A 919,500-nucleotide genomic window follows, 5' to 3' on the forward strand; every position below is an offset into this window, starting at 1 on the left:
ACGGCACCGACTCCCTGACTCGACGAAGACTCGTCGGTCTTGGGAAGCGGATAAGCAGTCGCGGCCACCAGCACGTCACTGACTTGGTACGTGTTGCCGTAGCCGTAGTAGCTATCGAGCGTGGAAGGCATCGACAGCAGCACGTCCCCGGGGTTGTCCGTGAGCGCTCGGACATCGAGTTCCCAGGCTTGTTGCGGAGGATCGGAGAGGTCTACGTCGACAACGCCTTGCTCGACGATCGGACCGCCTGTCTTCTGCTTCGGCCATGCCGCATCACTGGAGTCGGAGATTACCGATACGACGATGAACGCGATCGCCACGAGCAATGCCAGTCCGAGTGCGACCAGTTTCCAATGTTCCTTCAACCGAAGCTGCATCGAAAGACCGTAACCGATCGATCAAACTGATCGGTTCGTTTCGCGGACGGCCGGCACGATGTCGATCGCGAGATCGAGCCCACGTGCTCGGTGTGACGAAGTGTGGTGGCCTCGTACGCACGAGACCACCACACCGACGGCGTCAGACGTAAGGCGAGTACGCCGGAAGATCCAACTGACCGTTGCCGGACAGCCCGATCACGATCACCTCGGGTTCGGTGACGGCACGGGCGTGAGCGATAGCGCCGGCAACCGCGTGGGTTGATTCCGGAGCCGGGATGATTCCTTCGGCGCGGGCGAAAATCAGACCTGCCTGGAGTGCGTCGTCCTGATCGACGGCAATTGCATCCATGAGTCCGAGGTTGACCGCGTGCGAGACCATCGGCGACATGCCGTGGTAGCGGAGGCCACCGGCATGGATGGCCGGCGGTACGAAATCCTTACCCAGAGTGTGCATCTTGAGCAGCGGCGTCAGGCCGGCGACATCACCGAAGTCGTAGCGGTACTCGCCCTGGGTGAGGGACGGGCATGCCGACGGCTCGCAGGCGACCAGACGAGTCTTGGTGCCTTCGCGAAGGTTTCGTCCCAGGAACGGGAAGGTGAGTCCGGCGAGGTTGGAACCGCCACCGGCGCAACCGAACACGGTGTCGGGGACGGCGTCGCCGGCTTCTTCGAGCTGGACCATTGCTTCCTGACCGATCACGGTCTGGTGCAGCATGACGTGGTTCAGCACGCTACCGAGTGAGTAGTGCGTGTTCGGATCCTGCGCAGCGACCTCGACGGCCTCACTGATGGCCATACCGAGCGAGCCGGTGGTGTCGGGATGCGACTTCAACAGTGCGCGTCCGGCTTCCGTCAGGTCCGAAGGCGACGGGTGACAGATTCCGCCGTACGCCTCCATCTGGATGCGTCGGTACGGCTTCGAATCGAAGGACGAGCGAACCTGCCATACCTCGACGTCGAGTCCGAGCAGCGCGCCCGCGAACGACAGCGACGCACCCCACTGTCCCGCACCGGTTTCGGTGGTGAGCTTGGTGGTTCCCTCGATTGCGTTGTAGTAAGCCTGCGCGACAGCAGTATTCGGCTTGTGTGAACCGACCGGGCTCACGCCTTCGTACTTGTAGTAGATGCGGGCAGGTGTGCCGAGAGCGCGCTCGAGTCGATGCGCGCGGAACAGGGGAGAGGGCCTCCACATGCCGTAGATCTCGCGAACCGTCTCCGGGATCTCGATGTAGCGCTCGGTTGCGACTTCCTGCGCGATGAGGTTCATCGGGAACAGCGGCGCCAAGTCCTCGGGGCCGAGCGGCTCACGAGTGCCCGGATGCAGGTGCGGGGGAACAGGCTCGGGGAGGTCAGCCGCCAGGTTGTACCAGTGCGTCGGCACTTTCGACGGGATGGAGACGCCCAAAGGCTCGAGCGAACGGTTGAGTGGGGTGGTGGTCAACTAACTCTCCTTCGTGGATTCGGTACCTGATCTTGGCGGTCGTAGCGACGACGCGTACGGCATTTGCCGGATCGGGGATCCTGAGAGGAGCCTGCTGGACCACCCGATATCGGTCCGGGCAGCACGCAGTTGCGGCTGACCGTCAGCGGTCGGGCCACCAGAGGTGCGCAGTGAGCAGGGTCACGAGCCGATCGTACATCGGCACTCGCACCCTGCTCACGTCGGGCGCAGCTACATTCTCGCCATCCTTCGTCGGCTCAGCGGAAAATCATGCACGTCGTAGTTCCGTGCGCCACCAACTTGCCGTTCTTGTCCAAGACCTTGCCCTCTGCCGTCGCGGTACGCCCGCCCACGTGAATGACGCTGCCGTGGGCTGTCAGTTCGTCACCGTCGAGAGGCACCGTGCGGATGTAGTTGAGCTTGAGTTCGAGGGTCGTGTAGCCGACGCCGGCCGGAAGCATCGTGTGTACCGCGCAGCCCATGACCGAGTCGAGCAGCGTTGCGCAGATGCCGCCGTGCACAGTGCCGAGCGGGTTGCTGAAATCGGCGCGCGGGGTCAGGGCGAAGCTCACGGATCCTTCGTTGACCTCGCGCATCTCCATGCCGAGGAGGCGTCCGATGCTGGGTCGGTCGTTGACCTGCGTTCCCATCCAGCGGAGAAGTTCGAGGCCTGTCATCTGCGCCGGATCGACGGTCGCGGTTGTCTCGTCACTCATTGTTTCATCCCATCACTATGTAGGTCGTCATACATAACGTAGCGTATGAGTCGACAGGTGTACCGACGGCCGAAGGATCTGTGACATGGCAGAGCTGAGCTCACGTGATCGCATGATTCGCAGTGCGGTTGAACTGATCAGCCGCAACGGTGTCGACGCGACGTCCTTCAGCGACGTCATCAAGCACAGCGGCGCACCCCGTGGGTCGATCTACCACCACTTTCCTGGCGGTAAGACCGAGTTGATGGTCGAAGCCGTGCGCGCGGCCGGTGCGATCATCACCAGACGGATCAGCTCGGCTGCGGCTACCGGTTCCACGGCCGACGTGATCGAAGCGGTCGGAGACATCTGGCGACTCAATCTCACACGCTCGGACTTCGCGATCGGCTGCCCGGTGATTGCCGGCGGGTTGGCGCGTGCCAGTGAGCCAGAAGTCGCGGAAGTGTCGGCTGAGGTCATGCTGGGATGGCAGAAGTTGATCGAATCGCAACTCGAAACTGCGGGTTATCCTGCAGTGCAGGCAAAATCGATGGCAAACCTGACGATCACGTCGGTCGAAGGTGCAGTGGCGGTGTGCCAGACGACTCGAAGTATCGAGCCGCTCGAACAGGTCATCGCTTCACTGCAGGGGCTCTCTCGTTCTGAGGCTTGGTCCCGCTGAGCCTTCGGGGGTTGACTTCGGTCGTCAAGTATCCGTAACTTCATGTAACGGCTAATTGGGCAGGAGTAGGCGATGACACATTGGTTCGACCTCGAACCGGTCGGTGTCGATTTCTTCGACACGGCACCGCATATCTTCACGTACTCGATCGATCTCGCCGCCGAACCTGACGCCGTCTGGGCCGGTCTGACCGCCGACGAGCCTTTGTCGTGGTGCCGACTGCTCACAAAAGTGCACTACACCTCGCCGCGCCCCTACGGCGTCGGCACGCGCCGAATCGCGGAGGTGGGCGGCGGTGCGATGCAGATGCGCGAAAAGTTCATCACCTGGGACGACGAAACGCGTCGGCACTCGTTTTACGTCGAACAGTCCAATGTTCCGCTGTTCCAATCCTTCGCGGAGGACTACCGCGTCGACGAGCTCGCAGTGGGTTCGAGACTGCAGTGGAATTTTGCATTCTCGCCGCGTCCGAAGCTGTCGCTCGCGGTGCGCGGCGGGCTACCGGTCAACTCGCTGATCTTCTCGAGCTTCGTGCGCGATACCAAGCGGCACTTCGGTTCTGCGCCACGCCATTGACTTTCTTCCCTTCATACGAGAGGCATCCATGACCACACTCGGAGAATCGTTGACTTTGCCCTGCGGGCAGATCCTGCGGAATCGGACCATGAAAGCTGCGCTCAGCGAGGCTCTGGGTGACCGCACTCATGGACCGTCCACTCGCTTGGAAACGCTGTACGGTCGTTGGGGCAGTGGCGGGTTCGGTTTGCTGATCACCGGCAATGTCATGGTCGATCGATCGCAGATCGCCGAACCGGGCAATGTCGTCGTCGACGACGATCGTGATGCCGAAGCACTGACTGCCTGGGCCAAGACCGCCAAGAACGGCGGCGCCGAGATCTGGATGCAGCTGAACCACCCAGGGCGGCAATCCAACCCGATTGCCAGCAGAGGTAGACCGGTCGCCCCGAGCGCGATCGCGCTGAAGATTCCGGGAATGGCGACGCCGCGAGAACTCTCGACCGCTGAGATCGACGAGATCATCGACAAGTTCGCGGAAACCGCTCGCGTCGCCGAGTCCTCCGGCTTCGGCGGCGTGCAGATACACGCAGCGCACGGTTATCTTGTTGCGCAGTTCCTTTCGCCCTTGTCCAATCAGCGGACGGACGAGTGGGGTGGAGATCCCGAGCGTCGACGACGCTTTCTGATCGAGATCGTTCGGCGCATACGCTCTGCCGTTGCTCCGGGATTCGCGGTCTCGGTCAAGCTCAACTCGGCTGATTTCCAACGAGGTGGATTCTCGGAAGACGAGTCGCGAGAAGTAGTGCGCGCGTTGACCGAAGAGTCGGTGGATCTCATCGAGATCAGCGGTGGCAGTTATGAATCGCCGGCCATGATGGGTAAAGCGCAGAAGCAGAGCACTCGGGATCGAGAGGCATATTTCCTCGAGTACGCCGAGACAGTCCGAGCGATTGCCGGCGACATTCCCTTGGCGGTCACCGGCGGCTTCCGCTCGCGATCGGCGATGGTCGAGGCACTGGCTTCCGGCGCGTGCGACGTGATCGGCCTCGGCCGGCCGACGATCACGATCCCCGACGCGGCAACCGTTCTCCTGGAATCGGATCGGGAACGATTGACCGTGCCGACTGTTGAGTTCGGAGCGCGGAAGTTGTTGGGGAAGGTTGCCGACATCTCGATGCTCGACGGTGCACTCGACCTGCAGTGGCATACCGATCAGCTGCACCGGATGGGCGACGGAAGCGAGCCGGATCCGGCTCGGCCGTGGTGGAAGACCCTCGGAACGATGGTGAGGCGAAACGGATTCGATGCGCTTCGCCCCACCAAACGAGCGGCTTGATCAGTTCGGTGCACCGATGTTGAGTTCATCGGGATGCGCGCCGACGCGGGTGCCGTCGTCGAGAGTGTCGATTTCGCTCAGGTCGAGATCGGTGAGTTCGAAGTCGAATACGTCGATGTTCTGAGCGATTCGAGCATCGTGTACGGATTTCGGGATGACGATCAGGCCGTTCTGAAGGTGCCAACGGATCAGGACCTGCGCGGCAGTCTTGCTGTGGCGGTCACCGATTCGTGTGATGATCGGGTCGGTGAGCAGGGTGTTGGGCTTGGACGCCTTACCCCAACCTGCGTTACTGGTACCGCCGAGTGGGCTCCACGATTCGACCTTGATCCCGTGCTCGGCGGCCTTGTCGCGAATGGCGTGCTGCGTGAGGTGCGGGTGCAGTTCCACCTGATCGACTGCGGGCAACAATCCACCGCGTTCGACGAGAAGCTGCAGATGATGCGGCTCGAAGTTGCACACCCCGATTGCCTTGGCGCGGCCCGATTCCGCGATCTTTTCTAGTGCGTCCCACGTGCGGAGGAGTCGGTCGTTGTCCTGCAGAGGCCAGTGGATGAGGTAGAGATCGACGTAGTCGACGCCGAGCTTGTCGATGCTGGTGTCGAAAGCCTTCAACGCCGGCTCGTAGCCCTGATCTGCATTCCAGAGCTTCGTGGTGAGGAAGATGTCCTCTCGCGCGACGGACGAGTTGGCGATACCTCGTCCGACGCCCTCTTCGTTTCCGTAGGCGGCAGCGGTGTCGATGTGCCGGTAGCCAGCCTCGTCGAGTGCGAACCGTACTGCATGCTCGGTTTCGTCGTTGGTGGCCTGCCAGACTCCGAGGCCGAGTTGCGGGATCGCGGTTCCGGAATTCAGCGTGATGTCAGGAATGCTCATGGATCAAGGCTAGCGATCTCGAGCTGTCCTTGCCTGGGTCAGAGCTGCCTGGGTCAGAGAGTGGTAGCCGAGTACCCATGCGCCGCTGCAACACTGTCGGACAGGAGCAGGCCGTCGTGTGTGCTCAGACCTGACCCCAGGCCGGGAACTGTCGCGACCGCGTCCTTCCACCCCTTGTCTGCCAAGGCGACGACGTACGGAAGCGTCGCGTTGGTGAGTGCGTAGGTGGACGTACGGGGGACGGCTCCGGGCATGTTCGCAACGCAGTAGAAGACCGAACCGTGTACCTGGTACGTCGGATCGGCGTGCGTGGTCGCGTGTGAATCCTCGAAGCAGCCTCCCTGGTCGATGGCGATGTCGACCAGGACAGAACCCGGCTTCATACGCGCCACCAGGCTGTTGGAGACGAGAGTCGGCGCCTTCGCCCCGGGGACCAGCACTGCGCCGATGACCAGGTCGGCGTCGAGGACTGCCTGTTCGAGTTCGAGGCTGTTGGACGTGATGGTCTTGACCTGGCCGTGGTACAGCTCGTCGATTTCCCGCAGGCGCGCGATCGACAGGTCGAGAACGGTGACGTCGGCCTGCATGCCGTAGGCCACGGCGATGGCGTTCTTGCCGGAGACTCCCGCACCGATCACCACGACCTTGGCGGGGCGCACTCCGGGTACGCCGCCCATCAGCACTCCGCGTCCGCCGCCGTGACGCATCAAGTGATAGGCGCCCGCCTGCGGTGCCAGGCGTCCGGCTACTTCACTCATCGGGGCGAGGAGGGGCAGTGAACCGTCGGAACCGACAACTGTTTCGTAGGCGATGGAGGTGGTCTTCGACGTCAGGAGCGCGTCGGTGCATTCCTTCGACGCCGCCAGGTGCAGGTAGGTGAAGAGAACCTGATCCTTACGGAGTCGCGAATACTCTTCTGCAATAGGTTCTTTGACCTTCAGGAGTAGATCTGCGTCCGTCCAGACCTGATCGGCAGATCCGAGGATCTGCGCGCCCGCGGCCTTGAAATCCTCGTCACTGAACGAGGAGCCGACGCCTGCACCCGTTTCGATGACGACTTCGTGTCCTCGGCCGACCAGTTCGTGGACGCCTGCTGGGCTGATGGCCACGCGGTACTCGTGGTTTTTGATCTCGCGGGGGATTCCGACCTTCATGACACGGCTCCGAACTGAGTCTGTTGTTTCTTCGAATGGCAGGTGCCAAGCATGAAGTTTCGTCGCCAGATAGTGAAGAGAAGTGAAGATAATTCTCTAGGCTGTATTCATGGTGCGCGAAAGTTCAAAAATCGGTATTCAGACGGCCGCCTCGCCGAAGCATGTTCGGGCAGCAATGAAGTTGGACGAGATCGACCGGGTTCTGCTCGAAGAGCTGGCGAAAGACGCGAGGATTCCGAACAATGCGCTGGCTGCGATCGCGGGAATTGCGCCGTCGACATGCCTCGGCCGTGTGCGCGCCTTGGTGGACAACGGCGTGATCAGGGGATTTCACGCGGACATCGACCCCGCCGCTCTCGGAATGGATCTGCAGGCGATGATCGCAGTTCGACTGCAGGCCAACGCACGGTCGCACCTCAACCGGCTCGGCGACGATTTCGCCAAGCTGGACTCCGTGCTCAACGTGTACTTCGTTGCCGGTGTCGACGACTACATGCTGCACGTCGCAACGACGGATTCGGCGCAGTTGCGTGACTTCGTCGTCAACAATCTCTCGGCACATCCAGCGGTTGCTGCGACCGAGACGATTCTGATCTTCGAACACGTCAGGCCTCGAGGCGGTACTGCCTGATTAGTTCTCACCTGATGGCGGGTCGACGCCCGGACCAGGCGTTCTCGAGGAGTTCGCTCAGGCCCGGCGGGGTGATCTCACGCGGATTCGGATACGCGGCGGAGGTGGCGAGTTCGACTGCATTTTCGATTTGATCGTGACTCATTCCCAGTTCTCGCAGAGTGGTCGGTCCGCCGCACGCGGTGACGAGGTCGAAAACGCCGGTAGCGGCATCGGATGCGCCCAGAGCAGTCGCTATTCGCGACATCACATCCGGGACAGCAGGCGCGTTGAATGCCATCGCGTGGGGGAGGACAACGGTGTGGGTGGGAGCATGCGGCAAACCGAAGCTGCCACCGAGGGTGTGGCACAACTTGTGATGAAGCCCCATACCGACCGTGCCCAAGCAGGTTCCGGCTAACCAGGCTGCTTGCAGTAGTTCGGCCCTACCTTCCAGATTTTTCGGATCATCGACAATGCTCGGCAGCGCACGGGCGATCCCGGAGATCGCCTCGATCGCCATCAAGTCCGTGATCGGGTTGGACTCGGTGGAGTACAACGCTTCAACCGCATGCGCCATCGCGTTGACGGCACTGGTGACGGTGGTATCCAGCGGCAGATCGAGAGTGAGGTCGACGTCGTAGATGACGGTTTCCGGTCTGATGTGGGGAGAGGAGCGAGTTGTCTTGCGTCCGTTCTCTGTTTCACCCAACACCGGAGTGACTTCTGATCCCGCGTACGTTGTCGGAACGACGATCTGATCGAACCCCGCTCGTAGTGCCAATGCCTTGGACAACCCGGTTGCCGAACCGCCGCCGATCGCCACGACCGTGTCGACGTGATGGTTCTCGGCAAGTCTCAGCGCGGCTGTCGTGACTTCGATCGGAGTATGCATCACAGCGCCGTCGAAGCGGGCCACCGCCATGTCGCCGAGAGATTCGGTCACGGCGGCGGCAACCGCGTCGAGTCGACGACTTGCCAGCACCATCACTCGGCTACGGCCGAGCCGCCGCACTTCTTCGGCGATCGTATCGATCATCCCTTGGCCGAAGACAATTCGAGCCGGTGAAGCGTCGTACGAGAAGGGCTTCATGTCATCCCTGCGAAACGGTGGCGTGCATTTCCCAGACGATGACCTCTGCCCCGGTATCGGAGCTGAGCTGCTGACCTCCGCCGCCGGACACGCGTACCGCGTCACCTTGTTCGAGCACTCCGACGCCTTCCATGGCGGCCTGACCGTCGGCGACAAAAACGTGCAGGAACGGTGCGTCGGGCAGGGTCACGGGCTGTCCGGGTTGCAGACGCGCAACGTGCATCGCGGCGTACTTGTTCTTGATCCGGATTGCCGAGTGATCGGCGTACGCGTCCATGCCCGACGCGACGGGAACCAGTCCACCGGCAAGCAATTCGGCGTCGATCTCCAACTGCTCGTATCCGGGCGTGATTCCGGCCTCGTCGGGGACGACCCACATCTGGATGAAGTGAACCGGGTCGCTGTGCTTGTCGGAATGCGCACCCGCCACGTCACCGAGTCGCCACGAATCGTTCTTCTCCGAATGCAGGATTCCCGTTCCAGCGCTCATCCGCTGGGCGAGACCGGGGTAGATGACGCCCGAATGCCCCATCGAATCCTGATGTACGAGAGAACCTCTCAGTACCCAGGTGACGATCTCCATGTCCTGGTGCGGGTGGGTGTCGAATCCCATTCCGGGCGTGACGATGTCGTCGTTGTTGACCAGGAGAAGACCGTGGTGAGTGTTCTTCGGGTCGTAGTGATTGCTGAACGAGAACGAGTGCTTCGAGTCCAGCCAGCCGGCATTGGACTTGAAGCGATCCCCGGATCGACGGATATCGAGGTTCGGCTGAGACAGAGTGGAGGTCATGGTGTGCCTTCCGAATGGTATGGGGGAGAGCAAGTTTTCAGAGGACGTGATTGCCGTACATCTCACCGAGTGGGTCTGCGATCAGTTCGAGTCGAGCGCCGTCGGGATCGCGGAAGTACAGCGAAACCTCACTGTGCTCGATCAGTTCGACGCCGGCCTCGGTCAGTCTGGTACGTAGCTTCGCCCACTTGGCAGGTTCGACGCTGATCGCGATGTGGTGGAGGCCGCCGAGTACTTCTTGGTACGGGCCCACGTCGAGTCCCGGGAAATCGAAGAAGGCCAGGAGGTTCCCGTTGCCGATGTCGAAGAAGAAGTGCGAAGACCCGGGATAGTCGCGGTTCTCGATCAGCTCGGTGAGAGGGAAGCCGAGGAGATCTTGATAGAACTTCACGGTTCGTTCGACGTCGCTGCTGATCAGGGCCGTATGGTGCAGGCCGCGTGCGGTCGATGCGGGTCGTTTGTCGGCGGGGAGCAGATGTCGATCCCTGATCTCGGCCCGGCGTTCCTCGAACTGCACTGCGTTGTTGTCGCTCATAGCGCCCGCCTCTCGGTTGAACCTTCTCTTCGAACAGGTAGTTGACTGATCAACTACATTGAGAATAGATCATTTGATTTCGTTGTCAACTACTTCGGATATGCTGGTGTCATGGAATCGACGCGGTGGTTGAGCGACTCGGAGCAAACGGCCTGGCGGGCTTACCTGGACTCGACCCGACTGCTCCAGCGTGTTCTCGATCAGCAGTTGGTGCGAGACTCCGACATTTCCTTCACCGATTTCGAACTGCTGGTCGCTCTCGCCGAAGCGCCCGGCCGGCAACTGCGCATGAGTGAGCTCGCCGACGCTGTGATGGCTACCCGAAGTGGTGTGACCAGGGCCGTCAATCGGCTGGTCGGTGCCGGGTGGGTGCGCCGGGTCGAGTGTGTCGACGACAAGAGGGGCGCTAATGCGGAGCTGACCGACTCGGGTGCCGAGAAATTGGCGTCGGCAAGCCCGGCGCACGTGGCCGCTGTACGGGAGAGCATGTTCGACCTGCTGAGCCCGCGAGATGTCGAGCGGCTGGGTGTGGTCTTCGGTGAGATGCGTCGGCACCTTCTCGAGGCCCAAGCAAGTGATTGACAGAGCAACGGCCCATGTCACGTAGTTGGTGAGGGCTGCGAACGGACTGCCATCATTGTCTGGTGACCCGTATTCGTATGTTCGCAACCGACCTCGACGGCACCCTGCTGCGCTCCGACCGAACGATTTCGGCGCGCACCGCGCAGGCCATGGAGAACGCGCGGCTCGCGGGGATCGAAGTTGTGTGGGCGACGGCCCGGGCCAGGCATTCGGTACACACGTTGGCGAGCTCGTGCGGATTTCGCGGTAAAGCTGTGTGTGCCAACGGAGCTGTCATTCTCGACCTGGCGGACGGGACTCCGGAGATCGTCGACACCGTTTCGATCGAAACATCTTTGGCTGCAACAGCTATGGAGCAGGTTCGTGCTCTGATTCCTGGCGTCGTGTTCGCGAACGTCGGACCCACGCAGTTCTTTGCCGAGCCGGAGTATGCCGCTCTGTGCGAGTTCGCGGACCATCACCGGCACCTGCACGAGATGGTGCTCGCCGATACGCTGCCGCTGGACGTGGAGCCGATGGTCAAGATCGTGGCCCGGCATGCCGAGGTTCCCAGCGCCGACCTGTACCGAACTGCGGTCGCTGCGGGCATCGAGGGTGTGGAGTTGACCCACTCCGGCGCCCCGTACATGGAAATGGCTGCAGCGGGCGTCTCGAAGGCCAGCGCTCTCGCGCAGTTGTGCGCGATCGACGGCATCGACGCGTCGGAAGTTGCCGCGGCCGGTGACGCCTTCAACGACGTTGCGATGCTGACCTGGGCCGGAACGGCTCTGGCGCCCGCCAACGCCAGAGCCGAGGTCATCGAGCTCGCCGACCGAATTTTGCCCACGAACGACGAGGACGGGGTGGCGAGCTACCTCGAAGAGCTGGTTGCGGGGAGCTAGTTCAGCTGCTGACGGCCTTGGGTCCGGTGCCGATACCGACTCCGCAGTCCGTCATGAATTCGGAGAAGACACGGTCGAAGCGATCCGGATAGTCAAGGTGCGGGAAATGCCCGGCGCGCTTGAATATCTCCACCCGCCCCAGCGGTAGTTCGGCGCGAGCATTCTCGGTGTGGGCGTTGGGGATGATGGTGTCTTCCTCGCCCCACACCAGTAGTGCCTGCAGGTTCTTGAAGTTGGCGAAATGCGGAGTGGCATTGACGGTTTGGCCGTTGTAGTTGATGACCGATCGCGCGGTCGCCAGAAATGCCTGACGTGTCGACGCGTCCGATACCGAAGCAAAGCTCTTACGGGCCTCACTCGCGCTGGCACCGAGCTTGAACAGGCCGATCTTGTTGAAAAGTCCGAGCGCTTTGTCCGTCACGTCGGTCAGCGTCCTGGACGCGAGAACGGGAAGTACCAGTTCGCTGCCGGGCAGAGTCGCCGCGCGCAGGAGTGGGCTCACCTCGGGGCCGAGTCCGCCGCTGGCCACCAGGCACAGCCGCTCCACCCGGTCGGGGAACAGGTACAGCGTCTGCATCGCGATCCCACCACCGAGGGAGTGACCGACGAGGGTGGCCGACGGAATATCGAGGGCTTCGAGGAGGTCGCGAACGGTGGCGGCGTGAGCACTGAGTGAATAGTCGCCGGCAGGCTTGTCCGACGCACCATGTCCGAAGAGATCAGGGGCGATCACGCGGTAATGACGCGAGAGCGTCTCGATCTGCGGCTCCCAATTGGAGTGCGCGCCCAGTAGGCCGTGAATGAGCACCACAACGGGGCCACTGCCTTGGTCGACGTACTTGAGCTGGTCGCCGTGCAATACAACCGTCTGTAGTTGGTCGGTTGCCATGATTGAACCTTTCGGAGCCGCCAGTGTCTGTGGCTGCTCGCGTGTTGTCGGACCGCACCCGCCCCGACGCGGATCCACGGGTATTTGTGACCGGGAGTAACCCCAGTTCCCTCAGTATGCCCACCGAGGGGCCCGATGTCGTCGCCATCGGGCGTGTTGTGACGAACCGTGAGCCGTCGGCTGAGGGGAGACGTACAACTCACCGCCGCGTGTCGGCGCCGCTGATCAGGCGAAATCGACCAGTTTGCCGAAAGTGAGGTTGATGTCCCACGGTGTGACGCCCCACGTCTCGATCGCTGATACCGCGAAGATTCCGGCAGCCTCGATGGTGTCCTGTGAGGCTGGTGCCGAAACGGAAACGCCGGTTTGTCCGCTCGGAACCTCCGGCCAGACGCCGGTTCCGGCGGGCGCGGGGGTGGCCTCCATGACCGCGTTGGCCAGTCCCGATTCGTCGACGGTCGTGAAGAGGCAGTTCGGCTCGTGCGGAGCATCCCACCCGCCGAGTTCCGCGAGCCAGAATTCGCCACGTCCAGCAGCGGAGATCGCGACCGACGCGAGTACCGATTCGAGATCTTCCCAAGCGTCGGACGTCGGGGCCGACGCCTCGGTGAGCTTGAACGGTGCGGCAAGTGCAGTGCTGTCAGGGGAAGCGAAGCGCGGCTGCACAGTGAGGGCCTGGGTCTGGGTATCCAGAAACGCAACCTCTCGGAACTTGTTGTCCGGCAGGGTCGTACGGGCTACGAGACCGCGTCCCAACTGTGCGCCGAGCGCCGCGGGATCGTCGACGCTCCACAAGCGGGTCTCGTCCTCGGACCACGTGCGAATCATTCCGCCGACGACGGGACTGATCAGCACGGGCTCGAGGTTCGTAGTGCCTGTTGACTCGCTCACCGCTGGCTCCCCACCGCACGTCGTACCGCCGGACCGGTTCCGGGCGACGAGATAAGTATGCCGCCTCGCTGCTGTGCGCCTTTATTAACCGCCGGCGGTTAATAAAGGCGCACAGCAAGTGGTCACATATGCGTGCCGCCGTCGATGCGGATTTCCGTTCCGGTGACAAACGAGCCGTCCTCGGAAGCGAGCATCGCGATCACGCCGGCGACCGCGGACGGGGGAGCGAAACCCTCACCGATTGCCGGGGCCAGCTTGCCGAGCAGCGTGAAGTCGATGTCGGCCGGGAAGCCGGGATCGGACGTCATGCCCGAAGCGATGCTGCCGGGTGCGACGGCCACGGCGCGAAGACCCTGCTTGCTGTACTCGAGAGCAAGTGCGTGCGTGAAGGATTGGATTCCACCCTTCGACGCCGCATATGCCGTCATGTACGGGTGGGCGAAGGTCGCCGAAGTGGAACTGAAGTTGACCACGACGCCTGCTCCGCTTTCGAGCAGTGCCGGCAGGGACTCCCTCGTCATGAGGAAAGTTCCGGTGAGGTTGACCCCGATGACGGTGTTCCAGAAATCGAGTGTCATCTCGTGGGTGTGCGCGGAGCGCAGAATGCCCGCCGCATTGACCAGCACGTCGAGCCCGCCCAGAGCCTTGATCGCAGCGCCGACCTGTTCGCGAACAGACTCTTCGCTGGAGATGTCGACCTTCACCGTGGTCAGGCGATCGGAGTGTCCTGCGTCCTTCGCGGTGTTCAGCGTCTGTTCGAGGCCGGTCTCGGAAATGTCGGCGGCGACGACGGTGCCACCTTCTGCCAGGATGCGGGCAACGGTGGCCTGGCCGATTCCGGATCCTGCGCCGCTGATGAGGACGCGCTTGTCGTCGAATCGATTCACGAGAAAACTCCGGTCTGTGGGATGGACAGCTGTCTGGTGACCGATTCTGCGCGATCCAGAGCTATTAATCTGCTGGGCATTCCACTGACTGGGCACCAGTGGTGCTTGTTCGCTCGCAATCCCGAGCGAACAAGCACCGACGTCTCCTAGAGGCCCGCTGCCTGCGCGAGGCTCGGCAGGTAGGTGCTCGGCTGACCGAAGAGCTGAGCGCTGCCGTGTGCACGCTTGAAGTACAGCTGAGCGTCGTGCTCCCAGGTGATCGCGATTCCGCCGTGCAACTGAACCGCTTCGGAGGTGATCTGCTGCAAGGCTTCCGAGCAGTAGACCTTCGCCACTGCCGCGTCGTCCGCCGACTGCGTCGCCACGGCGGCGTACGTCATCGACCGCGCCGTCTCGACCAACGTGTACATGTCGGCCATCCGATGCTTGAGGGCCTGGAAAGAACCGATCGCGCGACCGAACTGCTTGCGCGACTTGGTGTATTCCACGGTCTGTTCGACGATCGCTGTGGCCGCTCCCACCTGTTCAGCAGACAACGCGATCAGAACGACGGTTCGGATCCGATCGACCAGATCTTCGGACCACTCCAGTGGCCGACCACGAACACCGGAGAACGTGACCTCCGCCAGCGTTCGCGTCGGATCCATGGTGGGGACGCGTCGGCGGGAGACGCCTTCGGCCGCTGGATCCACTTCGTAGAACCCGTCGGCCGTGAGAACGAGCAGGGTGTCTGCGACGTGTCCGTCGAGGACGTACGACGCCGTGCCGGTCAACGCGTCTTCGGTTGCCTCGACGCCGAAGGTGCTCCAACCCGCGGCACCTGCCCAGCACAGAGCGAGCGTGCTCTCGCCGGACGCGACACCGGGCAGCAGTCGCGAGCATGCGTCGTTGTCACCGGAAAGCAGCAGTGCCTGTGCGGCAAGAATCGCCGAACCCAGCATCGGTGACGGGGTCAGCGTGCGGCCCAATTCCTCCTGGACCACGTGTACTTCGCCCAAACCTGCTCCGACGCCGTCGAACTCCTCCGGAATCGCCAACGCGGCGATGCCGATCTGCTCGCACAGCTTGCTCCACAAAGCGGCGTCGTAGCCGATCTCTGTGGTGATGGCGGCGCGGACGGCAGCGGAGTCGGAATGCTTGCTCAGGAGATCGCGTACCGATGCGCGCAGTGCTGCCTGGTCTTCGGTGTCGATGCTCATGATGCAACCAGCGCTTCGACGACGCGTGCGCGATGCTCGGACGGTGTGCCCCACGCGGTGAGCAGCGCCCGTACCTTGGTGAGCCACAAGGAGAGATCGTGTTCCATCGTGTAGCCGATGGCGCCGTGAACCTGGAGTCCGACGCGAGCGGCCTTGTACGCAGCATCCCCGCACGCGACCTTGGCCGCAGAGATGTCACGTGAGGCGTCGGCCGACTGATCGCGAACCGACAGGGCGGCGCCGTGCAGCAGCGGGCGAGCCATCTCGAGGGAGACGGCAACCTCGGCCAGGTGGTGCTTCATGGCCTGGAACTGTCCGATGACCTTGCCGAACTGCTTGCGCTGCTTTGCGTATTCGGTGGTGACCTCGAGCAGTGTCTGGCCCAGGCCCTGCAACTGCGCGGCAGTGGCAAGAGCGCCCATGTCGAAGGCGGCCGAGAAGTCGGCGGAGCCCAGCGATTCGCCGGCGGAAACCTCGTAGAGCTTGCGGGAGAGATCCACCGATGCCTTGGCTTCGCCAGGGACACCGAGTGATACGGCACCGTCCTGCGCGAGCAGAACCAGATCCACCGCATCGGCGTCGAGCGCGAACGGTGTGCGCGGGGGAGCTGCGACAGTTGCCAGCGAACCCTCGGCGAGAGCAGAGAGACGTTCCGGTGCAACGGAGGCCAGGAGCGTCGGCGCCACGGCGATGGTCTCGACGACCGGTCCGGGTACTGCGTGCCGACCGAGCTGTTCGAGCGCAACGACCAGGTCGACGGCGTCGGCGCCGAGTCCGTCGTGCTCTTCGGAGATGACGAGACCGTTGACGCCGGTCTCGGCGAGGCGCTGCCAGAGCTTCTTGCCCGGCTCGGTGTCACCGTCGTTCCACGAACGGATGACGGCGGGCATGTCGGACTTGGTCAGCAGTGCATCGATGCTTGCAGCGAAGTCCTGGTGGGAGGAGTCGAGCGCGAATCTCATCGGTCCGCCTTCGGTAGGCCGAGCAGACGCTCAGCGATGACGTTTTTCTGAATCTCGTTGGTGCCTGCGTAGATCGGGCCGGACAGGGAGAACAGGTATCCGTCCATCCAGTTGTCGGCCAACTCGGCTTCAGGGCCCTGAAGTTCGAGAGCAGTCTCGTGGGTGGCGATATCCCACTCGGACCAGAAGACCTTGTTGATCGAGGACTCGGCGCCGAGCTGTCCACCGTCGGCCAGACGGGTGACGGTGCCGAATGTGTTGAGTTGGTAAGCGCGAGCGCCGATCCAGGCGTCGGCGACCTGGTTGCGCAGAGCGCTGTCGTCGGTGCGTCCGCTGGACTTGTACAGCTCGAGCAGGCGGTCGACGGTGGCGAGAAAGCGGCCGGGGCTGCGCAGCGAGAGACCACGCTCGTTGCTCGCGGTGCTCATCGCGACCCGCCAACCTTCGTTGACGTTTCCGATCACACCCGACTCACCTGGGTTGGCCGGGTCGTCCGGAACGAAGACGTCTTCGAGGAAGATCTCGGCGAAGCCGGGCTCACCGTCGAGCTGATCGATCGGGCGAACGGTGACACCCTTCGACCGGAGGTCGAACATGAAATACGTGATGCCCTTGTGGCGCTGCGCATCCGGATCGGAGCGGAACAAGCCGAAGCCCCAGTCGGCGTAACTCGCGCGTGAGCTCCACGTCTTCTGACCGTTGAGCAGCCAGCCGCCGTCGACCTTCTTCGCACTCGAACGCAGGCTTGCGAGGTCGGAACCGGACTCGGGCTCGGACCAGGCCTGGGCCCAGATGTCGTCGGCACGAGCCATGCGCGGCATGATGCGAGCCAACTGCTCGGCATTTGCATGCTCGAACAGTGTGGGAGCCAACAAGAAGATGCCGTTCTGGCTTACGCGGCCGGGCGCGCCCGAGCGGTAGTACTCCTCCTCGAAGATGACCCATTCGAGCAGGGACGCATCGCGTCCGCCGAGTTCCTTGGGCCAGGAGACGACGGCGTAGCCGGCATCGGCGAGCGTGTGCTCCCACTGACGGTGCTCTTCGAAGCCTTCGGCGGTATCCATCGACTTCAGGGGAGTCGCGGGCACATTCGCTTCCAGGAACGAGCGAACCTCGTCACGGAATGCGGTTGTGGCGTCGTCGAATACGAGATCCACTAGTTTGTTCCTTCCTGCGGTGCGCGAGCACTGGCAGCCATAGCTTTGGCGTCGAGACCACCAAGCGAGTCTTTGCCGACTTCGGCGTTGTGAGCGTGAGCGAAGTGATGCAGACCGAAGACGGAGTCGATGCCGTTGCGCATCCCCATCTGATCCTCGCACTGATTGACGGCCTTCTTGGTCAAAGCCAGTCCGAAGCGCGGCATCTCGGCGATACGTCCGGCGAGCTCGAACGTCTCCTTCTCGAGATGCTTGCGGGCGACGACGCGGTTCACCATGCCGATTTCGTATGCACGTTGCGCGGTGAACCGATCGCCGGTGAAGAGCATTTCCTTGGCGAATCGTGAACCGACCATCCACGGGTGCGCGAAGTATTCGACGCCGGGGATGCCCATGCGGACAACGGGATCGGAGAAGAAGGCGTCGTCGGCCGCGACGATCATGTCGCAGACCCAGGCGAGCATGAGCCCGCCGGCAATGCAGGCGCCTTGCACCATCGCGATGGTGGGCTTGGGGATCTCCCGCCAACGGCGGCACATGCCCAGGTAGACCTCCATCTCGCGGGCGAAACGCTGGTCACCGCCTGGCTTGTCGACGTGATCCCACCACATGGTGGCCTTGTTCTCGTACTCGACGTGATGGTCGCGTCCCGGAGTTCCCAGGTCGTGACCGGCACTGAAGTGAGGTCCGTTGCCTGCCAGGACGATCACCTTCACGTCGTCGTCTTCGACGGCGCGCTGGAATGCCGCGTCGAGGGCGTACGTGACCACCGAGTTCTGGGCGTTGCGGTAGTCGGGTCGATTCAAGGTCACGACGGCGACCGAGTCACGAACCTCGTAGGTCACGACGTCGGCTTCGAAGGGAACGGTCATGATTGTTCCTCGCGCAGAACCGTTTTGAGGACCTTGCCCGAAGGGTTACGGGGCAGATGATCTACGAAGCGCACCTCGCGGGGCACCTTGAAGCCTGCGATCTTCTCCTTGAGGAAGGCGATCACCGACTCTTCGGTGAGGCCGGCACCGTCGAGTTGGGCGATGTAGACGCGGCCCACCTCTCCCATCCGGTGATCGGGGATGCCGATGGCAGCAGACTCGTGGACGCCGGGCAGGCGAGCCAACATGCCCTCGATCTCGGCGGGGTAGACGTTGAATCCGCCGCTGACGTACATGTCTTTCAGACGGTCGGTGATGTCGAGATAGCCACGCTCGTCGAGGGTTCCGACGTCTCCGGTGTGCAGCCAGCCGTCGGCGTCGATTGCCTTGGCGGTGGATTCGGGGTCGTCGAGGTATCCGAGCATGACGTTCGGTCCACGAAGCAGGATCTCACCCTGGTCGCCGATCTTGACCTCGAAATCGGCTGTCGCGCGGCCGGAACTGGTGGAGACGGTGACCGGGTCGTCGTCGGTGCGGCACATGGTCGCGACCACTGCCTCGGTCAAACCGTATGCCGTGAGGACGGCGTCGAAAAGCTCTGCTTGCATGCGCTCGACGAGAGCAACCGGCACGGGTGCTGCGCCCGTGATCGCGATGCGGAGCGAGGACAGGTCGTATTCGCTGCGGCGGGGATGATCGAGGATGGTCTGGTAGATCGTCGGGGCGCCAGGCAGGATGCTGATCTTCTCGCTGCTGACCAATGCGAGGGTGTCGTCGATGTTGAAGACGGACACCGGCACGATCGTCGCACCGTTCAACAGGCAGACCAGGATTCCGGCCTTGTACCCGAAGGTGTGGAAGAACGGGCTGATGATGAGGAAGTTGTCGTCGGCGGTGACCTCGGCGCATTCACCCCACGACTTGGCGACGGCGATGGACTGACGATGCGCGGTGATCGCACCCTTGCTGCGCCCCGTGGTGCCGGAGGTGAAGAGGATGTCGCTGACGTCGTCTGGCTGCACCTTCGCAGCACGCGCGTCGGCTTCGGTGCGGGCGGCGTCGGTGGCGAGCGCGAGGAAGTCCTCGAACTCGATGACGCCGTCACGGTCGTCGTCCCCGTCGATCGGTACCTGGATGACGGTGGGGATCCTCAGGTCCGGATTGGCGTCGAGCAACTGCTGGTACCGGTCGGCCTTGAGGAACGTGCCGACGACCACCAGGGCAGCTGCGTCGACGCGCTCGATGATGTCGAGTGCTTCGGTGCCGGTGTAGCGCGTGTTGATCGGGATGATGGCTGCGCCGGCGTACTGAGCGCCGAGCAGGGCGATCACCCAGTGGTACGTGTTGGGCGCCCAGATGACGACGCGGTCGCCTGCCTTCACCCCACGGTTGATCAGTGCGCCGGCGAAATCGCGGACGCGCTGATGTAGCTGTGCGAAGGTCAGTCGGGTGTCGCCATCGGCGATAGCCGCGCGCTCACCGAACTCCTCGGCGGCCCGGATGAGGGCTGATGGGATGGTTCTCGGTTGTTCGGTCACTGGACTCCTACCTGACACGCTACCTAGCAAGTGCTTGGTAGGTTATCTTACATATGTGGACCAGAGCGAGAGCCCGGACGGGCAGATGACGGACGACGAGTTTGCGGCCACGGTCGCGCAGTGGTTGGCCGAGAACTTGACGGGCAAATTCGCCCAGCTCAAGGGTAAGGGCGGCCCCGGCAGTGAGCACGAGTTCTTCGAGCAACGACTCGAGTGGGACAAGCACCTCGCAGCGTCGGGGTGGACGTGCCTCGGGTGGCCGAAGGAGTTCGGCGGGCGGGGAGCAAGCATCTCCCAGCAGGTCATCTTCCATCAGGAGTACGCGAAGGCAGGTGCGCCCGCTCGCGTCAGCCACATCGGTGAAGAGCTGCTCGGCCCGACGCTGATCGCGTACGGCACCGACGAGCAGAAGCGCCGATTCCTTCCTGGCATCAACACGGTCAGTGAACTGTGGTCGCAGGGCTACTCCGAGCCCGGCGCCGGTTCCGACCTCGCGAACGTCTCCACGACCGCACGCCTCGAAGACGGCAAGTGGATCATCAACGGCCAGAAGGTGTGGACCTCACTGGCTCACGTCGCGCAGTGGTGCTTCGTGGTCTGCCGCACCGAGGTGGGCTCCAAGCGTCACCAGGGGTTGAGCTTCCTGCTTGTCCCGTTGGATCAGCCCGGTGTGACAGTTCGGCCCATTCAGCAGCTCACCGGCACATCGGAGTTCAACGAGGTCTTCTTCGACGACGCCGTCACCGATGCCGATCTGGTGGTCGGGGAACCCGGCGAGGGCTGGAAGATCGCGATGGGGCTGCTCACCTTCGAGCGCGGTGTATCGACGCTCGGACAGCAGATCGGATTTGCTCGCGAGCTCCAGGGCGTCGTCGACCTGGCGAAAGCCAATGGCAGTGACCAGGATCCGCACATTCGCGAAAAGATCGCCCGCGCGTGGGTCGGACTGCGCGTGATGCGCGCCCACGCGATGCGCACTCTCGACGCGGTCGACGCCGGAACCGGTGGCGGAGAAGCGTCCGTCGCAAAACTGTTGTGGGCCAACTGGCATCGTGATCTGGGACAGCTGGCGATGGACGTGCAGGGTGCGTCGTCGTTGGTTGCACCGTGGGCGGATTCCGAAGGCAATACCTCGGACATCACCGATCCCGAGCACCTCGAGCTCGACGAATGGCAACGCCTCTTCCTCTTCACCCGCGCCGACACGATTTACGGCGGCTCCAACGAAATTCAGCGCAACATCATTTCCGAGCGCGTGCTCGGTCTTCCCCGAGAGGCCCGTTAATGTCTGACACCAAAGCCGCGTCCCCGCTTTCCGTTGCGCCGGAGGAAACCCCGGGCCACGGACTGCTCGCGGGCAAGAAGGCGATCATCACCGCCGCAGCCGGAACCGGCATCGGTTTCTCCACTGCGCGCAGGGTGCTTCTCGAGGGCGGCGACGTTCTCGTCTCCGACTTCCACGAGCGTCGACTCGGCGAGACGGTGGAGAAGCTGAAGGCCGAGTTTCCCGGCCAGCAGGTCGAGTCCATCATCTGTGACGTCTCCAGCACCGAGCAGGTCGACGCGTTGTTCGTCGGCGCCGCCGAGAAGTTGGGACGTATCGACATCGTCGTCAACAACGCGGGCCTTGGCGGTGAAACTCCCGTCGTCGACATGACGGACGATCAGTGGGATCGCGTTCTCGACATCACACTCAACAGCACCTTCCGTTCGACGCGCGCCGCCCTGCGGTACTTCAAGAGCGTTCCCCACGGCGGTGTTCTGGTGAACAACGCGTCCGTTCTCGGTTGGCGCGCGCAGCATTCCCAGGCGCACTACGCCGCAGCCAAGGCCGGCGTCATGGCGCTGACTCGGTGCAGCGCCATCGAAGCAGCGGAGTACGGAGTCCGTATCAACGCGGTCTCGCCTTCCATTGCGCGTCACGCGTTCCTGGCGAAGGTCACCAGTGAGGAACTGCTCGACCAGTTGGCTTCCGGTGAGGCCTACGGCCGCGCCGCGGAGGTCTGGGAGATCGCAACGGTCATCGCGATGCTCGCCAGCGATTACTCCACTTACATGACCGGCGAGATCGTCTCCGTTTCTTCGCAGAGGGCCTAGCGTCCCCGTGCGCGGTTAAGGAGTCCCTGGACTCGCTGACCGCGCACAGGGGAAGGCCCTGGATAGGATTGAATACATGACGCCACCTCGAAATTCCGACGAATCAAACGGCAAGTCCGGGCGCCGCGACGAGCTGCTCGAGATCGCGGCGGGGCTCTTCGCCGATCGCGGAGTGCGCGCGACGACCGTCCGCGACATCGCCGACGCCGCCGGGATCCTGTCCGGCAGCCTGTATCACCATTTCGATTCCAAGGAGTCGATGGTCGACGAGATCCTGCACCAGTTCCTCGACGAACTCTTCGGAAAATACCGCGAGATCGTCGCGGCGGGGTTGGACAGTCGCGCGACGCTCGAAGCACTGGTCGTGACGTCGTACGAGGCCATCGACGCCTCACATTCGGCTGTGGCGATCTACCAGGACGAGGTCAAGCACCTCGTCGGGAACGAGCGCTTCGCTTACCTGGCCGAGCGCAACACCGAATTCCGGGACCTGTGGGTCGGCGTCCTCGAAGCCGGCGTCGCGGACGGGACCTTCCGCTCCGACATCGACGTCGAATTGGTCTTCCGCTTCATGCGCGACACCGTGTGGGTCGCGGTTCGCTGGTACCGCCCGGGTGGATCCCTCTCGGCGCACGCCGTCGCGGCTCAATATCTCGCGATCGTGCTCGACGGGCTCTCCGATCCGGCCACAACTTCAGACGCTATTGCTGAATCAACTTCAAGAACTATTGCTGCACAACGAAACTAGGAGCTAACGCTATGTCCGAGGTTTACATCGTCGACGCCATTCGCACACCGATCGGCAAGAGGGGCGGCGCGCTGTCCGGCGTGCACCCCATCGATCTCGGTGCGCACGTCGTCAAGGCACTGGTCGAGCGCACCGGTATCGACCCCAGTGACGTCGACGACGTGATCTTCGGTTGCGTCGACGCCATCGGCGGCCAGGCCGGCAACATCGCCCGTATGTCCTGGCTCGCAGCGGGATTCCCGGAGCACGTTCCCGGGGTGACCGTTGACCGTCAGTGCGGTTCGAGCCAGCAGGCAGTGCACTTCGGCGCTCAGGCCATCCTGTCGGGCACTGCGGATCTGATCGTTGCCGGCGGCGTTCAGAACATGAGCCAGATTCCGATCTCGGCAGCGATGATCGTCGGTCAGCAGTACGGATTCGACACGCCGACTTCGGGTTCGGTCGGTTGGACCGAGCGCTACGGTGACCAGGAAGTCTCGCAGTTCAAGGGCGCCGAAATGATCGCCGAGAAGTGGGACATCAGCCGCGAAGAGCTCGAGAAGTGGGCCCTGCAGAGCCATGAGCGCGCCAAGGCTGCAATCGCCGCGGGTCGCTTCGACAACGAGATCGTTGCCATGGGCGACGCGACCGTCGACGAAGGACCCCGCGAGACCAGCCTCGAGAAGATGGCGACGCTCAAGGTTCTCGTCGAAGACGGACGCATGACCGCGGCAGTGGCCAGCCAGATCTCCGACGGTGCGAGTGCGCTGCTGCTGGCGTCGGCGGAAGCGGTGGAGAAGTACAACCTCAAGCCCCGCGCCCGGATTCATCACCTCAGCGCACGCGGCGACGACCCGATCTTCATGCTCAGTGCGCCGATCCCGGCCACGAAGCATGCTCTCGCGAAGGCCGGCCTGAGCATCGACGACATCGACATCGTCGAGATCAACGAAGCTTTCGCCCCGGTCGTCCTGGCCTGGATCAAGGAAATCGGCGCAGATCCGGCCAAGGTCAACGTCAACGGCGGCGCGATCGCACTCGGTCACCCGCTCGGCGCGACCGGCACCAAGCTGATGGCAACCCTGCTCAACGAACTCGAGCGCACCGGCGGCCGTTATGGCCTGCTGACCATCTGTGAAGGTGGCGGCACCGCGAACGCGACGATTATCGAGCGTCTCTGACGCCTTGCTGTGCGCCTTTATTAACCGCCGGCGGTTAATAAAGGCGCACAGCAGTTAGTTGTTCGGCGCATCCGCGACCTTGATGTCGAAGTTCGCACTTTCACCGTCAACGCTGGTCACGGTCGCTGTGACGTCGTATTCGGTGCCCTGCTCGGTCAGGATTCACGTGATCGATGCGCCGACTTCGGCGTCGAGGTTCTCCGGACACGTCACGTCGTCGGGTGGCTCGCCGATCTTCTCGGCTAGTTGAGTGGAGATCTGACTTGCGACTTCGGACTTGTCCACTTGCGGCGTCCCGACGCTTGCCGAGCAAGCTCCCGTGGCCAATGCCGCCGAGAGTAAGACGATTCCCACTGCAGGCCTCTTTGTCATGTGAACTCCCAGGGTGCGCCGGTGCTCGCTGCTGCCACCTCAGGGATTACCGCATTCGGGACTGTTTCAACCGAGTTGCGCGACGCAGTTTTGCGAGGTCAGCGTCGGCGGACCGTCAAGTTGAAGCCTTCGGGCATCAGGGTGAGCCGTTCGGCTACCTTCAACTCGTAGTCCGGATCGGCCTCGATCGTGTATTTCTGCAAGATGGTGCCCAACACGAGGACCGCTTCGTGAATAGCGAATTGTCTTCCGATGCAGGCGCGTTCACCTGTTCCGAACGGCTTGTACACGTGCGCCGGCCTGGCTTTGATGTTGGCGGGCAGGAAGCGATCCGGATCGAACGCCTCGGGATCGTTGCCCCACACCGGATCACGATGAAGTGAGGGGATGAGCACGAGCATCCAATCGCCCTTCTTCATCGGATACTTGCCGACGAGCGTCGTGTCTTCGAGCGCCGCGCGCCCGTAGGCGGGAGCGGTCGGCCACAGACGCAATGATTCGTCGAGGACGCGTCGTACGTATCGAAGTTTCGCGATCTTCTCGAAGGCGGGCTCCTCGCCCTCCCATACCTTGTCGACCTCGGCTTGCGCCTTGGCCAGCACGTCAGGGTTTCGTGACAGGTAGTACAGCGCGAACGACAATGCGCCGGAGGTCGTTTCGTGTCCGGCGACGAGGAAGGTCACGACCTGATGACGGATGTTCAGTTCGTCGATACGGTTGGGATCGTTTTCGCGTGCCGCCCGCAGCATCAGTTCGAGAAGATCTTCGGGCCCCGGTTCGGTACTTGTCCGCCGGGCACGGATCACTTCGTCCACAACCTCGGCCATGTACGCCTTGCGGACCTCGTCACGTTGATCGGCGCGACGTGCGAGCACTCGCCCGAGGGCGGTCGACTTCAGGAACGTCGTGCGCTGCGAATGGGAGAGTGCGCCGACCATTGCCTTGACGAACGGATGCTGTTCTTCACGTTCGAAGGAGTCGAACGAGTAGCTGAATCCAGTGCGTCCGATGGTCTCCAGCGTCAGCTTGGTCATGTCTGCGGAGACGTCGATGGGGGAGTCACTTTCACGACTGTCCCAATGGTCGACCAACTCGCCGGCCACGTCGAGCATGGTGCGGTGGTACGAGCGCATCGCAGTCTGGCTGAACGCCGGGGCCAGGAGATTGTGCGCCTTGCCCCAGTTGGGTTCGTGGTTGTACGCCGTGAACAGGCCGTCGCCGCCGATTCCGCGGAGTGCTTTGACTCCAGGTGCAAGGTGCTTCGCGAACCGGGACTCGTCGGACAGTTCTGCCACCATGTCCGCGCCCGAGGCGAAGACGAAGCGATTTCCCAGGACATTTCTCTCGAAGATCGGGCCGAGTTCGCGGCCGATGCTCACGGAGTTCTGCAGCGGTGTCCGGATATTGATCCCGAGAACGTCCCCGAGGACCGGCAGGCGCCACGCCGGATGCGGGATCCGAGCATCGGTCGTCGCCTCTGGAGTGGTGTCGACGCTCATTGTGTGTCCCCGGGGTGAGATCGCTTACTGAATTGATGTCTAGTACGCAAAGTACGCCTTACTGAATCGGTGTCAAGTAGTAATCTGACTTGCCTATGGTCGCACCACGAAAACGCCTGGACCGAGAGCAGCGGCGCACGCAGTTGCTCGACATCGGCGCGCAACTTTTTGCCGATCGCTCGTACGAGGATGTGTGGATCGAAGAGGTCGCCGAGATTGCGGGCGTCTCGCGCGGGTTGATGTACCACTATTTTCCGACCAAGCGAGACTTCTTCGCCGCAATCGTCGAGCGCGAATCGCAGCACCTGCTCGAGGTGACCGCACCCGATGCGACGCTACCGGTGCGTGAACAGGTGGCAGCCGGGTTGGACGCCTACTTCGCGTACGTGAAGTCGCACAGCAGGGGAGTGCGCGCCATCAACGTCGGGACGCTCTCGGCCGAGGCCGGTATCCGGGCGATTGTCGAGCGCGAACTCGAACAGCAGCAGATTCGAATCCTCGATGCACTGGGATTCGAGGGCGAAAGAAGACAGCTCGCTGCCGTTGCAGTTCGGGGATGGATCGCGTTCGTCCGAGCTGTCTGCCTCGACTGGCTCGATCAACCTTCCATACCGCAGGAAGAGTTGAGAGTGATCTGTCTGCGGACCCTCTCCGGAGCGTTGGGCATCGACCTCGAAACGTGAAAAGCCGACCGCGCGGGAGCGGCCGGCATTTCCACGGACAAGGCTGATCAGTCGAGCGTCGAATAGAGATCGTCCCAGCCCTTGGCCACGTACATGTTGGTGTAGATGGACCCGTAGTACGTACTTCCTTGCAGAACGGCGACGTTCCCGGCCTGCACAGCCGGAAGTCGTTGCCACAACTTGTTGTCCGAGAGTTGATCGAAGGTGGTGTCACTGCTGTCGGTGACAGAAACCATGAACGCGTCGCAGTCTTGCAGACGATCCATCTCTTCGATGCTCAGTCGTCCCTGATTGTCGAAACCGGTTGTGTTCAATGTTCTTCCGCCGATATCGGCGAGCGTCATGTCGGTGGGTTGACGATTCTTCTTTCCCGTTTCCTCCGACACGGGCAGGCTGTCGATGTAGATCGTGGCCTTGTCCGGACTGTAGGACAAGCTTGCGACGGTTTTGCCCGCGATCGCCGAAGCGTGTCGAGTGCGAATGTCGGTGATCAGAGCGTCGTAATCGGTGATCAGGCGATCCATGGTGGGTGTTCGGCCCAGCCAATCGGAGAGCCGGGTCAGGTTCTCCCGCCACGTCTGCTTCGATTCGGTCGTCAGGACAGGAGCGATGGCTTGGAGCTTTGCAGCGGGCCAGTACTCGTTGTCGGCGTTGACGCAGATGATGAGATCGGGTGCGAGTCCGAGGATCTGCTCCAGATTGGGCTTGTCGCTGAGGTATTCGGCCGAGCCGTCGGCGGGAACCCACTTGGTGACGGGCGAGATGTTGTATCCGAACACCGGTAGTTCCAGGGCAATGGCGAGCTCGAGGTCGGTTCGGGCGTCGACGGCCAAGACCCGCTTCGGGTTGGTAGGTATGTCGTAGGTCCCCAACGGCGTGGTGACGGTGCGCATTTGAGCGTCATCATCGGTACCTGAACCGTCGCTGGAACTGCAGGACGACAGAATAGTTGCGACTGCTGCCATCCCGGCTCCGATGCCGAATTGGCGACGGGTAAGTGCGTCGACTAGCTCTTGCCAGACGCGTTCGTCCGGCACGGTAGGTGTGTTGGTCAGCATTTTTTCGATACCCTTCGGTCTGAGTCCGTATCGATCGTAGGGTTGGCGATACCAGATCACCTATATCGAAAACCGCCTGATATTAGTCGATTTCGGCCATGGTCCGTGACTTGCGGGTGATGGCGGCGCCGAAGGCTGCAGCGAGCGGGAACATCAGAACGCCGTACACCGCGGCCGGCACTGCCAATTGCACGTTGTCGAGGAGACTGACGGCGATGGTGATCGCCAACGTGCTGTTGTGGATGCCGATTTCCATGGAACTGGCGATGGCCTGACGATCCTCGATGCCGAATATCCGGGGAACGACGTAACCGATCGAGAGGCTCAGTAGGCAGAACAAGGCAGCGACGACGCCGATGTCGACGAGATAGTCCGCGATGTTCTCGCGCTCGGAAACAACCGTTCCGACGATCACCAGTGCCAGAACCACCGCGGATCCGATGCGGACGGGCTTGTCCATGCGCTCGGCAAAGGCGCTCGAGCGCAATCGAACCCACATTCCGAGGGCGACAGGAATCAGTACGACGGCAAAGACCTGAAGTACCTTCGTGAACTGCAGTCCGAGGGTGCCGTCCGCGTCCTCGGGTTCGAAGTACCCCAACGCGAAGTTGGTGATGAGCGGAAGGGTGACCACCGCTATCACCGAATTGACCGCAGTGAGTGTCACATTGAGAGCGACATCGCCGCGGAACAGATGACTGAACAGATTTGCCGTGGTGCCGCCCGGTGATGCGGCGAGGAGCATCATGCCGACGGCGAGCAGCGGGTCGAGGTCGAACAACGTGACCAGACCGAAGGCCGCGGCCGGGAGCAACAACAACTGACAGATCAGGGCAATCGAGACGGCTTTCGGCGCTTTTGCCACGCGGGCAAAATCTCCGACCGTCAAGGAAAGCCCGAGGCCGAACATGATGATGGCGAGTGCGGCGGGTAGGCCGACGGAGGTGAGTGCAGAGTCCATGAGTTAGTGGCTACTTCCAGTCACTGGGGGAATTTCACTGAAACTACCGTGATGCCCGGATCTGCGTGGTAGTTTGGATACATTGATGTATCGAACCGTGACGGCGTCGGTGAGCAGGGTTATCGTCGAATTATGTGCCGAAACATCACTGAACTTCGTGGACTCGAGCCCGCTGCTACGCCGGAGGAGATCGAGGCGGCCTCTCGCCAATACGTACGTAAGGTGAGCGGAATAGCCAAGGTGTCCGACGCGAACCGAGACGCCTTCGAACAGGCGGTGCGTGAGGTGACCGAAACGACGACGCGCCTGCTCAGTGCGTTGCCGCCTCGCAGACAGCCACCTCAGACCGTCCCTCCGTTGCGTCGCCCGGAAGTACAGGCCCGGATCGCTGCTCGTTCGTCCTGACCCGAGTGGATCTCACAGATATCGACGTATGGGACGTCGAAGCCTTGGATCAACTGTCTGCTGGGTTGGAAGGCGTTCTGGTCGCTCACCGCGTTCGCGACATCCGTCGACGGCTGGATACGCTGCGCAAAGAGGCCGTCGCCGACGACTTGCATATTCGTCAGGATGGGACCGTCTCTGCTGTTGCGCCCATCGCCGACGGTCACCCGCTCCACGTGCACGCCCAGTTGCTCGAGGTCGCAGTTCGAGAACTGATCGGTGAGGCACTGCTGGTCAGCGCGGATCTTCATCATGCGTTGTCTCTGCGGTCTCAGGTCGGCACCGACCTCCGTGACAAAGCTGTGCGTGTGGGGGAGGAGTGGCGAGCGTTCAGCCCTGATCGGCAGCGTCAGATGTTGCGTCATGCACCAGGCCTGATCGCCAACCTCGACGGCATTCCTGCTGCGATTCGCAGCCCGGCCAACCTCGATCGAATTCAATCGGAACGAGCACGGCTGCAAGATGATTCAGTCCGAATCTCGCAAGAACTTCACCGCGAGTTCTTCGGCGGCAGACTGAGTAACACCGGGGCGGGCCAGTGGTACGCCGAACGCAAACTCGAGGATCTGGACGCGCTCGACGAGTTGTTTCGCGCCGAACCTGATCGACGGTTACTGCTCATGGACATGCGCTCGGGCGAACGCGGCTTCGCTGCAATTGCGATCGGTGATCCGGACACAGCGGATCACATCTCCGTGACGATTCCCGGACTGAACACCAACGTCAAGGACTCGATGCGCGGAATGGTCGGCGAGGCAACGCGATTACGAGCCGAGGCGATGCGGCAACTCGAACTGGCCGGCCGAAAGGAAAGCGTGGCCACCATCGCCTGGATCGGATACGACGCGCCACAGGTGATCGGGCCGGGAAAGTTCGACATCGGTCGGGCCAGCTTCGACGTCAGTCGATCGTCCAAGGCCGGCATAGCCGCCGACGCATTGGGTAGCTTCTTTCACGGTCTTCGTGCCGCGTCGGTCAACGACGGAGTCCATATCACCGCGTTGGGCCACTCCTACGGATCCCTCGCGACTTCTCTTGCGCTGCAACGCGGGGCAAGCGCAGCGGTCGACGACGTGGTGTTCTACGGTTCACCCGGGGTGCGAGCCAAGGTGGAGTCGGACCTCGGTATCGCCGACCGCCACGTCTACGTCATGAAAGCGGAAGGCGACAGTATCGCGGGGTTCGGCCGTTTCGGTGGCGATCCGACGCGCACCGAGTTCCATCGGTTGTCCACGGCCGAGGGGATCACCCCGGATGGAGTGAAACACGAGCGGGCGTTCGGGCATGCGGAGTACGCGAGGACAGGGGACAACGGAGAACTGCGGATGTCGGGATACAACCTCGCGGTTGTGGTTGCCGGACTGCCGGAGTTGGCCGTTATGGCCTGACCTGCTGGCTTACAGTGGCACTCATGCGTCTGAGGCATTCGGCCAGGGGGTTGGTCGTTGACGACCAGTCCCGTCTTCTGCTTTACCGATTCATCGCGCCCGGGGGCGGGCTGACGGTCTGGTGTCCTCCGGGCGGAGGCTTGGAAGGAGACGAAACCCCGTCCGAGGCGCTCGCGCGCGAATTGGACGAGGAGATCGGCTTGCGCGACTACGGCGCAGCCACCCATGTGTGGCATGAGGAGATCCGTGACCCGGCGATATTGCCGGGTTGGGGTGGTGCGATCAACGACTACTTCCTCGTGCCGGTGGCGACCGCATTCGAGCCCTGTGGGTCGTTGGGGCGCGAAGCGCTGGCCGCCGAGCTGGTCGAGCACTTCGAGTGGTGGAGTGTTGACCGCCTCTTGTCACACAGTGGTCGAGAAGTGTTCGGGCCACGCGATTTACCCGACCGGTTTGCACGCCTGGTCAAGGATGGGCCATCGAGTGCGCCGGATCGATTTGTTCGGTCGCAGTGAGGGATGCGAGGTAGCGATTGAAAACGAACATTTCGGCATCGAAACACGGCTACGCTGGGGTTATGGAGCACTACGTGCGTAAGGACCCCATCCCGTACGCTTCTACGGCTGCGCCGGTCAGTTCTCACAACCGGTTGGCGAGGACGGCCCAAAAATTGTGGATGGCTCTCCGAGGGATGATGGGGGATCGGAAGGCGAGTCGATATACCTCGCTCGCTCCGCGGCATCCCGACGGATCACGCACCGCTGTAACATCTTTCAACAGTAGTGGTGGTGGGAAATAGGTATCGGTATACAACACTGCCCGGTGTTCGTCGAATTCTCGACGAACACCGGGCAGTGACGCACTACTCGAACTGGGGTCAGCGGAGGTACTGTCCGCACACCGGCCACGCGCCGGCGCCCTGACCAGCAAGGACGTTTTCAGCAACGCGGACCTGTTCTGCCTGGCTGGCGTTGGCGGCGCTGCCCGCTCCGCCGTAGGCCTCCCACGTGCTCTGGCTGAACTGGAGTCCGCCGTAGTAGCCGTTTCCGGTGTTCGCGGCCCAGTTGCCCGAAGATTCGCATTCTGCGACACCCGACCAGTCGTGGGTGGCTGCGGATGCGGTGCCTGCGCTCAATCCGAGGGCTCCGGCTGCGAGGGCTCCGGCTGCAGCGACAGAGGCAAGTGCACGGGTAACGGTGGTCTTGGTCATTTTTGGTAAATCCTCTCGAGTCCCGCCGACGGAGGACGGTGACCGTCTCAGCTCCGCTCCCACCACTAGGAATGTTGTCGAGTCCGAACCGCGGGGTGGGACGGGCGGTGGCGATTCGGTAATGCCCGGTTGATCGGGCTGTCACCAACCATAAGAGATGATTACGGATTGGTCACGGGTCGGCGTGTCGACACATGTTTGTGCAACAGAAATGCATCAAAGAGTGTTTTCCCAGGTCGCATGGCGATATGCCACCTCTCCCGGCGTTACATAAACGAGATGAAATGTGATGCAAGTCACCTGAAACGTGCCTCGGCGGCGTCGATATGCGGCGAATGTGACACTCGATCAGCCCGGTTTGTCGGCTTTTCGACCCGGTTTTCAGTCGTGCTGGAACCCATGTCCAGCCGTGATCTGTTGTCGACCGACCGGCCCGATTTACCTGTAGGGCAGCAGAATTGACAACGAATAACGCGCCGCTGGCTCAGACGAGATTCTTGCTCGCCTTGATCCGGCGGCGAATGTCGCGCGTCTGAATGGTGTTGCCGGCCTGACGAACGGAGCGTGGGATGAACCTGTTGACGAACGACACGAAAATGAAGAGGTGTTCGAACCGGCGGCGGTCGTCTTCGGTCCACTCGAGATCGAGTTGGTCGCGGTAGATCGGTGGAAGGAATCCGACCGTCAGGAACCGCAACAAGTTTCGGAACACCAGGCGTATCGGCCACGCGATCATCTGTAGGTTGACCAAGTCGATCAGGTACTGCTTGGTGCGTTCGTCGATGACGACGCGTTCGCAACCGAGGTTCCAGTAGCGCTCGAAGTCGGCACGTGTGGCCGGCCACATCTCTTCGGTGACCTGCAGCGTCGTTCCCAAAGTTGACGCGGACTTGTAGAACGACTCCGCCTGTTCTTCGGACATCTTGCCGTGCAGCAACTGATGACTGTCTTCGAAACCGATGAACAGGCATGCAGCAACCCATAATTGGAGTTCGCGATTGAAGGCGTTGTACTTGACCGGGCTGTTTGAATCCGACTTCACATGTCGGTGCACCGAGTTCACGGCCTCGCGGTAAGCCTTTCGCTCTTCCTCGTCACCCAGGATCGCGACCGTCAGGTACTGCGTCGTGGTTCGTGCACGCTTCCACGGATGCGCTGTCAGAGCACCCGATTCGACCTTGCTCTCCATGACGCCGTACGCCACCTCGGGCCAACCGAGTTGCAGGATGACGTTGGCAGCGGCTCCGGCGAACGACCAGAAATCGAGTGCGTCGGTGATGTGTGCGGGCTTACGTGCCCACCGTCTACGCTCGGCCGTGATGGTGATGCGTGTCTGATCGGTGCGAAGCGACGACTCGGACTTTTCCGAATCCAGGTAGTGAGTGGGCATGGATCTTCCTCCGCGTGTGGTGAGTTACTTGGTCTCGACGTTGCTCACGAGCCACCGGTCGCCCGAGCGGACCAGGGACACGACCATGCGGTACTTCTGTGTGTTTCCCTCTGGCGCTGCGACATTCTTGGCTTGTTGGTCGACGAACACGAGCACCTTGGCCGACGAATCGTCCAGTGATCCGATGCCGACGTCTGTCGCCGTCGCGCTCGCCTGGCCTTGGCCCCCGGCAACGACTTCCCTCAGGGAATCCACCATCGTTCGGTAGGTGCCGGCAAACTCGTCGGTCGACATCGAGGCGATGGTGTCCTTGTTGACATCGAGGTTCTGATAATCGAAGGAGGACATGATGGTTGAGTAATCCCGTGCGGTGTCCAAAGCCTCCTGCCGCAGCGTGTCTTCCTGATTCGCCGAGTACATCTGGAATCCGAGCACCGCCAATGCTGCGACCAGCGCTACCGCCATTAGTGAGATCAGTGCGTTGCGTGGCTCCTTCAGGCGGTGAAGTAGCGACGGAGAAGTCGGATGTTCGGCCACCTCGGCTTCTGTCTCGTCGAGTAGTGCGTTGTCACCGTGTGCCATTTCCCAGTCCTTCCAACATCAATCTCCAGTAGTTCAGGGCGTCGACTCCGGTCGGGACGAGAATCGGATCTGCGACGACGGGCGGTCCGATCGGAGTGCCCGGGACGGTCGAGTTCTGCAAACCGAGGTCGTTCGGACGCGGAGCATTCTGTGCTCCGCGTTGGACGAGGTCGTCGGCGGGGGGACAGTACATCGCCAGACTCGGACTGGTGGGAGACAGATCGCCGACCTCACGCCGAGGGGTGTCGTAGTTGCAGACCGGCCCCTGGGTCGCAACCAAGGCAAAGTCGGCGCGATCGCCTTTGACGATGGATGCCAGTTTGGCGAGACCTTCAGGAATCGTGACAAGTCCGGTTTCCAGGGCCTCTGTGCGGTCGGAGATGATCGGTGCGACAGTGACGAGATTGGCCAGGACCGCTCCGAAAGTGTTGTGGTACTTGTCGAACAACTGTTGAGCGCTGTTCAGGGCGGCGGGCGAATGATCGGTGAGGTAGATCAGCACCGGCGCATTGGATTCGAGTTGTTCGGTGAAGTTCTTGGCAGCTGCCATTCCCCGGACGAACGAATCCGATTGTGTCGCCATGGAGTCCACCAACGTGGAGGTTCGCGACAGCAGCGCAGCGAGTTCGGCCGACTGGTCGTTCAACTGCGCCGACATGGTCCCACCGTTGTCGATCATCGTCGCCAAGCTCGGGCCGAGCCCGTTGAACGAATTCCCCAGCTCGGTCCCGATGTCGCTGATCGCTTGTGGATCAATCCCTTCCAAGACACCGGACGCCTGAAGCATCAACTGGCTCATCTGGACCGGTTGCTGATCCGCGGGCATGGCGATCTCGTCGCCGTCCCTAAGATACGGGCCGTGGTCTGTGTTGGGGTAGATGTCGACATTCTGAATTCCGGCTGCGGTCCCCATCGTCACCTTGGCGACGCTGTCGGTAGGTATCTCGGTGTTGTCGTTGAGTGAGAGTTCCACCCGAGCCGTGCGGGTGCCTGCGTCGAGCTCGACTTCACTCACTTTCCCCACCTGTACGCCGCGATACGTGACGACCGTGCCCTTGGTCAGTCCGAAGGCGTCGGACATGTTGGCGTGCAGCAGGATTTGACCCCCGAAACCCTGAGGGCCGACCACGTAGACGATCCCGAAAGGGATGACCACAGCAGCGATCAGAGCGAACAGGACAAGTTGAACAAGCGCAAGGCGACTCAACGCAGACCTCCCTGAAGTAGATCGGTGAGAGTTCCCGCTGGTGCGATCGATTGACCGGCCATACCGCCGCTCCAGAGCTTGTCGATCGTTCCCGGAATATCCAGGGCGCCGTCGAAAACGAGGTAGTCGCCCTGCACTGCACCGGTGAAGTTTTCGAGCAACCCGTTCATGTTCGTCAGCGTCTGGCCGATCTCCGAGTTGAACGAATCCAGAGTCCCGACAACGGTCGACGCATCGTGCAGCATCGCGTCGAGGCCGTTGGGAGACGAGTCGAGAATGGTGTTTGCGTTGGTGGCGAGCTGAACGGTCGAGTTCAACAGGCTCGCAATCTGATCCTTCTGTCCCACGAGAATCGACACCACCTGTGGAACGGAATCGAGGTAGTTGTCGACAACTACGCGTTGGCCGGCCAGTTGGGAGGAGACCCGGGCAGCGAGGTCGACGGCCTCGTCGAACTCGCTGCGGTGACTGCTTGCCTCTGCCATGAGCGAGGTGAGGGTCTCGGTCAGAGAACGAACTTCACCGGAGCGCCCGGAAAACGCGGTGTTCAGCTCGCGCACCACGGTATCGAGTTGGTCGATGCCGCTTCCGGTCAGAACCGTGCCGAGGGTGGCAAGCGCACTTTCGACCTGCGGACCGATCTCGGTGCGAGACTCCGGAATTGTGTCTCCGTCGCTGAGCGTGGAGCCGGACGGAACTTCCGGCACCAAGAGTCTGATGAACGGATTGCCAAGTGCGGACGGGAGTTCGACGGAAGCTTCGACGTTGTCGGGCAATGGCGTCGCGGCGTCCAGACTCAGAGTCACATCGGCTCCGACGACATCGGCTGACAGCGCGGATACTCGACCGATGACTTTCTGGCCGCTGCGGACGTCTGCTCCCAACACCAGGCCGTCGGCGCCGGCCAGCTGCAGCGCCACGTTGTACGCGTCACCGTCGGCCGAACGACCCAGGGGTAGGTCTTGAATGCCTGCGCTACAGCCGCCGAAGGCGAGCACGGCCGCAGAACCCACACCGATGATCACGATACCGGCGATTATTCGAACCGATTGCCGCGTCAATTGCCACCTCCGGGGACGGCTCCGCCGGAAATCGCGGAGGCGATGCCGAGCGGATCAGAAGTGCTGAGGGGGAAGGAAATCGGATTCGTGAACCCGGCTCCGGTGCAGATCGGCAACTTGTAGGTGTCGCACAGCGGTTTCGCCACCGCGAACTGAGTCAATGCAGTCGAGACGTTGAGCCGAATGCGCCCGCGCTGATCAGGACCGATTGTCTGGGAGAGGTTCTGCATCATCAACGGCACCAGGTCCATGAACTCGGCGAGGCCGGGTTCTTTGGCAGCCAGAGTGTCACCGAGAACTCGCACGTTGTCGGCTATGGCACCGACATCATCGCCGTGAGTTGTCATGAAACTGTTCAACTGGTCGAAGACCACCTGCAGATCCTGCAGAGGCTGTGAGATGTCCATGTTCTGGCTCGCCCATTGATCACCCAGGACGCCGAGGTCGCCGACAAGTTCGTCGAGGCTGACCTGCCGTGCGTCCAGAGCATTCATCAAAGTGTTGAGATTGTCGACAAGGGCACCGATGTCTTCCGACCGAGCGCCGACAACTCCGGTTGCTGTGCTGAGGTTGCGAATTGCGGTGTTGAATTGATCGCCCTGGCCCTGCCACCCGGCGGCGCCGCGGCTCACGAGATCGCCGAGATTGCCCCCATCCCCGGCAAATGCGTCGGCCAAAGTGCTGACGCTTCCCATCAAGCCGTCGAAATCTATGGGGGAGTGGGCACGTTCGATCGGAATCTGGTCGCCGTCTTTCAGTGTCTCTCCGCCGGTGTACGCCGGGCCGAGTTCGATGTGTCGATCGCTGATCACCGATGGATTGAGGACATAGGCCGAGGCGTCGGCGGGCAGGTCCACGGAGTCGGGCATCGACATCGCTACTCGAACAGAAGTTCCGCGAGGTTCCACCGACGTGACCGTCCCGACGCCGACTCCGAGGACGGTGACCTTGCTTCCCTCGTAGATTCCGCCGACGTAGCTGAAATCGGCGTAGACGGTCTTGGACTGATCTGTTCGTCCGAATATGTACCAACCGGGCAGGGCGATCGCCAAGGTCACTACCAGCATGGCCGTGACGGCTTTTCGTGTATTCACTTGCAGCCCTCCATGATGCCGAGCGCGCAGAGCAGATTGTCCGGGATCACGGCCGCCGGCGCGTTGACGTCGGTCCAATTGCCGGTGCCGGTTGAATCGGTGACCGAACGCAGCGCGGAAGGAAGACGAGTCAACAGCAGGTCGATCTGATCTGCGTTGTTCTTCAGCGTGGTGGTGACCGCGACGAGGTTGTCGGTCATGGCTCCGAACTCGTCCTGACGATCGACGAAAGTGGTGGAGAGCTTCGAGATGATGATTGTCAGGTTGTCGACCAGCTGAGTCAGTGCGTCCTTGCGCATCGCAAGAGTTCGAACGATCGTCTGAGCATTGGCCGCAGTACCGACGATCGAATCGGTTTGTGCCGCAGCCATGTCCGACAGCTCACGAGACATGATGAGAATCTGGTCGATCTGTTCACTGTTCTGCGCGAAAGCCGCCGAGGCGCCGCTGATTCCGGCCAGAGCCCGGCCCACCTGATCGGAATCAGTGGGAATCACCTGCGAAAGGGTGTTCATCATGGACTCCATCGCCTGTAGGTCGACGCCTGTTGCCGCAGTGGTGGCATCACTGCTGACGTCGTCGAGGCTGTACGGCACGGTTGTGCGGGAGAGCGGGATGACCCGCGCCTCGGAGTCGTCGACCACTCCGGCCGGCACGATCTCCAGGTAGCGCTTGCCGAGGACCGTCTTGAGCCTGACCGTCGCCGTGCTCTGGTTTCCCAAAGGCTGGTCCTTGTCCAAGCGGAAGTTGACGACGACGTGGTCGCCGGCAAGGTCGATCGAATCCACTCGGCCCGCGGGAACCCCGGCCACGTAAACCGGATCGGTGTCGGAAAGCCCGCTGGCATTGGCTAACTCCGCTGTGTATGCCGACGTGCGTACGTTGTACCAGAGCTTCGGAATGCCCAAGGCGGCGCCGAGTCCCACCACCAGAACGAAGATTCCGAGACTGCCCAGGGCGAGAGCGGTGCCGCTACCGCTGCGACGGCGATCCCCTTTGAACAGGAAGAGCATGATGCCGACGAACACGTCGATCAGCTTGACCAGGAACATCATGAGCACACCGGCGAGTGTGTCGGACCGAAGATGTTGGCTTCCATGTCGCCTGCCTTCAGAGTGAAATTGCACAGATACAGGCTGATGAAACTTCCGTAACTTCCGATCCGGTTGGCGGCGTCGGCGAACTGGGGAAGGTTGACGAGAAGTCTGTTGAACTCGTCGGTGCTCGCAATCCAACTCCCGGTGACACTTTCGAGTTGTTGCACGGTCTGACCGAATGCGCCGTTCGACCCGGCCATGATCTGAGCCAACGACGAGACAGTGCGGTTTCCCTGATCCAAGAGCGAGACCAGTTGATCGTTCTGCCCGACGACGGAAGTACTCAGATCGTTCAAACCGTCCAACAGACCGACCAATTCGGGTTGACGCTCGTCGACGGAGGTGAGAAGAGTGTTCATGTTCGTGAGTAGTTGCGCGAAGACGTCCTGACGGTCGACCAGGCCGGAACTCATGGTCGCGATCTGGTCGAGCAGGGTGGTCATTGCCTGGCCCTGGCCGTTGAAGGTTTCGACAAAACTTCGCGTGAGCGTGTTGACCTGCTCGGGCTGCAGCGCGGCGAACAACGGTTTGAACCCGTTCATCAGGGCCGTCAAGTTGATCGGCGGTGTTGTCTGCGCCAGCGGTATCGTGTCACCTGGTTCGAGCTGTCGTGCGGATACCGTTGTTGCGCTGTCGTCCTGCGTCAGTGCCAGATATCGAGCACCGAGCATGTCGCCGTAGCGCACGGCGGCACGGACATCCGACTCGAGGGAATATTTCGACTCGATTTCGACGTCGACGATCGCCTTGCTCGTCCCGCCTCCGTTGTCGGCGAACGCAACCGAGTCCACGCGGCCGATACGCACACCCGACATGGTGACCGGGTTGCCCGGGTTGAGTCCTTCGACGTCGGTGAACTCGAACGAGTACGAATCAGTGCTTCCGCGAACCGGGACCGACAACGTGTTCGCCACGAACGACGCGCAGGCGACGCCGGTGAGACAGAAGAGTGACAACCGAATTACCTGGCCAGGACGGACCTTCACGGGACGGTCACCTCGTTACCTCTGACCATCGGCCCCAACATCAGTGTTGTTGCCGGGTTGGGGGTATCCGAGGGTTCCGGCGATCCGCCCAGTAGTTGATCTTCGAGGTACCGCAGGGTGGCCGCTTCGGCTACGCCGCCCACGACCGGGGCACTGACGGGTTGTTCAGGCGTCAGGTTGGAGCCCGAACACTGTGCTCCGCGCGAGTCACCGTACTGCGGGCAATCATCACCCGTGTATGGGAGCGGTTCGGCGAACGTGGCAACTGCTGTGATGTCGAACTTTCCGGTGGCGAAGACCCGAGCGCCCGCGGCGCCGAACGTACTGGCATTCGCGAGGGTGGAACGCAGTCCTCCGGGATTGGCCGCGGTGGTTGCGAGTATCTTTCCGGCGGAATCGATCACAGTGATGATGTTTCGGTTGTTCGCCCCGACAAAATCGTCGACGGTAGCGGCGAAGACTGCGGCCGCGCCGATCGAGGACTCGAGATTCGCTCTGTTGGCGACCATGTCGTTCGAGACGGTTGTGGCGGCTGCCAAGGTATCGAGAATGTCGGGGGTCGCATGGTCCAACGCGTCGACGACAGATCGAAATTCCGGAGTGGATTCCAGGAATTGGTGGGCGGCAGGAGCCAGTGCGCCGGAAGCCGCGCTGAGATTGTCTATCGTGGCTCCGATCTCGGCTCCGTTTCCGTCCAGGGCTTGACCGAGTGCGGTCAGAGCCGTTTGAAGTTTCTCGGGTTGCATCGCGGTGAGGACTCCGACCAATTTGGTGTACACGTCGTAGAGGGCGACGGCCTCGGGTCCGTCGTCCATGTGGATCTCGTCTCCGTCCGACAGAGTCGTCTGGTCCTGCTCATTCGGACTGTCCACGAGCTGCATGTAGATGTCGCCGAAGAACGTGCGCGGAACGACGCGGGCCACCACGTCGGCGGGAATCTTCGACGCGTCATCGGTCTGAATCTGCAACTGCACAACGGATTCGGCGGTTCCTGATTCGATTTCGCCGATTCGGCCGACGTTGACGCCGTGGTACCGAACCGGAGCTTCACCGCTGATGAGACCGGCTGTGGCTGGAACAGCGACGAAGATGTCGGTGCTCTGCTCGAGATTTCCCGAACCGCGTAGAACCATTGTCACGGCGGCGGCGACGGCTACGACTATGGCGATCGCGCCGCGAAGGGCGTACACGATCTTCGTGCGTGTAGTGAGTCTGTCCACGGCTCAGACCCCCATTCCCGGGATCTGGGGCACGAGGCCCCAGAGCGCGAAAGTCATCAGTACGTCGAGGATTCCGATCGCGAGGATCGCAGTCCGGAGCGCGCGCCCGGCCGCTTGCCCGACGCCGGCCGGACCACCGGAGGCATAGTAGCCGTACGCGCAGTGAACCAGCGCGACAACAGCGGCGAACACCACGGCCTTGAGACCCGAGTACAGGAGATCCTGCGGAGAGATCGCCAGATGGAAGAAGTAGTCGTAAGTACCTGCCGATGCGCCGTTGAAGAACACGACGACCAGTCGGGTCGAGAGGTAACTGGCCAGGAGTCCGATCATGTAGATCGGGATGACACAGATCATGGCAGCGATCACCCGGGTACCCGCGAGGAAGGGGATCGATCGGATCGCCATCGAGTCCAGCGCGTCGATTTCGTCGGAGATACGCATGGCCCCGATCTGGGCGGTGAAACCCGTTCCGACCTTGGCGGCCAACGCGATCGCGACGACAACAGGGGCCAGTTCACGGGTGTTGGCAACCGCGGACAGCATGCCGGAGAGCGAGGTCATCCCGACAAGCTCGAGGCCCCGGTGGGTCTCGACGCCCAACATCATCGCCGCGGCCAGCGACATCGCGAAGACGATCCCGATGGTGCCGCCGCCGGACAACAAGGAGTTCGTGCCGAAGCTGACCTCGCTGATCTGACCGAGTACATGCTTGCGGTACTTGGTGAGCGCAAAGGGGATCGATGCGATAGTGCGGACGTAAAAAGTGACGTGTTGACCGAGGGAGACGAGGCCGTCGCCCGCGGTTCGCAGGGGTCTGCTCGCTTGACGTGCTCGAACACGGAGATCGACGAGCGACATCAGAATTCACCGACTGCCGGGACGATTACGGTGTAGAGCGCGGACAACACTGTGTTCACGATGAAGACGAGCGCGAACGCGATGACGACGGCTTCGTTGACTGCGTCGGCAACGCCGCGTGGGCCACCTTTTGCATGTAGACCTTTGAAGGTGGCGACCAAAGTCGAAGCGATGCCGAAGACCGCAGCCTTCACCAAAGCCATGACGAAGTCGGAGGATCGCCCGTACTGACTGAACGTTGCCATGAACGTTCCGGCCGGAAGATGCTGGACGTAGATGTGGTACAGGTAGCACGCGATCACACCGCCGAAGGTGACCATCGAACACAGTGCAAGGGAGACGATCACTGCCGCAACCAATCTCGGTGCGACGAGGCGCTCGATCACGTCGATGCCCATCACTTCCATCGCGTCGATCTCTTCCCGGATCTTTCGTGAACCCAAATCCGTGCAGATCGCCGATCCTGCGACACCGGCCATCATCAACGCGCACACCAGCGCCGCGGCCTGACCGACGATGATGAAAGCTACGACAGCTCCGGAATATCCACCGGCTCCGATCCGGCCGGCCAGTTCACCGACCGAGACGGCGATGAATACACCGATCGGAATCATGAGAAGCAGCGACGGGCCGGTGCTGACGCGACCGATGAACAGGGTCTGAGTAACCGTCTCGTGCAATGAGAGTCGTCTGCGCAGGATTGCCGTGAACAGGCCGAAGAGTGCCTGAACCGAGAATCCGATCAGATAGCCCCCTGTAACGCTACGTCTCGCACCGGGCCCTTCGCGGCTGGCAGATCGTACGTCATCTAATTGAATTCCTTTGCAGATCAACAGTGTTCGGCACGGAGTTCGAACTGTTCGAGCGCTGGCGGTCGAGCGAACTGCCTGTGAAGCATCTCACACATATATGTGTCCAAGCAAGCATTATGTGAACCGAAATTCTCGTCGAACTGTCAGCCCTGTTGACCGAGTTTCCTTCATTGACGTGGAGATATCGGAACTGTTCATATCGACATCCTGTTTATGTTTACGAATATTCCGAATCTGTCAGTCGGATTGCTTCGTGGATGCGGGCTGGATGCTTCGAGCGGTGACCCTACCCACTGCTAGTGGCCACAGGCAACGTTTTGTTAACGAAGATTCTCGGTGGAAGCAACGGGGGAGGTGGCGAATGGCGAGTGGTGTGTTCTGATCAAAGGCCGTGTTACCTGCATGTATGAAACTCTAGACGCGCGATGTGCTGAAATCGGTGTACGAGTTTTCAGAATCATGCTTATGCTGATTCTCGTCTGATGAGCAGGCGGATCGAAGTGCTTTGTGCGTGAGGGCTGGAGAGTGGGGTACACGGTGAGCCTGAACGATCAGTTCGTCGACGCGCAGACGTCGAATGGGATTGTTCGGCAGCCGAGGTCCGACTCCGTCAAGAGGCGACCGAAGGACCGCAAGGCGCAGATCGCGGCTGCAGCGGCAATCGCGTTCAGTGAGCGCGGATATCCTGCTGTCAGTGTCGACGACATCGCGTCGGCGGTCGGTATTTCGGGTTCGGCGCTCTATCGGCACTTTCCGAACAAGTACGCGATGTTCCGCCACGCGGCACTGGAGTTGACCGGAGCGCTCGCCAGTGCCCTCGATGCCGTTTCGGTTGCGCCTGCGGCAACCGATGCGCAGCGGTTGCGCGAAGATCTGATTGCAGTGATACGAACGACGATCCGCAATCGGCGCACGGCCGGAATCTATCGTTGGGAGAGCCGGTTTCTCGACACCGATGATCGGAAATCCGTTCGAGCGCAAGCCAGTACGGTCAATCGCCGAGTAGCCCGGTATCTTTCGCGCTCCGAACCCGCGATGACGGCGAGGGACGAGACCCTTGTCGTGGCAGCGATGTTCAGCGTCATCGGCAGTATCACCGTCCATAACCTGTTGCTGCCCCAGCGAGCGATGGAGAAGGTTCTGCTCGACGCGTGTCTGGCGATAGATCAAGGTGAGGGTGCAATCACCGCTAGCCGCTTGGAGCAGTCCTCGTTACCTCGAACCGTGACCACGAACAAACGTGAACGTCTCTTGCAGGAAGCCGTGCGCCTCTTCGACTCTCGCGGGTATCACGACGTCAGCATCGAAGAGATCGCCGCGGCCGCCGGCTTGAACGCGTCCGGTATGTACCGCTACTTTCCCAGCAAGGCAGAGCTTCTCGGCGCCGTGTTCTATCGAGCTGCAGATCGCTTGGACTTGGCGACGGCAGCGGTCTTCGACTCCGCGACTTCGCACGAACAAGTGCTCCGGTCACTGTCGGCGATGTACGTGGAGTTGTCGTTTGCACAGCACGAATTGATGTCGGTCTACTTCTCCGAGATGAACAACCTTCTGCCGAGTCATCGAAGCGATCTGAAGAATCGCCAGAAGCTTTACGTGGTCGAATGGGCGCGAGTGCTCGGAGAGATTCGTCCTGAGCTGTCGGCAGTAGAGGCGAAGTTCGTAGTTCACGCTGCGCTCAACCTGGTCCCGGATGTCGGCCGCATGATGAAGTTCGACGCTGCCGCAGAGAACGCGGCCATGTTGCAGGTGTTCATGTCGGCAGTACTGTTCGGCCGTCGGGCTTCGGCCGCCTGAAGCGTGTCGGTGAGTGTGCGTAGTCTGGCCCACTATGAGCGAAGTCGTGTCACTGGCAGCTGCCCGTCGCATAGCGCTTGCCGCTCAGGGATTCGGCAAATCGCATCCCACGACGGTGACGCGTCGCAATCTGGTCGGCGTGATGGACCGGCTGCAGGTGCTGCAGATCGACTCGGTCAATGTCTTCGAACGCAGTCACTACCTACCCGTTTATGCGCGATTGGGCGCATACGACAAATCCAGACTCGATCAGCTTGCCTTCACCCCCGGTTCGGGATACCTCGAATACTGGGGTCACGAAGCAACGTTCTTGCCGGTGGACATGTGGCCGTTGTTCCGCTGGCGGATGGACCAGTTTCGCGCCAAAGCGTTGAGTGACAAGGACGGGTGGGCTTCCGATCGGCGCGTCTTCCTCGATTGGTTGCGGCAGGAGTTGCGCGACAACGGTCCGATGGCGGCGAGCGAGATCGAACACGAGGCGAACACGCGGCGCGGTCCGTGGTGGGGGTGGTCCGACGTGAAGGTCGGGCTCGAGACGCTGTTCCGTTGGGGCGAGGTGGTCTCGGCGGGGCGCGCCGGTTTCGAGCGTCGTTACGGCCTGGCCGAGCAGATGCTTGCACCCGAGATACTCGACGCACACGTCGAGCGGTCGGAGGCGATACGCGAACTGGTGCTGCGGGGTGTGAAGGCACACGGTCTCGGCACCCTCGACGACATCGCCGACTACTTTCGTCTGCCCAGCGCAGAAGCACGAACGGCCTTGCAGGAACTCGAAGACGCCGGCAGCGTGCGCCGGGTGTCCGTCGACGGCTGGGAGCGTCGAGGCAAGGCAAGGGAGGTGTGGATCGATCCGCGAGCGAAGCGTCCCAGGTCCATCCGTGCGGATGCGCTGTTGTCACCCTTCGACCCGGTAGTGTGGGCACGCGATCGAGCGTTGCGGCTCTTCGACTTTCACTACCGGATCGAGATCTACACTCCGGCGCACAAGCGAGTTCACGGATACTACGTGCTCCCGGTGTTGATCGACGACAAGATCTGCGCCCGAGTTGATCTGAAGAACGACCGTCAGAACCGTCGACTGCTTGTCCGCGCGGCGTGGGCCGAACCCACCGCGGACGCCGACACTGCGCCGCGGTTGGCGGAACTCCTTCGGAGAACTGCGCGTTGGCAGGGCTGCGACACCATCGAGGTGGAGAACAAAGGCACGTTGTCTCAGCAGTTGGCCGCCGCCATGAGGTGAGCCTTCAAGGCCGCGAGGGAGATTGTCATTCGGGAACGGTTATCCGCCCGTCGATTGCGGCCCTGCTGATGGAATTTCTCAATGCGGAACAACTTCCGGATCGAATTCTCGGCGGTTCAGCATCGTCGCGGTACTCCAAACATGCCGTGCGCGAATCTGATCGCCACTGGGTCGACGTGTGATGCCAGCTGTTCTTCTCCACGAGGACGTATGTTCCGCACCGCTCGCAGTCCAGCGGTTCCATGGTCATTGCCCTACTCCTGCGGCGGCCCTGCGTGCGATGTTGTCAGCGACTTCCTGCTTCCACACTTCGATGGGTTTGCTTGTGTCCATCTCGAATTCGAAACGGTCGACCATCTCGGGCGTGACGTCGGCGACGTCCACGTAGAACTGTTCATACCACCGCCTCAGTTGGTATACCGGACCGTCCTCGGTGCAGAGCAGCGGATTGTCGATGCGGGTCTTGTTCTTCCAGATCTCGATGTCCTGCTCGAACCCGACACCGATGTATCCGATCATCGCGTCGACAAGTTGATCGGCGAACTCGGCGGGCATCTCTGCGGACTTCTGGACGGTAATGCCGTACATGAGTACGAATTTGTTCGGGCTCACCGGGTAGTGGCAGTTGATCAGCACCGAATCGGTCGTGAAGTTCTCGTAGACGTAGCGCAAGTCGTCGATCATGAACGACGGTCCGTGGTAGGCCGCTGTCGAAAGATTCGACACCAACTTCGGTACGTCGGGGTCGGTCCAGGTCACGATGTCGTCGCGGTTGATGCCGCTCTGCTCCTGGATGGCGACGTGTCCTTCGAAGACATTCTTGAAATAGGTGGGGAACGAGAAGTGCACGTAGAAGAAGTGCGCCATGTCAACGACGTTGTCGACGATTTCTCGGCAGTTCGTATCGATGACTATCGACTTCCAGACCCAATCGGTCCACTCGTGCTCCGCAGACTTGATGATCGGTATGGCGACTTCGGCAGGAGGCGGATTGCCTTCGGGGTCGTGCCAGACGAAGAGCAGCCCGTCTTGTTCGAGCGCAGTCCAAGCGCGGGTCTTGGCAAGCGGGGGGACACGTCGAGCATAGGGAATCGCGGTGCACTTACCGTTGCCTCCCCACCTCCAGTCGTGGAAGGGGCACGCGATCGAATCGCCCTTGACCGTGCCCTGACTCAGGTCGCCGCCCATGTGACGGCAGTACGCGTCGAGGATCTTCAGTTCGCCATGCGAGTCGGAGAAGACGACCAGTTTGGTACCGAAAGCTTCGACGGAATGCGGGTTCCCGTCGCTGTAGTCCTTGGCGAGGCCGAGGCAGTGCCATCCGCGGGCAAATCGAGTGGGAGGTTCTCCCTGGTCGATGATGCGAACCTCTTCCGATTCATTGACATCCGCAATTGTCATGTTCTTCCTTTCGTGAGTGCACCCGGTGGGCTGGACCGAGCGACGTTGTACGACAGTCGAAGGGGGGTAAATCTCTGGGCAAGTCACATACGCTGCGACGAGATGTTGCCGCCGTCGACAACCAATTCCGTTGCGGTGATGTAACTTGCTTCGTCGGACAGCAGGAAGCGGACAGCGTGTGCGATTTCCTCCGGGCGACCGAGCCTGCCGAGGAGGATGCGTCGTTCGAATGCCCCGTCACCCAATGCGTCTACGGTCGGCTGAAGCAGAGGGGTCAGAATCTGTCCGGGAGAGACGCAGTTGATCCGAATGCCGTCCGGGCCCAGTCGGTCCGCCAGCGATCGGACCATCGACAACATCCCACCCTTTGCAGCGGAGTAGACAGGGTTGATTGCATTGCCCAAAGTTGCGTTGATCGAAGCGATTCCGACTATTGCCGAACCGGGATTGGCCGTGAAATCAGGCATCAACTGTTGAACCAACAGGATGAGCGGACGTAGATGGGTGTTGATACCCGTCTCCCACACGTCGAGCGTCACTCCTTCGAGGGATCCGATATCGACGACCCCGGCGGAGTGAACAAGTCCGCCGATGGAGGGAAGTGAGGAACGGGTTGTGGCCAATGCGGCCGCGTAGTCGTCCGCTCTCGTGAGATCGATTCCCACTCCGATGGCGTCGATGCCGAATTCGGAGGAGATCACTGCTGCCTGATCGACCGCTTTTGCCTCGTCGATATCCCAGAGAGCGACTGGTCGTCGGATCGCCGCGAGCGCGCGGGCGGAGGCCAATCCGATTCCGGATGCGCCGCCGGTGATGATCACGCCTGTCGACGGGGATGAAGCATTCATGTGTCCTCCTGATTTTGAAGCGTTCTGCTCGGCGCCGCATGATCTGATGGGCTCCGGTCATCACTGTGACGAGGGATGGATTCGGGCTCAACGAACATGACCGATCATCGGTATAGGTGCTGGTGAGAGCCCATGCAGATGCATCTCCCGCTGCGTGGGAAACGTACTGGCGTCGTGTGTCCACGGAAGCTCAGATGGGCGGAACGAATGTTGGCTGCCGAAGCGGCGGGCCACCGGAACGGAGACATCGATGTTGGTCGGACCGATCACCGAAGAGTCCATCCCCATGTCAACTCTCGACAGACTGTCGGTGGTGGTGGACTGCTTTCGTGACGCGCCTCGGCTGACATTGGGGGAGGTCGCGCGCCGAACCGGGATTCCGCGATCGTCCGTGCACCGGATGCTACTGAAACTCGTGAGGATGAACTGGCTACGCCGCGAAGGACTCGAGTACGAGATAGGCGACAAGCTAGGAGATCTGGGCGCGCTCTCGCTGTATCGAAACAAAGTGGATCGAGTGGTTACGCCCCTACTTCAGCAATTGCATTTCGTGACTGGACACGCCGTGCACCTCGGGGTGTTGGAAGGAAACCATGTGCGCTACATCCAGAAGATCGGGAGCCTGATGGTCCCCGACCTTCAGACTCGCGTCGGCTCACGTATCCCAGCGCAAGCGTCGACCATCGGGAAGTCACTGTTGAGCGCCGGCAACAGATCGGTGGCATCGTCGCACAACGCCAATGACGTTCGCCAACACGCAGTTGCGTTCGGAATCTGCAATTCCGGGATGGGCTGTATCGGCGCGCGAATCGGGGTGCTCGACCACATGCCAGTAGGTCTCTCGATTTGTGGGCCCTTGATTCGCGGCACGATAGACAAGAGGAACGCCGCTCCCGTACAGATGGCGGCAGCAGCGATCTCGCAGTATTTCGGAATGATCGACGGGTTCGAGCAGGAGAAGACGGGATAGTCCGACAAACGCAAAGAGTGCGCCTCCCCCCACTACGCGTAAAGCGCAGTGGGGGAGACGCACTCGGATAGAGCTGTGTCAGCGAAGAGCCGCAAGCGCGTCGATACGCCCCGCGGCACCTTCCATGATGCTTTCGATCAGTTCCTTGCAGCTGGGCAGATCGTTGATCATGCCGACAACCTGACCCGAAGCAAGAACACCGGCTTCCGTGTTGCCCTCGACCAGTCCGGCCTTGAGCAACATCGGTGTGTTGGCTGCCATGATGATCTGCATCAGCGTGCGGTCACCCGACCGCTTCATCGCGAGACCGTCCTTGGCGAGGGTCGACCACTTCATGCCCGTCATGGCCTTGAACTTCGTGGCATTCTTGGCCGCGGCGATCAAACCGGTTGCATAGCTGGAACCTTCGAGGCTGTTGACCAGGTCGGTGTTGAGCACACGATGAGGCATGCCGTCGACCTTGCGGGAGACAGTCGTATCCGTCAGTCCGCGCTTGAGATACTCCTGTTTGACGGAATCGGGCACCGAAGAGTCGCTGGTGAGAAGGAATCGCGTTCCCATCGCGACACCGGCAGCGCCGTACGCCAGTGCGGCAGCCAGCCCGCGGCCGTCGAAGAATCCGCCACCGGCGATGACCGGAATATCGACCGCGTCGAGAACCGAGGGGAGAAGCAATGTCGTGGCCACACCGCCGGTATGGCCACCACCTTCGCCGCCCTGGACGATGACGGCGTCCGCGCCCCAGGATGCAACCTTGACCGCGTGCTTCGCGGCACCGATCGAGGGCACGACGACGATGCCGTGGTCCTTGAGCTTGGCGATCAGTTCCTTCTTGGGAGCCAACGCAAACGACGCGACCTTGACGCCTTCACGGATCAGCAGATCCGCGCGTTGCGGGGCGTCAGTGGCGTCGGCACGCATGTTGACGCCGAACGGCTTGTCCGTGAGCTGCTTCGTCTTCTTGATCGCGTGCTCGAGCTCGTCGTACGTCATCGTGGCCGAAGCCAGGATGCCGAGACCACCGGCGTTAGCCGTTGCCGACGTGAGGGCGGGACCGGAAACCCAGCCCATACCCGTCTGCACGATCGGGTACTCGACACCGACCAGTTCGGTCAGCGCGGTCTTCAGGGTGGGGGTCATGCCGAGACCTCACGGTCCCGGAGGTTGCGCGGATCGAGGGTTTCGCGGATGAGGTGAAGTTCTTCGGCGGTGGGGTCACGGGTGATACCGGCCTCGGCGAGTCCGGCAACCTCGAACGAGGTGTTCTCGGCTACCTCTTCGGCGGTGACGCCGGGGTGAAGGCTCAACGCGCGGAAGGTGTTTCCTGGTCCGCCGAAGTCGAAGACACCGAGGTTGGTGACGACGCGGGGGATGTTCAGGTACTTGTAAGCCGGGTTCTCGGGATCGATCTGGTCGTAGCCGACACCGCACACCACGTCGACCTTGTCGACGAACACTCGCTTGGAGTGCTTGGGGACGAAGTAGCTCGTCGCGTGGTTGATGGTGTTACCCGGGGCGCCGCGCACACCGAACATCTGACGCGTCGGCTGCTGAAGCGGGCCGAAGGCGGAGAGGTTCTGGTTGCCGTGGCGATCGAGCTGATTGGCGCCCATGACAACGTGGCGACGGCCGGAAGCGACGACGTCGAACACCTTGCGGAACGGCATCCATCCTTCGACGGGGCCCTTCGTTCCGACGGCCGGAGTGTCCTCGAGAATGAGGGCTTCACCATCGGTGATCAGCAGGTCGGGTTCGGTGGTGAGTCGAGCCAGGCGAGCGCCGATGGTGGACGACGTCGACATCGGGCTGGCCATGATTTCGCCTGCACCGGAGAAGATTTCAGCGCAAGCGAGAACAACGTACTCTGCGCGGGTGACGGTGGATTCGCTCATTTTGCCTGCTCCCCTGCCTTTGATGAATCGGCAAACTTCTTTACTGCGGCTTGGTAGTCCTCTTCGCTGCCGGAGAGGAAGGTGTCGACGAACGCCTGCCACGACTCGGGGGTCTTGGCGGACTCGGCGTAGTGACGCTGGAACTTCTCGTCGCGGCCGTAGCTTTCGCCGGCCAACGTGAAGTGCGCACCATTGGGTGCCTCGACGACGGCGTCAACCATCATGCGGTTGAGCAGAAGGTTCTGCAGTGGAACGGATTTGACCAGTTCCTCGGTCTCGACAATGCGTTCGACGGAGACGTAACGCTTTTCGGCGGCCATGCAGTACAGGTCGTCGAAGTACGGGTCGACACCGTTGTACGCGGCATTGCCGTGCTTGTCACCGAGATTGAGGTGAACGAAGGACGCATCGAGGTTGAGTGCAAGCATCGCGATCAAGGTCTCGGAGCGGCCGTCGGCCTCGGGGTACGGGGAGGTGACGGTCTTGAGTTCGTCGCCCCAGAAGTTGCGGACGTCCGAACCCAGGCCGGCGCGGATCGGGAGGAAGGGAAGGCGAGCGGCAGCTGCTTCGAGGCCGCACTTGACCATGCCCTCGTCCATCTCGCGGACTTCGATCTCACCGGCGGTGCGTGCCTTGGCAAACCACGGGTCGTAGAACGGCGCGGAGTCGAGGGACACGAAACCGTAGTACGCCTTCTTGACCTTGCCGGCCGAGCACAGCAGTCCGAGATCCGGTCCGCCGTAAGTGACCACGGTCAGGTCCTTGATGTCCGAACGCAGAATCGCACGAACGAAGGCCATCGGCTTGCGGCGAGATCCCCAGCCGCCCAAGCCGATAGTCATTCCGCTGCGGAGTTCGCCGACTACCTCGTCGAGCGACTTCGTCTTGTCACGCTTGCTAGCCATGTTTGTCTCAGCCTTCCTTCTGGGTTGCGTTCTCGCGCGGCTTGCCGGTGGCGACGAACTCGTCGCGGTGTTCGTCGGACACGCCGAGGAGGTTGAGTTCGAAGGTGTAGCCCTGCTCGAGGCGGTAGCTGCCCTTGACGTCCACCGGGTCGATGCCGTTGATGGCTTCCTTGGCGCACCGGATGATGCGGGTGTCCTTGGCGGCGATCTTCGCGGCGATCTCGCGAGCGCACTCGTCGAGCTTCTCGCGTGGGACCACGTCGTAGACGCTGCCGAACTGCTTGAGTGTGTGCGCGTCGACGCTCTGTGCGGTGTAGTAGAGCGTGCGCATCATGTGCTGTGGCACCAGCCTCGACAGGTGTGTGGCAGCGCCGAGTGCGCCGCGGTCGACCTCGGGGAGGGAGAAGATCGCGTCGTCGGAAGCGACGATCACGTCCGCGTTGCCGACGAGTCCGATGCCGCCGCCGACACAGAATCCGTTGACGGCCACGACGACGGGTACAGCACAGTCGTAGACGGCCGCGAAGGCCGCGGCGCAACCGCGGTTGGCGGCGACCAGCGCGTCGAATCCCTCGGTGGCCTGCATCTCCTTGATGTCGACGCCGGCGTTGAATCCGCGTCCCTCGGCTCGCAGGATCACTACGTGAGTGTTGAGATCCTTGCCCGCGTCGAGGATGGCGTCGGCAAGCTCGAACCATCCCTTGGACGGGATTGCATTGACCGGCGCGTAGTCGATGGTGACCGTGGTGATGCCGGTTCCGTCGGAGGAGGTGCTGATGCCCATATCGGGATTCCTTACGTCTGTGTACCAAACCAAGCGATTGCTTGGTAAGTTAGCACACAAGCGGAGCCGACAAGCCCGAGCAGAGTGCATTAGGAGACAAATATGAGTGGATTGGTCGACGGACGCGTAGTCATCATCACCGGGGCTGGCCGCGGTATCGGACGTGCGCATGCATTGGCATTTGCTGCCGAGGGCGCCAAGGTCGTCGTCAACGACATCGGTGCGGGTGCCGACGGTTCCGCGACCGGTGAGAGTCCGGCCGAGCAGGTTGTCGCGGAGATCATCGCCGCCGGTGGCCAAGCAGTGGTCAACGGAGACGACGTCGCCGACTGGGCGGGCGCCGAGAATCTGATCAAGACCGCGATCGACACCTTCGGTGGCCTGGACGTACTCGTGAACAACGCAGGCTTCCTGCGGGACCGCATGCTGGTCGGCATGAGCGAAGGCGAGTGGGACGCGGTGATTCGCGTGCACCTCAAGGGACACTTCGCGCCGCTCCGTCACGCTGCTGCCTACTGGCGCGCCGAGGCCAAGGCAGGCAAGACCGTCGACGCACGCATCATCAACACCAGTTCGGGTGCAGGACTGCAGGGTTCGATCGGCCAGGGCAACTACGCCGCGGCCAAGGCCGGCATCGCCGAGATGACCATCCAGGCCGCCGCCGAGCTCAAGAATTACGGAGTCAGTGTCAACGCGATCGCGCCTGCTGCGCGCACACGCATGACTGTCGGCGCGGGCGGGGCGATGGCAGAAGCGATGGCAGCTCCGGAAGAGGGCTTCGACGCCATGGCTCCCGAGAACATCTCGCCGCTGGTCGTCTGGCTCGGTAGCGCCGAGTCCAAGGACGTCACGGGCCGGGTGTTCGAGGTAGAGGGCGGAAAGATCACCGTCGCGGAGGGCTGGCGTCACGGCCCGAGCGAGGACAAGGGAGATCGCTGGGACCCGAAGGAGATCGGGCCCGTCGTGGCAACGCTGTTGGAGAAGGCGGAGATTCCGACGCCGGTGTACGGGGCGTAGGGCCTCCGGCCCCGTGAGTGGTTAAGGAGTGCAGGAACTCCTCAACCACTCACAGGCGGCGTGCCGCCTACGCGGGCGCCCGAACCACCAACACGGTGCCGGGGAACTCAGCTGCGAGTTCGCGCCGCGAATGCTTCACGCAGGCTGTGCCGTAGCCCTTCTTGCGAGATTCCGGCGCGATCCAGATCGCCACGTTCACCTCTTGGCCGTCGAGTTCGCCGAATACCAGGCCGACGCTCTTCGGGCCGTCACCGGAGACGTCCTCGGCGACGAACCAGGCAGCGCTCTCGTCGTCGATCCGACCGAGACCGCCGACGCGCTCGGCTTCGATCCGATCCTCGCTCCACGGCTTGCCGTCTTCGCCGAGCTGCTCGGCCGAGCGAATCGTGAACAGTGCCTTGTCTTCTGCGCTGTCGCTGAACGGACGCAGGGTGAAGTTCTGCCCGCTGCTCGCGGGACGATCGAGCGTCGTCCATTCGAGAGTGGCGTCGAGATTCTCCAGCTCGCCCTGGATGCGATCGCGCGCTGCCTTGGTCAGTGCGCTGAACTTGAGGCTCAGAACTGCTTCGGCATTTGCTTCCGACGTGCCGAGGAGTTCCGCGACGGTGGTCAGTGCCTCCTGGTGGTCCTTGCTGTCGACCACTGCGTCCAGCACCTCGTGGCGACGCTCCAGCGCACGCACGAGGGCTGAGGTGATCTCGCGTCGGTCCAGGATTTGATCTTGAATATGCGTCGTCATATATGCGACTCCTTGCTGTGTTCGAGGCTCTGTCGAAACGCCGTGCGGACCGTACGAGTCAATAGTGCTCCAACTCGCCGGTTATGGCACGCGTTCAGCCTCCGGTGCGGCGAACGAGCCGTTCGTAGCGCTGGCGGGCGGCTTGAGTGCTTCCGAGTCCCAGCCCGAAAGCGATGTCCTGCCAGGTCATGCCCCGTTCGCGGGCAATCCCGAGGAACAGTGCTTCCAGCTGTTCCATTTCGGCTCGGGCCTTGGGGATCAGAGTCAACGCGGCCATGACGTCGGCATCGTCGACCTCGGGTTCGTTCGGCTGCGGTGTGTCGGTGCCACCCGCAAGACGAGCCACGACGCGCACCGCGCCGTAGGGCTCGAGCATCTCCGGATGAGATTGCCGCGCGCGCTGGCTTGGGGTCGCGCCGTGGCGCTCGCTGATTCGAAAGAGTCCGGCGTACTCGCGATGTGCGCGTTCGCGGCCGGAATCGATCGGTCTGAACTGGTCATCGGTCATGAACCCAGGGTGGCACGAACCCGGGTTAATGTAAACGTTTTGTTGTAAACAGTTCGTTTAACTCTCCAGTGGCTCGCACACGATGACGGGAATGACCCGGTCGGTCCAGGCCTGATAGTTGTCGAAATCCGGATACATCGCCCTCAACATCGGCCACAGCCGAGCGCGCTCGTCCTCGGCCGCGACGCGGGCTTTCATCGAGCGGATCCGAGACTTGATCTGCACCGTCACCACCGGGTCTGCCTTGATGTTGAGGTACCACATCGGGTTCTTCGGAAGACCGCCTTGCGACGCCACCAGAATCACGTTCTCGCCGTCCTCGAGGAACAGCAGCGGGCTGATCCGCTCCTCGCCGGATTTGCGACCGGTGGTGGTCAGCAGGCAGATCGGCAGCCCGCGAGGGAACGCGCTGCCGACCCGCCACTTGCTACCCAGCCGCCCGTCGGTGGCGCGATACATCGCGACGTTCGCCTTCGACATCCACTTGATGATCTTGACCGTCGCCGGAGCGTCGAGTCCCTTGGGTTTGGCTGGGGGAGTAGTCATCTCAGATACGCTCGATGATGGTTCCGGTGGCCAGTGCGCCGCCGGCGCACATCGTGATCAGAGCCGTCGAGCCGTTGCGACGCTCGAGTTCGTGCAGTGCGGTGGTGATCAGGCGAGATCCCGTGCTGCCGACCGGATGGCCGAGAGCGAGCGCGCCGCCGTTGACATTGACGTTGTCGAAGTCAGGTTCGTGAACCTGAGCCCAGGACAGTGCGACGGATGCGAATGCTTCGTTGATCTCGAACAGATCGAGATCGCCGATCTTCATTCCGCTCTTCTCCAGGACACGGCTGGTTGCCTGCACCGGTCCGTCGAGGTGGAATTCCGGTTCCGAGCCGACCAGCGCCTGGGCGATGATGCGGGCTCGCGGCTTCAATCCGAGCGCGCGAGCCTTGTCCTCGTCCATGAGCAGGACTGCGGCCGCTCCGTCGGAGATCTGGGAAGACGTTCCGGCCGTGTGAATCCCGCCTTCGAGGACGGGCTTCAGTCGGGCAAGGGACTCCGCCGTCGTATCGCGCAGGCCCTGATCGCGATTGACGACCTTGGTCTCGCCCGTGAGGTTTCCTTCCTTGTCGACCTGGGGTGCCGAGAGTTCGAGAACCTCGCGGTCGAAACGTCCTTCCTCCCAAGCCTGCTTGGCCAGCGCCTGCGAGCGGACGCCGAGGGCTTCGACGTCGTCGCGGGTCAGTCCGCGTCGACGCGCGATGCGTTCTGCAGCTTCGAACTGGTTGGGCATGTCGATGTCCCACGTCGCGGGTCGGCGCGGTCCGGCCTGATCGCCGACGTTGGCGCCGAGGGGAACCTGGCTCATGGCTTCGATGCCGCAGGCGATACCGGCGTCGATGGCGCCGGTGGCGATCAGACCGGCGATCAGATGGTTCGCCTGCTGGGCCGAACCGCACTGGCAGTCCACGGTGGTTGCGCCGGTCTGCCACGGAAGTCCGGCGTGCAGCCAGGCCGTGCGCGTGATGTTGTTGGACTGAGCGCCGGCCTGGGTGACGCAGCCGCCGATCACCTGCTCGATCAGCAACGGGTCGATTCCCGACCGGTCGAGAACTCCCTTTTGTGCAGCTCCGAGGATCTCGGCGGCGTGCAGACCGGCGAGCCAACCTCCGCGCTTGCCGATCGGTGTACGGACAGCCTCGACGATTACTGGTGTGCCCACAGCGGGCTCCTTTCCTTGTAATAAAAAAGTAGAACAGGTTCTCTGCGGGAAGCAAGACCTGCCGACGTTTCCTTTCCTAGTAAGCAGGCTTGTGTTTCAATGAGAGTAGAACGTGTTACACATCACGGATCCCCATCACCCCTGTGATGAAAAGGCTTAGGGCAGGAGACATCAGTGGCACAGCCCGCATTCCCCGAGGGAATCGACTTCACGGACCCCGACATCTACGCGGAACGCATGCCGTTCGAGGAGTTCGCCGAACTCCGGAAGACGGCCCCCGTGTGGTGGAATCCGCAGCCCCCGGAAATCGGTGGATTCCAGGACGAGGGCTTCTGGGTGGTCACCCGTCATGAAGAGGTCAAGGAAGTTTCGCAGCGAAGCGACATCTTCTCGACCCACGAGAACACTGCGATTCCTCGCTTCGCCGACGACATCCCGCGTGAGAACGTCGAGATGCAGCGATTCATTCTCATCAACAAGGACGCTCCGGAGCACACCAAGCTGCGCAAGCTGGTATCTCGTGGATTCACCCCGCGCGCCATCAACAGCCTGCGCGAGGAACTGACCGAGCGTGCCGAAAAGATCGTCACGACCGCGGCTGCCGGCGGTGCCGGTGACTTCGTGGTTCAGGTCGCGTCCGAACTTCCGCTGCAGGCAATCGCCGAGCTTCTCGGTGTGCCGCAGGAAGATCGAATGAAGCTCTTCGACTGGTCCAACCAGATGACGTCGTACGACGATCCCGAGTTCGACATCGACCCGCAGGCAGCGTCGATGGAGATTCTGGGATACGCGTACCAGATGGCGGATCAGCGCAAGAAGTGTCCCGCCGATGACATCGTCACCAAGCTCATCGAAGCTGACATCGACGGAAATGAGCTCTCCCCAGAGGAATTCGGCTTCTTCGTGATCCTGCTTGCGGTCGCGGGTAACGAGACCACTCGCAATGCCATCACACACGGCATGGTTGCCTTCCTCGACAATCCCGACCAGTGGGAGCTGTACAAGAAGGAACGCCCCAAGACGGCGGCCGACGAGATCGTTCGTTGGGCGACCCCGGTGACTTCCTTCCAGCGCACCGCGCTCGAAGACACCGAACTCGGCGGACAGAAGATCAAGAAGGGCGATCGCGTCGTGATGATGTACGCGTCGGCCAACTTCGACGAGGACGTCTTCGAGAACCCGACGAAGTTCGACATCATGCGTGACCCCAATCCGCACCTCGGATTCGGCGGCACCGGTGCGCACTACTGCATCGGCGCCAACTTGGCCCGTCTGGAAATCGATCTGATCTTCAATGCGATCGCCGATCACCTACCCGACATCACCAGGCTCGGGGATCCCCGACGCCTTCGCTCGGGCTGGCTCAACGGCATCAAAGAGTTTCAGGTTGATTACAAGACATCGGGCTGCCCGGTCAAACACTGATCCGGACATATACTGACCTGGTAACCGGCGAGTAGGTTCTGCGTAGGTTTTCGGGAGTTGCCTCTGCACTCTCGAACACGCAGAACTACAGTAGACGTTCCGGGGAGCCACTTGTTGGCAACCTGGAACTGCGGCGGCGTCTGCGGGATCCCTCATCTCCCGTAGGCGCCGCCGTTTGTAGTTCAATCTCCAATTCAGCCGCCGTACGGTTTGGTGATGGCTTCCAGGAAATGTCCCGACGGGTCGAGGAAGTAGACCCCACGCCCACCGTCGTTGGTGTTGAAGCCGGTACTCGACTGGCGCGGATCGGCCCAGTGATCCAGTTTCAGCGCCTGTATCCGCTGGTAGATGCCGTCGAAGTCATCCTCGGAGACGAGGAAGGCATAGTGCTGAGACGCAACCTCGGCGCCTTCTTCCACCTGTGCGAAGTCCAACGTCACGCCGTGCTCGAGTTCAACGCCGAGAAAGTAGCCGGCTTCGACCGGGCCTGGAAGGCCGAACATGTGAGTGAAGAACCACGCAGACTCTTGTCGGTCTTTTGCGGCGATGATGGTGTGATTGAACGAAATGGTCATGAGTGACCCCTTGCGGTACGACGCCTCCATGCCTGACGCAGTCCGTCATCGACACGCGACGTTGGGAACCAGGAAACCATTTCGAGCTTCTCGGTGCAAGTACGACAGGCTGATTCGAATACGACGAGCGCGGCCCCGGTCGATGACCGGGGCCGCGCTCGTACTGTGGGTTCTCAGGCTTTGCGTGCCGTCTTCATCGCACGGTCCACTTCCCAGAATGCTCGAAGCGACGCGATCTTGCCGTCGTCGTTCACCCGGTAGACGAACACGCCCTCGGCGTCGATGATCGAGCCGCCGATGGTGGTTCGGATCTTGCCGATGTTGACGTTCTCGTTGCCGCACACCAGGGAATCGTCGATCAGAAATTCGAGCTTGTCCGCGTTCGCGATCGTCATGTCGTAGAACTTGGAGATCGCTTCGCGCCCGTGATGGCCTTTGCCTTCGGGATCGAAGCCCGAAGGCCCGACCGGATCTTCCACCCAACCGTCCTCGGCGAAGAGGTCCAGCCAGGCTTCCTTGTTCTTGCCACTCGCTGCGGCGCGCGAAGCGTTACCCGCGACGCGGGCGGGGTGTTCGTCGGTCATCGCGGCTCCTCAGTTGATGTACTGCTCGGCGAATTTGCGCATCGAATCCTGCTTTGCCTCCAGTGGGGCATCGAATCCGATTCCGTCGAAAACCCAAGGCACGGTGATGATGTCCGTGACGCCGGCATCTTCGAGCTCTGCGTAACCGTCCTTGCCGAAACGGTCGATGCACACCGTCTGGATTTCGAATGGCTCGTTCTCGCGGCCGTACTCGGCGCGCAGTTCGCGTAGTCGTGCGATCACACCCACCAGGTCGTCGAACTTGATCATCGCCGAGGTCCAACCGTCGCCGACTCGCGCAGCACGCTTGAGTGCGACCTCGGTGTGGCCGCCGACGTAGAACGGAACCGGCTTGGTGGGGGCCGGGCTCATCTGCAGGCGATCGAAATCGAAGAACTCACCGTGATACTCGACCATGCCGCCGCCGAGGATCAGTTTGAGGACGTCGATCATCTCGTCCACACGTGCGCCCCGACGCTTGTACGGAGCGCCGCACCACTCGAACTCTTCCGGAGCCCAGCCGATTCCGACGCCGAAGCCGAAACGGTTGTTCGTCAATGCCGCCACGGAACCGACCTGCCGCGCGAGCAGGACGGGATTGCGGCTACCCAGCTTGAGCACCTGGGTGTAGAACTCGATCTTCTCGGTCACCGCGCCCATTGCAGCCGCGGCGATGAGCGGATCGACCCAGGGGGTCTCGGCATTCCACATCCGAGACCCGTCCGGGGTGTACGGGTAATCCGCCGCCTGCGTTTCCATGAAGAACAGTGAATCGGGGAGAGCGATCGACGAAAAGCCGCATTCCTCGGCAGTTTTGGCGATACCGGCTAACTGGTCCAAGGGGTTCATGGCAACCCCGACGGTGTACTTCATCTTCGGCCTCTTCCTGATCGGCGTGTGTGCTGCTGCTTACGTGGTGGGACGTTCGGAGCCGACGACCCACATCGAGAAGTACTGCGAGCCACCGCCGTAGGCATGGCCGAGCGCCTTGCGAGCATCGGCCACCTGGTGATCGCCGGCGCGGTGCATGACCTGCATCGCCGACTCGGCAAAACGGATCATGCCCGAGGCGCCGATCGGGTTGGAGGAGAGAACACCGCCCGAGGCATTGACCGGGAGCTTGCCGCCGATCGCGGTTTCACCCGCCTCGGTGAGCTTCCAGCCCTGGCCTTCCTCCGCGAAGCCGAGGTTCTCGAGCCACATCGGCTCGAACCACGAGAACGGGACATAGATTTCGGCGCAGTCGATCTCGTTGAGCGGATCGGTGATTCCCGCTGACTTCCACAGTGCTGCTGCAGCGTCGCGGCCGGCCTGCGGATTGACCTGATCGCGTCCGGCATAGAAGGTCGGCTCGGTGCGCATCGCCGTCGCGTGGATCCACGCGACCGAACGACCCTCGGCCTCGACCTGTGCGGCCGCTTCCTCGTTGCCGATCACCAGAGCGCACGCGCCGTCCGAGGACGGGCAGGTCTCGTCGTAGCGGATCGGATCCCAGAGCATCTGAGATGCCTGTACCGATTCGAGAGTGATATCCGGCTGACGCAAGTGCGCATACGGATTGAGGCTGCCGTTGAGCCGATCCTTCACCGCGACGAGGTAGCCGATGTGCTCCGGTGCGCCCGATCGACGAATGTACGAACGGACGTGCGGGGCGAAGTATCCACCGGCACCGGCGCCGACGGGCATGTTGAACGGAACCGGTACGGACAGCGCCCACATGGCGTTCGACTCGGACTGCTTCTCCCAGGAAACCGTCAGAACCCGCTTGTGGACACCGGATTTGACCAGGCTGGAGGCGACGATAGCTGTCGAACCGCCCACCGATCCGGCAGTGTGAACACGCAGCAACGGCTTTCCGTTTGCGCCCAGAGCATCCGACATGGCGAGTTCGGGCATCATCGAACCCTCGAACAGGTCGGGGGCCTTTCCGATGACGACGGCGTCGATGTCGTCCCAGCCGACGTTGGCGTCGAGCATCGCGGCGTCGATGGCTTCACGAACCAAGCCCGCCATCGAGACATCGTGACGCTTTGCGACGTAGTGAGTTTGGCCGGTGCCGAGCACGGCCGCGAGTTGAGGCGTTCCGGCCATCAGTTCCGTCCCTCCAAGACTGCTACCAGGTTCTGCTGCAGCACAGGGCCGCTTGTTGCATGGGCCAGAGCGCGATTCGCCTGGCCGTCGAAGATTGCCTTGGCGGCGTGGCCGATTCGTTCCAGACCACCGGCGAACAGTGGGTTGCCGCTGAGCGGACCGCCGGACGGATTGATCGTGGCGGCGTCGGTCAGGCCGATCGCTTCCTTCAAGATCAATTCCTGGTGAGTGAACGGTGCGTGCAGTTCGGCGACGTCGATGTTGCCGACCTCGCCGCCCGTTGCCGCCTTGGCTGCCGACGTAGTGGACGGTGAGGTGGTCAGGTCACGTGCACCCAGGTTGGGGGAGTCGATGCGATGCTCGAGTCCGGTGATCCACGCCGGCCGCTCGCAGAGATCGCGGGCGCGGTTACCCGAGGCCAGGACGATTGCTGCCGCGCCGTCGGTGATGGGCGCACAATCGTGTGCGCGCAACGGATCTGCGAGGAAGGGGCTGGCGAGAAGGGCCTCGATGTCGACCTCGCCTGCGAGCTGAGCCTTCGGATTGCTCAGCGCGTGACGACGGCTACGAGCGGCAACCTCCGCCATGTCCTCGTGCGTCCACTTACCCGCGTCGAGTCCGAGTCGGGCTTGAAGTCCGGCGATCGAGACGGAGTCCGGCCACAGCGGAGTGACGAGGTACGGATCGAGCTGCATGGACAGGATCTTGCGCAGGTGCCCGGCGGAGGACTTGCCGAATCCGTACACCAGCGCGGTCTCGACCTCACCGGTCAAGATCTTGATCCACGCTTCGTAGAAGGCCCACGCAGCGTCCATCTCGACGTGAGATTCGTTGATCGGCGGGACCGCTCCGATGGAGTCGATGGCCGAGATGAAGGAGAACGCTCGTCCGGCCAGGTAGTCGGAAGATCCGGAGCACCAGAAGCCGATGTCTGACTTGGTGATTCCCAGATCGCTGTAGAGCTGCTGGAAGCACGGGACGAGCATCTCGACGCCGTTGGTGGTGCCGTTGGTTTCGCGGACGTGGGGTGCCTGAGCAAAGCCCACGACTGCGATGTCTGCAGAAGTCATTTCAGGAGCCTCACAGGTGGTGTTGGAAGGTGGAGTACTCGGCGTCGGGTTCACCTGTCGGCCGGAAGTATTCGATGTTCTCGAGGGTGTAACCCCACTCTTCGCGAGGCTTCCACTTGGCTTCGACGCGCATGCCCATGCGTACGTCCGCGGCATCACATTCGAGAATCAAGTGCAGGAACGGAATGTCGGCCCCGTCGAGAAGCACGTAGGCGGCCACGTAGGGCGGTTTGATTCGCTGCCCGAGGAACGGGACGTTGACGATGCAGAAGGTGGTGACAATTCCCTTGTCCGGCAGTTCGATCTGCTCGCTCGTCGGCTTCCCGTTGGTGGGATTCGCGCCGCGCGGTGGGATGTAGATCTTGTCTTCGGGTCCGCTGCGACCACCGATGAGCTTGCCTTCTGCGAGACCGCGGAGGTAGAAACTCTCCTCGGCCGAAGCGGAATGCATGAAGTGCAGATCGACAGGCGTCGTGATCATGGTGACAGGATCGGCGCTGGAATCGACTGTCGCGATTCCATTTTCGCTCTCACCTGGTTCGAAGCACTCGATGTCCTTGATCTGCCCGATCCGCTCCGACGCCCAGCGAGCACGGACCCGCAGGCCGGTGCTGATGTCGTCGGGGGAGTCGACGTCGACTGCGTGGAGCATGGACGTGTCCGCGCCGTCGAGCTTGATCAGGGCCCACGCGAAAGGCTTCGTCAGTGGTTGACCCTCGATGGGTTCGGGCATCCACGTCCAACTCACGACCGTTCCGCCGTCGGAGACTCCGACGAAGTCGGTCAGTGGCTCGGCCGTGTCCGGATCGAATTCCGGTGGCGGCACGAAGACACGACCGTTCGACCCGCGTGCGCCGATCACCTTGCGATCACGCAGGGCAGTCACGAACGCGCCGATGGTCGGTCCCGTCGATCTGGTGTAGTCGAAATGGAGATTCAATGGTGCGCTCAGGGGCTTGTCGGCCACCCCGCTCTTTCCGATGGTCACAAGATCGAGTAGAACAGGTTCTAGAGATTGTGGCAAGAGTCACTTCTGATCACCGGCAATGTGGAGGCCTGCGATGAAGCTTGGGTTGCAACTCGGATACTGGGGCGCACAGCCGCCGGCAAACGCCCCGGAACTTATCGAGGCCGCGGAAGGCGCGGGATTCGACGCGGTCTTCGCAGCGGAGTCGTGGGGCTCGGACGCTTTCACCCCGCTCGCCTGGTGGGGATCGCGCACCGAGAACGTCCGTCTCGGCACCTCCGTCGTACAGATTTCGGCGCGAACACCGACCAGCTGTGCCATGCACGCGCTCACTCTCGATCACCTCAACGGTGGGCGAACGATCCTCGGGCTCGGCGTATCCGGACCGCAGGTCGTCGAAGGTTGGTACGGCCAGCCGTTCGAGAAGCCGCTCGCGCGCACCCGCGAATACGTCTCGATCGTGCGCCAGGTCCTCGCCCGTGAAGCGCCCGTCACCAGTCCCGGTCCCCACTACCCTCTGCCGTATGCGGGACCGGGTAGTTCGGGACTTGGCAAGCCGCTCAAGCCCATTACGCACCCGCTGCGTGCGGACATCCCGATCTGGCTCGGCGCCGAAGGGCCGAAGAACGTCGCGCTCGCCGGTGAAATCGCCGACGGCTGGCTGGCGATCTACTACACCCCGCGCCTGGCCCCGATGTACAACAAGTGGCTCGACGAAGGGTTCGCGCGCGCCGGGGCCCGTCGAAGTCGCGAAGACTTCGAGGTGGCCGCCACGTGCCAGGTCATCGTGACTGACGATCGCGCCGCTGCCATCGCCGCTCTCAAGCCGATGACCGCCCTCTACGTCGGCGGAATGGGCGCCCCGGAGTTGAACTTTCACGCGCAGGTCTACAAGCGGATGGGCTACGAGAAGGAGGTCGACGAGATCGGTCGCCTCTTCATGTCGGGCCGCAAGGACGAAGCTGCTGCCGTCGTCCCCGACGAGATGGTCACCGAGACCATGATCATCGGCAACGTCGACGAGGTGCGCGCAGACGTGAAGCGTTGGGAGGAAGCCGGAGTCACGATGCTGCTGGTGACCTGCCGCGACGCCGACCATGTGCGAGAGCTCGCGGCCGCGGTGAGTGGTTGAGCGAGGCATCCCCCCATTTTCGAGCGGTACCCCCCTTTTTCTTCGAGCGAACGGCACGTTCAGCGCATCTGAGGCGCTGAACGTACCTTTCGCTCGCCCAAAGTTATCCACAGGCGCACCGAAACCCCAGTTCGCCGCCGGGGCCCGCGCTGATGCTCGAGTCATGCTGCAACCATGCGGCGAGGAACGTGGGGCGATGATCTGGACGCGATTTACCGCGTCAGTCGAAGCGGAGTGATCCGAACGGCGGAGTTGGCGCGATTGGGCGTGTCCAACTCCGCAGTGCACACCCGGTGTCGGGTAGGTGGACCGTGGCAGCGCATATTGCCGGGGGTCATTCTGCTCAGAAACGGTCAACCGACGCCACGTCAACGCTCGATCGCTGCGCTCATGTTGAGCGGTGACGATTCCCTGCTGACCGGGCGATCAGCTATGTCGGAGTACGGATATCGAACGCACTCGGGGGATGTGCAGGTGCTCATCCCCATCGACCGTCGAGTTCAATCGGTTGGGTTCGTCACGGTGGAGCGCACTGTTCGACTGCCCGAGCCGGAGATTCGGAACGGTCTGCGCTGTGCTCCGCTGCCGCGAGCGTTACTCGACGCTGCGAGGCGGTACAAGGCGCTCGATCCCACACGGGCACTCATCGCTGAGGCTGTTCAGCGCGGCGATGTCTCGGTGCGCGAACTTGCGAAGGAACTCGAAGCGGGTAGCAGTCGGGGTTCCGCGCTACCTCGGGTCGTGTTGCGCGAAGTGAACGCGAACGTCCACTCGGTTCCGGAGGTTCACGCGCGAAAATTGTGGCAGCGGAGCGGGCTGCCGGAAATGTTGTTCAACCATGAGATCCGGGATGCCAACGGGGACTTCATCGCAGTTCCGGACGGATGGATCGATTCGGTTGCCTTCGCGTGGGACATCGACTCCTTGGAATGGCATGCCGCGCCGACGGACTACAAGCGCACGGTGGAGCGTCGGACGCGTATGCAGAATGCGGGAATCATCGTGTTGCCGACGGTGCCCAGTGCACTGCGAACGGACCCTGATCGCGTGATCGAGGACCTGCGTGCGCACTACAGATTGGCGCAGTCACGTCCCCGGCCGCAGGTGTTCGCGAGGTCGAGATGGGTGAAATTGGACGAAACCGGCTGAGCGAAAGTGCCTTTCGGCGCACTGAAGGCGCCGAAAGGTACGTTCGCTCGAAAAGGGGGTGGGTGGGACCGAGAGCGGACGGGAAAGGGGGCTCAGGCGGGGGTCGGTCAGACGGGGGTGGCTCAGACAGGGGTGGGTCAGACACCCTTGAACTGGGGCGCCCGCTTCTCACCGAAAGCCCGCGGGCCCTCCTTGGCGTCGGCGCTCATGAACACCTTCATACCCAGCTGTGCGTCGATCTGGAAGGCCTCTTCCTCGTGCATGCCCTCGGTGTCGCGGATGGTCTTGAGAATCGCCTGCACGGCGAGGGGGCCGTTGGCACTGATCAGGTCCGCGAGCTCCAGCGCCTTGTCGAGGGCCTGGCCGTCCGGGACCACGTGGCCGATGAGCCCGATCTCCTTGGCCTCCGGAGCTTTGATGTGACGACCTGTGAGCAGGATGTCCGCCGCGATCGTGTACGGAATCTGTCGCACCAGACGCACTGCGGAACCGCCGAGCGGGAAGAGCCCCCACTTGGCTTCGGAGACGCCGAACTTGGCGCTCTCACCCGCGACGCGGATGTCGGTGCCCTGCAGGATTTCGGTTCCGCCGGCGATGGCTGCACCCTCGACCGCAGCGATCAGCGGCTTGGTCAACCGACGGCCCTTGAGGAGGCCTTCGATCTTGGACATGTCGACGCCACCGCCCGCGAAGGAATCTCCCGGCGGCTTGGCGGACATGTTCTTGAGGTCGGCGCCGGCGCAGAAGTCGCCGCCCGCACCGGTGAGGATGGCGACACGGATTTCGGGGTCGTTGTCGACCTGATCCCAGGCGTCGACCATGATCGCCATCATCTCGCCGGTGATGGCGTTCTTACGCTCGGGGCGATTCATGGTCACGATGAGAACGTGGCCACGCTTCTCCACGAGGCAATGCGGCGCGGTTTCCGAAATGTCTGATTTTTCGGTCGTCGAAGTGGACACTGATGGCTCCTGGCGGGTCTGTGAGCTGGCTCTCAAATTGGGTCTTGCCAGAAACGGTAACACGTTCTACTTTGAACTCGTGGCCCTTAACATCGCAGACTTCGTAGAGCACGCAATCGACCTCGTTCCGGACCGCGTTGCGCTGGTCTCGGACAACCGCGAGATGACTTATGCACAGTTGGAGGACCGAGCAAACCGCCTCGGTCACTACCTGCGTGAACATGGCGTTCAGCCGGGTGACAAGGTCGGCATCTACTGCCGGAACGTCATCGAGGCGATCGAGGCCATGGTCGCGGTCTTCAAGATCCGGGCCGTGATGGTGAACATCAACTACCGGTACGTCGAGAACGAGTTGCAGTACATCTTCGACAACTCCGACATGGTTGCGCTCATTCACGAGCGCCGCTACTCGGACAAGGTCGCGAACGTCCTGCCGAACACTCCCAAGGTCAAGTCCGTCATCGTGGTCGAGGACGGCACCGATCTGGACTTCAGTGCTTTCGGCATCGGCTACGAGGACGCACTCGCGCAGAGTTCGGGTGAGCGTGATTTCGAAGAGCGCAGCAACGACGACATCTTCATGCTCTACACCGGCGGCACCACCGGAAGTCCCAAGGGCGTCATGTGGCGTCACGAGGACTGGTGGCGTGTTCTCGGCGGAGGCATCAACTTCGTCACCGGAGTTCCGGTCGAGGACGAGTACGAGATGGCGAAGGTCGGCGCCGCCAACCCGAGCATGATCCGCTACCCGATCCCCCCGATGATTCACGGCGGTTCGCAGTCGGCGGTATTCCACAGCCTCTTCGGCGGCGGAACCTGTTTGATGCACCCGGAATTCGACGCCCACGAGGTGTGGCAGAACATCGACAAGCACAAGGTCAACCTGATCTTCATCACGGGTGACGCGATGGGCCGTCCGATGCTCGACGCACTCATCGCCGGAAACCCGGAGACCGGTGAGCCGTACGATCTTTCGACGCTCTACGTGATGGCCAGCAGTGCTGCACTCTTCTCGCCGAGTATCCAGGAGCAGTTCCTCGAACTGTTGCCCAACCGCCTGCTGACCGACTCCATCGGAGCATCCGAGACCGGCTTCGGCGGACTGGCCGTGCTGAGCAAGGGTCAGAAGCACACTGGCGGTCCGACGGTCAAGATCGACGCCTCCACAACGGTTCTCGACGACGACGGCAACGAGGTCGAACCCGGATCGGGCAAGCGCGGCATGCTCGCTCGCAAGGGCAACATCCCGCTCGGCTACTACAAGGACGAGGTCAAGACCGCCGAAACCTTCCGCACCATCAACGGCGTTCGCTACTCGATCCCCGGCGACTATGCGCAGGTCGAAGCCGACGGCACGGTCACGATGCTCGGCCGCGGTTCGGTGTCGATCAACAGCGGCGGCGAGAAGGTGTACCCGGAAGAGGTCGAAGGCGCTTTGAAGGCGCACCCGGACATCTTCGACGTCCTGGTGGTCGGTATCCCCGACGAGCGCTTCGGTCAGCGCGTTGCCGCAGTGGTCCAGGTACGCGAAGGCACGTCGCCGACGCTGCACGACATCGCCACCGCAGCACGCAAAGAGATTGCCGGATACAAGGTTCCGCGCAGCGTGTGGTTCGTGGACCAGATCAAGCGCAACCCGGCAGGCAAGCCCGACTACCGCTGGGCGAAGGCCGAAACGGAATCGCGCGAGGCCGATGATCACAACGGAAACGGCGCTCCTGTGGCGTCCGCAAACGAAAGCGTGGAAGCCTGATGCGTTCGGATCTCGCCGACAAGTTCGGCATCGAATACCCGATTTTCGGATTCACTCCTTCCGAGCACGTCGCGGCCGCGATCAGCCGCGCGGGAGGTCTGGGCGTGCTCGGTTGCGTCCGGTTCAACGACCCGGAAGAGCTCGAAGCCGCACTGACGTGGATGGACGAGAACACCGACGGTAAGCCGTACGGCGTCGACATCGTCATGCCGGCCAAGGTGCCGACCGAGGGCGGCGCCGTCGATCTCGACAAGCTGATTCCGGAGGAGCACCGCGCCTTCGTCAACCGCACGCTCGACGAGCTCGGTGTGCCGCCGCTTTCCGACGACGTCGAGCATGCGACCGGCGTACTGGGATGGCTTCACTCGGTGGCGCGGTCACACGTCGATGTTGCTCTGGGACACCGGATCGCGTTGATTGCGAATGCACTGGGATCACCGCCGAAGGACGTCATCGATCAGGCACACGAGAAGGGCGTACCGGTAGCAGCGCTGGCCGGCGCCGTCGAGCATGCACGTCGTCACGTCGAGAACGGTGTCGACATCGTGATCGCGCAGGGCTACGAGGCCGGCGGTCACACCGGCGAAATCGCATCGATGGTTCTCGTTCCGGAAATCGTTGATGCACTGGGTGATTCAGCTGCTGTGCTGGCTGCCGGGGGTATCGGCAGCGGCCGTCAGGTGGCTGCCGCACTTGCACTCGGTGCGTCCGGAGTGTGGATGGGCTCGTACTGGCTCACCACGTCCGAATACAAACTCGGCAGTGCATCGGGCGATGGCCCGTCCGCTATTCAGCGTGCACTGTTGGGCGCGACGTCGGCCGACACCGTTCGTTCGCGCATCTACTCGGGTAAGCCCGCTCGGTTGCTCAAGACCAAGTGGACGGAAGCCTGGTCGAACCCGGGAGCACCGGCGCCCTTGCCGATGCCGCTGCAGAACCTTCTGGTCAGCGACGCTCATCAGAGAATCGCTGCATCGGAGAACCCGGAAGTTGTGGCAATGCCCGTCGGTCAGATCGTGGGACGGATGAACGAGATCCGCCCGGTCGCCGAGGTCATGGCAGAGCTGGTGTCCGGGTTCGAGGACGCGCGAACCCGGCTGGATTCGATGAAGTAGTAGATGACACGTGCGTGTGCCCTCGGCCGAGTTTCGGCCGAGGGCACACGTCGTTTCAGCCGGCGAGGTCGTCCGGTCCGACGGTGTCCGACAACCATTCTCCGCGGCTGAGGGCGCCGTCGTCGCGGCGGCGTGCGATCACGAAAATGACCAGGGCGGCAGCGAGGACAACTGCGAGAACGCGCGAAGGCGTCAGGTTCGGGTTCTTCATACCCGTAATTTTGCCGGAAGAACGGGCGCGATGGTGAGACAGCGGAGCAAAATCACGTGTTTCGAAATTACTGCGCTTCCGACGCATGGAGACTGGCGATCCGCTCGCGCAGGCCACCGAAGTGCACATCGAGAGTGTGCGCCGCCTCGACTGCATCACCCGTACGGATCGCGTCGAGAATCGCACGGTGCTTCGACGCGATGTCGATCAGCGGCGTATCCGAATGCCCGATGGCCTGCTGGATCTCGCTGTACACCTGCCAGAAGACGTCCATCAACTGAGCGAGGACCTGGTTGTCCAGCGGGGAGTACAGGCGGGAGTGGAAGGTCGCGTCGATGTCGGAGAAGTTCTTCCCGGCAGCGGCACGGACCTCCATGCCGGTGACGAGTTCGTCGAGGTCGGCGTGGTCGGCCGACGTCATCTCGGCCATCGCCGCACCGATCAGTCCGGTCTCGAGTGCCTGACGAATGTCGACCAGTTCCATCGCCTCGTGCCCGGTGCCCTGCAAGGACAACCGGCCACGGAAGGTCAGGCCGTCGGCGAGAGCGTCGAAGTTGCTAGGGGCGACGAACATTCCGAAGCCGTGACGGATCTCGACGACGCCCAAGGCCTGCAGAACCTTGAGCGCCTCCCGGAGCGTGTTTCGGCCGATACCCAATTCCTCGGACAGTTCGGCCTCGGTGGGCATCGGGTCGCCGGGGGAGAGCCTGCGTTCGAGGATCAAGTTCATGATGTCCGTCTGAAGTGCGCGCATGCGGTTTTGCGCGCTGAAACGAGCGCCCTGTGTGCCACTCCGGACAGACATCGATTCCCCTTTTCTGATACGAACGTCCTTCATCCTATGTCCGGTCATCCGCTCCATTGGTCAACCCACGTCAACGGTGCGTTGCAGGAGGCTGGGCGCCGCACCCAGCAGTTTGGCCGTGTACGCATCCGACGGGTTGTCGAATACTTCCTGGGCCGTTCCCTGCTCGACGATCCGCCCGGCGTTCATGACGACGATGGTGTCGGAGACGTACCGCACCGTCTGTATGTCGTGCGAGATGAACACCATGCCGAGCCCCAACCGAGCCTTGATGTCGCTGAGCAGATTCAGGATCTGCGCTCGCACCGAGACGTCGAGCGCCGACGTCGGCTCGTCGGCCACGATGACGTCAGGTTCGAGCGCGAGTGCACGCGCGATCGCGACACGTTGCCGCTGACCGCCGGAGATCTGGCTCGGGATGACTTCGAGCGCAGATTGGGGGAGTCCGACCAAACCGACCAGCTCGCAAACTCGGGCGGTCCGGCTCGCGCGGTTGCCGATGCCGTGGACGTCGAGTGGATCGGTGAGGATGTCGGCCACCGTCATTCGGGGATTGAGCGCGGTAGCCGGATCCTGGAAGACGATCGAAATCGCCCGGCCGAACTCCTTGCGCACGCCGGCCGACCGGGTCAGAGCGCTTCGGCCGCGAAAGACCACGTCGCCCGACGTCGGTTTCTGCAGTCCGACCATGACTTTGGCCAGAGTGGACTTGCCACAACCCGACTCGCCCACGATGCCGATCGTCGTCCCTCGTCGTACGTCGATACTGACATCGTTGACCGCGTGAACTGTGCCCGGTTTGAACAGTGATCCCGAACGGGTCTTGTGGACGACGTGAATGTTCTTCAGTTCCAGGATGGGTGCTTCAGCTGTAGTCATCGCACGCTCTCCAATTCCGATTCTGTACGTACGGGAGTCGCGGACTGGTCGGCGAACCAATGCTCGGTCCCGTCGACCCGGACCATCTCCGGCTTTCGGAGGGGGTCGGAGTCCGGGCGAGTGGAACGCTCGGCGAAACGGTCACCCGGCGCGAAGTTTCCGGGCGAGGGAACAGTTCCCTGAATCTGATGCAGTCGCGGCGCTTCGTCCTCGATCGAGAGAACGGCACCGAGAAGGCCCTGGGTGTATTCGTGGCGGGGATCGACGAGCAGATCACTCGTGGGCGCCGACTCGACGACCTGACCGGCGTACATCACCGTGATCTTGTGAGCGAGTGAAGCAACGAGTGCAAGATCGTGGCTCACGAAAACCATGGCAAACCCCAGCTTTTCCCGAAGATCGTTGAGCAAGTCCACGACCTGGGCCTGGACGGTGACGTCGAGAGCGGTGGTGGGCTCGTCCGCGACGATCAACCGCGGACTGCGGGTGAGCGACATGGCGATCAGAACGCGCTGACGCTGACCACCGGAAAGCTCGTGTGGGTAGCTGGAGAGAGTGCGCACCGGATCGAGTCCGACGAGTTCGAGCAGTTCCTCGGCTGTGCGGGTACCGCCGCGCTTGGTGAGCTGCTTGAACTGCGCGCGGATCAGCATCGCCGGATTCAGTGAACTCAGCGCGTCCTGGTAGATCATGGCCATGTCGTGCCCGCGCAGCTTGTTTCGCTCTCGGTTGTTCAGCTCGAGGACGTTGACTCCGTCGAACAGGATCTCGCCGGTCACCACTGCCGTCTTGGGTAGCAGACCCATGATCGCCAGCGACGTGAGCGATTTTCCGCAACCGGACTCGCCGACGAGTGCCATCGTCTCGTTCGGGCGGACGGTGAAGCTCACGTTGTCGACGATCGCGGTGTCTCCGTAGCGTTCCGGGAACCGGATCGTGAGATTGCGGACCTCGAGGAGTGGCGCGGCATCGCCCTCGTACACAAGACGATCGGAGCGGGACCGCTCGGTTTCCGCCAGGATCTTCAGGTGCGTTTCGAGAGGAGTCGGCTCGGCGGCCGGCTCGAGAACATCTTTCACGACGCTCGGATCGGCGAAGTCGTCTATCAACCCCGGAGTGTCGGTGACCGATGCGGCTTCGTCCTCCAGAATGAGCTCGTTGGAGGTCTCCTCCGCTGCAGCGGTCTGCGCTGCTTGGAGCGCGGAGGGCGTCTTCTTGGTCTTCTTCAGACTCGGATCGGCCATCGCGTCCGTCAGGCCCTCGGCGAGCACGTTGAGGGAGAGCACCGTCAGCAGAATGAGCAGGCCGGGGAACACCGTTGCCCACCAACCACCGAGGAGGACCATGTTCTTGCCGTCGGCGATCACCGATCCCCACGACGGGTCCGGGGGACGCACACCGGCGCCGATGAACGACAGGCTGGCTTCCAGCACGATGGCGTCGGCGACCATGACAGTGCAGAAGACGAGAACGGGCGCAGCACAGTTGGCTACGACGTGCTTGACGACGATGTGTGAAGTTCTTGCGCCGATGACCTTTTCGGCCGCGACGTAGTCCTCGCCGTACTGAGCGAGAACGTTTGCGCGAACGACGCGAGCCACCATCGGTGTGTAGAGGAACGCGATAGTGACGATCAGAACCGGGATCGAACCACCGAAGGCCGCGACGAGTACGGCAGCGAGCGCAATGCCCGGGAACGCCATGACCACGTCGAGCACACGCATGATGGTCTCGTCGACGCCTTTTCGGCTCGTTGCGGCCACCGATCCGATGAGAGCGCCGGCGCACAGTGCGAGGAAGGTGGAACCGAGACCGATGGTCAGCGACCAGCGTCCGCCGTAGAGCAAGCGGCTGAACAGATCTCGACCGAGACTGTCCTGACCGAACCAGTGCTCGGCGCTGGGGCCCGCGGTACCCACCGCCTGTTCGAGCGGGGTGTACTGCGTGATCAGCGGCGCGAAGAGGCAGGCGAGCACGATGATCGCGAGAACCGCCATCGACAGCCAGGCCGAGAGGGGGAAGCGAGAAAAGGTGATGCCGGGTCGCGAAAGCTTCTCGGTGAGTTTTCTTCTCATCATGCTGCGCTCCGAAGTCGTGGATTGACAAGCAGGTAGAGGATGTCGACGGCGAGGTTGACGACGACGAAGCCGACCGCGATGACGATGACAACACCCTGAACGACTGCGGGGTCACCGTTGGTGACGCCGTTGATCATGAGCTGACCCATGCCGGGCAGGCCGAAGATCTGCTCGATGACCACAGCGCCACCGAGGAGGTAACCGACACGGAGGCCCAGGACGGTGAGCGGGTTGATCAGCGCGTTACGCAACACATTCCGTCCGATCACCACGTGATAGGGCAGGCCGCTGCCGATCGCGGTCCGGACGTAGTCCTTGTCCAACTCCTCGACCATCGACGTGCGGATGATGCGCGTGAGTTGTGCTGCGACGGGCAGTGACAGGGACAGCGCCGGGAGCGCCATGTACCAGAGCCAGTCGCTGACGGAGTCGCTCGGATTGACGTAGCCACCGGTAGGGAACCATCCGAGTTGGACAGCAAGGTACTGAATCATCAGCAGTGCCAACCAGAATGACGGTGCCGCCACACCGCCGAGGGAGATCACTCGGATGACCTGATCCGGCCAACGATCGCGGAACAGTGCGCTGGTGACGCCGAAGATCAGCGAGAGCACGATGGCGATCACCAGTCCGAGAACCGTGAGCTGAATGGTCAGTGGCAGAGCGGTGGAGATCGAATCCAACACCGGGGTACCGGAAATCAGACTGTCACCCATGTTGCCGCTGACCAGATCGGTCACGAAGTGAACGTATTGCAGCGGAAGCGGATCGAGCAGTCCGTTCTCTTCCTTGAACTGCTGCAACTGTTCCGCAGTCGGGTTGCCACCGTTGAACGCCGCGGTTGCGGGATCGGTGGGCGCGAACTGCATCACGATGAAGACGAACGCGATGATGCCGAGGATCAGGGGGATCAGTATCAGTAATCGCCTGATCAGCATGGGGAGGACTCTTGCCATCGGGGGATCTCTCAGTTGTGGGAAACGGCCGAGCGGGCGGGTATCAGGCCGGCTTCGCCTGAAGCAGGTTGACGCCGGGGTACGGCAGCGGAGTGACGTCGGCGATCTTCTTCGGATCCCACGCAGTCAGGAGCTCCTGATGGAGAACCGGGTAGTAGACAGCATTTTCGGCGATCTGGTTCAGGTACGACTGCACGAGGGTGCTGCGCTTTGCCGGGTCGGTCTCGCGGGTGGCTTCGTCCATGGTGGCGTAGATCTTCTGCGCTTCGGGGGTGTCGTCCCACTTGGCGTAGGTCTTCGTCCACAAGCCGCCCTTGCTGTACGTGTAGCGGACGAGAAGGTCGACGTCGCTGCCGAATGCCTGCGGGTTGGACGTACCGGCGGCGATCTGGAACTTCTGGCCGCTGTTGAGCTTGCTCACCATGGCGCTGGTGTCCTGCGGTTCGAGTGTCGTGTTGAATCCGACTGCGTCCCAAGACTCTTTGATGGTCGGCAAGCAGTCGGCCAACCAGCTGACGTTGGTGGAGAGCAGCGTCAGGTCGAGGCCACTGACACCGGCGGCAGCGAGGAGCGAGCGGGCCTTGTCCGGATCGTACGAGTAGACGGTGGACGCTCGCGCGTAGTCGGGGTTGCGCTCGTACAGGTAGCTCGTGGCCGGTGCTGCCTTGCCGCCGAGGGCGATTTCGATCATCTTCGGGGTGTTGATCGCATAGAACATCGCCTGGCGAACACGAACGTCGTCGAACGGTGCCTGAGTCGTGTCGAAGAGCAGGTACATGAGGTTCATGCCCGGGTTGCCCTCGACGGTGCGCCCACCGGAGGTCAGAGTGGGGACGTTGGCGACGGGGATGTTGTCGGCGAGTTGTGCACCGGCATTGTTGCCCGAGACGCGCGCGATGCGTGAGGAGGTGTCGACGATGGAGAGCCAGTTCATGGTCGCGAAGTTGGCCGGACGCGGCCCGTTGTACGCCTCGAAGGCCTCGAAAGCTGTGTTGCTCTTGGGGGTGTGGCTCTTGAGCTTGTACGGACCGGAACCGACGACCAGCGTTCCGGACTTGGCCTCGTCCCAGTGGCCGTCGAAGACGTGCTTGGGCATGATCTTGGCGATCGAGAGACGCTGTGCGGCAGCGCTGAACGGGTAGTTGAAGTTCAGGGTCACCGTTTGGTCGTCGACCTTGGTGACGGACTGCAGCCAGGAGGAGAAGAAGGAGCGGATCAGTACGTTCTGCTGTGGATCGAGGATGCGATCGAAGGTGAAGACGACGTCGTCCGAGGTGACCGGAGTGCCGTCGTGCCAGGTTGCTCCCTCGCGGATTTTCATGGTCCAGCTCGAGGCAGTGGCGTCGGTCGGGACGGCCTGTGCGAGCGCCGCATACGTCTCACCGGTGCCTGGATCGTTTTCGAGCAGTCCCTCGTAGACGTGGTTGACCGCTGCCATGAGGAAACCGGATGCAGTCTGCATCGGGTCGAAGCTCTGGTCGTTGCCGTATCCGATGGCGGTGGTCAGATCGCCGGTGCTCGCGGAACCGCCGACAACCGAGGTCGATGACGGCCCGCCGCCACACGCCGCGAGAGTCGCGGTGATACCCGCTGCAGCTCCCAGTAGCCCGGTGTACCGGAACAGGTCTCGGCGGGTGAACGCGGAGCTCAGCGGTCGTTCGTTCTTCAAGGCGGCCTCCAAGGCGGGGAGCGGGACATCAAGGGAGTGGATAGGGGATGTCCTATGTTCGACGTCCGATGTTGCGTAACTTACATTGTGGATCAGAAAGCGTCTAGAGAATCTTCGGAACTGGCGGCGCCGAACTTCGACGTTTTGCCGGTTTCGAGCCAAAAATAGTGCGCTCACCTGCATAGATGAAGACTGTGTTACCGACGTCGAATTGACGACCGATGACGCTGTCCGTATAACATAGGACATCCCTCATCCAATCTTTGGAGACTTCATGACCCGATACAAAGTCGGTGTGGTCGGTTGCGGATTCTTCGGTAGTTCCCTCGCTCGCGAGCTGGCTGCCCATCCACGTTTCGAACTGACGATGCTGTGCGACCGTGACTTCGAGCGGGCCAAGGACGTCGCCGCAGAGTTCTCGGCAACCCCGACAGACGATCACGACGCGGTGGCCGCTCACCCGGAGTTGGCCCTCGTTGTCGTCGCGACGCCCAATCACGCGCACGCCGAACCTGCCATCGCGGCGCTCGAACACGGCAAGGCAGTTTTTGTCGAGAAGCCACTCGCCGTCGAACTGGTCGATGCGCAGAACATGATCGCGAGCGCTGACGCGAGCGGTTCGCCGTTGATGGTCGGGCACATCATGCGGATGATGCCGGGTGTACGACGGCTGGCGGACCTGCTGACGTCGGGGGAGCTCGGCGAGGTCGCTGCGATCGAAACGTCTCGCTCACGATGGATCGACACCGACGGCGCAGATCCACAGTGGTGGAAGCTCGACAAGAGCCGAACGGGTGGAGAACTGACTCACGAGATTCACGAACTGGACCTGATGTGCTGGCTCGGCGGCGAGGTGACTGCCGTGTCGAGCATCGCCACCGCGGACGACGGCTTCCGCAACACAGTGGTGTCGTTCGCCGGCGGCGCGATCGGCAGACACACCATCTCGACGCGTTCACACACTTCGTCCTGGCAGCTGACGGTCGATGCCACCGAAGGTTCGGTCCACGCGGACTTCCACACCGGCCGGGTCAGCCGACTGCGCGGGGGACAGGTCGAAGAGTCGTGGCCGATCTTCGACGTCGACGCCGAGAACCAATCGTTGATCGACGCTGCGAGCAGGACGCAGAAGTACAACTCGGGTAACGGAGGATCCTCGCTGTGGATGCAGGCTGCGATTCGTCACGAAATCGACGAGATGGCAGCAGTTCTCGACGGCAAGGCTGATCCCGACTCGCCGTTGACGTACGCACGTGAACGCGCACTCGTCGTCGCCGAACAGGTGCGACTCGGTGGCGGCGAACCGGCAGCGCTCTCGGGAAGTGCCAAGTGACGGTGCGTGTAGCCGTCATAGGTAGCGGCGGAATCGCGCGGGACCACGTCAGCGCCTTGGCGTGCATCCCGTCGGTCGAAGTCGCCTACGTATTCGGCAGTGACTTGGACCGGGCCGCATCGGTTGCGGCGTTGGCGCCGGGCGCGAAGGCCAGTACCGATCTGGCGAAGATTCTCGCCGACCCGAGCGTGCAGGCGGTCAACGTCGTCGGGGCCACTCCCGACCACGCACCCGTGACGATAGCCGCGGGCCGCGCGGGAAAGCATGTGCACGTGGAGAAGCCGGCCGCGCTGACAGTCGCGGACTTCGACGCCATGGTCGAGGCCACCGAAGGTGTCGGCACCTCACTGATGGTCGGACAGACCGTACGATTCCAGCCGTCGATCACCTCGATCGGAAACTCGGTTGCACAAGGTGCCATCGGCGACCCCCGGTTGATCCACCTCAGTTGGTACACCGGCCATGTCTGGCCAGGGGGCTGGCGAGGCTGGCAACACGACAAGGAACGTTCGGGTGGTCACCCCGTTCACAACGGAACCCACGCACTCGATCTGGTGACGTGGCTGATCGGTCGTCGTCCGATCCGTGTGTTCGCTCGTAGTTTCCCCACCTTCGCGGCGGGGATGCCCGTGCACGACAGCTTCCATCTGACCGTTCGCTTCGAGGACGGATCGCTGGCACTCATCGAATTGGCTTACGCGCTACCACAATCGGGAAAGATGGTGCGTCGGATCGTGGTGTCGGGGACTTCCGGCACGCTCGCGCACGACACCGGCGACGACCCGGGACTGATGACGGACACGACCAACGCGCCGCCGTCGTCGATCGAGGACGCGATGTCGCATCAGATGCGTCACTGGATCGCCACTCTCGACGGTTCCGCGAGCCCGATAGTCGAGAACTGGCAGGTGCGTGCAGCTCTCGCGACTGCCATCGCTGCCCAGCAATCGCTCGACACCGGCTGTGCTGTCTCGATCGGAGAAAACCAATGACCGGCACCGGTTCGATCCGCGTCGGATTTGTCAGCGGCGTCAGGCATGCCGGATCCTATGCGGACCTGTTGCGTTCCGATCCTCGAGTGAGCCTGGTCGGGGCCTCCGACGAATCCTCGGTCCCCGATTGGATTCGTGAGGACGGGATCGCGATGGCAAAGGCCGCAGACATCGAGTGGATCGACGAACTCGGCGAGTTGCTCGACCCCGAACGGATAGACCTGGCGATCATCTGCAGTGAGCCGACCAGGCATGCACGGCTTGCGATTGCCGCATTGAACGCGGGACTCGACGTCCTGGTGGACAAGCCGGTGGGCGTCGACGAGGCGGAGGCCGCGGCGGTTCAGCAAGCCGCGCGGTCGAACGGGCGAATCTGCACGGTGGTGAACCGCACTCATTCACCTGCGCTCCGGCGACTGCGCCGATGGATCGACGCCGGAAATCTCGGACTGCCGCGCCACGTGGACATCGAGTTCCTCGCAAGCGGAACACATTTCGCGACGTCCGTCGAGCGTCCCGAACTGGTGGTGGATCCCACGCTTTCCGGCGGGGGAGAAGTAGTGAACTTCGCCGGTTACGCCGCCGACTACCTCCGATACCTCACCGGCCTGGACGTCACCGAGGTGTACGCCGAGACGAGCACACTCTACGGCGGGGCCCACCAGCAGTTCGGAGTCGAAGACACGGCGTTGATCTCGCTCGCCCTGGAAAACGGCGTCACCGCGACGGTGACCGTCGGAAGAATCCCCGCAGCACCGGGTTTCGGCGCGAATACCGCGACGGTTCGCGTCCTCGGATCCCACGGATACGCGAGTTCCGACGACGACAAACCCGCGGTGACCCACTTCGCCGCCTCGGGAGCCGTGACCGCACTACCCATCGGCGGCTTCGGTTCCGACAACGCGGTGTCGAGCTTTCTCTCTCACGTGCTCGATCGACTTCCCACACGGACCGAACCCGACTACACCGTGGCAGACGCCCGAGCGTCGATGCGCGTGATCGACGCTGCCTATCTGTCCGCCTCGAGCGGTCAGCCGGTCTCCGTTTCTCCCTGACAGCCGCACCCACAACTCAATCCGACAACCAACATATGGAGACCCCATGAGCACGGAAACCACCACCTTCAGCGGAATCGTCCCGCCGATCGTCACACCACTGACGCTCGAGCGCGAAATCGACACCAAATCGCTCGAACGCCTACTCTCACTGCAGATCGAAGCCGGAGTCGACGGCCTGTTCGTCCTCGGATCCTCGGGCGAGGTCGGTTACCTCACCGACGCCCAGCGCGCCCAGGTGGTGCAAACGGCGATCGGTCACGTCGGTGGCCAGGTGCCGGTCCTCGTCGGAGTGAACGACATGACCACCAACCGGGTCATTGCCGTTGCCGAGCAGGCGCGTGAAGCGGGCGCGGATGCCATCGTCGCGACGGCGCCGTTCTACGCGATCACCGATGCAGCCGAGACGGCAACGCATTTCCGCTCCATCCACGCCGCAGTGGATCTTCCGTTGTTCGCCTACGACGTTCCGGTTCGTGTCCACAGCAAGCTCAACCCGGCAATGCTGGTCGAGCTCGGCCGCGAGGGAGTCCTCGCCGGCGTGAAGGATTCGAGCGGCGACGACGTCAGTTTCCGTATGTTGCTTCGTCAGTCGGCCGGGCTCGAAAACTTCGCCGTCTTCACCGGGCACGAGGTAGTCGTCGACGGATGCCTGCTGATGGGTGCTTCGGGCGCAGTGCCCGGCCTGGCCAACGTGGACCCGCACGGCTACGTGCGACTGTGGCGCGCTGCGCAGGCAGGAGACTGGGCGGCGGCGAAGGCCGAGCAGGATCGACTCACCGATCTGTTCTCGATCGTCGAGGCGCCGACACCGGGTCGCGTCAGTGCCGGTGCCGCGGGTCTGGGCGCGTTCAAGACGGCTCTGGCCCTGCGCGGCGTCATCACCGGCAACACGATGTGCGCGCCGATGCTCTCGCTCGACGAGTCCGAGACCGCAACGATCAAGGTCGTTCTGGAACAGGCCGGGCTCCTCTGACATGACATCTGGGCAGAAGCGATGGATCGGTATCGACATCGGCGGCACCAAAGTGGCTGCTGCGGTGGTGACGTCCGACGGAGACGTGATCGACACGGTTCGTGCGGCAACACCGACGGCTGGTAGGGAGGCTGTTCTCGAGACCGCCACCGCGTTGGTCGACCGTCTGAGGACGAATCACCCCGTAGCCGGAATCGGAGTCGGTGCACCGGGAATCATCGATCGGGTGCGTGGCCGCGTCGTCTTCGCCTCCGACATTCTGTCCGGATGGAGTGGCGCCGAGGTTCGCGGAGAACTCGAGGCGCACTCGGGTCTACCGGTGACGGTGGACAACGACGTGCGCGCGATGGCCCACGGCGAGAACATGATCGGCGCCGGCCGCGGTCGAAGCTCTGCACTGTTCGTCTCGATCGGTACTGGAATCGGTGGCGCGTTGACCGTGGGCGGACAGCTGTATCACGGCGCCCACGGAACAGCCGGCGAACTCGCGCATCTGCTGGTTCCGGTCTCCGGGGCGATAGGTTGCGGTTGCGGTAGAACCGATCACCTCGAGGCAGTCGCCTCTGGCCCGGCGATGGAGGCCGAGTACGCAGCGCGGGCGGGTGTGCCCACTCAACCGTTGCAGAAGGTGGTGGCACTCATGCGCTCCGGCGACCCGATCGCCCGTGCCGTGGTCACCGACGCCGGTACTCTGCTCGGCCGAGTCCTGGCCGGCGTCGCCACCGCATTCGATCCCGAGGTGATCGTCATCGGCGGCGGCGCAGCCCAGATCGGAGCCGACCTCTTGTCGCCGCTGACGTCCGCTTTCCGGGTGGAAGCGATGGGTCCCATTGCCGAAACCGCCATTCTTCCTGCCCGTTTGGGCACCGATGCACCGCTCGTCGGAGCTGCGCTCCTGGCCGCCGCAACACGAATCGAGGTAACACCGTGACTGTCGAAGAATTGCTCACGATCATCAGCGGGAAGCTGATCGTGTCCTGTCAGGCCGGGCATGGCCATGCCCTGCGCGACACCGGGACCATCGAGAGGATGGCCCGCGCTGCGGTCGACGGCGGTGCAGTGGCGATCCGCTGCGGCGGTGTGGGCGGAACCCCGGATGTCGCCGCAGTCGTGTCGGCAGTGAAGGTACCGGTGATCGGTTTGACGAAGATCGGCTCGGAGGGCGTGTTCATCACGCCGACAAGGGAATCAGCCCTCGAAGTCGTGGATTCGGGTGCGCAGATCGTGGCTGCCGACGCCACGCTGCGACCTCGTCCGGATGGGCTGACCTTTGCCGACACCGTCGACGCGGTCCATGATCGCGGCGGCCTCGTCATGGCCGACTGTGGAACACTCGAGGACGGCGTCGCTGCCGCCGCGGCGGGCGCCGACATCATCTCCAGCACACTGGCGGGATACACCGAGAACAGCCGACGGCTGGCCGGCCCGGACCTGGAGCTGATCTCGGAACTGCGGCAGGCACTTCCAGATGCAGTCCTCATTGCCGAGGGGCGATACCACAGCCCGGAGGATGCGGCACGTGCCATCGCCCTGGGTGCAGACTCGGTGGTTGTCGGAACCGCAATCACGGATCCGGCGTTCATCACGTCGAAATTTGCAGCCGCAGTATCGGGCGCCGAAAGGTCGAGGGTGTGACCCCGACGTCGAAGGCTCTGAAATCCAGGACCGCTGAACGGATTCGGCTGGAGACTTTGCTCGGCGACTCCTCGACGCCGATACGGTGGGTCTTCACCGGCGACAGCATCACTCAAGGATTGACGCACACCGACGGTCATCGAAGTTACGTCGAACACTGCGCCGAGCGCGTCCGTGGTGAACTTTCCTTGTTCAACCACGTCCTTGTCAATACCGGGGTGAGCGGCAATCGATCCTCCGATGTGCGTGCGGGTTTCGCACACCGCATCGAAGTGTTCGAACCCTCGGTGGTGTTGATCATGCTCGGTACGAATGACGCATTGGATGGCGAAGAAGGACTGGAGCGGTTTCGAGACGACCTCTCGGACACGATCTTCCGGACGCGAGCGATCGGTGCAGTGCCGATCCTGCAGACGCCGCCACCGATCGACGTCGAGAATGCGCCCACCAGAGCGGGATTGGTTCAGTACGTCGAGGTCGTGCGGCAGGTTGCCGCCTCGACGCGCGTGGTGTTCGTCGACCACTACGCGCAGTGGACGGCCCATTCTCCCGATGGTCCACCGCCGGCTCTCCTGGCTGACGCATTCCATCCGAACGAACAAGGGCACTACGTGCTCGCGGACGCCGTGCTCCGCGAGTTGTCGATCGCAGATCCCGAAGTTCCCGTTGTACCGCAGGTGATGTCGTGATACTTCGTGGACAAATTCTGCGTGGACAACTGGTGACCGGTGGGCAACTGCTTCCGGACGGGGTCGTCGAGATTTCCGGTGATCGTGTGGTGTGGGCAGGGCCCGCGTCGCAGCGAACCGACCCGTTACCCGAACGGGCAGCTGCGGGGACAACGATCATCCCGGGGTTGGTGGACGTTCACTGCCACGGCGCCGGCGGATTCGGTTTCCCCGAGGCAGACGAGTTCGGATCCACCGTGGCTGCCGATCACCACCGGACGAACGGCACGACCTCGGTGATCGGCTCGCTCGTCTCCGCGCCGCCGCAGATCCTGCGCGGTCGCATCGAGCTCCTGGCAGGACTGGTGGACGAGGGTACGCTGGCCGGAATTCACCTGGAAGGTCCATTCCTGTCGGTACTCCGTTGTGGCGCCCAGGATCTCGACAGCATTCTCGACGGCGACCCGGCTCTGCTCGAGTCGCTGCTCGAAGCCGGCCGCGGGCACATCCGCTCGATGACGATCGCTCCGGAGACAGCACACTTCGGCGAACTTGCCTCATTGCTGGAGCGTCACGGTGCCGTCGTGAGTATCGGACACACCGATGCGTCCAACCCGATTGCGACACGTTCGATCGCACACTCGGCGCATGCACCGCTCAGTGCCACTCACCTGTTCAACGGTATGGCTCCGATGCATCACCGTGCTCCCGGCGCAGTGGCGGCATGTCTTGCCGCGGCTGCGAAAGGACAGATGGTGGTCGAGTTGGTCGGGGACGGAGTACATCTGGCCGACGAGACGGTGGCGACGGTGTTCGATCTTGTCGGTCCGCATCAGATCGCGTTGGTCTCCGACGCGATGGCTGCCGCCGGAATGCCCGACGGCCGTTACCCACTCGGGCCTCTCGACGTCGACGTGATCGATGGCGTGGCGCGATTGGCCGGCCAGGGGGAAACGGCCATTGCCGGCGGGACGAGTCGGTTGATGGACATAGTCCGCCGGGCTGTCAATCACGCCGGCGTCGATCTGCTTTCGGCTGTCATCGCAGCGACGGCAACGCCTGCTTCGCTGATGGGGCTGGCCGGAATGGTCGGCGATCTCGTGCCGGGTTGCCGCGCCGATCTGATCGTCACCGGTCCAGAACTCGAAACCCGCGCCGTCATGGCCGCTGGGAACTGGCTCATGAACTACACCGAAAGCTGAGGAATCAACCGATGGAAATTGTCATTGTCGACAGTGCGGAGGCGGCCGGCACCGTTGTTGCCGACATCTTCGAACACGCGGTGCATTCAGGTGCACGGACTTTGGGCCTGGCGACAGGATCTTCACCGCTCTCGGTGTACCGCGAACTCGCGCGCCGTCACCGCGAGGAAGGGTTGAGTTTTGCCGGCGTGCAGGCGTTCCTGTTGGACGAATACGTCGGCCTGCCGGAAGGCCACCCTGAGTCGTATGCCCAGGTCATCCGAACGGAGCTGGTGAATCACCTGGACCTGGACGCGGCAAGGGTATTCAGCCCCGACGGAACCGCGTCGGATCCATTTGCCGCCGCGGCAGCCTACGACCGGGCGATTGCGTCGAATGGTCCGGTGGACGTACAACTTCTGGGCATCGGCGGCAACTGTCACATCGGTTTCAACGAACCGACGTCCTCGCTGAATTCGAGGACCCGGGTCAAGACGCTGACGGAACAGACTCGAACCGACAACGCCCGATTCTTCGAGAGTCCGGACGACGTACCACGGCACGTGATCACCCAGGGCCTCGGAACTATCTGCGAAGCAAAGCATCTGGTGATGATCGCGACCGGCGAGCACAAGGCCGCTGCGATTGCCGCTGCCGTCGAGGGGCCGCTGGCCGCGGTGTGCCCGGCATCGGTCCTCCAACTGCATCCACACGCGACGGTGGTGATCGACGATGCAGCGGCATCACAGCTCCGGCTCACCGAGTTCTACAAAACGGTGTCGGCGCACAAACCGCTTGCTCAGCACTACTGAGATATCGGGCTAGACGGGCTCTCGCGTCTTCTCGAGGCCGAGTGCCATTTCGGGAGTGAGTAATTGGAAGTCGGATTCTCCACGCCGTCGGATCCACACCGGATCGGAGGTGTTCCAGCGTTCGGCGCTCTGCGTTCGAGTGACCACCTTGAACGTCGCCGTTCTCGGGAACTCACTGCACACTCGGATCAAGGTCGGCTTCTGCTTCGGCCCGAGTTCCGGCCGGGAATCGATGAATTCGGCTACGGCTGCCGGGTCGAAGTTGTCGACATCGCCGACCGGAATCACCGACGCCATGACGCGGTCGCCGACGTCGCTGTCGGGGACTGCGTACACGGACACCTGCGCGAAGCCCGGGTAACCGACCAGGGAGCGTTCGATGGGTGCGGCACCGATGTTCTCGCCGTCCACTCGCAGCCAACCGGAACTGCGTCCCGCGAAGTAGACGTAACCGTCGACGTCGGTGTACGCCAGATCGCCACTCCAGTACTGGCCGTTGCGCATTCGCTCGGCGTCGGCTTCCGGGTTCTTGTAGTACCCGGCGAACGTGCCTGGGCCGGTGACATTGACCAGTTCACCAGTTGCCTCGTCGGCGTTGGTGATCCGGCCGTCGGCATCGAAGACTGCAGGCGGGCATGGCGCTCCGGTCTCGGGATCGAGGATCTTGACGCCGTCCGGGAGCAGTCCGAGGGCGCCGGGCCGGGGAACCGGTGCCGCGGAGATCGAAATGCCGCCCTCGGTGGAACCGAACCCGTCGATGACGCGAGCGTCGAAGCGCCGGACGAAGGTGGCGACGGCGGGCGCCGAACCCTCGTTGCCGTACATGATCTTCAAGGTGTTGTCCCGCTCGTTCGGCACCTCGGGGGTGGAAGCGATGAAGGACAACGGCTTTCCGACGTAGTTGGAGTACGTGATTCCGTACTTGTGAACGTCGGGTAGAAAACCCGAAGCGGAGAACTTGCGTCGCATGGCAATTCCCGCACGAGCGTGCAGCGCGACCGTCCACGCCGCCATCATCGCGTTGGAATGGAACATGGGCATCGCCATGTAGACGACGTCGTCGGCGCCGAGCCCGAAACGATCGGCAAGCATGACGCCGGGAGAGGCCAACTTGTGGTGCGTGCACCGAACCGCTTTGGGATCACCGCTGGTTCCGGAAGTGAAGATGAGCATCAACAGATCGTCGGGCTGCGCCGTCGACGCGTAGGCCGGCGTATCGGCGAAGGGCGCCAACAATTCCGCCCAGGCCGGAGAATCCACGTTGATCACCCGGACGTCGCCGAGATCGACGTCGTCGAGTAGATGTGCCTGGTTGTTCTCGGTGAAGATGACTTGGCAGTCGGAGAGCGCAATGTCTCGCGCCAATGCCGGGCCGCGCCTGGTCGTGTTCAGCCCGGCGGCGACCGAACCCGAGAACGATGCCGCTCCGAGCAGCAGCGAGAACTCGGGGACGTTCTCCATCAGAAGTCCGAAATGCCTGGGGCGCGTTCGATCGAGCAGCGTGTCCAGCAGCGCTGCTCGATCGAACGAGCCTTGAACGTGCTCGCGCCAGGTGATGACCTGGTCCTCGAAACGGATACCGCGGTCGTCGATCTCGCTGACTCCGAGGAGTAGATCGGAAACAGTGGGGCTCTGACTCATAGCTGCATCATCATCGATTCGTCTCGGACCAGGTCATGGATTTCCACTCGGTGGGACGCACTCAGGCAGGGACTGCGGCAAGTACCTTGCCGAGCGCGCGAAGCTGATCCGTTGCGTTGCCGAGCAGGAACTCGTGATGCTTGGCCGCGAGGAAGTAGCGGTGAACCGGATGGTCCTCGTCCAGACCGACACCGCCGTGAACGTGAACCGCAGTGTGCCCGACACGGTGTCCCGCATCTGCAGCCCAGAACTTGGCCGTCTGTACAGCGCCGTCGGAAGGAAGTCCTTCGCTCAGACGCCACGCGGCAGCCCACAGAGTCAGACGAACACCCTTGACGTCGATGTATCCGTCTGCGAGGCGCTGGGCCACGGCCTGGAAACTACCGATCGGTCGACCGAACTGCACACGCTCGGTGGCATATTCGGCGGTCAGCTTCAACGCTTGATCGAGCACTCCGTACTGGTAGGCGGTCGAACCGAGCTGAATTCGCTCGACGATCCACGCCGCGATGTCCGATCCCTGGGCAACCGAGCCGAGAACACGATCGGCCGAGATCTGCACCGAATCGAATTCGACGAGACCCGCGCTCGAGAAATCTGTGGTCGATTGCCTGGTAATGCTCACGCCCGCGTCCGACGGTTCGACGAGGAAGACCGCGACGCCGTCCTCGGTGATGGCGGGGACGAGGAACAGATCTGCGAGCGGTGCACTGTCGACGGTGATCTTGGCTCCGTCGATGCGCCAACCTTCGGCGGTCTTCTCGGCACGCGTGACGGGGTGGGCCGGGTCGTCGTTGTATTCCTCGGCGAGGGCCGCGGTGAGTACCTTCTCGCCGGCGGCGGCAGCGCTCGCCCAGTCGTCGCGCTGCTTGTCCGAGCCGAATTCGGCTATCGCTGCGGCGGACCCGACGATGGACGTCAGGAACGGAACAGCTGCGACGCCGCGGCCAAGTTCGGCCAGGATGCTGCACTGCTCGAGGACACCGAATCCGTCGCCGCCCACCGATTCCGGAAGGGCCGCACCGAGGACGCCGGCCGAAGCCAGCGCATTCCACAAGATGGCGTCGAAGCGGTCTTCCGCGGCGTCGAGTTCACGAAGGCGATCGTTGGTGACCAGTTCGGTGACTACGGATCGTGTCAGGCCGGACAGGTCCTGCTGGGCCTCGGTAAGGGTGAATTCCATGATCGTGGGTCCTTATCGCTTCGATGCGGGAAGCCGCAGAGCTGTCATTCCGATGATGTCGCGTTGCACTTCGTTGGTACCGCCGCCGAACGTCAGGATCAGCGAAGAACGATGCATACGTTCGATGCGGCCGCGCAGAAGAGCGCCGGGGGAGTTCTGCCTGATCGTGGCGGAGGATCCGAGGATTTCCATCAGCAAGCGGTAAGCCTCGGTGGCGAATTCGGTACCGAACACCTTGTTGGCGGACGCAGCTTCGGGGCCGGGAGCGTGATCGGTTGCGGAGGCGATTTCCCAGTTCATCAACTTCAGGTACTCGGCTTTGGCATGCACGCGAGCCAGATTGATCTGCACCCATTCCTGGTCGATCATGCGTCGGCCGTCGGGCAGCTTGGTGTTCTGTGCCCACTCGCGGACCTCACGCTGCGCGGTCAGAATCGGTCCGGCCGAGGTGAGGGCAACGCGCTCGTGGTTGAGCTGATTGGTGATCAGTGCCCAGCCGCCGTGTTCCTGACCCACGATCGACGACGCCGGGACCCGCACGTCCTGGTAGTAGGTGGCGCTGGTGTCGGGGCCGGCCATGGTGTGAACCGGTGTGTAGGAGAAGCCTTCTGCCGTGGTGGGGACGATCAGCATGCTGATTCCCTTGTGCTTCTTGGCTTCCGGATCGGTGCGGCACGCCAACCACACGTAATCGGCGTACTGGATCAGGCTGGTCCACATCTTCTGCCCGTTGATGACGTAATCGTCACCGTCACGGACCGCCGACGTGCGCAGAGAGGCCAGGTCGGTGCCGGCCTCGGGCTCGGAGTAGCCGATCGCGAAGTGGAGCTCACCGCGAGAGATCTTGGGCAGGAAGAAGGCCTTCTGCTCGTCCGTACCGAAATGCATGATTGTCGGCGCTACCGAATTGATCGTCAGGAACGGCACCGGTGCACCGGCGATGGCGGCTTCGTCGGTGAAGATCAGCTGGTCCATCGCGGAGCGTTCCTGTCCGCCGTACTCTTTCGGCCAACCCAGGGTGAGCCAGCCGTCCTGGCCCATCTGCGCGACGACTTCGCGGTACACATTGCCTTCGCCGTACTCACCCGTCGTGGCGGCGAGCGCTTCACGCCGCTCGGGAGTCATCAGTTGTGCGAAGTAGGCACGCAACTCCTCCTGGAGCTGTTGCTGCTCAGGGGTGTAGGTGATGTGCATGGTTACCTCTCCATAGAGATACGAATCAAAGCGTCAACCATTCGATTGACACAGGTTCTATCGATGCGTACATCGGCGACAAGGGGCGCCCTCGCCGTCGCCGGCGGATCGTTCGACGTCCGTTCTCGGTACTTTTTCGAATCATTGCACACGACTGAAACAGGTTCTAGTGTTATCGCCAGGAACGGTGTGCGGCACAGCCCTGCGGCACTCGTTTCGTATCCGTGTTCGTGTGAGCAGTTGTGAGTAGAGAAGAGGAATCGCCATGGAGGTCAGGGTTGATCTGGACCGTTGCGAGGCAAACGGTGTGTGCGTCGGGATCGCGCCCGATATTTTCGACCTCGACGACAACGAGGAGCTCGTGATCAGTTCTGTGCGCCCACCGGAGGATCGCTGGGAGGATGTCCGTTCCGCGATCGCTCAGTGCCCGCGCGCGGCACTGACCGAACATCCATGACGATGGTTGCCCAAAACAAGAACACGTTCTAAAGTTGCGAACTCGTGGGTCACGGCAATCGAGCCGGGTAACTCGACACACGACCGCAGAGAACCGGGAGAGCGCTTCGATGAATGCTGTGAACAGCCCAGAAACCAGTCTCGAAGGCAAGGTCGCCATCGTGACCGGTGCCGGATCGGGGCTCGGAAAGTTCGAGGCCATCGGTCTGGCGAAGGCCGGTGCTTCGTTGGTCGTCAACGATCTGGCCCCGAACGAGGCCGTCGAAGCGACGCTCGAGGAAATCCGTGGTCTCGGCGCCAAGGTCGAATTCGTGGCAGGCAACGTCGGTGAGCGTTCTACCGCCGACGCTCTGATGGAAGCAGCGCAGGGGCAGTTCGGCAGTGTCGACATCGTCGTCAACAATGCAGGGGTCGTACGCGACCGGATGCTGTTCAACATGTCCGACGAAGACTGGGATCTCGTACTCGAAGTGCACCTTCGCGGCCATTTCCTCTTGTGCCGCAACGCCGCTGCCTACTGGCGGGCGAAATCCAAGGAAGCCGGGGCGCCGGTGTACGGGCGCATCGTCAACACTTCTTCGGAGGCGGGTCTCCTCGGACCGGAAGGGCAGCCCAACTACGGCGCTGCAAAAGCCGGAATCACGGCGCTGACGTTGTCGGCCGCACGTGGGCTCTCGCGCTACGGCGTACGGGCCAACGCGATCTGCCCGCGGGCACGGACGTCGATGACCGAAGGTGTGTTCGGTGACGCGCCGGCCGACGGCATCGATCCACTCTCGCCCGAGCACGTGGCTTCGCTCGTCTCGTACCTGGCATCACCAGCGGCCGACGCCGTCAACGGTCAGGTATTCGTGGTGTACGGACCGATGGTTGCGCTGATGGCGGCGCCCGTCGTCGAGCAGAGGTTCGACGCAGAGGGAGATTCCTGGTCGCCGGAAACGCTGTCCGCGGTGATGGGTGACTACTTCGCTGACCGTGACCCGGCAAAGATGTTCTCGGCATCGGCGGCCCTGCGCGCGTTGGGCTGATCGACGGGTCTGATTCTCAGGTGCGCGACACGTAGAACCGTTGTTCACACTTAGACGGTCTACGTGTCCACTTCCTGGTAGAAATAGCGTGTTCACGAGTCGGTGGGCGCGGCACTCTGCCTGCGTTCTACAACGAGACCAACGGTCTCGAAAAAACTAGACTGTGTTCCAATTTTGCATTCCTGTGAACGATGCGGTATTCGATCGACGTGCCCGGTCAAGGCTGGCGCGGTAGCAGGGTCTCGATCCGGCGCCGATAAGCGCTGATCATTCAAAAGTATTAATTTCCAGGATATTTCGGCGAAATTCGCACCGAAAAGGGATGCTTCCCATGGCCCGAACCTTCGGGTTTCGGATCGTCGCCGTGAGGCTACTTCTTAGAGTTGGACACTTGTTTTTGACAGGTGAACACGTTCTAGTTAATATGACCTGAGTCACAAGCTGTCGGGGGCTGGACTATGAGAACAGACAGTACTGCGGCAACCAAGGACGAGGAGGGCGAATGGTAGACCTCGTCGAGGTGCCATTACGAGCGGTCGGTGGCTTCTTTCAGATGTCCGCCCAAACCTTGAGGGCAGTCTTCTCCCGCCCCTTCCAGCGTCAAGAGTTCATCGATCAGGCCTGGTTCGTGGCGCGAGTCTCGATGGTGCCGACGGTGCTGGTCGCAATCCCGTTCACGGTGCTGGTCAGCTTCACCATCAACATTCTCTTGCGCGAGATCGGTGCAGCCGACCTCAGCGGTGCCGGAGCTGCCCTCGGCACCGTCACGCAGGTCGGCCCCATCGTCACCGTGCTGATCGTCGCCGGCGCCGGCGCAACCGCCATCTGCGCGGATCTTTCGGCCCGAACCATCCGCGAAGAGATCGACGCCATGAAGGTGCTCGGGATCAATCCCATCCACCGGTTGGTCGTTCCCCGAGTGCTCGCGTCGACAGGTGTGGCGCTGCTCCTCAACGGACTGGTCTGCACCATCGGCATCCTCGGCGGTTTCGTCTTCTCCGTGTTCATCCAGGACGTGAACCCCGGCGCGTTCGTCAACGGCATCACACTGCTCACCGGATTCGGTGAGCTCATGCTCTCCATGGTCAAAGCAGGGCTGTTCGGCATGATCGCCGGCCTGGTTGCGGCCTACCTCGGACTCAACGTCAAAGGCGGCGCCAAGAGCGTCGGTGACGCGGTCAACCAGACCGTCGTGTTCGCGTTCATGGCGCTCTTCGTCGTCAACGTGCTCATCACGACCATCGGTATCAAGTTGACGGCCGGATGAGGCCCACGGCAGTCGGAGAGATCGAAGTGGACAGAACGACAAACGACAGACGGGAGGAGATCTGATGGCGTTGGCCGCAGCGGGACGCTTCCCGCGCACACGTCGACAGATCGGTTCGATCTCTCGCAGTATCGACAGCATCGGTGATCAAGCGCTGTTCTTCGCGAAGGCTCTCGGTCACGCTCCCAAGGCGCTGATGCGCTATCCACGTGAAACTCTGCGACTGATCGCCGAGATCAGCATGGGCACCGGTGCGCTCGCCGTCATCGGTGGCACCGTCGTGATCGTCGGATTCCTGACACTGTTCACCGGTGGCACCATCGCCGTTCAGGGCTACAGCTCGCTGGGCAACATCGGCGTCGAAGCACTGACGGGCTTCTTCGCCGCCTTCATCAACGTTCGCATCGCAGCGCCGGTCATCGCCGGAATCGGCCTCGCCGCGACCATCGGCGCCGGCTCCACCGCGCAGCTCGGTGCGATGCGCGTCTCCGAAGAGATCGACGCGCTGGAGACGATGGCGATCCCGTCGATTCCGTATCTGGTCAGCACCCGCGTCATGGCCGGCATGATCGCGATCATCCCGCTGTACTCACTGGCGGTGATCGCGTCGTTCGTCGCCAGCCGCTTTGCGACGGTGTTCCTCTACAACCAGTCCGGCGGCGTGTACGACCACTACTTCACGACCTTCCTGATACCCACGGACATACTGTGGTCGTTCGCCCAGGCGATAGTCATGGCGCTGGCCGTCATGCTCATCCACACCTACTACGGCTTCAACGCAACCGGTGGCCCGGTCGGCGTCGGTGTCGCGGTGGGTAACGCAGTGCGCGCCTCGTTGATCGCGGTCGTCACGGTCACCCTGCTCATCTCACTCGCCATCTACGGCGGGTCCGGCAACTTCAACCTGTCGGGATAGGCGGGCAAGCGATGACCGTACCCAGATGGCACAAGAAGTTGGCCGCAGCCGGCCTGGTCCTCGGACTCGTGGCGATCGTCGCCGTTGCTCTCACCATGTTCTCGGGTGGGTTCACCAAGAGCACGCCCATCACCGTGACGTCCACGCGTGCCGGCCTCGTCATGGAACCCAATGCCAAGGTGAAGTTGCGCGGAGTGCAGGTCGGCCGCGTCGAGTCGATCTCACTCGTCGGGGACCAGGCAAACCTGAAGTTGGCGATGGATCCGGGCCAGATGTCGAAGATTCCGTCGAACGCCCGGGTGGAGATCAAGACCACCACGGTGTTCGGTGCGAAGTACGTCAACATCGTGATTCCCGACGATCCGTCGACCCAACCGATCCAGGAGGGTGCTGTCATCGCTTCGGACAGCGTCACCGTCGAGTTCAACAGTGTCTTCGAACATCTTTCGGACGTGCTCGCGAAGATCGAACCGGAAAAGCTCAACGCCACACTCGGCGCGATCTCCACCGCACTCAACGGGCGCGGCGAGTCGCTGGGTGAGGTTCTCGAGCTCGGTGACACCTATCTGAAGAAGATGAATCCGGTTCTACCGCAGCTCCAGGAAGACTTGGTCGGCGCCGCCGATGTCACCAATCTGTACGCCGACGTGGCACCGGATCTGATGCGCATCCTCGACAATGCCACCGCGACAAGCGGATCGATCGTGGCCGAGCAGGCAAACCTCGACTTGCTGTTGCTCAACGTCACCGGCCTCGCGGACACCGGCAACGCGTTGTTGACCGACAACGAGCAGAACCTGACCACCGCCCTCGACACTCTGACCGCGACGACGACCCTGCTCGACAAGTACTCGTCGGGTCTGACGTGCTTCATCGTCGGATTGAACGACGGTCGGATCAAGTTCGAGCCACTGGCAGGCACCGGGGACAAAGCGGCGCTGATGCTGAGTGCGAGCTTCATGTACGGCGCCGAGGCGTACCAGAATCCGCAATCTCTCCCCAAGGTCGCGGCCTCCGGCGGACCCAATTGTTATGGTCTGCCCGAATTCGATCCGAAGGTCGACGGGCATGCACCGTTCGCAGTCACCAACACCGGCAACGTGCCCTTCGTTCCCAACACCGAACTGCGCGTTACCGTGCCGACCATTTTCCAGTATCTCTTCGGTGACTCCTACGAGCAGGAAGACGGGAAGTGATGAGACCGACCACGGTCAAGCTGCTGATTTTCACCGTCGTCATGGCGGTCATCTTCGCCGGACTGGCGATCGTCTTCAGTCAGGTGCGCTTCAGCAGCAGCAACGGATTTCACGCCACCTTCTCGGACGTCTCGGGACTCAAGTCCGGCGACAAGGTCCGCATCGCCGGTGTTCCTGTCGGGTCGGTCACCGGAGTGTCCATCGGTGACTCCAACCAGGCCGAGGTCGAGTTCGACGTCGACACCAAGTACTCGCTGATGAAGAGCACCAAAGCGACTGTGCGCTACGAGAACCTGGTGGGCGATCGCTACATGGAACTGCTCGAGGGCGCCGGTTCCACCGAGACGCTTCCGTCGGGAGGATCCATTCCGGTCGATCAGACGTCGCCCGCTCTCGATCTGGATCTGCTGCTCGGCGGATTCAAGCCGCTGCTTCGTTCGCTCGACCCGCAGCAGGTCAACGACCTCTCCGGGGCCCTGCTGCAGGTACTCCAGGGCCAGGGCGGAACGCTGGTTTCGTTGCTGGGAAACACCAGTTCGTTCACCAGCACGTTGGCGGACCGAGACCAGCTGATCGGGGACGTCATCACCAATCTCAACGACGTACTCGGCACCATCAACGACAAGGGCGATCAGTTCTCCACCACGATCGATCAGCTCCAGCAGTTGGTCAGTGGATTGGCGAAGGACAGTGGCCCGATCGGTAATTCGATCACCGAGATCGCCGGTGCCACGGGAGATCTCGCGTCGTTGCTGCAGGCGACACGTCCGGACATTCAGACGCTGATCGGGGAGACCAACCGAACGATGACGCAGCTGGACCTGGGCAAGGACGACATCAACACCGCTCTCGATCGTCTGCCGTCCGACTACCGGAAGCTGATCCGAGTGGGCACGTACGGAGCGTTCTTCCAGTTCTATCTGTGCGCCAACACTTTCAAGTTCTCCGGACCCGACGGGACGACGATCATCTTGCCCACGGCAGTTCAGGACACGGGAAGGTGCGCAAAAGTCTCATGACCCCAACCCGTGAACGTAATCCGGTACAGATCGGTGTCATCGGTCTCGCCCTGGCGGTGGCAACCGTCGGTGCCGCGCTTCAATACGATCAACTCCAGTTCATCAACGGTGGCATTCGCTACTCGGCGTACTTCCAAGATGCCGGCGGCCTGGTCACCGGCGACGACGTGACCATGGCCGGCGTGAAGGTCGGCAAGGTCAGCGACGTCGAACTCGACGACCAGAAGGTGTTGGTCACCTTCACCGTTCAGGACGGTGTTGCCCTGGGCGAGCAGACAGCGGCTGATATCAAGACCAACACGGTTCTCGGGCGAAAGTCGTTGGCGGTACGGCCGGAAGGATCCGGACTGTTGCGGACGGACACGCCGATTCCGGTCGAACGCACCAACTCCCCGTACTCGCTCAACGACGCTCTGGGTGACCTCGGGACAACGGTGTCCGAACTCGACACGGAACAGATCAACGATTCGCTCAACGCGATCTCGGACACGCTGGCCGATACTCCGCCCGAACTGCGCACCGCGTTGGACGGAATGACGCGGCTTTCGCAGAGCATCAACTCACGCGACGAGAGCCTGCTCCAATTGCTCTCGCGGGCCGAAGATGTCACCAAGATCCTCTCCGACAGAAGCGGTCAGATCGATTCGTTGCTGGTCGACGGCAACAAGCTGTTTGCCGAACTGAGCTTGCGGCGTGACGCGATCAGCGAACTGATCGTCAACACCGGCGCAGTCTCACGTCAACTGTCAGCGCTGGTGCAGGAGAACGAGGCTCAGATGGGGCCGACCCTCGAGAAGCTGAATTCGGTCGCCGAGGTTCTCCAGCAGAACAAGGACAACATCGCGGGAGCGCTCGACGGACTCGGACCGTACATCACCGCGCTCGGTGAGACCGTGGCCAGCGGCCCGTTCTTCGACGCCTTCATCATCAACATTCTGCCGAGCAACTGGTGGAAGACCCTGGTGGACACCAGCGTCGCGCCCGAGCAGGTTCCGGGCGACCTGGAAGACTTCTTCCCCGGTATTCCACCGACGATCAGGGGGCCGGGAGAATGACCGAGACCATGACTTCACAGGATCCACAGGGCTCCACCAACCCACGCAAGAAGTGGGTGCTGATCGGAGCGGGTGTGCTGGTCGCGCTGCTCGTCGCCGGTGCGGCCTACCTCTTCATCCCAGGCCTGGGCAAGACCAAGATCTCCGCGCACTTCGTCTCGACCACCGGTCTCTACGAGGGCGATGTCGTGCGAGTGCTCGGTGTCAACGTCGGCAAGGTGACCAAGATCGAACCGCGTGATCGGGACACCTACGTCGAGATGAAGATCGATTCGAGCGTCGACGTTCCGGCAGATGCCAAGGCGCTCATCGTTGCTCAAAGCCTCGTGTCCGCACGCTTCGTGCAATTGACCCCCGTGTACTCCGGCGGGGAACAGATGCCCAACGGCGGCGAGATCCCGATCGAGCGCACCGCCGTTCCGGTGGAGTGGGACGAGATCAAGACCGAACTGACCAAACTGTCGGACGCACTCGGACCGGAGGGTCTGGACGATCAGGGTTCCCTCGGTCGATTCATCGACACCGTGGGAACGAACCTCGACGGTAACGGTGAGTCGATTCGGTCGACGCTGCGCGAACTCTCGGCCACGATGCACACGCTGTCCGAAGGCCGGACCGATTTGTTCTCCACCATTCGGAACCTGCAGGCATTTGTCACTGCGTTGTCCTCGAGTAACGAGCAGATCGTGCAGTTCAGCGGTCACCTCGCTTCGGTGACAAGCGTTCTCGCAAGCAGCTCCGACGAGTTGGGTACCGCCCTCAGTGATCTCGACCTGGCCGTCGGCGACGTCCAGCGGTTCGTCAAGGACAACAGCGAGGGACTGAGCGAATCGGTTGCGCGTCTCGCCGATGCCACTCAGGTACTGACTGACAAGCGCCCGGAGATCGAGCAGGTTCTGCACTCCGGACCGACGTCGCTTGCCAACTTCTATCAGATCTACAAGCCGGCTCAGGGCAGTATGACCGGCGCAATTGCACTGAGTAACTTCAAGAATCCGATCCAGTGGATCTGTGGTTCCATCGAAGGTATCGAGAGTGGTAACTCCCAGAACAGTGCCGACCTGTGTAAGCAGTACCTCGGGCCGGTGCTCAGCACGATGATCGGCAACTACCCCGGATTCCTGTTCAACCCGGTCGCGGGCGTGCAGGCTTTCCCGGATCAGATCGTCTACACCGAACCGGGATTGGAAGCGGCAAGTCAGAATCAGCCGGAAACCGTCGCAGGACCGATGTCGGGTGCTCCCATGACGAGTGTTCCCAAGGATCTCGCCGAACTCTTCAACATGGGCGGAGGGAACTGATGCGGGTAGCTCGCAAGACCACGGTTGCCGTGTTGGCCACGGCAGTGGCTCTCGGCGCCAGCGGTTGTGAATGGAACGGTCTCAACTCGGTGCCGATGCCAGGCACTCAAGGCCGGGGCGAAGGCGCATACGAGGTTCAGATCGAGATGCCGAACGTGACTACGCTGTCGCAGAATTCGCCCGTCCGGGTGGATGACGTGGCAGTGGGAAGCGTTTCGAACATCGAGGTTCAAGGCTGGCACGCTCTGGTGACGGTGTCGCTGAATCCCGAGGTTCAGTTGCCGGCCAACGCGACGGCAAAAATCGGTCAGACCAGCTTGCTCGGCTCTCAGCACATCGAGTTGGCGCCGCCGGTAGGGGAGGAGCCCGAGGGCCGACTCGAAGCCGGTGACCTGATTCCGATCGAGCGAGCGGGCGCTTACCCGACGACGGAACAGACGCTGTCGTCGCTGTCGGTTGTTCTCAACGGCGGCGGTCTCGCTCAGGTTCAGGACATCACGAAGGAACTCAACGCCGCTCTCGGTGGGCGTGAAGATTCCGTTCGAGACCTCCTGCCTCAGCTCGATCAGCTGGTCGGAAGTCTGGACAAGCAACGAGGCGACATCGTTTCGGCGATGGAAGGACTCGATCGACTGTCCTCGACCGTCCAGGCACAGCACGACACCTTGAACAAAGCGCTCGAAGGTATTCCGCCGGCACTCGAGATTCTTGTCGCTCAGCGTCAGGACATCACCAACGCGTTGACCTCCCTCGGTGGTCTCAGCGAGGTGGCCAGTCGCGTCATCCAGGAGAGCGGCGACGATTTCGCGACCAACGTTCGGGCTCTTTCGCCGACTCTGAAGGCCTTGGCGGATTCGGGTAACGCTCTCACTCAGGTTCTCGGAGTCCTCTTGACGTTCCCGTTCCCACAGAACGGAATCGACAACGTCATCCGCGGTGACTATGCCAACCTGGCGATGACCATCGACATCTCGCTGCCCCGACTCGACGCGAACTTCCTCACCGGAACTCCGTTGGCCGGAACACTCTCCGGACCAGAAGGCGTGTTGGGTAAGCAGGCGGGGCTCGCCGGACAGACAGGCAACCCGTTGAGCGATCCGCTCAAGCCTGCCGCACCGCCGGCACAAGCTCCCGCCGGACAGGCTCCCGCTGCGCAGGCCCCGGCAGCGGATCCGAATACCATTCAGATTCCGGGACTTCCGCCGATCAACATTCCAGGACTTCCTCAGGGGGCACCGGCACCATGATGCTCACAAAGTTCGTCCGTATCCAGCTCACCATCTTCGCCGTCTTGACGGTTGTCGGTTTGATCGTGATGGCCACTCAGTACGTGCGTGTTCCGGCGATGGTCGGTATCGGCCGTTACGACGTCACTGTCGAATTGCCCGCCACCGGTGGGCTGTACAAGAACTCGAACGTCACCTACCGCGGTCAGACCATCGGTGTCGTGAACGCGGTGGAGTTGTCGGAAACGGGCGTGAATGCGCGACTGTCTCTCGAGAGCGGCGTCAAGGTGCCCTCGGACGTCGACGCTGCGGTCAAGAGTGTGTCGGCGATCGGCGAGCAGTTCGTCGATCTGATTCCGCACACCGACAGCTCCGGAGCGATCGTGGTCGACGGGCATCTGGAAAACGGATCGGTGATTCCCGAAGACCGAACCAGCATTCCCCAGGATGTCGGCGCGATGCTCGATCAGGCAGATCTGTTGCTGCAGAGCATTTCCGACACCAAGCTCAAGACCGTCATCGACGAATCCTTCAAGGCGTTCAACGGTGCCGGCCCGGATCTGCAGAAGCTGATCGACTCGGCTCGGCTGTTCGTCGAAGAGGCGAACAACAACTCCGACGCGACCAAGACCCTGATCGAGCAGGCCGGTCCACTCCTGGACACCCAGGTGGTCAGCAGCGATGCCATCCGTTCCTGGACAGGCAATCTGGTGACGTTCACCGATCAGCTCCGAGCCAGCGACCCTGATCTGCGTGCCGTCATCCAGAAGGGGCCGGCGGCAGCGGCGGAGGCGAATGCTCTTCTGCAAGACATGCAGCCGACATTGCCGATTCTTCTGGCGAACCTCGTGTCCGTCGGACAGGTCGGCGTGATCTACAACAACGCGATCGAGCAGATTCTGGTCATCTACCCGCCGCTGGCCGCAGCGCTGGTCACGGTGGCAGGCTCCGGCCCGGCTGCGGATGGTGCACTGGTGGACTTCCACATGGAGGTCAACGACCCGCCGCCGTGCACTACAGGATTCCTGCCCGCAGAGCAGTGGCGCAGTCCGAAGGACGAATCACCGATCGAGACGCCGTCGGATCTCTTCTGTCAGGTTGCCCAGGATTCGCCGATCGCCGTGCGCGGCGCGAGAAACCTTCCCTGCGAGGAGTATCCGGGACGTCGTGCGCCGACGGTCGAACAGTGCCGTTCCGGCTACGTACCGATGGGCACGAACCCGCAATCCGGGCCTCCGGAACCGATTACCGCGACCCCGAGCTCGTACACGTCGACGCCTTCGGTCTCGGCTCGTCGGTACGATCCGATTACAGGCACGTACATCGGGCCGGACGGAAGGACGTACTCGCAACCGAACCTCGGTGGCGGCGACGTCAGTCTCGAACAGTTCATGAAGGGTCAGCAGGGTTGATGACAGACGAAGATCCACAGGCCGGGCAGCGGGTGCGCCGTCGCGCGTCCCGCAGCGCCGGACCCACGGGTGCGGATGCAGACGCTGCCGCGGTAGTAGTGCCCACCGAAAAGAAGTCGGCCGAACAGAAGCCAGCCGAGCAGAAGGCGGCCGAGCAGAAGGTGGCTGAGCAGAAGGCGGCGGCGCCAGTTGCTTTGGGCAAGCCCGATACTCCACCTGAGAAGGTCGTCAGCGGTGATCAGGTCACGACCGAGGCTGAGCCGACCGGTACCGCCGAAACCCCCGCAGAAACTGCTGTGGACACCCCTGTTCGTTCGAAGCCCAAGGCCGGGTTGGTAGTCGGGATCGCCATTGCTTCGGTGATCGCCATCGCTCTCGCAGCCCTGACGGTCATTCTCCTCGTCGACCGGAACAAGGCGTCCAATGCCGACGAGGACCGAGCCCGCTACGTGGCCGGTGCCCGGACCACCGCACTGAATCTGACGACACTGCACGCGGATACAGCGGCTGCCGACCTCGACAAGTTTCTCGCCGGCACCACCGACGAGTTCAAGTCGCAGTTCGACGGACGCAAGGATTCGTTCGTCAACGTCCTCGGGCAGGCCGGAGTTCAGACCGACGGCGAGGTGCTCGAAGCCGGGTTCGAGAAATCCGACGGCGATTGCGGGACTTCATTGGTCGCGGTGCGTGCGATGCAGAAGAACGGCGACGAAGCGCCCGCTGAACGCAACTACCGACTCCGAATCACCATGTGCGACGTCGACGGGCAGTTGCTTGCCTCGAATGTGGAGTTTGTGCCATGACCCCAGAAGTGAACCCCGAGACGTCCAAGCAAGTTTCGCCGAAGCCGAAGCGCGCCTCACCGCTCGCCATCATCCTGTGCGTCATCAGTGCAGTGGCCATCGCGTTGGCGGCAGTGTCGGCGTATCTCTACTTCGGTCCGGACGGAACGCGTGACACCGCAGCGATCGATCAGACCAGAGACGAAGTGGCACAGGCCTCTTCCGATCAGGCGGTAGCGATGTTCCAGTACGACTACAACAACGTCGACCAGCAGTTGCATGCAGCCACAGACGGTTTGACGGGCGATTTTCAAGGCACGTTCACCAATCTGATCGAATCGGTGATCATTCCGGGAGCCAAGGAAAAGTCGCTGACCGTTCAGGTCGTCGTCCAGGGCGCCGCGGTTCTCGACGCGGAGGCGGACAGCGCGACGACGATGCTGTTCCTCAATCAGATCACCACGTCTTCGGAATCGCCCGAAGCCGTTGCCAGTGGCAGTCGCGTGAAGATGAGTCTGGAGAAGCAGGACGGACGTTGGCTCGTGAACAACGTCCAACCCTTCTGATCAAACACACGAAGGCTGGAGCCGGGTACGAAAGAGGCTGGGGCCGCGGAGATTCACTCTCCGCGGCCCCAGCCTTTGTGCACTGTCCTCAGTGGTCTTGTGCTTCGGCCGGGGCGATCAGCGCCGGGCCTGCGGCACCGCCGTGTGCGAGCGCGTCGAGGAACGAGCGCGCCCAGCGGTCGACGTCGTGCGTCAGGACCTGACGACGTAGCGCACGCATGTGGCGCCGGCCGTCCTCGCGCGGTTGATTGAGGGCCTTCTCCATCGAATCCTTGACGTCGTCGAGGTCGTGAGGATTGCATAGGAATGCCTGGCGGAGTTCTGCTGCGGCACCGGTGAATTCGCTGAGCAGCAATGCACCACCCAGATCACTGCGGCAGGCGACGTATTCCTTCGCGACGAGGTTCATGCCGTCACGCAGCGGCGTGACGAGCATGAGATCGGCGGCGACGAAGAACGCGACCAGTTCGTCGCGTGGGATCGGCCGATGGATGTAATGGACGACGGGGCGGCCGACTTCGCTGAACTCGCCGTTGATCCGGGAGACCTTCTGCTCGATGTCTCCGCGCATCTGTACGTAGCTTTCGACGCGTTCGCGGCTCGGGGTCGCCAGCTGCACCATGACGGTGTCGGCGGGATCGATGCGCTTCTCCATGAGAAGTTCGTGGAGCGCAGCGAGCCTGACGTCGATGCCTTTGGTGTAGTCGAGGCGGTCGACGCCCAGCATGATGTGCTTGGGGTTTCCGAGTTCTTTGCGAATCTGCTTGGCGCGGTCTCGAATTGCCTTGGTGCGCGAGAGCTCGTCGAGCTTGCCGGAGTCGATGGAGATAGGGAAGGCGCCGACGCGGACGCTACGGAAACCTACTTGCACCACACCGAGTTTGGAGCGGACGCCGACGGTTCCACGTGAAGTCTGTTGCCCGGCAAGGCGTCTGGCCAGGTACAGGAAGTTCTGTGCGCCACCCGGAAGGTGGAAGCCGATGAGGTCGGCGCCGAGGAGGCCTTCGACGATCTCGGTGCGCCACGGCATCTGCATGAACAGCTCGACCGGGGGAAACGGAATGTGCAGGAAGAAGCCGATGGTCAGGTCGGGGCGCAGCATCCGCAGCATCTTCGGTACCAACTGCAGCTGGTAGTCCTGGATCCAGACTGTCGCGCCCTGTGCCGCTGCCTTGGAGGTGGCTTCGGCGAATCGCCGGTTCACCTCGACGTAGGCGTTCCACCATTCGCGGTGGTACTCGGGTTTGACGATGACGTCGTGATAGAGCGGCCAGAGGGTGGCGTTGGAGAATCCCTCGTAGTACTCGTTGATCTCCTCGGCGCTCAGCGGCACGGGGTAGAGCTCGAGTCCGTCTTCGACGATGGGGTCGAGCTCGGCGTCCGCCACCCCCGCCCAGCCCACCCACGCGCCCTGATTGCTGCGCAGGATCGGCTCGAGAGCGGTGACCAGTCCGCCGGGGCTTCGCTTCCAGCGGGTGGTGCCGTCGGGAAGCCGTTCCAAGTCGACGGGCAGGCGGTTCGCTACGACAACGAACTCAGCCTGCCCGGACACGGCTTCACCGGTCGAAGAAGCAGGTGCGCTGTCAGAAAGGGTTGAACTGGTCGAATCCGGACTGACAGGCACGTGGTTCCTTCTCGGTCGGTGAGGGAAAGATTCAGTCGAGCTTGGCGGCGGGGGAGATACCGAGCATCGAGAGCAGCATCCTGCACTCGTCGGCATCTTCCGCGTAGGCAGCGACGACGCGCTGTGCCTGACGAGCAGTTTCGTCCGCTACGGGCTCGAGGTCCTCGTCCGCGATCTCGGTTTCGACGGTCGTGTTCTCAGCCATCATGTTCCTCTCGTGCTTGCCTGCACGGCGCAAGCAATGGTTCTTACTCGCGACTCTATGAGAACTGGGCGTGTCGACGCTAGTTGCTCATGTATTAGGGTCGACTTACTTATCTCTGTACTCAACTTTATCGCTTCCATCGATGCTTGGAGTTCCATGAGTTCGACCCCCTCGAGTGTGACCGTCGACTCGGACGAGCCGGATAGTGGCAATCACAGCGGTGCTGCGATTCTGCGACGTGTCCTCGTCCGTAACCGTGGCCCGCTCGCCATCGGCACGGTTCTGGTCTGTCTGCACCAACTGACCGAGACGGCGGTGCCGATCTCCATCGGTGTGATCATCGACCGTGCGGTGGAGACTTCGGACACCACGGCCCTGATCGTCTCCATCGTCGGTCTCGCGGCTCTCTTTCTCGTTCTGACGGCCGCCTGGCGCTTCGGCGCACGCTTCATCGTCACCGCGATGCAGCAGGAGGCTCATCGCCTCCGGCTCGAGGTGGCGCACCGCGTCCTCGATCCGCGTGGGGTGCGCACCGATCTGCGTTCGGGTGAATTGCTGACAGTCTCGACATCCGATGCCGAGCAGACTTCGTGGATCGCGGACATCGTCCCGCGCGCCGCTGCGGCCCTGACAGCTGCGGTGGCGTCGGCGGTGGCGTTGGTGTGGATCGACCTCTGGCTGGGGCTGGCCGTTCTGATCGGAACGCCGGTCATTCTCGGTCTGCTGCAATTGGCGGCGCCTCTCATCACGTCGAGGGCCACCGGCCAGCAGGCGTCGATCGCTCGGGCGTCGGCGATGGCTACGGATCTGGTCAGCGGATTGCGTCCGCTGCGCGGTATCGGCGGCGAGAAGACCGCGTCGGCGCGCTACCGCACGGTCAGCCGTCAAGCGCTCGCATCGACGATCGGCACGGCCAAGGCGACCGGTATCTACACCGGCGTTGCCGCGACCGTCAGTGCGTTGCTCGCGGTCGGTGTTGCGGGCTTCGCGGGATACTTCGCGTTGCAGGGCCGGATCACGGTCGGTGAACTGATCACCGTGATGGGGCTTGCGCAGTTCATCATCGAACCGCTCGGCTTGCTTGCGTCCATTCCCGGATACTTCGCGGTGGCGCGAGCGTCGTCGGATCGACTGGCACTGGTCTTGGACGCGGAGCCACTGCGTGGCGCGGGTTCGCAGACCGAACTCGAAGGCACCGACCTGACTCTCGACGGAGTCGAGTACAAATCGCTCAAGGGCATCGATCTGCATCTGCCTGCCGGAGAACTGCTGGGCGTCGTGGCTTACCAACCGCAGGACGCCGACGCCCTTGTCGCGGTCCTGTCCGGTCAGCTGGCGCAGGACGCGTATCGCGGAGTGGTGAGGGTTGGCGGAATCAGCCTGTCCGACATGGACTTGCGATTGGCACGTCGGACGGTGTTGGTGGAGCCGCACATCACCGATCTGTTCTCCGGGTCGCTTGCGTCGAACGTCACCGCGGGCGCCGGTGATGGCGCTGCTCTCGACATCCAGAGCGCTCTGGTGGCGTCGGCAGCGGCGGATGTCGTCGATGCACATCCGGACGGTCTCGACCTCGAAGTGACCGATCGGGGCGCCAGTTTGTCGGGAGGCCAGCGGCAACGCGTCGCCCTCGCGCGCGCCTTGGTGGCACAGGCACCCGTGATGGTCCTGCACGATCCGACGACGGCGGTGGACGCGGTGACCGAGGCGTCGATCGCCGAAGGAATCGCAGAACTGCGGCACGAGGGTGCCAGTGGCATCCACACGACGGTATTGATCACCAGCAGCCCCGCCTTGCTGGCCGTGACGGATCGGGTGATCGTGTTGAACGACGGAGTGATCGCCTCGATCGGCACACATTCCGAACTCTCTCGCGGCGACGCGAACTACCGAGGAGCGGTGCTGCGGTGACGGCCACGGACATGACAACCGAAATGCCGGCCGGGGAGAACGCCGAGAAGGTGACAGAGCGCGAGTTGTTGCCGATCGCGAGTGGTCGCCAGACCTGGAGGTGGTTGCGGGCGGCGTTGGCCGAACACCGGATGCAGAGCCTGCTGGTCCTGATCGTCGCGGCTTCGGCGTCGGCGATGGCCCTGGTGCCGATTTACGTCTTCGGTGTCCTGGTCGACCGGGTCCGGGAGAACGCGCCCACGTCGACGATCGTCGGGGTGGTCGTGATCATCGCCGCTGCCGCAATCGTGGGCGGTGTGTTCACCGGTGTGGCTGCCTATCTGATCAAGCGGCTCGGTGAGACGATCCTGGCGGATCTGCGAGAGCGGACCGTGGACCGGGCACTGCGACTGCCGATCCAGACCGTCGAGAAGGTCGGTAAGGGCGATCTGCTCTCGCGCGTCGGCGACGACGTGTCGGTGATCGCCAAGGCCGTGTCCGACGTGGTTCCCGGCATGATCGCGGCGGTTCTGCTCGTGGCTCTGAGCATGGTGACCATGCTCGGACTCGACTGGCGACTCGGTCTGGCCGGAATGGTCGCGCTGCCGATGTACGCGCTGGCGCTCAAGTGGTACCTGCCACGCTCGGCTCCCGTTTACGCAGCCGAGCGGGTAGCGATGGGCGCTCGTTCACAAGCGCTGATCAGCAGTCTCCAGGGTGCGAAGACGGTCCGTGCGTACAGCCTCGAGAAGGAACACCTCGGGCAGATCGATGCGGCGTCGGCAAAAGCGCGCGATCTGGCAGTCGGAGTGTTCGGCCTGTTCACGAGGTTCGCCGGTCGAGGTAACCGCGCCGAATTCGTGGGCCTGTCCATGATTCTCGTCGTCGGATTCCTGCTGGTCCGTGAGGACGTCGTGACAGTCGGCCAGACGACGACTGCTGCCCTGCTGTTCCACCGCCTGTTCAACCCGATCGGCTCACTGCTCTACACCTTCGACGAAGTGCAGTCGGCCGGCGCCAGCCTCGCGCGACTGGTCGGCGTCGTCGAGATCGAGGAAACGGAGCCTTCGACGGATGCAGGTTCCGTTCCGGCCGACGGTTCGCTGCGTCTGGATGACATTCGGCACAGCTACGACGGTGGTCATGAGGTTCTCCACGGAGTGAGCCTCACACTGCGAGCGGGGGAGCGCGTGGCGCTCGTCGGTTCGACCGGAGCCGGAAAGACGACGCTCGCGGCGATCGCTGCCGGTTCGATCACTCCGACGTCGGGCCGGGTGTCGATCGGCGGTGTCCCGCTTGCCGACCTCGACGACCTACGACGCCACATCGCGATCGTGAGTCAGGAGGTCCATGTCTTTGCCGGACCCCTGATCGAGGATCTGAGATTGGCGGCTCCCGAATCCTCGGACGAGGACGTTGCCGCGGCACTGCGGACGGTCGGCGCGTACGAGTGGGTGGAGGCTCTCGACGAGGGAATGCTGACCGTAGTCGGCGAAGGCGGGCACGAGATGACGGCGGCGCAGGCGCAGCAGTTGGCTTTGGCGAGACTGGTGTTGGCCGATCCCGCCGTCGCCGTACTGGACGAGGCAACAGCGGAGGCGGGCAGCGCCGGAGCGCGGGAACTGGAAGCGACTGCCGACGCCGCTACGGAGGGCCGCACCACTCTGGTTGTCGCACACCGGCTTACCCAGGCCGCGGGCGCCGACCGAGTGATCGTGCTCGAACACGGACAGATCGTAGAAGAAGGCCCGCACCGCGAACTGGTGTCCGCGGGCGGGCGTTACGCACAACTGTGGGCGGCCTGGGAAGGTCGCGACTGAGGGGTTTGTACTGGGTTTTGTACTGAGGGGGTCTGATCCGGCGATCAGGTGAGGTACCCGCCGCCGTGGGGGAAGAACTCGGCGGCGGTGTACTCGCTGCCGTCGTCGAGTCGGACGCGCTCGATCCGCAGTCCCTTGTTCTTGCCCGACCACGCGTCGGGGCCCGCGACGATCACCATGCCGTCGTCTTCCTGGATGAACACTCGGCCGGGGGTTCCGCCGTAGTGCCCGCGTGAGACGGACGCCTTCAGGATGCGGATGCGCTGGCCCTTGAACTCGGCGAAAGCGTTGGGGTACGGATCGGACTGTGCCCGGACGAAACGCTCGATGACCTCGGCGGGCCAGGACCAGTCGACGTGGCTGTCCTGCGGTGCGCGCTTGTGGAAGAACGTGGCCTGCGATCGGTCCTGCGGCGTCCAGTCGGTACGGCCGGACGCGATCAGATCCAGGGCGTCGAGTGTGATGGGGCCGATCATGTCGATCGTGCGGTGGAACAGATCGGTGACGGTGTCGGTCGGGCCGACCGTCGTCGAACGCTGCAGCACGATGTCGCCCGCATCGAGTTCCTCGTCCATCAGGTGCGCCGTGAGCCCGACTTCTTCTTCGCCGTTGATCAGAGCCCAGATGAGCGGGGAGAATCCCGTGTACTTGGGCAGCAGCGAATCGTGGATGTTGAGGGTGCCGTACTTGGGTGCGTCGAAGACCTCCGCAGGCAACCAGGTACGCCAGTTGTTGGCGACGATGATGTCGGGAGCTGCTTCGGCCAGCGCGGCTTTGAAGGCGTCGTCAGGCTTGTTCGCCACGTGAACGGGTACACCGTTCTCGGCCGCCAGATCTGCAACCGAGTCCGCCCACATCTGTTCGTAGACGTGTTCGCTCTTCGGGTGTGTGATTGCCAGCACGACCTCGTGATCGGAGTCGATCAAGGCCTGCAGGGTACGGTGGCCCCAGGTTTGGTATCCGAGCGTAGCGACTCTCAACGGGGGTCCTCCTGGACGAGCATGGGCTGGGGTTGCGGTCACACGACCGCCCATCAGCTTAGGCTATCCAACCAAAATTGTTGATCACACGTACGAGGAGGAAGGCTGACATGACGGTCGCCACAATCAACGGAATCCCCATCAATTACCAGGTCAAGGGTGATGGAGATCTGGTGGTGCTCATCATGGGGACCGGCAGCCCCGGCCGCGTCTGGGATCTGCACCAGACCCCGGCGCTGGTGGCCGCCGGCTACCGAGTCTGCACCTTCGACAACCGCGGAATCGCACCGTCCGGCGAGAGCCTCGGCGGCATCACGATGCCCGACATGGTCGCAGACACCGCCGGACTGATCGAGCACCTCGGTGGCGGTCCGGCCCATGTCATCGGCACCTCGATGGGCGCCCGGGTGGCGCAGGAACTGACGCTCGCCAGGCCCGATCTGGTTCGCAAAGCAGTGTTCCTCGCCGGCCACGCCCGGATGGATCATTTCCAGCAGGTCCTGACCGAGGGCGAGCGCCAGTTGTTCGACAGTGGCGTCGCTCTGCCGGCCAAGTACCGTGCCGCAGTGACCGCGGTGATGAACCTTTCGCCGGCCACGCTGGCAGACGATCACTCGGCGCGCGACTGGATGGATATCTTCGAGTTCACCGGCGGCGCAACGTCACCGGGTGTTCGCGCACAGCTCGGTATGGACCGCGCCTTCGATCGACGGGGTGCGTACAAGTCGATCATGCGCCCGTGCCTGTCCGTCGCTTTCGCCGACGACCGCATGATCCCGCCCTACCTCTCCCGCGAGGTGGCGGACTGCATCGCTACGGCGTCGTACGAAGAGATTCCCGACGCCGGGCACTACGGCTACCTCGAGCGTCCGGAGGCCGTGAACAAGGTGCTGATCGACTTCCTGGCGAAGTAGTTCTTTCGCACGCGAGAAAGGGCCTGACCTGCTAACTGCAGGTCAGGCCCTTCTCATGTTTCAGGCCAGTGCCAGGAACAGCTTCTCGAGTTCGGCCTCGGTCATCGGTTCCTGACCTTCCGCGCTGTCACCGCTCAGGCATTCACGCAGCCCGGAAGCGACGATCTTGAACCCTGCTCGGTCCAGCGCCTTGGACACGGCGGCGAGTTGCGTGACGACGTCCTTGCAGTCGCGGCCGTTCTCGATCATCGAGATGACCCCGGCAAGTTGGCCGTGGGCACGACGCAGTCTGTTCAATACGAGCGCAATGCTCTCTTCGTCGCCGGTCATGGTGGCCCCTTCTCGAGTGTTCGTGCTGCGGTCAAGGGTACCCCTGGGGGCATGTCACTGCTTGATTCAGTGTTTGATCCGACTGCGGTGTCAGATCAGCGAGTCGACGGCCGCGCGCAACTTGACGGCTGCGTCGGCTGCCACGGACTCGAGGCCGGGTTCGCCGGAAAGATGAACCATGAGAGCAGGGTTCATCGCTTCGACGAAGAACGAATTCTCGGTAGTCGTATCTTCGCGGACGACGACGTTGCACGGCAGCAGGAGGCCGATCTGACGATCCACCGAAACTGCCCGATGGGCCAACGGCGGGTTACAGGCACCCAGGATCAGGTACTTTTCCATGTCCTCGTCCAGCTTCGCCTTGAGTGTTGCCTGCATGTCGATCTCGGTCAGGATGCCGAAGCCCTGCTCGGCGAGAGCGCCACGCGTGCGGGTGACGACGTCGTCGAAGGTTCCGGTGACCTTGGTTGCGATCGCTATCGGTTCTGTGGGTGTTGTCATTGCGCACTCCTCGTCGTGGGCTGTCACTGTCGCCGGCTTTGATTTCTCTTGTCCCCATTATACCCCTGGGGGTATCAGTAGGACAGTGATGTCGGGTACACGATCAGCCATGCGAGAAGCTGATGTTCGGCAGGACGCGACGCAGCCATGCCGGCGCCCACCAGGCTGCCCGGCCGGTGAGGCGTAGGAGAACGGGCAGCAGTACCAAGCGGACGAGCACTGCGTCCAGGAGGACAGCTACGCCGAGAATGATGCCCATTTCCTTGGGTGGCAAGGGATCTGCGAGCGCAAAAGTGAAGAAGACCGCAACCATCACCGCTGCTGCCGCCGCAATGACCCGACCTGAATGCGCGAGGCCGTCGATGTGTGCGATCGCGGGGTCGCCTGTGCGTTCGTAGTGCTCCTTGGCACTCGAAAGCAGGAACACGGTGTAGTCCATCGCGATCGCAAAGATCATGGCGAAGAAGAAGACCGGACCCCACCCGTTGAGGAAACCCTGGGGGTGAAGCCGAGTAGGCCTGCTCCGTGACCGTCCTGGAAGATCAGCTTCGCGATTCCGAATGCGGCCCCAGTGGACAGCAGGCTGACCAGCGTGCCGATCAAGGCGATCAAAGGCGCCTGGAGGGCGATCAGCAGCAACAGGAATCCGAGCGTCAGAATCACGACCACGACGATGGGAAGGTAGTCGTCGAGTGCCTGCTGAAGGTCGAGATTTTCGGCCGGAGCGCCGCCGACGAGCGCCGATTCCGGCAGTTGCGACCGAAGGTCGGCAAGGATGGTTTCCATCGCAGGATCTGACGGGTCGACGGTGGGAACTGCTTGCAGCATAACAAGATCGGACCCGTCGGCAGCTTGTTGCGCTGGGGTGACCATGGCCACGCCGTCAACGCTCATGGTAAGACGTGAGGTGTCGGCTGCATCGTCGGCGGACGTGACGATCTGCAACATCCCCGGGGCGCCGTCCCCGAATTGCTGCTGCACCAGTTCATAGCCCTGGCGAACCGGGGCGTCCTCGGGAACCACGGCGATGGAGGGCATTGCCACCTTCAGTCCGAAGACCGGAACAACGAGTGCGATCAGGATGAGTAAGGCGCCGAAGCCGAATGGCCACGGGTGCTTGTGCAGCAATGATGCCCAACCTGCGAACATCGGGGAGCGGTGCTGCTGGCGCTTTGCATACGGTAGAGAACCGCCGTTGACCTTCGCGCCGATCCTGCCGAGCACGGCAGGCAACAGGGTGAGTGTTGCGGCGAGAACGAAGATCACAGCGAGCATGATTCCGACAGCCATCGTGCGTACGGCCGGGGCTGGAACGATGAGAACCGCAGACAAACTGACCAGAACTGTGAGGCCGGAAAGGACCACAGCCTTGCCGGCGGTGTCCATGGTTTGAGCCACGGCGGCCCTTGGATCCGGATCGGCTCGCAATGCATCCCGGAACCTGGCGACGAGGAAGAGTGCGTAGTCGACGCCCAGCGCGAGAGCGAACATCATCGCGAAGTTCATGGCCCACACGGAAATCGGCGTGATCTCGTTGAGGATTACAAGCCCACCCGCCGAAGCGGCCAGGCCCGCAAGCGTCAGCAGTAGTGGTAGACCCGCGGCAACCAGGGAGCCGAAGGCCAACACCATGATCGCGAGAGTGACGGGCCACGACATCATTTCGGCTTTGATCATGGCTTCGTGATTGGCCTTGTTGAAATCGCTCCACAACGCCGACGCACCCGTCGGGTACACCTCGATCGTGTCGGTGGACAAGCCCGTGAGCTTCTTGCCGAGTTCGTCTACCGCGCTGACCATCTCGTCGGTACTCGCGTTGGCGCCCGCGACCATGATGCCGGTATGTCCGTCCGGGCTGATGGTCATACCGGGCTGCGGGGCGATCACTTCGCCGAAGCGAGGGTCCGCGGAAAAGATTTCCGTTGCCGCGGCCAGGGTTTGCTGCATCGACGGATCCGTGATGGGTAGAGAATCCGAGTGAACGACCACCTGTACTGCGGCGGAGGAATTTCCACCGAAATGCTGCTCGGCCAACTCGCGAACTTGCACGGATTCGGATCCGTTTGCCTGCCAACCCGCGCCGGCCAGAGAGGTGAACACGCTGGGTGCTGCGGCGCCGAGTGCGATCAACGCGATCAACCAGACGCCGACGACGAGGCGGGTGTGAGTCGCCATCGATCGACCGAGACGCGCAAGTATGCCGTCGGCTCGGGTGGGTGGGTCCGCGGTGACTGTTCTGGTCGCTGACATCTTCACTCCTGATACGGGTGGGGGTATTCCTGTCCGTCACCTGTATACCCCCAGGGGTATCGATCTGTCACATTCGAGGGTTCTCTATGCTGCTGGGGGCACCGTCCGATCTGAAACGGTGAAACGGATATGGGAGAGCAATCATGGACGCACGCGACTGGGACGAGCGATACCGAGCGGTGACGGAGCCATGGGGAGTCGACCCGGCGGGAACCGTCGCAACAAGAATTTCCGATCTGAGACCGGGCACCGCGATCGATCTGGCCTGCGGCGACGGCCGTCACGCGCGGTGGATGGCTGGGCAAGGTTGGTCGGTGACTGCGGTCGACTACTCGTCGGTGGCGATCGATCTGGCACGGGCGAGTGACGGGGACAAGGCTGTCGACTGGCAGGTCGGCGACGCGACCGAGTGGCAGCCGGAAGGGCTGGTCGACCTGGTGTTGGTCAGCTTTCTTCACCTCGAGGTCGACCATCTGGCCGCAACCTTGAAGCGCGTCGGGGAGTGGCTGACGCCCGGCGGACGGGTCCTCTATTTGGGGCATTCCATCGAGAACTTCCATCGTGGTGTGGGCGGTCCACCCGAACCGACCATTCTGCCCGGTATTTCCGATCTCGCTCGCGCTGCGGAGGGATCGAGGGTCTATGCCCTCGAACATGTCGTTCGGCCGCAAGACGGTAAGACAGCAATTGACGTTTTGCTCGAATTCGGTCCGTGGGAACAGGTCTGACCAGGGCGGGAGCGCACCTTCACGTTCCTGGGTAGCCTACCCTAAACTTGCGAGGGTGTTCGTCGTTCGATGAGCATGAACGACGATGATCGGATTCTTGATGTCTGACCACTCTCAGGTAGCTCACCCGGCGGTATCGGGCGGTGCCGATCTGGACGCAGCGCTCCCGGCGACGGCCGCTCAGCGTGAGGTGTGGGTTGCTCAGAACGTCGATCCGAGCAGTCCGGTCTACAACATCGGACTTGTCGTCGAGGTCGACGGCACGATCGACGTCGAGCGCGCGGCAGCGGCGATCGAGGCCAGCGTCGGACGCGTCGAAGCGCTGTTCGTGCACTTCGAGGTCGATGCCGACAACCAGCTGATCCAGGTGCCGATTCCGGATGCGCGCTGGGACGTGGAAATTCTCGACCTTCGGGCCGAGGCGGATCCCGATTCGACTGCGCAGTCGTGGATGGACACCGACATGGCTCGGGTCTTCGGTCCGGACGATCTGCTGTTCCGCCAGGTGCTTCTGCTGACCGCTGACGACCGAGTCATCTGGTATCAGCGCTATCACCACAGCGTGATCGACGGGTACGGCATCTCGCTCATCGTCGCCGACGTCGCCGAGCGATACGACGATCCGAATCTCGGGACTGCCGCGCCGCAGTGGTCACTCGACGCCGTGGTTGCAGCCGATCTGGATTACCGGAACTCTCCGCGATTCCAGACCGACCGTCAGTACTGGGTCGAACGCGTTGAATCGGGACCGGAAGCGACGCGTATTCTGCATGGGCAGGTGGATGATTCGCTGCCGCCGATCTCGGCGATACTCACGCTCGACGCTGATCGCGCGGCACAGCTCTACCGCTATGCGGCCGACGCCGGGATTCGACGAACTCGCCTGCCCATGGCCGCGCTGATCGCGTACATCGCACGAACCACGGGACAGCACGACGTTGTCGTCTCGGTACCGATGGCCGCTCGGGTGGGGCGCGACATGCGTCGCACTCCTTCGATGGCGTCGACGATTTTGCCGCTGAGTATTCGGGTAGAACGCTCGGAAAGCATCGGCCAGTTGGCAACTCGTCTCGACACCGCCCTGGTCTCGATTCTCAAGCACGGGCGGTACCGAGGTGAGGATCTTGCTCGCGACATTCGGGCGATCGATCCCGACCGTCAGGTCTTCGGCCCCGGCATCAACTCGATGATGTTCGAACACACACTCACCTTCGGCGGATGCCCGGTGCGCGTGCGTAATTCGGTAACCGGTCGAGTCAGTGACCTGGATCTGAGTGTGCGCGGTGGTCAGGACGGGGAACCGATCGAGATCGACGTCCGCGCCCCGGCCGGATTCGACAGGGAGTTGGCCGATCACACCGCCAGAATCGAACAGTTCCTCGATCGATTCGTAGCCGAGCCGCAGCTTCCGATCTCGGCACTCGACCCCATGTCGCTCGCGGAGAGAGAACTCGTGCTCCACGGGTGGAACGACACCGCAGAGCCGCAGCCAATCACGACGGTGCCGGATTTGTTGCGCAGCAGCTTCTCTGCCGATCGGGGCGCTGTCGCCGTGGTCGACGGGGACGTCCGGCTGACCTACGGCGAACTCGAAAGTCGGGTATCACAGCTCGCTGCGCACTTGATCTCTCGCGGTGTCGCGACCGAAACCGTTGTGGCGATCGGGCTTCCGAGATCCGCCGAGATGGTGGTGGGGTTGTTGGCCGTCATGTGTGCCGGCGGCGCCTTCGTGCCACTGGATCCGTCCTGGCCCGCAGAGCGCCGCGAATCGGTACTCACCGATGCCGGTGCCACATTGGTGCTCACCTCGGACGGTGTAGACGACTCCGTTCCGGTCGATCTCTCCGCGTGGGCGTACGAGGACGGGCCCTCGGACCTGTCCGAGACAATGACCTCCGACATTCGTATTCACGGTGCCCAACTCGCATACGTCATCTTCACGTCCGGTTCGACCGGACGTCCGAAGGGCGCCATGATCCGCCACGAGGCAATCTGCGCAAGGTTGCTGTGGCAACGGGAGCGGATTCTCGGGTTCGGGTCCGGCGATGCCTCCTTGTTCAAAGCCCCACTCTCGTTCGACATCTCGATCAACGAGATCCTGCTCCCGCTCGTCTCCGGCGGTCGATTGGTGATCGCGAAGCCCGAGGGGGAACGCGACCCGCAATACCTGCTCGACCTGATCGCCGGAGAATCGGTCACTTTCGTCTACCTGGTCTCGTCCATGCTCGACATACTGCTGGACCTGGCGAACGAGACCGATCAGCTCGATTCGTTGAAGCACGTGTGGTGCGGCGGTGAGGTTCTCACGCCTGAACTCTTCGACCGGTTCCGTGCCCAACTGTCCACGACGCTGTATCACGGCTACGGGCCGGCAGAAGCGACCATCGGTGTCTCCCATGTGATCTACCGAGAGGACGCGGAACGAATCGCGACCTCCATCGGGCGGCCGAACCCCAACACTCGCCTGTACGTGTTGGACGGCGACCTGCAGCCGGTTCCGATCGGCACCGGCGGCGAACTCTACGCCGCGGGCTTCCTGCTGGGACGCGGATACGTCGGCGCGTCGGCGCTGACCGCATCTCGCTTTGTCGCGGATCCCTTCGTCTCAGGTGATCTGGCCGGATCCCGGATGTACCGCACCGGTGACTTGGCCCGATGGACCGACGACGGCACCCTCGACTTCCTCGGACGCACGGACAATCAGGTGAAGATCCGTGGCATGCGCCTGGAACTCGAGGATGTCGAAGCCGCCGTGATTTCGCACCCCGCAGTGCGTCACGTGGCAGTTCTGGTGCGCCAAGCACCAACCGGTGCAAAGTATCTCGCCGCCTACGTGAGCGCAGCGTCGGGGACGAACCTCGCGATCGACTCACGTGAGCTTCGCGAGTGGGCTGCGAGCAAGCTGCCCGACTACATGGTCCCGACCACCGTCACCGTCCTCGACAAGTTTCCGCTCACGGCAAACGGCAAACTCGACCGTCGCGCGCTACCCGAGCCCGATCTCGCCGAACTGAGTGCACATGTCGCTGCGAGAAACGAAGTCGAACAACAGTTCTGCACGTTGATCGCGTCGGCAGTCGGCCTCGATTCGGTCGGCGTTACCGACGACTTCTTTGCACTGGGCGGCGACAGCATCGTCGCGATCTCACTCGTGACCGCGGCTCGTGCTGCCGGTTTGTCGATCAGTCCTCGCGAGGTGTTCCAACTGCGCACCGCCGAGGCTATGGCGCGTGCCCAGTCCTCCCGAGTGGCTGAGATCGTCGACCACGCGGACCAACCGATCGGCCACGTAGCCACGACGCCGATTGCCGCCAGGGTTCTCGGAGTGTCGGACGCAGTACGAACCTTCCACCAGCGAGCGCTGATTCAGACCCCGTCAGCTTTGACCTCCGAGCACGCCGAGTCGGCGCTCGACGCCCTGGTGGCGCGCCACGATGCACTTCGTGGGACGTTGACTTCCGAAGGAACGCTGCTTGTTCCGGAGACAAACGAAGCGGCTGTGGTCTTCGAGACCCGTGCACTACCGGCACCGCTCGAAGAATGCGGACCGTTGATCGTCGCCGAGACCGAGCGAGCTGTCGGCCGTCTGAATCCAGCCGACGGCACGATGGTCAGCGCTGTTCTGTTCCGCCCTGTGACCGGTCCCGGACGGCTGTTGCTGGTCATCCACCACGCGGTGGTCGACGGCGTCTCGTGGCGCATCATCCTCGAGGACCTCGCGCGCGCCGGCATCGCAGCGATGAATGGCGACGAACCCGCACTCGCTCCGGTCGGCACGTCGGTGCGAAGGTACGCCGAACTCGTCTCGGAGGCGGTCGGAGCCGGGCGACTGGACTCGGAAATCGAGTTCTGGGACTCGGTGACGTCCGCACAACGGGCATCTCTCGGCCGTCGGCCACTCGACCCGGCAGTTGACCTCGCGCGCACCGCTGCGGCGCGGTCGATCACCCTACCTCCAGAACTTGCAGATCAGCTGTTGGGCAGTGTCCCACGGGCGTTCGGAGCCGATGTGAGCGAAGTGCTGGTCACCGCACTTGCCGTGGCGCTGACCCGTTGGAGCGGTGCCGGATCGGTGACGATCGACCTGGAGGGGCACGGACGCGACGAGGACATGGTTCGCGGTGACGGCGCTGCGCACGTCGACCTGACTCGTACCGTCGGATGGTTCACCACAGTGTTCCCGGTGGCGCTCGAGATCGGTACAGCCGCTCCGGATCTCGACGCGAGCGGCGAGTTGGCGGGGGTTCTCAAGAGCGTCAAGGAGCAACTTCGACGGGTCCCGAACGCCGGCTTCGGGTACGGAGCATTGCGATACCTCGGCGGCTCGGATCAGTTGCGTAGTTTCGCAGCGCCGGAGGTGGTGCTCAACTATCTGGGACGCACTGCCGCAGCGGAGGGGGACTGGTTCCCGGTGTCGATGGACGGTGCTGCCGATCCGTCCATGCCGATGGGTCACGCGTTGTCTGTCGACGTCGTAGCCGAGGACGCCGCCGGTGGACCACGCCTGCGAGCCACCCTGACCTGGGCGTCGAACATCTTCCTGCGTAGCGATATCGACAAGTTTGCGCGGTTGTGGCTGGACTCGCTCGAGGCCGTGTCCGGGCTCGCAGCCTTCGGCGGAGCCACACCCTCGGACTACCCTCTGGTGGCGCTCGCTCAGGCAGACGTGGACGGGTTACCGAAGGCTGAAGAGATTCTCCCACTCACTCCGCTGCAGGAAGGGATCTACTTCCATTCGGCGTTTGCCGATCCGGGGGCCGATCAGTATGTCGTGCAACAGGTTGTGGAACTGACCGGAGCCGTGGACAGTGCGGCGTTGCGCCGCGCGCTGCAATCCGTCGTCGATCGGCATGAGGCGCTGCGCACCGCATTCTCGGTCCTGGGTGACGGCCGGGTCGTGCAGGTGGTGCACCCGAGCGCTGTCGTGGAGATGGCGGTAGTCGAGGTGGCCGGCGCCGATGTCGATGAACTGCTTTCCGCCGACCGCGCGCGCGGGTTCGACCTGGCGCAACCGCCGCTCGTCCGTTACACGCTTGTCCGTGCCTCTTCTGAGAAGTACCTTCTGCTGCAGTCGATTCACCATGCGGTCGCAGACGGATGGTCGGTTCCGGTGATGCTGCGAGAGCTGATGGCGTCGTACAGCGTTGGCGACTCCGGCGTGGTGCTCCCGACTCCGGCGCCGTACCGCAGCTATCTCGAATGGTTGGCCCGCCACGATCACGAGGCCTCGGCAGCGGTGTGGAGGGAAGCGCTGAACTCTCCCGGGCCCGCGGTCGAACTTCCCGCGCCGAGCGCGGGCAGCAGCGGAGTCTGTGCCACCCGAGTCGAGCTGTCCGACAGTGATACTCGCGCACTGGCGATCAACGGACGCTCCCATGGCCTGACGCTGAGCACGCTCGTGCACGGCGCCTGGGGGCTGGTGCTCGGCCGAATGACCGGCCGAACAGACGTGCTGTTCGGATCGGCCGTATCGGGACGTGGTGGAGACCTGCCCGGCATCGAGTCCATGGTGGGCTTGTTCATCAACACCGTGCCGGCTCGGTTGCGGTTCGATCCGGCAGAGACAGCCGCGCAAGCACTTTCTCGTTGGCAGAGGGAACAATCGGAACTACTCGACCATCAGTACCTGGGGCTACCGGAACTGCGGCGGACCGGCGGACTGGAGCAGAACTTCGAATCACTGGTCGTGTTCGAGAACTATCCACTCGGTGACACGGCAATCGCTGATCCGACGAACTCGGTGCGACTGACGGGAATTCGATTCGACGAGCGACCGGCCTACCCGTTGACCCTGATCGTCGTCCCCGGCGATCGATTGGCGTTGGAGCTCAAGTACGACGCTGCTCAGGTGGACGGCGACGCCGCTGCGTCGCTGGCCGAAACTCTCGCAGTCGTACTCACCGAGCTCTCGCGCGATCTCGATCAGGTCATCGGCCGGATCGCGCTGGCACCCGCACAGCCGGGGAGCGTCGGCACGGCCTTGGATCGGCCGCGCGCAACGCTGACCGAGCTGCTGAAGGATCAAGCCGGGCGTACGCCCGAAGCCACCGCAGTGATCTTCCGTGAAGAGTCGTTGACCTACGCCGAACTTCACTCTCGCGCTGATCGTTTTGCGCATCTGCTGCGCGAACGTGGCGTCGGACGCGAATCGTTGGTAGCGGTTGCCTTGCCTCGCTCTCTTGATCTGATGGTCGCGATACTCGGCATCGGAAAGGCCGGGGGAGCATACGTTCCCCTCGACACCGGCTACCCGGCGGAGCGGCTGACGTACATGCTGGGTGACGCCGATCCTGTGTGCGTCGTGGTGTCGGAAGACTCTTCACTCGATTCGGGTTCGGTTCCGCGGGTTACGGTATCGGAGTCGGCGCAGTTCCCCGCCGATCCGCTGAGTGTCCCAGGATCGCCCGCGGATGCCGCGTACATGATCTACACTTCGGGTTCGACCGGTCGCCCCAAAGGCGTTGTGGTCAACCACGAGGGTGTGGTCAACCGATTGCTCTGGGCACAGCAGATACGTCCGATGGACGTCTCCGACCGGATGCTGCAGAAGACCCCGTCGAGCTTCGACGTCTCCGTTCCCGAATTCTTCTGGCCGTTCCTGGTGGGGGCAACTCTCGTGATGGCCGAGCCGGACGGGCACAAGGACCCTGGCTATCTGGCCGACGTCATCGTCGAACATTCCGTGACCCGAGTGCATTTTGTTCCGTCGATGCTCGACGTGTTTCTCGCGGAGCCGAAAGCAGCACTGTGCTCCTCGCTCGAGATCGTCAACTGCAGCGGTGAGGCACTGCCCGTTCACGTTGCACGCAAGGTCGCCGAGATCCTGCCGAATACTCTGGTGGACAACCTCTACGGCCCCACCGAGGCCGCCGTCGACGTCAGTTGGCAACCGTCGGTGCAGGAAACTCCGGCAGACGCCGTCAGCGTCCCGATCGGCGCACCTGCCGCCAACACCGGCCTGTTGGTTCTCGATCCCTACCTGCAGAACGTCCCGGCCGGTGCCACCGGTGAGCTCTATCTGGCAGGGCCACAACTGGCGCGTGGTTACCACGGACGTGGGGGATTGACCTCCGAACGATTCGTGGCGAATCCGTACAGCGACGGCGGCTCGCGGATGTACCGGACCGGTGACATCGTGCGGTGGAATGCCGACGGCGTTCTCGAGTACCTCGGCCGTGCCGACGAGCAGGTGAAGGTTCGTGGATTCCGAATCGAACTCGGCGAAATCGAAGCGCAATTGGCGCTGTGCCCCGGAGTCACGGCAAGTGCCGTGATCGTCCGAACCGACGGTCCGAGCAACCGCGCACAGGTGGTCGCCTACCTGGTCGGAGATGCTGATGATGTTGCGGTTCGAGCTCAGTTGTTGTCAGTGCTACCGGAGTTCATGGTGCCAAGTGCCTTCGTGCGGCTCGAGTCGCTGCCGCTGAGCCCGAGTGGCAAGCTCGACCGAAAAGCACTACCTGCACCGGATTTTGCGGCACAGGTGGGCGACTTGACGGGAGTGGTTTCCTCGGGCGTTGCAGACCTCCTCGCCGGGCATTTCGCGACGGTTCTCGGACTGCCCCGTGTCGGGGTGCGCGACGATTTCTTCACTCTCGGCGGCGACAGTATCCTGGCGATCCGACTGGTCAACCTGGCTCGTCGTGATTCGGTAGTGCTGACCCCGCGTCAGATCTTCGAATTGCGCACTCCCGCTGCGATCGCTGCAGCGGTGGGTGATGTCGCCACCTCGGATGCCACCGTCACGGCCGACATCGGCGTGGGTGAGCTGGTTCCGCTGCCGGTGGTTCACCGCTTGTCCGAATGGACGGGTGGTACCGACCGCTTCAACCAGGCAGTTCTGATCCACTCTCCGGCAACATCTCTCGGTTCGATCACCGGCGCATTGCAGGCCGTGCTCGATCACCACGACGGACTTCGCCAAACCTTGATCCGACATGACCGCGGGATGTGGTCGGCGCGGATCGAGGAACCCGGTAGTGTCCGGGCAGCGAACCTGGTCGAACGCGTTGATGCTCGGGGACTGGATGACTCCGAGTTGCGAAGACTCGTCACTGAGCACTCTGAAACTGCGACCAGTCGATTGGATCCGTCTGCAGGGCGGATGGTCTCGGTGGTCTGGTTCGATTGCGGCGCTGAGAGTCTGGGCCGACTCGCGATAGTCGCGCACCACCTGGTCGTGGACGGGGTTTCCTGGGGAACCCTGCTCGAGGATCTCGCGATGGCCTGGGTGGCAGTCGAAGCCGGAGAGCCCGCCGCACTGGATGCCGTCGGAACTTCGCTGCGTACCTTCTCCCGTACGGTGGCCGAACACGCATACAGTGCTCATCGATTCGCCGAACTCGATCACTGGCTGACCGTGACCGCTCCGGGCGCGCAGTTGATCCCCGACGCCGCGGGCGATGCCGTCGTATCCGGAGGCTCGAGGCGCACGGTCACGGTGGACGGAGCAATCTCCGAGGCAGCACTTGGATCGGTTGCGGCAATGGTGGGTGCCGAGGGAACGGATGTTCTGTTGGCAGCGCTGACGATGTCCGTCGATCGCTGGCGCCGCTCCACCGGCCGCAGTGAGCACGAATTGCTGGTCGATCTGGAAAGGCACGGCCGGGAGGAGTTGGTGGCGGGCATCGATCTGTCGCGAACAGTCGGCTGGTTCACCACGATTGCCCCGATGCGACTGCACGGCGGAATCGACCCGGTGGACACGCTACGCGAGGTGAAGGAGAGCCTGCGGGCGGCTCCGGACGGCGGTATCGGCTACGGGATGCTGCGATACGTGAATGCCCGCACGGCATCGACATTGGCGGGGCGCTCCGAATCTCAGATCCTGTTCAACTATCTCGGACGAACGACGACAGCTGGATCGACAGCATGGTCCTTGGCAGCGGAATCCGAAGCCTTGTCCACCGATCCCGACGCAGACATGGGAGGCCCGTACCGACTGATCGTGAATGTCGTCAGCGTGGATTCGGGGCTCCGCGCCGAGTTTGCCTGGGCAAGTGAAGATTTGTCCGAGGAGGACGCGCAGTCACTCTCCGACGGCTGGGTTTCGGCCCTCGGCGATCTGGCGGCTGCGGCCGCGCGTCACGCCGGGCCTCCCATTCTGACCCCGTCCGATGTGACGTTGCTCGACCTGAGTCAGACCGAGATCGACGCGATAGCCGATGCGAGTCCGGCAGGTGTCAGCAGCATCCTCCCACTCTCACCGTTGCAGGAAGGCCTGTACTTCCAAGCCGGCTACGCGGGCAGCAGCGACAGCAGCAGTGGTGGGGACATCTACACGGCACAGTTCTCGATGGACTTCGGGCACACCCTCGATGTCGACAGGTTGGCTGCGGCCGCCCGGACACTTCAACGACGAAATCCCACGTTGCGAGCGGGTTTCGTGAGCGAAGGGCTGAACGAGCCGGTGCAGTTCTTCAGCGCTGGACTCGATGTTCCGGTCGTCGTCCACGATCTCCGTGAACTCGACGACTCGGTTGCTCGTGAGCGTGCCGAGGCCGTCGCCGCCCAAGACCGAGTGACGCCATTCGACCTGACCGCGCCGCCGCTGTGGCGTATGAGTGTGCTGCATCTGCCCGGCGGCCAGGATCGTCTGGTGATCAACAGGCAGTTCCTGCTGTGGGACGGCTGGTCCAACGGCCTTGTCGTCAGTCAGCTTCTGGCGCTTTACGATACCGGCGGCGACGACAGCGCATTCGGCGAACCCGAGGGGTCGTTCGAGACATACCTCGCCTGGTTGGCCGATCGCGACGGTGCAGCCGCCGACGAGGGGTGGCGCGGAGCGCTCGCAGGACTCGAGGAGCCGACGCTTGTTGCCGAGCCTGCGCCCGGCGTCGAAGTTCAGCTTCCGGATCGCCGCGATGCGGTTCTGTCGGAAACGCTTTCGCGTGCGTTGCGTGAGCGCGCTGCCGCGTCCGGCGTCACGTTCAACACGGTACTGAATGCAGCGCTGGCCCTCGTGCTGGCGTCGGCCACCGGTCGACAGGACGTCGTCTTCGGCTCCACGGTTGCCGGACGGCCGCCGGAGGTACCGGGAATCGACACCGTGGTGGGCATGTTCCTCAACACCGTTCCCGTTCGGCTGCAACTGGATCCGAACGAGAGCGTCGAGGAACTTCTTCGTCGGACACAGGCGGATCGACTTTCGCTGATGCCGTTCGACTACCTCGGTTTGGCATCGATCCAGCGTGTTTCCGAGCATCGTCAACTCTTCGACGTGCTGATGGTCCTGCAGAACTTCGTGGACGAGAAGCAAGTCCACGCGCTCAACGCCGCTCACGACGTGAGTGGAAGCGACAGTATCGATCACACGCACTATCCGCTGACCGTCGTGGTCACACCGGGTGCCACCGTCAACGTCAAGTTCGAGTTCCATCCGCGTCTGGTGACCGCGCGCCGGGCCGAGGACCTACTGGGTCACTTCGTCGACCTGCTGCAGAGTTGGTCGCAGGACATGACGGGATCGGTTGTTGCGTCTCCGGTTCCCGCAGTAGCGCAGCAGACGCAGATCCGGGAGTTGCCGGAGCGCACCATTGCCGACCTGTTCGAAGAAGTCGCGTCGGCGCAACCGAACGACACGGCACTCGTGTTCGGGAAGCGCCGGATGACCTACGCCGATCTCGACGGCGAGATCAACCGGATGGCGCGGTTGCTGATCAATTGCGGCGCCGGCCCGGAAAAGATTGTCGCTCTTGGCCTACCACGTTCGGTGGACATGGTCGTCGCGCTCTTCGCGGTATTGCGCACGGGTGCTGCCTACCTACCCCTCGAACTCGACCATCCGGCCGAACGGTTGGCCGTGATGATCGACGACGCGGATCCTGTCGTGTTGCTGACAACCGTTTCGGCCTCACCGAGGTTCGAAGGTGCCGACGTCCGCACTATCGTGATCGACGAACCCGATACAGCAGCAAGGAGACTGACGATCTCGGCGCGGGCACTCTCCGCGTCGGAACTCGGAGCATTCGCTCCGGGGGCACCGCATCGACTCGACCACCCCGCGTACGTCATCTACACCTCCGGTTCGACCGGCAAGCCCAAGGGCGTGGTCACCGGTTACCGCGGCTTGACGAACATGCAGTTCAACCACCGCGAGGCGATTTTCGAACCAGTGATCGCCGCGGCGGGCCGGCGCCTGCGGATCGCGCACACCGTGTCCTTTGCCTTCGACATGTCGTGGGAGGAACTTCTGTGGCTCGTGGAAGGCCACGAGGTGCACATTTGCGACGAGGATCTGCGTCGTGATGCCGAGGCACTCGTTGGATACTGCGACGCACTGGACATCGACGTCGTCAACGTGACACCGACCTACGCGACGCACCTGATCGACAGCGGGCTTCTCGACGACGGTGTGGGACACCACCGCCCGCCGTTGGTCCTGCTCGGCGGTGAAGCCGTTCCGGATTCGGTGTGGAACAGGCTGCGCGACACCGAGGGAACCGTGGGGTACAACCTCTACGGTCCGACGGAATACACGATCAACACGCTCGGTGGCGGAACGTTCGACAGTGACACCCCGACCGTCGGCAAACCGATCTGGAACACCGCCGCGCATATTCTCGACGGCTGGCTGCGTCCGGTCCCCGATGGAGTTGCCGGCGAACTGTACATTGCCGGAGCCGGTTTGGCTCGCGGCTACCTCGGACGCTTCGCGCTCACGTCCGAGCGCTTCGTCGCAGATCCGGCTGGGACCGGAGGACGTATGTACCGCACCGGGGATCTCGTGCGGCGACGCGGTGACGGCAACCTGGACTTCCTCGGCCGCACCGACGATCAGGTGAAGATCAGAGGTCACCGCATCGAGCCGAGCGAAATCGTCTCCGTTCTCGAATCCGACGAACATGTGCGGCAAGCGGCAGTGGTGGTCGACGTCGGGGCAGGTGGAGTCAAGAGGCTCGTCGGCTACGTGACACCCGTGCGACTCGGCGCCGGGCACGACTACCGCGCGCAGGCGCGAGTTCTCCTACCCGACTACATGGTTCCGGCCGTGGTGATCGAGGTGGAGACACTACCGATGACCGTCAACGGCAAGCTCGACGTCAAGGCACTGCCCACCGCCGATTCGGTGCTGGGGGAGCGGAGTGGGGAGTCGATCGCACCGCGTAACCACACGGAAGAGGTCCTCTGCGACCTCTTCTCCGACGTACTCGATGTGGACGATATCGGGGTCGACGACAACTTCTTCGACCTCGGTGGGCACTCGCTTCTGGCCACCAAGCTGATCAGTCGAGCTCGGATCGCCATTCCGAACAGTCTGACCATGCGTGATCTCTTCGAAGCGCCGACGGTGGCGGAACTCGCGGAACGTATTGCGGCCGAGCAGGGATCGACGCGACCGGTACTGGTAGCGAAGCCGCGGCCGGACCACCTTCCTCTTTCTGCCGCTCAACAGCGATTGTGGCTGATCGGACAGATGGAGGAGAACTCCGCGGCCTACAATTTCCCGATCGTGCTCCGTTTGGACGGCGCACTGGACGCGGACGTCTTCGCCGCGGCGCTCGGCGACGTCGTGGAACGACACGAATCCCTGCGTACGGTGTTCCGGTTGGTGGACGGATCGCCGGAGCAGATAATTCTCGAATCGGCGACGATTCCGGTCGAGACAGTTCATCGAGACGAATCCGGTGTCGCCGGTGAAATTGCCGTGGCAGTGGGTCGTCCGTTCGACCTGTCTGACGAGATTCCGATCCGCGCACGTCTGATCCGGGTGGACGGTGCCGAGGTGGACGGTGCCGTAGTGGTCGTGATCGTCCTGCATCACATCACGACGGACGAATGGTCCGATCGGCCATTCCTGCGCGATCTGATGTCTGCATACTCCTCTCGGATCCAGGGCGAAGATCCAATTTTCGAACCGCTTCCGGTTCAGTACGCGGATTACACTCTGTGGCAACGGGAATTGTTGGGCAGCCCCGACGATCCGTCGAGCATCCTGAGCACGCAGTTGGACTTCTGGGCGAAGAGTTTGGACGGAGCCCCCGAAGAACTGCTGCTTCCCGCCGACCGGAGTCGACCGGCCAGACCGAGTTTCTCCGGTGGTGCAGTGGTGACACGGTTGGGCGTGGAGACAACTGCTGCACTGCGAGATCTGGCGCGCGAGAGCCGGAGTTCGATGTTCATGGTTCTGCACGCGGCGTCGGCGGCGTTGCTGACTGCGCTCGGAGCGGGTGAGGACCTTCCCCTCGGCGCTCCCGTCGCCGGACGTAGTGAGCATGGACTCGACGAACTGGTCGGCTTCTTCGTCAATACGATTGTGCTGCGCACGGATACGTCGGGTAACCCGACGTTCCGGGAGTTGGTGGATCGCGTTCGTGAGGGAGATCTCGAGGCCTTCGCCAACGCTGACGTTCCCTTTGAAACGGTGGTGGAGCGCCTCAATCCGTCGCGTACTTTGGCACGTAATCCGCTGTTCCAGGTCATGGTCGGCTATCACAGCCGGGAGGAGATGGGAGGGGATCCGTTCGAACTCGAGGAGTACACAGCCAAGTTCGATCTGGTGTTCAACTTCACCGAGTACCTCGGCGACGAAGGCTGCATCGACGTCCGGCTCGAGTACGGCAGCGACCTCTTCGATCGCGAAACAGCACAGCGAATTTCGAACCGATTGGAATCGGTGATCGCGGCAGTCGTGGAATCGGCCGACATCGAGATCGGCGACATCGACATCTTCTTGCCAGGCGAACTCGAGCAAGTTGTCACCTCGTTCAACGACACCGCCGTCGACGTGCCGGAAGAGACGTTCTACGACGCTTTCGCGCGTGGAGTCGTTGCTACGCCCGAGGCTGTTGCGGTGCGCGACGAGGCGGGGCAGGCCACGTACCGCGAACTCTCCGAGCAGTGTGATCGGATCGCCGGCGTGCTGTATCGCCGCGGAGTGTCGGTCGAAGACGTGGTGGGGCTTGCCGTCCCGCGCTCGGTGGAAATGGTCGCGTCGGTCCTCGCCGTGCTCAAGCTGGGGGCCGCGTATCTACCCCTGGATTTGAGCCACCCGAGCGAACGCATCACGTACATGCTCACCGATTCCCGCGCCTCGGTACTTCTGTCCACTGCGGAGGAAAGCTCGCGGATCGAGGATGTGGTCGGCGTCGAGCGAATCCTCCTGGACGATCCGCTGATCCGTGCGGAACTGGACGAGGCAGTGATCGTCGAAACTCCCCGGCCACCAGTTGGCGTCAGCCACGCTGCCTATGTCATCTACACCTCGGGATCGACCGGCAAGCCGAAGGGAGCCGTCCTCTCCCACGACGGTATTCCGAGTCTTGTTGCCACAGCTGAGGTTCGGATGCGACTGGTACCGGGTTCGGTGGTGATGCAGTTCGCTTCGGTCGGCTTCGACGTCGCGGTATTCGAGCTGGCGATGGCACTGTGCACGAGCAGCACCCTGGTGATCGTGCCGCAGAATGCACGAGTTGCCGGTCCGGCGCTGACCGATTTCATGACGAGCAATCGTGTCACCCACGCGATCATCCCTCCCTCGTTGCTGGCCGCTCTGCCGGCAGGATGTGAAGTGCCGCAGGGCTGCACCGTGTTGGTCGGAACCGAGACGGTGCCACCGGAGCTGATCGGGCGATGGGCGGAGCGGCTGAATTTGCTTGCCGCGTACGGACTCACCGAAGCCACGGTGAACAACACACTGTGGCAGGCGGAACCCGGTTGGAACGGTCCCGTGCCCATCGGAATCCCTGACCCCAACGAACAGGCGTACGTGCTCGACGATCAACTCCGTCCGGTTCCGCCGGGAGTATCCGGGGAGCTGTACATCGCGGGACGCGGCCTGGCGAGAGGCTATCTGGGCCGATTCGATCTGACGGCACAGAGATTCATCGCCGATCCCTTCACCGCGGGCGATCGCATGTATCGCACCGGGGACCGCGCGCGGTGGCGCTCTGACGGGAACATCGACTTCCTCGGCCGCGTCGACGATCAGGTCAAGATCCGCGGTTTCCGAATCGAGTTGGGCGAAATCATCGGAGCTCTCAGTGCCCATCCTTCGGTGAAGCAGGCAACGGTCGTCGCGGATCGGCAGGGCGAAATCACGCGCCTGGTCGGTTACGTGTCACCGGAACCCGGTGTCGTCGTCGACACGACGGCAGTGCGGAACCTCGCGGCACTGTCGTTGCCCGACTACATGGTTCCGACCATGGTTGTCGCCCTTGACGGTCCGCTGCCGTTGACGCCCAACGGAAAGCTCGACCGCAAGTCGTTGCCCACTCCGGACTGGTCGGAGCTGGCGGGTGATGTTGCTCCTCGCACGGCAGTGGAGTCCACGGTTGCGGCTGCGTTCGCGGAAATCCTGCAACTCCCGAGTGTCGGAGTCCACGACAGTTTCTTCGAACTCGGCGGCCATTCGATGGCTTCGATGAAACTGGTCGGTCGCATTCGTGAAGCGTTCGGCGTGGACGTCAGTATTCGAGACGTATTCGACGCGCCGAGTGTTGCGGAGTTGGCGGCCGTCGTCGCGCGTTCGGAAGGTGGGCGTCCGATCCTGGCGCCGGCGGTGAAACGTCCCGAGACGATGGGTCTGTCTGCGCCGCAACGTCGTCAATGGGAGTTGTTCCGCGCGTCCGGCGCGCAACCGCAAGCAAGCCACGCTCTGGCGCTGACCCTGAAATCGAAGATCGATCCGGAGATTCTCGGGCACGCCTTGGACGATGTGACTTCGCGGCACGAACCCCTGCGGACCACCTTCGTCGAGGTCGACGGCGTCGTCGTGGCAAGAGAATCGGTGCGTCCGACTGTCGATGTGGTCGATGTCGGCGCCGGCGATGTGGGTCGAGTGGTGTTCGAACTGGCTCAACTTCCGATGGATCTGCGTGAGCAATCACCGTTGCGGGTTCATCTGGTGCTCGGTGAAGACGGCTCTAGGACACTGCTTCTCGTCATGCACTACATCGCCGTCGACGAGTGGTCCGTAGTGCCGCTGCTGGGAGATCTGGTCTCTGCTTATGCAGCCCGGTCGCAGGGAGATCAACCGGTTTGGGACGAGCTTGCATTGACGTACGCCGATTACACCGTGTGGTCGGAGGAGCTGTTGGGAGACCCCCGAGACGTCGACAGCCGTGCGTCGAAGCAACTTGCATATTGGCGGGATGCGCTCGACGGAATACCGACCAGTGTGAATCTTCCGTTGCCGGAAGGTGACTCGGAGCCTCGAGGTGACGTGATCGCCGTCGACATCGACGCGGGTCTGCACGCCGGAATCGACGCGCTGGCTGCGCGCACCGGCACGAGCATGTTCATGGTCCTGCAGGCCGCACTGGCCAGCGTTCTCACGAAGGCCGGCGCGGGTACTGATCTCCCCATCGGTTCATTGGTTGCGGGCAGGTCGGATCCCCGTCTCGAACCGATGATCGGATCGTTCTTCAATGTTGTTCTCCTGCGCACGGATACGTCCGGTAGTCCGACGTTTGCAGAATTGCTGGCTCGCATCCGGGAAAACAATCTGGAAGCGCTGAGCAATCAGGACGTCTCATATGTGTATGTCGAGCAGGCGCTGGGTAATCCGGCGTCCATGAGGCCTCAGGTGATGGTGATCCATCATCAACAGGCCGATTTGGACGGGCTCGGCGACTTCGGTTCTCTCGTACCGATTCCGGTGGGAGTGCCCGATGCGGATGTGACGTTGAGTTTTTACGAGCCGGTGGGCGATGGGCCTGTCTTTGCAACTCTCGGGTTCCGTGCCGACCGCGTCGATGCGGGTGCAGTCCGCGTATGGGCAGGTCAGTTGGTCGACGTGATCGAGGCTGCAGTTGCCGCCGAAGGGGATGACGCGAGCGAGGGGGCGAAACTATGACATACGTCGCATCGCTCCGTGGGGTCGACCGCTATACGGGGGCTCACAGTGTTGATACCCTCACCTCATTAAGGGTAGCCTTTGCTACTTACTTCGGGACATCGATTGGCGGCCGTACCAGGTCGTTCCGTCGGGGATGGACTACCTGTAATGAGTGAATCACCAAGAGACTCCAGCGCCGAACCTGCCATTGTCGACATCGTCGGCGTCGGGTTCGGTCCGGCCAACCTCGCGTTGGCCATTGCTGTCGAAGAACACAATGCAAATTGTGCGGCCGTTGATCGGGTGAACGCGCGGTTCTTCGAAAAGCAGTCTCAGTTCGCGTGGCATCCCGGGATGCTGCTCGACGGTGCCACCATGCAGATCGCGTTTCCGAAGGACCTGGTGACGTTCCGGAATCCACGGAGCGGATACAGCTTCTTCTCGTATCTGTTCGAGCAGGGTCGACTGGTCGACTTCGTCAACCACCAGACCTTCTTCCCCACGCGCCACGAATTCAACGACTACCTGTGCTGGGCAGCTCGACGAGTCGACGCGGACGTGCAGTTCGGTACAACCGTCGACGGGGTCGAGGGCATCAAGAACTCCGACGGCGTTGTCGATCGCTTTGCGGTTCGCACCGCCGACGGTGGAACGGTGATCGCGCGCAACATCGTTGTCGGAGCCGGACTGAAAGAGCGGATCCCGGAGTGGGCGACGCCTTCGTCGCGGTGCTTCCACAATCACCAGTTCCTCTTCCATCTCGAAGCAATGCCGGAGCCCGTACACAACCGGTTCGTCGTTCTCGGCGCCGGCCAGAGTGCCGCGGAGATCGTGGACTACCTGCACGCGAACTACCCGAACGCCGAAGTTCACAGTGTTTTTGCCCGCTACGGCTACAGCCCGGCAGACGACAGCCCGTACGCGAACCGCATCTTCGATCCCGAAGCCGTCGATCAGCTGCACGGTGCAGACGCCGCGGAACGACGCCGACTGCTCGATCTGCACCGCAGTACCAATTACTCGGTCGTCGACATCGAACTGATCAACAAGCTGTATGCCACCGAATATCAGGAGATGGTTCGTGGGCCGCGGCGACTGTTCATGCGTCGGGCCTCGGAGATCACGAGTGCCGTGGAGACCGAATCCGGCATCGAACTGGCTGTCCGTAGCAATCTCGACGGCTTGACCGACACGCTGGCGTGCGACGCACTCATTCTGGCCACGGGTTTCACCCCGGCACCTCTGGACGATTTGTTGGGTGAACTCGTGCCGGATTCGTCCGTTCCGCGTAACGTCAGTCGGGATTATCGACTGGCTGTAACGGAGGACGTGACAGGCGGTATCTATCTGCAGGGTGGGACAGAACAGACTCACGGATTGACGTCGTCGCTGCTGTCGAACGTGGCAGTGCGGGCGGGGGAGATTCTGGCGTCGGTGCTGAGCCACCAGAACCGAACTGGTGCGCTTGCTAGTCTGGGCGCACAAGACACGTACGTAACGAGTGAGGCGAGATGAGCACTAACCCTTTCGATGACGAAGACGGCCGCTTCTACGTGCTGGTGAACGACGAGGACCAGCACTCGCTGTGGCCCACGTTTTCCGAGGTCCCCGCCGGCTGGCGAGTGGTGTTCGGTGAAGACAGCCGCAAGGCGTGCCTCGAATACGTCGAGGCCAACTGGACCGACATGCGTCCGAAGAGCCTGCGTGAGGCCATGGAAGCCGATCAGGCTGCCGGTGGAAAGCACGCAGTCGAGAGCTGATTCTCTCACCGCTCGGAACCCCCGAGTGAACAGAAAAGAGCTGGGCACCGTCAGGTGCCCAGCTCTTTCTGCTTGAACGACGCCTACTTCTCGGTGACGGGAACTCGACGCCTGCGCTTGCGGACCATCGGGCGACGTAGCGAGTCCACGCGCATCAGAATCCGTGGACGACGCAGCGTGCGCGCTCCCCATTCGCCGAGCGTGACGCCCGCGGCCAGGGCACAGCCGATACCGAACGCCGACAGCAAGGCAGTCAACCCGATCAGTACCTGGTCGTTGAGCAGCGCGTACAGGCCTCGGTACAGCGACAGACCGGGGAGCAGCGGAGTGATGCCTGCGACCGCGACAACCAGCGGAGGCGTCAGTGCGCGGCGAGCCATCAGACCACCGGCAAGACCGACCACGGTTGCGGCGATTGCGGCGGCGATCACGGGACCGACGTCGAGTGTCTGCACGAAGATCGACACACCACTGCCTGCCGCACCGCCCAGGAACGCCGCGGTGAGTGCACGCCGCTCGGCGTAGCAGGCGAGCGCGTAGAACACCGACGCACACGCACCGGAGAGCATGAGGATCGGCAACTGCGTGATGGTGGAGACTTCCACATTGATCGGTGGAAGCGTCGAACCCAACATCCCGGTCATTCGCAACGAGATTGCGACGCCCGCGATGATGCCGCCCGTCATCATCACCACTTCGAAGAATCGCGCGACAGCTGTAATGGGTGCACCCATGATCGCGTCCTGGACCGAGCCCACCAACGACAGCCCGGACAGCAGGACGACCACTCCGGCCGCGATGACCAACGACGGCCGGATACTGATCCCCAGCTGGTCCTGAAATGTATAGAGCGTGGCGGCAGGCGCAGCGGCGATGAGACCACCGACAACCTGCTGGAAGAAGAACGGCAACCCGAACCGGTTCAGTACGCGGTTGACTCGATCGATGACCATCGTCGTCAGAAACGCGACTGTGGCAACGAGGAACCCGCCGCCGAGCAGGACGGAGACCGAAGCCGCCATCGCCGCCCAGGCCATGGTCGCGGTCCACCGGTTGTACGGGTGCGGCGCCGTCGTGATGGCTGTGAGCGCGTCATGCGCTTGGTTCGGTGTGATCGCCTCACGGCGGATACGACGTGTCAGACGATCGACAGCCGCCAGCCGCGTGAAGTCCATCGACCGGTAGTGGACGATGCGCATCGTGCTCGCCGGCGGTCGCGTCGGGCCGCGATAGGCGGAGAGCACAATCGAGTTGTAAGTGACGTCGACGTCACACTGGGCAAGGCCGTACGTGGCGGCGATGAACTGCACCTGCTCAGCGGTGTCCATGGCCGCGGTTCCGGATGCGAGGAGGACTTCGCCCACCCGAACCGCGAGGTCCAGGACCTCTGCGACGACGGCGTCGTCTGTCAGGTCGATCGGTTGAAGCGGTGCGGGAGCCGACGTGACCGTGTCGACGGTGGCTTGCCGGTTTCCCGTCAGGCGTGTGAGTACTTCGGTGAATTTCGCCATCAGGGGGCGGAGTGGGAGTTGCGCATGGGGCCCACGCTATCTAACGTGACCCGCGCGCGGCCACCGTGACGGCTTGGATATGATGGCTCCGCAAAGTCAGTCGCGGCAACGCGTCGGTCTTCGCCTCCTTAGCTCAGTGGTAGAGCACTCGCCTTGTAAGCGAAAGGTCGTCGGTTCAATCCCGACAGGAGGCTCCGAAAGAAGAGGCACTCACCAATGTGGTGGGTGCCTCTGTATTTGCTGAGGTGCCGATAGGCGCCCGGTTCAGTTGGTCTCGGGCTTGTTCGTAGCCTGGCGCGGGTCGATCGCGCCGTCGATGTACTGCTGGGCGATCACTCGCAGTTTGACGTTGCTGCGCTGCGAGTCCTGGATGAGAATGCGGAAGGCTCGGTCGGCGTCGACGTGGTGGGTGCCCATGATGATGCCCTTGGCCTGTTCGATGACGCCTCGCGATTCGAGTGCTCGCTCGAGGTCCATTGCGTGCTTTCTGGCGATGTCGAGGCGCTGCGAGCTGTGCAGCGCGTAGGCCGAGGTCACGGCGAACAGTTGGAGCAATGCCACGTCGGCGCCGGTGAAACCTCGGAGGTCGTGGCTGTAGAGATTGAGGGTTCCGAGCGGGCGTTCCCGGCCAGGCAGTGGCATGGACAAGAAGCTGACGGCGCCGACTGCCTTTGCCGCGCTTGCGAATTGAGGCCACCGGCTGTGGGCTTCGCTGGCATGTGCGCGGACAACGGTTCCCGTGCGTGACGACGTCACACTCGGTCCGTAGTCCAGTCGGAATTGGATCGAGTCGACGGTGCGAACAAGTTGGTGGGTGGCGGCGACGGTTCGGAATGTCGTGTCCGAACCGCCGATGGTAATTCCGGCCATGTCGGCGTCGGCGATGAGATCGACGGCATGCCTGCAGACTTGTTCGAGAAATTGCTCGGCCTGGGCATGTGGATCGAGGTGCGCGTACAGCGATTGCAGGGCGTCCGAGGCGGCGTCCAGGCTGTCCTGCGACGCGGAATTTCGGCCCCCGGTGGGGCCGCGGTGTCCTCTGGCGATGCGCGGCGCCGTCATTGTCTCAACCACCCTTCCCCATCACGTCGCAGGCATGTCCGATTCGTCTCATTGTTGCACCGGACTAACTGTTGTGCACTCTGTTTCGGTGGACAAGTGTCTGATGGGGCGGACGGTTATGTGAAGTGGACTGCGTATGCCCAATCGTGATGTTTGATTCGGCCGTTAGCGGGTAGTGCGCCGATCTTGGAATTATGTTGTCCTGCAACAGTTAACGTGGAAACTGCGACCGGGGTACAAGTTTTCTCCGCAATGGCGCGCAGGTCACGAACTTGGCCTATTGTCAGCGCCAGCGCACAATCTTGTACGCGTAACCCGTAGACAGTGAAGGGGATACGACGATGAACGGACTGATCGCGGCTCTGAACAGTGGAATGACCGTTGGCTTGGCCAACACGATCCTGACTTTCGGCGGAATCATCATCAACCTCAACATCGTGATCAACAACTGACCGCGTAATCGGGGAGTAACCGTTTGTTATGCCGATTCGATCGGAAGGTCAGGCCCTGGGCGGTCGCTCTTGCTCTTGAGCCACCGATTGGGAAGTTTGCCGGCAAGTTCTCCGAGTGGACCGACTGCAGCGCTGAGGATTCCGACGGTTTCCTGAAGGACCTCGATGCTCGCGCTCATCCGCTCGAGGTTGGGGGCGAGGGAAGTCAGGGTGTCGGACAGTGCAACGATCTGGTCAAGCGGGCCGCCTTCGGCGATGAGCCGTTCGAAGGCGCCGTTCTCTGCCAGGAGTGTTTCGAGGATGCCGTTCTCGGCCAGTGCGCGATCGATGACACCGTCCTTGGCAGTCAGGCGTTCGACGGCACCGTCTTGCGCTGTCAGGCGTTCCAGCGGACCGTCCTCCGCCATCATTCGGTCGAGGAGACCGTCCGGCGCGAGCAAGCGTTCCAATGCGCCGTTCTCGGCGAGCACCCTATCCAGCGGTCCGCCGGGGGCAAGAAGTCTTTCGAGTGGTCCGCCGGGAGCGAGTAGTCGTTCGAGAGTGCCGTCGGGTGCAGTCAGTTTGTCGACCGGACCGCCGGGAGAGAGAAGTCGATCGAGTGGCCCACCGGGGGCCAAGGCCTGCCCGATGGGCCGATCGTCAGCGGTGAGTGATGACAACTGCTGGATCATCTGCATGGGTCCGCGGGGCTTGCCAAGCCGGCAGCACCCGCCGTCACCGCGCCGGTATTACCGACGGCGATACGAACTGTCGTGACCGTCAGCTCGGCGATTCCCAAACTGATCTCTGCGGCTGCAATGCCCGCGCGTAGGGGAAGCGTGAGCATCTCCAGCAGTTTCATGCGTTAACTGTAACCGGTAACACACAAACACTCACCAGGATCGCCGGTCAGTGAAGGACCTTCAGACCGACGACACAGCCGACGATGCCCAGGATCAGCAGTATCTTGACGATCGACGTGGACTCCGCGCCGGTGATCATCGCATATCCCACAGTCAGGGCGGCGCCGATGCCGACCCAGATCGCGTAGGAAGTCCCGATGGGAAGGGTACGCATTGCATACGCGAGGCCGGCCATACTGACGATCAGGCCGAGGACGAAGACGATGGTAGGCGACATCTTGCTGAATCCGTCGGACTTACCGAGGGCGGTAGCCCAGACAGCTTCGAAAAGTCCGGAAATGACGAGCACGATCCATGCCATGGTGAACAACTCCCAAGGCACCGTCTTTTCGCTGGCCGGGTACGGTGCGCTCGTCCGGATGTCGTCGTTGACCACCCAACCATAGCAACAGAATTCTGCGTTCCGACCCGATCAGCTGGCGATTTAGGTCACCACCGCCGGTCGAACCCGCTTCAGATGGATGCTCGTCACGGCCACCACGATCGTCGCCGTCGCAGCGAGAACAGCCAGAGGAATCGGCGTGTTCACGGCGGCCGGTCCGTGTTCGACGAGCGGACCGGTAGACCACCCGAATTCCCGCGAGCCCGGGTCCAAGAAGGTCGGTGAAACCGAGAACAACGTGAAAGCGACGGGCAACATCGCCCCGCTCGAGACTGCTCCGACGGCAACAGGCATGCATGACGTGACGGCCAGTCCCAGCGCAAGCGGGAGGACGAGGACGTAGGCAACCGTGGTCGCGGCGGCATCCAGCAATCCCGAGAGTGCAGTCACGGCAAGGAGTCCCAGCCCGAGTTGCGGCATCGGTCTTCTCCAGCCGACGACGACGCCCAACGCCAGGGCAGCAGCTCCCGCGGGCATCGCCCAGGTCCAGTCGGATGGAAAGGAAATCGAGCTGACCGAAACCGCACTGACTGCCAGTCCGACGAGTACGAAACGACCGTCGTGTGGCGGCAACCGCCAAGCCAGTGCGACGGTAACGGCAACCGCCAATACCACCGCGATCACCCATGACCCAGGTGATGTCGTCGAGTCCAACCACACATAGAGGGCCGTGAATACCAGGGGCAGAACAACTCCCAGCTTCACCAGGCGTGCGTCGATGTCGCCCGGCTCCTGATTCGGTCGTGCGAGTGCGGCGACTCCACCCACGAGAAGAGTTGCGGCGAGCAGAATCCAGACGGGAACCGTGGACGGCACGGGGTAGGAATCGCCCGGAAGTGTGAGCGACCACCTGGGGACGCGATCGCGCCATAAGTCCGCTGCGCCGAAGTACAGGGTCGTCGTGGTTACGCCGAGTCCGAGAGCGGTTTGTGCTCCGCGGTGACCCTTCGTCGGAAATGCCGCTGCCGCGAGGAAAGCGCCTGCTCCGATTGCGTTCAGAGTCACCGAAATCTGGGCGGAGACGGGGACGAATGCAGGTAGCGCGATGGCGAGGGCGCCGACTACAGCGAAGACACTCGCGAGACCGCCACGTCCCCAGCGATGCAGTAGCGCTACGCCGACGGCCGCAACCACAGCGGCAGTTGCTCCCGCCCACTGCGGCGTGATCACCACCGAGATAACGCCGGCGTCGGAGAAGGAGAAGTCGTCAACTCGGGACTCGGCCACTGCGTACGCGGCTACCACACCGCCGACCAGCGCGGACGCCACAGGACCGTAGAGCTGAGCGATTTGAACTGGGCTACGTTGCTGCATAATTCGTCGAATTTTTGCACAACTCGCCTATACGACTTATCGTCACATCGCCGTGCGGATCAATCCACACCGGTTCCCCGTCTCGAAGTCGAGGAACCAGCAGATGGCGTCCTCGACTCGGCCACTGAACGAAGTCGTAGCCGGCCAAATTTGTCTGAACTGCGTCGGCGACCCACACCGCAGCGTCCGCGAATGCAGTCTCCATCGACAGTGCGTTGAAGTAGCTGAATCCGCTGATGTCACGTGTGCCTTGCCAGCCGATCGTGACGTTGTAGTCGCTGTTGATCGAAAATTCCCAGATCAAACGGTCGACAACAACTTCAGGTCCGAATCGCAGGCAACGCAGATCTTGGGCAACACCTGCGAGGGCCTGTGCCCAAGACTCCGGTGGCGCGAAGCCGGGATCCTCGCCGGTATCGGAGTTGTTGGTGAACAGAGGAATACGCCAGGTCAAGCACTCCATGTTCCACAGTGGGGGTAGTGACATGCCGCATCCTTCCGATTCGTGGGCCTGCACCCCAGCTTTTCAGCTGCACCCGGCTTTTCACCTGCACCCGGCTTTTCACCTGTACCTAGTCCATCACATGCACTCGGCCGTTCACAGGAAGCTCCCAGGGAACATACAGCGGGAATCCAGTGGCAGGGGAGAAGATGGTTCTCGTGACCGACAAGACCCCCGAAGCTCGCATCCTCGTTGTCGACGACGAACCCACCATCGTGGAGTTGCTCTCCGTGAGCCTCCGATTCCAGGGTTTCGAGGTGGCAACTGCTTCGAGCGGCGCCCAAGGCCTGGACGTCGCACGGACATTCCGTCCCGACGCGATCGTTCTCGACGTCATGATGCCCGGGATGGACGGCTTCGGTCTGCTTCGACGCCTGCGCGCCGACGGTGTGGACGCGCCGGTCCTGTTTCTGACGGCGAAGGATTCGCTCGACGACAAGATCAGCGGCCTGACCCTCGGCGCGGACGACTACGTGACCAAGCCGTTCAGCCTCGAAGAAGTCGTGACGCGGTTGCGGGTCATCCTGCGCCGCGCCGGTCGCGGTGTCGCGCCGGAGCAGTCGCCGCGGGTGAAGTTCGCCGACATCGAACTCGACGACGACACCCGCGAGGTCTGGAAGAAGGGCGAGTTGGTTGCACTCTCGCCCACCGAGTTCACACTGCTCCGATACTTCATGGTCAACGCCGGGACGGTTCTCAGCAAACCGCGGATTCTCGACCACGTCTGGAATTACGACTTCGGTGGGGAGGTCGGAGTTGTCGAGTCCTACGTTTCCTACCTGCGGCGCAAGGTGGACACGGGGGAGACACCGCTGATTCACACATTGCGTGGGGTCGGCTACGTGATGCGTGAACCGCGGCAATGATCGCCGCCGCGGAAAACGATCAGCTTCCGAAGCGGGGTCGTTTCCGTCTCCATTCACTGCCGCTGCGCTTCACCCTGGTTGCGGCCTTGCTGGTGTTGGCCGCGCTGGGTCTGTTGGCGTCGGGTGTAGCGGTCACTTCTGCTCTCGAGAACTCACTGACCCAGCGAACCGACAAAACGCTGTACGAAGCGGTCGACGGTTGGGCAAAGCCGCACAGCAGAGACCTGCAGCCGCCCAGTGACGTCGGCCCGGGCACCCGCCCACCCAGCCCCTTCTTCGTTCGGACCGTGACCCCGGACGGACGGGTGATCATCCTGAACGACAAGTCGACGACGACCGAACCCGACCTGTCGAAAGATTCCACCAACGGCCCGATCACCGTCGGATCGAGCGACGGTTCGGACGTGAACTGGCGGGTTCTCACGACGGTCCGCGACGGCACGACCACGACTATCGGTGTGCGACTGACGGATAACGAGCAGACCGTCGACGACTTGGTCGGCCTGCAACTCGGCATCGGCCTGGTTGTCCTGCTGATCCTCGGCGGCGCAGCGTATTTCGTGGTTCGTCGGAGCCTCCGTCCGCTTGTCGAAGTGGAGGAAACTGCCGCTGCCATTGCCGCCGGCGACCTTCATCGACGTGTTCCGGAGCGCGATGACCGCACCGAGGTCGGTCGACTGTCCGTGGCGCTCAACGGAATGCTCGCGCAGATTCAGCACGCATTTGCCGCGACCGAGGCTTCGGAGGAATCGGCCCGGCGTTCCGAGGAGAAGATGCGTAGGTTTGTCGGCGACGCGAGCCACGAGTTGCGCACACCCTTGACGACTATTCGTGGGTTCGCCGAGTTGTATCGCCAAGGCGCCATGACTGATACGGAAACGCTGATGAACCGGATCGAGGGCGAGGCGTCGAGGATGGGACTTCTGGTCGAAGATCTGCTCATGCTGGCAAGACTCGACGAACAGCGTCCACTCGAGAACAAGCCTGTGGATCTGCTTGCAGTTGCGGCGGATTCGGTACAGGCGGCGCGAGCGATCGCACCGGATCGAACTGTCGAACTTCAGATGACCGGCGGCCCAGGCCTGCCCGAAGTGCATGGTGACGAGGCCAGACTGCGTCAGGTAGTTGCCAATCTGGTGGGCAACGCGATCAAACACACGCCGCCGGATGCGCAGGTCACCGTTCGTGTCGGTACGACCGAGAACTCCGCGGTGGTCGAGGTTTCGGATACCGGTCAGGGTTTGAGTGACGAGGATGCCGCGCGGATCTTCGAGCGTTTCTACCGCGCCGACACCTCTCGCACCCGTGAGACCGGGGGCGCCGGTCTCGGCCTGTCCATCGTTTCGGCGTTGGTTGCAGCGCACGACGGAACCGTCAGCGTCGAGACCTCCCTCGGGCAGGGGACGACGTTCCGCGTCGAATTGCCGCGTGACCCGAAGGACGACTGACGCCGGATTACCGCAACCGGTCCCCTCAGAAGTAGGTGTGCACCGTACCGACGACGCGGTAATCCGAATCGACCTCGGGAATCAGTGACCACTTGTCGAATGTTGTGCAGGGATGCGAGATTCCGCAACCGAGCAGATCGCCGACCTTCACGTCGAAGTCAGCCGGAACGTCGACGTACGCGTGCTGGTCGTTGAGTGCGGTGATCGTCAGCTCTCGCGCTGATCGGTTGGATCCGTCGCGTCGGCGCCACAGGACTATGGGAAAGCCTGCGTCGGAACCGACATCGCGGCGGCCGAAGCCCAGGATCACCCGTCCGGGTTCAGGTATGGAGAGCACTACGCCCCAGACCTCTGCGGCTCCCTGCAGAGTTCGCGGACCGTCAGCCCACGGCGAAGTTTCGGCATAGAGACCGTGATCATGGGTGATATAGCAACCGCTGCGCAGCACGATGCGTACACCGTTGTCGAGTGCCCACCGTCCGGCCAGTTCGCGCACAACGAGATCGTGAAATGCGCTGCCGCCGAAAGTGACCAGTGGCCGGGGAGCCTTCGCGGAGTTGTTCTCGAAGAGGTTCTCGGCCACACAGATTTCCGTGAAAACCCGCGCGGATTTGAGATACGAATCGACGGAGATACGGCGGGCTGCTACCGAGGCTCCGGGCATCATGCCCTCGAACCCCTCGACTCCGGTGAGTATCAACGAAGGTGCCTGCGATGCTGCGCGTGCGACGTCGAGTGCTTGCTCGACAGTGCGAGCGCCCGCGCGTCCGCTGTCGTAGCCGAGTTCGACGAGAACCCGGATACGGCTGGCCGGTGAGACTTTCGCGATCAACTGTTCCATCAGGCGGACGCTCTCGACCGAGTCCACGAGGGTGGTGACGAAGAAATCGGGGTCGGTGGCCTGGGCGTCGCAGATCCACCGAATACCGGCGGGATCGAGAACCTGGCTGGCGATGATGATGGTGTCCACACCGAACTCACGCAGAATGCGTGCCTGCGCAACGGTTGCCGCCGTCATCGCCCAAGCCCCGGCGTCGAGTTGCCGTCGAACCAGTTCGGGGCTCATTGTGGTCTTCGCGTGAGGCGCCAGATCCACATCGTGGTCGGAGCAGAACTGTGCCATGAGGTCGACATTGTGCGCGATCGCTGCACGGTTGAGTGTCATCACGGGTAGCAGGAGGTTGCCGTCGAGTGCCGAGATCCCCAGCGGCTCGAGGTCGGAACCGTCGCGACCTTCGAGGTCGGTGCCGAAGGCCTTGTGCTGCCAACCGATCGGGGGGTTCGCGAAATCCGTCATGGCATCGATTGTGCCGTTGATTGCAGACGATGTGTTCATGTGTGGTGACTTTCTGTCAGAACTATGCAGGTCAGAGTGAGATCCGGCTACGAGCGGCGTACCGGGCGACCAGGCAACGCGTCCTGGACCACGACACCGTCTTCGACGACGGGTACTCCGCCGACCAGCACGCGGCTGATACCGGTGGAGGGGCGGGTGCCGTCGATGTACGTGGCGTTGTCGGTGATTCGCTCGGGGTCGAAAACGAGGATGTCCGCGTCGCTACCGGGGCTGATCCGACCTTTCGTCGCCATCGAGGGAACCGACTCCTCCAGAATCTGCGCAGGGATCAACGAGCAGCGCGCGATGATCTCCGACAGCGACAGCAGCCGACGCTCGCGGTACAGCGTACGAATCGCACGTGCATAGGTGCCGGCGCCGCGGGGGTGGCCGAGTGCCTTCTTCGGCAGTGGCCACTGCAATGCGTCGGCAGGCGAACGGCCGGGCCAGGTCAGTGGCATCGCGTCGCTCGCGATGGCGGCGCGATCGAAAGTCATCGCCCGTTCGAGGAATTCGCGCTGCACGGTGTCGTTCTCGTCGAGGAACTCCACCAGCACTAACCCACCGGGGTCGGTGGCCCGAAGATGTTCCAGCTGCTTGCGGTCCGCGATACGTTCACCGGTGGGTACGAATGTCAGCGACCGTGGTGTCAGATTCATCAGGTGCAGCTTGTCAGGATCGAGAAACGCAGCTCCGACGGCCGTCGACCCGGAACCGTACGGATACGCCTCCGTCGTGACGCGCGATCCGGCTGCCTGAACCTGTGCCACCACCGACAGCGCGTGGTCGACGTGCATTCCCGAGGTGCTGTTGACGTGGCAGTAGTGCATGTGTGCGCCGGTTTCGGCTGCTGCACGGGCGATTTCGACGGCACCATCCACCGGGCTCGACGGATCGGCCGAGATGAGAGGGCGCGCATGGGTATAGGTGGGAACACCGGCTCGGACCGCGAGATCCGCCACCTGTAGGTACTCCACCGGATCGGATTTCGGCGCGTACCCGACCACCACGCCGATGCCGAGAGCGCCTGCGGCCAGATCGTTTTCGAGGAGTTCGAGAATGTGGGCGCGCTGAGAGGCGGTGGGCTCGCCCTGCCAGCTCGGGGAACCGAGATGGTGCAGGAGCGTTCTGATGTCGCCGTCGGGATCGGCCCCTGAGAGTTCGATCATTCGGGCGTGCGCCCACGACGTCGCGTAGCCGTAGTTGATCGGGCGGCCCTCGGCGCCGGCCCGGGCATATGCCTTTGCAACAGGAATGACGCCGGCTTCCAGTTCGAGGGCCGTCGTGACTCCGTCCAATGCCTGAAGTCGCTGCTCGGCGATTTCCTGTCCGTGGCTGTGCAGGTCGATGAATCCGGGGCAGATGACCTGACCGGTCACGTCGATCGTCTGCCGGGCTTCGATCGCGTCGCGACCCCACGCCGAGACCTTGCCGTCGGTGATCGCGATGCCCCGAACCTCGTCGGTCCCCGATGCGGGATCGACGACGCGGCCGCCGGTGAACACGATGTCGTGGACCTGCATCAGCGCTGCACTCCTGTCGTTGGTCGAACCGCCTGGCCCGGCGAATGTCCCGATGGTTTCACGGCTCGGGTATCGGATTCTGGTGTGAACGTCCCAAATGGAGGCCGACTCACCGTTCGAGCGGACAAGAAACGGATGCGCTCGAGTGTGAAGGTGAAAGCGAAGTTATCAATTCAGCCGATTGAGATCGATGGAGGACAGGAATGCACGTCTATATTTCGGTGGACATGGAGGGTATCGCGGGTATCGCGACGCTCGATCAGACGATCCGCGGCGGTGGCGGCTACCACCGTGCGCAGATGCTCATGACCGCCGAGACCAATGCTGCGATCGCCGGTGCGTTCGACGCCGGTGCGACGAGCGTCCTGGTCAACGACAGCCACGGAACGATGGACAATCTGCTTCACGCCGACCTGGATCCACGGGCGCGTCTGATCTTCGGAACACCGAAGATGCAGTGCATGGCGGAGGGACTGACGTCCGATCACGACGTCGCTCTGTTTGTCGGCTATCACGCACCGGCCGGTGGGCCCGGCGTCCTGGCGCACACGTTCTCGAGCTTGTTCGCCGACGTCCGCCTCGACGGCAAGTCCGTCTCGGAGACCGACGTCAACACCCTCTACGCTGCCACCCAGGGCGTTCCCGTCGGCCTGGTGACGGGTGACGACATCATCTGCGGCTTGGTCGACGCGGCCTCGCCGACAACCGAGACCGTCGAGGTCAAGAAGGCACATGGATGGTCGGCAACCAATTCGCTGCCGCCGTCGCTGGCGTGCGAGCAGATCCGAGCAGGAGCCGAGCGCGCAGTGCGTAAGGCCGACACACTGAAGCCGGTCGAGCTGCGTGACGAATGGACCCTCGAGATCGTTCACCCCACCACCACGGGAGCTGAACTCGCCGAGGCTGTTCCCGGCTCGCGACGGATTTCGGATCGTACGATTTCGCACACACTCGGCAGCGTCGACGACATTCTCGGTCTGATCACTGTCAATGCCCGGCTTGCAGCCGCAGGCGTCTCGACGATCGTGGCAGTCGCCAATCGCACGTAGTGAAGTAGCGACTCCATCGCGAAATGCCGCCGACGCCGTGTGCGCCGGCGGCATTTGTCATCTCTTGGGGCAGAACATGTTCCGACCGACCAAACGTTGCTTCGGCTATTGGTGAAACGGACCAATGCGGTAGACGTGTTCGCTGTCACACTTCATCAGTCTTTTCAATGTTCCAGTCCATACGGCACAAGACAATTCGGGAGGCTTGATGAAGGCGGAACGCGTCACAGTGGAAGGACCGTCGCGGGCGAGCGACGGTCCGGTTCGAAATATGATGGACAACAGGTCGATTCGTCGTACGACCACCGTTACGGTGGGGCTGCTCAGTACCATCTGGTTGATCGACATGGTGGATCGCGTCATGATCGGGCTTGCGCTTCCGATGATCGGCGACGAATTCTCGCTCAGCAGTACGCAGTTGGGTGGCGTGGTCTCGGTATTCGCGATCTTCTACATGCTCGGGCAGGTCCCCGGCGGAATGTTGGCCGACCGCTTCGGACCCAGGCCCCTGTTGATCGTTGCTTTGATCCTGTGGTCGGTGTTCACAGCGTTGACAGGGTTCGCGTGGGGTCTCGTCTCGCTGATGGTCATGCGTGCGATGTTCGGCATCAGCCAGGGGCTCTTTCCAGCGGCGTCGTTCAAGGCTTTGGCTGAGCGGACGCGTCCGAAAACCAGGGCGACCGCGATGGGTTTCATGCTCGGCGCCAACAACCTCGGCCCCGGCATCGCACCGCTGATCATCGCGCCGGTCCTCATGGCCGTGGGGTGGCGTGACGCGTTCTGGCTGGTGGCGATCGTCGGCGCAGTGATCGGCACGGTGGTGTGGTTGGTGCTGCCCGCACCGCTGGACACGGAAATCTCGGAAGATCCCGAGGCAGCCTTGCAACCTCTGGCGAGCGAGCACTCTCGCGCCGCGGTGTTCAAGTCCGCGTCGGTGTGGAAGTTCGCGATTCTGTTCTGCCTGGCCAACATGTCCGCGTACGGGCTGATGACCTGGGTGCCGAGTTATCTGCTCAACGACAAGGGACTCTCGCTGATCGACACGGGAATCTTTGCCGCAATCCCCTTCATCGTCACGGCGCTGGCCACGATTGTGGGCGGGCGGTTGGTGGACAAGTACTTCCACGACCGGGCCAGGATCCTTCTGGTTCCGTGTATGGCCACGTCGGCAGTCCTTTTGTTCCTGATGACCACCGCTGACACCGTCGCGATGTTCACGTTCTACGAGACGTTGGCTCTAGGCATCAGCGGTCTGTGTTCGATGTCGATCTTCGCGATGCCGTTGCGGGCACTTCCGGCCGAATTCCTCGGTTCCGGAATGGGTTTGATCAACGGTTGTGGTCAGTTCGCCGGTTTCATCACCCCGCTCGTGATGGGATGGATGGTGGACCAGTTCTCGTACATGGCTGCATTCGGAGTCCTGGTCGGAGCGACGAGCGCTGCCGCATTGGTGGCCATGATCGTTCCGCAGACCCCGGCGAAATTCTGACAAGGAGACCGAAGATGTCGGCAACGGACGGCACACGAAAGATCGAAGACGACGTCGTCACCGATTTTTCCGGGAAGATGAGTTACGGGGCCTACCTCGGACTCGATACCCTCCTGGATTCGCAGCACCCGGTGAGCGAGCCGGAACACCACGACGAACTCTTGTTCATCATTCAGCACCAGACCAGCGAGTTGTGGCTCAAGCTGTTTCTCCATGAGATTCGGGCGGCCAGAGCAGCGATCGCTGCCGACGACATTCGGGTTGCGTTCAAGCGGATCGCACGTGTCAAACACATTCAGGCCACCTTGACCGAGCAGTGGTCGGTGTTGGCGACACTGACGCCGGCGGAGTATGCGGAGTTCAGGGGCGTTCTCGGCAACTCATCGGGGTTCCAGTCGTACCAGTACCGCGCCGTGGAATTCGTGCTCGGAAACAAGAACGCGGGCATGCTGAAGGTGTTCGAATCGGATCCGTCCGCCCATCGATTGTTGGAGACCCTGCTCGGGGAGCCGACACTGTACGACGAGTTCTGGCGGTACCTGTCCAGGCAGGGGTACGACGTTCCGGCGTCGGCTCTCGAACGAGACGTCAGCGCGCCCTACGTGCGAAACGACGAACTGATTCCGCTGGTCAAAGCAATCTACGAGAACGTCGAACAGCACTGGACGGCGTACGAGGCGTTCGAGGAGTTGGTCGACCTCGAGGAGAGCTTTCAGCTGTGGCGGTTCCGGCACCTTCGGACCGTGCTGCGGGTGATCGGCATGAAGAAGGGGACCGGCGGTTCGAGTGGTGGTGCCGGCTTCCTGCAACGTGCGCTGGAGTTGAGCTTCTTTCCCGAGCTGTTTGCCGCCCGAACAGAGATCGGTACCTGACACACCTGCTTGATGACACCCAGCTGTTCGTGACACACGACGAATCCGAGCCCGAAGGACAGGAGTCTTGGACAAGATCCGACAGGGTCGCTTCGACCAAGCTTGACTGCGAAGTTGCAAGTCGGTGACAGGAGAGCGTCGGAGTGGACAAGAAATCAATGGTGGCAGACCTGGCGGCGTTGGTAACCGCCGAGTCGCCCAGTTCCGATCTCGGCGCAGTCGATGCATGTGCGGACGTGGTGGCCGAAATCGGCGAACGCCACCTCGGAAGCACCCCCGAACGTATCCGCATCGACGGGCGCCAGCACTTGCGTTGGTCGTTCGGCGCGGAGCCGAAGGTGATGCTCCTGGGCCATTTCGACACCGTCTGGCCGCTCGGAACGCTCGCGGAGTTGCCCTGGTCTGTCACCGACAACATCGCCACCGGACCCGGAGTCTTCGACATGAAGGCCGGCATCGTCCAGCTCTTCCACGCGCTCGCATCGCTTCCGTCGCTCGACGGGGTGGTCGTGCTCCTCAATTCCGACGAGGAAATCGGCTCCCCGACCTCGCGCGCACTGATCGAGGAGCAAGCACGTCAGGTCGACGCGGTGCTGGTCCTCGAAGCCGCAGCCGACGGCGCAGTGAAGACCGCGCGCAAGGGTATGTCGCTGTACTGCGTCGACATCGAGGGACGCGCTGCACACGCCGGACTGGAACCGGAACGAGGTGTGAACGCTGTAGTGGAGCTCGCACACCAGATTCAGGCCGTGGTGGAGCTCGCGGACCCGGCGGCGGGAACGTCGGTGGTTCCGTCCGTGATCAGTGGCGGCACGACCACCAATACCGTTGCAGCGCAAGCGCAACTGTGGTGTGACGTTCGAATGTGGTCCGCGAAGGAACAGGAACGCATCGACCGTTCGATCCGTGCACTGACACCGGCGCTGGCCGAAAGCCGAATTTCGGTATCCGGAGGACCCAACCGTGGGCCACTGGAATCAGCGTCTTCGGAGAAGCTGTACTTTCTCGCTCACCAGGTCAGCAGTGAGAGCGGGTTGGGAATGCTTCGCGACTGCGCAGTCGGCGGTGCGTCGGACGGAAATTTCACCGCTGCAGTCGGAACTCCCACGTTGGACGGCCTCGGTGCCGTCGGCGGTGGTGCCCACGCAGCGACAGAACACGTAGAGATAGATCAGATGATCCCGCGCGCCACCTTGTTGGCCGGTCTGGTGACTCGAATCCTGGAGGGAGGACTGTGACGATGACGTCGCCGAACAATGTCCAACGCAAGACCGTTCAACCATTCGGAGGTGTATCGCCTTCACGGATGCGGCAGGCAATCAGCCAGGCCGAGCAGGCCGCTCTGCTTGCATGTGTGACTATCGAAACCGTCACCGGGCATGCCGAGTTGGAACAGGTATTCGGTCTGTTCGAGAAGGTATGGCAGCCGGAGAGCGGTAACCCTCCCGTCCATCGGGACATGATGAAGGCGCTCGCACACTCCGGTAACTACGTCGCCGGCGCGTTTCGTGGCGGGGATCTGATCGGCGGCTCGGTTGCATTCTTCGAGGAACCGCAACACCGTTCGTTGCATTCGCACATCACGGGGATCCTCCCGAACGTGCAGAACGGGCACATCGGCCTCGCGTTGAAACTGTTCCAGCGTGCGTGGGCACTGGAACGGGGAATTCTCCACGTGCGGTGGACTTTCGACCCGCTCGTCGCACGCAATGCCTACTTCAACGTCTCGAAACTCGGTGCGTTCCCGATCCAGTATCTGCCGCGTTTCTACGCGCCGATGAACGACAGCCTCAACGGCGGCGCAGACAGCGACCGGTTGTTGATCGACTGGGAAATCGGTAGTAGCAAGGTTGCCGACGTCGTCGCCGGTTCGGGAGAAGTCCCGACTCCCGAGTCCTTGGGGGCGAGCGAACTGCTGTCCGTCTCCGAAGCCGGCCTGCCCGTGTTGAAGTCGACCAAGAATCGATTCGTCACGGTGGCTACACCGAATGACGTGTACACACTGCGTAAGTCGGACCCGACGGCAGCGAACGACTGGCGCCTGGCAGTCCGCGAGACTCTCGGTGGTGTGCTCGCCGAGAACGGAGTGGTTCTCGCAGTTACCAGAACCGGAAAGTACGTGCTGGACCGTGCGCCGGGAACACAGGCAGGCAGGACAACAGCGGAGGTTACATCGTGAAGATCGAAGGAGTTGAATTACGCCGGGCGGCAATGCCGTTGAAAGCGCCGTTCCGTACCTCGTTCGGCACCGAGACCACCAAGGACGTGTTGTTCGTCAAGGTCGTCACCTCGGAGTCGGAGGGCTGGGGCGAGTGCGTGGCGATGTCCGAGCCTCGCTACTGCTCCGAATACACGGACGGCGCCGCCGAAGTCCTTCGTAAGTTCCTGATTCCGTCTCTGGGTGAACTCACCGATCCCGACGTGCACGCACTGAGCGCGACGATGGAACAGTTCGCCGGGCACCCCATGGCCAAAGCGGCATTGGAAACCGCATTTCTCGACGCCGAGTTACGGGCTGCCGGGACGAGCATGTCTTCGTACCTGGGTGCAGTAGTCGATCGCGTACCCGCGGGTGTCTCGGTGGGTATCAAGAATTCGATCGATGAGCTGCTAGAGGAGGTAGGCGGGTTCCTCGATGCCGGATACCTGCGCATCAAACTGAAGATCGAACCGGGCTGGGACATCGAGCCGGTTCGCGCAGTCCGCGAGAGGTTCGGCGACGACGTACTCCTCCAGGTCGACGCGAACACCGCGTACACCCTGGCTGACGCCCGCCATCTCCAGCGGCTCGACGACTTCGACCTCCTGCTGATCGAGCAGCCGCTTCCCGAAGAGGAACTGCGTGGCCACGCCAGGCTGGCCGAGATGATGCGGACGCCGGTCTGCCTCGACGAGTCGATCACCTCCGCGAAGGTCACCGCCGACGCGCTGGCAATCGGTGCGTGCAGCGTGGTGAACATCAAACCGGGACGTGTGGGCGGTTATCTGGAATCGCGTCGTATCCACGACGTCTGCAAGGCCAACGGAATTGCCGTGTGGTGCGGCGGAATGCTCGAGACCGGAATCGGCAGGGCCGCCAACGTCGCGCTTGCCGCGCTCCCCGGATTTGCCCTACCAGGCGATACATCGGCTTCCGACCGGTACTTCGCCGAAGACATCACCGAGCCGTTCGTACTCGACAACGGTTACGTGAAGGTTCCGGAAGGACCGGGTATCGGCGTCGAACCGATCCCCGACCTGCTCGAAGCAATTACCACGTCGGTCGAATGGATCGGCATGGATCGGCTTTGACGAATCACTATGACACACTTCGTTCACCGGACGAAGGAGTGATAGACGTGGGCACCGTACGACCTCGCATCAGTTTGGTGCGGCTTCTCGAAGACGTGGGAACTACGGTGCTGAATCCGGTTGTCGGCGACCCGGAGGCGGTCCAGGAGATCGCCTCGGTGGTCATTCACGACCCCGACGACGACTCACCCTCGACACCGGACTCCATGGTGCTGCTCGTCGGCGTCACCGGAGGCGAACGTATCGCGGAGTCCGTGGCCGGCCTGGCCGAGCGCGGAGTACGCGTGGTGGTCGCGCGAGTGACCGCCGAGGTCAGCGATGCGGACCGCGAATCCGTCATCGCCTCGGGCGTCGTGCTGTTGGCCTTGGCGCGAGGAGTCTCGTGGGTTCAGCTGACAAGCCTGCTTCATTCGGTGCTCTCGGCCCGAAACGAAGTCGGGCACATCCACTCACGCGGAGGCGGCCCGGCCGGCGATCTGTTCGCCTTCGCCAACGCTGTCAGCGCACTTCTCGATGCGCCGATCACGATCGAGGACCGAAGCTCACGGGTCATCGCCTTCTCCGGCCGCCAGGAAGAAGGAGACGGTCCACGTATCGCGACCGTGCTGGAGCGGCAAGTTCCTGACCAGTACATTCGAGTGCTCGAAGAGGCCGGGGTCTTCGACCGGCTCTATCGCAGCGACGATCCGGTGTGGGTCTCGGCCGAGACCCTCGGTACCAAAATGGGTCGTATCGCCGTGTCCATCAGAGCTGGCGACGAGTTCCTCGGCTCCATGTGGGTGGCAACCGGTGAGCCGATGTCCGACGACCGTATGCGTGCGTTGCGCGATTCTGCCGGGTTGATCGCGCTGCAGATGTTGCGGTTGCGCGGCGGCGCCGACGCCGAGCGCCGACTGCGTGCAGACCTGATCGCAACCCTTCTCGACGGTGGGTCAGGTGCGGTCGACGCGATGAATCGCCTCGGTCTCGGGACCGGCCCCGCACTCGTGATGGCTTTGGGTCGTAGGTCTTTCGAGGGATCGTCGAAGCCGGACGATGCCGCCCACGTGGTGCGACTGACCGACGCTCTGGCCATGCACCTCGGCGCCGTCCACTCGCAGTCGGCGGCAGCCTTGGTCAACGGAACCGGCTACGCGGTGCTGTCTGTACGAGGGCATTCCCCGGCCGAAGCCGAGTTGCAGGCATTCCGTGTGGCCTCGGACTTCCTGGACCGCACCGGAGCGTCCGGCGACACGATCATCGGGATCGGCCGGGTCGTGACCAGACCGGCGCAGCTGAGCCGATCGAAGCGCGACGCCGAACATGCCCTCGAAGTGTTGTTGGCGGGACGAGCGTCGGGCAGCGTCGCCACCTTCAGTAGCGTCCACGTCGATGCCATCCTGTTGGAGATCGCGTCGGAAGCTGCAGCCGAAGGGTTCTCGGACCTCGGACCGATCGAGGCGATCGCCAGCCACGACGCCGCTCATGCGACCTCGTTCGTGGACACTCTCGATGCGTGGCTCAACGCGTTCGGTGATGTCGGTGACGCCGCGGCGTCATTGCACGTGCACCCCAACACCTTTCGGTATCGCCTCAGCAAGTTGAAGGGTATGGCCGCGTTGGATCTCGACGACCCCAACGTCCGCTTCCGGTTGATGGTGCATCTTCGTCTGCGCGGTCCACGCTAGCTCGAAAGCCAAAAAATGCGGGTCGCACTGATTTCTCAGCGCGACCCGCATTCTTTGTCAGTGGGTTCAGATCAGCTGTTGTTGCGAAGTGCTTCGACAGCGATGCGGCCGACGGTTCCGATGGAGGCGTCGATCTTCGGGGCGCGGTGGGTGAGCTCGTGGGACTTGGTGAAGACACCGACGGCGTAACGCTTGCCGTCCGGGTACGCCACGACGCCGGCTTCGTTTCGTACCAGTCCCAGCGTTCCGGTCTTGGCGGCGACAGTGACCTCGTCGGGGAAACCGGACGAAAGGCGGTGCGGCCAGACCTGCTTGCTCATGATGGTTCGGACCTCTTCACAAGCCGATGCGGGGCCGGCTTCGTCCCTCCAGATTGCAGCCAGCAACATTGTGATCTCACGAGGAGTACTGGAATTGGAGCGGGCGGGATCCATGACGGAAATTGTCCGAAGAATTTCGATGGGGGGCATTTCCAGCAAGGTGCCCTTGTCGACGCCGAGGTCGTCGTAGACCGTCTTGAAGAGGCCTCGGCAGTCACGGACCAAGTTGGTCTTCTCCAAACCGAGCCCGCGCAGCGTTGCGACGATGTTGTCGAGTCCGAGACGTTCGTACAAGAAATCCGTGGCGGCGTTGTCGCTGAAGCTCATCATGAGCAGAGCGAGGTCTCGCCAGCTTGCAGTCACGTCGTCGGCGCAGCCGCCGATACCGATGCCGCCGGAGCGGAACTCGGAGGTCACCGTGGCGTGCTCGGTCGGATCAAGGGTGCCTGCCGCTACTTCACGGGCGTACTGAAGCACAACAGGAATCTTGAAAACGGAGGCGAGGATGACACCTTCGTCCGCGCCGTAGCCGAACTCTTCGCCGGAATCGATGTCGCGTGCGTGGACGTAGGCATCGGTCTTCGCTTCGGCGAGTACAGCAGCGATCTCCTGCTGTGCGCTCTCAACGTACGTGGCGGTTTCGGTCATTCGAGAAGCCCTTTCGTCGGTATCCATGTATCTGGGTTATTCGTGGATCTGACGATAGTGAGTCGACGACGGGGGGTCTTGTACGAATCGACGAAGGTTGGCGCACGGTTCGGTGCTGATGCGCCGAATCATCCGGGCGTCGGGGTGTTCTCCGGATCAGGACGCATAAGTTTCGAGGCGACATCCGACCAGTTCGGCGACGGCGCTGCGTCGCTTGTCGGAGACCACGCCTGCCAACAGGAGGGTGAACAATTCGTCGATACGGTCGTTCAAATCGCTTCGTCTGGTGAGAACGTTCGAAACCAGTTGAACGCCGGTGAATGCCGAGATCACCACGCGACCCACCGATTCCGGCTCCACATCGTCGCGGATGTCGCCTTCGAGCTTCGCGGCCTCGGCCAGTTTTCGAAGCTCGCGGATCCACACGACGTACGGGCCTTGCGAACCGTCGGCAGAGGCCAACTCGAGGGTAAGTCGGATTCCCGCACGAACAATAGGTTCTGCGACGAGTTGGCGGCCCATCTCGTGGCACACCATGACGAGCTGTTCCAGTGCCGGTGCGCCTGTGGCTGCAACTGCGGTGAAGGCACTGATCGAGATCTGGTGCTGTTCTTCGATCACCGCCTGAGCCAGTTCGTCTTTGGACGAGAAGTGAAAATAGACCGCGCCCTTGGTCATCTGCGCCGCGGACACGATGTCATTCATGCTCGTGCTGCCGTACCCCGTGACTTCGAACCGATCAGCAGCACCTTGAAGAATCTGTCGGCGACTGATCTTGGCACGTTCCTGCATTGCTCCCTTGTCCTCCGACTGTTAACACGTGAACCAGTTTTAGGGCCCTAGGTCCCGGACCAGCGACCCACGGTAGCAGCGAATCTCGTGCTCGCGCGACAGCGCGAAACGGACTGTTCGGTGTGCAATCGCAGGTCACGGTCGGTAGGAGCGACAAATGCGACCGCCGCAACCTCCGTTGGAGGCTGCGGCGGGGAGTCCAGTTATCGGCCAGCGAAATTCGGTCGAAGGTATGCGATCAACGAGTCGAGACAGTTGCCTCGAAGCCGAGGTCGCGTAGCGCCGACTTGAGTTTGGTCTGTGCCTCGTCGAGAGATTCGGGTGACGGCGAGGTGTCGGCGCCACTGATGTCGAAGTTCCCCATGTCGTATGCGGGGAAAACATGAACGTGAAGATGCGGAACTTCCAGACCTGCGATGAGGAGACCCGACCGAGGCGCGTCGAACGCCTTACGCACGGCTTGGCCGAGGTTGCGGGCAACAGCGGTGACCTTGGCAAAGAGTTCAGGATCCACGTCCTGCCACTGATCGACCTCGGCTCGCGGAACCACAAGCACGTGGCCCTGCGTTACCGGCGCGATGGTCAAGAACGCGACGACGTCCTCGTCCTCCCACACGAAACGTCCTGGTAGATCCCCGTTGATGATGGCACTGAAGACTGAAGGCATACCCCGAGATTAGCCCGCGTCCGGTTGCCAGGAAACTCCCAGGCTGGACGCAGGTTCGTCGGAGCCGGCCCGACAAATCTAGGACGCATGACGACAGAAGCCATGCAGACCGCGGGCAGCACGGACGCAGAGGAGGTCTCCGCGACGACTGTAGTGCTGGACGTGGTCGTCCCGGTATACAACGAAGAGGCAGGCCTCGAGACGTGCGTGCGGCGCCTGCGCCGGCATTTACGCACGCAGGTGCCATTCTCTGCACGAATTACCATCGCGGACAACGCCAGTGTCGACGGCACGTTGGCACTCGCCCGTTCCCTCGCCGAAGAATTCGACGACGTCCGGGTCGTCCACCTGGATGCGAAGGGTCGTGGTCGAGCACTGCGGCAGGTATGGAGCGAGTCCGATGCCGACGTGGTCGCGTACATGGACGTCGACCTCTCGACCGACCTCAACGCCCTGATGCCGTTGATTGCTCCGTTGCTCTCCGGACACTCGGACATCGCCATCGGTTCCCGGCTGGCACGATCGTCCCGCGTGGTGCGCGGCCCCAAGCGTGAGTTCATCTCACGTAGCTACAACCTCATCCTCCGAAGCGCACTGCATGCTCGCTTCTCCGACGCCCAGTGCGGATTCAAAGCCATGCGCGTCGATGTTGCACGCCAACTACTTCCGCTGGTGGAGGACACCGGGTGGTTCTTCGATACCGAATTGCTGGTGCTGGCCGAGCGAGCGGGCATGCGGATTCACGAGGTCCCTGTCGACTGGGTGGACGACCCGGACAGCCGGGTGGACATCATTGCCACGGCAGTTGCCGACCTCAAAGGTGTGGTCCGTGTCGGGCGAGCACTGTCTACTGGTTCCCTTCCATTGGCCGAGCTCAGGGCTAGTTTCGGACGTGAACCGTTGGTTCCCGGAGTTCCACGAGGAATGGTCGGGCAGCTCTCACGCTTTGCCGTGGTGGGAGTCATTTCGACGCTCGCGTACGCGCTGCTCTACCTCGCTCTGCACTCGATCATGGGTGCGCAGTGGGCCAACGCCGTCGCATTGCTGGTGACCGCGGTATTCAACACCGCCGCCAACCGGGCCTTCACCTTCGGGATCCGAGGGTCGGAAGGATCCGCTCGTCACCAGATGCAGGGCCTGCTCGTGTTCGGGTTCGGTCTACTGCTCACCAGCGGATCGTTGTTCGTGCTCGACGTCATGGCGCCCGATGCTTCCAAGCATGTGGAGCTTGCCGTACTCGTCATCGCCAATCTTGTTGCCACAGTCAGTCGATTCATCGCACTGCGCTGGGTGTTTCGCACCGCACAATCCGTAGGAGCCAATCGATGACCGCCACTGCAGAGGCACTCGCCGCGCCGCTGCCGGCGCCGGAACCGCAACGTCAGGTGCGCTGGGAACCGTGGGCGCTGGGAGTGTTGTTAGTGGGCACCGGAGTTGCCTACATCTGGGGCCTGGGCGCGTCCGGATGGGCCAACTCGTTCTATGCCGCTGCGGTACAGGCAGGTTCGGTGTCGTGGGAGGCTTTCTTCTTCGGCTCCTCGGACGCTGCCAACTCGATCACCGTCGACAAGCCGCCCATGTCCCTGTGGTTGATGTCGCTGTCGGTTCGCATCTTCGGACTCAATTCCTGGGCGATGTTGGTGCCGCAGGCACTCCTCGGGGTCGGATCGGTTGCACTGTTGTGGGGAACGGTTCGACGGTATTTCGGTGCGGCCGCCGGCCTCCTCGCAGGCCTGGTACTTGCGCTCACACCCGTAGCGGCGCTGATGTTCCGGTTCAACAACCCGGATGCTCTGCTGGTGCTCCTGATGATCGCAGCAGTGTGGGCGATGATGCGCGCCGTGCAGGACGGCCGCACCCGCTGGCTCGTGTTGGTCGGTATCTTCTGCGGATTCGGTTTCCTGACAAAGCAATTACAGGTCATGTTGGTGGTTCCACCGCTGGCGCTCACCTATCTGATCGCCGGACCGCCGAAACTGGGTAAGCGCGTACTCCAACTGTTCGCGGCACTGGGCGGACTGATCGTTTCCGCCGGATGGTGGTTGGCAATCGTCGAACTGTGGCCGGCCGACTCGCGTCCGTGGATCGGTGGTTCACAGAACAATTCGATTCTCGAACTGACGCTCGGCTACAACGGGCTCGGACGCTTGAGCGGCAACGAGACCGGAAGCGTCGGCGGCGGCGGAATGCGCGGTGCTGGTGATGCTGCGGCCGGCGCTGCTGCGGGCGGTTTCCCCGGCATGGGCGAGGCCGCAGGTGGTATGGCCGGGGAGGTATGGCACCAGGTGGTGGGGCCGGCGGTGGTATGTGGGGGAGTACCGGCATTACCCGACTGTTCGAATCGGCCCAGGGCGGACAGATCGCCTGGTTGATTCCTGCTGCACTGATACTTCTGGTGGCTGGAATCGTGCTGCGAGGCAGGGCACCCCGCGCTGATACACAGCGCGCGTCATTCATCGTCTGGGGACTGTGGCTGTTGGTGACCGGACTGACCTTCAGTTTCATGGCGGGAATCTTCCACGCCTACTACACCGTTGCGCTGGCGCCGGCGATCGCCGCGCTGATCGGTTCAGGATCGGTAGTGGCGTGGCGTCATCGTGACGTCCTCTGGGTTCGCATCATTCTGGCGGTGTCCTTGGCCGCAACCGTCGCGATGGCGTGGGTACTGCTCGGACGCTCGCCTTCGTTCGTACCGTGGCTTCGCTGGACCATTCTGGTGGTCGGCATCGTCAGCGCCGTGGCAGTGCTGATTCCGGCAGTGACGCGAGGTCGATTGGCTGTGGCAGTGATTCTCGCAGCGATCTTCACCGGTCTGGCAGGTCCGACTGCATACGCGATCGACACGATCAATACTCCGCATACCGGTTCCATAGTTTCGGCCGGACCGAGCGTCGAAGGTGGAATGGGCGGGCCCGGCGGTGGCCGCGGTGGATTCGGTGGATTCGGTGGCTCGGCTGATGGCGGTAACCGTCGGACTGACGGGGCTGGGACCGGAATGCCGGGCACGCCCCCTGCAGGAATGGGTCAGATGCCCGGTGGTGCAACAGTTCCGGGCGGTACCACGCCGACCGCCGACGGGACGCGAGGCGCAATGGGAGGCGGTGCCGGCGGCCTACTGCAGGGCAGCACGCCGGGAGCCGCTGTTGTGTCCACTCTCGAAGAGAACTCCGACCAGTTCACGTGGGTAGCCGCGGCAATCGGGTCCAACAGCGCCTCGGGTTATCAGCTTGCGACGCAGTCACCGGTCATGGCTATCGGAGGGTTCAACGGGAGCGATCCGTCGCCGACGCTCGCGCAGTTCCAGCAGTACGTGGCAGAGGGCAAGATTCACTTCTTCATCGCCGGCGGTGGGATGGGTGGCGGTATGAACGCCGAAGGCACCGCTACCGCTATCTCGACGTGGGTGACCGAAAACTTCACCGCCACAACGGTGGACGGAGTAACCCTCTACGACTTGACGGTTGCAGGCTGACCAACAGGAACGCACGCCAGGTCCGCATCGGAGGTGCTTCCTCCGATGCGGACCTGGCGTGAAGTTGTATGCCTGAGGTTCGTCCTCAGGTTTTGAAGGTGGTGTTCGCCGGCCTGGGTTGCTGCCCGGGGTCGATCGAGGGTGGCGGGATGAACCAGGGTTTGTTGTCGGCGCCGATGCGGATTTCCCATTTCCCGACGAACCCTGATTTCCGGTGCATCAGTCGGTGGTGTGAACGGCACAGCAGGACCAGGTTGTTCATCACCGTCGGGCCACCGTTGGCCCAGTGCCGGATATGGTGCGCATCGGTCCAGGCGGGTACGCACGTGCAGCCGGGGAAGGCGCAGCCCTTGTCTCGGGCGATCAACGCGACGCGTTGTTCGGCGTTGACCAACCTCTTTCCTGGTTTCGCATCGAGCGGTGCGCCGTGATCGTCGAGCAGAACCGTGGACAGGAAACAGTCACACCCGAGAAGCCTGGTCTGCGATACGGACAGTGGTCCGAGCCAGGGCATGTGCCCGACATCGAGATCCGATACAGCCATTCCGTCATCAGCAGTGGAGGGTGTTGCGGCGCAGTCCCGGTGCTCGGCCAGATCCCGAGCATTGATGTGCACGTTCACATGCGGACGCTGACCACCATCGGTACCGGTTTTCGCGCAGTCCAAATACCGGCGGATCAGTTCCGTGAACCCGTCCGCCGTGCGTTTCGCCGCCGACCTAGAATCCGGGGTTCCATCGGGTGCCGGGGTGGGCATCGTCAGGTTCGATAACGCGGAGAGCAGCATTTCGCCGGTGAGGGCGTCGAAATCGCCGCGCACCACCACCCGGCCATTGAGCGTCGAGGCGATCCGGAGCTCGTTCCGGTCGACGTCTTCGGCGGGCGGAATCTCATCGGACTCGAACAACCGCTCCAACGTCGCGATTACATTCCGCACCTTCGTGGTCGTGGCCTCGACACCGGATGCCGCAGCCAACAACAAATCGATGCACTTCGGTAATGCCTCCTCCGGCATCCCCTTCGGCGGCGATTCACAGAACGCAACGATCAACACGGCATGATCGAACGAGCAGTCCCCGCAATCGAACCGAGCCGCCACCGCCGGAAACGGCCGCAAAGCTGCACCCACCGCGGCGATCTTCTTCCCGTCCCGAACCTGCAGCATCGTGTTGGCCGCCAACCAGCACCCCACCCCGCGGCTGGCAATCACCTGATCATCCGGCCGCAACGACAGTTCGTCCACCACGGCCACCCGCACGGCTTCGAGACGCAGAATCTCCGCACTCGCTTCGACAGCAGCAGCACGTAACTCAGCAGCAGACAACCGCCGCAGGCGTCCGCGTAACCCCACCGCAGAACCAGACACCACATCCGACAACAAGACGCTCATTGAATCCCCCGATCCCCTGCCCAAATCATACTCGAACATACGTTCGGGTCAAGGGTCGATTTCGCAGGGGCTAAGCGCTGATACTGTCGAGGTCGTGGACCACGTCGCAGCAGGCGCCGAGTAATTCGCGATCATGGCTGATGAGTAATACACCGACGCCGGTTTCGGCGGCGCGACTCTCGATCAACCGAATGAGCGCGGCCGTCGTGGCGGCGTCGAGCATCGCCGTCGCCTCGTCACAGATGAGGTAATTCGGTTGTTGCGCCAGCGATCTCGCCAGGCAGACGCGCTGTAGTTGGCCGTCGCTCACCTGGTGTGGTCTGCGCGACAAGAGATCGGGAGTGAGGCCAACTTCTGCTGCCAGCGCGGCCACATCGATTGACCTACTGGCAATGTCACCCGGTTGGCCGATGATCGAGGCGAGCGTCTGCCGAGGGTCGGTCGATGCGCGAGGTGACTGAAACAGCATGGACACCGTCCCGCGTAGTGCCGCGGGTACCGAGAATTTGGTACCCACGACGGGTGATCCGTCGATCCGCACCTCGCCTGACCACGGTGCGTCCAACGTGGCGAGAATCCTTGCAAGTGTTGTTTTTCCGGTGCCCGAAGGCCCGGTCAGGCCGATCAGCTTTCCCGACGGAATCTCGAGCGAGACGTTCTCGAGAACTGGCCGGTTGCGACGGTAACCGCTGGTGATTCCCAGAGCTTGCAGACTCATGTCAGCCCACCTTCCGCAGCGTTCGGTACGTGCGGTCACCCAGTGTGACCAGTTCGGTCGGGCCACCGGATTGTTTCGACTCCGGGCGTCGTAGGTGATAGACGCACTCCTCGGGGAGATCGGTGAGTTGCGGTGGCGATCCCGGCATGGGAGTCAAACCTCTGGAAGGTAAGGCGCCGAGAAGGTCTCGGGTGTAATCGTGAAGCGGATCTTTGAACACCAGCGCGGCCGGACCGGTTTCCATGATGCGTGATGCGTACATGACGGCAAGTCGATCCGCGACATCGCTGCGGGTGAGTGATGCAAGGTCATGGGTGATGAGCAGGACAGCCGCCCCGGAGTCAGCGCACTCTCGAAGTAATCCCATGACGTGGTCGGTGAGTTCGCGGTCGAGGTTGGCGGTGGGTTCGTCTGCGACGATCACCGACGGATTCCCGGCCAGCGCACCGGCAATGGCCACGCGTTGCGCCATGCCTCCCGAGAGTTCGTGCGGGTAGCAGTCCAGGGCCGACGGATCGAGTCCGACGCGAAGTGCCAAGGCATCGCAAGTGTGATCGCTGCCGAGTGCGTCGATCGTCTCCTGTAGTTGCGATCGCGCAGTCCGGACGGGGGTGAGATGTGTTGCGGCGGATTGTGGAACGAGAGCCACGTGCCGCCCACGGAACGCGGTGCCGGAGAAGACGTCGATCTCGAGGTCCGGTGTTCCGACGGTGACCATTCCGGTTCGAGAAGCATTCGGCGGCAACATGTTCATGACCGAGGTGGCGATGATCGACTTGCCACACCCCGATTCCCCGACAAGTGCGGTCACCGTGCCGGCTGGAACGTCGAGGTCGATGTCGCTCGCAGCGTGAACTACCGATCCTCCGAGTAGAGGGATCCTGACGGTGAGAGATTCGATGCGCAGGCCGTGGTTCACAGTCGCAACTCCGAAGGTCGAGGGGGCGTGAGCATCGTCCGCAGGGCCGAACCGGCGACGGCAACTGCGACGGTGGCGATCACGAGAACTGCGGCGGGGAATGCCAGCGTCCACCAACCGCCGAGGAGCAGAGAACTGCGTGCCTCTTCGAGAAGCGTCCCGAGACTGGGCTTGTGCGGGGGAAGGCCGAATCCCAGGAAGGACAACGTCGATTCGTGCCAGACGGCGTGGGGCAGCAGGAGAACGACTGCGATCAAAGCCTGTGGCGCCGTCGCCGGCACGAGGTGGCGCATGATCACGTGACGTCGACTGGCTCCCGCGAGAATGGCGGCGTCGATGTAGGGACGCTCGCGCAGACTCAAGATCTCGGAGCGGATGATCCGGGCCACTTGGGTCCAGTGGGTCAGTGCGATCGAAAGCACGATGGCGGCAATGCTTCCACGGAACATCGCGACGATGACGATGCCGAGCAACAGGTGGGGGAGTGCGTTGACGGCATCGGTGCCGCGCATGACGAACCTGTCCACCCAGCCGCCGACCAGTCCGGCCGTAGTGCCGACGGCGACGCCGATCACCGTGGCGAGCAGCGCGCAGGCGAGTGCGATCAGAAGTGAGGTTCTGATGCCTGCAGCTATGCGCACGAATAGATCTCGGCCCGCCGAGTCAGTTCCGAACGGGTGATCGAACGACGGAGCCAGGCGAGCCGCCGAGAAGTCTGTGACTCGGTCGTCGACGTCGGCCAACCATGGGACCAACGCCGCGTACAGCGCCACGAGGACCAGCACGCCGACGGCGATCTTGAAGCGTCGTTCAGCCATCGGTACTCACTCTCGGGTCGAGTACTGCAACGAGGACGTCGGCAATCAGTGAGCCGAGCATGACCGTCAATGTCGTACCGACGGTGAGGAACGCGAGCAGTGCCATGTCGAGGTTACGGGCTGACGAGACGATGGCGCCGGCGATCCCTGGCCAACTGAAGACCTCTTCCACCAGCACTGCCCCGACTATCAGCTCGGGCAGTCGCACGCCGACGATGTTCACGAAAGGCGCCAGTGAGGTCGGCAGTATGTGGCGTTTCGTGATGGTCGGCGTCGGGATTCCGCGTGCTACGGCGCCCGCGACAAATCCCTCACTTTTCGAACCCACGACGGATTCTCGGACCGCGAGTAGGAGCCACGGCATCTGCGAGATGGAGAGGACCGTCACCGGTAGGACCAAGTGCCGGATCACCTGTCCCGGTGTGGGATCGGCACCCCCGTCGGTCAACCCGGCGACCGGGAGCCAGCCGAGAGTCAACGCGAAGAGCGCGATGGCACCCAGCGACAAGACAAACGGCGGAAGTCCTTGGACCACGACGCTCAGCCCGGACACGGTCTTGTCCAAGAATCCTCCACTGCGGATTCCGGCGAGAACACCGAGTGTCAGCGAGGCGAGAATCGCGATGAGGAGTGAGATACCGACCAGCAGCAGGGTCCATGGCAGACGCTCGGAGATAACTTGGGAAACAGGCTGATTGAACGATCTGGAGATCCCGAGATCACCGGTGAACACGCCCTGGAGCCAATTCCAGTACGTGCTGTACCAGGGGTTGTCGAAACCCATCTGATCGGCGATCAACGCTTTGTCCGCGTCGCTGGTCGTCATGTATCGCGTGCCCAGGTAGCCGACAAGTGGATCGAACGGTGAGATCGCGGCGGCGGCAAAGAGTCCCGCGGACACCACGGCGATCACCGGCACGATGAACAACGCCCGCCGACCGACCATCGTGAGGATGGCCTTTCGGCGGGAGTTGCCACGGTGGTCGAGCGATTGCCGCGCGTCTACCCGAACGTCGACCGCTGTCATTGCCCTCTGGCCCACGTCTGCAGTGACCACCACGGGCCCCAGGTCACACCGTGTGAGTGTGGCTCGAGTACAGGTCCGGACATCTGCCAGTCGGAATCCTTCGAAACGTACGTATGGTCGAGGAATACGAGGATGACAAATCCGGGATCCTCGACGTACGCCTGCTGCACGTCGCGATACGCGGCGTCACGCGTTGCCTGATCCAGGCTGCGGCGTCCTACTTCCAGGCCTGCGTCGACTGCTGGATTGGAGTAGTCGCTGGCGTTGTCGTAGATGCTGCCGACCCCGGGCGCTATGTACTTCGAGTTCAGCGCGTCGTACGCCTGCGTGTCTGGATCGAAAGGTTCGTCTCCACCACCGAGAAGCGTCGAATCCTGGTTGATTCGAGGGTCTATGCGGTCCCAGGAGAGCGCTTCGAGATCCACCTCGATGCCGACAGCGAGAGCATCGGAGGCAAATGCCTGAGCGAGATCACGTCGAACGGTGTCGACGGAGTTGTACATGATCGTGAACTGCGCCCGCTGACCGTCTTTCGAACGGATTCCGTCGGCACCTTCGATCCAGCCCGCTTCGGTGAGAATTCGCTCGGCCTCGGCCGGGTCGTAGGCGAAGGTTGCGTTCGGGTTGTACGAATCGCCGTAGACCTCGGGGATCGGAGTGGCGGCGACGCGGCCGTGTCCGCCCAGGACGTTGTCGATCATCGACTGGCGATCGGCGGCGAGGTTGAGCGCCATCCGTACGGCTTTGTCGCCTGCCACGGGATTGTTCGTCGGAAGTGAGAGACCGCGCCAGTCCGCTGACTGATGGGCAGTCACCGACATGTTGTCTTTGCCCGAGAACGTATTGGCAAGCAGTGGTGGGAGATTGGTTCCGTCGATCTCGCCCGACACCATACGTTGGGCGCGGGTGTTGTCGTCCGGAACGTAGAGGAGAGTGAGCTTCTTGATCTCCGGTGCACCGTCCCAGTAGTTCTCGTTCGCCTCGAAGACCGCTCGATCCGGTGAGAGTTCGACGAGTGTGTACGGACCCGTACCGACAGGCGCGGTGTTCAACGGCGATTCGGCGGCAAGCCCGGGTGTCGCGAGGGATTCCGACGGGACCATGCCGATCAGCATCTTCGTCAGCAGGGGCGCATACGAGTACGCGAGGCGGAACTCGACTGTGTTGTCGTCGACGGCCACGACATCGCTGATCATGTCGTACGACGAACGCGCTTCGGAGGCGGAAGCGGGATCGAGGATCGCCTTGTACGTGGCAACCACGTCGGCGGCGTCGAAGGTCGATCCGTCGGAGAAGGTGACCCCGTCGCGGAGTTTGACCGTCCAGACTGTCGCGTCGGCGTTGGCAGTGGGCATCTCCGCGGCCAGAGACGGCTCGAATCCCGGCATGCCGGTCCCTCCGGTGAGTCGGACGAGGCCGTCGTACATCTTGGCCTCACCGGCAGCGCCGAAGCCTGCGACCGGGTTGTAGCCGCCCAGCTCGTAGCCGTCGGCCAAGACCAGGCCGTCGTTGTTGCCCGAGGAGTCGGTGCCAGTCGGGCTACTGCACGACGTGATCAGAAGTGCGCCGATTGCGGCGGTTGCGGTGAGCGTCAGAACGCCTGGTTTGTGGAGTTTCACGGGTGTCCTTTCCTTGGTGGACAGGTGTCCGAAAACATCTGTTCACCTATTCAGGTATTCATATGATCTCATCTCGAAACGGATATTTCGCACAAAGGCCGAACGCTGGGACCTTGGCCCCGTGAGTGACACTCCGAGAGCGCTGTTATCGCAGGCCGTAGTCTGTTCCCCGTGCGCGTACTAGTAATCGGCTCGGGAGCCCGTGAACATGCCCTCCTTCTCTCTCTTGCTCGCGATCCAGGTGTCACGGCCCTGATCTGCGCGCCTGGCAATGCCGGGATCGCAAAAATCGCCGAGCAGCACCCCATCGACGTCGCTTCGGGTGACGCGGTTACCGCGCTGGCCCAGAAGGTCGAAGCCGACCTCGTCGTCATCGGACCCGAGGTTCCGCTGGTCCTCGGTGTCGCAGACGCGGTGCGCGCAGCAGGTATCGCCTGCTTCGGGCCTTCGGCCGACGCCGCCCGCATCGAGGGATCGAAGGCTTTCGCCAAGGACGTGATGGCTGTCGCCGGCGTCAAGACCGCTCACAGTGAGATCGTCGACAATCCGGCCAAGCTCGACGAAGCACTCGACCGCTTCGGTCCCAACTGGGTGGTCAAGGACGACGGATTGGCCGCGGGTAAGGGCGTAGTCGTCACGACGGATCGTCTCGCCGCGCGCGATCATGCCGCAGAACTGCTCGAGACCGGACACCCGGTTCTCCTCGAGTCCTTCCTCGACGGTCCGGAAGTTTCGCTCTTCTGCCTTGTCGACGGCGAAACTGTGATCCCGCTGCTCCCGGCTCAGGACCACAAGCGTGTCGGCGACGGAGACTCCGGACCCAACACCGGCGGTATGGGCGCGTACACCCCATTGCCGTGGCTGCCCGACGAGATGGTCACGCAGATCGTCGATGACGTCGTCAAGCCCGTCGCTGCCGAGTTGGTCGCACGCGGTAGCAGTTTCTCCGGCCTTCTCTACGCCGGTCTGGCGATCGGTGTCGACGGCCCGGCCGTCGTTGAATTCAACTGCCGGTTCGGTGACCCCGAAACTCAGGCCGTGCTTGCTCTCCTCGAAACGCCGCTGGGCGGCCTACTCAATGCGGCCTCGACCGGAACACTCGATTCGGTCGGTCCGTTGCAGTGGCGCGACGGTTCCGCTGTCACGGTCGTGATTGCCGCGGAGAACTATCCGGCAACCCCACGCACCGGCGACGTGATCACCGGAGCCGACGCCGACGGAGTCCTGCACGCCGGTACCAAGAAGCGTGAAGACGGTGCCGTCGTCTCGGCCGGCGGGCGTGTGCTGAGTGTTGTCGGAGTGGGCAAGGATCTGACCGAAGCTCGCGACGACGCCTACGCAAAGATCGCCGACGTCAAGCTTCCCGGCGGTCATTTCCGCAAGGACATCGGACTCGGCGCCGTCGAAGGTCGCATCTCAATTCCCTGACTCGTTCTTTCGGAGGGCCGGTGAACTTTCTGTTCATCGGCCCTTTTCATGGAAAATCAACGGTTCCTCGAAGTTACCCACGAGTATGGACTTCTCGTTCGGTTTCTCCCGGTATATCTCAGCGCGGGGGTCACGGAAAGAGAAGGGCACACTTGAGCATTCGCGCTGGATCCAACGAACGGCACGCACGTACCAATTCCACGCTCTCGCGTAGAAACTTCTTGGCAGCAACAGGATTAGCTGTGGGGGCCGCCGCACTCTCGTCCTCGTGGACCACGGCGGCCGCTGCGCCCAGACGAGCATTGAACGACGGAGACCGTGTCCCCGCGCTCGTGATCGGCAGTGGATACGGCGGTGCCGTTGCAGCACTTCGCCTGACGCAGGCCGGTATCGACACGCACATGGTCGAGATGGGGAAGTCGTGGACCACACCAGGGTCCGACGGCAAGATCTTCTGCCCGATGCTCTCGCCCGACGGTCGGTCCTTCTGGCTCAGAGACCGTACAGTTCAACCGGTTTCACACTTTTCCGGCGGCTCGGTGGACAAGAACATCAGCCGCTACGTCGGCGTTCTCGACGCCGAGGACTTCGGCGGGATCAAGGTCTACCAAGGCCGAGGGGTCGGCGGCGGGTCACTGGTCAACGGCGGTATGGCCGTCACACCCAAGCGCAACTACTTCGAAGAGATCCTGCCCGGGGTCGATTCCAACGAGATGTACTCGACGTACTTCCCGCGGGCCAACGCTGCGCTCGGAGTCAACAACATCGACCCGGCCTGGTTCGAATCGACCGAGTACTACAAGTTCGCGCGGACGGGGCGAAAGACCGCTGAGAGATCCGGTTACACAACAACGTTCGTTCCGAATGTCTACGACTTCAACTACATGAAGCAGGAAGCTGCCGGCCAGGTCACCAAGTCCGCTCTGGTCAGTGAGGTCATCTACGGCAACAATGCCGGAAAGAAGTCACTGGACAAAACGTACCTCGCTGCGGCATCCGCCACCGGCAAGCTCACCATTTCAGCTCTGCACGTCGTGACCTCGGTTGCCCCGGCCGCGACCGGCGGTGGCTATCAAGTGGTGATGAACCAGATCAACGAGCAGGGCAATACCGTCGGCACCAAGACAGTGACGGCGGACAAGGTCTTCTTCGCGGCCGGCAGTATCGGGACCAGCAAGCTCCTGGTCGCGATGAAAGCGCAAGGGCAGCTGGCGAATTTGCCGGGTGCAGTTGGACAGGAATGGGGTCACAACGGCAACGTGATGGTGGGCCGCGCCAATCACATGTGGGACGCCACCGGTGCGAAGCAGTCGGCGATCCCCGTGATGGGTATCGACAACTGGGCCGACACATCCGCTCCCGTCTTTGCGGAAATCGCACCCTTCCCGGCCGGTACCGAACTGTGGGTCAGCCTGTACTTGGCGATTGCCAAGAATCCGCAACGTGCTCAGTTCCAATTCAACTCGGCAACAGGCAAAGTCGGATTGAACTGGCAGCGCTCGCAGAACCAGCCGTCGATCGACATGGCGAAGAAGCTCTTCGACAAGATCAACAAGAAGGAAGGCACGATCTACCGGACCGACCTCTTCGGCCCGACGCAGACGTGGGGCGATCAGTTGACGTACCACCCCCTCGGCGGTTGTGTGCTCGGCAAGGCGACCGACGGCTACGGTCGTCTGCCGGAGTACCCGGGTCTGTACGTCATGGATGGATCCCTCGTACCGGGCAATGTGGGAGTCAATCCGTTCGTCACCATCACCGCTCTGGCCGAACGGAATATCGAGAACATCATTGCGAACGACATGAACTAGGGCGGTGACTCGTCAGCAGGTGCGGTGGATCGACTTCCTGCCGCACCTGCTCGGCGTGGGCAGCGGTTACAGTCACCTGGACAGACGACGCTCGATTCAGGGATGTAGACGTGAGGCGGACAAAATCCGAGATCGACGGCGATTGGCTCCGGTGGGGCGTGCCGTCGATCGACGAGTTGGTGGTATCCGAACACGAATTGGACGACGAACCCGAAGATTTGGTTCTGTGGGGTGGAGCGTCGAGCGCTGATCAACCGGTTACATGGGAAACCCACGCACACCGGTCGAACGAGATTCTGTTCCCTCGTTCCGGCATTGTGGTTGTGCGCTCAGGCGCCCAGATGTGGACGTTGTTGCCGGGACGAGGGCTGTGGATACCGGCACTGCATCGACACTCGGTGCGCGTTGCCGCGGGTGCGCAGTTCCTGACGGTGTATTGCGCTGTAGGGCAGGGGCCTTCGCTCGGTGATCACCCGGTTGCGGTACACGGCACGCCGCTACTCTACGAGTTGTTTCTGCATCTGAGTGCTCGCGAGATGTCGGACGACGCGAGGCGCCGCGCCGAGCGAGTGTTCTTCGACCTCGTTGTTCCCGGCGACGAGCGCGGAGCGATGAAGATCCCAGATTCGGGCCCGGTCGGCCGGATTGCACGCGACCTGTTGTCTCATCCGGAGGATCCACGCAGTTTCGGGGACTGGGCGAACGAGATCGGCGTCAGCACCAGCACTTTGGCTCGTCGATTCAAGGTTGACACCGGCGTGAGTTTCGGCCAGTGGCGAGTACTGCTTCGGATGAACGTGGCGATGTCCCTACTCGGCCAAGATGTTGCGGTCGCCGATGTGGCAGAACAGGTCGGATACTCGACGCCCAGTAGTTTTGTCGCCGCCTTCAAGCAGTCCACCGGTGTCACGCCGATGGCATTTCGAAAGACTGCGGACCGTTGATCGGATTTCGACATTCTTTGACAAAACTCCGCGATTGCGTCATCTCCTGATCCGTTCTACCGTTAGCCATGTAGGCGAGGCTTACTTTACTTTCCGGGTTCGGGGTTCTCCCGAGACCCGCTCGACAGCATGGGGCAGAAGTGATCGATTTTGTTGCGCCGCGTTCGAAACGCGGTAGCAGGGCCATCTTCATGGCTGTGGCAGTGGCACTTTCGACGGTGCTGGCAGCATGTGGCACCTCCACGACCGACACGAAGTCCGACGGTGATGCGTGGACGTATGTCGATGCGCGTGGTCAGCAGATTTCGCTCGACAAGAGCCCCGAACGCATCGTAGCGACGGCAGACACCGCGTCGGTGCTGCTCGAATACGGCGTCGTGCCGGTCGGCATCATCGGCTTTTCCAGGCTGGACGAATCAACATTGAATGCATTCGACTTCAGTGGAATTGCCCATGTCAGCGAGACCGACACGGACATCAGCGCCGAGAAACTCCTGGCTGTGGACCCGGATCTAGTCATCGACATCTGGAGTTCGTACAACGGTGGAAACTTCGGCAGCATCTGGGGCGACGATATCGCTCGCGTCGAAGGGGTCGCTCCCATTGCCGGTGTCAAGATCACCGACGGGGCGCAAGCGGCGCTGGACAGCTTCAGTTCGTTGGTCCAGGGTATCGGTGGCACCGACACCTCACCGGTCTACGCGGCGAAACGGGAAGAGTTGAGTGCACTCGGTGAGCGGGTGCGTGAATTGGCCACTTCGCGGTCGAACATCTCTGTTGCATACGTGATTCCGTTGGAGTCGAGCCTTGACTACGCGGTGCCGGGATGGACTCCGCTCGGAAGTATTCTCGAAACGATGGGCGTCGAATTCGCCAAGCTCGACAGCGAGGACGGTTTCTGGGCGTCGGCGAGTTGGGAAGAGCCGGGCGTCTTTCCGGCTGATCTCCTCCTGATTCCGCCGACTTGGTCGGATGCACCGGAGCTCAATTCGCCGACTTTCACCAGGCTTCCGGCTGTGGTTTCGGGTCAGGTTGCGTCGGTCGAACTTCGTACGGGGTACAGCCTGACGGGCATCACGGAGCAGATGAAGCGTTTTGCCGACGTCTACGAGAAGAGCGGGAAAGTCACCTGAGCAGCGTCATCGCGGCGCGTGATCTCGCAATGATCGATTGACTCGGTCGAGGATGCCGACGGCAGTGGTCAATGTGTCGAGGTCGCCCTCGTCGAGGGACGCCAATTCTTCGGCGAGAACGCCGATGCGTAGTTCGGATCGACGGTCTCGTCGCGCGCTTCGTTCGTTCTTCACGAAAAGTGTGCTCACTCGGCCGTCCGTGGGATCGGGTCGCCGTTCGATCAGGTCTTTGTCGGAGAGTGTGCGCACCAGCGTGCTGACGGTGTTCGGGCGTCTGGAGAGACGATCGGCGACCGCCCCGATGCGAGTGCCCGGATGGTGTGCGACATCGTGAAGTACTTCGGATTGTGCCTCTGGCAGAGTCGCGTCGGTACCCGACGTATCCATGTATTCCCGCAGCGCTCGACGCAATTCGAACGCCGCAGCGATGAGTGATCTCGATGCTTCTTCCGCGGTGGGCATGCGATCGGAGTAGCGATCGACCCCGTGTGATCCACGCCCTGGAACTGTATCTGACACAGATATAGTTTACAGTTCTTCAAAGGGTAGGGTCACCTAACCATGACGGAAGATGAAGCTGTCATGCTTCACGACGTACGGGACACGATCATGAATTTTCGAAAGAAGTCACGCAGTGTAATGCTGATCGGCGCACTGACATTGGTGGCAGCTCTCAGTGGCTGCTCGAGCGAGGACGCGTCGCCCACAGATGCCGAGATCAGTGCGTCGGCTCCGGCGGACTCTGCGTTTGTCGCTCCGCGAGAAGTCCCGGTTGGAATGGGGAGCGGAAAGTCGGACGGCGAGTTCCCTCGTACCGTCTCACACTTCAAAGGGGACACCACGATCGAATCGCAGCCCGAAAAGGTTGTTGTCATCTCGACCGGGCAAGCAGATGCACTCCTGTCGCTCGGTGTCGTGCCCGCAGGTTCGACGCGTGGTGACGGTGCGGACCTGGTGCCTCCGTACTTGTTGTCTGCATACCCCGAATTCCGTACTCAGCTAAGTGATGTCGTTGACGCAGGTGGACGCTTCACACCGAATTTCGAAGCGATCGTCACGCTCGATCCTGACCTGATTTTGATGAATGTTGCAGGAAAGGACGCTGATTCGCTGTACGACCAGCTTTCCGCCATCGCACCCACGGTGGCAACACAGGGAACCGGCGTCTACTGGAAGCAGGACTTCCTGCTGGTTGCCGACGGGGTAGGTAAGACGCAGCAGGCGACGGCACTGCTGGATACCTTCAATACCGATGCCGCGGCCCTCGGTGCTTCCCTCTCGTCGCCGCCGACGGTGTCGTTCACGCGCCAGAACGGAAATCGTCTGCGCATCTTCGGTATTCCTTCGTTCACCGGCAGTATCGCCGAGGATGCCGGCTTGACCCGTCCGCAGTCGCAGCAGTTCGACGACACTTCCCGAGACATCAGTGAAGAAGAGTTGAACGTGGCGGACGCCGACTGGATCTTCTACGGCGTGCAGGGCGGGGACCCGGCGACATTGACGAACGCGCCGTTGTGGGCGCAGTTACGTGGTGTGGTCGCCAACCACGCCGTCGCTGTTGACGACGACGTCTTCTACCTCAATACCGGGCCGACTGCGGCTCGTGAAGTGCTGAAGGTTCTGCAGAGCGCATTGCAGCAGTAGTCGATTCAGCTTGGTTGTGAGTGCCGACGAATCGGAAGAGGGCTCCACCCACCGTGACGGCAAGCGTCGCGAGAATGGCTCCGGCGATGACGTCGGTGAGCCAGTGCGCACCCAAGTAGAGGCGAGTCAGCGCGACGACGACGGTGACCGTCACGGCGAGGAGCATCAGAAGGCGTTTGACGGCCGCTGTTCGGTCGACGCTCACAACGAGAACGGCAATGCCGAACAGCGCTGCTGTGCCCGTCACGTGACCGGAGGGGAACGAGTGGCCGGTCTCGAGAAGAACCTGGATGTTGGTCGGCGGACGTTCGCGACCGACGAGCGCTTTGATTACCGTGCTGGCGACCGCCGCCCCGCCAACGGTTCCGATCACGATCAAGCCCGGAACGACCGAACGCGCTCGCCATGAGATGAGCACTCCGCAGGTGATCCCGAGCAGCGCGGTGGCGACAGGGCTACCGAGATCTGTGACGGCGACCGCGATCTGGTTCAGGGCGCCGCTCCGATGATCGACCATCCAGTCGGTCACCGGCCCGTCGAAGCTCGTCAACCACCCGCTTCCATACACCTGGATCGACAGCGTCACCAGTGCAAGCACGAGTCCGCACGTGCGAAGGGCTGTAGACCGAACGCTGGAAGCTCGGTAGATCGAACCGAACGCGAACAGAGCTGCGGCCACCACGATTGCGGCAACCGCGATCTCTGCGGTGGTGCTCTCGGCCAGGACTTCGGTGACCACGTTTCGCACGGTCGACACAGTTGCAGGCATGAATGCAGTGTGACGATCCGAAGCTGAAGAAACGCTGAACGGAACTCGGCCCTGGGTCTACCGTCTGCTCTACTGGGTGCATCCGAACAACTGCGTGGCGACGAAACGGGGCCGGTGGTGCGAGTACTGGTGGTCGAAGACGAAGTGCGCCTGGCCGAGACGATCCGGCGGGGATTGGTGGCCGAGGGATTCGTGACCGCCGTCGAACTCAACGGTGACGACGGATTCGCGACTGCGTGCAGTGACGAATTCGACGTGATCGTTCTCGACATCATGTTGCCGGGCAAACACGGGTACGACATCGTGCGGGATCTACGCGCCCGGGAGATCTGGACGCCGATCCTCATGCTCTCGGCAAAGGACGGCGAATACGACCTGGCTGATGCATTCGATCTCGGCGCCGACGACTACCTGGTCAAGCCATTCTCGTTTGTCGTGCTTCTCGCTCGGCTGCGCGCACTGGTGCGTCGCGGCGCTCCACAACGTCCGGCGATACTCTCCGTTGGAGACCTGTCCCTCGACCCGGCCAAACATCAGGTGAGCAGAGCGGGAATCGAATTGACCCTGACGCCACGCGAGTACAGCGTTCTCGAATTCTTGATGCGCAACAATGGTGTGGTGGTCACGAAGACCGAGATCGTTCGCTCTGTCTGGGACACCAACTACGAAGGTGACGAGAACATCGTCGAGGTGTATATCGGTTACCTTCGTAAGAAGCTCGACCTCCCGTTCGGAACTCAGAGCATCGAAACGGTCCGAGGCGTCGGGTACCGCTTTGTCGGCACTGCCTGATCTTCAGTCGTTCGGTACCGGAATCGTCACCTCGAATCGACTTCCACCGCCCACTCTCTCGTTGACGGAAATGGTTCCGTGGTGCGCCGCAACTATTTCCGACGCGATGGCGAGTCCGAGTCCGGACCCGCCTCCCTGCCTCGACCGCGGCTGGTCCAGGCGGACGAAGCGTCCGAAGATTCGTTCGCGTTCTGCTTCAGGGATTCCGGGCCCGTCGTCCTCGATCACGATGTGGGCTTCGTTTCCGGCTTCGGAGCACTCGAGATACACGAGGGTCTCCGCATGCCGCACTGCATTGTCCACGAGGTTTCGCACCATCCGCGTCAATGCTCTCGGGTCTCCGGAGACCCGAACCGGAGCCACGGCAGCGGCGACCGTAACTTCGGAGATACCGTCGATCCTTTTCTGCTCGGCGAACAAGATGTCATCGAGGTCGACGTCGACGTCGACGACGACGACGCCGAACTTTTCGAGTTCGCTTTCGTCCGAGCGTGCGAGAATCAACAGGTCTTCGATCAACTGCCGCATTCGGCGCGCCTCGGGAAGTAGTGCGTCTTCGATCAACGCGTCGTCGAGGAGATCCGGGCGTCGGTGTGCCAGTTCGAGGGCCGTCGTGATCGTGGACAGCGGACTGCGTAACTCGTGTGAGGCATCGCTGACAAATCGTTGCTGGGCCAGCGCACCTTCGTCGAGGCGCGCCAGCATGTCGTTCATTGTTGTTGCCAGTCGGGCTATCTCGTCGTTCCCTGACGGTACAGGCACTCGTTCACCTTGACGCCCACTCGAAATCGACGCTACCCGAGCGCGGATGCTTTCAACGGGAGCGAGGGCCGAACCGACGAGGCGGTAGGTGGCAAACGCAGCCAGCCCCAGGACCAGGGGTCCGACTATGGCTAGCAGAACGGCAACGGTCGTCACCACGGTTTCAACCGGTTCGCGGTCGGCGCCGACGAAGACGGTGACTGGTCCGGTCGGCGTCTGAGCGCCTCGCCCGATCAGCCAGTAGTCCTCGTCGTCGGACTTCTTGACCCTTCCGAGAGCGTCCGACTCGTCAGGGCCGAGAAAACGTTCGGACAGGAGGTCGCTGTCGGTTCCAGGTGATTGGGCGACTATTCGGTGATCGGCGTCGACGATCTGCACGATTCCGATCTGACTGTCTGTGGACAGAAGCGAAGGGTCGAGATCAGCCGGGTTTTTTCCGTTGAGCTGCTGGACCAATTGCGTGGCGCGAGCGTCGGAGCTGTTCAGCGCGGACAGATGCAGGGAGTTTGCCAGCACGAAAACCAGTGCAAGCCCGGCGATCACCAGGCAGAAGGCGATCACGAGTGTCGAAGCCACGGTCGAACGGGCACGCACGCTCCACCGGGAGGGGTGCAGAATCGACTCGCCGATGAAGTTCATGGCGTCCAGTCTGTACCTTCTCGGCTGTGCATTTACGAAGACGGGTGACGCGGTCCCGTAATCGGACCGCGTCACCCGTCTAGAGGATCAGGCCACTCGCTTGGCGGTGCGGCCGCCGAATTCGAGCATCACGGCGCGACCGGTGTCGTCGGTGACGAAGCGTCCCAACGCCCGGGTGGTGTCGGCGCGCGCAGCGAAGTCACGGTCGTTGAGGAAGGCGATCGGGATTGCCGGCGGCCAGACGATGTCCTCGTATTCACCGAGATCCTGCGCGCTGCCCATCCGGATGCCGATTCCCTCGTCACCGGGGGCGACGGTCATCGTCAGTGAGCCGGCCTGATACTTGCCCAGGACTGCGTCGACGGCAGCGGGTTCGGGCTCGACCACGTCGAGGGATGCCGGCGTGGGTAGTTCAGTGAGGTTGGCCATGCACCAGTCGACGATCTTCTTGCCGATTCCGCCGCCGAGGGCGTTGGTCAGCACGGTGACGGCGAAGTTCTTCTCGGGCACTGTCATGAACTCGGAGACCTGGAGGTTGCTCACGTTTCCGCCGTGCCGCACTACCTGTGTGGTTCCGTATCGAGTCAACAGCCATCCCAGGCCGACTTCTTCGAACATCATCGCGGCGGGACGCTGCGGCTTCTGCATCAACAACCGGGTGGACTCGTCGAGCGGCTGTCCTTCGCCGGGGTGTTCGCCAGACAGTGCGTAACGTGCCCAGACGAGTTGGTCTCGCACCGAGGACCACATTCCGCCGCAAGGGATCATGCCGCGGTCCAGCCCGGTTTCGTTGGACACGAACGGCACACCGTCGCGGATGTAGTGACCGAGTGCGAACCGGTGGGTCATCACGTCCCAGGGCAGGAAGGCCGAGTTCTTCATGTCGAGGGGGTCGAGCACGCGCTGCTTGACCTGCTCTTCGAAGGTCAATCCGCTGATCTTGGCCACGACATGTCCGGCGAGAACGAATCCGGAGTTGCTGTAGGAGAAGACTTCTCCGACGGGAAATTCTTGTCGCAGTTCGTTCAGCCGTGAAACCGAGCGTCCCAGGGCGTCTTCGCCCCAGCCTGCCGAGAGGCCCGCGTCGCCGGTGAATCCGCCGGTGTGGGTGAGGAGGTGACGCATCGTGACTGTGCGCGTGGCTGTTTCGTCGGCGAAGGTCAGTTCGGGGACGTACTCGACCAACGGGGTGTCGAGATCGAGTAGGCCGTCCTCGACGAGTGCCATCGCGGCTGTTGCGGCGAACACCTTTGTGGTGGAGCCGATCATGAACATCGTCTTGTCGGTGACCGGGAGTTGGGTTTCGACGCTCTCGATGCCACTGGTGACGACGATGTCCTTGTCGCCGTGCACGATGCCGACCGAGACGCCGGGGATGTTTGCCTCGACCCTCCACTGATCGACGAGTTCTTGAAGCTGTTCTTGCATCTTTGATTCCTCGAGTTCGCTGGCGTTCTGTGTTTCGGCGTTCTGTGTTTCCGTCATCGTATGTGTATCGGTCATCGTCACGCGTTAACCCGTGGTAGGAAGCGGAATCCGACGTACACTCCGTCTCGGTGCGGCCGTACCGTCGTCCAACCCGCGGCCCCGGGTTGACGGGTGGTCCAGGTCCCCGGGATCTGCGACGGTACGAGAGTGGCTACCGTTGCAGGCTTCTTCGGAGCTGTCTCGTCTTCCTCGGGATTCGGGATTACGTCGCCGATGACGGTGATCACGGCCTCGTCAGCGGACTCTCCACGACGGAACTCGATTGCTATTCCGCCCGAGCTGTACTTTCCCAGAACCGAATCCGGAATCGACTCCACACTCGCGGGGTTCGGGGCGAGGGCTTGCGGAGGTTCGAGTCCGACCAACGCGGCCGCGGCTTCGGTGAAGAGATCACGGTAGAGGCCGTCGGCCTTGCCGCCGCTGGTCAGCAGTGCGATCGCGACATTGTGGCGGGGGAAGATGCGCAGATACGCGTGCTGGCCGATGGTGCTGCCGTCGTGCCCGAAAATCTCTTCGCCCGACCAGGTTTCGTGGAACCAGCCCAAGCCCCTACCCGACTTGTCCGGGAACAGTTCGCTGATGTCGATTTCGGGTGTGCGCATCGCGGCGGCTGAATTTTCCGACACGATCCGTACGCCGTCGACGCTCTGTCCTTCGAGAAGACCGAGTTCCGCGAACGTGAGTAGATCTCCGATGCTGGCAGTGATGCAACCCGCGGGCCCCATCGAGCGCGTGATCGGCCAGACGGGCATCACGACGGAGTTCCCCGTATGACCCGCTGCCACAGAGTATCTCGGTGTATCTCCGGTCAACGTGAGTGTGTGCGCGAGGCCGAGCGGATCGATGATCCGCTCCTTGAGGATGTCGTCCCAGATGCCGCCGCGAAGAACCTCGACGATACGAGCTGCAAGGACGTACGCGGAGTTCGAGTACGCGAAGCCGTCCTCGAGTGGATGAACCTGACGGAAGTCACGCAGGCCCTCGACGTAGCGTTCGACGACGTCGTCGCCGCGACCCTTGTCGATGAACAGGTCACCGTCGATTCCGTTGCGATGGTTCAGAAGTGCGCGAACCGTGATGCGGGCAGCTGTTTCCTCGTCCTGCAGTGCGAAATCGGGCAGAATCGACCGGACGGTCGCGTCCAGGTCGAGCAAGCCTTCGTCGACAAGCTGCATGACCAGCATCGCGGTCCATACCTTGGTGATGGATCCGATCTGGAACAGGGAGTCGGTGGATACCTCGACCCCGGTGTCTGCATTGATCACGCCGGAAGCCACCGTCGTACGGGTGATTTCCTTGCCGTTGGAATCGAGTGTGAGAATACCGAATTGAGCACCGGTGACGCCGTAACGCTCACACAGTACGTCCAGCGAACGCTTCCACGCGTCGGCTCCGGCAGACGCGTTGGCCAGGCCGGTCTTGGGCAGCTTCGCGGAGGTGTATCGCTTGACCCATTCGATGAGTCGTGTGCTGTAGTCGATTCGGTGCGAGATCGAGCCGTTGACGAGGAACCCGTGGCTTGCACCGGGATACGCCACCAGACGGGTGGGTACGTGCTGCTGGCGCAGTGCGGCGAACCAGGCCTCGGCTTGACCCAGCGGGCACCGCTCGTCCGACTTTCCGTGCAGGATCAGCGTCGGGGTCACCACGTTCTTCACGGCGGCGAGCGGTGAGGCTGCCAGGAGCCCCGCGGAGTTCTCGGGAACAGTCGTGCCGGTGGCGAGTGACGCGAGGTGCGGACCGAAATCGCAGACTCCGGCCATGGCGTTGAAATCGCAGATCAGCCCGCCGGCAACCGCAGCGGCAAAACGATCCGTCGCGGACGTCAGGTGACACGTACTGTATCCGCCGTAGCTGTACCCGGTGATCGCCAGACGGTCCCCGTCGACAAGTCCCTCGGCGACAAGCGCGTCGATCGGCTCGAGGAAGTCGGCTTGGTCGGAGGTACCCCAGGCGCCGTTGACGGCGTACATGAAGTCTGCGCCGTACCCGTCCGACCCACGTGGATTGAGGGTCAGGATGCGCCAACCCTGGGCGGCGAGAACCTGGTGGGCGGGGTGATAGGTATCTGCAACGCCGGTCCACGCGTTGTGCGGTCCGCCGTGAATGTCGAGCAGAAGGGGTGCGGCACCACTGGTTTCGGGAGCGGACAGCAACCAACCATGCACGGTGCGGCCGTCGGAGATGGTGAACTCGCGTTCCTCGGCGGCAAACAGTGTCACCTCGGGGAGTGCTTCTGCGGTGAATTTCGTCAGCGTGGTGACCGCGCCGCTGTCGAGATCGACGAGTGCGACCTCGCCGAAGGATTGCTGCGTGGTGACGATGACGGAGGCGACGCGGGCGTCACGGGCAACGGAGAGCGCCGAGACGACCTCGTTGGGATTGGCGACGAGGGATCGAGAGGTGCCGGTTTCGATGTCGGCCGCGTACAGATGCGTCCATCCACGATCGCGTAGGCAGAACACGATTTCGTCGCGAGTATTCGACAGTGCCGGTGTGCCGCCGGGGTAACCGGGTGCACCGGGCATCACGTTGCGATCGAGATGAGCTGTGAGGGTGACGTCGACCGGTGTCTCGGTTGGGCCGGGGACGGACAGCCGGATCAGGTCTGCAGTTCCGACACGGACCTCGGGAGTGCCGATGGCGACGACCGAATCTCCCTGCGGATGCCACAGTGTGGAGCCCTGCACTCCGGTGGCATGACCGAGTCGCTGCGGGGGAACCGACAGATCGTCGACGAGGATGCGGTAAGCGCTGAACGTGAGGTTCAGATCGCTGTCCGGTTCGAGATTCGCGGTGAAGGCAAGGGCCGTGCCGTCGGGCGACCAGGACGGAACGTCGGCATTCCAATCACCGTCGGTGAGCCGTCGAACTGCCTTCGTCTCCAGATCGACGGTGTGAAGGTGGCGACGGAAGGTGCCGAGCCAACCGGCACCGTCCACCTTGTATCCGAGTCGGTCGGTGACGATGGGAGCATTCGGATCGGCGGAGTCCGAGCGTGAGACCACAGCGGCGAACGCGATGGCATTTCCGTCCGGGCTCCAGGCTGCTGCACCGGCGCCGAGGGGGAGTGATGCTGATGTGGTGAGAGTTTCGGCCTCGCCACCGGCGAGCGGGATCAGGTGCAGCTGCGCGGAGTCGCCGACCTTACGCAGGAAGGCAATCGAGGTTCCGTCCGGAGAGAACCGAGGGGCAGAATCGGCGGGCCCTGCGGTGAGGCGGTGAGCCTGGGAATCGCGGGACACCGCCCAGAGCGATGTAGTTGCCTTTCCGGCAACAATTTCCGAGCGAACGAAGACGACCACGGTGCCGTCGGGAGAGATTGAGGTCTCAGTGGGTGTGACCACACGGTGGAGGTCGTCGAGAACAAATGGACGGTCAGTCATGTAGATCCTTCGAATCGGAGAAATAGATGCAGACGTAAAGCTTTGTCTTCCGGCTTATTTCAGAACGCGAATGCCAGGGCCGGCCAGGGTGCCGCCAACTGGTGCATACAGGGCCGTTGCGCCGTTGAAGAACATGAAGTTCGGCGACGTGGACACCGGAATGACGTCGGACGAGGTGAACAGTGCTTGTTCCGCTTCCTTCCACACCGAGCAGGATTCCTGCCCGGGCAGAACCGAGGCCTTCGCCGCCAGTTCGGCGTACTTTTGATTGTCGATCGATGCGAAGTTGACACCCGACGGTGGGGTGGGGCCGGCGAAGTACGGAACGAAGATGCTGGGGGTATCGCTCTGGACGGTCAGTCCGATCGAGATCGACCATGACGTAAGGTCTTTCGCTGCGAATGTGTTGGAAATGATGAAGTTGTTGTCACCACCACGAAGCTCCACCTTCGCGCCGAGCTCCTGCCACTGCTTCATCGCGTATTCTGCTGCTGCAGAGGTGGTGTCGCGGTAGTTGGCAAAGATGACCGTCAATTGCAGCGCTTGACCGTCCTTGGTCAGGACACCGTCGGATCCGGGTTTCCAACCGGCGTCCGCAAGAGTCTTTTTCGCAGCGGCCATGTCGAACTTCGGAACTACACCGGTGACGCTGTCGAAGTCACACGCCCGCGGATCGACTACTGCCAGTGCCGTAGCTCGTGAGCCTTTGCCACCGGTGTTGATGTCCGTGTAATCGTCGAGATCGATCGCTTGCACGAGTGCGGTGCGTACGGCTTCGTCCTTGGTGGGGAGAGCCGCATTGTGGTTGAAGATGAACTGTCCGCTCAGGGTGTTGGACGTCATCGACTCGAGGCCTGAAGCTTCCACACGTTCGATATCCGCGCCGGCAACCGGGGCCGCGTTGACCGTTCCGGTGAGGACGAGATTCGCCGTCGTCGCGGCGTCGGTCACGACCTTGATCGTGACCGTCTTGGGCACTCCGAGCGTGTCCGACGTGGTTTCGCCGTTCGGCCCCCAGTTGTATCCGTCGCGGCGTTCGAGCGTGACGTGATCGTTGGCCACTACTTCGGTGATCTTGAACAGTCCGGTTCCGTTGCTGCTGCCTCGAACACTGGCAGGGTCGTCGAGGGCTGCCTGGCACGCCATCTTGAGAGCGCCGATGCGCTCGAGGAGGAAGGGCGCGGGTTCCGTTGTCTTGATCGTGAGCTCGTCACCATCAGCGGTTGCTACCGCAGTTTCGGGTACGGATGCTCCCAACCACGGCGAGCCGTTGGTCGTGTCGACGACCCAGTTGATGTTGTTTGCCGCTGTCTGGGCAGTGAAGGTCGTGCCGTCTTCACACGTGATCCCCTTTTTGAGGGTGAAGTTCAGCGAAGTTCCGTTCTCGCTCCATTTTTCGGCCAGATACGAGCCCGCTGCGCGGGTTTTGGGGTCGATGGCCAACAACGAGTCGTTCGTATAGCTGTTGATCGCCTGCGTGGCAGTCAGATTGGTGATCAGGGGATGAAGGTTGCCGGGATCGGTGTTCACGATCGTGGTGAAACTGCCGTCCTTCGCGTAGTCGCCGGAAGAATTGCCGCCAGGATCAGAGGTGCTTCCGCACGAGGCAACCGTGAGAACGCCGATCGTGACCAGAGCCGCAGTGGGCACTGAGCGAGCTTTCATCTGATGCACCTTTTGATCGAAGGAAGTCGTTGATCAATGTTGCGCGAGGGACGTGGCCCAGGTCTCGTTGAATCGACTCATGCTGAGCGCCTGAATCTGTCGGATCGTCACAATGGGTGGCCGTCGTTTCTTGCCGCACCACGGTTCGACTACCGTCGGAGTGTGCGCTCAGAATCTCGTCGATCAGATATCCAGACGTTCCATGTCATGGATGTATGGAAGGCCGCGACCGAACGTCAGCGGACACATGGTGACGTCCTGACCTTGGCGGCAGGTCAACCGTCGACGCCCGCGCCGGCACCGGTGCTACGTGCGACGCGAGAGATTCTGGGCACCGAACTACTCGGGTATACCGAGACTTTCGGGATCCTGCAGCTACGCGAGGCTATTGCGCGCTACCACAGCGAGCGATCGGGAATCGCCGTCGACGCCGAAGACGTGGTGGTGACGACCGGTTCGTCCGGGGCGTTCACCTTGCTCTTCCTGGCCGCGTTCGACGAGGGCGACACCGTGGTGGTTGCTCGACCCGGATATCCCGCGTACCGCAATACCCTTGCCGCTCTCGGCTGCAACGTCGTCGAACTCGACTGCGGGCCGGCAACTCGATACCAGCCGACAGTGGAAATGCTCGAGGCTTTGCCGTCGCCGCCTGCCGGTCTGATCGTCGCGAGCCCGGCAAATCCCACGGGCACGGTGATCTCGCCCGAGAAGCTCGCTGCATTGGCGACGTGGTGCGAGCAGCACGGAACTCTTCTGATCTCGGACGAGATCTACCACGGCATCGGATACGGCGATCAGCACACGTCGAGCGCCTGGGAGACCTCACGCGAATCCGTCGTGATCGGCTCGGTGTCCAAGTACTTCTCGATGACGGGTTGGCGACTCGGGTGGATGTTGGTGCCGACCTATCTTCGGCGCCCGCTGCAGAGACTCGCGTCGAACATGACCGTGTGTCCGCCCGCGATCTCTCAGTACGCCGCCGTCGAGGCATTCTCGGACGAGGCGAAGGTCGAGTTGGACGGGCACGTTCAGCGGTACGCCGTCAATCGTGAACTGTTGTTGACCGGGTTGCCGAAACTGGGCATCACCGAGTTGGCTCCCGCCGACGGTGCGTTCTACGTCTACGCGGACATCGGCCATCTGTGTGGCGACGAGGGCGCCACCGCGTGGTGTGCCCGGTTGCTGACAGATACCGGGGTCGCGCTGGCACCTGGAATCGATTTCGACACCGTCCACGGAAACCGGATGGTCAGACTCTCGTTCGCGGGTGCGACAGCCGACATCCAGGAGGCACTGGCCCGCCTCGAGAAGTGGCTCGGGTAACAAACAGCAGGGTCTTCGAGCTGTTTCGCCATGCGGAGGTGCCCTCTGCTGGCACGATGTCGTGGTGTCTTCTGCAGCTACGCCCAAGGGCGAACGACGTCGCCAGGCTCTGGTGGCGTCCGCTGCTGAACTTTTGCTGGAGGGCGGGTTCGACGCCGTTCGTCACCGAGCGGTGGCAACCAGAGCTGACCTTCCACTGGCTTCGACGACCTATTACTTCGACTCACTCGACGATCTGATCGCGTGTGCCGTCGAGCTCAACGGCAACGCCGACATGGAAGCGATGCGCGCCAGAGTGGCTGCGGTGACCCAACGTCGGCGGGGCGCGGAATCAACCGTCGAACTGTTGGTCGAGCTGCTGCTCGGAGACGAAGAGAAGCGGCCGGAGAGCCGCGAGCGTTTGATCTCGCGCTACGAACGATTTGTGGCATGTGCCCGTCATCCCGCACTTCGTGACGTGCAGTTGCGCCTACGAGCCCAGCTCGACGACCTGTTGACCGATGCGCTTCGACGCTCGGGCCGGTCGGCTCCCGAGGGGCAATTGCGCCGTCTCGTCGCGATGGTCGACGGTGCGATGATCACGGCTCTGGGGGAGTACGACCCGGACCCACGGGGGTTGGCCAGGGGAATGCTCTTGGAATCGATCGACGTGATGGCGCCGCCGGTCTAGCTCGGTCTCTATCGGGGGTAACGGCACTGCTTGGCCCCCGTTAGACTGAGGCCTCGTGAGCCGCATCCCGAATGTCCTTGCCAACCGATACGCCAGCCCGGAGCTTGTTGCTCTGTGGTCTCCCGAGTACAAGATCGTGCTCGAGCGTCAATTGTGGGTGGCGGTGTTGCGTGCGCAGGCAGAGCTGGGCATCGACATTCCGGCCGACGCCATCGACGACTACGAGCGTGTCATCGACAACGTCGACCTCGAGTCCATCGCGGACCGCGAGCGGGTCACCCGCCACGACGTGAAGGCACGCATCGAGGAATTCAACGCACTTGCCGGGCACGAGCAGGTCCACAAGGGCATGACCAGCCGCGACCTCACCGAGAACGTCGAGCAGCTGCAGATCGTGCGTTCTCTCGAACACGTCTACAACCACGGCATCGCCGTTGCCGCCCGCTTGGGTGAGCGCGCTGCCGAGTACTCGTCCATCGTTATGGCCGGCCGCTCGCACAACGTCGCAGCTCAGGCCACGACCTTGGGCAAGCGTTTCGCTTCGGCCGCCGACGAGCTGCTGGTTGCACTGACGCGTCTGCGCCAGCTGATCGACCGGTACCCGCTTCGTGGGATCAAGGGCCCGATGGGGACCGCTCAGGACATGCTCGACCTCCTCGACGGCGATGCGGCCAAACTCGAGCAGCTCGAAGCGAAGGTTGCGGAGCACCTCGGATTCGCTCACGTGTTGACCAGCGTCGGCCAGGTGTACCCGCGTTCCCTCGACCACGACGTCATCTCCGCGCTCGTTCAGGTCGGCGCGGGACCGTCGTCGTTTGCACACACGATCCGCCTGATGGCCGGCCACGAGTTGGTCACCGAAGGCTTCCAGCCCGGCCAGGTCGGCAGCTCGGCGATGCCGCACAAGATGAACACCCGCTCGTGCGAGCGAGTCAACGGACTTCAGGTGATCCTGCGCGGATACGGCTCCATGGCAGCCGAGCTTGCGGGTGCGCAGTGGAACGAGGGCGACGTCTTCTGCTCCGTCGTGCGCCGCGTCGCGCTTCCGGACGCGTTCTTCGCGATCGACGGCATGTTCGAGACCTTCCTGACCGTGCTGATCGAGATGGGCGCGTACCCGGCCGTCATCGAGAAGGAACTGACCAGGTATCTGCCGTTCCTCGCCACGACGCGCGTGCTCATGGCCGCCGTCCGCGCCGGCGTCGGACGCGAGACCGCACACGAGGCGATCAAGGAGAATGCCGTCGCAGTTGCGCTGGCGATGCGTGAAGAGGGCAAGGAGCCCGACCTGCTCGATCGCCTTGCCGCCGACGACCGTTTGCCGCTCGACCGCGTTGCACTCGACGAGGCCCTGGCCGACAAGGCTGCTTTTGTCGGTGCCGCTTCGGCTCAGGTCGATGCCGTTGTCGCCGAGGTGCAGAAACTTGTCGACGCCAACCCCGAAGCTGCGGCGTACGCGCCGTCGCCGATTCTGTAAGGGCTACGCCCCGTGCGCCTTTTCGGTGGTCACCACTACCGAAAAGGCGCACAGGGGCCGGAGACCATGGACTGCATCTTCTGTTCCATCATCGCCGGTGAGGCCGAGGCCAGCGTCGTCTACGACGACGCGAATGTCCTTGCCTTCATGGATATTCGGCCGTTCACATCCGGCCATCTCCTGGTCGTGCCGAAGCGCCACGCCAGTGGATTGTCCACGCTCGATCCCGACGACGGTGCCAGGATCTTCGCCGTCGCGCAGAAGATCGCCGCGGCGATGCGTACCGGATCTCTTCCCGTCGACGGAGTGAATCTGCACCTCTCCGACGGAGCTGTTGCGGGGCAGGAAGTCTTCCATGTTCATCTGCATGTCATTCCGCGAAATCGCGGCGACGGCTTCGGCCTGCGCGCCCTACCTCGCACGCCCAATCGGACAATCCTCGACAGCACGGCTGCCGTCATTCGAGGCGCACTGAACTAGAGGTTCACCCGGTGTGGGTGATTCGCGCCGAGGTTTCTCCCAGCACTATCTGGGTATGGCCGACATCGAACTGACGTATTCCTCCGGACTTGTCCCGAGGGACGGAGAGCTTCCCGCTCGCGAAACCATCGCAACGGTCTTCGACGAGCTCGACTTCCAGACAGCAGTGCAGGCGTACTTGTGGGCCATACCCATCGTGTCCTGGGCCCAGTGGATGGACGTGCATACCAACATCTTCGGAGCAACTGCCTCCGATATCGTCGTCTACCGCTCATATCGTGACCGACTAGGCCTGCTCACCGCCAACGCGACGACTCCGTACATCTTGAACTTTTTCGATCTCGGTGCAACGGGGCCGTTGGTGATCGAATTGCCGCCAGGGCCGACCGCCGGGGGCATCGCAGATTTCTGGCAACGAGAATTCGCGGTGCTCGGTGAGATGGGCCCCGATGCAGGCAAGGGTGGCAAGACCCTGGTAGTCGGCCCAGGCCAGAGTGCCGAGGACACAGGTGATTACACCGTTGTCCACTCCCCGATGATGCACATCATGTTCGGCTTCCGCACGCTCGATCCCGACCCGGCGCGCTCGGACGCGTTGGTCGACGCCGTCCGGGTGTACCCGTACTCCGATCGTGAGAATCCGACTCCGACGCGTCTGGTCTCACCGGACGGCAAGCCCTGGAGCGGAATTCAGCCGCGAGACCTTCGATACTGGGAACTCCTGCACGACATCGTGCAGGACGAACCTGTCGAAGAGCGCGACCGCTTCCCGATGGCGTGGCTTCGGCAGCTGGGGATTGAGAAGGGCAAGCCCTTCGCCCCGGATGATCGAGTGAGAAAGATCTTGCAACGGGCCGTCGAAGTGGGGGAGGTGTTCGCCCAGGCGAATGCGTTCGTCAAACGCTTCCCCGGTTCGCGCTACTGGCCGGATCGCCAGTGGGACTTGGCGATTGTCCTGGACAACTCAGCTCAGCGAGGGGACAACTACGACGAGTTCTACGAACGCGCGTCGTGGTTCTACGAGGCGGTCACCTTCTCCGAGGCGATGAAGAGTACGACGCCCGGACTCGGGCAGGCATATCTGGGTAGCTACGCCGACGCCGAGGGCCACTGGTTGGACGGAGCAAAGAGTTACACACTCCACGTACCCGCCGATGTCCCGGCAAAGTTGTTCTGGTCCGCGACGGTCTACTCGGTCGACACACGCTGCCTTATCGACAACGAGCAGGGCCGAGGCGACCGTGGCTCGCGAGATCCCGATCTTGTTGTCAACGAGGACGGTTCGGTGGATCTCTACTACGGACCTACAGCTCCGGTAGGGAAGGAACCCAATTGGGTTCAGACCATTGTGGGTCAGCACTGGTTCTCGTACTTCCGCTTCTACGGACCGCTCGAACCATATTTCGATCGGACTTGGAAGCTTGGTGACATCGAGCCGGCCTAGAGCGTGGTCTGTCTCACGGACTGCCGATCAGTTCGACAACGGAGTCCAGAAGGACACTGCGCCAGCACAACCAGTCGTGGCCGCCGTCGAAGATCCGACACGATACTTGCGCTCCTGCGGCCTTCAGTGCCTGTGCGACCGCTGCGCTGTGCCCGACCATGTCGGACTCGTGCTTACCTACTTCGAGGACAACGCGTAAACCGTCCGGCACGCCGTCGCGCTCGATGCGTGCGGCTATGTCTCCACCCGGCGGGCCGTCTTCCCCGCGCTTCAAGCCGGTTGGCCACCAGAACGAACCGGACCCGCTGGCGACCAGCGCGAAGTGTTCGGGGAATTCGAGTGCTGCGAACATCGAAGCCAGGCCGCCGAAGCTCTGCCCCGAGACCACCGTTCGCGTTCGATCAGACGAGAAAGGTGTGACGGCGCGCACCTGCGGAAGCAGTTCGTCGACGACTGCACTCCAATAGTCGCGGTTGCACGGCAATTCCTGCGAACGGCGTTGATTGTCAACGGAATCGATGGCCAGCAGAACGCAGGATTTCAGTTTGCCGGTCTGGACCGCACGATCGAAGGCGGCGCCTGCCGGCATGACCTCGGCCCAGTGACGCCCGTCGAGAAGTATCACGAGCGGCCGTTCTTCGAGCGGTGTCAATCCGTCGTCCACGGTCTCGTAGATCCACACCGGCCGCTCGACGTCCAAAGTCGAACTAGCCCAGGTGAGCTGTACCGACTTCCTGAAAACTGGAGCATCCCAACCGAACTGGACCGGCGCCAAGGGCATCTCGGCGACGGAACGTCTTGTGTCCACACCTGCGGAAAGCGGATTGAGTGGGTCGGCAATTCGGTGCTCGAGCAACCCCAACCAGCGGGTGCGGCGGGTCGAGTCTTCCTTGCCTGCTCCCGGATAGTCGAACTCGTCGACTACGGACTTCGGTACCGGGATGATGCTGTAACTGCTACGCCAGGTGTTCGAGACTTCGGCGGTGTAGAACCACACCGGACTGTCGCCGAGTCGCTGCATCACGCTGAGTTGTTCTGCGTGATGGTCGGTCAGCGAATTTGCATCCAGGTAAACGCGCTCGACCTCGGTCTCCTCGGGCTGACGCCAGAGGAACGTAACTCGAACAGTCTGTGTATCAACGCTTTCGATGATCGGCGTTCCTTGTTGCACTATCCGATTCCAGGACGTCTCGATGTCGGGCGAGGCCGCGAGGGTAGCGGACAATTCGGTCACCGCCTGAGTTAGCATGAGCACAGCCTAACCTAATTTGATGGGCTTTTGAATTCGAGGGGTGGTCCGCCAGTGGGCGTCACAATGAAAAAATCACGCACCCTGAAGGTGCTCTCCGCAGTCTTGGTAGCAGGGTTCGCCCTCGCCGGTTGTAGTTCTGCGGATGCCGATTCCGATGCTGACTCAGCTGCATCGCAGGGTAATTGGCCGCGTACCGTGGAAACGCCGAAGGGGCCGGTGGAGATCACGTCGAAGCCGGAGAGGATCGTCTCGACCAGTGTGACGCTGACGGGCACGCTGTTGTCGATCGACGCTCCGGTGGTGGCTACCGCATCGACGGGACCGAACACCGACGTCTCGGATGCGCAGGGGTTGTTCACACAGTGGGGCGACATAGCAGAAGAACGCGGACTTGCAGTGTTGCCGATGGGCGGTGCGAACGCGGAATCCGTTCTGGCGCAGAACCCGGACCTGATCGTCGTCTCGGCAACTGGAGGTGACTCCGTCGTCGATCTGTACGAACAGTTCACGGCCATCGCGCCGACAATCGTGGTGGACTACGGCGGAAGTAGTTGGCAGGAAGTCGCCGCTGTGCTGGGTAAGGCGACAGGTCTCGAAGACAACGCGGCGGCCACGGTCGCGAAGTTCGACAGCGCAGTAGAGGCCGCGAAGGCCAAGATCACACTTCCCCCGCAGCCGACCACTGCGCTGGTCTACTACGAGGACGGCAGCGGCGCCAATATCTGGACGCACGAGTCGGGGCAGGCGAAGTTGCTCACGGCGATGGGTTTCACGGTCGCCGACATTCCCGAGTCCGCGAAGAGCAGTGAATCCATGGGTAAGCGCAAGGACATCATTCAGGTCTCGGCGGAGAACCTCTACGACGGTATCGCGGGCAACACCCTGATCTTGGTCAGTGCCGACGACGGTGCGGTGAAGGCGGTCGAGGCACTTCCACTGTTGGCCCAGCATCCGGCAATTCGTGATCACCACGTCTATGCCGTGGGTCTGGACACCTTCCGTCTCGACTACTACAGCGCAACCAACATGGTGAACCGGTTGGTCGAGCAGTTCAGCTGAGCCATAAGTACTAGGCCTTTCACCTTCAACTAGTGCTTTGGTAGGAGCCGGGAATCGAACATTCCCTTCACGTTCGCCGAATGTGGGACCAAGTGGTGCGCGCATGCCACCATGAACGTCAATCATCGGATGCGGAATGGGGAGTGGATGTTCGACTCGGCTGGTCAGAATGCCCCGGGGCAAGCCCTGGCATCGCGAGGGTGGGGACGTTTCAACCTGAACAACCCGGCCACGGCGGCCGTGATCGTCGGCCTGCTGAGTGTGCCGTGGGTGTTCGGTCTCGCCAGTCTCAAGACTGAACCCGAGACGAGCAATCGAGTGCTGAGCGATCCGGGAACCGTCGTCGGCATCATGGGTTTCCTGACGGTGTTGACCGTTGTGGCGTGTGCGCGCCGGCGGTACCCGATCGCGTACTACCTCCTGACGTTGGCAGGATCCGGCGGATTGATGCTCTTCCTCGGCAGTCGATCGCTGGGGGCCACGCCGCTTTTCTGGTTCGCGATCATGGCAGTGTCCATCCGAGTGACAGGCATGCGCCTGGTCGGACTGCTGGTCCTCGGAATGGCGATGGACGTGATCTTGGCGATGTATCTCACCGAACGGGACGGGCTGACGGTCGCCGAGGTTCAGGTGGGGGAGTTGCCTCACTTGTTCCTCGAACCGGCTGCAAACACCGTCACGAGTTTCCTGGTCGTCGCAGCCATGGGAAAGATCGTCGCGCGCCTGCGAAAACAAGCAGTGGAGAACAGTCAGGCAGTAGCGGATCTGCACCGGGACCGCGAACGCAAGATCGCGAATGCCGTTGTCGCCGAACGGCAGGACATGGCACGTGAACTGCACGACGTCGCTGCCCACCACATGACCGGCATGATCATCCAGGCTCGTGCCGCCGACAAGTTCTTCTCGAGCAATCCTGAACAAGCGCAAGCCCTTCTGGGTGGCGTCATCGAGCAGGGACAGCGGGCCCTCAACAGCTTGCGGCAGATCGTGGGGATACTTCGCCTGGGTGAGGAAGACCCCGATTTCCCGACGCCCATGGTCTCCGACATCGACGAGTTGGTGGACGACTGCAAGCGCACCATCTCGTCGATCTCGTTGGAGAAGGTCGGCCGCTTCGACGACCTGGACAGCGGAGTCCAGTTGACGTGTTACCGCATCGTGCAGGAGGCGTTGTCGAACGTCCTTCGCCATGCGCCGGGTAGCGAGTCCAAGGTGTGTCTGAGTCGAGAAGCCGGTGCGGTGAGGGTACGGGTGGTCAATACTCTCGGGAATGCTCGCCCGGCCTCCGACGGGCAAAACCTCGGAATTGTGGGAATGCGCGAACGCGCGACGCTCATGGGTGGTCAACTGGACGCCGGACCGAATTCGGAAGGTGAGTGGGCTGTGCAGGCACTGGTGCCGGTGAACGGGAGGATCAACGCATGATCGATGTCCTTATTGCAGACGACCAGCAGGTGGTACGGCAGGGGTTCGAGCTGTTTCTCTCCGGTCACCCCGAGATTCGCGTCGTCGGGCATGCCAAGACGGGAGTCGAGGCGTACGAGCAGGTGCGTGCACTGCGTCCGGACGTCGTGCTGATGGATATCCGAATGCCGCACGGCGACGGGTTGACTGCGACCCGGGAGGTCCTTGCCGAGTTTCCCGGGACCCGCGTCATCGTGATCACCACGTTCGATCTCGACGAGTACGTTTTCGAGGCGCTCGACAGCGGTGCCGCAGGGTTCTTGCTCAAAGACGCCGATCCCGAAGAGCTCTCGTCGGCAGTGTTGACCGTGGCCGAAGGTGGTTCGGTGCTCTCGCCGAGATTGACGTCGAGACTGATCGTGGAGTTCGCGAGGCGTAAGCCGGCACCGATGTCCACGGCGCGCTCCGGATCGGATCACGGTCTCAGTGCGCGTGAAATGGATGTGGTGCAGTTGCTGTCACAAGGCTTGGGAAACAACGACATCGCAGATTCCCTCAGCCTCGAACAGAGCACGGTGAAGTCGCACATCAGCAACATCTGCAAGAAGCTGCAGGTGCGTACCCGTGTGCAGATCGTCATCTGGGCGTACCGAAACAACGTGATCGCCGTATCGCGCTGACGCACGGGACGCTGCGGCGCATCCGCCGCGGCACGGGCAGAGAAGTACACGTGCCCCGGGTCCGATCCCTCGTCGAACCCGGGGCATCCGTGCCACTCAGCCCAGCAGTTTGGCTTTGAGCGTCATGACAGTCGCCGGGCTCAGACCCAGGCCCTCGGTCAGGTATCGATCGACCGACCCGTAGGTCTGGTCCAACTGGGCGAGACCGGCATCGAGATAGCTTGCCTCGACACCCAACAGAGGCTCCATGTTGACGGCCATCTGTTCGCCCAGGCTCGCCGCGATGCCCGCGCGCGTGGCCTTCATGCCTTCGGCTGTGTACTCGTTGGTCAGCAAATAGTCGTTCATGATCACCGCGCGGTCGACACCGGCGATACTCAGCAGCAGAAACGACGTCCAGCCGGTGCGGTCTTTGCCTGCGGTGCAGTGGAAGACCTGTGCACCTTCGGTTTCCGCGAGACCCGTGAGCAACTGCGCGAACCCGGCTCGCTCCGTCGCTCCGGTGACGAAGGCGCGGTTCATGTCCTGCATCATCGATCGTGAGTCCTCGGGGGACTTGATCTTCGCGATCATCTCGGCGATGTTCCCGGACAGGATCGGAATGTTCTCGTACGCAACCCCGTCGGGCAAGACATCGGGCTTACTGGCGATCTCGGGTTCAGTGCGCAGATCGTAAACCTTTGTCAGTCCCAGCTTTTCGAGATTGCTCATGTCATCGCCCTTGGGCGTGATCGCGTTCGCGCGGTAGAAGACTCCCTTGTTCACGGGCAGGCCGAAAGTCCCCGAGTATCCGGCGCCGGTGCCTGCGACGTCGCGGAAATTGTCGATCCCGGTCAGCCGCGGCGCATCTGGGGTCTGCTCGGAACTGCCGAGGTTGCTGGATCCGAAATCCAGCGAGCCGAACAGCGGAGCCGAGGGGCCAGGTTCGGCCTGCGCGATCGAGGCGCCGAAACCGGTGATGAGAAAGCTACTGGTCAACGCAATGGCCGCGGCAGACCGTAGTGAGCAGGTACGGGTGGATCGGGACATGTGTGAGCCCTTCGTCGAGCGGAGAGAGTGGCGAGTCGATGAGGTATCGCGAAGGCAAGGTAGCGAGTTCGCGTGTCCGATTCGAGAGGAATCTTGCTTTGCTCCCTCTCAGTGGGAGGCGTGCTGCTGTGAGCGTGGGCGGCTCGGGAGGCGCAGTTCATTCCTCGGGAGCTGTGTTTGTGTAAAGGTCCAGTGCCCTGATATTGGTTAGCCTCACCAAATCAATTCCGGAGCAGTCCGGTGCGTTCAGATGGAGTTCAACATGCGGGTTCAAGGTCTGTCGCGGTTTCGCCGCGCAGTGGTGATCGGCGCAGCAGCTGCGCTGGCGGTCGGCGTCGCCGGCTGTAGCAACTCCGAGGAGGCGTCGTCCGAATCGTCGACGACAGCCGCGAGCTCGCAGACCCGTGTCTTCGAGGCACAGAACGGATCCATCGAGATCCCGAGCGACCCGCAACGGATCGTGGCCTGCGGATACGCAGTTCTGCCGCTGATTCAGGCGGGAGCGAACCTGGCAGCAGTATGTGAGTGGACCCGTGAACTCGGCAACATGGACGACAAGACCAAGGCCGCTTACGAAGCTCTGCCGAAGGTCGCACCCGACGGCAACGTCTCCCAGCTCAACTACGAGGGAATCGTCGCTGCCGAGCCCGATCTGATCATCATGGGCGTTCCCGCTCGAGTCGAAAGCCAGCTGGACATGGCGCAGCTCGAGGCGGCCGCTCCCGTCGTCTTCCTGGGACCGACGGTTCCTGCTGATTGGCGAGTGCTGGGCGAGCAGTTCGCCGATGCCGCGAATGTCTCCGACAACTACGGCGAGTTCAAGGACGACTACGACGCCAAAACCGCCGAACTGGCCGCGAAGTACAAGGACAAGCTCGGCTCGTTGACCTTCGGCGGCGTGTGCAACGTCTGCAAGCCGGAGGCCGGCACCTTCTCACGCGAGTACGCGTCCTCGTACACGACCAATCTCTTCGACGGACTCGGACTGCAGTTCCCCGGCACCCCCGCAGACCCCGCCGACATCCACGTCGAACAGGTATCCATCGAGAAGATCGGCGAAAATCTCGGAAATGTCGACGTGATCGTCTACGGCCTCAACGCCGACGGCTCGATGTCTCCGCAGTTGCAGGAGCTGGTCAATTCCGAGCTGTGGAAGGAATTGCCCGCAGTGAAGGCCGGCAACGTCGTCCAGGTCCAGCATTCGCTGGCCGCGACCTATCAGACGGCTCTTCTGACGCTGGATTCGATCGACGAGGGCCTGTCGAAGCTGCCCGCAAACCAGTAGTTCATCGACTGTGACGGTGGCCTCTCGCCTGCTGGCGAGGGGCCACCTGCATATCCGGATGAGCAGGGCGGACAGCTCTCCGATCGGCGAGGACGCTTACCTGTCCCGGCTACCGGGGTTCTGTACGAACTGCGAACGCCCGATAGGGTGACCGGGTGCGTCCTACACTTGATTCCTACACTCATCTGGCCGGTGGCAAGGTCCGTGACCTTTACACGATCGACGACGAGCATCTGCTGCTTGTCGCGAGTGATCGGATCTCGGCCTACGACCACGTGCTCAGCACGCCGATCCCGGACAAGGGTCGCGTGCTCACCGCGATGAGCGTGTTCTTCTTCAACGTCCTCGGTGGCACCAACCACCTGGCCGGCGAGCCCGACGACGATCGCATCCCGGAAGAGGTTCTCGGCCGCGCTCTCGTGGTGCGCTCCCTCGACATGGTTCCCGTCGAATGCGTCGTTCGTGGCTTCCTCACCGGCTCCGGCCTGGTCGACTACAACAACACCGGCGCAGTGTGCGGCGTCGCGTTGCCCGAGGGCCTCGTCGAGGCGTCGCGTCTGCCCGACCCGATCTTCACCCCCGCGTCCAAGGCGGCTCTCGGGGATCACGACGAGAACATCAGCTTCGATCAGGTAGTGGAGAAGGTCGGCCAGAAGCTGGCAGTGCAGCTTCGCGAGGACACTCTCGACGTCTATGCCCGCGCCTCCAACTTCGCAGCCGATCGCGGAATCATCCTTGCCGACACCAAGCTCGAATTCGGTCTCGACTCCGCTGGAAACCTCGTGCTCGCCGACGAGGTGCTCACCCCCGACTCGTCGCGCTACTGGCCTCTCGAAGGCTACGAAGCGGGCAAGGTGCAGCCCAGTTTCGACAAGCAGTTCGTGCGCGACTGGCTCACGAGCCCCGAATCCGGCTGGGACCGTAGCTCGGACACGACACCGCCGCCGTTGCCGCAGGAGATCGTCGACGCGACCCGTGCACGCTACATCGAGGCGTACGAGCGCATTTCCGGTCTGTCCTTCGACGATTGGGTCGGTCCCAGCGCATGAGCCTGATCCCGCCGGTCGCAAAGAAGGTCCCCGCCGAACGTACCCATCACGGACACACGTTCGTCGATGACTACGAGTGGCTGCGGGACAAGGACAACGCCGAGGTAGTCGCATACCTCGAAGCCGAAAACGCGTACACCGACGAGCAGACGGCCGCGCTCGAGCCCTTGCGCGAGAAGATCTTCCAGGAGATCAAGTCGCGGACGCAGGAAACCGACATGTCGGTGCCCACTCGCATGGGTAAGTGGTGGTACTACTCGCGCAGCGTGGAAGGCAAGTCGTACACCGTCCAGTGCCGGTGCCCCATCGCCTGTGAAGACGACTGGACTCCGCCCGACCTGACGCCCGGCGTCGAGCTGGCCGACGAGCAGATCCTCATGGACGGCAACGTCGAAGCCGAAGGGCACGAGTTCTTTTCGCTCGGCGCGTTCTCCATCAGCGAGGACGGCACGTTGCTCGCGTACTCGGTGGACATCGTCGGCGACGAGCGGTACACCTTGCGGTTCAAGAACCTCGAGACCGGTGAGATGCTCGCCGACGAGATTCCCGATACCGCGCCTGGCGCCACCTGGGCGATCGACCACAGTCACGTCTTCTACATGACGGTCGACGACTCCTGGCGTCCGGACACGGTGTGGCGTCACAAGCTGGGAACGCCGCAGAGTCAAGATGTTTCGGTGTTCCACGAGCCCGACGAACGGTACTGGGTTTCGGTGGGGTCCACCCGCAGCGAGAAGTACCTGATGATCTGGGTCGGTTCCAAGGTGACCAGCGAAGGCTGGATGCTGGAATCGGCGAACCCGGAAGGCGACTTCCGCGTCATCATCCCGCGTCGCGAGGGCGTCGAGTACGGGGCCGAGCACGCCGTGATCGGGGGAGAGGACCGCTTCCTGATCCTCCACAACGACGTCGTCGACGGCATCAAGGCAGAGAACTTCGTGTTGGTGGAAGCTCCCGTGTCGGATCCGACGAACATGACGACGCTGATCGAGCACAGCGCAGACGTTCGTCTGGAAGAAGCCGAAGCCTTTGCCGGACACCTCGTCCTGAGCTACCGCCGCGAGGCGCTCACTCGGGTTGCCGTGTGGCCGTTGACGGATGACGGCTACGGCGAACGTCACGAAATCGACTTCGACGAAGAACTCTTCAGCATCGGCATGGGGTCCAACCCGGAATGGGCGCAGCCCACCATCCGGCTCGGATTCACCTCATTCATCACTCCCGGGCAGGTGTACGACTACTACGTCGCCAGTGGTGAACTGGCACTGCGTAAGTCGCAGCCCGTTCTCGGAGACTTCGATGCGAGTAACTACGAGCAGCGTCGCGACTGGGCAGTAGCCGACGACGGAACCCGCATTCCGCTCTCGATCGTGAGGCGCGTAGGTGCGCCGGAAGGTCCCGCGCCGCTGCTGTTGTACGGCTACGGTTCCTACGAGGCGAGCATCGACCCGTCGTTCTCGGTTGCCCGCTTGTCGTTGCTCGATCGCGGTGTCGTCTTCGTCGTCGCACACGTGCGCGGCGGCGGCGAGATGGGTCGTCACTGGTACGAAAACGGCAAGACGCTCACCAAGAAGAACACCTTCACCGATTTTGTCTCTTGCGCAAAGCATTTGATCGACACCGGTGTAACGTCGGCCGACCGGATGGTTGCCGACGGCGGTAGTGCGGGTGGACTGCTGATGGGCGCTGTCGCCAACCTCGCTCCGGAACTGTTTGCCGGCATTCTCGCCAACGTTCCGTTTGTCGACCCGTTGACGTCGATTCTCGATCCGTCACTGCCGTTGACGGTAATCGAGTGGGACGAATGGGGAGATCCGCTGCACAACAAGGACGTCTACGACTACATGCGCTCGTACAGCCCGTACGAGAACGTGGAAGCCAAGGACTATCCCGCCATTCTTGCGATCACGAGCATCAACGACACCCGTGTTCTGTACGTGGAGCCGGCCAAGTGGGTCGCAAAACTGCGCGCCACCAAGGCCGGTGATGCTCCGCTACTTCTCAAGACCGAGATGAGCGCCGGACACGGCGGTGTCAGCGGTCGGTACGAGAAGTGGAAAGAGGTCGCGTTCGAGTTCGCCTGGGTTCTCGACACGGTTGGCGCAAACTAGCTTCTGTGTCAATCAGGTTCGGTGACTGTCAGGTTCTGTGTCAATCAGGTTCTGCGGTAACGAACCTGAGGGCGCCCAGCGCGCCCGTACTCGGTCTCCCGGGTGAGCATGCCGTCGTCTGCCAGCTTTTCCAGGTAGCGCCAGGCTGTCACCCGGGACACGCCGACCGATGCTGCCACCTCTGCAGCGGTCACGGGTCCCTCAGAATCCCGGACAGACGCTGCGACGAGTCCGAGTGTTTGAGACGCAAAGCCTTTCGGTGCCGCTGCTCGATCGTCGGACGTTCGTAGTGCGGACATCGCGCGGTCGATGTCGTGTTGACTGACCGCAGACTCTCCAGCGGGAAGCGCTGCACGATATTCGAGGTAGCGCTCGAGCTTGTCGCGGAATGCTGCGAAAGTGAACGGCTTGAGAAGATAGAGGACGATCCCGCGAGCCACGGCGCTTCGGACCACCTCCAGATCGCGCGCCGAGGTAACCGCGATGATGTCCGGACTGGGCCGCAAACCGCCCAGGGCGGAAGCCACGTCGAGACCGCTGGCGTCGGGCAACCCGATGTCGAGCAGGACCAGGTCGATGGGCTGGTCGGTGGCGTTGGCCGCCGTAACTGCACGCACGGCGGCGTTCCCGGAATGAACCACGCCGTGGACCACGAACTCCGGCACTCGCTCGACGTAGGAACGGTGCGCCTGCGCGATCAACGGTTCGTCGTCGACTATCAGTACACGGATCATCGCGGCGCTTCCGCCTCGCGCAGCGGGATGCGGACCACCAGCATGGAGCCCATCGCCGGTTCGCTGGTGAGCGTGCCGCCGTGCCGTTTCACCACTTGAGAGACGAGTGCGAGACCGAGTCCACGAGAGCCGGATTTTGTGGAGTAGCCACGGCCCTTGGCCTTTTCGAGTGCTTCGGGTGTCATTCCCGGGCCGCTGTCGGCGACGGCAACAACCATCATCGAATCCTCTTCCATTACCGTCACTTCCACCCACGGAGACTCGCTCGCGCGCGATGCGTCAATAGCATTGTCCACGAGATTGCCGACCAGCGTGACCAACTCGCGTGCATTGAGCGAAGGAACCGGACCGAGCGCGGTGTCTTCGGTGATGGTCAGGTCGACCCCGCGTTCGGTCGCTTCACTCATTTTCCCGAGCAGCAGTGCGGCGAGCGCCGGCTCGTGGACCGCATTCATCAGACGATCTATCAACTGTTGGGACACTCGCAATTCATTGGTGGCGAAGGCCACTGCGTCGTCGTTCCGGCCCAACTCGACCATCGTGATGATCGTGTGCAGACGATTTGCACTCTCGTGGGCTTGCGATCGAAGCGACTCGGCAAAACTGCGTACCGAATCCAATTCCCCGAGTACGTTCTGCAATTCGGTGTGATCGCGAATTGTCAGCACGGTGCCAATTCTGTTGCCCTCCCACTCAACCGGGTGTTGGTTGACCACCAGCACACGCTTGTCGGTGAGGTGCACTTGATCCTTCGCGGGAGAGGCGTCGTCGACTCGCATGGTCTCGGGGATGGACGAAAGTGGCACGGGCCCGTCCGGTAGATCGAGGAGGCGACGCGCTTCGTCGTTGACGATATCCACTCGCGCATCTCTGCTTCGGCCTCGCCCGATCACCACCAGACCCTCACCGATGCTGTGCAGGACGGCGTCGTGGTGTTCGTACATGGTGCGCAGTTCATCCGGCGCCATCCCCAAGGTCTGTCGCCTGATACGCCGACTCACCAGAAGTGAACTCAGGAGGGCGGCAAGAAGACCCCCGCCGGCAACGAACAGGATGACCGGAACACTTTGGGCGAACTGCTTGCTGATCTGCTCGCGGGTGACACCGGCAGAAACCAGACCGACCAGGGTTCCGCCGGAATCGTAGACAGGAGTGACTGCGCGGATCGACGGCCCCAGCGACCCGGCGTACGTCTCCGTGAAGGTCGCGCCGGCAAGTGCGCGGTCGATGTTCCCGGTGAAGAGTTGACCGATCAGCTCCGGGCTCGTGTGGGTGAACCGAGTGCGATCAGGCGCCATCACCACGATGAAATCGACGCCGGTGGCCTGTCGGATCTTCTCGGTCTGTGGTTGCAGAATCGCGGTCGGGTCCGGACTCGTCAGGGCTGCCGCCGTCGAATCCGACAGGGCAAGAGTCTGCGCTATCGAGCTCACCTGCCTGCGGATCGCGTCGTCGCTGTCTCGGCGTTCGTCGACAACTGCGAGCGCGGCTCCCACACCGATGACCAGCGCCAACAACGCCAATTGCAGGAGCAGGATCTGCCTGGCGACGCTCATACGTCGGCCGGTCTTTCGTTCGACCATCGAGCGCCTCCTGAACGTAATGAACACAAACTTCCGGGCCCACCTGTTTGCAACAAGAATTCTCCACGACTCGAAGTGATCCCGATCACTTCACAGATATCCGATCCAAAGGACACCCCATGAGCAGCACGGCAACAGGGACAGTAGACGGTTCCCCACAGCCCGAGGGCACCAAGGCAAAGCGCGACAAGACGCATTGGCTCTACATGAGCGTCATCGTCGCGGTCATCGGCGGCATCCTCGTCGGTTGGCTCGCACCCGAGTTCGGTAAGTCCGTCGGTGTACTCGGCACGTTGTTCGTCAGCCTGATCAAGATGATGATCAGCCCGGTCATCTTCTGCACCATCGTGCTCGGCATCGGCTCGGTTCGAGCGGCGGCCAAGGTCGGCAAGGTCGGCGGCCTCGCACTCGCCTACTTCATCGGGATGTCCACCATCGCACTCGCGATCGGCCTGGGCGTCGGCAACCTGCTCAACCCGGGCAGTGGCCTGAACATCACGCCCAATGCGGCCTCCGTGGCCAAGCTTGCAGATCAGGCCCACAGCGCGGGCGGTACCTGGGACTTCATCGCGTCCATCATTCCGACGTCGATGCTGTCCTCCCTCACAGCCGGCAGCGTGCTGCAGACTCTGTTCGTCGCCCTTCTGGTCGGCTTCGCGATCCAGTCGCTCGGCAAGTCGGGTGAACCGATCCTCAAGGCCGTCGGATACATCCAGAAGCTCGTGTTCAAGATCCTGACGATGATTCTCTGGCTCGCCCCGATCGGTGCTTTCGGCGCCATCGCCAGCGTCGTCGGCCAGACCGGTTTGAACGCCGTCGTCCAGCTCGGAACCCTGATGATCGGCTTCTACCTGACCTGCCTGATCTTCGTTTTCGGTGTTCTCGGAACGCTGCTGCGCGCGGTCACCGGATTCAACATCTTCAAGCTGGTCAAGTACTTGGCCCGTGAGTACCTGCTCATCTTCGCCACGTCGTCCTCCGAATCGGCACTGCCGCGTCTGATCGCCAAGATGGAGCACGTAGGCGTCGAGCGCACCACGGTGGGCATCGTCGTTCCCACCGGCTACTCGTTCAACCTCGACGGCACCGCGATCTACCTGACGATGGCCTCGATCTTCATCGCCGACGCCATGGGACAGCCGCTCGCCTTCGGTGAACAGCTCTCGCTGCTGGTGTTCATGATCATCGCCTCCAAGGGCGCTGCGGGAGTCAGCGGCGCCGGTCTGGCCACGCTGGCCGGCGGACTGCAGAGCCATCGCCCCGAACTTCTCGACGGCGTCGGACTCATCGTCGGAATCGACCGCTTCATGTCGGAAGCGCGAGCGATCACCAACTTCTCGGGCAATGCGGTCGCGACTCTCCTGGTCGGCGCGTGGACCAAGACGATCGACAAGGAACGCGTCATCGAGGTGCTCGACGGGAAGATTCCGTTCAACGAAGCCACGATGCTCGACGACGAGGACGAAGAAGAGCAGCACAAACTCGAAACGGCTCCGACCGGCACCAAGCAGTCATTTGTGAGCCATCACTAGATACTTCCGCGCTGCTGAACGTTTGACCGCACAGCAGGCGCGGAACCCGATCTACGATCAGTGATCCTGGTCGTAACGATGAAAGGGACCGCCGCACCAACCGTGCGACGGTCTCTTTCTGTTCGTGGGTGCTATGTGTACCAGGTGGGTTCGGGAATCTCGCCGGTCAGAAAACGACTACCGACTTCACGGCGCTTGTACGCGAGCGGATCGTGAAGGGTATGCGTCCGGATGTTGCGCCAGTAGATATCCAGGCCGACATCGTTGGACGTGGCTCTGGCACCGGTCAGTTCGAAGATCTTGTTGCTGATCTCCAAGGAGACGTCGGCGGCGCGAAGTTTTGCGGCCGCGATGCGTACGGCGAGGTCGCCGCGAGCCTGCTCGGTGAGGTTTTCGCGAGCGTCGTGGAGCACTGCGTCGGCCTCACGGCTGACCTGATCCACGAAGGCCTCCGCCGCCCACAGCTTCGATTGCAAGTCGCCGTAGCCCTCACGGAGGTACCACTCGTCGGTTGCGATTTCGCGGTTGTCACCGCCGTACGGCCATGGACGCGTACGGGTTCGGGTGTACTCGGCCGCAGTGTCCAGTGCGCCACGGGCGATCCCGAGGTAGAAGTTCGCGAACACGATCTCGATCGCGGGGAAGTTCAGGGTGTTGTAGACCAGAGGTTGGAATTCCTTGTCGACAAAGCCTGCCGCACTTGCCCAGTCGACCTCGACGTCGTTGATCTCGACACTGCCGGAATCGGTGAGGCGCTGTCCGAGATTGTCCCAATCACCGCGGAAGACTATGCCGTCCTGAGCAGTCGGCACGATTGCGAACACATGCGTCGCAGTTCCGTCGATGATTCCTTCGAGCACCGTGAGGTCGGTGACTCGGCCGCCGGTGGAAAACGACTTGACACCGTTGAACACCAGGGTGTCTCCGCGGTCCGCGACGGTGAGGTCGGTGTCTCGAGGGTTGACCGCGCCGCCGAAGAAGAATCGGTTGCTCGTGTACAGCTCCTCGACAGCGGAGATCTGCGGATCGGTTCCGACCAATCTGGCTGCCCATGCCCACAGGTAGTGGTATCCGAGCAGTTGTCCGATGGAGCCGTCGGCGCGGGCGATCTCCCGAACCACCTTGTAGGCGCTCTCCCATCGCTGCCCGCCGCCGCCGAACTCGACCGGGCCCAGGAGTGTCACAAGACCACTGTCCTTGAGTAGCTGAACTTCTCGGAACGGCGGTTCGCCGGCTCGGTCGCGGGCGAGTGCGTCGGCGGCAAGGATGTTGCTCACCTCGCGAGCCCGGTCGATCCAGCCCTCGGATGTGTCGGGAACGCCGACGAAGACTTCGGTTTCACTGGTCACGGTCATGCCTGTTCATCCTTTTCGGTCGGTGCGGTCCCGATGGCCCACACGTAAATCGGTTCGGTTCCGTTGATTTCGTAGTCGCCGACAACTTTGGATTTGAAGACGACCGGATTATGACTGGCCACGGTGCGGGCGTTGCGCCAGAACCGATCGAGATCGAGGTCGCGGCTCACTCCGGAAGCACCGAGTGCGTCGAAGATCTTGGCCGTGGCCGGAACGACGAGTCCGATCGAGGCGACCTGCCCTCGCCCCGAATCGATTTCGGCTGCGATGTTGGCGGCCTTCTCTTCCTCCGGCGAGCCGGAGAATGCAGCTTCGTATGCCCATTGGGACGACTGTGCTGCGTGCAGTGCCACGGCCTCGGCTGCAAAGGCAGCAGAGGACACCTCGCCGACAACTTGCTGGATCTGCGAATCCTGCGCGTATCTCGGAGCGTTGCCGTGACTGAAGGTTCGAGTGCGAGCGGCGACTCGACGAGAGATCTCGGTTGTCGCAGCCTTGGCGATGCCGGCGAGAGTGGCGAGATGGAACAGTTGGTAGAACGCGGTCTGGTATTTGAATCGCGTCGAGAAGTCGAAGATGTTCTCCGGCTGGACTATTGCGTTCTCGTAGACGGACGAGCCGGAGCCAGTCGTCTGCTGGCCGAACCCGTTCCAGTCGTCACTGTGTGTGACACCGGGTTGTCTCGCTTCGACTGCCGCGATCACGAATGCGCCGGTGTCGGTGCGCTGCGAGTACAGGTCGATCCAGTCGGCGAAGATGGAACCCGTGCTGTAGAACTTTGCCCCGTTCGCCAGGAAATGGTCGGCATCGGGTGCGGGCGAGACCTTGGTGTTGGCTTCGCCCAATGCAACGTCGCCGATTTCGGTCCATGCGTTGCCGACCAACTGTCCCTCCGCGAAGCGTCGGAGCCAGATGTCACGCTCCGGGCCGGGGTCGGCGACCAGTCGGTCTTCGACAAACGCGAAATGTCCGCGCAGGGCCTGGGTGATATTGGAATCGGCGCTCGACAGCTCGACTAGTAAGCGGATCAATTGCGGGATGCTCGCACCCGATCCACCGTGTGTTGTCGGCACCCGAACGGCGCCGAAGCCTGCATTCTTGAGTGCGTCGATCTGTTGGAAGGGAAGCACGTGATCGCGTTCGCGTTCGACGACGCCTTGTGCGATGTCCGCGAAGATCGGACGGAATTTCTCTGCCAGTGTTTCGTAGTCGACCTCACTTTTGATCGGATCAGCAGACCGGGGTACGGCATTCGGCGTCAGTGCGGTGGTCATGGGAAGAATGCAAGCTGTAAACACCAGGGGCGTCGATCCTTCATCGCGACCTGATTCGAAGTGTTGTCAGTCCGCGCAAATCTCGGTTCGATGGCCTGCCGGGCACTCTTGTCGAAATCGAGTGGTCAGTGGGGGTGCTCGTGAACGTGCTCGACGGTCCATCCGCTCCATTCGACGGTCCCTCCGGCACCACAATCATGTCGGAACGGCAGCCCTGGAGGACCGGAGCGAACGACGACGCGAAAGTCTCTCCCCTCCAACCGAAGATCGACAGTTGTGTGTTCTCCGTCGACACTCTCGCTGATGCTCTCGAGTGCGTCCGTGGCGACGATGTCGGTGGCGCGTCGGACAGCATGTTCGGCTGCCTGAGCGGCCTGTGACAGTGCCGCCCGGCCGCGCAGGTGCAGCAGCTCCAATTCTCCGGCTAGGTATTTCTCGGCAGCACCGATTGCGGAGTTGCCGTCCAGTCGGCTGAAATAGACTGCGGCAGGCCACGCAATCATGTTGGCCGCGAAACGATCTCCGCCGATGTGGCTGCACTCCCACACATCTGCGATCTGTGCCGCGTTCAGCGCAGACACGACCGGGCGGCCGAGTTCCGCGCAGCACGCATCTTTCTTTCCATGTGTGCAGACTGCGAAGAGCGGTTCCGTGCGGGAGCGGCCGAAGTCGGGTTCCGCTCCGGTGGACATCGATTCGAACGGCAGTACCGACAGGTCCTCGTATCGGTCGACCGCCCCTTCCCGCATCCATTGGCGTGTGCCGTCCGTCCAGGCGAGTACGCACGTCGGGGTGAGGACTCGGCGGTTGCGGGTCCGCCGGATCACCACGACACGGATACGGCCCTGCGCTGCGTAGATTTTTTCGGTGAGCGCGACGGGGAGAATGTCGTCAGGGGCGGACGCCGGCCAGGGGCCGGGGTGCTCGATCAATACCCACAGATGTGTCATTCCGGCGCGACCGACCATCGGTTCGCCGGCGGTCGACGACTGCCGTGTACAGGCGTGAGGGCGTCGACTGGTTTGCGGATTGGCGACAAATTCCGAAAGGCACTGCATAGATCCTTTCCCCAGGACACCGTCGCTGTGGCAGGGGAGGGAAGACATGATGAGGCTCCAGTCTCGTAGGTTAGGCTCACCAGACTATTGGATGGTGAATCCTTTGCTCAGCCGTGGTGAATGCGCGTGGCTGTGACGGTCGGAAGCAGTCGGTAACAGGAGTGTTGGGAATGAAACGCAGTAACTCGCGGGCGAAGTACGTGCTGGGTGGTTTCGTCCTCGCCGCCATCGTGGCAACGACAACGGCGTGTGGCAGTGACGACAAGACGGATACCGGCAGTCAGTCTGCCGACACCGTGCACGCGGTCACCCACGCCCGCGGAACCACCGACGTACCGACGGATCCACAGCGAGTTGTCGTGCTCGAGCCGGTTCAGCTCGACACGTCGGTAGCGCTGGGCGTGATTCCCGTGGGCACCGCGGTACTCAGCGAGACGACCGGCGTTCCGGCGTACCTCGGTGAGAAGGCGGCGGAGATCGAGATGGTCGGAACCGTCGCGGCACCGAACCTCGAGAAGATCGTCGCACTGAGCCCGGACCTGATCATCGGAACGGAATCGCGGCACGGTGATATGTACGAGCAGCTCGCTGCCATCGCGCCGACCGTCTACATGGCAACTCAGACCGATCCGTGGCAGGACAACGTCCAGTTCGTCGCAGAGGCGTTGAACAAGACCGATCAGGCAGGTGAACTGCTCGGTGACTACACGGCACGCTGCGAGGAAGTGGCGAGCAAGCACAGCACCGAGGGCAAGACCGCTCAGCTGATCCGCCCACGCGACGACGTTCTGACGCTGTACGGACCCACGTCGTTTGCCGGAAGCACTCTCGAATGTGCTGGACTCACGATTCCCTCACGCGACTGGGAGAACTCGATCTCCGTCGACCTCTCCCCGGAATTCGTCTCCGGAGCCAACGCCGACCTCATCCTGGTCACCTCCGCGAAACCGGCCGATGCCGGCACGATGCCGAAGGCCGTGGCAGACAACGCCGGATTCTTCCCGAACCCGCATCTGGTGGACATGTCCTACTGGATCACCGGCGTCGGACCGCTCGGCGGCCTCACCGTTCTGGACGACCTCGATCGCATTCTCGGAGCGTCGAATTAGCAGTGCGCGAAGGAGCGGTGCGGGAGAGAGTCGCTAAGTTGGAGCCTATGACAACTCCAGTACAGAACATCGCGATCAACACCCTCGGTGGCGTGCCCACCTCTTTGGGTGAATACGACGGCCGCGCCGTCCTCGTGGTCAACGTCGCGTCCAAGTGTGGACTGACCCCGCAGTACTCGGCGCTCGAGAAGCTGGCCAGCGAGTACGCCGATCGCGGTCTGACCGTGATCGGTATCCCGTGCAACCAGTTCATGGGGCAGGAACCGGGTACCGCCGAAGAGATCGAGACGTTCTGCTCCACTACCTACGGCGTCACGTTCCCGCTTCTCGAGAAGATCGAGGTGAACGGCGAAAACCAGCATCCGCTGTACGCCGAGCTCACCAAGGCGGCCGACGCCGAAGGCGCTGCGGGAGACATTCAGTGGAACTTCGAGAAGTTCCTGATCGGACCGGACGGCACCGTCGTCAACCGCTTCCGTCCGCGGACCGAGCCTGACGCACCCGAGGTTGTCGCCGCGATCGAAGCTGCGCTTCCCAAGAACTAGAGGTTTCCAAGAACCAGTAGGTGCGCTGAAAACTGCCGCCGGATGATCATCCGGCGGCAGTGTGCTGTTCACCCACAGCTGCCACTATCGGAGTATGTCCGCAGAACTGATCGTGTCGGTATCCGGAATCAGAGACGAGACATGTTATCTCGCTGCCGGATTCGCAGACGAGATGGACACTCGAGGTGTCCGCTTGTCGCTCCTGGTGGCGCCGCGACTGAAGGACAAATACCGACTGGCCGACGACGCGGTGACGACGGCTTGGCTGCGTGAGCGTCGCGAGCACGGCGATGCCATCGTTCTGCACGGCTACGACCAGGCCGCGACCAAGCGTCGCCGAGCCGAGTTCGCCACTCTGTCGAAGCACGAAGCGAAACTGCGACTACTCGCTGCGGACCGCGTTCTCGAGCATGCAGGCCTTCGGACCCGGGTGTTCGCACCGCCGCGCTGGGTGGCATCGCCCGGTGCCATGTCGGTGTTGCCGGAGACGGGCTTTCGCACGATGGCAGGCCTCGGGGCAGTACATGATCTGACCCGCGGAACCTTGCAACGGGGAAGGGTTTTCGGGATCGGCGAAGGCTTCAAGGCCGAGCCGTGGTGGTGTCGCGCATTGGTTCTCGGCGCCGGGCGTGCCGCCAAACGTGGGGGACTGGTCAGATTGTCGATCACGGCCAAGCAGTTGGGAAACGAGGGCCCACGTCAGGCCGTCCTCGACGCCGTCGACCTTGCCCTCTTCCACGAAGCCGACTCGCAGGTGTATCGGTGGAACTCCCCGTCTCAGGAGCTCGGCGCTGCCTGAATTCGGTAGTTGGCAACTATTTGATAGCTACGAGACTATGTCGTCTGTCCGGGTTGTCCGAGCGGGCAGACTCTTCGTGTTTCTCCACTTCCTTGCTGGTAGTAGGGCAGAATGGGTCAAAATCGCATAAAGCGGACGATTAATTAGAGCGCTGGGTCAGCCAACTCTCCCACTGCTAGAGTGCGTGCAGTTAATCTGCCGCTAGTAGATGGGATTGGGATCTCGCCATGCGCACGAGAGTGTTCTCCAAGTCGGCCGAGGGTCTTGTCGCCGTGGCTGTGGGCGCAGTCGTCTGTGCTGCGTTCGTTCCGGCGCTCGCGTCTGCCGCTCCGACCGGCGCGGTTCACACGCTGCCGACGGGCAGTGTCGACGGCGGGTCGAGCGGGTCGAGCGATGGCGTCCGCACCGCAACCGTCGACGATGAAGGTGAGCAACTCACACTGCGCCTTCACAAGATGAACCTGCGGGGATCCGAGTTCTCGATGGCTGTGCAAGACAGCGACGGAGCGCTGACCGACGCGGTGATCCCGGCGCCCCGTTCGTACATCGGCAGCGTGGAAGGGCGTCCGGACGCAATCGTCTCGGCCATCGTCGACTCCGCCGGAACACTGCGCGGGCAGGTGATTTTCGATCGTGGTGTTCGATAGAGTTCGTCGGATCCGAGGTGGTCGGTCGCAGCACGGCGCCGATCGACGCAAAACCCAAGTGGCCCACCGCGGCCATTGCGCCGGCCTCGGCCGCAAGGGTCGGCAAGACGGTCAAGCAGTTCGTGGTCGGACTGGACCTCAGTGGCGAGTGGTACTCCGCGCACGGCGCAGGCAGTGCCGCCGTCGCTCTGGATCGGGCCGAGGAATCAATGGCCCGCACCGCTGCCATCTGGATCAGAGACGTCGGGATTCGGCCGGTCCTCGGTCGAGTTGTCCTGCGGGCAGATTCCGCCGGCGATCCGTACTCGAGCAGTTGTGAAAATCTCGAGCAGTTGGAAGATCTGTGGTCCGATCAGGTCGGGTCGAGTGTCGATCAGGCGACCGTCGTGTGCGCATCCGGTGGCGGAAATGCCTACTACTCGAAGTTCGAACTCGACCACAGCTACGCGCATGTCGGTGCCGAGTCCGACGGCAACTTCAGCCGCGTTCTCCGCCACGAGTTGGGCCACAACTTCTATGCCGACGACTACCACGGCGGCGGCGCCGAGGGATCGACCATCATGAACGGTAACGACCTCTCACGCTTCGACGGCACCGAATTCGCTGCCATCGTCGATGCGGCGGAGGTTGCCTCGGCTCGACTCGACGACGTCGGTCGGTACACGGCAAGCCCGATCCCGCCGTACGCCGCACTCGACACCGCGCGGGTCCGCTCAGGCGGCACAGTCACCGTCGACGCCGTCGCGAATGATCATGACAGCAACGGAGATTCGATCACAGTGACCGGCGTCGGGGCGACGTCACTTCTCGGTGGCACCGTGAAGCTCGAAAACGGCGAAGTGGTGTTCGAAGCCGGAACGAAGGCAGGCACCGACAGGATTCTCTACACACTCACCGACGCAGCCGGTGGCACGAGCACCGGCTGGATCATCGTCGATGTGAGTGCGTGAGAACCGAATCAGGCGACTTCGACGCTCGACTCCTCGCCGAGAACTCGGAACTCGGTGCCGTCGGCAGCCATTTCCGAGTAGCGACCGTAGAAGATGCCTGCGGCCTCGTCGCGGATGATCGCTTGATGAATGGGAACCGCAACGCGCGGCGCCACCGCGCGGAGGTAGTCGATGGCTTCCGAGATCTTGAGCCACGGTGCGGCGGCGGGGAGGGCGAGAACGTCGATCTTTTGTTCGGGGACGTAGAGGGAATCGCCGGGATGCATGAACCGTGCCGGGTTGGTGGCGTCACCGAGGAGGAACGCGGTGTTGTCGATCATCGGTAGGTCCGGATGGATGATTGCGTGCTCTCCGCCCGTTCCGGTCACCTCGACGTCGCCGATGCTGAACCGGTCGCCCGGCCGGACGCCGGTCCAGCGCCCACCGAGCTTTTCAGCCGTCTGCGGATCGCTGTAGAGCACGGCGTCGGGATTCGCTTCGGCCAGTTCGGGCAGCCGCGCAGGGTCGGCGTGATCGGGGTGTTGATGTGTCACGAGGATGGCGTCGAGGCCGGTGATGCCTTCGAATCCGTGCGAGAAGTTGCCGGGATCGAAGAGGATCTTCGAGCCGTTCAACTCCACGAGCACACAGGAATGGCCAAAATGTGTCAGTCGCATGATTTCGAGTATGCGCCGCCCCGAAGGGACTCGCAGGCGGGTTTCACAGGTGGTCGCCGTCACGCCCCGATCACTCGATGCGAACCATCTCGGGTCCGCCCGGTAAACTGGCCATCACCCGAGCGTTTCACTCCGGGTTCGCGCACTAGTACCGAGGAGCAGCACGTGGCCCGTGTCGTCGTCGAAGTCATGCCCAAGGCCGAGATTCTCGACCCCCAGGGACAGGCAATTGTCGGGGCACTGTCTCGCCTGGGCTTTGCAGGAGTATCCGATGTCCGTCAGGGCAAGCGGTTCGAGTTGGAGATCGACGGCAGTGTCGAAGACGCCGAACTCGAGAAGATCGCCGAAGGCCTGCTGGCCAACACGGTGATCGAGGATTGGACCGTCAGGCGAGTCGAGGCATGAGCGCACGTATCGGAGTAATCACTTTCCCCGGCACGCTCGACGACATCGACGCGGCGCGGGCAGTGAACCTGGCCGGCGGTGAAGCTGTCGAACTCTGGCACGGCGATGCAGACCTCAAGGGTGTCGACGCGGTCATCGTTCCCGGCGGATTCTCGTACGGCGATTACCTTCGTTGCGGCGCGATCGCACGTTTTGCTCCCGCGATGGGCAAGGTTGTGGAAGCAGCCAAGGGCGGCATGCCGGTCCTGGGCATCTGCAACGGTTTCCAGATCCTCTGCGAAGCAGGTTTGCTCCCCGGTGCCCTGACCCGTAACCAGGGTCTGCACTTCATCTGCCGCGACGAGTGGTTGACAGTCGAAGCCAACAACACGGCGTGGTCCTCGCGATACGAGGCCGGCGCGCAGATCCTCATCCCCCTCAAGTCGGGTGAAGGTCGCTTCCAGGCGTCCGAGAAGGTTCTCGACGAACTCGAGGGCGAAGGCCGCGTCGTCTTCCGTTACTCGGAGGAGAACCCCAACGGCTCGCAGCGTCGTATCGCCGGCATCTCCTCGGCCAACGGCCGGGTCGTCGGTTTGATGCCGCACCCCGAGCACGCCACCGAGGCTCTCACCGGTCCCAGTGACGACGGATTGGGCTTGTTCTACTCGGCCCTCGACGCGATCGTCACTGCCTGATCGCCTGCTGATTTTCACCACTGAACGCCGACCGGAAATCCGGTCGGCGTTCAGTCGTATGTGGGCCCGGTACCCAGGGCTACTGGCTGTAGGAACTGAGGAAGTTGCCGAGTCGCTCGAGTGCCGTCGAGAGATCGTCGGTGTTGGGGAGAGTCACCAACCGGAAGTGATCGGGTTCGATCCAATTGAACGCGCGACCGTGGCTGACAAGAATCTTCTCCGATTCCAGTAGATCGAGAACGAACCTCTCGTCGTCGACGATGCCGAACTTGTCGACGTCGAGCTTGGGGAACAGGTACAGCGCCCCGTCGGCCTGTTGGCAACTGATCCCGTCGATGCTGTTGAGTGTGGTGTGTGCGAGATCGCGCTGGGCCGTCAGCCGACCTTGTGGAAGCAACAGGTCCTCGATGGACTGGCGTCCGCCGAGTGCAGTCTGGATAGCGTGCTGCGCCGGCACGTTGGCACACATTCGCATGTTGGCCAGCAATTTGATGCCTTCGATGAAGCTCGACGCCCGCTCGAGTGGTCCGGTGACGGCCAGCCATCCGGCTCGGAATCCGCACACGCGGTAGGCCTTGGACAGTCCCGAATACGTCAGACACAGAACGTCTCGCCCGGTCATCGTCGCAAGGTTTGTCATGGATCGGCCGTCGTAGACGATCTTTTCATAGATCTCGTCGGCGAAGAGCATCAGATCGTGTTTGCGCGCTAGATCCACGAAGCGTTGCAGCACCTCCGTCGAGTAGACGGCGCCCGTCGGATTGTTGGGATTGATGACGACAATCCCTCGGGTGCGCGGCGTGATCCGAGCTTCCAGATCGTCGAAGTCCGGTGCCCAGCCTTGGCTTTCATCGGTGAGGTAGTGGACGGGCGTGCCGCCGGCAAGTGAAACCGAAGCCGTCCACAAGGGATAGTCGGGAGCGGGAATCAGGATCTCGTCCTCTGGATTGCAGAGGGCCTGCATCGTCAGGGTGATCAGTTCGGACACACCGTTTCCGAGATAGATCTCGTCGACGGTGACGTCGGTGATACCCCGCGTCTGGTAGTACTGGACCACCGCAGTGCGCGCCGAATACAGTCCGCGAGAATCGCAATATCCTTGCGCGGTAGGGAGATTGCGGATCATGGCCATCATGATTTCGTCCGGAGCTTCGAACCCGAAGGGGGCCGGATTGCCGACGTTGAGTCGCAGGATCGTGTGTCCCTGATCCTCGAGTTCTTCGGTCTTGTCGAGAATTCGCCCTCTGATGTCGTACCTGACATTCTCGAGCTTGCGGGCCTGATCGATGGGTGTGTTCACGCGGTTACGTACCTCTCCGGTTCGGGTGGGCGAGTTGTGTTTCAGATGAGAAGGGCGCCTCAGGGTTCGGTCTGGAAACGGACATTGATTCGCGATAGCGCTAGCGGCGAAAGAGGAGTAGCGCTACTATGATTCGACATGTCCAATGATAGCAGTTCGAGGATTGTCGCAGCCTTGCGTGAGTGGATCGCGACGGCTCCTCCAGGCGCGAAGCTTCCGTCCACTCGGTCGCTCGTCAGCCTGCACGGGGCGAGTCCGGTCACCGTGCAGAAGGCGCTGCGAACACTGGTATCTCAGGGGGTTGTGGAGGCTCGTCCCGGTGTGGGGACCTTCGTGCGCGCGGCGCGCGTCGTGCGACCCAACGACTACGGGTGGCAGACAGCGGCGCTCGGATCGCCGAACTATCGTCTGCAGTTGCCCATGGCGCTGCAGTCCACCTCCAACGACGTGATCGCGCTGCATTCCGGCTATCCGGCCCGAGAGCTGTTGCCGGAAGGTCTGGTTCGTGCAGCCTTCACCAGGGCGACGCGAACCGACGCCGTGTTCAATCGGCCCCTCGCTGCCGGGCTTCCGGAACTGCAGTCCTGGTTTGCCTCCGAATTGGGTTCCGCCACTCCTGCCGGGATCACGCCGCCGGGGCCGAACGACGTGGTTGTACTTCCGGGCAGTCAAGGCGGGCTTGCGACGTCCTTTCGCGCGTTGGTGGGGGAGGGGCGTCCGTTGCTCATGGAATCGCCGACCTACTGGGGAGCGATCCTGGCCGCCGCGCAGGCAGGAGTCACGGTCATTCCGATCTCCAGCGGCGCCAACGGGCCTGATCCTGAAGAGCTTTCGCGTGCATTCGAACAGACCGGTGCCCGTGCGTTCTACGCACAACCGAGCTTCGCGAGTCCGACGGGAGCGCTGTGGTCGCCGTCGTTGGCTGACAAGGTTCTCGACACCGTCCGTCGGCACGGCGCATTCCTCATCGAGGACAGTTCGGCGCTCGACTTCGGAATCACCGCAGATCCCAGCCCCATCGCTGCACGAGACGACAGCGGTCACGTCGTCTACCTTCGTGCGCTGACCAAGAGCGTGTCCCCATCGGTGCGAGTTGCCGGATTGATCGCTCGGGGTCCGGCGTACGAGCGGATTCTGGCTGATACACAGGCAGATTCGATGTATGTCAGCGGGATGCTGCAAGCGGTAGCGCTCGACGTCGTGACCCAACCGGCCTGGCGAACGCACTTGCGTAGGCTTCGTCACCAACTCGAGGCCAGACGCGACCTCCTCGTGTCGAGTCTGCGCGAGCACGCGCCGGACGCTCACCTCGACGCCGTACCGAAAGGCGGACTCAACCTCTGGCTTCGGCTCCCGGACACCACGAACGTCGAACGCGTGGTGCAGGACTGCCGGTCGGCCGGCGTCATCGTCGGGGCCGGTGACGATTGGTTCCCGGCAGAACCGACTGGAAAGTTCTTGCGGCTCAACTACGCCGGACCGAACCCGGGTGAGTTCCCCGACGCCGCCCGCATTATCGGCCGAGCAATCACGCAACATATGTAGAACTTCACCTCGCTGGTGGTTGACCTGAACTTCCGTTGAGGTTTTATCGTCGTGTGCATGAACAAACAAGCGATGCAGCCACCGGCCAACCAGCCGATCGGATTCTGGACCGCGCGAGCCGGTGAAGCGATTCGCACGCGCACGCGCGGAGCACTCGAAGCGATCGGCGTCACCCAGCCGGGGTGGTGGGTCCTGCACCAACTTTCGCTGCACCCTGAAGGGGTGGAGCGCGCTGTCCTCTTGCGGACGATCGGTCCGAACGAATCCACCGACGTGATCGATGACGCCGTCGACTCTGCCCTCGAACTGGGGTGGGCGCGCGAAGACGGGTCTGTCCTTCGCCCGACTGATGCGGGCTCCGAGCAGTTCGATCGCGCCGCGCGGGTACAGCAGATGCTGCAGGAAGAGCGGATGCAGGGAATCACCGAAGAGGAGTTTGTCACCACCATCACTGTGCTGCAGCGAACCATCAAGAACGTGGGCGGCGACGCCTGGCACTGGTAGCAGACATTATCCGGGCCCGCTGCCGGGTAGAGCGGCTTCGATCAATTCGACGGCACGGGACACACCGCCCGCCGCTGCGAGTTCTTCTGCCAACTCCGCGCTGCGTCGGCGGAACTCGTCGGCGCTCACCAGAGTCAGCGCCTCACGAAGCTCTACTGCCGTGACGGTAGCGCTGTCGACGTGTACTGCGACACCGGCGTCGACGAGTGAGTCGGCGTTGCCGAACTGATCGACGGCTTGCGGCACTGCGATCATGGGTGTCCCGGTCACGAGTCCCTCGCTGGATCCGCCCATACCCGCGTGGGTCACGAACGCGTCGGCCTGCTGCAGAATCGCGAACTGCGGTACCCAACGGTGTATTTCGACGTTGTCGGGCAATGGTCCGAGAACTGAGATCTGCACCTGCTTTCCGATCTGGAGGACGACGTGCCAGCCGTCCATCTGGCCGAAAGCCTCGACGCAGGTGCGGTAGAAATCCGGATGATCGGTGAATGCTGAACCCAGCGAGATCAACAAGAGCTTGCGTTCGGGATCTGGGTTCACCCAAGGTTGACTGCTCGGTTCGAGTGCGGGGCCGACGAACGTGTAGACGTCGCGGTTCACGCGTTCGGCGTTGGGCTGCATCGATTCTGCGATCAGCACGATTGCACGGGGTGGGCGTCCGGTGAACTCACGCGGATCGACCTCGACGCCTTCGGCGCGGAAGAACCGGGTCTCCCGATCGAGCAGGTCGACGCCTCTCGGATCGGAACGAATTTCGTCGTACATCGGTGCGGCGTCGGCTTCGTAACCGTCCCAGGCAACGTACGTCGGCGACAACTGGATGATGGGAACGCCCCACTGCTTAGCCAGTATTCGTGCCGGAATGCCGGCGATGTCGTAGAGAAAGAGGTCAGGGCGATCGTCTTCGTAGATTCGGCGTAGCTGCGGCAGCATCGACTCGTAATCGTCCTGGAAAATCGTCAACTGATCGATCAGATCCCCGTCCCAGCTCTTCTCGGGTTCGGCGCCGTCGGGAGAAGGGACGAGGCTGGGCAGCGTGGAGACGTACGGTGCGAATTCGGCCCCGGTCGCCTCGATGATCTCACGCATCGACTCGTCGTTGGCATAGGTGACGCGGTGACCGGCGGCGACGAGACGCGCGATGATCGCCAGGCTCGGATTGACGTGGCCCGGTGCCGGAATGCTCACCATGGCGATATGTCTGCGGGTCATCGATCACTCCTGCCGTCTGACTGTTCTGGAACAACTCCGGATACCGGACCGAGACTATCCACCAGGATGGGTAACGGCATCTGATTTTTGCCGGGGAAGTACCGTGCGCACTCGAGTAGGACTACGCATCCGAGTGCCGGGATGGGCGAGCAGACTTCGAAGCATGAGCACACCGACAACACCCTCGAAGACCACTGCAGCCTTCTATCTTCAGGCCGGAATAGCCTTTGCCGTCAGTTTTGTCGGCACCCTCCTCGGAATTGCGTATCTTCCGATCGATGCGTGGCAACGCGGATTTCTCGGAATGTCCTTGCTGTTCTTGGTCACCAGTACGTTCACGTTGGCCAAGGTGATTCGTGATCAGCAGGAGGCATCCACAGTCAGGGTTCGAGTGGACGAGGCTCGACTCGAGAAGCTGATCGCCGAGCACGATCCGTTCAAAGCGGCAGCCTGAAACCTGTCGGCAAGGTGAGGATCAGCGTGCTGCCGAGAGGTTGCTCGTTTCGGAGCGCCGACAGATCGCCGCCGTGTGCGAGCGCGAGGCTGCGCGCAATCGTGAGCCCCAAACCGGAACCGTCGGATCGATCACCGCGATGGAAACGGTCGAAGACTGATTCGAGTTGGTCTGCGGGAATTCCGTCACCGGTGTCGGTGACGGACACCGAGAGGTGGTCACCTTCCCGTGCGAGTGTCACCGTCACCGAACCTCCGCTCGGCGTGTGCCGCAACGCGTTTTCGAGCAGATTGGCGAGGATCTGTTCGATTCGTTGGCGATCGACCTCGGCCGTGATCGGTTGCGGAGGTAGCGCGGTCGTCAATTCGACTCCACGATCGGCGAAACGTGGCGCCGCTGCTGCCGTTGCGCTGCAAACGATGTCGTCGATCTTCTCGTCTCGGCGATCGAGTTCGAGAGCGTGTTCGTCGGCCGCGGAGACGTCCGCCAGATCGCAAGAGAGCCGACGCAGTCTTTCGAGTTGATCGCGCATGACCGACCATGAAGAGTTGTCCGTGGGGAGGACGCCATCCTCGATGCCGTCCACGTACGCAGCCAAAGTCGATACCGGAGTGCGTAATTCGTGGGCAAGATCGGCAAGCAGGCGTTTGCGGACCCGATCCGAATGATCAAGGCGTGCCGCCATGTCGGCAAAGGCAGTTTCGAGACGCGTGAAATCGGCATCTACGTCGGACCTGCCGATAGTCACGTCGAAGTTCCCGTCTGCGACGCTTTGCGCCGCCTCCGCCAGCGTTGAGATCGGGGCCGTGATGCGTCGGACGATGTAGACCGCGGCGATGCCTGCGCCTACCAGTGCGACCGCGATCCCGCACAACAGTGCAATGGTCATGGTCTGAGCGAATGCCTCTTCGGTGTGGGTACGGACATTCGAGTCTTCGATGCCGGCCATCATGAGGTGGTTGTGAAAGAGCGGGGCAGCGACGGCAATGGCGACTGCGGCGATGGCGAGGCAGGAGACGAACAGGACGACAAGCTGCGCCAGCAGCAGTTTTCCGCGTAGCCCGAGTTTCTTCATGACGACCGCGTTCATGACGACCTCAGGGAGTATCCGACGCCCCTGACGGTTCTGATGAACCGAGGATCGGTCGCGTCGTCGCCGAGTTTGCGGCGTAATGCACGCACATGGACGTCGACGATGTGCTGGTCCCCGAACCAGGACGAGCCCCACACCGAGGTGATGATCTCGGCCCGACTCCAGGCAGCGTCGGGTCGGGATGCAAGCGCGGACAACAGGGTGAACTCGGTGGGAGTGAGATCGACCAGGGTGTCGTCGACACGGACCGTGCGGGCCAGGACGTCGATGTCGAGTCCGGGAGGCGTCGGCAGCACTTTTGGCAGCAAACTCGACGCGCGTGGCCGTCTGAGCAGTGCTTTCACTCGCGCAACCAGTTCGCGGGGGCCGAAGGGTTTGACCACGTAGTCGTCTGCGCCGGCCGCCAGACCCGTCACCTTGTCCGACTCTTCACCGCGGGCGGACAGCATCAGGATGTACGCATCGGAGAAGGTACGGATTCGTCGGCAGACTTCCATGCCGTCGAAGCCCGGGAGCATTAGATCGAGCACTATCAGCGCGGGCTCGAATTCGCGCACCGAACGTACTGCGCTCGGCCCGTCGTGGGCGAGGCGCACGGTGAATCCTTCGCGTGTCAGATAGTTGGCGACAACCTTGGCGAGGGCAGTCTCGTCGTCGACGACAAGAACGCGCCCCGGTTCCTCGCCAGGTCGTAGTTCGGCGCTCATCAGACCGAGGTTAGTCGACTGCGTGTCTGCATTGCTGGCGCGTGGTGGTTTCCACTCGACTGTGAAGATTCGATGAAGGAAGCCTGTTCGAGCCGGTTATCGGGCTTCGCGGTGGATTTTCGCCGGTAACGTGGCAACTGTGCATGCGCAGCACTCTTGTCAAATCAATTGTGGTGCAGTGCATATCGAACAGAATCAATTCTCGGGAGTGAAAACATGTCTTTGACGGTCAGGAAGAGCGCCGCGCGGTTCGTTCCGGTTGTGGCAGCGGCAGCACTGTTGATTGCCGGATGCTCGGACAACTCCGGGGAGAGCATCAACCATTCTTCCGAAACAACCAGTGTTGCAGCACAGTCGGAGATTCCTGCGGGTGTCAATGCCGCCGACATCGAGTTTCTCGAAGGGATGTACCCGCATCACGCGCAGGCATTGGACATGGCCAGGATGGTCGACGGTCGAACCGACAATGCCGAACTTCTCTCTCTTGCAGCGCAGATAGAGGCAGCGCAAGGCCCGGAGATGGCTCAGATGACCGAATTGTTGACGGAGTGGGGACGCCCCGAGCCTTCGTCGAGTTCGATGGAGGGCATGGATGAGTCGGCGCACGCGGGACACGGCGTCGGGATGGCCGAGATGCCGGGAATGATGTCGGCCGACGACATGACCGCCCTCACCGATGCCAGTGGCGCGGAGTTCGACAAGTTGTGGCTGACGATGATGATCGAGCACCACAAGGGTGCCATCACCATGTCCCAGACCGAACTCGACAACGGGCTCGACCCGTCGGCGGAGAAGATGGCAGAAGCGATCATTGCCGGTCAGCAGGCGGAAATCACTCAGATGGAAGCGATGTTGAAGGGGAGTTGAACAGGAGGCCTTGGCCGCGTGACCTTGCTCGGGTGGCTACCTGGGCATACGTTCGAGGCTGATGGCTTGACCGGTGCTGTGCTGCAATCACACGCGAGGGGATGACCGCCACATGGATCACAGTCAGATGGACCATGGCCAGATGGACCATGGGGCACACGGTGGTCACGGGGATCACGTCGCACAGTTCCGGACGTTGTTTGCAGTCATGCTGGTCATCGCGGTTCCGGTCGTTGCGGCAGACGCGATGTTCGCTGATCTGGTCGGGTACACACTGCCGGAAAACTCTCTGGTGGAATGGATCTCACCGGTACTCGGCACGGTGATGTACTTCTGGGGTGGCAAGCCGTTCCTCGCCGGCGCTGTTGCCGAAATCCGTTCTCGGCAGCCGGGAATGATGCTGTTGATCGCGCTCGCGATCACCGTGGCCTTCTTCGCGTCATGGTCTGCGAGTCTGCACTGGGTGGATCACACTCTCGATTTCTGGTGGGAGCTCGCGCTTCTGATCGTGATCATGTTGTTGGGCCACTGGATCGAGATGCGTTCGCTCAGTCAGACATCGAGCGCCTTGGATTCACTTGCCGCTTTGCTGCCCGACGAGGCAGAACGGGTGGTGGGGGAATCGGTGGAAACCGTGCCCACCGCAGCTCTGGCGACCGGCGACCTGGTGATAGTTCGTCCCGGCGCCCGTGTTCCCTCGGACGGAACGGTGGTCGAGGGAAGCGCCGACATGGACGAATCCATGATCACGGGCGAGTCGAAGACCGTCCGCCGGACTGTCGGAGATCAGGTGGTGGCCGGCACGGTAGCCACCGACTCGGCACTTCGGCTTCGAGTCACCGCCGTGGGAGAAGACACCGCGCTCGCCGGTATCCGGCGCCTGGTCGAGCAAGCCCAGAACTCGTCGAGTCGCGCGCAGGTGTTGGCGGACAAGGCCGCTGCTCTGCTGTTCTGGTACGCACTCGGCGCGGCAGTGCTGACCGCGATCGCCTGGAGTATCTGGGGCACCCCGGAGAGCGCAGTCACCCGGACGATCACCGTTCTGGTGATCGCCTGCCCGCACGCGCTCGGGTTGGCGATTCCACTGGTCGTCTCGATCGCGACGGAACGGGCGGCTCGGGCTGGGATCTTGATCACCGACCGCATGGCCCTCGAGGCGATGCGTAACGTAGACACCGTTCTCTTCGACAAGACCGGCACTCTCACCAAGGGGGAGCCCGCAGTGGTCGGTGTACGCGGTGTCGACGGGTATTCCGACGACGAAGTTCTCAGCGCAGCGGCTGCCGTCGAGTTCGACAGCGAACATCCACTCGGGCGCGCCGTCGTCGCGGCGGCGCGGGAGTTGTCGCTCGAATTCACTTCGGGTTCCGACTTTCAGACGCACAACGGGATCGGGGTTGCTGCGGACGTCGCCGGTGCACGCGTCGGTGTCGGCGGACCGGGGATGCTGCGATCGGTCGGGGCCACCGCGATCCCGGGGACCGAAGAGTGGCTCAGTGACGGGTCGACCGTCCTGCATGTAGTGCGTGACGAGAAGGTAATCGGCGCATTGGCATTGGCCGACGAGATTCGCCCGGAATCAGCATTGGCCGTCGACGCCCTCCATGCTCGCGGTGTGCGGGTGGCCATGGTCACCGGAGACGCGGAGGCCGTGGCCCATTCGGTGGCTCGCAGGCTCGGGATCGACGAAGTTTTCGCCGAAGTGCTTCCGCAGGACAAGGGAGCGCAGGTATCTCGGCTTCAGGCTGAGGGCCACCGCGTGGCGATGGTCGGTGACGGGGTCAACGATGCGCCGGCACTCGCCCAGGCGGATGTGGGCATCGCGATCGGTGCCGGAACCGACGTGGCGATCGCGTCGGCGGGAGTTGTTCTGGCCAGCGATGATCCGCGTTCGGTGAGCTCGGTCATCGAGCTCTCCCGCGCCACCTACCGGAAGATGGTTCAGAACCTTTGGTGGGCAGCGGGATACAACGCGATCTCGGTTCCCCTCGCTGCGGGAGTACTGGCGCCCGTCGGGTTCGTGCTGCCGATGGAGGTCGGAGCAATCCTGATGTCGGTATCCACTGTGGTCGTTGCCGCGAATGCCCAGTTGTTGAGGCGCTTGGACTTGCGGCAACCACCGGTGACCGCGTTGGAGTCGAGAGTGCTCACATCGCAGTAGCGAGAGGTTGAAGGCGGACTACTGTCGGCTCAGGAACGGAATGAGCGCACGCAGTACAGCATCGGAGTCTGCGACTGCGCTTGCGTGGTCAGCCCCTTCGATCACAGTCAAGGCACTGTCCGGGATCAGCGACGCGAGATGCTCGGTATCCGGCAGGCGCTCGCGATCTCTCGATCCGACGAACAACAACGCCGGTGTGGTGATCCGTTGCAGCACGGCGTCGTCGATGCCGTGCTCCTTCTCTGCGCGGCGCATGTAGGCAGCGAGCGCGAGGGCATCATTGATTCGGAAGGCAGTCGCGGTCTGAGGATCCACCGGTTTGCCGCGCCTCACGCCCCAACCGGTCAGAAATCCCTCGATACCGCCGCTTTCGAGTACGTCGATGCAGCCCGGGAAGAACAATGCGTCGAACGCGCCCGTCATCGGTCGGCTGCTACCGCCCCCGACGGTCAGCGATCGCACCCGTTCGGAGTGCTCGACTGTCAGCGACATCACCGAGCGTCCGCCGAACGAGTATCCGAGGACGTGTGCCGGTTCGAACGGAGACTCCGTGTCGAGGATCTCCAGGAGATCGCCGACCACCAGATCCATTGCATACGAATCGGAGTCGTGTGGTTTGTCACTGCGTCCGTGACCCCGCATGTCGACGAGGATCAGACGATATTGCTCCTGAAGTGCCTTGACGTACCCGAAGCCACGCCAGATGGAGCGCGACAACGCTGTGCCGTGCACCATCAACAGGGGTGGGCCATCGCCCACGATCTGATAGGTGATCCGCGCACCGTCCACCGGATTTCTCACGTCGTGCAACACCCGTCCAGTATGGGTGCCAGTTGCTACGCACGTGAACTCGAGTAGTCGTCCGGTCCCATTCGACGGATGGCGTGGACTCTCACGAACAGTCGGGCCGTCAACTCGGCCTCCCCCAGAGCTACCGGTCACTGCCCGGCGGGGCAGTACCCACTGTTCCAAGCAATGCATCGGTGGAGGGGTCTGCAGTGCTGACGCCTGCGGCTATGCCCCGAATCAGAGCCTCGAAATCAGCGGCGACGATGGTGACCTCCTCGAACTCCGGCTCTCCTCCACGGACAACCTGACCGTCGGGTGCGAGCGCCAAGTACTCGTACCCATTGCGGACCGACATCAGGACCGGGAGGTGAGTGGACCAGAAGGCGTTGATCGCCGCGCGTTCCGCCGGCCCGGAAGCGACCGCCAGGCTCTCGTGCCGGAACGCATTCCAGGGAAACGCCTCATCGCTGACGCCAACGCCACCGGCATAGTTCTCCGCCGAGAGAAACCACACCTGGTCGTCGGAACTGGCAAGTACGGAGAAGGAACTCGCCCACACTACGAGTTGGTCACAACCGCCGACCAGTGGTTGCGGAACTGGGGCAGAGGCCGATCGAGTAGGTTCTTCGCGAACCCAACCTGCGAGCGACAGCGCGGCGGTTGCGTCGAGGTGAAGGGACATCGCCCCACGGTAGGCCAGACCGTCGAGCACCGATAGCGTCAACCGTCGGCCTACTCGGGATCGATGTCTCGAATACCATTCTCGTCCATGCTGATCCACCGCGTTATACCGATGTCGCGCAGAAACGGCAGATCGTGACTCACCACCACCATGGCGCCGCGAAAATCGGAAAGTGCCTGCGTGAGGTGGGCGAGACTCGGTAGGTCCAGGTTGTTGGTCGGCTCGTCGAGAAGAAGCAGCTGGGGCGCGGGTTCGGCCAGCAGGATCGTGGCTAACGCCGCACGCAATCGTTCACCGCCGGAGAGTGCGGATGCCGATACGTCGGAATCCGTTCCCCGGAAAAGGAACCGTGCCAACTGCCCGCGAATTTCCTCGGCTGTCGCGTGTGGCGCGGCCAACGCGACGTTGTCCGCCACCGAGAGGTCCTCGTCGAACACGTCGAGACGTTGGGGGAGCGCACGAGAGGCTACGAACGGAGTCGACGCGGCGAGTGCATCGAGCAACGTCGTCTTGCCGATTCCGTTGCGTCCCACTATCGCAATCCGCTCCGGCCCGGTGATCTGGAGCGATACCACTTGGCCGCTCTGCAACGGCACCTCGTCGAGCCGCGCAACCTGCTGCCCCGGATGAACCTCTGTAGCAGGCAGATCCAGACGAATCTCGCGATCGTCTCGAAGGAGTTCCTCTGCCTCCGACAGGACAGACTTGGCCTCGTCCACCTTCCCGATATGGTTGAGGGCCAGCTTTCCCGCTGAAACTTGGGCCTGACGTTTTCGTGTCTGCGCGATGATCGGCGGCATCCGCTTGTTCTCGAACATCTTCTGCCCATAGCGCTTACGCCGGTCCAGTTTCGTTCGAGCGTCGATCAGCTCGCGGCTCTGCTTTGCCAGATCGGCCTTGGCGTCGCGAACGGTGGCGAGTGCGTTTTCCTGCTCAGCGGTCACGACCTCCTGGTAGTGCGAGTAGTTGCCGCCGAACACGCGTAGATCCCCCCGACGTAGTTCGATCGTGTACTCCGCGGTGTCGAGCAGTTCCCGGTCGTGGCTGACGATCAGCACGGTTCCCGGAAACTGTTGGACTGCAGCATGAACTCGTGATCGAGCGTCGCGATCCAGGTTGTTGGTCGGCTCGTCCAGGAGAAGTACCTGTGGATTCTTCAGCAGCGTTGCGGTCAGGCCGAGTAGGACGGTCTCTCCGCCGGAGAGGGTGCCGACAGTTCGGCTCAATGCTGCGGTATCCGGAACCACCTTCTCGAGGCCGAGTCGATGCAAGGTGGAGAGAGCGCTCTCCTCGATATCCCAGTTGTTGTCCACGAGCGCGAAGTCGGATTCGGAGCCGTCGCCGGTTTCGATGCGGTGCAAAGCGTTTCGGAGTTCGTGGATACCGAGGATGTCATCCACCCGAACGCTCGGATCGAGTGTGATGTCCTGACGGAGGTAGCCGACCTCGCCGGAAGCGGTCACGGATCCGGATTCCGGTGAGAGCTCTCCTGCGATCAATCGCAGCAGAGTCGACTTTCCCGATCCGTTGAGTCCCACGAGACCGACACGGCCACTGGGGAATACAAAATTGGTGTGGGAAAAGACTGATTCGCCGTCCGGCCAGATGAAGGTGAGATCCGAGAGCGACAGAGAAAGATGGGATTGGGTCATGAGTACTCCAGAGGGTGCTTGGACTGTGCGCCCGGCTCAGCAAGTGCTGATGGGTGCGAGTGCCTTCGCGTGATGAACCTCTAGAGGAGCAACGGCCCGTTTCCTGTTCTGTCGGGAATGATTCGTGTTCCAGGTTAGAACACTCGAACGGTCCCGTGCAATCGAATTATTCTGTGCTGTCGGTCTCGTCGGTGTTCGGTGCTCAGATTTTCGGGCCTTCAGATTTTCGGACCCTCGGATCGGAGGTCGTCGACCTTCGACATCGCTTCGCGGAGTTCGGTGAGCCATTGTTCGCTGTGCTTGCCCGCCAACCGGACTGTCCACATGAGAGCGTCCGCTCGGGAGCGAGCAACTCCCGCGTCCACCAAGGTGTCGAGAACCTTGCGTTCGGGCTGACGTAGTCGTGTCATCACCGGAACTGCGAGATGTGTGAACAGGACGGTCTTTTCGTCCAGACGTACACCCCAGGCGACCTTGCGCCCGTAGCGAGCCTCGGCCTCGTCGGCGATGCGCATCCGGTCGGCGCGCGTGGTTTCGCGAAAGCGTGAGATCCTTCCGTCCGCGGCGGCCTCGCCACCGTCGACTGCCGGGAGTTCACCGATCACGACGATTTCTTCGCGGTCGACCTGGACGTCGGCCGTTCCGGTGAACCAGTCATCTGGAAGTCGACCGGCAAACCAGTCGGACGCATCACTCGCGTCGGGAACCGACGCCTGTTGCCAACCTCCGGGACGGCCGAACCTGCGGTCGCCGGAGTTTTGTGAGTTCTTCATGGCGTTCTCCTCGGAGGGCTGGTGGAGTGTGGCGTGCGTTTATTGCACTGATTACATGATTACACCGATAGTCGAACTGGCGCCACAAATTCGGGCATGATCGGAGTCGTGCGCCTATCACACGCTCGTCAGAGCTTCCGAACTTTCCGTCGTCCCGTGGGTGCCGTGGCTCTGGGGTATTGGCCGCAGGATCGGTAGTTGCCTGCAGTTCTGGCCCTGACCAGCCGAAATCAGTGGCAGAGGAGTTCGCCTCCGCGCTCACGTCCGATGACGTGCAAGCGGCGGCAGCCCTGACCACCGATCCGGCGGCGGCGTCGACTGCGATTTCGGCTCTGATCGACGGGCTGGGCAAGGACGAGGGAACATTCACCGTCTCCGACGCCACCGAGTCCGGTGATTCTGCGGGGACGTTCACACTCGATGCGGCGTGGAAGTTCGGTGAAGGTCAGGACTGGAACTACTCGACGCAGGGAAACGCGTCGAAAAGCGGGGACAACTGGCTGATTCAGTGGGACCCGGCGCTGTTGGCTCCGGACCTGACCTCCTCGACGACCTTGCGCTACACACCCACTACCGGTGCTCCGCCGTCGGTGCTGGACGCGGCGGGCCAGCCGATCATGGAGCAGCAGGTGGTGACGCTGGTCAATCTCGATTCCGTCGCGGTGCCCCCGGTGGACACGGCAGCCGTGGCGGCTCTTCTCTCGCCCATCGCACCGACGATCACGGCGGCATCGCTGAGCGGCGATCTTGCGTCGGCAAGTGGGAAGCCGGTCACCGCAATCACTTTGCGGGCCGAGGATCTTGCACCGATCGAGGAGAGGTTGGCGGCGATTCCCGGAGTGAGCTTGGCGCCGCAGGCTCGGTTGCTCTCGGTGGACAAAACTCTGGCGTCGCCGACTTTCAGTGGGTTGTCCGATCTGTGGCAGGAGGGGCAGGACAAGTCCGCGGGCTGGGCGGTACAGCAGGTGAAGCAGAACGGAACCGTCACCACCGTCGCCGGCCAAGACGGGCCGGTTGCTCCGAACATCGCGACCACCATTGACCGACCACTGCAACTCGCGGCCGAGAATGCGCTCGCCGGGGTGACACAACAGGCGGCGATCGTTGCGCTGCAGCCGTCGACCGGAGCGGTGTTGGCGGTGGCCCAGAACGCCCCCGCCGACGCACAGGGCCCGATCGCTCTGACCGGCCTGTACCCACCGGGTTCGACGTTCAAGACCGTGACGACGTCCGCGGCCCTGCAAGCCGGTGTCGCTACACCGGACACCGTTCTGCCGTGCCCGGGTACCGAGAACATCGAGGGCCGTCAGATTCCCAACGACGACGAGTTCGACCTCGGATCGGTTCCGCTGCACACCGCGTTCGCGAAGTCGTGCAACACCACAATGGCGAGGATGGCCGTCGGTCTACCCGCCGATGCTCTGCACAAAGCGGCGCTGCAGTTCGGGCTCGGCGTCGACTACGTCACCCCCGGACTCACGACGGTGACGGGCAACGTCCCTGACGCGAACACCCCCGCCGAACGCGTCGAGTCCGCGATCGGACAGGGCACGGTGACCGCCACGCCCTTCGGGATGGCTCTCGTGGCGGCCTCGATCGCCAACGGAACGACACCCGCGCCGATGTTGGTCAAGGGACAGCCCGGCGTGGCAGATCAGACCGTTGCACCGGCTCCCGCGGAGGTGACCGAACAGTTGCGGGTGATGATGCGCGAGACCGTCACAGGCGGTACGGCGACGTCGTTGCAGGACATTCCGGGGCTTCTCGGCAAGACCGGCACGGCCGAAACCGAGGGTGGCCCGGCACATGGGTGGTTTGTCGGAATCAAGGGAGACCTCGCATTTGCGGTATTCATCGCGGGTGCGGACAGCTCGTCGCCTGCAGTGCAGGTAGCGGGCACTTTTCTGCGCTGAAACCTGTTTTCCGTTGCAGTTGGATCACACCGTCGTAGCTCAACCGTGACACGTTCGTAGGCATCCCGTGCTTGTTACTCGTGTGACAGAAGTAAAGAGTTACATGCATGGGGCCCGGAGGACAGCACAACCGTCGTGGAAAATATGTCGTTGCGTCGATAACTGCTGTCGTTCTGACAGTGGCGCTCGCGTCGTGTGTCATCGGTGGGGAGAAGAAATCCGACGCCGCGTCGGTGGTGGAGGACTTCGTCACCGCCCTCAACAACCACGACGCCGAAGCTGCTGCGGCGCTCACGTCGTACCCCAACGCGGCGCGGCCGTCGATCCAGCAGATGTTCGACGGACTGGCCGCCAAGTCCACCGATTTCGACGTCGCTCAGGTCATGGATCTGGGTAGCGACTCCGGACTCTTCACACTCGACGCGTCCTGGAACTTCGGCGAAGGCAAGGACTGGAGCTACCAGTCGCAGGGTGAGGTTCGTGATCTGTCGGTCGGCTGGCGTGTGTCCTGGGACCCGTCGGTCCTCGTCCCCGACCTCGGCAACGGTCGCACCGTTTCGTACACCCGCACGGACGCAGCGCCGCCGAAGGTAGTCGACAGCACCGGCACCCTGCTCATGAACGAGCAGACCATCAACGCGATCACTCTCGACCCGGCCACCATGCCGGACCCCGTCGACACCACTCGTCGCCTCGCCACGGTGCTCGAACCTGTCGCACCGTTGGTCACTTCGGAGTCGATGTTGGCCGACCTCGCCGCAAACCCCGGCAAGCCCGTCACCGCCGTACTGCTCCGCGATCCCGACTACGCCTACCTGGAAAGCGATTTTGCGATCCCCGGTGTCGTCGTGGTCAAGACACCCAAGCTGATCGCCTCCGACCGTCGCATCAACTCGCCGTTGCTGGACCCACTGCGGACCGTGTGGCAGGCCAATCGCGACGCCACCGCCGGCTGGGCGGTCAATCTGGTCGAGCCCAACGGATTCCCGATCAAGCAAGCCGGCTTCCAGGGACCTCCCGGTCCCGACGTCGCCGCGACCCTCGATTCGCACGCTCAACTCGCCGCGATCGAAGCTGTCGTCAGTGCAGGTACTCCTGCGGCCATCGTCGCGATCCGCCCGTCGGACGGCGCCATTCTGGCTGCCGCACAGAACAATCAGGCCATCGAACAGGGCCCGATCGCCTTCACCGGGTTGCGCCCGGCCGGCGGCGCCCTCGATCTGGTCCGTCTCGCATCGTCGATGCAGAACGGCGTCGACCCCGGCGCCGTGTCAGCCGAGCAGTTGGCCGACACCGGGCAGCAACTCGGACTCGGCAACGGCTTCCACATTCAGGGACTCGAACAGCAGACAGCAGTGCTTGCCGCGAACCGCCCCGGCGTGGACCAGGCGATGAACAACGTCATGGCCAACAAGACGTCCAACGACGCGAGCGCGCCGACGGTAACTCCGTTCGGAATGGCGATGCTAGCGGCATCGATCGCCCGCGGCAGTGCCCCGCTGCCGATGATGGTCTTCGGACAACCGGCTACCGCCGACGTCACGCCGACGGCGTTGCCCGGCGACGTCAACAATCGTCTGCGTGACGCCATGCGAGGCGCCGGCGGACTGGCTGGGTACCCGGACATGATGGCGGCCGGTGCAGCGAGCGGTGATGATCGCTGGTTCTACGGATCACGCGGAGACTTCGCGTTCGCGGTGTTCGTCGCAGACGCCGACGGCGGTGATCGAGCAATGCAGATGACGGACAAGCTCTTCCAGGAACTCGGCAAGCCTGCCGACAAGTAGTACCGGGCACCGCGAGTAGATTCCTGGTTCGTGAACCTGCTCGATTTCCTTTTCCTCGTCGTAGCGGGATTCTTCAGCGGTCTAGTCGGTTTTGTCACCGGTCTTGCATCGATCGTTTCGTATCCGGCGCTGCTGAGTGTCGGGCTCTCACCGGTCAGCGCGAACATGACCAATACCGTCGCGTTGGTGGCCGTCGGCGTCGGAGCGTTGGCGAACTCGTCCCGTGAAGTTGCCGATACCGGTCCGAAACTTGTTCGCTGGTCTCTCTATTCGGCGGCCGGTGGCATCATCGGTGCCCTCATACTGTGGCTGGCACCGGAAGGTTCGTTCGAATCCGTTGTGCCGGCGATGGTCGTGTTCGCCTCGCTCGCGCTGCTGCTGCAACCGAAGATTCGTGAGTTGTCCGGCGGCGGTGACCGCCCCGGAATCTACTCCGCAGCACTGTTCGCCGTCGCGGTATACGGCGGCTATTTCGGTGCCGGTGCCGGAGTCATCTTCCTGGCTGCGACGCTCATCCTCACTTCCGAAACGGTGTGGCGTGCAACGATCCTGAAGAGTTTCTTTCTCGGCATCGCCAATCTTGTGGCTGCACTCATCTTCGCCTTCTCCGGACAGGTGCATTGGGTGGCCGCGTTGGCGATGGCGCTCGGCGCGTTGGCCGGAGGTTGGTGTGGCCCGCCCGTCGTCAAGAAAATCCCGCCATCGGTACTGCGTGTGGCAGTAGCGATAGCGGGATTCGTGTTGGCTCTGTGGTTGTGGGTGAAGTGAGCCCGTCTACTTCACGCCCTGCATCAGCTTCTTGATCCACGGCGAGGCAAGAGCAAGAATCACTCCGATTCCGATCGACGAGAAACCGATGATCAGGAAGAACGGGCGACTGTCGTTGATGTCGAAGTAACCGGCCAAGGTTCCCGCCATCGAAGAACCCAATGCAACGGACAAGAAGAACAACGCCACCATCTGAGTGTGAAAATGCTCGGGCGCGAGTTTGGTTGCAAGGGAAAGGCCGACGGGGGACAGGAAGAGTTCCGCGAAGGTGAAGAGCAGAAGCACACCGGCAAGGCCGAGGAGCGGTGCACTGTTCGGTCCGCCCCCGGTGATCGGGATGAACGCCAGGAACGCCAGACCCATCGTGCCGGTACCGAGCGCGAACTTGATCGGCGACGACGGCTGACGGTCACCGAGTTTGGTCCACATCGCTGCGAACACACCGGCAAAGATGATGATGAACACCGGATTGATCGACTGTACCCACGTCGGCGGGAAGTCCCAACCGAAGAGATTGCGGTCCAGGAGCTTGTCTGAGATCACCGGCACGGTGGTGAACTGCTGCTGAAACAGCGACCAGAAGGCCGCGCTCGCGATGAACATCGGGATGAATGCAAAGACTCGACTGCGTTCGACCTTGGTGACCTTCTTGCTGGTGAGCATGAGGAGGAAGTAACCGACCGACGCGACGATCGTGAGTCCGACAACGACGTCGGACATGTTGTCCGCCGTGATCAAGCCGGTGACGGAGGCGACCGCGACGACGACGATCGCGGCAATGCCGATCCCGATGTAGAGTGCGCGCTTGTCCGCCGGCAACGGGTTGCCGGGTTCGGCACCGATTCCGTGAAGATGCTTGCGGCCCAGCGTGTACTGGATCAGGCCGAGTGCCATGCCGACGGCAGCGAGAGCAAAACCGGCGTGGAATCCCCAGGCGTCCTGGACAGCTCCGGTGAGCAGCGGGCCGACAAGACCGCCGATGTTGATGCCCATGTAGAAGATGGAGAATCCGGCGTCGCGGCGAACATCCTGTTCGGAATAGAGATCTCCGACCAGAGAGGTCGCATTGGCCTTCAAGCCGCCGCTGCCGAAGGCGACCATGACGAGGCCGACGCCGACACCCCACATGCCGGGAAGAACCGACAGTGCGATGTGGCCGGCCATCACCAGCGAAGCACTGTAGAAGAGCGTGCGCTCGGAGCCGAGCAGTCGGTCGGCCACCCACGCCCCGAGAATCGTCGACAGGTAGACGGTGCCGCCGTACGCGCCGACGATGCTGGTCGCTGCCGCCTGGCTGATGCCGAGGCCGCCGTCGCTGACGCTGTAGTACAGGTAATAGATGAGGATGCCTTGCATCCCGTAGAAGGAGAACCTCTCCCACATCTCGACGCCGAACAGGTTCGCCAGCGCAAAGGGTTGGCCGAAGAACCCCCGGTCTTCCTTCTCGCTACGTTCGACGGGCTCCGTAGTGTTGCTCATCCGAAAAGTGTCCTACGTGCTCGGGCATTTCGGGTGGTTCCGAGCCGTGGAGTTTGGTTACGACTTGGTGCGGATTTTCACTACCAGCGGAGCGAGTGCGCGCCAACCGAGAAGGAACGCGCCGAGGACCAGCGTCGCGACGACGATGAAGCTGAACTGGGTGCCCTGGCCACTCAACACTCGCAGGATCATCCCGAAGACGACGGCGCCGAGCCAAACGACAACGCCGGTGGGAACAAGGAGAACGGCGTTGAACTTGTCGCGGTAGAGCGCGAACGTGGCAGCCCATCCGATCACCAGGCCGGTCAGGAAGGGCCAGGATGTCTTCGCCAGACCGGCGAGCGCATTGGCTTCTTCGTGGGTACGGCGCCCTATCGCGCAGAAGATTATGACAAGAATGGCGTCGATCAGCAGGAATGGTGCGTACTTCTTCACGCTCACACCATACGACTGTGCGCCTTTATTAACCGCGGGCGGTTAATAAAGGCGCACAGTGCTGTTAGGCCTGGAGGCCGGCTTCGATCTCGAGGGTGATCGTGATCTTGTCGCCGACAACTGCTCCGCCGCCTTCGAGGGGCATCTCGATGGAGATGTCGAAGTCCTTGCGGTTGATGACGGTGGTGGCTTCGAATCCTGCGACGGGGCCCTGGCCCATGCCCGGGTTGACGCCGTTGAACTCGAGGTTCAGCTCGACCTCGCGGGTGACGCCGTGGAGCGTGAAGTCGCCGGCGAGGACGAAGTCGCTGCCCTTGGAGCGCACTGCGGTGGACTTGAAGGTGGCCTTCGGGAACTTCTCGACGTCGAAGAAGTCAGCGGACTTGATGTGGCCGTCGCGCTGCTCGTTCTTGGTGTTGATGGAGTCCACGGAGATCTCGGCCTCGACGGCGGGGGTTCCGTCTTCGGCAACGGTGATCGTTCCGGAGAACTCGTCGAACGTTCCACGAACCTTGGAAACCATGAGGTGGCGAACCGAGAATCCGACAGTGGAGTGGACGGTGTCGATGACCCAGGTTCCGGCGGTCAATGCGGGCAAGGTTGCGGTGGTCATGGAAGCTCCTGAATAAGTAGTTGAATGTTCAAGTTCTTGTAGCTTCAACTATGGACCCCAGGAAATCCTTCCGCAAGATCATGTGAGCTGCATCACAGTGTTTGTGCTTGCGGCGTAGACCGCGTGAAGCGCCGACGCTGTCACCGACTGATGCACCGCAATGCCCCAGCGCCCTTCGGCGTTCACCACGCACTCTGCAATGGTGACTGCCGAATTCGCACTCCCGGAAGAATTCGGGTTGCGGGGCAGTGAATGCTGGGTGAGCGAGACGACCTCGACGGCTGAGCCCTGTTCGGTCAGGATTTTGCTCAATGCCTCGACTGGGCCGGACGCACTGGCCGCGGCGGTGACCTCGCGCCCGTTGCGATCGATGGCAACGAACAACTGATCACCGTCGGCGGTGTGTTCCAGTGAGTACCGACGCACTCCTCCGTTGTACCCGTACTCGCGCAGCAGCAGTTTCCACAGTTGGTCGGCAGTCATTTCGGTGCCCGAGTCGTCGGTTTCGAGCTGCACTCGCGAGGCGAAGTCGATCTGCAGGCGCCGGGGGAGTTCGACCCCGTACTCGGTCTGCAGCAGATATGCGATTCCGCCCTTGCCCGACTGGCTGTTCACACGAATGACCGCCTGGTAGTCGCGGCCGACGTCGGCGGGGTCGATCGGCAGGTAGGGGACCGCCCACGGCGCCGATCCCGGATCGACGCCGGCAGCCTCCGCGCTCTCGTAGTGATGCGCGAAGCCCTTCTTGATCGCGTCCTGGTGGGTTCCGGAAAATGCCGTGTACACGAGATCGCCGCCGTACGGGTGGCGCTCGTGGACGGGAATTCGGTTGCAGTACTCCACCGTTCGACGGATCTTGTCGATGTCGGAGAAGTTGATTTCCGGATCGACGCCCTGTGCATGCAGATTCAGCCCCAGTGTGACCAGGTCGACGTTGCCCGTCCGCTCGCCGTTGCCGAACAGGCATCCCTCGACGCGCTGCGCGCCGGCCAGCACTGCCAGTTCGGCGCACGCAACGCCGGTGCCGCGGTCGTTGTGCGGGTGGACCGAGAGGATCACCGAATCGCGTCGGGCCAGATTCTGGTGCATGTATTCGATCTGATCGGCATAGATGTTGGGGGTGGCGATTTCGACTGTGGCAGGCAGGTTGTGGATGACCGGGCGATCGGGACTGGCGTCCCAGAGTTCGGTGAGACTGTTGCAGACCTGCAGGATGTAGTCGGGTTCGGTGAGGTTGAAGACCTCGGGTGAGAACTCGAATCGCCAGCCGTCGTGGCCTTCGCCGCCACGAGCAACGTCTTGCGCGGCGCGGAAAATCATGTCGTGCAGCTCTTCTCGCTCCTTGCCGAGAACGACGTTTCTCCACGTCGGCGCAGTCGCCGTGTACATGTGGACGACCGCGTCAGGCAGCCCCTCGATCGATTGATACGTCCGTTCGATCAAATCCGTACGCGCGGCAGTGAATACGACGATAGTGACGTCGTCGGGAACGAGATCGAAGCGCACCAGGTCGCGAACGAAATCGAAATCGGTCTGACTCGCGGAGGGGTAGCCGACCTCGATTTCCTTGTAGCCGATTGCCACCATCAGTTCGAACATTCGACGCTTGCGTTCGGGGTCCATCGGTTCTGCGAGGGCTTGGTTGCCGTCACGCAGATCGACGGGCACCCACAGGGGCGCCGCGGTGGTGCGATTGGACGGCCACGTCCGCTCGAAAGTCGGAATGTCGACGCGATCCCACGCGGCGCGATAGCGCTCGGACGGCATGGGTGACGGCTTCTGGTTGTTCCAGCGGTTGGCGCGGGTAGTACTCATCTTCGGTTTCTCCTGCGGTCGAGTCGAGAGACCGGCATGGCGAAACCCCGCGGAGGGGTGCCGGTCTTTCAGGCCCCGCCGCGGCAGTCGAGAAGGAGTGCTCCTGTAGCCATGCGGGCTACACTAGAACGAAATTACTTATCAGACAACCTGAGGAGTTCACGTGTCCCCGATCGTCGAGCGTCGGCTGCTCACCGACCAGGCCGCGGAGTTGCTACGCGCGCGGATCGTGAGCGGTGAATGGGAAGTCGGCGCCAAACTTCCAGGTGAAACCACTCTTGCTGCGCAGTTGGGTATCGGGCGGTCCACTATCAGGGAAGCAGTGCGGACTCTCGCGGGCCTCGGCATGCTCGAATCGCGGCAGGGCGCCGGGGTCTTCCTACGGAGTACGACGCCTCCGGATCAGTGGCCCCGAGTGCTCGAAGCCGAGGCGATCCTTCACGTCGTCGAGGTGCGCAACGCGGTCGAGATCGAAGCAGCTCGCCTCGCTGCGCAGCGGCGCGATGCCGTTGACGTCGCGGCTCTGCGGCAAGCGCTCGACGGTAGAACTGCCGCAGCGCACTCTGGCGACGCAGCGTTCGTCGACGCCGACATCGCCGTCCACCGAGCAGTGGTGGACGCGGCACACAATCCCGTGCTGTCGGAACTCTTCGAGACCTTTGTACCGCGTCTGCGGGCTGCGTTGATCGAGTTGATCGCGGTTCTGGACCTGCATCCCCACAGCCAGCCCGATGCGGACGAGCATCGAATGTTGGTGGACGCCATCGAAGCCGGCGACGCGGAGGCAGCCGTACGGATCAGCCGGGCACACCTCGACGACATGGCGGCAGCGTTGCGACGCTAGACGCCCGGCTGTTCGCGGCGTTCGAACTCGAGGTCCATCTCGAGGTCTTCGTGGTGGGTTGCACGGAAAGTGATCAAGAAGACGATCCAACCGGCGACAGCGACCCCGACGAAGCTGACCATCCGATATACAAACCATGCCGCAATTGCCTGCGCTCCACTGGCACCGGCGATCGTCAGCGCGGTGATCAGTGCGGTGTCCACGTAGCCCAGCCCGCCGGGCAGCAGCGGAATGCTGCCGACTGCTTTGGCGGCGGTAAAGGCAATCAGGAGCCCCGCGAAGGAGGGTTCCGCGCCCACCGCCCAGCATGCGAAACCCAAACAAGCGACATCGGCGACACGATGGATGGCCGACCACCCGAATGCGATGACCGAGTCGGTGCGGCTGAGCTCGACCGAATCCAGTTGCTTGAGGATTTCGGACCAACGGTGCATACCGCGCCCGGTCGGGTTCTTGCGAGAACGGTTGTACAGCGCCAGAACTCGGTGCCCGATGCGCTCGATGCTGCCGGGATTCTGGGCTATGTATCGCAACGCCAGAAACAGTGCTGCCATGCCGACGAGCGAAATCGTCAGCGTCACCGGGCTGACCTTGGTGCCGAACGCCGCCGCGCCGGTAGCGCCGAGTAGTGCCAGAGTCGCCGCGGCGATGACACCGCACATCGCCAACTGCCAGGATGCGACAACCGGTGTAGCGCCCCACTTTCGAGTCTGCTTGTACGTGAACGCAGTGGAGAAGACCTGGCCCGCAGGCAACGTCAGCGCCATTGCCGTACTGGCATAGATGACCGAGAGGTTCTTGAGGTGACCGGCAACCACACCAGCGGCATTGAGCAGACGTTGTTGAACGGACGCGTAACCGCTGAGTGAAATGAGTTGGGCCGCGACGCACGCGGCCACCCAACCCCAATGGATTTCGGTCAGGACCCGCCAGGCCTCACTTAGCCTGGGCCAGAGATATGCGCCTTCGACTATCAGGAGGGCGATGAGTGCTATCCCGAGCACCCACTTCAGCCACCAGAAGCGCCCTCTGGCCCGACTGGTCTCGGCCACGGGCGAGCGTGGTCGTCTCAGTCGCCGTGGGGTGTTTCCAGGCTGAGCCATCGACTCACCCTAACCAATTTGATCCGGATCGACCTCTGGATACTTTTCGGGCCACGCCAGATGCGTCAGTCGTCGGCGCCCACGCAGTTGGACTTGCTCGCCGAGTTCCCACTCGGCCTGTTCCTCTTCGTCGGCGAAGTACAACGCGCTCGTCGACGCCAGCACCCGGCTGGGCCGAAGTTTCGCGAGCTCGGTGAGCCGTGACGCCTCGTTGACCGGATCACCGATCACGGTGTACTCGAAACGTTCGGCAGCACCGATGTTGCCGGCGACCGCGAGCCCCGCGCTCACACCGATTCCGACGTCGAGGCCGGTGATGTCGTTGAGCTTGAACCGCAGCTCGCGAGCCGCCGCCAAGGCCGCAGTCGGAGCGTCGGGCCGATCTAGTGGTGCACCGAAGATGGCGAGTGCCGCATCACCCATGAACTTGTTGACAAAACCATGGTGACGATCGATGACGTCGACGACCACACGGAAGAACTCGTTGAGCAGTTCGACCACTTCACCCGGCGGGCGCTCGGCCGCGGCACCGGTTGATCCGACCATGTCGACGAACAGAACTGCCACGAATCGAGTTTCGCCGCCCAGCTCGGTACCGAACTTCAACGCGCGCCGGGCCACGTCCTCGCCGACGTGCTGACCGAACAGCTCACGCAGCAGACGACGCTCGTCGGACTCTTTCATCATGCGGTTGAAGCCGACCTGCAGCCGGCCGATCTCACTGCCGTCGAACACCTCGACGCGTACGTCGGTGGCGCCGCGCTGCACCCGCTCGATGGCGCGTCGCAGTTGGCGGATCGGATCGGAGATCTGGGTAGCCGTCAGCATCGACAGCGCAAAGGCCTGCACGATCGCCATGATCGAGATGAGCAGGATCGCCCACGCGAGCGAGTCGGGGGAGAACTCGAGATCGGTCGTGAGCTGCGTCGAGCACAGCAAGATGATGCCTGCGACGGGCATCAGCGTGCCGAGACCCCAGGTCATCGCCAGCCGGGTTCCGACGCCAGGCGCCATGGTCCGATCGAATTCGCCCTCGCTCAAGGCCTGGGCGGCGACCGGACGCAAAATGCGCTCACCGAGCATGTAGGTGAACCCGAAGGTCGTGGTCGCGGCCATGCAGACCGTCACGATCACGGCGATCGCGAGTCCGGGCATCTCGGTGATGGTCAGGAACACGAAGATGATGCCGCCCAGAATCCACAGCACCAGGTGGACGATGGCCTGGCGAAGCGGCGCGTGCAGTGCCGCCATCTGCTCGGACCTCGTCGGTGGACCCCCGCGCAGCCGCCAGCGAATGACCGACTTCAACATCATCGCCGCCGCCGTGAGGCTGACGGCGCCGGCGAATGCCAGGTACACGCCGAAGATCGCGAAGTTGCGGACCCGGTCGGCAACTATCGCGTCGGACTCCTGGATCGGCACGCCGTACCGGACGAAGGCAAAGACAAGTACCGCGCCGATCAGATTGGCTGCGAGCATGGAGAGCATATAGAGGGGCCACCGGCTGCGGATGGTCACCGCTATTGCTCTGTATGAGGCCCGCACAGGGTTCAATTTAGCTGGCAGAGGTCGAAGTGTTGGTACGCGCGTCCGATTATTCGTCCGCTCACCTGTGTCGGCCGGGCCGGTTAGGCTCGCGATGTGAACGCAAACAGGGGGCGTGCGGAGCGAGCATCGAGGATGAACAAACCCATCTCCGCCGACGCTCGGGCGGTGCATCCCGGCGTGCGCATCGCTGCGGAATGGTCGTGGCGCCTCATTGTGATCTTCGCCGGACTGTTGGTTCTCGGGTACGTCGTACTCCGCCTCGAAACCGTGCTCATCCCGGTGGGGCTGGCTCTGCTGGCATCAGCTCTGCTGATCCCGATTGTCGATCGGCTACAGGTGTGGGGTGTTCCCCGCTCGGCAGCCGTCATCGTCGTTCTGCTTGCCTCGATCGGACTGGTCGCGGGAATCATGACGTTTGTCGTCGAGCAGTTCATCGACGGGTTGCCCCAGCTCACCGACCAGTTCACGGCCAGCGTCACGCAAATTCAGAACTGGCTCACCAGCGGTCCGCTGCACTTCAGCGAGGATCAGATCCGCCAGGCAGGTGATTCGGTCGTCAAGTCGGTGCAATCCAATCGTGAGTCCCTGACCAGCGGCGCCTTGACCACGGCGACAGTCATCGGCGAGATCTTCACCGGGGCATTGCTGACGCTGTTCACTCTCATCTTCTTCCTCTACGGCGGCGATCAGATCTGGCAGTTCGTCACCCGGATCGTTCCCACCGACGCGCGTCGTCGCGTACGGATCGCCGGTTCTGCAGGTTTCGGGTCGCTGATCGGCTACGTGCGCGCCACGGTCGCGGTTGCCGCCGCCGACGCGATCGGTATCGGTGCCGGCCTGGCGATCCTCGGGGTGCCGCTCGCCCTGCCGCTGGCGTCGTTGGTGTTCATCGGCGCGTTCATTCCGATCGTCGGTGCATTTCTGACCGGTTTTCTCGCGGTGCTTGTCGCTCTGGTCACGAAGGGTTTCCTGACGGCGCTGATTGTCCTCGGCATCATCATCGGCGTCATGCAGCTCGAAGCGCACGTGATGCAACCGCTGTTGTTGGGTCGCGCTGTTCGCCTGCATCCGCTGGCAGTCGTTCTCGCAATTACAACGGGCATCGTTCTCGCTGGAATCGTCGGCGGGCTCTTGGCTGTCCCGATCGTCGCGGTCCTGAATACCGCTATTCGTTCCCTCCTCGCCGACGACCCGGACATCGCGTACGCCGAACTGCACGTCGAAGATCCGGAAACCCCACTGTTCCCCGCCGAACCCGACGAGCCGCGCGCCGAGCCTCGCATCGTGAACCCCACTCCTCCCGATGACTGAGCCCACCCGCCGTCGTCGGCTGCACTATCAGCCGACCGTTCGCGAGGCGTCGGGTGTCGACACCGACCCTGATGCCCCGCTGTGGCGGGCGGCGCAGGCATTTCGGCTCGTCACGCTGGTGTACGCGATCAGCTACCAGTTCGCCTCGGCCTCCGACTACACCAACTCTCGGCTCAGCTGGTTCTTCGTCGCTCTGATGGCCGTGTGGACCGGGGTGTCGGCACTGTTGCTCGGGACATCCGGTGCTTTGTTCGGGAAGAAGCTGCCGCGGTATCAGGTGGTGATCGCCGATCAGGTGGTCGTCATCTTGCTGATGGCGTCGACGAGGCTGGTCTCCGACCACGAGTGGTATCAGAATCACCAGACGCTGCCCACCACGCTGTGGGCCACCAACGCGGTCATCTCCGCGGCAATTCTCGGCGGGCCGTGGCTCGGTATGGCGTCCGGAGTTGTCATCTCGGCGGCCAGCGCGATCATCCGCGACCAGGTCAACCTGGACCTCTGGCGCGATGCGACGGCTCCCGTGCTCGTATCGGTCGGCCTGGCGTTGGGCTTGGCCACCACCACCGCTCGGCGCTCGCATCGACAACTCGAGCAAGCCGTCCGTCTGGCGGCGGCCACCGAAGAGCGCGAGCGTTTGGCACGCGAAGTACACGACGGCGTTCTGCAGGTGCTGGCGATGGTGCGCAGGCGAGGTGCGGCACTCGGCGGCGAGGCAGCTGAACTGGCTGCTCTGGCCGGTGAGCAGGAGGTCGCCTTGAGAATGCTGATCTCCGAGCAGGTTTCGGGCGCCGCGGCAGACGTCGGCGGACAGACAGTGGATCTGTGTCCGCTGCTGACCACGCAGGCAAGCACGTCGGTGTCGGTGTCGACGCCCGCGCACCCCGTCGTGATCGAGCGTGATCGAGCCATCGAACTGGCAGCCATCGTCGACAATGCTCTGTCCAATGTCGGGCTTCACGCCGGGCCCGCGGCGAAGGCATACGTATTGCTCGAAGATCTGCCGGACGAGGTGATCGTCAGCGTCCGCGACGACGGCGTCGGAATCCCCGAGGGTCGCTTGGCGCAGGCCGAAGCCGAAGGCCGCATGGGAGTATCGAAGTCCATCCTCGGTCGAGTGCAGGTGCTCGGCGGCACTGCAGTCCTGCAAACCGGGCCGGGGGAGGGCACCGAATGGGAGATCAACGTTCCGAAGGGGAAAAGTGAGCGTGGCTGACGAACATGGCGAGAATCCGGTGACGGTGATGGTCGTCGACGATCACCCGATGTGGCGCGACGGTGTCTCCCGGGACCTCGAAGCTGCCGGCTTCACCGTGAGCGCCACGGCGGAGGGTGTCGAGAGTGCGCGCCGCCGGGCCGCCGCCGTGCAACCGGCGGTGGTTCTGATGGACATGAACCTTCCGGACGGAAACGGTGCCGACGCCACCACCGCAGTTCTCGAGGTTTCGCCGAAGAGCAAGGTACTGGTGCTTTCGGCCTCTGCCGAACGTGACGACGTCCTCGACGCGGTCAAAGCCGGAGCGTCGGGTTACCTGGTCAAGAGTGCTTCGGTGGCGGAACTGCTCGAGGCCGTGCGAGCGACTTTCGACGGACAAGCCGTCTTCACCCCCGGCCTCGCCGGATTGGTGCTCGGTGAGTACCGCCGGATGTCGACGGCACCGGCCGACGATCGCGCACCCGAGCTGCCTCGGCTCACCGACCGTGAGACCGAAGTGCTCCGTCTTGTCGCCAAGGGGCTGAGCGCAAAACAGATCGCCACGAGGCTCTCGCTCAGCCACCGGACCGTCGAAAACCATGTGCAGGCAACGCTTCGGAAGCTTCAGTTGGCCAATCGCGTCGAGCTCACGCGATACGCGATAGAACAAGGTCTCGAATAACGTTTATCCTGGAAATCATGGAGGCCAGGAATCTACGCGTATCCGATGCCGAACGAGAGCATGTCGGCGAGCTGCTGCAGAAAGCTGTCGGTCAAGGGATGCTCTCGCTCGGTGAGTTCACCGAGCGCATGGACACTGCCTTGGCCGCAAAGACACGAGGTGAGCTCAACTCGGTTCTCGCCGATCTTCCGGGCATCACACTGATCTCCGACTACGACCCACCCGCGTATCCCAACGCGGGTCAGCCGATGTACCAAGGCCAGCCCTACCCGGCGCCGACGTACCAACCCCAACCGCCGCCGGTTCACCCGAGCCCGCCTTACCGCGCTCCCGTCGGGGCTCCGGTTGTAGGTACTTACGGAGCGGCAAATGCTGCCGTGATCCGTGGACGAATGGCGACGGTGACGCGGAACGGTGCCTGGATCGTTCCACCAGCTGTCGTGGTCGACACCAGAATGTCCAGTGTGACTATCGATTTCACGCGCGCGGTGATGCAGACGCAGGTCGTGAACATCTCGATCGACGACTACGCCAGCTCGATTTCACTGATCGTTCCCGAAGAGGCGACGGTGGACATGAACGGTGTCGAGGCAGTCGGCGGAAGCGCGTCGAACAAGGTTCGGTCCGGCCCACAGATGGGCCCGCTGCATCTGGTGGTGCACGGCAAGGTGCGATTCGGCAGTGTCACCGCGAAGCATCCCTTCGGTACCACGATTCGAAAGATGTTCGGCTCCTGACCTTTCAGTGATACGCGCGGGTCAACATTTCGGCGACGCACACGGGCTTGTCACCGTGTTCTCGTTCGAACGTCTGCGTCACCGTGATCTGGACACCGCCGTTGATCGGTTCGACTTTGCTCAACGTCGCGCGCATGCGGACACGAGAGCCGACCGGAAGCGGAGCAGGCAACCTGACCTTGTCGAATCCGCAGTTGAGAGCAAACGCAAAACCTTCGAGCGAGAACATTGCGTACGAGAACTTGGGGCCGAGTGAGAGCGTGTAGTTGCCGTGCGCGATGGTTCCGCCGAACGGCGACTCCTTCGCGCGATCCACATCGACGTGAATCCACTGATCGTCGCCGGTGACCCGGGCGAACTCGTCGATGGACTCCTGGGTGACATCGTGCCAGTCGCTGACGCCCAGCTCTTGGTTCAGGTTGGCGCTGAGGTCTTCTGCTCCGGTGAGTACAAGCATGAATTTTCCTTCGATCGGTAGGTGCTGACAGTCGGTCAGTGACTTTCGATGCCGAATCCCACACCGTGTGTCTGTGCGATCTCGGCGGTAGCAACGAGATCGAATTCGATCCCGAAGTCTGCTTCTACCCGCGCTGCAACCGATTCCGCGGCGGAACCTGCTTCGGCCAGTAGTTTCGGCATCAGTTCGAACAGGTCTTCCATCCCTCCGGGCGTGATGATTTCGAGAATCCGTGCTGGAGCGTCGTCGGGATTCCACACGGCGTGCCACTGGCCACGCGGTTTGAAGATCATGGCGCCGGTCTCCGCGTAGACGACCTCGTCTCCGACCATCGCTGCGACGCGGCCACTTTGAACCACCGTGTACTCGTCTTCCCGGCTGTGGCGATGGACCGGTGAGGTCATCGAATGCGGAGCGATGCGGTGTTGTACAAGAGAGAAACCTCCCTCGGTTTGTTTACTACGAACCATCATCCGGACGCCGGTGGCCGCGAGGGTCCCGGCGAGGTCTTCGTCCGGTCCGAGGACGGTCGTGGTGGTGTTGTTCGGGGAATTCGGTGACATCGATTCAGTCCTTCGTCGTCGTGAGCGTCGTTGGCCGCGCTCCGGTTTGTTGATTCCCGAATCATGTACCAATCGGTCTAGTGATGCAAGGTTTTGACAATTTATGCACTTCAAGTGTTGTCGATATGTGTACTGATCGGTATATTGAACGTATGTCTACGAGGGATTTGTTGGTCGATGCCGCTGCCGATCTGTTGCAGCGGAAGGGCTACGCCGGAACGGGGGTGTCGGAAGTTCTCTCGGCTAGTGCGACTACCAAAGGTTCCTTGTACTTTCACTTTCCCGGAGGCAAGGAAGAACTCGCAGGCGAGGCTCTGAGACGACGTGGCGAGGCAATGGCCGATTTCATCCGGCACCTGCTGGAGAGCTCACCCGATGCAGCCACCGCGATCTCGGCATTCGCCGCCGCATTGGCTGCGCGTTTGTCGGATTCGGACTACGAACGTGGATGCGCCCTGGCTACGGCAACACTGGATGCCGCAACCGAATCCGAGGTCATCCGCGGTGCTTGTGCGGACGGGTACAACTCGTGGCTCGCACTGCTGGCTCAGCGCCTCGAGGCAGACGGTTGGTCCCGCGAAGACGCCGAGTCCGAGGCAATTCTCGCTCTGTCCGCACTCGAGGGCGCGCTGGTCCTTGCTCGGGCGCGTCAGGATCCCGCTCCGCTTCACACTTCGGGTCGGCTTCTGTCCGAACGATTGCGGAACGCGGCACCTCGGCGTTAGTACCCTGACAGTCGAGGGTGCTGTCAGTCGAAGGCGTCCTCAGTTGAGTACGAGAAGTCCCCAGGCTGATCGAGTAGTACTACTCATCTGATCGGTTCGGCCACGCAGCAAGCTCGAAGCCATGACCACACCGAGCTCTTCCGCCGTCGATCCGCGACTGGTGACCGCCCTCTCGGCCGAGTGCGACAGCATCGGCCGGCAGTTGCGTCACATGGGCCAGAACCTGTCGATCCTGCAGACTCAGCTGTCCTCGGCTACTGCGACCCCGCGTATGCCGGTAGTTCCGGCACCCGCAGCTCCGGTGCCACAGGTGCCGCAGATGCCTCCAATGCGTCCTCAGCAGAGCGTTCCCGCGTGGCAGCCGCCGACGTATCCGGTTGCCGCACCTCGCCAGCCCTGGTGGCAACGCGACGGTGTCATCAGTCGACTCCTGGCCGCGGCAGGTGTTGCCGTCACACTGATCGGCGTCGTGATGCTGCTGGTACTTGCAGCGCAGGCCGGATTCTTCGGACCTCCGCTGCGGGTGCTCGGCGGTGCGCTCCTTTCCGGCGCCTTGGTGTTTGCCGGGGTGCGGGTCCACGGACGACCAGGGGGCAAAGTGGGGGCAATTGCCCTGGCTGCCACCGGTTTTGCAGGGATGTATCTCGATGTCGTCGCAGCCTCCGTTCTCTACGGTTGGGTGACGACACCGCTCGCGGTGGTGATTGCCTTCGGAATCGCCGCCGCCGGCGTTGCCCTCGCCGTGAAGTGGGATTCCGAATCGCTGGCGCTCATGATCGTTCTGGGAGCAGCGCTGCTGGCTCCCGTGTTGACGTCGGGAATATCGTTGACCCTCATCGGTTTCCTCTTCGCGATCCAGTCGGCGACATTCTCCGCCCAGCTCGGTCGTGACTGGAAGTACCTGGGCATGGCGCGCACCGTACCGGTGGTTCTCGCACTGCTCGCAGCGATAGCGTCGGAGTCCATCTTCGGCGAATCCGGTAACAGTGCAGTGCAATTAGTGATCAGTGCCGGCGTGGTTGCAATCGTGGGGGCCGGCTGCGCGATGGTTATGCAGTGGACGGGTTCGCCCTCGCGTGACGGCATTGCAGGGGCGTGGTCCACCGCTACCTTTGTCGTCTCGTGCCTTCCGCTGATGAGCGTCGGAGCCGTGCTCGGGCGCACCGAATCCGCAGTGCTGTACGGAATTGCTGCGGCACTACTTCTTTCGGCTGCAGCGGCGGCCAAGCCTTTGCCGACGCAACTGCGATTCGGACTGGGCGCAACCGGCGCCCTCACATTGTTGCTCTGCTGCTTCTCCGGGGCGACTGAATCTCTGGTCGTACCGCTGATCCTCACGGTCGGAATGATCTTCCTCGGAGTCTCGCTGTATGCGGGTTCGCGCTTCGTCTTCGCACTCGGAACCGCCTTTGCGGCAATCGGATCGATCGGATACCTCACGACGGTTCCGCCGGAAGCGTTGACGACCGCTCGCGCCGCATCCGTGCAACTCGGTGCGATCACGGCGCTCTCGAGCCTGACGGCGATAGGCGCGGTGGTGATGCTGGTCTGGGCGATTCACCGACTGAAGTTGATTGCCGATTCGAATGCAGCGGTTCTATGGGCGGGCGCAGGGTTCGGTGTCCTCTACGCGGTGACGTGCGCGCTCGTCTCATCCGGCGTCGAAATTTTCGACAGTGCAACCGGATTCGTTGCCGGGCACAGCGTTGCAACCATCGTCTGGATGCTCGCCGCCACGTCAGCGCTGGTGCTCGGATTGAACAACCGCCAGCACGCTCGCGTCTTGCTCGGAGCCGGGCTTGCTCTCACCAGTGCGGCCGTGGCAAAGCTGTTCCTCTTCGACCTGGCCACACTCAGTGGGCTGGTGCGTAGCGTTGCCTTCCTGGTGGTCGGCTTGCTGCTCCTGCTGGTCGGGACACGTTATGCACGAGCCTTCGCCAAGCAGGAGCAGGAGCAGGTCAGCTTCGCTTCTGGCGAGCGATGAGCTCGCTCACGCTGATGGCGCCTGCGTCGTCAGGCCGGTGCCTGCCGGTGGCGTTGTCGTCGCCGTCAGGGGTGGCGTCCGAGACTCGGGGCTCGTTGGTAGGCGAAGGCGAATCCGTGAAAACCCCGTTACGACGCTCCGGAGCGGTCGGTGGAGGCGGCGACTGGGGGGTCGCCTCCACCGAGGTCGGGGCTGAACCGTTTGTTGCAGAGCCGTTGGTAGCACCGTTTGCGGAGCCGTTCCGGCTCGCGCCGTTGGAGCCTGAACTGCTGCTGGCAGCACCGTTGGTCGCCGAACCGTTTGTCCGCGAAGGCGTCCGGACCACCGGCAGTGGACGTGAGGCCGGGGGAGTCTGTTCCCGGGCCCGCAGGTCCGACAACCAACTCTCGATGGGACGCTCGGCCGGCGCAGCGGGCGTGGGGTTTCTGCGCTTGTCGCTGGCATTCGGTTGCGGTCGGTACGAGGGATTGGGTACAGGTGCCTCGATCAGGTTCTGGGGGGCGCTGGCTGCACTCCCGATATCGAGACGACGTCGCGGTGCCGGCTTCTCCGCGGCGGGAGCCTCCGTGTTGGGTGCCTTGATCGCCATTTCGCTGAGCGGAATGGGCTCGGTGAGAGGATCGGGAACGCGAGGTCCGCTTTCCGGCTGTGCAGCCGGGGCAGGCGGCGGCATGACCCGCGAGGCCGCTTCGATCTTGCGCGGCTGCCCCGGTCCGGCGATCGCACCGACAGGCGCGATCTGCGGGACGTTCGCGAGTACCAGCTCGTTGTCGAGGATCGGCTCGCCCAGCCCGATCTTCTGCTGGATCCGCTTCATCCAGGCCGGAGCCCACCAGCAGTCGTCGCCGAGCAGTTTCATGGTCGCGGGGACCAGGAACATTCGGATGAGAGTCGCGTCGATGATCAGCGCGGAGATCATGCCGTAGGAGATGTATTTCATCATCACCAGATCGGACAGGCCGAATGCGCCGGTGACCACGATCAGAATCAGTGCGGCAGCGGTGATGATCCGGCCGGTATGTGCCGTGCCGATACGGATGGATTCGGTAGTACTCGCGCCCTGCGCTCGCGCTTCGACCATGCGGGAGAGCAGGAACACTTCGTAGTCGGTCGACAGGCCGTAGACGATCGCGATGATCAACACCAGGACGGGAGACATGATCGGTCCCGGCGTGAAGTTCAAGAGACCGGAACCGTGCCCGTCGATGAAGATCCAGGTCAGGATTCCGAGCGTCGAACCCAGTCCGAGCGCGCTCATCAATGCGGCCTTGATGGGCAGGACGAGCGAGCCGAACGTCAAGAACATCAGCAAGGTCGTCAGCAGGATGACGGATACGACCATCAGCGGCAGACGATCGAGCAATGCGTCGACGCTGTCCTGCTCGATGGCCGGAGTACCGCCGACCAGCACAGTTGTGCCCTCGGGCCAGTCCGCGGACCGCAGATAGTCGATGGTGGGACGTGCCTCGTTCCGCTCCGTCAGACCGGCCTTGAGGACGTTGACACCGTCCTTCGTCGCAACCTCCGGGGTGAACTTCTCGACCAGACCCGGCGCAGCATTTGCGGTCTTGGAAATCTGACCGAGGGTGGTGTTGTCGGCTCCCTCGATGACGAGTCGAACGGGCTCGGTGCGATTGCCGGGGAAGAGTTCGTCGAACTGCGCCTGCGCGACACGCGTGGGGCTGTCCGGGGGCAGGTACGTCTCGTTGATACCGCCGAACTTGATGCCCGTCAGCGGAATGATCATCAGCAGTAGAGCCGCGACGATCGGGACCGCGACCTTGAGCGGATGCTGCATGACCCAGCGGGTGAGCTTGCCCCAGAAACCGTTCTCGATTTCCTCGTTGGTCTTGGTCTGGCGCAGCTTCTTGAAGGTCAGCGCGTCGATCCGCTTGCCGAGAATGCCGAGAATCGCGGGAAGAATCGTGATGGACGAGATCGCGGCAAGCATGACGGCAGCAATGGCGCCGTAAGCCACCGATTTGAGGAAGCCCTGCGGGAACAACAGCAGACCGCCGAGGCTGACGGCAACCATGGTCGCCGAGAACATGACCGTTCTACCCGCCGTCATGACCGTTCGGCGTACAGCGGTCGGGGTGTCGTACCCCTCGGCTATCTCTTCTCGGAAACGGCTGACGATGAACAGTCCGTAGTCGATCGCGAGACCCAGGCCGACCAGAGAGACCACGGGCGCAACAAACGCGTTGACCTCGGTGAAGTTGGTGATCAGTCGAATGATGCCGTTGGCGCCGATGACGGTCAGACCGCCGACGATCAACGGGAGGGCAGCAGCGACGACGCCACCGAAGACGAAGAACAGCAGGACACCGACAGCAGGAATCGCGAGCATTTCCATGCGCTTGATGTCGTTGGCCATCGTGTCGTTGAGCGAATTCGCGACAGGTTGCAGGCCGGCGAGTTGCACGTCGACGCCGTCGATGTAGAACTGCGACTCGACGTCGCGGAAGTTGTTGGACACCGCGGTGTCGTTGTCTCCGGCGATCGCGATGCTGGTGACCGCGTGTTGCTTGGTCTTGTCCGCCAGGGCCGCCACCGAGAGACCGTTGTCGACCTTGAAGTACGAGCCGTTGATCTTCATGATCTGGTCGGGGTTGTCGGCGACGAGTCGCTGCAGATTGTCGATGACCTTCGCTTGGAACTCGGGGTCGTCGACGGTCTTGCCCTCTGGCGCCGTGTACAGCGCCAGAACGTCACCCGTCGTGCTGCGTCCGAACGTGCCGTCAGCGAGTTTGGCAGCCTCTACCGATTCCGACCCCGGATCGTCCCAGCCGCTCTGGCTGAGATGATCCTGCAGGCTCAGGCCGTACGCAGCGAGCCCGAGGAGCCCCGCCACCATGACAGCGATGACGGTGAAGCGGGCTCGATAGACGATGCTTCCCCAGCTGGCGAACACTGATCAACTCCTACTCGGCAACACTTTTTCGCCCGATGAGCAGGGCAGAAAGCGGTCGGAACGGCTGCAACCAGGCGCCCTCGTCGGGCAGGGTGTCCAGGCTTACCCGTGGCAGAGGCTCACGGAAGACACCTGGGATGTCCTCGAGATCGACGAAGTCCAAGATATCGGACGACACAGCCCAGCTGGCGTGTTCACGGAACCCGAGAACCTGGACCGGGATGCCGGTTGCTGCGATGTCCTCGAGAGGTTCGCGGAACGCTTGGCCGTCGGCGGACGCGACCATGATTCCGGCGAGGCCCTCGCCGTACCGGAGCGCGATGTGCTCGAGCATGTCCGAATCGACATCGCTGTCTTCATCGACCTTCGGCTTGGCGAACACCGCGAAACCCACGTTACGCAAGGCTTCGACCCAAGGACGAACGACGTCGGCGCTGCCGGACGCGATGTTGGTGAAGACGGTCGCTTCAGGCTCGAGCGTGCCGCTGTTCTGTGCGGACAGTTCGGCGGTGCGAGAGAGCAGCCAACGACCCAAAGCGTCGAATCGTGGCCGGTAGGCGGCGGTAGGCCGGCCACCGAGGATAGCGCCGAGGCCCATGTCAAGGTTAGGGGCGTCCCAGACCAGAAGCACCCGCTTGGGGTGGCGGGAGTCACGACCGAAGTCGAGAGGAGATTCCGACGACGTCACGTCGTCGGATAGCTGTTCGCTGACGCTCATGCTCTGATCTTCCCCCATATAAGCTCGGTGATTGCACTTCCGACCTTATGGGCTTTGTCCTCGAACTTGGTGACCGGACGTTCGTGGGTCATCGGAGACTCCCAGTCGAGTGCGGTCAGCAGCGGCTCGGTATTGCCGGCTTCTTCGATCCATTCGGCGTACTCGGCGTGATCGGTTGCCACGTGCAGCACTCCGCCAGGCTTGAGACGGTTGGCGATCAGCGCGAACGTCGGCCCCTGCAGGAGGCGACGCTTGTGATGGCGGGCCTTGGGCCACGGATCCGGGAAGAACACCCGGACGCCCGTCAGCGATTCGGGGGCGACCATGTTCTCGAGTACGTCCATCGCGTCACCGCGCAGTACGCGGACGTTGGGAATTTCTTCGCGTTCGACCTGCTGGAGAAGCTGCGCGAGCCCGGGGCGGTACACCTCGATCGCGATCAGGTTCACGTGCGGTTCCGCCTTGGCCATTGCGGCCGTCGCGGTGCCGGTACCCGAACCGATCTCGATGATCAGGGGTGCTTCGCGTCCGAACCATGCGTTCGCGTCGAGCGGTGTGTCCGAGACGTCGGCGCCGATGAGCGGCCACTGACGGTCCCAAGCCTGCTGCTGTGCGTCGGTCAGCGCACCCCGGCGAGAGCGAAAGCTGGTCACTCTCGGATGGAGACGGGACCCCTTGGTGTGGTCCGTCTGCCCCGTGTCAGGGGTCTGCGGTGCATGCTGATCGGCTTCGTTCACGAACCCATTGTCACGCATGACCCCCGTTTAGCGCAGACGGGTCTGAAGTTTGAGTTGAGACTTTCCACGGAAAGTCCTGAAACCGTCGACTTCGGACTGTCGGCGAAAGGGCGGTGTCACCTGCCGTCCTTGCCGAGAACCTGACAGAATCTCACCGACACGATGGGGACGTGGGGTGGGGATGAACACAGGATTTGCATGCAGTAATTGGTCACGAATGTTGCCCGCAGAATCGATCGACGACGCCTGCGTGGAGCCGATCGATCAGTTGCGCGCTCTGGCATATCGGCTGACATCGATCGATTCGGGAGCCGCCGAGGCGGTTCACTCGGTGCTCGGATCGCTGACAGCGCCGCTCGAATTGGTGGTCGCCGGGCGAGCCGGGGTGGGGCGGTCGTCGTTGGCGCGGATCCTGGGGCGCGACGACCGGTTCTCGCGCAGAGTTGTCGGCGCACCGGTTGTGGTGACCGAGTCGAGGGCATTCGATGTCCCTGGAACGTCGAACCCCGATCTGGGTCGTCGTTGCGTTGTCTACGTGGTGGTCGACGCGGTCCGCGACGTCGACGGCCGAGCCATTGCTCGAGTTTCCGATCGTGTGGTCGTCGCTGCGAACAAGGCTGACTTGTTCGGTCCGCGCTGGGACGAGGCGCTGGGACGGGCGGCGGAAATCTCGGAGAACGTCGGCGTGCCCACGGTTCCGGTGGAGACACTGACCGGGCGCGGCGTCGAAGAGTTGTTCGCGGCTCTCGGACCTGTTCTGGAGGCGCAGTGGTGGGGCCGGGTCGAGCAGATCGGCCCGGCGCTGAGGCGATCTGCCTCGCGCAGCGCTGCGGGCAGGGACGAGATCGAGTTGTATCTGAGTTCGGACTCCGCGGTGTTGTTCGGCGCTGCGGCGGCGATGATGAGCCCCGAAATTCGAGCCCTGCGTCAAGGCGAGCCTCCCGATCCTCGTACCGCTGACGACGCGGGCACGTGCAGCCGGTGGTGGAGCGAGCTTGTGGACGAGTCGGAACAGTTTCCGCAACAACGGGTCTCACTGATTCGACGCGGGTATGTGCGTCGGTGGGCGCAGCTCGGAGGCGATCGCTCTGCCCCGGCGGTGACCGATGAATAGCGTTTCGGTACTTCCGGATTCGGTGCTGCGCGTGGTGCAGCGATGGAATCCGGCATCCGATCCGGGTCGCCGGGTCGCCGCCGAAACATCCAGTGGCACTCGCATTTACGTTGTCGGCCCACCGAGGTGTGGACGGGAAGACGTCGCCCGGATGTTCAATGCTTCTGATGACTGTTCGACAGTGACACGCGAGGTGGACGCCGACGTCGTACTTCTGGTCGTCGACGCCGCCAGTGTGATCGGACGCGAGGATCTCCTTCTCCTCGGCGACGCTGCGGCGAGCGGAACCCCGGTGGTGGTGGCGCTGACCCGCGTCGACGTCTATCGAGACTGGCAGGCGGTGCGCCGGCGTGATGCCCAGATTCTCGCGTCGCACTGCACCGCTTTTGCTCAGGCTCCGGTGGTCCCGATTGCGCCTGGTCAGGAGCAGTCACTCGTTGCGGTCGTGAGCCGGGCGGCACGGGAGAGGGAAGCAGGTGGTTCGGATTCCGGAGTCATCGCACAGACGCGCCGGATGATCGAGATGGAGATCCGGAATCTACGTGACAGTGTTCCTGGTGCCGAATTGCGGGCCGAGCGATCGCAGCTGCTCACAGATCGTGACGGCCGACGAGGCGAACGCCTGGTGCAGGTGCGAAGCCGACTGCAACGAGCGCGCGGGGATCTGTCACAACAAATCGCCGAGGCAACCCGGGCGGCGGTCGCCGGGGCACGTGCCTGGGTCGACACGGCCTCGCGAGCCGAATTGGGCAGCGTGCCGACGCGACTGCAGCACGAGGTCGACCATCACACCCGGGTGTTCGACGCCGCGATGGCGGCAGCGGTGGAATCTGCGGGGACGAACGGATACATGCCTTCCCCGCAGATTCCGGAGGGCCTGCCGGGCCGTCAGCGCGGAAACGAGGACCGGGTGACAATTCTTGTCGGCGCGTCCGCGGGTCTCGGCCTCGGCCGTATCGCAGTGACTCCGCTGGAAATGATTCCGGCCTTGGAGTTCGCAAGTATCCCCGTGACGTTGATTCTGGGTGGCGCCGCGGCGTGGTGGTTGGCGCGAACTCGCGGGCTGACGGCCGATCGTGCCCACTCCAGGTCGTGGATCGTCGAATCGATGTCGGCGGTTCGCGCTCAGTGGGAGCAGCGAGTGCAGAGCGTGCTGCTCGAGGCCGAGGCGGATCTGGGAGCGGCGATCATGGCGGAGAGTCGCGAGCAGTTGGCGTCGGCGCAGGCTCGAATCGTGGAGATCGACGGTGAACTTCGTGAGCTCGCCGCGGCCAGATCGGGTCAGCTCGCGTCGTGCGAGCGCGACCTCGCCGTTTTGGACGCCGCCTACTGATCATTCCGCGAGTGCAGAGTTCTGCACAGTGCCGCAATTTCGGCCACGACTGATCGTCGGGGTCTGGTAATACTGAGCGGACGGTTTCGGTAGGGGTTGCCGAAGCGGTAGGTCACCATCCAGTAGGGGGAGTAATGGAAGCATTTCTGATCACGGCCGGACACATCGACGGGCACGAAGCCGAAGCGCTCGATCCTGGGCGTATCGAGCCCGAGACCTTCGGGCCCGCGTCGGGACCGGTCGATGCCGGCGATCTGAACTTCGACGCCTTCGACTTGGACGGTGACGGAACGGTCGACAGCCGTGTCGTCCACTCCGACGACGCCGTCGTGATCGTGTCCGATTTCGATCGCGACGGTAGCGCCGATCGCCTCACGATGATCGAGTCGGACGGCGACTACTCGGCCTGGGAATGCAGTCGAGACGACGAAGGCGCCCTCGTGTGGCAGAAAATCGATGCCGGAGCGCTCTGAAAAGCTTCCGTTTATGTGCTCTGAGCGCCGGGTAGGCACCTGAACACACCAACTGAATCGTTTCTGTGACATTTCTGACCGCACCCGATTACCTGCAGGTGAACAGCCAGCGTTAACCTCAATACATAGGACACCCGGCGTCCGTGAAATCCACGTGAGTGGATGACGCGGCTGGACCCCGTCGAGAGGGGGACACCGGGATCGACTGGTATCGGGGCGCTGCAGTTCGCATCCGGTGTCACGAGAACCCGGTTCCGGCTCACCCCAGGAGAGTTTGATGACCTCAGCGACCATTCCCGGTCTCAATGGAACTGACGGCACGCCCCCCACGCAGCACAAGGAACTGCTTGCGTGGGTGCAAGAGGTTGCCGAACTCACCCAGCCTGATCGCGTCGTCTTCGCAGACGGCTCGGACGAAGAATGGGACCGACTGACAACGAAGTTGGTCGAGGCAGGAACCTTCACCCGCCTCAACGACGAGAAGAAGCCGAACTCTTTCCTCGGCAACTCCGATCCGTCCGATGTCGCGCGAGTCGAATCGCGTACGTACATCTGCTCGAAGGAAGAAATCGACGCAGGTCCCACCAACAACTGGATGGACCCGGCGGAGATGCGCACCCTCATGGGTGACCTGTACCGCGGTTGCATGCGTGGACGCACCATGTACGTCGTGCCGTTCTGCATGGGCCCCCTCGACGCCGAGGACCCGAAGCTGGGCGTCGAGCTCACCGATTCCGAGTACGTCGTCGTCTCCATGCGCGTCATGACCCGCATGGGCAGCAAGGTTCTCGACAAGCTCGGCACCGACGGATTCTTCGTCAAGGCGCTGCACTCGCTGGGCGCTCCGCTGGCCGAAGGCCAGGAAGACGTCGCGTGGCCGTGCAACGACACCAAGTACATCACCCACTTCCCCGAGGATCGTGAGATCTGGAGCTTCGGTTCCGGCTACGGCGGAAACGCTCTCCTGGGCAAGAAGTGCTACTCGCTGCGTATCGCCTCGGCAATGGCGCACGACGAGGGCTGGCTGGCCGAGCACATGCTCATCCTCAAGCTCATCTCGCCCGAGGACAAGGCCTACTACATCGCGGCGGCATTCCCCTCCGCTTGTGGCAAGACCAACCTCGCGATGATCCAGCCGACCATCCCCGGGTGGCGCGCCGAGACCCTCGGTGACGACATCGCCTGGATGCGTTTCGGTGAGGACGGACAGCTGTACGCCGTCAACCCGGAATTCGGTTTCTTCGGCGTGGCTCCCGGCACCAACTGGTCCTCGAACCCCAACGCCATGCGCACCATCGACCAGGGCAACACGGTCTTCACCAACGTCGCTCTGACTGACGACGGTGACGTCTGGTGGGAGGGCCTCGAAGGCGACCCGCAGCACCTGATCGACTGGAAGGGCAACGAGTGGACGCCCGAGTCGGGCACCCATGCGGCTCATCCCAACTCGCGTTACTGCACCCCGATGTCGCAGTGCCCGATCATGGCTCCCGAGTGGGACGACCCGAAGGGCGTGCCGATCTCGGCAATCCTGTTCGGCGGACGCCGCAAGACGACGGTTCCGCTGGTCACCGAGGCTCGCGACTGGCAGCACGGCGTCTTCATGGGTGCAACGGTCGGCTCCGAGCAGACCGCAGCAGCCGAAGGCCAGGTCGGTACGGTTCGCCGCGATCCGATGGCGATGCTGCCGTTCCTCGGCTACAACGTCGGTGACTACTTCCAGCACTGGATCGACCTCGGCAAGTCCGCGGACGCGTCCAAGCTCCCCAAGGTCTTCTACGTCAACTGGTTCCGCCGCGGCGACGACGGACGCTTCCTGTGGCCAGGCTTCGGCGAGAACTCTCGCGTCCTGAAGTGGATCGTCGAGCGCATCGAGCACAAGGCTGCCGGCATCGACACCCCGATCGGCGTCGTTCCCACCGGATCGGCACTCGACATCGAAGGCCTGGACGTGTCGGACGCAGACATCACCGAGGCCCTCGCGGTCAACATCGACGAGTGGAAGGCCGAGATCCCGCTCATCGAAGAGTGGTTCGACTTCGTCGGCGAGAAGCTGCCGACCGGCATTCGTGACGAGTTCGAAGCTCTGAAGCAGCGGTTGGCCTGATAAACCGCCCCCGTATGTAGTGGCCTGATGCCGCATTGGTTCAATTTGATGAACCGATGCGGCATCGGTCGTCTGTATGCCCTTGCCTGTAGCCGTTAAGCAGTTCAGCCGTTATGCAGTTCAGCCGTAAAGCAGTGATCAGCGAGCGGGTCGACACACTCGATCCTCAGGAGGACCAGATATGAGCGGGATCTACAACAACGTGACCGAATTGGTCGGGCGCACCCCGATCGTGCGGCTCAACCGTCTGACCGAGGGCCTGGACGCACAGGTCGCCGTCAAGCTCGAGTTCTACAACCCGGCCAACAGCGTCAAGGACCGGATCGGCGTGGCGATTATCGACGCCGCCGAGAAGTCCGGAGCACTCAAGCCCGGTGGCACCATCGTCGAGGGAACCAGCGGTAACACGGGTATCGCACTCGCCATGGTCGGTGCTGCTCGCGGCTACAAGGTCATCCTGACCATGCCCGAGACCATGTCCACCGAGCGTCGCGTGATGCTGCGTGCTTACGGCGCCGAGATCGTGCTGACCCCGGGATCCGAGGGCATGGCCGGTGCGGTCGCCAAGGCCAAGGAAATCGTCGAGCAGACCGAGAACGCTGTCTCGGCCAGCCAGTTCGCGAACCCGGCCAACCCGGCCATCCACGAGGCAACGACGGGCGAAGAGGTCTGGGCCGACACCGACGGCGCCGTCGACATCTTCGTGTCCGGCATCGGCACCGGCGGCACTATCACCGGCGTCGGACGCACCCTTCGCAAGTACAAGCCCGAGGTCAAGATCGTGGGCGTCGAGCCCATCGACTCACCGATCCTCAACGGTGGCCAGCCCGGCCCCCACAAGATCCAGGGAATCGGCGCGAACTTCGTGCCCGACGTCCTCGATCGCGAGATCTACGACGAGATCATCGACGTCTCGTTCCCCGATTCCATCGAGGTCGCTCGCGCACTCGGCACCAAAGAAGGCATCCTGGGCGGCATCTCGTCCGGCGCCATCGTCTGGGCAGCACTCGAGTTGGCGAAGCGTCCGGAAAACGCCGGCAAGCTGATCGTGGCTGTCGTGTGTGACTTCGGCGAGCGTTACATCTCCACCCCGCTGTTCGAACACATCCGGGACTGAGACTTGTGAGTATCCTCGGGACAATTCGCGAGGACCTGCAGGCTGCGCGCGGTCAGGATCCTGCCGCGCGCAGCAATGTGGAGAACGCGCTCGTTTATTCAGGGCTGCATGCTATTTGGGCGCATCGGGTTGCACATCGCATGTGGGCCGTCCCTGCGCTACGCGGCCCGGCGCGAGTGCTCTCGCAGCTGACACGCTTCGTCACCGGCATCGAGATTCATCCCGGTGCCACCATCGGTCGACGGTTCTTCATCGACCACGGCATGGGCGTCGTGATCGGGGAGACGGCCGAGGTCGGTAACGACGTGATGCTCTATCACGGCGTCACTCTCGGTGGTCGCTCGCTCGAACAGGTCAAACGTCACCCGACGCTGGGTGATCGGGTAACCGTCGGCGCTGGTGCCAAGATCCTCGGACCTGTCGTCATCGGTGAAGGTAGCGCTATCGGCGCCAATGCCGTTGTCACCAGAGATGTTCCGGCCGAATCCATCGCGACGGGTATCCCGGCGGTGGCGCGGCCACGGACCACCAAGGAAAAACTGGTGGACCCGAACAGCTACATCGATCCGGCGATGTACATCTGAAGCACTCCTTCTTCGATGGCCACCCTCGTGTAGACGGCGGGTGGCCGTCGGCGTCTGTTCAGGCTCGCGTCAGGTGCCACCCGCGACGTCCCAGTACGACGGCCGTCGCAGCGCCCAATGCTGCTCCGATCAAGGGATAGCAGGCCAGGACGAGCCAGCGCGGTCCGTCTAAGGGTTCGTAGGCGGTGGCTATTGTCGACTCGTAGTCCCGAGCCATCTGCACGTCCCGGAACGGTACGTAGGAACCCTGATAGACGATGGTCTCGTCAGGGCTGGTCATCACGTCGATCAGACTGCCCACCAGGGGAATTCCCCCGACTACAAATCCCAGAACCGCCAGAATCACGATCAGTGTGCGCATCGCCCGAGCCTATCGCCCGGCCGGAAGTTCAGACTGTGATCGACGGTTCTTCGGGGGTCGAGAGGGTCAGGATCGCCCGCACGACACGTGGGCTCTGCTCGAGTGAGCGCTCGAGTTCGCGCAACGTGTGGGCCACACGGGATTCCGCGTAGTCACCGACCAGGTCGACGCTGGCCACCAGGTAGACCTGTCGCGGCCCGAGGTATTCCATACGCAGGAACGTGATTCGGTTGATCTCGGGCAGTTGGGTGAGAGCTTCGACGGCTGCTGCCCGCAGCGTCGGTGAGGCCTCTTCGCCGACCAGGAAGCGGCGGTTCCGATCTATCAGAATGATTGCGATGACCCCGAGGAGAATGCCGACGAAGATGGAGCCGAGGGCGTCGGGGATCGGCGAACCGGTGACCTGGTGCAACAGAACACCGACGAACGCGATGACCAAACCGATAAGTGCCGCAGCATCTTCGGCGAACACGGCCCGAGTCGTCGGGTCGGATGTGTTGAGTGCCTGGGTCATGACGTCGCGGTTCACGGCGGACGCTTCGTGTCGGAGTTGTTTGTACGCCTGCCGGAACGAGATGCCTTCGAGGATGAACGAGACGCCGAGGACGGCGTAGGCGACACCGAAGTCGGACGCCGGTTCGGAATGGAACAGTTCCTGGATGCCATGGGTGATCGAGACACCCGCGCCGAGTGCAAACAGTCCGAGGGCGGCGAACATCGACCAGATGTAGGCCTCCCGGCCGTAGCCGAGTGGCTGGTCTCGGTCGGGAACCCTTTTCGAGCGGCGGTTCGCGATCAGCAGCAGCACTTCGTTGCCGGTATCGGCCCAGGAGTGGGTGGCCTCTGCGACCATCGATGCAGATCCGGTGACGATGGCGGCCGCCGTCTTGGCACCGGCGATCAGCGCGTTCGCCGCAAACGCCAGTACGACTGTCGTGGTGCTCTCGTCGGCCGATGCTTCCGTTTCGGTGCTCACGATTCTCAGGCTAGGCGGGTGACGACGGTTTCGTGCGGTGACGCTCGGCGACGGAGTGCAGCAGTGTGGCGACGGCGTCGTGGAACTGCGTCAGGCCCGGCTCTTCGACGGGAAAGTGCCCGCACCCGTCCAGCATCACGAATTCGGTGGGTGCGTTGATGCGGCGGAGGAACTGCAGGCTCAGTTCGGGTGGCGTCCATCGGTCGTCGGCCGGGTGGGTGAGCAGAACGGGCGTCGTCCGAAATGCTTCGGGTGCGGTGTGCTCGAACGAGAAGTAGCTGCTGAGGAATCCGAGTGGCACCCGAACACCGCCACCGCGCGGATCGGTTGCGCACAGCGTTGCGAGCTCCCGATTGCTGCTCATGTTCGCCACGTCGGCGACCCAACGGATGGGCACGCGGATACGGCCCACCAGTCGTTCGGTGCGCCGCATCAGGGGAGCGCCGTAGACACCCATCGGGCCGAACCGCGCCGCGGCAGCTCTGGCCGATGGATCCGAGGGATCGAGCAGGCAGGTAGCGACGACGGCGTCGGCCAGACCGGTCCGCGCGGCTACCTCGTAGGCCAGCAGACCGCCGATGCTGGCTCCCAACAACACCAGCGGCCGATCGTCGGCTGCCTTCTCGGCCCGGACGAGATCGCAGAGGAGATCGACCCACTGCTCGTACCGGACGCCGGCGGGATCGGCTACGACGGTGTCGCCGTACAGCGGAAGGTCAGGGAAGAGGACTTCGGCTCCGAGTTTCACGCCGATCCCGGCGAACGGCCACAACGCGCCCGAGTAGCCGCCGGCGCCGTGGATGCCGAGAACACGAACCGGCGCGTCTGGAACCACGGCCCGTGCGACGTGGACGGTGTTGCCGTTCCACTCCCACCACGTCGGGGTCGGCGCCGGCATGTGGTCGGTGTACCGGTCGGGCATAAACTTCGAGTAATCGGCGCTGGTCACCTACACAATTCTCGGTATCGGCGTCGCGGCTGACAACTCGCATCGGAGGACCGTGTCGACTCGGCGGAAAAGGCCCTCCCAGCAGCGCTCGAGGGCTACCTACGACGCGATCCTGGAGGCAGCTACTCGCGTTTTCGCTTCGGAAGCCATGGCAGCGACCACCAACCGGATCGCTGACGAAGCAGGGGTGTCGGTGGGCTCGCTCTACCAGTATTTCGGCGACAAGTACGAGATCCTCTCGGAGTTGGCGAACCGTCACGTGAGTGCTGCGCGGGAGAGTTTTGCGCTCTGCCATGCGGACATCGTCGAGCGTGAGCTCACCCCGGACGAGGCCGTCCGGATGTTGGTGGAGTGCGCGGTCGAAGTGAACAGTAAGCCACGAGAGTTCTTTCACCTGCTCTACGATCAGGTTCCGCGTACGCGCGAGCTCATCGAGCAGGTCGAAAAAATGAATCGGCAACTGGTACTGGGTTTTTCGGAGTACTTGCAGAGCCGCGGTTTCAGTGCGGACGATGCGTTGCTGACGTCGCGGCTGACTGTGACTGCCGTGGACAGCCAGGTGCATCGGGTTGTGCTGGAATCGGATTCACCCGAAGAACTTCGAGTGCGAACGGAAGCCGTCGTACGGCACGCGAGATCGATGATCGGGTCGCAATCTTGATCCGGTGTGCGGAATGGTGACCACAGTCCGTTATGGTTCTGACGTCATCATCGAGGTAATGGGAAGTCGGTGCAATTCCGGCGCGGTCCCGCCACTGTGAGGTCGTCCCTGCGTCGACCGTAGCCAGATACCACCCTCGTTGACGTTGTGTCATGCCACGAGGATGGATCGGTCACACCATGAATGCTGTTGGCGGAGCTCTGTCTCCACCTACCCACCTGCTTTCGCCGAAGGCTGGTGCGCCGCGAGGACGGCTCAGTCCGGGTATCGTGCTGCCCGCTCTGCTGGTCGTCGCCGTGCTCTCTGCTGTGTGCGCGTTGGCATTCGGATCCGAGATGCTCCCCGTGTCCACTGTGGTGGACGTGGTGCACTCGCGCTTCGGAGGCCCACCCGTCACGCGTTCCGAACTTGCGATCGTGTGGGGGATCAGAGCACCTCGGGTACTGCTCGGTCTGGCCGTCGGCGCTGGTCTTGCCGTCGCCGGCGCGGTGGTGCAAACCCTCGTCCGTAACGCTCTTGCCGATCCCCACCTGCTGGGAGTGTCGTCCGGCGCGAGTGTCGGTGCCACCGCCGTCATCACCACCGGACTGTTCGCCGGCGCGGGAGTGTGGGCGCTCAGTTTCGGCGCGATGATCGGGGCGTTGGGAGCTGCGATTCTCGTCTTCACCATCGCGACGCTGCAAGGCGGTATCACTCCACTGCGATTGGTTCTGACCGGCACCGTTACCGCATCCGCCCTGTCGGCGATCGCGAGTTTTCTGGTGCTGCGTACCAATGATTCCCAGGCCGCGCAGTCCGTATTGTTCTGGCTCCTGGGAAGTTTGGCCGGGGCATCCTGGGACAAGTTGTGGGCGCCGGTCATCGTTGTGTTCCTGCTGACGGCAGCGGTGTTCGCCCTGCACGGTTGGCTGGATGCGCTGGCGGCCGGACCGGACGTCGCGGCTTCGCTCGGTATTCCCGTCCGAACCCTGCGAAACGTGCTGTTCGGCGTGCTGGCAGCGTTGGTCGGCACGATGGTTGCAGTGTCCGGCGCGATTGCCTTCGTAGGCTTGGTCATACCGCACGTCACACGCATGCTCGTCGGAGCCAGACATCGAGTGGTGTTACCGGCGGCAGCACTGATCGGCGCGTCCTTCCTGGTGTGGGTCGACGTCGTGGCGCGGACCTCGTTGCGGCCGACCGAGATCCCGCTGAGCGTGGTGACCGGGGTGATCGGGGCCCCGCTGTTTCTCCTGCTTCTCGGCCGTCGGCGCTACCGATTCGGTGGCAGTTCGTGAGCGCCCGAGCCCTGGCGCTGACCGCGTCCGGAGTAGTTGTCCGCATCGACCGTCGAACCATCGTCAAAGGCGTCGACATCGCGGCCGACGCCGGCGCAGTGGTCGGCGTGGTTGGTCCGAACGGCTCGGGCAAGTCGACGTTCTTGCGTGCTCTCGCCGGTCTCGGGCCGATCGCCGGCGGTGACATTCGTGTCGGCGGCGACTCCGTGCACGCGATGTCCGCGCGGTCGAGGGCCAAAGCCATTTCCTTTGTGGCGCAGGAAGAGCAGAGCCCCGCCGATTTGTTGGTTCACGAGTACGTGAGTCTGGGCCGCACACCACATGCAAAGCCCTGGAGCGTCGGTGGAAAGCACGAGAATGCCGTCGTCGATCGTGCTCTGGGCGAGGTCGGAATGATCGAGCACCGGTTCTCTTCGATGGACACGCTTTCCGGCGGTGAGCGTCGGCGGGTGTTTCTCGCCCGAGGTCTCGCGCAGGACGCCGGTGTGCTCATCCTCGACGAGCCGACCAATCATCTCGACATCCGGCATCAACTCGAACTGCTCGATCTGGTCCGGTCGTTGGACCGGACGGTGATCATGGCACTGCACGACCTCGATTTGGCTGCGGCAGTGTGCGATCGGGTGCTCGTGCTCGCGGATGGAGTGGCCAGGGCGTTCGGACATCCATCCGACGTACTCACCACCTCGGTGGTGGCAACTGTTTTCGGCGTCGAGACTTTCGAACTCGTGAACCCCGCGACAGGCCGTTCACACCTCGTATTCGAATCACGAAATTCTCAACCACAACAATCATTTTCGGAGAGTGCACTTTGATACAGGTCAAGACCCGCGCGTCGTTCGGTGCGGTTGTAGCCGCGACAGCGTTGTTGACAGTTGCCGGCTGCTCGGCAACTGCACCGGTGGACGAAGCTGCAGACAAGACTTCGGTGACATTGGAGAACTGCGGGACCGAAAGCACTTTCCAGCTTCCGATCGAGAACGTCGTTGCGACAAGCAATGCGGCCAATATCGGCACCATTCTTCGAGTCGGCGGTTTGGATCGTCTCGCGGCCGTCGTGTTGAACACGAACAACGACGCGGTCATGGAGTCGATGTTCGGCCCTGGAATTGCGGACGTCCCACACCTGGACGGAACGATCACGATGGAGACGATTCTGGGTAAGCAGGCGGACCTGGTGGTCGGCTCCTACAGTGGCTTGTTCAAGGGCGCCTCCGGTGTGACGCCGGAATCGCTGCAGAGCAACAACATCGATGCATATGTGATCTCCGATAGTTGTCGGCAGAGTGCCGCAGCGGATTCCGCGCTCGGCACGATGGGTCCGTGGGATGCCCTTCGTGCGGACGTGACCAATTACGGAAAGCTGTTCGGAACCGAGGACACCGCCGCCGAGGCATTGACCGAATTGGATTCACGTTTGGCACGTCTGGAGTCCGCGCCAGATGCCGCCGACAAGCCGAAGGTGCTGATCTACGACAGCGGTGAAGAAGATCTGTACACCAGCGGAGGCAACGGAGCCCCCAACGGAATCATCGACGTCGCCGGGGGAACCAACGTGTTCGCCGATGTCGACAACACCTGGTTCAAAGCGAGCTGGGAAACCGTGGCGAAGTCCGAACCCGACGTCATCGTGATCATGGACTACAAGAAGAGTGCTGACGAAGTACAGGGCAAGATCGACGCGATCAAGAGCCGAGAAGGCCTGCGTGACCTCGACGCAGTCAAGCAGAACCGTTTCGTCGTACTCCCGCTCGCCATGTTCACCAGTGGGTTCCCCAATATCTACGGCGCGGAACAGTTGCGCGCGAAGATCGAAGAGTTCGGACTCGCTCCGTCGAGCGGGATCGACTGGACAACCGCGCCGTCGGCATGAGCAACAACCGGTGCTCGCGTCGGGTGATTGTCGTACTGCGGCCGACCGTCAGCGGCCTCGACGAGTCGGCCGCGCGACGGATGTTCGACGCTGTTCAGGCGGGCACCGACGCCGACGTTCGCGTTGCGTACCTCGATGTCTCCTCGCCGAGCCTTCACGAGGAACTCGATCGAGCCCATGTCGATGACGTCGACAAGGTCGTGTTGATTCCAGTTGCGGTGCCGAGGGATCGGTACCTGCTCACGTGGACAAGCAAGGCGGTTGCGAACTGGCGCGAAACCCGGATCGGTGCCGAACTGGAAGTGTCGCTCCACGAATCGGAAACGCTCGAAGGTGCCGTGGCCGCGCAGGTGATCGATGAACTCGGCGCGGCCGGAAAGCCGATCACTGCCAGTCCGGCGTCGTATCGCAGTCCGGCGTGGTCCGTGATCGAGCAGCACGATAGGCATCTGTTGGTGTGCAAGGGCCCTCGCTGTATGGCGTACGGAGCAGGACCGTTGCACCGGGCGATGAGCGCGGCGGCCAAAGGCACTTCGGCAAAGGTGACCGGAACCGGTTGTCTGAGCCCGTGCAACCTGGGCCCGTTGGTGATCGCGAACCCCGGTGGCACCTGGTTCGGTCATGTGGACGCCGGTGACGCTGAAGCATTGGTCGCAGGTCAGGAGAATCAATTGGAGGATCACGTTCTGGACCGGTAGATACAGGTCGGCGAAACAGAGAACCCGCTGAGCGCGAAGTGCGCTCAGCGGGTTCTGTTGTCCTGTCTCAGGAACCGAAGGGAAGGGTTCCCGGCGGGATCTGGTATCCACTGCTGCCGACGGAGGCGCTGCCCCAGAGTGCGAGGAAAGCGTTGATGGCGTTGGTGAGCATATGAATGTCCTTTGTGAGATGACTGATTCGTTTTCGACGGTACCGGGTGGATCTGTGGATTCGCTGGGAGTTGGCACCCATTTCATGGGGCTGGCACCCGTTCCGGCAGGTCGGAACGGGTGCCAACTGTCAGCAAAGGGTGCCAACTCCCGGGTGGGTCAGCCCACGTAGCCGGGCGGCATGAGTACGGACTTGGTCTCGCAGAAGGCTTCGAGGCCCTCAGGTCCGTTCTCGCGCCCGATACCGGAGTTCTTGTAACCACCGAACGGCGATCCGGGATCGAAGGCGTACCAGTTGATCGCGTAGGTACCCGTGCGGATCTGCGCAGCAACTTCGAGTCCGTGATCGATGTCGGTGGTCCACACCGATCCGGCGAGGCCGTAATCCGAATCGTTGGCGATCTTGATGGCCTCGTCCTCGGAGTCGTACGGAATCACCGAGAGAACGGGTCCGAAGATCTCCTCGCGTGCGATGGTCATCGAGTTGTCCACGTCGGCGAAGATGGTCGGCTCGACGTACCAGCCCTTGTCCAGGCCGGCGGGGCGTCCACCACCGAGTACGACGCGCGCGCCTTCTTCCTTACCCTTGGCGATGTAACCCTCGACGCGCTCGCGCTGCTTCTCGGAGATCAGCGGGCCGAGTTGTGCTGCGGGATCGGACGGATCGCCGACGGTCATGAAGCCTGCGGCGGTCTTCATTCCCTCGATGACCTCGTCGTAACGCGAACGGGGAGCGAGGATTCGGGTCTGAGCGACACAGGCCTGACCGGTGTTCATCAGGCCGGACATGACGAGCATCGGCATTCCGGCGGCGATGTCGGCGTCCTCGAGGATGATCGCGGCGGACTTGCCACCCAGTTCGAGGGAGCAGCGCTTGAGGTTCTGTGCGGCGATGGCACCGATCTTGCGGCCGACGGCACTGGATCCGGTGAACGTGATCTTGTCGATGCCCGCATGAGAGACCAGGTATTCGCCGGTCTCGGCTCCGCCGGGGAGCACGGAGATGACGCCTTCGGGAACGCCTGCCTCGGTGAAGATCTCGGCGATCACGTGGACGGAGAGAGGGGATTCGGGTGCGGGCTTGAGCAGTACGGTGCAGCCGGCGAGCAGTGCGGGGGCCAGCTTGTTGATCGCCAGGAACAGCGGGACGTTCCAGGCCAGCACGGCGGCGACGACGCCGACGGGCTCACGGGTCACCTTGGTCTGCCCGAAAGCGCCGGTGCGCTTCTCTTCCCACGCGAACTTGTCGGCCAGCTCGGCGTAGTAGCCCAGCGTCGCCATCGACGGGGTCTGCTGCATCATGCCGACCATGGCGGGCGGCTGGCCCATCTCGTTGGAGATGAGCTGGTTGATCTCCGCGCTGCGCTCTTCGATCAGCTTGGCGGCCTTGGCGAGGATCGCGCCGCGCTCGGCGGGGGTGGTGCGTGACCACGGTCCCTCGAACGCCGCGCGGGCTGCGGACACGGCCGCGTCGATGTCTGCCGGTGCTGCGATGGGACAGCTGCCGACGCGCTCCTCCGTTGCGGGAGAGAACACTTCGAGTACCTGGTCGGTGGCCGGGGCCACCCATGCTCCACCGATGTAGAGCTTGTCGTAGTCAGTCATCAATTCATTCCTCGGTGTTGTCGGTCGCCGCGAGGGCATACGCGTCGTCTGCCTGTGCGGTGTCGGTGAAACTGGTGAATCCGTATTTCTCGTGCGGTCCGATGGCGGCTACCTCGAAAAGACCGGTGCCGGTGTTGGTGTTCGTGCCTTCGGTGAGCGTGAAGGACGCGAGGTTGTCGACGGGGGAGAACATGCGTTGGAACGGTTCGATCTCGTGGACCTTGTGGCGGAGCCCTTGTACGACGAGTTCGCCCTGCCACATTCCGTGACGCCAGTCCTGTTCGAGCCCGTAGCCGGTGCCGATTCCGATGTAGTTGGCCAGCAGCAGTTCGCAGGCGACGGTGAGGACTTCACCGCCTGGCCGGTGGAAGGTGATGGTCGCTCCGGTGACGTCGCGGGTGTCGGGGCAGAACGTCAGCTCGTGTTCGGGCCGGCCGAGCCATTCGTTGTCCCTGGCTTCGTCCGGCCACACTCGCATGGCTTCTTCGACGATGCGCCTGCCCTGCTCGTCTTCCTGCATGATCACCGAGATCGTGAACTCGTCGAACTGCATGACCGCGTAGATCCAGAAGAAGTTCTGGATTCCGTCGACGGCGCGTCTGCCTTGCGGTTCGGCTTCACCGACCGGACGCACACCCCACGAGCGGTCGCGGTTACCTCGCCACGTCTTCGGGTCGATCGCGAAGTCCTCCCCGTCGACGGTGAGCGATCCGGTCCAGGTTCCGGTCTGCAGGAAGCGTGAGGTGTCGAACGTGACTCGTTCGAGTTGACGGCGAAAGTGCTTGGGCTCGAGCGCCGCCGGGATGGTGGCGTCGAAGGTGATGTCGAAGGAGAGATCGTATTCGCTGCCTGGTTCGAGGACGACGCGGAGCTTCTGCAGTCCTTCCAGCACTTCGATGCGCAAAGGTCCGACGGTGGTGTCGGTGCGGTCGGCGCCCAGAGCCTTCGACATACGAGCAACGATGTGGTCGTCACCGCGGCGCAGTACCGCGAAGGCGTCCATGACGCCGAGGTTGGGGTACTGGCCGAGTCCGACGATGAGGAACACGTCGGGGGATTCGGTGGGGTAGCAGTTGAAGTAGTAGCGGTCGTAGAAGTTTCGATCCGAGGTGGCTACGTGACGGATCGGTTCGGCGATCTGGTGAACGGGATAGTCGTCCATCGGTGAGAGCATGTCAGGCCAACCTCTCCCAGTAGGTACCGTCGAGCATCGCGGCGAGCGAAGCGCGGTGCATGATCATGTCGTCGGGGTCTTCGGGTCGCTGTGACTGGCCGAAAGCTATGGCGCGAGCCTGGATTCGCCACATGATGACCGCCTGACGCAGTGCGGCATAGGTAACGTAGAACTCCAGATCGTGTGGGGTGTGGCCGGTGATCTCGGCGTAGGTCTGCGCGAGATCCGGCAGTCGAAGGAAGTCGGGAAGACCGGGTAGGTTCGCCAGTCCGGCGATGTCCTCGAAGAACCTGTGCAGGAATGCCATCCAGCCCAGATCCATCTCCCGCGGGCCGAGAGTTGCCATTTCCCAGTCCAGTACGGCTACCGGCGCGAAGTCCTGGTACATGACGTTGCCGATGCGCGAGTCGCCCCAACAGAGCACTGCCGGCGAATCGTCCGCGGGATTGTTCTCCTCGATCCAGTCGAGGGCACGTTCGATGAGCGGTGATCTGATCCCGTCGGAGACCACCCACTCGTAGTACGCGCGCTGCTCGGCGATGTGCGCCGTGAATGCTTCTCGTGCAGTCGTTCCCGAATTCGGGAGTCGGAGGAAGTCGAAACGCTCACCAGGTTTGTCGATGGCATGCAACTGAGCCAGGACGTCGACCGAGCTGCGCTGCAGGGTCTTTCGCTGCTCGGGAGACGCTTCGGTGACCCACGATCCGAAGTTGTACGGCATGACGTCCGGTGGCACGTCGCCGGAGATGCGTTCCATCACGAAGAACGGCGCACCCAACGCGTCCGGGTCGGATTCCGACCAGTACACCGCGGGTACGGGCACTGCCGAGTGCTCGCGCACCTGAGCCATGGTGCGGAACTGGGATTCGAGGTCGTAGGCAGGAAAGACCGGCATGGTCGATTCCGTCGGCGCCACCCGAGCGACCAAGGGATGATGTTCGCCGTCCCAGGTGGCGTCGAAGAGGATGGTTTCGCTGGACATGCCGTTGGCTGCGGGCAAGGTGACGTCGGCGACGGTCACAGTGGATCCGCTCGGCACCTTGCCGGCCATCCACCGTTCCAGGCGCTCACGGAGGTCTTCGGTGTCGCGGAGGGAATCGCTTGGTCGGGCGACCTGGGCGTGATGCTCGGTTTCATCGGTCGAAGAAGCAGTCGAGGCAACGTCAGATGAGGAAGCGTCTGGGCTCACGGTCACCTCCTTCCCGTAGGCGTCACGTGCAATGCCCGTAACGGTGTGAGTCAGAACACTAAAACACGTTACAGAAATTGGGAACAGGTGGCACCCGTTTAGTGGGACTCCCTGCGGATTTATCGGGGAAGAACGCGTGTCAGATAACGGCGGTGAGCGCGAGCAAGCCCGCACCGGTCAGAGTTCCGGCGCCACCCAGCTCGGCGGGAACGATCCGGAGCCCGGCGACGAACGACAAACGGGCATGTCGGGCAGCCGCGTCGAGCATCGGTTCCCACAGCGGTGTACCCGACTGGGCGAAACCGCCGCCGATCACCGCGAGGTCCACGTCCAGGAGGGCAGCCGCCGAGGCGATGGCACCACCGAGCGCCGTGCCTGCACGGTGAAGCGCGTCCACGGCGATCGCGTCGCCGCTGCGTGCACCCTCGGCTAGTTCACGGCCGGTGTTCCCCGACCAGCCCTGGCTACGAGCCCATCGCACCGCGGACGGTCCACTTGCCACCGTCTCGAGGCAGCCGACGCCCCCGCAGCTGCACGGTTCGGCAGATCCTGGAACGACGATGTGGCCGATGTGACCGGCGTTCCCCGTGCGACCCCGAGCAATCTCACCGCCGAGAACGATTCCGCCGCCGATTCCCGTCGAGACGACCAGGCTCAGGAGGTTCGGGGTTCCGCGTCCGGCGCCGTGGTGGAACTCCGCCAATGCCGCTGCGGCTCCGTCCATTGCGAGGGCGGTTCCGGCATCGGGAAAGACGCTGCGGACGCCCGCTACGAGCTCGAATCCCTGTGCCCACTCGGTGATGTTGATGGGAGCGACGACGCCGGCGACGGTGTCCACCGGCCCGGCGCACGCGATGCCGACACCGTCGACCTCTCGGCCGTCTGCGACTCGTTCGAGCAGCGCCGCACACGCTCTCCACGGGTCGGTCTGCGGCGTCGGCACGCTGTCGAACACGGGAACGCGGCCGTCCTCGGACACGACCCCGGCAGCCATCTTGGTACCACCGATGTCGACTGCGAGGCGCATGTCGCTATCGCTTTTCGAGAACCACGACGAGGTTGCTCACCAGGAACTCCCGCAGACCGGGGACTCGGACCATCCACCACGCCCACGACGGGTGGTAGCGCGGGATCGCGGCGAGCAACGTGCCCTGGCTGGTTCCACGGGCCCAGCGTAAGCCGTCTGTGGCGCCGACTTTGAACAACGACACCCCGAATCTGTTCTTCGGTTCGCGCCCGGTCTTGCGTAGGTACCGCTTGGCTGCGTACTCGCCGCCCAGCGCGTGCCACGGTCCGGTTTCGTGGCCGCCGAACGGACCCCACCACAGGGTGTACGAGAGAACCATCAAGCCGCCGGGCTTGGTCACGCGCAGCATTTCCTCGGCCATCAGCCAGGGCTCGCTGACGTGTTCGGCCACGTTGGAGGAGAAGCAGATGTCCACGGACGAGTCCAGGAACGGCAGTGCCAAACCGGATCCACGCACCGCGCCGCCCACGGTCAGACCCGCAGCATGCATCTCCGACGGATCGGGTTCGACGGGAATGTAGCGGGCACCTGCGGCCTGGAAGACCTCCGCGAAATAGCCCGGACCGCCGCCCACGTCGAGGACGGTGAGACCGCCCAGGGATCGTCCGGTGTGACCTTCGTGCAGGTCCGAGATCAATTCGACGGAGTCGCGCGCGAGCGCGCCGTAGAAGATGTCGGGCGCGGACTGCTCGTGGCGGAAGTCGCTGAGCAGGCCGAACGAGCGTTTCAGGGTTGCCCGTCGGCCGAAAATGCGGGTCACTGCGGGCTTGGTCACGGGTAGCAACTTTAGCCACTGGGGCACCCGGTCCACGAACACCGTCAGGAGCGCGGCAATACGGACGCTCGAACAGTTAGGGTGTTCGGCAGGGTTACCGGCCGGTCAGGCGGGGCATCCCGCAGGATCGCCCGAACCGGGGTGGCCACCGACCAACTCAGGGAGTAACGCACGTGCGCGAGGTTCTGTTGCTCTGCTGGCGCGATACCGGGCATCCCCAGGGCGGTGGAAGCGAGCGTTACCTCGAGCAGGTCGGATCCCAGTTGGCCGAGCGCGGTATCAAGGTGACGCTGCGGACGGCGTCGTATCCCGGGGCGCCCGCGTCGGAGGTTCGAGACGGCATCACCATCAGCCGGGCCGGTGGACGTTTCAGCGTGTACCCCCGCGCTCTGGCCGCCATTGCCGCCGGACGTCTGGGTTTCGGATCGCTCAAGGGCATCCGCCCCGACGCGGTGATCGACACCCAGAACGGCATCCCCTTCTTCTCGAAGACCGTGGCGGGTGCACCGGTCACGCTTCTGGTCCATCACTGCCATCGCGAACAGTGGCCGGTGGCAGGCAAGCTCGTCGGCCGGATCGGCTGGTGGGTCGAATCGCGATTGTCACCGCGCACCCATCGACGTAGTCAGTATCTGACGGTGTCGCTTCCCTCAGCGGAAGAATTGGTGGACCTCGGTGTCGAGCGCGAACGAATTGCCGTGGTGCGTAACGGTGCCGATCGGCTCCCCGTCGGCGTCGACGCGGGCGGATCGATCACCAGGGCCGAGCGTCCCACCATCTCGGTTCTCTCACGGCTGGTGCCGCACAAGCAGATCGAGGACGCACTCGAAGCGGTCGCAGCCCTGCGGCCGACGCTTCCGGACATCCATCTCGACGTCATCGGTGGTGGTTGGTGGGAGCAGAACCTGCGCGATCGCGCCGCCGAGTTGGGGATCGGTGACGCCGTCTCGTTCTACGGCCACGTCGACGAGGCTCGTAAACACGAACTGCTGGCGCAGTCGTGGATCCACCTCATGCCTTCGCGGAAGGAAGGGTGGGGCCTGGCGGTCATCGAGGCTGCGCAGCACGGTGTTCCGACGATCGGTTACCGCAGTTCGAAGGGTCTGACCGACTCGATCGTCGACGGAGTGACGGGCCTTCTGGTCGGGGGCGAGAACGCCGGCGACGGCGACATCGCCGATCTGACGCAGGCTGCCGGCACTCTGCTCCGCGACCACGAACTTCGCATGGTGCTCGGTGAGAAAGCTCGCGTGTGGTCCGGTGAGTTCTCCTGGGAGCAGACCGGCACCGGAGTGCTCGAGGTGCTGACCGCGCACAAGGACGGTCGGTGGGTCTCAGGACTGGCCGCGCCGCGCGAGTCGAATTCGGTTCTGGTTCAGTCCGACTGAGATCAGCGCGATCGCACCCATCAGTACCCACGCGAGATGCGCAACTACGACGGCAGTTCGGGCACCGGTCGACGCTTCCTGCGTGGCAATGTCTCCCGGTACTCGGAATAGCGCGAGATCGTCGTCGGCGAAGACCTGTTCCAAGCCGTCGAGCGTGGTTGCCGAGTTGCCGAGTTGACCTGGTGTCCCGCGCTCGATCAGTACCCATCCGACTCCGAGATCGGCCAACTGCGTAGGACTTCCGCCGGCCAGCAGTAGGTCCTCGACCCGAGTTGCCCGAGTTCCCTCGCCGCCGACCGCACCACCGGCAACCACCAGTTGGCCGGTCTGCAGAACGTCGAGGGGCAGGAAGCGTGGTGCAGGGTCGAGTACCGGCGCATCACCGCTGTAGGGGAACGCGCGGAACATTCCGGCGGGAAGCACTGCAACGTCACCGGTTTCGTCTCGCAGTTGCTCGGTCACCACGGTCCAGGAACCGGGGTAGTGCACGGGCTTCAACGCGCCGCCGACACCCCACACCAGATCCGGCAGTGCCACGATCGTCACCACGACGGCGGCAACCGAGAATGCCGGGCGGGGGAGGGAGAACCGATTGCCTGCCCACATCACCGCGGCGGCCGCAGCAAGTGCGTAGAACGGGACGGCCAGCGCGACCCACTTCTGCGCGTCACGCAGTAGACCGGCGCCGGTGAACACCTCGACCGACCATCGGCCGGCGTCGAGACCCCACGGGGTAGCGCCCATGGTCGGAGCCAGCACCGCGAACAGGGCGAGTAGTCCGAGTCCACTGACAACAGGATTCCGGCGTCGGCGCCACAGAGCGGGCATACCGGCGAACACGACGACGAGCAGAAGAACCGTTCCCACCAATGCGAAGAGTGTTGTGCGCGTAGACGGTACCGCTGCCGAGTTCCAGATACCGCCGAGACCGGCGAGGCTGCCCAGCGTCGCGAGTCCCGGTTCTGCTCGGGCGGCAAAGGCGGCAACTCCCGCCGGATCGGAACCGTCGCCTGCTGCTCCGGATACGAAGGTGGCGACCAACCACGGCGAGGCGGCGACGAGGAACAGCCCGATAGTGCCGCAGACACGCCGCATGGCCGAGGTTCGGCCTCCTGGGGTGGCTACCACCACCAGCGCGGCCGTCAGAGCGAGCAGAGCGCCGGTAGGTGTCAGGCCCGCGAATGCCAGTGACGCGGCCGACGCCCACCAGGACCCGGGCGTGGCTCGGCGAACTCCGATTCCGGCACACACGATCCACGGCAGTGCGGCATATCCGGTCAGCAGGCTCCAATGTCCTTGCAACAGGCGCTCGGCCACGTAGGGGTTCCAGAGCATCACTGTCGACGCGACGAGTTGTGGACCGACACCGGCCGTCGGCAGCAGGACGGCGACCATGCGTGCCGCACCCCAACCGGCGAGCCAGAGCGCCACGAGCAGGATGAACTTGACCACCAGTCCGCCGTCGATCACGGTGCTCAACGCTGCGATCAGCGCGTCCTGGGGAACGGCGCGGGCCGCGGCATCGGTGAGTCCGAGAGCGGAGTCGGTCAGGTACGAGCGCGGCGTGCTGACGGCGTCGCGCAGCAGGAGGTAGCCGGGGCCGAGCAGCGGTCCGAGGATCAACAGTGCCAGCGCCAGGCTGTACGCCGCAGGCAGGTAACGGCGGTATCCGGCTTGCACTGTCATGACGCGCACGATACGTGGTGCATCATTACTGCCATGCCTCGCCAACCACTCGATCGCGCCGCCGCGGCCGGGGTCGGCATGGTTTTGGTGGGATCGATGACGGCCAATGTCGCGTCGTACCTGTTGGCATGGTTGGCCAGCCGATGGTTGGGGCCGGTCGGCTACGGCGAGTTCGCGAGTCTGCTTGCCGCCCAGTTGGTGCTTGCGGTTCCGGCATTGGCGTTGCAGACGGTGGTCGCCCGCGAGGCAGTGCGTGGCAAGAGCACAGATGCGTTGCGGTCGTTGGGGTATCGATGCACCGCGATCGTCGCCGTCCTCGCGGTGGCGCTCACTCCGGCGATGGCGTGGCTGCTGGACACCGGAATCGTGGCGTCGTTCTCGGCATTGGTGACTGCGCCCATGTTGGTTCTGCTGGCCACGGAGCAGGGGTTGTTGCAAGGACACGGTCGATTCGGCACTCTCAGCGCCGTACTGGCAGGGGCCGGGGTGATGAAAGTCCTTCCGGCAGTGATCGTTCTGGCTTTCGGCGGCGGAGCAGGCGCGGCATTGGTCGCGGGCGCGGCCGGAACTGCGTTGCTGGTGGCGATAGTTCGAGTGGTCGACCGAACCGTCTCGGTGAGCGAGGACCGTCCGGTGCGTATCGGCGTCGTCTCCGTGCTCGCGGCGTCTCAGGTTCAGCTCGCGCTGATCGCGTTGTCTTCGCTGGACCTGCTGATCGTCCGTGTCGGCCTCAGTGAGTACGACGCCGGTGTCTACGCACTCGGCGCCGTCGCGACGAAGGTGGCGTTCTGGCTGCCACAGGCAGTGGGCGTCGTGCTGTACCCGAAGATGGCGAATCCGGCGCACTCGGCGCAAGCGGTTCGCTCGGCGTTGGCGGTGCTCGTCGGTATCGGCGCCGTGTTGGTTCTGGGGGCGGCGGTTGCCGGCCCGCTGGTGCCGATGCTCGTGGGCGACGCGTACGCCGCCGTGGCTCCGATGCTGTGGGCCTTCGCCCTGCACGGTGCAGCGCTGGCGGTACTCCAGGGTGCTTTGCTGTCCGCAATCGCGTCAGAACGCACGCGAGTGGCCCTTCTGGCGTGGGCAGGACTGGTTGTGGAGGCGACGGTGATGCTGGTGTGGGCGAAGACGCCGGGAGAGTTGATCGGCGTCGCCGTGGTGGTTGCGTCGACGACGGCCTTGGCGGTGTCCGTCGCCGCAGTGCGAAGTGCCGACCGCGCCCGGCCGGCACCTCACAGCGACGTCAGTTCTCCAGACGCGTGAACAGATCGTCGAAGTAGTCGAGCGTACGCATCGCGGTGTAGACGGATCCGTAGTTGATGTTCCCGCCCGTGTAGACGACGTTGTCGCCTTGTACTGCGCGGATACGGTTCCACATCGCGCGGTCGTCGGTGACGGGATCCACGCCGGGCGCGGTGGTGACGATCATTCCGTCGGCCGAGTCGAGGGAAGTCACCAGGTTTTCGGTAGAGATCTCCTTCTGTCCCTCGACCGGCCACTGGAGCTGGACGCCGAGGTCTTCGGCCACCTGTGTGGAGATGCCCTTGCGGTTGACGCCGTTGACCTTCTGATTCACGTAGTTCAGCAGCACGATCCGCTTGCTCGCCAAGCTCGGGGCGTGGCGTTCCTTCAATCCGGCTGCCTTGTCCTCGTACGCTCCGATGACCTGACGGACGTCGGGGTTCTCGGTGCGATTCAGCCAACTCGCCAGCTGATCGATGTTCTCGCGCCACGGACGCGTGAAGTCCATCGGAAGCACAGGCGCTGTCTGGCTCAACTGCTGTAGCGGCCACATGTCGGAGGCCTCACCGATGTCGGTGCAGATGATCAGGTCCGGTTCCAGCGCGAGAATTGCCTCGACGTTGACCGGTGCCTCGAACACCTGTGCCGTGGGATCGGCCGGAACCCACGGCTCGGCGGCGTCGAAGCTGTACGCGATGACCGGCAGGCCCATCGCAACGGCTGGTTCGAGGTCGAGTCTGGAGTCGATGGTGACGACGCGTTTCGGTGTCACCGGAATGTCGTAGGTTCCGAGCGAGGTCGTGACCGTGCGCATCCCGGCCGAATCGCCCTCGGTACCGGCGGACCTCGCGCAACCGGCGGCGAACAGCCCGGAGAATGCAGCCGTGCCGACAACAAATCTCCGTCGCGTCAGATCGCTGACACAGATGTGCGAACCCAGAACTGTTGATGCGGGCATGTGGCTCCTCGTGTTCGGGGTGGTCTGGACTTCCAGAAAACGCTAAGCCCGCAACCACGCGGAGGGAACGACCCGTTGCGCCAATCCGTACGCCGATCCGGCAACAAAGCCCCGAAAGGCAGCAGAGCGCCCCTTCCGTGTGGAAGGGGCGCTCTGCTTACTGTCTGAATCAGTCCTTGCGCAGATCCGGACGCGGAATCACCTGAGTGTCGTCCGAGGTCCAGTCGTGCTCACCCGGAGCCGGCTCGGGCGAGCCCTGGCCGCTGGGATTCTGGTTCGTTCCGCCGTGTGCAGCGCGGGCCGGAGTTCCGCTCTTGCCGCCGCGAATGCCGAGGAAGATACCGGCGATCAGCGCGATGACACCGAGGACACCTGCCACGATCGGGACTGTGCGGCCGAACAGCGAGAGCTTGTCCATGCCGTCACGTGCCTGCTGGACCTGGTACTCGATGGTTGCTTCGTCGAAGGGCAGCGTGACCTTGAGAACCTCGACGTCGACGGCATCCTTGTTGCGTCCGTAGTACTGGTGCAACTGCTCCTGGCCCTTGACGACGACACCGGTCTTGGGCTCGACCCACAGGTCACGGACGTTGGTGTACCAACGCGTCATCGTGATCGGGGTAGCGCCACCGGGAACGCCCCAGGTGTCGGCGGGCAGGCTCAGCTTGTTGGTGGGGGAGTTGACGACCTTCGACAGGTCGACGGGATCGATCGTCTGCTGGAAGTGGTACACCTTCAGACCGTTGATCTCGGTCTCTTCGACGAAGTCGATGTCCTTCGTGGCGCGAGCGTTCAGGTCGAAGTAGGGGTAGCTCTTCTGTTCCGTGTTGAACGGGAACTTGTACTGCAGACCGTCGCGGGAAACTTCTTCGGCGGGCTGGTCGCTGGACGTCTGGACGGTTCCGACCGGATCGTTGGTCGGCATCGAGCTGACGCGATCGAGCGTGACGCGGTCCAGGGTTGCGGTCAGCAGTCCGGTGTCGCCCTGCTTGTCGGTACGACGGACGGTCTGGCCGGCTTCGACGGTGATGATGTCGGCGTCGGACGGGTCCTGCGTGGTGACGTAGCGCTGAGCGACGATCGGCACGTTGTTGTCGACCTGCGCCTTACCGGCGAGGAGGGCCGCCGAGTTGAGGACGCTACCGGTGCCTGTGGCGACGGTGGTCACCTCGAGGTCGAGTGGCGTCTTCTCCAGCTTGCCTACCGTGTAGGTAGGAATGAGGATGGCGATGGCCAAAAGGAAGGCACCGAGGCCCACCAGAATGCAAGGAAGTATCCGGCTCGGCCCTGAGCGTTCCGCCATGCTGTGACTCCTAACCCGTTAAGTCTTTCGAGGTTCCCCAACCGGCACAATATGAGCTGCGCAGATCGCATGGGGCCCCCGATGGACACCATGTGTGGCAGAACACTAACAGTCCACCGGCCCGGTTTGTCGCATGAGGGCATGAATTGGCCAGGCATTTTGTTGTGAGTCCCTGGTGGTTTCCCTCAATCGGCCTGGGGTGCACACTTATCCGTGATGATCAGTTCCACGAATTCCCCTCAGACGGTCCCGCCACAGGCTCGGGGCTTCGTTCCGGCTTTGGACGGTATGCGTGGATTGGCGGCGCTCGGTGTCCTCGTCACCCATGTCGCGTTCCAAACCGGTGAAGCGCAGTCCGGCGCGATCGGGCGCGCGTTCGGTCGACTCGATCTCGCCGTAGCGGTGTTCTTTGCCTTGTCCGGATTTCTCCTGTGGCGCCCCCACGCGGCAAAGGCCCGCGGAATCGGGCAACCGCAGCCGACGGTCCGATATTGGATCTCCCGTGCAACGCGAATCCTGCCGGCGTACTGGGTGGCGGTGGTGCTGATCCTGCTGTTCCTGCCCGGAGCCGGGGGGGGCTACCAGGTATGGCTGGCGAATCTCGGGTTGGCGCAGGTGTTCGTGCCGTTGACACTCACCGAGGGCCTCACGCAGATGTGGAGCCTGTCGGTCGAGGTTGCGTTCTATGTACTACTGCCGCTGTTCGCGTATCTGATGGTGCGACTACGCGGAAACTCGGCCCGGTTCCGGCTACCGCTTCTGCTCGGGGTGTCGGTGTTGGCGCTGACGTGGGCTTTCATTCCGATCCCGACTCCGGACGCCATTCACCACGACAACTGGCTGCCGGGCTACCTGCCGTGGTTCGGCGCAGGCATGGTGCTGGCCGAGCTGGCCGTGGGCCCGTCGACGTGGGTGCATCGCCTCGCGCACCGTCGGGTACTCCTGACCCTCATTGCCCTTATCGCCTTCGTTCTCTCGTGCACTGATCTGGCCGGGCCCGAAGGTCTGGTGCGGCCGGAGCCGTGGCAGTACGCGATCAAGATTGCACTCGGTGCGATCATCAGCTTCTCGTTGATCGCACCACTGGTTCTGCGCGATCAATCGCAGCATCGATTCCTGGCGAGCCCGCTGGCGCTGGCAATCGGACGCTGGTCCTACGGCCTGTTCATCTGGCACCTGGCCGTATTGAACGCTGTGTTCCCCGTGTTCGGCATAGTTCCGTTCTCGGGCAGCTTCTTCTACGTCCTGGCCCTGACGGTCGTCCTGAGCGTCGCTGTGGCCTCGGCCAGTTACGCCTTGGTGGAGGAACCGGCGCGCGTCGCGGTGACGCGCTGGGAGAAGCGTCGCCACATCGGTGAACCGGCAAAGGGCAACGCGGCCAACCCGGTCACGACCAAGGCCACCAACATCGAGAACTGAATCGCGAACGAGTCGCCCACATAGCCGCCCGGTGCCCGCCACGGTCCGGTCGAGAGCAGCGTGATGCCGATCATCGCGGCTACGCCGGCAGTGCCGACCAGAATGCGTGCGGTCCGAGCGGGGCCGAAGATTCGCAGCGCGGCAAGTCCGAGGATCGAGCACACAACTGCGATCGCCGCTCCCACTCCGCCGCCGATGACGGTGGCCGCCGCGAGCACGCCGACCCATCCTGCCGCGACGCTGCGCCACGGACGGGGTGGTGTGAGGGACTTGGGCTCTCGGCGCGTAGGGACAAGTGCCGCGAACAGCAGCGGGATCAGCAACACGAGCCCGCCGAATATGCCGAGGCGGTACCAACGGTCGCTGGGGAAGTCGATGGTGACGGTTCCCGCGGTGCCTGCCGGCACGATCCAGCCCTGCTGCCAACCGTTCACGACCACCGGCGTCAGCTCGGAACCGTCCGGCGCCGTGGCGATCCAACCGATGCTGGTGCTCTCGGGATTGACGATCAGCTGATCGGCGGACGAGTTCGTGACGGTGAGTTCGCGGTGATTCGCCGTCCACGCGGTCGATTCGAGCGGTGTATTCCGCTGCGCGGCTGAACGACCGACCGCCGTCAGGTCGAGATTGTCGACCGAGAATGCGGGGCCTGGTTCGACGACCACTTCGGGCTGGCCCGCCGGCAACGTCGCCGACGCGTCCAGACCGCACACACGTGCCTCGACGGGTGCGCCGGTCCGGAGTTGCGTCGCCGTCGCCGTGATCGAGGTGGGGAATTGCTGTCCGGCAACCGAAATGGTCGGGCCATCGCCACAGGTGACGGTGACGGTGCGGTTGTCGAGTGCGTTCGTGTCCTGTACTCCGGAATCGGCGATCGGGGTTCCGTCGGCCCCGATGACACCGACCTCGGCGAGGCCGGTGGGCTGCGCCTGGGCGAAGCCGAGTGCCGTCTGATCGAGGACCGGTTCCCAATCGGTGATGCTCAGGACGATCTTGTCGGTGACGAAGGGGAGAGGGTAACTCGACTGGTTCGAGGCGTGTCGTTCGAGGGTTCGGGCAGCTCTCGAACCTGCGGCCCGTTGCCGAGGTTCACCGCGACACTGGTCGGCAGCGACGGCAGGGTGCCGAGTCCCCGCGTGATGTCCAGGCCGGTGACCAGGGTGGGCTCGGGAAGATTGAGAGTCAGCGTCGGTTTCGGGCCGCCCGGTTCGGTGGTGCGCTGCGGGGCCGACCACGTGGTGCGTGCGTCGCCGTCGGTGACGGCGAAGGCAGATCCGCGAGTGTCGCCGATGTCGCTCGAACCCGAAGCCGTGATTCGGCCGGGGACGGAAAGGAGGTCTTCGAGGGCGTTGCCCTGACGCGCTCGGACGGTCAGTGTCGGTGCAACGACTGTGTTTTCGGGCACCGTGAGTGTGCGCTGGAAACGGCTCGGCTCTTCGGGTATCGCCATGAATGCATTGCTGCACCGCACGCGGTCGGTCGAGTCCGCGCACGCGTTGCGACCGGGGAACTCCTGGCTCAGATTCCAGGCGTTCACGGATGCGCCCGTCGGCGTACTCGGCAGGACCGTGTCGAAACGGATCGGTACGGTCTTCGGCGCGCTGCGATCGGAGAAGTCTTCGACGGAGAGTTCGCTGATGCCGAACTGTGTTCCAGGTGAACCATTTTCGGTGTGAGTCGCCGTGATGCGTACCCACGGCGTATTGCCGCCCGGGATCGAGACGGTGATGGGCTCGCCCGGACGCTCCACCTTCACCGCCGTGCTGCCGTTCGGTGTCGAGACCTCGAGCCATTTGACGGGAGCACCGATTGCCGCGGCACTGGTTGTCAGATGAAGCAACCCACTGGAAATCGGTGTGTCGAAGTCGATCTGCAACCACTGACCCAGGGCTCGTTCGATGCCGTTGCTGAACCAGCCGGTGGCCGGATCGCCGTCGACCGTCGACGCGGGACTGCTCGACGGTGAAGTGCCGCCCAGCTGGGTGGCATCCGAGGCGGCGCTGGAAACGGTGATCGAAGCTCCGCTCCAACGGCCTTCCACGAGAGGCGTGTTCGCAACCGGGTAGTCGGGCACCAGATTGTAGGTACGACGAGCGTCGTCGGGGGTGCGCAGGGCGGAACTGTGGTTGTCGACCTGACCGAAATCGGTTTCCCGATCGCGCGGTGTGTCGGTGACGGTGACCGAATCGACGGGCAGTCCAGCAGCTTCGGCGTCGGCGGCAAGAATCATCGGCCCGGTCCCCGGAACCAGCCCGCTTTCGTGAAGTCGCACAGACGATTCCGGCCCACCTTGTACGCGCGGAACCTGGTTCAGGTCGACGGAGTACGGGCCGCTGACCGCCGTGGTGCCGTCGGTCGGGGTGACCTCGAAGATCTCGATGGCTGGGTAACCGGGCCGCAGATCGCTGTCCGCGACCAGCCCTTCGATCGGTTCGGGGCTGTCGTCTTCACCGAAGTGGGCGACTCGCTTGATCCCCGGCGAGCCTTCGACCGCCTGGTGCACGAGTATCGGCCTGGCCGAGCGCGACGTTTCGCCGTCGAGGTCGTTGCGCATCACCAGGTAGTGGATGCCCTGCCCCAGCAAGGTCTGTGCGAGGCCGTCCGACGGACGTCCGTCGGCGATGAGACGTTGCACCGAATCGAGCGCTCGGATGGCGCCGGGAGGGGTCAGCGGGACCGAGTCACGCACCGCCCACGGCGTACTCGCCAACGCCTGAAGCGGTTCGTCGCGCGTCAGACCCCAGACTTGGCTGCCGAAGGGCGCTCCCGGGACGACCAGGGCACGTTCGGCTTCCGATCCGGGGGAGGTGTTGTCCTCGAGCCACTGCGCTGCTTCGTTCCAGTACGAGGGGACGTCCGGATACGCACCGCGGGGAGCGAGCTTTCCCGTCCAGGCCAAGGCGGTCGAAAGGGTGAGGGCAACGAGGATCAGGCTGGTCAGTGCGACCATCGGTTCGCGCTCGGGATGGGCGAACGCACGCCGCCATCGGGCGAGTGGAACCGATCCCGGCAGCGGCACTTTGGCCAGCAGGTGTGCGAGTCCGAGCACCAGCGGCAGACGGACCAACGGCTCGAGCTTGTGGACGTTGCGCAGCGGCGCGCCTGCCGAGTCGAGGAACAGGCGCACCGACTCCGACACCGGCGAGCTGAGTTCACCCACGTAACCCGCGGCCAGGCCGGTGATACCGACGAACAGGATGAGCGTCAGCCGGCCGCGAGCAGGCATGGACCGCATACAGAGCCCGGCGAGGCCGGCGGCGGCAACCAGGCCGGTGGCGACGACTGCTGCGGGTTGGGTGACCAGGACGGCGCCGGCAATGCGTTCGGGAGAGACGAACGGGGTCCAACTGTCCGTGCCGCGAAGTATCTCGGCGAGCGATGCCCACTGAGTGGTGACACCGGCGGACTCGATGTAGTCGAGAAACGGTGGGCTGATCTTGCCGAGCAGCAGGAGCGGCACGATCCACCAGAGGGTGCCGAGAGCGACGAACAGGGCCCACCAGGCGGTGAACGTCAGCCATGTTCGGTTGGGTTTGTGCGAGAGCCACCAGATGATCGCGACCAGGCAGGCCGCGGCGGTGGCGACGGCGTTGATCGAACCCATGAGTGCGACGGCAAGCGCGGATTGTGCGGCCAACCGCCTCAACCCCCGTGAGCGGTTAGGGAGTCCAGGGACTCCTTTTCCACGCACAGGGCCGAAGGCCAAAACCACCGGCAACAACACCCACGGCGCCAACATCATCGGCAGGGTTTCCGAGGAAATCGAACCGAGAGTGGTCAGCACGCGGGGAGAAAGAACAAAGGCAACCGCTGCGATGACGCGCGAACTACGGCTGCCGATTCCGAGAGCCTCGGCAACGCGGATGATGCCCCAGAAACCCGCGATCACAAGCAGCGCCCACCAGATGCGCTGGGTGACCCACGGCGGAACGTTCGCCAACTCGCCGAGCGCGAAGAACGGCCCGTGCGGAAAGAAATATCCGTAGGCCTGGTTCTGAACCTGGCCGAGCGGGGCCTGACTACTCCACTGATGCGAGGCGCGTTCGAGAAAACCGAACGGATTCTGCGTCAGGTCGTACTTGGTGTCAGCGGTGATCAGACCCGGCGATTGCAGAAAAGTGAGAAGAAACGCTACGACGGAGGCGCCGAACAGCCACCGCTTCGACAGGGGCTCTGCCGACGGGGCGGTGTCTACCGAAGACACCGCTGCGTCGGCGGAAGAACGGGAACTCGCGAGGCCTGCGCTCTCAGCGGCTGCCGTACTCAACCTGGTTCAGCACGGAAGAATCTGCGTTTCCGCTGCGGTCGATCTCGGGACGAGTGTTGTCCGACGCGGCGGCCGTGACACCGAAGATGACGCCGGCACCCAGAACGGCACCGATGACAGCGCTGGCCACACCGGGGACAAGGAACTTCGTCATCGCGGATCTCCCAATTGGTCGTTAGTCGGTCGTTCGCGGTCGGACGGACTTACCGGCCCGTACGAACTGCTCGGGTCAAGGTATCACCCGCACTCGAGAATCCGGACGATTACCCTCGTGACGTGCTGGTCAGTCGAGGGTTTCGGCGCCAAGCGCGGTCAACAGAGTGCGCAGTTTCGTGGACGTCTCGTCGAGTTCGTCCTGCGGATCCGATTCGGCCACAATTCCACCACCCGCGCTGGCCCAGGCGTTGCGGCCGTCTGCACTGATCTCGGCGCAGCGGATGGCAACTACCCAATCGCCGTCACCGGCCTCGTCGCACCATCCCACGGCGCCGCCGTAGAAACGCCGAGGTTCCTCGGTCTCGCGGATGACCTTCAGTGCCGCGTCAGTGGGTGTTCCGCACAGCGCGGGCGTCGGATGCAGCGCGATGGCGAGGTCGAGCGCAGTAGTGTCGTTTCGCAGCGTGCCGCGGATCGGGCTGGCCAAGTGCCAGACCTCGTGAGTAGTGGTCAGTTCGGGAGTTGCCGGCACCGACAGATCACTGCACATCGGTTGCAGGACCTCGCGGATCCACGACGTCACGAAGGCGTGCTCGGCCAGATTCTTCGTCGAATGCAGAAGGCTTTCGCCTGCCTCGCGGTCTTGATCGGCGTCGGCGCATCGCTTGGTGGTCCCGGCCAACGGGCGACACGTCACGACGCGCCCGCGTCGACTGACCAATACTTCGGGCGTCGCGCCGACCAGGCTGTGGCCCTCGAATTCGGCTCCCGCAGCAGAGAGGTCGACGGCAAAGGTGTTGGCGACGGGATTGAGCGCCGCCATGCGTGCGGCGAGCGCGGTTGGGGAGATCGGGGTCTGCGTGCGAAGTTCCACAGTGCGAGCCGCGACAACCTTGTCGATCTCTCCACTGCGGAGGCGTCCGATCAACTTTTCCACTCGACGAAGATGCTCCGACGACGACGGGATCTCCCGGTCAACCCGGGTCGTGGGCAGGGCCTGGGGATCAACCGGTTGCCACGGCCGCGACGCGATCGTCGCCTCGGCAGGTTCGTACAACGCCGTTGCGGCAGCGGGGTCGAAGGGGAGCGCTCCGACGATCAGCTTTGTCGTACCTGCCGACAGAGCGTGGGTGGCCGCGTTGGAGCTGTCGAAGCTGCGTCGTACGCCGCGGGTGACCACGCTGTGATCGGGGCGCGAGAGAACAAAACCGTCCATGGTGGTTTCGACACTAGTCGGCCACGGATCAGGAATGCGCGAAGGTCACTTCCCCGGAGGGACGATCAACACCGGCCGATGACTGTGACGCAGAACATGATCCGCGACGCTGCTCTGCAGTAGCGACCGCAAACCCGTAGTGCCACGGGTGCCGGTCACGATGATGTCGACGTCCAATTCGTCTGCGGTTTCGCAGATTGCAGACCAGATCGCGGATCGGCACTCGGCGCTTCTGCCTTCGACCGTCAGGCCTGCGGCCTCGGCCAGTGCGACGCCCTCGGCGAGGGTGACTTTGGCGTCGGTGTACGCGATGTCCTCGACGTCGTCGTCGGGAACCCACTCCGGTTGCATCACCCCGGACAGGCCGGACATGCGAGCGGCCTGGCGAACCATGGGCTCCCAGGCAGTGACGAGAACAGCACGATTGGCGGAGAGGAAACGCCCCGCATAGTCGACTGCACGCTTGGCGTTGTCGGAACCGTCGTACGCGATGAGCATCAGACCTTGTGGCATCACGACCTCCTCGTCAGCGGGGGAATCGGTTCTCTTCCAGGCTACCGTCCCGATGTGCCCGTGAGGGAGTGTATGGGTACCGGGTCCGTTACGGTCGAGGTATGCGGATCAAGTTTCTGAAGGCTGCAACGACCATTGCATTGTGCGGAGGGTTGGTTGCGGGATGCTCGGGCGAAAACGGGACCGCCGATCCGGTTTCGAGCGCCCCGACCAGCACCACCTCCGAGATCACGTCGACGCCTGCGGCATCGAGCTCCGCACCCGTCGCCGCGTCGTGCGGTAGTGACCTTCTAGCCTCGCTGTCCTTGCGTCAGAAACTTGCCCAGCTGCTCAACGTCGGCGTTACCGGGACCGACGACGCGTTGTCGATAGTGCAGAACGAGGAGATCGGCGGCATATTCGTCGGAAGTTGGACCGATCAGTCGATGCTCACCAATCGCGAAGTGCCGCAGGTTGCTTCGGCGTCGAAGTTGCCGTTGATGGTGACGATCGACGAAGAAGGTGGACGGGTTTCGCGCGTCGCGGACATCCTCGGGCCCGATCCGTCGGCCAGGGAAACGGCGCAGACCATGACAGTGGAACAGACGTACCAGATGGCACTCGAGCGTGGACGCGGTTTGAAGGATCTCGGGATCACCGTCAACTACGCACCCGACGTCGACGTCAGCAGCCAACCCGACGACTCCGTGATCGGGGACCGCTCGTACTCCGACGACCCCCAGACCGTGGTTGCCTACGCCGGTGCGTACGCGCAGGGGATGCGCGACGCCGGAATCTTCCCGGTGATCAAGCACTTTCCGGGGCACGGCAGCGCGTCGGGTGACTCGCACCGCGGTGAGGTGACCACGCCGCCGCTACAGGATCTGATCGCGTCGGACCTGATTCCCTTCCGTGAACTGTCGGGAACCGGAGTCGGCGTCATGATGGGTCACCTCGAGGTTCCCGGTCTGACCGAGCCCGGTACCCCTGCCAGCATCAGCCCCGCCGCCGTCGCGTTGCTTCGCGACGGAGTGGGTTACGGCGCAGCGCCGTTCACTGGTCCGGTGTTCACCGACGACCTCAGCGGCATGCAGGCGATCACCGACCGATACGATATTGCCGACGCGGTTCAGGCTGCGCTGGTGGCTGGAGTCGATCAGGCATTGTGGCTGACCACCGACGACGTTCCGCGGGTTCTCGACCATCTCGAGCAGGCCGTCGCGTCGGGTGAGCTTCCGCAGACGCGGGTCGATCAGGCTGTGGTCACAGTTGCCGCTGCCAAAGGTGCCGTGACCTGCTGAGTCGAAGTCAGGATTCGACGCGCAATCTTACCGTAGAGTAAGATCGACATTTACCCTGTGGTTGGAGGAAGCATGGCCGGCGGTACCAAGCGACTGCCACGCGCAGTGCGTGAGCAGCAGATGCTCGACGCGGCTGTGGACGTGTTCTCCGACAGGGGGTTTCACGAAACTTCGATGGACACCATCGCGGCCAAGGCCGAGATCTCGAAGCCGATGCTGTACCTGTACTACGGCTCGAAGGAAGAGTTGTTCGCGGCGTGCATTCATCGTGAAGGGCTCCGCTTCCTTGAAGCGCTCGCCCCGGCGGGCGCGCCGAACCTGACTCCGCGTGAACAATTGCGCGCCGCTCTCGAGGGCTTCCTCGGGTTCGTGGGCGCAAACCGCAAGTCGTGGATGGTGCTCTACCGTCAGGCAGTCGGGCAGCAGGCTTTTGCGGGCACCGTGCAGTCCAGTCGCGATCGGTTGATCGAGTTGACCGCGCATCTGCTCGAGTCCAGCACCAAGGATCCTGATGCCGCGCACGATTACGGGATCATCGCCATCGCGCTCGTCGGCGCCGGTGAGGCGGTAGCGGACCGGGTCGCGGGTGGGGAAATCGAAGTGGATGCCGCAGCGGATCTACTCGAATCCCTCGCGTGGCGCGGTCTGTCGGGCAAGAAGAAGTCCGAATAGCCACCCAGTCGCATCGCGTGAACGTATCGCTCCCCTTGTTGAACAGGGGGAGCGATACGTTCACACTGTCGGGCGGGGTCGGAAACGCACCAGCCCAACCCAGTTCAGTCCTAGGTCAGCGCAGCGTCGCAGTGACGTGCGGGTAACCCTTCTTCGGGTGGCGCAGTGACAGATCCCAGCCGTCGTCGGTGCGATCAGCGTAGGCATTCAGCGTCGCCGGTAGCAGAATCGGCTTCCCGAAACGCACGCTGTACGTGACCTTGTCCGCGACGGACCCCTCGACGGTCCGCAGAACTGCCGCGGCACTCCACATTCCGTGAGCAATGGTCTTCGGGAAACCGAAAGCCTTCGCGCCCAGAGACGAGACGTGAATCGGATTGCGGTCGCCGGATACAGCGGCGTACTTGCTGATCGTGGTCTGGTCGACGCGGATGGTGCTCATCGGCATCGGCGGGACCTCGTCGGCCTTGGGCTCCGGACCGGGCTGGCCGGACAGGGAGGTCTTCTGCTGGTTCAGGAAGCTCGAGGTCTGTCGCCAGACCAGTTCCCGTCCCACCCGAATTTCGGTGATCACGTCGATCAGCAGGCCCTTGCGGTGCTCACGCAGGTTCTCGGCATGCACCGAGAGGTCCAGCGGTTCGCTGACGGAGATGGGCCGCAGTGACTCGATGACGTTCTCGGCGTGAACGGAGCCGACGGCGGCGAAGGGGAAGTCCTTCGACACCATCAGCTTCATCACGGTCGGGAAGGCCAAGGTGAAGGGGTACGTGATCGGCAGAGTGTCGCCGAACCGCAGTCCGGTCACGCGGCAGTACGCCGCCAGATTGTCGGTGTCGACCTTCAATCCGGTGAGGGTGAAGGTCTGCTGTGGCACCGAGCGCGAGTTGGACTTGTTCCACGGCAACAATCCCAGTACCGCGCGGGAGTAGATGTCGAGGGTCTTCGGCTGCTCGGTGAGCGCGACGGTCTTTGTTGCCATCATGCGCCCAGGAGGCTCTGGCCGCAGACGCGAACGACCTGTCCCGTAACGGCATTGGAGGCCGGGCTGGCGAAGTATGCGACGGTCTCGGCGACGTCGACGGTCTCGCCGCCCTGCAGGAGCGAGCTCATGCGGCGGCCGGCTTCGCGGGTGGCGAAGGGGATGGCTGCGGTCATGGCGGTCTCGATGAAGCCCGGTGCGACGGCGTTGATGGTGATGTTCTTCTTCGCCAGGACGGGAGCTTCGGCGTGTACGAGGCCGATGACGCCGGCCTTGGAGGTGCCGTAGTTGGTCTGCCCGCGGTTGCCCGCGATGCCGGCGATGGAGGAGACGTCGACGACGCGGCCGCCTTCCTTGAGAGCGCCCTTCTCGACGAGGTGCTCGGTGATCTTCTGCGGTGCAAGAAGATTGACGTTCATGACCATGTTCCAGCGGCCCTCGTCCATGTTGGCGAGGGTCTTGTCGCGGGTGATGCCGGCGTTGTGGACGATGATGTCCGCTCCACCGTGACGCTCGAGGAGGTGAGCTGCGAGGACCTCGGCTGCGTCGGCTGCCGTGACGTCGAGGGCGAGGGACGTGCCGCCGACCTTGTTCGCGGTCTCGGACAGCGCTTCGCCGGCGGCCGGGATGTCAGCGCAGACGACGTGCGCGCCGTCGCGGGCCAGGACCTCGGCGATGGTGGCGCCGATACCGCGGGCTGCGCCGGTGACGACGGCAACCTTGCCTTCGAGCGGCTTGTCCCAGCTTGTGGGCGCGACGGAATCTTCAGCGCCGACGACGATGACCTGGCCGTCGACGAAGGCGGACTTTGCCGAAAGGAGAAAGCGCAGAGTCGATTCCACGCCGGAGAGTCCGGTGGATGCCTTGGGGGAGACGTAGACCAGCTGAGCGGTGGAGCCGCGCTTGATCTCCTTGCCGACGCTGCGGGTGAAGCCTTCCAGAGCGCGCTGCGCGACATGCTCGTCGACGCTCGACGTTTCTTCCGGCGTCGTGCCGAGAACGACGACGCGAGCCGACGGTGCGAGGTTGCGGATCACGGGCTGGAAGAACTCGAACAGCTGCTCGAGCTCGCTGACCTGAGTGATTCCGGTGGCGTCGAACACGAGTCCACCGAAGCTGCTGTCGTGTGCCTGAGCCGCCGGGTAGTCGGAGAGCAGTACGCGAAGTGGTTCTGCGAGTCGACCCTTGCCGCCGATGAGGACAGGTCCGGCGAGTGCGGGTTCTCCTGCTTTGTATCGACGCAGGTTCTCGGGCCTGGGCAGGCCGGCCTTCGACGCGATGAATGCGCCGGGGGCGGACGAGAGGAACTGTGAATAGAGGTCGGGAGCTCCCTTGCTGGCTGCCACGGTCCTACCTTCTGTTGTGTTTCGGGTTGTCTCTCACCGGGCAATCGAAAGAATGCGGCGATAGACAAGTAACTTACTACTGAGTAAGAATAGTCTTCAACAGGTAATCGCACCATCCTTGGAGACGCAAGTGACAAGCAAAGCCCGTTCAAATGCAAAGCCCGCCGCACCGCGCACTGCACCGGCCGCAGCCGCTGCAAATTCTGCAGGTCAGCGCCGTCCGGTTGCGATCGTCGGCGGAAATCGCATTCCGTTCGCACGCTCGGACAAGGCGTACGCACAGGCGTCCAACCAGGACATGTTCACTGCGACGCTCGACGGTCTGGTGAGCCGATTCAATCTGCAGGGCGAGAAGCTCGGCATGGTCGTCGGCGGTGCGGTGCTCAAGCACAGCCGTGATTTCAATCTCATTCGCGAGTCCGTTCTCGGCAGCGCGCTGAGCCCGTACACGTCGGCGTACGACCTTCAGCAGGCGTGTGGCACGGGACTGCAGTCGATCATCGCCGTCGGCGACGCCATTTCGGCCGGCCGCATCGATTCGGGCATCGGCGGCGGCACGGACACCACGTCCGACGCCCCGATCGGCGTCAACGATCAGGCGCGCGAGCTCCTGCTCTCCCTCAATCGCGCGAAGTCCACGGGCGACCGCATCAAGCTGCTCGGCAACGTCCGTGCGGGCATGCTCGGCCTGGAAATTCCGCGCAACGGCGAGCCTCGCACCGGCAAGTCGATGGGTGACCACGCTGCGATCACCGCCAAGGAATTCGGCATCAAGCGCGAGGACCAGGACGAACTTGCCGCTGCCAGCCACAAGAACATGGCAGCTGCCTACGACCGCGGCTTCTTCGACGACCTCGTCACCCCGTTCCTCGGCCTGACCCGCGACGACAACCTCCGTCCCGGTTCGACCGTCGAGAAGCTGTCGACGCTCAAGCCCGTCTTCGGTACCAAGCTCGGCGACGCGACGATGACGGCAGGCAACTCGACGCCGCTCACCGACGGCGCTTCTGCAGTGCTCCTCTCCACCGACGAGTGGGCAGCCGAGCGCAATCTTCCGGTTCTGGCGCACCTCGTCGATTCCGAAACCGCTGCCGTCGACTACGTCCACGGCAAAGACGGGTTGCTCATGGCTCCCACGTACGCGATCCCGCGTTTGCTGGCCCGCAACGGTCTGACCTTGCAGGACTTCGATTACTACGAGATCCACGAAGCCTTCGCTTCGGTGGTTCTGGCAACCCTGCAGGCCTTCGAGTCGGACGAGTACTGCAAGGAACGCCTCGGCCTCGACGGCGCATTGGGATCGATCGACCGAAGCAAGCTCAATGTCAACGGATCGTCCTTGGCTGCAGGTCACCCGTTCGCGGCAACCGGCGGACGTATTGTGGCTTCCCTCGCAAAGATGCTCGCGGAGAAGGGTTCGGGCCGCGGCCTGATCTCGATCTGTGCGGCCGGTGGCCAGGGTGTCACGGCGATCATCGAGCGGTAACCGCTCCACAATCTCCCCATGCGACTGAAAACTGCGCTCACCTGCAGTGATCGTCGCGAGGGGATGCGTAATCGGGGATCCGGCCACGAGGGGTGGCCGGATCCCCGAACTCTTTGCAAACTTTTTCGCGCAGGCGTGTAACGCTGCAGAATAGCTACCGATATTCATGACAGCCCCGTGTTGCTGCCTGACCCCCGACCTGGCAGCAGCGCGGGGCTCTCGTATGTCCGGATATCCTGTATTGAGTTGTCGGTGAGCGCCGCAGCGACGGTTGATGCAGCGAGGAGCCAACAGGTGAGTGACGAAGAGGGTCCGTCCGTCGAGAAGACGAACAGCGAGGACTCGTCCCTCCCGGAACAGGAACTCGAGTCGGTCGAGGAACCTCAGGCGGTCGAAGAGACCGAGTCGGTCGAGGAACCCCAGCCGGTCGAGGAACCCGAGGCCCCTGAGGACACTGAGGCCGTTGTCGAGGCTGAATCAGTAGAACCTGAACCAGCCGAAGCACCAAGGCCTGTCGACGAAGAAGCAAGCGATTCCACGGAAGCGACAGTCGACGAATCGGCAAACGAGGTCACCACCGTCATCCCTGTCGTCCCCGCGGAGGACGCACCGCCGACGGAAGTAGTCAACTCGGCTCCGGCGACAGAAGCCATCGACGAGCAGACAGAGCAGTTCGAGCCCCCGGCAGTGGTGGTTCCCCCGAAGCCGCCGCGTCCCGAGTTCGTGCAGCAGTACGACACCCAGCAACTCGAACCCATCCAGCAGCAGTACGAGCCTGTTGTCCGAGAAGCAGAGGTAGTTGCACCCCCGGCGCCGCAACAACCGGTGGCGCCCGCTTCGCAGTCTTCCCGCAAGTGGGTCAAACCGGCGATAGCAGTCGGCGCCATCTTTGCCGTCGCAGCGATTGCCTACGGAGTGGACATCTTCACCTCGTCCGGGAAGACACCACGCGGCACTCAGGTCGCCGGGGTGGACATCGGTGATCTCACGCCCGCCGACGCGGAAGCCACGCTGCGCGCCCAACTCGGCCCGAGGCTCGTCGAACCGGTAGCGGTACATGCAGGCGGCGTCGACTCCGAGATCGTTCCCGCGTCTGCGGGTGTGGACGTCGACTGGTCGGCGACGCTGTCGGGCGTGAACGCTCAGCCCATCAACCCGATCACCCGCATCACGTCGTTCTTCGGCTCCCGCGAGGTGCCCGTGGTGTCGGCAATCGACCAGGGTGCGTTGGATGCGTCGATGGCGCAGCTCGCGGCGAACAGCGATCGTGCGCCCGTCGAAGGTGCAGTCGTGTTCGAGAACGGGAAGGCGACTGGTGTTTCGCCCGCTGCCGGTCAGGCGCTCGAAACGCAGCAGGCGGGTTCGACCTTCGCCGCTGAATGGTCCGATGGTGGCGTCGTCGATCTTCCGGTCGACGAGGTTCCGGTGACGGTCACTCAGGCCGGTGTCGATCGTGCGCTGCAGGAGATCGCTATTCCAGCTGTCTCGGGTGACGTCGTGGTCAACGGCCGTGACGGCAAGGTCGCGACACTCGGCGTCGATCAGATCGGCGAGGTTCTGACCTTCACACCCGACGGCTCGGGTGGGCTGACTCCGCAGTACAACACGGATGCTGCGATCAAGATTCTGACTCCGCAGTTGGCGTCGACGGAAGTACAACCCAAGGACGCGTCGTTCACCTTCGCCGGTGGCAAACCGTCGGTTGTGCCCGGTGTCGTCGGTGATCTGATCAACTGGCCAGACACGGTCAAGGAACTTCCGGTTCTGTTGGGCAGCACGGCTTCTCGGGCAACGCCCGCCGTTTACGGACCGGTCCCGCCGGCGTTGACCACCGAAGCCGCGGAGGCCCTCGGCATCAACGAGGTGATCGGCGAATTCACTACCGGTGGTTTCGAATACGCGTCTGGTGTGAACATCGGCCTGGCCGCGTCGGAGATCGACGGGGCCGTGATCAAGCCCGGTGACACGTTCTCGCTCAACGAGTACACGGGCCCGCGCGGTGCGGCGCAGGGATACATCGAGTCGGGGATCATCAACAACGGTCGCCCGGACAAGGCTGTCGGCGGCGGTATCAGCCAGCTCGCGACGACGCTCTACAACGCGACGTATTTCGCAGGTATGGACGACGTCGCGCACACCGAGCACAGTTACTACATCTCGCGGTACCCCGAGGCTCGTGAGGCGACCATCTTCGATGGTGCGATCGACCTGCAGTTCCGTAATCCGGCGAAGACCGGCGTGATGATCGAGACGATTGCGACATCGTCGAACATCACCGTTCGGATCTGGGGAACCAAAACTGTCGATGTCACGTCGACGACCGGCCCGCGGACGTCGCCGACGTCGCCGAACACCGTGACCTTGCCGGAGGGGCCTGGCTGTGTGGCTTCGAGCGGTGCGCCCGGGTTCACGGTCAGCGACACTCGCGTGATCACCGACCACGCGAGTGGCGCCGAGATTTCCTCGAACACCCGGACCGTCAAGTACGACCCGGTGCCGATCGTGAAGTGCGAGTAGGGAACTACTTGCCGACGAGTGGGCCGAGGGTGCGGCCCGCGAGGTCGACGATGCCTGGCTCTTCGCCGTTGGTGATCAGGTTGATCACGACGCCGTCGATGCCGTGGTCGAGGATGCGCGTCTGAACCTGCTCGGCGACGTCGTCCGGGCTGCCAACGAAATGGCGTTCGGTGGCCTTGGCGACCACGTCTTCCGGCGCCGTGGTGATGTCGAGGCCACGCTCCGCGAGAAACGTTCGCTGATGGGCGCGAGCCTTGTCGCCGTCCTCGTCGATCATCATGAACGTGAGGAAGCTGGTCTCGAGGGTTGCGGGATCGCGACCGGCTTCGTCGCAGCGTGCCGCAAGTGCTTCCATCTTGCGCGGCAGTTCCGACGGGTCGCAGATGATGTTGAGGTGATCCGCGAAGCGAGCGGCGAGGCCGAACGTCTTTTTCTCACCGCCACCGCCCAGCAGGATCGGCAGGTCGTCGCGGACGCGAGGCTCGTTGATGGCGTCCTTGACGTGGTACCACTTGCCGTCGAAGGTGGGGCGATCACCGCGGAGCATCGGCGCGATGATCTGCAGTGCTTCGTCGAGTTTCTGGAAGCGCTCGGTGAACGTTCCGAACTCGTATCCGAACGAATTGTGTTCGAGTTCGAACCAACCGGCGCCGATGCCCAGGATGGCCCGACCGCCGCTCACCACGTCGAGGGTGGTGACGGTCTTGGCGAGCATGGGCGGATTGCGGTAGGTGTTTCCCGTGACCAGTGCAGACAACTGGATGGTCTCGGTGGCCGTCGCCAGCGCGGAGAGCGCCGAGTAGGCCTCGAGCATCGGGGCGTCCGGCGCTCCGATTCCGGGGAGTTGGTAGAAGTGATCCATCACGAATGCAGTGTCGAAGCCTGCGGCTTCGGCTTCGCGGGCCTGCGCTATGACGGTGGGGAAGAGGTCCTTGACCGGACCGCCGTAGCTGAAGTTGGGCATCTGGTATCCGAGGCGAGTGCTCACCGTTTCGACGTTACTCGCGATCGGTTGACCTGGCACGATTTTACCAACTCTATGGATTCCGTTGTGCTGGGCAGACTTCCGGAATTCAGAGAAGTTCTTCGGCCGCTTCGCGTCGCTTGGCTCGCTGCTGGTGAAGCTTGACTGCCGCGATTGCGATGCCGCCACCGACAATTCCGCCGACGAGAGCGCCGACCCAGGTAGACGATTCTTCGTAGGAATCGAATTTGAGACGCGCCATGATGCCGACTGCGGCGACGAGGTACAGCGCGATGCCGATCACGACCCGGGGGCGGTTGTAGTTGGACAATACATAGACATCGACGTCGCACCGAAGTGCATAGATGATCGTGATCAACGAGCCGAACAACGCAACGATCAGCAGGGCGAGCGAGATCCACGCCCCTGTTCGGCCGGCGACCCAGGGCAGAATCGCCGAGCTGACGAATATTGCCCAGAAGACACTCTGGAGTCCCACCGCCGAGGCTTCGTTCCAGACGTCGCGCTGACGCTCGTCCTTGTAGAAGTCGTCGTCCAGATCTCCGACGAACCGCATTGCCTTCATCATGGTGCTCATGCCGTCTCCTCTGGAATTTCTGTGGTGAGTTCCGATTCGGGTAAGGGGAAGAGCGCTTCGACGGTGGTCCCCAGCGCCAGGGCCAGGCGAAGTGCCAGGTACACACTCGGTGCATAGTCACCGCGTTCGACGGAGACGATGCTCTGTCTGCTCACCTGACCTGCCGTGGCCAGTTGCGCCTGGGTGAGGCCGGCGAGGCGTCGGTGCTCCCGCACGTTGTTGTCGCCGGCCTTTCCAGTCATGCAAAAAGTAAAGAATACTTGTCACTAGATGTCAAGTTTGCTTGTCATATGAGAGGCTGAAGAGCATGCGTGAACGATTTCTCGAGATCGCCCTGGCCAATCCGGTGGTCGCAACGATCGTGGATCGTGCGCCGAAGCTGGGATTGCCGGAGTGGTACCTGACGGCGGGTGGGCTCTTCCAAACCGTCTGGAATCACATCGACGGCCGTGATCTCGGCGCCGGAATCAAGGACTACGACCTGTTCTACTTCGACGCCGGCGATCTGAGCTACGACGCGGAGGACCGTGTGATTCGTTCGGCGGCAGAACTGTTCGCCGATGTGGATGCCGATGTCGAAGTACGCAACGAAGCCCGCGTGCACCTGTGGTACGAGCAGCATTTCGGGATTCCCGGCGTTCCGTTCACCAGTTGCCGCGACGCTGTCGACCACTTCGCTTCCACAACTTGCTGTTTCGGGATCACCAAGGGATCGGATGGGACCTTGGACGTGTATGCCCCGCATGGATACGACGATCTTTTCGACATGATCGTCCGCCCCAACCCGGTGCTGGCGCCGAGAGAGGTTTACGAGGCCAAGGCAGCACGGTGGCGCAGGGAATGGCCTGCGCTGACCGTGGAGCCTTGGCCGGAGACCCTCGCCTAGACTTCGATCGGCGGATGCAGCCTGTCCATGGTCCATTGCCGATTTCGGCGTGCAGCAAGTGAACTGGCGCCGAGTGAGGCGACGAGAAGGCCGCCGAGGACGGCGATCGAGACCCACAGTCTCGAGTCGATACCGCCGACGGTGAGTTGTCGTAGCCCGTTCACCGCGTAGGTCATCGGGTCGAAGGGGTGGATGATCTGGAACGGTTTCGCGGTGGTTTCGACGGGATAGATGCCGCCGGCCGAAACCAGTTGCAGCATCAGGAACGCCAGGGTGATGACGCGTCCGACGGAGACTCCGAAGATGGCGTTGAATGCCTGGATCAACGCCATGTACGTGGCAGTGATGAGCATCAGGAATCCGACGGTGCCGAGGGCGTGTGTGGGGTGCAGGCCGACGGCGAAGTGCACGACCAGGTACATCACGATCACCTGGCAGATGCCGATGAGCAATGCCGGCCAGTACGAGGCGAGGACCACTCGCAGCGCGCCGAGTCCGTTTGCGATGGGCCGGTTCTGGAGCGGCTTGAGCAGCATCCAGGTGATGATGCCGCCCACGAACAGCGCGAGGGGCAGGAAGAACGGTGCAAAACCGGTACCGAACGTGCTTGCCCGGTTCTCGTACGTCTCCTGTAGTTCGACCGGGCTGGAGAGGGTTTGAGCGGTTGCGGTTCGCTGCTGATCGCTCCAACTGGGGACCTGACCGGCGCCCTCGGTGAGTTTGGTCGCGAGTTCGGCAGACCCGGCACGGAGTTGCTCGGTGCCGTCTGCGAGTTTGGCTGCACCATCGGAGAGTTGAACGCTTCCGTCGGTGAGTTGAACCAGTCCACTGCTGAGGGTTTGAGCGCCGTCGTTGACTTGTTGACCGCCGTCACGCAGCTGTACCAGGCCGTTGCGGAGTTCACCACCGCCGTTGGCCGCGGCGCTGAGCCCGGCTCGGAAGGTGCTCGACGGATCGTCGAGTTGGTAGGCGAGTTGTTGTGCACCGCTCTTGAGTTCGCCCAGTTGGCCCATGGTCGCTTCACCGAAACCCTGAGTGCGCAGCATGTCCTGGGCAGGCGCGAGGGCATTGGCGATCTGTTGGCTGACGGGATCCGGGTTCAGTCGAAGGCTGGCCACTGCCTGCCCGACCAGCTGTGCGACGTCTGCTTGTGTGTTCCCGAGGACACTCAGTTGGTCGACGACCTGGGTGACGCCACCACTGAGTTGGCTTGCGCCGTCGCCAAGTTGGACGGCTCCGAGATCGAGCTGCCCCAGACCGTCGGTCAGTGCGAGGACGCCGTCCGTGGCGGTGTTGATACCGGTCGAGAGTTGCGCTGTACCGCCGGCAAGAGTGGCTGCACCGTCACGTGCGGTAACCATGTTGTCGGCCAGAGTTTTCGAGCCCGACGCCAATTCGCCGGCTCCGGCGTTGGCAGTGTTCACTCCGGCCGAGAGCTGGAGCGCTCCGTCGGCGGCCTGCTTCAAACCAGCACCCGCATCGGTCAATCCGACCAGAACTGTTTCGACGGACTGCGCGCCGATCTTGTCGCTGACCTGACTGAGGACCTGCTGGGCGGCGTTTTGGCCGATGATGGTGCCGAGGTAGTTGTTGACGTCGTTGAAGGTGAACTGCAACTGAGCTTTGTGGGGGTCCTTGGTCGTCGGGGAGGCGACGGCCTCGCTGAAATTCTCAGGCAATGTGAGAGAGAAGTAGTACGTGCCGTCCGAGACTCCCTGAGCGGCTTCCTGCTGCGAGACCAGGTGGAGATCGAGCTCACCGGAATCGAGCAGCGCTTGGCTTACCTCGTCGCCCGCGTTGAGCTCCTGACCCTGCACCATCGCGCCGCGGTCGGTGTTGACCAGCGCGACGGGGACCTTGTTGACCTCACCGAACGGATTCCAGAACGCCCACAGGTACATCGCGCCGTACAGCAGTGGCATCAAGATGATGGTGACGAGTGCGATCCTGGGCATCGCGCCGCGGGAGAACCGCTTGAGTTCGGTTCCGAGAGACATTCCAGCGAGCATCGCGGTTACCTCGCCCCTTCTTGGTCGGGATTGGTGACTTCTTGGAGCAGGGTGACGGCATCGATGGGTGATCCGTCTGGCAGCGGGTTGACGGTCGACGCGATGATGGTCTGGTAGCTCCCCATCTCGACGAGTCGCTCGACGAGGTACGCACGTTCGGAGTCGCGCCGCACTTGTTCGAGATCGTCGACGACAAGCAGGGCCGGCTTTTTCGTGTTCGCGACGGCGATACGCAGCAGGATCGCCTCGAGTTCCCCGAGATCGCTGACGTACCGGCCGAGCGCAGGTAACGGATGATCGCCGAAGACGGGAGCGCACACCGCTTCGAGTTCGCGGTCTCCGGCGCGTCCGATGAGCTTGTACCAGGGCGCATCCCAGCGAATTTGTTCGGTGATCAGATCGCGGACGGTGACGGATTCGGCAAGCTCGTCGATGTCCTCGAACCCGGCGACCCCGGCGATCTCGAAGATCTCGCGGGGACGCGTCCGACCGAAGACGGACAGTGAGCCGGAACTGGCTTTCATTCGTCCGCTGAGTGTCAGAAGTAAGGACGTACGTCCTGAACCGGCCGAGCCTTCGAGGATCGTCACACCGCCCGCACGAATCTCGAGATTGACGGGTCCGAACACCGGCCCCCATGGGCCGTCGAGCGCCAAGTCCGTGGCGGTCAATGCCAGGTCGGGGGCGTAATCGGGTTGTGCGTGCTCTGGTGCGACCACGATGATCACCTGTCTGTTGATCTACTCGGCCTGCGAAAGAACCGAGTGCTGGTTCAGTGGACGTTCGTGCTCACCCAATCACATCGGTAGCGGGCGAGCGGTCCCAGGAATGGGATGTGTCGGACACGTTCGATAACTTGAAGACCGAACGGTATGTATTCTGTTGGAAACGGAACGGGGGAGTCGAGGTGCCGGTTCGTAGACGCGGTATGTGTGCGTTACTGGTCATGGCCACCCTGTCGGTTGTCTCCTGTGCCGGGGAGCGCGAGTCGCCCCCGTTCGTGTCGAGCGAGAGGCTTTTCGAGTTCACCGGTCGCAATGTCGGACCCGTGACCGTTCCGCCCTTGCCTTCCGATCGGCACGAGTCCGAAGCAGCGCCGTACGGAGCCATCACCCTGTCCGGTGGGTGGAGCGGCGCAGCCAATGTCTCGCTGCCCGGATCCGTCACGTGTTTCGAGCACAACTGGGCGGATTCGGTGCCCGCCGGTCACCGCCAGTGGGCCTACGAGGTGCACACCAGTTCCTTTTACGAGTACGACGGCGGCGGCGAGTATCCGGGACGTGATTTCCAGTTGCAGGTCTACGTGAACGAAAAACCGGAACCAGGTCAGCACGGGTCGGCGATCATGAAGTTCTCGGATCAGAGCGGACAGTTCGTGTCCTTCGGGGGCGGTGACGACAAGTCCATCGAAATCGTCAGTTCTCCGGACCGCAGGCGCGTGGCGCTTTCCCTGGCGGGAAGGGCGGCACGGCCCGGCGAACAACCGACGACGTCCGTACTGTCCGCACAGATCAGTTGCCCGACCGTCGAGCGCAGATGACCTCGGATTCCATGGACTGCTGAGCATGAAAATGCCGGCCCCGAAACGTTCTCGGGACCGGCACTTTTCATGAATCAGGAACGAATCAGAATGCTGCTTCGTCGATCTCCATGATGTCGTTCTCGGTGTTCGCGATGATCTCGCGTGAAGCGGTGAGCTCGGGCAGGACGTTCTTGGCGAAGAAGGAAGCGATGGCGACCTTGCCCTCGTAGAAGCCCTTGTCCTTGTCGGAAGCGCCGTTGTCGAGTGCTGCGAGAGCGATCTCGGACTGGCGGAGCAGCTGCCAGCCGATGAGCAGGTCGCCGACGGACATCAGGAAGCGGACGGAGCCGAGGCCGACCTTGTACAGCTCGGTGGGCTGCTCCTGAGCTCCCATGAGGAAGCCGGTGAGCGTGGCGGCCATGGCCTGGACGTCTTCGAGTGCGGTGGCGAGCAGTGCGCGCTCCGCCTTCAGACGACCGTTGCCGGCTTCGCTGTCGATGAAGGTCTTGATCTGTCCGGCAACGTGAGCGAGCGCGACGCCGCGGTCACGAGCGATCTTGCGGAAGAAGAAGTCCTGAGCCTGGATGGCCGTCGTGCCTTCGTACAGCGAGTCGATCTTGGAGTCGCGGATGTACTGCTCGATCGGGTAGTCCTGCAGGAAGCCGGATCCACCGAGGGTCTGCAGGCTGTCCGTCAGGTACTGGTACGCACGCTCGGAGCCGACGCCCTTGACGATCGGGAGCAGCAGGTCGTTGACGCGGAACGCGGTGTCCTTGTCTGCGCCCGAGACGAGCTGGGCGACAACCTCGTCCTGGTGAGCTGCGGTGTAGAGGTACACCGCGCGCAGGCCTTCGGCGTATGCCTTCTGCATTGCCAGGCTACGACGCACGTCGGGGTGGTGCGTGATGGTCACGCGCGGTGCTGCCTTGTTGGTCATCTGGGTCAGGTCTGCGCCCTGCACGCGCTGCTTGGCGTAATCGAGAGCGTTGAGGTAACCGGTGGAGAGGGTGGCGATTGCCTTGGTGCCGACCATCATTCGAGCGTGCTCGATGACGTCGAACATCTGGGCGATGCCGTTGTGGACCTCGCCGACCAGCCAGCCCTGTGCGGGGATGCCGTGGCCGCCGAAGGTGACCTCACACGTGGCGGAGACCTTCAGGCCCATCTTGTGCTCGACGTTGGTGACGAAGACACCGTTACGCTCGCCGAACTCTTCGGTCTCGAAGTTGAAGTGCGTCTTCGGGACGAAGAACAGGCTCAGGCCCTTGGTGCCCGGTCCGGCGCCTTCGGGGCGAGCGAGAACGAGGTGGAAGATGTTCTCGAACAGGTCGTCCGAGTCGGCCGAGGTGATGAAGCGCTTGACGCCCTCGATGTGCCAGGAGCCGTCGTCCTGCTTGATCGCCTTGGTGCGTCCGGCACCGACGTCGGAGCCGGCGTCGGGCTCGGTGAGGACCATCGTGGCGCCCCATCCGCGTTCGACGATGGTGGCTGCCCACTTCTTCTGCTCTTCGGTGCCGTTGTTGAACAGCACGTCCGCGAAAGCGGGTCCGGCCTGGTACATGTGCGCTGCAGGCTGTGCGCCCAGGATCAGCTCACCGATGGCCCACACGACGGAGCGGGGAACCGGCACGCCGCCGACCTCTTCGCTCAATCCCATGCGGTACCACTCGGCATCCCACAGAGCCTTGAACGACTTCTTGAAGGATTCCGGAAGTGCAACGGTGTGCGTCTCGGGATCGAAGACAGGGGGGTTGCGGTCCGCATCGGCGAAAGATTCGCCAAGCGGTCCCTCGGCCAGGCGTGCGACCTCTGCCAGCATGTTGCGGACAGTGTCGGCATCCAGGTCGCCCCAAGCGCCTTCGCTCAGTGGCTTCTCCAGTCCGAGAACCTCGAAGAGGTTGAACTCCAGGTCCCGAACGTTGCTCTTGTAATGGCCCATGTCTTCTGCTTCTCCCAGTGAGGTGGTGCGGTCCAGCACTCCTAGTACCGCCCGAAGTTTATTACTCGTCGGTAACTTAATACATGTTACTAGCCGTTCTTTGCATTGCCAACACCGGATTTGCGTCCGATGACAAGCGCGTCGACCGCGATTCCCGTTTCGGTGTGCCTGTGGGGATTTCCGGCGATCTCGAACTCGAGCTTTCCGCGGAACTCCTGCATCAATTCTTCTGGTGTGTAAAGGATTTCGGGATCTTGCGGCCCGCCGACGCCGTAGTCGATGTTGCTTCGGTCGTGACCCAAAATCATGAGGATTCCATCAGGTTTCAGAGAATTTATGGCACGGTTCACAACCAGGGTGCGTTGTGGTGCGGGCAGATGAAGGTAAAGAAGCAGGGCCAAGTCGTATCCCTGCCCGTTCCGGGAGGCGTACTCCGCGCCGGTGACGTCGCCGCACCGGTAGTCGAGCCGGTCGAGAACCGATCGGGGCGAGCGGGCCGCGATCGTGCGGGCTTTCTCGATCGCGACGGCCGAGTAGTCGATCCCGGTGACCTCCCAACCGCGGGTCGCGAGCCACAACGCGTTACGGCCCTCCCCGCACGCCAGGTCCAGTGCCTGGCCGTGGGGGAGGGCCGTCGCGTATTCCACCAGCAGCTCGTTGGGTGGAGCGCCCCAGACGAGCTCGGTTTCTTCGTACTTCTTGTCCCAGGCGGCCGCATCCATAGATGACGACGGTAGTGCCACTCAGTTGTTACGGACGCCGTCCATCGGGTTCTTGCGCAGGGCGGCGCGCGTCGGGATCGCGATGGAGATGAATCCCAGAACAGCGGTCACGGCGACGATGGCACCGTAGATCGCCGGTGAAATCGCCGGGATCGGCTGCCCGGACACCGCTACGGCGATACCCATCAGAGGCGGCAGGGCGATCAGTGATCCGACCACGACGGCGATTCCCACCACCATCAACGACTCGATACGCATCATCGCTCGGACCTGCCTCGTCCGCGAGCCCACCAGTTGAAGGAGCGCGAACTCGCGGGAACGCTCCGCAGTGGCGGCGACCAAGGTATTCACGACGGCGACTGCCAGATAACCGAGCAGGACCAGGACGGCGAGGATGCTGACCCACGACTGCATGCGACGCTGATCTTCGCCTGCGGCCCCGAACTGGTCCTGGTTCAGCGCGGCGATCGAGGGGAACGAGAGCAACGACTGCTGGACTTCGGCCGACCGTCCGGGTTCGGCAGCAACCAGAACGGTGTCGATCAGAGCGTCGGTGGAGTGCTGACGCAAAGTCTCGATCGGCATGGTCACGTCCCCGAATCCGAGGCCGCGACCATATTTCGCGACGACCATCGGATGTACCAGTGTTCCGTCTCCCAGATAGAGGTCGACGCGCTGGCCGACCTCGGCTCCGAGTGTGAAGGCCCCGTCTTCGCTGACGGCAACGGTATCGCCGGTCAGAGCGCTGAGGTCGCCCTCGGTCACCGCGAGATCGAGGGTTGCGTCGGCGCCGGCGGCGTCGATGCCCTGGGCCGCGATCGCGCTGTCGGCTGAGCCGCCTTTCTCGCCGCTGGGTACCGGCAGGACTTGACTGCGGACTACCGGGTTTGCCGCACTCACTCCGGGCACCGATGCGATCGAGTCGAGGAGCGAGGGAGCGATACCGGCCGGCGCGCCGACGATCAGGTCGGCGGTGACGCCCTTGATCGACTGGTTGGTCGCCTCGGCGGCGACGGTGCTCTGGCTGAAGAACTGCACCGAGCCCAGGGCGATGGCGAGAGCCAACGGAACAACCGCCGACGAGAGCCGCCTCGAATTGGATTCGGCGTTGGCGGCAGCGAGAACTTTGGACGCCGACCCACTACGGCGCAGTGGACCGCCGATCACCTTGATGATGCCGCGCACCAACAACGGGCCGAGCAGCGCGACAGAGAAGATCAACAACAGTGCGCTCGAACCGGCTCCAGCGGCTGCCACGCTGCCGGGCAGGAAAGCGGGGAGGATGCACGCGCCGAGACCGGCGGCACCGAAAATCAGCCCGGTGACGATGCGTCCGCGGCTCAGTTTCGCCGGGCCGCTTTCGGATTCGCGAAGCGCTTCGACGGGGTCGAGCTTTGCCGGTCGTCGTGCCGCGATCGCCGCTGCCGCGCGGGCAGTGAGTACGCAGATCAGGAAAGCCGCGATCGCCGGAAGCGGGCTGTACGCCAGCGCGAAATCGGTGGGCATGACCCCTGCATCGGCAAACTGTGCACCCAGGAATCGGGCGAGTAGGAATCCGGGCACCGCGCCGATCGCAGCCGCAGTCGCCGCGACGAGCAACACTTCACGCCCGATCATGACGTGGACTTGTCGCGTGGTGGCCCCGATTGCCCGCAACAGAGCGAACTCTCGGCGCCTGGCGTTGATCGAGAGCGACAGCGTGCTGGAAACGACGAACATGCTGACCATCAATGCAAGACCTGCAAACGTGGCACAGAGCACGATCAACTGAGTCCGCGCAGCTCCGGCGTCGAGGAACTCGATGCCTCCGCGTGCGGTGCCGGTCGAGACCTCCGCACCGGTTCCGGCGAGTGCGTCGTGGGCGAGAGCGGCAGCATCCACGCCTTCGGGAGCGATCAATCCGACTGCGGTGACAGAGTTCTGGTGCGGCCACAACCGTTCGGCCTCTGCGTCGTCGAGGAAGACGAGCGCCGGACGGTCGGGTGACGGCACCGAAGCCGAATCAGCTGTGCCGACGACGGTGTACTCGTCCGCTATCGCGCCGTGAGCCAGCGTGATTCGCTCGCCGAGCGCGGCGCCCGAGGTCGAGACCACCTCGTCTCGGCTCTGCGGAGCGCGACCATCGGTCAGCGAATACGGCGCCAATTGTGCTGTGTTCCAAGGATGTGCGTCGAGTACGACGCCCTCGGCGGTGCTGACGGGGACGGAGATGTCGGGAACCACCGTGACATCGAGGGCATCGAGTTTGCGGACCGTATCGCCGTCGAGGAGAACTCGCTCGGCAAAAGGCTGATCGGCGTCCTCCTTGACCTCGAGTGCCTGAGGCGCGCTGACCACGGCGTCTGCACCGGCGTAGAGATGTGGTGAGACTCCGCCTCGCACTCCTGATTCCAGCAGGACACCCAAACCGCACGTGAGGAGAGCCGCGCAGAATACGGAGACGAACACGGCGATGAATCCGGAGCGATGCGCTTTGAGATGCGCAAAAGTGTGCGCCTTCATCATCACCAGTCCCCGAGGTGTGTCATGCGCTCGGCAATCTGCTGCGGCGTCGGGCGGTCGATGTGCCCGACCAGTTTCCCGTCGGCGAGGAACAGCACACGATCGGCGTACGACGCGGCCACCGGGTCGTGCGTGACCATGACGATGGTCTGATCGAACTCGGCGGCTGTCCGGCGCAACAACTCCAGAACCTGCTTGGCGCTGCGGGAGTCGAGGGCGCCCGTCGGCTCGTCGGCAAAGAGTGCGTCGGGGTGGGTGACGAGGGCGCGCGCGATGGCGACGCGTTGCTGCTGACCACCGGACAGTTCGGAGGGTTTGCGCTTGCGGTGCGATCCGAGTCCGACGGATTCGAGGACGAAGGTCAGGTATTGCTTGTCGGCTCGTCGTCCGGCGAGCAGTAGCGGAAGGGTGACGTTCTGCTCGACGTCGAGAGCACCGAGCAGGTTGTATGCCTGGAAGACGAAACCTATGTGATCGCGACGGAAGATGCTGCGGGCCTTCGGCTTCAGCTGTGAGATCTCGGTGTCGCCCAGCCACACCGATCCGCTGCTCGGCCGGTCCAGGCCCGCCGCGCAGTGCAGGAAAGTGCTCTTACCCGATCCGGAGGGGCCCATCACGGCGGTGAAGGTGCTGCGCGGCAAGGTGAGGCTGATGTTGTCGAGGGCGGTCACGGCGCCGCGGCCGTTGCCGTAGACCTTGCTGACGCCTTCGAGTCGCACGGCGGATGTTCGGGCGGCCGGGGCACCAGGGGCCGGCGGGGCGAGGACCGAGTGTCGATTCTTCATGGGAAGAACGCTATGGAGATTCGGCATTCGTCGACATCCAGCAGGGTCCCGAATCAATGGTGTAGCCAGCTGTAGTGGATCGCGGCATCAGGTGCGGCATGCTGGGGCAGTGAAGAAGAGAACCAGGGCTGCGGTGTACGTGCTCGTCGAGGGTGCGGCAGCCGTGGTCTCCCTGTTCTTGCTGATGGTCGGTCTCATTCTGCTGTCGCTCTCGATTCTGATCGTCGGCTGGTTGCTGTTGCCGTCGTACGTGCGGGTGCTCCGGTGGTGGGCGGGTCTGGCTCGCAAGAGAACGGCTGCGTACACCGGACGCCCTGTTCTGCAGCGATACCCACCGATGCCAAGCAATCCGACATTCGGGGACTGGCGCCGATTCCTCACCGATCAGTCGACGAGGCGCGACGCGGCCTGGTTGTCGATTCACGGTCTGGGGGCTTTCGTCGCGGCGATGCTGACCATTGCTCTTCCACTCGGTGCACTCAATGCGATTGCCGTCCCGCTGTACTGGCAGCAGATGCCCGCGGGCGAACCCGTCAACAATCCGTACCCCGTGACGTCGTGGCTGGGGGCTGCCGGAATGCCGTTGATCGGCATCCTGTACTTCCTGATCGCGTGGTGGTTGATCCCCGCGATGGCGAAGTGGATCAGCTGGTCGACCACGACTTTGCTTGCACCGGACACACGTTCGGACCTCTCGAAGCGCGTCACTGCCCTGACTGCCAGCCGCGCTGCGGCCCTCGACGCGCATTCGGCCGAACTCAAGCGGATCGAGCGCGATCTGCACGACGGCGCGCAGAACCGACTGGTCGCCGTGGTGATGATGCTGGGTATGGCCGAGCGATCGTTGCAGATCAACCCGGACCAGGCTCTGCCACAACTGCATCGGGCCCAAGATGCGGCCACCGAGGCGTTGAGCGAACTCCGGACGTTGGTGCACGACATCTATCCGCCGATCCTCGACGAACTCGGCCTCGAGGGTGCGATCTCGGCGCTTGCTGGGCGCTCCACCGTGCCCTGCGTACTCGAGATCGAGGAGCTCCGCCGTGCCCCGGCCGCCGTCGAGGCTGCTGCGTACTTCGTCGTCGCCGAGGCTTTGACCAACGTCGCAAAGCACAGCGGAGCGCGCAGCGTCACCGTCACTGCAAGGACGGAGGCGTCCACCGACTCGTTGGGTGAGACGATGCTCATCGACGTGATCGACGACGGTCACGGCGGCGCGAACGAACGGCCGGGCGGCGGCGTGGCGGGTATCCGACGCCGGGTCGAGGCTTTCGAAGGAACCGCAGTATTGGAGAGCCCGGAGGGTGGACCGACAACGATGAGGGTGGAACTACCGTGCGGATTCTGATTGCCGAGGACGACGCTCTCCTGCGAGAGGGGCTGGCACTGCTGCTCCGCGGAGAGGGCTTCGAGGTGTCTGCCGTCTCCGACGCCGAACAGTTCCTCACGGTGTTCGAGGAGACCGCTCCTGACGCCGCGGTGCTCGACGTCCGGATGCCTCCTACTTTCACCAACGAGGGACTTCGAGCGGCGATCGAGGTGCGCAAGCTTCGCCCGGGCTTTCCCGTCCTGGTCCTTTCCGCGTATGTCGAGGATCGCTACGCCGGTGAATTGTTGGCAGGAGGTGCCGGCGGGGTCGGTTACCTGCTCAAGGAACGGGTCGGCAAGGTGGCCGAGTTCGTCGACGCATTGAACCGGGTCGTCGACGGCGGAACCGTGATGGATCCCGAGGTCGTATCCCAACTGATGAGCCGTCGACGTGCCGACGATCCGATCAGATCACTGACCCCACGCGAGTCCGAGGTTCTCGGTTTGATGGCGGAGGGGCTGGGAAATCAGGAAATCGCCAGGAAACTGGTCGTCAGCGACACTGCTGTGAGCAAGCACATAGGAAATATCTTCGCAAAACTCGGCCTGTCGGCTTCCGAAAGCGGGCATCGTCGTGTTTTGGCAGTTCTAGCTCATTTGCGCGCCTGATCGTGGATCTGGACTACATACCTGACCGAAGCGTAATGTGAGCCAGCCTCATGTTGTTGCCGTGATCGAACGGTGACCTGAGAGGCAGGGGCTTATGTCCTGTACGTAACGTGTGATGTCGAACGCGCGTCATCACCAGAAACCAACGAGGAGATCGATCAATGGGTAAGCCGATTGCCAGTGTGGCCGGAGGTCGGCAGTCCGTCCTTCTCGGGCTCGGCGTTCACCGCCCGGAGCGAGTCGTGACCAACGACGAGATCTGCGAGCTGATCGATTCCACCGACGAGTGGATCCAGACGCGATCGGGTATCAAGTCGCGCCGGTTCTCCGGCGAGGGTGAAGGCATTCTCGCGATGTCGATCAGCGCGGCCCGTAAAGCACTGGACGTCAGCGGCATTGCACCCGAGCAGATCGGCGCCGTGATCATCGCGACGTCGACGTGGGACCTGCAGACTCCCCAGGCCGCATCCATCGTCGCCCACGAACTCGGTATCAAGGGCCCGGCGGCGTTCGACGTCGCGGCAGGCTGCGCCGGTTTCTGTACCGCCCTTGCGGTGGCCAGCGACCTCGTTCGCGGCGGAACGGTTGATCACGTACTCGTCGTCGGCGTCGAGTTGATGAGCGAGGCCACCGAGCCCACCGATCGCAGCGTTCGCTTCATCTTCGGTGACGGCGCAGGGGCAGTTGTCGTCGGCCCGAGCGATACCGTCGGAATCGGCCCGGTCGAGTGGGGTTCGGACGGCAGCCAGTCCGACGCCATCGTTCAGGAGCCCAGCTGGCTCGACTACACCAAGAACCCGACCGGACCTCGGCCGTGGATCAAGATGGCCGGTACCGCGGTGTTCCGCTGGGCTGCCTTCGAGATGGGCAAGGTCGCCACTCGCACCCTGGAGAAGTCGGGGCTCGGTATCGAGGACATCGACGCTTTTGTGCCGCACCAGGCAAACCAGCGCATCAACGAGGTCATCGCTCGCAGCATGAAGCTGCCCGAGGGCTTCCCCGTCTCCAACGACATCGCCGAGACGGGCAACACGTCCGCGGCCTCGATCCCGCTCGCCATGGAGCAGATGCTGCGCGACGGCCAGTGCAAGCCGGGCGACAAGGCACTGCTTCTCGCCTTCGGTGCAGGTCTGTCCTTCGCCGGTCAGGTTGTCGTCATGCCGCCGTTGGCTGGAGCGGAATCAGCCTGATCGTCTCTTGCGCCGAGCGCCTCGAACCCACGGTTCGGGGCGCTCGGTCGTTTCCAGGAGGGCAGTCGTTTCCGGTCCGGCTCGTCGAACCTCTGCGATGTGGCACTCTGGCGAGATGGTCGAGAGTGTGGGGGAGTCCGAACGTACGGGTGAGACGGGCGGCAGCTTGGCGAAGATGGGCGGGCACGTGGCGCTCGCCAGCACGGTCAGCCGGATCACCGGTTTCGTCCGCACCCTTGCCCTTGCCGCAGTCCTCGGGATCGCCCTGGTCAGTGATGCGTACAACGCGGCCAACAGCTTTCCGAACATGGTCTATCAGCTTCTTCTCGGCGGGATTCTCGCCAGTGTCCTGCTTCCGTATCTGACACGGCAGCGAAGCCGTGGGCGGACGCTCGAACGAGAGCAGACGCAGCGCGTTCTCACTGTGGGAGCGCTTGCTCTTGCGCTCGTGACCGTTGTGGCGGTGCTGTGCGCGCCGCCTCTGGTCTCGGCCGTGATCGATGATCCGGCTCAACGCGAGCTCACGACGCTCTTCGCGTACTTGCTTCTGCCGGAGATCTTCTTCTACGGCGTCACGGCGATGATGACGGCTGTGCTCAGCGTTCGATCGGTGTTCGGCGCGCCGGCCTGGGCGCCGGTGATCAACAACGTCGTCCTTCTGGTGACGGTCGCGGTCTTCCTGTGCATTCCGGGGCCGGTGGCTCTGACTCCCGAGTCGATGACCACCGCGCAGGTTCTGGTGATCGGTATCGGCACTTTGCTCGGGATAGTGGCGCAAACCGCTGTCGTTGCTCGAGCGCTGCACCGCAACGGTTTTCGGTGGCGCCTTCGCGTGCGGGTCGTGCCGCACACTTGGCGCCCGGTGCGCGTCGGGGCGCCGTTGCTCGGTTGGGTACTGGTGTACGTCGTAGCCGGTCAGGTCGGTGTGTGGGTGACGATGAAGGTCACTCTCTCCCGTCACGTGTACTCGATGTACACGCATGCGGATCTGCTGTTTCAGGTGGCGTACGGCATCCTCGGAGTGTCGCTGTTGACGGTGCTGATGCCGCGAATCGCCAGGTCGGTCGCTGCGGGTGACGACGTCGGTGTCGTATCCGATCTCGGCCGGGGAGCCAGGTATTCGGTGGTGGCGTTGATTCCGGTCACCGTGGCTCTCATGGTGTTCGGCCCCTCGTTGACCACCCTGATCTTCTTCGGCCGGGTCGACGGCAGTAGCGCCCGGTTGATCGGGACGGCCGTGGCAGTCAGTGCATTCGGGTTGGTGCCCTTTGCGATGGTCATGCTTCAGCTACGAGTGTTCTACGCCGACAACAATACCCGCACTCCCGCGGTGATAGCCGTGGTGATGGTAGTTGCAAAGACGGCGCTCGTTCTTCTTGCGTCATTGTCGGCGAGTGACGAAACGCTGATCCTGGCCGTCTGTGCGGCCGGCTCGTTCTCCTACGTGTGCGGAGCGGTGCTCGGTCACGTCCTGCTTCGAAAGCGATACGGGCTGTTGGGATTCCGTCGGGTGCAGGCGACCGTCGGGAGAATTTCGACAGCGGCAGTTCTGGCAGGAGGTTGTGCGCTCGCTTTGGTGGTGGCGGTTCAGAACCGAATCCCCGAGCCCAGGCTTGCTGCTGCTATTTCATTGTCGGCGGGTGCGGCCGTAGGTGTCGTCGTCCTGTTGGGCGCATGCAAGGTCGTCGGCGTTCCCGAGATTCGCCGGGCGCGAGCCCTACTGCTGTCCTGAGGACAGGAGCGGTACCAGCAGTTCGTCCGGGGTCAGGGCGCCGTGCTGTCCACGGAGACCGGACAGTCCCGATTCGACCGATCGACGAACGACCGCCACGTCTCCGGAAGCAATGGCGATGACATCGCCGATCCGGCCGTGATACTCGGAATGTACTGCAGGCCCGAACAATCCCGCGACGATGCCCTCGGATCTGGTCCCGATCCACATGCGGTCACCCAGTTCGGCGCGCCAGCGGTCCGCAACATCTTGTGCAGCGCCTTCTCTGGTGTGGATGTGCCGGCACCGGGGCTCGCCGGCAAGGGCGAGTACGTCTTTGGACAGCATCGGGGTGTTGTCGAAGTCGATCTTGTTCTCGTCCAGCACGTCGACCATTCCGTGGTCTGCCGTCACCAGCAATCTCACGTCCGGACCGAGAGCGGCTGCGAGTTGTTCGACCAGTCGATCGACAAGCATCAGTTGGAAGATCCACGGCTCGGACTCGGGTCCGTAGACGTGGCCGAGTGCGTCGATCTCGCTGATGTAGCAGTACGTGAACGTCCGTTCGGCAGATTTCGACGCCGCCACGGTGCGAGCGAGGAGGTCACCGTATGCCTGGATTCCGGCAAACTGGGCACCGCGCATCCCCGCCCGAGTGAGGCCGCTGCCGTCGAACTTGGACGGAACGACGGTGGTGACGGTGATTCCGGCGGCCGCGGCGCGATCGAAGGTCGTGGCCTGCGGCTGCAGGGTCTCCGGAACGATGGAGTCGGTCTGAGATTCCTTCTTGCCGGCGCTGTGCCAACCCAGCCAGTTGAACACCGAATCGGCTTCTTCGACGTAGGACTGGTAGCCGGTGATTCCGTGCGCTCCCGAGGGCAGCCCGGTCCCCAGCGAGACGATGCTGGTGGCCGTCGTCGTGGGGAAACCTGCCCGTATCGGCGTTCCGGCGAGTGAGTTCAGGAATGGTGCGTGTTCGGCGTTGCGGGCGAGCAAGTTCGCGCCCATCCCGTCTACCAGCAGAATTACGGTCTTCTTGCTGGGATTCAGATCGAGACGGTTTGCTTCGCCGCTTACTCCGAGAGAAGCGAGTACCGACGGCGCAAGCGTCGACAGAGTCGGCTGGGAGTACACATCGAGGAGAGGTGCGGGGCGGGCATCCCATGAGATTAGGCGTTGGACAGAGAAAACTGCATACCTTCTGGGCGAGTGTTCAAATCTGTGCGGTCAGATCCGGACATTGCAGATGATCGGCGCGCAGAGACCGCGGACCGGGGCGGCCTCTGCGCGGAGATTCATTCCATGATCGTGGAGATCTGGAACTTGGCACCGAGTGGATCGGCAACCGACGCGAGACGGCCGAAGGGCGTGTCCTCGGGATCACGCAATACGCTGCCGCCGAATTCGACGACCTTGGCGACGGCAGCATCGGTGTCGTCCGCCCCGAAGTACACCTGCCAGAACGACGGGACCTCTGCCGGGAGGAACGAGCTGGCATCCATCAGACCGGCGACGACGGTGTCGCCCTGCTTGGCTTGTGAATACCGGAACTCGTCGCTGTCGCCGATGGACTCGTAAGTCCAGCCGAACACGTCGGTGTAGAACGGCAGGACCGCGGCATAGTTCTTGGACAAGGTCTCGTGCCAGACCGGCGCTCCGGCCTCGCCCACCAGACCGAAGCCATTGTGCTGATCTGCCTGCCAGATACCGACGACGGCACCGGCCGGATCGCCCACGATCGCCATGCTGCCCTGGGGGCCGACCTGCATCGACGGCATCATGATCATTCCGCCGGCAGCTTCGGCTTTGGACGCCGACGCCGCCGCATCAGTAGAGGAGATGTAGGTGGTCCAGACGTTGCCGTACGGGTTTCCCTCCTGCTGGGGCCCGAGCCCGGCGATGGGCTGCCCGTCTTTGCTGAAGATCGCGTAACCGCCGTACTGCGGGTCGTCGTTGGAGTCGGCCTGCCAACCGAACACGTTGGTGTAGAAGGATTTGGCAATCGCGGTGTCGGAACTGGTGAGGTCGATCCAACAGGGTGTTCCGTCGAGCGCTGTGCGTGCGGGCATCTGAAAACTCTCCTTAACCGAAACGGATACACAAGCAAGGGACGCGGAAATGCTTGGCCGAGGAAGGCACGAATCTCACGCTACGCGCGTACCCCGACACATTCCCAGGGTTCGAGAGCTTTGGGGTATGTGTCCGTTTCGCGTTCCCCGGTGGGCCGGACCTGCCAACGTAGACGACCGCCGAATCGTTCTTGATACTCCGAAGTTGATGGGGCACTTGCTCGATCGGCAAGGGCGTTCCACCGGGGAGTGTTGGTACGTGTCAGCTCCTGATCAGCCCCGTGCGATCGAGCCACGCGAGCGCATGACGGGTGAACTCGTCCGGAATCTCCAATTGTGGGGTGTGGCCGGTGTCGCCGAGAATGATGGTGGTCCAGTGTGGATGTGCAGCAGCGGCTGCCCGTGCGGCCTCGACCGGGACAAGCCGATCGCGATCGCCGTGCATCAGGAGCGTCGGAGTCGTGATCTCTCGCAATGTCTTTCGATAGGAGGCAGGACGGGCGAGGGTCATCAGCAGTGACCGTGCTGCCTGAAGGAATTCGGCATCCTGTGTAGGTTCGTTGCGGCGAATCGCCGTCAAGGCAGCGCCCGCGTCGAGGACCGCGGGGTCGGCTCGCGTCGGATCGGCAAAACACAATCTGGTCATCTGAGCGGCCAACTGCCGGTCTGACATCTTTCGGCGTCCGAAGCCGAGAACCTGCTCACCGACGTACGGCATCGAGTAGAGCGCGAATTGGGCGGCGACGGTCAGATCGGGAAGTTGGACGGGCAGGGGGAGCGCCGGATCCACCAGGACCAGCCCGGCGACTGATTCGGGACTGGCATGGGTCGACATTGCCGAGACCATTCCGCCCATGGAATTGCCGAACAGGACGGCGGGCTCACCCACCACTGTGTCGAGAAAGCGATTCAGAAGTACTGTGTTGGCATCGACGCCGGTGTGTCGCCCACGGGCAGAGGTGAGTCCGAATCCGGCGAGGTCAAGGGCGTACACGCGCGTGCGCGCCGCCAGCGCCGGTGCCACCCGCACCCAGTTCAGGTGCGAGCCGCCCAGACCGTGAACGAGCACGATGGGCGGCGCTCCGCTGGGACCGCCGAAGTCGATCCAGTGAACGTCACCGCCGAGATCGGTGATGTTGCTTGTCCCGCCCCACGGGTGTGTGAGGGTGCTTCCGTCGACGAGTTGGGCCGAAACAGCGGATTCCATACCTGCCAGGATGCACCGAGGTGTCGTCGTAGTCACGCACTCGTTCCGGTTCGGGATCCGAATATGTGTCATCGATCACGGCTTCTCAAGAAGCTCAGGAAACGGGCAAAACGGAATTTGACTGGTGTTCAGCACTTTTCGAGGCTGCCGCCGCTTTCCGACGGCCGTGGCGCGCGTCCGGCGGAGGTCGGTTCGGGCATACTGAAAACCATGTGGTGGATGGTCGGGCTCATTGTTCTGGCCGCGCTGGTTTTGGCATCCGTTCTGGTCGGTTTCGTTTTCCGCCGCCCGATCGCCGAAGCCAAGTCGGCGGTGCTTGCCTTCGACGACGCCAGCTCTCAGCCCCAGCGCGACTGACCACCGTCGAGCGGAATTGTTGCTCCAGTCAGATACGCGGCATCCGGGCCGACCAGGAAAGCCACCGCGGTGCCGATGTCCGTCTCGCAGTCTCCGATCCTGCGGAGCGGAATACCGGCAACAAAAGCGGCAGCCTCTTCCGGGCGTGCATCTGCCCAACGCTGCAGGCCCGGCGACGACGCGTGGGGAGCAACCGCGTTGACCCGGATCCCGTCGACGCCCCATTCGCATGCTGCCGCGCGACTGAGGGCTCGGACGGATTCCTTCACGGCCGCGTAGCCGCCGTAGCCGGCAGCGTCCCAGCGGACGGCCACTGAGCTGACCATGTTGATGATTGCCCCGCCGCCGCGTTCCTTCATGAACGGGTAACAGGCTTGCATGGTTCGCAGAGTCGCGACGGGGCCGGACGTCAATCCGTCGGCAAGGCGCTCCGGAGTGAGGTCGAGGACGTTGCCGAGCGGGTTGAGGCTGGCGTTGTTGATCAGAATGTCGACGCCGCCGAACAGTTCCACCGTTCGCGCCACGGCTCCGGTGATGGAATCCGCGTCGGCGATATCCATAAGCACCGGTTCGGCACGGCCTCCGCGTTCGGCGATCTCGTTACATGTGACGACGAGTTTCGACTCAGTGCGGCCCGCGACCGCGACGGAAGCGCCCTCCTTGGCGAGCGCAAACGCAACTCCCTGGCCGACGCCCTGCCCTGCGCCAGTGATCAGGGCCACTTTTCCATCCAACTTGCCCACTGCTGTTCTCCTGCTCGTCATTCAACGGTTCCCGAAGCGTTGTCCGAATCGCGCATTGTTACTCGTGGGTTCCCGCTGGATGAGATGTGAGTTACGTCCCACTTGGTGGCACCACTTTAAAACTCGGCTGTCTTACGTATATTGTGAGCGCCGTTACATACCGGGCGCGCGGACCGCGTACACATTCCATGATGAGGAGATAGACATGGGTTCCACCGAAACAGATCTCAAGGCTTGGGAAGCAATCGGCAAGGGCATCGGCGGAGTTGCCGGCCTCTTCGCTGGCGTTATCGCAATCATCTCTGCAGTCACCGCTGCACAGTCGCTTTCCTGATCCGTTCTTCGGGTAGGTAGCACTCCGGCCCGCGACCTGAAGGCATTGCCTTCGGGGCGCGGGCCGGAGGTTTATCGGTAACTGAATACCTGTGTCTTGCAGGCACATTCATCTTTGTGATACGTCGATCTTTGCCGGTACATCCACACCTTCTTCGTAGACCTGGGGTCCGAAGTTCGGCAACGGAGTGTAGTCGAGCATCGCCTCCGAACCGCGGTAGTGGCGGAAGTAGTAGAGCGATCTGTCCGGCCGTATGAGGGTGTCGGGTCCTGTTGTCTTCCAGGCCCAGTGGACGTCTGCTCGCAAAATCTCCGACAGCCTGACGATGTTCTTGCAGCCGTGGCTTTGCAGTCCAAGGCATCTCAATTCCTCGACGTCTCGCAATTGCCCGTCGCGCGTCCACCTGGATTCGTAGACCAGAGCGTCGAGAACGACGCGGTGCGAACCCGCTTGAGTAACGCCGGCAAGTAGAACCTCCCAGTCCAATCCTGGTGCGTGTTGGAGGTATTCGTCGGCGTCGATGAATGCTGCCCATGCGACGGTGTCGCGGTACCGGCTCACGTAATCGACGTACGCCTCTACCTGTCCGTGCACGATCCGACCGTCCGCGTCGCGCGGTTGCCAGTCGACGATCGTCACCGAAAGGTCTTGCAGTTCTTTGCGGAATGCGACCTGAACTTCACCGTCCGACATCGATCGGGTGAAGGCGCCGTAAGAGTTGCCTCTCTTGTCCTCGCTGCGGCCGTGCCAACGGTTGAGGCTGAATGCGCTTGTCTTGCGGGTGGACCCGACGGAACCGGTGTTGTCGTAGAGAACAACCTCCCAGCCTTGCTCGATGTGGTGCAGGCACCAGTCCCTGATGAAGGGGAGATGTTCGCGGGGGAGCAGGACCGCAACCACGGCGCGGCGCCCGGCGTCAGAGCTGTTCGGATGATTCTTCGGATCCGTGATCACCCGACACACGATAGTGCTCTGCGTGGATGCGAGTTACTCAATGCTGCTCCTAGGAACGGTTGATCGTACAACGTTGACACATTCGGCTATTTGTCTCATAGTCGAGTCATGACAACCTCTGTGTCACATTCGCCACGGTTTGTACCTTCCACCGGGGAGTCCTGGCGTTCGCCCTGGGCCATGTACGACGCATTGCGCGAGAACGACCCGGTGCACAATGTTGTGCCGGAAGCTGCGCCGCAGGACGACTACTGGGTGCTCACCCGTCACGAAGACGTCTACAACGCCGCTCGCGACTACGAGACGTATTCGTCGGCAAAGGGATTGACCACTGTCTACGGTGAACTCGAACAGATCGGGATGCAGGACAATCCGCCGTTCGTGATGCAGGATCCGCCAGTGCAGTCGGAGTTCCGGCGCATGGTGTCGAAGGGTTTCACCCCGCGTCAGGTCTCGGCGGTCGAGCCGATGGTCCGCGAATTCGTCGTCGAACGTATCGAAGCGTTGAAAGCGCGTGGCAGCGGCGACATCGTCGTCGAGCTCTTCAAGCCGTTGCCGTCGATGGTTGTCGCACACTATCTGGGTGTGCCGGAATCGGACCGTGACCAGTTCGACGGCTGGACCGAAGCCATTGTCGCTGCCAATTCGGCAGGTGGCGTGGCCGCGGCAGCGACGACGGCGCAGGCCGCCACCGGTGAGTTGATGATGTACTTCGCGTCGCTGATCGAACGCCGCAAGGTCGAACCGGGTGACGACACGATTTCGCACCTACTCGCCGCTGGACTCGGTGAAGACGGCGACATGTCCGGCCTGCTGTCGATTCTGGGCTTCGCCTTCACCATGGTGGCCGGTGGAAACGACACCACGACAGGAATGCTGGGTGGTTCGGTGGCGATGCTGACCGAACGCCTCGATCAGCGTCAGATCCTGCTGGACGATCCCGCATTGATCACCGACGCGGTCGACGAGTTGCTTCGACTCACCTCACCGGTCCAAGGACTGGCACGCACCACGACTCGGGATGTGGCCTTGGGCGGCAAAGTGATTCCGGCAGGACGTAAGGTTTTGTTGATGTACGGTGCGGCCAATCGTGATCCCGAAAAGTACGGACCCGACGCGGCGGAGTTGGACGTCTTGCGTCGACCGCAGAAGATTCTCACCTTCAGTCATGGCGCCCACCACTGTCTGGGGGCGTCGGCAGCTCGGATGCAGGCTCGAGTTGCGTTGGAAGAGTTACTCTCCCGGATTCCCGACTTCCATGTCGACATCGACGCGATGCAATACGCGCCGGGCAACTACGTGCGCCGTCCGCTCTCGGCTCCGATGTCGGTGACTCGGCCATGAGCAACGACTGGCTCGGCGAGGGGCGCGCCTTGGCGGCAGCCGAGAAGATCCTCGACAGTGCGGCGCAATTGTTCGTCGAGAAAGGCGTCAACGCGGTCGGTATGGCGGAGATAGCCTCTGCTGCAGGATGTTCCCGAGCCACCTTGTATCGGTACTTCGAGAATCGGCAGGCTCTTCACATTGCGTTCGTTCACCGCGAAGCTCGCAGGCTGGGAACTGCGATCGCGGAATCGGTAGCGACCATCGACGATCCGAGTGAGCGTCTGGAGACGGCCATACTCACCGCAGTCTCCGCGGTGCGTAGCACTCCGACGCTGGCTGCATGGTTCACCCCGGGCGATGCGAGTCTTGCCGGTGAACTTGCCAATTCATCCGACGTCATCAACGGACTGGGCGTCGCGATGCTCGGTGAAATCGGCGCAGACACAGCGTCGCGGGCACGCTGGATCGTGCGAGTGATCCTCTCGCTGCTCATGGTGCCGGGGGCGGACGAGAACGACGAGCGGACGTTGGTCCGTGAGTTCGTCGCTGCGTTGTTGATCGCTGGGCGGACCACCTGATCATCCCTTCCGGGTGATGCGCGAGGCCTGCGTGGGGATCGAGGATGAACCGGTATCCCGACACAGGTCACCGCGAGTTCCCGAGGAGCGTAAGAGAAGATGACTACACCGTCCGAACTCGACCCCAAGCCCGCAACCGAAGCGACTCGGCTGGCAAATGCCCAGGTTCTCCGTGACCTCCCTTTCGACGACACTTTCGACTTCGAGTTGATTTCACGAGGTCTGGTGGCGCCGCTCATCGACGGTGGGTTGGTCAAGGGTGACAAAGGGCAGTTCATCTTCTCGTACGACGCTTACGGATTCGCCGACGGCGACGCTCCGGACACCGTCAACCCGAGTCTGTGGCGCCAAGCCACCTTGATGGGAAAGGGCGGCGGTCTCTTCAAGCTCGCCGATCGTCTGTACCAGGTGATCGGACAGGACTTGTCGAACACCACGATCATCGAGGGTGATACCGGGTTGATCATCGGTGACACCCTGATGTCCGCGGAAACAGCCGCTCTTGCGCTGGAGTTGTACTACCAGCACCGCCCCAAGGTCCCGGTCAAGGCAATCATCTTCACGCACTCCCACGGCGATCACTTCGGCGGAGTCAAAGGATTTGTCACCGACGAAGAGATCGAGTCCGGTGCCGTAAAAGTTTATGCACCGGACAGTTTCACCGAGGAAGCGATTTCCGAGAACGTACTTGCCGGCACGGCGATGACCCGTCGCGGAATGTACATGTACGGATCGTTCCTGCGTCCGGGGCCACAAGGGCAGGTATCCGGTGGTCTCGGCCTGTCCACTTCGCACGGCACTTCGACGTTCGCCGTGCCTACCGACGTCATCACCGAACCGGTGCACGAAGAGGTCATCGACGGTGTGCGCGTGACGTTCATGCTCGCGCCGGGAACCGAAGCGCCATCCGAAATGCTCTTCTATCTACCCGATTTCAAGGCGCTCGGGTCAGCTGAGGACGTCACGCACACGATGCACAATCTATACACGTTGCGCGGCGCCAAGACTCGCGACGCCAAAGCGTGGTCGCACTACGTGCGTCTGGCAATGGAACTGTTCCCCGACGTCGAAATCATCTTTGCGCAGCATCATTGGCCCACGTGGGGCAACGACAAGATCTTGAAGCTGATGTCGGATCAGGCAGATCTGTACAAGTATCTGCACGATCAGACGTTGCGCCTTGCCAACAAGGGACTGACACCGGTAGAGATTGCCGACCAGATCGAGGTACCCGACGCCATCGGAAAGCAGTGGTACAACCGTGGGTACTACGGTTCGCTCAGTCACAACGTCAAAGCGATCTACACCTTCTATCTCGGTTGGTTCGACGGCGTTCCCGCTCATCTCAATCCCCATCCGCCGGTGGAGAACGGCAAGCGCTACGTCGAAGCCGTCGGCGGGCCGGACGCACTTCTGACCAAGGGCAAGCAGGCGTTCGACGACGGAGACTACCGCTGGGCCGCGGAGTTGGTGAACCATCTGGTGTTCGCCGATCCGAGTAATCAGAAAGCGCGAGAGTTGTTGGCGGACACGTACGAACAACTCGGCTACCAAGCCGAGAACGGTACGTGGCGCAACTTCTACCTGGTCGGAGCGATGGAATTGCGGCATCCGCTGGCGCCGATGCCGTCCAACAACCCCACTGGCCCGGCCGTGGTCGCAGTGATGCCGCTCGAACAGATGCTGGATTTCTGGGCAGTTCGCCTCGACGGCCCGAAGGCCGCCGACGTCGACCTGTCGTTGCGATTCGTGTTGTCGGACACCGCGGACAATGTCCTGGTCACAGTGCGCAACGGCGTGCTGAACTACGACATGGACAAGGCAGATGCTTCGGCCGCTCTGACTCTGACCTTGACCCGTGCCGTGTTCAACGAGGTGTATCTGGGAACGACCTCGCTCACCGAATCCATCAAGGCCGGAACGGCAAAAGCTGTGGGAGATCAGTCCGAACTGGAGACGTTCATCTCGCTGCTGGAGGACTTCGATCTGTGGTTCGATATCGTCACGCCGTGACAGTCGCACCAGTCACGCCGTGACTGGTGCGACTGATCGGTGATCAGTGTTCGTGAATGATGACTCCGCGCATGATCTTTCCCGACTTCATGTCGTCGTAGCCCTGGTTGATGTCTTCGAGGCGGTACTCGGTGGTGACCATTTCGTCGAGCTTCAGCAGTCCGACTTCGTAGAGGTTCAGTAGTCGGGGGATGTCGGCGCGAGGGTTACATTCGCCGAACAGGCTTCCGCGGAGCTGTTTTTGGAACAGGGTCATTTCGGCGAGGTGCAACTGTGTGTCGGTGGCGCCCATCGGTGAGACTGCCGTCAAAACCACGCGGCCACCCTTGCGGATCAGTCCGACCATCGGCTGGATCATGTCGCCGCTCGCTACTCCGACGGTCAGGATCGCGACGTCAGCCATGACGCCCCAGGTCAATTCGTTGACCAGCGTCATGGCTTCGTCGATCGACGAAGCAAAATGTGTTGCTCCGAGAGTCTCGGCCATGGCTTTCTTGTCCGGCGAGATGTCGACTGCCACGATGTGCCTCGCGCCTGCGATTTTCGCTCCTTGGAGGGCACTTCCACCGATCCCGCCGATTCCGACGACGACCACGGAGTCGCCTGGCGAGACCTCTCCGGTGTTGACGGCAGATCCCCAACCGGTGGTGACTCCGCAACCGACGAGGCAGGCCTTCTCGAGGGGAATCCATTTGTTGATCTTCACGACCGACGCTTCCGGTACAACCGTGTAATTGCCGAAAGTGCCTAGAAGCGAGAAGGTTCCGACGTCCTTCCCGCGTGCTGCCGCGCGGTACGTTCCGTCGACCTGCGCGCCGGCCATCAGAATGGCGCCGAGGTCGCAGAGGTTGCTCTGTCCGACTGCGCACCAGCGGCAGCGTCCACACGAGGGAATGAACGAGAGGACGACGTGATCGCCCACCTCGACGTCTCGTACGCCGGGGCCGACTTTCTCCACTATGCCCGCACCTTCGTGGCCACCGATCACGGGGAGCGGGACTGCCAGATCACCGGTCACAGCATGATCGTCGGAGTGGCACATGCCGCTGGCAACCACTTTGATCAGGACTTCACGTTCTTTCGGATCTGCGAGCTCGATCTCCTCGACACTCCACGGTGTGTTGTGATCCCACAGCACGGCTACCTTCGCCTTCATCGACATTCCCTTCGAGCGTGCTTCGCGGTGCAGTGTCTTCTCGTCTGCTCCTGGACACATGCTGTCTCCCGTCGGGGGCCTCGGTCATGTATCTGCGCGCCACGGTTTGGTGTTTTCGCGCCGTTTCGCCCATCCATGAAGTGAATTTGCGCTAACCTTAGTTATGGTCACCATCCGGTCTGGAGAGAAGACTGCCGACGGCATTCCTGTCGGTATGGGAGGCCAATGGTGGGAATCTCGTCTGAGGGAGCAGTTCATTCCACTTGATGTGCAGGTATCCCGATCGGATCTCCGCGAGGGATTCACCGCATCGGTCAAGCGACGCTCGCTGGACGACTTCGGTCTCGTCGACCTCAGCTGCGATCCGTGCACAGGAAAGCGAACCGCAACTCAGGTATCCGACGCCACAGAAGACTGGGTGGTGCTGATCGCAATCCAGTCAGGACGCGAAGCGCTGACACGAGCAGGTGAGACGACTCTCGTGGGTGCTGGTGACGTAGTTCTGTGGGATACGCGCAATCAGGCCGAGTTCGAGGTTCTGGAGTCGATTCGTTCGATCAATCTGCTGATTCCTCGCTCGGCCCTGGCGGAAGTCTCCGGTCGAGCGTGGCCGGCTTTCGGCGGCGCGCTGGAACGGGACTCACCGTCGGTACGTTTGTTGGTTTCCTATCTGTCGATGCTGGCCGATTCATTGGCCGAACTTCCTGGATCCGCGGTATCAGCGGCCAGAAATGCCACCCTCGAACTGTTCGACGGGGCAGTGAGCCAGACCATCGGAACTGAGGACGCTGTCGGTTCCGATGGTCTGCGCTTGTCGATCGATGCCTGGATCGACGGGCACCTGTGTGATCCGTCGTTGTCGTTGACCTCTGTTGCCGCCGCCCACGCGGTCTCGGCCCGGACGGTCCAGCGAGTTTTCGGCAGATCTGGTGAGACGTTCAACGGGACGGTACGGGCGCGGCGGTTGGCCAGGGCACGCGAGGAATTGCGTCGCACGAACAGTTCGATCACCTCGATCGCCACCAGATGGTGTTTCTCCGACGCAAGCCACTTCTCGCGACTTTTCAAAGAACGGTTCGGGACCTCTCCGGCGGCCTTCCGCTCTCGGAAAATGCGGAGCTGACGTCGGGGCCTACTCGAAACGAGAAGGATCTCCCGCGCCGACCCGCACGATTTCGGGAACACCGGACGAATAGTCGACGACTGTGGTGGGTTCGGTTCCGCAGTCACCCGAGTCGATGACGGCGTCGAGTTGGTGGTCGAGTTCTTCCTTGATCTGCCAGCCGTCCGTCATCGGTTCCTCGGCGCCGGGCAGGAGAAGGGTGCTGGAGAGGATGGGTTCACCCAACTCTTGCAAGAGTGCCCGCACTACCGGGTGGCTGGGGATACGCACTCCGACGGTCTTCTTCTTGGCGTGTGCCAGCCGACGCGGAACTTCCTTCGTGGCGGGAAGGATGAACGTGTACTGCCCAGGCGTAGCCGCTTTCACCGCGCGGAACGCCGAGTTGGTGACGTGGACGAAGTGCCCGAGCTGCGCGAAATCGGCACAGACCAGCGTGAAGTGATGGTCCGAACGCAGATGACGGATCTCGCGGATCCGATCGGTGCCCGAGTGATTGTCCATTCGGGCGCCCAGGGCGTAGCAGGAGTCGGTGGGGTAGGCGATGACCGCGTCGTTGCGCAGCATTTCGACGATCTGGCTGATCGCGCGCGGCTGCGGGTTTTCCGGGTGAACGTCGAAGTATCGGGCCATCAACTCAGCTTAGTTCAGCTTGCAGATCACGAATGCCGTTCACCGTTGAGACTGTGGTCGGCGAGCAAACCCGTCAGCTCTTCGGCGTAGGCGAGTTGCTTACGTAAGTGTGTGCAGCTTTCTTCCGCCCGGGTGTGGCAGTCGGTGACGAATTCGGTTGCAGCGGTGCGCGTTGGCGCGTCCGAAGCTTCGTCGCCGAGCACTGCCAGAGAATCGAGAAGTTGTTTCATTTCTTCGAGACTGAATCCGAGCGGCTTCATTCGTCGGATTACCAGTAGCCGTTGGACATCGGCCTCGGTATAGAGGCGGAATCCTCCGGCGCTCCGCTCGGACGGAGTAACCAGACCGACCTCGTCGTAATGACGAATCGTCTTGATCGACAGTTCGGTGCGTTCGGCAACCTGTCCGATCTGCATGTTCGGCCCTTGGCCCGCATGTTCCGGCTCAGACATCACTCCCACTTTCCTCGCGCTGGGCTTCCATACTCTCAGTGACCGTCACCCAGGCGACCGGACAGGCGCAGGTGGCGCTCGGCCGATGCGTCGTCGAGCCCCACGATCTCGACATTCTTGCCTCTGGCCGCGTACTTGGTGGTGATGGCGTCCAGTGTCGCGACGGTCGACGCGTCCCAGACATGAGACTCGGACAGATCGATGACAATGTTCTTCGGGTCGCCGGCGTAGTCGAATTGGTAGATCAGATCGTTGCTGGATGCGAAGAACAGTTCGCCTCGAACCGCATAGACACGGGTGTCCTCGTCCGGATGCGCGACGTCGATCACTTCGGTGAGATGCGCGACGCGGCGAGCGAAGATGACCATCGCGGTGATCACTCCGACGATCACGCCGTAGGCAAGATTGTGGGTCGCGACGGTGACTGCCACGGTGACCAACATGACCACTGTCTCGCCGATCGGCATGCGGCGCAGGGTCTTCGGATTGATGCTGTGCCAATCGAAAGTGCCGACCGAGACCATGATCATGACGGCCACCAATGCGGCCATGGGAATCAACGCCACCACATCGCCGAGGCCGACGACGAGTATCAGCAAGAACACGCCCGCCAGGAAAGTCGAGATTCGAGTGCGAGCGCCGGAGACCTTGACGTTGATCATGGTCTGGCCGATCATCGCGCACCCTCCCATGCCCCCGAAGAAGCCGGTGACGATGTTCGCGACGCCTTGGCCCCACCCTTCTCGGGTCTTGTTCGAGTGAGTATCCGTGACGTCGTCGACGAGCTTGGCCGTCATCAACGATTCGAGGAGTCCGACGAGCGCCATGGCCAATGCGTACGGCGCAATGATCGACAGTGTGTGCATGTCCAGGGGGACGTCGGGGAACAGTAGCGTCGGTAGGCTCGACGGAAGCTCGCCTTCGTCGCCGACGTTGGGGACATCGAACGCGAAAACGACTGTGGCGGTTGTCAGTAGCACGATTGCCACCAGTGGAGCCGGGACAGAGTTCGTCAGTTTCGGCAGGAATACGAGTATCAGAAGTGCGACTGCAAGGAGTGGGTAGACGAGCCACGGAACATCGATCAGGTGGGGGAGTTGGGCGATGAAGATCAAGATGGCGAGTGCGTTGACGAATCCCACCATGACGCTGCGCGGAATGAAGCGCATCAACTTTGCGACGCCCAGGAGGCTCAGCACGATCTGGAGAAGGCCGGCCAGAAGGACTGTCGCAATCAGGTAGTCGATTCCGTACTCGCGCGTCAGTGGAGCGACGACCAGTGCGACGGCGCCGGTAGCTGCGGAGATCATTGCGGGTCGTCCGCCGACGACGGCGATGGTCACTGCCATCGTGAACGACGCGAACAGTCCTACGCGCGGATCGACGCCGGCGATGATCGAGAACGAGATCGCCTCGGGAATCAGTGCCAACGCCACGACCAGTCCGGCCAAAACCTCCGTTTTGAGACGGTGAGGTGACCGGAGCGCGGCCCGAACCGAATTGTCGTTGGTGGATGAAGCGATGGTTACTGCCATGAGATTCCGTCCTGACGAGGTTCTCATACTCTACCCTCCTGTAAGGGTAGAGTATGAACGGAGTTCTCACTACGGCGCGGATTTCTGTCGAATTGCATTTCCCCGCAGTGAATCTCGAATCGCGAGATCGATCGAGAGGGGCAACGCTCGCGGTGGCGGTCAGATGTGACGACCAGTAACCCTTACCAAGTATTTACCTACTGTGTGGTTTTTGTTTATTGAAAAAGGGTCAACTCGGGCGCTGGCTCCGTTACAGTTCGGCGGCAAACGTCAATCAGGTTGTTCCGAGAGGACATCATGTCAAAACGCCTACTGAATGCTGCGCTCCTTACCGGCCTCCTTGCCGGTGGAGCCGCTGTGGCCGTGATTCCGGCGACCGCGGCGCCCGTTGCAGAAACCACGTCGACAACTTTTCAGGTCACGTGCCGCGCAGTTCCGAGTGCGTTCTCCGGTCCTTCGTCAGACGGAAAGCCTGCTACGGTGCGGGTTTCGGCTCCTGCGGTAGTCGCGCCAGGTCAGGTCTTCGACATCGACGTGGATCCGGGTAGCGTCCAGATCCCGAACGATGTGAGCGGCGCAAGCGTCAAGAAGATCTCGCGTCTGAAGATCGATCTGCCGATTCCGACCAACGCGGAGTTCGTTTCGGCGACGGTCACCGATCCGGGCAATGTTATTGCCGGGAAACCTGCTTCGGTGATTCGTGTCAACGAAGACGGTGCTCCCGCAGCGGACGGTCCGATACTCCGGTTGTCCGGCGCAAACGAAGCGATCGGCAACAGTCCGTCATCGTCGTCGGGTGCGCACGGTGGGCTTGCGATCAATGCTCAGTCCGGTGCCGAGACGAACATTGTCTTTCCGAAGATCAGAATCACCGTGAAAGCCGGGCCGTCCGGCGCAGTCGAAACCAATGTCCGGACTTCGGGTGCTGCAGGTACTTTCGGTGCGCCGGAGTCATTTTTGACCTTCCTCCCTCAGATCGGTCACTGGCTCGCGGGAACCATCTGGGCGCCCACATCCTGCTCGCCGCGCGACGGTGAGACCGGCCCCCTCAATGCCGGTGCCGGCGCCCTGGCATCCACGAAGATCGACGGGGACCTGGGGCCCGTTGATCCTGAGCCAGGCGCGGACATCGTGACTAGGCTCGAAGGACCGGCTACCGCCGCGACCGGTACCAAGGTGTCTTTTGCTTCTCACGTCGATCCGGAAAACGCAACGGGAACAGTACAGTTCATGGTCGACGGCAAACCCGTCGGTGACCCGCGGCCGGTGGTTCGTGGTATTGCGCGCCTGGATCTCACCTTCGGTAAGGCGGGTACCAAGTCCGTGACTGCAGTATTCACCGCTACCGGAGACGAGGCGAAGTACACGTCGGCGGCACACGTACTCACGGTGACCGGTGACACCACAGGTCCGGTCGATCCCGACCCGACCGATCCGGGCACTCCGGGCGGTCTCGGCAGCCTCGAGTCCGTTCTGCCGCAGCTGCCGACGGGTTCGCTCGGTGGCAAGTGATCACGGTCCTACCTCACTGAACTTTCAATGGCCGAGTTCTTCTGAAAGGCAACACATGAACCCCCGCACTCTGGCAGTTTGCGCTGTCGTACCAGCACTCGCGGCCGGACTCCTCGCTGTGTCCGCGCCGGTGGCAGCGGCTTCCGATACCGTGACGCGGACAGTTTCCTTCGAACACAAGTGCCGGGTCGACGGCGCCACCGATTGGGATTCGTCTTTCTCCGACAACATGGAGGTAACGGCGCCCACGTCCGTGCGTCCCGGCGAACAGTTCACAGTGAAATTGCATCCAGGCACCATGCGTAGTTCGGATTCGGACACCGGTCGTATCAAGTACGACATCGCACTACCGCAAGGGGCAACCCTGGTTTCGTACTCCCTCGTCGGTGATTCGTCGTCCAACTTGACCGGCGAGACTGCGGTGCTGCTCCGGGTGGGCGCAGACGGAAACGCGAACCCGTCGGGTGAGTACCTGCGAATTACCGGTACCGGCAACAAGACAGTCAACGACGGTCCGAGCGCGAACGACAACAAGCCCAAGGAAGGGCTGCAAGTCAAGGCCAACACGGACTTTCGTTTACCGGCAGTCGAATTGAAACTCGAAGCTCGGTCCGACGAGGGAAACGCGACGACGCACCTGCGCGCCGGGGCGACGAGCCCGAGCATCAAGATCAAAGACACGAGCATGAGTTTCGGTGAGTCCCGGTGGGTCAATGCCGCTGGGTATTGTGTTGCTGCGGGCGAGGGACGCAGCGCCCTCTCGACTACCGAGGTCTTCACGACCAACCAGACCGAGACGATGGTCGCTGTCGCACTGGAGGCACTGACGGGCGAAGACGTCAAGATTGCGGCGAGTATCGACCCGAACCCGGGTGAGGGAACGGTCGAGTTCTTCGACGGCGATACGAAGATCGGCAGCGCCACAGTCGATTCCAATGGCCATGCAGAACTGGTCTGGCCGTTCCGCGACCAGGGCGAGCATCGCATCACCGCAAAGTTCTTGGGTACCAAGAAGTTCAGTTCTTCGGAATCTGCGGACAAGACCGTGACCGTCACCGTGCCTGGTGTCATCGTCGTCGAGCCGGTGGATCCGACGGAACCGGAAACTCCTGGTGGAACCGGAAGCCTCGGGGACATCTTCTTGAAGCTGCCGACGGGCTCACTCGGAGGCTGAGTCACCCAAACGGCAGGGGAGCGTCGACGTTTCGGCTCGAATGCGGGTGTGTGATCGAATACTGGAATGACAGGTTCGAATCATGCCGAGAGCCGCAACGCCGGCGTTCTCTGATCTTCTCAATGGGAGTCTCCGTCACGGAAATCGGGCCAGAACCACAAAAAGGTAGCTCACCAAAACTCGTGCCCTTTTACTACCGTTAGTTGAAGAACTGCGCGAACCGCGGGTTCTTACATCAACAAGCCTTCGAACTCGCCGCTGCGGTTCAGGTATGAACAAGGTAGGGAAAATGCGCAAGGTTAGTTTGCTCGCGTCCGCTGCAGCAGTAGCTGTCGGTGTGGCAATGATCGGGACGTCTGCGGCCTCAGCAGCGCCGGGAACGATTCCCGGTCACGGGCTGTTCGACGTGCCGTGGGAGGTGTTGCCGGGAACCTACACGACGTCTGGGCCCGTATCAGCTGACATGCCGTGCATATACGGCCGAGCAAAAGTCGACGGCGATGGTGAATTGAATGTACTCGAGTTCGAAAGCACCCTCGAACCGGCGACAGTCACGATTCTCTTGACGGATTCTCGCTTCACCACCGCATATTGCTCTGATTGGAAGCGAGTGTCGTCAGTCGGATCGTTGGATCTCGGATCACTTTTCGGGTCATAGACGTCGCCGCTCTGATTCCAGATGGGCCTCTGGCCGTGGCCACGGACCTCTGCTATCTCGGCTAACGCTCGCCTCGCGGATGTGCTCGTTCGTCTCGAGTTTCCGACCACTCGTCGCATGAGTCCATGACCAGGGACTTTAGCCCTCGGTAATTACCTACCAATCGGTATATTCTGCGAAGGTACGGACTTCGTGAACCGATGTGAGTTGGCTCCGGGGGACGTGCCGGCCTCGCAGGACCGCCCGCAAAGTCAGCCCGGTGAGGCCACCGGAGTTCGCGCATTTCGACAGATTGCCGCTGGGTCCGTCCGCTACGAGGGGAGCGGACGGACCTGACAGCACGAGAGAGTGCCATGCCTGAACGTGGTCAAAGCAGAGTGGACGCGGGGATCATTGCCGTCGTCGCAGTCATCACCGGTGTGTTCGTCGCACTGACCGGTCACGGTCTGGTTGCAGCGCTCGCCACCGTAGTGGGCCTCGCGCTCGGAATGGCGATTGTGCGGTATCTGATCAAGGGCCGCTGATCACCGCAAGAGTTCAGCAGGTCGCGAGAATGTCTGCGATGGTGTCGTGTTCGGCTTGGGTGACCCACAAACCGTATGCCGCTTTGACTTCCACTTGAGCAGTCACGTACTGGCAGCGGTAGGCCTTGTTGGGTGGCAGCCAGGTCGCCGCGTCGGAATCCGACTTCTTCTGGTTCGTGGGCCCGTCGACAGCGCGCAGGTTTCGAGGGTCGTTGGCCAGATTGGTTCGCGTCTGTGTATCGAGCTGTTGTGCGCCCTTCTGCCAGGCGTCCGAGAGTGCGACTACATGTAATCCGTAGCTAGTGGGTAGTGCCGTTGATATCATCCTGGGTCTCCTTCCACGGATTCTGGATATGTGGGCGACGGTGTTATCGGCAGGCAGCGAGGTACGCCGATGACACCGCCGACACGCACCGTTCGGGTGCATCGAATCAGGCAGGGCCGGGCGTAGCTTCGAGTTCAGGCGAACGGGAGCGGGCTGATGGCTACAGCGCAACGTGTCACTCTCAGCGACGGTGCAACGACCTGGACGGTGATCGACAGATCGTTCGTTCTCGTTGAGCCGGTAGAGGCTTACCTCGAGTACGGGCGGCAAGTCGACTTCCGGCCGAACACGACCCGTGCCTACGCACAGAGCCTGGCCCAGTGGTGGTCGTTCCTGGAAGTGACCGGTACGTCGTGGGATGCGGTGAAGCTGCACGACTTCGGCGACTTCATCTCGGCTCTGCGCTACGGCGAGCTGGACTCGCCGATCCGCGAACTCCGCCCCCGACCGACGCTCAGCGACAGCACGGTGAATCTCCGCATGCGCGCGGTGATGAGTTTCTACCGCTACCAGGCCGACAGCGGAGCAGACGCTGCGCCCTTCCTGTGGAAGCAAGCCCAGGTCCGATCGGGCCGCTACCTCTCGTTCCTCGAGCACGTGGCCAGGCGAGCGCCGCAGAAGCGCGCAGCTATCCGAATCCGCTTCGCCCGCAAGGCCATCCCGGTTCTGACGCCGACCATGATCGACGCCCTCCAAGATGCCGAGGCCAGATACGACCCGGTGCTCGAGGAATGGCGAGGTGACCTGCGATATCGGTTCCTGTGGGCACTGTTGGCGGAATCGGGCATGCGGATCGGTGAAGCCCTCTCGTTGCAGCACCGCGACTGGATCACCGGGATCGGCGGCAAGAGCGCCCGGGTCGCGATCGTGAGCAGGGCGCACCCGCACGGCCTGTCCGCCAAGTCCGGGGAACGCGAGGTGCACATCGGATCTCGGCTCGACCGGTTGTACGCCGACTACGTGTGGTGGCTGTGCGACCGAGGCGCCGACGTCGCACTCGATGATTGGGACAGCAGCTACATCTTCTGCAACGTGATGCGGAACCCGCTGTTCGCGCCGCTGCGCACCGAGTCGGTCTATGCGCACCTGCGCTCGATGAAGCATCGCGACGTCGATCTCCCGAACCTGATGACACCGCACTGGTTTCGGCACACCCACGCCACCGCGCTGTTGCTGGCGGGGAGCCCCGTCCACACCGTCAGCCGCCGCCTCGGACACGCGAGCGTGCAGACCACGATGAACATCTACGGCCATGTCACCGAGGACGCCGAGCTGGCCTCGGTAGCGAACTGGCGCGAATACGTCGCCGGATGGGAGTACCCGAATGCCTAGCCCAGCAACCGATCCCGCAATCACGTCCTGGTCGCGCAGCCCCAAGAGACTGCACCAGATCGATCCGGGCTTGGCACTAGCGGACATGTTCGACCTCACCATCGCCCGCAGGCTCTGGGACTCTCTGCCCGAAGAATGCCGCAGCGATCACTTCGACAAGAAGACGATGCCGGCGCACTACCGACCGGCGATCCGCGAAGTCAACGTCGGTGGGGGCTGGACCTCCTGCTACCTGAACTTCCGCGGTCTGCCGGAGCCGATGACCTGGGAAATCGCCTGGATCATCCATCGGCGCATCGAGCTGGGTCACTTCATCCACGTCATCGAGACGAATGCCGTCTTCACCCTGCTGCGCGCCGCGATGCATCACGACGACGAGTGCCGGTCGGCGCAATCGCTGCTGCACCGTTCGCCCGACGAGTGGGTGCGATCCGCGCGGAAGGCGCAGATGCGCGGTGAGAAGATCGGCGAGTCTACATTCGCACGCGGCACCTACCGCCTCGGGCACATGGCCGCCGTGCTCGGATACGCCTATCACCGCGGCCCGTGGTGGGAGCTGGACGTCTGGAACCCCAGCCTCGACCCGAGGGTGCCCCAACGCGACCACGAACCGCAAGGTCGCACGACCATGCACTTCACCAACCTGACCAGCATCTGGTTGCGTGAGGGAGCGAAGTACTGGCTCTCGGCGGGCCTGACCACGGAAAGGTACTCGTGGAGCACGATCAGATCGCGCCTGGACGCCCTGAAATGGCTGCAGCGCTACATCGACACCACCGGCGACGAGGGCCCGTGCCTGACAACCGATCCCCACCGACTGCGGGGCTTCATCCGCGGCTTCTGCGACATGCTCCTCGCGCACCGCATCGAGTCCGGGGCGCGCGCAGGCAAGCCGCTGGCGAAGAACCCACGCCGCCAGATCATGACCGCGATCGAGCAGTTCTACCAGTTCATGTATGACCACCGAGACGAAGCCGCCACCGAACTCGGCATCAGTGCCTGGGCCACTCTGCGACCCGAGCACTGCGTGCTGTTCCGCCCCGAGGACAAGCCCCGCCTGACCAACGTCAAGGCACGCGACATGGTCCTCGAAGACGGTGTCATGCAGCAGATTGCCGAGGGCAGCGGCCTGCTCGCACAGCCCGTGAAGGAGGGCGGGCTCGGCGACCTGCAAGCCTTCCACATCATGATGCTTCTGCTGCGCACCGGACGTCGCGCCAACGAGGTGCTGATGATGGACTTCGACCCGCTCGAACCGATCCTGCGCAATCGCACAGACGGTGATCCTGACAGCGCGGGATTCGTCGCCCGGATGCGGTATCAGCAGACCAAGATCGAATCGAATGCCGCACCCACGATCCCCGTGGACGAGGAGATCGTCACGATCATCCGAGCCCAGCAAAAGCACGCCCGAGAAATGATGGCACAGTTCGGAAACCCTGACGTAACGCCGAAATACCTGTTCCTCCGCACGACCCGAAATCGGCTGGGCGACAAGCCTTACCCGATGCCGACAATGCATCTGCGGTTCAGCAGGCTCACCAGTCTGCTCAACATCAGCGACTCCGTCGGACGCCAGGTCGCGGTTTCCAAGACGCACCGCTTCCGGCACACCGCCGCGACCAACCTGATCAACGCCGGAGTGCCGCTGCACGTCGTGATGCGCTACTTCGGACACATCTCTCCGGACATGACCTTGCACTACGCCGTGACCTCTGCTCAGACGATGGAGGAGGAATTCCTCCGCTACAAGAAGGTCACCCGCGACGGCCGCACCGCCTCGATCGACAGCTCCGACCTCTACGACCTGATCCAGCTCGACAAGCGAGCTGACCGCATCCTGCCCAACGGCTGGTGCACGCTCCCCCCGAAACAGTTGTGTGATAAGGGAAACGCCTGCCTGTCCTGCTCGAAATTCGTCACCGACTCCACTCACACCCCGCAGTTGAGAACCCAGCTCACCGACACGGAAACCCTGATCGAACACCGGCAAGCAGTGTTCACCGCGAAGTACGGCGCCCCGATGGACGAGACGAACATCTGGCTGCAGGGCCGCCAGGTCGAGGTCGACTCGCTCAACCGGATCCTGCTCTCGATCAACGATGTCTCCGCCGCCGACAAGGCCGTTCGCGGCCCCGGAACCACCACCTAGAGCAAGGAGAACCATCTCGTGCCCGAACACCTCACCGCCGCAGCGCGAGCGCGCCACACCGAGACCAGAGCGCGCGCGGAAGCGGCGCTGCTGGCACTCAGCAATGCAGGCGAGCCGGTCACCTTCGCGGGCGTCGCTCGCCGCGCCAGGGTCTCCACCGACTTCCTCTACAACCAGCCCGACCTGCGCACGAAGATCAACGACCTCCGCACCAGGCGGTCGCACCGCCGAACCGCTCCGGAACAGATGACCGAACCCGGACAGCAGTCTGCTTCGTCCGCGGTCAGAGCACTGTCCTCGCAGCTCAAGGAACTCAAACGGCGGCACGCCGAAGAGGTCGGCGAGCTGCGCAAGGCGCTCGCGGTCGCCCACGGTGAGAACCTCGCGCTGCGGCGACGATTCACCGACTCCGGCTAGCGCATTGCGGGTAAGCGATTTCGCCGCTCGTTCACGAAACACGACCCGCTGCCTCGGCATTGGAGGGAAGCGGCTGTCCGGGGCACGTCGACAGAACGGCGGCGATCGCGTCCTTCTCCGCCGTGGTCACCCACAACCGATACCGAAGCTTGACCGCGACCTGACGGGCCACATAAGCACAACGGAACGCCTTGTTCGGCGGCAGCCACGATGCGGCATCCGAATCACTCTTCGCCGAGTTCGGAGCCTGCGTGGTAGCGATGAGATTGAGCGGATCATTCGCCAGATCGATCCGCTCGGCGGCCGACAACTGCTGCGCGCCCTTCTGCCACGAATCACCAAGAGCGACGACATGCTCGATCGGGACGAGCGGCGAAGTCGTCTCCCCGCGAACGAAATTCACCGTGGTCCCGGTATACGGATCGTGAAGGACTCCCGACTGCACCACGCACGGCGGCGAGGCCACACCCGAGCGGGCCTTGCACGTGACGTCCACAAGGTCACGGGACAGTATGTCCTCGCGAGTGCTCAGCGAGTTCCCGCCCCACATAACGGTGTTCGTATCAGTCCACGCGACACCGAACTCGCTGCGCGCATAACCGGTCTTCGGCGCACGCCCCTTCACTGCAAGCTGTTCCAGCGCCGACAGTGCCTCGTCGACCTGCGCACCAGGCGCCGCGGTTCCCGACACCGGAGCGGCGAATACCGACTCACCATCAGCGGGAAGGACCGAGCACCCAGACACAGCGACAACGACCGCCGCAGCCACCGCCGCGACCCCGGTCACGCGTTGGCGCATCACAAGGCCACCCCAGCAATCAGCGGCATGTCATCGACATAGTGACCAGCCGAAAGAGGAAGACCCCTTGACAAAGCTACAGATAAGACATGATCGATCTGGACTGCAGAAGACGTGTCCTGGCCGCGGGTGAACGCGATGGTCTTGTTCGTGTACGGGTCACGGAGCGTACCGGTTTGGACCGAGCAGCTTTTGGAGCCGTCCTTGAATGTCAGGTCGGTGAGGTCACGCCGCAGGATGTCGTTGCGAGTTATCTCTAGCGCCGCATCAGGATGAAGGCACGGTAGGCACGGCGTGTCGGTCGCCCTGTCCCTCATGGTTATCTAATAGCGTCTATGTCACAGGTGGGACAGCCATAGGAGTGGCGATGTCGTGTGCTGTAGAGAAGGTCATTTCACCGACGACGGGGCAGTCGGGTTGGGTGATCGTGGACGAAGAATCCATGCGCCCGGTCGCGGAGGCTTCCGAGTGGGTGCTGTTCATGCAAGGCGCCGGAAGGTCACCTCAAACAATCCGCGCATACGTTCCTCGGGTCTGTTGGTTCTTGAACTGGACTGCCGGTCGCGGACTGGATTGGCACGAGATTCGTGTAGGTGAACTCACTCGTTTCAAATTCGCCGTCGAACACACCCCAACCGTCCACTACCGGCTGCGCTCCGGCAGATCGGTCAACGCAGTGATGACCGCTGTCGTCGAATTCCTCAGGTTCTGCGGAATGCGTGGATTGGTCTCCGCAGATGTTGTTTCTGGGCTGTCCCAGCCCAAGTACCTGGCCTACGCACCCCGCGATTTCCACGAAGGTGAATCCGGTCAGCATCGGCTGATTCGTGCCAGAACCCTCAAAGCGCCGGAAGTCGTAAAGCCTCCGGAAATTATTACTGAAGAACAGTTTTCGCATGCTCTGAACTCCGCGAACACCGAACGAGACCGTTTTCTGGCGCTGTTGCTGGTTCGTTCCGGACTCCGAATCGGAGAGGCATTGGGTTCGCGCCGTAGCGACCTGCATTTCCTTCCGACCTCGGTTCATCTGGGATGCCAGGAACGTGGACCTCATGTTCATGTTGTTCGGCGTGAAGGCAATTCGAACGGTGCCCGCGCTAAAGGACAATCCCGAGTCGTACCGGTCAGCGACGAGGTGGTCACTCAGTATCGCGAGTACCTTCTCGAACGAGACAGCGTGCCCACCGCAATGACCTCGGACTTCGTGTTCGTCAACCTTCTCGGGCATCACGCCGGTTCGCCGATGTCGTATTCGAACGCAAAACAGATTGTGGAAAGGATCGGCAACCGTGCCGGTTTCCGATTGCGGCCCCATATGTTCCGGCATACGGCAGCCACAATCTGGACGCGCAACGGCACCGGTATCGACGTGGTTCAGTCGTTGCTCGGTCATGTGAGCCGAGCATCGACCGCGATCTATCAACACCCCGACGCGGAGGACCTGAGGGCGGCAGTGGAAAGAGTGGGCATATGAGCATCACCGCTCTACCCGTCGAGTCAAGTGCCCTCTCGACTGGAAACGAACAGACCTGGAAAGCGTGGTTGATCGAACGAATCGACCCGCAATGGCGAGTCGCGGAATGGGATTCACGCCGACAGGTATTCACCGGAGACGTCGACAACGAAATGACAGCGGTCTATCTGTGCCGAGTCGACCGATGCATGACGGTCGTGGAAATCTTCGACCGCCGTTGCAGGCGGTGCGAACGCCACCGCAAGCTCAACGGGACCTCACCTTCATTCTTCGACCGGACATTCGACCCCGATTCGGTTCCACGAAGAGACGAAAAAGCCTTTTCGAAAGTCGATTTCGAACTCAGTGAGGTGAACGGCACTGTTGCGGCGGAGATTATTTACGGAGTGCAGCAGCGTGACCGTGATCAGATCATCTTGGTTCCGATGCGGATCCGCAGCATAGTTTCCCACCTCCCACCGGATTGTCGCTCACTGCTCGATGTCGCCGGAAATCGCCAGTTCGAGAAGGCACTCGGAGCTGCAGCCGGTGGTGTGTTCCGGTCGTTGGTCACACATCTGCAGCGGGCGCACGTCGTGTACTCCGGTACTGATCCCACCATGGCCGACGTGTGGAAACCTGCCGTCGTGGGCCTGCAAGCTGCTCCGGACCGGCGATACAGTGCGGCCGGTGGCGTTGTGGACTTCCGAGAGATCAGACAGCGATGGCTTCGAGAGATCACCAAACAATTCGGCCGCGAGGTACGCCCACCCGTGACGACACTGCGGCACACCGTTCATGCCGCCGAAATCGCTTCACGGCAACTCTCGCTGCGCACGAACGGCGATCACCCCGAACTACTCGACCACGGTGACATGAGCGCTGTCGTCGAGGGTTTCCGCACCAGCGCCGATCGAGAGGGCAAGCCCCATTCCTTCACCCATCGACGATCATTGCTCGGGTGGTGGCGCCGACTTCTCGAGTTCTCACGCCGCACGGGCGCAATGGATGACATCCCCGGCTCCTTCGCACTCGATCTGCGTTCGCACACAATTGCCCAGGTCGAGACCAGCGAGGACGACTTCGGACGCACGATCCCCGAACATGTCATCGCACAACTCGATCAACACCTCGAGCTGCTGGGTAGGCACTCCACGTACTCCGCGCCGGGCTGGAACCCTGACGACTACGCCATGATGTATCAGACGGTCTACCAGATCATCCGGGACACCGGTCGACGCCCGAGTGAGATCGTCGGGCTCAAACGCTCATGCCTGGACTGGGTCGACGGCAAGCCCACACTCGTCTACGACAACCGTAAACGTCGCAGAATGGGGCGTAGATTGCCGATCAGCACTGCAACGGCAACCGTGATCGACCAATGGCTCGACCACCTTCAATCGCTGTCTGTTCCGGACACACTGTGCGACTGGCTCTTTCCCACGCCGGGAACCCGCAACAACATTCGCCGCGGGCACTTGAGCGGTGCGCAGTTCGGGTCCCGGGCCTTCGCCATCTGGATCGATGCAATCCCGGAACTTGTCGACGAAAGACTCGACGATGACGGAAACCCAGCTCTCTACGACAGATCAATGATCACTCCTTACGGATTGCGGCACTCCTACGCTCAGCGGCACGCTGACAACGGCACACCGGTGGACGTCCTACGCGAATTGATGGATCACCGCAGCGTCGACACGACCATGGGATATTTCTCCGTCACACTCAAACGTAAACGCCAAGCCACCGAGGAGATTTCGAAGTTCGCGATCGACAGGCACGGACGACCGGCGGGATTCACGTCGGTAACGGAGTACGAGCGACAGTCGGTGGCCGTGCCCTTCGGAAACTGCACCGAACCCTCGAACATCAAAGCCGGCGGCCAACACTGCCCGATCCGATTCCAGTGCGCAGGATGCTCCTTCTACCGACCGGACCCGTCCTACCGGCCCGCAATCGAGCAGCATCTCGCAGAGCTGCGCACAGACAAAGAAACTGCAATCGCCACCGACTCCGCGTCGTGGGTGATCACCAACTTCGACGCCCAAATTCACGCGTTCACGGACGTCATCTCGTCGATGGACGCAATGCTTGCCGACCTGCCCGCAGACCAACGCGCGGTCATCGACAACGCCTCCCGCGAACTGAGGAAAGCGAGGACCGCAGCTGCCTTCATACCGCTCGAGTCCGTAACCACCCACACGAACGAGGACGAACAACGATGACTGCCGATGACCGTGACATACGAACCCAACGGCTCATCGCCTCCCGTCGACGTGACAGCGCTGACAAACAACGCAGAACGCTGACAGTCATCGCCGACCTCTCATCCGCTGGCGAACGCATCAACATCAGCGAAATAGCGCGTCGCGCAGGCGTTTCTCCATGGTTCATCTACAACACCGCAGCAATTCGAACCGCCGTCGAACGCGCCACAGAAGAGCACTCCCACACCGCCACCAGAAGCAGCGCCGGACGCACGTCCGCTACGGCGGACAGTCTTCACGCCGAACTGTTGATGGCGCGTGAGGAAGTTCGGGCGCTACGAACGGACCGAACCAAGCTCGAGACCAAAGTGCAACTACTACTCGGCAACCAACTCGAACACCTGCCGCACGACACACTGCTCGCCCGTATCCACGAGCTCGAACAGATAGCAGCCGAGCTGCGCTCGGACCTCGACTCCGAACGCAGACGCGCCGACACCATGACAACACGAACCGAAGAACTCCAGGACGAGCTCACCGCCGCCCGCGCCTCACTCAAAAGGATGGTTCAAAGCGTTTCTCCAGCACGACGAATCGAAGCAATCGGCACATAAGAACACACCCCAGCAAGCATCGGAATCTACGCGGAACTGTGAATCAACACGCGGACAATACGGCAGACATCGCATCCTTCTCTGCTTGAGTCACCCACAGGCGGTAGACCGACTTCACCGTGATCTGCTTCGAGACGTAGGTGCATCGGTACGCCTTGTTCGGGGGAAGCCAGGATGCGGCATCGGAATCAGACTTCTTCGCGTTCGTCGGTCCATCCACCGGGATCAGATTTCGGGGATCGTTCGCCAGATTCGTGCGCTCCTGAAGACTCAATTGTTGCGCACCCTTCTGCCACGAATCGCTCAACGCGACCACATGGTCAATCTGAACTGCAGTCGAAGTATCCTGTCCCCGAACAAAATTGATCGTCTTTCCAGTGTAAGGATCAGCCAACGTGCCAGAGAGAACAACACATTGCTTCTTTCCTTCTTTGAAGACCACGTCAGTCAGCCGCGAAGCCAACAGATTATTGCGCGTATCGCACCCGTCATGCCCGAACTCCACATCGACATCATCAGACCATGCCTGACCGAACTGATCTCTGCTGTAACCAGTTTTCGGAGCACGCCCCTTCACCGGAAGCGTCTCCAACAGCGCAACGGAAGAAGCCACATCAACATCGTGCTGACCAGGGCTATCCACAGACAACGATCCTGCTGGGATCACATCCGCCAACGTCGTACTGCAACCGGAAATCGACAACCCGACCAAGGCAGTGACGGCAACCAGGAGGGAACGGGAACGCACCAAGCGACTATGCAACGTGAAACTCCTAAATCATATGCAGTGCAGAGGATCTGCACTCTTATCAACAAAACTCATGAGGATGATTGTCGGGAAATCCCGACATCAGACCAGGTGTGCTACACATCCACCGAACCCAATCAACCGGCCACGTGCGTGATTGAACATGCCATCGTCCCTATCCGTGCGGTCGAACCGGTCGACCGTCACACGAACTGACCATCGTCACTCACATAACTCACACCGTCGACATCGAACAATGGGGGCCTACCAGCAAGGTTTTGAGATATGTCAAAACTGCGTGCAGATAATTCTTGTATCGCAGCCGTTGTGGCCGAATTCGACGGTGACGTCGTCGGTCCAGGCGGTACCGAACAGCGCGCGGTCGTATCCGGTCTTGGGTGCGCGTCCCTTGACGGGGATCTGTGCCAGCAGTTCAATTGCGGCGGACGAAGGAGCCGAGGCTTCGGTCACGACCGTCGTGGTGACACCGGATCCGATTCCCGAACCGAGAGAAGATGTTTCGGGCGCGTCGGCGTTGGAATTGGCGCAACCTCCCAGCACGATCACGGCAGCAATGCCGATGGTGACGCCGGTGATGCCGCGCCTGTGATGTGCCGTGCGTGCCATGTGTGAGAGTCCATTTCTGCGAGAGATGAACTACAAGTATGTCATTCACGACAATTCGGGCCTAACCGGCACTGTCTGTCAGTCCGGTCGAAGGAACCATCGAGTCACCGGGACCGAGACGAGGACCCGCGGACCGTCACGAGTTTCGTCTGCGGCATCCCAGCCGTCGTACTTCTCGCCGAAAAGTCTCAGGAGGTCGACGAATTCGCCGACGTCGTGATGAATTGTCGCGAGGCCCTGTGCGACCCACGGGTCGCCAGCGGATCCGTCGACTGCCAACGAGACCCGAGGATCGTCCAGCAGGTTCCGAACCTTACGATTCTGCTCAGCGCTCGGTATCCAGAATGTGTTCTGATGCAGTAAGAACCAGACCGGAGTCGTGTGCGGCGAGCCGTCGCTTCGGAGGGTGGTCAACCACACGCAAGGAGCATCCGCGATAGTCACGGTCCCAGTATCGGCGCCGGCGCGAGGTTCACCAATCTAGTGTTCGGAACGAACAATGCCCGGCCCTCGCCGTTGGCGAGGACCGGGCATTGTCGGGAAGGGAGTGGAAGCGTCAGATCTCGATCTTGGGGGTTTGTTCGCCCAGCTTGTGGCGGGCCAGCGCCAGGTTCGCACGCGCACGGTCCAAAACGAGGTACACGAACAGCGTCGACAGTCCGGGCGTCTCGAGGACGCGAATGAGGTGGTACTGGTTGCTCAGGGTGATCAGGATGTCTTCCAGGGTGTCGGTAATCCCCAAGTTACTCATCGTGCGGAGCTTTGCTCGCACAACCTCGGAGTTGCCGGCGCCGGCGTACTCGAGGCTGAATGACGGGTTGCCGCTCATGCCGAGAACCATTCCGCTGTCGGCGTCGACGACGGCTGCACCGCTGGCACCGTCGATGCGCATCAATTCGCCGAGGATCTTGTCGATGTTGCTCATTGCTTCTCCTTGGTAGGGCCGAGTCGCGCGGGGCGACTCCAGGTGATGCTTCGGTGGTGAAGTCATCGGTACATTTCGAGGTGGAATCGTTGGTTGCGGCGTCGGGAGTGGGTCGGGCGGCAACTTTTCAGTTTGTGAGATTTGTGGGCTCGTTCCGTTCGGTGCAGATGGGCGGCCATTCGACGACTCGAATTCGTCGATGCGGTCTGCGGGTAGCCAGCCGTCTCCGGCGGGTGCGTTGAGTGGCCGTCTCGTATCCGTCTCGTAGTCCGGGGCCGGCGGCTGGAGTTGCGGATACACCGGTGCGGTCAGCGGTCGCTTGTACGGAATCGGCTGACCACCCGCGTCGGCGACGTTCGCGAACCAGGCGGCGTACCCGGGGTCGCTGCGATCGAGGTTTTGCCCGCGATCGTCGTCTTCCTCGCGGGAACCTCGTCGACGAAAAAGTCCCACTCGTTCCAGCCCCTTATAGACGAACTATTTCCGATCGGAGCGTTCCGGATGAACGCGGCAGACCGGACAATCCCACCCGTAGTTATTTTGCAGTTAAGTCACCGTAGCATGGGTTCGCGAACGGGGCATACAGTCCAATCCCGCAGTCGGGAGGGCGAGGCGCTCGGATTCGGCAGGATGCTCGGGCAATTGGCGCTGACGGGCGATGCCGGTCCGTTCGGACGCCAGTGGCCCTCTGGCATCCTTGAGGGATGAAGAAAACGATCACCGGGTTCATCGGTGCCTGCTCGCTGGTGGCGCTGGTTGCCTGCGGTTCTGACGGAGACAAGCCGACCGAGGTCGGAACACTCACTTCCTCTGCTTCGGCGACCACCATGGCGACGTCGACGACGTCATCCGAGGCTCCGGCGACGTCGTCGGAAATACCTACCGAGACCCCTTCGGTCGACTCGAGTGCTCCGGCTGAGGTCCCGTCCGACCCGAATGTGAGTTCGGCGCTGCCACGGACCTACGCGCAGGCGTGCTCCGACGTTCTCCGGTACCTCGACGCATACCAGCCGGCCATCGACGAGTCCGGAGAGGAAATGGGCATGACGCGTGAATCATTGGCAAACGACATGCTGACCTCCATCCAGGCTTATCCCGAATGGTCGAGCCTGTCTGCCGACGAGCAGGCCGAGGTCACTCGCGGATTCGCCGCAGCGACCGCGGGAAGTTGCTGACCTACTTTCAGAACAACGATTCCTGAATCGCCACGCCAGGGGACTCGAACTCGCCGACGGTGATGGTTCGACCGACCAGTCCGGACACATCCGCGACGAAGCGTGGCGATTCAGGATCGGGGTCGATCCGCAGCGAGGCGATCGAACCGGCAAGGCCCTCCAGATACAAGGAATGTTCCCCGGACTCGAAAGTGTGCGGATACGCGATCAACGGTGCCGCATCGAAGACCACGTCAGCGCACGCCGGCGCCGTCCATTCTTCGGGAGCCTCCAGGATCTCGATTCCGTCGATGTCCGATCCGATGTCATTCAGCTCGTCTTTGATCGACGATACGAAGTGGTGCAACGACTTTCGTAGTTTCTCTCGATCCAAGGGACCTGTCAACGCTTCGATCTTCCGAGACGTACGTATTGCCTGGCTCAAGTGGAAGTGCTCCGAAACTCGGGCTTCGAGGGCGCGAATGCTGTAACCGTCCGTCGACCGCGCTACGAACAATGCGCAGACTGCCCCTTGTTCGGCGACTCGCGGATGCTTGCGGAACTCGGACGCCGTCCCCACCTTCATCTGGCCACCGGCGAATACGTCGACGTAGAGCCATTGTGGTTGTGCGAGGTAGGTACGCACATTCGGATGAATGTGCGCGCCGCTGACGTGTGCCTGATGAACCGTGGTGAACCCCTCACGATTTCGGCATCGGTCGCATTGGCGTCCCGCGGTGACCGTCGCCCCGCGGTCGCACGGCGAGTGCCCTGGACCTTCGGCGGTGAGATCTCGCCAGCCGAGGCAGCGGCGGCCCTTCGTCTCGTCGACGGAGAATCGCAGAACCGAGTCGTGAGTGAAGAAGGTCGTAGCGGAAGTGGTGTCGTCGACGCATCGGATCCGCGGTGCTGTCGGGTTCGACCAATCGATTCCGCGAACAAACAGGGTCATGATGAAGTGTCAATTCCTTCTGTAGTTCGCAGGTCGACACCTATGGTAGTCACTGGACATGCGGGTCAGTGCAGTGGTTGTGCCCCACGTTGTTCGAGCATCAGTGTCATCAGCCCGGATTCCTGACTCTGGGTGTTGATCATGTCGCGGGCGGACTGTTTCACCGGCCCGCTCTCGAGCAGGGCATCGGCGGCCTGCGCCATAGCGATCCCGCCACGGTGGTGGCGTTCCATCAGTTGAAGGAAAAGGACCTCGGCGTCGAGCCCGCGAGCGCTGCTCAGTTTCTCGAGTTCTTCGGTCGTAGCCATACCCGGCATGGAGTCGGTCTCGGTGTCCAGCGTTGCCGGGTGATGACGAGAGTCGCCCGCGCCGCTCGGCGACGCCTCCATCCACGCCATCGGCGTTCTACTGTTCGGCGGGACACCGGCCAACCTCAGCCAACCGAGCATGACACCGATTTCCGTTCGTTGAACATCGTCGATCTGCTGGGCCAGTCTCGTCACCGCCGGGTCCACATCGGGACTCAGACGCGCGAGAATGAAGAGGGCCTGTTGATGGTGGGCCGCCATGTCGTGCACGAATCCGATTTCGGTTTCGCTCAGAACAGCTCTCTGCGTGTGGTTCTCGGGTGCGAACAGCGGACGTAGTGCTGCGCCGAGTACGAGCAGCATCAGTGCTGCAGCCACGAGTGCGACGGCTTTGACCGCTCGCGGCGCCGTCATGATCCCACGGTCGTCTTCTGGTCAGCCGGTGGTGTGTAGACACCGTTTTCGAGTTGCATGGCAACAAAGCCGTTGTCGGCGCACGTCGCCCACAACGTGGTCCCGCGCCATTCGGGCGGGGAGAAGCACCAATCGGTCGAGATGTCGCCGAGAGCGACCATGCCCGACCGCGAACTCAGTGCTTGGCCGGGGTCGAACTGGCCCTGCGCGATCGACTGCGCGATTGCCGGGGTGCTGAGAACGGGTACCCCGATGAGCGACGCGAGAGCGTGTGGCGAGTTGGCGAGTTCGAGATTGCCGCCGGTCCGAGCAGGTGGGTTGAAGTACGCAATTTCGTGGACGTCGAAGGGATCTCGAACATCGAAGACCCGAATCCCGCTCGAGATCCATCCACATGCCAGCGCCGTCGGGTCGACCGGGCGATCGGCCGAACAGTAGTGAGATTCGTACGCGAACAGCGATCCACCGGCCGCGGACGCCAGCGCAGCGTCTTGATTCTCCGGCAGATTGATTTCGAGCTTCACCGAATTGACGACCGACGGTTCGTCGTCATCGGAGACGTCGATCAATTTGACTCCGCCGGAACCACCTTCGTCGACGGTGAACAGGTACGGCGAACCGTCGTAGGTGACCGGAATGCTGTGTTGGGTGGCCCAACCGTCGGTCCACGAGAGCTGGGACAGTTGGCGCACCCGAGGATTCGGGACGCGGCGCTGAACTTCACTGATATCGAGGACATGTATTCCGCCGAGATTGTTCGACAAGTACATGCGATTTCCGTCGGGACTGATTCCGAATCCGTGCGTCGACAACCCGATGAGGTCCTGCCAGACGACGCGCGGGTTGGCGGGATCGGTGAGATCGACGGCGCTCACCACGCCGGGAGCGGTGCCGGAAGACCAGTAGGTGTTCCCGTCCGGTGAAAATCCTCCCTCGTGATTGGTGATGGGCAGCAGCATCCCCAGATCGGTTCCTGGTCCGGGGTTGAGTAGTTTCGGGTGCGCGCAATCGGAGATGTCGTAGACCGACATCAGGCCGACGCCGGTCAAGAGCGGAACGCCCGTGCCCACCAGCAGCTTTCGCGCGGTGTTGACCTTGAGGCTCTCCCACGTTCCGGCCAGCATCGCGGGTTCGGTCAGCGTGGCGGTGAGAGCAGGATTGGCAGGATCCGATACGTCGAGAACTTGGACGCCCTGGGCGGGGCCCAGGAGGTTCCCGGGGAAGAAACTGCCGACGTACGAGCAGTGTTCGAAGTTGGTGGACGTGATCCCGCCGCCGCGACCCGAGTAGCCGCCGATCTGAGACATGTTGCAGCTGTAGCCGTCTCGGCTGCGTCCGCTGTTTCGGTCCTCGGCCGGAACATCACCCTGCAACCCGGTCTCGGGCATCGATCCCGGGCCGCATTCGGCGCGGCTTGCGGCGGTGGAAGCGACACCCGGGTTCTCGTGGATCGAGCCCGGGGCAGTGGCGGGCTCAGCCGACGCGACGCACACGGGAAGGACGGTGATCAAGGCGACGAGTGCGATGGCAGATCTGGTTCTGATGGTCGTGAACGATTTCATCGAGTCCAACTCCCGGTGCGGGATTGCCTTTCGTATCTCACGGGCAGACGTATCTCACGGACAGGCAGCACGGAGGGCAGGCGCGTGTTCGAGCGCTCACGACGATCGGGTCGGGGTGTGAACCGGTGTCGGGCCGCAACCAACCGGACAATGCTGTCCGGTTGGTATCGTAGTGTGCGTGACATCGTCTGGCCGCGTCAATAGCGGATCTCTCAACAGAGGGCCGAGAGATGCGGCGCGCAATCGTGCGGCACTCGTCTCAGCAGCTCGTGAGGTGTTCGCCACTCAGGGTTTTGCTGCTCCGCTCAGCCTGATCGCCCGCACGGCCGGCGTCGGTCAGGGCAGCCTCTACCGGCACTTTCCCACTCGCGAAAGCCTCGCACTCGCGGTGTTCGACGAGAACATCGTCGAGCTGCAAGATATGGCTGCCGATCCGGATTCGACTCTCGACGATCTTTTTCGATTGTTGGTAGACCAGATCACCACCTCCATCGTGTTCGTGGAGGTCATCAAGCCCGTCTCCTTCGGCGACTCACGACTGAATTCGGCAGGCACCCGCCTGACCGATCTCCTCGAAGGACGCCTCGAGGAGGCGCGTCGAGCTGGGAAGATACGCGAGTCCGTGACCGCTGAGGACGTGATTCTGGCGATCGCGATGTTCGCCGCGATCATGGAACGGACCGCCGAGAGCTCGCGAAAAGAAGTCGCGCACTCGGCCTGGAACCTACTTGTGCAGGGACTGGCCGGGCCGGCAGCGGCGGGCTGAGTCGCGTTCGCCTCGCGTCTCGAGGTGATCGCCTAGGCTCGTGGCATGGCTATTGTCTGGACAGTTCCTCGCGCTATCGGCTCCACCTTGCTCGTTGCTCCGTTGATCAAGGAGTTCCTTGTCGAGGGTGACGGCACCCTCGATGCAAAACTGACTGCGGTCGGTACGGTCTCTGCATCTCTCGAGAAGCAAGTCGGCCGCACGTTCACCTCGATCAGCGCTGCTTCGGCGGCAATCTTTTCCGGTGCTGCCGGTTCCACCAGCGTGCCAGACGCACTGCGTCTGGCCGTGATGCGCACTCTGTCCACCGAGGTCGTCGTCAGGAAGCCGGCTCCGCAGCCGTTCTCCGAGAAGGTCGGGAAGAGGCTGGGGCAGTACGTCTTTGCTTTGCGTGACCCGCGTAACGACCAGGTGTTCCATGTCGGGCACGGCACGGGAAATCAAGTATTCGCGCCGGTATTCGAAGCGCTCGGTGAACTCGCGAACCTCGAAGGAGCGGACGCTCCGGCCGAGTCGAATGCTGCTGTGACGGCAGCCAAGATCGCTCGGATCCGCGAGATCTACGACGCAGGTTCGGCGGTGGAGCACTTCGTACTCCTCCGCTCGGTCTCTGCCGCCACGGATTCGGCCGCCACTACCGACGAGGTCGTCCGCGGCATCGTGGAAGCCTTGCGGATCACCGACGCGGGAGAGGGTCTGACCAATCTCGCAGGCGATATCTCGGACAAGGACGCCCGAGCGACCCGCGTCGAGGAACTCGCATTGCGCTACTCGGCTGATCCCGCGCCGGAACTCCCGACGCCGAGCATCGTCCTCCACGTACCGGCCTCCGCCCGTCCGGGAGCAACGCCGGAAGAGATCTACGAACTCGCGCGCGCCGAGTGGTCTGCCGGTGCGGCTGTTCGTGCCGAGATCGGAATTCCCGTTCTGGTGTTTGCCGACAGCATCATTCGTGGTGCCTTCCGTGCTCAGTCATGGGAGGTGTCCACTCGCAATGCCGACGGAAGCCAACTGTGGCGGTTCAACGGAACCGTCGACGACGAGCTTGCTGCCAAGTACGTCGGAACCGAGGTCACCCCGCACAACGTCGGCCTGAAGAAGTGGCCCGTCAGCGGTTGGGTCACGAGGTTGACTACCGCCCGTCCAGGTGCGGTCATGCCGGGACCTCGTAAGTCCAAGTAACGCAACAACTTCAGGTAGAAGGCACTGTGGGGGCGGGATCCGTTCGGATCCCGCCCCCACAATATCGTTGCCCGGGGTTGTCAGCCGAGCAATCCGCTTCCCAGATAGTCGTTCTCGGTGCATCCCGGCGGAATGAGATACACCGCAGAACCGATCGGCGTCGTCCACTCGTTGAGTGCGTCGAAGTCACTCAATCGCTGTTGGACCGGTAGATATTGCTCGGCGATGTCCCGTTGGAATGCTGCGAAGATCAATCCCGAATTCGAGGTCTGCCCGCTCTCGGGTGCGTCGTCGTAGTTGTATGCCCGACGGAAGAACTGCTCCTTCTCATGCGTCTGGTGGGCTCGCGCGATGTGTGATCCTGGCGGGATCACCGGAATGCCGAACTTGTCCGTGAGTGTGAAATCCGCTTCGTCGAATTCGTTGGTTCCGTTGAGCGGAGCGCCATTGGACAACGTGCGCCCCATCGTGAGTTCGCGCCCCGAACGGTCGAGTTCGTCCCAGGTATCCATTTCCATGCGAATGCGTCGCAGTACCAACGAGGTTCCGCCCGCCAGCCACGACTGACCCGCGCCGTCGTGCCAGATCAGTGAATCGAAATCCACTGTTCCCGGAGCAGGATTGACGGTCCCGTCCACTTGGCCCATGAGATTGCGCATCGTGGTTCCCTCAGGCGTGGTGCCGCGAGCGTTGCGGAATCCCTTTTGCGTCCACCGGATGGTCGTCAGTGATCGGACGTTCTTGGTCAGAACTCGCACAGCATGAGCAATGGTCACCGGATCGTCGCCACAAATCTGCAACAACAGGTCCGATCCGCCCCATCGATCGTCAAGTCGGTCGATCGCGTAGCTCGGCAACGGCTCGAACCAGTCCGGTTGACGTGCTTGCAATCCCAGCTTGGTGAACAGGCCAGGGCCGTAGCCGACGGTCACTGTCAAGCGTGCCGGATCCACAGCCAGTTCCCGTTCGGTGTCCGCCAACGCCGGGTTGCCCGCGGTGAGCCGTGACGCATCCTCGGACCACATCTTCATGATTCCGACGACGACTGCTCGATCGGTTCCAGGCAAGAGGTCGAACCCGATGAACGTGCCGTGCGCTTGCGGAGTGGTGTCGATGCCGGCTTGGTGGACGCCGTAGAACGGTTCCACCAGCTTGCCTGCTTGCTGCTCGTGTTCGCTGCGCTCCACCACTGTGGTTGCGCCCCAAGTTATTCCCGCGACGCCGAGCGCGGCGGCGCCTCCTCCGAGAAGGCGCCGCCGGCTGAGTGCTCGGCTGGGCGGGTTCGTGTTCTCAGCCACCGTGATTCGGGTCGTAGTTCTCCTGATTACCGGAGAAGTCGCGAATCTGGGCTGTGAACGTGGTGCTGGAACCGTCGTCGTAGATCAAGGTGAGGTCGGTTTCTGCGCCTGGGAGCAGCGGCGCGGACAGGTCCATGAACATGAGGTGGTCACCGCCCGGGGTGAGGGAGGCGGACCCGTTGGCAGGGACCAGGAAACCGCCGTCCTTGGGACGCATCGTCATCGTTCCGCCGTCGCCGGTCACGACTTCGTGCAGCTCGAGTCGAGACGACGCGGGGCTGGTGGCCGAGACCACGCGTACGTCCTTGTCACTGGAGTTGACGAGTTCGGCGAACGCCGCGCTCATTCCTTCCGGCGCGGCCTTGACCCATTGATCCTGAACTGTGATGGATTGTGCAGCTTCGGTTTCCTTGTCGGAGTTGGAAGAACAGCCGGTCAGGGCGAGAGCTGCGGACAGTGCAACAGCTGCGAATATCTTTGTGCGAACAGTCATGTGTGTCTCCGTAATTCGTGAAGTGTCAGGTGGTGGCACGGCGTTTGAACGCCGCAAGGCACAGGTCGATCAGCAGGAATGCGAGAAGGCTGATGCCGAGTAGCGGAACGAACCAGCCGACCAACGCCGTGATCGCGACGAGAGCAACGAGGCCGACCGGGGAGAGGTTGCGGATTCCGCCGCGGGCAGGAACCCGGCCGACTGCCCAGTCGGAGCCACGAGTGGGGCGTCGGCGCCACCACATGATGTAGCCCCGAATGACCACGCTGACCAGTGCGAGTGCCAGTGCGGCGAGTGCGATCTGGTTGGCAAGACCGAACAGCAGGCCCATGTGGAGTTGGATTCCCCAGGCCGAAAGTTTGGCTGCGAGTGGCCAATCCGAGAACCACAACTCGTCGGTGACCTTTTGCGTCGCTCCGTCGATTGCGATGGTGTTGTTGCTGTACACCCAGGGCTGACGTGTCTGGGCGACGGTGAACGCCGTCTCGGCGTTCGCGGGTATCGATACTTCGACAGGACCGGTGATCCCGTTGTACCTGGCGATACCGAGGACGGTGTCGACGCGTCCGACGTTGGTGTCCGTCAGCGTGCCGGTGGCGGCGGGGGCCATGTCGTGACCCTCGTGCCCGCCTGTCGCCGGAGGGGGAGCGTCGCCGAGAGTTTTCACAACTGAGGGCGTCGTCCAACTCAACGCGGTTCTCAGATTGCTGACGTTCTCTCCGGCGTAGGTCGACCACGTGAGGCCGGTCGCCGAGAGGAAGACCAATGCAACTGCTATCCAGATGCCGACGACACCGTGCCAGTTCAGGGTCCGGCTTCGTCCGGTGGATGCTCGGTCGATCGTGAGCAGTCGAGCGTTCCGGGCGGTGCGGTAACGACGGAACCAGAGGTAGACACCGCCGAGTGCGACCACCCACATCCACGACGCGGCCAATTCGCTGTAGAGGCGGCCGGGTTCGCCGAGATGAAGGTGGCGATGCAGTTGGGAGATCCAGGTTCGCAGCGGCAGCGAACCACTGCTTCCGTAGACCGCCAACTCGCCGACCGGCTGTGCGAGCACCGGATCGACGAAGACGGCGAGCCTCTCCGATTCGCCCAGTGACGGATCGGTGAACAGGACTCGGGTGGTTTCGCCGGCAGCAGGGGACGGACGTACTGCCGAGACCGTCAAGTCGGGGCGGTACTGCTGAGCGGAACGGATCTGGTCGTTCAGTGACGCGATCTGTCCGGTGGTGTCGGTCTGGAGGTAGTCGCTGTAAACGAACTTCTCGATGGTGGGTGCCATCGCGTAGAGGCCACCGCTCAAAGCGGCGATGAGGATGAACGGTCCGATCAGGACGCCGGCGTAGAAGTGCAGACGCAGGATCAGTGGTCTGGCGCCGCCAACCTGCTTCTTCGGGGGAGAACTGTCGTTGGACGCGCGCGTCTGTGCGCGCTCCAATTCGGGTGCGGACATGCGTGTACTCGATCCCGCCGTGCGCCTTTGTTAACCGCGGGCGGTTAATAAAGGCGCACAGCAAAGTGGCGCACGTAATCACGTGCGTGAAAGGAAAGGGGAGGTGAGTTACACGAATGCCGGTGGGCCGCGAGTGCCCAGGCCAGAGGTGAGAAGTTGACGTAGAACAACTTTGGCGCGGTATCGAGTACGTGCAGCGAACGGTGACGGTTCAGCTGCCCACGGGCGCAATAGAACGGCGACGATTGCCGCTACCGTCGATGCGGCCACGACGTATCCGCGTTCTGCGCCGCGGATCAGCACTGCGCACACTCCGACGGCAGCGATGTGTGCTGCGAGCATCGGAAGGGACAGGAGCAGGCCGTGTTGATGATCCGAAGCGATGGTCAACGTCGCGTGACCAATGGCCTGACCCGCAGCGAGCATGAGGGCGAGCAAGAGCGCGGGGGAGCGACGGGTGTCGATGGACGCGACCACCGCGCCGACGCTCGCGCAGGCGAGGATCAGCAACACGACAGCGCTTTCGGACGGGGCCATGCCGCCGCCACCGAGCGCGTGGGCAGCGACGGAAACCGCGCCGGAGGTGCCGCCCACGAAAGCGCCGCGCAGCTGCGCGACATCTTTCGGACCCGGCGTCATACGCGAAAGGATACAGGCGCCTACTACCGGGCTTAGTAGGTGATCGGTCGGGATCGTTTCGGTGGCCGACCGACGAACGCGTTAGGTGGGGGATTTGTCCGATTCGCCAAACTTTGCCGAGGACCGGGTGAAACAAACGTGACGGTCATTTTCCGGTGCCAGACTTGGCTCTGGTCGCCGGCAACGGGTCGACGGCAGGGCAAACACATAGGAGAGTTTCATGAGGCGTCGATTCTTTGCGATATTCGCCCTGATGGGTGCGTTCGGTCTCTTCCTGTCTTCGGTGGCCTCGGCGGACCCGGTCACACGCTCCGTGTCGGGCACCCTTGTCAACTCGTGTAGCGATACTGGCGATCCGGTCGGGATATGGATGGTCGTATGGGATGGCTCGACGCAGATATCCTCGGCCACTGTCGGGGTGGGTGGCGGATACACGATCACGAACGTTCCTCCGGGCAATTACACGGTCAGTCCATACTCGCCGGCTGGATGCGGATCCGTACCCGACAGGACGGCGGTAGATCTGACGACGTCCGACGCGACCGGGATCGACTTCGAGTTGGTGAAGGTGTTCAGCATCGTCGGAACTGTCACTGGGTGTCCGGGTGCTGACGGGGTCGGCGCGTCTGACGTGACGTTGAATCTCCTCGATGCCGGCACGCAAATCGCGACGACAACGACGGATGATTCCGGTGACTACTTCTTTCAGTACAAGCCGGCCAAGGACGGCTATTCCGTAGAAGTGGTTCCCGGCAGCGGATGCGGTGCCGATCCAGCAGTAATTCCGGTGAATCTGAGCACGAATGACGTCACCGGTGTCGACTTCGCGCTCACTGCCGACGGCTGCGATACGGGCAGTTCGTTCGGAAGTGTGGATCTGTCGACGATTTTCGGAAGTCTCGGCAGTTCGGAATTCTGCAGCAGCTGAACACTTGTCCATGAAGGGAGGGTGATCGCCGAGGCGATCGCCCTCCCTTTTCTCGTTTGTTACCAAGGGATTTGCCCTGACATTGCGGAAGGCTGTTTCTAGCGGCAGATGAAGATATCTGTGCCGCATATCGTTACGACGTTCGTATTTGCTGAGATCGGCACAAGCTTGGGGACCAAAGTCATCGAAGTGCGGGTGTAACGGTCTGTTGTGCCACGACGGTATTGAGCAGAGAACGGCAAGCCCGCCAGAGTGATAGCGTCCGAGAGGCTATGTCCGAAATGATTCCGAACTCGACCTAGGAAAACGGTGCGCAGCGATAACAACGGTTCGAATAACGGAGTCCTGGGGAACAACTCCGGAACGACTCAGGGCGACGGCCATTTCGACGCGTCCGACGACGGCTATGCAACGTCGATTCGAACCGTCACCTTCACACCACAATTCGACGAGCCTGCAGCAAAACCGTTGCCCAGTCAGCGGATGCGCCAGCAACGTCGTGAAGAGCCGACCGATTTCCGGACCTCGACGCCCAGGCCTATGACCTCCGTCGACGACCTGGACATCATCAAGCGGGCGAAGCGTCCACCCGAACGCGGTTTGGGCAGTGTGTTGTTCAAACTCACCGGGGGCCGGATCAACACCGGGCAGTCGGCTGCCGAACTCGAACACCAGGCTCTCGTGCGCCGTGCCAACCGAACGGTGCGCGGCGTGTACAAGATTGCTTTCATCTCACTCAAGGGTGGAGTGGGGAAAACCACGGCGGCCAAAACTGTCGGTTCGACGTTAGCATCGATCCGTGGGGATCGAATCGTAGCCATCGACGCCAATCCCGACCTGGGGACCCTGGCTGATCGCGAACGACGTGAACATCACCTGACCGTTCGTGATCTGTTGGCCGACGGTGACATTCGTACGTACAGCGATGTTCGCTACTACACCTCGCAAGGCGACAGCCGACTCGAAATCCTTGCGAGTGAGGCAGATCCGGAAACTTCGGAGTCGTTCAACGAGCAGGACTACCTCGATACTCTCCGAATTCTCGAGGTGCATTACAACATCGTCATCACCGACTGTGGCACCGGAATCATGCACTCGGCCATGTACGGAATTCTCGACGAAGCAGATGCTTTGGTTGTCGTCAGCCCGACGGCTCAGGATGGTGCCCGTAGTGCTGCAGCAACGCTCAGTTGGCTGACCAAGCACGGATACGCAGATCTGGTGAGCAGGTCGGTCGTGGCGATCAATTCGACGCGGCCGGGTTCGTCTTCGCTCGACCTCGATCAACTCGAGGACGTTTTCGCTCAGCGTGGAGTGCGAGCGGTCAAGACGTTGCCCTACGACGATCACCTGGGCGAAGGCGGTCCGATCGACTTGAAGTTGTTGAACAAGCGCACGGCACGGGCATATCTGGAACTCGTCGCAGCAATTGCCGATGGTTTCCCGGACTCGGTGGGCAAGCACGCTTCTCGATAGAACGTGCTCGCCACCGAATCTGATCAGCAGGCTCCGGCGTTCAAGGGTGCCGAAGTATCGCGCCGTATCCGTCGGCGAGAACGAGGCGTTCGTCGATCTGTACCAACTCGGTGCCGGTCCCGATTGCGATGTAAGGGAGTACGCGATCGGCGGGCCCGATCAGCTTTCCACTGGTGACTTCCTTGTCGTCGGGATCGGTGAGCAGCAGCGTCTCGACCTTGCCCTGTTCGAGGGCGTCGAGGACGCGTGCGGTCCCGTCGATGGAGAGGCCGGAGTCCCGGCCCTGCTCGGCGACGTAGCGTTCGGTTTCCACATCCATTCTGCGCAGTCGCTGCGTGTCGATCAGTTCGCGGATCGACTTGGACACCTCGGCGGGTGTCGAACCGACTGAACGCGAACCCTTTTCGACGTCCACCACCCGTAGCGTCGACGGCAAAAGCTGTGCAAAAGCTTTGCGGGATTGTACTTCTCCGATGACAACTACCAGCGCGACCTTGTGTTCACGGGCGAGCGCCGCCGCGCGCTCCACAGCCTGAGTCAGGTTCTTCCGGATATTCTCCTCCACGAGGCTTTGGCTGTCGGTGTATCGCTCCTGACCGCCCACGTGTGCCTTGTGGACCGGGAAGCCGTCTCCGTCTACCGTTTCGCCGTACACGTCACGCCCGCGAGCATCGCGCACGCACAGGTCCGCGCCAGTGTGGTCGACCTTGGCGATGAGGAACGGTTCGGTGTCGTATCCATGTGCGATCAGTGGAATCAGGTAGGGCAGTTCGCCCAAGGTCGCGATAATGGAGCCGGCAGGTTCGAGCAGAATATCGTCGATCAGCACTGCCTCGGAAGTGGCGACGATCGCGCGTCCGGCGCGACCTGAGATGCCGTGATGGTTGTCCTTCACCTCGTCCAGTCGTGCGATCAGCGATTCCGATGCTCCCTGTTTCGTGAGTTGATTGCGCATCGAGCGCCATTCGAGTTCGAAGCGCTCGCGCGCATCTTCCCGGTTACGGACGTCTTCGAAGTACACGGAGGCAAACGGGCCGTCACTCGAACCGACCTTCTTCAGTCGCCCAGCATGCATGTCGGCTCCCTTCTGTAGTGGTCCTATGCCGCGTACCCGACAACCGGTGATTCGACACGACCGCTTTCAGTTCGCACGTTTGTTCGACTGCTGGTACTGTCTGTGAACGTGAGGGTGGTGCAGAGGGAAGCCTGCATCACCTTCACGCCAAGAGCCCGGGACCTGTCGCCGACTGCCTTCGGCGGCAGGTCCCGATTCTGCTTACTCGGCGTCGTCAGTGCCCTTCGACCTGTCGGAACTCTTGCGCCAGTGGGTGAATCGTTCTTTGATGTCCGACGCTACATCGCCGACGCCATTCCCCACGGCGCCCACCGCACCGCCCAACCCGCTACCGATGTCGCGCACCATGCGGATCAAAGGGTCCTCCGACTCGTCGAAGTTCTGCTTGTAGGTCTTGGCTGCATTCTTGAACTCGTCGCTGATCTTCGCTCCGTCGTCATCGCCGCGACGGGGGTAGTTTCCGCGCAGAATCGCGGCGTAGTCTCCGCTGTCCACCCACTTCTTGAGCTCGGCGGCGCGAAGCACCGAGAACGGGTGAGAGAGCAGTTCGATGTTGAGGAGCTTGAGTACACCGTCGCGGAGGTCGCCGCTGGCGTCGTACTCGGCGGCCTGGGCAAGAAACGCGTCGATGTCGATTTCACTGACTCGGGATCCGCCCGCCAATTTCATCTGGACGCGAATCGCGGTGTGTACGTCCTGCCCGCACAACAGTCCGGCACGATCACCGGACAGTTCTGACTTGCGCTGCCATTCCATGAGGGCGGCGATGATCGCGCGCAATGCCCATCCGCCGACGGGCAGCCATCCGATGGTTCCGGCCAGTCGCATCAAATGCATCAGGATGGTCCGATACACAGCATGACCGGACAGCGCGTGGCCAAGTTCGTGGCCGATGATGAACCGCTGTTCCTCGTAGTTCATCACGTCCAATAGGCCGGTAGTGACCACCATGAACGGCTTGTCCATGCCGATGGTGAAGGCGTTGACCATCGGGGTCTGGAGTACGAACAGCTCGGGTGTCTCGTCGGCCTGCAAGATCTCGACGCAGTCACGGCGCAGGTCGTTCAGGTCGCTGAACTGGCGTTCGTCGACTCGCACCGACGTGGCGAGGTACATGAGGCGGTGCTGACGTTCTTGGAGCAGTCCGGACAGTGTCCGTAGGACAGTGTCGAACCCCCGAAGCGTCCGGAGCGTCACCAATGCAGCCCGATCGGCTGGGTGTTCCCACGCACGCGAGCTGATGTCCGGGAACTCGATTCGGGTGCGATCTGGTGCAGTGGTCATGGTGGCCCCTCACTTCGATGTGTGTCGACTCACCTCCAGGGTAACGACTAGTCGGTTTAGCGTGGACTTCCGGCAGCTCACTCGGTGGGCTGGGGGAGCGTGCAATCGGTGACTTTGGGGTTCACGCCGAAGTAGTTCAGCGGACCCGCGATGACCGTGAGCGCGATGGTCCCGACGCCGGCGCAGTTGGTCGGCGAACTGCTGTAGTAGCCGCGTTGGCCGGCCGCGACGGCCCCGACTATCAGCCAGATCAGAACGATCAGAGTCACAATTCTCATCATGGCGGGCTCGATTCTTCAAATATTATGGTGCCCAGCGAAATACCCGGTCAGAGTGGGTATGAAACGCTCTGCCGACGGGTATCCGCGGTGTATGCGGCTCGAGGCGGGCGTATCCGCCCGAGTGAACGCACTGAAGGAGCTTGTGATGATCATCCTCGGCGTGATCCTGCTGATAATCGGTTTCGTGGTGAACATTCCGATCCTGTGGACGATTGGTGTCGTCTTGCTGGTGATCGGAATCATCCTGTACGCGCTGGGCGCGGCCGGGCACGCCATCGGTGGTCGGCGGCATTACTACTGATCCGTTGTCGGCTCGTCGTGCGTATCCGTGCCAGTCGGCGCGGTCGGTACGGTGCGCTGAACGGCACGCGCAATCAGTTCCCGAAGGCAGACCTGGCGCAGCGTTCGCTGTTGCCAGTCGCTGCCGTTGCCTGTGACTGATTTGAGCTGCAGCGCCGACTCCACGCTCGAGTACTCGCCTCCCTCGTCGAGGGAGTCACGGACATGGATCAGGAGCCGGTGCAACAGTTCCGTGGCTGAAATTCTTTGTGAGGTAATCGGATCGATCGACGCTCCCAGGACGCCTTCCTTCGCGGACACCCAGGTTGCGCGGCGGAGGCTCTCGAGGGAAATGTTCGGAGCCTCGATGCCCCGGTCTATCGCGCGTAACGCAGTTGCCACCAGAGCCCGTCCAAGGGTTGCAAGTAGCGCTGCATCCTCTGCTGTCGGCTGAACGTCGCAGACTCGGATCTCGACGGTCGGTAGGTGGCAGGAAGGTCGGATATCCCAGTAGGCCATCCGCTTGTCGAGCATCACGCCGCAATCCACCATCTTCGCAACCGCGGTGTCGAAGTCCCCGGTGGTCTCGAAGTACGGCGGCGGCCCGGCGACTGGCCACCTGGACCATTGGATCGCCCGCCAACTCGCGAAGTCGGTGTCGACTCCTTGGTGGACACGGGAATTGGCGCTCAGTGCCAACAAGGCGGGCAACCAGATGCGCACGTGATTGCAGACCTGCACGGCCTGTACTTGATCAGCGACGCCCACATGTATGTGGCAACCGCAGATGCTTTGTTCGGCAGCGAGGGCGCCGAAGCGTTCGCCCATCCGGCGGTAGCGAGGCGAGTCGCTGATCTCGAAACGCGAAGGCCCCGAAAGCGGTGCGCCGACGGCCAACAGCCTGCAGCCGTTCAACTCGGCAGCTTTTGCCGCGAGCCGACGCATGTCGATCAAGTGGGTTCGGAGTTCGTCGATGCCATGGCACACGGGAGAGTTGGTCTCGACTTGGCAGCGGGACAACTCGAGCTGAAGATCCAACCCCAGTGTCGACGCGGTTTCCGCAACCGCAACATTGTCGGTGGACGGCAACCAGGAGGTCGGGTCGACGAGGATGAATTCTTCTTCGACGCCGACAGTCGGGGTCGTCGATTCGTGGCGGCCAGCGGTGGATTCGGTCGAGCAGGTGGCGCCCATGCTCGCGTCTACCCGGTCGGTCGAAGGCGGAAACCGACCCGAGGAAGCCCCGTTCTCGTCGGGAGAACGGGGCCTGTGGTCGGCCTTGCCAACATCTCGGAAGCGTCAACGAGTCCTTGCACACCGTATGAATCTGGGGACTGGCGTGCCTGGGAAAACGTACTGTGTCGGACTCGGTAAAACGAGACCCCAAGGCATGTCTCACCCCCTATTTCACCCTCGTGTGGACTTGTCCGCACGCCCTTCGCCGAGTCGCGGATCATGACCTGGCGGCCTGCGGTGGTGCAGTCTCGGCTTTATCCGTGGGGCCGCCGTTATCGAGCAGATTCCGAGAATGCGAACCCATCTAAACTAACGTCCAGCATTCGGATGTGGCGTTCTGGCGGAGTGTGTGGGTTCGGTGAGTCAACAGATATTTGATCAGTTAATCGCGTGCACAGCATCCGGAGAAGTTGTGGAACTTTCGAACTGGTATTGCGTTTCACCAGCGCAAATCTTCAGTGGTCATGGGTAAAAGTCAGAAGATGGGAGAAAGTGCCTGGGATTGTGTTGCTACCGGTTCGTTATCGCAGACGAGTGTCCACTATGTGCGTGGATGACGACTCTTGAAGGCGGGCAAAACTGCGTGTCAGCTGTGTCGGAGCTTCCTCTGTCTTTGTGTTCTTGGATTGAGAGTTTCACCAGGAATATCTTTCGTGATCGACGCGCCGGGAAATTTTTCTCAAGATTTACCCACTTGCGAATTGGGGAAATAAGCGGGTTGCGTAAGACCGAAATATTGCGGGTGGGAGCTGTTATTTCCGGTGATTTGCCCATATCTTGCTGAGTGACGTATTTGCAACCGAAGTGTCGCGCGGTCGAGAAATAATGCTTTTCATGCTTTACATTGGAAATTGCAAGATGCACGTTTCATCCTCAGTGTTAAACGAAAGGACGAACGCAATGGGTAGCTTGGAAGATTTCGACATCGCGGCACTTCTTCAGAAGGTCATCGCATTCTTCGACGGATTCTCGTCGGACGAGACCGAGCCCCCCACGGGCTAAGACTTAGCGAAGCCGCTGTGCATCCGGATGACACTGGATGTGCAGCGGCTTCTCTGTGTCCGGCGCCTTCATCGGCGAAGGCAATGAATCGGGGTGCATGGTTTCGGCCCGCCACTGGGCACTAACTGGTTGCATCCGTCTGGATCAAGAGCATCGCGTCGTCGACCGGATCGAAGTACAGAGCCGGGTCGGCAACCAGTGCAGCGTCGTCACCATGAGTTTGCATGGTGACAACCCAGGCACGATCGTCGTGTTCCACGTAATAGGCACCCGCGAGGACCCCGATGGAACTGCCGCCCTTGAATCCGCCGTAAGTGAACCATTTCGCGGACTCGTCACTGAGCGCCGGATCCTCGGCGAGAATGTCTCGAACCGGTGCGCCGCTCTCGGTCTTCGCCCTCACTTGCAACGTGACCAACGCGGCACGCAGGTCGGCGGGCGAGGCGAACCAATCGATGTCGAAAGGCCATGCGGGGGTGGTGAATGCAGACGCCGGGATGTCCACCAGGCCGTCAGGTAGTGCCGCGAGTATCGCTCGACGCTCGTCCGGAGTTCCGTCGCGCCAAGCGATACGTTGTGCGCCTTGGTCACCCCAGCCGAGTTGGAACAGTGCGCGGGTCGGCTTGAGCGGGATGTTGAGCGAAGGATTTGCCATGCCCATCGGGGCGAATTCGGCTTCTACCTGCTCGCGCCCGACAGCAGCGATCAGCATGTCGGTGGCGGTGTTGTCGCTGATCGAGATCATCTTGCCGGCGGTATCTCGGACCGTGACTTCAGTTCCCGATGGCAGGTCCTGCATGGTCCCGCCGGGCATCGATTTGAGGTCGTCGGTGATGGTGAGCTTCTGATCCCAGGAGAGTGTCCCGTTCTGGACGGCCGTCGCGACCGCGCCGAGAACGTACAGCATGATCGTTGACCCTGTGGGCTGTGGTGAGGTGTCGCCGACACTGAAGACTTCGGCGTTCTTTCCTTCGGTGACCTCGGTGACGGTCAGATTGGTCGGCGCGGGAAGCGCTTTGACAGCTGCCTCGAGTTCTTGCCAAGATGCGGCCGGCACATGAACGTCCTTGGTCGGTGTGATCGCCATTCCGAGGATCAGCCCGTTGCCGTCGACGTCGACGTTGACGTCGAACGCACCGCCGGTGGTGCTGGTGATGGAAACTGTGCCGTCGGAGTCGCCTCCCTTGTAATTCACTGTTGTCCAAGGCTGTCCGGCTCGGATGGAGTCGAAGTCCGGAGGTGTCAGGACTACGGGTGCAGTGGGCCCGAAGTGTTCGGCGATTTCTTCCTGGGTCAACGGCGTGTTCGTGTTGAACGCACTGAGAAGCCAGGTGATCTGCTTGCCGACGGAGCTGTCAGGGATTGTGACCGTAGCGGGTGCCGCGGTGGGGGCTTCGGCGCGCGTCCGTCTGAGGTGTAGACATACTCAGCCTGAGGTACTGAATCGCTTCATTCTGGAGTACCGTCAACCACTTGTAGTGGTGACACGCGCCTTGCCGCTGGACAAATGGGAGAAAGGCTGCACTCGAAGAACTTTCGTGATGACTGCGAGAGCTAGTTCTTGGTCGCGGCCAAAAAGGACGGTTGCGTTGACAGCGCTGCGATTTCTTCGGGGAGTTCGGGGATCCGACGATCGTACAGTTCTGCCAACTCGACCGAGCTGAAGCGTCGGACAGTCCAATTGTGTTTAGCCAACCACTGGCCCGGATCGGATCGCTTGTCGCTGTAGAACAGTTGCGAAATGTCCAGGTCTCCGAACGGGTCCTTGGCGAAGTACTTGGATCTGATGGCCGCAAGCTTGCTCGGGTCGGTTCCGGCCGGAAAGTCGTTCACCGCCAAGCGACTACCGGTGGCCGAGAGTTCGTCGATCCGCTCGAACAGGGCGTCGTGGGCCGGGCCGGGGAGATAGGCGAGCAGGCCTTCCGCCGACCAGGCTGTGGGTTCGTTCGGGTCGAAACCAGCCTCCTCGAGTGCGGCCGGCCAGTCGTTTCGCAGATCAGTAGGCACAGTGCGTCTATCGGTCTTCGGCTGGGCGTCGTGCGCAGCGAGCACTTCGGCTTTGAACTCCAGCACCTTTGGCTGATCCACTTCGAATACCGTCGATCCTGAGCTCCAATCCAGCCGGTACGCACGCGAATCCAACCCTGCTGCAACGATTACCGCCTGCCTTACTCCGGATTCGGTTGACGACGAGAAGAATTCGTCGAAGAACCTGGTTCGCAACCCCATGAAACCGCCGAAGGGGGTGTCCTCGAGGAGCGTGGGATCTTTCAGAAGAGCTGTGAAATGCGGCTCGGCTGCAGCTTCTACGAACCACGATGCGAACTTGTCTTCGATGATCGCGTCCGGACGGGTGCTCTCCAGTGCTCGGAACGTTGCCACTGCCAGCGCGGTAAGTCCGACGCTACTGACGATGTCCCACGTATCTCCATCGCTCCGCATTGTCTGGGTGTCCTTCCGCTCTTGACGACTGAGCCGAACTCTCTCGACCCTACGCCCGTGTGACCCCTCGTCGCCTGGAACGGAACGGTCGGACTTGGAGCAGCAAATACACGCTGACCGGATCGAAAAATTCTGCAGTGCAAGGCGTTCGGTTTGAATCAGCATCCTGCCAGGAATTTGCCAGGTCAGTGCCAGTGAGCGGCAAGGATGCAGGACTTCACTGGGGTGTGCCTCAGGGCTGAGAGAGAGACTCGAGAATCCTTCGGGCAGGGGATTGATCGTGGCATGACCATCCGCCGGAACCACTTCGTGGGACCGTTCGGTTCCAGTTGATCTCTCGGACCGCACAACGAATGTCCCGTCGAGAAAGAGAGATGTGAGCCCATGTTGCAGGAAGGCTCGCTGGATGTATTGGCCGCCGCGGCGCGGAGCGGTAGCCGTGAGTCCATGGCCAGTTTGTATGCGGCGTTTCGTCCGATGGTTGTGCTGCGGTGCCGCGCCGAGCTTGATCAGGCCGTTTCCGATTCCGCCGCGGATGCCGCGTGCGTCGCCGTTCTCACGGCAGTGTGCGACGGATCGGAGACGTATCAGCCTTTTCTACGCGTGCTGTACGCGAGTACAAGCATCGCGATTGCTCGGGCGGCATCCGACGGGTTCAGCGGTGGATCGCTCCCGCCTCCGACAACGCTCCCGATTGTCGAACGCGATGTCCTGGTGTTGCGGCTGATCGTCGGGCTCGATACAAAGGCGACCGCAACGTCGCTTGCCCGTACGACAGACGAGGTGTCACTCGACCTGCATCGGGCGCTGCGGCGACTGCGAAAGTTGTCTTCTCCGAATGCAATCAGGGAGAGCTTGGTATTCACCTGAGGGCGTTCGGAATGCGCAGATTCGGGCGGGAACGGATCTCTCCCTTACTGGCCGGCGATGTATTCGATCGACGGGCCGGCAGTCCAACCGCCGTCGACGGCGATCTCGGAACCCGTTGTGTACGAGGCATCGTCGGAAAGCAGGTAGGTGACCGCGCCGACCAACTCCTCCGGGCGACCGACACGGCGATACGGATTGTTGGGGAATGCGCCCTCTTCGAGGCTGATGCCCGTCGGTGCAGTCATGGGCGTCAGGACCATGCCGGGGTGAACCGAGTTGACCCGGATCTTGTCGCGGCCGAGTTCGACGGCGGCGATCTTGCTCAGCCCACGCACGCCCCACTTGGCTGCGCCGTAACCGCTGGTCAGAGCCATGCCCATCAGGCCGGCGGCCGAGGAGATGTTCACGATGGATCCGCCGCCGGCTGCCTTCATGAACGGCACCACCGTGTGGATACCGGTGTGCACGGACACCAGGTTGATCTGGATGATGCGCTGGAACGTCTCGAGTGGTTCCTCGGCGACTGTCTGGCCGGACGCCGAGATTCCGGCGTTGTTGACCAAACCGTTGATCGCGCCGAACTCGGATACCGCGTACTCGGCGGCGGACTTCCAAGACGCTGGATCGGTGACGTCGAGGTGAACGTAACGCGCTGCGTCGCCGAGAGATTCGGCCACTGCTCGACCGTCGTCGTCGAGTAGGTCGCCGATGACGACGCGGCCGTTGCCCGCGACGATGCCGCGGGCAAACGCCTCGCCCAGGCCGCGTGCGCCGCCGGTGACGAGAACGACTTTTCCGGAGAGATCCTGAGTCATGATTGTTCCTTACCTGTTGGTGTTGCGAGATATGGCTTCGAGAACGCCCCGAGCGCGCGGGTGATGGCCTCGGGTGCGGGCGTCCGGAGGTCTGCCATCTCACGCAGTGCGGCGACTACCGCAAGTGTTGCCTGGCCCGAAGCCGCTGTGGTGTCGAGCGAGATTTCCGGACGGTCGATCAGGCGTGCGACTTCTGGGCGAATCAGTTCCATCGTCTCGAAAGTTGCTGATTCCCAAACTCTCCGGAGTGCCGCATCACCGAAGATGATGGGCATCAGTGATCGGGTCATCGGCTCGAAGGACTCGCCGACCGATGCGATAAAGGCATTCTTCACAGCCGCTGCGAGCCCGAATTCGCGGGCTTGCGCGCTGAGTGCCGTGGCCAGACTGCGGTTTCCCTCGTCGAGCATCGGCCAGATGCTCTCCTCTTTGGTGGCGAAGCAACGGTAGAACGTTCGCTCGGAGATTTCTGCCCGCTCGGCGAGCTCCGCGATGGTCGTCGAAGTGTCGCCGCGTTCGACGAAAGCGGCAGCACAACTCTGCGAGACGCGGAGAAGTAGTGCAGTGCGGCGGGCTGTTGCCATATCCGCACTGTACCAAAAGTGGCAGAAACTGCCACAAATGGTGTCGGCCGGTCAGCCGACGTTACCTTCGATTCCGGAAACCTCCTGCTCAACTGCGTTCTTGAGGTTCAGGAGCGTCTTGCGGATGTTGCCGCGCTGAAAGTCGGCGAAGGTTTTTCCTCCGGTGGCAATTTTGTCGAACATGTCGGCGGCGAAGTCCGGCCAGCCGCGCCTGTCGTCGGTCCACGTTTCGGTAACTCGGGTTCCGTCGGGCACCGGCGAGAATCGGTACTGCCAGGTTGCGATAGAGGCGGGGATCCGGGGAGTACCGAGGCCGATCTTGTGAACACGGAATTCGAAGAGCTTCCCGGCCTCGGCAGCGGTGACTGTGCATCGCGTGGTCCACTGCGCGCGCCCACGCTTGTTGTGCCCGTCGAACTCCATGCCCAGGAAAGCGCTTTCGCGGTCTCCCCGCAAGGTTGCGCCTATGTTTTCGGGACTCCAGGCACCCATACGAGTGGGATCGCTGATGACCTCGTAGAGGGAAAGCGCGTCGGAGCTGACGACGATGCTGTCGGAGACGGTAAGTTCGCGAGCCATTTCGGTTTCAGGTTCTTTCTGTCGAGCGTGTGTGAGGTGTGAGTATGACGATCGGTGGTTTCGCGAACAAGATGCGGACGTGGCGGATGAACCGTCGAACTGATCGGCGTTGAACTACAGGTGCGGTTTCAGTTGGATCTTGACCGCGCCTTCCTGCTTCTTCTGGAAGATCTCGTAGGCGTGTGGCGCCTGATCGAGCGGCAGCTGATGGGTGGAAAAGGTGTCGACGCCGAGTGGGTCGTCGTCAGTGAGCAGGGGCATGATGTCCTCTACCCACTTCTTGACGTTCGCCTGGCCCATCCTGAGCTGAATCTGCTTGTCGAACATGGTCATCAGCGGCAGCGGATCAACCATTCCGCCGTAGACACCGATCAAAGAAATGGTTCCGCCGCGCCGAACGATGTCGATGGCCGAATAGACAGCGCCAAGGCGATCGATTCCTGCGTTACGCATCGCAGGCGCGGCAAGAGCATCGGGAAGGAGTCCGACGAACTGCTGCGCGAGCTTTCCGATCGGAGACCCGTGCGCTTCCATACCGACAGCGTCGATCACCGAATCGGTTCCGCGGCCGTTTGTCGCGTCTCTGATGGCATCGCCGATCTTGCTGCCGTAGTCGTCCAGGTTGAGGGTCTCGATGCCGCGTTCGGCAAGGCGCGCAAGGCGTTCGGGTACACGGTCCACACCGATTACTCGAAACCCCTTGTGGTGGGCGATACGAGCCGCCATGTCACCGATCGGTCCGAGGCCGAGGATTGTCACGGACCCACCCGGCGGAATGTCGGCGTATTCGACCGACTGCCAAGCGGTGGGGAGCACGTCGGAGAGGTAGACGAATCGCGAATCCGCGGGACCTTCGGGAACTTTGATGTGTGTGAAATGTGCTTGCGGTACTCGGAGGTACTCAGCCTGCCCGCCGGGCACCGAGCCGTAGAGCTCGGAGAAGCCGAACAATGCTGCGCCCGTTCCCTGATCGCGGACCTGCGTCGTCTCGCACTGTGTGTAGAGGCTCGAATCGCACATGAAACAGTTGCCACACGAGATCTGGAACGGAATCACGACGCGGTCACCTATCTCGAGATTCGTGACTTCCGAACCGACTTCTTCGACGATTCCCATCGGTTCATGGCCGAGAATGTCGCCGGCATTCATGAACGCACCCAGAGTCTCGTACAGGTGCAGATCGGATCCGCAGATATTCGTCGTGGTGACCTTGATGATCGCGTCGGTGGGTTCGACGATCTTCGGGTCCGGAACCGTATCGACGCTTACTTTCCGTTTGCCTTGCCAAGTCACTGCGCGCACTGGGATCGACCTCTCATCGTGGAAATGCTGTTCGCAGTCACCTGCCCGAAAGCACTGAAATGCAAACAAAATCGGTGAGGGTTGCGAGAAGTCCTGAGCGCGTTAGATTGAGATGGAGCTGGGTCCCGGTCTCTTTGCACCGGCTCCAGGACTGAGACGACGAGATGATGAGGACGATCGCATGACCGACAAAGACGACAACGACCAGTCGCCCAAGGGTGGGCACCCAGGACCCGTGGACAAGGGCGGCGACGGGGGAATGGCAACGCGAGAACAGGCGCCTGAACTGGTCGAGGAGACCTCCGGCGAGAAGTCTGACGACGAGTAGTTTCCTTTTACTCCGCGTTGGGTAACAACGGGGATAGGCCGCATCGGACCGTCCCGGAATCAATGCGGGCGAGGTTCCTCGAGGTTGAGCAGCCAGCCACGGGAACCGCCTTGAGCAGATCCCTCAACCCTGTTGTCATTCAACCCTGTAACAGCACGTGATCGAATCGGGTCCGCAGTAGTGTCGGGACCCGGAAGTCGTCAAGCGTTCGAACTATCAACTGCTCGGCAACATCCCGGAGTTTCACGTTGGTCTCTTGAGAACGCCACACGAGTATGTCGAAGGCGCGATCGGCCGAAATGCCGTAGATCACCATGAGCATGCCTTTGGCTTGCTCGATTACTCCGCGAGAAGCGGTGATTTCGTTGACCAGCACGTCGACAGACGCTTTCACCGTGCTGTCGAGGGTTTCGGTGACGTCGATGTAGAAGCCTGAGCTGCCGACCACGGCACCCGACTCGTCCACGACGCTGTCGCCGACGACGATTACCGAGTGAGTATCCCCTGCAGTGTCGATGATGCGGTGGCGGCTGCTGAACGGTCCGCCTGAAGTGCGGATGGCGTGCAGTGTTTGGGCAACGTGTCTTCGGTCGTCGGGATGCTTGTGCGAGAGCATCAATTCTGTCGTCGGAGCTACTTGGTCGGGTTCGTATCCGTGAATCCGTGCAACTTCGTCCGACCACTCCCACCGGTCGCCGTTGCGGTGATAGAGAAAGCCGCCCACCCGGTGTGGAGCCCCCGATCCTGACGTTCGCCCCAACCCGTCCTCGTTCACCACACACGCCCCCTCGTTCTCGACCTCGTCCCAACCGGCGTACTCGCCAGTTAGTTATATCGGACAAATCCGGCGGAGGTGGTGTCGGTCCCATATTTCGGAGCATCGTCTGGATCGCTACCGCATGGGTCGGGGAAACCGGCGCTCAGAGTACTTGGCGACGGTCCCACGTCACTCGCGGTTGAAACAGTGTTGCCGCTCTGTCCATTCGGTGATCGCCGCCGCGATGGCCGCAGGCTGATCCTCGGGGGCGAGATGTCCTGCGGGACCGCACTGTTCCACCTCGAGATTTGCGATATTCGATCGGCTCCACGTGACTTCGTCAGGTCCGATCATGAGAAGTTCTGCGGGGCCGCTGAAGGTGAGAAGAAGTTTGGGTACGTCGGTGCTTTCTGCGAGCCAATCGCTGTACGCCGCCACACGTGCATTCACGTCACCGGGAGTTCCTTCGATGGGGAAGGATCGTGGCCACTCGAGAAGGGGTCGGCGACTCTCTCGTGACGGATAAGGGGAGCGATAGGCCTCGGCATCGGTTTCGGTCATTTCACCGAGAACCGTTCTGTGAAGCGCTATTTCGAGAAAGAAGTTCTCGTCGAGTACCTTCGTCTCTCCTGTGTCGGAGTCCCTCAGAGCTTCCACCCGTGCCCGTGCCTCTCCCGGGAAGTGTTCGTCCCAGGTCATCGGACGAAGGATCGTTTCGAAGAAGGCCACACCTCGGACGCGATCGGGGTGGCGGGCAGCCCAGTCCAGTGCAAGTGCCCCGCCCCAGTCGTGTCCGACGAGTACGACGTCGTCGAGTTCCATCTGGTCGAACCAGGCGTCGAGGTAGCGGGCGGTGTCGAGGAAGCCGTAGTTGATTGGCGGTTTGCCTGACTGCCCCATTCCGATGAGGTCAGGGGCAAGTGCGCGGCCTAGATTTCCTATCTGCGGCAGGATGTTTCGCCACAAGTGCGAGGATGTGGGGTTTCCGTGGATGAGTACGAAGGGTGTTCCTTCACCGCGCGAGCGGTAGGCCATGGTCGAGTCGAGCACGGGAATTGTGGGCATTGCGACTCCTCAAATAGTTTCCATATACTCTAATTGAGATAGTAGCCATGTATTCTATTTGTATGCAAGATCGAGAAACATGGACGACAGGGTCGCTGGTGTGGCACCTTGGCTTGCGCTGGCGGGCGGGGGTTGACCGAGCGATCGCGCACCTGGGGTTGACTCACGCCCAGTATTCAGTGCTCGCGTCTCTGCATGGTCTGGTGAGTGCGGGGGAGAGGCCGAGTCAGCGAGAACTCTCAGCGCACACAGGATTGCAGCGAATCTACATATCCAAGCTCGTGCGAGCGTTGGAGAAGAGCGGGTTTGTTGTCAGTGAACGCGATAGACGCGATGCGCGAGCCGTTCGCCTCGATCTCAGTGACGAGGGCAAACGAGTCATAGAGCTCGCTAAAGACATTGTCCGCCAATTGGATGCAAAGAATACGGAAGTGCTGACGAAAACCGGAGGGCGGGAACTCGCCGAGCTCCACCGCGCCCTTGACGCGTTACTCGACGCCACCGAAGCAGCAGATGGATAATGCGCCGGTCCGCTTCGTGGCGAAACCGAAGGCGATCGTGTGCGGACCCGGTCCACAGGACGTTCGTTGGAGGACCGACGGAAGCGTCGATCCCCCAACGAGCCCTATTGTCTAGCTGTCGATCGTCACGGTGTCACGTTGATCGGTGTGGCCGATGCGAACTGCAGTGTGCCCGACATTGTTGCCGTGCCAGTGGCTGCGGCGGGGCAGACGGGTCCGGTGCCGGTGCGTGTGTAGTTCACGGTGCCGGTGTTGCTTGCCACGACGCGCTGGTTGGGAATATCGAATGGCAGCGGTCCGACAGTGCTGGCCCCGACGGTGACTGTGCATGTTGATCCGGGCATCGTGACGACTGCGCCTCCTGCAGGAATGACCAGGGATCCCTGAGCCGATCCGGTGTCTGCCGAGACGTTCAATAGCCAGGAGCCGGAGGTCGTGACCACAGCGGGTAGGCCGTTAGCCTTGCACCCGGTCAGGCTGGGGGTGCCGATATTGACGTTGACTCCGCCGGTGCCGGTGTTGGAATTACCCGGCGCGGATGGGATGGTCCCGGAGCCCGTCGTACTGGAGCAGGTAAGTGTGATCGTTCCTGTCTTGATACTGAGATTGCTGCTCGAAGCAGTCACGGCTTGACCCGCTGGAGTGACGACGGTCGAAGCCAGAGCGGTGCCGGCTGCGACCGCAATCGCGGCTGCGGCGGCAGCTGTGACGATGGTGGTGCGGCGAACTGCATGGGTCATCGATATCTCCTTGTTGTCGGTGATACTTCGTGAGTCGCCGGTGCTTGCTCTACTGCGTCCGCAGGCTGTCGGCGCCGATGTTGAACACATCGCTTGTGGTGGTCAACGAGTTGTGACCACTCGAAGACGGAACGTTGGCGCGAAGATTGACTGCCCAATTCAATGCGCCGAACAGTCCACATCCAGATGCGCCCGGTACCGCGAACGTCTGGTCGGCGTGCGTCACGTTTCTGACGGCGGCGGTATCCGGAAATCCTGGAACTTCCTCCAGGACACCATTTTCGGACACTCCGAGTTTGAACATGATCGGGTTGCTCGCAGAACCCAGATAGCAGTTGCCGCCCAGCAAGGGGTTGGAGATCTTCAATCTTGCCGGAAGTGTGACACCGAGTTGGAATGCGTCGACTGTTGGCAACGCGACCGGTTCGACTGTTGCCTTGATGGTGGTCAAGCCGCCGGGGAACGGTATACCGAGCCCGAAGATTCCTCCTGGTACCTCGATGGGGGTGGAATAGACGCCTTTGGTGCCGTCAGTGGGAGGAATGAAGATCTGGTCGAACCCGAATTCTGCGTCGGGGTTCTCGCGATAGGCGACACCGCCGGCGATATTCAACGAGCCGGAAGGAATCGGTACTTTGAGCCCGTTGATGTTCATTTCGCCGCCTTTGACGACGACATCGACACAGGTGCTTGTCTCCGGATTGGCTATCGGGCACTTTCCCCAGCCCCCGAACGGCGCATTGGGCAGCGGGGCCGCCGTCGCGGTTGACACCGCCCCGAGAGTGAGGACTCCCGCTGCGACGACGGCGAGCGCGGCTCTGAATCGTATTGTGCGCATGGACAAGTGAACTCCGTTTCGAGGTGGCAATCTGTCGTCGATGAAGGTTCTGTGGCAGTGGGTTGGATTGCTAGTTGGCACTACGTTCGGCAACGACGGCAGCGGGTTCGGGTGAGCCGGCCGGCTGGGGCCTGAGGCTGTCGGCACCGATGTTGTAGACGTCACTCGTCGTGGCGAGGGAGTTGGACGTGGTGGACGAGGGAAGCCCGGCGCGCCAGTTGACGATTGGATTCAGAACGCCGAACGGGCCACACCCGGAAGCTGTCGGGACCGCGAAGGGCTGTCCGGTGTGCCCGGTGTTTCGAACGACGGCAGTATCCGGGAAACCTGGAACCTCTTCGAGGACACCGTATTCGGTCACATCCAAGTTGAGTTGGACGGGGTTGTTGTCCGAGCCCAGGTAGCATTTGCCGCCGAGGAGAGGGTTCGCGATCTTCAGTTTGACGGGTAGCTTCACACCAAGCTGAAATGCGTCCACGGTGGGGAGTGCAGACGTCGACTCTACGGTGGCCGAAGCCTTGTTCAGTCCGAAGAGATTGTTGAATGGCAGGTCGATTCCGAGTGCGCCCCCGGGGATGTCGATGGGTTTGGCGTAGATCCCCGACTGTTGTCGTTGGGTGGGATGAATACTTGGTCGAATCCGAATTCAGCCTCTGGATTCTCCCTGTATGCAACTCCGCCTGCGATGCGCATCGCCCCGGCGGGAATGTTGACGGAAAGCTTGCCGATCTTCATGTTTCCGCCGGTGACCGTGACGTCCATACAGGTGCTGGTCTCGGGATTGTCGATCGGACATGAATCCCAACCGCCGAAGGGGATCTCCGCTGCCGGGGCGGCTCCTGCAATGCTTGCTGACAAGCTTCCCACCGCAGCGGCGGTGGTGAACACAGTTGCGGTGGCGAGTGCGCCGAAAAGCCCACGCGACGTCGAACGTCGGGACATGTATTTCTCCTTTGGGTACAACCGACCAGTCGGGATTGTGATGATGAGTGACGGTAGTCACGTGTGACTTGGATGTACAGACAATTTGAAACAATTCCGACAAAAGTATTACTGCGATCGCCTCCGCTACTACTTGTGGCTGTGAGGATTGAAATTTGTTGCAGTGCTCTGTGTCTCGTCATTCACCCGCGAATCGCTGTGAGGTGCTTCGACCCGAAAAGGCGTTCGTCGACGGGAATATCGGACTCCTGTCGAAATCGAGGGGGCAATGTTTTGTCGGAGTCGCCAATGAGGGAAGTCAGGGCGAGTAACTTTGTCGAACAGCGGCTGATCGGTACTCCGGGCAGCTGCCCGAGAGAACGGATCGCCATGACGCTGATGCTGCCGCTCGACTCGATGTTCCTACTGATGGAGTCACGGGAGCATCCCATGCACGTCGGTGGCCTGTCGCTTTTCGTTCCGCCGGAAGGGGACGACGGCGAATTCGCCAGGTCGCTCTACCGTTCGCTCACCGACGTCGACTCGATTCGGCCACTCTTTCGCCGCAAGCCGGTGCAGTTCTTGTCGAACTTCGCGCCGGTGCGTTGGACGGAGGACGCAGACGTCGATCTCGAGTATCACGTCCGGTTGCTCGCGCTACCCAAGCCGGGTCGAGTCCGCGAGTTGCTCGAGCTGACCTCCATGCTCCACGGCACGCTGCTCGATCGGCATCGGCCGCTGTGGGAGGCGTACGTGATCGAAGGTCTCGCCGACGGCCGAGTTGCCGTGTACATGAAGACGCACCACGCGCTCATGGATGGTGTGTCTGCTGTTCAGGCGTGGTACCGCAGCCTCTCGTCGGATCCGCACGATCGACATTCGATGCCTCCATGGGCGCAACGACCTTCTTCGGGGCGGGTTCGTGCCCGTCGCGGGCTGGACCTGCAGAGGCGGGTGGGCTCCGTGATCGAGACTGTGCAAGATGTGGTCGGGGTCGGCCCTGCGATAGTGAACGCCGCTGCCTCGGCAGTGAAGGACCACGTCGCACCGTTGCCGTTTGCTGCCCCGAAATCGATCTTCAACGTCCCGATCACCGGAGCGAGGCGTGTCGCCGCGCAGTCGTGGCCGATCGAGCGCCTGCGCAAGGTCAGCTGCGTTGCAGACGTGACGCTCAACGATGCGGTGTTGGCAATGTGCGCGGGTGCGCTACGGCGATACCTGATCGAACTGGACGAGTTGCCGGACAAACCGTTGATCGCGATGGTGCCGGTATCCCTTCGCAAAGGCGAAGAGGGTGAGGCTTCCGGCAATGCCGTGGGTGCGGTGTTGTGTGATCTGGCAACCGAATTGGCAGATCCGGCGGCCCGACTTCAGAGAGTTCACGACTCGATGAGTAGCGCCAAGTCCCTGATGTCGGGCCTGACGCCCCTGCAGATCACGGCGCTCAGTGCATTGAACGTCGCGGGTCTCGGGCTGCCGCTGATCCCTGGTTCATCCCGACTGATCACTGGGCGTCCAGTCTTCAATCTGGTGATTTCCAACGTCCCCGGCCCGACAACGACGCGCTATTGGAATGGCGCGAAGCTCGAGAGCTGTTACCCGGCATCGATTCCGTTGGACGGGCAGGCGATGAACATCACCGTCATCGGCTACGCGGACACCATGCAGTTCGGGCTCGTCGGCTGTCGCCGCAATGTTCCGCACTTGCAGCGGCTCCTCGGCCATCTCGAGGAATCCTTGAGTGAGCTCGAAGCCGCCGCAGGCTGATCAATTCGACTCGCGCCTTCCGACGTCACGTCCGTTCACGACCAACTGGTGGACGTCCAGCTCCTTGTCGTCGAGGCCGAAGCTGATGATGCGTTCGGGGTGGATACGGATGATCGGCGCGTCGAGACCATGCGCAGCAGCACCTGTAGCATCCAAAGCCTCTGCCCGTCCACGGATTTCGACGCACCTGACCCGCCATGGATCTACGGATGCGATGTCGTCCACGACGAACGCGACCCGACCGTTGTCTGCGACATTGTGAAACTTACGGCTGCCCGTCATGTTGTAACCGCTGATGTCGATCGTGGCTGTATCCGGGTTGTAGTGGAACCCGACCGGACTGACTTGCAGCGTTCCGTTCCGTTGAACCGTCGCGAGGCGACCGAGAGTCTGTGTGGCCAGGTAGTCGTTCGATTCGGGTGAATGTCATGAAATCACGCTAGAACCTGAACTGCTGTAGAGGTCAAGAACTCCGAACGTACAACTCATTCCATCTCGTCGAGGGCCTCTTCTGCTTCGTCGACCCGCCACTCGGCCTCGCGAAGTTTCTCCTCGGACTCTCGAACTGCGACGCGGGCAGCCTTCTCGGTGTTCTTGGCGAACTGTCGTTCTTGTTCTGCGTGTTCGAGATCGGCGCGGAGTTCTTCGATGCGACGGTCGAGGTCGGACAGCTTTGACCTGGCATCCTCGAACTGGGCGGTCTCGGCCTTGACCCGTCGTCGGATCTTCTCGACGCCTGCCCTGGCTTCCTTCAATTCTGCTTTCGCCTTGGCTTGTTCGGCCTTGCGATCCGGAGCAGTGGACTTGGCCGGAGCGTGTTCTTCGGTGTGGATCGCAGGGGCGTCTTGTGCAGAATCCTCCTCCACTACAGCAAGTCCCGCCGGCCCGAAACCGCTGTAACTCGCGGCGGTCACGACCCGTCCGAGTCGAACCTGCGCGGCAGTCTCCTCATCGGCCAGGGCGGCATTGAGAGTCTGCGCGACATCGCGCAACGAATCCTCGCCGACGCTCTTTCCCCGCGAAGCGGCGATCTCACCGGATTTGTGGGCGAGACTCCGCACCACCTGCTGCCTCTGTGTCGTCAGCCGTCGCAAGTCCGGGCCCGAGAGATGGCGTTGAGCGTCGCGTAGCGATTCGCCAAGCGCGAGAAGTGCATCCAGATCCTCTGGTGCATCGCGCGAGATGAGATTGACCAACCACCCCACGGTGGTCGGCTTCCGAAGTTTTCCGATCTCTGCGGCCAGTGTGCGGTCGTTGTCGTCCCGGGCAGTCTTCACATGCTTTGTACGCGCCTCTACGAACTCGCCGGGGTCGAGGCCGTAGAGTTCGTCGGCGACATCATCGAGGGTCACGTATCAATACTGTCATTCGGCGAATCGTTCGAAGACTGTCTTCCAGTCGTTCTTGATGCTCACCACCGTCCACCCGTTTGCGCGCGAGACGTCGAGTGCGTGCTCGGCCCCGTCCACGTAGTCGAACTCGCGTTCCGGATCGTCATGGAGCACCAGAAGGCGAAGTGCCGGAACGTTCGGGTGTTCGGCGAACTTCAACATAGGTAGGTCACCGTTGCTGTTTCCGGCCGCGATGACAGGTCGTCGGCCGATTCGGTTCCAGATCTGTACGGGCTTGGCCGGCCCGTCGTCGACGACATCGGTTTGGGGCTGACGGAGAATTGTGCCGCTGTGCCCGTCGTCCTTCCACGTCAAGGCCACGCCGCTGCCGATGACGCGATCTCGGGGGATGCCGTAGACCTCCTGGCTGATCGGACGCATGAAGTCACGTCCGCCGCCAGAGACTATGTAGTTCGAGAATCCCTTGGCTGCAAGGTAATCGAGCAACTCCACCATGGGTGCATAGCTGCAGTGCAGATACTCGCGACCGAGAGTGGGGTGCGAAGCAGTGCGCAGGTAGGTATCGGCGTGGGTTTCGAACTCGTCGACTGTGACTTCGGCGAATGCCGCCAGGACACCGGCCGCGAGCACCTTCAGTGCGCTGTCGTCGCCGCGATAGTGCTTCGAGATCACTTCGTTCAACCAGGCGTAGTCCTTTTCGAACGCAGCCTGCCACGGTTGACGGTTGCGAAGAGACGGATCCTGGGCGGTCATCTCGACGAGGCGGCGCAGGATGAAGTCGAGTTGGATCGGCATCGGCTTCTCACACCACAGGGTTCCGTCGTTGTCGAAGACTGCGATCCTGTCTTCCGGTGCGATTTCGTCCGGACTTCCCTCAGTCGTCGCGCGTTCGACGAATTGCCTGATGGCCTGTTTCGGCGTGCCGTCCTGCCAGCTCGGAAGCGGGTCAGGGTTATCGGAGGTGGAGGCTTCAACGAATTGACTGCTCATGTGGTCCCTGGCTTCCAGTGAGGTGATGACAGACCCGGCACTTTCATACTCGGACTTCCTGCCGAAAGTGGCATCGCCCATTTCGGGCGACAGCGCTTCGGTGAGCACAATCGGGGTATGCGATTGACCATGCGGCCGTAGAGGCTGGAAATCAGATGACCTACAAGGAGCCAGATCATGGCCAACGCATTCAAAGGCGTCGTCAACCTCGATATTCGCGATTCGATTCCCGACTGGAGCCCGTACGAGCAGCCGAAGGCCGCCGCCGGCACACCGAATATTCTTTACATCGTTCTCGACGACGTCGGATACGGCGCCTTGGGTTGTTACGGGGGACCGATCGAGACGCCGAACATCGACCGCATCGCGGGCAACGGATTGCGGTACGGGCAGTGGCACACCACAGCGCTGTGCTCCCCGACGCGATCGTGTCTGCTCACCGGGAGAAACCACACGACCAACGGCATGGCCTGCATCAGCGAGTGCGCGGTCGGTTTTCCCGGCGGAAACGGTCACATCCCTCCCGAATGTGCCACGCTCGCCGAGGTTCTGGTCGAGCAGGGATTCAGCACCGCGATGGTCGGCAAGTGGCACCTGTGCGCAGAAGACGAGATGAATCTTGCTTCCACGAAACGGAATTGGCCGGTCGGCCGCGGATTCGAGCGGTTCTACGGCTTTCTCGGCGCCGAGACCAATCAGTGGTATCCCGATCTCGTCCACGACAACCACCCCGTCGAACAGCCGTCGACGCCCGAAGAGGGGTATCACTTCAGCGTCGATATCACCGACAGAGCGCTCGAATACATCGGTGACGTGAAGTCGATAGCTCCGGACCGGCCTGTATTTCTCTACTACGCACCCGGGTGCGCACACGCTCCGCATCACGCGCCCCGCGAATGGGCCGATCGCTACGCAGGCAGGTTCGACGCAGGGTACGAAGCCATGCGGGACGAGATTCTGGCCAGACAGAAGGAAATGGGACTTGTCCCGAAAGACACGACCCTGCCCTCACTCAACCCGATAGGCACTCCTGAGACCCGCACCGGGCCCGACGGCGAACCGTTCCCGCCGCTGGATTTCACCCGCCCCTGGGACACTCTCTCCGCTGACGAGCAGCGACTGTTCTCACGGATGGCGGAGGTGTACGCGGGCTTCCTCTCGCACTGTGACGATCAGATCGGACGCCTGCTCGGATACCTCGAAGAAATCGAGCAGCTCGACAACACGATCATCGTGGTGGTCTCCGACAACGGTGCCAGCGGTGAGGGCGGACCCGACGGATCTGTCAACGAGAACAAGATTGCGAACGGCGTACCCGACGACCTAGCCGAGAACCTGGCGAAGCTGGACGAGTTGGGCAGCACCGAGACGTACAACCACTATCCCAACGGGTGGGCGATGGCGTTCAACACGCCCTTCAAGATGTGGAAGCGGTACTCGTTCAACGGTGGAACCTGCGACCCATGCATCATCTCGTGGCCGGAGGGCATCGATGCCCGTGGCGAGATTCGAGATCAGTACCATCACGCCATCGACGTCGTCCCGACTCTGCTCGACTGCGTCGGCGTCGACTTGCCTGACACGGTGAAGGGGTACACCCAGCACCCGATTCAAGGCGTGAGCATGCGGTACAGCTTCGATGCCGGCAACATCCCCACCGCCAAGCACACCCAGTTCTATTCGATGCTCGGAGGACGAGGAATTTGGCATGACGGCTGGAAGGCCGTCACCACGCACCCGACTCTGAGCGGGTGGGGCCATTTCTCGGAAGACACCTGGGAGCTCTACCACACAGAGTTGGACCGAGCCGAGCTCCGGAACCTTGCGGATGAAGAACCCGGCAGGCTGGCAGAGCTGGTGGGGTTGTGGTTCCACGAGGCCGGTGCCAATCAAGCTCTGCCACTGGACGATCGGTCCGGTGTCGAACTTCTCACCACGCCTCGCCCTCAGTTGGCCCCGCCGCGAAACCGGTATGTCTACCGCCCGGGCGGAGCCGAGGTGCCGGAGGCCGTCGCCGTCAACCTTCGTAATCGTTCATTCTCGATCGGGGCAGTTGTCGATTTGGCCGAACCCGGTGCGACCGGTGTGCTTTTCTCGCATGGTGGCAGGTTCGGTGGTCATTCGCTGTACGTCAAGGACAACCGCCTGCATTACGTGTACAACTTCCTCGGCAGTGAACAGCAGAAGATTGATGCCACCGAAGACCTTCCGATCGGCGAAAATATGATCTTGGCAGCAACTTTCGAGAAGGAAGGCGAGGATCCGCCGGGCACTGCGCACGGGGTGCTCGGCCTCTACTACGGCGATCGGAAAGTCGGTGAGGGCAGAATCCGCACTCAGCCAGGCAAGTTCAGCATCGGTGGCGGCGAAGGGCTCAATGCAGGCCGTGACAGCGGGGAGCCCGTAACCGACGACTACCCGGGTAAGTCGCCGTGGGCGTTCACGGGTGGAACGCTCAGCCGGGTGGCCATCGACGTCAGTGGTGAACCGTACGTCGACCTCGAACGCGAAGCAGTGGCGATGCTCTCGCGTGAATGACAGTTCCGAGTGCGTCTAGTTCGAGCCGGGTGGAAGGTATCGCACGGTAGGTACTCCGCCGGGACCGTCCAGGCGAACCTCGGCGTCGACCTGGTAGACCTCGGCTATCAGGTCAGCGGTGAGGACCTCGGTCGGGCTTCCGTGGGCAACGATGGATCCCCGGTTCAGCATCACTATCGAATCGCAGAACATGGCGGCCAGATTCAGATCGTGCAATGCCATGATCGTGGTGGTGGGGAGGCGTCGCACGAGCGCGAGCAATTCGAGTTGATGGTTGATGTCCAGGTGATTGGTCGGCTCGTCGAGTAGCAACTCGTGAGGTTCCTGAGCGAGGGCGCGCGCGATCTGGACGCGTTGGCGCTCCCCGCCGGACAGGGTGTGCCACGACCGGTCCAGCATGCCGGCGAGGTCGGTGTGTTCGATCGCTGCCCGAACGGCGTCGCGATCGGAATCCGACTGCCCACCCCACAGTCCGCGGTGAGGTGTGCGTCCGAGTTCGACTACCTCCGCGACCGTCAGATCGATCTCGGTGTTGCTGTGCTGATCAACGGTCGCGATCCGACGCGCGATGTCGCGGCGTTTCCAGTCGGACAACGGGGTTCGGTCCAGGGTCACGACACCGGATGTCGGACGATTGTGCCCGGCAAGCAGTTTCAGCAGCGTCGATTTCCCCGAACCGTTGGGGCCGAGAAGCCCCACCGTACTTCCGGTTGTAGGCGAGACGTCGAGGTCGTCGACTATGAGCGCCCCGCCGACCCGCCAACTGACGCCGGTAGCTTCGAGTGTCATGGCCTGGCCTTCCGTCTCCAGAGGATGACGGCAAACGCAGGCACACCGACCAGCGCGGTCACCACACCGGCCGGGAGTTCCTGCGGCGCAATGGCTGTGCGTGCCACAGCGTCGACCCAGACAAGGAAGATGGAGCCGATCAGTGCGGACGCGGGCAGGAGTCGGCGGTGGTTCGAACCGACGAGAGCCCGCGCCGCGTGCGGGAGGACCAGGCCCACGAAGCCGATGGCGCCTGCGACGCTCACGATCACCGCGGTCATCAAGGCTGTTGCCAACAACAGGGTCACACGCACCCGCCACACGTTCACCCCCAGCGACGACGCCGCGTCCTCGCCGAAGGCAAAGGCGTCGAGTGCGCGGGAGTGAGTCAGACAGACCGCGAGGCCGACTGCGACCACCGCAGCGCAGAGTGCGACGTCGAGCCAGTCGGCGCCGCCGAGTGAGCCCAGGAGCCAGAACATCACGCCGCGGGTCTGCTCGGGATCGGCCGAGGTGATGACGATGAACGAGGTGAGCGCGGAGAACAGTTGGGTCGCGGCGACACCGGCCAGGATCACCCGATCCGGCGTGCCGCCGGCCGCATGGGCGAGCAGCAACACAAGGGCGAAGGAGATCACCGCGCCGATGAAGGCGCCGCTCGACAAGCCGATCACTCCCGACCCGACTCCGAGGATCACGATCAGTACGGCACCGGTCGAGGCGCCGGACGAGATACCGAGGACAAACGGATCGGCCAGCGGATTGCGAAGCAGCGACTGCATGATCGCACCGCACAACCCGAGACCGGCACCGCAGAGCGCGGCGAGCAGGGTACGCGGCAGACGGAGGTCCCAGACGATGCCGTCACGGATAGGGGTGACGTCCGCCGCGGTACCGCCGAGATGGCCGATGACGATCGAAGCCACCTCACCGACCGACAGACCGGCCGGCCCCAACGTGATTGCCACGGCAGCCGATCCGGCCAGCGTGACAACACCGATCATCCACAGCAGGGTGACGGTCGTCGGGTTGTCACGCAGCCGAACTCTTGTCGTCATCTCACGCCGTAGACCACGCAGTCGTCGAACAGTTGCCAGACCGTCCCCGACTCCCGAAAACCTGCTTGCGCGAGCGCCGCCAACTGGAAGTCGACGGCTGTGGGCGCGGTGGCGTCACGTCCGGCGAATCTGCGCTCACGCTCGTCGGTCAGTGCCCCGATGCCGTGAGTGGCCCGCAACTCGTCCCACCAGCTCTCCCACTCGGGAGCGCCCGCAGCAAAGGCGGAGTGTTGCGTCTGCTCGTCGTGAGCCTTCGCCCATCGCCCGATGACAGGGAAGCGGCTGTCGAAACGAAAGTGATCACCATTGAGCAGGACTCCGTCCGGACTCAGCAGTTCGCGGCACTGCCGGTACACCTCGACGAGCTGCTGCGGTTGCAACCAGTGCAGCGCGGTTGTCGACACTATCGCCTGAACCGGCGCAGCCACCGAATTCGGCCAATCGGCTCCCGCCAGATCTGCGTCGATCAGCTGCAGTCGGTCACCGAAACGCGTCGACGACTGGCGGGCGAGCTCCAGCAGCATCGGGTCGTAATCGATCCCCACAACGCTCGCATGCTCGAACTTCTCGAGAATCCGGGCGCTCAGTGAACCCGGCCCGCAGGCCAGGTCGACAACCGTGAACGGGGCGTGCGCGTGCTGCAATTCGAGAACGTCGAGAATCACGTCGAAGCGCTTCTCACGGTCGGCGATGTATGCCGCCTGCTGGTCGTCCCACCGACGCACCAGTTCACTGATCTGCGCGGACATCTAGACCACACCCAACTGGCGCAGCCCGTCGGAGAGCTGTTCGATGCCACCGACATTGCGGATCGAGGGATCCATCGTCGTTCCTTCGAGGATGATGTAACGCTTGTTCTTCACTGCGGTGAGCTTGCTGGCGACCGGGTCCGATTCGAGGAACGCGATCTTGTCTGCGGCACTGTCGCCGTCTCCACCGCGGTCGAGATCTGCGAGCACCAGCACGGTCGGGTCTCGATCGAGCACACTCTCCCAACCGATTTCGGGCCAATACTGCTTGTTGTCGTCGAAGGCGTTCTTCGCACCCACCGCGTCGGTCATGATTCCCGGTGCACCGCAGCACCCGGCGAAGTACGGAGTCTTCGTGGCTGCGTACCACCACGCCAGCGTCACGTTCTCAGCTCCCAGTGCCGCCGTGGCGGTGGCCGCGCGATCCTTCAAACTCTCGGTGAGCTCGACACCTTTGTCCTTGGCATCGAACAGTGTTGCCACGTCGTCGATTTCGTCGTACAAGTCGTCGAGCGTGAGGGCCTTGCTCTGCTCGGCATCCTGACCGGTGCACTCGCTGGGTGACTGATATGTCGCGACACCGAGGTCGGTGAACTTGATCCGGTCGGCGATGCCCTCCGAGGTGAACGTGTAGTTGAACGTCGTGTAAACCATGTCCGGTTCGCGTTCGAGGACACTTTCGAATGACGGGAACTCGGTGTCGAACGCCTGGACCTGACCACGCGCCTCGCGCAGTTCGGGGAGGACATCGTCATCGCTCATGGCGTACCCGGCCATCCGGTCCTGCACTCCCAGCGCGAACAGCATCTCTGCTGCAGGTTGATTTACCGCGATTGCCCGTTCGATCGGTCGCTCCACCGTGACGTCTCGGCCACAGTTCTGGACTGTCACGCGCGATTGTTCGGAAGAGTTGGATTGTCGGGCAGCACTGTCGTCGGAGGAGCAGGCAACCAACGACGCGCACAACAGGGCAGCGACGGCGGCGGCGGGTAGGTGAAGTCTGGACAGACGCATGGAATCTCGTTCTCGCAGGGGCTCGTTCGCGGAGCCCGTTACCGTGTGAACAGGCGCCTGTTGACCCCTGCTGCCAGCCGGTATTCGGACTCGAGATCGCCCCACCCGAGCGCCTTCCCAGATTCTCATCCAGTGGCGTAAGCCCGGGCGGTCACCCTCACCGCTGCGCGTCAGTTCCGGATTCACACCGGATTCCCTGACCCCCTGTGTGGAGGTCCGCTGGCACAGAGGAACTTATCACCGCAGTGCACCGCCGGTCAGGTCGGCTGGTGTGAGGCAATCAGATCTCGATGGCCAGGTCGTCGATGTCGGTGAGGGTTCCGCCGTCGGCGAGGATGCGCTCGTAGTTCTCGCGTCGACGGAGGTCGATTTCGGTGTTGCTGACGCCCTCCTTCCAGTATCCGAATATCGCGACGTCGTTTTTGTCGAGTCCGACGGTCGATCGAAAGTGCTTCCGGATTGCGCGCATCTCGTTGCGTTCACCGGCGCCCCACACGACGTAGCTCGCGGGATTGGCAAGCTCGCGTGCTCGTACCACAAGTGGGCCGTCGGGCTCGGCCGGATCTGCGCTCACGCGGTGAAGCTCCAGGCCGGGGAGGGCGGGCAGTTCGGCGAAGGCGACCTCGTCATCTGTTGTGACCCAGCCGATTCCGACGACGTCGTTAGGTAACTGCTCGATGATCGAGTGCAATGCGGGTATTGCGGTGCCGTCCAGAAAAAGTGCGATACGTCGACCAGGAACATCAGGGATCAAGAAGTGTGGCCGCGGACCGGTGAGGCCGAAGGTGTCACCGACGGCCAACGCTGCTGCCCACCTCATCATCGGACTGGTCTGTCCGTGCAGGACCACATCGACGACGATCGATCCGCTCGCTGAATCGTAGGAACGCACCGTGTACACGCGCGAAGCGTCGTCGAGGGCCGGCCCGAGATTCATGCGTACGGTCACATTCGGGCGTGACCAGGTCGGATCGTCGGTCGACTCCGTCAAACGAGCCGTGATCCGCAGCAGGTGATCGCTCGGTCGCTCCATCGCTTCGACGATCGCGAGAACGTCGTTGAGTCCGCGATTGTGGTCAGCGGTCCGTAGGACGGTCGTCGGGGGAGTTGTTGTGCGCGAGGCGTCTGCATGTGTCATCGACTGTGCTCCTGGATCGGGTTTTCGGGATGCCGCCAGGTTAGTGCTGCCTAAGTCGAGCGAGTTGTCCAGAAGTGACATCTGATTACCTGAATGATTCGGGTCTCGAAACGACGCGGTTGAGCGAGTGGTGCCGGCGCTGCTACCGTGCCTGTGATGTCCATACGCCGCTGTTCTCTCGCTTCCGGCCGTGCACTGCGCACGGCCCGATTCGGCGTAGCGACTTTCCGACGTGGGCGTAAGGCGATCGACCGCCGCCCGTCCGGTCTTGTCTGGATCGAAAGAGCCTTGGCCGCACCGGCCGGATCCGTCTGACATTCGCCACTTCGGCGAGCATTGCCTCGCCGAGATTTCGCAGTGCCACACCTGTTGCAGTGCTGCGCATTTCCCGTACCTGAAGTTTCTCGCGGGTGAGTTGTGAGTGTCGGCGCCACCGAGCCTGGAATGCCAGCCAACTCGTTTTCGTGAAAGGTACACAGCAATGAATCGTTTCGAAGGTCGTCGTATTCTCGTCACCGGCGCAGGATCTGGAATCGGGCAGGCCACCGCGCTGCGGTTGCTCGCCGAAGGTGGCCGCGTGGTCGCTGCAGACATCTCCGAGCAGGGTTTGGCGAACACCCGGAAATCGGCAGAACATGCTTCGACGGAGGATCGCCTCGACACCGTCGTCGTCGATATCGGTGACGAGAGTTCCGTCATCAAGGTTGTGGGTCAGGCGATTTCGACTCTCGGGGGATTGGACGTACTGGTCAACGCCGCCGGGATACTGCGTGGTGGGCACACCCACGAGACCTCGCTGGACCTGTGGAATCAGGTGCTCTCCGTGAATTTGACGGGCACTTTCCTCGTCACCCGCCAGGCACTGCCGGCTCTCCTCGCCACCGCCAACGCAGTCGTGGTGAATTTCAGTTCCACCTCCGCGGCCTTCGCGCACCCGTACATGGCCGCGTATGCCGCAAGTAAGGGAGGAATCCAGTCCTTCACTCACGCACTGGCTCTCGAATACGGCAAGCAGGGTCTGCGTGCCGTCGCGGTGGCTCCAGGCAGTGTGAAGAGCGGGATCACCGACACTACGGCGTCGTACTTGCCGGAAGACACCGACTGGTCGCTCTTCGGCAAGTTGTCACCGATTCTGAGCACTGATCTGGAGTCCGGTGGTGCCCCCATGGCCGGGCCGGAAAGTGTTGCGGGAGTTATCGCGATGCTGGCATCCGACGATGGTGCCTTCATCACGGGCACGGAGATCCGGATCGACGGCGGCACGCACGCCTGATTCTGCGTCCGTCTGACGGCCCGCACAGGCAGGCCGTCAGACGCGAGCCGTCATTCTCGCGAGCGAGTGATGGCGGGGACGACGTAGGACTGATCGAGCACGGCGGGCGAAGGTTCGTACATTCTCAGTACCGGTCGGAAATCCCCGCGCGGTGCGGGCAGCCAGTTTGCCTTCGCCGTGGGATCTTTCGGCTCCTCGTCGCTGATCGTGATCGTCAACGCACCGTCGGCGTCGTGGACGATTCCTGGAGTGCGGTCGCCGATCGAGTATCGGTCAACGGGGTTCGCCACGAGGAAGAAGTCCGGCACCGAGTACATCGTCAGCGACCAGAAGGCGCTCACCGGCGGAGTGGGGTCGAGTCTGATTGTGTAGGTGTGGGTTCCATTCAACTGCTCGCTCTGATCGTCGACGTAGGTCATGATGTACGCCGCTTCGTAAGGGTGGTTGCCCCACAGCCCGCCCTTGGCAGCCGCGGCGCGTTCGACGATGCGCAACTTGGGATCGGCGATCTTGAATTGTGAATCGTCGATTGTGCCGACCTCGAAGTAGTCGAGGTTGTAGTCGAAGGCGTGGAATGTGAGCTTCCATCCGTTGACTTCGGGGCTGGAGCCTTTCGTGAGGGCCTCGAGCAGGTTCTTCTCACCGATCGTCAATCCGTCAGCCAACGCGGCTGCCTCGTCGGCAGACAGCGATACGTAGGGAGAGGCCCCATGCTCGGTGATTCCGATCGGGGAGAAGGAATCCTGGAGTTCTCGATCGCGCGGGGCCGGCGGAAACGCCTGTGACCAGATGCGGAGTTTCTCGAGGAACAGGAGGTCCTGGCTTACCCCGGGTTCGGGCACTGGGAGACCCGCCGAGTTTCCGGTGGAGTCGACGACGGTCAGCGTGGTGGCGTCCTGCAAGGCGTGCACCGCAGGGAGGTCGTCGTCGCCACCGCATGCCCACCGGCCCACGATCGACGCAATGTTCGTGGGAAATCTGATCACCGTGGTCTGGTCCGCCGGGGTTCCCGTCCAGGTGGGTGGGACGAGAAGGAAGTCTCCGCTCTTCGTGCCGGTGGCCCGATGCCCGACGTAAGCGAAATTATTTGTCCAGGCGTCCACGAACTGGAGGACGTAGTAACGGCCATCGGTATCGGGGACGTGCAGCGAAACGGGGCCGACAGAGAGATCGATCTGCGCCATGGAATACACGGTGTCGTTGTTGATCGTGACGAAAGTGTCTGCCGGCCCGGCCAGTGTGCGGGCGTGGCTGAAGGTGTTGAAAGGTGCGGCGGGGTTCGCTCCGACACCGTTGTGAACATACCGATGGACCTGGTCGAGATTGAAAACGAGGGGAAATCCGTAGATATACGCCTGAGCTGCAAGCTCGGTGCGACTGGTGTCTGTCATCTCTGCCCTCTCGTCGTGCACGTCGGTTCGAAGTCCACCCTGCGGGAACCCTGCCGTCGGGGCATCACCCGCCGAGGGTGACGACGGTAGAGGGAGAAGACATGTCGGATCAGGAGAGTGCGGCATTGGTCGCTGTCGCAGACGAGTGGAACGTCGCGATGTGCTCGAACGACGCCGAACGGATCGGCGATTTCATGGCAGACGACTGGGTGATCGTCTCGGAATCCGGAGTGTCGACCAAAGCGGAGTTCCTGGCCTCGGGCGACCTGACTCATTCGGCGATGGACCGCGTCGGGAGCGCTCGCGTGCGTTTCTTCGGTGACGTCGCACTGTTCACCACGCGGATCGTCAATACCGCGCACTACGGCGGCAGACAATACGACGCCGACGAGTGGACCACCGACGTGTTCGCGCGGCGAGACGGTCGTTGGTGCTGCGTGTTGAGCCACATCACGCCGGCGGTCGAGGCGAAGATCGAGGACGTAGAACTGTGAGGTAGAGATAAGAGAAAGGCTGATGTTTTAACGGAGGCGCTATTGGGTAGTAATACGAGTTTCGCATTTATGAATGTATTTATCGGATTTATCGATTGTGAAGTTTCTGTAGTAGCGTCAGTTGAGTAGATCATTTTGATACGCATACCGGATGAGGTTCTCACATGATTGTTCTCGGCATTATTCTGGCGTTGATCGGCTTTTTCACGGGGTTGAGCATTCTGACCACCGTCGGCATCATCTTGGTCGTCGTAGGTGCAGTTTTGTCCATCCTCGGTGCTACCGGGCGCGCAGTGGGCGGACGAAAAGTCTGGTATTGATCAATACTGCGCGAGTAGCTGAGAAGGCGGTACCCGATCTCTTCGGAGATCGGGTACCGCTTTTTGTGCTCCAACTGGTTTTCGGTCTCTCTACCCCAAATTATCGATCTGAGCGGCATCGGGTAAACATGAAGGATGCTTTCTCGAGACCATGGCGAAGAGAAATCTGCCGAGCGATTCAGATTCCCTCGCAGATGGAATCAGGTTGACGAATCGCGCCGCGGTTTGGTGTTGGCGTGGGTGGCCTTCACGTTGACGTTCGGCGGAGCACGTCTGGTGACGTGGTTGATCCAGATCGACACCAGAGACGTCGGCGACATCAGCGCCGGTGGCACTCATCTGCATCACTATTTATGGGGAATTCTGCTGTTGGCCGGGGTGGCGATCTTCGGACTCGTAGACCGAAGCCCTCGCGCAAGAACATGGATGGGCATCGCGTTGGGCATCGTACTCGGGCTCATCGTCGACGAGGCTGCGTTACTGATCACTCTCGACGACGTCTACTGGCAGAGCGACGGTTGGCCCAGCATCGCCATCGCTGTGTCGATTATCGGAGTGGTAGGAACCGGTCTCGCGCTGACCCGAAGCGGAGCGGAGAAGCCTCGAGGTTGATCCGGCCACGGCACGGGTACTCACTCCCGTGCCGGGAAGTCGCGCGGATCGTGAGGTGGCTTGAATGGATCCCAGTTCCGCGGACACCTCACCGGATTCCGACAGTGAAGTCAAAGCTGCAGATCCGATGGCGGAAGCCGAACGTGAAGCCGCAGCATTGGCGACGCCCGTCCGGCCGCTGGGCGAACCGGGGCCGAGGTTCGATCGTCGTTCACCGTTCTTCATCGGTCTGAGCGCGGCGGCCGGTGTTGCCGTGACGTACGCGGTGATCGAAGTGCTCCTGGCGGCGCGAGGCATGCTGATCCTGATCGTGGTCGCGCTGTTTCTCGCGGTGGGCATCGAACCGATGATCGTCTGGCTTGAGCGGAGACATTTCCGGCGCTGGATCGCGGTCACCGTGGTACTCCTCGGAATTGCGGTGATGCTCGCGCTGTTTCTCGTTGCTGCGATCACTCCGCTGGTCGAGCAGGGACGTCAGTTCGCATCGCACGCTCCCGAACTTCTGACACACATTCGTGACCGGTATCCGATCGTCAGCGACCTCGACGAGAAGTATCACCTCGAGGAGCACCTCACCACCCAACTGGACGGTTCGGGGTCTGCGCTCGCGACGGGTTTGCTCGGAGCGGGGCGCGCGGTGTTCAGCGCAGTCGCCGACGCTGGAATCGTTGCGGTACTGACGACGTACTTCTTGATCGACTATCCACGAATCCGCACGAATCTGTATCGGCTGGTGCCACATTCGCGGCGGCCACGAGCAATCGCCATCGGTGATCAGATACTGGCAGGTGTGGGTGGGTACGTCCTCGGCAATGTTCTGATCTCCGTGATCACCGCAGTGTGCACCTTCGCGTGGTTGTTGATCTTCGACGTGCCGTATCCGTTGATCCTGGCGCTGCTGGTCGCTCTGCTCGATCTGATCCCGATAGTCGGTTCCACGATCGCAGGGGTTGTCGTCGCCCTGGTCTCCCTGACAGTCTCTGTCCCAACGGCATTGGCGACAGTTGCGTTCTTCATTGCGTTACGTCTGCTCGAGGACTACCTGCTCGTTCCGAAGATCATCGGGAAGACGGTGGCGGTCCCGGCACTGGTGACCGTTGTCGCGGTTCTGTTGGGTGGAGCGTTGCTCGGTATTGTCGGTGCGTTGCTGGCGATTCCGGTCGCTGCGGCCTTGCTGCTGCTTGCAAGGGAGACGCTCTTTCCGCGCCTCGACGCTTCTTGACCGGCTTCTATCGGACGCTTCGCGCGCGACGCCGAGAACCAGGATTCTGCTTGGGGCACATCCGAGTCGGGATGGTTTCTCCCTCGGCGGTGATACGGAATACCGAGACTTTCTCGCTACAACCGTGATTCAGATCGACCGCGTATGCGATTGCGGCGCGATCCGAGACGAAATCTTCCATCACCGTTGTACCGTCCGGTAGTTCGATTCTGTAGTTTTCCATGACTTACACAACCTTCTTTCGCTAAGACGATCCTACCCGGCTCGAGAAGTGGCAAACCCGTGGAACACAACGTGCGACAGTCGTCTTCGTGCCTTGCCGGTGCAATGTTTCGACACCTCGCCTGCTGGGTAGTGAGAGTCGGTCAGCCGCTCAGGCGGTACGTATCGAACCACGGAGGATCCGCGCAATGAGCGCAGTATCGAAAGCGATGTACAAGCCACTCTCACTGGCGACCAGCGTCCTGGGCGGCATCGTGGCCGGCGCTGTCTTCCAACAGGTGTGGAAGCGCATCGGTGACGACAAGAATGCGCCCGAGCCCAAAGACTTGAGCAGGTCGAGCAAGGAAGTCCTGATCGCCGCAGCCCTGCAGGGAGCCATCTTCGCTGTTGTGCGAGCCGCAGTGGATCGTGCGGGGGCAAAGGGCTACCGGGCCCTTGCTCATGAAGATCCTCGGTAGGAACGCCCGGTTCGGTTCGAGTTCAGTCGACGACGGCCGCGATTGCCTCGATCTCGACCAGTTGATCGTCGTAACCGAGAACGGTCACACCCATCAGAGTGCTCGGGGCGTCGTGATCACCGAACGCGTCGCGGACTACCTCCCACGCCGCAACCAGGTCGGCTTGATTGCTCGACGCCACGAGGACGCGGGTGTTGATCACGTCGGTGATGGACGCGCCCGCGTCCGAGAGAGCTGTTCTCAGGTTGTCGACGGCCTTGGCTGCCTGTCCTGCGTAGTCACCGATGGCGGCAGTAGAGCCGTCCGCGTTCAGAGGACAGGATCCGGCCAGGAAGATCAGCCGTGCATCGGCGGGAGCCGTTGCTGCATAGGCATATTCAGCCACCGAAGAGAGTGACGTGGAACGGATCAGAGTTACCGACTTCGACATTATTTCCCCAAGGAATAGTAAAGTTTTGCAGCGAGTCTTTCACAGCACGCCAGGGGTTGCCAATTCATCGTCGGACCCATCCATTCAGTCGGCAGCTACGAATGACTGCCAATGAGCCGAGAAGAAGAGCACACAGCACCTGTCGACGAGTGGCTGACGACCAAACAGGTTGCAGCACTGTTCCACGTCGACAGGACCACGGTGTCCAGATGGGCGAGGGAGGGCAAAGTCGGCACTCTGAGAACGCTTGGCGGGCATCGGAGGTACCGGCGATCGGAGATCGAGACGTTGCTGCGTAACCGCTCGACGACGCTCGATCACCAATAACCTCCGGCACGAAACAGACAGGTCGCCGAGCATGATGAGGGCTCGGCGACCTGTCTGGTCAGCAGGAAGTAATCAGGCCTTGGGGACGCGGACGATGAGTGCGTCGCCTTGTCCGCCGCCGCCGCAGAGTGCGGCTGCGCCGATGCCGCCGCCGCGGCGTTGCAGTTCGAGGGCGAGGTGCAGGGCGATGCGGGCGCCGGACATGCCGAGGGGGTGGCCGACGGCGATGGCGCCGCCGTTGACGTTGACCTTGGCGGGGTCGAGGCCGAGTTCGCGGGTGGAGGCGATCCCGACGGCGGCGAATGCTTCGTTGATTTCGACGAGGTCGAGGTCGGTGGGGTCGATGCCTTCCTTCGCGCAGGCTTTGGCGATGGCCCGGGCGGGTTGGGACTGGAGGGTGGAGTCGGGTCCGGCGACGACGCCGTGGGCGCCGATTTCCGCGATCCAGGTCAGGCCGAGTTCTTCGGCTTTGGTTTTGCTCATCACGATCACGGCGGCGGCGCCGTCGGAGATCGGGGAGGCGGAGCCGGCGGTGATGGTGCCGTCCTTGCTGAACGCGGGACGCAGTTTGCCGAGGGATTCGGTGGTGGTGTCGGCGCGGATGCCTTCGTCCTGGGCGAAGACGATGGGCTCGCCCTTGCGTTGGGGGATGGAGACGGGGACGACTTCGTTGTCGAAGAGGCCGTCTTTCCAGGCGCGGGCCGCGTTCTGGTGTGAGGCGGCGGCGAAGGCGTCCTGCTCGGCGCGGGTGATGTGGGCGGTTTCTTGTTGGTTGACTTGTTCGGTGAGCAGGCCCATGGCCTGGTCGGTGAAGATGTCGTGGAGGCCGTCGTAGGCCATGTGGTCGCGGAGGGTGACGTCGCCGTATTTGAAGCCTTCGCGGCTTTTTTCGAGCATGTGGGGTGCGCGGGACATCGATTCCTGCCCGCCGGCGACGACGATGTCGAATTCGCCGGCGCGGATGAGTTGGTCGGCGAGGGCGATGGCGTCGATGCCGGAGAGGCACACTTTGTTGATGCTCAGGGCGGGGACATTCATGGGGATGCCGGCGGCGACGGCGGCTTGGCGGGCGGGCATCTGGCCGGCGCCGGCGGTGAGGACCTGTCCCATGATGACGTAGTCGACCTGTTCGGGTGCGACTCCGGACTTGTCGAGGGCGCCTTTGATGGCGATGCCGCCGAGGTCGGACCCGGAGAGGTCTTTCAACGATCCGAGGAGTCGACCCATCGGGGTACGAGCTCCCGCAACAATCACAGTGGTCGTGTCGGTCATGCCAGTTCAACTTTCAGTTCGGTGCCGGTTGCGGCGACTACGTCTTCGACGCTGACATCGGGGGCGAGTTCACGCAGGACGAGTGGACCTTCTTCGCTCACGTCGATGACGGCGAGGTTGGTGATGATCCGATTCACCACGCCCTGGCCGGTGAGCGGCAGGGTGCAGGCGTCAACGATCTTGGGGTTGCCGTCGCGGTCGTTGTGCTCCATGACGACGATGACGCGTCGGGCTCCGTGGACCAGGTCCATCGCGCCGCCCATGCCCTTGACCATCTTCCCGGGGACCATCCAGTTTGCGAGGTCGCCCGTCTTCGACACCTGCATACCGCCGAGGACTGCGGTGTCGATGTGGCCGCCGCGGATCATCCCGAACGAGAGGGCCGAATCAAAATATGCTGCACCGGGGTTGACGGTCACGGTCTCTTTGCCAGCGTTGATGAGGTCAGGATCGACGTTGTCCTCGGTGGGATACGGTCCGGTGCCGAGAATTCCGTTCTCCGAGTGCAGGACCACACGAACGTCCGAGCCCAGGTATCCGGGAATCAGTGTGGGAAGGCCGATTCCGAGATTGACGTACTCCCCGTCGATCATCTCTGCAGCCGCCCGCGCTGCCATCTGCTGGCGCGTCCAACCCGTCACTGTCACTGGTGCGGTCATCGTGAGGTTCCTTCCGAAGCGCTGACGGTTCGCTTTTCGATTCGCTTGTTCTGAGGGCCGGTGTGCACAATTCTCTGCACGAAGACTCCGGGCAGGTGCACCGATGCCGGATCGATTTCACCGGGTTCGACGAGGCGTTCCACCTGCGCGATGGTGATGCGGCCGGCCATGGCAGCGAGAGGGTTGAAGTTCATCGCGGTCTTGTCGAACACCAGGTTGCCGTCGGTGTCACCGAGAACGGCGTGCACGAGTGCGTAGTCGGCGTTGATCGCCTCTTCCATCACGTAACGCTTGGTTCCGAAGACGCGAGTCTCCTTCGGAGGCGATGCAATAGCGATCGAGCCGTCGGCGTCGTAACGCCACGGCATTCCGCCGTCGGAGATGGGGCTACCCACTCCGGCCGGTGTGAAGAATGCCGGGATTCCGGTTCCGCCGGCGCGCAGACGCTCAGCGAGCGTTCCCTGCGGCGTCAGTTCCACTTCGAGTTCGCCGGCCAGGTACTGCCGGGCGAACTCCTTGTTCTCGCCGACGTACGACGCGGTCACTCGTCGGATACGGCCGGCGCTCAGCAAGATTCCGAGACCGTGATCGTCGACACCGCAGTTGTTGGAGAACACCTCGAGGTCGGTTGCACTCGTAGCTGCGATCGCGTCGATCAACACGTCGGGGATGCCGCACAAGCCGAATCCGCCGACGGCCAGCGTTGCGCCGTCGACGATGTCGGCGACCGCCTCCGCTGCGGACTCGTACACCTTTGCTGTCATGTTCTCTCCCTGCCAAGCGTTCATTGAGTAGACACTCACTCACTTCGATATCCAGTGAACTATCTCCAGTTCACAGGTTCAAGGAATCTCGAACATCAACCGAGAACTGATCGACTACTGATCGTCTGAAGGAATTTCGTTCATTGAATGGACGCTAGGATGGCTGCATGCCAACTCACGGGCAATCGCCGGCCATGGTCGCGCGGGTGGCTGCACTTCTGCGAGCCCTCGGCGCGTCCGAACCAACGGGCACTTCCACCACGGAATTGGGCAAGGTCACCGGCCTCGCTCGGCCCACTGCGCACCGACTGCTCACGTCCCTGGCTGCCGAAGGACTGGTCGACCGTGACGCACGAACCGGTCGGTGGTCTCTCGGCCCGGAGTTGTACCTCCTGGGGGCGGCGGCCGGAAATCGGTACGACATCACCGACCGGGCTCGCGACGTCGTCGACGAACTTGCCCGGGTCACGGGGGAGAGCGCCTTCCTGTCGGCACGCCGAGGTGACGAGACCGTCTGCATCCTGAGTCAGGAAGGCAGTTTTCCACTGCGATCTCACGTGCTGCACGAGGGGAAGCGATTCCCGTTGGGGGTCGCGTCGGCGGGGCTTGCCATCTTGAGCCATCTACCGACGCGGGACGTCGACGACTATTTCGCCCGAGTGAATCTGGAATCGGAATGGGGTGAGATCCACAGTGAGGCATCACTCCGTGAGCGAATCGAGTCGACGCGGGTCACCGGCTACGCCGTCAATCCAGCCCTCATCGTCGAGGGAAGCTGGGGGATGGGTGCCGCGGTGTTCGACCGCAACGGTCGCCCGGCCTGGGCGTTGAGCCTGACCGGAGTGGAAACTCGCTTCCGGCCCGCGCGTCATGCCGAGTTGGGAACGCTGCTCCTCGAGCACGCTCACACACTGTCGAACCGATTGAAAACGCATGCAGTGAACTAACTTTCGGGAACCAGGTCTTGTGCAGTAGTAGTTTTTGCCTTCGTGCGCACGTGTGCCTTCTCGCCTTGCGGGCCGAACAGGTGCAAGATCTCCACCACCTGTTCATCGGCAGGCCCGAACCAATGGGGCTCGGCAGTGTCGAACTCCGCGACTTCCCCGGGGTGCAGGACAACCTCGTTCGCCCCCAGGATGAGACGCAGATCCCCGGCGAGGACGTAGAGCCATTCGTAGCCGGCGTGGGTGACGAGCTTCGGTGGACGCGGCCCGATCACCTGCTTGAAGACCTGCACTCGGCCGGGATAGCGCGTCAACGGAACGACGGCACTGCCGTTCTTGCGTCGGCTCGGGGTGAGATGGACCCGAGGATCGCCCGTAGCGGGGGCGCCGACGAGTTGGTCCAGCGCGACCCGGTGCGCTCGGGCAAGCGGCAACAGCAGATCGAGGGTGGGACGACGCTTACCCGATTCGAGGCGTGAGAGTGCGCTGACGGAGATGCCGGTGGCTTCGGACAGGCCCTCGAGGGTCAATCCGCGATCGCGTCGGAGCGTGCGCAGTCTCGGTCCGATATCGGTGATCAACTGCTCGAATTCAGCATCCATGCTGTCCATCTTTGCAGTTTCCGCAAAATTTCTACCGGCTTCGGACGCTGGAGAGCAACGATCCTTTCGACAGTCGAGTACGGCAGAGCACTTCGAGAGATGGAGTCCGACCATGAAACCTTCGAGCGGGATCGAACCGCAAGTGATCGGACTCGATGCAGGGCGGCGATGGGGCATCCTGGCGATCTGCTGCACGAGCCTGTTCGTCGTCGGGTTGGACACCACCATCGTCAACGTGGCCCTGCCGACGATCGGTGAGGGATTTCGCGTCGGAACCCGTGGTCTGGAATGGGTCGTCAACGCATACACACTCGTCCTGGCGAGCTTGCTGATCTCGTCCGGAGCAGTGGCCGATCGTTTCGGCAGGAGACGAGTCTTTCAGATCGGGCTCGTCGTCTTCGGGGTGGCGTCGATTGCCTGCGCGCTCGCTCCGTCCGTCGAGATGTTGATCGCGGCGCGGATCGTCCAAGGCGTCGGCGGGTCGATGCTCAGTCCGGTTGCCTTGGCGATCGTCGTCAACGTGATGACCGACCCGAAGGAGCGGGCCAAGGCAATCGGGGTGTGGGCCGCGGTCTTCGGCCTGAGTATGGCGGCAGGGCCGATCGTCGGCGGCGTGCTCATCGAAAGTTTCGGCTGGCGATCGGTTTTCTGGATCAACGTGCCGGTGATCTTGGCCGTGCTCGTCTTGACTGCTGTGTTTGTTCCGGAGTCCCGAGCGCAGCAGTCGCGACGACTCGATCTTCCCGGTCAGTTGCTACTGGTGATTCTTGTCGGCGGGGCGGTTGCCCTTCTGATCGAGGGTCCGCGAATCGGATGGTTCTCTGCCGCGGCGACGGCAGGGTATGTCGTTGTTGCTGCAGCGTTGGCCGCATTCATCCGCGTCGAATCACGCAAGCGCGAGCCACTGATGGATCTCGCACTCTTCCGCCGCAGACCGTTCTCGTCGGCTGTGGTCGGCGCTGTCGTGGTGTTCGTGGCGTTGAACGCGACGCTACTGCTCGGCACGTTCTACTTGCAGCACTCCCGCGGTATGAGTCCGGCCCTGGCCGGCGCGATCACCCTCCCGATGGCTGTTGCGGCAACGGTCTGCGCGCCGTTGTCCGGAATACTCGTCGGACGCTTCGGCCCGCGGCGACCGCTGCTGATCGCCGGTAGTTTCACGACGCTCGGTGGACTGTGCCTGGTCTCGCTCGACAACAACACGGCGATTCCGATGCTCTTGGCCGCTTACCTGTTCCTCGGTATCGGATTCGGGTTCTCGAATGCCCCGATCACCAACACCGCCGTCAACGGGTTGCCGAGATCGCAGGCGGGGCTTGCTGGTGGAATAACCTCCAGTGCACGCCAATTCGGTGCTGCTCTCGGTGTTGCGCTGGCCGGTGGCATCATCGGCGGCAGTGCATCGGTGGATGTCGCGCAGGCATCGAGGTCGGGATGGATCCTGGTTGCCGGATGTGGGATCGCGGTCCTGGTGATTGCACTCGCATCTCGGAATTCCGAGGAACTCCCCGGCTGATCACCTCGCGTGTTCGTGGGAGCTTCACCCTGCGCGGGTGATTCCAAGCGCGTGCCCAACCGATACAGATGATGGGGTATCAGATCGTCGTATCCGAGCGGGGAGTGCCATGTGCCAGACACCGAAGGACGCAACACCGGCCACAGTCACGGCGAATCGCGAGGCAGTCGCACGGTATGCCATGGACGACCGGCAGGATTTTGCCGACGCGGATCGAGGGTTGATCGCTCCGTTGCCGGGCAAGGTTGTCGCCGATGACGGGCATACGGTCTTCGATCCTGATGCGATGGCATACCTCGGTGACGATGTTGCCGCGCCGGAGACAGTCAATCCGAGCCTGTGGCGTCAAGGACAACTGATGCGCCGAGGTGGTCTGTATCAGGTGACGGATCGCCTTTACCAGGTACGGAACAACGACCGGGCAAATTTGACGGTTGTCGAAGGTGGCGAGGGACTGATCGTCATCGACTGTATGGCGGGGGTCGAATCGGCGCGCCAGGGTATGAAGATGATTCGTGAGCACGTCAGCGACAAGCCAGTTTCGGCGATCATCTACACGCACACCCACATCGACCACTACGGCGGAGTCAAAGGGATCGTCGATCTGGACGACGTGACGTCCGGGCGAGTTCCGATCATCGCACCGGGCACGATCGCGTCGTTCGACAAGTTCGCGATCGGGGAAAACGTCGTCGCCGGAAATGCCATGGCGAGACGGTCCTTCTACGCCTTCGGTGGATTGCTCGATCTCGATGCCAAAGGGATGGTTACCTGCGGCATCGGCACGATCAGCACGAAAGGTCCACTTGTCTCGTATATTTCCCCCACTGACAGCATCACGGAGACCGGAACGAAGCGTGAGATAGCCGGTCTGGAATTCGAGTTCCTCTACGCGCCGGATACCGAGGCCCCGGAGGAAATGCACATCTGGATCCCCGAACTCGCCGCGCTGACCTGTGCGGAGAATGCCAATCATTCGCTCCACAACATCCAGACCTTAAGAGGTGCGCGCACTCGCGACGCTCGGAACTTCGCGCGGTATCTGGACGAGACTCTCGAGCGGTGGGGAGACGACGCGGCTGTTCACTACGGACCGCACACGTGGCCGGTGTGGGGTAACGAGAACCTGGTGCCGTTCATCGAATCGCAAAGGGACACTTACAAGTACATTCACGACCAGGCACTCCGTCTCGCGAACAAGGGGTACACGCCGCTCGAAGCTGCCGAGGTGATCGAACTACCGGACGAACTCGGGCGCAAGTGGTACAACCGCGGATATCACGGCACTCTGCACCACGACGTTCGCGCCGTGTACACCAAGGAACTGGGAATGTGGGACGGCGATCCGGTGTCGCTTCATCCTCATCCGCCGGTCGAATCGGCGAAGAGGTTCGTCGATCTCCTTGGCGCGCAGAAGATCCTGGACGAGGGTAAGCGGGCATTCGACGCCGCGGACTACCGATGGGCGGCAGAGATCCTGCACAAGTTGGTGTTCGCGCAACCGGAGAACGCCGAAGCGAGGAACCTGCAAGCCGACGTCTACGAGCAGATGGGCTATCAAGCCGAAGGGCCGCAGTGGCGTGGGATCTATCTCTCGGCCGCCCTGGAGCTCCGTGAAGGCGCCCAGCCCGCCCCGTATGTCACCGCGAGCCAGGACAGTGTCCTCGCGATGCCCATCGACATCCTCTTCGACTTCGTCGCAATACATCTCATCGGCGACAAGGCCACCGACGCGGAACTGCGGATCGATTTCGTGTTCACCGATCGCGGCGACGAGGCATGGACTGCGTGGGTCAAGCGCGGCGTCCTCAACGCACGTAAGGGCGCGTCACCGAACACACAACTGACGGTCTCGGGCCCGAAAGCGGCACTCGTGGGAGCGCTTCTGCAACCGGGCGCGGCCGCCGAACTGGCCAAGGCCGGGCAGATTTCGCTCGACGGAGACGAATCAGCGCTCGAGACGCTGGGAGGGTTGCTCGATACCTTCGATCCCAGTTTCAATATCGTCACGCCGTAACGAAGGGATAGCTTTCGATGTGTACACGCTTGGTCTACTTGGGGCCCAACGACACTGTGATCACTGCTCGATCGATGGATTGGAAGGTCGACCTCGGAACAAACCTCTGGGCATTCCCGCGCGGCATGACCAGAGAGGGCTGTGCAGGTCCGAACTCGATACAGTGGACGTCGAAATACGGAAGTGTTGTCGCGACGGCCTACGACATGTGCACGACCGACGGGGTCAACGAGGCTGGGCTGTCTGCCAATCTTTTGTGGTTGGTCGAGTCCGAGTACCCGACGTATGACGGTTCGACCCCGGGATTGTCGATCGCGGCGTGGGCGCAATACGTCCTGGATCGCTTTGCGACAGTTCAGGAAGCGGTCGAAGTACTCGCGTCGGAACCGTTCACGGTAGTGACCGCTGCCGTTCCCGGCGAAGACCGCCTCGCAACGCTGCACATGTCGCTCTCGGACGCCGGGGGAGACAGCGCGATCATCGAGTACGTCGGTGGACGCCCGACGATTCATCACAGCCGTGAGTACCAGGTGATGACCAATTCGCCGATCTTCGATCAGCAACTCGCCGTCAACGAGTACTGGAAGCAGATCAACGGGACCGTCATGCTGCCCGGAACAAACCGTGCCGCTGACAGATTCGCTCGGGCGTCGTTCTATGTCGATGCGATACCGCAGACGGACGATCCGCGGGCGGCGTTGGCATCCACCTTCAGTGTTATTCGGAATGTGTCGGTGCCCCTGGGGATTTCGACTCCCGATGAGCCCAACATTTCATCGACCCGTTGGCGCACCGTCGTCGATCACAAACGCACGCTCTATTTCTTCGAGTCGGCGATGACGCCCAATATCTTCTGGGTGGACGTGGCGTCGATGGATCTCGCGGAAGGGACACCCGTCCGAAAGCTCGGACTCGGACCGAACGAGAGCACCGTCTATTCCGGTGACTCCACTGACCAGTTCGAACGGGCGGAGGCATTCACGTTCGCGGGAGCATAAGGCTTCGGGGCGTAGTAAAAATCCAATCGTGAAACTTCTTGACATTTCTACTCCGTTCAGATGAAACTTTGTTGCATATTCGGGTTTCGTCAACGGAGGACGGCATGGGCATCACAGTGCAGACACGGAACGATGGTGCGCAGCTCAAACGGCGCAGGGCGCTCGTCGCCGGCTCCGTCGGAAATTTCATCGAGTGGTACGAGTTCGGTGTGTACGGGTTCTTCGCGACGATCATCGCGTCGAACTTCTTCAGCGCCGACGGCTCCGGCGACCTCGAAAGCCTGATCAAGACCTACGCGTCGTTTGCGTTGGCGTTTTTCTTCCGCCCAGTGGGGGCCGCGCTGTTCGGTCGACTCGGTGACCGCATCGGCCGACGTCCCACCCTGGTGATCGTTCTTCTGCTGATGTCGGCTGCGACGACCCTGATCGGTGTGCTCCCCACCTACGAGAGCGTCGGAATTCTGGCACCGCTTCTCTTGACGGTCCTTCGAATTCTGCAGGGATTGTCGGCCGGTGGTGAGTTCGGCGGTGCAGTGTCGGTGATGACCGAGTTCGCTCCGCCCGGACGACGTGGGCTGTACGGCTCGTGGCAGTCGTTCACCGTCGCACTCGGACTGCTCGCCGGTGCGGGGATCGCAGCACTCCTCGCTACTGTCCTCGACTCGGGTCAGCTTAACGACTGGGGCTGGCGCATTCCGTTCCTCCTTGCACTTCCGATGGGTCTGGTTGCTCTGTGGCTCAGGCTCCGCCTCGAAGAAACGCCGTCGTTCGAGCGTGCTCGATCAGTCCAGTCCGAACCGACAGCTGATGAAGCGGCGCCTGTAGTGCAGCCGACTGTCGGAGAGACAGCCAAGGCGATTCTGCTCGGAATCGGGCGGTTGATGGGGTGGTCTGCTGCCGGTTACACGTTCCTCGTCGTGATGCCGACTTATCTTCAGAGTTCACTCAACGCGACTTTCCATCAGGCACTTGTTGCTTCCGTGCTCGCCAATGCGGGCTTCGCGGTGACCATTCCGATCGCGGGTGGACTCAGCGATCGCATCGGACGACGCGCGGTCATGCTCACCGGCACCGTGATAATTCTGGTCTTGGCTCTGCCGCTGCTCAACGTCCTGCAGAATGAGCAGACGTCTCTGACAGCCAAGGGATTTGCAGTGTTTGCCGCCGGCGCCGCAGTGGGACTTGTTGCCGGACCAGGACCCGCCATGCTCTCCGAGATGTTCCCCACCTCGGTCCGGTACACCGGATTGGGACTCGCATACTCCCTGTCCAACGCGGTCTTTTCGGGCTGCGCCGGTCTGATCATCACGTGGTTGATCAAGGAAACGTCCAATCTCGATATTCCGGCCTACTTCGTGATGGCAACGTGCGCCGTCAGCGCGATCGCCTTGAGTACCTTGCGAGGGAATGCCCACAAGCGGGCACTCGTCGACTGACCGCAGTTCTTCCGAATGCCGAAACGATGCGAGTAAGGGATATTTCATGAGAGTCATCGGTCTGATGTCCGGTACTTCGTACGACGCTATCGATGCTGCCGCAGCAGACATCCGGATCGACGGGGACACTCTTGTGCTGACCCCACTGGGGATGGTCAGCGAACCATATTCCGGTGAGTTGCGGGCAGCGGTGGCTGCTGCGGTACCGCCGGCGTCCACCACTGTCGGTCAGATCTGCCAACTCGACACCGAGATCGGACAGGCATTCGCGGCCGTGGCTGCGCGGGCGAACGCGGAACTGCGCGGTGGCAGTGCGGAATTGATCTCCTCACATGGTCAGACGATGTTCCACTGGGTCGAAGGAGCGCAAGTAAAAGGCACTCTCCAGCTCGGGCAGCCGGCCTGGATAGCCGAGAAGACCGGATGCACGGTCGTGTCGGACCTGCGCTCTCGCGACGTGGCGACGGGTGGTCAGGGCGCTCCACTTGTCAGCGCATTCGACGTATTGTGGCTCAACGGAAGAACTTCGGGTTCCGTCGCGCTCAATCTCGGTGGCATCGCGAACGTCACTGCTCCGGGTGGCGCCCCGACATCGACGGCAGAAGGTGCCGCAGTGCCGATTGCCTTCGACACCGGCCCCGCAAATGCGCTGATCGACGCTGCGGTAGGCGAATTCACTGCCGGGGAGCAGTGGTTCGATCTCGGTGGGGCTCTGGGCGCAGCGGGCACACCGAACGTCGATCTGCTGGCACAACTACTGAGCGAACCGTATTACGCGCGGCCCGCTCCCAAGAGCACGGGCAAGGAACTGTTCCATCGGGACTATCTACTCGCCGCTCTGCGTGGCTACGAGTCCTTGTCTCTGGCCGACATCGTCGCGACACTGACTGCACTGACCGCCCGGACCGTCGCCGATTCCGTCAAAGCACTCGCGGCCACCGAAGTGGTGGTGTCAGGCGGTGGCACCAAGAATCCGACGTTGATGGCGATGCTCCGTGACGAACTGGGCGACATAGCGCTTGTCTCTTCGGACGAGCTCGGCGTCACCTCCGATATCAAGGAAGCATTGGCTTTCGCGGTTCTCGGCTATCTCACCGCGCACGGATTGCCCGGCAGCATTGCTTCGTGCACCGGTGCGCGTCACGCCAGTGTGCTCGGATCTCTGACGCCAGGAAGCCGTGGGCTGCCTAGAATCACATCGGTGCCGTCAGCTCCGAGAACGATGCGAATCGAGGCGTTATGACTTTGGACCGGAGTGCTCCGGCGTCCGTCGACCTGCTTGCTCGTATTCGTGCATCACTGAGTAGCCTCTCGCCTGCCGAGCTGCGGATCGCCGAAATCATCGAAGCCGACCCCAGTCTGGCGTCCACACTGACGGTCAACGATCTTGCTGAACGAGCGTCGACAAGCACGGCGACAGTGGTCCGCACAGCCAAACGACTCGGTTTCGAGGGTTATCCACAGCTTCGTCTCGCGCTGGCGGCGATCAGCGGGTCCGGTACAGAGAACACGATCCCGCTCGGTGTGGACATCGTTGCTGCCGACTCGGCCGGTGAGGTGATGGCCAAGCTCGCCGAGTTCGAATCCGAACAACTCAAGGGCACGGCGCAATTGACAGATCCTGCTGCGCTCGAAGAAGTTGTGTCCCGGATTCGATCCGCCCGCCGCGTCGAGGTCTACGGCATCGGCGCCTCTGGCATCGTCGCGCGAGACCTCACGTTGAAGCTCTCTCGCATCGACGTCAACTGCCGGGTTCATCTCGACCGATACGCGGCCATGGTCAGCGCCAGCTTGCTCGGACCGGACGACATCGCAGTGGGGATCTCACATTCGGGTGAGACTTCGGATGTCGTGGAACCACTTGCCCTTGCCCGTCGAACCGGGGCGTCGACGGCTGCGATCACCGGAGGGGCGCGATCGACGCTCGCCGTGCAGTCACATCACGTTCTGCTCACTGCCGGTAGAGAATTCGGTTTCCGGTCGGCTGCGATGGCAAGCCGCACCGGTCAGCTGTTGGTAGTCGACACAATTTTTGCGATGGTGGCGCACTCGCTGCCCAGCGCACTCTCTGCTCTACAACGAAGCCATGATGCCATTGCTTCGAAGCGGCACTGACGAGGAGTCGTCGCTGTGAGTACTGACGAGGAGTCGTCGTAATGAATATCGATCGAGGAGGACTCGCCACAATGCAATTGGAAATGCTCTCCACCGAGAGACCCAACCCTCTGACCCACGATCTCGATGTCATGTCGGTGTCGGGTCTGCTGACGGTGATGAATCAACAGGACGCAATCGTGGCCGACGCGGTAGCAGCGGTACTACCCGCCATCGAAGCCGCAGTCGACTTGATCGTCGCGGCCCGAGCACAAGGTGGTCGACTGATCTACCTGGGAGCGGGGACAAGTGGGCGTCTGGGAGTTCTCGACGCAGTGGAATGCCCTCCGACGTTCGGGACCGATCCGGGCGAGGTGATCGGCATCATCGCCGGTGGCCCTGGAGCGTTTCTGAACGCCGTCGAGGGGGCAGAGGACGATCCGCGAGCGGCTGGGGTCGATCTCGACGCAATCTCGTTGAACGCCAACGACGTCGTGGTGGGTCTGGCTGCCAGCGGTCGTACCCCCTACGTCATCGGGGGACTCGATCACGCCCGCGAACTCGGCGCTGCAACAGTGGCAGTCTCGTGCAACCGGAACGCGGCAATGAGTTCTCACGCCGGCGTGGCCATCGAAGTGGAGACCGGCCCCGAAATCCTCACCGGATCGACGAGGCTCAAGGCCGGAACTGCGCAGAAGATGGTGTGCAACATGCTCTCCACGGCGAGTATGGTTCGCTCCGGGAAGGCATTCCACAATCTGATGGTCGATCTTCGGCCGACCAATGCCAAGCTTGTCGATCGTGCGAACCGGATCGTCGCGGCAGCCACCGGAGTCGATACCGAGATCGCTGCGGAGACCATCGACGATGCCGATGGTCATGTGAAGGCAGCGGTCGTCATGTTGTTGGCCGAATGCGACTTCGCCGAAGCAACCGAACTGTTGGACCGCGCTTCGGGTTCGGTACGTGAGGCCATCGTCGGAGCCGGCAAGAGCAGTGAGGAAGTCTGAATGGAAATCGTCATAGTTCCCAGTCCGGAGGACGGCGGGCGAATCGCTGCAGATATCGTGTGCGGCGCAATCGAAAACGGAGCGCGGACGCTCGGCCTCGCGACCGGATCGTCACCGCTGCACACGTATCGAGAGCTGATCAAGAGGCATCGAGAATCGGGAGTGTCGTTCGCGGCGATGAGCGCGTATCTTCTCGACGAGTATGTAGGTCTCACGTCCGATCAGCCGCAGTCCTACGCGCACACCATCCGCACGGAACTCGTGGATCACCTCGACATCGACAATGCGCGAGTGTTCAGCCCCGACGGCGGGGCCGCGGATCCCAGTGACGCGGCCCGGCGTTACGACGCTGCCATCGCCGAAAACGGTCCCATCGACGTGCAGATCCTCGGCATCGGCCTGAACGGACACATCGGTTTCAACGAGCCCTCCTCCTCGCTTGCATCGCGCACCCGAGTGAAGACCTTGACCGAGAGGACCCGCGCCGACAATGCACGGTTCTTCGCAGACCCAGCCGACGTACCGCATCATGTGATCACGCAAGGGCTCGGAACCATCAGTGATGCACGGCATCTCGTCCTGATCGCGGACGGCGCCCGCAAAGCGCCCGCCGTCCGGGCCGCGGTCGAAGGTCCGGTCTCGGCATTCTGCCCGGCGTCGGTGCTGCAGCTGCATCCACACGTGACCGTCATAGTCGACGAGGCAGCTGCCGGCGAACTCCAACTAGCGGACTTCTACCGCTACACAACCGAGCACAAGCCTGCGGAGCAAGGTTACTGAAAAGCGGGCTGCTGAAAGCGGACTTGATCTCCAGCGCAGTTGAGGTCCTAGCCTCGGGGGATGATCAACGCCAGAGGTCCAGCGGTATCCCCGCCTGCGGCGCCCCGATTCTTCTCACCACCGCTCAGTGTCGCGATCGTCGGAGCGGGGCCGGCGGGAATCCACGCCGCCGGCGCTCTCGCCGAACTTGCGCCCGGCACCAAGACAGACGTGTTCGAGCGTCTACCGACGCCGTACGGACTGGTGCGCTACGGTCTCGCACCAGGGCACCCCGAGTCCGAAAAGTTCGCCCATTCTCTGCACACCACGCTGGTCGCCAGTGAGTTCCGGCTGTTCTGCAACGTGGAGATCGGAAAGGACCTTTCCGTCGATGACCTACGTTCGTCCTACGATGCCGTGATCATTGCAACCGGTGCGCCGCGGGATGCACCTCTCGACATTCTCGGCGTCGAGCTTCCAGGTTCTTTCGGTGGCGCCGAGTTTGTCGGTTGGTACAACGATCACCCGGACAGCTCGCCGCAGTGGCCGCTGAACGCGGAATCGGTCGCAGTGATCGGAGGTGGCAACGTCGCACTCGACGTCACCCGTATGCTCCTCGCCGAGGCGCAATCGCTGCAGGCCACGGACGTCTCCGACCAAGTTCGGGAAGGGATCGCCGGCAGTCGAGTTCGCGAAGTACACATCTTTGTCCGGCGCGGACCAGCCGACGCTCGCTTTTCCCCGAACGAGTTGCGCGCTCTCGGTGAACTACCGGGCGTAGATGTTGTCGTCGATTCTGTCGATGTCGTACCGGACCGGCATGTCGAGCGGATGACCAAACAGTTGGTGCACACCCGACTGGCAGTCGAGACACTACGTAGTTTCGCCGACACTGCGCCTGCCGACCGAACTGCCCAGCGTCGAGTTCACCTGCACTTTTACCGACAGCCCGTGGAGATTCTCGGTAACGGGAAAGTCGAGGCACTCCGCGTCGAGTGGACTGACCCCGACGGCTACGGTCACGTCACCGCTTCGGGTGTCTGTACCGACTATCCGGTTCAAGCTGTGTACCGGGCAATCGGATTTATCGGGACGCCGCTTGCCGGGGTGCCTTTCGATCACGGACGCGGCATAGTTTCGCACCGGAGCGGCGCGGTGGTCGACGAGAGCGGTCTACCGATCGCGGGCTTGTTCGTGACGGGCTGGATGAAGCGAGGTGCCGCGGGGCTGATCGGTGCGGCGCGGCCAGACGCTCGCCAGACAGTCGAAACGATGCTGCACCAACTTGATTCGGCATACGAGCGTCGAGCCGGTCACGGCCGGATCGCGGAGGTCCTCGGGGCCGGCAGAGTGGTGCCCGTCGATTGGGACGGATGGCTTCGCATCGATGCCGCCGAACGTGCCCTCGGTGTGAAGCATGGGCGTGATCGGATCAAAATCAAAGAGCGCGACGAACTCGTTCGCATCGGCACGGAGTCGGCAGTTCACGCCGAATAGATTCGCTGGGGTCTGGAGTACCACCGGGGTTACGCTGAAGTGAGTCACTCCGATTCATTGTGATCGAGGTGCGGAACAGAAGTGTCATGAATGAACGTGGTGCGCAGGCCAGTGACGCGACAATCGCGAGCGGGCCCCTGACCGAACGGGGCACCGTCACCGAGTTGCGCCCCTCAACGCTGCCGGTGGTGCGTGACGGCCAGAACGGTGCAGACGGCCTCGGCCGCCTTGTGGCGGAGTGGGAGGAGGGGCGAACCCCGTCCGACCTGAGCGATTATCTGCCTGATCCAGCCAAGATTCGTCGGGCGGCGCTGATCGAACTGGTCGGAATCGACATGGAGTACCGCTGGCTGAAAAATGATTGCCCGAAACGGCTGACGGATTACTGTGCCGAGTATCCCGAATTACTCGAAGAACCATTACCGGCCGAGCTCCTGTACGAGGAGTTCCGGCTGCGGAAGCAGGGTGGGGAGGACGTCGCAGCAGCCGAGTACCTCAGCGAGTTTCCCTTGCAGGCAGAGAGTTTCGAGCAGATGTTCGACCGTGATTCGATGGCCGGTCGCGAAGACGTGATGATGTTGGGACTGTCGGGTTTCGACGAGTTCGAAATCGGGCAGCACCTGGACGATTTCGAGCTGGTGTTGGAACTCGGGCACGGCGCATTCGCCCGAGTGTTCCTCGCTCGGCAACTGTCGATGCAGCGGTGGGTTGCGTTGAAAATCTCGCGCAACGTCGGAGTCGAGCCGCAGACTCTCGCCCAGCTCGACCATCCCAACATCGTCCGGGTCTTCGATCAACGGTTGCTCGAGGAACGCGCACTGCGAGTCCTGTTCATGGAATACGTGCCGGGTGGGACCCTGCTCGACGTGGTCAAACTTGTCCGCGTGACACCGCAGGCGCAGCGGTCCGGACAACTACTTCTCGACGCCATCGACAAGACCCTGGCGAAGAAGGGAGAGATGAAGCCCAGCGAGACGAGCCTGAGGAGCGAGATCGCTGCGATGTCGTGGCCGGAGACCGTGGCCTGGATGGGGATGCGACTGGCCGATGCCCTCGAGTATGCGCGTGAGCACGGCGTATTACATCGGGACATCAAGCCGGCGAACGTACTGCTCAGTGTCGAAGGCATCCCCAAGCTCGCCGACTTCAACGTCAGCTCGAGCGAGGAGGTTTCGACCGAGGACGCTGCTTGTTTTGTCGGAGGCTCGCTTGCCTACATGTCTCCGGAGCAATTGGAGGCCTGTGCGGTGGGGGCGCCTGGCACACTCGACACCCGTAGCGACATTTACGCACTCGGCGTGATGTTGTGGGAACTCCTCACCGGGAGTAGGCCTTTCACGGACGACGGATCGGGGGAGAACCCACCGTCGCCCAAGAAGGCGCTCGAGGCCCGCCGGCGTGGGGTGGATCCCGCAGCCGAGGCACGGCTACCGGACGACTGTCCGCCGGCGCTGCGCCGAGTTCTGGTCAAGTCTCTCTCGCCGGAGAGAGACGGAAGGTGGTCTGGCGGCCGAAAGTTGGCTCGTCAGTTCGCACTGTGTCTGGACCGGTCTGCTCGCAATCTTGTGGACCCACCGGAAGGGAGTCCACGTTCGACGTTGTGGAAGTGGGCGCTGCCGATAGTGCTTGCCGCGATCGGAATTCCAAATCTTCTTGCGGCGGGCTACAACTACTACTACAACAAGATGCTGATCATCTCGGGTCTCTCGCCGCAGGCTCAGCAGCATCTCGAGCAGGTTCATCTGGTCATCGGAGTGGCTGCGTTCTCTCTCGGTGCCGCAGCGATCCTGTATTGGTGTCGGCTTGCACTCACCGTGCCTCACGGACTGCGCAACGGTCAGACGTACAGCGCGGAGGTCTTGAACAAAGCGCGTACCGCGACGCTGAATGTCGGACATCGCGCGGTGGTGATCGCATTCGGGCTGTGGGTTCTGGCCGGTATCGCATATCCGGTCGCATTGCAGATTGCCGCCGGCGGAATTCCGCAGCGAGCCTACGTGCACCTGATGTCGTCGCTGGCGGTGTGCGGCGCCGTCGCAGTCGCGTATCCGTTCTTCATCCTGACGTACTACTCGGTTCGATGTCTGTATCCGATCTTGTTGTCACACGGCGAGTTACGAAGCGACGACGGACGCGATATTCGCTCGTTGGGTCGGAGCAGCACGCGTTACCTCGCAGTCGCGGCGTCGGTTCCACTGGTGGGAATCGCGGGGCTCAGTTTTGTCGGTTCGGGTGCTGGTGAGGAACTCAACGCAACAGTCCGTGCGCTGTGTTTGGGCGGTATCGCCGGATTCATCGTTGTGTATCAACTGTTTCGACGGATCGAAAGTGATCTCCGAGCACTGCTGCGCGTCGTGTCTCTCGAGGTGTCGGCGTCTCCGTAAGTGCCGAACAACCGTATTCGAGTCGGCCTATGTGGAAGTGCTCTTGCGTGGTCGGCTGCGACGAACTGCTTTGGTGCGAGGCGGAGACTTCTCTTCCGATTCTTCCTGAGGGTCGTCGCGCCAGTGGATCTCGATTTCTATCTCGACTTCGTTGCCGTCGACTTCGATCTCGAGTTCCCACCGAACCTGTTCCGGAACACTGATTTCGATCGAGTCCCCACCCGACCCCAGCTCCACTTCCGATCCACTGGCGAGGGCTTGGCCGAGGGCGATGAGTCGGTCGGCGACTTCCTGCCGTGAGAGTTCTGACTTCCTCTTGATCTCCAGTTTGGGCACGATCACTCCTGACCTCGGCGGATTCTCCCTTTCACGGTAGTTGGACGAAGGGGAGATTGTCGGAGTTTGTGGAACCACACAGCAGGACGCGTCGACGCACAACAAACCTGAAGGCGGTGTGGGGACGCCAGAAAGAGCGAGGAATCCGGCTCACTTCCAGCACGGACGAATCGGTCGGGAGGGCCCTGTCAGCGATGATTTTCGCGAAAGTCTGGGTTCAGTCCAGAAGATTGCGCAATAGTGGAAAGGTGCCTTCGACGCCGGATTATGCAGCCCAACTGCGTAACGCTGAGCTTCGCGTGACTCGTCCCAGAGTCACGGTGCTCGAGGTTGTGCATGCACGCCCACACGCAGCCACCGAGACTGTCTTCGATGCTGTGCGGGCTGTTCTGCCGGGGGTGTCGCGGCAGGCGGTCTACGACGTGTTGCACGCTCTCACCGACGCCGGGCTGATCAGGCGGATCCAACCGTCCGGATCGGTGGCGCTGTACGAGTCACGCGTCGGCGACAACCATCATCACGTCGTCTGCCGGTCCTGTGGGGTCGTTGCAGATGTCGACTGCGCAGTCGGAGAGGCACCGTGTTTGACGCCGTCGGCGCACAACGGTTTCGTTCTCGACGAAGCCGAGGTCATTTACTGGGGCTTGTGTCCCGACTGCTCGACAACTCAGAGTTTGCGATCACAAACGTGATCGAAGTCCGTTCTACTCGCTCATGGAGGGATTACCGTGTCCGATAGTTGCCCGGTTGCTCACGACGGAAACACCGAGAGCACCAGCGAAAGTGAAAACCCCGCAATCCCGTCTCCGACGCCTACCGGGAATCGTCCGAGAACAAACAGCGACTGGTGGCCGAATCAGCCGGATCTCTCTGTCTTGCATTCACATTCGTCGAAGTCGAATCCGATGGGTGCCGACTTCGATTACGCCCAGGAATTCGCCAAGCTCGATGTCGAGGCGCTAAAGCGCGACGTCATCGCGTTGATGACGGCGTCGCAGGATTGGTGGCCGGCCGACTACGGGCACTACGGCGGACTCTTCGTGCGTATGAGCTGGCATGCTGCCGGCACCTATCGCATTGCAGACGGCCGCGGCGGTGGCGGCCAAGGTGCTCAGCGTTTCGCCCCGCTCAACAGTTGGCCGGACAACGCCAGCCTCGACAAGGCCCGGCGCCTGCTTTGGCCCGTGAAGCAGAAGTACGGAAAGCAGGTTTCCTGGGCCGACCTGCTGGTGTTCGCGGGCAACTGCGCCCTGGAGTCGATGGGGTTCAAGACCTTCGGCTTCGGATTCGGCCGAGAAGACATCTGGGAGCCCGAGGAGATCTACTGGGGTCCCGAGGACACCTGGCTCGGCGACGAGCGTTACAGCGGAGACCGTGAGCTGTCCGGACCGCTCGGAGCCGTGCAGATGGGCCTGATCTACGTCAATCCCGAAGGACCCAACGGGCAACCGGATCCGGTAGCGGCCGCCCGCGACATCCGAGAAACGTTCGCCCGCATGGCGATGAACGACGTGGAGACAGCTGCGCTGATCGCCGGCGGTCACACCTTCGGCAAGACGCACGGAGCCGGACCGGCCGACCTCGTCGGACCGGAACCGGAAGGTGCTCCCATCGAGCAGCAGGGACTGGGCTGGAAGAGTGCCTTCGGCACGGGTGTGGGTAAGGACGCGATCACCAGTGGTCTCGAAGTCGTGTGGACTCCCACTCCGACGAAGTGGGACAACACCTTCTTGGAGATTCTGTACGGCTACGACTGGGAGCTGACCAAGAGTCCGGCGGGTGCGTGGCAGTGGATTCCGAAGGACGGCGCGGGGGCGGGCACCATCCCGGATCCGTTCGATTCGTCGGCCGGACGCACCCCGACGATGCTGACGACCGACCTGTCCCTACGCCTGGATCCGACGTACGAGAAGATCACCCGGCGCTGGCTCGATCATCCGGAAGAATTCGCCGAAGAGTTCGCCAAGGCTTGGTACAAGCTCCTTCACCGTGACATGGGACCGGTCACGCGCTACCTGGGACCTTGGGTTCCCGAGCCGCAGCTGTGGCAGGACCCGGTTCCCTCGGCCGATGATCAACTGATCGGGGACGCAGACATCGCGATCCTCAAGAGTCGACTTCTCGACTCCGGGCTGTCCATTTCGCAGTTGGTATCGACGGCGTGGGCGTCTGCCGCGAGCTTCCGCAGCACGGACATGCGCGGCGGCGCCAACGGTGCGCGAATCCGACTGGAGCCGCAGAAGAATTGGGAAGTCAACGAGCCTGCAGCTCTCTCCGCGGTGCTTCAGACTCTCGAGCGTGTTCAGCAGGACTTCAACCAGGCTGGTGGAGCAAAGGTTTCTCTCGCCGACCTGATCGTTCTGGGTGGTACAGCGGCCGTCGAACAGGCTGCGAAGAACGCCGGACAGGACATCACGGTCTCGTTCACGCCGGGCCGAACGGATGCAACGCAGGAGCAGACAGACGTCGACTCGTTCGAGGTACTCGAACCCCGGGCCGACGGATTCCGGAACTACCTCAAGGGAGGCGAGAAGATTCCGGCAGAGATTCTGTTGGTCGACCGCGCGTACATGCTGTCGCTGACCCCGCCCGAGGTGACAGTGCTGGTCGGCGGACTTCGCGCGCTGAACGCGAACTTCGGCAATACCCGTCACGGCGTGTTCACCGATCGTCCCGAGACGTTGACCAACGATTTCTTCGTCAACCTTCTCGACATGGGTACCGAGTGGAAGCCGTCGAAGACGGACGAAAACGTCTACGACGGTGTTGATCGCGTGACGGGCGATCCGAAGTACACGGCAACTGCGGTCGATCTCGTTTTCGGATCGAATTCGCAACTGCGTGCACTCGCCGAGGTGTACGCCAGTGCAGACGCCAAGCAGAAGTTCGCCGAGGACTTCGCCGCAGCCTGGACCAAGGTGATGGACCTCGACCGGTTCGACGTGAACTGATCCAGCAGATCGTCGACGACGCCCCGCGAGCTTGTTCTCGCGGGGCGCCGTCATTTCACGCGCACGATAGCGTGGTCGTGTGGCCGATCAATTTGCGCTGGTACCAGCGGTGTACGTGATGTTCTGTCGAAGCAACCCGGTACAACGGCGCGAGGTGCTGCTGCAATTGCGCGAGGGCACGGGATTCATGGACGGATACTGGGCTCACGCTGCTGCGGGCCACGTCGAACTGGGGGAGTCGGCGATCGACGCTGCCGTTCGGGAGGCTGCGGAAGAACTTGGTGTCGAGTTGCTTTCCTCGGAACTGAAGCCGCTGACCGTGTTGCATCGCCGCCACGCGGACGGGAGCGAACCGGTGGATCATCGAGTGGACTTCTTCTACGAATGCCGCACGTGGTCCGGTGAACCACGCCGGATGGAGCCGTTGAAATCTGCAGATCTGCGGTGGTGGCCGGTTGACGAACTCCCGGAGAAGTTGGTCGACCACGAGCGTTTCGTAATCGAAGCCCATCACTCCGGTCAGCTCGCACCCATCCACAGCTACGGCTTCTGACCGGGTGAGGATCTGATTCAGGCTTCGCTGGCAACGATGACCGGGCAGTGTGCTTTTCGAATCATCGCACTGCTCGTGGTGCCGAGAGCGGTGTCGTCGAACGAACCTCGTCCGCGCCGGCCCACGACGAGAAGCCGTGCCTCGGTGGAGAGTTGTTCAAGAATGGCAACCGAGGGGCCGTCGAACTCGATCTGACGGATTGCGACGCCAGGGTAGAGCGTGGCCCAACCCGACAGTTGCCACGTCAGCGGCGTCGAGTGCTGGGGCGAGTGCCCGGATGCGACGTCTCGACGCAGTTCGGCCTCTGGCGGCGCGGCGTGAACGACGACCAGTTCGGTGTTCGCTGCCTCTGCTTCCTTGAATGCGATGGCCAGAGCGCTTTCGCTGTAGGCGCTTCCGTCCAAACCGACGACAACCGGCAAGGCTGCCGCAGCGCTGCTTTCACGCGGTGTTCCGACTCTTGCGAACGAACATGTCGGTCCAGGTGCGGCGGGATCGTCCTGTGGTGCGACGATCAAGGCGGCCTCGGACGTCAACGCGGTGAGGATTGCGGTGTTCTCCCCGGAGATCAGATCGGTCCGGATCCGAAGATCTGGCGACACCGACTCGGCGATCTGAATGGCCTCCATGAACAGGCCGGTCGGCGATGCCGAGGTGTTCAGATCGGCGCTCGGAGCTACGAAAACGATTCGCATCCAGAGACCGTGGCGATGTGCGAACTCAGCCGCCCACGTGATCACGTCGGGGCGCAGCGGGGATCCGTCGATGCACACGACCACCGCTCCGTCCGCGGACCACTCCGAGGTGATGAGGTCAGTCGATAGTTCGGGCTTCATCGTGAACTCCTCGGGCTGTGTCTGTTGAATGCGAACTAGCTTGCAGGACAGTGCCGAACAGCAATCCTGCTCCGATTATCGAGCACGCGGCAGTCGTCAGGGGCAACCACACGAGCGTCGTGACAGCGAACATGAGCACGAGCAACGGGGCGAGGAGATGGCCGGGTTTCGCTCGGCGTTCGTGTTGCTGCTTTTCTGCCCAGGCTCGGTGCTTCGTGCCGTCATTCATGTTGTTTCACCTCAGTTCTCACGTCGGAAACCGACTTGTGACCAAGCAGTCCGACATGCGCCTCGTCGCGCATTCTTTCGACCATGTGGGGGTAGTGCAGTTCGAATGCCGGCCGCTCACTGCGGATTCGGGGGAGTTCGGTGAAGTTGTGTCGCGGTGGTGGGCAGGACGTAGCCCATTCGAGCGAGTTTCCGAAGCCCCAAGGATCGTCGACGGTCACAATTCGGCCGTACCGGTAGCTCTTGAAAACGTTCCAGATGAACGGAATTGTCGAGGCTCCGAGCACAAACGCGCCGATGGTCGAGATCGTGTTGAGAAGAGTGAAATTGTCAGACGGGAGGTAGTCCGCGTACCGCCGAGGCATGCCCTGGGCGCCGAGCCAATGCTGGACGAGAAATGTTGCGTGAAAGCCGATCAGGGTCAACCAGAAGTGAATTTTGGCGAGCTTCTCGTCCAACATCCGGCCGGTCATTTTCGGGAACCAGAAGTAGATTCCGGCGTATGTCGCGAACGCGATTGTCCCGAAGAGGACGTAATGGAAATGCGCGACAACAAAGTACGAGTCGGTGACATGAAAGTCCAAGGGCGGGCTGGCAAGGATGACGCCGGAAAGTCCGCCGAACAGGAATGTGACCAGGAAGCCGACGGAGAACAGCATGGGCGATTCGAAAGTCAACTGCCCCTTCCACATGGTGCCGATCCAGTTGAAGAACTTGACTCCGGTGGGAACTGCGATCAGGAAGGTCATGAACGAGAAGTAGGGGAGAAGAACGGCGCCGGTTGCGTACATGTGGTGCGCCCACACAGCGATCGACAGTGCAGCAATTCCCAATGTTGCGTAGACCAATCCGGTGTATCCGAAGATCGGCTTGCGGCTGAAGACGGGGAAGATCTCCGAGACTATGCCGAAGAACGGCAGCGCCAGAATGTAGACCTCGGGATGGCCGAAGAACCAGAACAGATGCTGCCACAACATGACTCCACCGGTGGCGGGGTCGAACAGGTGCGCTCCCAGGTGCCGGTCCACCCACAGTCCGATCAAGGCAGCAGCGAGCAGCGGAAAAACGAGGAGGATCAGCATGCTGGCGACCAGCGCATTCCACGTGAAGATCGGCATGCGGAACATCGTCATACCCGGGGCGCGCAGGCAGACGATCGTCGAAACGATGTTGACTGCGCCGAGGATGGTGCCGACCCCGCCGAGAGCGAGACCGATGATCCACAGGTCGGCGCCCATGCCGGGGGAATGGAGTTCGCTGGTGAGCGGTACGTAGGCGGTCCAGCCGAAATCTGCCGCACCACCAGGTGTTACGAATCCGGCGGACGCGATCAGGCCGCCGAAGAGATAGAGCCAGTAGCTGAAGGCGTTGAGTCGCGGGAAACACACGTCCGGCGACCCGATCTGCAGTGGCATGAGGTAGTTGGCGAATCCGAAGAATACCGGGGTCGCGTACAGCAGGAGCATGATCGTGCCGTGCATGGTGAACAACTGGTTGTACTGCTCGTTGGACAGGAATTGCATTCCCGGAACGGTCAATTCCATGCGCATGAGTAGTGCCATCAGTCCGCCGATCAAGAAGAAGGCAAACGAAGTCACGATGTACATCAGACCGATCATCTTGTGATCGGTGGTCCTGAGGATCTCGACCAGTTTCGAACCCTTCGGAGCGGTTCGGGGAATTGCATCGGCGGGGGAATCGACCTCACCGACCGGCCGGGGCGCGAGATCAACCACGACGGCCGCCTACGCACATCGACGTGACGAAAGACCGAGAATGCCTGGGACTGTGGAACATAACGCAATGATCGTGGCGACCGGGAACTCGGACGAGGGGAAAAGGTCCCTAGGATCGGAACAGAGGCATGGCGTAGATCACGTGGTCCGGTACGGTCGAGAGAGTTGTCTTCACGAGCCGAAAGAAAGCGAGATGGTCATGGCATGTCGTATCAGTGAACTGGTGCTCGGTTGCCGGGAACCCGAGGTGCTGGGCCGGTTCTGGTGCGAGGTTCTGGACTTCGTCGTGCTCGATCGAATGGACGACGGTTCGTTGGAGATCGGCCCACGCGAAGGGTTCGGCGGTCCGCAGCCGACGATCATCCTCAGTCGCAGAGACGAACCGGAGAAGGGTAAGCCCCGCCTGCATGTCGACGTCAACGCCACCGATCGCGATCAGGAGGCCGAACTGGAACGCCTGTTGAGTCTTGGTGCGCGGCCGGCCGACATCGGCCAGACAGGGCACGAACAATGGCATGTCCTGGCCGATCCGGAAGGTAACGAGTTCTGCCTGCTCAAGGCCCAACTGGATCCGCTCTGACGCTCAACGATGCTGGATCGGCAACGGACTTCGCCTGGGGCTCAGCGGAACACGCCACACCAGTTCGGTGACACCGTTCTCGCTGGTGATGTTGCTCGAGCCTCCGCACTGACGAGCGCGGGTCGCCAGGTTGTCGAGACCGTGGATTCTGGTTGCCTGGTCGATTCCCACACCGTCGTCGACGATGCTGATGACAAGCTCCTCGGTGGCCCGGATGGTGACGTCGATGGCATCGGCATGTGCATGCCGCAGAGCGTTGCTCAAGCCCTCGCGCACAACGGCTTCGGCGTGCGGGGCAAGTCGAGACGGGACGGAACTGTCGATGGTTCCCTCGAAAGTGACGCTGGGAGTGATCGACGAGTGGCCGGACAGACCGTTGACGGCATCGAGTAGTCGCCGCCGCAGGCTTGTGGGAGTAGACATCTCGCTCGTATGGAGGTCGAAGACTGCGGTGCGGATTTCACGGACTGTTCGATCGAGTTGATCGACAGAGGTGTCCAATACGGTTCGAACGGTGTCCTCGTCGCCTGGACGTTGCAGCACCCCCTGCAAACTCAACCCGGTGGCGAACAGCTGTTGGATGACGTGGTCATGGAGATCCCGCGCGATTCGGTCGCGATCTTCGAGGACGTCGACCAGTCTTTCTTTCCGTTGCTGTTCTGCGAATTCGACAGTGACAGAAGCGATGTCTGCCATCGCCGTCAGTTGCTCGATTTCGTCCACTCCCCACGGGCGGTTGCTGCGGCGTGACGCGAAGAGAACACCGCCGCCGAACGAGGTCCCGGAGAGGGGGAGTGCGACCACTGATTCGTCGCCGGAAACATTCAGTGCCGGAACGGAACTGCCATGTGGTGCAGAGATCGGCCGCCGGCTCCGCGCAGCGTCGTCGATCACGGTCCCGGACAGATCGACGGCTGATCCGGTCGCGGGGACAGGCTGGGAATCAGCAGCATCGGCGACGTGGACTACCGGCTCTCTGCCGAGGTCGTAGCGAACGACGCACACAAGATTTCCATCCGTGAGGTGCCGCGTCGTCCGAACCAGTTCCGATAGCGTCTCGTCGCGGGATCCGCCGCTGAGCAGACGTGCATTGACGGCGGCGACGGCCTTGAGCCAGGCTTCTCGCGTCCGGGATTCCTCGAACAGACGCGCATTGTCGATGGCGATGCTCGCAGCATTTGCCAGAATCTGGAGTACAGCCTCGTCGCGGTCGTCGAATGCAGTCCGTTCCGAGCTGTCCGCGAGGTAGATGCTGCCGAACACCTCGCCCCTGACGAAGATCGGAACACCGAGAAACGTGTCCATCGGCGGATGATTGGTCGGAAACCCTGCCGAGGACGGATGCGAGGAGATTCGGTCGGTTCGAACCGGGCACGGTTCTCGAACGACCAGGCCCAGCAGGCCGTGACCTTCGGGAAGATGCCCGATCTTGGCAACCTGCCCCTGAGTCATACCGGAGTGGATGAATCGGGACAAGCGTCCGTCGGGGGATTTCACGCCGAGCGCGCCGTAGTCCGCTTCGAGGAGATGTCGCGCGACGTCGACTATCTGTTGCAGGGTTTCGTCGAGCTGGAGTGTGGACCCGACGGTCAACACGGCACTGAGCAGTTTGGGAATTGCAGTCGGGTTGAGAGCAGTCAGCTCTGCGCTTCCGGCGATGTCGCCGAAAAGGCTGAGCATGAGCGCGTCGCGGCTACCTGGCATGGTGCGTGCCCGTGGTGGCGGAGAAGGGCGAGCCGGACGGCGTCAGCAGGTGAGTGGTCGCCTGGCCCGAAGGATCCGGGTGCGAAGTGCCCGCACGAAGCTTTGTCGCCAGAACTGCGGCCTGCGTTCGACGTTCGAGACCCAGTTTCTCGAGGATGCGTGAGACGTAGTTCTTGACTGTTTTCTCCGAGAGTTCTGCGTGCGAGCTGATCTCTCGATTGCTCAGTCCCTTGCCGATCAACTCGAAGATCAAGAGCTCCTGATCGGTCAACAGGGCTGCCGCAGTACCCGACTCCTGTTCGGACCGGATGCGCCGGACCAAACCGATCACCGCCTGGGTGTTCAACAGCGACTTGCCGGTAGCAACCGTGCGGATCGCCGACACCAGGTCGTGGCCGCGGATGTTCTTGAGGACGAATCCTCGTGCGCCGGCGATCAGGGCGTCGAGCAGTGCGTCGTCGTCGGAGTACGACGTGAGCATCAAAGTGGCGGCGCTCGGGTAGGTCGACGCCAGTTCTCGGCACAGTTCCACGCCGTTACCGTCGGGAAGTCTGACGTCCATGACAACCACGTCGGGTCGGCATTCGGGTATTCCGGCCGAGGCTTCGCGAACACACGACGCCTCGCCAACAACGTTGAATCCCGGTACCTGATTCAACAGGTCTGCCAATCCACGACGGACGATCTCGTGGTCGTCGACCAGATAGATGCCGATCGTCACGGTGGTCACCTCTTCCAGCTCACGCCTGCCGTCGATGTTACCGGACGGTAATGTCCCGACAGGATCGGGTTGTCCGACCGATGGTCGACAAAAAACCCGCGTCGAAGGGTGCGAGACCGAGTCTCGATTGCACAGAGTCAAAGGTCCCGACCGTCACGAGATCTGAATCACCCAGATCTCGTGAGGCGGTGGGTGTGAGCTGAATGTGATTGCACCGGTGGCTGTTCGATCCGCTCAGTCGACGGGAGCGAGTTCGACGGAGACGTAGACACCCTTGCCTTTTCGGTGTGCGAGTGCCTCGCCGGGGCGATCGATACCGTCCAGTTGGAGAACGATCGGACCTTGTTCCGGGTAGAAATTGCGCCACCAACTCTTCTTGTCCGGCATGGCAACGCCGATCGTCACATGGTCGCCTTTTCGTTTGTAGGACACGGGCGCGCTGAAGGTGCGACCGGACTTGCGTCCGACGTAGGTGATGACGGTCATGGAACGGCCCAGTAGTTTGCCTACGATCGGAGCGCCGATCAGTGGTTGGACCACTACGTTCACGGCGGCGGATACACGTTGGAAAGTGTTCACGAGAAGCCCTTTCACGACGAATGCTGCACGAATTCGAATCCTGCACGGAAATGGTGCGTGCAGTAGTTCTATCCTGCTCGACCGGGATTGTCGCGCGGGCAGAAATTGGTACAAACCGGTGTGCCGAAGCGAGTAGCGTGGGGTACGTCGAGGGTCATTCGAATATGCGCGGTCAAGCCATGTCGTCCTCGACGCCAACCCGGTCTGTGGTCGAACGGCCGAGAACTGGAGCGCCTGTATGGCGTCGAACCCGTCCGATGTGTCGAATGCACGAGGGCAATCCGAGTCGACTGACGAGGATCAGAAAACACCGTCGATCTGCCCGGCGTGTCAGCACAGTATGAAATCCCACGATCCGCTCGGGGTTCGCTTCTGCGCAGTGACTGCCGACCGCGGTCTCGATCGAAAGTGCATCTGCGCTGCAGATCGCGAGGAGATGCAGCACTATTCGCGCTACTGAGGTGCATCCTGCATCCCAATCGGAGACGCACCGACCTGTAGTCGCCGACAGTGCTGGATGCCCCGAACCCGCCCTCGTCTATCGACGATCAGCACGTGGTGGTGATGTGTGCGTAGTGCACTTTTACCTGTACGACGTGCAGGGCTGCAATGTGTAGGTGCGCTGCCCGCCGCGCTCAGAGGTGACCGGATAGACCGCCGGTCGCGGTGTGTGCTCGCTTCGCCGAACGACTACCTGCTCCAACGCTGCCGTGCTTACTCGATCAGATCCACCTCCCAATTCGTTCGTTGAATCTGTGTATCGACCTCGCGAATCTCGCGGGCGAGGTCGTCCGCGATTGCCCGAAGTTCGGTGACGGGGACTGCCGCGACATAGACCAATTCTGATCGGAGTTGACGACCGTAACCTCGCTCTTCGCGCCCGGACGCGGCGTCCGCAGCGGCATTGACTGCAGAGTGTCTCAGACGCAGCACATCTCGATGGGCGAGTGCATCTGTGACAGTGCCGTTTCCGAGGATCGCCTGCGCATTGGTTCGATTGATCGCGCGCATCAACCGTTCGAGTTCGCTCAGAGTTGACGTCAGCTCTTCGAGAAGGACGGCGGCGTCTTCGGCGGGAACTTCTCCCTCCTGGTGGCGTGCATTGTCGACGATCCGCTCGCGCAAGTGCGCAACCTTGCGAGTGGTGTCACTGCGTAGCGCCAGTGCCTCTGCCAGTTTCATGGATGAAGCTCCTGCTCTGACCTGAATCGGGAACTCCAAGCTAGCACTCGGTTGACAACCTGGGTCGGATTCCATTGTCTTGCTCCGTTCTTCCCAGTTCAGCATTCGAATCATCTTGGAGACAGCTGGTGCTGCGTGTCCTTCGATGAAGCGATGCAGCCGGTGGAGCACGCTGCGCACGGTCTCGGGTCGACGGGGCGGGCGAGGCATACGATGGTCCGCCGTCGATCTCGCGGTTCAGACTGAAATAGTCGCCCCGCGACGAGTTAGAGTGCGCCTTTCCTATTTGTTCGTCTTCGGGAGGCCAGGGGGATTGACCAGCGACTTGTCGACTGCCTCGTTGGTGATCTTCCATCGCTCGAGAACTTGCTCGTATGTGCCGTTTTCGATGAGATGATCTATCGCCTCGCTGATCGGTTGTACCAAGCCGTTGTCTTTCTTGACCAGTACACCGATCTGGCCCAACGCGGCCTCACCGGCTCCGGAGAACTGACCGATCACTTCGTTCTCGCCAGTCTGTGCAGCGTGAAACTGCGATGACGGGTTGGGGCCGAAGTAAGCGTCGATTCGACCGGAAGACAGCGGCAGGTAGTAGTCAGTGGTCTTCTGGTACACGGTGATTTCAGCGGGAGCACGCCCAGCTGCGAGGTTGTCCTCATTCCACTTCACCAGCAACGCCTCCTGATTGGTGGCAGCGCCCACTCCGATCTTCAGTCCGGCGATGTCTTCCGGCTTCTCGAGTGAGAGATTCCTGTCCTTTCTGACCTCGAACGCGAGAGTGTCGAGGCGGTACGTCGCGAAGTCGTATTTCTCTTTGCGCTCTTCGGTGACCGTCACGTTGGAGATGAACGCATCTGCGTCTCCCGAATCGATCCGCACCGAATTCTGCGCCCAATCCGCGACCTGAAGGTCGATTTTCAGCCCGAGCACCTCTGCAATCAAATACGCGAAGTCGGTCTCGGAACCGATGACAGTCTTGTCGTCGTCGGCATAGAAGCGCAACGGTGGAGCGGTTCCAGCGTTGCCGGTGATTCGGATCGTGCCCCGGTCGCGGAACTCCTGAGGGACCTTCGCTGCGATCGAATCAACCTTGTCGGTGCTGATGCGGTTCTGCTCGGCCGACAAGTTGATACTGGATGTTGTTGCACCGGAGTGTTGCCCGGTCGATTCTTCATCTGGGCTTCCGCAAGCGGTACCCAGGAGAGTAACTGTGGCCAGGGTAGAGATCAGAAGCGTTGCGGTGCGAGGACGGGTGAACATCGGGTTCCTTCCGGGAAGAGGGTTTGTCGAAGCAGGTTGTCGAGATCACGAAGTGTGGGCTAGCTCTTCCACGCATCCACGAAGTCCACCGAGTAGAGATCGGCTTGGATGCGCAGGTCGTGAACCGCGGGAGTCGTCGCGTAGATCAGCGAAGAGGCGTGCAACGGGATCGCCAGTGCCTGATCGGCAATCAGTTCCTGAATCTCCTTCAACACCCCGTTTCTCGCATCGACGTCTACGGTCTGAGATTGTTTGACCAGCAATGCATTCAGCTCCGGAGTCGAGGCGATGCCTTTGGTCGAGCCGAGAGTGGGACTGAACACCAGCAGTACGTCACCGTCGGCGCGCAAGCTCTGGAAGTAGATCGATTCCCATGTGCCGTCGGTTCTCGCGGCGTTGTCCTCGGCAGTCGAGCGAGGTTGCAAGTTCACTGCAACTCCGATGTCGCGCAGCTGAGATTGGATCAGTTCGAACTGCGATTGGGGGAGGTGGTTGCGGTAGGCCAATTCGACGGTCAGTTTCTCACCGTCCTTGGTTCGGAATCCGTCACCGCCGACTGTCCATCCACTGGCGTCCAGCAGTGACTTCGCACCCGACGGGTCATAGGTGTACTCGGACGACAGATCGGTGTAGCCGGGCGCTTTCACCGACAAGATGCTTCGCGCCTTCTCGTCACTCGGTGTGTAGGTGGTGTCGATGATCTGCTGGGTATCGATGCCCTTCACCAAAGCACGCCGCACGTTCAGGTCCGCAAGTACCGGCGCGAACGTGGGGTTGAGCAAGAGCGAGTCGTTGATGCCGGCAGCAAGGGACGGGATGACAGTGAGTCCGGCGCCTTCTGCCCGGTCGACGTCTGTGCTCGGAATGTCGATCGCGGCGTCCAGTTGTCCTGACGTCAAACCGCCGATTCGCACCGAAGATTCGGGGACCACCAAAAAGGTGATCGAATCCAGATAGGCCTCTCCCTTGTTCTTGTTGAGTGAGGATCCCCAGTGGTACCCGTCCCGACGAGCGAGTACGACCTTCGCGTTGGTCTCCAGTTCTTTCTGTACGAACGGGCCGGAAGCGATAACGCCCTGGGCGCAGCGTTCTTCGGGCGTCTTCTTCAACGATTCCGGTGCGATGATGGCGAGCGTGTCGGAGCGGGCGGCTTGAAGGAAGCCCGCTGACGGTTCCGAGAAATTGAGTGCGACAATGGAAGCGTCGAGTACCTCCGCTCCAGTGAAGTTTGCGAGATGTGACTTCGCAGTGGTCGCGAAGCCACTGTCTCCCAGTCTCTTCTGGCTTTCGAAGTTGTCCGCGACAACCTGCGCATCCAGACGCTCGCCGTTGCTGAAGGTCACGCCGTCCCGCAGAGCGAAGACGAATCGTCGACCGTCGTTCTGGACCTCCCAGGACGTCGCCAACCAAGGCACGATCTCCCCGGTCTCGAGGTTCTGGTCGACGAGTTTGTCGTAGAGTGGATGGAATGCCGTAGCAGTTTGACCGTTCAGGGTCTTGTCGATGCACGGTGGAAACGTATTGATCGCAAAGGTCAGATCGCCCCCTGACACGGGCTCGGAGTCGGCGCTCGCAGCTGGCGTTGCAGTGCTGCAGCCGGCTGCAACTGCAAGCGTCGACGCCAGGATGGCGACTCGGATCGGTATGGATGAAAGCCGCGACGTCGTCATGGGCTGAGTTCCGTTCATCGTGGGGAAGTGCGAGTGGTGTCGAAGATGTGGGACCGCAGGGTCGTTCCGGTGTATTCGCGCCGGAACACGCCCCGATCTTGCAGAAGTGGCACGACGGAACTCGCGAAGTCGTCGAGCCCCCTGGGGAAGTGGGTAGCGGTCAGGATGAAACCGTCAGCTGCTCCCGATTCGAAGAGGTGCGTCAACTCGTCCGCCACTTCTTGCGGCGAGCCGACAATCTCGGGAGTGAGATCATTGCGCGCGAACAACTCTGCGGTTTCGGCGATGGTGAGATTTCGGGATTCGATCAGGCGTGCCAATCGACGCGAGGGGCCACTACCGCGGTTGAGAACTTCGGCGATCGGAGTGGACGGATCGAACTGCGACAAGTCTAGTCCTGCGGAGTGGGAGACCCACTCGATTGCCGCATCCGGATGGATCAAGGATCGCAGGTACTCCTGCCGTTCCTTCGCGATGCTCGTCGTCTCGCCGACTATCGGTTGCACAGCGGCGACGAGGCGCACCGAATCAGGGTCGCGTCCGGCCTCTTCCGCGTAGCCGCGAATTGCCTTGCGCTTCGCTCGAAGATCTTCCTCCAACGGGTCGATCGCAAAGACCAGATCTGCCCACCGCCCACCGAATTCGCGCCCTCTCACAGATTCACCTGCCTGGATGAAGACCGGGCGGCCCTGAGGTGATTGTGGCAGGGTGAGTGGACCCTGCACCGACAAGTATTTGCCCTTGTAGTCGGCCGCGTGAATCTTGCTTGTGTCTGCGTAGATTCCGCTGTCGCGATCGGCCGATACGGCGTCGCCGTCCCACGACGACCAGAGTGCGGTGGTTGCTTCGAGAACTTCGTCGCCGCGCTCGTACAGTTCTTCTCTCGGAAGCCGATCGACTTCGGGAAAGTTGTCGTTAGCCGGACCGGGTGCCGTCATCACGATGTTCCAGGCCGCGCGCCCACCGCTGAGTATGTCGAGGCTGCCCAGAGTTCTCGCCAGGTTGTACGGGCTGTTGAAGCTTGCCGAAAGGGTTACGCCGAGACCGATACGATTTGTTGCGCCGGCCACCACTGCAGCCAACTGCGTCGGATCATGTTGAAAGCCGGTCAGCAGACCGTATTTGGTGTGGCCGTCGACGTAGTGCACACGCTCAGGTATCAGTATCAGGTCGAATTTTGCTCGTTCCGCTGCTTGCGCGTATCGCTCGTAGAGCGCTCTGTCCTCGAAGGCATTCTCCGAGTACGAATGCCGCCACATTCCGGCACTGTGCATACTCGGAAAGACCATGTAGGCGCCGAGGATCATCTGTCGTGTCATCGCTGGTCCGGATTCCTTGGTGTGTGATGGATGTCAGTGGAGACGGGTCGTTCGGGGTCGGCGCTCCACCCCGACCACGACGCGACGTAGACCGCGGAGCTGATGCCGACCGCTGCAAGCGCCAGTGCATTGTGCGACGCGGCAACTCCGCCGCCGCAATAGGACACGACGGTGGCACCACGCTCTATTCCGAACTGGTGGAAGTATTCTCGTAACTCGCGGTCGGGAAGTAGGAATCCGTTGTCGTCGAGTAGGTCAGTTGCCGGCGCTGAGATAGATCCGGGAATGTGGCCGGCGCGGAAACTGCTCGATCCTCGGGCGTCGAGCAATCTGCCGGCCGATGCCGCGCGCAGGGCGTCTTCTGCGTCGGCGAGTGTCGTGCTAGTGGTGGAAGGTGGTACGGGAATCGAATCGTTTGTCGATATGCGTTTCCGGGCTGTAACCCATCCGGACGATCCGCCGTCCAAGTACCGCACTGAACGTCCTGCCCAGCGAAGCGTGAACCACGCGCGGGCCGCAAGCAGGGGGCTGTCCGAACTGTAGACCACGATGTGAGCATCGGCGGATACTTTCAGATCGTTCAGTGTTCTTCCGAATGCGTCGAGGTCTGGCAGCGGTCGATTCCCGTCAGTCCCGCCTCCACTGCTTTGAAAGTCGTTGATCGACAATGTGATGGACTGCGGCGCAGTAATGATTCCGGCTCCGCCCTCGCTGTTGTCTCGCACCACGTTGACGACGACGAGCGTCCGATCGGAACGAATGAGTTCGCGGAGTTCGGTTGCGGAAACAATGACTGCGCGACGCTCGATTCCCCCTGCTTCTGACATGAAAGATATTGTGTAACAATTGCTTCAGTCAAGAAAGAGATAAGATCGTGGCAATCTTTACTCATGGCGCCACGGCTGCCAGCACTTGTCCGGCATCGATGACATCTCCCACCGTTACTGTCACCGCCGAGACGATTCCGGGTGAGGAAGCACGAAGGGCAGTCTCCATCTTCATTGCTTCTACGACCGCGACGACATCACCTTCCGACACCCGCGTTCCAGTCTGCAGCACTGCCAGCACGGTTCCCGGCATCTTCGATGTGATCTCTCCGTCGCTGAGATCGGAATCCTTTGCTGTATAGACTTTCTCGTCCACCTTCACGGTCCAGCCACCAACGCACACCCATGTACCGGTGCCGACTCCGAGGCGCCCAGCGGTGGTTGTCAAACCATCGGCGACCAGACTGAGTGTCAGCTCGTCGGTTCCACTCCTGACGACCACCGAAATGTTCCGGCCGTCGGCGGCGACAATCCAGTGGTTGCTTCGTTGTGAGATGACGGTTGTCGGCACGACGCGGCCGTCGGCAATGAGTTCGCGTCCGATCGGGTCGGATCCCAACTTGCGCAATGTCTCTCGATGTAGTCCGTGGGGGCCGGTCCACGACGACCCGGTGACCGGCGATTGTTCCTCGACGGAAGTCCACACCATCGCAACAGCAGCGGCGGTGGCCTGGAGCTCTGCAGAATCCGGGATCAACCGAGTGAGGTGCTCGTCGACGAAGGAAGTGTGAATGTCATCCGCGCGCACAGCCGGTGTCGCCAAGAGAAGTCGGAGGAAACCGATATTCGAGGTTCCACCGAAGTAACTCGAGTCGGCCAAAGCTCGGTCCAATGATTCCAGTGCGGTTGACCGCGTCGGACCGCTTGCTATGACCTTTGCGATCATCGGATCGTAGAACGGCGGAATGCTGCCGGCACCCTCGAAAGCACTGTCGATGCGAACCCCCGACGGCCAGGCTATGTCCACGGAATGTGAAGGTGCGGGCCGAAACCCGTTCGACGGATCCTCGGCGTAGATTCTGGCTTGCACCGCGAAACCCCGCAGCGCGATATGGCGCTGCTGTAACGGCAAACGGGCGCCGAGGGCGATGTCGAGTTGCAGTTCGACGAGATCGACGCCGGTCACTTCCTCGGTGACCGTGTGTTCGACTTGTAGGCGCGTGTTGACTTCGAGAAAGTAGTAGCGGTTTTCGGCGTCAACCAGAAATTCGACGGTTGCCGCATTCACGTAGCCGACGCCTCCGAGTAGTCGCAGAGCGTCGTGCTGCATGGCTCCCAGGACCGATTCGGGGACAGAACTTGCCGGTGCCTGCTCGATGATCTTCTGGTTCCGACGCTGTAGGGAGCATTCACGGGTGAAGAAGTGAACTCCTGTACCGAAGGAATCGAAGAGGACCTGAACTTCGATGTGACGCGGACGCTCCACCAGCGTTTCGATCATCAGGTCGCCGCGGCCGAAGTTCCTTTCGTTCAAACCGATTGCAGAGGTGATGACCTCTCGTGCGTCATCACCCGGATGTAGTCGAACCATCCCCTTGCCGCCGCCCCCGAACACCGGTTTCAGCAGCACCGGCACGTCGAGAGATCGAACGTGACCGAGGACGGTATCGGGATCGGCGCTTGCCTCGCCCCACGCGGTGAGAGTCGGGATGCCGGCGTCAGCGGCGGCCTTCTTCGCTCTTGCCTTGTCTCCGAGTAGAGCGATGGATTCAGCGGCCGGACCGACGAATGTCAGACCTGCAGCGACGACGGCTTCAGCGAAATCGGAGTCTTCGGAGAGGAATCCGTAACCCGGGTGCACGGCATCGCAATCCGCGGCCAGCGCGGCCGCAATGATTTGATCCGAATTGGTGTAGGACTCCGAGGGGATGTCTCCGTCCAGAAGCACGGTGTGATCGGCGAGGCGATGCCACTGTGCGTGTGAATCGACGGGGGAGGAGATCGTCACTACCGACATGCCGAGACGACGGGCCGTGCGCGCGATGCGCGTGACGATTTCACCCCGATTGGCGATGAGAAGTCGAGTCATGTTCTCACATCCTGAAGACGCCGAAGCGCGTTGTTCCGTGATTGCGGGGAAGCATGGACAGCGCGAGTGAAACCCAGGATCGCGTGTCGACCGGGTCGACGATCGCGTCAACCCATAGCCTGGATGCGACGTACACCGACTCGCCCTGCCGGTCGTAACCTTCGCGTATCGGCCGTTTGATTTCCTCGATTTCCTCTTCCGTGAGCGGAGTTCCGCGTGTGCGCGCAGATTCGATCTTCATCAATGCCATCACCGACGCTGCTTGCTCGGAACCGACCACGGTGGTCTTCGCGTTCGGCCACACGGCCATGAAGTCAGGACCTATCGAGCGTCCGCACATCGCGAGATTTCCCGCCCCGTAGCTTCCGCCGATGACGATGCTGAGCTTGGGAACCCTGGCGCAGGCAACGGCATTGACCAGTTTCGCGCCGTGTTTGGCGATACCTTCCGCCTCGTACTGCTTCCCGACCATGAATCCGTTGACGTTGTGCAGGAACAACAATGGGATGTCTCGTTGTGAGCACAGTTCGACGAAGTTCGCGGCCTTGAGGGAGTCCTCCGAAAAGAGCACACCGTCGTTCATGATGACCCCGACGGTGTACCCCTCGATGTGGCCGGTCCCGCAGACGATGGTTCGGCCGTAATTCGCTCGGTACTCGACTAATTCGCTGGCATCGAGCAGGTGGGCCAGAACGTCGCGCGCGACGATCGGGGTTTTCGAGGAAGCCGGGATCACCGTGTCGAGCTGCTCGGGGGAGTGAAGAGGTGGTCGCGGAGATCGTGACGGCGCCCGTACCTCCCGTCGATCACCGCGGGCGACGATGTCGGCGATCATGCTCAGAGCCTCGATGTCGTCGTTGGCGATGTGATCGACGACGCCGCTGATCACCCCGTGCACGTCGGCGCCGCCGAGCTCTTGCGGTTCGACGTCGACACCGGTTGCAGCCTTGACCAACTGAGGGCCGCCCAGATAGACGGTGCCGGTACCGCGGACGATGACGGTCTCGTCGCACATCGCTGGGATGTATGCACCTCCAGCCGTGCAGGAACCCATGACTGCTGCGATCTGAACGATGCCGTCTGCCGACATTTCGGCGATGTTCTTGAACATCTCGCCGAAATGGTGCTCGTCGGGGAAGATCTCGTCCTGCATCGGAAGGAAAACACCTCCGGAATCGACGAGATAGACACACGGCAGCCTCAGCCGACGAGCGACGGATTGCAATCGCAGTTGCTTCTTGACGGTCAGCGGGTAGTAGGTGCCGCCCTTGACGGTGGCGTCGTTCGCGAAGATGGCGCAGAGTGAGCCGCGGATGAGCCCTACGCCCGTGACCAGACCAGCCGACGGGAGTTGCTCGTCGTACACCTCGAATCCGGCCAGTTGTCCGATCTCGAAGAACGGGGACTGCACGTCGAGAAGAGCATCGATGCGTTCGCGAGCGGGCAATTTGCCGCGAGCCCGGTGCTTGGCAACCGACCGCTCGGGTGCCCCGTGAACGGACAAGTGTTGCGCGTCCGCAACTCGCTCGCGAATTTCCTTGTATGCCAGTAAGTTTTGCTCGCGGGTACCGGGGTCGAGTTGTGCGGTGCGTTCAATGACGGGCATGGGACGTACCTACTGTCGGTTCGGAGGAAGCTGTGCGGAGGGAGAATACGAGCGCAGTCGCTGCTGCAGTGATCAGTGCGACGATTGCTGACCACACGCGTTCATCGGATGCGAGAGGTCCGACTACAGAGGCGAAGCCGGCAATTCCCTGCTGTACGAGTCCGCAGTACGCGACGGCGATGGCTCCGCCTTCAGCAAAATGCGTCACTGCTGATGCTGCCGAGTTCGGGAAGAGAAGCGATTGCCCAAATGTCAATGCGATGTATCCGAGCAGGAAGACCGCGAGCAACGGCGTGGAACCGAGTGGGGGATACCAGCAGAGCATGAGGACGAGGCCGGCAAGCAGCATGCACAGCGCACCTCGACGCATCAACTTCTCTGAACCGACGGTTGTGGCCCTTCGATTGACGTAAAGCGCGCCGCTGAAGTAGGCGGTTCCGTAGAGGATTCCGAAGGCTCCGAATGCCCACGGTTGCAAGTCGAATCGATCGCTGAACAGGAAGGGGCTCGATTGCTGCACAAGGACTATCGCGCCGAAACCCAGGCCCCCCGCAATGGCTGGTTTGTAGAACCGGGGTGTCAGGATTATGGCATTCCACCGAACAACGCGTTCGTTGTTGTCGCGGACTGTGGTGTTCTCGGTCCTCAGTGCCACCGCAGCGAGTGCTGCTCCGAGTACTCCGAGCACGCCGAAGCCGGTTCGCCACGAGGTGAACGACGCAAGAGCGCCGCCGATCAGTTGGCCACCGCCCAGTGCCACCACAAATGCCATCGACAACAGCGACAAGCGGCTAGCCAACTCCGAACCGGTGAACTTGTCCTTCACCATCATTCGCACGATGATGGCCGCACCTCCTGCTCCGATGCCTTGAACGATCCGGCCGATCAGTAGTACGGCGGCGCTCTGGACCAAAGCCAATGCAATGCAGGCGATCACGAACAATACCAAGCTGGACAACAGTGCCGTCCTGCGTCCGAGTCGATCTGCCAACCGCCCCCACACGACCACCGGAAGTGCGGCACTGATCACGAAGAGTGTCACCGACCACTTCACCACGGAATCTTCGATGCCCAGATCCGTCGCGATCTTCGGCAGTGAAGGGAGGTAGATGGTCGTGGCCATTTGTGCTGTCAACACGACGGCACAAGCCAGCGGTGTCACTGCGACAGTGCGGTCGTCGCTCATTCCGTGACACTTCGTAGGACGTCGGCGAAGCGCTCGATCGTTGCATGTGGAAGGTCCGCCCGAAGCATCAGTCTCAGCCCGGCTTTGCCCCGGCCGATGACAGGGAAGAAGACCGCCGATGTGTAGAAACCGCTAGCCAGCAGTTTCTGTGCTGCGGTGATGGTTTGTTCTTCCTCGTGGAGCGTGACGAAGCGGATCGGGAGTCCATCGCCCGATGCCGGCGTGTCGACGAGCGAATCGAACAGTTCGACAACCGTGCGGAGTTGCCGCTGCCGCTTGTCGACCTCTCCGCTGCGGTGGAGCTCCACGGACGCCGCAATAGCACCCAGCCCGGCTACGTTCACACGCTGCGACCACGTCAACGGGCCGCCGTAGCGAAGTGCGAGATCACGATTTCGACTGCCCCCGTTGCGGCCGAGTGCGATCGCACCGCCGGAAGCACCGAATCCCTTGTTCAGTGATGTCAGCAAGAATGTTCGATCATTGAGGCTGCCGATGAGATCCAGGACCGCGCCACGCCCGTTGTGTCCGATGACCGAGGTGCTGTGCGCCTCGTCGAGAACGAGAATCAGTCCGTATTTGGCCTGTAATGCAAACAGTTCGTTCAGGGGCGCCTTCCCGCCTGTGCTGTAGACGGTGTCCGCCACGTATGCCACCTGAGAATTTGTTCGGCAAAGACTTTCGAGTTCATCGACGTCGTCGTGCCGAATGGTCACGATCGTCGTTTCGTCGGCGACGCTCGCCTTCATGGCATTGAGGCAGAAGTGTGCGTTCTTGTCGAACACCATGAGGGGAGGTTCACCGCCGGTGAGCAACCCGGACGCGACGAGGGGGAGCAAGCTCCACGCAGCGTTTGCGGCGGATCCGAGGGTGAGCACATGTGCGTCAAGCAGTTCGCTCAACGCGGCCTCTGTGTCGTCGAGAAGGCTGGAGTGGACTCTCATCCGCGAGATGGAACTGTTCAACGTTCGTTCGCGCTCGAGAGCGGCGATCGCACCCGAACGAATTCGGTCGTCGGTGTCGAGCCCCAGATACGAGTACGTGGAGAAGTTCTCGAATTCGTATCCTTGGATCGTCCGGTGTTCGAAACCTGCGACGCGATCGGCGGTGATATCGGCCAGACCCTCACTGACTGCGCGATCCCAGAATGGGTTGCTCAAATCAGCAGCACGCCTGAGGTTGGAGTACAGATTCCTATCTTTCAAGCTCTCGGCAACCGTCATTTCGCGGCTGGTCCCTTCACTGGATTCGATAGCGGAATTACTGCGTTGATGCACTGAGACGCATCATCGTCAGTTGACATCGCTCATTGAGAACGAAAGACAATTCGATGTCAAGCATTACGGAATCGAGACGCCGAGAAAAAGGAAGAAACCCTATGGTTTGGAACTAGTTGAATCTGTAACTTAAGGCGTTGTTGCAGTTCAGAGACGGTGATGATTTATCACGATTTCCCGTGATAAATCTGATAATGCCGTGAGTCACAGACTTGTGTGCACTTCCGCGTGATGTTCGAAGAATATTATGATCCGCATGCGTCAAAGGGTTGGCACGGAAGCGATAAGGCTTCTGTCTCATATTTTTCGAGGATCTCGTGGAGGTTCGGCAATCAGGCGATCCTGTATCTGGAATCGATTTTCTTCTTAATGAATTTCAAAACGTTTTAGGTCCGCTTATCGAATTCTTTACTCGGAGTATGGATGATCCGGTAATGATTCATCCTCGTCGCGACCACTTGCCGCGCAGAAGCATCAGTGCGGTAAGGGTGAGGCCCCATCCGATCGTGGACAGTGCGACGCCCACGCCTGCCTGTCCGGTGACATCAGTACTGGCGTCGATGCTGAATGCGGTGGTGAATCCTGCAGCAGTGCCGGCAGCGGCCGTCATACCGCCGGCCTTCATCCATCGCGAGCAATGGGCGGAACCGAAACACGCCAGAATCACTGTCAGTCCACAGGCGACGACCTGCCAGGTGGGGAACTGTGTCGGGGCAGGCAGGCCGGGGCCGCGGAATCCGCCTTTGTAGTCGGCTGACCAGCTGAGCCAGCCCACGCAAGACAGAAAGCCCAGTGCAAAGGCCAACAGGCCGGTGCTCCACAGTCCGAGTGAGCCCGATCCCGTGTGCCCGCCGCCGAGGGCGGTCGTGGAGTGCTCCAGGCCAGTTCGTTCCGAACGCCAGATTGTCCAGATGATGCTCGCGCCGATAGTTGCGGGCACGCCGACGAAGATGAATGCAATCCAGAGAAACTGCGGCCAGGAGAACTCGAGATCGACAGTCATGGTCGGAGTATGCGCGTACTTCGAATCATGTGCGCCCATCTGTCAATCTGGCGAGTTGCGGGTCAACCTTCCTCGACCTTCTCCACATGTGTACTTGTAGGGTCCAGGTCGATATTCCGTGTGTTGATCAGTCGAAGCCTGGGAACCGGATCGCCCGTGGTGTCGTCGATCAAGATCGAGTGTGGCTCACTGTCATCGAAGGCGTGGCGCTCTCCCCACTGTCGCAGGCTAATGATCACGATGAACAGATCCATACCGCGTTCGGTCAGGATGTACTCGTTGCGGGTACCTTGCGCGTTCGGTTGGACTTCGAAGATTCCCTGCTCGACAAGGACTTTGAGCCTGTCCGTGAGAATGTTCTTTGCGATGCCCAGGTTTCGTTGAAACTGACTGAATCTCGATGACCCGTCGAAGGCGTCACGCACGATCAGCAGCGACCATCTGTCGCCGATGATGTCGGCCGCTCGGGCCGTCGGGCAGTGCGGGTCTGTCCATTGTGCGCGATCCGGCATCGAGTTCCTCATTGGTTGCGTTTTGAAACTGTATTGACGTAACCTCCAAATGGTATCAAAACGCAACCAAGTTGAGGTGGAAGTGACTGCACGTCATGCTGTCGAGAACGCGCGGGGCAAGTTGAAAATGTCTCGCGGACTTCGCCTGTTGCTCGCAGTGCTCTGCGGGGTCTCGGTAGCCAACATCTACTACGCACAGCCGCTCCTCGGGCAAATAGGCTCGGATCTTTCCATTCCTCCGGCCGGCCTCGGTTTCGTAGTCGCACTCGCCCAACTCGGTTATGTGGTGGGGTTGATCGTGTTGGTGCCATTGAGCGATCTCGTGAATCGAAAGAAATTGATCGCAATCCAGATCGTCGCTGCTGCAACGGGAACGATGCTTGTTGCTCTGGCCACCACGAATCTGCAGCTGTTGATCGGGATGGCGGTCGCAGGCACGTTCTCGGTAGTTGTTCAAGTCATAGTTGCCTATGCTGCGGCAATCAGTGACCCGGACGAGCGGGGCGCAAACATCGGTGTCATCACCAGCGGCGTTGTCGTCGGCATCATCCTCGCTCGGACTGTCGCCGGCGCAGTTGCGGATCTGGCAGGCTGGCGGGCGGTCTACGCGGGATCCACTTTCATTTCGGTACTGGTCGCGGCCGTCGCGCTGACGATGCTGCCGAAAGATCCTCGTTTGCAACACGATAGGCGTTCGTACGTGCGTGCAATGGGGTCTGTCGTGACGTTGACGCTTACGAACCGACTGTTTCGCACCCGGGCCCTGATCGCCTTGTTCCTTTTCGCGTCCTTTGGTGCTTTGTGGAGCGGAATGGCCCTGCCGTTGAGTGAGGAACCATGGCGGTTGTCGACCACACAGATCGGGCTCTTCGGAATCGCAGGATTGGTTGGAGCATTGGGCGCGGTCGGTGCCGGTCGGTGGGCCGATCAAGGCAAAGCGCAACGCGTCACCGGGGCGTCTTTGGTCGTTCTCTTGCTGTCGTGGGTATTCAACGCGCAGGCGACGCACTCGCTGGTGTTACTCGTAGTCGGTGTTGTTGCGTTGGACTTCGCCGTACAGGCTGTTCATGTCACGAGCCAGAATCTGATCGTCGCGAACACACCGGAATCGTCGGGGCAGATCATCGGTAGTTACATGGTGTTCTATTCGTTGGGCAGCGCGGCTGGGGCGGTTTCCACCACTATGGTTTTCGACGCGGCAGGGTGGGGCGCTGCAAGTATTCTCGGCGGCGCCTACGCGTTTGCAGCCTTGATCGCATGGACGATCGATCGATTGCGGACCCGCAACACTCTAGGGAGTTGGGAGCCACGTCCTGGCCGCGACGACCAAGGCGTTCACACCGATGGTCAGGGTCGGCTCGATCACGGGAGCGTAGTGCGGAGAGTGGTTCGACGGCACGGTTCGCAAAGCCGGATCAGTCATGTCACCTGTCGTGAACAGTGAAGGGTCGGTACCGCCCAACAGCCAGTACGACAGTGGCGCACCGGCACTGGTCGCGAGAATGCCGACATCTTCACTACCTGCTCCCGCACCGGGATCGAGAATCTTGTTTGTCCCCAACCATTCGGCAAACGCATCGAGTGTCTTGTCCAGCGCTGCCGGATCATTGACGACGATCGGAAAGTGCTCCGTCTCTGTGATGGTCGGTGAGGTGGGTGCACCGGCGGTGGCCGCTTCGCCCTGGACGATGCGGTCGACGCTGTCCAGGATGCGCTGACGCACACCTGCGTCGTAGCTGCGGATGTTGAGTTGCAGTTCTGCTTCGCCGGGAATGACGTTGGCGGCATCTCCAGCATGGATGGAGCCGACGGTGAGGACAGCTGTGGCAGTACTCGGGACCTCGCGTGAGATGACAGTTTGCAAACGCAACACGGTTTCGGCTGCCATGACCACGGGATCGACCGAGTTCTCCGGCATAGATCCGTGGGCGCCCTTTCCGACCAGTCTCACACGAAGTGAGTCCGATCCCGCATACGAGGGGCCGGCGTGCCCGGCGATCGTGCCTGCCGGTAGCGGCGATACATGTTGTCCAAGAACGATGTCGGGCCTCGGGAATCGCTCGAACAGTCCGTCGTCGACCATGGCTTGCGCACCCGCGCCAAGTTCCTCAGCCGGTTGGAAGACGAGGACAAGAGTGCCAGACCATGTCGTCGTATCGTGAGAGAGGATCCGGGCCGCACCGAGTAAGCAGGTCGTATGCAGGTCATGCCCGCACGCGTGGCTGACCGAGACGGTCTTTCCCTGATCGTCGGTCGTTGTCACGGTACTGGCGTAGTCCAATCCGGTTTCTTCCCGAACCGGGAGGGCGTCCATATCCGCACGCAGCAGCGCTGTGGGGCCCACTCCGTTCTTCAGGACTCCGACGACTCCGGTAGTCCCGACACCGGTGGTGGTGTCGAATCCAAGTGCTGTTAAATGTCTTTCCACCAGACTGGATGATCGTTGCTCGTGAAACCCCAGTTCCGGATGGCTGTGGAGGTCCTTGTACAGGTCGATCAAATCCAGATCCACGGCGATCGTTTCGTGCACTGACGAGGTCATGAGTGTCCTCTCGGTAGCGTCTTTTCAGGCTAACCGGGATGACGGGTCGGTAAACAGGACCTTAGGTCCCACGGTGCCGGTGATGCGGAGTCTGGTGCTACGGCACGTAGAACGATGTGACACCTGGGGTGATGATGGATCCGGCCACGGACAGCACGGCAACAGCGATTTGACCGGTCCCGGTCTGCACGATCGCCTCTGCTGGGACTCCGTTGAGACCGTCCGAGAGCCGAGCGGAGCCGGAGGCCCCGGTCGAAAGGTTCAGCCAGCGCACTTCGGACGAGAGCAGGCATCCCCACCGGCCTTCCTTGCCTCCGGTGATCGTCACCGTGCCGGGTTGTTCACCGACGACAGCTACGCAGCGGACGGCCGGCGCGTCGAAGCTGCCGTTCGGGTTGCCGTACGGCGCAGGGTTGATCTGGAATGGAATGGTCACCGCGGCGGATGCGAGCGCTACCGACGTCAGAGTAGAAGCGATCACGACGGATGTGCAGACGCTCAGTCGGCGAACGAGATTCATCACGGAGGCCTCCAGCCATGTCCAGGTGATTTGCTTGTCTTCCCCGACGTAACGTTTTGGTCGTAGCTTCCCTTCTTGCATCGCCGCATTGAAGACGACAGCCTCACCATATCCGGTTGCACAGGAGAATTCAGGTACTCGTCGCTATTCGCTACATGTGGCGGCCTCAGATGCCGTCCGTCGAACCGCCTCTGCCGTCGTCGAAGCACGTACTACGGCAACCGGTGTTCCGGCTGCGGGATCGAAACTCCAGTCCTGCCGATAGGACTGGAGTAGATCTGGATCTGTGATCATCGCACCTGGCGACAATCGCTGGGCGAGCGTGTTCAAAGCGTCGACATTGACCATGATCTGGTTTCAGCCTTCCGTTCCGAGATGTGAAACTCATTGTGTCCAAGGCATGTCCGTGGACCTGAGAGTTGAAAGTCAGTATCTCGAGTGCGGTTGAGATCCACCGAATATGGCGTACGTCATATGTTGCTGAGGTCGGTCAGTACCTGATCGAAGGCGCCGGTACGTCCAGGTGTCACTACCTTCTGAAACAGTGTCAGGACACATTCGTCAAGGGCGTCCGTTGCCGTGAGGGTTCTTCTGGCGACGGTGCTTCTAGCGGACCATCGGCCACGTTCCATGTGTGCCAATGCGATTCCGTCACGCCGGGCTGTTGCCTTTCGGCCCGATGAATGAACGAAGAGGTATGTTCTGCCCGCGATATCGACTTCGCACAGCTTGTTCTTGCGGCGCATGGCCTTGGGCTTCTGGTCGATCAGGGTCCCGATCGTTCCGTCGGACAATCGAAGTGATGCAGGTCGGCCTTTACGGAATGTGAGCCTGGATCGATCCTGCTCGGCTTTTGACGATTTCCTCTTCCACCCGCCGGCAACGCTCTCCGATCCGTCGTCGGATGCGGGAATCAGTTCGCCTTGAACGTTCCCCGACGGATCGAATATCGATACGGCCGAACCACCTTCAGCAAGGTTGACGAACCAGCCGGTCTCTGTAGGGGTGTTCCATTTCATGTAGATGATTATTCTTCATCAGTGCCGAGGAACATCAGCCGACAGCCCGAGACAAGGATCGCGGTCAGGATTCGACAGTCACCTCGATCACGCCATCGTCGCCGTTGAAACGAACCGCCGGCCAGTACCCGTCCATGAAATGCAAACCGCACGAGTCTGTCAGACCAAGGACGACGTGGTAGTCGGGAAAGACCTCGACGGACTCGAGCAGCAAATCGCGCAGTGCATCGATCACTTCGCCTCGTGACGGAGCTTCTTCGCTGGATTCGTTGACAATCGCTTCGACGGCCTGACGGTGAAGAGCCTGATGCTGCTCGAAGACGTGGCGTAGGCGGGGAAGCATGCCGCGTGCAAGGGTGCCGAGCGTTTCGTCGACGATGCCGAAGCTGGGATTTGTCCTCACGTGAGCAGCGCAGACATCGAAGAAGGCAAGCCGCGATTCTGCTGGGGCGGGCACAACGCCCGACCCGTGGCAGGAGCCGTTCTTCGCCAATCCACTCGCAATGTCCCGCTGACTGGGCATCCGGAACCTTCTGCGCCGCGACTGCCTTAGCGTTCTACGTCGATAACCACGTGAAGGGATTTGTTCAATGGCGAAGAATCAGGCACCCCCCGCGACACAAGCCAAGGACATCGTTGTCGATCTACTGGTGATCGGGTCCGGTACCGGCATGGCTGCCGCCCTCACCGCGAACGAGCTCGGCTTGTCCACGCTGATCGTGGAGAAGACGCAGTACGTTGGCGGTTCGACGGCGCGGTCCGGTGGAGCGTTCTGGATGCCTGCCAACCCGATCTTGGCGAAAGCCGGTGCGGGCGACACCGTTGAGCGCGCGAAGACATACGTGCGGTCGGTGGTCGGTGATACTGCCCCTGCCCAACGTGGGGAGGCATTCGTCGACAACGGTGCGGCCACCGTCGACATGCTTTACCGCACGACGCCCATGAAGTTCTTCTGGGCCAAGGAATACTCCGATTACCACCCCGAACTGCCGGGAGGTAGCGCCGCCGGACGTACCTGCGAGTGCCTGCCGTTCGACGCGTCGGTACTCGGCGCGGAACGCGGTCGCCTGCGGCCCGGTTTGATGGAAGCCGGACTGCCGATGCCGGTGACAGGTGCGGACTACAAGTGGATGAACCTGATGGTGAAGAAGCCGAGCAAGGCTTTCCCTCGCATCATCCGCCGCCTGGCGCAGGGCGTTTACGGCAAGTACGTACTCAAGCGTGAATACATCGCAGGCGGTCAGGCGCTCGCCGCCGGCCTGTTCGCAGGTGTGGTCCAGGCCGGTATCCCGGTGTGGACGGAAACGTCGTTGGTTCGGCTCATCACCGAAGATGGCCGCGTAACGGGTGCAGTTGTGGTGCAAGACGGACGTGAAGTGACGGTGACCGCTCGGCGTGGTGTCGTTCTGGCAGCCGGCGGGTTCGACCACAACATGGAGTGGCGCCACAAGTACCAGTCGGAGAGCCTCGGTGAGCACGAGAGCCTGGGCGCAGAGGGCAACACCGGCGAAGCGATCGAGGCAGCACAAGAGCTCGGCGCAGGTATCGGATCGATGGATCAGTCGTGGTGGTTCCCCGCGGTGGCAAGCATCAAGGGCCGCCCGCCGATGGTGATGCTCGCAGAGCGTGCGCTGCCAGGCTCGTTCATCGTCGACCAGACCGGTCGTCGATTCGTGAACGAGGCGACGGACTACATGTCGTTCGGCCAGCGCGTGCTCGAACGGGAAAAGGCCGGAGATCCGGCCGAGTCGATGTGGTTTGTTTTCGACCAGGAGTACCGCAACAGCTACGTGTTCGCAGGCGGTATCTTCCCCCGTCAGCCGCTTCCGCAGGCATTCTTCGACTCCGGCATCGCGCACAAGGCGAGCAGTCCGGTCGAGCTTGCCCGCAAGGTCGGTCTTCCCGAGGAGGCTTTTGCCGAGTCCTTCGAGAAGTTCAACGAGGCCGCTGCTGCCGGTAGCGATGCGGAATTTGGTCGCGGCGGAAGTGCATACGATCGGTACTACGGCGACCCGACAGTGTCCCCGAACCCGAACCTGAGGAAGCTCGACACGAGTGCCCTCTACGCGGTGAAGATGACGCTCAGCGACCTCGGCACCTGCGGCGGTGTGCAGGCGGACGAGCATGCACGCGTGCTTCGTGAGGACGGCAGCGTGATCGACGGCCTGTATGCGATCGGCAATACTGCGGCCAACGCATTCGGTCACACCTACCCGGGCGCCGGTGCGACGATCGGCCAGGGGCTGGTTTACGGATACATTGCCGCCCACCACGCAGCCGAGAAAGTAGCTTCGACTCAGCAGTAGATCCACTAGGCAACAGATCGCCGAACGGGAGATCAGCACGCGTTTCCGATGCCGGGAACGTGCACTGGTCTCCCGTTCGGCTTGTAGGAGCAATGCCACCTGTATGTCCCATCTCGGTAACGCTGACGCGCCAGGTGACCAAGACGCGGTATCGTCTCCAGAAGTGACATGGGGCACTGGCGATTGTGCGACCAGATGCCATCTACCGAAGGCGCGCCTGATATCGACCGGTCGGGTCGAATGCGCAAAAACAGGTATGTACCCAGGTAATTCAACCGTGGTGTGGAGCGTCGTGAAGCGACAGCGTATGAGGTGATTCCTCATCCGCAACGCAAGGATCTCCATGTTCCACCCCCTTTCCGACCATCCGGGTAGACACCCACCCTGTCGATCTTCGAATGAGAAGCCTTCGGTTTGTTCCGGCATTCGTAGTCCTCGATCAACGATCGATTCAGGCACTGCCTCGATGTAGAACCCGTATCTCCTGTGCTGTCACCAGGAGATGCAGACCTGCGGGTCTATGCGCGCGCTCGCGTTCGAGAGCGGTCACCGTACCTCTCTCCATGGCGCGATCCGAACATCTAACTCCAACGGAGTCTTGGTGCGATACACCGAGTAGCTCAGCACGTATTGAGTGCTGTCTGCGGGTAGAGCCTGCACCTGCTCCGAGCACATCAGTCAAGGAAAACATGAGTAAGCACAGAAAACACAAGCCTTCCAGCACAAAACGATTCATCGCCGTAACTGCGGGACTGGGCGCCCTTGTGGGGGCCGGAGCAGTAGCCAATGCAGGTACCGCCGGTGCGCAGGGCTGGTCGGCGAGTTGCAATTGGGAGTGGCCGGTAAGCGGATCACTTTCGCAGGGTTACCACGCGGGACATGACGGAGTCGACTTCGCTGTCAACGTCGGCACCGCGCTCCACGCGCCCACATCGGGCACGATTTCTGTTGCCGGACCCAATGATCCGGGTGGATATGGAACGTACATCCAGTTGGAAGCGGACAGTGGCGAGCAGATTCAGATGGGCCACCTCTCCGAAACATGGGTCGGTGTGGGGCAACACGTCGAGGTAGGCGACGAGATCGGGGCAACGGGTAACACCGGTAGCTCCACCGGCCCACATCTGCATCTCCGCATTCACAGTGGAGGCGCCGTCGATCCCATGTCCTTCCTGAGTTCGATCGGGGCGTGCGATACCGGGTCGAGTATTGTTCCCGCGCCCGCGCCGGCACAGGACGTAGCACCCGAATTTGCACCGGAACCGGCGCCTGCTCCCGTTGTCTACTCTGAGGCATCCGAATCTGTACCAGTAGAAAGCATTCCGGAGTCGGAGACTCCAGCGCCCGGCTCAGAGGTAGTCGTTGCAGCCGGTGATACATTGTTCGACCTCGCGACAGAACGAGGTCTCACCTGGCAGCAGGTGTGGGACATGAATCCGCAGATCGTCAATCCCGATCAGATCCTTGTGGGCGACGTGATCAACTTGTGAGAGTTGATAATTCGATACTGATCCGGGGATGAGTCAACGGCTCGTACACGACCGGTTTCAGTACCCCAGTTGACTCCGAGTTCCACTTCGTGCGCGTGAGCGCTGCAGCCGGGCCGTGCATTTCACGGTCCGGCTGTTTTGCGCGATCCGAGAAGTGATTCCTACCGAAGTACTGATGTGTGGTGGTTCGCTTCTTGGGCAGCCACGGCCAATCGCTGGGGATCTTGCCGATACTATTGAGCCCGTGAACCGGTCCGCGATCACCTCCCTACGTCGACGTTGGTCAGATGAGGGCGTCGATAATTTACGGGCGCAGCTGCTCGATCAGTCGCGGATCGTCAAGCCGCCCCACACTCTCGTCTCCCCATGGGCGGAGACCGATGACGGGCTGATCGATGTGCGTGGCCTGACAGCGGGTAGCGCTGGATTGGACATCCGGTATCTCACGTTGGAACGGATTGATCTGAGTTACGCTCGGGGTCCGATCTCCGTCTTCGAATCCGAATTATTCGACTGCCGTTTCGATTTCGTGGCACTGACCGGACAGCCCCGTTTCAATCGCCGATTCGAACGGTGCAGTTTCCGGGGTGCGACGCTCTCTCGTCTGGCGCTCGGACCGAGGGTCGTCGATTGCGATTTCACTGGAGCCAAAGCACGCGGGCTCCGCTCCGTGCCCAATACTGTGTTCGAACGATGCGCATTCGACGACACAGACCTGACTGGTGCGCAGTTCGCCGATACCTCATTCGTGGAGTGCACTTTCGGCGGCGCACGATTCTCGGCGGCCACGAGTTTTGTGCGGTGTTCCTTCACCCGGACCGCTGTCGAGTTCTCCGAGGCGCAAGTGTCGCGAACAACGTGTGACGGCACCGCGATTCCGGATCAATGGGAAGGTGAGGCCGATTCAGCAGTCGCACTGGAGCGGTATGCCGGTCGATATGCCCGAGCACTTGGCGTGAAGGACACAGAGGGTATGGCCCTCGATCCTGAAATGGATGATTCGTAAAGGGGGCAGATCGATGACTCGCGGGGTCACGTTCAGGACAGTATTCGGTGGACCGTCGGTGCCGCTTGACTTCATCGAGGAGTTGACTCGGCTCAGACACCGGCTGAGGGGCATCGCGATGCAGTACGACTTCGATCTGTTTGTTGTCGTTGGTGGCGACATCTCCGTGGTGACCGATCCGACCGGGATCCGGCTTCCGCGTGTATTTCTGGGCAGGCGTACCGCTACGGCGCAGGTACAGATGAACACTGACGACGTGATGGGGGTGCCCGACCCGCGTGCATTTCTGTACACGACGATCCATGCGGCACTGACGGAACTGATCACGCGTGTCTCAGACCGCGACAACGACTTCGATGCGGACGGGGAGCGAGCGAAGATCGAGTTCTTGATCCTCGATGACATTGGCGAGCGCGAATCAAAGCTGTGATGGCAAATGACAAATGCTGCGCTCCCGAATTCGTCAGGCTGTTGTCACTCTCTGGCATCAAACACTGCGGTGACCACTTCACAGAAAATCGCCGGGTGCCGGCAATGGACGAACCTCACTATGAGTTCTGCGGTGCGCGGTAGCGGTGACAAGTAGGTAGCGTTCAGCTGCGGCGTAGTCGGTGATCGATGTTCCGTCGGGCCCGGGGGTTTGAGTGATCAGGTCGAGGTATCGGCGGCGATAGAGGTATGCGTCGGGCTGGGTCAACAGGTACTCCGCGGCAGCGACGACGTCCAGGCTCGGTGCGGCTCGTCTGAGCCGGGTGCGCGCCGGCTGGTACGCAGCTCTGGCGTGTTTGGTCGGCCCGGTGGCCGTGTAGTGCCCGTCGCTGTGGTCGTCGTCTCGGGCATTGTCATTCATATCGTCGCCTTGGTGTGAATGAGCTCGACGTTGCCGTTGTAGTAGCCGAGGACACGGTGATCCATCATCCGCCGCCACAGTGGTGGTACGGCAGCGCAGACGATCATCACCGCGTATCCGGCAGGGAGTTGCGGAGCGGTTGGAGCGCTGCGCAGAGATTGGTAGCGCAGACGCGGATTCGCGTGATGGTCACTGTGTCGTTGTAATTGGTACAGGAACAAATTGGACAAGAGATGATCACTGTTCCAACTGTCTTCGGGCCGGGCTTTGACAAAGCTGCCGTCTTGTCTTCGCGCACGGAGCAATCCGTAGTGTTCGAGGTAGTTTGCGGCCTCGAGGAACGTGATCCCGGCCAAGGCTTGCAGGAGCAGCCAGGGCAGTATCTGCCACCCGAATAAGGTGATCAACGTCCCGAACAGTGCGGCGCTCAGCGACCATGCCTGCAAGATGTTGTTTCGAGGCGACAGTGCGGGTGAACCCTGCCGGCGCAGGCGTGCTGATTCGATCCGCCAGCCCGATTTCAGACCTCCGAATACGCTGCGGGGCAGGAATATCCAGAACGATTCCCCGAAACGAGCACTGGCGGGATCGCGCGGCGTCGCAACGTTGACGTGGTGACCGTGATTGTGCTCGATGTAGAAGTGCCCGTAGAACGATTGAGCGAGCACAATTTTCGCCAACCGCCGCTCGAGGCGGCTGCTCTTGTGGCCTAGTTCGTGTGCGGCATTGATACCGACGCCCGCAACGACGCCGACGGTCATCGCCAGTGCGATCTTCTCTCCGGTTGCCATCGGGGCGTGCGCCCAACACCATGCGGCGAAGACGAGGCCAGCGTATTGAAGTGGCACGAACAGGTAGGTACACCAGCGGTAGTAGCGGTCGTCCTGCAATGCCGCGATCACGTTGTCGGGTGGGCTGCGGCCATCTGCGCCGACTGCGACGTCGACGATCGGGATGACGAGAATCAGGATCCAGGCACCGGTCGCCCAGAACAGGCCGAGGTGCAAATATTCGACCAGCAGCCAGGACAGGAAGGGACTCAGCGGGATCAGCAATCCCAACGGCCACCAGTAACGCTTCCGATCCCGCCATGCAGGAGCGTCGACACCTGCTTCGGCGCTCGCTCGAATGTCGTCGGTGTCTGTCATCGAAACTTCTCGAGCACGGGAAAGTGGAATACGGTCATTGCTCTCCAACGGTTCGTGCGGACTTTCGAAGTGGTGTGCTGCGGCGTCTCAGGCGGTTAGGCCAGGTCGGCGAATGCGATGATGTTGTCGTTGTAACTGCGTGCGGTTTCGTCGAAGGATCCACCGCACGTGATGATCCGGAGTCCGGGGTGGTCGATGTCGCCGTATACAACGTCGGTGGGAAAGTCCTCTTTGGGGAAGTGTTCGACACTGGTAGCGGTGAACACTGCGCGACTTCCGTCTTCGCGGGTGACGATGATGTCGGCTCCTGTTTCGAGATTCCGCAGATCGAAGAAGACCCCGTCGGTGCCTTGCCAGTCGACGTGGCCGGCGATGATTGCCGGTCCGACCTCACCGGGGGCGGGAGCGCCGGTGTACCACCCTGCGTCCTTCCCATCCGGTGGGACCTCGAGTGCTCCATCGGTATCGAGTCCGAGATCGATGATGTCGGTGTCGACGCCGATGGACGGGATTTCGAGTCGCGCGGGGCGGTGGTCAGCAGTTACCGGCGCCCTTTCGGGTAGTGCAGAGTCAGTGGCGCGCGGCGCGGATGTGGTGTCTTGTCGAGGCGACGAGTGTGGTTGTGAATTTCCGCTGTCGGATTGTCCACCGGCGCATCCGACCACCGTTACGAGTACTGAAACAGTAAGGGCGAGAGCCGTGATGGCTCGGCGAGTTCGCGGAGCCATCACGGAGTTTTCGTCTTTCATCTATCGACTCGTCCGACGGATGACGAGGGCCGACATAGCCACGACGCTGAAGAAGCCGACGAGCAGGGCGATCCATCCTCCACTGGACTGTCCGCCGCGTTGGGATTGTGTGCTTCCGTCACCGGTGTCGACCGACCCTCGTGGTACCTGCTGCACCTGAGGGGCTCGAACATTCGGGGATTCCGGGCCTACCGGTTGAGTGGTCGGGGCACCCGTTCGAGAAGCTGACGTCGTCGGCACCCGGGACGGGACGGTTACCGTCCCGGGAACGGTGGGAGGTATTCCCGGCAGTGGTGGGAGACCGGGAATCTCGGGTATGGACGGAATGTTTCGGCTGGTCGTGATGATCGGCGGTACGTCCACAGTGGTTGTAGTCGTGCCGTTCGGCCCTGGTGTGGTGGTCGTCGCTTCCACCGGTGTACCAGTCGTGGTTGTAGTCACCTCCGGCGGGACGACCGTCGTGGTTGTAGTCACCTCCGGCGGGACCACAGTCGTGGTGGTAGTTGTCGCGGTGTCAGGCGGGACCGTAGTCGTCGTAGTGGTCGGAGTCGTGGTCGTGACAGGAGGCGCACAGGTCGGGATCGTAACGGTGTTCGTATCCAGAGTGACCGCGCCATTGATCGCCAACAGTCGACCCTCGACGGTTGCCTCGGTTGTGGCAGTAATGTCTGTCAGCGCCAAGAGGTTTCCTCGGAAGACGGAGTTGGTGCCGAGGGTGGCGGAACTTCCAACCTGCCAGAAAACATTGCACGCCTGCGTTCCGTTGATCAGTGCAACGGTGCTGGACGACGATGTGATCAGCGTTGATCCCGCTTGGAAGACGAAGACTGCATCGGGGTCACCTTGCGCGTCGAGGGTGACGGTTCCCGACAGTGCGATCGACGAACCGGAGTTGTAGACACCCGAAACCAGTGTCCGACCGGTCAAATCGGCTCCCGTCGGTTGTGTGGGTCCCTGACCGGCAAGAGTGTTGTAGGCAGTCAACACGTCGGGTTTCGCTCCCTGCGATACCGCGTCGCCACCATGATTGGTGCCGGTAATCGTCAGGTCCGATACACCGGTGATGGTTGGAGTCGGATACGTGCCGATATCGCCGCCGAGGGTTGTCGGTCCGGTGTTGGTGATTCCTGCTCCGGCAAGGACTGCAAAGGGCTCAGCGGTGCCGAGTCCGACAGCAGTCGCTTCCGCGCCGGCAGTGCCGGCCGGCAAGACGAGAATGCCGACGGAGAAAACGGAAATCGTTGCAATACCCGAGAATTGAAAGAACCGCGAACGTCGTGTTGCGGTGGGTGCTGTCATGTTCTGTTCATCTTCGATCCTTTGAAGAAGGGACTCATGCGACGAAAGTGAGTCCGTACGTCCGCGCCGACTCCGGCGCCGGGACGTATCGATGAGCGCCCACGTAAATCCGGACATTCCGGGTATACGATGTGTGTATACGTTGTATGCATAGGGCGTATCCGAACAGTAAACCAGCCGTACTGTTCTGTCAACGCGTAGGCATACGATGTATGTTTTGTGGATGACCGGACACTCGCCAGATCGCACTAAGGGTTTGATTCCCGCCGCGGACCGCGAGGAGCCCCTCACCAGGGCGCTCGTACTCTCGACGGCGTTGGCGATCATCGACGAGGAAGGTGCCGACGGCCTCTCCATGCGCCGACTGGGCAAAGCGCTCGACAGAAATCCGATGACTCTCTACAGGTACGCGGCCAACAAGGCGGCCCTGCTGGACGGGGTCGTCGAGACCGTGCTCGAACAACTGGTCGTCGACCCGTCCGATCGCGACTGGAGGGGGCAGCTGCACGCAGTTGCGTACGGGTATCGCCGCCTCGCGCTCGCGCACCCCAACGTGGTTCCTTTGCTGGTCACTCGGCCGCTGTCCACCCCGCTCGGATTGCGTCCTCCCGGGACGTTGCGCTACGTCGAAGCGATTCTCGAACTGCTGATACGGGCCGGTTTCACTCCTGAAGACGCATTACACATCTACCGAGCAGTGTTCGGCTTCCTCAACGGGCACATTCTCAACGAGCTTCAGGAAATAGTCGAAAATCCCGAGGAGACGGACGATCTCTTGCGACTCGGTCTGCATCGGCTTGCGCTTGCCGAGTTTCCGAGACTGCGGTCGATGGCTACGATCATGGCTCACTACGACGGGCAGGACGAACTCGAGCGCGGTCTGGCAATCCTTCTGGAGGGTCTGGCGACGGCATCTCCTCCGACGAGGGTTGAGGGCTGACCACTTTCAGTTTGGGTATCGACATGAGACGACCTCGACGGCCACACAATTCAGGGGACCGACGAGGTCGGTAAGCGTCAGCGCAGTCACTGACGTCTACATTTCAACCGTACGAGTCACGGTTGGCAGGTGGCGGCGAGCTTCGTCCTTGTTGTGTGAGTGTTTCGTCCTGCTTCGCCCATTTCGGGCGGTTCCTGACCTGCTGCAGGTGATGGCTCTTCGGTTCGGCCGGAATGCTTCATCGAGCTGAACGTGTGTAGAGCGCCTGTAAATGTCTTCCGTCCGCCTCGGTGGACGGACGGAAGGCATCAATTCATTTGTGGGTGACCGTATTCGGCGAACACGGTCTGGTTTTGTCAGGGTTGAAATTCTTCTTTGGTGGGGTTCTCGGGCGGGGTGGCCGCGAGGATGCGCTTCCACCAGCCTTGCCGCTGCGGGTCTTCGTTCCAGACGACCGGTTCAGCCAGAGCTGCGGCGGGGGCCATGATTGGCGCGGGCATAGTGGACCTCCTGGATGAAAGGCTCTCGTACAGTCGATTTCGTGCCAAGCCGTTCAGGTCAGGCTTCGATCTGTCCTTGGGTTTTCACCTCGGAGTTTGCGGTGCGGGACGGTGGCCCCGACGAGATTTCGATCCGCCGCGGTTTCGCCTTCTCTGCGATCGGCAAGGTCACGGTCAACACGCCGTTGTCGTATGAGGCGACGATCCGTTCGGAATCGATGTCCTCACTGATGGACAGCTGCCTTCTGTATGTTCCTGTGAAACGCTCACCGGCCAGCCACGTCACTCCCTCTTCGGAAATGGCGCTGCGGTGCGCGGTCAGGGTGAGGGTCGAGCCGTCTACCTGTACGTCCACTGATCCTGGGTCGACGCCGGGAAGATCGGCGTGAAGGACGTAGTGGTCATCGATCTTGTAGAGGTCCATCGGCATGAAGCGTGGACTTCGGCTGCTGCCGGTTCCGGTGGCAAGCAGGGACTTGGTGATCGCGTCGATGTCGGTGAAAGGATCGAAACGAAGCACAGCAACACACCTCCCGTATCGTCTAAGAAAGGTCACCGTCACCTCGACGGCGACCGAACTTACTGTGCGAGAACATGATAACCAGCCAAACTGGCACTCTGCAACCTCGAGTGCCAGATTTTTTCGGTGAACTTCGGTCCGATTTTCGGAAGTATCCGAAATGGCGCGATCAGTTCGCCAGGGATGTCAGAGGGTCCGGCGAAACACCTTGTCTTCGTCGACTGTGACGGCACCGGATGCGATGAGTCGTTCGAGGTGTAGCTGAGCTGTCCGTCGTTCGACGGCGTCGACGTACGGTGCCGATACGTGGGGGCGGTAGACGAGTCGATGAGCGACTATGTCTTCCAATAGTTTTGGTTCGCCGAGGAATTGGATGAGACGGTCTTCGCGGCTCAGTAATTTGTCGCGGTATGCGGACAACCGGCGACGGAACTCGTCGCTGCCCTCGACCACGCCCTTCTGATGGAATGTTCCGTACCAGCGTGCGTCGATCGTTGCGACGTGGTCGATGGAGTCGAGGAAGTCGTTGACGCTGCTACCCAGGTCGCCGTACATCGGGCCGAAGGAGGTGAGGTCGATGTCGGCGACGTAGAAGAAGCCGTCGGGTTCAACGAGGACCCCGCAGTGTCCGCGGGTGTGCCCTGGCAAATGAATGACTGTCGCAGTGCGGTCGCCGAGGTCGAAGACGTGGCCGCCCGCGATCCCCGACACGTTCTCGTGGGTCGGGGGTATGCCGTATTGCGTAGCAATCGACTGCTGGACCTCGACTCGTTCGTTCGGAGGAAGGCCGTAATTGGTGAGCATCGTGTCGAGGGATGCGACTGCGGGTGCGTCGAGATGGTGCGCATAGGCCGGGGTGTCGAAATGGCGTAGTCCGGCGATGTGGTCCTCGTGCCCGTGGCTGACGAATACGAGGTCTGCGCCGACGGGGTCGCGGTCGAGGGAGAGCGAAGGGTCGATGACGAGCGTGCTTTCAGATCCGTGCACTACCACGGTGTTCCCGTAGGGGACGGCACCACCGTTCTCAGGAACCAGTACCGAGACCTTGCCGAATTCTGCAGGTGTGAACATCTTTCGCCTTCCTCGTGACGATCGTGTCGTGACGACACCGGCTTGCAGGCTCGAATCAGTGGAGATGTTGTCGAGACGTCTCGACAGTATCCGTTGCCCAAGCGGCGAGGTGCATCGGATAGTGGCAGTAGATCCAGTCAGTGTGCAGTGCCGGCTATTTCGTCGAGAGTCCGTTCGACGGCTCGGGCGATCTTGCTTGCAGGTGGGAGATGCTCGGCATCGGCCTGGATTCCGATCCAGAATGTGTCGTTGTAGGACGCTGCGGTGAAGCCGACGCGGACATTGCCCGCCAACGGGCCCAGGGGCCAGAGTTCGACTAGCGCTGCCCCGTCGAGCGTGAGCGGGCCGCGCGGTCCATGGACGTTGGACACGACTGCACCGATCATGTGCTGCCGCTTTGCGAGCTTGTCGAAAATGCCGGCGATACGCGGTGACCGAAAGGTTGTTCCCGCAGCGCGTGCGGAAGGTTTGGCCGCAGCGGTTTGCTTCGCGACGATCGCGACTGTGCGTTGTGGGTCGGTTTCACGAAGTGGAAGGTCGATGATCATGAACCCGACGGCATTGCGTGCGCTACCGATCGCTGTGACTGCGACGGGTACCGATACCGCAATCGACTTGGGGATGGGCTCGCCGCATTCTTGGAGGATGAATCGCAGTCCGCCGCCCACCGCAACGAGATAGGCATCGTTCAAAGTGCCTCCCGCTTGCTGCGCGGCATGCTCGATCAGAGAGGTGCGGACGTTGACGGACGAGATCGATCTCGTGGGACCAATGGCGCCCAGCAACACCCGTGATCGAATTGGCCGGTGCAGGAAAGTACCGATTCGAAATCGGAGGAGGTCGAGGGAACCGGCGGCCTTCGGAGGGATGTTCGGCACGGGAGCGCCCGGGTCGGTACTTTTCGAATCAGGTGAGGCGAACAAGCGCTCGAAAAGGTCGCTGGCTCTGGCGCCGTCGAGAACCGCGTGATGCACTCGGATGACAATGCCGCACAGACCCGGTCGAGCTGCAGGAACGAAGGCGATGTGCCACAACGGTCGGGTGGTGTCGAGGGGTTGCATCACGAGTCGACCACAGACGGATTCGAAGTCGGGTTCTGTAGGCCCGCGTTCGTCAAGCGAGAGATGGAGGTCGAAGTCGATGTCGTTTTCCGTCCACCACCATGACCCGTTCCGCATGATCGGTCGCTGCCGCAGTAACGGCTCCTGCGCGATGTGAGCGGCGAGAGTGCGGTGAAGTCGCACTAGATCAGGTTGACCGTCTCGATCGACGAAGCCACCAGGAGCGAGCAGTCCGGCAATAGTGACCAGGTAGGGCTGGACGTGCACACCGAGCTGGAAGCTCGCAGCGTCGACGGGTGATATCGGCACGTCGGGTGTGGTGTCGACCATCTGCTGAGCCTAATCGAGGCGACACGGTGGACGGCGCTGGTTTCGGCTAGCGGATCACCAAGTCGTGGTCGGTGGCGCTGAGCGTGATCGCGGCAATGGGGTTTCCGCGCATCCAGTCCTGCACGAACGCGTCCAGAGCGGGGTTCGATGCCCGATCCGCGTACGCGTCCGACGGGATCTCGATTGCCCCGACGAGGTGGCGCGGATCGGCATCGAGGCCGGATGCGCGGGGAGTCATCCGTAGTCCGTCGGCGGTGTGCAGGACGACCGGAAGAACGGTGCCATCCGGTGCAGTCACGGTCGCGGTCCGTGTGGTGGCGACCGGGTCGAAATGGTCCACGCCCAGTCGGTATCCGGACGGTTGTGCGTGCTGGCCGATCGCGTCGAGCATGCGCGGATCCACCACAGAGTACGGAAACCCGATGTCGATCAGAGTCTGACCGTCGATGGCACCGTCGCGGGCGGGCAGGGTCGTGGACAAGTGCCAGGGGGCAGCGGGGGACAGGGTATCCGTCGACCGGTCTGTCGGCGCGTTTTCGATCAGTGTGCCGAGGAGGGACGCGCCGGTCGGCGTGAACTCCCAGGCATCCCCGACGAGATCCTTGTGCCAGAAGCCGGATTCGGCGCCGCGGAGACCCTCGACGCGCAACTCCCGCCGGTTCGGGCCGGGACCGAGTGAGTGCACACTGATCGCGGATGTGACTTCACCGGGAATTTTGGGCTGGTGCACCCAGTCTGGGGCCGGAAGTCGGATCGCGGCGGTGCTGCGGTCGAGTGTTTCGGCCACGAGGTTGGGTGCCGACGGCTTGTCCGACTGGTCTTCCCAGCTGTAGCGGAAGAAGATCGAGTCCGATCCCGAAGAATCGAAATCAAATGTGCGGGTGTATATGTCGCCGTACTTGTTCATCACGAAAGTGGTTGATCCGGCCGCCGACAGCGAGTCCGCCTGGAATCGCCCGCCGAGCGGGCCGCCGATCTCGTAGCTGTCGTCGTTGGGCAGCCACGGGTCCGCGTAGGTTATCCGGCTGCCGTCCCCGGTCAACGTGGGGATCATCGTCATCTTGGCGAGTCCGACGAAGTGAATCCGTCCTGCGACGTCGGTGAAAGTTTGGTTGTCCCAAGGCGACGAGACGCTCAGTGCCCACCCGTTCGGGTGGTCTCCGGGGAGTTGTCGGCCGGGACCGCTCCACAGCGGTGCGCCCCATGCCGAGGTCCAATTCCACACCAGCGGATCCTGGGATGCGTTGTCCATCGTGTAGATCCAGCCGTTGTCGTCGACCGCGACGAGTTCGTCGTCGTCCAGTGATATCCCGACCAGTCGTCCACGCAGGCACTCGGGCATCGGCACGAAACGCCACGGTTGAGCCGTTGATGCGCCTGTCTCTCGCGGCCGAGCGAGTAAGTCGTGGTCGACTAGCGCGAAGTCCCAGAAACGATTGAATTGCGTAGTTGGCGTGCGGATCTGGACCGAGCTGGGGGCGGTTGAACCGGTGAATGTCGGTAGGTTTGCCAACCCGACTCGACCTCCACCGGAGGGCGCACCTGGTGGCAGTTGGGCGGTTCCGAATGATATGCAACTGGCCGGCCCAGGTTCGGTGGGCGCGGCAGCGGCGAGGGGAGTGGACCACAGGAGGGCGGCGGAGAGTAGGACGCCGACGCTCAGCAGTCGCGGTCGGTGCGGGTGCGAAACTCCACTCGCGGTCTCGTTCACCGTCCGATTGTCGCATGATCGGCACGTTGAATCTGCGAATTGTGAGGTTTGTCCATCTGTGTCGGTTGCGGCGAGAGTGCCGATCGCTGCGTTGGTTGTTGTGAGTGGAACGAGAGTGCGTGTACTGCAAAGGTATTCGCCGTGTAGCTGAGTTTTGCCATGACCTGCAGATACGGTGGGGTGATGAGAAGGCCGAAGTCGCTGGGTGAATGGTTGGTAGCTGACCCTCCGGAGTCGTCCAAGCCACCGGGGCCGATTCTTTTGGCATTCACCGTTGTTCCGCTCATTGCGTTGGTCTGCCGGCATTACGGTTGGTGGCCTTCGCCGTTCGGGGAGTACAGATGGTTGGATCCCTTCCTCGTCAGCGCCGCGGCTCTGCTCATCTTGATCGTGGTCGGTCTGGTGTGGGCGATCCGCACCCTCTATGCCCTTGGCCAGGACCGGCGGTGGTCGTGGTGGATTCTGTCCTCCCCGATCGCCGTCATCGCTGCAGTAGCTCTGGTGTTGTTGATGCCGCCGGCAACTTTCCTCGACAAGAGCGGAGAGTTCGAGACCATCGCGATTGGTCTTTTGGAGCAGCCTGAATCGACCGTGGAAGAGCTCGAGATCGGCCAGTTCGATATCAGTAGTGCCCATGTCGTGCGGCCGGATGAGGTCTACTTCATCGACAACGACAGCATGTTCATCACCTCGAGTGGGTGGGTGTGCTCGCCCAGCGGCCCACCATCGGGGTTCGATGATTTCTCCGCAACTCACCTCGGCGGACCTTGGTACGAGTTCACGGCGGTATGGCGTGACTGATAAATCGAGTGGCCTGTAACGCAGGCCTGTAGCTACCATCGCGGTGTGGATACGTACACGGTGACGCCCCATGGGCGTGAGGGGGTTGTCGGCGTCGTCTTCGCCGGCGACAGATAGCGCATTTCGGACCCGACAGCACTTGGTGCTGATCGGGCCATGAGCTGTACCCACCTTCACCGAGCCACGATTGGTATACACCCATGATCATTTTGACCGATACATCTATTCGTTCCAGCCTCGTCAACGCGAGTCGTAAGGAGAAGTCCGATCTCACCCTGCCGGACGGCTTCGGCACCATCGACTTCGACGCTCTCGACTACCTGGGCTGGCGAGATCCGAAAATGGGCCGACGCGCCTACGCGATCGTCCCGACACTCGACGGGGAGACCATCGGAGTCTTGCTCGTTCAAGCCGAGGCCACTCCGCGATCGCGCGCCCAGTGCTCCTGGTGCCGCGACACGCGACTCCCCAACGAGGTCGTCTTCTACGGCGCCAAGTTGGCCGGGCCCGCCGGTCGACGTGGCAGCACGGTCGGAACACTGATCTGCCGAGACTTCCAGTGCTCGTCCAATGTTCGTAACGACCCCCCGCTCCCGTATGCCGGCTACGATGCCGCCGCTGCGCGCCAGAACCGGAAAGATGAACTGGTGCTGCGGGCTTCGAGTTTTGTCGAGCGGGTGGCTCGGCAGTAGAGCGGACCAAATCGGGGACGAGATAGCACCCTGTTGCGACGTTCGTCCCCCTTTCCTGACTCAGGGAGGGGGACGAGCTGTCTAGACGGGTTTGATCCGACGAGCACTTCGAGACGACGCGACATGTGGCGTCGCACATGATTGCGCGGTCACGGCGTTGCTCGACGCAACGTCGCCCAGGCTCCGGCGATGCACGCGATGGCAAGGGCCAGAGGGAGTAGTGCCATCGGTACCACTCGGGGAGTATCGACAAACCACGAACCGATCGCCGGCCACCACCCAGCCCAGGTGATCGCGATCGCTGACAAGCCGAGCAAGCCGAAAAGCCCGGTGAGGGAGGCGAGTAGACCGGTGATCCTCCACCGCTGGTAGATAGCACCTGCCAGCATTGCGATCGAACTGGTCAGCAGCAGCGTCGCGAACAGTGCGAGCAACTGTACGGCGGTGTTGTCGGTGAAATAGCGTGCGATGCCGAACATGCGCATGTGCACACCCCAGCCGTTGGTGGCGGACTCCAGCACGGACAGCAGTTGCAGCGCGATTGCGAAGACTGCGGACTGTGCCAGCGCCATAACCGTGGTGGCAGTGAAGAACTCGCGGCGAGTCACGCTCAGTCCGAGCGCGAATGGGAACGTCTGCGTCATCGACTGGAGGTAGAACGCCAGCACGAAACCGTAGACCGAGAACACACTGCCGGTGAATCCCCCACCCTCCTCGTTCCCGACGATCGCGTAGATAGTGAAGCTGATCAGGAACGAGATCAACAGGATGCCCACCGGCCAGGCGATCAGCAACGGCCACGCGACCGTGTGCAGTTGTAGGACGGCACCGATCCTGGACCGAGCGGGCGTCTTCGGGACCGTCCGTGGCTCTGTCGTTGCGACACTCATACGGTGATCTCCTTGCGCTGCGTCGAAGTCGCGATGACAAGTTCCTGCAAAGATGCCGGTTCCACTTGGACTCCAGCCTCCCGCAGTCGGTTTCGCTCGGTCTCTGTCACATCGGCCTGCAACATGATTCGGCTGTGGGCGCCCAGTGTCTCCCGGCGCAGGACCCTGCCGGACGCAGCAACGGCATCCACCGCATCAATGGGACCGGATACCACCACGGCGCGGCTACGCAGTGCATCCGCGTCTGCGTCGACGACAATCCGGCCGCCGTCGACGACAATCACGTGCTCGAGTAGATTGGCTACCTCGTCGATCAGGTGAGTCGAAAGCACCACAGTGCGAGGATGTTCGGCGTAGTCCGCAAGCAGGCGATCGTAGAACAGTTGGCGTGCAACGGCATCGAGACCGAGATACGGCTCGTCGAAAAGCGTCAGGGGCGCGCGGGAGGCGAGTCCGATGATCACCCCCAATGCCGACCGCATGCCGCGTGAAAGCTTCTTCACCTTGCGACAGAGGGGAAGTTGGAAGTCGTCGAGCAGTGTCTCGGCGAACGCGTGGTCCCAATTCGGGAGTAGATGGCCGGCGGCGACGAGTACGTGCTTGACCTTGAGGTCTTCGGGGTACGTCTGGCTTTCCTTGACGAAGCACACGTTTGCCAGGACGTCGGCATTTTCGAAAGGGGCAGCGCCGAATACCTCGACGTCGCCGCGGGTGTGCAGGTCCTGCCCGGTCAGTATCTGCATGATCGTCGTCTTGCCTGCGCCGTTACGGCCGAGCAGACCGTAGATCTTGTTGCGGCTGATCTCGAACGAGACGTCCGCGAGCGCGTCGACATCCCCGTACTTTCTGTCCACGGAGCGCATCGAGGCGACAAGTTCAGTTTCGTCGAAACGCCTGACTCGGGGCTCGGTCGTTGTCGTGCTTGCGTTCATCGGTCCGCCTTCCTGTCGTCCAGCATGGATTTGAGTTCGCCGAGGGAAATCTGGAGCCGGTCGGCCTCCGCGACCAGCGGCTCGATGTACTGGCGCGCGAACGCTTCTCGGCGTCTGAACCTGAGTGCGTCGCGGGCACCGACCGTGACGAACATTCCGATTCCCCGTTTCTTGTAGAGGATCCCCTCGCCTACGAGCTGATTGAGGCCCTTGGCTGCCGTCGCCGGATTGATTCGGTGGAACGCCGCCAGTTCGTTGGTTGAGGGCACCTGCCCGTCTTCCGGCAGGGAGCCGTCGATGATCGAGCCTTCGATCTGCTCGGCGATCTGCTGGAACAGTGGTCGTCCGTCGTCGATCACGATGATCGATGCCCGATGTTCACTGGTTCATTACTCATGTAATGAACCATAGAACGTCGTGGGGCATGTTGGCAATGAGATCGCGGAATCTGGCACCGATGACTTGGGTCTCCGAGCGCTACCCATCGGGACATTCACCGAGGCAACAGCGGTGGACAGTTCCGCCAGTGGTCGCAGGGGCGACAACCCGCGGGGCGTTGCACCACAGGCATTGAACTTCTGCGGATCAGTGGAACCGCCCGTTGTAGTTGGTCGACCACGGGGCGGGGCACCTTCGGGTGGCCGGTAGATATCGCCTCAATGAATTCGGCCACCTCGTCGAAGGCGGCAACTATGTAGCGGGGGACATTCTGCATGGACGTTGTAGATGGGAGTTCGCTATGCGTTGACGCAAACGCCAGTAAGCATCGGCAGTTCGCCACCCAACGTGAAGCCGGAGAAACCAGAAGCCTCGGCTTCCGGTCGTAACCCGCAGTCGTAGAACAGAAGCCGGACCGCACGCCGCGGTCGGGCCCCTTTTCGTCAACCCAAAGACGGAGTCGTATCCACCGCAAGTAGGGACTTAGCGCCCCGTTTTGGTGTTTCTGTACTGATTTGCAATCCCGATACGTACGCTTCCGGCCAGGGAATCGGACACTCGACCAGCAGGGGTATCTATGCCGAATGTGACAGTGAAATTCGGGGGTTCAGACCCGGAAACAGCAGACCTCGCACGCCGGGCACTGCAACCAGTACTAGACAGCATCTACCGCACGTACCGCAGGAAACCGCTCCCATTCGTCGAAGCCGCACTTAGACGCGCAGGTCGAGGAAGCTTCTCACAAGCAGGAATTGAACGATTCGCCGACTACATTTCAAGAGGAGACCGACCGATTCTCACCACATAGCGGCCGCTCGTGATCAGGCCGAAGACCGAAGCGCTTCCACCGGCTACCTGTTCGACGACCTAAATTGGTCAGTGCCAACTAGGTACAGGTCCATCGTGGTCAACATCAACATCAAGAGACAGCGCCCGCCCGCGTCCGAGATTGGTAGCTTGCCTCACCGTGGCAAGGGCACTCGAGCCAGCAGACGTATTCGATCAAACGGAGCTGAGAAGGCTGATTCAGCAGATGCACATTAATCGACCTCTGTGTGAATTCTGCTCACGGTGCACACTCGCGTGATCAAACCAGTCGGCGCTGTGACATTCGGTTGCTGATCCTATTCGGGGCGGCCTCGACCGACTATTTGAGACCTGTCAAACATAAGCTCCCTTCCTGGCCAGGTAGGGGAGCTTATGTTTGTGACCATCGCACGATCCACGCATCTTCTGATATGCAGGTTTCAGGCAGAGCTGAAAATGTCATCCACATGCGGTCGGCCGATCTTCTCTACAAGTCGGGAGCGGTTAGTGGCCCTGCGCCTTCTAATGAGAAGGGGATCGTGGAACCGTTCGCCATCGCCACGATCATGTTGACGATAGCAAAGAGGACGTTATCCATTTGAATTCACCTCCTCTCTCCGTCTGGGGCCCGGCAGTATTCGCTACTGCATACAGGGCAGATGTCCTGCTATCGAAATTGAGACCTGCAATGTAAGCGGCGAGCCTGGACCGAATGAGGTGACTGTCCTGATATATCCGAGGCCATTCGAGGAGTTGTAGTCCACCAACCAAGATCCACCAGAAGCACCTGCGCCAAAGTTGCCCGGTTTGGCAGTTGCGTGAGAAGCCGTAGTTCGAACGTCATAACCAGGGAAGACGCTGCGATGCTTGCGGGGAATGAGGTTTCGACTCTGGACACTTACGGCCTTCTATCGAATTGGGGCCAATCTGCCGGTTTCTAAAGATCGTCGGGAAGGTAGCACGACGCTAATGTGACAGTCCTCGAAACTGGGGTATTTCTTCGAGCTTTATCCGGCTCTCCGGATCCGTGCAGAGCGATGGTCGTGCATTGGGACTTACGGTTAGGGCTGTCCGATACTTAGGAAGAATACGTACTTGATGCTTTTCGAAGGTGATTTTTGACGCACTTGGGTCCTTTCACAGTTGTGATTGTGAGAAGACCTGCATTCGTGCGTGAGTTGTGGTCCTCGGCGTATGGGTGCGCTACGGCAGATCGTTTTTGCAATATTCAACTGACAAGCTGCGCGGAGTCCGAGCGGAGACAGTTTCCAAACCCATTTGTTGGTAGTCGCACTCGAATCACTGATGGAAGGCAAACGAACCGAGGTACCGGCGACCATCGGCTTCGAGGTCGACAGCACTCTCCTGACAGTGCGCGCAATGGACACCGATTCAGGCCGGGGGACGACCAGTCGGACTGCATCGATGAACTGCAGAGTTCCGAGACGCGGTCCTCTAGCACCCCCATTTTCGTTGGATTCACATTGACTGATCACTGAATGGAGGGGGTTGTGTACCTGCCGTGTACCTGTCACAGGATTGGGACCCAAACAAGCGAAGTTCGACTGCCCCAAAAGGGCTCTGAACTGCGGAGAATCTGTGGAGCCGATGACGGGAATCGAACCCGCGTATTCAGCTTGGGAAGCTGATGTTCTACCATTGAACTACATCGGCGTCGCAGCCGACCGGACGTGTTTTCACCGCCGATCAACGTGCTTTCCGAACATTATCAGACGAGCTTTCAAGCGGCGGTGTCCCCGGCCGCCATTGATCAACACAGGCGTGTCGAAGTCGGCGCCTTCGGTAAATGATTTGCCCAAAATTTGTGCGCAGGAACACCTTTCGGGATGGAGAACTTGAGATAGGTGAGGCTGGGTTCTCCCGTGGGAGTCCAGAACCCGCGCATCGTGTTCGGTAACCACAGTGTGATCGCCCCGGCGATGGGCCGGCACTGCCCGCAGAACCGGTAGCCTCTACCTGTGCTGCTCTCCGATCGTGACATCCGTGCCGAAATCTCCGTTGGACGTCTGGGTATCGACCCTTTCGACGACTCCATGGTGCAACCGTCGAGCGTCGACGTGCGCCTGGACGGTCTGTTTCGGGTTTTCAACAACACGCGGTACACGCACATCGACCCGGCACTGCGCCAGGACGAGCTGACCAGCCTGGTCGAACCGGCAGAGGGCGAGCCGTTTGTGCTTCATCCCGGCGAGTTCGTTCTCGGTTCGACTCTCGAAGTGTGCTCACTGCCGAACGACCTCGCCGGCCGCCTCGAAGGTAAGTCGAGCCTCGGGCGCCTGGGCCTTTTGACGCACTCCACCGCCGGCTTCATCGACCCGGGTTTCAGCGGCCACATCACACTGGAGCTGTCCAATGTCGCAAACCTGCCGATCACGCTCTGGCCGGGAATGAAGATCGGACAGCTCTGCCTGCTCAAGCTCTCGAGCGCTGCAGAGTTCCCCTACGGAAGCTCCGAGGCCGGATCCAAATACCAGGGCCAGCGCGGCCCGACACCGTCGAAGGCGTACCTGAACTTCAACCGCGGCTGAACGAACGAACTTCGGGGGGAGTCGCATGATCGGAATTTTCTACGGTCTGGTTTTTATGAACTTGTTGTTCGTGACCAGCACCGTGTGTTTGATGAAGCCGTCCAAAGCCAGTGTTGTTGCGACCGTCTGTGCAGGGGTGGCGTGGCTGTTCTTCAATGGACCGCTGGAAGGTCAGGTCTTGTGGTCGTTGAACAGAGAACACGGTCTGACGGTCTCGGATCTGATGTCGCTTGTTGCCTTCGGCATCGCCGCTCGTGGTTGGAATCAGGTTCGCAAAGCCCGTGAAACCGTCGACGCAGATCGTTTCTGACCTGCGCGCTCACCTGGATTGACCGCCACGATTCGGACAGATGTTTCGACCTGGAGCACAACAGTCGTCGAATCGGGCACAATTACTGGTTATGTGGTGGATTGTCGGAGGCGTACTACTCGTATGGGTCGTGTGTTCCATTCCGATTGCCATCCTGGTGGGGCGGGGTATCGCGCGTCGGGACCGCGCGGAATTCGACGGGCGAAATCAACAGTGGGCCGACGAGGTTGTCAGGTCGATCGAGAAGCAATCGGAGCAGGACAATGCCGATCGGCGTAAGCCACCACTGATAAGCTGACCAGCTGGACTTTTCCGGAGGTGAGTGGGCATGGAACTTCCATCCGATACTCCCGACGACGTCGTGGCCGCGGCCGCCGGCGGACCAAGGGTTCCGCAGTTCGATCCCACAGTGGGGATTCCGGTAGTTCCGCCAGGGGAGATGCTCCCCACCGGTTGGTGGTCATCGGCGATTCGCTGTCTCAGGGATTCCAGAGCGGGGCGATCTTCAATACCGATCTGTCGTATCCGGCGATCATTGCTTACCAGCTGGGCCGGCTCGACCAGTTCCGCTTTCCCCGTTACGGCGGCCCGGGCGGGCTTCCGCTCAACATCGAACTGTTGCTCCGCACCCTCGAGGAGCGCTTCGGCCCACGGCTCGACCTCTGGGAGGTGCCGCTCGCACTCTTTGCTGCGCGCGCGTTCATGGATCAGGTAGAGGACTATTGGGAACGCGGACCGGGCAGCGAAGCGCCGACATTCTCGACAATCAACCACAACCTCTCGGTGTACGGGTGGGATCTTCGTGACGCTCTGACCAAGACGGCGCAGGGCTGCGAGGATGCTCTTCACCAACCGCACGACGATTTGATCAGCCAGATCGTCGAGAACAACGGCGAGCGCGCCGCACTGCGAGTTCTGCCGCGAGGCTCCGACGCCGAGAAGCGTATGACCGCGTTCGACGCAGCAGCGGAGTTGGGCAAGGAAGGCATCGAAACTCTGATCGTCTTCCTCGGTGCCAACAACGCGCTCCGCACCGTCACCGAACTTCGAGTCGAGTGGAGCGGCAACAACTTCCGTGATCCGGGCGGCAAGCGCGACTACACGGTGTGGCGGCCTGAGCACTTCGCGTCGGAGTATGCCGAGGTGCTCGCCGCGATCCGCAAGATCAACGCCCAGCACGTCATCCTCTGCACCGTCCCACACGTGACCATCGCACCGATCGCCCACGGGCTCGGCGGCAAGATCGAAATCGGATCCCGCTATTTCCCGTACTACGCGCGACCGTGGGTGCGCGACACAGACTTCGACCCACAGCGCGATCAACACATCACCGGCGCGCAGGCGTGGGCCGTCGATACCGCAATCGACGTGTACAACGACGGAATCGAGCAAGCCGTCGCGAATGCCCGTCGGGTGGGGAAGGACTGGTACCTCTGCGATATTGCCGGGTTGCTCGAGCGCGTGGCCTCACGGCGCTACGTCACCGACGTCAATGCGCGGCCGTCATGGTGGACGCCGTACCCCTTCCCAAGGCGCTGACCGACTTGCAACCCGTGCCGGACTCGCTGTTCCTCTCCGCCGACGGTCGCGGCGGCCGCGCTTCGGGCGGCCTCTTCTCGCTCGACGGCGTTCATCCCACGACAGTCGCGTACGGGGTGATGGCGCAAGAACTGGCGAACATCATGGTCACGGCAGGGGTCCAGTTCGACCGCGCTCAGATCGATTTCGACCGACTCGTCCGACGCGACACCTTGGTGCGCACTCCGCCGCAGAATCTCGATTCCACGCTCGGCGTCATCGGCTGGGCCGACGAGCATCTCGACTTTGCCAAACGTGTGTTCGGCCTCTGACTTTCAGCTTGCCTTCGACATCGACGGTGCAACGATGCGTTCCGCGTACTCCCGCAGCAGTGCCACCAGGTCTGCGTCGTCGACGGAAAGTCTGCCGGTCGGACCTATCGCAGCCAAGGCGCCGACGACACACCTTTCCGCGTCGTGGATCGGGACGGCGACGGCGGAGCGTCCGACACGAATCTCGTCGACCTCACGGGCGGCCTCACCGCGCCGGATCCGCGAGAGCTCGAGTTCCAACGCGTCGCCGTCAGTGATGGTGTGTGCGGTCACCTTTCGCAGTGGGGCCTCGGCCAATTCGGGTCGGTTGGCGAGGAGCAGCTTCCCGATAGCCGACGCGTGAACGGCTGTGACCAGTGTCCGTTCACCACTGAGTTCGTGGTCGGGATCGCGATCGACGAGCCGAATTCTGTTTTCTGCAAACGACGCGAGGTAGACGCCGAACCGTAGCTGTTCGCGGAGTTCTTCGAGGAGCACCGAATTGTCGATGGGTGTGGGTTCGGCGGCAGCCCCGGCTAATTCACGGGTGCGTCGGCCTAGTGCGAAGCCGGAGAGGTCGGCGATCCGAACCAGGTAACCGTCGGCGACAAGGATGTTGAGTAACCGATACGCAGTGGCAGGTGGGATGTCGGCCAGGGCGGCAATGTCCTTGGCGGTGGCTCCCGATCCGAGCCTGGCCGCCGACTCGAGGAGGGCAAGGGCGCGCTGAACCGCTCGGGGTTCGTGCCCACCGAGGTCGCGTGGTCGGCCCACCATCAGCGGGCGCCGGCAGTCGGCTCGCCCACCAGCACGATGTTTCCGGCTGCGTCGGTGGCGAACACCCCAGCTCCTGGTAGTACGTCCTCGGTTTCGGGACTGTCGAAAGCGCCGACGTGCAGCAGACTTTTGGGGCTTCGGCGTCGCAGGTAGAACTGCCAGAGTGTGCCCGAAGTCAGGATCACGAGCACGGCGATCGGTGCAACGTACGCGTGGTCGATCGTGTTGGCATAAACCAGGTAACCGAGGACTATCGCTCCGGCACCACTGCCACACGACGCGGCCGCGAGAACGCCGGGAGTGTGCTCGCCGATCCGTGTCAGGAAGACAACGGATGCGATAGCCGTCAGTGCATAGGCCACGATGACGGCGCCGCGAACAGTCAGTCGAACGTCGTCGAAGATTTCTCCGCGCCCGAGAACGGCAAAGGTTCCGCCGCCCAGCAGGACGGTGCAGACCACGGTAGTCAATGCGAAGTAGGGCGTACGGAAGGCACTGTGAACCGAGGCGAACCGGCGGGGGAGTAGGCGCTCGACACCGAACGAATAGACCAGGCGTGACGCAGCATTGGACGACGCCATCGACGACGCCAGCCACGAGCAACCCAGACCGACGTTGAGAGCGATCACGACACCGGGGCTCACGCCCGTCGCCGTTCCGTGGAGATAGGCGTTGACGAGGGTGTCACTGCGCCCGGACCAAGCGGCCCAGCCGGCAAAGATGAAGAGCGATCCACAGATGATCGGAGTGAGAAGGACTGTGCGGGTGACGGTTACCAGCGGCCGACGAGCCTCGGGGCCGAAGAAGGCCGCGCTCTCGAATCCGGCGAGAGCAAACACGGCAGCCAGAGCGGTGAGCAGTAGTCCGTGGCCGGAGGTGGGCGGAACGATCTGCGCTTGTTGACTTCCGGAACCGCCCAGGATCATGAGCCCGACGATGAACAGAAGGGAACAGCTTTCGACGACGAGGATCGCGAGCGCGGCGAATCTGACACTTCGCACGAGGGCACCGAGAATCAGCAAGGCTATCCCCAGATAGAGCACGATGACGTGAAAAGTCTTGTCCACGTGCACACCCGCGAAGCCGAGCAACGCGATTGCCGCCTGCCCGCCGTGATAGAGCGTCATGACCGCGCTGCCGACGTATTTGACCAGCATGGCGATGCCGGTGGTCAATGCTGCCCGAGTACCGAGGCCACGAAATACGAAGCTGTGCAATCCGCCCGACGCAGCCATTCGGCGGGTGAACTGCGAAACACAGAAAGCAATGAGCGTCACCAGCACGGTGGCGGAGATGATGGTGATCATCCCGCTCAACAACCGGCCGTGCGTCAGCATGGTGACGGGCAGAACCACCATCGACACAGCGGGAGCAGTGGTCGCTACCGACTGGGCCAGCACCTCGGCACCGGAGAGTTGCCGACGGCCCAACGCGCGCAGCGGCGATCGCGCCGGGGGCTGCTTCTCGCGCGTGGTGAACGACCGCGCGATGGCTTCGGTGAGAGCGGACATGTCGCGTCACGCTAGTCCGGTTCTGTAACGCCGATATTGCGGGCATGCTTCCGCTGATCGCACTCGGGTGAGAGAGCAAGATGCGAACGCTCGCACGTTTCTCACTCGGTCCCCACCGACTGTTTCCTGCGCGTCAAGTTCCGGACCCAACGCTCCTGAAGTCTGTGTTCAACACCAACCACCCGGGTCACCGGGAGCACACTGGGGAGCTCGAATGCCATACACACGTAGATCTTTCATGCGCAGCCTGGGAATCACCGGCGGCGCGGGCCTGGCGCTCGGTGCTATGTCGTCCATCGGCCTGGCGCCGGCAGTGGCGTCGACGCCGAGGCGATTTCAGGCACCTGCTGCGGGTGACCTGATCGGAAAGGTCAAGGGAAATCACTCCGTCGTGATCCTCGGCGGCGGACCGTCCGGGCTGTGCTCTGCCTACGAACTGCAGAAGGCCGGATACAAGGTCACCGTCCTCGAAGCACGCAACCGCCCGGGTGGTCGGGTGTGGTCGATCCGCAACGGCACCGAAGAAACCGACCTGAACGGTGAGACACAGACCTGTTCGTTCTCCGAGGGGCACTTCTACAACCTCGGTGCGACGCGTATTCCGCAAAATCACAACACCATCGACTACTGCCGCGAACTGGGCGTCGAACTGCAGATGTTCGGAAACCAGAACGCGAACACCTTCGTCAACTACACCGGCAACAAGCCGCTGGCGAATCAGTCGATCACCTACCGAGCAGCCAAAGCCGACACCTACGGATACATGTCCGAGCTGCTGCAGAAGGCCACCAATCAGGGCGCTCTCGACCAGGTCTTGAGCAAGGAAGACAAAGAAGCACTCTCGTCCTTCCTCACCGACTTCGGCGATCTCTCCAGCGACGGCCGCTACGTCGGATCCTCGCGTCGAGGGCACTCCGCGGAGCCGGGCGCCGGCCTCAACTTCGGAACCGAGATCGAACCATTCGGGATGAGCGATGTCATCCAGGGCGGCATCGGGCGTGCATTCTCCTTCGAGTTCGGTTACGACCAGGCCATGACGATGATGACCCCCGTCGGTGGCATGGACCGGATCTACTACAAGTTCCAGGACGCGATCGGGATGGACAACATCGAGTTCGGCGCCGAGGTCAGCGGCATGAAGAACGTGCCGGAAGGCGTCACCGTCGACTACGTCGTCGACGGCAAATCCAAGTCGATCACCGCCGACTACGCAATCTGCACGATCCCACCGCACTTGATCAAGCGGCTGAACAACAACCTGCCCTCCGATATCCTGCTCGCGCTGGATGCCGCCAAGCCGTCGTCGTCGGGCAAGCTCGGTATCGAGTACTCGCGTCGGTGGTGGGAGACCGAGGACCGCATCTACGGTGGCGCGTCAAACACCGACCGCGACATCTCCCAGATCATGTTCCCCTACGATCACTACAACTCCGACCGCGGCGTCGTCGTCGCGTACTACAGCTCGGGTAAGCGTCAACAGGCTTTCGAATCGCTCACCCACCGTCAGCGGCTGGCAAAGGCCATCGCCGAAGGCGCAGAAATCCACGGCGACAAATACACTCGCGACATCTCGTCGTCCTTCTCCGGAAGCTGGCGTCGCACCAAGTATTCGGAATCCGCCTGGGCATCATGGGCCGGCGCGGGAGATTCCCACGGCGGCATGGCAACTCCCGAGTACACCAAGCTGCTCGAACCCGTCGACCGGATCTACTTCGCCGGCGATCACCTCTCCAACGCCATCGCCTGGCAGCACGGGGCCTTCACGTCCGCGCAGGACGTCGTGACCCACCTGCATCAGCGTGTTGCGCAAACTGCCTGACGTGCTTCGTTTCCCATCACTTTTTCTGGAGGTCTAATCATGAAATCTCGCAGCACCAAGGTCCTTGCAGCGGCATTCGCCGCCACCACGCTACTGGGCTTCGCCACTGCCTGCTCGTCTGACGAGGCGGACGCCGAGACCACATCGAGTTCGTTCGTCTCGAAATCGATTCTCGAAGCGGGGCAGGCAAACCCGATGATCGCTCAGGGCGTCGCGATCGGCGGCGACACCGCAATCTACAAGACCAGCGGCATCGGTCCGTCGGCAGGAAACAAGGCGGCGCCGGAAGGTTCGCCGGAGTCGTACATCGACGGTCAGTTCTCCGGCGGTGTTCTGCCGACCGGTGTCACCGTCACCGAGGCGCAGGGCATCAATGTACTCAAGAAGATCCGCGACAACCTCGAAGCTCAGGGATTGAGTCTCGAAGACGTCGTGACGATGCGCGTCTTCCTCGACAACGCGCCGGGATCGGACAAGGCCGACTACACAGGATGGAATCGCGCGTACCGGCAGTTCTTCGCCAACACCAATCTCGACACGGGTGACACCGAGTTGGTGCCGATGGGCACGGCCGAGCCGATCGCTCCGATCGAGCGAAACAGCGCCCGGCCCACCCGATTCGCCCTCGAGGTTGCCGGACTGCCCGTTGCCGGTTGGCTCGTCGAGGTAGAGGTCGATGCGGTGTACCCCGACGGCAAGGAACCCGCCTGATGGGCGCGCTCAGCCCGACTCACTGGGCGATCGTCGCAGTAGTGCTCGTGGTGCTGTTCGGTTCGAAGAAGCTGCCCGACGCGGCCCGGGGCCTCGGCAGGTCGATGCGGATCCTGAAGTCCGAAGTCGGTGAACTGCAGTCGGATACGGACCTCGCGTTGGAGCAGCGAGACTGACCCCCGTGCGCGGTTGAGGAGCCCCCACACTCCTCAACCGCGCACAGGTCTACTAGATCAGACCTTCGGAACGAGCTACCGACGGTGGTGACGGCGGACCCTTCACGAAGACATCGATCAGCACGTCCTCGTCCTGGTACGACGCGAACTGCGCCAACCCCGGCGTCTGGCGCACAGCCGAATGAACAGCGTCACCGTTTTGCGGATACTCCGGCACGACGTGACGCCAATGGGCGCACAGCAGCGTTCCGCCAGGCTCGAGATGCTCGACGACCTGCAGCATTGCCTCGATGAGCTTTTCGAAGGTCAGGTAGTAGCCGACTTCGCTGATGACGACGAGGTCGAAGGTTTCTTCGGACCAGTCGTCACCCAAGGCCCAGAGCCGAAATTCGGCGTCATGTCCGGTAAGCCTCGCACGAGCGCTCTCGAGTGCGGTCGGGACGATGTCGGTGGCGAGAACGCTGTCGCAGCGCTCGGACAACTTCTCGGTGAGAACCCCGATCGAGCACCCCGGTTCGAATGCGCGACGGTATCGAGGTTTCGGGAGCATAGCGACACTGAGTGCGTACTTCCGCTGCTCGTACCAGCGGGATTCGAAATCCCATGGGTCGGACTGTGCGGCATACATCTTGGCGAAGTAATCCGCGGGGAGTTCACTATCGCTCATACGAACACCGTCTCGTACGGCCTCAGTAATCGTTCCATCGCATGGCGGGGGAGGATGGGTGCATCCGCGGGATGATCGGAAAGCGGAGCGATCTGTGAAGTGAACTCATTGGTGGCAGCAGATTTCGCAGCCTGAACGTCGGAGGGCAAGGTCACCTTTCGTGCTCTTTCCCACGGGACTGCCGCATGATCCGGCGCGGCCCAATGCCACGCCCAGATGGGATACTCGATCAAGCGCGATCCAGTGTCCGCGCACGCCCTCGCCGCCGCGTCTCCGGTGGCTTCGTGGTCCGGGTGGCCGTCCCCGCGCCACGTGGAGGCGCACCAGGTATCCGCCGAGGAATCACCGAGAATCGAGCTGAGGCGGTCGGTCAACTCCTGTCGGTTCTCGCCGATCTTTCCGTCCGGGATGCTCAATCGAACCGGTGTGGGAATTCCGAGGACACGCGCTGCCCGATCCGACTCGGACCGTCGACGGCGTTCCATCTCGGGCTGAGTCACGGTCGGTGAATCGGGATGCGAAGCTCCGCCGTCGGTGACAGATACGACCTGAACACTGATGCCGGAAAGTATTGCCAGAAGAGCGGTTCCGCCCAGACCGAGTATTTCGTCGTCGGGATGGGGAGCGACGATGATCAATCGTGAGCATCCGGTGAGATCCAGTTCCGGAAAACTTCTTCCCCACTCCCGCCATGTCGATTCGGGAGTACCGCCGTCGTCGACAGGCTTCTGCGCGAACAGTTTCGAGTTCACCACGGCCGTTTCCCCTTGGCTGCAATCCGGCCCAGCTCGGCGAGATCCTTCTCGGCGTGACTCTGCCGCAAGTAGACGGTGAGATCGGCTACCCGTGCGGCGTGCGCGGCGTCCATGCAGAGCGGTGCGGCGCCGAGAGCGCGTCCCACCCGATCCAGGGTCTCGGTAGCGGCGCGCTCGACAATTGCGCGCACACGGAGTGCCCGCTGCATGGCCTCGGCATTTTCGTCGAAGGGATCCGCATCGACCTCGGCCGCCGCGACTGCGAGCGCGTTGCGCGCTGCGGCGAGCGCTGCATCGACCGCACCGAGGTGTGCGAGTACGTAGGGGTCTTCGCTGCTTGCAGCCTTGTCGTACAACGGATCAGCGACGCCGCAGGCGCCGCCGTACCAGCATGCAGCCACGCCGATCGCGCCGTGCCAGAACCCCGGGCGGCTCAGGTAGTCGCCTGCCGTCCCGACCGGTATAGCCGGAACCATGTCGAAGTCGACCGCGCTGGAGTCGCTTTCGGCCATACCGACGGCCTTCCACGAATCGGGAACGGGATGCACCCCAGGTAGTCCGAGCTCGACCGCGAAGAGGGAGGGGACACCGTCGACCAAGGCGGTGATCAGTGCATGCGTGCAGGTGTTGGCGCCGGAACACCACAACTTGCGACCGGTGAGCGTCCAGATCCCCACGTGCTCAGACGCATTCACCACAGGTTGGGGTGGCTCGGCCGCCCACACTCCCCACAGCTGCCCGGGTTCGGGATCCGGTCCGTCGAGTTCGGTGAGTATCGCGACGGCATCGGTGTGAGCCTCAGCCATCCGGCCGAGAACCACATTCTCCCGTGTGAGCTCTGCCAGGGAGGTCCACCGTGCGGCCGTCGCGCCGCCGCCGGGCAGCGGCAAGTACAGTCCACCTGCGTCCAGGAGTGTGTGTAGTCGTTTCATCGTGCCAGCTCCGCTTCTTCGTTATCGGCGGTCGTACCACCCAGGTTACGGATATGTCCGGCAAAGCCGCCCGGAGTTCGGCCGTCGAGACGCGCAGACGTGGTGACCGCAATGTCCTCTGCCCACGCGATACAGGCACCGGCCTCGCTCAACCGCCGGACGAGATCGACATCCTCGTCTTCTTCGAGATCGCAGAATCCTCCGACGTCCCAGTACATATCGGCGCGGACACCGAGGTTGGCACCGTGGACGTGACCGTGTCGACCATAGGGATGTGCGTGGTACATACGTTCGTACCGTTCGCGAACGGAGTGCGGATGGCCTTCCCAGTCCGCGATGCGAACGGTGCCCGCGACGACGTCCGCAGTACGCGCATACTCCAATTGGCGCGCAATCCAGGTGGGGCCGACCACCGAATCGGCATCGGTCGTGGCGAACCACGCTGAGGCCCCCAAATCCGAGCCGAACGCAGAGAAACCCGTCGCTCGCGAACGGCCGACGTTCTGATGCTCGACGCGGAGTACTTCCACCCCGTCGGGGATGACCCCCGCGGTTCCGTCCGAACAGTTGTCGAGGACGGCAACCACTCGGACGGGGACAACGCAAGCCGACGCCGCTGTTGCGAGTGCACGAAGGCAATTGGGGAGGTCTTCGGCTTCGTTGTGGGCGGGAACTACGACAAGAACCTGGTCGATTGGCACAGTGACGATCCTTTCCTCACCCTGGTACGGTCGGGTCTTCTTTCGTCCCGGTTCTCAACAGATAACCACATTTCGGACGAGTGCCGCCGCGCGACCGCCAGCAGCCGTGCAGGTCGAAAACTGTTTCGGTGAAACATCTCTGGATACGTTTGAGAGATGTGCCGGCGGGGTACAAGACGGGGTTTTGCGACTGTGCTTTCGGGTGCAAAACGGGGTTTTGCACCGAAGAATCTTCAGAACCGGCGGTGGCGCACCGAATCGACGAGCATCCGGGCCACCTCGTGCAGTTTCACGTTGGTGTGCTGCGATTGCTGAACGAGTCGGCTGAATGCTTCGTCGGCGTCGATGCCGTGGATGGCGATCAGCACGCCCTTGGCTTGTTCGATCTCGGCACGAGATTCCATGGCGCAGTGCAACTGTTCGATGTGCTCGTGTGCCTGACGCCAGCGTCGTGAATCTGCGATCGCCGCGCCCGCACCGGCGGTGAACAATTTCATCAACTCTTCGTCGAAGGGCTTGAACTCTGTCGAGGCGAATCCGTAGACGTTGAACGCGCCGAGAAGTTCGGTGCTTCCTTCGCCCATGGTGAGCGGCACGGACAAGTAGGACCGGACACCTTGTTTCCGGGCCTCGGCGGTGAATTCCGGCCATTTGTCGTCGTGATCACCCACCTTCGACCGAACCGACGACATGGTGCGCGCGGCGTCAACGCACGGACCACGATCGGCGGAATGCTGGGCATCGTCTATCGCGGAAAGGTAGTCCGCGGTAGATGCAGCAGTTCGTGGGCCATCGGCGGACAGCACCGTCACGCTGACAGCATCGGCATCCGGCAGCGCTTTGACCGCCGTCTCGGCCAGACGTTGGAGCATGGAGTCGAGATGCGCGTCCGTGTTCAGAGTGGACCGGAGTCCGGCAATCGCTTCGGCGAGGGTGTCGAGCGAATCTGCTGCGGAAGCAAACGCCGCGGCTCCCTGTGGGGTGTCCGCATTGCCTGTCATGATTCAGGTCTACTCCGCAAATTGCGGCGATGTAACCGTTCCAGGCGGTCTTTGCTTCGATGTTGCATGAAATCCGAGGTTCCTGGGTAGCCGCACGCAGCGATGTGCGATGTCGCCTGAAAAAGAGGAGCCGATGATGATCCTGCGTTTACCTGGTGTGTATCCACCGCAACACGACACGTCGTTACTGGCGGATGCGCTGCTGTTCGAGCGCCTCACCGCTCGCAGTCGGGTGCTGGATCTGTGCACGGGGACCGGCGCCCTCGCTGTCGCGGCATCCGCGGCAGGCGCAGGCCACGTCGTCGCGGTCGACATATCTCGCCGCGCGTGTGCCAATGCTCGTCTCAACGGGATCCTCAACGGAACCTCGATCGACTCCCGTCGTGGCGACCTCACCGAGGCGGTGCACGGCGAACTCTTCGATCTGGTGATCTCCAACCCGCCGTACGTCCCTGCTCTTGCAGATGATCTCCCTACCGCTGGAATCGAACGTGCTTGGGACGCAGGAAAGGACGGACGCGCCCTCATCGACAGGATCGCAGCCACCGTTCACGAGGTGCTCGTCCCGGGCGGCACACTGCTTCTCCTGCAATCGGTGCTGTGTGGGGTCGACAAGACCGAGGCGATACTCGAAGAACACGGTATGGCCGTAGAGATTTCAGCCCGGAAGTACGTTCCCTTCGGGCCCGTGATGCGCGAGAGGCGCACCATGCTCGAGGCACGAGGGTTGATCACCACCGGTCAGGAAATCGAACAACTCGTGATCATTCGCGCAACGAAGTCTTGCCCTTCTCCCAACTCGATGTGAGGTGATCGCCGAGAAGATCGTCGAACGCCAGGCACGCTGCGGCGCCGAACAAGATGTCATCAGTGCGGTGCGGCTGCGAAGAAGCGAGACCGCCGGCAAGATCCCGAACGGCGATCTGTTCGTGAACGGAATCCGCTTCCACGTGCTCGTCGTAGAACAGTGTCGCGCCCGAACCGAATCCGAGTCGGCGCAGTCCTGCGCTGTATCGTTTGCTCGGCAGCGCAGACGTGGTCTCGACAGCGCACAGGTGCCCGACCAGCGTTCCGAGATGGCGGCGATGAAAACCGAAGAGCGAGAGAGCATTCAACGACGCCAACATTACCGCGGGAACAGAATCGATGTAGTGGCCGTAGCGGTCCGAAAGACCTACAGCCCGCATGGTGTCGGCAAAAAGACGCGAATGCATTCGCTCTGCGCGACCGCCTCCGTACTCGTCGCTCTGCACTTCGACGAGGGCGGCCTTGACGGCACCGGAGAGACGCGAAATTCCGAGGGTGTGCACATCCGCCTCGCGGAGCTGATTGAGCGAACGGTGAATCAGCACCTCCGAGAACTGATCGATCGTTGCATCTTTCGCCATGAAGGACGCAAGACCTGGGCCTGCACTGGGGGCGGTCATCGACCAGAGGTCGGCCACGACGTCGCCAGACGACTCCACTGTCCCCACGAGTTGCGCGATGGCGGACTCGAAACGCTCTTCGAGCCGAGACCGCACCGCGAGCAGGTCCGGATTCCACTCCCATTTGTCCGAGACGTTCTCGATTCCCTGCAAATGAAGCTCGTAGAGGAGCGTCAGGGTCAGCTGAGCGTCGTCGTCACGAAGAATGTCGTAGGTGAGGTCGGTGGACTGTGCATCCTCGTACGCGTCAGCGGCAGCCGTGATCTCCCTCGGATCGGCCGAGGAGCGCAGAATGGAAACGAGAGTGGCGCTCAGTGGGCCGCGGGCCTGTGGAACAGGCATGGAAGTGGGCACACCAGTGGCCGAATCGAGAACTGAAGAGGACATATGACCGCGTTTCCCGAATCGTCATCTGCCGAAACACCGAGTGTTCCCGGTAACAACACCACCATAACCGCCTGCACGGACGGCCCGCTGCTGGTGCGTGGTGACTTCGAGTTGCTCCGTGACGACGGCACTCCGATAGAGAACAAGCGCTCTACGGTTGCATTGTGTCGATGTGGGCGGACCGGCATCGCGCCGTTCTGCGACAGCTCCCACAAGAAGAAGCGGGCGAGAGCGACGTAATCGGTGCCAATTCGGAACAAGCCCGACCCGTGAACCAAGACGATCCGGAAACCAAGAAAAGGCTGGATGCCGGCACCATGCGGTGCAGCGTCCAGCCTTTTCAGTCTGAAGTCAGACTGGGATCGAACTCAGATGGCGCGAACGTTCTGAGCCTGGGGGCCCTTCTGGCCCTGTCCGATCTCGAACTCGACCTTCTGGCCCTCGTCGAGGGACTTGTAGCCGCTGCCCTGGATCTCCGAGTAGTGAACGAACACATCCGGTCCGCCACCTTCCTGCTCGATGAATCCGAAGCCCTTTTCACCGTTGAACCACTTGACACTGCCCTGAGCCATAACCAAATTCTCCTGGATCCATCGAGCCGAGCCCTCCCATCGAGAGTCCGGTCTCACACCTGATCCTGCCATGCTCTTCTTTTTCTGTCTCCAATTACATGCATGGCGAGTTGCAGTATTTGACGGCTTTGTCCCGTTCCGGGACCACGTCGGAAGCAGGTGATTGTTCAACTATGCGCGTTCACCTGCTGTGATGTATTCGTCCCTTCGATGCAGCGTGAAATGACAACACCTGTGTTAAATCTGGATTCGCGGCGCAGAATGCCACCCCGATACCGAGGAGGGGACCAAATACCCAACTCGATCGGGGTCGAGATCAGTCCGAATCGTCGGGTTTGGTGTGCCCGTCGAACGTCACATGGATGTTCTCGTGGGGAACCGCGCGTTGTGCTTTTGCTTGATCGGCGAAGGTGCGCCGATCGCCTTCGATGAGTTCGGTGTTGTCGGTGAACGGAGCCAACAACGCCCGCGGATGGAGTTTGTCGACTCGCACGACGTTGATTTCCGCACACATGACGATCGAGGCTGCAGCGAGGAACAAGAAGGCCAACAAACCCAGAACGATGGCAAAGACGCCATTGGTGGTAGAGGCACCCCGCACCACAGAGGTCACATAGAGGGCACCGAAGGACTGAAGTGCTTGCCAGAGAACAGCAGCGGCGATCGCTCCAGGTGCCACATCGGCTACCGAGAGCGGGCGGGCGCAGGTGAGCCGGAAAGCGACGATGAAGATGCCCGCATTCAAGACGACTACCGCAAGGGTCAGCAGGAAGCTGAACGAACCGCCCAGATGAAGCGCACCGCCGATGTTGGAGACAGCGGTGGTCCCCAAGATCGCGAGACCGATCGTGCCGAGGAGTAGTAGCCCTTGGAGACGCCCGCGGATGGGATCCGGTCGCATGTTTCGGGGCACCGACCACACCGTGTTCATCGCGTTCTGGCAAGCCAGAGCGACACCGAGGCCACCGTAGAGACCACCGACGATTCCGATCACCAGACCCGTGACACCGCCGCCGATCTGTTGCGCATTGCCCAGGTCGTCACCGATCACCGGAAACTGATGCAGCGCGGAGTCCAAGATCTGTTGCTGAAGCTCAGGGTTGCCCGACAGCACGAAGCCGAGAATGGTCGAGAGCAACAGAAGAAGAGGAAAGAGCGAGACGAAGCCGTAGTAAGCGATCAGCGCGGCTAGATAAACACCTTGATCGTCGAGGAACTTGTAGAGGACCGCTATCGGGAACCCCAGGGCCGGATGCTTCTGTTGCAAGGCATCGAGGCGCTTGGCGATTGTCATTCTCGGTCTCTCTCAGCTCGTCGGACAGCCCGACGAACCTTAGTCGCTGCGAGCGCCTGGCGCTCGACGCCGGGGCAGCCGTGGCGTCAGGAGGCTTCGAGTGACTTCTCTGCTTCGTCGAGCGCGCGCATTGCTCCCTCGACAGAGTTGGTGACCGGGAATTCCTCTTCCGCCCGCGCCGCGCGAAGCAAGCGTCGAAGCGGGTGTGACCCGATCGCGGCCCACTGGAAGTCGTTGGCTCGCGAACGGGAGTTCAGCTCGGCGAACAGTTCGAGGCAGACCGCACCGACGAACAGTGAGTTGGACAAGTCCAGAATGACGCGAGGCCACTCCGCAGCGTACGAGTTGAGAAGTTCTCGTAGTTCTGGGGCGGAGAGTTTGTCGAGGTCGACGTCGACCCGGATCAGGACTGTCGAGGGCGCTATCCGCCAGGCCGCGAAACCATGCGTTTCCACGATCGGCCCCAATTGTGTTGAGGGATCGATGGAATCGATCGGTGTGTGGTCGAGTTCATTCAGATTCATGGCAGATCCGGTCTGTGTGCTTTCATCGAAAGGCTGACGACCGATCTGGCGGCGCGGAAAGTGAATGCGTCCAGGCGTGGAAAGCTTTAGAGCTCAATGGAAATGAACAGTACAGATGTGCGCAGGAAATACTCACCTGATCCAGAGCCTTGATGCGAACCGAGCGCCAGTGGCTTCAACCCCGGCTGTATTCTCAACCTCGGTACCGTTCAGTGTAGCTCGAGGGCGTGAATCGGTCCAGGTGAGAGGTCGAATATTAAGCGGTGCAATGTTTTTGGCTCGACGCTTCGGTATGGTGGAAGATCAGCGTCACCGGACGAAGGGAATCAGATGAACGACCGCGATGCACTCACGGCCATCTCGACCAAGCTCGACACACTGATCGGCGCGGAGACCAACGGTTTGCGGGACGAGGTTCCGCCCGGTTCCAGTGTGCAGCGCACCGAGCAGGACGGCGAGCACGGCCGGTGGGGGCACGATTACCGCCTCGCCAACAAGTATCTCGAGGCCCTCGACATCGGCCAGCCCGGTCTCATCGATCGAGACGAGCTGGAACGTCTTGCGCAGGAATACATCTGATCCTCGAGACGTACCTTCAGAAGATTTCACCCATCTCGGTGCGTAGCTGCTTCAGTGACTGAGTGAGGATTCTGGATACATGCATCTGAGAGATGCCGACCTTTTCGGCAATCTGGGATTGGGTGAGATGGCCGAAGAATCTGAGAACGACGATCGTGCGCTCGCGCTCCGGTAGTGCCAGGAGCGCGGGCCGCAGGGTTTCGTGATTGTCGATCCGACTGATCGCTTCGTCGTACTGTCCCAAAGTGTCTATCAGAGTCAGACCACTCCCGTCGCCGGCGGAAGCGGTGTCGAGCGGTGTGGTTCGGTACGAATTACCGGCGGTCAAACCTTGTTCGACCTCGTCCGGTTCGATGTCGAGTTCCTTGGCGAGTTCCGCGACTGTCGGTGCACGGCCGAGCGTCTGGGACAAAGTCGTGAGCGCCCGGTTGAGGGCAAGGTGCCGTTCCTGAAGGCTACGAGGCACTCGCACGGACCAGCCGTGATCGCGAAAATGCTTGCGTACCTCACCCATGACGGTCGGGACGGCGAACGACAGGAAATCCGATCCTTTGTCGACGTCGAATCGCTGCACGGCCTGTATGAGCCCGACGCGAGCAACTTGCTCCAAGTCCTCGAAAGGCTGGCCACGCCCCTGGTATCGGCGAGCGACGTGTGTGGCCAGGGGTAGGCACAGTTCGATGATCGAGGTGGTGATCTTTTCTCGGCTGGGATCATTCGGCGGAAGCGAGGCCATCGAGACGAACAGTTCGACAGCTGTTTCGTACTGGTCCTTCTTGTCCGGTGGGACAGCGGTCACGCACGCTCCTGGGGCAAGCCCTTTTCAAGCGTCATCGTCAGGGTGATGTGACCGTCCGCGTCGATTTCCGACTGTTCCAAGCGGACGGAATCGACCAGCGCTTCGAGAACGAACCATCCGAAGCTGTGCGACTTGTCGGGTATCTCGGAGTGCGCGATCACGGACACGACGGTCCGAAGTGTGCGGCCGACGGTGTCGAATCGGCAGGTCAGGTCGCTGGACGGTATCGCGTGGCCGATGAGGATGCTCGCGACTTCGTCCATCGCCAGAGCAAGATCGGCTGTTCCGTCGACATCGAGTCCGGTGTTGTTGGCAACCGTTCGGGTGATTCCGCGCAGAGTGGGAAGTTGAGAGTACGACGCGCGGACGCGGAGCGAGGCGATGGAGTCGTGAGTTAGTTCGGTTTCGGTCGGACTCGACAGAGGGATCAAGGGGCTTCCTGTAGGTAGATGTGGCGTAATTCCGGCGGACCGAGGCAAGGACCGGTACCGGCCGTGCGTGCCAGCCATCTCTACCCCGGAAGTATTCATGGCCTTGGATTACCCTTCGCCCGGCGAACTAACCCTCTTTACCCGAACTAGAGGATGAATTGTGAGACACATCACCTGTGGTGCGGACGTACCGAATCCTCATCTTTCATTTTCGCGTCGTTCGGGTACAGCCGCTTCATGGACACCCATTCGGACAGACAGATCCCCGTACACATACGACCGGAAGGTGTCACTGATGACGAGGTGAAGGCGGCAGGAGTGCTGTCGAACGCCCTTGAAACGGTGGAACGGGCACGCGGTGCTCTGTACGACTTCCATCAGCTGATAGGGCATGCCGATCTGATGCTCGACGAGGTCGTCGAGCTACTGCGATCCAGCGGCAACGACGACCTGGCCGATCAGGTCGAGGGCGAGTTGATGGGCCGGAACGTGGTCGAGGGGCGCTGGACTTTCCAGTTGGTCGAAGAGTTCGACGAGAACTACTGGTCGTTTTTTCGTGCATGCGAGAAAGTGGTGCGCGACAAGCTGGCAGGCGGAGTGCCGCACCTCTTCGAAGCCGAGATGAAGGAGCGACGCCGCACGCACGGTTTGCGGCACCACGAGGCCAGGCCCTGAGGTTCCTATCTACTCTCGTGAGCTCGTCGCGGCACTGATCAGTGGTTCAGTTCGAGCTTTGCGCAACGATTCTCGCTCGGTCGCCGTCATGCCGCCCCAGATTCCGTGGGGTTCCCCGGTCTGGATGGCGTGCACCAGGCATCTCTGCACGACAGGGCATCTGGCGCACACCAGCTTCGCCGAACTCTCGCGCTTCGCTCGCCTGGAGCCGCGCTCGTTCGTGTCGTCGTAGAACAGAGCGGGGTCGGTGTCGCGGCAGGTGCCGGACAGTTGCCAATCCCACTCGTCGGCAAGGGGCCTGGGAGATGTGTAGGAGCGCATGAACATGGACGTTCCCTTCGCTGCGTGACGAACTCGACTCGGATCGCGGATCCAGGTCGGGTGTTAAGGCAAAGCTCGGTCCCGCCGGCCTGAACCGGCGGGACCTTCGAGGCTCCTCCCTCGAGGGGGAAGATTTCGGGGGTACCTCTGGTCGGTCATTACCCAGCCGTACAACTTTTGAATCCCGGTCGTCAGGAATTCTTTTGATCCACGGCACGTCGTTCTGCTGCGGCGACAAGACCACCGGCGATGTCGCGCACCTTGACGTTCCATTCCTGCGACATCTGGACCAGAAAGTCGAAGGCTTGGTCGGCCGAGCACTCACGCTCGGCCATCAGTAATCCCTTGGCCTGCTCGATCAAGGGCCGAGAATCCAAAGCTCTTCTCAGTTCGTCATTTTCCGCGCGAAGGCGGGTGAGGACGTCTGACGCCGAACTGGACTGCTGAGCCAGCGGTCGTTGAACCTCGTATACACGATGAAGCACACCGATGACCCTGCCGTCATCATCGGTGACGGCGGAATTCACCGTATTCCAATAGCGGGTGACAAACATCCCGCTCCCGCGCTCGTCGCGCACGTCGTAACGCTGAGTCGGCAGTGCGTCCCGAGTTCGGGAGTGCATCGTGCGCTCGAATGACGTTGTCAACGAGAAGATTCCATCGGCAAACGAGTCGTCGGGATTGTCGGGGAAGGCTTCGAACACTTCCACTCCGTGCAATTGATCGAGGCTGCGACCGGATACGGCAAGGTATTCGTCGTTTGCGCCCTGGATACGAAAATCGCTGTCCACGAGCAGAAGAGAAGAACTGCTTGCCGCAAATCGATCGCTACGAACGATCGAGCGGAGAGTGCTCGAACTCATGATTGTGTCGTTTCTGTCCTGTCTTCGACGGTTGCGGCCCCTGATATTTCAGAAGTAGTTGATCGCGAGAACTCCAAGGGCGGTGCCTGCCACGATCGATCCGAACAACAAACGCTGCTGCAACACGAACATCTGATACTCGCGACGTGTTTGTGTCGACGTGCCGCGCGAGTCCGCAGACATGCTCTTGCCCTTTCCTGTTGTGGGGAGTGCGGTTTCGGCCGACCCCCGATCGGCCGAAACCGCGGACGGTGCATCAGTTCTGACGCGCCTCATTTGCGGCATCCTGCTCGGTGGACGCGCCTTCGTGTACGAGGCTGCCACCCGAGTTCTCGAGGTGAGCACGAACGAACCACTGGAACTTTTCCAACTGCGCCGTCTGGCCGATCAACATGTCCTCGGTGATCGGATCGATCTTGCCGACACTGTCGATTGCGGTGCGACTGTCGGTGATGATCCCGGTGTAGACGAGGTCGAGCGCAGCGAGGTGCGCACGAGCGTCGTCGCGGCCGACGGAGTAGTCGTCCCACGTTCGATCGCGCTCGATTGCTCCCGCGGTGCCCTTGGGTGAGTTACCCAGTGCCGCGATACGTTCGGCCACATCGTCGGCGTAGCCGCGAACCAACTCCACCTGGGGGTCGATCATCTCGTGCACGCCGATGAAGTTGGGGCCCACGACGTTCCAGTGAACGTGCTTGAGCGTGAGGTGAAGATCGTTGTAGGCGCTGAGGCGTTCCTGCAGAATATCGGCGACGGACGAACCGTCTGCGCTGCTCAGTCCCGGTACGGTGAACTCGGACATATGTTTTCCTCTCGTCTTGATGGGGATCGCCCTCCAGTGGGGCGGTCTCGCGCCATCGTCAATCGGATCGCGTGTCGGTCAGGTTCAGTGCGCGAGTGCTACTGGCTCCTCTGTCACCGGGTCGCCGTACATCATCGCGATTCGGCGCTTGACCTCTTCGGTTGTCAAAGTCGCACTTGCGACAGTGATTCCGATGCCGGTGGTGCTCTCGCCCTGTGTGGGCGGGATGTCGATCGTCGTCATCTTGCTCCCGGTGAAGAGTGTGCCGTGAGGGAGTCGGCTGAACCACCGACTCCGACGTCTGGGTGTTCTGCGCCTTCGAGCTCCAGTTATGGCGCTTTCAGGTGCTACAAAATCTATATCAGCCGATGTAGATAATTGGCAAGGCTACTTCGATACGCGGGCGAAGGAAAGCGCATTGTGCAATCTTGTCGAAATCGGCTTTGATCTGCCATTTCACGCCTTTTCTGCTCGACGATTCTTGTTGTCAGTGGTCCTGGACACGCTTGAATCTATGTCCTGGGCGTCAGATTCACTGCGTGATGGTGCTAAGGTCGGGTGACGCCGATTGAGACAGCCCACACCGAACTAGGAGGTTCCAGTGACGTCGGAATCGCAGACCCGGGCGCTGCGCGGCGTGTACGGGATCTCAGTGATGTCTGAACTGTCCGGGGTAGGACCTCAGACGCTGCGCCTTTACGAGCGAAGGGGCTTGCTCGCACCAACCCGCACCGATGGCGGTACGCGCCGGTACAGCGAGGCCGACCTTGATACGCTCGGACGAATCACCGCGCTGATCGACGACGGAGTCAATCTCGTCGGTATTCGTCTGATTCTGTCCCTCGAGGCCGAGAATGCAGTCTTAGCGGCTCGAATCAGCCAGTTGACCGCCGAGGGGGACTAGTGGTGCTGCTCGAGACGATGCCGTTCAGGATGGAGTTTCGGTGCGGGTAGGGTCGCCGAAGTCCGCGTCGGCGGAGATTTTGTTCCCTGCCGCTGCGATCTGTTCGATCGCGGCGTCCAACGCATCGACCAACCATTGATGCGACGCCTCCGCGAGGAGGCGATCCGGAGTGTCGGTGTTCTCGGATTGGAAGAACCGCACCAGCCATGATTCTCCGTTGTCGGGTCGATCGGAGAGTCCAGCCGCGGTATTGGTCGCCAGAAGGAACCGGTTGTATTCGAGGTCAACACGAATGGCGTACTCGCCGAACAGGTTCACCACGTTGGCCGGCCGATGAGTAGCGGCAGCGAGCGCAATGAGAGCGTCGTTGTAGGTTTCGGAGTACTTCATCGTGAGGGGCATGGTCGGCCTGTCTTTCTGGGCCGATGCAGCATTGCACGGCTATGTCGAGGAGATCAGTTCGCAGCCGCTGCTTGACGATGAACTGAAACCAATCCTAGCTCGAGTCTCCGAGCGCACTGACGCAAGCCCGTGAGGGTCAGTTGTTGCGCGCAAAGTTCGACTCACGCTCCGTGACGAACTGATCGTCCGGAAGCGGTCCGGGTGGGGCAAGCGCAGTCAGGAACGACTCGGCCCACTGATGCACATCGTGTGTCATGACCTGTCGATGCAGCGCAGCCATACGGCGACGGCCTTCCTTCGGATCCTGATGAACCGCGGTCAGGATCGTATTCTTCACGCCGTCCAAATCGTGCGGGTTGACCAGGTATGACTGTCGTAATTCCATTGCGGCACCGGTGAACTCGCTGAGAACGAGAGCACCTCCGAGGTCGCCACGACAGGCCACGTACTCCTTGGCCACCAGATTCATCCCGTCGCGCATCGGCGTCACGAGCATGATGTCGGCAGCGACGAACAGTGCGATCAGTTCTTCACGGTCGACCGGCTGATACAGGTAGTGTACGACGGGGCGGCCGATCTGACTGTGGTCACCGTTGATGCGGCCCACCTGCTCTTCGATGACGCTACGCAGGTCGATATAGTGCTGCACGCGTTCACGACTGGGCGTCGCGAGCTGCACCATCGTGTACTTCTCCGGATCCAGACGATCCTCGTCGAGGAGTTCCTTCAAGGCTTGAAGCCGCAGGTCGATACCCTTGGTGTAGTCCAGCCGGTCGACTCCCAGCAGGATTTTCTCGGGATTTCCCAGCTCTTCCTTCAATTCGCGCGCGCGACGCAGGACCGAATCGCTTTTCGACTGGCGCTCGAGTTCGGCAGAATCGACGGAGATGGGAAAGGCGCCCACCTTGACGACGCGAGAATCGAAATCCACATGCCCGAGCGCACTTCGAACACCGACGCCCGCGGTCGTCGTCTTGAGGCCGAGAAGTTTGCGGGCCAAGAACAGGAAATTGTTTGCGCCACCAGGTAAGTGGAAGCCGATCAGATCGGCGCCCAGCATTCCCCTGACGATCTCCTTGCGCCACGGAAGCTGCATGAAGAGCTCGACCGGAGGGAACGGGATGTGAAGAAAGAACCCGATCGTCAGATCTGGGCGCAGCTCGCGCAGCATCGCCGGCACAAGTTGCAACTGATAGTCCTGCACCCAGACAGTCGCTCCGTCCGCGGCGCAACGCGCGGTTTCCTCGGCGAACCGCTGGTTGACCGCGACGTAGGTGTGCCACCACGACCGCTCGAACGTCGGAGCCACCAGAACGTCGTGGTAGAGCGGCCACAACGTGTCGTTGGAGAACCCCTCGTAGTACTCGGCGAGGTCCTGAGAGGTCAGCTCGACGGGAAACAGACGAAGGCCGTCAACCACTATCGGATCGACCTTCTCGTCCGCGACCCCCGGCCAGCCGACCCAGGCGCCATCCCGCTGTCGGAGGATGGGTTCGAGCGCAGTGACGAGCCCACCCGGACTTCGCTTCCAGTTCTTGCTTCCGTCTTCGTCGGTTTCGAGATCGACCGGCAGTCGGTTTGCGACGACGACGAATTCGGAGAGCTTTTCGAGATCGGTACTCACGCCGACATCGGCTCCGCCAGGGTCTCGTCCAGGACGGAGGTCGAGGACAGGTACGCGACTGCATCGGCTGTCGAGTCGGTGTACACGATGTCGGTGTCCATCTTCAGAAGAGACAGCGGACGCCTGACAGGGTGCGCTGCGACGAGCGTCCACGGCACACCGAGCCTCCGTGCCTTGGCCGACAGAGTCTCGATGATGGAAAGACCTCCGACGGAGATGAACTGGACGTCCGAGCAGTCGAGTACGAACGGGTGTCGCTCACCGATCAGGTCGTCGACGCAGGCAGCGAAATCAGCTCGGGACCGGACGTCGATCTCGCCGCTGACCACGAGCGACTGAATGTTTTCGGCACAGGTCGTCGTGAAGGTGGGGGGACTGTCCGTACGCTCATCTGTAGTTCTCGAAAACTCGTTCATCGAAACTCCTGACGGATTGCTCGAAACGGTTCGTTCGAACGGTCTGGTTCGAAACGGTTTCGTTCGAAACCGGGAAACGGCACGGGAAGCAACGCACGAACCGTGCTCGTCTTCAACGGCTGGGTACTCAACCGTGCTGAGTGCCTACCTTACCGCATCGCGAAAACCCAGGTGAAAAGCGTTAGATCCGTACGGATTTCAAGGTCCCGTGAGCGTCGGCCCACGGGACCTTGGTCCCGATGGTTCAGACCTTCCGGGATCAGTCGGTGTCAGTCGCCGGGCCGGTGCTCGAGGCTCCGCCCTCGTCGGCCCACGTACGTTCGCCCGACGGATCGGTCTGAACGTCCTTGGGTGCGGTGTCGGAGCCGGTTCCCGGACCGTGGTCGGTGCCGGTGGTCTGCGGCTCGTCCGTCTGATCCGTGCGGTCGGTGGAATTCTGTTCACTCATGGTGTGCGTTTCCTTCGGGAAGTCGTTGTTCATGTACTTGTCGTTTCCTGCTCACCCGCGAGGGGTACTCAGTAGGGGGTAGTGCGTCACGTCGAGCCAGTACGTCACGTCGAGTCCATACCGGCAAAGTCAGCTGTCACCGAAGCAGGAGATTTCACGTGAACCATATGACCGTGACGACCGAACACCTGCGTGCACTGCTGGGCAGTGGCCCCCATTCGGAACTGGTAGCGGTCGGGGGCGAGATCGAGATCTACGTCCCCGATGAAGAAGGGTTCGGTCTCGAGGGTATCTCGCTTGTCACTCGCGAGCAGTTGGCCGAACGTCTACCGTCCTCACCCGACAACCCCGACGAAGGTGAACTACGTATCGCCGCAGAATCGTTGAGCGAGATGATCGCCGAACTCGGCGGTTGAACTCCGAAGTTCGGGGCAGCCGACGTCAGATCTGCGGGATCGGATCCGGAGGGTACGGGTTCGGTGGCGTCGGAGTCGGTGGCACGGGCGGCGGATTCATCGGATCGGGTGGTGTCGGCGCCGGTGGTGTCGGCGGCCCCGGGTCGGGGGCGGGGCCCGGATCCGGTGGTGGGGGAGTGGTCATGAGTGCCGGGTTCCCAAACACTTGCCGAACAAACACCTAGTGTTCGGAGTGGCTTTTGGTGTTCCCTTCGGCAGGTAGATCATCGACGATGTCGACTACGGCGACGTGGATGCTCTCTGCAGAGACCGGTGGGTCCGTGTCGCCGAGGATCAGGTGAACGACGTCCACGACGGTGAACCGAACCCGGTCCGACAGTTCGGCCAGATCCACTCCGTATGGCGCTGCCAGTTCGATACGTAGTGAACGTATTTCGTGGCCGTCGACGAAGAACTCGATGCTGCTCGGCGAGCAGTGGTGCCGAGAACGTATCTCGGCGGCCAAGTGGGTGCGGAGTACGTGATCGCTCACCGACACAGTGCCTAGACGTGGACCTTCCGACGCGTGTGCGTCGAGCGGCCAACCGGACGCCGAGGTCGACCGTAGCGCCCGGATCACCTTGTCGCTGATTCGATCCCAGCCCGGCTCGGGAGCGTTCCGCAGGACGTCGGATGCGTGCGCCATCAATGCGTCGGTTCGTGATTCAGTCATCGCCACCTCGTCATTCGTTCACTCAGGTTAGCCCGTGCACGATGGTGATGCCCGCGCACCGCATCCGGGGTGAGTCTTAGAATCTTGCCGATTTGAACGAACGTGAGCATCTCCACCTCTCGCAGCGTCCATGCCGCACGCTGGCGATAAGGCAGTTCACCCAACGCTTCTTCCAGTGCCTCGAGGAACGCGGAGTTCGAGGTCGTGTCGAACGGGCCGGCCTCGGGAGACGGCACGAGAGGATCGAGCAATCTGTCGTCGATCGGTTGAGCTCTCTTGATTCGATAGCTGTCCACGATCTTTCGGGAACAGATCGCGAAAAGCCATGTTCGCATAGACGATTCGCCACGAAACGAATCGAGTCGACGCCAGGCGGCCACGAAGGTGTCCTGGACTACCTCGAGAATGTCACCTTCGTCTGCGAGCATGCGACGCGCATAGCGGTGAAGTGCAGGTCCGTAGTAGTGCACCAGTGACTCGAATGCTTCTCGGTCGCCGAGTATCGCAGCGTTCACTGTCGCGGTGTCCAAACCGTCAGGTGCTTCGGTGAGCCCCTGTGTGTGCGGTAACGCCACAGTCGCTCCTCTCGCGGAAATGCGGAAAACTCGGCTGCGTTCGAAGATTGTTCGCCCGGCCGGGGCGTTGAATGTTACGGACAGTAACTAACAAGTGTCAGTGATGCACGTCACCTGACTGGGGCATTCGGTTTTGCCTTCGAGTGACGACTACACAGGTAGATCGATCAACAGGAGGAGATGACAATGGTCAGCACGCAGGTTGCGACAGCATCTACGAAGGATGTTGCATCATCGAACGACTCGGCTCTCGTGAGTTCGCAAGGAAAGACGTCGATCGCCGACACCGTTGTCTCGAAGATTGCCGGCATCGCTACGCGAGAGGTGAGCGGCGTGTACGACGTCGGCGGCGGAGCGTCGCGGGTTGTCGGGGCACTGCGCGAGCGGATCCCCGGCGCGAGTGTCAACCACTCCCAGGGAGTATCGGTCGAGGTCGGCGAAAAGCAGGCAGCGGTCGACATCGACATCGTGGCCGAGTACGGCGTATCGCTCGCCGATCTGGCCACCGGCATTCGCCGCAACGTCATTGCGGCGCTCGAACGGATGACGGGTCTCGAAGTGACCGAGGTGAACATCACGGTTCACGACGTTCACCTCGACGAGGGCAGTGACGACGAAACCGGCGAGCCTAAGACTGCACGGGTGCAGTGAGTTCCGAAATCGCCGACACCATCGCGGCGGCTGTGACGGGGATACCTGGGGTCGCCTCGCTTCATGCCGGAATGTTCGGCGAGGTTGGCACGTACCTCCCCGGTCGCCGCGTCGTCGGCGTGCGGGTGACGGAGTCGTCGACAGACATCCATGTGTGCATCTTCGCCGACGCCGCCGTTCGAGACACGGCTTTACGTATCCGCCAAGCGGTTTCAGGACTCGTTACAGGCCCCGTGAACGTGACAGTGGAAGACGTAGTCGGTCGTGCGCACGATGCCTGAGCACTCTCGGGGTTCAGTTCCTGATCGACGATCCGCACGCCGAGAGGCGATCAGGAACTACCACCCCGACGTGGGCGGATCTGCCGACGCGCTCAATCGAGCACTCGAACGCGTCGACCGGGACTTCGCATCCCCGATCGGTGTGGTTGTGCGCACGTCGCTGCGCGGCACGATGCGACAGATAGCCAAACCCGTTCGGGCCCAGTACACGCGGGTGCGCGCTCGGTTTCCGGGTGCAAAGACCTACACCGAGATCTGACAGGCACCATCGAACATCATCCACAACGGAGGATTCACATGACCACCTCGACTGTCGGCCTACTGGCAGGACTACTTCTCGGAGTCGCAGCTGCTGCAGGCGGTTTCACCGGATTCCTCATCGCTCTGGTTCTCGGTGTGATCGGATACCTCGTCGGTGGTCAGCGTGACGGCGAGTTCGATCTCGGTGTGATGCTGAAGGGTCGCGGACGTGGCTGAGACAGCTCGACCGGAGTCGTCTGTGCTTGGTGAGCCGGGCGATCGCGGAACGCTGACGATTCGAGACAGAGTCGCGCAGAAGTTGGTTCTCGAGGCGACGCGCGGAACCCCGGGGGTGCGCCATCACGCCGCCGGCATGGACAAACTGACCGGGCGCGAATTGCCGAGGGCGCGAGTGCTGGTATCCGGCAAGCGGGTACGGGCCAAGGTGGACATCGCGATCGAGTGGCCCGGATCCTTGTCGGTCATCGGTACCGCGGTGCGAGAGAACGTGACAACCCAGTTGCAGTCTGTATCGGGCCTGGACGTAGACGGCGTGGACGTGGCGATCGTGAGCGTTCTCCCGGCATCGACCACGCGTGACGCGGGAAGGAAAGTGCGATGACCGCCGACAAGGTCGCACCACCCACTGCCTCGAGGGCTGCTGCTCCTGTTCCCCTTGCGGCGCCCGGATCGGCCGTCACGGGATTCCTCATCGCCGCGGCGCTACTTGCGCTCGGCGTGGTCGGCGTCCGCGACGCGCTGGTGGATACCGGCGTGATCACCGGGTCGCAGTGGATACCAAGTGCTGCCGCATATGTGGACGGGCTCGCGTACCAGGGTTGGATGTTGCCGGCGGGGATCGCAGCCGTCGTTCTCGGCCTGTGGTTCGTCATCCTCGGACTCAAACCGCGACGAAAGACTGCCAATGCCTTGGTCGGAGTCTCGAATACGTGGATCGATCCCGCCGATGTAGCGGCGATAGCGTCTGTTCGCGTCGAGTCACTGGCCCAGGTTCGATCCGCTTCGTCACACGCGACCCGGCGCAAGCTGGAAGTGAAGGCCTCGGTCACGCCCGATGGAGCCGCGACAGCTGAATCGGAAATCCGTGCGGTGCTGGGGGACTTGGCCGGGTCGCTGTCACCATCGCCGCGAATCAAGGTTCGTATCCAGACGGGATCGCTGTCATGACTCGGACGGCGACGGCGATGGATCGTATGGCGACATGCGTCGTAGGGATGCTTGCGATAGCGCTGGGAGTTGCAGCGATCCTGTGGAATCGCGACGTGATCAAGGATTTCCCGGCGCGTATCGAGATCCCGTGGGCTGAAGATCTTGTCGATCACTCGTGGTGGCCATGGGCTGTCGGAGCTGGGGGAGTACTGCTAGTCCTCCTCGCGTTGCGGTGGTTGATCGCGCATGTGCCGCTGCGTCGGGTGAAGGAGATCACGGTCCCTGGGTCGAACTCGCACAATTCCATCACCGCGGATCTGGGTGCAGTGGCGGAAGGAGCGAGCGCATCACTGGAGGACTTCGACGAAGTGTCGCGTGTCCGAGGAAAAGCGTTGCTCGATCGTGGAGTTCGCACGATCGATTTGCGAGTGACATTGAGACGTAGCGTCGTATCCGGATCGGAAACGTTGTCCGAGTTGATTTCTCGCGTCACCGATACGGTGGATCAAGTCGAGTCGATGGTCGGCGATCCATCCGTCGCGACCAGAACTCACATCGCCGTGGAAAGCGCGAAACGCGATGAGCCGAGAACTCTCTGATCAATCGAGGTTTGAGCCTCCCGACGGCCGGGTATTGGTAGACCTCCCGATCGTGCACAGGGTCATGGATGTTGCTGTGGCACTGTGCGTCACGGTGCTCCTGGCGACCGTGACCTCGATGGCGATCGCGATCGTCGTGACGCTGATCATGTGTGCGTCGGTGAGTGTCGTTTCTCGTATGTGGTGAATCGCCAGTCATTTTGGTTCTGTCGTGAACACCTGATAGAAAGGTAAGCAGACAATGTGGCTGCTACTGAGTGCACGATCCCCCGCGTCGTGCGGTGGAGAGTCCGGTTGTGTGCAAACACTACCCGCGATCACGGTCTAGTTGCGCGGGCCGATCGCTCGGAACTCTCCCTTCACCGGCAGTCTCTCATTGCGCCGCCCCTCTTTACTCTAAGGAGTTCAAATGCTTCCTCTCGGTATCATCGCCTGGATCATCATCGGTGGACTGGCGGGTTGGATCGGCAGTAAGATCATGAAAACCGATGCGCAGCAGGGGATCTTCCTCAACATCGTTGTCGGTGTGATCGGCGGTCTGATCGGTGGTTTCCTGCTTCGAGTCTTCGGGGTCGATGTCGAGGGCGCGGGCTGGATCTTCAGCTTCCTCACTTGCCTCCTCGGCGCTGTCATCTTGCTGTTCCTGGTCAAGGCAGTCACCGGAAAACGTTGACACGCATTTGTCCACGCAGTTCGAGTTCGACTGAATCCACGACCGAATTCCACGGCTGAACGCACGACCGAATCCAAGAAGGAGAAATACATGTCTGACTTCATCGACAAGGCAAAGCACCGCGCTGAGGATCTCATCGGCGAGGCGAAGGAAAAGTTCGGAAACGCCACGGGCAACGATGATCTGGCTGCCGAGGGTGTTGCCGATCAGGGCGAGGCGAAGGTCAAGAAGGCCGGAGACACTGTCAGTGACAAGGTCTCGGATATCAAGGACAAGTTCACAAGCTGAGTGAGCTTCAGCGCGGTTGATCGGCACGTCCGGTCAACCGCGCTTTTGTGTGCCTCCCCGGCCGTTGCGGCTACCGCGATACGCGAACTTGCGCGTTTCTGCGAGCCACTCCGGAAGCATGCGCATGTGGGCCGGTGTGTTCAGAATCGGATCGAAGGACGGCTGGAGGCAATCCGGGTGGTCCTCGACTTCGTCGAGGCAGAGATGTCCGATCGGTATCAACTGAAGTTGAATCCTCGCGAGGTACACGGAGAAGTGCAGCGGGGAATGATCGACCGCAGCTTTCAATGCAGACAAAGAAGTGCCGGCCGGATGGACGCCGCGCGGTGTCACGATCAGCCACGCCGCGGCACCGCCCGCGCGTGAGTAAGGAACCAGTGTGCTGTATCTCGCGCCGTTCCACGAGAAAGCCGGAGCTGGAAACATTTTCGAGAAGGTAGAAAGTCCTGATGTTGCGAGAAGAATGTCCCACGGGTTTTCATCTGCGCCGACATCGTGCAACCGAAGCGCCAGGCCGAGTACGTCGGGTAGGTCTCCGGGTGTTCCGAGGGCTTTCGACATTCGAGCGGTGACGGTAATCGTCGACGACTCCGATACCGGCCACCATGGGGTGGCCGGCTTCAATGTTCCCTTCAGTTCGATCCCGTGAGGGTGAAAAACCCTGGCCATGCGCAGCGATGATGCGAAGTGGAACGGCGCACCGACCAGCTTTCCGATCGCGCTCTTGCCGGCGGGGATGATCGAATTGATCGTCACAGCTTCCTTTATCTGAGAATTCTCCGCCCGTGAAGCGCCCGGACTGGACGGACGTTCAGGCGTATTGACGGGCTTTACAGTGGCGTCTTTCGGCTTCCCAGTGGTGGTGATCGCTAATCATGTGACCTGCCGTAACAAAAGTCTCGCCCGGCGGGATAATTAGCCAAACGCATAAATTGGTCGTTATGGTTTGTTTGTCCGTAACGGTGCGATCGGACCTGCGACCGTCGCGAACTGGCGAGATTGCTACTCGTGATTTGTGTTTGGTGATTGCGCGGAAACAAGAAATGTCGAGGAGACACGCTGATGGGCCACTCTCGAACCTGGCTGACGCGCGCGCTGGCAATGCCGGTGGCTGTCGCGGTCACTTTGTTGCTTCCGCTCGGCAGCGTCGCCTCCGCCCAGGATTTCGAGGACGACGCAGATACTTCGGTGGCCGCCTCAGCCACAACTCCGATCTCCTTCACCGAACTCGGACGAGGAACAGACATCGTGTTCTCCTCCGATGACGCACCCGTCTTGGTGACCGTGCCGGTGCCGGGCGGACTCACCGCAACAGCCGTGACCGGAATCCTGACCGCCCCGACCGACTTCAGTAGGGGTTGGCTCGAGGTGACTGCCGACGGCAGATTGGTGAGCCGCGTCGACTTCGACGCCGGGCAGGCCGGAACCGGTCTACCGATTTCGGTTCCGTTGCAAGGTCTCGAAGTGGTCGACCGGAGCGTGACCGTGTCGATGATCGCTCACCTCGTTCCCGTCGACGACCGCTGCTACGACCGAACGAGATACCAGCCCCTTGCGCTCCGGGATGCCTTTGTCACCTACGACGGTGCCGAGCAGCAGCCCACGACTGTTGCAACCTTCTTTCCGCCGATTTTGAGGAAGGCAACCATCTACGTCACGGATGGTTCGTCACGGTCACAGCAGAGTGCGGCTCTGCAGCTGAGTGCAGCGATTGTCAACAAGTACGGAAGTCAGCCTGACGCCGTGGTGGTGGAGCAACTGCCGAACGGCCAGAGTCTGCCGTCCGTTGAGCCGGGACTGTTCGAGAGAGCTGTAGTGCTCGGCAACAGTGGGGACGCCGGGATCGATCTCGCGACTGCTCCGAATGGTGCACCAGTGCTGCGAATTTCAGGGGACGACAAGACCCTCGTTCCTCAGGTCAGTCTGTTGGCGGCGAACTTCGACGGCTACTGGGCGGCGAGCAGGGCGCTCGCGTCACCGGACAACACAGTTGCCCAGATTTCCCAGGACGCCATCACCGTCGGTGAGCTGAAGCTCGGAACGATGACGGCTTCCGGTCTCAATCACATCGAGGTCGACGTCCCGTTCAGCCAGTCGCAACTGGGGCGTCCGATGAAGGACGTGTCGATCCGAATGATCGGATCCTATGTACCGCTGCCGAATTCACGCAACGGAGAACTGTCGATTTCGCTGGGGGACTCACGGCTTGCTTCGCAGACGGTGAACGAGACAGGGCGCTTCGACATCGGCGTCGATGTTCCGAACGAACTCCTGCGTCGCGACCTGACCTTCGAGGTCTCGATGGATGTGACCGGCGACTTCCAATGCGGCACCAGTAGCCCGTCTTCGCTCACTGTCGATCCGGCAAGCACCATCACGTCCACTACCGGATTCCCGCCGACGCCTGGAGGCTTCCAGGCATTACCGCAGTCGATGCTGCCCACACTCGATGTCGGTTTGAGTCACGGTGATTTCGCAGATCTCGTTCGAGCGCAGCGCCTCGTTGTGGCGATGCAGCGGTTGAGCTATCTGCCGCTGCAACCGCGTGTGCTCCCGTTCGGCGACGCGGCGACCAGTTCTCTGCCGGCGTTGTTGATCGCGGCGGACGGGACGCTCCCCACTCCGGTGGCCCTACCCATGGACACAGCAGATCAAGGGCTCCTGCGCTTGCAGGGTCTGGAATTCGGTGGACAATACGGTGCCTTGCAGGTGGTTTCGGGTTCGCACAACGAAGTGGTGGCGCTGACCTCTGAGGGTGATGCGGCCGATGCCGACGGTCTGCTCAACTGGTTGGAAAGTGGGAAGGACCGGTTCGCAGAACTGACCGGCGATCTCCTGGTCGCGCCTCGGGGAGGTGAGCCCTTCGATGTCGGAGTCAACGTCGCCCCGTTGGGCACCGCGACCTCGGCCGAAGAGGAGACCGGACTGAGCGCGGTCACGATCGGCTGGATCGGATTCGGGACCGTGGTTCTGATCGCTGTTGCCGTCGGTGGTGTGCTCGTGGCTCGGCGTCGCGGACAGTGACCGTCACCGATCGCCCGGCCCTGTCCGTCGCGGTCCACGATCTACCGGGCCGCAAGCCATGGCGGATGTTCGTCGCGCTCTTCGCGGTCTACACCGCGTTGGGCGTGTGGATGAACGCGGGTATCGGGTTCATCTTCACCGATTCGCTCAGCCGCGTCGCCGCGGTGTCGGCGATGCTGCTCAGCCGTGATCCGCACTTCGCGGCGATCGGGTTCGTGTTCACCCCGTTGACGGCGGCAGTCCAGATTCCGATGGGCCTGATGGGTCATTGGTGGCCGGATCTGCTGCGGTGGAACATCACTGCGGTCGTGATGTCCGCGGCCTTCATGGCTGGTGCTGTGATTCAGGTACGTGGGATCAGCCGCGACCGTGGGTGTGCGCGATGGGTCACCGTCGTCCTGACCGTGCTGTTCGCTGTCAACCCGATGATCGTCATGTACGCGGCGAGCGGAATGAGCGAAGCTCCGTTCCTCTTCTTCGTTCTGTGGGCGACACGTCGATTGATTCGGTGGATGCGAAGCGACGACGTACACGACCTCATCGGTGCCGGCCTCGCTTTCGCTCTGGCGTACCTCACCAGATACGACGCATTGGCCCCGCTGTTCGTCGCGGTGGTGCTGGTGACCGTGGTGAGTTGGCTTCGTTTCCGCCCGACTGCGGAGGAGCGCGGCGAGGGCGCGGGGCCTGGCTTGCGGCTCTGGGCAGCAGCCCTCGACGGTGCCGTAGTGCTGATGCCGGGATTCCTTGCCTTCGCCTTGTGGTCGTTTGCCAGTTGGCTCATCACAGGTCAAGCGTTCCAACAGTTCTCGTCGGTCTACGGGAACAGTTCCATCCTGGAGCAGGCTGGTGCCGGAACCGACTCACCGATCGCCCGTCTTGCGTTCTCGATTACCGAAATGGCCGTACTCGGCCCGGCGCTCCCGGTGCTCGCGGTCCTTGCAATCATCTACGCACTTCGGCGGCGCGACACCGAAGTGGTCGTGCCTCTTGTGTTGTTCGGCGCCATCCTCGGTGCCCAAACCTTGCTCTACGTGATGGGATCGACGTTTCCCCTTCTGCGCTTCTACATTTCGATCATTCCGCTGTGTTTCGTGTTGGTCGTCCTGATCGCACCTCGAGGTGCGCCGGTCGTCACGCGTCGACCGGGGGCTGCTGCGTCACGTTCGGTATCGACGTACCCCGAGCAGTCGGGGCCCTCTCTGCCCCTTGTGATCTCTCTGTGCTTGCTGGTCGGGTCGACGCTGGTCACGTTTGTCGCGATGGGTAATGCGCGGATCGCAGTGCTCGAGCATTCCATTGCCAGTGCGATCATTCCGGGCCGGCAGAACCTGGAGGAGCAGACGAATCTGCGCACGTTTGCGGCCGAGCGTCGCATCGCCAGATACCTGGACGACTTGGCTCTGCCGGAGGGGTCAGTTCTGCTCGACACCGTGCAGAGCTATGCCGTCGTGGCGTCGTCGAACAACCCTCGGCAATTCGTCGTGCCTTCCGATGCGGACTTCGTGCGCGTACTGAACAACCCCGCCGAACATCACGTCGAATACATCCTGTCGGTGCCGAACACCGGTCGCGGTGTGTCGGACGCGGTCAATCGGCGCTATCCGACGATGTACGACACCGGGGCCGGCGGTGTGGGAGCGCTGGTACTCGAGGTTCCCAACGACGGCGGCATGGACCCTTCGGCCTGGCGTTTGTATCGCGTCACCGGTGAACGGCAAACGGGTCGATGAGGCAATTCGTGTGGGAGGATTGTCCGTATGACGTGGATGGTTGTAGATGTCTTCTGAAGAAGTGCGTCCGCGTGTGCCTGGCACAGTGCGTCGCCGTATCGCTGCCGCTGTAGTCAGCTTTGCAACCGTCGCGGTGGTGACAGGAATGTTCACGACGCCGGTGGTTGCCGATTCGCCCAAGACGGTTCGGGTGGGAGCGTCGTCGAGCGGACTGACGCTCGACGGACAGCCATGGTGGCCTACCGGACTGAATGCTTATCAACTGGCCACTGATTGGTCGGTGAACTTCGGCTGTGGCGCCATGGTCGATCTCGATGCCTACTTCGGTTCTCTGCCACCGAACTCCGTCACGCGTTTCAACGCCTTCCAGGCGCTCGCGGTGAACAAGGTGTCCGGGGAGATGGATTTCGGCCCGATGGACGCGGTGTTCGACGCTGCGGCGCGACACAATCAGTTCACGATTCCGGTGCTCTCACCCCAGGACAGCGGGTGTGATGACGGGCTGTTCAAATCCAGGGACTGGTACACCGACGAGTGGAAGGTCGCGAACCTGATCCCAGGTCGAGCCACCATGAGCTTCCAGGACTGGATGCACACCGCCGTCGACCGTTGGAAGAACGAGCCTTCCGTCGCGGCGTGGGAATTGGTGGGGGAGCCGGAACCGAGCCTGTGTACCGATGCCGCCTGCAATTGGTGGACAAGAACGTGCCCGTCTGATTCCGCGCAGGTGTTGCGGGAGTTCTTCGACACGGCAGGCGCCGAACTTCGGGCGATCGATCCGAACACCCTGATCACGGCCGGATACGTCGGGGGCGGTCAGTGCGGCACTGCGGGTGACGACTACCAGTACGTGAGCGAGTCCGACTTCGTCGACGTTCTGCAGTATCACGACTACGGAGCAGACGGGGTTCCGCTTCCGGGCGACCAGTGGAACGGACTGGCGCGTCGCATCGAACAGGCCGCGAACGTCGGGAAGCCGTTGTTGGTCGCCGAGACAGGCGAATTGGCAGGCAGTTGTGAATCACTGGCGACCAGAGCCACGAATATCGAGACGAAGCTGACGGGGCAGAAGGTGGCCGGTACGGCCGGAGCTCTCCTGTGGGCATTCGTGCCGGATCCACGGCCGAACGAATGCACAATGGATATCGGGCCTGACGATCCACTCTTCGACGTGATTGCTTCACTGGCAAGTTAGGACACTGCTAGTAGTCCACTGGGAGTTCCATCCAGTGGGAGTATGGTCACGATTTGATAACAACCTGAATCTGGTGTTGTGGCGTGATGACCGTATTTCGTTCGTATTCAATGGTATTCAGTGGCATTCACCTGTGGATAACCGAACTTGAAGACGGGTGAAGTCGCACGGGACCATCGATGCGACGCTTCCAGGACCTTCGTCCGGGTCGGCTGGGGACGGTCCGGTTGAGGTGCTGAGTTCGGAAGTTGTGTCGTACCTGTCTCTTTGACCAGTTGCTACGTCCCGCCGTGGTCAACGTCGAAATACGATCACAACCGTTCGCCGCGGTAACGGGTAGTGCGCGGAGTGCGGCGTGCCCCTCGTGGAAGTGACATCGAGGGGTGGTGTGTAGCTCTCGCGCGCAACGAATTCCGAGTTCGAGTCAACTTGCGGCGGCATCGGCCGCCCGGTAGACCTTGTGCGCAGGCTGTACATGCGATGTGAGCTTTCGGTCGTCGAAATGAGGGGACGACCGCTGCATGCGCGTAACGGTAAGTGTGTGGAGCATCGTGTGAGCGGAGAGGTGAACGATGACTGGGTGCGCTGAACGGCCTTTCAAGACTGCTGTGGTGCCGGCTGCCGGGATGGGGACTCGTTTCCTCCCGGCCACCAAGACGGTTCCGAAAGAGTTGCTCCCCGTGGTCGATACACCCGGGATCGAGCTGGTCGCAAGCGAAGCGGCGCAAGCAGGCGCGGAACGTCTGGTAATTGTCACTGCGCCGGGCAAGGCATCGGTCGTCGGGCATTTCGTCGAGGACCTGGTGCTCGAGGGCAAGCTCGCCGCCAGCGGGAAGCACCATCTACTCGAGCGTGTGCGTCGGGCCCCGGGCCTGATCTCGGTGGAGCCGGTTGTGCAAGAGTCTCCGCTGGGATTGGGACACGCTGTCGGTCTGGTCGAATCGGTGCTGGATGCGGACGAGGACTCGTTCGCGGTGCTGCTTCCCGACGATCTGGTCCACCCCTGCGGCATTCTCGACGCGATGGCGAAGGTACGTGTCGAGCGTGGTGGTTCTGTGCTGTGCGCGTTCGACGTCGCGCCCGATCGTGTTGGGGCCTACGGAGTATTCGACGTCCAAACACCTGTGGAGGGCAGCGATCCCGATGTACTTGCCGTCGTCGGCATGGTCGAGAAGCCGGCTCCTGAGGATGCTCCGTCCACTCTCGCCGCGGCCGGACGATACCTTCTCGATCGCGCCGTGTTCGACGCGCTCAGACGAATCTCACCCGGGCAGGGTGGCGAACTACAACTGACGGATGCGATAGCGCTGTTGATCGCGGAGGGGCATCCGGTTCACGTCGTCGTCCATCACGGAACCCGCCACGATCTTGGTAACCCGGGAGGCTTTCTGCGAGCATCTCTCGACCATGCGCTCAGTCGCACCGAGTACGGACCGGAGTTGCGAGTCTGGCTCAAGGAACGATTGGATCAGCCGGATCCGCAGTTGACGTACTGAATAATGCCGTCCATGACAGCTGAGGTCGAAATATGTTTTGGTGCACGAGAATCTGCACCATGTTCGGCTAGCGCGTATGTGAATGTCGGTAGCCCGGATTCATTCACTTTGTCGGTCGATACCGCGTCGGGTGAGTTCGTCCACCAGGGACTGTGTCGAAATCGTCGCGACGATCGACGGTGGAGTCATCCCCGGCTCCGCTTCCTCAGAGGTCAGATAACCGGCGGCTACGAGGACCTCCATGATCGGAGCGTCGAAGACCTGACATGCCGTCCGCATCGTGTCCTGCGTGGGAGGGCGTTTAGCCGACAGCCATCGACTCAGCTCGGAAGGTCGAATCTTCAGCGCACGCGCAGCTTCCTGGATGTCGCCGAACGAGCGAAGTTCCAGTTGATTCTCGACCCATGCGGAGAAACCACTCATAGCGGTCATATTGCCTGAGCCGAGACGTATATGCCACTTCCTTTCGGCCACGAGTCGAGGACAATTGGATATCTGCCATGTCGTGGCAAAGTTTTGCGTCGACGATTCGCTTATTTGCAGTTACGCGACGTTGCCGACAGAGGATGACTTCTGCGCTGAGCGGGGATTATTCAGCCCGGCGTCGGCGAAGGGTGAAATCGAGGGTGAAATGCAAAAAATTCGATTGTCGGAAGCAGGAACTCAATGACAACGCCGAGTCAAGTCAGACCTCAAGGTCTTCGGAATGATGCCGCTTCGACGGCAGGGCGAACAGGCAGAATTCCTTTGTCGCCGACTACCGCTGTGTGGATGGCGATCGCGATCGCAGTTCCGATATACCGCTCGTTGCCCGGCGCCGTCACGCAGTTGTGGGCGATGGCAGTGCTTGCGGTCATCGTGGCGTCAGTAGCGCTGGGACGAGTTGCTCGGCCGCAGTTTGTCGGCGTCTGGTTGACCGCCGGCTACGCCGCTCTCGTCGCAACGGTAACAGCGACGCGTGGCAATGATATCGGCGGAAATCTTTATGTTGGAATCCAACTTTTCATAGTTCTCGGGCTCGGAATATTTGTGATGGTCGCCAATGTCCGGCGTGATCCGGGTTTTGTCAGGCGTGTATGCATTGCGTTCATAGCAAGCCAATCGGTTTCTGCTCTGGCCGCCGCTATCCAATTGGCCGGTTCATCCGTCTTCGGTTTCGGTGTTGTGAACGGTCGTGCTCCAGGTCTGGCAGGTCACCCGAACGTTCTGGGCATCATGTCCTCACTTGCGCTGATTCTGTGCCTGGGGGCTGCAGTGCGAAAGGTAGGAAATCGGGTCGTTCTGGTGCTGATATCGATTGTGAACGCGGTGGGACTGCTGGCAACCGGTAGTTTGAGTTCGTTGTCGGCATGCGCGATCGGATTGATCGTCGTGGCGATTTCTTCGCGAGTGAAGATCACCACCATCGTCAAGAGTTTTGTCGGCGCCTCTGTTCTCTTCTGGGTCGCAATCACCTCCACCGAGTTCGGAAAGCACCTGGAGACGCCGGCCGATCGATACCTTCAGGTCACAGGGCAGACCAAAGCCGTCAGCACACTCGAGATCCGTAACGACACTTACGGATTCGCTTGGGATGCTATTCGCGCGCATCCGCTGTCCGGGGTGGGTCTGAACGCTGCCAATGCGGCCTCGTTCGACAACGTCACAGTCGTCCACAATGTGTTTCTACGGTCTTGGTACCAAGGCGGGGTGGTGCTTGCCCTGGCTGTGGGACTCATCATCTGCGCGACGGCATTGGTTGCGTTCAGATCGATGAAGTCCGGCAAGAACGCCGCCGCGGCCGGCGTGCTGGTCGCGATGATGACATTCGCACTGACCTCGGCATTTTTCGAGCAGGCGTACTACTGGCTACCGGTCGTACTCGCGTTTGCATGTCTTTCGGCCGGCAGTGATCGGACCGCAAGCTTCAAAGCTCACCCGCGCAACAAGAGTTGATCGGGAATTGAGCTTACGTGTTCAAGCCATGGAAGGTCTTCTCCCAGTAAGACGGGTTGCGTATCAACTGATATGTGCCTTTGATGGCTGCGATGCTCATCAAGACCCAGTAAAGCGGAGCGGTCAGGCAAGCTATCAGCAGCATAGGATTTCGCGTCTCTCGGCATGCCACCAGGTTCATGTAAAGGACTGCGGCGTTACCGAATACGAGTGACACGAGGGCGGGAAAATAGACGTAGTTGGGAAACACGTCGTGGATGACCTCGGGCTGGCCGAGAATCCAACCCAGACTGATCAGCCAGAACGCCATGTTCAGTGTCGCCACAATGGGTGTCCCCGCCATCAAGATGGTGAAGCGTAGAAATCCGACCGTGCCGAGTCCGCGCCACAGTTTCACAGGTTGACGCATGTGAACCAACCAAGTCTGCAGGTAACCCTTGTACCAGCGTGAGCGTTGTCGGATCCAGTTGATCGTGTCGCTGTTGGCCTCCTCCAGCGTCGTCGAGTTCAGAACAGCGGTCCGGTAGCCGCTCTCCGCGATGCGAACTCCGAGATCTGCGTCCTCCGTGACGTTGAAGGGGTCCCAGGCGCCGATCTCGTCGAGCACACTTCGTCGAAGGTGATTGGACGTGCCTCCCAAGGGAATCGGTGACTGACTGCGCATCAGTCCTGGGAGGATGAAATTGAACCAGAGGGCGTAGTCGGCCGTGAACCACGCGGTCAACAAATTCTGAGTCCCGTTGTGAAATGCGAGTTTCGCCTGAACGCACGCGGTATTCGATGGAAGCTTCGCGAAGGTTGCCACCACACGGCGTAACTGGAGCGGATCCGGTGAGTCCTCGGCGTCGTAGATGGTGATTATCTCGCCCGTAGAGAAGTGCAATCCGTAGTTGCAGGCTTTGGGTTTGGTGCGCGGATCTGCAGCAGGGACCTTCAAGATACTCACCACGGCATCGACTCCGGCGGCAGTCGCCGCGTCGATGGTGACGGTGTCATCCTCTTCGAGGAGCAACAGCACCTGCAATTTGTTCGAGGGGTAGTCGATCGCACGCATAGCGGAAATCAGGTCTCCGACTACTTCCGGCTCGTTGTACGCCGGCACAAGGATTGTGTAGTGCGGTAGTTCTTCATCGGAAAGCGAGCTTGCCTCCTGATCGCTGATCGTCACGATCGAGGAGGCATCCAGACCTCGTGTGAACAGCACTAGGCGATCCACCATCGCCCATACGTACCCGAGCGTGCATGCCAATGTGAGAACGATGAGCGTGGGAGTAAGGAAGAAGACCAGACACACAACGGTGATCACGAGAATCAGGAACAGGATGTTGCGCTGCCACGGATAGAACGCAACTGATGCCGACGAAATCGGTTTACGTTCACGCAGTCCGTTCACAGCATCGTGAAGTGCAACTCGTTTGAATTCTTCCGAGCTTTCGTCCTCAACCGAGAGATCGGGATCTACCACTTCTGTGCCTCCACGACAAGCCTTCCGAGGGACTGGAGCATACCTAGATGTATGAGGCACGGACGTTAGTTACGCGGTGCCGGCGGTAAGCGGCAGGCGGTCGTCCTCCGCGTGCTGAATGCGGTCGGTGATAATTATAGTGAATGTTCCACACCTCGACGGCAGTGCGCCGCTCGGCTTCGCTGATGTATTCGCGGGAGTACAGCAGTTCTTCGGCGAGGATGCGGTTGTAGCGCTCCACTTTCCCATTGTGTTTCGGCGTGTACGGCTTGATCCGGTAGTGCCGCGCTTCCCGCAGTGAAGCAGTGAAATCTGCTGCCCGATAGCATGATCCGTTGTCGGTGATCACGCGCTCGATCCGGGTGATGCCGTGCGCCGCGAAGAAGAGTCGGGCGTTGTTCATGAAATCGATGGCTGTCGCGGCAGTTTCGTTGTCTCTGGCCTCGGTGTACGCCAAACGGGTGTTGCCATCGATCGCGGAATGCAAATAGGTGTAGCCGACGCGGCCCTGCTTGTTCTTCGTTTTCCGACGTTGTGATCGTTTGGCCTGCTCGGAACCTCGCCCGTGGACGCGCCAACCTCCGCCGTCAGGGATGCGGCCGACCTTCTTCACGTCGACGTGCACCATCTGACCAGGCCGTTTCGCGGCGATGACCTGGGGTTTGCGGTTCGTTTCGCCGTTCGGGTCGATGAACCGGCGGCGATTGAGACCAAGATCCCGCAGGAGTTTCGTGACCGTCCGGCGAGCGATGACCGTTCCGTCCATTCGGAGTTCGAACGTGATGCGCGCGGCCGACCATTTCCGGGTCCGGCGCATCGCTTCGATCTCGGCCACGATCTCTGCGGCGGTGGCGGTGGGTTGATGGTTCGGTGCGCTGGATCTGTCTTGTAATCCCAGTTCACCGTATTTGCGGTACCGGTTGACCCACGTGGAGGCGCATTGTCGGGAGATGCCCATTTCGGCGGCGACGTGGGCGATCGGACGAGTGCGGCACCGCTCGATGAGTCGTCGTCTTCCCTCCACAGTCAGCGGAGCATTACGGTGTGTCACAGGGCTGGTCCCTTTGCTGTTGATGGTCTGTTTCGCAACTTCCATCCTGCCGCGAAGGGCCAGCCCGTCTACTTCAATCCAGCGTCAGCAACGTCCATACCCACAACACCTAGATCCTTGTACTGAGATTCGCTGTCGACAGTAGATATCCTGCCTCTGAGTAGAACTGCCAAGGTGTTGCTTCCATTCGAAGCCATCGATGGTTTCGGTTCGGGGAACAAGGCATTCGGTTCATGATTGTCCACTGTCAAGAGTGTGACGCGTTGTGCGGCACCGTCGCCGCGTGTCCACACGAAATTGAGGTTGCTCCAGGTGAGTAGGAGGGAGTCGTCGACAACTGTGTACATTTCCGCGACAACTCCACGAGTCAACTCAACTCGTACGGTGGGGCTGACACGTGCGTTCTGGAGATCATAGGTTGTATTGCTCGGATAGACAGACAGAGTAGACGGGCGACGCACTTGAACAACGTCCATTTGGACGGTGCGTGGTCGCATCTGGGTGTCCCAGGCAGGGTTGGGTGTGTCAGCACGAATTGTCTGGCGAGTGAGTGCCGAGGTGGAACCGAAGTATTTTCTCGGCCAATCGTATTCGTCGGTTGAGATCTCACGCCAACCGGCGGGGACGATGAGGCGTGGATCCGCAGTCGCCGGCGGACCTACTGAGACCGGAACGCTCTGAGTGGTGGGCACTGGCGTAAAAAACATCACGATTGCCGCGGCGAACACCACCAGGATCGTCCAGTTGCTGGTTGACGTCGAGGGATTCCGGAGCGGACGCTCGAACGGCTTCCATGACCTTCCACGTCGCTCGTACAGGTAGAAGAACCCGCCTACCAGTAACGCACTACCTATTGCTGGTAGCAGCTGGACGCTGAACAAGGGTGCAGTCGGGTACTGCCGCGAGAGGTAGTAGACCAAGGCAGCACCCAGGACGGACGAAGCGACGAACCCGGCGAATCCCCGTCTCCAGGTCCTACTGACGGCGATCGTCGTTGCGGCCGAGGCGACCAGCACCATGATGATGCTGTAGTCGAATCGCGTGCCGCCGAGTTCGGTCGCCAGCGTGCGGTAGATGAGCGGCGCCAGGACGATCGGAACAACCCAGATTGCCCAGTAGCGGTTCACCGGACGCAGCCCGAACATGAGAACCGCTGCGCTCCAGACAAATACCCATGCCGCGATTACATCGATATGCATCAATTCATAGTTCTCGGCAAAACGTGGCATGAGGAGTGCCTGTAAACCCAGAGAAACAAGTAAGCCGATACCACCGACAATCTTGTCCGTCTCACGGTCGTGGATCGGAAGGTCCGGGCCGCGTCGCAAATCTGTTCCGACGGCGGCTATCAGGCAGAGCAAAGGGAGGACAAAAACGTATCCGATGGCGGTACCGCTCGCGGTGCTCCTCCACAAATTGGTCCAGGTGGGCCAGAAAGCAAAGATTGTCGCGGCTGCAATCATCAGCCAACGTACTGTGAGGCGGGGGATAATTCCCGACTGCGTGCGTAGGTCGCGAATCTTCAAGATATGTAGTCCTATTCGAACTGGTCGTCCACTCCGGCTGTGTCGGCTGCAGCGAGGTTGTGTCAGCGAACCCGACTTTGGTCGACCTTACGTGATCGATCACAAGGTGCGAATCCGAGCACCGGCCGCTGCGGAACGGCCGAAGCGGGGCAGAAATCCCACATATTGAGACGAAGGAAAATTTTCTTTTCGGAGCTTGCTTGTTGCGAACTGGACGAGTGACCTGATCTTGTTTCGATGTTGAAGCCTGTATCAGCAAGGGCTGTAGGGCTATTCGCCTTCGAATTGCACATCGAATCGGCAATAGGGACCAAGATCCCTGCCGGGGACGTAGGTCCCCAACGGCGCAGGCACCTTATGTCGGCGAAAGTCATTGCGTTGGTTACCAATGGAAATGATCCTCTATTCAGGCCGTATCGGTAATGCGTTGCCCTGTGGCAACCGCCTACTGACGAGTAAGGTCCTTCGCTTTGCCGCACTTTCGTCGAAGTAACGCGATAGTTGCCTCTGAATCGATCTTTCGTTCTGTTGTTCCAGGCGCTCCGCCTCCGAACGGTGAGAGGCAAAGCGCTTGCGTTGCGGCCACATTGGAATAGGTAGGGGTGCGGGCGACTACAGGCCTGAACTGGGGCGACTTTGCGTTTGATCCTGCGCGCGGACAGTGCTGAAATGTAATCCACTCGGAGCGTGAGAGCGTTCCGATTCTCGAACAATTGCACTCTTCGGATCGAAGCGAGCAATTTGCTGTTCCAGTGGATTGCTCAAATCTGGTGAATCACGCTCAACACCTGTCAACGACACACGGATTCAACGACACACGGATTCCACGAATGAGGAAGGGACTGATCACGTGACGGCGCTCGACGTGTCCACACTGGGCAAGACCAAGCACACGCTTCCCCGCGCAGTGCCCGACCTCCGCCGCGGATCGACTTCTCGGAGGGAATGGGAAACGGCGTACCGCAGAAGGCTGTTCCTGGGCGATTCGGTGATCATCGTGGCGACGGTTTTCCTGGCTCAATGGCTGCGATTCGGTGGAGACAGCCGCGCAGTGAGCCCCGGAATCCTCGGGCAACTCAGCTACACCGGTGTGTCAATTGCATTGGCGGCGATGTGGTTATCGTCGTTGGGGATCTTTCGCACTCGCTCGATTCGTGTGATCGGCAGCGGACCCGAAGAGTACAGGCGAATCTTCGTCGCGACAGTTCGCCTCTTCGGACTCATTGCGATTGTCAGCTTGCTGTTGCAGTTGGACATCGCGCGGCTCTATCTGGCCTTCGCATTTCCTGTCGGTCTGACCGCGCTGATGGCGAGCCGCTGGATCTGGCGAAAGGTGATTGCGAGGAAGCGCTCGCGCGGCGATTTCCAGACGTCCGTCTTAGTCGTGGGAAGCCCGGTTGCAGTCAAGAAAATGGCCCAAACCTTCGAACGAGCTCCCGGTGACGGGTACCGGGTCGTGGGCGTCTGCCAACCCAGTCAACTAGGTCGTCGCGACAGAGTCATCGTGGTCGACGGCAACGAAATACCGGTCCTCGGGGACGAGCACGATGTGACCGACGCACTCGACTTGGTCGGAGCCGATGCGGTGGCGGTTACGGCGACGGAACACCTCGGCTACGACGGTATGCGGAAACTGGCCTGGGATCTGGAGTGTAAGGACGTCGATCTTGTTGTGGCACCGGGAATCCTGGATGTTTCCGGTCCGCGACTGTCGATGCGGCCGGTGGCGGGCCTTCCACTGATTCACGTCGAACGTCCGCGATACCACGGTGCTCAACGGTTCGCCAAGACAGCCTTCGACGTCGTTTTCGCATCTGTAATTCTCATTTTGATCAGTCCCGTTTTGATCGTGACGGCGTTGGCAGTCAAGTTCACCAGTCGGGGTCCTGTGCTCTATCGGTCGGAGCGAATGGGATTGGACGGGGTTCCCTTTCCGATGCTGAAGTTCCGATCGATGGTTCAGAACGCAGATACGCAGGTCGACAGCCTGCTGTCGGATAACGAGGGCGCCGGTGTCCTGTTCAAGATGCGTGACGATCCTCGGGTTACCAAGGTGGGGCGCGTCATTCGAAAGTTTTCGATTGACGAGTTGCCTCAGTTCGTCAATGTGCTCCGGCGCGAGATGAGCGTAGTTGGTCCGAGACCGCCGTTGAGGCGTGAGGTAGAGGCATACGACGGGGCCGTGAAAAGGCGACTGCTGGTCAAACCGGGTATCACCGGTTTGTGGCAGGTGAGCGGGCGCTCGGATCTTTCGTGGGAAGAAACCGTTCGGCTGGATCTGTCCTATGTCGACAACTGGTCGATGGTCGGGGACGTGATGATCGTCGTGAAGACGCTCAAAGCCGTAATGGCTAGTGACGGCGCATACTGATCCGTTCAGTCAGTCAGTCAGTCTTTCGTATTCGTATCGCGAATCCGATTCGCCATTCCCGGCGAACCCTGCCTGGGATCCGAAGTAAGGGAACTGCGCAATGCACACTGGCCAATCGGTGGTGCTCGATGAGAACTTTGGGGGAGCAGGCTCGATGTCATCAAAAAAATACTCGATGTATTTGGCGGTGATTCCAACGTATCGGAATCCGTGCATCGAGGTGTTGCGTGAGATGGAGGAAGGAAATCTCGATATTCTGGCTTCGGACTACGGGTTGGATTCCACGGTACGAACTGGCATCGACACGGATTTCTACGACCGCGTTCGACGGATCGGAATCTTCGGTGACAAGGTTCTTCTTCAGGTGGGTTCTTGGAAAAATCCGCTTTCAGCGTCCGTGACTATCCTGGATTTGAACCCCCGTAGTCTCACATCGTGGAGTATTTTGGTCCTTCGACGAATAGCGCGTCGCCGTACTCTTCTTTGGGGCCATTTGCATCCCAGGCAAGGTTCTTCGTCGAAGACGGCTTTCCTTCGTAGAACGATGCGCCGCTTGTCTCAGGGGACCATTCTTTACGGGTACGCCAGTGTGGTCCCAGCCAAGCTCGAGGTTCCAGGCCAACCAGTTTGGGTTGCACCCAATTCTTTGTACAAACGCGCTGACATCAACGCTGGTAACACCGGTGAATCGCGTAAATCAATTGTCTATGTCGGCCGATTGGTTGCCGAGAAGAACGTCGATCAATTGGTTCCGGCTTTCCACCAATCAGGCCTCGTCGACGAGGGTGCCGTGTTGGAAATCGTGGGTTTCGGCAATGCGGTGGAAACGATAGAACGGCAAATTCTCGATTTAGGTCTGGAAGAGTCCGTTGTGGTACACGGACGCATTGAAAGTCCGATCGAACTTGCTGAAATCTACGCACGCTCAATCATGTCGATCTCTCCCGGATACGTCGGGTTGAGTGTCACTCAGAGTTTGGGATTCGGAGTCCCGATGCTGTACCCCGAGGACGCCCCGCACGCCCCCGAGATCGAACTTGCTGCTGTCGGTCCTATGCAGAGTTACTCACCGACGACCGAGGAGTCGCTGGCTGCGGCGCTGCGAGACTACTTCTTGCATCTTGTCTCCAATCCCGTTCCAGCGGAGAAAGTTTCAGCGAAGGTAGGGGATCTCTATTCCGCCGAAACCATGGCATCGGGGATCTCTGCTGCGTTGCGAGGTCAGGTCGTCGAATTCGACAATGAGGGATGGCCCAAGGAGATGGTCGTACGATGAGCAACCGATCACGCCTACCGTCAGGTGTCAGGCGAGCCCTTCGCGGAATAATGAATGGACTCGCAATATCGAACGGGAATGTTTCAGTAGGGCGCGACTTCAACGCCGGCCGTGGAGCCATCATCAGTGCGCCTCACCGGCTGAATATCGGCGATAATGTCAGCGTCGGACCCCGAACCGTTATTCAGGTAGACGGCTCCATCGGATCCCACGTCATGATCGGAATGAACGTCTACATCGTGGGGCGCGAAGACCACGCGATCGACGAGGTGGGTATTCCGATGCTCGCGTCGACGTGGGTGGGGGACCGTCAGCCTGGTGCACGCGATTCTGTCGAAATTGGAACAGACGTATGGATAGGCGCCTGTTCGGTGATATTGAGCGGTGTGAAGATCGGTGACGGTGCGGTTATCGGAGCCGGTTCGGTCGTGACGAACGACGTCGAGAGTTTCTCGGTGAATGTCGGAGTTCCGGCACGGAAAGTCGCCGAACGATTCGAGAGTGACACGCAGAGAAGTGCACACCTGCAAGCTGTGCACGGACTGCCGTCCTGAGTTAGCTGAAAAGGGAAATGAGCACGATGGATAATCAGGGAAATAAAATCCTGATCGTGGGAATCAACTATTCTCCTGAGCCAACCGGTATCGCTCCGTACACGGAGGGTTTGGCAAATGCGATAGCGGATGCCGGTGCTGACGTCAGGGTAGTGACAGGGTATCCGCACTATCCATTCTGGCGAAAGATGGATGGCTTCTCAGGTCTGTCTTCCGTAGAGCAGTCAGAAAATCTGACGGTTCAAAGACTTCGTCATTACATCCCCCGGAATCCCAGCTTCCTGCGAAGAATTCTGATGGAGGCAAGTTTCGCTTTGAGGGCGACCTGGGCGACTCTTTTCCATCGAGCAGACCTCATACTGTGTTTAAGTCCTACACTTTTGTCCTCGGCGGCATTTGTCATCAGGACCAGGCTCCTTCGATCGCGCACACCCGTGGTGCTGTGGGTGCAGGACTTCTACGGACTGGGCGCGTCCGAGACCGGTCAGCTGAGCGGAGGCCTGTCGTCTCTCGTCGATCGAGCCGAATCCTGGATCTTGCGAAAGTCCGATCACGTCGTCGTGATCCACCCGCGGTTCGCGAAGCATGCGCAGGACAACCTCGGAGTCGACTCGAGCAGCGTCACAGTCATCAGGAACTGGACCCACCTGGATCTCTCCCAGTCTGCCTGCACCCGAGAAGATTCGCGAAAGCGATTGGGCTGGGGGCCGGAACAGAAGATAGTTCTGCATGCCGGCAATATGGGTGCAAAGCAAGGGCTCGAGAACGTGGTGAACGCCGCGCATTTACTTGGGCCGCGCCAGTCCGACATCAAATTCGTACTGATGGGGGATGGGAATCAGCGGGCCCATCTCGAAGAGCTGTCCGAGGGATGCACCGGGATCGAATTCATGGATCCTGTTGGCGGCGAGGACTTCACCGATGTGCTGCGAGCAGCGGACGCATTACTTCTCAACGAGTTGGCCGATCTTCGCAGTATGGCCGTTCCGAGCAAACTTACATCGTATTTCGCTTCAGGGGTACCTGTCGTCGCGGCTACATCTTCGGACAGTGCCTCCGGCGAGGAGATCGCCCTGTCCGGGGCGGGAGTACGTGTTGACGCCGGAAATCCGGAAGCATTGGTACGTGAAATAGAGATGCTGGTTTCCGACCCCGTCCGTGCCGCTCAACTCGCGCGAAACGGGGGGGAGTACGTGCACGAAACCTTGTCTCCCGGCTCTGCCACCACCGCGTTCGGTGACCTCTTCGACGGACTCATCAATCGAGACAGTTTGCCGACTCGACCGACGCAAGCCCGAGCGCGATGACACACCCGCAGCTCTCCCTCGGCGAATTCACCGGGGCAGGATACGACAAGGGACGTCCGGCATCAGTGCAGGTCGCCTGGCTCGCGGTGGCACCACTGTTCCGGGCCTGGTTCGTGCCGGCACGCATACGAGTTGCCATTCTCAGACTGTTCGGCGCTGAGATCGGTGATGGAGTCCTGATTCGGCACGGCGTGAAGATCCATTGGCCGTGGAAACTGTCGATCGGTGATAACACTTGGGTGGGTGAGGGAGCATGGATCCTCAATCTCGAACCGGTGAGTATCGGGTCGAACAGTTGTGTCTCGCAGGACGTCTTTCTGTGCGCGGGCAGTCACAGCAGACAGTCACGGACTTTCGAGTTCGACAACGGACCGATCGTCATCGGCAACGGAGTGTGGATTGCGGCCAGGTCCACAATTCTCCGCGGCACGTCGGTCGGTGACCACTCGGTTATCGGCGCAAATTGCCTTGTTACATCCGATGTTCCGGCGAGTTCGATCGTCCGCGCCCCGGTTTCGTCGATCGGACGACCATGAAGGGCGCACGACCGCGCTGCGCCGGGGTTCCGCACGCGTTCGAGTGCCCGGGTGGTGGAACATGAAGGTGATGACGAACCCCTTGGTGGTTCAGTTCACGGGAATCGCCGGCGGACGTCTTGTCGGTGCGTTGATTCAGGCACTGAGTATGGTCCTACTCGCGCGTATCTCCGGTCCGTCCGGCTTTGGAATCTTCGCTGCGGCTTATGGTGTCGGACTGGTGCTTCAGACCATTCTGAACTTCGGGTTCACCCCATTTCTGGTTCGGATCCGTGCGTTGGGTGACCAGGAACCCCTCATCGCGTCGACCTTGGAGTTCTCGCGCCGCGCCAACCTGGCCGTCGGTGCATTGCTGGCATTTACCGCGGCGGTAGCCGCGGTCTTCGAGCCGAAGCTTTGGTTCGTAGTGCCGTTGACAGCTTGGGTTGTTCTGGACAATTACGTCGAGACGCTGCTCTCGCTACCACTCGCTGACGGGAATACCTGGCAGAACGCGGTGTCGTTGCTCCTCCGGCGAGCACTTGCTCTCGTTTTTGTTGCGGCCGCTTGGCTCGCAGGAGTCGACGCAGTGTTCTGGTATTCCGTGGGCCTCGCGTTCTCTTCGATGATCGCTGTCTTCGTGGCCATTCGGCTCGGACCGGCGATCACTCGTGTCAGATCGAGACGCTCGTACAAGTCGATCATCGGCAAGTCCTCGCACTTCTGGTTGAATTCCGTTGCTACTCAGACGCGCAACTTCGACGTACTGCTGGTTGGACTTGTCACGTCACCGGCCGTCTCCGGAATCTACGGCGTGACGAGTCGTATCACCACTCCGTTGCGGCTGATTCCCACATCGTTTGCGGCAGTTCTCATGCCTGCGGCGGCGCGCTCGACGACCGGGCGAATCACCCAGGGCATTCTGCGACCCGCGATGTACGTATGCATCGCAAGCGCGGTGATCTTCGGTGTGATCGCAGCTGTCATCCCTGTACTCGTTCCACCGATTTTGGGCGATGCGTACGTAGACGCGGTACCGGTAATGCAGGTCGTCTGCTTCAGTTTGATCTTCGCAGCGATCTCGTCCCAATTGAATGCGATCCTGCAAGGTACGGGCAGAGTTGAAATCGTCTCCTACATAACGGTTGTGAGCACCTTGATCTGCCTCGTCGGAATCGTGCTGGCTGCCCCCCGTTACGGGGCGCTCGGAGCGGGGTGGTCGCTCTCGCTCAGCTATGTACTTCAAACCGCATTGCTGACCTGTGTCGTTGTCGTTGCAATGAGGAGGGATCCCCATGCGTAGGTTCTTCATGAGTATCGCAGCAGCTCAGGGCAATCTGGGTGACATCGAGATACGCCGAACAGCAGTCGACTACATGCGTGAACTGGGGTTCAGACCCGTTGTATTTTCGGGCAGTATGAGCGCGGAGTACGTCGATGCCTTCGATTGGGAACCAACCGACGAGGTGATGGATTCGGGTATCAACTTCTGGCGAGCGATTTTGTCCGATACAGTGCGCCGAAAGCGGGCAGTGATCGTGATGGCACCTGGGCCGGCGGTTCTGGGGGCATCAGCAGCAAGCGTCGTCAAGCACTCGTTGTTGGTGACAGTCTTTGCGGTGCTTCGCATGTTCGGTACACGAGTCCTCGTTTTGGGACGGTCGATCGAGGTACGAAGCCCAATGGCGGCAGTACCCGAGAAGATCCTCGTCGGCGTAGCCGACGTCTACGCGGCACGTGACAAAAGGACGTGTGAGTACCTGCGAGGTAAGAGTCGGTTCTATCCCGATCTCGCGTTCGGGGCCGGTGTATCCGACGGAGCGAAGTCTGCTGGCCGAGAATCTGCGCGCCGAGAAATAGCCTTGCTTTCACTTCGGCATGACCGACCGGTGAACTACGCGTCCCTTCGGTCGATCCAAAGTCAGTTCTCGGCAAATGGTTTGGATTTGATGGCCTGTTGCCAGGTTGTCGAGGACGACAGCCACAACCGCGAAGTTGCTGCGACGCTGGGTATTCCCTACGTGGGATGGGACGATGACACGACCCATCGGCAACAGGAGTCGGCTGTCCGCGCCCTGTACGAGCGCGCCGCCGTAACCGTCAGTGACCGCCTCCATGTTTTGATCCTGAGCGCTCGAGGCGGATCGATACCGGTGATGTCGGGTAGTAGTTCGGTACCGAAGCTGAGGGATTCGCTGGAACCGGTACTCGCACCGCAGGCCTCCTGGATGGACGATGCGACGGGTGGCAGCTTGAATCTAGGGCACGACGAATCTACCCGAATCTCTCGCGGAATGGACTCCGCTGCCGCGGAACTGGAGGATCTGAGATCGCGGATCAAGGAGGCAGTAATGCCGTGAGGGTTTCTCAGTTCTGGTTGTGGGTTCGCTGCTCCCACACAACACAATTCGGCCGATGACTACTCGCAGACAAGTATCTGCTTCGAGGACGGAGTTTCAAGTGAAACGTGCACTGATTACCGGAATTACAGGCCAAGACGGTTCATACCTGGCCGAGCTGTTGTTGAGCAAGGGATACGAGGTCCACGGACTTATTCGTAGATCGTCCACGTTCAATACGGCTCGAATCGATCACATGTATGTGGATCCCCACACGCCGGATGCAAAACTGTTCCTTCATTACGGAGATCTCAGCGACGGGGCGCGTTTGGTCACTCTTCTCGCACAGATACGCCCGGACGAGGTCTACAACCTCGCAGCGCAGTCACATGTACGGGTAAGTTTCGACGAGCCCGAACATACCGGAGACACGACGGGAATCGGGTCGATCAGGTTGCTCGAAGCAGTCCGGATGGCTGGTCTCGAATGCAGGTTCTACCAGGCGTCCAGTTCCGAGATGTTCGGTGCGACACCGCCTCCGCAGGACGAGCAGACTCCCTTCTATCCGCGATCGCCGTACGGTGCGGCGAAGGTGTACTCGTACTGGATCACCAAGAACTACCGCGAGGCGTACGGGATCTTTGCCGTGAACGGAATTCTGTTCAACCACGAATCTCCGCGGCGAGGCGAAACATTCGTAACTCGCAAGATCACGCGAGCGGTGGCGCGGATCAAGGCCGGCCTGGAAAACGATTTGTACATGGGTAATCTCGATGCAATCCGCGACTGGGGTTACGCGCCGGAGTACGTGGAGGGAATGTGGAGGATGCTTCAGGCCGACGAGCCGGACGATTACGTGCTCGCGACAGGCGGTAACTACTCGGTCAAGGATTTCCTGTCGGTGGCCTTCGAGCACGCCGGTTTGAACTGGGAAGATCATGTGCGCTTCGACGAGCGCTATCTGCGGCCGACGGAAGTAGATGCGTTGATCGGAGATGCAGGTAAGGCGGAGCAGAAGCTCGGCTGGAAGGCGACTGTACATACTCCCGAGCTGGCTCGAATCATGGTCGATGCGGACATCGAGGCTCTGAAGTGTGAGGGCAAGCCCTGGATCGACCGCCCGAACCTGGTGGATTGGGAGCACGCTCGATGACGGGGGAGTACGCGCAGAAGTCCCTCGATCGGAACGATGCGGTGTACGTCGCGGGCCATCGTGGACTCGTGGGTTCAGCGATCTGGCGTCGTTTGGAGGCCGACGGTTTCAATCGCCTTGTCGGTCGCACGTCCGCCGAACTCGATCTTCGCGACCGCGGTGCCGTGTTCGAGTTCTTCGCCGCCGAGAGGCCGAAGAACGTGGTCCTCGCGGCAGCCAAGGTGGGCGGGATACTGGCGAACAGCACACTGCCGGTGGACTTCATCTCCGACAACCTTCGCATCCAGGTGAACGTGATGGACGCGGCGGCCGAGTTCGACGTAGATCGCCTGCTGTTCCTCGGATCATCCTGCATCTACCCGAAATTCGCTCCTCAACCGATTCGCGAAGAATATTTGCTGACCGGTCATTTGGAACCGACGAACGATGCATATGCCATCGCCAAGATCGCGGGAATCCTGCAGGTACAGGCTGTTCGAAAGCAGTTCGGGCGTCCGTGGATCGCCGCGATGCCGACCAATCTCTACGGCCCGGGTGACAACTTCTCTGCCAAGGGCTCTCATGTGCTGCCAGCCCTCATCAGACGCTTCGACGACGCGCGCCGTGATGGAGCTGCTTCAGTCGTGAACTGGGGCAGCGGGACGCCGAGGCGCGAGTTTCTCCACGTCGACGACATGGCGGATGCCTGCCTTCATTTGCTCGACCACTATGACGGAGCAGAACACGTCAATGTTGGTACAGGCGAGGACCAGAGCATCGCGGAGATCTCTGCGATCGTGGCGGACGAGATCGGGTTCGACGGCGAGATCGAATGGGATCATTCGAAACCTGACGGGACGCCGCGGAAGTTGCTTGACATCGGGAAGCTTCGAGATTTGGGGTGGCAGCCCAGGATTGATCTTCGTGCGGGGATCGCATCGACCGTGGAGTGGTATCGACAGAACGTCGATTCGATCAGGACATGAAGTACTACAGCATTATTCGACGTAAACTCGACTTCGACAGGCAGACATCGTTATGACTTCTCGTATTGCGGTATTCGGCACAGGCTACCTCGGGGCGACACACGCAGCTTGCATGGCCGAGTTGGGTCACGAGGTTCTCGGGGTGGATGTTGATCCGAACAAGCTCGCTATGCTCGAAGCTGGGGAGGTTCCTTTCTACGAACCGGGACTCGAGGAAGTACTGCGCCGCAACATAGCCGCGGGACGTCTTCGATTCACGGCTTCCTACGAGGAGGCCGCAGAGTTCGCCGACATCCACTTCCTCGGCGTCGGTACGCCGCAGAAGAAGGGGGAGTTCGCGGCCGACATGCGTTTTGTCGATTCGGTGATCGAGACACTCGCACCCCTCTTGACCAGGCCGACCGTAATCTTCGGGAAATCAACTGTGCCAGTCGGTACAGCAGAGCGATTGGGTGCGCGGGCACGGGAACTGGCGCCTGCCGGACAAGACGTGGAGGTGGCGTGGAACCCGGAATTTCTCCGGGAAGGCTACGCGGTGAAAGACACGCTTCACCCGGACCGGCTTGTGCTCGGGGTCGACCGCAATCGACCCGGACGTGCGGAATCGATTGCGCGTGAAGTGTACGAGCAACTCTTGAACGAAGGTATTCCCTTTGTTGTGACCGACCTTGCGACTTCGGAGTTGGTCAAAGCATCAGCCAATGCATTTCTGGCAACGAAGATCTCGTTCATCAATGCGATCTCGGAGGTGTGCGAGGCTTCAGGTGCGGATGTGACCGTTCTTGCCGATGCCATCGGCCATGACGAGAGAATTGGTAGGCGATTCCTCAACGCCGGAATCGGTTTCGGTGGGGGCTGCTTACCGAAGGACATCCGTGCTTTCATGGCACGTGCTGGTGAGCTGGGAGCAGATCAAGCACTCACATTCCTACGCGAAGTCGACAATATCAACATGCGTCGTCGTACTCGGATGGTCGAACTGGCTCGAGAAGCGTGTGGTTCTCTACTCGGAGCCAATGTGGCGGTTCTCGGTGCAGCCTTCAAACCTGACTCCGACGACGTGCGCGACTCACCTGCGCTGAACGTTGCCGGGCAGATTCAGCTGCAAGGCGCTGCCGTCAATGTCTATGACCCGAAGGCGATGGGAAACTCGAAGGCGTTGTTCCCCACCCTCACTTACACTTCGAGCGCACTTGAAGCGTGTGCAGGCGCTGATGTCGTCTTGGTTCTGACCGAGTGGGCCGAGTTTCGAAAGTTGTTGCCGTCGGACCTCGAACCTGTCGTCCGCAAGAAGGTCATCATCGACGGACGTAACTGTCTGGAACCGACCACCTGGCGCGACGCAGGGTGGACCTACCGAGGTCTCGGAAGGCCGTAAACCGGTGAAACCTTCACGGAGGGTGGGTGTTGTAGGCATCGAGGGGAAGTGGCCGTGTGCCCGGGACCAAAGTCCGTCAGCGAGCGAGCTGTGGCCGGGGGAGATGCTGGGATAGCCGCTCGTGCATCACAGGGTGAGGGGCATGTTGCCTTGTTCGGTTGGTATGCATCAACTTCCGGCGGCAAGTTGCGTAGTTGGTCGTCGACGGACGTTGGTCCTACGGCCCGCTGTGGTATGTGACCCTTTCATGGTCGGCGCGGTCGACTGACGATGTCTAGGAAGTTTCGAGGCTCCGTTGCGGTGGTGAAAAGACCAATGACGCAGTAGAGTTCAGCCTGGCTGCACGTTGTGTCTGCTCTGCGCGATGTGTGAGTGGGCCCGATGTCAGTGTCGCGGGTTTGTCAGTGTCGCGTGTTCGCCACTTCCCGATCATGCATCGGCCAGGAAGTGAGATGTGTGAGATGCCGTGAAGGCCTCTCCCCCCTGGCTGTTTCGGCAAATACCTCGCGCTGTGACGCAGGGACACGCGATAGAAGATTGGCTGCCTCGTTCAGCCTGCATTGAGTGCAGCGGCTCGACAGCGGCTGTCGATTACTACTCGAAGACGTGATACGTGTTCGAGCCGAAGGAGATTCGACGATGGATGTACGGGACTACCTGAAGATTTTGCAGGCACGGTGGAAGATAGTCGCTGTCGTCACTGTGGTCGTGATCTTGGGCGCATTGGGCGCCTCGTTGATTGCCACGCCGATCTACCAGGCTTCCACGCGCCTGTTCGTGTCGACTTCTACCGGAACAACCGTGAACGAGGCTTACCAAGGTAACCAGCTCTCACAGCAGTTGGTCACTTCCTACGCCAAGCTCCTTACCGGCGAGACACTGGCACAGAGAACGATCGATTCAGTCGGGCCCGATCGACTCGGCGGGCTTTCCGCTGCGGAGATTTCGTCCAAGGTGACCGCCACATCGGCGCCGGATACAGTACTGCTCGATTTGAGCGTGCAAGATGCGTCGCCTGAACTGGCACGTGAAATCGCAAATGCGCTCTCGGACGAGTTTGTCGTGATGGTCAAAGATCTGGGTACGCCCGCAAATGGTGGCACAGCACCTGCGCGCGTCGTTGTCGAACAGCGAGCACAAACTCCCGCGGAACCGGTGTCGCCGAAGACTTCGCGGAACGTGGCGCTCGGTGCCGCGATCGGGCTTCTGCTGGGGATCGGGTTGGCTGTGGTGCGTGATCGCCTGGACAACACCGTCAAAGAGCGCAAGGTGGTCGAAGACATCGCCGGCGCGGCGATGGTGGGAACAATTCCGTTCGACAAGGAACGCGAAGTTCATCAAGCGATCAACTTCCACGAGGGCAACTCCGCAAGTGCCGAGGCGTACCGCGAGCTGCGAACCAATCTGCAGTTCCTGGCCGTGGATCGCCCACCGAGTGTCATCGTCGTTACGAGTTCTCTTCCCTCCGAGGGAAAGACCACGACTGCGGTGAACATCGCACTCGTGTTGGCCGAGGCAGGCAAGAAGGTGTGTCTCGTCGAAGGTGACCTCCGTAAGCCTCGCGTTTCGAAGTATCTGGGACTTATCGGAAGCGTTGGTCTGAGCTCGGTCCTGGCCGGGCAAGCAGATCTCGACGACGTACTTCAAGTCACGAGCAATGCTGACCTGACGGTTCTTGCCTCAGGTCCGATTCCCCCGAACCCGAGCGAACTTCTGGGCACTGACACTGCCCATGCGGTCTTTACCGATCTCCGCAGAAGGTTCGACTACGTCATCATCGACGCCTCGCCGTTGCTTCCGGTTACGGATGCTGCAGTTCTTTCAGCGCTGGCGGACGGTGCGCTAGTGATTGCTCGTCACGGCACGACGAAGAGGGAACAGCTGAGCAGGGCGGTCGGCAATCTCCACAGTGTGGGCGCGACGATTCTCGGTACTGTCATCACGATGACCCCGCTGAACGGTCGTGGTGTCTACGAGTACAAGTACTACTACGATTCCGATCCGGTTGTCGCTGACGTGGCCGTGGAAGGGTCCGTGGACAGCAATCCAGTCGGCGAACGAAAGGTCACGTCGACAGTCATCTGACCTGGTCGTACGGTAAATCCCGACGCCTCACAGGGCCCTCGAGCAAAGCTCGAGGGCCCTTCTCTGTGTGGTGAATCGGACGCAATTCTCTAGTCGGGTCCGCTGAGTCTGCGACGCGCAGTGCGGAATACGGGTTCATCGGCCGTCGCAGTAATTGGGTAGGCACGGGCATGCGGGATGTGACGCTGCGGTCTGAGCTGTCCCTGCTTGACCGGTGCCTCTATGACTGTCGATCTGGTTGCGCCCGACGAGGCCTTGTGGGCGTCTCGGTTGGAATCGAGTAGCGAGTGTGGCGGACCGCAGGAGGGCCAGCCCGATTCGGCCTCGAGAGTTTCGCAACGCCTAGATGTCGATCTGGCATCCCGCGATGGATTTGGACAGCGGGTGCGGGGGTTGTCGGCCAGCTGCGACACAGCATGAACGCGTTCTTGGCCGATGTCGGTGGTCATATCGGCCACGGGGTCCGTCGGTCGGAGGGCCGGAAAGGGATAGCGTCGACTGCTCTGGGTGAGGTGCTCGCGTATGTCGGCGACCCGGTGGGGCTCAGTCGCGTCCTGGTTACCTGCGACGAAAGGAACCCGGTTTCGCGTAAGACAATCGAAGTGTGCGGGGGTTCACTCGATGGCGTGCGCCCAGCTGATCAGTTGTCCCGCAACGTCGGTTGTTCGAGAGACACGCTCCGCTACTGGGTGCGAACGAGCGTGTCGAGTGTCCGTTGACCCTACACGGCCACACACGCTTGCCATGGCCATGGCCATGGCCATGGCCATAGACATAGACATCGGTAGCGGTCGCACCGCTTTGCAGCCGAGCGGCTGCGCAACTCGCATGTCCCTAATTGGGCTGTGCTGCACCTATTTCAAGACATCACAGGCGATCGCTGGCGGTCTACACTCCTCCTTTTGTATGTCTGAATTCTCGGTGTCGCCCGATCGTAGGTTCGCGCAATGCCGGCCAGGAGTAGGTAAGACGCCCAGAGGCGAAGTGTCGAACAATCGTCCAGGGCTGAGTCGACGCTGAGCGCATCAAAGTATGGATTGCAGAGTGTTTACCAACCGCGTGCTGGTTTCCGTCCAAACGCGGAGCCCAAATGGGCTAGGCGATGAAAACTATAGGTACGCAATGTTAATGGTGAGCAATGTTCACTCCTTCTTGTCGGAGGGTGAATAACTGACGTCAATGCTGGCGTCGGGAAGAACTTCGGAAAGCGCTATTGCCACGCTGTCCGGAATGTGGCAAACTCCTCACTGGTACTGACCAGCTAGCCGAAGAGTTGCCAAGATGTGAGTCCTGGCAATATCGAGGCCGGCGACGTCAGCGGGCGAGGAGAAATCGCCGATCGTCCTGTGTTTGGGTTGTTAGTGGACTCTGTTTCAATCATGGGGTGTGAGCTGCGGCAATGCCGCAATAATCGACAGTTGGGCCGAGGCCTGACAATAGTCGCCGGGTTAACTGCAAGGCGCACGTAATGCGACCATACGCACTGAACGCAGCAATGCGGAGCAGTTGCTTCGCTGTCGAAGTTTCGGGAATCGGCAAGGCGGTCCGATGGACCTCGGCCGGTGAACATCTTCAGGCCGAATTCTGTGCATGGGGAAAGGTTTCTGAACACATGACGGTTCTCGAGATGGCCGCGCCCACGAAAGAGCGGCCACAACAACACCGACGAGTAACGCCGGAGAGGGCCGGTGGAGTTTCCGCACGCAGGAAATGGCAATCTGCGTATCTTCGTCGTCTGGCGATCACCGACACGATCATCGTTGCGGCAGTTGTGTTTCTGGCTCAATGGTGGCGATTCGGTAGCGACGCGGATGTCGTCGACGGTGAAGCATTCGGCCATTTCAGCTACACCGCACTGTCTTTCGCCCTGATTATCGGCTGGTTTGCCGTACTGAGGGTATTTCGGACCAGATCTCCTCGCGTGATCGGAAGCGGCCCTGAAGAGTACCGATTGATCGCTGTCGGAACGCTCCGCCTGTTCGGACTGATTGCGATCGCCAGCCTTCTCCTTCACCTGGAGATCGCGCGCCTGTACCTTGCCGTGGCGTTTCCGATGGGATTGACCGCCTTGATCGCGAGTCGTTGGATCTGGCGACGGGTGATTGCTCGTGAGCGAGCCCGAGGTGAATTTCGAACTGCCGTACTTGTGGTCGGTGTGCGAGGGGCGGTTGTCGATCTTGCACGCAACCTCGAGCGCGACGATGCCCATGGATACCGAGTTGTCGGAGTCTGCGTACCCGGCTACGGAGGAGACGTGGGCGAAGTTGTCACAGTGAACGGTCGGGACATTCCGGTGCTCGGAGACGAGCACAGTGTCACCGACGCACTCGAACAGGTCGGTGCCGACACGGTGGCGGTGACGGCGTCGGAGCGACTCGGACCGGAAGGGCTGCGCAAGCTGGCCTGGGATCTCGAGCGCGATCATGTGGACCTTGTTGTCGCACCGGGGATTCTGGATGTGTCCGGGCCGAGGCTCTCGATGCGCCCGGTCGCTGGATTTCCGCTGATCCATGTCGAGCGTCCGCGCTATCACGGCGCGCAGAAGTTCACGAAGACGACCTTCGACATCGTCTTCTCAACCGTGGTACTCGCCGTGATCAGTCCGGTGCTACTGGCGGCTGCGATCGCCGTCAAGCTCACGAGCAAGGGGCCGGTTCTGTACAAGTCCGAGCGGATGGGGTTGGACGGTCAGCCGTTCCCCATGCTCAAGTTCCGCTCGATGGTCCAGAATGCGGATTCACAGGTCACGGCGCTGATGAAGGAGAACGAAGGCGCCGGAGTGCTTTTCAAGATGCGAGACGATCCGCGTGTGACGACGGTCGGTCGATTCATGCGCCGATACTCGATCGACGAGTTGCCCCAGTTCGTCAATGTCCTCCGGCGTGAGATGAGCGTTGTAGGCCCGCGGCCACCGCTTCGGCGCGAGGTCGAGATGTACGACGACGCGGTCAGTCGTCGGCTACTGGTCAAGCCCGGTGTCACCGGCCTGTGGCAGGTCAGCGGACGTTCTGATCTTTCGTGGGAAGACACTGTCCGCCTGGATCTTTCCTACGTCGACAACTGGTCGATGATGGGTGACGTCATGATCGTCGCGAAGACGCTCAAGGCGGTGGTGGGAAGTGATGGCGCCTACTGACAAGAAGGCGGTACCGGCGCCTTGCGAAAATGAGGCACTGAACAATCCGCCGATCTTGCGAACGGCATTGGTGATCGCGGTCATCGGCGCGAGCGGAGCCTTTCAGGCGTACACGCAGAGGACAGCGCTCGGATCGTTGCTCGTACACGGTTCGGCCGTTCTTTCGGCGACAATTGCGTTGGTCTACTTCCTCGACCGGCGATTCTCACGCAATACGACGTGGCCTGTCTTCACGCTTATGATCTCGGCCGGCGTCCCGGCAACCAGCTGGTACTGGTCGACACTGCCCCGGAACTCCGCCGTCGCCGGCATCGTCGTCGTGTGCCTGGCGATCACGGGAATCATCGTCGCCCGTGAGTTGACCTTCGCGGTGCGAGTGCGGACTGTTGCCCTCACCTTGCTGGTACTTCTCGTGCTGTCGTTGATGGTCGTGTTCCTCGATCCTTCGACTGGCATCGACGTGGACACCCGCGCCGTTGCTTATCGCGGAATCTTCACGCACAAGAACACTTTGGGACGAATGGCTGCCATCGAAGTTGTACTTGTCGGTGTCATGCTCATGCTTCCCGACGTCAAGCGTATTCCGTGGGTGGCGGCGCTGGCTGTCGCCGGCATCGTGTTGTTCGAGGCCCGGAGCCAGACCGGTCTCGTCGCTGCAGGGATTGCGCTGGCGACAATGGTTGCTCTGAGGTGCTTTCGACGGACACCGAACGCTCACCTCGCCTCGACTGTGATCATCGGCCTGTACCTCGGGGCGTCCGGCGCGATGAAGGTGCTCGGACCCGATGTCGCGGCGCTACTCTCGCGAGATGTCACGCTGACCGGCCGGTTACATCTCTGGACGGTATCCGACTACTACGCCGAACAGCGGCCTCTGCTCGGATGGGGCTTCGGCTCGGTGTGGGCGCCGGACAGTGCAGTGGGGCAGATGATTCGGTCAATGCTGTCCTTTCCGGCGACCAGCGCACACAACGGAATGCTCGACATTCGGCTGCAGATCGGTTGGATCGGATTCCTGCTGCTGTTGGCCGGCTATTACCTGCTTCTGAGCACGGCGCTCGGGCGAGCCCGCAGCAGAACGGAGTACATCGCCGTCGTCGCGATCATGGTTCTCGTCTTCTCGATGGACTTGACGGAGTCGACGCTCTTCTTCGGCGCCATGTGGCTGATCGCATGGGTCTTCCTGGCGCCGTACGGACCCTCGACCCACCGCTCTCACAGTGCGGGCAACGCCGAGTTGTCGATCCGTGGGGTTCGTGGCGACAAGAACGACGCGTACAGGTTCGCTCCGGAGCGAAGAGGAGGTCACTGAGATGTACAAGTCGTTCGATGTAGCGCGTTCGAAGCCTGAAGTGAACCCGACGTCCGCCGGTGGATTCACGCCGCCGAAAGCCTTGATGTTCCATGCGATCTATCGGAATCCGGGTGGTGAGGAGCAGAGCTTCGCCAACGAATCCAAGCTCCTGAAATCGATCGGATACGAGACGGTTCAGTGCACCACCGAGAATTCCAAGATCTCCCGGGGACCGTGGGCGGCAGTCACCGCAGTGTTCAGTCCTCGCGTACTCGTCGATGCGTTGCGCATCATCCGTTCGGAGCGCCCCGACGTCATCTACGTGAACAATCTCTGGCCGGCGTTCTCGGCTTCGTTGCTCGTGGCCTTAAGAGCCGCCGCAATTCCTACGTTGCAGGCGGTTCGGAACTATCGCCTCGCCACACCGTCAGCCAAGTTGCGCGCAGATGGCACGTGCACCGAATGCGGTTCCACCAAATACTTCACGAGTTGTGTCCGCAACGGATGCTACGGAAACAGCCGACTTCAGAGCCTTGTCTGCTACCTGAGCGCTACGGCGGTCAAGCTGAGCGTCTTTGGGTGGAAGCAGCACAGGTTCGTCGCAACGAGCGCGATGACAGCACGTCTGGTCGAAGGACGACTGATCAGTTCTGGCCGCGTCGTGGTTCGTCCGAACTTCGGATTCGAAGAAAATGAACCCGAGTTTCGGAGCACTGATTCGGTTGTGTGCGTCAGCCGACTGACACCGGAGAAGGGCGTCCTGGATTTGGTGCGCAACTGGCCGCAGGGCGCTGGAAGTCCCTCGCTCACAGTTCTCGGTGACGGACCGCAGTACGGCGAGATCTCCAGCATAAGCGCAGCTCTCGACAACGTCACGCTGGCCGGATTCACTTCGCACGAAGATGTGATCGAGATACTTCGCGACAGTGCGGCGTCCGTGGTGCCGTCTCAATGGGCAGAACCGTTCGGACGCGTTGCGATCGAATCGATGTCGGTTGGCACCCCGGTCATCTACGCAACCAACGGTGCACTCGCGGACATCGTCGGACCGGGCGGAACGCCTCTCCATACCTTGGAAGAGTCGTCGATACGCGAGGCCCTCGATCGAATCTTCGGAGCGGACGATCGATCGGCGATACGCAGATCCGCTTATCGTCACTACTCGAATCGCTTCACATCGCGCAAAGCGGCGACGTCGATGCGTGAGCTCATCGACGAGGTGAGATCGTGAAAGATCGCACTCGGCATGTGACATTCATGGCCGATCAAGGGCTTTCGAGCGTCCTCACTTTTGTCGTTCTCACCTCGGTGGCACGACTCGGTGGTCCGATCGAAGTCGGCCAGGTTGCCGTGATTCAATCGGCGGGTCTGTTGGCACTGGCACTGGGGAGAGCGATCGGCGTCGACGTCTGGCTGTCGCGAGGGGCGGGGTCCGACGAGCGTGGACCGGCGTTGGCGCCCACGATCGTGCTGGCGGCGGTATCGGTGACATCGGTGTGGGCACTGTTCGTGATCGCCGGCTCGGACTCGATGAATCTCACGGTATACGCCTTGGCTGCAGCTGGTTTCGTGGTGTTGGACGTGATACGCACGATGCTGATGCACGACGGTGCGAGTTGGATCTCTGTGTCGATACAGATCGTGACACTCTCGTTCGTCCTTATTGCAGCTTTCCTGGTCGAGAATCTGACACTTGCACTCGTGACCTATACGGTCGGTGTCTTCGTCGCGCTCGCTCTCGGTCACGCATCCATGCGTCTGGTACCGCCGGTACCGTCGATCAGGTACTCGCGCACTCACCGATATAGATCAGTGCCGTTTGCGATCGAGATATTGATGGGATCAGCTGCTCAGCAGGCGATGTTCTTGATACTCACTGTGGTGGCGTCGATCTCGATGATCGGTGAGATCAGAACTGCCCAGACACTGCTCGGTCCGCTGTCCTTGATGTTCGCGGGCATCTCGCCAATTCTGATGCGTAAGTTCGGCAGTGGTGTCGAAGCGATGAGCCCGAGCGAGTGCATGGCACTCGGCCGCCGAGTGGGCTTGCAGATCTTCTGGGTTTCGATCATCTGCGTTTCGCTGATCTGTCTCACGCTCGAGATTCGACTCTCGGGAGTGCGATTGATGGATCATCTGGTCGGGCCGCACTTTCCGAACTTGATACCGGTCATTCTGCTGTGCGGGTTGGCGGTGGCGTTCAACGGGATTCTTCTGGGCGTCGGTACCTCGATCCGCGTCGTGGACAAGACCGCAAACCTCAACACATTTCGCGCCATGCTGTTGCCTCTACAGTTTCTGATCGTTCTCGGGGCGGGACTGACCGACAGCGCCGTATACGTCGCAGGAGCATTGGCCGTGTCGGCGTGCGCCAGCGCGAGCGTCGCACTTCTGGTTTCGATGAACCGTGACGCCCGACCGAAAGTTGACCTCTCATGAAGAATCCCAACGGCGTCGTAGTGGCGATTCTGACCTTTCGTCGTGAATCGGAACTGGCTGTCTGCATCGAGAGCGTCCGGGCATCGATCCAGGCTTCCGGTGCCTCCGCCCAGGTCGTAGTAGGCGACAACGATCCGGAATCCACCACGCCGACGTATGTTGCCGACGGGATCGAACGACTGCATCTCGGATTCGGCGGGGTATCTCCGGCGCGACGTGCGCTGGTCGATCTCGCCCGTGCACGAGATCGTCGTTACATCGTCTTCGTCGACGACGACGAGTACGTCGATGTCGACTGGCTGTCGAATCTCCTCACCTGCGCCGCAGATTTCGACGCAGGTGCTGTGGCCGGTCCTGTGATTCCGGTGGGTCTGCCTGCCTCGGAACTTCCATTGCACACTCGCGTTCGCCATTCGACCGGCACCCCGGTTGCGTCTGCAGGCGCTGGAAATCTGTTGTTGGACCTGAAGGCTTTGAACGGCTTGAACTTCAGTGACGACTGGGATCTACCTGGCGGCGAGGACACCGAGTTCACGCTCAGGATGAGCGCCGGCGGTGTCCGGTTGGTGTGGTGCGACGAGGCGCTTGCGTACGAACCGGTAGACGAGGATCGGCGTCGGGATTCCTGGCTCTTCGCCCGGTATGTCAACAACGGACGAATCCTCGCGGTCTGTCAGGGACAGCTCGAGCTGCCACTGTTGGCGGCTCAGAGTGCCAAACGCGCTCTGCTCGTACTCGCGTCGGCGACGTTGATCCCCGTTGCCTTGATCAGTCCACGGATCAAGCGCGTGGTTCTCGACAACGGTGCACGCAACATCGGTTGGTTCTCAGAGCGATTCAGCCGCAGCGATTCTCGGACGCCGCGCGCACAGAGGCTGGTGGTAGCGCGATGACACGGTTGTTGATGACGGCATACGCCTGCGATCCGAATCAGGGGAGTGAATCCGGTGCGGGTTGGGCGCTTCTCTCGGCAGCTTCCGAACTGTGTGAGTCGATCACGGTGGTGACTCGCTCCGGTGAGGCTCCCGCATTGGAATCAGAGTGTGAACAGCTCGGTTGCGAGGTTCGTGTCGTGCGAATAGCGACTTTGCCCGCGGAAGAAGCCGGATCGTACGGTCGATACCTCCGATGGCTCTGGCACACTTCACTGTTCGTTCGGCGTGAAGCGGCAAACTTCGACGTCCTGCACCATGCAACTTTCGCCTCCGACTGGCTGCCCCCACCGGTGCTGTTCGGTGGAGCCGGCGGAGTACGACTGGTATGGGGGCCTGCTGGGGGCAACACCTACCCGCCGATGCGGCTCGCCAAGCGCATCGGTATGCGGTATCTGGCATCCACGGTAGTTCGAACCTGCTCGACGAAAGCCGTTCGGTCACTGACACACATCTTCATGTCCGGACGAGTTGACACTTTCATCGCGATGAACTCCGACAGCGGACGTGGCGCACCGCGGGCACGCAATGTCGTCGTCCAACCCAATTGTGTTCTGGGCTACGACGGAATCGAGAAGCAAGCGGTACCCAGACCGAAACGAAGACTCTTGTTCGTAGGAAGACTGTTGCAATACAAAGGAATCGACCTGATTCTGGATGCGCTCGAGCAGCTGGGTACCGAGTGGTCCATGACCTTTGTCGGGGAGGGACCCGCCCGCGGGCGGATCGAGAAGTCGCTTCCGTATCGGCGCGGTCAGATCACGCTTCGCGGATGGCGCGACAGATCGGAAGTGGTGGGCGAGATGGGGGCCTCCTCCGCTCTGCTCTTCCCGAGCATGCACGATTCGGGCGGCTGGGTGGCGGCCGAAGCGGCTGCGGTGGGCCTGCCGGTGGTCTGTTTGGATCTCGGCGGTGTGCCGACACTGGCAGGTAGGAACGCCGTGACGATCCCGGTTGCTCCGGCGTCGACTCTCGCCTCTCGTATCGCTCGATCGATTGTCGAGACCGAGCTTTCTCTCTTTGAACCGCAACGTGATTGGACTCGGTCCCGGTTGACATCGGTCTTGTCGCGCAGCTACGGCCAGTGCAATGAACGTCGACAAACGAACTCGGAAAAGTGGTGAGACAGATGAGCAGTCCGTTCGAGGTCATCGAGGTGGGTGGCATTCCGTTTGCCGCGACCAATCTCGAGAGAGCTACCGATTGGGTGGTCAACGACAGACGAGAGGGAGCCGGAACCGGAGTCTCCGTGAGGTTGTCGAATTCCTACTGCGTGTCGGCGGCGCACAGTGATCGCGACTACTCCGCGGTTTTGAAGGGTCCCGGTGTGAACTTCGCAGACGGAACCCCGGTCAGCTGGGTGATGCGCCTGATCGGCGGCACCGCCGATCACGTCGGTGTTCGACCAGTCCGGGGTCCGTCGTTCTTCGAGGCCACCCTGGACAAGGGACGCCGCTACAGCCTTCGTCACCATTTTGTCGGCACGACAGAAGAGACGTTGGGTCTCTTGACGGATCGAGTCGAGGAGTTATACCCGGGAATCAAGGTGGCCGGCACATATGCCCCGCCGTTTGCCGCGTTCAGCAAGGAGTTCGTCGACGACATCATCGCGAAGGTCGATCCGACGTCACCGGACATCGTGTGGGTCGGTCTGGGTGCGCCGAAGCAGGACTTTGTCACGAAGGCGATAGCGGATCGAACCGACTACGTGGCCGTCGGTGTCGGCGCGGCCTTCGACTTCTTGGCCGGAACTGTTTCGGAGGCACCATCTTTCGTCCAGAACTCGGGTTTCGAGTGGTTGTATCGACTTGTATCCGAACCCAAACGTCTGTGGCGGCGCTACCTGTTCGGTAACTCGACATTCATACGGCTGGCATCACGTGACATACGAAAAGTCTTCGGCCGTTTGGGGGGACGCGCATGAGCGAGATCAAGACTGCCGAGCGATTCGGAGGACTACGGACCACAACCGTGGTTTCGCAACTATCAGGCGGGCTGTCCCGCAACGGAAGGAACGCAGGATGAAACGCGCACTGATTACCGGAATCACGGGGCAGGACGGCTCTTACCTTGCCGAGTTGCTGCTCTCCAAAGGCTACGAGGTTCACGGACTGATCCGTCGATCCTCGACGTTCAACACTTCGAGGATCAACCACATCTACGTTGACCCGCACGATGCGGATGCTCGACTTTTTCTTCACTACGGTGACCTCAGTGACGGAGCGCGCCTGGTGACACTACTCGCGCAGATCAAGCCGGACGAGGTGTACAACCTCGCTGCGCAGTCTCACGTCAGGGTCAGCTTCGACGAACCCGAACACACCGGGAACACCACTGGCGTCGGGTCGATCCGACTACTCGAAGCGGTTCGGATGGCCGGACTCGACTGCCGGTTCTACCAGGCGTCGAGTTCCGAGATGTTCGGTGCCACACCGCCACCGCAGAACGAGGAGACACCGTTCTACCCACGTTCGCCCTACGGTGCGGCGAAGGTGTACTCGTACTGGATCACCAAGAACTATCGTGAGGCATACGGGATCTTCGCTGTGAACGGAATTCTGTTCAATCACGAATCCCCGAGGCGTGGTGAGACATTCGTGACGCGGAAGATCACGCGCGCGGTCGCACGCATCCAGGCAGGTATCGAGGATCATCTGTACATGGGCAATCTCGATGCGATTCGCGACTGGGGATATGCGCCGGAGTACGTGGAGGGAATGTGGCGCATGCTGCAGGTCGACGAGCCTGAGGATTTTGTGCTCGCCACCGGTGGCAACTACTCGGTGCGCGACTTCCTGACCGTCGCGTTCGAACATGCAGGTCTGAACTGGGAAAACCACGTTCGATTCGACGAACGGTATCTTCGGCCGACCGAGGTGGACGCACTGATCGGGGATCCGAGTCATGCCGAGCGCAAACTCGGTTGGAAGGCCGGCGTGCACACACCCGAACTGGCCCGGATCATGGTCGAGGCAGACATCGAAGCGCTCGAACACGAAGGGCGACCGTGGATCGACACTCCGGCACTTCCCGACTGGTCGGCGACGCGATGAGTGATTCATTCGCAGCGCGACCACTCGATCGAGGCGCACCGTTCTACGTGGCCGGCCACCGAGGTCTGGTCGGCTCTTCGGTGTGGCGACACCTGGAATCTGCGGGCTTCACCAGGTTGCTCGGAAAGACGTCGGCCGAACTCGATCTACGTGACCGGGAAGCTGCTTTCGATTTCTTCGCCCGCGAAAAGCCGACCAACGTGATCCTCGCAGCAGCAAAAGTTGGGGGGATTGCGGCGAACAGCACTTTCCTCGTCGACTTCCTGTCGGAGAATCTGCGCATCCAGGTGAACGTGCTCGACGCTGCCCTCGCACACGGCGTCGAGCGTCTCCTGTTCCTCGGATCATCTTGCATCTACCCGAAATTGGCACCGCAACCGATCAAGGAGGAATACCTGCTCACCGGGCATCTCGAGCCGACCAACGACGCCTATGCAATAGCAAAGATCGCGGGAATACTCCATGTTCAAGCTGCCAGGCGGCAGCATGGTCGCCCCTGGATCTCAGCTATGCCCACCAACCTGTACGGCCCGGGAGACAATTTTTCGCCGCACGGATCGCACGTACTTCCCGCCCTCGTTCGGCGTTACGACGAGGCGCAGTCGTCGGCAGTCCAGTCGGTTGTCAACTGGGGGAGTGGCAATCCGCGACGTGAATTCCTGCATGTCGACGACTTGGCGTCGGCGTGTCTGCATCTGCTCGACAACTACGACGGTGCATCGCATGTCAACGTCGGAACCGGCGAGGACCACACAATTCGTGAGATCGCTTCGATAGTCGCCACGGAGGTCGGATACACCGGAGAGACGCGGTGGGACACCTCGAAGCCGGACGGAACGATGCAGAAACTGCTGGACGTGAGCATGATTCGGAAACTCGGATGGCGGCCGACAATCGGATTGCGCGAAGGAATCGCGTCGACGATCTCGTGGTACCGCGACAACATCGGTGCCGTACGTACCTGAATCACTTTTCCCATCAACACACTTCGCACACTCTCGAGAAAGCAGATCGAGCAACATGAGCACTCGCATAGCAGTATTCGGCACGGGATACCTGGGCGCGACACACGCGGCCTGTATGGCCGAACTCGGTCACGAGGTCCTCGGAGTGGATGTCGATGCGGCAAAGCTGGAGAAACTGGCAGCAGGTGAAGTTCCGTTCTACGAGCCAGGGTTGGGCGAGGTCCTACGACGAAACATCGATCGAGGGCGACTGAAGTTCACGTCGTCGTACGAGGAAGCTGCAGAATTTGCGGACGTGTTCTTCCTCGGGGTCGGTACGCCGCAGAAGAAGGGTGAGTTCGCCGCGGACATGGTCTACGTGGATGCCGTGATCGAAACGCTGGCGCCGCTGCTCACCAAACCCGCGGTCATCTTCGGAAAGTCCACGGTACCGGTGGGCACCGCGGAACGGCTCGGTAAGCGCGCGCGGGAACTGGCACCGATCGGTGACAGCGTCGAAGTCGCGTGGAATCCCGAGTTTCTCCGTGAAGGATTTGCCGTCCAGGACACGTTGCACCCGGACCGACTTGTGCTCGGAGTCGATCGAAATGTCCGCGGTCGAGCGGAATCTGTTGCGCGCGAAGTTTATGCAGAGCTACTCGATGAGGAGATTCCGTTTCTCGTCACGGACCTTGCGACGGCGGAGTTGGTGAAAGCGTCAGCGAACGCTTTCCTGGCCACCAAGATCTCGTTCATCAACGCCATCTCCGAAGTGTGCGAGGCTGCGGGCGCCGACGTCACAGTGCTCGCCGACGCGATCGGGCACGACGTTCGGATCGGACGTCGATTCCTCAACGCGGGAATTGGTTTCGGCGGAGGGTGTTTGCCGAAGGACATCCGCGCCTTCATGGCTCGCGCCGGTGAACTCGGTGCCGACCAAGCATTGACGTTCCTGCGCGAAGTCGACAACATCAATATGCGCAGACGTACACGCATGGTCGAACTGGCGCGGGAGGCATGCGGATCGCTTCTCGGTGCGAGAGTCGCAGTTCTGGGTGCCGCGTTCAAACCGGACTCGGACGACGTTCGTGATTCGCCGGCGCTCAACGTCGCGGGTCAGATTCAGCTCCAAGGTGCTGCAGTGAACGTGTACGACCCAAAGGCCATGGACAATTCGCGCGCGCTGTTCCCGACGCTGACCTACTCGGCAAATGCATTGGAGGCCTGCGAAGGTGCCGATGTCGTCCTGGTATTGACCGAGTGGCTCGAATTCTTGAAGTTGCAGCCGTCCGATCTCGATTCGTTGGTTCGCAAGAAAGTGATCGTCGACGGGCGCAATTGCCTTTCCCCCGACGCCTGGCGAGGCGCAGGTTGGAACTACCGCGGACTGGGACGCCCGTGAGCACAGGACGTCTCGTCCGTCGCAGCTGATCTATATCGAAATTGATAAAGCCCGGTTCGCCCTCGCGGTCCGACCGGCAAAGACCGCTCAGACCCGCAGTGGACATGCGTGAGCCGAAGGAGACATCAAGATGGAAATTGTCGACTACCTGAAGATATTGCAAGCCAGATGGCGAATCGTCGCTGCTGTAACCTTGCTCGGAATCCTCGGAGCCCTTGGCGCTTCTCTTCTTTCGACGCCCGTTTACCAGGCCTCGACGAGGCTGTTCGTTTCGACGTCGGCGGGTACCTCGGTCAACGAGGCACTGCAGGGCAGTCAACTTTCACAGCAGCGAGTTCTGTCCTATACAAAACTCCTGACCGGCCGAACACTCGCACAGCGGACGATCGACGAACTGGGACCGAGGGTGGTCGGCGGGATGTCGGCTGACGAGTTGGCCTCCAAGGTCACTGCGACGTCGGCGCCCGACACTGTGTTGATCGACCTCGCAGTCAAGGACGCGTCACCGGAACTCGCACGCGAGATCGCGAACACTCTCTCATCCGAATTCGTGGCATTGGCAAAGGAACTGGAGACACCCGAGAACGGCGGAACACCGCCTGCACGTGTGGTCGTCGAACAGCAGGCTCAACAGCCGACTGTTCCGGTGTCACCCAAGACTTCGCGCAACCTCGCGCTCGGCGCGGTGGCGGGACTGGTTGTGGGGATCGCGCTTGCGTTGATTCGTGATCGACTCGACAACACGGTGAAAGATCGTCGAACTGTAGAAGAGATCGCGGGTTCGGCGATGGTGGGCACGATCCCGTTCGACAAGGACGTCGAAGTCAATCACGCGATCGCTTTCAGTGACGGAAGTTCCGTGAGTGCCGAAGCCTTCCGTGAGTTGCGCACCAACCTTCAGTTCCTCGAGGTGGACCATCCGCCGCGTGTCATCGTCGTCACGAGTTCGCTTCCCTCCGAAGGTAAGACGACCACGGCCGTGAACATCGCTCTCGTCTTGGCGGAGGCCGGCAAATCAGTGTGCCTGATGGAAGGCGACCTCCGGAAGCCGCGAGTATCGAAGTATTTGGGATTGCTCGGAAGTGTCGGCGTCAGTTCGGTGCTCTCCGGTCAAGCGACGCTGGACGATGTGCTTCAGCCGACCGAGTTCGACGGGCTGACAGTGCTCGCCTCCGGACCGATCCCGCCGAACCCGAGCGAACTACTCGGCACGGACACGGCCAAACATGTTCTCGAGGAACTGCGGGCGCGATACGACTACGTCATCATCGACGCCTCGCCGTTGCTACCCGTCACGGATGCCGCGGTCCTGGCCGCGATGTCGGACGGTGCCCTGGTGATCGCCCGACACGGCTCCACGAAACGCGATCAACTGGCGCGCGCGGTCGGAAACCTACAGAGTGTGGGTGCGCACGTCCTGGGCACTGTCATCACGATGACGCCGTCTCGCGGACGCAATGCGTACGAGTACAGCTACTACTACGAGTCGGACAAGTCGCTACCGCAGTTGACCGCGGTGCCCGCGCTCAACGCTCACCGAAGCGAAGTCGGCTGAGCAGCGGGCCGAGGAGATCGGCGATCTCGAGTCCGATCTCGTGAAACACGTTCTCTTCCTTACCCATCGGATCCATGACGTCCTCGGGTTCGGTGGCACGAAATCGGGGTCTGGCGGCGGCGAGGTCCTCGACAGTTCCTGCATCTGCGAGCGAGCCCAACCGTGCGGCTTCTCGAAGTGTGAACGTGCGCTTGAGCCGCGCCGGAGCCATCGCCAGGACTTTGTCTCGCTGACTTTCGGTCATCGTGAGAATGAGGTCGGCGTCCGAGGCCAGCGCTGCTGTCATGCGTCGGGCTTGAAACTCCGTGGGGTCGCCGCCGAGCCCCGCGAGAACCCTCGCAGCAGTTGGCTCGATCGGGTGTCCGACCATCGCCCGGGTTCCGGCACTCGAGGCGGTGAATCCGGTGACCCCGGCTTCGGCGGCATAAGCACGTGCAAGGCGTTCGCCCGTGGGTGATCGGCAGATGTTTCCCGTACAAACGAAGAGAACGTGCATGGCAGAAGCATAGGTTGCACACGCGACGCACTCGTCGTACGCCCGATGTTGGTTTCGCGCCCACCTGGCGTACGCGTTTCGGAAAGTTCGGACGCATACCAACAACACATGAAGATGACCGTGTTCGGAACGGGATACCTGGGGGCGACCCACGCAGTGTGTATGGCCGAACTTGGCCACGACGTGCTGGGAGTCGACATCGACCAGTCCAAGGTCGACAAGTTGTCTCGTGGGGAGGTCCCGTTCTTCGAGCCGGGTCTGACCGACATGCTGGAGAAGAATCTGGCGTCGGGTCGGCTGCAGTTCACGACTTCCTACTCCGATGCCGCGGATTTTGCGGACATCCATTTCGTCGGTGTGGGGACGCCTCAGAAGAAGGGGGAGTACGCCGCAGATCTGAGTCATGTTCATTCGGTGATCGACATGTTGGCGCCGTTGTTGCGAAAGCCTTCGCTGATAGTCGGGAAGTCGACGGTGCCGGTAGGCACGGCAGCGGCTCTCGGCGAGCGACTCCGAGCGAATTCGCCGGCGGGTGGCTCGGTAGAGGTGGCCTGGAATCCGGAGTTCCTGCGTGAAGGACACGCGATCGCGGATACCTTGAGCCCTGACCGGTTGGTTCTGGGGATCGATCGTGACCGGCCGGGAAACGCCGAAGGCGTTCTTCGCGAGGTGTATGCCGAGATACTGGGCGCGGGGGTGCCGTTCCTCGTGACCGATCTGGCGACGTCCGAGTTGGTCAAGGGATCTGCGAACGCGTTTCTCGCGACCAAGGTGTCCTTCATCAATGCGATTGCGGAGGTGTGCGAGGCGACCGGCGCCGACGTCACGATGTTGGCCGACGCTCTCGGGTACGACGCTCGGATCGGTAGACGGTTCCTCAATGCGGGCTTGGGGTTCGGCGGTGGGTGCCTGCCGAAGGACATTCGGGCGTTCATGGCACGCGCCGGGGAGTTGGGTGTCGACCAGGCGCTGTACTTCCTCCGCGAGGTCGACAGCATCAACATGCGACGACGGACAAAAGCTGTGGAACTGGTGACGGCAGCCTGCGATGGCAGTTTGCTGGGAGCTAACGTGTCGGTGCTGGGAGCTGCGTTCAAGCCCGAATCCGACGATGTGCGCGATTCGCCTGCGCTCAACGTTGCAGGAATGATGCAGTTGCACGGGGCGGCGGTCACCGTTTTCGATCCGAAGGCCATGGATAATTCTCGCCGACTGTTTCCCACCCTTCACTACGCAACCTCCACGTCAGAAGCTTGCAGGAATGCTGATGTGGTCTTGATCGCCACTGAATGGGACGAGTTCGCCTCACTCGTGCCCGCCAATTTGGAACCACTCGTTCGGCGGCGGGTGATCGTTGACGCCAGAAATTGCCTCGATCCGGACCTGTGGCGCGCCGCCGGTTGGAACTATCGCGGATTGGGGCGGTAGGTCGAACGTCCAGGTAGCGAAAAAATAGCTGCGAGAAGGCCTTAGGTGAGATGCGCGAACCTCGCAGACCATGCCCAGTGGGTAGACTTCCGGCCGGGAATGACGGGGTCTGGTGACGGAACCCGTCGACGGTCGACGAAGGTGGATCATGAACTTGGTTTTGGGTGTGACGGTGGGAGCCAGCGCTGTGCGTTTGGCGCGCCCGGGGACGCCCGACCACAGTGGTCCGGTGTTCCGATCCAGAGCGGTCGATCGAGGCCGCGAGATTCCGGAGGAAGTGGCAGCGGAGGCAACCGGCGTGGCCTTGACCGAGAATGCCGACCTCGGCAGCAATACGGTCGTCGCCTACCGGGATCAAGCGCAGGCCGGAGCACTCCAAACAGCGTTCGAACAGAACGGCATCGACAACTTCGAGCTGGTTCCCGAAGTAGTCGCGACGCTTCGAATGCTCGAGGAGTCCGGTGCGTTGACCGACCAGAGCACACTTGTCGTCGTCGACATCGGTAGTTCTGGATCGACGATCAGCATTGTGGACAGGCAGATGCGGTCTACCGTCGTCACCGCCCGGTCGACGCGGGTCAGTGGAGATCACTTCGACGAGCTCGTCTACTCGGATCAGACCGTGCGTCGCCGTATAGCTACGCCGGCCGACCCGGGCGGCGATGCCGAACTGCAGGCGCGATGCCGACTCGCGAAGGAACAGCTGTCCTCACGAAGTGCGGTGTGCCTGCCCGGCCCCGGCGGGCTTCTCCTGCTGTCGCGGGAAGTTTTCGATTCGTTGGTCGTCACGTCGGTGGAGGCCTTCGCACGCGAGATACGAGAGGTCATCGCAACGTCCGGCCGTAACCCCGACGCGATTCTCCTGATCGGTGGCGGTGCACGCATTCCGATCGTGCGGGCGACCCTCGCCGCGTGGCTGGAGTGCCCCCTCATCGCGCCCGAGCAGCCGGAACTCGTGACTGCGCAAGGCGCTGCGCTGATCGCGGAGTCGTCGATGACGCCATCGGCGCGCGCGGTATCTGCCCCGGTTCAGGTTCCGGCTGTAGCGCCGATCTTTGCGCCGTATCCGATCCACACCCCGGCGGAGGTACCCGTTCCGGTTCAAGCGTTCAGCCACGGAGGGGTCGCAACGCTCGCGGAATCGGAGCGGCCAAATGCCTTGTCCGAAGTCACTTCCGGCACGAAGTCCGTTCCGCAAGAACAGGTGCCGAGCCCTTACGCGGCGGAACTGCCTCAGCCGCGACCGAACCGACACGAGCAACGATTCGATCCGGCCGCAGATCTCGTGGTCGCCGACAGCGACCAGGCCACGGACGGATTCGGCACAGAACGTGACGCAGACACCGAGGCCGTGATGGTTGACGCCCAGGCGTACTCGGCGATGTACGAAGGCGAGGGACCCGGAGCAGGAACCGCACACCCGTCCTGGCTCGCCGGGACACAACCCGTTGAATCGACATCCAAAGAGCCGAGAAACCCGCTACGGTTTGCGGGCCTCGGCGCCGGTGTGATCGCGGCGATCGTGATCGTGGGGTTGGGATTGGGCTACGGAGGAAAGGTCTTCGATTCCGAGGACGCCGGACCCGTGGCAACCGAGGTGACCACGACGGCACCGACGACCACGACTACTCCGCCGCCGACGACCACAACGACCCCGCCCCCGACGACGACGGAGGAAGCCCCTCCGGTCGTCGAGGCTCCGCCAGTCGTGCAGGACACTTACGTGCCTCCCGCGCCCGCGCCCGCGCCGCCACCGCCGGCGATCTACATCCCGGGGCTTCCGCCGATTCTGTTGCCGGTTCTCCCACCGATTCCCGGACTCTGAGGCTCGTTTTCAGCGTTTGGAGTGTCGGCCACCTGACGTGGGGCCGGCCTTGACCGCACTACCGGGTGGCCGAGCCAGAATCACAGCGATAGCAGTAGTGAGCGGAACAGATAGAGCCAGAGCAATCCCGCCGACCGCGGACCGTACGATTTCGATCGCTACAGCGTCACCGACCAGGACGTCCTGAAGAGGGCGCCCGCTGACGCTGAAGAGCAGTAGCAGTGGCAGCGCCCCACCCGCGTACGCGAGAACCAAGGTGTAGACCGTGCTGGCGATGTGATCACGTCCGACCCGCATCGCACCGCCGAAGACTTTTCGACGGGACGCATGCTTGTCGAGTTCGGCCAACTCGAATGCCGAGGATGCCTGGGTGATGGTGACGTCGTTGAGAACGCCGAGCGAGCCGATGATGAAGCCCGCCAGCAGCAGGCCGGTGATGTCTATGTGCTCGATATAGGTCTGAACATTGGTGTTCTGCTCTTCAGACAAACCGGTGAGGTGTGTCAGTTCAATGCAGAGGTAGGAGAGAACCGCGGCGAGCACCATGGCGGCAAGGGTGCCGAGCAAAGCAGAACTGGTCTTGAGTGAGACCCCGTGCGCCAGATAGAGAACCGCGTACAAGATCACCGCCCCGGCGACCAGCGCAACCGGTATCGCAGGCTTGCCGTCGAGCAGAGCGGGTAGGAGAAACCCGACGACTACGCCGAAGGCGATCACCAGGCCGACGAGTGCGCGCAGCCCTCTCCACCGTGCGACTGCGATGATGACGACGGCGAACGCGATGACGATCAACGCCAGCGGGAGCCCACGCGAATAGTCTTCGAAGGAGTACTGCGTGTTTCCGTTCGGGTCGGTCTGACGCACCAGGCGAATGTGGTCACCCACGCGAAGGTCCGGCTGACCGGCGCCCGGAATGACCTCGAGCAATGTCTTCGTTCCGGCATTCGGCCCGGATTCGATATCGACGATACTTCGCTGGCACTGGTAGGCGGAGGTAGGCGGCGGTTGCGGGGCACCGACGAATACCCTTCCGGCGGAGGAACTTCCGCAGTCACCGAGATCCTGCATCGTGACGGTGCCCGCCTCGGTTTCCACCGAGCTGCCGTCGGCATTCTGGAAGGGGAGTGGGACGGGAATGGTGTTCTTGTCCGGCCACAGTGCGACAGCTGCCGCGACGACGACCATGCCGATGACGACGAGCAGCCCGATGACGACGCGTGATGCGGTGGGGCCGATCTGAATGGGGCCACCGTGGCCATGGCCGTGACTCATCGGAAACTGAGTGTCGGACTGGGGATTTGCACCGGTGCAATGTTATCGGCTCCGAAGCCAATGGTCAGCTTCTGACGGCAGTGTCGGTGAAAGGCAGTGTCGCTGCAAGGCAGAGTCGGCGAAAACCGGTGCTACCGATGAGGGGTTGTGAAACTGGGATTGGTCGAGCTGGGTGGCGGGGAACAGGGGGGTTGTCCCCGCCACCAACCTGGTATCCACAGGGGGGGGAGGGATACCAGGTGCTCGCGGCACCGAAGTGCTGCTAACTAATGTACCCAATTTCAAACCGATTTGGCGCGTTGTCCAACTACCAATTTCGCAACGAATCACGTACCGGTTGGACCGTTTTCACATCGGGGCAGGTCACTAAATAGTTAAAGAGTCAATCAAACCGCATGGTTTGCGAAAAATGTGACCAAGGTCGCACAAATGCCCCGCAGTTTTACGTTTACGGGGCATTTGTACAACGAATTGTTTACTCGATTTCAGCCGGATTCAGCGTGAGAATCTACTGTTTGTAACTGGTGAGGAAGTTGCCGAATCGCTCGATGGCCACGGCGAGATCTCGGGCCCACGGAAGGGTGACGATCCGAAGGTGATCGTGATTCGGCCAATTGAACCCGGTGCCTTGAACCATCAGGATCTTCTCCTGGAGAAGTAGGTCCTGAACCAACTTCTCGTCGTCGTGGATCTCGTAGACGTTCGGATCCAGACGAGGGAACGCGTAGAGCGCGCCGCGAGGCTTCACACACGAAACGCCCGGAATCATGTTCAATCGCTCCCAAGCGACGTCGCGCTGCTCGAGCAGGCGGCCGCCGGGCAGGATCAGGTCTTCGATGCTCTGGTGACCGCCGAGGGCGACCTGAATGGCGTGCTGTCCGGGGACGTTGGGGCACAGACGGGTCGACGCCAAGAGATCGAGTCCCTCGAGGAAGCCGGCCGCGTGATCCTTCGGGCCCGTGATCGCCACCCAGCCGGAGCGGTAGCCGGCGACGCGATAAGCCTTCGAGAGGCCGTTGAACGTCAGGCACAGCAGATCAGGGGCAAGTGTTGCCAGCGAGATGTGCTTGGCTTCGTCGTAGAGGATCTTGTCGTAGATCTCGTCGGCGAGCAGCAGAAGCTGATGCTTGCGTGCCAGATCGACCAACTGCTGCAGAACCTCCATCGAGTACACCGCACCCGTGGGGTTGTTCGGGTTGATGACGAGGAGAGCCTTGGTCTTGTCGGTGATCTTGGATTCGATATCGGCGATATCGGGATTCCAGTCGTTGGCCTCGTCGCAGAGATAGTGGACGGGCGTGCCTCCGGACAAGCTCGTCATCGCAGTCCACAGGGGATAGTCCGGTGCTGGGATCAGAACCTCGTCGCCGTTGTTGAGGAGGGCCTGCATGGTCATCGTGATCAGCTCGGAAACACCGTTGCCGAGGTAGATGTCGTCGACGTCGAGCTCGGGGAAGCCGGGAACCAGCTCGTAACGCGTCACGATTGCGCGCCGCGCCGACAGAATGCCCTTCGACTCCGAATAGCCCTGTGCATAGGGCAGGGCGGCGATCATGTCCCGCATGATCACATCGGGGGCGTCGAATCCGAACGGTGCCGGGTTGCCGATGTTGAGCTTGAGGATCCGGTGTCCTTCCGCCTCCAACCGGGCGGCATGCGCGTGCACCGGTCCACGGATTTCGTACAGGACGTTCTGGAGCTTCGACGACTGCTCCAGCTCGCGCTGCGGCTGACGGTGGCGGACGGGTTCTGGTGTGCTCACGAGTTACATGATTCCACCACTGTGCAAGTGCATTGTCGGGGACCGTGTCGCACGCCCCGTTGGCTATTGTCGAGCGATGACCCCCAGCGAGCAGATTGCAGCCCCGTACGGATCGTGGACTTCTCCGATCGGAGCAGCTGATCTGGCTGCAGGTGGGCACCCTGTCGAGGGCGGACGATACGTCGGTGACGAGATCTGGTGGGCTGAACTTCGTCCGACCGAGGGTGGTCGGACCTCGATCCGTCGATCCGGTCTCGACAACCAACCCGTCGACATCCTCCCCGCGCCGTGGAACGCGCGAACCAGGGTTCACGAGTACGGCGGTGGCGCCTGGACGGTCACCGAGTCCGGAAAACTGGTCTTCAGTGAATTCTCCGATCAACGGGTGTACATCCTCGAAGGAGTCACTCCACGGGCTCTGACGCCCGAACCGGCGTCGCCGGCCGCGTGGCGATACGCAGACCTGCAGATCGTGAACGGCGAGGTGTGGGCGGTTCGGGAAGCGCACGCGGAGGACGGGGCGATCACTCGCGATATCTGCGCGATTCCGCTGGACGGTTCCGGCAAGATTCGCTCGATCGTCGGCGGCTCGGACTTCCTCTCGTCACCGAGGCTTTCGCCGAGTGGAACCAAGATCGCCTGGATCGCATGGAACCATCCGCAAATGCCCTGGGACGGTACCGAACTGAGGGTAGCTCCACTCGTCGACGGCGTCGCTCAGGCGTATTCCGTGCTGATCGGCGGACTTGAAGAGTCCGTCCTTCAGCCGGAGTGGATCACCGACGACGAACTCTACGCAATCAGCGATCGCAGCGGCTGGTGGAACATCTATCGCGTCGGCGGCAAGATCATCCCGACCTGCCCGCTGAATGCGGATTTCGGTGGCCCACAGTGGCGCTTCGGTGCGCGCTGGTTCGTCGAACTCGACAACGGGCACCTTCTCACCGCACGCACCGTCGGAACCGACACGCTGGCGGTACTCGACCCGGCGTCGGGGGAACTGCGCGACATCGCGATCCCGGGTGTCACCAGCATCGGCCTCATGCAAGTTCGCGGCGATCGGTTACTGCTCATCTCGGGAGGCGCGAAACTGGCGGGCGCGCTACGTGAACTGGACCTCGGTACCGGTGAACTCACCGAAATCCGTTCGTCGGTCGAAGAATTGCCCGAGTCTGCCTATCTTCCGGAAGCGCGAGCCGTCGTGGCTCACGGACACGGGCGAGAAGTTCACGCCGTTGCTTATCCGCCGCGCAGCCCGCGATACAAAGGGCCCGACGATGAACTGCCGCCGTACGTCGCGTTTGTTCACGGTGGGCCGACGGCGCACGTCGCACCGGCCCTCAACCTCGTCTACGCCTTCTTCACCAGCCGCGGAATCGGTGTCGTCGATGTGAATTACGGCGGGTCGACCGGTTACGGGCGTGAGTACCGTAATCGATTGCGCGGTCAGTGGGGTGTCGTCGACGTGCAGGACGTCGTCACCGCCGTCAACGGGTTGGCCGAGCAGGGGCTCGCCGATCCGGCCCGCCTTGCCATCGAAGGCGGATCTGCCGGTGGTTGGACCGTTCTGGCCGCACTGACGACGTCCGATGTGTTCGCTTGTGGTGCCTCCTATTTCGGCGTGGCCGAACTGGACCTGTTCGTGCAGGAAACTCACGATTTCGAATCGCGTTACGTCGACGGTTTGATCGGCCCGCTGCCGGAATCTGCCGACCTGTACGCGGAACGTGCTCCACTCAACAACGTCGACGGGTTGAACTGCCCGGTGTTGCTTCTCCAGGGTCTCGACGATCCGATCGTGCCACCCTCGCAGGCGGAGCGATTCCGGGATGCTCTGGTGGCCAAGGGCATTCCGCACGCGTACCTGGCCTACGAGGGTGAATCTCACGGATTCCGCAAGCAGTCGACCATCATCAGCTCACGCAACGCCGAGCTGTCCTTCTACGGGCAGGTGCTCGGATTCACTCCACCCGGCATTCCGACGCTCGAGCTGTGGAAGCCTGCGATCAGTAGCTGACGGCCCCGCGGCTGCGCGCGAAGGCCGCCAGGATCCGACTTGCCACCAGTGACGGGGTCGACAGGTCGGCCCACGTCCACCTCGCGACCTCCCACCCTGCGTCACGGAGTCGGTCTTCGCGGAGCTTCTCGTTCCAGAGCGCGTCCTCGGGGCTGCGACCGGCTGGCACCAGTCGGCCGTACTTGATGCGGCCGTCGAACTCTCCGATGGTGCGCTGCTCACGCCACAGGAAGTCGACGCGGCCGGCGAACCCTCGAGCGTCGTGGATGTCGACCTGGGGTTCGGGGAGCGGCAGGTGTTCGTGCAGGAACAATGCGAGGCTCCGTGATTCACCGACGCTTTCGATACGGGAGTCCATCGCGGTGAGCGCGTGGAGCGCATGTCGATGGCGCGGATGGTTCGGGCTGAGTGCCAGCGAGGCTGCAACCGCGTCCTTGGTCAACCTTGAACGGTGCAACGCTGAATTGCCCACGACGAGAGCCTGTTCGAAAGTGAGTGTCCTCGCGAGATCCGCAACAGTTCGTGCCGGAGTCGTGACGCGCAGCCCATCGACTTCGGTGATCTCGTTGTCCGCCAGCCATGTCGAGTGCACATGACGTCGAGCGGACTTTCGGCCACCACCTCGCCGGTTCCGGGACAGGTGAACGACGTCGAGCGGAGTGTTCCAGAGTTCGAAACCGTGCAGAACCGCAGCCGAGACGTGGCTGACAGTGGCACCGGGTGAAGCGGCGCAGGCCACGGCCTCTGCCCGCAATCGATGTCGTCCGTATGCGTCGAGGCGGGACAGGTGGCCGCTGTCCACGTACGCACCACGATGGATTCTGGCCCAGGTTCCACTAGCGCAGGCCTGTCGGATCTCGGCATCGGTGCGACCGATCGACAGTTGGTCCGGCCTGCGGATGATATGTGTCTGTTCCCCCATGTCGATCGATCTTGCTGCGCCCGGCGATGGAAAGGAAGCCGTGACCCCGGGGGTGTGGATAGCCGTGAGTGAACACCACTTGTCCACAGTTCGAACCGGTTTCGCGTCGCTGGAGAGGGTGTTCGGTATGGGGAAACGGTGGCAGGTTCCCGGTGTCGCGCTCTAGGAAACCCTTGCGTCCGGAGCGTTCGCGTGCCAGGCTGTTCAACTATGACTACAGGAAAGGCGGACACCGCCACCGTCGCGTGAGCGCCGCACCGATTCGCTCGTCGGCATCACATCGAGCGACATTGCCCGAGAACTTCAATCTCTTCGATGAAGACAGTCTGGCCCTGGAAAAGATCCGCGACGTGTGGCTCGAACGCGGATTGTGTACTCGTCCTGCTGATAGAGACACCGCAGAAGCCTCTGTCGCGCAACTGTATCGGCGCTCCGGGCTCCCGAAACCGGAGTTCGTCTGGGTCCCGTCGCCGTCTGCTGGTTCGGACCTGATCGTCACCGAAGGACTGTCGACCAAGATGTCATTGGACGGCACCGGCCTCGACTGCGCTTCCGGGTATATCGCGAGCATGTTTGCGGCATCGCGCCGACGCATGGACGCGCGGATCGAACGTCGGAGAACTGGCTGGCAGATGGAACGCCGGCAGGGGGAGCGCCTGGTCAGGGCGTCCATTTGGGAATCGTTGCACACCACGCTGTTCGACGGCGTCGCAGCTGCGATACGAACGATGTCGACTCGGGTGGCCGGGGAAGTGACCTGGTACGGGCAGCAGGACGCACATCGAATCGCGTACTACGACACATGTCATCGATTCGGTCTTGCGACTTTCCGCTCGGAAGACCGTGAACTCCTCGACGTGCAGACCGCACTGGCCGACTCGACCGGGTGGTGGTGGGCGTTCGACGACGTGTGCATCATGGCGGAACGACCCACCGCCTTACATGCCGAACCGATTCCGGGCAGCGCGCAGGGAGCACGGCGCTTGCATCATTCTGATTCCCCCGCAATCGAATTCGTAGACGGTACAACGGCGTTCGTTCTACACGGAGCGATCGTTCCAGAGTGGGTAGTGCTCGACCCCACCGCCGAACGCATCGCGCACGAGCGCAACGTCGAGATCCGTCGATGTGCAATCGAGCGGATCGGGTGGGATTCCTACATCGAGCTGGCGGGCCTGACACTGGTCGACCAAACCGACGATCCCGGTAACGCCGGTTGCCTGCTGCAGCTCTACGCGTCGCCGGAGGGCTGGGGTCGAAGTGGACGGATTCTCCTCGCGGTCAACGGTTCTCTCGAACGCGACGGGCATCGGCGTCGATACGGCCTTCACGTACCCGGATGGTTTACCTCCGCGTTGGATGCCGCCGGATGGACTTACGGCATCACCGGTACCGACTATTCCCGTCTCGTTCGTCGAACCTGAATCTCGAACCCTCTACCCTCAATCCTCAAACCTTGGGTGATACTTATGAACTCGAACATGACCTTGTCCGCTCTCACCAGCCTCACCGGCCTCGATGTCTTCGACTACCTGGACCAGGAAGTGTCCATTCCTGTGATCGACGGACTTCAGGCGCAAGGCGATCTCATCGTGATCCCGTTTTCGCTGCTCGCAAATATCGTGGCGCCTCTGCCATGGACACGCTCTGTGAGAGTGCCGCTCTCCGGCGTGGAACTGCTGCGAAGTGCGGCGGGAGGGAACCCCCACAGTCTGGTTGCAGACGAAGGGGAGTGCACGTGGTCGACGCCGGTGAAAGATGCTCGGGGCCTTGCACTCGGCATGCTCGACACCCGAGTGACCGCGTACCTCATCCACCCGGAGCACGGCGCGACCGGCATCGCTCCGGGACGATACGTCATCGGCCGGCAGCAGGAAAGGGGCGTCGGGCGTGCGCGCGGTGCGGTGATGCTTGTCGCCGATTGACACGCCGGCCTCGAGTTGGCGGCGGAGTGAGCACCACTTGCACAGGGCGAGCACCGGTTTCCGTGTGCTGGACGGTGTGTCGGGTCGAGGGAAAGGGTGCTCGGTCGGCAAAGGCTCCCGCACAAACACGAATGCCCTCACCGTGACGGTGAGGGCATTCGCGTGTGGTGCGCTTACTTCTTGCGGCCAGGAGCCTTCGCGCCGGCCTTGAATCCGAGTCCGCCTGCCTTGGGGGCGGGCGGCGCGGCAGCAGGCGCCGGAGCGTCCGCGGGTGCGGACGCCTCAGCAGGCGCTTCAGCGGGTTCTGCCTTCACAGGTTCGGCCTCGGGAGCCGGGGCCTCTGCAGCCGGCGCCGGGGCCGCAGCGGGAGCTGCCTTCCGGGCACCGGGAGCCTTTGCGCCCGACTTGAATCCGAGTCCGCCGGCCTTGGCAGCAGGCGGAGCCTTCGGGGCTTCCGCCTCGGCGGCCGGAGCCTCTGCCGGTGCAGCCGGAGCCTCTGCCAGAGCCTCTGCCGGAGCAGCAGCAGGTGCTTCAGAAGCAGGAGCAGCCTTTGCACCAGGAGCCTTGGCCCCACCCTTCATCTGCAGTACCTTGCCGCCGGGTGCCTTGGCGCCGGACGCCAGGCCCAGACCCTTCGGCTTGGCGACGGGTGCAGCAGCTTCGGGTGCAGCAGCCTCAGCAGCCGGAGCTTCCGCTGCCGGCGCGGCAGCGGCCTTTGCTCCGGGTGCCTTGGCGGCGCCCTTCATCTGCAGTCCCTTGCCGCCGGGTGCCTTGGCCCCGCCTGCCAAGCCGAGACCCTTGGGCTTTGCGACAGGTGCTGCCGGTGCAGCAGCTTCGTCAGCGGGAGCTTCCGCGCTTGCGGCGGGAGCCGCCTTCTTGGCGCCGGGAGCCTTGGCCCCGCCGGCCATTCCGAGCCCCTTGCCGGGTGCCTTGGCGCCGGGAGCTTTTGCACCTGGTGCTTTGGCGAGGCCCTTCATGGCCAGACCCTTGCCTGCCGGTGCAGCCTTGGCTTCCGGAGTCGCGGCGGCTTCCTCGACTTCGGCGACCCGATCCTGCTCGACGGTCTCAGCCTTTGCCTCAGCAGCGACCGGTGCCTTCTCGCGCGGGATCACCTTGATGTTCTCGCCGAGCTGGGCGGGATCGAGGCGGGTGACGGAGTTCAGCATCAGCTGCGCGACGTCGACGACCTCGACGCCTTCGCCCTGGCCTTGCTCCTGGCGGGCAGTGACGCCGTCGGTGAGCATGACGCGGCAGAACGGGCAACCCGTGGCGATCTTCTTTGGGTTGGTGGAGAGCGCTTCGTCGACGCGGTCGACGTTGATGCGCTTGCCGATGTTCTCTTCCATCCACATGCGAGCACCACCGGCACCACAGCACATGGAACGTTCGCCGTGACGCGGCATTTCGACGAGCTTGGAGCCTGAGGCTTCCATGAGTTCACGGGGAGCGTCGTAAACCTTGTTGTGGCGTCCGAGGAAGCACGGGTCGTGGTAGGTGACGTCTTCGCTCACGGACGCAACCGGGATCAGCTTCTTCTGGCGCACCAGACGGTTGAGCAGCTGAGTGTGGTGCACGACCTCGTAGTCGCCGCCCACCTCCGGGTACTCGTTGCCGAGGGCGTTGAAGCAGTGCGCACAGGTGACGACGATCTTGCGCTTCTTCTGCTCGATACCGTCGAAGACCGAATTGAGCATCTCGATGTTCTGCATCGCGAGCTGCTGGAACAAGAACTCGTTGCCGGCACGACGTGCGGAGTCGCCGGTGCAGGTTTCGTCGGCGCCGAGGACCATGAACTTCACTCCCGCGGTGGCGAGGAGTTCGGCAACGGCCTTGGTGGTCTTCTTGGCACGGTCTTCGTAGGCGCCGGCGCAGCCGACCCAGAAGAGGTACTCGTAGTCCTCGAAGCTGTCGGCGTCCTTGCCGAAGACGGGGATCTCGAAGTCCATCTCGTTGATCCAGTTGAGGCGATCCTTGGAGTTCTGACCCCAGGGATTGCCCTTGTTCTCGAGGTTCTTGAACAGGCCGGCGAGCTCGGAGGGGAACTCCGATTCGATCAGGACCTGGTAGCGACGCATGTCGATGATGTGGTCGACGTGTTCGATGTCGACGGGGCACTGTTCGACGCAGGCGCCGCAGTTGGTGCAGCTCCACAAGGTTTCGGCGTCGATGACCGGGGCCATCTCGCCTTCGACGGTTTCACCGACGAGCTTGCGGTCGGCCTCGAGGCGTGCCGCCTCGGGGATGGCTGCGAGGGCGCCTTCCTTGACATTGCCTTCGCTGTCGACGAGACCGATCTCGTCGCCGCCCATGTCCTTGCGTCCACCAGCGAGCAGGTACGGGCCTTGGCGTAGCCGTGGTCACGCAGCGACATGATGAGCAGCTTGGGCGAGAGCGGCTTTCCGGTGTTCCACGCGGGGCACTGGGACTGGCAACGACCGCACTCGGTGCAGGTGGTGAAGTCGAGCCAGCCCTTCCAGGAGAAGTCTTCGATGTTTCCGGCGCCGAGAGTGTCGGTGTCGGGGTCGACGTTCTCCATCGTCAGGACTTTGCCCTTGGACATCATGGGCTTTGCCGCGCCGAGGGCGACGGTGCCGTCGTCTTCACGCTTGAAGTAGATGTTGAAGAACGCCGAGAAGCGGTGCCACGCGACGCCCCAGGTGATGTTGCGGCCCACGATCGCGAGCCAGATCATGCCGGTCATCAGCTTCACGAATGCGAACACCGAGATCATGACGGGGCTGGCGGGAAGCAGTTTCGCGACCTGCATGGTGAAGAAGTCGGTCCACGGGTTGGCGTGACCGTAGGTCGCGATCTTGCCTGCCTTGACCATGATCATGCCCAGGCCCTCGAGCAGGACGATGCCTTCGATGACGTAGGCAGCCTTGAAGTTGGAGCCGCCGAAACGGGACAGGCGCGCGGGCAGACGCGGGTGGTTGAGCTGACGGATCACGATCAGCGTGGTGATACCGATGACGGTGCCCAGGCCGAGGATCTCGTCCCACAGGTGCCACGCCCACGTGTTACCGAAGATGGGCCAGTGGAATTCGGGGTTGAACGTCTGGCCGTAGGCCTCGAACCACAGCAGGAACCCACCGAGGAAGCCGACCATGACGAGCCAGTGGGCCCAGCCGACGCTGCGGAACTTGTTCATGCGCGTGTGCGCGATGAACTCGATGATCATCTGCTTGAAGCGAGGGAAGAACGGGCGCCATCGATCGGGTGCCGACTGGCCGATGCGCACGGTGTTGAACATCCTCAGCGCGCCTGAGAGGAAGATGTACCAACACACCAAGCTCAGCAGAGCACCAATCGTGCCCAACGTAATCGTCAGGGCATTCATGTCGCGGCCTTTCGTTTCAGGGCGACGCGTCGGCCACCTCGGGACAGCCCACTGATACTAACCTGCGTTATGTTACCCGCCAGTAACTAGCATTACCAGCCTGTAGGTACCGGCTGGTAACCGCTCGTGGCCTGGAGAGATCGATCTTCTGCGTCGGACGGGCTGGGCCAGACGCAGACATGTCTGGTCGTCACGTTAGGCGGTGCCCGTCAGGTGTCCATCTGTCAGGCAGCCCTAAGTCGGGTTCCGAGCAGGTGAGAACAACCGACCGGCTGTTATCGTTACGCCCGTCACGCACAGGGGAAACGGGTGGTGTGAGTCATCGACTGACGCCCGCCCGATCCCGGGGAGGATCAAAAATGTTCATTCGAAAAGCTGCGGCCGTCGCAGCGATGACCATTGCCGCTACGGGCATCGCTGCAGGTACTTCTTACGCAGCTCCGGAGACGTCACCCGACGTTTCGTACACCGCCGAGGTCGTCGACCAGGCCGTTGTCACCACCATCGACGCCGGAGCATTCCGGGTCTCGGGCGACGGAACTCACGTCGACTTGCAGAACAGCCAGGGCGCAACTCTCGTGAGCCTTCCGCTCGCGTTCAACCTCGGCGACGTTCAGTTCCCGTTCGACGAGACCGTCAGTGAGGACGGCAAGACCCTCACCCTCAAGCCGAACCTGGACCCGGCCAGCTCCAAGCCGAAGCCGGTCGCTGCCGAGTTCACCCCGGTTGCTTCGCCTGACGAGGATCAGAAGGCAATCGAGAAGTTCCAGTCACAGCTCGGGCTTGCCACGCAGATCGGTAGCCTCACCGGCACGATCGTCGGGGCGGTCATCGGTTGCATCGTGGGTCTGGCCGGCCTGGTCGTCGGCTGCCTGCCCGGCTTTGTCACAGGGGCCGGTATCGGTGGAGTCGCCGGTACCATCCTCGCCGGCGGCGGAACCGCCGTCGTCGCGGGCTTGGACCTGATCAAGGTTCTGAACGCTCCGGCTGGAACAACTCTCTTCCAGTAGAACGTCACGAACGCCGAAACGGGCGCCACACCTTCAGAAGGTGTGGCGCCCGTTTTGCTGTCTCGAGGAATGCGTGTGATCAGTAGTCGCGAACCTTCAGGCCTGGGTTGGCGGCGAGGATGTCGTTGATCGGCGTCGCGTACTGGGTCGGGGCTTCTTGCCCGAACAGTGTCTCTGCCTGAGCGATCTCGCACAGGGGAGAGGTGGCGACGTTGGACGCACTCGTGATGCCCACTGCCAATGTTCCGGAGACGATGGGGCCACCGCTGTCACCCTGCAGGACGCAGATGTTGGTGGTGAAGCCGTTGTCGAGGGTGTGATCCAAAACCTTTGCGACGCGGTTGACGCCGGTGACGACGCCGCAGCTGAAGCCTGTGGTCGATCCTGCCTTGCAGACCGGGGCGCCCACGACAGGATCGGCGGTACCGGTGATGTTGACCGAGCGGTTGAACGGGACCCGCACGCTGTTGTTCTCGAAGCGGTACTTCGCGTTGTCGTCGATGTTGATGATCGAGTAGTCGCGCCCGTCGAAGCTGCTCTTGGCGAAGTACCCGACGCGGGGCCCGGTCTGGTTGTTCACCATCGGGAAGACCTGGCTGGAGTTCGAGGTGCCGGCAGCGGCACGGTTGGGATCGCAGTGACCGGCGCTGATGTTGACTGTGCGCCCTGAACCGTCGGTGCCGTTGAAGCCGAACGAACAACGCAGTCCAGTGTTACCGGAGGTTGCGCCGAAGGCGTCTCCGCCCAGTGCGGCGTCGCCGGTTGCGGATCCGGTTGCGGGGATGAGGTCCGCGACGATCGGGGGAACCAGTAGCGGAGCAGCGGTATGGACGACGGTCCGCTTCAGGAACTCAGGCAATTCGATGCCGGCGGCAGGATCGGCGGTGAGGGCGACTCCGTTGCCGACGACGTCGACGGCAATGCCACGCACGAGGTCTGCGACCTCGGCAGGCTGCGAATCGAGCCAGGTGTTGAGTGCCGAGAGTTGACTTTGCAGAGCCTGCTCGCTCTGCGCGACGTCCTTGACCTCGAAACCGGCCTTCTCGGCGGCCTCGCGGGCAGCATCCTTGTCTCGACCGTCAGCGAGAGCGACTACGCCCTTACCGAGGTCGTCGAGCCACACTCCGGCAAAAGAGTCGGGAAACTGGACGCGCGCGATGGCGGCGAACTCCGCGAGCTTCTGCGCGAGTTCGGAACGCGAGACGAACTGGTCGGGCGTCAGCGCCAAGTCGTGCTGTAGGGCTTCGGCGAGTTCGACGGGCAGATGGGCTGCCTGATCGGATACCCCGGATTCGTTCGGTTCTGCGTTCGCGACCGCGGTGATCGGTCCGAGGAGCAGCAGCGCGGCCGAACCGAACACTGCGGCGCGACGTGCGATGGAGCTTCGCATGTGGGCCTTTCCACTTCGTTGACCGCGTACCACCCCCCTGGGAGCACACGGATACGGCTCACGGACTTGTGGTGAGCCGATCACAGTCGACCATGACTATATGGGTTCGAACGCGCTATTCCCACCCGTTACATGAGCAGACAGCGCTGACCCCGACCGACAACAGCACTGTGCCCGCCGATCGCGAAACGGATCGGCGGGCACAGTGCGTGAATCAGTGGTTGGTCAACCTGCAGTGCGGACGCGGATTCCGGCACCGACACCGCCACCGGAAGCGCGATCTGCCGCGTCGAGGATGTCTCCGACCGGAATACCCAGATTCGAGGTTCCACCGGAGGTCGCCAGTACCAGGTTCGCTTCGTTGCAACTGGGTGCTCCGCTGCTGTTGGAGCCGCTGGTGATGCCCAGAGCCAAGGTTCCGGAGACGATGGCGCCGCCACTGTCCCCGGCGAGGGTGCACGCGGTGCCGGCGAATCCGCGAACGGTTCGTGAATCACCGTCCGCCATGACCAGTTGAGTTTCGACGCGATCGGCTGCCACGACACCACAGGTGAAGGACGACGTCTGGCCGGACTTGCAGATGGGAGCGCCGATCACGGGACGTGCCGTTCCGGTGATCGCGAGGGTGGTCCCGTTGGCACCGCGGACGGCAGCACGGTCGAGGCCCGCGTCGATGCCGGACTGGTCGAACTTGATGACCGAGTAATCGAGATCGCCGGCGTTGTTGCCGACGGAAGACTGTGAGAATGCTCCGATCAACTGACTGTCGTCGACGTTCGCGTGATTCGGCAGGTAGACGGGCGACTTCGAACCCTCGGCCGGATTGCAGTGTCCGGCACTGATATTGAGAGCATTGTTCTGATCGTCGACGGCGTTGAACCCGAACGAGCAGACCGAGATGTTCTCGGTCGGTGTCTCGCGAATGGGGCCTGTCGACGTGATGTAGGTGTCGCCGCCGAGTGCTCCGGGATCAACCGATCCGCCACCGTCCGGGCTGAGAACGATCTTGGTGTTCTCGAGCAGGGTCGGAAGATTGAGCGCCTGCCCGACGGGGCTGTTCGCGACGTCGATGACGACCTGGTTGTTCAGGACGTCGATAGTCGCCGAATTGACTGCGCGTGAGATTTCCTTGGGCAGCCCGGCAATCCATCCGTTGACGTCGGCCAGCGTCTTCTCGAGGGTGTCGGCGGAGACGGGGGCGACGTGCGTGCGGTAACCGTCGTCGGCCGCGATGCGTGCAGCTTCGGTGGTGGTGACGGCTACGACGGGTTGACCGTCGAGTCCCATCCACGAGCCGGCGTAGTCGCCAGGGCGCTCGGACTTGAATTCCTGGGCGTATGCACCGAGTTCCTGAGCTTTGGCAGCGCGGTCCAGATACTCCTGTGGGGAGATCTTCAGATCGCGTGTGATCGCCTCGATCAGCTCAGCCGGAAGCTGATCTGCCCCGAGTTGTTCGACATGCGTGTCGGAGGCGGGCTCTGCCGATGCCGTCGTGGTGAATGGAGCTGCGAGCAGTAGTGCCGAGGCGCCGACCACAGCGGTGCGGATCGCCAACGAGTTACGCATGAAATCCCTTCAAGTCCCCGGCACCGAGCCGGTAGGTACCGCACCCACCATAGGGGAAAAGTTTCGACGAGGAATATGTGCCTGTTGTCGGCAAGTCGAATTATTCTGTCTAACTTGGCATTCCGGGTCTCGGGGCCAATGGCATGACGGGCATGTCGGGATTCGGAACCACCGGATCGGTTGTGTCGGTCGGGTTGGACGGCTGCGTCGGCGTTGTCTGTGTATCAGTGGGGGCGGTCACGGCGGGAGTGTCCGGGGTATCCGGATCGACCGGATCCAGCGGTCCGACGACCGGCGGCAGGTTCTCGATCCGAAGGGGATCGATCTGGATGGTGATCGGCGATCCCTGTTGCGCGGGGACGTTCGCCGTAGTGGATTTCTCTGTACCGGTGCCCGGACTCACCGGAATGGGCTGGGATTCGGATGAGGTCGATTCCGCTTCGGATGCCCACGACTGCGCCGTCGGCTGCGCGCCGAGAGCGGGTACTTCCGGTGGGGGTGAGGTCGCTGATTGCGTGCCTGTCCCGGATGAACTCGTCGGGGTGGCAGCTGTGTCCGTCCCGGGGACAGGGAAGATTGTGCGTCGAGAATCCTGGGTGCTGAAATGGTCGGAGTGTGTCCGATGATGACCGCGGCCGCGCAACCCGACACGGTCAGAAAGACTGCGGCGGCTGCTGCGGCGATGATCGGTCGGCGCTCCGACCGCCACTGGCGATTCAGCCAACCGTCGATGCTCGGTTCTTTCGTGACCGGTGCCTCCACGCCGGATTCCGGCTCCGGTTCGATCAGAACGAACGGCGGAAACTCTTCGGGGGTGTCCTCTGGCTCGGCAAAATCGGTTGGCTGGGGTTCGGGACAGGTAGAGGTGATCGAGAAGGGTGCGGCCAACGCTGCGGCTCCGCGAGCAGCACGGTCGTCGGCGTCCGGATCCGCGAGCCAAGCCGCAGAGGCTTCATCTTCTGAAATCAGTTCGACGCCGTCGAGATTCATGCTGTCGAGTGCGCCGCGCAGTACGTCGACGGAATCGCTCGACCAACCCGCGGGGATCACCGCAGAGATGTTCAGGTTCTGATCGGTGAGTGTTCGGACTTCCTTGACCAGGCAATACATTGCTGTCGCTACCAGTTCCTCCCCTCGCGTCATGTGCTCGGAGAAGTTGTCAGTATCGTCGGTGCCGACCCTGTCGAGGAACCCGCGCAACCCGGTGGACCCCGCCGCGGTTCCGCCTAGTTGCACGGTGCCGTCGGGGGCGTGGTGCAGAACCGATTCGCGTTCGAGGGTCACCAGCTCCGAGTCAGGTCTCGCGATCGCAGCAATGCTTCGTTTGTTGCCGACGGCGAGTCCGACTCCCCACTTCATAGCGATCCCCGTTTCACAGTTACCGAACTTTGCTCGGCAGGCATGTCCTGATTCCTGTGAAAACTATCACTTAAACGGATATACGCAACCCTCTGGACAATATGCAGCTAACTACTTGTTCGACGGTGTCATGCTGCGAAGGATGGTGAGCAGTTCCGAACGAGACTGCGCCCCGACACGCCGCTTGATGCGTGCGACATGGTGCTCGACGGTTTTAGCGGAGATGTAGAGGCGTTCGCCGATTTCCCGATACGTCAGTCCGACGACGACGAGTTCGGCAACTTCTTGTTCGCGCTCGGTCAACACCGACGGTGGCGCCGCACTTGTGGTGGTATCGGTTGCATTCGTCTCGGCCGTCGACGTTGTGCGTAGCGAGCGCGCAACGTGGAGCAGTGCCGTGGCCGATTTGGTGTCCGGGGTGCGCAGCGCTGCTTCGCCGGCAAGGCGAGCGGCGTCCCACGGGAGTCCGATCCGACTGAGCGTTCGTGCGGCGGCTTCGACATCGTCTGCGTCGACGTTGCCTTGCATGAGTAGGAGCCACTGGCGTCCGGCGGTCGCCAAACCGGCTGCGTAAGTGTGAGTTTTGGCTGATTCGGCGAGTGTATGGGCGTGTGGGAGGAGATCGGCCGGCGACTGCGAGAGGATCGACGCCTGGACGCCGTACCAATGCAGCGGCGACGACCACAGCGGCGGCTCGCCGAGCGCGCGGAGGAGGGAGCGCGCGTCGTCGACGAGATGCTCGACCTGCTCGGTCTCCTCGAGCCGTACTGCCGCAAGCCACAGTTCGCCGATGGGAAGCAGATCGAACAGATCAACGCTGCAGGACGAGAGGGTGCCTGCCGCGCCCGACCAAGCTCGACGCAGCTGGGCGAGATCGCCGGAACGCCGAGCAAGACCCACGATCAGAGCATGCAGAAACAGTGCGTCACGCTCACGGAGGGGGCCGCGGACTACCTCCTGCGGTAGGTCTTCGAGAATCGCGTCCTGCCCGCGGACCATCGCGATCCAGGCGCCGAGAAGGTGAAGTCGCGCCCACGTGTGGCTGCTTGCGTCGTCGGCGGCGATCGCGGCCGTGACGACAGCGGCGGCCCGTTCATGGGCACCGTTGTGCAGGAGTGCAAGAGCTACCAGCGCCGGGGCGGAATCAGGCTGGAATTCAGATGTGTCGGCTCCGCCGGGGAGTGAGAGTGCGCGCGACATCGTGTTGAGCGCACTCGGCGCGCTCCCGGTGACCGATTGCATCAGTCCGTTGGCCAGTGTGGTAGCGCCGACCGTCGAGCTCGACGGTGATCCGGTGTGCCCGGTGAGCGCCGCGTTCGCGTCATCGACCTTGCCGATGCCGAGGAAAGTGATTGCGGCGAAGGGGGATTCGTTTCCGGTGCGCCCTGGCCCCAGCCAGGTGTAGAGATCTGCAGCGGCGCCGAGTTGGCCGCATGCTGCGGACGAAGCTGCGCGGATTCGCACCGCCGCAGCCAATCTCGCGTCGTCGAGATCGGGTGCGGCGATGACGGAATCGGCCAGACGGCAGGCAGTGTCGAGGTCACCACTGCGAGCCGAGACCTGGGCGTACAGCAGCGTGTCGGCCACGCCGAGAGGCTCGATCGAATTCACGCGGCGAAAGAGATCTGCCGCGACCGCCGGCGTGCTCGCCTCGACGGCGTCTCGTAGTACACCCGTGAGATCGCGGTGGCGGATGCCGGAGTCGAAAAGTCTTCGTGCTGTGTCGATATCGAGGGTTCTCGTGTGTGCGCGTGATTCGACGATTCTGATCAGCTCGCTGCGGATACGCCCGGTGCTAGTCGACTCGGCGAGCACGCTCGCGACGAGTGGTGATCGCGAACCGAACAGTCCGGTCGCCAGTGCCCGGTCGAATGCAGCTGTGAGGCTGAACTTCTCCTGTCCCAGATCGAGCTCGAAGGCGTCGATGTCCGGGACGGCGAGTGAAACTTCGAGGATCTCGCGCTCGATCGGATGCAGAGCGGTGACCTGGTGGAGGATGTGTGTGCGTATGGCGTTCGGCATTTCCGGGCGGCCTGCCGAGGCGGCGGCGAAGTACGCTTCGATCGCCCCGAAGGAACCACCGGACAGATCCTCGAGCGCCACCACGGCGCGGTCGTCGAGCGGGACTCTTCGCTCGGCCGCGATCTTCCGAATATCGTTTCGGTTCAACGGGTTCAGATGCAACACGGTGCCGAAACTCGAGATGTTCGAGTAGATCGGTGCGAGTGGTGGATCGATCCGATCGGAGGCTACGACAACTCCGAGGTCGTCACGTTGGACAAGCTCTTTCAGGGCACGGATTTCATCGGAGGTCAGAGCTTGCGCGTCCGCAATCACCACAATCGCGTCGGCGGGGACGTCATGCGTGACTGCGGTGACCACGGGCTTGTCACCCGATTCGATTCGCTTCCGTACAACCCTCGTCACTTGGGGCCGAGCGCTGGCATCGGTCCCGGTGACGAACAGGCGCAGTGGCGATGCAGTCAGGTCGACGTCGCGCAAAAGTCCTGCGATGAACGACGATTCGGTGCCGTTGTCACGGTTCATCGAAAGACCGCCGGTCAGCGGATCGGTGCGGTGACGCCGCCGACGACACCACCGACCACGTTTCCGACACCACCGACGACGTTACCGAGACCTCCGACCACGCCGCCGACTCCGTTGCCGACACCGTCGACCAGACCGCCGACTCCGTTTCCGATGCCGGTCGCAGCGTCACCGATACCGGTCCCGACGCCGGCTCCAGGCGCGGGTGCGGGCGCTGGTGCCGGGGCGGGAGCAGGTGCGGGCGCCGGGGCGCCGGGTGCGGCAGGTGCAGGCGCCGACGGAGCGGTCTCGCCCGGTGCGGGCGAGGATCCCGCCGGTGCGCCGGCAACCGGAACTGCCCCCGGCGCCGTCGTCGAGCCGCCTGCGGCAGCAGGAGAACCGGGCTGATTGCTTCGAGTGCCGTTGTTCGCAGTCGTGGATCCGGTGCCTGCCGCTTCCGCTGCCGTGGTGCTGCCGGGAGTAGAGCCCGCGGTGGTCGAAGCGGTCGAGGAGGTGGACTCGCTGGTGGTGTTCGCCGAACTGGACGGAACGTTGATCTTGTCCATGGCAGTTCCGATTCCGAGCCCGCCTGCGGCGAGCACGATGAATGCTCCCACCACTGCAGCAACGACGCCGACCCTCGACGAGCGTCGAGTCGCCGTGTTCTCTTCTTCGGTCGGCTCGGCAAGCAACGGAGTGGAGAAGGCGGGAACTGGTGCGGGCTTGCGAGACGGCTCGGCGGGAATCACTGCAGTGGCGGCGGCCGGTACTTGCGAGTCTCTGGCGTCGAGTGCGAGGGCCGCGGCGCCGGACGCCGCGCACGACGCTGGATCGGCGTCGGCGATCACCGGGACACGAAGCTCCGCCGACAGTAGTTCGGCGACAAGGGGAATGGACGAGCTTCCGCCGGCCAGGACAACCTGATTGACGTCACTGGACTCGACGCCGGCAGATCGCAGGCTTTCGCGAACCAATGCCACCGATTCGGTGAGGGCGGGCCGGATCAGATCTTCGAGTTCGGAACGAACGAGTCGAACGTCGCTGACGGCACCGGGAAGCGCCACGCGGGCAACGGTTTCCGTCTCGGTGGAAAGTTCCTCCTTGGCTGCGCGGGCATGCTCGCGCAGAGTTTCCAGCGCTGCAATCGTCTCGGGTGCAAAGGGATCAAGGGTTGCGAACTGGTCGGAAACCGCATCGAGCAGGTGAACGGTGACGAGGTGATCGAATTCGTCGCCGCCGATGTCCTCGCTGCGCAGCGGCTTACCGAATATCTCGCTTCGTCCGTCGGTCGTGGACATCATCGTGACGTCGAGCGAGCGAGCACCGAGGTCGTAGACGACGGTCAGACCGTCGCTGACGACAGTTCCGGAAGCGGCGAGCCACGCCATGACGGCTGCGGGTTCGGCGACGAGAGTCGCCCCGTGAACCCCGGCGTCGTCCAGAGCGGACTCCATGGTGCGTGCTGTGTGGCGGTTCCACCCCACCGGGTGAGCCAGGACGACAGTTGGCCCTTCGTTGCCGCCTGCCTGGTCTACCAGTGCGCCGACAGCCGTCGCCGCGAGAGCCTCGCCGCGGTACTCGGTACCGTCGGCGGCAAGTATCGGAATCGGGTCTCCGACGCGCTCGACAAATCCGGTGATGACGGATCCGTCGTCCAATTGCAGCGCACTGGGTAAGCGGACCTGTTGCGTTTCACCGGTCGAGCCGTCGGTGACAGCTACGAGAGTGGCCGAACCGATGCTGATGCCGAGCCCTGCCGCCATGAACGAACTCCCCTGGTCGTGGGCGACAGAAGGACTGTCGCGGTTGTCTGCGATGTCGGTTTCAGGACCTAGATCGTTACCGGATCGGAGGCGTCGCGACGAAGTAGGGGACCGATCCCCTAATCGGGGCAAATCCCCTATTCCGACCGGGCGTAGCCCAATGGGGGCTTCCCCACCTGTCCCTGGAGAAGAGGGGGGTGCTCCCCGTTGGCCCCAGTCGCAAAAGTTCTTAGCGTTGATTCCACTCGCTACCTCTGGCAGCGCACCAGTTTCCGGACCACCGGCAACTACCCACCGGCAACAACCCGGTCAACGAACTTCAGGAGAACCCGCCATGGCAACGAACGCCGTACTCGAATTCATCCTCGGGCTACTTCGTGACGACGAGGCAGCTGCCAACTACTGCGCCAACCCGACCGCGGCACTCGATGCTGCCGGTCTGTGCGACGTCAGCCCCGCCGACATCGTCGCGGTCGCTCCGCTGGTCGCCGAGTCCGGACTCTTTGCCGGTGGCGGCGCCGACCTGTCCGCGATCGTCAACGCCGGTGCGTCCGCTGCCGGTGCAATCGGCGGCGGTCTCGGACTCGGCGGTGGTCTCGGTGGTGGACTCACCGGTGGTCTCGGTGGTGGCCTCGGCGGCAGCCTGGGTCTCGGCGCCGGTGCAGGAATCGGAGTCGGAGGCGCCCTCGGCGGCCAGTTCGACCTGGTCGGCGACTTCGCAGCAGCCCTCAGCGCTGCGCTTGCCATCGGTGGCGAGATCAGTGCCGAACTCGGCGCAGCCTTCGGCGCTGTGATCGAAGCCGGTCTCGGTTTGGGCGGCGCACTCGATCTCGAAGGAGCTCTCGATCTGGGCGCACAGCTCAGCGCGGCTCTGGGCGGCGCCCTCGGTGTGACCGGCGGCCTGACTGCGGAGCTGGGAGCAGCCCTCGACGCCGCGATCGGCGCAGTCGGCGGACTCGACCTGACGGCAGGGCTCAGCGGAGCTCTCGCACCCGTCTTCGCCATCGGTGGTGACCTCGGAGCCGATCTCGGCCTGGCTCTCGGTGGACTCCTCGGCGGCGCAGCAGACCTCAGCGGTCTCCTTGACATAGGCGGCGAACTGGGCGCGAGCCTGACCGGCGCACTGGAATCCGCTCTTGCACTCGGCGGCGGCCTGGATCTTGCCGGCGCTCTGACAGGCGACCTCAGCACGGCATTGTCCGGCGCACTCTCGGGCGTCCTGGGAGCCGGCGGCACGATCGGCGCCGATCTGGGTGCATCGCTCGGTGGCGTCCTCGGCGCGATCACGGATGTCAGCGTTCTCACCGATATCGCGGGCGGCCTCGATCTCGGTGCTGCCCTGAGTGGCGCCCTCGGCGGAGCACTCGGCGTCGGCGGCGGTCTGGAAACTGCATTGGGCGGCGCACTCGACGCAGCACTGGGTCTCGGCGGCGGACTCGACCTCGACGCCGTACTCGGCGGCGGCGCAGACCTCGGCGCGCAGCTCAGCGCGGCACTCTCCGGCGCCCTCGGTGCCGGGGGAACGGTCGGAGCCGACCTGGGTGGCGCACTCGGTGGACTGCTCGGGGGAGCACTCGACCTCGAAGGTGGTCTCGGCGCAGACCTCGCGGCAGCTCTGGGCGGAGGCGCGAATCTGTCGACGGCCCTCGAGGGTGTTCTCGGTTCGGCACTCGGCGTCGATGCCGGGCTCGCGGGCGGTCTCGGCGGCGCTCTCGACGCAGCGCTGGGCGCAGGCGGACTTACCGGAATCGACCTCGGTGGTGCACTCGGTCTGGGCGGTGAAGCAGGCTTGGCAGCCGGTGTCGCTGCGGCTCTCGACACCGCTCTCGCAGGTGCAGGCGGCTTGGGTGCTGTCGGTTCCGTGGGCACGGACCTGACCGGCGCGCTGGACGGTGCGCTGGGCGCGGGCCTCGGGCTGGGGGGCTCTCTCGACAGCGTTCTCGGTGCCGAAGGTGCACTCGGTGGAGCGCTGGACACGGCACTGAACCTCGGCGGAATCGAGACCGGTTCGATCGGTGCCGACCTGCCCTCCGTCGACCTCGGCGCAGTGAACCTCGGCCCGATCTCCGCTGAACTGCCTTCCGTCGACCTCGGAAGCATCGCGGCGGACGGCCTGAACCTCGGCGCTGTGACCGGTGATCTCGGAGCAACTGTGGGCGGTGCTCTGGACGCAACAGCAGGTCTCGACGCAACAGCAGGTCTCGAAGCAGCCACGAACGCTGCGGCCGGCTTGAGCGGATCGCTCGGCGGCGCACTGAACGGCGTCACCGATCTCGGCGGATCGCTCGGCGGGGCTGTCGGAGCAGTCACCGACGTGACCGGTTCGATCGGTGCCGACGCAGCCGCAGCTGCCGGTGGCACAGTCGACGGCGGCGGTACCGTTGGCGGCGGCGGAGTCGCTGACCTGGGCGGATCCCTCGGTGGAGCAGTGAGCGGAGTGTCCGACCTGACGAGTTCGTTGACCGGTGCGCTGAACCCGTGGTCGTCGATCGATGCGACCGATGCTTTCGGTTCGGGTTCCACTTCGGGTCTGAGCGCCGATACCGAACACTCGCTCTTCGCCGAGGATTCGGTTGCAGCGCCGGTCGATCACATCGACCCGGTTGCGGTTGTCGATCACCTGCATCCCTGATCTGCTGACGTAGGAACTGAAATCGGTCAAAATGACCTGATGTAACAAATCCGGCCCTGCGTGCGCTATGCGTTCGCAGGGCCGGATATTCGAGTCGGGAAGAATTGCGGGTCAACGTAGCTCATGAGTGATTCAGCGAGTCAGGTAAGCAGCCGGAAGGCGCGCGTCGCGTCGTCGACGGCGTCGTTGCTCGAACGAACAGCCGTCGTGGCGAAGGATTTCGGGCGCACGGATCTGGTGCGCCGACTCGAGAACGCTCAGGTGAGAGTCAATGATCCGCGTATTCGCATCGTGGTGGTCGGTCCCCTCAAGCAGGGCAAGAGCCAGTTCGTCAATTCTCTGCTAGGCATCGACGTGTGCTCGGTCGGTGACGACGAGACCACGGCCGTGGCGACGGTAGTTCAGTACGCGGAGACCGCGGTCGCCGAATTGATTCTCGCCGATCCGGGTGCGGCGCCGATCCGGGTGTCCCTCCCACTCGAGGAACTGATGGGGATCACCCCGGCCACGCCTCGCGCCGAAGGGCGTGAGGTTCTGCGTGTGGAAGTGGGTGTTCCCAGTCCGCTGTTGGCCGACGGTTTGGTTCTGATCGACACCCCTGGTGTCGGCGGTCATGGAAATCCTCATGCTGCAGGAACATTGGGATTGATCACTGCGGCCGATGCAGTGTTGGTTCTGTCGGACTCCAGCCAGGAGTTCACCGAACCGGAGCTGGGATTCATCCGCCAGGTCGTCAATCTGTGTCCTGCGGTGGCCGGGCTGATCAGCAAGACCGATCTGTACCCGCACTGGCGGCAGATCCTCGACGCCGATCGCGGACATCTCCAGCGTGCCGGGTTGGATCTGCCGCTCATTCCGATCTCCTCGGTACTGCGCTCGCACGCGCTGAGGCTGGGGGACAAGGAACTCGAAGCGGAATCCGGATTTTTGGACCTCTATCAGTTCTTGCGGGACAACGTGGTTGCGCGTGCCGAATCGAATACTCGACGCGCAGTTGCGATGGATGTGCGTTCTGCGGCAGCGCATCTGACGTTGGAGATGGGCAGTGAGCTTGCGGCGCTGAAGGATCCGTCGACCGCTCAGGCAGCGGTCGCGGGACTGCAGCGTGCCCGGGCAGCGGCCGAGGAACTGCACAAGAAGACCTCACTGTGGCAGCAGAGCCTCGGTGACGGCATCGCAGACCTCGCCGCCGACATCGATCACGACCTCCGGGACCGGTTGCGCCGGGTGACCCGCCAGGCCGAGGAGACGGTCGACGAAGGCGATCCCGGTAAGGACTGGGACGTCGTGGGGGAGTGGCTCGAACAGGAGATCGCCACCGCGATCGGTGACAACTTCGTGTGGGCGCATGATCGCGCACAGTGGCTGGCAGAAGTTGTGGCGCAGCACTTTGCGGAGACCGGTGACGTCGCGCTCCCGCATCTCGACGTCGCCGACACCGACGGTTTCCTGGAACCGGTCGGTGCATTGGCGGACCTCGAATCCGGCCGAATCGGCATCACTCAGAAAGTCCTGGTCGGCATGCGCGGCTCGTACGGCGGCGTGCTCATGTTCGGCTTGATCACCACGATGATGGGCATGGCTCTGGTCAACCCGATCTCCATCGGCGCCGGGGTTCTGCTGGGCACCAAGGCTTATCGTGAAGACAAGCAGGCTCAGGTGCTCAAGCGTCGCGCTGAGGCGAAAGCGGCTATCCGACGGTTTGCCGACGACGTCAGCTTCCAGGTGGGCAAGGAGTCGAAGGACCGCCTGCGCCTGGTGCAGCGGCTGTTGCGTGATCACTTCACCGACATCGCCGAGCAGGCGTTGCGCTCGATCAACGAATCCCTCCGCGCCACTCAGGAAGCCGCGCAGTTGGAATCGAGTGAACATGCCGCTCGGATCAAGCGTCTGGAGACCGACATGCGCGTCGTCGCGGAGCTCGACGCCGTTGCCGGAACGCTGATCGGCGAAACTCCCGCTCCTGCTTCGGCGAAGGTGACCAACGCATGAATGCCACGACCACCGTGACCGCAGTGGAGTCGGCACACGCCCTGATCGACTACGCCAGACGTGCCTACGCCGATCAGCCGCAGACGCGCGCCCAGTTGGAAGAATGTGCGGCCAGGCTCGACGAGCCACTCCGGGTGGCGCTCGCCGGCTCCCTCAAAGCGGGTAAGTCGACGCTGCTCAATTCGCTTGTCGGACAGGATATAGCGCCTACCGACGCGACGGAATGCACACGCGTCGTCACCTGGTATCGGAACGGGACGACGCCGCAGGTGACCGCGACGGCCGAGAACGGTGCCAAGTTCAACGTGCCGGTGACGCGCCGCGACGGCAGGCTCACGTTCGATCTGGGCGAGTACACCGCAGACTCGGTGGACCGCATCGACGTCGACTGGCCGTCTTCGGCATTGGCTCGTACGACGATCATCGACACACCGGGCACCTCGTCGCTCTCGACCGAGGTCTCGGCCCGCACCTGGGACATGCTCGTTCCCGACGGTGAGGCACCGGGCGCGGATGCAGTGGTCTACCTCTTGCGGGCTCTCAACGCCAGTGACATGCAGTTCCTCGGGAAGATCGCGGATCACGTGGGCGGAGAATCCGGGCCACTCGGAGTGATCGGAGTGCTCTCGCGTGCCGATGAGGTCGGCGCAGGCAGGCTCGACGCGTTGTCTTCGGCGAAGGACGTCGCGGCGCGATTCGCCGAGGAGTTGGAGCGAACCGGCCTGTGCCAGTCGGTGGTTCCGGTGGCAGGTCTACTCGCGCTCGCTGCTCGGACGATGAGGCAGAGCGAGTTCGCGGCCTTCTCGGCGCTCGCGCAGGTTCCGGCCGAGGATCTGAGCCTTGCACTGCTCTCCGCGGATCGCTTTGCCAGGCAGGACAGTCCGCTGCCGGTCGATGCGGCGATGCGGGCGCAATTGGCCGATCGGTTCGGGCTCTTCGGAATTCGCCTCGCCGTGACGTCGATCAAGTTGGGGGCGACCGATTCACCGTCCCTGGCGGCCGAATTGTTGGAGCGCAGCGGCCTGGACGAACTGCGTCAGGTGATCGACGTTCAATTCGGGCAGCGGGCAGATCAGCTCAAATCGCACACGGCGCTGGTGACGCTGGGAAGAATCCTCGAAGCCGATCCGAGCGAGGAAGGCGATCAGATCGCGGCGGAGGCGCAACGGTTGCTTGCCGATGTTCACGGCTTTCACGAACTTCGCCTGCTCGGGCGTCTTCGTTCGGTACACACGGATCTGCCACCCGACGACCTGGCACAACTGCAAAGACTGATCGGCGGCTACGGAATCCGGGCAAGTGACCGGTTGGGCTGCGAACCGGAAGAATCGCCGGAGGTGCAGCGTGCGCGGGCCACGGCGGCTGTCCGCAGATGGCGCGAGTTGTCCAGACATCCGCTCTTCGACAGGTTCACCTCGCGCGCCTGCCTGGTCGCCGCCCGCAGCGCCGAGGGCGTCCTGGCTGAAATTGTGCCCGAATAGGGACCCGTTCACTATGCGAGCGCCGGACGAGGGTTCTATCTTGAGTTCGGGATGATCCGGACATAACTCCCAGGTTCGGGTCCCACCTCGATGGGAGCACGCGCATGGCGAGTGACATCAAGTCCGCTTCACCGGATCGAGCCACCCTCGTCCTGGGGACGCTCATCCTGGTCGCTGCGGTCGCGAACCTCAATCTCTCGGTCGCGAATGTCGCTTTGCCCGATATCGGGCGGGCTTTCGACGCCAGTCAGACGCAACTGAACCTGATCGCGGTCGGCTACTCGCTGGGCCTGGCCGGAACGGTGCTCTACCTGGGGGCCTTGGGAGACCGATACGGCCGCAAGATGTTGCTGGTCACCGGCATGGCGCTGTCCATTCCGGCGTCGATCGTGGCGGGATTCGCCGGGAACTTCGAAGTGCTGTTCCTCGCTCGGATAGTCGGAGGCGTCTCGGCAGGTCTGGCGTTCCCGACCACGCTGGCAATCATCACGGCGTTGTGGGCCGGACCGGCACGAACCAAGGCGATTGCCATGTGGTCGGCAATCGGTGGCGCGATTTCAGCACTCGGTCCGATCGTCTCGGGGGCGCTGCTCGAGCAGTTTCACTGGGGTTCGGTCTTCTTCGTCACCCTTCCCTTGGCCCTTGTGGCACTGATCTGTTCCCTGGTGTTGGTTCCCGCTCACGTCAACGAGACGACCGAGCGAGTCGATCACCTCGGCGGCATAGTGTCGATCGTCTTCATCGGGGCTCTGGTGTTGTCCATCAACTTTGCGCCGGTGAAGGGTTCGGGCACGTTGGCTCTGGTGCTCGGGGCGATAGCAGTTGTCGCGGGTATCGGGTTCTTCCTGCAACAGCGACGCGCGGCCAATCCGCTGTTCGATCTTCACGTAGCTGCGCGCCCGACCTTCTGGGTCGCGGCGGTGGGTGGGTTGGTCGTGTTCGGTTCGCTCATGGGCGCGATGTTCATCGGCCAGCAGTTCCTGCAGAACGTCCTCGGGTACTCGACGCTGGCAGCCGGTGCGGCGATCATTCCGGCTGCGCTGGCGATGGTGATCGTTGCGCCGCGCTCGGCGACCATGATCGAAAGGTACGGCGCCCGCGTCACGCTGCTCGCCGGCTACCTGTTCGTGGTTCTCGGGTTGTTCGTCGCGCTGTTCCTGTGGAACGAAAGCACACAGTATTGGCAGGTCGCGCTGGCCTATGCGCTTGTCGGCATCGGCGTCGGTCTGGCCGGCACACCGGCATCGCGTTCGCTGACCGGATCCGTTCCCGTGCACCGCGCTGGTATGGCGTCGGGAACCTCGGACCTGCAACGCGACCTGGGCGGCGCCATCATGCAGTCGATTCTCGGCGGAATACTCACGGCCGGGTACGCAAAATCGTTGGGAAATGCGATCTCGTCCTCGCCGAACGCATCCGAAGTGACTCCCGAAACTCAGGCCGCGCTCACCAAATCCTTCTCCAGCGCCGAAGTTCTCGCGGAACGCTACCCGCAATACGCGGACCAAATCATGACCGCCGCCAAAAACGCCTTCCTGGACGGGGATACAAACGCCTACATCGCGGCGATCATCATCGTGTGTGCCGGTGCCGCGGTGGTGACGTTCTTCTATCCGCGTCGCGAGCGCGAACGAGTCCTGCTGGCGCAGTACGCGGCGGAATCCGATCTAGCCGCGGAGAAGAGTTGAGCGCGCTCTGGTAGTGATGAGGGATGCCACAGCTACTTCACATCGATTCGTCCGCCGAACTCCACCACTCGACCTCACGTGATCTGACCGCACTGTTCGCTCAGCAGTGGTCGAAGAACAGTCCGGATCACACGACGGTGACGTTGGACCTGCACCGGGATCCCTTGCCGCACCTCGCGGACGCGGCCCTGCACTATGCACCACGCTTGCGAGTCGAGGGCGAGATTCCGGATCCCGCCGCGGAAGCACTCCAGGCTCGGGTCATCGAGCAACTTACCGCTGCAGACGTCGTCGTGATCGGTGCGCCGATGTACAACTGGTCGATCCCGTCCACGTTGAAGGCGTGGATCGACTACGTACACGTCCTGGGGACTACGGTGCCTTTCGACACGCGTACTCAGCCTCTGGCAGGTAAGCCGGTGGTGATCGTCTCCAGCCGCGGAAACACCTATGCGCCGGGCTCGGGAAACGAGGCCAACGATCACACCGTCCCGCCACTCGTTCAGGTGCTCGGGGTGTCGATGGGAATGGATGTCTCCGTCATCACCGCGGAACTGACTTTGGCGCAACGTATTCCGGCGATGGCACCTCTGATCGAGCAGGGTGACGCGAGCCTGCGTGCTGCCCGGGAGTCGTTGACCGAGCTGGCCCGTACCTTGGGGGCCTGAGTTCTCGGTCGACCGGATACTCTGTCGCGATGCCTGTAAAATTCGGATTATGGCGTGTTGACGGAACCGATGTCCTGCGCGTGCCACCCCGAGTAATCGAGTCCGAGGCTCGGCTCGAAAAGATCATCGAAAGTCGCATCGAGATACTCGGCCTCGGTGATCTGCTGGTCATCGGCCCACAAGTGATGACGGATTTTGCCAAACGGATCGATCTCCTCGCCATCGACGCGGAAGGAGACCTATACGTAATCGAACTGAAGAAGGACCGAACTCCACGCGACGTCGTCGCTCAGGCACTGGAATACGGTTTCTGGGTGCGTGACCTGTCCTTCGAAGCCGTGAGTGACTTATTTGAGAAGAATCACCCTGGTGAAGATTTTGCTTCGGCATTCATTGATCGGTTCGAATCCGAAGTGCCTGAAGTAGTGAACAACGATCATCATCTCGTGATCGTGGCTACTGGTCTTGATTCGAGTACCGAGCAGATCGTCGAGTATGTCCGGGGCTATGGCGTCCCGATCAACGTCCTGTTTTTTGAGTACTTGTTCGACGAGGATCGCGAATACCTCGCCCGGTCTTGGATGTCTGACCCGGCTCTCGATCTCCCACAGGCAGGCGCGGGAAACAAGAAGCAGCCAACGTGGAACGGTGTGGACTTCTTCGTGGCGATTGGGGAGGGTCGGCACCGCAACTGGGACGACATGCGGGAATACGGGTTTGTGTCAGCGGGTCAGGGGGACAAATATCGAAAAGCTATGTTCAAGCTTTTTGAAGGCGCGCGCGTGTGGGCAGAGATACCCTCGACGGGATACGTCGGAGTCGGTGTTGTCGAAGAACCAGCCGTCAGAGTGGCTGATTTCAATGTGGATACAGAAGGAAAGTCGATTCCTCTACTCGAGTGTCCTGTGCGCGCGAATAGCTTGGGCGAGAACGCAGAGGACGAGGAACTGAGCGAATACCTGGTTCGTGTGCGTTGGCTGGATGCTCGGCCCCGTGAGCAAGCGGTCTGGGAGAAGGGAATGTTCGCGAATCAGAACGTGGTCGCCAAACTGCGGCAACCGTTTACTCTTCAGCGGCTGTCGGAATCATTCGATTTCGAGTAATTCGCCTGTAGGCCTGCTTATCTGAGTTCGCACTTACCTCAGGTCCGAGATCATCGACGCCACGTCTGACGGTTCTACGTCGTAACCGGGGAAATAGCAGCACACTTCGTCGGCATGTTCGCCGAACCGCCGCCGAATCTCGGTGGCGCACTCTTCGGGAGTGCCGACGACGGCGAGTGTGGTCAGCATCGGATCGGTGATCAGCGACGCCATCTCGGTGTAGCCACCTCGCTTCGACAGGGCATTGAGTTCCGGTTGGACCTCGCCCCACCCTTCGACGTCGAGCACCGGACGGTATGCGGGCGTCGAACCGTAGAACGAGAGCAGGGCTCGGACGCCTCTGGCGGCCGCGGCAAGTTGATCGTCGCCGCGGCCGACGCCGACGATGACCTGCGGGATGATCGTGAATTCGTCTCGGGTGCGGCCAGATTCGCGAAGACCGGCATCGACGGCCGGAAGTGTTCGTTCGAGGAAATGACGTTGCGTGTGGAACGGCATGACCAGTAGTCCGTCGGCCACCTCGGCAGCCGTCCTGGTCATCACCGGTCCGAGCGCACCCATCAGGATGGGCGGCGGCCCATAGGGGTTGGGGCCGGGATCGAACGTCGGAGGCATCAACGTGTGGGTGAAGAACTCGCCGCGGAAGTTCAGCGTCGAGGTGTTCTCCCACGCAGTGAAGATCGCCTTGACCGCTGCGACCGTCTCCTTCATGCGGGCCGCCGGACGCGACCACGTTGCGCTGTAGCGTTTTTCGATGTGCGGTTTGATCTGCGATCCGAGACCCAGTCGAAAGTGGCCGCGACTGAGCAACTGCAGGTCGTTGGCCGAATGCGCCAGATGCATGGGACTGCGGGGGAATGCGATGGCGACGTTGGTCATCAGGTCGAGGTCGACGGCCGATGCTGCTTCGACGAGCGGGAAGAACACGTCGTGTGGTCCCTCGAACGTGAACAGGCCACCGGCGCCGGTCTCCGCGAGTTCACGGCTACGAGCAGCGCCCGCGCCCGGCGCGGAGTCCAGTTGTACGTGAACCTTCATCGGCGTCCCCGCAGCCAGGTGCTGACACCGGGAGCGAACGGAGCGATCGCCGCCACCGCGACCAGGGCGCAGTAGAGAATCGGACCCCATCTCAGAACTCCGTCGCCGATGTCTGCTGCGCCGTCGACCAGAGACATGAAGCCGAGTCCGGCCGCGATGCTCACGACTCCCACGATCGCCGTCATCACCCGCCCGGCGTTCTTGCGTGCGCGGAGGAGTTGAAGGCTCATGAGTGCGAGCAGGACCAGGACGAGAGCGCCGCCGCCGCTGCCCGCGAGTACGACGGTCACGGCATCGGAGATGTCGGTGGACGAGTATCCGGGATTGTCGCGCGCAGTCGATTCTTCGAGAGCCGACCGGACGTCGTCGAGGCTGGTGACTACCACTCCGGCGATTCCGGCCAGGACGACGAACGAGCCGATCCAGGCAGAGGTAGACAATGTCACGGCTTTGGGTGTCTCGTCGCTCGCTGCAGGTCGGAGCGGCCGAACCGAGACGTCGGGTCGCTCGGGTGCCGGGCGTGGAGGTGACGGGCGAGGAGGTCGCGCGGGAGAATTGTCGGGATCGGTCACCGGCCGATCCTAGCCATTCGGAGAGATACGGAAGTGATGTGGCGCACTTTTCCGGCTTTTCGGGGAAGGCGGGAACAAATCTACGTGGGCTGTAGTTGACCATTTCGACAAGCTTGAGCGCCCTCGGCTCAACTTCAAGTTGACTCCCGGCCACGGTCGGAGGCAAACTTGAGCGGAGGACGCTCACCAAGCGAAAAACTCGCGGTCATGTTCGAGATCAACCACTCGGGCAGAGAACCGCAGAACGAAAGGTAGGAACACTATGGCTCGTGCAGTCGGTATCGATCTCGGTACGACCAACTCGGTAGTTGCAGTGCTGGAGGGCGGCGAGCCCGTAGTGGTCGCCAACGCCGAAGGCTCACGTACCACCCCCTCGGTGGTCGCATTTGCCAAGAACGGCGAGGTTCTCGTCGGTCAGCCCGCGAAGAACCAGGCAGTCACGAACGTCGACCGCACCCTCCGCTCCGTCAAGCGCCACATCGGCACTGACTGGAACGTGGAAATCGACGGCAAGAAGTACACGCCGCAGGAAATCAGCGCCCGCACGCTCATGAAGCTCAAGCGTGACGCGGAGGCTTACCTCGGCGAAGACATCACCGACGCCGTCATCACCGTCCCCGCGTACTTCGAGGACGCACAGCGTCAGGCAACCAAGGAAGCCGGCCAGATCGCCGGCCTCAACGTCCTTCGTATCGTCAACGAGCCCACCGCGGCTGCACTGGCATACGGACTCGACAAGGGTGACACCGAGCAGACCATTCTGGTCTTCGACCTCGGTGGCGGCACCTTCGACGTCTCCCTGCTCGAAATCGGCGACGGTGTCGTCGAGGTTCGCGCAACCTCCGGTGACAACCACCTCGGTGGCGACGACTGGGACGAGCGCGTCGTCGCTTGGCTGGTCGACAAGTTCAAGGCTCAGAACGGCATCGATCTGACCAAGGACAAGATGGCCCTGCAGCGTCTGCGTGAGGCTGCGGAGAAGGCGAAGATCGAGCTCTCCAGCTCGCAGAGCACCTCCATCAACCTCCCGTACATCACGGTCGACGCGGACAAGAACCCGCTCTTCCTGGACGAGCAGCTCACCCGCAGCGAGTTCCAGAAGATCACCTCGGACCTGCTCGATCGCACTCGTGCGCCGTTCCAGGCAGTGATCAAGGACAGCGGAATCGCCGTCAAGGACATCGACCATGTCGTGCTCGTCGGTGGCTCCACCCGTATGCCGGCCGTCTCCGATCTGGTTCGTGAACTGACCGGTGGCCGTGAGCCCAACAAGGGCGTCAACCCGGACGAGGTCGTCGCCGTCGGCGCCGCACTCCAGGCCGGTGTGCTCAAGGGTGAGGTCAAGGACGTTCTGCTCCTCGACGTCACGCCGCTTTCCCTCGGCATCGAAACCAAGGGTGGCGTGATGACCAAGCTCATCGAGCGCAACACCACGATCCCCACGAAGCGTTCCGAGACCTTCACCACCGCTGACGACAACCAGCCTTCGGTGCAGATCCAGGTCTTCCAGGGTGAGCGCGAAATCGCTTCGCACAACAAGCTGCTCGGCTCCTTCGAGCTCACCGATCTGCCGCCCGCCCCGCGTGGCGTTCCGCAGATCGAGGTCACCTTCGACATCGACGCCAACGGCATCGTGCACGTGACGGCGAAGGACAAGGGCACCGGCAAGGAAAACACGATCAAGATCCAGGACGGCTCCGGTCTGTCCAAGGAAGAGATCGAGCGCATGGTCAAGGACGCCGAGGCTCACGCCGAGGAAGACAAGGCCCGTCGCGAAGAGGCAGAGGTTCGCAACCAGGCCGAGTCGCTGGTCCACCAGACGGAGAAGTTCGTCAAGGAGCAGCGTGAAGGTGAGAACGCGGGCAAGGTCTCCGAGGAGATCCTGACCAAGGTTGAGGCAGCGGTCAAGGACGTCAACGACGCCCTGGCAGGCACCGACATCGCTGCAGTGAAGACCGCAGTGGAGAAGCTGGGCACCGAGTCGCAGGCTCTGGGCCAGGCCATCTACGAGGCTTCCGCTGCAAACGAGGCCGGAAACACCGACGGCGCAGGCAATGACGACGACGTCGTCGACGCCGAGGTTGTCGACGAGCCCACCGACTCGGACAAGAAGTGACCTCGGACAACCCCGAGAACAACCCGGTCGACCCCGAGACCGGTGCACAGGGAGAGGCGGCGGGGGAATCCCTGCCGCCGCTCGACTCGGAAGACACAGGGGTAGTTCAGGAAGCAGAGTCGATCGTGGAGGAAGCATCCGCCACCGATCAGCTCGCCGAACGGACTGCGGATCTGCAGCGACTTCAGGCGGAGTTCACCAACTACCGTCGTCGCGTCGAGCGTGACAAGCAGGTCATCAAGGAAACCGCGCGGGCTTCGGTCATCACCGAGCTCATCGGAATTCTCGACGACCTGGATCGCGCTCGGGCACACGGTGACCTCGAATCGGGTCCACTGCGTGCACTCGCAGACAAACTCAACACGACCCTGACGGGTTTGGGTTTGACCGACTTCGGTAGCGAGGGTGACGATTTCGATCCCGCACTCCACGAAGCGGTGCAACATGAAGGCGAAGGCCACGACCCGGTACTCGGGACGGTCATGCGCAAGGGATACAAGCTCGGCGACCGGGTCCTTCGGACCGCAATGGTGGCCGTGACGGACCGGGTAGGCGACAAGCCTGCAGACGGTTCAGAACAAGAAGCGAAGTAAGAGTGAGAGGAGGAGACGCCCAGTGAGTCAACGGGAGTGGATCGAGAAGGACTTCTACAAGGAGCTGGGCGTCTCGTCCACCGCGACGGCCGACGAAATCAAGAAGGCGTATCGCAAGCTGGCTCGGGATCTTCATCCCGACGCCAACCCTGACGATGCGAAGGCCGAAGAGCGTTTCAAGTCCGTCAGTGAAGCTCATGCCGTTCTGTCTGATCCGGACAAGCGCAAGGAGTACGACGAGGCTCGGCGCCTCTTTGCCAGCGGCGGCTTCGGCCCCCGCGCGCAGGGCGGCGGCGGATTCAACCCCGGCGCTGGTGGTTTCGACATCAACGACCTGTTCGGCGGCGGGGCCGGTGGGCAGGACTCGGGTCTCGGAGACATCTTCGGCGGATTGTTCAACCGCGGGGGAGCGGGCCAGCGAACAGCTGCGCCCAACCGCCCGCGTCGAGGCAAGGATCTCGAGACCGAGACGACGCTCGCCTTTCGTGAAGCAGCGCTCGGTGTCACCGTCCCTCTTCGTCTGACCAGCCCTACGTCGTGCACCACGTGTCACGGCAGCGGCGCAAAGCCAGGCACCAGCCCGCGAGTGTGCCCACATTGCAACGGAACCGGCGTGGTCAGCCGGAACCAGGGCGCCTTCGGATTCAGTGAGCCGTGTGACGATTGCCGGGGAACCGGCTCGATCATCGACTCGCCGTGTGAAGACTGCCACGGTAGCGGAGTCACCAATCGCACACGGACCATCACGGTTCGCGTGCCTGCCGGTGTGAGCGACGGTCAGAAGATCAGACTCAAGGGCAAGGGCGAAGCGGGACTCCGCGGCGCTCCGGCCGGCGACCTGTTCGTCAACATCCGCGTCAAGCCGGACAGTGTCTTCGGACGCAACGGCGACGACCTGACACTGACGGTTCCGGTGAGCTACGGCGAGCTGGTGCTGGGAACGACACTGTCCGTGCCGACTTTGGAAGGCCGTGTCGGAGTGAAGGTTCCGGCTGGAACGGTGGACGGACGCATTCTGCGAGTTCGCGGACGCGGTATCCCCAAGCGGCCGGACGGTGCCGGTGACCTTCTGGTCACGGTCAAGGTATCCGTTCCGCAGAAGTTGGACGACCCGGCGATCGAAGCGCTGAAAACCTATCTCGAAGCCGAGAAGGCGAGCGGGTTCGATCCACGGGCCGGGTGGGCCGGTGCATGATGACAGAGCGACCGCAGAATCAATGGGATGCGACGGTCGATCCTGACGCTCAGATCTTCGTGATCTCGGTGGCAGCCGAGTTGGCCGGAATGCACGCGCAGACTTTGCGTAACTACGACCGACTCGGGTTGGTCACCCCGCATCGAACCACCGGTGGCGGACGACGCTACTCCCCGCGCGATGTTGCGCTTCTTCGTGAAGTACAACGGCTTTCGCAGGACGAGGGAGTCAACCTTGCCGGAATCAAACGAATCATCGAACTGACCAACCAGGTCGAGGCTCTGCAGCATCGCGTCCGCGAATTGGCCGAGGAGATCGCGAAAGTCCATGCGGGCTATCGCCGGGATCTCGTGCCGATTCCGCGCAACAACGCGTTGGTGGTCTGGAAGCCCCGCAACCAGCGATAGTCGGACCTTTACACAAACGGCTCCACGCCCTGTCGGATTCATTTCGTCGAATCCGCCAGGGCGTGGAGCCGTTTCGGCGTTTCCACCCAGCGGGAAGAGATCTGTCGACGCCGCCTCAATGTGCATAGCGTCCGCTTCCATGACTCCACTTTTCAGCGTTTGACGTTATCCAGATCACATTCTATGCTCCATCCCAAGCAACTGCTTGCTAGATCATCAAGCGGGTGCTTGGTTGGCTGGTGCTCGAAATCAGGCACGTCCACCGGCCGATCATTCTTTCGTCAGGTATTCGCCTGACGTTCGGTGCATACATGTGTTCTAGGAGTGCAGACATGAATCGTCGGCCCATTCTTGTTGCGGCAGTTGCCGTGACGGCTCTGGCTCTTGCAGGGTGCAGTGGTTCTTCGGAGTCCGACGGAGGTGCGGACTCGCCCTACCGTGTGCTGCTGACCGGCGGGATCAGTGCACAGGGAGTCCTCGCGGCTAATTCGCAGACCTCGCTGCTCGCCACCAAGGCGGGCGTTCAGGTCCAGAACGAAGCCGGGGGGATCGGTGGCCGTCAGATCGAGCTCACTACGGTGGACGACGCGGGTGACGCAACCATCGCCGTCACCAAGCTGCGCGAAGCCATCAATTCGGGGAACAAGCCTGACCTCTACCTGAACTCGGGTCCGTCGTCGATCGCGGCTGCGGTTCTGCCGATCCTCAAGCAGAACAACATTCTCTCGATGAGCATGGCTCCCTCGCCCGATTCGACGGACCCCTCGAAGTTCCCGCTCAACTTCGATCTGGCTCCGGGTGCGACCGATACCGCTCGCGGAATTTCCGAGTACGCGAAGTCCAAGGGTTACAGCAGCGTCGGAGTCTTGCACGGCAGCACCGCTTACGGTGAGCTGTTCGGCGAAGAAATGACCAGTGCTTTGCAATCCGCAGGTCTGAAGGCCGCCGGTAACGAGGAGTACGACGCCGCCGCTTTGGACATGACGGCGCAGTTGCAGTCGCTCAAGAATTCGGGTGCCGCGGCAATCGCCTTGGATGCGTACGGCGCTCCTCTCGGATACGTGTTGCAAAGCCTCGAGCGACTCGGCTGGGACGTGCCGCTGGTCGGAAACACCTCGGTGTCTGCCACCAACCTGATCGCGAATGATCCGCCGGCCGGTGTGCTCGGCACCCCGCAGGTGAAGAACCTGGTGACGCAGGTGTTCAGCAGCACGGTGTTCGATCCGAACAACGCACTCGTCAACACGATGGTGGACACGATGGCTTCGCTGGGCTCCATCCCGTCGACGCTGATCCTCGCAGACAACTACGACGCATTCCCCCTCGTCGCGGCGGCAGCGGAGAAGGTCGGCAGTTCGACCGATCCGAAGAAGCTCGCCGAAGCACTGGAAACCACTGAGGTCCAGGAGAATGCCAAGACCGCATTCCTCTCGCGCTACAACTTCAGCTCCGACAACCACGGCCCGAACCCGGACACCAGCGAGCTGAAGTTCATCAGCCCGACGAAGATCCTCAACGGTCAGTTCGGAAACCCGGCTGCGTCATGACCATTCTGTGGTCCGGATTGGCGCTCGGCGCGGTTTACGTGCTGGTTGCCATCGGGTACAACATCGTTTTCGTTTCCTCCAACACATTCAACTTCGCTCAAGCTCAGCTGATGATGGTGGGCACCTTTGTCGCCTACACGGGTCTGGTGACCCTGAAACTCCCCGTTCTCGTGGTGGCCGTCATGGCTACCGTGACCGTGATGCTCCTCGCCTCGGTCGAGGAGATCGTCGCGATCAGACCGGTGGCCGATCACCAGAACCAGTTGGTCACGACGTTGGGTGTCGCAACTCTGCTCAACGGCGCCACTCAATTGATCTGGGGTAGTGAACCTCTCACGGTTCCGTTCTTCGGATCGAACGAACCGATCACCCTGCTCGGCGGCCGTACCTACCCGGTCGAGATCGCTCTGCTGGTTGCGGCGATCGCACTGGTCGTCGGGTTGAGTTACGTCTCGAAGAAAACGATGACGGGTCTGGCTCTGATCGGCATCTCCGAGGATCGTGAAGCGGCGATGCTGCGAGGAGTCAACGTACGACGGTTGGCACTGGGAGCGTTTGCCTTCTCGGGTGCCTTGGCCGGTGTCCTCGGACTCTTCGTCGGCCCCAAGACGTTTGCAGTTGCGACGTTGGGTGCAGCGTTGGCCCTCAAGGGATTCGTGGCGTTGGCGATCGGCGGGTTCGGCTCTCTGCCTGGCGCTTTGATCGGCGGTCTGACCGTCGGCCTGGTGGAATCGTTCACCGCCCTGTGGGCGGGAAGTCAGTACAGCAATATCGCCGTCTTCACGGTGCTGATCGTCATCTTGATGGTCAAACCGGCTGGACTGTTCGGCAATGTCCGAGAACGGGTGGTGTGAGATGGTAAGTGCGTGGCGGACTTTCCGTTCCCTACCGAGCTGGATCATCCCACTCGTCCTGGCCGTGGTGATCCTGCTGCTGCCCGTGATGGGACTCGACCTGTCGACATCACGTCAGATTCAATTGGCCTGCATCCTGGCACTTGTGGTCAGTGGCCTGAACTTGAGCCTCGGCTTTGCCGGTGAACTGGCACTCGGCCAGGCAGCGATGTACGCGGCCGGTGCCTACACCGCGGGTCTGATGTCCCAGGCAGGTCACACCGACATTCTGCTTCAGCTTGCTGCCTCCGGAGCAGTGGCACTGGCGGTCGGAATCCTGACCGGTGTTCCCGGTCTGCGCCTGGGCAACTGGTCCCTGGCGATGACGTCGTTCTTCCTGGTTCTGCTGGTACCTGACGTACTGGCGATCTTCGGTGGCAAGACCGGCGGCCGAAACGGCCTCACCGGTATGGAGCCGCCGACGTTCTTCGGTTCCGAACTCGACACCCAGCAGTACTACATGGTGGTCGTCGTCGTGACCGTGCTCTGGTTCGCGGTGATGCGTAACCTGGTGGTCTCGCGGCACGGCATCGCGTTCCGCACGCTCAAGCAGTCGCCGGTTCTGGCGTCGTCGCAGGGTGTATCGGTGTTCCGGATGAAGCTGCTCGGTTATGCCATCGGTGCGTTCCCCGCCGGTCTGGCGGGTGCGCTGTTCGCCAACACCGACCTGTTCATCTCGCCGGAAGCCTTCGGGTTCACCTTTGCCACAGCAGTTCTGGCGGCGTCGATCCTCGGCGGTGCGGCAAGTGTGTACGGCGCCGTGGTCGGTGCCGCGATCATGCAGCTCGGTCCCAACCAGTCGACGGCGTTCCAGGAGTATTCGCTGATCTTCTACGGCGGCTTCCTGATCATCGGCGGTGTGCTTCTCTCCGGGGGTTTGACCAAGGTCGGGCGAGCGATCGTCTCGAAACTCGATCGCAAGGCCGGCCTGGGCGTAGTCACCGCAAAGGAAAACAGCGGTGGGACACCGGAACTGGCGCCGATCAACGGAGCACGGTTGGTGGTCGACGGAGTCTCCAAAGCGTTCGGTGGCAACCAGGCGCTCAATGCGGCAACCCTGACCGCAGAGGCCGGTAAGGTCACCGCGTTGATCGGGCCCAACGGTTCGGGTAAGACGACCATGCTCAACATGATCTGCGGCTTCTACACCGCAGATGCGGGCGTGATCACGATCGGTGACACGGTGGTCTCGCAGTCGTCGCCGCACAAGGTGGCGCGCGTGGGTGTGGCGCGCACGTTCCAAACTCCGACGATTCCGGAAAACATCACGGTTCTGGAAGCTGTTGCATCCGGACGTTATTCGGTGCACCGAGCGTCGATGGCGTCGGCTGTGCTTCGCCTGCCCAGCTTCCGCAGGATCGCGAAGGCCGACATCGTCGAGGCCGAGCGTGTCCTCGAACTCGTGGGGATGTCGCACTTGCGCAACGAGATCGCGACGTCGCTGCCCCTGGGGATGCGTCGCATGCTCGAGGTTGCTCGCGCCGTCATCGCCGAACCGAGGGTCGTCCTCTTCGACGAGGTGGCATCCGGACTCGACGAGGACGAACTCGAACGCCTGGCAGATCTGATCCGGGTACTGCGAGATGCCGGGGCGACAGTGGTGTTGGTGGAGCACAACTTCCGCCTCGTCCTCTCGCTGGCCGACGAGATAGTCGTGCTGGCGCAAGGGCAGGTGATCGCCACCGGCGATGCGGCAACCATCGAACATCACCCACGCGTGTTGAGCGAGTACCTCGGAGTCAAGTCCGGTGACGAAGAAGCACTTCTCGAAGAAATCGGCGCGGTAGACCATCAGACCAGTGAGGTGAAGTGATGGAACCGATTCTGAAGGTCCGAAACTTGCAGACCGGGTACGGCGATCTGCGCGTCGTCTGGGATGTCTCGTTCGACGTCTATCCCGGTCAGGTGACCGCCCTGCTCGGACGCAACGGCGCAGGCAAGACGAGCACGCTCCGTGCCCTGTCCGGCCTCAACAAGGTGGCCTCCGGAACCGTCGAGATGGACGGTGCCGACATCACCGGAGTCCCCGCGCACAAACGGGTACGACAGGGGATGGCGTACGTGCAGGAGGGCAAGCGGGTCTTCCACAAGCAGACCGTCGAGCAGAACCTCCTGCTGGGCGGGTACACCCGCAAGGCAAAGCGCGGCGAGCTTATGGAATCCGTCGAATCGATGTACGAGATGTTCCCGATCCTGGGGGAGAAGCGTTCGCTTCCCGCCGGTTCCATGTCGGGCGGTCAGCAGCAGATGCTCGCGATCGGCGCAGCGCTGATGGCGCAGCCTAGGTTGCTCCTTCTCGACGAACCTTCGGGCGGTCTCGCTCCCGTGATCGTCGGTGAGGTGATGGACCGCGTCCAACAACTCAAGGAAACCGGCCTGGCTGTTCTACTGGTCGAGCAGGCAGTCGAGGCCGCGATGAGCGTCGCCGATCATGTGACGGTCCTCGACATCGGCAAGGTGGTTCTCGACGCCGACGCCAAGGACATCGACGACCTGGCAGTGCTCAAGGATGCGTATTTCGGACGCGTCTGAACGGCAATGACGGCTTCAGCCCGGCCACCTCGGCCGGGCTGAAGCCGTTTCCCGCTCCGTGGCACGGGCCCTAGCCGGCTCGGGGCCATCGATCTACCGTCCTGCAAACAACTCCCGCGAGAGGCAAACTCGATGACCACTGCTCCCGACGTGCTCGCCCCGGCGAAGCTCGGCCCGGTGACCCTTCGAAATCGAATCATCAAGTCCGCGACATTCGAAGGCAAAACTCCCGACGCCCTGGTCACCGACGAGCTGATCGAGTTCCATCGTCGCCCAGCCGCCGGCGGAGTCGGGATGTCCACCGTCGCGTATTGCGCCGTCGCACCGGAAGGGCGCACCGAATACGGCCAGCTCTGGATGCGGCCCGATGCCCTCCCCGGGCTTCGGCGGCTCACCGATGCCATTCACGCCGAAGGTGCTGCTGCGTCGGCGCAGCTCGGCCATGCCGGTCCCGTGGCGAATCAGAAGTCGACCGGACTGCCCGCGCTGGCACCGTCGAGTTCGTTCAATCCGTTGAGCATGAGGATGATTCGCACTGCCACGACAGCGGACATCACCAGAATTGCGGCGGCGCACGGGAGCGCTGCGCGACTTGCCGTCGAGGCAGGATTCGACGCCGTCGAGATCCACTTCGGTCACAACTATTTCGCGAGCTCGTTCCTGAGCCCGAAACTCAACCGTCGTAAGGACTCCTACGGCGGATCGCTGGAGAACCGGGCTCGCGTCGTACTCGAAACTGCACGCAGTGTGCGCGATGCCGTCGGTGACAAGATCGCGATCTTGGCCAAGCTGAACATGGACGACGGTGTGCCAGGCGGATTCTGGGTGGACGAAGCAATCCAGGTGGCGCAGTGGCTCGAAGCATCCGGAAGCGTCGACGCGCTCGAGTTGACGATGGGCAGTTCACTGCTCAACCCGATGTACCTGTTCAAGGGCGATGCGCCGATCCGCGAGTTCGCCGCCGCGATGCCGCAACCTGTTCGACTCGGTGTGCAGTTGGTGGGGAAGAGCATGTTGCATACCTATCCGTACAAGCCGTTGTTCATGCTGGAAGAGGCTCGGCAGATTCGTGCTGCGGTGAAGTTGCCGCTCGTGCTGCTCGGGGGTGTCACGGACAAAGCGGGCATGGATACCGCAATGGCGGAAGGGTTCGAGTTCGTCGCCATGGCACGGGCGCTGCTCAGAGAACCGGATCTGATCAATCGGATCGCGGCCGAATCCGATACCCAATCACTGTGCATCCACTGCAACAAGTGCATGCCCACGATCTTCAGTGGCGCCCGCTGCGTGTTGGTCGAACGCGTCTGAGCTGGTCAGCGCACACCACGTCCCGACATCCATGCGGATACCGGGTCGTGGGCCGTAGCGGATCAAGTTCGTGGTTGCATCAACGCTTGGTTCAGTTCTGCGTGAAGACGTCGTAGGAGGCGTTCATCGTGGGGTAGCCGGTGGCCATGTAGTCGGTGAGGATGACGTGCGTCGGGTCGCCGATGATGCGAGTCCCGTCGAGGGTGGGGTTGCCGACGTAGTTGTTGGCAGCCATGACCGTCTGGACGCCGTCGGCGACGTTGTAGGTGACGTCGACACCGATACCGCGGGGATCGCTGCTGTAGGCGGTGACGATCTCGGTGGTGTGCGGGGCCAGGTAGGAGCGGGGGCCGTTGATCCACTGTCCGTAGGGGTTGGACGCGCTGTCCAGCAGCATCGGGTTGTCGGTGTTGTTGGTGATGGTCATGGCAACCGTCGGGCCGTCGGTGGGCATGGTGCCGGCGTTGGCGATCGCTGCGGTTCCCAGTGCGGTTCCGCCGACAGCGAGGGCGATTGCGGTGACTGCTACGAAGCGAGTGGTGTTGGTACGCATGATGTCTGCTCCTGGGATGGTGTGTGGTTGCCGTTCTCGGCGATGAATCAATCTTGTCGCGAATGAGTGCTGCAGTATGTCCGCCGACGGGGCCGTGGCGGGGTTGAATCTCTTGTCCCCCGATCGGGGGAGGCGTAAGTGCTCGCATTGCTGGTACGGGCGTGAGAAAGTGAGCAATGCGCGAAGGCACGAAGCCGCTGGCCGGCAAGGTTTCCGTGGTGGTCGGCGACGATCACCCACTGTTCCGTGAGGGCGTGGTTCGGGCTCTGACCGGCAGTGACGGCATCGACGTCCTGGGCGAGGCCGACGACGGCGCAGCAGCGCTCGCAATGATCCGCGAACTACGCCCGCAGGTCGCGCTGCTCGACTTCCGGATGCCGCACCTGGATGGAACTCAGGTCGCCGCCGCAGTCGTTCGAGACGAGCTTCCGACGCGTGTGCTTCTGCTCAGCGCTCACGACGAATCGTCTGTCGTGTACCAGGCCCTGCAAGCCGGTGCTGCCGGATTCCTGCCGAAGGAATCCACTCGCGCCGAGATCGTGAGTGCCGTGCTCGACTGTGCTGCGGGACGAGATGTGTTGCCGCCCAGTATCGCCGCCGGATTGGTAGGAGAGGTTCGGCGTCGTAGTGAACCGTCCGGTCCGACGCTCAGCGCGCGCGAACGTGAGGTTCTCGGATTGATCGCGCAGGGCGCCAGCATCCCGGCCATTGCCTCACAACTCTTTCTTGCGCCCTCCACCGTCAAAACCCACGTGCAGCGCCTCTACGAGAAACTCGGAGTCAACGATCGAGGCGCCGCCGTCGCCGCTGCAATGCGGCAGGGATTGTTGGAGTGAGCAAGCGTCACCGAAGCACGTACGTGACGTTCATGGCCGGGTAACCCGAGGTCATCGTCACCGTGACGTCGTGGCTGTCGGGGGCGTACGTACCGCCGGCATCCGCCCTGGTCTTCGAGTTGGTGGCACTGAAGACAAACACTCCACCGTCGTCGGAGCGGTACGTGAGCACGATGGGGAAGTCGTTCTGGTTCTTGCTCGTGGCCACAACGTTCACGTTCATGTTGGGGAGGATGTAGTCCGCCGGCGGGACGACCCAGTCGCCGTTCGGATTGGACGCGTGGACCAGATACAGGGCCCCTCGACCCGAATTGCTGATCATCGCCGTCGTGACGGATGTGTCGGTCATCGACTTCACCGTGTTCGCACCGGCGGAGCGGGCAACCAGAGCTGCCATGCTGAGGCCGGAGAAGGAAAGTGCTTCAGGTCGAATTGTGTTGGTGCTCATCATGTTCTCCTCGATTTGTCGGTCTCGGTGACCGTGTGTTTCTGTGATGAGACAACTATGGCCCCGAAATCCCTTCGGGTCTGTCCACCTACGGGTCCGAGTGCTGGACGACATCGCTGTCCCCCGATCGGTGGACACAGCGCTCTCCGCCCACCCAGTGTCATGGGGTGGAGGCTTCGCCCACCCAGCGGGAGAACCTGTTCCTCTACCATTCAACCCACTCGTAGCGTGGCCACCATGACCGATCCTGACTTCTCCACCGCACCACTCGACGTCGTAGTCATCGGCGCCGGCGTCGCCGGCATGTACGCCATGCACCGACTTCGCGAGCAGGGGCTGCGTGTCCACGGCTTCGAGGCGGGCTCCGGAGTGGGCGGCACGTGGTACTTCAACCGCTACCCGGGCGCACGCTGCGATGTCGAGAGTTTCGACTACTCCTACTCGTTCTCCGAAGAGTTGCAACAGGATTGGGACTGGAGCGAGAAGTACGCCGCGCAACCGGAGATCCTGTCCTACCTCGATCACGTCGCCGATCGCTTCGACCTACGCAGTGGGTTCACTTTCGATACCCGTGTCCTGAGCGCACAGTTCGACGAGGACTCGTCGACGTGGCGAGTGCACACCGACGGTGGTCATGACGTCACCTCGCGGTTCGTGGTGTGCGCCACGGGCAGCCTCTCGACCGCGAACGTTCCGAACATTGCAGGTCGCGAGACTTTCGGCGGTGAGGTCTTCCACACCGGCTTCTGGCCGCACGAGGGCGTCGATTTCACCGGCAAGCGAGTGGGAGTGATCGGCACCGGATCGTCGGGCATCCAGTCCGTTCCGTTGATCGCCGAGCAGGCCGATCACCTCTTCGTGTTCCAGCGGTCCGCGAATTACAGTGTGCCGGCGGGAAACACGCCTCTCGATGACAAACGACGCGCAGAGATCAAGGCCGACTACGCCGAGCGTCGAGCGCTGTCCAAGCGCAGTGGCGGTGGATCTCCGTTCGTTTCGGACCCTCGCAGTGCGCTCGAGGTATCCGAGGCCGAGAGAAACGCGGCCTACGAAGAGCGGTGGAAGCTCGGCGGTGTCCTGTTCGCCAAAACCTTCGCCGACCAGACCAGCAACATCGACGCCAACGCGACGGCGGCCGCATTTGCCGAGGCCAAGATCAGATCGGTGGTCGAAGATCAGGCCATCGCCGACCTGCTGATCCCGAACGACCACCCCATCGGGACCAAGCGGATCGTGACGGACACCGACTACTACCAGAGCTACAACCGTGACAACGTGAGCCTGGTCGATCTCAAGAGCGCACCGATCGAGGCAATCGACGAGGCCGGGATCAAGACGACCGACTCGCACTACGAACTCGACGCATTGGTGTTCGCCACCGGCTTCGATGCGATGACCGGGGCACTCGATCGCATCGAGATCCGTGGCCGCAACGGCGAGACCTTGCGAGAGAACTGGCATGCGGGTCCGAGAACCTATCTTGGTTTGGGAGTTCACGGCTTCCCGAACCTGTTCATCGTCACCGGGCCGGGCAGCCCGAGTGTGCTGTCCAACATGATTCTTGCTGCCGAACAGCACGTCGACTGGATCGCCGACGCGATCAACCACCTCGATTCGGCGGGCATCGACACCATCGAGCCGAGTGCCGAAGCCGTGGACAACTGGCTCGAGGAGTGCTCACGCCGGGCGTCGGCAACATTGTTCCCATCCGCGAACTCCTGGTACATGGGAGCCAACATCCCGGGAAAGCCGAGGATATTCATGCCCTTCATCGGAGGCTTCGGTGTCTACTCCGACATCTGTGCAGACGTGGCAGCAGCGGGATACCGAGGCTTCGAACTGAACAGCACGGTGCACGCATGAGCCGGCTGGAGGGCAAGCGGGTACTCGTGACGGGTGCTGCCGGAGGAATGGGACGCTCACACTGTGAGCGGCTCGCCGAGGAAGGCGCGTCCGTGATCGCGTTGGATGTCGAACAGGCACAATCGGGGTTGGCGGAAACCGCTCAGGCAGTGCGTGATCGAGGCGGTATCGCGGTGACCGGTGTGGCGGATATTCGGGACTTCGACGGTCTGGCCGCCGTCGTGGCCGAGTGCGTTACCGAACTCGGCGGGTTGGACGTCGTGGTCGCGAATGCAGGTGTGTACGACACGCCGGGACCGTCGTGGACCATCGATCCTGCAGTGTGGAACCGCTCGCTGGACGTCAATCTGACCGGGGCGTGGCACACCGTCAAGGCCTGCGTTCCGCACTTCGGCGACGGTGGATCCGTCGTTCTGGTCAGCTCGACAGCGGGAATCAAAGGTATTGCCGGAGCAAGTCATTACAGCGCAGCCAAGCATGCCGTGGTGGGCCTGGCCAGAACGCTGGCCAACGAGTTGGGGGCGCAGAGTATCCGCGTCAACTCCGTGCATCCGGGTTCGGTACGTACCCCGATGATCATCAACGAGCGAGTGTTCGCGAACCTGTGCCCGGACATCGAGAATCCCACCGAAGCAGACGCTGCTGCAGTGCTCAGCGCTCGCAACTTGCTGCCCGTTCCCTGGGTCGATCCGGTGGACGTCAGTAATGCGGTCCTGTTCCTCGCATCCGCGGAGTCCCGCTACATGACCGGCTGTCAGTTGGTTGTCGACGCCGGCCTGACCCAGAAAGTGTGAATTGATGACTTCTCGATTGGAAGGCAAGATCGCGCTGATCACGGGTGCGGCACGAGGAATCGGGCGGGCTCAGGCCGTGCGTTTTGCCGAAGAGGGCGCGGACATCATCGCGGTCGACGTGTGCACCTCGGTGGAAACCACAGTCACGCCGCCCGCGACGGAGGCCGATCTCGATGAGACAGTGGCGCAGATCCGGGCGCTGGGGCGAAAGGCCGAATCTGCGGTAGTGGACGTTCGGGATCTCGAGGCACTACGCAGTGCCGTGGACTCGGCCGTCGGAACGCTCGGTGGTCTCGACATCGTCTGCGCTACAGCTGGTATCACGTCCTCCGACGGGGCCCTGACCATGTCGGAAACGATGTGGCAGACCATGCTGGACGTCAATCTGACCGGCGTGTGGCACACCACGACCGTCGCGGCTCCGCACTTGATCGCGCGGGGCGGGGGATCGATGACACTCACAAGCTCCATCGCCGGACTTCGGGGGCTGGTCGGAGTCGCGCACTACACCGCAGCCAAGCATGGAGTCGTTGGTCTGATGCGTTCGCTGGCAAAGGAACTGGCTCCGCACAACGTACGCGTCAATACGGTCCATCCCACCAACGTCGACACCCTCATGATTCAGAACCCGTTGGTGCGCGGCAAGTTCCGCCCCGATCTCGAGGACCCGACGCGCGAAGAATTTGCTGCCGCAGCGATGACGATGAACATGCTCGCCATTCCGTGGATCGAACCGGTGGACGTAGCGAACGCTGCTCTGTTCCTGTCTTCCGACGAGGCTCGCTACATCACGTCGGTCGCCCTGCCGGTGGATGCAGGAAGTTCGTCCCGCTGAGGTTTCGAACAGCTGAAATCTTGAACAGCTGAGGTTTTGACACGCTGAGTTCCGCCACGGTGTGTAGCGTCGGTTTCACCTAACCGAAAGGCGTACACCGTGGCGGAACGGCGCTATCTGGAAGTCACCGTCGGGACCAACATCGTGATGGTCCTCGACCACCGCACGGTGGAGGTCTTCGACCGCACCGCCGCGAGCACGAGCGAAGTGGCTCGTTGGCATGTCGAACACATTGCGGTGAAGGCGAAACCGTCGAAGTCGGGACTGAAACTCACCATCGGGAACAGGCTCGCCGACGACTCGATCGCGGTAGCGGGTCCACGGGCATCGCTGACTGTTCCGCCGGAGAACGAGGCAGCCGTCATCGCGTTCTTCGACGAGGTCAAGGCTGCTCGGGTGTGAATCGGCAGAAGACCTTCGGCGCGGATGATTCGGATTCTCTCGGCGAGCATGTCGTACGCTGCCACGATAGCGTCCCGGTACGAATCCCGGTTTCATCCGGCGCAGAGGATTCATCTGCGTGACGATCGACCACAACTGACCAGCCACGTAATCGTGCGTGGCTAGTCAGTCGAAAGGCCGGCGATATCAAGCTTTACGCGCGGCGGCATGGGCCCCGGCGACACGGCCGAATGCGAAGGCGTCGGCAATGTGGAATCCGCCGTCCTTCGCCGCGCTGTAGGTGGAACTGACCGCGCCCGCGGCGTAGAGGCCAGGAATCGGATTGCGGGCAGTATCGAGTACGCGGGAATGACCGTCGCGGCGCGGCCCACCGCTACTCCATCCCAGCAGTGGCGACCCGGAGACGGCGTAGAACGGAGCGGTAGCCACCGGGGCCAAAGTTTCGGGATTGCGGCCGAACGAATGGTCGATGCCGTCCGCGCACGCCTCGTTGTAGCGTCGCACGCTCGTTTCCACGACTGTTGGGTCCAGTCCGAGTTTCTCGGCGAGTTCGGCGAGCGTGTCCGCCTTTAGGATCCATCCCTTGTCGATCTCGGCTTGATTGTCCGAGCTCCACTCGTACCCTTCGTCGAGAACCCTGTGGCCGACGGGCAGTGCGTCGCGGCCGGGGCTCAGCTGTCCGGCCAACCTCATCGTCTCGTCGAAGACGACGTTCATCGGTTGCACCGGAAAGTGTTGGTAAGAACCCTCTCTGAACACATGACCATGCCGCATTTCGGCTGACTCGTCGGTGAAGCGTCTACCTTCCCGGCTGAGGAACACATAGTTGTGCGCGTTCCACAGTGCGAGGAAGAATCCAGTCGGATTTTCGAGGTCGCCGGGAATTCCCGTAATGGTCATCATGTTGTTCATGTGCCACAGATCGGCGCCCACGGCCTGTGCCATGCGGTGACCGTCGCCGGTTGCCGATGGTGAGCCCCAGATCTTCGGATTCTCCAGACGCAAGTAGTCGCGCACCATCGTCGGATTTGCTTCGAATCCTCCGGTGGCAAGGATGACGCCCCGGCGTGCCTGGATCTGCGAAGTCTTTTCACCCGAACGGATCTCGACTCCGGTCACCGCTCCGGATTCATCCGTCAGCAGTCCGGTGGCTTCGGTGTCGAATAGTGTTGTGACGCCGCGTTCAGCGAGAGCGGAGACGAGGAACCGGTAGAGAAGTTCATTGCCCATCTTCCCTTCGACGGTGTCCATCCCTGCGTAACAAGAACTTCCGTCAAGTTCGGCGAACTCTGCCGCGGAATGGAAATCGCCGGTCATCGCTACAGTTGCACCCAGACTGCGGATCCAGTCGGACAGTCCGTGAGTGTTCTCGGCCCAGGCATCGATGACGTCCTCGGCAACGGGGAACTCCCCGTTCAACGAACGCAGGAAGGTTCGGGCGGCAGCGGGGTCCTGGTTGACGAACCATCCACTGCCGGACAGTCGAGTGTTGCCGCCCGCGGAATCAGGTCCGCTCTTTTCCAGAATCACGACCGATGCGCCGTTGGCGTGCGCTTGGAGCGCTGCGGCCGATCCGGCAGCGCCCGATCCGATGACGAGTACGTCGACAATGTTATCCATGTCACAGAAGGTATTGCGGAATGGTGGTGCGGCGAACCCACCTTCCCGATGAGCGAGAAAGCCAGTGGTCGACGCCGCAGAGACGTCGCCCCGCAGGCACGTCGGGGGCCAGGCGAGGTAGCGGTTCAGTGCGTCGGGGGTGGCGCCAAAAGTGCGATATCGCGCTGTGACGTTTTCGAGACCCTAGCGTTATAGATGTGGTTGTGTCGGCGAAACCTGCCGGTGGCAGAGTTCGTCTGGAACGCAGTGACCGACACGGTTGGTTATCCGACGCACAGTGATTCATCGCTGATTCGGGCGGTGGGGCACGCCGAGTCCAGACAAGAGGCTTTCATGACTACGATCAACGAACGTTCTTCAGCTGCAAATGTTCTCGATCTCTTTGACAGCGCCGGCCGAGAAGGGCATCGGTACAGTATCGACGTGGAAAGCTACACCCCTTCGTATGCGGTACTGAGACTGGCCGGAGAATTGGACATGGGTCAGCGGGTGGAATTGGTGCACGCGCTCGACCGACTTCTCCTGGTCGGAACCGATATTCACGTCGATCTCTCCGGCGTGACCTTCATGTCGTCCGGAGTGGCGAATGCCGTTGTCGATGCTGCGGGGCGTGGCAACAACCGCATTCGCTTGTTTGCCCCGACGCGAGCGGTCTCCATGATCTTTCAGGCTCTCGGCGCCTCCGAACTCATTGCGGGCGTTGCCACGTCGACCGCTGATGCTCTCGGTGCTTGAGCCGGAAACAACTCCCACGAACGATGTGAAGTGAGCAGTGCTCGATACGCGTTGACTTGGTATCTGGTCTGATCTGCGTGTCGATGTGCACTTTGCGGCGCGGGATCAGGTTGTCGTCACCGGGTTGCGCCGAGATTTGCGGTAGTCTCGTTCGGTGTCGAGCAGCCGGCGCTGCCATCGACGCGTCCGGCCGCATGAACGCTTGGTGGTCCCGACTCGTAGTGAAGAGCCACACCATGGCGTATGACACCAGCAACGGTTCGACATCGTCGAATTCTCCGATCACCCAGTTCTCCGATGTGATTGGTCTGGAAGTAAGCATGCAGTTCGCACCGATACGCCGCCTCGACGACCACGCACTTGCAGGCGCCGAGTTGCAATTGCGTGGGCCTGACAATTCCTCTCTGTGTTCGGCGCATGCCCTCCGTCGCGCCTCGCAATTGATGCAGCAACGCTCGGAATTCGACAGTCACAAACTGGCCATGTCCCGTACTGCACTCGCATGCACCGTCGCGGATCGCCTGCCGTTGCTGGTGGCAGTCGACTCGGCTTCCCGAGCAGCTCTGAACGCTCCTGGTATCGAAGGAGTGACGAGAAATCTGCAACGGATCGTCATCACGGTTGACAGCGCATCGGTGCTTACCGATCCCCACAACTCTCTGGCAGTGATCAGAGAAGCCCGCGCGGGCGGGCGTCTGATTGCACTCGACGGCGTCGGCATCGACAGGCACTCGGCGACACTTCTGTCTTTGGTCGAACCCGACATCATTATCACTTCCGCTGAATTGCTTTCCAAGGCAGCATATTTCGAAGTGGGAACGACGGTGCACGCGCTCGGCGCCTACGTCGAGCGATCGAACGCGATTATCCTTGCCGAGGGTGTCGACTCGGAATCGTCCCGTCTTGCCGCAATCACCATCGGAGCCACATACGGAACGGGTGAGTTGTATCCCGCAGTCGACGATCCGAGTTCACTGTTGTCCGAACCGGTCGTCGCGATGCCCGACAGTCCGGTGTGGAGTGATCCCATCCCCGAGGTGGGCACTCCCTACTCGATCGTGTCTGCTCACAGCCGGATCCGGCGCGGTACCAAGCGTCTGTTGATCCAACTGAGCAAGTCCCTCGAAGCGCAAGCCGCCACATCGGGTTCCTCGATGCTTGTTCTGGGCACCTTTCAACAAGCCGAGCATTTCACCGCATCCACAACAGCACGGTGGCGTCACCTCGCCGACACCGTAGGGTTTGCCGGTGTCTACGGTGTCGGACTGTCCGTGATGCTCGACGGTAAAGTTCAACACGCGCCGCTCGACCCGGGTGATGATCTCGTCAACGAGTGGACGGTCGTCACTCTGGGACCGCACCATGCGGCGATGCTGTCGGCGCGAGATCTTCATGACAACGGTCCAGATCTCGAGCGGACCTTCGACTTCGTGCAAACCTACGATCGCACCGCCGTCACCCAGGCAGCGCACTCTATTCTTCGTCGTTACCCCACGACGAATTCGTGAAACCGGTGCCGAGGTTCTCGACGTTCGCCGCGAGCGCTGCCCGACCGGCGATCGTGGCTAAGGATTGGCCGGGCGCCGCGCAGCACGTCTCTTTGCTGCAGAGTTGAGTAGATACCTTTCGGCGACCGTGTAGTCCGTGACGGTTGCGCCATCCGGTGCTGTGGTGTGGGTGAGCAGTTCGAGATAGCGGCGACGGAAGACATGGGCGTCGGATTCTGCGAGTAGGAACTCCGCCGCTGCGACGACCTCTGGTTTCGGAGCAGCGCGTGCATGCCGGTTTCGGGCAGGCCGAGTGCTCATGTTTTCCTCTGGATTTCGAAAGCGTCTGTGCCGGTAGTCATGTGCGAGTTGATCCTGACGTCGGTTCGGTCGCTACCGGTCATGAGAAGTCGTGAGTGGTTTCAGATCGATCGGCTGTCCGTCGGAGGGGAACGGCAAGGACATGTAGTTGAGAGGGGCGGTGTAGCCGGGCGCGACCTGCCAATCGAAGCGTGTGAGCAGGTGGTGCATGATCGCTTTGATTTCGACGCCGGCGAAGTGCATGCCGAGGCATTTGTGCACGCCTCCACCGAACGGTTCCCAGGCATACCGGTGCACCTTGTCTTCACGTCGGTGGTCCGCGAAACGTTCGGGATCGAAATGTTCGGGGTCGGGCCAGTACTGCGGCATGTGGTGAGTGAAATGTGGCACCACTGACACGTAGGTCCCAGCGGGTACGAAGTGGTCCTGTATCTGGGTGTCACACACCGCTCGGCGAGCCATGACCGGCACGGGAGCGACGAGTCGGAGGCATTCTTTCATCACCAGGTCCAAGCCGGCGAGTTGGTCGAGTTCGGCATAGCTCGGCGTCGACGTACTCAGTGCGAGTGATTCCGCCCGACATCTGTTCTGCCACTGCGGATTCTGGCCGAGATATTGCATCATTGTCGAGATGGTGATGGTGGAGGTGTCATGTGCGGCCATCAGCAGGAAGATCATGTGATCGATCACCTCGCCGTCGCTGAAGCGCTGTCCGGTGTCTGATTCGATGTGACAGAGAACGGAAAACAGGTCGTCGGTTTCGCGTGAACGGCGCGCAGGTAGGTAGCGGCGGAAGAAGTTTTCGAGGGTTCGGCGCCCGTCGAGGCCGCGCTTCCATCTGGTGCCGGGAACTCGATAACGGATCACCGAGGTTGCAGCTTGCACGCAATCGACGAAAGCTTTTTTCACAGAGTCGATTTCGCTTTCAGTGGTCCCTTCCGCGCCGCCCATGAAGATGTCGGTCGCCAGGTTGAGTGTGAGAGCTTTGAGGGCGGTGTAGGCGCGGAACCCATCGGACGGAGTCCAGGCGTCGAGCGCGGAGGCGATCGCGGGATTCAGCACGTCCACGGTCTTTTCGAGACGCGATCTCGTGAAGGCTTGTTGCATGATGCGTCGTTGTCGTAGGTGCTCTTCGGAGTCGAGAAGCATCAGACCCCCGTGAAAGAAGGGGCCGATGAGCACTGACCAACCGTCGCTGTTGACAAAAGCGCGGTCTTTGTTCTGGAGAACTTCTTGGCATGCGTCGGGCCCGAGGGCTGCGACCCACCGTCTACCGGCCATCGAGAACCACGAGACCTCGCCGTAACGATCCCAGCGTTTTTGCATCAGAGCGAGAGGGTCGCGGATGTATTCGAAAGTTTGCCCTATTCCGGGTAGTCCCGAATTGCCTGAGATGGGACGCAACTGCGACCGGATGGGTGGAGCGGCCAGGATTTTCGACATCACGTACCTGCCTTCCGTTTGCATCTGACAGTGGCGCCTGTCAGATGGGGGTAGTCTGCGTCACAGTCGCGTCGTCTGTCAAGATCGACTCATGGCTTCTCCCACGCCCCGTCGATATGCCGGTCTGAGTGGTGAGCAGCGGGCCGCGCTTCGGCGTGAAAGCTTGCTCGCAGCAGGACTGGACGTGTTTGCGGCCGCGGGCAGGCAGGGTGCCACCATGACCGCCATCTGTGCGCATGCCAAGCTGACAGAGCGATATTTCTACGAGAGTTTCACCAGCAGGGACGAACTCCTCCAGCAGGTTTTCGACGGAATCGTCGACGAGGTGCGCGTGGCCGGAATGGCTGCACTCCGAACGACCGAGGGGACACGGGAGGAGCGCGTGCGGAGCGCCATTGCTTCGTTCGTCAACATCCTGACGGACGATCCTCGAAAAGGGCGTGTCGCGATGGTCGAGTCGGTGGCTTACGAGCCGCTGCGCACTCACCGGCGGGGAGCGCTGCGTGGGTTCGCGCAGATGGTGGCCGACGAGGCTGCGCTCTTGTACGGCGATCGAGCTTGGCCTCCCCATCAGGGTGAGATCAACGGATTACTGTTCGTGGGCGGCCTGGCCGAATTGGTGACGGCCTGGCTCAACGGCGAAATCGACATCACGCCCGCTGAGATCGTGGATGCCGCAACCTTCCAATTCACATCCACAGCGCACCGATGAAACGCGGGGCCGGCGATGCGGACTGCCAACTCCAGTGGGCGGCATGTGTCGTGATTCGAGGCAGTTTCGGGTCTGAATTGTCGATGACACTGTCCGCGCGGGTCCAGGGCTCTGCAGCCGCGAAGTACAGACGTTGGCCGCCGACATAACGGTTCATCGACGGGTGTTCCGGATCCGCGTTCGTTCCGTCGCGAAGGTTCATTCGCTCGGCGGTGATCTCGAAGGGCACGTCGAGAAAGATCGAATAGTCCCATCGGGAAGCAAATTCGTCCCGATGCAGAAAGAGTCCCTCGACGAGGACTACGGCTCCGTCGGCTGCATGCAAGTACGCGTCGCTGTCCCGTCGTGGTCGGTACTCGCGGTTACCTCCCGGCCTCAGAGGGGCGAGAACATGACGCTCGAGGGCGTCGTAGTCGTAGCTGTCGAGCCAGAAGCCTTCCGGTGACAGCCGACCTCTGCGATGGCGAATCTCCGGCGGATTGAGGAAGTCGTCGACGTGAATCACAATGGCGGGGCGTTCATTCAGCTGTGCTGCAAGACTTTTCGTGAATGTCGTCTTGCCGCTCCCGTCGACGCCGTCGATCGCGACGACGGGAGAGCCGCGCAGCGCGTTTATTTCGGCGGCCAAGGTCTCGAAGACCGTCTTGGTGCTCATCGAGCAGTTCTTCCCGCGCTCGTAGCGACGCGAAGAGGCCCGGTGTCGTACAGGATTCGGTGGCCGTCTTCGAGGACGCGTCGAGTGCCCGCGTCGAGCGGAAGGTCGGCCCAGCTCTCGCTCGCGAAATTCAGTTCGACGAGAAGACCGGACCGTAGGCGGAAGCGTCGTTCTCGGACTGGTCCCCAGTTGGCGGCTCTGATGAATCGCGCGTCGGGGCGGAGCCGGTCGAACCAGTCTTCATTTGCGAGCGCGTTCGCGTCGTCGGCCAGGATCATCAGATCAAGATCACTCGCCATACGCTCCGCGCCGCGCGCGTAGGACCCGACCAGCGCTACAGCTTTGACGTCATCGTGCTCAGCGGCCCATCGTTCGACGTCGACGAGCAGCGCGTTCACCGCACGTCTTCGTCCCTTCAACCTTGCTGACATACCGGCATCATTCCCCATCGCCACCCTTCTCCGTAGCTTCGCCGGGGCCTCTATCCTGGAACTGTCAGTGACAAACCAGGCGGAGGGATGCGTATGTCCAAAATGAGAGAACTCAGCCGATGAAAGCAATCATCGTGTGTACCTCTGTCTCCCATGGCAATACGAAGCTGATCGCCGACGTCATCGGAGAAGTTCTCGATGCTCGCGTGGTCGAGCCCGGTGACATCGACGCCGCGCAGCTCGCCGACTACGACCTGGTGGGGTTCGGCTCCGGCATCTACCTACGCTCGTACCACGCAGATTTACGCTCGTTCGTCGAGGCACTCCCCGAAGAACGGCGATCCAAGGCTTTTGTCTTCGCCACCAGTGGTTTTCCTGACAAGGGGATTCATCGCTTCTCGCGTCCACTGGTTCAGTTGCTCGAACAGAAGGGCTTCGATGTGGTCGCAGCCTTCTCGTCCCGTGCGTGGGATACCTATCTCCCGTTCAAGCCTTTCGGCGGTATCCGGAAGGGGCGGCCGAACGCCGACGACCTGGAATCGGCGCGCATGTTCGCCGAAATGCTACGCGGAAGCGTTCAGGACAGCTTGCCCGGCACCGGGTAGCTGCGCAGGCTCATCTCCAGCTCACCGGCGTCGGCAAGGTCGTTGATCGTCTGGCGCAGAGCGCCACACGTCCGCTGAGCGTTGGCACGGCTGTTCGCGCGACCCAACTCCGGGCACACTTCCTGCGACTCTTCGAGCCATTGGACGCTGGTGTGCGCTTCGCTGTACTTCTCGACGAGGACACGGTTTCCGCAGTTGCGGCAACTGACCTGACGCATCAGCGTGCAATCAGATCGGCCGGTGACCAGAAGGCGCGCATGCTCGTGATCTTGGCGTCCTCGTCGAAAGTCATGACGTCGATCGGTTCGACCTCGTAGACCTGATCGCCCACCGGTGTGACGACGCGGAAGTGGAAGGCCGCGCTGGATCCGCTCACCCGCAAGGTAAGCAGTTCCGTCTCTTGCGAACCGCCCTCGAGAGCGCCGTAGAACTCGGTGATCGCGGCCTTGCCGACGCGGGGTTCGCTGCCGACCGGGTCTTCGAGCGTCGCGTTCTCGGCGTAGAGGGCGGCGATGTCCGCTGACGATCCGCGAGCCACGGCGTCGAGGTAGGTGGTAACCGTCGCCGTGATCGCGGCCGTGGTGTCTGGTTCGAGAGTGGTCATCGAGTTAGTCCGATCAGTCGAGAAGTTCAGGGTCTGACAACTACTTCGGACGCTATCGGTGCGGGCTCGATTCGGCGCCGGCATCTCCCACGCAGCGGGACAGCCTGAGCACTCAGGCGTCGAAGCGTCCGAACCCGCCGCGGTAGAACAGAAGCGGACCGTCGTGGCGCAGCACGTTCAGATCGGTGATGCGTGCGACGACGATGGTGTGATCACCGGCGTCGTGCTCCTGCTCGACCGTTGCTTCGATGCGGGCGAGCGCGCCGCTCAGCGCCGGAGCACCGTTGCCGGCGGCATCCCACTCGACGCCGAGGAACTTGTCCGTCCCGCCGCGAGCGAACGCCGAACACATGTCCTGCTGATCGTGGGCGAGAACATTGATGCAGAGAGTTCCCGTTTCGCGAAGCTTCGGCCAACTTGTCGACGTCTTCGCCGGGCAGAACGAGAGCAACGGGGGATCAAGCGATACCGAGACCAGGGACTGGCAGGTGAAACCGAGGGGTGAATTTCCGTCGTGAGCGGTGATGACGGTGACGCCGGTGCAGAAATTGCTCATCACGTTGCGAAGTGTGCGTCCGTCCAGAACTGGCGGCTCGGCGTTTTCCACGGTCATGTCGTCTCCTTGTTCAAATCTTTTGTTCAAAACTCTGCAAACAGCTTCAGAAGCAACGATGTGTGGCGCCGCGGCCGTAATCCAGCGGCAGTCCCACTCAATGGCAGCAATGGCTTCTCGGCACGGGTCAGGACCGACCGAGTGGCAGGTGGAGGGGTTTCGAGCAAATTTGATCCCGCTCAGCGGTCCGTTCGGATTCTACGAAACCAGCAAATGACCAGTGATTGTTAGACTTCGGGCATGTCCGAACCTGATGACGTGTCCCGAGGACTTCCCGCTACCAGCTGGGCAGTGCTCGGGATGCTGACGTTCGGGGAGGAGCTGACCGGAAACGATTTGAAGAAGTGGGCTGACTGGAGTGTCGGCTTCTTCTATTGGAGCCCGTCCATCAGCCAGGTGTACGCAGAACTGAAGAAGCTCGAAAGCATCGGGTTCGTGGAGTCCCGGGTCGTCTCCGAACCAGGGGTGCGAGGCAAGCGCCTTTACTCCATTACTCAGTCAGGAACCGACGCCGTCCGGACGTGGTCACGGGAGGCACCGGTGGAAGTTCCGGTGCTCAAGCACGGTGTGATGTTGCGTCTGTGGATGGGACACCTCAACGAGCCCGAGCGACTGAAGGCGCTGGTGGAAGCCCACATCGCCAATGTCGAAGAGCAGATTCGACGCGCGAAACTCCACGCAGATCATGCCGAGAACGAGCCGGCCTGGTCGTTCCCGGTCATGACGTTGCGATGGTCGGAACGGTACTTCCGAGCCGAGATCGAACTTGCTCGCGAACTGCTCGACGACATCGATCGTGCGACCGCCGAGTTCGCGAACGTCGCCGAGCACGACCGACTGGGATCACCGTTGCCCTCGACGCCTGGCAAATGGAAGAACGTCGAGGAGTACGTGTTGGCGCTCGAGCAAGCCGGGCTCACCGGCAACGGTTCGAGTATCTGAGTCAGGCCCCGGCTGCGGTCGGCATGTTGCGCAGCAGATGACGACGTTGCAAAGTCGGAGTGACGCTCAGCGATCCGCCGTCGATGCCTCGCCAAATTGCAGCGGCCGCCATACGGACCGGCGCTGCGCTGACGTGGTCGAGGCGGAGGGCCTTCGACGGCGCGCAGATGGATACCGCGGCGACGGCGCGGCCGATGGGGCCGATCGGTGCCGCAAGACAGCTGAATCCCGGTAGGCCGTTTCCGGATTCGAAGGCCACCCCGGACTCGCGGATTCTGGCGAGGTGGGGCAGTGCGTAGCCCGAGGACTTCGGCGAACCGAACGCGAGCAGTGCCTGACCGATCGCAGTGGTCTCGGCGCGGCGTCGACCACCGACACGCGTCGGCACTGCGGCGGCGAGGCGTCCGCCGATCTTCTCCATGTAGACCACATCGGGCCCGTCGAGGATGCCGAGGTGAACCACGAATCCGGTGACTCGGTAGAGCTCGTGGAGAAGGGGCATGGCTGCAGCGTGGAGGCGGTCCTGATGAACCGCGAGCGATCCCAGTTCGACGAGGCGCATACCGAGTTCGTAGTCACGGCCGTCGCGACGCAGCCAACGCATCGAGACGAGACGTTCGAGCATGCGGTGGGCAGACGAGCGGGGAAGGCCTGTGCTCCGAACGACTTGAGCGAGCGTCAACCTGCCGGGACCGTCGAAGGCGTCGAGAACCAGCGAGACGCGATCGAGAATTGCTGTCGGGGCCGAATCGGCGCCTAAAGCATCCACAGCCTGCAGTGTCATCGTGTACCTCACTTCTCTTAGAGCTCCACAACCAGTGAACTGGCTATTTCAATTAGAAATAGTGTCATAGAGTTACGGATTTGTGAAGTGGATCACCGGTCTGTTTTCGGGCGCGTCGCGGTGGAAACGACGAGGGGGTTTGCGCGAATGCTCGCGCAAACCCCCTCGTCGTTTAACTAACGGCAGGTATTGATCGCCACCGGCAGGTATTGATCGCCACCGGCGGGTACTACATAGCTGCCAGTGGTTCGCTTCCGGACCAGTCGTGGCCCCAGTAGCTGTCAGCGGTGATCTCCTCGGAGGAGTACGAGTCCTGATCCACCCTCGCGCCCTCGGTGCCGAACTCGATGTCCCAGCCGCCGGGTGCGCGGACGTAGAAGGAGATCATCTTGTCGTTGGTGTGACGACCCAGGGTCGACGACACGGAGAATCCGTCCTTCATCACGCGGTCGAGTGCCTGGCCGACGGCGTCGAGGGTGTCCACCTCGACCATGATGTGAATCAGGCCGGGTGCGCCGCCGTGCGGTGCCGGGCACAGGGCCAAGCTGTGGTGACGCTCGTTGACGCCCATGAAACGGATTCGCAGCGGCCCGAATTCAGGCGGGGCCGGCAGGCGGAAGGCGCCGCGCGGGTAGAAGCCGAGCACCTCGGTGTAGAAGTCGAAGCTCGCAGCACTGTCCATGACGGGGAGTACGACGTGGCCGAGACCCTGTGAGCCGGTGACGAATCGAGCGCCGAAGGGCGTCACCACGGGGCTGTGGTCGAGGATCGCTCCGTGGAAGACCTCGATGGCTGCTCCGCCGGGATCGGTGAAGGCGATGACCTCTTCGACCCGTCGAGCATCTGCTTCGGCGAGCGAAAGCTGCTCGACCTCGGTGCCGTTCTTCTCGAGTGCTTCTTGAACGCGGCGCAGTGCGGCGTGGTCGGCGACCTCCCAACCGATGTTGACGATCTCGTCGCGCTCACCCTCGACGACGACGATGCGAGCAGCACGCTCGTCGAGTCGTAGGTAGAGCGCGTTCTCGTCCGGCCCACTGCCCTTGGCGAAGCCGAGAACGTCGAAAGCGAAAGTGCGCCAACGTGCCATGTCGTTGGTCGAGATCTTGACGTAGCCAAGTCCCTTGATGTCAGTGCGTGTCATCGTGTCTTTTTCCTGTCGATTTCTTGTGTCGAAGTCTGATCAGATCATCGCCCGCAGCGGACCCTGCGGGTCTGCGCCGAGACGGCTCAGTGATGCGGCGTGGAAAACGGTGCTCGGCACGTGAATTGCGTGATGCTGTCCAGCATGAGCATCGCGCCAGAATCGCTGAAGCGGCTTGTCCATCCGCAATGCGTTGCCACCGCAGCGTGGGTAGACCTGATCGATTGCGTTGACGGCGCGCCAGGCGGCCTGTACCTGAGTCTGACGTCCCTCCGCGCGCTGCTCGAAGGTCACTTCCTTGCCAGCGTCCACTCGATCCCACATGCGGTCGACGTTGGCAAGCAGGGTGTCGCGCGCAGCCCGGATGTCGGCGGTTGCCTGACCGATGGCGAACAAGGTGTACGGGTCGTCCTTGATCGCCGTGCCCTGCGCGTTGATGCGATCGGCTTGGTACTCGTTGGCGTGGAAGAGCATTCCCTCGCAGATGCCGATCGTGGCGGCGGTGATTCCGAGGGGGAAAATGTTCGACCACGGCATGAGGTACAGCGTCTCGGTGCGCCCGTACTTGCGCACTGCCGTGCCGTCGATGACCTCGTCGCAGTCCATGACGCGGTAATCGGGGACATACGCATCCTTGACTACGAGATCCTTGGAGCCGGTGCCGCGAAGTCCCATGACATCCCACGAGTCTTCGATGATCTCGTAGTCGGTGCGCGGAATGATCACATGGAGCATGCGCGGCGGCATCTCCATGTTGCCGTCCTTGTCACACGCCATCGCGCCGAGGAATGCCCAGTCGCAATGGTCGGTACCGGAGGAGAACTGCCAGCGACCGGAGAACTTGTAGCCGCCGTCGGTGGGGATACACATTCCGCCGGGCATGTACGGCGATGCCATCCAGGTGTCGGGATCGGATCCCCAGATCTCCTGCTGCACCTTGGGATCCGCGAACGCGAGTTGCCACGGGTGAACTCCGACGATCCCGTGGACCCAGCCGGCCGACGGGTTCAGTGAAGCCATCCGCATGACGGTTTCGGCGAATTCGCGCGGATGCGCCTCCATGCCGCCATGTTCCTTGGGCTGCAGCATGCGGATGGAACCGATTGCCTTCATCTTCTTGGCGGTGTCGTCGGCCACCCGGCCGATCCGCTCGGCCTCGATGCCTTCGGCGAAGATGTCGTCGGCCATCGCGTTGATCTGTTCGAGCACTTCGTACGTCATGTTGTTCCTTGCATCCAGTCTGTTTGTCTCAGCAGTGTTTTCGACTGCGGATCAGGAGGTTGTCTCGAGTGCCTGGGCGTCGCGTGCGGCAACGTTTTCGGCGACTTCCCGCTTCCAGCTCTCCACTGCGCGGGTGGTGTCGATCTCGAATTCGAAGCGCTTCGTCATGTCTTCCGTGACATTCTCGACGTCGGTGTAGAACTGGTTGTACCAGCGACGCAACTGGTAAACCGGGCCGTCCTCCTCGGAGAGCAGGGGGTTGTCGATCGGAGCTTTGTTCTTCCAGATCTCCACGTCCTGAAGGAATCCCATCTCGACGCCCTCGGTGAACTGCGCGGCCATCGCGGCAGTGGACTCGTCGTCCATACCGGGTAGCTTCTTGACCATCGCGCCGTACTGCAGGACGAACGCATTGTTCGAGATCGGGTAGTGGCAGTTGATCAGGACGGTCTCGATGATCTGCCCGTTGGCTTCGCTCTTGATCCAGTCGATCATGTACGACGGTCCGAAATATGAAGCATCCGAACGGAGCACAGCGTTGGGATCGCCGTAGTTGGTGCCGCTGATGACGTCCTCACGTCCCACCGATTCCATGTACTGGCTCGCGACATGACCTTCGAAGATGTTCTTGAAGTACTTGGGGAACGAGTAGTGAACGTAGAAGAAGTGGGCCATGTCCACGACGTTGTCGACGATCTCGCGGCAATGAGAGCCTTCGATGGTGAGCGTGTTCCAGCTCCAGTCGCTCCACTCATCGCTTCCGAAGCCCTCGATGTCGGGGATCGTGACCTCGGCGGGCGGGGGATTTCCCTGGGGATCGTGCCAGACGAACAGCTGACCGTTCTTCTCGAGAGTGATCCATGCCCGCGTCTTGGCCAGCGGCGGAACGCGTCGTGCGTAGGGGATCGCCGTACATTTTCCGTTACCGCCCCAACGCCAGTCGTGGAACGGGCAGGCGATCGAATCGCCCTTGACGGTTCCGTGAGCAAGGTTGCCACCCATGTGGCGGCAGTATGCGTCGAGAATCTTGATGTCGCCCTTGCTGTCGGCGAAGACGACAAGGCTGGTGCCGAATGCCTCGATCTGGTGGGGCTGACCGTCGCGATAGGTATTGCTCAGTCCGAGGCAGTGCCATCCACGTGCGAACCGTGCGGGAGGCGCTGCCGCTTCGATTTCTCGAATTTCCTCGCCGGCGCCCGTCTGCGTCGGGGTGTCCGTAGTGGTGAGTGGGCCGGTTCCGAGTGCCATGTCTTCCTCCGAGCCGCGTCTTGCGACGCTCCAGTGATGTGATCCGTCTCATACAACGACGAAGCGTCCGCTGGAGATACGGCAGTTCCCGCTGGATGGAACGCTTACTCGGTGACCTGCAGAGATTCAGCTCGCGAGTGTCGCCACATCGTCGATCGCGTAAGTCGCCCAGGCCCGGGCAGTGACGACCCCAGCGGGATCGGTGGCGACCAGAGCTACGTCGGCCACGCTCTCGTGGTCCTTCTCGTACGTCGCGAGCACTGTCACGGAGCAGTGCAGATCTGTTCCCGTGGAAGTCGCGGTGCAACGTCCGCGGAAGCGTCGTAGTGACGCCGAGCCGTAACGACGAGCAGCGAAATCAGCAAGGGCGGCAACGGAATCGGTTCCGGTGCCCGCTGTCGGGGCTTCCCGGACGAAGACCTCGGCCACCAGATGCCCGGTCTGGTCGTGGTATTCGGTGATCCGCTCGAGTGTCGAACTCAGCGCCCTCACGGATCCGGTGAGCAGTGCGCCTGGATCGGGGCGTCCGAAGAACACGACGTCCTGCTCGACGACGGCCCCGTCGGGTGCCGAGCGCACGGTGCCGTACAACGAGTCGAAATCGGAGAGGAGCGTGGTGGCAGTACGCGGAGCAGTTGCCGTGAAGTGGGCGGTACCGAGGTTGGTAGTCATGACACTCTCCGTTGGACGCGACCGAGACGCTGTCGTCTCGGTGGGTACATCGACGCTAACCACCGCTCTCGCGGGTGACGACGGGCTTCCCGCTGATCGGGAGCATTCTCGGATTCGATCGAAGAGGTGGAACCTGTTCCAGTTTTGTGCAATTCTGGATATCGTATCCGTGACCGGGAGCACATCTCGATGACTGCACGCGCCGAGCAGAAGGAAGACCAGATGACAGACGAGTTCGCTGACCTGCACCGACCGGTATACGGTCCGGACCTGCTCATCACCGCTCTGGAACGCAATCACGACAAGCCCGCGCTGTACCTCGGCGACGTGATCCTCACCGGCGGTCAGATGCGCGATCAGATCAGCTGCTTCGCCCAGGCGCTCGCGTCTTTGGGAATCACTCAGGGCACCAGCACCGCGATGCTGTCGAAGAATCGCCCCGAGGTTCTGATCAGTATGGGCGCGACCATGATCACCGGCTGCCGGGCGAGCGCCTTGAACCCGATGGGATCGCTCGACGACCACAAGTACATCGTCGACGACGCCGAGATCGAGACGCTGATCTTCGATCCCAATGCCTTCGAAGAGCGTGCCGCCGAGTTGAAGGCGTCGTCACCCTCGTTGACCAACGTGCTCTCGATGGGGCCGTCCGAGGTGGGAATCGACATCCTCGCGCTGGCTGCCACGTTCGAGCCCGCGCCGCTGAAGGCAGCGCACGTCGACGCCGAAGACGCCAGCAGCATGGTTTACACCGGTGGAACGACCGGCAAGCCCAAAGGTGTTGTCGGATCCTTCCGTTCGGGTGCTGCGCTCAATCAGATCCAGATGTCGGAGTGGCAGTGGCCCGAGGACAACCGCTTCCTCATCTGCACGCCACTCTCACACGCAGGTGCAGCGTTCTTCATCCCGACCTTGCTGCGCGGCGGTGCGTTGATCGTCCTGCCTGCCTTCGAGCCAGGTGCTGTGCTCGAAGCGATCGAGAAGCACAAGATCACGGCAACCATGTTGGTGCCCACCATGATCTACATGCTCATGGACCACCCCGATCTGCCCAAGCGGGACGTCTCGAGTTTGCAGACGCTGTTTTACGGAGCGTCCGCGATGTCTCCCGCCAGACTGCAGGAGGGCATCAAGAAGTTCGGTCAGATCTTCTTCCAGTTCTACGGTCAGACCGAGTGCGGCATGACTATCTCGGTGCTGCGCAAGGAAGAACACCTCGCCGACGATCCGGCCCGCCTCGCCACGTGTGGGCGTCCGGTGCCGTGGCTCGACGTCCGGTTGCTCGACGACGACCTCAACGAGGTGCCGCAGGGAGAACTCGGTGAGATCTGCGTCCGTGGCCCGCTGATCATGAAGGGCTACTGGAAGAAGCCGGCCGAAACCGCCGAGGCGTTCCGGGGTGGTTGGCTGCACACCGGCGACATCGCGCGCAAGGACAAGGACGGGTTCATGTCCATCGTCGATCGCAAGAAGGACATGATCGTGACCGGTGGTTTCAACGTGTTCCCCCGCGAAATCGAAGACGTGATCTCGGCGCATCCGTCCGTCGCGTCGGTGGCGGTAGTCGGTGTGCCGGACGACAAGTGGGGCGAAGCCGTCAAGGCCTGTGTCGTACTTCGTGCCGGACTGACCGTCGACACCGAGGAACTGGTCGACAAGGTGAAGGCAGCCAAGGGTTCGGTTCACGCTCCCAAGAGCATCGACTTCGTGGAATCACTCCCGCTGACACCGCTGGGCAAGCTGGACAAGAAGGCGCTGCGCGCGCGGTACTGGGAGACCAGCGCCTGCGCGGTCTAGGAACCAGCGTCGTGTAGCGAAGGGTCAGCGTTTCCAGACGTAACGACGTTCCGGGCGGCCCACCACTCCGTATTTCAGCGAAGTGGTGGACCGCCCGGTTTCGTAGAGGTATTCGAGGTAGCGCCTCGCGCTCGCGCGTGAGATGCCGACCCTCTCGGAAATGTCTGTGGCCGAGGCGGGTTCGGTTTCGTCTCGTAGTGCTGCCTCGACCAGCTGAAGGGTCTCAGGACTGAGTCCTTTCGGTAGACCCTTGAGGGACGACGCCGTTGTCGCGCCACCTGGCACGCCGAAAGCCTCGTCCACCGCCTCCTGTTCTGCTTCGCCGGAGCTGTCGAGATTCGCATATGTCGATCGGTAACGCTCGAGACGCTCACGGAGAACCTCGAACGTGAAGGGCTTCATCAGGTAATGCACGACGCCGCTGCGCAGCGCTTTCTTGACCGAGCCGGCCTCGCGCTCACTAGTGATGACAAGAACATCCAGCTCCGGTGCCAGCTCGCGAAACGGGGCGATCAGATCGAGTCCGGTGGTGCCGGGCAGGTGGACGTCGAGAAGCACCAGGTCGGGTTGCAACTCACCGACTGCGGCCAGCGCGGTCTCGGCCGAATGGGCAACGCCGCACACTTCGAAACCGTCTATCCGTGAGACGAATCCGCTGTGCACCTTCGCCACCATGAAGTCGTCGTCGACCACCAGTACCCGGATCATGCGCCCTCTCCGTCGTGTAGGACCGCGCTGAAGACAGTCCACTCGATGTCCTCTGCCGAACGAGTGCTCACGGTGACGTCGCCGCCCCGCCGACGACACGTCAGGCGCACCAGCGCCAAACCGAAACCGTGTCCGTCACTCGATTGTCCCTTGGTGCTCCAACCCTGGCCGAACACCCTGTCGCGATTCTCCGGCGCGATACCGGGGCCGGCGTCCTCGACCCGCACTTCGACCGCGGTGCCACGGCCCCGAATCGACAACCGAACCTTGCGGCGCGCGGCTTCCGGCATCTCACCGACGGCGTCGACGGCATTGTCGACGAGGTTTCCGACCACTGTCACGAGATCTCGTCCGAGTCTGCGGTCCACCGGTTCCAGATGCGTGTCCGCCGCCAGTTCGACCGTGACCAACCCCTGTGCAGCAGCACCTATCTTGGCGATCACGAGTGCGGCGGTGCCGACGTCGGCGATCTTCTCGGTCACGGTCGCGCTGACCTGCGCGCGCTCCATGGTCAGACCCTCGACGTAGCCGACCACCTCGTCGTATTCGCCGAGCTGGATGAGGCCGGAGATGGTGTGCAGTTGATTGTCGAACTCGTGGATGTGGGCGCGTAGTGCGTCGGTGCTGGTTTTGGTCACGTCGAGTTCTTCTTCCACGGAGCGCAATTCGGTGCGGTCGCGGAAAGTGGTGACCGACCCGATGGTGCGGCCTTTCGATTCGATCAAGACGGTGTTGAGGACGAGCAGGCGATCGCCGACAAGAACCAACTGATCGGATTCGGTTGTGCCGGAGGTCAGTACACTCTGGAGGCGGTCGTCGAGACCGAGGTCCCGCACCGATCTACCGGCGCTGCCGCGTGGGATGTCGAGGAGTTGGTGGGCACTGTCGCTCATCAGCACCACCTTTCCCTGCGCGTCGAATGCGATGACGCCTTCCTTGAGACCGCGCAGCATTGCTTCACGTTGGCGAACCAGGTCCAGGATCTCGCCGGCTTCCATGCCGAGGGTTTGCCGTTTTACCCTGCGGGCCAACAGGATCGACCCGACGCCGCCGAGAAGGGATGCCACCGCGAGGTATACCAGGAGATTCGGTGCAGACTGCAGCAGCCGTGTCCAGATCGAGGGGTACTCGATGCCGACGATCGCGGTTCCGGTAATCGCTCCTTCGCTGCCGAGAATCGGAACGTGCGCCTCCACGGCCTTGCCGGAGGGCGTGTCGACCAAACCCGTCCACGACCGATCCTCCGTCTGACGTGCGTCGATGCCGACATCACCGGGACGCGTCGAAATGACGACACTGCCGTCGGCGTCGGCAAGCGAGACGTAGGTGACGCCCGAGATGGCGCGTACCGAGTCGACCGAACCTTGTAGTCCGGAGCGGAGACGGGTCTGCGCCTGGGGGAGTAGCTCGCGTACTGCCGGATTGGCTGCGAGCGATTCCGCTGCCGAGAGTGCGCGACGTCCCTCCTCGCGTTGGAAACTCGCGGACGACTGCGCGAGGGAGAGGGCGGTGACGCACACGAGAACTGCAACGACGATCAGAAGTTGCAGTTCGAGAAGTTGTGTCGCCAGAGTGTGCCGGCGGCGAAACAGCCGGGCAAACAGAGACGACTTGCTCTCTCGCTCCGCCTGCTCGTTTCCTGAGGACACCAGCCAGACCCTAGCCTTCAGTTCGATGCCGGGAAAGCGGCCGTTCGTGAGCACAATGAGCACAAATCAATTTGCTTTCCCAATGGTGACCCCAGTCACAAAGTGCGTCAGTATGAAACCTGTTCACACATCGGTACCGGCAGACAAGGACGAAGCCATGAGCACATCGAAGCGGCTGAGCAGGCATATCGCCCTGCTCGGTGCCTGCGCGATGACTCTCGTGCTCTCGACCGGATGCACTCCGGTCGAGTCCTTCGTCGCCGGTGGCCGAGCGGGTGAGAGTTCCGAAGAACTGCGCGTACTGGTGCCCTCGGTGGCCGGTGGTGGTTACGACCTGACCGCCCGGACCATGGTGCAAGCACTGGCCGACGAAGGGACCGTCGACGCTGACGTCGTTGTGCTGCCCGGATCGGGCGGCATCGTCGGACTCAACCGGTTGGCTCTCGAAAGCGGGAATCCCGACCTACTCATGGTCATGGGGCTCGGAGTTCTCGGTTCGCTCGAGATACTGCCGTCCGAGCACACACTTGCCGACGTGACACCGATTGCGAGACTCGTCGAAGAACCGGAAGCGCTACTGGTTCCAGCAGATTCACCGTACAAAACTCTCGCCGATCTGACGCAGGCCTGGGTGGCGGATCCGTCGTCGATCTCGATCGGCGGTGGTTCGAGTGAAGGTGGACCGGACGGGTTGTTCCGCCTTCTGTTCGCACGGGCGGTCGGCGTCGATCCGTCGCGCTCCCCGTACCGCATCTACGACGGCGGCGGCGAACTGCTTCCCGCACTGCTCACGAGGCAGGTCGACGTAGCCGCCACCGGTATCGGTGAGTACCTCGATCAGATTGCGGCAGGCACGGTTCGGGTCCTTGCGGTCAGCTCGCCGGCCCGTACCCCGGCGGTGGATGCGCCCACGATGGCGGAGTCTGGCGTCGACGTCACGTTCACCAATTGGCGCGGCCTCATGGCGCCGCCGGGCCTGACGGACGATCAGCGTCAGCACTTGCAGAATTTGGTGCGGGATCTGGCGGCAAGTCCGCGCTGGAACGAGCTGTCTCGCCGAAACGGTTGGAACAGTGCAGTTCTCACCGAACCCGAGTTCTCCGCATTCCTCACCGATCAATCCCGGTTCGTCGACGCAACACTCGATCCGCCCGGCATCAACTGAGCACTACCGAAGTTTCGTTTCACCTCCACGAAGGTCACCGGCTCGATTTGCCGTGCCGTTTTTCTCGGCAATTCAGCACTAAAGGAGTTCATCATGCTCGTCACACTCGGCTTCCTCATGGTTGCGGTGTTCATGTTCCTGATTCTCACCAAACGCGCGACCCCGGTGGTGGGACTGACTCTGGTTCCGGTGGCCTTCGGACTACTTGCCGGGGCCGGCCTCGGAATCGGCGACATGATCACCGACGGCATCAAGTCGCTCGCACCCACCGCGGCGCTGTTGTTCTTCGCGATCATCTTCTTCGGAATCATGATCGACGTCGGCCTCTTCGATCCGCTGGTCAAGCTCATCCTGCGGATGGTGCGAGACGATCCGATGAGGCTCGTGGTCGGAACCGCAGTGCTCGCGATGGTGGTCTCGCTGGACGGAGACGGTTCGACGACCTTCATCATCGTGACCTCGGCGCTGCTTCCGCTCTACCTCAAACTCGGTGTCAGTCCCGTCGTTCTGACGGTGATCGCCGGCCTGTCCAACGCGACGATGAACATCATTCCGTGGGGCGGCCCGACCGTCCGGGCCGCGAGCGCGCTGGGACTCTCGCCCTCCGACGTGTTCGTGCCGATGGTGCCGTCGTTGATCGTCGGCCTGATCATGGTGCTCGGATTCGCGATTCACCTCGGGATCATGGAGCGCCGCAGGATCGGGACTTTGGTCCTGACTTCTGAGCGCATCCTCGAAAAGGTCGGAAACGGTGGAAGTTCCAGCACCGGTAGCGCCGGCACCGGCGGCTCGAACGACTCCGAGGACGACGGCGGCGACACCGGACGATTCATCGACGGCCTCGACCCCAAGCGGGACACCTTGCGGCCGAAATTGCTCTGGTTCAACGCTGCGCTGACGACGATCCTTCTCGTCGTACTCGTGATGGACATCCTGCCCATCCCGGTGCTGTTCATGATCGCGTCGTCGATCGCCCTCGCGGTGAACTTCCCGGCGGTCAAGGATCAGGGTGAAGCAATCGCACGCCATTCGTCGAGCATCGTCTCGGTGGTCGCGATGGTGCTGGCAGCAGCGGTGCTGACCGGCGTTTTCCAGGGAACCGGCATGGTCGAGGCGATGGCAGAGTGGCTGCTTCAGGTCATCCCCGACGCGATGGGCCCGCACCTCGCCGTCATCACGGGCGTCCTGAGTATCCCGCTCACGTTCTTCATGACCAACGACGCGTTCTACTTCGGTGTGCTGCCGGTGCTGTCCGAGACTGCAGCGCAGTACGGCATCGAGCCGGTGGAGATGGCGCGCGCCTCGATCACCGGGCAGGCCGTGCACATGCAGAGCCCGCTGGTCCCGGCGATCCTGCTACTGGTCACACTCGCCGGTGTTTCTCTGGCGGATCACCACAAGAAGGTTCTGTGGCGAGCGGGCCTGATCTCGATCACGATGCTCGTGGTCGGCGTCGGATTGGGGCAGATCCCCTTCTGAGCGCGATCAGTTGTGGAAGGGGCACCGGCCTTGGTCGGTGCCCTTCTTCTTTTTTGTCACGAAATTGGGCCGGATGTCGAGATCGGGCTCGTCGTACAGGCGGTGGAACGTCGGCGTGAGCGAGCTGGACATGGGCGGGTTCACCCATGACCAGTCGGTCGGGCACTTGCGCCCGGCCTTGTCCTCACGCGCGATGTGATCGATGAATTGCTTTGCGACAGTGTGATGGTCGACCATGATGACGCCGGCCTTGCGGTAGCTGTGGATAACTGCACGGTTCAGTTCGACCAGTGCGCGGTCCTTCCAGAGCGTGCGGTCGTGGCTCATGTCGAGCTCCATCATCGCTCCGATGGTGGGCAACATGTTGTAGCGATCGGTGTCGCTGAAGTTGCGTGCGCCTACCTCGGTGCTGACGTACCAACCACTGAACGGCGTGCAGGGATAAACGATTCCGCCGATGTCGAGGTTCATGTCCGAGACCGCAGGGACGGCATGCCATTTAAGCCCCAGATCAGCGAACCAGCTGTATTCGGGATGCTCGATCTCGACCTCGAGAATCAGGTCGGTCGGGACGTCGAAGTACTGCAGGGGTTCGTCGGGAACCGAAATCAGTACGGGGAGAACGTCGAACGGCGTACCGGCGCCCTTCCACCCCATCGCGGTGACCTGAGCAGTCAGATCGACGTGCCACGGGTCGCCCAGAATGGTGCCGTCAGGCTGCCGGTAGCCGGCGTAGCGGATCAGTTGCGGGCTGAGGATTCGGTACTCCTGACCGTCCTCGCGGGGGAGTGGTCCGACCGTCACGACCGACTGCAGAGCGCCGCCGTTGGTCGACAGTCGCAGGTGCTCCCAGCATGCTTCGGCGAGAGCGGAAGCCGTGACGGCATCGCGCGCGTCGATGAGTTTGAGGGTCCGCCAATGCGCGCGACCGACGCACCTGGCGTGGTTTCGCCACGCGAGTTTGGCGCCGACGAGCAATTCCTCCGCTGTGTGCGTGTAGGTGCCGGTCCGATGGAGTTCACGCAAGGCCTCACGCCGCCGAGACGTCGGGAGGTGTCCCAGTTCCGGAGAGTCGAAAAATTCGACGCACTCGAGTTCCCGACGTTGAAGCTCGGTCAGCGTCGGGGTAGTGGAGGCGATCTGGGACGTAAGCCCGCTATCGGTGGGCAATTCGTCCTGTCGAACAAAATCCACGGCACGACTCCTGTTTGGCTGGTTGAGATTTCGCTGAACGTTAGCTCGGCGATCGAGAGTGTCGAAGCTCTTGTTTATCTTGCACGCAAGAATAAGAAAGGGACGGTCACACCGCGAAATGGGGTCGCATTGTGACACTTGTCCAGAATGATTTACGAGTCAGACATTTGTGACATAAGCTGCAGACGAAATTCCGCGGCGGGTCTTGCCGCGTCTAGTCGGGACGAGGATGAGCGTGGATTCGCAAGCAATCTCTCTGGTCCGGTCGAGCTTCAAATCCGTCGCTGCGGTAGAAGATGGTCCGGAACGGCTCGCCCGTACCTTCTATTCGATCCTGTTCGCTCGATCGCCCGAAACCCGGGAGTTCTTTCCGGCAGCGATGGATGTGCAGCGTGACCGGCTTGTCAGCGCTATCGCTCACGTCGTCGAACGCCTCGACGAGTCCGACGCGATACTCGAGTACCTCGCACAGCTCGGCCGCGATCACCGTAAGTACGGCGTCACCGACGAGCACTACACGGCAGTCGGCAATGCCCTGATCGAAGCACTCGAGACCTTCGGTGGCGCCGAAATGTGGACCGACGAGGTCGACAGCGCGTGGCGTAACGCGCTCGCGATCATCTCGGCGGCGATGATGGATGCCGCCAACGCGGAAGACGGTCCGCCCGCGTGGAGTGCCACGGTCATCGAATGCCGCCCGGTCATCAAGGGCGTCGCCGTCGTGCGGCTGCAACTCGACCAGACGATGGAGTACCGCGCCGGTCAGTACGTCAGCGTGCAGGTCGCCGCGAGGCCACGGATGTGGCGCTACCTCTCTCCGGCCACGCCGTACGACGGGACCGGAATCCTCGAGTTCCACATCCGCCAGGTCACCGGCGGGTGGGTCAGCCCGGTCATGGTGAACCAGACCGCTGTCGGTGACACCTGGGTGGTCGGTTCGCCCATCGGCGCCTTGGGGATTCCGGAGAACTCCAAGGACCTTTTGATGATCGCGTCGGGAACAGGTGTCGCGCCTCTTCGCGCTCAGATCCTCGAACTGATCCGACGCGGCAACACTCGCAAGGTCCAACTGTTCTACTCCGGACAGCATCCGTGCGATCTCTACGACCTTCCGCATCTGTGGAAGCTGGCCGAGAAGTACCCGTGGCTCACGATCATCCCGGTCTCCGAAGAAGACGAGAATCCGTGGTGGCACACCGAAGCGGAGCCACTGCCGCCGATCGGCATGAAGCGGCGCATCGTCGGCAAGGTCGGTAAGGTCGTGACCTCGTTCGGGGACTGGGCGGGCTACGACATTCAGGTCGTCGGCAGCGAATCCATGGTCAACAGCACCAAATTCAGGCTTCGCGCAGTGGGCATCGACGTCGACACCGTTCGCAACGACCCGACGTACTGACCGTCAGTACGGATCGAACTGAATGACCTCGGCCGGCGTTCCGGCCTCGATCAATCGATCACGCGTCGACCGAACCATGGCCGCCGATCCGCACACCAGGACCTGATGTTCGGTGAACGCACCGTACGACGCGACGACGTCGGCGAGCGTGCCTTCGATGAGATGATCGTCGCCGAATCCGATGTCGACGTTCAACCGGTCGAACCATCCGTCGGGCGGGCCGCCGTCGGAGAGATCTTCGACGACGGGAATGGGCTGCAACCACGGAAACTGATCGGCGAGTAGCCACAACATGTCCGCCGCATAGAGATCGCGAAGCGTTCGGCCGCCGAAGAAGAGGTACACCTGCGGCGGGTTCGGGGTCTGAGCCAGATCGAGAATAATCGACCGGAGTGGGGCCAAGCCGGTTCCGCCCGCGACCATGATGACGGTGGGGCCGTTCTCGTCGACGGACAGGTTGCCGCGCGGGTCGAGGATCTGCCAGACGTCACCAGGCTGGGTGTCCTTGACTATCGAACCGCTGACCCAACCGCCGGGAACCGTCTTGACGTGAAACTCCAACTTCCCGTCGTGTGAGGGAGGCAGTGCGGGGGAGAGTCGACGGAGCAACCGCGAATTCTGCGGGACGCTGACGTCGACGTACTGGCCGGGTCGGAACGGGACGACGTCGCCGACAAGACGAACAACCGCCAGATCCTCACGGAGACGGTGATGTTCGACGACTGTGCTCGACCAGGTTCGCTGGGCCATGAAAGTACTCCTGTAGTCAGTAGAGCGGGTCGTGCCGGATCTGGTCGAGCGGAGTTCCGCCGGCACGCAAGGCGTAGACGGTTGTCTTGATCATCGACGGTGACCCCGAGATCTGCACCTGACGGTCGGCCCACGAACCGAACTGCGCGACCACTTTTCCGATCGGTCCGATCAGCCGGCTGTGCATTCCGAACGGTGGTTCGAGCACCGGTCCGTTGTGCCACCAAGGGTTTTCGGGTTCTTCGGAAACCGGTACGACGGTCAACCACGGGTTGCTGAGCGAGATGTGCCAGAGGGTTTCGAGGTCGTACAGATCGCAGGGATAGCGGCCGCCGACGAACAGGTGCACGCGCGGGTTGTGCGCGCGTTGAGACATTTCCATCACCTGTGCCCGCAGTGGAGCGATACCGGTGCCGGACCCGATCATGAGAACGTCACGGTCGCTGGTGAAGTCGACCTCGAGGCCGCCGAGGGGAGTGGACATGACCCAGCGGTCACCGACGTTGGTTTCGCTGACGATCGCGGGGCTGACCCATCCTCCCGACACCTTGCGGATGTGGAACTCGAGCTGACCGAAAGGGTTGGTCGGAATCGCCGGTGAGTAATACCGCCACATTTTCGGGCGCTGGGGAATCTGAACACCTACGTATTGCCCCGCCCCGTACGGAATGGGTGGGTCGGCTTCGAGGCGAACAATCGCCAGATCGTCGAGGACTCGTTCGTGGCTGACCACGGTTGCGCCCCAGAGCGCCGGGGTCGTATCGGATTCGGCGCCGTCGGCCATCGTGCCGACGACGAGGTCGGTGAACTGAGACCAGGCCTCGTCCAGCTCCGGCGTCCACTTGTAGCGGCTGTGCGCGCTCGTGCCGTACATCGACCGAACCGCGCGCTTCAGAGCGACGCCGGCGGCCTCGTAGTGCTCACGCTCGACGCCGTAGCGACGGTGGTCGCGGCCGAGTTGGGTGAGGAACTTCCGGATTCGGCGATGCTGGGGCAGATTCTTCACGACGAACTCGATGGCTCTGAAGAAACGGTGGCCCTGCGATTCCATCCCGGCGGGGAACAATGAGCGGTACAGAGGATGTTCCGCAAAGAGGCCGGTGTAGAACACTGCCGAGAAGTGCGCACGGCTCTCTTCGTCGTCGGTCAGAGAATCGAGGCTGGATTGCAGACGGGCGATCACTGTCGGATCCAATCCATCCCCCTTTCGCACCAGCTGCAACTCTCGCCACAATTCTAGTACGGCTGAAAATGTGACCTACGAAACCAACTCGGCCTGGCGAAAACAAACTTGAGCGGAATAGACTCAAGTTTGTCCGCGTTGAGCATATTGACACAGTCGCAATACCAACCGGTCGCGGCTCTTCCCGTTCGACTTCGCCAGAAAGGTGACAAGTGGACTCGTTCACACCAACAACCAAGACCCAGGCTGCGATGACGGCTGCACTGCAGTCGGCGTCGTCGGCGGGTAACCCCGATATCCGGCCTGCCCATCTGCTGGTCGCATTGCTCGACCAGACCGACGGCATCGCTGCCCCACTACTCAAAGCTGTAGGCGTCGACCCCACGGTCGTACACCGTGAAGCACAGGCGATCGTCGATCGCCTGCCCAAGACAACCGGCGCAAGCTCCACCCCGCAACTCGGGCGTGAGGCACTCGCGGCACTCACTGCTGCTCAGCACCTCGCCACCGAGATGGACGACGAATACGTCTCCACCGAGCACGTCCTCTACGGACTGGCCGGCGGGGACTCCGACGTCGCACAGTTGCTCGTACGGCACGGCGCCACCCAGGACGCATTGCGTGAAGCCTTCACCACCGTCCGCGGTAGCGCTCGCGTCACCAGCCCGGAGCCCGAGGGCACCTACCAAGCGCTGGAAAAGTACTCCACCGACCTCACCGAAGCCGCACGAAGCGGCAAGCTCGACCCGGTGATCGGTCGCGACACCGAGATTCGCCGTGTCGTGCAGGTGCTCTCGCGTCGTACCAAGAACAACCCGGTACTCATCGGTGAGCCCGGCGTCGGCAAGACCGCGATCGTGGAGGGCCTTGCCCAACGCATCGTCGCGGGTGACGTCCCGGAATCGCTGCGAGGCAAGACCGTCGTGTCCCTAGATCTCGGGTCCATGGTCGCCGGTGCCAAGTTCCGCGGTGAATTCGAAGAACGCCTCAAGGCTGTCCTCGACGACATCAAGAACAGTGCCGGACAGGTCATCACCTTCATCGACGAGTTGCACACCATCGTCGGCGCCGGAGCCACCGGTGAATCCGCGATGGACGCAGGCAACATGATCAAGCCGATGCTCGCCCGTGGTGAGCTGCGGCTGGTCGGTGCGACCACACTCGAGGAGTACCGCAAGTACATCGAGAAGGACGCAGCACTCGAGCGTCGTTTCCAGCAGGTGCTCGTCGGTGAGCCCTCTGTCGAGGACACCATCGGTATCCTGCGCGGCCTCAAGGAGCGCTACGAGGTGCACCACGGCGTGCGCATCACCGACTCCGCGTTGGTGGCGGCTGCCGCGCTGTCGGACCGCTACATCACGTCGCGGTTCCTGCCGGACAAGGCCATCGACCTAGTGGACGAAGCCGCATCGCGACTTCGTATGGAGATCGACTCGCGTCCCGTCGAGATCGACGAGGTGGAACGCACGGTTCGCCGACTCGAAATCGAAGAAGTGGCACTCGAGAAGGAAACCGACGACGCGTCCAAGGCTCGGCTCGAGAAGCTGCGTCAGGAACTCGCGGACGACCGCGAAAAGCTCAATCAGCTCAGCACCCGCTGGCAGAACGAAAAGCAGGCCATCGACTCGGTGCGCGTGCTGAAGGAACAGCTCGAAACCCTGCGAGGAGAGTCCGAACGCGCTGAGCGTGACGGCGATCTGGGCAAGGCAGCCGAGTTGCGCTACGGCCGTATCCCGGCGCTCGAGAAGGAACTGGAAGAGGCAGCAGCCGCTTCCGGAGCTGCCTCCGACGGTGACGTGATGCTCAAGGAAGAGGTCGGGCCCGACGACGTCGCAGACGTGGTCGCAGCCTGGACCGGAATCCCCGCCGGCCGGATGATGGAAGGCGAAACCGAGAAGCTGCTCCGCATGGAGTCCGAACTCGGCAAGCGTGTCGTCGGCCAGACCGACGCCGTCGTCGCCGTCTCGGATGCGGTTCGCCGCGCCCGAGCAGGTGTCGCCGACCCCAATCGGCCCACCGGTTCCTTCCTGTTCCTCGGCCCGACCGGCGTCGGTAAGACGGAGCTCGCCAAAGCCTTGGCGGACTTCCTCTTCGACGACGAGCGCGCGATGATCCGCATCGACATGAGCGAATACGGTGAGAAGCACTCGGTGGCCCGACTCGTCGGTGCTCCTCCGGGATACGTCGGCTATGAAGCCGGTGGCCAGCTCACCGAAGCAGTTCGACGACGCCCGTACTCGGTGGTCCTCTTCGACGAGGTCGAGAAGGCACACCCCGACGTGTTCGACGTCTTGCTCGCAGTACTCGACGAAGGCCGACTGACCGACGGTCAAGGCCGCACGGTGGACTTCCGCAACACCATCTTGATCCTGACCTCCAACCTGGGATCCGGAGGCACGCGGGAGCAGGTCATGGATGCGGTACGCCACGCGTTCAAGCCGGAGTTCATCAACCGTCTCGACGACGTGGTCATCTTCGACTCGCTCTCCGAGGAGCAGTTGGAGCACATCGTGGACATCCAGCTCGAGCAGTTGCAGAAGCGTCTGGCTGCGCGTCGTCTCACCCTCGAGGTGAACGGTGCGGCTCGGATGTGGCTCGCAGTGCGCGGCTACGACCCGCTGTACGGCGCTCGGCCATTGCGTCGACTCGTTCAGCAGTCGATCGGCGACCAGCTCGCCAAGCTGCTCCTGGCCGGCAAGGTCCAGGACGGCGACACCGTGCACGTCGGTGTCAGCGAGGACGCGGATCAGTTGGTTCTCTCCTGATTCGGTAAGCGGAATGCCCCGTCGATCCACTTGGATCGGCGGGGCATTCGCATTTTGTTCTACCCTGGATGGCTGGATGCTCGAACCGGGGACGAGTGCACCCGCGCCTCTCCGAACGACTCCGACGCTCTTTCGTCCCAACCGAAGGTGAGCCAGGCATGACCGATCAGAACGATCCGCGTAACTCGGGTGGGCCGCGCCGTGAGGATCCCGAGGCGACCGAGGTGTGGGGGCGTACGCCCGACCAGCCGACGGAGCAGTACGGGACGGTGTCCGGCCAGAATCCGAACCAGCCGACGGAGTATTTCGGTCAGCCGCCGGGGGCACAGCAGTATCCGGGGGCACAGCAGTATCCCTACGGCGGACCGGATCAGAACACGGAGTACTTGGGGCAGCAGGGGCAGCAGCCGAATCCCACTCAGGCGTTCCCTGCCTACAACCCGCAGTTCGATCCGCAGGCGCCGCCGCCTGGTGCGACGCAGGCCTATCCGCCGTACACCGCTCAGCAGTACGGGAACCCGGATCAGTACGGGAACACGCAGCAGTACGGAAATACACAGCAGTATCCGGTTGCCGGTGGTGGCGGTGGAGTTCCGCCGGAACAGCCGTTCATCGACGATGGATCGTCGGGCGGCGGTAAGAAGCGCAAGCTCGCGACGTGGGTGGCCGCCGGTGTGGTCGGGATCCTGGTCGCCGTGATCGCGATCATCGCGTTCTCGGCGTTCGGCTCGAACGGCAAGGGCACCCAGACCGCTTTCGTTCCCCCGACCACCACGACGCAGGCGCCCACCACGACACCGCCGAAGGCCAGCACCACGGCGCCGACTCCGACGACGGATTCTCCGCTCAGCCAGCTTCCAGGCGGGCTCGGCGAAGTCATCGGTGACGCCGGGGGAGCCGTCGGCACCGTGAAGTCGAACGACGGCGGCACGTTGGTCATCGATTCGATCGGGGGTTCGCAGGTGACGATTCTGACCACCGCGGACACCACGCTCATCGCGCTCAACCGCGCCACCATCGCCGATCTGCAACCGGGAGACAACATCGTCGTCGACGGAACGCCGGTGGAGAACGGCACGATGACCGCCAACACGATTCTGAGTACGTCGCTGCCGAAGTTCGGCAACTGAGTCGTTCACGACACATCGGGCGAGTCCACCAGGGTGTCGCGGGAGGTTGAGGCCGCGAGTCGCTACCCTGGAGGGTGATGACTGGAATGTGGTTCGGACTGGCAGCAATTGCACTCGCAGGCGCGGGTGCGCTTCTGTACGTCGACAGGACGAGGCGAGATCAATCCGGGCGAGTGCGTCAGATCTGGGCCAAGGCGCAGGGTTACACGTACACGGCCACTGACGATCAGCTGGCAGGCGAATGGCACCGCGCGGTCATGGCCAAGCAGGACTACCTCACTGCTACCGACGTCGTCCGCGGCCGCCGTCGCGGAGAGCAGTTCGTGCTGTTCGACCTGGAGGAGACCGCAACCATCGTGGCTGTTCGCCGCGAGATCGGGTCGGACGTCGACATCGACCTTCGGTTGAAGTCGACGGCTCCGCCCAAGGACGGCGACCTGAACCTGTTGGGTGCGATCGGTTCACGAGTCGTCTTCGCGACCGATCTCGAGATCGCACGTCGTGTCTGTGATCAGCGCATGGTGGCGTTCACCGAATCGGTTCCGCCGTCGATCAGCATGCTGTGGAGCGAAGGGCAGTGGACGCTCGGTTCGCTTCCGGTGACCAGTAACGGCCGGGACTGGGACGCGGCAATCGAGTCGGTTGCGCGCCTGTCCGGCATTCTGCATGTCCTGCCTCCCGTCACCGATCCCAACGAACTCGAGGTCGATCACGATCCGAGCCGCCCGCGGCCGGGCGCCGAGAAGTCTCGCCCAACTCCGGATCCGGTAGAACAGCCCCGTTCGCGTCAAGAGCAGCCGCCCCGTGACGCTCCGCCGCGTGAATTTGCCCCGCGTGAGTCCGCACCGCGTGAGCCCGCACCGCGGGAATCTGCGCCACGTCCGGATCAATCGCTGCGCAAGCCCGAGGCGGCTGACAAGCCGGCTCAGCGCCCGGCGTCGCAGCGCTCGGGCACAATTCGCCCGGTCGACTGACCTTTAAGGTTCCCGTCCAGGCGCGATAACCACTAGCGTGGCCGGTATGTCGACTTCCCACTCGGATCGCCCTGTGCGTCCCGTTGCCCTGGTGACCGGACCCACCTCTGGTCTCGGCGCCGGTTTCGCCAAGAAATACGCCTCCCTCGGATACGACCTGGTTCTCGTCGCACGTGACGAGGTCAGATTGCACGACCTCGCGTCCGAGTTGAAGACGATGTTCGGCACCGAGTCGGAGATTCTGGTTGCCGATCTCGCATCGGAGGCCGGACGCGACACGGTCGCGCTTCGTTTGGAGAAGGGCGTCGAGGTGTTGGTGAACAACGCCGGATTCGGTACCTCCGGCGAGTTCTGGACCGCCGATCCGGCGCTTCTTCAGTCTCAACTCGACGTCAACGTCACCGCCGTGATGCGGCTGACCCGTGCGGCGCTGCCCAGCATGATCGCGTCGGCGCACGGAACGATTGTCAACGTGGCGAGCGTCGCGGGCCTGCTGTCCGGGCGGGGTTCGACGTATTCGGCAAGCAAGGCCTATGTCATCTCGTTCACCGAAGGGCTGTCCGGCGGGTTGGCCGGGACGGGAGTGCGCGTGCAGGCGCTGTGCCCGGGCTTCATTCGCACCGAGTTCCACGAGCGCGCGGGCATCGAGATGTCCACGATCCCCAAGCCGATGTGGCTGAGCGTCGACCAGGTGGTTGCGGCGTCGATGAAGGATCTCGGTGACGACAAGGTCATCAGTATTCCGGGATTCCAGTACAAGGTCCTCACGACGGCCGGGCGTCTCGTTCCCAAGGGGCTGGTTCGCCGGCTGACCAACATCGTCGGACGAGGCCGCGGGCGGACGTAGCCCAGAGGCGGAAGCCGGACGTAGCCCAGAGGCAGAAGCCGAACACAAGGCAGTGGTCGGTAGGCTGAGCACTCATGAGCGATCGTGAGGATTTGGCTGCGCTGGTGCGCGAATTGGCTGTTGTACACGGAAAGGTGACGTTGTCCTCGGGCAAGGAAGCCGATTACTACGTCGACCTTCGCCGCGCGACACTTCACCACAAGGCAGCGCCGCTGATCGGCTCGCTGCTGCGTGAACTGGTCGCGGACTGGGATTTCGACGCCGTCGGCGGTTTGACGATGGGCGCCGATCCGGTTGCTATGGCGGTGATGCACGCTCCCGGCCGACCGATCGATGCGTTTGTCGTCCGCAAGGCCGCGAAGGCCCACGGGATGCAGCGCCAGATCGAGGGCCCGGACATCGTGGGCAAGCGTGTCCTGGTTGTCGAGGACACGACCACGACGGGCAATTCGCCGTTGACAGCAGTGAAGGCCCTGCGCGAGGCAGGGGCCACCGTGGTCGGAGTCGCTACGGTCGTCGATCGCGCGACGGGTGCGGATGCGGTGATCGGTGCCGAGGGCGTCGAGTACCGCTCGCTGCTGGGCCTGGAAGATCTGAACCTGAGCTGACGCCCCGTGAGTGGTTAAGGAGTCCCTGCGCTCCTCAACCACTCACAGGGGTCAGTCGCCTACGGTGACGGCGAGTGCTTCGTCGACGCTGTGCGGCGCGGGATCGTGGTCGTCGACGTGAGCGAGAACCTTACGTCCGCTCGACAGGACGAATACGGCGGCGAGGGTGAGCACCGCGCCGACCCAGAACGGCATGTGGACGTTGGATTCGCCGAGCTTGCCGGCTACCCACGGAGCAGCGGCGCCGCCGACGAATCGAACGAAGCTGTAAGCAGCCGAGGCGGTCGACCGCTCCACGGGAGCTGAGATCATGACGGTTTCGGTGATGAGTGTGTTGTTCACGCCGAGGAACAAACCGGCGAGGACGACACCGACGATCAATACGATCTTGTTCTCGGTGAACAGCGCCATCATGCCCAGGTCGAGTGCGAACAGGGTCAGTGCCAGCATCATCATCGGCAGGGTGCCGAAGCGTCGTTGCAGGCGAGGGGCGAGGAAAACCGACGAGATCGCCAGCATCAGGCCCCAACCGAAGAAGATGAATCCGATCGGGTACGCCCCCATGTCGAGGGGGAACGGCGTGTACGCGAGCAGCGTGAAGAATCCGTAGTTGTAGAGCAGCGCGGTGATGGCAACGGTGAGTAGCCCGCGGTGCCGCAACGCCTGGAAGGGCGCAGCGATGGACGTGTGGTGTTCGGGCTTGGGTGCGCTCGGAAGCATCACGACGATGAGAATGAAGGCGACCGCCATCAGGGCTGCGACGCCGAAGAACGGTGCGCGCCAGCTGATGTCACCGAGAACTCCGCCGACCAGCGGTCCGACTGCGATACCGATTCCCAGTGCAGCCTCGTACAGGATGATCGCCCGTGCCACGCCGCCGCTGGCCGCGCCGACGATTGCCGCGAGCGCCGTTGCGATGAACAGTGCATTGCCGAGTCCCCAGCCCGCACGGAATCCGACGATCTGGCCGATGGTGCTGGAAGCGCCTGCCAGAGAAGCGAACACGATGATGATGGCAAGGCCTGCAAGAAGCGTTTTCTTGGCGCCGATGCGGCTGGACACCACACCGGTGATGAGCATGGCCACGCCGGTGACGAGCATGTAGCTGGTGAACAGCAGCGAAACCTGCGACGGTGTGGCGTCGAGTTGTTCGCCGATCGGTTTGAGGATCGGATCGACCAATCCGATGCCCATGAAGGCGATGACGCTGGCAAAGGCTACCGCCCACACCGCTTTCGGTTGTTTCAGGAGGCTCGGCGGAGCCTCGTTCTGGTGCGTTGATGTCGCGGTCGTGTTGCTCACGGCCACCTCCTTTTTCAGTGGTGGGTATTTCAGCTGGGATCGGAAGTCTTGATGATGGACCGCAATTCGGCCAATCCGTCGGCCAGTTTCTTGATCTGCTCGGGCCCGAGTTCGACGAAGTGGGGGACTAGAGCGTCGGCGATCTCGTTTCGACCGTCGTTCAAGATCTTTCGTCCCTTGTCCGTCATGGCCACTCGAACTGCCCGGGCGTCCTCGGGGTCGGCGCGGCGTTCGACGTAACCGTTCTCGCCGAGTTTGCGCAGTAGTGCAGTGGCAGAGGGCTGCGAGCTTCTGTCGAGTCGAGCGAAGTCGCTGATCCGCATTTCGCCGTATTCCTCGAGTAGCGAGAGTGCGCGCAGCCAGGCGCGTGGGTACTGATCGGACGCGAAGGAGCCTGCCAGCTTCGCGAAGCGGTGCGTATTGCTCACGAGGTCGACGAGTAGTTCGTGCAGTTGCTGTTCTTCGTCTGTCACGAAGAATATTATTGCATAGGTTAACTATGTAAATCAACGAGTCCGTGGAAGGTGGTCCGTCACGGCGGTGGCTACCAGCGACGGCACATCGAGGTCGGGTGCGACGAGTGTGAGGCTTCGATTTGCCGCCAGCACTGCGATGCCGTGGGTTCCGGTCCAGATGTTCAACGCAGATGTGGTGGGATCGGAGGCGTCGGCCTCTTCGGTCAGGGATTGCAGGGCGGCGAAGAGTGGGAGAGAAGACTCTCGGAGGTTGCTGCCTGCGCCCTCGAGGAGGTCGTGGCGAAACATCAACTCGAACATCGCCGGTCGCTCCTGGGCGAATGACACGTATTCGATTGCTGCCGAGATCAATCGGCTACGAGCGGGTTGTTTGCCGGCGAGGACGGGATCGAGTCTGTCGGCGAGATCGCGCAGGCCGTGTGAGGCAATTGCGGCTAGCAGGCTGTTGTGAGTCGGAAAGTATCTCCGCGGGGCGCCGTGCGACACGCCCGCCCGACGCGCTATCTCCCGTAGCGTCAGGTCTGTGGCGCCGTCGGCATCGAGAATCTCGACGCCGGTGGCGACGAGTGTTTCGCGAAGGCTGCTGACAGTCATGGAAGACAGTGTCTACTATTCTCGTCGTAGACACTGTCTACTAGACGGAAAAGGTGATGCCCTGTGCTCTATTGGCTGTTCAAATACGTCCTGATCGGCCCGGTCCTCTGGCTGTTCGGGCGGCCGACGATCGAGGGTCAGCACCACATCCCCAAGAAAGGGCCGGTGATTCTCGCCGGCAACCATCGGGCAGTCGTCGACTCGTTCTTCCTGGTTCTCATGGTGCGCCGACGCATCACCTTCGTCGCGAAGAGTGAATATTTCACCGGGACCGGTGTGAAGGGCGCGATGCAGCGCTGGTTCTTCGGTGGGGCCGGTCAGGTGCCGATCGACCGTAGCGGCGCCGACGCCTCCCGTGCGGCGTTGGACACGGCCATCGGGATTCTCGACAAGGGTGGTGTCTGGGGGATCTACCCCGAGGGAACACGATCACCCGACGGTTGCCTGTACAAGGGAAAGACCGGAGCGATTCGAGTTGCCTTGGAAACCGGGGCGCCGGTCATTCCCGTCGTCGTACACGGCGGCGACGCAGTCAACCCGCCGGGTACGCGGATGTGGCGCTTCAGCAAGGTCCGGATCACGGTAGGGGAGCCGATCGACTTCTCTCGGTACCGCGAACTTCGTGGCTACCAGGCCGTCGTGCGTGCGGCGACGGACGAATTGATGGCAGTGCTCTGTGACCAGTCGGGGCAGGAATACGTCGATGTCTACGGCGCGGACGTCAAATCCGGCGATGCCGCCTGAGTGACACAGTACGGTCGCTGTTGGACGTGTAACCAACAGGAGGATTGTGATGGCGGGCAAGTGGGGCATCGAGCACGCAGTTTTTGCGGCGGCGACGGCAGCGACAGTGGTCGGGGCAGTAGTCGGTAACGAGCGGGTTCAGCAGATCGCGAAGCCGTTGATCGCACCCGCTCTGGCCGCCCGAGTGCTGCGCAAGCGCTCGGAGACGGAAACTGCCGATACCGCACTGCTTCTGGCCGGTCTCGCCGCTGCAACTGTCGGCGACGTGTTCATGATCGACCCGGACAACGATGCTCGTCTGATCAAGGGCGCGTCCTCGTTCGCGGTGATGCAGGCCAGTTACTCGGCGCTCCTGCTGCGGCGCGGCGCTCGGCCGACCCGCGCTGCCCTGCGGCCCCGCATCAGCGGTTGGTCGACGGCGTCCGGACTGCTCCGTGCCAAGGCCCGAGCGTGTCGACGCCGCTCACCGGATACGGATTGATGTTGGGAACCACCTCGACGTTGTCGGCGGACCCCGCTCTGGCACCGCAGTCCAAGGCCGTGCTCGACGTGGTCGTCCCGAACAAGGATCGACGCTCCTGGCTCGGATTGGGCGGAGTGCTCTTCACCGCATCCGACGGATTGATCGTGGTGCGTCGTCTGTTCATCCGCGGGACCGCCGGCCGCGCTGCTGCCGAGGGTGTGATCCTGGCGTCGTACGCGGGAGCGCAGCTGATGCTGGTGGAGGGCATGTTGGCGCTGGGGCGCAAGAAGAGCGTCTAGTCTTTCACGGGCACAGCATGATTCGGTCTCGGTTCTTCGGGTCCACCATGACGGTGACCGTGGATCCGGGAGTGATCTTGTCTTTGTACTCGGGTCGGATCTCGTACTCGATCCGGCCCGAGTACGAATCGGAACCTGGAACCGTGAGGTGGAGTGCGAGCTTGGCCAATTCGCCGTCGACGGTTCGGCGCAGGGGTGTGACGGTGTCGATTCGTGCCCACCCTTCGAGGCCGTGCTTTTCGAGTTTGCGCTCGGCGCGGGTCGGGCGGTTGGCCCATGCCATTCCGAATCCGAGAACCGAGCCGAAAGCGGCGAGCAGCCCGCCGATCTGATAGGGCAGCGTGCCAGGCGGAGTGTGCTCGACCAGCCATCCGAGCCACACGGCGAGCACGATCAGATACCCCACCGCGATGAAACACACGGTGTGTACGACGCGACGGTGATTCATCAGATTTCCTCCACATCCAGGATAGCCTGACCGGATGAGCGAACCGAACGTCTTCATCACCGGTGCTGCGGCTGGAATCGGGCGGGAGACGTCGCTGTTGTTCGCGCGCAACGGATACCGCGTCGGCGCGTTCGACATCGACGACGCCGGCCTTGCCTCCTTGAAGGCCGAGATCGACGGTTTCGGTGGGAGTGTCGTGACGGGTGTCCTGGACGTCACCGATCCGGCCGGATGGGCGCAGTGTCTGGCCGATTTTGCCGGGGAGTCCGGGCGTCTGGACATCCTGATCAACAATGCGGGCGTGCTCTCGTCGGGACGGTTCGAGGATATTTCTCTTGCGGCGCATCGCCGAATGGTCGACATCAACATCACCGGCACCCTCAACGGCACGCACACGGCTTTCCCGTACCTCCGCGATACCGTCGGCGCTCAGGTGGTCAATCTGTGCTCCGCTTCGGCGATCTACGGCCAGCCCGAACTGGCGACGTACGGTGCAACCAAGTTCGCGATCCGCGGCCTGACCGAGGCGCTCGATCTGGAATGGGCACAGCACGACATCCGTGTTCTCGCGCTCTGGCCGTTGTTCGTCCAGACCGCGATGGTCACTGGAATGGACACCGGAGCCACCAGATCGTTGGGTATCAAGCTGACTGCAACCGACGTCGCGCAGGAACTGTGGGCGGCCACACGCGGCGCCGGACGGATGCACAAGGTTCACTACCCGGTCGGAACTCAGGCGAAGCTCTTCCTCAGCGCGTCGCGGTTCTCGCCCGCGTGGCTCTCACGGCTGATGAACAAGCGCGTCACCAGCACTTAGTCGACCACACGATAGAGTGCACTGTCGGCTGTTGCTGGGCCAAGATGACGTGTGTGGAGGTAGTCGGGTGGTTCGTGTTCGGGTGGGGTTCGTCTTGTTGGGCGTCGGGTCGGCGCTCGTGCTCGCAGGGTGCAGCGGGGAGGCGGATTCAGCGCCGACCGTAGCGGCGCAGCCCAGTTCGTCCACCACTACCGCAGTGCCGACGACGACCACCACCGTCGCGCCCGTCGTCCCCACGACCACCGAACCACCGACCACGACGCTGCCACCGACGACGACACTCACGGACGTGCAGTTCGAGCGCAACGAGTCGTACTACTTCACCACTCCCGACGGAAACTTCCAGTGCGGCATCATCAAGTTGCCCACCAGAATCGAAGCCGGGTGCGAGGGAACGACCACTCCCGTTCCGCCGCGGCCGGAGAGCTGCATGGTCAACTGGGGCAACGGTATTCGCGTCACCGACGAGGGTGAGGGTGCTTTCATGTGTTCGGGCGGAGAGGTGTACACCTCTGGCGGCCCCGACGCCGATCCGGTGTTGGCGGCCGGTCAACCGCTGAGCAAACTGGGTTTCACCTGTACGACCACCGCGACAGACGTCTCGTGTGTCAACGATCAGACCACGCACGGCTTCACCGTGGCTGCAGATTCCAACGAGGTGTTCTGATGTCCGAAGTCGCAGCCGACGACGTGTCCGGCGGAGCCGGTGAACCGGGACCCACCGAGTGGGGCGAGAATCCCAACGGCGTCGGACCCTGGGCCGAGGAGCACGACACGGAACCGCCGACCGACGAGCGCTACGACCCGGTACTTCTGGCCGAGGGTGATCGTCGAAACGTCTTGGACGAGTATCGGTACTGGACGCGGGAAGCGATAGTCGCGGATATCGACTCGCGCCGTCACACGATGCATGTCGCCATCGAGAACTTCGCGCACGACGCCAACATCGGCACGGTGGTCCGCACGGCCAACGCGTTTGCCGCGGCCGCGGTCCACATCGTGGGGCGTCGGCGCTGGAATCGGCGGGGTGCCATGGTGACCGATCGATACCAACACATCGTTCACCACGCCGACATCAGCGAGCTCGTCGAGTACGCCCGTGAGAATTCACTCACGATCGTGGCCGTCGACAACACCCCGGGGTCGGTGCCGCTGGAAACGGCAAGCCTGCCGCGAGAGTGCATCCTGCTGTTCGGTCAAGAAGGGCCCGGAGTGACCGATCATGCGAAAGAGGTTGCGTCCATGACGGTCTCGATCGCACAATTCGGGTCGACTCGCAGTATCAACGCCGGTGTCGCGGCCGGCATTGCGATGCACGCGTGGGTACGTGAGCATGCCGATCTCGCCGATTCCCGCTGATCTCGCTCGCGAATTCCGGCTAGCGCGTAGCGCCTCGACCAGACAGGATAGGTAGTTATGCAGGAAGTGTGGGCAGAGCGAGCCGATGCGGCTGAGGGCGCGATAGTCAGTCGTCACCTTCGGCGCCTGTGGGGAATGCCCCGGACAGCACTCGGCGTGGTTGCCTGGCCTGCTGTTCGGCGCGAGCGGATGTTCAAGCCGTGGCACTACTGGTGGCAAGCACACCTGCTCGACACTGCGATCGACGCGCTCGAACGTGACCCGACGCCCAAGCGTCGTCGCCGGGTCGCGAAGGTTGCCCGCAGTGTGCGGGTCCGCAACGTCTCGGCGTGGACCAACAACTACTACGACGACATGGCGTGGCTGGGCCTCTCGCTCGAACGTGCGCAACGCATGTTCTCGGTCGATCACCGAACCGCGGTTCAGGCGCTCGAATCGCAACTCTTCGATTCGTGGTCCCCGGCCGACGGCGGCGGTATTCCGTGGTGCAAAGGCTCCGATTTCTACAACACGCCGGCAAACGGACCCGCCGGAATCATGCTGGCGCGCACCGGAAAACTCTGGCGTGCGCAGGCAACGGCCGACTGGATCGACGAGACGCTGCGGGATCCGGACTCCGGACTGATCTTCGACGGTATCCGCCGCGACGGCACCCTCGAGCGCGCGATCTATTCGTACTGTCAGGGCGTCACGCTGGGGTTGGAAACCGAGTTGTCGACACGATTGGGCGAACCGCGTCACCGCGAGCGAGTCCACAAACTCGTCGACGCCGTGTACGACGGCATGACCGAGTACGGAGTCATCACGGGCGGTGGCGGAGGCGACGGCGGACTGTTCAACGCAATCCTGGCTCGCTACCTCGCGTTCGTGGTGGTGAACCTGTCCTGGGAGACTCACGAGGACCTGCGAGCGCGCGAACTCGCAGCGCAGATCGTTCTGTCCTCCGCGGAAGCGGCCTGGAACAACAGACTGCAGATCGAAGGTCTGCCGCTGTTCGGGCACGACTGGACCAAGGATGCTCAGTTGCCGAGTCTGTCCGGCGACATCGCCACCTTCGCCGCCGGAACCGTGCGCTCGTCGAGCGTGCCCGAGCGAGACCTCTCGGTGCAGGTAGGTGGGTGGATGCTCATGGAGGCGGCATTTGTCGTCTCGGCGGCTGGATACCCGCGTAAGCGTTAGGCTTTTTCCTCATGGAATCCCGGCACGTGGTCGACACGGACGGCGTACGTCTTCACGTCGATGTCGGTGGGGCAGGGGCGGACGTTCTGGTTCTCTCCGGCGGCCCGGGATGCGTTCACTATCTTGCTCACGACGAGCTGGTTCCGGAAGGAATGCGCGCGTGGTGCCCTGAGCCACGCGGAGTCGGCCGGTCCGGTGGCGGCGCTCATACGATGGCGCAGGCCGTTGCGGACCTCGAACTCGTCCGCCGCACGTTCGAGATCGACAGCTGGGTCGTGCTGGGGCACTCGTGGGGATCCGACTTGGCGGTGCGGTACGCACTCGACTGTCCGGAATCGGTGTCCGGCGTCGTCGGCATCGCGGGGCACGGCCTCCACAAGGACCGGACATGGTCGAAGCAGTACGAAGCGGGAATCGAGCCGGACCCGCAGATACCTTGGGAACCTGTTGTCTGGCAATCGCTTCAAGAATCGTTCATCGAATGGATCCATGAACCACAGCTGTTTCGGCGGTTGGCCGACTCACCAGTGCCCATGACATTTCTCGCGGCGGCCGACGACATTCGCCCGTCGTGGCCGTTGCAGCAACTGGCCGAGCTCGTGCCTAACGGTAGTTTCGAGGTCGTCGACGGTGTCGCGCACAACTTCTGGCAGTCTCACCCGCTCCTGTGGAGGAAGATCGTCACCGAGGCTTGTGCGGCGCACTCTCGGCTCTCCTGATTTCCACCAGGATCCGCTCCGCGACGGTCTGGTATCCCAGGCTCCGATTGACGGTCAGCATCGGGTGATTCTCCGCGTTCACCGTTGTGTAAATCTTTCGCACGGAGGGAAATTCAGCTGCCAATACAGACGCTTGTTGCTCCTTGACCCACTGAGCGAGACCGTGCCCGCGGTGCTGGGGAAGTACCACGGTGTCGTGCTGCGATGCGTGGGTGCTGTCATGTTCGTCCACCGTCACCACTGTCGCTGCGGCTACTTCGCCGACGCCGTCGTCGACCGCGCAGCACACCAGGAGGACTTGAGAGCCGTCCGTCATCTTCTGTTCCCACGATCTGACCTCGTCGGCTCCCCAATTACGTTCGGGTATCTGCAGTTCGGCGCCCGGCGCGTCGAGGAGTCGGTTCAATGCCTCCGAGAAGGAGTGGACCAGCTCGTCCGGGGTTCGGTTGCGCCAACTGACGATTCGATAGCCGGGGCGGGTGCTGTGTGCGGTGGGAGGGCTGAGGTGCTGAACCTGGTTGGCCAACCGAAGCAACACGCGGTGACCGTCGAACGATCGCAGGAAATGCTCGGCTGCGCTTCCGACGAGCGCCGTCACTCTGATTCTTCGCACGCCGAACCCGGCGATGTCGACTTCGACGAGTTCGGCAAGCGCTCGTCCTACCCCTCGTCGCTGCGCGTGGGGTGTCACGTACATCCGAAACTCTGCGAGATCGGCTTCGGCCGAGTTGCGTCGTGCCTGGGCGATGCCGAGGACCTCGTCGGTGCCGGCGTCGCGTGCAATCCAACGCCGTACATCGGCCGAATTGTCCTCGGCCTCGATCATTTCCATCAGCGCAGTCGCTGTCGGCGCAGTCCCGGACAGGTGACGCTGGCCTTCGGCGAACACCTCACACCACTGATGAAGAACAGTTGCTGTCGCTCCGGACGGTACGAACTCGGCTACAACTACGCGGCTCACCCATGTGACGATACCGACCTGCCCACCCTGAGTTGGAATCACGCGAACCCTAACCCTGTCGGACTGCGGCGGCAGTTGCCAGCATTCAAGCATGTCTGATTCTCCGCGCCAACTGAGCCTCAACGCGTTCATCCACCCCGCCGGTCATCACGAAGCGGCGTGGCGTCATCCCTGGACAACCCCGGAACGTCTGTTCGACGTCACGTATTTCCAGGAGATCGCTCGCACTGCTGAGGCGGCGAAGTTCGACGGAATCTTCTTCGCCGACGGTCCCGCGTTGCGCAGCGACGTCGAGCACGGTCCCGCAGGGACATTGGAGCCGATCACCTTGTTGACGGCCATTGCAGTGGCGACCGAGCGAATCGGATTGATCGCGACGGCGTCGACCACGTACTACGAGCCGTACAACCTGGCTCGGCTGTTCGCCTCGCTCGACCACATCTCGAACGGACGCGCGGGGTGGAACATCGTCACCACGGGTACGGATCTGGCGGCAGCCAACTTCGGGCTGGCCAAGCACCCGGATCACGGGGACCGGTATTCGCGCGCAAGGGAATTCGTCGACGCGGTGGTGCGGTTGTGGGACAGCTGGGAGGACGACGCGATCAGTCTGGACCGGGAGAACGGAATCTACGCGGACAGAAACAAGATTCACGAGATCAACTACGTCGGGCGGCATCTGCGGGTGCGGGGACCGTTCAACGCACCGCGAACTCCGCAGGGATACCCGGTGCTGGTGCAGGCCGGTGCGTCCAACGACGGTCGCGCGTTTGCCGGTCAGTATGCGGAGGCGATCTTCACAGCGCACCAGAGACTTTCCGATGCGCAGGCGTTCTACACCGACATCAAGTCGAGGGCTGCGCAGTTCGGGCGTAACCCCGACCACGTCAAGATCCTGCCCGGAATCAGCCCGTTCATCGGTGACACCGAGGAGCAGGCCAAGGCGCTCGAGCGAGAATTCAACGAGTTGACCTCGCCGGAGTACGGCCTCGCGCAACTCGGTGCACTCACCGGGGCCGATGTTCGGAATCTGGAACTGGATGCACCGGTTCCTGTCGAATTGTTCGCGGCTGCAGGGGATGTCACCGACAACAAGCAAAGCAGATTGCAGGTGATCGCCGGCATCGTCGAGCGCGAGCGTCCGACGGTTCGTGGCCTCCTTCATCGATTGGCGGGTGCGCGCGGGCACCGGGTGTTTGCCGGAACCGCCGAGCAAGTAGCCGACACGATCGAGGAGTGGTTCACCAGCGGTGCTGCTGACGGCTTCAACGTCATGCCGCCGTACTACCCGGGTGGACTCGAGATCTTCACCGAGCGTGTGGTCCCGATCCTGCAGGATCGCGGTCTGTTCCGGACCGAATACTCGGGTACGACCCTTCGTGATCATTTCGGTTTGCCGAGGCCTGAGAGCCAGTTCTCGGGTAGTGCCTCTGCAGTGCAGTAGGCCCGCCCACTGCTGTCGATAATGACAATGGTTACCATTAAGGAATGAAGCAGCTACCGGTAACCGTGCTGTCCGGATTTCTGGGCGCAGGCAAGACCACACTCCTCAACCACATTCTCGCCAATCGCGATGGCCGGAGGGTCGCCGTCATCGTCAACGACATGAGCGAGATCAACATCGACGCGGCCCTCGTCGCGGGCCAGGGTCATCTCGACCGCACGGAAGAGAAGTTGGTCGAGCTGACCAACGGATGCATCTGCTGCACGCTGCGTGAGGATCTGATCGACGCCGTCGGCGCTCTCGCGCGAGAAGGACGGTTCGATCAGTTGGTGATCGAGTCCACCGGCATCTCCGAACCGATGCCGGTGGCGGCCACCTTCGACTGGGAATTCGAGGACGGTTTCAGCCTCGGCTCGCTCGCGAAGCTCGACACCATGGTGACCGTGGTGGACGCGTCGACCTTCCTCGGCGAACTGGCAAAAGGCGAACGACTGGACGAGCGCAACCTCGAAGCCGGGGAGGGGGACGGACGCAGCATCTCCGATCTCCTGGTCGATCAGGTGGAGTTCGCCGACGTCATCTTGCTGAACAAAACCGACCTGGTGAGCCCGCGGGCGGCAGGAACCGTCGAGGCAACGCTTCGTAGGCTCAACCCCACCGCTCAACTGATTCGAACAGATCACGGCAACGTCACCCTCGACCGTGTCCTCGAAACCGGTCTCTACAACCCGGAACTTGCTGCGCAGGTACCCGGTTGGGACGAGGAACTGGCCGGTGGGCACACCCCGGAAACCGAGGAATACGGAATACGCAGCGTCACATACCGCGCCTCGCGACCCTTTCATCCGGCGCGACTCGAGGCCGCGCTCGGTCAGTTCGCCGGACTCCTGCGGAGCAAGGGATTCTGCTGGATCGCCAGTCGGCCCGAGTTCGCCGCGATCTGGTCGCAGGCAGGCCCCAACCTCGTCATCGAACCGGCTCAGCTGTGGGCGTCGGCGGCGGAGGTGCCAGGGCAGGAGATCGTGTTCATCGGAGTGAAACTGGACCCGGCGGCGCCGTCACGAATCCTCGATCCGGCTCTGCTGACCGATGACGAACTACGCGAAGGACCGCGGGCATGGACTCGCTACGAGGACCCGCTGCCGGCGTGGGACCAGGGACACCTGCACTGAGCAGTCAGCTTCTAGTCGAGGACTTCTTCGACCTCGACGTCTTCGGCCGGTCGGGCCATCTCCTTGCGGTACTGCCAGATTCCCAGCGCAGTACCGATGACCAAGCTGACCATCATCACGATCAGCACGGCGGGCAGCAACCACGGCACGCGATCGAGGAACGAGCCACCGTAGAAACCGAGCAGCAGGAGCACGGGCGCCCAGATGATCGCGCCGATGGTGCTCGCGATGGTGTAGCGCGTGTGGTTCATCTTGGCTGCGCCCGCGACCATCGGGCACAGGGTGCGCACCCACGGAACCCAGCGAGCAATCAGGACCGCCCAGAACCCGTGTTTTTCCAACAGGATGTTCACGCGGTGCAGGTTCTTCTCGGTGAAGTATTTGCCGCCCTTACGGGCTTTGATGTGATTGCCGGTCCGGTGGCCGATGACGTACCCGACCTGGTTGCCGGCAATGGCCGCGATCATCGCACCGACAGACAACGCCCACACGTGGCCCGCGCCGGATTCGTGGCCGGCAAGAACGATTCCGGCTGTGATCAGAAGCGAATCACCGGGGAGAAACAACCCGAGGATGATCGCGCACTCGATGAAGACGAACGTGACGACGATGATCCAGACCAACAGAGGCCCGGCAGTCTCGAGCGGGGAGAAACTGCCGGATGCGAGCGTCATCGTCGTCAGTTCTTCGCCTCGTTCTGCAATCAGGGGGTGGGGTCTTCGGGGACTGTCACCGTCGAATTGTCCGTAGTGGAAGTATTCGCCGTTTCACCACGTCTCGACGCCAGAATTCGCTTCCCGATTTCGAAGACGATCGGCAGAACCGACACCAGGACGATCAAGATGAAGATGTAGTCGACATTGTCGCGGATGAATTCGATCTGCCCCAGGAGGTAGCCGAGCAAAGTCACGCCGGCACCCCACAGGATGCCGCCGACGATGTTGTACGTCAGGAACAGTGAGTACTTCATCTTCGAAGCGCCGGCGACAACCGGAGCAAAAGTACGCACGATCGGCACGAACCGAGCCAGGATAATGGTGATCGGGCCGTGCTTTTCGAAGAAGGCGTGTGACTCGTCGATGTACTTCTTCTTGAAGAACCGCGCGTCGTCCGTCTTGAACAGGGCAGTTCCGCCCTTGGCGCCGATGTAGAACCCGACTTGGTCACCCAGAATCGCGGCGATCGGAATGGTCACCAGGAGCACCCACAGCGGCGCGAACGGTTCGATCTCGGTGGACTTGGACGCCGCGATCAGCCCTGCGGTGAAGAGGAGCGAATCGCCGGGCAAGAGCGGAAACAGCAGGCCTGATTCGATGAAGACCACCAGAAGCAATCCCACCAGAACCCACGTTCCGAAGGAATTCAAGAGGTTCACGGGATCGAGGAAGCCGGGCAGCAAGGCCAGGTTCGTCACGGATTCAGTTGCTGCCTGCACATTCACGGTGGCCAGAGTACCGGCCGAATCTGAGTGTTTCCCACCACCGCAGGTCATCGCGTCGGTGGCGGCGGGCCGAGACCGCAAAGAGACGTGACGAGTCGGACTTGCCATACTGCTAGGACCACACGAAGCGCTTTCACATCGCCGAGCGCTCCGAACGACACGTATATGGAGGACTCCCGCCGTGCCTATCGCAACTCCCGAGGTCTATGCCGAGATGCTTGGTCGGGCCAAGGAGCATTCCTTTGCCTTCCCCGCCATCAACTGTGTCGGCTCCGAATCCATCAACGCAGCCATCAAGGGCTTCGCGGACGCCGGCAGTGACGGCATCATCCAGTTCTCGACGGGCGGCGCCGAGTTCGGTTCCGGTTTGGGTGTCAAGGACATGGTCACCGGCGCTGTTGCGCTCGCCGAGTTCGCACACGTGATCGCGGCAAAGTACGACGTCACCATCGCGCTGCACACCGATCACTGCCCGAAGGACAAGCTGGACACCTACGTGCGTCCGCTGCTCGCGATCTCGCAGGAGCGCGTCGACGCCGGTCGTAACCCGCTGTTCCAGTCGCACATGTGGGACGGCTCGGCTATCCCGATCGACGAGAACCTGGCCATCGCCAAGGAACTGCTCGCCCTCTCGAAGGCTGCACGCATCATCCTCGAGGTCGAGATCGGTGTCGTCGGCGGTGAAGAAGACGGCGTCGAAGCCGAGATCAACGACAAGCTCTACACCTCGAGCGAAGACTTCGAGAAGACGGTCGATGCTCTGGGCATCGGCGAACAGGGCAAGTACCTCCTTGCCGCCACCTTCGGCAACGTCCACGGCGTCTACAAGCCGGGCAACGTCAAGCTCAAGCCCGAGGTTCTCGAAGAGGGCCAGAAGGTCGCCGCTGCCAAGCTCGGCCTGGCTTCCGGTTCGCAGCCCTTCGACTTCGTCTTCCACGGTGGATCGGGATCGTTGAAGTCGGAGATCGAGGACTCGCTGAACTTCGGCGTCGTCAAGATGAACGTCGACACCGACACCCAGTACGCGTTCTCCCGTCCGATCGCCGGACACTTCTTCACCAACTACGACGGCGTCCTCAAGGTCGACGGCGAGGTCGGAAACAAGAAGGCATACGACCCGCGCAGCTACCTCAAGAAGGCCGAAGCCGGCATGACGGCTCGCGTCGTCGAGGCGTGCAACGACCTGAAGTCGGCCGGACGCTCGGTGTCGGCAGGCTGATCGGTTTCACAACTGCGCTTCACAGAACAAAATGCGCGCCGGCGAAATTCTCCCCGGCGCGCATTTTCTGTTCAGGTACCTACTTGCTGGGATCGCAGACCTTCCACGTGCCGTCCTGGCGCTCGAGGTCGAACGTGCGCCACGACTGCTCGCCCGTGCTCGGCAAACTTGCCTGGACCTGAGCGATCGCGGTGTCGTCGGTGATGCGCACCGCGTCGACGGCTCCGACCTGCGGGATCGTCTTCTGCGCGACGGCATTGTCGTGGACCTGCGCGAACGCTGCGTCGGGAATGGTGCGGTAGTACTCGCCCAACGCCCCACAGGTCGACGTTCGCAGTGTTGCCAGATCGCCGGTCTGCAGAGCGTCGACGTACGTCGAGATGGCGGTCTGGACCTGAGCTTCGGGTGAGCTTTCACCGCTACCGCTGTTGGACGAGACGAATACGGCGACGCCGATCGCCGCGAGGACGGCGACGCCGGCCGCTGCTGCCGCGATGTACCAGCCCTTGCCGCTGCGCTTGGTCTTCTCCGGCGCGGCGGGCTCGATGCGAGTCGGCATCGGCTGAGCCGGCGGTGGGGTCGCTGCGACACCCACACGTTGAGGCGCGGCGCGCTGCTGCGGTTGAGGCGCAGCGCGCTGCGGTGGTGGTGGGGTCGGAGCCTGCCGGGGTGGTGGTGGTGGTGTCGGCTGCGCGGCTTTCGGAATCGCGACGGTGGCGGGCTCCGGCTTGGGCTGGGGTGTCGGTGCTGCTGTGGGTGCCTGAGTTGCCTTGGGGATCGCGACGGTTGGTGCGCTGGCAGCTTTGGCGTCGCCGTCCGCTTTCGAGGCCTTGTCTGTCTTCTGGATCGCCACAGTCGCAGGTTCGGTCGGGGCCGACTTCTCGGGCGCACCCTTCGGTGCTGCGCTCTTTTTCGAGTTGTCGTCTTTCGAGTCCGGCACGGGTAACCCTTCGGTCTTATGCAGCAATGACCATGTCAGGGTAACGACCGGTATGTAGCCTGCATAACTCCGACCGTCGGCGAGGCGGTCCTGTGGCAGAAAGGCGTAGCGGGCACAATGAGCGCATGACCCAATTCGGTGACCTGCTCGGACCCAAGCCCACTCTGCTTCCCGGCGACGACGACGCGGAATCGGCACTGCTCAACCACGCTGAACCGGCCCAGGTAGCGGCCGACCACCCCACTGCCTCCATTGCGTGGGCCTACCTGGCCGAGGCTGCCCTGGACAAGGGCGAAACCATCACGGCCTACGCCTACGCGCGTACCGGATACCACCGCGGACTGGACCAACTGCGTCGCAACGGTTGGAAGGGTTTCGGTCCCGTGCCCTACAGCCATGAACCGAACCGTGGTTTCCTGCGTTGCGTCGCAGTCCTGGCCAAGGCCGCGAAGACGATCGGCGAAGCCGACGAGTACGCGCGTTGCCTCGATCTGCTCGAAGACTGCGATCCCAACGCCGCCGAAGCGCTTGGCCTCGGTTAGCAGTTTCCGTCCGAGCCGGGCCGGCATCAAGGACCGGGCTCGCAAATCGGTGCGTCGGCTTCAGACGTCGGCGCTACCGATCATTCAATGTGCCTTGGCGGCCGGATTGGCGTGGTGGGTTGCCACCACGGTGATCGGGCACCACGCGCCGTTCTTCGCGCCGATTGCCGCTGTGGTCTCGCTCGGTCTGTCGTTGGGTGCACGACTACGACGCTCGTTCGAGTTGGTTGCGGGAGTCACGGTCGGTATCGGAATCGGTGATCTGATCATCTCCGGTATCGGGAGCGGACCGTGGCAGATCAGTTTGGTTGTCGTGCTGGCGATGTCCGTCGCGGTGCTTCTCAACAGCGGGCCGATCTTCTCCATGCAGGCGGGAAACTCGGCTGTGCTGGTGGCGACGCTGATCCCGCCGGGCGGCAGCGGCGGTCCCGATCGCATGATCGATGCCCTTGTCGGTGGTCTGGTGGGTATCGCGGTGGTCGCGATCATCCCCACCCACCCGGTACGACGCGCGCGCAAGGATGCTGCATCAATCCTCGGAACAGCTTCCGAGGTACTGCAATTGGTGGCAGACGGCCTCGTCGCGAATGACCCGGACCCGATCGTGAAGGCACTGCAGAAGGCGCGCGCAACTCAGGGTGCCATCGACGGGTTGCGCAGTAACCTTCTCGGCGGGAGGGAGATCAGCCGAATCTCCCCGCTGTACTGGAACAGTCGGCCTCGCCTCGAAAGGCTCATGGCGACAGCCGATCCCATCGACAACGCGATGCGCAACATTCGAGTGCTCGCGCGTCGTTCGTTGACGTTGGTCAGGGACGACGAGATCCTCGATCCGCGTCTGGTGGCTCAGGTCGAGCGCTTGTCGAAAGCCGTCGAAGTTCTCGAGGACATGATCCTGGCGGAGCCGGGGGAGCAGCCTGATCAGGCCGAAGCAGCGCGCGTCCTGCGCTCGGTGGCGAAGGAACTGAAACCGGCGATAGTGGAGAACGCAGGCCTGTCCTCGACGGTGGTGTTCGCCCAGATTCGATCGCTGGTCGTCGACCTGTTGCAGGTCGCGGGCATGAAGCGAATCTCGTCGATCGCCACTCTGCCGCCCACCGTGCCTCATCCCGCCTACGAGCCGGATCACTGACCTCTGCCGTTTCCCGCTCACTGAGCAACTCGTTGTATGTATGCGAATGTATGCATATGCTCTGAGAAGGACTTGGGAGGGAACAGGACAAATGGGAGCAGGGCACGGTCATTCACATGGCCACTCGGCAGCAGATTCGGTCGGCGTAGGACCGTCACCGCAACGCATCAGAAAAATGGCGATCGCGCTTGCGATCCTCGTTGCGTTCCTCGTGCTCGAGGCCACGGTCGGCATCCTGATCAACTCGTTGGCTCTGCTTGCCGACGCCGGTCACATGCTCACAGACGTGGTGGGTATGGCCATGGGACTGACGGCGCTGCTGCTCGCGAAGAGGGGCAGCACCACCGCGGCCAGGACCTTCGGTTGGCACCGCGCCGAAGTGCTGACCGCCATGGCCAATGCGGTGATGCTGCTGGCCGTCGCCGCCTGGGTCTTCTACGAGGCAATCGGCCGCATCGGTAACGAACCCGAGATCCCGGGCGGCGCCCTGATCATCACGGCGGCCGCCGGCCTGGCCGCGAACATCGTCGTGATGCTGATGCTGCGCGGCGATTCCAAGGACAGCCTGGCCGTGCGTGGCGCCTACCTCGAAGTGCTTGCCGACGCCGTCGGTAGCGTCGGCGTTCTGATCGCCGGTGGCCTTGTCCTGCTGTTCAACTGGACGTGGGCAGACGTCGTCGTCGGTGTTCTCATCTCGCTGTGGGTGGTGCCGCGTGCGATCAAACTGGCCGCAGCATCGCTGCGCATTCTGACGCAGGCGTCGCCGGCCGACGTCGACGTCGAAGCGGTCGAGGCCGACCTGGCGGCGCTGCCGAGCGTGATGGGTGTCCACGACCTACATGTCTGGACTCTCACCACCGGCATGGATGTCGCCACGGTCCACCTGACCAGTGACGCGAATTCGTCGAATGTTCTGGAATCCGCGCGCACCGTCCTCGAGAGTCACGGTCTTTCCCACGCCACCGTCCAGGTGGAATCGTGTGCCAACGGAGAGCACTGCGAGAAGAACGTCACTTGGTGAAGCGGGTGATATCCTTGCCCGGCTTCCAGAGGTCGACATACATGTGTTCGTCGTCGACAGTCGTGTGCACCACCTCGTCGATGTCGAGGACAAAGAGGTGCAGAGGCTTCGGAACCTCGTAGGTGTAGCTTGCGAGCACGGCTTCGAACTCGTCGCCGGTCACCTCGCGTGCGATTCCGGCGATCTTCGCGTCACCGCCCTCCATGGTGTGTTCGCCGGGATTGCTGTGGAGGGCGTAGCGCCCGTCACGGATGAGGTCCTTCGCCTTGAGTGCGCCGAACATCGAACCGAGCACCAGACGCCCGTCGAGGATTTCGACTTCGGTGCCGCTGACCCGTGGTGAACCGTCCTTGCGCAGCGTTGCGAGGACGTGATGCTTGTGGGCTTTGAATCGTGCTTGGACCGCGTCGGCAAGAGCGGGTACTTCTTCGGAGAACTGCTTCCAGGTGACCATGACGGTCATTGTGCACCCCTATTCCTGACAACTTCTGTCAGTGATTCTCGGTAATGTTCGGTCCATGAGATCCGCGCGGTTACTCCAACTCATGCTGCGTTTGCAGGGGAGTCGCGGCGTCGTCGCCGAGCAGTTGGCCGACGAGTTCGGTGTGTCAGTGCGGACGATCTACCGCGACGTGGCCTCGTTGTCGGCTGCCGGTGTGCCGATCTGGACCGAGAGCGGCCCCGGTGGTGGCATCCGTCTGCTCGACGGATGGCAGTCCAAGTTGTCCGGCATGACGGACGACGAGACGTCCGCACTCATGCTGTTGGGTGTGCCGTCCATCGCTGCAGATCTCGGACGATCAGACGCCGTCGGTTCGGCGGGGGCCAAACTGCTCCGCTCCCTGCCCGGTCCCCTGCGCGAGAGTGCACGACTGTGGCAGGACCGCATTCTCGTGGACGTTCCGGGTTGGTTCGGCGGCGTCGACGACATCTCTGCGCTTCCGATCGTCACATCCGCTGTGCTGGACTCGCGTCGACTGCGCTTCGCCTATCGCGATCGCGAGCGGACGGTCGATCCGCTGGGTCTGGTCATCAAAGCCGGTGTTTGGTATCTGGTGGCGGGGATGAACGGTCGAACGCTGTCGTTTCGAGTCGGGCGCATCAAAAATGCCGTGGTAGAAGATGATTCGTTCACTCGGCCGGTGGATTTCGACCTGCCGTCGTGGTGGGCGGCGTCGATGGCCGAGTTCGACCGGTCGCTGCTTCGCTTCGAGTGTCGGGTGCGGTTGTCGCCCGAGGGGAGGCGCAGGCTCCCCGATGTGGTGGGCGAGCTTGCCGCTGCAGTCGAAGTGGGGCCAGAGGACTACGACGGATGGGTCAGTGCCGAGCTGAAACTCGAGAGCGAAGCTGTCGCGCTCTCGCAGCTGATCGGGCTGGGAGCCGACGTCGAGGTGCTCGAACCCTCGTCTTTGCGTGAAGGGATACGCACCGTGGCGGAGCAGATGGTGCTCCGCCACGGGCACGACAGCTAAGCCGTCGCAGAACGCTTTGCGAGCATGCGGGTGATACCCAGTTGAGCGGCGACGATAACGGCGCCAACCACCAGGCCCAGTGCTGCCGAGGCAAGTGTGTTGACGATCCACGCCAGCACGCCACCGACTCCGGCGATGTCACTGACTGCTTCTTCGCCGTGATGAACGGCGTCGTAGAGCGGGTGGAAGCCCAGTTCGTCGATGCCGACCAACAGGATGTGGCCACCGACCCACAGCATCGCGGCGGTACCCACGACCGAGAGCACTGACATCACGTGAGGCATGCCGCGAACGAGGCCTCGGCCGACCTTGTGGGTGAAGCCAGACGACGTCTCGGCGATCTTCAATCCGATGTCGTCCATCTTCACGATCAGTCCGACGACGCCGTAGACGACCACGGTGATGACGACCGCCACGACGGCAAGGATCACCAATCGGCTCCAGAAGCCTTCGCCTGCGATGGTGTTGAGTGCGATCACCATGATCTCGGCGGACAGGATCAGGTCGGTGCGGACGGCGCCCGAAACCACTGCTTCTTCGTCGCGAGGATGCTCGTCAGCGGCCTCGTGGTGGTCACCGTGGCCGAAGATTGCACCCCAGATCTTGTGAACCGCTTCGTAGCTGAGGTAACAGCCGCCGACCATCAACAGCGGCGTCAGCAGCCAGGGGAGGAACTGACTCAGCAGCAGAGCGATCGGAAGGATGATCAGCAGCTTGTTGCGCAACGATCCGATGGCGATGCGCTTGATGATGGGCAACTCGCGTTCGGCTGCGAGCCCACGGACGTACTGCGGCGTGACGGCTGCGTCGTCGATGACCACGCCGGCCGCTTTGGCGGTCGCCTTACCGGTTGCGGCGGCAACGTCGTCGATCGAGGCGGCAGCCATGCGAGCCAGGGCTGCGACGTCGTCGAGCAGGGCGAAGAGTCCGCCGGCCATCACAGACCTCCAGTGGAATCAGTGGAAAAAGGTGGCCGGACCGAACCGGTGACGCAGTTACTTGATCGCACGAGGTCTCTATCCATGATCGTCGTAGGTGAGGTCAGGTCACCTGGAACGATACCGGGGGCATCCGTCAGGGACGACCTCGCGAGGTCGGTTGCCCTTCGTCACGAAAGGTCTTCCCGACCCGGTGCCCGCGTGTAAGACTGCACAGAAGATCGATCGAAACGGGGCACTATGCGTGAACCAGACACTGCACAGGTCGCCAAGACTTTCGACGCAATGGCGGCGCACTACGACCGACAGATCGGGCGCTTCGAACGCTTTGTGCTCGGTGACGCCCGGAAATGGGCCGTGGACCAGGCGCATGGCCGCGTGGTCGAGATCGCCGTGGGTACCGGACTGAACCTGCCTCTCTACGGAGACGACGTCGATTACGTCATCGGCGTGGACATCTCGACTGCGATGCTCGATCAGGCCAGGCTCAAGGTCTCCGAGGGAGTGAAGACCGAAGTCGACCTACGACTCGGAGACGTGCAAGCACTCGATGTTCCCGACGAGTGCGTGGACACGTTGGTCTCGACCTACGCCTTTTGCACGATCCCCGATCCGGACCGAGTTGCGAACGAAGCATTTCGAGTCCTGGTACCCGGTGGTCGATTCGTCCTCGCCGAGCACGGACCGAGCAAGAACGTTGTTGCTCGTACGTTGATGAAGGTCGTCGAACCGCTTTTTGTTCGGTTCGGTGCCGATCATCTCACCCGTGAACCGGTTGAATACCTCGAAAACGCCGGTTTCCTGATCGACGAGGTGCAGCGCAGCGGCCGGGGCGGAATCGTGTTTCGGGTCGTTGCGCGCAAGCCGGATCCCGAATGGACGGCACTCGGTCACTGATGTCGGAATGCCGTCCATCGGGGATTGCTCAGCCCAGGCGCTCCAGGATGGTCGCGTTGGCCAACCCACCTGCCTCACACATGGTCTGGAGTCCGTAGCGCGCGCCGCGCTGCTCCATCGCGTTGACCAGGGTGGTCATGATCCGCGTTCCGCTGCCGCCCAGTGGGTGGCCGAGCGCGATGGCGCCGCCGTGGACGTTGACCTTGGACAGGTCGACGCCGGTGTCCGCTGCCCACGAGAGGACCACTGGGGCAAAGGCCTCGTTGACCTCGAACAGATCTATGTCCGAGACCGTCAATCCCGCACGGGCCAGGACCTTCTGCGTAGCCGGGATGACCGCGGTGAGCATGTAGAGCGGATCGTCGCCGGCAACTGCGAAGCTGTGCAATCGTGCCTTCGGGGTGAGGCCGAGTTTCGCGGCGATCTCACTGGTCGTGATCATCACCGCCGAACTGCCGTCCGAAAGCGGGCTGCTGTTGCCCGCGGTGATGGACCAGTCGATCTGTGGGAATCGCTGTGCGTAGTAGTCGGATTCGAAGGCGGTCCGTAGGCCGGCCAGGGTCTCGACCGTGGTGCCGGGGCGGATGGCCTCGTCGACCGACAGCTGCGGGAGCGTGGCGAGTTCCTTGGTGAAGTAACCACTCTCGGTTGCCAGCGCGGCTTTCCGATGGCTCGACGCCGAGAACTCGTCGAGTTGGGTGCGGCTCAGTCCCCACTTGGCGGCGATCAATTCGGCGCTGATGCCCTGCGGTACCAGACCGTCCGGATAGCGCTCTTCGAAACCCACGCCGAGTGATTCGCGCCCGATGCTGCTCGAGCCCATAGGGACTCGGCTCATCGACTCGACTCCGGCAGCGACAACGATGTCGTACGCACCGGCAATGACGCCCTGAGCGGCAAAATGAACTGCTTGTTGGCTACTTCCACACTGTCGGTCGACGGTGGTTCCCGGTACCGACTCAGGGTAGCCTGCGGCGAGAAGGGCAGTGCGAGTGACATTCTGGCTCTGTTCACCGACTTGGCTTACCGCTCCACCGATGACGTCGTCGATCAATGCTGCATCGATTCCAGTGCGTTCGACTACCGCCTTGAGGCTGTGGGCGAGGAGGTCGACGGCGTTGATGCCGTGCAGGGCGCCGTTCGCCTTTCCCTTGCCGATCGGAGTGCGAACGGCTTCGACGATAACTGCGTCTCTCATGACAAATTCCTTTCAGGGATGGCGGATTCAGCAGGGACAACCGGGGTGGGTGTGGTCGCAGGCGTCATTCCCAGTGATGCCAGGGCAGACACAAGCGCGACGGCAAAGATCACCCACCAGGCCTGGCGGAAGGTGTCGTAGTCGACAGCAGAGCCGAGAACCGCGATCAGAACGCTCACGCCGAGAACGGTTCCGATCTGTCGGCTCATGCTGACGATTGCGCTACCGGTGGCCGATCTGGCAGGTGCCAGATCCGCCGTGGCCTGCGACAGAATGGTCGGCAGGGCAAGACCGACACCGATCCCGGCGATGATCCAGCCTGGTAGGAGTCCGGTCGCGTAGTTGGGCGTCGTATCAACCGAGACGAGAACGAGTACGGTTCCGACTGCCCACAGAAGGCTGCCGAGTGCGGCGACGCGTCCCGCCGAGTACCTGCGCGTCAGCGATCCGCCGGCGATGGCGAACAGCGGAACGAGAAGTGGACCCGGTGAGACGGCGAAACCGGTTCGCAGAGCCGAGTATCCCCAGGCTTCCTGGAGCCACAGGATGTTCGAGAGAAGACCCGCGGCGAATGCTGCGCTGAACAGGATGGCGGTGACGTTGGACCAGGCAAACGAGCGGATCTTCAGAAGATCCGGAGCAATCAACGGAGTCCGGTGACGAGAGTTGCTCCACCAGAACGAGAGTAGTGTCACGGCGGCCACGGCGAAGGCGATCAGAACGCGATTGTCGGTCCATCCCCAGTCCGGACCCTGGACGAGTGCCAGGGCGAGAGAGCCGATTCCGACGGTGAGGAGGGCAGCGCCGACGAAGTCGATACCGGCATCGGGGTCCTTGTGTGTTGTATCCGGTACGAGTCGGACTGCGAAGTAGAGCAACACGATGCCCACTGGAACATTGATCAGGAAGACCCAGCGCCACGAGGCCTCTACGAGGATGCCGCCCACGACAGGGCCGAATGCAGCTGCTGCAGCGCCGGCGGCTGCCCAGATGCGAACGCCGGATTGACGTTTCGCGGCGGGAAGCGCATTGATCAGAAGCCCGAGGCTGGCCGGGGTGAGCGCAGCGGCGCCGACTGCCTGGACGATACGGAAGGCCACCAGTGCCCACAAGGACGGGCTGAAGGCACAGGCGGCGCTGGCGAGGGTGAACAGTGCGAGGCCGGCGATGAAGGCGCGCTTGTGCCCGATCCTGTCCGCCCAGCGTCCGAGGGGTATCAACAGTGCGGCGTAGACGATCGCGTAGCTGTTGAGGATCCAACTGAACTCGCCGAGCGAGTGACCCGGGTAGCTCTTGGCGATGTCGCCGAAGGCCACGTTGACCACAAAAAGATCGAGGCTGGCGACAAACGGCGCCCCCGACAGTATCGCGAGCAGGGGTCCGGTCCGCACCGGCTGGCTATGAAGTTCCATAGTCAGCAATCTAGACTCTGGCTATGGTTATGGCAAGCCAGGGGGTATGGTGAATTGCATGGACGCTGTACGACTGACCGGAGTGCTCGAAGATCGCGACGCCTGGCGGGCCACGCACTGTTCGATCGGGCGGGCCATGGAAGTGGTCGGCACTCGATCCGCGATGCTCATTCTGCGAGAGGCCTATTACGGCACAACGCGTTTCGACGACTTCGCGTCGCGAGTCGGCATCACCGAGGCGGTTGCGTCGGCGAGGCTGAAAGAACTCACTGAGGCGGGACTGTTCGAGCGTGTGCCGTACAAGGAGCCTGGAAAGCGGACGCGGCACGAGTACGTGCTCACCGAGAAGGGCCGTGACCTGCTGCCGGCGGTTCTCGCGCTGATGCAGTGGGGCGACAAGTATCTGCACGGCGGAAAAGGTGGACCGTTGGAGGTGGCCGACGACGCTACTGGTGAGCGCGTTCGCGTCGAGGTGCGCAGTGAGTCGGGTCGTGAAGTGCCTTTGGGGGAGTTGCGAGTCTCTGTCAACGAATCGCGTCGGCGGTTGCGCGAATAGCGATGCATCTCAACAGCTCTCGAGTGTAGGTCTTCTTGAAGTTGTCCGGTTTGTCTCTGGTTATCGAAAGTATGTTCGATTAAACTTTGAGCATGGACAGTCGGGAAGCGTGGCAGCTGGATGGCGAGGACCTCAAGAGTGAGGTTCTGGGTCTGGTGCGCGCCCGACACGAGTTGCAGTCGCGGATGGTGTTGCTGATCGTGGAGATGTTTTCCCGTGAGGTTCTCGGTGGGAAGGGTTTTCGGGCGATCGCGCAGTGGTTGCATGGTTCGACGAATCTGGAGATCGGTGAGTGCAGTCTGCTGGTCGGGTTGGCGCGGTTGTTGATGCTCGAACCTGTTGTCGCGGATGCGTTTCATCGTGGTGACGTGGATGCGTTGAAGGCGCGGCAGGTGGCGTCGTTTTGTCAGCATCCGCCGAAGAACATGACCCTGGCGGATGTGGACAAGGCCCGAGGGATCTTGTTGTGGTTGGCGTCGAAGAACATTGCTGATTGTGATGCGGTGCGGGCGGCGATTCGGCGGATCGAGAAGCAGTACGGCAAGCGCGAGGACGGCGTCCCGGTCGGCGAGGATTCGGAGCGTAACGAGTTCTACGCGTCGAAAGGCCTGTACGGCAGAGTAACTGTGAAGGGTGATCTGGATGCTGTGAACGGGGCCCGGTTGATGACGTTGTTGTCGAGTCTGTCGGCGCCGACGCCGGAGAAGGACGGCGTCAAAGACACGCGTACGCCGGCATTACGGCGGGCGGACGGGTTTTGCGAATTGTTGCGGCGGTACGAGCGGGCGGGGTTGGGTCCGATCGAAGGCGGGGTGAAACCGCACATCACGGTCACCGCGTCCGCGAAAGACATGACGGATCTGCAGGCTTTGAAAGACCTCCTGCCGTCGACGGAGGAACTCGGGTTTGCGTGGACGGATTGGGTGGGCCCGATCAGCATCGACACCGCACGGATGTTGGCCTGCGACTGCACCGTGACGCGGATTTTGTTGGACGAGAACGGTGTTCCGCTCGACTGCGGCAAAGAAGCGAGAACAGCGACGGTGCCGCAGCGGCGGGCGTTGACGGTTCGCGATGGCGGGTGTGCGTTTCCGGGGTGCGGTACACCATCGGGGTGGTGCGATGCCCATCATATTGTTCACTGGAACGATGGTGGCCCAACGGATCTCGACAATCTGATCTTGTTGTGCGGTCATCATCATCGGACGCTGCACCACACCGAATGGCGGGTCGAGATCGGCCCCGACCGAAAAACAGTGTTCTATCCACCGATGTCGATCGATCCGTATCAACAGCCGATCGGCGGGAACAGCCCACCCACCGCGGCGTGAACCGCGACAACTGAAGACGTGAGCACCGGGGCACCTCTACGCCCCGGTGCTCGAGCTCGCGTTTGGGAGTCCCCGCGTTTGGGAGTTTTGTGGCAGGGCGTCAGCTCAGTGACTTCTTGAACCCGACATGGGAGGCCACAAATCCGAGTCGCTCGTAGAAGTCGTGAGCTTCCTTGCGAGTTTGATCCGAGGTGAGCTGCGCCAGGAACGCGCCGCGCCGGGCACCTTCTTCGCAGGCCCAACGGATCATCGAACTGCCGATGCCTTTACTTCGGTAGTCCTCGTGGACGCGAACTGCTTCGATCTGCAGTCGCGTGGCACCCATCCGGCTCATACCCGGAATGAAGGTCAATTGCATTGTGCCGATTACCGCGTCGCCGACCAGAACGGTGACGAGAAGTTGAGCCGGATCCTCGTCGATTCGCTTGAACGCGTCCTCGTAGATCGTTCGGGCTTCGGGGTTGGTCGTCTCCCGGGTGCTGCCGATCGGGTCGTCGGCGAGCAAGTCGATCAGTGCCTCCACGTGTCGAATCTCGGCCCGCGTGAGGGTGTACTCCACTCCGCCGGACTGAAATGACGTCGCAATCATCGATGCTCCCCTGAAGAAGAATGAATGTCTGAAATGTCAGACTCTCACGAGTCTCCTCCAGCGCACTCGATCACGTCCAAAAACGCATGAGGGCGTTACCGAGCATGGCGTAGTAGTCGGACACACCGCTCAATTCGAAGATCCAGTAGATCGCGTCGAAGAAGACGACATTGATCTGTGGGACGAACAGGAGCGCAACCAGCAGGAGCAGTCCGTACGGCTTGAACTGGTCGAGTTGGTGCCGTGTGTTGGGTGCGAGGTAGGGCTCCAGTGCGTTGTAACCGTCCAGACCGGGGACTGGTAGCAGGTTCAAAACTGTTGCCATGACCTGCAAGAAGGCCAGGAAACTGAGGCCGGCCCAGAACGTCAGATGCTCGGCCGATGAGCCGTACGTACGTATGACGACGAGGAGGATCACGGCGGCGACGGCGTTCGTGAACGGACCGGCGAGCGATATTCGGGCCTGCACCTTGGGCGGGAACATCCCGGTGCGCAGGTACACGGCGCCGCCGGGAAGCCCGATGCCGCCCAATGCGATGAACAGCACCGGCAGACCGATCGAGAGCATCGGATGGCTGTACTTGAGCGGGTTGAGCGTCAGGTAGCCACGAGCCTCGACGTCGGTGTCTCCATGACGCCACGCCAGATAGGCATGCGCGAATTCGTGCAAGCAGAGCGTGACCACCCAGCCGGCAACCACGAGGACAAAAACACCCGCGCGGCCCGCGATGGAACCCCACGTCGAGTTCCAAGCGACGATTCCGGCGATGACAGTGATCGCAACGACGCCGAGGAAGACAGGGCTCGGCCGAACCGCCGACCGTGCTGCTCCGGTTCTCACCTGACCAACAACCAAGTCTTGTCGTGCCGGTAGAAGGTCGAACGCTTCAGATCGCGTGGGTTGGCCACCCCGTCGCGAACCAGTCGCGCTGCCGGCGAGCCCAGTTGAATGGCTCGGCCTTCCAGCCAGCGTCGCCCGCTCCAGCGGCTCTTGCGGTCGACTGATGCCTTGATCCCGGGGAGCTTGGGGCTCGGCACTATCCGGATGCCGGGGACTGTGCCGGAGAACAGCTTGTTGTCGTCGACGTAGGCCTCGCCGATCAGTTCGTCTGCATCCGCCGGACCCGTGACAGTTGCTGCACCTACCAGCGCGATTCCGGCGTCGTCGCGAATGAGCGGCACGGTGTGGACTGTGCCTTTCAAGGCCGTGCGCGCAGCTCGTGCACCGGTCGCGAGTTTGTACGCGTCGGTTGCGTCGGACCTGTTCTCGGTGACGTAGGCGAGTTCGACGTTGAGTCGCTCCAATCGCATCAACCGCGTCAATGCCGCGGCAAACGCGCCGTCGTTGCCCACGACGATCAAACGCGGCTCCGTCACGACCTGCAGTTGGGACAGTGCCTCGTCGAAGTCTTGCTTCTCCGGAAGCTCGGGGACAGTGAACGACGTGAGTTCACCCAGGGGGAGTGGAACCGGCGAATCGCCACATTTGAGCACCACAGGGGTCAAAGCCACTCCTAGCTCGATCAGACTTCTTCTCGGGTAGTGGGACCTCGCCACCCTTCCCCGAAATGGCCGTCCGAATCACTGCCGACGATCTTAGTGCGAGTGTCTGTGTCGACTCGCAATCGTGATGGTCACCGGCCAAATTCTGGACCGTCAGGTCTGGTCTGATGCTCTGGGCTAGACTGCTCCTTCGGTCACTGCAACAGTTCGGCGCTGCATCATGTGCGCGGAAGCCAGGCAGTACCAATGCGGCGGGACAACTGCTGCACGTCGACCGTAGGAGACAACGTCATGCCGGCAATCGTCCTGATCGGCGCCCAGTGGGGCGACGAAGGTAAGGGCAAAGCTACAGATCTACTGGGCGAGCAGCTTCAGTGGGTCGTGCGATACCAGGGCGGTAACAACGCCGGACACACCGTGGTTCTGCCGAACGGTGACAAGTTCGCACTGCACCTCATCCCGTCCGGAATCCTCACCCCCGCCGTCAACAACGTCATCGGTAACGGTGTCGTCGTCGACCCGGGTGTGTTGTTGACCGAATTGGCAGGCCTGGAAGAGCGCGGCGTGGACACGTCCCGCCTGCTGCTTTCTGCTGATGCGCACCTGATCATGCCGTACCACGTGGCCATCGACAAGGTCACCGAACGCTTCCTGGGAGCGAAGAAGATCGGCACGACCGGCCGCGGTATCGGCCCGTGCTACCAGGACAAGATCGCCCGTGTCGGTGTCCGTGCCGCGGACGTCCTTGACGAGAAGATCCTGACCCAGAAGGTCGAAGCAGCACTCGAATTCAAGAACCAGGTGCTGGTCAAGATCTACAACCGCAAGGCACTCGACCCGCAGCAGGTCGTCGAAGAGGTACTGACGCAGGCCGAGGGTTTCAAGCACCGCATCTCGGACACGCGCCTGGAGCTCAACCTCGCCCTCGAGCGCGGCGAGACCGTTCTGCTCGAAGGTTCGCAGGGCACTCTGCTGGACGTCGACCACGGCACGTACCCGTACGTGACCTCGTCCAACCCCACTTCGGGTGGTGCGGCGGTCGGTTCGGGAATCGGTCCCACCAAGATCACCACAGTGCTCGGCATCCTGAAGGCGTACACGACGCGTGTCGGTTCCGGTCCGTTCCCGACGGAGCTGTTCGACGATCACGGCGCATACCTGGCGAAGCAGGGCGGCGAGGTCGGTGTCACCACCGGACGCGCTCGTCGTACGGGATGGTTCGACGCTGTCATCGCGCGCTACGCGACGCGCGTCAACGGCATCACCGACTACTTCCTCACCAAGCTGGACGTGCTGAGCAGCCTCGACACCGTGCCGATCTGTGTCGCGTACGAGGTGGACGGTGTCCGCCACGACGAAATGCCGATGTCACAGAGCGACATTCACCACGCCAAGCCCATCTACGAAGAGATGCCCGGCTGGTGGGAAGACATCTCGGAGGCTCGCACCTTCGAGGAACTGCCGCAGAATGCGCAGAACTACGTGCTTCGTCTCGAAGAGCTTTCGGGTGCGTTCATCTCCTGCATCGGTGTCGGCCCCGGCCGCGACGAGACGATCGTCCGGCGCGAGATCGTCCGCTAGTTCGTTCCCTCGAAATCCCCGCTCATGCAAGCATGAGCGGGGATTTCGTGTTTCAAGCCAGCTTCGACAAGTGTGCGGTGACGGTCTTCCAGTCGGGAAACTTGGTGCTGCCGAACTTGATCCACTCACCCTCGAATCGATCTGCTCCGTTTGCTCCGCGGTCGTCGACGAGGTACTCGCCTCGATTGAGGTGCTTGTGGTGCGAGAGGATCAGTCGTTTGTACGCGACGCTGCCTTCCTCCATTCCGAGGTGCTCTTGGACCCACAGAACCTTGTCGTGCCAGGCTGTGGCGTTCTTCCACGGCGCTGTCGAGAGGATGTAGGTGTCGAACTGTTGTGCCAGTTGGTGGTAGGCGTCGATAGCGCCGTCGAGAGGATCCATGCGAGAGAAGATGTGCGGCGCTTCGTCGAGGTCGTTCTTGTACTTCTCTCGGACGCTGTCGGTCAGGCGATCGATGCCCGACTGGAAGTTGACCAAGGTGTTGTCGAGATCGATATAGAGAATCTTTTTGGAAGCCGGCATGGGAACCCTCTCTGGAGACTTTCTGAGTGCGAAAAGAGTCCAGTTTTACGCAACTGGACTGAGATCAGTGAATTCTTCCCCCTGATCACAATCGCACGGGGGTCTGACAGCGTCGTTCTCGCGGTCTGAAGTCTTGTCGTGGAAGATGCCGCCGAGGGGTGCTGCCAGGCGAAACTGCTCCAACCGAATGTATGTACCTTCACCTTCGGCGGGCGCGAAGAAGTAGACGAGTGCCACGAAGAGTCCGATGCCGATCAGGGTTGCGAAGGTAGTCATGGACATATGATCAACTCGACTGGTATTGAGTTACATAGCCAAGTTGTCGATACTGGACTGCATGATGACTCGAGTTCTCGGTGCCCGTTCGCTTGCGCGCGATCTGGGATCCTGGCAGGAAGAGTCCGGACGCAGGCCCGCGTACCGTGCGCTCGCCGACGGTATCCGCCTGCTTGTGCACGACGGTCGCGTTCCGCTGGGGGTCGCACTGCCGAGTGAGCGTGAACTTGCGGCGGTACTCGAACTCAGTCGGACCACGATCACGTCGTCGTACTCGGTGCTGCGCGACGAGGGGTACCTGATCAGCAGGCAGGGTTCGCGAAGCACCGTGGCATTGCCTGCCGGCGCGCGGCCGAACGGGTTGATGTTCCGCTCCCATCAACCCGGGCCGAGTGGACCCGTCGTCGACCTCAGTTACGCGGCGATGGCAGCTCCCGCCGCTCAGGTCGAACTGGCGTATGCGTCTGCGCTGCAGGAACTTCCGAACTTCCTGCCCACGCACGGGATGGAACCGGTCGGGATCGCCGACTTGCGTGACGTGATCGCGCAGCGCTACACGGCGCGGGGTCTTCCCACCACCGCCGAACAGATCATGGTGACCTCGGGTGCGCAGCACGCGCTTCGATTGTTGCTGTCGGTGCTCACCTCACCCGGCGAGCGAGTGCTGGTCGATCATCCGACGTACCCCAATGCGCTGGAAGCGATTCGGCGAAACGGCGCTCGGCCCGTACCGGTTCCGGTCCGACCGGAGTTCGCAGCAGCCGGAGCCTGGGATCTCGACGGGATTCGAAGTGCAGCAAGGCAAACCGCTGCCAGAATGGCATACCTGATCCCCGACTTTCACAACCCGACCGGCCTCTGCATGGACTCTTCCGGCCGCGCCGAGCTTGCGAAGATTGCGCACGAAACGCGAATGACTCTGGTCGTCGACGAGACGATGGTGGATCTGTGGCTCGACGCACCACCGCCGGCGCCGGTCGCCTCACATGGGCGAGGCGCAGCGAAAACCGAAGTGGTGACGCTCGGTTCGACGGCGAAGTCGCTGTGGGGCGGGCTACGTGTCGGTTGGATTCGCGCCGATGCCGCGCTCATCACCCAGTTGGTGGGGGCGCGTGCCGCGGTCGACCTCGGTACTCCCGTCATGGATCAGTTGGCAGCCGCCTACTTGCTCGCCGACGACCGCTCGTTGCTCGAACAGCGTCGCGAAGTTCTGCGAGAACAGCGTGCGGTACTCCTCGGTGCGGTGGCCGAGCATCTGCCGGACTGGCGTCCCACCATCGGTTCCGGCGGAATGTCGGTCTGGATGCGAATGTCCGCGCCCGTCTCGACGGCGTTGGCGGCGGTGGCACCCAACTTCGGCGTACTCCTTGCCGCCGGCCCCCGTTTCGGCGTAGAAGGTGCGTTCGAACGATTCATCCGCGTGCCGTACGCACGTTCTCCCGAGGACCTCATTCGCGGCGTTGCGTCCATCGCCGCTGCGTACGACACTCTCGCGACGGATCGCGACACGGCAGACCAACGAATGGTCGTCGTCTGAGAACTGGGTACACACCCTGAAAGTGGTGTGAAACCAGGAGGTAGGGCATGACGGCGGTAGACGGTACAGGCGCAGCGGGAACCAGTGCGGCGGAAGCGCTCGCAGAACGATTGTTCGCGGCCACGCTCGGGGCATCGGAGCTGCAGGCCGTGTATCTGGGCGACCGGTTGGGCTGGTACCGCGCGCTGAGCGATCATGGCCCGCTCACGTCGACGGAGTTGGCGGACCGGACAGGGACCGTCGAAAGATATGCGCGGGAGTGGCTCGAGCAGCAGGCCGTCGCCGGTTATGTGGACGTCAATTCGGATGCCGATCGCCGGTATAGCCTGCCGCAGGCCCACGCCGATGTTCTGGTCGACGACGAGAACCTACTTTTCCTGGCGCCGCTGGCGAGGCTGTTCGTCGCGACGACGTCGTCGATGCCACGTCTACTCGACGCTTATCGTCACGGCGGGGGAGTCACGTGGGAATCGATGGGCCCCGATGCTCGCGAGGGTCAGGCGCTGCTGAACCGGCCGATGTATCTCCAGCAGCTCTGTCAGCAGTTTCTGCCGGTGGTCACCGACCTGCACGCCACACTTACGGACGGCGGGCAGGTCGCTGATCTCGGGATGGGGGAGGGCTGGTCGTCGATCGCGCTCGCCCTCGGATACCCGAAGATAGAAGTGCACGGCTTCGACGTCGACGCGGCGTCGGTGAACGCTGCCCGTCGTAACGCTCATGATCGGGGGGTGGACGACCGCGTGCATTTCTCGTTGGTCGACGTCGCCGGACAGGCTCCTGAGGCCGGGCGAGCCGATGCCGGGACCTACGACGCCGTCTTCGCTTTCGAGTGCCTTCACGACGTTCCGGATCCGGTGGGTTTTCTGTCCACGGCTCGGGCGATTGCCCAGCCGGGCGCTCCGGTGATCGTGATGGACGAACGAACGGCGGATGAGTTCGATCCCGAGGCGGGTCCGATCGAGCAATTGCTGTACGGATTTTCGCTGACCTGCTGCTTACCGGACAGTCTTTCGCATCCGGGAAGCATTGCCACCGGGACGGTGATGAGGCACTCGACACTCGAAAGCTATGCCAAGGCGGCAGGTTTCGAGCGGGTGGACGTGCTGCCGATCGAGCACGAGATGTTCAGGTTCTACAGGTTGGGCTGACGCCCCGTGCGCCTTTTTGGTTGCAGTAACTACCAAAAAGGCGCACAGGGGCCGAAGGCCCTAGGTCCAGACCGTATCGATATCCGTCGCCTCACGCGCCGGCGCAGCAGGCGTCGTGGTGGGCGTGCGCGAGAAGCGCGGTGCGGGAGCATGCTGGGTGACGCCGTCCAGTTCGATGAGCGAACCGCGAGCCGCGATGTGTTCGTTGGACGGAGCCTCGGCGAAAGTCAGGACAGGGGAGACGCAGGCGTCGGTGCCGAGGAAGATCTTGGCCCACTCGTCGCGAGTCTTGGACAGGAACTTTTCGGTGAAGAGCTTCTTCATGTCGTCCCACTTGGACGTGTCCATCTGGTGAGGGAGCGTCGCGGGATCGAGTTCGAGGCCCTCGAGCAGCAATGCGTAGAACTGGGGTTCGATGGATCCGACGGCCATGTACTTGCCGTCGGAGGTCTCGTAGGTGTCGTAGAACGGAGCGCCGGTGTCGAGGAGATTGACGCCGCGCTCGTCGGACCAGACGCCGCGACCGCGGAATGCCCACATCATGTGGGAGAGCGCGAGGGTTCCGTCGACCATTGCCGCGTCGACGACCTGGCCCTTACCGGACGTCGAGCGCTCGACGAGAGCCGACAGAATGCCGAAGATCAGGAACATGGAACCGCCGCCGAAATCGCCGACCATGTTGAGCGGCGGGACGGGACGTTCACCCTTGCGTCCGATGGCGTTGAGGACACCGGTCAGTGAGATGTAGTTGATGTCGTGACCGGCGGCGTTGGCGAGCGGTCCTTCCTGTCCCCAGCCCGTCATACGGGCGTAGACGAGGCGCGGATTGCGCTCCGAGACCACGTCGGGTCCGAGTCCCATGCGTTCCATGACGCCGGGACGGAAACCCTCGATGAGGACGTCGGCGCGGCCCAGGAGATCGAGCACTTTCGCGACGTCGGCCGGGTCCTTCAGGTTGGCCTCGACGATGCGGCGGCCGCGCTTGATCTGGTCGGTTGCGTTCGAGTCCTGCGGAATCTGCCCTGCCCGCTGCACGATGACGATGTCGGCGCCCATGTCCGCCAACAGTGTCGCGGCGTGCGGGCCCGGTCCCAATCCAGCGAATTCCACGATCCGAATGCCCGCGAGCGGGCCCTTCTTCTCCACAGCTTCTGCAGACACACGCACTCCCAATTCAGACGGTGACAACACTTCTGACCCGACGGTAACGTGTCGAATCGATCAGGTGTGCTCCGGGGCACTGTGTCCGCCGAGGGAGGCGCCGATCACTAGACGGCGGCACCCTCGAACTGAGCGTTGTAGAGACGGAAGTACGCGCCCGCCGCTGCGATGAGTTCGTCGTGTGTGCCCTGCTCGACGATCTTGCCCGCCTCCATCACGACGATCAGATCGGCGTTACGGATGGTGGAGAGCCGGTGCGCGATGATGAAGCTGGTCCGCCCGACGCGCAACGCGGACATTGCTTGCTGCACAAGCTGTTCCGTACGTGTGTCGACCGAGCTCGTCGCCTCGTCGAGAATCAGCAGCGACGGCTCCGACAGGAATGCACGAGCGATCGTGATGAGCTGCTTCTCGCCGGAGCTGATGTTCGACGCCTCCTCGTCCAGCACGGTGTCGTACCCGTCCGGGAGGGTGTGGATGAAGCGGTCGACGAAGGCAGCGCGTGCGGCTTCGTGAATCTCGTATTCGCTGGCGTCGAGTCGGCCGTATGCGATGTTGTCGCGGATCGTGCCGCCGAAGAGCCAGGTGTCCTGCAGAACCATGCCGACGTGCTTGCGCAAGTCGGAGCGGCGCATCTGCGAGATGTCGACGTCGTCGAGAGTGATTCGGCCGGAGTCGACTTCGTAGAAGCGCATGAGCAGGTTGACCAAGGTGGTCTTGCCGGCACCGGTGGGCCCGACGATGGCGACCATCTGCCCGGGCCGGGCCGTGAGGTACACGTTCTCGATCAACGGCTTGTCCGGCTCGTACCGGAACGAGACGTTCTCGAACTCGATGTGACCGACGTTGCGATGACGTCCGGCGGGCTCGGGGAGAAGCGGCACGTCGATGTCGGGCGACTGCTCGGGTTCGTCGAGAAGCTCGAAGACCCGCTCCGCCGACGCGGCTCCGGACTGCAGGCTCGTCGACATGGACGCGATCTGCGTCAGTGGCTGGCTGAACTGGCGCGAATAGACGATGAAGGCCTGAACGTCACCGAGTGACATGTTGCCGCTGGCGACCTTGAGAGCGCCGACCACAGCGAGCAGCACGTAGGTGATGTTTCCGACGAAGTTCATGACCGGCATGATCAGGCTGGAGAGGAACTGTGCGCCGAAGGACGCGTCGAGGAGCTTCTTGTTCTGCTCGGCGAATTCACGCTCGGCTTCGGCCTGATGCCCGTACACGCGTACCAGGTCGCGACCGCTGTAGTTCTCCTCGATCTGCGCGTTGATCTTGCCCGTCTCGGTCCACTGAGCCTTGTACAACACCTGTGCTCGCTTGGCGACCCTGGCAACGAGGAGCACCGATACCGGCACCGCGATCAGTGCGATCAGGGCGAGCATCGGAGAGATGACGAACATCATCGTCAGGACGCCGAGGACGGTGAGCACCGACGTCAGGAGCGAGGTCAACGTCGACGACAGCGTCGACGAGATGTTGTCGATGTCGTTGGTGACGCGGCTGAGGATCTCGCCGCGCGGTGTCTTGTCGAAATACGGAAGGGGGAGACGGTGAAGCTTCGCCTCCACCGAGGCACGCAGGTTGTAGATGGTCTTCTGGACGATGATGTTGAGGAGGAATGCTTCCAACCAGGCAAGCAGCGACGAGAGCAAGTACACGCCGATCGCGAGCATGACGACCTTGCCGATGGCGTCGAAGTTCAGACCCACACCGGGAACGACGTCGGTCGAGTTGGCGACAAGATCGGCGAACGTCGAATTCCCTGATGCCCGGATGGCGTCTGCGGCCTGCTCGCGGGTGAGTCCGGCGGGCAGGCTCTTGCCGATGAACCCGGCGAAGATGAGGTCTGTCGCGTGACCGAGGATTTTCGGCACTGCGACCGACAGCGCGATGCTGGCGATCGTCGCAACGACGACACAGAAGACCGCAAACTTGTGCGGCTGCAGAAGCGAGAGAAGCCGCTTCATCGTCGCCTTGAAGTGGCGAGGTTTGGTGTCCGTCGCGGTCAGCGCGGGCTTCGGCTCTTTGTCGGGGGTCTCGGGGTTACTCGACTTCGCATCCCCGTCCGCGGATTCAGGTTCGCTCGGGATCTTGGCGAACACCACCGTCGGGGCATCGTCGAAGTACTGGCTGTTGGGGCCGCCCCATGTCGGGTCCTGCGGGCTGGTCATGCGCTCATCTCCGCGGGAATCTGGGAAGCCACGATCTCTTGGTACGTCGGACAGTTGGCCAGAAGGAACTGATGGTCGCCGAGGCCGACCGGCGCACCGTCTTCGAGGACCATGATCTGGTCGGCATCGATGATGGATGCGACGCGCTGAGCCACGATGATGACCGTCGAATGAGTCGAAACCGTCCGGAGTTCGCGTCGGACCGCGGCGTCCGTATGCATGTCGAGAGCGGAGAACGAATCGTCGAAGACGAAGATCCGGGGTCTGCGGACCACCGCTCTGGCGATGGCGAGACGTTGTTTTTGTCCGCCCGAGAGATTGCCGCCGCCCTGGGCGATCGGTGACTCGAGACCGTCGGACAGCTCCCGGACGAAGTCGTCTGCCTGGGCGATGGTGAGGGCTGCCCAGATGTCGTCGTCGGTGGCGGTCGGGTTTCCGTAGCGGATATTGCTCGCGATCGTGCCGGCGAACAGATAGGCCTTCTGGGGCACGTATCCGAAGTTGGCGAAGAGTTCGTCCTGATCCCAGCCACGGACGTCCAAGCCGTCGACCAAGACGGCGCCGGCCGTGACGTCGAACAGTCGGGGGATGAGTGAGACGAGGGTCGATTTGCCACTACCGGTACTGCCGACGATCGCGGTGACCGTTCCTGGCATGCATCGCATCGAGACATTCGACAGGACCGGCGTTTCAGCTCCCGGATACGTGAATCCGGCTCCACCGAACTCGACAACGCCGTATGGGCTGGTCGGGCGAAGGGGCTGGGCCGGCGCGGGCACGGTCGGCTCGGTGTCGAGTACTTCGGTGATGCGGTCGGCACACACGGCCGCGCGGGGGATCACGACGGCCAACATGGTCGCCATGACCACGGACATCAGGATCTGCATGACGTAGGCGAGGAAGGCGCTGATCTGGCCGATCTGCATGTCTCCGGTATCGACCAGATGCGCGCCGAACCACAGCACCGCGACGCTCGACAGGTTGGCGATCAACATGACGGTGGGCAGCAGAACCGCCTGGTACCGGCCGATGAGGAGCGAAGTGTCGGTCAGTTCCTTGTTGGCCTTGTCGAAGCGGATCGTTTCGTCGGGTTCGCGAACGAAGGCGCGAATGACACGCATACCGGTGAGCTGTTCGCGCAGTGATCGATTGATGTTGTCGATCCGCGTCTGCATCGTCCGGAAATGCGGGATCAGCTTGGCCACCACGACCGAGACGGTGATGCCGAGCAGTGGTACCGAAATCGTCAGGAGCCAGGACATCTGCAGGTTCTCGCGCAGAGCCATGATGATGCCGCCGATGCACATAAGTGGGGCGCTGACGAGCATCGAGGACGTCAGCATGACCAGGGCCTGGATCTGCAGGACGTCGTTGGTGTTGCGTGTGATCAGCGTCGGCGCACCGAAACTGTTGAATTCGCGATCCGAGAAACTGCCGACTGCCTTGTAAAAGGCGCCTCGAACGTCGTGGCCGAAGCCCATCGACGATTTTGCAGCCAGATAGGTCGATGCGACCGACGCGATGATCGACGCAAGCGAGACCAGGAGCATGATCCCGCCGGTGGACATGATGAATCCGGTGTCGCCTCGGGCGACGCCGTCGTCGATGATCCGCGCGTTGAGTGTGGGGAGGACCAACGACGCGATGGCCCCGAAGAGTTGCAGTGCGAGGACCCCGGCAAGCAACCAGCGGTACGGCGGCAGGTACGTCTTGAGGAGTTTTGCTAGCACGACGGTTCCCGGTGAGTTGCCTCGGTTGCCGCTCGTTCGCGATTGATCACACGCACACGGTATGACAGATCGCGGTCGAGGTTGGCACCGACTCTGACGATTGCATCCTTTTGTCCTAATTGACTGTGATCTCGAACACACTCGAATTCGACATTGGATTCAGGTCACAGCACCTGAATTGCAGGTTTACATATTCATCCAATGTGTCACGTTTTCGATTGGACAGAAACAAACTGGACGTACGTATTTAGCTTGGCTACAAAGACGTGCAGCGAACAAAACGTGCGCCGCGTCATAGATATTCATGCAAGGAGTCACATATGGGATCCCTCGGAAACCTCCTCAAGGCCAACGGTATGGGCTGGGGCATTCTCCAGCTTCTGCCCCTGGTCAACATGCTCAAAACCCTTCAGGGGCTGGACACCGCGAGCTCGAACTCCTGACGTTCGACCTCGAGAAGTCTTCCGAAACAACACAGGAGTAGTCGCATGACCTCGATTCAGAATCTCGACGCCTTCCTCAAGAGCGTTCTTGCATTCGTGACCAAGTTGAACGCGGGATCGGCAGACGGCTCGGGTTCGGCCGGTTCGGCCGCCGAGTAGTTCTCGGTCCTCACTTCATCTCAACTGCATTCCGACAAAAGGAGGCCCGACATGGGTTCATTCGAAGACTTCAGCGGCGTCGTCAAGACGTTCATTCCGGTGCTCAAGGACCTGTTCACGGCACTCGGTGGTGGCTCTCTCACCCCTGGGACGGGATCGGCGGCCGATAAGTAAGTCCAGTTTGTCCGAAAGTGTGGCTCGCAGTTGTCTGTGGGTCACACTTTTCGGCTTTTCACTGTGAGCTAAATCACATTATGGGACATTCTAGAGGGTGAATTTGCGCTTTGAGCTGCAATTATCCGTAAAGGTGTGACCGAAAGTCCGCATTGATAGCTATTAGGTAGCTAGACAAGTGTGGAAAGCCGGTCTATAAATGCAGGCAGCGCCAAGTAAGTGCGCTACATCACAGCTCGGGATGTTGTTCGGGGGGCGGTTCAGCCATCCGTGCGGCAGAAGTTCCCGAACCATCTCGGCCACCGCCTGCGGCCGGAATGGCGCTGGAACATCACATCACCTCACATACAGGAGAACCTCCTATGTTCGGATCACTCAGCACCCTCGGACCCCTGCTCACCGCGCTCGGAGCTTTCCTCAAGTCCGTTCCCACCGAATCGCTGTCCGGCAAGGGCGAGGGCTCGTCCACCGGTTCACTCTCGGGTCTGTCCAGCGGATCCGCCGAGTAGTCATCCCTTCCGGCAGGTCCATTCGGCTCTGCCGATCGGATTGCATGCAGGTGCCCTCTGTCCACTGTCGTGGCCGGAGGGCACTCGCGTTTGCGGAGATGGTCGCAGCTGCCGTTTTGGCATGTGAACACAGAACTGCGAGTGGCAGCACCTGCGTACGATGGTTCGACGACATCGGCATACGGTCACCGCGACGTCCGGTGCTCCCGAATTCAGAGGTAGCCGACCGCGAGGTGACGCATGGTAGGGACGAGTCGCTTTCTGCGCCTTCTCCTAGTGCTGGCCGTCGTACTTGCGGCATCGTTGATCGGCATCCTCACGCGCCCACCAGGTTTGCTCGCGACTTTCTGGTGCGCCAACGCCATTCTGCTGGGAATGATGGTCAGATGGCCGGTCCTGATCGAATGGCGGACGTGGATCGCCGCGGCCGTCGGATACGTCTGCGCTGACCTGATTACGGGCAACTCGCTGTCGCTTGCCCTGCAGCTGAACGGGGCCAACCTCGCCGGAGTGACGCTCGGTGTTCTCGTTCTGTACTACTTGAAGCGCACACCGTTCCGATTGGTCGATTCGCAGTCGCTGGTATGGATGGTCTTCGTTTCGTTCGTCGCGGCGACTGGTACCGCGGCCACGGCCGGCGCCTTGGACCGGCTCTTACGCGGTCAGTCCTTTGCCGACACGTTTTTCCACTGGGGTGCCACCGAGGTCATGGCGTACCTGCTGGTCCTTCCTCTCATTCTCACTCTCACCATCCCGTCGAGCCTTGCCGAGTTCCGCAGGAGACTGACCGCCAGAACTGTCGCCGCTCTGAGCGTTCCGCTACTCGCCACTGCAGCCTGCGTGCCGATCGCCCTCAGTATCGAAGGGCCGATTGCGCTGGTCTTGCCGATTCCGGCTCTCCTCTGGTGTGCCACTCGCATCTCGGTTCCGAGCACTGCCTTCGTTTCAGTGGTCTGGTCGGTGTGGTCACTCATGATGGCGGGTAGCGGTCGACTCGACATCGGAGATCAAGCCGCCTCGACGTGGAACGAGGACGTCATCACATCCATAGCGGTCACCCTGATCGCGTTGGGGCCGATAGCGGTTGCCTGTGCGACCGAGGAACGCCGTGCTGCCGAGCGTGAGCTCTTCCTTGCCGTCGAATTCGACCATCTGACCGGGGTCCTCTCGCGCGGTGCGTTCCTCGGCCACGCGGAAGCGGAACTTGCCGACGCGGCTCGCACACAATCTCCGGTCGGCCTGCTGATGCTCGACCTGGACCACTTCAAGAGCATCAACGACACGCATGGACATATGACCGGTGACAGCGTTCTCGCGAACTTCGCCGAGCGGGCCGCTGACCGATTGTCGGACGGCGATCTGATCGGAAGGCTCGGCGGCGAGGAGTTCGCCGTTCTGCTTCCGGACTGCAGCTACGCGCGAGCAATCGATGTCGCCGAGACGGTCCGCGGCGCGCAAGTCGAGTACTCGGCCGAATCAGATGTGACGAGCACCGTCAGCGTCGGCGTCGCGTGGGTCGATCATGCGACGCCGGCGCTGTCGACCCTCATGAGCGTCGCAGACGAGGCTCTGTACGACGCCAAGCGTGCTGGGCGCAACCTCGTGAAAGTGCACCGCGTCGGCAACGACACCGTGCCGCAACGGAATTCCGAGCCGGACACTGCCACCCGCACCTATCGCAAACCTGCGCTACCCCGAACGATCCGGCGAGGATTTGGCCGCGAAGGTGTGGTGGACGGCCGATAACCGCGCTGACCTGCATCGGGATTGGCATATAGTCGCACCCATGCAGCTTGATTCGACGCCTTCGCCCCTGCCGACGCTTCCGCTCCGATTCGGAACCCCACTGACCGAGAACTCCATCCGCGTGATGATGTTGGGATCAGGCGAGTTGGGTAAGGAAGTTGTCATCGCGCTGCAGCGTCTGGGCGTCGAAGTGATTGCGGTGGATCGGTATCCCGATGCCCCTGGGCACCAGGTGGCTCATCGTGCTCATACCGTCGACATGACCGATCCGGAAGCACTGCTTGCCGTCATCGAGTTGGAAAAGCCTCACTTCGTGGTTCCCGAGATCGAGGCCATCGCGACGGATGCGCTTGCACTCGTCGAAGAACGCGGGGGTGCGGTGGTCATTCCGACCGCCCGAGCCACCCAGCTCACGATGAACCGTGAGGGAATCCGTCGGCTCGCGGCCGAGGAGTTGGGCCTGCCCACTTCGCCGTACGCTTTCGCGGACTCGCTTGCCGAAGTGCAGGCAGCGACAGACCGAATCGGTTTCCCGTGCGTCATCAAGCCAGTCATGTCCTCGTCGGGGAAGGGACAGTCGACGGTTCGATCCGCCGAAGATCTCGACGCCGCATGGGATTACGCGATGGCCGGAGGTCGTGTGAATCACGGCCGGGTGATCGTCGAAGGCTTTGTCGATTTCGATTACGAGATAACGCAATTGACAGTTCGAGCCGTCGGTGAGAGCGGTCAGGTCGAGACGTCGTTCTGCGAACCGATCGGGCACCTGCAGGAGGCCGGAGACTACATCGAATCGTGGCAGCCGCAGCAGATGTCCGCGGTTGCCCTCGCCTCGGCCCGAGACGTCGCCGAGAAGGTGACCACGGCTCTGGGCGGGCGAGGCATCTTCGGCGTCGAGCTATTCGTGAAGGGCGACGACGTCTTCTTCTCCGAAGTGAGCCCACGGCCGCACGACACCGGATTGGTGACTCTGCGGACGCAGCGACTTTCGGAGTTCGAACTGCATGCCCGCGCGATCCTGGGCTTGCCGGTCGACACGACGCTCACGTCTCCAGGAGCATCGGCAGTGATCTACGGCGGAGTGGAGGCAAAGGGGATCGGATTCGACGGCGTCGCCGAGGCGCTCGCGTTTCCCGAGACGGACCTGCGGCTCTTCGGCAAGCCGGAGAGCTTCACGCGTCGTCGCATGGGTGTTGCAGTGTCGACGGCCGCCGATGTGCCTACTGCACGCGACCGTGCTCGCGAGGCTGCGTCGAAGGTGCGTCCCGTCGGATGAGTCCAGCGGCCGAGGTCCTCGTCGGGCTGGTCATCCTGGTCGGTCTGATCGGTGTCGTCGTTCCGATTCTCCCGGGGACGCTTCTCGTTTTCGGTGCAATTCTGGTGTGGGCGATCATGACCGGTGGTGCCACGGCGTGGACGGTGTTCGCGCTGTCCACGCTGGCACTGGTGGTCACCGGGATCGTGAAGTACACGTGGCCGGGCAAGCGGATGAAGTCCGGGGGAGTGCCCAACCTGTCGGTGGTGGTCGGCGGCGTCGTCGGCATCATCGGGTTCTTCGTGATTCCGGTCGTGGGCTTGTTCCTGGGATTCATCGTCGGAACGTATTTCGCGGAACTAGCGCGGCTGCGCCGTTACGACATCGCTTGGTCGTCGACGCTTCACGCGGTGAAGGCAGTCGGATTGTCCATGCTGGTGGAACTGTTCGGAGCGCTGATCGCGGCGGGGCTGTGGCTGGGAGCCGTTGCGTTCACCTGAGCGCAGCGGTACCAGGAGCGGGCGTTGTCGCACATGACCGCGGGCAGGTCGTCGCCGACAGCGTCGGCGATCACGTCCAGGTCGTGGACCTCGAACGCTCGACGTGCCCGTGTACCGGGTAGATCGGTGCCGAACATCAGCGCAGCGGGATTGACCGCGTGGATCTGGCGCAGCACATCGCTGACGTCGGAGATGGTGGTGCGGCCGAACCCGGTGGCTTTGACGCGCACTCCGCGGTCGACGAGGTTGAGGAGATACGGCAGTCCGCGGGTGGACATTCCCAAATGGTCGATGCTCACCGCGGGCAATTTGGCGAAGACCGGTTCCAACGACAGCAACAGCGTGGCATCGACGTAGAACTCGGCGTGCCAGCCGACCAGATCGAATGCGCGGTTGGCAAGATCGGCAAGCAGACGCAGGTCGGTGGCGCCGCGGCGCAGGTTGAACCGGACGGCACGTACTCCCAGTGCGTCCAGAGCAACGATGTCTTCATCCGTCGCATCGAGCGGCAAAGCAGTGACGCCCACCCAGCCTTCACCGAGTTCGGACAAGGCAGCTTTCAGGTATTCCTGGTCATTGCCCTGGTACGACGCGGTCACCACCGCGCCGCCGTCAACGCTGAGGCCCTTCAGCGAGGCAATCCGGGCCCGGTAATCGGCCACGGTGAAGGGCTCAGGCAGGTACCCGTGATTCTCGACCAGCGGGAAGCGCGGGTCGATGATATGCACATGGGCGTCAAACACGGGGTCTATTTTGCCCTGTTGCCCTGGGTCCCTGCACACACCACCGGCCCGATGTGACCTGGGTCGCGTCGGGCCGGTGGAGGGCTTCTGTTCAGTTACTTCCGCGCACTCAGTTCGCGCGGTCGGGCTCGGATGCCTTCAGCATGTCGTGACGCTCGACGACCTTGATGCGCTCACGGCCCTCGGGCTCGCCCAGGCTGCGCTCGTGCGCGTCGAGGCGGTACCAGCCCTGCCAGGTCGTGTACGGAACCTGCTTGCCTTCGAGGAACTCGATGACTGCGTTCTCGTCGGGGTTCGCGGCGCCCGCGAAGTCGACGGAATCCTCGAGAAGATTCGCGACGGTTTCGTTGGCGTCACCCTTGGTGTGGCCGATGAGGCCGACGGGGCCGCGCTTGATCCAGCCGGTGACGTAGGTGGCCGGCATGAACCGGGCTGCGCCCTCGGCGTTGTCGTCGGCGACGACGCGTCCGGCGTCGTTGGGGACGGTGCCGGCCTGGTCGTCGAACGGCAACTGCGTGATGTTCTGCGAGAGGTAACCGACGGCGCGGTACACGGCCTGGACATCCCAGTCCTTGTACGTGCCGGTGCCCTTGACGTTGCCGGTGCCGTCGAGCTGAGTGCGCTCGGTGCGCAGGCCGACGACCTTGCCGTCTTCACCGAGGATCTCCGTGGGAGATTCGAAGAAGTGCAGGAACAGCTTGTGAGGACGGGCTCCGACGTCGCGAATTGCCCAGTCCTGCAGCGTATTCGCAACCATGTCGACCTGCTTGGAGTTGCGGCGAGCCTGCTCGGAACCCTCGTCGTAGTCGATGTCCTCGGGGTCGACGATGACCTCGATGGTCGGCGAGTGGTCGAGTTCGCGCAGTTCGAGAGGGGTGAACTTGGCCTGGGCCGGGCCGCGGCGTCCGAAGACGTGAACCTCGACGGCCTTGTTGTTCTTGAGGCCCTCGTAGACGTTGGCGGGGATCTCGGTCGGCAGCAGTTCGTCGCCGGTCTTGGCGAGAACGCGGGCGATGTCGAGTGCAACGTTGCCGACGCCGAGGACGGCGACCTTCTCGGCTTCGAGCGGCCACGTACGCGGTACGTCGGGGTGGCCGTCGTACCAGGAGACGAAGTCGGCCGCGCCGTAGCTGCCGTCGAGTTCGATGCCCGGGATGCCGAGCGCACGGTCGGCATTGGCGCCGGTGGAGAAGATGACCGCGTCGTAGAACGACTGCAGGTCGTCGAGGGTGATGTCGGTGCCGTAGTCGATGTTGCCGAGCAGGCGTACCTGAGGCTTGTCGAGCACCTTGTGCAGGGCGGTGATGATGCCCTTGATGCGCGGATGATCAGGCGCGACGCCGTAACGAATCAGGCCGAAGGGCGCGGGCATGCGCTCGAAGAGGTCGATGCTGACGCCGCGGCCGGAAACTGCGGTGTCGGATTTCATGAGGGCGTCGGCGGCGTAGATGCCGGCGGGGCCGGCGCCGACGATAGCGACCCGGAGTGGGCGGTTGGAGTCAGTCATCGTGAGGACAGCTACCTTCTTCGAAGTTCGGACAACATATCGACAAGTATCCAATTTAGCCGAACCTAAGCACAGTGCCTCGGTTGCGGCCGAACGGATCCACACTCTCACTCGATCGGTTGTGGGTAAACCTATTCTTTCCTCCCATTCTCCTGTTGTCTCGGGTATCCGGGGTAGGGGCCTGATCCTTGACGGGCCACAATTTCAAGTTGTGGGGGACTATTGGCGTTATGAGTGACGAGCTGCGCGAATCCGACAACATCGATGGCAAGAAGGCGTCTGCGGGGCCGTTCCTCTTGGCTGTCGCCATCGTCGCCTTGATCCTGGGTGGAATCTTCGTCGCATCGTGGATCTCGCCGGCCGAGGAGAACGTCACCGAGTCGGACCGCGTGAGCCGCTCCGTCACCGACTACGTCGATGCCGAGAATCGGAATGACGCGGAGACGGTCAAGACCCTGACCTGCGCGAGCTTCAATTCGAGCACTGGTCCGATGGCCGGCGTCGACGGAACGGTCGAACTGAAGGGTGTGGACGGGGTCGTGGTCAACGGCGATCGCGCCCGGGCCGACGTGACGATCACCGGTGGCGGAGCGGGCGAGCGAGTCTCGACCTGGGCCCTGACCCGTGACGGCAACCGTTGGGTCGTCTGCAACTGACGGCCCGCTCAGGCGCTCACGGCAGTCTTGTGAAAACATGGACTACGTGAGTTACGCAGGCGATCTGACGCCGGAGCAAGCCTGGGAGCTGCTCCGCGAAAACCCCGACGCCGTGCTGGTCGACGTGCGGACCGATGCGGAGTGGAAGTACGTCGGTGTCCCCGATGTGTCCTCCCTCGGCAAGCAGGCCGCACTGATCGAATGGGTGAGCCACCCGACCGGCGCGCGCAATGACAACTTCGTCGACCAGTTGAAGGAAGCCGGCATCACTGCTGATTCCTCCGGGTCGGAGCGTCCGGTGATTTTCCTGTGTCGATCCGGACAGCGTTCCATCGGTGCGGCGGAAGCTGCGACTGCGGCGGGCATCGGCCCGTCGTACAACGTGCTCGACGGGTTCGAAGGCGCATTGGGTGCCGACGGACATCGCGGACTTGTAGGTTGGCGGGCCATCGGCTTGCCGTGGAGGCAGCAGTGAGCGGAATTCCCCAGGGTGGCGCATTTCAACGGGCGCTGCCGGACGACGTCGGTCTCGGCACTCTCGGTGTTCGCGGCGGACTGATGCGTACCGGGTTCGAGGAGACTTCCGAAGCGCTGTTCCTCAACTCCGGATTCGTCTACGAGAGTGCAGAAGCCGCCGAACAAGCCTTCACCGGCGAGGTGGATCATTTTGTCTACTCCCGCTACGGCAACCCGACGGTCAAGATGTTCGAAGAGCGCCTGCGTCTCATCGAAGGTGCAGAAGCCTGCTTTGCGACTGCCAGCGGAATGTCGGCAGTCTTCACGGCGTTGGGCGCACTGTTGGCCAACGGCGACCGATTGGTGGCTGCGCGCAGCCTCTTCGGATCCTGCTTCGTCGTGTGCAACGAGATTCTTCCGCGCTGGGGAGTCGAGGTCGTCTTCGTCGACGGTGAAGACAACGCGCAGTGGGAAGAGGCGCTGTCCGTGCCTACCACGGCAGTGTTCTTCGAGACGCCGTCCAACCCGATGCAATCTCTCGTCGACGTTCGACGGGTGTCGGAGCTTGCTCATGCAGCCGGTGCAAAGGTAGTGCTGGACAACGTCTTCGCGACGCCGCTTCTGCAGCGCAGCCTCGATCTGGGCGCCGACGTCGTTGTGTACTCCGGCACCAAGCACATCGACGGTCAGGGGCGCGTGCTCGGTGGCGCGATTCTCGGAACCGAGGAATACATCAGTGGTCCCGTCCGAGAACTGATGCGGCACACCGGTCCTGCGCTCAGTCCATTCAATGCGTGGACTCTGCTCAAGGGCCTGGAGACGATGCAGGTCCGTATTCGGCACTCCGTGGCTTCGGCACTCGAGATCGCCGAATTCCTCGAAGGACACTCCGGCGTCAAGTGGGTCAAGTATCCGTACCTGACGTCGCATCCGCAGCACGAGCTCGCGAAGTCTCAGATGAGCGGTGGCGGAACGGTTGTCACGTTCGAGCTCGATGCGCCTGACGGAGAGGGCAAGAAGCGGGCGTTCGAGGTTCTCAACGGTCTGCGCGTCATCGACATCTCCAACAACTTGGGAGATTCCAAGTCGTTGATCACTCACCCCGCCACGACGACGCACCGGGCCATGGGTCCGGAAGGCCGTGCAGCAGTGGGTCTTACAGACGGCGTTGTCCGTCTGTCCGTCGGGCTCGAAGACACGGCTGATCTGTTGGCTGATCTGAAGCGAGCACTCGGCTGAATCGCTGGAGCGCCTTGCCTCGAACTTCCGACGGCAAGGCGTTCTACGGTGCGGGCGTGAGACCCAGTTGTTTGACGTCGATCGTCAACGCCGTCGTATTCAGTTTGAGACCTGAGCTTGTCGTGTCGGTGGGGTAGATCGTGAACAACACCTGCGCCGTCAGATTGGTGTTGTTCAGGGCCGACGTGACCGCGATGAGGTTCGGCGTCGGTGCTGTGCTGTCGTACAGCAGATTGTTGCTCTGATCCGTGACGTACGTGCGAAGGTCGATGTTGGCGGCTGCGAGCCCGCCGCTCAACTTGGTCTTGTCGACTGTCACGTTCGCTTTCAGACGTGGGCCGGTGGCCATCACCTTCGAATCGCAGAAATACGTGTAGTTGAATCCGGGCTTGAGCCGGTAGGTAGTGATGTCCGGGATATATACGAGTGGATTCGGATTGGTGGGCGCGTTGACGTAGACCTGCGAATACCAGCCCCCGCCGCTCGTGGTCACGCATGCTCCCAGATCCAGGGTCCCGGACTGGACAGCGGCGCTTGTCAGGGTCGCACTGTCGGTCCACTTCGCCAATGTGCCCGAACCGCCGAGCAATACGGCTCCGGCCGCGGCAACTGCCATGGCAGCTTTCGTTGTCTTTCTCATCACGGCACCAGCGCCTTGATCTCGTCCGGAAGTTCGCTCGGGGCAGGAGATTCGGCCCAGACTCCCGTTGACGTGTCGATGACGGTGACGCCGCCAGTGGTGATCACATACAACTGATCGGTTCCGGTGAGCCAATGCAGGACAGCGTCGCTGTCAACGGGACCTCGATATACCTCAGCGCCCGATGAATTCGACACGGACACAACCGTTCCGCTGGCAGTCGAGAGCTTCTGGGCGCTGAGACCGGTCGTGGTCGCCGGGGCGTCGACGGGAACCTCGCTCGGGGTGGTCGTAGTTGGTGGCACCGTTGTCGTTGTCGTTGTCGTTGTCGTTGTAGCGGTCGTCGTCTGGGGCGCCGTAGTTGTAGCCGGTGACGAGGTGGTTGTCGACGGTGCAGTTGTGCTGGTGGTTGTCACAGCCGGCGCCAATGTCGTGGTGGGCGTGGTGGATGAGGCGGTCGTGGAAGTGACGGCCGTAGTAGGAGTGCTCGGAGCGTCTGCCGCCAGTGCCGGCGCTGCCGATCGACTGAGAGCAGATGTCCCGCTGATCGGACCGCCACACGAGTAGAGCAGGCCGACGAGAATGCTGAATTGGTAGCCGGAGTACGACGGCGTGACCGACGTGCCGCTCAGTCCATGGATTTCGATGTTGTAGGTGCCGACGATGAGCGGGAACGCGACTGTTGTACCGCCCGAGCCGTATCTCATGGAGCCAGTGGTCGACGTTGCGATGTAGTCGTTCGACCCCAAAAGGTTTCCGCTGGCGTCGCGAGCGATGAGGCGGTATGAGCTTCCGACCGTCGCTGGCCAAGTGATCGTTACTGCGACCGGAACAACGACCGCAAAATTCACCGCGCAACTGGCTGCGCTTGGAGACGTGGGAAAGGTTGCAGCAGTGCCGAACTGAATGTTTGTTGCCGTGGCTTCGTCGGTGTACCCCGCCTTGGTGCCACCGATCTGGGACGCACCGACAACAGTGAAGCCGACCGTTGCCAATGCGACGATTGCCTTGAAGGCGTGGGAATCGCCGTGCGCGTCCTGACGATCCAGGCTGGGTTCCCCTTCATCCGGTCTTTTTCGTGGGCGAAATGCGATGTACAGCAGTCCTCCGACGGCAATCGCACCAAGCACAAGCCCACTCGGTCCGGACAGCCAGACTGCCACGTAGCCGAGGCGGTTGATGCTGAAGAAGACGCGATCGGCTTCGGTGATGACGTAGGGATCGGGATCGGCGATCGGATTTGCATCACCACGCAGTTGTGCGACGGCAAGGTTGTTGCCCTGCTGATCTATTGATTCCACACGATGGGTGATGCGCGTGCCTTGGCTGTCGGAGACGCTGACGATGTCACCGACCAGCACTTCCGAAGCAGGCACGGTGCGCGCGAATGCGAGAGCACCGGTATCGATCGTGGGTGACATCGATCCACTCCGAAAGATCAGCGGGGTGATACCGAAAGCCAGACCGGCGATGAAAATGATGATGGATACCAAGCCTGCGAGGGCTCCCAGACTGAGTAGGACTTCCCGTACCCGGTTCGGCATCGAGGCCTTTGCATGTTTTTTCGTGTGTCGGGCCATTGCCATCACACCTTTGCCGCGAAGGTCAGGACAATGTTCGACGTGCTGTTCGTCGGCGGTGTCGGTGTTGTCGGAAGCTGCACCGAGACACATAAATTCTCGGTAGCCCCGACCGCCAGTGGGCGGTCGGGGCTACCGATGGCTTGATTCGCGGTGAGTGTCAGCGCGAGCGAGGACACCACGTTGGCGCCGTCAGTGCACTTGTTGGCAACAGTTCCGTTGGAGGAAACCGTCATTCGTAGAGAGGTCGTCAACGCACCACTACTCGTAGACGTGATCGTGTACTTCAGCGGGACAGTTGTCCCTGTGCCCAGGTTGTTGACCTTGATCAGAGCGGTATTCGAATCGCCGGGAATCATTCCGGACTTGCCAAGCTCACTGAAATTCAGAGACCTGGTCAGAATGGGCTGGGCAATGCTGTTCAACTGCAGATTGATGGAACCCGTCGTGATGTTGCCCGAGGTTGCCGTGGCGGAAGACGTCCAGGCCGCGAGCGTGGTCACACCGCCGACGCCAAGCACCATCCCCAGTGCGAGCAGCGCGCGAAAACGCGTGCTGGTCAACAGGTGACGAATCCGGTGGGCCGGACGGTCAGGGCGCGAGGGCATCGTGCTGGCCTTTCTCGATCTGGGCGGAGTCTGCGGGCGCGAAAGGTGCAGGGTCAGGAGCGAATCGGGCTCGAGCTCGCTCCTTCCGGCCGTCACGGATGCCGCTGATCATCATGTACGACGCGTACAGCAGTAGAGCGGTCACTACGATCACCACGATCACGGTGCGCTGCTCTCCCGTCAGCCAGGTGTTCACGTAACCGAGATAAGGCAGGCTGTACCAGACCTTTCCCCGGATCTGCACCGGCCGTACTTCCTTCTCGTCAGGCTCACCGTTCGCATCGCCCTGGGTGATGAAAGTTCTTTCACCCTTCTGGTTTTCACTTGTGGCGATGATCCGGTGCGTGACGACGGTCGGCTGACCCGATTCCAGCTGGTGCGTAATAGGTGTACCGATCCCCAGTTCGGACGGATCGACAGGTTTGACGACTACCAGTGATCCAGGGTTGTACGTCGGGCGCATCGAACCGGTCAGAATCGTGAAGCGCTGTGCTCCGGCAAAGAAGGGAACGACAATGGTTGCGACGATGACTGCCGAAATTGCCAGCAGCAGTGTCCAACTGACGATAGAGGTGATCCACCAGAGTGGGCCGGTGCGATCGGTGCGATCGGTGCGCTTCGTGGAGTGTTTTGTCATACCGGACCTGCCTGGAAGGTCAAGGTCGTGGTGCTTGTTGCACCTGAGACCGCCCCGACGCCTACCGTGAGTCGCAAGCACAGAATGTACGTACCGCCTGAGACCAGCGGACTCGGCATGTACGCCGGTGAAACCGGGTACTGCAGCGATGCATTCATCGATCCGGACGTCAGTGGGGTCACTGCCGGAGCCGCGGTGTTGACGCCGGCAGGGCAGGCGCCTTCGTTGGCGACTCCGTACGTGGTCAACGTGAATCCCGTAAATGCGGTCGTCGACTGCATTCGCCATTGCAGAGGATCAGCCCCCGAATTCTTGACGGTGAGCGGTGCTTGCACCGTGTTTCCCGGGACAACGGGCGTCGCGGCCGTCGTCAAGTTCGCCAGGGTGTACGCCGCACTGGTTCCGGCAGATGTACCAACCGTGAGGTTGACGCTGGCGGCTGTCGCCGTACCGCCATTCGCGCTCGCCGAATCGGACCACAGCGCGAGCGACTGCTGCGACGATGCGAACACCGCTACAGCAGCCACCGCGACTGCGATCGCTCCCCAGACCTTTTTCCTCATGAAATTACGGGGCCGGTGTCAGTGCTGTCTGAGTGACGACCAACTTCATCGCCGACAAGTTCAGCGACTGGTTCTGCGCGACCTGATTGGCCACCTCGTTGAAGTTCAGCCGGACTCCGACGTGGACGATCGTTCCGTTCTGGGCTTTGGTGATCTGCGAAATCGGGTTGCCACCAGTGTCCTTGATTGTCGTCACGGGCACGACAGCAGCGGCAAGCTCGGCGCTGTTCGCACCCGGAACGATTCCGGCCGTATCAGCGGTCAGAACAGCCGCGAGACGATCGCCCACTGCGGTCACAGTGACGTCGCAGGTGTATTCGATGCTTTCGGTCGTGACGATGCGGTAGGCCGAGATGTTGGTGATCGCGGTCTTCGTCGGGTTGAGGGAGTTCCAACCCCCGCCGACCGGTGCGCAAGAGCTCAGGTCGAGGGCGCCGGACGTGACGGGCCCGCCGCCACTGACGTCGGCCGAATCGCTCCAGACTGCGAGCGAGCCGGCACCGCCGAGGAGGAGAGCACCGGCCGCCGCAGCAGCGATCGCACCCTTGGTCTGCTTCTTCATGAAAATCTCATTTCATGTCTGGGACCCGAAATGGGGCCATTCAGACATGAGTATCAGACACGGCAAACGATTCGTTACCACTTTTCGAAAAATCAATTTTACGACTGGAGTCCAACTGTCACTCGGTGTCGAAATGATCTTTGACCTGCGTCTAACTACTCGTTTGTAAGTTTGGTGCGAATAAAACCGTTGGTTTGTTCAGTTGGACAAAGCGGACGAGTCGGAACCTGGCAAATCTGCTGTTTTTTACCAGTTAATTACCGAGTTTCGGTTTTGTTTTGCAATTTGAATCAATTGTTTGTGTTGCTACGAAATGGATCGGTTGTTGTTCCCACAAGATCGGCGACCGACTCGAGGACGATGGTCGGGCGGTAGGGATAGAGCTCTACCGACGCGCGGGTCGAGATCCCGGTCATCACCAGAATCGTCTGCAGTCCGGCTTCGAGGCCACAGACGATGTCGGTGTCCATGCGGTCGCCGATCATCAACGTATTGGCGGAATGAGCGCCGATGGACCGCAGGGCTGAGCGCATCATCAAGGCGTTGGGCTTGCCGACGTAGTAGGGGTCGCGTCCGGTTGCCTTGGTGATGAGAGCGGCGACCGAGCCGGTGGCCGGCAGCGAGCCGTCACGCGACGGTCCAGTGGCGTCGGGGTTCGTGGCGATGAACCGCGATCCACGCTCGACCAGGCGAATGGCGGTGGTGATTGCCTCGAAGGAGTACGTTCGCGTCTCGCCGAGGACGACGTAGTCGGGGTCGCTGTCCGTCAGAACGTAACCGATGTCGTGCAGGGCAGTGGTCAGGCCCGATTCGCCGACCACGTAGGCGCTGCCGCCCGGCCGCTGGTTGGCCAGGAACGTCGCGGTTGCGAGCGCTGACGTCCAGATCGACTTCTCCGGGATGTCGAGTCCCGAATTGAGCAGGCGTGCTCGCAGGTCACGCGGGGTGCGGATGGAGTTGTTGGTGAGCACCATGTACGGGATGTCGTTCGACGCCAGCTCTGCCAGGAACGTGTCCGCTCCAGGTATCAAGTGCTCCTCGTGGACGAGAACCCCGTCCATGTCCATGAGGTAGGTCCAACCGGTCTGATCTTCTGTACTGGTCATTACTCCAGTATGTGCGGGTGGCGCCTGATGTGGGCGGTCAAGCGAGAAGGCGCCACAGTCCGATCAGGCCGACGACGACAATCGTGTAGCGCAATGCAGTGGGGGACAGGCGCCGTCCGTAGCGGGCACCGAGAACGCCACCACCGAGTGAGCCGACGGCGATCAAACCGGCTGCTGCCCAATTGATCTGATCGAATGCCAGAGTGATGTACATCCCTGCTGCAACGATGTTGACGAGCAGCGACAGCAGGTTCTTCGCGCCGTTCATGCGCTGGAGGGTTTCCGGGAGGATGGCACCCATCACACCGATGAGAAGGATGCCCTGCGCGGCAGTGAAGTACCCGCCGTAGATGCCGACTGCAAAAGTGCCGGCGGTCAGGAGCATCAGCCTCTTGGTGGACAGCGTCGTTTCTTCGGTGGAACGCTTCTTGGCCCACGCCTGGATGCGTGGTTGGAGGAGGACGAGCGCGAGAGCGAGGACCAGCAGCACCGGAACGATGGTCTCGAACAGTTTCTCGGGTAGGTGCATGAGCAACCACGAACCGAGTAGTGCTCCGGCGAGGGACGCCGGAATCTGCCACTTCAGTCGGTCCCACTGTCCGGACAGCTCACGTCGGTAGCCCCAGGTACCCGAAACTCCGCCGGCGACGAGCCCGACCGCGTTGGACATGGTTGCGGTCACGGGCGGCATGCCGAAGGCGACCAGGGTGGGAAACGTGATCAGCGTTCCACTGCCGACCACGGCGTTGATCGCGCCCGCGCCGATACCGGCCAACAAGATGAAGAAAGCGTCGAGTCCACTCACTCCGCAGACGGTACGGCAGAGGAAAAGTCAGTCCGGACGGCGGTCCCGGTCTTCATTCGAACGCTCCATTCAACACGCCGAACGCGGCTTCGGACACCGTTGAAATCAATGCGATTTCAACATCGTAGACACTTCATTTCCCTTGCAGTGCAGGGAAATACAACATTTGACGACTCGACATTTCGCGTCTAGTCTTTGCTCACCATCCAGAGCGACCGAGAGACCTGGCTCGTCGACGTCGCAGCAACCCCCCGAGTGATCGGGAGCGGGTGCTACCGCCAGGACCGATGGAAGGCATCACATGGGTACCACTTCGCACGCTGCGCACAAGCGACGTCACATCGATCTGTGCCGCACCGCTTCGTGTCACTGTCGCTGACCGAACTCTCGTCGTCTTCGCAACTCGAGCGCACCAACTCGAGGACACAGCTGCGTTCCCATTTCCCCGAAAGGTCTATTCGTGATGTCCACTCCGTCAGGTAGCGCGCCGTGAGCGCGCCCACCGATGTCCGCCCCGAAAAGTCGGTGTCCGAGTCGCAACTTCCCGACTCGGAGCTTGTCGTCGCTCGCACCTGGCACCCGCTGCGCTGGGTGATCAGTGCGGTCGTGCTGGTCCTGCTTGCTCAGTTCATCCACGGGCTCGTCGTCAACCCCGGCTGGGACTGGCCGACGTTCGCGCAGTACTTCACCGCGAAATCAGTGCTCGCCGCGTTGTGGATGACGATCAAACTGACCCTGTGGGGGACGATCCTCGGGTTCGGTCTCGGTGTTTTCCTGGCACTCGGTCGGTTGTCGAAGAATCCGGTCCTGCAGGTGATCGCCTGGACCTACATCTGGGCCTTCCGCTCGATTCCACTCATCGTGCAGTTGCTCTTCTGGTTCAACATCACTTACCTGTACCAGACACTTTCTCTCGGAATACCTTTCGGTCCCGAGTTCTTCACCTTCCAGGTCAGCGGTGTGATCGGCGGATTCACCGCGGCAGTCATCGGTTTGGCGCTGCACCAGGCTGCATACTCGGCCGAGATCATTCGCTCCGGAATCATCTCGGTGGATCACGGTCAGATCGAAGCTGCTCACTCGCTCGGCATTCCGCGCAGTCGCCAGTTCTTCAAGATCGTTCTCCCGCAGGCAATGCGGGCGATCCTCCCCAACGCCGCCAACGAGGTCATCGGACTCTTCAAGGGAACGTCGATCGTCTCCACCATGGCAATCGCCGAACTGTTCTACCAGGTGCAGGTCATCTTCGGACGCAACGGACGAGTCGTGCCCCTGCTGATGGTCGCCACGATCTGGTACATCATCCTCACGACGTTGCTCTCGATCGGTCAGTACTACGTGGAGCGCCACTATGCACGAGGATCCGCCCGTGCTCTTCCGTTGACTCCGGTACAGAAGGCGCGCAAGAAGTTCGAAGAGATTCGCGATGCGCGTCTCGATATTCCGAGAGGTGCGACCCGATGACCGCAGAACTGGCCGAAGAGACGGTGTATGCCGTCGAAGCGCGCGGAATTCACAAGTCCTTCGGCACGCTGGAAGTACTTGCCGGCGTTGATCTCCTGGTCCGCAAGGGCGAAGTGACCGTCATTCTCGGTCCGTCGGGTTCCGGTAAGTCCACCTTGCTGCGAACCCTCAATCACCTCGAAAAAGTCGACCGCGGAACCGTACGGATCGACGGAGAGCTGATCGGATACCGGCGCAAGGGAAATCGACTCCACGAACTGCGTGACCGCGAGATCCTGAAACAGCGTTCGCACATCGGATTCGTGTTCCAGAACTTCAACCTGTTTCCGCACCTGACCGCGTTGGAAAACGTGGTGGAAGCGCCGCTCTCGGCCCAGAAGCGTGATCGTGACGAGGTGTACCGCGAGGCCCGCGCACTGCTTGAGCGAGTGGGAGTGGGGGACAAGGCGGACGAGTATCCCCGCCAACTCTCCGGTGGCCAGCAACAGCGCGTCGCGATAGCGCGAGCGCTGGCACTGCGGCCGGCGGTCATTCTCTTCGACGAGCCGACGTCGGCGCTCGACCCGGAACTGGTGGGCGAGGTTCTCGAAGTCCTGGCTCAGCTGGCCCGTGACGGCGCCACCTTGGTGATCGTCACACACGAGGTCGGATTTGCTCGGGAAGTGGCGGACACTGCGGTCTTCATGGACGGCGGCGTCATCGTCGAACAGGGCCCGCCTTCGCAGGTGATCGACAATCCGGTCCACGAACGGACCAAAGCCTTTCTCTCCCGCGTCCTCTGACGCGACCCAGACTCATTCCCGGAAGGAAAAATTGATGTTCTCCACATCCCGTCGCGCGACTTTTCTGATCTCGGCGCTTGCCACCGTCGGATTGCTCAGCGCTGCATGCAGCAGCGCGGACGCCGAGTCCGACGGCGCCCAGGTCACCGCTGCTGCGGGTTACAACCTCACGGCCGATCAGAACCGCATCACCACCGACAAGGTGGATTCAATCGCCGCCGAGCTACCTCAGGACATCCGCGATCGTGGCACGCTGCGCGTCACCGGTAGTGCCGGTTCCGCTCCGCCGCTCCGTTTCTACGCCGACGACGACACCACCCTCATCGGTTCCGAGACCGACTTCGCCTATCTGATCGGTGACGTTCTCGGCTTGAAGGTCGACCTGCAGACAGCAGATTGGGCACAGAACTTCGTCCGGATCGACTCCGGTGAGGCCGACGCCTTCCTCTCCAATGTGACTGTCACAGAAGAGCGTAAGGAGAAGTACGACTTCGCGACCTACCGTCTCGACACCCTCGCCTTCGAAGCCAAGAAGGGTGCCGGAATCTCCATCAAGGAACCCAAGGACGTCGCGGGCAAGAAGATCGCCGTCTCCTCGGGCACCAATCAGGAAGCGCTGCTGGTCAAGTGGAGTGAGCAGAACGTCGCGGCCGGCCTGGCGCCTACCGACATCTCCTACTACCAGAACACCACCGACTACTACCTCCCGCTGCAGTCCGGCCGGATCGACGCCTACTTCGGCCCGAACCCGTCGTCGCAGTTCCACGCCAAGCAGTCGGGGGAGACCGAGGTTGTCGGTGAGTTCTCCGGGGCCGGCGACACCCTGCAGGGGCAGATCGCGGTGCTGGTGAAGAAGGACAACGGCCTGATCAAGGCGATCAACGACGCGATCAACCACACGATCGAGAACGGCACGTACCAGCAGATCCTCGAGCGCTGGAACATCACCAGCGAAGCCGTCGACACGTCCCTGATCAACCCGCCCGGCCTTCCGAAGACCAAGTGAGCTCTCGTCCATGAGTGAGATTTTCGATGTGATCGTCATCGGCGGAGGACTCGTCGGGTCCTCCGCCGCCTGGCGGCTCGCGGCACGCGGACGTAGCGTCGTTCAGCTGGAACAGTTCGGGCCGGGGCACAAGCACGGTGCGTCGCACGGTACTTCGCGTATCTATCGGCAGGCGTACGACAATCACCTGTACACAGGTTTGGCGGCCGACGCGCTGCCGCTGTGGCGGGAGTTGGAGACCACGACGGACATCGGGTTCCTGGAACTCACCGGTGCCGTTGATCACGGCCTGCCGCAGGCCGTGCAGTCCAAGGCGAAGATACTTCTCGAGGCGGGCATCAAGGGTGAGATCCTCACCCCTGCCGAGGCGTCCGCCCGTTGGCCGGGGCTGCGATTCGACACCACGGTGCTCCATCACCCCGACGCAGGCCGGTTGCACGCGGACCGCGCCGTGACCGCTCTGAAGGCAGGAGCGGTGTTTGCCGGTGCCGAGGTCCGTCACGATGTTCGGGTGTTGGCACTCGCGCGAGCGTCCTACGGCGTGGACGTGGTGACGGACAGTGGAACGCTCGCAGCTCGTCAGGTCGTGATCGCGGCCGGTGCGTGGACTGCAGATCTGATCGCAGACAGCGGTCTCGGCTCCGAGATCGTACTGCCGACGCTGCGCACGACACAGGAACAACCGGCACACTTCGCACCGCTCGATCCCGGAGTCGAGTGGCCGAGTTTCGTCCACCACACCGGCGCAGAATTGGAGACCGCGGGGATCTACGGGCTCGGTTCCGAGGACGGGATCAAGATCGGCGAACACGCGACCGGGCCGGTGGTGACTCCGCAGACCCGTGACTACACCCCTGATGTCGACGGAGAGCAGCGATTGGCCCAGTACGCCGAGTCGTGGTTGCCCGGCGTCGATTCCACCCGTGTCGAGTCGATCACGTGCCTGTACACGAGCACGCCGGACAGTAACTTCGTCATCGACCGAGTCGGCGCCGTCACGGTGGCGGCGGGATTCTCGGGGCATGGGTTCAAGTTCGGTCCGGCCTTGGGTGAACTTGTGGCGGACCTCGTCGACGGAACCACCCTCGCTCCGGAAGTTTTCAGGCTGGGGGAGCGTTGACCAGATTCATGGAGGAAAGTGTTGTGGCACTGGAGCTCGGAACTCGACAGCTCGAGGGTGTCGGAGCGGTAGAGGTCTATTCGGTATCGCAGGACGATCCCTTGGCAGCTCCACTGATCGCGGAGTTGGCACTCGAATACAGTTCGCGTTACGGCGGTACTCACGAAGCGATGCTCGCGGATCTCACGACGTATCCGGCAGAAGAATTTGCCTACCCGCAGGGTGCGCTTCTGGTGCTCACCCATGACGGTCTGCCGATCGCCGGCGGTGCGTTTCGTCAATTCGATTCCACCACTGCCGAACTGAAGAGAATCTGGACATCGGTCGACCATCGGAAGCGCGGCCTCGGCAAGGCCGTCGTTCGCGAGTTGGAACGAGAGATCGAACTTCGTGGATACAACCGGGTGTTTCTCACGACGGGCCCTCGGCAACCCGAGGCCGTCGCGCTGTATCTGTCCAGTGGATACACACCGCTTTACGACGCTTCACTCTCGCCCGAAGAGGTGGGCATCCACCCGTTCGAAAAGCAGCTTCGGGTCCTCGAAAATGTGACTCGAGCAGCAATTCCTACCGACCGGGTTGACAACACCCGGGTTTGACCTCGTACACTTGCGAACGACCATCCAGAGCGACCGAGAGACCTGGCTCATTGAAGTCGCAGCAACCCCCCGAGTGATCGGGTGCGGGTGCTACCGCCAGGACCGATGGAGGAACACGAAATGAAGGCAGTCGAAGGCGGTTTCGATACCGCCTGGTCGCGTCGTCACGTAGACCTGTGCCGCACCGCGGGATCTTTCTGTACCAACTGACCTCGGTCAGTCATTCACACTCAGGCGAGTCGTCGACAAGTCTGTTTTCTCTTCTCTCACAAGTGATTCGTGCTCGATCGCCTTTCTCGTCTCAGGCGACGGGTGCGCTCTTCGGCATGCCTCTTTAGGAGTTCTTGGTGTCTTCGCCCTCATTCGGTGCCCGCAAACGCGCGACCGTAATCGCCGGTATCGGTGCTGTCTCGGTTCTCGGCACCGTCCTCGCCGGCTGCAGCAGCGGGAGTGACAGTGCTGCCGACGCAGGCCCCGCCCAGTCCGGCGGAACCCTTCGCTACGGTCTGTCACAGGCGCCGACGTGCGCCGATCCGGCCCAGGCCGGCAGTAACCAGACCGTGTATGTCACTCGGACAGTGGTGGATTCGCTTACCGATCAAAATCCCGACACCGGAGAGATCACCCCGTGGCTCGCCAAGAGCTGGGAGATCAGCCCCGACGCCGCGAGCTTCACGTTCGTCCTTCGCGACGACGCCACCTTCAGTGACGGCACACCGGTGACGGCGGATTCGGTGAAGAAGACCTTCGACTCGGTCAAGAACCTGGGACCGAACGCGTCGTTGGCGAAGAGTTACCTGTCCTCGTACACCGGTACCGACGTCGTAGATGCTCACACGGCGAAGATCAATTTCTCCGGACCCAATGTTCAGTTCCTGCAAGCAACTTCGACGCCACAGCTCGGAATCCTCGCCGATTCCACCACCGCGCTGGCATCCGAGCAGCGCTGCCCCGGTGCAGCGGTGATCGCCTCCGGACCGTTCGTGTACACCGACTGGCAGCAGGACAAGAGCGTCAAGATCGCCAAGCGTGCGGGATACAACTGGGCCTCGGATGCGGTCGCGCATCAGGGCGAGGCGTACCTCGATGGCGTCGACTTCACGGTGGTTCCCGAATCCGGTGTGCGGGCGGGCAGCGTGGCCTCCGGCCAGCTCGATGCGGTCAGCGATGCGCTTCCGCAGGATGCGCCGCAAATCGAGGGCGCGGGTGGACGAATCCTCACAAGGCCGAACCCGGGTGTGAGCTTCTTCTTCCAGCCCAACGTCAGTCGCGGCGTTCTCGCTGATCAGGCTGTTCGTCAGGCCATCATTCCCGCGATCAACCGCCAAGAACTCGTCGACACCGTTCTGGATCCGTCGTTCTTCCCGGCCACGAGCCCGCTGGCTCACACCACTCCGCTCTACAGCGACGAATCCAGTGTCGTGACGTACGACGCCGACAAGTCGGCGAAACTCCTCGACGCGGCTGGTTGGAAGACCGGCAGCGACGGTATCCGCGAGAAGGACGGGCAGAAGCTCACTTTCAGCGTCACCTTCAGTCCGGTGTTCTCGGGTAACCAGGCCATCCTCGAGCTCGTGCAGCAGCAGCTCAAGAAGGTCGGCGTCGACCTGCAGCTCAACTTGGTCTCGAACGGTGAATGGACCGAGAAGGGAGTATCGGGTGATTACGATTCGCTGTATTACAACAGCACTCGCGCGGACGCCGACATCTTGCGGGCATCGTTCAGCACCGAAGGCCGCAACCTGAACCGTCGCGGCGCGGATCCGGAGCTCGACAAGGTACTCACAGACCAGCTTGCAGCCACGGACAACGGCCAACGCGGCGAACTGGTATCCACCGCACAGGAATTGATCCTCGACCGTGGACTCTCCATCCCCACCATCGAGCTCTCGCAGGCCATCGGCGCCGGATCGAGTGTGCAGGACCTGAACTTCGAAGCCTCCTCGCGCCTGCAGTTCTACGACGCATGGTTGTCGGGTAAGTAATCATGACTCGATACGTACTCACCCGACTGGGCCAGGCCGCAGTGGTTCTGTGGGCCGCCTTCACCATCTCGTTCGTGATTCTGTTCCTCCTGCCGAGTGATCCCGTCAGCATGGCTGCCGACTCGTCCGGTCAGGGTGTTGCAGTGGATCAGGCTGCGCTCGATCAGCTTCGGGCACGGTACGGCTTGGACCAGTCGGTGTGGGTGCAGTACTGGACATCGCTGACGAATGCTCTTCGCGGCGATTTCGGAACGTCCATCTCCACCGGTCAGTCGGTGACGGATGCCATCTTCTCGGCGCTGCCGAGCACTCTGGTCTTGGCAACCACCGCTTTGGTTCTGGCCGTGTTGTTCGGAGTGGCGATCGCGTTCTTCGCTACCTACACCCGCAAGCGGTGGCTCGCGAATCTGTTGTTCTCGCTGCCGCCGCTGGGTGTGGCAGTGCCCACTTTCTGGGTGGGCCTGATTCTTCTGCAACTCTTCTCGTTCCGTCTGCACATCTTCCCGGCATTCGGAGACAAGGGATTCGCAACGGTGATTCTTCCGGCGATCACCTTGGCGATCCCGACCGGCGCGGTGATCGCGCAGGTGCTCACGACCAGCCTGCAGTCGACGCTACGTTCGCCGCACGTGGAGACTGCGTACGCCAAGGGCGCAAGCCGTTGGCGCGTGCAGACCCGTCACGCGTTGCGACTGGCGAGCATTCCGGCATTCACCATTGCCGGTGTGCTGGTCGGCACGCTGCTGGCGGGCTCGGTGGTTGTGGAAACGGTGTTCTCCCGCGCGGGCGTCGGCCGTCTGACACAGACGTCGGTGATGGCGCAGGACATCCCGGTGGTGCAGGGAGTCGTTGTGTTCGCCTCTCTCGTGTTCGTGCTCGTCAACCTCGCGGTCGACCTCTTCTACCCCTTGATAGATCCACGGATCATCCAGACGAAGAAGAGTCACACCGAAAAGTCGAATACCGAAAGCTCGACCGATCTGGAGCCGGCTCATGTCTGACACATTGATCGAACCCCTACTCCTCGATCCGAGCGTCGAGGCGAAGGCACCTGTTGTTTCGCGCCGAAAGTCCACGGCCATCGGCTGGATCCGAAAGCCCGGCTTGGTGATTCCGGTGTTGATCGTGTTGCTTGCCATCGGCTTTGCCGTCGCACCCGGATTCTTTGCCAGCGGCGATCCGTTGTCCGGTGTCCCGGCGGACAAACTGCAGGGCCCGAGCCTGGCTCACTGGTTCGGAACCGACAATCTCGGTCGTGACCTGTACACACGGTTCGTGCACGGCGCCGCGCTGTCCCTGACCGCAACCTTGGTGGCGGTCGGAATCGCATTGGTGGCGGGATCGATAATCGGTTTGCTCGCGGGCTTTGTCGGTGGCGTCGTCGACGCCGTGCTGATGCGCATCGTCGACGTGCTGCTGTCCATTCCGGCGCTGCTGCTCTCGTTGGCACTGGTGACCGCACTCGGCTTCGGCACCATCAACGTCGCCATTGCTGTCGGCGTCAGTATGGTCGCCAATTTCGCGCGAGTGATGCGTGCCGAAGTGATGCGGGTGCGCGGAGCTCAGTACGTCGAGGCCGCGTTCAGTTCGGGTGTGCAGTGGCTCGGTGTCCTGCGTCGGCACGTGCTTCCCAACTCCTACGCGCCGGTGGTCGCGCTGTCCGCTGTCGAGTTCGGGCAGGCAGTACTGGCGGTGTCGGCTCTGAGCTTCTTGGGATTCGGCGCCGTTCCGCCTACCCCGGAATGGGGATCGCTGGTATCCGAGGGACGTAATTTCCTCGCCAATGCCTGGTGGATGACCACACTTCCCGGTCTCGCGATTGTCGCCGTGGTCATCTCGGCACACCGTATCGGCCACGAGATCGAAAGGAATAACCGGCGATGAGCACGACCGAGGAACAGTTGCTTTCCGTCACCGACTTACAGATCGCCTACGGCGCCGAGCCCGCGGTATCCGGCGTGAGCTTCACCGTCGGTCGGGGCGAAGTAGTTGCGGTGGTCGGGGAATCGGGTTCCGGTAAGTCGACCACGGCCCACGCGATATTGGGTCTGCTCGCCGGCAGTGGCCACGTCACCGGCGGGACCGTCGAGTTCGAGGGTGAACAGATCGACTCGTATTCCGACCGTGCGTGGCAGCGAATCCGCGGCGCGCGTATCGGTTTGGTGCCGCAGGATCCGACGACCTCGCTCAACCCGGTGACGAGGATCGGCGACCAGGTTGCAGAAGTCCTCCGGATCCACGGCCTCGCAGACCGTCGCAAAGCCCGGTTGGACGCCGTCGAGGTGCTCGAGCGCGCGGGTATCGACCGGCCGGAAATCCGAGCACGCCAGTACCCGCACGAGCTCTCCGGCGGTATGCGGCAACGCGTTCTGATCGGTATCGCGCTTGTCGCGAACCCGGCCCTCGTAATCGCCGACGAGCCGACCAGTGCTCTGGATGTCACGGTTCAACGGCGCATTCTCGACCATCTCGACGAGCGGATTGCCGAATCCGGTGCCGCCGTGCTCCTGATCACGCACGACCTGGGTGTGGCCGCAGACCGCGCGGACCGGATCCTGGTGATGCAGGGCGGCAGGATCGTCGAATCCGGCCGCACCGCAGATATTCTGGACAACCCGCGAGACGAGTACACGAAGAAACTTCTGAGCTCTGCGCCGAGCCTGTCCTCGGGACCAGTCGTTCGCCCGGTCCGCCAGGACACCAGCCCGCTGCTGACCCTGACGGGAATCACCAAGCACTTCAACGTCGGACGCGGGAGTTCGATCACCGCGGTGAACGAAGTGTCGCTGACTGTTCCGAGGGGTCAGACGGTGTCGCTGGTGGGGGAGTCGGGCTCCGGCAAGTCGACCACGGCGCGCATCGCCGTGCGGTTGGAGCAGGCGGATGCCGGCACCATCTCCTTCGACGGACACGACATCACGAAGGTCAAGGGCAGCGATCTGCGCGAGCTGCGCCGAAAGATCCAGCTCGTGTACCAGAACCCCTATGCATCACTAGACCCGAAATTGTCGGTCCAGGACATCGTTGCGGAGCCGCTGCGGGCCTTCAAGGTTGGTGGACGCAGCCAGCAGCAGACTCGTGCAGCAGAGTTGCTCGATCAGGTTGCACTTCCCGAGCAGTTTCTGAGCCGCAAACCGGCCGAACTCTCGGGCGGCCAGCGTCAACGGGTGGCGATCGCTCGTGCGCTCGCGTTGAAGCCGGACCTGCTCGTTCTCGACGAACCTGTGTCCGCTCTCGACGTCTCGGTGCAAGCGCAGATTCTGGCGCTACTCGACGAGTTGCAGCGCGAACTGGGCCTGACCTATCTCTTCATCTCCCACGATCTTGCGGTTGTTCGCCAGATCAGCGACGTCGTCGGCGTCATGCAGGCCGGGCGATTGCTCGAAATCGGCACTACCACCGAGATTTTCGACAATCCCCGAAACGAGTACACACGCACACTTCTCGACGCGATCCCCGGGCGGGATCATTCGACACGAAAGGCCGAACATGTCCGAGCGTAGTTCCGGAGCATTCCTGGTCGGCCTCGAATTCGAGGGAACCGGAGCTCATCCGTACTCCTGGCGACGCGAGGATTCGCGCGCCGAAGATCTGTTCACGCCCTCGTACTGGGTGGACCTGGTGACCGCCGCGGATCGGGGTGGGGTGGATCTGGCGTTCCTCCCCGACTCGTTCGGACTGCAATCCGAGGGCCAGCACGCAGTGCGGGGCAGATTGGAGGCGGTTGCAACTGCGGCGCGGCTGAGTGCTTTGACCTCGCGTATCGGCCTGATCCCCACCGCGACAGTCACGCACACCGAGCCGTTCCACATCTCCAAGGCTGTCGCGAGTATCGACTACTCCTCAGCGGGGCGGGCCGGCTGGCAGGTCGCGGTGTCCGACACCGCTGAGCAGGCGTCGTTGTTCGGCCGAAAGGCAGTGCAGGGCCCCGAGTCCGCGTGGGAGGAAGCGTCCGAGGCTGTCGAGGTGGTCAGTCGGCTGTGGGACAGCTGGGAGGACGACGCCGAGATACGGGACGCTGCGAGCGGACGATTCATCGATCGAGACAAGCTGCACTACATCGACTTCGAGGGAAAGAACTTTTCCGTCAAAGGGCCGTCCATCACGCCGCGCTCCCCGCAGGGGCAGCCGCTGATCGCCGTCGACGCGAGCAGGCCGGAGGCACGCGAGCTCGCTGTTGCGCGCGGAGATCTGATTCGGATCTCGGCAACCGACCTCGGCGTGGCCAACGCCACGGCCAAGCTGGTCCACGCGAATGCCGCTGCCCTCGGGCGCAGCGTCAGGGTTCTCCTCGACGTCGACGTGCTTCTCGGCGCTGATCGCGGAGCCGCCGACGACGCTCTGGCCGAACTCGAGGAATGGGCGGGAGCGCCGTACGCCCCGCACTCGCTGTTCTATCGCGGTGACAGTGCCGGCCTGACTGTCCTCCTTCGCGAGATCGGTGGGCTGGCCGGGGTCAACGGTGTTGTCCTGCGTCCCTTGGCTTTGGCTGCCGCAGTGGAGAAGATCGCGGCGGACGTGGTGCCGAATCTCAATCCGCGACCGACTACCGGCCCGACGCTGCGCGAGCGGTTGGGTTTCGAGTTGCCCGTCAATCAGTTCGCGTAGCGCGAGCAGAGAACAGGAACACCGATGACACAGAACAGGATTCGCAAGCAAGTTCATCTGGGCGCTCACTTCCCCGGCGTGAACAACACCACGGTGTGGACCGATCCGGCGTCCAAGAGCCAGATCGAGTTCAGCTCGTTCGAGCATCTCGCCCGCAGTGCCGAACGCGGATTGTTCGACTTCTTCTTCCTCGCAGAGGGTTTGCGCCTACGCGAACATCAGGGCAAAATTCACGACCTCGACGTAGTCGGTCGCCCGGACACCTTCAGCATTCTCAATGCGGTTGCCGGTGTGACAACGCATCTCGGCCTGGCCGGGACGATCAACACCACGTTCAACGAACCGTACGAGTTGGCCAAGCAGTTCTCGACGCTCGATCATCTCTCCGACGGCCGCGCCGCCTGGAACCTGGTCACCTCCTCGGACGCCTTCACCGGCGAGAACTTCCGCCGCGGTGGCTATCTGGAGCATTCCGAGCGGTATGCACGCGCCAACGAGTTGGTCGACGCAGTACGGACGCTGTGGGACAGCTGGAGCATCGATCGTCCGATCGTCGACCGTGAGCGCGGTGTTTTCGCCACCGACCAGCAGGTCGGCCAGTTCCAGCACTCCGGTAAGCAGTTCGACATCGCCGGACGCTTCGAAGTTCCACGGAGTCCGCAGGGGCACCCAGTTCTGTTGCAGGCCGGTGACTCCGACGAAGGACGCGAGTTCGGCGCGGCCAAGGCCGATGCCATCTTCACCGGGCACGGAACGCTCGAAGCAGGCAAGGCGTTCTACGCCGACGTGAAGGGACGCTTGGCCAAGTACGGACGCACGCACGCAGACCTCAAGATTCTCCCCGCCGCCACCTTCGTCCTCGGTGACAACGCCGCGGACGCACAGGAGAAGGCGTATCACATCCGGCGGCAGCAGGTCGGGCCCCAGACTGCCATCGCTTTTCTCGAACAGGTGTGGGGCAGAGATCTTTCCCAGTACGACGCCGACGGCCCGTTGCCGAAGGAAGATCCGTCGGACGACGTCAACATCACCCGCGGACGCGTCCGCCACGTCAAGGATCCGCGAGCGGTCGCAGATCAGTGGCGTGCCAAGGCCGAGGCCGAAAACCTCAGCATCCGTGAACTCATCATCGAAGTGACTGCCCGCCAACAGTTCGTGGGTAGTGCAGCGGAGGTGGCTGCCGAGATCGACACCTACGTCCAGGGCGACGCGAGCGACGGATTCATCCTCGTTCCCCACATCACCCCCGCGGGCCTCGACGAGTTCATCGACACCGTCGTACCGGAACTTCAGGACCGCGGCAGTTTCCGGACCGAGTACTCAGGAACCACCCTGCGCAGCCATCTCGGGCTGCGCCACCCGCACGAGCAGGCTGAAGGAGTCCGCGCATCATGACCGTTACCGACACTTCCACCAGTACCTTCACCGGCGATTGGAATGCCTGGCACGCCTCGCGCGACGCCACCTTCGGCGAACCCCTCGGCTGGCTGAGCCTGACTGCGTTGCATTGGCTGGTGGACACCGATTCCACCTTCGCGGACCTGCCCGGTGCATGGCGCGCCGACGCGAATGCCGTTGTCGTCACCGCGACGCCCGCAGACGACTTGTCGATCGACGGCGTCGCAGTGGACGGTTCGGCCACTCTGAATCCGATCGAGGGGGCGCCGGGACTGATCGTCAAGCAGGGCGCGCGGTTGGTCGAGGTCATCCGCCGCACCGGCGAGGTGGCTCTGCGGATCCACGATTCGTCGGCCCCGGCATTGGCGCAGTTCAGTGGTATCCCGACCTTCGAGCCTGACCCGCAGTGGCGCATCGAGGGTGTCTTCACAGCTTTCGAGGAGGCTCGCACGGTGACGACGGGCGCGGTCGTCGAGCGCCTCGAGCATCATCACGACGCCCGAGGAACCATCAGCTTCGAACACGACGGTGCAACGCATACGCTGATTGCGTTCGCGGGCAAGGACAACGGCTTTCACATCCTGTTCACCGACGCGACCAGTGGTGTGTCCACCTACCCGGCCGCACGCTCGCTGCACGTGAGCGCACCTGAACCCGGTGGCGCGGTAGTCCTCGATTTCAATCGGGCGTCGAACCTGCCCTGCGCGTTCACCGATTACGCGACGTGCCCGGTGGCCCCCGCCGAGAACCGCCTGGCGTTCGCGGTGGAAGCCGGCGAGAAGACACCGGACACCCGCTCCGAAAGCGGACCGAGGTGAGCGCGCCGCTGTCCGTACTCGACCTCTCGCCGATCAGTGAGGGCGGAACGGCCCGCCAGGCTTTGCGGAACTCGCTGGACCTCGCTCGTTCTGCCGAAGCGTGGGGATACAAGCGTTACTGGGTCGCCGAACACCACTTCGTCGGTGTTGCCTCTTCGTCGCCAGCAGTGCTTGTCGGGCTGATCGCGGCCGCCACCAACACCATTCGCGTCGGCTCGGCCGCCGTGCTGCTGGGCAACAACACGGCGGCTCAGGTGGTCGAGGCCTTCGGTACCGTCGAAGCGTTGTATCCGGGTCGTATCGATCTCGGCATCGGGCGCAGCGGACAGCGTCGGGTGGAGGCACTTCGCGCCGTCGCTGCCGGAACGCCTGCGCCGGCAGAATCGAAGCGAGAGAACGTCGTACGCGACGGCGTCGTGATCCCGGCACCCTTCGATCCAACCGGTCTTCTCACGTCACCGCGGTTGCAGGCGTCGTTCGAGGCATTGGCGTTTCCGGGCGCGCAGGCGCCCGATTTCGAGCAGCAGGTCGACGACATACGCTCGCTCCTGAACGGTACCTACAGAACCCGCGACGGCATCGAATTGCACGCCAGTCCCGGCGAGAATGCCGACGTCGAACTGTGGGTGTTCGGAAGCAGTGCGGGCCCCAGTGCCGAGCTCGCCGGACGACTCGGATTGCCGTTCGGTGCGAATTACCATGTGGCGCCCTCGAGTACGCTCGATGCCGTCGAGGCATACCGTGCAGCATTCCGACCGTCGGCAGTTCTGTCGGAGCCGTATGTCGTCGTCTCCGCGGATGTTGTTGCTGCGGAAGACGATGCGACGGCGAGGGAGTTGGCGTCGACCTTCGCGCACTGGACGCACAGCATTCGCAGCGGGCACGGCGCCATCCCGTACCCCGATCCCGCGACAGCGCTCCCACTTTCCGACGCCGACGAAGCAGTGGTGGAGGATCGGCTGATCACGCAGTTCGTCGGTTCACCGTCTACCGTCGCCGACAGGCTCGACAGTTTGCAGAAGCTCACCGGAGCGGACGAATTGGTGATCACCGGGGTGACCCATCGGCACGAGGATCGTCTGCGCTCGTACGAGCTGCTTGCCAAGGAATGGGGACTGCCCGCACTACTGGCAGCGTGAGTTTGCCTTGGTCCATTAGTGTCGAGTGATGTTTTCACCTCGAGATGCCCTTGCGGTTGCTCTTGACGTAGCGCGTGAGGGCATGGAGCTCGGGGAGATGCCGATCGGCGCAGTCGTGTTCGACGACGACCGTGTGCTCGGGCGGGCGTATACGCAAGAACGGGCACTCGGTCGACGGGTAGTCCATGCGGACCTTCAAGCGCTCTTGCAGGCCGACGAGGCTCTCGGATTCACTCGAGCGTCCGGTGAATTGACATTGGCGGTCAATCTCGAACCATGTCTCATGTGTATGGGTGCCGCGATCACGCTCGGTGTGACCCGGGTGTGGTTCGCTCTCGAATCCCCGAACGACGGTGCGGCGGAACTCGTGCAGCTGTGGGCGCCGCCTGTGGAACTTCCGTTTTTCCGTAAGCCGCGTGAAGTCCTCGGCGGCATCCGCCGTGACGAAGCGCGAAATCTGTTCGCTGAATACGCCACCGGCACTGGCCCCGCCGGGATGCGGGACTGGGCGCGCAGTCTCACCTGACGCCATGGCTTGTAAGGAGGGCCGTGAGGCTCACGCCCCGATAGCGCCCGCGATCATCGGCCACGACGCGCGCATGTCGGCTTCGAAGAGCCCCCAGGTGTGGGTGCCTTCGGGTCGGAAGCTGAACGTCGCGGGAATGCCGAGCTGACCGAATCGCCCCTGCAGGGCAGCGGTGCACATGTTGGTGATGCCTTCGAGGACCGCGCCGGGAACGACGCCGGCGGCCATCGCCAGCGAGTTGATTCCGTCCACCGGGCCGGGGAGGCCGTTGCCGGTCGAGATGAACAGCGCTGTGCCACGCAGTCTCTCGGCGTTGATCAACGGGTCGTGCGCCGCCCACTGCGGGCTACCCCACGGCCCCCACATGTTGGCCGCGTTGCCGCCGCCGAGTATCTCGACCATCGAGCGCACCGCTGCCTGGCCGAGCGGGTCGCCGGCGCGCGGACAGCCGCTGTACGAGCCGACTGCGCGGTAGGTGCCCGGCGACTGGATCGCGAGGTCCAGAACCGGTCCGCCTGCCATCGACACACCACCGAGTGCGTTGACACCGGTCGTGTTGTACCGAGCGTTGACCGCCGCCGGTAGTTCCTTGGTGAGATACGTCTGCCACTTGTTACGGCCCAGCACCGGATCGTCGGCGTTCCAGTCGGTGTACATGCTGAACTTGCCGCCGACCGGCATGACCACATTGACGTGTTTGTCGTCGAAGAAGTCACGAACTCCGGTGTTGTTGAACCACGAGATCCCGTCCTCGCCGCCGCCGACACCGGTCAACAGATAGAAGGTCGGGGCCGGGCCTCCTCCGGCCGGCGAAATCACGTCGTTGGCGATCCAGCGGTCCATCGAGGGGGAGTAGACGTCGATGCGACTGACCACGGAATCCGCACTCGCGGTCGGCGTGCTGAGGCCGAGAAAGCCGGCGGCCATGGCCACCGCCATCGTCAGCCGAACCGTGAAACGACGTGTCTTCATATTTCCCCCCAGGCGCAAGCCGGACAGCGTATTTGTGCCTTCCAACAGTGGCACAATGCGAAGAGGAGTGACGAATGTCCGGGTAACAGTCGTATAAGAAGATGGAGACAATTGCGTGGGATCGCAGTCGCACCACCCCGAATCCGACGTGATTCGGCTGGCCTTCGGGCTGGCCGCGATCACGGCTGGTGCGGCGCGCAGAACCGCTGGTCTCGCACTTGATTCCGTGCAGCGGATCCCTGTCGTCGGTGACGCACTCGACGGCGCGATCACCCAGGTCACCACTCGCGGCACGGAAGCGATGCACTCGACCGTGGAGTTCGCCGACTCGACCTTGCGGACGGTGATCAAAGCTGTCGTCGACGCTGCTCTGTCCGAAGTCGACATCACCAAGATCGTCGTCGACCACGTGGACATCGACAAGATCGCCGAGAACATCGACGTGGACAAGATTGCCGAACGGGTCTCGCTCGAACCGATCATCGACCGGGTCGACGTGGACGAGATCGCAAGCCGCCTCGACGTCAAAGCGGTGATCGATCGCCTCGATCTCGACGGGATAGTCGACACGGTCGACCTCGAACGCCAGGTCAACCGCATCGACCTCGTCAAGATCGCCGACCAGGTCATCGAGGGCGTCGACCTGCCCCAGATGATTCGTGAATCGACCGGTTCACTCTCCACGGAAGCCGTGCACGGAGCTCGAGTGCAGGGCATGCAGGCGGACGACGCTGTCGCCGGCTTCGTCGGGCGACTCTTCGGCCGCGACAACGCACCGTCATCAGATAAACCGTCACCAGAAAAACCGTCGACAGAGACCGATCCGAAGACGAACGCAGGCGAACGCTAGTGGCCCAGGAGAGTTCCGGCCCAGCCGGCATCGTCACCCGTGGACTCGCCGGACTGATCGACCTGGGCGTCGTCCTGCTCCTGATGGGTTCCGTGTACGTGGGCTTCGCCTTCGTCCGACTGCTCTTCTCGCCACAGAGTTTCACTTTCTCGGAACCGGGAATCTTCCTGTCCACGACGGCATTTCTCGGTGTCTCGGTGGCGTATCTGACCGCCTGCTGGGCGACCACCGGTCGGACCGTCGGGTCCCTCGTGATGGGGCTGCGGGTGATCACGTCCGGGCATCGCCTCGTGCGCTGGCCGTTGGCCTTCATCCGTGCGGTGCTCTGCGTGCTCTTCGCCTTCGGATTGCTGTGGTCGGCGGTCGATCGACGACGACGTTCGTTGCAGGACATCGTTCTGCGCACCGAGGTCGTCTACGACTGGCGTCAGGACCCGGATCTGGTGGCACCGCACGGAGGTGAGCACGCATGAGTGAACCGAACCGCCCGGACGAGCGCTTCACCCTTGCCAGCGAGCGCACCTTCCTCGCCTGGATGCGTAGCTCACTCGCCCTGCTGGCCGGAGGCATCGCCGTCGTCCAATTGGTACCGGAATGGAGTACCGGGTGGGTTCGCACGACTCTCGGTCTGACCCTGATCGCACTCGCGGCGGCAGCCGCACTGGTAGGTATGCGACGCTGGCTACAGGTGAAGAAGGCGCTCGAGGACGGAGCGGCGATGCCGGAACCGCACGCATTGTGGCTGTTTGCACTGGCACTGGCCGGGGTTGCCGTCGCAGCCGGCGTGGCAACGGTGGTCACCAGCCTCGCTCGCTGAGATACGCAGAGAAGTCCCAGCGGTGTCTGGATAGTCTGCAAAGAACGTGAAGCATGTCAGAGAAGTAAACGAAACAGACGACAAGGGAGTGCACGGTGGCGCAGGAACTCAAGCTCGGATACAAGGCATCGGCTGAGCAATTCGGCCCTCGCGAACTGGTAGAGCTGGCAGTTCTGGCAGAGCAGCACGGCATGGATTCCGTTGCGGTGAGCGATCATTTCCAGCCGTGGCGCCACAACGGTGGCCACGCACCGTTCTCGCTCGCCTGGATGACCGCCGTCGGTGAGCGCACCGAGCGCGTGCAGATCGGCACGTCCGTGATGACGCCGACGTTCCGCTACAACCCGGCAGTCATCGCTCAGGCGTTCGCGACGATGGGATGTCTCTACCCGGGACGCATCATGCTCGGCGTCGGCAGCGGTGAGGCTCTCAACGAGATCGCCACCGGCTTCCAGGGCGAGTGGCCCGAGTTCAAGGAACGCTTCGCGCGGCTGCGTGAGTCCGTGCGGTTGATGCGTGAGCTGTGGCTGGGGGATCGTGTCGACTTCGAAGGCGAGTACTTCACCACTCGTGGCGCGTCGATCTACGACGTTCCCGAGGGCGGCATTCCCGTGTACATCGCGGCCGGCGGACCCGTTGTCGCCCGATACGCGGGACGTGCCGGTGACGGCTTCATCTGCACCTCCGGAAAGGGCATGGAGCTCTACACCGAGAAGCTGCTTCCAGCCGTTGCCGAGGGCGCAGCCAAGGCCGAGCGCGACGTCGCCGACATCGACAAGATGATCGAGATCAAGATCAGCTACGACACCGATCCGGAGGCTGCACTCGAGAACACCCGCTTCTGGGCTCCGCTGTCCCTGACGCCGGAGCAGAAGCACAGCATCGAGGATCCGATCGAAATGGAAGCCGCTGCCGACGCTCTGCCCATCGAGCAGGTGGCCAAGCGTTGGATCGTCGCTTCCGATCCGGACGACGCCGTCGAGCAGGTCAAGGCCTACGTCGATGCCGGTCTCAATCACCTGGTGTTCCACGCACCGGGCCATGATCAGCGCCGGTTCCTCGAACTGTTCGAGCGTGACCTCGCGCCTCGCTTGCGTGCTCTGGGCTGATCCTCGAGATCAACTGAACGGTGTCTGCCACTCGACGTGTGGCAGGCACCGTTCGTCTTTCTCGTAGCCGCCGGTTGTCGGCACGAGCGTGAGCGTGACCACGATCAGTGGCAAGGTGGGCGGCGGCCCACACTAGGCTGTTGGGCATGCCAGAAGCGCCCGCTGCCGTGTCGAGTGTCTACGTTGCCTCTCCTGAAGGTGACACCGGAAAATCCACCATCGCGCTTGGCGTGCTGCAGATGCTGTGCGCGACCGTCGCCCGGGTCGGTGTCTTCCGCCCGATCGCCCGCTCTACCGAGGAAACCGACTACATCCTCGAACTGCTGCTCGAGCACACCACCGCCGATCTCTCCTACGCCGACGCACTCGGCGTCACCTACGAGCAGGTTCACGCCGATCCTGAAGCCGCGCTGGCCGACATCGTCGCGAAGTACCACACCGTGGCCGAGCAGTGCGACGCCGTCGTCATCATCGGAAGTGACTACACCGACGTAGCAAGCCCGAGCGAGCTGAGCTTCAACGCCCGCATCGCCGTGAACCTCGGCGCGCCGGTTCTGCTGGCGGTTCGAGGCGCTCGGCGCAGTGTCGAGGAGGTCGCCCAGCTCGCGCATCTATGCGCCGCCGAGTTGGCCGCCAACCACGCTCATCTGCTCGCGGTCGTCGCCAATCGTTGCGATCCCGACAAGCTCGACGAGGTCACCGCAGCGCTGTCCGACATCGGAGTTCCGACGTGGAGCCTGCCGGAGATTCCGTTGCTCGTCTCGCCCACGATGGCCGAGTTGATGGAGGCCACCGGCGGCGAGTTGTATTCGGGTGACCCGGAACTGCTGCACCGCGAAGCGCTCAAGGTGATGGTGGGCGGCATGACCGCGGAGCACATCCTCGAGCGTCTGGTCGAGGGCATGGTCGTCATCGCACCGGGCGATCGCTCGGACGTACTGCTCGCATTGCTCAATGCACATGAGGCGGAAGGATTTCCGTCGCTCGCGGGCATCATCATGAACGGCGGAATCACACCGCACCCAGCCATCGCAGCGTTGATGGCCGGCCTCAAACAGCGTCTTCCGATCCTGACGACAACCCTCGGTACCTTCGACACCGCAAGCGCCGCAGCCCAAACCCGCGGACGCGTGGCAGTCGGTTCGCAGCGCAAGGTCGACACCGCGTTGAGCTTGATGGAACAGCGCGTCGACGCCGACATCCTGATGGACCGACTGGCACTGCCGATCCCGTCCGTCGTGACCCCACAGATGTTCGAGTACAAGCTGATCGACCGCGCTCGACGCGATCGCAAGCACATCGTCCTGCCTGAGGGTGACGACGACCGGATCCTCCGCGCGGCCGGCCGGTTGCTGCAGCGCCAGGTTGCCGACCTGACGATCCTCGGTGACGAACCCAGTGTGCGTCGACGCGCCGCGGAACTCGGCGTCGACATCAGTGGCGCGCAGGTACTCGCACCCGCGCAGTCCGAGTACACCGAGCGCTTCGCACAGGAATACACCGCGCTGCGTGCGCACAAGGGCATGACCATCGAGCGGGCCCGCGAGGTGATCGCCGACATCTCGTACTTCGGAACGATGATGGTGCACTTGGGAATTGCCGACGGCATGGTGTCCGGCGCTGCACACACCACCGCTCACACGATTCGACCCTCGTTCGAGATCATCAAGACCGCCCCCGGTGTCTCGACGGTCTCGAGCATCTTCCTGATGTGCCTGGCCGACCGCGTTCTCTCCTACGGTGACTGCGCCGTGGTTCCGGACCCGACGTCGGAGCAGTTGGCGGACATCGCGATCTCGTCCGCACAGACGGCGTCGCAGTTCGGGATCGATCCGCGCATCGCGATGCTCTCGTACTCCACCGGGGATTCGGGCAGCGGAGCCGACGTCGACAAGGTTCGCACCGCGACCGCTTTGGTGCGCGAGCGTCGACCGGATCTGTTGGTGGAAGGGCCCATTCAGTACGACGCCGCCGTCGAGCAGAGTGTCGCCGACAAGAAGATGCCGGATTCGCTGGTGGCGGGCAAAGCAACGGTGTTCGTGTTCCCGGACCTGAACACCGGCAACAACACGTACAAGGCAGTGCAGCGTAGCGCCGGTGCTATCGCCGTCGGGCCGGTTCTGCAGGGACTGAACAAGCCGGTCAACGACCTCTCGCGTGGAGCGTTGGTCCAGGACATCGTCAACACCGTGGCTATCACGGCAATACAGGCACAGGGAGCGCAAGCGTGAGCGACGGCACCGTACTGGTCATCAATTCCGGCTCGTCATCCATCAAATTTCAACTCGTGCATCCGGATACGGCGGAATCGGTGGCACACGGTCTCATCGAGCGCATCGGTGAGCCCGACGGCCACATCGTCTACAACCACCGCACCGGAGTCGAAGACCGGAGCCTTCCGATCGCCGATCACCGCGCAGGTCTGAAGATGGTGCTCGACATCGTCGCCGAGGTCGGGCGGCCGCTGAGTGAGGCCGGAATCATCGCAGTCGGTCACCGAGTCGTGCACGGTGGTGACATCTTCTATTCGCCGACTCTCATCGACGACGGCGTCGTGAAAGCCATCGCGGATTTGTCGAACCTTGCGCCGCTGCACAATCCGGCCAACGTGATCGGTATCGAGGTGGCGCGCGAGGAACTGCCCGACGTTCCGCACGTCGCAGTGTTCGACACTGCCTTCTTTCACACACTGCCCGCGGCGGCGTCCACCTATGCGATCGATCGGGATGTGGCCAAGGCCAACCAGATTCGCCGGTACGGCTTCCACGGGACCTCACACGAATACGTGTCTGGACGGGTCGCGGAGTTCCTCGGCAAGGATCCCGCCGAGCTGAATCAGATAGTCCTGCACCTCGGAAACGGCGCTTCGGCCTCGGCAATCAAGGGCGGCAAGGCCATCGACACCACGATGGGCCTCACCCCGCTCGAGGGTCTTGTCATGGGCACCCGCAGCGGCGACATCGACCCAGGCATCATCTTGCACCTCAATCGCAACTCGGGAATGAAGGTCGACGAGATCGACGACCTCCTCAACCGGCGCTCCGGTTTGAAGGGACTGTCGGGAGTCAACGATTTCCGTGCCCTGCTCGCACTGATCGAGGGCGGCGACCAAGACGCACAACTTGCGTACGACGTTTACGTACACATGCTCCGTAAGTACATCGGCGCCTTCATCGTTCAACTCGGTGGCGTCGACGTCATCACCTTCACCGGCGGTGTTGGCGAGAACAACATCGACGTACGACGCGACAGCCTGGCCGGGCTTTCCCGTCTCGGTATCGAGGTCGATCCGGCTCTCAACGAGGCGAAGAGTCGCGACGAGCGTCGTATCTCCGCATCCTCGTCGGCCGTCGAGGTGCTGGTGGTCCCCACCAACGAGGAGTTGGCGATCGCCCGCGCGGCGAAGGCTTTGGTGGCCGCACTGTAGGTTTCTGCAGCACTGTAAACCTCGGGGCGTCCGTCAGAAATTGCTGCGCGGACGCACCGCATTCGCCCGGTCCACGAGGGCGTAGCGGTGCGTGCGGGAGGTCGTGGCGCGAGCGAGGGCGCGAAGGCAGGCTTCGGCTCCGGTGCGCAGACCTTGCTCGGTGAAGGGCAGGTCGAGGATGGGTTCGAGTTCGGTGTGCGAGCGATTGCCGTAGCGAATCCAATCGAGTGCCGTGCCCAACACCAGGGTTCGCATCTGCAGGCTTCGGCTCTCTTCAGCAGGCAGCGCCCGAACACGACGGGCGGCTTCCCGCAGAGTCGATTCGTCGAGTTCGGCGATCGGAACGCCGGACAGCATCGTCAGAGCGCTGGACATCCGTGCGACGTTGTAGTGCCGGGAAGACGTGGGTACTTCGTCGAGGGCGGCGATGGCTGCCTTCTTGTTGCCGTGATCGGCGAGTTGTCGGGCGAGCCCGAATGCTGCGCTGACGTAGTTCCGTTCGGTCCGCCAGACGGTGCGGTAGTACTTCTCGGAGAAGCGGCACCATTGGTCCGGGTCGTCGCTCTCCCAGTGCTGGAGGATCAGTTCTGCCGTCGCTGCCAACGCCAGCTTTGGTGCAGCCTCGCCGGGCAGTGCGGTGAGAACTGTCTCGAAGTGACTGAAAGCGGGCTCGAATCGGTCCAGTTGTAACGCCGCAAGTCCTCGATACCACTCGATCTTCCAGTGGTCCCCGATGTTCTGCTGGAGTTCGCCCAGAACTGTCAGTGCGGTTTCCGGATCACCGAGATCGAGATGAGCTTTGGCCTCGGCCAGTCGAACTTCGCCCGAGACGGCGGCCGCCGGTGTGCCTGACGTTCGGTCGATTCCGTTCTCGCGGGCATGCTTGAGAGCATCGAGAGTCTGAGACGGTTCGCTGTGCACCGCCGCTGCCAGCAACGGCGCGCTGGGATCGGTGGGGTCGACCAACGGAATGGGAAGTGCGTGCGCAACTTCGCGCGGATCGAGAGCGGCGTCGTGGCTGACACCGTCCACGTACACATCGGTTTGCCCGACCAATTCATCGGTGCCGAAAGACGTTCGCTGCCTGCTGAACACGAGCGAGAGTCCGGGATTCTCCTGCCCGGTCTGCTCGGCGAGGATTTCTCGCAGAACGCCGGTGAGTTGTCCCGCGATTTCCTCGGCGGACTGGAATCGCTTCTTCGGATCCGGGTCGGTGGCGCGTAACAGTAGACGGTGAAAGAACTCGTGGTCGCGCAGTAGTGGCTCGTCCTCGGGTTCGGGAAGGCCGTCGAGGTACCGTCCGTGCTTCGAGGGCATGTCGAGGGTGAGAACCGCGAGTGTTCTTCCGACGGTGAAGATGTCGGAGGCGATGGTCGGACCGGTCTCGATGATCTCGGGTGCTTGATAGCCGGCGGTACCGTACAGGTATCCGTAGTCTTCGATTCCGGACACGGCGCCGAGATCGATCAGCTTCAACTGATCCTCGGTGACCATTACGTTCTCGGGTTTGAGGTCGTTGTAGGCCAGGCCGGTGGAATGCAGATAGCTCAGCGCCGGAAGGATTTCCAGTACGTAGCCGATTGCCTGCTCGATCGGCATGTGCTTGCCGTCCGGGAATTCGGCCAGCACCTCGCGCAATGATCGCCCACCCACGTACTCCATGACGATGTACCCCATGGGTGTGCCATCCGGGCGCGGATGCTCGACGAAGTTGAAGATCTTGACGATGCTGGGGTTGGCGACCTCGGCGAGGAACTGACGCTCGGCCACCGCAACGGCTTGCGCTTCGGAATCACCGAAATGCAAGAGCCCCTTGAGAACTACCCACCTGTCGCTGACATTGCGATCGATCGCGAGGTAGATCCATCCCAGGCCGCCGTGCGCGATGGGCCCTTGAACCTCGTACTGACCGGACACCAATTCGCCCTCTTCGAGGAGTGGACGGAAGTCGAAAGTGGAACCGCACTTGGGGCAGGTGCCGTGCTGAGTTGCCTTGGTGCTTGCGCTCTTACGACCGACTGGTTCGTTGCATTTCCAACAGAACCGTTTCCGCTCGGGGACGGTCGGGTCACTCATCACCGCAGATGCGGGGTCGATCTGAGGGACGGGGGGAACCTCGACCAGGCCGCCGCCGAGGCGCAGCTTTCGTCCCGACCGGCTGCGGCGGGATCGAGTGGAGCGGCCGGTCGGGGAGGAGGATGCGGACGGCGTGGTTCCTCGTATCTGGGCCGAGGTCGGTTCGAGACGCTCGTAGGCGCCCGTGGCTTCGGGCTCGGGCCGCTCGTAGGCGCCGGTGGCTTCGGGTTCGGGACGCAGGGAAGCCTGCGTGGCGTCGGGCTCGGGGCCGGTTTCTTCGGTCATGTCAGCCTCAATCCCGGTAGACGGCCGGCGGGGGACCGGGCGAAGGACCGAGGACGCTGAGCCAGCGGTCGTAGATACGGTTCCAGGTCCCGTCGCTCCGGATCCGATCCAGTGTTCCGTTGACGAATCGGACCAAGTCGGGGTTGTCCTTGTTCACTCCGATTCCGTACGGTTCGACGCCCAGTGAGCCACCGACCATCATCAGATACGGGTCTTGCGAGGCGAGGCCCGCGAGGATCGTGTCGTCGGTGCTGATCGCGTCCACCTGCCCCTGCTGGAGGACGACGAGGCAGTCGGACCACATCGGGACGGTGACGACGGTCGCTTCGGGTTGGAGTTGCTGGATTCGAGTCGCCGAGGTCGTTCCCCGGGCAGCGCAGACCCGCTTGCCTGCGAGGTCGTCGATGCCGCGGACGGATGACCCCTGCAAGACCTGAATTCGTTGTTCAGCGGAGAAGTACTGCGTCGAGAAGTCGACCTTCTCGCGCCGCTCGCACGTGATGGTCATGGTCTTGACGACCACGTCGACCATCGATTCCTGGAGTGCGGCGATCCGATCGTCCGACGTCAGGATTCGGTACTCGATCTTCTCCGGGTCACCGAGCAGATCTCGGGCGATTTCGCGGGCGATGTCCACGTCGAAACCCTCGAGGCGCCCGGTGGCCGGATCGCGAAAGCTCATGAGGTTGGAACCGGTGTCCAGGCCCACGATCAGCCGCCCGCGGGCGCGGATGGCGTCGAGGCTCGGCGTGGGTGGCTGCGGAGATGCGTCTGCGGGGGTGGGCCGCAGGCTCGCGGTGAGGTTGGTGCACGACGCGGTAGTCGTCGGTGTCGGGCTGGGAGCGATGGTGGCCTCGGCCGGCAGCGGCGGTTCCGTGTACGACGTGGCGCCTGCGTTGTCCAAGTCTTCGGCTCGATCCGCACCGCAACCGGCGAGCACCAGCATGGCCGCTGCCAGAACCGCGACACATACGGCCGGGCTCTTCCTCCGCATCACCGGTACTCCCGTCACTGATACTCCCGCAGTCGAGGCCAGAATCCGATGAAGATTCCGGCAACTCCGAGAACTGCCAATACAGACATGCCCGGTGCAGAGGCAGCCAACACCCGGGAGGCGTACGAGACGTCGGACCGAAGATTCGTGCGCGAATCCACGATTCCCTGCCAGAGTTCGTGATCGAGCTTTCCGTACTCCGCGGCCGAATCCTGTTCTCCGGCGCCGATGGTGATGGCTGCGGCGGACGTGAAGTCGCCGTTTCCGAGACGGTCGTACATGCGCGTGTGCGCAGCCACCCACTGCTGGCGCGAGTCGAGTGCGGCGGTCAGCACTTCGCTGTTCACTCGGGCGCGTTCGTCGCTTTGCAGGCCCTCGAGGATGTCCCGCAGAGCATCGACCTTGCGGGTGAACGTCACGTTGTCCTCGGCGGTCGAATCCCGCCTCGCCAGCGTGAGGGTTTCCACGGTGCGTGCTTGCTGCGCCATGATTCGTGCCTCGGTCAGTTCGTGCAGTGGCTCGGCCCCGGCGTCGAGCGCGCGCCCGGTGGCCAGTGCGGAGACCAGTCCGACCGTGAGCAGCCACAGCAGAGCTGCAGCGACCGCGAGCGAGGCAAGGATCAACCCGAGATTGAAGCGTCGGCGACTCTTGCGGGAGAAGTACATCTGTGTCGCCACCAGCGCGCACAGCACGAAGACGAACGCCACGATCGGCCACCACGGTGGAGTCTCGAAATCGCGCTGTACTTGGGAGACCAGCGTCTCCTGCGAGGCGTGCAGTTGCTGGGCCATCGGCAGCAGCGAGGTCTGCATCAACTGCGAGGCCTCGCTCAAATATGCTGCCCCGACCGGGTTTCCGACGCGATTGTTCGCCCGTGCAGTTTCGACCAGCCCGGTGTAGACGGAGAGGTCGGTCGAGATTGTGGTCAACGCGCTGTGACCGGCAAGATCGGTCGAGTCGAGACCGGCCGACGCCTGGACGATCTCCGCAGAGGCCTCACCGATCGACTGCGTGTATCGGTCGCGGACTTCGGCGGGTTCGAGGCCGCCGGAGATGAAGGCGGTGGCCGCGGCGGCGTCTGCCAAGGACAACGCACTGTAGAGATTCTGGGCCGAGTTGGCGAGAGGCTCGGTTTCGACGAGGAGGAGGTCGAGGTTCGCCTGGCGGTTCTCGATCGCTGCGGTGGCGAGGAGTCCGGAGATCAAAGTGATCGCGATCAGGATCAGTCCGACGACGGTCAACCGGCCAGGCGTCGAGGACATGAAGGCCTGCAGTTCGCGCCGCAGAAGTGCCTGCTCGTCCTCCGCCGACACTGATGTGGCCTCGGAGTGCGGCAGCGACCGGGGTTCGATGGACGGGACGACACGGTCGACCATCGAGCACCTCACTTCGCTGTAGGCGGGCTACCGAGAAATGATGCCGCCGAGAAATGATTCAGGGCATCTTCGCGAGCATATAAGCATCACCTACACCTGGAGCAGATTGAAACGGTTAGTGTGGGACAACGGCGAGAGCGGGCGGAGCGAGGTAGTCGATGCGTGGTGACGGTGACGGTTGGTCCATCGGATCGGACGGTACTCGGCATTGGGGTAAACACGGAGCTGCAGGACTGCTTCTGCGTGCCCCCGATTCGGACGGATCACCCATGGTCTTGCTGCAGCATCGTGCGGCGTGGAGCCATCAGGGCGGAACGTGGGCACTGCCCGGCGGTGCGCGGGACTCACACGAGAGCACGACGCACGCTGCCGTCCGGGAGGCACACGAAGAAGCAGGTATCGCCGAGGACGCCGTCCGTGTCCGCGGGGAAGTAGTGACGATGCGCGCCGAGAGCGGGTGGACTTACACCACCGTCGTGGCTGACGCGGCGCATCCACTGTCGACGGTTGCCAATGGTGAGAGCACCGAGTTGCGGTGGGTACGCGAAGCCGACGTCGACTCACTGCCGCTGCATCCGGGCTTCGGTTCCTCATGGCCCGACCTCCGGACCGAGCCTGTTGTGGCCGTGGACGGCGATCCGCACACCGTCGTGCTCGAGGACGGCGGATTCGGATGGTTGTCGGGTAGTTCCCACCACGGCAGTGACCAGGCAGGCAGCGACCAGGCAGGCAGCGACCAGGCACGCGGTGACCAGGCAGGCAGCGACCAGAACCTGTCCGAGGCGAGCAGTACCCAGTCGTAGCAGTCGAGTCTTCACAGTTCATACACAGCAGAAGGGCCGGACTCCGCGGGAGTCCGGCCCTTCGGTGTTTCGGTCGTCGACCGAAACGAGGCTCAGCTGAGCGAGTTCAGCGCCGTGATGAAGCTGACCGCGGTGATACCGAGCTTGAGCAGCTCGCTGATCTTGCCGAGGTTCAGGTCTTCGAGCGATTCGGTGCTGAGCGAGCCGGTGTCGAGGGATCCCATTTAGTGCTCCTAGGTTCAGTTAGTAACTGGAGGTAAACTACAACAAACCGAATGGGATGTGACACGCAATCGAAGCAACTGTGAGCAAGATCACTTAATCCGACTTTTCGGACATCCAATCGCACCTAGGAACTGGGAGTTTGTTGTCTGATCGGACAACTTCCGTTCACAATTCGAGTCAGGCGTGCTGACCCGTAACTGTGCGGAAATCGCCCGGCAAACACTTGACGAACGCCAGTTACCGGCTTTCAGCGCCCAGCGACGGCTGCGGCGAGGCGTTGCGCGGCCGCCTGGGGATCCGATGCTTGCGTGATTGCACGCACGACGACGATGCGCGTGGCGCCGGCATCGAGCAGCTCTGGCAGACGTTCCTCGTCGATGCCGCCGATCGCAAACCAGGGCCGCGGCGGTGCGGCGTCGGCGGTCGATCGAACCAGTTCCAAACCGGACGCACTTCGATTCGGTTTGGTCGGTGTCGCCCAGACCGGCCCGGTACAGAAGTAGTCGACGCCCTCCTCGATGGCGGCCAGACTCGCCTGCGCGCGACTGCTCGTCGAACGGCCGATGACGACGTCTTCACCGACAACGGTTCGCGCGTAGGGGACGGGAATGTCGTTCTGGCCGAGGTGGAGGATGTCGGCGCCGGAAGCCATCGCGAGATCCGCGCGATCGTTGACGGCCAACAATGCGCCGTGGCGTCGCGCTGCGGCCGCGAGAATGCCCAGCGCCACCAGTTCGTCCTTGGCCTCGAGCGGGCCGAACTCGCGCTCACCGGCAGAGCCTTTGTCACGCAATTGGATGATGTCGACTCCGCCGGACAATGCTGCCTCGGCGAACTGCGCGAGGTCGCCTTTCTCGCGGCGCGCGTCGGTGCACAGGTACAGCCGTGCTGCTGCCAGGCGCTCGCGCCGGTCGATGTCGTTACTGGGATGTGTGGGGTGCACGGAGCAAACGGTAGCCTCTAGGGAGCAAGGTTCGACACGGGAGTCCTGAAACGTCGTCGTCACTTTTTGTCGTGACTGCGAGGTTCGTAGGGCTGAGAGGGGATCGCGACCAGATCCCGACCGTCAGACCTGACCCGGATCATGCCGGCGCAGGAAGTGGAGGTGGAGTTTCGTGAGTACACACGCTCGTACGGTGTCGGTTGTCGGCGGCGGTGTCATCGGTCTCGCTATCGCGTGGCGAGCAGCCCGCGACGGGTGGGCCGTTCGGTTGTACGACCCGTCCATTGGATCAGGTGCTTCGTGGGTGGCGGGCGGAATGCTTGCCCCGCTTTCCGAAGGCTGGCCGGGTGAAGAAACCGCGTTGACAATCGGTGCAGCGTCCCTGGAACGGTGGCCGACGTTCGGCGAGGAGCTCGGAAAATTCGGGCAATCGGTCTTCACCGCGGACAGCTCGCTGACGGTTGCACTCGACGCTGCCGACGCGCAGGACCTGCAGACCATCGCCGAGTGGGTGAGCTCGCAGGGGCACGAACTCGAAGTTCTCGGTCGCGCGCGCATCCGTGAACTCGAACCGATGCTGGGCCGGGGCATCCGGTCGGGGTTGATGGCTGTCGGTGAGTCCGCCGTCGACAACAGACTTCTGCTGGCGGCGTTGCAGAAGGCCTGTGCGGAATCCGGCGTCGAATTGATCGCGCGGGCCGTCGACGACCTCGCCGAACTCGATACCGATCAGATAGTGCTCACCGCCGGTATCGCGTCACCCAAGCTGTGGCCCGGGCTACCGGTACGCCCGGTCAAGGGCGAAATCCTTCGCTTGCGCAGTAGGCCTGGAGTCACCCCGGCGCCCAGCCGCACCATCCGCGGAAGCGTCCACGGGCGGCCCGCCTACCTCGTCCCGCGCGGTGACGGAATCGTCGTCGGCGCAACACAATACGAGTCTGGTGAGGACACACAGGTCACGATGGCCGGAGTACGGGACCTGATCAACGACGCCGAGGCACTGATGCCGGCGATCGGCGAATACGAACTGTACGAGTGCGCGGCAGGTCTGCGTCCCATGACGCCGGACAACCTGCCGTTGATCGGGCGCGTGTCCGATCGTGTTGTCGTCTCCACCGGGCACGGCCGCAACGGAGTCCTGCTGACGCCCGTCACCGCCGATGCGACGGTCGCGTTGCTGAACGGCACATCTTTGGTCGAGGTAAAAGGAACCGAACCCGAGCGGTTCGCAGTAGCTAAGGAAAATTCATGAGTGAGCAGGTCCCGATCGGGATCACCGTCAACGGCGAAGATCTCGAGTTCGATCGAGCAGTCACGGTGACCGAACTTCTGACGCACCTCGAGTTGCCGAGCAAAGGCATCGCCGTCGCCGTCGACGGTGCGCTCTTTCCTCGCGGGCGTTGGGACGAATCCGTCGGACGTGGTTGGGAAATCGAGATCCTCACGGCGGTGCAGGGTGGCTGAGCAGGACCTTCTCACTATCGCGGGCCGCAGTTTCGGTTCCCGGCTCATCACGGGGACAGGCGGCGCCGCCAACCTTGCGGTCCTCGAGGAAGCGCTTGTCGCCTCCGGTACCGAACTGACCACCGTCGCGATGCGGCGAGTCGACGCGGCCGGCGGCACCGGCGTTCTGGACCTGCTTCGTCGCCTCGGAATCGAACCGTTGCCGAACACCGCCGGGTGTCGGGGCGCCGCCGAAGCGGTCCTGACGGCGCAGTTGGCACGCGAAGCGCTCGAGACGAACTGGGTCAAACTCGAAGTCATCGCCGACGAGCGGACTCTGCTGCCCGACGCAATCGAACTCGTCTCCGCCGCAGAACAATTGGTGGACGACGGATTCACCGTCCTGCCGTACACGACGGACGATCCGGTGCTGGCGCTTCGCCTCGAAGAGGTCGGCTGCGCGGCAGTCATGCCGCTCGGTTCACCCATCGGGACAGGGCTGGGTATCGCGAATCCGCACAATATCGAGATGATCGTCGAGCGCGCCGGCGTGCCCGTCATCCTCGACGCCGGAATCGGAACGGCCAGCGACGCCACCCTTGCCATGGAGTTGGGCTGCGACGCCGTCCTACTTGCGACAGCGGTGACGCGGGCCAAGAATCCCGCGTTGATGGCGTCGGCGATGCGGCACGCAGTGGTAGCAGGTTTCGAAGCGCGTCACGCCGGCCGGATTCCCAAGCGGTTCTGGGCCCAAGCATCGTCCTGACGGACCATTTCCGGGTGTTTTCTCAGGGTTATGCCCGGATTGTCCGGCTTCGTGTCCTACCTGAGTACCACTCGGAACTAGACCTGTGGCCGATGTGCTGGTCATTGCCGGTAGGGCAAAGTTCTCCTCATGATTGAACTGAGGGGATTGACCAAGGTTTACGGACCGACGAAAGCGGTGGACGATTTGTCGTTCACGGTCAAGCCGGGCATCGTGACGGGCTTCCTGGGCCCGAACGGTGCCGGTAAGTCGACGACGATGCGGATGATCCTGGGTTTGGATCAGCCGACGTCGGGTGCGGCGTTGATCGAGGGCAAGCCGTACCGGGAGCTCAAGACGCCGTTGCGGACGGTGGGTGCGTTGTTGGATGCGAAGTGGGTGCACCCCAATCGCAGTGCGCGTGCGCATCTGCAGTGGATGGCTGCTTCGAACGGGATCCCGAAGTCCCGGGTCGACGAGGTGCTCGGGTTGGTCGGGTTGTCCGAGGTGGCGGGCAAGAAGGCCGGCGGGTTCTCGTTGGGAATGTCGCAGCGTCTGGGGTTGGCGGGTGCGTTGTTGGGGGATCCGAAGGTGTTGTTGTTCGACGAGCCGGTCAACGGTCTCGATCCGGAGGGCATCGTCTGGATTCGTAAGTTCATGCAGCGGTTGGCGGCCGAGGGCCGCACGGTGTTGGTGTCGAGTCACCTTCTGTCGGAGATGGCGCTCACGGCGGAGCAGTTGGTGGTGATCGGTCGGGGTCGGTTGATTTCGGATTCGACGGTTGCGGAGTTCGTGGATCGTTCGTCGGAGTCGACGGTGCGGGTGCGTAGTCCTCAGCTCGATGCGTTGCGCAGTGTGTTGCTCTCGCAGGGGTTGACGGTGCGTGAGGACGGTTCCGGTGTTGCCCCGGCTTTGGTGGTCGTGGATTCGACCACCGATGTGATCGGTGGTTTGGCTGGTTCGCAGGGGATCGTGTTGTACGAGTTGGCTTCTCAGCAGGGGTCGCTCGAGGATGCGTTCATGAAGTTGACCGGGGACGATGTCCAGTACCACGCATCCGGTATCGATCCGGGTGTCGGTGCACACCACGCAAATACACAGCAGGCAAACACGCAGCAGGCTATGGGAGGTGCACTGTAATGGCTGTTCTCAGTGCTGAACGTATCAAGATCACCACGACCAAGTCGCCGCTGTGGTGCTCGGTCATCATCGTCGTGCTCGCGCTCGGCTTCGCGGCCATCATGGGCGCGGTTGCCAAGTCGGCTCTGACGTCCTCCGACGTCCAGGGAGCACCGGACCTCGACACCGCCGTTGCCACGGCCGGCATCTCGGGTTTCGGAATCATGGTTCTCATGATCATGGCGGCCCTCGCGGTCACCAGTGAGTACCGCTTCGGGACCATCCGCACCACCTTCCAGGCCGTTCCGAACCGTGCCTCGGTTCTGATCGCCAAAGCCGGCCTCATCGGTGCTTTCGGTGCTGTACTGACATTTGTTCTCGCCTTCGGCGCGTACGCCATGGCCAAGGCCATCGCCGGTACCGAGGCGAGTGCCGGATTGACCCTGTCGAGCGGCAGTGACTGGCGCGCGATCTACGGCATCCCGATCTACGCCTTCCTGTGCGTGATTCTCGCTGTCGGCGTCGGATCGATCATTCGCCAGTCGGCCGGCGCAATTGCGTTGCTCCTGCTCTGGCCGCTGCTCATCGAGAGCCTGTTCGGACTGTTCGGCAGCTTCGGCGAGAAGATCACCCCGTTCCTGCCGTTCGCGAATGCAAACCACTTCCTCAGTGCGAGCAGCGGTGGCGTCGACTTCCACTGGGGACCCTGGGGCAGCCTGATCTACTTCGCGGCCTTCGTTCTGGTGATTTTCGGAGCAAGTATCGTCATCGTGAATCGTCGCGACGCCTGATCTTGTCGCTCCCTCGGTAGGTGTTGTCGGGAGACCTACCGAGAACCAGGAGTGACAGCAGAGTAGGGACCCAGTACGAAAAACCATTCGTACTGGGTCCCTTTCCTGTGCTTCGGCCGATATCCTCCGAAGATGAGACTCTTCGGTGTGGTTGTGGTCGCAATGGCTGGAGCACTCGTGGTGAGTGGATGCTCGTCGGGAAGTGAAGCGGCCGTCCCGACAGACCCGGTTGCATTCTCCGAGACCGTCACGGTCGACGCCGTGACCGGGCATCTGGAGCAACTCGAGAAGATCGCCGCCAACAACGAGGGCAATCGATCGGCCGGTACCCCCGGCTACGACGCCAGTGTCGACTACGTGGCAAACCTGCTCGAAGACAAGGGTTTCGAGGTCAGCACCCCGGAATTCGACTTCAGCTCCTTCGATCCCGGCACCGAATCCCTGAAAGCCGCTGACGGCTCCGATGTTCCGGTGCGGGCGCTGACATATTCCACCTCCACGGGACCGACCGGAATCACGGCGCGTCTGGTGGCGATTCCCGCCGACGAGACCCCCGGTTGCGAGGCCACCGACTACGACGGCCGCGACGTGAACGGTGCAATCGTGCTGGTCACCCGCGGAGTGTGCCCGTTCGGCGACAAGCAGAAGATCGCCGCTGATCGCGGCGCGGCGGCGTTGCTGGTTGCCAACAACGAGGACGCAATGCTGGGCGGGGCTACCTTGGGTGAACCCGAAGACGCCCGCATTCCGACCGGCGGGGTGAGTAAGGCGTCGGGCGAGGCTCTTGCCGCAGCGCCCGGAGACCTCACGCTGATTCTCGACACGTCGACGGAAACGACGAAGTCGCGCAACGTGATTGCGCAGACCAAGACCGGCGCGACCGACAACGTGGTTGTCGTGGGCGCCCACCTGGACAGTGTGCCGGAAGGTCCCGGAATCAACGACAACGGAAGCGGTACCGCAGCCGTACTGGAAACCGCGCTGCAGATGGGAAGCTCACCGAGCATCGAGAATGCCGTGCGTTTCGCTTTCTGGGGAGCGGAAGAAGTGGGATTGGTCGGCTCCACCCGCTACGTCGAGGGTCTGAGCGATCAGGAACGGGCCGACATCGCCCTGTACCTGAATTTCGACATGCTCGGTTCGCCCAACGCCGGATACCTGGCTTACGACGGCGACAACTCGGATGCCGTCGGGGAGGGGCCCGGGCCCGAGGGGTCGGCGGGCATCGAGCGCACCTTCGTCGATTTTCTCGCCGGGCGAGGGATTGCGGCGGACGGAACGGACTTCGACGGGCGCTCCGACTACGGCCCGTTCATCGAGATCGGGATCCCGGCGGGCGGAGTGTTCAGCGGCGCGGACGAGCGCAAGACGCCGGCACAGGCCGAGAAGTGGGGCGGAGAGGCGGAGGAGACTTTCGACCCGAACTACCACAGTGCCCAGGACAACCTCGCGAACATCGATCGCGAAGCGCTCGCTGCCAACGCTTCTGCAGTAGCCTTCGGAGTTGCGACGTATGCCCAGGATTTGAGCGGGCCGAACGGAGTTCCCGTCGGCGATGCCCGGACACAGGCCAGAACCGAATGATCGACTGACCGAATGATCGACTGACCGAATGATCGACTGTGCGAGCGACCAGGAGGCCACTGTGCGAGAACGGCGGCAGCACACTGTCTGTAACTCTGAGTTACGCTTGAGTTATGGCTGATCTGTCCCCGGAGAACACCGACACGGCAGGTGCTTCTTCCTCCTCGGTTCGAGGCGTCGTCGACGTCGTCTTGAACTCTGCGGCAGAACTTAACCGTCGGCAGCAGCTCATCGACGCGCTACGACGCCTCAGGCGGGCACTACCCGGTGATCCAGGGTTTGGGGATCCGCTCTCGCTCGCCGGCCCCGGCGGTGCGCGCGCCGTGGCGCGCGTCGCTGACAGATTGCTCGATCAGAAGCCGGCAGCCACTCGCGAAGTGAGCCTCGGAGCACTGCAGGTGTGGCAGGCAGCGCTGGAAAAGATGGGCCGCGGACGTGGCGATCAAGAACTGACCATCGTCTTCACCGATCTGGTGGGCTTCTCCACCTGGTCGCTCGCAGCCGGTGACGGCGCGACGCTGACCCTTCTGCGTGCGGTGGCGCAGGCCGTGGAAACTCCGATCACCGACAACGGCGGACACGTCGTCAAACGGATGGGCGACGGTCTGATGGCAGTGTTCATTCGCCCGGATGCGGCATTGAAGGCGGTGTTCACCGCGCAGGACGCGCTCGCGGAAGTCGATCTCGACGGATACACCCCGCGCATGCGCGTCGGCCTACACACGGGTACCCCGCGTCAGATCGGTGACGACTGGCTCGGCGTCGACGTGACCATCGCCGCCCGGATGATGGGCTTGGGCGGCGACGGCAACGTCATGATGTCGGCGACAACTCTCGAGGAACTCGAAGCCGGCACCCTGGAGGATCTCGATCTCACGATCCGGCCATGGCGGCGAGGGTTTTTCGCGACCACGCCCAACGGAGTTCCCGTCGACCTGGGAATCTGGCGCGTGCGCCGGAACTAGCGCACTAAACCTGGAGCCGCCAGAGCGGGGACACCGGACCATGTCCCGCGCCGAGGTCGTACGACGCCTCGAGACACTTGGTCACCCACTCTTTGCCGAACGCCACCGCGTCCGGAACGGAATGGCCGTGTGCGAGAGCGCAAGTGATCGCAGCAGCCAGCGTGTCTCCGCCGCCGTGATCGTTGCCGGTGTCGATCCGGGCACTGCTGAATTCGAGGAAACGGTCGCCGTCGAACAACAGGTCGGTGGACAACTCCGAAGTACGAAGGTGGCCACCCTTGACGATGGACCATTGAGCGCCGAGCGCATGCAGCGCTTCTGCCGCTTGGCGGGCGCTCTTGTCGTCGACGACCTCGATACCGGTGATCAACCGAACCTCGTCGAGGTTCGGAGTGACCACCGTGGCTGCCGGAATCAAGGTGTTGCGGACCGCGTCGAGAGCTTCTTCGTGCAACAGCGGATCGCCGTGCATCGACGCGCACACCGGGTCGACCACGAGCGGAATCGGACGGTCGCGGCCGATCCCAACCTCGGCGGCAACCGCGGCCACCGCTTCGATGATGGTCGTCGACGCGAGCATTCCCGTCTTCGCCGCACCGACGCCGATGTCCGAGACCACGACGCGCACCTGGTCGGCGACGATCTCCGGCGGAATCTCGTGGAATCCGCTGACTCCCACCGAATTCTGGACCGTCACTGCGGCGACGGCCACGCAGGCGTGCACTCCGCACATCGCCATCGTGCGGGAATCGGCTTGAATGCCGGCTCCGCCACCGGAGTCGGTTCCGGCGATGGTCAATGCCCGAATCGGGGTCTGTCCGGCGGGGGTCAGGGGCAGCAGCTTCACGACGACGAGCCTACCGATCGGACCTGGGGAAACGGCAGCTCGGTCCCACCTCTCGCGGGAACGACGGCGCGAACTGCGATTGCGATCCGGTCGTTCCCGGTGCAAAAATTGGTCGAACCCGGGACAGCGTCGTCGGTAGCTGATTCTATGAGTGGCATGGATCACAGTTATGGAGAGCGTGCGAACGCAGCTGTCGCCGATCGCGCAGGTGCACATCGTGCCGTGGAGGTCGCCGCAATGAACGACATCGAAAATTCGAAAACCGGAACCTCACCGGAAGTCACGCTCGTGGACAATCCGTCGCACGAACGATTCGAACTGCTCTCCGACGACGAGTTGGTCGGCATCCTCGGATACCGCGACGAAGACGAGATTTCGGGGAGCGGAGCCGAAGCGGGCGACGTGGTTGCGTACATGCATACCGTTGTCAAAGAGGAGTACGGCGGGCAGGGACTGGCAGCCGTACTCGTGCAGTTCGCAATGGACTGCGCCCGTGAACGTGAATGGTCGGTACGGCCCGTGTGTACCTATGTTCAGCGGTACCTCGGCGAGCATCCCGAGTATCTGGAACTGCTCGTCGAGGACTAGAAGCCCGAGGGTGCAAACAGACGATCAGGCTCCGAGATTCACGATCACCCGAGATTCACGATCACCGGAGCGTGATCGCTGGCGCCCTTGCCTTTTCGCTCGTTTCGATCGATCTCGGCCGCCTCGACGCGAGCTGTGAATGCCGGTGAGCCGAGGATGAAGTCGATTCGCATGCCCTGCTTCTTCGGGAAGCGAAGCTGCGTGTAATCCCAGTACGTGTACACGCCGGGACCGGGTGTGTACGGGCGAACTACGTCCGCGAACCCGGACTCGGTGAAGGCGGTGAACGCAGCTCGTTCCGGCTCCGACGTGTGGGTCTTGCCCTCGAAGAAAGCGGGATCCCACACGTCGTCGTCCGTGGGAGCGACGTTCCAGTCGCCGACCAGGGCGATCTGCGCGTCGGGATCCTGCTTGAGCCAGCCCTCCGCGTCGTCGCGCAGCTTGGCCAGCCAATCCAGCTTGTAGGCGTAATGCGGGTCTTCCAGCTCACGGCCGTTGGGGACGTACAGGCTCCACACCCGCACACCGCCGCAGGTCGCACCGATCGCACGTGCCTCGCGGACCGGGTCTGCCTCGGGATCCTTGTCGAATCCGGGCTGATCCTCGAATCCGATCTGCACGTCGTCCAAGCCGACGCGGGAAGCGATGGCGACACCGTTCCACTGGCTCAACCCGACGTGGGCGACCTCGTAGCCGATTTCCTTGAAGCGTTCGTACGGAAACTGCTCGTCCTTGCACTTGGTTTCCTGCATTGCCAGGACGTCGACGTCGGATCGACCGAGCCAGTCGATGATCCTGTCGGTACGGGCACGGACGGAGTTGACGTTCCAGGTAGCGATGCGCACGAGGGCAAGCCTAGCGTCAGCCGCCGACAGGATCGGTGGCGTATCGGTAGCGGTGGTGTTCGACGAATCCGAGCTGCTCGTAGAGCGCGATCGCCGCGAAGTTGTCCGCCGAAACCTGGAGGTACGCGTGCGTCGCACCGTTCTCACGACCCCAGGAGAGTAGATCTCCGCAGATCAGCGACCCGATTCCGTGACGACGGTGTTCAGGGGCGACGTGAATGCCGGTCAGTCCTACCCAGCGTTTGTGGTCGGGCGCCTCGGTGAGCGCAGCGCGCCCGATGGCAAGCGTCGTGTCGGTGTTTCCGATCGCGCCGAAAGTTGCAGTGCCCACGACAGCCGTGAGGACCGCCTCGACGTACGCCGGATCGCCGTGGGCGTCGTACATCGACAGCCAGTTGTGGTTGGGGTGGTCGGCGAACGAGGTGACCGGAGGACCGAGCGGCAGCGTGACATTGTCCAGATCGGCGGCCATCACGATGGTTTCCTTCTTGCTGGTCCACCCGTCCGGAGCGGTGCCGAGTCGATCGGGGAGGAGCAGCAGGGTCGGCAGGCCGCGGTCACCGAACCACTGGCGTATCCGCTCGATGGTGCTCGCGTCGAAGCCGGCAACCGCTCCCGCACCACCGAGCGGCAAAGCCGAATTGGCGCGGCCGGTGACACCGTGACCGGCGCGCAGCAACCAACCGTCGATCCACGCCTGCTCGACACCCGGCCACGCCGCCGCAGCAGCCGTTTCGAGGTTTCGAATCTCGCCGATGCGAATCGGGCGGGCCGAGAGACTCTTGAGCGCGATCACCTGATCGGCGGAGACCTGGACCAGCCGACCGTCGCCGGCGCGGACGGCGATGGGATCGGCGCCCTCGAGGATGCCGATGACGTCGGTCATGGGATGCGAATAGCCGGGTGGGAGCTTGTATCGCAAAACCACCCGGCTACCGATCGAAATGTTGCCGTTCAGAGCAGAATTCTCAGTCTTCGTAATCGTCGTCGTCGTGACCGAACGGATCGTCGACGGTCCCCGGCGTCCAGGTCAGACCGGGCTTGCCCCAACCGGAACGCTTGATGATCTTCTTGGCAGCACGCGCGTTGCGGCCGATGAGTACGTCCGTGTAGAGGAAACCGTCGAGATGCCCGGTCTCGTGCTGGAGCATCCGTGCGAAGAATCCGGTGCCCTCGACCTCGATCGGGTTGCCGTCGGCGTCGGTGCCGGTGACCTTCGCCCAATCGGCGCGACCCGTCGGGAACTGCTCGCCCGGAACGGACAGGCAACCCTCGAAGTCTTCGTCCGGGTCGGGCATCGTCTGGGGGATTTCGGACGTCTCGAGTACCGGGTTCACGACGACGCCGCGTCGACGCTCGCTGCTGCGGTCGTCGCCGGGGCAGTCGTAGACGAAGACTCGCAGTGGAACACCGACCTGATTGGCCGCCAGACCGACGCCGTTGGCAGCGTCCATCGTCTCGTACATGTCTGCGATCAGTTCGGCGATCTCGGCCGGGGACTGAGTGACCGGCTCTGTCGCCTTGTGCAGTACCGGGTCGCCGACGATTCGGATGGGGAGGATAGCCATGCGGACAAGGATAGTGCGGCGCGCCCGCGTAGTTATCACGGCCCGCACACTCGATCATGGTTCAATGGTTGCTGAAGAACAGCGATGTAATTCGTTGCTCGGTCGGAACGTGGGCCGCGGGGGAAATTGTGAGTTACCTTCGGGCCAGGGGACCGGGAAACTCACGGCCGCGAGAATATCGGTCGGAAAAGAACACCGGGCATACGAGTCTCGCTGACGCCGAGCACAGCAGTCGAGGAGTGACATGGACGGCGCAACCGCGCGTAGTCGGAACCAGTCCGAAGGCACTGGCGCCGACGATTCGGTAGTAGATACAGCAGGCATGCACGAGGTCGGCGAAGACGGCCTCACCCGCCGGGAGCACGACATCCTCTCCTTCGAGCGTCAGTGGTGGAAGTACGCCGGTGCGAAGGAAGAAGCCATCAAGGAGTTGTTCGACATGTCGGCAACCCGCTACTACCAGGTTCTCAATGCCTTGGTCGATCGCCCCGAATCCTTGGCGGCTGATCCCATGCTGGTCAAGCGCCTGCGTCGTCTGCGCGCCAGCCGTCAGAAGGCCAGGGCCGCGCGTCGCCTCGGCTTCGAGGTCACCTGAATCACGCGTACATATGATCGGGCTGTCCACGCACTGGCGATAAGGTCGACATCGTGAGTACCCCGAAAGAGCAGCCGTCCGGACCTCCGCTTCGCGCAATCGCCATGGTGTTGATCGCGTTGGCGATCGTGTTCATCGGTCTCGGAGCAGCCTCACTCGGTGGATCGAGCGACGAGAACACCGCAGCAGAGCAGACCGAATCCTCGGCGCCTGCCACGACGAGCGCCCCCGCGCCGGCACCTGCCACTTCCAAGCCGGCAGCGACGACGCAACCCGCTTCGGGCGATACCACCACTACCTCGCGTCCCTCGGGAACTGCGACGACCACGACTTCCAGCTCCGCGAGCGGCACCGACACGTCGAATGTCAGCGTTCGAGTTCTCAACAACAGCACCGTCTCGGGTCTGGCAGCAGGTACCGCCGAGGAATTGACGGCAGCAGGTTGGAACGTCGAGGAGACGGGTAACTACAGCGAGGGCACCGTCAGTACGACGACGGTGTATTACGGATCGTCCGCGGCGGAGAAGGCAGCGGCGCAGAAGATCGCGGCTGAACTCGGAGTCTCCGCAGAGCCTCGATTCGCCGGCATCGCGAACGCGTCACCTGGCGTGATCGTGATCGTGACCTCCAACTGACCGGTCGTGAAGGTGGAACTGACCCGTCGGTTCCAGCTACTACACGCGCCGTTATGATCAGAAGCACTTTCTCGCCACCTCAAAGGAGCGGTTCGATGGCCCCCAGCAGCACCCGGCGTATGTCCTGGCGCGTCGTTGCCCCTGTAGTCGCGATTGCCGCTTTCGGCTTGACCGCTTGCAGTAACAGCGAAGAGCCCAGCAGCGTCCCCGGCACGACTCCTCCGGTGTGGACCGGTGCAGCCGATCCCAGCGCGCACGAAAGCGCGGGCGGCCACGGTTCCGAGACGGCTCACGCCGGCGCTTCTGCCGAAACGGTCACCGCAACGCTGAACGGCACCGACGGCGCCAAGGTCGGAACGGTCACGTTCGCGCAGGAAGGTAGCGACGTCAAGGTCACCCTCGACGCCAAGGGCCTCACCCCCGGCTTCCACGGATTCCACGTCCACCAGGTCGCCAAGTGCGAGACCAATTCCGTTGCCCCCAGCGGCGGAGAGCCGGGTAACTTCCTCTCGGCAGGTGGACACTTCCAGGCCGAGGGTCACACGGGCCACCCGGCGAGCGGCGACCTCACTTCGGTTCAGGTCCTCGAAGACGGCACCGCCACGCTGGTCACCACCACCGATGCATTCACCGTCGACGAACTGGTCGCAAACGGTGGAACATCCGTCATGATCCACGCCGGAGCGGACAACTTCGGCAACATCCCGACGCGTTACGCGCCGGCACCGGACCAGCAGACCCTCGACACCGGTGACGCAGGCGGACGCGTTGCTTGCGGTGTCATCACCAAGAGCTGACAAACTCACCTGAGTTTTGCATCACTTCCGGCGACTACCACGCAGTAGCCAGCACGGTGTTTTTACCGACACTGTGATTGGATTCTCTGCGTGGTAGTTCCATTTCCAGGTTCGCCGCGCCCGACGCTGGGCGTGGAGTGGGAGATCGCGCTGGTCGATCGCAAGACCAGAGATCTCTCCAACACAGCAGCCGAGGTGTTTTCGGCGGTCGAAGAGCTTGCCGGCTCCGAAACCCCGCACATCACCAAGGAACTACTGCGAAATACCGTCGAACTCGTCACGGGTATTCATTCGACGGTCGGCGAGGCGATGAGTGATCTCGACAGGTCACTGGATCTGCTGCGTCGCGCTGCGAATCCGCTGGGCGTCGACCTCATCAGCGCGGGCACGCACCCGTTCGCGCAATGGTCGACTCAGTTGGTCACCCGGACGCCCGACTACGACGAGCTCATCGAACGCACGCAGTGGTGGGGTCGGCAGATGCTGATCTGGGGCGTGCACGTCCACGTGGGTGTCTCGTCCGCGGACCGCGTTTTCCCCATCATCAACGCACTGCTGCAGCGCTATCCGCATTTGCTGGCGCTGTCGGCATCCTCGCCGATGTGGGCCGGTGTCGACACCGGCTATGCGTCCAATCGAGCGTTGATGTTCCAGCAGCTCCCCACCGCAGGTCTTCCGTACCAGTTCGAGAACTGGGCCGAATACGAGTCGTTCATCGACGACCAGATGAAGACCGGTGTGATCACCAAGATCGGTGGCATGCACTGGGACATCCGTCCCGCGCCGAAGTGGGGAACCATCGAGGTCCGGGTGTTCGACGGCGTCTCGACACGCGCCGAACTGGGTGCCCTCGTTGCTCTGGTCCACTGCCTCATCGTCGATCTGGACCGCAGACTGAGCGCCGGTGAGACTCTGCCGAACATGCAGCCGTGGCACGTCAAGGAAAACAAGTGGCGCGCAGCGAGATACGGACTGGACGCCGAGATCATCCTCGACTCCGACGCAAACGAGTGCCTCGTCACTGACGATCTGGATCGCCTGCTCGACGACTTGGCGCCGATTGCGGTCTCACTCGGCTGCGCGGACGAGTTGGCGTCGGTGGCGGACATTCCCCGTCGCGGCGCGTCCTACCAGCGGCAACGTCGTGTCGCGGAAGCGACGGGCGGCGATCTGGTTGCGGTCGTCGACGCCTTGGTCGCAGAGTTGGGCACCTAGCAGGTTCACAGTGCGAATGGCTGTTTCGCGGACTGGAAATCCGGGCATACCAACCGTTTGTCCAGTGGGTGTCCATATTCAGTTCACACGCCGTTTACTATTGTCCGGTGTTGATAGACAGTTGGTCCCAACGAGGGGGCGCACCCGGACAGTCGGACCGTTCGTGGTCGAGTTCTCACCGACTCCTTCTGATCGGCACAGCAGCATTGACCGTGCTGGTCCTGGGCGTGCAGGCGTTCGCGTCGTACAAGGGCTATCTCGGTCCGGTGGAAAGCCTGTTTGGTGACTACTTCCTCGTTCCCCGCTCCGCGACCATGCCTTGGGTGGGCCTCGCTCTCGCGCTCGTCGGACTGAACAACAAAGAACGCATCTACGCGGTATCCGCGGCCGTCGTGATCGACGTGGTCGTCGGCGCGATCCGCTGGTTCTCGGGTGGACCGCTGACTATGGGCACCGGCGGCACCTGGGTGCTGACGGCCATCGCGGTGTACGCGGTGTGGAAGTTGTCCGGTGAGCGTCGACTCAGCGTTCTGCACGGCGTCGCGCTGGGCGCGTTGCTCATCATCGCGGCCAAGGTTGCCGAGACGTGGCTGGAGATCACCATTCTCGTCGGCACCGACGTGTGGGACGAGTACGTGTTCCTCGCCGACCAGGCTCTCGGGAATCCGTCGTGGGTGATGGGCCAGATCGTCGACGCCATGGGCCCCGTCGGTGCAGCAGCCCTCGACTGGATCTACGTCGAACTGCCGGTCGCGGTGATCGTGGTTGCTCTCTATCAAGTACGTAAGGGATGGCCGTCGCATCACCTGCTGCGCACGTTCCTGCTCATCGGGCTGATCGGCCCGATCTTCTACGTCCTGTTCCCGGTGGTCGGCCCGGTGTTCGCCTTCGGTCCGCGTGGGTTCGGATTCCAGATCGGTGACTACTGGCCGAACATCGTGCCCAACTTCGACTTCGCATCACCGTCGTCGCTGCCGTTCGACGACGCCGCACCGCGAAACTGCATGCCGAGCCTGCACACCGCGTGGGCGGTCGCATTGTTTATCCACTCGCGCAGCGGGCCGTGGTGGATTCGCAGCCTGGGATCGTTCTGGCTCGTTGCGACCCTGACCGCGACGCTCGGTTTCGGATTCCACTACGGCGTCGACCTCATTGCCGGTGCCGTCCTGTGCTTGACCCTCGATGCGGCGCTACGGGATCCGGAGCGAGGCTGGGGGTGGTTCCGAGTGCGTCTGTTGATCGGTGGCTCGGCACTCCTGGCGGGATTGTTGCTCTCGTACCGGTTCGCTGCGGTGCAGATGGCCGAGTACCCGGCGATCTTCGGGCCGCTGCTGATGGCTGTCCTGGTTCTCATGTCGGTGGCGTACTTCGCCACCTTCTTCGCCCGCCCCGGCACTGCTCTTGCGGTGTGGGGCGAGCGCGACGGCGAGTGGGATGCCGTTACAGGAGAGAGTCCGGGTCTTCCAGCTCGTTGATCTTCATGAGGTCGTCCTCTTCGCGCTGTTCGCGGTAGGCGACTCGGCCGACGCTGTGCGCGATCACGGGCGCCGTCAGCAGCGTGAAGATGCCCACCAGGACCAACATCCAGATGTCGACGCTCCCACGAAGCAGGAACACGGCGCCCATCAGGACCAAGATCAGTCCGACCACCTGAGGTTTCGTGGCCGCGTGCATACGACGCAGAGTGTCGGGGAAGCGAACGATTCCCACCGCGGCGGTCAGCGCGAGCAGCGCGCCGAGGAAGATGGAGATGGCCCCGATCGTGTCGAGGATGTTGCCGATCACTGGTCACTCACCCGGAAGCGCGCGACGGACACCGAACCGATGAAGCCGACCAGCGCCAGCGCGACGATCGCGGGAACGATGGTCGTGTCTTTGCTGTACGCGGCCCAGACCGCGAGTCCACACATCGAGACCGCGATGATCGTGTCCAGGGCGACGAGGCGGTCGAGTGAGCTCGGACCGTCGAGCAATCGGAACGTGGTCAGTACGGCGGCGATCAGCAGAATCACTCCGGAAATGATCAAGATCGTGGTGATGAACCCGTTCATGGTTGGTCCTCCTGCCGGGGTGCATCGAATTCGTAGTCGCGCTGGTGCCATGGGCTGGGTTGCCAGTCCGAATCACGTTCGAACGACGCGATGAACAACCGCTCGAGGTCCTCCACCGAGCGGTAGAACGCGCTGACGGCTTTCTGCGAGCCGACGTCGAGCACGTGGACGTAGACGATGCGTCGGTTCTGGTCGATCTCGAGAACCATCGTGCCGGGGATCAGGTTGAGAACGTCGATGCACAGCGTGAGAACCAGGTCGGACTTGATCCCGAGTTGGTACCGCAGAACTCCGGTGACCGGCGGCGGCGACGGACGGATCGCCAGCCACGCGACCTGGATACTCGACTGGATCGCGTAGTACACGATCATCCACAGCAGACGCAGAATCGACAGCAGATGTACCCGACCCTCGACCGGTACGCGGGGGAGGGGAAGCAGGACCATGATGATCAGGCCGACGGCGAGTCCGCCGAAGATGTTGCCGAAACTGATGTTGCCCCACAACAGGATCCATACGACCATCAGCCACAGCAGGATCCCGACGCGGAGTACCTGTTCGCGTTTCATCGCGGAGCCTCCTCGGTATTCGGGACGTCGGTGTTCGGGGCCTCGGTATTCGGGACATCGGTACTGGGAGCTACAGCAGGGTCGTCTGCAGCGACGGGAGCTTCGTCGACCGGCACGGGCCGGTGGTTGCCGAGAACCGCGTCGATGTAGATGGACCGGTCCTGCAGGTCCTTCGCCGCTCTGTCGCTGATGTCGATGATCCGGCCCGCGAACACCGTCAGTGCCAGACCGACGATGACAAGTCCGACCGTCGGAATCAGCATGAAGAGCGGAATCTTGCCGACATCCTCGCGGTCGACGAACGCGATGTCCTCTTCGGACTCGTCGATCAACGCTGACGGGCTGACGTCGGCGAGGTCACCTTCGGGCGCGTCGGCCCGGGCTCGCCAGAAAGCCTTGGTCCACACGCGGGCGACGGCGTAGAGCGTCAGCAAGCTGGTGATCGTGCCGCCGGCAACGAGGATCCAAGCCAACGCGCTGGCGTCGGCCGCACCGGCCTGAAGGAGCGCGACCTTGCCGATGAAGCCCGAGAACGGCGGGATACCACCGAGATTCAGCGCCGGGATCAGGAAGACGATCGCGAGGATCGGGCTGGCCGCCGCCAGACCGCCGAGACGGCGCAGCGACGACGACCCGGCTTGTCGTTCGATCAGACCCACGACGAGGAAGAGCGTCGTCTGCACGATGATGTGGTGGGCGACGTAGTAGATCGCGCCGGACAGCCCGGACGTCGTGGACAGTGCGATACCGAAGATCATGTAACCGATATGGCTGACCAGTGTGAACGAGAGCAGACGTTTGATGTCGCTCTGCGCGATGGCACCCATGATGCCGACCACCATCGTGAGCAGGCCGCACACCATCAGTACGTTGTCGAGTTCTCCTTGCGGGAACAGCAGTGAGTGTGCGCGGATGATCGCGTACACACCGACCTTGGTGAGCAACCCGGCGAAGACGGCGGTGATCGGTGCGGGCGCGGTCGGATACGAGTCCGGTAGCCACGCGGACAGCGGGAAAACCGCGGCCTTGATGCCGAACGCCACGAGCAGGACAGCGAAGATGGCGGTTCGTGTGCCCGGCGGAATGTTGTCGAAGCGCAGGGCCATGTCGGCCATGTTGAGGGTGCCGGTCGCCGCGTAGGCGAAGGCGATGCCCGCCAGGAAGATCAGCGAGGACACCATCGAGACCATCACGTACGAGACGCCGGCCCGGACGCGGTCGGCGCTGGCACCGAGCGTCAGGAGCACGAAACTCGCGGCGAGCAGAACCTCGAACCCGACGTAGAGGTTGAAGAGGTCACCGGCGAGGAACGCGTTGGAGATTCCGGCAGTCAATGCGAGATAGGTCGGCAGGAAGATCGAGACCGGCTGGGCCTCGCTGCCGTCGCGAATACCCTGACCGATCGCGTAGATCATGACGGCGAGCAACACCACCGACGAGACCACGAGCATCATCGCCGAGAGACGGTCGACCACGAGTGTGATGCCGATGGGGGAGTCCCAGCCGCCGACCTGAACGGCCGTCGTACCGTCGCGGTCGGCGAGGTAGAGCAGCAAGCCCGACACCGCGACGACGCCGACGAGCGCGATCAGTGTGATCACGCGCTGGAAACGAGGACGTCGGCCGACGACCAGCGTCGCAGCTGCGGCCAGCATCGGGATCAAGACGGGCAGGGGCGCAAGGGCTCCCATCAGGTTGTCCGAGATGGTCATGCGCCTCCACCTCCCTCGATCTTGGTCTGGCGAGCGTCTTTGCGCCGCTTCTCGGATTCCTTCTTACGAGCAAGGTCGGTGGCCCAGTCGGGTACCGGTTCGTCCTCGAAGTCGCCGTCGTGGAGGTCGTCGTAGCATTCGATGTCCTCGAGGTTGACCAGTTGTTCGAGGGGAATAGGGTTGCCGTCCTTGTCGAATGCGTCGCCGCCGATGCTCGGGGCACCGGTGACCGGGTCGTCGGAGCGGTCGTGGTCGGGAGCGTCGGCAGGCAGGCGACGCTTGAGAACCTTGGTGTCCTCGGGATCGTCCTCGACGGCGTCGGCGGTGTTGATCTTGTAAGACCGGTACGCCAGTGCCAGAACGAAGCCGGCGATACCCATCGTGATCACGATCGCCGTCAGGATCATGCCCTGGGCGAGCGGATCCGCTATTTCCTCGTGGACCGAATCTCGGCCGACGATGGGCGGATTCCCGTCCGATCCACCGACGGTCAGGATCAAGAGGTTGATGGCGTTGCCGAATAGAAGTAGACCGAGCAGCATCCGAGTGATGCTTCGTTCGATCAGCAGGTAGACACCGGCCGACGTGAGGACGCCGATCAGGATCAGCATTCCGATGTTTGCGCTCATGGTGCTTTCACCTCGATTTCTGCGTCGAGGCGGGCGCCGAGACTTCGGAGTACGTCCAGGACCAGGCCGACCACGATGAGGTAGACGCCCAGGTCGAAGAACAGTGCGGTGACCAGTTTGACGTGGCCGATGAGCGGGAGTGTGAACTCGAAGACGGCGGACGAGAGCGCCGGGGCGCCGAGGAACAGCGACACCAGGGCGGTGCCCGCGGCCAGCGCCAAACCGAGGCCGAGAATCTTGCCCGCGTCGATGGGTACGGCTTCACCGAGTTCGTAGCGTCCGCCGGCGAGGTACCGAAGTACCAGCGCCAGGCCCGCCGTCAGGCCTCCGGCGAAACCGCCACCGGGGGCATTGTGACCGGAGAAGAAGAAGTAGATCGACAACACCATGATGGTCGGGAAGATCAACCTCGTGGTGACCTCGAGAACCAGCGAACGGTGTCGAGGATCGATGAGGTCTCCGCCGCGCAACCACGTCGTGTCCGAGTTGGCAGCTGCCTTGTCGACGATGACGGAGGGGGCGTCCGCGACGCGCGGCGCGATACCGAACCGGCGGTTGCGGAAGACGAGGCTGGCGACGCCTGTCGCAGCTACCAGCAGCACCGAGATCTCACCGAGGGTGTCCCATGCGCGGATGTCGACGAGTAGGACGTTGACGACGTTCTTGCCGTTGCCCAGGTCGTAGGCAGCGTCGGGAAGCAGCTCGTAGATCGGACGAGTGTTTCGGGCATTGGTCGCGAAGGCCGCGATGGTGGTGACGGTGATACCGACGGCGACAGCGAGTGCGGCACGCGGCCACTTGAAGCCGATCGCCTTGCTCTCGTCGACTTCGGCGGGGAACTTCCGGAGCACGAGCACGAAGATCACCAGTGTCAGTGTCTCGACGAGGAACTGGGTCAGCGCGAGGTCGGGTGCGCCGTGCAGCGCGAACAACACGCCGCAGCCGTAGCCGGTGAGTCCGACGAGGATGACGCTGGCGAGTCGGTTGCGCATCAGCGTCGCGGCGATGGCGGCCGAGATCATCATCAGCGCGATAGTGAACTGGATGGGTGAATCCCACATCCGAAGGTCGACTCCGCCGCCATCGGTGTCGATGATCAGCAGGAACAGCGGCACAACGACCAGCGTCGCGAGAATCGTCGACTGTGTGCGGGGGAGCGAACCACGCTGAGTGGCACCGGTCAGGCGCATCGAGATGGTGTCCATGCCGCGCAGGGTCGCGTCGTAGATACGGTCGGCGTTGCCGAGCGGCGGGTGCTCGAAGTGCAGTCGGCTGATCTGACGCTGCGCGATGTAGAGCGCGATGCCGCCGGCGATGACGATGCAGGTGAGCAGCAGCGGAGTGTTGAATCCGTGCCACAGCGCGAGGTGGTAGTCGGCGTGAGGTCCGGGGGCCAGTGTGGTGGAGTACGGGGTCAGCAGCTTCTCGAGCTGGGGCGAGAGAATGCCGGCGGCCAGACCGAGAACAGCGAGCAGGCCGGGCGCGAACAGGAACAGCCAACCCGGCTTGTGCATCTTGCTCACGGCTGGGCTGGGCTTGCTCAGGGTCTTACGTCCGAAGGCGCCCCAGATGAAGCGGACGCTGTAGCCGACGGTGAGGATCGAGCCCAACACGATCACCGTGACGACGGCGATGGACGACCAGTGGCCGAGCGCGTTCGTTTCGAGCACCGATTCGAGTGCGGCTTCCTTGCCGACGAATCCGAGTAGCGGTGGCAGACCGGCCATGCTGGCGGCAGCGAGGCTCGCGATGATCGCGAGAGCGGGTGCCGCTTTACCCAGGTGAGCAAGTTTGCGCAGGTCACGGGTACCGGTCGTGTGATCGATGATGCCAACGACCATGAAGAGTGCGGCCTTGAACATCGCGTGCGCCACGACCATCGTCATGCCGGCCAGGGCGGCGTCACGCGTGCCGATGCCGACCAGGACCATCATGAAGCCGAGTTGGCTGACGGTTCCGAAGGCGAGGACGAGTTTGAGGTCGTACGCGCGCATGGCTCGCCAACCGGCGAGGATCATCGACAGCAGACCCAAACTGATGATGGTGATGCGCCACGGCGGCGAATCGGCGTACCCGGGAGCCAGGCGCGCGACGAGGTAGATACCGGCCTTGACCATTGCAGCAGCGTGAAGATAACCGCTGACAGGGGTTGGCGCGGCCATTGCACCGGGAAGCCAGAAGTGCAGGGGCACGATTGCCGATTTGGAGAGCGCACCGATCAGGATCAGGACGATCGCGACGGACGGGAGCCACCCCGTCGGCGGGTTCGCGACCAGTTCGGACAGGTTGTAGCTGCCGCCGACCTGGCCGAGGATGATCATGCCGACCAACATCGCCAGACCACCCGCGGTGGTGACCAGCAGTGCCTGGGTCGCGGCGCGGCGGCTGGTGGCGCGTTCGGCGTAGTGACCCACGAGCAGGAACGACAGGACCGTTGTCAGTTCCCAGAACACGTAGAGAAGCAGCATGTTGTCGCTGGTCACTAGCCCGAACATGGCACCCGCGAAGGCGACCATCTCGGCGGCGAAGATACCGAGTCGAGGTTCGTCGTCGGTGAAATAGCGGGCGCAGTAGACCAGGATGAGCGTGCCGACACCCAGGACGAGCACGGCCATGATGGCCGAAAGCGCGTCGAACCTGAAGTCGATGTCCATCGACAGCCCTGGAACCCAGGTGATGTGCAGCGTCTCGACGGTGCCCCATTTGTCGATGACCCAGCCGAGGCCGGCGAGGGGGACTATCGCGAGGGGGAAGAAGCCGTTTCGCCCTAACCTGCGCACCACAAGCGGAGCCAAGAGGGCGGCAACGGCATGGGCAAGCAAGATAGCGAGCAAAAGGCACTCCGTCGTGTTGTCAGCGGGCGGCGGGGTGTCCGAACAAAATCGAACCTATCGGATTAACGAGACAATTCACCTTGTCGGAGAGGTTGTCTTTGCGTACATATTACCGGGCGTGGCAGTTTCGATGTGCAGCGAGTCGATTCGGACATCATCGGCACTCGCTGATACACGTAGGTTGGACGACGTGAATTCGTCGACACCCACCACGATCATCCGTACCGCTGCCCTTGCACACATTCGTGACCGCAAGCTGATCCAGACCCGCTCCGTGGGCAAGACGGCGTTCTACATGGCCGGCGGAAAGATCGACCCGGGGGAGACGCCCGAGCAGGCACTGCACCGCGAAATTCGGGAGGAACTCGACGTCGATCTGGTCGACGGGACGGTCACGTTCCTCGACGTCTTCGAGGCTCACGCTTTCGGACATTCCGCGGACACGGGCCTGCACATGAGTTGTTATCTGGCGGAGATGGCCGGAGACCCGCACCCGACCAGCGAGATCGCCGAGTTCCGCTACTTCACGCTCGCCGAGTACGCAGCGATGGACGAGGTGGCGCCCGGATCGCTCAAAGTGTTCCATCGCCTGGCGTCGATGGATCTGATCGACTGATCGGCGGAGGAACGGATCGATTGATCCGCCCCAATCGGAGACTCACGTAGGCGCAGACGGCCACGATGATCAGCGCCACGGCGTCGAGTATCAGAATGTCGGTCGAGATTTCGAACGGGCCGACCGTCGTGATGCCGTTGAAGGGCTTGTTCTCGTCGAGCGGCGTGTACGCCGTCCATCCGTAGTCGAACTGCGGATAGACGAGCAGGGCCAGCGCCGTCGGGCCGAAGATGACACCGAGTCCGACGAGTGCTCGCGACGCTCCGGTCCGCGGTGGCTCTCGGTACATCGCGCTGGCGATCGCGTATGTGACGACCGCAGCGGTGAAGGCGACAAGAAGATCGCTGATCGTGAGAACGTCACCGATCTTCGGCGACGGCGACGTGGCGTAGCTGACGATCCCGGCGACCGTGACCGTCAGGAGCAATCCGTAGCCGACGACTCGCGAGGGAGCGATCGCGCCGATCGCTGCCGCGGCGACGATGACGAGTCCGATCACGACGGCGGTGGAGGCGGGGGTTTTCGACCATTCCATGGCTTCGGTTGCGGGACGGTTCGCCGAGACCGCCGCCAGAGTTGCGACGGCAGCGGTACACATCAGCAGGATTCGACTGCCGTCGCCCAGCACCCGCGCGCAGATCACCGTGATCACCAGCGCGACGAGTAGTAGAGGCACCGCCGCCGTGACGGTGGTGATCTCGAACCACCAATTCGCCGCGACCCCGAAGAGAGTGAGCACCGCCGCGATAGTCACCGGTCGAACGGCCATCCGTTCCTTGGGGTGGTCCTTGTCGAAGTCGTGGAACCAGAACGCGGCGACGCAGGCGGCGGCCAAAGCGAGCGCGAGCAGTGTTGCCCCCAACACTGGTGGTTGAAACTGGTTGGTGTTGTCGGCGATGTAGTCCGCGTACCGCCGAGGAATAGCGTCTTCGTCGAGGAGTGAATCCGAGACATGCACGGCAACAATCGTTCCCGCGACGGAAGCGGCTCGGACCCGGGGAGCGGCAGCAACCGTGACCGCGCCGACAGCGACTCCCGCACCCACGGGTGAGAGTGCCTCGAAGTTGTGATCGTAGAGCCCGGGCAGTTCGAGTAGGAGTCCACCGAAGACCGTCATGGCCGCGGTCCGCAAGCGGCAGCGGGCCATCATCGCGGCTGTCCCGACCGCGACGACAGCCAGAACGCCGGCGCCGATCGTCGAGATCGACCAGAACCTGTCGCCCGTCGAAATCGACGTCGACTGGCTGTTCACGAACGGTGCCAAGGCGACGACGGTGACGACGAATGCCGTCACACCACTCAGCGCGACGAGCAGCGTCCTGCGGGCGATGGGCACTGCTCCAAAATAGTCAATCCGGTACCAGTTGCACCGCAATAGCAGGTCTCAGTCCGGTGACGGTGTGTCAGTCGACTGGCTCCGGTTCGATCCGAGAATCCGTGGTGTCGACGGGCGGGTGGGATCGTCGAAGGATCGCTGCACCGCAGAAGCCGATGATCAAGGCGAAGAGGATTGCAGTGCCGACGGTCTGAGGGGTGACGTAGTCGATGGTGATTCCTATGCCGCGTCCGAATAGTCCTCCGTCGGCGCTGACGTGCGCCGGGACGGGAAGTTCCATCAATCGCTGAATGTCTGCCGCTGTCAACTCTGGCGGCGCGGTGAGCTGATCGGTGAGAATCGCGATCGACGAGAAGGTCATCGCGGCAAAGGGAATGGCGAGTCCGAGTGTGGCGTCGACCAGGCTGCCGGGAGCAAGGGCACCGAACAGCAATCCGGCGGCGAGGCCCAGTGCGGCGATCTTCAGTGCGATTGACCAGACACCGTGCGCGGAGTCGAAGGGCAGTAGTTCTGACAGCGGTACCGCAACGAGAACGGCGATGGGAACGAGGTTTGGCACCTGCTTGTGCAGTCGCAATCCGACGGCGACCGGCAGGGCTGCGAAAAGCACCAGTACCCAGGGGGACTTCAGGTCTCCCCAGTGGCCGGAACCCTTCGCGATGTCGACGAACAGCGGAGCCGACGCAGCGGCCAGCGCGGTTGCGGCCCAGAGGAACTTGCCACCAGCACCGGAGGTGTCGCCGAGACGGTAGGCGGCGATCCATGTCAACGCGAGCGCAGCGCCCGCTGCCAAGACCATGACGATCCAGGCAGTTGCCTCGGACGCGTACTGCTGGCGATCGATCACGGCGCCGAGCACTCGATGCCCGATCGCCAGCGCGGCGATCACCACGAGCGCGATGCGGATTTCGCCCGCGTCGGGCTTGCGGATCCGGAAGCCGGATTGCGCGGTCACTGCACAGGCGATTGCTGCTGCGGCCGTGGCGCCGATCAGCCACCACGACGGCTCACCTACCGAAGACGTACTCATCCGGCCCGTCCCGCCGGCGAACGTGCGAACCGCGAGGAAGGCGGCAAGCACGCCGAGGAGGGTGGCGTTCTTCGTGGCGGTGCGATCCCAACTGACGGCAACCACACAACCCAGAATCGCCCCGGCTGCAACACTTTTGACGATGATCACGGCGATCAGCAGGTCCAGTGAGGCAACCTCGGGCACGACTGCCCGAATGATCGCGATGACGGCGACCCCGACGGTGATCGCGATCCAGGCTGCCCGACGGGAGCCGCGACGCTGTGAGAGTGCGCAGGCAAGCACGGCAACCACGGCGCCGAGCCCGACAGCGGTGGGTCCACTGCTGATCCAGCGATCTACTTCCGACGGAGAGGCCACGATGGCCCAGTCACGGAGAACCGGATTGGTCAGGGCCAGCGCCGCGAGTATCCCGGACAGGAGCGCAGCGACGGTGGTGAGGATCGCTCGAAGATCGAGTGGCATCGGGCCAACCTATCGCGGCGCCGCAACATCGGTCGTGGGCGGCGTGAGTGCCGGAAACCAGATGTCGGTGAGAACGTCTGCTGCGACGTCCGCACCCGCGGTGATCGCGCCCTGTTCCGCCCAGCGAATGAAGAAGCGCTCGACCTGTGTCAGCAGGAGTTCGACCCGGAGTTTCGCCTCGTCGTGTCGATTCTGCGGCCAACGGGCGAGGTACGACGGCATCGCGTTGGGCAGTGCGGAGATGCCTTCGCGGGCCAGTGTGCGGAACTCGGGTTCGAGGACCATGGCCTCGTCCCACGCCCGCATCATGTGGTGGTGATCGCGGCACCAGTCGAGAGCGCGGTTGATCCAGCCGGCGAATTCTTCGCGCGAACCGGAATCGAGTACGTGGTCGAGATCCTGGAATATGGCGAGGGTGCTGGATACGACGGTGTTCGAGCCGAGCGCCTTGAGGATGTCGATCTTTCCGGGAAAGTGCAGGTAGAAGGTGGCTCGGCTGCAACCGACCCGGCCGGCGATGTCCTCGACGGTGACAGCCGCGTATCCGCGTTCGGTGAAGAGCGCGCCGGCGGCATCCACGAGGTCTGCGCGGGTTCGCTGCTTCTGCTTCTCTCGCAGCGTCAGTCTGCCGGAGGTATCTGTCATTACCAGGATCCTAGTGCCGCGGGGGCTCTCACGGGTCAATTGCACGAGACTCTCCGTCTTTCACTTGACAGTCCGTTAGTGAAAGCTACTCTGTGGTGTAGCGCACATTCGACCGATCAGAGGACGCCATGACCATCTCGGACACAACACGCACGCCTGACCTGCCGGCCGGATTCGACGTCACCGATCCTGCTGTCCTCGGGGAGCGGATCCCTTTCGAGGAATTCGCCGAACTGCGTCGCAACGCACCCGTGTGGTGGTGTGAGCAGCCGCCGACGGTCGGTGGATTCCAGGACGAGGGCTACTGGGTGGTCTCGCGTCACGCTGACGTCAAAGAGGTCAGCCAGCGCAGCGATGTGTTCTCGAGCTGGGAGAACACCGCGATCGCGCGTTTCGCCGACGACATGCCACGTGAGGCCGTCGAGATGCTCCGGCATCTTCTGCTCAACAAGGATGCACCGGAGCACACCAAGCTCCGCAAGCTGATTTCGAAGCTGTTCACGCCTCGCGCGATCAACGGCATGCGCGACGAATTGGATCGTCGTGCACGGAGCATCGTCGACACCGCTGTGAGCGAAGGCCCGGGCGACTTCGTGAAGCAGGTTGCCAGCGAGCTGCCGCTCCAGGCGATCGCGGATCTGATCGGTGTACCGCAGGACGATCGAGACAAGCTGTTCAAGTGGTCCAACGAGATGATGGGCTACGACGACCCGGAATACCAGGGTGATCCGGCAGTCGCGTCCACCGAGGTCCTCGGATACGCGTACCAAATGGCAGACGCACGTCGTACCTGCCCGGCAGACGACATCGTCACCACTCTGGTCCAGGCCGACATCGACGGCGACTCCTTGAGCCCGGAGGAGTTCGGGTTCTTCGTGCTCATCCTGGCGGTCGCAGGGAACGAGACCACTCGCAACGCCATCACGCACGGAATGATCGCGTTCCTGGACAACCCCGAGCAGTGGGAGCTGTACAAGAAGGAACGTCCCAAGACGACGGCCGACGAGATCGTCCGTTGGGCGACACCCGTCACCGCCTTCCAGCGCACCGCGCTCGAGGACACGGAATTGGCAGGAGTGTCGATCAAGAAGGGGCAGCGCGTGGTGATGCTGTACAGCTCCGCGAACTTCGACGAGGACGTCTTCGAGAACCCGATGACGTTCGACATCACTCGTAACCCCAATCCGCACTTGGGCTTCGGCGGAACGGGCGCGCACTTCTGCATCGGTGCCAACCTCGCTCGTATGGAGATCGACTTGATGTTCAACGCGATCGCCGACAACGTCCCGGACATCACCAAGATCGGTGATCCGCGCCGTCTGCGCTCGGGTTGGATCAACGGCATCAAGGAGTTCCAGGTCGATTACAAGAGCACAGGCTGCCCGGTCGCTCACTAGAGTCGGTAGGTGAGAGGTACACCCCACGATCTCGAGGAGCCACCGCATGACTTCGATCAACGACAAGGCAACTGCTCTATTGGCGTTGCACCAGCCAGGTAATCCGGTCATTCTCCCGACGGTATGGGACGCGTGGTCGGCGAATCTTGCGGTGGCTGCCGGTTTTGCAGCCCTGACGGTAGGCAGTCATCCGGTTTCCGATTCCATCGGCAAGCCGGACAACGAGGGCATCACCTTCGACGAACTTCTGCACCGGATCAAGCAGATCACCGGTGCGGTCGACGCCCCGATCTCGGTGGACATCGAGGGTGGTTACGGGCTCGAGCCGGCAGTTCTCATCGACGGGTTGATCGATGCCGGCGCTGTCGGACTCAACATCGAGGACACCGTTCACAGTGAAGGCGGACGCTTGCGCGAGGCGCAGGAGCACGCCGACTTCGTGGGTGGGCTTCGTCAGGCCGCCGACGCAGCCGGAGTTCACGTTGTCGTCAACGCGCGCACCGACCTGTTCGTGAAGCAGGTCGGTGACGAGGCCGATCGCGTCGATCGCGCCATCGCACGCCTCAAGCTGGCGGCCGACGCCGGCGCCGACGTTCTCTACCCCGTCGGGCGGCATGACGACGCGACCCAGCGCCGCCTGACGTCCGAACTTCCACTTCCGATCAATGCGATCGGAATCCCGGACCAGGACGATCCGGCAAGTTTCGGGCCGCTCGGAGTGGCACGTGTGAGCTTCGGTCCGTTCTTCCAGATGGCATTGGCCAACCGTGCGAACGAGATCTTGGGACGCTGGAAGTAAGAATGCAGACACTGATGTCGCCCGGCCCGCTTCTCGACGATGGCGGACATTTGGTCGAGACGGGTTGGGCCCCATCGGAGATTCGCAAGTATCGACGCTCTGCGATCACCGCTCCCAAGTTCCGGATCAAGGAGTGGGACTACTACTGCGTTCTCACTGCGGATTACGGCATCGCGCTGACCGTCGCCGACAACGGGTACATGGGCTTGCTCGGAGTCTCCTGGCTCGATTTCCGAACACCACACGAGATCACCGAAAACGTGATGCTGCCGTTCCCGATGGGAAGGCTCGGTCTGCCCGAAAGCGCGGACGACGGTGATGTGGTGGTGTCGAAAGGTAAAGCTCGCTTCGGGTTTCGCCATGTGGACGGTGGGCGCCACCTGATTGTCGACTACCCGGCTTTCGACGGTGGGCGAGGTCTTCATGCCGATTTGTTCCTGGCGAGTCCTGCCGATGACCGGATGGTGATCGCCACACCGTTTCCGAAGGCGTCCCGTTCGTTTTACTACAACCAGAAGATCAACTGCCTGCCCGCTGCCGGGACCGTGCGAATCGGGAGCGACGACTTCACATTTCGCTCGGAGGACTCGTTCGGCGTTCTCGATTGGGGCAGGGGAGTCTGGACTTACGACAACACCTGGTACTGGGGTTCTGCATCCGGACTGGTGAACGGCGAGCGGTTCGGATTCAACATCGGGTACGGCTTCGGCGATACTACGGCGGCCAGCGAGAACATCGTGTTTGTCGGAGGGCGGGCACACAAACTGGACAGGATCGACTTCGGCATCCCGCAGGGAACGTACGACGGCGCTCCGTGGAACTTCTCGAGCAACGATGGTCGCTTCGAGATGACTTTCGAGCCGATCATCGACCGTGCCGCGACTTTCGACGTCGGGGTGCTGCGTTCGATTCAGCATCAGGTGTTCGGAAAGTTCTCCGGCACAGTAATCCTCGACGACGGTACCTCCGTGGTGGTTCGAGATCTCCTCGGATTTGCCGAGGAGGTTCGGAACCGCTGGTAGGCCGTACGTCTCCGCGAAGATGGCGGAACGCAGCATGAGCACCGGGGCATGATCGTGCCCCGGTGCTCACGTCTTCAGTTGTCGCGATTCACGCCGCGGTGGGCGGACTGTTCCCGCCGATCGGCCGCTGATACGGATCGATCGACATCGGTGGATAGAACACCGTTTTCCGATCCGGGCCGATCTCCACCCGCCACTCCGTGTGATGCAGCGTCCGATGATGATGACCACACAACAAGACCAGATTATCGAGATCCGTTGGGCCACCATCGTTCCAGTGAACAATATGATGGGCATCGCACCACCCCGACGGCGTCCCGCACCCGGGAAACGCACACCCGCCATCCCGAACCGCCAACGCCCGCCGCTGGGGTACCGTCGCGGTCCTTGCTTCTTTGCCGCAGTCGAGCGGAACCCCGTTCTCATCCAACAAAATCCGCGTCACGGTGCAGTCGCAGGCCAACATCCGTGCGGTATCGATACTGATCGGACCTACCCAATCCGCCCACGCGAAACCCAGTTCCTGAGTCGACGGCAGGAGGTCTTTCAACGCTTTGAGGTCGGTCATGTCTTTCGCCGACGCTGTCACCGTGATGTGCGGTTTCACTCCGCCTTCGATCGGACCCAACCCCGCCCGCTCGTACCGCCGCAGTAGTTCGCAGAACCCGTCCGCCCGTCGTAGCGCCGGCGTGCGGGTGTCCTTGACGCCGTCCTTCTCCGGCGTCGGCGCAGACAGGCTCGACAGCAACGTGATCAGACGCGCCCCGTTCACCGCATCCAAATCACCCTTCACGGTCACCCGCCCGTACAAGCCTTTCGAGGCGTAGAACTCGTTACGCTCCGAATCCTCGCCGACCGGGACGCCGTCTTCGCGTTTGCCGTACTGCTTCTCGATCCGCCGGATCGCTGCCCGCACCGCATCACAATCCGTGATGTTCTTCGACGCCAACCCCAACAGAATCCCGCGGGCCTTGTCCACATCCGCCAGGGTCATGTTCTTCGGCGGATGCTGACAAAACGACGCCACCTGACGGGCTTTCAACGCATCCACGTCACCACGATGGAATGCATCCGCGACAACAGGTTCGAGCATCAACAACCGCGCCAACCCGACCAGCAGGCTGCACTCACCGATCTCCAGATTCGTCGAACCATGCAACCACTGCGCGATCACCCGAAAACCCTTCCCGCCAAGAACCTCACGGGAAAACATCTCCACGATCAACAACACCATCCGCGACTGCAACTCGTGCCGGACACGCACCAGATCCAGAACCTCACCCTTGAGGCCCTCACCATCCAACTGCCACGCATCCCGACTGTCCATGCTCAAAGTCTAATCGAACAAAGTTTCGAACACAAGACTTGTATCTCGAAAACTGTTCCTATGCAATAATTTTCGACAATTCCGATTTTTGGGACTTTTCGGATCTTCATTCGATTTGCGGCAGGCAATCTCGACTGCCTCATTGCATGGACTCTGCTGACGCCGAGCGCTCGGCATACATTCCGGCTTCATGTTGACGTGGACGAGGGCACTTGGACGCGTGGCCGCGCATGGGCTCTGTCGATTGCATTGGTTGCCTTGCCGTACTACCGCGACACGAACGAGCAGATCACGGCCTGGGCGAAACATGCGATCGCTCAGGTCGTTGACGACATCCGCACTGAACCCTGAGACCACCTGCGCCGTCTCCGGTTTCGCAACAATCCTTGGAACTCGAGCAGAGAAGGTTATCGGCCTTTGTCCACGGCGTTCGGCGACCGATCAGCCGATCGCGCTCAGGTCCCCGTACACCGTCCGGCCCTCCAGGACGGTGGCGAGCACCGTGATGTCGGCCAGCTCGGCCGGCTCGACGTCGAGGGGATTTGCCGACAGCACAACAAGATCCGCGTAGGCACCGGGAAAGATGGACCCGATGTGATCTTCGCTGAACAGCTGCCACGCGGCGTTGGCCGTATGGGCGCGCACGGCGGCGTCCACGGGGATCCGTTCCTGGGGTGCCACGACGCGGCCGCTGGGCGAAAGCCTGGTGACGGCGTCCTGCATGTTTCGTAGCGGATTGGCGGGGGTGACGGGTCCGTCGTTGTGGAAGGTGAACCGTTGCCCGGCTGCCAGCGCAGAACCTGCTGCGGCCCAGACGGATCCGTATTCGGGGCCGAACAGGTCATCCACCAGAACGTCACCCCAGTAGTGCAGGTGGTCGATGAAGATGCTGACCGTGACGCCCAGTTCCGCCGCGCGGACGAACTGATCCGGACGCATCGCGCCGACGTGTTCGAGACGCAACCGGTGATCGGGCCGGGGGTGCTCCTTCAGAAGTCGTTCCCACGCGTCGAGAACCATGGTGATCGCGTCGTCGCCGTGGGCGTGGCACGCCATCTGCCACCCCTTGGCGAAGTAAGCGGAACTGATGTCGTGGATCTGTTCGCCGGTGTAGTTGGCATGCCCGTGCGTGCAGGCGATCCCGAGCGCACGGGTGGCTTCGGTATCGAGATACGGGAAACTGGTGGCGATGTTGCCGACCCACGGCGAACCGTCGGACCAGACCTTGATGCCGATCTGGCGCACCAGGTCGTTTCCGTCGCCCGGTGACGCCTCGGTAGTGCGCGCGTCGTTGGACATCTCGTAGAGCCGCAGACGGGTGGTGAGCAGTCCGGCGTCAGCTATCGCGGCCAGGGCTGGCCGCATCTTGGGGTCGAACGACAATTCGGCGATGGTGGTGATTCCCGCGGCGTTCAGCCGGGCGCATTCGGCCGCCACCAGTGCGGGGAAGTCGTCACCGATGGTGACTGCGTGGCCCGCGACTGCAAACACCGCAGGCATTTCGTACGCGGCTCCGTCGAGTGCGCCCGTCGCGTCGTGGCCGTACGATCCGCCGATCGGATCGGGGGTATCGCGGGTGATGCCGGCCTGCACTGCTGCCGCCGTGTTGAAATACGCGACGTGTCCCGAGTTGTGCATGATCACGAGGGGGTACTCCGGCGCTACGGAGTCCAGCCAGTCGATGGTCGGGTCGGGTAGGCCCTTCTGCAGCAATGGGTCCCAACCGTTCAGAGAAGCGCCGGCAGCACCTCGCGAACGAACAGTGTCGACGACGGCAGCAACTACGGCGTCCGCCTCGGCGATCGTGACAGGCCGGATGTCGACGACGTCAGGCCCGAGCACGATGGCTTCTTCCAAAGGGTGACCGTGTGGCTCGATGAACCCCGGCAGAACAGTGGCACCTCCGACGTCGACGACGCGGGTATCCGGCCCCACCAGTTCCTCGACGTCCGTGCGCGCGCCGACGGCTGTGATCCGGCCGCCCGTCACGGCGAGCGCCTGGGCGCGTGGTGCTTCCTCGTGCATGGTCACGATGTCGCCGTACAGAACCAGATCAGCAGCCATGGTCAGTCCTTATCGGTTGTCCGCGTACGCCTGTAGGTGTGCCACCTGCTCGGGATCGAGTGAGGGACGTACCTTCTCACGGGCGGTTGCCACGTCCGCGGCCGTCACGTCGGCCGCGTCCATGCTCCGACGCATGGCGGCGAGTGCAGCCTCACGCAGGAGAGCCGAGCAGTCTGCTGCCGAGTATCCCTCGAGATCGACGGCCAGAATGTCCAAATCGACATCTTCGGCGAGCGGTACCGACTTGCCGGAAGCACGCAGAATCGCTTTGCGGGCCTCCGCATCCGGCGGCGGTACGAATACGAGACGTTCGAGTCTGCCGGGGCGCAGAAGAGCCGGGTCGATCAGATCCGGTCGGTTGGTGGCGCCCAACACCACGACGTCGCGTAGCGGTTCGACGCCGTCGAGTTCGGTCAGCAACGCGGCTACGACGCGATCCGACACCCCGGAGTCGGAACTTTGACCACGACGCGGGGCAAGGGCGTCGATTTCGTCGAGGAAGATCAACGAGGGCGCCGAATCGCGTGCGCGCTGGAACAACTCGCGTACGGCCTTTTCGGAGGCGCCGACCCACTTGTCCATCAGCTCCGCACCTTTGACGGCGTGGACGCTGAGGTGACCTGAGCTGGCAAGGGCACGAACGAGATACGTCTTACCGCAGCCGGGAGGGCCGTAGAGGAGCACGCCGCGGGGTGGGTCGACACCGAGGCGTGCGAAGGAGTCGGGGTGCTGTAGCGGCCACAGCACCGCTTCGGTGAGGGCCTGTTTGGTTTCGACCATGTCGCCGACGTCGTCGAGGGTGACGCTGCCGATCGACAGTTCTTCGGTACTCGAACGAGACAGTGGCCGAATCACTTCGAGGGCACCGACAAGATCTTCCTGCGTGATCTCCGGAGAATCACCGGATTTGGACGCCCGCGTCGCCGCTCGCAAGGCAGCTTCACGGCAGAGCGCCGCGAGGTCGGCGACCACGAATCCCGGTGCGCGCGAGGCGATGGCGTCGAGTTCGAGGGTTCCGGTGGGCACGCGGCGGAGCAGGAGTTCGAGCAACGCCTTGCGGGTTGCGCCGTCGGGCAGGGTAAGTGCGAGTTCTCGATCGCAGAGATCCTGTCCGCGAAGGCGCGCGTCGACGGTCTCCGGATGGGCGGAGGTCGCGACGAATGCCACGCCCGGGGTTGCGACGGCGCTGCGCAGTTGTTCGAGGATCAGTGCGGATACCGGTTCCGCGGTGGCCGGAAGCAGAGCGTCGATGTCACTGATCAGCAGTACGCCACCGCCGCGCACGGCAGCAACGGCGTCGACGATTCGCTGCAGGCGGGTATTCGCCTCGGTGGCACCGACTCCCGGGCCGTCGAGTTCGACAAGTTTGCGCGAGGACAGGACCGAGCGGGCCAACGTGGCTTTGCCCACGCCGGCGGGGCCCGTGATGAGGACGCCGAGGTGCGGGGAGGCGCCGAGCGTACGGAGCAGTTCTGGTTCGTCGAGTGCCAGGCCGAGCCACTCGGTCAGCTTGGCTGCCTGCGCTTGCGCGCCGACGAGGTGATCCAGCGGAACCGACGGTGCAGGCTCGATCGCGACGGCGGCCGGACTGGAAACAAGCGCACTCGGTGTCAGTGTGCCCGCCGAGCCGGAACCCCAGTTGACTGCCGAATTCGGCTGGACGCTGACCGGACCACCGGCAGGTTCGACGGCCGTGACGGTGAGCAGTTCGGATGTCCACGCGACGCCGAAGGTACGGGAAAGCGCTTGGGTGGCTTCGGAAGTGCTCGTACCCGGACCGAGATCGCGGGGGAGGAGCGAGACCGTGTCGCCGACGCTGACGACCTTGCCCAGAAGGGCTTGTCGCAGAACCGTCGAGCTGATCGAATTTGTCGCCATGGACGAGCCGGTGACGGAGACGGATCGCGCTCCGTACACCGTCACCGGACCGACCACGACGGATGAGTTCTCGGTCAGGCCGACGTTCGACATGGTGACGTCGTCGAGAAGGATCGTGCCTGCCGGGGTTCCGGTGGGCGCACGGCCCGCGACGGTCGCGGTGCCGCGGGCTCCCATGAGTGCGATGGCATCCCATTCGCGGATGCCCAACGCCGCCAACGCTTCGGGGTGCAAGCGCACTACCCCGCGGCGTAGGTCGGCGGCAGAGGTGTTGAGTCGAACGGTGAGGGCGAGTTCCGGCGAAGTCACCTCTCGAGAGTACGTCGTGGACTAGCGGGGTCGCCGCAATCCGAGACGAGCGGCCGAGCGGCGACCACCGACGTTGGGTTGGCGTCGGATCGCGCGGCGTTCGGAAGGCTTGATGTCCCAGGTTTCGGGACGTGCTGCCACCCACCGCTTCGAGTGCACGGCAAACGGGATGTGCACCAGGTAGATCGCGATGAGAACGATCAGCAGGATGTACGGGTAGGTGATGAGTGCGGCCGCAGCCAACGTCACCAGGACGAGCAGGCCGGCCGCCATGTGCGGCGGCACGGATACCGACTTCATCGCCAGCGTCGGGATGCGGCTGACGATCAGTGCAGCCGAGAAGAGCGTCCACACGATGACGACGAAGTGCGAAGACCACCAGCCGTCACCCCACTGAGCCGTCGCGGCCAGGGGAGTGAGGGCGATGAGTGCGCCGGCCGGAGCCGGCACGCCGACGAAGTACTCACGTGCGTACGCGGGGACGTCGTCGTCGTCGAGCAGAGTGTTGAAACGGGCGAGTCGCAACACGATGCTGACCGCGTAGATCAACGCGATGATCCAGCCGATGCTGGTGCCGTCCAGCAAGGTCACGTATAGGACCAGGGCCGGGGCGACGCCGAAGGAGATGGAGTCGGCCAGTGAGTCGAGTTCGGCGCCGATCTTGCTGGTGGCGTCGAGCAGTCGCGCGATGCGGCCGTCGAGTGAATCGAGGACGGCAGCGGCGCCGATCATCGCGAGCGAGGTACCGGGTTGTCCGTCGAGAGCGAATTTGACGGCGGACAGCCCGGCGCACAGCGCCAGGATGGTGATGACGGACGGCAGCAACCGCACCGCCTGGGTGCGTTTGGGCATCTTCGCGCCGGGTTGGGCTGCTCCCGGCTTCTTCACGGCTGACTTCATCTTCGGCGTCTTCACGGCAGTTGCGCGATAACTGTTTCAGCACCGATCGTGCGTTGTCCCGGCTCGACCAGGAGTGTGGTTCCGGCGGGGAAGTACGTGTCGACGCGTGAGCCGAAACGGATCAGTCCGTACGTGTCGCCGATCGGCAGGACGTCACCGACACCGGCGTAGCAGACGATGCGGCGCGCGAGCAGTCCCGCGATCTGGACAACCGCAACGTCGTGACCATCGGCGGTTTCGATCAGCATGCTGTTGCGCTCGTTGACCTCGCTGGCGTCGGCGAGATCTGCGGAGAGGAACTTGCCTGCCTGGTGAACGACCTCTTTGACCGTTCCACCGACAGGGCTGCGCTGGACATGCACGTCGAGAACCGACAGGAAGATGCTGACGCGCGGGCGCGGCTCGCTTCCGAGATTGAGCTCGGCGGGCGGAACGGCGTTGTCGACCAACGCCACCTCGCCGTCGGCGGGTGCGACGACGACGCCGATGCGGTTGGGCGGCACCCGGTGCGGGTGACGGAAGAACGTGGCGCATGCGGCGGCGGTGGTCAGACCGGCTCGGCGCACCCACTTACGGTTGCGGCCCAGAGCTGCAACTCCCAGCGGGGCCAGCACGAACGGCAGGCCGGCGGGATGAAGTGGCGGAATCGCATGGCGAACCAGATCGACGATATGTCCGATCCCGGTGGGTTGCGGGGTTCCGGGGGGTGTGGGTCGGCGTGCCACAGGCTCCTCTAACTACTCGGTAGGTCTTCTGCTGGTCGCACTGACAGTACGGGGTGGTAGAGCATCCATAGATTACGTGAACGCCTTCTCTCCTACAGGCTGTAGTGGCATCAAGTACGAGTAGTACCCGACACAGTCGCCGGTGCGTATCGCCAGCGGGAGCGTCGCACCGCTTACTCGGATCACCAGTTGTCGCCCCGGTTGGGCTGCGGCGGCGTCGCGCAGTCGCTGCCGGTCGACCAGTACTCGGAACTTCTCACGGGGATCCGTTCCGCCCGGATCCACCCGGGCACCACCGTCTTCGCCGACGCTGACGACGGCACTGTCCTCGGTGCCGTTGAGCAGGGCGGCAAGGTGGTCGCCGCTCAGTTCGACGGCGTTGTGGTGCTCGCGCAGGATTCGGTGATCGGGGAACTCTCCGTCCTCGATCAGGGGGCTGGACACCTCACCTCCCGGATACGACGCAGTCACCGTGCGCGCGGAGAAAGTCAGCGTCACGACGCCGGCGACGTCGCGCAACAATCGCGCGAAGGTGACGGGAACGACAGCGGACACCGTCAGAGCGGAGTGAACTGTCACCTCGGCGACCGCGAGCCGGAACTGATCAGTGGTGACAAACGCAGCGACGCCGTCGTGAATGTCGAGGTGGACGCCGCGAAGTATCGGGAACTCCGATTCCTCGTTCACGGCGAACAGCACGGCGTCGAGTGCGCGTCGTAGATCCCACGAGTCGATGTCCACGCCGCCGGAGATAGGTAGCGCGTCGATCAGGCGGTGGATTCGTCCCAGTTCGGCCCGGGCGTCGGCGAGACCGTCCTCGAGGTTGCGCAGATGGGCGTCGAGGCACGAATGGGGTTCCGGTCCGGTCAGGACGGCCATCATGTCGCGGATCGGAACACCGACGCGCCGCATACCGGCGATCACGCGTGCGTCGCGGAGTTGGTCGTCGGTGTACCAGCGGTAACCGGTGTGCGGATCGACGGAATGCGGGACGAGCACGCCTTCCTTGTCGTAGAACCGCAGCGCGCTGATCGGGAGCGCCGACGCCCTGGACATCTCGCCGATCGTCAAGAGGGCGGAACTAGTGGTCACGGATCAATTCTGCCCGCAGTCGCTCGATAGCGCCCCTGATCATCCGGCCGTAACCGTCGTCGGCGAGTGTGCCGACCGACGCCTCGGCCTTCGTCAGATGCTCGACGGCCTCGGCGTCGCGTCCGAGTTTGCGGTAGTCGGCAGCCAGGTTGAGGTGCAGCGATGGATAGAAACCGGCGACCTGCAGCGATGCGTGGTGTTCCTGGGCTCGCGCGTCGGTCAACGAATCTGCAGCGTCGAGGGCGCGCAGGTCCCAGCAGAGCTCTTGAGCCGGATCGTCTTGAACGTCGGCCATGTAGTGCGCGAGGGAGACGATGTGGAGCGCATCGGGGGCGGCGCTGATCTCTTCCCACACCTTCTCGAACGCAGAGCGAGCCCCGGCTCGATCGCCGGAGCTCGCCAATTCTTGTGCCTGCGCTATCTGTGTCATCACGGGATCCATGGAACGGATCCTGATGCCTCGACCAGGTCGAGGGTCAAGCAGAGGTGCGTGCAGCCGCCTCGGCCTCGCTCTTCACACGCTTCAAGGTGGCATTCATGCCTTCAACGAGCTCGACCTCGAAGTCGGCGTTTCCGCCCAGGACGGTCTTGACGAGGAACTGCGAGACCTTCGACGTTCCGGTGGGAGCCTCGCGACGCTCGGTCACTTTGGTGCCGGTAGCGGTCGGCTCGAGTTCGTAGGACCAGATCGTGCGGTTCTCCGCGATGCGGAACGCCACCGACTTGTTGGGCTCGAAGCGAACGACCTTCGACGACGTCGGCCAGACCAGCAGGCCCTTGCGGTTGACGTTGATCGTCTTGGCGCCCTCACGCACGGTCCCGCCGATTACCTTCATCACCTTGCACTGGGGGCTCCATTCGCCCATGCGCTGCAGGTCGGCGACGATTGCCCACACGTCCTGCGGTGATGCGTCGATGTCGATGCTTGCTTCGAGGGTGTTGGACACAGTCTCTCCAGTCGAGTTGATGCTACGTAAAGTTACAAACACTTTTGTCGATCGTAAGCGATCCGTCAATGGACCATGTGTGTCAGGTCACTGTACGGCCGTCCAACAGGGTCGTGCGGGAACACGCGCGGTGGTAGCGGACAATGGTTCGCGCACGTATGACGATCCATCCGACTGGAGTACCGAGAAGTGAACAGCGACGCCGCGACGCAGGATGGCCTCAAGCGAGGGCTGACAGCGCGCCATATCCGCTTCATCGCCCTCGGATCAGCCATCGGAACCGGACTGTTCTACGGCAGCGCCGAGGCCATCAAACGAGCCGGCCCGTCGGTGCTCCTGGCCTACCTGATCGGCGGTATCGCGGTCTACCTGGTGTTGCGAGCGCTCGGCGAGATGGCGGTCCGTAACCCGGTTTCCGGTTCGTTCAGCGAGTACGCGAACAAGCACCTCGGACCACTCGCCGGTTTCATGACCGGGTGGACGTACACGTTCGAGATGGTGATCGTGTGCCTCGCCGACGTCACCGCCTTCGGCCTGTACATGCAGTTCTGGTTCCCGGACGTACCGAGATGGATCTGGGTTCTGGCTGTCGTCTTCTTCATCGGCGCGATAAACCTGTTGAGCGTCAAGGTGTTCGGCGAACTGGAATTCTGGTTCACGCTCGTGAAGATCACCGCCATCATCGCGATGATCGCCGGCGGCATCGCGATCATCGTGTTCGGATTCGGCGTTCACGACACCGATGCCGGAATCAGCCACCTCTGGTCGGACGGCGGGTTCTTCGCGACGGGCTTCGGCGGATTCGTCGCGTGTTTCGCGATCGTCATGTTCGCGTTCGGTGGCACCGAGATCATCGGTATCACCGCGGGCGAAGCCGAGGATCCGGCGCAGACCATCAGGAAAGCCGTCAACACGGTCCCGGTGCGCATCATTCTCTTCTACATCTGCACCCTCGCCGTCATCATGGCGATCATTCCGTGGCAGACCATCAACTCCGACAACAGCCCGTTCGTCCAGATCTTCGAGAACCTCGGATTGGGAACGGCCGCATCGATCCTCAACATCGTCGTCATCACCGCAGCCCTGTCAGCCATCAACAGCGACGTTTTCGGTGCGGGTCGCATGATGTTCGGAATGTCGCATGCCGGCCAGGCCCCGCAGGTGATGAAGAGAGTCTCCGCCAACGGTGTTCCGTGGATGACCGTTGTCATCATGACCGTTGCCCTGTTGGTGGGAGTAGTGCTCAACTACCTGATCCCGGACCAGGTGTTCCTCGTCATCGCCTCGCTGGCGACCTTCGCCACCATTTTCGTCTGGATCATGATCCTGCTCTCGCAGTTCCGTTCCCGCGCTCAGATGAGTGCAGACGAAACAGCGGCACTGAAGTTTCCAGTGCCGCTGTGGCCGTACGGTCAGATCTTCGCGATCGTGTTCCTGGCTTTTGTCATCGTGTTGCTCGGCGTCATCGCCGATACCCGAGTTGCGCTGCTCGTCGGCGCCGGATGGCTGGTTCTGCTGACGGGCGCGTACTACAAGTGGGTGAAACCGGCTGTCAGCGCAGCGGATCGAAGCGGCGCATGACGGTCGGCGTCTGAGCACCGGTCATCGAGTCGGCCACCATCTTTCCCGTCAACGGACCCAGAGCGATTCCCCACATTCCGTGACCACCGGCGACGTGCACGCGCGGCGAGCGCGTGGCGCCGATCAACGGCAAACCGTCGGTAGTGCACGGCCGTGAGCCCACCCACTCCTCTTCCCGTGCAGTCCAGTCGATGCCGCTGAGCATCGGCTTGGCTGCATCGATGATCGCCTGCACCCGGCGCGGATCCAGCGGCGCGTCAGGGCTGCGGAATTCCATCATTCCGGCCACGCGGAAGCGATCGTGCAACGGCGTGCACGCAACGCGCTGGGTGGGGAAATACACAGGGTTCTTGGGGAGGTGCTCAGGCTTGACACTGAAGCTGTATCCGCGTCCGGCCTGCACCAGTTTGCGCACACCGAACGGTGCGGCGAGCTTGTTCAAGCGGGCACCACTCGAGATGACTACGGAGTCACCGTCGCGTGAATCACCCTGTGCACTGCGAACACTGACTCCGCCGACCCGATCGTCGATCTGCGTGACCTCGAAACCGCTGACGATTTCTCCACCGCGTTCACGAACCGCGTCCGCCAACGAGTTCACGAACAACGGGGGATCGATGAAACGCTGATTACGCAGACGCAAACCGGCTTTCACACCCTGGCCGAGTGAAGGCTCGAGCGAATGAATCGCGTCGTAGTCGAGGAGGTCGAAGTCGACCTCGCCGCCCGCGGCCTCGACGTGATGGAACTCGTCCACCAAAGTCTGTCGGTCCTTCTCGGATGCAAACGCGGCGAGGAAAGGATCGGCCAGGCGGGTCAGCTCTTTGACGCCACCGTCGGCGAGTTCGTCATACGCGCCCAAGGCTGTTCGGTTGACCTCGGTGTAGACCGACATCGCTTCCTGCCACTTCGACGGCGTGCAGTGGCGCGCGAACCCGACCAGGAACCGAATCAGCTTCAGATCGGTGGTCAGTGGCACGTACACCGGGGACGACGGGCTGAGCATCGCGCGCAAGCCGTATTGGAGCACTGCGGGTTCGGGCAGCGGAAGCGTCAATGCGGGGGCAAGCCAACCGGCGTTGCCCCAGCTCGCGTCGGCTGCGACCCCGTCGCGATCGACGACGGTGACCTCGACTCCACGTTCCTGCAAGAACCAGGCCGTCGACAATCCGACAACGCCCGCACCGACCACGACCACACGATCGGGGCTCTGACGAGTTCCCATGACGCACTCCTTCTACAGACTCTGCTCGAACCGAGACGCCGGTCACATCCGGCTCTTCTCTCAAGCATGAATCGCGGGGGCGGCAAAAGGACTGGCCGTTCGGCCACAGCTTCGGGGAATGCGTTGTGCGAGTGCACAGCCCTCGCTTGGGAAGCGAATCACAGTGAGTCGGTTCGTGAATGCGCTGGAACTTTTGAATTAATACTAAAGTATTAACCATCTCTCGAATGAGCTGCGTTGTTAATACTTTAGTATTAATGTTTCGCTGAATGTTAGTTCCTTGGTATTAGTCGCGTGCAAATCCTGGATGTAAGTGGGGGCGCCATTTCAAGTTGTCGAGAGATTTCTTTCAAAAACTGTTACAAGTTCTAGTAATTGAGGTATGGTGACGGTCATCACATAAGCGGCAAATCGTGAATGGCCTTCAATCGTCGATCAGCTGTTCCAACTTACCGCTCGGTGTGAGCATCCAGTGGAATGGGTGCTACCAAACCAGCTGATTGGAGGTGGTTTCTCACGGTCGGACGTCATCTTTTTCGGAATCGAGACATGATTCCCGGGTGATGTCGTATCGCTAATCTCCGTTGTCAAGATTTCGGTCGTGCATCGGTAGTGAACAAATCCTATCGTGCTGCGCACGGCCTCAAAGACTTCCCCTTCGCCGCGAAAATTCCGGTGATGCGGAGGCTGTCAATGCAGTAGTTCAACTTTACTCGAACTGCGTTTTGGCGGGAAGTGCTATCAACGCTATAAACCGATCCCGAAAGGGAATGAGGAGTAGAAGATATGCATGTTTCAACGGCAAAACGTACGGTGGCCGCTCTAGCAGTAGCAACTGCTTCGGCGGGCATGGTATTCGCAGCAGTTGCACCGGCGTCGGCAACTGCAGGTACGACGGTGACGAGCTATAACCAGGCGTGCCGCGCTGTAAGTGTTGGGCAGACCGTGGATCAGGTAGTTCCAACCTCGGTCACGGCTAACCACGTCACTGTGAATGCCACGCCCGGGGTAAATTCATACACCCTTCAGCCCGGTTCAGCGACGACGCCCAGCAGTTCTGGCGTCTCGGGTGTCACATTCCTCGGCATTGATGACGTCAGGCTTGTCTACCGCTATGACCCAGCGACGTTCGTCGCAGGATCGGCCGCACTGGTGGCCGGTTCCGGTTCGGGCTACACAGGCACGGTCACTCTCACCGATACCGGATCGCAACTGATCGTGGACGGTGCGGATGTCGGCGTAGGCGTGACATACCAGCTTCCGAAGATCAGTTTCCAAACTCGGAACAGTGCGTTGGACGTGAAGTTCGACACTCAGGGCACCGCGGCCCAGATGTATAACTTCTCGGCGAATTACTTCCGTTTCACATCGAAGGCGTCAGTGCCTATCTTCGGGACAGTCAGTGCGCCGACCTCATGCATTCCCGCCAATGCGGTGGGTGCGACCGGTAGTTACCCGGCACTGAATTCGGGTGCGGGCGTTCTGCATCCATAGTCAATCCGGACCCCGGTGATAACAGCGCTGCCTGACACCCCACTCAGGCAGCGCTGTTTTGCGTAGTCTTGTGCGTGAGTGCCAGAAGTGTGTGCCGGGAGGCGCTTCCAGACCATGTGGATGCGAGTTACGTGCAGAATTACCCGCTCGACAAGAATCCCGACCTACCGCAGTGGTAGGCCGGGCTCGTAATGTCTTGGTGAATAAGGGATCAGGATGCGATGACGGTCGAGTTGCTCTCGAGCTCACGCGTCTTTGCGGCTTCCTTCAGTTCCTCGAAACTCGCGCGAAGCAACTCCAGGTAGTGGCCTAGATCTGGCATCGTTGCGGCGTCTGCAATCACGTTGAGCGTTAGGTTGCCGCCACTCGCAGCTACCATGAAGTGCCGCAGCCCGTCACCGTCGACCGGTGCTTGATTAGCGAGTACGGCAGTGCCAGTTGCCCCGTTCAGGGTCAGTCCGTTGACCGAGAGCGGAATGTTACTCACCATCGTGTGCTGATACCGCGGCCCATCCGGCTTGTAGTCGTCATGGTGACGTGAATATGCCATCAACCGCGCTATCGGAGCGGGTAGGGTCTCCAACACTGTGCTCATCCGCCGGACCGCTGTGTGGGACGTACGGGCCTTCTCCGAGCGTGCAGACTCTGCGATGAGAGCGAGTCTCTTCAGCGGATCCGTGATCGTGGTGTGCATGTTCACGGACAGATTCACCAATTGGTTTGCGGACTCCCACTCCTCTTGCTTGCGCATGGACCGCGGAACCATCGCGAACAGAGAACCTCGAGGCGCTTCGCTCTTCTCGGTAAGGTATCGCGCCATCGCGCAACCGACCACAGCCAGAAGGACGTCGTTGACAGTCGCTCCGGGGACTGCGTTCTTCACATGCCGAACCTCGTTGCCTGCGAGGATGATCGGCTCCACCAATGCCGACCCGCTTACCTTGCAGTTGAAGCGGGTGCTAGTACTTTCGTAGATGCACTCGTCCCATTCTCCAGCACTCTTCGCCTCGACTACCGCACGGGCAGCAGCCCGATTGCCCGGAATGCTCTTGGCGAACTGGATAAGTTGGCCGGGGAAACTCAGCACTGATCGCGTGAAGAGACGTCCCCGTAGGAACCGTATTGCAGGTGCTGATTTCCTCGGCCGTTGCGCATCCGAAAATATGGCTTCACCCAGCATTCGGATCGCGATTCCGTCGGCCGCGCTGTGATGAGACTTGAGCACAACCGCCGTCAGCCTGCCGGGTAGAGCGTCAAGCCCCTCGATCCCCGTGAAAAAGTGCAGTTCCCAGGGTGGGCGGCTGAGATCCATTCTCGAGGTCAGCAGGGCGCTGAGCATTTCTTGAAATGGTGCCCAACCCGGCTCGGAAATCGCGTTGACCCGCACGTGGTCGCCCACATCCAGGTTGGGGTCTGGAACCCAGTACGGATGGCCGAGTCCCAGTGGCGTGTGCTGGATTCGGTGGGTGAACATGCGATTGTGTCCGAGCCTGGCGGTGACCCAATCGACGGCTTGCGCCTGCGTGAATTCTGCGGCTGGGTGCTGAGATGTTTCGAAGAAGTACACGCCGACCAGATGCTTCAGGTGGCCGGCGGACTCGTTGTAGACGAAGTCCGCGTCTCGCGGATTCACCTGTGTGACAGCCGCATCCAGCAGGTTGGGCAGTCTCATGTCGAACTCCTCACGTGGCGGGTGCCGGATCAAAGTGTCCGTGCCCCGGAACTCTCGTGGCCCGGAACTCTCGTGCCTGGAAAACTCTCGTGCTTGGAACGCGAAATGACCCCCGAGGCGAATTGGAGCCTCGGGGATCATCGAAGTTCAGAGTAGAGAAGTTGCACCAGAGAATTTACTTCTGCAGAATGGTACTTCCCAGGCCGGTCAACTCTATGGTCCCAGTAGCCCAGGCGATCAAACTGGTGATATATCTTTGCAGCATTGTAAATCACCTTTCCTTAGAGCGGCGTCGGCGTGTACGCGGACAGGGTGTTGAGATACTTCGCGAACGTACCTACTAGGTCGATTGAGCCAAATCCCACCAGATCCGACAGATAGCTCATTGAAAGATCGAACATTATTGTCTCCTCTCCCGACTACGGGGCAACGGTCGAGCCGAGGGCGGTCTGAATGCTTCCACCAATACCTGCAGAACCGCTAGCCATTAGGTTGATGGCTGCGGAGATAGACTTGAAGATGCCGTCGACTATTGCCTGCACATAAACGAACGGGGGAAGCAATGATTGCGAATCAATGCTCGTGACTGCGTCGATGATACTTGCTGTATCCACTATGCTAACGCTCCTTGCGGTAGATTTTTATCACGGTAGGAAATTCTGTTGAAGTCAGCCGAGTGGGGGTTGCCAGTCGAAGTCGACTGACGCCATGGAGCCTCTGTATACGAGCAATGAAATGATCTGCAAAATTATCGGTTCCTTGAGGTAAGGCACCATCGATCCTAGATCCATCGTTTACTCCTGTCGTTGGGTGATGTTCTGAAATGGATCAGGGTTGCGATGAGCCGGTCTCGATTAATCCGGCTAGCGAGCCGGTGGCGCCCTCGATGCCGGGCACTAGGGATCCGCTCCATACATTGTCCAGTAATCCGGTGAACAACGCAGCCGTTGCTTGAAGGAACATTGCGATCATATGAAGTTCCATCCTTTCGATAGATCTGGAAGACTTTTTGTACATCGGCGCATGCTTGTTGCATTCCACAAAGAGCAGGTTCGACTAGTGCACGGACCCTTGCGATCGTTCTGCTAAGAGATCCGTGTGGCGTTCGGGGTCTTATGTGGCGTGACGAGAATGAGGTTAGCTCGAGCAAGTCCACTTTGACTAGGAATTTGTAGAACCAAACTGAAACGTGTTTCATTTATGCTGGTCAGGCAACCAAAATGGCCTATTTGGGCCGTGAGAGGAAGATCTTGCGGAACGCTAACCAGATTGCAAGATTGATGATTGCCGAATTGCTGGGTTTTGGGAATCGTGGCCGGTAATTATGACTTTTGGCGGACTGGTCGTTAATACTTTTGGGTGATATTTTGTCGAATACCTCCCAAAGTGGAGCGGCACGGGAGATGCTCCGATACCTTCTTCGCCGGCTCAGGAACTTCGTAGTTTGAACTGAAGCATCAGGATCAGTCGAGTGTCCGCGTCGCTCAGGTCAACCCCGCACATCTCCTTGCAGCGGCGTAATCGATTGCGGAGAGTGTTGGGGTGAACATGCAATGCTGCGGAGGAACTCGCGACATCACCGCCCTTGTCGAGGAAGGTGTGGGCCGTTGCGACGAGTTCGCTTCCATGTCGACGGTCGTACCCTTCCAGGGCGTGCATAGGTGTGGCGGTGCTCAGTCCGTCGAATATGTCGGCAACATGTAAGGCCAGTACCGACGCCAAGGTGTCGTTCATACCCGCGACAATCCCGCCGGACCGGTTGTGTCGCAGCGCGCCCAGAACATGGTCGGCGTCGGCGCGTGACAAATGGCATTCGCTGGCTGATTTCACGGTGCGGCCCACCGCAACGGCAAGTTGTGCTCGTGTGCGGGCGCGGCTGAGGAAGTCCTCCAACAGTCGGCGGGCGTTCGCTTCGTCAGCGCCGACAACAAGGTACGTCGAGTCGATCAACTGTGCGATCACGGCGTCGACGGCCAGAGTGTCCAGGTACAAGCTCAAGGAGGCGACCAACCCCGCCGGCAGTGGTCCCGTGACGGTTCCGACCGCGACCACCGTGAGCGGACCTGCCAACCGCAAGTCGTCGGCGGCGCGGAATGCGGGTTCGCCACCGCCGATCAGTGCTTGGACGCGCTGGGATTGGCGACGACGTGTGCTGTCGACCCGGTCACGCTCCGAGGCGATTCTCTCGGCCACGACAGATACCGCGGAACGAAGTATCGATTCCTGTGTGGGCGTCGGTGTTCCGGCCAGTGCGACCCAGATCGAGCCGACGGGGTGATCGTTCTCGCGAACTGCGATAACCAGTCGCGGCGTGATCGCGGGGTCTTCGAGGTCGACGTAGATGGGGTCGCTCTCTCGGTGGAGACGATCGAATACTCCTGCATCGGAGAGTAATTGGCGGAATCGGCTGGGTACCTGCCGGCCGAGGATCGTGCCGATGCGGGCTTCGTCTACGGCCTGCTCGCCGCCGGAGTACGCGAGGACAGTCGAGTTCTCGTCCTCGATCGTGACGGGAGCGCCGAGCAATTCGGCCAGAGAACCGGCAACGGAGAATAGGTCGTCGTCGCGCAGGTCCATGGGTGGGAGCCTACTGAGCGATGGACGGATTTCGGGTTTCGACGCCTCGGCAGGACCTCGATGGCGAATATAGGCTGGTGCAATGGCCGACATCGAAGGTGTTCTGTTCGATATCGACGGAGTCCTGCTCACGTCCTGGCAGCCGATCGAGGGAGCAGGGGAAGCCGTACGCGAAGTCCGGCGGCGGGGATTGGCCTGTGGGTTTCTGACCAACACAACCTCGCGCAGTTCGTCGCTCATCGCGCAGGGGTTGTGCGACGCCGGTATCGAGGTCGAGGCGAGCCAGATAGTTACTGCCGCCAGGCTCACGGGGGAGTACGTGCGGGCGACGTATCCGGACGCGCGGGCGTGGGTCCTCAATCACGGTGACGTGTCTGCCGATCTCGAGGGAATCGAATTCGACGACGCCGATCCGGAGGTCGTGATTCTCGGCGGTGCCGGCCCGGAGTTCACTCACGAGGCGCTGAGCCGAGTGCTCGAACTTCTGCTCGCCGGTGTGCCCGTCGTCGCGATGCACCGCGGGATGATGTGGGAGACCGTAGACGGCCTTCGGATCGACACCGGAACGTACTTGCCGGGCTTCGAGGAAGTGGCAGGTGTAAATATCGCCGCAGTGGGTAAACCGTCTCTCACGGGGTTCCTGACAGCCACGGAGCTGATGCATGTCGAACCTGAGGCGACGGTGATGGTCGGCGACGATCTGATCGGGGACGTCCTCTCCTCACAACGAGTCGGCTTGACCGGAGTTCTGGTGCGCACAGGCAAGTTTCGGCAAACAGTGCTCGATCTGTCGGTTCAGAAGCCTGATCATGTCATCGATTCGGTCGCGGATCTTCCGGCCCTTCTCGGGGTCGTCCTCGAGGCTTGACCAGGCGGGGGTGACGGACTTCACTCGAGCGGGTACTCTCGCGCCCGAATCCAATGAACTTGTTCCACGAAGGAGTTTTCTATGCCCTTGATCTCGTCAGTCTGGTTCCGTCGCTCATCCTCTCGAGTCAGCGGAATTTCCAGTAGTCGGTTGGGGGGCCGCCTGGCGAGAACAGGGGCTGTGATGACTGTAGGTATGGGGCTCGCCGCCGGGCTGGCGCTGACCGGTGCGGGAGCTGCTTCGGCAGCCCCCGTCACGTGTGTCTCGCCGCCGTCGGCCAATGACATCCAGGTCTCCGAGACCGCGAGCTGCGGCGCGCAGTCCGTCGGAGCCGGCCGTTCGCAGGCCGGTGCTGCCGAGAGCGGTACCGCTGTGAGCGTCGCCGCCGACAACGGCTACTCCAATTCATATGCAAACGGCTTCGGAACCGCGCTGGGGGCTTCTCGCGGTAACGGTCAGGCGCAGGCATTTGCGCTCGGCGGCGGTATCGCGCGGGCCGGGGCGGCTGACGGAAATGTCACCTTCGCCATCGCTGGTTACGGAGCGGGCGCTACGGCCGATGCCAATGGCGTCGACTGCGTCGGAGTGCTCTCGTTTGCGGTCAATTTGAGTAACGGACAGTTCTGCATCGCGGGCTGAGGCTCAACCTTGCACTCGGCACGCTCGAGTGCTAAAAATGCAGTTGGCACTCGCGAACCGTGAGTGCCAGGTCGAGGCAGTGAGACCGGGAACCATAGACACCCCCGGTCGTCCGTCGCGGGCACTGACTAGACCACAGGCGTAGATGGGTGACCAGGCAAATCGGTCGCCCGTGTAATGAGGTGACTGGTCAAACGGTCGCCTTGTGCCGATGAGGTGACCCGACGAGCGGTCACCTTGTGTGTCACCCCCTATCCGGAGGATCACTTCGCAATGGCAAAGATCATCGCGTTCGACGAAGAGGCACGTCGTGGCCTCGAGCGAGGCCTCAACGCCCTCGCCGACGCTGTCAAGGTGACGTTGGGCCCCAAGGGTCGCAACGTCGTTCTCGAAAAGAAGTGGGGCGCCCCCACGATCACCAACGATGGTGTTTCCATCGCCAAGGAGATCGAACTCGACGACCCGTACGAGAAGATCGGCGCCGAGCTCGTCAAGGAGGTCGCCAAGAAGACTGACGACGTCGCTGGCGACGGCACCACCACCGCTACCGTTCTCGCACAGGCTCTGGTCCGTGAAGGCCTGCGCAACGTCGCAGCCGGCGCGAACCCGCTCGGCCTCAAGCGCGGCATCGAGAAGGCTGTCGAGGCTGTCACAGCTCGCCTGCTCGAGACCGCCAAGGAGATCGACACCAAGGAGCAGATCGCTGCTACCGCCGGTATTTCCGCCGGCGACCCGTCCATCGGTGAGCTCATCGCCGAGGCTATGGACAAGGTCGGCAAGGAAGGCGTCATCACGGTCGAGGAGTCCAACACCTTCGGCCTGCAGCTCGAGCTCACCGAGGGCATGCGCTTCGACAAGGGCTACATCTCGGCGTACTTCGCCACCGATGCAGAGCGTCAGGAAGCCGTCCTCGAAGACGCGTACATCCTGCTCGTCAGCTCCAAGATCTCCACGGTCAAGGACCTGCTGCCCCTGCTGGAGAAGGTCATCCAGTCCGGCAAGCCGCTCCTGATCATCGCCGAGGACGTCGAGGGCGAAGCTCTCTCCACCCTCGTGGTCAACAAGATCCGTGGCACCTTCAAGTCTGTTGCCGTCAAGGCTCCCGGCTTCGGTGACCGTCGTAAGGCTCAGCTCGCCGACATCGCCATCCTCACCGGTGGCGAGGTCATCAGCGAAGAGGTCGGACTCTCCTTGGAGACCGCAGGCCTCGAGCTCCTCGGCCAGGCACGCAAGGTCGTCATCACCAAGGACGAGACCACCATCGTCGAGGGTGCCGGCGACGCCGACGCAATCGCCGGTCGTGTCAGCCAGATCCGCGCCGAGATCGAGAACAGCGACTCGGATTACGACCGTGAGAAGCTGCAGGAACGTCTGGCCAAGCTGGCCGGCGGCGTTGCAGTCATCAAGGCCGGCGCTGCTACCGAGGTCGAGCTCAAGGAGCGCAAGCACCGCATCGAAGATGCAGTGCGTAACGCAAAGGCAGCCGTCGAAGAGGGCATCGTCGCCGGTGGTGGCGTTGCACTTCTCCAGGCAGCTCCCGCACTGGACGACCTCAAGCTCGAAGGTGACGAGGCAACCGGCGCGAACATCGTTCGCGTTGCACTGTCCGCTCCGCTCAAGCAGATCGCATTCAACGCAGGCCTCGAGCCCGGCGTTGTTGCGGACAAGGTCTCCAACCTGCCCGCAGGTCACGGCCTCAACGCTGCGACCAACGAGTACGGCGACCTGCTCGCTGCAGGCATCAACGACCCGGTCAAGGTCACCCGCTCGGCACTGCAGAACGCAGCGTCCATCGCGGCTCTGTTCCTGACGACCGAAGCCGTTGTCGCTGACAAGCCCGAGAAGGCCGGGGCGCCTGCAGGCGATCCGACCGGCGGCATGGGCGGCATGGACTTCTGAGTCCATCTCCACCTAGCTCCTGGAGCCCGGCCCACCATTCGGTGGGCCGGGCTTTTGCTCGTGCGGAGGAGGCAAGTTTCGATGACTTGGCAGCGGCAGCCGCGATGCAGACTGCGGATTCACCTAACCAAGAGGTTGCCTCCTGATCGATCGGAATCGCAGGCACCTTCTCCGATTGCTGGATTTGGTGACACCCAACGATTCCGAGCAGAACCCAGAGGATCTGCATGTCAGCTCGCTACAATTCGGACATTCGTTCAGCGTCGGAATTGAGGGGCATGCATGATCTTTCGGAACTCGTTGCCAGCCGCGGTATCTCAGATGGGACCGCGAGACGCGGAGTTCGTCTACAACGAGTCCGGCGGACATCTGAGCCACATGGTCTGCGCCTACTTCTTCGACACGACGGGCCATCCGCTCGCAGAGATGACGCACGACGACGCGGTTCGGTGGATCACCGAAAGATTCGGGTACTGGCCACTGTTCACGAGTCGGCTCCAGCGAGTTCCGCTGGATCTGGACTATCCCTATTGGGTCCCGGCCGATTTCGACGTCGATGATCACGTGCACGTCCATCGTGCCCCTGTTGCCGGGTGGGCGCCGGTTCGTGAATTGCTCGGGCGCTCGCTCGGGGAGCCGATGGACCTGTCCCGGCCGCCTTGGGAGTTGCACGTCATGACCGGCGTGCACGGGATCGACGAGCTACCGGGCAATCTGACGCTGATCATGCTCAAGACCCACCACGGGGCCGGTGACGGTCTGGCGATCCGCGATCTGACCAACCTTCTGTTCTCCGGTCCGCCGAAACCGGAGACGAAGCGTGCCGGTTCGGGGCTTTCGTCGCTGGATTTGATCGGGCGCACGGTCGTGGGTCTGCCCGGCCAGGCGATCCGTTTCGGCCGGGGTCTGTCCGTGACAAAGGTTGCGGCCGAGACGGTTCGGGAGGCGGAAGAGGCCGGAGAGCTGCCTACGTACTCGGCCGACCGCCTACCGACCCGATTCAACGGCGTGCTGGGCGGAGACATCACGATCGATTTCCTGACGCTGGACGGCCCAGACATCAAGGCGATCCGAGCGGCCGTTCCGGGCGTGACGGTCAACGACATCTTCCTGACCGTCGTCGCCGGTGCTCTCGACGCATACCTGTCGGAGAAGGGCGAGAAATCGGCCAGTGGGTTGGCGGCGATGGTTCCCCGATCGATGCGGAAGATAGCCGAATGGGAGTCGGCCAACCAACTGGCGCTGTTGACGGTCGATCTGCACACAGACGTCGAAGATCCGGTCGAGCGGCTGACACGAATCAGAGATTCGGCGCTGAGGGCCAAAGGGCGGAGTTCACACCCAGCCGTCCGTCGTTACGGCACGCGCATCGAAACTTCGCCTGCGGCTCTGCTCAGACTCACCGGTCTCTCGCGTCGGCTCAACAAGCTGGACCCTTCGCACAAGGTCATTCAGAACACGACGATCAGCAATGTCCCGGTATCAGTCGACGGCAATGTTTTCGAAGGTGCGCCGGCGGTGGCAGTTCTCGGCGGGCAGGCGCCGGTCGACGGAGACATTCTGCGCCACTTCCTCATTGCTGCGCGTGGAGGTTCTCTGACGCTCAATGTCATCGTCTCGCAAGAGACGATGCCGGATATCGAGCACTACGTCGAATTGTTGCGGGTGGGGTTCACGACGCTTTTGCAGGCAGTTTCTGACCAAAATCGTGAGGTAGTCGAACGATAAAGTGCAACTTGCGTCGGAACTTGTGGTGAATCGACGATTTGTGTTCGGGAAATTTCTGTCGAATTCATCCTAATTAAGGTAATTGTCCGTAGTGGTGTCGAGTCGTTATCTCGCGGATTAATGTGACTGTCGACACGTCGAGTGTCTACCGCCGGACTGGTTCGATAATCGTCACCGACGGTAAAAAGAATCACCTACGCGAGGAGCTGAACATGGGTTCGTTGATGGATATTCTCGGTGGTCCGAATGGGGACGGTGCACCGATGCAGGCTTTGCTGACAATGCTGCTGGGATTGGACAATGTCGGTGCAAACCTCTTCGGTTCACTGGCTGACACCGCCGGTGGAATCTTCGGATCTCTCGACACCCTCAGCTTTACGCCGCCTGTCGTTCCCTGAGTTTTCTGATCGGCGTCATTTGCTCGTCCCAAGTGAACCACTGAACATCTAAAGGAGAACGTCATGCTTGAAGGATCTGTCATGGACGCTGCCGGCTCAGTCGGTGCGATCATCGGTCAGGGGTTGGGCAGCGTCAGTGGCCTGGCCGTCAAGGGTCTCGAGGCCCTCGCTGCGCTCAGCGGTGGAGAGTTGAAGGCCGCCAAGTAGATTGTTGATTTCGGGGCCTGCTCGTGTTGGCGCGTAGGCCCCGAAATACCTTTTGTCGGCGCGTAATTCTCGCCATGTCAGGTGCCGGAATCCTCAACCTAACGGCATGAGCATCCAGGCGGCGAGATATACCAAAGCCGCGGTTCCGCCCGTGCAAATAGCGGCGATAACGGCGAGTAGACGGACAAGATTGACGTCGGCGCCGAAGTAATCTGCAATTCCGCCGCACACTCCGGCGAACATTTTCTTGTCGTTGGAACGGGTGAAGGGGCGAGGTGTGTTGCTTTCGAATGTCATGCTTCAATTCTGAAGCGAGATGGCACCGCGCACCATCGGGGACGACCCCCATCTGCACCCTGATCTTTTGAGGCCGCCGTGTCATACCCCGGTAGTTCATCCCAGCTTCACCGAACAGTTGCTGCGGGAGACTAACTTGTCGGCGGTGACCGATTTAGCAGAACGCCGACCGTTCCTCAGCGCCTTCGCGGATCTCTCGACCGCCGTCGATCTGGCCGACACCGCCGCCTTCACCGTCGACGACAATGACGACGACGATCCGGTGCTGCTGACGTCGCCGGACGGTTTCGAGGTCGACACCTGGCGGGAGGGCTACCCGTACGACGCACGGATGCCTCGGGACGAGTACGAAATGTCCAAGCGTCTGCTGCAGATCGAACTCCTCAAGCTGCAGAACTGGTCGAAGGAAACCGGCGCACGGCACGCCATCGTGTTCGAAGGACGCGACGCTGCCGGCAAGGGCGGAACGATCAAACGATTCATGGAGCACCTCAATCCTCGCGGCGCACGGGTCGTCGCATTGGAGAAGCCGTCGGCTCGCGAGTCGACGCAGTGGTACTTCCAGCGCTACGTGCAGCACCTTCCCGCCGCCGGGGAACTGGTGATGTTCGATCGATCTTGGTACAACCGGGCCGGGGTCGAGCGGGTCATGGGTTTCTGCACCGACGAGGAGCATGAGCGATTTCTGCGCCAGGTGCCGTTGTTCGAGCAGATGCTCGTCGACGACGGCATCAGCTTGATCAAGTTCTGGTTCTCGGTTTCCCCGCTGGAGCAGCGCACGCGGTTCGCGATCAGACAGGTCGATCCCGTTCGGCAGTGGAAGCTTTCGCCGATGGACATCGCTTCTCTGGACAAGTGGGATGCGTACACGGCGGCGAAGGAAGAGATGATCCGGTTCACCGATACCGACACCGCTCCGTGGACCGTCATCAAGAGCAATGACAAGAAACGCGCGCGGATAAACGCGATGCGTCACGTGCTCAGTCAGTTCGATTACGACAACAAGGATTACGAGATCGTGGGTACTCCGGATCCGCTGATCGTGGGAAGCCTCGAATAGTCGGCGCGTGGGCTCTGCCCATCCGCGGCGTGGGTGGTTAGTGTGAGTTGAATGGAGACCGTACCGATCCAACTCCCCGACGGCACCGTGACCCCGGTCCGTCTGTTTCCCGGACCGAACGACGACGCACCCGTGGTGGTGATGTTGCCCGGGCTCGGAGTTCCCGCCGGGTTCTACGATCCGGTGGCGCAGGCCCTGGTCGAAGCCGGCTTCAATGCGGCCATCGGTGAACTGCGTGGCCAAGGTGACAGCAAACCGCGCCCGAGCGCGTCGAGTGTTTTCGGATATCAGGAACTGGTCTCGATCGATTGTCCGGCGACGTTCGAGGTGGTGCGTGAGCGGTTTCCGGCCAGCACACCATTTCTGATGGGGCACAGCATGGGCGGCCAGATCGGGGTCATGTACGCGTCGAGGATTCGGGGCCGGCTCGGCGGACTGATCCTGGTTGCCTCCGGATCGCCGTATCACCGCGGATTCCCCGGAATCCGTGCGCCCGGACTCTATCTGGGTTCGTCCGCGATGTCGGTGACAGCCAACATCGCCGGCTTCTGGCCGGGAGACCGGGTCAACGTCGGCGGCTTCGGTCGACAGTCGAAAGTACTGATCACCGATTGGGCACGGTTCGCCAGGACCGGTCGCATGGAACCCGTCGGTGCGGATATCGACTACGAGGAGCGGATCGCTCGCCTGACCTTGCCGGTTCTGTCGATCACGATCGAAGGGGACGATCTCGCTCCACGCCGGTCGGCAAAGAACCTGGTGGACAAGCTCTCCGGGGCCCAAGTGACGATGAAGCACATCGACGAACCACTCGGTCACAACGGTTGGATACGCAATCCCACCGCTGTGAGCGAGCGCGTCGTCGCGTGGTTACGCGACCGCTGAAAGATCAGCCGAGTTTCTGCCAGAGGAACTCGTAGGTCAGCGCAGTCTTGAAGGCCAGCTGAGCATTGTCCGCGGCGCCGCCGTGGCCACCCTCGATGTTCTCGAAATACAGCACCGGCTTGCCGACCTCTTCCAGCCTTGCAGCCATCTTGCGGGCATGCGCGGGGTGGACGCGGTCGTCGCGGGTGGACGTCGCGATCAGGATCGGTGGGTACGACGCGGCGGCGTCGATGTTCTGATACGGCGAGTACTCCGAGATGAATGCCCACTCCTCCGGGACATCGGGGTCACCGTATTCGGCCATCCAGGACGCGCCGGCCAGCAGGAGATGGAATCGGCGCATGTCCAGCAGCGGGACCTGGCAGACGATGGCGCCGAAGAGTTCGGGGTACTTGGTCAGCATGATGCCCATCAGCAGGCCGCCGTTGCTACCGCCCTGAGCTGCCAGAAGATCCGGGGTCGTGATTCCGCGATCGACGAGGTCTCTCGCGACGGCAGCGAAGTCTTCGTGCACCTTGTGGCGCCCGGCCTTGAGAACCTGTGTGTGCCAACCGGGTCCGTACTCGCCGCCACCACGAATGTTCGCAACCACATAGGTTCCGCCCTGCGTCAGCCAGGCACGGCCCAGAGAACCGCTGTACGACGGTGTCAGCGAGATCTCGAATCCGCCGTACCCGTAGAGCAGGGTAGGGCCGGGCTCGCTACGCGGACTGCGCACCACGAAGTACGGAACTTGGGTGCCGTCGGCAGAGGTGGCGAAGAACTGCTCCGTGGTGATGCCCTCGGCGTCGAAGAACGCGGGAGCCTGCTTGAGGGCAGTGGGTTCGGTTTCGCCGATCACGCCGTGCAAAAGAGTTGCAGGGGAGGTGTATCCACTCGAATTGACGAAGTACTCGTTGCTGACATCAGGGTCGGTGTCGAGAATTTCGATACTGGTCAGTTCTGGAAGCCCTTCGAAAGGTCGATCCTCCCAGCCGTTTTCGCCCGGCGTCAGGATTCGCAGCGTCGTGCGCACGTCGGTCAGGACCACCAGAATCAGATGATCGCGTGTCCAGGTGTAGTGCTCGAGCGAGGAATGTGCGTCGGGTTCGAAGATCGATGTCAGTGCTCGTGAGCCGGCAAGGAAATCGTCGTAACGGATGGCAAGCAGTGCGCCGGTCGGATATTCGGTGTCCTCGACGGCCCACACGGACTTGGTGCGGATCAACAACCACTCGTGGTGAATCGAGATCCCGGCGTCCTCGGGGACGTCCACGAGCACCAGTTCACCGTCGGGGCGAACTTCGAAATGCTGAGAGTTGTAGAAATCGACCGAGCGAGTGACGAAGTCCCGTTCGAACCCGGGCGTCGGATCGTGCGAAGCCGAGATGGCCACGTCCGTGGCCTGGCCCTCGTAGACGGTCTCGGCGCTGGAGAGGGGAGTGCCGCGCTTCCACCGCTGGGCCAGACGGGGATATCCGGAATCGGTGAGCGACCCCGGTCCGATATCCGTTCCGACGTAGACGGTATCGATGTCGATCCAGTCGATGTCGGTCTTGGCCTCGGGAAGGTAGAAGCCGGGATTCTCGCCCTCGGGAGCGAGGAACTCGCGCTTGTCGATGTCGAACTCGCGAACGACCGCCGCGTCTGCCCCGCCGCGGGAGAGGCTGATCAATGCACGGTTGCGGTGTGGCCGTAGAAGTTGCGTGCCCTTCCAGACCCAGTTCTCGCCCTCGGCCTCGGCCAGGGCGTCGAGGTCGACCAGGACGTCCCATTCCGGGTCGTCGGTGACGTACTGATCGAACGTCGTGCGTCGCCACAATCCGCGAACGTGGGTGCTGTCGCGCCAGAAGTTGTAGAGGAACTCACCTCGACGGCGGACGTAGGGGATTCGCGCGTCGGTATCGAGGATCTCGCGCACGTCGCTCTGTAGTCGATCGAAGCGCTCGTTGTCGGTGAGCTGCTCCTCGGTCACGGCATTGTGCTGACGGACCCAATCGAGTGCAGACTCACCGGTCACGTCTTCGAGCCAGAGGTAGGGGTCGTCGCCGGTGGTGGGCTGCTGATCGGAAGTCATACGTCCATTCTTACTGCTCGCTCCCGACAGCACTCGACCCCGCTCCCGAAACACTGGAGCGGGGTCGAGTGAGAACGAATCGGGTCAGACGCCCAGGGAGTGAGCGAGCATCGGCCAGGAGTTGTGGAGATCGTCCTGCCAGTAGCCCCACGAGTGGGTGCCGGTCGGCTTGAAGTCGAAGGTGGCCGGGATCTTCAGATCGCTCAGGCGGTAGGCGAGGTTGTGGGTGCAGTAGTTGACCGCTGCCTCGATGACGCCGCCGACGATTGCCTGGTTGGCGAGCGCACCGACCTGACCGTTGATCGCGGGATTGGCGAGAGTGTCGTGTGGACCGGGGAGTCCCGAGCCGGTGGAGACGTAGAGCTCGGTGCCGCGGAGCTTCTCGGCGTTGAGGACCGGATCGTTGTCCTTCCATCCCTGACCGTCGAGCGGGCCCCACATGTTGGTGATGTCAGCTCCACCGCGGGTACCTGTGACAAGTTCGATCGCACTCTGACCGACGGGGGTGCTGGTCTCAGCGCATCCGCTGTACGCCCCGACGCCCTTGTAGAGGCCGGGAGCCGCGATGGCGAGGTTGAGGACCGAGGTCGCGGTCATGGAGATCGCGGAGATCGACTGGACCTTGTTGGTGTTGAACTCGGCGTCGATGACGGGCGGGAGTTCCTTGGTGAGGAACGTCTGCCACTTCTGGCGACCGAGAACCGGATCGTCGTTCACCCAGTCGGTGTAATAGCTGAACGCGCCTTCGAGTGGAGTGACGACGTTGACGTTCTTGTCCTGGAAGAAGTTCATGACGTCGGTCTTGCGTTGCCAGGTCGCCGAGTCTTCGCCGCCGCCTGCACCGTTGAGCAGGTAGAGCGTCGGGCGGGGTTCGCTGTTGTCTGCGGGGAGGATGACCTCGAGCGGGATGTTGCGATCCATCGCCGGGGAGAAAACCGAGATGGTGACCTTGCGGTCGCCGGTCTTGGTGTTGCTCACGACGTGCGATCCGGACGTGTCACCGCCCGCAGAAGCTGTCGCCGGACTGATCAGCATCGGCAGCACCGTGGCCACTGCGAGAGCTGCGATCACACTGCCACGCTTGAAAATTCGAGCACGCATACGTTCGGATCCTCCACCTGAATGTCTTCGGATCCGGAACGGATCGAAGTGCCTGTGAGCCCTTACTGGAACAGGTTCACTTTTTGTTATGTGTCAGTAAAGCAGAGCGGGCGCAGAAAGTGACGCGATTCGATTGCCTGACAATTGAATTGGCCCCGGAATTAACCCCCGAATTAACCCCCGAATCGGCCCAGACAAGCACTCGACCCCGCTCCCGGAAGTGCAGGGAGCGGGGTCGAGTCGGAACGATTTCGGTCAGATGCCCATCGAACGAGCGAGCATCGGCCAGGAGTTGTGGAGATCGTCTTCCCAGTAGCCCCACGAGTGGGTGCCGGTCGGCTTGAAGTCGAAGGTGGCCGGGATCTTGAGATCGTTGAGGCGGTAGGCGAGGTTGTGGGTGCAGTAGTTGACTGCTGCCTCGATGACGCCGCCGACGATCACCTGGTTGGCGAGTGTGCCGACCTGTCCGTTGATCGCCTCGTTGTTCAGGGTGTCGTGCGGGCCGGGGAGTCCGGAGCCGGTGGAGATGAAGAGCTCGGTGCCGCGGAGCTTCTCGGCGTTGACGACGGGGTCGTTGTCGATCCAGCCCTGGCCGTCGAGGGGGCCCCACATGTTGGTCACGTCAGCGTCGCCGCGCATGCCCACAACCAGTTCGATGGAGGACTGGCCGACCGGTGTGCTGGTCTCGGCGCATCCGCTGTATGCACCGACGCCCTTGTAGAGGCCCGGAGCTGCGATGGCGAGGTTGAGGACCGAGGTCGCGGTCATCGAGATCGCGGAGATCGACTGGACGCCGTTGGTGTTGAACTCGGCGTCGATGACGGGCGGGAGTTCCTGGGTCAGGAACGTCTGCCACTTCTGACGGCCGAGGGACGGGTCGTCGTTCACCCAGTCGGTGTAGTAGCTGAATGCACCTTCGAGCGGGGTGACGACGTTGACGTTCTTGTCAGCGAAGAACTCGTTGACGTCGGTCTGACGCTGCCACGTCGCCCGGTCTTCGCCGCCGCCTGCACCGTTGAGCAGGTAGAGGGTCGGGCGGGGTTCGCTGCCGTCTGCCGGGAGGATGACCTCGAGCGGAATATCGCGTTCCATGGAAGGGGAGTACACCTTGATGGTGGCGATGCGCCCGTTGTCCGTGCGGCTCGAGAGCTTGGAACCCGTTGTGTTTGCCTTGGCAACAGTTGCCGTGGTGGTCGACGGATCTCCGCCTGCGGACGACACTGCAGGGCTGATCAGCATCGGCAGCACGGATACTGCGGCTACAGCGGCGACCAGACGGCCACGCTTGAAAGTGCGAGCACGCATACGTTCAGAAACCTCCACCTAAAATTCCTTCGAATCCGCCCAGGAGTGAACGGTCCTTTGTTGCTGTTCCCGTACGGGAATTCATGCTGGGTACATGCTCTGTCGATAGGTACAGGGCGTGTGAGTCTTGTAAGTTCTACCGCATCGGTGCGTTATCCGCCAGTGAACCAGAGATTTGCTGAACGTACGACCAGTTTCAGGTGAATTTCCCTGATCATCGACGGGATTAGTGAGTGAACCGGACATATCCACTATGGGAACAACATTGTTGCCTACCTCTGCAGTCGAACGCGTCTGTCGAAGATCTTCTCCGATATCAGCGCCCAGCGGGGAGTTACGTTTCGGTGAACGTCGGTTACTCGCCGCAGACTCGCGCGGACTCGACGGCAATCGCCAAGAGTTTCGCGTGGCAGGCGCGGGTCGAGTTCCCGGAGATCACCCCTGTCTTCAGCGTCGACGGCGTCGTCGAGATTCAGGAGTCCGGCGGAATCGCCCTGGCCTTCGACCTGGAGGACTCGAATCCGCTGGAGGGAGACCTGGCCAACGTCTCGTACTTCTACGACCTCGGAGTCCGCTCGATGTTGCCGACGTATAACTACATGAACGCTGCCGGCTGCGGCTGCTTGGACCTGGCGGACACGGGGTTGAGTGGATACGGCCGTGACCTGGTTGCCGAGATGAATCGCGTCGGAATGACGGTCGACGGCTCACATTGTTCGGTACAGACGGGGTTGGACATCTCAGCTATCACCCAGCGAGCAATGATCTACAGCCACTCGAACCTCCGAAGGTTGTGGGAGCATCCGCGCAACATCACCGACGATCAGGCCAGAGCGTGTGCGGAGACCGGCGGCGTAATCGGGGTCAACGGCGTGGGCATATTCCTCGGCGTCAACGGACCGGATGACGACCAGGCTCGGCTGTCCGCGATGGCCGACCACATCGAAGAGGCTGTGGGACTCGTCGGCATCGATCATGTCGGGATCGGCTCCGACTTCTCCTTCGACGCCGACGACTTCCGCGAAGAGATCGAGCAGAACCCGTCGTCGTTCTCCGAGGCGTACACCGCGTGGGGGCCACTGCAGTGGACTCCTCCGGAGGAGGTGCTGACACTTGATCAGGTATTGCGTGAGCGGGGCTTCGACGAGCCGTCGATCGAGGCCGTGTACGGCGGAAATTTCGCCCGAGTTGCCCGAGAAGTGTGGGCTACCGACGGGTAATACGACCATCTGGGGACAGCGAAACGATGCAGGACTACCCTGGTGAATCGTGACCTCACACTATGACGTCGTTGTCCTCGGAGCCGGCCCCGGTGGGTACGTCGCTGCTATCCGCGCGGCACAACTGGGCCTGAGCACCGCCATCATCGAGCAGAAGTACTGGGGCGGTGTATGCCTGAATGTCGGCTGCATTCCGTCCAAGGCGCTTCTCCGTAACGCCGAACTCGCGCACATCTTCACGAAAGAAGCGAAGACGTTCGGCATGTCCGGAGACGTGTCCTTCGATTTCGGCTCCGCTTTCGATCGCAGCCGCAAGGTCGCGGACGGGCGAGTCAAGGGCATTCACTTCTTGATGAAGAAGAACAAGATCCCGGAGTACGACGGCAAGGGCACGTTCGTCGACGCCAACACCATCAGCGTGGAGCTGAGCAAGGGTGGCACCGAGACGATCACGTTCGACAACGCGATCATCGCGACGGGTTCGTACACCAAGCTGCTGCCCGGCACCTCGCTGAGCGAGAACGTCGTGACCTACGAAGAGCAGATCCTCACCCGTGACCTTCCGGGTTCGATCCTCATCGTCGGTGCCGGCGCGATCGGCATGGAGTTCGGTTACGTCCTCAAGAACTACGGCGTCGACGTCACGATCGTCGAGTTCCTCGATCGGGCACTGCCCAACGAGGACGCCGACGTCTCGAAGGAAATCGCCAAGCAGTACAAGAAGCTCGGCGTCACCATCAAGACCGGTGCCGCTGTGCAGTCCATCAGCGACGACGGCAGCAAGGTCACCGTCTCGATCAAGGACAACAAGTCCGGCGAGATCGAGACCGTGGTCGTCGACAAGGTTCTGCAGTCCGTCGGCTTCGCACCGCGCGTGGAGGGCTTCGGTCTCGAGAACACCGGTGTCGCGTTGACCGATCGCGGCGCCATCGCGATCGACGACTACATGCGCACCAACGTCCCGCACATCTTCGCCATCGGTGACGTCACCGCCAAACTGCAGCTCGCGCACGTCGCGGAAGCTCAGGCTGTCGTCGCTGCCGAGACCATCGGCGGCGCGGAGACGCAGACACTCGGTGACTACCGGATGATGCCGCGTGCGACGTTCTGCCAGCCGCAGGTCGCCTCGTTCGGTTTGACCGAGGAGCAGGCCAAGGCCGAGGGCTACGACGTCAAGGTCGCGAACTTCCCGTTCGCTGCCAACGGCAAGGCACACGGTCTCGGTGACCCGACCGGTTTCGTCAAGCTGATCGCCGACAAGAAGTACGGCGAACTGCTCGGCGGGCACCTCATCGGGCCGGACGTTTCGGAACTGCTGCCCGAGCTGACCTTGGCCCAGAAGTGGGACCTCACGGTCAACGAGTTGGCACGCAACGTCCACACCCACCCCACACTCAGTGAGGCACTGCAGGAAGCGATCCACGGCCTCGCAGGCCACATGATCAACTTCTGACGGCAGGGCCTTCGGCCCCGTGCGCCTTTTCGGTAGTTCGCACTACCGGAAAGGCACACGGGGTTTTTCGTCTTTTGTGTCGAGTTGTGTTGCGAAACCGCCATCTGAGGCCTTCGAGTCGGGGTGTAGGCGCGCAACGCATTAGCGTCCCGAGTCGACCATTCGGCTTTCGAAGGACCACTCATGAAAACTCGTTCCGTACTGCTCGCGGCTTGCGTCGCGCTGACGCTCTCCGCCTGTGGAACCTCAGGTCACTCCGGATCGGACACCGAAGCTTCGGGTGCCGCCGAGGCGGGGGCGTTCCCCGTGACCGTCGACCACGCCTACGGTTCGACGACGATCGACGCGGAGCCTATGCGCATCGTGACCATCGGATGGAGTGGCCAGGATGCGGTGATCGCACTGAACAAGGTTCCGGTCGCCATGGAGAGCTTCTCCGGCGACGGCATCGAGAACAACATCCTGCCCTGGGACGCTTCGCGTCTGAACGGTGCCAAGCCCGTTCTCATGACGACCAATCCCGATATCCCGTTCGAGCAGATCCTCGGGCTCGATCCCGACGTGATCCTCGCCGTCTACTCCGGCATCGACGAGGGCGAGTACAAGCGCCTCAGTGACATCGCGCCGACCGTCGCGTTCCCCGACCAGCCGTGGGATACGGCGTGGGACAAGCAGATGAGCATGATCGGTGCAGCGCTCGGACAGCCGGAGCAGGCTCAGACGCTGATCGACGAGACCGGGGCGTACTTCGAGAAGCAGGCCGCTGATCACCCACAGTTCCAGGGCAAAACCGCAACGTATGCAATGCGCACCGACGAGGGCCTGATCGTCTTCTGCGGCACCGACCCGCGGATCCGTCTTCTCGGCCAGCTCGGGGTGAAGACCTCGCCCGGTGTCGACGCAGTGTGCACTTCCGGCGACAGTTCGGTGTCCGTGGGCATGGAATCCATCGACACACTCGACGCCGACGTCTTCATTCTCGTCGACGCCGACGGCACCAACCTGGACAAGCTGATGTCCTTCGGTCCGTTCGCGAACATGACCTCGGTGTCGAACGGCCGTCTGGTTCGTCTGGTCGGAATGGACTACGCGATGGCTACGTCCGCTCCGACGGTGCTGAGCGTTCCCTACGCATTCGACGAGTTCATCGCTCAGCTTTCGGACAAGTTGAGCTGATTCCGGGCGTCGTACGACGCTTGTGACGCAACGATTTTCGGCACCTGCGATTCGAGTAGTTCGATCAGGGCCGTGATCTTTGCGGCGACGTCGGCGCCGAGTTCGGTCAGGCTGTATTCCACTTTGGGCGGGATGGTTTCGAGTACCTCACGGTGCACGAGGCCATCCCGCTCGAGTGTTTGCAGGGTCTGTGAGAGCATGCGCTCGCTGACTCCGTCGACGCGTCGGCGCAGGGCACTGAACCGGTACGGGCCCTCGTTCAATGCCGCCAGCGCGAGTGCGCCCCAGCGTCCGGTTGCATTCTGCAATGCCGCCCGAGAGTTGCATCCGCGAGCGAAGACGTCAGCCTCGAGGGTTGGGTCCACGACGTCGGCATTCGGATCAGGAGTCTGGGCAGCACGTGAAGGTGAGTCGGTGCTGGTCATGAACCCAGGCTACTACTGCACGATCCGATAGCGCTAACTCTCCGTGTTGCACTTACGAAAAATAAGTGCATGATGGTTGCAGAACGCATTTACGCTTCAACCTGGATCGGGAGTTCGTATGAGCATTGCAGTCACCGGCGCAACCGGAAACCTCGGACAACTGGTAGTCGAGTCGTTGATCGAGCGGGGAACCGCCGCGTCCGACATCGTCGCAGTGGTCCGCAATCCACAGAAGGCGGAAAGCCTCGCCGCCCGCGGAGTAGTTGTACGCCAAGCGGACTACGCCGATGCCTCGGCGTTGGAAACCGCATTGGCGGGCGTCGACAAGCTGGTGCTGATCTCGGGAAGTGAAGTGGGGTCACGGCTCGCGCAACACACCAACATCATCGACGCGGCGAAGGCTGCCGGCGTCGTATTCATCGCCTACACGAGCATCTTGAATGCTCAGGACACGCCGATGAAGCTTGCTGCCGAGCACAAGGCGACCGAGGACGTGCTCACTCGGAGCGGTATTCCGTTCGCGCTGTTGCGCAACGGTTGGTACTGGGAGAACTTCACCAACGACCTGGCCGGTGTGATCGAACGCGGCGCACTGGTCGGTGCGGGAGCGGAAGGCAAGATCGCGGCTGCGGCGCGTGCGGATTACGCCGACGCCGCAGCAGTAGTCGCGACCACCGATGGCCACGAAGGTGCAGTGTACGAGTTGGGCGGTGACGAGAGGCTCACCTACGCCGAATTGGCCGAGAAGATCAGCGAGTTTGCCGGCAAGCCTGTCGCGTACCAGTTCGTGGACGAGCAGGCATACGAAGGCATTCTCGAGAGCGTCGGACTGCCTGCACCTGTTGCGCAGATCCTCGCCGATTCCGATGCTGCAATTGCCAAGGGGGCGTTGGACACCGAGTCGGGTGACCTACAGAAGTTGATCGGCCGCAGCAGCACTCCGGTGGCTGAGGTGTTGAGGAAGGCCTGACCTGCTGTGCGCCTTTATTAACCGCGGGCGGTTAATAAAGGCGCACAGGGGGGTTACCCCATGTGGACTGCACCCTCGGCGGGCAGATCACCCTTCTTGGCGCGGACCAGCACCAGCACTACCGGTGCGATGATCGCCAACAGGATTGCCGCCCAACCGAATGCGGCCGAGTATCCGGATACCTCGGCGCCGAAGAAGTAGTCCGTCATCGAGGCGACGAAGTCCTGCACCGGCTGGGGGAGTAGCGCCAATTGGTCACCAGTCGGGATGGTCGCGTTCGACATGTCGACAGGAATGCCTTCCGGCGGGATCGGCGCCGCGTTGTCGGCGGTGAAGGCCGACTTTGCCGAAGCGTAGATCGTGGTGAACAGTGCGGTTCCGAGTGCGCCGCCGATCTGCAGGGTGGCGTTGACCAGGGCACTGGCAGCGCCGGCGTCGTGGTCGGGGACACCGATCAGTGCGAGGTTCTGCATCGGCACCATCAGCAGACCCAGTCCGAAGCCGAAGATCGCGAGGCCGGGGAACACGTGCGTCCAGTAGGAGCTGTGTACCTCGATCTGGGTCAGCATGAGCAGTCCTACTGCTGCCACCAGCGGGCCGGCGACCATGAGCGGCTTGGGGCCGATCTTGGTGGACAACTGCGCTGCGATGGTCGACGCCAAGACGATGAAGAACGCCATCGGCAGCGATCCGACGCCGGCCATGACCGGGCTGAATCCGAGCACGATCTGCAGGTAGAACGTCAGGTACAACGTGCCGCCGAGCAGGGCGGCGCCCACCAGCATGGAGCCGATCAGAGCAGCGCCGCGATCGCGATGGCACGGAACGCTCAGCGGTAGAAGCGGATTCTTGCTGCGGCTCTCGACGACCACGAAGATCGCGAGGAAGACCAGACCCAGTGCGATGAACAGCAAAGTGTCCGCCTGACCCCAGCCGTGCTCGGCGCGTGTGAATCCGTAGACCAGTGAGCCGAGCCCCAGGGCGATGAGGACAGCGCCGGGAAGGTCGTAGCTCGTGTCGCCGTGCGCTTTGGTTTCCTTGACGATCGGGACGGCCGCAGCGATGGCGATCAGCGCGATCGGGATGTTGACGAGCAGGCACCAGCGCCAGTCGACGTACTGCGTCAGCACTCCACCGAGGAGAAGGCCGATAGCAGCGCCACCGCCGGAGATCGCGCCGTAGACGGCAAAAGCCTTGGCGCGCTCCTTCTCTCCGATGAAGGTGGTGGTGAGCATCGACAGCGCGGCGGGCGCGAGCAGTGCTGCGAAGACGCCCTGGCCGGCGCGGGCGATGAACAGTTCGATACCGCTCTGCGCGATGCCGCCGATGCCGGAGGCAACCGCGAAGCCCGCCATGCCGACGATGAAGGAGCGCTTGCGGCCCCAGTAGTCGGCGATACGTCCGCCGAGGAGCAGCAGCGCACCGAACGCCAAGGCGTACGACGTGACCACCCACGCGCGGTCAAGGTCGCTGATGCCCAGTTCTTCCTGGGCTGCCGGTAGGGCGATGGAAACGATGGTGCCGTCGAGCACCACCATGAGTTGAGCGAACGCGACGATGCAGAGCACCAGCCAGCGACGTTGATGATTCGGATTCTCGGAGACAGCCGGGATCGGTGGCAGAGTGCCGCCGTCGACGTGGGACGTGGTGGTCATTGGAAAAAGGTATTCCAGCCTTCTCGGGTGAGTCAAACGAAATAGTTCGTTCGGTTACCATCATCACTATGGCTCCCACTGACGTGACCGCGACGAAACAGCGAATCCTCGACGCTGCGCAAGAAGAATTCGGCACCTACGGGCTTGCCGGTGCGCGCATCGATCGGATTGCGAAGAACGGAAACGCCAGTAAGGAGCGCCTCTACGCCTATTTCGGTGACAAGGTCGCGTTGTTCCACGCGGTGCTCGACGTCGACTTCGAGCAGGCGATGGAATCCGTCGAGTTCACCGGTGAAGACATGCCCGCGCATGCCGTCGAACTGTTCGACGCAATGCTCGGCAAACCACAGATTCAACGGATGATGATCTGGGGTCAATTGCAGGGTGAGGCACCACGGATGAAGAAGCTGGCCGAGGAACATTCCAGCTGGGTTCCGCGAATGGCCACGATTCGCAAGGCTCAAGAAGACGGCCTCATCTCGAAGCACTGGGACCCCCAGGACCTGATCACGATGCTGTTCGGCCTCGTGTTCGGCTGGGTGGTGGCCCCCGGTGTGGCCGACAACCAGAACGTCGACGCCGACGAGATCGCGCGCCGCCGTGAAGTGGTGCGCGAGGCCGTCACTCGAATCTGCAAGCCGTGACTGTCAGCGAGAGAGGTACGCGGCCCAACCGCCGTAGTCGGTGATGTCAGCTGCGCCGTTTACGGCGTCATGAGTGCAGCTGAAACCGACTGTCGTTCTGCCGTCGGATAACTCGACGCTCGTGAGCGCCATCGGTGCAGGCAAGGCGGCGAGGAATGTTCCCAGCCCGGCCGGTGAGATTCGGAAGATCTCGCCGACGACCGGTGCGCCGAGTCCAGGGCCACGGCGTACCAGGCCGGGCTTCGGTGGCGTCGTGTCGAGAGCGAAGAGCCGGTAGGCATCCGAGGTCGTGACGGTTTCGACGTACCGCGCGCCGAGGTCGACCAACTGTGTGTTGAGGGGTTGCCCGCGCAGGTGAGCGCCGAATACTGCGAGGTCGATTCCGGTATCGACGAGGGTAGGTGAAGGCACACCGCCGAGTCGCGCAGCGAGGTCGATGGCGCTCTGGTCGTCGAAAGCGGGTACGACGAACATGACGCCGAACGGGTGATCTTCGGCAGTGCGGTGTCCGGGCGCCGCGACGGCCGCCATGTCGAGCAGGTTGCAGAAGTTGGTGAAAGTTCCCATCCGGCGGTTGATTCCGAACGGATCCTCGGTCACGGCGGCAATCGTCGGGTGTTCGGTGGTGGTGGGAAGCAGTAGGGCGTCGAACCCGGCGAGGAGTTCCCGGGCGGCAGCCTTGGCGCGGGTGAGAGCATCGAGATCGTCGACTAGCTGGTATCCGGTGGGGTGCTTCGCACCGAGCACGATGTCGGACACCGCGGGATCTGCTCCGGCAGGACGAGTTTCGAGGAACTCGCCGGCAGCGGCGTACCGCTGCGCCACTACGGCGCCGTCGTAGAGCAATCGGGCCGCGTCGAGCAGCCCGGAGATGTCGACGGTCTCGGTCTCGGCGCCGCCGGCTACCAGAGCTGTCACAGTGTCCTGAAATGCTGCTGTATACGACGGGCTCAGTTGAGCGAGATCCTCGATTCGGGGGACGGCGACGCGGGGATTCGGCGCCGCCGCGAGACGAACGTCGGAAGGCCAGACGCGGCTGCGGGGATCCCGAGGTTCGTGGCCGATCATGATTGCCGCTGCCGCGGTTGCCGATTCGAGGTCGTCGGCAAATACCGTCAGAGCGTCGTAGTCCACGCAGGCGGGCACTACTCCGTGGGCTGGGATGACGCCGAGCGAGAGCTTGAGTCCGTAGATCCCGTGGAACGCTGCCGGCACCCGGCCGGAACCGGCGGTGTCGGTGCCGATTCCGATGTCTGCAATTCCCAGCGCGACAGCGACGGCGGATCCGGAGCTACTACCGCCCGAGATCAACTCTTCGTCCCAGGCGCAGCGAACGGCTCCGTACGGACTGCGCGTTCCGACCAGTCCGGTGGCGAACTGGTCCAGATTGGTCTTCCCCAGAACAACAGCCCCGTGCTCGATCAACCGCGCAACGGCACTGGCGGTTTCGTCCGGCGAATACGCGAATTCGGGGCACGCCGCTGTGGTCGGCAGACCGGCGACGTCGACGTTGTCCTTGACGGCGACCAGACGCCCAGCCAGAGGAAGATGCTCGCCCGTGGCGATTCTGGCTTCGACCGAAGCGGCATCGGCAAGCACATCTTCCTTGCGGCGCAACGTGATCCAGACTTCGGGGCGATCTACTTCCTCGATCCGCTGGAATGCCTGCTCGACCCGGGCTGTCGGGGTGAAAACTTCTGCTGCGATGGTCATGGTGTGTACTGCTCCGATCAGTCCGTGATGTTGGCGAGTGAGAGCGCGGTGATCGCGCGGGTCACCCGGTCGAGGACGACGTCGAGAGACTCGCCGATGTGCTGGTGCAAAAGCGTGCGGGCCTCGGGCAGATTGCCGGCACGTAGTTCTTCGAGGATTCGAATGTGCTCCGCGATCGAGGTGTCGATGCGGCCGTTGACCATGAAGTCGTACATCCGAACGTGCCGGATACGGGAATTCACCGACAGCAGCGACGCGACCAGTTCATTGTTTCCCGACGCCCTCAGTACGGCGACGTGGAATTCCTCGTCCAGTTCGACGAACCCCGGTTCCTGAGCGGGCGGATCGAGAGCCAGGGCACGCCACCGCACCAATTCGTCGTCGAGGATTGTTCGGTCGTGCCGGATCGTCGGATCTGCGATCGCCCGGGTAATTCCTTGTAGTTCCAGAGTGATTCGGAGTTCATACAGATCTCGGATCCGCGGGATACTCGGGCGCACGGCGGAGAACCCGTACTCTTCCCGGCGCAGGAGTCCATCGGCGCACAGCATCGTCAACGCTTCCCGTACTGGTGTGCGAGAAATGCCGAAACGCGTGGAGAGTTTCGGTTCCGTCAGGCGCTGATCGAACCCGATAGTCCCGTTGACCAGTTCGGTGCGTAGTTCCCGGTAGACCACCTCACGCAGTGGCTCCGGCGCCGTATTCATCCCTGTCGACATACCTGTATACGCTATTGATCAGGTGTTTCGTCCAGATGTCTTCGGGTTAGAGCTGAGTTACGGCCGCCGCGGAACTTCAGGAGAAGTCGCGCTGAACCCGCAAGGTTCCGATCGTGGTGGCCAGGCCGTCGTACTGAGTGACCAACAAGGTGAATTCGATCAACCGACGATCGTCGAGATGCTGCGAGAGCGTTCCCCACGTGTCGTCGGTGACGTCCTTGGTGGTGACCAACTCGTCGACCGCAGTCAAGATCGCACGGTGACGCGGACTCAACTCGGAAGCGCCAGGGCCCTCGATGATTCGGGCCAGTTCTTCTGCGTCGATTCCGGCTTTGCGGCCGAGCCTGATGTGGTGATCCATCTCGTAACCGCAGTCCCGCAGGTGCGCGACCCGCAGGATGATCAGTTCGGTGTCGTGGCGAGAGATCTTGCCGCCGGGCATGAGTGAGCCGGAGTAGTGCAGCCAACCGCGGAAGAGTCCACCCGTGCGCCCCAAGGTGCTGAACAGATGCGCATCGGGTGCTCCGGCAGCCTTCGACAGGACACGCCAGATTCCCCAGTTGATCGGACCGAGGTCCTTGAATCGGCCGGGCGGGATGCGGGGGTTCATGCGACTCCACGGATGTGAGAGGGACGGAGGTCGATAGCTCGTTGCGCGATGTGGCGAACCGCGGCGCTGCGGCGGGGCGCGTGTACGCGTGACTTCCGGCCGACGATACCGCGCTCGAACGCGTCGACGGCGTCAGCGACGGTCGTGGTGCCGGCGCTGGCGAGGGTTCCGCGAGCGCCGTCGAAAGAGAGTGCGGTGGTATCGGTGTCGATGTCGCCGATGTACGCGACGCCCACCTTGGTGCCGAGGTGTTTCATTTCCAAGCGCAACGCGTCACCCAACGCGTCGACGCCGGCGCGCGAAGCACCGAACGGTCCGCGAAACGGATGCTTGGCGGCGCCGTGGGCCGAGGCGACCACCAGGGCGTAACCGTTTTCGTGACTGATGTGCGGACCTGCTGCGCGCAGGGTGTAGTACGTGCCCATGAGGTTGACTTCGACGGCGCGGCGCATGTCCGCAGGGTCGCCGCCGAGGATCGACGAGTTCGCCTCGACCCCGGCATTGGCGACGACGACGTCGATGCCTCCCAGCTTCTCAGCGATGTAGTCGACGCCGCGAGATACCTGCTCGAGGTCGGCGACGTCGCACAACTGCCACGGCGCGCGGCCGCAGGAAGTGGCGACTTGTTCGAGAAGTTCAGGCTCGAGGCCGAGCAGTCCCACGGACGCACCACGGTCGTACAGGCGTCTGGCCAGCGAAGAACCGATATTGCGGGCAGCGCCGGTGATCAGGATGCGCCGACCCGTCAGGTCGTCCGCACTACTCTTGGCCGATTCGGCCTTGCCCGCCTCGCTCTTGCCCATTGCTGTGTCCCTACGCAGTGACCTTCTGGTCCTCCGACGCTAACACCGCCGGGTAGCTGCGACTGCAAGTACCGCCAACTCCGTCCGAACGGGTGTTCAGACCGATGCGGCTTCGAGACGCGGATGTGACGAGGAAGCCTGGGTCGACCGCAATCGACGGAATCGGACCACGGCAACGACGGCGGCAACAGCGGCGAGGATCACCAACGGCAGTGACGGACCCATCGTGGGTTCGATGACAACAAGTAGCACCGGCAGTCCGAATCCGAGATAGGTGCCGACGTAGAAGATCCCGGTCAGGGCGCCCCGCGAGGCCGGGGGAGCCAGCGACTCGAGGTCGAGCAGTCCCTCACGCAGACACAGTCCGTAGGCCGTACCGAGGACGAGCGCGCAGACGATGAACAACCCGAGCGCGGGGTGCGCGCCGCCGACTGCGACCAGGCAGTATCCGAGTGCCGCCAGTGCGGCGCCTGTCGTGCCGGCCTGAGGACCCCAATTGCGATGGCGCGCAGCGGTTTGAACCAGGATTCCAGCACCCAGAGTCAGCGCCGCCGCGAAACCCGGAAGGAGAGGACCTGAGTAGCGGTCCCCGAGCCTGGCCGTCATGGTCACGAAAGACACTGTTGCGCTGGCGAACACCCATGGAGCCAACGGAAGTGCCCAGAGCAGCGCATTTGCGACGGAGCGCTCCGCGCCGTCTGGCGCATTTGCGACGGAGCGCTCCGCGCCGTCTGGGACGGGTGTGATGGTCGCGGCTTCTACGGGAACGGGTGTACGACTCCACACAGCTGCCGCGGTAACCGAACCCACCGACAAGACGGCCGAGACGACAAAGGGCGTAGCGAGTGGGAAGGCGGCAAATTGTGCCAACAGACCCGAAAACAGTGGTCCCAGTGCAAAACCCGAGGTGAGTACTACGCCCGCCATCACGGTTCCGGACTTGCCGCGAAGGTCAGCCGCCCACGCGGTGCCGGCGCCGATTGCCAGACCGGCACCGATACCGACAACGAGGCGCCCGACCATGAGCCCGGGCGCGTCGTGCCAGAGAAGAAGAATCAAGGTTCCGAGCGAGGCTATGAGCGCTCCGGGCAGGACGACTACAGCTCGGCCGACGCGATCCGACAGTGCTCCACCGGTTAACAGGCCGGGTAGGAGTCCGAGCGCGTAGATACCGAAAACACCGTCGAGCACGGTATGCGAAAGACCCTCGTCCACCCGGAGAACCGGGATGAGCGAAGCAAAGTGGTTGGCGGCCCAACCCGTCGAAAGTAGAACTGCCAGTACCGAGATGAACCCGCGACGGGATGGATCGCCCATACCGGCAGCTTAGGCGGGTACCAGATCGCTCACGTCGGCGAGGAGTTCGAACGTGCGCAACCAAGCCTCGCGGTTGGTGCCGGTCGACACCGTGATCAGCTCGTCGGCCTGTGCATGCTCGGTGAACTCGTCGAGGTAGGCGCGGACCTCCGTGGGCGTGCCGATGGCGCTGTACTTGGTCATCTGCAGAACCTGCTGACCCGCGGGGGAGTCGAGCAGCATGTCCGCTTCGTCGTCCGTGAACTTGCGTCCGCGTCCGAGAAGAAGGCTGACGCGCGAACGCTTGGCCGCGAGGAAGTCCTGCTGAGCCTGCTCATGGGTGTCGGCGGCGATGACGTTGACGCCCGCGATGACGTACGGCTCCGCCAACTGCTCCGACGGTTTGAACTCGCGTCGATAGATCGCGACGGCGTCGCGCAGGGCGTTGGGGGCGAAGTGCGAGGCAAATGCATACGGCAGGCCGAGCATCGCGGCGAGCTTGGCTCCGAACAGTGACGATCCGAGAATGTAGAGCGGAACGTGAGTGCCCTTACCGGGAACGGCATTGATTCCGGGGACGCGCGAAGTGTCGCCGAGGTAGCCCTGAAGCTCGAGTACGTCCTGCGGGAAGCTGTCCGAAGAACTCGGGTCGCGTCGCAAAGCCTGCATGGTCTTCTGATCACTACCGGGCGCGCGACCGAGACCGAGATCGATGCGACCCGGGTGCAGAGTCTCGAGGGTGCCGAACTGCTCGGCGATCGTCAGCGGCGCGTGGTTGGGCAGCATGATTCCACCGGCGCCGAGGCGGATTTTGCTGGTGTGCGCGGCGACGTGGCTGATCAGAACGCTGGTGGCCGAAGACGCGATGGAACCCATGTTGTGGTGCTCGGCATACCAGATTCGCTTGTAACCCCACTCCTCGGCACGCTGCGCCAAGGTCACGCTGGCGTCGAAGCTGTCTTTGGCGGTTTCGTTGTCGCCGATGTGGGCGAGATCGAGGATGGAAAGTGGGACGGCCATGAATGTGGTGCCTTTCTCAGCGAATAGAACGCAAACGTCGTTGGAAGGTGCAACCATCTGGCCGGCTTTCCTATTTCCGCCTGGTCAGCGCCCACGAATGGTAGCGAGGCGGACAAGGCGTGAAGTTCTTGTCTCGATTTCGGTCATTTCGGATATTTCGGATGAAATTGGGGGCTAGATTTCCCGAATCGGAGGTTCTTTCGCATTCCAAGTGAATCGAGACCAGCATGGCCACTGATCGGAAGGCTGTAAACAAGCGCAAAGTACGTGCGTTACTTGCCGGAGGACTTGTCCTCGGTATCGGCGCCGCTGTCACCTTGGCGGCGTGGACAGACAACGTTTTCGGCGACGCGCAGTTCAAGACGGGAAGTTGGAATCTCCAGGGCAGCTTCGACGGACTGACGACCTGGGGTGAGTATCAAGTGGACGCTTCCGCCGGCCACTTCCAATTCAGCACGGGATTCGACGCACTCTCACCCGGAACGACGGTATACGCGCCGGTAGCGCTTCGGATCGGTCCCACGGCCAGCACTTCCGGCGCGACGGTACAACTACTCGGTGCAACGGGCGGTGATACCGACCTCAAACCCGCCCTGCGGTACTCGGTGTATCGAGGTGTCCCCTCCACGACCTGCACGGCAGCGGGAATTGGAGCAGGAACAGCATGGGTAGGCACGACAGCCAGTCCGGTGGCCTTGACGGCAGGTTCGGGTTCGGATGTCACCTTGCTAGGCACGGGCGTGCCGGTGGAACTGTGCTTCGCGGTCACGCTGCCTGCCGGAGTCGACCCTTCGATCGTGTCGGGCAAGAACACCGGGCGCTTGCTCTGGCAGTTCACCGGCCAGTCCACCCCCTGACGCCTGCGTGGTCACACGGCGAATGCGTCAGGTGTACGCACTGGCGGCCTCGGGACTCGTCCTGGGTATCGGTGCAACCACCGTGGCGGCCAGTTGGGTGGACAGCACGATGGGCGATGCATCGTTTCGCACCGGAACATTCGGAATCGAGTCGAACGTCGGCGGCGGATGGTCGTCGCATTCATCCAGTGCCCCTGGCGTTTTCACGTACACGCCCTCGGCGCTCCTGATTCGCCCCGGTGCGTTCTCGTACGGCCCGATATCTCTTCGAACAGTGCCGGTCTCGCCGGCAGCATCCGTCACTCTGCAGGCGGCCACGGTTGCCGGCGACTCCACTCTGGCGTCGGCGCTGCGGTATCGGGTGGTCAAGTCGACGACCTGTGATGCGTCGGCCTTCTCCGCGGGAACACCACAATTCGTGGTGGGAAGTGCGACGGTGTTTCCGTCGCTCTCAACTGGTTCCGCAGTCGGGGCCATCGCGCTACCCACCGGTGGAGCGTCCCCGGGCGCCGCGGTGGCGCTGTGCTTCGAGATTTCGCTGCCCGCAACCTCGGCTAATTGGAGCAACTCGGCGCTGACCGGTAAAACGGCAACTCCCACTTGGCAGTTCAGTGCAACACCCTGAAGGAGCTGCAATGCCAACACATGCCCGGGCAACACATGCCCGGACGAAGAAGCGTTCGGTCCCCACGATCATCGGGGACTGCATCCTTCAGGTTCTTGCAGTCGGTGGGGTCATCTGTATCGCTTTGGTGATCTGTGCCTTCGTTTTCGACATCACACTGATCATGTTCAAGACCGGATCGATGTCGCCGACCATTCCAACCGGATCTCTGGCAGTTGTGCGGGAAGTACCGGCAGATTCCGTCGAGGTGGGCGACGTCGTCACCGTCGATCGGGGAGTGTCCGAACTGCCGGTGACCCACCGGGTCGTCTCCGCTCGTACCCAGGACAACGGCATCACGATTCTCGATCTCAAGGGTGATGCCAACGCTTCGGCTGATCCCGCGGTATACGAGGTCACCACGGTCCGAAAGGTGCTCTGGCACGTTCCGGGATTGGCGCGGGTGATCGTCTACTTCTCGAATCCTCTTGTTCTGGGGGCGATCACGCTGACCATGGCCGCTTTGGTGGTCGCGGTATTCTGGCCGCGCAATACCGATGACGACGATGATGCCGACTCGGCCGACCCGAAAACCGAACCCATTCAGGTTCTTCTACCGCCAGACGGCGGTAGACAATGAAGCGTCGCCACCTGTTTTCAGTCATCATATTGGCAGTTGCGGTTGTTCTGGGCTCTGGTTTCTCGTCTCACCCACTCCTCGGAGAGACAGAAGCGGCGTGGACAGACTCCGAGTACGTTACCGGCCCGATTTCCACCGGTTCATGGACGACGAGTGGGTACGGCAGAGGCGCCGGCGGGCTCGGGTTGTCCAGTGGCGGAATCGTGATAGATCTTTTCGGCAGTTCGATGTTCGAAGGTGTCTCACAACAGAACACGATTGGAAAGGACCTGGACACAACCAATCTGGTGGTAGCAAAGCTACTGGGCGTCAACTCGTTGTCCCGGACCGGATCGATCTCGTCGTGCGCTGCCTACTCGGTCGGGCAGCCTGCGAGCGGCCGCTGCCAGTCGGCAATTGTTTCGGATACCGATGCGACGTCGACACTCACCTCGATGACCGTGACAGTGAACTTGCTGTCTCTACTGGGGGTTGATCTGGTCAGTGCGCCGATAGTCACTGTGGCATCGCCGATTACGGCAGGGGCTGCGTGCGATACCTCGAACAGGGCATCGGTATCGGCGAGTAGCCCCACGAATCAGGTGACGGTGGGATCTCGCGTCCTCACGATTCCACAGCCTGCCGAGAACGCATCGGTGACGGTAACAGGGGCGGACGCCACTGTGAACGCCGCTGGCTTGGCGACGATTCAATACACGAACATCAAGCTCGTGAGCACGCGAACGTCCACGGCAACAACGGCGCAATCGACGCTGAGCGTGAGTCTTTCGATGGCAGCTTTTGCGATTCTGGGGGCGCAGATACTGGGCACCACAAACGTGACATTCAATCTTGTAACGGCCCAATGCGGAATTGGCAGCGCGACATACCCGGTCACGCCGCTGAGCCTCCCAACCGGATTTGCTGCGCGTGCGGTCAGCCCGACGTCTACTTCGGTGAGCGAACCCCCGTCATCGACGACTTCTTCGACCACGGCAGCTGAGACCACGGCAGCTGAGAACACTGCAGGGATGACGACCACCGCGTCTGTGCCGACACCGACAGCAACCCCGACATCGACAGCAACCCCGACATCGACAGCAACCCCGACAACGACGGCTACACCAACTACGAGCACACCGGCGCCGGCGGATCCAATCGGGACAGCGATCCACGGCCCCGCCGATTCGAGCATCTCCGCCTTCACCACGGATACCGGACTCTCCTGCGACGTTGCGCCTGATGCGGACTACACGAGCGAAGTTGCAGTCGAATGCTCGGACGGCACAACGGGTACGGTCCCCGGTTCTGTACTCGGCCCGAAGCCAACCGTACCGGGGGAGTACCTCAGGATCCCCCTGACGAGAGACCACGTCACCGAAGTCTTCACCCTGAAGTCAGCGACACGACGCTGATCAGTTCCGCACAGCGTTGGCCATGGCGGCCAACGAGAGGGCCTGCCGAGCGCGGTCGAGGACAACCGCACGAGAGATGTCGATGTGCGACACCAGTGCCTCGTGTGCTTGCGGAATCTTGCCGTCCAGAACCAGCTCGACGACGGCGATATGTTCCTCCACGGTGGCCTTCATACGGTCGGGAGTCAGGTAGTCGAACATCCGCACGGGGCGCAGCTTCGAGTTGACGGCCTGCAAGGCGTCGACCAACGCATGGTTTCCGGACGAGGCGAGGAGCGCGATGTGGAACTCCTCGTCGAGCGTCACGAAGCCGGCGTCCGGTACCGGCATCTGTTTGAGAAATGCGTACCACTTGTCGAGTTCGGAACCGAGCGCGTCTCGATCATGAGCGGGGGCCTCACCGTCGAGTACCCGCCGAAGCCCGTGCACTTCGAGGAGTATGCGCAGCTCGTAGAGGCCACCCAACTCGTCGAGGTGCGGTCGGTACGGAAAGAGTCCATGTTCGTCGCGCTCGACCAGCCCGTCGGATTCCAACTTCGCGAGCGCTTCGCGCACCGGTGTTCGCGAGACACCGTAGAGATGAGCCAACCGTTCTTCGCCGAGTCGTTCGGATGGCGCGATCTGACCCGACATCAGATCGTTCCGGATCGACCGATAGACCTGCTCGCGCAGCGGCGGGCGCACACTCATGTCAGATTGCCATCGCTCGACGAACCGCCTCGGTGGACGTGGTGCCGCCCTCACCGGTCGAGGTCACGTGTCCGGCCGCGAGAATGCTGTAATGCTGAGCAGATTGGAGCGCGAAACCGATGTGCTGCTCTACGAGGAGGACACCGAGATCGCCGCGCTCGGTGAGTTCCATGACGGTTCTTTCGATTTCGGCGACCACGTTGGGTTGAATGCCCTCGGTTGGTTCGTCCAGAATGAGGATCTTGGGCTCGGTGATCAGGGCGCGAGCGATGGCAAGCTGTTGTCGCTGCCCACCGGAGAGAAGTCCCGCGCGACGGTCGAGGAGCGTGGTGAGTGCGGGAAACAGATCCAATGCCTCTGCGATGAGTGCCTTTCCGCGTTTGCGCCCGTCGGCGACCACCCGAAGATTCTCGGCAGTTGTCAGTTGTCCGAACGACTGCTGACCCTGGGGTACGTAGGCAAGTCCGCGAGCGACGCGGGCGCTCGGCCGTAGACCGGTGATGTCCTCACCGTTCAGAAGTACCTTTCCCCGTGTAGGTTTGATCAGACCGACGGCGGCGCGCAGCAAGGTGGTTTTACCCGCACCGTTGTGACCCATGACTGCCGCAACTCCGTCGCTGGGAACCAGCAGGGATACGCCGTGGATCACTTCGGTGCGTCCGTAGCCGGCGCGGATGTCGACGAGCTCGAGCATGATTCAGTCCTCCGGGGTCGGTTCGGTGTCGGCGCCGAGATCGGTTCCGGCAGCGGCTGTGCCGAGGTAGACCTCTTGCACCTTGGGGTCGGCTTGGACCTCCGCCACAGTTCCTTCGGCAAGCACTTTCCCAGCGGCGAGCACTGTGACGGACGTGGCGAAGGATCGCATGAAGTCCATGTCGTGCTCGACTACGACGACGGTTCGCGCACCGCCGATGCGCCGCAGAAGGTGCCCGGTCTCCTCGCGCTCCTCGAGGCTCATGCCTGCGACGGGCTCGTCGAGCAGGAGCACGGAACAGTTCTGTACCAACAACATTCCGATTTCGAGCCACTGCTTCTGTCCGTGCGCCAGAATGCCTGCGGCGGTGTCCCTGAGGTGCTCCAACCCGGTTGTCTCCAGCGCCTCTTCGATCTCGGGAAGCACACCTTTGCGTTTTCTGAGCAGGTTCCACGGTGATCGGCCGGCTCCGGCCGCGATGTCGAGATTCTGCAGCACCGAGAGCTCTTCGAAGACGCTTGCCGTCTGGAAGGTTCGCCCGACGCCGAGGCGGGCGATCTTGTGAACCTTCTTGCCGAGCAGTTGCTCGCCGGACTTCGTGATGGAACCCGTCGCGGGAACGAGTCCGGTGATGGCGTCGACCAACGTTGTCTTTCCAGCCCCGTTCGGGCCGATGAGAAACCTCAGGTCGCCCTGCATGAGGGTCAAGTCGACGCCGTCGACGGCCTTGAAACCGTCGAAGCTGACCGAAAGATTTCGTACTTCGAGGTACTCGGACGACATTCCGGCGTTGCCACCCAGTGCCGGTGTGGGTTCGCTGGTGGCGGTTGTGTTGGTCATGACGACACCTCCACTGGTTCGGGTTGGGAGACCTTGACCGGCGGGTCGGCCGGGGTCTCACGCTTCTTGCGGTGGCGCATCAGGGCGAACAATCCGGCCACACCTGCCGGGAAGAACCCGACCACGACGATGAACATCAACCCTTGTGCGTAGATCCATCCCGAAGGGAGTTTCTCCGAGAATGTCGACTGCGCCCACGCGACGCCGATCGCACCGAGTACCGGACCGAGAAGCGTTGCGCGGCCGCCGATCGCGACCCCGATGAGGAAAGCGATGGACGGGACGATCCCGACGTCGGCGGGGGAGATGATGCCCACGATCGGAACGAACAGCGCGCCGGCGATACCGGCGAGGAACGCCGCGGTCACGTAGGCGACCAGTTTGATGTTCGCGGGATCGTATCCGAGGAAACGTACTCGCTCCTCTTGATCACGGACGGCGACGAGGAGTTCGCCGTATCGGGAGTTCATCAGCTGGCGAATGAGAGCGACCGATGCGAGAAGAACTCCGGCAGCGATGAAGAACAACATCTGCTTGTTCGCCGGATCGTTGAGATTGAAACCGAAGAACGTACGAAAACGGTTGAGGCCGTTGCTGCCACCGATCGACTGCTGGCCGATCAAGAGGATTGCGAAAGCCGCGGCGAGTGCCTGCGAGAGGATCGCGAAGTACGCGCCCTTGACTCTCCGCTTGAACACACCGAGTCCGAGGAGAAAGGCAACAGCGGCCGGCAGGAAAAGGATGGCGAAGATCGCCACGAATGGCGAGGCGAACGGTTGCCAGTATCCCGGCAGTTCGGTCTTGCCGGCGATGGACATGAAGTCCGGGACCGCGTCACCCTTGAGTTCGGCATCGGCGATCTTGAGGTGCATCGCCATCACGTATGCGCCGATCCCGAAGAACACCCCCTGGCCGAGCGTGAGCATTCCGCCTCTGCCCCAAGCCAAACCGATACCGACAGCGACTATGGCGAAGCACAGGAATTTGGCCAACAGTGACAGCCTGAAGTCCGAGAGCACAGCCGGAGCGACGGCGAACAGCACGATGGCGGCGAGTGCAAAACCGCCCCACACCCGAATTCGGGAATTGTTCAGGATGCTCATACGAGGCTCCTCGTCTTGACTGCGAACAGGCCCTGCGGCCGAACTTGAAGGAAGACGACGATGATGACGAACACGATCACCTTCGCGATCGACGCTGTCGTCGAGTACTCGATGAACGAGTTCAAGATGCCGAGGGCGAAGGCTGCGATCACGGCTCCCTTCATCTGACCGAGACCGCCGACGACAACAACCAGGAAGGCGTCGATCAGATAGGACTGGCCGATGGTCGGGCTGGTGGAACCGATGAGCGTCAACGCGACACCCGCGACGCCGGCGAGCCCGGAACCGAGGAAGAAGGTCGTGATGTCCGTACGACGAGAGGAGATTCCGCTCGTCTCGGCCAGATCGCGATTTTGGACGACGGCCCGGATGCGTCTACCCATCGACGACTGCTTCAGTGCGACCGAAAGTGCGATCACTGCTGCGATCGCCAACACCAGAATGAAGATGCGGGTTTTCGGCACCACGGCGCCGAAAATATCGACCCCGCCCGAAAGCCAGCTCGGCGCCGAAACATTGACTGCCGGCGCGCCGAAGATGTCGCGCGCCAACTGCTGAAGGATCAATCCGACGCCGAATGTCACCAACAGGGTGTCGAGGGGTCGGTGGTACATCCGCGATACCAGGACCACTTCGAGCACAACACCCATCAGTCCGCCGACGACGAAACCGACGAGCAGAGAAATGATCAACGATCCCGTTGCATTCGAGATCACCTGCTGCACTACGTATGCGGTGTACGAGCCGGCCATGATGAACTCGCCGTGTGCCATGTTGATGACACCCATCTGCCCGAACGTGAGAGACAACCCCAACGCTGCCAACAGGAGAATCGATCCGATACTCAAACCCGTGAACAACTGCCCGATCACAACATCCATGACAGACGCTCCACCTCTCTACTCGTCGATTCCGTCAATTCCGCCTTTTGTCGATCAGCTACCGAGCCCCTCAGCCCAGGGGTAGTTCTTCAGGTACGGATCCGGCTCGATCGGCTGTCCCGAATCCCAGACCGTGTAGATCAGTCCGTCGGAACGGATTTCGCCGATCCGGGCAGTCTTGGTGATGTGGTGGTTGTCGCCGTCGATGGTGACGAGTCCTTCGGGCGCCTGGAAGGTCACACCGTCGGCGTTGTCCTGAATATCCTTGACCGCAAACGAGTTGGCCTTCTCGACGGTGTTCTTCCAGAGGTAGACGGAGGTGTATGCCGCTTCCATCGGATCGGACGTGGGCTTGTCCTGGCCGAACTTTGCCTTGTACGCCGCGACGAACTTCTTGTTCTCGGGGGAGTCGATGGTCTGGTAGTAGTTCCACGCCGTCAGCTGGCCTTCGACGTTCTGGACTCCGATACCACCGACCTCTTCCTCCGCAATGGAGACGGAGACGACGGGCATGTCGGCGGGCTTCAGGCCGACATTTGAGTATTCACGGAAGAACGCAACGTTGGAATCGCCGTTGAGTGTGTTGAACACGGCATCGGCGTCGGCTGTGCGGACCTTGTTCACGATGGTGGAGAAGTCGGTCGAACCCAGAGGCGTGTAATCCTCGCCCTTGATCTCGATGCCGTTCGCTGCCGCGTACGCCTTGATGATGCGGTTGGCGGTCTGAGGGAACACGTAGTCGCTGCCGACCAGATACAGCGACTTGACGCCCTTCTCCTTCAGGTAATCCAGAGCCGGGATGATCTGCTGGTTGGTCGTTGCGCCCGTATAGAAGATGTTCTTCGAATCTTCCAGTCCCTCGTACTGGACCGGGTAGTAGAGCAAAGAGTTGTTGTCCTCGAACACGGGCAGCATGGCCTTGCGGCTCGAGGAGGTCCAGCCACCGAAAACTGCTGCGACGCAATCGCTGCTGATCAGTTTCTCGGCCTTCTCGGCGAACACTGTCGGCTCCGACGCGCCGTCCTCTGCGACGATCTGGATCTTCTTACCCAGTACACCGCCGGAATCGTTGATCTCCTGCACCGCCAACGAGATGGAGTCGCGGACCGTCACTTCACTGATGGCCATGGTGCCCGAGAGTGAATTCAGGGAACCGACCTTGATCGTGTCCCCCGAGGTGTCGACGCACGACGTAGCCGTCGAATCTCCCGATGCGGTGTCTGTTGCCTTGCTTCCGCAGCCGGTGAGAACCAAGCCCAGCGCGGCGAGAGCGGCCGGCGCGGCAAGGGTGCGCTTCGAGAAGGTTCGCATGTACGGGCCTTTCGTGTCGATGGCTCTGGCAGACAATGGCTCTGACAGATCTGTATCCGGAGTGCGTATACAACGCTGTATTCGTCGAGTGCACAGAGTAGGTGGAAGTTGTTGCGGTGGAATGACTGTCGGTGACAAGTGTGTGTCCGGTGTTTCGATTGGGTGTCCAGGACCTCACACCGCAGGTCAGCGAGGGTGCGGTGTTAGCATCGACGAGAAATTGATCAAGCACTCGCTTGACGATCGGAACGTCGGAAGGATCTTCTCGTGCGCTCGACCCGACGGGACGAAATACTCGCTCATGCGGCCAAGCTGTTCAGTGAGCGGGGGATCGCCGCGACGACGGTGCGAGACATCGCCGACGAAGTCGGGATCCTCTCCGGCAGCCTCTATCACTACTTCGACTCCAAGGATGCGATAGCCAACGAGATCGTCGTCCGGTTCCTCGAAGATCTCAACGTCCGGTACGAGGACTCGATCGAACCGGAAGGTTCGGCTCGAAATCGCCTGGCCACGATGGTGTCGGTCTCTTTTGCCTCGGCGGTGGATCACCCGTATGCCACGGAGGTCTATCAGGGAGAAGCCATACTTTCGTCGCAACCGGCGGACGCGCCCATCACCATCCTGGTTCAGAAGGCACACAGCTACTGGCGATCGGCTATCGCTCGCGGAATTGCCGACGCGGAGTTTCGGGAAGACATCGATCCCGAACAGTTTCACCGTCTCCTGCGTGAATCCGTCTGGTCCACCGTCGCGCAGTATCGCCCGCAGCTTTCCGAATTGGCCGAAGATCTGCAGCGCAATCTGATTTCGGTTTTCCTGGACGGCTTTGCCGCACGTTCCGTCGACGGCGAGCCGGTGACACGCATTGCGCGGCGCACGGCGAAGAAGGAAGCGCAGACCGAATCTCCCGACTCGGACCTTGCCGAACTCCGCTCTGATGTCGACGAATTGAAGTCCGTCATTCGCGAACTCAGCTCGTCGATCCGGCAGCTGCAGAAGCCGTAACACCGCAGTTCCTGCGCGTGTAGTTCGGATTTTGACTATCAGTGTGACCCAGTGCATACTTCTGTCCACACTCGTAAATCAAGCGCTTGTTTGATTTACCAAGCACAGTTTGGACGGGAGTTCGATGTGAGACTCGGAAAGGCGATCGCCGTCTGCGCGGCAGTGGTCCTCGGGGCGAGCGCGTGCGCATCTGCCGGTGTCATTCCCGAAGACACCATCGTCATCGGTTTGGACGAGGACTCCACCGGGCCCGGTGCGTCGTACAGCACGATCGCCGGCAAGACGGTGCGGATGACCGTCGACCTGATCAACCAGGCGGGCGGAATCAACGGTAAGCAAGTCGAATTGGTTGTCGAGAACGACGAGAGCAGTCCCACCAAGACCCCGTCGATCATTCGGAAGTTGGTCGATCACGGGTCCAGTGCGGTCATCCTCGCCACGGGCAGCGGGTCGGTGCTGCAGGCCAAGTCGATTCTCCAGCAGTCGAAGATTCCTGCGATAGCTCCGGTCGTTCTCAGCGACGCCTTTGCCTCGGCGCCCGACAACGACTTCTCGTTCATGATTCCGAACTCGTTGAAGCAGTACGCCCAGGTGTACTGCGGGGCTTTCGAGAAGATGGGGTACAAGTCCCTGGGAATTCTCGGTGACGCGAGTGCGTCCATCGACGGAATCATCAAGACCCTGCGGCCGGCGCTCGAGAAGTGCGCGAGAGTGACGGGCGTCGAAAAGGCGCCGGTCGATGCCGCGGACATCACCGCACAGGTCTCACGTCTCGCGGAAACCGAACCGGACGCGATTCTGGTCGCCAGTATCGGCGGGCACTTCGAAATCCTCGCGCACAACACCTTGTCGAAGGTCACCCCGCAGACGCAACGCTTCTCACTCGCTTCCATCGGAAACCAGCCCGCATCTTGGGCTTTGGCGGACCCGAAGGCGTTGAGCGGCATGGTGTACATGGGCTCGCTCAGTGAGAACAACCCGAGAACCGCCGAACTGCGTCGCAAGGTGCAGGCGGTGAAGGGGCCTGATTATCAACTGACCGCCTACGACGCACAGGCGTACGACGCCGTCATGATGTTGGCCGAGGCAATCGAAATTGCCGGCGACCACCGAGATCGGACGGCCGTTCGTGATGCTCTTCAACAGGTTTCGGCACTTCCCGCCAGCTTCGGCCAGGACGGATTGACACTGTCGTTTTCTTCGCAGGATCACCTGGCTCCTGACAGCCTCTGCGGACTGGTGCTCGTCGAATTCGGTGAGGACAACAAGCCGGCCCATCCGTGGGATTCCTACCAACCCCCGTGCGGATAACCGAGGAGCCTTGACATGACAGACGCACAACTGTGGCTCGCAGCCATCGAGATCGGTGCATTCTTCTCACTGATAGCCCTCGGAATGTATCTCGTGGTGGTCGGCGCCGATTTCTTCAACTTTGCGATGGGCCCGTACGCGATGGCTGCGGCCATGGCGTCGAGTTGGGTCGCGATCAATTACGGGCTCGCTCTCTGGATTGCCATGCCGCTGGGGATCGCGGTAGCGGTGGCGCTGTCGATCCTGACGGAAAAGCTTGTGGTCAAACAGGTTCAGAAGCGTTCGGGTCGTGGGGAACTACCGGCGTTGGTGGCGGTGACCGCAGTACTGTTCGGGATCCAGCAGCTCGCCGGCACGGTCTTCGGCCGAACACCACTTCCCGGACAGAAGATCTTCGACTTCGATCCGATATCGGTGCTCGGTGCCACCGTCGACAGTTCGACCGTTGTACTCGTCGTCGGAACTGCCGTGATCTTCGTCGGTATCGGACTGTGGCTGAACCGGTCCACCTCGGGCCGTCTGCTTCGCGCCGTCGGCGACAATCCGGATGCCGCCCGCGTCCTGGGCTTGCCGGTGGATCGGGTACGCCTCATCGCGTTCACCCTCGCGGGTGTGATCGCCGCCGTCGCCGGACTTCTGTTCGCTCCCAAGGCCGGTGTTCAGTTCACGAGCGGTCTGTCCTGGACGCTGACGGCATTCATCGCACTCGTCATCGGTGGTACCGGCCGGAGTTGGGCTCCGCTGATCGGCGGAATGGTGTTGGGCGTCGTCCAGGTATTCGCCCCGTACTACTTCGGTGCGAGTGCTGCGCAAACCGCGATTCTGTTGATTGCCCTGGTGTTCTTCGCTTTCCGTCCGGAAGGCTTGCTCTCGAGGAAGGTTCGCGTCTGATGGCCTCGCTTTCTACCAGTCCGCTGACGTCAAATCCGCCCGCTACATCCGGCCGTTCCCGGACGAGGATGCTCGCCCTGTCACGAGAAGCGCTGATCACCGTGGTCGTGGTTGCTGCCGTGCTGCTGTGGATGGGGCCGAGTCTGTACCGGCAGGATCTGGTGTTCCTCGCTGCGACGTATTCGCTGATCGCACTCGGCATGTACGTGCCATTCGTGCTCGCGGGATCACTGTCGATGGCGTACAGCGCGTATGCGGCGATCGGCGCGTATGCCGTTGCGCTGATCTCGGTTCGGACCGGGTTGTCGATGTGGTGGGGATGGATTCTCGGCGCCCTCGCCGCTGCAGCGGTTGCAGTACTCCTCAGCTTGGCAACGCAGAAACTCTCCGGCTTCTACCTTGCCGCGGTGACCTTGTTGTTCGGTATCGCTTTCGAGCACTGGTTGATCGACGGGCCGAGTTTCACCGGCGGATCGGCCGGGATCTCGGGCGTCGAGACTGTGACGATGTTCGGCTGGGAGCCACCGCGCTACGCATTGGTCGTGTTCGCGATCTTGTTCGTGTGTCTGATCGCGGTCGCTGTCGATCGACTCCGGAAATCGGTGTGGGGGCTGATGTTGCAAGCTGCCCGCGACAATCGTAATGTCGCACGGTCTTCCGGCGTCAATCCTGCGCACCTGACCGTTGTGGCGCTGGCGATCGGTGCCGCGATCGCGTCGACCGGCGGATCGCTGTTCACCGTGTCGGTGCAAGCTGTCACTCCTGAAACCTTCACTCTCAGTATTGTTTTCCTTGCGATCTTCATGCCGATCATCGGCGGTCGCAGTTCGGCGTGGGGTGCTCCGCTCGGTGCATTGATCGTGGTGATCGTGACGCTGAACATGCCCGGGTACCAGGGAAGTGGCGAACTCCTGCTTGCCGGAGCCGTCCTGGTGATCCTCATCGTCGCGCCTGGTGGGGTGATCGGGTGGAGTCAGAACGTTCTGGGTCGAATGAACCGTCTGTACAAGGAGCGTGGCAATCGATGACTCGGCTACTCGAAGTGAGCGGGCTCCACAAGTCCTACGGCGGCGTCCGCGCTGTCGACGATGTCTCGTTCAGCGTCGGACCGGGAGAGGTGATCGGACTGGTCGGCCCGAACGGGGCAGGCAAGACCACACTGGTGGACTGCATCTTCGGCACTCAGCAAGCAGACTCCGGAACCGTCGCGCTCGCGGGTGCTCCCTTGACCGGGCCGTCGGAGCGCCGTGCACGGCAAGGGCTCTCGCGCACGTTTCAACATCCGCAGCTCGCGGCGGAACTCGACGCCGTCGACAACATCATCCCGGGACTGTACGGGCACAAGATCACCTCACCTCTGCACTCGCTGTGGTGGGCGATCAAAGGACCTTTCGAGAACTGGGACCGGACAGCACAGCGGGCCCGAGAGATTGCTGCGCGATACTCGGTCACCGACGTCGAGAGTGCTTGCGGGATCTCAGTTTGGGCGCGCAGCGTCTGGTCGAGGTGGCGCGGGCGATGGCGACCGAACCCGAAGTCCTCCTGTTGGACGAACCGTTTGCCGGTGCGGATCACGACGGCATCGCTGCCATCTCCGGTGCCGTGCGATCGATTGCCGCGCAGGGCAAGGGAGTAGTCCTGGTCGATCACAACGTCGATCTCATCGCGGCGCTCGCCACCAAGATCGTGCTGCTCAATTTCGGATCAGTGGCGTTCTACGGACCACCGCAGGAGTGCTTGGCCAGCGACGCGATGCGAGAAGTCTATTTCGGTTCCGAATACGAGGAAGGCGCCTGACATGCTCGAACTCGACAGAGTCACAGTTCGATACGGATCCGCTGTCGCCGTCCGGGAAGTCTCCCTTGTCGCCCCCGCCGGTGAAGTGACAGCGATCGTCGGGCCGAACGGTGCGGGCAAGACCAGCTTGGCGGGATCCATCTACGGCTCGGTTCCCGCCACCGGGACAATCAAATTCGATGGTCGAGAGATCCAGAAATTATCGGCACTGGATCGTGTCCGCAGCGGATTTGCCTACGTTCCCCAAGGCAGGCAACTGTTCATGCGAATGTCCGTTCGCGAGAACCTACGCGTCGGCGCAGACCTGCTGGGATTGAAAGCCGAAGCCGTGGAAACAGCTTTCGAGAGGTTCCCGATCCTGCGTGAACGCTCGGAGAGTTATGCCGGGGTCCTCAGCGGTGGTGAGCAGCAGATGTTGGTTCTGGGGCGGGCCCTTCTGGAAACCCCGAAGGTGTTGCTCCTCGACGAGATGATGACAGGACTGGCACCGAAAATCGTCGCGGAGCTGCGAGCATTGGTCGGGGGTCTGGCCGCCGAGGGTGTGACCGTCATCGTGACGGAACCGGCACTTACTGCACTGAAATCGGTTGTCGACCGCGGATATGTCATGCAGCGCGGCGAACTCGTCCGCGAATGCGATTCCGCAGCGACACTGGACAACGCGTACAAACAATCGATGGGCGTCCTCAGCGCCGACGGGAGATGATCGACGATCATGCTTGAAACGAAGACACTCGACTTCACCGTCGGTGAATTCGCCACGAATCCGGACCGCTTCGCCGGCGTCAGCATCAGCGAAATGGTCAGGCATTGGTCTGAGACCATCCCGGACGAAACCGCCTTTGTCACTCCGGAATCGAGGGTGTCGTGGAAGCAGTACGACGCGGCTGCCGATGCGATCGCGTCGGCGCTGGATCTAGCTGGTGAGGGATACGGACATGTAGCCGTGTTGCTCCCCGACACCGCTGTATTCCATGCGGCTCTCTGCGCAGCATTTCGTACCGGCCGCGTCGCCGTCGGAATCGGTTCGCGCTCGGGCATTCGCGAGATCTCTCATCTGATCGCCCGCTCGGAAGCCTCCGTACTCGTCACCACTCGCACGCTGCGCGGCGTCGATACCGCCGAACTCGTGGCGAGTCTGCGGGCAGAGCATCCCGGACTGGACGTCGTCTTCGCCGACGAACGCGCCGACGTGAGTTTCGAACGCGTGAGCGCAAACGGCGAACTCACCTCGTTGCCGGTCGAGCTAAAGCAGTTCCCCGCAACCAGTCCGTGTTTTGTCACGTCAGCCGTTTCGATGCTGAACTCGACCTCCGGCACAACGGGCCTACCCAAACTGGTCACACAAACCGAGGATCGTTGGGTTGGTTTCTCCGAGATTGCCGCCGAGGCGGCGGCGATCGGTTCGGATGAGGTGTTCCTCGGCGCGGTTCCAGCACCTTTCGGATTCGGCCTCTGGACTTCGCATTTCCTGCCGGCACTACTCGGTGCTCGCAATGTCGTCATGGAACGCTTCGACGTTTCGGTGATGATCGAGTTGATCGAGCGCGAACGGGTGACTGCTTTGAATTGTGTGAGTACACAATTCAAGATGCTGTTGCGTTCGGAGGCTGCGGAATCGGCCGATCTCTCGTCACTTCGTTTCATGTTCACCGGTGGTGAAGCCGTGCCCTATTCGGAGGCGCTGGCATTCGAACAACGTACCGGAGCGGCTGTCCTGCAGTTCTACGGATCGAACGAAACCGGCGCCGTCTCGGTGACGACGGTTTCGGACGATTCCGACACCCGACTGAAGACGTGCGGCCACGTCATCGATCGCATGCAAGTTCGTGTATTCGACGATGCGGCAAAGGAAATGACCGGCTCCGTCCGCCGCGGTCAGCCTGGGGTGAACGGACCGCTGATGTGTCAGGGCTATTGGGGGGACACCGATGCGAACGACGAGTTGTACACCGATGACGGTTGGATGCTTCTCGGCGACATCGTCGAGATCGACGAGACAGGACGGGTGCGTGTGGTCGGGCGCAAAGCCGACATCATCATTCGTGGCGGCAAGAACATCTCCGCGGTCGAAGTCGAGGAGTACGTGCGCGCGCACCCTTCGGTGGAGTTGGTCGCCGTGGTCGGGGTCGACGATCCGCTGTTCGGTGAGAAGGTCTGTGCGGTCGTCGTGTCCGCCGATGACGATCTGAGTTCGGAGGATCTGACCGCCTGGCTGCAGAGCCGAGGAGTGACCCGCGAGTACATACCCGAGTACGTGATGACGGTCGCCGAATTGCCGATGGCGGCAGGCGGCAAAGTAGCCAAGGGTGAAGTCAAGGCACTCGCGCAGAGGCGGATCGCTGAACTCGGCTGATCGCACTTGGCGGTACCGGCTTCGCGTTACGCTGATCTGGACATTGTGCCGAGAGTGAAGGAAACCCGATGACGAACCCTTCACCGCATCGGTGGCGCAGGCGCTTGTTGTGGGCTCTGGCAATTGTGTTCGTTCTGGTCGGAGCCGTGGTTCTGGCCTTCGTTCTGAGCCCGAGACCTGGCGCACTCACCGTGCGATGGGTCTTCGATCGTGATGCGGTGAAAGTCACCGAGGCGCTCGAGAAGCACGCGCCCGAAGGCGTCGACTCGATCAAGGACCAGCAGTACCGCGCCGATGACGACGACGCATACCTGGATGTCTACTTTCCCGCAGCGACGACGACCGCATTGCCTACGGTGATCTGGACTCATGGCGGTGCCTGGATCTCGGGAAGCAAGTCCAACTACGCGCCGTACTACGAGTTGCTGGCCTCGCGTGGCTACACAGTTGTGTCCCTGGACTACTCACTCGGACCTGAGCACCACTATCCGACGGCAGTGCGGCAGCTCAACGACGCTCACGCGTACGTCGTCGCGAATGCGGAACGGCTGCATGTTGATCCGACGACGGTCGTTCTGGCGGGTGATTCTGCGGGAGCGCAACTCTCGAGTCAGCTCGCCACTCTCATCACTGATCCCGCCTATGCGAACCGTGTGGGCGTGGTCCCGTCGCTGCGGCCGGATCAGTTACGTGGAGTAATCCTGAACTGTGGAATCTACGACGTCGGGAACATGGTCGGCGGACCCGGCATCATCGGTTGGGGAGTTGATCGGTCCCTCTGGGCGTATACCGGCGTGCGTGACTTCATGAGTACCGACGCAGCGGATCAGATGTCGACCTTGAACTACGTCACCGATCGATTTCCGCCTGCCTACATCAGCGGCGGCAACGCCGATCCGTTGACGGATTCTCAGTCGAAACCGATGGCTGACAAATTGACCGGGTTGGGAGTTGCGGTCGACACACTGTTCTATCCGGCCGATCACGTTCCGGCGCTCGGTCACGAGTATCAGTTCGATCTGGACAATGCCGACGGTCTCACTGCGCTCGATCGCACGGTTCAGTTTCTCGAGGCTCATACCGGCTAAATGTCGGATTGTGGTGAACCACTGCGAAAATGGTCATTGTGGACAAAGCTCCGCGGGTGCGTTGCCAGGGAATTCTCAACTAGTCCTTTTGGTCTAGCCTGGGTGAATCCGATCCGACCCCAGGAGTTGTTGTGCGCGCGTCTTCCCCCGACAGACGGCGAAGGCGCAATGTCGGAACCGCGGCGGTATTCGTCGTCATTCTGCTGTCCGGGGTAACCGCGGCACTCGTCAGTCCGTGGCCAGGAGTTCTCCTCGTACGGTGGATGTCGGCGGGTGGCTCCGAATCGACTCACGCACAACTCGACAGGCATGCACCGTCAGGAATCGTCTCGATTCTCGATCAGTCGTACCGCGAAGGCGACGACGATGCACAACTCGACGTGTACTACCCGTCGGAGTCCACTTCGGCGCTACCCACGGTGGTCTGGGTGCACGGCGGTGGCTGGATATCAGGATCGAGAACTGATGCCGACGGTTACTACAAACTGTTGGCAAATCAAGGCTTCACTGTGATTTCGGTGGACTACTCACTGGGACCAGATGCGTATTACCCCACCGCAGTGAATCAGCTGAACGACGCGTATCGATTTATCGTGAGCAATGCGGACAGGTTGCATGTCGATTCGACCAATCTCTTTCTTGCGGGAGATTCGGCAGGCGCGCAGTTGTCCAGTCAGTTGGCGACCGTCATGACCAGCCCTGACTACGCGTCGGAAATGGGTGTGGAGCCGGCATTACGTCCCGAGCAGACACGCGGAGTTGTCCTCGACTGTGGGGTCTTCGATCTGAAACCGCTGCTGTCACAGGGGAAGTACTTCGGTTGGGGCGTCGACAAGCAATCGCTGTGGGGGTACCTCGGAACGAGGGACTTCGACGGGTCGACTGCAGTGCGTCAGATGTCGACACTGGGTCATGTGACCTCGGACTTTCCAGCGACGTTCATCACCGGCGGAAATGTCGACCCACTGACCGCCAGCCAGTCGAAACCCATGGCAGAACGGCTCGCCGATCTGGGCGTCGAGGTCGATGCACTGTTCTACCCGGACGATCACGAGCCTGCACTCGACCACGAATATCAGTTCGACCTCGACACCGTCGACGGGGTGATCGCGTTCGATCGCACAGTCGCGTTCCTACGCGACCACGTGCGTTAGCGCGGTCAGCGAATCACGTACGGCGAAATCGAACTCCGGTGCTCGCTGATGTCGAGGTCTTTACCCAACGGAGGGAAGGCACGCTGCGGACAATTGAGGCGTTCGCAGACACGGCAGCCCGAGCCGATCGGCGTTCCCGGATTCGACTCGTCCAGATCCAGACCGTCGCTGTAGACGAGTCGGTGGGCGTGTCGAATCTCGCATCCCAATCCGATGGCGAAGATCTTTGCGGGCTGTCCGTATCGAGCCGCTCGACGTTCGACCGTGCGAGCAACCCATAGGTATCGGCGGCCGTCGGGCATCTGTGCGATCTGAGGCATGATCTTGCCCGGATACGAGAACGTCTCGTAGACGTTCCACAGCGGACACGTACCGCCGCTGGTGGAGAAGTGGAATCCGGTGGCGGACTGACGCTTCGACATGTTTCCGGCACGATCGACACGCACGAACATGAACGGAACCCCGCGAAGTTTGGGGCGCTGCAGGGTCGAGAGGCGGTGGCAGATCGTCTCGTAGCTCGCGGAATAGAAGGCGGACATACGCTCGATGTCGTACCGGAAGTCCTCGGCAACCTCGTGAAACTGGCTGTAGGGCAGCACGGTGGCCGCGGCGAAATAGTTGGCCAAACCAAGCTTCGCCAGGGAAACCGACGCTTCGCTGGTGAAGTTGCCCTCGGCCACCAACGAGTCGAGCAGGTCGCCATGCTCGAGGTATGCGAGTTCTGTCGCGAACTTGAAGACCTGTTGCCCGCCGGAGAGTCGTGCGGAAATTTCCAGGACCCTGGTGTCCGGGTCGTAGCGATGAAGTATGTTCTCGCCCAAGTCGACTCGTCGAACGATCTGCACGTCATGGACGGACTCGAGGCGTCTGGCGATCTCGCCGGCGACGTCGCCACGGTGAAAGCGCATCCGGGCAGTGAGTTCTTCGGCCGCGGTGTCGAGATCGTGGATGTAGTTCTGTCGCTGATAGAAGTAGTCGCGCACTTCCTCGTGCGGCATGGTGATCGAACCGCTGCCGCTGCCGTCCGAGAAACGGTCCTCCGTGGCTGCGGCGAGCTGCGCCGTCGTGTTCCGGAAGCGGCGATGCATGTTCACCATCGCCTTGGCCAGGCCCGGGTGGGTGGAGACCATCTCCGCGATTTCGTGGGCGTCGGCGTCGATACCCATCTCTTGATCGAGGGCAACTTCACGCATTTCCGCGATCAGGCGTGTGTCGTCCTGCGGGGAGAAGAAGGTGGTGTCGACACCGAAGACTTCACTGATTCGCAGGAGCACCGGCACGGTGAGTGGCCGGACGTCGTGCTCGATCTGATTGAGATAGCTTGCCGAGATCTCGAGCGTCTTGGCCAGCGAAGCCTGACTCAACCCGCGCTCGGTCCGCAGTTGGCGGAGCCGGACACCGACAAAGGTTTTCGACATTTTCCCAGGATACGAGTGACAGTCCGGCTTCGCAAAGGTGGGTTCGCAGTCTTCGCACAGGGGCTCCGCCCCCGTGAGTGGTTGAGGAGCCTCGGCACTCCCTAACCACTCACGGGGCCGGAGGCCTAGACCCTGTTCTCCGAACGAGGGGCGCCGATTCCGGGATCGATCTGGAACGGCCCGCTCGACGAGGGTGCAAGGGGGAAGTCGAAGATCGCAGTCGGGAGATAGACCGTCGAACACGAGTTGGGGATATCCACGACACCCGACAGGCGACCCTCGATCGGCGCCGCACCGAGTAGCAGGTACGCCTGCTCTGGCGCGTACCCGAACTTGGTCAGATACTCGATCGCATGCAGGCACGCACGCTGGTAGGACAGATGTGAATCCAGGTACTTCTGTTCGCCGTCCAACGTGACGGAAGTGCCCGAGAACGCAAGCCACTCGGAATACTGCGGATCCGTGTTGCCCGGCATGAAGATGGCGTTCTCGGAAACGCCGTAGGTATCCATTCCGCCCTTGATGATGTCCACACGAAGATCGATGAAGCCGCCCATCTCGATGGCACCGCAGAAAGTGATCTCTCCGTCGCCCTGGGAGAAGTGAAGATCGCCGACCGACAGATTCGCACCGTCCACGAATACCGGATAGAAGATTCGGCTGCCCTTGGTGAGGTTCTTGATGTCCTGGTTTCCACCGTTCTCGCGAGGGGGAGCGGTGCGCGCCGCCTCGCCGGCCACGCGTGTGTACTCGTCACCGGTCAAGGTTCCCAGCACTGCATCGCGGGGCTCGGGCGGAAGTGCAAGCGGGGGAACCCGATTGGGATCGGTGGCAATGAGGGCGCCCTCGCGGGCATTCCACTTGGCGAGCAAGGCTGCAGACGGAGCCGTGCCCATGAGTCCCGGGTGGACGATGCCCGTGAACGAGACGTGCGGAATGTGACGCGACGTCGCCGTTTGGCCGGAGAAATCCCAGACGGCCTTGTACGCGTCGGGGAACTGTTCGGTGAGGAAGCCACCGCCGTTGTTCCGAGGGAAGATGCCGGTGTACCCCCAGCCTTGTCCGGCCAACGGACCCGAATCTTCTTGGGGGATAGGCCCGATATCCAAGATGTCGACGATCAAGAGGTCGCCGGGCTTCGCGCCTTCGACGGAAAAGGGGCCGGACAGCGTGTGGACCGTGGTCAGTGGTGCATTGAGAATGTCGTCGGCCGAGTCGTCGTTGTGTATTGCGCCGTCGAACCATTCGCGGCAATGGACACGAAACGCATCACCGGGTTTCACCGTCACCGCCGCTGGGATGTCCGGGTGCCACCGATTGTGGCCGACGATTGCCTGGTCGGTGAATTTCTTGGCGGAATCGAGTGGAAACAGCAGTTCAGGCATATGCACTCCTCATTCTCGAAGAAACGGAAAACTCGTGGCGGCAGGACTTTCGTGTCGGATCGGGACTCACGGCGAGGGCGCGCGGTGAGGACGCTCAGGGGCGAGGTAGCTTGCGGTGCAACGGATTGGATGTCGTCGGCGCAGATTGCCGGCCGCGGCCGGGTAGCGACCCACTGACCACGGCAGGCTCGTGAGCCGATCGAGCAGTGCTGTCCAGTAGACCCATCGCGGCCGACGACGCGTGACTCAACCGGGGAGACGAGACCACCCGCTTGGACTCGAGACTGCACTGGGGGCAAGTAATCGACTGGGGCACTTCGGCCATCGCGAACGACCGCTCGAGCGGGCCGCAGCCGGTACAGCGAAACTCGTACAGAGGCATGCGGTCACGCTATCGGAGGATCCGTAAGTGCGACACTGGAACGACACGCACCGGGTTGCCGATGCCGCAATTGCGCCCGTCAGCGCAAGTACACAACCGCGTTGTCTCCGCCGGTACAGGTGACGATGCCGGAGGTCACCTTGCATGCCATCGTGTACTCCTTGCCGGTCACCGGACTACGTGCGGACACGGTGCTGGATGCACCGGTTGCACCGGAGTTCCCGTAGGCGATCCGAACCGCCTCGGCAAACTCACATGAAGTTTTGCCCCCACTTGTCGCGGACTCCTTGTAACTTCCGGCCGGCTGCCCGCCGGGGCAGGCGGACGCACCGGCCGGGAAGTTCGCGGCGCGTGTGGTCGTCGGGGATGTCGTGCTGGGAGCGGTTGTCGTGGTGCCGGGTGTGTTCGCGGCGCTGATGGTGGTGTGGGCGGCGCCACCGGCGGCCGAGTTGGGGACGTCCTTCGGCCAGAGGACCCAGGCAAGCCCGCCGAAGAGAGCCAACACAGTGATGACTCCGATTACGGATACCGGAATCACCCAGCCGGGCCGACGCGGCGGCGGATTTCCACGTGGCGGTGCAGGCGGGAATCCCTGGGGCGGGGGATACGACTGCGGCGCGGCTCGGTAGCCCAACTGCGGCGGCTGTGGACCGGATTGCGACCATGCCTGGTTGTTCGGTGGCCGCTGATAGTTGTCCGGCACCGCTTTATCGCCCGGTCGGGGGCGTCGAACGACAAGTCATGGTTCGACAGCATATGGCCGGCGAATGGGTTGTCTGTGGTTTTCTGACGGGTAGATCCCTGGAATCGCCCGAGCGAAGGCTGTTGCCGAGGAGTGATTGCGGTCACTCGCGGGTAGTGAAGTTGGCTCCGAAGTAGCGGACGGGCCCGTTCCGAGTGGCGTGCGAACTGCCGGAATTCGCAAGCGGCAGAGTTGAGTGCATTTCGTTCACAGCCTGCGGTTTCTTTCCTACTCGCCAGTACGGAACCTGTCCGATTGGGTAGTACCAGCCGCGTAGGAATCTTCACAGACTTAGCAAAGTGTGTTGAAAAGGTAGCGAAGATTGGCATTAGCAACAGGTAGACGGCACTTTTTCGATGTGCCATTCTCGGTAAGTACACAAGAAGGGCCTGGCAAGTATGTGAAGTAGTACGCACGTACTGCTCACAACAGGCCGGACCAGCAGATCAAAGAGATGGAGTCTTGATGTCGACCACCGGCACCCCGAAGACCGCAGCTGAGCTCCAGCAGGATTGGGACACCAACCCTCGCTGGAAGGGCGTTACTCGTAACTACACGGCCGATCAGGTCGTCAAGCTCCAGGGCACCGTCGTCGAGGAGCAGACCCTCGCTCGTCGCGGATCCGAGATCCTGTGGGATCTCGTGAACAACGAGGACTACATCAACTCCCTCGGTGCACTTACCGGCAACATGGCTGTGCAGCAGGTTCGCGCCGGCCTGAAGGCCATCTACCTCTCCGGTTGGCAGGTTGCCGGCGACGCTAACCTCTCGGGCCACACGTACCCGGACCAGAGCCTCTACCCGGCCAACTCGGTTCCGACCGTCGTTCGTCGCATCAACAACGCACTGCTGCGCGCCGACGAGATCGCCAAGACCGAGGGTGACACCTCCGTCAGCAACTGGCTCGCTCCGATCGTTGCCGACGCCGAAGCCGGCTTCGGTGGCGCTCTCAACGCTTACGAGCTGCAGAAGGCCATGATCGGCGCCGGCGCTGCCGGTGTCCACTGGGAGGATCAGCTCGCTTCGGAGAAGAAGTGCGGCCACCTCGGTGGCAAGGTGCTCATCCCCACGCAGCAGCACATCCGCACCCTGACCTCGGCTCGCCTGGCTTCCGACGTTGCGGACGTTCCGTCCGTCATCATCGCCCGCACCGACGCTGAGGCCGCAACCCTCATCACCTCCGACGTGGACGAGCGTGACCGCCCGTTCCTCGACGGAACCCGCACGGCTGAAGGCTTCTACGGCGTCAAGAACGGCATCGAGCCCTGCATCGCTCGCGCCAAGGCTTACGCACCGTACGCAGACCTCATCTGGATGGAGACCGGCGTGCCGGATCTCGAGGTTGCAAAGAAGTTCGCCGAGTCCGTTCGCAGCGAATTCCCGGACCAGCTCCTGGCCTACAACTGCTCCCCTTCCTTCAACTGGAAGGCGCACCTGGACGACGCGACCATCGCGAAGTTCCAGAAGGAGCTCGGCGCAATGGGCTTCAAGTTCCAGTTCATCACGCTGGCCGGCTTCCACTCGCTCAACTACGGCATGTTCGACCTTGCCTACGGCTACGCCCGCGAAGGCATGACGGCATTCGTCGACCTGCAGGAGCGCGAGTTCAAGGCTGCCGAAGAGCGTGGCTTCACCGCCATCAAGCACCAGCGTGAGGTTGGCGCCGGCTACTTCGACACCATCGCCACCACCGTTGACCCCAACACCTCGACGGCAGCTCTCAAGGGCTCCACCGAAGAGGGACAGTTCCACTAAGAACTGACTTCGGGTGGGGGAGAGGCTCGGCTTCGGGTCTCTCCCCTGCTTGTATCACCGCACTACTTTCTCTCGTCTTCAAGGCAGTTCCGATTGCGTCGGCCACCAGCGTCGACGCAGTTCGAAGTGCTTGTTTTGCAACACCTTCACCAGACAAACTCCACGAGACAAACAAGGAGCTGACGTGACCAGCGAAAAAATTCAGCGCGTCGGCGTTATCGGCGCCGGAATCATGGGTGCCGGAATCGCCGAGGTGTGCGCCCGCGCACATGTCGATGTTCTGGTCTTCGAGCAGACTCGCGAGCTTGCAGCGGCCGGGCGTTCACGCATCCTGCGTTCGCTCGACCGCGGCGTGAGCAGCGGAAAGATCACAGAACGTGAGCGTGAGCAGGCCGCATGGCGTCTCCGTTTCACCTCCGATCTGGGAGATTTCGCGGACCGCCAGCTCGTCGTGGAGGCCGTCGTCGAAGACGAGAAGATCAAGAGCGAAATCTTCGCCGAGCTCGACGCGGTCGTGACGGACCCGGATGCGGTTCTCGCGTCCAACACGTCGTCGATCCCGATCATGAAGCTCGGCATCTCGACCAAGCGTCCCGAGCGAGTCATCGGCATGCACTTCTTCAACCCGGTTCCGGTTCTGCCGCTCGTCGAGTTGGTGACGACGCTCAAGACCAGTGCCTCCGTCTCGCAGCGCGCCGAGGCTTTTGCCAGCGACATCCTCGGCAAGCAGGTCGTCCGCAGTGCCGACCGCTCCGGCTTCGTCGTCAACGCACTCCTGGTGCCGTACCTGCTCTCGGCGATCCGCATGGTCGAGTCGGGCTTCGCGACCAAGGAAGACATCGACAAGGCAACGGTTCTCGGCCTCGCGCACCCAATGGGTCCGCTGGCTCTGACGGACCTGGTCGGACTCGACACCGTCAAGTCCATCGCCGACTCCATGTACGAAGAGTTCAAGGAGCCGCTGTACTCCGCTCCGCCGCTGCTCCTGCGTATGGTCGAAGCCGGCTTGACCGGCAAGAAGTCCGGCGCGGGCTTCTACGAATACGCCGACAACGGTCGCTCCACCAAGCAGGCAAGCTAAGGCCCAACGCCCCTGTGCGCCTTTCTGGTAGTTCCGGCTACCACAAAGGCGCACAGGGCGCTCGCGCCCCTCGGTTAGAAAGGTCGACCGCATGTCCAGCAGCACTGCAGCATTCGGCTCCAGCGTCCTGGGGTATCCGCGCATCGGGCCGCGCCGTGAGCTCAAGCGCGCCCTCGAGTCCTACTGGCACGGCACTTCGGACAAGGACGCACTTCTCGCGGTCGCCAAGGAACTCCAGGAATCGACCTGGAGCGAATTGGCTGCGACGGGATTGAGCCAGGTTCCCGGCAACACCTTCTCCTTCTACGATCACGTGCTCGACAATGCGCTGCTCTTCGGCGCAGTGCCGGAGCGGTTCAAGCCGCTCGAGGGCGCCCTCGAGCCGCTCGATTTCTACTTCACGATGGCCCGCGGCCGCCCGGACTTCCCGCCTCTCGAGCTGGTGCGCTTCTTCGGTACGAACTACTACTACCGTCAGCCCGAGATCGACGCGAACACTGTGTTCGCGCTCAACTCGGATGCACTTCTCGACGAGTTCGAACGTGCGAAGGCGCGCGGCATCGAATTGCGCCCCGTCATCATGGGGCCCGTCTCGCTGCTTCTGCTTTCGAAGGTCGGACCTGCCACCGAGAAGTCCGATCCGAACTTCACCCCGCTCGACCTGTTGGACGCGCTCCTGCCCGAGTACGAGAAGCTCTTCGAGCAGCTCGCCAAGGCCGGTGCGACCTGTGTTCAGTTGGACGAGCCTTCGGTCACCGAGGACCGCACCCCCGAGGAGCTAGCCGCTCTGGGACGTGCGTACGAGAAGCTTTCGACGGCCCCGCTGCGCCCGCGCCTGTTGGTGACGGGTCCGTACGGCAAGTTCGGCGAAGCCCTCAACATCTTGGCGCCCACCAAGATCGAAGCCTTCGGACTGGACCTGGTGCACGGCAAGATCACGGCCGAGGAACTGGCCGCGGTGCCGAACATCAAGCGCAAGCGCATCTACGCGGGCGTCGTCGACGGTCGCAACGTCTGGCGCGTCGACCGGTTCAACACCTTGACGTACCTGAACGAACTCAAAGACGTTGTGCCTGACCTCGTCGTCTCCACGTCGTCGTCGCTGCTGCACGTGCCGTACGACGTGCTCTCCGAGTACGACATTCCGGGAGACGTCGCAGACCGTCTGGCTTTTGCGAAGCAGAAGGTCGGCGAAGTCGTCTCACTGGCGAAGGCGCTCACCGAAGGTCCTTCGGACAAGTGGCGTAAGCGTCCGACGAAGGTGCACTTCAAGCTCAAGCACGCTGTCCGTGCTCGGGTGAACGCGATCAAGCCCGAAGATCGTGTGCGTGCACCGTACGAGGAGCGTCGTAAGGCTCAGCAGGAACGGTTGAATCTGCCCTTGGTGCCGGCCCAGACACTGGGTTCGTTCCCGCAGACCGACGCGATTCGCCAGGCTCGTTACGAACTCGGCCAGGGGCGTTTGGAGTGGGACGACTACTACAAGCGCATCCAGGAAGAGATCGAGCGCACAATCCGTCTGCAAGAGGACATCGGTCTCGATGTTTTCGTGCACGGCGAGCACGAGCGCAACGACATGGTCCAGTACTTCGCCGAACTGCTCGAGGGCTATGCCTTCACGCACAACGGTTGGGTTCAGGCCTACGGATCTCGTTGCACGCGTCCGCCGATCCTCTACGGCGACATCGCACGTCCGAAGCCGATGACGGTCGAGTGGATTGCGTACGCGCAGTCGCTGACCGACAAGCCGGTCAAGGGCATGCTGACGGGTCCGGTCACCATGATCGCCCGTTCGTTCGTTCGCCAGGATCAGCCGCTCTACGAAACGGCAGAGCAACTGGCACTTGTCATTCGAGACGAAATCGCGGATCTCGAAGCTGCCGGAATCGCCATCATCCAGGTGGACGAACCGGCAATTCGTGAACTGCTGCCACTGCGTGAGGACGGCCGGGAGGCCTACCTGGAGTGGGCCGTCGACGCGTTCCGTCTGGCAACAGGTGGAGCGAAGCCGGAAACACAGATCCACACACATCTGACGTACTCCGCTCGGTCGTCGGTGGTCGACGCCATCGAACGGTTGGACGCCGATGTGACGGCTATCGTCGCGACCCGCTCCATCACGTGGGTTCTCGAAGCACTCAAGGAAGGCGCGCTCACGCACGGCGTCGGTCCCGGTGTCTACGAATCTCGCTCGGCTCGGATTCCCGACATCGACGAACTCGACGAATTGCTCACTGAGGCAAGCGAATCGATCTCTCTCGATCGCTTGTGGGCAAACCCGGACGGCGGCCTCAAGACCCGCCATCCGTGGCAACTCGAGCCTTCGCTGCGCAATATGGTTGCGGCCGCGAGGCGCCTGCGTCGTCGGGCCGAGCAAGCCGAGCGCGACGCCGGGTAAGTCACGTAAAGAACAAGTCATGGAGGGGCCTGCGAGTTGCAGGTCCCTCCATGCACGGGTAGGCATGTGTGCATGGTTACTGCTGCTGCTTATGCCGCGACGTCCGCTGACGGTCCCCTCGAGAAGACCACTGTCGAACGCCGCGAGCTCGGTCCACTGGACATTCTCATCGACATCAAATTTGCCGGCATCTGCCATTCCGACATCCACACCGCTCGCAACGAGTGGGGCGGAGCCAAGTACCCGATCGTCCCCGGACACGAAATCGCCGGCGTCGTCGCCGCCGTGGGTTCCGATGTCACCAAGCACAAGGTCGGCGACCGAGTGGGCGTCGGCTGCTTCGTCGACTCGTGCGGGGAGTGCGACGCCTGCACCGCCGGTGAAGAGCAGTACTGCCGCAAGGGTGTGACGGGTACGTACAACGCCACCGGCCGCGACGGCGAGCGCACTCAGGGTGGCTACTCGACGCACATCGTCGTCACCGAGCACTTCGTGCTCTCGATCCCGGAGGGCATCGAACTCGACGTTGCAGCGCCGCTCCTGTGCGCGGGCATCACCTTGTACTCACCGCTGCGGCACTGGAACGCCGGCCCCGGCAAGAAGGTCGCCATCATCGGTTTCGGCGGCCTCGGGCACGTCGGCGTGAAGATCGCCAAGGCGCTCGGAGCGGAAGTCACCGTCCTGAGCCAGACGCTCGGCAAGAAAGACGACGGGCTTCGCCTCGGCGCCGATCACTACTACGCGACCAACGACCGTGAGACGTTCAAGGCTCTTCGCGGCGAGTTCGACCTGATCCTCAACACGGTCTCGGTCAACCTCGACATCGACGCCTACATGTCCTTGCTTGCCATCAACGGCACTCTCGTCGAACTCGGCCTGCCCGAGAAGCCGATCGAAGTTCGAGCATTCTCGCTCGCCGCAAACCGTCGTAGCCTCGCCGGTTCCATGGTCGGAGGTATCCCGCAGACACAGGAGATGCTCGACTTCTGCGCCGAGCACGGCATCGGCGCAGAAATCGAACTGATCCCGGCGAGCGACATCAACGACGCTTACGAGCGCGTGATCAAGAGCGACGTTCGATACCGATTCGTGATCGACACCGCAACAATCTGACCCGCTCGGTCCTGCTCAGTCGAATTGTTCGCGGAGCTCAGTCGAGTTGCTCGCGAAGATTACTCAATGTCTTCGCGAGCAACCTCGACACGTGCATCTGGGACACACCGACTTTCTCGGCGATCTGTGTCTGCGTCAGATTTCCGAAGAATCTGAGCATCAACACCGTCCGCTCTCGCTCGGGCAGCTTGTCGAGAAGCGGACGCAACGCCTCGTGATTCTCGACGTTCTCGAGAGCTGCGTCGTAGTCACCGAGTGTCTCCACGAGTGGGAGATCGTCGGTGTGATTGGACGCGGCACCGTCGACCGAGACCGTCTGATACGCGTTGCCGGCGATCAAGGCCTGGGCAACTTCTTCGCGTTCGATCCCCAACGTCTCGGCCAACTCGTCGACGGTCGGCGCGTGCCCGAGCTGTTGTGACAGCTCGCTGATGGCCTGCCCGAGTTGGAAGTGCAACTCCTTCATCCGGCGGGGAACCCGCAATGCCCAACCGGTGTCGCGGAAGTGTCGTCGAACCTCGCCCATCACGGTGGGAACTGCGAACGAGACGAAATCGGATCCGCGCGTGGAATCGAAACGGTCGACGGCGTTGACCAGACCGAGACGCGCCACCTGAACCAGATCGTCGTGTGCCTCGCCACGACCGTCGAATCGTCTGGCGATGTGCTCGGCCAACGGTAGGCATCTGGTGATGAGTGCAGTGCGCACTCGTTCGTACTCCGGGCTGTGGGGCTCGAGGGTCCGCAGTTCCTCGAAAACTGGTATTACGTCCCGATATTCGTCGGTGGACCGCCGACGCGGGCGTGACGGGCCGTCTGCGGAAGCGGTCACAGGCGCCCGCTGAGGGCCTTGGTGAACTTCATGGTGGTGATGTAGCCGACGCCGCCGAGGTTCTCTTCCTGGTCGAGCGAAATCGAATCGGTGAGTTCGGTGAGGATGTGCCACCCGAACGAACGCTGACTGCTGTCCTCGTACTCCGTGGTCGTCGTGGACACGGACACGTGCAATTGCGGGGGCGTGAAGACGAACCGACACACCAGAACCGAATCAGGCGCAGCGCGAACGATCAGATGCGTACAGATTTCGTCCATGGCCAGTTTGATGTCGGCGATGGCGTCGAGGTCGAAGTTTTCCTGAATGGCAACGGTGGCGGCCAGTGCACGCAAAATCGACAGCTGATCGAGAGTCGCTTGAATCCTCAACTCCACAACTGGCTGAGTCTGATCCTGATCGGGCTCGAGTGCGCTGAGGTGTGCCATAAGTTCTCCGGATCGTCGTACCAGGGGTCGCGGTGAAGTCTGGTGCCGAGAACGATACCCATCCCGACCTTCACAGTGACCCCCGAACACGAAATTTGGTCGATGGTGGTGCCGGGGTAAACGACACGATTCTGCTCACGACCGTTGGCGATCGCAACATCGGATTACCTCGCGGAACCGCAGACCAAACCACATTTTTGTTCGGAACACCGAAACGAATGGTCGCAACGCACTTGTGACGTCCGTCATGCTGGCGTACTGTTTCAAACCGAGGTTGAGCACACAGCCGATGAGGGATTTATCCGTATTTCTGGAGACCCGTTCATCGTGCGTCTCCTTCGGAGGTCCCTTCTCTTTTGCAGAGTGTAAACCGTTGCGGGATGGGAGAACCATGACTGTTGTTCCAGGATCATCTATTTCAGGCTTTACGAACGCGGCGAAGGGATCGGTAGACTACGGACCTCCCGCGACCGGGACAGCGACCGCATCGTTTCACGCGCACCGCATCAGTGCACACACCGCTGTGATCAAAGTTCGTGGTGAGATCGATCTGATGAGCGCCAATGCTTTTCGTGACTTCTTGACGTACCACGTGGCCGCGGACCGGACGCTGGTCGTCGATCTATCCGAACTCGAATTCATGGGGACCTGCGGCTTGTCCGTACTGTCGGTCCTGTCGACGCGATCACGCGACGTGGGCGGCACACTCGCGCTCGTCTGCGCCCGCCCGGTGCAAAGGTTGCTCAAAGCAGCTGGTCAGGAGTCGATGTTTGCCTGCTACGAGTCGCTCGATCATGCAATCGGACTCGAAGAGACCCGACGTTTCCCCGCTTGATCACGCAGTTTCAGTCCAAGCTTCGTGAAATTCAGTTTCGTAGAGCCCGTCAGCGTCAGTGCACTTCACTTCGGTGAGTGCCCTTGTGTTGGCGGGCTCTCGGCGGTGCTGTGACGCAGCGGCCGTAGGTGCGGACCACTTCGGTGGCGACGTGATCCCACGAATACGATTCGCACGCTCGGGCCCGGCTCTGCCGTGCAAACGCCGCGCCTTCGTCCTCGTCGTCGAGAAGATGGCGGACTGCGCGCGCGGTTTCCACCGGGTTGTTGACCGGGACCCGACGCCCGGTGAGTCCGTCGATCACCGTATCCCGCAGTCCGCCAACAGGAGTCGCGACTACGGGAACTCCGCACGCCATTGCTTCCAGCGCCGCGATTCCGAACGGTTCGTATCGAGGGGTGCACACGAGGGCGTCGGCCGATCGCATCAGTTTCGGTAGTTGGCGGTGCGGAACCCGTCCCAACAATTGGACGCGATCTGCGACGCCGAGGCGCTCGGCGAGCTTGACCAAGCGGATCGCCACTTCGTCGGTGCTCAGTTGCGCGACGGGTGGCCCGCCGATCACCACCAACTCCGTATCCGGCAGCGAAGCCAGCGCGGCGACGGCAACATCGAAGCCCTTCTGCTCCACCAGTCTTCCGACGCAGATCAATCGATGCGGTGCGGTTTTCTTCGCGGCGGGTCCCTCCGGGGTGAATGCTTCGGTGTCCACGCCCGAGGGCACCATCGTGGTCCGTGATCGTGGTGATCCCTGCCGGACCAGATCGAAGATTTCGTCCGAACTGGTCGCGATGACATGGGTTGCGCCCCTGGCGATCAACGGTTCCAGGTGAGTCCGCTCCGAGGGGCTGTCGTCGGCTGCTCCGAGGTGGCGGTGCGCCGCAGATCCCAGGGAATGGAATGTCTGAAGTACGGGGATGCCGAGCGATCGGGTCGCGAGTTCCGTTGCCACACCGGACATCCAGAAGTGCGAATGCACCACATCGGGTCGGTCGGTACTCCACTGAGCGCGCAGAATGCTGGCAAAGGTTCCCGGGTGAGGGAGGATGTCGGCATCCGGAAGAGCCTGCGTCGGGCCGGCCTCGAGATAGTCGACGGAGTACCCGGCGCGGGCGCGAACGCGGTCCGGCCCACCGACGTGGGCACGCCTGGTGAAGACGGTGACGTCGTGTCCGGCACGAACCAAGGCGGCAGACAGTTCGTCGACGTGCAGGTTCTGTGCACCGGCTGCCGAGCAGCCCACCGGTGCGAGTGGATCGGCGTTCACCGACACCATGGAGATCTTCAGCATTCGTCCGGGAGCCATAGCGGGCGAGTACTTCATCGGGTCCCCTCTCCACTTGATCGGTTCGTCTGGGGATACCCGGAGTCCGTGATCTGAACCGGGTTTCGACGCGGTCAGCGCTGGGCACATTCCAAACACGATGGCGAGGAGTGAGGTTCGATGACAGAACAAATGCTGGTCGACGCAACCGTCGGACTCGGGTTCGAGCGGTACGTACAACGGGTGGCGGTCGGTGTGGGGGCCGGCATCGAGCAGTGGTGTTGCAGGCGCGAGCACCCTCTGGAGGCTTACATCGCATTGGACCGAACTGTGCCGCGTTTCCCCGGGCGCGAGGTGGCTTTGCTGTGGGAGGAGACGTGCGGTTGGGCCCTGGCCGTGGAGACCAGATCAGGGGAGGACCTCATCGTTCTCGGATATCTGGGCGAACACGCAGTGCCGACCCCGGACGCCGTCGCCGATTTTGCCGCGACACTGGGCACGCGCAGCCCACACTGGGTCATGAACAGACCATTGGCGGATTCGGACGAGACCGCGCGAGAACTGCGGAGCTACTCCGGAAGTGCTTACGCCTGAACAGTATCGAGGTCCGATCGGCTCAGTTGACTACATCCAGGATGGGATCGAGAACCGGAGTCGCTGCAGCCTCCACGGCCGGATCGTCCATGAGCTTGAAAACGATGTGACCACCGAGCGCGCCACCGACACCGACCGCGGTGAGCCCCAGCACCGACAGCACTCGCGCCAGCGCGAGTGAGTCCTTTCCGCGTAGCCTGTACGACGCCGCAAAAGACCAGATCCCCACTGCATTCGACGCCGCGTGCACCAGCCCCACTCGGCGTGCGACGTCGCCACGTTCGGACCAGTCCAGCCATCCCGTCAGCAAAGCCGGCGGAGTCGAAACCAATCCGAGCCCGATCAGCCGTCGTGCAGTCTGCGGATCGCCTAGAACATCGAAGACCAACGAAGCCGTCCACGCGCCCGCGGGAATGGTCACGAGGGCAGGATGGATGGGATGCCCGACGGCGGCGCCGCGCAGAAGTGCGGCGACAGTGCGCGATCGGTCGGATCGCTCCGTGATCTCGAGGATTCTGCGCCTGAGGCCAGTGGACGGACCGTCCAGTCCGCGAGCGGATTCGATTCCGCGATAAAGAGTTCCGATGTCCATGTAATTCGGCTACCCGGCGTAGACGTCGGGAAACCTCGCGACGGCGGTGTCTTGTCGACCGTCATGCTCCGGCGTACGGTCGAAACGAAAGAGATCCGACCGGAGGAGCGAACGATGAAGCTCAATCTCTTTGCAGCGTGGGCGTCGTATTTCCTGGTGCTGGCCACAGTGGTCTGCCTCGGCAGTTTTCTGGTGGCGGCAGGTTCAGGCCAGGGTGGTTGGGCATTGATCGCCGGCCTCGCCGGCGTCGCGTGCATCGGCCTCGCGGTAGCCCTGTACGCCAGTACTGTGCGTCACGACCACAAAGTGCACCGCGAATCCCCACACCTGTTCTGATCAGGCCTGCTTCTGATCAAGACTGTGCGAGTCGTGCCTTCTCCGCCTCGATGTCGAAGTCGGCAGGGGGCCAGTCGAGATCGAGCTTTTCCAAAGCGTCGATCAGTAGCTCCGTGACCGCAATGCGGCTGTACCACTTCCGATCACACGGCACGACGTACCACGGCGCGTGCTCGGTCGACGTCTTGTCGAGCATTGCCTGATACGCCTGTTGATATGCAGGCCACAAACCGCGTTCGGTCACGTCGCCGGGGTTGTACTTCCAATACTTGTCCGGGCGGTCGAGACGTTCTTCGAGTCGCTTCTTCTGCTCGTCGAGCGAGACGAACATCGCGACTTTCACGATAGTGGTTCCGGCGTCGACGAGTTCCTTTTCGAACTGGTTGATCTCGTCGTAGCGCTTGCTCCAGACATCCTCCGGGACAAGATCGTGGACGCGCACTACCAGGACGTCCTCGTAGTGGGAGCGATCGAACACACCGAGATAGCCGCCGCGGGGGAGTTCCTTCTTGATCCGCCAAAGGTAGTGATGTTGCTTTTCCTCTTCGGTCGGGACGCCGAAGGCCGCGTGCTGAACTCCCGAAGGATCCACGTGACCGATCACGTGTCGGACCATGCCGCCCTTGCCTGCGGTGTCCATTCCTTGCAGAACCAGCAGGACTGAACGACTGTCCCCTGACCGGCCGTTGGCGTACAGCAACTCCTGCAGGTCGGACAGAACCGCGCCGCGCTCCTCGAGCAGACGTTCGCCGTCAGCTTTGTTTCCGGTGAATCCCGGAGTGCTGTTGCGATCGAGTTGATCGAGTTCGAACCCGGGCTCCGCCCGCAGGGTCTTGGCGGCCGGTGTTTCCCACAGCGAGTCTTGTGCCATGCCGAAAGAGTGCCACAGGATCGCGCCCGGCGGCTCGAAAGTTCGGTCTCGGGCGAGTCAGTCCTCGGCAGGCTTGACGAGGGGATGCGGAACCGACTTGAACTTGGCCGGTGATCCGTTGACCGCCGCTATGCCGGTGATGCCGCCCCACGTCATCATCGTGAGGTAGTCGATCAGCGATTCCGCGGACATCGACTTGTTGGAGATCCACCAGTGCGTCGCGAGCTGAATTCCGCCGACGATCCCGAACGCCCACGGCAGCGAACCGCCGGAATCCATCTCCATCTCGCGAAGACGATTGCCCAACACCGTGGAGAGCAATTCGGCGATCATGCGCTCGGAATCGGCAACGACGTCGCGGTTGGCGCCGGCGCCGTTGGCCATGACGTAGAGGTAGATGTCGGGGTCGGATGCCACCGTCTCGACGTATGCGGTGATGCTCGCCTGGGTGAGTTCGAAATCGTCGAGATCGCCACTGATCGCTTCGTAGATACGCGGCGACAAGATGGTCTCGACGTACCGCATCATCGTGGCGGTCGTGAGGTCGCTCTTGTCGGCGAAGTATCGGTAGAGCACGGTCTTGGAGACACCGATCTCGGACGCGATCTCGTCCATGCCGATCTCACGGCCGCGCGCGCGGATGGCGGCGATGGTGCCGTCGACGAGTTCCTCGCGGCGAGCGATCTTGTGCTCACGCCAACGACGCTTCCGACCGTCGGATTTCTCGGGCTTCGCATCAGCAACGACTGGGCCGTCTACCTGCTCGTTGTCCTGCACGGCATTCTTGGCCACGAGTCATCTCATATCTGTGGTGCGAGCCACGTCCGATCGGTCTACTTTCCGGTCCAGCTTAATGTCCGCGCCTTTATCTCGGGCACTCACATCCGCAGTTCGGGGGATTAGGTCCTGCAGAATCGGACTTCGTGTCGCTCGCGCTACGCCGCGTCACACCTTTCGGCACAATGGCGAGGGTGCAGCAACTGAGCCTCTCCGCCTTCGACGACGCCGCCAAGCGTCGGGACCTTCGCAAGATGAAGGTCTTCGCTACTGGCCTTCTGGGCTTCGCGACGGTGGTCTACATCTTCTGCCGGTGGCAGGAATCCCGCGGCGCCGGAGAGTGGGTCGGGTACGTCCGGGCCGCGTCCGAGGCAGGCATGGTCGGCGCGCTTGCCGACTGGTTTGCCGTCACCGCGCTCTTCCGTCATCCGATGGGCCTTCCCATCCCGCACACTGCCATCATCAAGCGTAAGAAAGACCAGCTCGGAGCCAGCCTGAGCTCATTCGTCGGTCAAAACTTCCTGGCTCCCGAGGTTGTGTCGGCCAAGGTGCAGCAGGCGCAGATTCCGCTGCGGCTCGGCACGTGGATGGCCGAACCTGCCAACGCCGCTCGCGTCGCCGCCGAGACGTCGACGGTCTTGCGCGGCATGGTCGAGGTTCTTCGCGACGAGGACATCGCCCAGATCATCGACAACACGATCGTGAAGCGTCTGGCCGAGCCCATGTGGGGACCGCCGATCGGCCGAGTGCTCGGTGAACTTCTCAAGGACAACAAGCAACTGCCGATCATCGAATTGCTTGCCGAGCGGGCGCATCAGTGGGCTCTCGGCAGCCAGGAGACGATCGATCGTGTGATCGTTCGCGATTCGCCCGCGTGGTCGCCGAAGTTCGTCGACGCCATGCTGGGGGAGAAGATATACAAGGAACTCGTCGAGTTCACCTGGAAGGTCCGTTCCAACCCCGAACACGAGGTACGCCTCGCCGCCAACCGCTTCCTGATCGACTTCGCCGATGATCTGCAGAACGACCCGGAGACCATCAAGAAGGCCGAGGGGATCAAGGCCGAGATCATGGGTCGCGAGGAAGTGACGGGTCTGGCGTCGTCGACATGGCAGGTTGCCAAGCGGCTCATCATGGAGTCCGTCGACGATCCGAACAGCACCCTGCGGACCAAGGTCGCCGAGAACGTCGCCGGCTTCGGAGTCAGGCTGCGTGACGACGAGTCCATGCGTGAGAAGGTCGACGGCTGGCTGGTGCAGGGCACCAAGTACATCGCGGAGAACTACACCGACGAGATCACTGGAGTCATCAGTGACACCGTCGAGCGGTGGGACGCCGACGAAGCGAGCCAGAAGATCGAGTTGCAGGTCGGTCGAGATCTTCAGTTCATCCGTATCAACGGCACCGTTGTGGGCTCGATCGCCGGACTGCTGATCTACACGATTTCGACGCTCATCTTCGGCTGAGCTGTCCGGTATGTGACGTCCACCACGAGTGCTAGCAGTAGTGCTTGCAATAGTTAGCACCCTCTCCTATCCTGGGAAATGTCCACTGGAAAGGGAGGACGCAATGCCAGCGAAGTCGACGAACTCCGATGACGGAGATCGTGAATCATCCGGTGCCGCAGCCGGAGCAAGCGACTTGGCAGCTCGCGTCGTCAGCTCTGCGGCACACGACATCGGGGGGTTCATTCGTGCACAGCGGGAAGCCGCCCAAGTTTCGATGCGCCAACTCGCTCAACTCGCCGGCGTCAGCAATCCGTATCTGAGTCAGATCGAACGCGGATTGCGCAAACCGTCGGCGGACGTACTGGCGCAAATCGCCAAGGGCCTTCGAGTCTCATCAGAAGTGCTGTACGTCCAAGCGGGATATCTCGAGCAACGCCCGCACAGTCCCATCAGGGACGCGGTGTTGGCCGAGACGGCCATCAACGAACGGCAGAAGCAAGTACTGCTCGAAATCTACGACTCGTTCTGTCGCGAGAACGAGTCGTCAAGACCAGCCGCAGCGCCCGATTTCGCTGAATCGGCCGCAATTCCAGACACCGAGACTTCACTAGGAGAACAAGATGACTGACAAGAACGCCATCGACAGCGTCAAGACCTCGCTCTACGCCGCCGTCGGCGCAGGCGACCTGGTTGTCCAGGCCGTGGCCGATGTAGTTGCTCAGGTTCGTGAGCGCGCCGAGAACACCCAGGGCGATGTCAACGGCCGTGTCGACGGTGCTCGCGAGAAGCTCGCTTCCGTCCAGGGTGACGTTGCCGAGAGCGTCGATGCGCTGCGCGAGCGTCTCGCCGGCCTGCCGTCCGAGCTGCCCGAAGAGCTTGCCGAGCTGCGCGAGAAGTTCTCACCCGAGGAACTCCGCAAGGTCGCCGAGGCATACCTCAAGGTTGCCGGAGATCTGTACAACTCCCTCGCAGAACGTGGCGAAGACGCAGTCGAGCGCATCCGCAAGCAGCCCGCAGTCGAAGAAGGCATCGCTGCTGCAGAGTCGGCACTCGGCGACGCCGTCGAGCTGACCGAAGACGCACTCGGAACCGTTGCTCGTCAGACGCGCGCCGTAGGCGAGCAGGCTGCCAAGCTGGCCGGCCGCGCTGCCGGACGCATCTCCGACACCGCAGAAGAGGTCGGCGAGAAGATCTCTGACGCCGGTGAGAAGATCGCCGACGCAGGCGACGAGGCTGCACTGAAGGTCCTCGACCTCGGTGACCAGGCTGACGAGGCTTCCAAGGAAGCTGCCGCTCGCGTGACTGCTGCTGCTTCCGACGTCCAGGAGCGCGCGACCACCGCCGCGAAGAAGGCCGCTCCGGCCAAGGCTGCACCCGCCAAGGCTGCTCCGGCCAAGGCCACCGCACCGGCTCCGGCGAAGAAGGCTGCTCCGGCCAAGAAGGCCTGATTTGCCCAGCTCCGCCTGACGAAGGCTCCCTCACTCAGCCGGGTGTGGGAGCCTTCGTGTTCGTCGGGAACCGGATGAGAACTTAGGATGTAGTTGTGACTCAAGTCGATGGGCTAGTCGGTCTGATCTTTCTCGCACTCAAAGTGCTCGCGTTGGTGGGTGCTGTCTACGCGATCGTTCATGCCGTCAGGCAGCGTCCTGACGCTTTCACCGCGGTCAACAAATTGACCAAGCCGATCTGGCTGGGAATTCTGATCGTCGCGGCGTTGATCCTCTTGGCGACGTCCCCTGTCGGGCTCCTGGGCATCATCGCGGTCGTTGCAGTGTGCGTGTATCTCGTCGACGTTCGCCCGCGGGTGGACGACATTCAGCACGGCGGTTCTCGCTGGTAGTTTGCCGCACTCCCGCTCATTCCGAGCCGTGGTTCCCGGCTCATGGTGTGCTGCCCCACTCTTCTCTCCAACGCTGACAACGGGCGTTGTTCGAGTGATAGTGTCGGTTAACGGCAGTCACACATAGATTGCATCCGTCTGTCGTCAGCAGCAGTCAGGGGTAAATGCATGTCCAGTCGTTCGCGCACCACAGAGCTTCGAGTACTGGCAGGCGCCGTCGGAGTGGGAGCACTCGTCGCGGCCGTCGCTGGGATCCGTCATCGGCGATCCACGCGTGGGTTGACTCTTTCGAGCGACGTCGAGCCCAATGCACTCCTGAAGACTCCGACTCTCAAAGCTGACATCAGCGAACTGACCACCGACGACGGTGCGATCATCAATGTCCGGGCTTACGGTCCCGTCGACGGCGATCCGATCGTTCTCAGTCACGGCTGGACGTGCTCCACCGAATTCTGGTACCCGCAGGTCAATGCGCTTGCCGGCGAATATCGCGTCATCACCTACGATCAGCGCGGTCACGGCCGCAGCACCGTCGGCAATCTTCCGCTCGGCCCGGACGTCCTTGCCGACGATCTCTCTGCAGTGCTGGCGGCCACGGTTCGCGAGGACAAGAAGGCCGTCATCGTCGGTCACAGCATGGGCGGGATGAGCATCATCGCCTGGGCAGGTCGTCACCCCGACGAGGTCAAGAAGTACGCGTCGGCGGTCATGCTCGCGAGCACCGCGAGCGAAAGGTTGATCGCCGAGACCACGGTCATCCCACTGCCCAATCGTTTCCCTCGCGTGCCGGTCCCCGTGGGCCGCGCCATCCTCAGTTCGCCCGTTCCGTTCGTCTCCTCGGGCGCCATGACGAAGGCGATCCAGTACGTCTCGATGTCACCGAACGCGACCAAGGCCGAGATTCAGTTCTGCGAGAACATCGTTCGTGAGTGCAAGCCCCGCATCCGTGGAGGTTGGGGAGCAGCGCTGAGCACCCTCGACATTCACGAGGGACTCGACAATCTCGAAGTGCCGACCACCGTGCTCGTCGGTTCGCTCGATCGGCTCACTCCGCCGGTCCATGCGCGCAAGCTTGCGCAAGTCCTCGACGACGCCGGCAACCTCGAACGGTTGATCGTGTTGCCGGGCGTCGGTCACATGTCGTCGATCGAGAACATCGACGAGTTCGACAAGGAAATCGTGCGACTGCGCAATCTCTAGCGCAACGCAGCTCTAGCTGAAGACGACCGTCTTGCGCCCGTGGACAAGCACACGATCCTCGAGGTGCCAGCGCAGTCCGCGGGAGAGTACGAGCTTTTCGATGTCTCGACCCTGACGGACCATGTCGGCGACATCGTCGGCGTGGTCCACACGGATCACGTCCTGCTCGATGATCGGACCGGCATCGAGTTCGGCGGTCACGTAGTGGCAGGTGGCGCCGATCAACTTCACGCCGCGGGCGAACGCCTGGTGATAGGGGCGGGCACCGATGAACGACGGCAAGAAGCTGTGGTGAATGTTGATCGCGCGCCCGGCCCAGTGCTCGCACAGTGATTCGGGCAGCACCTGCATGAATCGGGCAAGCACCACGGCGTCGGGATTGTGAGCGTCGACCAGGGCGCGGACCTTCTCGAAGGACGGTCCCCGTTCTGCCGGGTCCTTGGCGAACGGAACATGGTGGAAGTCGATCCCGTGGCGCTCGGTGACACTGCGCAGATCTTCGTGGTTTCCGATGACGGCGCTGATTTCTGCGGGGAGTTCCCCGCCCGCGGCGCGGCCAAGGAGGTCATGCAAGCAGTGACCTTCCTTGCTCACGAGCAACACGATCTTCTTGGGTGCGCCGGAGTCGTGAAGAGTCCACTCGGTTTCCGGACCGATCTCGGCCGCAACAGCTTTGAACCGTTCACGAAGCTCGTCGATGCTCATGCTCACCGACGATGCACGGACCGCCTGACGCGTGAAGAACCATCCGGTGTCGGCATCGGCGTGGTATGCGGCCTCCACGATCCATCCACCGACGTCGGTGAGAAAGGTCGAGATGCGTGCGACGATGCCCGTGGTGTCGGGGCAGCCGAGGGACAGAACATAGCGACGATCATCGATCGATGGTGCAGCGGTCATGCGGCCTAGTCTCTCAGGTGCGGCTGCAGCGACGGTCGCGTGGTGGTGTGCCAAGCTTTCCAACATGTCTGAAGCTGCACTCACTCGTTCCCAGGTTGCCGCGATGGTGGACCACACTCTCCTCAAACCCGAAGCCACCGCGGCCGATGTGACCGCCCTGATCGACGAAGCACGCAGCCTCGGTGTGCTGGCTGTCTGTGTCTCGCCGTCGATGTTGCCGATTCGCGCCGAGGGACTTGTGACGGCGGCCGTCGTCGGATTCCCGTCGGGGAAACATCATTCGCTGGTCAAGGGTGCTGAAGCGCGACTGGCCGTCGATCAAGGCGCAGCCGAGATCGACATGGTCATCGACGTAGGAGCGGCGGTCGCCGGCGACTACAGTGCGGTGTTGGCCGATATCCTCACCGTCCGCGAGGCGATGGGGGAGAGTGCGATCCTCAAAGTGATCCTCGAAACCGCAGCGCTGTCCGACGAGGCCATCGTCGAATGTTGCCGCACAGCTGTGCGTGCCGGGGCGAACTTCGTCAAGACCTCCACCGGCTTCCACCCCGCGGGTGGAGCGACGGTCGAGGCCGTCGCACTGATGGCGCAGACGGTCGGCCCGGGCGTGGGAGTCAAGGCCAGTGGCGGAATACGTACGACGCAGGCAGCGCTCGACATGATCGCGGCCGGCGCCACCCGCCTCGGACTATCCGGAAGTCGAGCAGTATTGGACGGTCTGGCCGACTAGGTCAGCAGGCCGCAGCTGTCCGGAACCGCCGAGGTGTTCTGGTTGTTCGCGTCGGCGACGGGCATGGCGTAAGCGCCGCCCTCCAACGAGATCTGGATAGCGTCGTCGGTGACGGTCAGCTTCGTGGGCTTCATGTCCAGCGGGTAGGTCTGCAGGCTGTCGGTGAGTGTCTGGACGATGCCGTCGACCAGATCGGTCGGCAGACCCAATCCGAGAATCTCGGCGCCGACGGTCTGGACGTCGACCACACCGTTGGTGACGGTGGGCTTGACCGTGAGCTTCGCGAGCCCGACCGGACCGACGTCGAACGCGAGTGTTCCGGCGCTCGAGTCGGCGGTGACGCCGGAGACGAGCCCGCCGAAGGTCTGTTCCTGCAAGGTGGCGAGAATGCCTGCGGTAGACCAGGTGACGTCGGCGCTGGAGCTGCCGATGGTGCCGCTGTTGCCCGCCGAGGGCTGCAAGTTGATGTCGTTCACCTTCGCGTGAACCTGCATTCCCGTTGCGGGGCCGAACGAAGAGTCGTCACTGTCGATGCTGATGTACGGCACCTTCTTGTCGACTGCCTGCAGGAGTACGGGCTTCCAGCTCAACCCGACGTCGACCTGGGATCCCAGTTCGCTCTGGAACTGATCGGCCATGCAGGTCTTCACCTGGTTGCGTACGTACAGTTCTCCACCGACGAGCGCCGCGACGAGTACGGCGATCACCACGAGAAGGATGATGAGCACTCGGTTGCGCGGACGAGGGTTGTTCGCTGCGACAGTCATTCGCCAGATTCTTCCCGACGAGTCTGAACGAACTCTGTGAATACGCACTTCCTCATTCCTGTGATGCGCGACACACTCGCCCGTAGTCTGTTCGAAACGGCGTTTTCGACGGTCACCGGAGGTGGTCATGGCTTCGGACTACGAATCACTGGAGTTGCTGGCGCTGCGACAGTGCGGATTTGTCACGGCTCTCCAGGCATCCGAACTGGGTTTCGGTCTGGCGTTGATGGAAGAAATGACGGAATCCGGAACATGGACATGTGAGTGCCGCGGGCTTTTTCGCCTCGAACGCGTCAGACATACCGCCTTGGACGAGTTCGCGAAGTGGTGCACGTGGTTCGCCGGTAGCGCCACCGTCTCGCACTACAGTGCCGCAGATCTGCATGGCCTCGGGCACCTCCAACCTCGCTTCATTCACCTCTCCGTTGCGCACCCTCTCGCGGCGCCGACCCGCCAGGTAGCACTGCACCGACTGCCGCTCGCGGACGACGAGTGTGAACAGATCGGGCCCATCCGCATCACCACGCCTTTGCGTACCGTGCACGACCTCGCTTCCGGTGGAATTTCTCAAGTCCTGCTCAACGAAGTAGTCGCCGATGCGGTCGCGATAGGTCGACTGGACGCGCACGAGCTGTATCTCTCGTGTGAGAACGCGAGCGTCGACGTTGCTGTTCGGGTCGAGTTGGCTCTGGCCGCAAGCCTGTAGCCGAGAGAGATCTTCGAGGCTCCTGCGACCTTCTGGCATCACGCCCGAAATCGAATATGACGCCGATATCAGAGATTTGTAAATCGCTATTTTCGGGCGACTGTTTTGTCTTTAGCGCAGGTAAGAAGGCATCCAGATGTGCGGTTCGGGACGTTCAGCCCACTGTTACTGCAGTTCGGCGATGTCGCCGATGAACTAAATCTGCGAAAAGCGTAGTTACTTTACAGTCAATGGGATAACGTCACGGCATCGAAAGCAGACGGACGCTTGTCCTGGACGCCTGTCTGCCCCGTTGTCGAGAGGGATCTGGATGTCCGTGAGTGGTGTTCGTCGTGTTGTCGGTGGGTTGAGTGTTTTTGCTGTTTCTGCGGGCTTCGCGGTGGTTGCGGGCGTCGGGGTTGCTGGTGCGGCTCCGGTGACGGCGGAGTTCAATTCCGACGGGTACAAGGTGACTCGGACGATCAGTAACGGGACGCCGTCCGAGGGTGATGTGATCACGTCGAAGACGGTGTTCAAGCGAACTGCCGCGGTTCACAATCTGTATGCGGTGCGCGATTTTCATCCGGCGTGTATGACGTATGTCGATGGTTCGGCGACGGTGAACGGTAGTGCGTTCCGTGTCAACGAGGTGGCTACTGATTCTGTTCGTTTGAGTGCGGGTGCTACGGAATGGCCGATGTGGGGCGGTGACGTCAAGACGTTCGAATTCCAGTATCGCGTCGGTGCGGATTGTGCTCGTGGTACTGATTTGTCGACGACGGTGCATTTCGACGGCACGGTGTTCGTTGACGACACGACAAATGGTCGTGGTCCGTCGATCAACGTTCAGAAGAACGTCTCGACGACCGCCGTGTCACCGGTCAGTGGCGCTCAGGTGGGGCAGCCGGTGACGCTGAGCGCGACGGTGACCGGTGGTGCCGACGGTGATTCGGTGGAGTTCTTCGACGCCGGTTCCAAGATCGGTGCGGGCGCGCTCGCCAATGGTGTTGCAACACTTGCCTGGACACCGACCACCCGTGGAGACCACTCGATCACAGCGAAGTTCGCCGACACGGCGCGTGCCGTCGGTTCCGCTTCGGCAGCGCTGATCGTGAACGTTTCGCAGGCCGATGCTCAGTCCAGTACGACGCTGGCGCCGATCTCGGGCGCGCAGGTCGGCAAGTCGACCAATCTCAAAGCGACTGTGTCCGCGTCGGGCACCGGTGGAACGGTCACGTTCAAGGTCGGCGGAACGGTGCTCGCTTCGGTACCGGTGGCAGGCAACGGTGAAGCGACCTATGCCTGGGTTCCGACGGTCGCCGGTGCACAGACGGTGGAAGCCGTATTCGCCGGTCGATCCGGTGTCACCGGGTCGAGTACCACCGCGAATGTGACAGTCGCCGAACAGCCCGCCGGAACAACAAGCTCCACAACAGATCTCAGCGTAGTAGCGGGCCAGGTCGGCGTTGCCCAGACGATCTCCGCTCAAATCAGCCCCGCCAATGCGGGTGGCACAGTCACCTTCAAGGACGGCGAGACCGTCATCGGCACGGCTACGGTCGATTCATCCGGAAAGGCCAGCCTTTCGTGGAAGCCCGCAACTCAAGGGCAGCGAGTTGTCGCGGCGGAGTACTCGGGCGCCGGCACGGTGACGGCATCGTCCGATCAGGTCTCCGTCCAGATCGCCGCACCCGTCGACGGTGAAGAACCAGGCAACGGCACCGGTTCGCTCGGCAGCCTCGGCAACATCTTCGGCTCCTAGCCGCCGACACCTGGTGATGCCCCGCCCGCGTTCGGCGGTGGGGCATCACCCATTTCGCTCACTTCTCGAGAAGGAAAAGCTATGTCTGTAGGTTCTGCACGCCGTGCAGTTGCAGGTTTGAGTGTGTTTGCTGTTGCTGCGGGTTTCGCGGTGGTTGCGGGTGTCGGGGTTGCTGGTGCGGCTCCGGTGACGGCGGAGTTCAATTCCGACGGGTACAAGGTGACTCGGACGATCAGTAACGGGACGCCGTCCGAGGGTGATGTGATCACGTCGAAGACGGTGTTCAAGCGAACTGCCGCGGTTCACAATCTGTATGCGGTGCGCGATTTTCATCCGGCGTGTATGACGTATGTCGATGGTTCGGCGACGGTGAACGGTAGTGCGTTCCGTGTCAACGAGGTGGCTACTGATTCTGTTCGTTTGAGTGCGGGTGCTACGGAATGGCCGATGTGGGGTGGTGACGTCAAGACGTTCGAATTCCAGTATCGCGTCGGTGCGGATTGTGCTCGTGGTACTGATTTGTCGACGACGGTGCATTTCGACGGCACGGTGTTCGTTGACGACACGACAAATGGTCGTGGTCCGTCGATCAACGTTCAGAAGAACGTCTCGACGACGACGCTGTCACCGACCAGTGGCGTGAAGTTGGGACAACTTGTTCCGCTGAGCGCGACGGTGACCGGTGGTGCCGACGGTGATTCGGTGGAGTTCTTCGACGGTGCCACCAAGATCGGTGCGGGCGCGCTCGCCAATGGTGTTGCAACGCTTGCCTGGACACCGGCTGACGTCCGAACCCACAGCGTGACGGCCAAGTATCTCGGTAATGCAAAGGTGGCGTCTTCCACGTCGTCAGCTGTCGACGTCGTAGTGTCCGAAGCGGACAAGAGCACTGCAACCGCGATCACCGGTCCCGCAAGTGCAGTTGCAGGTGAGTCCGTGACCGTCGAGGCTACGGTGTCGCCCACTCCGGCGGGTGGCACGGTGCAGTTCAAAGACGGTGCAACCGACCTCGGCGGCGCCGTTCCCGTCGATGCCAACGGCAAGGCTTCGCTGACGAATTCCTATGTAGTCGGAGCGCATTCGATCGTGGCGGTGTACTCCGGTTCCGGTGTCTACCAGACTTCGACGTCGGCGCCACATGCGCTGACAGTCGCTCCGGTGGTGGTCGAGGAGAACACAACGACTACCCTCGTCGGCCCGTCGACAGGTTCGACAGGGGAGGCCTTGTCGTTCACTGCCTCCGTCTCGACCGGTGCTGCAGGCGGAACCGTGCAGTTCAAGGAAGGTGGCAGGGATCTGGGATCCCCGGTTCCCGTGGATGCCTCAGGTAAGGCAACAACCACGCCGACCTTCAACGTGGCGGGCGAGTACAGCATCACCGCAGTGTTCTCGGGCTCGGGCAACTACTTGGGTTCGACATCGAACGCCCAGACCGTGAACGTCAAGGCGCCGGCTCCCACCGACCAGCAGACCCAGACGGTCTTGACCGTTCCGGCGGATGCAAAAACCGGTACGGCAGTTGGTCTGTCCGTAACCGTCACGCCGACGCCGGTGGGCGGCACAGTGCAGTTCAAGGACGGCTCGGGCAATCTCGGCTCGCCGGTGCCGGTCGTCGAGGGCAAGGCGTCGATCATGCACGAGTTCGCGAGCGTCGGTACGCACGACATCACGGCCGTCTACTCGGGTGCAACAGGATTCCTCACCTCTACCTCGGCCGCTCAGTCGGTTTCGGTCACGGCTCCGGCCGCGGAGGATCAGGAAACGTCCATCACCGTGAGCGCTCCGGCGTCAGCGGTCAAGGGCGCGAAGGTTGATCTCGTTGCGGCAGTGGTACCTACGCTCAGCGCAGGAACGGTTCAGTTCATGGACGGAACCACCCCGATCGGTGGACCAGTTGCGGTGGTGAACGGTAAGGCCACGCTCTCGCACACCTTCACCGAACTCGGAGATCGCCGAATCACCGCGGTGTTCAGCGGAACTGACGGCTATCTCGGTTCCGAGACCCAGGCCGCAGTCACCGTCAAGGTAACGGCAGCGTCCGACGGCGGCGATCCCGGCAACGGCGGCAGTTCGACTGGTTCACTGGGAAGCCTGGAAAACATCTTCGGGTCCTAGCCCGACGCCTGCATACAGACGCCTCGCCGCGGAGAACACCTCCGCGGCGGGGCGTTTCCCGTCTGTGAGTTCAGGGATTCGGCGCTACGACGTGCCAGGGCACGGTCAGGATGCAGTCACGAAGACGTCGCCGCGCGGGCTGCACGGGAATTCCTTGCGCCCGAAGAATTTCCAATGCGGCGGCCCAACGATGGCGAGGTCCGAACGAGGCGTGCGGCGCGGCGGTGGCCCAGGCTCGATCGGCCGCGCTGAGCAACGCGTGGATCGGCTCACCGGGAACGTTGCGGTGGATGAGAGCCTTCGGGAGACGTTCCGCGATGTCGGAAGGGCGCTCGATGTCGAAGGGATCCCAGGCCAGTGTCAGGGTCAATGGACGATCAGCGTCGAGAAGCACCCAGGCGCAACGTCTCCCGAGCTCGTCGCAGGTTCCGTCGAGTAGCAGCCCGCCCGGTGCGAGACCGGACTGAATGTGTGACCACGCAGAGTCCACAGCCTCCTCCGGGTACTGCCGGAGCACGTTGAAGGCGCGTACGAAAACGGGTGTGAGACCGGCAAGTTCGAATCCACCACGGGCGAAGCTGACACCGTCACGACTCTCGACCACGCGGGCGGGGTCGATCTCGAGCCCGATGACGCGTCGATCCCGCCGGACAGCGGTGAGGCGGCTTGCCATCTCGAAGGTGGTGTCCGGCCTCGCCCCGTACCCGAGGTCGACGATCAACGGATCGGTCGCGTTGTTCAGGGCGTGCGCGATAGTGCGGTTGTGCACGATCCACCGGTCACTACGTCGCAGTCTGTTGATTCCCGTCGTGCCACGGGTGATGACCCCCTCGATCTTCGGGGTGGAGCTTTCTTCACGGCGGGTTCAGCGTGCGGCGAGCCAGGTCGCGGTGACCTGGGCTTCGGTGCGGAACAGATCTACGAGGTTGATGAGCATCAGTTGCTCCAACTTCGCGCCGATGAACGGTATGAAGACCTTGGCCTCGGACGTGGTTCGCAGCGTGGACCCGGTATCGGTCGCGAACAACTCCATGGTGCCGGACAAACTCCCCGGCCCGGCCGGGATGGACGCTTCGTACGTTCCGGTCACGGTGTCACCGAAGGCGCCGTACGACTCCTTACGAGTGATGACAAGATCCTTCTTCATCACTGTCTGAGCGATGTCGGGCAAATCCGTGCGCGGAAGAATGTGGTGGAGCACGAGATCGATTCCGGAATCGGTGACCTCGAAATGTTCCACATGGTTCTCGGAATGCTTGCGCATCTCCTCGACACGGGCCTCCCAGTACGAGCGGTCCGCCAGCGCCGCATAGACCTGCTCGGGGGAGTGCTGATAGCGGGCGGAGTAGTCGATGCGGCGAGCCATGATCGAAAAGAATACCGGTTACACGCTGTGACAAGCCAAATCGGCTGTATCCACAACTGCCGCCGCCCGCAGGGTTTTACTTCGCGATCCACTCCCGGGTGAAGTCCTGTTCGGCCTGGATGAGCCGGACAACCTCGTCGACAATCGCACTTTCGATCTTTCCGCCGAGGAACGGGATCTTGACCTCGACCTCACCGTCGATCTCGAGAGTGGCGGAGTTCTCGTCACCTGTCAGCACCTGCGTGCCCTCGACACGGGCGGGAACGCCGTCGACGTGGGCGGAGAAGGTGCCGGTGGCCTTGCCGTCCTTGAAAGGCGCCATCGTTTCACTGCGCTTGATGACGATGTCGCCGTTGACGACTTTCGACACCATGCTGGGGAGGTGCTCTGCGGCAATGATCTGCGACATCGTGACCGCGACGGTCTCGTCGCGAACGGTCAGCTCTTCGATCGCCGCGCCGGGACCACCGACAGCGACGATTCGGTCGCGCCAGTACTGCTCGGAGGTCACCGCCTCATGGACCTTCTCGGCGGGGACTGTGTACTTCGACGAATGCTCGATGCGACGGCTCACGATTGTGGAGGCTACCGTTTATCGATGTGTGGGACGTAACCATTGGCAGACGCGTCGTGGAATCAGGCGCTTTCGTATCCGAGAACGTTGACTTGTCGGGATTGACGACGCTCCGAATCGGGGGACCGGCGCGGCTGCTCGCCGAATGCCCGACGACGCAGTCGTTGATCGACGTCGTGACGCTGCTCGATCGCGAGCAGGTCCCGACGCTGATTCTCGCCGGCGGATCCAATCTCGTGATCTCCGACTCGGGATTCGACGGAGTTGTCGTTCGTGTGGCCAACACCACCGTGAGCCTCGACACGGACCGCGTCGTCGCCGAAGCGGGCGCGGTGTGGGACGAAGTAGTCGGCCAATCCGTCGCCGCGGAACTGGGTGGCCTCGAGTGCCTGTCCGGGATTCCGGGCTCGACCGGTGCGACGCCGGTGCAGAACGTCGGCGCGTACGGCGTCGAGGTGGGCTCGCGACTCCGGCGGGTTCAACTGCTCGACCGACGCAATGGCGAAGTGTCGTGGGTCGAACCGTCGAAACTCGAATTGGGTTACCGGTCGAGCGTCCTCAAGCATTCGGACGCAGCACTGGTTCTCGCCGTCGAATTCGATGCGTCGACCGACGGATTGAGCGCCCCGCTCGCGTACCGCGAACTGTTCACCGCACTCGGGGCCGAAGAAGGCGAGCGGTTCCCTGCGTCGCAGGTCCGCGAGGCAGTTCTGGGACTTCGGACGGGTAAGGCGATGGTGCTCGATCCGTACGACCACGACACCTGGAGCGCGGGTTCCTTCTTCACCAACCCCGTGGTGCCCGACGACAAGCTGCCTGCCGTGCTCGCAGCCATCGCCGAACAGCTCGGCGACGTCACCGTGCCGCAGTTCCCCGGCAGTGGTGGAACCAAGCTCTCGGCCGGATGGTTGATCGAACGGGCCGGATTCTCCAAGGGTTATCCCGGCGAAGATGCACCGGCCAGGCTGTCGACCAAACACACCTTGGCGTTGACCAACAGAGGGTCCGCAACGAGTGCGGATGTGGTCTCGCTCGCGCGGGCAGTGCGCGACGGAGTCGAGGCCGCGTTCGGCGTCCGCCTGGAACCGGAACCGGTAACTGTGGGCTGCACCGTCTGATTCCTGACAGAGCCCGCAGGTAGCCTGTTGAAGTGCATGAGCTGGGTGGTAGGAGAAGTCGTTCGCGTCTTGTTGCGTTGGTAGCTGTATTGCTCGCTGTGATGGTGGCCGTCGTCGGCTGCACGATCGGCGGCAAGGACGGACAGGGCGGCGCGGCGGCCGCCGAACCAGCACCGGTGGCGACCGTGGTGTCGACGCCGGCGCCCGGCACCAAAGATGTCAGCCCGGTCGCCCCCGTCTCGGTAGCCGTGACCCAGGGAACGCTGTCCGACGTCAGCCTCAGCAATGCGGCCGGTAAAGCCGTTGCAGGACAATTGTCGCCTGACAAGACATCGTTCACCGTCAGTGAGGCACTCGGCTACGGCACCACGTATTCGTGGTCGGGCTCGGCAACCGGGACCGACGGTAAATCCGTGCCAGTCCAAGGGAGCTTTACGACGGTTGCCCCGGAGTCGACCACCGGCGCCACCCTCAACATCGCCGACGGCCAAGAAGTTGGTATCGCGGCACCGATCACGTTGCAGTTCGACAACTCCGTCGTCGACAAGGCGGCCGTCGAGAAGGCTCTTGTCGTGACCACCGTGCCGCCCACCGCCGGATCGTGGGCTTGGCTGGCCGACGACAACGGCGGATCGCGGGCCCATTGGCGTCCGGCCGATTACTGGGTGCCGGGCACGACTGTCCATCTGGACGCCAAGCTCTACGGCTTGAACTACGGCGGTGGCGCCTTCGGCGACCAGGATCTCACGCTCGACTTCACGATCGGTCGCAGCCAGATCGTGAAGGCGAATGCGCCGAGCCACCGCATGCAGGTGGTGCGCGACGGTCAGACGATCATGGACATTCCCGTCAGCTACGGCGAGGGAAACGAACCTCGAAACGTCACGCGCAGCGGCATTCACATGGTGACGGAGAAGTACGAAGACTTCATGATGTCCAATCCGCCGTTCTACGAGAACGTGCGTGAGCGTTGGGCGGTGCGCATCTCCAACAACGGCGAATTCATCCACGCCAATCCTGAGACCACCGGGGTGCAGGGCTCGTCGAACGTCACGAACGGTTGCATCAACCTGTCGACATCCGACGCGCAGGAATACTTCGGAACCGCCCTCTACGGTGACCCCGTAGAGGTGACCGGCACGTCGATCGACCTGTCTCCTGCGGACGGCGACATCTACGACTGGGCAATCGATCTGCCGACCTGGAAGTCGATGTCGGCACTGCCGTAACTCTGTACTGCGGTAAATCCGTGGATGAGGGAACCGTCCGGGCTCTGCTTGCGTCTGTACAGGTAAGTGCTGTCGGCTCGGGGGAGTCCGACGGGGGTTTTCGACTTCAGGGGGACAGCGGTGGGCATTCCATTTCTGGAAGACGTGCTGGGAAGAATCTCCGATGCGACGCAGGTCGTGCCTCCCGGCGTGGCGGCATTGCCAGTTGTCGGCACTCCCATCGCGAGCGCAATCGCTACATCTGCTCTGGTGCAATCCATAACCGACGACCGCGGCGCGTTCGACGACGAGATGGCTGCTGCGACCGTCGACGCCGATGTGGAGCGCGCACGAGCCTGGGGTGAGCGCGATGCCCTCACCGCTCAGACGTCGTCGCTCGAGTACAGCGAACACGCAATCGTGGACGACGATCCGTTCGATGCGATGTCGCACTCCGAAATCTTCGACCACGTCAACGAGATGAATCCGGCAACCCTGAGTGCGATCGGTGAGGCTTGGAAGGCCATTGCAGGCCGGGTCGAAGCCGGCATCGGGAAGTTCCAGAACGACGTGAACGGTGCGATCACCGAAGGCTGGCAGGGGCGCGGCGGCTCGGCTGCGCTGGAAGCAGTGCTGGCCTACTCGGCTGATGCGGGTGAGCTGAAGGTGCGGGTCGATCTGATCTCGAACAAGATCGAGGAGGCGAAGATCGCACTCGACGAGGCAAAACGCTCGATTCCGGCACCCGACGGCGCCTCGACGGTCGAGAGGTTTCTCAGCATGGTTCCCGGGGCTACATGGAAGCAGGCCCAATACGAAGCGGAAGAAGCCGAACGTCAAGCGCGCCAGGTGATGAAGGACGTGTATCTGCCGTCCATGAAGCGTGCGGACGATCAGGTGCCGATCCTCCCGGCCGCATTCAATCCGGTCACCGGCGGTGGAGGGGCTGGAAGTGGCGGGGCTGGAAGTGGCGGTGCATTCGGTGGTGGTGGTGCCGACGGCGGGAACTTTTCGGGTCCAGGAAACGGGCTCGGCACGCCATCTACATCGGGTGGCGGAGTCGGTGGGGGAGCGGACGGTGGAAACTCCGGCGGTGCAAACCCGGCCGGAGACGGTTCCGGTCAGAATCCATCCGGCACCGATTCCGGAAATGGTGACAACCGTAGCGGCGTTGATGCCCAAGGGAATCCGAACGTCGATGCAGTTCGATCCGGAACCGATTCCGACCCGGCCGGGACCACGGCGGCACATGCCGGCCCACTGCCGGCCGGTGCAGCGCCAGGTGGCCTGGCAGGTGCAACTCCGAATGGCGCTCAGCTTGGTTCCGGAACGCCGTCAGGCCTGGTAGGTAGCGGTTCGGGTGGTGGTCCTGCTGGTGGAATCGGTACCGGAGGCTTCGGGCCAGGCGGAACCGGAGTCGGAGCCCTCGGCCCTGGCGGCACCGGTGGCCTCGCCGGTGGCGGGCGTGGGGGCGTCAACGGAACTGGCGGTACCTCGGCGACGGGCGCGCAGAGCGGTCGGGGCGCGATGGGTGGCGTCGGCGGCATGGCACCGGGACGAGGGCAAGGGCAAGACGAAGACAACGTTCACGACACCCCCGGCTACCTCGTCACCGTCGAGAACGGCAATGCCCTGGTCGGCGACCTACCGATGGTCTCCCCGGCGGTGCTGGGCGAATGACCACCATGCAGTGGCAGTTCACCGGCCTCGAATTCCAGATTCTCTGGGAAGCGGTCGGACGTGACCGACTCCCGTACCCGCTGCGGTTTCGTCCGACGGCCGAAACCATGAACGAGCTGACAGAAGAGCGACGTCGAGCGGGAGCACACCTGGCTTGGTTGCTCGACGATCGGCTGCATCACGTTCTCGGTGCTCTTGCGAATCCTGATGCTCGCGTGGAGGTTTCTGGTTTTCACGGGCAGAACATGAGTACGGTGACGCGATTGCACGGCGTTGTTGCCGGCGACCTGGGGGTGCTCCTGACTCAACTGCCCGACAGGACTGTCGACTGTGGCTCCGACGTGGTTTTCACCGTGGTACGCCCATCGGCAATTCCACGGATGCTCGTCGATCACCTGCCGACCTCCCCCGCTGGATCGGAGCGTGGTGTGAGCATCGAAAGGCCGAAAACTTCCGGTAGAGCGAGCTTTCTGAGCAGTGCTGCCGGTGCGCGCGGGAGCGAGGAAGTGAGCAGATTCTTCGGCCGAGAGCGGACCTCGATAGGTGAAGTCACCACATACCCGGGAGGAGCGGTGGACAGCAGACCGACAGACGACGGAATAACGTTCCACTGGTACGACTATGCCGGAGATGGTCGGTACATCGTCACCGCTGGTGAAACCGTAAGTGCCCGTAGCGCTTCCACGGAAATGACGGAGGCCGAGATTGCACGCAATCTCGGCCTCGTCCTGCACCGGGTGATTCGCACTGGTTAGTCAGAACGATTCGAACTAGCTGGTGGTGCGGTGGAACCGACCGGGGCTTGCCTGATCCCTCGGCTTGACGATGATCTGATCGAGGTTCACATGTGACGGCCGCGACGCGACAAAACCGATGATCTCGGCGATGTCCTGCGCCACCAACGGTGTGATTCCCTCGTACACCTTGTCGGCCTTGTCCTGATCGCCCTCGAACCGGACGAGTGAGAACTCCGTCTCGACGGCTCCCGGCGCGATTTCGGTCAGTCGAACGGGCTTGCCCAACAGTTCACCACGCAATGTCCGATGAAGGACGGCTTGAGCGTGCTTGGCGGTGGTGTAGCCCGAGCCGTTGTCGTATGCCTCCAGCGCGGCCACCGAGGTGATGGTCACGACCAGACCGTCACCCGAATCGATCAGCTTGGGCAGCAGTGCCTTCGTCACACGCAACGTGCCCAGAACATTGGTCTCCCACATCCACCGCCAGTCGTCCAGATCGGCGTCCAGGACTGTTGCCAGACCCTTTGCACCACCCGCGTTGTTGACCAACACGTCGACACGTGGGACCACGGCCGCAAACGCGTCGACGGAATCCTCGTCGGTGACGTCGAGTTCGAGAGCGGTACCACCGATTTCCTCGGCGATCTTCTCGAGACGATCGACGCGGCGAGCACCGATCACGACGTGGAATCCCTGAGCTGCCAGGGTGCGGGCGGTGGCCTCACCGATGCCGGAGCTGGCTCCGGTGACTACGGCGATGCGGGCATCGGAAGAAATGGTCATGATGCAATCGTAGGGCTAGTCGGCGGCATACTCTGCTTCCCGTTCGATGGATTCGATGTGACGACGCGGTACTTGTATCCGGCCGGGTGTGTAGGTGACGGCGCGCAGCGCGCCGCTGTACCGGAAGGGACCATGGCGTCGTCGTACCTCCCACGACACAGGTCCCCTGGCGTCGACACCGACCGAGATACCGGTCCACGGCGCCATTCCCACCAGTTGTACTTGCCCGAGCAGCCGGCCCGCGTGAATGCCGTCGACGCTGACGTGGAGATCCCAACGCAACCGCGGTACCACCGTCACCGACAGCTCGATGCGTTCGGTGCCGAGCGCCAGCGGTCCGGCGTCGACAACGGAGTAGGAACCGAACGCGTTGTACCCGAGATGCAGGTGCCCGTCCTCGACGTAGAGAAGGTACCCACCCTGCGGATCGCCATGGGCGACAAGGACACCGGCGTCACTTTCGCGGTAACCGTCGAGTTCGACCGTGATGTCGAAGTCGCGGAACCCGATCAGCTTGGATGAGCGGTAGCGCTCCAGCGGGGGCGTTCCGGCAAGTAGTCGCACCGGGCGTGAGAGTGCTCCTTCCTCCGGACGGCGAACCGCGCCGACGGTATTGCCGAGTAGAGGAAACACGGTGTTCGCCCACGCCGAGTGGTCCCAGGCCTCGGCGAGTTCGCGAACCTTGTCGGGAAACCGTGATGCCAGGTCGTCGAGCTCGGTCGGGTCGGTGCGGACGTCGAACAACTGCCAGTGCGGTTTGTCGATGTCCGCCGGGGTGAGAGCCAGCAGTTTCCAGCCGTCCTTGTAGTAGCCACGGTTGCCGGTCATCTCGGTGTACTGCTCGGTGTGAGTGCTCGGAGCGGCAGACGAACGCAGAACGGACGCGGAAGACACCCCGTCGAACTCTTTCACCGGGAGCCCGTTTCGCACACTGGGTGCGTCGATTCCGGCCAGTTCGAGCAGCGTAGGGGTCAGGTCGGTGACGTACGCGAACTGGTCGCGAATCCCGTTGTCGTCTGCTCCGGGTTTCAATCCAGCGGGCCAGGACAGGAGAAAAGGAACACGGATCCCGCCGGCAAAGGATTGCCCTTTGTAGAACCGGAACGGGGTGTTGGACGTCTGTCCCCATCCACGTGGATAGTGGACGCCCAATTCAGGTCCGCCGATGAGGGATTCGTCGTGGGGGACATCGCCCACCCAGTCCGGATCCTGAATATGCGCGAACTGTGCGAAGTAGCTTCGGGTCCCGTCCGAACCGCCCTCGGCGGTGCCGCCGTTGTCGGAGGTGAAGACGATGATCGTGTTGTCGAGCTCGCCGAGTTCGTCCAGGGTGTCGACGATGCGTCCGACGCTCTGATCGATCGAGTCGACCATCGCCGCGTACACCTCCATGTAGCGGGCGAACCTGGACTGCACTTCCGGCGTGAGTGATTCCCATTCGGGGACGTCGAAGCCGGGTTCGGAGTTTCGCGGTGCTTGTTGCGTACCTTCCGGAAAGAGGCCTTGCACGAGCTGAGAGGCGAACCGCGACTCGCGGATTCGATCCCACCCTTCGTCGTAGCGGCCGCGGTACTTTTCCTGGTCGGCAGGCTTGGCCTGCAACGGTCCGTGCATGGCGACGTGTGCGAAGTAGAGGAAGAACGGCTTGTCCTGATCGTGGGCGCGGAGGTCCTTGATGTACCCGACCGCTTTGTCGGTCAGATCGTCGGTGAGGTAGTACCCCTCGGGGTACTCGTCCACGTCGACCACAGAATTGTCGGAGATCAGTTGATTGGGATAGTAGAAGGAGTTGAGGCCTTCGAGTGAGCCGTAGTAGCGATCGAAACCGCGCTGCGTCGGCCAGGAGTCACGACTTCGTCCCGGGGCCAGGTTGGCGTCGCGTACGAGGTGCCACTTGCCGACGGCATAGGTCGCATAGCCCGCGCCGCGGAGGATTTCGGGGAGTGTCTGGACGTCGTCGGCCAATTCCAGACGCAGTCCGGGGTAGCCCGGATCGGCGTTGGCGACAAAACCGTACCCGGCGCGGTGCGGATTCAGGCCGGTGAGAAGAGCTGCGCGCGACGGCGAGCAGAGGGGCGTCGTGTGATAGTTGGTCATCCGAATGCCCTGCGCGGCAAGGCGGTCGAGGGTGGGAGTCTCGATCTCGGAGCCGAACGGCCCGATGTCGCTGTACCCCATGTCGTCGATCAGAACCACGACGATGTTGGGTGATCCGGGAATCGGGGTCGTGGAGGTGGGCCACGACGGGGTCGAATCGGCTGCGGTGCGGCCGATTCGACCCTCGAAGCCTTCGTATCCGCGGGCGTGCGGAGGAGGGGCGGAATCCGGTGAAGTCATGGGAGAGTCGAGGCGCCTTCGATGATCGAGTATTCGGAAGCGTCGCCGGCGATGCTGCGGCTTCGTTCCCCGTGGATGTTGACCGGGATGTCGCCGGCAAGGGTGATGCGTTCCAGACGCCGGTACTGATCGTCGTAGTCGGCGATCGCGTAGTGCTGGGTGGCGCGGTTGTCCCAGATCGCGACGTCACCCGCTTCCCAGTTCCACCGCGTCGTGTACTCGAGCTTGATGGCGTGATCCTGCAAGAGCTTGAATACACCGTTCGACTGTTCGGTGCTCAACCCGACGAAGTTCTTGACAAAATGTCCGAGGACGAGCGTGCGTTCTCCGGTTTCGGGGTGGACCCGCACCACCGGGTGTTCCGTCTCGAAGTACGTGGACTGGAACTCCTCGCGGTAGGCGGCCGTGCGATCTTCGGTGAGCCGCTCGGCGCTGGTTGCCGCATAGTCGTAGACGTTCGTGTGGCGAGCCCAGAGGTTCTCCGCGAGCGCCTTGAGCGGATCCGGCAGTCCGTTGTAGGCGGCTACCCCTGACGCCCACGTCGTGGAACCGCCGTATTCGGGTAGCTGCACCGCGCGCAGGATCGAAGCCTTGGGGATGCGGTCGACGAAGGTGACGTCGGTGTGCCAGCTGTTGGCCTTGCCCAGGTCCGAGTCGATGGGCAGAACTTTTGCGCCGTGCGACTTCACGGTGGGGTGGGCAGTGGTCGGGGTACCCAGCAGATGGGCGAACTCGTACTGCGAATCGTTGTCGAGGTGGTCTTGCCCGCGAAAGAAGATCACCTTGTGTTCGAGAAGTGCTTGCCGGATGAGGGAAATCGTCGCCGGGTCGAGATGCCCGCCGAGAGTGATTCCGTCGATTCGGGCGCCGATATGCGCGCCGAGGGCGGTGACAGTGCCGCGAGCGGCGTCAACGGCCGCTCCGTTCGTTGATGCCGAATTCGTGAGGGTCGGCTTGGCGAAAGCTGTAGACATGGTGCACCTTTCGTGGGGAGTGTGCCCACCCAAACACGCGAGATTTCGCCCCGACAGGGTTGCGTTCAGTGTGATCGTTACCGCACCTGATTTGTGAATCTCGGTGAAGCTGCTACTTTTGGAGCCATGTCGACCGACCAGCCTGCCGCTTTGCGGGTCACCTATGTGACCGCTGCGCTTGGTTCGCGTCTGCCTCTGGCGCGAGAGCTGTGTTGTCGCCGCCGTTCTTTCTGCAGCTAATTTCTGCGCCTTTTCTGTCTATTTCTTCGTGTGACCAGTGGAAACGCTGATTTCTCGGTCGACAGAGATATGCGCCTTCTCCTCCTTCTGCAAGGGACAGCCATGTCGACACCCACAATCTCCGCCATTCCGAACATCCGATCGCGAACCGCGCTCTCGGGAACCCGGACCCGCACCCAGATAGTTGCGCCCGAACTACGCATCGCCGACGGTCCGTCCGCGACTGTGTTGCGCATTGCTCGATCCCGTGGGCCGCTCTCACGTGACACTGCGGCAAAGGCATCAGGGCTGAGCATCGCCACCGTGAACCGGCAGGTCACGAGCCTGCTGGACCTCGGGATCCTGCGCGAACGCGCGGACCTGACGGCCTCCGGAGCAATCGGGCGTCCGCGAGTTCCGTTCGAGGTCAACCACGAGCCTTATCTGACAGTCGGCATCCACATCGGTGCCGTCGTCACCAGCATCATTGCCAGCGACATTCGAGGAAAGGTGCTCGGCGCCGTCGAGATTCCGACGCCTGCCACCAATTCTGCTGTCGCGCTTGCCACGATTGCGCGCTCGGCCAAATCCTTTGCCTCGCGGTGGCACAAGCGTCGTCCGCTCGCCGTCGGCGTGGCCATCGGCGGTCGCGTCGATTCAGCGACCGGAGTCGTCGATCACCCGCGTCTGGGATGGAAGGGCGCCAAGGTCGGGTCCATCATCGGAGCCGGCTTGGATCTCCCTGTATCGGTAGCCGCCCACGTCGAGGCGATGGCTGCGTCGGAACTTCTGCTCAGCACCGACCGTGCCGAAGCCCCGACGCCGGGCACTACCGGCCTGTACTTCTATGCTCGTGAAACTGCCGGTATCGCAATCACTTTCGAAGGGCGAGTACACACGCCGTCCAGCGGACCCGGTTCGATCGCGCACCTCCCCACCGGTTCGTCCGCACGGTGCACCTGCGGAGCCGTGGGTTGCCTTGAAGCGACGATCAGTGACCGCGCCGTAGTCGCGCAGGCTTTGTCTTCGGGCGCCGTGATCCAGGGCAGCGAGCGTGTCACGATCGCGGACGTCTACCGGGCAGCGTCGTCGGGTTCCATTCCGGCACACGAGCTTCTGGTTGATCGAGCACGCGTCCTCGGCCGGACAGTGGCGATGCTGCGTGACCTGTTCAACCCGGATCGGGTGATTCTGGGTGGTCAGGCATTCACCGACTATCCGGCCGGGGTGCCCCATGTCGCCGAGGCCTTCTCGACGGCATCCTCCTTGGAGCGTAAGGACATTCGAATTACCGGTTTCGGCAATCGGGTTCAGGAATACGCTTCCACGGTCGTGTCACTGAGCTCGCTGTTCGCCGATCCGGCGGCGGCCATGCGGCGTGCGTCGGCCGTCTGACTGCGAAGAGGGCAGTCAGAGTTCCGGTCGATCCAAGACTCGCAACCATGATCCGTCGGGCTGGCGGCGCGCGACCTGCGTGCGCCCGCCGGTTCCGTCGGAAGGTTTGGTCGAGGTCATTGCCAGGTCGCCGCTGATCACCGTCGGTAGAGATTCCTCGACGGTGAATCTCGGTGCAGCTGCCAGCATCTGAGAGATCACCTCGCGGATGGCTTGGCGGCCCACGGTGAGGGACCCGGGCGGGAAGGCCATCACCGCATCCTCCTCGTAAAGTGCGGCGACGGCGTCTGCGTCACCAGCGTTGGCAAACTGCACAAAAAGCTTCGCGATGTCTTCCGGGGTTCCGGCCTTCTGAACGTCATCTGTTGTTGTCATGCTTCCATCGTTCTACCGCACCGGCGATAAGTCCAAGATCTAGTTTGTCTCGCAGCTAGAATTAGCAGTTATGGAACTTCGGCAACTCGAGTACTTTGTCGCTGTCGTTGAGGAAGCTAATTTCACTCGCGCCGCCGAGCGGCTTCACGTAGCCCAACCGGGTGTGAGTGCGCAGGTCAAACGGCTGGAACGTGAGCTGGGGCAGGAATTGCTCGATCGTAGTGGTCGAACCGTTCGTCTGACCGACGCCGGGCGAGCTGTCCTCCCACACGCCTACGCTGCACTCGCTTCCGTTCAGAGCACCCGCGACGCTGTCGATGCCCTGAACGGACTTGTTCGCGGCTCCGTTTCGGTCGGGATGGTTACCGCCTGCGCTTCCGCCGACCTCACAGATCTGCTCAGTCGGTTGCACAACAAACACCCCGGACTGGACATCTCGCTGGCCGAGGACGATTCGCGCAGTCTGCTTGCCGGAGTGTTGGACGGAACCTTCGACATAGCCGTCATCGGGGTGGCGGGAGAGTTGCCGGAAGGGCTCGAATCGAGGGTGATCACCGACGAACGACTGGTGGCCGGAGTGGCAACGGATCATCCGCTGGCCGAGGTGTCGTCTCTACCGTTTGCCGAGCTCGCCACGCGATCGGTCATCTGTCTGCCGGAGGGAACCGGTATCAGGACGTGTCTGAACTTCGCATGCGCCGCGGCCGGCACCACGCCGACGGTTGCGCTCGAGGCAAGCAACCTCGGCATCATCGTTTCATTGGCCGCGCAGGGGCTGGGAATGGCCGTGCTTCCCGAGTCGGCAGTGGGGGAGTTGCATCGGATCGATCTCGAACCGGAGGCGCGATCTCGGCTGGAATTGGTCTGGCGTTCGTCGGGCGGCAAGAATCCTGCGGCCTCCGCTCTCATCGATCTTGCGAGAGCTGTTCCCGCCGAGTGAGTTCGGCCTGCGCCCGATCCAATCCGCCGTGCTCGAGAGCAGCCAACCTCGACCTGTCCTTCCAGACGATGGTGCCGCGCCGGCGGACGATGACCGACATCGATCCACCGAGATGCTCGAGCGCTCCTGGCACGTTTCGACGCTCGGCAGGTATCGGAACAGGAAGTATGTGTGCGTCGGCGATGGGTGCGGTCCCGTCGATGTCGACGCTCCACTTCCGGCTGTAACCCCGAAGCGTCCAGCGATCGTCGGACACCGTCGTCTCCACCTGTGACGTCAGTGGATTACCCAGCCGCAATACCGTTCCGTCCGGTAGCGCGGCAACGACGGCGGTGACTTCGGTGCGCAGAGGTCCGGCGCTGACCTGTCCGCCGGCAAACGCCACGCAGGCTCGAGGATCGGTGAACCCCTGTGCCTGTCCCCACCACCAGGATTCCGGAAATCCTCCCTTTCCCCAGTTCTTCTCGCCGTACACCTGCGCTCCGGTGAGATCCCAGCTCTGCCCGTCGATGACGGCGCTTCCCTCGACCCGGCCGCCGAGCAGCCACGGATGCCAGTACTGATTGAGTGCGGGAATTGATTGGAAGTAACTCGATCCCCCGAAGCGGCGGTGCGGCCAGAATCGCTGACTACTGATGCGCACGTCGAGATGACTGTCGCCGAAATCGACCTGGAGTCGATCGGCATTGCCGCGGAAAGCGTTGTCGGCGTAGGCCCCCAGGATACGGGGATCGGCCGATCCATTCGGATGCTCAGCAGTGCGGAGGAATCCGCCTGGGTGTGCCGCGAGACCGAGCGTCGACCAGCTGCCGCCGTCGGCCTTGTTGATTCCGGCGAGCGCGATCACCACCCGCCCGCTGTCTGGCATCGTGAATCGCCAGAAGTAACCCTCCATCGCAACGTCATGGGAGGCAAGCAGATTGCCGTACGGCAGGGTGGCACCCGAAGCGCGGTACGCGGGAAGCTTCACGGTCCCAGTACTGCCTGTGATGCGGTGACCTGAGCGACGAGGCGGCCCTCGTCGTCGCGGATCTCGGTCACCACCGCGACGGTGCTGCGCCCCGCGTGCAGTGGCCGGGCGGTGGCGGTGACCGTGCCCTTGCGCACGCCGCGAGTGAAGACGGTCGACGAACTGGTGGTGGACGTACTTGCGCCGGACGGCAGATTGAGGAATGCACAGACGGCGCCGACGCTGTCTGCCAGCGTCATCAAGGCGCCGCCGTGCATTCCGTTGCCGGCGGTGGTGCGGTGGCTGTCCCAATCCAGATGGCCGACAACCTGTTCGGGTGCCGCGCTGTCCAACTGAATTCCGGTGTGAACTGCAAAAGGCATGCTCGCGACAAGTTGTTCGAGGTCCATGCCTACCGATGTTAACGAGCCGCCGAAACCTCCGTCGGGACTTCGGTTTATCGAGGGCGGTGACTCACAGGGGCAGGGCGGTTTCCGACAGCCCTTCCGGCGCGTTGCGACGACGGAACCACTCGGTGCCGAATGCCGCGGCGAGCTGCTCCGTCGGCATTTCGAGGAACGGGCCGAAATCGCCGACCTGCGTTGCGTGCGCGTACATGGCCGCGCGCTTGGACGAGATCACCGAACTGACGTCGACCGCGGTGGTGAGTTGGTCAGCCGGAAGCCCGAACGATTCGATGTCCGGCGGCTGCGCCTCCTCGGTCCACTCGGGGTTGGCCTGCATCAGCATCTTCATGTGATCGCGGTTGGTGGACGCCTCGTAGACGAACGGCGTGCCCGCGAGTTCTGCAGCACGAACGCCGACGTGGTGGACCTGGATGTGATCCGGGTGGCCGTATCCGCCGTTGGGGTCGTAGATGGTCAGGACATCGGCGTTCTCTTCACGAAGAACCTCGGCCAGACGCTCGGCGGCCTTCTCGACGTCGACGTTGCAGAACGCTTCCGGATTCTCGTTCTCGGGCGTACCCACCATCCCCGAATCCGGGTAGTGCAGGGACACGACGCGACTGGCACCCAACGCGTCGGTGGACGCCTCGAGCTCACGGCTGCGGCGCTGAGCCAACGTCTCGTATTCGTCCAACAGTCCGTCGGGGAATTCACCGAGAGCACCGTCGGTAGCGGTGACGACTACGACGCGGTGACCTGCGTCGGCGGCCATTCTCATCACGCCGCCCGTAGTGAAAACTTCGTCATCGGGATGGGCGTGGAAACACACCAGGACACTCATTCGCGCAATCGTAAGGCAAGTTACCGACAGGTCAACCCGAGCGCACAGTGAAAACGATTTGTCGAGTCGGCCTCGGCTCTGTGAACCTTGTTCAGTGCACGAGAAGCTGACATGAGCGAATCCACCAACAAAGGCCTGCTGAGCGCCTACCGCGAGATCTTTGCCGCCCCCGGATCGGTCGCCTTCTCGGCCGCCGGATTTGTCGCAAGGCTGCCGATCGCCATGATCGGTATCGGAATCGTGACGATGATCTCGCAACTTCGTGGTGACTACGCGCTCGCCGGCGCGCTCGCCGCGGTTTTTGCGCTCTCGTCGGCGATCATCGCGCCCGCGGTCTCGCGTGCGGTCGACCGCTTCGGACAGCGAGCGGTCCTGCCGATTGCCGCAGCCGTGAGCGTCACCGCGATCGGGGCGCTCCTGCTCGCAGTCCGGATGGAAGCTCCCGACTGGCTGCTGTTCGTTCTGGTCGTCCCCGGCGGCGCCACTCCGACGATCGGCGCGATGATTCGCGCCAGGTGGGTGGCGATCTATGTCGGAAAACCTCAGCTGCGCACCGCCTTCGCCTTCGAATCGGTGGTGGACGAGCTCTGCTTCGTGGCGGGCCCGGTCATATCGGTAGGTCTGAGCATCGGGCTCTTCCCCGAGGCTGGACCACTGGCAGGGTTGATCCTGCTGGTCACCGGAACCCTGCTGCTGGTCATACAGCGCGGAACCGAACCGAAGGTGCATCCGCGTCGACCCGGCCGCGGACGATCGGTTCTCGGTAACCACGTGATGTGGATCGTCATCGTGATCATGGTGATGCTCGGAACGATCTTCGGCGTCATCGACGTCGGCGCCATCGCGTTCACCAAGGAACAGAATTCGCCGGGGTCGGCGACGCTGGTCCTCGCGCTGTTCGCCGGCGGTTCGGGAATCGCGGGACTGATCTTCGGGTCGATGCACCCGGCGCGATCGCTGCGCGGGCAGTTGATGATCGCGTCCTCGGCGGTCGCCGTTCTCAGCGTCCCGCTTCTGTTGGTCGGAAACGTGGCCGCACTTGCGGGTGCCTACGTGCTGGCGGGCGCGACCATCGCACCGACGCTCATCATCGCGACAGCCCTGGTCGAACAGATCGTCCCACCGGAAAAGCTCACCGAGGGAATGACCCTGACGGTTACCGGCCTCGGCGTCGGCGTGGCGCTCGGGTCTGCGCTGGCCGGACAGCTGATCGATCGCTACGGCGTCCCGTCGGCCTACATGCTCGCCGTCGGCGCCGCAGTCGCAGCCTCTATCGTGACGGCATGTCTATTCGTGAAGCCGTCAGCGTCGACGGCACGTCCATCGTCTATCGAGTAACCGGAAATTCGGCGGGGACCCCGCTGGTGTTGCTGCACGGCTGGGCTCAGTCCTCGCAGTGCTGGGGCGAGCAGGTCCTCGCGGACCTGGCCGCGGACTATCGGCTGATCGCCGTCGATCTGCGCGGCCACGGTTACTCAGATGCGCCCGAATCCGGATACGACGATTCCGCGAACTGGGCCGGCGACGTCGCGGCTGTTCTTGCGGCCGAAGGCGTCACCGAGAACGCGATCCTGCTCGGCTGGTCGTACGGCGGTCTGGTGATCTGCGATTACCTGGCAGCGCACGGCACCGGCGCGGTGGCGGGCGCGGTTCTGGTCGGGGCGATCACCAGCATCGGGCGCGGCGAAAAAGGTGGCAAGGTCGGCTCGGCGATGCGTAGCGCAGTTCCCGGCGCGATGTCCGAAGATCCCCGCGAGGCGATCCGTGCACTCGGCGCTTTCGGCAATGCTCTCACCGGCCCACACGAGGGCAAGGGTGCAGCGTCGCAGGCCTTGTTCGGGTACAGCCTCTCGACGCGTCCGCGGGTGCGCGCAGCACTGTTCAACCGTGCTGTCGGTCACGACGAGTTGCTTCGCAACCTGGACATCCCGGTCCTCGTTCTGCACGGAACCGACGACTCCGTCGTCGACGTGAGCGCAGGTAAGCACGCCGAGGAACTGATTCCCAAGTCCCAGGCGTCGTACTGGGAAGGCTGCAATCACGGCCCGTTCGTGGAGGATCCGACACGATTCGTGTCCGAAGTGCGAACCTTCATCTCGAGCCTCGGTTAGAGTTCGCGCCCGGTGAGGGGGCAGTATGGAGTCGTGACGCCCATGCACATTTCGCGCCCTCGCCGGGTGGCCGTTCTCTCGGTCCACACCTCGCCATTGGCGCAACCCGGCACCGGTGACGCGGGTGGGATGAACGTCTACGTTCTGCAATCCGCCATTCAGCTCGCCAAACGTGGCGTCGAGGTGGAGATATTCACCCGCGCGACGTCCTCGGCCGACGCACCCGTGGTGGACGCCGCTCCCGGAGTGCGGGTTCGGAACATTGCTGCTGGTCCCTTCGAAGGGCTGGACAAGGCGGATCTGCCGACTCAACTGTGTGCCTTCGTCGCAGGAGTTCTGCGGGAGGAAGCGCGCCACGAGCCCGGGTACTACAGCCTGATTCACTCGCACTACTGGTTGTCCGGTCAGGTCGGCTGGCTGGCCCGCGACCGCTGGGGCGTGCCCCTCGTACACACCGCCCACACCCTCGCGGCGGTGAAGAATCTTTCGCTTGCCGAGGGAGACACCCCGGAGCCGGCAGCACGTCAGATCGGCGAGCAGCAAGTAGTCGCCGAGTCCGATCGCCTGGTCGCCAACACCACCGACGAAGCCAAGGCGCTGCACGAGTTGTACGGCGCAGATCCCACGCGTATCGACGTCGTGGCTCCCGGCGCCGATCTCACCCGCTACCGACCGGGCGATCGCGATTCCGCCCGCGCGTCGTTGGGGTTGGACCCGGGCGAGGTCGTCGTGACTTTCGTCGGCCGGATCCAACCTCTGAAAGCGCCGGACGTTCTGCTGCGTGCTGCCGCCGAAGTGATCAGCCGTCGCCCCGAGTTGCCGTTGCGCATCCTCGTCGTCGGCGGGCCGTCCGGAACTGGCCTCGCGCGGCCGGACGTGCTGATCGAACTGGCACGCTCACTCGGCATCACAGCGCAGGTGACGTTCTTGCCGCCGCAGGCTCCTGAGCGTCTCGCCGATGTCTACCGTGCCTCGGATCTGGTTGCGGTGCCGAGCTATTCGGAGTCCTTCGGATTGGTCGCCATCGAAGCTCAAGCCTGCGGAACTCCCGTGATCGCCGCCGACGTCGGCGGACTGGGAGTAGCCGTACGCAACGGGGAGACAGGCCTGCTGGTTCAAGGACACCGCACCGAAGACTGGGCCGGCGCCCTCGAATCTTTGGTGACAGCACCGACGCGCTTGGCCGAACTCGCCGCGCAGGCACCGCGTCACGCCGAAAATTTCTCGTGGGAACACACCGCGGACGGTTTGCTCGAGAGCTATCGCAAAGCCGCAGTCAACTACAACAACGGAACCGGTCCCAGCGACTTCTCGCCCCGCCGTGCGCGGGGTCTGTGGCGTCTGCGCCGGACCGGGGGAGTGCGTACATGAGCAGCATTTCGGACACCATCGAGCAGGCCCTCACCGAGCGTGAACTCGACTTCACCAGAAAAGACGACGCGCATTTCATCGTCGAACTTCCCGGTGAACACAAACTCAAGACGTCGACTCTGCTCACCGTTGGCAATCACGGTGTGCGGGTCGAGGCCTTCGTGTGCCGCAAGGTGGACGAGAACTTCGAAGGCGTCTACAAGTTCCTGCTCAAGCGCAACCGCCGTCTGTACGGGGTGGCGTACACACTCGACAAGGTCGGGGACATCTACCTGGTCGGCAAGATCGCGGAGCATGCCGTGACCGGCGATGAACTCGACCGAGTGCTCGGTCAGGTTCTCGAAGCCGCCGACGGCGATTTCAACGTCATCCTCGAACTCGGCTTCTCCTCGTCCATCAAGCGTGAGTGGGCGTGGCGGGTGTCGCGAGGCGAGTCGCTGGCGAATCTCGAACCGTTCAAGCACCTCATCGAGGAGGAGCCCGCGCAGAGCTGATCGAGCGGGGTGAGACACATCGCGGATGTGTCACGTAAAGTGACCTTTACTTGTGACTGTCGTCACGGAATAATACTGTTCCCGTGAGTCACAGTAAGTTGGTCACACCACCCCGCCGCGCAACTTTTCGAGGAGCACAGTGAGCTTCAAGAGTCCGTTCCCCGACGTTGAAATCCCCAACCTCAGCGTCTACGACTTCCTGTTCGGAAACACCGACCCCGCAGACCTCGACAAGACGGCATTCGTCGAGGGCAGTTCGGGCGCAGTCACCACATACGCTTCGCTGATCGCACAGATCAACGGCGTTGCAGGCGCTCTCGCAGCGCGCGGACTCAGCGTCGGCGACGTGGTCGGGCTGCATTCGCCCAACGTCCCGGCCTTCGGTTCCGTCTTCCACGGCATCCTTCGTGCCGGTGGCGTCGCGACCACGATCAACGCGCTCTACACCGCCGAGGACATCGCCAAGCAGCTCACCGATTCCAAGGCCAAGTTCCTCTTCACCGTCTCGCCGCTCCTGCCGCAGGCAAAGGCCGCTGCTGACCTGGTCGGTATCCCGGCCGAGAACGTGTTCGTACTCGACGGGGCCGAAGGCCACCTCTCGCTGCGTGATCTGCTCGGCGAGGGTGCAGCGGCGCCCGAGGTCTCCTTCGATCCGGCCACCCAACTCGCGGTGCTGCCGTACTCCTCGGGCACCACCGGCCGACCCAAGGGGGTCATGCTCACCCATCGGAACCTCGTGGCCAACGTCTGCCAGATCATTCCGCGGATGGGCATCGAGACCGACGACAAGATTCTCGCGGTCCTGCCGTTCTTCCACATCTACGGCATGACTGTCCTGCTCAACGCTGCGCTCTATCGCCGCGCGAGCCTCATCACGATGCCGAAGTTCGATCTCGTCGAGTTCCTGCGGATCGTCGCCGAGCAGAAGTCGACGTACATCTTCGTCGCACCGCCCGTTGCCGTCGCGCTGGCCAAGCATCCGCTCGTCGATCAGTACGACCTCTCGAGCGTGCACACCATCTTCTCCGGTGCGGCCCCGCTCGACGCGGCGCTCGGCAAGGCCGTCGCCGACCGGTTGAACTGCCACGTCCGCCAGGGCTACGGCATGTCCGAGATGAGCCCGGTCTCGCACGCGATTCCGTTCGACCGCGACGACATCGCGCTCGACACCTGCGGTCCGACCATCGCCAACATGGAATGCAAGCTCGTCGACCCCGGAACGGGCGAAGAGGTCGCGTACCCGGCTCTCGGCTCGGACGGCGTCAGCGAGCCCGGCGAACTGTGGTGCAAGGGCCCGAACATCATGCTCGGCTACCTCGGCAACGACCAGGCCACCAAGGACACCCTCGACGACGACGGTTACCTGCACACCGGTGACATCGCGACCGTCGACGGCGACGGCGTCGTCAAGATCGTCGACCGCCTCAAGGAACTGATCAAGTACAAGGGCTACCAGGTTCCCCCGGCGGAACTCGAGGCCTTGCTGCTGACCCATCCGCAGATCGCCGACGCCGCAGTGATCGGTGTGCTCGACGCTGAGGGCGAAGAGGTTCCGAAGGCATTCGTCGTGCTCCAGGACGGCGCCGAGTTGACCGAAGACGACGTGATCACCTTCGTCGCCGAGCGCGTCTCGCCGCACAAGAAGGTTCGCCAGGTTTCGTTCATCAGCACCGTGCCGAAATCCGCGGCCGGAAAGATCCTCCGCAAGGATCTGCGAACTGCGGAAGTAGCCCCGAGCTGATTTCCGGACAGGGTTGATCAAGAAGGGTTCCGGTACTCGTGCCAGGATGAACGCCATGAGTATCGGAACCCTGGTCCTGCTCCGCCACGGCGAGAGCGAATGGAATGCACTCAATCTGTTCACCGGCTGGGTGGACGTACACCTGACAGACAAGGGCATGGCCGAGGGCAAGCGCGCCGGCGAACTGCTCGCCGAGCACAACCTGTTGCCCGACGTTCTCTACACGTCTCTGCTGCGCCGCGCGATCAGCACCGCCAACCTCGCGCTCGACGCCGCCGATCGCCACTGGATCCCGGTAGTGCGCGACTGGCGTCTCAACGAGCGCCACTACGGCGCTCTGCAGGGCAAGAACAAGGCGCAGACCAAGGAAGAGTACGGAAACGAGCAGTTCATGCTCTGGCGTCGTAGCTACGACACCCCGCCGCCCGCCATCGAAGCCGGCAGCGAGTACAGCCAGGACACCGATCCCCGGTACGCGAACCTCGACGAGGTTCCCTTGACCGAGTGCCTGCTCGACGTCGTCAAGCGTCTGATCCCGTACTGGGAGGACACCATCTCCCAGGAGCTGCTCGCCGGTCGGAACGTGCTGGTCACCGCGCACGGCAACTCGCTGCGTGCGTTGGTCAAGCACCTCGACGGCATCTCGGACGAGGACATCGCGGGCCTGAACATCCCGACCGGAATCCCGCTGCGTTACGACCTCGACGAGAACCTGAAGCCGCTCAATCCCGGCGGCACCTACCTGGATCCGGAGGCCGCAGCTGCCGGCGCCGCCGCGGTGGCGAATCAGGGCGGAAAGTAGCAACCCGATGATGTGCGTCGAGGCCCCCCGAACAGTGATTTCGGGGGGCCTCGGCCAACAACAGATGAACGACGAACCAACGCCGTCCACCTGGCGGATTACGCGGGTGGGAACGTCCGAACCCGCCGTAACCGACTCTTCGCGCGAACGTACGATTGCGCCGTGAGTGTCGTGATTGCAGTGCTGCTGGTCGTGGTCGCCGGCTTGGTCGGCTACCTCGTCGGCGGGGTGCTGGTACCCAGGCTGTCGTCGCGCCAGAGTCAGCGCTCGGACGAACAGACCGGGCTCACGATGTCCCAGGTTCTCGACCTCATCGTGTTGGCTTCGGAAAGCGGTATCGCCGTCGTCGACGGTTTTCACGACGTCGTGCTCTTCAATCCTCGCGCCGAGGAACTCGGTCTCGTCAAGAATCGTCTGGTCGACGAGCGAGCTTGGCGGGCTGCTCAGGAAGTTCTGCGGACGGGTCAACCTGTCGAGGTCGATCTGACGGCGCAGACCGCTCAGCGGGGCCGCGACAAGATCGCGGTACGTGGCACGGCCCGGTTGCTCAGCAAGGACGATCGCAACTTCGTGGTCCTGTTCGCCGACGACGATTCCGAGCAGGTCCGCATGGAGGCGACCCGACGCGATTTCGTCGCGAACGTCAGCCACGAACTCAAGACGCCGGTCGGTGCGATGAGTTTGCTTGCCGAGGCACTGCTCGAGTCCGCTGACGACCCGGAATCGGTACGCCACTTCGGCGAACGGGTGCTCGGTGAGTCGATTCGTCTGGGCAAGATGGTCACCGAGTTGATCGCACTCTCGCGTCTGCAAGGTGCCGAGAAGCTGCCGGATCTCGACGTGGTCGACGTCGACACCGTGGTGTCCGAAGCACTGTCGAGGTCGAATCTGTCGGCCGAGGCGGCCGGGATCACGGTCACCACCGACCATCCGAGTGGGCTGGAAGTACTCGGGGATCAGACTCTCCTCGTCACAGCATTGTCCAACCTCATCGAGAACGCTATTGCTTACTCGCCCAAGGGTTCTCCGGTGTCCGTCAGTCGTTCGGTGCGCGGCGACAATGTCGCGATCGCAGTCACCGACCGAGGAGAAGGCATCGCGAAAGCGGACCAGGAGCGAGTGTTCGAGAGATTCTTCCGCGTGGACAAGGCGCGGTCACGGCAGACCGGTGGAACCGGTCTGGGGCTGGCGATCGTCAAACACGTCGCGGCCAATCACAACGGCTCCATCGAACTGTGGAGCAAACCGGGAACAGGGTCTACCTTCACGTTGCAGATACCGGCACACGTGGAGTCGGACGACGACATCGACTCTGACGACGCGGGAACCGCCGGTTCCACGCGGATCGGCAGACGAGAACAAGGCAGTAGAGAAAACGGCATGGAGGCCAAACGATGACGAGTGTGCTGATCGTGGAGGACGAGGAGTCCTTGGCGGACCCGCTGGCGTTCCTGCTCCGCAAGGAAGGCTTCGAGACCACCATCGTCAACGACGGACCGTCGGCGTTGGCGGAATTCGATCGCTCCGGAGCGGACATCGTCCTGCTCGACCTCATGCTGCCCGGCATGAGTGGCACGGACGTCTGCAAGGCGCTGCGGTCGCGCTCCGGCGTCCCCGTCATCATGGTGACGGCGCGTGACAGTGAGATCGACAAGGTTGTCGGCCTGGAACTCGGTGCGGACGACTATGTGACCAAACCGTATTCGGCGCGCGAGCTGATCGCTCGCATCCGTGCGGTGCTGCGCCGCGGGGTGGAGAACGAGGCGGACCTCGCCTCCGACAACGGGGTGCTCGAGGCCGGACCGGTACGGATGGACGTCGAGCGCCACGTCGTGCAGGTCGCGGGTAACCCGGTGACGTTGCCGCTCAAGGAGTTCGACCTCCTCGAGTACCTGCTCCGCAACTCCGGTCGGGTGCTGACCCGCGGACAGTTGATCGACCGCGTCTGGGGCGCCGACTACGTCGGTGACACCAAAACCCTTGACGTACACGTGAAGCGGTTGCGTTCGAAGATCGAATCGGATCCGGCCAAGCCGGAACATCTGGTCACGGTCCGTGGATTGGGTTACAAGCTCGAAGCGTGATCGAACCTCGTCGAGAAGAAATGTCGAGAAGAAATGTCGAGGAGAATTCAGCCGCTCACACGATCGTGTGAGCGGCTGAATTCTTTTGTCTAGGCGGAGTCAGCCCTGAGCTTTGTTCTGAGCGATCGTGGTCGCCGGATGGACTGCGATGAGGCCGAGGCCCGCGCGACGTCTGCAGAGGCGAGCCAGCTCGTCGTACGCGCGCTTTCCGAGAAGTTCCGTCAACTCGGGCCCGTAGGACTGCCAGACCTGCCGCTCCCCGACATGAGCGTCGGGGGAGCCGGAGCAGTACCAGGCGAGGTCGTCGCCGCCCTCACCCCAGCCGCGGCGGTCGTACTCGGTGATCGTGGTCTTGAGGATCTGGACGCCGTCCGGCCGGTCGACCCAGTCCTGGGTGCGGCGGATCGGTAGCTGCCAGCACACGTCCGGTTTCACCTCGAGCGGCTCGATGCCCTTCTTGAGCGCCATGGAATGCAGAGCGCAGCCCTCGCCTCCGGCAAAACCCGGCCGGTTGAGGAAGATGCACGCTCCTTTGTAGCGGCGGGTGCGCAGCGCGGGCTCGTCCTCGAGGTCGTCTTCTTCGACGTAGCCCTTCTTGCCGAGACCCTTTTCCATGAACTGCCAGTCTTCGGCTGTGAGCATTTTCACTGACGCATCGAGCTTGTCCTGATCTTCCTGATCGGAGAGGAAAGCGCCGTGCGAGCAGCAACCGTCGTCCGGGCGGTCTCCGATGATGCCCTGACACGCCGGCGTGCCGAACACGCAGGTCCAATGCGAGAGCAACCACGTCATATCAGCGGAAATGAGGTGTTCGGAGTTATCCGGATCGACAAATTCGACCCATTCGCGCGGGAAATCGAGATCGACCTCGGGGCTCGGAGTCATCTTGTGGGACCGGTCTGGGTTACCTGCTGTCACAAGGGCCGACCGTAGACCCAGTAACGTGGCGATGTGCGACTAGGGGTACTCGACGTCGGAAGCAATACCGTCCATCTATTGGTTGTGGACGCCCATCGGGGCGGCCACCCAACACCCATGAGCTCGACCAAGTCCACGTTGAGGCTGGCAGAAAACACTGACGACCGCGGCGATATCACCACGTCAGGAGCCGATCGGTTGGTCTCGACGGTTTCCGAATTCGCCGGTATCGCCAAGACGTCCGGGTGCGAGGAAATGATGGCTTTTGCCACTTCCGCGGTCCGTGACGCCAACAATTCCGAAGCCGTACTCGCCCGCGTCCGCGCCGAGACCGGAGTCAACCTCGAGGTTCTCTCCGGGGTCGACGAAGCCCGCTTGACCTTTCTGGCCGTGCGCCGCTGGTACGGCTGGAGCGCCGGACGCATCCTGAACCTGGACATCGGCGGCGGCTCGCTCGAACTCACAGCAGGTGGTGACGAGGATCCGGACGTCGCCTTCTCACTGCAACTCGGTGCCGGACGGTTGACGCGCGACTGGCTACAGGCCGATCCGCCGGGCAAGCGCCGGGTCGCTGTATTGCGCGACTGGCTGGACGCGGAGTTGGTCGGACCAGCCAAGGAACTGCGCGCCGCCGGCGACTGGGACCGCACGGTCGGGACTTCGAAGACCTTCCGATCGTTGGCTCGGCTCACCGGCGCGGCCCCTTCTGCCGCAGGCCCCCGGGCAAAACGGACCCTGACTTCCAGCGGACTCAGGCAACTCATAGCCTTCATATCCAGGATGACGGCAGCGGACCGTGCAGAATTGGAAGGAGTGAGCTCGGATCGGTCACAGCAGATTGTGGCCGGCGCGCTCATCGCAGAGGCAACCATGCGGGCGCTCGGAGTGGACGAACTGGAAATTTGTCCCTGGGCACTGCGTGAGGGTCTGATTCTGCGAAAGCTCGACACAGAAATGGGCGGTGAATTGGTGGTGAGTGCTTGATGACCGAGGACAGTCAGCAGATTTCCGTAGCGGAACTGCTCAAGCGGAACGGTCAGAGCGTCGAATCCCGAGGTGGACGACGCCGGCGCGGCGTAGCCGGTGGCATCTCCGTCGCCGAACTGACGGGTGAGATCCCGATCGTTCGCCAGTCGGGATCGCGCGCGGCCGCCGAGCCCGAGTCCGGCGAACCAGCAGCCCAGCCTGAAGCCGCTGCGCCGGAAACCGCTGCGCCGGAGAACTCTGCACCTTCAGCGCCGGCCGAGGCTGTCGCGGAAACCGCCAAGTCAGTCGAACCGGCACCGAAGGTTCCCGCCGATCGCACCGCAGCCTTCGCCGTCTCGTTCGACGACGACGATGACGATGACGAGCCGCAGGCACCCAAGGGCGAGTCGAAGCCGGTTGCTGCGCCGCCGGTCACCACTCCGAAGCCGACTTCCACGCCTTCGCCGGGACAGACCTCGAAGTCCTCGCCCGGGCAGTGGGTGAGCCGGGCACCGCTCAACTCCTCGTCACCGACGCAGGTAACGCAGGAACCAGCCCTGCTGTCGGGTCAGACCCTGGCGGGCGACCTGATGCGTCAGGAGCGCGCCGCAACGCAGTCGCCGTCGTTGCGTCCGCCGATCCTGCCGCCGCGTGTCCCCACTCCCGTCGCCAAGGCACCTGCACAGACCGCTCCCGCTCCGGCCGCGCCGGAAGAGAGCACCGAACTGATCGACAAGATCGCAGACGCGGATGTCGGCGAGGCCGAATCCACCGCTGTTGTCGATCTGGTCAAGGCTCCGGCAGTCGATGACGGTGCAAAAAAGTCCAGTGCCGTCGCGGAGTCCGATGTCGAAGCCGAATCGGCAGCGGAAGAGACAGGCGAGCGTAACGCGATCCGTGAATGGGCAGTGCTTGCCGGTCAGGTGGTTGTTGCACTGATCGTCGGCGGCGCGATGTTCAAGGGCTTCGAGAAGCTGTGGGACATGCTGCCGTGGGTGGCGTTGGTGCTCGCGCTGATCGTGATCGTCGGCCTGGTTGCCGTCGTGCGGGTTCTGCGGAAGACGGACGACATCACGAGTTTCGTGATCGCGGTGGTCGTCGGCATGATCGTGACGCTCGGTCCACTGGCGTTCTTGTTGACCTCGGGTTGATCGGACGATGATCGGGGGATCGCAGCGCATGGTTCGTCGGCCGATAGCCGTCGGCCTGTCGACGGCTTCGGTATATCCGGAGAACACGGAAGCAGCATTTCGCTACGCCGCTGATCTCGGATACGACGGTGTCGAACTGATGGTGTGGGCCGAATCCGTGAGTCAGGACGTCGGTGCTGTTGCCGCCCTCGTTCGCAAGTACGCCATTCCGGTGCAGGCCGTGCATGCGCCGTGTCTTCTGATTTCGCAGCGCGTGTGGGGTTCCGATCCGGTCGAGAAGCTCGAGCGTTCGGTGCGCACGGCCGAAACCTTGGGAGCGACGACGGTGGTCGTCCACCCGCCGTTCCGGTGGCAGCGCAAGTACGCCGAAGGCTTCGCGGAACAGGTTGTCGATCTCGAATCGAAGAGCAGCGTCGTGGTGGCGGTGGAGAACATGTTCCCCATGCGCGCCGACAGCTTCTTCGGCGGCAAGGACAAGTCCGCGGAGCGTCTGCGTAAACGTGGCGGTCCAGGGGCAGCGTTGTCCGCGTTCAGTCCGTCGTACGACCCGACCGATTCCGATCATGCTCACTACACACTCGACCTGTCGCACACCGCGACGGCGGGCATGGATGCCCTGGAGTTGGCCTCCCGTATGGGCAAGGGGCTCGAGCACCTGCACCTGGCCGACGGTCGCGGGGCGTCGATGGACGAGCACCTGATTCCGGGGCATGGCTCACAGCCGTGCGCGGAGTTGTGTCAGCAATTGGCTGCGAGCGAATTCAGCGGCCAGGCTGTCATCGAGATCAACACGCAGAACGCGCGCACCCGGCGGGAGCGGTCGTCGATGCTGGCGCAGGCGCTCGCGTTTGCACGCGAGCACCTGGCACGCTCAGCGGTGGCCGGCAAGTAGCGCAGCTTCGAACTGCGCGCGCACCTTCTCGACGTGTGCGTCGAGGTCTTTGGTCTCCCAGCCTTCGGTCGAGATGGGATCGAGCACCGAGACATAGACCGGGCCTGGATGGGCGACAAGCGAATTGCGCCACATCCGTTCACCCGCGTTGTGAATCACCACGGGCACGATCGGCACACCGGCTTGGATCGCCAAGTGGAATCCACCCTTCTTGAAAGGGCCCAGACGTGGCGTCGGAGAACGGGTGCCCTCCGGAGCTATGACTATCGAGACACCATTCTTCAGCTTGTCGACTGCCGGTTGCAGTGCAGCCTTCGCCTTCGTGGTGTCGGTGCGGTCGATGTAGGCGACGTCGAGCAGTGCACCGACGGGCATGAACCGCGGATCGCTTGCCGCTTCTTTCTTCGCGACGCCGGTCACGTCACGCTTGATCACGGTGCCCAGGACCAACATGTCCAGGGAACTCTGATGGTTGAACATGAACACCGCCGGGCGGTGATCCCACACGTTGTGCTCGCCGTCGATCTCGACGTCGATGCCCAGCAGTGAGAGCGAGATGTCGGGGCCGTACGTGCCGACCAGGTTCGCACCCAGTTGACGGTTCCCGGTGACAATGCCTGCCGACGCACCGAGGGCGGCGGTGGCAGCAAGCGCGCCCATGGCAGTCGCCGTTCGGATCGTGGAGATCGGTGTTGCGCCTCGTTGCGGTTTACGCAGGCTGACCGAAGGCCAGTGATTGCGCAACGCGATCTTGGCCAGACCACGATCGGGATTCAACGCGACAGGTCGCCCGACGGCCTCGAGCATGAATACGTCTTCGACACCGTTGGAGTACGCAAACGCGTTCTTCAGATCGGCGCCCATCTTCTCGGCATAGCCTGCAAGGGCATTGGCCTTGGCCGGCCCCCACAGTGCGGGCGAAGACAGTTCGCCGGTGAGCATGCCGTCCACGACTTCGGGCTCGGTGCACAGCACGTCTTCGATGTCGAGATCTTCGGCGACGTACTTGGCCTGGAACGGAGTCGCCGACGTAGCCATCACGATCGTGTGGCCGGCTCGCCGGTGTGCCGCCAGTAGCCCGCGGGCTTCCGGGTAGATCATCGCGGCGATCTCCTGCTTGAACAGCCGTCGGCCCCAGTCGTTCAGTTCCTCGACGGTACGGCCGCCCAATGCTCGAACGCCGATGTCCATCAGTGCTCCGACGTCAGCGCCGCGGAATTGGGTGTCGATCGCGGCACCGGTGGTGCGCAAGAGTTCGCCGACGCTGATATCCAAGCGTCGCAGGCGGTCTCGGTACACAACGCTGGCCGAGTACCCGCTGATCAAGGTGCCGTCGAGGTCGAAGGCGGCGATCGTTCCGGGCCCGGGCGGGGCGGCTTCGATGGCGGAGTGCAGACGCTCGAGTCCGGTCACAGTCCTACTTCCTCGTTCGCGGCGGGCGCTCGGTTTGCTTCTGGAATGGTCACTACCGCGGCGGCGTCCGGTACCGGCATCGCCACCTGATCGAGTCGTGCATGCGCGAGTGCGCGAAGGTGACGCAGGCGCTCGACCTGAACCTTGATCTCGGCAGCGAATGCCAGGCGCCTGGCCCGGACTCCGTCGTCGTCGACTTCGATCAAGTTACGGTTGCGCGCCAAATTCAGTGCGGTGGCGAATAATTCGCCGGAGACGGATTCGTTGCTGGCGATCTGCTGCCGCAGTCGACGCTGATGTGCGACGTCGATGCAGTTGCTGATGAACGACTTTTCGTCGAACGATGTCGAAATCGGCGCGAGCACAAGCTGATCGGCGACAACCTGGTACGCCTCGAGGAACGGTTGGAGCACGCGGTGCGCGAGGTACGGGCGAACCGTCTCGATCATGTGCTCGGTTCGTTTGTCGTCGGCCATGACGGTTTCCCACTCGGGGTCGATCAGCGTCAGCTCGGTCCGCATCTCCTGCTCGAACGTGTCCCGGTCACTGAAGAAGAACTCGAATTTCAACAAATCTCGGATGCGCTTGGCCTCTGCCCACCCGTCCCCGATGGGGTCCTCGAACCGCTCTTCGACGGCTGCCTGAAGTACGAGTTCGGTGATGGCACGCACGACAAGAAAGTGAATCGTGTTGTTGCGGTAGAAGGCAGCGACAAGATGCTGGTCCTTGCCGAGGTAGAAGACCTGCTCGCCGCCCCGATCGAAGCGCTCGAGCACCCCGGAATCGACGTGTGTCTGCAATGCCTTCTCGATGACACGCGGATCGGACAGTTCGACGTCGCCGGCGATCGGAAGATTTCGCGCGGTGATGTAGCCGAACAGCGGCGTGAGAATCGCGGTGAGTTCACGAACTGTCAACGCCCGGTCTTCGATTCCGAGGAACGCCAACATCGCCAGTGAAGACACGGTCACCGGGGTGACCTCGTTGATGCGGTGACACACCTCGATGCCGGCCTTCTGAATGGCGAGGCGCTGATCGGTTTCCTGGCTGAGTGCGTCCGCGAGTGAGAGCGGCCGGCCGATGGTCACGTGCGCGACACCGTTGCGTTTTCCCTGGGCGCGTACGTAACCCACCATCCAGCGCAGGCCTTCCGGTGTCTTCTCGGCGCCGAGCGCCTCGGCAGCCATGGCCCCGACCTCGTAGAGTTGGTCGTAGCTCAGCGCAACCGGGACGAGGTACACGTCGGACGCTCCGCTGACCTGAAATGCCTTGGTCAGGTAGGTCAGGAGACCGAAGCGCGGCGGGCGTAGTTTCCCGGTACGTCCGCGTCCACCTTCGATGTACCACTCCAGATTGAAGCGCTTGGTCAGCAGATAGCGCATGTACTCGTGCATCGACCATTTGTAGACCTCGTCGTTGCCGATGCTTCGACGAATGAAGACGGTGCCGCTGCGCTTGAGGATCGAGCCCATGGGCCAGAAACTGATGTTGAGGCCGCCCATGACGTGATTGAGCGGCAAGCCGTTCGCGATCAACGCCGGACGCAGGACGAGGGGATCGAGGTACGAACGGTGACTGGGGAGGAAGACCAGTGAGTGTTCCTTGTTCAGCTCACGGAGTTCCTCGAAGCGGCTCGTGTCCACGTCCAGCTTGTAGGCGCGAGCGAAGTAGCGGCCCAGGCGATCCCACACCGCGATGGCTTGGCGACTCTGGGTGGCAACCATTTCTTCGAGAGCTTCACGTGCGCGGCGATCGACTTCGGCGACGGCGATGTTCAACCGGTCGGCCAAAGCCATGACCTCGGTGGCGAATCGGCGGGTGTCGGTGATCTCGTCGACGACGAACCGTGACACCTTGTACTGGCCACCCAGTAGGCCCAATTCGGCGCGTTCGAGTGCCAGAGCGGCCTGCCGTCGGATGAACTCCGGTAGCGAACCGCCACCGCTCTTTTCGAGGCGACGCTCGAGATCGCTCAGTGGTGCGGGTTCACCTTCGATGACCTGGCACCGAGAGGGGTCGGTGCGCAGGGTTCTGCGTTGTGCACCGCGTCCGGGGTGGAGAGGATCGCGTGGTGCCAGCGCATCACGTAGTCGCACCGCGACGTTGTGCTTGGTATGGGTGTCCGGAATCCACACCACGCGAAGCGGTGCGAGCATCGGGTCGTCGGTCCGTGCCGCCAGTTCTGCCAGGGTCTTGTCGGTGATGTTGACGGTGACCGGCCGAGTTTCGGATGAGCTTGCCTTGTCGGCAAGCCACTTTCGCAGCACGCCGGCTTCGGCCTCTGTCATGGTTTCGGTGAGGTACACGCGCGGGTTGGTCGTGTTCTCGCTCATGACTCACGCACCTTCCGTTGTGACTCCGAGAGCGACGATCTCGTCCAGGCTCTCCTGCAAGCACTGCATCAGCAGCGCGGGCTTCGTGATCGCGGCGGTGTCGAGATTGATTCCGATACAGCACACCCCGACGTGGGAGACCAGTGTCGCCATTGCCGCGCAACCGGGCGCCGGGCCGAACGGGAACATCCGCTCGATCTTCGCTCCGGCGAGATAGACCGGTACCGGTACGCCGGCGACGTTGCTGGCCTGCAGGTCCAGACCCGTCGACTGTGACAGATACCAGTTCGCGAGTAGATAATTCGGCAGGCGGGCGAGGATCGGGGCGGCGACGTCGAGAGCGTCCAACGCGGGCTCCTCCCGCAGACCCAGTATGATCTCTCGCACCTGCCTGATGCGTTTGGCCGGATCGGTTTCGGAGACCGGGCCGTTGAAGCGAACGGCTGCAAACCTGTTGCCGCCGTTGGCGTCTGCGCCCGTACGCATGCTGATCGGCATACCCATCGGAATGCTGTCGACGGACTGTCCGAAGGCTTCGTGGTAGCGACGGAAGCCGCCGAGCAAGGCAGCGACGTACGCGTCGTTGAGTGAGCCACCGGCAGCTTTCGCCCCGGCCTTGAGCTCGGGGACACCCACCTCGAGAGTTCCGAACCATCGTCCGAGACCACGATCGTGGAGCAGAGGGGAACCGGAACGAGCTGGGGGAGTGACGATCTTGCGGAGTGAATTGGCGTAACCGAGGACCTCGGAAGCAGTCGTGATCGGACTCGAGATCGCCGTGGTCGCAACATTGGTGGCACCACGGACCAGCTTGGCGATACGCGAGGGCGCACGCCGGATCTCGCTGACGACCTCCTCGCCGAAGGCGCCCACCGACGACAGATGCTCAGGAGCAGGCGGTGTGCGGTCGGGCTTGTTCGGAGTGGGGTCCGGGCGTCTGCTGTGCAGGAGCGTCATCATCTGGATGCCGCCCATGCCGTCGGTGATGGAGTGGTGAGTCTTGACCACGAACACGGCGCGACCGTCGTCGAGACCTTCGATGAGCAGCGCGCTCCACGGCGGTCGAGCCTTGTCGAAAGGTTCCGTCGCAAGGTGACGACACATGCGCAGTGCGTGATCGAAGTCCGCCGGTGCAGGTAAGCGGACGCGTCGTAGGTGGTAGCCGATGTCGAACTCGGGATCGACGGACCACACCGGATTGCCCAGCTGCATTGCCGGTTCCACTGCTCGCATACGAATACGCGGAACCACGTGCGATGCCCACTCGACTGCGTCGAGAAGTCGATCCCAGTCCGGGGCACGATCGAGTACCTCTACCGCAACGATCGGTGAGCGCAGTTGCGGCTGCGCCTCTTCCATCCGCCACATTCCAGTCTCGAAGTCGGACATCGTGCGGTTCGCCCCCCAGGCGACCGCGGAAAGGTCGACGTCGACCGCGCTAGGAGGAACAAATGGATTGCTGTTGGCCATACGTCAAGAACTCCCTCGGTCTGCGGATCCACCCCGCGCATCTCTGCTTCTAAGTGTGGACCCGCGACCGTGGGCGCGTCCCGGTTTCGGTGTCAGCCGACAGGTGTGACGTTCGTCAGTTAAGGGCTAATCGGACATGCCGGGAAGTTCAGTGCTCAAGAAGTGACGCCGACGGCTTTCAGGGCTATCTCGCGGTAGAGAACACTGACTTCGCGCGGAGTCTGCGGTCCGTCGAGTCGATACCAGAGGACGACGGACTGACACATTCCCAGTAGTGCACGGCCCGTTCCGGTGATGTCCGGGACCGTGAACTCACCGCTCTCGACGCCTGCCGTCAGTACGTCGACGAGTAGGTTCTCGAGCTTCTTTCGCTTGGCGGCGTAGCTCTTTCGTTCCGCGTCCTCGAGGTATCGCAGTTCGGAATCGAGGAAGGCTATGTCGGAGCGACTGGTCATGTGCAGAACACACGCCTCGACGAGATTGCCGAACTGTGCCGTCGGCGACGGTCCGGCAGCGTCGACCGCAGCGCTCGCGCGTGCGGTGACGTTCTCGATGCCCGGTTCCATCAGCGCGACGAGGATGCCCTGTTTGTTGCCGTGGTGGTAATACAGCGTCGGCACGGTGACACCGGCACGTTTTGCGATGTCACGAACCGACGCTCCGTGGTAACCGAGTTCGTGGAACACCTCGAGTGCGGCGGTGAGCAGGGGAGTCAGCGTCAGTGGTTCCACGATGCGCCACTGTTCGTCGGGCTGAGCCTCCGACTGCAAATCCGTCATTCCGCCTGTTCGCTCCGTTCGGAAATTTCTGGTGGTGTGACTAAAGAAGGTTCAACCCTAGCGCAAGGCGTGTCCTCCTTACCGATGCTCGGCCACCATTGGATAGCATCACTATCCAGTAATGGGTCGAGCGAGTTGGACGGAGGAGCGGTGAAGGTTTCCGAACTGGCCGCACAGTCCGGCGTTGCACTGGCCACTATCAAGTACTACCTCCGTGAAGGTCTGCTGATGCCTGGTGAGCCGACCAGCGCAACGGGAGCGAGGTACGGCGAACAGCACGTCCGGCGACTCGCGTTGATCAGGGCCCTGGCCGGGGCGGGACTCGCGATTCCACGGATTCGCGCGGTGCTCGAACTGGTGGACAGTGACGAGCGATCCGAATTCGAGACTTTCGGCCGCGCAATCGCGCAACTACCCCCGTACGTCGAACCTGAACCGGATCCAGAGTTCCCCAGAGCTCGCAAGGTTCTGGAGTTTCTCGGTCAGGTCTTCGAGCCGAGGTACGTGGCGGTCGCGCACCTCGAGCGGGCACTGATCGGCCTCGAGGATGCCGGACTGAGTCTCTCGGACGCGCGCCTGCGCGCCTACGGCGACCACATCCGAGGGATTGCCGAAGTGGAAATCGAGCTGATGCCTACCAGTTCGACCGAGGACGGCATTCGCTATGCGGTCCTCGGAACCGCCATGTACGAACCCGTCCTGACAGCTTTGCGACGCCTGGCGCACCAAGATTTGGCCGCACGACATTTCCCGCAACACCGAGAAAGCACCGAACAGGAAAATCGATGAGCACCAGTCCCTTTCAAGATCTCAATCGCCTCACCTCGCTCGGCGACGGGCGATACACCGCAACGATCGATTCGATCTGGACCATCGGGCCGAAAGTGCACGGCGGCTCCATGATGGCTGTGTGCGCCGCGGCCGCGCGTCAATGTCTGCGAGACGGCGCAGGTGAGAACGACTCGCTTCTGAAGATGCAGCCACTCGCAGTGAGCGCCAACTATCTGTCGGCCCCAGATCCGGGTGAAGTCGAACTGGAGGTGATCGTCCGAAAGCAGGGACGCCAGGTCGCGTTGTTAGACGTCGAGTTGAGCCAGGCGGGCCGCAGCGCTGTTCGCGCGGCGGTCACGCTCGGATTCCCCGATGACGGCGACCCCACCTTCGTCACGGCCTCGTCGATCGACGACATGTCACCGGAACCGCCGGAGAGTGCGGTGGCAGTCATCGGCGATCACCCGATGGCGCAGGTCGTGCATGTCGGTCAGGGTTGCGACATGCGAATCGACACCACCTCGGCGCACTTCCTGACTGGCAGCCAAGGCGAGGCCGAGGTCAGGATGTGGGTCCGTCCTCGACCCGAGGACGAAAACGACCTCGACACCGCTGTGCTGTTCGCGATCATGGCGGGTGACATCAGCGCGCCGGTGACGATGAACCGCGGCCTGTTCGGGTGGGCGCCGACCGTGCAGTTGACGACGTACCTGCGCCGACTGCCGACGCCGGGATGGCTTCGCGTGCGGGCGAGCTCGGATGTTCTGGGCAGCACGTGGTTCGAAGAGGATCATGCTGTTCTCGATTCGACGGGCGCAGTCGTCGTCCAGAGTCGTCAATTGGCGATGATGCCCCGCTAGGGTCGATCGCTGCGGTCGTGGCAGGCTGTTCGCCATGACAAGAATTGCGATTATCGGTGGCGGCAAGATCGGCGAGGCGCTGATCTCCGGGCTGTTGCAGGCCGGCCACGCCATCAAGGATCTGGTCGTCGCCGAGCAATATCAGCCTCGCGCAGACGAATTGATCGCCGAATACTCCATCCGCGTCAGCACGGTCGCCGATGCCGCCGAGGGTGCGGACGTCATCGTCATCGCGGTGAAGCCGAACGACGTCGAGTCAGCGCTCACGGCGTTGACGAAGGTCGATCTGGACGGCGACCTCGAACAATTGATCGTTTCCCTTGCGGCGGGAATCCCCACGGGATTCTTCGAAACGCGTCTGCCCGCAGGGTTCCCGGTCATCCGCGTCATGCCGAACACCCCCATGTTGGTCGGGGAGGGCGTGAGCGTGCTCTCGCCCGGACGGCACGTCAAGGCCGAGCATCTCGAGCTCGTACGCGGCATCCTCGGCAGCGTCGGCAAGGTGGTCACGGTTCCCGAATCGCAGATCGACGCGGTCACGGCTGTCTCCGGTTCCGGCCCGGCCTACTTCTTTCTGGTCGCCGAAGCGATGATCGACGCGGGAGTCGGTCTCGGCCTGACGCGCCCGGTCGCTACCGAATTGGTGGTGCAGACGATGGTCGGTTCCGCAGCGATGCTCGATCGCACCGGCGACAGCGCGACGGATCTTCGCGCCGCGGTGACGTCACCGGGCGGAACGACGGCTGCGGCACTGCGTCAGCTCGAAGCGGGCGGCCTGCGGACGGCGTTCTTCGATGCCTTGGATGCCGCCAAGTCGCGCTCGGCCGCGATGGGTGCAGCTGCGGATTAGTCGTCCGTTTAGCCACACCCGTCGCTTTAACCCCACCAGTACAGCTAAGCTCGACTTAGTACGTACGTGTCTGTTCCGCCGGAGGGGAAGCCGGCGGCGCGAGTCGTGCTGGAGGTATGTGGATTAATGGTGTCTGCAAACAAGCCGTCCATGGGTTCGTCCCACGACGGAAAGCCGGCAGTGGCCGGCACGCAATTCCTCACTGTTGCTGAGGTAGCAACTTTGATGAGGGTGTCGAAAATGACTGTGTACCGGTTGGTACACAGTGGCGAATTGCCTGCTGTACGAGTGGGCCGTTCGTTCCGTGTACATGCGAAGGCAGTACACGATTACCTCGAAACCTCGTACTTCGATGCCGGCTGACCAGCCGGTTCGAAGAGGATGACCTCGGCGTGAGCCGAGTCGCGGGCACAGCGGTTGCTGTGCCGGAGGCTCGGTTTATGCCGAGTGACTCCACACCGGTACGATGAGTCACTGTCGTACCAGCAAGCTGGTGTCGTAAGGCGCTGAGCTAGTTAAAACGAGGGCCAGGCGCCAATTGCTTGGCGCAGGCGTACGTGACCGGCGTGCGCAGGAACGCTAGAGAAGAACGTGAGGGACACCCGCTATGGGTTCAGTGATCAAGAAGCGTCGCAAGCGCATGTCGAAGAAGAAGCACCGCAAGCTGCTTCGTCGTACCCGAGTACAGCGCAGGAAACTCGGTAAATAAGCAGTACCTGTTGATGCCCGCCACCCCTTCCGGGGTGGCGGGCATCAGCATATTCGGGGGAAGCGATGTGTGCCACGTCTCATTGGCTGGGCGGTTTGTCTTGAATGGCCGAAATTTGGGTAGTCAGCGCGGGACCCCCTCTGCCCGTAAAGTGGGGGAAAATCGCGGGAGGGACGCTTCGGCAGAGCGCGTTTCTACTGGATATGGGGGTACTTGGTGGTTGAAGGTGACAACACTTCAGGGGGCACGACGCCTCGCGTCGTACTGGTGACCGGGGCGAGCAGATTTCTCGGCGGCTACCTGGTGACCAGGCTTGCGCAGAATCCGTCGATCGAGCGTGTCATCGCCGTCGACGCCGTCAGTCCGAGCAAGGACATGATGCGCAGAATGGGCCGCGCGGAATTCGTGCGAGCAGACATCCGCAATCCGCTGATCGGCAAAGTGATCCGAAACGCCGAGGTCGACACCGTCGTGCACGCGTCGACGCTTCAGAAAGCCCCCAAAGCCGGCAGCCGCGCCGCGATGAAGGACATGAACGTCATCGGCGCCATGCAACTGTTCGCGGTCTGTCAGAAAGCTCCGACGGTTCGCAAGGTGGTCCTGCGCTCGGCTTCGGTCGTCTACGGGTGCAGTGCCAAGGATCCCGCTCAGTTCACCGAAGAAATGAGTGCGCGCCGCCGGCCGCCGGGCGGATATGCCCGCGACAGCCTCGAGATCGAGGGATACCTCCGCGGAATGGGGCGTCGGCGCCCGGACATCTCGGTCGGGATTCTGCGGTTGGCGCCGTTGATCGGACCTCAGCTGACTGCAACCGTCGGGCACTACGTCACCGCCCCACTCGTGCCCACCATCGTCGGGCGCAACGCGCGCCTGCAATTGCTCCACGTCGAGGATGCCCTCGCGGCGCTGGAGAAGGCGACCATCGGACACGCTTCGGGTACGTACAACATCGCCGGCGACGGAGTGGTCATGATGTCGCAGGCGATCCGCCGGGCAGGCAGGGTGGAAGTTCCCATGCCGCTCGCTCTGTTCCGCAGCGTCGGGAGCGCGTTGGTGGGGTCGTCCATGAGGCTGTACACCGACGAGCAACTCGAGTACTTCCGGTTCGGCTGCGGACTCGACACCACTCGCATGCGCAGCGAGCTGGGGTTCGAGCCGCGATGGACCACCATGCAAGCACTCGACGATTTCATGCGTGCGATGCAGACGCGCCGGATCATCAAGTCCGAGTGGATCGATCGGGCGGAGAATGCGTTGACCACCATCCTCGGCGGTGACACCGCCGCGGCGGCAACAAGTGCAGATGTGATGCACATGCCGCTGTCGGGACGAAGTGCGGTGAAGGGGTGACTGACGTGGCGAAGGTAATTCCCCTGCGGCCCAGCGCAACTCACACCGGAAAGTCGGCAACTTCCCGTTCGCGTGAGTCCGTCACCGGTGCGGAGCGTGACATCCGTGAACAAAGTGAGCGCCGGCATCCGTCCGGAGTGTCCTCGGCGGCCGACCACGGCGGTGAGAGCACGTTCGTCGATTCGGCCAGGTCGGCGATCGTCGATCAGATCGCCTCGGCAGCAGAATTCTTCCGACGTCGGGTGTCCGGCGACTACGAGGTCGACGAGTTCGGATTCGACCCGCATTTCGCGGACAACGTGGTCATGCCGATGTTGCGCCCGTTGTTCGAGAAGTGGTTTCGCGTCGAGGTCAGTGGGATCGAGAACATTCCCCTCACCGGGGGAGCGCTTGTGGTCGCCAACCACGCCGGTGTGATCCCGATCGACGGACTGATGACGTCGGTTGCCGTGCACGATCACCATCCAGCGCATCGTCCACTGCGAATGTTGGCTGCGGACATGGCATTCGAGATGCCGGTGGTGGGTGGACTGGCGCGCAAAGCCGGTCATACGTTGGCCTGCAACCCCGACGCCGAGCGTCTGCTCAACGACGGTGAAGTCGCGGCCGTGTTCCCGGAAGGATTCAAGGGCATCGGGAAACCGTTCAGTGAGCGGTACAAGTTGCAGCGGTTCGGGCGCGGTGGCTTCGTGTCGGCCGCAATGCGAACCGGTGTTCCGATCATTCCGTGCTCGATCGTGGGTTCGGAGGAGATCTATCCCAAAATCGGTGATCTCACCACACTCGCACGCGTTCTCGGTCTTCCGTATTTCCCGGTGACACCGCTGTTTCCACACTTCGGGCCGCTCGGCCTGGTTCCGTTGCCGTCGAAGTGGTACATCGAGTTCGGAAAGCCCATCGTCACCGACACCTTCGAGAGCGGTGCCGCCGACGATCCGATGGTCCTGTTCGAGGTCACGGACCACGTCCGAGAAACGATTCAGCAGACGCTGTATCGACTGTTGGCCAAGCGTCGCAACGTCTTTCTCGGCTGAGCTCGGTCCGGATCGCTGCTCGATCCGGACCGAACCCGCTCAGGCGTTCTGTTCTTTGCGCCTGGCGAGAATTGCCGCGAGCGCCCCGCCGACCGCTCCGAGCACCAGCGCCGTCGGTACGCCGATCTTGGCGGCCTTTCGTCCGGTGCGGAAATCGCGAACTTCCCACCCGCGGTTCTTCGCGAGTTCACGAAGATCTGCGTCGGGATTGATCGCCACCGGTGTCCCCACCAACGAGAGCATCGGAACGTCGTTGTGGCTGTCGGAGTAGGCGGAACAGCGCTTGAGATTGAGTCCTTCACGCACCGCCAACGTCCGTACGGCGTGCGCCTTGCCCATGCCGTGCAGGATGTCGCCGACGAGTCGGCCGGTGAAGACGCCGTCCTCACTCTCGGCGACAGTGCCCAAGGCGCCGGTCAATCCCAGTTTCTCGGCGATGACCTGAGCCAGTTCGACCGGAGTTGCCGTCACCAACCACACCTGTTGTCCGGCGTCGAGGTGCATCTGGGCCAACGCCCTCGTGCCTGGCCAGATCTTGTCGGCGATGACCTCGTCGTAGATCTCCTCGCCGAGGCGGGCGAGTTCGGCGGTGGATCGACCGGCCACGAAGGACAGTGCTTTCTCGCGGCCTTCGGCGACGTCGTTGCTACTTTCCCGGCCGGTGACTCGGAACTTGATCTGCTTCCACGCGAAATCCACCAGATCCGAGGTCTTGAGATACTTTCGTGCAGCGAGACCACGGGCGAAGTGGATGATCGACGCACCCTGCACCATGGTGTTGTCGACGTCGAAGAATGCGGCGGCCGTGAGGTCGCGCGGAACGGCCGGGGGCTCTTCGCCGGTTTCCGGTTCTGTGGGGTTGGCAGCTTCGTGCAATGCCAGAGCTGCGTCAGCGCTCGCCTCGCCGGCGAGATTGGCTCGAACTTCCGACTCACTCGGGCCCAGCGGATTCTTCACATGGCGACGTCCGGGGAGAATGACCCCGGCAAGCCCTGATCCGAATCCGGAGCCGTTCGGTAGTGATCGCGCAGGCACCCGCACCTCCCGTGTTGCATTCTCGAGCAGAGAACTCTTCGAGTCAGCCTATCCTCCGCGATGAGGCCCGATGGGTTGGATGGTGACCTTCCCTGTGGTGTGTGACGTTCCTCTCCGCCGATTTGGCACCGAGTGGGGCTCCGGAGGCACACTCGACCGATCAAGTAGATGGCGTCCCCGTAGAAGAAAGGTATGCGTCGATGACTGCAGCTACGCATGAAGTGACCCTGTTGACACGCGCAGGATGCGCGTCCTGCGTCGGCGCGGCGGAGGTCCTGCGACGGGTCTGTTCCGAGTTCGAGCTGGAATTGACGTGCATCGACGTGGACGAAGCTGCCGCGACGGATCCAGAGCTGAGAGCGGAGTACGGAGACAGATTGCCCGTCATTCTTCTCGACGGACGCGAGCACGGTTACTGGGAAGTCGACGAGGAGCGCCTTCGTGACGATTTACGCAAGTAAGGCAACCCTCAAAGTTGTCCGCGGAGCCGCTTTGCAGGTGAACGGCACATCGAACCCGTCTCGAGCAACTTTGTGCATGGGTTCACAAGCGGTTACCGTGGTGTGAACATTCCCCCGGAGCATCGTGGAGGTCGACAGTCGTGTCGACCGGACGAGGAGCCAGCGACGTGACCGAACCGCACCAGACGCATGAGCCTGTGGCTCAGCGCGTCACCGGCGCTGCGGGCTCTTCCGTCACCGACGCTTCCAGCGCCTCGGTTACCGACCCGATCGCTCAGGATCGCGTCATCCCCCAGGCTACGGTGACGCGCTTGGCCGCATACCTGCGGGTCCTCGGAGTGATGTCCGACCGGGGTACCTCCATCGTCTCGAGCGAGGAACTCGCGCAGGCGTCAGGTGTCGGATCAGCGAAGTTGCGTAAGGATCTGTCGTTCCTCGGACCCAACGGTGTCCGTGGCGTCGGGTACGACGTCAACAGGCTCCGCATCCGCATCGAGCGTGCACTCGGACTCGATCGTGGGCACAAGGTCGTTCTCGTCGGAGTCGGAAACCTCGGCAAGGCGCTGGTCGGCTACGGCGGATTCAGCCGCCGCGGTTTCGAGATGGTCGGACTCTTCGACAGTGATGCAGATCGAATCGGAAGCAGAGTCGGGGATCTCGTCGTGCGCAGCACCGAGGAACTGACCGTCGCCTGCCGTGAACTGAATGCGACCATCGGCGTCATCTCCACACCGGACGAGGCAGCTCAGGGCGTGTGCGACCAGTTCGTCAGCGCCGGGCTGCGCTGCATCATGAGTTTTTCGCCGATCGCCCTCGACGTTCCCGATCACGTGGAACTGCGACGTGTAGATCTAGCCGTCGAGATGCAGGTTCTCTCCTTCAACAGTGCGCGCAATGCCGATCAGGCATCCAGCGCGCCGCGAGTACGAGTGGCTCACGCCGCATCCGCTTCGTCAGTCCCATCCACCAGTTCACCCGCTCCGGTCGGAGCAGGTTCGACAAGAAACGGATCAGTGATCGCGCCGTGAGTGTTCTGCTTGTCGGGGTCTCGCATCGAACCGCGCCCGTCCCGGTGCTCGAGCGAGTAGCTGTCACCGACACCGATCGTCCGAAGCTGATCGACAAGCTTCTGGCGTCTTCGCACATCTCCGAAGCGATGATCGTCTCCACCTGTAACCGGGTGGAGGTCTACGCGGTGGTGGACGCGTTCCACGGTGCACTCACCGAGGTCGGTGAAATCCTGGCCGACCATTCGGGTCTCGACCTGACAGCGCTGCACGCTCACGCGTACGTCCGCTACAGCGAAGCAGCCGTCGAGCACCTCTTCGCGGTGGCCAGCGGCCTCGATTCCATGGTGATCGGCGAACAGCAGATCCTCGGCCAGATCCGTTCGGCCTACGCATCTTCGGATGCGCAGCAGGCCGCCGGACGCGTCGTCCACGAACTGGCTCAGCAGGCACTGCGCGTCGGCAAGCGAGTGCATTCCGAAACCGGAATCGACTCCGCCGGAGCATCAGTCGTGTCCGTGGCTCTCGATCGTGCAGCGGGCATCATCGGTGAGGGCGGCCTGGTCGGCCGCACTGCCGTGGTTGTCGGTGCAGGCTCGATGGGCGGTCTGTCGGTTGCGCATCTCACCCGCGCCGGAATCGCACGCATCGTCGTCGTCAACCGGACACAGGAACGCGCCGAGCACCTGGCAGAGACGGCACGCTCCAACGGCGTCGACGCCGACGGTGTTGCCTTCGATCAGCTTTCGGCCGCGATGGCGCAGGCAGATGTCATGGTGACCTGTACCGGCGCGGTCGGGGCAGTGGTCACCCTGGCGGATGTGCACCGCGCACTCGCCGAGCCCGATCGCGACAACACCAAGCACCTCGTCATCTGCGACCTCGGGCTGCCGCGCGACATCGATCCCGCCGTCGCCGGCCTGCCGGGTGTGACCGTTCTCGACATGGAGACGCTGCAGCGTGATCCAGCGGCAGGCGCCGCCGCTTCCGACGCAGATGCCGCACGCACCATCGTTGCCGGTGAGCTTGCGACGTACCTCGCGGGACAGCGTCTCGCCGAGGTCACTCCGACCGTCACGGCTTTGCGTCAGCGCGCCGCCGACGTCGTCGAAGCCGAACTGATGCGGCTCGATTCGCGTCTGCCCGGCCTGGACGATCCGCAGCGCGACGAGGTTGCGCGCACCGTGCGCCGCGTCGTGGACAAGCTTCTCCACGCCCCGACCGTGCGCGTCAAGCAACTGGCGTCGGCCCCCGGCGGCGACTCCTACGCAGCAGCGCTGCGCGAACTCTTCGAACTCAGCCCCGGATCTCCCGCGGCCGTGGCCACACCCACCGATCTGGTGGACGGCGACCGCACTGGAAGGGACCTGCAGGCATGAGCGTCACCACCCCTCGATCGGGGAGCCCGCTGCGGATCGGCACTCGCGGAAGTCTTCTCGCGACCACGCAAGCCGGTACCGTGCGCGATGCCCTCGTTGCGGCCGGACATCCCGCCGAGTTGGTCATCATCAAGACCAAGGGCGACCAGTCCACCGATCCCGTCCAGAAGATCGGCGTCGGAGTGTTCACGGCAGAGCTTCGAGAAGCCTTGCTGGACAACCGCGTCGACGTTGCGGTGCATTCCTACAAGGACTTACCGACCGCGCAGGACCCGCGTTTCGTCATCGCGGCGATTCCGCCACGCGAAGATCCGCGTGACGCGCTGGTCGCCCGTGACGGTCTGGTCCTCGGGGAGCTTCCGGCCGGTTCCAAGGTGGGAACCTCGGCGCCGCGCCGTGTTTCGCAGCTGAAGGCACTCGGTCTCGGCCTCGACATCGTGCCGTTGCGGGGCAACCTGCAGCGCCGTCTCGGCAAAGTCGAATCCGGTGAACTCGACGCCGTGATCCTCGCTCGCGCCGGCCTGTCCCGTATCGGCCTGCTCGATCTCATCACCGAGAACATCGAGCCCGTGCAGATGCTCCCCGCTCCGGCGCAGGGTGCTCTGGCCGTCGAATGCCTTTCTGCCAATGCGGAATTGGCGGCGATCCTCGCCGAGCACGACGACGCGGGTACCCGGGCGGCAGTTACTGCCGAGCGCGCCCTGCTCGCCGAGTTGGAAGCCGGCTGCACCGCTCCGGTGGGAGCGATCGCGGAGATCGTCGAATCCCTCGACGACGACGGCAGAATCTTCGACGAACTGTCGGTACGCGGCTGCGCAGCCGCCATCGACGGTTCGGACGTCATCCGTACCGGCGCAGTGGGTGCGCCGGACAAGGCCGAGGAACTCGGCCGAGCGGTAGCGCGCGAGTTACTCGAACTCGGCGCCCGCGAGTTGATGAACGTGACTACAGGCGAGGCAGCCGATGTTTGACGCCCCACTTTGCACTTGCACCAAGTTCCCATTTCGATACAGCGCACTGGAGAATCACCGATGACCCGAGTCCGAAAGAACACTCCCGGACGGATCCTGTTCGTGGGATCGGGACCGGGCGACCCCGCCCTGCTCACCGTTCGCGCACGTGACGTCCTCACCGGCGCCGCAATGGCATTCACCGATCCGGATGTCGACAAGGGCGTCGTCGCACTCGTCGGGATCGACATGGGCCGCGACGAGGAGACCGGCGAGCTGATCGCGGACGTGCGTCCGGCACTCGGCGAGCCTGCCGAGGTTGCAAAGACATTGGTGCACGAGGCCAAGAACGGTCACGACGTCGTGCGTCTGGTCTCCGGCGACCCGCTGACCACGGATTCCGTGATCGCAGAGGTCACCGCAGTCGCCCGCACGCAGGTTCAGTTCGAGGTTCTCCCGGGTCTGCCTTCCGGTTCGGCTGTGCCGAGCTACGCCGGCATGGCGCTCGGCTCGGGTCACACCGAGGCCGACGTTCGCGGTGAAGTCGACTGGGCTGCTCTGGCCGCTGCACCGGGACCGCTTGTCCTGCACGCGACGTCCGGACATCTCGCCGAGACCGCCAGCGCGCTGGTCGAGAACGGCTTGGCCCCGCAGACGCCTGCTGCGATCACCGTCCGCGGTACCACTCGTCAGCAGCGAACCGTCGAGGCAACTCTCGCGACGCTCAACGAAGCCGGATCCGAACTGGTGGGCTCGCTCATCGTCACCGTCGGCAAGGTTGTCGCGCAGCGCAACAAGATGTCGTGGTGGGAATCGCGCGCTCTGTACGGCTGGACCGTCCTCGTGCCGCGCACCAAGGATCAGGCCGGCGAGATGAGCGACCGTCTGGTCACTCACGGAGCGATCCCGATCGAGGTTCCGACCATCGCCGTCGAGCCGCCTCGCAGCCCGGCTCAGATGGAGCGTTCGGTCAAGGGACTCGTCGACGGTCGCTACCAGTGGGTCGTCTTCACTTCCACCAATGCTGTTCGCGCAGTGTGGGAGAAGTTCGAAGAGTTCGGCCTCGACGCTCGCGCCTTCTCCGGTGTGAAGATCGCCTGCATCGGTGAAGCAACCGCAGCCAAGGTGCGCTCGTTCGGCATCAACCCCGAGCTGATCCCGACCGGTGAGCAGTCCAGCGAAGGCCTGTTGGCCGAATTCGCCCCGTACGACGACGTTTTCGATCCGGTCAACCGGGTTCTGTTGCCGCGGGCGGACATTGCGACCGAAACCCTCGCAGAGGGCCTGCGCGAACGCGGTTGGGAGATCGACGACGTCACCGCCTACCGCACCGTCCGGGCAGCGCCGCCGCCGGCCGAGACCCGCGAGATGATCAAGACCGGTGGATTCGACGCCGTCTGCTTCACCTCGTCCTCGACCGTGCGCAACCTCGTCGGCATCGCCGGCAAGCCGCACGCCCGCACGTTGGTCGCGTGCATCGGCCCGAAGACGGCCGAAACCGCTATCGAGTTCGGTCTGCGCGTCGACGTGCAGCCCGAGACCTCGCAGGTGGGACCGCTGGTGGAGGCTCTCGCCGAGCATGCTGCTCGTCTGCGCGCCGAAGGTGCTTTGCCGCCCCCGCGCAAGAAGTCTCGAAGGCGCTAGCGCACCCGTGAGTGGTTGAGGAGTCTGTGGACTCCTCAACCGCTCACAGGTTCCGACGAAGGAGGGCTACTTCTCGTGTTTCCCACTCATCGCCCTCGCCGGCTCCGGCGCACTCCTGCGCTCCGGCGACTCGTGGCAGAGACCTCGCTCGAACCCCGGCACCTCGTTTTGCCGATGTTCGTCGCCGACGGCATCGACGCACCGCGTGAGATCAGTTCCATGCCAGGCGTTTTCCAGCACACCCTCGATTCGCTGCGGTCCGCAGCGGTGGAAGCGGTGGAAGCCGGCGTCGGTGGCCTGATGCTGTTCGGTGTCCCGAAGGCGGAGGACAAGGATCCCCAGGGGTCCGGTGCCTCCGATCCCGACGGAATCCTCAATGTCGGATTGCGCGCTCTGGCAGACGAACTCGGCGATTCGACGGTCATCATGGCCGATACCTGCCTCGACGAGTTCACCGATCACGGCCACTGCGGCGTGTTGACTGCCGGCGGCGCTGTCGACAACGACGCGACCTTGATCCGATACGTAGAAATGGCTCTCGCGCAGGCTGAATCGGGTGCGCACCTGCTCGGTCCCAGCGGCATGATGGACGGTCAGGTGGCTGCGATCCGCGGTGCACTCGATGCTTCGGGGTATGTAGATGTCGGTCAGCTCGCCTATGCCGCGAAATATGCGTCAGCGTTCTACGGGCCGTTCCGTGAAGCCGTCGGATCCTCACTGCAAGGCGACCGTCGTACGTATCAGCAGGACGGCGCCAATCGCCGCGAGTCGATGCGCGAGGTAGACCTCGACGTCGCCGAGGGCGCCGACATGGTGATGGTCAAGCCTGCAATGTCCTACCTGGACATTCTGCGTGAGACCGCCGACCGGTCCCCGGTTCCGGTCGCTGCGTACCAGATCTCGGGGGAGTACTCGATGATCACCGCGGCCGCGCAGAACGGGTGGATCGATCGGGACGCGGCGATTCTCGAATCGCTCATCGGCATTCGCCGCGCCGGTGCCGACGTGGTCCTCACGTACTGGGCGTCGGAAGTTGCCGGATGGCTGTGACGGAGTCACGCATGGTGGCTGCGCCGGTATCGACCGATACGCTGGTGTCATGACCGAGCAGTGGCCGCCGTCGCGCCAGGAACCGCCCCGCCGGGAACCTCCCTACGAGAACCAGCCGTTCGAGAATCAGCCGTACCGCGAACTCGGACCGATGCCGACGGGTCAGATCCCGGGATACGGCCCCGGTTACAACGGATACCCGGGACCTGCGCCGAAACCCGAGCCGCCGACGGACGTCGTGACTGCGATTCAGTTGTGGTGGGCTGTGACGGCGCTCGGGTTGGTCCAGGGCGGCGCGATGATCTGGATGCTGCTCGGGCAGAAGTCGATGTTCGTCGACGAGATGCTCAGAAATCAGGCAGCTGTCGACGCCGGTCTGACGCGTTCCGACGTGGAGGGCATGTTCCCACTGGTCATCGTGTTCTCTGCGGTTTTGGTCGTGATCGTCACCGCGGTGTTCCTTCTGTTCGTGCGCGCGATGAGTCGCGGCAGGAACTGGGCTCGAATGTTGCTGACGTTCTGTGGCGTCTTCATGCTGGTCTCCGCGATCCCGGTGATCTTCGGGCTCGGCGGAGACGGCGGCGCGGCCACTCTGCTGTTCGGCGGAGCGGAAATCCTGCAGGCAGTTGCTGCTGTCGGGGCGATCGTGATGATGCACCGAAAAGAGTCCAATCCGTACTTTCTTCGTTTCCCCCCGGCGGGGAACCGGTAGGTAGCTCGGGGTACTGTGAAACGGGTCACTGAAGTAGTAGGGGAGAGGTCGGACGCGATGAGTTCTCAGGAAGCCCTGCGTACGGAAAGCACCCACGACGCGCCACTGCGCCAACGTGGTTCACGCACCGAAGTGATCTTGTTCGCGATCCTCGGAGCCTCTGTTCTGGTGACACTCCTGATGCTCATGATTCCGGGCATCGTCAGCGGATAGCGCACACTTGAACCCGTGAGTATCTCTACGAAGGTCAGGCGCCCGACGGCTGTCGAGGCAGCATTCTGGCTGTGGATCGCCAGCGCGTTCCTGCTCATACTCTTCGGCCTGATCAATGTCACCAGCGCTTCGTATTCGTTGCGTGAGCAGTTCACCGATCAAGGCGTTTCGGCCGGAAACATCGACATCTACGTCACCTTCGTGCGGGTGTCAGGGCTGGTTCTGCTGTTGACCGGCCTCGCGATCGGCGGCCTCGCCGGTCCCACTCGCGCCGGAAGGGCGTTGTGCCGACGGATCCTGGTGATCGTGTCCGGAGTGTTCGCGGTGCTGCAGATCGCGCTGGTCGTGGCCGGGATCAGTACCGTGCTCGCGCTGGTTGTTCCCGTCATGCTGATCTGTGCCTGCGTCGCGATCTACCGCGACACCACCCGAAGTTGGTTTGCCCGTGGCTGATCGCGCGCCGGAAATCGGCCCGGACGTTCTGTACTACGAACCGGGTTCTCGGTGGTGGGCCATCGCGTTCGGTCCGATCTTCTGCCTGATCGCCTTGGTCATCGAACTGTTCACCGGCCCGGTGGTGCATTGGTTCGGTCTGGCGATGTTCGCCGTGATCCTCACCGGATTGGTCTACGTGCAGGTGATCGCAGCACGGCGGCACGCGAGCGTACTTCTGACCGCGACCACGTTGCGTCAGGGAACCGAAGAGGTGCCGATCACCGAGATCGCCGAGGTGTTCCCGGAGTCCGACGACGCTGCCTACGAGGACGAAATGGAACCGTGGGAAACGGCACGCGCGCTCGGTGAGCTGTCCGGAGTGCCCAGGCGTCGGCACGGTATCGGCTTACGTTTGACCACCGGGGGATTGGTGCGGGCGTGGGCAAAGGACGATCAGGCACTGCGCGAGGCGTTGAGTCAGGTCGTTGTGGTTGGTGTCGAACCGGACGGGTCTGCCGATGACTGAGCCACAGCCATCCCCGCGTGTCGACGTGAAGACGTGGATCGGTGTACTCGGTATCGTCGCCGCAACGATTCTGGCGGTCGTGTGCTGGCGAGCGGGTACGACGACGTCCGACTTCGGACCGATACTGGAGGGCGCTCCACCGTTCGAGAGCACGCACTACGACGGTCTCTGGATCTCGGGCGCCGGGTTGTCGATTCTGATTGCGGGGCTGATGGCCATCGATGTCGTGCGCCGCGTCCGGGTGGGCTTCGTCGCATCGCAGTAGCCCTCATACGGGTAGGGGGTATAGTTGCGGTATGAGTAGTTACAGCCCCGAGCAGGACGATCTGCTCAAGCGCCTTCGTCGTATCGAAGGTCAGGTAGCCGGAATTTCACGCATGGTCGCAGACGACCGGTACTGCATCGACGTGCTCACCCAGGTATCCGCCGCGACGAGCGCGTTGCAGTCCGTGTCCCTGAAGCTTCTCGACGCCCACCTTGCGGGTTGCGTCGTCGAAGCTGCCAAGCAGGGTGGTCCGGAAGCGGACGTCAAGATCAAGGAAGCTCAGGCGGCCATCGCTCGCCTCGTTCGTTCGTAAGGTGTCGGTCCGTCACTCCGTGATGGACCGCGCGAGCGCCCGGGCGGAGAAGCTCACGAAGTACTCGGGTGTGACTTCTTTGGCGATGTTGATGACGATGGTGTCCGACAGGCCTTTGAGTCCGGAGAGCACGAGATGGATCAACGCGGGGTCGTCGATCAACCGGCTCCCTTCGGCTGCAGCAGATTCGGTGAGCGCTCGAATCAATGCCGAGTTGTAGACCGCTACGGATGCGTGAAGTTCCCGCATGCTTTCTCGGTCGGACCCGGCCATGCCTTCGATGTCGCGCCAAGTGGTGGTGAGTCGACCCGCCCGTGCCCAGTGCCGAGCAAACTCGGAAATCATGGACTCGAGTAAGGCGCTCAGTCCCTGCTCGCGGGGGAGCGAGTTCACGAAGTCCGCCATTTCCAGCTGACTTTCGCTGAGGAGGGCGGCGAAGATGTCCTGCTTGTCGACGAAGTACTGGTAGATCAGGCCAGTGCTGGTGCCGGCTCGTTTGGCGACAGCGCGGATCGTGAGCGCGGAGTAGCCTCCTTCGTCCAGAAGCGAGATCGCCGCGTCGAGAGTTCGGCGTCGACGCACTTCGGCGTCGCCGTAGATCGACTTGCTGCTGGTACTGCTCATTTGATCACCGTAGTCGCGGTGGTCGGCATCCTCAATTCACATCGAACACTGTTCGTTGTCGAACGCCGCCCAGAAACCAATGTGACTCAGATCATAGAATGAACATTGTTCGAAATAGAATGAACATCGTTCATTCTGGTGTTACGGTATGGCGCAGACCACATCGAGGCCAGTGCAAAGCGCTGGACACTCTGCGGTCTGCCTGACCTTTCTTCCCGTATCGATCGGGAGGTCTACACAGTTGTGGAGTACCTATGACACGCACTAACGATGAACGCGCGGCGATCGACATCGCCGCTGCGGCTGGAGAACTTCTGCTCGACCATCGGAAATCCCTCGGCGAAAACGACGGTGATGTCGCGACTTTCAAGAACGCGGCCGATCGGCTCAGTCATGAATTCATCGTCGCCGAACTTGCCCGACGCTTTCCTGCGGATGCAGTGCTGTCGGAGGAAGGGGCTGACGACCTCGCGAGGCTGGCTGCGGATCGGGTGTGGATCGTCGACCCTCTCGACGGCACCCGTGAGTACGGCGAGGCCGGACGATCGGACTGGGCCGTTCATGTTGCGCTGACCGAAAACGGTGTCCTCACAACCGGTGCGGTCGCAATGCCTGCCCTTGGCGTCACCTATTCGAGCAGCGATGATCGGACCGAACGGGATGCCGCGACGCCGGTTCGAGTCGTCGTATCGCGGACGCGTCGTCCGGAACCGGTCATGCGCATGGCCGACTCGATGGGCGCGGAGTTGATCGAAATGGGATCCGCCGGAGCCAAAGCAATGGCGGTCGTCTCGGGTGAGGCAGACATCTACGCACATGTGGGCGGACAGTACGAGTGGGATTCGGCGGCGCCCGTTGCTGTCGCACATGCTGCGGGACTGCATGTTTCGCGTATCGATGGCAGCGAACTGCGCTACAACCAGGAAAACCCGTGGTTGCCGGATCTGCTGATCTGCCGACCCGAACTCGCCCCGAAAGCACTGGAGGAACTGGGCCGATGACCGCGACACTGACGCACCTCGAACGACTCGAAGCCGAGAGCATTCACATCATGCGTGAAGCTGTTGCCCAGAGCGAGAACCCGGTGATGTTGTACTCGGTGGGCAAGGACTCCGCCGTGATGCTGCATCTGGCGCGCAAGGCCTTCTATCCGTCGAAGCTGCCGTTTCCGCTTCTGCACGTCGATACCACGTGGAAGTTCCGTGAAATGTACAAACTTCGTGACAGTACCGCCGCTGCAGGCGATCTCGATCTGATCGTCCACACCAACCCGGACTGCGTGAAGCAGGGGATCAACCCGTTCACTCACGGCAGCGCTGTCCATACCGACATGTGGAAGACCGAAGGCCTCAAACAAGCCCTCGATCACTACAAGTTCGACGCTGCATTCGGCGGCGCCCGCCGTGACGAAGAAAAATCCCGCGCCAAGGAACGCATCTTCTCGATCCGATCAGCTGCGCACCGTTGGGATCCCAAGCAGCAGCGACCGGAACTGTGGCGGATGTACAACGTCCGCAAAGCGCCGGGCGAGAGCCTGCGCGTCTTCCCTCTCTCGAACTGGACCGAGCTGGATGTGTGGGAATACATACGCCAGGAAGAGATTCCGATCGTTCCGCTGTATTTTGCCGACAAGCGGCCCGTCGTCGAGCGGGACGGTGCGCTGATCATGGTCGACGACGACCGGATGCCGTTGCTGCCGGGAGAGACTCCGGAACTCAAGAGCGTTCGTTTCCGCACCCTCGGCTGCTACCCGCTGACCGGAGCCGTCGAATCGACCGCCACGAGCCTGACCGAGATCATCTCGGAAATGTTGCTCACCACCACTTCCGAACGCCAGGGACGGGTCATCGACCACGACTCCAGTGCGTCGATGGAGAAGAAGAAGCAAGAGGGGTACTTCTGATGACTGTTTCCTCGGATCTGATCGCTGACGACATCGAGGCGTACCTCGAACGTCATGCGAACAAGAGCATGCTGCGATTCATCACGTGCGGCAGCGTCGACGACGGCAAGAGCACCTTGATCGGCCGTCTGCTCTACGAATCGAAACTCGTCTTCGACGACCAGTTGACGGCGCTCGAAGCCGATTCGCGCAAGAGCGGAACTCAGGGGGAGGGGCTCGATTTCGCGCTCCTGGTCGACGGTCTCGCCGCCGAACGTGAGCAGGGCATCACGATCGACGTCGCCTACCGCTACTTCACGACCGAGCGACGCAAGTTCGTCGTCGCCGATACTCCGGGGCACGAGCAGTACACCCGAAACATGGTGACGGGCGCGTCGACCGCCGATCTTGCTGTGATCCTTGTCGATTCCCGCAAGGGGATACTGACTCAGACCCGCCGGCACTCGTATCTGGTGTCGTTGCTGGGGATCAAGCACGTGGTGCTTGCCGTGAACAAACTCGACCTCGTCGACTACTCGCAAGAGGTCTTCGATGCCATTACCGCGGATTACGCAGAGTTCGCTCACGAGATCGGTCTGGACGGGTTCGTCGCCATCCCGATGTCGGCATACATGGGTGACAATCTCACCGAGCGCAGTGCGAATACCCCGTGGTACTCCGGACCAAGCCTGATCGAGCATCTCGAAAGCGTGGACATCGACGATGCTGCCGCCGCGGCTCCGTTCCGGATGCCGGTGCAGTGGGTCAACCGGCCGGACCTCGACTTCCGCGGATTCTCCGGCCAGATCGTTTCAGGCACCGTATCTCCCGGAGATCCCATCCGCGTGCTCCCCAGTGGAAAGACGTCCACAGTCGAGCGCATCGTGACCATGGGTGGCGACCTCGACGTTGCCGGTGCGGGCCGCTCGGTCACCATCACGCTCGCCGACCAGATCGACATCAGTCGCGGTGATGTGCTGTCCATCGGCGACAATCCGCCGGCCGTAGCCGATCAGTTCGAGGCCTGCATCGTCTGGATGGGTGAGGCTCCCATGCTGCCCGAACGGCCGTTCCTGTGCCAGATCGGTACCGTCACAGTCACTGCGCGCATCACCAAACCGAAACACAAGATCAACGTCAACACTCTCGAGAAGACCGCAACGACTACTCTCGCGCTCAACGAAATCGGTGTGTGCAACCTCAGTTTCGATCGACCGGTCCCGTTCGACCCGTACGTCGGCAACCGTGACACCGGTAGCTTCATCCTCATCGACCGCCTCACCAACGGCACTGTCGGTGCGGGCATGATCACGCACTCGCTGCGTCGATCGGACAACATTCACTGGCAATCCGTCGACGTCGACGAGGCCGCGCACACCAGGCTCAAGGGACACCAACCCGCAGTTCTGTGGTTCACCGGTCTCTCCGGTTCGGGAAAGTCGACCATCGCGAACGATGTCGAGCGTCAACTACACGCACTCGGCGCGCACACCTACCTCCTCGACGGAGACAACGTCCGTCACGGGCTGAATCGAGACCTCGGATTCACCGAAGCCGACCGCGTCGAGAACATCCGTCGCGTCACCGAGGTCACCCGACTGATGGCGGACGCCGGTCTGATCGTGCTCGCGTCCTTCATTTCACCGTTCGAGGCCGAGCGTCATGCCGCCCGCGAATTGATCGGCGACGAACAGTTCGTCGAAATCTTCGTCGACACCGCTCTTGCCGTCGCAGAGGAGCGAGATCCCAAGGGTCTGTACAAGAAGGCTCGACGGGGCGAGTTGGTGAACTTCACCGGAATCGATTCGCCGTACGAACCGCCGCAGAACCCTGACATTCACATCGACACCAGTGTCACGACGACCGAGGACGCTGCGATCGCGATCGTCGACCATCTCCGCGCCCGCGGAACCATTTCTTGATCCGCCTGAACACGAGGAGCATCCATGCCTGACAGGGCTGAAATAGTTTCTGCCGTAGAAGATTACGTCAAGTGTCTCGGAAGTCACGACGTCGACGGACTGGTTGCGCTGTTTGCGCCCGACGCAGTTCAACACGAACCGCTGGGGGTCCAGACCTACCGCGGCATCGACGAGATTCGCGAATTCGATACCGCGAACGCGCAGGTCGATTTCACAGTCAGCCTGCTCGGTCCGATTTCGGTGACGGGAAAGTACGCAGCGATGCAGCTTCGGGTGCAGCGCGCCGGTATCCCTGACTTCGCTGCCACCGACGTGTTCGAGTTCGACGAGAACGGCAAGATCATCTCCCTGAGTGTTGTTCTCGATCCGCAGGCGCTGTGCTGACCCATCAGGGCCTGCTGGCAGGCAAGGTTGTCGTCGTCTCGGGAGTGGGCCCGGCGCTGGGTCGTTCGATTGCGCTGCAGAGTGCGGCGGCCGGAGCGAAGGTTGTTCTGGCTGCCCGCACACCCGAGCGCTTGGAATCGGTGGCAAGGGAGATTCGAGACCGCGGCGGAATCGCGTTGGCCGTACCGACGAACCTCACCGACGTCGATTCGATCGCTTCGTTGGCGGAGACAACTGTCGCTGAGTTCGGTGCGGCGCATTGCTTGGTGAACAACGCATTTGTTCAACCCGCGCAGGTCCCGCTCCTGGACGCCGACGTGGCGTCCATCCAGTCGGGCATCGACATCAACTTGCTCGCGGCGTTGAACGTCACCAGAGAATTTGCTCCGGCATTGATCGAGTCGCACGGGTCCGTCGTGATGGTCACGTCCATGGTGTTGCGCAACCAGCTTCCCGGGTTCGGGGCCTACCGCATCATGAAATCCGGGCTCCTGGCAATGGCACGCAGTTTGTCGATCGATCTCGGTCCCAAGGGCGTTCGAGTCAATTCGGTTGCTCCCGGCTATATCTGGGCGGACTCGGTCAAGAACATGTTCGAGAAGAAGGCGGCGGAGGCAGGAGTCGACCCCAAGGTGATCTACGACGAGATCGCAGCGGGCGCCGATCTGCGCCGATTGCCGGAGCCAGATGACATCGCAAACGCTGTCGTCTTCCTCCTGTCCGATTCAGCCAGGGCCATCACAGGGCAATGTCTCGACGTCAACTGCGGTCACACGCACCACTGATCAACTCATACAAGGACTAGCCATGACACAGGATTACGACGGCATCGGTTCCATCGATCACCTGCACCAGGCTGCGTGCGAGGCGGCCGGGTACGAAAACTTCGGCAGCGAAGGCTATCTCGAAGGACTTCGAGTTCTCCTCGAGTCGTTCCAGAACGAGGCCGACCTCACTCCTCACGGCAAGGTGATCGCTCGCAAGATGATCGTCGGAGCGCTCGCGGGTCGCCTGACCAGTGAGGCCGGATTCGCGAAATATCCAGAGCACGTAGATGTTCCGATCGAACGCCCGATCTTCGTGGTCGGGTTGACCCGCACCGGCAGCACCGCGCTGCACCGCTTGCTCGGTGCCGACCCAGCGCATCAGGGCGCCGAGATGTGGCTCGCCGAGACGCCGCAGCCGCGCCCCGAGCGCGACACGTGGTCGGAGAACGAAGATTACGTTCGCTCCGACGCCTTCTACCGTGCTCGCCAGCGTAACGAGGCAGACCTGATGAAGGTTCATTTCATGGGGGCGGAGGAGGTCGAGGAATGCTGGCGGCTGCTGCAGCAGACGATGCTCTCGACCGCGTTCGAGACGGTGGCGTACGTGCCGAGTTACACCCGGTGGCTGGCGGAGCAGGACTGGACCGAAACATATGCGCGGCACAAGAAGAACCTGCAGTTGATCGGGCTGCACGACCAGGACAGACGGTGGGTGCTCAAAAGCCCGAGCCATGTCTTCGCGATCGACGAGATCATGTCGGTCTATCCGGATGCACTGTTCGTTCGGACCTTCCGAGACCCGTTGACATCGATGGCGTCCACCTTCAGCCTCGTAGAGCAGGGCGGACACGACATGTCGAAGGCATTCGACCGTCCCGCCATCGGGCGCACGCAACTGGACCTGTGGGCGCGAGGGAACGCGAACTTCAACAATGCCCGTAGCCGTTACAACCCCGATCAGTTCATCGACGTCGACTACAAGGACTTCATCGCCGATGCGGTCGGCACCGTCGAGAAGATCTATGCACAGTTCGCCCTGCCCTTCACAGACGACGCCCGCGCCGCGGTGGAGGCGTCGCATCAGGCCAGCCTTGCCGAGCACCGTCGTCCGTCGCATCGCTATTCGCTCGAGGATTTCGGCGTGAGCGCTGCCGACGTCGAAGCGAAGTTCTCCACCACACCCTGAAGGCCTCCGGCCCTGTGCGCCTTTTTGGTAGTGCCGACTACCAAAAAGGCGCACAGGGCGAAGCCCCAACCGAAACAAGGAGATTCACATGAATGCTGTTTGGGAAAAGTTCTGCGCAGATCTGCTCGAGGTCGGAAAGGTCCTGGAAGACGAGATCGTCCCTCAGGATCCGCTGACTCAAGCCGAGGGCGTCCGCTACCTGAGTCGGTTGCTTCGGTACGGCACGATCAACTGTGTCGAGTACACCGATCCACGGTGGCCGCAGTTCTCGTCGGCTCCGAACCCGAACATGATGACGAAGATCGGTGCCGACAACCCGGACAACGTCTACATGCGCGCCAACATTTCCGGTAAGTACAACTACCGGATCATCGGCACCCGAGGCACCGTCCCGCTGATCACCTTCGGCTCGCGCGTAAATCGGTACCACATCGACGGCACCATGCTGCAGACCGGCGATCTGCATATCCACGACCTCGAGGTCGACGAGAACGGCCGTTTCGAGTTCATCGCGAGCGTCGACAAGCCCGATGAGGGCGCTTGGCTGCCTTTGGCGCCCGACAGCAACCTCATCTCCGTTCGGCAAACTCACCAGGATCGACGCAACGAGATTGTCGGTGATCTGACCATCGAATGCCTGAACCCGGACGGGGAGTTCGTCCCGTTGACTCCGGAAGAGATCGGCGAGCGCCTCACCAAGTCCGTCGGGATCGTGAAGGGGATGGCGGAGACCTTCCTGGAATGGTCGCGCAAATTCCAGCCGCACACCAACGAGATCTTCGACTGGGGACAGGACTACTTCCAGGATGCCGGCGGCGATCCGACGATCTTCTACTTCCACGGTTACTGGAAGCTCGCCGAGGACGAGGCGTGGGTCATCGAGACCGAGGTTCCGAACTGCGAGTACTTCAACTTCGTGCTGCAGAACTTCTGGGTCGAGTCCCTCGACTACAACCGCACGAACATCTACATCAACAATCACACCGCGAAGCTCAACGACGACGGCACCATGACAATCGTCGTGGCGGCGAAGGATCCGGGTTATGGCAACTGGATCGACACCGATTCGCATGCCGAGGGACATGGGCGCTGCGCTGGATCAAGGCGGACTCGCACCCGATCCCGACGTCGAAGGTAGTCAAGATCTGACACGCTGACGGAGATTGGGAACGTATGTACACCAGGAAGATTAGGTTCGGCCCTCGCTTTGTCGCGCTCGGGCTTGCCGGTGCATTGATGTTGGCCGGCTGCGCGTCGAGCAGTGGGGACAACTCGGGATCGGCTTCACCGAGCAGTAGTGGCGCAGCTGGTTTTGTGGGCGCCCCAGATGTGGGGGAGCGGATCGACGGCGGTGTTCTCACCTTCGGGTCCTATTCGTTCCCTTCCTCGTTGGACCCCACGAGAACGCAAGCCGCCGGTTCGACCGGCGGAACCGAAATGGCCGCGATTTACGACACGCTGGTACGCAGCGACTCCACAAACGGGAGCTTCGTGCCACAACTCGCGAAGACACTGTCGAACAACAGCGACTTCACCTCGTACACCGTCACTTTGGCTGATGGCCTCACCTTCAGCGACGGAAGTCCGCTCGACGCGGAAGCGGTGAAGTGGAGTATCGATCGATTCGTGGCAGGCAAGGGTGATGTATCGCAGACCTGGCTCAACATCGTGGATCGGATCGAGACGCCCGACGCCACCACAGTCGAATTCGTGCTCGAGCGGCCCTGGCGTCAATTCCCGGCGCTGTTGTCGCTCGGGCCCGGAATGATCGTTGCGCGAAGTTCAGGGGGAGAGGCAGGGTCGGTTTCAGGAACCGGGGAGGGAGCGTTCACACCGATCGGGGCGGGTCCGTTCACCTTGGCCAAGTTCGCCCCGCACGAAGAACTGGTACTCGCCGCACGCACGGATTATCAGGGCGGTAAACCTCCACTGGACACAGTGCGGTTTGTTCCCACGTCGGGTGCGCAGTCTCAGTACGAATCGTTGAAGAGCGGCCAGATCGACATGACGTACATCCTCCGCGACGAGGCCGTGATCGAACAAGCTCTCGACGACGGATACTCGGGTTACCTCAGTCCGACCGGACAGAACGGGATCGGCACGATCAACAACCGTGAGGGCAAGCCCGGGGCTGATGTTCGCGTCCGTCAGGCGATCGCCTACGGGGTGGATCCGGCGGCGGTCAATACCAGGGCGAACAACGGATTGGGCACCGCCAGTTCCGAACTGGTCCCGCAGACGTCACGTTGGTACAACAACACAGCAGGCATTCCGTTCGATCAGGTGAAGGCAAAGGCGCTGCTCGATCAAGCGAAGTCCGACGGGTACGACGGGAAACTCCGCTACCTCACCACCTCGGAGCCGAGCCAACAGGCGACGGCACTGACGGTTCAGGCGTCGCTGAACGCGATCGGTTTCGACGTCACCATCGACTACGCGACCGATGTGACCGATCTGGTTCGACGGGTATACAAGGACCACGATTTCGACATGACCAGAGGTGGCGCTCCGGTCGGAGAAGAAGCGCCGTACCTCAATTTGTACAACAGTATGGCCAGTGATTCGAAGAACAACCCGTCCGGCTTCGCGGACCCGGAGATGGACGCGATGATCACAGCTGTGCAGACGGCATCGACGGACGATGCTGTCCGTGAGGCGATCAGCAAGGTGCAGGAGTACGCCAACGCGACTGTGCCTTACGTGATCTGGGGGCCGGCGTCGGTGTTGACCGCATGGGACGGCAATGTTCACGGCGTCGTACGCAACATCACCGACATCATGTTCTTGGGCGGCGCTTGGATCTCGCCCAACGGCGAAACGGTGGAACGATGAAGTGGTCCTTGGCCGGTGCGATGATCGACGCCCTGGAACTGTGCGAGTTGGCGCAGGTCGCCGAAGAGGTGGGGTTCGACGGAATCGCGATGCCGGATTCCGTGTTCTATCCGGAGCAGGTGTCGGCGCCGTACCCGTACACTGCTGACGGGAAGCGGATGTGGGCGCCCGAGACGCCGATGCCTGATCCGTTCATTGCCATGGCGGCGATGGCGGCCGTCACATCGCGAATTCAGTTCTACACCAACGTGTTCAAACTTCCACTGCGCGATCCGCTGTTGACGGCCAAGCAGGTCGCGACCATGGCCGTGATGTCGAGGAACCGCGTCGCTCTCGGCGTCGGTTTGTCCTGGATTCCCGAGGAATTCACCTTCACCGGTACCGAGATGCGCACCCGCGGTGCGCGTACCGACGAAGCCATCGAGATCATCAAGGCGGTGTGTGCGGGACGTGGGCCGGAATGGGTCGAATACCACGGCAAGCACTACGATTTCGACGCTCTGATGATCAGTCCTGCTCCGGAGATTCCGGTTCCGATCTACATCGGTGGGCACAGCGAACCGGGGTTGCGTCGTGCAGCCAGGCTGGCTGACGGTTGGATGTCGGTGAACACGACCAAAGCCGAATTAGCCTGCGCCATCGATCGTCTCACGGAATTGCGGGTCGAGTACGGTCGTGCCGATGTTCCTTTCGGCGTCAACGTCTCGCCGACGGATGTTCGTGATCTGGACGGATATCGCGAACTCGAGACTCTCGGAGTCACGGAAATCAGAGTTTTGCCCTGGTATCGCTACGGAGTTGACGCCGGTGATCGTCAGGGGCGACTCGACTCCGTTCGGCGGTTTGCCGAGGAGGTCATCGCTCAGTACTGATCGATCAGCGTCTGCATCGCCCGGCCGTAGAGTTTTGCCAACTCGTCGCGATCTGCGGACTGGGGGATACTCTCGTCGCTGAGGACGCTCAACAGCCCGGACACCTGGGCGGAGACCAGGAGTGCGCGGGTGTACGCGTCTTCGCCGTCTAGACGAGCGGCGAGATTGGTGGCGAATACTCCGGTCATGTCTCTGAGTCGCTCCCGGATGCGTGGACTGTCCGACGCTCGCATGAGCGCTGTGTACACCGACAGCATCCGGGCGTCGGCCTTGCCCAGGACGAAGGCGGCGATTCGCTCACCGAGGGTGTCGAGTGGGCCGTCGAACTGGCCTTCGAAGTAGTCCGCAACCGGCGTGGTTTCCAGGAACAGTGCTTCTTTGGACCCGAAATGCCGGATGACCAGGGCCGGATCGATTCCGGCAACTTTGGCGATGGCGCGAACTGACGTGCCGCCGAACCCGTGCTCGCCGAACAGTTGGAACGCCGCCGCGCGAATCGCCTCGGATGTCGAGGGTTGCTCCTGCTCTGGCGTGTGCCTCGTGGGTGTCACGACATCGACCTCCGTGCTCGCTCGCCGACCGCGTTGTCAACGGCGTTGACTATAACGTGTCAACGGTGTTGACTGTTGAGTCTGTCAACGGTGTTGACAGCTAGATGCGGTTAGTGAAGAGAGCGTGGAATATGACAGATACCGACGTCCGAGTACCCAGCGAAGAAGTTGTCGATCCGCCGACCAATTGGAAGATGGTGGGCAGTGGACTCGCATTTCCGTTGTTCTTCGTCATCATGTTCTGCCTGTGCTACGTCAGCGCCTTCCATGCGCCGACGCCGAATCAGGCACCGATCGTGGTGGTCGGGTCGCCGTCCGTCACGGCCCCGCTGATCGACGGAATCCAGGCTTCGTCGGGTGGCAAGTTCGACATCGTTGCCACAGCCAACGCCGCCGACGCACTCTCTCGGATCGACAACCGCGATGCGATCGGCGCCATCGAGATCGGTGACACCGTGACCGCACATATCGCCACCGGCGCGGGCGCCTCGACGGTTTCCGTGGTGAGCAGCTTGGCGCATTCGGTTGCGGAGCAGACGGGGCAGCAGGTCACGGTGATCGACTCGGCGCCTGTCACGGCGCGAGACTCCTCGACCGTCGGACTCTTCTACTTCCTGATCGTCTGCACCCTCGGTGGCTACCTGACCATCACGGTGCTCAGTCAGGTTGCGCCGAGAATGCGGTTGCGAGAGCAGTATTCGATCCTGGCCGGTGCGGCGATACTCACCCCGCTCATAGCCTTCGGCATCACCAGCATCTTCATGCACGCCTTCGGGGCGTCATTCGGCCAGATCCTGCAACTGCTGGGAATCTCGATGGTTTACACGTTCACCGTCGGTGCGGTGAGCATCCTGCTCAATCGACTGCTCGGCCAAGCCGCGATCTTCGCGGTGCTGACGGTGCTCGTTTTCATCAACTTCCCGAGTTCGGGTGGTGCCATTCCGGTGTCGTTCCTGCCGGGATTTTGGCAGCACATCCATTCGTTCTGGCTCGGATCGGCAGCCATGGAGCCCATCCGCTCCGTCATCTACTTCAGTGGCAACGGCGCCGGACCGCACCTGCTCGTTCTGGGGATCTGGCTGGTCGCGGCACTCGGCCTGACCGGACTGCTCGCCTCTCGCCAGTCGAAAAAGGCAGCAGCGCACTGAGTGTGGTGGGGCCGGCGATTGCCGACCCCACCCGAACCCTTTACTTCAGCCGTACCGCGTCGGTGCCCGGTCCGTCGAGCATCGCGGACCCCAGCAGGATGTCCGGAATGCCGAACCCGTCGATCAGTGTCTCGACGTGGGGGCGCAGGGTGCGGCAACGCTCGTTGATTCCGCGCGTCACGGCCTTCGAACGCTCCACCGACAGATGCCGGTGCTCCATGAACCAGGCCTTGTCCTCTTCGATCACGGACAGTGCGTAGAGATCGCACACCTCGCCGAAGAGTTCCTTTGCGGTCTCGTCCTCACACGAGTCGATGCCGGCGACGAATGCTTCCAGGATGACGCGCTCGATGTGCGCCTGAGCGGCTTTGAGCACGTGGTCCTGCACGAAGTTGAACGCGTCGAACGGGTTCTCCTCGCGCTTCTGCGCTGCCTGCAATCGCCTTGCCGCAGTGGCGAGTAGGTACTCTTCGCGGTCTTCGAACATCTTCATCTGGGTGCCGCGATTGAAGAGGCTGCCGTCCTCTTCGTTGTCCTGGCGAGTGTCGACGATCGTCTGCAGGATCTGCTGCGCTGCCGTGCGTTTCTTGACCACGTCGGAGACCGTCGTAGCGGCGAAGCGCATCCAGTCGACCGGGCTCATGCCGCGGACTTCGTCGGCGTAGGAGGTGAGGAGTTCTTTTGCGACCAACTGCGTCAGAACGTGGTTGTCACCCTCGAACGTGGTGAAGACGTCGGTGTCCGCCTTGAGTGCGGTGAGGCGGTTCTCGGCGAGATAGCCTGCGCCGCCGCAGGCTTCGCGTGCCTCCTGGATGGCCCGAGTGGCATGCCAGGTGTTGGCGGCCTTGAGTCCGGCGGCGCGACCTTCGAGTTCGCGCTGCTCCTGCGGATCCGGGTCGTCGCTGCTCTGGATGTCGTGCATCGCGGCGACGAGTTCGTTCTGTGCGAACTGCAGAGCGTACGAGCGGGCGATCAACGGCAGCAGACGCTTCTGGTGGACGAGGTAGTCCATGATCAGGACTTCGTCGTCACTCTTCGGAGCACTGAACTGCCTGCGCTGCAGGGCGTATCGACCGGCGATGGCCAATCCGACGCGGGCGGCCGCTGCCGCGGAACCACCGACGGTGACACGTCCACGAACCAGTGTGCCGACCATCGTGAAGAAACGACGGTTCGGGTTCTCGATCGCCGAGCTGTACGTGCCGTCCTCGGCGACGTCGGCGTAACGGTTGAGTAGATTCTCACGCGGGATGCGGACCTGGTCGAAGACGATGCGGCCGTTGTCGACTCCGGGCAGTCCACCCTTGAGCCCGCAGTCGGACGTCGTGACGCCGGGGAGGTCGTTGCCGGCGTCGTCACGAATCGGCACGACAAAGCAGTGGACGCCCTGACTTTCGCCTCCGGTGATCAGCTGTGCGAACACCGCTGCGACGGTGGCGTGCTGGGCAGCGCCGCCGATGTAGTCCTTGCGAGAGGACGGAGTGGGGGAGTTGACGACGAACTCGCCCGTCTCGACGTCGTAGGTCGCCGTGGTTTCGAGTTCCTGGACGTCGCTGCCGTGACCGGTCTCGGTCATCGCAAAGCAACCGAGCAGGTCCAGATCGATCAGCGGCTTGACGTACGCCTGGTGGTGACGCTCGGTGCCGAGGTTTTCGATGGCGCCGCCGAACAGACCCCACTGGACGCCGGCCTTGACCATCAGTGAGAGGTCGGACATCGCGAGCATCTCGATGCTGGTGACGGCGCCACCCGCGTCGCCCGTTCCGCCGTGAGAGACGGCGAAACCGTTTGCGGCGTACCCGAGATCGGCGAGGACCCGCATCTGTTCGAGAGCCTTGGAGCGCGCAATGGCGGTGTTGGGTGTGTAGTGCGGAGCAAAACGTTCGTCGTTCAATTCGCCGCGAACGCGCTCACGCACCTCCCGCCAGCGTCCGTCGAGTGTTGTCCTGAGGTGGTCCGCTGTGGTGGCCATGGAACCGACGATAGCGCGTAGCGCACCGCGGGCAACCCGGTTCGATCCCAACCTCACATTCAGCAGGAGCCCGCGGCACCCGCTTCGATTCCTTGGCGGAAGAGTTCCTTCTCGCTCTCGGACATAGCCTGGTACGAAGGGTCGTTCTCGACGATCTTCAGGAAGTCGGCGCCCGCCGTCTGGGTCGACGTGTCGCCGCTCTGAACACGCTGCTGAACGTAGACGGACACCGCCGAACACCCGCCGAGAAACGCGGGGTCGGTGCTCGTCGCCGCGGTGGTTCGAGCCGAGTCGGTGGCGCTCGGCGGCGACGAAACTGTCGCCTGGTCGTCGTTCGAAGCGTCCGAACCACACGATGTGAGAAGAATCGCAGCCGAGACCATCAGCGTCGTCAACAGTCGCTTCATGCCCGGAATCGTCTCACGCGGGGCCCGGTTCGACCGGAAAACTCGCCTCGAGCACCGAAGTCCTACACCCTGTCGTTGTCAGATTCGACAGAACTGGGACACTGGAAGCCGTGACTGTGTCTTCCGGTGATCCCGACGTGCATGCAACGAACTCCGCTCGGCTCTTCGAACGTGCCGGCAACGTGATTCCGGGTGGCGTCAACTCGCCCGTCCGCGCGTTCGGTTCGGTCGGCGGAACACCGCGATTCATTCGCGAAGCATCCGGCTACACCCTCACCGACGTCGACGGAAACAACTACGTCGACCTGGTGTCGTCCTGGGGTCCGATGATTCTCGGGCACGCTCACCCGGCAGTCGTCGAAGCCGTTCGCGAAGCAGCCCTCGGAGGTCTCTCCTTCGGTGCGCCGACCGAAGGCGAAGTCGCTCTCGCCGAGGAAATCGTCGCCCGCGTCGCGCCCGTGGAAAAGGTTCGCCTGGTCAACTCCGGAACCGAAGCCACGATGAGCGCAGTCCGCCTCGCCCGCGGATTCACCGGGCGGACCAAGATCGTCAAGTTCTCCGGTTGCTACCACGGCCACGTCGACGCCCTTCTCGCCGACGCCGGATCCGGCCTCGCGACGTTCGGGCTGCCGACCTCTCCCGGCGTGACCGGCGCTCAAGCAGAAGACACCATCGTCGTGCGCTACAACGATCTCGACGCGGTGGCCGCGGCGTTCGAGGCCAATCCCGGGGCCATCGCGTGTGTCATCACCGAAGCTGCCGCCGGAAACATGGGCGCCGTCGCACCGCTTCCCGGTTTCAACGAGGGTCTGCGTCGTCTCACCCGTGAGCACGGCGCACTCCTGATCATGGACGAGGTGATGACCGGATTCCGCGTCAGTGCCTCGGGTTGGTACGGCATCGACAACGTCGCAGGCGACCTCTACACCTTCGGCAAGGTCATGAGCGGCGGCCTGCCTGCCGCAGCATTCGGCGGCCGCGCCGACATCATGGGCCACCTCGCACCGGACGGTCCCGTCTACCAGGCAGGCACCCTCTCGGGTAACCCTGTCGCCGTCGCCGCCGGACTCGCGAGCCTTCGCGCCGCCGACGCCGAGGTGTACGCCAAGCTCGGCCGGAACGCGACCGCCCTCGGCGACCTCATGACCCAAGCACTCACCGCCGAAGGCGTCGAACACCGAGTGCAGTACGCAGGCACCTTGGTGAGCGTGTTCTTCACCGAGAACACGGTGACCAACTACGACGAAGCCAAAGCCGCGCAGACCTGGCGATTCCCCGCCTTCTTCCACGCACTGCTCTCCCGCGGCGTGTACCCGCCGCCGAGCGCGTTCGAAGCGTGGTTCGTCTCCGCAGCCCTCGACGATCGAGCCTTCTCGATCATCGCCGACGCCATGCCTCACGCAGCCAAGGCCGCGGCTGCTGCCGTCAAGCCCTGAGCAGTTCCAGTTCCAGAACACCCGCACGCTTCCGACATCCATCATCTTCAGCGAGGACCCTCGACTGTGACCGACGCCGATCACCCCGACCACACGTCCACCCGCACCATCGTCCACGTCCTGCGCCACGGCGAAGTACACAACCCGCGCGGGATCCTCTACGGACGGCTCCCGGGTTTCCGGTTGTCGGTGGCGGGCGAAGCTCAGGCTCGTGCGGTCGCGTCGGTGCTCGCCGATCACGACATCACCCACGTGGTCGCGTCGCCGCTGCAGCGGGCACAAGAGACCGCGACTCCGATCGCCGAGGCACACAAGCTCGACATCGTCACGGACGAAAACCTGATCGAGGCAGGCAACGAGTTCGAGGGTCTCAAGGTTGCCGTCGGGGACGGTGCGCTCTCGCGTCCGCGTCACTGGTGGAAACTGCGTGACCCGTTCACCCCGTCCTGGGGCGAGCCCTACCTGCAGATCGCCCATCGCATGCTCGCAGCCGTCAATGCCGCACGCGTCGCGGCAGTCGGACACGAAGCCGTCGTCGTCAGCCATCAGCTTCCGGTCTGGACTCTGCGTCGATTCCTGCAGGGTGAGCGTCTCTGGCACGACCCCCGTCACCGTCAGTGTGGACTGGCGTCGTTGACGTCACTGGTCTACGAAGGCGACACCCTGGTCGACATCGTCTACTCCGAACCTGCCGGCGCCTCCGACCCGAGAGTGACAGGAGCATGATTTCGCGCCGCATCGCCGCAGCATTCGCAGCCGCTGCGTCGGCGATGCTTATTCTCTCGTCCTGCGCGACCGGCGACGACGCCGTCGCACAGGGCGGAACTTTCGACTTCGTCTCACCGGGCGGACAAACCAAGATCTTCTACGATCCGCCGTCCGACCGAGGCACCATCGGCAAGCTCTCCGGGCCCGATCTGATGAACGAAGGTCAGAAGGTCGGTGTCGAGGACTTCGAGGGCAAGGTCGTCGTTCTCAACGTCTGGGGTCAGTGGTGCGGACCGTGCCGCGCCGAAGCCGACGACCTGGAACAGGTCTACGAGCAGACCAAGGATTCGGGCGTGCAGTTCCTCGGCATCAACGTCCGCGACGACACCAAGAACAAAGCGCAGGACTTCGTGGTCGACAACAAGGTCTCGTACCCGTCGATCTACGACCCGTCGATGCGTTCGCTGATCGCCCTCGGTGACGGCTACCCCACGTCGGTCATTCCGACGACGATCGTCCTGGACCGCCAGCATCGCGTCGCCGCGGTGTTCCTCCAAGAACTTCTCGCCGAGGATTTGCTGCCCGTCGTCCAGCGAGTAGCTCAGGAAGACGCGCAGTAAAGATGACAACCACGACCACTACGCTGCTGGCCGGCAGCGACACATTGAGTGCCGGTGTGGGCGAAGCGTTTCAGAACGCGGCGTCGTCCGGTCCGCTTCTGCTCGCCCTCGGCGCCTGTGTGCTCGCCGGTCTGGTGTCGTTCGCTTCACCGTGCGTCGTGCCGCTCGTTCCCGGCTACCTGTCCTACCTGGCCGGCGTCGTCGGTGCCGACGCTCCCGCGATCACCGCCGAAGAGGCGAAGACGCGGACGATCACCCGGAGCAGTCGACTGAGGGTGGCCGGTGCGGCCGGACTGTTCGTCGCGGGCTTCACCGTTGTGTTCGTCCTCGCGACCGCGTCGGTATTCGGCGTGATCTCCACGCTGCTCGTCAACCGCGAGGTCCTGATGCGAGTGGGCGGTGTCGTCACCATCGCAATGGGTCTCGTCTTCATCGGGCTGATTCCGGCGCTGCAGAAGGACGTTCGTTTCGAACCGCGTCGCGTGTCGTCACTGGTGGGTGCGCCGCTGCTCGGGGGAGTGTTCGCTCTGGGCTGGACGCCGTGCCTCGGTCCGACATTGGCAGGCGTGATGTCCGTAGCGGCGGGAACCGACGGGATGACCGCCGCGCGTGGTGTCACGTTGATCGTCGCGTACTGCATCGGACTCGGCCTGCCGTTCATCATCTTGGCGCTGGGATCGGCGCGCGCGCTGACCGGCGTCGGCTGGTTGCGTCGTAATGCACGCACCATTCAAATTTTCGGCGGAATCATGTTGGTGGCAGTGGGAATCGCCCTCGTCACCGGCGCGTGGGACCAGTTCGTCGGCTGGGTTCGCGACGCATTTATCTCGGAGGTGACGCTGCCGATATGACAGCTGACGACAATAACGACCACCCGAAACCCGTGCTGCCGAAGCAGTCGGTGATCGGTCGAGTCGTTGCACTCGGGCGCAACACCTGGCGCGGGCTCACCTCGATGCGGACCGCGCTGGTACTGCTGTTCCTCCTCGCGCTCGCTGCGATCCCCGGCGCCCTGCTGCCACAGCGAACCCTCAACGAGGGCAAGGTCACCGACTACATCGCCGCGCGTCCGACGCTCGGTCCGTGGATGGACCGCCTCGAATTGTTCGACGTGTTCAGCAGTTTCTGGTTCACCGCGATCTACGCATTGCTCTTCATCTCGCTGGTCGGCTGCATCCTGCCGCGTTGCGTGGAGCACGCGAAGGCGCTGCGCACCCGTCCGGTGAATGCGCCGCGCAATCTTGCTCGCCTGCCGCACCACACCACGAGCGTCGTGGACGGCGAGACTCCTGACGAACTTGCTGCCCGGGTGTCGAAAGAACTGCGCGGGTGGCGCGTCGAAACGCGTCGCGGCGATTCGAAATCACGACGCGAAGGCGAGATCACCATCTCGGCGGAGAAGGGATACCTCCGCGAGTTCGGCAACCTCGTGTTCCACCTCTCGCTGGTCGGATTGTTGATCGCGATCGCCGCGGGCAAGTTGTTCGGCTACGAGGGCAATCGCATCGTCATCGCCAACGACGGCCCCGGGTTCTGCACGACCTCGCCGGCAGTGTTCGACTCCTTCGTCGCCGGTCTGAGCCTCGACGGCACCGGCATGACCCCGCTGTGTGTACGTGTGAAGAATTTCCAGGCCGACTACCTCGAGACCGGTCAGGCCGAGATGTTCACCTCGGACATCTCGTACCAGGCAGGCGACGACCTCGAGTCCGATACCTGGCGGGACACGACCATCCAGGTGAACCACCCACTGCGGATCGCCGGCGATCGTGTGTACCTGCAGGGACACGGATACGCGCCGACATTCACCGTCACGTTCCCGAACGGTGAGACCCGCACCGAGACGCTCCAGTGGCGTCCGGACGACGCCACGACGTTCCTCAGCAGTGGCGCGATGCGCTTCGACCCGCCGGGCGGCATGTATCCCGATGCGGACGAGCGTCGGAAGAATCAGATTGCCATCGAAGGATTGTTCGCGCCCACCGCGCTGTTCCACGGCAACCTGCTGTCGTCGAGCTACCCGGCGATGAACGATCCGGCAGTCGCCATCGACATCTACAAGGGCGACACCGGACTCGATACCGGTAACCCGCAATCGCTGTTCGAACTCAACACCGAACTGATCAATCAGGGCCGACTGGTCAAGCAGGATCGAGTCAATCTGTTTCCGGGGGAGAGCGCGACGCTTGCCGACGGAACCCAGGTGCGATTCGATGGTGCCGTCGACTTCGTGAACCTGCAGGTCTCCCACGATCCCGCTCAGGTGTGGGTGTTGGTTTCGGCGTTGACCATGATGGCGGGCCTACTCGTCTCGCTCGTGATCAAGCGTCGCCGCGTCTGGGCACGTATCTATCCAGATGACGAACGACGTACTGTAGTAGAACTTGGTGGGCTTGCCCGCACCGACCACGCAGGCTGGGGCGACGAGTTCGACCGCCTCGCCGACCGCTTGCTGAAAAGCAATCCGACCACCGCGGTGAACCAACCGCACGCGCAGGAGAACGCCCGATGACAACGAACGAGACACTCGCGCAGTACAGCGACTGGGCCTTCAAGTCCGCCTTCACCGTGCTCGTGCTGGCGTTTGTGCTGCTCATCGTGCAGTACGCGTCGGCCAGAGCAAAGGCGGTTCAGGACAAGGAACTGGTCTCCGCCGGCGGTGTCGACGCATCCGTGCCTGGCAGGGTCGCGGAGACTCCGAGCAAGTCGCTCTCGGAACGATTCGGCGGAATGGGCCGAGCTGTCCTGGTCGTCGGAACGGTGCTGATCATCGCGTCGATCGTGCTCCGCGGATTTGCGACGGAACGATTCCCGCTCGGCAACATGTACGAATTCGTGGCGATGGCGTGTGCGGCGTCGTTGCTGGTCGGGCACGTCCTGTTGATCAAGCCGGCGTACCGTCCGATGTGGGTCTTCTTGCTGGTGCCGGTTCTGATCTTGATGTTCCTCGCCGGCACGGTCCTCTACGCCGACGCGGCTCCCGTGGTGCCGGCGCTACGCTCGTACTGGCTTCCGATTCACGTGACGATCGTCAGCGTCGGCTCCGGAATCTTCATGATCGGCGGTATCGCGAGCCTTCTGTTCCTGCTGCGACTGAAGTTCCCGCCCGGTGAGGAAGGCACGAGCATCGGTGGCCGGATCGCAGAGCGACTGCCGGATGCCCAGACTCTCGACCGCTTGGCGTACAAGAGCACGATCATCGCGTTTCCGCTGTTCGGCGCCGGCGTCATCCTCGGTGCCATCTGGGCGGAAGCTGCGTGGGGACGCTTCTGGGGTTGGGATCCGAAGGAGACGATGTCCTTCATCGCCTGGGTGATCTACGCGGCCTACCTGCATGCGAGGGCAACCTCCGGGTGGCGGGAGACGAAGGCCGCCTGGATCAACATCGCCGGTTTTGTTGCGATGCTGTTCAATCTCTTCATCATCAACATGGTCGTCTCCGGCTTGCACTCCTACGCGGGACTCACCTGATCCTCTCGAGGTACCGTGGGTGGCTGCCGACCGGCCTGTAGGTATTACCGGTAGGTACGTCAGGGGCGGGCAACAGTTACGATGCAGCTTGGCGAATTACTAGCTGTCTGGTAGCTGTGGGATCGACGAGGGGGAGCGGCGAGATGGCCGACAAGATTGAAGACGCCGGAGCAGGATTGTGGGAGCCGGTGCGCCCTGCCGAGCCGACGCGGCGCGAGCCGCGCGCATCCGCGCCCGAGCCGTCATCGGACTCGGTTCCCAGCGACGTTCGTAGTCTCTTCGTGGCCCCGGTCGACTCCGGGCCGCTCCAGCAAGTCGCCGGCCAGGCGCCCAGTGCACCCGCCGCTCCGCCGCCGACGACGACCCCAGCGGCTCCGGTACCAGGTCCCAAGACTCCGGTCATCCAGTATCCGGCAGCGCAGCCAGGCCCGATCAACGGCCAGTTCTCGACCTCGCCTGCGATGCCGATGCAGACCTACGAACCTACGAATCGTGGAGGGTCGCTTCCGGATTCACGAACTGGCGTTCCGCAGCCTGTTCAGAATTCGCAGCCTGTTCGGAATTCGCAGCCTTTTCAGAACCTGCATCCTGTTCAGAATTCGCAGCCCGGCCCGACGGCGCATTCATCCGCGAGACCGCTCCAGCAACCGCAGGCACCTTTTTCGCCCGGCGTCCATCCGCCCAATCCCGCGATTCGGCAGTTCGGTCATCCCGGCGCTGCGCCGGTGCAGAACGGCCACACCCTCCAGAATGGTCAGGCCGTGCCGATGGCCCCGCCGACAGTGCCACCTACTCGCGCTCCGATGCCGCAGACCGGACTGACCTCGGCTCCGGACAGTCGCTTCGAGTCCGCTCTCCCGATGACTGCGCAAGATCTCTCGGCTGCGCTCCTCGTCAAGCGGCCTGTCCGGCCTGCGCCGGTGGGCGGCTGGCGCAAGGCGCTGTACACGTTGTCCGGCCGATCGGTGAACCTCGGAAACGGTGCAAAGGAGCAGCACCTCGTCGAGTTGACGCGCCAGATCAACCAGCCGCTGCAGGGCTGCTACAAGGTTGCGGTGCTCAGTCTCAAAGGCGGCGTCGGAAAGACCACGACCACAGCGACACTGGGGTCGATGTTCGGCTCGATCCGCGGCGATCGCGTCGTCGCTGTCGATGCAAACCCCGACCGGGGAACGCTGAGCCAGAAGATCCCGCTCGAAACTCCGGCAACAGTGCGAAACCTGCTGCGCGACGAGAACAGCATCGAGAAGTACAGCGACGTCCGTGGCTACACATCGCAAAATCGACACCGGCTCGAAGTGCTTGCCTCCGACAGCGATCCAGCAGTTTCAGAGGCCTTCAGCGGTGGGGACTACACGCGCACGGTCGACATGCTCGAGAAGTTCTACAGCATAGTTCTGACCGATTGCGGCACCGGATTGATGCACTCGGCGATGCAGGCCATTCTCGAAGGTGCAGATTCGTTGATCGTCGTCAGTTCCGGTTCCGTCGACGGTGCACGTAGCGCCTCCGCAACACTTGACTGGCTCGACGCTCACGGTTACAGCAGGCTGGTCGCCACGTCCGTAGCTGTCATCAACGCGGTACGGCCTCGCTCGGGCAAGGTTGATCTGCCGCGGGTCGTCGAGCACTTCGAGCAGCGCTGTCGAGCGGTGAAACTGATTCCGTTCGATCCGCATTTGGAAGAGGGCGCCGAAATCGATCTGGACCGGCTGCGTCCAGGTACTCGGGAAGCGGTGCTGGAGTTGGCTGCGGTGGTTGCGCAGGACTTTCCGGCCTCCCCGTTCGCGTTGACGGGGCGGTAATCGGATAGCCGGGCGAGCCCGGACGCTACGTCGACGCGTCAGTCGGCGGTACGTCCGGACCTTCCGTGCGCTTGCGTCGTGTTTGCTGGTTCACATTCCACAGGAATTCGGGATCGTCATCCGGCCCGCGTACACCGCTCACCGGGGTGCGCGTCGACGGATCGGGCCCGAATGCCTTCCACATCAGAACGATCAATGTCACCAAACCCACCAACGCCAACAGATACAACACGGCGCACCTCCTCAGGGAACTGAAGTCGAGCCTACTCAGTCTCCGCCCCGCTTCACCAGAAGTGGTGCGGACAAGCGTTTCGGCTCAGTGCGCTAGTGCTGTATCTGTCGGGTACTGCAAGATCTGTCGGGTATTGCAAGATCTGTCGGGTACTGCAAAGTGCTTCGAAGTGAGCCGAGTTTGCTCAGTTGTTGTCTGCTTCGGTGGTCAGCGAGCGCAGAAGCTGCATGACCTCGGTCTCACGGAATCGACGATGTCCTCCTGGCGTGCGAAGCGAGCCCAGTCGTCCTGCGTGTGCCCAGCGGGTCACGGTCTTGGGATCGACATGAAACAATGCCGCTACCTGTCCGGGCGTCATGAGTGCGTCTGCGGCGGTATTGAAGGTTGGTGCGCTCATTGTGAGGTCCTCCATGTTGATGTCGAACGTTTGACGAACAGTGATTCCGAACCGAGCAGTGATTCCGAACTTTGGTTCCGAACCGGTGTGTCGACCAGTTGCCAAAAACCTGCGTCGAGTTTGTTTCGAAGTCCTTCGCTCACATTCGACCGTTTTCTGAGTGGTAGCGCAATGTTTGCACAGATATAGCCGGGTAGTCGATCTTTCAAGAAAAAGTAATGTTTAAGTAAAGGACAAAATGGATAAAGCGGGCTCGGTCCCACCCGTATTCGGAATGGGTAACCTGAGAGGGTGAGTCAGTTGTCTGAAAACCCCGAAAATGTTCCTTCTGAGCCGGTCAAGGCCAGTAAACCTTCCGCAAACTCTGGGCAAGCAAAGTCGGCTTCCGGGCCGGTGACCAAGGGTCAACTAGCCCGCGACGTGGTGCTGTACTCGGTCGCTCGGCTGCTGCTTGTCGTCGTGATCGGTGCCGTCATCATCGGTGGCGGAAAGCTCGCCGGCACGGACGTTCCCTTGATCGTCGCGGCGCTGTTCGCAGTTCTGATCGCGCTGCCGCTGTCGTTGCTGCTCTTCGCGAAACTGCGCAAGCGTGTCAATGCGGGCATTGCGGCGGTCGACGCCCAGCGTCGGTCCGATCGTGACGATCTTCGCTCCAAGCTGCGCGGAGACGGGCGGTGACCACGGGGTCGCTCGACGTCGACCGTCGGACCTCACGCCAGTGGGTCGACAACGCGGTGCGGTTGATCGAAGCCGACGCGCAACGCAGCGCGGACACTCACCTGCTGCGCTATCCGCTGCCGAGTAACTGGACCGTCCAGCTTTATCTGAAGGACGAGTCGACCCACATCACGGGGAGTCTCAAGCATCGACTCGCACGGTCGCTTTTCCTCTACGCGATCTGCAACGGCTGGGTTACCGAAGAGACCACTGTCATCGAAGCGTCGTCCGGATCGACGGCTGTCAGCGAGGCGTATTTCGCGAAGTTGCTGGGCCTGGATTTTGTCGCGGTGATGCCCGCGAGCACGAGTCCCGCCAAGATCGCGTTGATCGAGGCGCAGGGGGACGTTGTCATTTCGTGAGCGATCCGTCGTCGATCTACTCGGAATCGCATCGGCTCGCGAGTGAGTTGAACGGTCACTACATGGACCAGTTCACCCACGCCGAGCGCGCGACGGATTGGCGCGGAAACAACAACATCGCCGAATCGATCTTCACTCAGCTCGAACACGAGGAACATCCGATTCCCGACTGGGTGGTCGTCGGAGCCGGGACGGGCGGAACCGGTGCCACGATCGGCCGCTTTCTTCGTTACCGGAAATTCGACACGGGGCTGTGCGTGGTGGACCCGGAGCACTCCGTGTTTTTCGACGCGTGGCGAGCGAGCGATCCGTCGATCGTCGGTACTCGAGGTTCCCGGATCGAGGGCATCGGCCGTCCGCGCGTCGAACCGTCGTTTGTCGGTCAGGTGGTCGACCGAATGATCAAGGTGCCGGACGCAGGCTCGATCGCGGCCGCCCGGCACGCCAGCGCAGCCCTGGGGCGCAAAGTGGGCGGCTCGACGGGGACGAACCTGTGGGGAGCTTTTGCGTTGATTGCCGAAATGATGGCGGCCGGGCGCAGCGGCAGCGTCGTCACCCTCCTGTGCGACGGCGGAGAGCGTTACTCAGGCACGTATTACAACGACGAATGGGTGGCTTCGGAAGGGATCGACCTGCTCGGCCCGACGACAGTGCTGGACGAGTTCGTCCGTTCGGGTGCGTGGACGGCCAGTTCCTGAATCGCCGGCGCCGGACCGTGTGACGGGCGGCTCATCGTCACGCGCGGCCAGGCGTCCAGCCCGGACGACTGCTCGTCCGTTCTGATGCGTATCAGGCCGGGGGAGAGCGTGTTCTCGGCCAGACGCACGAACCCGAGTCGCTCGTAGTACGGCGCGTTCCACGGAACGTCGACGAACGTCGTCAGAGTCACGAGATCGTGGTGATGGTCCGCCGCCCATTCGGTGACGGCGTCGATCAGCTGGGCTCCGAGGCCTTTGCGGGCATGATCGGGGTGAACGGAGACCTGTTCGATATGCGCACCGCCGTCCACGATCTCGACGAGCGCGTACGCAACGGGTACGTCGTTTGCGTCGGTCTGAACCCAGATGTGCTCGGCTGCGAGAAAATCGTTCAACTCGTCGAGCGTCGGCGGTGGATCGTCTGCGATGGCGTCCATCCCGATGTCTCGGAACGGTTCGCCCGCGGCGATCTCGATCTGTTGCAGTGCGGGTAGGTCGGTGGATATGGCCGAGCGGATCACAGAAACCGTTTTACCTCGAGAGTGGAGTTTCTCCCAGCGCTACGCCTTCTGTAACGCAAACCTACGCAACCGTAGGTTGTGTATCGTTTGGTCAAGGGGCACTTCTCCAGCGAGGGCGGATCATGGGCAATCCTGAAGTTTCACTCGACAATTACGAGGCTGTGTACGAGTACTACCGCAGTCATCAGCAGAACCGATTCGTGGCGAAGCTCGCTTATGCCGCATTGGCGCTGAAGTACCGCCCGCGGGTGAGGTACGCGCCGGGTGCGGAAGCTGCGCTGAAGACTCTGCTGGAACGTAAGACGCAGTTGGTCGTGGCGGTCAATCATCTGACCGAGAGCGACCAGTTCACGCTCGCCGCGACCGCGTGGCGTACTCCGTTGCGTCGAGTGATCGGACGGACCCGGGTCCTCGCCAAAGACGAACTCTTCGTTGATCCTTCACAGCGCAAGAAGGTCGACATGATGGGCAGCATCCCGGTTTTTCGCAGCAAGAACTACGGCCTCCGTGCAGTTTCGGATGCCGGCCGAGTGATGATGGACGTCGCGGCCGAGCGTCTGGGCAACGGGGATTGTCTGGCGATTTTCCCGGAAGGGACGTGCAACACCGAAGATCCGACGCGGTTGCAGCACGTCAACAGTGGAATCGGCCACATCGTCGCGCGCGCCGAGAAGTTGGGATGCTCACCGGCCCTGGTGTCGATCGGCATCAATTACGGTCCGGTGGCCGGCGACGTCAAGGCTGCGAGTGTCTTTGTCGGAATGCCGGTGACCGAACTTCCGGACAAGCCGATGGATATCGCCCGAACTGTGCAGGCTGACTTGCAGGTGGCAGTGAACGGGGCCGTCGCCGGATACTAGGCGCGCCTGTCAATTTTGGTTGACAGATTCCGGTTGTCAACCTAAATTGACATCATGACCGAAGCAACCTCTCTCGCTGCTGCCGCCGGTAGCCCGGATCCCACCGAGGGATTGCGTGCTGTTCGAGCGCTGCGTCGTCTACTCGAAAAACTCGAGGCCATTCAGGTCGCCAATGCGCGCCGTCACGGATGGTCCTGGCAGGCGATCGCGGAAGCTCTCGAGGTCAGCCGTCAAGCCGTCCACAAGAAATACGCGTCCGCGCAGTCGGAATCGATGCTGCGTTCACTGCGCGAGAAGGGCAGGTAATTGCCATGTTCGAAAGGTTCTCCGCACAGGCTCGCGGCGTCGTTGTCGATGCTGTCGCCGGATCCGGTCCGGTCACGCCGATGGAACTTCTGACCGCGCTGCTCACCTCTGATCGGGGCATCGCCACCGAGGTGCTCACCGAGTCTGGTGTCACGCTCGACGTGATCCACCGTGCCGGCGCCGGCTCGAACGAAGGTAGCTCGAACAATCTCGACGACGACGCCGAGATACTCAAGTCGATCGGCATCGATCTCGATGCGGTTCGGGAGAGTCTCGAGCAGTCCTTCGGCGAAGGTGTGCTGGACGAGACTCCTGTGCCGGACGGCGTCGACACTTCTCGCAAGAGCCGATTCGGGTTCCCTCGTTCACGATTCGAGAAGGACTCCAAGAAGGTGTTGGAACTCTCGCTCCGTGAAGCGCTCGCGCACAAGGACAATCGCATCGGCGCCGAACACATCCTGCTCGGCATCCTGCGTGTCGCCGACGGGCCTACCCGTCAGGCCCTCGAAACGCAGGTCACGATGTCGGTGATCCGTGAGCGCTTGGAAGCGAAGATGAATCGCGCCGCCTAGATTCGGCACGGCTCCGCATGCACGGGGCGGGATGTGCCAGCATTCAGACATGACATTTCTGGCACGTCTCATCATCAACGGCATAGCCATCTGGCTGGCGTCGGCGTGGGTCACCGGCATCACGATCGCCAACCACGACAACGGCACCTGGGGCACGGTTCTCGTGATCGCGGTGATCGCTTTGATCTTCACGGTGGTCAACGCGTTCATCAAGCCGGTAGTGCAGCTTCTCTCGCTGCCGCTGCTCATCTTGACTCTCGGATTGTTCACGCTCGTGATCAACGCCCTCATGCTGATGCTGACGGCGTGGATCTCGTCCGGAACGTCCTACGGCTTGACGGTCGACGGCTTCTGGACGGCAGTCTGGGGCGCGCTGATCATCTCGATCGTGAACTTCCTGCTCAGCGCGTTCGTCCCGGACAACCGTTGAGTCCGTCGACTTTCAGGCGAGACTGAGCGCAACTGCGGTCGCGGCACCCCAGACGAGCATGGCGAGTCCGGTGTCGCGCAACGCGGGGATCAGGGCCATACCCTGCCCGCCCGAACGCAGTGGGGCGTTGGCTCGGATTGCCAGTGGCAACGCCAGCAATCCGAGCAATGCCCACGGAGTACGCAGGATCAGCAGCAGGGTCGCGACGAACGGGACGGCCAGCAGGATCACGTGCAGCGTGCGGGTCCTGGCGTCGCCGAGCCGGACTGCGAGAGTGATCTTTCCGGACTCGGTGTCGGTCGGGATGTCTCGAAGATTGTTGGCAACGAGCACCGCGCTCGAGAACGAGCCGATGGCGATCGCGCCGGCCAGCCCGGCCAGATCCACCCGCTCGGCCTGTACGAACTGAGTTCCCAGCACTGCAATCAGTCCGAAGAAGATGAACACGGCGATCTCGCCGAACCCGCTGTATCCGTAAGGCTTCTTGCCGCCGGTGTAGAACCAGGCACCGATGATGCAGAACACGCCGACCGCAACCAGCCACCAGGCTGTGGTCGCCGCCAGAACGAACCCGGCTACCGCGGCAACGGTGAAGCAGCTGATCGCCGCGGCCTTCACAGCTCCGGGACTGACCAACTTCGATCCGACCAAGCGCAGTGGCCCGACGCGGTCGTCGTCCGTTCCACGGATTCCGTCGGAGTAGTCGTTCGCGAAATTCACCCCGACGATCAAGGCCAAGGAGACGATCAGTGCCAGGAGCGCCTTCCACCACACTGCGAGGTCCAGGGACGCCGCGGCTCCGGTGCCGACCAGCACGGGCGCAATCGCGTTCGGGAGTGTGCGCGGCCTCGCGCCTTCGATCCATTGAGCAGCTGTTGCCATACAACGATCTTTGCACTGTGCAATACGATCGAACGCGGTGGATCAGCACATGACTCGAGACGTGAGTGAGCGCGCCAGGTACGCGCAGTCGGGCGAAGACCTGGCAGACATTGCCTTGCTCGGACCCGTTTCGACCAAAGTGGGCGATCGTCTGGTTCCGTTGCCGGGTCCGCGAGCTCGAACTCTGCTGGTTGCGCTGGCTCGCAATCCGGGTGAGCCACGTACCGCGCAGAGCCTGATCGACGACGTCTGGGGGCTGGAGCCGCCGCGCTCACCGATGAACGCCCTCCACACTCAGGTCTCGCGCCTGCGATCTGCACTCCCGGACGGGGCCCTCGAAGTCACGGCGGCCGGATACCGGCTCACTCTCGCTCGGGAGCGTGTCGACCTGGCCAGGGCAGCGGACGCCGCCCGTGGTCTGCGCACCGTCGGCGCCGACGCGTCCGAAGCGCTCGCCGTCACGACCGCGTCATTGCGCCTGTGGCGCGGTACCCCCGGGAGTGACGTCGTCGGCGACGTTGCAGATCGTCTGGCGCTCGACGCAGGCCGGGTGTACGACGAACTGGAGACGGCGCAGATCGACGCGTTGCTCACATTGGGGGAGTACGCGGCAGCCATTCCCCTGGTGCGCGGACGCCATCTGGCGAGCCCATTCGACGACACAGCGGCCGAGGCGTTGATGCGTGCGCTCGCCGGAGCAGGCCGAGTCAACGAGGCACTCGAAGTGTTCGCGGAGTTCCGCAACCACCTCGCCAATCGCCTGGGCGCTGATCCGTCACCCGCACTGGTGACTCTCAACGCGGAACTTCTCGGGGCACCTGCGGCTACACCGCGGGCCGCCCGTGCGATCGGTCTGCGCGCTGCCCCCAACACCTTGCTCGGTCGCGACAACGACATCGACCAGATCGAATCCTTGCTCGCCCGCTCGCGCGTCGTCACCATTCTCGGACCTGGCGGCGCCGGAAAGACCCGTCTCGCACACGAATTGGGCCTGCGCGGATCCGTGAACCAGCCGGGCGTCTCGGTGGTCCTCGTGGAGTTGGCGTCGTTGCGCAGCAGCGAAGATGTCATCGCGGCCATCGGAGGCACCCTCGGAATCAGCGAATCCGATCTGGCGCCAGGCAAATTGACCGTCGGCCGAACGCATTCGGCGAGAGAGCGACTCAAAGAGGCGCTGTCCGCCGGTCCGATGTTGCTCATCCTCGACAATTGTGAGCACGTGATCGGCGCGTGTTCGGAGATCGCGGCCGAGATGATCGCGGCCGGTCGTCAGCTGACGGTTCTGACCACCAGTCGTTCTCCGCTCATGATCAGTGCCGAGGCGGTGTACCCGTTGCCGCCGTTGGCGATCGACGACGGAACCGGCTCGGCAGTCGAACTCTTCTCGGCGAGAGCCCGTGCGGTGCGGCCGTCTGTTCATCTGGACGTCGACGCGGTCGTCAAGCTGTGTACGACGCTCGACGGACTCCCGCTGGCGATCGAGCTCGCTGCCGCGCGGGTCCGCACCATGAGCGTCGACGAAATCGGTTCGAGACTGCGAGACAGGTTCGCGTTGTTGCGCTCCGATGATCCGACGTCTCCGGATCGGCATCGCACCCTGCACGCGGTGATCGACTGGAGCTGGAATCTGTTGGGCAGCGGGGATCAGATTGCGTTGCGTCGATTGTGCCGATTCCCGGCCGGCTTCACCCTTTCTTCGGCGCAAGCCGTTGCCGGGTGGGGCGAGTTGACCGATGTGGCAAGTGCCGTCGAAGCGCTGGTGAATCAGTCACTTCTTTCCGTCAGCGACGGGCAGGGAGATCTTCGGTACTACATGCTCGAGACTGTCCGTGAATACGGCGAGGAGCAACTCGCCGCGTCCGGGGAGGGACCGGAAGTGATTCGGCGCCTCGACGACTGGGCGATTGCGATCGCCGAGGATGCCGTCGTGCGTGCACGGACGGATCAGCTCCGTCTGATTGCCGACCTCGACGCCGAGCACGACAACCTTCTGGCTGTACTTCGCTGGGCCGTGGAACGCGGCGACGCGGTGACCGTAGCCAACGTCTTCCCCGTCCTTGCGATTCTGTGGGCCGTACGAGGATCGAACTCGGAAATTTCGAACTGGGCGTCGAAGATCGTCGGGGCGACCGCGGACAACGATCTGCGCGACGTGAATGCAGAACTGGTGGGCGCTACGTTCATCCTGGTGGCGATGCATCTCTTCTTCGGAGAGGCCGATCGAAACCATGCCCGTGCGCGGATCCGACTTCGAAAGCTGTTGCGTGAGCGCGATGATCTCGGTCCGTTGTTCGCATTTCTGATCAAGCTGACCACGAGTGGGATCGCCAACCACAAACTTGCGCGGTTGGTGGCCGAAGGCGTTCGCAGTTCCGATCCCGAGACCCGAATGGCGGCGCTGTCCGCGCGTTCGAACATGCGGGAGAACATCGGAGATCTGCGCGGTGCGTTGCTGGACGGGGAGACTCTGTTCGACTACGCCACCAGCATCGGTGACGAGTGGGGTCTGGCGATGGCGGCCCAACATGTCGGGTCGGTTCACAGCCAATCCGCCCGCTATGGCGAGGCCATCGAGTTCTACGCGATCGCGGCGGCGTCGATGGAACGCCTCGGTGCGCGTGACGAGGCGATGCAGCTCATCTGCTTTCAAGCCGGAGCAATGATCGCGGCCGGTGACACCGCTGGTGGTCGGGTGCTTCTCGATCGTGCACGTCCGGCATTGGCGCATTCGGGTGGGACCGGGGCCATCGAAACCGATCAACGGCGCGCGGCGCTCATAGCGAGTATCGCCGAGGCGGATCTCGCGGACGGCCGTATCGACGAGGGCTTGGCTCGGTATCGAGAAGCGCTGGAGCTGTTGGGTTCTGCGATCGAGAACATCTTCGGTGATCCCTTCGTCGTTCTGCTCGGTGCCGCGGCTGTGTGCGCTCACGCAGTTCACGGCCGGCACGAACTGGTGGCGGGCCGCGTTCTGCAGATGAAGGAGTCGAGTGCTCTCAAGCTCGATCCCAACGGTTACGCGGACCTGCCGCTCGCGGGTTCGTTGGCGTCGGCGATCGGGTCGTTCGATCTTGTCACGGGCAACATCGAACGCGGAGTCGAACTGATGGCTTTGTCGTTGAAAATGCCGGGGAGACAAGACTTCGTCTCGCTCCATCACGCGCGCCTCTCCGACTTCGCGGTTGGTCTGGTCGGAGCCGACAGGTGGTCTGTGGAAACCGAGAAGGTATCGGGTTACTCACGCAGAGCGGTCCGCGAAGCAGTGTTGGCTGCGCTTCGCGGACCGGTGCTGGACTAGGTCTGGACGATGGTGCGGGACTTATGTCTTGCGCATGTACATCCGCACGGTCAAAGGTGCCATGACGGCAACGATCACCGCGGCGCCCACCAGCGACCATACGACGTGGATACCGAAGTGTCCGTCGTTGGCCAGCTCGCGAACCGCGGTCACCAGGTGTGAGACCGGATTGACGTTCACGAACTTCTGAAGCCAACTCGGCATGGTGGCAGGATCGACGAACGCATTCGACAGGAACGTCAGCGGGAACAGCACGAGCATCGAAACACCCTGCACCGTGGACGCTTTGTTCATCAGCACGCCCATGAGAGCGAAGATCCAGCTGATGGAGAAGGCGCACACCATGACCAGGATCGCGGCAGACAGAATGCCGACCACGCCGCCTGCGGGGCGGTAACCCATCGCGAAACCGACGATGAACGTGATGGTCGTGGCGATGCCGTAGCGCACGACGTCGGCGAGCAATGCACCGGACAGCGGGGCGATACGAGCGATGGGAAGGGACTTGAAGCGGTCGAACACGCCCTTGTCCATGTCCTCACGAAGCTGCGTGCCCGTGACGATGGAACCGGTGATGACGGTCTGGACGAGGATGCCGGGGATGATCGTCGGCAGATATGCCGTCACGTCACCGGCGATCGCGCCGCCGAAGATGTAGGTGAACATCAACGTGAAGATGATCGGCTGGATGACGACGTCGAACAGTTGCTCGGGGTTGTGCTTGATCTTGAGAATTCCGCGGTACGCCATCGTGAACGTGTTCGCGAAGCTCTGCTGCAGGCTGATGCGGCGGGGTGCGGCATCCGGCTGGGCTATCGGCGACCGGGGTTTGGTGAGGGTGGTTGTCATGCGACGCTCCGATCGGAGTCGTTGTCGGACTGGGCGTCGTTGCGTCCACCGTCTTCGGGCTGGTGCCCGGTGATGGTCAGGAACACTTCGTCCAGGCTGGGTTTCTGTACGTTGATCTCGTCGACGGCGATACCTTGCTCACGCAGACGGATCAACAGGTCCGCCGTGATCGACGGGTCGCTCAGTGGTGCGGTGATCCGCCCGACCTCGGGAGTGACACCCACCTCGACGCTCAGCGCAGCGGCGATGAGCGAGCGAGCCTCCTCGGTGCGATCACGATCGACCAGCTTGAGTTGGAGCGAGGAGATCCCGACCGAAGCCTTGAGTTCGTCGGCGGTGCCGTTGGCGATCACGCGGCCGCGGTCGATCACCGCGATGCGATCGGCCAGTTGATCGGCTTCGTCGAGGTACTGCGTGGTGAGCAACACCGTCGAACCCTCGGCGACGAGTCGCCGGATGGTCACCCACATCTGGGCGCGGGTGCGCGGATCGAGGCCGGTGGTGGGCTCATCGAGAAACAGCAGCGGCGGGCGCGCGATCAGGCTTGCCGCCAGATCCAGGCGTCGACGCATGCCGCCGGAGAAGTTCTTCAGCGGTTTGGTCGCGGCCTCGACCAGATCGAACTCCTCGAGGAGTTCCAGGGACTTGGTGCGCGCATCGCGGCGGCTCAGGCCGAGCAACCGGGAGAAGATCACGAGGTTCTCGGTCGCGGTCAGATCCTCGTCGACGGAGGCGTACTGACCGGTGACGCCGATCAGGGATCGGACCGCGGTGGGTTCACGGCTGACGTCGTGGCCGAAGATGCGCGCCTCACCGCCGTCGGGGCGAAGGAGAGTGGCGAGCATGCGGACGGTGGTGGTCTTGCCGGCGCCGTTCGGCCCGAGGACGCCGAACACCGAGCCGGTGGGGACGGTGAGGCTGACGCCGTCGACCGCGCGGTGCTCGCCGAACTTCTTGACGAGTCCGTCGGCCTCGATGGCAAGAGGCGAAGCTGTGTGGTTCATGGGATGAAGCTTGGCAGACCGATCTTGCATGGACCTTGCGTGGAACTTGCGGTTACTTGCACAGTGCGCGAGGTCGGTGCTCCACAACCGGCAAACAATCCCCAGACGGATCTTGCTTGTCGGTGTGCGGGCGCGGCGGCATCACGCTCGCTGCATGGAGATTCTTACGCGGGCACAGGCTCACCGGGACGGCACCAGCGACGCGCAGTTGCAGCGAGCGGTCAGGCGCGGCGAGCTGCACCGAATCGCAGCGGGGATCTACATGCGCGCCGATCACTTCCGCGAACTCGATGCGAGAGCACGCCACCGCTGCGCTGTCATGGTAGCCACCGAAAGCTGTGGACCAGGCGCAATCGTGAGCCACGCTTCGGCAGCGGTCATGCACGGATTGGATTGCGGCGGATTGCGATTGGACACCGTGCACATGACGCGTAACCGGTGCTCGGGTGGGCGGAAGAGTCAAACCTTGCATCTTCATCCGGCAGTGGTCCCGGCCGAGGAGGTCGTGCTGATCGACGGCGTCGCAACCACGTCGCTTGCGCGAACGTTCGTCGACCTCGCACGGACGACGCCGTTCGAGACCGCCGTGGTGATCGGTGATTGCGCCCTGCGACGTGGGATGAGGCGTGAGAACGTCGACGCTTCGCTCGATCATGCGCGCGGACGGCTGGGAATGAGTCGCGCTCGAGTGGCGGCGACGTTCATCGAACCAGGTGCCGAGAGTCCGGGGGAGTCCATCAGCCGGGTACGCATGCGCGACGACGGTTGGCCGATGCCGACCCTGCAGCACGAGATCCGTCACGGTGGCCGGTTCATCGGGAGAGTCGATTTCTTCTGGAAAGAGCACGGTGTGGTGGGCGAGTTCGACGGGATGGTCAAGTATCGCGGCGACAATCCGGGGAGGGCGGTAGAGCGCGAGAAACTGCGGGAGGACGCGATCCGGGACGCGGGGTTCGAGGTGTTCCGGTGGGTATGGGCGGATCTTCGCGACTTCGAACGTGTCCGCGAAAGGTTCGAGCGGGCTTGCCTCCGCGGAGCCGCGCGCTGATTGTGCAGCCGCGGCGCTGATCAGGCCTGCGGCTGAACAATCGGGCTGCGGCTGCTAGCTGAACCGAGCCACCAGGGCGGCGCGGTCGAGCTTGCCCGGTCCGCGCAGGGGGAGCGCGTCCAGGACGAAGAGTTCCCGCGGCGCTGCGGTGACGTCGAGTGTCCGCTGAGCATGTGCGCGTAGTTCGTCGAGCGTCGGAGCTTCGCCCTCGGGTACGACGACGGCCACCACCCGCTGCCCCAGCCGCGGGTCCTTGATGCCGATCACCGCGCACTCGCGCACGGCGGGGTGATCGGCCAGCGCGGCCTCGACCACCTGCGGTACGACGGTCAGCCCACCGGTGGAGATTGCCTCGTCCAACCGGCCGCTGATGCGCAGGACCCCGTCGACCACAGCTCCGGCGTCGTCGGTCCGGAACCACCCGGGCTCGGCGAAAGCGGGGTGGTCGGGAAGCCCGCGGTACCCGGACGCGAGCATCGGACCGCCCAGCAGTACTCGGCCGTCGTCGATACGAATCTGTGCTCCGGACAACGGGATTCCGTCGTAGACGCAACCGCCGGACGTTTCGCTCATCCCGTAGGTGCGGACGACGGTGATGCCCGCTTCGGTGGCCTGCGCGAGTACCGGTGCGGGAGTAGCAGCGCCGCCGAGCAGAACCGCGTCGAGCGAAGCCAGAGCCTCGACCGCGGAGCGATCACCGAGTGCCTTGACCAACTGAGTCGGCACCAACGAGGTGTAGCGGCGCGGTCCGCTCATCGCGGCGACAGCGCCCGGCAATGCTGCAGGGTCGAAACCCGCACTGACGTCGACGATCACCGGTTGTGTTCCGGCGAGGACACTGCGCAACAGAACTTGCATCCCGGCGATGTGGTGCGGGGGGAGAACCAGCAACCAGGATCCGGTGCCGCCGAGGCGTTCATGGGTCGCGTCGCCGCTGGCTCGCAGTGCGCTCGCGGTGAGCATCGCGCCCTTCGGGGTTCCGGTGGTCCCCGACGTGGCGACCACAAGCGAGATGCCGTCGTCGATTGGCTGATCGGGGTGCAGAGCGTCGCTCAGTCGGGCCGTCTCGCGTGCGTCGGCCGCCGGGACGGGAAGCACGGCGTCGTGCACGCCGTCCAGGATCTGCGCGATGGCAGGCAGTACCTCGAAGACCGCCTCACCCTGTGGAACGGCCAGTGTGCGAAGAACGTTCACCGGACGTCCGGTCCAGCCAGCGGCCAACCACCGGCAGCCAGATGGCTTCGTACGCGGTCGACGTCGGTTTCGAGTGGCATCTCGTTGGTGATCTTCGTGATGAGGACCTGGATGTCGGTCTTCTCGATGGGCAGATCGCCGTCCTCGATCAACGCGTCGGCGACGGCGTCGACCTCGGTTTCGGAGAGTCTGCGAGTGAGGAGCGCGAAAAGTGGGATGTAGTCCTGCTCGGGGACGCCATTGGGATAGCCGGCCCGCAACCAGCCGACTATCGACGTGAGGAAGGGCGGAAGGGCCATGACGTCAGCTCACGTCTCGAACTTCGTTGTCGGTGTCCACGTCTTCGATGACCGGCCACCCACCTGCGCGCAGCCTTTCGGTGACACGATCGACGTCGTCCTCGGACGGCTCCTCGTTGAGGATTCCCTCGATGATGGCGCGGATGGTGTCGTAGTCGACATGGCGGTCCGGAACTTCGTGTGCCGACTCGATGGACATCGAAACGACCTGCTCGATCTCCTCGTCCGTCAGACGACGACGGAGAACGGCGAGCAGCGCAAAATGATCCTTGTCCGGGATGCCCTCGGGATACCCGGCACGCAGCCAGTCGAGCACGCTGCGCAATGAATACTTGCTCAAATCCTCGGCCTCATTTTCGTTTCGGTGGTTTCAGTGGTGTGCCGCGACGACCACTCAGAAGACGTGGATTCCGAACGTGCTGGCCAAGAAGTTCTTCATCAACAACAGTATTCCGGCGAAGATCGTGACGAGCACGACCGCAAAACAGAGGTACGCACCCATTTTACCCAGGGTGGACGGTCCTTCGGTGCCGTCGGCGTTCGGCAGACTCAGCGACTTGAGGCCGAAGGCGAAGATCGCCGGCAGTCCGGCTCCGAAGAGCAGTCCGACTGCCACTACCTGCCAGAGCGAATCGAGGGTATCGGTGAGTAGATGCATTCTCTTGCGCCCCTTTCAGGAGTTGCGAGTGGGTTCGGTGGACGGAGTGGGATCAGCAGTCGGAATCTCGCGAGCCGTCGCATCCGGATTCTCGTCCCATTCGGCGGTCACGTTGGCGGCGTCTACGGGTTCCTTACGCGAACGCAGGTACATGAAGATCGCGAACGCGATGAGGGCAGCGAAGACGACGAGCACGCCGGCCAGGCCGCCGATCAGATGCGCGAGTGCCCAGCAGATGGCGCCGACCACTGCGGCCGACGGCAAGGTGATCAACCAGGCGGCGGCCATCCGGCCTGCGACGCCCCAGCGGACCTCGGCGCCCTTGCGCCCGATGCCGGTACCGAGGATCGATCCGGTGGCGACGTGGGTGGTCGAGAGGGGGAGTCCGAGGTGGCTCGACGTGAGAATGATGGCGGCGGACGACGCTTCGGCTGCCAGACCCTGCGGCGCGGCGATCTCGACAAGGCCTTTGCCCAGGGTGCGGATGATGCGCCAACCGCCCAGGTAGGTGCCGAGAGCGATCGCGACGGCACAGGTGAACTTCACCCAGAACGGCATCTCGGTCTCGGCGGTGATGGTGCCGTGAGCGACCAGGGCCAAAAAGATGACGCCCATAGTCTTCTGGGCGTCATTGGTGCCGTGCGCAAGTGAGATCAGCGAGGCGGTGCCGATCTGGCCGAAACGGAAACCGCGCTCACGCTCGTCTTCCTTGACGGATGCGGTGATTCGGTACACGAGCTTGGTACCGACGCCTGCGACCAGGGCCGCGACGACCGGCGCGAGGATCGCGGGGACGACGACCTTGGTCAGAACTCCACCCCACTCGACGCCGCCCATACCGATGGAGGCGATTGCGGCGCCGATCAATCCGCCGAACAGTGCGTGTGAGGAGCTCGACGGCAATCCGAGCAGCCAGGTCGCCAGATTCCAGATGATTCCGCCGACGAGACCGGCGAAGACGATCAGCAGCAGATCCTGCCCACTGACCGCGCCGAGGTTGACGACGCCTTTGGCCACGGTCGCAGCGACCTCGACGGACAGGAACGCACCGACCAGGTTCAGGATCGCGGAAAGTGTGACCGCAACTTTGGGCTTGAGTGCTCCGGTCGCGATGGAGGTGGCCATTGCGTTACCGGTGTCGTGAAAACCATTCGTGAAATCGAACGCGAGGGCGGTGACAACTACCACCAGGAGGATTACGAGCTCTGCGGTCACAACGTGAATTGTGCGTATCGAACGCGTAAAAGTACAGCGAACGGGATGCGAACAGGGGCTCCGCGGAGTACGTCCCCGCGCGTGGGCTGCGGCGCTGCCGTTCGCGATGTGTTCAGCGCCACGAAATCGGAACCCTGTGTGGGACCTCACTTTTTGGTCTCACTCACCGGGAAGGCACATTCGGACCGTTTTAAACGCTGATTACCTACGGGCACCGAGCGCACCGGAACAGGGGTTTCACCCCTGTTTCTCGGTGTCTGTCAGTGAGAAGGAGAGCTCCGACCGTGAAGCCCAACAAGTCCACGAAGCTGATCGTGGCACTCGCCGCGACCGCCGTTCTGGCGTCAGCCTGCGCATCGAATCGTGGTGACGATCCCTACGCCGTCGCTGTCGGCGGACCCGGCGTCAGCGCAGACCTTGCGTCGAGCACATCCGACGCGAAGTTCGGCACCCTCGATTCGCCCTGTGGTGAAGGCGACGCCACCGGCGCAACCGATCAAGGCGTCAGCGACACCGAGATCAAGATCGGGTTCGGTGACGACCGCGGTTATGTGAAGTCTCCTGGGCTGAACAAGGAAATGAGCGATGCGGTGAACGCGCTCATCTCTTGGTGCAACGATCAGGGCGGCATCAACGGCCGCAAGGTTGTCGGTACCGACTACGACGCCGCGATGACGCAGGCCAACTCGGTCATGCAGGAAGCGTGCGCGAGCCAGTTCATGATGGTCGGCAACGGCTTCGCGATGGATCAGACCGCCGAGCAGACGCGTGTCGCGTGCAACCTGGTGTCCGTGCCAGGCTTCACCGTGTCACCCGACGCAGCCAACGGACCGATGACATTCCAGGGTGTCCCGTTCCCGGTCGACTACGCGAACGGTTCGCAGTGGTTCCAGATGGCCGAGATGCACCCCGATCTGGTGAACGACTTCGACGTCGTCAACAGCACGATGCCCACGATCATCAGCTCCACCACGAAGATTCGCTCGATCGCCGAGGCTGCGGGCTTCAAGCTCAAGGATTGCGGCGTCACCCTCAACTACGAGGGGGAATCGAGCTATGTGCCGTTCGCCGAGAAGTACAAGGAGTGCGGCGCGAAGGGGATCTGGACGTCACGATCGGCAAGCCCGTCGGAGCTGAACTTCGTGAAGGCCCTCGACCAGGTCGGGATCGATCCCGTCTTCTTCGGTGAAGCCACCTGGTACGGCGCGACCGTCTCCGATTGGAACAAGGACACCGGACTGCTCGACAACCTCAACGCGGGCATGACCTTCCAGATGCTCGAGAACGCGGACAAGGTGCCCGCAGTGAAGAAGTACGTGGATCTGGTCTCCGAGCAGGGTGGCAAGACCGCGCTCCTCGGTATGCAGGCGGCGTCGTCGTTCCTACTGTGGGCGGCCGCCGCGGACGAGTGCGGTAGCGATCTGACGCGTCAGTGCATGGTGAACGAACTCTCGAACATTCACGAGTGGGACGGCGGCGGATTGCATGCCGTCACCGATCCCGGCAAGAACATGCCGGCCACCTGCGGACTCATGACCTCGCTGAAGGGCAGTACCTACTCGCAGGCGTTCCCGTCCACCGCGGGCGAATTCAAGTGTGACCCCAAGTACCTCGTCGCGACCGACAAGAGCACCTGGGGAACCGAACTCGGCGCTGACCGCGTGTCGACGAAGTACCAGAACGCCAACGTCATCAAGCCGCAGTCCTGATTCTTCCGACTCGGGCGGCGAGCGCCAACCGCCGCCCGAGTCCCTAACGAGGGTTCAGCCATGAACACTTTTGTCACTTTCACGATCCTGGGCCTGGTCCTGGGGTCCGTGTACGCGATCGCCGCCTCCGGGCTGGTACTCACGTACAACACGTCAGGCATCTTCAACTTCGCGCACGGTGCACAGGCAATGCTCGGTGCGTTCATCTACTGGCAGTTGCGCTACGGCTGGGAACTTCCCACTTTCGTCGCCTTGCTGGTTTCACTCGTCCTGGTCGGGCCACTGATGGGCCTCGGCCTCTACGTCCTGATCATGAAGGGTCTGCGCGATACCGCCGAGGTCACCAAAATCGTTGTGACGGTCTCGATCCTGCTCGGAATGCTCTCGATCTCGCACTGGTTCTGGCACCCCGAGACCGCTCGGACGATGCAGATGTTCTTCGGCGACCAGTCCAAGATCACGGTGTTCGGCGCGAGCATCCGCTACCACGAGTTGATCTGCATCCTCGTTGCGATCGCCATCGCCGTCGGCCTGCGCATCCTGTTCACGCGCACCCGCGCCGGTGTCGCGATGCGCGGCGTCGTCGACGATCCGGAACTGTTGCGCCTCAACGGCCACAATCCGGAGCGTCTTGCGGCACTGTCCTGGGCGATGGGTTCGACGCTCGCAGTCCTGGCCGGCATCCTGATCACCCCGATCAGTGGCGGCACACTCGAGGCGAACATGTTGACACTCTTGGTGATCGACGCGTTTGCCGCGGCCATGTTCGGCCGGTTGCGCAGCATCCCACGCACGTTTGTCGGCGCCGTGGTTCTCGGGCTTGCCGGTACGTACGTATTGGCGTACTTCCCGACAAGTTGGAGTTGGACGTCGAATTTCCGTGTCTCCCTACCTATGATCGCGCTGTTCGTCGTACTCATCGTCCTACCTCAGGACCGCCTGCGTGGTGCGGTCACTCGCACCCGTGAGCGGTACCACGTTCCGAGCGTGCGCAAGGCCGTCGTCTGGGGCGTGGCACTGATCGTCATCGTGTACCTGATCCGTCTGCTGATGGTGACCTCCGCCGTCACCACACTGACCATCGGAATGACGTTCGCGATCATCGCGCTCTCGCTCACACTCCTCACCGGTTACGCGGGTGAATTGAACTTGGCGCCGGTGTCTTTCGGCGCTATCGCTACCATCGTGGCCTTCCACTTCGGGATCTCCGGTTCCGGTTTGGCTGCGCACCTCAACCTGTGGGGCATCGTCGTCGGAGTCCTCGTCACCGCCGTGATCGGTGGCCTCGTCGCCCTACCGGCGCTGCGGCTGAGAGGGCTGTATCTCGCGCTGGCAACCATGGCCTTCGGAGTGTTCCTCTCCAACATGGTTCTTCGTGACACCACCGAACACGAGATGTTCGGCATGAAGTACTCGCTGTTCAAGGACGGGAACATCGCCCTCCCTCCGCTGAAGATCGGTCCGCTCGATCTGAGCAACGAGACGGTGTTCCTGATGACCGTGACCGCGCTGTTCTCGATACTCGGCGTCGGCGTCATCGCGTTGCGTAACAGCGGCTACGGGCGCCGACTCGCGGCGATGAAGGACAGCCCGGCCGGTTCGGCCATGCTCGGACAGAGCCTGGTTCGGCTCAAGCTGAGCGTCTTCATGATCTCTTCGGGGATCGCCGGTCTCGGCGGCATTCTGATGTCGAGCGCCATGGGGTCCGTCTCGGGCGAGAGCTTTGCCATCATGGTCAGCCTCTCGCTGCTCATGCTGACCGTCGTCGCGGGTATCGGATACGTCACCGGCGCCCTGTTCGGTGGACTGATGGCCGGAATCGGGTTTGCGGTCATCATGGTCTCGTTCACCAATCTGGCTTCGGCGCAACCGGAGTTGGAGGGAATGTGGCTGCTCTTCGGCAACATCGCGGCAGTCAGCCCGGCACTGATCGGCATCGGCGTCGGCGCGAACCCCAGCGGAACGGTCCACAGCGTGATCGAGGGCTACCGACGGCTCGCCGGTGCCAAGCCTGTTCTGATCGGCGGCGCCGCAGTCGTTCTGCTGACCTACGTCCTTGCTCTGACCGGTGTACTCGGCAACTGGTGGTTCGCGTCCATCACGATCGCGGTGGTGTTCATGCTGCCGGTGATCGGTGAGATGGTCATGCCCAGCGCGGTTCTCACTCCGGAGGAACTGGCCGCCAAAGCGACAGTCGTTCCCGAGGACATCGGGATCGATGTCCCTTACAGCCCCGAGATCCGTGACGAGATCGACCGCGAACTGGGGATTCCTCAGTACCAGGGTGGCTCGCCGAAGGAGTTGACCGTCCATGTCTGATACACCACTTCTCGAAACGCGCGGTGTGAGCGTTCGTTTCGGTGGACACGTCGCGGTCAAGGACGTTTCGCTCACCGTGCAACCCGGCACCGTGACAGGACTCATCGGACCGAACGGTGCCGGCAAGACGACGCTCTTCAACACCATCACCGGGCTGCAGAAACCCACCTCCGGTCAGGTGTTCCTCGGTGGCGTCGACGTGACGAAGCTGCCGCCGCACAAGCGGGCGGGTCGCGGGCTGGCACGTACCTTCCAGCGGCTCGAACTGTTCGTCTCGCTGTCGGTGCGTGACAACCTGCGCGTCGCGGGAGACATCCACAAGGCGAACGGCCGCAACAAGATCGACGTGGATGGCGAGACGGATCGTCTGCTGGAGCTGACCGGGCTGACGGATGTCGCGGACAAGGACGTCGCGGACATCCCCACCGGACGCGCCCGCGTCGTCGAAGTTGCACGGGCGCTCATGACCGATCCGCGAGTGCTTCTGCTCGACGAACCGGCCTCGGGTCAGACGGAGCAGGAAACCGAGGTCTTTGCCGAGATGCTCACCGAACTTGCTGCGGGTGGACTCGGAATCTGTCTGGTGGAGCACGACATTCCGCTGGTGATGAAAGTGTGCTCGACCATCCACGTGCTCGACTACGGCGCAGTCCTCGCCTCGGGTGATCCGGAGAAGATCCGGACGGATCCGGAAGTGATCGCGGCCTACATCGGGACCGAGGAGGAGGCGGTATGACTTCAGCGAAAATTGGCGAGGCGAAAATCGACGAGGGTATACGCAGCCCCGACCGCGCCGAACCGTTGCTCGAACTGTCCGGTGTCCGCGCCGGTTACGGATCCATCGAAGTTCTGCACGGGGTGGACCTGATTCTGGAACCGGGCGCCGTGGTGGCGCTACTCGGACCCAACGGTGGCGGCAAGACGTCGACGCTCAAGATCTGCTCGGGCGTCCTTCCGGTCACCCGCGGCGAGTTCCGGCTCGCGGGCCAGGTCGTGAACGGAGTCGAGCCTTCGGAGTTGGCTCGGCTGGGGGTCTGCTCCATCCCCGAAGGACGCGGGATCTTCGCCAACCTCACTGTGCGGGAAAACCTGTGGATCGCCACCGGAACGGGCGTCGGGCTGGCCGAACTCGAAGAGGTTGCGTACGGCAGGTTCCCGATCCTGGGGGAGCGGCGCGGACAGTTGGCCGGATCGATGTCCGGTGGTGAGCAGCAGATGCTGGCGCTGTCACGGGCACTCGGCACTCACCCGACGGTGCTCCTGCTCGACGAGCTGTCGATGGGTCTCGCACCTCGAATCGTCTCGCAGATGTACGACGTCGTCGGCTCGCTTGCAGCCGAAGGCATTTCCATTCTCGTCGCCGAGCAGTTCGCGCGAGCGGTGCTGCCCATCGCGACCTCGGCCGCACTGATGTTGCAGGGACGCGTCGTCAAGACCGGCGATCCACACGACATCGAAAACGAACTTTCTACCAGTTATCTAGGAGGATGACGATGACTACTCTCGCCGAAGATCGCCGTGAGGAATTCAAGAAGAACATCGCAGAGTTGAAGCTGGACAAGAAGCAGGCAGGCGGCGACGCGGCGACGCGCATCGCGGGCCTGGTGCTCATGGTCGTCGGTGTGGTCGGCGCCTTCGTCGTCTACATCTCTTCGCTGACGCTCTCGGACCTGCGGGATCTGGTGTCGTACCAGATCCTCACCGTGGTTTTCCTCGCCCTGACAGTGGTCGGTGCCGCTCTCTTCCTGGCCGCATCGGTGGCAAAGGTGCTGCGGCTGTGGTTGGTTCGCCAACTGCTCGAGGGTCAGGCACAGACAGATCAGATCTCGCAGGCGTTGAGCACGCGCAACTGATCTTTGTGAAGAACCGAAAGATGCCCGCCACGAAAGTCGTGGCGGGCATCTGTCATTGCTCGGCTACAGCGGTGTCTCGGCTAATGCGGTGTCTCGACTACGCGGACGGTGGCCGGGAATCGCGTCGGATGGGATGATCCTCCGGGATCTGCACCATCACGATCGGTGTCCCGTCCGGGTCGGCGATCCACATCTCGTGTAGACCCCACGGTTCCTGTCTTGCCTCGCGCGCGATCTTGACCCCGGCGAGAACCAGTTCGGTCTGAACGGCAGTGAGGTCCCGGACCTGCAGCCAGATCGCGCCGCGAAAGCCGCCCTCGCCGGTGCCGCCGTGCGCAGCGACTTCGATCAGCCCTTGGCCGGCGAAGAAGACTGTGCCGCCGGGATATTCACGAGCGATCGCCAGACCGAGGGTGTCTCGGTAGAAGCTCAGCGTTCGTTCGTACTCGCTCGGGCGCAATATCGTCCGACTGCTCAGAATCTCCACGTCCGACCTCCCTCTCGCACCTACTGTGTCAGAAATACCAGGGATATGGTGACCAGTCGGGATCACGCTTTTCGAGGAACGAGTCACGACCCTCGACGGCCTCGTCGGTCATGTACGCCAAACGTGTTGCCTCACCGGCGAACAGCTGCTGGCCGACCAACCCGTCGTCCTGCAGGTTGAACGCGTACTTGAGCATCCGCTGTGCCTGCGGCGACTTGCCGTTGATCTTGCCGGCCCAGTCGATCGCGACGTTTTCGAGTTCAGCGTGGTCGACAACCTTGTTGACCGCGCCCATCTGATGCATTTCCTCGGCGGTGTACGTCTCACCCAGGAAGAAGATCTCGCGAGCGAACTTCTGGCCCACCATCTTTGCCAGATAGGCGCTGCCGTAGCCGCCGTCGAAGCTTCCGACGTCGGCGTCGGTCTGCTTGAACCGTGCGTGCTCGCGGCTGGCGAGCGTCAGGTCGCACACCACGTGCAGGCTGTGGCCGCCGCCCGCAGCCCAGCCGTTGACCAGGCAGATCACGACCTTCGGCATGAAGCGGATCAAGCGCTGGACCTCGAGGATGTGCAGGCGCCCGGCGCGTGCTTTGTCGACGGTGTCCGCCGTTTCACCTTCGGCGTACTGGTAGCCGCTGCGACCACGGATGCGCTGGTCTCCGCCGGAGCAGAACGCCCAACCGCCGTCCTTCTCGCTCGGTCCGTTGCCGGTCAGGAGCACCGCTCCCACGTCGGAGGTCATCCGGGCGTGATCGAGCGCGCGGTACAACTCGTCGACGGTGTGCGGGCGGAACGCATTACGCACTTCCGGTCGGTCGAAGGCGACGCGAACGGTGCCTTGGCTGACATGCCGGTGGTAGGTGATGTCGGTGAGGTTCTCGAATCCGGGGACAGGGCGCCAGAGCTGCGGGTTGAAGGTCACCTGAGCCACGATAGAGGCACGGCTCGCGCGTCTAACGGATACCTGAGGTAGAACACGTTCCCGGGCGCGCTAACGTGCAGGTCATGAGCGAACAAACCGCAGACGGCACGGAGATCGTCACAGACGGTGAGAAGCGGGGCGGATTTCCACGGTTCCGGCACACTCCCGCAGGTCCGGACTTCGGCCGCTTCGTCGAAGCGATGCGCAGGTTGCAGGACCTTGCCGTCTCGACCAATGTTCCCGACGACGTACTCGCAGACATCGCTACGCAAGCCGAGGAGCTTGCCGATCGGTTGACTCCGTACGAGGTCCCGGAAGGCAAGTCGCCCGCGGGCTCGAACATCCAACTGCCCGGACGCGGCAGCCTCCTCATGCTCCCGTGGATGGTCGAGAAGTTCGACACCGAAGGAGTCCGCAGTACCGGCGTCTTCCGCCGCTACCACCTGGGCGGCAACGGCGCCGCTCACGGCGGTGTCCTGCCCTTGCTGTTCGACGACGTCTTCGGGATGACGGTCCACGCGGGTGGCCGTCCGATCTCCCGCACCGGCTACCTCCACATCAATTACCGCGCGATCACTCCGCTCAATCAACAACTGGTGATCGAGGGGCAGGTGGATCGGGTCGAGGGTCGCAAGACTTTTGTCAGCGCGCGCCTGACCGATCTCGACGGCAAGCTCCTCGCCGACGGTGAGGCGCTCATGATCGAACTGCTTCCGGGACAGCCCTGACATGTTCCCCTCGTTCGACGATCTGATCGCGGACGCCGTGGTGCTCGCACTACCGATGCGAGTTCGCTTTCGCGGCATCACGACTCGTGAGGCCCTGCTCGTTCGCGGCCCGGCCGGGTGGGGAGAATTCGCCCCCTTCGTCGAGTACGACGACGACGAGGCGTCGCAGTGGCTGCTCGCGGGTATCGAAGCGGCGTGGCTGGGTCCGCCGCCTGCGCTTCGTGACGCAGTTCCCGTCAACGCGACCGTGCCGGCGATCGACGCGTCTGCCGTTCCGGAATTGCTGGAGCGCTTCCCCGGCGCCCGGACAGCCAAGGTCAAGGTCGCCGAGAAGGGACAGTCGCTGGCGCAGGACGTCGCCCGGGTGAACGAGGTGCGTCGGCACATCCCGAACGTGCGCGTCGACGCCAACGGCGGGTGGAGCGTGGACGAGGCGATCACGGCCTTGCGAGCGATCACCGATGCCGGTGAACTCGAATACGCCGAGCAGCCGTGTGCAAGCGTCGAGGAACTGGTCAGGGTCCGCGCCGCGGGGACCGGTGTGCGGATCGCTGCCGACGAGAGCATTCGCCGTGCCGAGGACCCGCTGCGCGTCGTACGAGCCGGGGGAGCGGACGTCGCCGTCGTGAAGGTGCCCCCGCTGGGCGGAATGCGTGCTGTGGTGGCGCTGTCGGCGCAGCTGGCGGACTACGGGGTGCCGGTGGTGGTCTCGAGTGCGCTGGACACGGCTGTGGGGATGTCCGCGGGACTGGCGGCCGCGGCAGCGTTGCCTTCGCTTCCGTTTGCCTGCGGCCTCGGCACGGGCGGCCTGTTCGTCCGGGATGTCGCGGTCACCGGGGCAGCTGTCGACGGTGCTTTGTCGGTGAGTGCCGTCGAGCCTGATCCGGTTCTGCTCGAGACGCTGGCCGCGCCCGCGGACCGGCGCGACTGGTGGTTGGAGAGGGCCAGGCGCTGCCATCGGATACTCGGCAGTAGGGACCAGCCGAATTTCGTATAGTCTCGGGCGCGACCTGATGAACATCAGTGAAGAATGAAGGGATCGAAAGTGGTTGCAGCTCTGAACGAAACCCTGCTCGAGGAATCACGGGTTCCCGCGGTCGTCGCGGACGTGCAGACCTTGATCGACGCAGAGGTTTCGGATAAGTCGGGGGCCTCAGGGCTGGCTCTCAAGGGTGGCTACGGCGCGGTCAAGAAGGTGAGCCCGTCCATCGTGCCGGACGCCGTCACCGCGCTTCTGCCGGCTTTCGTGGCAAAGCTCGAGCCGTACTGGCAGGAATTCTCGGCTTCCGGCGAAGGCAGCTTCGCCGATTTCATCAGCGCCCGCGGCGACGCGGTTGCCGATTCCCTCCTCGAGGTGACGGACGAGCGTATCGAAGGTAGCGACAAGGCCGTCGTCAAGTCGATGTACTCGAAGCTGCGCGGTTCGGCGAAGAAGCATGTGACTGCAGCTCTGCCGCGTCTGGGCGATGTGATCCAGAAGCACGCTGCATAAGCGAACGTAAAACGACGAGTGGCCCGGGAGTTTCTCTCGGGCCACTCGTCGTTTTCGGTGCGTTTGTCAGTGAGCCGAATGTCCGTGGCGCCAGAAGCCGGTGAAGGTGATGTCGGTTTTGGCGAACTTCCGGTCGTTCACGAGGTGCCGACGCAGCCCGGTGGTGAGTGCCTGTTCGCCGGCGACAAAGGTGTACGACGGCCCCTCGGGCAGTTCGGCGGCGCGGACGGTCTCGAGGGTCAGAACACCCGGCGTCGCGTGTTCGTCCTCGCGAACGAGCCAATGCACGTTGACGTTCGCCAACTCCGGAATGTCTTGCTTGTCTTCGATGTTCGGAATCTCGACGAAGACCTCGGCACGCAGGTCTGCGGGCGCGGATTCCAGAATGCCGATGATCGCGGGAAGTGCACTCTCGTCGCCGACGAGCAGTTGCCACTTGGCCTCGGGTGTGGGGTTGTAGATGCAGCCTTCGTCCAAGAGGGCGACCTCGTCGCCGGCCGACGCGGTGTCCGCCCACGCGGATGCCGGGCCGATGTCGCCGTGATAAGCGAAGTCGATGTCGATCTCCGTGGTCTCGCCGAAGAGACCGGATCCGGCAGCACGGTAGGCGCGAATCGTGTAGTTGCGCACGACGGGTCGCGTGTCCTTGGACATCAACAGGTACTGCGCATACCAGAGATTGCTGGCCGCGCTCGGCAACCGGAGTTCACTCTGGCCGACCTGCGGGATGAACATGCGGAACCACTGATCGGCACCCATCGGAGCGATGGTGGACAGCTCTTCGCCGGCAATGGTCACCCGGATGAAGCTGGGGCTGATTCGTTTGTTCGCCACGACCTGCGCCGACACGATGCTGCGTGAGGCCGGTTTCACGAACTTGGCGCGCTTGGCCATGACTGGTTGCTCCCTGATTATCTGTTACTCGTACCTAATCAGGTAACCCTAACCTGATTTACGGTCGCTGTGGAGTGGTGGGTCTGTCCTTTTCGACGACTTCGGGAGGAAGACCCCACTGCGCTCGGCCAAGTCGGCTCATCGGTGCTATTGCCGCGAAGTCCGGCAGGCCGTCGTCGGCGACAGCCTCGGGACGTACTGCGACCGCCACCACATTTCCCATCACGACAAATGAATTGCCGACCTCGACGACCTGGTGGAGCGTGCATTCGATGGCGATCGGGGAGTCGGCGACCCGGACGGGGCGAACCCGCTCGCTCGGCTCGCTACGGATGTTCAACTCGAGAAACTCGTCGGCCTCGGCGTCGTAGAAGGCGGAACTCTGGTTCACCACGTCGGCAAGCCTGGCAGTCGCCAGGTTGATCACGAATTCGCCGGTCGCTTCGATGTTGCGCAGACTGTCCTTGCGTCCGACCGACGTGAACTGCACGATCGGCGGCGCCGAACTTGCCACGGTGAAAAAGCTGTACGGAGCCAGATTGCCGACGCCGTCCGCCGACAGGGTGGACACCCAGGCAATCGGCCGGGGACCACCGAAGCGGTGAGTAACTGATAGAACCGGCGGGGTTCGAGCTCGGCTGGATCGAAGAGTGTGCGCACCCACACATAATGCCGCTGTCCCCGCCCCTGGGCATGCTTGCACCCGAACATCTGACACTCTTGAAGGCGTGAATCCGTCCACTGCACAAGCCACAGCCGTCGTCGACGAACTGGTTCGTGGTGGCGTGCGTGAAGTCGTGCTGTGTCCAGGCTCTCGCAACGCGCCCCTCGCATTTGCCCTCCAGGCCGCCGATCTCGACGGCCGGTTGCGTCTGCACATGCGGATCGACGAGCGGACAGCAGGCTTTCTGGCACTCGGACTGGCAATCGCCGGGAAACGACCGGTCCCCATCGTGATGACTTCCGGGACCGCCGTCGCGAATCTCGGACCCGCTGTCCTCGAGGCCAACTACGCGCGAGTGCCGCTGGTGGTCCTGAGCGCCAACCGGCCGTACGAGATGCTCGGCACCGGCGCCAACCAGACCGTCGAGCAACTCGGGCTCTTCGGCAGTCAAGTCCGCGCAACCATCAGCCTGGGCCTGGCGGAGGACGATTCGACGCAGAACAGCCAGTGGCGCTCGGCGGTCTGCCGGGTCCTCGCCGCTGCCCGCGGAACCCGATCCGGAAACGCGGGTCCGGTGCATTTCGACATTCCACTTCGTGAGCCGCTGGTGCCGGACGTGCACGTGCAGGGACCGGTCCCGGAGGGCCGTCCCGGCGGTGCGGCCTGGACCACCACCCAGAATGCGACGCTCGACGTTCCCGTCGATCTGGATCTCACCGCAGATACGGTGGTCATTTCCGGACACGGTAGTGCGCTTCGGCCTGAGCTGGCGGGCCTGCCGACCGTGGCCGAGCCGACGGCTCCGATGCACGGGATCGCACTGCATCCACTCGCGCTCTCGCAACTCAAGCCCAAGCAGGCGATCATCACCGGCCGCCCGACGTTGCATCGTCAGGTCTCGAAGGTGCTGGCCGACCCAGGCGTCGACGTCTACGCGCTGACTACCGGGCCGCGCTGGCCGGACGTATCCGGCAACGTACTCGCCACCGGAACCAGAGCAGTGGTCACCGGGACTCCCGATCCCGCCTGGATCGCTCGATGTGCCGCGCTGACCGAACACGCCGAAACTGCCGTCCGCAAGCAACTCGACGCCCACCCCAAGGCCACCGGCCTGCACGTGGCTGCTGCTGTGATGGATGCTCTCGCGGACGGCGACCAGCTTCTGCTCGGCGCATCCAACCCTGTTCGCGACGCGGCACTCGTGAGCTATCCCAAGCCCGCCGTGCGGGTGCTGTCGAATCGTGGCGTCGCAGGTATCGACGGCACCGTCTCGGCGGCGGTCGGCGCCGCGTTGGCGTACGACGGTGGCCGGACCGTCGCTCTCATGGGCGACCTGACATTCCTGCACGACGCTTCCGGGCTGCTGATCGGGACCGGTGAGCCGAGGCCGAGCGACCTCACCATCGTCGTCGCCAACGACGACGGCGGCGGTATCTTCGAGCTCCTCGAACAAGGCGACCCGCAGTACGCCGGCGTCTTCGAGCGAGTGTTCGGAACACCACACGGCATGGACCTCGCTGCGCTGTGCGCGGCCTACCGCGTGCCGCACGCAGCGGTCACCGTCGACGCCCTGGCAACGACGCTGGCGCAACCGGCCAACGGCATTCGTGTGCTCGAGGTCGCGACGGATCGTAGTGGGCTGCGCGAACTCCACGCTTCCGTGCGGGCACAGCTGTGACGCAAACGGTTCTGCGTCGTCTCCGCATCGGCGTACTGGTGGTTGCGGTCGGCATTTCCGTGCTCGCGGTGATCCTGGTTCTCGGTGCCTGGCGCAACGATCGGACCATCGAATCGAACATGGGGACCGCAACTGCCGAGGTGCTCTCGGCAGGCTCGCTACGTTCGGCGATCAGCTTCGTGACACCGGACGGCGCCAACCACAACCCTGAACTCGGCGTGCTCTACCCCACCAATCTGACTGTGGGACAACGCATCGAGGTGGAGTACTCCAAAGCCGACCCTGATTTGGTCCGGGTAGCGGGACGCAACGCGACGGTGGCGCTGATCCCGGCAGGATCGGTGATCGTCGTGACGTGGCTCCTGGCTGGACCGTCGATCTGGTACCTGCGTAAGCGGGAAGCGCAGGCGGCAAGTTCGGCGCCGGTCGCCTCGAGTTAGTTCGCGCTTCGCCCGAACTTCACACGAACATGACGTGGACTTTTCCTGGCCCTGTCACCGTTCTCGGTGTGAGAGTAGCCATCGTTGCGGAGTCATTCCTGCCCAACATGAACGGCGTCACCAACTCGGTACTACGCGTGCTCGAACACCTCGATCGCACTGGCCACGACGCCATGGTCATTGCGCCGGACACTGTCGGATCCGACACCTCTGCCGCCACCGAACACGAAGGCGTTCAGGTGGTTCGGGTGCCAGCCGTCATGGTGCCCAAAGTCAGTTCACTTCCCGTCGGCCTGCCGCAACCACGATTGACCACGGCCGTGCGGACCTTCGCGCCCGACGTCGTCCATCTGGCGTCACCGTTCCTGCTCGGCGCCGGGGGAGTGGCCGTCGCGAAGCGGCTCGGGATCCCGACCGTCGCGGTCTACCAGACCGACGTCGCCGGATTTGCCGAAAGCTACGGGCTCGGCGTCACCAGCCGCGCCGCGTGGGCGTGGACCCGTCGAATCCACAAGAGCTGCAACAGGACCCTCGCGCCCTCCACGTCGGCAGTCGACGCCCTCGAAGAGCACGGCATTCCGCGTGTCCACCGGTGGGCCCGCGGCGTCGACGCGCAACGATTCGCGCCTTCGCGTCGTAGCTCGGTGTTGCGGCGGTCCTGGATCGGTGACAGCGACCGGTTGGTGGTCGGCTTCGTCGGTCGCCTCGCGCCCGAAAAGCACGTCGAGCGACTGGCCGTGCTGACGGCCGATCCCAGCGTGCAGATCGTGATCGTCGGAGACGGCCCGGATCGCGAGAACCTACGACGACTGATGCCGGACGCGATCTTCACCGGACAACTCGGCGGTACCGCGCTGGCCGACGCCTATGCGAGCCTGGACGTATTCGTTCACCCCGGCGAGCACGAGACCTTCTGCCAGGCGGTTCAGGAAGCCCTCGCGAGTGGTGTGCCTGTCGTCGGACCGGACGCCGGCGGACCGCGTGACCTGATCTCGCATTGCCGCAACGGCTACCTCCTGCCGACGGACCGGTTCACCGAACTCCTGCCAAGCGCCGTCGACGCACTTCGTCAGCGTGATCTGCGGGTGCAGTTCGGCTCCGCGGCGAGGCGCTCGGTGCTGCACCGGACCTGGCCGGCAATCTGCGAAGAGTTGCTCCGTCACTACGAGGACGTGCAGGGCCTCGGGCGGCGAACGGGTGCCAGAGCAGCCTGAACGCCCTCGCTGCCCGAGGGTTGGTAGCGTTTCGGGTGTGGCCACTACACACGGAACCCGAGCAACTCTCGAGAAGCAACCGCACGAAGTCGCGTCGATGTTCGACGACGTCGCGGAGCGATACGACCTCACCAACACCGTGCTGTCCTTCGGCCAGGACAAGGGTTGGCGCAAGGCCACCCGCGAAGCCCTCGACCTCAAGCCGGGCGAGAAGGTACTCGACCTCGCCGCCGGAACCGGAGTCTCGACCGTCGAACTGGGGCGCTCCGGTGCCTGGTGCGTCGCCACCGACTTCTCCAAGGGCATGCTCAAGGCCGGAATCTCGCGCAAAGTTCCGATGGTCGCCGGTGACGCGATGTACCTGCCCTATGCCGACAACGTGTTCGACGCCGCGACGATTTCCTTCGGCCTGCGCAACGTCTCCGACTTCGAAGCCGGACTGCGTGAGATCGCCCGCGTCACCAAGCCGGGCGGACGTCTCGTCGTCAGCGAGTTCTCGACGCCCGTCTTCGGGCCCTTCCGCACGGTCTACATGGAGTACCTGATGAAGGCGCTCCCGCAGGTCGCACGCACCGTCAGCAGCAACCCCGACGCCTACGTGTACCTCGCCGAATCGATCCGCGCCTGGCCGACCCAGGAAGAGTTGGCCCGCAAGATCGAGGCTGCCGGCTGGAAGAACGTCAAGTGGCGCAACCTCACCGGCGGCATCGTGGCGCTGCATTACGCCACTGCCTGAACTGCTGTGCGCCTTTATCAACCCCCGGCGGTTAATAAAGGCGCACAGCACTTGCTCAACCGAACAGCGGCCGGGAGTCGATCTTTCTCGACGCGGCCCCCGACGCCCGCCAGGCCTTCGCCGTCAGATCGACGTCGGCGTCGGTGACGAGGTTCCCCATCACCCGAACGGCGACCGTCATCAGTGCCCGTGAGCGCATCGCGATCGGACCCGACGCGGGCAGGAACTGCGGAACCGTCAGCAGGCCTGCGAGCCGGCGCGCGACCGAGAACGCCTGCCCGTAGTGCTCCCGAAGCACGGTCGGCCACAGCTCCGTCAGATCGTCGGCGCCGAGCTGTTCGACCACCAGACGTCCGCCTTCGAGGCCGTAGTCGATGCCCTCACCGTTGAGCGGGTTCACACACGCTGCGGCGTCGCCGATCACGGCCCAGTTGCGTCCGGCGATGTTGGAAACGGCTCCACCCATGGGTAGCAAAGCCGAAGCGACGGAATGTATTTCGCTGCTCCACTGCCACTCGCTTCGGCGCTGATCGGTGTAGAGGTCCAGCAAGGGTCGCAGGGCACCTGGTGCCGGGCGCCTGGACGTCGCCAGTGTCCCGACGCCGATGTTCACCTCGCCGGTACCGAGCGGGAAGATCCAGCCGTACCCCGCCTGCAACGTGCCCTCCGCGTCCCGCAGTTCCAGATGCGAGGTGATCCACGGGTCGGCGCTGCGCGGCGTCGCGACGTAAGCGCGTGCCGCGACGCCGTACGCGGTGTCCCGGTGCCACTGCCGTCCCAGCTTCTTGCCGAGCGTCGAGCGAACGCCGTCGGCGATGATCAGCGTCCGGCAACGAAGAGCGCTGCGTCCCGAGGGGCCGGCGAGTACGACGGCGGCTACTCGATCACCGTCGAGTTCGACGTCGACGGCCTTGGTGCCCTCGACCATGACCGCGCCCGATTCGACGGCGCACCGGCGAATGGCGTCGTCGAGTTCGGTGCGGGGGATGGCGCTGCCGATCGGCGGGAACGACGTCCCCGGCCACTCGAGTTCGAGTTCTTGTCCGAAGCCGGACAACCGCAGGCCCTTGTTCGTCGTATGTGACCGAACCCACTCGCCGAGGCCGAGGAGATCCAGTTCGGCCACGGCGCGCGGAGTGAGTCCATCACCACAAGTCTTGTCTCGCGGGAAGACGGCAGCGTCCACGAGGACGACGTCTCGGCCGCTGCGGGCGGCCCATGCAGCGGCCGAAGAACCCGCGGGACCTGCGCCGATGACCACAATGTCGGTTTCGTTCGGAAGCGAATCGACGACGGGGGACTGCTCTTCTACGGACACACTCACATCTTCCCAGGCTCGCGATCGCCACCGTGGCGAGGCCGTCCCGAGTGCGAACCGCTAGGTTCACTACCGTGGGAACCGAGCCGTCACTGACGACAGGAATGGGTACTGACATCGTGAGCACCGAAAAGACTGCTGCCGACGCAACCGCATCGAGCACCGTCGTTGCAGGCATCGACCTGGGCGACGAACAGCTCGCCGCAGTAGTGCGTGGTGGACTCTCCGATGTCGAGGAGTTGTTGGTCAGCGAGCTGTCCGACGGAGAAGACTTCCTCACCGAGGCCGCGCTGCATCTCGCGCGAGCTGGTGGAAAGCGCTTCCGTCCGTTGTTCACGATCCTGACCGCGCAACTCGGACCGGTGCCGAACGATCCGTCGATCATCACCGCAGCGACTGTCACCGAACTCGTTCATCTGGCGACGCTCTATCACGACGACGTCATGGACGAGGCGTCCATGCGGCGCGGAGCACCCAGCGCCAACGCCCGCTGGGGAAACAGTGTGGCGATCCTGGCCGGCGACTATCTGTTCGCGCACGCATCACGACTGGTGTCGACGCTCGGACCCGAGGCCGTTCGGATCATCGCCGAAACATTCGCCGAACTGGTCACCGGCCAGATGCGCGAGACGATCGGTGTCAAGAAGGAGCAGGATCCGGTCGAGCACTACCTCAAGGTCGTGTGGGAGAAGACCGGTTCGCTGATCGCTGCTTCGGGACGCTTCGGCGGCACCTTCTCCGGCGCCGACGCAGCTCACATCGAGCGCCTCGAGCGCCTGGGTGACGCCGTCGGCACCGCGTTCCAGATCTCCGACGACATCATCGACATCTCGTCCGTCTCGGCGCAGTCCGGCAAGACTCCGGGCACCGACCTGCGCGAGGGTGTCCACACCCTGCCCGTCCTGTACGCGTTCCGCGAAGAAGGGGCCGACGCAGATCGCCTGCGGGAGCTGCTCGCGGGCCCGGTTACCGAAGATGCCCTGGTAGAAGAAGCTCTCGAACTGCTCGAGCGTTCGCCGGGCATGGTCAAGGCGAAGGCAAAGCTGGGCGAGTATGCCGTCGCGGCGAAAGCTCAGTTGGCTGAGCTCCCGCAGGGACCGGCCAACGAAGCGCTCGTGCGTCTCGTCGATTACACGATCGAACGAGTCGGCTGACACCTCGGCGAATCGGGGCTACCGGGTGGAAACCCCGACAGTCACTGGGTGGGAACCCTGATGACCCTGTCCTTCGTTGACTGAACAGAACCGGTGCATACACCGGGGAGTTCGGGTGAGCCTTCGGCTCCAGCGAGGCAAGAGGTGAGCGGTTTGCACGGCTACGCGAACGGTGCGAAGACATTCGGCTTGTTGGTGGGGATGTCGGCGCTGATCGTCTTCATCGGCTCGCTGTTCAACAGCCCGTTCCTTCTGTGGGGATCCGTTCTGTTTGCCGTCGGCATGAATGCCTACGTGTACTTCAACAGCGACAAGCTGGCGCTTCGATCGATGCGCGCCCAGCCCATCACCGAGGTCGAGGCACCGGCGATCTACCGGATCGTGCGCGAACTCGCCACTACGGCGCACCAACCGATGCCCAGGCTGTACATCAGCCCCACGAACGCCCCGAACGCGTTTGCCACCGGTCGTAGCCCTCGGCATGCCGCGGTATGCGTGACCAGCGGCATCATGCAGATCCTGAACGAACGCGAACTGCGTGCCGTGCTCGGGCACGAACTCTCCCACGTTTACAACCGGGACATTTTGATCTCTTCCGTGGCCGGCGCGATGGCCAGCGTCATCTCTGGCCTGGCCAACTTCGCGATGTACGCGAGCATCTTCGGCGGCCGAGGGAACGGGCAGGGAAGCAATCCGATCGCGCTGCTGCTCGTCTCCCTGCTGGGACCGATCGCAGCAACCGTGGTCAAGCTGGCCGTCTCGCGCTCTCGCGAGTACCAGGCGGATCAATCGGGAGCCGAGCTCACCGGTGACCCGCTGGCGTTGGCGTCGGCGCTGCGCAAGCTCGAGTCGGGCGTGGCAGCCGCGCCGTTGCCGCCTGAGCCCAAGCTCGCGGCGCAGTCACACCTGATGATCGCCAACCCCTTCAGAGCGGGGGACAAGGTGAGCAAGCTGTTCTCGACGCATCCGCCCATGGCGGATCGTATCGAGCGTTTGGAGAAGATGGCGGGGATGTAGGGGCCTTCGGCCCCTGTGAGCCTTTCTGGTCGTCGGAACTACCAAAAAGGCGCACAGGGGCGCAGCCCCTACTACCGGTAGTTCACGAACTGCAGGGCGATCCCGAAGTCCTCACCCTTGAGCAGGGAGATGACGCCCTGGAGGTCGTCGCGCTTCTTGCTGCTCACACGAAGTTCCTCACCCTGGATCTGCGCCTTGACGCCCTTGGGGCCCTCGTCGCGAATCTTCTTGCTGATCTTCTTCGCGTTCTCGCTGCTGATGCCCTGGACCAAGGTTCCGGACAGCTTGTAGATCTTTCCGGACTGCGCCGGCTCGCCGGCATCGAATGCCTTCAGCGAGATGTCACGACGGATCAACTTCTCCTTGAACACGTCGAGGGCGGCCAGCAGTCGCTCCTCGGTGTCGGCGTTCAACGTGATCGTCTCTTCACCAGACCACTCGATCGACGCTCCCGTGTTTCGGAAGTCGAAACGCGTGGTCAACTCCTTGGCAGCCTGATGCAGGGCGTTGTCCACCTCTTGACGGTCAACCTTGCTCACCACGTCGAAGGACGAATCAGCCACTTCACACTCCCGCTTTCCGGTAGTTCACGAACATCGAGTTCCGCCCACCTTCCATACCGGTGGACACCTCGACGTTATCGGGTCGGCACCGCCCGTTACCACCCGGTTTGCAAAATGGGGGTGTGTTCGTTGTATTCTTCTCACCGCACCGAGGAAGCCGTTTTCGGCCGCCGCACGTCGCGATATACTTGCGAATGCGCCGGATCGAAGCCTGGTGCAAGCACGGCAGATTGCCCGAGCGGCCAATGGGAGCGGACTGTAAATCCGTCGGCTTATGCCTACGTAGGTTCGAATCCTACATCTGCCACACCAAGTCAGCCCCGATTCTCTTCGCGAGAGTCGGGGCTGACTTTTTTTGTGCGTGTACCGAGGTCGAGCGCGCGTTGGCGACGCAGGCGCCGGCTTCGGCTCAGGGGTGTCGGAGGCTCAGGGGCCTCGGGATGGGCCCCGGGGGATGGTTTCAGGGGGAGTGCGGGGTCAAGTTGGTTCCCGCAAAGCCCTCGCCAGCGGCCTCGATCGGTGCAACAATGGGCTCCGGCACCATTTTTGCCCCGATGACCAGCGGATTTGGTGCTGGCGCTCGTTCGTGTGTAATCTTTCGGAGGCTTCAAGAGAGCGGCAACGCGCTCCTGAGCCACGCCCCCTTAGCTCAGTCGGTAGAGCGTTTCCATGGTAAGGAAAAGGTCAACGGTTCGATTCCGTTAGGGGGCTCGCTGGATTGTGGTGCCGTGCTTTCCGCGCGACACTCGACACCGAGGCGGTGTAGCTCAGTTGGTAGAGCAAACGACTCATAATCGTTGCGTCGCCGGTTCAAGTCCGGTCACCGCTACACAATATGCATGATCCACCCTGATTGCTCGTAATCAGATACACCCGAAAGAAGGCATCCCGTGGCCTCCTCGACCGACGTTCGGCCCAAGATCACCTTGGCCTGCGAGGTATGCAAGCACCGCAACTACATCACCAAGAAGAATCGGCGCAACGACCCCGATCGCCTGGAGCTCAAGAAGTTCTGCCCCAACTGCGGAACCCACCAGTCGCATCGCGAGTCGAAGTAGTAAGTCCTTAACAGGACGACGATTTTCGCGGAAGACCCTCTCTGGGCCTGCGTCTTCGGGTCCTAGCTAGAAGAGAGTCTCACCGCGTGACAGATTTGCAAGAGAACCAGGCAGCGGCCGAGGTCCCTACGGACCCGGCCGCTCATGCCGTCCAGATGGTCGGTCACCACTATCGTGTCGAAGACTTCTACGAGGTCGGACGCGAGAAGGTGCGCGAGTTCGCTCGCGCCGTCCAGGACGCCCATCCCGCGCACTACGACGAGTCGGCAGCCAAGGGCCTCGGATACGACGGCCTGATCGCTCCCATCACGTTCGTCGCCATCGTGGGTGCCATTGCTCAGCGACGTCTGTTCGAAGAGATCGTCACAGGCTACGACTTGAGTCAGATTCTTCAGACCGATCAGCGCTTGGTGCTGCACAAGCCCATGCAGGTCGGTGACCGACTCTTCTGCGACGTCTTCCTGGATTCGTTCAGGCAGGCCGCAGGTAGCGACATCATCGTGACCAAGAACATCATCACCGATCAGCACGACGAAGCCGTCGTCACCACGTGGACGACGCTTGTTGCTCGAACGGGTGGGGAAGTGGACGAGAACATCGCCCACGCAGTCAAGGACGTGATGATGCATGTCGCTTCGTAAATTTTCCGACGTGAGTGTCGGCGAACTTCTCCCCGAGAAGTCCGTCACCCTGACGCGTGGAAACCTCGCCAACTACGCGGGTGTTTCGGGAGATCCCAATCCGATTCACTTCAGTGACGAGGTCGCACGACTTGCCGGCTTGCCGGACGTCGTCGCGCACGGCATGCTCTCCATGGGCATCGGTGCCGGCTACGTCACCGAATGGCTGGGAGATCCGGGCGCAGTGACCGAGTACAACGTACGGTTCACGAGCCCGGTGATCGTGGCAGCCGACAAGGCTGCCGAGATCGAGTTCACCGCCAAGGTGAAGTCGATCGACGAAGAAAGCAAGACCGCAGTACTGGCAATTGTGGCCAAGTCCGAAGGTAAGAAGATCTTCGGTCGTGCCACTGCCACGGTCCGTCTAGCCTGATCGCAGGGCGGATTGTGTTTGTTCCGGGGCTTTGAAGTACACTGAGATTTCTGGGATTCCTCAGCGCTGCGCGCTGCCCTGAATGTTGCAAGACATTCACCTCGGGTAGCGCGTATGTTGTGTGATCGCAGAACGGTTGATTCAGGCAGGGTCTACCTGTCGAGGTCAACCAAAGGGGCGTAGCTCAACTGGCAGAGCAGCGGTCTCCAAAACCGCAGGTTGCAGGTTCAAGTCCTGTCGCCCCTGCCCCCGGATGCCAGCGACTGAGAGGAACGACGTGAGCGAGGAGCGCGCCAAGCGCGACGCCGACACTTCGGATGCGGAGACTTCACCGTCTACCGATTCGACCGGTGTCGACGACACTGCAGCTGACGCGACTACGCGTTCCGATCTTTCGTTGGACAAGGACGGTGCCGAAAAGGCTCCCTCCGCATCCAGTGGGGTTTCCAACAAGCCGACCGGCAAGCGCGCTGCACGCGGCGCCTCGGTCAGCGCGTCCACCGTGAAGACTCCGGCCCGGACGGCATCCCGGACATCTTCGGCCAAGCCGACTGCAACGAACCCCGGCAAGAAGCCCAAGGCGAAGAAGGACAACATCTTCAAGCGCCTGCGCAAATTCTTCCGCGAAGTCATCGCAGAACTCCGTAAGGTCATCTGGCCGAACCGCAAGCAGATGATCACCTACACCAGCGTCGTGCTGACGTTCGTGGTCTTCATGGTCGCTTTCATCAGCGGCGTCGATATCGCTGTGATCAAGGGTGTCACCTGGCTGTTCGGCTGATCGCCGTAGCAGTCGGGCGTCTTTGCCTGCGAGCGCGACAAGACCCGACCCGGGTCCGAGTAACGAGAGGAAGCGAGTGCCCCAGTGAGCACCCCCGAGAACGACACGAATGAGGCTTTGGCCGAAGAGCGTGTTTCTGCCGAGGCGGCAGCCGAAGTAGACGTCGTGGTTGCCGAAGGCACCGATGCAGACGTTGCCGAAGGCACTGATGCAGACGCTGCAGCGACCGAGGACGTCATCTCCGACGATGCCGAGAACTCCGACGAGGCCGCTCCCGCC

871 protein-coding genes, 6 tRNA genes, 15 pseudogenes and 6 riboswitches (2 of these 898 running past the window's edge) are annotated in these 919,500 nt (G+C 62.4%); of the genes and pseudogenes, 472 read left to right on the forward strand and 420 right to left on the reverse strand.

Features of this window, described 5'->3' with window-relative positions; all coding sequences use genetic code 11:
* The 3 genes from EHW12_RS04075 to EHW12_RS04085 all read right to left on the reverse strand — a co-directional run.
* Positions 1-377: the 5' end (the start) of a PQQ-binding-like beta-propeller repeat protein gene (locus EHW12_RS04075; RefSeq protein WP_125050312.1), read on the reverse strand. 1,048 nt of this gene lie to the left of the window's left edge; 377 of the gene's 1,425 nt are visible here — the first part of the coding sequence; its start codon is at positions 375-377; its stop codon lies off the left edge, out of view.
* A gap of 142 nt (positions 378-519) precedes the next feature.
* Complete coding sequence (locus EHW12_RS04080; protein WP_003945451.1) at positions 520-1,821, reverse strand: TrpB-like pyridoxal phosphate-dependent enzyme; 1,302 nt, start codon at positions 1,819-1,821, stop codon at positions 520-522.
* Between the two features lie 257 nt (positions 1,822-2,078).
* Complete coding sequence (locus EHW12_RS04085; protein WP_003945940.1) at positions 2,079-2,537, reverse strand: PaaI family thioesterase; 459 nt, start codon at positions 2,535-2,537, stop codon at positions 2,079-2,081.
* An 85-nt stretch (positions 2,538-2,622) separates the two neighbouring features.
* Between EHW12_RS04085 and EHW12_RS04090 the strand changes: the two genes are divergently transcribed.
* The 3 genes from EHW12_RS04090 (at position 2,623) to EHW12_RS04100 (ending at position 5,053) form a co-directional block, all read left to right on the forward strand.
* Positions 2,623-3,198 (forward strand): TetR/AcrR family transcriptional regulator, encoded by a 576-nt coding sequence (locus EHW12_RS04090; RefSeq protein WP_007734151.1) that lies wholly within the window; start codon positions 2,623-2,625, stop codon positions 3,196-3,198.
* A gap of 72 nt (positions 3,199-3,270) precedes the next feature.
* Complete coding sequence (locus EHW12_RS04095; RefSeq protein WP_019746932.1) at positions 3,271-3,774, forward strand: SRPBCC family protein; 504 nt, start codon at positions 3,271-3,273, stop codon at positions 3,772-3,774.
* A gap of 28 nt (positions 3,775-3,802) precedes the next feature.
* Positions 3,803-5,053, forward strand: a complete 1,251-nt coding sequence (locus EHW12_RS04100; protein WP_007734160.1) for an NADH:flavin oxidoreductase/NADH oxidase family protein — start codon at positions 3,803-3,805, stop codon at positions 5,051-5,053.
* On the opposite strand, the gene EHW12_RS04105 is transcribed toward EHW12_RS04100, so the two are convergent.
* Positions 5,054-5,929 carry an aldo/keto reductase gene (locus tag EHW12_RS04105; RefSeq protein ID WP_064112448.1) on the reverse strand — a complete coding sequence of 292 codons (876 nt, stop codon included), beginning with the start codon at positions 5,927-5,929 and terminating at the stop codon, positions 5,054-5,056.
* A 53-nt stretch (positions 5,930-5,982) separates the two neighbouring features.
* Positions 5,983-7,083 carry an alanine dehydrogenase gene (ald, locus tag EHW12_RS04110; RefSeq protein ID WP_003945541.1) on the reverse strand — a complete coding sequence of 367 codons (1,101 nt, stop codon included), beginning with the start codon at positions 7,081-7,083 and terminating at the stop codon, positions 5,983-5,985.
* A gap of 109 nt (positions 7,084-7,192) precedes the next feature.
* On the opposite strand from ald, the gene EHW12_RS04115 reads away from it, so the two are divergent.
* Entirely contained in the window at positions 7,193-7,714 is a 522-nt protein-coding gene (locus EHW12_RS04115) for an Lrp/AsnC family transcriptional regulator (RefSeq protein ID WP_003945867.1), read from the forward strand.
* Positions 7,715-7,721: 7 nt separating this feature from the next.
* Here the strand turns inward: EHW12_RS04115 and EHW12_RS04120 are convergent, their stop codons facing one another.
* The 3 genes from EHW12_RS04120 to EHW12_RS04130 are packed head-to-tail and all read right to left on the reverse strand — an operon-like array spanning position 7,722 to position 10,111.
* On the reverse strand, positions 7,722-8,786 hold the full coding sequence (locus EHW12_RS04120; RefSeq protein WP_064075162.1) for a maleylacetate reductase: 1,065 nt from the start codon (positions 8,784-8,786) through the stop codon (positions 7,722-7,724).
* Position 8,787: 1 nt separating this feature from the next.
* On the reverse strand, positions 8,788-9,576 hold the full coding sequence (locus EHW12_RS04125) for a pirin-like bicupin family protein (RefSeq protein ID WP_020906267.1): 789 nt from the start codon (positions 9,574-9,576) through the stop codon (positions 8,788-8,790).
* Positions 9,577-9,613: 37 nt separating this feature from the next.
* Positions 9,614-10,111: a VOC family protein gene (locus EHW12_RS04130; RefSeq protein ID WP_007734170.1), complete on the reverse strand. Its 498-nt coding sequence runs from the start codon at positions 10,109-10,111 to the stop codon at positions 9,614-9,616.
* Between the two features lie 111 nt (positions 10,112-10,222).
* Between EHW12_RS04130 and EHW12_RS04135 the strand changes: the two genes are divergently transcribed.
* Entirely contained in the window at positions 10,223-10,693 is a 471-nt protein-coding gene (locus tag EHW12_RS04135; protein WP_125050313.1) for a MarR family transcriptional regulator, read from the forward strand.
* Positions 10,694-10,755: 62 nt separating this feature from the next.
* Positions 10,756-11,574, forward strand: coding sequence for a Cof-type HAD-IIB family hydrolase (locus EHW12_RS04140; protein WP_003945542.1), 819 nt, complete (start codon positions 10,756-10,758; stop codon positions 11,572-11,574).
* 1 nt (position 11,575) lies between these two features.
* Here the strand turns inward: EHW12_RS04140 and EHW12_RS04145 are convergent, their stop codons facing one another.
* From EHW12_RS04145 to EHW12_RS04180, 8 genes are all read right to left on the reverse strand, one after another.
* The gene (locus tag EHW12_RS04145; protein ID WP_003945464.1) at positions 11,576-12,463 is read right to left on the reverse strand and encodes an alpha/beta fold hydrolase; all 888 of its coding nucleotides are present in this window, start codon (positions 12,461-12,463) and stop codon (positions 11,576-11,578) included.
* A 225-nt stretch (positions 12,464-12,688) separates the two neighbouring features.
* A complete protein-coding gene (locus EHW12_RS04150; protein ID WP_054188066.1) occupies positions 12,689-13,354 on the reverse strand; it encodes a hypothetical protein in 666 nt (221 codons plus the stop codon).
* Positions 13,355-13,476: 122 nt separating this feature from the next.
* Positions 13,477-14,241 (reverse strand): SDR family NAD(P)-dependent oxidoreductase, encoded by a 765-nt coding sequence (locus EHW12_RS04155; protein WP_042449451.1) that lies wholly within the window; start codon positions 14,239-14,241, stop codon positions 13,477-13,479.
* A gap of 146 nt (positions 14,242-14,387) precedes the next feature.
* Positions 14,388-15,440, reverse strand: coding sequence for an acyl-CoA dehydrogenase family protein (locus tag EHW12_RS04160; protein ID WP_125050314.1), 1,053 nt, complete (start codon positions 15,438-15,440; stop codon positions 14,388-14,390).
* Positions 15,437-16,402, reverse strand: coding sequence for an acyl-CoA dehydrogenase family protein (locus tag EHW12_RS04165; protein WP_007734178.1), 966 nt, complete (start codon positions 16,400-16,402; stop codon positions 15,437-15,439). The genes EHW12_RS04160 and EHW12_RS04165 overlap by 4 nt, the downstream gene beginning before the upstream one ends.
* The gene (locus tag EHW12_RS04170) at positions 16,399-17,559 is read right to left on the reverse strand and encodes an acyl-CoA dehydrogenase family protein (protein ID WP_007734181.1); all 1,161 of its coding nucleotides are present in this window, start codon (positions 17,557-17,559) and stop codon (positions 16,399-16,401) included. The genes EHW12_RS04165 and EHW12_RS04170 overlap by 4 nt, the downstream gene beginning before the upstream one ends.
* Complete coding sequence (locus EHW12_RS04175) at positions 17,559-18,431, reverse strand: enoyl-CoA hydratase (RefSeq protein ID WP_054188068.1); 873 nt, start codon at positions 18,429-18,431, stop codon at positions 17,559-17,561. Before EHW12_RS04175 ends, EHW12_RS04170 begins: the two co-directional genes overlap by 1 nt.
* Positions 18,428-19,969: a FadD3 family acyl-CoA ligase gene (locus EHW12_RS04180; RefSeq protein ID WP_007734186.1), complete on the reverse strand. Its 1,542-nt coding sequence runs from the start codon at positions 19,967-19,969 to the stop codon at positions 18,428-18,430. Before EHW12_RS04180 ends, EHW12_RS04175 begins: the two co-directional genes overlap by 4 nt.
* A gap of 55 nt (positions 19,970-20,024) precedes the next feature.
* On the opposite strand from EHW12_RS04180, the gene EHW12_RS04185 reads away from it, so the two are divergent.
* The 4 genes from EHW12_RS04185 to EHW12_RS04200 all read left to right on the forward strand — a co-directional run bounded on the left by EHW12_RS04185 (position 20,025) and on the right by EHW12_RS04200 (position 23,974).
* The gene (locus EHW12_RS04185) at positions 20,025-21,254 is read left to right on the forward strand and encodes an acyl-CoA dehydrogenase family protein (protein ID WP_065351938.1); all 1,230 of its coding nucleotides are present in this window, start codon (positions 20,025-20,027) and stop codon (positions 21,252-21,254) included.
* Positions 21,254-22,066 (forward strand): SDR family oxidoreductase, encoded by an 813-nt coding sequence (locus EHW12_RS04190; RefSeq protein WP_003945582.1) that lies wholly within the window; start codon positions 21,254-21,256, stop codon positions 22,064-22,066. Before EHW12_RS04185 ends, EHW12_RS04190 begins: the two co-directional genes overlap by 1 nt.
* A 76-nt stretch (positions 22,067-22,142) precedes the next feature.
* Positions 22,143-22,814 carry a TetR/AcrR family transcriptional regulator gene (locus EHW12_RS04195; RefSeq protein ID WP_003945807.1) on the forward strand — a complete coding sequence of 224 codons (672 nt, stop codon included), beginning with the start codon at positions 22,143-22,145 and terminating at the stop codon, positions 22,812-22,814.
* Between the two features lie 11 nt (positions 22,815-22,825).
* Entirely contained in the window at positions 22,826-23,974 is a 1,149-nt protein-coding gene (locus tag EHW12_RS04200) for an acetyl-CoA C-acetyltransferase (protein WP_007734192.1), read from the forward strand.
* A gap of 162 nt (positions 23,975-24,136) precedes the next feature.
* Here the strand turns inward: EHW12_RS04200 and EHW12_RS35090 are convergent, their stop codons facing one another.
* Together EHW12_RS35090 and EHW12_RS04210 are read right to left on the reverse strand one after the other, a co-directional pair.
* Positions 24,137-24,346 (reverse strand): DUF4333 domain-containing protein, encoded by a 210-nt coding sequence (locus EHW12_RS35090; protein WP_241199095.1) that lies wholly within the window; start codon positions 24,344-24,346, stop codon positions 24,137-24,139.
* A gap of 98 nt (positions 24,347-24,444) precedes the next feature.
* On the reverse strand, positions 24,445-25,845 hold the full coding sequence (locus EHW12_RS04210) for a cytochrome P450 (RefSeq protein ID WP_007734205.1): 1,401 nt from the start codon (positions 25,843-25,845) through the stop codon (positions 24,445-24,447).
* Positions 25,846-25,940: 95 nt separating this feature from the next.
* On the opposite strand from EHW12_RS04210, the gene EHW12_RS04215 reads away from it, so the two are divergent.
* Complete coding sequence (locus tag EHW12_RS04215; RefSeq protein ID WP_003945528.1) at positions 25,941-26,528, forward strand: TetR/AcrR family transcriptional regulator; 588 nt, start codon at positions 25,941-25,943, stop codon at positions 26,526-26,528.
* 47 nt (positions 26,529-26,575) lie between these two features.
* Here EHW12_RS04215 and EHW12_RS04220 read toward each other — a convergent pair whose 3' ends face one another.
* Together EHW12_RS04220 and EHW12_RS04225 are read right to left on the reverse strand one after the other, a co-directional pair.
* Positions 26,576-27,586, reverse strand: a complete 1,011-nt coding sequence (locus EHW12_RS04220; protein WP_064112460.1) for an ABC transporter substrate-binding protein — start codon at positions 27,584-27,586, stop codon at positions 26,576-26,578.
* An 82-nt stretch (positions 27,587-27,668) separates the two neighbouring features.
* Entirely contained in the window at positions 27,669-28,547 is an 879-nt protein-coding gene (locus EHW12_RS04225; protein WP_003945620.1) for a bile acid:sodium symporter family protein, read from the reverse strand.
* A 132-nt stretch (positions 28,548-28,679) separates the two neighbouring features.
* Between EHW12_RS04225 and EHW12_RS04230 the strand changes: the two genes are divergently transcribed.
* From EHW12_RS04230 to EHW12_RS04240, 3 genes are read left to right on the forward strand one after another with little or no spacing between them, the layout of a single operon-like run.
* Positions 28,680-28,952 carry a DUF2277 domain-containing protein gene (locus EHW12_RS04230; protein ID WP_003945457.1) on the forward strand — a complete coding sequence of 91 codons (273 nt, stop codon included), beginning with the start codon at positions 28,680-28,682 and terminating at the stop codon, positions 28,950-28,952.
* Positions 28,953-28,957: 5 nt separating this feature from the next.
* Positions 28,958-30,379 carry an alpha/beta hydrolase gene (locus EHW12_RS04235; RefSeq protein WP_042449462.1) on the forward strand — a complete coding sequence of 474 codons (1,422 nt, stop codon included), beginning with the start codon at positions 28,958-28,960 and terminating at the stop codon, positions 30,377-30,379.
* A 23-nt stretch (positions 30,380-30,402) separates the two neighbouring features.
* Positions 30,403-30,894 (forward strand): NUDIX domain-containing protein, encoded by a 492-nt coding sequence (locus EHW12_RS04240; protein WP_073512098.1) that lies wholly within the window; start codon positions 30,403-30,405, stop codon positions 30,892-30,894.
* A 368-nt stretch (positions 30,895-31,262) separates the two neighbouring features.
* Here EHW12_RS04240 and EHW12_RS04245 read toward each other — a convergent pair.
* From EHW12_RS04245 to EHW12_RS04295, 11 genes and pseudogenes are all read right to left on the reverse strand, one after another.
* A pseudogene (locus EHW12_RS04245) lies at positions 31,263-31,589 on the reverse strand (transglycosylase family protein); the annotation flags it as partial.
* 484 nt (positions 31,590-32,073) lie between these two features.
* Positions 32,074-32,979 carry an oxygenase MpaB family protein gene (locus EHW12_RS04250; RefSeq protein ID WP_125050315.1) on the reverse strand — a complete coding sequence of 302 codons (906 nt, stop codon included), beginning with the start codon at positions 32,977-32,979 and terminating at the stop codon, positions 32,074-32,076.
* Positions 32,980-33,003: 24 nt separating this feature from the next.
* Entirely contained in the window at positions 33,004-33,561 is a 558-nt protein-coding gene (locus tag EHW12_RS04255) for a hypothetical protein (RefSeq protein WP_047269603.1), read from the reverse strand.
* Positions 33,548-34,768: an MlaD family protein gene (locus tag EHW12_RS04260; RefSeq protein ID WP_058227636.1), complete on the reverse strand. Its 1,221-nt coding sequence runs from the start codon at positions 34,766-34,768 to the stop codon at positions 33,548-33,550. Before EHW12_RS04260 ends, EHW12_RS04255 begins: the two co-directional genes overlap by 14 nt.
* Positions 34,765-35,829 (reverse strand): MCE family protein, encoded by a 1,065-nt coding sequence (locus EHW12_RS04265; RefSeq protein ID WP_054827260.1) that lies wholly within the window; start codon positions 35,827-35,829, stop codon positions 34,765-34,767. The genes EHW12_RS04260 and EHW12_RS04265 overlap by 4 nt, the downstream gene beginning before the upstream one ends.
* Positions 35,826-36,923, reverse strand: coding sequence for an MCE family protein (locus EHW12_RS04270; RefSeq protein ID WP_003945762.1), 1,098 nt, complete (start codon positions 36,921-36,923; stop codon positions 35,826-35,828). The genes EHW12_RS04265 and EHW12_RS04270 overlap by 4 nt, the downstream gene beginning before the upstream one ends.
* Positions 36,920-37,975 carry an MCE family protein gene (locus EHW12_RS04275; protein ID WP_007734231.1) on the reverse strand — a complete coding sequence of 352 codons (1,056 nt, stop codon included), beginning with the start codon at positions 37,973-37,975 and terminating at the stop codon, positions 36,920-36,922. The genes EHW12_RS04270 and EHW12_RS04275 overlap by 4 nt, the downstream gene beginning before the upstream one ends.
* Complete coding sequence (locus EHW12_RS04280; protein WP_125050316.1) at positions 37,975-39,006, reverse strand: MCE family protein; 1,032 nt, start codon at positions 39,004-39,006, stop codon at positions 37,975-37,977. Before EHW12_RS04280 ends, EHW12_RS04275 begins: the two co-directional genes overlap by 1 nt.
* Positions 39,003-40,226 (reverse strand): MCE family protein, encoded by a 1,224-nt coding sequence (locus EHW12_RS04285; RefSeq protein ID WP_116057227.1) that lies wholly within the window; start codon positions 40,224-40,226, stop codon positions 39,003-39,005. Before EHW12_RS04285 ends, EHW12_RS04280 begins: the two co-directional genes overlap by 4 nt.
* A gap of 3 nt (positions 40,227-40,229) precedes the next feature.
* Positions 40,230-41,087 carry an ABC transporter permease gene (locus EHW12_RS04290; protein WP_003945491.1) on the reverse strand — a complete coding sequence of 286 codons (858 nt, stop codon included), beginning with the start codon at positions 41,085-41,087 and terminating at the stop codon, positions 40,230-40,232.
* Positions 41,087-41,895, reverse strand: a pseudogene (locus EHW12_RS04295) (ABC transporter permease). The gene EHW12_RS04290 and the pseudogene EHW12_RS04295 overlap by 1 nt, the downstream one beginning before the upstream one ends.
* A gap of 541 nt (positions 41,896-42,436) precedes the next feature.
* On the opposite strand from EHW12_RS04295, the gene EHW12_RS04300 reads away from it, so the two are divergent.
* Entirely contained in the window at positions 42,437-43,696 is a 1,260-nt protein-coding gene (locus EHW12_RS04300) for a TetR/AcrR family transcriptional regulator (RefSeq protein WP_007734242.1), read from the forward strand.
* Positions 43,697-43,730: 34 nt separating this feature from the next.
* Complete coding sequence (locus EHW12_RS04305; protein ID WP_042449474.1) at positions 43,731-44,936, forward strand: crosslink repair DNA glycosylase YcaQ family protein; 1,206 nt, start codon at positions 43,731-43,733, stop codon at positions 44,934-44,936.
* 246 nt (positions 44,937-45,182) lie between these two features.
* On the opposite strand, the gene EHW12_RS04315 is transcribed toward EHW12_RS04305, so the two are convergent.
* Positions 45,183-46,337, reverse strand: coding sequence for a Rieske 2Fe-2S domain-containing protein (locus EHW12_RS04315; protein WP_042449476.1), 1,155 nt, complete (start codon positions 46,335-46,337; stop codon positions 45,183-45,185).
* Positions 46,338-46,420: 83 nt separating this feature from the next.
* Positions 46,421-47,185, reverse strand: a complete 765-nt coding sequence (locus EHW12_RS04320; protein WP_007734247.1) for an SDR family oxidoreductase — start codon at positions 47,183-47,185, stop codon at positions 46,421-46,423.
* Between the two features lie 250 nt (positions 47,186-47,435).
* Here EHW12_RS04320 and EHW12_RS04325 point away from each other — a divergent pair, with 250 nt between their 5' ends.
* Positions 47,436-48,155, forward strand: coding sequence for a helix-turn-helix domain-containing protein (locus EHW12_RS04325; RefSeq protein ID WP_042449480.1), 720 nt, complete (start codon positions 47,436-47,438; stop codon positions 48,153-48,155).
* A gap of 78 nt (positions 48,156-48,233) precedes the next feature.
* On the opposite strand, the gene EHW12_RS04330 is transcribed toward EHW12_RS04325, so the two are convergent.
* From EHW12_RS04330 to echA20, 4 genes are read right to left on the reverse strand one after another with little or no spacing between them, the layout of a single operon-like run.
* On the reverse strand, positions 48,234-49,295 hold the full coding sequence (locus EHW12_RS04330; RefSeq protein WP_007734249.1) for a nitronate monooxygenase: 1,062 nt from the start codon (positions 49,293-49,295) through the stop codon (positions 48,234-48,236).
* Positions 49,292-50,047, reverse strand: a complete 756-nt coding sequence (locus tag EHW12_RS04335; protein ID WP_003945796.1) for a CoA-transferase — start codon at positions 50,045-50,047, stop codon at positions 49,292-49,294. The genes EHW12_RS04330 and EHW12_RS04335 overlap by 4 nt, the downstream gene beginning before the upstream one ends.
* The gene (ipdA, locus tag EHW12_RS04340; protein ID WP_125050317.1) at positions 50,044-50,952 is read right to left on the reverse strand and encodes a cholesterol ring-cleaving hydrolase subunit IpdA; all 909 of its coding nucleotides are present in this window, start codon (positions 50,950-50,952) and stop codon (positions 50,044-50,046) included. The genes EHW12_RS04335 and ipdA overlap by 4 nt, the downstream gene beginning before the upstream one ends.
* A gap of 7 nt (positions 50,953-50,959) precedes the next feature.
* Positions 50,960-51,736, reverse strand: a complete 777-nt coding sequence (echA20, locus tag EHW12_RS04345; protein WP_003945611.1) for a (7aS)-7a-methyl-1,5-dioxo-2,3,5,6,7,7a-hexahydro-1H-indene-carboxyl-CoA hydrolase — start codon at positions 51,734-51,736, stop codon at positions 50,960-50,962.
* Between the two features lie 102 nt (positions 51,737-51,838).
* On the opposite strand from echA20, the gene EHW12_RS04350 reads away from it, so the two are divergent.
* Positions 51,839-52,753, forward strand: coding sequence for an SDR family oxidoreductase (locus tag EHW12_RS04350; protein WP_003945561.1), 915 nt, complete (start codon positions 51,839-51,841; stop codon positions 52,751-52,753).
* Between the two features lie 67 nt (positions 52,754-52,820).
* On the opposite strand, the gene EHW12_RS04355 is transcribed toward EHW12_RS04350, so the two are convergent.
* The 4 genes from EHW12_RS04355 to EHW12_RS04370 all read right to left on the reverse strand — a co-directional run bounded on the left by EHW12_RS04355 (position 52,821) and on the right by EHW12_RS04370 (position 55,711).
* Entirely contained in the window at positions 52,821-53,492 is a 672-nt protein-coding gene (locus tag EHW12_RS04355; protein ID WP_003945460.1) for a hypothetical protein, read from the reverse strand.
* A 94-nt stretch (positions 53,493-53,586) separates the two neighbouring features.
* Complete coding sequence (locus EHW12_RS04360) at positions 53,587-54,000, reverse strand: hypothetical protein (protein ID WP_007734258.1); 414 nt, start codon at positions 53,998-54,000, stop codon at positions 53,587-53,589.
* 57 nt (positions 54,001-54,057) lie between these two features.
* Positions 54,058-54,546 carry a nitroreductase family deazaflavin-dependent oxidoreductase gene (locus EHW12_RS04365; RefSeq protein WP_047269597.1) on the reverse strand — a complete coding sequence of 163 codons (489 nt, stop codon included), beginning with the start codon at positions 54,544-54,546 and terminating at the stop codon, positions 54,058-54,060.
* Between the two features lies 1 nt (position 54,547).
* Positions 54,548-55,711: a steroid 3-ketoacyl-CoA thiolase gene (locus tag EHW12_RS04370; RefSeq protein ID WP_003945509.1), complete on the reverse strand. Its 1,164-nt coding sequence runs from the start codon at positions 55,709-55,711 to the stop codon at positions 54,548-54,550.
* Positions 55,712-55,885: 174 nt separating this feature from the next.
* On the opposite strand from EHW12_RS04370, the gene EHW12_RS04375 reads away from it, so the two are divergent.
* Positions 55,886-57,136 carry a cytochrome P450 gene (locus tag EHW12_RS04375; protein ID WP_007734267.1) on the forward strand — a complete coding sequence of 417 codons (1,251 nt, stop codon included), beginning with the start codon at positions 55,886-55,888 and terminating at the stop codon, positions 57,134-57,136.
* A gap of 194 nt (positions 57,137-57,330) precedes the next feature.
* Here the strand turns inward: EHW12_RS04375 and EHW12_RS04380 are convergent, their stop codons facing one another.
* The 6 genes from EHW12_RS04380 to EHW12_RS04405 all read right to left on the reverse strand — a co-directional run bounded on the left by EHW12_RS04380 (position 57,331) and on the right by EHW12_RS04405 (position 62,444).
* The gene (locus EHW12_RS04380) at positions 57,331-57,711 is read right to left on the reverse strand and encodes a VOC family protein (protein WP_020906296.1); all 381 of its coding nucleotides are present in this window, start codon (positions 57,709-57,711) and stop codon (positions 57,331-57,333) included.
* Between the two features lie 173 nt (positions 57,712-57,884).
* Positions 57,885-58,295, reverse strand: coding sequence for a nuclear transport factor 2 family protein (locus EHW12_RS04385; RefSeq protein ID WP_007734269.1), 411 nt, complete (start codon positions 58,293-58,295; stop codon positions 57,885-57,887).
* 9 nt (positions 58,296-58,304) lie between these two features.
* Complete coding sequence (locus EHW12_RS04390; protein ID WP_019746978.1) at positions 58,305-59,168, reverse strand: TIGR03619 family F420-dependent LLM class oxidoreductase; 864 nt, start codon at positions 59,166-59,168, stop codon at positions 58,305-58,307.
* A 36-nt stretch (positions 59,169-59,204) separates the two neighbouring features.
* Complete coding sequence (locus tag EHW12_RS04395; RefSeq protein ID WP_007734272.1) at positions 59,205-60,386, reverse strand: thiolase domain-containing protein; 1,182 nt, start codon at positions 60,384-60,386, stop codon at positions 59,205-59,207.
* Positions 60,386-61,456: a thiolase domain-containing protein gene (locus EHW12_RS04400; RefSeq protein WP_125050318.1), complete on the reverse strand. Its 1,071-nt coding sequence runs from the start codon at positions 61,454-61,456 to the stop codon at positions 60,386-60,388. The genes EHW12_RS04395 and EHW12_RS04400 overlap by 1 nt, the downstream gene beginning before the upstream one ends.
* 10 nt (positions 61,457-61,466) lie before the next feature.
* Positions 61,467-62,444, reverse strand: a complete 978-nt coding sequence (locus tag EHW12_RS04405) for an OB-fold nucleic acid binding domain-containing protein (RefSeq protein ID WP_019746979.1) — start codon at positions 62,442-62,444, stop codon at positions 61,467-61,469.
* Between the two features lie 73 nt (positions 62,445-62,517).
* Here EHW12_RS04405 and EHW12_RS04410 point away from each other — a divergent pair, with 73 nt between their 5' ends.
* On the forward strand, positions 62,518-63,555 hold the full coding sequence (locus EHW12_RS04410) for an LLM class F420-dependent oxidoreductase (RefSeq protein WP_125050319.1): 1,038 nt from the start codon (positions 62,518-62,520) through the stop codon (positions 63,553-63,555).
* 174 nt (positions 63,556-63,729) lie between these two features.
* On the forward strand, positions 63,730-64,704 hold the full coding sequence (locus tag EHW12_RS04415) for a hypothetical protein (protein ID WP_042920440.1): 975 nt from the start codon (positions 63,730-63,732) through the stop codon (positions 64,702-64,704).
* Between the two features lie 137 nt (positions 64,705-64,841).
* Here the strand turns inward: EHW12_RS04415 and EHW12_RS04420 are convergent, their stop codons facing one another.
* Positions 64,842-65,666 (reverse strand): crotonase/enoyl-CoA hydratase family protein, encoded by an 825-nt coding sequence (locus tag EHW12_RS04420; protein ID WP_007734275.1) that lies wholly within the window; start codon positions 65,664-65,666, stop codon positions 64,842-64,844.
* Positions 65,667-65,745: 79 nt separating this feature from the next.
* On the opposite strand from EHW12_RS04420, the gene EHW12_RS04425 reads away from it, so the two are divergent.
* Complete coding sequence (locus tag EHW12_RS04425) at positions 65,746-67,419, forward strand: acyl-CoA synthetase (protein WP_039973409.1); 1,674 nt, start codon at positions 65,746-65,748, stop codon at positions 67,417-67,419.
* The gene (locus EHW12_RS04430) at positions 67,419-68,534 is read left to right on the forward strand and encodes a nitronate monooxygenase family protein (protein ID WP_007734277.1); all 1,116 of its coding nucleotides are present in this window, start codon (positions 67,419-67,421) and stop codon (positions 68,532-68,534) included. The genes EHW12_RS04425 and EHW12_RS04430 overlap by 1 nt, the downstream gene beginning before the upstream one ends.
* Before the next feature lie 55 nt (positions 68,535-68,589).
* Here the strand turns inward: EHW12_RS04430 and EHW12_RS34520 are convergent, their stop codons facing one another.
* The 6 genes from EHW12_RS34520 to EHW12_RS04455 all read right to left on the reverse strand — a co-directional run bounded on the left by EHW12_RS34520 (position 68,590) and on the right by EHW12_RS04455 (position 75,132).
* Positions 68,590-68,745 carry a hypothetical protein gene (locus EHW12_RS34520; protein WP_003945810.1) on the reverse strand — a complete coding sequence of 52 codons (156 nt, stop codon included), beginning with the start codon at positions 68,743-68,745 and terminating at the stop codon, positions 68,590-68,592.
* A 67-nt stretch (positions 68,746-68,812) separates the two neighbouring features.
* Positions 68,813-69,550: an FCD domain-containing protein gene (locus tag EHW12_RS04435; RefSeq protein WP_007734278.1), complete on the reverse strand. Its 738-nt coding sequence runs from the start codon at positions 69,548-69,550 to the stop codon at positions 68,813-68,815.
* A 60-nt stretch (positions 69,551-69,610) separates the two neighbouring features.
* Positions 69,611-70,429 carry an ATP-binding cassette domain-containing protein gene (locus tag EHW12_RS04440; RefSeq protein ID WP_007734279.1) on the reverse strand — a complete coding sequence of 273 codons (819 nt, stop codon included), beginning with the start codon at positions 70,427-70,429 and terminating at the stop codon, positions 69,611-69,613.
* Positions 70,426-72,504: a dipeptide/oligopeptide/nickel ABC transporter permease/ATP-binding protein gene (locus tag EHW12_RS04445; RefSeq protein ID WP_039973385.1), complete on the reverse strand. Its 2,079-nt coding sequence runs from the start codon at positions 72,502-72,504 to the stop codon at positions 70,426-70,428. Before EHW12_RS04445 ends, EHW12_RS04440 begins: the two co-directional genes overlap by 4 nt.
* Complete coding sequence (locus EHW12_RS04450; RefSeq protein WP_003945671.1) at positions 72,504-73,463, reverse strand: ABC transporter permease; 960 nt, start codon at positions 73,461-73,463, stop codon at positions 72,504-72,506. The genes EHW12_RS04445 and EHW12_RS04450 overlap by 1 nt, the downstream gene beginning before the upstream one ends.
* A 43-nt stretch (positions 73,464-73,506) precedes the next feature.
* On the reverse strand, positions 73,507-75,132 hold the full coding sequence (locus EHW12_RS04455) for an ABC transporter substrate-binding protein (protein ID WP_007734285.1): 1,626 nt from the start codon (positions 75,130-75,132) through the stop codon (positions 73,507-73,509).
* Between the two features lie 274 nt (positions 75,133-75,406).
* Between EHW12_RS04455 and EHW12_RS04460 the strand changes: the two genes are divergently transcribed.
* The 9 genes from EHW12_RS04460 to nagB (EHW12_RS04500) are packed head-to-tail and all read left to right on the forward strand — an operon-like array spanning position 75,407 to position 83,784.
* Entirely contained in the window at positions 75,407-76,465 is a 1,059-nt protein-coding gene (locus EHW12_RS04460) for a Gfo/Idh/MocA family oxidoreductase (RefSeq protein ID WP_125050320.1), read from the forward strand.
* Positions 76,462-77,457, forward strand: coding sequence for a Gfo/Idh/MocA family oxidoreductase (locus EHW12_RS04465; RefSeq protein ID WP_125050321.1), 996 nt, complete (start codon positions 76,462-76,464; stop codon positions 77,455-77,457). The genes EHW12_RS04460 and EHW12_RS04465 overlap by 4 nt, the downstream gene beginning before the upstream one ends.
* The gene (locus EHW12_RS04470) at positions 77,454-78,512 is read left to right on the forward strand and encodes a Gfo/Idh/MocA family oxidoreductase (RefSeq protein WP_125050322.1); all 1,059 of its coding nucleotides are present in this window, start codon (positions 77,454-77,456) and stop codon (positions 78,510-78,512) included. The genes EHW12_RS04465 and EHW12_RS04470 overlap by 4 nt, the downstream gene beginning before the upstream one ends.
* Positions 78,513-78,558: 46 nt before the next feature.
* Positions 78,559-79,488, forward strand: coding sequence for a dihydrodipicolinate synthase family protein (locus tag EHW12_RS04475; protein ID WP_125050323.1), 930 nt, complete (start codon positions 78,559-78,561; stop codon positions 79,486-79,488).
* Between the two features lies 1 nt (position 79,489).
* Positions 79,490-80,419, forward strand: a complete 930-nt coding sequence (locus EHW12_RS04480; protein ID WP_125050324.1) for an ROK family protein — start codon at positions 79,490-79,492, stop codon at positions 80,417-80,419.
* A complete protein-coding gene (locus tag EHW12_RS04485; RefSeq protein WP_064688572.1) occupies positions 80,416-81,123 on the forward strand; it encodes an N-acetylmannosamine-6-phosphate 2-epimerase in 708 nt (235 codons plus the stop codon). Before EHW12_RS04480 ends, EHW12_RS04485 begins: the two co-directional genes overlap by 4 nt.
* The gene (locus EHW12_RS04490; RefSeq protein WP_125050325.1) at positions 81,120-81,812 is read left to right on the forward strand and encodes an SGNH/GDSL hydrolase family protein; all 693 of its coding nucleotides are present in this window, start codon (positions 81,120-81,122) and stop codon (positions 81,810-81,812) included. The genes EHW12_RS04485 and EHW12_RS04490 overlap by 4 nt, the downstream gene beginning before the upstream one ends.
* Entirely contained in the window at positions 81,809-82,993 is a 1,185-nt protein-coding gene (locus tag EHW12_RS04495; protein WP_125050326.1) for an amidohydrolase family protein, read from the forward strand. Before EHW12_RS04490 ends, EHW12_RS04495 begins: the two co-directional genes overlap by 4 nt.
* Before the next feature lie 11 nt (positions 82,994-83,004).
* Positions 83,005-83,784, forward strand: coding sequence for a glucosamine-6-phosphate deaminase (gene nagB / locus EHW12_RS04500; protein ID WP_125050327.1), 780 nt, complete (start codon positions 83,005-83,007; stop codon positions 83,782-83,784).
* Between the two features lie 9 nt (positions 83,785-83,793).
* Here nagB (EHW12_RS04500) and EHW12_RS04505 read toward each other — a convergent pair whose 3' ends face one another.
* From EHW12_RS04505 to EHW12_RS04515, 3 genes are all read right to left on the reverse strand, one after another.
* Positions 83,794-85,425 carry a long-chain-fatty-acid--CoA ligase gene (locus tag EHW12_RS04505; protein WP_125050328.1) on the reverse strand — a complete coding sequence of 544 codons (1,632 nt, stop codon included), beginning with the start codon at positions 85,423-85,425 and terminating at the stop codon, positions 83,794-83,796.
* A gap of 61 nt (positions 85,426-85,486) precedes the next feature.
* Positions 85,487-86,608 (reverse strand): acyl-CoA dehydrogenase family protein, encoded by a 1,122-nt coding sequence (locus EHW12_RS04510; protein WP_125050329.1) that lies wholly within the window; start codon positions 86,606-86,608, stop codon positions 85,487-85,489.
* A 12-nt stretch (positions 86,609-86,620) separates the two neighbouring features.
* Complete coding sequence (locus EHW12_RS04515; protein ID WP_003945878.1) at positions 86,621-87,802, reverse strand: acyl-CoA dehydrogenase family protein; 1,182 nt, start codon at positions 87,800-87,802, stop codon at positions 86,621-86,623.
* A gap of 265 nt (positions 87,803-88,067) precedes the next feature.
* Here EHW12_RS04515 and EHW12_RS04520 point away from each other — a divergent pair, with 265 nt between their 5' ends.
* The 12 genes from EHW12_RS04520 (at position 88,068) to EHW12_RS04575 (ending at position 100,026) form a co-directional block, all read left to right on the forward strand.
* Positions 88,068-88,259: a ferredoxin gene (locus EHW12_RS04520; RefSeq protein WP_007734330.1), complete on the forward strand. Its 192-nt coding sequence runs from the start codon at positions 88,068-88,070 to the stop codon at positions 88,257-88,259.
* 109 nt (positions 88,260-88,368) lie between these two features.
* On the forward strand, positions 88,369-89,286 hold the full coding sequence (locus tag EHW12_RS04525; RefSeq protein WP_007734334.1) for a 3-oxoacyl-ACP reductase: 918 nt from the start codon (positions 88,369-88,371) through the stop codon (positions 89,284-89,286).
* Positions 89,287-89,788: 502 nt separating this feature from the next.
* Positions 89,789-90,553, forward strand: coding sequence for an ABC transporter permease (locus EHW12_RS04530; protein WP_003945687.1), 765 nt, complete (start codon positions 89,789-89,791; stop codon positions 90,551-90,553).
* Positions 90,554-90,617: 64 nt separating this feature from the next.
* On the forward strand, positions 90,618-91,469 hold the full coding sequence (locus EHW12_RS04535; protein ID WP_003945759.1) for an ABC transporter permease: 852 nt from the start codon (positions 90,618-90,620) through the stop codon (positions 91,467-91,469).
* 11 nt (positions 91,470-91,480) lie between these two features.
* Positions 91,481-92,665, forward strand: coding sequence for an MCE family protein (locus EHW12_RS04540; protein ID WP_003945815.1), 1,185 nt, complete (start codon positions 91,481-91,483; stop codon positions 92,663-92,665).
* A complete protein-coding gene (locus EHW12_RS04545) occupies positions 92,665-93,684 on the forward strand; it encodes an MCE family protein (RefSeq protein ID WP_007734337.1) in 1,020 nt (339 codons plus the stop codon). Before EHW12_RS04540 ends, EHW12_RS04545 begins: the two co-directional genes overlap by 1 nt.
* Complete coding sequence (locus EHW12_RS04550) at positions 93,681-94,739, forward strand: MCE family protein (RefSeq protein WP_007734340.1); 1,059 nt, start codon at positions 93,681-93,683, stop codon at positions 94,737-94,739. Before EHW12_RS04545 ends, EHW12_RS04550 begins: the two co-directional genes overlap by 4 nt.
* A gap of 8 nt (positions 94,740-94,747) precedes the next feature.
* On the forward strand, positions 94,748-96,040 hold the full coding sequence (locus tag EHW12_RS04555; protein ID WP_003945764.1) for an MCE family protein: 1,293 nt from the start codon (positions 94,748-94,750) through the stop codon (positions 96,038-96,040).
* Positions 96,040-97,287: an MCE family protein gene (locus EHW12_RS04560; RefSeq protein WP_007734342.1), complete on the forward strand. Its 1,248-nt coding sequence runs from the start codon at positions 96,040-96,042 to the stop codon at positions 97,285-97,287. Before EHW12_RS04555 ends, EHW12_RS04560 begins: the two co-directional genes overlap by 1 nt.
* Positions 97,284-98,678 carry an MlaD family protein gene (locus EHW12_RS04565; RefSeq protein WP_007734343.1) on the forward strand — a complete coding sequence of 465 codons (1,395 nt, stop codon included), beginning with the start codon at positions 97,284-97,286 and terminating at the stop codon, positions 98,676-98,678. Before EHW12_RS04560 ends, EHW12_RS04565 begins: the two co-directional genes overlap by 4 nt.
* On the forward strand, positions 98,678-99,481 hold the full coding sequence (locus tag EHW12_RS34955) for a hypothetical protein (protein ID WP_007734344.1): 804 nt from the start codon (positions 98,678-98,680) through the stop codon (positions 99,479-99,481). Before EHW12_RS04565 ends, EHW12_RS34955 begins: the two co-directional genes overlap by 1 nt.
* A complete protein-coding gene (locus EHW12_RS04575; protein ID WP_007734345.1) occupies positions 99,478-100,026 on the forward strand; it encodes a hypothetical protein in 549 nt (182 codons plus the stop codon). The genes EHW12_RS34955 and EHW12_RS04575 overlap by 4 nt, the downstream gene beginning before the upstream one ends.
* 88 nt (positions 100,027-100,114) lie before the next feature.
* Here the strand turns inward: EHW12_RS04575 and EHW12_RS04580 are convergent, their stop codons facing one another.
* Positions 100,115-101,578: a trehalose-6-phosphate synthase gene (locus EHW12_RS04580; protein ID WP_085989962.1), complete on the reverse strand. Its 1,464-nt coding sequence runs from the start codon at positions 101,576-101,578 to the stop codon at positions 100,115-100,117.
* A 103-nt stretch (positions 101,579-101,681) separates the two neighbouring features.
* Positions 101,682-101,855: a hypothetical protein gene (locus tag EHW12_RS34530; protein ID WP_164490548.1), complete on the reverse strand. Its 174-nt coding sequence runs from the start codon at positions 101,853-101,855 to the stop codon at positions 101,682-101,684.
* Between the two features lie 156 nt (positions 101,856-102,011).
* Here EHW12_RS34530 and EHW12_RS04585 point away from each other — a divergent pair, with 156 nt between their 5' ends.
* A complete protein-coding gene (locus EHW12_RS04585) occupies positions 102,012-103,766 on the forward strand; it encodes an ABC transporter ATP-binding protein (RefSeq protein ID WP_007734346.1) in 1,755 nt (584 codons plus the stop codon).
* Between the two features lie 23 nt (positions 103,767-103,789).
* Positions 103,790-105,565 (forward strand): ABC transporter ATP-binding protein, encoded by a 1,776-nt coding sequence (locus EHW12_RS04590; protein WP_039973412.1) that lies wholly within the window; start codon positions 103,790-103,792, stop codon positions 105,563-105,565.
* Positions 105,566-105,609: 44 nt separating this feature from the next.
* Here EHW12_RS04590 and EHW12_RS04595 read toward each other — a convergent pair whose 3' ends face one another.
* Positions 105,610-106,545 carry a methionyl-tRNA formyltransferase gene (locus EHW12_RS04595; protein ID WP_007734348.1) on the reverse strand — a complete coding sequence of 312 codons (936 nt, stop codon included), beginning with the start codon at positions 106,543-106,545 and terminating at the stop codon, positions 105,610-105,612.
* A 110-nt stretch (positions 106,546-106,655) separates the two neighbouring features.
* Here EHW12_RS04595 and EHW12_RS04600 point away from each other — a divergent pair, with 110 nt between their 5' ends.
* Entirely contained in the window at positions 106,656-107,459 is an 804-nt protein-coding gene (locus EHW12_RS04600; protein WP_003945829.1) for an alpha/beta hydrolase, read from the forward strand.
* 60 nt (positions 107,460-107,519) lie between these two features.
* Here EHW12_RS04600 and EHW12_RS04605 read toward each other — a convergent pair whose 3' ends face one another.
* From EHW12_RS04605 to EHW12_RS04615, 3 genes and pseudogenes are all read right to left on the reverse strand, one after another.
* Positions 107,520-107,789 carry a metal-sensitive transcriptional regulator gene (locus EHW12_RS04605; protein ID WP_007734349.1) on the reverse strand — a complete coding sequence of 90 codons (270 nt, stop codon included), beginning with the start codon at positions 107,787-107,789 and terminating at the stop codon, positions 107,520-107,522.
* 90 nt (positions 107,790-107,879) lie between these two features.
* On the reverse strand, positions 107,880-108,290 hold the full coding sequence (locus EHW12_RS04610) for a DUF302 domain-containing protein (protein WP_125050330.1): 411 nt from the start codon (positions 108,288-108,290) through the stop codon (positions 107,880-107,882).
* 103 nt (positions 108,291-108,393) lie between these two features.
* Positions 108,394-110,540: pseudogene (locus EHW12_RS04615) on the reverse strand (MMPL family transporter).
* 143 nt (positions 110,541-110,683) lie between these two features.
* Here EHW12_RS04615 and EHW12_RS04620 point away from each other — a divergent pair.
* The 4 genes from EHW12_RS04620 (at position 110,684) to EHW12_RS04635 (ending at position 129,805) form a co-directional block, all read left to right on the forward strand.
* Positions 110,684-111,268 carry a class I SAM-dependent methyltransferase gene (locus tag EHW12_RS04620; RefSeq protein ID WP_003945672.1) on the forward strand — a complete coding sequence of 195 codons (585 nt, stop codon included), beginning with the start codon at positions 110,684-110,686 and terminating at the stop codon, positions 111,266-111,268.
* 100 nt (positions 111,269-111,368) lie between these two features.
* Complete coding sequence (locus EHW12_RS04625; RefSeq protein WP_241199097.1) at positions 111,369-128,063, forward strand: non-ribosomal peptide synthetase; 16,695 nt, start codon at positions 111,369-111,371, stop codon at positions 128,061-128,063.
* Positions 128,064-128,213: 150 nt separating this feature from the next.
* The gene (locus tag EHW12_RS04630; RefSeq protein ID WP_125050332.1) at positions 128,214-129,560 is read left to right on the forward strand and encodes a SidA/IucD/PvdA family monooxygenase; all 1,347 of its coding nucleotides are present in this window, start codon (positions 128,214-128,216) and stop codon (positions 129,558-129,560) included.
* On the forward strand, positions 129,557-129,805 hold the full coding sequence (locus EHW12_RS04635; protein WP_003945538.1) for an MbtH family protein: 249 nt from the start codon (positions 129,557-129,559) through the stop codon (positions 129,803-129,805). The genes EHW12_RS04630 and EHW12_RS04635 overlap by 4 nt, the downstream gene beginning before the upstream one ends.
* A gap of 83 nt (positions 129,806-129,888) precedes the next feature.
* On the opposite strand, the gene EHW12_RS04640 is transcribed toward EHW12_RS04635, so the two are convergent.
* Positions 129,889-131,316, reverse strand: coding sequence for a threonine/serine exporter family protein (locus EHW12_RS04640; RefSeq protein ID WP_125050333.1), 1,428 nt, complete (start codon positions 131,314-131,316; stop codon positions 129,889-129,891).
* A gap of 122 nt (positions 131,317-131,438) precedes the next feature.
* Here EHW12_RS04640 and EHW12_RS04645 point away from each other — a divergent pair.
* Positions 131,439-131,510, forward strand: a tRNA-Thr gene (locus EHW12_RS04645).
* 70 nt (positions 131,511-131,580) lie between these two features.
* On the opposite strand, the gene EHW12_RS04650 is transcribed toward EHW12_RS04645, so the two are convergent.
* The 5 genes and pseudogenes from EHW12_RS04650 to EHW12_RS04670 form a co-directional block, all read right to left on the reverse strand.
* Positions 131,581-132,378, reverse strand: a complete 798-nt coding sequence (locus tag EHW12_RS04650) for a GAF and ANTAR domain-containing protein (RefSeq protein ID WP_003945473.1) — start codon at positions 132,376-132,378, stop codon at positions 131,581-131,583.
* Between the two features lie 478 nt (positions 132,379-132,856).
* Positions 132,857-133,671: pseudogene (locus EHW12_RS04655) on the reverse strand (ABC transporter).
* A 47-nt stretch (positions 133,672-133,718) separates the two neighbouring features.
* Entirely contained in the window at positions 133,719-134,033 is a 315-nt protein-coding gene (locus EHW12_RS04660) for a multidrug efflux SMR transporter (RefSeq protein WP_007734365.1), read from the reverse strand.
* A gap of 14 nt (positions 134,034-134,047) precedes the next feature.
* Positions 134,048-134,113: riboswitch (guanidine-III (ykkC-III) riboswitch) on the reverse strand.
* 43 nt (positions 134,114-134,156) lie between these two features.
* Positions 134,157-135,428, reverse strand: coding sequence for a hypothetical protein (locus EHW12_RS04665; RefSeq protein ID WP_125050334.1), 1,272 nt, complete (start codon positions 135,426-135,428; stop codon positions 134,157-134,159).
* Positions 135,415-135,915 carry a hypothetical protein gene (locus EHW12_RS04670; RefSeq protein WP_063314994.1) on the reverse strand — a complete coding sequence of 167 codons (501 nt, stop codon included), beginning with the start codon at positions 135,913-135,915 and terminating at the stop codon, positions 135,415-135,417. Before EHW12_RS04670 ends, EHW12_RS04665 begins: the two co-directional genes overlap by 14 nt.
* Positions 135,916-136,079: 164 nt before the next feature.
* Here EHW12_RS04670 and EHW12_RS04675 point away from each other — a divergent pair, with 164 nt between their 5' ends.
* A complete protein-coding gene (locus EHW12_RS04675; protein ID WP_007734368.1) occupies positions 136,080-136,796 on the forward strand; it encodes a response regulator transcription factor in 717 nt (238 codons plus the stop codon).
* Complete coding sequence (locus EHW12_RS04680) at positions 136,793-138,244, forward strand: HAMP domain-containing sensor histidine kinase (RefSeq protein ID WP_003945873.1); 1,452 nt, start codon at positions 136,793-136,795, stop codon at positions 138,242-138,244. Before EHW12_RS04675 ends, EHW12_RS04680 begins: the two co-directional genes overlap by 4 nt.
* Before the next feature lie 25 nt (positions 138,245-138,269).
* Here EHW12_RS04680 and EHW12_RS04685 read toward each other — a convergent pair whose 3' ends face one another.
* Positions 138,270-139,580: an alanine racemase gene (locus tag EHW12_RS04685; protein WP_042920403.1), complete on the reverse strand. Its 1,311-nt coding sequence runs from the start codon at positions 139,578-139,580 to the stop codon at positions 138,270-138,272.
* 47 nt (positions 139,581-139,627) lie between these two features.
* Complete coding sequence (locus EHW12_RS04690; RefSeq protein WP_125050335.1) at positions 139,628-141,103, reverse strand: amidohydrolase family protein; 1,476 nt, start codon at positions 141,101-141,103, stop codon at positions 139,628-139,630.
* 203 nt (positions 141,104-141,306) lie between these two features.
* Here EHW12_RS04690 and EHW12_RS04695 point away from each other — a divergent pair, with 203 nt between their 5' ends.
* The 7 genes from EHW12_RS04695 to EHW12_RS04725 all read left to right on the forward strand — a co-directional run bounded on the left by EHW12_RS04695 (position 141,307) and on the right by EHW12_RS04725 (position 149,471).
* A complete protein-coding gene (locus EHW12_RS04695; RefSeq protein ID WP_007734371.1) occupies positions 141,307-142,152 on the forward strand; it encodes a M55 family metallopeptidase in 846 nt (281 codons plus the stop codon).
* 208 nt (positions 142,153-142,360) lie between these two features.
* Positions 142,361-143,641, forward strand: a complete 1,281-nt coding sequence (locus EHW12_RS04700) for an MFS transporter (RefSeq protein ID WP_037132270.1) — start codon at positions 142,361-142,363, stop codon at positions 143,639-143,641.
* A gap of 14 nt (positions 143,642-143,655) precedes the next feature.
* The gene (locus tag EHW12_RS04705; RefSeq protein WP_003945883.1) at positions 143,656-144,513 is read left to right on the forward strand and encodes a tryptophan 2,3-dioxygenase family protein; all 858 of its coding nucleotides are present in this window, start codon (positions 143,656-143,658) and stop codon (positions 144,511-144,513) included.
* 143 nt (positions 144,514-144,656) lie between these two features.
* Positions 144,657-145,751, forward strand: a complete 1,095-nt coding sequence (locus EHW12_RS04710; RefSeq protein ID WP_007734375.1) for a M20 family metallopeptidase — start codon at positions 144,657-144,659, stop codon at positions 145,749-145,751.
* Positions 145,752-145,753: 2 nt separating this feature from the next.
* Positions 145,754-146,692, forward strand: coding sequence for a GNAT family N-acetyltransferase (locus EHW12_RS04715; RefSeq protein WP_202426978.1), 939 nt, complete (start codon positions 145,754-145,756; stop codon positions 146,690-146,692).
* Positions 146,689-147,804: an o-succinylbenzoate synthase gene (gene menC, locus EHW12_RS04720; RefSeq protein ID WP_064111855.1), complete on the forward strand. Its 1,116-nt coding sequence runs from the start codon at positions 146,689-146,691 to the stop codon at positions 147,802-147,804. The genes EHW12_RS04715 and menC overlap by 4 nt, the downstream gene beginning before the upstream one ends.
* 47 nt (positions 147,805-147,851) lie before the next feature.
* Positions 147,852-149,471 carry a helix-turn-helix domain-containing protein gene (locus EHW12_RS04725; RefSeq protein ID WP_058039306.1) on the forward strand — a complete coding sequence of 540 codons (1,620 nt, stop codon included), beginning with the start codon at positions 147,852-147,854 and terminating at the stop codon, positions 149,469-149,471.
* A 71-nt stretch (positions 149,472-149,542) separates the two neighbouring features.
* Here EHW12_RS04725 and EHW12_RS04730 read toward each other — a convergent pair whose 3' ends face one another.
* The 3 genes from EHW12_RS04730 to EHW12_RS04740 form a co-directional block, all read right to left on the reverse strand.
* Entirely contained in the window at positions 149,543-150,439 is an 897-nt protein-coding gene (locus EHW12_RS04730; RefSeq protein ID WP_054188096.1) for a serine hydrolase, read from the reverse strand.
* Positions 150,440-150,595: 156 nt separating this feature from the next.
* Positions 150,596-151,231, reverse strand: a complete 636-nt coding sequence (locus tag EHW12_RS04735) for a ScbR family autoregulator-binding transcription factor (protein WP_070161497.1) — start codon at positions 151,229-151,231, stop codon at positions 150,596-150,598.
* A 238-nt stretch (positions 151,232-151,469) separates the two neighbouring features.
* Positions 151,470-151,898, reverse strand: coding sequence for an HIT family protein (locus EHW12_RS04740; protein WP_042449536.1), 429 nt, complete (start codon positions 151,896-151,898; stop codon positions 151,470-151,472).
* Between the two features lie 102 nt (positions 151,899-152,000).
* Between EHW12_RS04740 and EHW12_RS04745 the strand changes: the two genes are divergently transcribed.
* Entirely contained in the window at positions 152,001-153,227 is a 1,227-nt protein-coding gene (locus tag EHW12_RS04745) for a glycosyltransferase (RefSeq protein WP_233405706.1), read from the forward strand.
* Positions 153,224-155,370, forward strand: a pseudogene (locus EHW12_RS04750) (glycosyltransferase family 39 protein). The gene EHW12_RS04745 and the pseudogene EHW12_RS04750 overlap by 4 nt, the downstream one beginning before the upstream one ends.
* Before the next feature lie 85 nt (positions 155,371-155,455).
* Here the strand turns inward: EHW12_RS04750 and EHW12_RS04755 are convergent.
* The 6 genes from EHW12_RS04755 to EHW12_RS04780 all read right to left on the reverse strand — a co-directional run bounded on the left by EHW12_RS04755 (position 155,456) and on the right by EHW12_RS04780 (position 161,861).
* Positions 155,456-156,760, reverse strand: coding sequence for an HNH endonuclease signature motif containing protein (locus EHW12_RS04755; RefSeq protein WP_125050336.1), 1,305 nt, complete (start codon positions 156,758-156,760; stop codon positions 155,456-155,458).
* Positions 156,761-156,830: 70 nt separating this feature from the next.
* Entirely contained in the window at positions 156,831-157,478 is a 648-nt protein-coding gene (locus tag EHW12_RS04760; RefSeq protein ID WP_125050337.1) for an ATP-binding cassette domain-containing protein, read from the reverse strand.
* 1 nt (position 157,479) lies between these two features.
* Entirely contained in the window at positions 157,480-158,397 is a 918-nt protein-coding gene (locus EHW12_RS04765; RefSeq protein ID WP_125050338.1) for an ABC transporter ATP-binding protein, read from the reverse strand.
* A complete protein-coding gene (locus EHW12_RS04770; RefSeq protein WP_125050339.1) occupies positions 158,394-159,215 on the reverse strand; it encodes an ABC transporter permease in 822 nt (273 codons plus the stop codon). The genes EHW12_RS04765 and EHW12_RS04770 overlap by 4 nt, the downstream gene beginning before the upstream one ends.
* Positions 159,208-160,242: an ABC transporter permease gene (locus EHW12_RS04775; protein ID WP_125052528.1), complete on the reverse strand. Its 1,035-nt coding sequence runs from the start codon at positions 160,240-160,242 to the stop codon at positions 159,208-159,210. The genes EHW12_RS04770 and EHW12_RS04775 overlap by 8 nt, the downstream gene beginning before the upstream one ends.
* Positions 160,239-161,861, reverse strand: a complete 1,623-nt coding sequence (locus EHW12_RS04780; protein ID WP_125050340.1) for an ABC transporter substrate-binding protein — start codon at positions 161,859-161,861, stop codon at positions 160,239-160,241. The genes EHW12_RS04775 and EHW12_RS04780 overlap by 4 nt, the downstream gene beginning before the upstream one ends.
* A 171-nt stretch (positions 161,862-162,032) precedes the next feature.
* On the opposite strand from EHW12_RS04780, the gene purD reads away from it, so the two are divergent.
* The 4 genes from purD to EHW12_RS04800 all read left to right on the forward strand — a co-directional run bounded on the left by purD (position 162,033) and on the right by EHW12_RS04800 (position 167,177).
* Positions 162,033-163,289 (forward strand): phosphoribosylamine--glycine ligase, encoded by a 1,257-nt coding sequence (gene purD, locus EHW12_RS04785; protein ID WP_042452678.1) that lies wholly within the window; start codon positions 162,033-162,035, stop codon positions 163,287-163,289.
* Between the two features lie 242 nt (positions 163,290-163,531).
* On the forward strand, positions 163,532-165,100 hold the full coding sequence (locus EHW12_RS04790) for a GMC oxidoreductase (RefSeq protein WP_007734403.1): 1,569 nt from the start codon (positions 163,532-163,534) through the stop codon (positions 165,098-165,100).
* Between the two features lie 110 nt (positions 165,101-165,210).
* Positions 165,211-166,044 carry an AraC family transcriptional regulator gene (locus EHW12_RS04795; RefSeq protein ID WP_054825451.1) on the forward strand — a complete coding sequence of 278 codons (834 nt, stop codon included), beginning with the start codon at positions 165,211-165,213 and terminating at the stop codon, positions 166,042-166,044.
* A gap of 191 nt (positions 166,045-166,235) precedes the next feature.
* Positions 166,236-167,177: an ABC transporter substrate-binding protein gene (locus EHW12_RS04800; protein ID WP_050794081.1), complete on the forward strand. Its 942-nt coding sequence runs from the start codon at positions 166,236-166,238 to the stop codon at positions 167,175-167,177.
* Positions 167,178-167,183: 6 nt separating this feature from the next.
* On the opposite strand, the gene EHW12_RS04805 is transcribed toward EHW12_RS04800, so the two are convergent.
* Positions 167,184-167,696 carry a MarR family winged helix-turn-helix transcriptional regulator gene (locus EHW12_RS04805; protein ID WP_241199098.1) on the reverse strand — a complete coding sequence of 171 codons (513 nt, stop codon included), beginning with the start codon at positions 167,694-167,696 and terminating at the stop codon, positions 167,184-167,186.
* 42 nt (positions 167,697-167,738) lie between these two features.
* Between EHW12_RS04805 and EHW12_RS04810 the strand changes: the two genes are divergently transcribed.
* Positions 167,739-168,821 carry an iron-siderophore ABC transporter substrate-binding protein gene (locus EHW12_RS04810; protein ID WP_230359514.1) on the forward strand — a complete coding sequence of 361 codons (1,083 nt, stop codon included), beginning with the start codon at positions 167,739-167,741 and terminating at the stop codon, positions 168,819-168,821.
* On the opposite strand, the gene EHW12_RS04815 is transcribed toward EHW12_RS04810, so the two are convergent.
* Positions 168,757-169,590, reverse strand: a complete 834-nt coding sequence (locus EHW12_RS04815) for a phosphatase PAP2 family protein (RefSeq protein ID WP_241199099.1) — start codon at positions 169,588-169,590, stop codon at positions 168,757-168,759. The genes EHW12_RS04810 and EHW12_RS04815 overlap by 65 nt on opposite strands.
* 117 nt (positions 169,591-169,707) lie before the next feature.
* Here EHW12_RS04815 and EHW12_RS04820 point away from each other — a divergent pair, with 117 nt between their 5' ends.
* Positions 169,708-170,382, forward strand: coding sequence for a response regulator transcription factor (locus tag EHW12_RS04820; RefSeq protein WP_037132434.1), 675 nt, complete (start codon positions 169,708-169,710; stop codon positions 170,380-170,382).
* A gap of 3 nt (positions 170,383-170,385) precedes the next feature.
* Here EHW12_RS04820 and EHW12_RS04825 read toward each other — a convergent pair whose 3' ends face one another.
* The 4 genes from EHW12_RS04825 to EHW12_RS04840 form a co-directional block, all read right to left on the reverse strand.
* Positions 170,386-171,783 (reverse strand): HAMP domain-containing sensor histidine kinase, encoded by a 1,398-nt coding sequence (locus tag EHW12_RS04825; RefSeq protein ID WP_125050341.1) that lies wholly within the window; start codon positions 171,781-171,783, stop codon positions 170,386-170,388.
* Positions 171,784-171,870: 87 nt separating this feature from the next.
* Positions 171,871-173,286, reverse strand: coding sequence for a beta-lactamase family protein (locus tag EHW12_RS04830; protein ID WP_241199100.1), 1,416 nt, complete (start codon positions 173,284-173,286; stop codon positions 171,871-171,873).
* A 2-nt stretch (positions 173,287-173,288) separates the two neighbouring features.
* Positions 173,289-176,657 carry a serine hydrolase gene (locus EHW12_RS04835; RefSeq protein ID WP_125050342.1) on the reverse strand — a complete coding sequence of 1,123 codons (3,369 nt, stop codon included), beginning with the start codon at positions 176,655-176,657 and terminating at the stop codon, positions 173,289-173,291.
* Between the two features lie 54 nt (positions 176,658-176,711).
* Positions 176,712-178,322 (reverse strand): ABC transporter substrate-binding protein, encoded by a 1,611-nt coding sequence (locus EHW12_RS04840; RefSeq protein ID WP_042452661.1) that lies wholly within the window; start codon positions 178,320-178,322, stop codon positions 176,712-176,714.
* A gap of 162 nt (positions 178,323-178,484) precedes the next feature.
* On the opposite strand from EHW12_RS04840, the gene EHW12_RS04845 reads away from it, so the two are divergent.
* The 5 genes from EHW12_RS04845 (at position 178,485) to EHW12_RS04865 (ending at position 183,716) form a co-directional block, all read left to right on the forward strand.
* Entirely contained in the window at positions 178,485-179,645 is a 1,161-nt protein-coding gene (locus EHW12_RS04845; protein ID WP_125050343.1) for a pyridoxal phosphate-dependent aminotransferase, read from the forward strand.
* A 64-nt stretch (positions 179,646-179,709) separates the two neighbouring features.
* Positions 179,710-180,315, forward strand: a complete 606-nt coding sequence (locus EHW12_RS04850) for a TetR family transcriptional regulator (RefSeq protein WP_003945736.1) — start codon at positions 179,710-179,712, stop codon at positions 180,313-180,315.
* Positions 180,316-180,370: 55 nt separating this feature from the next.
* Complete coding sequence (purB, locus tag EHW12_RS04855) at positions 180,371-181,792, forward strand: adenylosuccinate lyase (RefSeq protein ID WP_003945775.1); 1,422 nt, start codon at positions 180,371-180,373, stop codon at positions 181,790-181,792.
* Between the two features lie 66 nt (positions 181,793-181,858).
* The gene (locus EHW12_RS04860) at positions 181,859-182,272 is read left to right on the forward strand and encodes an HIT family protein (protein WP_042920316.1); all 414 of its coding nucleotides are present in this window, start codon (positions 181,859-181,861) and stop codon (positions 182,270-182,272) included.
* Between the two features lie 13 nt (positions 182,273-182,285).
* Positions 182,286-183,716, forward strand: a complete 1,431-nt coding sequence (locus EHW12_RS04865; RefSeq protein WP_241199101.1) for a DUF1254 domain-containing protein — start codon at positions 182,286-182,288, stop codon at positions 183,714-183,716.
* A gap of 13 nt (positions 183,717-183,729) precedes the next feature.
* Here EHW12_RS04865 and fes read toward each other — a convergent pair whose 3' ends face one another.
* Positions 183,730-184,965 (reverse strand): enterochelin esterase, encoded by a 1,236-nt coding sequence (gene fes / locus EHW12_RS04870; RefSeq protein WP_125050344.1) that lies wholly within the window; start codon positions 184,963-184,965, stop codon positions 183,730-183,732.
* Between the two features lie 66 nt (positions 184,966-185,031).
* Here fes and fepB point away from each other — a divergent pair, with 66 nt between their 5' ends.
* The 3 genes from fepB (at position 185,032) to EHW12_RS04885 (ending at position 188,111) form a co-directional block, all read left to right on the forward strand.
* Entirely contained in the window at positions 185,032-186,027 is a 996-nt protein-coding gene (gene fepB, locus EHW12_RS04875; protein WP_039973419.1) for a Fe2+-enterobactin ABC transporter substrate-binding protein, read from the forward strand.
* Positions 186,028-186,138: 111 nt separating this feature from the next.
* Positions 186,139-187,452, forward strand: a complete 1,314-nt coding sequence (locus EHW12_RS04880) for a histidine kinase (RefSeq protein WP_003945842.1) — start codon at positions 186,139-186,141, stop codon at positions 187,450-187,452.
* A complete protein-coding gene (locus EHW12_RS04885; RefSeq protein ID WP_003945911.1) occupies positions 187,449-188,111 on the forward strand; it encodes a response regulator transcription factor in 663 nt (220 codons plus the stop codon). Before EHW12_RS04880 ends, EHW12_RS04885 begins: the two co-directional genes overlap by 4 nt.
* Before the next feature lie 96 nt (positions 188,112-188,207).
* On the opposite strand, the gene EHW12_RS04890 is transcribed toward EHW12_RS04885, so the two are convergent.
* The gene (locus tag EHW12_RS04890; protein WP_070162114.1) at positions 188,208-189,140 is read right to left on the reverse strand and encodes a tyrosine-protein phosphatase; all 933 of its coding nucleotides are present in this window, start codon (positions 189,138-189,140) and stop codon (positions 188,208-188,210) included.
* A 250-nt stretch (positions 189,141-189,390) separates the two neighbouring features.
* On the opposite strand from EHW12_RS04890, the gene EHW12_RS04895 reads away from it, so the two are divergent.
* The 3 genes from EHW12_RS04895 (at position 189,391) to EHW12_RS04905 (ending at position 193,585) form a co-directional block, all read left to right on the forward strand.
* The gene (locus EHW12_RS04895; protein WP_082845674.1) at positions 189,391-190,425 is read left to right on the forward strand and encodes an ABC transporter substrate-binding protein; all 1,035 of its coding nucleotides are present in this window, start codon (positions 189,391-189,393) and stop codon (positions 190,423-190,425) included.
* Between the two features lie 155 nt (positions 190,426-190,580).
* A complete protein-coding gene (locus EHW12_RS04900) occupies positions 190,581-191,474 on the forward strand; it encodes a phosphoribosylaminoimidazolesuccinocarboxamide synthase (protein WP_003945463.1) in 894 nt (297 codons plus the stop codon).
* Positions 191,471-193,585: a S9 family peptidase gene (locus tag EHW12_RS04905; RefSeq protein ID WP_125050345.1), complete on the forward strand. Its 2,115-nt coding sequence runs from the start codon at positions 191,471-191,473 to the stop codon at positions 193,583-193,585. The genes EHW12_RS04900 and EHW12_RS04905 overlap by 4 nt, the downstream gene beginning before the upstream one ends.
* Positions 193,586-193,629: 44 nt before the next feature.
* Here EHW12_RS04905 and EHW12_RS04910 read toward each other — a convergent pair whose 3' ends face one another.
* Both EHW12_RS04910 and EHW12_RS04915 read right to left on the reverse strand, forming a co-directional pair.
* Complete coding sequence (locus EHW12_RS04910; RefSeq protein ID WP_003945570.1) at positions 193,630-194,319, reverse strand: response regulator; 690 nt, start codon at positions 194,317-194,319, stop codon at positions 193,630-193,632.
* On the reverse strand, positions 194,316-195,902 hold the full coding sequence (locus tag EHW12_RS04915) for a sensor histidine kinase (protein ID WP_003945507.1): 1,587 nt from the start codon (positions 195,900-195,902) through the stop codon (positions 194,316-194,318). Before EHW12_RS04915 ends, EHW12_RS04910 begins: the two co-directional genes overlap by 4 nt.
* 119 nt (positions 195,903-196,021) lie before the next feature.
* Here EHW12_RS04915 and EHW12_RS04920 point away from each other — a divergent pair, with 119 nt between their 5' ends.
* Complete coding sequence (locus EHW12_RS04920) at positions 196,022-197,434, forward strand: C4-dicarboxylate transporter DctA (protein ID WP_003945501.1); 1,413 nt, start codon at positions 196,022-196,024, stop codon at positions 197,432-197,434.
* 131 nt (positions 197,435-197,565) lie between these two features.
* Here the strand turns inward: EHW12_RS04920 and EHW12_RS04925 are convergent, their stop codons facing one another.
* The 3 genes from EHW12_RS04925 to EHW12_RS04935 form a co-directional block, all read right to left on the reverse strand.
* Positions 197,566-198,789 (reverse strand): acyl-CoA dehydrogenase family protein, encoded by a 1,224-nt coding sequence (locus EHW12_RS04925; protein ID WP_003945555.1) that lies wholly within the window; start codon positions 198,787-198,789, stop codon positions 197,566-197,568.
* Entirely contained in the window at positions 198,786-200,063 is a 1,278-nt protein-coding gene (locus EHW12_RS04930) for an acyl-CoA dehydrogenase family protein (protein WP_003945638.1), read from the reverse strand. Before EHW12_RS04930 ends, EHW12_RS04925 begins: the two co-directional genes overlap by 4 nt.
* A gap of 125 nt (positions 200,064-200,188) precedes the next feature.
* Entirely contained in the window at positions 200,189-201,169 is a 981-nt protein-coding gene (locus EHW12_RS04935) for a sucrase ferredoxin (protein ID WP_241199102.1), read from the reverse strand.
* A 122-nt stretch (positions 201,170-201,291) separates the two neighbouring features.
* Here EHW12_RS04935 and EHW12_RS04940 point away from each other — a divergent pair, with 122 nt between their 5' ends.
* From EHW12_RS04940 to EHW12_RS04955, 5 genes are all read left to right on the forward strand, one after another.
* Entirely contained in the window at positions 201,292-202,230 is a 939-nt protein-coding gene (locus EHW12_RS04940; RefSeq protein ID WP_125050346.1) for an iron-siderophore ABC transporter substrate-binding protein, read from the forward strand.
* Positions 202,231-202,277: 47 nt separating this feature from the next.
* The gene (locus tag EHW12_RS04945; RefSeq protein ID WP_003945816.1) at positions 202,278-202,775 is read left to right on the forward strand and encodes a glutathione peroxidase; all 498 of its coding nucleotides are present in this window, start codon (positions 202,278-202,280) and stop codon (positions 202,773-202,775) included.
* A gap of 94 nt (positions 202,776-202,869) precedes the next feature.
* The gene (locus EHW12_RS04950; protein ID WP_007734443.1) at positions 202,870-203,574 is read left to right on the forward strand and encodes a DUF2334 domain-containing protein; all 705 of its coding nucleotides are present in this window, start codon (positions 202,870-202,872) and stop codon (positions 203,572-203,574) included.
* A gap of 227 nt (positions 203,575-203,801) precedes the next feature.
* Positions 203,802-204,221, forward strand: coding sequence for a hypothetical protein (locus EHW12_RS35095; RefSeq protein WP_241199103.1), 420 nt, complete (start codon positions 203,802-203,804; stop codon positions 204,219-204,221).
* Between the two features lie 17 nt (positions 204,222-204,238).
* Positions 204,239-205,171, forward strand: a complete 933-nt coding sequence (locus EHW12_RS04955; protein ID WP_241199104.1) for an Ig-like domain-containing protein — start codon at positions 204,239-204,241, stop codon at positions 205,169-205,171.
* A gap of 8 nt (positions 205,172-205,179) precedes the next feature.
* On the opposite strand, the gene EHW12_RS04960 is transcribed toward EHW12_RS04955, so the two are convergent.
* Positions 205,180-205,827 carry an MBL fold metallo-hydrolase gene (locus EHW12_RS04960; RefSeq protein WP_054825454.1) on the reverse strand — a complete coding sequence of 216 codons (648 nt, stop codon included), beginning with the start codon at positions 205,825-205,827 and terminating at the stop codon, positions 205,180-205,182.
* 165 nt (positions 205,828-205,992) lie between these two features.
* On the opposite strand from EHW12_RS04960, the gene purS reads away from it, so the two are divergent.
* Positions 205,993-206,232: a phosphoribosylformylglycinamidine synthase subunit PurS gene (gene purS / locus EHW12_RS04965; RefSeq protein ID WP_003945817.1), complete on the forward strand. Its 240-nt coding sequence runs from the start codon at positions 205,993-205,995 to the stop codon at positions 206,230-206,232.
* Complete coding sequence (purQ, locus tag EHW12_RS04970) at positions 206,229-206,906, forward strand: phosphoribosylformylglycinamidine synthase subunit PurQ (RefSeq protein ID WP_003945887.1); 678 nt, start codon at positions 206,229-206,231, stop codon at positions 206,904-206,906. The genes purS and purQ overlap by 4 nt, the downstream gene beginning before the upstream one ends.
* Before the next feature lie 79 nt (positions 206,907-206,985).
* Here the strand turns inward: purQ and EHW12_RS04975 are convergent, their stop codons facing one another.
* Entirely contained in the window at positions 206,986-208,206 is a 1,221-nt protein-coding gene (locus tag EHW12_RS04975; protein WP_058227295.1) for a pyridoxal phosphate-dependent aminotransferase, read from the reverse strand.
* Between the two features lie 138 nt (positions 208,207-208,344).
* On the opposite strand from EHW12_RS04975, the gene EHW12_RS04980 reads away from it, so the two are divergent.
* Together EHW12_RS04980 and EHW12_RS04985 are read left to right on the forward strand one after the other, a co-directional pair.
* Positions 208,345-209,751 (forward strand): PLP-dependent aminotransferase family protein, encoded by a 1,407-nt coding sequence (locus EHW12_RS04980; RefSeq protein WP_042452643.1) that lies wholly within the window; start codon positions 208,345-208,347, stop codon positions 209,749-209,751.
* Positions 209,752-209,808: 57 nt separating this feature from the next.
* Complete coding sequence (locus EHW12_RS04985; RefSeq protein WP_007734451.1) at positions 209,809-210,255, forward strand: hypothetical protein; 447 nt, start codon at positions 209,809-209,811, stop codon at positions 210,253-210,255.
* Between the two features lie 6 nt (positions 210,256-210,261).
* Here the strand turns inward: EHW12_RS04985 and EHW12_RS04990 are convergent, their stop codons facing one another.
* Entirely contained in the window at positions 210,262-211,470 is a 1,209-nt protein-coding gene (locus EHW12_RS04990) for a macrolide family glycosyltransferase (RefSeq protein WP_125050347.1), read from the reverse strand.
* A gap of 163 nt (positions 211,471-211,633) precedes the next feature.
* Here EHW12_RS04990 and EHW12_RS04995 point away from each other — a divergent pair, with 163 nt between their 5' ends.
* Entirely contained in the window at positions 211,634-211,924 is a 291-nt protein-coding gene (locus EHW12_RS04995; protein WP_003945505.1) for a YiaA/YiaB family inner membrane protein, read from the forward strand.
* Here EHW12_RS04995 and EHW12_RS05000 read toward each other — a convergent pair.
* Together EHW12_RS05000 and EHW12_RS05005 are read right to left on the reverse strand one after the other, a co-directional pair.
* Positions 211,908-213,014: an ATP-binding protein gene (locus EHW12_RS05000; protein ID WP_099696998.1), complete on the reverse strand. Its 1,107-nt coding sequence runs from the start codon at positions 213,012-213,014 to the stop codon at positions 211,908-211,910. The two genes, EHW12_RS04995 and EHW12_RS05000, sit on opposite strands and share 17 nt — an antisense overlap.
* Positions 213,011-213,724: a response regulator transcription factor gene (locus EHW12_RS05005; protein ID WP_081557412.1), complete on the reverse strand. Its 714-nt coding sequence runs from the start codon at positions 213,722-213,724 to the stop codon at positions 213,011-213,013. The genes EHW12_RS05000 and EHW12_RS05005 overlap by 4 nt, the downstream gene beginning before the upstream one ends.
* A gap of 216 nt (positions 213,725-213,940) precedes the next feature.
* Between EHW12_RS05005 and EHW12_RS05010 the strand changes: the two genes are divergently transcribed.
* Together EHW12_RS05010 and EHW12_RS05015 are read left to right on the forward strand one after the other, a co-directional pair.
* A complete protein-coding gene (locus EHW12_RS05010; protein ID WP_054188009.1) occupies positions 213,941-214,591 on the forward strand; it encodes a DUF305 domain-containing protein in 651 nt (216 codons plus the stop codon).
* Positions 214,592-214,703: 112 nt separating this feature from the next.
* Positions 214,704-216,752, forward strand: coding sequence for a heavy metal translocating P-type ATPase (locus tag EHW12_RS05015; protein ID WP_125050348.1), 2,049 nt, complete (start codon positions 214,704-214,706; stop codon positions 216,750-216,752).
* 18 nt (positions 216,753-216,770) lie between these two features.
* Here EHW12_RS05015 and EHW12_RS05020 read toward each other — a convergent pair whose 3' ends face one another.
* From EHW12_RS05020 to EHW12_RS05035, 4 genes are all read right to left on the reverse strand, one after another.
* On the reverse strand, positions 216,771-217,541 hold the full coding sequence (locus tag EHW12_RS05020; protein WP_003945805.1) for an alpha/beta fold hydrolase: 771 nt from the start codon (positions 217,539-217,541) through the stop codon (positions 216,771-216,773).
* 142 nt (positions 217,542-217,683) lie between these two features.
* The gene (locus EHW12_RS05025; RefSeq protein WP_231915003.1) at positions 217,684-218,223 is read right to left on the reverse strand and encodes a hypothetical protein; all 540 of its coding nucleotides are present in this window, start codon (positions 218,221-218,223) and stop codon (positions 217,684-217,686) included.
* A 50-nt stretch (positions 218,224-218,273) separates the two neighbouring features.
* Positions 218,274-219,875 (reverse strand): ABC-F family ATP-binding cassette domain-containing protein, encoded by a 1,602-nt coding sequence (locus EHW12_RS05030; RefSeq protein WP_064074134.1) that lies wholly within the window; start codon positions 219,873-219,875, stop codon positions 218,274-218,276.
* 218 nt (positions 219,876-220,093) lie between these two features.
* Positions 220,094-220,648 carry a hypothetical protein gene (locus EHW12_RS05035; protein WP_003945732.1) on the reverse strand — a complete coding sequence of 185 codons (555 nt, stop codon included), beginning with the start codon at positions 220,646-220,648 and terminating at the stop codon, positions 220,094-220,096.
* A gap of 179 nt (positions 220,649-220,827) precedes the next feature.
* Here EHW12_RS05035 and EHW12_RS05040 point away from each other — a divergent pair, with 179 nt between their 5' ends.
* The 3 genes from EHW12_RS05040 (at position 220,828) to EHW12_RS05050 (ending at position 225,116) form a co-directional block, all read left to right on the forward strand.
* Positions 220,828-222,561, forward strand: coding sequence for a penicillin-binding transpeptidase domain-containing protein (locus EHW12_RS05040; RefSeq protein ID WP_241199105.1), 1,734 nt, complete (start codon positions 220,828-220,830; stop codon positions 222,559-222,561).
* Between the two features lie 107 nt (positions 222,562-222,668).
* Positions 222,669-224,348 (forward strand): NTF2-like N-terminal transpeptidase domain-containing protein, encoded by a 1,680-nt coding sequence (locus EHW12_RS05045; protein ID WP_125050350.1) that lies wholly within the window; start codon positions 222,669-222,671, stop codon positions 224,346-224,348.
* A 30-nt stretch (positions 224,349-224,378) separates the two neighbouring features.
* Positions 224,379-225,116, forward strand: coding sequence for a sulfite exporter TauE/SafE family protein (locus tag EHW12_RS05050; RefSeq protein WP_003945554.1), 738 nt, complete (start codon positions 224,379-224,381; stop codon positions 225,114-225,116).
* 6 nt (positions 225,117-225,122) lie between these two features.
* Here the strand turns inward: EHW12_RS05050 and EHW12_RS05055 are convergent, their stop codons facing one another.
* The 4 genes from EHW12_RS05055 to EHW12_RS05070 form a co-directional block, all read right to left on the reverse strand.
* Positions 225,123-226,595, reverse strand: a complete 1,473-nt coding sequence (locus EHW12_RS05055; RefSeq protein ID WP_125050351.1) for a peptide MFS transporter — start codon at positions 226,593-226,595, stop codon at positions 225,123-225,125.
* Between the two features lie 57 nt (positions 226,596-226,652).
* A complete protein-coding gene (locus EHW12_RS05060) occupies positions 226,653-227,030 on the reverse strand; it encodes a DUF3054 domain-containing protein (RefSeq protein ID WP_050655475.1) in 378 nt (125 codons plus the stop codon).
* 64 nt (positions 227,031-227,094) lie between these two features.
* Entirely contained in the window at positions 227,095-227,643 is a 549-nt protein-coding gene (locus tag EHW12_RS05065) for a YceI family protein (RefSeq protein ID WP_003945643.1), read from the reverse strand.
* A gap of 78 nt (positions 227,644-227,721) precedes the next feature.
* Complete coding sequence (locus tag EHW12_RS05070) at positions 227,722-229,458, reverse strand: 2-isopropylmalate synthase (RefSeq protein ID WP_125050352.1); 1,737 nt, start codon at positions 229,456-229,458, stop codon at positions 227,722-227,724.
* 163 nt (positions 229,459-229,621) lie between these two features.
* Between EHW12_RS05070 and EHW12_RS05075 the strand changes: the two genes are divergently transcribed.
* A complete protein-coding gene (locus tag EHW12_RS05075; protein ID WP_007734477.1) occupies positions 229,622-230,302 on the forward strand; it encodes a FadR/GntR family transcriptional regulator in 681 nt (226 codons plus the stop codon).
* Here the strand turns inward: EHW12_RS05075 and EHW12_RS05080 are convergent.
* Positions 230,299-231,405 carry a TIGR00374 family protein gene (locus EHW12_RS05080; RefSeq protein ID WP_058039159.1) on the reverse strand — a complete coding sequence of 369 codons (1,107 nt, stop codon included), beginning with the start codon at positions 231,403-231,405 and terminating at the stop codon, positions 230,299-230,301. The genes EHW12_RS05075 and EHW12_RS05080 overlap by 4 nt on opposite strands.
* A gap of 9 nt (positions 231,406-231,414) precedes the next feature.
* Positions 231,415-232,893, reverse strand: a complete 1,479-nt coding sequence (locus tag EHW12_RS05085; protein WP_003945952.1) for an adenylate/guanylate cyclase domain-containing protein — start codon at positions 232,891-232,893, stop codon at positions 231,415-231,417.
* Between the two features lie 192 nt (positions 232,894-233,085).
* On the opposite strand from EHW12_RS05085, the gene EHW12_RS05090 reads away from it, so the two are divergent.
* From EHW12_RS05090 to EHW12_RS05105, 4 genes are read left to right on the forward strand one after another with little or no spacing between them, the layout of a single operon-like run.
* Positions 233,086-234,264, forward strand: a complete 1,179-nt coding sequence (locus EHW12_RS05090) for an AI-2E family transporter (RefSeq protein WP_007734480.1) — start codon at positions 233,086-233,088, stop codon at positions 234,262-234,264.
* Positions 234,257-235,480: a DUF5931 domain-containing protein gene (locus tag EHW12_RS05095; RefSeq protein ID WP_003945490.1), complete on the forward strand. Its 1,224-nt coding sequence runs from the start codon at positions 234,257-234,259 to the stop codon at positions 235,478-235,480. The genes EHW12_RS05090 and EHW12_RS05095 overlap by 8 nt, the downstream gene beginning before the upstream one ends.
* 28 nt (positions 235,481-235,508) lie before the next feature.
* Complete coding sequence (locus tag EHW12_RS05100; protein WP_047269712.1) at positions 235,509-236,141, forward strand: response regulator transcription factor; 633 nt, start codon at positions 235,509-235,511, stop codon at positions 236,139-236,141.
* 17 nt (positions 236,142-236,158) lie between these two features.
* Positions 236,159-236,878 carry a DUF1707 domain-containing protein gene (locus EHW12_RS05105; RefSeq protein WP_007734485.1) on the forward strand — a complete coding sequence of 240 codons (720 nt, stop codon included), beginning with the start codon at positions 236,159-236,161 and terminating at the stop codon, positions 236,876-236,878.
* Between the two features lie 4 nt (positions 236,879-236,882).
* Here EHW12_RS05105 and EHW12_RS05110 read toward each other — a convergent pair whose 3' ends face one another.
* Positions 236,883-237,335, reverse strand: coding sequence for a MaoC family dehydratase (locus EHW12_RS05110; RefSeq protein WP_003945664.1), 453 nt, complete (start codon positions 237,333-237,335; stop codon positions 236,883-236,885).
* A 35-nt stretch (positions 237,336-237,370) separates the two neighbouring features.
* Positions 237,371-237,898, reverse strand: a complete 528-nt coding sequence (locus tag EHW12_RS05115) for a cupin domain-containing protein (RefSeq protein WP_065456094.1) — start codon at positions 237,896-237,898, stop codon at positions 237,371-237,373.
* Between the two features lie 152 nt (positions 237,899-238,050).
* Between EHW12_RS05115 and EHW12_RS05120 the strand changes: the two genes are divergently transcribed.
* A complete protein-coding gene (locus EHW12_RS05120; RefSeq protein WP_042920278.1) occupies positions 238,051-238,623 on the forward strand; it encodes a TetR/AcrR family transcriptional regulator in 573 nt (190 codons plus the stop codon).
* A gap of 121 nt (positions 238,624-238,744) precedes the next feature.
* Entirely contained in the window at positions 238,745-240,607 is a 1,863-nt protein-coding gene (locus tag EHW12_RS05125; protein WP_125050353.1) for a DUF2339 domain-containing protein, read from the forward strand.
* Here the strand turns inward: EHW12_RS05125 and EHW12_RS05130 are convergent.
* Genes EHW12_RS05130 through trmB form a run of 3 tightly spaced genes read right to left on the reverse strand, consistent with a single transcriptional unit; the run spans position 240,582 to position 244,994 of the window.
* Entirely contained in the window at positions 240,582-243,521 is a 2,940-nt protein-coding gene (locus tag EHW12_RS05130; RefSeq protein WP_007734492.1) for an MMPL family transporter, read from the reverse strand. The genes EHW12_RS05125 and EHW12_RS05130 overlap by 26 nt on opposite strands.
* A 10-nt stretch (positions 243,522-243,531) precedes the next feature.
* Positions 243,532-244,239, reverse strand: coding sequence for an NYN domain-containing protein (locus EHW12_RS05135; protein WP_003945733.1), 708 nt, complete (start codon positions 244,237-244,239; stop codon positions 243,532-243,534).
* Positions 244,236-244,994, reverse strand: coding sequence for a tRNA (guanosine(46)-N7)-methyltransferase TrmB (trmB, locus tag EHW12_RS05140; protein WP_065456091.1), 759 nt, complete (start codon positions 244,992-244,994; stop codon positions 244,236-244,238). The genes EHW12_RS05135 and trmB overlap by 4 nt, the downstream gene beginning before the upstream one ends.
* Positions 244,995-245,193: 199 nt before the next feature.
* On the opposite strand from trmB, the gene EHW12_RS05145 reads away from it, so the two are divergent.
* The 6 genes from EHW12_RS05145 (at position 245,194) to epsC (ending at position 251,704) form a co-directional block, all read left to right on the forward strand.
* A complete protein-coding gene (locus tag EHW12_RS05145) occupies positions 245,194-246,090 on the forward strand; it encodes a GTPase domain-containing protein (protein WP_125050354.1) in 897 nt (298 codons plus the stop codon).
* Positions 246,083-247,423 carry a hypothetical protein gene (locus EHW12_RS05150; protein WP_241199106.1) on the forward strand — a complete coding sequence of 447 codons (1,341 nt, stop codon included), beginning with the start codon at positions 246,083-246,085 and terminating at the stop codon, positions 247,421-247,423. Before EHW12_RS05145 ends, EHW12_RS05150 begins: the two co-directional genes overlap by 8 nt.
* 134 nt (positions 247,424-247,557) lie before the next feature.
* Positions 247,558-247,896 (forward strand): DUF6802 family protein, encoded by a 339-nt coding sequence (locus tag EHW12_RS05155; protein WP_063314962.1) that lies wholly within the window; start codon positions 247,558-247,560, stop codon positions 247,894-247,896.
* Positions 247,897-248,173: 277 nt separating this feature from the next.
* The gene (locus tag EHW12_RS05160; protein WP_003945806.1) at positions 248,174-250,003 is read left to right on the forward strand and encodes a phosphoenolpyruvate carboxykinase (GTP); all 1,830 of its coding nucleotides are present in this window, start codon (positions 248,174-248,176) and stop codon (positions 250,001-250,003) included.
* Positions 250,004-250,184: 181 nt separating this feature from the next.
* Positions 250,185-251,120 carry a cysteine synthase A gene (gene cysK / locus EHW12_RS05165; protein ID WP_003945916.1) on the forward strand — a complete coding sequence of 312 codons (936 nt, stop codon included), beginning with the start codon at positions 250,185-250,187 and terminating at the stop codon, positions 251,118-251,120.
* 5 nt (positions 251,121-251,125) lie between these two features.
* Positions 251,126-251,704, forward strand: a complete 579-nt coding sequence (epsC, locus tag EHW12_RS05170) for a serine O-acetyltransferase EpsC (RefSeq protein ID WP_003945907.1) — start codon at positions 251,126-251,128, stop codon at positions 251,702-251,704.
* Positions 251,705-251,762: 58 nt separating this feature from the next.
* Here epsC and EHW12_RS05175 read toward each other — a convergent pair whose 3' ends face one another.
* From EHW12_RS05175 to EHW12_RS05185, 3 genes are read right to left on the reverse strand one after another with little or no spacing between them, the layout of a single operon-like run.
* A complete protein-coding gene (locus EHW12_RS05175) occupies positions 251,763-252,065 on the reverse strand; it encodes a hypothetical protein (RefSeq protein ID WP_063314961.1) in 303 nt (100 codons plus the stop codon).
* Positions 252,066-252,093: 28 nt separating this feature from the next.
* Entirely contained in the window at positions 252,094-253,041 is a 948-nt protein-coding gene (locus EHW12_RS05180; RefSeq protein WP_070162145.1) for a cation diffusion facilitator family transporter, read from the reverse strand.
* 10 nt (positions 253,042-253,051) lie between these two features.
* Entirely contained in the window at positions 253,052-253,990 is a 939-nt protein-coding gene (locus tag EHW12_RS05185) for an alpha/beta hydrolase (protein WP_007734503.1), read from the reverse strand.
* 52 nt (positions 253,991-254,042) lie between these two features.
* Between EHW12_RS05185 and EHW12_RS05190 the strand changes: the two genes are divergently transcribed.
* The 5 genes from EHW12_RS05190 to EHW12_RS05210 all read left to right on the forward strand — a co-directional run bounded on the left by EHW12_RS05190 (position 254,043) and on the right by EHW12_RS05210 (position 258,499).
* Positions 254,043-254,651 carry a TetR/AcrR family transcriptional regulator gene (locus EHW12_RS05190; RefSeq protein WP_073511967.1) on the forward strand — a complete coding sequence of 203 codons (609 nt, stop codon included), beginning with the start codon at positions 254,043-254,045 and terminating at the stop codon, positions 254,649-254,651.
* Positions 254,652-254,667: 16 nt separating this feature from the next.
* Positions 254,668-254,805, forward strand: a riboswitch (cobalamin riboswitch).
* A 115-nt stretch (positions 254,806-254,920) separates the two neighbouring features.
* Complete coding sequence (locus EHW12_RS05195; protein WP_075832326.1) at positions 254,921-255,928, forward strand: iron ABC transporter permease; 1,008 nt, start codon at positions 254,921-254,923, stop codon at positions 255,926-255,928.
* Entirely contained in the window at positions 255,925-256,743 is an 819-nt protein-coding gene (locus tag EHW12_RS05200; protein ID WP_070162149.1) for an ABC transporter ATP-binding protein, read from the forward strand. Before EHW12_RS05195 ends, EHW12_RS05200 begins: the two co-directional genes overlap by 4 nt.
* Positions 256,740-257,801 (forward strand): ABC transporter substrate-binding protein, encoded by a 1,062-nt coding sequence (locus EHW12_RS05205; protein WP_125050355.1) that lies wholly within the window; start codon positions 256,740-256,742, stop codon positions 257,799-257,801. Before EHW12_RS05200 ends, EHW12_RS05205 begins: the two co-directional genes overlap by 4 nt.
* On the forward strand, positions 257,798-258,499 hold the full coding sequence (locus EHW12_RS05210) for a (2Fe-2S) ferredoxin domain-containing protein (protein ID WP_125050356.1): 702 nt from the start codon (positions 257,798-257,800) through the stop codon (positions 258,497-258,499). The genes EHW12_RS05205 and EHW12_RS05210 overlap by 4 nt, the downstream gene beginning before the upstream one ends.
* Before the next feature lie 330 nt (positions 258,500-258,829).
* On the opposite strand, the gene EHW12_RS05215 is transcribed toward EHW12_RS05210, so the two are convergent.
* From EHW12_RS05215 to EHW12_RS05235, 5 genes are all read right to left on the reverse strand, one after another.
* Positions 258,830-260,275 (reverse strand): aldehyde dehydrogenase, encoded by a 1,446-nt coding sequence (locus tag EHW12_RS05215; protein ID WP_003945530.1) that lies wholly within the window; start codon positions 260,273-260,275, stop codon positions 258,830-258,832.
* A 4-nt stretch (positions 260,276-260,279) separates the two neighbouring features.
* Positions 260,280-261,449, reverse strand: a complete 1,170-nt coding sequence (locus EHW12_RS05220; RefSeq protein WP_042452600.1) for a hypothetical protein — start codon at positions 261,447-261,449, stop codon at positions 260,280-260,282.
* A 1-nt stretch (position 261,450) separates the two neighbouring features.
* Entirely contained in the window at positions 261,451-262,644 is a 1,194-nt protein-coding gene (locus tag EHW12_RS05225) for a phosphotransferase family protein (protein ID WP_099696988.1), read from the reverse strand.
* 133 nt (positions 262,645-262,777) lie between these two features.
* The gene (locus EHW12_RS05230; protein WP_076948595.1) at positions 262,778-263,665 is read right to left on the reverse strand and encodes an ROK family protein; all 888 of its coding nucleotides are present in this window, start codon (positions 263,663-263,665) and stop codon (positions 262,778-262,780) included.
* Between the two features lie 4 nt (positions 263,666-263,669).
* A complete protein-coding gene (locus EHW12_RS05235) occupies positions 263,670-264,440 on the reverse strand; it encodes a class I SAM-dependent methyltransferase (protein ID WP_125050357.1) in 771 nt (256 codons plus the stop codon).
* 173 nt (positions 264,441-264,613) lie between these two features.
* On the opposite strand from EHW12_RS05235, the gene EHW12_RS05240 reads away from it, so the two are divergent.
* Positions 264,614-265,828, forward strand: a complete 1,215-nt coding sequence (locus EHW12_RS05240; protein ID WP_007734528.1) for a glycosyltransferase family 4 protein — start codon at positions 264,614-264,616, stop codon at positions 265,826-265,828.
* Here EHW12_RS05240 and EHW12_RS05245 read toward each other — a convergent pair.
* Positions 265,775-267,514 carry a hypothetical protein gene (locus tag EHW12_RS05245; RefSeq protein ID WP_125050358.1) on the reverse strand — a complete coding sequence of 580 codons (1,740 nt, stop codon included), beginning with the start codon at positions 267,512-267,514 and terminating at the stop codon, positions 265,775-265,777. The two genes, EHW12_RS05240 and EHW12_RS05245, sit on opposite strands and share 54 nt — an antisense overlap.
* 33 nt (positions 267,515-267,547) lie before the next feature.
* On the opposite strand from EHW12_RS05245, the gene EHW12_RS05250 reads away from it, so the two are divergent.
* Positions 267,548-268,774, forward strand: a complete 1,227-nt coding sequence (locus EHW12_RS05250) for a polysaccharide biosynthesis protein (RefSeq protein ID WP_125050359.1) — start codon at positions 267,548-267,550, stop codon at positions 268,772-268,774.
* Here the strand turns inward: EHW12_RS05250 and EHW12_RS05255 are convergent.
* Together EHW12_RS05255 and EHW12_RS05260 are read right to left on the reverse strand one after the other, a co-directional pair.
* Positions 268,755-269,711, reverse strand: coding sequence for an ABC transporter substrate-binding protein (locus EHW12_RS05255; RefSeq protein WP_125050360.1), 957 nt, complete (start codon positions 269,709-269,711; stop codon positions 268,755-268,757). The two genes, EHW12_RS05250 and EHW12_RS05255, sit on opposite strands and share 20 nt — an antisense overlap.
* A gap of 169 nt (positions 269,712-269,880) precedes the next feature.
* Positions 269,881-271,014 (reverse strand): DUF3068 domain-containing protein, encoded by a 1,134-nt coding sequence (locus tag EHW12_RS05260; protein WP_125050361.1) that lies wholly within the window; start codon positions 271,012-271,014, stop codon positions 269,881-269,883.
* A gap of 216 nt (positions 271,015-271,230) precedes the next feature.
* Between EHW12_RS05260 and EHW12_RS05265 the strand changes: the two genes are divergently transcribed.
* Positions 271,231-272,433, forward strand: a complete 1,203-nt coding sequence (locus EHW12_RS05265; RefSeq protein WP_241199107.1) for an acyltransferase — start codon at positions 271,231-271,233, stop codon at positions 272,431-272,433.
* A 982-nt stretch (positions 272,434-273,415) separates the two neighbouring features.
* Here EHW12_RS05265 and EHW12_RS05270 read toward each other — a convergent pair.
* From EHW12_RS05270 to EHW12_RS05285, 4 genes are all read right to left on the reverse strand, one after another.
* Positions 273,416-276,700, reverse strand: a complete 3,285-nt coding sequence (locus EHW12_RS05270) for a DUF3367 domain-containing protein (protein WP_241199108.1) — start codon at positions 276,698-276,700, stop codon at positions 273,416-273,418.
* Positions 276,681-276,854 (reverse strand): DUF2613 domain-containing protein, encoded by a 174-nt coding sequence (locus tag EHW12_RS05275; RefSeq protein ID WP_003945488.1) that lies wholly within the window; start codon positions 276,852-276,854, stop codon positions 276,681-276,683. The genes EHW12_RS05270 and EHW12_RS05275 overlap by 20 nt, the downstream gene beginning before the upstream one ends.
* Before the next feature lie 129 nt (positions 276,855-276,983).
* Positions 276,984-278,072, reverse strand: a complete 1,089-nt coding sequence (locus tag EHW12_RS05280) for an isochorismate synthase (RefSeq protein ID WP_125050362.1) — start codon at positions 278,070-278,072, stop codon at positions 276,984-276,986.
* A 45-nt stretch (positions 278,073-278,117) separates the two neighbouring features.
* Entirely contained in the window at positions 278,118-278,585 is a 468-nt protein-coding gene (locus tag EHW12_RS05285; RefSeq protein ID WP_003945900.1) for a universal stress protein, read from the reverse strand.
* A 101-nt stretch (positions 278,586-278,686) separates the two neighbouring features.
* Between EHW12_RS05285 and EHW12_RS05290 the strand changes: the two genes are divergently transcribed.
* Both EHW12_RS05290 and EHW12_RS05295 read left to right on the forward strand, forming a co-directional pair.
* Entirely contained in the window at positions 278,687-279,865 is a 1,179-nt protein-coding gene (locus tag EHW12_RS05290) for a glycoside hydrolase family 3 N-terminal domain-containing protein (RefSeq protein WP_003945797.1), read from the forward strand.
* Positions 279,866-279,937: 72 nt separating this feature from the next.
* Positions 279,938-280,537 carry a TetR/AcrR family transcriptional regulator gene (locus tag EHW12_RS05295; protein WP_003945885.1) on the forward strand — a complete coding sequence of 200 codons (600 nt, stop codon included), beginning with the start codon at positions 279,938-279,940 and terminating at the stop codon, positions 280,535-280,537.
* 115 nt (positions 280,538-280,652) lie between these two features.
* Here the strand turns inward: EHW12_RS05295 and EHW12_RS05300 are convergent, their stop codons facing one another.
* A complete protein-coding gene (locus EHW12_RS05300; RefSeq protein ID WP_007734551.1) occupies positions 280,653-281,516 on the reverse strand; it encodes a MaoC/PaaZ C-terminal domain-containing protein in 864 nt (287 codons plus the stop codon).
* Positions 281,516-282,862 carry a 3-oxoacyl-ACP reductase gene (locus tag EHW12_RS05305; RefSeq protein ID WP_007734554.1) on the reverse strand — a complete coding sequence of 449 codons (1,347 nt, stop codon included), beginning with the start codon at positions 282,860-282,862 and terminating at the stop codon, positions 281,516-281,518. The genes EHW12_RS05300 and EHW12_RS05305 overlap by 1 nt, the downstream gene beginning before the upstream one ends.
* A 130-nt stretch (positions 282,863-282,992) precedes the next feature.
* On the opposite strand from EHW12_RS05305, the gene EHW12_RS05310 reads away from it, so the two are divergent.
* Both EHW12_RS05310 and EHW12_RS05315 read left to right on the forward strand, forming a co-directional pair.
* Positions 282,993-284,348 carry an acetyl-CoA C-acetyltransferase gene (locus EHW12_RS05310; RefSeq protein ID WP_007734556.1) on the forward strand — a complete coding sequence of 452 codons (1,356 nt, stop codon included), beginning with the start codon at positions 282,993-282,995 and terminating at the stop codon, positions 284,346-284,348.
* 294 nt (positions 284,349-284,642) lie between these two features.
* Positions 284,643-286,865 (forward strand): VanW family protein, encoded by a 2,223-nt coding sequence (locus EHW12_RS05315; protein WP_007734559.1) that lies wholly within the window; start codon positions 284,643-284,645, stop codon positions 286,863-286,865.
* Between the two features lie 4 nt (positions 286,866-286,869).
* Here EHW12_RS05315 and EHW12_RS05320 read toward each other — a convergent pair whose 3' ends face one another.
* From EHW12_RS05320 to EHW12_RS05330, 3 genes are all read right to left on the reverse strand, one after another.
* On the reverse strand, positions 286,870-287,853 hold the full coding sequence (locus EHW12_RS05320; RefSeq protein ID WP_007734562.1) for an LLM class F420-dependent oxidoreductase: 984 nt from the start codon (positions 287,851-287,853) through the stop codon (positions 286,870-286,872).
* Between the two features lie 85 nt (positions 287,854-287,938).
* Positions 287,939-288,427 carry a hypothetical protein gene (locus tag EHW12_RS05325; protein ID WP_007734564.1) on the reverse strand — a complete coding sequence of 163 codons (489 nt, stop codon included), beginning with the start codon at positions 288,425-288,427 and terminating at the stop codon, positions 287,939-287,941.
* The gene (locus EHW12_RS05330) at positions 288,424-288,669 is read right to left on the reverse strand and encodes a helix-turn-helix domain-containing protein (protein ID WP_007734566.1); all 246 of its coding nucleotides are present in this window, start codon (positions 288,667-288,669) and stop codon (positions 288,424-288,426) included. The genes EHW12_RS05325 and EHW12_RS05330 overlap by 4 nt, the downstream gene beginning before the upstream one ends.
* Positions 288,670-288,734: 65 nt before the next feature.
* Between EHW12_RS05330 and EHW12_RS05335 the strand changes: the two genes are divergently transcribed.
* On the forward strand, positions 288,735-289,313 hold the full coding sequence (locus EHW12_RS05335; RefSeq protein WP_007734569.1) for a nucleotidyltransferase family protein: 579 nt from the start codon (positions 288,735-288,737) through the stop codon (positions 289,311-289,313).
* Here the strand turns inward: EHW12_RS05335 and EHW12_RS05340 are convergent.
* A complete protein-coding gene (locus EHW12_RS05340) occupies positions 289,310-291,322 on the reverse strand; it encodes a YhgE/Pip domain-containing protein (RefSeq protein WP_007734572.1) in 2,013 nt (670 codons plus the stop codon). The two genes, EHW12_RS05335 and EHW12_RS05340, sit on opposite strands and share 4 nt — an antisense overlap.
* A gap of 5 nt (positions 291,323-291,327) precedes the next feature.
* A complete protein-coding gene (locus EHW12_RS05345; RefSeq protein ID WP_007734574.1) occupies positions 291,328-292,050 on the reverse strand; it encodes an ATP-binding cassette domain-containing protein in 723 nt (240 codons plus the stop codon).
* A gap of 179 nt (positions 292,051-292,229) precedes the next feature.
* Between EHW12_RS05345 and EHW12_RS05350 the strand changes: the two genes are divergently transcribed.
* Positions 292,230-292,862 (forward strand): hypothetical protein, encoded by a 633-nt coding sequence (locus EHW12_RS05350; protein ID WP_238565243.1) that lies wholly within the window; start codon positions 292,230-292,232, stop codon positions 292,860-292,862.
* An 85-nt stretch (positions 292,863-292,947) separates the two neighbouring features.
* Here the strand turns inward: EHW12_RS05350 and EHW12_RS05355 are convergent, their stop codons facing one another.
* From EHW12_RS05355 to EHW12_RS05370, 4 genes are all read right to left on the reverse strand, one after another.
* Positions 292,948-294,783 carry an acyl-CoA dehydrogenase gene (locus EHW12_RS05355; RefSeq protein WP_007734578.1) on the reverse strand — a complete coding sequence of 612 codons (1,836 nt, stop codon included), beginning with the start codon at positions 294,781-294,783 and terminating at the stop codon, positions 292,948-292,950.
* 89 nt (positions 294,784-294,872) lie between these two features.
* The gene (locus EHW12_RS05360; protein WP_125050363.1) at positions 294,873-295,505 is read right to left on the reverse strand and encodes a class I SAM-dependent methyltransferase; all 633 of its coding nucleotides are present in this window, start codon (positions 295,503-295,505) and stop codon (positions 294,873-294,875) included.
* 21 nt (positions 295,506-295,526) lie between these two features.
* Complete coding sequence (locus EHW12_RS05365; RefSeq protein ID WP_125050364.1) at positions 295,527-298,010, reverse strand: ABC transporter permease; 2,484 nt, start codon at positions 298,008-298,010, stop codon at positions 295,527-295,529.
* Positions 298,010-298,792 (reverse strand): ABC transporter ATP-binding protein, encoded by a 783-nt coding sequence (locus EHW12_RS05370; RefSeq protein WP_050794083.1) that lies wholly within the window; start codon positions 298,790-298,792, stop codon positions 298,010-298,012. The genes EHW12_RS05365 and EHW12_RS05370 overlap by 1 nt, the downstream gene beginning before the upstream one ends.
* Positions 298,793-298,901: 109 nt before the next feature.
* Between EHW12_RS05370 and EHW12_RS05375 the strand changes: the two genes are divergently transcribed.
* The 4 genes from EHW12_RS05375 (at position 298,902) to EHW12_RS05390 (ending at position 303,691) form a co-directional block, all read left to right on the forward strand.
* Positions 298,902-300,140 (forward strand): sensor histidine kinase, encoded by a 1,239-nt coding sequence (locus EHW12_RS05375; protein ID WP_241199109.1) that lies wholly within the window; start codon positions 298,902-298,904, stop codon positions 300,138-300,140.
* Complete coding sequence (locus EHW12_RS05380; protein ID WP_050655523.1) at positions 300,128-300,769, forward strand: response regulator transcription factor; 642 nt, start codon at positions 300,128-300,130, stop codon at positions 300,767-300,769. The genes EHW12_RS05375 and EHW12_RS05380 overlap by 13 nt, the downstream gene beginning before the upstream one ends.
* 161 nt (positions 300,770-300,930) lie before the next feature.
* Positions 300,931-301,959, forward strand: coding sequence for a beta-ketoacyl-ACP synthase III (locus EHW12_RS05385; protein ID WP_003945837.1), 1,029 nt, complete (start codon positions 300,931-300,933; stop codon positions 301,957-301,959).
* A 115-nt stretch (positions 301,960-302,074) separates the two neighbouring features.
* Positions 302,075-303,691, forward strand: coding sequence for a lipid II flippase MurJ (locus EHW12_RS05390; RefSeq protein WP_231915008.1), 1,617 nt, complete (start codon positions 302,075-302,077; stop codon positions 303,689-303,691).
* Here EHW12_RS05390 and EHW12_RS05395 read toward each other — a convergent pair.
* The 3 genes from EHW12_RS05395 to EHW12_RS05405 form a co-directional block, all read right to left on the reverse strand.
* On the reverse strand, positions 303,677-304,804 hold the full coding sequence (locus tag EHW12_RS05395) for a nucleotide pyrophosphatase/phosphodiesterase family protein (RefSeq protein WP_241199110.1): 1,128 nt from the start codon (positions 304,802-304,804) through the stop codon (positions 303,677-303,679). The genes EHW12_RS05390 and EHW12_RS05395 overlap by 15 nt on opposite strands.
* A gap of 161 nt (positions 304,805-304,965) precedes the next feature.
* The gene (locus EHW12_RS05400) at positions 304,966-305,739 is read right to left on the reverse strand and encodes a VOC family protein (protein ID WP_095971359.1); all 774 of its coding nucleotides are present in this window, start codon (positions 305,737-305,739) and stop codon (positions 304,966-304,968) included.
* Positions 305,740-306,001: 262 nt separating this feature from the next.
* Positions 306,002-306,946: an alpha/beta hydrolase gene (locus tag EHW12_RS05405; RefSeq protein WP_037132348.1), complete on the reverse strand. Its 945-nt coding sequence runs from the start codon at positions 306,944-306,946 to the stop codon at positions 306,002-306,004.
* Positions 306,947-307,165: 219 nt separating this feature from the next.
* On the opposite strand from EHW12_RS05405, the gene EHW12_RS35100 reads away from it, so the two are divergent.
* Complete coding sequence (locus tag EHW12_RS35100) at positions 307,166-307,303, forward strand: hypothetical protein (protein WP_003945592.1); 138 nt, start codon at positions 307,166-307,168, stop codon at positions 307,301-307,303.
* Here the strand turns inward: EHW12_RS35100 and EHW12_RS05415 are convergent.
* Positions 307,285-308,046, reverse strand: a complete 762-nt coding sequence (locus EHW12_RS05415; protein WP_042452547.1) for an SDR family oxidoreductase — start codon at positions 308,044-308,046, stop codon at positions 307,285-307,287. The genes EHW12_RS35100 and EHW12_RS05415 overlap by 19 nt on opposite strands.
* A gap of 205 nt (positions 308,047-308,251) precedes the next feature.
* Here EHW12_RS05415 and EHW12_RS35790 point away from each other — a divergent pair, with 205 nt between their 5' ends.
* Entirely contained in the window at positions 308,252-308,380 is a 129-nt protein-coding gene (locus tag EHW12_RS35790; protein WP_265154694.1) for a hypothetical protein, read from the forward strand.
* A gap of 108 nt (positions 308,381-308,488) precedes the next feature.
* Here the strand turns inward: EHW12_RS35790 and EHW12_RS05420 are convergent, their stop codons facing one another.
* Entirely contained in the window at positions 308,489-309,334 is an 846-nt protein-coding gene (locus EHW12_RS05420; protein WP_125050367.1) for a glycosyltransferase family 92 protein, read from the reverse strand.
* Positions 309,335-309,442: 108 nt separating this feature from the next.
* Here EHW12_RS05420 and EHW12_RS05425 point away from each other — a divergent pair, with 108 nt between their 5' ends.
* The 3 genes from EHW12_RS05425 to EHW12_RS05435 all read left to right on the forward strand — a co-directional run bounded on the left by EHW12_RS05425 (position 309,443) and on the right by EHW12_RS05435 (position 313,251).
* On the forward strand, positions 309,443-310,678 hold the full coding sequence (locus EHW12_RS05425) for a cytochrome P450 (protein ID WP_042920218.1): 1,236 nt from the start codon (positions 309,443-309,445) through the stop codon (positions 310,676-310,678).
* A complete protein-coding gene (locus EHW12_RS05430) occupies positions 310,675-311,238 on the forward strand; it encodes a TetR/AcrR family transcriptional regulator (protein WP_125050368.1) in 564 nt (187 codons plus the stop codon). Before EHW12_RS05425 ends, EHW12_RS05430 begins: the two co-directional genes overlap by 4 nt.
* A 99-nt stretch (positions 311,239-311,337) precedes the next feature.
* Entirely contained in the window at positions 311,338-313,251 is a 1,914-nt protein-coding gene (locus EHW12_RS05435; protein WP_003945738.1) for an alkyl sulfatase dimerization domain-containing protein, read from the forward strand.
* 43 nt (positions 313,252-313,294) lie between these two features.
* Here the strand turns inward: EHW12_RS05435 and EHW12_RS05440 are convergent, their stop codons facing one another.
* Positions 313,295-314,407, reverse strand: coding sequence for an NDMA-dependent alcohol dehydrogenase (locus tag EHW12_RS05440; protein WP_125052544.1), 1,113 nt, complete (start codon positions 314,405-314,407; stop codon positions 313,295-313,297).
* A gap of 163 nt (positions 314,408-314,570) precedes the next feature.
* On the opposite strand from EHW12_RS05440, the gene EHW12_RS05445 reads away from it, so the two are divergent.
* Positions 314,571-315,530 carry a helix-turn-helix domain-containing protein gene (locus EHW12_RS05445; RefSeq protein WP_054826168.1) on the forward strand — a complete coding sequence of 320 codons (960 nt, stop codon included), beginning with the start codon at positions 314,571-314,573 and terminating at the stop codon, positions 315,528-315,530.
* Positions 315,531-315,539: 9 nt separating this feature from the next.
* Here EHW12_RS05445 and EHW12_RS05450 read toward each other — a convergent pair whose 3' ends face one another.
* From EHW12_RS05450 to EHW12_RS05460, 3 genes are read right to left on the reverse strand one after another with little or no spacing between them, the layout of a single operon-like run.
* Positions 315,540-316,160, reverse strand: coding sequence for an L-threonylcarbamoyladenylate synthase (locus EHW12_RS05450; RefSeq protein ID WP_003945756.1), 621 nt, complete (start codon positions 316,158-316,160; stop codon positions 315,540-315,542).
* 26 nt (positions 316,161-316,186) lie between these two features.
* Positions 316,187-316,612, reverse strand: a complete 426-nt coding sequence (locus tag EHW12_RS05455) for a MerR family transcriptional regulator (RefSeq protein WP_047269546.1) — start codon at positions 316,610-316,612, stop codon at positions 316,187-316,189.
* Positions 316,613-316,647: 35 nt separating this feature from the next.
* Positions 316,648-318,147, reverse strand: coding sequence for a SulP family inorganic anion transporter (locus EHW12_RS05460; protein ID WP_206434832.1), 1,500 nt, complete (start codon positions 318,145-318,147; stop codon positions 316,648-316,650).
* Positions 318,148-318,444: 297 nt separating this feature from the next.
* Here EHW12_RS05460 and EHW12_RS05465 point away from each other — a divergent pair, with 297 nt between their 5' ends.
* The 4 genes from EHW12_RS05465 to EHW12_RS34535 all read left to right on the forward strand — a co-directional run bounded on the left by EHW12_RS05465 (position 318,445) and on the right by EHW12_RS34535 (position 322,015).
* Positions 318,445-319,659, forward strand: coding sequence for an Ig-like domain-containing protein (locus EHW12_RS05465; RefSeq protein WP_125050370.1), 1,215 nt, complete (start codon positions 318,445-318,447; stop codon positions 319,657-319,659).
* Between the two features lie 55 nt (positions 319,660-319,714).
* Positions 319,715-320,833 (forward strand): Ig-like domain-containing protein, encoded by a 1,119-nt coding sequence (locus EHW12_RS05470; protein ID WP_125050371.1) that lies wholly within the window; start codon positions 319,715-319,717, stop codon positions 320,831-320,833.
* 289 nt (positions 320,834-321,122) lie between these two features.
* Positions 321,123-321,491, forward strand: a complete 369-nt coding sequence (locus EHW12_RS05475) for a hypothetical protein (protein ID WP_003945774.1) — start codon at positions 321,123-321,125, stop codon at positions 321,489-321,491.
* A gap of 353 nt (positions 321,492-321,844) precedes the next feature.
* Positions 321,845-322,015, forward strand: coding sequence for a hypothetical protein (locus tag EHW12_RS34535; protein WP_007734610.1), 171 nt, complete (start codon positions 321,845-321,847; stop codon positions 322,013-322,015).
* A 25-nt stretch (positions 322,016-322,040) separates the two neighbouring features.
* On the opposite strand, the pseudogene EHW12_RS05480 reads toward EHW12_RS34535, so the two are convergent.
* Positions 322,041-322,304, reverse strand: a pseudogene (locus EHW12_RS05480) (HNH endonuclease family protein); the annotation flags it as partial.
* 192 nt (positions 322,305-322,496) lie between these two features.
* Between EHW12_RS05480 and EHW12_RS05485 the strand changes: the two are divergent.
* From EHW12_RS05485 to EHW12_RS05495, 3 genes are read left to right on the forward strand one after another with little or no spacing between them, the layout of a single operon-like run.
* Positions 322,497-323,672 (forward strand): tyrosine-type recombinase/integrase, encoded by a 1,176-nt coding sequence (locus tag EHW12_RS05485; RefSeq protein WP_125050372.1) that lies wholly within the window; start codon positions 322,497-322,499, stop codon positions 323,670-323,672.
* Positions 323,665-325,824: a tyrosine-type recombinase/integrase gene (locus tag EHW12_RS05490; RefSeq protein WP_125050373.1), complete on the forward strand. Its 2,160-nt coding sequence runs from the start codon at positions 323,665-323,667 to the stop codon at positions 325,822-325,824. Before EHW12_RS05485 ends, EHW12_RS05490 begins: the two co-directional genes overlap by 8 nt.
* An 18-nt stretch (positions 325,825-325,842) precedes the next feature.
* Positions 325,843-326,241 carry a DUF6262 family protein gene (locus EHW12_RS05495; RefSeq protein ID WP_125050374.1) on the forward strand — a complete coding sequence of 133 codons (399 nt, stop codon included), beginning with the start codon at positions 325,843-325,845 and terminating at the stop codon, positions 326,239-326,241.
* Between the two features lie 31 nt (positions 326,242-326,272).
* On the opposite strand, the gene EHW12_RS05500 is transcribed toward EHW12_RS05495, so the two are convergent.
* Both EHW12_RS05500 and EHW12_RS35105 read right to left on the reverse strand, forming a co-directional pair.
* Positions 326,273-327,040 (reverse strand): HNH endonuclease family protein, encoded by a 768-nt coding sequence (locus EHW12_RS05500; RefSeq protein ID WP_125050375.1) that lies wholly within the window; start codon positions 327,038-327,040, stop codon positions 326,273-326,275.
* Positions 327,041-327,108: 68 nt separating this feature from the next.
* Positions 327,109-327,291 (reverse strand): annotated as a pseudogene (locus EHW12_RS35105) (HNH endonuclease); the annotation flags it as partial.
* A 116-nt stretch (positions 327,292-327,407) separates the two neighbouring features.
* Between EHW12_RS35105 and EHW12_RS05510 the strand changes: the two are divergent.
* The 3 genes from EHW12_RS05510 to EHW12_RS05520 are packed head-to-tail and all read left to right on the forward strand — an operon-like array spanning position 327,408 to position 331,314.
* Positions 327,408-328,514, forward strand: coding sequence for a tyrosine-type recombinase/integrase (locus tag EHW12_RS05510; protein WP_125050376.1), 1,107 nt, complete (start codon positions 327,408-327,410; stop codon positions 328,512-328,514).
* Entirely contained in the window at positions 328,511-330,718 is a 2,208-nt protein-coding gene (locus EHW12_RS05515; RefSeq protein ID WP_052959762.1) for a site-specific integrase, read from the forward strand. Before EHW12_RS05510 ends, EHW12_RS05515 begins: the two co-directional genes overlap by 4 nt.
* Complete coding sequence (locus tag EHW12_RS05520) at positions 330,715-331,314, forward strand: DUF6262 family protein (RefSeq protein WP_047269065.1); 600 nt, start codon at positions 330,715-330,717, stop codon at positions 331,312-331,314. The genes EHW12_RS05515 and EHW12_RS05520 overlap by 4 nt, the downstream gene beginning before the upstream one ends.
* A gap of 43 nt (positions 331,315-331,357) precedes the next feature.
* On the opposite strand, the gene EHW12_RS05525 is transcribed toward EHW12_RS05520, so the two are convergent.
* From EHW12_RS05525 to EHW12_RS36030, 4 genes are all read right to left on the reverse strand, one after another.
* A complete protein-coding gene (locus EHW12_RS05525) occupies positions 331,358-332,026 on the reverse strand; it encodes an HNH endonuclease family protein (protein ID WP_229757383.1) in 669 nt (222 codons plus the stop codon).
* Between the two features lie 324 nt (positions 332,027-332,350).
* The gene (locus tag EHW12_RS05530; protein ID WP_230691590.1) at positions 332,351-332,689 is read right to left on the reverse strand and encodes a hypothetical protein; all 339 of its coding nucleotides are present in this window, start codon (positions 332,687-332,689) and stop codon (positions 332,351-332,353) included.
* A gap of 78 nt (positions 332,690-332,767) precedes the next feature.
* Complete coding sequence (locus EHW12_RS05535; RefSeq protein WP_047269305.1) at positions 332,768-333,133, reverse strand: pyridoxamine 5'-phosphate oxidase family protein; 366 nt, start codon at positions 333,131-333,133, stop codon at positions 332,768-332,770.
* Positions 333,134-333,245: 112 nt separating this feature from the next.
* Positions 333,246-334,067: a roadblock/LC7 domain-containing protein gene (locus EHW12_RS36030; protein WP_007734612.1), complete on the reverse strand. Its 822-nt coding sequence runs from the start codon at positions 334,065-334,067 to the stop codon at positions 333,246-333,248.
* 251 nt (positions 334,068-334,318) lie between these two features.
* Between EHW12_RS36030 and EHW12_RS05545 the strand changes: the two genes are divergently transcribed.
* Positions 334,319-334,789 (forward strand): hypothetical protein, encoded by a 471-nt coding sequence (locus EHW12_RS05545; protein ID WP_007734613.1) that lies wholly within the window; start codon positions 334,319-334,321, stop codon positions 334,787-334,789.
* A 7-nt stretch (positions 334,790-334,796) separates the two neighbouring features.
* On the opposite strand, the gene EHW12_RS05550 is transcribed toward EHW12_RS05545, so the two are convergent.
* From EHW12_RS05550 to EHW12_RS05560, 3 genes are all read right to left on the reverse strand, one after another.
* The gene (locus EHW12_RS05550) at positions 334,797-335,720 is read right to left on the reverse strand and encodes a DUF2797 domain-containing protein (protein WP_125050377.1); all 924 of its coding nucleotides are present in this window, start codon (positions 335,718-335,720) and stop codon (positions 334,797-334,799) included.
* Positions 335,721-335,785: 65 nt separating this feature from the next.
* Positions 335,786-336,442, reverse strand: a complete 657-nt coding sequence (locus EHW12_RS05555) for a DUF305 domain-containing protein (RefSeq protein ID WP_007734614.1) — start codon at positions 336,440-336,442, stop codon at positions 335,786-335,788.
* Entirely contained in the window at positions 336,439-338,004 is a 1,566-nt protein-coding gene (locus EHW12_RS05560; protein WP_003945495.1) for a hypothetical protein, read from the reverse strand. The genes EHW12_RS05555 and EHW12_RS05560 overlap by 4 nt, the downstream gene beginning before the upstream one ends.
* A 178-nt stretch (positions 338,005-338,182) precedes the next feature.
* On the opposite strand from EHW12_RS05560, the gene EHW12_RS05565 reads away from it, so the two are divergent.
* Both EHW12_RS05565 and EHW12_RS05570 read left to right on the forward strand, forming a co-directional pair.
* The gene (locus EHW12_RS05565; RefSeq protein WP_223304676.1) at positions 338,183-338,770 is read left to right on the forward strand and encodes a TetR/AcrR family transcriptional regulator; all 588 of its coding nucleotides are present in this window, start codon (positions 338,183-338,185) and stop codon (positions 338,768-338,770) included.
* 45 nt (positions 338,771-338,815) lie between these two features.
* A complete protein-coding gene (locus EHW12_RS05570) occupies positions 338,816-339,952 on the forward strand; it encodes a GIY-YIG nuclease family protein (protein ID WP_125050378.1) in 1,137 nt (378 codons plus the stop codon).
* A gap of 80 nt (positions 339,953-340,032) precedes the next feature.
* Here EHW12_RS05570 and EHW12_RS05575 read toward each other — a convergent pair whose 3' ends face one another.
* The 4 genes from EHW12_RS05575 to EHW12_RS05590 form a co-directional block, all read right to left on the reverse strand.
* Positions 340,033-341,250: a Dyp-type peroxidase gene (locus EHW12_RS05575; RefSeq protein ID WP_042920208.1), complete on the reverse strand. Its 1,218-nt coding sequence runs from the start codon at positions 341,248-341,250 to the stop codon at positions 340,033-340,035.
* Positions 341,243-341,743 carry a copper chaperone PCu(A)C gene (locus EHW12_RS05580; protein WP_003945769.1) on the reverse strand — a complete coding sequence of 167 codons (501 nt, stop codon included), beginning with the start codon at positions 341,741-341,743 and terminating at the stop codon, positions 341,243-341,245. The genes EHW12_RS05575 and EHW12_RS05580 overlap by 8 nt, the downstream gene beginning before the upstream one ends.
* A gap of 25 nt (positions 341,744-341,768) precedes the next feature.
* Positions 341,769-343,199, reverse strand: coding sequence for a PepSY domain-containing protein (locus tag EHW12_RS05585; protein WP_063314929.1), 1,431 nt, complete (start codon positions 343,197-343,199; stop codon positions 341,769-341,771).
* A 108-nt stretch (positions 343,200-343,307) separates the two neighbouring features.
* Positions 343,308-343,838: a hypothetical protein gene (locus EHW12_RS05590; RefSeq protein WP_047269282.1), complete on the reverse strand. Its 531-nt coding sequence runs from the start codon at positions 343,836-343,838 to the stop codon at positions 343,308-343,310.
* Between the two features lie 220 nt (positions 343,839-344,058).
* On the opposite strand from EHW12_RS05590, the gene EHW12_RS05595 reads away from it, so the two are divergent.
* On the forward strand, positions 344,059-344,766 hold the full coding sequence (locus EHW12_RS05595; RefSeq protein WP_064112938.1) for a hypothetical protein: 708 nt from the start codon (positions 344,059-344,061) through the stop codon (positions 344,764-344,766).
* A 309-nt stretch (positions 344,767-345,075) separates the two neighbouring features.
* Positions 345,076-346,242 carry a MinD/ParA family protein gene (locus EHW12_RS05600; protein WP_125050379.1) on the forward strand — a complete coding sequence of 389 codons (1,167 nt, stop codon included), beginning with the start codon at positions 345,076-345,078 and terminating at the stop codon, positions 346,240-346,242.
* 40 nt (positions 346,243-346,282) lie between these two features.
* Here EHW12_RS05600 and EHW12_RS05605 read toward each other — a convergent pair whose 3' ends face one another.
* The 3 genes from EHW12_RS05605 to EHW12_RS05615 all read right to left on the reverse strand — a co-directional run bounded on the left by EHW12_RS05605 (position 346,283) and on the right by EHW12_RS05615 (position 348,882).
* Positions 346,283-347,317, reverse strand: coding sequence for a hypothetical protein (locus EHW12_RS05605; RefSeq protein WP_125050380.1), 1,035 nt, complete (start codon positions 347,315-347,317; stop codon positions 346,283-346,285).
* Positions 347,318-347,518: 201 nt separating this feature from the next.
* Positions 347,519-348,601: a M48 family metallopeptidase gene (locus EHW12_RS05610; protein WP_003945574.1), complete on the reverse strand. Its 1,083-nt coding sequence runs from the start codon at positions 348,599-348,601 to the stop codon at positions 347,519-347,521.
* Between the two features lie 77 nt (positions 348,602-348,678).
* Positions 348,679-348,882 carry a hypothetical protein gene (locus tag EHW12_RS05615; RefSeq protein ID WP_003945456.1) on the reverse strand — a complete coding sequence of 68 codons (204 nt, stop codon included), beginning with the start codon at positions 348,880-348,882 and terminating at the stop codon, positions 348,679-348,681.
* Positions 348,883-349,027: 145 nt separating this feature from the next.
* Between EHW12_RS05615 and EHW12_RS35110 the strand changes: the two genes are divergently transcribed.
* A complete protein-coding gene (locus EHW12_RS35110; RefSeq protein WP_003945912.1) occupies positions 349,028-349,183 on the forward strand; it encodes a DUF6131 family protein in 156 nt (51 codons plus the stop codon).
* Here EHW12_RS35110 and EHW12_RS05620 read toward each other — a convergent pair.
* From EHW12_RS05620 to EHW12_RS05630, 3 genes are all read right to left on the reverse strand, one after another.
* On the reverse strand, positions 349,177-350,355 hold the full coding sequence (locus EHW12_RS05620) for a glutamate--cysteine ligase (protein ID WP_125050381.1): 1,179 nt from the start codon (positions 350,353-350,355) through the stop codon (positions 349,177-349,179). The genes EHW12_RS35110 and EHW12_RS05620 overlap by 7 nt on opposite strands.
* A gap of 1,165 nt (positions 350,356-351,520) precedes the next feature.
* On the reverse strand, positions 351,521-352,762 hold the full coding sequence (locus tag EHW12_RS05625) for a serine hydrolase (protein ID WP_265155149.1): 1,242 nt from the start codon (positions 352,760-352,762) through the stop codon (positions 351,521-351,523).
* 191 nt (positions 352,763-352,953) lie between these two features.
* Positions 352,954-353,841, reverse strand: a complete 888-nt coding sequence (locus tag EHW12_RS05630; protein ID WP_125050382.1) for a class I SAM-dependent methyltransferase — start codon at positions 353,839-353,841, stop codon at positions 352,954-352,956.
* 384 nt (positions 353,842-354,225) lie between these two features.
* Between EHW12_RS05630 and EHW12_RS05635 the strand changes: the two genes are divergently transcribed.
* Positions 354,226-354,711: a hypothetical protein gene (locus EHW12_RS05635; protein WP_064074095.1), complete on the forward strand. Its 486-nt coding sequence runs from the start codon at positions 354,226-354,228 to the stop codon at positions 354,709-354,711.
* Positions 354,712-354,755: 44 nt separating this feature from the next.
* Here EHW12_RS05635 and EHW12_RS05640 read toward each other — a convergent pair whose 3' ends face one another.
* From EHW12_RS05640 to EHW12_RS05655, 4 genes are all read right to left on the reverse strand, one after another.
* Positions 354,756-355,526: a glucose 1-dehydrogenase gene (locus tag EHW12_RS05640; protein WP_007734653.1), complete on the reverse strand. Its 771-nt coding sequence runs from the start codon at positions 355,524-355,526 to the stop codon at positions 354,756-354,758.
* A complete protein-coding gene (locus tag EHW12_RS05645) occupies positions 355,523-356,110 on the reverse strand; it encodes a TetR/AcrR family transcriptional regulator (RefSeq protein WP_125050383.1) in 588 nt (195 codons plus the stop codon). Before EHW12_RS05645 ends, EHW12_RS05640 begins: the two co-directional genes overlap by 4 nt.
* Before the next feature lie 51 nt (positions 356,111-356,161).
* Complete coding sequence (locus EHW12_RS05650) at positions 356,162-356,689, reverse strand: SRPBCC family protein (RefSeq protein ID WP_007734657.1); 528 nt, start codon at positions 356,687-356,689, stop codon at positions 356,162-356,164.
* A gap of 114 nt (positions 356,690-356,803) precedes the next feature.
* On the reverse strand, positions 356,804-357,991 hold the full coding sequence (locus EHW12_RS05655; protein WP_042452468.1) for a zinc-dependent alcohol dehydrogenase: 1,188 nt from the start codon (positions 357,989-357,991) through the stop codon (positions 356,804-356,806).
* Between the two features lie 181 nt (positions 357,992-358,172).
* On the opposite strand from EHW12_RS05655, the gene EHW12_RS34545 reads away from it, so the two are divergent.
* Positions 358,173-358,319, forward strand: coding sequence for a hypothetical protein (locus EHW12_RS34545; RefSeq protein WP_164490549.1), 147 nt, complete (start codon positions 358,173-358,175; stop codon positions 358,317-358,319).
* Between the two features lie 139 nt (positions 358,320-358,458).
* Here the strand turns inward: EHW12_RS34545 and EHW12_RS05660 are convergent, their stop codons facing one another.
* The 6 genes from EHW12_RS05660 to EHW12_RS35120 form a co-directional block, all read right to left on the reverse strand.
* Complete coding sequence (locus tag EHW12_RS05660; protein WP_037132380.1) at positions 358,459-359,097, reverse strand: PAS and ANTAR domain-containing protein; 639 nt, start codon at positions 359,095-359,097, stop codon at positions 358,459-358,461.
* Between the two features lie 168 nt (positions 359,098-359,265).
* The gene (locus EHW12_RS05665) at positions 359,266-360,141 is read right to left on the reverse strand and encodes a haloalkane dehalogenase (protein ID WP_047269290.1); all 876 of its coding nucleotides are present in this window, start codon (positions 360,139-360,141) and stop codon (positions 359,266-359,268) included.
* A gap of 646 nt (positions 360,142-360,787) precedes the next feature.
* On the reverse strand, positions 360,788-361,402 hold the full coding sequence (locus EHW12_RS05675; RefSeq protein ID WP_047269291.1) for a hypothetical protein: 615 nt from the start codon (positions 361,400-361,402) through the stop codon (positions 360,788-360,790).
* A gap of 49 nt (positions 361,403-361,451) precedes the next feature.
* Positions 361,452-362,240, reverse strand: coding sequence for a hypothetical protein (locus EHW12_RS05680; RefSeq protein ID WP_003945568.1), 789 nt, complete (start codon positions 362,238-362,240; stop codon positions 361,452-361,454).
* Between the two features lie 70 nt (positions 362,241-362,310).
* A complete protein-coding gene (locus EHW12_RS35115) occupies positions 362,311-362,718 on the reverse strand; it encodes a hypothetical protein (protein ID WP_241199111.1) in 408 nt (135 codons plus the stop codon).
* A 44-nt stretch (positions 362,719-362,762) separates the two neighbouring features.
* Positions 362,763-363,182: a hypothetical protein gene (locus EHW12_RS35120; protein ID WP_241199112.1), complete on the reverse strand. Its 420-nt coding sequence runs from the start codon at positions 363,180-363,182 to the stop codon at positions 362,763-362,765.
* Positions 363,183-363,551: 369 nt separating this feature from the next.
* Between EHW12_RS35120 and EHW12_RS05695 the strand changes: the two genes are divergently transcribed.
* Entirely contained in the window at positions 363,552-364,928 is a 1,377-nt protein-coding gene (locus EHW12_RS05695; RefSeq protein ID WP_065456059.1) for a wax ester/triacylglycerol synthase family O-acyltransferase, read from the forward strand.
* On the opposite strand, the gene EHW12_RS05700 is transcribed toward EHW12_RS05695, so the two are convergent.
* From EHW12_RS05700 to EHW12_RS05710, 3 genes are all read right to left on the reverse strand, one after another.
* Positions 364,929-365,330, reverse strand: coding sequence for a PPOX class F420-dependent oxidoreductase (locus EHW12_RS05700; protein WP_125050384.1), 402 nt, complete (start codon positions 365,328-365,330; stop codon positions 364,929-364,931). It abuts the gene before it with no gap.
* An 83-nt stretch (positions 365,331-365,413) separates the two neighbouring features.
* Positions 365,414-366,280 (reverse strand): hypothetical protein, encoded by an 867-nt coding sequence (locus tag EHW12_RS05705; protein ID WP_125050385.1) that lies wholly within the window; start codon positions 366,278-366,280, stop codon positions 365,414-365,416.
* A gap of 12 nt (positions 366,281-366,292) precedes the next feature.
* Positions 366,293-367,270: an HAD family hydrolase gene (locus tag EHW12_RS05710; protein WP_125050386.1), complete on the reverse strand. Its 978-nt coding sequence runs from the start codon at positions 367,268-367,270 to the stop codon at positions 366,293-366,295.
* 177 nt (positions 367,271-367,447) lie between these two features.
* Here EHW12_RS05710 and EHW12_RS05715 point away from each other — a divergent pair, with 177 nt between their 5' ends.
* On the forward strand, positions 367,448-369,808 hold the full coding sequence (locus tag EHW12_RS05715; RefSeq protein WP_125050387.1) for an arylsulfatase: 2,361 nt from the start codon (positions 367,448-367,450) through the stop codon (positions 369,806-369,808).
* A gap of 15 nt (positions 369,809-369,823) precedes the next feature.
* Here the strand turns inward: EHW12_RS05715 and EHW12_RS05720 are convergent, their stop codons facing one another.
* From EHW12_RS05720 to EHW12_RS05740, 5 genes are all read right to left on the reverse strand, one after another.
* Positions 369,824-370,597 (reverse strand): ABC transporter ATP-binding protein, encoded by a 774-nt coding sequence (locus EHW12_RS05720; protein ID WP_116057144.1) that lies wholly within the window; start codon positions 370,595-370,597, stop codon positions 369,824-369,826.
* Positions 370,594-371,634: an iron chelate uptake ABC transporter family permease subunit gene (locus EHW12_RS05725; protein ID WP_125050388.1), complete on the reverse strand. Its 1,041-nt coding sequence runs from the start codon at positions 371,632-371,634 to the stop codon at positions 370,594-370,596. The genes EHW12_RS05720 and EHW12_RS05725 overlap by 4 nt, the downstream gene beginning before the upstream one ends.
* The gene (locus EHW12_RS05730; protein ID WP_125050389.1) at positions 371,631-372,383 is read right to left on the reverse strand and encodes a class I SAM-dependent methyltransferase; all 753 of its coding nucleotides are present in this window, start codon (positions 372,381-372,383) and stop codon (positions 371,631-371,633) included. Before EHW12_RS05730 ends, EHW12_RS05725 begins: the two co-directional genes overlap by 4 nt.
* Positions 372,384-373,397, reverse strand: a complete 1,014-nt coding sequence (locus EHW12_RS05735; protein ID WP_073513490.1) for an ABC transporter substrate-binding protein — start codon at positions 373,395-373,397, stop codon at positions 372,384-372,386.
* A gap of 57 nt (positions 373,398-373,454) precedes the next feature.
* A riboswitch (cobalamin riboswitch) is annotated at positions 373,455-373,636 on the reverse strand.
* Between the two features lie 41 nt (positions 373,637-373,677).
* Positions 373,678-374,535, reverse strand: coding sequence for an SIP domain-containing protein (locus tag EHW12_RS05740; protein ID WP_073513493.1), 858 nt, complete (start codon positions 374,533-374,535; stop codon positions 373,678-373,680).
* Between the two features lie 156 nt (positions 374,536-374,691).
* On the opposite strand from EHW12_RS05740, the gene EHW12_RS34550 reads away from it, so the two are divergent.
* Positions 374,692-374,850: a hypothetical protein gene (locus tag EHW12_RS34550; protein ID WP_155419158.1), complete on the forward strand. Its 159-nt coding sequence runs from the start codon at positions 374,692-374,694 to the stop codon at positions 374,848-374,850.
* A gap of 166 nt (positions 374,851-375,016) precedes the next feature.
* Positions 375,017-375,808 (forward strand): SDR family oxidoreductase, encoded by a 792-nt coding sequence (locus EHW12_RS05745; RefSeq protein ID WP_042920159.1) that lies wholly within the window; start codon positions 375,017-375,019, stop codon positions 375,806-375,808.
* Between the two features lie 50 nt (positions 375,809-375,858).
* Here EHW12_RS05745 and EHW12_RS05750 read toward each other — a convergent pair whose 3' ends face one another.
* Positions 375,859-377,199, reverse strand: a complete 1,341-nt coding sequence (locus EHW12_RS05750) for a DUF1254 domain-containing protein (RefSeq protein WP_073513491.1) — start codon at positions 377,197-377,199, stop codon at positions 375,859-375,861.
* A 101-nt stretch (positions 377,200-377,300) separates the two neighbouring features.
* On the opposite strand from EHW12_RS05750, the gene EHW12_RS05755 reads away from it, so the two are divergent.
* The 4 genes from EHW12_RS05755 to EHW12_RS05765 all read left to right on the forward strand — a co-directional run bounded on the left by EHW12_RS05755 (position 377,301) and on the right by EHW12_RS05765 (position 379,847).
* Positions 377,301-377,693, forward strand: coding sequence for a nuclear transport factor 2 family protein (locus EHW12_RS05755; RefSeq protein ID WP_125050390.1), 393 nt, complete (start codon positions 377,301-377,303; stop codon positions 377,691-377,693).
* Between the two features lie 164 nt (positions 377,694-377,857).
* Positions 377,858-378,013 (forward strand): DUF6131 family protein, encoded by a 156-nt coding sequence (locus tag EHW12_RS34555; protein ID WP_003945564.1) that lies wholly within the window; start codon positions 377,858-377,860, stop codon positions 378,011-378,013.
* Between the two features lie 135 nt (positions 378,014-378,148).
* Positions 378,149-378,625, forward strand: coding sequence for a hypothetical protein (locus EHW12_RS05760; RefSeq protein WP_125050391.1), 477 nt, complete (start codon positions 378,149-378,151; stop codon positions 378,623-378,625).
* Between the two features lie 64 nt (positions 378,626-378,689).
* On the forward strand, positions 378,690-379,847 hold the full coding sequence (locus EHW12_RS05765; protein WP_042453495.1) for an AI-2E family transporter: 1,158 nt from the start codon (positions 378,690-378,692) through the stop codon (positions 379,845-379,847).
* Between the two features lie 7 nt (positions 379,848-379,854).
* Here the strand turns inward: EHW12_RS05765 and EHW12_RS05770 are convergent, their stop codons facing one another.
* Positions 379,855-380,070, reverse strand: coding sequence for a hypothetical protein (locus EHW12_RS05770; RefSeq protein ID WP_047269301.1), 216 nt, complete (start codon positions 380,068-380,070; stop codon positions 379,855-379,857).
* A gap of 187 nt (positions 380,071-380,257) precedes the next feature.
* Between EHW12_RS05770 and EHW12_RS05775 the strand changes: the two genes are divergently transcribed.
* Positions 380,258-380,527, forward strand: coding sequence for a DUF4235 domain-containing protein (locus EHW12_RS05775; RefSeq protein ID WP_064112966.1), 270 nt, complete (start codon positions 380,258-380,260; stop codon positions 380,525-380,527).
* 22 nt (positions 380,528-380,549) lie between these two features.
* On the opposite strand, the gene EHW12_RS05780 is transcribed toward EHW12_RS05775, so the two are convergent.
* Positions 380,550-380,957 (reverse strand): Rid family hydrolase, encoded by a 408-nt coding sequence (locus EHW12_RS05780; protein ID WP_047269303.1) that lies wholly within the window; start codon positions 380,955-380,957, stop codon positions 380,550-380,552.
* A gap of 111 nt (positions 380,958-381,068) precedes the next feature.
* Here EHW12_RS05780 and EHW12_RS05785 point away from each other — a divergent pair, with 111 nt between their 5' ends.
* Positions 381,069-381,284, forward strand: coding sequence for a BldC family transcriptional regulator (locus EHW12_RS05785; RefSeq protein ID WP_003945782.1), 216 nt, complete (start codon positions 381,069-381,071; stop codon positions 381,282-381,284).
* A gap of 72 nt (positions 381,285-381,356) precedes the next feature.
* On the opposite strand, the gene EHW12_RS05790 is transcribed toward EHW12_RS05785, so the two are convergent.
* Genes EHW12_RS05790 through EHW12_RS05800 form a run of 3 tightly spaced genes read right to left on the reverse strand, consistent with a single transcriptional unit; the run spans position 381,357 to position 383,979 of the window.
* Positions 381,357-382,556, reverse strand: coding sequence for an acetyl-CoA C-acetyltransferase (locus EHW12_RS05790; protein ID WP_063314911.1), 1,200 nt, complete (start codon positions 382,554-382,556; stop codon positions 381,357-381,359).
* On the reverse strand, positions 382,553-383,215 hold the full coding sequence (locus tag EHW12_RS05795; RefSeq protein WP_007726396.1) for a 3-oxoacid CoA-transferase subunit B: 663 nt from the start codon (positions 383,213-383,215) through the stop codon (positions 382,553-382,555). Before EHW12_RS05795 ends, EHW12_RS05790 begins: the two co-directional genes overlap by 4 nt.
* Positions 383,212-383,979, reverse strand: a complete 768-nt coding sequence (locus EHW12_RS05800; protein ID WP_175280115.1) for a CoA transferase subunit A — start codon at positions 383,977-383,979, stop codon at positions 383,212-383,214. The genes EHW12_RS05795 and EHW12_RS05800 overlap by 4 nt, the downstream gene beginning before the upstream one ends.
* Before the next feature lie 167 nt (positions 383,980-384,146).
* Between EHW12_RS05800 and EHW12_RS05805 the strand changes: the two genes are divergently transcribed.
* Entirely contained in the window at positions 384,147-384,926 is a 780-nt protein-coding gene (locus tag EHW12_RS05805; protein ID WP_125050392.1) for an IclR family transcriptional regulator, read from the forward strand.
* Here EHW12_RS05805 and EHW12_RS05810 read toward each other — a convergent pair.
* The gene (locus EHW12_RS05810) at positions 384,923-385,525 is read right to left on the reverse strand and encodes an XRE family transcriptional regulator (RefSeq protein ID WP_125052546.1); all 603 of its coding nucleotides are present in this window, start codon (positions 385,523-385,525) and stop codon (positions 384,923-384,925) included. The two genes, EHW12_RS05805 and EHW12_RS05810, sit on opposite strands and share 4 nt — an antisense overlap.
* A 112-nt stretch (positions 385,526-385,637) precedes the next feature.
* Between EHW12_RS05810 and EHW12_RS05815 the strand changes: the two genes are divergently transcribed.
* The 10 genes from EHW12_RS05815 to EHW12_RS05860 all read left to right on the forward strand — a co-directional run bounded on the left by EHW12_RS05815 (position 385,638) and on the right by EHW12_RS05860 (position 399,236).
* Positions 385,638-387,041: an MFS transporter gene (locus tag EHW12_RS05815; RefSeq protein WP_064075790.1), complete on the forward strand. Its 1,404-nt coding sequence runs from the start codon at positions 385,638-385,640 to the stop codon at positions 387,039-387,041.
* Positions 387,042-387,150: 109 nt separating this feature from the next.
* Entirely contained in the window at positions 387,151-389,058 is a 1,908-nt protein-coding gene (locus EHW12_RS05820) for an alkyl sulfatase dimerization domain-containing protein (RefSeq protein WP_125050393.1), read from the forward strand.
* Between the two features lie 17 nt (positions 389,059-389,075).
* Positions 389,076-390,056 carry a linear amide C-N hydrolase gene (locus EHW12_RS05825; protein ID WP_054780862.1) on the forward strand — a complete coding sequence of 327 codons (981 nt, stop codon included), beginning with the start codon at positions 389,076-389,078 and terminating at the stop codon, positions 390,054-390,056.
* A gap of 104 nt (positions 390,057-390,160) precedes the next feature.
* On the forward strand, positions 390,161-391,492 hold the full coding sequence (locus tag EHW12_RS05830) for an MFS transporter (RefSeq protein WP_125050394.1): 1,332 nt from the start codon (positions 390,161-390,163) through the stop codon (positions 391,490-391,492).
* Between the two features lie 46 nt (positions 391,493-391,538).
* Entirely contained in the window at positions 391,539-392,735 is a 1,197-nt protein-coding gene (locus EHW12_RS05835; RefSeq protein WP_125050395.1) for an anhydro-N-acetylmuramic acid kinase, read from the forward strand.
* Positions 392,732-393,607, forward strand: coding sequence for a MurR/RpiR family transcriptional regulator (locus EHW12_RS05840; RefSeq protein ID WP_125050396.1), 876 nt, complete (start codon positions 392,732-392,734; stop codon positions 393,605-393,607). The genes EHW12_RS05835 and EHW12_RS05840 overlap by 4 nt, the downstream gene beginning before the upstream one ends.
* Positions 393,608-393,678: 71 nt before the next feature.
* Positions 393,679-394,596 carry an N-acetylmuramic acid 6-phosphate etherase gene (murQ, locus tag EHW12_RS05845; RefSeq protein ID WP_042452391.1) on the forward strand — a complete coding sequence of 306 codons (918 nt, stop codon included), beginning with the start codon at positions 393,679-393,681 and terminating at the stop codon, positions 394,594-394,596.
* Positions 394,597-395,376 carry a glucosamine-6-phosphate deaminase gene (nagB, locus tag EHW12_RS05850; protein WP_003941456.1) on the forward strand — a complete coding sequence of 260 codons (780 nt, stop codon included), beginning with the start codon at positions 394,597-394,599 and terminating at the stop codon, positions 395,374-395,376.
* Positions 395,377-395,436: 60 nt separating this feature from the next.
* Positions 395,437-396,852 carry an FAD-dependent oxidoreductase gene (locus EHW12_RS05855; RefSeq protein ID WP_125050397.1) on the forward strand — a complete coding sequence of 472 codons (1,416 nt, stop codon included), beginning with the start codon at positions 395,437-395,439 and terminating at the stop codon, positions 396,850-396,852.
* A gap of 86 nt (positions 396,853-396,938) precedes the next feature.
* A complete protein-coding gene (locus tag EHW12_RS05860; RefSeq protein ID WP_125050398.1) occupies positions 396,939-399,236 on the forward strand; it encodes a serine/threonine-protein kinase in 2,298 nt (765 codons plus the stop codon).
* A gap of 27 nt (positions 399,237-399,263) precedes the next feature.
* Here the strand turns inward: EHW12_RS05860 and EHW12_RS05865 are convergent, their stop codons facing one another.
* Positions 399,264-399,572 carry an amphi-Trp domain-containing protein gene (locus EHW12_RS05865; RefSeq protein WP_037129603.1) on the reverse strand — a complete coding sequence of 103 codons (309 nt, stop codon included), beginning with the start codon at positions 399,570-399,572 and terminating at the stop codon, positions 399,264-399,266.
* A gap of 248 nt (positions 399,573-399,820) precedes the next feature.
* Between EHW12_RS05865 and EHW12_RS05870 the strand changes: the two genes are divergently transcribed.
* From EHW12_RS05870 to EHW12_RS05880, 3 genes are all read left to right on the forward strand, one after another.
* Entirely contained in the window at positions 399,821-400,264 is a 444-nt protein-coding gene (locus EHW12_RS05870) for a Fur family transcriptional regulator (RefSeq protein ID WP_037129600.1), read from the forward strand.
* 36 nt (positions 400,265-400,300) lie between these two features.
* A complete protein-coding gene (gene katG / locus EHW12_RS05875; protein ID WP_003941458.1) occupies positions 400,301-402,523 on the forward strand; it encodes a catalase/peroxidase HPI in 2,223 nt (740 codons plus the stop codon).
* A 79-nt stretch (positions 402,524-402,602) separates the two neighbouring features.
* The gene (locus EHW12_RS05880) at positions 402,603-403,076 is read left to right on the forward strand and encodes an NUDIX domain-containing protein (protein ID WP_003941446.1); all 474 of its coding nucleotides are present in this window, start codon (positions 402,603-402,605) and stop codon (positions 403,074-403,076) included.
* 17 nt (positions 403,077-403,093) lie between these two features.
* Here EHW12_RS05880 and EHW12_RS05885 read toward each other — a convergent pair whose 3' ends face one another.
* From EHW12_RS05885 to ctaD, 3 genes are read right to left on the reverse strand one after another with little or no spacing between them, the layout of a single operon-like run.
* Positions 403,094-403,912: a universal stress protein gene (locus EHW12_RS05885; protein WP_125050399.1), complete on the reverse strand. Its 819-nt coding sequence runs from the start codon at positions 403,910-403,912 to the stop codon at positions 403,094-403,096.
* Positions 403,890-404,141, reverse strand: coding sequence for a hypothetical protein (locus tag EHW12_RS05890; protein ID WP_042925674.1), 252 nt, complete (start codon positions 404,139-404,141; stop codon positions 403,890-403,892). The genes EHW12_RS05885 and EHW12_RS05890 overlap by 23 nt, the downstream gene beginning before the upstream one ends.
* Positions 404,134-405,876, reverse strand: coding sequence for a cytochrome c oxidase subunit I (gene ctaD, locus EHW12_RS05895; RefSeq protein WP_007726434.1), 1,743 nt, complete (start codon positions 405,874-405,876; stop codon positions 404,134-404,136). Before ctaD ends, EHW12_RS05890 begins: the two co-directional genes overlap by 8 nt.
* A gap of 199 nt (positions 405,877-406,075) precedes the next feature.
* Here ctaD and EHW12_RS05900 point away from each other — a divergent pair, with 199 nt between their 5' ends.
* Entirely contained in the window at positions 406,076-406,456 is a 381-nt protein-coding gene (locus tag EHW12_RS05900; RefSeq protein WP_042925691.1) for a VOC family protein, read from the forward strand.
* 3 nt (positions 406,457-406,459) lie between these two features.
* On the opposite strand, the gene EHW12_RS05905 is transcribed toward EHW12_RS05900, so the two are convergent.
* From EHW12_RS05905 to EHW12_RS05915, 3 genes are all read right to left on the reverse strand, one after another.
* The gene (locus tag EHW12_RS05905; RefSeq protein ID WP_039972680.1) at positions 406,460-408,160 is read right to left on the reverse strand and encodes a GAF domain-containing protein; all 1,701 of its coding nucleotides are present in this window, start codon (positions 408,158-408,160) and stop codon (positions 406,460-406,462) included.
* Positions 408,150-408,881: a response regulator transcription factor gene (locus EHW12_RS05910; protein WP_042925689.1), complete on the reverse strand. Its 732-nt coding sequence runs from the start codon at positions 408,879-408,881 to the stop codon at positions 408,150-408,152. Before EHW12_RS05910 ends, EHW12_RS05905 begins: the two co-directional genes overlap by 11 nt.
* 234 nt (positions 408,882-409,115) lie before the next feature.
* A complete protein-coding gene (locus tag EHW12_RS05915) occupies positions 409,116-409,460 on the reverse strand; it encodes a nitroreductase/quinone reductase family protein (RefSeq protein ID WP_037129595.1) in 345 nt (114 codons plus the stop codon).
* 238 nt (positions 409,461-409,698) lie between these two features.
* Here EHW12_RS05915 and EHW12_RS05920 point away from each other — a divergent pair, with 238 nt between their 5' ends.
* On the forward strand, positions 409,699-409,920 hold the full coding sequence (locus EHW12_RS05920) for an RGCVC family protein (RefSeq protein WP_042925672.1): 222 nt from the start codon (positions 409,699-409,701) through the stop codon (positions 409,918-409,920).
* Positions 409,921-410,174: 254 nt separating this feature from the next.
* Here EHW12_RS05920 and EHW12_RS05925 read toward each other — a convergent pair whose 3' ends face one another.
* From EHW12_RS05925 to EHW12_RS05975, 11 genes are all read right to left on the reverse strand, one after another.
* Positions 410,175-410,642 carry a DIP1984 family protein gene (locus tag EHW12_RS05925; RefSeq protein WP_037129592.1) on the reverse strand — a complete coding sequence of 156 codons (468 nt, stop codon included), beginning with the start codon at positions 410,640-410,642 and terminating at the stop codon, positions 410,175-410,177.
* A 282-nt stretch (positions 410,643-410,924) separates the two neighbouring features.
* Positions 410,925-411,902 (reverse strand): ABC transporter substrate-binding protein, encoded by a 978-nt coding sequence (locus EHW12_RS05930; protein WP_007726443.1) that lies wholly within the window; start codon positions 411,900-411,902, stop codon positions 410,925-410,927.
* A 59-nt stretch (positions 411,903-411,961) separates the two neighbouring features.
* A complete protein-coding gene (locus EHW12_RS05935; RefSeq protein ID WP_164490550.1) occupies positions 411,962-413,572 on the reverse strand; it encodes an ABC transporter substrate-binding protein in 1,611 nt (536 codons plus the stop codon).
* 14 nt (positions 413,573-413,586) lie between these two features.
* Entirely contained in the window at positions 413,587-414,891 is a 1,305-nt protein-coding gene (locus EHW12_RS05940) for an NtaA/DmoA family FMN-dependent monooxygenase (RefSeq protein ID WP_007726446.1), read from the reverse strand.
* Positions 414,888-415,718 carry a rhodanese-like domain-containing protein gene (locus EHW12_RS05945; protein WP_007726448.1) on the reverse strand — a complete coding sequence of 277 codons (831 nt, stop codon included), beginning with the start codon at positions 415,716-415,718 and terminating at the stop codon, positions 414,888-414,890. Before EHW12_RS05945 ends, EHW12_RS05940 begins: the two co-directional genes overlap by 4 nt.
* A gap of 61 nt (positions 415,719-415,779) precedes the next feature.
* Positions 415,780-417,747, reverse strand: a complete 1,968-nt coding sequence (locus EHW12_RS05950; RefSeq protein WP_125050401.1) for a biotin carboxylase N-terminal domain-containing protein — start codon at positions 417,745-417,747, stop codon at positions 415,780-415,782.
* A gap of 4 nt (positions 417,748-417,751) precedes the next feature.
* Positions 417,752-419,353 (reverse strand): carboxyl transferase domain-containing protein, encoded by a 1,602-nt coding sequence (locus EHW12_RS05955; protein WP_003943673.1) that lies wholly within the window; start codon positions 419,351-419,353, stop codon positions 417,752-417,754.
* The gene (locus tag EHW12_RS05960; RefSeq protein ID WP_125050402.1) at positions 419,340-420,539 is read right to left on the reverse strand and encodes an MFS transporter; all 1,200 of its coding nucleotides are present in this window, start codon (positions 420,537-420,539) and stop codon (positions 419,340-419,342) included. Before EHW12_RS05960 ends, EHW12_RS05955 begins: the two co-directional genes overlap by 14 nt.
* Entirely contained in the window at positions 420,536-421,762 is a 1,227-nt protein-coding gene (locus EHW12_RS05965; RefSeq protein WP_007726454.1) for an aminotransferase class I/II-fold pyridoxal phosphate-dependent enzyme, read from the reverse strand. The genes EHW12_RS05960 and EHW12_RS05965 overlap by 4 nt, the downstream gene beginning before the upstream one ends.
* A gap of 493 nt (positions 421,763-422,255) precedes the next feature.
* Positions 422,256-422,858, reverse strand: a complete 603-nt coding sequence (locus tag EHW12_RS05970; protein WP_007726456.1) for a hypothetical protein — start codon at positions 422,856-422,858, stop codon at positions 422,256-422,258.
* Positions 422,859-422,881: 23 nt separating this feature from the next.
* Positions 422,882-423,331 (reverse strand): helix-turn-helix domain-containing protein, encoded by a 450-nt coding sequence (locus EHW12_RS05975; RefSeq protein ID WP_125050403.1) that lies wholly within the window; start codon positions 423,329-423,331, stop codon positions 422,882-422,884.
* Between the two features lie 127 nt (positions 423,332-423,458).
* On the opposite strand from EHW12_RS05975, the pseudogene EHW12_RS05980 reads away from it, so the two are divergent.
* Positions 423,459-424,604, forward strand: a pseudogene (locus EHW12_RS05980) (MFS transporter); the annotation flags it as partial.
* An 18-nt stretch (positions 424,605-424,622) separates the two neighbouring features.
* Here the strand turns inward: EHW12_RS05980 and EHW12_RS05985 are convergent.
* From EHW12_RS05985 to EHW12_RS06005, 4 genes are all read right to left on the reverse strand, one after another.
* Positions 424,623-425,873 carry an amidohydrolase gene (locus EHW12_RS05985; protein ID WP_125050404.1) on the reverse strand — a complete coding sequence of 417 codons (1,251 nt, stop codon included), beginning with the start codon at positions 425,871-425,873 and terminating at the stop codon, positions 424,623-424,625.
* 97 nt (positions 425,874-425,970) lie between these two features.
* Positions 425,971-426,393 carry a hypothetical protein gene (locus EHW12_RS05990; protein ID WP_116058204.1) on the reverse strand — a complete coding sequence of 141 codons (423 nt, stop codon included), beginning with the start codon at positions 426,391-426,393 and terminating at the stop codon, positions 425,971-425,973.
* 470 nt (positions 426,394-426,863) lie between these two features.
* The gene (locus tag EHW12_RS06000; protein ID WP_042925665.1) at positions 426,864-427,412 is read right to left on the reverse strand and encodes a hypothetical protein; all 549 of its coding nucleotides are present in this window, start codon (positions 427,410-427,412) and stop codon (positions 426,864-426,866) included.
* A 64-nt stretch (positions 427,413-427,476) separates the two neighbouring features.
* Positions 427,477-427,815 carry a hypothetical protein gene (locus tag EHW12_RS06005; protein WP_125050405.1) on the reverse strand — a complete coding sequence of 113 codons (339 nt, stop codon included), beginning with the start codon at positions 427,813-427,815 and terminating at the stop codon, positions 427,477-427,479.
* 187 nt (positions 427,816-428,002) lie between these two features.
* On the opposite strand from EHW12_RS06005, the gene EHW12_RS06010 reads away from it, so the two are divergent.
* The 4 genes from EHW12_RS06010 (at position 428,003) to EHW12_RS06025 (ending at position 432,644) form a co-directional block, all read left to right on the forward strand.
* A complete protein-coding gene (locus EHW12_RS06010) occupies positions 428,003-429,718 on the forward strand; it encodes a 3-ketosteroid-delta-1-dehydrogenase (RefSeq protein WP_003943733.1) in 1,716 nt (571 codons plus the stop codon).
* Positions 429,719-430,407: 689 nt separating this feature from the next.
* Complete coding sequence (locus EHW12_RS06015; RefSeq protein ID WP_231917217.1) at positions 430,408-431,208, forward strand: peptidoglycan DD-metalloendopeptidase family protein; 801 nt, start codon at positions 430,408-430,410, stop codon at positions 431,206-431,208.
* A gap of 244 nt (positions 431,209-431,452) precedes the next feature.
* The gene (locus tag EHW12_RS06020) at positions 431,453-432,214 is read left to right on the forward strand and encodes a pentapeptide repeat-containing protein (RefSeq protein ID WP_125050406.1); all 762 of its coding nucleotides are present in this window, start codon (positions 431,453-431,455) and stop codon (positions 432,212-432,214) included.
* A gap of 13 nt (positions 432,215-432,227) precedes the next feature.
* Positions 432,228-432,644, forward strand: coding sequence for a hypothetical protein (locus EHW12_RS06025; RefSeq protein ID WP_042452357.1), 417 nt, complete (start codon positions 432,228-432,230; stop codon positions 432,642-432,644).
* 78 nt (positions 432,645-432,722) lie between these two features.
* On the opposite strand, the gene EHW12_RS06030 is transcribed toward EHW12_RS06025, so the two are convergent.
* The 4 genes from EHW12_RS06030 to EHW12_RS06045 form a co-directional block, all read right to left on the reverse strand.
* Positions 432,723-433,064 (reverse strand): hypothetical protein, encoded by a 342-nt coding sequence (locus EHW12_RS06030; protein WP_003943650.1) that lies wholly within the window; start codon positions 433,062-433,064, stop codon positions 432,723-432,725.
* Positions 433,061-434,212: an alkane 1-monooxygenase gene (locus EHW12_RS06035; protein WP_054826870.1), complete on the reverse strand. Its 1,152-nt coding sequence runs from the start codon at positions 434,210-434,212 to the stop codon at positions 433,061-433,063. Before EHW12_RS06035 ends, EHW12_RS06030 begins: the two co-directional genes overlap by 4 nt.
* Positions 434,213-434,307: 95 nt before the next feature.
* Complete coding sequence (locus EHW12_RS06040) at positions 434,308-434,961, reverse strand: class F sortase (protein WP_058038921.1); 654 nt, start codon at positions 434,959-434,961, stop codon at positions 434,308-434,310.
* On the reverse strand, positions 434,962-436,260 hold the full coding sequence (locus tag EHW12_RS06045) for an ice-binding family protein (RefSeq protein WP_125050407.1): 1,299 nt from the start codon (positions 436,258-436,260) through the stop codon (positions 434,962-434,964).
* A gap of 223 nt (positions 436,261-436,483) precedes the next feature.
* Between EHW12_RS06045 and EHW12_RS06050 the strand changes: the two genes are divergently transcribed.
* Positions 436,484-437,200, forward strand: a complete 717-nt coding sequence (locus EHW12_RS06050; protein WP_042452349.1) for a TetR/AcrR family transcriptional regulator C-terminal domain-containing protein — start codon at positions 436,484-436,486, stop codon at positions 437,198-437,200.
* A gap of 356 nt (positions 437,201-437,556) precedes the next feature.
* Here the strand turns inward: EHW12_RS06050 and EHW12_RS34560 are convergent, their stop codons facing one another.
* The 5 genes from EHW12_RS34560 to EHW12_RS06070 form a co-directional block, all read right to left on the reverse strand.
* Positions 437,557-437,700 (reverse strand): hypothetical protein, encoded by a 144-nt coding sequence (locus EHW12_RS34560; protein WP_164490551.1) that lies wholly within the window; start codon positions 437,698-437,700, stop codon positions 437,557-437,559.
* Positions 437,701-437,758: 58 nt separating this feature from the next.
* The gene (locus tag EHW12_RS06055; protein WP_007726499.1) at positions 437,759-438,220 is read right to left on the reverse strand and encodes an Hsp20/alpha crystallin family protein; all 462 of its coding nucleotides are present in this window, start codon (positions 438,218-438,220) and stop codon (positions 437,759-437,761) included.
* A gap of 186 nt (positions 438,221-438,406) precedes the next feature.
* Positions 438,407-439,291 carry an MBL fold metallo-hydrolase gene (locus EHW12_RS06060; RefSeq protein WP_042452347.1) on the reverse strand — a complete coding sequence of 295 codons (885 nt, stop codon included), beginning with the start codon at positions 439,289-439,291 and terminating at the stop codon, positions 438,407-438,409.
* Positions 439,292-439,428: 137 nt separating this feature from the next.
* Positions 439,429-440,682: a wax ester/triacylglycerol synthase domain-containing protein gene (locus tag EHW12_RS06065; RefSeq protein WP_125050408.1), complete on the reverse strand. Its 1,254-nt coding sequence runs from the start codon at positions 440,680-440,682 to the stop codon at positions 439,429-439,431.
* 46 nt (positions 440,683-440,728) lie between these two features.
* Complete coding sequence (locus EHW12_RS06070) at positions 440,729-442,024, reverse strand: hypothetical protein (RefSeq protein ID WP_206434850.1); 1,296 nt, start codon at positions 442,022-442,024, stop codon at positions 440,729-440,731.
* A gap of 552 nt (positions 442,025-442,576) precedes the next feature.
* Here EHW12_RS06070 and EHW12_RS06075 point away from each other — a divergent pair.
* Together EHW12_RS06075 and EHW12_RS06080 are read left to right on the forward strand one after the other, a co-directional pair.
* The gene (locus EHW12_RS06075) at positions 442,577-443,194 is read left to right on the forward strand and encodes a DUF1109 domain-containing protein (RefSeq protein ID WP_125050409.1); all 618 of its coding nucleotides are present in this window, start codon (positions 442,577-442,579) and stop codon (positions 443,192-443,194) included.
* A gap of 200 nt (positions 443,195-443,394) precedes the next feature.
* Positions 443,395-443,886 (forward strand): FBP domain-containing protein, encoded by a 492-nt coding sequence (locus EHW12_RS06080; RefSeq protein ID WP_007726512.1) that lies wholly within the window; start codon positions 443,395-443,397, stop codon positions 443,884-443,886.
* Between the two features lie 149 nt (positions 443,887-444,035).
* Here the strand turns inward: EHW12_RS06080 and EHW12_RS06085 are convergent, their stop codons facing one another.
* The 4 genes from EHW12_RS06085 to EHW12_RS06100 form a co-directional block, all read right to left on the reverse strand.
* Positions 444,036-444,776, reverse strand: coding sequence for an ABC transporter permease (locus tag EHW12_RS06085; protein WP_125050410.1), 741 nt, complete (start codon positions 444,774-444,776; stop codon positions 444,036-444,038).
* Entirely contained in the window at positions 444,773-445,708 is a 936-nt protein-coding gene (locus EHW12_RS06090; protein ID WP_042452339.1) for an ABC transporter ATP-binding protein, read from the reverse strand. The genes EHW12_RS06085 and EHW12_RS06090 overlap by 4 nt, the downstream gene beginning before the upstream one ends.
* Positions 445,705-446,067, reverse strand: a complete 363-nt coding sequence (locus EHW12_RS06095) for a GntR family transcriptional regulator (RefSeq protein WP_007726518.1) — start codon at positions 446,065-446,067, stop codon at positions 445,705-445,707. Before EHW12_RS06095 ends, EHW12_RS06090 begins: the two co-directional genes overlap by 4 nt.
* A gap of 2,486 nt (positions 446,068-448,553) precedes the next feature.
* A tRNA-Gly gene (locus tag EHW12_RS06100) sits at positions 448,554-448,627 on the reverse strand.
* A gap of 305 nt (positions 448,628-448,932) precedes the next feature.
* Here EHW12_RS06100 and dcd point away from each other — a divergent pair.
* From dcd to EHW12_RS06120, 3 genes and pseudogenes are all read left to right on the forward strand, one after another.
* On the forward strand, positions 448,933-449,502 hold the full coding sequence (gene dcd, locus EHW12_RS06105) for a dCTP deaminase (RefSeq protein ID WP_003943702.1): 570 nt from the start codon (positions 448,933-448,935) through the stop codon (positions 449,500-449,502).
* A 25-nt stretch (positions 449,503-449,527) separates the two neighbouring features.
* The gene (locus EHW12_RS06110) at positions 449,528-449,812 is read left to right on the forward strand and encodes a hypothetical protein (protein ID WP_058038931.1); all 285 of its coding nucleotides are present in this window, start codon (positions 449,528-449,530) and stop codon (positions 449,810-449,812) included.
* A 328-nt stretch (positions 449,813-450,140) separates the two neighbouring features.
* Positions 450,141-451,662: pseudogene (locus EHW12_RS06120) on the forward strand (hypothetical protein).
* Between the two features lie 3 nt (positions 451,663-451,665).
* Here the strand turns inward: EHW12_RS06120 and EHW12_RS06125 are convergent.
* Together EHW12_RS06125 and EHW12_RS06130 are read right to left on the reverse strand one after the other, a co-directional pair.
* The gene (locus tag EHW12_RS06125) at positions 451,666-452,418 is read right to left on the reverse strand and encodes an IclR family transcriptional regulator C-terminal domain-containing protein (RefSeq protein WP_075832447.1); all 753 of its coding nucleotides are present in this window, start codon (positions 452,416-452,418) and stop codon (positions 451,666-451,668) included.
* Complete coding sequence (locus tag EHW12_RS06130) at positions 452,418-453,929, reverse strand: APC family permease (RefSeq protein WP_125050411.1); 1,512 nt, start codon at positions 453,927-453,929, stop codon at positions 452,418-452,420. Before EHW12_RS06130 ends, EHW12_RS06125 begins: the two co-directional genes overlap by 1 nt.
* A 238-nt stretch (positions 453,930-454,167) precedes the next feature.
* Here EHW12_RS06130 and EHW12_RS06135 point away from each other — a divergent pair, with 238 nt between their 5' ends.
* Genes EHW12_RS06135 through tatA form a run of 3 tightly spaced genes read left to right on the forward strand, consistent with a single transcriptional unit; the run spans position 454,168 to position 456,635 of the window.
* Positions 454,168-455,748 (forward strand): FAD-dependent oxidoreductase, encoded by a 1,581-nt coding sequence (locus EHW12_RS06135; RefSeq protein WP_007726538.1) that lies wholly within the window; start codon positions 454,168-454,170, stop codon positions 455,746-455,748.
* Positions 455,749-455,787: 39 nt separating this feature from the next.
* Entirely contained in the window at positions 455,788-456,459 is a 672-nt protein-coding gene (locus tag EHW12_RS06140; RefSeq protein WP_007726540.1) for a Rid family hydrolase, read from the forward strand.
* Complete coding sequence (gene tatA, locus EHW12_RS06145; protein WP_003943732.1) at positions 456,459-456,635, forward strand: Sec-independent protein translocase subunit TatA; 177 nt, start codon at positions 456,459-456,461, stop codon at positions 456,633-456,635. Before EHW12_RS06140 ends, tatA begins: the two co-directional genes overlap by 1 nt.
* A 52-nt stretch (positions 456,636-456,687) precedes the next feature.
* Here the strand turns inward: tatA and EHW12_RS06150 are convergent, their stop codons facing one another.
* The 5 genes from EHW12_RS06150 to EHW12_RS06170 form a co-directional block, all read right to left on the reverse strand.
* Complete coding sequence (locus EHW12_RS06150; protein WP_125050412.1) at positions 456,688-457,302, reverse strand: SAM-dependent methyltransferase; 615 nt, start codon at positions 457,300-457,302, stop codon at positions 456,688-456,690.
* Positions 457,299-458,057: a PIG-L deacetylase family protein gene (locus EHW12_RS06155; RefSeq protein ID WP_003943643.1), complete on the reverse strand. Its 759-nt coding sequence runs from the start codon at positions 458,055-458,057 to the stop codon at positions 457,299-457,301. The genes EHW12_RS06150 and EHW12_RS06155 overlap by 4 nt, the downstream gene beginning before the upstream one ends.
* Entirely contained in the window at positions 458,051-458,989 is a 939-nt protein-coding gene (locus EHW12_RS06160; protein ID WP_054826873.1) for an acyl-CoA dehydrogenase, read from the reverse strand. The genes EHW12_RS06155 and EHW12_RS06160 overlap by 7 nt, the downstream gene beginning before the upstream one ends.
* The gene (locus EHW12_RS06165; RefSeq protein WP_042452319.1) at positions 458,986-459,690 is read right to left on the reverse strand and encodes a glycosyltransferase; all 705 of its coding nucleotides are present in this window, start codon (positions 459,688-459,690) and stop codon (positions 458,986-458,988) included. The genes EHW12_RS06160 and EHW12_RS06165 overlap by 4 nt, the downstream gene beginning before the upstream one ends.
* A 233-nt stretch (positions 459,691-459,923) precedes the next feature.
* Positions 459,924-460,691 (reverse strand): GAF and ANTAR domain-containing protein, encoded by a 768-nt coding sequence (locus EHW12_RS06170; RefSeq protein WP_003943624.1) that lies wholly within the window; start codon positions 460,689-460,691, stop codon positions 459,924-459,926.
* 109 nt (positions 460,692-460,800) lie between these two features.
* On the opposite strand from EHW12_RS06170, the gene EHW12_RS06175 reads away from it, so the two are divergent.
* Complete coding sequence (locus EHW12_RS06175) at positions 460,801-461,499, forward strand: HemK2/MTQ2 family protein methyltransferase (protein WP_037131016.1); 699 nt, start codon at positions 460,801-460,803, stop codon at positions 461,497-461,499.
* Here EHW12_RS06175 and EHW12_RS06180 read toward each other — a convergent pair.
* The gene (locus tag EHW12_RS06180; RefSeq protein ID WP_054187567.1) at positions 461,456-462,505 is read right to left on the reverse strand and encodes an iron-containing redox enzyme family protein; all 1,050 of its coding nucleotides are present in this window, start codon (positions 462,503-462,505) and stop codon (positions 461,456-461,458) included. The two genes, EHW12_RS06175 and EHW12_RS06180, sit on opposite strands and share 44 nt — an antisense overlap.
* Here EHW12_RS06180 and EHW12_RS06185 point away from each other — a divergent pair, their 5' ends adjacent.
* On the forward strand, positions 462,506-462,745 hold the full coding sequence (locus EHW12_RS06185; RefSeq protein WP_003943717.1) for a CDGSH iron-sulfur domain-containing protein: 240 nt from the start codon (positions 462,506-462,508) through the stop codon (positions 462,743-462,745).
* A 128-nt stretch (positions 462,746-462,873) separates the two neighbouring features.
* On the opposite strand, the gene EHW12_RS06190 is transcribed toward EHW12_RS06185, so the two are convergent.
* From EHW12_RS06190 to EHW12_RS06200, 3 genes are all read right to left on the reverse strand, one after another.
* Positions 462,874-463,077 carry a cold-shock protein gene (locus EHW12_RS06190; protein WP_003943666.1) on the reverse strand — a complete coding sequence of 68 codons (204 nt, stop codon included), beginning with the start codon at positions 463,075-463,077 and terminating at the stop codon, positions 462,874-462,876.
* 316 nt (positions 463,078-463,393) lie between these two features.
* Complete coding sequence (locus EHW12_RS06195) at positions 463,394-464,371, reverse strand: YhjD/YihY/BrkB family envelope integrity protein (RefSeq protein WP_003943713.1); 978 nt, start codon at positions 464,369-464,371, stop codon at positions 463,394-463,396.
* 86 nt (positions 464,372-464,457) lie between these two features.
* Positions 464,458-464,895 (reverse strand): STAS domain-containing protein, encoded by a 438-nt coding sequence (locus tag EHW12_RS06200; RefSeq protein ID WP_042452313.1) that lies wholly within the window; start codon positions 464,893-464,895, stop codon positions 464,458-464,460.
* A gap of 330 nt (positions 464,896-465,225) precedes the next feature.
* Here EHW12_RS06200 and EHW12_RS06205 point away from each other — a divergent pair, with 330 nt between their 5' ends.
* A complete protein-coding gene (locus EHW12_RS06205; RefSeq protein ID WP_003943680.1) occupies positions 465,226-465,474 on the forward strand; it encodes a hypothetical protein in 249 nt (82 codons plus the stop codon).
* A 16-nt stretch (positions 465,475-465,490) separates the two neighbouring features.
* Here the strand turns inward: EHW12_RS06205 and EHW12_RS06210 are convergent, their stop codons facing one another.
* Positions 465,491-466,210: a SigB/SigF/SigG family RNA polymerase sigma factor gene (locus EHW12_RS06210; RefSeq protein ID WP_223304625.1), complete on the reverse strand. Its 720-nt coding sequence runs from the start codon at positions 466,208-466,210 to the stop codon at positions 465,491-465,493.
* Positions 466,211-466,269: 59 nt separating this feature from the next.
* A complete protein-coding gene (locus tag EHW12_RS06215) occupies positions 466,270-466,704 on the reverse strand; it encodes an anti-sigma factor (protein WP_003943620.1) in 435 nt (144 codons plus the stop codon).
* Positions 466,705-466,941: 237 nt separating this feature from the next.
* On the opposite strand from EHW12_RS06215, the gene EHW12_RS06220 reads away from it, so the two are divergent.
* Positions 466,942-467,379: a hypothetical protein gene (locus EHW12_RS06220; protein WP_164490552.1), complete on the forward strand. Its 438-nt coding sequence runs from the start codon at positions 466,942-466,944 to the stop codon at positions 467,377-467,379.
* 9 nt (positions 467,380-467,388) lie between these two features.
* Here the strand turns inward: EHW12_RS06220 and EHW12_RS06225 are convergent, their stop codons facing one another.
* From EHW12_RS06225 to EHW12_RS34565, 5 genes are all read right to left on the reverse strand, one after another.
* Positions 467,389-467,706 carry a WhiB family transcriptional regulator gene (locus EHW12_RS06225; RefSeq protein WP_003943622.1) on the reverse strand — a complete coding sequence of 106 codons (318 nt, stop codon included), beginning with the start codon at positions 467,704-467,706 and terminating at the stop codon, positions 467,389-467,391.
* Between the two features lie 185 nt (positions 467,707-467,891).
* On the reverse strand, positions 467,892-468,563 hold the full coding sequence (locus EHW12_RS06230; RefSeq protein WP_003943739.1) for an ANTAR domain-containing protein: 672 nt from the start codon (positions 468,561-468,563) through the stop codon (positions 467,892-467,894).
* Positions 468,564-468,611: 48 nt separating this feature from the next.
* Positions 468,612-468,839 carry a hypothetical protein gene (locus tag EHW12_RS06235; protein WP_241199113.1) on the reverse strand — a complete coding sequence of 76 codons (228 nt, stop codon included), beginning with the start codon at positions 468,837-468,839 and terminating at the stop codon, positions 468,612-468,614.
* The gene (locus tag EHW12_RS06240; RefSeq protein ID WP_003943731.1) at positions 468,820-469,365 is read right to left on the reverse strand and encodes a DNA starvation/stationary phase protection protein; all 546 of its coding nucleotides are present in this window, start codon (positions 469,363-469,365) and stop codon (positions 468,820-468,822) included. Before EHW12_RS06240 ends, EHW12_RS06235 begins: the two co-directional genes overlap by 20 nt.
* A gap of 84 nt (positions 469,366-469,449) precedes the next feature.
* Positions 469,450-469,608, reverse strand: coding sequence for a hypothetical protein (locus EHW12_RS34565; protein ID WP_003943664.1), 159 nt, complete (start codon positions 469,606-469,608; stop codon positions 469,450-469,452).
* A 358-nt stretch (positions 469,609-469,966) separates the two neighbouring features.
* Here EHW12_RS34565 and EHW12_RS06245 point away from each other — a divergent pair, with 358 nt between their 5' ends.
* A complete protein-coding gene (locus EHW12_RS06245; RefSeq protein WP_125050414.1) occupies positions 469,967-470,269 on the forward strand; it encodes a MerR family transcriptional regulator in 303 nt (100 codons plus the stop codon).
* Positions 470,270-470,293: 24 nt separating this feature from the next.
* Here EHW12_RS06245 and EHW12_RS06250 read toward each other — a convergent pair whose 3' ends face one another.
* From EHW12_RS06250 to EHW12_RS06265, 4 genes are all read right to left on the reverse strand, one after another.
* Positions 470,294-470,671: a hypothetical protein gene (locus EHW12_RS06250; RefSeq protein ID WP_125050415.1), complete on the reverse strand. Its 378-nt coding sequence runs from the start codon at positions 470,669-470,671 to the stop codon at positions 470,294-470,296.
* A 136-nt stretch (positions 470,672-470,807) separates the two neighbouring features.
* Entirely contained in the window at positions 470,808-472,295 is a 1,488-nt protein-coding gene (locus EHW12_RS06255) for a trehalose-6-phosphate synthase (protein ID WP_125050416.1), read from the reverse strand.
* Entirely contained in the window at positions 472,292-472,711 is a 420-nt protein-coding gene (locus EHW12_RS06260; protein ID WP_007726563.1) for an STAS domain-containing protein, read from the reverse strand. Before EHW12_RS06260 ends, EHW12_RS06255 begins: the two co-directional genes overlap by 4 nt.
* Positions 472,712-472,970: 259 nt before the next feature.
* Complete coding sequence (locus EHW12_RS06265; protein WP_136472457.1) at positions 472,971-473,159, reverse strand: PI-type proteinase; 189 nt, start codon at positions 473,157-473,159, stop codon at positions 472,971-472,973.
* 167 nt (positions 473,160-473,326) lie between these two features.
* On the opposite strand from EHW12_RS06265, the gene EHW12_RS06270 reads away from it, so the two are divergent.
* Entirely contained in the window at positions 473,327-473,575 is a 249-nt protein-coding gene (locus tag EHW12_RS06270; RefSeq protein WP_007726566.1) for a hypothetical protein, read from the forward strand.
* A 220-nt stretch (positions 473,576-473,795) separates the two neighbouring features.
* On the opposite strand, the gene EHW12_RS06280 is transcribed toward EHW12_RS06270, so the two are convergent.
* Positions 473,796-474,287, reverse strand: a complete 492-nt coding sequence (locus tag EHW12_RS06280; RefSeq protein ID WP_218960345.1) for a hypothetical protein — start codon at positions 474,285-474,287, stop codon at positions 473,796-473,798.
* Positions 474,284-474,862 carry an RNA polymerase sigma factor gene (locus tag EHW12_RS06285; RefSeq protein WP_007726571.1) on the reverse strand — a complete coding sequence of 193 codons (579 nt, stop codon included), beginning with the start codon at positions 474,860-474,862 and terminating at the stop codon, positions 474,284-474,286. The genes EHW12_RS06280 and EHW12_RS06285 overlap by 4 nt, the downstream gene beginning before the upstream one ends.
* A gap of 186 nt (positions 474,863-475,048) precedes the next feature.
* Between EHW12_RS06285 and EHW12_RS06290 the strand changes: the two genes are divergently transcribed.
* From EHW12_RS06290 to EHW12_RS06330, 10 genes are all read left to right on the forward strand, one after another.
* Positions 475,049-475,513, forward strand: coding sequence for an Asp23/Gls24 family envelope stress response protein (locus tag EHW12_RS06290; protein WP_003943699.1), 465 nt, complete (start codon positions 475,049-475,051; stop codon positions 475,511-475,513).
* A complete protein-coding gene (locus tag EHW12_RS06295; RefSeq protein ID WP_042452304.1) occupies positions 475,510-475,794 on the forward strand; it encodes a hypothetical protein in 285 nt (94 codons plus the stop codon). The genes EHW12_RS06290 and EHW12_RS06295 overlap by 4 nt, the downstream gene beginning before the upstream one ends.
* Before the next feature lie 70 nt (positions 475,795-475,864).
* Positions 475,865-476,053 (forward strand): hypothetical protein, encoded by a 189-nt coding sequence (locus EHW12_RS06300; protein WP_223258031.1) that lies wholly within the window; start codon positions 475,865-475,867, stop codon positions 476,051-476,053.
* 38 nt (positions 476,054-476,091) lie between these two features.
* Positions 476,092-476,271 carry a hypothetical protein gene (locus EHW12_RS06305; RefSeq protein ID WP_003943629.1) on the forward strand — a complete coding sequence of 60 codons (180 nt, stop codon included), beginning with the start codon at positions 476,092-476,094 and terminating at the stop codon, positions 476,269-476,271.
* Complete coding sequence (locus EHW12_RS06310; protein WP_125050417.1) at positions 476,264-476,656, forward strand: Asp23/Gls24 family envelope stress response protein; 393 nt, start codon at positions 476,264-476,266, stop codon at positions 476,654-476,656. The genes EHW12_RS06305 and EHW12_RS06310 overlap by 8 nt, the downstream gene beginning before the upstream one ends.
* A complete protein-coding gene (locus EHW12_RS06315) occupies positions 476,653-477,222 on the forward strand; it encodes a DUF6286 domain-containing protein (RefSeq protein ID WP_125050418.1) in 570 nt (189 codons plus the stop codon). Before EHW12_RS06310 ends, EHW12_RS06315 begins: the two co-directional genes overlap by 4 nt.
* On the forward strand, positions 477,219-477,803 hold the full coding sequence (locus EHW12_RS06320; protein ID WP_003943720.1) for a hypothetical protein: 585 nt from the start codon (positions 477,219-477,221) through the stop codon (positions 477,801-477,803). Before EHW12_RS06315 ends, EHW12_RS06320 begins: the two co-directional genes overlap by 4 nt.
* A 64-nt stretch (positions 477,804-477,867) precedes the next feature.
* Positions 477,868-477,990 (forward strand): hypothetical protein, encoded by a 123-nt coding sequence (locus EHW12_RS35795; protein ID WP_003943707.1) that lies wholly within the window; start codon positions 477,868-477,870, stop codon positions 477,988-477,990.
* 222 nt (positions 477,991-478,212) lie between these two features.
* On the forward strand, positions 478,213-478,476 hold the full coding sequence (locus EHW12_RS06325; RefSeq protein WP_003943661.1) for a GlsB/YeaQ/YmgE family stress response membrane protein: 264 nt from the start codon (positions 478,213-478,215) through the stop codon (positions 478,474-478,476).
* Between the two features lie 90 nt (positions 478,477-478,566).
* Positions 478,567-478,764 (forward strand): CsbD family protein, encoded by a 198-nt coding sequence (locus EHW12_RS06330; RefSeq protein ID WP_007726588.1) that lies wholly within the window; start codon positions 478,567-478,569, stop codon positions 478,762-478,764.
* 33 nt (positions 478,765-478,797) lie between these two features.
* On the opposite strand, the gene EHW12_RS06335 is transcribed toward EHW12_RS06330, so the two are convergent.
* Positions 478,798-479,520 carry a hypothetical protein gene (locus tag EHW12_RS06335; RefSeq protein WP_003943634.1) on the reverse strand — a complete coding sequence of 241 codons (723 nt, stop codon included), beginning with the start codon at positions 479,518-479,520 and terminating at the stop codon, positions 478,798-478,800.
* Between the two features lie 306 nt (positions 479,521-479,826).
* Between EHW12_RS06335 and EHW12_RS06340 the strand changes: the two genes are divergently transcribed.
* From EHW12_RS06340 to EHW12_RS06355, 4 genes are all read left to right on the forward strand, one after another.
* Entirely contained in the window at positions 479,827-481,788 is a 1,962-nt protein-coding gene (locus EHW12_RS06340) for a hypothetical protein (RefSeq protein ID WP_125050419.1), read from the forward strand.
* A complete protein-coding gene (locus tag EHW12_RS06345; RefSeq protein ID WP_064443232.1) occupies positions 481,785-483,518 on the forward strand; it encodes a glycosyltransferase family 39 protein in 1,734 nt (577 codons plus the stop codon). Before EHW12_RS06340 ends, EHW12_RS06345 begins: the two co-directional genes overlap by 4 nt.
* A 46-nt stretch (positions 483,519-483,564) precedes the next feature.
* Positions 483,565-484,713: a cellulase family glycosylhydrolase gene (locus tag EHW12_RS06350; protein ID WP_054187559.1), complete on the forward strand. Its 1,149-nt coding sequence runs from the start codon at positions 483,565-483,567 to the stop codon at positions 484,711-484,713.
* A 572-nt stretch (positions 484,714-485,285) separates the two neighbouring features.
* Positions 485,286-486,209 carry a UTP--glucose-1-phosphate uridylyltransferase gene (locus tag EHW12_RS06355; RefSeq protein ID WP_058038947.1) on the forward strand — a complete coding sequence of 308 codons (924 nt, stop codon included), beginning with the start codon at positions 485,286-485,288 and terminating at the stop codon, positions 486,207-486,209.
* A 99-nt stretch (positions 486,210-486,308) separates the two neighbouring features.
* Here the strand turns inward: EHW12_RS06355 and EHW12_RS06360 are convergent, their stop codons facing one another.
* A complete protein-coding gene (locus EHW12_RS06360) occupies positions 486,309-486,632 on the reverse strand; it encodes a helix-turn-helix transcriptional regulator (RefSeq protein ID WP_223304618.1) in 324 nt (107 codons plus the stop codon).
* Positions 486,633-486,980: 348 nt separating this feature from the next.
* Between EHW12_RS06360 and EHW12_RS06365 the strand changes: the two genes are divergently transcribed.
* A complete protein-coding gene (locus EHW12_RS06365; protein WP_070162065.1) occupies positions 486,981-488,144 on the forward strand; it encodes an O-antigen ligase family protein in 1,164 nt (387 codons plus the stop codon).
* A gap of 13 nt (positions 488,145-488,157) precedes the next feature.
* Here EHW12_RS06365 and EHW12_RS06370 read toward each other — a convergent pair whose 3' ends face one another.
* The 3 genes from EHW12_RS06370 to EHW12_RS06380 all read right to left on the reverse strand — a co-directional run bounded on the left by EHW12_RS06370 (position 488,158) and on the right by EHW12_RS06380 (position 492,186).
* Positions 488,158-489,609, reverse strand: a complete 1,452-nt coding sequence (locus tag EHW12_RS06370; protein WP_058038950.1) for a glycosyltransferase — start codon at positions 489,607-489,609, stop codon at positions 488,158-488,160.
* A gap of 43 nt (positions 489,610-489,652) precedes the next feature.
* On the reverse strand, positions 489,653-490,660 hold the full coding sequence (locus tag EHW12_RS06375; RefSeq protein WP_125050420.1) for an IS481 family transposase: 1,008 nt from the start codon (positions 490,658-490,660) through the stop codon (positions 489,653-489,655).
* 68 nt (positions 490,661-490,728) lie between these two features.
* The gene (locus tag EHW12_RS06380; RefSeq protein WP_241199114.1) at positions 490,729-492,186 is read right to left on the reverse strand and encodes a hypothetical protein; all 1,458 of its coding nucleotides are present in this window, start codon (positions 492,184-492,186) and stop codon (positions 490,729-490,731) included.
* 874 nt (positions 492,187-493,060) lie between these two features.
* Between EHW12_RS06380 and EHW12_RS06385 the strand changes: the two genes are divergently transcribed.
* The 23 genes from EHW12_RS06385 (at position 493,061) to EHW12_RS06495 (ending at position 520,884) form a co-directional block, all read left to right on the forward strand.
* The gene (locus EHW12_RS06385) at positions 493,061-494,557 is read left to right on the forward strand and encodes a sugar transferase (RefSeq protein WP_231917461.1); all 1,497 of its coding nucleotides are present in this window, start codon (positions 493,061-493,063) and stop codon (positions 494,555-494,557) included.
* A 100-nt stretch (positions 494,558-494,657) separates the two neighbouring features.
* A complete protein-coding gene (locus tag EHW12_RS06390; protein WP_082661466.1) occupies positions 494,658-495,833 on the forward strand; it encodes a glycosyltransferase in 1,176 nt (391 codons plus the stop codon).
* A gap of 215 nt (positions 495,834-496,048) precedes the next feature.
* Complete coding sequence (locus EHW12_RS35125) at positions 496,049-496,387, forward strand: DapH/DapD/GlmU-related protein (RefSeq protein WP_024487404.1); 339 nt, start codon at positions 496,049-496,051, stop codon at positions 496,385-496,387.
* A gap of 26 nt (positions 496,388-496,413) precedes the next feature.
* Positions 496,414-497,694 carry a glycosyltransferase gene (locus tag EHW12_RS06400; protein ID WP_164490553.1) on the forward strand — a complete coding sequence of 427 codons (1,281 nt, stop codon included), beginning with the start codon at positions 496,414-496,416 and terminating at the stop codon, positions 497,692-497,694.
* Positions 497,691-498,230 (forward strand): DapH/DapD/GlmU-related protein, encoded by a 540-nt coding sequence (locus tag EHW12_RS06405; protein WP_064443236.1) that lies wholly within the window; start codon positions 497,691-497,693, stop codon positions 498,228-498,230. Before EHW12_RS06400 ends, EHW12_RS06405 begins: the two co-directional genes overlap by 4 nt.
* Before the next feature lie 70 nt (positions 498,231-498,300).
* Entirely contained in the window at positions 498,301-499,512 is a 1,212-nt protein-coding gene (locus EHW12_RS06410; RefSeq protein ID WP_158170310.1) for an oligosaccharide flippase family protein, read from the forward strand.
* Entirely contained in the window at positions 499,505-500,569 is a 1,065-nt protein-coding gene (locus EHW12_RS06415; RefSeq protein ID WP_064443238.1) for a polysaccharide pyruvyl transferase family protein, read from the forward strand. Before EHW12_RS06410 ends, EHW12_RS06415 begins: the two co-directional genes overlap by 8 nt.
* A 100-nt stretch (positions 500,570-500,669) precedes the next feature.
* Positions 500,670-501,701 (forward strand): GDP-mannose 4,6-dehydratase, encoded by a 1,032-nt coding sequence (gmd, locus tag EHW12_RS06420; protein ID WP_176742028.1) that lies wholly within the window; start codon positions 500,670-500,672, stop codon positions 501,699-501,701.
* A complete protein-coding gene (locus EHW12_RS06425) occupies positions 501,698-502,666 on the forward strand; it encodes a GDP-L-fucose synthase (RefSeq protein ID WP_070162072.1) in 969 nt (322 codons plus the stop codon). Before gmd (EHW12_RS06420) ends, EHW12_RS06425 begins: the two co-directional genes overlap by 4 nt.
* Before the next feature lie 52 nt (positions 502,667-502,718).
* Positions 502,719-504,044, forward strand: a complete 1,326-nt coding sequence (locus EHW12_RS06430; protein ID WP_007726621.1) for a UDP-glucose/GDP-mannose dehydrogenase family protein — start codon at positions 502,719-502,721, stop codon at positions 504,042-504,044.
* 639 nt (positions 504,045-504,683) lie between these two features.
* Positions 504,684-506,129 carry a polysaccharide biosynthesis tyrosine autokinase gene (locus EHW12_RS06435; protein ID WP_007726623.1) on the forward strand — a complete coding sequence of 482 codons (1,446 nt, stop codon included), beginning with the start codon at positions 504,684-504,686 and terminating at the stop codon, positions 506,127-506,129.
* 416 nt (positions 506,130-506,545) lie between these two features.
* Positions 506,546-506,848: a GNAT family N-acetyltransferase gene (locus EHW12_RS35130; protein WP_241199115.1), complete on the forward strand. Its 303-nt coding sequence runs from the start codon at positions 506,546-506,548 to the stop codon at positions 506,846-506,848.
* Positions 506,849-507,741: 893 nt separating this feature from the next.
* Positions 507,742-509,265 (forward strand): sugar transferase, encoded by a 1,524-nt coding sequence (locus tag EHW12_RS06445; RefSeq protein ID WP_064114236.1) that lies wholly within the window; start codon positions 507,742-507,744, stop codon positions 509,263-509,265.
* Complete coding sequence (locus EHW12_RS06450; RefSeq protein ID WP_125050422.1) at positions 509,252-510,577, forward strand: O-antigen ligase family protein; 1,326 nt, start codon at positions 509,252-509,254, stop codon at positions 510,575-510,577. The genes EHW12_RS06445 and EHW12_RS06450 overlap by 14 nt, the downstream gene beginning before the upstream one ends.
* A 1-nt stretch (position 510,578) precedes the next feature.
* Positions 510,579-511,790 carry a glycosyltransferase family 4 protein gene (locus EHW12_RS06455; protein ID WP_070162074.1) on the forward strand — a complete coding sequence of 404 codons (1,212 nt, stop codon included), beginning with the start codon at positions 510,579-510,581 and terminating at the stop codon, positions 511,788-511,790.
* Positions 511,787-512,998 (forward strand): hypothetical protein, encoded by a 1,212-nt coding sequence (locus EHW12_RS06460; RefSeq protein ID WP_054187552.1) that lies wholly within the window; start codon positions 511,787-511,789, stop codon positions 512,996-512,998. The genes EHW12_RS06455 and EHW12_RS06460 overlap by 4 nt, the downstream gene beginning before the upstream one ends.
* Positions 512,995-513,891 (forward strand): glycosyltransferase, encoded by an 897-nt coding sequence (locus tag EHW12_RS06465; protein ID WP_064114237.1) that lies wholly within the window; start codon positions 512,995-512,997, stop codon positions 513,889-513,891. The genes EHW12_RS06460 and EHW12_RS06465 overlap by 4 nt, the downstream gene beginning before the upstream one ends.
* Positions 513,888-515,054: a glycosyltransferase family 4 protein gene (locus EHW12_RS06470; protein ID WP_054187550.1), complete on the forward strand. Its 1,167-nt coding sequence runs from the start codon at positions 513,888-513,890 to the stop codon at positions 515,052-515,054. Before EHW12_RS06465 ends, EHW12_RS06470 begins: the two co-directional genes overlap by 4 nt.
* A gap of 5 nt (positions 515,055-515,059) precedes the next feature.
* Positions 515,060-515,854 (forward strand): WecB/TagA/CpsF family glycosyltransferase, encoded by a 795-nt coding sequence (locus EHW12_RS06475; RefSeq protein WP_054187549.1) that lies wholly within the window; start codon positions 515,060-515,062, stop codon positions 515,852-515,854.
* A gap of 97 nt (positions 515,855-515,951) precedes the next feature.
* Positions 515,952-516,983: a GDP-mannose 4,6-dehydratase gene (gene gmd, locus EHW12_RS06480; RefSeq protein WP_007726640.1), complete on the forward strand. Its 1,032-nt coding sequence runs from the start codon at positions 515,952-515,954 to the stop codon at positions 516,981-516,983.
* A complete protein-coding gene (locus EHW12_RS06485) occupies positions 516,980-517,948 on the forward strand; it encodes a GDP-L-fucose synthase (protein ID WP_054187595.1) in 969 nt (322 codons plus the stop codon). The genes gmd (EHW12_RS06480) and EHW12_RS06485 overlap by 4 nt, the downstream gene beginning before the upstream one ends.
* Before the next feature lie 55 nt (positions 517,949-518,003).
* A complete protein-coding gene (locus EHW12_RS06490; protein ID WP_054187548.1) occupies positions 518,004-519,329 on the forward strand; it encodes a UDP-glucose/GDP-mannose dehydrogenase family protein in 1,326 nt (441 codons plus the stop codon).
* Between the two features lie 130 nt (positions 519,330-519,459).
* The gene (locus EHW12_RS06495) at positions 519,460-520,884 is read left to right on the forward strand and encodes a polysaccharide biosynthesis tyrosine autokinase (RefSeq protein ID WP_054187547.1); all 1,425 of its coding nucleotides are present in this window, start codon (positions 519,460-519,462) and stop codon (positions 520,882-520,884) included.
* Here EHW12_RS06495 and EHW12_RS06500 read toward each other — a convergent pair.
* Complete coding sequence (locus EHW12_RS06500; RefSeq protein WP_003943651.1) at positions 520,856-521,380, reverse strand: protein-tyrosine-phosphatase; 525 nt, start codon at positions 521,378-521,380, stop codon at positions 520,856-520,858. The genes EHW12_RS06495 and EHW12_RS06500 overlap by 29 nt on opposite strands.
* A 108-nt stretch (positions 521,381-521,488) precedes the next feature.
* On the opposite strand from EHW12_RS06500, the gene EHW12_RS06505 reads away from it, so the two are divergent.
* Both EHW12_RS06505 and EHW12_RS06510 read left to right on the forward strand, forming a co-directional pair.
* A complete protein-coding gene (locus EHW12_RS06505; protein ID WP_125050423.1) occupies positions 521,489-522,808 on the forward strand; it encodes a UDP-glucose/GDP-mannose dehydrogenase family protein in 1,320 nt (439 codons plus the stop codon).
* Positions 522,809-522,956: 148 nt separating this feature from the next.
* Positions 522,957-524,633 (forward strand): Hsp70 family protein, encoded by a 1,677-nt coding sequence (locus tag EHW12_RS06510; RefSeq protein WP_241199116.1) that lies wholly within the window; start codon positions 522,957-522,959, stop codon positions 524,631-524,633.
* 9 nt (positions 524,634-524,642) lie between these two features.
* Here the strand turns inward: EHW12_RS06510 and EHW12_RS06515 are convergent, their stop codons facing one another.
* Positions 524,643-525,905: a YibE/F family protein gene (locus EHW12_RS06515; protein WP_003943628.1), complete on the reverse strand. Its 1,263-nt coding sequence runs from the start codon at positions 525,903-525,905 to the stop codon at positions 524,643-524,645.
* A 508-nt stretch (positions 525,906-526,413) separates the two neighbouring features.
* Positions 526,414-527,667: a pyridoxal phosphate-dependent aminotransferase gene (locus tag EHW12_RS06520; RefSeq protein WP_125050425.1), complete on the reverse strand. Its 1,254-nt coding sequence runs from the start codon at positions 527,665-527,667 to the stop codon at positions 526,414-526,416.
* 76 nt (positions 527,668-527,743) lie between these two features.
* On the opposite strand from EHW12_RS06520, the gene EHW12_RS06525 reads away from it, so the two are divergent.
* Positions 527,744-529,684: a prolyl oligopeptidase family serine peptidase gene (locus EHW12_RS06525; RefSeq protein ID WP_125050426.1), complete on the forward strand. Its 1,941-nt coding sequence runs from the start codon at positions 527,744-527,746 to the stop codon at positions 529,682-529,684.
* Here EHW12_RS06525 and EHW12_RS06530 read toward each other — a convergent pair.
* Complete coding sequence (locus EHW12_RS06530; RefSeq protein WP_125050427.1) at positions 529,674-530,606, reverse strand: hypothetical protein; 933 nt, start codon at positions 530,604-530,606, stop codon at positions 529,674-529,676. The genes EHW12_RS06525 and EHW12_RS06530 overlap by 11 nt on opposite strands.
* A gap of 245 nt (positions 530,607-530,851) precedes the next feature.
* Here EHW12_RS06530 and EHW12_RS06535 point away from each other — a divergent pair, with 245 nt between their 5' ends.
* Both EHW12_RS06535 and EHW12_RS06540 read left to right on the forward strand, forming a co-directional pair.
* Positions 530,852-532,030 (forward strand): DUF6745 domain-containing protein, encoded by a 1,179-nt coding sequence (locus EHW12_RS06535; RefSeq protein ID WP_125050428.1) that lies wholly within the window; start codon positions 530,852-530,854, stop codon positions 532,028-532,030.
* 45 nt (positions 532,031-532,075) lie between these two features.
* A complete protein-coding gene (locus EHW12_RS06540) occupies positions 532,076-532,531 on the forward strand; it encodes a hypothetical protein (RefSeq protein WP_003943690.1) in 456 nt (151 codons plus the stop codon).
* A 173-nt stretch (positions 532,532-532,704) separates the two neighbouring features.
* On the opposite strand, the pseudogene EHW12_RS06545 reads toward EHW12_RS06540, so the two are convergent.
* Positions 532,705-535,871: pseudogene (locus tag EHW12_RS06545) on the reverse strand ((Fe-S)-binding protein).
* Between the two features lie 359 nt (positions 535,872-536,230).
* On the opposite strand from EHW12_RS06545, the gene EHW12_RS06550 reads away from it, so the two are divergent.
* Positions 536,231-536,881 (forward strand): glycine zipper family protein, encoded by a 651-nt coding sequence (locus EHW12_RS06550; RefSeq protein WP_064443251.1) that lies wholly within the window; start codon positions 536,231-536,233, stop codon positions 536,879-536,881.
* Positions 536,882-536,960: 79 nt separating this feature from the next.
* Here the strand turns inward: EHW12_RS06550 and EHW12_RS06555 are convergent, their stop codons facing one another.
* The 6 genes from EHW12_RS06555 to EHW12_RS06575 all read right to left on the reverse strand — a co-directional run bounded on the left by EHW12_RS06555 (position 536,961) and on the right by EHW12_RS06575 (position 545,485).
* Positions 536,961-538,271, reverse strand: coding sequence for a S1 family peptidase (locus EHW12_RS06555; RefSeq protein WP_007726683.1), 1,311 nt, complete (start codon positions 538,269-538,271; stop codon positions 536,961-536,963).
* Between the two features lie 225 nt (positions 538,272-538,496).
* On the reverse strand, positions 538,497-539,837 hold the full coding sequence (locus EHW12_RS06560) for a S1 family peptidase (protein ID WP_054187118.1): 1,341 nt from the start codon (positions 539,835-539,837) through the stop codon (positions 538,497-538,499).
* Between the two features lie 109 nt (positions 539,838-539,946).
* The gene (locus tag EHW12_RS35135; RefSeq protein ID WP_241199117.1) at positions 539,947-540,240 is read right to left on the reverse strand and encodes a hypothetical protein; all 294 of its coding nucleotides are present in this window, start codon (positions 540,238-540,240) and stop codon (positions 539,947-539,949) included.
* Positions 540,237-541,196, reverse strand: a complete 960-nt coding sequence (locus EHW12_RS06565) for a hypothetical protein (RefSeq protein ID WP_241199118.1) — start codon at positions 541,194-541,196, stop codon at positions 540,237-540,239. The genes EHW12_RS35135 and EHW12_RS06565 overlap by 4 nt, the downstream gene beginning before the upstream one ends.
* A gap of 111 nt (positions 541,197-541,307) precedes the next feature.
* Positions 541,308-543,743: a LuxR C-terminal-related transcriptional regulator gene (locus EHW12_RS06570; protein ID WP_125050429.1), complete on the reverse strand. Its 2,436-nt coding sequence runs from the start codon at positions 543,741-543,743 to the stop codon at positions 541,308-541,310.
* 14 nt (positions 543,744-543,757) lie between these two features.
* A complete protein-coding gene (locus EHW12_RS06575; RefSeq protein WP_125050430.1) occupies positions 543,758-545,485 on the reverse strand; it encodes an Hsp70 family protein in 1,728 nt (575 codons plus the stop codon).
* Positions 545,486-545,819: 334 nt separating this feature from the next.
* On the opposite strand from EHW12_RS06575, the gene EHW12_RS35800 reads away from it, so the two are divergent.
* From EHW12_RS35800 to EHW12_RS06600, 5 genes are all read left to right on the forward strand, one after another.
* A complete protein-coding gene (locus tag EHW12_RS35800; protein ID WP_065456004.1) occupies positions 545,820-548,117 on the forward strand; it encodes an IniB N-terminal domain-containing protein in 2,298 nt (765 codons plus the stop codon).
* 123 nt (positions 548,118-548,240) lie between these two features.
* Entirely contained in the window at positions 548,241-550,109 is a 1,869-nt protein-coding gene (locus EHW12_RS06585; RefSeq protein ID WP_125050431.1) for a dynamin family protein, read from the forward strand.
* Positions 550,106-551,590: a dynamin family protein gene (locus tag EHW12_RS06590; RefSeq protein WP_065352068.1), complete on the forward strand. Its 1,485-nt coding sequence runs from the start codon at positions 550,106-550,108 to the stop codon at positions 551,588-551,590. The genes EHW12_RS06585 and EHW12_RS06590 overlap by 4 nt, the downstream gene beginning before the upstream one ends.
* A gap of 104 nt (positions 551,591-551,694) precedes the next feature.
* Complete coding sequence (locus tag EHW12_RS06595) at positions 551,695-553,278, forward strand: MFS transporter (RefSeq protein WP_007726692.1); 1,584 nt, start codon at positions 551,695-551,697, stop codon at positions 553,276-553,278.
* A 23-nt stretch (positions 553,279-553,301) separates the two neighbouring features.
* Positions 553,302-553,946 carry an NAD(P)H-dependent oxidoreductase gene (locus tag EHW12_RS06600; RefSeq protein WP_007726694.1) on the forward strand — a complete coding sequence of 215 codons (645 nt, stop codon included), beginning with the start codon at positions 553,302-553,304 and terminating at the stop codon, positions 553,944-553,946.
* A 47-nt stretch (positions 553,947-553,993) separates the two neighbouring features.
* Here the strand turns inward: EHW12_RS06600 and EHW12_RS35805 are convergent, their stop codons facing one another.
* Positions 553,994-554,128 carry a hypothetical protein gene (locus tag EHW12_RS35805; protein WP_277426206.1) on the reverse strand — a complete coding sequence of 45 codons (135 nt, stop codon included), beginning with the start codon at positions 554,126-554,128 and terminating at the stop codon, positions 553,994-553,996.
* A 3-nt stretch (positions 554,129-554,131) separates the two neighbouring features.
* Between EHW12_RS35805 and EHW12_RS06605 the strand changes: the two genes are divergently transcribed.
* Positions 554,132-555,049 carry a hypothetical protein gene (locus tag EHW12_RS06605; RefSeq protein ID WP_125050432.1) on the forward strand — a complete coding sequence of 306 codons (918 nt, stop codon included), beginning with the start codon at positions 554,132-554,134 and terminating at the stop codon, positions 555,047-555,049.
* A 33-nt stretch (positions 555,050-555,082) separates the two neighbouring features.
* On the opposite strand, the gene EHW12_RS06610 is transcribed toward EHW12_RS06605, so the two are convergent.
* Both EHW12_RS06610 and EHW12_RS06615 read right to left on the reverse strand, forming a co-directional pair.
* A complete protein-coding gene (locus EHW12_RS06610) occupies positions 555,083-556,087 on the reverse strand; it encodes a TIGR03617 family F420-dependent LLM class oxidoreductase (RefSeq protein WP_125050433.1) in 1,005 nt (334 codons plus the stop codon).
* Positions 556,084-556,659 (reverse strand): hypothetical protein, encoded by a 576-nt coding sequence (locus tag EHW12_RS06615; RefSeq protein ID WP_241199119.1) that lies wholly within the window; start codon positions 556,657-556,659, stop codon positions 556,084-556,086. Before EHW12_RS06615 ends, EHW12_RS06610 begins: the two co-directional genes overlap by 4 nt.
* A 262-nt stretch (positions 556,660-556,921) precedes the next feature.
* Here EHW12_RS06615 and dnaK point away from each other — a divergent pair, with 262 nt between their 5' ends.
* From dnaK to EHW12_RS06660, 9 genes are all read left to right on the forward strand, one after another.
* Positions 556,922-558,775 (forward strand): molecular chaperone DnaK, encoded by a 1,854-nt coding sequence (gene dnaK / locus EHW12_RS06620; protein WP_003944365.1) that lies wholly within the window; start codon positions 556,922-556,924, stop codon positions 558,773-558,775.
* Positions 558,772-559,368 carry a nucleotide exchange factor GrpE gene (gene grpE / locus EHW12_RS06625; RefSeq protein WP_003944430.1) on the forward strand — a complete coding sequence of 199 codons (597 nt, stop codon included), beginning with the start codon at positions 558,772-558,774 and terminating at the stop codon, positions 559,366-559,368. The genes dnaK and grpE overlap by 4 nt, the downstream gene beginning before the upstream one ends.
* A 22-nt stretch (positions 559,369-559,390) precedes the next feature.
* On the forward strand, positions 559,391-560,563 hold the full coding sequence (gene dnaJ, locus EHW12_RS06630; protein ID WP_003944329.1) for a molecular chaperone DnaJ: 1,173 nt from the start codon (positions 559,391-559,393) through the stop codon (positions 560,561-560,563).
* A complete protein-coding gene (locus EHW12_RS06635; RefSeq protein WP_020906601.1) occupies positions 560,563-560,970 on the forward strand; it encodes a helix-turn-helix domain-containing protein in 408 nt (135 codons plus the stop codon). The genes dnaJ and EHW12_RS06635 overlap by 1 nt, the downstream gene beginning before the upstream one ends.
* Before the next feature lie 332 nt (positions 560,971-561,302).
* On the forward strand, positions 561,303-562,517 hold the full coding sequence (locus EHW12_RS06640) for an ABC transporter substrate-binding protein (protein ID WP_007726702.1): 1,215 nt from the start codon (positions 561,303-561,305) through the stop codon (positions 562,515-562,517).
* A complete protein-coding gene (locus EHW12_RS06645; RefSeq protein WP_007726703.1) occupies positions 562,514-563,371 on the forward strand; it encodes a branched-chain amino acid ABC transporter permease in 858 nt (285 codons plus the stop codon). The genes EHW12_RS06640 and EHW12_RS06645 overlap by 4 nt, the downstream gene beginning before the upstream one ends.
* A gap of 1 nt (position 563,372) precedes the next feature.
* Positions 563,373-565,223 carry a branched-chain amino acid ABC transporter ATP-binding protein/permease gene (locus tag EHW12_RS06650; protein ID WP_003944379.1) on the forward strand — a complete coding sequence of 617 codons (1,851 nt, stop codon included), beginning with the start codon at positions 563,373-563,375 and terminating at the stop codon, positions 565,221-565,223.
* Positions 565,223-565,942: an ABC transporter ATP-binding protein gene (locus tag EHW12_RS06655; protein ID WP_003944438.1), complete on the forward strand. Its 720-nt coding sequence runs from the start codon at positions 565,223-565,225 to the stop codon at positions 565,940-565,942. Before EHW12_RS06650 ends, EHW12_RS06655 begins: the two co-directional genes overlap by 1 nt.
* Positions 565,943-566,074: 132 nt before the next feature.
* The gene (locus tag EHW12_RS06660) at positions 566,075-567,250 is read left to right on the forward strand and encodes an NADH:flavin oxidoreductase (RefSeq protein WP_042452220.1); all 1,176 of its coding nucleotides are present in this window, start codon (positions 566,075-566,077) and stop codon (positions 567,248-567,250) included.
* Between the two features lie 91 nt (positions 567,251-567,341).
* Here EHW12_RS06660 and EHW12_RS06665 read toward each other — a convergent pair whose 3' ends face one another.
* Positions 567,342-567,803, reverse strand: a complete 462-nt coding sequence (locus EHW12_RS06665) for a hypothetical protein (RefSeq protein WP_007726708.1) — start codon at positions 567,801-567,803, stop codon at positions 567,342-567,344.
* A 176-nt stretch (positions 567,804-567,979) separates the two neighbouring features.
* Between EHW12_RS06665 and EHW12_RS06670 the strand changes: the two genes are divergently transcribed.
* Positions 567,980-568,639: a response regulator transcription factor gene (locus tag EHW12_RS06670; protein ID WP_058038556.1), complete on the forward strand. Its 660-nt coding sequence runs from the start codon at positions 567,980-567,982 to the stop codon at positions 568,637-568,639.
* A gap of 7 nt (positions 568,640-568,646) precedes the next feature.
* Here the strand turns inward: EHW12_RS06670 and EHW12_RS06675 are convergent, their stop codons facing one another.
* A complete protein-coding gene (locus tag EHW12_RS06675) occupies positions 568,647-569,087 on the reverse strand; it encodes a hypothetical protein (protein WP_039972735.1) in 441 nt (146 codons plus the stop codon).
* Positions 569,088-569,324: 237 nt separating this feature from the next.
* Here EHW12_RS06675 and EHW12_RS06680 point away from each other — a divergent pair, with 237 nt between their 5' ends.
* From EHW12_RS06680 to EHW12_RS06695, 4 genes are all read left to right on the forward strand, one after another.
* Positions 569,325-570,950, forward strand: coding sequence for an NAD(P)/FAD-dependent oxidoreductase (locus tag EHW12_RS06680; RefSeq protein WP_070162101.1), 1,626 nt, complete (start codon positions 569,325-569,327; stop codon positions 570,948-570,950).
* Positions 570,947-571,744, forward strand: a complete 798-nt coding sequence (locus EHW12_RS06685; RefSeq protein ID WP_007726713.1) for a mycofactocin-coupled SDR family oxidoreductase — start codon at positions 570,947-570,949, stop codon at positions 571,742-571,744. Before EHW12_RS06680 ends, EHW12_RS06685 begins: the two co-directional genes overlap by 4 nt.
* 4 nt (positions 571,745-571,748) lie before the next feature.
* A complete protein-coding gene (locus tag EHW12_RS06690) occupies positions 571,749-572,579 on the forward strand; it encodes a mycofactocin-coupled SDR family oxidoreductase (RefSeq protein ID WP_125050434.1) in 831 nt (276 codons plus the stop codon).
* A 99-nt stretch (positions 572,580-572,678) separates the two neighbouring features.
* The gene (locus EHW12_RS06695) at positions 572,679-572,981 is read left to right on the forward strand and encodes a hypothetical protein (protein ID WP_007726715.1); all 303 of its coding nucleotides are present in this window, start codon (positions 572,679-572,681) and stop codon (positions 572,979-572,981) included.
* 186 nt (positions 572,982-573,167) lie between these two features.
* Here the strand turns inward: EHW12_RS06695 and EHW12_RS06705 are convergent, their stop codons facing one another.
* Positions 573,168-574,601 carry an FAD-dependent oxidoreductase gene (locus EHW12_RS06705; RefSeq protein ID WP_125050435.1) on the reverse strand — a complete coding sequence of 478 codons (1,434 nt, stop codon included), beginning with the start codon at positions 574,599-574,601 and terminating at the stop codon, positions 573,168-573,170.
* A 423-nt stretch (positions 574,602-575,024) separates the two neighbouring features.
* On the opposite strand from EHW12_RS06705, the gene EHW12_RS35150 reads away from it, so the two are divergent.
* A complete protein-coding gene (locus tag EHW12_RS35150) occupies positions 575,025-575,336 on the forward strand; it encodes an STAS domain-containing protein (protein WP_228401988.1) in 312 nt (103 codons plus the stop codon).
* 236 nt (positions 575,337-575,572) lie between these two features.
* Positions 575,573-576,844: a DICT sensory domain-containing protein gene (locus EHW12_RS06715; RefSeq protein ID WP_125050436.1), complete on the forward strand. Its 1,272-nt coding sequence runs from the start codon at positions 575,573-575,575 to the stop codon at positions 576,842-576,844.
* 57 nt (positions 576,845-576,901) lie between these two features.
* On the opposite strand, the gene EHW12_RS06720 is transcribed toward EHW12_RS06715, so the two are convergent.
* Together EHW12_RS06720 and EHW12_RS06725 are read right to left on the reverse strand one after the other, a co-directional pair.
* Positions 576,902-577,144, reverse strand: coding sequence for a hypothetical protein (locus tag EHW12_RS06720; protein ID WP_064114255.1), 243 nt, complete (start codon positions 577,142-577,144; stop codon positions 576,902-576,904).
* A 72-nt stretch (positions 577,145-577,216) separates the two neighbouring features.
* Positions 577,217-578,587 (reverse strand): cytochrome P450, encoded by a 1,371-nt coding sequence (locus EHW12_RS06725; RefSeq protein WP_080726744.1) that lies wholly within the window; start codon positions 578,585-578,587, stop codon positions 577,217-577,219.
* A 91-nt stretch (positions 578,588-578,678) separates the two neighbouring features.
* Here EHW12_RS06725 and EHW12_RS06730 point away from each other — a divergent pair, with 91 nt between their 5' ends.
* Complete coding sequence (locus EHW12_RS06730) at positions 578,679-579,299, forward strand: TetR family transcriptional regulator (protein ID WP_042452208.1); 621 nt, start codon at positions 578,679-578,681, stop codon at positions 579,297-579,299.
* On the opposite strand, the gene EHW12_RS06735 is transcribed toward EHW12_RS06730, so the two are convergent.
* Both EHW12_RS06735 and EHW12_RS06740 read right to left on the reverse strand, forming a co-directional pair.
* Complete coding sequence (locus EHW12_RS06735) at positions 579,277-579,954, reverse strand: AAA family ATPase (RefSeq protein WP_042452206.1); 678 nt, start codon at positions 579,952-579,954, stop codon at positions 579,277-579,279. The genes EHW12_RS06730 and EHW12_RS06735 overlap by 23 nt on opposite strands.
* A complete protein-coding gene (locus EHW12_RS06740; RefSeq protein WP_037131485.1) occupies positions 579,951-580,385 on the reverse strand; it encodes a nucleotidyltransferase domain-containing protein in 435 nt (144 codons plus the stop codon). The genes EHW12_RS06735 and EHW12_RS06740 overlap by 4 nt, the downstream gene beginning before the upstream one ends.
* A 119-nt stretch (positions 580,386-580,504) precedes the next feature.
* Between EHW12_RS06740 and EHW12_RS06745 the strand changes: the two genes are divergently transcribed.
* Positions 580,505-580,990: a flavodoxin family protein gene (locus EHW12_RS06745; RefSeq protein WP_003944338.1), complete on the forward strand. Its 486-nt coding sequence runs from the start codon at positions 580,505-580,507 to the stop codon at positions 580,988-580,990.
* On the opposite strand, the gene EHW12_RS06750 is transcribed toward EHW12_RS06745, so the two are convergent.
* From EHW12_RS06750 to EHW12_RS06760, 3 genes are all read right to left on the reverse strand, one after another.
* Positions 580,963-581,208: a hypothetical protein gene (locus EHW12_RS06750; protein ID WP_007726731.1), complete on the reverse strand. Its 246-nt coding sequence runs from the start codon at positions 581,206-581,208 to the stop codon at positions 580,963-580,965. The two genes, EHW12_RS06745 and EHW12_RS06750, sit on opposite strands and share 28 nt — an antisense overlap.
* On the reverse strand, positions 581,208-581,594 hold the full coding sequence (locus tag EHW12_RS06755) for a nuclear transport factor 2 family protein (protein ID WP_003944423.1): 387 nt from the start codon (positions 581,592-581,594) through the stop codon (positions 581,208-581,210). Before EHW12_RS06755 ends, EHW12_RS06750 begins: the two co-directional genes overlap by 1 nt.
* A 112-nt stretch (positions 581,595-581,706) precedes the next feature.
* Positions 581,707-582,207, reverse strand: coding sequence for a flavin reductase family protein (locus EHW12_RS06760; protein ID WP_007726733.1), 501 nt, complete (start codon positions 582,205-582,207; stop codon positions 581,707-581,709).
* 240 nt (positions 582,208-582,447) lie between these two features.
* Between EHW12_RS06760 and EHW12_RS06765 the strand changes: the two genes are divergently transcribed.
* Positions 582,448-583,149: a PadR family transcriptional regulator gene (locus tag EHW12_RS06765; protein WP_003944324.1), complete on the forward strand. Its 702-nt coding sequence runs from the start codon at positions 582,448-582,450 to the stop codon at positions 583,147-583,149.
* A 1-nt stretch (position 583,150) separates the two neighbouring features.
* On the opposite strand, the gene EHW12_RS06770 is transcribed toward EHW12_RS06765, so the two are convergent.
* The 5 genes from EHW12_RS06770 to EHW12_RS06790 form a co-directional block, all read right to left on the reverse strand.
* Entirely contained in the window at positions 583,151-583,933 is a 783-nt protein-coding gene (locus tag EHW12_RS06770) for an IclR family transcriptional regulator (protein WP_007726735.1), read from the reverse strand.
* A 229-nt stretch (positions 583,934-584,162) separates the two neighbouring features.
* Positions 584,163-585,074 carry a biphenyl-2,3-diol 1,2-dioxygenase gene (bphC, locus tag EHW12_RS06775; protein WP_007726736.1) on the reverse strand — a complete coding sequence of 304 codons (912 nt, stop codon included), beginning with the start codon at positions 585,072-585,074 and terminating at the stop codon, positions 584,163-584,165.
* A 39-nt stretch (positions 585,075-585,113) separates the two neighbouring features.
* Positions 585,114-586,295, reverse strand: a complete 1,182-nt coding sequence (locus EHW12_RS06780; RefSeq protein WP_003944352.1) for an acyl-CoA dehydrogenase family protein — start codon at positions 586,293-586,295, stop codon at positions 585,114-585,116.
* 51 nt (positions 586,296-586,346) lie between these two features.
* The gene (locus EHW12_RS06785) at positions 586,347-587,543 is read right to left on the reverse strand and encodes a Rieske 2Fe-2S domain-containing protein (protein WP_003944428.1); all 1,197 of its coding nucleotides are present in this window, start codon (positions 587,541-587,543) and stop codon (positions 586,347-586,349) included.
* 126 nt (positions 587,544-587,669) lie between these two features.
* The gene (locus tag EHW12_RS06790) at positions 587,670-588,215 is read right to left on the reverse strand and encodes a hypothetical protein (RefSeq protein ID WP_003944299.1); all 546 of its coding nucleotides are present in this window, start codon (positions 588,213-588,215) and stop codon (positions 587,670-587,672) included.
* A gap of 222 nt (positions 588,216-588,437) precedes the next feature.
* Here EHW12_RS06790 and EHW12_RS06795 point away from each other — a divergent pair, with 222 nt between their 5' ends.
* Positions 588,438-590,012: an AMP-binding protein gene (locus EHW12_RS06795; protein ID WP_125052552.1), complete on the forward strand. Its 1,575-nt coding sequence runs from the start codon at positions 588,438-588,440 to the stop codon at positions 590,010-590,012.
* Positions 590,013-590,036: 24 nt separating this feature from the next.
* Here EHW12_RS06795 and EHW12_RS06800 read toward each other — a convergent pair whose 3' ends face one another.
* Both EHW12_RS06800 and EHW12_RS06805 read right to left on the reverse strand, forming a co-directional pair.
* Complete coding sequence (locus EHW12_RS06800; RefSeq protein ID WP_125050437.1) at positions 590,037-590,720, reverse strand: response regulator; 684 nt, start codon at positions 590,718-590,720, stop codon at positions 590,037-590,039.
* Complete coding sequence (locus EHW12_RS06805; protein WP_230359592.1) at positions 590,717-592,369, reverse strand: ATP-binding protein; 1,653 nt, start codon at positions 592,367-592,369, stop codon at positions 590,717-590,719. The genes EHW12_RS06800 and EHW12_RS06805 overlap by 4 nt, the downstream gene beginning before the upstream one ends.
* A 157-nt stretch (positions 592,370-592,526) precedes the next feature.
* Between EHW12_RS06805 and EHW12_RS06810 the strand changes: the two genes are divergently transcribed.
* Positions 592,527-593,534 carry a tripartite tricarboxylate transporter substrate-binding protein gene (locus EHW12_RS06810; protein WP_039972743.1) on the forward strand — a complete coding sequence of 336 codons (1,008 nt, stop codon included), beginning with the start codon at positions 592,527-592,529 and terminating at the stop codon, positions 593,532-593,534.
* A 93-nt stretch (positions 593,535-593,627) separates the two neighbouring features.
* Complete coding sequence (locus tag EHW12_RS06815) at positions 593,628-595,013, forward strand: citrate:proton symporter (RefSeq protein ID WP_003944372.1); 1,386 nt, start codon at positions 593,628-593,630, stop codon at positions 595,011-595,013.
* Positions 595,014-595,019: 6 nt separating this feature from the next.
* Here the strand turns inward: EHW12_RS06815 and EHW12_RS06820 are convergent, their stop codons facing one another.
* Positions 595,020-596,207 carry a nitric oxide synthase oxygenase gene (locus tag EHW12_RS06820; protein ID WP_082845667.1) on the reverse strand — a complete coding sequence of 396 codons (1,188 nt, stop codon included), beginning with the start codon at positions 596,205-596,207 and terminating at the stop codon, positions 595,020-595,022.
* Positions 596,208-596,442: 235 nt separating this feature from the next.
* Here EHW12_RS06820 and EHW12_RS06825 point away from each other — a divergent pair, with 235 nt between their 5' ends.
* Positions 596,443-597,603 carry a globin domain-containing protein gene (locus EHW12_RS06825; protein ID WP_003944359.1) on the forward strand — a complete coding sequence of 387 codons (1,161 nt, stop codon included), beginning with the start codon at positions 596,443-596,445 and terminating at the stop codon, positions 597,601-597,603.
* 3 nt (positions 597,604-597,606) lie between these two features.
* Here EHW12_RS06825 and EHW12_RS06830 read toward each other — a convergent pair whose 3' ends face one another.
* Both EHW12_RS06830 and EHW12_RS06835 read right to left on the reverse strand, forming a co-directional pair.
* Positions 597,607-598,353, reverse strand: a complete 747-nt coding sequence (locus EHW12_RS06830) for an FAD-binding oxidoreductase (RefSeq protein WP_003944435.1) — start codon at positions 598,351-598,353, stop codon at positions 597,607-597,609.
* Between the two features lie 16 nt (positions 598,354-598,369).
* Positions 598,370-599,536, reverse strand: a complete 1,167-nt coding sequence (locus tag EHW12_RS06835; RefSeq protein WP_037131510.1) for an FAD-binding oxidoreductase — start codon at positions 599,534-599,536, stop codon at positions 598,370-598,372.
* A 212-nt stretch (positions 599,537-599,748) separates the two neighbouring features.
* Between EHW12_RS06835 and clpB the strand changes: the two genes are divergently transcribed.
* From clpB to pyrE, 5 genes are all read left to right on the forward strand, one after another.
* Positions 599,749-602,301: an ATP-dependent chaperone ClpB gene (clpB, locus tag EHW12_RS06840; RefSeq protein ID WP_007726750.1), complete on the forward strand. Its 2,553-nt coding sequence runs from the start codon at positions 599,749-599,751 to the stop codon at positions 602,299-602,301.
* A gap of 158 nt (positions 602,302-602,459) precedes the next feature.
* Positions 602,460-603,431 (forward strand): hypothetical protein, encoded by a 972-nt coding sequence (locus EHW12_RS06845; protein WP_125050438.1) that lies wholly within the window; start codon positions 602,460-602,462, stop codon positions 603,429-603,431.
* 86 nt (positions 603,432-603,517) lie between these two features.
* Positions 603,518-604,405, forward strand: a complete 888-nt coding sequence (locus EHW12_RS06850) for a hypothetical protein (protein WP_003944407.1) — start codon at positions 603,518-603,520, stop codon at positions 604,403-604,405.
* Positions 604,406-604,451: 46 nt separating this feature from the next.
* The gene (locus EHW12_RS06855; protein ID WP_037131478.1) at positions 604,452-605,252 is read left to right on the forward strand and encodes an SDR family oxidoreductase; all 801 of its coding nucleotides are present in this window, start codon (positions 604,452-604,454) and stop codon (positions 605,250-605,252) included.
* A 74-nt stretch (positions 605,253-605,326) separates the two neighbouring features.
* Positions 605,327-605,860 carry an orotate phosphoribosyltransferase gene (pyrE, locus tag EHW12_RS06860; protein ID WP_003944385.1) on the forward strand — a complete coding sequence of 178 codons (534 nt, stop codon included), beginning with the start codon at positions 605,327-605,329 and terminating at the stop codon, positions 605,858-605,860.
* A gap of 51 nt (positions 605,861-605,911) precedes the next feature.
* Here pyrE and EHW12_RS06865 read toward each other — a convergent pair whose 3' ends face one another.
* From EHW12_RS06865 to EHW12_RS06875, 3 genes are read right to left on the reverse strand one after another with little or no spacing between them, the layout of a single operon-like run.
* Positions 605,912-607,168, reverse strand: a complete 1,257-nt coding sequence (locus EHW12_RS06865) for an MFS transporter (RefSeq protein WP_003944384.1) — start codon at positions 607,166-607,168, stop codon at positions 605,912-605,914.
* Between the two features lie 23 nt (positions 607,169-607,191).
* Positions 607,192-607,635, reverse strand: a complete 444-nt coding sequence (locus tag EHW12_RS06870; protein WP_003944339.1) for a MarR family transcriptional regulator — start codon at positions 607,633-607,635, stop codon at positions 607,192-607,194.
* Positions 607,636-607,668: 33 nt separating this feature from the next.
* Positions 607,669-608,232, reverse strand: a complete 564-nt coding sequence (locus EHW12_RS06875) for a TetR/AcrR family transcriptional regulator (protein WP_042924180.1) — start codon at positions 608,230-608,232, stop codon at positions 607,669-607,671.
* 63 nt (positions 608,233-608,295) lie between these two features.
* Between EHW12_RS06875 and EHW12_RS06880 the strand changes: the two genes are divergently transcribed.
* Positions 608,296-608,976 carry a lysophospholipid acyltransferase family protein gene (locus EHW12_RS06880; protein ID WP_003944312.1) on the forward strand — a complete coding sequence of 227 codons (681 nt, stop codon included), beginning with the start codon at positions 608,296-608,298 and terminating at the stop codon, positions 608,974-608,976.
* Positions 608,977-609,025: 49 nt separating this feature from the next.
* Positions 609,026-609,738: pseudogene (locus tag EHW12_RS06885) on the forward strand (lysoplasmalogenase).
* A 4-nt stretch (positions 609,739-609,742) separates the two neighbouring features.
* Here the strand turns inward: EHW12_RS06885 and EHW12_RS06890 are convergent.
* Positions 609,743-610,186 (reverse strand): hypothetical protein, encoded by a 444-nt coding sequence (locus tag EHW12_RS06890; protein WP_007726759.1) that lies wholly within the window; start codon positions 610,184-610,186, stop codon positions 609,743-609,745.
* 34 nt (positions 610,187-610,220) lie between these two features.
* Here EHW12_RS06890 and EHW12_RS06895 point away from each other — a divergent pair, with 34 nt between their 5' ends.
* From EHW12_RS06895 to EHW12_RS06915, 5 genes are all read left to right on the forward strand, one after another.
* Complete coding sequence (locus EHW12_RS06895) at positions 610,221-611,003, forward strand: SDR family oxidoreductase (RefSeq protein WP_003944309.1); 783 nt, start codon at positions 610,221-610,223, stop codon at positions 611,001-611,003.
* Between the two features lie 67 nt (positions 611,004-611,070).
* Complete coding sequence (locus EHW12_RS06900) at positions 611,071-611,670, forward strand: DUF6636 domain-containing protein (RefSeq protein ID WP_003944380.1); 600 nt, start codon at positions 611,071-611,073, stop codon at positions 611,668-611,670.
* Entirely contained in the window at positions 611,670-612,362 is a 693-nt protein-coding gene (locus tag EHW12_RS06905; RefSeq protein ID WP_042924186.1) for a TrmH family RNA methyltransferase, read from the forward strand. The genes EHW12_RS06900 and EHW12_RS06905 overlap by 1 nt, the downstream gene beginning before the upstream one ends.
* A gap of 57 nt (positions 612,363-612,419) precedes the next feature.
* A complete protein-coding gene (locus EHW12_RS06910; RefSeq protein WP_003944321.1) occupies positions 612,420-613,541 on the forward strand; it encodes a glycoside hydrolase family 76 protein in 1,122 nt (373 codons plus the stop codon).
* An 11-nt stretch (positions 613,542-613,552) separates the two neighbouring features.
* Positions 613,553-614,260, forward strand: a complete 708-nt coding sequence (locus tag EHW12_RS06915; protein ID WP_125050439.1) for an alpha/beta hydrolase — start codon at positions 613,553-613,555, stop codon at positions 614,258-614,260.
* Here the strand turns inward: EHW12_RS06915 and EHW12_RS06920 are convergent.
* Positions 614,223-615,221: a GNAT family N-acetyltransferase gene (locus tag EHW12_RS06920; RefSeq protein ID WP_241199120.1), complete on the reverse strand. Its 999-nt coding sequence runs from the start codon at positions 615,219-615,221 to the stop codon at positions 614,223-614,225. The genes EHW12_RS06915 and EHW12_RS06920 overlap by 38 nt on opposite strands.
* Positions 615,222-615,312: 91 nt before the next feature.
* On the opposite strand from EHW12_RS06920, the gene EHW12_RS06925 reads away from it, so the two are divergent.
* Entirely contained in the window at positions 615,313-616,665 is a 1,353-nt protein-coding gene (locus EHW12_RS06925) for an LLM class flavin-dependent oxidoreductase (protein ID WP_058038543.1), read from the forward strand.
* 44 nt (positions 616,666-616,709) lie between these two features.
* The gene (locus tag EHW12_RS06930; protein WP_073513556.1) at positions 616,710-617,837 is read left to right on the forward strand and encodes a GTP-binding protein; all 1,128 of its coding nucleotides are present in this window, start codon (positions 616,710-616,712) and stop codon (positions 617,835-617,837) included.
* A gap of 11 nt (positions 617,838-617,848) precedes the next feature.
* On the opposite strand, the gene EHW12_RS06935 is transcribed toward EHW12_RS06930, so the two are convergent.
* Positions 617,849-618,511, reverse strand: a complete 663-nt coding sequence (locus EHW12_RS06935; RefSeq protein WP_003944306.1) for a DedA family protein — start codon at positions 618,509-618,511, stop codon at positions 617,849-617,851.
* Positions 618,512-618,540: 29 nt separating this feature from the next.
* A complete protein-coding gene (locus EHW12_RS06940) occupies positions 618,541-619,278 on the reverse strand; it encodes a VTT domain-containing protein (RefSeq protein WP_003944390.1) in 738 nt (245 codons plus the stop codon).
* Between the two features lie 181 nt (positions 619,279-619,459).
* On the opposite strand from EHW12_RS06940, the gene fbaA reads away from it, so the two are divergent.
* Positions 619,460-620,497 carry a class II fructose-bisphosphate aldolase gene (fbaA, locus tag EHW12_RS06945; RefSeq protein WP_007726777.1) on the forward strand — a complete coding sequence of 346 codons (1,038 nt, stop codon included), beginning with the start codon at positions 619,460-619,462 and terminating at the stop codon, positions 620,495-620,497.
* A 79-nt stretch (positions 620,498-620,576) separates the two neighbouring features.
* Here fbaA and EHW12_RS35810 read toward each other — a convergent pair whose 3' ends face one another.
* Positions 620,577-621,437, reverse strand: coding sequence for a nuclear transport factor 2 family protein (locus tag EHW12_RS35810; protein ID WP_125050441.1), 861 nt, complete (start codon positions 621,435-621,437; stop codon positions 620,577-620,579).
* A gap of 125 nt (positions 621,438-621,562) precedes the next feature.
* Here EHW12_RS35810 and EHW12_RS06955 point away from each other — a divergent pair, with 125 nt between their 5' ends.
* The 3 genes from EHW12_RS06955 to EHW12_RS06965 all read left to right on the forward strand — a co-directional run bounded on the left by EHW12_RS06955 (position 621,563) and on the right by EHW12_RS06965 (position 624,132).
* On the forward strand, positions 621,563-621,979 hold the full coding sequence (locus EHW12_RS06955; protein WP_007726781.1) for a DUF3151 domain-containing protein: 417 nt from the start codon (positions 621,563-621,565) through the stop codon (positions 621,977-621,979).
* A complete protein-coding gene (locus tag EHW12_RS06960) occupies positions 621,966-623,111 on the forward strand; it encodes an FUSC family protein (RefSeq protein ID WP_003944297.1) in 1,146 nt (381 codons plus the stop codon). The genes EHW12_RS06955 and EHW12_RS06960 overlap by 14 nt, the downstream gene beginning before the upstream one ends.
* A gap of 91 nt (positions 623,112-623,202) precedes the next feature.
* Positions 623,203-624,132 carry a cation diffusion facilitator family transporter gene (locus EHW12_RS06965; RefSeq protein WP_007726784.1) on the forward strand — a complete coding sequence of 310 codons (930 nt, stop codon included), beginning with the start codon at positions 623,203-623,205 and terminating at the stop codon, positions 624,130-624,132.
* On the opposite strand, the gene EHW12_RS06970 is transcribed toward EHW12_RS06965, so the two are convergent.
* On the reverse strand, positions 624,122-624,586 hold the full coding sequence (locus EHW12_RS06970; RefSeq protein WP_039972744.1) for a pyridoxamine 5'-phosphate oxidase family protein: 465 nt from the start codon (positions 624,584-624,586) through the stop codon (positions 624,122-624,124). The two genes, EHW12_RS06965 and EHW12_RS06970, sit on opposite strands and share 11 nt — an antisense overlap.
* 64 nt (positions 624,587-624,650) lie before the next feature.
* Between EHW12_RS06970 and EHW12_RS06975 the strand changes: the two genes are divergently transcribed.
* A complete protein-coding gene (locus EHW12_RS06975) occupies positions 624,651-625,604 on the forward strand; it encodes a YafY family protein (RefSeq protein WP_125050442.1) in 954 nt (317 codons plus the stop codon).
* Here EHW12_RS06975 and EHW12_RS06980 read toward each other — a convergent pair.
* The gene (locus EHW12_RS06980) at positions 625,601-626,542 is read right to left on the reverse strand and encodes a DUF808 domain-containing protein (RefSeq protein ID WP_007726787.1); all 942 of its coding nucleotides are present in this window, start codon (positions 626,540-626,542) and stop codon (positions 625,601-625,603) included. The genes EHW12_RS06975 and EHW12_RS06980 overlap by 4 nt on opposite strands.
* A 240-nt stretch (positions 626,543-626,782) precedes the next feature.
* On the opposite strand from EHW12_RS06980, the gene EHW12_RS06985 reads away from it, so the two are divergent.
* On the forward strand, positions 626,783-627,439 hold the full coding sequence (locus EHW12_RS06985; RefSeq protein WP_042452162.1) for a methyltransferase domain-containing protein: 657 nt from the start codon (positions 626,783-626,785) through the stop codon (positions 627,437-627,439).
* Between the two features lie 28 nt (positions 627,440-627,467).
* Here the strand turns inward: EHW12_RS06985 and EHW12_RS06990 are convergent, their stop codons facing one another.
* Together EHW12_RS06990 and EHW12_RS06995 are read right to left on the reverse strand one after the other, a co-directional pair.
* A complete protein-coding gene (locus tag EHW12_RS06990) occupies positions 627,468-628,637 on the reverse strand; it encodes a thiolase family protein (protein ID WP_042452159.1) in 1,170 nt (389 codons plus the stop codon).
* Positions 628,634-630,049: an MFS transporter gene (locus EHW12_RS06995; RefSeq protein WP_125050443.1), complete on the reverse strand. Its 1,416-nt coding sequence runs from the start codon at positions 630,047-630,049 to the stop codon at positions 628,634-628,636. Before EHW12_RS06995 ends, EHW12_RS06990 begins: the two co-directional genes overlap by 4 nt.
* 58 nt (positions 630,050-630,107) lie before the next feature.
* Here EHW12_RS06995 and EHW12_RS07000 point away from each other — a divergent pair, with 58 nt between their 5' ends.
* Both EHW12_RS07000 and EHW12_RS07005 read left to right on the forward strand, forming a co-directional pair.
* Positions 630,108-630,605, forward strand: coding sequence for a helix-turn-helix domain-containing protein (locus EHW12_RS07000; protein WP_003944415.1), 498 nt, complete (start codon positions 630,108-630,110; stop codon positions 630,603-630,605).
* Between the two features lie 92 nt (positions 630,606-630,697).
* On the forward strand, positions 630,698-631,936 hold the full coding sequence (locus tag EHW12_RS07005) for an HNH endonuclease signature motif containing protein (protein WP_125050444.1): 1,239 nt from the start codon (positions 630,698-630,700) through the stop codon (positions 631,934-631,936).
* A gap of 100 nt (positions 631,937-632,036) precedes the next feature.
* Here the strand turns inward: EHW12_RS07005 and EHW12_RS07010 are convergent, their stop codons facing one another.
* The 3 genes from EHW12_RS07010 to EHW12_RS07020 form a co-directional block, all read right to left on the reverse strand.
* Entirely contained in the window at positions 632,037-632,525 is a 489-nt protein-coding gene (locus EHW12_RS07010) for a GNAT family N-acetyltransferase (RefSeq protein ID WP_007726792.1), read from the reverse strand.
* 70 nt (positions 632,526-632,595) lie between these two features.
* A complete protein-coding gene (locus tag EHW12_RS07015; protein ID WP_003944319.1) occupies positions 632,596-633,366 on the reverse strand; it encodes a site-2 protease family protein in 771 nt (256 codons plus the stop codon).
* Positions 633,363-634,037 carry a hypothetical protein gene (locus tag EHW12_RS07020; protein WP_080961056.1) on the reverse strand — a complete coding sequence of 225 codons (675 nt, stop codon included), beginning with the start codon at positions 634,035-634,037 and terminating at the stop codon, positions 633,363-633,365. The genes EHW12_RS07015 and EHW12_RS07020 overlap by 4 nt, the downstream gene beginning before the upstream one ends.
* A 282-nt stretch (positions 634,038-634,319) precedes the next feature.
* On the opposite strand from EHW12_RS07020, the gene EHW12_RS07025 reads away from it, so the two are divergent.
* Entirely contained in the window at positions 634,320-635,609 is a 1,290-nt protein-coding gene (locus EHW12_RS07025) for an adenylosuccinate synthase (protein ID WP_003944351.1), read from the forward strand.
* 52 nt (positions 635,610-635,661) lie between these two features.
* Here the strand turns inward: EHW12_RS07025 and EHW12_RS07030 are convergent, their stop codons facing one another.
* Both EHW12_RS07030 and EHW12_RS07035 read right to left on the reverse strand, forming a co-directional pair.
* On the reverse strand, positions 635,662-636,132 hold the full coding sequence (locus EHW12_RS07030) for a hypothetical protein (protein ID WP_125050445.1): 471 nt from the start codon (positions 636,130-636,132) through the stop codon (positions 635,662-635,664).
* Positions 636,133-636,177: 45 nt separating this feature from the next.
* Entirely contained in the window at positions 636,178-636,408 is a 231-nt protein-coding gene (locus EHW12_RS07035; RefSeq protein ID WP_003944349.1) for a hypothetical protein, read from the reverse strand.
* A 61-nt stretch (positions 636,409-636,469) separates the two neighbouring features.
* Here EHW12_RS07035 and EHW12_RS07040 point away from each other — a divergent pair, with 61 nt between their 5' ends.
* Both EHW12_RS07040 and EHW12_RS07045 read left to right on the forward strand, forming a co-directional pair.
* Positions 636,470-637,945 carry a PLP-dependent aminotransferase family protein gene (locus EHW12_RS07040; protein WP_019749471.1) on the forward strand — a complete coding sequence of 492 codons (1,476 nt, stop codon included), beginning with the start codon at positions 636,470-636,472 and terminating at the stop codon, positions 637,943-637,945.
* 47 nt (positions 637,946-637,992) lie between these two features.
* Positions 637,993-639,096, forward strand: coding sequence for a class I SAM-dependent methyltransferase (locus EHW12_RS07045; protein ID WP_054781779.1), 1,104 nt, complete (start codon positions 637,993-637,995; stop codon positions 639,094-639,096).
* Positions 639,097-639,156: 60 nt separating this feature from the next.
* Here EHW12_RS07045 and EHW12_RS07050 read toward each other — a convergent pair whose 3' ends face one another.
* From EHW12_RS07050 to EHW12_RS07060, 3 genes are all read right to left on the reverse strand, one after another.
* Positions 639,157-640,257, reverse strand: coding sequence for a CaiB/BaiF CoA-transferase family protein (locus tag EHW12_RS07050; RefSeq protein WP_042924245.1), 1,101 nt, complete (start codon positions 640,255-640,257; stop codon positions 639,157-639,159).
* A 107-nt stretch (positions 640,258-640,364) separates the two neighbouring features.
* Complete coding sequence (locus EHW12_RS07055) at positions 640,365-642,431, reverse strand: ABC transporter ATP-binding protein (protein ID WP_003944426.1); 2,067 nt, start codon at positions 642,429-642,431, stop codon at positions 640,365-640,367.
* Positions 642,428-644,161: an ABC transporter ATP-binding protein gene (locus EHW12_RS07060; RefSeq protein ID WP_021333951.1), complete on the reverse strand. Its 1,734-nt coding sequence runs from the start codon at positions 644,159-644,161 to the stop codon at positions 642,428-642,430. The genes EHW12_RS07055 and EHW12_RS07060 overlap by 4 nt, the downstream gene beginning before the upstream one ends.
* Before the next feature lie 320 nt (positions 644,162-644,481).
* Here EHW12_RS07060 and EHW12_RS35815 point away from each other — a divergent pair, with 320 nt between their 5' ends.
* The 6 genes from EHW12_RS35815 (at position 644,482) to EHW12_RS07080 (ending at position 648,947) form a co-directional block, all read left to right on the forward strand.
* Entirely contained in the window at positions 644,482-644,604 is a 123-nt protein-coding gene (locus EHW12_RS35815) for a hypothetical protein (RefSeq protein WP_003944443.1), read from the forward strand.
* A 210-nt stretch (positions 644,605-644,814) separates the two neighbouring features.
* Positions 644,815-644,937: a hypothetical protein gene (locus EHW12_RS35820; protein ID WP_019749478.1), complete on the forward strand. Its 123-nt coding sequence runs from the start codon at positions 644,815-644,817 to the stop codon at positions 644,935-644,937.
* Between the two features lie 362 nt (positions 644,938-645,299).
* The gene (locus EHW12_RS07065) at positions 645,300-645,446 is read left to right on the forward strand and encodes a hypothetical protein (protein WP_007726811.1); all 147 of its coding nucleotides are present in this window, start codon (positions 645,300-645,302) and stop codon (positions 645,444-645,446) included.
* Positions 645,447-645,686: 240 nt separating this feature from the next.
* The gene (locus EHW12_RS07070) at positions 645,687-647,192 is read left to right on the forward strand and encodes a sensor domain-containing diguanylate cyclase (protein WP_241199121.1); all 1,506 of its coding nucleotides are present in this window, start codon (positions 645,687-645,689) and stop codon (positions 647,190-647,192) included.
* A 40-nt stretch (positions 647,193-647,232) separates the two neighbouring features.
* Positions 647,233-648,468 (forward strand): formate-dependent phosphoribosylglycinamide formyltransferase, encoded by a 1,236-nt coding sequence (gene purT, locus EHW12_RS07075; protein WP_064074660.1) that lies wholly within the window; start codon positions 647,233-647,235, stop codon positions 648,466-648,468.
* Positions 648,465-648,947, forward strand: a complete 483-nt coding sequence (locus EHW12_RS07080; protein ID WP_007726816.1) for a DUF456 domain-containing protein — start codon at positions 648,465-648,467, stop codon at positions 648,945-648,947. Before purT ends, EHW12_RS07080 begins: the two co-directional genes overlap by 4 nt.
* On the opposite strand, the gene EHW12_RS07085 is transcribed toward EHW12_RS07080, so the two are convergent.
* Both EHW12_RS07085 and EHW12_RS07090 read right to left on the reverse strand, forming a co-directional pair.
* Positions 648,851-649,690 (reverse strand): amidohydrolase family protein, encoded by an 840-nt coding sequence (locus EHW12_RS07085; protein ID WP_223304639.1) that lies wholly within the window; start codon positions 649,688-649,690, stop codon positions 648,851-648,853. The two genes, EHW12_RS07080 and EHW12_RS07085, sit on opposite strands and share 97 nt — an antisense overlap.
* 109 nt (positions 649,691-649,799) lie before the next feature.
* Positions 649,800-651,197, reverse strand: a complete 1,398-nt coding sequence (locus tag EHW12_RS07090; protein ID WP_003944405.1) for an FAD-dependent oxidoreductase — start codon at positions 651,195-651,197, stop codon at positions 649,800-649,802.
* 230 nt (positions 651,198-651,427) lie between these two features.
* Here EHW12_RS07090 and EHW12_RS07095 point away from each other — a divergent pair, with 230 nt between their 5' ends.
* The 3 genes from EHW12_RS07095 to EHW12_RS07105 are packed head-to-tail and all read left to right on the forward strand — an operon-like array spanning position 651,428 to position 653,548.
* On the forward strand, positions 651,428-651,853 hold the full coding sequence (locus tag EHW12_RS07095; protein ID WP_019749485.1) for a hypothetical protein: 426 nt from the start codon (positions 651,428-651,430) through the stop codon (positions 651,851-651,853).
* 46 nt (positions 651,854-651,899) lie between these two features.
* The gene (locus tag EHW12_RS07100; RefSeq protein WP_007726822.1) at positions 651,900-652,328 is read left to right on the forward strand and encodes a rhodanese-like domain-containing protein; all 429 of its coding nucleotides are present in this window, start codon (positions 651,900-651,902) and stop codon (positions 652,326-652,328) included.
* Positions 652,325-653,548: an O-succinylhomoserine sulfhydrylase gene (locus EHW12_RS07105; RefSeq protein ID WP_206434838.1), complete on the forward strand. Its 1,224-nt coding sequence runs from the start codon at positions 652,325-652,327 to the stop codon at positions 653,546-653,548. Before EHW12_RS07100 ends, EHW12_RS07105 begins: the two co-directional genes overlap by 4 nt.
* Before the next feature lie 43 nt (positions 653,549-653,591).
* On the opposite strand, the gene EHW12_RS07110 is transcribed toward EHW12_RS07105, so the two are convergent.
* From EHW12_RS07110 to EHW12_RS07155, 8 genes are all read right to left on the reverse strand, one after another.
* The gene (locus EHW12_RS07110; protein WP_125050447.1) at positions 653,592-654,188 is read right to left on the reverse strand and encodes an alternate-type signal peptide domain-containing protein; all 597 of its coding nucleotides are present in this window, start codon (positions 654,186-654,188) and stop codon (positions 653,592-653,594) included.
* Positions 654,188-655,768, reverse strand: a complete 1,581-nt coding sequence (locus EHW12_RS34965; RefSeq protein ID WP_206434839.1) for a signal peptidase I — start codon at positions 655,766-655,768, stop codon at positions 654,188-654,190. The genes EHW12_RS07110 and EHW12_RS34965 overlap by 1 nt, the downstream gene beginning before the upstream one ends.
* A 5-nt stretch (positions 655,769-655,773) precedes the next feature.
* The gene (locus EHW12_RS07130) at positions 655,774-656,376 is read right to left on the reverse strand and encodes a SipW-dependent-type signal peptide-containing protein (RefSeq protein ID WP_052959797.1); all 603 of its coding nucleotides are present in this window, start codon (positions 656,374-656,376) and stop codon (positions 655,774-655,776) included.
* Complete coding sequence (locus EHW12_RS07135) at positions 656,360-657,013, reverse strand: signal peptidase I (RefSeq protein ID WP_125050450.1); 654 nt, start codon at positions 657,011-657,013, stop codon at positions 656,360-656,362. Before EHW12_RS07135 ends, EHW12_RS07130 begins: the two co-directional genes overlap by 17 nt.
* Entirely contained in the window at positions 657,010-657,576 is a 567-nt protein-coding gene (locus EHW12_RS07140) for a hypothetical protein (protein ID WP_054186917.1), read from the reverse strand. Before EHW12_RS07140 ends, EHW12_RS07135 begins: the two co-directional genes overlap by 4 nt.
* A gap of 4 nt (positions 657,577-657,580) precedes the next feature.
* Entirely contained in the window at positions 657,581-658,138 is a 558-nt protein-coding gene (locus EHW12_RS07145) for an alternate-type signal peptide domain-containing protein (RefSeq protein WP_047269467.1), read from the reverse strand.
* Positions 658,139-658,428: 290 nt separating this feature from the next.
* A complete protein-coding gene (locus tag EHW12_RS07150; protein WP_003944345.1) occupies positions 658,429-659,244 on the reverse strand; it encodes an HAD-IIA family hydrolase in 816 nt (271 codons plus the stop codon).
* Between the two features lie 37 nt (positions 659,245-659,281).
* Positions 659,282-660,049, reverse strand: a complete 768-nt coding sequence (locus EHW12_RS07155) for a sulfite exporter TauE/SafE family protein (RefSeq protein ID WP_003944404.1) — start codon at positions 660,047-660,049, stop codon at positions 659,282-659,284.
* Positions 660,050-660,248: 199 nt separating this feature from the next.
* Positions 660,249-660,343: riboswitch (SAM riboswitch) on the forward strand.
* A 195-nt stretch (positions 660,344-660,538) separates the two neighbouring features.
* Between EHW12_RS07155 and EHW12_RS07160 the strand changes: the two genes are divergently transcribed.
* The 15 genes from EHW12_RS07160 (at position 660,539) to EHW12_RS07225 (ending at position 675,494) form a co-directional block, all read left to right on the forward strand.
* Positions 660,539-661,513, forward strand: a complete 975-nt coding sequence (locus EHW12_RS07160; protein WP_003944440.1) for an amino acid ABC transporter permease — start codon at positions 660,539-660,541, stop codon at positions 661,511-661,513.
* Positions 661,514-661,536: 23 nt separating this feature from the next.
* Entirely contained in the window at positions 661,537-662,295 is a 759-nt protein-coding gene (locus EHW12_RS07165) for an amino acid ABC transporter ATP-binding protein (RefSeq protein WP_269456395.1), read from the forward strand.
* Between the two features lie 34 nt (positions 662,296-662,329).
* Positions 662,330-663,301: an ABC transporter substrate-binding protein gene (locus EHW12_RS07170; protein ID WP_007726832.1), complete on the forward strand. Its 972-nt coding sequence runs from the start codon at positions 662,330-662,332 to the stop codon at positions 663,299-663,301.
* Between the two features lie 10 nt (positions 663,302-663,311).
* A complete protein-coding gene (locus tag EHW12_RS07175; protein ID WP_125050451.1) occupies positions 663,312-664,421 on the forward strand; it encodes an FAD-dependent oxidoreductase in 1,110 nt (369 codons plus the stop codon).
* Between the two features lie 8 nt (positions 664,422-664,429).
* Complete coding sequence (locus tag EHW12_RS07180; RefSeq protein WP_206434851.1) at positions 664,430-665,020, forward strand: GNAT family N-acetyltransferase; 591 nt, start codon at positions 664,430-664,432, stop codon at positions 665,018-665,020.
* Positions 665,021-665,037: 17 nt separating this feature from the next.
* A riboswitch (SAM riboswitch) is annotated at positions 665,038-665,132 on the forward strand.
* A gap of 8 nt (positions 665,133-665,140) precedes the next feature.
* A complete protein-coding gene (locus EHW12_RS36035; protein ID WP_310504006.1) occupies positions 665,141-665,230 on the forward strand; it encodes a putative leader peptide in 90 nt (29 codons plus the stop codon).
* 137 nt (positions 665,231-665,367) lie between these two features.
* On the forward strand, positions 665,368-667,005 hold the full coding sequence (locus EHW12_RS07185) for an ABC transporter substrate-binding protein (RefSeq protein ID WP_003944291.1): 1,638 nt from the start codon (positions 665,368-665,370) through the stop codon (positions 667,003-667,005).
* A gap of 2 nt (positions 667,006-667,007) precedes the next feature.
* Positions 667,008-668,006 carry an ABC transporter permease gene (locus EHW12_RS07190; protein ID WP_003944382.1) on the forward strand — a complete coding sequence of 333 codons (999 nt, stop codon included), beginning with the start codon at positions 667,008-667,010 and terminating at the stop codon, positions 668,004-668,006.
* On the forward strand, positions 667,999-668,889 hold the full coding sequence (locus EHW12_RS07195) for an ABC transporter permease (protein ID WP_007726838.1): 891 nt from the start codon (positions 667,999-668,001) through the stop codon (positions 668,887-668,889). Before EHW12_RS07190 ends, EHW12_RS07195 begins: the two co-directional genes overlap by 8 nt.
* Positions 668,886-670,508 carry an ABC transporter ATP-binding protein gene (locus EHW12_RS07200; RefSeq protein ID WP_007726839.1) on the forward strand — a complete coding sequence of 541 codons (1,623 nt, stop codon included), beginning with the start codon at positions 668,886-668,888 and terminating at the stop codon, positions 670,506-670,508. Before EHW12_RS07195 ends, EHW12_RS07200 begins: the two co-directional genes overlap by 4 nt.
* On the forward strand, positions 670,495-671,613 hold the full coding sequence (locus tag EHW12_RS07205) for an LLM class flavin-dependent oxidoreductase (RefSeq protein ID WP_125050453.1): 1,119 nt from the start codon (positions 670,495-670,497) through the stop codon (positions 671,611-671,613). Before EHW12_RS07200 ends, EHW12_RS07205 begins: the two co-directional genes overlap by 14 nt.
* 24 nt (positions 671,614-671,637) lie before the next feature.
* A complete protein-coding gene (locus tag EHW12_RS07210) occupies positions 671,638-673,008 on the forward strand; it encodes an NtaA/DmoA family FMN-dependent monooxygenase (protein WP_007726841.1) in 1,371 nt (456 codons plus the stop codon).
* Positions 673,005-673,829, forward strand: coding sequence for a DUF1684 domain-containing protein (locus tag EHW12_RS07215; RefSeq protein WP_007726842.1), 825 nt, complete (start codon positions 673,005-673,007; stop codon positions 673,827-673,829). The genes EHW12_RS07210 and EHW12_RS07215 overlap by 4 nt, the downstream gene beginning before the upstream one ends.
* The gene (locus tag EHW12_RS07220; protein WP_007726843.1) at positions 673,826-674,968 is read left to right on the forward strand and encodes an LLM class flavin-dependent oxidoreductase; all 1,143 of its coding nucleotides are present in this window, start codon (positions 673,826-673,828) and stop codon (positions 674,966-674,968) included. The genes EHW12_RS07215 and EHW12_RS07220 overlap by 4 nt, the downstream gene beginning before the upstream one ends.
* 28 nt (positions 674,969-674,996) lie before the next feature.
* A complete protein-coding gene (locus tag EHW12_RS07225; RefSeq protein ID WP_073513513.1) occupies positions 674,997-675,494 on the forward strand; it encodes a deaminase in 498 nt (165 codons plus the stop codon).
* Between the two features lie 30 nt (positions 675,495-675,524).
* Here the strand turns inward: EHW12_RS07225 and EHW12_RS07230 are convergent, their stop codons facing one another.
* Entirely contained in the window at positions 675,525-676,466 is a 942-nt protein-coding gene (locus tag EHW12_RS07230; protein ID WP_007726845.1) for an alpha/beta hydrolase family protein, read from the reverse strand.
* Between the two features lie 115 nt (positions 676,467-676,581).
* On the opposite strand from EHW12_RS07230, the gene EHW12_RS07235 reads away from it, so the two are divergent.
* From EHW12_RS07235 to EHW12_RS07260, 6 genes are all read left to right on the forward strand, one after another.
* Complete coding sequence (locus EHW12_RS07235) at positions 676,582-677,316, forward strand: hypothetical protein (protein ID WP_003944326.1); 735 nt, start codon at positions 676,582-676,584, stop codon at positions 677,314-677,316.
* Positions 677,316-677,789: an RDD family protein gene (locus EHW12_RS07240; protein ID WP_003944375.1), complete on the forward strand. Its 474-nt coding sequence runs from the start codon at positions 677,316-677,318 to the stop codon at positions 677,787-677,789. Before EHW12_RS07235 ends, EHW12_RS07240 begins: the two co-directional genes overlap by 1 nt.
* Positions 677,786-678,133, forward strand: coding sequence for a DUF202 domain-containing protein (locus tag EHW12_RS07245; RefSeq protein WP_003944317.1), 348 nt, complete (start codon positions 677,786-677,788; stop codon positions 678,131-678,133). Before EHW12_RS07240 ends, EHW12_RS07245 begins: the two co-directional genes overlap by 4 nt.
* A gap of 95 nt (positions 678,134-678,228) precedes the next feature.
* The gene (gene fgd / locus EHW12_RS07250) at positions 678,229-679,242 is read left to right on the forward strand and encodes a glucose-6-phosphate dehydrogenase (coenzyme-F420) (RefSeq protein WP_003944371.1); all 1,014 of its coding nucleotides are present in this window, start codon (positions 678,229-678,231) and stop codon (positions 679,240-679,242) included.
* Positions 679,243-679,388: 146 nt separating this feature from the next.
* Positions 679,389-681,473: a phosphate acetyltransferase gene (pta, locus tag EHW12_RS07255; RefSeq protein ID WP_039972712.1), complete on the forward strand. Its 2,085-nt coding sequence runs from the start codon at positions 679,389-679,391 to the stop codon at positions 681,471-681,473.
* A complete protein-coding gene (locus EHW12_RS07260) occupies positions 681,470-682,669 on the forward strand; it encodes an acetate kinase (RefSeq protein WP_007726849.1) in 1,200 nt (399 codons plus the stop codon). The genes pta and EHW12_RS07260 overlap by 4 nt, the downstream gene beginning before the upstream one ends.
* 33 nt (positions 682,670-682,702) lie before the next feature.
* Here EHW12_RS07260 and EHW12_RS07265 read toward each other — a convergent pair whose 3' ends face one another.
* From EHW12_RS07265 to EHW12_RS07275, 3 genes are read right to left on the reverse strand one after another with little or no spacing between them, the layout of a single operon-like run.
* The gene (locus EHW12_RS07265) at positions 682,703-685,030 is read right to left on the reverse strand and encodes a serine/threonine-protein kinase (RefSeq protein WP_007726850.1); all 2,328 of its coding nucleotides are present in this window, start codon (positions 685,028-685,030) and stop codon (positions 682,703-682,705) included.
* Positions 685,031-685,037: 7 nt separating this feature from the next.
* Positions 685,038-686,024, reverse strand: a complete 987-nt coding sequence (locus tag EHW12_RS07270; protein ID WP_003944406.1) for a glutamate ABC transporter substrate-binding protein — start codon at positions 686,022-686,024, stop codon at positions 685,038-685,040.
* 14 nt (positions 686,025-686,038) lie between these two features.
* Entirely contained in the window at positions 686,039-687,400 is a 1,362-nt protein-coding gene (locus tag EHW12_RS07275) for a hypothetical protein (protein ID WP_007726852.1), read from the reverse strand.
* 158 nt (positions 687,401-687,558) lie between these two features.
* On the opposite strand from EHW12_RS07275, the gene EHW12_RS07280 reads away from it, so the two are divergent.
* Positions 687,559-688,203, forward strand: a complete 645-nt coding sequence (locus tag EHW12_RS07280) for an NUDIX hydrolase (protein ID WP_007726853.1) — start codon at positions 687,559-687,561, stop codon at positions 688,201-688,203.
* 92 nt (positions 688,204-688,295) lie between these two features.
* Here the strand turns inward: EHW12_RS07280 and EHW12_RS35825 are convergent, their stop codons facing one another.
* Positions 688,296-688,427: a hypothetical protein gene (locus EHW12_RS35825; RefSeq protein ID WP_003944354.1), complete on the reverse strand. Its 132-nt coding sequence runs from the start codon at positions 688,425-688,427 to the stop codon at positions 688,296-688,298.
* 248 nt (positions 688,428-688,675) lie between these two features.
* A complete protein-coding gene (thiE, locus tag EHW12_RS07285) occupies positions 688,676-689,371 on the reverse strand; it encodes a thiamine phosphate synthase (protein WP_007726855.1) in 696 nt (231 codons plus the stop codon).
* 26 nt (positions 689,372-689,397) lie between these two features.
* Positions 689,398-689,544: riboswitch (TPP riboswitch) on the forward strand.
* Here thiE and thiO point away from each other — a divergent pair.
* From thiO to EHW12_RS07320, 7 genes are all read left to right on the forward strand, one after another.
* Positions 689,544-690,623 (forward strand): glycine oxidase ThiO, encoded by a 1,080-nt coding sequence (thiO, locus tag EHW12_RS07290; RefSeq protein WP_003944311.1) that lies wholly within the window; start codon positions 689,544-689,546, stop codon positions 690,621-690,623. Its footprint overlaps the riboswitch before it by 1 nt.
* Positions 690,620-690,835 carry a sulfur carrier protein ThiS gene (thiS, locus tag EHW12_RS07295; RefSeq protein ID WP_003944402.1) on the forward strand — a complete coding sequence of 72 codons (216 nt, stop codon included), beginning with the start codon at positions 690,620-690,622 and terminating at the stop codon, positions 690,833-690,835. The genes thiO and thiS overlap by 4 nt, the downstream gene beginning before the upstream one ends.
* Positions 690,828-691,580 carry a thiazole synthase gene (locus tag EHW12_RS07300; RefSeq protein WP_007726857.1) on the forward strand — a complete coding sequence of 251 codons (753 nt, stop codon included), beginning with the start codon at positions 690,828-690,830 and terminating at the stop codon, positions 691,578-691,580. Before thiS ends, EHW12_RS07300 begins: the two co-directional genes overlap by 8 nt.
* A gap of 129 nt (positions 691,581-691,709) precedes the next feature.
* Positions 691,710-692,699, forward strand: coding sequence for an ATP-binding cassette domain-containing protein (locus EHW12_RS07305; RefSeq protein WP_058038516.1), 990 nt, complete (start codon positions 691,710-691,712; stop codon positions 692,697-692,699).
* Positions 692,699-693,469, forward strand: coding sequence for an ABC transporter permease (locus tag EHW12_RS07310; protein ID WP_047268852.1), 771 nt, complete (start codon positions 692,699-692,701; stop codon positions 693,467-693,469). Before EHW12_RS07305 ends, EHW12_RS07310 begins: the two co-directional genes overlap by 1 nt.
* 132 nt (positions 693,470-693,601) lie before the next feature.
* Positions 693,602-695,053 (forward strand): M20/M25/M40 family metallo-hydrolase, encoded by a 1,452-nt coding sequence (locus EHW12_RS07315; RefSeq protein WP_187781773.1) that lies wholly within the window; start codon positions 693,602-693,604, stop codon positions 695,051-695,053.
* 113 nt (positions 695,054-695,166) lie between these two features.
* Positions 695,167-696,018: an adenylate/guanylate cyclase domain-containing protein gene (locus tag EHW12_RS07320; RefSeq protein WP_007730127.1), complete on the forward strand. Its 852-nt coding sequence runs from the start codon at positions 695,167-695,169 to the stop codon at positions 696,016-696,018.
* A 4-nt stretch (positions 696,019-696,022) separates the two neighbouring features.
* On the opposite strand, the gene thiD is transcribed toward EHW12_RS07320, so the two are convergent.
* Complete coding sequence (thiD, locus tag EHW12_RS07325) at positions 696,023-696,865, reverse strand: bifunctional hydroxymethylpyrimidine kinase/phosphomethylpyrimidine kinase (protein ID WP_064113527.1); 843 nt, start codon at positions 696,863-696,865, stop codon at positions 696,023-696,025.
* 237 nt (positions 696,866-697,102) lie between these two features.
* Here thiD and EHW12_RS07330 point away from each other — a divergent pair, with 237 nt between their 5' ends.
* A complete protein-coding gene (locus tag EHW12_RS07330) occupies positions 697,103-697,453 on the forward strand; it encodes a GNAT family N-acetyltransferase (RefSeq protein WP_003945052.1) in 351 nt (116 codons plus the stop codon).
* Positions 697,454-697,497: 44 nt separating this feature from the next.
* Here EHW12_RS07330 and EHW12_RS07335 read toward each other — a convergent pair whose 3' ends face one another.
* From EHW12_RS07335 to EHW12_RS07345, 3 genes are read right to left on the reverse strand one after another with little or no spacing between them, the layout of a single operon-like run.
* Positions 697,498-698,298, reverse strand: coding sequence for an exodeoxyribonuclease III (locus EHW12_RS07335; RefSeq protein ID WP_065352094.1), 801 nt, complete (start codon positions 698,296-698,298; stop codon positions 697,498-697,500).
* 16 nt (positions 698,299-698,314) lie between these two features.
* Positions 698,315-699,226 carry a GNAT family N-acetyltransferase gene (locus EHW12_RS07340; protein ID WP_080726712.1) on the reverse strand — a complete coding sequence of 304 codons (912 nt, stop codon included), beginning with the start codon at positions 699,224-699,226 and terminating at the stop codon, positions 698,315-698,317.
* A 40-nt stretch (positions 699,227-699,266) separates the two neighbouring features.
* Positions 699,267-699,866: a peptide deformylase gene (locus EHW12_RS07345; RefSeq protein WP_003945053.1), complete on the reverse strand. Its 600-nt coding sequence runs from the start codon at positions 699,864-699,866 to the stop codon at positions 699,267-699,269.
* A gap of 244 nt (positions 699,867-700,110) precedes the next feature.
* Here EHW12_RS07345 and EHW12_RS07350 point away from each other — a divergent pair, with 244 nt between their 5' ends.
* From EHW12_RS07350 to EHW12_RS07370, 5 genes are all read left to right on the forward strand, one after another.
* Positions 700,111-700,461 (forward strand): DUF3263 domain-containing protein, encoded by a 351-nt coding sequence (locus EHW12_RS07350; RefSeq protein WP_007730120.1) that lies wholly within the window; start codon positions 700,111-700,113, stop codon positions 700,459-700,461.
* A 53-nt stretch (positions 700,462-700,514) separates the two neighbouring features.
* The gene (locus EHW12_RS07355) at positions 700,515-701,096 is read left to right on the forward strand and encodes a LytR C-terminal domain-containing protein (protein ID WP_064443285.1); all 582 of its coding nucleotides are present in this window, start codon (positions 700,515-700,517) and stop codon (positions 701,094-701,096) included.
* A 95-nt stretch (positions 701,097-701,191) separates the two neighbouring features.
* The gene (locus EHW12_RS07360; RefSeq protein WP_007730117.1) at positions 701,192-701,893 is read left to right on the forward strand and encodes a superoxide dismutase family protein; all 702 of its coding nucleotides are present in this window, start codon (positions 701,192-701,194) and stop codon (positions 701,891-701,893) included.
* A 90-nt stretch (positions 701,894-701,983) separates the two neighbouring features.
* Entirely contained in the window at positions 701,984-703,108 is a 1,125-nt protein-coding gene (locus EHW12_RS07365; RefSeq protein ID WP_003945034.1) for a glutamate--cysteine ligase, read from the forward strand.
* A gap of 107 nt (positions 703,109-703,215) precedes the next feature.
* Positions 703,216-704,583 carry a phosphatase PAP2 family protein gene (locus EHW12_RS07370; RefSeq protein WP_003945056.1) on the forward strand — a complete coding sequence of 456 codons (1,368 nt, stop codon included), beginning with the start codon at positions 703,216-703,218 and terminating at the stop codon, positions 704,581-704,583.
* Here the strand turns inward: EHW12_RS07370 and mnhG are convergent.
* From mnhG to EHW12_RS07400, 6 genes are read right to left on the reverse strand one after another with little or no spacing between them, the layout of a single operon-like run.
* Positions 704,549-704,890, reverse strand: a complete 342-nt coding sequence (mnhG, locus tag EHW12_RS07375; protein ID WP_085989592.1) for a monovalent cation/H(+) antiporter subunit G — start codon at positions 704,888-704,890, stop codon at positions 704,549-704,551. The two genes, EHW12_RS07370 and mnhG, sit on opposite strands and share 35 nt — an antisense overlap.
* On the reverse strand, positions 704,890-705,159 hold the full coding sequence (locus EHW12_RS07380; RefSeq protein WP_003945061.1) for a monovalent cation/H+ antiporter complex subunit F: 270 nt from the start codon (positions 705,157-705,159) through the stop codon (positions 704,890-704,892). Before EHW12_RS07380 ends, mnhG begins: the two co-directional genes overlap by 1 nt.
* On the reverse strand, positions 705,156-705,728 hold the full coding sequence (locus EHW12_RS07385; protein ID WP_003945063.1) for a Na+/H+ antiporter subunit E: 573 nt from the start codon (positions 705,726-705,728) through the stop codon (positions 705,156-705,158). Before EHW12_RS07385 ends, EHW12_RS07380 begins: the two co-directional genes overlap by 4 nt.
* On the reverse strand, positions 705,725-707,440 hold the full coding sequence (locus EHW12_RS07390; protein WP_054827818.1) for a Na+/H+ antiporter subunit D: 1,716 nt from the start codon (positions 707,438-707,440) through the stop codon (positions 705,725-705,727). The genes EHW12_RS07385 and EHW12_RS07390 overlap by 4 nt, the downstream gene beginning before the upstream one ends.
* Entirely contained in the window at positions 707,437-708,069 is a 633-nt protein-coding gene (locus tag EHW12_RS07395; protein WP_003945054.1) for a Na(+)/H(+) antiporter subunit C, read from the reverse strand. Before EHW12_RS07395 ends, EHW12_RS07390 begins: the two co-directional genes overlap by 4 nt.
* Complete coding sequence (locus EHW12_RS07400; RefSeq protein ID WP_007730104.1) at positions 708,066-710,903, reverse strand: Na+/H+ antiporter subunit A; 2,838 nt, start codon at positions 710,901-710,903, stop codon at positions 708,066-708,068. The genes EHW12_RS07395 and EHW12_RS07400 overlap by 4 nt, the downstream gene beginning before the upstream one ends.
* Before the next feature lie 190 nt (positions 710,904-711,093).
* Between EHW12_RS07400 and EHW12_RS07405 the strand changes: the two genes are divergently transcribed.
* On the forward strand, positions 711,094-711,519 hold the full coding sequence (locus EHW12_RS07405) for an NUDIX domain-containing protein (RefSeq protein ID WP_007730102.1): 426 nt from the start codon (positions 711,094-711,096) through the stop codon (positions 711,517-711,519).
* On the opposite strand, the gene EHW12_RS07410 is transcribed toward EHW12_RS07405, so the two are convergent.
* The 3 genes from EHW12_RS07410 to EHW12_RS07425 form a co-directional block, all read right to left on the reverse strand.
* A complete protein-coding gene (locus EHW12_RS07410; protein WP_223304380.1) occupies positions 711,476-712,855 on the reverse strand; it encodes a hypothetical protein in 1,380 nt (459 codons plus the stop codon). The two genes, EHW12_RS07405 and EHW12_RS07410, sit on opposite strands and share 44 nt — an antisense overlap.
* A gap of 67 nt (positions 712,856-712,922) precedes the next feature.
* A complete protein-coding gene (locus tag EHW12_RS07420; RefSeq protein WP_064113522.1) occupies positions 712,923-714,350 on the reverse strand; it encodes a hypothetical protein in 1,428 nt (475 codons plus the stop codon).
* Positions 714,351-714,359: 9 nt separating this feature from the next.
* Positions 714,360-714,995, reverse strand: coding sequence for a TetR/AcrR family transcriptional regulator (locus EHW12_RS07425; RefSeq protein ID WP_003945046.1), 636 nt, complete (start codon positions 714,993-714,995; stop codon positions 714,360-714,362).
* Positions 714,996-715,123: 128 nt separating this feature from the next.
* Between EHW12_RS07425 and EHW12_RS07430 the strand changes: the two genes are divergently transcribed.
* Genes EHW12_RS07430 through EHW12_RS07440 form a run of 3 tightly spaced genes read left to right on the forward strand, consistent with a single transcriptional unit; the run spans position 715,124 to position 718,213 of the window.
* Positions 715,124-716,392 (forward strand): cytochrome P450, encoded by a 1,269-nt coding sequence (locus tag EHW12_RS07430; RefSeq protein ID WP_003945041.1) that lies wholly within the window; start codon positions 715,124-715,126, stop codon positions 716,390-716,392.
* 46 nt (positions 716,393-716,438) lie between these two features.
* On the forward strand, positions 716,439-717,191 hold the full coding sequence (locus tag EHW12_RS07435) for an isocitrate lyase/phosphoenolpyruvate mutase family protein (RefSeq protein ID WP_003945055.1): 753 nt from the start codon (positions 716,439-716,441) through the stop codon (positions 717,189-717,191).
* Positions 717,192-717,193: 2 nt separating this feature from the next.
* Positions 717,194-718,213, forward strand: coding sequence for a DUF2804 domain-containing protein (locus EHW12_RS07440; protein ID WP_064113520.1), 1,020 nt, complete (start codon positions 717,194-717,196; stop codon positions 718,211-718,213).
* An 88-nt stretch (positions 718,214-718,301) separates the two neighbouring features.
* Here the strand turns inward: EHW12_RS07440 and EHW12_RS07445 are convergent, their stop codons facing one another.
* On the reverse strand, positions 718,302-719,540 hold the full coding sequence (locus tag EHW12_RS07445) for an HNH endonuclease signature motif containing protein (RefSeq protein ID WP_125050454.1): 1,239 nt from the start codon (positions 719,538-719,540) through the stop codon (positions 718,302-718,304).
* 198 nt (positions 719,541-719,738) lie between these two features.
* Here EHW12_RS07445 and EHW12_RS07450 point away from each other — a divergent pair, with 198 nt between their 5' ends.
* Complete coding sequence (locus tag EHW12_RS07450; protein ID WP_047268844.1) at positions 719,739-719,891, forward strand: hypothetical protein; 153 nt, start codon at positions 719,739-719,741, stop codon at positions 719,889-719,891.
* A gap of 90 nt (positions 719,892-719,981) precedes the next feature.
* Here the strand turns inward: EHW12_RS07450 and EHW12_RS07455 are convergent, their stop codons facing one another.
* The 7 genes from EHW12_RS07455 to EHW12_RS07485 form a co-directional block, all read right to left on the reverse strand.
* Positions 719,982-721,604, reverse strand: a complete 1,623-nt coding sequence (locus EHW12_RS07455) for an amidohydrolase (RefSeq protein WP_125050455.1) — start codon at positions 721,602-721,604, stop codon at positions 719,982-719,984.
* 9 nt (positions 721,605-721,613) lie between these two features.
* Entirely contained in the window at positions 721,614-723,791 is a 2,178-nt protein-coding gene (locus EHW12_RS07460; RefSeq protein WP_003941536.1) for an AAA family ATPase, read from the reverse strand.
* Between the two features lie 21 nt (positions 723,792-723,812).
* Positions 723,813-724,643: a phosphatidylcholine/phosphatidylserine synthase gene (locus tag EHW12_RS07465; RefSeq protein WP_029254795.1), complete on the reverse strand. Its 831-nt coding sequence runs from the start codon at positions 724,641-724,643 to the stop codon at positions 723,813-723,815.
* A gap of 59 nt (positions 724,644-724,702) precedes the next feature.
* Positions 724,703-725,416, reverse strand: a complete 714-nt coding sequence (locus tag EHW12_RS07470) for a phosphatidylserine decarboxylase (RefSeq protein WP_003941540.1) — start codon at positions 725,414-725,416, stop codon at positions 724,703-724,705.
* Between the two features lie 72 nt (positions 725,417-725,488).
* Entirely contained in the window at positions 725,489-726,508 is a 1,020-nt protein-coding gene (locus EHW12_RS07475; protein ID WP_042450437.1) for a MerR family transcriptional regulator, read from the reverse strand.
* Complete coding sequence (locus tag EHW12_RS07480) at positions 726,498-726,950, reverse strand: hypothetical protein (RefSeq protein ID WP_007733713.1); 453 nt, start codon at positions 726,948-726,950, stop codon at positions 726,498-726,500. Before EHW12_RS07480 ends, EHW12_RS07475 begins: the two co-directional genes overlap by 11 nt.
* Before the next feature lie 34 nt (positions 726,951-726,984).
* The gene (locus tag EHW12_RS07485) at positions 726,985-727,455 is read right to left on the reverse strand and encodes an SRPBCC family protein (RefSeq protein WP_003941500.1); all 471 of its coding nucleotides are present in this window, start codon (positions 727,453-727,455) and stop codon (positions 726,985-726,987) included.
* 189 nt (positions 727,456-727,644) lie between these two features.
* On the opposite strand from EHW12_RS07485, the gene EHW12_RS07490 reads away from it, so the two are divergent.
* Positions 727,645-729,036 carry an amino acid permease gene (locus EHW12_RS07490; protein WP_042450435.1) on the forward strand — a complete coding sequence of 464 codons (1,392 nt, stop codon included), beginning with the start codon at positions 727,645-727,647 and terminating at the stop codon, positions 729,034-729,036.
* On the opposite strand, the gene EHW12_RS07495 is transcribed toward EHW12_RS07490, so the two are convergent.
* The gene (locus EHW12_RS07495; RefSeq protein ID WP_042450433.1) at positions 729,008-730,261 is read right to left on the reverse strand and encodes an FAD-dependent oxidoreductase; all 1,254 of its coding nucleotides are present in this window, start codon (positions 730,259-730,261) and stop codon (positions 729,008-729,010) included. The genes EHW12_RS07490 and EHW12_RS07495 overlap by 29 nt on opposite strands.
* 786 nt (positions 730,262-731,047) lie before the next feature.
* On the opposite strand from EHW12_RS07495, the gene EHW12_RS07500 reads away from it, so the two are divergent.
* Entirely contained in the window at positions 731,048-731,755 is a 708-nt protein-coding gene (locus tag EHW12_RS07500) for a hypothetical protein (RefSeq protein WP_125050456.1), read from the forward strand.
* A 211-nt stretch (positions 731,756-731,966) separates the two neighbouring features.
* On the opposite strand, the gene EHW12_RS07505 is transcribed toward EHW12_RS07500, so the two are convergent.
* Both EHW12_RS07505 and EHW12_RS07515 read right to left on the reverse strand, forming a co-directional pair.
* Positions 731,967-733,427, reverse strand: coding sequence for a wax ester/triacylglycerol synthase domain-containing protein (locus EHW12_RS07505; RefSeq protein WP_058228005.1), 1,461 nt, complete (start codon positions 733,425-733,427; stop codon positions 731,967-731,969).
* Positions 733,428-734,855: 1,428 nt separating this feature from the next.
* Positions 734,856-736,004: a PucR family transcriptional regulator gene (locus EHW12_RS07515; protein WP_007733721.1), complete on the reverse strand. Its 1,149-nt coding sequence runs from the start codon at positions 736,002-736,004 to the stop codon at positions 734,856-734,858.
* Positions 736,005-736,086: 82 nt separating this feature from the next.
* Between EHW12_RS07515 and EHW12_RS07520 the strand changes: the two genes are divergently transcribed.
* From EHW12_RS07520 to EHW12_RS34570, 6 genes are all read left to right on the forward strand, one after another.
* Entirely contained in the window at positions 736,087-736,872 is a 786-nt protein-coding gene (locus tag EHW12_RS07520) for an HAD-IIA family hydrolase (protein WP_020906711.1), read from the forward strand.
* An 81-nt stretch (positions 736,873-736,953) separates the two neighbouring features.
* A complete protein-coding gene (locus EHW12_RS07525) occupies positions 736,954-737,511 on the forward strand; it encodes a DUF6764 family protein (RefSeq protein WP_019744475.1) in 558 nt (185 codons plus the stop codon).
* 273 nt (positions 737,512-737,784) lie between these two features.
* On the forward strand, positions 737,785-739,410 hold the full coding sequence (groL, locus tag EHW12_RS07530) for a chaperonin GroEL (protein WP_003941476.1): 1,626 nt from the start codon (positions 737,785-737,787) through the stop codon (positions 739,408-739,410).
* Between the two features lie 282 nt (positions 739,411-739,692).
* Positions 739,693-741,138 carry a wax ester/triacylglycerol synthase domain-containing protein gene (locus EHW12_RS07535; RefSeq protein WP_125050457.1) on the forward strand — a complete coding sequence of 482 codons (1,446 nt, stop codon included), beginning with the start codon at positions 739,693-739,695 and terminating at the stop codon, positions 741,136-741,138.
* A gap of 212 nt (positions 741,139-741,350) precedes the next feature.
* Positions 741,351-741,536, forward strand: a complete 186-nt coding sequence (locus EHW12_RS07540) for a hypothetical protein (protein WP_223304379.1) — start codon at positions 741,351-741,353, stop codon at positions 741,534-741,536.
* A 63-nt stretch (positions 741,537-741,599) separates the two neighbouring features.
* Positions 741,600-741,743, forward strand: coding sequence for a hypothetical protein (locus tag EHW12_RS34570; protein WP_003941503.1), 144 nt, complete (start codon positions 741,600-741,602; stop codon positions 741,741-741,743).
* Between the two features lie 93 nt (positions 741,744-741,836).
* Here EHW12_RS34570 and EHW12_RS07545 read toward each other — a convergent pair whose 3' ends face one another.
* Complete coding sequence (locus EHW12_RS07545; RefSeq protein ID WP_003941534.1) at positions 741,837-742,040, reverse strand: PspC domain-containing protein; 204 nt, start codon at positions 742,038-742,040, stop codon at positions 741,837-741,839.
* Positions 742,041-742,185: 145 nt separating this feature from the next.
* Here EHW12_RS07545 and ppk2 point away from each other — a divergent pair, with 145 nt between their 5' ends.
* Both ppk2 and EHW12_RS07555 read left to right on the forward strand, forming a co-directional pair.
* A complete protein-coding gene (gene ppk2 / locus EHW12_RS07550) occupies positions 742,186-743,100 on the forward strand; it encodes a polyphosphate kinase 2 (protein ID WP_024487730.1) in 915 nt (304 codons plus the stop codon).
* Between the two features lie 51 nt (positions 743,101-743,151).
* Complete coding sequence (locus EHW12_RS07555; protein WP_125050458.1) at positions 743,152-743,985, forward strand: alpha/beta fold hydrolase; 834 nt, start codon at positions 743,152-743,154, stop codon at positions 743,983-743,985.
* Positions 743,986-743,989: 4 nt separating this feature from the next.
* On the opposite strand, the gene EHW12_RS07560 is transcribed toward EHW12_RS07555, so the two are convergent.
* The 3 genes from EHW12_RS07560 to EHW12_RS07570 all read right to left on the reverse strand — a co-directional run bounded on the left by EHW12_RS07560 (position 743,990) and on the right by EHW12_RS07570 (position 748,447).
* Positions 743,990-746,041, reverse strand: a complete 2,052-nt coding sequence (locus EHW12_RS07560) for a prolyl oligopeptidase family serine peptidase (protein WP_125050459.1) — start codon at positions 746,039-746,041, stop codon at positions 743,990-743,992.
* Positions 746,042-746,125: 84 nt separating this feature from the next.
* Positions 746,126-747,142, reverse strand: a complete 1,017-nt coding sequence (locus tag EHW12_RS07565; protein WP_007733734.1) for an alpha/beta hydrolase family protein — start codon at positions 747,140-747,142, stop codon at positions 746,126-746,128.
* A gap of 255 nt (positions 747,143-747,397) precedes the next feature.
* Positions 747,398-748,447 (reverse strand): alpha/beta hydrolase family protein, encoded by a 1,050-nt coding sequence (locus EHW12_RS07570; RefSeq protein ID WP_007733735.1) that lies wholly within the window; start codon positions 748,445-748,447, stop codon positions 747,398-747,400.
* 233 nt (positions 748,448-748,680) lie between these two features.
* Here EHW12_RS07570 and EHW12_RS07575 point away from each other — a divergent pair, with 233 nt between their 5' ends.
* From EHW12_RS07575 to EHW12_RS07585, 3 genes are all read left to right on the forward strand, one after another.
* Complete coding sequence (locus tag EHW12_RS07575) at positions 748,681-749,667, forward strand: membrane dipeptidase (protein WP_125050460.1); 987 nt, start codon at positions 748,681-748,683, stop codon at positions 749,665-749,667.
* 49 nt (positions 749,668-749,716) lie between these two features.
* Positions 749,717-751,120, forward strand: coding sequence for a dihydrolipoyl dehydrogenase (lpdA, locus tag EHW12_RS07580; protein WP_003941477.1), 1,404 nt, complete (start codon positions 749,717-749,719; stop codon positions 751,118-751,120).
* Positions 751,121-751,303: 183 nt separating this feature from the next.
* Entirely contained in the window at positions 751,304-752,296 is a 993-nt protein-coding gene (locus tag EHW12_RS07585) for an iron-siderophore ABC transporter substrate-binding protein (protein WP_003941550.1), read from the forward strand.
* On the opposite strand, the gene EHW12_RS07590 is transcribed toward EHW12_RS07585, so the two are convergent.
* On the reverse strand, positions 752,272-752,721 hold the full coding sequence (locus EHW12_RS07590; protein WP_007735410.1) for a helix-turn-helix domain-containing protein: 450 nt from the start codon (positions 752,719-752,721) through the stop codon (positions 752,272-752,274). The two genes, EHW12_RS07585 and EHW12_RS07590, sit on opposite strands and share 25 nt — an antisense overlap.
* Positions 752,722-752,839: 118 nt before the next feature.
* Between EHW12_RS07590 and EHW12_RS07595 the strand changes: the two genes are divergently transcribed.
* Positions 752,840-753,691: an SDR family oxidoreductase gene (locus EHW12_RS07595; RefSeq protein WP_125050461.1), complete on the forward strand. Its 852-nt coding sequence runs from the start codon at positions 752,840-752,842 to the stop codon at positions 753,689-753,691.
* A gap of 53 nt (positions 753,692-753,744) precedes the next feature.
* Here EHW12_RS07595 and EHW12_RS07600 read toward each other — a convergent pair whose 3' ends face one another.
* Entirely contained in the window at positions 753,745-755,346 is a 1,602-nt protein-coding gene (locus EHW12_RS07600) for an MFS transporter (RefSeq protein WP_125050462.1), read from the reverse strand.
* Between the two features lie 68 nt (positions 755,347-755,414).
* Here EHW12_RS07600 and EHW12_RS07605 point away from each other — a divergent pair, with 68 nt between their 5' ends.
* On the forward strand, positions 755,415-755,990 hold the full coding sequence (locus tag EHW12_RS07605; RefSeq protein ID WP_003941498.1) for a TetR family transcriptional regulator: 576 nt from the start codon (positions 755,415-755,417) through the stop codon (positions 755,988-755,990).
* 3 nt (positions 755,991-755,993) lie between these two features.
* On the opposite strand, the gene atzF is transcribed toward EHW12_RS07605, so the two are convergent.
* From atzF to EHW12_RS07635, 6 genes are all read right to left on the reverse strand, one after another.
* Positions 755,994-757,703: an allophanate hydrolase gene (gene atzF, locus EHW12_RS07610; RefSeq protein WP_125050463.1), complete on the reverse strand. Its 1,710-nt coding sequence runs from the start codon at positions 757,701-757,703 to the stop codon at positions 755,994-755,996.
* A gap of 17 nt (positions 757,704-757,720) precedes the next feature.
* Positions 757,721-758,422: a GntR family transcriptional regulator gene (locus tag EHW12_RS07615; protein ID WP_019744458.1), complete on the reverse strand. Its 702-nt coding sequence runs from the start codon at positions 758,420-758,422 to the stop codon at positions 757,721-757,723.
* 76 nt (positions 758,423-758,498) lie between these two features.
* The gene (locus EHW12_RS07620; protein WP_003941526.1) at positions 758,499-759,032 is read right to left on the reverse strand and encodes a carboxymuconolactone decarboxylase family protein; all 534 of its coding nucleotides are present in this window, start codon (positions 759,030-759,032) and stop codon (positions 758,499-758,501) included.
* Positions 759,029-759,835 carry an SDR family NAD(P)-dependent oxidoreductase gene (locus EHW12_RS07625; protein ID WP_125050464.1) on the reverse strand — a complete coding sequence of 269 codons (807 nt, stop codon included), beginning with the start codon at positions 759,833-759,835 and terminating at the stop codon, positions 759,029-759,031. The genes EHW12_RS07620 and EHW12_RS07625 overlap by 4 nt, the downstream gene beginning before the upstream one ends.
* 96 nt (positions 759,836-759,931) lie before the next feature.
* Positions 759,932-761,152: an MFS transporter gene (locus EHW12_RS07630; RefSeq protein ID WP_125050465.1), complete on the reverse strand. Its 1,221-nt coding sequence runs from the start codon at positions 761,150-761,152 to the stop codon at positions 759,932-759,934.
* A 9-nt stretch (positions 761,153-761,161) separates the two neighbouring features.
* Positions 761,162-762,151: an LLM class flavin-dependent oxidoreductase gene (locus EHW12_RS07635; protein ID WP_039973481.1), complete on the reverse strand. Its 990-nt coding sequence runs from the start codon at positions 762,149-762,151 to the stop codon at positions 761,162-761,164.
* Between the two features lie 227 nt (positions 762,152-762,378).
* Here EHW12_RS07635 and EHW12_RS07640 point away from each other — a divergent pair, with 227 nt between their 5' ends.
* Genes EHW12_RS07640 through EHW12_RS07650 form a run of 3 tightly spaced genes read left to right on the forward strand, consistent with a single transcriptional unit; the run spans position 762,379 to position 764,252 of the window.
* Positions 762,379-763,008, forward strand: coding sequence for a SipW-dependent-type signal peptide-containing protein (locus EHW12_RS07640; protein WP_007735401.1), 630 nt, complete (start codon positions 762,379-762,381; stop codon positions 763,006-763,008).
* Between the two features lie 7 nt (positions 763,009-763,015).
* Positions 763,016-763,633 (forward strand): hypothetical protein, encoded by a 618-nt coding sequence (locus tag EHW12_RS07645; protein ID WP_241199122.1) that lies wholly within the window; start codon positions 763,016-763,018, stop codon positions 763,631-763,633.
* A 10-nt stretch (positions 763,634-763,643) separates the two neighbouring features.
* Positions 763,644-764,252, forward strand: a complete 609-nt coding sequence (locus EHW12_RS07650; protein ID WP_054827776.1) for a signal peptidase I — start codon at positions 763,644-763,646, stop codon at positions 764,250-764,252.
* Between the two features lie 352 nt (positions 764,253-764,604).
* Here EHW12_RS07650 and EHW12_RS07655 read toward each other — a convergent pair whose 3' ends face one another.
* From EHW12_RS07655 to urtA, 8 genes are all read right to left on the reverse strand, one after another.
* On the reverse strand, positions 764,605-764,826 hold the full coding sequence (locus EHW12_RS07655) for a hypothetical protein (protein ID WP_042923314.1): 222 nt from the start codon (positions 764,824-764,826) through the stop codon (positions 764,605-764,607).
* Positions 764,827-764,940: 114 nt separating this feature from the next.
* Positions 764,941-765,441, reverse strand: coding sequence for a hypothetical protein (locus EHW12_RS07660; protein ID WP_064114035.1), 501 nt, complete (start codon positions 765,439-765,441; stop codon positions 764,941-764,943).
* 205 nt (positions 765,442-765,646) lie between these two features.
* Positions 765,647-766,336, reverse strand: a complete 690-nt coding sequence (locus EHW12_RS07665) for a GntR family transcriptional regulator (RefSeq protein ID WP_042923309.1) — start codon at positions 766,334-766,336, stop codon at positions 765,647-765,649.
* Position 766,337: 1 nt separating this feature from the next.
* Complete coding sequence (gene urtE, locus EHW12_RS07670) at positions 766,338-767,030, reverse strand: urea ABC transporter ATP-binding subunit UrtE (protein ID WP_003941544.1); 693 nt, start codon at positions 767,028-767,030, stop codon at positions 766,338-766,340.
* 3 nt (positions 767,031-767,033) lie between these two features.
* Entirely contained in the window at positions 767,034-767,870 is an 837-nt protein-coding gene (gene urtD / locus EHW12_RS07675; RefSeq protein ID WP_064114034.1) for an urea ABC transporter ATP-binding protein UrtD, read from the reverse strand.
* Positions 767,867-768,973: an urea ABC transporter permease subunit UrtC gene (urtC, locus tag EHW12_RS07680; protein ID WP_007735392.1), complete on the reverse strand. Its 1,107-nt coding sequence runs from the start codon at positions 768,971-768,973 to the stop codon at positions 767,867-767,869. Before urtC ends, urtD begins: the two co-directional genes overlap by 4 nt.
* Positions 768,970-769,854 carry an urea ABC transporter permease subunit UrtB gene (urtB, locus tag EHW12_RS07685; RefSeq protein WP_003941514.1) on the reverse strand — a complete coding sequence of 295 codons (885 nt, stop codon included), beginning with the start codon at positions 769,852-769,854 and terminating at the stop codon, positions 768,970-768,972. The genes urtC and urtB overlap by 4 nt, the downstream gene beginning before the upstream one ends.
* Positions 769,855-769,908: 54 nt before the next feature.
* Positions 769,909-771,165: an urea ABC transporter substrate-binding protein gene (urtA, locus tag EHW12_RS07690; protein ID WP_007735391.1), complete on the reverse strand. Its 1,257-nt coding sequence runs from the start codon at positions 771,163-771,165 to the stop codon at positions 769,909-769,911.
* A 267-nt stretch (positions 771,166-771,432) separates the two neighbouring features.
* Here urtA and EHW12_RS07695 point away from each other — a divergent pair, with 267 nt between their 5' ends.
* The 10 genes and pseudogenes from EHW12_RS07695 to EHW12_RS07735 all read left to right on the forward strand — a co-directional run bounded on the left by EHW12_RS07695 (position 771,433) and on the right by EHW12_RS07735 (position 780,770).
* Positions 771,433-772,173: a TetR/AcrR family transcriptional regulator gene (locus tag EHW12_RS07695; protein ID WP_125050466.1), complete on the forward strand. Its 741-nt coding sequence runs from the start codon at positions 771,433-771,435 to the stop codon at positions 772,171-772,173.
* A 126-nt stretch (positions 772,174-772,299) separates the two neighbouring features.
* On the forward strand, positions 772,300-773,484 hold the full coding sequence (locus EHW12_RS07700) for an ABC transporter substrate-binding protein (RefSeq protein ID WP_042452925.1): 1,185 nt from the start codon (positions 772,300-772,302) through the stop codon (positions 773,482-773,484).
* A gap of 15 nt (positions 773,485-773,499) precedes the next feature.
* Positions 773,500-774,375 (forward strand): branched-chain amino acid ABC transporter permease, encoded by an 876-nt coding sequence (locus EHW12_RS07705; protein WP_003941557.1) that lies wholly within the window; start codon positions 773,500-773,502, stop codon positions 774,373-774,375.
* Entirely contained in the window at positions 774,375-775,403 is a 1,029-nt protein-coding gene (locus EHW12_RS07710) for a branched-chain amino acid ABC transporter permease (RefSeq protein WP_039973479.1), read from the forward strand. Before EHW12_RS07705 ends, EHW12_RS07710 begins: the two co-directional genes overlap by 1 nt.
* Positions 775,400-775,771 (forward strand): annotated as a pseudogene (locus EHW12_RS35830) (ATP-binding cassette domain-containing protein); the annotation flags it as partial. The gene EHW12_RS07710 and the pseudogene EHW12_RS35830, both read left to right, overlap by 4 nt.
* Before the next feature lie 71 nt (positions 775,772-775,842).
* Positions 775,843-776,172, forward strand: coding sequence for an ATP-binding cassette domain-containing protein (locus tag EHW12_RS35835; protein WP_277426207.1), 330 nt, complete (start codon positions 775,843-775,845; stop codon positions 776,170-776,172).
* Position 776,173: 1 nt separating this feature from the next.
* The gene (locus tag EHW12_RS07720; protein ID WP_020906733.1) at positions 776,174-776,878 is read left to right on the forward strand and encodes an ATP-binding cassette domain-containing protein; all 705 of its coding nucleotides are present in this window, start codon (positions 776,174-776,176) and stop codon (positions 776,876-776,878) included.
* A 9-nt stretch (positions 776,879-776,887) separates the two neighbouring features.
* Entirely contained in the window at positions 776,888-778,528 is a 1,641-nt protein-coding gene (locus EHW12_RS07725; protein WP_047268871.1) for a class I adenylate-forming enzyme family protein, read from the forward strand.
* Positions 778,529-778,596: 68 nt separating this feature from the next.
* Positions 778,597-779,616 (forward strand): alpha/beta hydrolase, encoded by a 1,020-nt coding sequence (locus tag EHW12_RS07730; protein ID WP_064074214.1) that lies wholly within the window; start codon positions 778,597-778,599, stop codon positions 779,614-779,616.
* 131 nt (positions 779,617-779,747) lie between these two features.
* Positions 779,748-780,770: an alpha/beta hydrolase gene (locus EHW12_RS07735; protein WP_125050467.1), complete on the forward strand. Its 1,023-nt coding sequence runs from the start codon at positions 779,748-779,750 to the stop codon at positions 780,768-780,770.
* 5 nt (positions 780,771-780,775) lie between these two features.
* Here EHW12_RS07735 and ramB read toward each other — a convergent pair whose 3' ends face one another.
* The 4 genes from ramB to EHW12_RS07755 all read right to left on the reverse strand — a co-directional run bounded on the left by ramB (position 780,776) and on the right by EHW12_RS07755 (position 784,658).
* The gene (gene ramB, locus EHW12_RS07740) at positions 780,776-782,188 is read right to left on the reverse strand and encodes an acetate metabolism transcriptional regulator RamB (protein ID WP_003941547.1); all 1,413 of its coding nucleotides are present in this window, start codon (positions 782,186-782,188) and stop codon (positions 780,776-780,778) included.
* A 125-nt stretch (positions 782,189-782,313) separates the two neighbouring features.
* A complete protein-coding gene (fmdA, locus tag EHW12_RS07745) occupies positions 782,314-783,573 on the reverse strand; it encodes a formamidase (RefSeq protein WP_019744435.1) in 1,260 nt (419 codons plus the stop codon).
* Positions 783,574-783,667: 94 nt separating this feature from the next.
* A complete protein-coding gene (locus tag EHW12_RS07750) occupies positions 783,668-783,955 on the reverse strand; it encodes an FmdB family zinc ribbon protein (RefSeq protein WP_037129638.1) in 288 nt (95 codons plus the stop codon).
* A gap of 79 nt (positions 783,956-784,034) precedes the next feature.
* Positions 784,035-784,658 (reverse strand): serine/threonine protein kinase, encoded by a 624-nt coding sequence (locus EHW12_RS07755; protein ID WP_223304378.1) that lies wholly within the window; start codon positions 784,656-784,658, stop codon positions 784,035-784,037.
* A 504-nt stretch (positions 784,659-785,162) separates the two neighbouring features.
* Between EHW12_RS07755 and aceA the strand changes: the two genes are divergently transcribed.
* The 4 genes from aceA to EHW12_RS07780 all read left to right on the forward strand — a co-directional run bounded on the left by aceA (position 785,163) and on the right by EHW12_RS07780 (position 791,044).
* On the forward strand, positions 785,163-786,452 hold the full coding sequence (gene aceA, locus EHW12_RS07765; protein WP_003941533.1) for an isocitrate lyase: 1,290 nt from the start codon (positions 785,163-785,165) through the stop codon (positions 786,450-786,452).
* A gap of 184 nt (positions 786,453-786,636) precedes the next feature.
* Complete coding sequence (locus EHW12_RS07770; protein WP_003941541.1) at positions 786,637-787,533, forward strand: 3-hydroxybutyryl-CoA dehydrogenase; 897 nt, start codon at positions 786,637-786,639, stop codon at positions 787,531-787,533.
* A gap of 91 nt (positions 787,534-787,624) precedes the next feature.
* A complete protein-coding gene (metE, locus tag EHW12_RS07775; RefSeq protein ID WP_058038167.1) occupies positions 787,625-789,931 on the forward strand; it encodes a 5-methyltetrahydropteroyltriglutamate--homocysteine S-methyltransferase in 2,307 nt (768 codons plus the stop codon).
* 72 nt (positions 789,932-790,003) lie between these two features.
* Positions 790,004-791,044 (forward strand): NAD(P)-dependent alcohol dehydrogenase, encoded by a 1,041-nt coding sequence (locus EHW12_RS07780; RefSeq protein WP_003941488.1) that lies wholly within the window; start codon positions 790,004-790,006, stop codon positions 791,042-791,044.
* 37 nt (positions 791,045-791,081) lie between these two features.
* Here the strand turns inward: EHW12_RS07780 and EHW12_RS07785 are convergent, their stop codons facing one another.
* Positions 791,082-791,876, reverse strand: coding sequence for an RNA polymerase sigma factor SigF (locus tag EHW12_RS07785; RefSeq protein WP_003941515.1), 795 nt, complete (start codon positions 791,874-791,876; stop codon positions 791,082-791,084).
* The gene (locus EHW12_RS07790) at positions 791,873-792,304 is read right to left on the reverse strand and encodes an ATP-binding protein (protein ID WP_003941553.1); all 432 of its coding nucleotides are present in this window, start codon (positions 792,302-792,304) and stop codon (positions 791,873-791,875) included. The genes EHW12_RS07785 and EHW12_RS07790 overlap by 4 nt, the downstream gene beginning before the upstream one ends.
* Before the next feature lie 391 nt (positions 792,305-792,695).
* On the opposite strand from EHW12_RS07790, the gene EHW12_RS07800 reads away from it, so the two are divergent.
* Positions 792,696-793,139: an STAS domain-containing protein gene (locus tag EHW12_RS07800; protein ID WP_007735372.1), complete on the forward strand. Its 444-nt coding sequence runs from the start codon at positions 792,696-792,698 to the stop codon at positions 793,137-793,139.
* 55 nt (positions 793,140-793,194) lie between these two features.
* Here the strand turns inward: EHW12_RS07800 and EHW12_RS07805 are convergent, their stop codons facing one another.
* The gene (locus EHW12_RS07805; protein WP_125050469.1) at positions 793,195-794,463 is read right to left on the reverse strand and encodes a glycosyltransferase; all 1,269 of its coding nucleotides are present in this window, start codon (positions 794,461-794,463) and stop codon (positions 793,195-793,197) included.
* Between the two features lie 120 nt (positions 794,464-794,583).
* On the opposite strand from EHW12_RS07805, the gene EHW12_RS07810 reads away from it, so the two are divergent.
* Entirely contained in the window at positions 794,584-794,997 is a 414-nt protein-coding gene (locus EHW12_RS07810) for a DUF6292 family protein (protein WP_003941464.1), read from the forward strand.
* Between the two features lie 22 nt (positions 794,998-795,019).
* On the opposite strand, the gene EHW12_RS07815 is transcribed toward EHW12_RS07810, so the two are convergent.
* Positions 795,020-795,589 (reverse strand): DUF2231 domain-containing protein, encoded by a 570-nt coding sequence (locus EHW12_RS07815; RefSeq protein WP_003941554.1) that lies wholly within the window; start codon positions 795,587-795,589, stop codon positions 795,020-795,022.
* Between the two features lie 114 nt (positions 795,590-795,703).
* Between EHW12_RS07815 and EHW12_RS07820 the strand changes: the two genes are divergently transcribed.
* Positions 795,704-795,925, forward strand: coding sequence for a hypothetical protein (locus tag EHW12_RS07820; protein ID WP_039973486.1), 222 nt, complete (start codon positions 795,704-795,706; stop codon positions 795,923-795,925).
* A gap of 16 nt (positions 795,926-795,941) precedes the next feature.
* Here the strand turns inward: EHW12_RS07820 and EHW12_RS07825 are convergent, their stop codons facing one another.
* Positions 795,942-796,796, reverse strand: coding sequence for a polyphosphate kinase 2 family protein (locus EHW12_RS07825; RefSeq protein ID WP_054827968.1), 855 nt, complete (start codon positions 796,794-796,796; stop codon positions 795,942-795,944).
* A 57-nt stretch (positions 796,797-796,853) separates the two neighbouring features.
* On the reverse strand, positions 796,854-797,573 hold the full coding sequence (locus EHW12_RS07830) for a TetR/AcrR family transcriptional regulator (RefSeq protein ID WP_020906745.1): 720 nt from the start codon (positions 797,571-797,573) through the stop codon (positions 796,854-796,856).
* A 185-nt stretch (positions 797,574-797,758) separates the two neighbouring features.
* Between EHW12_RS07830 and EHW12_RS07835 the strand changes: the two genes are divergently transcribed.
* From EHW12_RS07835 to EHW12_RS07855, 5 genes are all read left to right on the forward strand, one after another.
* Positions 797,759-799,039 (forward strand): DUF445 domain-containing protein, encoded by a 1,281-nt coding sequence (locus EHW12_RS07835; protein WP_020968906.1) that lies wholly within the window; start codon positions 797,759-797,761, stop codon positions 799,037-799,039.
* Positions 799,040-799,142: 103 nt separating this feature from the next.
* A complete protein-coding gene (locus EHW12_RS07840) occupies positions 799,143-799,649 on the forward strand; it encodes a helix-turn-helix transcriptional regulator (protein WP_003941483.1) in 507 nt (168 codons plus the stop codon).
* Entirely contained in the window at positions 799,642-800,469 is an 828-nt protein-coding gene (locus EHW12_RS07845) for a heparin-binding hemagglutinin (protein WP_003941552.1), read from the forward strand. Before EHW12_RS07840 ends, EHW12_RS07845 begins: the two co-directional genes overlap by 8 nt.
* 95 nt (positions 800,470-800,564) lie before the next feature.
* Positions 800,565-800,861 carry a DUF2516 family protein gene (locus tag EHW12_RS07850; RefSeq protein WP_003941505.1) on the forward strand — a complete coding sequence of 99 codons (297 nt, stop codon included), beginning with the start codon at positions 800,565-800,567 and terminating at the stop codon, positions 800,859-800,861.
* A 168-nt stretch (positions 800,862-801,029) separates the two neighbouring features.
* Positions 801,030-802,061 carry an alpha/beta hydrolase gene (locus EHW12_RS07855; RefSeq protein WP_021333908.1) on the forward strand — a complete coding sequence of 344 codons (1,032 nt, stop codon included), beginning with the start codon at positions 801,030-801,032 and terminating at the stop codon, positions 802,059-802,061.
* A 12-nt stretch (positions 802,062-802,073) separates the two neighbouring features.
* On the opposite strand, the gene purU is transcribed toward EHW12_RS07855, so the two are convergent.
* Complete coding sequence (gene purU, locus EHW12_RS07860) at positions 802,074-802,961, reverse strand: formyltetrahydrofolate deformylase (protein WP_003941509.1); 888 nt, start codon at positions 802,959-802,961, stop codon at positions 802,074-802,076.
* 64 nt (positions 802,962-803,025) lie between these two features.
* Between purU and deoC the strand changes: the two genes are divergently transcribed.
* The gene (gene deoC / locus EHW12_RS07865) at positions 803,026-803,691 is read left to right on the forward strand and encodes a deoxyribose-phosphate aldolase (RefSeq protein WP_125050470.1); all 666 of its coding nucleotides are present in this window, start codon (positions 803,026-803,028) and stop codon (positions 803,689-803,691) included.
* On the opposite strand, the gene EHW12_RS07870 is transcribed toward deoC, so the two are convergent.
* Positions 803,688-804,458 carry a DUF2993 domain-containing protein gene (locus tag EHW12_RS07870; protein WP_007735358.1) on the reverse strand — a complete coding sequence of 257 codons (771 nt, stop codon included), beginning with the start codon at positions 804,456-804,458 and terminating at the stop codon, positions 803,688-803,690. The two genes, deoC and EHW12_RS07870, sit on opposite strands and share 4 nt — an antisense overlap.
* Positions 804,459-804,585: 127 nt before the next feature.
* Here EHW12_RS07870 and EHW12_RS07875 point away from each other — a divergent pair, with 127 nt between their 5' ends.
* The 3 genes from EHW12_RS07875 (at position 804,586) to EHW12_RS07885 (ending at position 809,020) form a co-directional block, all read left to right on the forward strand.
* Complete coding sequence (locus tag EHW12_RS07875; protein WP_003941523.1) at positions 804,586-805,164, forward strand: hypothetical protein; 579 nt, start codon at positions 804,586-804,588, stop codon at positions 805,162-805,164.
* Positions 805,165-805,474: 310 nt separating this feature from the next.
* Positions 805,475-806,905, forward strand: coding sequence for an Ig-like domain-containing protein (locus EHW12_RS07880; RefSeq protein ID WP_241199123.1), 1,431 nt, complete (start codon positions 805,475-805,477; stop codon positions 806,903-806,905).
* Between the two features lie 81 nt (positions 806,906-806,986).
* Positions 806,987-809,020 (forward strand): Ig-like domain-containing protein, encoded by a 2,034-nt coding sequence (locus EHW12_RS07885; protein ID WP_125050471.1) that lies wholly within the window; start codon positions 806,987-806,989, stop codon positions 809,018-809,020.
* Positions 809,021-809,090: 70 nt separating this feature from the next.
* Here the strand turns inward: EHW12_RS07885 and EHW12_RS07890 are convergent, their stop codons facing one another.
* From EHW12_RS07890 to EHW12_RS07900, 3 genes are all read right to left on the reverse strand, one after another.
* Positions 809,091-809,855 carry a class I SAM-dependent methyltransferase gene (locus tag EHW12_RS07890; protein ID WP_125050472.1) on the reverse strand — a complete coding sequence of 255 codons (765 nt, stop codon included), beginning with the start codon at positions 809,853-809,855 and terminating at the stop codon, positions 809,091-809,093.
* Between the two features lie 30 nt (positions 809,856-809,885).
* Positions 809,886-810,386 (reverse strand): DUF2505 domain-containing protein, encoded by a 501-nt coding sequence (locus EHW12_RS07895; RefSeq protein WP_007735352.1) that lies wholly within the window; start codon positions 810,384-810,386, stop codon positions 809,886-809,888.
* A 76-nt stretch (positions 810,387-810,462) separates the two neighbouring features.
* A complete protein-coding gene (locus EHW12_RS07900; RefSeq protein ID WP_081557549.1) occupies positions 810,463-810,960 on the reverse strand; it encodes a DUF2505 domain-containing protein in 498 nt (165 codons plus the stop codon).
* A gap of 26 nt (positions 810,961-810,986) precedes the next feature.
* Between EHW12_RS07900 and EHW12_RS07905 the strand changes: the two genes are divergently transcribed.
* The 4 genes from EHW12_RS07905 to EHW12_RS07920 all read left to right on the forward strand — a co-directional run bounded on the left by EHW12_RS07905 (position 810,987) and on the right by EHW12_RS07920 (position 815,721).
* Positions 810,987-812,078: a UDP-N-acetylmuramate dehydrogenase gene (locus tag EHW12_RS07905; RefSeq protein WP_125050473.1), complete on the forward strand. Its 1,092-nt coding sequence runs from the start codon at positions 810,987-810,989 to the stop codon at positions 812,076-812,078.
* A gap of 32 nt (positions 812,079-812,110) precedes the next feature.
* Positions 812,111-813,307, forward strand: coding sequence for an Ig-like domain-containing protein (locus EHW12_RS07910; protein WP_042452959.1), 1,197 nt, complete (start codon positions 812,111-812,113; stop codon positions 813,305-813,307).
* A gap of 120 nt (positions 813,308-813,427) precedes the next feature.
* Entirely contained in the window at positions 813,428-814,966 is a 1,539-nt protein-coding gene (locus EHW12_RS07915) for a hypothetical protein (protein WP_125050474.1), read from the forward strand.
* Positions 814,963-815,721 (forward strand): ESX secretion-associated protein EspG, encoded by a 759-nt coding sequence (locus EHW12_RS07920; protein ID WP_125050475.1) that lies wholly within the window; start codon positions 814,963-814,965, stop codon positions 815,719-815,721. The genes EHW12_RS07915 and EHW12_RS07920 overlap by 4 nt, the downstream gene beginning before the upstream one ends.
* Positions 815,722-815,736: 15 nt before the next feature.
* Here EHW12_RS07920 and EHW12_RS07925 read toward each other — a convergent pair whose 3' ends face one another.
* From EHW12_RS07925 to EHW12_RS07935, 3 genes are read right to left on the reverse strand one after another with little or no spacing between them, the layout of a single operon-like run.
* Entirely contained in the window at positions 815,737-816,486 is a 750-nt protein-coding gene (locus EHW12_RS07925; RefSeq protein ID WP_003942076.1) for an SDR family oxidoreductase, read from the reverse strand.
* Positions 816,487-816,501: 15 nt separating this feature from the next.
* Entirely contained in the window at positions 816,502-818,823 is a 2,322-nt protein-coding gene (locus EHW12_RS07930; protein ID WP_065455926.1) for an arylsulfatase, read from the reverse strand.
* On the reverse strand, positions 818,820-819,797 hold the full coding sequence (locus EHW12_RS07935; RefSeq protein ID WP_116057030.1) for a TauD/TfdA family dioxygenase: 978 nt from the start codon (positions 819,795-819,797) through the stop codon (positions 818,820-818,822). Before EHW12_RS07935 ends, EHW12_RS07930 begins: the two co-directional genes overlap by 4 nt.
* 342 nt (positions 819,798-820,139) lie before the next feature.
* Between EHW12_RS07935 and EHW12_RS07940 the strand changes: the two genes are divergently transcribed.
* Positions 820,140-821,411 carry an ROK family protein gene (locus tag EHW12_RS07940; protein WP_074447122.1) on the forward strand — a complete coding sequence of 424 codons (1,272 nt, stop codon included), beginning with the start codon at positions 820,140-820,142 and terminating at the stop codon, positions 821,409-821,411.
* Positions 821,412-821,426: 15 nt separating this feature from the next.
* On the opposite strand, the gene EHW12_RS07945 is transcribed toward EHW12_RS07940, so the two are convergent.
* Positions 821,427-821,786, reverse strand: a complete 360-nt coding sequence (locus EHW12_RS07945; RefSeq protein ID WP_054187841.1) for a nuclear transport factor 2 family protein — start codon at positions 821,784-821,786, stop codon at positions 821,427-821,429.
* Between the two features lie 70 nt (positions 821,787-821,856).
* On the opposite strand from EHW12_RS07945, the gene EHW12_RS07950 reads away from it, so the two are divergent.
* Positions 821,857-822,726 carry a LysR family transcriptional regulator gene (locus EHW12_RS07950; RefSeq protein ID WP_007735338.1) on the forward strand — a complete coding sequence of 290 codons (870 nt, stop codon included), beginning with the start codon at positions 821,857-821,859 and terminating at the stop codon, positions 822,724-822,726.
* On the opposite strand, the gene EHW12_RS07955 is transcribed toward EHW12_RS07950, so the two are convergent.
* The 3 genes from EHW12_RS07955 to EHW12_RS07965 form a co-directional block, all read right to left on the reverse strand.
* A complete protein-coding gene (locus EHW12_RS07955) occupies positions 822,692-823,696 on the reverse strand; it encodes a tocopherol cyclase family protein (RefSeq protein WP_125050476.1) in 1,005 nt (334 codons plus the stop codon). The two genes, EHW12_RS07950 and EHW12_RS07955, sit on opposite strands and share 35 nt — an antisense overlap.
* Positions 823,693-824,085, reverse strand: a complete 393-nt coding sequence (locus EHW12_RS07960) for a PaaI family thioesterase (RefSeq protein WP_007735335.1) — start codon at positions 824,083-824,085, stop codon at positions 823,693-823,695. Before EHW12_RS07960 ends, EHW12_RS07955 begins: the two co-directional genes overlap by 4 nt.
* Before the next feature lie 64 nt (positions 824,086-824,149).
* Entirely contained in the window at positions 824,150-824,923 is a 774-nt protein-coding gene (locus tag EHW12_RS07965; protein WP_003942001.1) for a PIG-L family deacetylase, read from the reverse strand.
* Between the two features lie 111 nt (positions 824,924-825,034).
* Here EHW12_RS07965 and EHW12_RS07970 point away from each other — a divergent pair, with 111 nt between their 5' ends.
* The 8 genes from EHW12_RS07970 (at position 825,035) to EHW12_RS08005 (ending at position 833,526) form a co-directional block, all read left to right on the forward strand.
* Positions 825,035-826,261: an MFS transporter gene (locus tag EHW12_RS07970; RefSeq protein ID WP_003942019.1), complete on the forward strand. Its 1,227-nt coding sequence runs from the start codon at positions 825,035-825,037 to the stop codon at positions 826,259-826,261.
* The gene (locus EHW12_RS07975) at positions 826,207-827,034 is read left to right on the forward strand and encodes an alpha/beta hydrolase (protein ID WP_164490554.1); all 828 of its coding nucleotides are present in this window, start codon (positions 826,207-826,209) and stop codon (positions 827,032-827,034) included. Before EHW12_RS07970 ends, EHW12_RS07975 begins: the two co-directional genes overlap by 55 nt.
* 42 nt (positions 827,035-827,076) lie before the next feature.
* Entirely contained in the window at positions 827,077-828,405 is a 1,329-nt protein-coding gene (gene mshA / locus EHW12_RS07980) for a D-inositol-3-phosphate glycosyltransferase (protein ID WP_003941843.1), read from the forward strand.
* Positions 828,402-828,899 carry a YbjN domain-containing protein gene (locus EHW12_RS07985; protein ID WP_047268888.1) on the forward strand — a complete coding sequence of 166 codons (498 nt, stop codon included), beginning with the start codon at positions 828,402-828,404 and terminating at the stop codon, positions 828,897-828,899. The genes mshA and EHW12_RS07985 overlap by 4 nt, the downstream gene beginning before the upstream one ends.
* 139 nt (positions 828,900-829,038) lie before the next feature.
* Entirely contained in the window at positions 829,039-830,640 is a 1,602-nt protein-coding gene (locus EHW12_RS07990) for an AMP-binding protein (RefSeq protein ID WP_042923257.1), read from the forward strand.
* A gap of 46 nt (positions 830,641-830,686) precedes the next feature.
* Entirely contained in the window at positions 830,687-831,442 is a 756-nt protein-coding gene (locus tag EHW12_RS07995) for a phosphoglyceromutase (RefSeq protein WP_003941992.1), read from the forward strand.
* A gap of 162 nt (positions 831,443-831,604) precedes the next feature.
* Positions 831,605-832,840 (forward strand): ATP-binding protein, encoded by a 1,236-nt coding sequence (locus tag EHW12_RS08000; protein ID WP_003941938.1) that lies wholly within the window; start codon positions 831,605-831,607, stop codon positions 832,838-832,840.
* The gene (locus EHW12_RS08005; RefSeq protein ID WP_003942020.1) at positions 832,837-833,526 is read left to right on the forward strand and encodes a response regulator transcription factor; all 690 of its coding nucleotides are present in this window, start codon (positions 832,837-832,839) and stop codon (positions 833,524-833,526) included. Before EHW12_RS08000 ends, EHW12_RS08005 begins: the two co-directional genes overlap by 4 nt.
* Positions 833,527-833,625: 99 nt before the next feature.
* Here EHW12_RS08005 and EHW12_RS08010 read toward each other — a convergent pair whose 3' ends face one another.
* Complete coding sequence (locus EHW12_RS08010) at positions 833,626-834,411, reverse strand: hypothetical protein (protein ID WP_003941928.1); 786 nt, start codon at positions 834,409-834,411, stop codon at positions 833,626-833,628.
* A 66-nt stretch (positions 834,412-834,477) separates the two neighbouring features.
* Here EHW12_RS08010 and EHW12_RS08015 point away from each other — a divergent pair, with 66 nt between their 5' ends.
* Genes EHW12_RS08015 through EHW12_RS08025 form a run of 3 tightly spaced genes read left to right on the forward strand, consistent with a single transcriptional unit; the run spans position 834,478 to position 837,453 of the window.
* Positions 834,478-835,428: a Ppx/GppA phosphatase family protein gene (locus tag EHW12_RS08015; RefSeq protein WP_003941975.1), complete on the forward strand. Its 951-nt coding sequence runs from the start codon at positions 834,478-834,480 to the stop codon at positions 835,426-835,428.
* Positions 835,428-836,561 (forward strand): hypothetical protein, encoded by a 1,134-nt coding sequence (locus EHW12_RS08020; protein WP_125050477.1) that lies wholly within the window; start codon positions 835,428-835,430, stop codon positions 836,559-836,561. Before EHW12_RS08015 ends, EHW12_RS08020 begins: the two co-directional genes overlap by 1 nt.
* Before the next feature lie 7 nt (positions 836,562-836,568).
* On the forward strand, positions 836,569-837,453 hold the full coding sequence (locus EHW12_RS08025; RefSeq protein ID WP_003941889.1) for a sugar phosphate isomerase/epimerase: 885 nt from the start codon (positions 836,569-836,571) through the stop codon (positions 837,451-837,453).
* Here the strand turns inward: EHW12_RS08025 and EHW12_RS08030 are convergent.
* The 4 genes from EHW12_RS08030 to EHW12_RS08045 all read right to left on the reverse strand — a co-directional run bounded on the left by EHW12_RS08030 (position 837,433) and on the right by EHW12_RS08045 (position 843,448).
* Positions 837,433-838,866 carry an HAD-IB family hydrolase gene (locus EHW12_RS08030; RefSeq protein ID WP_003941905.1) on the reverse strand — a complete coding sequence of 478 codons (1,434 nt, stop codon included), beginning with the start codon at positions 838,864-838,866 and terminating at the stop codon, positions 837,433-837,435. The genes EHW12_RS08025 and EHW12_RS08030 overlap by 21 nt on opposite strands.
* A complete protein-coding gene (locus EHW12_RS08035) occupies positions 838,863-841,199 on the reverse strand; it encodes a glycerol-3-phosphate 1-O-acyltransferase (protein ID WP_007735324.1) in 2,337 nt (778 codons plus the stop codon). Before EHW12_RS08035 ends, EHW12_RS08030 begins: the two co-directional genes overlap by 4 nt.
* Before the next feature lie 3 nt (positions 841,200-841,202).
* Positions 841,203-842,669: a wax ester/triacylglycerol synthase domain-containing protein gene (locus tag EHW12_RS08040; protein WP_125050478.1), complete on the reverse strand. Its 1,467-nt coding sequence runs from the start codon at positions 842,667-842,669 to the stop codon at positions 841,203-841,205.
* 155 nt (positions 842,670-842,824) lie between these two features.
* A complete protein-coding gene (locus tag EHW12_RS08045; protein WP_003942051.1) occupies positions 842,825-843,448 on the reverse strand; it encodes a TetR/AcrR family transcriptional regulator in 624 nt (207 codons plus the stop codon).
* A gap of 150 nt (positions 843,449-843,598) precedes the next feature.
* Between EHW12_RS08045 and EHW12_RS08050 the strand changes: the two genes are divergently transcribed.
* The 7 genes from EHW12_RS08050 to EHW12_RS08080 all read left to right on the forward strand — a co-directional run bounded on the left by EHW12_RS08050 (position 843,599) and on the right by EHW12_RS08080 (position 849,022).
* Positions 843,599-844,237 (forward strand): MerR family transcriptional regulator, encoded by a 639-nt coding sequence (locus tag EHW12_RS08050; RefSeq protein ID WP_007735320.1) that lies wholly within the window; start codon positions 843,599-843,601, stop codon positions 844,235-844,237.
* On the forward strand, positions 844,234-845,079 hold the full coding sequence (locus tag EHW12_RS08055) for a thioesterase family protein (protein ID WP_007735317.1): 846 nt from the start codon (positions 844,234-844,236) through the stop codon (positions 845,077-845,079). Before EHW12_RS08050 ends, EHW12_RS08055 begins: the two co-directional genes overlap by 4 nt.
* Before the next feature lie 34 nt (positions 845,080-845,113).
* Positions 845,114-845,929 (forward strand): pyrroline-5-carboxylate reductase, encoded by an 816-nt coding sequence (gene proC / locus EHW12_RS08060; RefSeq protein ID WP_003941923.1) that lies wholly within the window; start codon positions 845,114-845,116, stop codon positions 845,927-845,929.
* Between the two features lie 150 nt (positions 845,930-846,079).
* A complete protein-coding gene (locus EHW12_RS08065) occupies positions 846,080-846,292 on the forward strand; it encodes a helix-turn-helix domain-containing protein (RefSeq protein ID WP_263284141.1) in 213 nt (70 codons plus the stop codon).
* A gap of 244 nt (positions 846,293-846,536) precedes the next feature.
* A complete protein-coding gene (locus tag EHW12_RS08070) occupies positions 846,537-846,638 on the forward strand; it encodes an AURKAIP1/COX24 domain-containing protein (RefSeq protein WP_003402602.1) in 102 nt (33 codons plus the stop codon).
* 216 nt (positions 846,639-846,854) lie between these two features.
* On the forward strand, positions 846,855-847,988 hold the full coding sequence (locus EHW12_RS08075; protein ID WP_003941967.1) for an NAD-dependent epimerase/dehydratase family protein: 1,134 nt from the start codon (positions 846,855-846,857) through the stop codon (positions 847,986-847,988).
* A complete protein-coding gene (locus EHW12_RS08080; protein WP_042923247.1) occupies positions 847,985-849,022 on the forward strand; it encodes a lysophospholipid acyltransferase family protein in 1,038 nt (345 codons plus the stop codon). Before EHW12_RS08075 ends, EHW12_RS08080 begins: the two co-directional genes overlap by 4 nt.
* A 39-nt stretch (positions 849,023-849,061) precedes the next feature.
* Here the strand turns inward: EHW12_RS08080 and EHW12_RS08085 are convergent, their stop codons facing one another.
* Complete coding sequence (locus EHW12_RS08085; RefSeq protein ID WP_081558766.1) at positions 849,062-850,057, reverse strand: HAD-IB family hydrolase; 996 nt, start codon at positions 850,055-850,057, stop codon at positions 849,062-849,064.
* A gap of 200 nt (positions 850,058-850,257) precedes the next feature.
* Here EHW12_RS08085 and EHW12_RS08090 point away from each other — a divergent pair, with 200 nt between their 5' ends.
* The 12 genes and pseudogenes from EHW12_RS08090 (at position 850,258) to EHW12_RS08140 (ending at position 859,012) form a co-directional block, all read left to right on the forward strand.
* Positions 850,258-850,518 carry a glutaredoxin family protein gene (locus EHW12_RS08090; RefSeq protein ID WP_003941953.1) on the forward strand — a complete coding sequence of 87 codons (261 nt, stop codon included), beginning with the start codon at positions 850,258-850,260 and terminating at the stop codon, positions 850,516-850,518.
* A gap of 140 nt (positions 850,519-850,658) precedes the next feature.
* Complete coding sequence (locus EHW12_RS08095; protein WP_007735314.1) at positions 850,659-851,546, forward strand: redox-sensing transcriptional repressor Rex; 888 nt, start codon at positions 850,659-850,661, stop codon at positions 851,544-851,546.
* Positions 851,543-852,865, forward strand: a pseudogene (locus EHW12_RS08100) (glutamyl-tRNA reductase); the annotation flags it as partial. The gene EHW12_RS08095 and the pseudogene EHW12_RS08100, both read left to right, overlap by 4 nt.
* A gap of 35 nt (positions 852,866-852,900) precedes the next feature.
* The gene (gene hemC, locus EHW12_RS08105) at positions 852,901-853,875 is read left to right on the forward strand and encodes a hydroxymethylbilane synthase (RefSeq protein WP_065455925.1); all 975 of its coding nucleotides are present in this window, start codon (positions 852,901-852,903) and stop codon (positions 853,873-853,875) included.
* 60 nt (positions 853,876-853,935) lie between these two features.
* Entirely contained in the window at positions 853,936-855,498 is a 1,563-nt protein-coding gene (locus EHW12_RS08110; protein ID WP_003941969.1) for a bifunctional uroporphyrinogen-III C-methyltransferase/uroporphyrinogen-III synthase, read from the forward strand.
* Between the two features lie 75 nt (positions 855,499-855,573).
* Complete coding sequence (gene hemB, locus EHW12_RS08115; RefSeq protein WP_064074198.1) at positions 855,574-856,548, forward strand: porphobilinogen synthase; 975 nt, start codon at positions 855,574-855,576, stop codon at positions 856,546-856,548.
* A 49-nt stretch (positions 856,549-856,597) separates the two neighbouring features.
* Complete coding sequence (locus tag EHW12_RS08120) at positions 856,598-857,260, forward strand: hypothetical protein (protein WP_007735307.1); 663 nt, start codon at positions 856,598-856,600, stop codon at positions 857,258-857,260.
* 57 nt (positions 857,261-857,317) lie between these two features.
* Positions 857,318-857,473: a hypothetical protein gene (locus EHW12_RS34575; protein WP_003941930.1), complete on the forward strand. Its 156-nt coding sequence runs from the start codon at positions 857,318-857,320 to the stop codon at positions 857,471-857,473.
* A gap of 15 nt (positions 857,474-857,488) precedes the next feature.
* Positions 857,489-857,926 carry a hypothetical protein gene (locus EHW12_RS08125; RefSeq protein ID WP_003942066.1) on the forward strand — a complete coding sequence of 146 codons (438 nt, stop codon included), beginning with the start codon at positions 857,489-857,491 and terminating at the stop codon, positions 857,924-857,926.
* A complete protein-coding gene (locus tag EHW12_RS08130) occupies positions 857,919-858,434 on the forward strand; it encodes a hypothetical protein (protein ID WP_003941872.1) in 516 nt (171 codons plus the stop codon). The genes EHW12_RS08125 and EHW12_RS08130 overlap by 8 nt, the downstream gene beginning before the upstream one ends.
* Complete coding sequence (locus EHW12_RS08135) at positions 858,427-858,699, forward strand: hypothetical protein (protein WP_064443318.1); 273 nt, start codon at positions 858,427-858,429, stop codon at positions 858,697-858,699. Before EHW12_RS08130 ends, EHW12_RS08135 begins: the two co-directional genes overlap by 8 nt.
* 31 nt (positions 858,700-858,730) lie before the next feature.
* Positions 858,731-859,012 carry a metal-sensitive transcriptional regulator gene (locus EHW12_RS08140; RefSeq protein ID WP_003942012.1) on the forward strand — a complete coding sequence of 94 codons (282 nt, stop codon included), beginning with the start codon at positions 858,731-858,733 and terminating at the stop codon, positions 859,010-859,012.
* Between the two features lie 12 nt (positions 859,013-859,024).
* Here EHW12_RS08140 and EHW12_RS08145 read toward each other — a convergent pair whose 3' ends face one another.
* Positions 859,025-859,636: a TetR/AcrR family transcriptional regulator gene (locus tag EHW12_RS08145; protein ID WP_125050479.1), complete on the reverse strand. Its 612-nt coding sequence runs from the start codon at positions 859,634-859,636 to the stop codon at positions 859,025-859,027.
* A 254-nt stretch (positions 859,637-859,890) separates the two neighbouring features.
* On the opposite strand from EHW12_RS08145, the gene EHW12_RS08150 reads away from it, so the two are divergent.
* The 9 genes from EHW12_RS08150 to EHW12_RS08190 all read left to right on the forward strand — a co-directional run bounded on the left by EHW12_RS08150 (position 859,891) and on the right by EHW12_RS08190 (position 869,481).
* Positions 859,891-860,637 (forward strand): 3'(2'),5'-bisphosphate nucleotidase CysQ, encoded by a 747-nt coding sequence (locus EHW12_RS08150; protein ID WP_125050480.1) that lies wholly within the window; start codon positions 859,891-859,893, stop codon positions 860,635-860,637.
* On the forward strand, positions 860,634-861,539 hold the full coding sequence (cysD, locus tag EHW12_RS08155) for a sulfate adenylyltransferase subunit CysD (RefSeq protein ID WP_019744365.1): 906 nt from the start codon (positions 860,634-860,636) through the stop codon (positions 861,537-861,539). Before EHW12_RS08150 ends, cysD begins: the two co-directional genes overlap by 4 nt.
* On the forward strand, positions 861,539-863,440 hold the full coding sequence (cysN, locus tag EHW12_RS08160) for a sulfate adenylyltransferase subunit CysN (protein ID WP_125050481.1): 1,902 nt from the start codon (positions 861,539-861,541) through the stop codon (positions 863,438-863,440). Before cysD ends, cysN begins: the two co-directional genes overlap by 1 nt.
* Positions 863,441-863,464: 24 nt before the next feature.
* A complete protein-coding gene (locus EHW12_RS08165; protein ID WP_003942015.1) occupies positions 863,465-863,824 on the forward strand; it encodes a nuclear transport factor 2 family protein in 360 nt (119 codons plus the stop codon).
* A complete protein-coding gene (locus tag EHW12_RS08170; protein WP_064113990.1) occupies positions 863,818-864,609 on the forward strand; it encodes an SDR family oxidoreductase in 792 nt (263 codons plus the stop codon). Before EHW12_RS08165 ends, EHW12_RS08170 begins: the two co-directional genes overlap by 7 nt.
* 22 nt (positions 864,610-864,631) lie before the next feature.
* A complete protein-coding gene (locus EHW12_RS08175) occupies positions 864,632-865,777 on the forward strand; it encodes a sulfotransferase (protein WP_125050482.1) in 1,146 nt (381 codons plus the stop codon).
* A gap of 88 nt (positions 865,778-865,865) precedes the next feature.
* Positions 865,866-866,915 (forward strand): hypothetical protein, encoded by a 1,050-nt coding sequence (locus EHW12_RS08180; RefSeq protein ID WP_241199124.1) that lies wholly within the window; start codon positions 865,866-865,868, stop codon positions 866,913-866,915.
* A gap of 35 nt (positions 866,916-866,950) precedes the next feature.
* Positions 866,951-868,609, forward strand: coding sequence for an ABC transporter substrate-binding protein (locus tag EHW12_RS08185; RefSeq protein ID WP_039973476.1), 1,659 nt, complete (start codon positions 866,951-866,953; stop codon positions 868,607-868,609).
* Entirely contained in the window at positions 868,606-869,481 is an 876-nt protein-coding gene (locus EHW12_RS08190) for a TIGR03619 family F420-dependent LLM class oxidoreductase (protein ID WP_125050483.1), read from the forward strand. The genes EHW12_RS08185 and EHW12_RS08190 overlap by 4 nt, the downstream gene beginning before the upstream one ends.
* Here EHW12_RS08190 and EHW12_RS08195 read toward each other — a convergent pair.
* Complete coding sequence (locus tag EHW12_RS08195) at positions 869,472-870,032, reverse strand: TetR family transcriptional regulator (protein WP_003941925.1); 561 nt, start codon at positions 870,030-870,032, stop codon at positions 869,472-869,474. The two genes, EHW12_RS08190 and EHW12_RS08195, sit on opposite strands and share 10 nt — an antisense overlap.
* Positions 870,033-870,163: 131 nt before the next feature.
* Between EHW12_RS08195 and EHW12_RS08200 the strand changes: the two genes are divergently transcribed.
* Positions 870,164-871,180 carry an ABC transporter permease gene (locus tag EHW12_RS08200; protein WP_125050484.1) on the forward strand — a complete coding sequence of 339 codons (1,017 nt, stop codon included), beginning with the start codon at positions 870,164-870,166 and terminating at the stop codon, positions 871,178-871,180.
* Between the two features lie 40 nt (positions 871,181-871,220).
* Here EHW12_RS08200 and EHW12_RS08205 read toward each other — a convergent pair whose 3' ends face one another.
* Positions 871,221-873,152 carry an acyl-CoA dehydrogenase gene (locus EHW12_RS08205; protein WP_024487810.1) on the reverse strand — a complete coding sequence of 644 codons (1,932 nt, stop codon included), beginning with the start codon at positions 873,150-873,152 and terminating at the stop codon, positions 871,221-871,223.
* 59 nt (positions 873,153-873,211) lie between these two features.
* On the reverse strand, positions 873,212-873,559 hold the full coding sequence (locus EHW12_RS08210; protein ID WP_125050485.1) for a hypothetical protein: 348 nt from the start codon (positions 873,557-873,559) through the stop codon (positions 873,212-873,214).
* A 110-nt stretch (positions 873,560-873,669) separates the two neighbouring features.
* On the opposite strand from EHW12_RS08210, the gene hemL reads away from it, so the two are divergent.
* The 7 genes from hemL to EHW12_RS08245 all read left to right on the forward strand — a co-directional run bounded on the left by hemL (position 873,670) and on the right by EHW12_RS08245 (position 881,599).
* Positions 873,670-874,995: a glutamate-1-semialdehyde 2,1-aminomutase gene (gene hemL, locus EHW12_RS08215; RefSeq protein WP_064074192.1), complete on the forward strand. Its 1,326-nt coding sequence runs from the start codon at positions 873,670-873,672 to the stop codon at positions 874,993-874,995.
* 66 nt (positions 874,996-875,061) lie between these two features.
* Entirely contained in the window at positions 875,062-875,721 is a 660-nt protein-coding gene (locus EHW12_RS08220; protein WP_003941868.1) for a histidine phosphatase family protein, read from the forward strand.
* Positions 875,718-876,323, forward strand: coding sequence for a TlpA disulfide reductase family protein (locus EHW12_RS08225; RefSeq protein WP_042925638.1), 606 nt, complete (start codon positions 875,718-875,720; stop codon positions 876,321-876,323). The genes EHW12_RS08220 and EHW12_RS08225 overlap by 4 nt, the downstream gene beginning before the upstream one ends.
* 2 nt (positions 876,324-876,325) lie before the next feature.
* Positions 876,326-877,174 carry a cytochrome c biogenesis CcdA family protein gene (locus EHW12_RS08230; protein WP_007735278.1) on the forward strand — a complete coding sequence of 283 codons (849 nt, stop codon included), beginning with the start codon at positions 876,326-876,328 and terminating at the stop codon, positions 877,172-877,174.
* The gene (locus EHW12_RS08235) at positions 877,171-878,835 is read left to right on the forward strand and encodes a cytochrome c biogenesis protein ResB (protein WP_042453041.1); all 1,665 of its coding nucleotides are present in this window, start codon (positions 877,171-877,173) and stop codon (positions 878,833-878,835) included. Before EHW12_RS08230 ends, EHW12_RS08235 begins: the two co-directional genes overlap by 4 nt.
* Positions 878,832-879,794 (forward strand): c-type cytochrome biogenesis protein CcsB, encoded by a 963-nt coding sequence (gene ccsB / locus EHW12_RS08240; protein ID WP_047268895.1) that lies wholly within the window; start codon positions 878,832-878,834, stop codon positions 879,792-879,794. Before EHW12_RS08235 ends, ccsB begins: the two co-directional genes overlap by 4 nt.
* A gap of 581 nt (positions 879,795-880,375) precedes the next feature.
* Positions 880,376-881,599, forward strand: coding sequence for a MinD/ParA family protein (locus tag EHW12_RS08245; RefSeq protein ID WP_238704815.1), 1,224 nt, complete (start codon positions 880,376-880,378; stop codon positions 881,597-881,599).
* A gap of 25 nt (positions 881,600-881,624) precedes the next feature.
* Here the strand turns inward: EHW12_RS08245 and EHW12_RS08250 are convergent, their stop codons facing one another.
* Together EHW12_RS08250 and EHW12_RS08255 are read right to left on the reverse strand one after the other, a co-directional pair.
* Complete coding sequence (locus EHW12_RS08250) at positions 881,625-881,831, reverse strand: hypothetical protein (RefSeq protein WP_003941996.1); 207 nt, start codon at positions 881,829-881,831, stop codon at positions 881,625-881,627.
* Between the two features lie 184 nt (positions 881,832-882,015).
* The gene (locus EHW12_RS08255; RefSeq protein ID WP_003942029.1) at positions 882,016-882,228 is read right to left on the reverse strand and encodes a BldC family transcriptional regulator; all 213 of its coding nucleotides are present in this window, start codon (positions 882,226-882,228) and stop codon (positions 882,016-882,018) included.
* A 393-nt stretch (positions 882,229-882,621) separates the two neighbouring features.
* Between EHW12_RS08255 and EHW12_RS08260 the strand changes: the two genes are divergently transcribed.
* Both EHW12_RS08260 and EHW12_RS08265 read left to right on the forward strand, forming a co-directional pair.
* On the forward strand, positions 882,622-882,906 hold the full coding sequence (locus EHW12_RS08260) for a DUF4229 domain-containing protein (protein ID WP_007728513.1): 285 nt from the start codon (positions 882,622-882,624) through the stop codon (positions 882,904-882,906).
* Positions 882,903-884,005 (forward strand): annotated as a pseudogene (locus tag EHW12_RS08265) (PLP-dependent cysteine synthase family protein). Before EHW12_RS08260 ends, EHW12_RS08265 begins: the two are co-directional and overlap by 4 nt.
* Here the strand turns inward: EHW12_RS08265 and EHW12_RS08270 are convergent.
* On the reverse strand, positions 883,903-884,526 hold the full coding sequence (locus tag EHW12_RS08270; RefSeq protein WP_054187825.1) for a GNAT family N-acetyltransferase: 624 nt from the start codon (positions 884,524-884,526) through the stop codon (positions 883,903-883,905). The pseudogene EHW12_RS08265 and the gene EHW12_RS08270 overlap by 103 nt on opposite strands.
* 122 nt (positions 884,527-884,648) lie before the next feature.
* Here EHW12_RS08270 and EHW12_RS08275 point away from each other — a divergent pair, with 122 nt between their 5' ends.
* From EHW12_RS08275 to EHW12_RS08290, 4 genes are read left to right on the forward strand one after another with little or no spacing between them, the layout of a single operon-like run.
* Positions 884,649-885,386, forward strand: a complete 738-nt coding sequence (locus EHW12_RS08275) for a 1-acyl-sn-glycerol-3-phosphate acyltransferase (RefSeq protein ID WP_003941959.1) — start codon at positions 884,649-884,651, stop codon at positions 885,384-885,386.
* A 54-nt stretch (positions 885,387-885,440) separates the two neighbouring features.
* Positions 885,441-885,692 carry an HTH domain-containing protein gene (locus EHW12_RS08280; RefSeq protein ID WP_003941869.1) on the forward strand — a complete coding sequence of 84 codons (252 nt, stop codon included), beginning with the start codon at positions 885,441-885,443 and terminating at the stop codon, positions 885,690-885,692.
* 5 nt (positions 885,693-885,697) lie between these two features.
* Complete coding sequence (locus tag EHW12_RS08285) at positions 885,698-886,264, forward strand: Clp protease N-terminal domain-containing protein (RefSeq protein WP_054187824.1); 567 nt, start codon at positions 885,698-885,700, stop codon at positions 886,262-886,264.
* 49 nt (positions 886,265-886,313) lie between these two features.
* Positions 886,314-886,694 carry a phage holin family protein gene (locus tag EHW12_RS08290; protein WP_003941998.1) on the forward strand — a complete coding sequence of 127 codons (381 nt, stop codon included), beginning with the start codon at positions 886,314-886,316 and terminating at the stop codon, positions 886,692-886,694.
* A gap of 12 nt (positions 886,695-886,706) precedes the next feature.
* Here EHW12_RS08290 and EHW12_RS08295 read toward each other — a convergent pair whose 3' ends face one another.
* Positions 886,707-887,576, reverse strand: coding sequence for a 1,4-dihydroxy-2-naphthoate polyprenyltransferase (locus tag EHW12_RS08295; RefSeq protein WP_007728497.1), 870 nt, complete (start codon positions 887,574-887,576; stop codon positions 886,707-886,709).
* A 49-nt stretch (positions 887,577-887,625) separates the two neighbouring features.
* On the opposite strand from EHW12_RS08295, the gene EHW12_RS08300 reads away from it, so the two are divergent.
* Positions 887,626-890,874 (forward strand): BTAD domain-containing putative transcriptional regulator, encoded by a 3,249-nt coding sequence (locus tag EHW12_RS08300; RefSeq protein ID WP_125050487.1) that lies wholly within the window; start codon positions 887,626-887,628, stop codon positions 890,872-890,874.
* A gap of 21 nt (positions 890,875-890,895) precedes the next feature.
* Here EHW12_RS08300 and EHW12_RS08305 read toward each other — a convergent pair whose 3' ends face one another.
* Complete coding sequence (locus EHW12_RS08305) at positions 890,896-891,723, reverse strand: ABC transporter permease (RefSeq protein WP_003941848.1); 828 nt, start codon at positions 891,721-891,723, stop codon at positions 890,896-890,898.
* Positions 891,720-892,727, reverse strand: coding sequence for a daunorubicin resistance protein DrrA family ABC transporter ATP-binding protein (locus EHW12_RS08310; protein ID WP_003941960.1), 1,008 nt, complete (start codon positions 892,725-892,727; stop codon positions 891,720-891,722). Before EHW12_RS08310 ends, EHW12_RS08305 begins: the two co-directional genes overlap by 4 nt.
* A gap of 154 nt (positions 892,728-892,881) precedes the next feature.
* Here EHW12_RS08310 and EHW12_RS08315 point away from each other — a divergent pair, with 154 nt between their 5' ends.
* Positions 892,882-893,775 carry a type IV toxin-antitoxin system AbiEi family antitoxin domain-containing protein gene (locus tag EHW12_RS08315; protein WP_050768582.1) on the forward strand — a complete coding sequence of 298 codons (894 nt, stop codon included), beginning with the start codon at positions 892,882-892,884 and terminating at the stop codon, positions 893,773-893,775.
* A gap of 54 nt (positions 893,776-893,829) precedes the next feature.
* Here the strand turns inward: EHW12_RS08315 and menE are convergent, their stop codons facing one another.
* Genes menE through EHW12_RS08340 form a run of 5 tightly spaced genes read right to left on the reverse strand, consistent with a single transcriptional unit; the run spans position 893,830 to position 897,141 of the window.
* A complete protein-coding gene (menE, locus tag EHW12_RS08320) occupies positions 893,830-894,969 on the reverse strand; it encodes an o-succinylbenzoate--CoA ligase (protein WP_125050488.1) in 1,140 nt (379 codons plus the stop codon).
* Positions 894,966-895,268, reverse strand: coding sequence for a DUF3349 domain-containing protein (locus EHW12_RS08325; protein ID WP_003941976.1), 303 nt, complete (start codon positions 895,266-895,268; stop codon positions 894,966-894,968). The genes menE and EHW12_RS08325 overlap by 4 nt, the downstream gene beginning before the upstream one ends.
* Before the next feature lie 4 nt (positions 895,269-895,272).
* Complete coding sequence (locus EHW12_RS08330; RefSeq protein WP_003941853.1) at positions 895,273-895,608, reverse strand: DUF3349 domain-containing protein; 336 nt, start codon at positions 895,606-895,608, stop codon at positions 895,273-895,275.
* Positions 895,609-895,662: 54 nt separating this feature from the next.
* On the reverse strand, positions 895,663-895,926 hold the full coding sequence (locus EHW12_RS08335; RefSeq protein ID WP_003942079.1) for a hypothetical protein: 264 nt from the start codon (positions 895,924-895,926) through the stop codon (positions 895,663-895,665).
* A gap of 15 nt (positions 895,927-895,941) precedes the next feature.
* Entirely contained in the window at positions 895,942-897,141 is a 1,200-nt protein-coding gene (locus EHW12_RS08340; protein WP_007728486.1) for an inorganic phosphate transporter, read from the reverse strand.
* 284 nt (positions 897,142-897,425) lie between these two features.
* On the opposite strand from EHW12_RS08340, the gene EHW12_RS08345 reads away from it, so the two are divergent.
* Genes EHW12_RS08345 through EHW12_RS08365 form a run of 5 tightly spaced genes read left to right on the forward strand, consistent with a single transcriptional unit; the run spans position 897,426 to position 903,022 of the window.
* Entirely contained in the window at positions 897,426-898,850 is a 1,425-nt protein-coding gene (locus EHW12_RS08345) for an ABC transporter substrate-binding protein (RefSeq protein WP_125050489.1), read from the forward strand.
* 60 nt (positions 898,851-898,910) lie between these two features.
* Positions 898,911-901,169, forward strand: coding sequence for an ABC transporter permease (locus EHW12_RS08350; protein WP_125050490.1), 2,259 nt, complete (start codon positions 898,911-898,913; stop codon positions 901,167-901,169).
* A complete protein-coding gene (locus EHW12_RS08355; RefSeq protein ID WP_003942056.1) occupies positions 901,162-901,905 on the forward strand; it encodes an ABC transporter ATP-binding protein in 744 nt (247 codons plus the stop codon). Before EHW12_RS08350 ends, EHW12_RS08355 begins: the two co-directional genes overlap by 8 nt.
* On the forward strand, positions 901,902-902,660 hold the full coding sequence (locus EHW12_RS08360) for an ABC transporter ATP-binding protein (protein ID WP_003941866.1): 759 nt from the start codon (positions 901,902-901,904) through the stop codon (positions 902,658-902,660). Before EHW12_RS08355 ends, EHW12_RS08360 begins: the two co-directional genes overlap by 4 nt.
* A 2-nt stretch (positions 902,661-902,662) precedes the next feature.
* Positions 902,663-903,022: a hypothetical protein gene (locus tag EHW12_RS08365; RefSeq protein ID WP_003942018.1), complete on the forward strand. Its 360-nt coding sequence runs from the start codon at positions 902,663-902,665 to the stop codon at positions 903,020-903,022.
* Between the two features lie 97 nt (positions 903,023-903,119).
* Here the strand turns inward: EHW12_RS08365 and EHW12_RS08370 are convergent, their stop codons facing one another.
* Positions 903,120-903,509 carry a VOC family protein gene (locus EHW12_RS08370; protein WP_003941917.1) on the reverse strand — a complete coding sequence of 130 codons (390 nt, stop codon included), beginning with the start codon at positions 903,507-903,509 and terminating at the stop codon, positions 903,120-903,122.
* A 28-nt stretch (positions 903,510-903,537) separates the two neighbouring features.
* Entirely contained in the window at positions 903,538-904,431 is an 894-nt protein-coding gene (locus tag EHW12_RS08375; RefSeq protein WP_024487301.1) for a 1,4-dihydroxy-2-naphthoyl-CoA synthase, read from the reverse strand.
* Between the two features lie 83 nt (positions 904,432-904,514).
* On the opposite strand from EHW12_RS08375, the gene EHW12_RS08380 reads away from it, so the two are divergent.
* The 3 genes from EHW12_RS08380 to EHW12_RS08390 are packed head-to-tail and all read left to right on the forward strand — an operon-like array spanning position 904,515 to position 906,651.
* On the forward strand, positions 904,515-905,159 hold the full coding sequence (locus EHW12_RS08380) for a PaaI family thioesterase (protein ID WP_037129937.1): 645 nt from the start codon (positions 904,515-904,517) through the stop codon (positions 905,157-905,159).
* 1 nt (position 905,160) lies between these two features.
* Positions 905,161-906,156 carry an o-succinylbenzoate synthase gene (locus EHW12_RS08385; protein WP_065352136.1) on the forward strand — a complete coding sequence of 332 codons (996 nt, stop codon included), beginning with the start codon at positions 905,161-905,163 and terminating at the stop codon, positions 906,154-906,156.
* Positions 906,157-906,204: 48 nt separating this feature from the next.
* On the forward strand, positions 906,205-906,651 hold the full coding sequence (locus EHW12_RS08390; RefSeq protein ID WP_003941973.1) for a hypothetical protein: 447 nt from the start codon (positions 906,205-906,207) through the stop codon (positions 906,649-906,651).
* 66 nt (positions 906,652-906,717) lie between these two features.
* Here EHW12_RS08390 and EHW12_RS08395 read toward each other — a convergent pair whose 3' ends face one another.
* Both EHW12_RS08395 and EHW12_RS08400 read right to left on the reverse strand, forming a co-directional pair.
* Positions 906,718-907,545 carry a siderophore-interacting protein gene (locus EHW12_RS08395; RefSeq protein WP_042453072.1) on the reverse strand — a complete coding sequence of 276 codons (828 nt, stop codon included), beginning with the start codon at positions 907,543-907,545 and terminating at the stop codon, positions 906,718-906,720.
* A gap of 58 nt (positions 907,546-907,603) precedes the next feature.
* Positions 907,604-908,205, reverse strand: a pseudogene (locus tag EHW12_RS08400) (flavin reductase family protein).
* A 68-nt stretch (positions 908,206-908,273) separates the two neighbouring features.
* Between EHW12_RS08400 and menD the strand changes: the two are divergent.
* From menD to EHW12_RS08420, 4 genes are all read left to right on the forward strand, one after another.
* A complete protein-coding gene (gene menD / locus EHW12_RS08405) occupies positions 908,274-909,887 on the forward strand; it encodes a 2-succinyl-5-enolpyruvyl-6-hydroxy-3-cyclohexene-1-carboxylic-acid synthase (protein WP_058038142.1) in 1,614 nt (537 codons plus the stop codon).
* Positions 909,884-910,327 carry a DUF3592 domain-containing protein gene (locus tag EHW12_RS08410; RefSeq protein WP_007728471.1) on the forward strand — a complete coding sequence of 148 codons (444 nt, stop codon included), beginning with the start codon at positions 909,884-909,886 and terminating at the stop codon, positions 910,325-910,327. The genes menD and EHW12_RS08410 overlap by 4 nt, the downstream gene beginning before the upstream one ends.
* A gap of 68 nt (positions 910,328-910,395) precedes the next feature.
* Positions 910,396-911,541: a glycosyltransferase family 1 protein gene (locus tag EHW12_RS08415; protein WP_202975891.1), complete on the forward strand. Its 1,146-nt coding sequence runs from the start codon at positions 910,396-910,398 to the stop codon at positions 911,539-911,541.
* 37 nt (positions 911,542-911,578) lie between these two features.
* Positions 911,579-912,277 (forward strand): demethylmenaquinone methyltransferase, encoded by a 699-nt coding sequence (locus EHW12_RS08420; RefSeq protein WP_003941879.1) that lies wholly within the window; start codon positions 911,579-911,581, stop codon positions 912,275-912,277.
* Between the two features lie 55 nt (positions 912,278-912,332).
* On the opposite strand, the gene EHW12_RS08425 is transcribed toward EHW12_RS08420, so the two are convergent.
* A complete protein-coding gene (locus EHW12_RS08425; RefSeq protein WP_058227493.1) occupies positions 912,333-913,601 on the reverse strand; it encodes a geranylgeranyl reductase family protein in 1,269 nt (422 codons plus the stop codon).
* Positions 913,602-913,699: 98 nt separating this feature from the next.
* On the opposite strand from EHW12_RS08425, the gene EHW12_RS08430 reads away from it, so the two are divergent.
* Positions 913,700-914,749, forward strand: a complete 1,050-nt coding sequence (locus EHW12_RS08430) for a polyprenyl synthetase family protein (protein ID WP_037129929.1) — start codon at positions 913,700-913,702, stop codon at positions 914,747-914,749.
* Positions 914,750-914,902: 153 nt separating this feature from the next.
* On the forward strand, positions 914,903-915,766 hold the full coding sequence (gene htpX / locus EHW12_RS08435) for a zinc metalloprotease HtpX (RefSeq protein WP_029254860.1): 864 nt from the start codon (positions 914,903-914,905) through the stop codon (positions 915,764-915,766).
* 71 nt (positions 915,767-915,837) lie between these two features.
* Here htpX and EHW12_RS08440 read toward each other — a convergent pair whose 3' ends face one another.
* Complete coding sequence (locus EHW12_RS08440) at positions 915,838-916,329, reverse strand: YajQ family cyclic di-GMP-binding protein (RefSeq protein WP_125050491.1); 492 nt, start codon at positions 916,327-916,329, stop codon at positions 915,838-915,840.
* Positions 916,330-916,553: 224 nt separating this feature from the next.
* On the opposite strand from EHW12_RS08440, the gene EHW12_RS08445 reads away from it, so the two are divergent.
* The 9 genes from EHW12_RS08445 to nusG form a co-directional block, all read left to right on the forward strand.
* Positions 916,554-916,636: transfer RNA gene (locus EHW12_RS08445), tRNA-Tyr, on the forward strand.
* 331 nt (positions 916,637-916,967) lie between these two features.
* Positions 916,968-917,040: transfer RNA gene (locus EHW12_RS08450), tRNA-Thr, on the forward strand.
* A 45-nt stretch (positions 917,041-917,085) separates the two neighbouring features.
* Positions 917,086-917,158, forward strand: a tRNA-Met gene (locus EHW12_RS08455).
* A gap of 61 nt (positions 917,159-917,219) precedes the next feature.
* Positions 917,220-917,387, forward strand: a complete 168-nt coding sequence (rpmG, locus tag EHW12_RS08460; RefSeq protein ID WP_003941903.1) for a 50S ribosomal protein L33 — start codon at positions 917,220-917,222, stop codon at positions 917,385-917,387.
* A gap of 86 nt (positions 917,388-917,473) precedes the next feature.
* Positions 917,474-918,028, forward strand: a complete 555-nt coding sequence (gene hadA / locus EHW12_RS08465) for a (3R)-hydroxyacyl-ACP dehydratase subunit HadA (protein WP_125050492.1) — start codon at positions 917,474-917,476, stop codon at positions 918,026-918,028.
* Complete coding sequence (gene hadB / locus EHW12_RS08470) at positions 918,015-918,440, forward strand: (3R)-hydroxyacyl-ACP dehydratase subunit HadB (protein WP_003941909.1); 426 nt, start codon at positions 918,015-918,017, stop codon at positions 918,438-918,440. Before hadA ends, hadB begins: the two co-directional genes overlap by 14 nt.
* A 173-nt stretch (positions 918,441-918,613) precedes the next feature.
* Positions 918,614-918,686 (forward strand) — tRNA-Trp (locus EHW12_RS08475).
* A 31-nt stretch (positions 918,687-918,717) separates the two neighbouring features.
* Positions 918,718-919,221 (forward strand): preprotein translocase subunit SecE, encoded by a 504-nt coding sequence (gene secE / locus EHW12_RS08480; RefSeq protein ID WP_164490555.1) that lies wholly within the window; start codon positions 918,718-918,720, stop codon positions 919,219-919,221.
* An 84-nt stretch (positions 919,222-919,305) separates the two neighbouring features.
* On the forward strand, positions 919,306-919,500 hold the beginning of the coding sequence (gene nusG, locus EHW12_RS08485) for a transcription termination/antitermination protein NusG (RefSeq protein ID WP_003942049.1). Its footprint extends 642 nt past the window's final position; 195 of the gene's 837 nt are visible here — the first part of the coding sequence; its start codon is at positions 919,306-919,308; its stop codon lies beyond the right edge, outside the window.

The sequence above is a fragment of the Rhodococcus sp. NJ-530 genome, assembly GCF_003860625.1.
In the GTDB taxonomy this organism is placed as follows: Bacteria; Actinomycetota; Actinomycetes; order Mycobacteriales; family Mycobacteriaceae; genus Rhodococcus_F; species Rhodococcus_F qingshengii.

Coding starts and splice junctions, on each gene's coding strand:
- EHW12_RS04085 (WP_003945940.1), bottom strand. CDS start 2,537: ATGAGTGACGAGACAACCGCGACCGTCGATCCGGCGCAGATGACAGGC.
- EHW12_RS04090 (WP_007734151.1), top strand. CDS start 2,623: ATGGCAGAGCTGAGCTCACGTGATCGCATGATTCGCAGTGCGGTTGAA.
- EHW12_RS04095 (WP_019746932.1), top strand. CDS start 3,271: ATGACACATTGGTTCGACCTCGAACCGGTCGGTGTCGATTTCTTCGAC.
- EHW12_RS04100 (WP_007734160.1), top strand. CDS start 3,803: ATGACCACACTCGGAGAATCGTTGACTTTGCCCTGCGGGCAGATCCTG.
- EHW12_RS04105 (WP_064112448.1), bottom strand. CDS start 5,929: ATGAGCATTCCTGACATCACGCTGAATTCCGGAACCGCGATCCCGCAA.
- ald (WP_003945541.1), bottom strand. CDS start 7,083: ATGAAGGTCGGAATCCCCCGCGAGATCAAAAACCACGAGTACCGCGTG.
- EHW12_RS04115 (WP_003945867.1), top strand. CDS start 7,193: ATGGTGCGCGAAAGTTCAAAAATCGGTATTCAGACGGCCGCCTCGCCG.
- EHW12_RS04120 (WP_064075162.1), bottom strand. CDS start 8,786: ATGAAGCCCTTCTCGTACGACGCTTCACCGGCTCGAATTGTCTTCGGC.
- EHW12_RS04125 (WP_020906267.1), bottom strand. CDS start 9,576: ATGACCTCCACTCTGTCTCAGCCGAACCTCGATATCCGTCGATCCGGG.
- EHW12_RS04130 (WP_007734170.1), bottom strand. CDS start 10,111: ATGAGCGACAACAACGCAGTGCAGTTCGAGGAACGCCGGGCCGAGATC.
- EHW12_RS04135 (WP_125050313.1), top strand. CDS start 10,223: ATGGAATCGACGCGGTGGTTGAGCGACTCGGAGCAAACGGCCTGGCGG.
- EHW12_RS04145 (WP_003945464.1), bottom strand. CDS start 12,463: ATGGCAACCGACCAACTACAGACGGTTGTATTGCACGGCGACCAGCTC.
- EHW12_RS04160 (WP_125050314.1), bottom strand. CDS start 15,440: ATGAGCATCGACACCGAAGACCAGGCAGCACTGCGCGCATCGGTACGC.
- EHW12_RS04165 (WP_007734178.1), bottom strand. CDS start 16,402: ATGAGATTCGCGCTCGACTCCTCCCACCAGGACTTCGCTGCAAGCATC.
- EHW12_RS04175 (WP_054188068.1), bottom strand. CDS start 18,431: ATGACCGTTCCCTTCGAAGCCGACGTCGTGACCTACGAGGTTCGTGAC.
- EHW12_RS04190 (WP_003945582.1), top strand. CDS start 21,254: ATGTCTGACACCAAAGCCGCGTCCCCGCTTTCCGTTGCGCCGGAGGAA.
- EHW12_RS04195 (WP_003945807.1), top strand. CDS start 22,143: ATGACGCCACCTCGAAATTCCGACGAATCAAACGGCAAGTCCGGGCGC.
- EHW12_RS04200 (WP_007734192.1), top strand. CDS start 22,826: ATGTCCGAGGTTTACATCGTCGACGCCATTCGCACACCGATCGGCAAG.
- EHW12_RS35090 (WP_241199095.1), bottom strand. CDS start 24,346: ATGACAAAGAGGCCTGCAGTGGGAATCGTCTTACTCTCGGCGGCATTG.
- EHW12_RS04210 (WP_007734205.1), bottom strand. CDS start 25,845: ATGAGCGTCGACACCACTCCAGAGGCGACGACCGATGCTCGGATCCCG.
- EHW12_RS04215 (WP_003945528.1), top strand. CDS start 25,941: ATGGTCGCACCACGAAAACGCCTGGACCGAGAGCAGCGGCGCACGCAG.
- EHW12_RS04220 (WP_064112460.1), bottom strand. CDS start 27,586: ATGCTGACCAACACACCTACCGTGCCGGACGAACGCGTCTGGCAAGAG.
- EHW12_RS04225 (WP_003945620.1), bottom strand. CDS start 28,547: ATGGACTCTGCACTCACCTCCGTCGGCCTACCCGCCGCACTCGCCATC.
- EHW12_RS04230 (WP_003945457.1), top strand. CDS start 28,680: ATGTGCCGAAACATCACTGAACTTCGTGGACTCGAGCCCGCTGCTACG.
- EHW12_RS04240 (WP_073512098.1), top strand. CDS start 30,403: ATGCGTCTGAGGCATTCGGCCAGGGGGTTGGTCGTTGACGACCAGTCC.
- EHW12_RS04250 (WP_125050315.1), bottom strand. CDS start 32,979: ATGCCCACTCACTACCTGGATTCGGAAAAGTCCGAGTCGTCGCTTCGC.
- EHW12_RS04255 (WP_047269603.1), bottom strand. CDS start 33,561: ATGGCACACGGTGACAACGCACTACTCGACGAGACAGAAGCCGAGGTG.
- EHW12_RS04275 (WP_007734231.1), bottom strand. CDS start 37,975: ATGTTCCTGGTCAAGCTGATCGACGTGTTCGTCGGCATCATGCTCTTC.
- EHW12_RS04290 (WP_003945491.1), bottom strand. CDS start 41,087: ATGTCGCTCGTCGATCTCCGTGTTCGAGCACGTCAAGCGAGCAGACCC.
- EHW12_RS04305 (WP_042449474.1), top strand. CDS start 43,731: ATGAGCGAAGTCGTGTCACTGGCAGCTGCCCGTCGCATAGCGCTTGCC.
- EHW12_RS04315 (WP_042449476.1), bottom strand. CDS start 46,337: ATGACAATTGCGGATGTCAATGAATCGGAAGAGGTTCGCATCATCGAC.
- EHW12_RS04320 (WP_007734247.1), bottom strand. CDS start 47,185: ATGAATGCTTCATCCCCGTCGACAGGCGTGATCATCACCGGCGGCGCA.
- EHW12_RS04325 (WP_042449480.1), top strand. CDS start 47,436: ATGTTGGTCGGACCGATCACCGAAGAGTCCATCCCCATGTCAACTCTC.
- EHW12_RS04330 (WP_007734249.1), bottom strand. CDS start 49,295: ATGACCCCCACCCTGAAGACCGCGCTGACCGAACTGGTCGGTGTCGAG.
- EHW12_RS04335 (WP_003945796.1), bottom strand. CDS start 50,047: ATGAGCGAATCCACCGTCACCCGCGCAGAGTACGTTGTTCTCGCTTGC.
- ipdA (WP_125050317.1), bottom strand. CDS start 50,952: ATGGCTAGCAAGCGTGACAAGACGAAGTCGCTCGACGAGGTAGTCGGC.
- echA20 (WP_003945611.1), bottom strand. CDS start 51,736: ATGGGCATCAGCACCTCCTCCGACGGAACCGGCATCACCACGGTCACC.
- EHW12_RS04350 (WP_003945561.1), top strand. CDS start 51,839: ATGAGTGGATTGGTCGACGGACGCGTAGTCATCATCACCGGGGCTGGC.
- EHW12_RS04355 (WP_003945460.1), bottom strand. CDS start 53,492: ATGACGACGCATATTCAAGATCAAATCCTGGACCGACGCGAGATCACC.
- EHW12_RS04360 (WP_007734258.1), bottom strand. CDS start 54,000: ATGACCGATGACCAGTTCAGACCGATCGATTCCGGCCGCGAACGCGCA.
- EHW12_RS04365 (WP_047269597.1), bottom strand. CDS start 54,546: ATGACTACTCCCCCAGCCAAACCCAAGGGACTCGACGCTCCGGCGACG.
- EHW12_RS04380 (WP_020906296.1), bottom strand. CDS start 57,711: ATGACCATTTCGTTCAATCACACCATCATCGCCGCAAAAGACCGACAA.
- EHW12_RS04385 (WP_007734269.1), bottom strand. CDS start 58,295: ATGACCGACGAACACCCCGCCCGCGTCGCGGGTAACGCTTCGCGCGCC.
- EHW12_RS04390 (WP_019746978.1), bottom strand. CDS start 59,168: ATGAAGTACACCGTCGGGGTTGCCATGAACCCCTTGGACCAGTTAGCC.
- EHW12_RS04395 (WP_007734272.1), bottom strand. CDS start 60,386: ATGGCCGGAACGCCTCAACTCGCGGCCGTGCTCGGCACCGGCCAAACT.
- EHW12_RS04400 (WP_125050318.1), bottom strand. CDS start 61,456: ATGACTTCTGCAGACATCGCAGTCGTGGGCTTTGCTCAGGCACCCCAC.
- EHW12_RS04410 (WP_125050319.1), top strand. CDS start 62,518: ATGAAGCTTGGGTTGCAACTCGGATACTGGGGCGCACAGCCGCCGGCA.
- EHW12_RS04415 (WP_042920440.1), top strand. CDS start 63,730: ATGCGGCGAGGAACGTGGGGCGATGATCTGGACGCGATTTACCGCGTC.
- EHW12_RS04430 (WP_007734277.1), top strand. CDS start 67,419: ATGCGTTCGGATCTCGCCGACAAGTTCGGCATCGAATACCCGATTTTC.
- EHW12_RS34520 (WP_003945810.1), bottom strand. CDS start 68,745: ATGAAGAACCCGAACCTGACGCCTTCGCGCGTTCTCGCAGTTGTCCTC.
- EHW12_RS04435 (WP_007734278.1), bottom strand. CDS start 69,550: ATGTCTGTCCGGAGTGGCACACAGGGCGCTCGTTTCAGCGCGCAAAAC.
- EHW12_RS04440 (WP_007734279.1), bottom strand. CDS start 70,429: ATGACTACAGCTGAAGCACCCATCCTGGAACTGAAGAACATTCACGTC.
- EHW12_RS04445 (WP_039973385.1), bottom strand. CDS start 72,504: ATGAGAAGAAAACTCACCGAGAAGCTTTCGCGACCCGGCATCACCTTT.
- EHW12_RS04450 (WP_003945671.1), bottom strand. CDS start 73,463: ATGGCAAGAGTCCTCCCCATGCTGATCAGGCGATTACTGATACTGATC.
- EHW12_RS04460 (WP_125050320.1), top strand. CDS start 75,407: ATGACCCGATACAAAGTCGGTGTGGTCGGTTGCGGATTCTTCGGTAGT.
- EHW12_RS04470 (WP_125050322.1), top strand. CDS start 77,454: ATGACCGGCACCGGTTCGATCCGCGTCGGATTTGTCAGCGGCGTCAGG.
- EHW12_RS04475 (WP_125050323.1), top strand. CDS start 78,559: ATGAGCACGGAAACCACCACCTTCAGCGGAATCGTCCCGCCGATCGTC.
- EHW12_RS04480 (WP_125050324.1), top strand. CDS start 79,490: ATGACATCTGGGCAGAAGCGATGGATCGGTATCGACATCGGCGGCACC.
- nagB (WP_125050327.1), top strand. CDS start 83,005: ATGGAAATTGTCATTGTCGACAGTGCGGAGGCGGCCGGCACCGTTGTT.
- EHW12_RS04505 (WP_125050328.1), bottom strand. CDS start 85,425: ATGAGTCAGAGCCCCACTGTTTCCGATCTACTCCTCGGAGTCAGCGAG.
- EHW12_RS04510 (WP_125050329.1), bottom strand. CDS start 86,608: ATGGAATTCACCCTTACCGAGGCCCAGCAGGACCTGTCCGGCCTGACA.
- EHW12_RS04515 (WP_003945878.1), bottom strand. CDS start 87,802: ATGCACATCACCTACACCCCTGAGCAGCAACAGCTCCAGGAGGAGTTG.
- EHW12_RS04520 (WP_007734330.1), top strand. CDS start 88,068: ATGGAGGTCAGGGTTGATCTGGACCGTTGCGAGGCAAACGGTGTGTGC.
- EHW12_RS04525 (WP_007734334.1), top strand. CDS start 88,369: ATGAATGCTGTGAACAGCCCAGAAACCAGTCTCGAAGGCAAGGTCGCC.
- EHW12_RS04530 (WP_003945687.1), top strand. CDS start 89,789: ATGGTAGACCTCGTCGAGGTGCCATTACGAGCGGTCGGTGGCTTCTTT.
- EHW12_RS04535 (WP_003945759.1), top strand. CDS start 90,618: ATGGCGTTGGCCGCAGCGGGACGCTTCCCGCGCACACGTCGACAGATC.
- EHW12_RS04540 (WP_003945815.1), top strand. CDS start 91,481: ATGACCGTACCCAGATGGCACAAGAAGTTGGCCGCAGCCGGCCTGGTC.
- EHW12_RS04545 (WP_007734337.1), top strand. CDS start 92,665: ATGAGACCGACCACGGTCAAGCTGCTGATTTTCACCGTCGTCATGGCG.
- EHW12_RS04550 (WP_007734340.1), top strand. CDS start 93,681: ATGACCCCAACCCGTGAACGTAATCCGGTACAGATCGGTGTCATCGGT.
- EHW12_RS04555 (WP_003945764.1), top strand. CDS start 94,748: ATGACTTCACAGGATCCACAGGGCTCCACCAACCCACGCAAGAAGTGG.
- EHW12_RS04560 (WP_007734342.1), top strand. CDS start 96,040: ATGCGGGTAGCTCGCAAGACCACGGTTGCCGTGTTGGCCACGGCAGTG.
- EHW12_RS04565 (WP_007734343.1), top strand. CDS start 97,284: ATGATGCTCACAAAGTTCGTCCGTATCCAGCTCACCATCTTCGCCGTC.
- EHW12_RS34955 (WP_007734344.1), top strand. CDS start 98,678: ATGACAGACGAAGATCCACAGGCCGGGCAGCGGGTGCGCCGTCGCGCG.
- EHW12_RS04575 (WP_007734345.1), top strand. CDS start 99,478: ATGACCCCAGAAGTGAACCCCGAGACGTCCAAGCAAGTTTCGCCGAAG.
- EHW12_RS34530 (WP_164490548.1), bottom strand. CDS start 101,855: ATGGCTGAGAACACGACCGTCGAAACCGAGATCGCGGACGAGGACCTC.
- EHW12_RS04585 (WP_007734346.1), top strand. CDS start 102,012: ATGAGTTCGACCCCCTCGAGTGTGACCGTCGACTCGGACGAGCCGGAT.
- EHW12_RS04590 (WP_039973412.1), top strand. CDS start 103,790: ATGCCGGCCGGGGAGAACGCCGAGAAGGTGACAGAGCGCGAGTTGTTG.
- EHW12_RS04600 (WP_003945829.1), top strand. CDS start 106,656: ATGACGGTCGCCACAATCAACGGAATCCCCATCAATTACCAGGTCAAG.
- EHW12_RS04605 (WP_007734349.1), bottom strand. CDS start 107,789: ATGACCGGCGACGAAGAGAGCATTGCGCTCGTATTGAACAGACTGCGT.
- EHW12_RS04610 (WP_125050330.1), bottom strand. CDS start 108,290: ATGACAACACCCACAGAACCGATAGCGATCGCAACCAAGGTCACCGGA.
- EHW12_RS04620 (WP_003945672.1), top strand. CDS start 110,684: ATGGACGCACGCGACTGGGACGAGCGATACCGAGCGGTGACGGAGCCA.
- EHW12_RS04625 (WP_241199097.1), top strand. CDS start 111,369: ATGTCTGACCACTCTCAGGTAGCTCACCCGGCGGTATCGGGCGGTGCC.
- EHW12_RS04630 (WP_125050332.1), top strand. CDS start 128,214: ATGAGTGAATCACCAAGAGACTCCAGCGCCGAACCTGCCATTGTCGAC.
- EHW12_RS04635 (WP_003945538.1), top strand. CDS start 129,557: ATGAGCACTAACCCTTTCGATGACGAAGACGGCCGCTTCTACGTGCTG.
- EHW12_RS04640 (WP_125050333.1), bottom strand. CDS start 131,316: ATGGCGAAATTCACCGAAGTACTCACACGCCTGACGGGAAACCGGCAA.
- EHW12_RS04650 (WP_003945473.1), bottom strand. CDS start 132,378: ATGACGGCGCCGCGCATCGCCAGAGGACACCGCGGCCCCACCGGGGGC.
- EHW12_RS04660 (WP_007734365.1), bottom strand. CDS start 134,033: ATGGCATGGATCGTGCTCGTCATTTCCGGACTTTTCGAAGCTGTCTGG.
- EHW12_RS04665 (WP_125050334.1), bottom strand. CDS start 135,428: ATGCAGCAACGTAGCCCAGTTCAAATCGCTCAGCTCTACGGTCCTGTG.
- EHW12_RS04670 (WP_063314994.1), bottom strand. CDS start 135,915: ATGTCACTACCCCCACTGTGGAACATGGAGTGCTTGACCTGGCGTATT.
- EHW12_RS04675 (WP_007734368.1), top strand. CDS start 136,080: ATGGTTCTCGTGACCGACAAGACCCCCGAAGCTCGCATCCTCGTTGTC.
- EHW12_RS04680 (WP_003945873.1), top strand. CDS start 136,793: ATGATCGCCGCCGCGGAAAACGATCAGCTTCCGAAGCGGGGTCGTTTC.
- EHW12_RS04685 (WP_042920403.1), bottom strand. CDS start 139,580: ATGAACACATCGTCTGCAATCAACGGCACAATCGATGCCATGACGGAT.
- EHW12_RS04690 (WP_125050335.1), bottom strand. CDS start 141,103: ATGCAGGTCCACGACATCGTGTTCACCGGCGGCCGCGTCGTCGATCCC.
- EHW12_RS04695 (WP_007734371.1), top strand. CDS start 141,307: ATGCACGTCTATATTTCGGTGGACATGGAGGGTATCGCGGGTATCGCG.
- EHW12_RS04700 (WP_037132270.1), top strand. CDS start 142,361: ATGAAGGCGGAACGCGTCACAGTGGAAGGACCGTCGCGGGCGAGCGAC.
- EHW12_RS04705 (WP_003945883.1), top strand. CDS start 143,656: ATGTCGGCAACGGACGGCACACGAAAGATCGAAGACGACGTCGTCACC.
- EHW12_RS04715 (WP_202426978.1), top strand. CDS start 145,754: ATGACGTCGCCGAACAATGTCCAACGCAAGACCGTTCAACCATTCGGA.
- EHW12_RS04730 (WP_054188096.1), bottom strand. CDS start 150,439: ATGACCGAAACCGCCACGTACGTTGAGAGCGCACAGCAGGAGATCGCT.
- EHW12_RS04735 (WP_070161497.1), bottom strand. CDS start 151,231: ATGCAGGAACGTGCCAAGATCAGTCGCCGACAGATTCTTCAAGGTGCT.
- EHW12_RS04740 (WP_042449536.1), bottom strand. CDS start 151,898: ATGCCTTCAGTCTTCAGTGCCATCATCAACGGGGATCTACCAGGACGT.
- EHW12_RS04745 (WP_233405706.1), top strand. CDS start 152,001: ATGCAGACCGCGGGCAGCACGGACGCAGAGGAGGTCTCCGCGACGACT.
- EHW12_RS04755 (WP_125050336.1), bottom strand. CDS start 156,760: ATGAGCGTCTTGTTGTCGGATGTGGTGTCTGGTTCTGCGGTGGGGTTA.
- EHW12_RS04760 (WP_125050337.1), bottom strand. CDS start 157,478: ATGAGTCTGCAAGCTCTGGGAATCACCAGCGGTTACCGTCGCAACCGG.
- EHW12_RS04770 (WP_125050339.1), bottom strand. CDS start 159,215: ATGGCTGAACGACGCTTCAAGATCGCCGTCGGCGTGCTGGTCCTCGTG.
- EHW12_RS04775 (WP_125052528.1), bottom strand. CDS start 160,242: ATGACAGCGGTCGACGTTCGGGTAGACGCGCGGCAATCGCTCGACCAC.
- EHW12_RS04800 (WP_050794081.1), top strand. CDS start 166,236: ATGGCTGTGGCAGTGGCACTTTCGACGGTGCTGGCAGCATGTGGCACC.
- EHW12_RS04810 (WP_230359514.1), top strand. CDS start 167,739: ATGACGGAAGATGAAGCTGTCATGCTTCACGACGTACGGGACACGATC.
- EHW12_RS04815 (WP_241199099.1), bottom strand. CDS start 169,590: ATGCCTGCAACTGTGTCGACCGTGCGAAACGTGGTCACCGAAGTCCTG.
- EHW12_RS04825 (WP_125050341.1), bottom strand. CDS start 171,783: ATGAACTTCATCGGCGAGTCGATTCTGCACCCCTCCCGGTGGAGCGTG.
- EHW12_RS04830 (WP_241199100.1), bottom strand. CDS start 173,286: ATGACCGATACACATACGATGACGGAAACACAGAACGCCGAAACACAG.
- EHW12_RS04835 (WP_125050342.1), bottom strand. CDS start 176,657: ATGACTGACCGTCCATTTGTTCTCGACGACCTCCACCGTGTGGTCACA.
- EHW12_RS04840 (WP_042452661.1), bottom strand. CDS start 178,322: ATGAAAGCTCGCTCAGTGCCCACTGCGGCTCTGGTCACGATCGGCGTT.
- EHW12_RS04860 (WP_042920316.1), top strand. CDS start 181,859: ATGGACTGCATCTTCTGTTCCATCATCGCCGGTGAGGCCGAGGCCAGC.
- fes (WP_125050344.1), bottom strand. CDS start 184,965: ATGCTAACTCAGGCGGTGACCGAATTGTCCGCTACCCTCGCGGCCTCG.
- fepB (WP_039973419.1), top strand. CDS start 185,032: ATGAAAAAATCACGCACCCTGAAGGTGCTCTCCGCAGTCTTGGTAGCA.
- EHW12_RS04880 (WP_003945842.1), top strand. CDS start 186,139: ATGAACGTCAATCATCGGATGCGGAATGGGGAGTGGATGTTCGACTCG.
- EHW12_RS04885 (WP_003945911.1), top strand. CDS start 187,449: ATGATCGATGTCCTTATTGCAGACGACCAGCAGGTGGTACGGCAGGGG.
- EHW12_RS04890 (WP_070162114.1), bottom strand. CDS start 189,140: ATGTCCCGATCCACCCGTACCTGCTCACTACGGTCTGCCGCGGCCATT.
- EHW12_RS04895 (WP_082845674.1), top strand. CDS start 189,391: ATGGAGTTCAACATGCGGGTTCAAGGTCTGTCGCGGTTTCGCCGCGCA.
- EHW12_RS04905 (WP_125050345.1), top strand. CDS start 191,471: ATGAGCCTGATCCCGCCGGTCGCAAAGAAGGTCCCCGCCGAACGTACC.
- EHW12_RS04910 (WP_003945570.1), bottom strand. CDS start 194,319: ATGATCCGTGTACTGATAGTCGACGACGAACCGTTGATCGCGCAGGCG.
- EHW12_RS04915 (WP_003945507.1), bottom strand. CDS start 195,902: ATGGTCGAACGAAAGACCGGCCGACGTATGAGCGTCGCCAGGCAGATC.
- EHW12_RS04920 (WP_003945501.1), top strand. CDS start 196,022: ATGAGCAGCACGGCAACAGGGACAGTAGACGGTTCCCCACAGCCCGAG.
- EHW12_RS04925 (WP_003945555.1), bottom strand. CDS start 198,789: ATGACCGTGACCAGTGAAACCGAAGTCTTCGTCGGCGTTCCCGACACA.
- EHW12_RS04930 (WP_003945638.1), bottom strand. CDS start 200,063: ATGACCACCGCACTGACGCCGAATGCCGTACCCCGGTCTGCTGATCCG.
- EHW12_RS04935 (WP_241199102.1), bottom strand. CDS start 201,169: ATGTCTTCCCTCCCCTGCCACAGCGACGGTGTCCTGGGGAAAGGATCT.
- EHW12_RS04940 (WP_125050346.1), top strand. CDS start 201,292: ATGAAACGCAGTAACTCGCGGGCGAAGTACGTGCTGGGTGGTTTCGTC.
- EHW12_RS04945 (WP_003945816.1), top strand. CDS start 202,278: ATGACAACTCCAGTACAGAACATCGCGATCAACACCCTCGGTGGCGTG.
- EHW12_RS04950 (WP_007734443.1), top strand. CDS start 202,870: ATGTCCGCAGAACTGATCGTGTCGGTATCCGGAATCAGAGACGAGACA.
- EHW12_RS35095 (WP_241199103.1), top strand. CDS start 203,802: ATGCGCACGAGAGTGTTCTCCAAGTCGGCCGAGGGTCTTGTCGCCGTG.
- EHW12_RS04960 (WP_054825454.1), bottom strand. CDS start 205,827: ATGCGACTGACACATTTTGGCCATTCCTGTGTGCTCGTGGAGTTGAAC.
- purQ (WP_003945887.1), top strand. CDS start 206,229: ATGAGCGCACGTATCGGAGTAATCACTTTCCCCGGCACGCTCGACGAC.
- EHW12_RS04980 (WP_042452643.1), top strand. CDS start 208,345: ATGTCCAATGATAGCAGTTCGAGGATTGTCGCAGCCTTGCGTGAGTGG.
- EHW12_RS04985 (WP_007734451.1), top strand. CDS start 209,809: ATGAACAAACAAGCGATGCAGCCACCGGCCAACCAGCCGATCGGATTC.
- EHW12_RS04990 (WP_125050347.1), bottom strand. CDS start 211,470: ATGACCCGCAGACATATCGCCATGGTGAGCATTCCGGCACCGGGCCAC.
- EHW12_RS04995 (WP_003945505.1), top strand. CDS start 211,634: ATGAGCACACCGACAACACCCTCGAAGACCACTGCAGCCTTCTATCTT.
- EHW12_RS05000 (WP_099696998.1), bottom strand. CDS start 213,014: ATGAACGCGGTCGTCATGAAGAAACTCGGGCTACGCGGAAAACTGCTG.
- EHW12_RS05005 (WP_081557412.1), bottom strand. CDS start 213,724: ATGAGCGCCGAACTACGACCTGGCGAGGAACCGGGGCGCGTTCTTGTC.
- EHW12_RS05010 (WP_054188009.1), top strand. CDS start 213,941: ATGTCTTTGACGGTCAGGAAGAGCGCCGCGCGGTTCGTTCCGGTTGTG.
- EHW12_RS05015 (WP_125050348.1), top strand. CDS start 214,704: ATGGATCACAGTCAGATGGACCATGGCCAGATGGACCATGGGGCACAC.
- EHW12_RS05025 (WP_231915003.1), bottom strand. CDS start 218,223: ATGTCCCTTCACCTCGACGCAACCGCCGCGCTGTCGCTCGCAGGTTGG.
- EHW12_RS05030 (WP_064074134.1), bottom strand. CDS start 219,875: ATGACCCAATCCCATCTTTCTCTGTCGCTCTCGGATCTCACCTTCATC.
- EHW12_RS05035 (WP_003945732.1), bottom strand. CDS start 220,648: ATGAAGAACTCACAAAACTCCGGCGACCGCAGGTTCGGCCGTCCCGGA.
- EHW12_RS05045 (WP_125050350.1), top strand. CDS start 222,669: ATGGGGCCCGGAGGACAGCACAACCGTCGTGGAAAATATGTCGTTGCG.
- EHW12_RS05055 (WP_125050351.1), bottom strand. CDS start 226,595: ATGAGCAACACTACGGAGCCCGTCGAACGTAGCGAGAAGGAAGACCGG.
- EHW12_RS05065 (WP_003945643.1), bottom strand. CDS start 227,643: ATGACCACCGCAACCTTGCCCGCATTGACCGCCGGAACCTGGGTCATC.
- EHW12_RS05070 (WP_125050352.1), bottom strand. CDS start 229,458: ATGAGTACTACCCGCGCCAACCGCTGGAACAACCAGAAGCCGTCACCC.
- EHW12_RS05080 (WP_058039159.1), bottom strand. CDS start 231,405: ATGGCTCAGCCTGGAAACACCCCACGGCGACTGAGACGACCACGCTCG.
- EHW12_RS05085 (WP_003945952.1), bottom strand. CDS start 232,893: ATGCTCTCCATGCTCGCAGCCAATCTGATCGGCGCGGTACTTGTCTTT.
- EHW12_RS05090 (WP_007734480.1), top strand. CDS start 233,086: ATGAACAAACCCATCTCCGCCGACGCTCGGGCGGTGCATCCCGGCGTG.
- EHW12_RS05095 (WP_003945490.1), top strand. CDS start 234,257: ATGACTGAGCCCACCCGCCGTCGTCGGCTGCACTATCAGCCGACCGTT.
- EHW12_RS05100 (WP_047269712.1), top strand. CDS start 235,509: ATGGTCGTCGACGATCACCCGATGTGGCGCGACGGTGTCTCCCGGGAC.
- EHW12_RS05105 (WP_007734485.1), top strand. CDS start 236,159: ATGGAGGCCAGGAATCTACGCGTATCCGATGCCGAACGAGAGCATGTC.
- EHW12_RS05110 (WP_003945664.1), bottom strand. CDS start 237,335: ATGCTTGTACTCACCGGAGCAGAAGACCTCAGCGCCAACCTGAACCAA.
- EHW12_RS05115 (WP_065456094.1), bottom strand. CDS start 237,898: ATGTCACCGAATTCCCCGAACAACACCACCACGACCGTCCTCGGACCG.
- EHW12_RS05120 (WP_042920278.1), top strand. CDS start 238,051: ATGTCTACGAGGGATTTGTTGGTCGATGCCGCTGCCGATCTGTTGCAG.
- EHW12_RS05125 (WP_125050353.1), top strand. CDS start 238,745: ATGACCACACCGAGCTCTTCCGCCGTCGATCCGCGACTGGTGACCGCC.
- EHW12_RS05135 (WP_003945733.1), bottom strand. CDS start 244,239: ATGAGCGTCAGCGAACAGCTATCCGACGACGTGACGTCGTCGGAATCT.
- trmB (WP_065456091.1), bottom strand. CDS start 244,994: ATGCGTGACAATGGGTTCGTGAACGAAGCCGATCAGCATGCACCGCAG.
- EHW12_RS05145 (WP_125050354.1), top strand. CDS start 245,194: ATGTTGCCCGCAGAATCGATCGACGACGCCTGCGTGGAGCCGATCGAT.
- EHW12_RS05150 (WP_241199106.1), top strand. CDS start 246,083: ATGAATAGCGTTTCGGTACTTCCGGATTCGGTGCTGCGCGTGGTGCAG.
- EHW12_RS05155 (WP_063314962.1), top strand. CDS start 247,558: ATGGAAGCATTTCTGATCACGGCCGGACACATCGACGGGCACGAAGCC.
- EHW12_RS05160 (WP_003945806.1), top strand. CDS start 248,174: ATGACCTCAGCGACCATTCCCGGTCTCAATGGAACTGACGGCACGCCC.
- cysK (WP_003945916.1), top strand. CDS start 250,185: ATGAGCGGGATCTACAACAACGTGACCGAATTGGTCGGGCGCACCCCG.
- EHW12_RS05175 (WP_063314961.1), bottom strand. CDS start 252,065: ATGCGCACACTGATCGTGATTCTGGCGGTTCTGGGATTTGTAGTCGGG.
- EHW12_RS05210 (WP_125050356.1), top strand. CDS start 257,798: ATGAGCAACAACCGGTGCTCGCGTCGGGTGATTGTCGTACTGCGGCCG.
- EHW12_RS05215 (WP_003945530.1), bottom strand. CDS start 260,275: ATGACTGACTACGACAAGCTCTACATCGGTGGAGCATGGGTGGCCCCG.
- EHW12_RS05220 (WP_042452600.1), bottom strand. CDS start 261,449: ATGCTCTCACCGATGGACGACTATCCCGTTCACCAGATCGCCGAACCG.
- EHW12_RS05230 (WP_076948595.1), bottom strand. CDS start 263,665: ATGCGCCTCGCAGTCGACATCGGTGGTACCAAGATGGCTGCCGGGGTC.
- EHW12_RS05245 (WP_125050358.1), bottom strand. CDS start 267,514: ATGACAGTGCAAGCCGGATACCGCCGTTACCTGCCTGCGGCGTACAGC.
- EHW12_RS05250 (WP_125050359.1), top strand. CDS start 267,548: ATGCCTCGCCAACCACTCGATCGCGCCGCCGCGGCCGGGGTCGGCATG.
- EHW12_RS05255 (WP_125050360.1), bottom strand. CDS start 269,711: ATGCCCGCATCAACAGTTCTGGGTTCGCACATCTGTGTCAGCGATCTG.
- EHW12_RS05260 (WP_125050361.1), bottom strand. CDS start 271,014: ATGGCGGAACGCTCAGGGCCGAGCCGGATACTTCCTTGCATTCTGGTG.
- EHW12_RS05265 (WP_241199107.1), top strand. CDS start 271,231: ATGATCAGTTCCACGAATTCCCCTCAGACGGTCCCGCCACAGGCTCGG.
- EHW12_RS05275 (WP_003945488.1), bottom strand. CDS start 276,854: ATGACGAAGTTCCTTGTCCCCGGTGTGGCCAGCGCTGTCATCGGTGCC.
- EHW12_RS05280 (WP_125050362.1), bottom strand. CDS start 278,072: ATGGACGGTTTTGTTCTCTCGCGCCCCGATCACAGCGTGGTCACCCGC.
- EHW12_RS05285 (WP_003945900.1), bottom strand. CDS start 278,585: ATGCCACAAGGTCTGATGCTCATCGCGTACGACGGTTCCGACAACGCC.
- EHW12_RS05290 (WP_003945797.1), top strand. CDS start 278,687: ATGCGGATCAAGTTTCTGAAGGCTGCAACGACCATTGCATTGTGCGGA.
- EHW12_RS05295 (WP_003945885.1), top strand. CDS start 279,938: ATGGCCGGCGGTACCAAGCGACTGCCACGCGCAGTGCGTGAGCAGCAG.
- EHW12_RS05300 (WP_007734551.1), bottom strand. CDS start 281,516: ATGGCAACAAAGACCGTCGCGCTCACCGAGCAGCCGAAGACCCTCGAC.
- EHW12_RS05325 (WP_007734564.1), bottom strand. CDS start 288,427: ATGAGCACCATGATGAAGGCAATGCGGTTCGTCGGAGATCTGGACGAC.
- EHW12_RS05330 (WP_007734566.1), bottom strand. CDS start 288,669: ATGACTGGAAAGGCCGGCGACAACAACGTGCGGGAGCACCGACGCCTC.
- EHW12_RS05335 (WP_007734569.1), top strand. CDS start 288,735: ATGCGTGAACGATTTCTCGAGATCGCCCTGGCCAATCCGGTGGTCGCA.
- EHW12_RS05340 (WP_007734572.1), bottom strand. CDS start 291,322: ATGCTCGCTGGAATGTCTCTCGGAACCGAACTCAAGCGGTTCTCCCGC.
- EHW12_RS05355 (WP_007734578.1), bottom strand. CDS start 294,783: ATGGGCCATTACAAGAGCAACGTTCGGGACCTGGAGTTCAACCTCTTC.
- EHW12_RS05360 (WP_125050363.1), bottom strand. CDS start 295,505: ATGGATGCGGCCGCCTGGGACAAGAAGTACGAAGAAACCGAGCTCGTC.
- EHW12_RS05365 (WP_125050364.1), bottom strand. CDS start 298,010: ATGATGAAGGCGCACACTTTTGCGCATCTCAAAGCGCATCGCTCCGGA.
- EHW12_RS05370 (WP_050794083.1), bottom strand. CDS start 298,792: ATGAAGAATCGACACTCGGTCCTCGCCCCGCCGGCCCCTGGTGCCCCG.
- EHW12_RS05385 (WP_003945837.1), top strand. CDS start 300,931: ATGGGTAAGCCGATTGCCAGTGTGGCCGGAGGTCGGCAGTCCGTCCTT.
- EHW12_RS05390 (WP_231915008.1), top strand. CDS start 302,075: ATGGTCGAGAGTGTGGGGGAGTCCGAACGTACGGGTGAGACGGGCGGC.
- EHW12_RS05400 (WP_095971359.1), bottom strand. CDS start 305,739: ATGCCCGCACGCACAGCGCTCGACGGAACACCCTGTTGGATCGACCTC.
- EHW12_RS05405 (WP_037132348.1), bottom strand. CDS start 306,946: ATGGAATCCGCTGTTTCGGCCCAACTCGTCGACGGAAGCACCCTCACA.
- EHW12_RS35100 (WP_003945592.1), top strand. CDS start 307,166: ATGGTCGGGCTCATTGTTCTGGCCGCGCTGGTTTTGGCATCCGTTCTG.
- EHW12_RS35790 (WP_265154694.1), top strand. CDS start 308,252: ATGGGTTCCACCGAAACAGATCTCAAGGCTTGGGAAGCAATCGGCAAG.
- EHW12_RS05425 (WP_042920218.1), top strand. CDS start 309,443: ATGACAACCTCTGTGTCACATTCGCCACGGTTTGTACCTTCCACCGGG.
- EHW12_RS05430 (WP_125050368.1), top strand. CDS start 310,675: ATGAGCAACGACTGGCTCGGCGAGGGGCGCGCCTTGGCGGCAGCCGAG.
- EHW12_RS05435 (WP_003945738.1), top strand. CDS start 311,338: ATGACTACACCGTCCGAACTCGACCCCAAGCCCGCAACCGAAGCGACT.
- EHW12_RS05440 (WP_125052544.1), bottom strand. CDS start 314,407: ATGAAGGCGAAGGTAGCCGTGCTGTGGGATCACAACACACCGTGGAGT.
- EHW12_RS05445 (WP_054826168.1), top strand. CDS start 314,571: ATGGTCACCATCCGGTCTGGAGAGAAGACTGCCGACGGCATTCCTGTC.
- EHW12_RS05450 (WP_003945756.1), bottom strand. CDS start 316,160: ATGGCCCGATACTTCGACGTTCACCCGGAAAACCCGCAGCCGCGCGCG.
- EHW12_RS05455 (WP_047269546.1), bottom strand. CDS start 316,612: ATGTCTGAGCCGGAACATGCGGGCCAAGGGCCGAACATGCAGATCGGA.
- EHW12_RS05460 (WP_206434832.1), bottom strand. CDS start 318,147: ATGGCAGTAACCATCGCTTCATCCACCAACGACAATTCGGTTCGGGCC.
- EHW12_RS05465 (WP_125050370.1), top strand. CDS start 318,445: ATGTCAAAACGCCTACTGAATGCTGCGCTCCTTACCGGCCTCCTTGCC.
- EHW12_RS05470 (WP_125050371.1), top strand. CDS start 319,715: ATGAACCCCCGCACTCTGGCAGTTTGCGCTGTCGTACCAGCACTCGCG.
- EHW12_RS05475 (WP_003945774.1), top strand. CDS start 321,123: ATGCGCAAGGTTAGTTTGCTCGCGTCCGCTGCAGCAGTAGCTGTCGGT.
- EHW12_RS34535 (WP_007734610.1), top strand. CDS start 321,845: ATGCCTGAACGTGGTCAAAGCAGAGTGGACGCGGGGATCATTGCCGTC.
- EHW12_RS05485 (WP_125050372.1), top strand. CDS start 322,497: ATGGCTACAGCGCAACGTGTCACTCTCAGCGACGGTGCAACGACCTGG.
- EHW12_RS05490 (WP_125050373.1), top strand. CDS start 323,665: ATGCCTAGCCCAGCAACCGATCCCGCAATCACGTCCTGGTCGCGCAGC.
- EHW12_RS05500 (WP_125050375.1), bottom strand. CDS start 327,040: ATGCGCCAACGCGTGACCGGGGTCGCGGCGGTGGCTGCGGCGGTCGTT.
- EHW12_RS05510 (WP_125050376.1), top strand. CDS start 327,408: ATGTCGTGTGCTGTAGAGAAGGTCATTTCACCGACGACGGGGCAGTCG.
- EHW12_RS05515 (WP_052959762.1), top strand. CDS start 328,511: ATGAGCATCACCGCTCTACCCGTCGAGTCAAGTGCCCTCTCGACTGGA.
- EHW12_RS05520 (WP_047269065.1), top strand. CDS start 330,715: ATGACTGCCGATGACCGTGACATACGAACCCAACGGCTCATCGCCTCC.
- EHW12_RS05530 (WP_230691590.1), bottom strand. CDS start 332,689: ATGGCACGCACGGCACATCACAGGCGCGGCATCACCGGCGTCACCATC.
- EHW12_RS05545 (WP_007734613.1), top strand. CDS start 334,319: ATGAAGAAAACGATCACCGGGTTCATCGGTGCCTGCTCGCTGGTGGCG.
- EHW12_RS05550 (WP_125050377.1), bottom strand. CDS start 335,720: ATGACCCTGTTTGTTCGCGGAATCGATTGGTCGAACCCGACAGCACCG.
- EHW12_RS05555 (WP_007734614.1), bottom strand. CDS start 336,442: ATGACGGCGCCGCGAGCGGTCAAAGCCGTCGCACTCGTGGCTGCAGCA.
- EHW12_RS05560 (WP_003945495.1), bottom strand. CDS start 338,004: ATGAAATCGTTCACGACCATCAGAACCAGATCTGCCATCGCACTCGTC.
- EHW12_RS05570 (WP_125050378.1), top strand. CDS start 338,816: ATGGCTATTGTCTGGACAGTTCCTCGCGCTATCGGCTCCACCTTGCTC.
- EHW12_RS05580 (WP_003945769.1), bottom strand. CDS start 341,743: ATGACTGTTCGCACAAAGATATTCGCAGCTGTTGCACTGTCCGCAGCT.
- EHW12_RS05585 (WP_063314929.1), bottom strand. CDS start 343,199: ATGTCCGCACCCGAATTGGAGCGCGCACAGACGCGCGCGTCCAACGAC.
- EHW12_RS05590 (WP_047269282.1), bottom strand. CDS start 343,838: ATGACGCCGGGTCCGAAAGATGTCGCGCAGCTGCGCGGCGCTTTCGTG.
- EHW12_RS05595 (WP_064112938.1), top strand. CDS start 344,059: ATGAGGCGTCGATTCTTTGCGATATTCGCCCTGATGGGTGCGTTCGGT.
- EHW12_RS05605 (WP_125050380.1), bottom strand. CDS start 347,317: ATGCATGCTGGGCGACTGAAGAAGGTCGGTTCGAGTGACGGCCCGTTT.
- EHW12_RS05610 (WP_003945574.1), bottom strand. CDS start 348,601: ATGACCACTGCACCAGATCGCACCCGAATCGAGTTCCCGGACATCAGC.
- EHW12_RS05615 (WP_003945456.1), bottom strand. CDS start 348,882: ATGATGAGAATTGTGACTCTGATCGTTCTGATCTGGCTGATAGTCGGG.
- EHW12_RS35110 (WP_003945912.1), top strand. CDS start 349,028: ATGATCATCCTCGGCGTGATCCTGCTGATAATCGGTTTCGTGGTGAAC.
- EHW12_RS05620 (WP_125050381.1), bottom strand. CDS start 350,355: ATGGGCGCCACCTGCTCGACCGAATCCACCGCTGGCCGCCACGAATCG.
- EHW12_RS05630 (WP_125050382.1), bottom strand. CDS start 353,841: ATGCGGAGCGATGGAGATACGTGGGACATCGTCAGTAGCGTCGGACTT.
- EHW12_RS05635 (WP_064074095.1), top strand. CDS start 354,226: ATGTTGCAGGAAGGCTCGCTGGATGTATTGGCCGCCGCGGCGCGGAGC.
- EHW12_RS05640 (WP_007734653.1), bottom strand. CDS start 355,526: ATGACTCAGGATCTCTCCGGAAAAGTCGTTCTCGTCACCGGCGGCGCA.
- EHW12_RS05645 (WP_125050383.1), bottom strand. CDS start 356,110: ATGGCAACAGCCCGCCGCACTGCACTACTTCTCCGCGTCTCGCAGAGT.
- EHW12_RS05650 (WP_007734657.1), bottom strand. CDS start 356,689: ATGGCTCGCGAACTTACCGTCTCCGACAGCATCGTCGTCAGCTCCGAC.
- EHW12_RS34545 (WP_164490549.1), top strand. CDS start 358,173: ATGACCGACAAAGACGACAACGACCAGTCGCCCAAGGGTGGGCACCCA.
- EHW12_RS05665 (WP_047269290.1), bottom strand. CDS start 360,141: ATGCCCACAATTCCCGTGCTCGACTCGACCATGGCCTACCGCTCGCGC.
- EHW12_RS05675 (WP_047269291.1), bottom strand. CDS start 361,402: ATGACCCATGCAGTTCGCCGCACCACCATCGTCACAGCTGCCGCCGCA.
- EHW12_RS05680 (WP_003945568.1), bottom strand. CDS start 362,240: ATGCGCACAATACGATTCAGAGCCGCGCTCGCCGTCGTCGCAGCGGGA.
- EHW12_RS35120 (WP_241199112.1), bottom strand. CDS start 363,182: ATGTCCCGACGTTCGACGTCGCGTGGGCTTTTCGGCGCACTCGCCACC.
- EHW12_RS05695 (WP_065456059.1), top strand. CDS start 363,552: ATGACGCTGATGCTGCCGCTCGACTCGATGTTCCTACTGATGGAGTCA.
- EHW12_RS05710 (WP_125050386.1), bottom strand. CDS start 367,270: ATGAGCAGTCAATTCGTTGAAGCCTCCACCTCCGATAACCCTGACCCG.
- EHW12_RS05715 (WP_125050387.1), top strand. CDS start 367,448: ATGGCCAACGCATTCAAAGGCGTCGTCAACCTCGATATTCGCGATTCG.
- EHW12_RS05720 (WP_116057144.1), bottom strand. CDS start 370,597: ATGACACTCGAAGCTACCGGCGTCAGTTGGCGGGTCGGCGGGGCGCTC.
- EHW12_RS05725 (WP_125050388.1), bottom strand. CDS start 371,634: ATGACGACAAGAGTTCGGCTGCGTGACAACCCGACGACCGTCACCCTG.
- EHW12_RS05730 (WP_125050389.1), bottom strand. CDS start 372,383: ATGTCCGCGCAGATCAGTGAACTGGTGCGTCGGTGGGACGACCAGCAG.
- EHW12_RS05735 (WP_073513490.1), bottom strand. CDS start 373,397: ATGCGTCTGTCCAGACTTCACCTACCCGCCGCCGCCGTCGCTGCCCTG.
- EHW12_RS05740 (WP_073513493.1), bottom strand. CDS start 374,535: ATGACACATGCAGACGCCTCGCGCACAACAACTCCCCCGACGACCGTC.
- EHW12_RS34550 (WP_155419158.1), top strand. CDS start 374,692: ATGTCCATACGCCGCTGTTCTCTCGCTTCCGGCCGTGCACTGCGCACG.
- EHW12_RS05745 (WP_042920159.1), top strand. CDS start 375,017: ATGAATCGTTTCGAAGGTCGTCGTATTCTCGTCACCGGCGCAGGATCT.
- EHW12_RS05750 (WP_073513491.1), bottom strand. CDS start 377,199: ATGACAGACACCAGTCGCACCGAGCTTGCAGCTCAGGCGTATATCTAC.
- EHW12_RS05755 (WP_125050390.1), top strand. CDS start 377,301: ATGTCGGATCAGGAGAGTGCGGCATTGGTCGCTGTCGCAGACGAGTGG.
- EHW12_RS34555 (WP_003945564.1), top strand. CDS start 377,858: ATGATTGTTCTCGGCATTATTCTGGCGTTGATCGGCTTTTTCACGGGG.
- EHW12_RS05760 (WP_125050391.1), top strand. CDS start 378,149: ATGCTTTCTCGAGACCATGGCGAAGAGAAATCTGCCGAGCGATTCAGA.
- EHW12_RS05765 (WP_042453495.1), top strand. CDS start 378,690: ATGGATCCCAGTTCCGCGGACACCTCACCGGATTCCGACAGTGAAGTC.
- EHW12_RS05770 (WP_047269301.1), bottom strand. CDS start 380,070: ATGGAAAACTACAGAATCGAACTACCGGACGGTACAACGGTGATGGAA.
- EHW12_RS05775 (WP_064112966.1), top strand. CDS start 380,258: ATGAGCGCAGTATCGAAAGCGATGTACAAGCCACTCTCACTGGCGACC.
- EHW12_RS05780 (WP_047269303.1), bottom strand. CDS start 380,957: ATGTCGAAGTCGGTAACTCTGATCCGTTCCACGTCACTCTCTTCGGTG.
- EHW12_RS05785 (WP_003945782.1), top strand. CDS start 381,069: ATGAGCCGAGAAGAAGAGCACACAGCACCTGTCGACGAGTGGCTGACG.
- EHW12_RS05790 (WP_063314911.1), bottom strand. CDS start 382,556: ATGACCGACACGACCACTGTGATTGTTGCGGGAGCTCGTACCCCGATG.
- EHW12_RS05795 (WP_007726396.1), bottom strand. CDS start 383,215: ATGACCGCACCAGTGACAGTGACGGGTTGGACGCGCCAGCAGATGGCA.
- EHW12_RS05800 (WP_175280115.1), bottom strand. CDS start 383,979: ATGACAGCAAAGGTGTACGAGTCCGCAGCGGAGGCGGTCGCCGACATC.
- EHW12_RS05805 (WP_125050392.1), top strand. CDS start 384,147: ATGCCAACTCACGGGCAATCGCCGGCCATGGTCGCGCGGGTGGCTGCA.
- EHW12_RS05810 (WP_125052546.1), bottom strand. CDS start 385,525: ATGGATGCTGAATTCGAGCAGTTGATCACCGATATCGGACCGAGACTG.
- EHW12_RS05815 (WP_064075790.1), top strand. CDS start 385,638: ATGAAACCTTCGAGCGGGATCGAACCGCAAGTGATCGGACTCGATGCA.
- EHW12_RS05820 (WP_125050393.1), top strand. CDS start 387,151: ATGTGCCAGACACCGAAGGACGCAACACCGGCCACAGTCACGGCGAAT.
- EHW12_RS05825 (WP_054780862.1), top strand. CDS start 389,076: ATGTGTACACGCTTGGTCTACTTGGGGCCCAACGACACTGTGATCACT.
- EHW12_RS05830 (WP_125050394.1), top strand. CDS start 390,161: ATGGGCATCACAGTGCAGACACGGAACGATGGTGCGCAGCTCAAACGG.
- EHW12_RS05835 (WP_125050395.1), top strand. CDS start 391,539: ATGAGAGTCATCGGTCTGATGTCCGGTACTTCGTACGACGCTATCGAT.
- EHW12_RS05840 (WP_125050396.1), top strand. CDS start 392,732: ATGACTTTGGACCGGAGTGCTCCGGCGTCCGTCGACCTGCTTGCTCGT.
- murQ (WP_042452391.1), top strand. CDS start 393,679: ATGCAATTGGAAATGCTCTCCACCGAGAGACCCAACCCTCTGACCCAC.
- nagB (WP_003941456.1), top strand. CDS start 394,597: ATGGAAATCGTCATAGTTCCCAGTCCGGAGGACGGCGGGCGAATCGCT.
- EHW12_RS05855 (WP_125050397.1), top strand. CDS start 395,437: ATGATCAACGCCAGAGGTCCAGCGGTATCCCCGCCTGCGGCGCCCCGA.
- EHW12_RS05860 (WP_125050398.1), top strand. CDS start 396,939: ATGAATGAACGTGGTGCGCAGGCCAGTGACGCGACAATCGCGAGCGGG.
- EHW12_RS05885 (WP_125050399.1), bottom strand. CDS start 403,912: ATGAAGCCCGAACTATCGACTGACCTCATCACCTCGGAGTGGTCCGCG.
- EHW12_RS05890 (WP_042925674.1), bottom strand. CDS start 404,141: ATGAATGACGGCACGAAGCACCGAGCCTGGGCAGAAAAGCAGCAACAC.
- EHW12_RS05900 (WP_042925691.1), top strand. CDS start 406,076: ATGGCATGTCGTATCAGTGAACTGGTGCTCGGTTGCCGGGAACCCGAG.
- EHW12_RS05905 (WP_039972680.1), bottom strand. CDS start 408,160: ATGCCAGGTAGCCGCGACGCGCTCATGCTCAGCCTTTTCGGCGACATC.
- EHW12_RS05920 (WP_042925672.1), top strand. CDS start 409,699: ATGGCGTCGAACCCGTCCGATGTGTCGAATGCACGAGGGCAATCCGAG.
- EHW12_RS05925 (WP_037129592.1), bottom strand. CDS start 410,642: ATGAAACTGGCAGAGGCACTGGCGCTACGCAGTGACACCACTCGCAAG.
- EHW12_RS05930 (WP_007726443.1), bottom strand. CDS start 411,902: ATGTTCACCCGTCCTCGCACCGCAACGCTTCTGATCTCTACCCTGGCC.
- EHW12_RS05935 (WP_164490550.1), bottom strand. CDS start 413,572: ATGACGACGTCGCGGCTTTCATCCATACCGATCCGAGTCGCCATCCTG.
- EHW12_RS05940 (WP_007726446.1), bottom strand. CDS start 414,891: ATGACACGACAGATGATCCTCGGCGCCTACATGGTCTTTCCGAGTATG.
- EHW12_RS05945 (WP_007726448.1), bottom strand. CDS start 415,718: ATGTCAGAAGCAGGGGGAATCGAGCGTCGCGCAGTCATTGTTTCCGCA.
- EHW12_RS05950 (WP_125050401.1), bottom strand. CDS start 417,747: ATGACTCGACTTCTCATCGCCAATCGGGGTGAAATCGTCACGCGCATC.
- EHW12_RS05955 (WP_003943673.1), bottom strand. CDS start 419,353: ATGCCCGTCATTGAACGCACCGCACAACTCGACCCCGGTACCCGCGAG.
- EHW12_RS05960 (WP_125050402.1), bottom strand. CDS start 420,539: ATGAGCGACGACCGCACTGTCGCAGTGACACCGCTGGCTTGTGCCGTC.
- EHW12_RS05965 (WP_007726454.1), bottom strand. CDS start 421,762: ATGACGGTTGCCGAGAGCTTGAAAGATAGGAATCTGTACTCCAACCTC.
- EHW12_RS05970 (WP_007726456.1), bottom strand. CDS start 422,858: ATGGGCGCACATGATTCGAAGTACGCGCATACTCCGACCATGACTGTC.
- EHW12_RS05975 (WP_125050403.1), bottom strand. CDS start 423,331: ATGCCGGATCGCGCACAATGGACAGACCCGCACTGCCCGACGGCCCGA.
- EHW12_RS05985 (WP_125050404.1), bottom strand. CDS start 425,873: ATGACCTCGTCAGTGCACGAAACGATCGCCGTGGATCTGGATTTGATC.
- EHW12_RS05990 (WP_116058204.1), bottom strand. CDS start 426,393: ATGAATCTCGTTCGCCGACTGAGCGTCTGCACATCCGTCGTGATCGCT.
- EHW12_RS06000 (WP_042925665.1), bottom strand. CDS start 427,412: ATGAAATGGAACACCCCTACAGAGACCGGCTGGTTCGTCAACCTTGCT.
- EHW12_RS06010 (WP_003943733.1), top strand. CDS start 428,003: ATGGCGAAGAATCAGGCACCCCCCGCGACACAAGCCAAGGACATCGTT.
- EHW12_RS06015 (WP_231917217.1), top strand. CDS start 430,408: ATGAGTAAGCACAGAAAACACAAGCCTTCCAGCACAAAACGATTCATC.
- EHW12_RS06025 (WP_042452357.1), top strand. CDS start 432,228: ATGACTCGCGGGGTCACGTTCAGGACAGTATTCGGTGGACCGTCGGTG.
- EHW12_RS06030 (WP_003943650.1), bottom strand. CDS start 433,064: ATGAATGACAATGCCCGAGACGACGACCACAGCGACGGGCACTACACG.
- EHW12_RS06035 (WP_054826870.1), bottom strand. CDS start 434,212: ATGACAGACACCGACGACATTCGAGCGAGCGCCGAAGCAGGTGTCGAC.
- EHW12_RS06040 (WP_058038921.1), bottom strand. CDS start 434,961: ATGAAAGACGAAAACTCCGTGATGGCTCCGCGAACTCGCCGAGCCATC.
- EHW12_RS06045 (WP_125050407.1), bottom strand. CDS start 436,260: ATGACAGCACCCACCGCAACACGACGTTCGCGGTTCTTTCAATTCTCG.
- EHW12_RS06050 (WP_042452349.1), top strand. CDS start 436,484: ATGACCGGACACTCGCCAGATCGCACTAAGGGTTTGATTCCCGCCGCG.
- EHW12_RS34560 (WP_164490551.1), bottom strand. CDS start 437,700: ATGCCCGCGCCAATCATGGCCCCCGCCGCAGCTCTGGCTGAACCGGTC.
- EHW12_RS06060 (WP_042452347.1), bottom strand. CDS start 439,291: ATGTTCACACCTGCAGAATTCGGCAAGGTCTCGGTACTGGTTCCTGAG.
- EHW12_RS06065 (WP_125050408.1), bottom strand. CDS start 440,682: ATGGTCGACACCACACCCGACGTGCCGATATCACCCGTCGACGCTGCG.
- EHW12_RS06070 (WP_206434850.1), bottom strand. CDS start 442,024: ATGCCCGAGTGCCTGCGTGGACGACTGGTCGGGATATCACTGGACGAC.
- EHW12_RS06075 (WP_125050409.1), top strand. CDS start 442,577: ATGAGAAGGCCGAAGTCGCTGGGTGAATGGTTGGTAGCTGACCCTCCG.
- EHW12_RS06080 (WP_007726512.1), top strand. CDS start 443,395: ATGATCATTTTGACCGATACATCTATTCGTTCCAGCCTCGTCAACGCG.
- EHW12_RS06085 (WP_125050410.1), bottom strand. CDS start 444,776: ATGAGTGTCGCAACGACAGAGCCACGGACGGTCCCGAAGACGCCCGCT.
- EHW12_RS06090 (WP_042452339.1), bottom strand. CDS start 445,708: ATGAACGCAAGCACGACAACGACCGAGCCCCGAGTCAGGCGTTTCGAC.
- EHW12_RS06110 (WP_058038931.1), top strand. CDS start 449,528: ATGATCGGAATTTTCTACGGTCTGGTTTTTATGAACTTGTTGTTCGTG.
- EHW12_RS06125 (WP_075832447.1), bottom strand. CDS start 452,418: ATGGTGGGCCGACCACGCGACCTCGGTGGGCACGAACCCCGAGCGGTT.
- EHW12_RS06130 (WP_125050411.1), bottom strand. CDS start 453,929: ATGTCCGCTCTCACCGAAGCCATCGCGCGGTCGTTCACCACGCGCGAG.
- EHW12_RS06135 (WP_007726538.1), top strand. CDS start 454,168: ATGCGCAGCCTGGGAATCACCGGCGGCGCGGGCCTGGCGCTCGGTGCT.
- EHW12_RS06140 (WP_007726540.1), top strand. CDS start 455,788: ATGAAATCTCGCAGCACCAAGGTCCTTGCAGCGGCATTCGCCGCCACC.
- tatA (WP_003943732.1), top strand. CDS start 456,459: ATGGGCGCGCTCAGCCCGACTCACTGGGCGATCGTCGCAGTAGTGCTC.
- EHW12_RS06150 (WP_125050412.1), bottom strand. CDS start 457,302: ATGAGCGATAGTGAACTCCCCGCGGATTACTTCGCCAAGATGTATGCC.
- EHW12_RS06160 (WP_054826873.1), bottom strand. CDS start 458,989: ATGAAACGACTACACACACTCCTGGACGCAGGTGGACTGTACTTGCCG.
- EHW12_RS06170 (WP_003943624.1), bottom strand. CDS start 460,691: ATGACAGGCAATGCGGACACCCCACAGGGAGCCGCGGCGTTTGCTTCC.
- EHW12_RS06175 (WP_037131016.1), top strand. CDS start 460,801: ATGTCGCCTGAAAAAGAGGAGCCGATGATGATCCTGCGTTTACCTGGT.
- EHW12_RS06180 (WP_054187567.1), bottom strand. CDS start 462,505: ATGTCCTCTTCAGTTCTCGATTCGGCCACTGGTGTGCCCACTTCCATG.
- EHW12_RS06185 (WP_003943717.1), top strand. CDS start 462,506: ATGACCGCGTTTCCCGAATCGTCATCTGCCGAAACACCGAGTGTTCCC.
- EHW12_RS06190 (WP_003943666.1), bottom strand. CDS start 463,077: ATGGCTCAGGGCAGTGTCAAGTGGTTCAACGGTGAAAAGGGCTTCGGA.
- EHW12_RS06195 (WP_003943713.1), bottom strand. CDS start 464,371: ATGACAATCGCCAAGCGCCTCGATGCCTTGCAACAGAAGCATCCGGCC.
- EHW12_RS06200 (WP_042452313.1), bottom strand. CDS start 464,895: ATGAATCTGAATGAACTCGACCACACACCGATCGATTCCATCGATCCC.
- EHW12_RS06205 (WP_003943680.1), top strand. CDS start 465,226: ATGAACGACCGCGATGCACTCACGGCCATCTCGACCAAGCTCGACACA.
- EHW12_RS06210 (WP_223304625.1), bottom strand. CDS start 466,210: ATGGCCTCGCTTCCGCCGAATGATCCCAGCCGAGAAAAGATCACCACC.
- EHW12_RS06220 (WP_164490552.1), top strand. CDS start 466,942: ATGGACACCCATTCGGACAGACAGATCCCCGTACACATACGACCGGAA.
- EHW12_RS06225 (WP_003943622.1), bottom strand. CDS start 467,706: ATGTTCATGCGCTCCTACACATCTCCCAGGCCCCTTGCCGACGAGTGG.
- EHW12_RS06230 (WP_003943739.1), bottom strand. CDS start 468,563: ATGAGTTCGAGCACTCTCCGCTCGATCGTTCGTAGCGATCGATTTGCG.
- EHW12_RS06235 (WP_241199113.1), bottom strand. CDS start 468,839: ATGAGGCGCGTCAGAACTGATGCACCGTCCGCGGTTTCGGCCGATCGG.
- EHW12_RS06240 (WP_003943731.1), bottom strand. CDS start 469,365: ATGTCCGAGTTCACCGTACCGGGACTGAGCAGCGCAGACGGTTCGTCC.
- EHW12_RS34565 (WP_003943664.1), bottom strand. CDS start 469,608: ATGACGACGATCGACATCCCGCCCACACAGGGCGAGAGCACCACCGGC.
- EHW12_RS06250 (WP_125050415.1), bottom strand. CDS start 470,671: ATGCCCCTCACGATGAAGTACTCCGAAACCTACAACGACGCTCTCATT.
- EHW12_RS06260 (WP_007726563.1), bottom strand. CDS start 472,711: ATGAACGAGTTTTCGAGAACTACAGATGAGCGTACGGACAGTCCCCCC.
- EHW12_RS06265 (WP_136472457.1), bottom strand. CDS start 473,159: ATGAGTGAACAGAATTCCACCGACCGCACGGATCAGACGGACGAGCCG.
- EHW12_RS06270 (WP_007726566.1), top strand. CDS start 473,327: ATGACCGTGACGACCGAACACCTGCGTGCACTGCTGGGCAGTGGCCCC.
- EHW12_RS06280 (WP_218960345.1), bottom strand. CDS start 474,287: ATGACTGAATCACGAACCGACGCATTGATGGCGCACGCATCCGACGTC.
- EHW12_RS06290 (WP_003943699.1), top strand. CDS start 475,049: ATGGTCAGCACGCAGGTTGCGACAGCATCTACGAAGGATGTTGCATCA.
- EHW12_RS06305 (WP_003943629.1), top strand. CDS start 476,092: ATGACCACCTCGACTGTCGGCCTACTGGCAGGACTACTTCTCGGAGTC.
- EHW12_RS06315 (WP_125050418.1), top strand. CDS start 476,653: ATGACCGCCGACAAGGTCGCACCACCCACTGCCTCGAGGGCTGCTGCT.
- EHW12_RS06320 (WP_003943720.1), top strand. CDS start 477,219: ATGACTCGGACGGCGACGGCGATGGATCGTATGGCGACATGCGTCGTA.
- EHW12_RS35795 (WP_003943707.1), top strand. CDS start 477,868: ATGGATGTTGCTGTGGCACTGTGCGTCACGGTGCTCCTGGCGACCGTG.
- EHW12_RS06325 (WP_003943661.1), top strand. CDS start 478,213: ATGCTTCCTCTCGGTATCATCGCCTGGATCATCATCGGTGGACTGGCG.
- EHW12_RS06330 (WP_007726588.1), top strand. CDS start 478,567: ATGTCTGACTTCATCGACAAGGCAAAGCACCGCGCTGAGGATCTCATC.
- EHW12_RS06340 (WP_125050419.1), top strand. CDS start 479,827: ATGGGCCACTCTCGAACCTGGCTGACGCGCGCGCTGGCAATGCCGGTG.
- EHW12_RS06350 (WP_054187559.1), top strand. CDS start 483,565: ATGTCTTCTGAAGAAGTGCGTCCGCGTGTGCCTGGCACAGTGCGTCGC.
- EHW12_RS06355 (WP_058038947.1), top strand. CDS start 485,286: ATGACTGGGTGCGCTGAACGGCCTTTCAAGACTGCTGTGGTGCCGGCT.
- EHW12_RS06360 (WP_223304618.1), bottom strand. CDS start 486,632: ATGAGTGGTTTCTCCGCATGGGTCGAGAATCAACTGGAACTTCGCTCG.
- EHW12_RS06365 (WP_070162065.1), top strand. CDS start 486,981: ATGGCGATCGCGATCGCAGTTCCGATATACCGCTCGTTGCCCGGCGCC.
- EHW12_RS06390 (WP_082661466.1), top strand. CDS start 494,658: ATGCACACTGGCCAATCGGTGGTGCTCGATGAGAACTTTGGGGGAGCA.
- EHW12_RS35125 (WP_024487404.1), top strand. CDS start 496,049: ATGATCGGAATGAACGTCTACATCGTGGGGCGCGAAGACCACGCGATC.
- EHW12_RS06400 (WP_164490553.1), top strand. CDS start 496,414: ATGGATAATCAGGGAAATAAAATCCTGATCGTGGGAATCAACTATTCT.
- EHW12_RS06405 (WP_064443236.1), top strand. CDS start 497,691: ATGACACACCCGCAGCTCTCCCTCGGCGAATTCACCGGGGCAGGATAC.
- EHW12_RS06410 (WP_158170310.1), top strand. CDS start 498,301: ATGACGAACCCCTTGGTGGTTCAGTTCACGGGAATCGCCGGCGGACGT.
- EHW12_RS06415 (WP_064443238.1), top strand. CDS start 499,505: ATGCGTAGGTTCTTCATGAGTATCGCAGCAGCTCAGGGCAATCTGGGT.
- EHW12_RS06425 (WP_070162072.1), top strand. CDS start 501,698: ATGACGGGGGAGTACGCGCAGAAGTCCCTCGATCGGAACGATGCGGTG.
- EHW12_RS06430 (WP_007726621.1), top strand. CDS start 502,719: ATGACTTCTCGTATTGCGGTATTCGGCACAGGCTACCTCGGGGCGACA.
- EHW12_RS06435 (WP_007726623.1), top strand. CDS start 504,684: ATGGATGTACGGGACTACCTGAAGATTTTGCAGGCACGGTGGAAGATA.
- EHW12_RS35130 (WP_241199115.1), top strand. CDS start 506,546: ATGAACGCGTTCTTGGCCGATGTCGGTGGTCATATCGGCCACGGGGTC.
- EHW12_RS06445 (WP_064114236.1), top strand. CDS start 507,742: ATGACGGTTCTCGAGATGGCCGCGCCCACGAAAGAGCGGCCACAACAA.
- EHW12_RS06450 (WP_125050422.1), top strand. CDS start 509,252: ATGGCGCCTACTGACAAGAAGGCGGTACCGGCGCCTTGCGAAAATGAG.
- EHW12_RS06455 (WP_070162074.1), top strand. CDS start 510,579: ATGTACAAGTCGTTCGATGTAGCGCGTTCGAAGCCTGAAGTGAACCCG.
- EHW12_RS06465 (WP_064114237.1), top strand. CDS start 512,995: ATGAAGAATCCCAACGGCGTCGTAGTGGCGATTCTGACCTTTCGTCGT.
- EHW12_RS06470 (WP_054187550.1), top strand. CDS start 513,888: ATGACACGGTTGTTGATGACGGCATACGCCTGCGATCCGAATCAGGGG.
- EHW12_RS06475 (WP_054187549.1), top strand. CDS start 515,060: ATGAGCAGTCCGTTCGAGGTCATCGAGGTGGGTGGCATTCCGTTTGCC.
- gmd (WP_007726640.1), top strand. CDS start 515,952: ATGAAACGCGCACTGATTACCGGAATCACGGGGCAGGACGGCTCTTAC.
- EHW12_RS06485 (WP_054187595.1), top strand. CDS start 516,980: ATGAGTGATTCATTCGCAGCGCGACCACTCGATCGAGGCGCACCGTTC.
- EHW12_RS06490 (WP_054187548.1), top strand. CDS start 518,004: ATGAGCACTCGCATAGCAGTATTCGGCACGGGATACCTGGGCGCGACA.
- EHW12_RS06495 (WP_054187547.1), top strand. CDS start 519,460: ATGGAAATTGTCGACTACCTGAAGATATTGCAAGCCAGATGGCGAATC.
- EHW12_RS06500 (WP_003943651.1), bottom strand. CDS start 521,380: ATGCACGTTCTCTTCGTTTGTACGGGAAACATCTGCCGATCACCCACG.
- EHW12_RS06505 (WP_125050423.1), top strand. CDS start 521,489: ATGAAGATGACCGTGTTCGGAACGGGATACCTGGGGGCGACCCACGCA.
- EHW12_RS06510 (WP_241199116.1), top strand. CDS start 522,957: ATGAACTTGGTTTTGGGTGTGACGGTGGGAGCCAGCGCTGTGCGTTTG.
- EHW12_RS06515 (WP_003943628.1), bottom strand. CDS start 525,905: ATGAGTCACGGCCATGGCCACGGTGGCCCCATTCAGATCGGCCCCACC.
- EHW12_RS06525 (WP_125050426.1), top strand. CDS start 527,744: ATGACCCCCAGCGAGCAGATTGCAGCCCCGTACGGATCGTGGACTTCT.
- EHW12_RS06530 (WP_125050427.1), bottom strand. CDS start 530,606: ATGGGGGAACAGACACATATCATCCGCAGGCCGGACCAACTGTCGATC.
- EHW12_RS06540 (WP_003943690.1), top strand. CDS start 532,076: ATGAACTCGAACATGACCTTGTCCGCTCTCACCAGCCTCACCGGCCTC.
- EHW12_RS06550 (WP_064443251.1), top strand. CDS start 536,231: ATGTTCATTCGAAAAGCTGCGGCCGTCGCAGCGATGACCATTGCCGCT.
- EHW12_RS06555 (WP_007726683.1), bottom strand. CDS start 538,271: ATGCGAAGCTCCATCGCACGTCGCGCCGCAGTGTTCGGTTCGGCCGCG.
- EHW12_RS06560 (WP_054187118.1), bottom strand. CDS start 539,837: ATGCGTAACTCGTTGGCGATCCGCACCGCTGTGGTCGGCGCCTCGGCA.
- EHW12_RS06565 (WP_241199118.1), bottom strand. CDS start 541,196: ATGAAGTGGGGAGTCGGACTCGCCGTCGGCAACAAACGAAGCATTGCT.
- EHW12_RS06570 (WP_125050429.1), bottom strand. CDS start 543,743: ATGAACCGTGACAACGGCACCGAATCGTCGTTCATCGCAGGACTTTTG.
- EHW12_RS06575 (WP_125050430.1), bottom strand. CDS start 545,485: ATGGCGGCAGGGCTCGGCATCAGCATCGGTTCGGCCACTCTCGTAGCT.
- EHW12_RS35800 (WP_065456004.1), top strand. CDS start 545,820: ATGGCAACGAACGCCGTACTCGAATTCATCCTCGGGCTACTTCGTGAC.
- EHW12_RS06585 (WP_125050431.1), top strand. CDS start 548,241: ATGAGTGATTCAGCGAGTCAGGTAAGCAGCCGGAAGGCGCGCGTCGCG.
- EHW12_RS06590 (WP_065352068.1), top strand. CDS start 550,106: ATGAATGCCACGACCACCGTGACCGCAGTGGAGTCGGCACACGCCCTG.
- EHW12_RS06595 (WP_007726692.1), top strand. CDS start 551,695: ATGGCGAGTGACATCAAGTCCGCTTCACCGGATCGAGCCACCCTCGTC.
- EHW12_RS06600 (WP_007726694.1), top strand. CDS start 553,302: ATGCCACAGCTACTTCACATCGATTCGTCCGCCGAACTCCACCACTCG.
- EHW12_RS06605 (WP_125050432.1), top strand. CDS start 554,132: ATGACGGATTTTGCCAAACGGATCGATCTCCTCGCCATCGACGCGGAA.
- EHW12_RS06610 (WP_125050433.1), bottom strand. CDS start 556,087: ATGAAGGTTCACGTACAACTGGACTCCGCGCCGGGCGCGGGCGCTGCT.
- dnaK (WP_003944365.1), top strand. CDS start 556,922: ATGGCTCGTGCAGTCGGTATCGATCTCGGTACGACCAACTCGGTAGTT.
- EHW12_RS06635 (WP_020906601.1), top strand. CDS start 560,563: ATGACAGAGCGACCGCAGAATCAATGGGATGCGACGGTCGATCCTGAC.
- EHW12_RS06640 (WP_007726702.1), top strand. CDS start 561,303: ATGAATCGTCGGCCCATTCTTGTTGCGGCAGTTGCCGTGACGGCTCTG.
- EHW12_RS06645 (WP_007726703.1), top strand. CDS start 562,514: ATGACCATTCTGTGGTCCGGATTGGCGCTCGGCGCGGTTTACGTGCTG.
- EHW12_RS06650 (WP_003944379.1), top strand. CDS start 563,373: ATGGTAAGTGCGTGGCGGACTTTCCGTTCCCTACCGAGCTGGATCATC.
- EHW12_RS06655 (WP_003944438.1), top strand. CDS start 565,223: ATGGAACCGATTCTGAAGGTCCGAAACTTGCAGACCGGGTACGGCGAT.
- EHW12_RS06660 (WP_042452220.1), top strand. CDS start 566,075: ATGACCACTGCTCCCGACGTGCTCGCCCCGGCGAAGCTCGGCCCGGTG.
- EHW12_RS06665 (WP_007726708.1), bottom strand. CDS start 567,803: ATGCGTACCAACACCACTCGCTTCGTAGCAGTCACCGCAATCGCCCTC.
- EHW12_RS06670 (WP_058038556.1), top strand. CDS start 567,980: ATGCGCGAAGGCACGAAGCCGCTGGCCGGCAAGGTTTCCGTGGTGGTC.
- EHW12_RS06675 (WP_039972735.1), bottom strand. CDS start 569,087: ATGAGCACCAACACAATTCGACCTGAAGCACTTTCCTTCTCCGGCCTC.
- EHW12_RS06680 (WP_070162101.1), top strand. CDS start 569,325: ATGACCGATCCTGACTTCTCCACCGCACCACTCGACGTCGTAGTCATC.
- EHW12_RS06685 (WP_007726713.1), top strand. CDS start 570,947: ATGAGCCGGCTGGAGGGCAAGCGGGTACTCGTGACGGGTGCTGCCGGA.
- EHW12_RS06690 (WP_125050434.1), top strand. CDS start 571,749: ATGACTTCTCGATTGGAAGGCAAGATCGCGCTGATCACGGGTGCGGCA.
- EHW12_RS06705 (WP_125050435.1), bottom strand. CDS start 574,601: ATGGATAACATTGTCGACGTACTCGTCATCGGATCGGGCGCTGCCGGA.
- EHW12_RS06715 (WP_125050436.1), top strand. CDS start 575,573: ATGGCGTATGACACCAGCAACGGTTCGACATCGTCGAATTCTCCGATC.
- EHW12_RS06720 (WP_064114255.1), bottom strand. CDS start 577,144: ATGAGCACTCGGCCTGCCCGAAACCGGCATGCACGCGCTGCTCCGAAA.
- EHW12_RS06725 (WP_080726744.1), bottom strand. CDS start 578,587: ATGTCGAAAATCCTGGCCGCTCCACCCATCCGGTCGCAGTTGCGTCCC.
- EHW12_RS06730 (WP_042452208.1), top strand. CDS start 578,679: ATGGCTTCTCCCACGCCCCGTCGATATGCCGGTCTGAGTGGTGAGCAG.
- EHW12_RS06735 (WP_042452206.1), bottom strand. CDS start 579,954: ATGAGCACCAAGACGGTCTTCGAGACCTTGGCCGCCGAAATAAACGCG.
- EHW12_RS06740 (WP_037131485.1), bottom strand. CDS start 580,385: ATGTCAGCAAGGTTGAAGGGACGAAGACGTGCGGTGAACGCGCTGCTC.
- EHW12_RS06745 (WP_003944338.1), top strand. CDS start 580,505: ATGAAAGCAATCATCGTGTGTACCTCTGTCTCCCATGGCAATACGAAG.
- EHW12_RS06750 (WP_007726731.1), bottom strand. CDS start 581,208: ATGCGTCAGGTCAGTTGCCGCAACTGCGGAAACCGTGTCCTCGTCGAG.
- EHW12_RS06755 (WP_003944423.1), bottom strand. CDS start 581,594: ATGACCACTCTCGAACCAGACACCACGGCCGCGATCACGGCGACGGTT.
- EHW12_RS06760 (WP_007726733.1), bottom strand. CDS start 582,207: ATGACCGTGGAAAACGCCGAGCCGCCAGTTCTGGACGGACGCACACTT.
- EHW12_RS06765 (WP_003944324.1), top strand. CDS start 582,448: ATGTCCGAACCTGATGACGTGTCCCGAGGACTTCCCGCTACCAGCTGG.
- EHW12_RS06770 (WP_007726735.1), bottom strand. CDS start 583,933: ATGACACTGCAGGCTGTGGATGCTTTAGGCGCCGATTCGGCCCCGACA.
- bphC (WP_007726736.1), bottom strand. CDS start 585,074: ATGACACGCACTGACATCAAGGGACTTGGCTACGTCAAGATCTCGACC.
- EHW12_RS06780 (WP_003944352.1), bottom strand. CDS start 586,295: ATGACGTACGAAGTGCTCGAACAGATCAACGCGATGGCCGACGACATC.
- EHW12_RS06785 (WP_003944428.1), bottom strand. CDS start 587,543: ATGGCACTCGGAACCGGCCCACTCACCACTACGGACACCCCGACGCAG.
- EHW12_RS06790 (WP_003944299.1), bottom strand. CDS start 588,215: ATGACTACCAACCTCGGTACCGCCCACTTCACGGCAACTGCTCCGCGT.
- EHW12_RS06795 (WP_125052552.1), top strand. CDS start 588,438: ATGACAGACGAGTTCGCTGACCTGCACCGACCGGTATACGGTCCGGAC.
- EHW12_RS06800 (WP_125050437.1), bottom strand. CDS start 590,720: ATGATCCGGGTACTGGTGGTCGACGACGACTTCATGGTGGCGAAGGTG.
- EHW12_RS06810 (WP_039972743.1), top strand. CDS start 592,527: ATGAGCACATCGAAGCGGCTGAGCAGGCATATCGCCCTGCTCGGTGCC.
- EHW12_RS06815 (WP_003944372.1), top strand. CDS start 593,628: ATGCTCGTCACACTCGGCTTCCTCATGGTTGCGGTGTTCATGTTCCTG.
- EHW12_RS06830 (WP_003944435.1), bottom strand. CDS start 598,353: ATGGCCCAGCGAACCTGGTCGAGCACAGTCGTCGAACATCACCGTCTC.
- EHW12_RS06845 (WP_125050438.1), top strand. CDS start 602,460: ATGACCGATCAGAACGATCCGCGTAACTCGGGTGGGCCGCGCCGTGAG.
- EHW12_RS06850 (WP_003944407.1), top strand. CDS start 603,518: ATGTGGTTCGGACTGGCAGCAATTGCACTCGCAGGCGCGGGTGCGCTT.
- EHW12_RS06855 (WP_037131478.1), top strand. CDS start 604,452: ATGTCGACTTCCCACTCGGATCGCCCTGTGCGTCCCGTTGCCCTGGTG.
- pyrE (WP_003944385.1), top strand. CDS start 605,327: ATGAGCGATCGTGAGGATTTGGCTGCGCTGGTGCGCGAATTGGCTGTT.
- EHW12_RS06875 (WP_042924180.1), bottom strand. CDS start 608,232: ATGACTGTCAGCAGCCTTCGCGAAACACTCGTCGCCACCGGCGTCGAG.
- EHW12_RS06890 (WP_007726759.1), bottom strand. CDS start 610,186: ATGAATCACCGTCGCGTCGTACACACCGTGTGTTTCATCGCGGTGGGG.
- EHW12_RS06895 (WP_003944309.1), top strand. CDS start 610,221: ATGAGCGAACCGAACGTCTTCATCACCGGTGCTGCGGCTGGAATCGGG.
- EHW12_RS06905 (WP_042924186.1), top strand. CDS start 611,670: ATGTCCGAAGTCGCAGCCGACGACGTGTCCGGCGGAGCCGGTGAACCG.
- EHW12_RS06910 (WP_003944321.1), top strand. CDS start 612,420: ATGCAGGAAGTGTGGGCAGAGCGAGCCGATGCGGCTGAGGGCGCGATA.
- EHW12_RS06915 (WP_125050439.1), top strand. CDS start 613,553: ATGGAATCCCGGCACGTGGTCGACACGGACGGCGTACGTCTTCACGTC.
- EHW12_RS06925 (WP_058038543.1), top strand. CDS start 615,313: ATGTCTGATTCTCCGCGCCAACTGAGCCTCAACGCGTTCATCCACCCC.
- EHW12_RS06930 (WP_073513556.1), top strand. CDS start 616,710: ATGAAGCAGCTACCGGTAACCGTGCTGTCCGGATTTCTGGGCGCAGGC.
- EHW12_RS06935 (WP_003944306.1), bottom strand. CDS start 618,511: ATGACGCTCGCATCCGGCAGTTTCTCCCCGCTCGAGACTGCCGGGCCT.
- EHW12_RS06955 (WP_007726781.1), top strand. CDS start 621,563: ATGACCCAATTCGGTGACCTGCTCGGACCCAAGCCCACTCTGCTTCCC.
- EHW12_RS06965 (WP_007726784.1), top strand. CDS start 623,203: ATGGGAGCAGGGCACGGTCATTCACATGGCCACTCGGCAGCAGATTCG.
- EHW12_RS06970 (WP_039972744.1), bottom strand. CDS start 624,586: ATGGTCACCTGGAAGCAGTTCTCCGAAGAAGTACCCGCTCTTGCCGAC.
- EHW12_RS06975 (WP_125050442.1), top strand. CDS start 624,651: ATGAGATCCGCGCGGTTACTCCAACTCATGCTGCGTTTGCAGGGGAGT.
- EHW12_RS06980 (WP_007726787.1), bottom strand. CDS start 626,542: ATGGCCGGCGGACTCTTCGCCCTGCTCGACGACGTCGCAGCCCTGGCT.
- EHW12_RS06985 (WP_042452162.1), top strand. CDS start 626,783: ATGCGTGAACCAGACACTGCACAGGTCGCCAAGACTTTCGACGCAATG.
- EHW12_RS06990 (WP_042452159.1), bottom strand. CDS start 628,637: ATGAGAGACGCAGTTATCGTCGAAGCCGTTCGCACTCCGATCGGCAAG.
- EHW12_RS06995 (WP_125050443.1), bottom strand. CDS start 630,049: ATGGAACTTCATAGCCAGCCGGTGCGGACCGGACCCCTGCTCGCGATA.
- EHW12_RS07000 (WP_003944415.1), top strand. CDS start 630,108: ATGGACGCTGTACGACTGACCGGAGTGCTCGAAGATCGCGACGCCTGG.
- EHW12_RS07005 (WP_125050444.1), top strand. CDS start 630,698: ATGGACAGTCGGGAAGCGTGGCAGCTGGATGGCGAGGACCTCAAGAGT.
- EHW12_RS07010 (WP_007726792.1), bottom strand. CDS start 632,525: ATGATTGCGACGTCATTTCAGTCCGGCGGAGTGGAGTACACCCTCACG.
- EHW12_RS07025 (WP_003944351.1), top strand. CDS start 634,320: ATGCCGGCAATCGTCCTGATCGGCGCCCAGTGGGGCGACGAAGGTAAG.
- EHW12_RS07030 (WP_125050445.1), bottom strand. CDS start 636,132: ATGCCGGCTTCCAAAAAGATTCTCTATATCGATCTCGACAACACCTTG.
- EHW12_RS07035 (WP_003944349.1), bottom strand. CDS start 636,408: ATGACTACCTTCGCAACCCTGATCGGCATCGGACTCTTCGTGGCACTC.
- EHW12_RS07040 (WP_019749471.1), top strand. CDS start 636,470: ATGATGACTCGAGTTCTCGGTGCCCGTTCGCTTGCGCGCGATCTGGGA.
- EHW12_RS07045 (WP_054781779.1), top strand. CDS start 637,993: ATGACGGCGGTAGACGGTACAGGCGCAGCGGGAACCAGTGCGGCGGAA.
- EHW12_RS07055 (WP_003944426.1), bottom strand. CDS start 642,431: ATGACCAGCCCGCAGGACCCGACATGGGGCGGCCCCAACAGCCAGTAC.
- EHW12_RS35815 (WP_003944443.1), top strand. CDS start 644,482: ATGGGATCCCTCGGAAACCTCCTCAAGGCCAACGGTATGGGCTGGGGC.
- EHW12_RS35820 (WP_019749478.1), top strand. CDS start 644,815: ATGGGTTCATTCGAAGACTTCAGCGGCGTCGTCAAGACGTTCATTCCG.
- EHW12_RS07065 (WP_007726811.1), top strand. CDS start 645,300: ATGTTCGGATCACTCAGCACCCTCGGACCCCTGCTCACCGCGCTCGGA.
- EHW12_RS07070 (WP_241199121.1), top strand. CDS start 645,687: ATGGTAGGGACGAGTCGCTTTCTGCGCCTTCTCCTAGTGCTGGCCGTC.
- purT (WP_064074660.1), top strand. CDS start 647,233: ATGCAGCTTGATTCGACGCCTTCGCCCCTGCCGACGCTTCCGCTCCGA.
- EHW12_RS07080 (WP_007726816.1), top strand. CDS start 648,465: ATGAGTCCAGCGGCCGAGGTCCTCGTCGGGCTGGTCATCCTGGTCGGT.
- EHW12_RS07090 (WP_003944405.1), bottom strand. CDS start 651,197: ATGACTGACTCCAACCGCCCACTCCGGGTCGCTATCGTCGGCGCCGGC.
- EHW12_RS07095 (WP_019749485.1), top strand. CDS start 651,428: ATGAGTGACGAGCTGCGCGAATCCGACAACATCGATGGCAAGAAGGCG.
- EHW12_RS07110 (WP_125050447.1), bottom strand. CDS start 654,188: ATGAGAAAGACAACGAAAGCTGCCATGGCAGTTGCCGCGGCCGGAGCC.
- EHW12_RS34965 (WP_206434839.1), bottom strand. CDS start 655,768: ATGGCCCGACACACGAAAAAACATGCAAAGGCCTCGATGCCGAACCGG.
- EHW12_RS07130 (WP_052959797.1), bottom strand. CDS start 656,376: ATGCCCTCGCGCCCTGACCGTCCGGCCCACCGGATTCGTCACCTGTTG.
- EHW12_RS07135 (WP_125050450.1), bottom strand. CDS start 657,013: ATGACAAAACACTCCACGAAGCGCACCGATCGCACCGATCGCACCGGC.
- EHW12_RS07140 (WP_054186917.1), bottom strand. CDS start 657,576: ATGAGGAAAAAGGTCTGGGGAGCGATCGCAGTCGCGGTGGCTGCTGTA.
- EHW12_RS07145 (WP_047269467.1), bottom strand. CDS start 658,138: ATGAAGAAGCAGACCAAGGGTGCGATCGCTGCTGCGGCGGCCGGTGCT.
- EHW12_RS07150 (WP_003944345.1), bottom strand. CDS start 659,244: ATGACCAGTACAGAAGATCAGACCGGTTGGACCTACCTCATGGACATG.
- EHW12_RS07170 (WP_007726832.1), top strand. CDS start 662,330: ATGTTCTCCACATCCCGTCGCGCGACTTTTCTGATCTCGGCGCTTGCC.
- EHW12_RS07175 (WP_125050451.1), top strand. CDS start 663,312: ATGAGTGAGATTTTCGATGTGATCGTCATCGGCGGAGGACTCGTCGGG.
- EHW12_RS07180 (WP_206434851.1), top strand. CDS start 664,430: ATGGAGGAAAGTGTTGTGGCACTGGAGCTCGGAACTCGACAGCTCGAG.
- EHW12_RS36035 (WP_310504006.1), top strand. CDS start 665,141: ATGAAGGCAGTCGAAGGCGGTTTCGATACCGCCTGGTCGCGTCGTCAC.
- EHW12_RS07190 (WP_003944382.1), top strand. CDS start 667,008: ATGACTCGATACGTACTCACCCGACTGGGCCAGGCCGCAGTGGTTCTG.
- EHW12_RS07195 (WP_007726838.1), top strand. CDS start 667,999: ATGTCTGACACATTGATCGAACCCCTACTCCTCGATCCGAGCGTCGAG.
- EHW12_RS07200 (WP_007726839.1), top strand. CDS start 668,886: ATGAGCACGACCGAGGAACAGTTGCTTTCCGTCACCGACTTACAGATC.
- EHW12_RS07205 (WP_125050453.1), top strand. CDS start 670,495: ATGTCCGAGCGTAGTTCCGGAGCATTCCTGGTCGGCCTCGAATTCGAG.
- EHW12_RS07210 (WP_007726841.1), top strand. CDS start 671,638: ATGACACAGAACAGGATTCGCAAGCAAGTTCATCTGGGCGCTCACTTC.
- EHW12_RS07215 (WP_007726842.1), top strand. CDS start 673,005: ATGACCGTTACCGACACTTCCACCAGTACCTTCACCGGCGATTGGAAT.
- EHW12_RS07225 (WP_073513513.1), top strand. CDS start 674,997: ATGTTTTCACCTCGAGATGCCCTTGCGGTTGCTCTTGACGTAGCGCGT.
- EHW12_RS07230 (WP_007726845.1), bottom strand. CDS start 676,466: ATGAAGACACGTCGTTTCACGGTTCGGCTGACGATGGCGGTGGCCATG.
- EHW12_RS07245 (WP_003944317.1), top strand. CDS start 677,786: ATGAGTGAACCGAACCGCCCGGACGAGCGCTTCACCCTTGCCAGCGAG.
- pta (WP_039972712.1), top strand. CDS start 679,389: ATGCCAGAAGCGCCCGCTGCCGTGTCGAGTGTCTACGTTGCCTCTCCT.
- EHW12_RS07265 (WP_007726850.1), bottom strand. CDS start 685,030: ATGACCGAAGAAACCGGCCCCGAGCCCGACGCCACGCAGGCTTCCCTG.
- EHW12_RS07270 (WP_003944406.1), bottom strand. CDS start 686,024: ATGCGGAGGAAGAGCCCGGCCGTATGTGTCGCGGTTCTGGCAGCGGCC.
- EHW12_RS07275 (WP_007726852.1), bottom strand. CDS start 687,400: ATGGTCGACCGTGTCGTCCCGTCCATCGAACCCCGGTCGCTGCCGCAC.
- EHW12_RS07280 (WP_007726853.1), top strand. CDS start 687,559: ATGCGTGGTGACGGTGACGGTTGGTCCATCGGATCGGACGGTACTCGG.
- EHW12_RS35825 (WP_003944354.1), bottom strand. CDS start 688,427: ATGGGATCCCTCGACACCGGCTCGCTCAGCACCGAATCGCTCGAAGAC.
- thiS (WP_003944402.1), top strand. CDS start 690,620: ATGAGTGAGCAGGTCCCGATCGGGATCACCGTCAACGGCGAAGATCTC.
- EHW12_RS07305 (WP_058038516.1), top strand. CDS start 691,710: ATGATTGAACTGAGGGGATTGACCAAGGTTTACGGACCGACGAAAGCG.
- EHW12_RS07310 (WP_047268852.1), top strand. CDS start 692,699: ATGGCTGTTCTCAGTGCTGAACGTATCAAGATCACCACGACCAAGTCG.
- EHW12_RS07315 (WP_187781773.1), top strand. CDS start 693,602: ATGAGACTCTTCGGTGTGGTTGTGGTCGCAATGGCTGGAGCACTCGTG.
- EHW12_RS07320 (WP_007730127.1), top strand. CDS start 695,167: ATGGCTGATCTGTCCCCGGAGAACACCGACACGGCAGGTGCTTCTTCC.
- EHW12_RS07330 (WP_003945052.1), top strand. CDS start 697,103: ATGAACGACATCGAAAATTCGAAAACCGGAACCTCACCGGAAGTCACG.
- EHW12_RS07345 (WP_003945053.1), bottom strand. CDS start 699,866: ATGGCTATCCTCCCCATCCGAATCGTCGGCGACCCGGTACTGCACAAG.
- EHW12_RS07350 (WP_007730120.1), top strand. CDS start 700,111: ATGGACGGCGCAACCGCGCGTAGTCGGAACCAGTCCGAAGGCACTGGC.
- EHW12_RS07360 (WP_007730117.1), top strand. CDS start 701,192: ATGGCCCCCAGCAGCACCCGGCGTATGTCCTGGCGCGTCGTTGCCCCT.
- EHW12_RS07380 (WP_003945061.1), bottom strand. CDS start 705,159: ATGAACGGGTTCATCACCACGATCTTGATCATTTCCGGAGTGATTCTG.
- EHW12_RS07385 (WP_003945063.1), bottom strand. CDS start 705,728: ATGAAACGCGAACAGGTACTCCGCGTCGGGATCCTGCTGTGGCTGATG.
- EHW12_RS07390 (WP_054827818.1), bottom strand. CDS start 707,440: ATGACCATCTCGGACAACCTGATGGGAGCCCTTGCGCCCCTGCCCGTC.
- EHW12_RS07395 (WP_003945054.1), bottom strand. CDS start 708,069: ATGAGCGCAAACATCGGAATGCTGATCCTGATCGGCGTCCTCACGTCG.
- EHW12_RS07420 (WP_064113522.1), bottom strand. CDS start 714,350: ATGCCACTCGATCTTCGAGCGATCCTCACCACCGTCGCTGCGCTCCTG.
- EHW12_RS07425 (WP_003945046.1), bottom strand. CDS start 714,995: ATGACAGATACCTCCGGCAGACTGACGCTGCGAGAGAAGCAGAAGCAG.
- EHW12_RS07430 (WP_003945041.1), top strand. CDS start 715,124: ATGACCATCTCGGACACAACACGCACGCCTGACCTGCCGGCCGGATTC.
- EHW12_RS07435 (WP_003945055.1), top strand. CDS start 716,439: ATGACTTCGATCAACGACAAGGCAACTGCTCTATTGGCGTTGCACCAG.
- EHW12_RS07440 (WP_064113520.1), top strand. CDS start 717,194: ATGCAGACACTGATGTCGCCCGGCCCGCTTCTCGACGATGGCGGACAT.
- EHW12_RS07445 (WP_125050454.1), bottom strand. CDS start 719,540: ATGGACAGTCGGGATGCGTGGCAGTTGGATGGTGAGGGCCTCAAGGGT.
- EHW12_RS07455 (WP_125050455.1), bottom strand. CDS start 721,604: ATGGCTGCTGATCTGGTTCTGTACGGCGACATCGTGACCATGCACGAG.
- EHW12_RS07465 (WP_029254795.1), bottom strand. CDS start 724,643: ATGCCCAAACGCACCCAGGCGGTGCGGTTGCTGCCGTCCGTCATCACC.
- EHW12_RS07480 (WP_007733713.1), bottom strand. CDS start 726,950: ATGGATCCCGTGATGACACAGATAGCGCAGGCACAAGAATTGGCGAGC.
- EHW12_RS07495 (WP_042450433.1), bottom strand. CDS start 730,261: ATGGGAACTCGTCAGAGCCCCGATCGTGTGGTCGTGGTCGGTGCGGGC.
- EHW12_RS07500 (WP_125050456.1), top strand. CDS start 731,048: ATGCATGTTTCAACGGCAAAACGTACGGTGGCCGCTCTAGCAGTAGCA.
- EHW12_RS07505 (WP_058228005.1), bottom strand. CDS start 733,427: ATGAGACTGCCCAACCTGCTGGATGCGGCTGTCACACAGGTGAATCCG.
- EHW12_RS07515 (WP_007733721.1), bottom strand. CDS start 736,004: ATGGACCTGCGCGACGACGACCTATTCTCCGTTGCCGGTTCTCTGGCC.
- EHW12_RS07520 (WP_020906711.1), top strand. CDS start 736,087: ATGGCCGACATCGAAGGTGTTCTGTTCGATATCGACGGAGTCCTGCTC.
- EHW12_RS07525 (WP_019744475.1), top strand. CDS start 736,954: ATGCCCTTGATCTCGTCAGTCTGGTTCCGTCGCTCATCCTCTCGAGTC.
- groL (WP_003941476.1), top strand. CDS start 737,785: ATGGCAAAGATCATCGCGTTCGACGAAGAGGCACGTCGTGGCCTCGAG.
- EHW12_RS07535 (WP_125050457.1), top strand. CDS start 739,693: ATGATCTTTCGGAACTCGTTGCCAGCCGCGGTATCTCAGATGGGACCG.
- EHW12_RS07540 (WP_223304379.1), top strand. CDS start 741,351: ATGGGTTCGTTGATGGATATTCTCGGTGGTCCGAATGGGGACGGTGCA.
- EHW12_RS34570 (WP_003941503.1), top strand. CDS start 741,600: ATGCTTGAAGGATCTGTCATGGACGCTGCCGGCTCAGTCGGTGCGATC.
- EHW12_RS07545 (WP_003941534.1), bottom strand. CDS start 742,040: ATGACATTCGAAAGCAACACACCTCGCCCCTTCACCCGTTCCAACGAC.
- EHW12_RS07555 (WP_125050458.1), top strand. CDS start 743,152: ATGGAGACCGTACCGATCCAACTCCCCGACGGCACCGTGACCCCGGTC.
- EHW12_RS07560 (WP_125050459.1), bottom strand. CDS start 746,041: ATGACTTCCGATCAGCAGCCCACCACCGGCGACGACCCCTACCTCTGG.
- EHW12_RS07565 (WP_007733734.1), bottom strand. CDS start 747,142: ATGCGTGCTCGAATTTTCAAGCGTGGCAGTGTGATCGCAGCTCTCGCA.
- EHW12_RS07570 (WP_007733735.1), bottom strand. CDS start 748,447: ATGCGTGCTCGCACTTTCAAGCGTGGCCGTCTGGTCGCCGCTGTAGCC.
- EHW12_RS07585 (WP_003941550.1), top strand. CDS start 751,304: ATGAAAACTCGTTCCGTACTGCTCGCGGCTTGCGTCGCGCTGACGCTC.
- EHW12_RS07590 (WP_007735410.1), bottom strand. CDS start 752,721: ATGACCAGCACCGACTCACCTTCACGTGCTGCCCAGACTCCTGATCCG.
- EHW12_RS07595 (WP_125050461.1), top strand. CDS start 752,840: ATGAGCATTGCAGTCACCGGCGCAACCGGAAACCTCGGACAACTGGTA.
- EHW12_RS07600 (WP_125050462.1), bottom strand. CDS start 755,346: ATGACCACCACGTCCCACGTCGACGGCGGCACTCTGCCACCGATCCCG.
- EHW12_RS07605 (WP_003941498.1), top strand. CDS start 755,415: ATGGCTCCCACTGACGTGACCGCGACGAAACAGCGAATCCTCGACGCT.
- atzF (WP_125050463.1), bottom strand. CDS start 757,703: ATGACCATCGCAGCAGAAGTTTTCACCCCGACAGCCCGGGTCGAGCAG.
- EHW12_RS07615 (WP_019744458.1), bottom strand. CDS start 758,422: ATGTCGACAGGGATGAATACGGCGCCGGAGCCACTGCGTGAGGTGGTC.
- EHW12_RS07620 (WP_003941526.1), bottom strand. CDS start 759,032: ATGAACCCCCGCATCCCGCCCGGCCGATTCAAGGACCTCGGTCCGATC.
- EHW12_RS07625 (WP_125050464.1), bottom strand. CDS start 759,835: ATGGGCAAGAGCGAGGCGGGCAAGGCCGAATCGGCCAAGAGTAGTGCG.
- EHW12_RS07630 (WP_125050465.1), bottom strand. CDS start 761,152: ATGGGCGATCCATCCCGTCGCGGGTTCATCTCGGTACTGGCAGTTCTA.
- EHW12_RS07635 (WP_039973481.1), bottom strand. CDS start 762,151: ATGGCCGTCCCACTTTCCATCCTCGATCTCGCCCACATCGGCGACAAC.
- EHW12_RS07640 (WP_007735401.1), top strand. CDS start 762,379: ATGGCCACTGATCGGAAGGCTGTAAACAAGCGCAAAGTACGTGCGTTA.
- EHW12_RS07650 (WP_054827776.1), top strand. CDS start 763,644: ATGCCAACACATGCCCGGGCAACACATGCCCGGACGAAGAAGCGTTCG.
- EHW12_RS07665 (WP_042923309.1), bottom strand. CDS start 766,336: ATGAGTGTGCGCCCGCCGCTGCGCGAGCAGGTCTATCGGTCGATCCGG.
- urtE (WP_003941544.1), bottom strand. CDS start 767,030: ATGCTCGAGCTCGTCGACATCCGCGCCGGCTACGGACGCACCGAAGTG.
- urtD (WP_064114034.1), bottom strand. CDS start 767,870: ATGACCAACACAACCGCCACCAGCGAACCCACACCGGCACTGGGTGGC.
- urtC (WP_007735392.1), bottom strand. CDS start 768,973: ATGAGCATCCTGAACAATTCCCGAATTCGGGTGTGGGGCGGTTTTGCA.
- urtB (WP_003941514.1), bottom strand. CDS start 769,854: ATGGATGTTGTGATCGGGCAGTTGTTCACGGGTTTGAGTATCGGATCG.
- urtA (WP_007735391.1), bottom strand. CDS start 771,165: ATGCGAACCTTCTCGAAGCGCACCCTTGCCGCGCCGGCCGCTCTCGCC.
- EHW12_RS07705 (WP_003941557.1), top strand. CDS start 773,500: ATGACAGACGCACAACTGTGGCTCGCAGCCATCGAGATCGGTGCATTC.
- EHW12_RS07710 (WP_039973479.1), top strand. CDS start 774,375: ATGGCCTCGCTTTCTACCAGTCCGCTGACGTCAAATCCGCCCGCTACA.
- EHW12_RS07720 (WP_020906733.1), top strand. CDS start 776,174: ATGCTCGAACTCGACAGAGTCACAGTTCGATACGGATCCGCTGTCGCC.
- EHW12_RS07725 (WP_047268871.1), top strand. CDS start 776,888: ATGCTTGAAACGAAGACACTCGACTTCACCGTCGGTGAATTCGCCACG.
- EHW12_RS07730 (WP_064074214.1), top strand. CDS start 778,597: ATGACGAACCCTTCACCGCATCGGTGGCGCAGGCGCTTGTTGTGGGCT.
- ramB (WP_003941547.1), bottom strand. CDS start 782,188: ATGTCGAAAACCTTTGTCGGTGTCCGGCTCCGCCAACTGCGGACCGAG.
- fmdA (WP_019744435.1), bottom strand. CDS start 783,573: ATGCCTGAACTGCTGTTTCCACTCGATTCCGCCAAGAAATTCACCGAC.
- EHW12_RS07750 (WP_037129638.1), bottom strand. CDS start 783,955: ATGCCTCTGTACGAGTTTCGCTGTACCGGCTGCGGCCCGCTCGAGCGG.
- aceA (WP_003941533.1), top strand. CDS start 785,163: ATGTCGACCACCGGCACCCCGAAGACCGCAGCTGAGCTCCAGCAGGAT.
- metE (WP_058038167.1), top strand. CDS start 787,625: ATGTCCAGCAGCACTGCAGCATTCGGCTCCAGCGTCCTGGGGTATCCG.
- EHW12_RS07780 (WP_003941488.1), top strand. CDS start 790,004: ATGGTTACTGCTGCTGCTTATGCCGCGACGTCCGCTGACGGTCCCCTC.
- EHW12_RS07790 (WP_003941553.1), bottom strand. CDS start 792,304: ATGGCACACCTCAGCGCACTCGAGCCCGATCAGGATCAGACTCAGCCA.
- EHW12_RS07800 (WP_007735372.1), top strand. CDS start 792,696: ATGACTGTTGTTCCAGGATCATCTATTTCAGGCTTTACGAACGCGGCG.
- EHW12_RS07805 (WP_125050469.1), bottom strand. CDS start 794,463: ATGAAGTACTCGCCCGCTATGGCTCCCGGACGAATGCTGAAGATCTCC.
- EHW12_RS07810 (WP_003941464.1), top strand. CDS start 794,584: ATGACAGAACAAATGCTGGTCGACGCAACCGTCGGACTCGGGTTCGAG.
- EHW12_RS07815 (WP_003941554.1), bottom strand. CDS start 795,589: ATGGACATCGGAACTCTTTATCGCGGAATCGAATCCGCTCGCGGACTG.
- EHW12_RS07820 (WP_039973486.1), top strand. CDS start 795,704: ATGAAGCTCAATCTCTTTGCAGCGTGGGCGTCGTATTTCCTGGTGCTG.
- EHW12_RS07825 (WP_054827968.1), bottom strand. CDS start 796,796: ATGGCACAAGACTCGCTGTGGGAAACACCGGCCGCCAAGACCCTGCGG.
- EHW12_RS07835 (WP_020968906.1), top strand. CDS start 797,759: ATGGCGAGGGTGCAGCAACTGAGCCTCTCCGCCTTCGACGACGCCGCC.
- EHW12_RS07840 (WP_003941483.1), top strand. CDS start 799,143: ATGCCAGCGAAGTCGACGAACTCCGATGACGGAGATCGTGAATCATCC.
- EHW12_RS07845 (WP_003941552.1), top strand. CDS start 799,642: ATGACTGACAAGAACGCCATCGACAGCGTCAAGACCTCGCTCTACGCC.
- EHW12_RS07855 (WP_021333908.1), top strand. CDS start 801,030: ATGTCCAGTCGTTCGCGCACCACAGAGCTTCGAGTACTGGCAGGCGCC.
- purU (WP_003941509.1), bottom strand. CDS start 802,961: ATGACCGCTGCACCATCGATCGATGATCGTCGCTATGTTCTGTCCCTC.
- deoC (WP_125050470.1), top strand. CDS start 803,026: ATGTCTGAAGCTGCACTCACTCGTTCCCAGGTTGCCGCGATGGTGGAC.
- EHW12_RS07870 (WP_007735358.1), bottom strand. CDS start 804,458: ATGACTGTCGCAGCGAACAACCCTCGTCCGCGCAACCGAGTGCTCATC.
- EHW12_RS07875 (WP_003941523.1), top strand. CDS start 804,586: ATGGCTTCGGACTACGAATCACTGGAGTTGCTGGCGCTGCGACAGTGC.
- EHW12_RS07880 (WP_241199123.1), top strand. CDS start 805,475: ATGTCCGTGAGTGGTGTTCGTCGTGTTGTCGGTGGGTTGAGTGTTTTT.
- EHW12_RS07885 (WP_125050471.1), top strand. CDS start 806,987: ATGTCTGTAGGTTCTGCACGCCGTGCAGTTGCAGGTTTGAGTGTGTTT.
- EHW12_RS07895 (WP_007735352.1), bottom strand. CDS start 810,386: ATGGCTCGCCGCATCGACTACTCCGCCCGCTATCAGCACTCCCCCGAG.
- EHW12_RS07920 (WP_125050475.1), top strand. CDS start 814,963: ATGACCACCATGCAGTGGCAGTTCACCGGCCTCGAATTCCAGATTCTC.
- EHW12_RS07925 (WP_003942076.1), bottom strand. CDS start 816,486: ATGACCATTTCTTCCGATGCCCGCATCGCCGTAGTCACCGGAGCCAGC.
- EHW12_RS07930 (WP_065455926.1), bottom strand. CDS start 818,823: ATGACTTCACCGGATTCCGCCCCTCCTCCGCACGCCCGCGGATACGAA.
- EHW12_RS07935 (WP_116057030.1), bottom strand. CDS start 819,797: ATGTCTACAGCTTTCGCCAAGCCGACCCTCACGAATTCGGCATCAACG.
- EHW12_RS07940 (WP_074447122.1), top strand. CDS start 820,140: ATGTCGACACCCACAATCTCCGCCATTCCGAACATCCGATCGCGAACC.
- EHW12_RS07945 (WP_054187841.1), bottom strand. CDS start 821,786: ATGACAACAACAGATGACGTTCAGAAGGCCGGAACCCCGGAAGACATC.
- EHW12_RS07950 (WP_007735338.1), top strand. CDS start 821,857: ATGGAACTTCGGCAACTCGAGTACTTTGTCGCTGTCGTTGAGGAAGCT.
- EHW12_RS07960 (WP_007735335.1), bottom strand. CDS start 824,085: ATGGACCTCGAACAACTTGTCGCGAGCATGCCTTTTGCAGTTCACACC.
- EHW12_RS07965 (WP_003942001.1), bottom strand. CDS start 824,923: ATGAGTGTCCTGGTGTGTTTCCACGCCCATCCCGATGACGAAGTTTTC.
- EHW12_RS07970 (WP_003942019.1), top strand. CDS start 825,035: ATGAGCGAATCCACCAACAAAGGCCTGCTGAGCGCCTACCGCGAGATC.
- EHW12_RS07975 (WP_164490554.1), top strand. CDS start 826,207: ATGTCTATTCGTGAAGCCGTCAGCGTCGACGGCACGTCCATCGTCTAT.
- mshA (WP_003941843.1), top strand. CDS start 827,077: ATGCACATTTCGCGCCCTCGCCGGGTGGCCGTTCTCTCGGTCCACACC.
- EHW12_RS07985 (WP_047268888.1), top strand. CDS start 828,402: ATGAGCAGCATTTCGGACACCATCGAGCAGGCCCTCACCGAGCGTGAA.
- EHW12_RS07995 (WP_003941992.1), top strand. CDS start 830,687: ATGAACGCCATGAGTATCGGAACCCTGGTCCTGCTCCGCCACGGCGAG.
- EHW12_RS08005 (WP_003942020.1), top strand. CDS start 832,837: ATGACGAGTGTGCTGATCGTGGAGGACGAGGAGTCCTTGGCGGACCCG.
- EHW12_RS08010 (WP_003941928.1), bottom strand. CDS start 834,411: ATGACTCCGAGCCCCGAGGTCGATCTCGATTTCCCGCGCGAATGGGTC.
- EHW12_RS08020 (WP_125050477.1), top strand. CDS start 835,428: ATGACCGAGGACAGTCAGCAGATTTCCGTAGCGGAACTGCTCAAGCGG.
- EHW12_RS08025 (WP_003941889.1), top strand. CDS start 836,569: ATGATCGGGGGATCGCAGCGCATGGTTCGTCGGCCGATAGCCGTCGGC.
- EHW12_RS08035 (WP_007735324.1), bottom strand. CDS start 841,199: ATGAGCGAGAACACGACCAACCCGCGCGTGTACCTCACCGAAACCATG.
- EHW12_RS08040 (WP_125050478.1), bottom strand. CDS start 842,669: ATGGCCAACAGCAATCCATTTGTTCCTCCTAGCGCGGTCGACGTCGAC.
- EHW12_RS08045 (WP_003942051.1), bottom strand. CDS start 843,448: ATGACGGATTTGCAGTCGGAGGCTCAGCCCGACGAACAGTGGCGCATC.
- EHW12_RS08055 (WP_007735317.1), top strand. CDS start 844,234: ATGAGCACCAGTCCCTTTCAAGATCTCAATCGCCTCACCTCGCTCGGC.
- proC (WP_003941923.1), top strand. CDS start 845,114: ATGACAAGAATTGCGATTATCGGTGGCGGCAAGATCGGCGAGGCGCTG.
- EHW12_RS08065 (WP_263284141.1), top strand. CDS start 846,080: ATGGGTTCGTCCCACGACGGAAAGCCGGCAGTGGCCGGCACGCAATTC.
- EHW12_RS08070 (WP_003402602.1), top strand. CDS start 846,537: ATGGGTTCAGTGATCAAGAAGCGTCGCAAGCGCATGTCGAAGAAGAAG.
- EHW12_RS08090 (WP_003941953.1), top strand. CDS start 850,258: ATGACTGCAGCTACGCATGAAGTGACCCTGTTGACACGCGCAGGATGC.
- hemC (WP_065455925.1), top strand. CDS start 852,901: ATGAGCGTCACCACCCCTCGATCGGGGAGCCCGCTGCGGATCGGCACT.
- EHW12_RS08110 (WP_003941969.1), top strand. CDS start 853,936: ATGACCCGAGTCCGAAAGAACACTCCCGGACGGATCCTGTTCGTGGGA.
- EHW12_RS08120 (WP_007735307.1), top strand. CDS start 856,598: ATGACCGAGCAGTGGCCGCCGTCGCGCCAGGAACCGCCCCGCCGGGAA.
- EHW12_RS34575 (WP_003941930.1), top strand. CDS start 857,318: ATGAGTTCTCAGGAAGCCCTGCGTACGGAAAGCACCCACGACGCGCCA.
- EHW12_RS08135 (WP_064443318.1), top strand. CDS start 858,427: ATGACTGAGCCACAGCCATCCCCGCGTGTCGACGTGAAGACGTGGATC.
- EHW12_RS08140 (WP_003942012.1), top strand. CDS start 858,731: ATGAGTAGTTACAGCCCCGAGCAGGACGATCTGCTCAAGCGCCTTCGT.
- EHW12_RS08145 (WP_125050479.1), bottom strand. CDS start 859,636: ATGAGCAGTACCAGCAGCAAGTCGATCTACGGCGACGCCGAAGTGCGT.
- EHW12_RS08150 (WP_125050480.1), top strand. CDS start 859,891: ATGACACGCACTAACGATGAACGCGCGGCGATCGACATCGCCGCTGCG.
- cysD (WP_019744365.1), top strand. CDS start 860,634: ATGACCGCGACACTGACGCACCTCGAACGACTCGAAGCCGAGAGCATT.
- cysN (WP_125050481.1), top strand. CDS start 861,539: ATGACTGTTTCCTCGGATCTGATCGCTGACGACATCGAGGCGTACCTC.
- EHW12_RS08165 (WP_003942015.1), top strand. CDS start 863,465: ATGCCTGACAGGGCTGAAATAGTTTCTGCCGTAGAAGATTACGTCAAG.
- EHW12_RS08175 (WP_125050482.1), top strand. CDS start 864,632: ATGACACAGGATTACGACGGCATCGGTTCCATCGATCACCTGCACCAG.
- EHW12_RS08180 (WP_241199124.1), top strand. CDS start 865,866: ATGAATGCTGTTTGGGAAAAGTTCTGCGCAGATCTGCTCGAGGTCGGA.
- EHW12_RS08185 (WP_039973476.1), top strand. CDS start 866,951: ATGTACACCAGGAAGATTAGGTTCGGCCCTCGCTTTGTCGCGCTCGGG.
- EHW12_RS08190 (WP_125050483.1), top strand. CDS start 868,606: ATGAAGTGGTCCTTGGCCGGTGCGATGATCGACGCCCTGGAACTGTGC.
- EHW12_RS08200 (WP_125050484.1), top strand. CDS start 870,164: ATGACAGATACCGACGTCCGAGTACCCAGCGAAGAAGTTGTCGATCCG.
- EHW12_RS08205 (WP_024487810.1), bottom strand. CDS start 873,152: ATGGCCACCACAGCGGACCACCTCAGGACAACACTCGACGGACGCTGG.
- EHW12_RS08210 (WP_125050485.1), bottom strand. CDS start 873,559: ATGAAGCGACTGTTGACGACGCTGATGGTCTCGGCTGCGATTCTTCTC.
- EHW12_RS08225 (WP_042925638.1), top strand. CDS start 875,718: ATGATTTCGCGCCGCATCGCCGCAGCATTCGCAGCCGCTGCGTCGGCG.
- EHW12_RS08230 (WP_007735278.1), top strand. CDS start 876,326: ATGACAACCACGACCACTACGCTGCTGGCCGGCAGCGACACATTGAGT.
- EHW12_RS08235 (WP_042453041.1), top strand. CDS start 877,171: ATGACAGCTGACGACAATAACGACCACCCGAAACCCGTGCTGCCGAAG.
- ccsB (WP_047268895.1), top strand. CDS start 878,832: ATGACAACGAACGAGACACTCGCGCAGTACAGCGACTGGGCCTTCAAG.
- EHW12_RS08255 (WP_003942029.1), bottom strand. CDS start 882,228: ATGAGCGCACCAACCTTCAATACCGCCGCAGACGCACTCATGACGCCC.
- EHW12_RS08275 (WP_003941959.1), top strand. CDS start 884,649: ATGGGCAATCCTGAAGTTTCACTCGACAATTACGAGGCTGTGTACGAG.
- EHW12_RS08280 (WP_003941869.1), top strand. CDS start 885,441: ATGACCGAAGCAACCTCTCTCGCTGCTGCCGCCGGTAGCCCGGATCCC.
- EHW12_RS08285 (WP_054187824.1), top strand. CDS start 885,698: ATGTTCGAAAGGTTCTCCGCACAGGCTCGCGGCGTCGTTGTCGATGCT.
- EHW12_RS08290 (WP_003941998.1), top strand. CDS start 886,314: ATGACATTTCTGGCACGTCTCATCATCAACGGCATAGCCATCTGGCTG.
- EHW12_RS08295 (WP_007728497.1), bottom strand. CDS start 887,576: ATGGCAACAGCTGCTCAATGGATCGAAGGCGCGAGGCCGCGCACACTC.
- EHW12_RS08300 (WP_125050487.1), top strand. CDS start 887,626: ATGACTCGAGACGTGAGTGAGCGCGCCAGGTACGCGCAGTCGGGCGAA.
- EHW12_RS08305 (WP_003941848.1), bottom strand. CDS start 891,723: ATGACAACCACCCTCACCAAACCCCGGTCGCCGATAGCCCAGCCGGAT.
- EHW12_RS08310 (WP_003941960.1), bottom strand. CDS start 892,727: ATGAACCACACAGCTTCGCCTCTTGCCATCGAGGCCGACGGACTCGTC.
- EHW12_RS08315 (WP_050768582.1), top strand. CDS start 892,882: ATGGAGATTCTTACGCGGGCACAGGCTCACCGGGACGGCACCAGCGAC.
- EHW12_RS08325 (WP_003941976.1), bottom strand. CDS start 895,268: ATGGCCCTTCCGCCCTTCCTCACGTCGATAGTCGGCTGGTTGCGGGCC.
- EHW12_RS08335 (WP_003942079.1), bottom strand. CDS start 895,926: ATGCATCTACTCACCGATACCCTCGATTCGCTCTGGCAGGTAGTGGCA.
- EHW12_RS08350 (WP_125050490.1), top strand. CDS start 898,911: ATGAACACTTTTGTCACTTTCACGATCCTGGGCCTGGTCCTGGGGTCC.
- EHW12_RS08355 (WP_003942056.1), top strand. CDS start 901,162: ATGTCTGATACACCACTTCTCGAAACGCGCGGTGTGAGCGTTCGTTTC.
- EHW12_RS08360 (WP_003941866.1), top strand. CDS start 901,902: ATGACTTCAGCGAAAATTGGCGAGGCGAAAATCGACGAGGGTATACGC.
- EHW12_RS08365 (WP_003942018.1), top strand. CDS start 902,663: ATGACTACTCTCGCCGAAGATCGCCGTGAGGAATTCAAGAAGAACATC.
- EHW12_RS08380 (WP_037129937.1), top strand. CDS start 904,515: ATGAGCGAACAAACCGCAGACGGCACGGAGATCGTCACAGACGGTGAG.
- EHW12_RS08385 (WP_065352136.1), top strand. CDS start 905,161: ATGTTCCCCTCGTTCGACGATCTGATCGCGGACGCCGTGGTGCTCGCA.
- EHW12_RS08395 (WP_042453072.1), bottom strand. CDS start 907,545: ATGGCCAAGCGCGCCAAGTTCGTGAAACCGGCCTCACGCAGCATCGTG.
- EHW12_RS08430 (WP_037129929.1), top strand. CDS start 913,700: ATGGGTACTGACATCGTGAGCACCGAAAAGACTGCTGCCGACGCAACC.
- hadB (WP_003941909.1), top strand. CDS start 918,015: ATGTCGCTTCGTAAATTTTCCGACGTGAGTGTCGGCGAACTTCTCCCC.